Genomic DNA, 689,636 nt, shown 5'->3' on the forward strand with positions numbered 1-689,636 from the left:
ACGCCGTTGGTGATGAAGGCATGGCCCTCGATGCTGAGCGAGGCGATGCCGTCGGGCGAGCTGATGTTGAAGCTGCCGCCCTGGGTGGTGCTCTCCTTGGAGGTGTCGGAGCCGGCCGATTCACCGGGGCCGCGGTTGGCCAGCAGGTCGTCCTCGTTGACGATGACGTCGCCGCCCTGAGCCGCCGGCGTCAGGTTGGTGATGGTCGGCGGCGTGTTGCCGATCGAGATCGTCAGCGTGGTGTGCGACAGGTCGCCGTCGCCGTCCTTGAGCGTGTAGGTGAAGACGTCGTTGACGCCGCCGGGGGTGCCGGCATCGCGCACATAGGTATAGCTGCCGTCGGCGGCGAGCGTCAGCTTGCCGTAGGCGCCCTGGATCTGCACGCCGATCGTGGCGGCGCTGTCGAGGTCGGCATTGGTGTTGCCGGCAGCGACGCCGGCCACGGCCGCGCCGTCGGCGCCCTTGGTGTCGGCGCCGGCCGCATTGCCGTCGCTGCCCACGCCGGTCATGACGTTGCCGCCGATCGAGGCGAACGAGCCGGCCGGCACCGCGTCGGTGTCGGCGACCGCCGTCGGCACATCGTCGACGATATTGGCCGAGAGCGTGCCGGTGGCGTTCTGGCCGTCCTGGTCGGTGAGCGAGACGGTGAAGTTCTCGAACAGGCTGTTGGTGCCGAGGCCGGCGGCATGCGCCTCATTGTCGTTGAGCGTGTAGGTGTAGCTGACCACGCCGGTGGCGGCATCGTAGCCGGTCACGGCGAGCGTGTTGCCGAGTGCTGTGGTGAAGGAGCCAGCGGTGAAGACGCCGTTGGTGATGAAGGCATTGCCCTCGATGCTGAGCGAGGCGATGCCGTCGGGCGAGCTGATGTTGAAGCTGCCAGCGCCGGTCTCGGCCGTACTTGCTGGGTCGGAGCCGGGCCCGCCTGGCGTGCCGATATTGAGGGCTGCTTCATTAACTGTTGCGTCGCCGCCCTGAGCTTCGGGCGCCAGGCCGTCGATGGTCGGCGGCTCATTGCCGATACCGATCGTCAGCGTCGTCGACGACTGATCGTCATCGCCATCAGTCAGCGTGTAGTGGAACACGTCGTCCACGCCGCCCGGCGTGTTTGCCGCACGGGTGTAGGTGTAGCTGCCGTCCGAGTGCAAAAGCAGCGTGCCGTACTGGCCAGCGATCGAGACGCCGGCGTCCGTCACAGTCTGCGCGGAGCCGGCGCCGTCCTTGCCATAGGCCGATGTCACACTGGCGTCATCGGCGCCCTTGAAATCAGCGCCCGCGGCGTTGCCGTCGCTGCCGGCTCCGGTGATGACGTTGCCATCGATTGGCGTATGCGAACCCGCAGCCACGCTGTCGGTATCGTCATGCGCCGTCGGCACGTCGTCAATAATTTCGACGGACAGCGTTCCCGGAAGCGAAACGTCGCCATCGCTGTCGGTGACCGTCACCGTCATGTTGTCGAAGATGGAATCGGTGCCCGCACCGGAATGCTGCTCGCTGTGCACCAGCGTATAGGTGTAGCTCACCTGGCCGGTGGCGGCGTCGTAGCCGTTGATGGTCAGCGTGTTGCCGAAGGGCGTCGCAATGTTGATCGGTGTCGACGCGCTGTTGGCAAGCTCAGCGGCGGTGATCACATGGCCATTAATGTCCACCGAGCCGATGCCGTCGGGCGAGGTGATGGTGAAGGTACCGGTGTTGTGCTCGGACGGGTCGTTGTCCATTGCGGGGTCGGTGCCCGCTTCGCCGGACCCCGTCGCGCCGGCGGTCTCGAGGCCTTTTTCATCGACGCTGGTGTCGCCGCCGCTGGTCGAGGGCGTCAGGTCGAGGATCGTCGGCGTCGAATCGGGCAGCAATCCCGGGAACAGCTCGCGATGGTCAGGCTGGCCGAACGCCAGGTCCGTCGGCGGCAGCAGCGACGTCAGGCCGAAGCCGTCGCCGATCCCGCCTGCGGGATGTTCAAAATTGCCGCCCGCGCTGCCCGGCGAGCCGTTGCCGCCGGCCGAGATCGAGCCGTCGGCGCCGAAGGCGACATCGACATGGCTGGCCTCGAGCGCGGCGATCAGCGCCACGCGCGGCACCTCGACGTCGCCGAGAATGAAGGTCGGCACATTCAGCGCGGCGTCCTTGATGACGATCTGGGATCCGTCGGGCTGCGTGAGGACCAGATCGTGTCCGTCGACCTTGATGTTGTCGATTGACACGCTGGCCGGGAGCTTCACGACATTGCCGGCCTCGACATGATATTCATGCGGCGTATTGCCTGCCGCTGCATTTGCCGCCGGCGCGTTCGCAGGGGCAGCAGCCTTGGCGTCGGCCGGCTGGTTTGCGGCCGGCGCATTGGCCGCGCCTTGGGCCGGCGCGCCGCTGCCGACATCGACCGGCACGGGTTCGCTCGCAGCCTGGGCGACGGTCGCCTGCGCGACCTGCACACCCGTCGAGATATGATTTTCACCAGCGCTGGTGTGCTCGTCCCAGGAATTTGAAACGGCGTCGAATTCGATATTGGTCGTCATAGCTAAAGCCCCTCCGGCATTTCCCGGAAAGAGACATGTCAGGCCCAGGCTTTGCAACAGACGTTCAATTTATTTCATATATTCGAATATGTAGAGAATCGCATTTTTTACACTTGGTAAATTGCGATGATATATCTGGATATGCATGACCTTAACGAGGGTGGGAATGACCGCGCCGCACGCCTTCCGTCTTGGTAAATGTAAGTATAATTTTGAATAAAATTTGATGCAAAACAGAATAGCGTGATTCGCGGAAACTTACCCACCTTCCTTTCCGATAATTTGAGACAAGATTGGTAGCGTCCACAGTCAAAGGTGGGCGTTATGAAAATACAAAAAGCAGCCCCGACGGGGATCAAGGTACTCTTGCTGGCGATCGGCCTTGCCGCTCAGGCAGATCCATCGTCGGCAAGCGGGAATTCGGGCGCGGTTCCGGTCCTGCAAAAGGTGCCTGCGCCGGCGAGCCTCGGCGGCGTTTCGCTGGCCCGGCCGCTGCCCTGGCAGCCGGCGTCCGCATACCGGATCGCGGACGTTTCTGTGGGCTACACGCCGGCAGCGCGTTACGAGGCTGAAGCGCACGCCAAGGCCGATCCCGGCATCGACCCGATCCAGACCGCCGCGATCATCCCCGGCGTCTTCGGCTCGGTGGCTTTGTCGATGCGCAACTTCCCGGTCGCGGCGCGCTGGGCTCCTGTCTACAAGGCCATCGTCGATTGCACCGCCGGCAGCGTCTGCGACCGTGAGAGCCCAGCCTTCGCCGAGATCGTCAACATCGCCGGCGACAAGGGCTTTCGCGACAAGCTGTCCTTCGTCAACAGCAGCATCAACCGCCTGATCGCCTATCGCAAGGATAGCGTCGTCTATGGCAAGCTCGACTATTGGGCGAAGCCTTCGGAAATCCTCGAGCATCGCGCCGGCGATTGCGAGGATTTCGCCATATTGAAAATGGCGGCGCTGCTCAGGGCCGGCATCCCGGCGCAGAGCATGTCGCTGGTGGTGCTCCAGGATCGCCGCCGCAAGTTCTTCCATGCCGTCCTGTCGGTGAGCACGGGAAGCGGCGCCTTCATCCTGGACAGCCTCGGCAACGCCGTCCTGCGCGACAGCGATCTGCCCGACTATGTTCCGCTCTATTCCTTCAGCACCGATCGCGCCTGGATTCACGGGTCGAAGTCCGGCGCGCAGGTCGCCGACATCGCCGGCGGCTTCGCCACGGTCGCTCCGGGCGAAGGATCGCCGGAACCATCAGTGGCTTCGAGCCTGAGGCAGTAGTTCAAGCGGTTCAGCGCCTTGCCGAAAAATACACGGACGCTCTGTTGTCTTCGCGCAGCCCGGCAGTTCCGGGAAAATGCTAAGCTCTACCCGTTGTAGACGAAAGCCATCAGCAGTTCCGGCTCGGTGACGGGCGCACGCACGGCGCTGAGCTGGCCGCGATAGCGGCGCTCGCCGGCGCCGATGACGAAACCGCTGGTGACCGGCGTTTCGCCATTGGCGTCGAGCCGGGCGAAGATGTCGGGAACGTTGAGGTCGAGCGCCAGCTTCAGGTCCTGGCGCCCATCCTCTCCGGGCGCGCTCGGCAATTGGCGCCGGACCAGTTGCTGGAACGGCGTATTGAAAGCCAGGATCTTCTTCGAAGAAGACAGCGCGAAGGCGGGCGAGGGGCAGGCGACCAGGATCGCGTTGATCGTGCGGATCGAAGCGAGCTTGCGCAATTCCATGCTTTCCTCGGCCAGGCCGCGCATGCAGGCGACGCGGATCGCCGAGGTGAGATTGCCCTGGTCGGGATGGTGTTCGGCGATCTCCTCGACGAGCATGCCGATCGTGCATTTGCGGCTTTCGGCCATCTGCTTCAGCGACACCCAGAAGGCGCGCTCCAGCCGGATGCCGCGACGCACGCCGCCGCGCGCCACGACGCGGAATTCGGGGCCGAAATCCTCGGCCGCGAGCGATGGCAGCAGCCGTTCGCGCGAAGTGTCCGGATGGATGGCGCTATCGCTCACTCATTGCCTCCTGACGCGCCTTGTTGATGGGCTTCAAAAGATAGTTGAGGATCGTCTTGCGTCCGGTCTTGATGTCGACCGAGCAGATCATGCCGGGGATGATCGAATAGGTCTTGCCGTTCCTGGTAAGCGTCGATTTGTCGGTGGCGACCCGCACCTGGTAATAGGGCTCGCCCGTCTTCTGGTCGACGAGGCTGTCGGCGGTGATGTTGGAGACCTTGCCCTCGATGCCGCCGAAGATCGAGAAATCATAGGCCGTGACCTTGATCAGCGCCTCCTGGTTCGGCTGGATGAAGGCCACGTCGCGCGGCGAAACCCGGGCCTCGACCAGCAGTGTCTCGGAGGTCGGCACGATGCCGGCCACCACCGCGCCGGGCTGCACGAAGGCGCCGAGCGTGTTGACGTCGAGCGTGTTGACGATGCCGTCGACCGGTGAGCGGATGTCGGTGCGCGCCACCTTGTCGGTGGCGCCGCGAATGGTTTCGTCGACCACGGAAAGATCGGCGAGCGCCTGCGTCAGGTCGCTCAACGCCTCCTGCTGCAATTGCAGCCCCAATTCGTTCACCTGAAGCTGCGCCTCGGTGATTGCTCCCTTGCTCTTTTTGATGGTCTCGCCGGCAAGGGTCAGCTGTCCGCGAAGGTCGGTTTGTTCGCGCTCGACGCGGATCTGTTCGGTCCTGGCCATCAGGCCTTTCTTGACCATGGGTTCGACCAGCGCCGCTTCCTGGTCGGTGACGGCAAGGCTCTTGGACAGGCGGTCGGCGTTGGCGGTGGCCTCGTCGAGTTCCTTCTCGCGCTGGTCGAGGCGCGATTTGAGAACCGACAGCTTGACCTCGAAATTGTCGCGGCGCGCGACAAGCAGCCTTTGCTCGTTGTCGCAGATCTCCGGCGCGACCTTTTGGATTTCCGCCGGGCAGGGGAACGACCCTTCGACACTGCCGCTCTGCTCGAACTGCAGCCTGGCGATGCGCGCCTGCAAAGCTCGCGCCTTGGCCTTCTCTTCGCCAAGGCTCGACGTGTTGCCCGAATTGTCGAGGCGGATGATGAGGTCGTTCTTCCTGACGGTCTGGCCGATCTGGACGGCGATCTCCTGCACCACGCCCGGTTCGCTGGCCTGGATGATCTGCGTCTTCGAAGCGGGTATCACCTTGCCGTCGCCGCGCGCGATCTCGTCGACCTCGGCGAACGAGGCCCAGGCCGTGAAGCACACGAACAGCGCCCCGACGATGTAGACGGACGCCGAGGCGAAAAGTGGTGGCCGGTCTTCCCTTGCTAGCATGTCCATACGTTCCGGTCAGGCATTTGCCTTCTGCAGCGCCTGAATGACTTGTTCCTTCGGCCCGTCGGCGACGACGCGGCCCTGGTCGATGACGATGAGGCGGTCGGCAAGTTCCAGCATGCTGTAGCGATGGGTCGACACGATCAGCGTCGTGCTGCGGTCGAACGCCACCTTGAGCTGTTTGATCAACTGCCGCTCGGAAGCGAGATCCATCGAACCCGACGGCTCGTCCAGGAAGACGATCTTCGGTTTGGTCAAAAGCAGCCGCGCGATCGCCACAGCCTGCCTTTGGCCGCCCGAGAGATTGGTGCCACGCTCGCCGACATTCATGTCGTAGCCACGCGGATGCCGCGACACGAAGTCGTCGACGCCGGCGGCCTTCGCCGCATCGATGATCTCCTCGTCCGTCGCTCCCGGCGCCGCCATCAGGAGGTTCTCCTTGATGGTTCCCGAAAACAGGTCCCCGGCCTGCGCGACGATGCCGACCGCGGCACGCACCTCCGAGGGGTGGTATTGGCGGATATCGATGCCGTCGAGCAGCAGCTCCCCCGACGTCGGCAGGAACAGCCGGCCGATCAGCCGTCCCATCGTGGTCTTGCCGGAGCCGATGCGGCCGATGATGCCGACCCGCTCGCCAGGCTTGACCGCGATGTTGAGCCCGCTCAGAACCTCGTTTTCCGTGCCCGGATAGGCGAAGCCGACATTCCTGAAGACCAGCGCGCCGCTGCGGATCGGCCGGTTGACGAAGCCGACGGTGTCGGGGCGGTCCTCCGGTTGCGACATGATCGTGTTGATGATCTTGAGCGACAGCATCGCCTGCCGGAACCGGGCAAGCGTGATGGCGATCTGGCCGAGCGGCGCCACGGCGCGGCCGGCGAGCATCACGGTGCCGATGATGGCGCCGGTCGACACCTGGCCTTCCGAGAACGCATAGGCGCCGGCCACGACCAGGGCGACCGTCACGAATTGCTGGATGGCGCCGGTGATGTTGCCCGCCGCCGCCGAGAGCTCCTTGATTTTTTCCGACGTGTTGGCCGCGTTCTTCGAGTGCTCGCCCCATTTGCGCAGCAGGTAGGCTTCGGCGCGCAACGACTTGATCGTCTCCAGCGTCGAGATGGACTCGACCAGCAGGGCCTGGCGTTGCGACGCCTCGTTCATCGATGCCGCGACCCGCTTGCCGATCCGCCTCTGCGTGATCAGCCCGACAATGACGGAGATGACGAAGGCCAGCGCAGGTATGACCACCAGCCAGCCGCCGATGGCGTAGATGACAGCCAGAAAGACGAAGACGAAGATAGTGTCGATGAAGACGCTGATCGTGTTGGAGGTGAAGAACTCGCGCACGAATTCGTATTGCGTGACGCGGTTTGCATATTCACCCGTCGACCCGGGCCGCGCCGAAAGCGAGGAATTCAGCACTTTCTCGAACAGCAGGTAGGAAATCCGCAGGTCCGCCTTGCGACCGGCATAGTCGATCAGCGACGCCCTGGCCGTCTTCAGCAGCAGGTCGAACAGGATCGCCGCGCCGATGCCGAGCGCCAGCACCCACAGCGTCGAGATCGCCTTGTTGGGCAGGATGCGGTCGTAGACATTCATGGTGAAGATCGGCGAGGCGATCGCCAGCAGATTGATGAACACCGCCGACAGCACCACTTTCGAATAGGTGCGCCAGAACGCCCCCATCGTGCCGGTGAGCCAGTGGCGCCTTTCGATCCGCGCGGCGGTGCCGACCGTCATCTCCTCGGCCTGATTGGCATAGGTGATCGAGAAGGACGTGCCGCCGCTGATATAGCTTTCGGCGAGTTCCGACCTGTCGATCGTGGTGCGGCCGTTTTCCTGTGGCGCCGTCAGATATTGCCCGCCCTCGATTTCCGCCAGGAGGGCGATCGGCAATTGGCTGACGCGAAAGACGATGGCCGGAAGATCGAAGCGGCCGCGCAGGAAATCGCGATGGCTGAAATTCTGCACCTCCAGGCCGATGCGCTCGGCCAGATGACGGATCTCGTCCGGCTCGATGCGCGCCTCCGAAATCGGCACGCCGGCAAACAGCACCGTTTCGGCGCTCGGCCTGCCGAGATAGGCCGCCACAGCGCAGAAGCAGGCTTTGAAAGCCTCCTTGGGCGATAGGATATTAGGTTGCTGGTTCACGATCCGCCCCGAAGGACCGAAGATCGATACTACATCGGCTACTTTTTCCTGACCGGCGCGAGGATGTCGAACGGCAGATCGTTCTTCTGCTCCGACGGCGTGCGCGCATAGGTCTCGGTATCGGCCGTGGCCGGCACACCGAATTCCTCACGCGCGTAGGCCGCGGCCTGCTTGGCCGGCTGGATGTTGAGCGTCTTCAGCAATTCGCCGGTTGCGGCCAGCAGCCGGTATTCCGCGAACAGCGACGCGTAGGACGACGTGTCGGCCAGCGTCGCGGTGTTGAAGCGCGTGTTCTGGGCATCGAGCACGTCGAGCAGCGAGCGCTGCCCGACCTTGAACTGCTCGCGATAGGAGGCGACCAGCTTTTCATTGGTGGCTGCCTGCTGGCGCAGTGTCTTTGCCAGCTCCGCCTGGCGGAAGCGGCGGTCCCATGAGGTCCGGACGGCTTCCTCGATCTCGCGCAGCACCTGGTGCAGCGCAAGGCGCTGCTCGCTGGTGCGGCGGATCTGTTCCTGTTCGTTGGCCTTGTCGATGCCGCCGCGATAGAGGTTCCAGCGCAGCACCACCCGAGCCTGCAGATCGCTCGCGTCGCCATTGTCGCCGTCGATGTCATATCCGCCCCGGGCAACGCCCTCGGCGGTAATCGTCGGGCCGTATTTCGCCCGCGCCGCGTCGACCAGCGAAGCGGCGGCGTCGATGTCGCTGTTGGCCATATGGACGCGCGGATTGTTCTGCCTGGCGAGCCCGATCGCATCGTCCAGCGACCGCGGCAGGGCGGCTGCGACATCGGCGGGCCGCGACGCGTTGGTCAGCGGCTTGCCGACATTCTTGAAGAAGCGGATCTTGGCCGCCTCGAGTTCTTCGGTCGCTTCCTGCATCCGCGCCTTGGCGGCATAAAGGCGTTCCTCGGCCTGCTGCCGGTCGGCATCGTTGAGCGCGCCGCCTGCGATGCCTTGCCTGATATCGCTGAGGATGGACTGATGGAAGCCGAGATTCTTCTTGGCTTCGACCACGATCGAAGCCTGCAGCATGTATTCCAGATAATCCTGGACGACGGCGAGCCCGATGAACTCGGACCGTTCCAGAACCCTGAAGGACGCTCCATCGACCCGCGAGGCCTGGCGGTTCAGTTCCGCCCGCCTTGCGCCGCTGTCATAAAGCGTCTGCGAGACGGTGAGGTCTGCCTCGTTCGGATAGAGGGCTTTGTGATCCTCGTCGAGCGCGCGCCGCGTGTCGTTGTCCAGGCGGCGAACGCCGGTCGATGCTTCCAGGTCGACGCTGGGAAGGTAAAGGCCTTTGGCCTGTCGCAGCTCGAATTCGATCGCTTCGCGGTTTTCGATCGCCTGTCCAATCTCCGGATTGGACTCCACGGCGACGGCGACAGCTTCTTTGAGTGTGAGTGCGCTGGCGCTACCACAAGCCAACATTGACACCGTGACAGCAAGCGCAACGCGCCAGCCGACGGTAATTTTACCCGTCCTGGTCATTTCTACCCCGTGACTATCCCCGCGCCATTATTTTTTTATTGGCGCTTATTTGCCCAAGCCTGCCACCGGACCTTTCAGCCAGTATCTATCAGATTTTTTGGGGACGTGAGCATATAATGGATTAGACACCCGCTAAAATTGCGATTTCCGGCATTAGGGTTAAAGCCTGTAGCAAAAATAGCACAGAAACCGGGCGCGCTCGTCGGGACTCTCCCAGTTCAAATCGCGCAGCGATGGTTATGGTCTGAAAGAAACGGCGAATCGTACGGCGGCCATGCACAAGCTCCCGCGAAATCTGCTGCGGCCCTGCAAAGCATGCGCAAGAAATCGTCATTTCAGCCTGGTTTGATTGGCAAACGCGGATCGTTCCCTGTATTGCCGGCCGGAGCAAAAAGCCGTGGATTTTGTTGCATGACCAATATCGCCCTGACCGGGCTTGCCCGCGATCTCGCCCGACGCGCCGCCGAGGGCAGGCCGGTGCGCATCGGCGTCATCGGCTCCGGCGAGATGGGGACCGATCTGGTGACGCAGGGCATGCTGATGCCGGGCATCTCGATCGCGGCCATCTCCACGCGCCGTCCGCACACCGCCCGTGAGGCGATCCGCATCGCCTTTGGCGACGAGGCGATGGCGGTAGAGGCCGAAACCGCTTCCATGGTTACCCGGGCGATCGAGAGCGGCAGGATCGCCATCACCTCGAATGAGGTGCTGGTCACCAATCCGCTGATCGACGTCGTCATCGACGCTACCGGAAAACCTGGCGTCGCCGCCGATTTCGACCTGGTGGCGATGGAGCATGGCAAGCATCTGGTGATGATGAATGTCGAGGCCGACGTGACCATCGGCTGCTACCTGAAGCAGCAGGCAGACCGGCTGGGTGTCGTCTATTCGGTCGGCGCGGGCGACGAGCCGTCAAGCTGCATGGAGCTGATCGAATTCGCCTCGGCGCTTGGGCTAGGCATCGTCGCGGCCGGCAAGGGCAAGAACAATCCGCTCAACCACGACGCGGTTCCCGACGACTACCGGGAAGAGGCGGCGCGCCGCAACATGAACCCGCGCATGCTGGTCGAATTCGTCGACGGCTCGAAGACCATGGTCGAGATGTGCGCCATTGCCAACGCCACCGGCCTGGTTCCGGATGTTCAAGGCATGCACGGCCCCAGGGCCGATCGCGATCAGCTGGCCAAGGTGCTGATCCCGAAAGAGCATGGCGGCCTCCTGTCGAGGAAAGGCGTCGTCGACTACACGATCGGCAAGGGCGTGGCGCCCGGCGTCTTCGTCATCGTCGAGGCGATGCACCCGCGCGTCGTCGAACGCATGGACGATCTCCATGTCGGCACGGGCCCTTATTACGGGCTATTCCGGCCCTATCACCTGACTTCGCTCGAGGTGCCGCTCACCGCCGCCCGTATCATGCTCTACGGCAAGCCCGATATGGTGCCTCTGCCGAGGCCGGTGGCGGAAGTCTGCGCGGTCGCCAAGCGCGACCTTGCCGCCGGGGAGACCCTGGATGCGATCGGCGAGACTTGTTACCGCTCCTGGACCATGACCGTCGGCGATGCCCGCGCCGTCCGCGCCGTCCCGGTCGGCTTGCTCGAAGGCGGCAAGGTGCTGAAGCAAGTGAAGAAGGGCGAGTTGTTGACTGAGGACAATGCCCTGCCGGACCGGACAACGAGGCTCTACGCCCTGCGCCGGCTTCAGGATGACATGCTCTACGGAACGAAGATTACTTCCCCAGCTCTATCGACCTGAGCCGCGCGGCTTCCACGGCTTCGGTGACGAGCTTCGTCAGGCGGTCGCCGCCCATCAGCACCGCAAGCGCCGCGGCGGTCGTGCCGTTGGGGCTGGTCACCTGCTGGCGCAGCACGCCCGGCTCCTCGTCTGCTTCCGCGGCGAGCGAGGCGGCGCCGAAGACGGTCTGCATGGCAAGCAGCTTGGCGGTTTCGGCGGGAAGGCCGGCCTTCTCGGCCGCGACCGTCAGCGCCTCGATGAAGTGGAAGATATAGGCCGGGCCGGAGCCGGAGACGGCCGTCACGGCGTCCATGAGGCCCTCGTCGTCGATCGTCGTCACGACGCCGCTCGCCGAAAGCAGCTCAAGGACGAAGCGGCGGACGTCGTCGGAGACCAGCGGGTTGGAGAAAACGACCATCATGCCTTTGCCGATCGCCGCCGGCGTGTTCGGCATGCAGCGGATGACCGGCGCGAGCTCGCCCAGGATTTCCTCGAAAGTGCCGACCGGCGTGCCGGCCGCAATGCTGAGAAAGCTGGTCCTGCCGTCGCCGAAGCGCTTGTACTGCGCCGTCACCTCGCGGATCACCTGCGGCTTTACCGCGATGACAACGAGATCGGGCACGGCATCGGCCGGAATGCCGGCGGCGTCGGCGGCGGCACCGCAGCCCAGATGTTCGGCGCGCCGGCGCAGTTCGGCATTGGGCTCGACCACGAACACCGCTTGCGGCTCGAGCTTGGCGGATTTCAGCCAGCCCGAGAGCATGGCGTAACCCATATTGCCGCAACCGGCGAGAATGAGCCTGATCGTCATGAAAACCTCCGAGAAGGCTCTCCTTAGACGGTTGCGCCGCAGTGGAAAAGAGCAGTCGGCGGGAGATCGATCGGCCAGGATTAGTTTGAAAGGCGAACCGGGATCGGCCGCAGCGAGACTTGTCTCAAGCCGAGTACGCCGAGCACGAAGAACAGCCAGACGGGATCGCCGCGATGGAAGAAGAAGCTTTCCAGGAAACCGTTCAGCGCCGTAAACAGCACCACCATCATGAAGAAATCGCCGAGGAAGATGTTTTCCTTGCGCGCCGGGATGCGCATATAGTCGCGCAAAGGGGCGATCAGGAAGGTGTAGACGGCGACGCAGAGCGCCGGGATGCCCATCAGCACGGCGATGTCGAGATAGCCGTCGTGACCGTGAACGATGGTGCGGATATCCCAGGGCCGGTCGAAGGGCTGGTCCTGGTTGAGCAGCAGCGGCGTCCCCCAGAAGCTTTCATAGCCGTAGCCGGTCCAGGGCTTCTTCCCCAGCATCTCGCCGGCGAACTCCCAAAGCGTCGTGCGTCCGGTATAGGTGAGATCGGGGAAATAGATTGCCGCCAGATGTTTCACCGGCGCGATGAAGACGATGCCGAGCGTGCCGACGGCGGTCGCGATGATCGCCAGCGCGAACAGGATCGGCGTGCCGAGCCGCATGCCGATGAGGCTGGGCAGCACGACGATCATGATAGAAAACGGCACCAGCCCGGCAGTGGTCTTGGAGCCGGTGTGGAGCATGAACACCATTGCCGCGCAGAAGATGCCGGCGCCCCACCAGCGCTGGCCGCGCCGGAACAGGTAGAGCCCGGCGAAGCTGAAACAGGCCATCACCGGACCGGCGATGTTCTTGTGCGTGAAGACGCCGCGCCACAGGCCGGCATGCTCGGGCTCCTGCGAGTCGGCAGTGTGCAGCGCTTCATGCGGGAAGACGATCAGGCCGATATAGGAAAGGCCGATCACCACGACGGCGGTGAAGATGACCACCCTGGCGAAGGAATCGGCATCGCGCGGCAGCACCAGGACGGTCGCCATTGTGATGATGCCGATCATGGTGAAGGAGGCCGCGCGCATCGCCGCGGGGGGATCGGTGGCGAGCACCACCGACAGGAAGAAGAAGCCCAGCATCAGCGCCCAGGAAGGGCTCACCAGCGAGCGCACCACGCGCGGGTCGGCGAAGGCCAGCAGCGAGAAGATGGAGACCGCGCCGAGCGAGCCGAAGCCGAGTTGGTTGACGATGTCGCCGCCGTCGCCGGTCAGTTCCGCGCCTGCCGGCTGGAAGGGCCGGAACGAGACGATGATGACGGTGAACAGGAGCGCGGCGATAGCCGTCGCCACACCTTCCCTGGTGAAGGCGGCGCCGAGCGGCGCGCGCTCAATTCTTCTCAGGCTGCCGGTACTGCTCATTGGCATATCCGAATTCGGCGAGCACCCGGCCGAGCGCGACATAGACTGGATAGAGGCTCGTCGTCAGCGAGCCGGTGCGCGCCAGCCGGATGGCGCCGCGCAGCGGCGAGGCGGCGAGCAGCGCCAGGCTCTTCAGGAAAACCTTGAGGCCGGCAAGCGGCGTGCCGGCGCGCTTCTTCTTTTCGACCAGCGTCGAGATCACGCCATTGCGCAGGCTGCGGGCGCGGATCCAGTCGGCCTCGACGCGCCGGGCCGGCACGGTCTCGTTGACCTTTGCCTCGGCGCACCAGCCGAGCACGAAGCCTTTTTGCGCGCACCGGCTGAGAAAGTCGGAATCGCCGCCGCCCATGAAATTGAACCTGAGATCGAGGAAGGGCGGTCCCATGTCCTTAAGCACGTTGCGACCGAGCAGCAGGTTGCCGGACGAATAGAGCGCCGGCACGCGGCCCGTCTCCCGATAGGGCGGCGCGAACACCGGGTGCTCAGCCCATCTGGCATGCGAGGCATCGGCAAAGATGGGTACCTGCGGGCCGCCGACAATGTCGGCTTCAAGTGTCTCCGCGGCGCCGCACATGCGCTCGAGCCAGTCTGGCTCGGCGATCTCGTCGTCATCGATGACCAGCAGGTGGCGAAAATTGGGAAACTGCAGGATCGCCGTCTGCCAACCGGCATTGTAGGCGCTGCAATTGCCGCGCTCATGCGCAATGATGACCATGCCGGGCATCTCGCCGCTTTCGAACAGGGGCAGCACCGCCTTGGCGCCCTCGCGCGCCTCGGCCTCATTTTCCATGACGATGACGGCAAAGCGCCTGCCGGTCCGTTGCGCCTTGAGCGAAGCCAGCGTTTCCAGCACCTGCTTTGGCCGTTTGAAGGTCGGCAGCGTCACGACTGCCACGACGGTCTCGGCGGCAAGCCCCGGCGACCGTCCCGCGATCGATACAGAAGCGTCGGACGGCAAAGGGATCATCCGTTTCCAGCAGCGAGGGTTGGAGCCCTCGATAGCATCGCGGTGATAACGTTTCGTTAATCACCTTCTCGCCCGTCCTTCGGAAAAGCCGGGTCTTCGGCCTTTGACAGTGCCATTTAATCAAGGCTTCACCGCGTTTTGCTACCGGCTGCAGCCAAGGATAGGTGAGATGCATCTGCTGTTCGCCACATCGATCGTGCCTGATGGCGCTCTCGCCTCAGGCTACGAGATTGCCAACGCCGCGATCATCGACGCGCTGCGGCGCGCCGGCGTGCGCGTGACGGTGATCGGCTTCATCTGGCCGGGCAAAGCCCCGTCCGATCCGCAAAACACCATCGTGCTCGACGCCGTCGAGGTGCGCACCGAAAGCGCGTCGCCGCTGCAAAAGCTTGCCTGGGTGGGCAAGGCGGTTCTCTCCGGTCTTACCTTTTCCTCCGTCAAGCTGCGTGTCGTTGCCGATGCGCAAGTCCGCGACGCCATCGAACGCGCCGGTCCCTTCGACGGCTATGTCCTAAACTCGGTGCAGTTCGCCGGCGCCTTTGAGAAGGTTCTCGCCGACCGTCCATTCGTCTTCGTCGCGCACAATGTCGAGCACCGCTCGGCCGAGGAAAATGCGGCCGCGGCCGGCAGCGCGCTTCAGCGCTGGATGTTCCGCCGCGAGGCCAGGCTCCTCAAGGTCATGGAAGAGCGGCTCTGCGGCGCCGCGCGCTTTGTCTTCACGGTGGCCGAGGAAGACCGCGCGGCACTTGGCGTCGCTTCCGACCGGCGCTCCGCGGTGCTGCCGCTGGTCACCCGTGCGCAGGCGCCGACAAGCAGGGCGAAGCGGCATATCGATTGCGACGCCGCGCTGATCGGCACCTGGACCTGGCAGCCGAACCGCATCGGCCTCGACTGGTTCCTGACCAAGGTCGTGCCGCATCTGAAGCCGGATTTCCGCATCAGGATCGCGGGCATTGTGCCTTCCGGCATCAGCTCGCCGCATCCCGGCGTTTCCTTCGTCGGCAGGGTTCCGGATGCGCAGGCCTTCGTGCGCGGCGCCGCCGTCATTCCCTTGATCAGCACCGCCGGCAGCGGCGTGCAGTTGAAGACCATCGAGACCTTCGAGCTTGGCCTGCCGTCCGTCGCCACCAGTCGCTCGCTGCGCGGCATCGGCTATCGCCCCGACAATTGCGTAGTGACCGACGATCCGATTGCTTTCGCGGCGGCGCTGCAGGCGGCTGCGGCCCATGTCCGCGACGTGGATGGCAGCGCCTTTCATCGCCGCCAGCTCAAGGCGCTCGACGTCGCGATCGGGCTTGGCCTGGAGAAGCTCGGCGCCGTCAGGCAGGAGGCGGCCGCATGAACATGCACACCGCGCGCGTCGCTTTCGGCTTCGACACGCTCAAGACCATTTTGGGTATTCCGGTGCTGGCCATACGCTGGGACGAGGCCATCGCCTTGCTCACCAGGCTGATCGACGAGCGTCGCTTCACCAAGGTGAGCTTCCTCAATGCCCACAATGCCAACCTTGCCTGCACCGACCCGGTGTTTGCCGAGGCGCTGGAGAACTTCCTCATCCTGCCCGACGGCGTCGGCGTCGACATGGCCGCAAAGCTGCTTTACGGCGCGCCTTTCCCCAGCAATCTCAACGGCACCGATTTCATTCCGGCCTTCCTGCAGGCCTCGTCGCACCCGCTGACTGTGGCGCTGCTCGGCACGACGCGCGCCAATGCCGAAGCCGCATGCGCGAAGCTCTCGACGCTCGCCATGCAGCACAAATTCGTCGTCGTCCATGACGGCTTCTTCTCGGCCGCCGAGGAGCCGGCGATCCTCGAGCGCATCGCCAGGCTGCGGCCGGATGTGCTGCTTGTCGCCATGGGTGTGCCGCGCCAGGAATTGTGGATCGAGCGCCACATCGACAGCCGCCATTGCACGCTGCCGGTCGCAGTCGGCGCCCTGCTCGATTTCATGAGCGGCTCGGTGCCGCGCGCGCCGCTATGGCTGCGCCGGCTGCGGCTCGAATGGCTGTTCCGCCTGTGGATCGAACCCGGCCGCCTGTGGCGCCGCTATATTGTCGGCAATCCGCTCTTCCTGTGGCGCGTCGTCAAGCAGAAGCTGTTGCGCATGCCGCTGCCGCTGGAGGCGCGCCGGTGAACAGCCGCTTCGTTCCGGACGCCTCCACTGCGGTCGAAGCGCTGCCGCGCATGCCCTTGGCTGCGATCGTCACCGCAAGCTACGCTCCCGATTTCGAGCGCTGCCGGCTTTTATGCGAAACCATCGATCGCCACGTCACCGGCATGGCGCATCATTATATCCTCACCGAACATCGCGATGTCGCGCTGTTTCGCCAGCTGGAAGGCAGCCGCCGCAGCGTTGTCGACGAGCGGGACCTGTTGCCGCGCTGGCTGCGCGTGTTCGACGATCCGCTGAGCGGCTTTCGCCGCCGCGTCTGGCTGAGCCTGAAAACGCAGCCGCTGCGCGGCTGGCATGTGCAGCAGCTGCGCCGCATCGCCATTGCCGGGCAGGCAAAGGAAGACGTGCTCGTCTTCTGCGATTCCGACGTCGCCTTCCTGAAGCCGTTCGACGCGAACGCCTTCTGGCGCGACGGCAAGGTGCGGCTGTTCCGGCGTGACGGCGTGCTGGCGAGCGATGGACATGACGAGCATCGCATCTGGTCGCGCAATGCCGGCGCCGCGCTTTGCATCGATCCCTCCAATCCATCGAGCCACGACTACATCTCGACGCTGATCGCCTGGCGCCGCGAGACGGTCAACGCCATGTGCGAGCGCATCGAGAAGGTGCATGGTCGCGACTGGGTCGGCGTGGTCGGCTCGGCGCGAAAATTCTCCGAATGCATGATCTATGGCCGCTATGTCGACGACGTGCTTCAAGGCGCAGGCCATTTCCACGGCTCGGAGGAGTTCTGCCGCGTCCACTGGAACGGCGAGCCGCTGTCCGACGAGCAATTCTGCCGCTTCGTCGACGCTATGGCGCCGGAACAGGTGGCAATCGGCATGCAATCCTTCATCGGCACCGATACCGGCCGCATCCGCCGCCTGATAGGGCTTTCCGCGTAAGGCTCAGATCGCCTTGGCCGGCCGGCGCATGGCCGAATAGGTCAGCAGCATTGAGGCGAGATAAAGCAGCAGGAAGACGATGTTGAGCGACAGGACCAGATTGGCCGTGTCGGGGATGGTGGTCAGCACATAAGTGAGCAGAACCGCCTTCAAGCCGGCGAGCAGACCGAGATTGATCGCCCGCACCGCCGTCTGACCGCGCGCGAAGAGAAGCTCGGCCTGATATTCGACGAGGTTGCGCAGGCCCGGCACGCAGACCGCGAGAGCCACCAGCGGCGCTGCCTCGGCGACATTCCTGCCGAGCGCGTTTGGGAAGAAGTGGAGCACGATGCCGAGCGACACGAGCGCGAGTGTCGAGACCAGGAACACGCCGCCTTCGATGCCGCTCTTGACCGCCAGCCGCGACAACAGCTCCGGCGCCCGCATCATGCGCTGCACCAGCATCATCGAGAAGGTGCGGATCGGGATCGCGGTGAGATCGACCAGCCGCATGATGATGGCGTAGATGCCGGCCAGATGCGGCCCGCCGATCGACAGCACCAGCAGCTTGTCGAACTCCATCTGCAGATAGAACAGCACTTCAGAGCCGGCGACATAGATGGAATCGGCGAGCCGCCTGAAATAGAGCTCGGTGCGCAGCCGCAGCCGCTGGCGCGGATAAAAGAAGACGAAGGCGACGACGAGCGAGGCGGCATTGGCGCCGATATAGAACAGCGACCAGACGCCGATCGTGTGCCGCGCGCCAAGCATGAACAGGATCGCGCCGACTGCCCTGAGCGCCGTCGCCAGGATGGCGAGCACGGCCGCCCGCCCGAACTTGCCGAGCCCGTTGTTGACGATCAGCGCCACTTCGACCGGTCGCCACAAAAGCGCCTCGGCGAAGACGACAGCGGCGAAGGCCGATAGCGGCACGGTGCCGGCGAAGAAGATCAGATAGACGCCGTAGGACGCAGCGGCGAGGAACGGCAGCGACAGGACGCCGAGAAGCAGGAAACCGGCGGTGAACGTGCCGATCAGGTTGGGGCGGATGGTGGCGGTGCGGTAGAGCGCCGAGATGAAGCCGAAGGCCAGGATGCGCGACAGCATGATGCCGGCGGCCGAGGCGGTCGCGAACATGCCGAATTCGGCGATCGAAAGCGTGTTGGCCAAAGCGATGAAATAGGCGAGCGAAAACACCAGCCGACCGCCGGCGCCGCTGATCGCCGAGAAATAATCGAATACCAGTTTCCGGCGGGTGGCCACGAAGTGGCCGATCCGCGCGAAGCTCCGCCCTTGCGGCATGTCGCTGGCCTGGGTCATATCCGGGGCGATAGATAGGCTGCAAAGTTTAACGCGGCGTTCTGGCGGCCGTCCCGGCGGCCTGAAATGCGGTGAACAAGGGCGAAAACTGTGCCCGCCGAGGCGCAAAATTAACCGTTTGTTTCCTATGCCTGTTTAGCGTGGCTTAACGATTGGCCGATCCGCGCGCCCAAGCCGCCAGAGAGCAAGTTCCAGGACAATGGTCGACAGGGATAACCGTGATGAATGGAGGCGCGAGCGTTCTCTGCTCGCGCTCGGCCAAGCGATGCGTGGCGACGACAAGACGGTTTCGATCGGCGACCGGGCCAATTCCTCTTGGCGCGAGGACGCCGCCGCGCGCCATCGCGCCGCGCGTTCCGAGCGCGAAGAAAAGTTGAATCCGCGCCCCGCCGAAATCGGCGGATTTGACCACGATCAGGCGGATCCCGTCGAAACAGGCGACGACCGGGCCGCGTCACTAGGGCAGGGCTACGGGGGCACTGCGGGAGGCCACCAGCCGCAGGCCGCTCCCGAACCTCGTCATGTAGGCCGACCACCCGCTGCCGACGAATCCCAGGAATGGAAACCGCTGATCGACCCGGTGCAGGTGATTGGCGGCATCGCTCGCTCCAAAGCGCTGATCCTGTCCTCCACCATCCTGGGCGCCGCCCTTGGCATAGCCCTCGCGCTATCGACGCCGAAGAAATACGAAGCTACGACCGAGCTAACCATCGAGCCGGGCGACCTGAAACTTGCCGAACGCGATCTCACCCAATCGGTGGGTGAGCCCGACGCGGCATTGGCCGTTGTCGAAACCCGCATCAAGATGGTCACATCAGGCAAGGTTCTTGACGAGGTCGTCAAGGAGCTCAACCTCGTCAACGACCCGGAGTTCAACGGTCAGGGGTCTGGTGGCCTCGGCGTCGCGTCGTTCCTGCGCTCGATGATTTCGCGGGATGACCAGCCGGCCGGCAGCGACGAGATTCGCCGCCAGGCGCTGGCCGTCGGCAATCTGGCCGACAGCCTGTCGGTCGAGCGCACCGGCAAGACTTTTGTCATCTCCATCAGCGCCACCACGCGCAATGGCGAGAAATCGGCAGAGATAGCTAACACGACGAGAGACGTCTTCCAGCGGGAGATCGGCAACTACCAGTCAGAAATGGCCGGACGTGCGACGAGCGCGCTGACGTCGAAGCTCGATGAGCTGCGCAAGGGCGTCGAGACGGCCGAACGCAACGTTGAGGATTTCAGGGCGACGCACGACCTTGTCGACGCGCAGGGCCACCTGATCAGCGATGATCAGATGTTGAAGCTCAACGAGCAGCTTTCCGTCGCCCGCGCCCGCACGCTCGAGCTGAACGCCCGCGCCGCCTCGGCACGCTCGCTGAACGTCAACTCGGTCCTCAGCGGCACGTTGCCGGAAGAGATCAACTCCAACATGATGAGCGAGCTGCGCTCGCAATATGCGTCCCTGAAGCAGGAAGCCGACCGCGCCGCGATCAAGTTCGGACCGCGTCATCCTGAGCTGCAGGCGCTAAACGCCCAGCTTGCCGGCGCGCGCGAACGCATCACCGCCGAGCTGCAGCGCATCGCGTCCTCGCTGCAGGTCGACCTGAAGCGCTCCGTTCAGCTCGAGCAGGACTTGTCCTCGCGCCTGGCCCAGGCCAAGGTCCAGAGTGGCGATGTGAACAACAATCTTGTTTCGCTGCGCGAACTGGAACGCGAAGCCGCCGCCAAGCGCTCGGTTTATGAGCAGTATTTGCTGCGCGCCAAGGAAACCGGCGAGCAAAAGAACGTCAATTCAGCCAACATCAACGTGCTTTCGCCGGCTCAACCGCCGCTGGAGGCCAAGGGGCCGTCGCGTGTCCTGATGGCCTTGGCGGGGTTGTTCGCCGGCCTGTTTGCCGGCATCGGCCTCGGCGCGCTGCGCGGCATCCTTGCCAGCCTGCGCGAGACGGCCAATGCACGCTCGCGTCGCGCGACTGAAGACCGTCCTTCTGCGCTTGAGAGCAATTCCAATCGGGCCGCCCCACCGGCGCCGCCACCACTCGCCACGCCGCCGGCTTCGCCTGTCGCTCCGCCGCCACCTCCGGCTTTCACACCAGCACCGGCTCCGCCTTTCATGCCGCCTCCGCCTTCATCCTTCACGCCGTCTCCGGCAGCGTCCTTCACACCGTCGCCTGCTTCACCGCCGGTTCCACCACCGGTGTCGACGACTGCACCGGCTCCGGTCAAATCCGTCACGCCGCCGCCGGAACCGGCCAACGATGCCGGCCGTCCCGGGCTTTTCGGCTCGCTTGCCTCGGCGGTTCGCTATTTCGTGCGGCGCGAGCCGGCTGAAACGGTCGATATGGACTCTGTCCCGCCTGAAAGCGCCTGGCGGGCGCCCACCCTGGAAGAACGCTATCCCCGGGTTCAACCATCGGCGCGGGAGAATTTCCGGCAGCCATACGAGCAGGGCTATTCCTATTCGTACCGGCCGGACCACGGCCGGACCGATCCCTACGACGATCATTATTCGGCATCGGCGGCATCCTATCATCCGCGGTCGCCGGCCGCCGGCGAGGCCGACCAGCCCCCCGCCGACCAGTCCCCTGCCGGCCAGCAAGGCGAGATCGACGAGATCCGCGCCAGCCTGCGCGAATTCCGCGAGGCGGTGCGCGAGCTGACCGAAAGCCGCACGCGCCGCCGCTATTTCTAAACTATCCGTATTTCTGGACGGCTCGCGGTTCGATAAAAGCGGCCGGTTTCGGGTTTACGGCATCCGACGACGCTTTGACGGGATTGCCTTGTCGAATTTTCGTGAAAATGCCGCGCTGCATTCGGGCCGCAAGCGTCTCGCTTTGGCGGATCGACAATGCCGATCGAGGAAATGGGGCCGTGCGTCGATGCGGCCTCGAAGCGAAGCTGAGGGTTAGTGATGGCCGAAGTGATTGATGGGAAGAGTGTCGCCGAGGACGTGGTTTCGAAGGTCAAGGCTCTGACCGCGGAGCTGTCGGCCAAAGGGGCCACCAAGCCCGGCCTTGCGGTGGTGATCGTCGGCGAGGATCCGGCAAGCCAGGTCTATGTCGCCTCGAAATCGCGCACCGCCAAGGATTGCGGCTTCCATTCGCTTCAGCATACGCTGCCGGCCGACACCACCGAGGAACAATTGCTGAAGATCATCGGCGACCTCAACGCCGATCAGTCGATCCACGGTATCCTGGTGCAACTACCGCTTCCCGGCCATATCGACGCCGGCAAGGTGATCCAGACGATCGCGCCGGAAAAGGATGTCGACGGCTTCCACTTCATCAATGTCGGCAAGCTCGGCACCGGCGAGCTCGACACGGCCTTCGTGCCCTGCACGCCGGCAGGCTCCATGCTGTTGATCGAGCGGGTGCGCGGCAAGGACCTTTCCGGCCTCAACGCCGTCGTCGTCGGTCGCTCCAACATCGTCGGCAAGCCGATGGCCAACCTGCTGCTCGCCGCCAACTGCACGGTCACCATTGCCCACAGCCGCACCAGGGACCTGCCGGCGCTTGCCCGCACCGCCGATATCCTGGTCGCCGCGGTCGGCCGTCCGGAAATGGTCAAGGGCGATTGGGTCAAGCCTGGCGCGACCGTCATCGACGTCGGCATCAACCGCATCCCCGCCCCCGAAAAGGGCGAAGGCAAGAGCCGCCTGGTCGGCGACGTCGCCTATGCCGAAGCGGCCAAGCTCGCGGGCGCGATCACGCCGGTGCCGGGCGGCGTCGGACCGATGACCATTGCCATGCTGATGGCGAACACTGTAGCTTCCGCCTACCTCGCGGCCGGGTTGAAGCGGCCGTCCTTCTGATTTGAGAAAGCCTCGGCATTGCCGAACCTGACCGCTCCCCAGCATTTTGCAGCCAAGTGGAATCACTTGGCGCTGCACAAATGCGGCTGAAATAAAGGGACAGAGCGGGATGCCCCACTCGAACCAGTCGCATCCCGTTCTCGAGCGGCCGATCACGAGCGATCCCGTTCAGGGCGGCCGCCAGTTCGGCTTCCTCTTGGTCGACAAATTCTCGATGTTCTCGCTGGCGGCCGCCATCGACTGCTTCCGCTCGGCGAACCGACTGCTCGGCCGCGATTTCTATGGCTGGACGACGATCTCGGCCGACGGCGACGCGGTCATGGCCTCGAACGGCCTGCCGTTGAAGATCGACTATTCGGTCGCCGACATGCCGCCGGTCGACATCCTGTTCGTTTCGGTCGGCCTCTCCATCGAATTTCCCGGCAAGAGCAAGGTTCTGGCGGCGCTGCGCAGCTGGGGCCGTCGCGGCAATGCGCTCGGCGCCCTGTCGGTCGGCTCTTATCTCCTGGCCGAAGCCGGGCAGCTCGACGGCTATCGCTGCACCATCCATTGGGAGAACCGCGCCGGCTTCATGGAGCGTTTCCCCGACATCAACTGCACCGGCAACGTCTTCGAGATCGACCGCAAGCGTTACACCTGCGCCGGCGGCACCACCTCGATCGACCTGATGCTGGAGATCGTGCGCGGCGATTTCGGCTCCAACCTCGCCAACGGCGTCGCCAACCAGTTCCAGCACGAGCGCATACGCTCGGCCGGCGACCGCCAGCGCGTCGGCCCCGAGCGGGACCTCACCGGCAAGTCGGAAAAGCTGAGGCGCATCGTCGAGTTGATGGCCGATCATCTCGACGAACCGCTGTCGGCGGTGCAGCTCGCCAAATCGGCGGGGCTGTCGGTGCGCCAGGTCGAGCGCCTGTTCCTGCGCCATTTGAGCGTCACCCCCGGCCGCTACTATATGCGGCTGCGGCTCGAACGCGCGCGCGAATTGCTGCGCCAGACCAACATGCCGATCCTCGACGTGGCGATCGCCACAGGCTTCACCTCGCATTCCTATTTCGCGCAGAGCTACCGGCTGCAGTTCGGCCGCCCGCCTTCGGAAGAGCGGCGCACCACTTATTGAGTGACTCGCCGGCCTTCGGACTTGTCTCCGAATGCCGCCTCAAATAGCTTTCGCAACGCGGACGAGGGTTGCTCTCAGGAGATTTCCATGGCGGGACTGATACGGAGCGTCGCTGCGGCGCTCCTGCTTTTGTCGATGACCAGTTTCGGCTTTGCCGCCAACAAGGTCATCATCATCCTTGATGCATCAGGCTCGATGTGGGCCCAGATCGACGGTAAGCCGAAGCTGGAGATCGCGCGTGAATCGCTGCGCACGGTGCTGCAGTCGGTTCCGGCCGACGACGAGATCGGCTTCATGGCCTATGGCCATCGCACCAAGGGCAGTTGCGACGACATCGAGCTGATCGTGCCGCCGCAGGCCGGTTCAGCCAGCGCCATCTCGTCAGCAGCCGACAGCATGAAATTCCTCGGCAAGACGCCGCTCACGGCCGCCGTCAAGCAGGCGGCGGAAGCGCTCAAATACACCGAGGACAAGGCCACCGTCGTCCTAATCACCGACGGGCTCGAGACCTGCGGCGGCGATCCTTGCGCACTAGGCAAGGAGCTGAAGGAAAGCGGCGTCGACTTCACCGCCGATGTCGTCGGCTTCGGGCTGACCGCCGACGAAGGCAAGCAGATCGCCTGCCTCGCCGAAAACACCGGCGGCAAATACATCCAGGCCTCCGACGAGAAGGCGCTGCAGGAAGCACTGGTCGAGACCGTCGCGGCTCCCGCGCCGGCCCCTACGCCAGCTCCCGAACCGGCGCCGGCACCCGAGCCCTCCAAGCCTGAATTCAACTTCACGCCGAGCGTGGTCATGGCCGAAGGCGGCGATCCGATTACCGACGGCAATGCCTGGGAGATCTACAAAGCGAAGTCCGACGGCACGCGCGGCGACCAAGTCATGACCGAATATGGCGTGCTCAAGACCAATCTCGAGCCGGGCGACTACATCGTGGTCGGCCGCGATGACGAGGCAAGGAGCGAGCAGAAGATCAAGATAGAGGCTGGCAAGACCTACAGCCCGCTGTTCACGCTGGACGCCGGCACTTTGGTCATTCATCCGCATGCTAGCCAGGGCTCGGAGATCAGCGGCGAAGCGCGTGTCGACTTCGCCTACCCTGGCGGCAGCACCACGCACTATGGCGACGCCAAGGCGACCGTCCCCGCCGGCGAGCAGAAGGTGACGGTGCAGATCGGCGCCGGCACCGCGACGGAGACGGTCCGGCTTGCTGCCGGGCAGACCGTCGAGAAGGACATCGTCGTCGGCGTCGGTCATGCCGTGCTCAACGCCTACTACACCGCCGGCGGCGACAAGGCCGACAATTCCGGCATCGGCTTCGAGGTCGTCAAGGCGAAGAAGAAGATCGACGGCTCACGTGAAAGCGTGGAGCATTCCTACGGACCTGACAGCAAGTTCTGGCTGCCGCCGGACGACTATGTCGCGGTCACGACGCTCGATCTCGCCGTCGTCGAGCAGCCCTTCAGCATCAAGGCCGGCGACAATCAGGACGTGAAGGTGGCTCTCGGCGCCGGCGTGCTGGCGATGTCGGCGCCCGGCGCCTATTCGATCGAGGTGCTCTCGTCAAAGAAGGATATCGAGGGCAAGCGCAAGTCGCTGGGCCTGACCTACGGTGATAGTTGGCAACAGGCGATCCCCGCCGGCGACTATGTGGTCGTGCGCCACATGTCCGCTGAAGGCCAGGAGAAGGAACTGCCGGTGACGATCAAGGCCGGCGAGCGCACCGAGATCACCGTTCAGTAGGCGTGGTTAGCGAACGAACAAAAAAGGGCGGCTCCGAGCCGCCCTTTTTCGTAAGGCACATTGGGGAAGACGTCAGGCATTTCCAAACGCGGCCGCGCCATGATCGGCCCGCCCGACCAGTTGCCGGAAGCCCGCGAACAGCTCGCGCCCGAAGCCGAACTCGTTGCCGATGAGGTCGGCTTCCGCCGTGCGGCGCAGCGCGAATTCCGTCCCCGGCACCAGCACTTCCAGCGTGCCGGCATCGGCGTCTAGCCGGATGACATCGCCGTCATGGATCCTGGCGATCGGTCCGTCCTCGACCGCTTCCGGCGTCACATGGATCGCTGCCGGCACCTTGCCGGAGGCGCCCGACATGCGCCCGTCGGTCACCAGCGCGACACGCTGGCCGCGATCCTGCAGGATGCCGAGCACGGTGGTCAGCTTGTGCAGTTCCGGCATGCCGTTGGCCTTCGGCCCCTGGAAGCGGATCACAGCGACGAAGTCGCCGGTAAGCTGGCCGGCCTTGAAGGCGTCGTTGAGGCCCTGCTGGCTGTCGAACACCTTGGCCGGCGCCTCGATGACGCGACGTTCGGGCTTGACCGCAGAGGTCTTGATCACGGCATGGCCGAGATTGCCGGCCAGCACTTTCAAGCCACCCGTCGGCTGGAACGCTTTCTTGACCGGCGCCAGCACCTTCTCGTCGCCGCTGTTGAGCGGCGCCGCTTCGCGCACGACGCTGCCGTCATCGCCAAGCCTCGCCTCGACCGCGTAGGGCCGCAGGCCTTCGCCCCACACCGTCTGCACATCCTCGTGCAACAGGCCTTCGTCGAGCAATTCGCGGATCAGGAAGCCGAGCCCGCCTGCCGCGTGGAAGTGGTTCACGTCGGCAAGCCCGTTCGGGTAGACGCGCGCGAGCAGCGGCACGGCCTCCGACAGGTCGGAAATGTCCTGCCAGGTCAGCGCAATGCCGGCGGCGGCGGCCATCGCGATGAGGTGGATCGTATGATTGGTCGAGCCGCCGGTGGCATGCAGGCCGACCACGCCGTTGACGATCGAGCGCTCGTCGATCATGCGCCCGACCGGAGTATAGGCATTGCCGAGCGCGGTGATCGCCAGCGCGCGCTTTGCCGCTTCCCTGGTCAGCGCGTCGCGCAGCGGCGTGCCCGGATTGACGAAGGAGGCGCCGGGCGTGTGCAGGCCCATGATCTCCATCAGCATCTGGTTCGAATTGGCGGTGCCGTAGAAGGTGCAGGTGCCCGGCCCGTGATAGGATTTGGACTCCGCTTCCAGCAGTTCGGCGCGGCCGACCTTGCCTTCGGCATAAAGCTGGCGGATCCTGGCCTTCTCGTCATTCGCGAGACCGGTCGTCATCGGCCCGGCCGGGATGAAGACGGCAGGCAGATGGCCGAAGGTGAGCGCTGCAATCACCAGTCCCGGCACGATCTTGTCGCAGACGCCGAGGAAGACGGCGGCGTCGAACATGTTGTGCGACAGGCCGATCGCCGCCGCCATCGCGATCACGTCGCGTGAGAACAGCGACAGCTCCATGCCGGGCTGGCCTTGGGTGACGCCGTCGCACATCGCCGGCACGCCGCCGGCGACCTGGGCGATACCGGCTGCCTCGCGCGCGGCTTCCTTGATCAGCGCCGGGAACGTCTCGAAGGGCTGATGCGCCGACAGCATGTCATTGTAGGAGGTGATGATGCCGAGGTTCGGCACGCGGTCGCCACCGAGCGCGATCTTTTCGGACGGGCTGCACACGGCAAAGCCGTGGGCGAGATTGCCGCAACCCAGCACCGCGCGGTTGGCGGTGCGGCTGGAAGCCTCCGCGATGCGGCCGAGATAGGCTTCGCGGCCGGCCTTCGAGCGTTGGCGGATGCGTTCCGTGATGGTTTCGATGTCGCGTCTGACTGTCATGGTCCGTCCTTTCGAGCCCGGCAACGTCCTCCCTCTGCCGCCGGGCTGTCCTCATCTGAAATCAGGGTGCCCAGAACACCTCTATCGGTCTAGGCGCCGCCTCGATCACTCTGCGGATGGGCTTTTTCGCGCCGGGACCCATCGCGCCGTTGAACGCGGTGCGCTTGTCCTCGCCTTCGATGTGGAGCGCAACAAAACCGGCGGCGATGATGCGCGCCATCGACAGCGTGAGCCGCGGCTCGCCGCCGCTCTGCGCATGCACCGGCAGCACGATCCGCTGCGAGGCCGGGTCGAGCAAGTCCTCGAGATTGCCGGCATCCGGGAAGAAGGATGCCGTATGGCCGTCGGCGCCCATGCCGAGGACCACCACGTCGAGCGGCCAGGGCAGCGCCCGCAGCGCTTCGCTGTCCATCGCCGCTGCATCCTCGATGTTCGCCGCCTCGTGGTAGAGCGGCACGAAGCGCGCCGCAGCGGCCTTGTTCTGGAGCAGGTTCGCCGCCACCAGCCCGGCATTCGAACGCGGCGAGGACGGCGGCACGAAGCGCTCGTCGACCAGCGTCACGGTGACCTTGTCCCAGGCGATGGGCGCGGTCGACAGCGTGGCGAACAATTTCGCCGGCGTGGTGCCGCCGGACACCGCGAGCAGCGCTGTGCCGCGTTCCGCGATGGCGCTGTCCAGCCGGTCGGCAATCTGTCCGGCCAGCGCCGTCGCCAGGTGCTGGCGGTCGGCAAAGCCGTTCCAGCCGTAGCGGACTTGGCTCAATTGCTCTCGTGCCATGTCCGTCCGTCACGTTCGATAAGAGCGATCGAGGCCGACGGCCCCCAGGTTCCGGCGGTATAGCCCTGAGCTTCCTGCCGGGCGCTTTCCCAGGCGTTCTGGATCGGGTCGATCCATTTCCAGGCAGCCTCGACTTCGTCGCGGCGCATGAACAGCGTCTGGTTGCCGCGCACTACATCCATGATCAGCCGCTCATAAGCGTCCGGCGCACGGCCTTGGAAGGACTGCGCGAAGCTCATGTCGAGCGAGATCTGCCGCAGCCGCATGCCGCCCGGTCCCGGGTCCTTGATCATGATGAACTGCTTCACCCCCTCATCTGGCTGCAGGCGGATGACCAGCTGGTTGGGGAAGATCGGCCCGGCACTGTCGCCGAAGATGGAATAGGGGATCGGCTTGAACTCGATGACGATTTCCGAGACGCGGGTGGCGAGCCGCTTGCCGGTCCTCAGATAGAAGGGAACGCCGGCCCAGCGCCAGTTGCCGATCTCGGCCTTCACGGCGACGAAGGTCTCGGTGTTGCTGTCCTTGCCGTGCTCCTCGACATAGCCCTTGACCGGCCCGCCGGCCGAGGCGCCGGCGCGATACTGGCCGCGCACGGTGTGCTTCGGCGCCTCGTTGCCGTTGATGCGCTTCAGTGCCCTCAGCACCTTCAGTTTCTCGTCGCGCACCGCGTCGGCGTCCATCGACGACGGCGTTTCCATGGCCACCAGGCAGAGCAGCTGCAGGATGTGGTTCTGCACCATGTCGCGCAACGCGCCTGCCTTGTCGTAGTAGGTGACGCGATCCTCAAGACCAACGGTCTCGGCGACCGTGATCTGAACATGGTCGATCTGGGCGGAGTTCCACAACGGCTCGTAGAGCGCATTGGCAAAGCGCAGCGCCATCAGGTTCTGCACCGTTTCCTTGCCGAGATAGTGGTCGATGCGGAAGATCTGGCTTTCGTGGAAATCGTCACCGACAGCGTCATTGAGCGCCCGCGCCGAGGCGAGGTCGCGACCGATCGGCTTTTCCAGCACGATGCGCGAGTTCGGCGTGATCAGCTTGTGCTCCTTGAGCTGGTGCGAAATGTCGCCGAACAGCGCCGGCGCCACCGCAAGGTAGAAGGCGCGGATGCGGTCGCTGTCGCCGATTGCTTTCTTCAGCTTGTCGAAGCCGGCGCCAGTGGTTGCGTCCGCCGACACGTAGGAGAGCCTTGCCAGGAATATCTCCAACTCCTTCGGATCGATATCGGCAGGCTTCACATGATCTGATATCGCCTTCTTGGCGAAGCCCTGGAATTCGGCATCGGTCATTTTGGCGCGCGAGGTGCCGATGATGCGCGTCGGCTCGGAGAACTGGTGGCCGCACTGGCGATAGTAGAGCGATGGCAGGAGCTTGCGTTCCGACAGGTCGCCGGTGCCGCCGAAGATGATGAAGTCGAATGGGTCGACAGGGATGATCTGGCTGGTCATGGTCAGTCCGATTTGATGCCGGGCGCCGGCAGCGTGGTTGGTATATTCTAATCGATTTAATTTTTCCAGTGCCATGGTGTCACATGCGAGGACCAATGGCTTGCACTTGCATCGGTCCACATGTTTCCCGACACTCACGCCGCCGGCAGGCCTGTCGGCAAGCCATGGCTTCCGGAAGCGTTCGCGGCTGCAGCATAGAACGCGAATGTGACGAAAGCTAAGGGAGATGTAGCCTGGCGCGCGACGTGCCGGGCGGCAGATGGAAAAGTACGTCAAGCTGCGGAATCCAAAGAGCGGGAAAACCATGCGTCTGGAAAACAAAGTCGCCGTCATCACCGGCGCAGCGTCGGGCTTCGGCGAAGGCATGGCCAAGCGCTTTGCCGAAGAGGGCGCGCGCGTGGTCGTCGCCGACCTCAACGCCAGGGGCGCCGAGCGGGTGGCCGAAGAGATCGGCGAGAGCGCCATCTGGACCCAGACCGACGTTTCCCTGCGCTCCGAATTCGACGAGATGGTCTACGCCGCCAAGAGCGCCTTCGGTCGCATCGACATCATGGTCAACAATGCGGGCTTCACCCATCGCAATGGCGATATGCTCGGCGTCGATGAGGAAACCTTCGATCTGATCACCGCCGTCAACATGAAGGCGATCTACCACGCGGCGCTTGCCGTCGTGCCGATCATGGACCGCCAGGGCGGCGGCGTCATCCTGACCACGGCCTCCACGGCCGGGCTTCGGCCGCGGCCGGGCCTGACCTGGTACAACGCCTCCAAGGGCTGGGCGATCACCGCCACCAAGTCGATGGCGGTCGAGCTGGCGCCGAAGAACATCCGCGTCAACTGCCTCTGCCCGGTCGCCGGCGAGACCGGCATGCTGGAGAAGTTCATGGGCGCCGACACGCCTGAGATCCGCGAAAAGTTCCGCGCCTCGATCCCGCTCGGACGGCTCTCGACACCGCTCGACATCGCCAACGCGGCGCTGTGGCTGGCCTCGGATGAAGCCGCCTTCATCACCGGCGTGGCGCTGGAGGTCGATGGCGGGCGTTGTATCTGAGCCGCTCCAGGAAGCACATCGCGGTTTCCGCTCCTGGTTGCGGTGAACGAATGGATTGGCGCCGGCCGAACTCCGGTTTGACTTGATGTTCCGCCGAAAGGATAACGGATCGGGGTAGGGGAACTGGCGGGTGGTTAAGGTCAGGCTGCGCGAAATTGGCAACGACCTCGGCTGGCGATTGCGTCGCTATCGGGCAGAGCGTGCGCGTGCGCGAAGCAAGGCGACCTTCATCGGCATAACCGGCAGCTCCGGCAAATCGACGGCAACGAGCTTGCTTGGTCATATCCTGGCCAGTCACGGCACGGTCCATACCCAAGTTCTAGCCAACACGCTCAAGGCACTTGTCCGCACGCTCTACAAGCGGATGAAACGTGCGGGCAAGGTCGACTATGTCGTCTTCGAAGCCGGCGCGTTTGAGCCCGGCTCAATCCGGTCGATGGCGCAGATGCTGAGGCCGGATGTAGCGGTCGTAACGATGGTCAGGCTGGAGCACGTCACTCAATTCCGGACCCTGGATGCTGTCGCCCAGGAAAAGAGAGCGCTGGTTGAGGCGTTGTCGCCGGGCGGACTCGCGATCTTGAACGCCGACGACCCGCATGTGCTTGATATGGCTTCGGGCGCAAGGTGCCGCGTGGCGACTTTCGGTCAGTCGGAAGCCGCGGACTATCGTGTAACAGACATCCATGCCGCCTATCCGGACCTGCTCAGATTTTCACTTCGCTGGCACGGCGGCGACATAGGCATGCAGACACGATTTCCTGGCGAGCACTTCTGGCTGCCGGCGGCGGCCGCCGCCGTCACGGCGCTGGAACTTGGCGTCCCACCGGAGAAAATCGCCGCAAGGACAGCATCCTTCGAACCCCTTGCCAACCGCTGCGCGGTGCTGGTGACCGATCGGGGTCCACAGTTCATAGTCGATGCCGCCAAAGCGCCCTGGCATTCGCTGAATATTGCGTTCGAGATGATGGCCAAAGCCAAGGCCGTTCGCAAACGGATCGTCGTCGGACAGATTTCCGACTACACCGGTTCGTCGAGAAAGTATGGCGCTGCTTACGGTATCGCGCGCGACGTCGCCGACGAGGTCATCTATACCGGCGACAATGCCCACCGCTCACGCGCCAGCCAGGCCGATCGGGACAGTGGCCGTTTGATCGAGCTTCGCACCCCGAAGGAAGTCTCCGATCATATCAAGCAGACGGCTGTCCCCGGAGAACTGATCCTGCTGAAGAGCTCCGGCAATCTTCATCTGGAGAGGGTCGCGCTTGCCTGGACGCACGATGTCAGATGCTGGATACCAGCGTGCGGCAAGAAGGAAGGGTGTTCCACTTGCGGCCTCTACGAAGTGCCGTTCGAGGAACACAAGTCCTTCCTGGCAAATCGCCGGCTTGAACGCAGAAGACGCCGTTTCGGATGGCTGCTTGGCCTCACGCGCCGGTCTTGACGTAGCTTTTGTAGACCCAGCCGTGCTTGCCGTTATAGACGATCTCGCACCATTTCTTACAATTCATCACCTGCACCGCTGCCTTGGCCGGCACCGTGGTGATTGCGGCGGCACCTTTCTTCGGGCCGGAGCGCATGGTCACGGCCCTCAAAACGCGCCCGTTTGCGGCCGCGCTGGCTTTTTGAGCTTTCGGCTCAGGCTGCGCCGAGCTGTCCGTCGCTGCCGGCTGCGTATCTGGAACCTGCGGCTTGGCTTCGGGAATGGCGGCGGTTTGGGCGCCATCCATCGTGTCGCCCGGCTTCTTCGCTGCCGCTGCTGTCTCGCTGGCGGAACCGGTGACCTGCGACAGCGCGTGCGCGGCGTCGTTCTCGGCATCGGCCTCGGCAAAGGCGGTATCGGTCGATTGCGCGGGGGCCGCGCCGGCGGCCTGCTTGGATGGAGCTGGCTGGTTCTCGGCAGGGGCAGGTGGCGTCTTGGCGTCGGGAGCCGTCCAGCGGGGGTTGTTTGATGCCAGGGCCGGAATATTGGCTTCGCGGGCCGCCGTCGTGGGCGTTACCGCGTCTCCCTTGCGCGCGGCCTGCGGCGCCGTCGCCACGGTCACCGCCGCTGCCGCCGGAGCGACTTTCGTGGTCTTCACCGGAATCGCCGGAACGGTCTGCTCGGCACTCGCCGCGGCCACTTGCCGGTCGCTGCCCGGAAAGCATAGCCATAGCGCCACCGCGGCCACGCCGATCAGCGCGGCGGTGCCGACCGCTGCAATGACCAGATGCGCGTTCGACTGTACCTTCTGCCAGAAGGATGGCCGTACGTTATAGCCGAACTGCATAGTAAAGCGCTGCCGTTCCGGCGCGCCGAAACTGAAGGGCTCGTTCACTCAAACCACCTCCAACAAGCGGGCCGACGTTCTTTCGATCATTGCCGTAACGATCGGCTTCGATCGGCATCGGTCCCTAAATCACTGCGGACAAAGCCCGCGAAATCCCCGGATTTTCGCCCATGATCGCACCTTTTACTGCTGATTATGGCATGAGTGAGCCAAATTGCGAAATTCTGCGTGCCTGTTAAGGCTTCCACAACCTGCCGCCTGGAAGCCGCCGGCGTCGAATCGGCGGCTTCGGCTGGGCAGCCAGCTTCAAATCCTGTCACGCAACGCGAACCAGTTCAGCGCCAGGAACAAGAGCGGCGCGCGCAAACGCCGGCCGCCTGGGAAGGCGGGGATTTTCAGATCCTCGATCAGTTTCAAGCGGTCGCGATTGCCGGCAACGGTCTCGGCATAGAGCTTGCCGAAGAAGTTCGACAGCATGACGCCGTGGCCGGAATAACCGCCCATCGAAATCACTCTCGGCATCACTTCGCGTACGAACGGCTTTCGCGGCACCGTGATGCCGACATAGCCGCCCCAACCATGCGTGATCTCGACATCCTTAAGGTCGGGGTAGAGTTCGGCGATCTGCCTTCGGATGTGAATATGGATGTCCTTCGGATCGTTGACGGCATAGATCTCGCGGCCGCCGAACAACAGCCGGCCGTCCTTCGACTTGCGGAAATAGCGCACCACGAAGCGGGAATCATCGACCGACTCGCCGCCCGGCAGCACCTTGGAAGTGGCGCCGAGCGGCACGGTCGCGCCGATGAAGGAACCGATCGGCATGATGTGCGCCGCGCTCACCGGCTCCAGATTGCCGCCATAGGCATTGACCCCGACCAGGCATTTGTCGGCTGTGATCGTGCCCCTGGGCGTCGTGACCGTCACCTTGCCGCCATTGGAAACGATGCCGGTGGACGGCGTCTGCTCGAACAGATGCGCGCCGGCGGCGGCCGCCACCTTCGCCGTGCCGACCACCAGTTTCAGCGGGTGGATGTGCCCCGTGCCGGTGTCGCGCGTGCCGCCGAAATAGCGTGTCGAGCCCAGCCTTTCCGCGGTTTCCGCCGCGTCCATGAAGCTTATATGCGGGTAGCCGAAGCGGCTCGCCATGATCTCGGCGTGGCGCCTGTAGTCGTCGACATAACGCCGCTTGTGCGCCACCGAAAGCTGACCCGGCATATAGTCGATGTCGATCGCGTTGGCGGCGGCGAAGTCCAGCAGATGCGCCTTGGCTTCTTCGGCCAGGTCGAACAGCGCCTTGGCGCGGGAAAGGCCGTATTCGGCTTCCAATTCCTCCGCCCAGGCGCGCTGGCCGGTGCCGAGCTGCCCGCCATTGCGCCCCGACGCGCCATCGCCGAAGCGATAGGAATCGATCAGCACGACATCCGCGCCGGCCTTCGCCAAATGCGCGGCTGCCGACAAGCCAGTGAAGCCGCCGCCGATGATGACGACGTCGCAAATACGGTCGCCGTCGAGAGCCGGATATTCAGGCCGGGATCCGACCGTGTCCTCATACCAGGAACGACCGGGGGAGATGGGGGATTGGTAGGACATGATGCTCGGGAGTAGGGGAGTAGGGGAGTAGGGCAGTAGGGCAGTAGGGCAGTAGGGCAGTAGGGCAGTAGGGCAGCTATTCGGGTGACAATTTACGGATCAGAAGCCGCAAGAGTGTTCCCACGCTCTCACTACGTATCATCAATTGTTGGGCTGCTTCGCTCGAAGTGATTCCGACGCGCTGCGCGATCAGTAAGTGAGTTTCCAACTCTTTGAGTGACCCTTGGGCAACTCTAAGAAACTGTTGATAGGAAGCCCGGCTTTCTCGTCCATAGCCTTCTGCAATGTTAGCCGGCACGGAAGCGGCTGCCTTGCGTAGCTGAGTTGTCAATCCATAGACCTCTTCTTTCGGCCACGCCCTTGTCGTTTCATAAATCGAAACTGCGAGGTCCATAGCCTGCTGCCAGACGACCAAATCTCTGTACGACTCGATCTTCGCCATCGTCCCCTACTGCCCTACTCCCCTACTGCCTTACTCCCCTACTCCCCTAAACATTCAGCAACAAATACTCCCGCTCCCACGGGCTGATCACTTCCATGAAGGTTTCGAACTCGGCCCGCTTGATCGCTGCGTAAGTGGCGGCGAAGGATGTGCCGAGGATAATGCCGAGCTCCTTGTCGGCCTCGAATAAATCGACCGCTTCCAGCAAGCTGCGCGGCAGGTCGATCTCGTCGGCATTGGCCGTGGTCAGAACCGGCGGTTCAGCTTTGATCTTTCTGGTCATGCCGATCAGCCCGCAGGCAAGCGACGCGGCAAGCGCCAGATAAGGGTTGGCGTCGGAAGACGGGATCCGGTTTTCGACGCGCCGCGCTGCCGGATCGGAGCGCGGCACGCGGAAGGCGGTGGTCCGGTTGTCGTAGCCCCATTTGTTGTTGACCGGAGCCGAGGCCTGCTGCGTCAGCCGGCGGTAGGAATTGACGTAGGGCGCGAACATCACCAGCGCGTTCGGTACGTGCTTCTGCATGCCCCCGATGAAATGGAAGAAGGCGTCCGTCTCGGAGCCGTCCTCGGCCGAGAAGATGTTCTTGCCGGTCTTCTTGTCGATGACCGACTGGTGGATATGCATGGCCGAGCCCGGCTGGCCCTGGATCGGCTTGGCCATGAAGGTGGCGTAGATCTCATGCTTCAGCGCCGCCTCGCGGATGGTGCGCTTGAACATGAAGACCTGGTCGGCAAGCTCGATCGGGTTCCCGTGTCGCAGATTGATCTCGAGCTGGCCGGCGCCTTCCTCATGGATCAGCGTGTCGATCTCCAGGCCCTGACGTTCCGAGAAATGGTAGATGTCGTCGATCAGTTCGTCGAACTCGTTGACACCGGCGATCGAATAGCCGGCGCCGCCGCCGATCGGCCGGCCCGAGCGCCCGACCGGCGGCGTCAGCGGATAGTCCGGGTCGGGATTCTTGCGCACCAGATAGAATTCGATCTCGGGAGCCACCACCGGCTTCAGGCCGCGCTCGTCATAGGCGGCAAGCACGCGCTTCAGCACGTTGCGCGGCGTGAACTCGACCGAGCGGCCGTCCTGGTGGACGAGGTCGCAAATCACTGCTGCCGTCGGATCTTCTTCCCAGGGCACAGCCGTCAGCGTTGAGAGATCGGGCAAAAGCTTCAGGTCGCCATCGTCCTCGGGATAGTGGAAGCCGTTGCCGTCCTCGGGATAGCCGCCCGAGATCGTCGTCATGAACACGGCCGAAGGCAGCGCCAGCGAGGTGTTGGAGGTGAATTTCTTAGACGGCATCATCTTGCCGCGGGCGACGCCCGCCTGGTCGGGCGTGATGCACTCGATGTCCTCGATGCCGCGCCATTCGAGCCAGGCGCTGGCTTCCTTCCAGTTCTTCACGCCGCGTTCGTTTTTCAGGAATGCAGGCGTGCGGGCGCGTCCCCCCCGGCTTGACGGACGGACTTCCTTTTTTTCAGGCGGCATCATTCACCAGATTGTGTTGCGGATTTCGAACTATAGCCGGGCGCAACGGGGAAAGGGAAGGGGAGGCGCCGGACGGCTTGGTCAGGGAGCCGCTCTTTGCGAACCGGGCTGCAGCCTCTGCCGGTCGTTTGCGTCGAGCCATCGCAACAGCGCCGCCGCATAGACTTTGCGCCAACCTCGCTGGGGCGTCGATAGGAACCAGGCCTGGCGTATGTCCCAGCTATCGCAGGCCAGATCGCGCAGCTTGGTGTTGATGATGCCTTTTCCTGACAGCGGGTAGACCGAGAACTCGGAAAAATAGATTTCGCCGTCGATCTCGTAGAAGTCGCAGCGCATGTGATCGAACGGTGCCGTCAGCCGCTCCGCTATCTCGCGCATCCGCAGAAACGATGGCGGCAGATCGATCTTCACCCATTGGCTGCCGCTGCCCGGCGGCACGGGTGCATGATTGCCGTCGCGGTCGAAATGACTTTTCAGCTCGTTGCCCCATCTGTCCCGCCGTGCGGCGTAGACGTAAGCCGTCTTCCCGTTCGAGATATGAAATTTATACTCCAGCGGGACCGGCACATCGTCCTCGAGAAGCATCTCCTCAACGAAGATGAGCCGTCTCGCGCCCTTGTAGGCCCATTCACCGAATTTCCTGCCGTACCGATTGCGCATCCAGCGCGCCGTTCGCCGCCGCAGCTTCGCCCTGTCCACCTCGCCGTTGCGGATCATCATGTTCCAGCGGCAGCCATGATTGGCCTTCACCACGACATTTCCGGCAAGCAGCGCCGGCGGGATCTGCGTGGCGTCGCGGCCGCTCCACAACACTTTCGCGGTTTTGAGTTCCGGGCATGTTGACAGGGCGTAGTCCTTGGACGCCAGCTTGTCGCATGCCGTGGCATAGACGGGATTATGGTCGAAGATCTTCCGCCACAAGAACTTGTCGACGTAAGACCTCGGCCTGGCCGGGTCGGGAAAGACGCCGCTGTGATCATAGGTTCTTTTCCAGATCACGGGATGGCGGAGCAGGCACCATGCCAAGGTTGCAGCCAGGACCGCGCGATCGGCCATGCTCGCTGCCATCAGCATGCGCTTCCGCGCCCGGCGGCGCCAGGCCGGAAGCGGACGAACACATCACGGGTCATGTTGCGCGATACGCGGGTGCGGCCGACCACTTCCAGCCGCGGGTCGAGCGTCTCTTCCGCGCGCTCCGACCACAAGCGGGCCAACGAATACGGTTCCCATAGAACGAGCTGGAGATCGGGTGGGGCCGTGTCTGCGACGCGCGACACGACAGCTGCTTTGGGCGAGACCATGCTGGCGATATAGACAAGCTGGGCGCCGCGATAGTCATAGTCGCGCCCGTTGCGGAATTCGGCGCGCATTCGGACGTAGCCGAGTTTGGCTGCCAGAATATTCGCTGTCTCGACCGCTTCCGGCACAATATCCAGCCCGACGATCTCGGGAACCGGTGTCTGATCGCAGATACGGAACATGGTGAACGGGCGGCCGCCGCAGCCGACCATCACGGCGCGCGTGCACCGGCTGAAGTCGACATGCTCGAAGACCTCATCCAGGCGCTTGTAGGCGTCTTTCGAGGACATGACGCCGATGGTCGTTTCCTCCGCCGCTATCTGCCCGAACGAGGTTGGATGCTTCAGCTCCAGCATCTGCCTTATTTCGGCGACGTCTTGCGCATGAACCATTTCGATGAAGGCTCGCGTAAGCATGGGTCGGTAGGCAAACAGTTCCGGGTGGCTGTCTAGCAGCGCTTCGCCCGCCTCATGGCCCATGGCGACGCCAATATCGCGGATGCCGTTGATTAGTTCCGTTGGCGTGCGCTCACGAGCGCTCGCCATGAAGCCTTCCAGCTCGTCTTTCCACGAATTCAGCATGCACCCCCGCTTTGCCGATCTCCGGCTAGAGCTAGCAGTGCCCGGCGAACGCGTCTACACCGCGTTCCGAAGGAGGATGACGTGACAATATCCGCTCTTACCACGATCGGTTTCGATGCCGACGACACGTTGTGGCAGAACGAGCAGTTCTTCCGCATGACTGAGAAGCGCTTTGCCGCAATGCTGGCGGAGCACGGAGACCACGACCAAATCGCGGCAAGACTGCTCGAGGCGGAAAGGCGCAATCTCGCCCTCTACGGCTTCGGCATCAAGGGCTTTACCTTGTCGATGATCGAGACAGCGGTCGAGGTTACCGGCGGGGAGGTGCCTGGTTCGATCATCGGCGAGATACTGGCTGCCGGCCGCGAGATGCTCAGCCACCCGATCGAGCCGCTGCCGCACGCGCGCGAGACGATCGAGAAGCTGGCGGGTTCCTACCATCTGGTGCTGATCACCAAGGGCGACCTCTTCGATCAGGAGCGCAAGCTTGCGCAGTCGGGAATGGGTGACCTTTTCGACGCAGTTGAGATCGTCAGCGACAAGAGCACCGCCACCTATGCCCGCATCTTCAGCCGCTATGGCCGTGGTCCGCAGAACAGCATGATGGTTGGCAATTCCCTCAAGTCCGACGTGATTCCCGCCATCGAGGCCGGCAGTTGGGGCATCCATGTGCCGCACGAATTGACCTGGGCGATCGAACAGGCCGAGGCGCCTGTCGCGGCGCCGCGCTTCCGTCAGATTGCAGATCTTGGCGAGTTGCCGAGCCTTGTCGAGGCTATCGCAAAGGCCGAGTGAACGCTCGAGCCTTAGCCGCGCCCGACCAGGCGATCCACCACCGGTTGCAGTCTCTCGGGCGTGATCGGCTTGGCGACCACCGCATCGACCACGCTCGACAGGCCAAGGCTCTCCGGCGTGCCATTCCTGGTTGAAAGCAGTATCACCGCCGGCAGCGGCTTGCCGGAGGCGCGCCGCAGCGCGTCGATTGCCGACATCAGCCGGTCGCAATCCTTGTTGTCTGGGCCGCCGTCCAGGATGACGGCGCAGGGCAACTGGCCGGTGAGCGTCTTCTCGGCGGTTTCGGGCGTTTCCGAGATCGGTTTCAATCCCGATTTCTCGACGATTTTCGATACCACGACTCGGTTGATCGACGATTTTCCGACAACGAGCACCTTGGAAAAATTCGCCTCGATCGCGCCGGTCCAGGCTGCCGGTTTCGGATGTTTTTCGGAGTGGTCGTCACGGTTGGCGGGACACATCGGCGGGCAGGCACTCTGGTTCAATGCAGGGTTGAAACCTGAGGCACAATTGGGTGAGATCGCGGCCGCTGTCAAGCTGAAACGGTCGAGATCGGAAATATAGCAAGAAATTCTCGAATTCAGCGCAAGTCGTATGCCGGGCGACGAAGGCAAATCGAAAAAATGCGATAGTCTCCCGAGCGTATAGCGCGCGGGAGACTATCGCCGAGACTGTTGACGTTACGTCAAGTGTGACTCTGCTGGGTAACGATCACCGGGATCAAAAGGTCTCCCCAGTTGCCGTCGCCGCCATGGTGCCTGGCCGAACGCACCAGTTCCACCGAGACGCCGGCCTCGACTGCCTTCATGACCGATTGGTTGAGCCTGTGCAGATCGTTGGCGAGCATGCGGATCGTCGCCTGCTGGTCGACGCTCATCGCGCTCGATTGCTCTTCTGCCCTTTCCTTGACGCGGCTTATCGATGCCATCGCTCTTCTCCTCGCTGTAGATGCCCTGCGGGCGTTGCCTCTGGTTGTTATCCGTTACTCGGCCGCCGGCCTGAATTGGGCGTGCTCGGTCGATTCATGCATGGCGGTGGTCGAGGACTGGCCGCCGCTGATCGCCATCGACACGGCGTCGAAATAGCCGGTGCCCACCTCTCGCTGATGCTTGGTCGCGGTATAGCCGCGGGCCTCGGCCGCGAACTCGGCCTCCTGCAATTCCGAATAGGCGGCCATCTGACGGTCCCTGTAGCCGCGCGCCAGCTCGAACATGCCGAAGTTCAACTGGTGAAAGCCGGCGAGCGTGATGAACTGGAACTTGTAGCCCATCGCGCCGAGCTCCTTCTGGAACTTCGCGATCGTCGCGTCGTCGAGGTTCTTCTTCCAGTTGAAGGACGGCGAACAATTATAGGCGAGCAGCTTGCCCGGATGGTGCCTGTGCACGCCCTCGGCGAATTTCCTGGCCTGCGCCAGATCCGGCTTCGATGTCTCGCACCAGATCAGGTCGGCATGCGGCGCATAGGCCACGGCGCGCGCGATGCAAGGCTCGATGCCGTTCCTGACATTGTAGAAGCCCTCGACCGTTCGGCCGGCGTCGTAGTCGACGAAAGGTCTGTCGCGCTCGTCGATATCGGAGGTCAAAAGCTTCGCCGCCTCTGCGTCCGTGCGCGCCACGACCAGCGTCGGCGTGCCCATCACGTCGGCTGCAAGGCGCGCCGCGTTGAGGTTGCGGATATGCGCCGCGGTCGGGATCAGAACCTTGCCGCCGAGATGGCCGCACTTCTTTTCCGACGCCAGCTGGTCCTCATAGTGGACGCCCGCGGCGCCCGCCTCGATGAAGGCCTTCATGATCTCGAAGGCGTTGAGCGGGCCGCCGAAGCCGGCTTCCGCGTCGGCCACGATCGGCGCGAACCAGGTCTCGACCGACAGCCCGTTGCCTTCGGATGTCTCGATCTGGTCGGCGCGCTGCAAGGTGCGATTGATGCGCTTGACCAGTTCCGGCGCCGCATTGGCCGGGTAAAGCGACTGGTCTGGATACATCGCCGAGGCGGTGTTGGCATCGGCCGCCACCTGCCAGCCCGAGAGATAGATCGCCTTCAGGCCGGCCCGAACCTGCTGCATGGCCTGGTTGCCCGACATCGCGCCCAGCGCATTGACGAAATCCTCCTCGTGGATGAGCTTCCACAACCGGTTCGCACCCATCTCGGCCAGCGTCTGGCGAATCTGCACGGAGCCGCGCAACCGCTTCACATCCTCCGGCAAGTAGGGGCGCTCGATGCCGTCGAAACGGCCTTCCGGCGCGGAGGGGACGAGGTTGTAAAAATCGGTCATTGGTCACTCCGGATCGTTTGGGAACTGCGTCAGCGCTGCATCGCAAAGGCATGTTCTGCGACGTCCTGCGTATGACATCCTTTACATTGCAGCGCGAAAGGCACCTAGAAAAACCGCAAGATGCCTCGGAAAATAAAGGAAAAGCTGTGTTGCCATTGACAAGTCAGCTCTGTAAATTTGTCACGATTGTAAAAGAGCGAGGCGAGCGCCGGACTCGATGTCAATGTAAATTCTTGTCAAGGATGGCAGGGATGGCCGACCAGAAGATCTTCGCCGGGCCGCGGCTGCGCCGGCTGCGCAACGCCAGGAGCCTGACCCAGACGGCGATGGCCGAAGGGCTGGGCATCTCGCCATCCTATCTCAATCTGATCGAGCGCAACCAGCGGCCGCTGACGGTGCAGCTCATTCTCAAGCTCGCCTCCGTCTACAAGGTCGATCCGCACGAATTGCAGAGTGAGACAAAAGGCTCGATCGCGGCATTGCGCGAGGCCTTCAGCGATCCGCTTCTGGCCGGCGAACTGCCCGGCGATCAGGAACTGATCGATCTTGCCGAAACAGCGCCGAACGCTTCGGCGGCGATGGTGAAACTCTTTCGCGCCTATCGCGAGCAGGCCGAGCGCCTGTCCGACCTCAACCAGCTTCTGGCGAAGGAGGGCAGGGCAACCGCGCTGTCCGGCACCCGCCTGCCTGCCGACGAAGTCCATGACGTGTTTGAGCGCCGGCCGAACCACTTCGCTTCGCTGGAAGAGGAGGCGGAGGCTTTCACATCGGTCCTTGACCCCGGTGATGATCTGTTCGGCGCGCTCAAAGCCTGGCTGAGGCGCGAGCACGGCATCGTCGTCAAGGTGCTGCCGGTCGCCACCATGCCCAACTGGCGCCGCCGCTACGATCGCCATTCGCAGCGTCTCTTCCTGTCCGAGCGGCTGTCGCCTTTCGACCAATTGCGCGAAGTCGCGATGGAGGCGAGCCTCATACGCATGTCGGTAGCCATCGCGGCTGAGATCCAGGCGCTGAAGCTCGGTACCGACGAGGCCCGCCGGCTCGCTCGCTTCGAGCTCGGCCGCTATGCCGCGCATGCGCTAATGATGCCCTATCAGGCTTTCCATGCCGCCGCCGTTCGCGGCCGTTACGACATCGACGTCCTGCGTTCCCGTTTCGGCGTTTCCTTCGAGCAGGCGGCCAATCGACTGACCATGCTGCAGCGGCCGGGCGCGGCGGGCGTGCCGTTCTTCATGCTGGAAGTCGACAATGCCGGCAACCGCTTCCGCAAGGCCGGCAGCCAGGGCTATCCGCAGAGCCGCTTCGGCGGCGGCTGCCCCAAGCTTCCCGTCCATGCGGCGTTCTCGCAGCCCGGCCAGATCCTCGTCGAAGCGGTCGAGATGCCGGACGGCGCCGAATTCCTCTGCATCGCCCGCACGCTGGAAGGTCCGCAGGGCGCCTTCTCCGAACGGCCGCGCCGCACCGCGCTCCTGCTCGGCTGCGATATCGGCTTTCGCGACGATATCGTCTATGGCGCGGCGCTGCCGGCCGCAGCCGCCGGCAAGCCCGGTCAAGGCTTCGCTACGCCGGTAGGCCCCGCCTGCAGGCTTTGCGAGCGCGTCGGCTGCCTGGCGCGCGCCGAGCCGCCAGTGACGCGCCCGCTCGGCCTCGACGAGATGGTGACGGGCCTCAGCGCCTTCGATTTTCAAGGCTGACATCGGCGGATGTGTCCTAAGTCTCGCCGGGTGCTGGATCACGCCGGGCCGGCGTCTTTGCGCTACGCGATTGAGGCATAATTCTTTCTGGGGCACAGTTCTGTCGTCTAAGACACAAGTCTTGGTGTCCTTGCTGCATCGAACGCAACTCGCTGACAGTCATGTCCATGACCGATACCGCCTCACCCGGCGCCCCGTCCTCCACTGCCTTGCCGGCCGTCTCGCCGCGCGAGGAGCGGATCGGTATGCTCCTGGTCTTCCTTTCGGCGCTTATGTGGAGCTTCGGTGGCGCCATCGCCCGTTTCATCCATGTCGGCGACAGCTGGACCGTGGTGTTTTGGCGTTCGCTATGGGCCGTGGCCTTTTTGATCGCCTTCATGCTGTGGCGCGACGGCTGGCGCGGCACCCTGAAGCTCTTTCGGCACATGGGACTGCCCGGCCTTGGCGTCGCCTTCTGCTTCGCCACCGCCTCGACCAGCTTCGTGGTGGCGCTTGCCTACACCACGGTCGCCAACATCCTCCTGATGCAGGCCGGCGTGCCGCTGCTTGCGGCGCTCCTTGCCTGGCTGCTGTTTCGCGAACGGGTCGCCCCGGCCACCTGGATCGCGATCGCCGCCGTCATCGCCGGCGTCGCCATCATGGTTTCCGAATCCCTGGGCGGCGCCGTCTCGCCGATCGGCGACGGCCTGGCGCTGCTGATCGCGGTGATGTTTTCGCTCGCGACCGTGATCACCCGGCGCTTTGCCCATGTGCGCATGGTGCCGGCCACCTGTCTCGGTGCGCTGCTCGCCGGTGCGTTCGCCGCTTCCCAGGCCTCGGCATTCGCGGTGTCGGGGCGCGACATGGGCTTCCTCTTTGCCTTTGGTGTCATCAACCTTGGCGTCGGCCTCGCCTTTTTCGCCATGGGCGCGCGGCTGGTGCCGGCGGCGCTCGCGGCGCTGCTCGGCACCTTCGAGCCGATCCTTGGGCCGATCTGGGTCTGGCTTGTCCATTCCGAAGTGCCGTCGGTGCGCACCATCATCGGCGGTGCGGTCGTCGTCACGGCGCTGCTCGTCCACATCGGTCTGGAGTTCAAGCGACAGGCGCGGCCTGCACGTCCCGGCGTAACCGGCCTGCCGTCGCCCAATTGACGTTAATGCATGTCGCCCAAAAGTGCGCAGCGGTTTTGGGAGAGCGACAGGCATCAAAACAAAGACTTAAAGCGCTTCGCCTGAATCCCTTTCAGCGTGACGCGCTTTAGGCAGCCTCCCCCATTGACAACCCAGTTGCCGGGCGGGCAGGCTGCGATCACGGCAACAACAACACAGGCGTATCTTGCCAAGTGACTCCGCTGGCCTGCTCGGGACCGGACTGCATCGTCATAGCTCTGCTTACGCCACGGTGAATGCCGTTGACGCCGCCCGGGTGCCTCGCCAGGGAGGGTGGGACGCCTCGAACCTCGATGCCTTGATCGACCTTGGCGTGGGCAGTTCACGCTTGTCGCTCTCCGGAATGCTCAATAGTCTGAAACCAACGCCGCGCCGCCATATCGCGACGAGCCGGCGAGGGAACACTCACCAAAGGAGAACATCATGATCCGCAAAGCGCTTTGGCTTTCGGCGACGTCGGCATTTCTGACGCTTTTCACAATAAGCGGCCACGCCGAAGACCGTGTCGTCAACGTCTACAATTGGTCGGACTATATCGATAGCTCGATCATCGACGACTTCACCAAGAAGACCGGCATCAAGGTCGTCTATGACACCTTCGATTCCAACGAGATCCTGGAGACGAAACTGCTTGCCGGCGGCAGTGGTTATGACGTCGTCGTGCCGAGCGCCAACTTCCTGGCGCGCCAAATCCAGGCAGGCGTGTTCCAGAAGCTCGATAAGTCGAAGCTGCCCAACATCTCCAACATGTGGGATGTCATTTCCGAGCGTACCGCCAAATACGATCCGGGCAACGAATATTCGGTCAACTACATGTGGGGCACGGTCGGCCTAGGCTACAACGTCAAGAAGGTGCAGGCCGCGCTCGGCACCGACAAGATCGACAGCTGGGACGTCTTCTTCAATCCCGACAAGCTGGCCAAGCTGAAGGATTGCGGCGTCTATGTGCTGGACTCTCCCACCGACGTCCTTCCAGCGGCGCTTAAATATCTCGGCCTCGATCCCAACAGCACCTCTCCCGATGACATCTCCAAGGCCGAGGAGGCGTTGCTGAAGGTGCGGCCCTATGTCCGCAAGTTCCATTCGTCCGAATACATCAACGCCTTGGCCAATGGCGACATCTGCCTGGCGATCGGCTGGTCGGGCGACGTCTTCCAGGCGCGCAACCGCGCCGTGGAAGCCAAGCAGGGCGTCGAGATCGGCTATTCGGTGCCCAAGGAAGGCGCCGAGATGTGGTTCGACCAGATGGCGATCCCCGCGGACGCGCCGCATGTCGCCGACGCGCTCGAATTCATCAACTACATGATGACGCCCGAAGTCATCGCCAAATCGTCGAATTACGTGCTCTACGCCAACGGCAACAAAGCCTCGCAGCAATTCGTCGATAAGGCGATCCTGGAAGATCCTTCGGTCTATCCGGACGAAGAGACGATGAAAAAGCTGTATACCATTGCGCCATACGATCCCAAGACACAGCGCATCATCACGCGCACCTGGACCAAGATAGTCACCGGCCAGTGAGCATTGCGACACGGCCCCGGCAGCCAACTGCCGGGGTCGCTTTCTTTTGGGGATTTTCTAAGAAAGTAACGGAGTGGGGATCATGAAATCGCTTGGCAGCATCCGTAGGGATTTCGCACCATGGAACGACCCGAACGCCAAGCCTTATATCCAGTTTGACAAGGTGACCAAGAAGTTCGGCGATTTCACCGCCGTCAACAACCTGTCGCTGACCATCTTCGAGCGCGAGTTCTTCGCCCTGCTCGGCGCGTCCGGCTGCGGAAAGTCGACCCTGCTCAGGATGCTCGCCGGCTTCGAGGAGCCGTCGGCGGGCCGCATCCTGCTCGACGGACAGGATTTGCGCGGCATCCCGCCCTACAAGCGGCCGGTCAACATGATGTTCCAATCCTACGCGCTGTTCCCGCATATGACGGTGGAGAAGAACATCGCCTTCGGCCTCAAGCAGGAAGGCATGCCTGGACCCGACATCGAAAAGCGCGTGGCCGAGATGCTGAAGCTCGTCAAGCTCGAGCAGTTCGCCAAGCGCAAGCCGCACCAGCTCTCGGGCGGCCAGCGCCAGCGCGTGGCGCTTGCCCGCTCGGTCGCCAAGCGCCCCAAGGTTCTGCTCCTCGACGAGCCGCTCGGCGCTTTGGACAAGAAGCTGCGCGAGGAAACGCAGTTCGAGCTGATGGACCTGCAGCAGGAGCTCGGCCTCACCTTCGTCGTCGTCACCCACGACCAGGAGGAGGCCATGACCATGGCCGACCGCATCGCCATCATGGACAAGGGCGAGGTGATGCAGGTCGCGACGCCTGCCGAGATCTACGAGGCGCCGGCCTCGCGCTTCGTTGCGCATTTCGTCGGCAATGTGAACATGTTCGAAGGCAAGGTTGCCGAACATACGAAAAGCACCACGCGCATTACCGGCGCGACAGGAGCGCAGATCGTCGTCGACAATGGCAGCAACGCCGCTGCCGGCTCCGACATCGTCTTTGCGATCCGGCCGGAGAAGATCAAGGTCTCCTCGAAAAAGCCGGCCGATGCCGTCAACGCGCTCAAAGGCGAGGTCTACGACGTCGCCTATCTCGGCGACATGACCGTCTATCATATCAGGCTTGACGACGGCCAGATGGTGCGGGCAAGCGCGTTGAACGCTTCGCGTATCACCGAGGATCCGCTCACCTGGAACGATCGCGCCTGGGTCTCCTTCCGGCCCGATGCCGGCGTCGTGTTGACCAGGTAGGAGGCTGAGATGACGGATATCGCAGCGACCGCCGCCCGATCAACCGAAACCGCAACACTGCCGGCGAGGCTGACAACAGGCTTCGTCAACCGCCTGGTCATCATTGTCCCCTATCTCTGGCTGCTGTTCTTCTTCCTTGTTCCCTTCGTCATCGTGTTCAAGATCTCGCTGTCGCAAACGGCGATTTCAATGCCTCCCTATACTCCGGTGCTCGGCTTCAAGGACGGCGTTTCGGGATTTTTCGCCGCCGTCCGCGAGCTCAACTTCGATAACTACACCTGGCTCACCCAGGACGCGCTCTATTTCAAAGCCTATGTGACGAGCCTGGTCATCGCGGGGATCTCGACGATACTTACCCTGATCGTCGGCTACCCGATCGCTTATGGCATGTCGCGAGCGCCGGCCACGATCCGCCCGACCTTGCTGATGCTGGTGATCCTGCCCTTCTGGACCTCATTCCTGATCCGCGTCTATGCCTGGATCGGCATCCTGAAACCCGAGGGCCTGCTCAATCAGGTTCTGCTCGCCACCGGCCTGATCAGCCAGCCGCTGGTGATCCTCAACACCTACACCGCTATCTTCATCGGCATCGTCTATTCCTACCTGCCCTTCATGGTGCTGCCGCTCTATTCCTCGCTGGAGAAGATGGACTATTCGCTGATCGAGGCGGCGCAGGACCTCGGCTGTCCGCCGACCGGCGCCTTCTGGAAGATCACCTTCCCGCTGTCGCTGCCAGGCGTTGTCGCCGGCTGCCTGCTGGTGTTCATCCCGGCCGTCGGCGAGTTCGTCATCCCCGACCTTCTCGGCGGCTCGCAGACGCTGATGATCGGCAAGACGCTCTGGAACGAGTTCTTCTCCAACCGTGATTGGCCGGTCTCGTCGGCGGTGGCCGTCATCCTGCTCCTGGTGCTGACCATTCCGATCATGTTCTTCCAGCAGGCTCAGGCCAAGGCACAGGAGCAGGGCAGATGAACTCCACCTGGAGCCGCTTCAACATCGCCTCGATCGTGCTGGGCTTTGCCTTCCTCTATCTGCCGATCGTGCTTCTGATCGTCTTTTCCTTCAATGAATCCAAGCTCGTCACCGTCTGGGGCGGCTTTTCGACCAAATGGTACGTGTCGCTGTTCCACAATCAGGGCCTGATGGACGCCACCTGGGTGACCGCGCGCGTCGGCGTCATCTCCGCAACCGTCGCCACCGTGCTCGGCACGCTCGCCGCCATCACGCTGACGCGCTACACGCGCTTCAAGGGACGCGTGCTCTTCTCGGGCATGGTCTTCGCGCCGCTGGTCATGCCGGAAGTCATAACGGGCCTCTCGCTGCTCTTGCTCTTCGTCGCCATCGGGCTCGACCGCGGTTTCGTCACGGTGACGCTCGCCCACATCACCTTCACCATGTGCTTCGTCGCCGTCGTCGTGCAGTCGCGGCTGGTCACGTTCGACCGTTCGCTGGAGGAGGCAGCGATGGATCTCGGCGCGCCGCCGGTGAAGACCTTCTTCCAGATCACCTTGCCGGTCATCCTGCCGGCGATCATCTCGGGCTGGATGCTGGCGTTCACGCTCTCGCTGGACGATCTGGTCATCGCGAGCTTCACCTCGGGTCCCGGCGCCACCACGCTGCCGATGAAGATCTACAGCCAGGTGCGCCTCGGCGTGACGCCCGAAATCAACGCCGCCTGCACCATCCTGATCGCGGTGGTGGCGGTCGGCGTCATCATCGCCTCGATCGCCAACAAGCGGCGCGAAATCCAGCGCCAGCTCGACGAGCAGGCCGCGCAACGCGGTTGAGCGTGACGAGAAGCGGGGACGCCTTGCGTCCCTCGCATTTACTGGCCTGAAACGCCGGGAGCGATCGGCGATATGAACGGCGCGCTCCAGTTGCCGCCGACGAAGAACAGCGGCTGGCTCGGCGGCGCGGGAGCCGGGCTGGCCGCCTGACTGTTGGCCTGCTGGGGCTGCTGCGCCGGCTGTCCGTTGGGCACCACTCCGCCCGAGAGCGCCAGCCCGCGGCCGACATAGGAGGCGATGCCGGACAGCCAGATCTTGTATTTCTGCGAATTGATCTCGGCCTTGTCCAGGCGCGCCACGCCCTTCGAAATGCTTGCCTTGATCTCGGCGCCGTCGATCGGCAGCGATCCATTGGCGACGTCGTCGAGCGCGAAGAAACCGCCTTGCTGGTTGCGCTTGAGGAAGGCCGGCAGGTCGAGCCCGTTGATAGTGCCCGGACCGAACGTCGCCGAGAACGATCCGTCGGCATTCTCGAAGATGGAATTCCAGGCCTTGCCCGGTCCCTTGAGGATGACGGATACGGTCCCGGTGCTGGCCGGCACCAGCCGCGTCATTCCCGCCGCCGTGGCAAAGGCTCCCGTATCCACATCCGATGCCAGGAGCCGCATCTCGACCTGCGTGCCTTCCGGCTTGCGGTCGAAGCGCAGGCTGCTCTGGATATTGCCGTTGAAGGCAGACGCGTCGGATATGTCGAAGACGGCAAGACCGTTCTTGACCTGCGCGGTCGCCGCGACGTCGGCGAGTTGGACCGGTCCCGCCATGGCATGGGCCGCCGACAGCCTGAGGTCGAGATTGATGCGGTCGGCGAAACTGGTGTCGATATCGCCGGGGCCGGACTCGCCGGTCGGCGCGATAGGCGTGAAAGCCGACAGGAAAGATCTGAGATCAAGCGTGTCGAAGGCGAGCGTGCCGGCAATCACCGGGCTCCCCTCGGCGACGGAGAAATCCAGCGCGCCCATGCCCGGGTTGTTGTTGAACGTGACCGTGGTGTTCTCGAATTTCGCGCGCCCTGCCGAGGCGTTCACCTTGCTGCTGACCGAGACGGCGCCGATTGCGGCACCCGGCGCGATCCCTGCCTGCGACCACTCCAGCACGCGCCGCAGCGACGGGGCGGCGAACTTCGCCTGGCCGTCCAGATAGGCGTTGTCGGACATCGAGGCCGTTCCGTCGAAGGAGAATGTCGCGGGCGCGGCCTTGAAGGAGAGGGTGACGGGCGCCGCCCCTCCGCCAAACAGCACCAGCGGTTTCGCCGAGGAGAATTCGAGCTGCATGCTTTCGCCGCGCCAGATTCCGCTCGCGGTCAGCGACGCCTCGCTGTTCATCGCTTCCCAGTTCACCTGGCCACTCAGGCTGCTCAGGATTTCGATGTCCTTGCCGTCAACCGAAGTCACCACGCGGCCATCGCGGAATTCTACGGTGCCGAACGGATCGGATGGCAATTTGCCGAGATCCGGCTTCTGCGGGTTGGCGGTGACTACGCCGCGCGCGGTGTCGATCGAGCGCGTGATGCGCCCGCCGGTCGGAAGCGGCGGCAGATAGAAGCCGCCAGCGGTGCGCTGCACCCTGATCGTCGGGCGCACCAGCCTGGCGGTCGAGAAGGCGACGTTGCCCTGCAAGGCCGCCATGGCGGAGAGATCGACTTCCACGCGATCGGCCTCGACCACCGGCGGCGCTTCGGTCTCGGTCCATTGCGACAGCGTCACGTCGCTGAGGATGGCCCGGAATTTCGGCCACACCTCGATACGCGGCGAGCCGTCGATCGTGACTCTGAAGCCGCTCCAGGCACTCAATTCCCAGGCGATGCGGTCGCGCACGATGCGGGTCGAGGCAATCAGCGGCAGCGCCGCGACCGCGAGCGCGATGACGAGCACGGCAACGCCGATCGCCCACACCCCGCGCCGGATCAGAGATGATCGCATTTCGCCCCGTATGCTTTCATTGCCAACAAAATCGCCCGACGGGTGTAACCGAGCGCCGACGCTTTTCAAGTCTTTATGGCCTTGCGATGGCATTTGCACAGCGGCCGCCATGGGTCGCCCGAACAAAATCTTGCTCTGCTGCGCCGCAATATGCATAAGCGGTCTGCACGATCCCGATCCGCAATCGCACGCCGTTTCTGGGACGATGGCATATGCGACGTTGGGCTTAACTGGCTCGAACGCGACGCTTTGGGAGGAGCGATCATGGCCGCCGACACACCTTTGTGGACCCCGACGCAGGAGCGGATCGACGCAGCGCCGATGACCGCGTTCATGAAGGCCGCGGAGGCAAAGACAGCGCGTTCTTTCTCCGGCTATGCCGAACTGCATCGCTGGTCGGTCGACGACCGCGAAGCCTTCTGGGACCTGGTCTGGGATTTCTGCGCGCTTGTCGGCGACAAGGGCGAACGGCGCCTCGTCGACGGCGAGCGGATGCCCGGCGCAGCTTTCTTTCCCGACGCCAGGCTCAATTTCGCCGAGAACCTTTTGCAGAAAACCGGCGCCGGCGAGGCGATCGTCTTTCGCGGCGAGGACAAGGTCGAGCGGCGGCTCTCCTGGAACGAGCTCCACGCGCTGACCTCGCGCCTGCAGCAGCTCTTCCTGTCGCTCGGCGTCAAGGCCGGCGACCGCGTCGCCGCCATGATGCCGAATATGCCCGAAACCATCGCCGCGATGCTGGCGGCAAGCTCGATCGGCGCGGTCTGGTCGTCATGCTCTCCCGATTTCGGCGAGCAGGGCGTGCTCGACCGCTTCGGCCAGATCGAGCCGATCGTCTTCATCGCGCCGGACGGCTATTGGTACAACGGCAAGGCGATCGAGGTGGCCGACAAGATCCGCGCTGTCGCGGACAAGCTGGCAAGCCTGAGCAAGGTGCTGATCGTCGACTATCTCGGCACCTCGAGCGATGTCGCCGCCACCATCGACAAGGCAGCCGCGCTCGAAGACGCGCTCTCGCCTTTTGCCGCAAAGCCCGTCGGCTTCGAGCGGCTGCCCTTCGCGCATCCGCTCTACATCCTGTTTTCCTCGGGCACGACCGGCATTCCGAAATGCATCGTGCATTCGGCCGGCGGCACGCTGATCCAGCACGTCAAGGAGCACCGGCTGCATGCCGGCCTGCTCGACGCCGATCGCCTGTTCTATTTCACCACCTGCGGCTGGATGATGTGGAACTGGCTGGTCTCGGGCCTCGCCTCCGGCGCGACGCTGCTGCTTTATGACGGCTCGCCTTTCTACCCCGACGGCAACGCGCTATTCGATTTCGCCGATGCCGAGAAGATGACCTATTTCGGCACCTCGGCCAAATTCATCGATTCGGTTCGCAAGGCCGGTCTGAAGCCGATCGCGAGCCACGATCTGTCGCGCGTGCGCACCATCTCCTCGACCGGCTCGCCGCTGTCGCCGGAGGATTTCCGCTTCGTCTATGACGGCATCAAGAAGGACGTGCACCTGGCCTCGATCTCGGGCGGCACCGACATCGTTTCCTGCTTCGTGCTCGGCGTGCCGACCGAGCCGGTCTGGACCGGCGAGATCCAAGGCCCCGGCCTTGGCCTGGCGGTCGACGTCTGGAACGATGACGGCAAGCCTGTGAGGCAGGAGAAGGGCGAGCTGGTCTGCACCAAGGCCTTCCCGTCGATGCCGATCGGCTTCTGGAACGACCCCGAGCGCAAGAAATATCACGCCGCCTATTTCGAGCGTTTCGACAATGTCTGGTGCCATGGCGACTTCGCCGAATGGACGGAACATGGCGGCATGATCATCCACGGCCGCTCCGATGCCACGCTCAATCCGGGCGGCGTGAGGATCGGCACGGCCGAGATCTACAACCAGGTCGAGCAGATGCCGGAAATCCTCGAGGCGCTCTGCATCGGCCAGGATTTCGACAATGATGTCCGTGTCGTGCTGTTCGTGCGGCTCGCCCCCGGCGTGACCCTGGACGAGGATCTGGAAAAGCGCATTCGCGCCAGGATCCGCACCGGCGCCAGCCCGCGCCACGTGCCGGCCAGGATCGTCGCCGTCGCCGACATCCCGCGCACCAAGTCCGGCAAGATCACCGAGCTCGCCGTGCGCGACGTGGTCCACGGCCGCGCCGTGAAGAACAAGGAAGCGCTCGCCAATCCCGAGGCGCTGGAGCTGTTCCGCGACCTGCCGCAGCTGGCAAGCTGACCGATGTGGTTAACGAAATCTGTCCGGCGAATTTACCTAGATTTCACGGGTGGTACACATTCGTAAATTTTTTCGCGGCCCGGTAAGGACTTGTTAAGAGACGACGCTGATAGTCGCGTGTAACTTGAGGGAGAAATCCCGTTCCTCGTCCCCTGAGGTTCTGCTCAAGCCCCCGTTGTGACAGCATCCCATTTCTCAAGGCGTCCTCTTGGACGCCTTTTTCTTTGGCCGTCGCTGTCGCGTGCATTTTATTCGGCGAGCACGCGCGTGGAGGGGAAGCCGACCTCGACCAGGGTTCCTTCACCTGGCGTCGAGGTGATGGCGAAACGGGCGCGGTTCGCCTCCACCATGGCCTTGGTGAGGGGCAGGCCGAGGCCGGTGCCGTCGCCGCGTCCGCGCTTCAGCGCATTGATCTGCTTGAACGGTTTCAGCGCCTGCTCGATCTCGGCCTGGGTCATGCCGATGCCGGTGTCGCGCACGCGCATGACGACGTCGCCCGAGGCTTCGTAGGCGGTCGAGACGATCACCTGGCCGCCGGCCTGGGTGTAGCGAATGGCGTTGGACAGGATGTTGAGGGCGATCTGGCGTACGCTTCTCAGATCCGCCACCACTTCCGGCAGCCGCGAGGCGAAGCTGGAGCGGATGATGACCCGTTCGCGATTGGCCTGCGGCTGCATCATCGCCACCGTCTCGGACAGCGTGTCGTTGAGCGACACCGCCTCGTAATCCATTTCCTGCTGGCCTGCCTCGATCTTGGAGATGTCGAGCAGGTCGTTGACGAGGTCGAGCACATGGTTGCCCGAGCGGTTGATGTCGCGCAGGTAGTCGCGATAGCGGTCGTTGGTGATCGGACCGAATTTCTCGTCTACCATCAGTTCGGAAAAGCCGATGATGGCATTGAGCGGAGTGCGGATCTCGTGGCTGATGCGGGCCAGGAAATCGGTCTTCTGCGAGGAGGCGCGCTCGGCCACTGCGCGTGCCTGCGTCAGGTCTTCCTCGGCCCGCTTCCATTGCGTGATGTCGCGCACGACGGCGCAGAAGCCGCTGTCGTTGGGCAGCCTGCCGATGGTCATGAACAGCGGGATGAAACGCCCCTGCGCCTCGCGGCCGATGACCTCGCGGCCGTCATTGAGCACGCTCGCGACACCCGGCTCCGAAAGCCCGGCCAGATAGTCGCGCGCCGCGCGCTGGCTTTCTATGGCAAACAGCGAGGCAAAGGGCTTGCCCGCGACCTCGTCGCTGTCGAAACCGAACAGCGCTTCCGCCGGCCGGCTGATCGAGCGGATGTTGCCGTCGCGGCCGATCAGCACGACGCCGTCCGTAGCGGTATCGATGATGGTGCGCATCTCCGCAATGCGCGATTTCAGTTCCGGCACGTCCGGCTGCAGCGCCGGCTCGTCATTCGCGGCGGTGAAGTGCGCCGCATCGTCCTCGCCGGAACGCCGCACCACCAGCATCAGCGCCTTGCCGCCGCGCCACGGCACCGAGCGTAGCAGCGCGTCGATCGGGAATTCCAGGCCCTGGCGGGTCCTGAGCTTCAGCGAGTGGTCGCTTTCCTCCGCCGCGGTGTCCTCGGCGTAAGGGTCGGCGAAGAGCGCGCCCAGGCCGCCTGCATCCGCGAGGTCGTCCAGCGCATCATAGCCGGTGAGTTCGAGGAAGGCGTCATTGGCATAATGCAGCATGTCGCCCGAATGAATGAGCAGCGGCACAGGCAGCCGTGCGAGGATGGATGTGTCGGGTGCCTTGGCTTCCTCTCCGGTCGAAAACGCGGACGGCATAAAACCGGAAAGTTTAAGCGGCGGCACGTCGAGGCGTCGCCGCGTCGCGGCTGTCGCGTCCAGTTCTTCCGGCTGTTCTTCCGCGGCCTTGGCGGCATCTGTATCGGAGCCTGCCCAGTCCTCATTGTCCTGCGCATCGCGGAAGTCGTCGGCGGTCATGCTGTCGTCGGCCGTCGCATCGGAGGCGGGCTGCCCGGCCGCGACCGGCTGCGCCGCAGGCTCTTCGACGGGCCGCTGCGGCTTCGCGGCAGCAGGTTCGGCGGCCTCCCGGGCGCCCTCTGCTTGCTCGTTCTGGGAAACCGGCGCGACGCCGGCGTCTTCCGTGGGTTTCTCGCCATCGGCAAAGTTGAGCAGCGAGCCGGAAACAGCCGAGGTCTCGGCCAGGCCGGCGTCGCCTACCTCGGCGGCGCCATCGATGCCGTCGAGCCGCGCCAGATCTTCCTGGTCTTCCGCCTCGGTCTCCGCTTCCGCGGCCTTCGCGTCGTCGGCTTCCGAGGGCGAGGACAAGGTCGCGCCCTGGGCGGAATCGTCGTGCTCCGCCGCATCGGGTGGAAGCGGCTGGCTTGCGTCGACCCTTGTTTCGCTGGCCGCTTCCTTCACCGTTGCCGCGTCCTCGCTGGCAACAGCGGCATCGGGCCGATTGTCGGCTTCGGGGGCGCGTTCCTCGGCAGGGGCGGAACTGTCCTTGCGCAGCCGCTCGCCGATCTCGCGGAAGGCGCTGCGCTCGAGGATCGACAGGCCCTTGTGATTTGCCGGCGTGTCGCTTCCCGGTTGCTTGTCGTTGGCCGGTTGGCGATGCTCGGCCAGCCTTATCACCTTGTCGGCAAAGCGTCGCTCCGGCTTCGGCACGATGGTCAGCGCCGGCACTTCGCCCCGGAAGGGGTCTTCGGGCCTTGGCTTTTCCAGAGGCGTCTGCTCTGCCGGCTGATCGCCCGACGCGTCGGCCCCGCCGGAGGTGGCCCCGGCAGGAGCGGCATTCGGCACCAGAGCCATGCCAAGCGCTTCCGGATCGACCACGGCGTCGGCGCTGCGCGCGACGCCAAAGCCGCGAAAACCCTCGAAGGCGCGGCTGCGGCCGTAGACGGGCAGGGCCGCCAGATCGACGGGGATCTTCAGACTCGTTCCGGCCACCGGCCACAGTACCGAGCGGCCGGACCAGGTATCGCGCCGGTCGAGCAGGCCGGCGATCTCGCCCGAGGCGTCGAGGCCGAAAGTGGCGGCGACATCCTTGAAGCGGCGGCCGATCACATCGGCGGCGGGCTGGCCGACGATGTCGGCGAATTCGGGCGACAGCGCGCTGAACCGACCTTCGGCGTCGGTGCGCCAGACGAAGCGCAATGGGGCCGCCGACCGGTCGATGTCGCGCGGCAGGCCCGGCTGGGCTGATTTGGTAGTTTCGCGTGCAGCGTTGCCCGCATCTTGGCCTTCGGCTGCGGCGGCACCTTCCGGCTCGTCCTTCGCCGGCGCTGCCGGTTGAGCATGCCCGGCGCCATCGTCGCCGGCATTGAAATACCAATGGTCGTGCTGGCCGGCGCCGGCGGCATCGGCCTGATGGTCTGTCCGGGTAGGCCGCTGGCCGGCCAAGGTCCGGCCCTCCGCGTCGGGCTGTGCGTCGCTGTCGGGAGCCTCTGGCGCCGGCTCGTCCTCTTTGCCAGCCGCCACGGTAGGCACTGGGTTGTCCTGGGCAGGCTGAGACTCGGGCTCGATTGCCGCGCTTTCACCTTGGGGCGGGGCGCTGACCGCCTCTGGCGCCGCAATTCCCTGATCGCCGGTCCGATCGCCTTGGCCGGCGGCCGCCCGATCGTCCTGGCCGCTATCGGAGCCGTCGAGCTGCGCCTCGTCGATCACCACCAGCAGATGCCGCGTATCGGTGAGCCGCGCAAAACCGGCCGGGTAGGCGGTGTCGGTGCCCGGCACGAGACGTTTGACGATACGGTCGCCGCTGCTTGCCACATCCGCAACCAGGGCAGCCAACGTCCGCGGCTCGATACCGAGCGCCGCAAAGCCGTCCGAGGATGCCTCGACCCCGCCTTGCGCGTCGACAAAGGCAATGAAATGTCCGGCCTCGGTAAAGCCGCCGATGGCGCGGCTGGCGATCTCGACGGCGCTGCGCGAAGTGGTCTGTGCCGCTGGCACCGCCAGCATGATTGCCGCCTCGCCGTCCGGCATCGTCACTGCGCTAGCCAGAAAGCCGACGGCGCGGCTTTCCATGCCGGTGGCCAGCCTCACCGTGACGGCGCGGTCGCTGCCGATGTCGGGAAAACCGCTGGTCGCCATGATCTGCCGGCGGGCGATCAGCGGCAGCCGCGCCGAGGCGCCGATGATGGCCTCGATATCCGGATAGCCGAAGGCCGACGCCCCCGGACCGTTCGCCCAGATCACCTGTTCGAGGTCGACCGACAAAATGGCCAAAGCATCGCCCGCGGCAAAGCGCTGGCGCACCGCGTCGAGCACGGCAACGTCGAGGAAGGAGTAGTTTTCAGGCGGCATGCGCTGGCCAACCCTCCGGAGCAGGCATTTTTCAGTTAACACTTTGTTAATAAAAGCCCGCGGCCCGGAGGTCCACAAGCCTAGGCTTGCATCGGTCGAAATCTCTGGGCTCTTGGTTAACGGCTCTTGTGGCTGACGCAGGGGAAAGATTTTATGGTGCGGTGCAGCAAAGATATTGCAACGCACAAAAAAATCCTTTATATTGCCATCATACATGAACGAGACGGCTTTCTGTCAAAGCCGCTGCCGCGAAAGGTTGGAAAATGTCCAAGACCACTGCCAAATCTGCCGAGACCATCGAAAACGTCGAATTCCCGAGCTTTGATGCTTCCAAGGCCACCGACCAGATCCGCGCCTTCGCCGAGAAGGGCGTCGAGCAGTCGAAGGAAGCCTATGCCAAGCTGAAGACCGGCGCCGAGGAGACCCAGAAGGTTCTGGAGTCGACCTACGAGACCGCCAAAACCGTTTCCAGCGACGTTTCGCTGAAGGCTATCGCCGCGCTGCGCGCCAATGCCGAGGCCAGCTTCTCGCACCTCGAAGCCCTGGTCGGCGCCAAGACACTTTCGGAAGTCGTCGAGCTGCAGACCTCCTTCTTGCGCAAGCGCGTCGAAATGGCCGTCGAACAGGCCAAGGAGTTCCAGACCGTTGCCACCAAGGCGGTCGAGGATGTCTCCAAGCCGGTCAAGAGCGCCTTCGAGAAGGCGATGAAGGACGTCAAGGCCGCCTGATTTCAGCGCACAACGCTGCGATGCATCAAAACGTCGCATTTCGTCAGACAAATAGTCGTGCGATAGGTTGAGCAACCAGATACCCGGAAATGGAACCTCCTCCCTCCGTTTCCGGGGTGACCAGCCAGCACCTCCTCCCGCTGGCTCGTAACAGGAAAAGGCCGGCACCTCCTCCCGCCGGCCTTTTCTTTTGCCTTGACGAAAGGCGAATGAGGAAACCAATCGTTTACCTTATCAAGGCCCTTGAATTAGAATCCGATAGCCCGTATTTGACGCATCGCCGAACGACAGAGCGGATCACGGAGAATGAAGCTTTCACCTCGATCCAGCTCAGGCAGGCAGGCCGTTGTAGCTCAGCTGGTTAGAGCGCCGGATTGTGGATCCGGAGGTCGCTGGTTCGATCCCAGCCAACGGTACCATCACTCTCGATGATCTGAACGTGCACCTTGAACCCTTCCATTCCTTCGGCTCCGCGGACCATGGGCAAGCTCTCTTGTCTCTAGGGCGAGATATATTGTCCCATGGACAAGGTGTCTTGCCGGTCGAGGCCGACTCGGCTCGAATGGAGCATGCATCCTTTGCAGGGATGCGGACGTTCATGACGACCAACCGGCTTTGCCGCTAGGGAAAAAGCAGTATGAGTGAACATGCGATCGAGTTCTTGCGCGGATGGATTGGCGAGAAAGTCCAATGCCAGCATTTGCCGATCAAGATCGACAAGCAGGCCGAGACCCTTGCCAAGGAATGCTGCGCCAAGGCCGCCGAGGCAGGCATTCTGCTGGAGGACATCCAGGAAGAGGTCGGCGACATCCAGGAATTGATCGCGTCGCGCCTCGAGGAAGCCGTTGAAGAGGGCAGCAGCGAAGTCAACCCGGACAAGCCGGAATAAACCCCGGCCCGCCACGGGCCGGCGGCGCCGTTTCTCAGCCGAATTTTTCCTCCAGCCATTCCTTCGGCAGCGCCGGCACGAAATTGCCGTCGCGCCCCGTCATATCCGCATTGGCAACCAATGCGTTGAGGATCGCTTCCTCCACGCCTTGCACGACCGCGTCGAAGAACGGGTCGATGTCGACGTCCGGGATGAATTCCGCGCGGGCGATGCGGCCTGAAGGCGCCAGCGCGGCCTCGGCATTGGCGGTCGAGAAGGCGAGAAAAATATCGCCAGAACTGTGATAGCCATAGCCCCCGGTCACGGCAATGCCGAGCGGCACGCGCCGGGCGAGCCGCTTCATCTGATGCGGCAGCAACGGCGCGTCGGTGGCGATGACGGCGATGATCGAGCCCTTTTCGGCGCGGGGCGTGCCCTCGCGGATGGCCGGCTGGGCCAATTCAGGGCCGACACGCTGGCCACGAATGGTGAAATTGCGCCGTTGGCCGAAATTCGACTGCACGAAGATACCAAGCGTATAGCGCCGATCCCGCCATCCGACGATGCGCGAAGCGGTGCCGGATCCGGCCTTGAAGCCGAAGCTTATCATGCCGGTTCCGCCACCGACGCTGCCTTCCTCGATGGCGCCGCCGCTGGCGCTGTCGAGTGCCGCGGTCACATGGTCGACGCTCACATGATGGCCGTTGATATCGTTGAGGAAGCCGTCATAGGTCTCTGCCGCCACTGGCAGGCCCCAGCCGCTGTCGAGCGCGGCCGGCAACACCTTGTGCATCCAGCGCAGCGTAGCGTCGCGGGTCACGCCGCAGGAATGCGTGTTGGTGATGGTGACCGGGAAATTGAAGGCGCCGGTTTCCTCGATGATATGCGTTCCGGTCAGCTCGCCATTGCCGTTCTGGCTGAACACGCCGGCGAACACCGGCGTCGCGAGTTCCCGAACCGGCCTGGGCAGGATCGCGGTCACGCCGGTGCGCACCGGACCGTTTCCGACCTGCAGCGGGCCGTCGCCTGAAATCAGCGTCGTGTAGCCCACCGACACGCCCGGCACGTCGGTGATGGCGTTGAAAGGGCCCGGCGTGCCGTCGAGCGCGATGCCGAACGAGCGCAGGCGCGGCTTGCCAGATGGCGTGCGAAGATGCGGGTCGTGGTCGCGCATGGAAACCTCAGAACAACGAACCCTGATTGCCCGGCTCCTTGGCCTTGGCGGGCGATTTCGCGGCCAGCTTCGGCCGCGCCCCGCCGGAGGTTGCGATGGCATCGGCAGTGCCGTCCGCGAATTCAAGCTGCAGCACCGCGCCCGGTGCCAGTTCCGCGACCCCTTTGACGACGGCGCCTTCGGCGTCCTTGACTAGCGCGAAGCCGCGCGCCAGCACGGCCTTGTGCGACAATGTTGAAAGCAGCCGGTCCGCCTGGGTAAGAGCCGCGCGCAGCCGGTCGAGGCGCCGCGCCGTCGCCTGATCTTGCCTGCGCGACAGCGCTGCCAGCGTGTCGGCCTGTTGCTTCTGGCGCCGCACGATCGGCGCCGGCGACAGCCTTGCCGCCGTGCGTTTGAATCGCGCGCGCCTTTCGCGCACGATGGCGAAGAACGCGGCTCGCGCCCGGGCAATATCGCGACTCGTCAGCGTGCGCGCTTCATTGAGGCGCCGCGACAGGGTTGCCGGCGTCAGCCTTTGCCGCTCCAGTGTCGCCCGCTTGCGCTCGATATTCACCGTCAGCCCTCGGCCGAGGCGGCTGGTCGCATCGTCGAAACGGCGGCGCGGCAGCGCCAGCAACTGGTCGGGCGAGGGGAGCGCGCGCGCCGCGGCGCGCACCGCCTGGCGCTTGCGTTCCAGATGCCGCGAGGCGCAGGCGTTGAGCCGCGCGGCAAGGCTGGCCAAGGTAGCCTCCAGATCCGCCCTGACCGGCACGGCGATCTCGGCCGCGCCCGTCGGCGTCGGCGCGCGCATGTCGGCAACAAAGTCGATCAGTGTCGTATCGGTCTCATGGCCGACGGCCGAGATCACCGGGATGGCGGACGCCGCCACCGCCCGCGCCAGCCCTTCGTCGTTGAAGCCCCAGAGGTCCTCGAGGCTGCCGCCGCCGCGTGCCACGATCAACAGATCGGGTTGGCGGATGGGTCCGTCCCATGTCAGCGCATTGAAGCCGTTGACGGCCGCGGTCACCTCCCTGGCCGTCGTGTCGCCCTGGACCCTCACCGGCCACACCAGCACATGAAGCGGAAACCGGTCCTTGATGCGGTGGATGATGTCGCGGATCACCGAGCCGGTCGGCGAGGTGACGACGCCGATGACTTTGGGCATGAAAGGCAGCCGACGCTTGCGGCCGGCATCGAACAGGCCTTCGGCCTGCAGCCGGCGCTTGCGCTCTTCGAGCAGCGCCATCAGCGCGCCGGCGCCCGCCGGCTCCAGATTGTCGATAACGATCTGGTAGTTGGATTTGCCGGGATAGGTGGTCAGCTTGCCGCTGGCGATCACCTCCATGCCTTCCTCGGGGCGGAACTTCAGCCGCGCCATGGTGGTCTTCCAGACCACCGCATCGATCCGCGCGCGGTCGTCCTTCAACGCGAAGTAAGCGTGGCCGGACGAATGCGGGCCGCGATAGCCGGAAATCTCGCCACGCACCCGCACATTGCCGAAGGCGTCCTCGACAGTGCGCTTCAGCGCGCCGGAAATCTCGCTCACCGTATATTCGGTGGCGTTGCTGCGTGATTCGGTTGCTGTTTCACTCATTGCGCGATTGGGGAACGCTTATCGGCCCGCGTCAAGCGCGGCGAAACCGCGCTAATATCATAACGCGATCTTAAGCCCGATTTGCTTTGACAGGCCCAGAAGAGCCGGCCGGGGACCTGATGAGCGCACGCCAAAACAGCAGCCCGTTGACCCGTCAGGTCACGCTGACCGTGCTGACGCTCGCCACTTTCGCTTTAGCCATCGTCGTGGGCTTCGGTTTCTACGCGGCCAGCCAGGCCGATGATGCCTCGCTCGTACGACAAAAGATGTTCATCGCCGATGGTTTGAAGGACCAGATTGCGTCTGTTCAGCGGGAGCAGGAAAGCGTTTCGGTTTGGGATGACGCGATCATCAATGTGAGGGCAGGCAACCAGACCTGGATCGAAGAGAATCTCAGTGTCTGGATGTACACCTATTATGGTCACAACCGGGTCTATATTCTCGACGCCGCCAATCATGCGATCCACGCCATGCGCGAGGGCAAGGTGGTCGACGCTTCCGCCTATGGCGAGGACCAGCCCACGCTTCTTCCAATCATCGAAAAACTGCGTCGCATGCTGGCTGGGCCGCCGCAGACCGATGCGTACGGCCAGCCTGCGAAGATGGTGGCCGAGGATCTCGTGTCGCTCGACGGCAAACCGGCGATCGTCAGCGTCGCGCCGCTCCTGCCGAGCTCGGACAGGATCAGCCAGGCGCAAGGCACCGAATATCTGCATGTGTCGGTCGAATTCATCAATAACGCGGTGATCGGCAAGATCGCCGGAAAGTACCTGCTTGATGGCGCGCGGCTGGTGCCTTTGTCACAGCCGGCTGGCCCAGCCGCCGTGCCGCTGGTTGATTCGCGCGGCGTCATCCTCGGCTATATCGGCTGGGACCAGCTACGGCCCGGCCTTGCTCTGGTGCGCGAGATCGCTCCTGCCTTGGTGATCGCGCTGCTGTTGGCGGGCGGCGTGCTGGTATTCCTGTTGAGCAGGTTGCGTCGGGCCTCGACGGCGCTGCAGACCAGCCAGGACCAGGCGCAATATCTTGCCTTCCACGACACGCTCACCGGCCTCCCCAACCGGGCGCTGTTCGAGGACCGCTTGCGGCGCACGCTGCTGTTCGCCAGCAGGGACAAGACGCGCGTCGCGCTGCTTTACCTCGACCTCGACCGCTTCAAGCATATCAACGACACGCTCGGCCATCCGGCCGGTGACGAGCTCGTGCGCCAGACGGCGGCGCGGCTCAAGCATACGATCCGCGAAGTCGATACCGTCGCGCGGCTCGGCGGTGACGAATTCGCCGTCATCCTGCTTGACGTTCCCGACGTCGGAAGCGCCGAGGACATCGCCGAAAGGCTGCTCTTGAAGTTGCGTGAGCCGTTCCGGCTGATCGACGACCAGATCTTCGTCAGCGCGAGCGTCGGCATCGCGCTGTCGTCTGGATCGGACATCGACGCGGACGAGCTGTTGCGCAAGGCCGACATCGCGCTTTACGAGGCCAAGAAGAACGGTCGTGGCCGCTACGAGCTGTTTGCCGGCGACATGGACGATCTCTTGCTGCGCAAGCGCAAGGTCGAATCGGAACTCCGCAAGGCGCTGGAGGGCGAAGGTGGCATCAAGCTCGCCTATCAGCCGGTTTTCTCGGCCGACGGCCGCGCGATACTGGGGGCCGAAGCGCTGATCCGCTGGGGCCATGAAGTGCACGGCGCTTTGCCGGCGGCGCAATTCATCGCCATCGCCGAAGAGCGCGGCCTCATCGGCGATTTGGGCAAATGGGCGCTGGGCGAAGCCTGCCGCTTTGCCGCCGGGACGGAATTGCCCTGGATCGCGGTCAACATCTCCCCGATGCAGCTGCGTGACATCGGCTTTGCCGGACAGGTCGCCGATATCCTGAGCGAAACCGGGCTCGATCCCTGTCGCCTGCAGCTTGAGACCACCGAAAGCGTGCTGCTCGAGCACAATGATACGATCGGCAGGGTGATTGCCGCGCTGCGTCAATCCGGCATCTGCATCGTGCTCGACGATTTCGGCACCGGCTATTCCTCGCTGAGCTATCTGCGCCGCCAGGCGATCGACAAGTTGAAGATCGACCGCTCTTTCGTGCATCTGCTCGACGAGGACGAAAGCGCGCGCGCAATCGTCAAGACACTGATCGAGCTGGCGCAGGCGCTCAAGGTCGAGGTGACCGCCGAAGGCGTCGAGACCGATGCCCAAAAGGCCTTGCTGGTCGGCATGGGCTGCCGCCAGTTGCAGGGCTATCTGCTGTCGCCGCCGCTGGAGCCCGGCCAATTGCTTGCGCTGCCGGGTGTTTCACCTGCCGACCGGGAACGTTCCGCCGCTCGCGCCTGACTCTACCAGCCAGGCATGATCTGGTTCGCCTTGACCCGCTTCATCTTGGCGAAGGCGAGGGCGGCGAAGTCGAAGCTTCCCGCCTCCTCGCCGAGCGGCACGGAAATGTTGTCGAGGCTTTCGGCGATGTGACGGGCCAAAGCGTCGACGATCTCCGGTTGCGAGGTCTGGCCGCGCATGATGCCGATGCGGCAGTCCGGCAACTGGCCGAAGCCGTCGGCCTCGCCGAGCACGCGCATGCCGGGCCGCAGCGCGCATTCCGGCAGCACCGAGACCGCCAGGCCGGAAAGCACGGCCGCGGTGATCACCGTGGCCGAGAAGCTGGAGAACAGCACGCGATACTCGCGGTTCTGCCGGTCGAGCACGTCGACCGCCGCGCGCCGCCAGATGCAGTTCGGCCGGCCGAACGCCATCGGCAGGGTTTCCTGCTCATGTGTGGCATGGTTGGCGGACGTCACCCACAAAAGCGGCTCGCGCCGCACCACTTCCGACTGGCCGCGCGTATCGTTATGCGTCACCAGCGCCAGGTCGAGATTGCCGCGCTTGATGTGCTCGACCAGCCCCGGCGTCGGTTCGCAGACGACCGTCAGTTCGACGCGCGGGTTGGAGCGCGAGAAACGCGCCATGATCTCGGGCAGGAAGCGATCGGCATAATCGTCCGGCGTGCCGATACGGATCGTGCCTTCGAGCCGCTGGTCGTCGAAGGCGGCCAAAGTCTCGCGGTTGAGATGGATCAGCCGCCGCGCGTAGGCAAGCAGCCTTTCGCCCTCCTCGGTCAGCTTGTTGGTGCGGCCGTCCTTTTCGAACAACGGCTTGCCGATCCGCTCCTCCAGCCGCCGCATCTGCATCGACACTGCCGACTGTGTCCGATGCACCTCCTCGGCCGCGCGGGTGAAGCTGCCGGTGTCGGCGATCGAGATGAAGGTTTGCAACTGATCGAGGTCGAGCGGCGCTTTCATCGGTCAAACCCATCATTGATGTTGATGCTACAGATTAAAAACATTCGTTGGATTAATCAATCTCGCGATGGCAAATTGGCATTGTCCACATGACAGCATGTGAATGGAAACCGGAACGGCGCTTCTCCCAAGGCGCCGATCGCCTGGTTTCGTCCGCTCGGCTCCTGGAAGGAGAGACTGACATGACCACGATTGAATTCGCTTCCGAGACCCCGCGCATCACCACGCGTCCGGCCGTTGCGACGCGCGTGCTCAATGCTCTCGCCAACGCCTATGTCGCCTGGAAAAACCGCCGCGCCTTCTATCGCCTGGGCGAGATGTCGGACGCCGAGCTTGCCGATATCGGCCTGACGCGCTCCGACCTTCATCTCGCCGTCGCCGTGCCCTTCGGGCGCGATCCGACGGTGAAGCTGCGCGCCATTGCCAGCGAGCGCGCCGACACGATCGAGGATCTTGCTCGTCGGGTGGCCTGAACGGCCGCATTGCCCGGATTTCCGGTCGCGTTGAACCTTTTCACGGCTCGGCGCGACCAAGTTTCATGCAGGCTCCCACACTCCCTGCCGGTTCCCCGCCGGCCAGCCTGCACATTGCCCGGTTCCTCCTCCAGGACCGGGCATTTTTTGACCGCGCCTCTCTCTGGGAGGCGTCTCAGGGGATCAGGCGAAAGCCAATTTTCTCGACGGTCTTGGCACTGACCGGCCAAGTTCATGCGCAGCTTCTATCCAAGCCGCGATGGCCTCCTGAACATTCGCGATGGCCTCTTCGGGAGTTTCGCCATCGCTCATGCAGCCGGGAAGATCCGGGACATAAGCGGAGAACCCGCCACCGTCCTCAATCGAGAGTGGTGCGATGACGACAGGATATTCAAGCTTGTCCGTCATGCTTTTTTGCCTCGTCGATAAAGGACACGAGTTTTCGAATATATACGGGCTTGATCGGGCGTTTAAAGGCACCGTCAAAATGTCAGTCATTGCCGTGTGGTAGATTTTGTAATGCGAACCGCCCCGATCTCGGCGGCACGCATTGAATGCCGGCCTCGTCGCAAACTGCCTTAACATCTCGCATCGACCAGTCGCCGCGGGGATTGCGGCGCATTTGTTCGAGTCTCTTGCTCACGAAAGTCGTTCCGGGGCGTTCGATAACTCACCGCCGGTCCATGTCGCGCTTGAACTGATCGAAGATCGTCCCGACGCTCTTCTCATATTCGTCGCGCTGTTGGGCACCGGTCTCGAACATCTTGCCGAAGATATCGTCGAACGGGTTTCGCGGCCGGCCGCTCGGATTGGTTTGCGGCTGTTGCGGCGCGCTCTGCTGCGGCTGCGGCGCCGGTTGTGCCCCAGGCATGCCGAAACCGCCGCCGCCCTGGCGCAGCATCTCCTCGAAGATCTTGCCGAGCGGGTTATCACCATAGGGGCTTTGCGTCTGCTGTGGTTGAGTCTGCTGCGGCTGCCGTGTCGCGCCGCCGCCGAACATATCCTGCAGCACCTTGCCGAGCGGGTTTTCGCCGTACGGACTGGGGGCCTGCTGGGGCTGACTTTGCGACTGCTGCGCGCCGCCGCCGAACATGTCCTGCAGCATTTTGCCGAGCGGGTTCTCGCCATAGGGCGGCGGCTGCGGCGCCTGGCTTGTCTGCGGCGCCGGCGCGAGGCCGCCTTGGCGCATCATCTGCTCGATGATCTCGCCGAGCGGATTGCCGCTGCCGCCGAAGCCGGCGGCCTGCATCCGCCCCCCACTCAATTGATTGTTGGTCTGCTTGAACAGCCCGCCCATCATCATCGAGGCCATGGCCGGCAGCATCTGCTGCAGCACCTGCTGGCTCAAACCCGTCGCCTGCGCGGCTTGGGCTGCCACGGCGCGCGACAAATCCTTCGAGCCGAACAGATGGCCGAGTATGCCGTTGCCCTCATCGATGCCTTGCGGCGAAAAGGCCCTCGTGGCGTCCTCGAAATACTTGGCGTGCTGGCCGCTCGCCATCGCGGTCATGAACGCACCCATCCCGTAGGGATCGGCGGTGTTGCGCTGCAGCCCTTGCGAGAATGCCGGCAGCAGCGCCTGCACCGCGGCCTGCGCCTGCTGCATCGAAAGCCCATATTGCTGTGCCAGCGCCTGCATGCCGGCGCCGTTCTGGGCCTGGGCGAAAATGTCGAACAGGGAAGGCATTTGGGTTCTCCTCCGAGAATATCCTCATCGGAGAGCCTAGTTCGTTTCCATCACCGATTGAAGCGGCTTTTGGCGCCCAACCGCTCGGCGCATGCCGGACGGTTAATACGCATATTCCATGAACACCGGCTCGATCGAGCCGCCCCAGCGCGTGTGGTAGGCCGACAGCATCTCCTCGGCGCTGGTGGTGCCGCGCGCGACCACTTCGTCGAGCGTGTTGAGGAACGACGTCTCGTCATAGCCGTCGCGGTTCTTCTTGCCGCGATTCTTCAGGCCCATGCGCGAGATGGCGAGCACGTCGCGGGCGACGTCGCGCAAGGTGGCGTTGCGGAACGGCGCCGCGATGCCTTGCTCCGGCACGGCGTTGCGCATCGCCAGCGCTTCTTCATAGGTCCAGCTCGAAGTCAGCGCTTCGGCGGCGTCAAGCGCCTGCTCGTCGTAAAGCAGCCCGACCCAGAAAGCGGGCAGGGCGCAGATGCGCCGCCACGGTCCACCGTCGGCACCGCGCATTTCGAGGAAACGCTTCAGGCGCACGTCGGGGAACAGGGTCGAGAGATGATTTGCCCAGTCGCCCATCGTCGGCAGGCCGTCAGGGAGTTCATTGCGGGCGGCGCCCGCCATGAACTGTCGGAACGTATAGCGCGTCATGTCGTGATAGTGGCCGTCGCGGATGACGAAATACATCGGCACGTCGAGCGCCCATTCAACATAGTCGGCGAAGCCGAAATCGGGCGAGAAGCAGAATTCGAGCATGCCGGAGCGCTGGTTGTCGGTGTCGCGCCAGATGTCGCCGCGCCAGCTCTGCAGGCCGTTCGGCCTGCTCTCGGTGAAGGGCGAGTTGGCAAACAGCGCCGTCGACAGCGGCTGCAGCTTCAGCGACACCTGCATCTTGCGGCGCATGTCGGCTTCGCTCTCGAAGTCGAGATTCACCTGGATCGTGCAGGTGCGGTACATCATGTCGAGGCCCTTGGTGCCGACCTTCGGCATGTAGCGCGTCATGATCTCGTAGCGCGACTTCGGCATTTTCGGCGTATCGGCCAGCGACCATTTCGGGCTGCCGCCGAGGCCGAGGAAGCGAATGCCGAGCGGCTCGGCGATCTCGCGCACCTGCGCCAGATGCGCATTGCCCTCGCGGCAGGTCTGGTGGATCGATTCCAACGGCGCACCGGAAAGCTCGAACTGGCCGCCGGGCTCCAGCGAGATCGCGCCCTGGCCGGTCGGCTCGACCAGGCCGATGATACGGCCGGCATCCATGATCGGATCCCAGCCGAGTTTTTCGCGCATTCCCTCGAGGATGGCGCGGATGCCGCGCTCGCCGCCATAGGGCACCGGCGCGTTGCCGTCGACATAGAAGGGGAACTTCTCATGCTCGGTGCCGATGCGCCATTTGTCGCGCGGCTTGTTGCCGTCGGCCAGATAGCCGACAAGTTCGTCGACGCCTTCGATGAGCTGGGTATCGGTTGTGTCGCGCGCCATTAGAAAGCCCTCCGCAGCCATCAGCTGGCCGCCGGGCGCTAGATGGACGAAATGTCAGTAGCCGATCAAGCGAAAAATCCTGAGCCACGGCTCAACTGGATTTGATCTGCATGGCTTACCTTCCCTTTCCGCTCGGGGATAATCCGAACCCCCTCGCGCAAAACGCGCAAAACTGTTCGCGATGTCCTCGCACACCTGTTCGCGATATCCCCGGTCCAAACAAAGGGAGAAGGCAAGGTCCTACCAGTCGCCGATCGTTGCCTGGATCACAGCCAATGCGGCCACCGCCGCGGTGTCGGCGCGCAGGATGCGCGGCCCGAGCGGGATGGCGGTGACGAATGGCAGGGCCCTCAGCATCTTGCGCTCGTCTTCGGAAAATCCGCCCTCAGGTCCGACCAGAAGCGCAAGTTTCTTCTCGTTTACCGCCTGCAGGGCCGGCAGCGGATTGTTGGTCGAGGCATCCTCGTCGCAGAAGATCAGCCGCCGCTCCTTGTTCCAATTGGCAAGCAGCCGTTCCAGCTTCTCCGCTTCGCGCACCTCAGGCACTGCCAGGATGCCGCATTGCTCGGCCGCCTCGACGACATTGGCGCGCAGCCGTTCGATGCCGGGCTTCGCCACCTGCGTGTGCTGGGTGATGACAGGCTGCAGTATGCCTGCGCCCATCTCGACCGCTTTCTGCACAAGGTAATCGAGCCGGCCCTGCTTCAGCGGCGCGAAGCAATAGACGAGGTCCGGCAGCGGCGGCTGCGACCGCTGCAGTTCCAGCACCTTCAGCCGGACCGCCTTCTTGGACTTTGCAGCGACCGACGCCGACCATTCGCCGTCGCGGCCGTTGAAAAGCAGCACCTCGGCACCTTCGCCGAGCCGCAGCACATGGGCGAGATAATGGCTCTGCTGCTGTCCGGCGTCGAGTTCGAGGCCGGGTCCGAGATCGTCAGGCACGAACAGCCGCTGCATTTTGTAGTTGGCGCGCATGGCCCAAGCAGGTTCCGCAAAAGTGTCTCGCGGTTTTGCGATCAGAACCTGCGAAAAACAAGGGATTCTAAGCAGATATTCGTGGGACATCCCACGATATCTGCTTAGGAACGAGCGAGGCCGGCTGCGGCATCAAATATCGGCGGTCGGATGCCAGACAGGCGCAAAGCCTTGCCGCAATACCGCAACAGTGGTCGCCGGCGTCAGCAGGCGCAGCGACCCTCCGGTGAGGCGATCGAAGGCGATAGGACTCGAATAACCCGCGAACGACCATTTGCGTGCCTTGCCGCCGCGCAGCGCATAAGCAGCGTCGCCCTGCGCTACCACCGTTCCATCCGGCAAGCCTCCGAGCTCCGGCGCGGTCACGAGAGGCGGCCGTCCGCCGGAACCCAGCCGCTCCTTGTGCAGCCGTTTGTCGACCATCGGCGCGCGCGGTTCTTCAATCCCGAACGCCTTACCGAAACGGCTGACGAAGTCGGTCGCCCGTTCACGCCGGCAGAAGAAGCAGGGCCGGTGGCCGGCGGCCAGCGCCGTCACCTCGTCGAGGAAGAACAATTCGGTCCAGCCGGCTTTTCCTCCTGGCCGGTTGCGGCCCATCGGCTCGCGCCGCACGTGGCCGAATTCGCAGACGCAGATGATCCAGGCCGGCAACGCCCAGCGCTTCCTCAGCAGCGTCTTCGTCTCGGGATCGTGGATGATGCCGCGATTGCCGGTGAACAGGCCGCGTTCCGGCACGGCATGGATGGCGCCGAAAGGGTCGACCCGGTTCTGCAGTGGCATGGCTTTCTCTCCGGCACGCATCTTGGCTGAAACACGGGCCGCATGATATCGCTCGCCCCAGCGTTTTCATGTCAGCAGGTTTTCGATGCGGGTTTTGGTCGTCCAGAATTTCGACAATGAGGGCCTTGGCCAGATTGGCGCTGCCCTTGTGGAAGCCGGCGCCGATATCGACCTGCGCAAGCCCTATCGCGGCGATAAGCTGCCCGGCGACAGCACCGGGCACGATGCCATCGTGGTGCTTGGCGGCGCCCAGAACGCGCTCGACGACGAGATCTGCCCCTACTTCCCCGCATTGCTCGACCTGGCACGCGATTTCGCCGACAAGGATCGCTCGGTTCTCGGCATCTGCCTCGGCGCTCAGCTTCTGGCGCGGGCTTTCGGCGGCACCAACCAGATCGGCGGGGCCACCGAGTTCGGCTGGCATAAGGTGTCGCTGACGCCGGCCGCCAAATCGGATCCGGTCATGGCGGCGCTGCCCGAGAAATTCCCGATCTTCGAATGGCATGACGACACGTTCGGCCTGCCGGAACACGCCGTGCGGCTGGCCGGCAGCGCGGTCGCCGAAAACCAGGCCTTCCGCCTCGGCCGCGCCGTCTATGGCTTCCAGTTCCACTTCGAGGCGGATACGCCGATGGTGCGCGACTGGAGCACCTCCTTCGCCGCTATGATCGCCGAGCGTCATCCCGACTGGAACGATCGTCTCGACGACGAACTGGCCCGCAATGGCGCCGACGCCGATAGCGCCGGTCTGGCGATAGCCCGCGCCTGGGTTGCGACGATCTGAACTCCACCCCGATCGGGCGAAGCGTGGCATAATTGGCACGCCTCAGCGCTTCCGTCTGGGGACAACATTCTTCTTTCTTGGTTTGTGTCCGGCCGCTCTTCTAAGAGGGCGCGCTTTGTATCGTCGATGCAACCGCCATGAACCTTTTGTGTGATCCAGCCGACACACCGGCGAAACAGAATCTGCTTAGAAGCGCGAAATCGTCGAAACATTGAGACGCATTTTATCGTTTCAACGCATTGGTAACCGCCTCGTGCCCAGATGCAGAAAGCTTAACCAGAGATGACGTCCGTGAAAGCAGCTCTCCTGTCTTTTGTCATGCTGTCTGCCATCGTGCTCTGCGGCCTGGGCATTTATGCCGCCGACGCAGCGACCAACCACCGCGCCGTCGACGGCTATGGCGTCACCGCCTCGCTGAACTAGGCCACAATCAAAATCGCAAGCAGGCCTGCGCCGGGATCGCACCTAAAACGCTTTCCCCTGCATGGCGAGGATGCGTTTGTCGCCGCCATTGACGGCCAGCGCGCTCAGCGTTCCGGATTTCCAGGCGAGCGTGTCGACATTGACGCGGTTGGCCTTCACCTCGGCTTCCGGGACGGGCGTGTGCCCGTGCACGATCACCTTGGAAAAAAGCCCTGGATGGTCATGGAAGGCGTCACGGATCCAGATTAGATCCTGCTGGTTCTGACGGTCGAGCGGCACACCCGGTCTTATCCCCGCGTGGCAGAAGAAGAAGTCGCCGAAGGTCGCCGAAAACGTCAGCGATTGCAGGAAATCGATGTGGCTGTGCGGCACCGCTTTCACCAGGGCCATATGTCCCCGGGCGATCGCTTGCGCCTTGCCGTACCAGTGGCCGTCGCCAAGAAGATCGACGCCATAGGACTGCGCCGTCTGCACGCCGCCGTAATTCACGAACAGGCCGTCCGGCTCTGCCTCGGCTAGGAATTCGAGCATGCCGATGTCGTGGTTGCCGGCGAGCATGATGTTGCGCGGATCGCGCTTGCGCGTCTCGATCAGGAAATCGATGACGCTTCTGGAATCCGGTCCGCGGTCGACATAGTCGCCGAGATGGATGATGCGCCAGTCCGACCCGGGCGCATGTTCCAGTTCGCTCTCGATGCGCCGATGCATGGCGGCGAGCAGGTCGTGGCGTCCGTGCACGTCGCCGATCGCATAGAGACGCATGCCGTCCGGACCGCGCGCGTCGAGATAGTGGATGCCGGTCTCAGTCAAGGCGTACGTCTTTCCCGTGTGGTTCACCACGGGAAACTAGGGCGGATCGGTGAATAAGGCCTAGCGCCGCAGCTGGTCCTTGCCCATGTCGGTTACCAAACGCTTACCGCACAGCGCCAGCGTGATGTCCATTTCCTTGCGGATGATTTCGAGCGCCTTGGTGACGCCGTCCTTGCCCATCGCACCGAGGCCGTAGAGGAAGGGTCGGCCGATATAGGTGCCCTTGGCGCCGAGGCAGAGCGCCTTGAGCACGTCCTGGCCGGAGCGGATGCCGCCATCCATATGGACTTCGATCCTGTCGCCGACCGCATCGGCGATTTCTTCCAGCACCGAGATCGAGGACGGCGCGCCGTCGAGCTGCCGTCCGCCGTGATTGGAGACCACGATCGCATCGGCGCCAGTCTCAGCCGCCATCAGCGCGTCCTCCTTGTCGAGGATGCCTTTCAGGATGAGCTTGCCGCCCCAACGCTCCTTGATCCAGGCGACGTCCTTCCACGACAGATGCGGATCGAACTGCTCGTTCGTCCAGGACGACAGCGAAGAGACGTCGCCGACACCCTTGGCGTGGCCGACGATGTTGCGGAAGGTGCGGCGCTTGGTACCCGCGATCCCCAGGCACCAGCGCGGCTTCAGCGCAAGGTCGACGATGTTGGCGAGCGTCATCTTGGGTGGCGCCGAGAGACCGTTGCGCACATCCTTGTGGCGCTGACCCAGGACCTGCAGATCGAGCGTCAGCACCAGCGCCGAGCATTTCGCCGCCTTGGCCCTGTCGATCAGATTAAGCACGAAGTCCTTGTCGCGCAGCACATAGAGCTGGAACCAGAACGGCTTTTTGGTCACCGAGGCGACATCTTCGATCGAGCAGATGCTCATTGTGGACAGGGTGAACGGCACCCCGAACGCTTCTGCCGCCTGCGCCGCCAGCATCTCGCCGTCGGCATGCTGCATGCCGGTAAGCCCGGTCGGCGCGAGCGCCACCGGCATCGCTACCTTCTCGCCGACCATGGTCGATTCCAGCGAACGGTTGCTCATGTCGACCAGCACGCGCTGGCGGAACTTTATCTTGCCGAAATCCTCTTCGTTGGCCCGGTAGGTGCTCTCCGTCCAGGCGCCGGAATCGGCATAGTCGAAGAACATCTTTGGCACCTTGCGGCGTGCCAGGTCCTTGAGGTCGGCGATGGTGAGGATTTCGCTCATGGTTGTCCCCGCTGCTTAGGAGCGTTTTCGTGTGGGTTCGATGTCGCCGGCGTCCGAGCGCTGTCTGAGGCGCAGCCTGGATACGCGCTGCCAGTCGCCACTGCGCTCGGCTTCAGCCATCGAGCGCTCGACATAGGTGATGTGGTCCATCGCAGCCTTGCGCGCCGCGATTGGGTCTGCCGCTTTGATCGCGGCGTGGATCGCCCTGTGCTGCTCGAGCAGCGCCTCGCGCGCGCCGGGCACGCCGAACACCAGAAGCCTGTTCTGGAACACGCCTTCCGACAGCAGCCGGTAGCAGGAACGCAGCGTGTGCAAAAGGATGATGTTGTGCGCGCATTCGCAGACGGCGTGGTGGAACTCGACGTCGATTTCCGCCTCATCGTCGAAATCGCCGGTCCGGTGCGCCTCGTCCATGCGTGCCATGATGCGGTCGAGCAGGGCGAGGTCCTCCGGCGTGGCGCGGCGCGCCGCGTATTCGGCCGCCACAGCCTCGATCTCGCGCCGGTATTCCAGATAGTCGGTCACCGCCTTGCGGTGCGTGGAAATGAGATCGGTCACCGGCTTGGTGAAGAGCTGGCCGATGACGTCGGCGACATGCGTGCCGCCGCCGGCCTTGGTCGTCAGCAGCCCGCGGCCTTCCAGCGCCTTCAGCGCGTCGCGCAGGATCGGCCGCGACACGTCGAACTGGCGCGCCAGCTCGCGCTCGCCGGGCAACCGGTCGCCGGTGCGCAGCACGCCTTCGAGGATCAGGCTCTCGATCTGCTGCACCACCTCGTCGGCGGTGCGCGAATGCTCGATCCTGGAGAAGATGTCGCTCAACGGAAGGGTGCCTGGGATGCGGGACGGATGTGGTGCAGATTAAAGCCTCTGTCGCCAACTGGTCAAATTATTTATCCAATTCGTCCAGCCCGTCGCATTGCCGGCCGCGTGCCGCCGGGCCTGGATGCGGATATTTGCTGTTTACGCGTCCCGCCGATTGCCGCAAGACGGCAGGGTTTGCACGAAGGTCGAAACCAGGGGGACCAACCGTGTCCGACGAGATGTCCAGTCTCGAATTCCAACCGCGCGCCCAAGGCAGCGTGATGGGCTTTCCGGCGCATGAGGGACGGCCCGGCGCGCTGGGCGAGGTCCATGCCCGCCCGCATCCGCTGATCGAGAAACCGCGCGTGCTGGTCCAGCTCTCCTTCATGACCGAGGGCGGCACCGCGGTCGATCATGCCGTGCTGTCGGAACTGTCGCGGCGGCTGGGCATCGCCGCGCCCGAGCGCAATGCCCGCCATCATGCGATGAAATGGGGCAAGGGCACGCTGCGCTGGGAGCGCCATACGGAATTCTCGACCTATCTCTGGGAAGGGCCGCTGGCCGAAAACGGCCGGGGGCAAGAGGATTCGCCCTTCGGCAATGGCTTCTCGCCGCCCGGCACCGTGATTTCCGGCATCCGTCTGGAAATCCGCAAATGGACGCAGGCGAGCGAAAGGCTGATCGCCGGCTTCGACCCGACCAGCCTGTGCTATTCGCTGGTCGAGCGGGGCGCTGCCGCCATCGTCACCGATTTCCGCCAGGACGGCGACGGCCTGACCCGCATGCTGGTGCTCGATCGCGGCCTGACGCCGGCCAGCACCGGCGCCCTGTCGCAGCGGCTGATCGACATCGAGACCTATCGGACGCTGGCCATGCTTGGCCTGCCGATGGCATTGACGCTGTCAGGCCGCGCCCGTCGCATCGAGGACCGCCTGGCGCAGACCACACTGGAAATGAAGGCGGTCGAGACCCGCGACAGCCAGACCTTGCTCGCCGACCTCACCGAACTCGCCGCCGAGCTCGAGGCCGACGCCGCGTCCAGCCTCTATCGCTTCGGCGCCAGCCGCGCCTATGACGGCATCGTCACCGCGAGGCTGGAAGCGCTGGATGAAGAGCCGGTGCAAGGCTACGACACCTGGGCGGGCTTTCTCTTGCGGCGCATGGCGCCCGCCATGCGTACCTGCCGCTCGGTCGAGGAGCGCCAGGCCAACCTGTCGCGAAAACTCACCCGCGCCACGACGCTGCTGCGCACCTGGGTCGATGTCGATGTGGAGAAGCAGAACCGCGACCTGCTGGCCTCGATGAACAACCGCGCCCGGCTACAACTGCGCCTGCAGCAGACCGTCGAAGGCCTGTCGGTCGCCGCCGTATCCTATTATGTCGTCGGCCTCGTCGGCTATGTCGCCAAGGGCGCCTCGGTCTTCGGTCACGCTTTCGCGCCCGAAGTGATCACCGCGGCCTCCGTGCCGGTCGCCATCCTGCTCGTCTGGTGGGGCGTGCGCCGCGTGCGGAAAATGCATTCCGAGCCGGCGAAGCATCCGGGCGAGTAGCGGACAACCATCTTAATGCGCGGGTCTGTCCGCAGCGGCAGATTGCCGCTGCGGAAGCTTGGCGTCACGCTCGCCGCCGAATGCAAGCAAAGCAGCATTTGCAACAAAACCGTCGGGCTGGTAAAAGATTTTGACCAGTCAAGAGCGGATGAGGCTGCCCGATGTCCGGCTTAGCCATGCCCAAGCCAGATGCCGAAACGATGCGCCGGCGCGCCGAGATTGTCGCCGACATGCGCATCATCGTGCCGGGCGAGGGCGTCGTCGACGCGGCCAATGAAATGCGCGCCTTCGAGAGCGACGGCCTGACCGCCTACCGGCAGCTGCCGCTGGTCGTGGTGTTGCCGCAAACGGTCGCCCAGGTCTCGCGCGTGCTGAAATACTGCAACGAGCGCAACATCCGCGTCGTGCCGCGCGGCTCCGGCACCTCGCTGTCCGGCGGCGCGCTGCCGCTTGAGGATGCGGTGCTGCTGGTGATGAGCCGCTTCAACCGCATTCTTCAAATCGACTATCCTAATCGCGTTGTCGTGGCCCAACCGGGCGTCACCAATCTCGGCATCACCACCGCCGTCGAGCAGGAGGGCTTTTATTACGCCCCCGATCCATCCTCCCAGATCGCCTGCTCGATCGGCGGCAATGTCGCCGAGAATTCCGGCGGCGTGCACTGCCTGAAATACGGGCTCACCGCCAACAATGTGCTGGGCATCGAGATGGTGCTGATGAACGGCGAGGTGGTGCGCCTCGGCGGCAGCCATCTTGATCAGGAAGGCTATGATCTGCTCGGCGTCATGACCGGTTCCGAGGGCCTGCTCGGCGTCGTCACCGAGGTGACGGTGCGCATCCTGAAGAAGCCGGAGACGGCGCGCGCACTCTTGATCGGCTTCCCGACCAGCGAACAGGGCGGCCAGTGCGTCGCCGACATCATCGGTGCCGGCATCATCCCCGGCGGCATGGAGATGATGGACCGTCCGGCGATCCACGCGGCCGAGGATTTTGTCCAGGCCGGCTATCCGCTCGATGTCGAGGCGCTGCTCATCGTCGAGCTCGACGGGCCGAGTGTCGAGGTCGACCACCTGATCGGCCTCGTCGAGGCGATCGCCTACAGGAACGGCTCGACCACCTGCCGCATCTCGCAGTCCGAGCAGGAGCGGTTGAGCTTCTGGGCCGGCCGAAAGGCGGCCTTTCCGGCGGTCGGCCGTATCTCGCCGGATTATTACTGCATGGACGGCACCATCCCGCGCAAGGAACTGCCGCGCGTGCTCGCCGGCATGCGTGATCTCTCCGAGAAATACGGCCTCGGCGTCGCCAATGTCTTCCACGCCGGCGATGGCAATCTGCACCCGTTGATCCTCTACGACGCCAATGTGCCGGGCGAGCTGGACAAGGCCGAAAGCTTCGGCGCCGACATCCTGCGCCTCTGCGTCGAGGTCGGCGGCGTCCTGACCGGCGAGCATGGCGTCGGCGTCGAGAAGCGCGACCTGATGCCGGAAATGTTCAATCAGATCGACCTCGACCAGCAGATGCGGGTGAAATGCGCCTTCGACCCCAACCACCTGCTCAACCCGGGAAAAGTGTTTCCGCAGCTGCGGCGCTGCGCGGAGCTTGGGAGGATGCATGTGCATCGCGGGCAGGTCGCGTTTCCGGATATTCCGAGGTTTTGATGAAGACTCAGGATCAAAGTTCCTCGCCCCCGCAAAGCGGGGGAGAGGTGGCTCGGGCGAAGCCCGAGACGGAGAGGGGGGCGGCCTATCAGCCAAGCCGCCGCTCGCCCGAGAAAATTGCCCGCGCCCGCGCGCTTCGTAGCGGCGACAACCAGGCGGAAGCGATCCTCTGGAACGAACTGAAGGCAAGAAGGCTAGGCGGATACAAATTCGTTCGCCAGATGCCCATCGGTCCGTATTTTGCGGATTTTGCGTGCAGGAGCGAAAAGCTGATTGTGGAACTGGATGGCAGCCAACACGCGGACAGTTCGTACGACAGGCGGCGGGATGAATTCATGCGGGGCGAGGGCTTCTCGGTTTTGCGGTTTTGGAGCTTCGATGTCTTAAAGAACAAGAAGAGCGTTTGCGAGACGATCTTTGCGGCGTTGGAAGGACGGCTTGCCGAAGACGTAGTTGCTGCCGACCTCAGGTTTGTTTTCGCAGCCAGGAAGACGGGAGATAGCGCTCCATGATGGCCCCCTCTCCGTCTCGGGCTGCGCCCGAGCCACCTCTCCCCCGCGTTGCGGGGGCGAGGAACCCAAGCTTTCCAAGGTCGCAACGTCGGCGGTCGGTGTTTCCCCGCCTCCATGAAATGGGAGAGAGGTGTCCGCGTAGCGGACAGAGAGGGGGCAGCGCTGCCATATGCGATTGCCCTGGCCCCGCTGGGGCGAGGAAAGGCGCCCCCTCATGACCACCTTCACCCCCTCCACACTCGCCGAAACCCTCTCCACCATCCAATGGGCAGCCGCCGAGGAAACGCCGCTCGAAATCCTCGGCCATGGCTCGAAGCGCGGCATCGGTCGCCCATTGCAGACCGAGCATACGCTCGATTTGTCGCACCTCATCGGCGTAACCCTCTACGAACCGGCCGAACTCGTGCTCTCAGCCCGTGCCGGCACGCCACTCGCCGAGATCGAAAAATTGCTTGCCGAAAACGGCCAGCAATTCGCCTTCGAGCCGATGGACTATGGCCCTCTGCTCGGCGGTGAACCAGGCAAGGGCACGATCGGCGGCGTGTTGGCTTCGAACCTGTCCGGCCCGCGCCGCCTCAAGGCAGGTGCGGCGCGCGACCACATCCTTGGCGTCGCCGCCGTGTCCGGCCGTGGCGAAGCCTTCAAGTCCGGCGGGCGCGTGGTCAAGAACGTCACCGGCTACGACCTCTCCAAGCTGATGGCCAACAGCTGGGGCACGCTCGCCGTGCTGACCGACGTCACCTTCAAGGTCCTGCCGGCCGCGGAAACCGAGGTGACCTTGGCCATTCGTGGCCTGCTCGACGATGCCGCCGTGGCCGCCATGGCGCTGGCACTTGGCTCCAGCGCCGAAGTGTCGAGCGCCGCACATCTGCCGGAGCGGATCGCCGCGAAGGTCGCCGGCGGCAAGCACGGCAGCGACGCCGCGACGCTGTTGCGCGTCGAAGGTTTTGGCCCTTCGGTCGTCTATCGGATCGAAGCGCTGAAGCAGCTGCTCGGCAAGGCCGGGCCGCTGGAAGAGATCGCCGGCGAGGCCTCGAAAACCATCTGGCGCGACATTCGCGACTGCGTGCCTTTCGCCGATGGCGGCACGCGACCGGTTTGGCGTGTCTCGATGGCGCCGTCTGAGGCGCACCACATGGTGATGGCGCTGCGCATGCAGGCGGCGGTCGATGCCTTCTATGACTGGCAGGGCGGTCTGGTGTGGCTGTCGATGCGCGAGGACGATCCGGAGGCTGATTTGCTGCGCGGCTTGATCCGCAAACATGGCGGCGGCCACGCGACGCTGGTGCGCGCCTCGCCCTCGCATCGCGCCGCGCTGCCGGTGTTCGAACCGCAGCCGCCGCATCTGGCGGCGCTCTCGGCGCGGCTCAAGGCCGAGTTCGACCCGAAGAACATCCTAAATCCAGGAAGAACTTGAAAATTACAACTCCAGGCTTACAGTGAATGTCCTTGGGGAGGAATTCAGGATGTTAAATTTATTGTCGCAGCATGAGTTCTGGACAGCTATTACCAGTTTGGCTTGGCCAGTTATTGCCTTATTTGCTCTATATAAATTTTTGCCGACAATAGATGGATTGCTTAAAAGAGATTCTGTAAGTGTTAAAATTGCTGGGTTTGAATTGAATTCGCAGCAAGTTGTCGACGACATAAGGAAAAGTATATCAGATATACAGAAGAGAATCTTAGAGATAGAAGGTAATGGTGATTTAGACAACAGGACTATATTTGAAAGAAATGAAAACATAGAGTTTTATGCAAGCCAAGAAATATCAAAGACATTGCTGTGGGTTGATGATTTTCCTTCAAATAACGCTTTTTTGATTGATGAATTTAGGAAAGGAGGTGTGGATGTGGTTCTTTCCTTGAGCACTGATGACGCGGTTAAGAGGCTGGAGAACGAAAGTTTTTTTGCGATAATAACGGACCTTGGTAGAAAAGAGGACGGGATTGACAATCCTGGCGCTGGCCTCGACCTTATTAGGATCGTAAAAAATAGAAACATAGAGGTGCCGATTTTGGTGTTCGCGGGGCCGCGAGGCATATCAAAGAGGGCTCAACTGATTGATGCCGGTGCGGAGGTGGTGACGCAATCGGGAGTGGACGTGATCAAGTTCGTCAATAAATACGCGCGCAAATAAGAACTAAATGCAAACCTCTTTTTCTTCCATACAGCTTGCCGACCCGCATGTCGCGGAATCGGAAAGGATCCTGCGCAAATGCGTGCATTGCGGCTTCTGCACCGCCACCTGTCCGACCTATGTGACGTTGGGCAACGAGCTCGATTCGCCGCGCGGCCGCATCTACCTCATCAAGGATATGTTGGAGAACGGCCGGGCGGCCGACAAGGAGATCGTCACCCATATCGACCGCTGCCTGTCCTGCCTCGCCTGCATGACGACCTGCCCGTCAGGCGTGAACTACATGCATCTGGTCGACCATGCCCGCGCTCATATCCAGGAAACCTACAAGCGCCCGCTGCTCGACCGGCTGACGCGCGCCATACTGGCCTTCGTGCTGCCTTACCCGAACCGCTTCCGCGTCGCGCTGAAGCTCGCCGGGCTTGGCCGGCCGTTCATCGGCCTGTTGGAGAAACTACCGGCGCTGAGGCCGGTGGCGGCCATGCTGAAGCTCGCGCCATCGGCGATCCCGCCGGCATCGCCGACGGCGAAGCCGGCCACGTATGCCGGGAAAGGCACAAGGCGCGGCCGCGTCGCGATCCTCACCGGCTGCGCGCAGTCCGTGCTCGATCCGGCGATCAACGAGGCGACCATCTCTTTGCTGACCAGGGTCGGCGTCGAGGTCGTGGTGCCGGAGGGCGAGGGCTGCTGCGGCGCGCTCGTCCATCATATGGGCCGCGAGCATCAGGCCCTGACCTCGGCCAGACAGAATGTCGACGCCTGGACGCGCGCCATCGAGCAGGGCGGGCTCGACGCCATTATCATCACCGCATCCGGCTGCGGCACGACCATCAAGGATTATGGCTTCATGCTCCGCCTCGATCCCACCTATGCCGAAAAGGCGGCGCGCGTCTCGGCATTGGCCAAAGACATCACCGAATATCTCGCCGCGCTCGACCTTCCCGAGCCAGCGCGCAGGCCGGGCACGGTCGTCGCTTACCATTCGGCCTGTTCCATGCAGCACAGCCAGAAGATCACGCGTCAGCCGAAGGAGCTTCTGGCCAAGGCCGGCTTCGTCGTGCGCGAGCCGCGCGAGGGGCATCTGTGCTGCGGCTCGGCCGGCACCTACAACATCCTGCAGCCCGACATTTCGGCCAAATTGCGCGACCGCAAGGTCAAAAACATCGAAGCGACGGGCGCCTCCGTCGTTGCCACTGGCAACATCGGCTGCATCACGCAGATCGCGTCCGCGGCGAAGCTGCCGGTGGTGCATACGATCAAGCTGCTCGACTGGGCTTATGGCGGCCCGAAGCCGGAAGGCGTTGTCGAGAAGAACCTGATCGCCGGCGAATAGGGAATTCCGAGAAATACCCTTTCGGATGTCGCTCCGAGCGATAGAGCGCATCTCGATTGGTCGGGCAGGCCGTATTTATAAAGTAATAATTTACGCTGATAGTGCCTTGTTCAAGTAGCGGCTGTCCGTGACTTGATTGGTGCCATATTTATCGAGTAGTTCGCTTCTGGGGCTTGAGCAGTGATTACAATGGGCCATCGTACAGCGAGCAAGGCAGCCGCTACTGGACTCCTGCTTCTTTCTTCGCTGGTGCCAAGTGCCCACGCTGCTGAAACGGCGGAGGATGTCTACAGGCTGCCTTGCACGGAACCGGATCTCAGCGCCGAACCCGGGCATCTGACGAAGGAAGCGGAGCGAACGCGCCTAATCGACCCTGCACATCTTGTGGCGATTAACCTCGGGCCGCTGAAATTCAGAATACCGTGGGCCTATTTCTACCCCCGCCCATTCTCCACCCATCTCAATTGCAATCCGAATCGCAAATCAGTGAGCATCCAATTCTGGATACCGGACCTAAAGGCGCCGGAACGCGATCTTTGGGGGAAGCCAGAGTTTCATCCGAGCGAAACGGACAGGCCCCATCCCGGACCATACGAGTCCGTCATTGTCGTCACCGGAATACAGTATTATGGCCCTGGATATCCATTGAAAGAAAGCAGCGCCGAACAAAGAATCGAAAAGCTCCTCAGATTATACCGGAACGACGGCCTAAATCTGATCAATCAGGGTGGTTTAATGAAGATGCGGACGAAATACACGACAGAAGAAGACGGCCAGTATTATTTCAGGAGCAAAACTGATAGCCTTTTTTTGTGGTGTATGCCAAAGTATTGTCAGGCATACCTTGATCTCAGGGATCTGAATCTGACAGCGCAGTTCACGATCCGCCGAGAGGTCTTTAGAAGTTATTTGCAAGCCTCTCAAGGCATCAGAACCCTCCTCGCGCGCTGGAACGCGGAGTAGTTTGTCCGTCCACCATTGCATCGAATTTGTATCGTCGCGCTATTCCGCCGCGAGCTGATCCGCTACCCCATAGGTCGCGCGATAAAGCGCGCGCTGGCGGTTGAGCGCCACCATGGTGTTGCGCAACAGGATCGCGACCGTGAGCGGGCCGACGCCGCCCGGCACCGGCGTGATCCAGGAAGCCACTTCCTTGACGCTGTCGGTGTCGACGTCGCCGACAATACGGGTTTCGCCGTCGGGCCCGACCTCGGAATTGATGCCGATGTCGATGACGCAGGCTCCCGGCTTCACCATGTCGGCCTTGATCAGCCGCGGCTTGCCGACTGCGACGAACAGCGCATCGGCGCGCCGCGCATGCGCCGCCAGCGATCGCGTCATGTGGTGGCACACCGTCACCGTCGCGCCCTCGCTCATCAACAAGAAGGCGATCGGCTTGCCGACGATCTCCGAATGGCCGACGACGACCACTTCGAGCCCCTTGAGCTCGAGGCCGGTCTCCTTCAGCAGTTCGACCGAGGCCGCCGCCGTGCAGGGCGCCAGGTCGAGCTGGTTGTAGACGATGTTGCCGATCGAGGCCGGATGCATGCCCTCGACATCCTTCAGCGGATGCACCGCCGCCTGCAGCGTCTTGATCGGGATATGCGCCGGCACCGGCCGTTGGATGATGATGCCGGTGACGCGCGGGTCGGCATTGAGGCCGTAGATCGCCGCTTCCAGCTCGCCGGCGGTGATGTCGGCGGAAAAGCGCCGCTCCTCGAAGGAGATGCCGGCAAGGGCTGCCTTGGCGCGCTGGTTGCGCACATAGACATCGACCGCTGCGGTATCGCCGACGGTGATCGAGACCAGCTTCGGCGGAAAACCTTCGGCCGTGGCGATCGCTGCGTCCTCGCGCACCGAAGCAATGATGCGCTGGGCAACCGGGCCGCCTTTCAGGTAGCGGCTGTCGTCGGTCCGGGTCATGGCTGGCACCTCTGCCTTCTGAGGCAATTCAAGGAAAGGCGCACTGCCGTCCGGAATTGCGTGACTATAGGATTTGTGCACTGCAATAGCAGAGGAGCGCCGGGAAATCAGCCCCGGAAACGAAATGCCCTGCTTTCGGGGCGACTTGCCACCTCATGCATGGAAAAAACAAAAAACGAAAAAGGCAGCGCGGTTTCCCTGCGCTGCCTTTTCGCGACTGGCCGTATCCCCACACGGCCCGTCCCCCATAAACCCCTTCGCTGGTTAAAGCACATCCCGCAGGATGGCACTATGACTTGGCTGCAACAGCATCGGACAAAAAGTGCTGCGCCGTCTAACCAGCTGATTCGCTGTGACTATATCACCTCGACCGTGGTTCCGACATTCACGCGTTCATAGAGATCGACGACATCTTCGTTGCGCATGCGGATGCAGCCGGAAGACACCGCGCCGCCGATCGTCCAGGGCTGGTTGGTGCCGTGGATGCGGTATTCGGTGGTGCCGAGATAGAGTGCGCGCGCGCCGAGCGGGTTCTCGATGCCGCCGGCAAGATAGGTCGGCAGGTAGCGGCCCTTGGCAGCTTCGCGCTTGATCATCTCCGCGGGCGGACGCCAGTCCGGCCAGACCTTCTTGTCGGTGATCTTGTGGGTGCCGGACCATTCGAAGCCGGGCTTGCCGGTGCCGACGCCATAGCGCCGCGCCTTGCCGTTCTTCTCGACCAGATAGAGGAAATTCTGGTGCGTATCGATGACGATGGTGCCCGGCTTCGCAGGGCCGTCATAGGCGACTTCCTGCGGCAGGTAGACCGGATTGATCTGCGGCCGCATCACCATGCGCTTGGCCGGCTGCTGCACGGCCGCCGTCTTTTGCCGATCGGGCTGCGCCTGGAACAGGCGCTGCAGCGGCTGCTGTACCGCCTGCCGCGTCGGGCGCATGATGCCCGGCGCGTGGCCAAGCTGCAGCACCCAAGGCGCCGAAAGGTCGGGGCTTACCATCACCGGCGGCACATCGGCATAGCGGTCATTGGCAAGGGAAGTCGTGGCGCCGGCGGCAAGAATGGCCACCGCGCCGAGCAGGGAACAAAACGCTGTCTTCATGGGAACGCACCTTGATCGAACTCATCCGGGGCGGCGAGGGCGCCCTGGGTTTCGCGATCCTTGGCGCGGAGCGGCAAGCAAAACATGAATCGGAATGCGTAAAATGCCGCTTTGTCAGTAAACCTTTTGGTGTGGTTACCGGCCGGTTCAGGAATCTGGTAAAGCCACGGTAAAAGCGGCGCTGAAGCGCATTAACGAATGGATCTGCTGACGATGGCGATTGAAAATACCGGCATTCTCGATGGCCCGGACGGCAGGGCGCGCTGCTTCTGGCACGGCAATTTGCCGGACTATCTCCACTACCACGATCACGAATGGGGCCGGCCAGTGACGGACGATCGCCGGCTGTTCGAAAAGATCTGCCTCGAAGGCTTCCAATCGGGCTTGTCGTGGCTGACCATCCTGCGCAAGCGCGAGAATTTCCGCGAGGCCTTCGCCGGTTTCGACTTCGACAAGGTGGCGGCGTTCACCGACGCGGATGTCGAGCGCCTGCTCGGCAATGCCGGCATCATCCGCCACCGCGGCAAGATCGTTTCGACCATCAACAACGCCAAACGCGCCCGCGAGATGGTCGACGAGTTCGGCTCGCTTGCCGCCTGGTTCTGGAAGTTCGAGCCGGGTCCGGCCGAGCGGCCCGAAATCGTCGACCTGGCGCATCTGCGCGCTAACCCGACGACGGCGGTGTCGGTCAGGATATCGAAGGAATTGAAGAGGCGCGGCTGGAGCTTTGTCGGCCCGACCACGGTCTATGCCTTCATGCAGGCGATGGGCCTGGTCAACGACCATCTCGAAGGCTGCTACTGCCGGGCAGAGGTGGAGAAAGAGCGCAAGAAGCTGAAGCGGCCGAAGTAGGGGTGCTTTTGCCTTCTCCCCTTGTGGGAGAAGGTGGCCGCGAAGCGGCCGGGTGAGGGGTGTTCCAGGGAATGCCAGCGTCTCACACCGCCGGAGGAGACGGCAAGTTTGCCGGCGCCTCACTTCGCTGGAGCACCCCTCATCCGTCTCGGCGCTAACGCGCCGATCCACCTTCTCCCACAGGGGGAGAAGGAAAAGAGGCGCGCTACTTCTCGAACCTGCCCTTATGGCCGCTGCCGTTGATGTCCCACACCAGGCTGGAGCCGGACACCGTCAGCACCAGTCCGCTGAAGCCGCTGTCGTCGGGCGTATGATGCGTGGAGGCGGAACTGCGGCCTGCCGGGATGACCTCGACAGTCGAGCCCTTCCGCACCCAGCAGCCCTTGCCGTACTGGTCGTTGGCGCCATAGGCGAGCGCGAATTCAAAGCTGCCGTCTTTCTTCAACAGCAGTTCTGAACCGACCTCCATGACGCCGTTCAGGTAATAATGGCCGGCAAGACGGGCATCGCCCGGCTGGCAGGCGTTGGCGGCGCTCGTCGCGCCAACAGCTAGCGCGCCGGCAAGCGCGCACGCAAATCGCAACTGCATGATGATCCCCGATCGTTGAGTGAAAGGTCAGACGGTGCCGGCGCCGGCCAGGAACAACCCGGCAATGATCGCCGCCACCGCCGCGAAGGCCGGATAGATCACCAGCAGGCCAGTCACCAGCGCGTCGCGCACGGTGGGCTCGCGCGCCTCGGCCGCGACCTCGAACGGCCCGGCCGGCTGCTGGGCCGGCTTGAGCATAAAGCCACCGGCAGGGCGCAGTCTGGCCGATGTGCCGCTCTCGATAATGTCGTTAGCCGTCGTCATGGCCCCGGACCCCTTGTTTCGACGCGCTTTATGGTCGCCGATTGTGTCGGTAGCATGCCGCGCCGACGGCGGAATTGTTTCGTTTTTCGCGTGGTTTGTTTCAGCTCTTTCCTTCCCACAAGGGAGAAGGAAAGAGCCCACCCTTGCCGCACCTAGCAGCATCGGTTAGGACACGCGCGCCTTGGAAATAGGAAATTTCCTATCTAAGGCGTGCCACGAAACACCGAGTACTCATCCCATGGCCGACAAATCCGAAAAGACGAAAGCGCGGCTGCCGCGCGGTTTTGCCGACCGCAGCGCCGAGGATATTCGTGCCGTCGAGAAGATGATGGCGACCATCCGCTCGGTCTACGAGCTCTACGGTTTCGAGCCGGCCGACCAGCCGCTGATCGAATACACCGATGCTCTCGGCAAATTCCTGCCCGATCAGGACCGGCCGAACGAAGGCGTGTTCTCCTTCCAGGATGATGACGACCAGTGGCTGTCGCTGCGTTACGACCTGACCGCGCCGACGGCGCGTTTCGTCGCCGAGAATTACGACAGGTTGCCAAAACCCTATCGCAGCTACCGCTCCGGCTGGGTGTTCCGCAACGAGAAGCCTGGTCCCGGCCGCTTCCGCCAGTTCATGCAGTTCGACGCCGACACCATCGGTACGCCGGGTGTCGCCGCCGATGCCGAGATGGCGATGATGATGGCTGACGTGATGGAAGCGCTCGGCATCAAGCGCGGCGACTACGTCATTCGCGTCAACAACCGCAAGGTGTTGGACGGCGTGCTGGAAGCAATTGGCCTTGGCGGCGAGGAAAATGCCGGCCGCCGGCTGACGGTGCTGCGGGCGATCGATAAGCTGGACAAGTTCGCACTCGAAGACATTCAACTTTTGCTTGGAAAGGGCCGCTGGGACGGCGGCAAGGAAGGCGAGGGAGATTTCACCAAAGGCGCAGGTCTTTCCGACAGTCAGATATCGCAGTTGTTAAACATCACTGGTTGGAAGGCTCAGGGATCGGGCAGCAGCGGGGTTGCTAACGGCCTTACTGTCGACAATCTGCGTCGCGGCTTCGAGCAGACTCCTCTGGTGATGCAAGGTTGCGAAGAGCTTGATCAGATACAAATGCTCTGTGCAGCCGCTGGTTACGACGAAACTAAGATATTGATCGACCCCTCCGTCGTGCGCGGGCTCGAATACTACACCGGCCCGGTCTTCGAGGCCGAGTTGCTGGCCGAGATCCCCAATGACGAAGGCCAAATCGTGCGCTTCGGCTCGGTCGGCGGGGGCGGGCGCTATGACGGGCTGGTCTCGCGCTTCCGCGGCGAGCCGGTGCCGGCGACCGGCTTCTCCATCGGCGTTTCGCGGCTAATGACGGCGCTGAAGAACCTCGGCAAGCTCGACGCCGCCGATGTCATCGCGCCGGTCGTGGTGCTGGTCATGGACAAGGACACCGAAAGCCTCGGCCGCTACCAGAAGATGGTCGCCGAGCTCCGCGCCGCCGGCATCCGCTCCGAAATGTATCTCGGCGGCGCCGGCATGAAGGCGCAGCTGAAATATGCCGACCGCCGCGACAGCCCGGTCGCCATCATCCAGGGTGGCGACGAGCGCGCCAAAGGCGAGGTGCAGATCAAGGACCTGATCGAAGGCGCGCGCCTGTCGGCCGAGATCGCCGACAATGCCGAATGGCGCGCGGCAAGGCCGGCGCAGGTGACGGTGGCGGAGAGCGAGCTGGTTGGCGAGGTGAAGAAGATTCTGGCGGCGCAGGCTGAGGAGCGCGCACGTGGCCGATAGGGCGCCGACCTTCCCTTCTCCCCTTGTGGGAGAAGGTGGCCGAGCGAAGCTCGGTCGGATGAGGGGTGTTCCAGGGAACGCCGGCGTCTCATTCCTTCCAACACCCCTCATCCGTCTCGGCGCTGCGCGCCGATCCACCTTCTCCCACAAGGGGAGAAGGGGAAGGGGCGCCGCATGACCTCCCGTCCCGCCATCGCCGGCGACATCGTCGAACTCTTCGCCGCCCGCGACACCCACGCGGTCGAGGTCGCCGTGCTGCAACCGGCCGACCCGTTCCTCGACATGGCGGGCGAAGACCTGCGCCGCCGGATCTTTCTCACCGAGAGCGAGACCGGCAAGACGCTGTGCCTGCGGCCCGAATTCACCATTCCGGTCTGCCTCGATCACATCTCCAGCCAGGCCGGCACGCCGCGCCGCTATTCTTATCTCGGCGAAGTGTTCCGCCAGCGCCGCGACGGCGGCAACGAGTTCTTCCAGGCCGGCATCGAGGATCTCGGCGACCGCGACACGGCCGCCGCCGATGCCCGCTCGCTGGCCGACGCGCATGCGCTGCTGTCGCTAGTGCTGCCCGGCCGGAAGCTCGCCGTCACGCTCGGCGACCAGACCTTGTTTGAGGCGGTGCTGGCCGCGCTCGGCCTGCCGCGCGGCTGGCGCATGCGCCTTGCCCGCGCCTTCGGCTCGGCGCCGATGCTGGAGGCCGCCCTTGCCGATCTCGCCAATCCGCCGCGCAACAGCCAGCTCTCCGGTCCGGTCGCCCTGCTGGTGCTCGACGGCGATGTGGAAGGCCTCGCCGCGCATATTGCCGACGGCATGGAGGAAGCCGGGCTGTCGGCGTCATCCGGCCGCGCGCCGGCCGACATTGCGCGCCGGCTGATCGAGAAAGCGCAACTGCGCAGCGTGCGGCTGTCCGACGAGGCCTTCTCGGCGTTGAAGGGCTTTCTCGAGATCGACGTCGCGCTCAGCGACGCGACTGCGGCGCTGGAAAAATTCGCCGCCGATGCCGGCCTGTCGCTGGGACCGGCGCTGGAGAATTTCGCCGCCCGCGCCAAGGCGATCGAGGCGCATGGCCTGCCGATGGCGCAAATCCGCTATGACGCCGCCTTCGGCCGCCCGCTGGATTACTACACCGGCCTGGTCTTCGAGATCGCGGTCCAGGATGGCGATCGCCCGCTGGTCGGCGGCGGTCGCTACGACCGGTTGCTGACGCTGCTGGGAGCAAAAAAGCCGATTCCAGGGGTCGGCTTCTCGGTTTGGCTCGATCGCATCGAAGCCTTGCGGGAGAACGCCAAATGATCACGCTGGCGATCCCCTCGAAGGGCCGTCTCAAGGAGCAGTCGCTCGAAGTGCTGGCCAAGGCCGGCCTGGCTGTCGCCTTGCCTGAAGACGACCGCAAGTACCGCGCCCGCATCGACGGTCTCGACAATGTCGAGGTGGCCTTCCTGTCCGCGTCCGAGATCGCCGGCGAGATAGGCCAGGGCGCGGTCGATCTCGGCATCACCGGCGAGGACCTTTTGCGCGAGAACCTCGCCGACTGGGAAGCGTGCGCCGAGATCGTCGCCCGCCTCGGCTTCGGCCATGCCGATGTCATGGTCGCGGTGCCCGACATCTGGCTCGACGTCGACAGCATGGCCGACCTCGATGACGTCGCCGCCGATTTTCGCCAGCGCCATGGCCGGCGCTTGCGCATCGCCACCAAATACTGGCGGCTGACGCAGCAGTTCTTTTCGCTCAAGCACGGTATTCAGGTCTACCGCATCGTCGAAAGCCTGGGCGCCACCGAAGGCGCGCCGGCGGCGGGGCTGGCCGACGTCATCGTCGACATCACCACCACCGGCTCGACCCTGCGCGCCAACCACCTCAAAGTGCTGGGCGACGGTGTGATCCTGAAGTCGCAGGCTTGTCTCGTTGCTTCGAAGAAGCAGCGCGTTGCGGCCGACGAAGCGGTGTTGCGCGACATCGCCGCGAAGATGAGCGTCCTGCCTCACGCTTGAGGCCCCTGTAGAGACCGGGGATGTGGTGGCCAGCCTCCGAAGGCGGATGAACGGGAGGGGTCGTTGCGGCAGCGCTCGACGTGAGACGACCCCGCGCTTCGCGAAGCACCCTCAACGGGAGGGGACCTTTGACGGATTTCCACCATCTCCATCGGCTGATAGGCTGGCCTATCCCGGGAGGAGAACGGCGATGGCGATCAAACTCGACGAGCTCATGAACGCCACCAATCTGCGCAAAACGCGCAACAGCTTCATTGCTCCGGTTGGCGGCAAGGCGCATGTGTCGGGCGACCGCTCGGTGCCTCTGCTCGACAAGACCATTCCGGAATTGTTTTCCGATACGGTGAGCAGATACGCGACGCTCGACGCCGCCGTTTTCGTCGGCCAGGACAAGCGTTTCACCTGGAGCGAGCTGTCGGATGCGGTCGACGCCTTGGCCGCCGGTTTCCTGGCGCTCGGCCTCGAAAAAGGCGACCGCGTCGGCATCTGGTCGCCGAACCGCTGGGAATGGCTGGTGACGCAGTTCGCCACCGCCCGCATCGGCCTGATTCTGGTCAACATCAACCCGGCCTACCGGCTGACCGAGCTCGAATACGCACTGAACAAAGTCAGCTGCAAGGCGTTGGTCACCGCCGCGCAGTTCAAGACCTCCGACTATCTCGGCATGATCGAGACATTGGCGCCGGAGATCGCCAAGGCGGAGCCCGGCAAGCTCAAGGCTAAGAAACTGCCGGCGCTGGAAATAGTCATCCGGATGGGCGACGACAACTCGCCCGGCATGTTGAATTTCGGCGACGTGCTCGCAATGGCCGGTCGCGACGAGCATGACAGCCTCGACCGCATCTCCGAAGGGCTGAAGCCCGGCGAGGCCATCAACATCCAGTTTACCTCAGGCACGACCGGCGCGCCGAAAGGCGCGACGCTGACGCATTCCAACATCGTCAACAACGGCAATTTCGTCACCTCGGCAATAAAACTCACCACCGAAGACCGGCTCTGCATTCCGGTGCCGCTCTATCACTGCTTCGGCATGTCGATGGGCACGATGGGCTGCGTGTCGAAAGGCGCGACCATGGTCTTCCCGGGCGAAGGTTTTGAAGCCGGCGCGACGCTGAAAGCGGTCGCGCAGGAGCGTTGCACCGGGCTCTATGGCGTGCCGACAATGTTCGTCGCCATGCTCGATCACGCAGATTTTGCCAGCTTCGATCTCTCCAGCCTGCGCACCGGCATCATGGCCGGCTCACCTTGCCCGATCGAGGTGATGAAGAAGGTGGTGTCGCTGATGCATATGAGCCAGGTGACCATCGCCTATGGCATGACGGAGACCAGTCCCGTCTCCTTCCAGAGCAGCGTCGACGACCCGCTGGAAAAGCGCGTCTCAACCGTCGGCCGCATCCACCCGCATGTCGAGGTCAAGGCGATCGGCGCCGACGGTGGCACCGTCGCGGTCGGCGAGCCGGGTGAGCTCTGCACGCGCGGCTATTCGGTGATGAAGGGCTATTGGGACGACGCCGAAAAGACCCGCGAGGCGATCGACGTCGACGGCTGGATGCACACCGGCGACCTCGCCACGATCGACGCCGAGGGCTATTGCAACATCGTCGGCCGGGTGAAGGACATGGTCATCCGCGGCGGCGAGAACGTCTACCCTCGTGAGGTCGAGGAATTCCTCTACCGCCATCCGAAAATAAAGGAAGTGCAGGTCTTCGGCATCCCGGACGACAAATATGGCGAGGAGCTCTGCGCCTGGATCGTGCTGAAGCCCGATCAGATCGCCACCGCCGAGGAGATCAAGGCCTTCTGCGCCGGTCAGATCGCGCATTACAAGGTGCCGCGCTACATTCGCTTCCGCGCCGAGCTGCCGATGACGGTGACCGGCAAGCCGCAGAAGTTCCTGATGCGCGAGGCGATGGTGGAGGAGCTCGGGCTGGTGGCGCAGAGGACGGCGTGAAACGGCATCTATGGACAACGAGTTTCCAAATTTCGCGGCGCTGAGGGCCGCCAAAATCGAGAACATAGATTATCGCATCGTCGTCCGGCGCGGCGCGCGAACCGGAAGTGCCATCGTCATGGCCCCGCATGGCGGCAAAATCGAGCCTCGCACCTCCCTGATCGCCGAGACGATAGCGGGGGCCGATCTCGATATGTATTCCTTTGAAGGGCTCATGCCCGAAAGCAACCGGGAGCTGCACATAACGTCCAGGAACTTTGACGAGGCAACCGCGCTCGAACTGTTGCGGACGAAGTCCACCGTCGTCGCTATCCACGGCCGTCAGGATCGCGACGATTTTTCGACAGTCTACCTGGGCGGCAAGGACGCCGCTCTGGTTTCAGAGATAGCCGGGCGTCTGCAGGAGGCCGGTTTCCAGACAAAAAGAGACAATCATCCCTTTCCCGGTATCCAGGATTCCAACATCGTCAACCGAGGGCTGACGGGGAAGGGGGCGCAGCTGGAAGTGCCCTTCTCGCTGCGCCGCCGACTGGGCAACGAGCCGGAACTTCTGGAAAAATTCTGTGGGGCGGTTCGCAACGCCATCGAGACATTCGACGCCTTGAACGGCGCCCGGTCTCCAATCATATTTTGAATGCTGCAAGGATGCCCGCGAGAGATGCTCCCCACGCGCTTTTCCGCTAAGTTCGCGTAAACGCCTGGCATTCGGGGGCTTTGATGACTGGTTATGCGCGATCGGTGACGTCCTACACGATGCCGTTGGCGGCGCTGGCAATGGCTTTCGCGGTCAGGGCCAGCGGCCTTTCGGTCGACGAAGGGTCGCTGAATACCAGGATCCTCATTGGGGTGCTGTCGAGCGCCATCATGTTCACCACCATTTTCGTCGTGCTCGACCACGCCGAGGCAGTCGCCTTGCGCGTCGGCGAGCCCTATGGAACTTTGGTGCTGACATTTGCTGTGACGGCAATCGAAGTGTCGATCATCGTCTCCATGATGCTGCATGGAGAAAACAACCCGACGCTGGCGCGCGAGTCCGTTTTCTCGACGGTGATGATCACCTCCACCGGCGTCGTCGGCATCTGTCTCACGCTTGGCGGCTGGCGCTACCGCAAGCAGGCGATCCTGCGGCAAGGAACCAGCGCATACCTGTCGGTTCTGATTGCGCTGACCGTGATGACGCTTATTCTTCCGACCTACACCCAAGCCACGGATCCCGGCACGTTTTCGGCGGCTCAGCTTGGTTTTGTCAGCGTCCTTTCGGTGCTGCTCTATGCGAGCTTCGTGTTCGCCCAAACCGTCCGACACCGGGAGGACTTCGTCCAGGGGCAGGCGCACGACGCTCCGACGCGAACTGCAACCCACGGAAGCATCTCCGTCAGCGCGCTCCTGCTGCTGAGCGGGCTCGTCGGCATTGTCCTGCTCGCCGAGCAGGTCGCCGCGAGCGTGGAGGATGCGCTCGCCGCGTATAAGGTGACCCAGGCCGACAGCATCGTAGGGGCAATGATTGCGGCACTGGTTTTGATGCCGGAGGCGATCTCGGCGATCCGCGCCTCCTTCAAGAATGAGCTGCAGCGCAGCCTGAACGTCGCGATGGGCTCGGCCTGCGCCACGATCGGTTTGACGATACCGGCGGTCGCGGCGGCCAGCCTGCTGACGGGCAGGGGCCTGACCTTGGGGCTTCCGGCGTCCGATGCCGTGCTTCTGGTGCTGGCGCTTTTCATATGCAGCGTGAGCTTCAGCACCGAACGAACGACGTTCCTGACCGGCATGGTCCATGTCGTGGTGTTTTTCACCTACGTGTTTCTGATCTTTGTGCCGTGAACTTGTCACGGGCTGACAACGAAGTGCAGGGATGTGGACGGCTGCGAGATCAGAAAACCAACCGCGATCATCTCGGTCGAGCTGCGATTACCTCTGGCGCCAGTGATCGCCAAGCCGCGGAAGTTCGTGATGAGCCAAGCGATAGTCAAGGGGCTGGGGTGGTGCAGAAGGGGCGCGAGGGACCTTGGTTAGCCGGAAGACCAGGTATCCACAAGGTCCCTGGGTTTGGACTTGCGGTTGCCTGCAATTCCGCATGAAAATGTCGCCATGGAAATGTCTGTAGTAGCTGCCTTGCGGACAGCAATTGTAGAAGCGCTCTACCCTGTGAGCGCGAATCTGCTAGCCGATGTTGGCGAAGCTGTGGGATTGGCGCCTGGCACGCGAGACGAAGCGTTTTCCAGCAAGCAGCGTTATGTCAGTCGGCGACTCGTGAAGCTTGCCCGCGAGGAAGTTCTTCGGGTCGCACAGAGAGTTCTTGATGAATATCCAACGGAAGACCTTGAACGCGCCGTAAGGCGGGCAACCCAAAGCCAGCCGGCCGACAGCATGATATCGACGTCCCTCGCTTCATTCGACGAGTCCGAAGTGCATACAGTGTGGCAGCGGGCATTGAGCCGAAGGGAAACCGACGCCGAAGGCGCCATCACGCTAGCGCGGACGCTGCTCGAGGCGGTGTGCAAGCACATTCTCGAGGGTTCAGGAAAGGCCTACAGCGAAAAAGACGAATTGCCGAAGCTTTACCGGTCCGCTGCCGAATGCCTGAACCTCGCTCCGGATCAGCACACCGAGGACATTTTCAAACGGATTCTCGGTGGGTGTCAGACTGTGGTCGAGGGCCTGGGTGCCATCCGCAACAAGCTTAGCGATGCCCACGGAAAAGGGCCTCGACCGGCGCGCGCGACCGCTAGACATGCTGCCCTGGCCGTCAACCTTGCGGGTACGATGGCGACGTTTCTGGTGGAGACTTGGAACCAGCGGCGGGACTAGCCTGTTCGCATATTTCTGTCTGTCATCCAGGACAGGATAGCGTGAAAGCGGTTTCGCTCTCTTCAAACCTCACGTGTCGAGGATCGTTAGGATTGTGGCTGCATGTGAAATTCACAACGCAGTGTTTCGGCGTGCCTTTGGCCGGATCGCTGCCCACGTGATCGTTATTGCAAGCAAATTTACATGACGATGTGTTGCCGCATTCCCGCTGAACCAAAATCAGTATTGATACGGATTTTGCTCCGTAGTTCGCTGCATATTCAGCACTTTGCACTGAAATTAGGTTCGCGCCAGAGGGCGGGACGGGAGCTGGACGGTCCGATATTAAATAGTATAAAATAGAGAGTACGGCGATGAGCAGTAGGACAATGGCTGCCCAACGAGTTTGGCTAGCTCTCTCAATCGCGCTGGTGTCAACAACCTTCTGGAGGTCAACATTAGCCTTGATTTTGTCGTACATGGCGCCAGCTAGCGCGGTGTCCTTGTTTTTGTAAGCCAAGATAGCACGCAGAGCCTCCAATCGCCGAGCTTCATCTTTGAAGCTTCTGAGTATCTCAAGCACCTGCCGTTCGGTAAAAACTGGATATCCTTCGACGATTGGTCGAAGCGACCGTTCGGCGGCCCGGACTTCGCTCGCGCGATTTGCGACGAAGAAATATGCTATGAGGGCGAGAACCCCGAGCCCCCCGGATGTCCCAGCGATCGCGGCTACAACCTCAGGATTAATCCACATATGCCCCCTCCCACACAGACCGATGCGTGATTTCGCTTCGCCCGAGTCGAAGTTAACATGGGGGCGCCAAAATAAACAACTGGCGGGTTTACTAACGGAGTGTTTTCCCCTCAGGTGCAAATGTGCAAAGTTCTGCCACGATCTGAATTGTTTATCCTACTGCCTTAATATGTTGAAATTGTCTCATTCTGTGGACAGACTCTGGTTGTGACTACATTTTCTTTGTGACACCAAATCGTGAGCCAATCGGCGAGCTATGACGCTAGCGGTGTGTAAGCCGCCAAGGTGTGACCGCTACTTGTACCGGCCCTTAATGGACCGCGGAACGAACAGTAGTTTTCGACTATCAGCAGTGCACTTAATGGAGTTCGCTCACGCCGCCAGCACCGCCCGATCCAGCCCGCGTATGATCCGCGCCAGCTCCACGCATTCGTCCTGGCGCACCTTGTTCTTCCGCCAGGCCATGCAGATCATGCGCTGCGGCATCGGCTCCTGGAACGGCACGATTCTCAGATCCGGCATGACGCCGGCCGCACTTGCCGCCATTTCCGGCACCAGCGTGACGCCCAGCCCATGCGCCACCATCTGCAGGAGCGTCGTCAGGCTGGTCGCGCCATAGCTTGCCATCGCCACCGGCCGCACATTGCCGCAGACGGCCAGCGCCTGCTCGCGCAGGCAGTGGCCTTCCTCCAGGAGCATCAGACGCTCCAGCGCCGGGCTCTCGGGCGGCACCGGCGGTGAGGCGAAGGCCGGATCGCCGGCGGGAACGGCAAGGAAGAAGCGGTCTGGAAAAAGCGCTTCGGTGACGATCGCCGGCTGCTCGAGCGGCAACGCCGCGATGAAGGCGTCGAGCCGGCCGGACGTCGCATGCTCGACCAGGGAGGCGGTCACCGCTTCGCGCAGTTCGAGCTGCAGGGCAGGGTAGTGCTTTTTCAGCTCCGGGAGCACATGCGGCAGGAGATAGGGCGCGACCGTCGGGATCATGCCCAGCCGGAAGCGTCCTTCCATGGTCGGGCGGCCGCGCCGGGCAGTCGTCTCGACGTCACGTATATCCGCCAGAATGCGCTCGATACGCGGCTGCAGGGCAAGCGCCTCGTCGGTCATGCGCACCGTCTTGCCGCCGCGTTCGAACAACAGACAGTTCAGCCGCTCTTCCATCTCGGCGATCTGCGCGGAAAGGGCCGGCTGGCTGACGCCGGCAAGCTTCGCCGCGCGGCCGAAATGCAGCGTCTGCGCCAGCGCGTCGAAATACTGCATTTGCCGGACAGTGAGGCCAATCATAAGAAAATCCTATCAAACGAAACAGGAAAGGCAATTTGTCTTTATCGGCAGGCCGGCCTAGTCTGGAATCGTTCCAGGTTGGCGCGGCCAGCGGCTGCCCCCGAAATTTCGGGAAAAATCAACCTCGGCAAAATTCAACCACGGCAAAACCTCGGCAGAATCGGGAGACTAAGATGGACGCGAAAACCGACGACAACAGCGCTGGCAAATGCCCGGTGGCGCATGGATCCGCACGGACCAACCGCGACTGGTGGCCGAACCAGCTCGACCTTGCCGTTCTCCACCAGCAGTCGAACCTCTCGGACCCGATGGACGAAGATTTCGACTACGCCAAGGAGTTCGCAAGCCTCGACCTTGATGCGGTGATCGCAGACCTGCACAAGGTCATGACGGATTCGCAGGACTGGTGGCCAGCGGACTTCGGCCATTACGGCCCGCTCTTCATCCGCATGGCTTGGCACAGCGCCGGCACATATCGCGTCGGCGACGGCCGCGGCGGCGCCGGCGCCGGTCAGCAGCGTTTCGCGCCGCTGAACAGCTGGCCGGACAACGCCAATCTCGACAAGGCGCGCCGGCTGCTGTGGCCGGTCAAGCAGAAATACGGCCGCAAGATCTCCTGGGCCGACCTTCTGATCCTCACCGGCAACGTCGCGCTGGAATCGATGGGCTTCAAGACCTTCGGCTTTGCCGGCGGCCGCGCCGATGTGTGGGAGCCGGAGCAGGACGTGGACTGGGGCTCCGAAACCAAGTGGCTTGGCGACGAGCGCTATTCGGGCGACCGTGAGCTTCGCGGCCATCTCGGCGCCGTGCAGATGGGCCTCATCTACGTCAACCCGGAAGGCCCGAACGGCAAGCCGGATCCGGTCGCGGCCGCGCGCGACATCCGCGAGACCTTCGGCCGCATGGCGATGAACGACGAGGAAACCGTGGCGCTGATCGCCGGCGGCCACAGCTTCGGCAAGACGCACGGCGCCGGCGACGCCTCGCTGGTGGGCGCCGAGCCGGAGGGCGCCGGCATCGAAGCGCAGGGCCTCGGCTGGTCGAGCAAATATGCCTCCGGCATTGCCGGCGACGCCATCACCTCGGGCCTCGAGGTCACCTGGACGACGACTCCGACCAAGTGGAGCAACAATTTCTTCGACAATCTCTTCAACTATGAATGGGAGCTGACGAAGAGCCCGGCCGGCGCCCATCAGTGGACGCCGAAAGGCGGCGCTGGCGCCGGCACCGTTCCGGACGCGCACAATCCCTCCAAGCGTCACGCGCCGGCCATGCTCACCACCGACCTCGCGCTGCGTTTCGATCCGGCCTATGAGAAGATCTCGCGCCGCTTCCACCAGAACCCGGACCAGTTTGCCGACGCCTTCGCCCGCGCCTGGTTCAAGCTTACCCACCGCGACATGGGCCCGGTGGTGCGCTATCTCGGCCCGCTCGTGCCGAAGGAAGAGCTGATCTGGCAGGATCCGATCCCGGCCATCGACCACGAGCTGGTGAGCGAGGCCGACATCGCTGCGCTCAAGGCCAAGATCCTGGCCTCCGGCCTGTCGGTCTCCGAGCTGGTCTCGACCGCCTGGGCCTCGGCCTCGACCTTCCGCGGCTCGGACAAGCGCGGCGGCGCCAATGGCGGCCGCATCCGTCTGGCGCCCCAGAAGGACTGGGAGGTCAACGAGCCGGCTCAGCTCGCCAAGGTGCTGGCCAAGCTGGAAGCCATCCAGAAGGAGTTCAACACCGCGCAGGCCGGCGGCAAGAAGGTCTCGCTCGCCGACCTCATCGTGCTTGGCGGCGTCGCCGCGGTCGAGAAGGCGGCGAAGGACGGCGGCACGGAAGTCAAGGTACCCTTCACGCCGGGCCGCATGGACGCTTCGCAGGAGCAGACGGACGTCGCCTCCTTCGCCGCGCTGGAGCCGAAGGTAGACGGCTTCCGCAACTATGCCCGCGGCAGGTTGCCGATGTCGGTCGAAGCGATGCTGGTCGACCGCGCCCAGTTGCTGACGCTGACCGCGCCGGAAATGACGGTACTGGTCGGCGGCCTGCGCGTGCTCGGTGCCAATGCCGGCGGTTCCAAGCATGGCGTCTTCACCGACGGGCCTGGCCAGCTCACCAACGACTTCTTCGTCAACCTGCTTTCGATGGCGACCGTTTGGGATCCGGCGGCCGGGTCAGAGCCGGGCTCGGACGAGGTTTACGAAGCGCGCGACCGCAAGACCAAGGAGGTCAAGTGGACCGGCACCCGCGCCGACCTGATCTTCGGCTCGCACGCGCAGCTGCGCGCGCTCTCCGAAGTCTACGCCTCGGCCGACGCCAAGGCCAAGTTCGTCAAGGATTTCGTCAAGGCGTGGACGAAGGTGATGAACGCCGACCGCTTCGACATCGCGAGATAAGGTCGTACCTCCCAAGCAAAAAGGCGCGGGTCATGCCCGCGCCTTTTACTTTATCGAACTGCGGTCAGTCTTTTTCGAAGACGCCGGCCTTGGCGACGACGCCGGCAATCGCGCCGCCGACCAGCGGCGCGACGATGAACAGCCAGAGCTGGCTGAGCGCAGCACCCCCCGAAAACAGCGCCGGGCCGATCGAACGGGCCGGATTGACCGAGGTGCCGGTCACCGGGATCATGGCGAAGTGGATGCCCGCCAGCGTCAGTCCGATGGCCAGGCCGGCAAAGGCGGTGGTGTGCTTGGCGTTGGTGACGCCGAGGATCACGGTGACGAAGGTGAAGGTGCCGATCAGCTCCCACAGGAAGGCTGAGCTCATGCCCCATTTCGTTTCGTCCCAGCCATTCGCGCCGAAGCCGCCGGTGTGGCCGCCGACCTGGCCGGAAACGATGATCCACAGCGCCAGCGAGGCGATGATGGCGCCGATGATCTGCGCGATCCAGTAGGGGACGACGTCCTTGGCCGGCATCCGCCCCGCCAGGAACACGCCGAGCGTCACCGCCGGATTGAGATGCGCGCCCGAGATCGGGCCGATCGCATAGGCCGCGGCGATCAGGCCGATGCCGAACGCCAGGCCGATGCCTTCCTGTCCGAGCGGCAGCGCGCCGCCGAAGCCGCCCGTGACCACGGAGGCGGTGCCGATGAACACCAACAAAAACGTGCCGAGAACTTCTGCCAGATAAGTCTTCATTGCCCTCTCCTTATAGGATCCGTCGAAACCGCGTTTCCTGCGTCGCGAATCACTACCGGAAGAGTATTCCTGCCGGAAACACTTGAAAAGCTTGGAGGTTAAGCCGGTTTGCTTTCTTGCAGGCGTCAATCAAAAACATTAGAAGTCTTTCATGTTCTGATCGATTGTTCTTGTTTCCTGACTCGGGCTCCCACCAACGGAAAAATCGTTCGGCCAAATGGGCCGGTCTTGAAACGCCATTTCATCGGCAAACCGAACGGAACTGTTTCAATCCTGGTCGGAAAGGCTTTATGAGCGGGCTGGAACCGATTTGTAACAGCTACGGAAAACGGGATGCGACTGGGCGGAAGGCTGGCGGCGGCCATAGAGGTTCTTGAAGACATCGGCCGGCGCCACCGGCCGGTGGCCGACGCCCTGCGCGACTGGGGCCTGTCGCATCGCTTCGCCGGCGGCGGCGATCGCGCCGCGATCGGCAACATCGTCTATGACGCGCTGCGCCGCAAACGCTCAGCCGGCTGGCTGTTCGGCGAGGACACGCCGCGCGCCATCGGCTTCGGCGCGCTTCTGTTGGAGTGGGGGCAGACGGCGCAGTCGCTCAACGACGCGCTGGACGGCGACAAATTCGCGCCGCCGCTGCTCAGCGTGTCCGAGCTGAAGGCAGCCGCCAGCCGTAGTCTGGCCGACGCGCCCGATGCTGTGCGGGCTGATGTCCCAGACTGGTGCGCGCCGTTGCTCGATCAAGCCTATGGCGACGCCTGGGTCGAAGAAGGCGCCGCTCTGGCGCAGCGCCCGCCGCTGGATCTCAGGGTCAACACGCTCCAGGCCGATCGCGCCAAGGTGCTGGCCGAGCTCCAGGGCACTGGTGCCGCGCCAACGGCGATCGCGCCGCACGGCATCCGCATCCCGCCGATCGACGGCGACGGCCGGCATCCGAACGTCCAGGCCGAGCCTGCCTTCCAGAAAGGCTGGTTCGAAGTGCAGGACGAGGGTTCGCAGCTTGCCGCCGCGCTTGCCGGCGCCGCGCCCGGCATGCAGGTGCTCGATTATTGCGCCGGCGCCGGCGGCAAGACGCTGGCGCTGTCGGCCGAGATGGACAATCGGGGCCAGCTCTTCGCCCATGACGCGGAGAAGGTGCGGCTGGCACCGATCTTCGAGCGCATCCGCCGCTCGCACAATCGCAACGTCCAGGTCGTCAGCAAGCCGACGGAGCTTGCACCGCTCACTGGGCATATGGATGTCGTGCTGATCGACGCGCCCTGCACCGGCAGCGGCACCTGGCGGCGCCGGCCCGACGCCAAATGGCGACTGACGGAAAGGCAGCTCGATGCCCGCAAGGCAGAGCAGCTGGCGATCCTCGACACCGCGCAAGTCTTCGTCAAGCCGGGCGGCCTGCTGGTCTACATCACCTGTTCGGTGTTCGAGGCCGAGAACGGCGAGCAGGTCGCCGCGTTCCGCGCGCGCCATGAAGGCTTCGCGCCGGTCGATCACCGCCAACTATGGGACAGCCGCTTCCCGGGCCATGAAGGGGCCGCGCGTATTGCCGATGCCGGCGGTATCTCGCTGTCGCCGGCGCTCAGCGGCACCGACGGGTTCTATCTCCACGCCTTGCGCAGGACTGCCTCTTGAAGCCAGCCGGGCTTTTGTTGCGCTGCAGCATAAAAGATTGCCTGTCTTGCCTGGCTCTGCAATAAACTTCGCCAGCAATGTGAGGCAAAGCGCCATGGCGGCAGCCAAGATCGTACCCGCTCCGGATTTCGAGGAACGCGTCAGGGCGTCCTTTGCCCGCCAGGAGGCGATGGCGACGATCGGCGCCGAGCTGACGCTGGTGACGCCTGGCATCATCGAGATCGAGATGCCGTATTCCGCCTCGCTGACCCAGCAGCACGGTTTCCTGCATGCCGGCGTCATCTCCACCGCATTGGACTCCGCCTGCGGTTACGCGGCCTTTTCGCTGATGCCGGAGAATTCCGGCGTGCTGACCATCGAGTTCAAGGTGAACCTGCTCGCGCCGGGCAGGGGCGAGCGGTTCTTGTTCCGCGGCTCCGTGACCAAACCCGGCCGCACCATCATCGTCGCCGACGGCCAGGCCTACGCCTTCGCCGCCGACGGCGAGGCCAAGCTGATCGCCACCATGACCGGCACGATGATGACGGTGGTCGGCCGCGACGGGATAGAGGGGTGAGGAGCGGTCCGTGCAGCGGACGAAAAGCTCCCAAATGGGCTTTTCGAGCGACGAACGCCCGGAGCCTTAGCGAAGGCCGGCAGGCCGCGAGGGCACGTTGTCCCTTTCTCGTCGTCGTAGCAAATAGGGGTAAAGCTTCATGACTATCGAAGTGTCACGCCTGTCGCAAAAATCCGTTCTCTTCGTCATGGCGGTCGAGGCCGAATACGGTCCGCACCTGAAAAACCAGTTCACGCCGCTGATGACCGGGGTCGGTCCGGTCGAGGCCGGGGTCAGGCTGGGCGCCGAACTCGCGGCATTGAAGGCTGAAGGCGCGCTTCCGGACCTAGTCGTCTCGCTGGGCTCGGCCGGCAGCCGCAGGCTGGAGCAGACCGAGATCTACCAGGCCGTGTCGGTGAGCTATCGCGACATGGACGCTTCGCCGCTTGGCTTCGAGAAGGGCGCGACGCCTTTCCTCGAACTGCCGGTGTCGGTGCCGCTGCCCTTCGTCATTCCAGGCATCAAGACCGCCACGCTCTCGACCGGCGGCGCGATCGTCTCCGGCGTTGCCTATGACGCCATTGATGCCGACATGGTCGACATGGAGACCTTTGCCTGCCTGCGTGCCTGCCAGCTGTTCGGCGTGCCGCTGATTGGGCTCCGCGGCATTTCCGACGGCGCGGCCGATCTCAGGCACGTCAACGACTGGACGGAATATCTGCACGTCATCGACGAGAAGCTCGCCGCGGCCGTCGCCCTGCTGGAACAAGCGATCGGCGGCGGCCTGCTTGGTGGCTGACTGCCGGTTGGATCAGGCAGCAAGGCGTTGCGGATCGCCGAAATCGATGCGTGAAATGCGTCCACGGGAGGCGCCTGTCGCATCGATATAGTCGATTGCCCCCGCTGTATGATCGAGTTTCCACGCGCCGGCGGGGCCGTTTTTCCATTCGACCTTGTAGCCGTCGTCAAGCAGCGTCCAGGTCCCGTGAAAGCGCGTGCCATCCGGCAGGAGCATGTGCGCCCGATCGTGGGTTTCATAGTGGATGAAGGCGTTCTTGCCGCCCATGTCGATGACATGCGTGGTTCCGACCATGATAATGGCCAGCGTGTCCCTGTTCAGTATCGTCATTGTTCCTGTCCGCGGGTTTGCGTTTCTCGAATGGCCTCGACGCCAAGAAGATCGTCAAGTATCTTGACCATACGGAGTTCGAATTAAATGGTCAAGGAGCTTGACGAAAAAACTGACGGGCTGTCCGATCACGTCGGTTGGCGGCTGTGGCAGGCGAGCCGTGCCTGGCAGGCGGAATTTGCCGCTGCTATGCGGGCCGCCGGCCACGCTTGGTTCAGCGAAGCGCGTGCCGGGCTGCTTGGACACATTCCGCGCAACGGCACGCGCCAGTCGGCATTGATCGAGCGCGCGGCGACCTCCAAGCAAGCGGTTCAGCAATTGCTCGACGGGCTCGAGGCGGAAGGCGTGCTGGAGCGATTGCCCGATCCACGGGACGGGCGCGGCAAGCTCGTGCGCTATACGCGCAAAGGCCTGGATGCCTTGCGCGACGGCGATCGCATCAAGCTTCAGATCGAACGCAGCTATATCGATCGCATCGGCGAGCAGCGGTTCGCGGCGCTGATGGACGCCTTGCGCTCACTTGACGCCGGGCAGGGCGATGCATCGGGAGAAGCACCAGCATCGAAGTGAACGGCGCGACCGCGCCAACCCATTGCGCCGACTCGTTTCTTTCTCTAAAGGCTCGCCATGACGACGACAGCCAATCATCCCGACACCGTTCTGATTGTCGATTTCGGCAGCCAGTTCACGCAACTCATCGCCCGCCGCATCCGCGAGGCCGGCGTCTTTTCCGAGATCGTGCCGTTCCAATCGGCCGAAGCGGCCTTCAAGCGCATCGAGCCCAAAGCGGTGATCCTGTCGGGCGGCCCGGCCTCGACCACCGACATCGGCAGCCCGCGTGCGCCGCAGGTCGTCTTCGACGCCGGCGTGCCGGTGCTCGGCATCTGCTATGGCCAGATGGCGCTCTGCGTGCAGATGGGCGGCGTCGCCGAAAGCTCCAATCATCGCGAGTTCGGCCGCGCCTTCGTCGAGATCGAGAAGGAGAGCCCGCTGTTCGAAGGCCTGTGGGCGCCTGGCCAGCGCCACCAGGTGTGGATGAGTCACGGCGACCGGGTCATCGAGTTGCCGCCGGGCTTCAAGGTGCTCGGCAAGTCGGAAAGCTCGCCCTTCGCCATTTTCGGCGATGTCGAGCGCAAGATGTACGGCATCATGTTCCACCCGGAAGTGGTGCACACGCCGGACGGCGCCAGGCTACTCCGGAACTTCGTCCACAACATCGCCGGCATCGAGGGCGACTGGACGATGCGCGCCTATCGCGAGCACGCTGTGGAATTGATCCGCAAGCAGGTCGGCAAGGGCAAGGTCATCTGCGCGCTCTCCGGCGGCGTCGACTCCTCCGTCGCCGCACTTTTGATCCACGAAGCGATCGGCGACCAGCTGACCTGCATCCTCGTCGACCACGGTCTGATGCGCAAGGACGAGGCCAAGGGCGTCGTGGAGATGTTCCGCCAGCATTACAATTTGCCGCTGATCCTGGTGGACGCCTCCGACCGTTTCATCTCGGCGCTGGAAGGCGAGGCCGATCCCGAAAAGAAGCGCAAGACCATCGGCCGCTTGTTCATCGAGGTGTTCGAGGAAGAGGCGAAGAAGCTCGGCGGCGCCGATTTCCTGGCCCAGGGCACGCTTTATCCCGATGTCATCGAAAGCGTCTCCTTCTCCGGCGGTCCGTCGGTGACGATCAAATCGCACCACAATGTCGGCGGCCTGCCCGAGCGCATGAACATGAAGCTGGTCGAGCCGCTGCGCGAACTGTTCAAGGATGAGGTGAGGGCGCTCGGCAAGGAGCTCGGCCTCCCGGAAAGCTTCATCGGCCGCCATCCTTTCCCCGGCCCAGGCCTTGCCATCCGTTGCCCGGGCGGCATCACGCGCGAAAAACTGGAGATCCTGCGCGAGGCCGACGCCATCTATCTCGATGAGATCCGCAAAGCCGGCCTCTATGACGCCATCTGGCAGGCTTTCGCCGTGCTGCTGCCGGTGCAGACCGTGGGCGTCATGGGTGATGGCCGGACCTACGAATTCGTCTGCGCGCTGCGCGCCGTCACCTCGGTCGACGGCATGACGGCCGATTTCTACCACTACGACATGAACTTCCTCGCCGCCGCAGCCACCCGCATCATCAACGAGGTGCGCGGCATTAACCGGGTGGTGTATGACGTGACGTCGAAGCCGCCGGGGACGATCGAGTGGGAATGACAGGGATCGCCATGCAGTAGCATGGGATAGGACGATGTATAAGCGATCGGAGACCAGCGACAGATAGAAATCGAGCGACGCGGCTCCGCAGGCGGTAGAAGCCCAGGTCGTGTCCTCATCAGCCGACCGGCAGACTATTGGCCGCCAATGCCAAGGAACCACATTCCCATCGGCCAGTTCACTTTCTATGGTGAAAGGAGCACGGGCCATGGCATCCGTCCGATACATTGTGACAGACGTTGACAGTTCGGTCGCGTTTTATCGCGATAACCTCGAGTTCGAGGTTGACATGCACAACCCTGGCAAGTTCGCAGCGCTCATTCGCGATGATCTCACGCTTTACCTTAGCGCTCCGGGGGCAGGCAGTGGAGGAACTGCTGGCGGCAAACCAGAACCTGGCGGATGGAATCGATTCATGATCGTCACGAAGGACATAGATGTCGTCGTCGGCCGGTTGAACGATGCAGGCGTCAAATTCAAAGGAGAAATCAGCGAGGCGGGAGCTGGTCGCGCCAGACTTCTGGAAGATCCGTCGGGCAATCTGGTTGAGCTGTTTGAATTCAAGAAGAAATGAATGGGCGCGCAGATCGTCAACAACGACGTTCATGTTCATGCGCTTCACAAGTCCGACCGAATGCAGCTGAGGGAGCTGCCCGGCTGGCATTGAAGTGCGTGGCCGCACTTGATGCCACAGTCGCTGAAACCAAGCAGACAAGCAATCCGAGCGCTCGCGCTGCGCGACCGCCCCATAGCGCCACGAGATCCGCTCGCGGCCGGCGATTCCTAGCGACCGGCCCATTCCCGCCCGCCCTCAGAATCGGAAGGCGCAGTCGAGGAACATTCTTCTCCCCGCGCTATTCGGGAGAAGTTTCTCGGGACAACGACATGTCGATACTGGGCTGGATTCTCGGCCGGCGCCTGGCAAATCAGGAACAGTCGCAACGCAAGATCGGCGTGTTCGAGGGCGTGCCGGCAATGGGCCTCGATGGGCTGGGTTCGTCGGCCTATGGGCCGGAAGCGGCGCTCACGATCCTGATCCCGCTCGGCGCGGCGGGTCTCGGCTATATCGGTCCGATCATGGGCGCCATAGTCGGTTTGCTCGCGGTCCTTTATCTTTCCTACCGCCAGACCATCGCCGCTTACCCCGGCAATGGGGGCGCTTATATCGTCTCGCGCGAAAATCTTGGCCGCAATGCCAGCCTGCTCGCCGCCGCCGCGCTGATGGTCGACTACGTGCTCAATGTCGCCGTAGGCATCTCTGCCGGCGTCGGCGCGCTGGTGTCGGCGCTGCCTTCGCTGCATGCCTACACGCTTTGGATCTGCCTCGGGATCCTGCTCTTGGTAACCGTCGTCAACCTGCGCGGCACGCTCGATGCCGGCCGGTTGTTTGCCCTGCCGACCTATCTGTTCGTTGCGAGCTTCCTGGCGATCCTGGCGATCGGCGTCTCGAAGACGCTTGCCTCCGGCGGTCAGCCGGTGCCGGCAATTCCGCCGCCGCCCCTGCAGCAGCCGTCCGAAACGGTAAGCCTGCTCCTCTTGATGCACGCCTTTGCCAGCGGCTGCACGGCGATGACCGGCGTAGAGGCGGTCAGCAACGGCATGACCGCATTCAAGGATCCGCCCGTCAGGCACGGCCGGCGCACGCTGGCGGCGATCTGTCTGATCCTTGGACTGCTGCTCGGCGGCATCGCCTTCCTGTCGGCACGCTACCGCATCGGTGCGATGGATCAGGAGAAGGACGGCTATCAGAGCGTGCTGTCGCAGCTTGCGCATGCCGTCGTTGGCGACGGGGTCTTCTACTATGTCGCCATCGGTAGCCTGCTTTGCGTGCTGGCGCTTTCGGCCAATACAAGCTTCGTCGATTTCCCCCGCCTTTGCCGCATGGTGGCGGAAGACGGATATCTTCCCAAGCCCTTCGCCATGGTTGGCCGCCGGCTCGTTTTCTCCATCGGCATCCTTTACCTCGCCTCGTCGACAGGACTGCTGCTGGTCGTGTTCGGCGGCATCACCGACCATCTGATCCCGCTTTTCGCCATCGGCGCCTTTCTGACGTTCACACTGTCGCAGACCGGGATGGTGATGCACTGGGTAAAGGCGCTTCGCACAAGCAAGGACACGAGCCGGACGGGCAACCGGATGCATCTGGCGATCAACGCGTTCGGCGGCATAGTCACCGCGCTGGCGCTCATCGTGATTGTCGTCGCCAAATTCAGGGAAGGCGCCTGGATCACGGTGATCGTCATCCCGGTTGTGATCCTCCTGCTGCGGCTGGTGAGGCGCTATTACGACCAGCTCGAGGCAAGTCTGCGCGAGCCCGGGAAAGTCGATTTGAGCAGCACCGAGCCTCCTGTCGTTCTTGTCGTGACCCAGCAATGGAACAGGATGGCGGACAAGGCGCTCAGCTTTGCCTTTCACCTGTCCGAAGATGTCATCGCCGTCCATGTGGCGCGGCTGTCGGGTGAAGAGAGCGACGAAGAGCGCGCAATTCGCGGGAGGTGGTCGCAGGATGTGGAAGCGCCGGCGAGGGCGGCTGGCCTGCGCCCGCCGCGCCTGCTTCTCCTCAATGCCGACTACCGGCTGATGTACGAGCCGTTATTGAAGGAGATCAAGGCGCTGCGCCGCGAGTTCGACGGCCGCACCATTGCCGTGCTGCTCCCAGAGGTCGTGCCGCCCAATTGGTGGCAATATATGCTGCATACGCAGCGCGCTCGCCGATTGCACGCCAAACTGCTCGAGTTCGGCGGATCGGACATCGTGATCATTTCCATGCCTTGGTATATCGAGGAACCGAAGATCGAGGCGGCCCGTTGAATGTTGCCGCTCCCTTCGATCACGCCACCTCACCAAAAGTTTGGCCGAGCGATGGAAAACAGGAACGTTCCGATTTCTCAAACATTCTCCCTAGTCTGCACTGCGTAATTCCTACTTGCTGGGGCCGGAACATTGTCATTCAGAGAGCATAATCTGCCGAACCCCAGCACCGAGGAGATCTCCATCGTCAACCTCATTCCTGCCTTGCGGGCTTTTGCGCGAACCTTCTGTCGCGTGCCCGACGATGCCGACGATCTTGTGCAGGAAACGTTGACCAAGGGGCTCTCCAACCTGGACAAATTCGAGCCCGGCACGCGCCTGAAGTCCTGGCTCTTCACCATCATGCGCAACACGCACTACACGCGTGTCAAAGCGGCGGCCAGGGAGGCCCCCGGGCTGCTCGACTGCGCCTCCAGCCGGCCGATTTCGGAACCGTCCCAGGATTGGTCCGTGCAAAGCAGGGAAGTGCATCAAGCCATCCAGAAGCTGCCGTCCCATCAGCGTGAGGTCTTGATGCTGATCGGCGTACTGGGCGTAAGCTACGAAGAAACCGCGCAAATATGCGGTTGCGCTGTCGGCACCGTCAAAAGCCGCCTCAACCGCGCCCGTGCCGGCGTTCTGGAATTCCTCGGAGAAAGCTCGCCGCAAGCGCTGATCGAGCCACGACGTCAACTTTCGGACAATCATTGGGATACAGAGGGCGCAAGGCGCTAAGCCCGGCCAAATCCTACCGGCGCTGGGCTGCCGTCATGACTTTGGCCTCTCTCATCAACGAGGCCCAATTCAGACCGAGCAGAGAAACAAGTTCGAGCGCTTGCGCTTCGGTGATGCCCGTCTGCGCGACCAGACGCCGAACGAGTTCGTCCACTTCCGGAGTTCTGCCAGCCATCGGGATGATCCCCAATCGGCTACAACGATTAACTTATGTTAAGGTTCCACCGATCACGCTACAGCGGGCGATATCGATGGCCTCCCGTCTCCAAGGAATGCCGCATCCTTGCTGGTGACATCTTCAACCGCGCTCACCCGTCATGTCGCCTTTGCGCTTTTCGATCAGAGCGTTCTGCAGTTCGAGCGCAAGCCTTGTCAGCCGGTCAGGGACCTCCTCCCGCTCGATAGCGTTCAGCAGCGATGCGATCTCCTGGTCCAAGCTCTGGATTACCTGGGCGCAAAGGTCGCGCTGACTCCTGTGAGACATGGCATTCTCTTAACAAACAGAGGCCCTTCAAATCTCACAGAGGCATAGCCGACCGGCCTATGCAAGGCGCCTGCCGCAGGCTGTAGGGTTTCCGGTCTGTTGTCCCCGGATTTTGCGGCAAGAGGTGATCTGGAAACATCAGCTCAATCCTTGGGAAGGCGGTTCGCAGCGTGATCCTGATACTGATCGGATTTGATCCGGTTGCCGTCCAGACCTCGTTGCTCGGTGTGCTGCTTCTTGTCCCGGTTGGACAGCACGTCGTTCTCGCCGACCATGTCCCTTGCAAGCGTCGTCTTGGCTCCGGTTCCGGAACCCTTGCCTTGGCTGCCGCGGCCCATCTGCTTCTTACCGCCGGATGCCATCTGCTTCTCCCTGTTCTGCTGGCCTGGAACTGTTCGGTGACCGAACTGCCGCCGGTGCGTTATGTTCCGCCGTCACGACGGACAAGGAAGGCCATGCCGTCCCAACTGCCGAACGGCTTTTCGCCGTCGACCACGAGGTCCATGCCGCATGCATGAGAAAGACGGCTGATGTCGCCAGAATCGATACCCGGTGATGTCCGATAGGAATAGTTGAGGATCGCTGCCATTCCTCCCCGCCGCAGCACGCGCGCGATCTCGATGAAATGCCGCTCGGCAACCCCGGCGAGCACCAGGTAAGGAAAACTGTCCAGGGCCAGCACGCCGTCAAAGCTTGCATCGGCGAAATCACCGAGATCGAGGCCTGAGGTCAGGTGAAATTCCACATTGGCAAGGCCGGCGCATCGCCGGCGCGCGATTTCGATCATTCGCGACGAGATATCGATGCCGACGACATATCCTGCGTGGGTCCCGAGCGCATGTTCGAGACGCCCGATGCCGCAGCCGATGTCGAGTATGTGCTTATGGGCACCAACGAAGCCCTGCTGTTCCAGCCATGTGACAATCTCGGCGGTGGTGGTCGACAGCCTGTGCTCGTCGCCAAGCGAGGACAACTGGACGCTGGCCGCGGGAGATATGGCGGCGGCCCGATCGAAGCTGCCGGCCAGCCGTTTGACGGTCATGGCGGTCGGTTCGCTATCCGGCCAGTCATGCGACACGCAGGCAGCCGCTCTGCGGACCTTGTCGAAGGCGTCCGCCTTGCCACGAAGCATCGTGGCGACCTCCTCCAGCCAGCATCGCCGGGGAGCATGGCTTGGACGCATGTCCAGCGCGATATCCGCCAGTTGCGCCGCGCTGGTCGTCTTCTCGGTATAAACGGCCAATCTGGCCAGCGCGTTGTCGACGGAAAGGCCGTCCGTCATGCAATCCTCGAGCAGGCGCCTGGCAATCGCGCCGGGTTGGCTCGCGATGTTCACGGCGATGCGCTCCTGGTCCAGACCTTCTGCGCCGTCCAGCGGTCCTTCGCGCCCCAGCCATATTTGTAACCTTCCCTGCCGCGCAGGAAATCGAACTCCAGCGCGCCCTCGCTGGCGGCTCCGGTGATGGCATGCCCGATCAGAATCGCGCCGGGGCTTTCGTCGGCATAGGCCGGATCGAAACCGCCAAGATAGGCATAGGCCCGATCGCGGTGATGAAAACCGTAATAGGCGCCGACGACGGCATCGTCGATCTGGATCGTCAAGCATCGCGCCATGCCGTTATCGGCAAGCCGCGGCAGGGCCCGGCGATGAAATTCCACAGCCGTGTCAGACAGGACGCCACCGCCATGGCCGGTCCAGCGCGCGCCATGCAGTCGGATGAGCCTGTCGAGAAATGTCTGCGGATCGGATTCGCCGCGGCTGACAATGACGGTTCCTCTTCGCCGGGCAGCTCTCTCGGCGCGGCGCAACTGACGCCTCCGTCTCGCCGGAACCGAGCGGGCCAGAGTCCGATCGCCGTCGAGCAACAGCACAGGACAGGCCGCGTGCGCCATCGATCGGCGCTCTTCGGCATTCGGCAGCTTAAGGCTCAGCGATATGGCATCGGCCGAGAGATCGGGCAGGATCCACTGCGACCATTCCAGCGACAGCGCCGCTTCGGCTATGGCGGCCTCAGTCTCCGCCTCCAGTTCCGGCGCGCACAAGATGTCGAGATAGTCGCTCAGCGAAATCCCGATGGGGAGCAGGCGCTGACCGCAACCATGCCTTTCGATATAGAGCGGCGCCAGTCCGGCGAGTTCGTCTCCGCTCCACACGGCAATTGCCGTGAGATCGCCCGGCGCGAACGTACGCCACCAGGGGATGAGCCAGGCAGGAGACTGGAACGGCGTGGCCGAGATGCTCCGCGCCCAGAGTTGCCACCAGCACGGCTCGAGGTCCTCGAACGTCCCTGGATCGCGAATGATCTCGGTGCGCAGACCGCCCATCAGGCGATTCCCAGCAAGGTGCGGCGGGTGCCAAGCTTGGCCAGCGCTTCGTAAGCATCCATGTAGGATGTGACCATGCGCTCAAGCGAGAAGCGGCGGCGCGCCTCGGCCCGGCAGGTCTCATGGTCCAGCGCTCCAGAATGGACGATGGCCTTAGCCATCTCCTCGACGTCATTGACCAGAAATCCGGTTCTGCCATGCTGGACGACGTCGGGAAGGGCGCCATTCGGGAAAGCGACGACTGGCGTGCCGCAGGCAAGCGCCTCCATTGCGACAAGCGAGCTTGTTTCGGCGGCAAGGCTGGGGACGACCAGGCAGCGGGCGGCGTTGAGCAGCCGCCGTTTGGCGCGAAACCCCAGCGGCCCGAGAAAACGCCGCTGCCGATCGAGACGAGGACGGACCTCGTCAGCGAAATAGCGCAAATGTGTGTCATAGGGATAGACCTGGCCGGCGATCGCCAGGGGAGTGCCGGCGCGCTTGGCTGCCTCGATTGCGAGATGGATGCCCTTTTCGGGGCAGATGCGGCTGAGCACCAAAGCGAAATCGAGCCGCAACCGGGGCTCGTTCAGCGCATCGATATCGACGCCGTTTGGAATAGGCTTCGCAAGTCTCGACCCTGCCGGCGCAGTCCTATGCTGCGCCTCCGAGACCGCGTGCAGCCACAGGTCCTCGCGCGACGGCGCAAGCACTTCGGAGGGATACCAGCCCAGCGGCAGGTGCAACGTCACCAAGGTTGGGCCGTCGGTGGGCAGATAGGCATCGAAGTCGATGCCGTGGAGGTGAACGACGTCGATAGGCCAGCGCGCCCGGGCGGCCGCGATCGCGTCGCGATGCGCCTGCTGGGCCCGGTCCTTCGCCGCCTTGTCGAGCACGCCTGCTTCGGCCGGTGTTTCGACCAGGACGCCGGCCGTCTTTGACCCGTGGCAGGCGACGACAACCGACCGGTGGCCCTTCTCAACCAGCGCCCGGTCCAGCGCCGACAGCACCTGCTCGGCGCCGCCGACCGCATCCCGCCCGACTGGCGCGAGGGGGTAGGCGACGTTGAGGACAGTCAGTGTCATCGCCGATCGAGCCGGGATTCACCATGCCGCCGACACGCGCCGCGTTCGTGTCATGTCGTCGCTGATCGCAGGAGCGTAGCGGCGGATCATCGCCGCGCAGAATTCGGCGAATTCCTCGGGCACCTGCGGCGGACTTGTGTGGTGGGGCTGGAGACCGCGATGCTCGGGCGTGAAGCAGAAGGTCACCGTGACGTTGAAGTCGGCGAGCGCTTCCATCTGGCGATCGAACCAGTCCAGCGCGTTCGGCCGGAAGCTGTCCGCCCAGGACAGGCCAGTGCGCAGGTGCGTCACGCCCAGTCGGTGCATCCAGGCAACGGCATCATCCAGCCGATGGTCCTCGAAATGGAACCACTGTACCAGGCCCATTTGCGGGGTGTGGCGCACGAACTCCTCAAGCGCCGGCTTGGGCGTGCCGTCCTCGCGCAGCAGGCCCATGTAGAAGTGCCTGTAATAGGACGAGCCTTCCGCCTCGCGATGGCGCGTCGTCGCCTCCCACGAACGCGGCAGGTCATAGAGGCTGTACCACTGCACCCGCGGTGCGATTCCAAGCAGCAGCTCGGCCGTGCGGCGCAGGCCCCAGAGCTGGATCTCCTCAGCGCCGAAGGTCGACACGCCGACTTCGCTGACCCAGATCGGCAGATCGGTGATGGCGGCGATCTCGCCGAGCTTCTGCGGCCATTCGTTGATTTGCCAGAGGTTCCAGTCGAGCGGGAAGCCATGCACCGCGACGGCGTCGACATGGTCGAGCACGCCGAAATCCTTCATGCGTGTCATGAAGCCGGCATCGATCGGCGAAATACCGCCCAGCACCTTTGTGACGGCCGGGTTTTCCCGGTCGATCGCATCGGCGGCCAGGATTGCCATCGAGGCAAAACGGCTCCAGTCCGGATCGAGCTCGGGATCCCAATGCGATTTGTTGTTGGGCTCGTTCCAGATCATCGCGGCTTCAATCATCGGCCTCTCCTTTCGCGGGATAGACGGCGGCGCCGTCGGACGGATTGCCCGCCGCACGGCAGAAATAGACCTCGTCCTCTGGGTGCAGCACGATTTCGAAGCCGGCGCTGCGCAGCATCGCTTCGGTGCAGGCACGGTTTGGAATCCACCAGTTGGTCGGGTCGTCCGCATAGCGATGCTCGATGAAGTGCAGTTTCGGAAATTCAGGTCGATCGAAGAGGTCGCGTGTCCAGAAATGGTAGTTCTGTTCGAGCGGCAGGACGTCCCCGCTGCCCCTCTGCATCGACTGGAAGATCATCAGGTCGCCTGCGACATGCGCGCGGATCAGGTCGAGCGCCAGCAGCGGATGGCGCAGGTGGTAGAGCACACCCATGAACAGCACGATGTCGAAGCGCTCGCCAAGCGCCCCGACGTCGTAGACGGACATTTCCCGGAATTCGATATCGCAGCCGGCGATCTCGGCGGCGAAGCGCGCCTGGGCGAGGTAGGCCTGGTCGAAATCGATGCCGAGCACGCGGTCGGCGCCGCGCTTCTTCATCTCGATCGAATAGAAGCCGGCGTTGCAGCCGATATCGAGCACGGACATGCCCGAAAGGTCAGTCGGAATGGCATCCGCGAATTTGCGCCATTTGATCAGTGGATAATTGCCGAGGAAATGATCAGGCGCGGTTTCCACGCCCGCAAGCTCCATATTGTGGAACCACGGTCCCAGTGCGTCGATGCGGCGGCGTATTTCCGTGCTGGAATGCAGCATGGCTAAGCTCCTTCGCCTGGAAGGGTTGGCACCGTTGAGAGATCTTGCGATGCGAGCATCGGCGGGGTCTCATCTTCAACGGCATCGTTGCTTTCGAGCAGCCTGAGCGCCGTGCGATATCCATCGAAAGTGCCGACGTCGACATAGGCCGTTCCGGCCTTTACGCCGTAAGCCTCGCCTCCGGCTGCGAGATAGGCGTTGACCAGCGTGCCGAAATACTCGTCGAAGCCCTCGCGCTGGCGCCACAGTGCCGCGAGCTGGTGGAAGATACGGCCAGGCATCTTGAAGGCGCCCCAGACCCAGTTTGTTGCGGCATCAGCTTGCTTGACCTGGATTTGCTCGACACGTCCGCTCTGATCCAGGACGACGGCGTCGAACAGTTCCGGGCGATCGACCGGAAACATCAGAAAGGACAGCCGGTCGTCGGCCAGGCGGCAGAAGCCGTCCTCGGGGAACCAGATGGTGTCCGGCAGGCCGATCAGGACCGTTTCTTCCGGCGTGACCAGCGGCTCGGCACGGAAGATCGCATCGCACAGTCCGATCGGGGAGGGCTGCGCGACGAAGATTGCTGCGGCGGTGTCATAACCCGCGGCATAATATTCGAGAATGTCCGACTTGCCGGAACCGATGATGAAGCAGATGCGGTCGACGCCGTTTCGGACCATCCGCCGCACCAGATATTCGCTCACCGCGCAAGGGCGCTCGGTCTGCCCGTCCAGCCGGCTGCCGACCGGCAACAGCTCCTTGGAAAAACCCAGCGGCTGAATGCGGCTGCCGCGGCCCGCGGCAGGCACGATCCCCAACATCAGACGGCTTCCTCCATTGCTCCACTTGCCATGGACGCGGCGGCGTTCAAGATGCGATCGAGTTCGGCGGCGCGGTGGGCGGACGTGTGCTCGTCGAGGACGCGTTCACGGCCGCGGCGGCCAAGCGCCTCGATTTCGTTGTCCGACAGGCCAAGCGCGGCGACGACATCGCCGGTGGTGTGTGCCAACAGAATCTCGCTGCCGGGCGTGAAGAAGCTGTCGAGGCCGGCCCAATCGTCGGAGATGATTGCGGCGCCGCAGGCGGCTGCCTCGAACAGCCGGCCTGACGGGCACCAGCCCTTGCGCGCCATCGCCTCGCGGGTGACGTTCAGCGTCAGGCGCGAGGAGGAAAAGAAGGCGGGGTGATCCGCCGGCGGCAGGTGCCTGACGAAGAAGATATTGCCGCTCCATGGAAAGTCCGCTGGATATTGTGCGCCGCCGATGATGAAGCGGCGGTTCGGCAGTTGGGCCGCTGGAGCTACGAGCAGTTTTTCCACGGCCGCTTGCCGGTCCTCGGCATAGGTTCCGAGATAGGAGAGATCGCCGGCGAACTCGGACCGTGGCCGGGCCGGCCGGTGCCGGTTGGGGTCGACATGTCCGTATAGCGGCAGGACATGGCGCACGCCGAGAATACCCTTCAGCGCATCGATCGCCGGTCCTCCAGTATAGCTCAGGATCAGGTCGAAATCGCGCAGGCCATCCGGCTCGAAATAGGCCGGATAGTCACCTTGCTCGATTCTCGCCAGCGTTACCGGTGTATCGAGATCGTAGAACACCTTCAGCCCGCGGCAGCTCTCGTTGGCGAGCCGCGAGGCCCTCACGGCGTCCGGACAATAAGAGGTGACTATGACCACGTCGGCCTCCCGTATCGCGGCCTCAGCCTCATGGCGGATACTCTCCCAGTCCGGGTAGAGAATGATGTTGCAAGCATCGAGCCGGTCGAGGTCCCTGGCACCGGCGTAATAGGGCGTGTCGCGCTCGAAGAAGCTGATCGACCAGCCAAATGGGGCCAGAGCGCCTATCAGCCCGCGCCAGAGCGTGGCATGGCCGTTGCCCCATGAGGACGTGACGGTGAGACCGAATATGACCATGCGCATCGCCGGCCGCTCCGTCAGGGGAGTTCGTTGAGGCGGATGAGCTTGGAACCCCAGTCGCCATGAACGACTGTGGTGATCGAGGCCGGCGCGATATCGAAGCGGAAGCAGTCGCCGAGCTGCAGGCCGAGAATCGCGCATACGGCCGCCTTGATGACGTCGGCGTGGCTGATAAGGGCGATGCACTGACCCTGCCCATTCTCGCGCAACGCGTCCATCAGGCCGACGATCCTGTGTTGGACGTCCAGCATCGTCTCGCCGCTCGGCGTGCGGGCGCTCTGGCGCTGGTCGTTCCAAAGCCGCCAGCTTGCGTCGCCGTTCAGTTCTTCGAAGGTCTTGCCGGACCACTCGCCGAAGTCGATCTCATCCAGTTCTTTGCAGATCGCGATCTTCTCGACCTCGCAGGCGATCGCGATCGGCTTCGCGGTCTCCAGCGTGCGTTCGCGCGGACTGCTCAAGATGGCGGCGAGCGGCTCGCGCGCCATGCGGCGCGCGAGATGCAGCGCCTGCGCCTGTCCGGCCTCGCCGAGGCGAACGCCATCGAGCCGCCCGGCCAGGTAGCACCCGACATGATCATGAGCCGCGTGGCGGATGAGAAAGAAAGTCGTGGTCATTCGGCGGCATCGAGCAACGGCTCGTCCCCGCCGGCGATGAAGGCCAATGTGCGCAGGCGCGCCTCGGCGTCGGTGAACTGCTGGGGCGGCGACTTCATGAAGTAGCTGCTGGGGCCTGTGAGCGCGCCGGCAATGCCACGGTCGAGGGCCAGCTTTGCGCAGCGGACGGCGTCTATGACCACGCCCGCGGAATTGGGCGAATCCCAGACCTCCAGCTTGAGCTCGGCATTGAGCGGCACGCCGCCGAAGGTGGTGCCTTCGACCCGTATATAGGCCCATTTGCGGTCAGTCAGCCACGGGACATGGTCACTGGGGCCGACATGGATGTTGCCGGCCTCGAGCGGGACATCGATCTGGCTGGTGACGGATTGCGTCTTGGAAATCTTTTTCGATTCCAACCGCTCGCGCTCAAGCATGTTGAGGAAGTCGGTGTTGCCGCCGAAGTTGAGCTGATAGGTGCGATCGATGCGCACGCCGCGCTCCCGGAAGAGATTGGCGAGCAGCCGGTGCACGATTGTTGCGCCGACCTGGCTCTTGATGTCGTCGCCGACGAGGGGAAGACCGCGCTCCTCGAAGCGCTGGCGCCATTCCGGCCGCGAGGCGATGAAGACAGGAATGCAATTGACGAAGGCGCAGCCGGCCTCAAGCGCGCATTCGGCATAGAAGCGCGTCGCCTGTTCGGAGCCGACCGGAAGATAGGATATCAGCACCTCGACCCCGCTCCCCCGCAGCCGGCCGGTTACGTCTGCGACCGGTTCATCCGACTCTTCGATCTCGTCTCGGAGATATTTGCCGATGCCGTCGAGTGTTGGGCCGCGCTCCACACGGACGCCGGTCGGCGCGACATCAGCAAAACGGAAGGTGTTGTTGGGCGCGGTGTAGATCGCTTCCGCCACATCGCGCCCAACCTTGTTTTTCGCGACATCGAAGGCACAGACGACCTCAATGTCGTCGACATGATAGCCGCCGAGGTCGGCATGCATCAGCCCGGGGATCGGCTCGTTGCCGTTGGCGTGGCGATAGTAGGAGAGACCTTGCACAAGAGATGACGCGCAATTGCCCACGCCAACGATGCCGATGCGAACTTTCTTCGATGTCACGAAACCGCTGCCTCTTTGCTGAAGGTAAGTTCCTCGCGCCGAACCGGGAGCGACCTCGAATGTTCCTTCGCGCCGCGAAAAATTGCTGAGCCGGATCTCGGATCAAAGAGGCGCGGCTTCGCGTTGGCGGCCAGACGGGGGGATAGGAGCCGCATGATCGTCTTCGGCGACCACAAGCGAACGCGCAGCGCACAACAGCTGAGGGAAGCTGTCTTGGCCGCAGCGGCAGCAATCGGCGATCTGCCCGCCGGTATCGAACGTCACGCCGCCGTGGTCGATCTTTTCGTCAGCGCCTCCGAACTTGTGCAAGGCCTTGCCGATGCGGAATTCGACACCAGGGGTGCCGATTGCAATTCGTCGACACAGAAGCTGGGTTGGGAAATTCTCGTCGAGTTGTCGGAGGAAGTGCTGCGATCCTGGCAACAAGGATTTGTCAGGAGCGGAGCGCTCGACCCGTTGCTGCTTGCGAAGCTTGCCACCATCGATTGTAGCAGCGAAATAATCACCGGCCCGGCCGAAGGCTACGCGCTTTATGCGCTATATCCGGAAACCTATCTGCTTGCGGCGCTGCAGTCCGGCCTCGACGCAAACACCTGCGTCATCGGGATCCGCAGCATCGGTCTAGGTCTCGCGGCGATGGTCGCCGCCGCGCTGCATGCGCCGCCGCCCATCAGTGTGAGGCCGATCGGGCACCCGTTTAGCCGCCACATATGCGCCGCGCCCGAACTCCTCGGCGGCTGGCGCGACAGACCTCATGCCAAATTTGCCATCGTTGATGAAGGTCCGGGGCTCTCCGGCAGTTCCTTTCATGCTGTCGTTGCCTGGCTGCGCCGGCAGGGCATCGATCAGGAGCGCATTCATCTGTTCCCGAGCCACCGCGGCGGGCCGGGCGTGCAAGCTTCGGCAGACATGCAGGCTATTTGGAGCCACTGCTCACGCCATGTCGCGGATTTCGAAGCGGCCTTCGATGGATACGTCGCGCCGAACCTTCGCCACTGGGTGGCGAACCTGCTCGGCAAGCCCGATGTCGAACTGAGCGAGATTTCCGGCGGCGAATGGCGCAAGCATATTTCCACGCCCCCGGAGCATTGGCCTCCGGTGTTTGCCGGCTTTGAGCGGCGAAAATTCATGGCGCTGGCGGGCACGGAGCGTTGGTTGGTCAAGTTCGCCGGTCTCGGCGGGACCGGGCAGCACAAGCTGCACACGGCGAGGTCGGTGCACAGGGCCGGTTTTGGAACGCAGCCTGCCGGACTCTGCCACGGCTTCCTGATCGAGCGTTGGACAGAGGCGGACAGGCTGGATCGGACAGAGCTGGCCAGGGACCTCCTGGTCGAATGGCTTGGACGCTATCTCGGCTGGCGCGCTGCCGCGTTGCCGACCGAAGAGGCCGGCGCCCCGCTGGATGGGCTTGCGGACATGGCCGTGCGAAACTGCAGGGAAGCCTTGGGGGAAGGGCCGGCCGAAGCATTAAAGGGTTGGTTCGGCCGCCACTCCTCACATCCCTTCCTGCGGAGGATCGAGATCGACGGACGCCTGCACGCGTGGGAATTTCTGGTTAGGCCGGACGGAACCCTGCTCAAGACGGACGCCGTCGACCATTGCCGCTCGCACGACATTGTCGGCTGTCAGGACATAGCCTGGGACATTGCAGGCGCGAAAGTGGAATATCAGCTTTCCGACGCCGAGCTTTCGCGGCTCATCCAAGGCATTGAGGCACAAATGTCGCGTGCCGTCGATCATTCTTTGGTGGACTACATGGAGCCCTGTTATCTCGCCTTCCAGCTTGGGCTATGGACGATGGCCGGACAGTCGACACACGGCGATGAGCGGGTAAGGGCCACGCGCGCCGCCGACCGCTACGAAACCGGGCTTTCGCGTTTTATCGAGCGCGCGAGGACCTGATCAGTCCAGCCTGCGCAGCATGTCCGCTTCCTGTTCCAGAATTGTGGCCACTTCCTCGCGCTGCAGATGTGTCATCATGAGGCTGACGCAACATTCGAGATAGGTGATGGAGGCTCGCCGCAGGAACGCGGCGGTTTCGGCCGCCGCCATCTCGTCGATGTCCTTGATTGGTCGCTTCGGCTGCACAGTTCTTCTCCATGACGGTTGTCATGTCCAACCGCAATCCCGGTCGGTTGTTCCGCTACGGCGAAGGAAGCCACCGCCTCAGAGCTGAAGGTTCCGAACTTTTCCGGCCTCAGTCCTGTTGACCGGAGCGATGGGCTCCATCGCGAGGTCGTCGAGGCTCGAGAAAAAGGCGATGGTTTGCAGCAGGCCTTGCCTGAGAGGCACCTTGGGCGACCAGCCGAGAAGCGCCCTTGCGCGGCCTATGTCGGGCCGCCGGCGGCGCGGGTCGTCCTGCGGCAAGGGCAGGAATTTCACGGGCGATTTGGTGCCGGTCATCTCCCGAACCAGCCTTGCCAGTTCGAGGATCGAAAACTCGCCGGGATTGCCCAGATTGATCGGCTGTCGCGGATTGGGTTCGACATCCATAAGGCGCCGCAATCCTTCGATCATGTCGCTGACATAGCAGAATGACCGGGTTTGCCGGCCGTCGCCGAATATCGTCAGCGGCCGTTTCTCGATCGCTTGCATGACCAGGTTGGACACGATGCGGCCGTCGGCCGGATCCATTCTGGGACCATAGGTGTTGAAGATGCGGGCGATGCGAATATCGGCCATCTCGGCCCGCAGATAATCGAAGCAGAGCGTCTCCGCGGTGCGCTTGCCTTCATCATAACAGGCGCGCGGTCCTGTGCAGTTGACGTGGCCGACATAGTCCTCGCGCTGTGGGTGCTGTTCCGGATCGCCATAGACTTCGCTGGTCGACGCCTGCAGGAAGCGGGCGCCGTTGCTTGCGGCGAGCTCGAGCAGATTGAGCGTTCCGATCACACAGGTGCGCGTGGTGTGGACCGGATCGGCCTGGTAGCGGGGCGGCGATGCCGCGCAGGCCAGGTTGAAGATGCGGTCGACAGTCTCGCCGAGTTCCAGCGGGACGCAAACGTCCTGCTCGATCAGCCGGAACCGGGCTTGGCCGATCAGCGAGCTGACATTCTCCATTCGGCCGGTAAGAAAGTTGTCGACGCATATGACGCGATACCCTTCGTGAAGCAAGGCCTCGCATAAATGCGAACCGAGGAAACCGGCACCGCCGGCGACAAGCGCCGTCTGTGTCTGCTGAACCCTTCTTGATCGCCGCATCTGCAAAGTCTCCTGTCTGCTATTCATGCTGCACTTTCCACGTTCAGATCGATCGCCGCGCGCGCATGGACAGACTGGGTCAAAGCCTGAACGAATTCACGCGCCCGAGCGCCGCCGGTGTGGCTTGCAAGCACCGCCTCGCGTGCCGAACGGGCCATATCGAGTCTGGCCTGCTCCGATTTGGTTGTGAGGATTTCCTGCACGTCGACGGCACTGGCTGCGGTCTCGATCGTCGATTCCGGGAAGAAGCTATCGAGACCGGGCCAGCGGTCGCTGATGATCGGTGTGCCGCAGGCAGCGGCCTCGAAGAGCCGCACGCTGGGCGACCATCCTGCCGCGATCATCGACGCGCGCGTAAGGTTCAGCGTGTAACGCTGGCGGCTGTAGAAGGCGGCATGTTCGGCGGGCGGCAGGTGCTCGATCCGCTCGACATTGTCCGGCCAGGCGATATCGGACGGATATTGCGAGCCGGCGACGACGAAGCGGCGCTCCGGCAGGCGCCGCGCCGGCTCCAGCAGCAGCGTTTCGAGGGCGAGCTGCCGGTCGGCGCTGTATGTTCCAAGATAGCCGAGATCCCATTCGATCGCGTCTCTGGTGCGATGGTGTCGCTTTGGATCAACCGAGCAGTAGAGCGGCTCCGTTCGGCGGGCGCCGAACTCCGATCTGAGGCGCTGCAACGTCGGTCCGCCGGTGAAGGAGAAGTAGACGTCGAAATAGGGGATCTGCCTGCGGGCAAGGTAATCGCAATTGTCCTCGGCAACCCGCGCCAGCGTCACCGGCGTGTCGATGTCGTAGAAGCAGAACTGTCCAGTGCACAGCGAAGCGAGGTCGTCGATGATGGCCCTGCCTTCCGGCACGAAGGAGCCTATCACTACCGCGTCGGCACGCTGCAACTCCTGCCGGTGATTGCGGGGCAGCTCGGAGACTGTCTGGTAGTAGCGCAAGTCGCAGAAATCGGGATCGCGCAGGTCCCGGTGATGCGCGTACCAGGGCACGTCGCGTTCGAGGAAGGTGACGCGATGGCCGAGCTCGTTGAGCGCGCGCAGCAGTCCCCGGAAAGTCGTCGCGTGGCCGTTGCCCCAGGATGAGGATAACGAAAGTCCGAGGAAAACGATGTCGAGCGGTTTCGTCATTCCGCGGCCTCCATTGCCCGGCGCTCGAAATGCGCCTTGAAGATGTCGTCCACCAGCCGGGCTCTCAGCGTGTAGGTATGCTCGGCCAGAACGCGCCGCAGCGCTGCGGCGCCGATCGCCTTCGCCCGTTTCGGGGTCAGCGTGCGCACCATCTCGGCGACGTCGGCACCGTCCCGCGCGACCAGGATCTCTTCGCCTGGGGTCAGGAACAACTCGACGCCGAGCCACGCGTCGGTGATTAGGCATGCGCCCGCGCCCGCCGCTTCGAAGACACGTGTCGCGGGCGAAAACCCGTTGGCCGCCATGCTGTCGCGGCTGATGTTGAGCACCGCCTTCGGCGTCACGTTGAAGGCGTTGTGATCGCGCGTACCGACATGGCCGAGCCACGAAACGTTCGCCGGCAAGGGCTTGTCGCCCCAGCCGGATCCACCGAGCAGGAAGCGTTGGCTGCCAAGCACACGGGCCGGATCGAGGAAGAAGGCGTCGACGCGCGCCTCGCGGTCGGGCAGCCGATTGCCGAGAAAAGCCAGGTCGCAGGCAAAGCGCGGATTCGCGACGACCGGATGATGTGTCTCAGGATCGAGCGCGTTGTAGATCGGCACGCATTCCGCGGCGCCGAGCGCGCGATAATCCCAAACCACGGGATCGCCGCCGCCATAGGTCAGCACAACGCCGATCCTCTTCAACGCCTCATGCAGCGGGTGTTCGGCATGATTGCGCAGCTCGCTTAGGGTCGCCGGCGCATCGACGTCCCAGAACACGGTCAGCGCATCCGGGCGAGCGTTGTCGAGAACCGCATGCAGCAGCGCCTCGTCCTCGAAACCGACGCCGCTTGCCTTGACCACGACGTCTGCCTGCGCGGCGCGCGAGGCGACCTGCATCAGCGCATGCGCTGTCGGCTCATAGACGACGACGCTGCACCAGTCCGGCGCCTCGATATCGCGATGCTTCTGGCGATCGTAGACATCGGGCTCATAGAAGACGATGTCATAGCCGCGCTTCGACAACGCCTTGAGCAAGCCCCGATAATAGGTGGCCGCGCCGTTCCAGTAGGACGACAGAAGGCTCGATCCGTAAAAGGCGATCTTCATGCAACGGCCTCCCTTGCAGGTTTGATTTCAGCGACCTCGCGATTGCCGCATGCGGCGAGGATGTCGAACAACTCGTCGACGCGGTGCCGGCATGTGTGGCGCGCAAGGATGGTTTCCCGGCCGGACGCAGCCAGCGCCTCCGCACGCTGGCTGTCGTTCAGCACGTCGCGAAGGTGATCCCGCATCTCGGCGCCGTTACGGGCGAACAGGAAATCCGTGCCGGCACGGAACAGTCCTTCGACATCCGACCATGGCGCCGAGACCAGCGGAATGCCGCAGGCCATCGCCTCGAACATGCGTATGGTCGGAATGCCGGGCAGGCTCTCCCGATAAGGCCGGCGGGGGATGTGCATGGTGACGCGATGCCTGGCGAAGCTCTTCGGCACGTCGGCATTGGCAATCCAGCCATCATAGCGCAGCCCTGCCTCGGCAAGCGCGGCGCGGGCGCCGGTCGGATAGCGCACGCCGTGCACGGTTCCCGACAGCGCGAGAGCGCTCGCCGGCTCGATCAGGAACTCGGCGATCTCGGCACTGCGTTCGTCGTCGCCCCAATTGCCGATCCAGACGAGGTCGGAGACGGGCTCGACATCCGGGCACGGCTTGAACAGCCGGTCGTCCGCCGCCTCATGCCAAGTGAAGACCCGTTTGCCCCAGCCGGCCCGAAGATAGCTCTCGCGCAGCACCTCGCCGAAGACCAGCACTCCGTCATAATGCTCGAGCTGAAGTGCCGCTATCGCCTGCGTCGCCGATACGGCACGGTGATGAGTGTCGTGGAACAGGAGCGTGAAATTGCCATAGGCTCGCGCCTGTCCGATGCGCGCGACAAGATCCTTGTCCGTCCATTCGTGGACGATCACGACATCCGCGCCGGCGAGCCAGGCTTCGTGCGCGAAGCCGGGCCCATAGGTCAGCGCCATCAGCTCCGGGAAATCTTTGCGGAAACGCTCGATGGCGAAAGGGCCTTGCTCGGCAAGCAGATTCGATCGGCTCCAGCCGTCGGCGGGCTCCAGCGCGACCGCCTCATGTCCGCGCGCGACGAGCTCGCGCATGATGCCGCGCTGGAAATGCGCGTTGCCGTGATTCCAGTCGGAAACGGCGGAGTGGGTGTAAAACAGGAAGCGCATGGTCAAAGCCCTGCCATGGCCGTCGCCGCCCGGTCGTAGACCTCTCGCATCCGCGCCGTCTGGGCGCTGAGCGAGAATTTGCGCGCCCTTCGGGCGGCGCGCTGACCGAACTGGCGCCGCAAGCTTTCGTCATGCGAGAGCCTGGCGATGCAGCCGGCAAGCGCGTGGGGATCGCGCGCGTCGAAGAACGTCGCTGCTCCGTCCCAGATCTCGCGGTAGGTGGCGATGTCTGCCAACACCAGGGGGGTGCCCGCAGAGGCTGCCTCCAGGGCGGCCAGCCCGAAAGGCTCGTAGATGGACGGCGAGACAAACATGCTGGCCCGCGCCATCAATTGCCGAACCTCGCAATGGCTGATCGAGCCGAGCGAGATGCAATTGTCGAAGAACAGGCGCTGTCCGTCCGGGCCTTCCGTTTCGCCTGCGGCGAAAACGGGAGGGCCGCACAAGGCAGCCGCGGCATCGAGCGCCAACCCGTTTTTACCCTCATCCCACCAGCGGCCGGCAGCGAGAACGAAGGACTCACGGTGCGCGCCTGCCGGGCCGGGGAGCGCGCCATTGTGGACGACGCTCAAGCCGGCGATCGGACCGTAGCAGGCTCCGAGCATGGCGGCATGGCTTCGGCTCGGCGCGACAATGGCTTCGGCGCGGTCGAATCCGGCCCGGTTGCGCTCTCGTTGCCAAGCCCAATCGCCCTCGGGCGCTTGCGCCCGCACTGCATGCAGCCATGTGACCACGCAGGAATGCGATACCGCGACGATCGGACAAGTCAGCTCGAGACCGGCTGCCTGCGCCGGCGCATTGAGGTGTATGAGATTGATTGCATAGTCCGACGCAAGCTCCTGCAATTCGCTGGGCAACCGGTCGAGATCTTTCGTGTCACGCGTCATCCAGTCCGGCGGGCATTTGAGCCAAACCAGCGTGGCGAAGGACCGCGCCTCCCGGGCCTGTTCGGGGGAAGGTTCGGGTCCCAGCCCGGCAAGCACGATGCTGTCGCCGCTGGCCGCCAGCTCTCGCGCCAGATCGAGCGAATAGCGCCAGACTCCGCCGACGGCGTCGGTCGTCATCAGAATGCGCCGCGGACGATGGGTCAGTGATTGCAGCATGAGGACTCCAACTCAGCCAGCGCATGCGGACGCTGGTCCTGGATGTCGCTGAAGGATCGGAAGGAGGCGAGGTAGTGCTCATGCGCTCGCTCCCAGGCAATATCGTCGGGCTCGCCCCAGAGTTCGCGGTAGCTGGGCGAGCTCGGATATGGATAGAGCGGCACGGGCTCGTTCGCCCAAACACCGTGATCGATGAGGTGCTTGCGCCAATGGTCCACCAGCGCCGGGTCGTCCTCGACCACGCCGATCAGATTGGCCTGAACGAAAGGCACATGGCGACGGGCATCGACCAAAAGCGCGGCCAGATCCTCCGTGTCGAGCCGGCATCGCTTGGCGAGCATCGCACGGCCCTCGACGGTCAGGCTTTCAAGGCCGGCTTCGATCGAGACGCAGCCGGCCTCGCCGAGCAGCTTGAGCAGGTCTGGCTTCCACAGGTCGATGCGGGTCTGGACACCGAACTGGATATCGCGATCGACCAGCGCTTCCAGCAACGCCTTCTGCGGCAGGAAGATTTCATCGATGAAATAGATGTAGCCGACCCCTTGAGCGATCAAACCGTCGATCTCGGCTATGACGGCGTCGTGCTTCCTGCGCCGATACGCATCGCGGAAATCGATCTTGGCGCAGAAGCTGCAATTATAGGGGCAGCCGCGCGACGCTTCCACCTCGGCGCCGGCGCCCTTCTGGTGGGCATCGAACCTGTGGTGGTGGTGGCCATGCGCGGCGATCCAGTCGGACGGCCAGGCGAGCGCAGGATGATCGACGAACGGGCTGGCATGTACCCCGCCATTGCACACTGGAAAGTCGTTTTGGAGCCGGGCCGTATGCGCAACCTTGCTCCAGTCGCTTTGTCGTGCAAGCTCCGTCACGACCTCTTCGCATTCACCGCGCACGACGACATCGACGCCGAGCTTGCGCAGGGTCGGCGCCGGTGTTGCCGAGCCATGCGGTCCGACCGCCACCGTGAGTCCGCCGCGCCCGGTGAGATGATTGAGGAATTCCGCCGGCACGCGCAGCTCGGGCGGCGCGCAGCGCCAGAACAGATAGGTCGGCGCGGTTGTCACGACGGTCATGTCCGGTGCGAAAGCCGCAACGCTTTCCGCAAGCGCGGCGTTGTCCAGCCCTTGCAGCAAGCCGTCCAGCATCAGCACGTCGTGCCCTTCGGCTTCCAGCATCGCCTTCGAGTAGCCGAGCTCCAGCGGTAGATGCGGCTGGCGACAGCCGAAATAGATGCTGTGCTCGTATGTCCAATGAGGATTGACCAGCGCTACCTTCATGCGACGTACCTCGTGGCTTCGGAGTGCGGTTGGAGCCGATGCCGCAGCAGCCAGCTGGCGAGATCGCTGACGCCTTCGCGCCATGGGACACGCGCCTGCCAGCCGATCGCTGCTTGCAGCTTGCGCGTGTCGGCGACGAAGAAGGGTTGGTCGCCAACGCGCTCGCGGTCGTGGCGAAGCGCGACATCGCTGCCTGTCATGTCGGCGATCTCCGCCAGCAGCACGCGCAGGCTGACCGCATTGCTCGGGCCGCCGCCCAGGTTGAACGCCTGGCCCTTGAGGGCCTCAATCCTGGCCAACACGCCGCGATAGGCGGCTACGGCATCGGACACATGCAGGATGTCGCGCACCTGCCTGCCGTCGCCGTAAACGGTAATCGGCCGGCCGGACAAGACGCTGAGAAGAAAATGCGCGACCCAGCCCTGGTCCTCGGTGCCGAACTGGCGCGGCCCGTAGATGCAGCTCATGCGCAGCACCGCTGTCGGCAGTCCGTAGGATTTGGAATAGTCGAGCACATACTGATCGGCCGCGCCCTTCGAGCAGCCATAGGGCGTGCAGAAATCAAGGCCAACCTTCTCATCGACCCCGCCCGCGCGCACCTTCTCGTCGAGCGGCTCGTAGTGATCGTCGGCTTGCCGCACCGCGATCTGGGGCAGGCTGCCATAGACCTTGTTGGTGCTGGCGAAGACTACCGGGGCGCCGGTGCTGCGAGCGGTCTCCAGCACGTTGAACGTCCCCTTGAGGTTGATGTCGAAATCCTGCGCGGGATCGGTCAGGCTGGTCGTCACGGCGGTCTGGGCGGCGAGGTGAAAGATCGCCTTTGCCGGCGCCAGCGCCGCTGCCAGTGCGCTGGCATCGCGTATGTCGACGATTTTAGCGCTCAGCCGGTCGCCGTGCTTTTGCGCCAGCCAGTCGAGATTCTGCTCGACGCCCGGGCGGCTGAGATTGTCGACGACCAGCACGGGCTCGCCGTCGGATAGCAGGCTGTCGGCCAGGTTGGAGCCGATGAAGCCGCTGCCGCCAATGACGGCTATCGGTGCCTTGCGCGGATGCCGGTGGCCCTGGGTCATGAGACCAATCCCCGCTCTTCCAGCTCGCGCCGCATGTCCGCGCCGCGGTCGATAACGACGCTGTTGCGAACCCATGCCGCGAATTCGCCGAGCGAATCTTCCAGTCGATGCTTCGGCTCAAAGCCGAGCAATTCGCGCGCCTTGGCAATGTCGGCGAAGCAGTTGCGTATGTCGCCGGAGCGCGCCTTGCCGAGAATTTCGGCGGGGCGCTTCGGAACGCCCATGGCCTTGGCAAGCAGCCGGGCCACCTCGGTGATCGAATAGGCGCGGCCGCTGCCGATGTTAATGGCGTGGCCGGCTGCCTGGCGTTGCTCCAGCGCCAGGCGGAACGCGGTGGCCACATCGCGCACATGGACGAAATCGCGCTTCTGCTCGCCGTCCTCGAAGATCGTCGGCTGTTTGCCATTGGCGAGGCGCGAAGCGAAATTGGCGAGGACCCCGGTATAGGGATTGGAAAGCGCCTGTCCGGCGCCGAACACGTTGAACAGGCGCAGTGCAACGGCATCAAGGCCGTAGGCCTGGCCGAAGATCAGCACCGCGCGTTCCTGCGCATATTTGGTCAGCGCGTAGATCGAGGCGAGATCGGGCCGCTTCTCCTCGTCCGTCGGAAGAGGCGACAGTGGTCGGCCGGTCGCCGATACCAAATCCCAGCGGCCCTCCTTTATATCGGCAGGCTTTCGGCGCGCATTGTCGATCCGCTCGCCGTCCGGAGTCTGATAGAGGCCTTCGCCATAGATGCTCATGGAAGACGCCACGACGATCCGCTCGACCGGATGCTTGATCAATGTCTCCAGCAGCACCGCGGTGCCGAGATCGTTCGCGCCGACATAGCGGGCGATCTCGTACATGGACTGGCCGACGCCAACCTCGGCCGCCAGATGGATCACGGCATCGGCGTCGGAAACCGCTTCGGCGACAGTGTCGCGGTCGCGCACGTCGCCCTTGATCAGTTCCGCCCCCGCAGGGAGGTTGATGGCTTCGGCGCCGTGCACCTGATCGATAAGCGCATCGAGCAGGCGCACCTGATAGCCATGGTCGGTGAGTTCCTGGGCGACGTGGCGGCCGATGAAGCCGCAACCTCCCGTAACCAATACACGTTTCACGATGACTCCCTTGTGGACTTGGCTCCGGCGCCCCGAACTGCGCGGCAAAAGGTTTGTTCCCTGCTTCAACAAAGTTCCCGTCGCAGGAGGTGCCGCAGCTTCGACAGGGAGCCGTTCCACCATCTGGAACATTGCCTGTTGGCTGCCGTTAGGACCGCTCATCGGTCCCCGCTGCAGAAAGGAAAGTCCATGTCCGAGGCCAAGACGACCACCAATCACGACGAAATCCGCAAGTGGGTAGAAGAACGGAATGGCCAGCCGGCTGTCGTTCGCACGAAAGGCAAGGGCGGCATTCTGCGCATCGATTTCGGCGAGCCCGAAGACACGCTCGAGCCAATCGAATGGGACGAATTCTTCCGCATCTTCGACGAGAACGATCTCGCCTTCCTGCATCAGGATAAAGCCGGCAGCGGTGGAACGAGCCGCTTCAACAAGTTCGTCGAGCGCAGCCAGAAAGGTTGAGAGGCGGAAAACCTGGCGCCGTTGGAGGGGAGGAGGCCCTATAATGGCGCGCGGCAGGCGGGGTCAGGCTGCCGCATTTATTCCGCTGAGCTCAATCGAGCGGCTGTCCGTCGGCCTGGGCGTCGCACCAAGATCGTAGCCATCCCCGGCGCGGGGTTCCCGAATGGCGTCGGCAGTGGGAACCGCGTGGGCGCTCCGGCTGTTGGATCAGCAAGGAGCAATGACCATGGGACTCTTTTCCGATCTGAACAAGAAGCTGACCGAAAACCTGTACGCCCATGGCAGTTATCTGAGCGATCCGAGCGCCGACCTGCCGCGGCGGGTGGAGGAGACGGTCAACCTTCTGATGCCCTTCGTGCGGCCGGAGGCCCGCGAAACGGTGAAGCTGCAGATCCTCGGCATCATCCACGAGCATATCTATGACGAGGACTGACAGCGGCGACTGCTCGATCCGCCGGAGACGCTAGCCGAGGGACCCTTTCAGCCGTTATCCCGAACGCCGGGATCTGCCTTGCTTTTCGGCGTCGCGGAGCAGCCGCACGATGGCGTCCACCGGAGACGGGTCCGTGGTCGGCTGCGCTTTCCAGCGCCATAGATGACGAAACAAACTTCTCAAGCGCGGCATCGCAATTACCTCCTTGCGCTATCAAACCTGGGACGGGGAACGATGTTCCTTTCATACCTGGCGGAAGATCGCGGCGAGCAGAAACACAACCGCGGCCAGGACGACCAGCGCCACGATCACCAGCACCGGGCCGTTCCTGCGCGGCTGCAGGCCGGGCGCGTTCTCTGGCGGCCGCATCGCGTTGGCAAAGCTTGCCTGGTTGGTGAAGCTCGGTTCGCGCGGCCCTGCCGGCTTGGCGGAAGTCGGGACATCGCCGGCCTCGGCATCCGTCTCCTGCGGCGCCGCCGCAGGGTCGAACCCAGGGGTCTTGTCCTGCGTCCTGCCGGCCTGGATTTCGCCGCGGACTTCGGCGGGCGTGCGTTGGTTGGGTGACATTCGGCGCCTCCTTTGTTTCCAAACCTGCTTCCGGCCCGGCTGTTCCAACCGCGCCATTAAGACGGATATCGATCAGGCGCTGCCTTCGAGTTCATCGCGAGCGTTGCGGGATGTCGGGCGCTGCTATCCAAGTCGATTCTCGAACTCCGGCGGAACTTTCGGAAGCAGGGGAGCTTTGTATCCTCGACACGGAGACGAAGAGGCAGGAATGCAAGTTCTCGACACAGCGATACATGCCGGTCGTGGAAACGTGACGGTCGAATTTCTCGGCGAGGGCGGGGAAAAGATCGTTGTCACCATGATTGTGCCCGACCCGTTGCCCGGCGATGCCGCGCTTGTCGATCGCGCCAAAGAGTTGATGATTCAGTGCGCTGCATTCGGCGGCCGGTCTGCGCAAGGCAGCCAGGACGGGCCCGTGGATGCCGTCCGGCCCGCGGTCGAGAGGCCAATCGACGTGGGCCAGGATCTCTACACATTCGAATATCGCGACGGTGGCAGTTTGAGGCGGCTTGAAGGGGTGGAACTGCCCAACCTCGAAGCTGTTCATGATGAAGCGCTGCGCTCGGCGATCGATCTTCTCGACGATCCGGCTGCCGAAGCCCGGCGGGAGGGCTGGGCGGTTCGGGTTCGCGGCGGCGACGGCGATGTAATCTTGTCGGTCGATTTCGATGAGGCAAGGCGGGAAAAGGCCGCCGCATTGTGATGGAGGCAAGTCTGTGAAAGATCGGACGATAAAGACCTTTATGCCCCTGCACGCGATTGCCGCCGCACGCGGCGATGGGCTGAGGCCGGAATTTCTTCGCCTGTTCGAGGCCCGCGCGGCCTTGTCAGAGCTCGATGTGATCCAGCTCAGCCGGGGCGAGGACGCAGGCTTGGACCAAGCCGGCCCGAATCCTATCGGCAGCCGCGCAGCCGTTTGCGGGCGAAATGTCGTGCGCTTCCCTGGCCGGCGGAGTACAACAAGCCGTTTGCCAGGAGGAGGTAAGCGTGTCAGAGGACATCGTCATGCAAGCGCCCCTGGCACTGATCATTGAAGACGAATATCTGATCGCTTGCGACGTGGCGGATGGCTTAAAGGCGCTCGGTTACGAGGTGGCCTGCGTGGCCTCGGAGCGGGCAGCCGCGACCTGGCTGGACGACAACCAGCCCGATCTGGCCATCATCGACATCCAATTGCTCGACGGCCAAAGGGGGACCGCCGCCGCTCGCCTCAAGGAGGCGGGTGTGCCTTTCGTCGTGCATTCGGGCTACGATCCGGCCTTCCAGTCGCCTGTCTTCCATGGCGCGCCTTTTCTGCTGAAGCCTGCGCCGATCCGGCATCTGGTCGAGCTTGCGACCCGGTTGGTAGGCGATCGCACCATGTCGTAGGTGAGGCTTTCTCAGTCCGGCGCATCGCTCTTGCGGAACCGCGACACCGCTTCGATCAACAGGTTGTAATCGACTGGCTTCGACAGCTTGGGCTTGTCGCGAAACCGGTCGGGAAAGACGGTGACGCTGTCGTAGCCGGTGAGGAAAATGAAAGGGACACCGCCGAGCGTGAGATGCTCGGCCAGGGGAAAGCTTTGCTCGCCTCGAAGGTTCACATCCAGCACGGCTCCGTCCAGAGCAACGCCCTCGATTTGTGCAAGCGCCTGTCTGACCGTGGGTGCGGGGCCGATCACTGTGCATCCTGCTTGGGTCAACTGGTCGGCGAGGTCCTCCGCAAGCACAAATACGTCCTCGACCACAAGGACATTCAGGCCGGACAAGAGCATGTTGTGTCCACTCCTCATTGCTCAGCGGCAAATGTCAGCGACCTGTGCCTGACGCCAGCGGAATTTCTATGTCGCATTCCAGTCCGGAGCGTTCGAACCTCAGATCGACCTTCCCTCCCAGCTCGTACTCCAAACTTTGCTGGATGAAGCTCGTTCCAAAATTCCGCTTTGGCGGCTCTTCGACGACAGGTCCGTCGATTTCCCTCCAGCGGATTGACAGAATGCCCGGTTTGTCGGTGTTCCAGGCTACTTCGACGCGACCGTCCTCTGTCGATAGGGCTCCGTATTTCGCGGCATTGCTGGCAAGCTCGAAGAACACCATGCCGAGTGTCGCGGCCGCGCTCGCGCCCAGCTGCAAAGGGCTTCCGAGGATGATGATATTCTGGCGCTCCTTGCTGCTGTAAGGCGACAGGACTGCCCGCAGCAACTGCTCGAGATCGGCATCCGTCCAGTTGTAGGAAGACAGCACGTCGTGCGTTCGACCCATTGCCTGCAGCCGCTGCTGGAAGGACGTGAAAAAATCGCCCATCGAACTGGATGTGCGAACCATGCGGGACGTCAGCGCGGTGACCGTGGCCAGGATATTCTTCACGCGGTGCTGCAATTCGTGCAGCAGCCTTTCCTGGCTGCGCTCGGCCTCCTTGTGACTGGATATGTCGACCAGCGCCGCAATGGCGCCGCGGACCTTGCCCTTTTCGTCGAACAGCGGGTTGGCCGACATCATAACGTCGATTGCGGTACCGTCCTCATGCTGGATCCTCGCTTCATAGCCCGGAATTGCCCTGCCGGTGCGCATTGTCTTGAGCAGCGGCTGGTCATCGGTGCCTACCTTGGTTCCATTGAAAGTCAGCGGCAGGATCGCGGGCACGGATATCAGCTTGGTGCCGGTAGCGGGCCGACCCAACAGCTCCGCCGCGCGCCGGTTGGCGCGGATCTCCACGCCGGCGCCATCCTCGGCGATGAAGATGCCGATCGGCACGAGATCGAGCAGGGCTCCCAGGCTTTCGCCGCGGTTGCGCAGGTCATGCGAGAGCGCGCCGATCCTTTTCTCGGCCTGCGTGATCTGGGTGATGTCGACGAAGGTGACGACGACGCCCGCTATGATATTGTCGACTGTCCGGTAGGGCAGCACCCTCATGATATAGCTCTGGCCGTTGTCCATGCCCTCGACCTGCCGCTCGATCGTGCCAAGCCTTTGCAGCACCTGTTCCATGTCGGCCTGCAAGCCGTCGGCAGTGAAGCGCGGACGGACATGCGCCAGCGGCCGTCCGACATCGCTTTCCACCAGCCGGAACAGGTCGCGCGCGGTCGGCGTGAAGTTCTTGATGCAGAGGTCGCGGTCGAGGAAGATGGTGGCGATTTGCGTGCTTTCGAGCAGGTTCGCCATGTCGTTGTTGGCGCGGGTGAGCTCGTCGACGCGCAGACTGAGCTCGGCATTGACGGTGTGCAACTCCTCGTTGATCGACTGGAGCTCCTCTTTCGAGGTCTCCAATTCCTCGTTGGACGACTGCAGCTCCTCGTTGATCGAGGAAAGCTCCTCGTTCGAGGATTTCAGCTCCTCATTGGAGGATTCGAGCTCCTCCGTCGTGATCTGCAGACGCTCCTTGGTTTCCCTCAGCTCCCTTTCGAGCTGACTGACATTGGCGCTTTCGACATCGTCGGTTGTGTGGACGGCCTCGTCCTCGGCTTCCGGCTTGATCCCGCCGACATCCCGGAAGACCAGCATAAAGAGCGGGTCGGAAGAACCATCGCCCGGAAGCGGCTGCACAGCCAGGCTGATCGTCTGACGCCCGCCATTGGTGCCGATGCTGATCTTGTTCTGGACCGCCACCTGTCCGGTGCTTACGGCCTTGTGGAGCGCGGCCCTCAGATCCATGCGCAACCCGCGACGCGCCATGGAGAAGACGTTGTGGCTGGGGGCGCCGGCAGCGAGCTCCAGATATTTGCCCGTGCCGCCTGAGCTGTGCATCATCTCGCCGGCGGCATTCACGATCACATAGGCCGGCGAATAGCGCTCGACGAGCAAACGCTCCGCGGTTTCCTGCAGGGTTCCGGCCGTTGCCCGCCGGCGCGCACTTGGATCCGTCGATCTCGCCGCGGTAGCGAGCGGGAATTCCGGCAACCGATGTGCGGTGGCCCCGTTGCGCCTCTGGAAGATGCGGCTTGTCTTATCCACCGTCGAGAACAGCTGTGGATGGCGCGTGACGTTCTCCGAGGAACCGAGAAGGAGATAGCCATTGTTGCGCAATGCGTAGTGAAAGATCGGGACGATCTTTTCCTGCAGTTCCGGGCCCATGTAGATCAAAAGGTTGCGGCACGCGATCAGGTCGAGCTTCGAAAAGGGCGGATCGCGCAAGAGATTGTGCACCGAAAACAGGCAGATCTCCCGCAGGTCGGCGGAAATGCGGTACGTACCGTCCTCGCGCGAGAAGAACTCCTTCAGCCGCTTCGGCGTTATGTCCGGCGCGATCGTCGCCGAGTAGCGGCCGGCGCGCGCTACTTCCAGCGCGCGCTCGTCGATGTCGGTGGCGAAGATCTGTAAGTTGGGCGAGGCGGCGCCGCGCGGCGCGTTTTCTTTCAAGAGCATGGCGATCGAATAGGCCTCCTCGCCGGTGGCGCAGCCCGGCACCCATACCCTGATCGTCTCGCTGGGTTTGCGGTTCTCGAACAGCCGGGGAATGACCACACGCTCGAGAGCGTCGAAAGCCTGCGGGTCGCGGAAGAAGCTGGTGACGCCGATCAGCAGGTCCTGGAACAAAAGATCGACCTGCTGCGGGTCCTCGCGTAGCCGCTCGTAGAAGACGGTGGGATCGTCGATCTGCAGCACCAGCATGCGGCGCTGGATGCGCCGCAAAATGGTGTTGTCCTTATAGCCGCTGAAATCGTGGCCTGTGCGCGAGCGAAGCAGGGCGGCGATGCGGGAAAGCTGTTCGGTCACTTCGCGCTTGCGCCGGTCCCGCTCGGTCTCGGTGCGGCTCGCGTGGGTGAAATAGCTGACCAGCTTGCCGGCCATCTCCTCAGCCGGAAGCACCATGTCGACCAGGCCGCTCTGGACGGCGCTGCGCATCATGCCGTCATATTCGGCGCTCTCTTGCGCAAGCGTCAGCCCGCCGCGCTCCTTGATGGCCCTCAAGCCGACGGTGCCGTCACTGCCGGTTCCGGAAAGAATGATCCCGGCGGCGTTCTCGGCCTGCTCCTGCGCAAGCGAGATGAAGAAATCGTCGATCGGCGCCCGTCTGTCGCGCGCGGCCGCGATCTTGACCAAGTGAAAGCGCCGCTCTTCAATCCTCACCGAAACACCTGGCGGGATCACGTAGATGTTGTCGGGTTTGACCTCTACGCTTTCGGCAACTGTTTGCGTTGCGATCGCGGTTGAGCGCTGGACGATGCTGGCAAGCGCACTTTCATGCTCGGCGTCGAGATGCTGGATGACGACATAGGCGAAGCCGCTGTCGGCGGGCACTTCGGGAAAAAAGCTCCGCAATGCCGCGATGCCACCCGCCGATGCGCCGATGCCGACAATGGGGAAGGACGCCGGCTGCTTTTCGTCGTCGCGCGAACTAACCCTTGCCTTGTGAGTACTTGCCTTCCGCGCTGACTTCGCCATTGCCCCTTACCTGAACCCGCCTGCTTCCGAGGATGCGTTCGATCACAGCGGCATCCGCCTCATATTCCTTCGCCCGCCTGCCCATTTCGGCGGCGAGTCCGGAGCGGCGCTTCGCCCGCTCCCGCTCTGCCATACGCCTGGCAAACGCCGCCCGCTGCTGATGCGAGCGGAGCAGGCTCCACAGGATCTCTTCGGCCTCCACCGCCTGCATCTCCATCACCGCGTCGGTGGTGAAGGCATGCCCGGTATGGCACCGATAGCGCAGCATGTCACCGTCTTCGATCTCCCACAACGGCCCGTGACATTCCGGGCATGTGAACACCGACAATTCGCCAAGTCGATCCGCTTCCTGCATCGTCGAATGCTCCTGCGCGGCAATGGCCGCTTCCAATCTAACCGCCGGCGGGGGAGGAAAGGATTCTCCGGCCGGCTCGACCGCAAGTTTTGCCAGCAAAGGGCCGAGCTCGGCAGCGGGCAGGCAGTGGTCGACCTCGACATAGCGCAGCGCGCTTTCAATCATTGCCGGCACCAGCGCGTCCTTGGGGTGCTGGACGACTGCCAGCCCGCCGACTGATTTGACGGCCCTCAACCCGGCGGTGCCGTCAGAAAGCGCGCCCGACAGCAGAACCCCGATGACGCTCGCGCCGTAGCTCAGCGCCGCCGAGCGGAACAAGGGGTCGATGGCCGGCCGGGCAAGATTCTCGCGCGGGCCGCGCCGCAGCATCATATGATCATCGTGAAGGAGAAGATGGAACCCGGGCGGCGCGACATAGATGCAGCCGGTCCTGAACTCTTCGCCGTTCGTTGCCGGCTGCGTTTTGAGCGTGCCCGCGCGGTCCAGGATCTCCGGCAGGCAGCTGACCTGGCCGATATGCAACACGACAAAGATGGCCGCCGGCAGATCGGCCGGAAGGTTGGCGACGATCTGCTTCAACGGCTCGATTCCGCCGGCCGACGCGCCGATGACGATGATGTTATGATGGTTGGATAGACCTCTGGAACGGGCCATTCCGCTACGAGCCTCCAAACTGGGCTGTAAGAAGTGTTCCGTTGGGGTGACGGCATCATCGCGGTTCAGCGACAGGTCAGATGTTTAACCCTGTAATCGGCACGAAGTTCCAATCGCTGCCGGCCCGGGCTCGTCGCGAAAGATGGCGGGAACATAGGGGATGACTGGCAGTTGGGGTTTGCTTCAGACGCCATGCCAGGCGTTTGTCGAAGATCGGTGGGCAACACCTGATCGGTCTGCGCCTGTCCCTTGCAAGCGCGGGCTTCAGGCCCGGCAGGCCTGCCGCGCCGCTGTACAGATGTCGCCGCCAAAACCACAGGAGACAGCAATGAAGCATCAGACCTCATATGAACTTCAATCGGTGGCAGTCGTCGACCGGCTTGGATTGATCCCCCTTGCCACGAGAACGCAGCGGATCGAGCGGTGGGCGGAACTGCTGGACCGCAATCCGCTTCGGTGTCTCTCCGCACTGACCGGCACCGAATATGTCGATCCCGAGGTTCGCGAAAAGGTGCGGGCGGACGGATCGCCGCTCGCGGTTGCTTTCGATGATCCGTTGCTGCGCGCGGCCGGTTTGCAGTCCGACACCTACGGCGAGGCCAAGCGCTTTTTCGAATTGTCCGATTGGCAATTGCATGATGTCGTGTGCAGCTGCCATACCGGCGCGACGATGCAGGCCAGCTGGGCTGCCGCGCGGGTCCGTCGGATCGTAAAAGGCAACCGGATCATTGCCTGGCTCAGAAGCCGCCTGACGCATTGAGGATGCTGGTCGCCAGGCGAGCGCAGGTCGCCGGCGGCTCGGCTGCCTGCGATTAGTGCAGCAGACAAGCTCCGCGCTGCCGCGCTATCTTGCGCATGATGGTGTTCAGCCAGTCGGCGATCGATGACCCGGCGGGCCTTTTGTCGATATCTTCAAGCGCCTGTTCCAAAGTGTGCTCGACAAGGCGGTCGGAAGCGCCGGCATCGTCCAGCAGCAGACGCGCGGTGAGCCGGAGCTTGGGGAGCAGCGCAACGACGTCCTCCGCCGCGGGCGCCGGCTGCGCGACGGTCACCGGCTCCGCAAAGGGTTCCGGCGGGAACAGCGCATCAACCACGACGGCGCCGTTCGAGGACTTGCTCAGGCTGCTCGCGAAACGCAAACGCTCGGGGATGGCGATCTCGTCATAACCGCTGAAGAAGACGAAGGGCACGTTGCGCCGCATCAATTCGTCCGCGACCGGGAAGACGAGGCGACCATGCAGGTTGACATCCAGAATCGCTGCGTCCGCCGCTTTTGCATGTCGCCCGGCCTGCTCCACTGTCGCTGCCGGTCCGAGGATGATAGCCCCCATCCCAGCGAAGAAGGTTGCCAGATCGCTGGCCAGCAGCCACTCGTCCTCCGCGATCAAGAGGTGAAGTCCCCTGAGGTTTCGCACACGAAGCTCCTTAGTTCATATTCTGACGTTGATGAGACCTCAGTCGCGGGGCATGTCGCGTCGATACCGGCGCGTGTATCCATGAGGTCGCAGGGAAGCCAACTGGTAGAACGCGGCGATGGGTGAACCGTTCCGGCGGTTCGCTGCGCCGGCTCTGACAGCTCTGGAACCATTCCGCAGGCCGGCGGTTCGATACCAGGCGGGGCCGGGAACGATGACCCATGACGCGGGCGAAGCTTCCAGGGAAGACAGCGAGCGCCAAGATACCGACCGTATCCGCGACCTTGCGGAAAGAACGAGAATTCCAAGCGGGTTGGCGCTGGCGCTAATCCTGAAATACGGCAACGAGCCGAACGTGCTCGATCGCGAGGCTGCAAAGTTCAGGCGCGACGCGAAGAACGGCGGCAGACAGGGAGCTGCGGCGTGCTGGCCGATCCCATGGTCCTCATCCTGATGTACTTCATCCTGCCGGTCTGGCTGGTTGCGGGCTTTGCCGACTGGCTCTGCCATCGCGCCACCCACATCGAATCGACGACCGGTGCGAAGGAATCGCTCATTCACTTGCTGATGTTCGCCGAGGTTGGAATCCCGCTGCTTGCGGCAATGTTCCTGGAGGTGAACGCCCTGGTCATCGCCGTGATGATCGTCACCTTCTTCATTCACGAAGCGACGGCGATATGGGACGTGCGCTATGCGACCACGGCTCGCACGGTGAGCCCCGTCGAGCAGCACGTGCACAGCTTTCTGGAAATGATTCCGCTGATGGGGCTGGTCATCGTGGTGGCGCTGCATTGGGGCCAGTTCCTGGCGCTGTTCGGCGCCGGAACGGAAAGGGCTCGCTTCGACCTGACCTGGAAAGAACAGCAACTGCCGGTGATATACATTGCCGCCGTGATGATCGTGATCGTGCTGTTCGAGCTGCTGCCGTATGTGGAGGAGTTCTTCAGAGGCCTGCGCGCCAACTCAGGCCGGCTGGTGCCTGACAAGGCGAGGCGGCATGAGCCCGGCGACACGGCGACGCGCTGAGGCTGGCTGTCCTGTCAGCCGTTCTGGTCGATAGCGTGCGGCGAGGGCTGCTGGGCGCCGCCGCTCGGGCGCCCGCCGTTTTGGTCAGCCCAGACCCAAACGGCGACCAGAACGATCACCAGAATGCCGAGAGCAATTAGGATACGCATCCGCGGGCCGACGTGCTTCAGCCGCCTGGCCGGTTGGCAGCCGGATCAGAGCCGGCGCCAACTGCGGGATCGGGCGCCACCGGACCGCGCTCGACTTCCGAACCTTCCGACTCGATCTCCTGCACGGCTTGATCCCAGTGTTCCTGCTGGCGGCCCTCGGGGCGGCCTTCACGCTCCCAGATATCATGGGCGCGTTGCCTGATGCGTTCTTCCCTGTCCATGCCTGGCTCCTCTCGCACGGCTGAACTGCATTGTCTGCGCCTAATCGCATGCCCGGAGGTTTGTTCCACCGGACTTGAAACGGACTGCCCAGCAGTTGGGAACGCCGCTCTCGCGCCGGTGTTATCTTTCATCCAACCGGAGATAGAGTCATGAAGAACAGTCAGAACCGTCGCGAGACCGGCGCCACGAAATATCCCGCCAATACCGATCCAGATCCGAGCGATGAATTTTCCCAGGACGCCGCCGGCAATGAAAGGCCCCATGTCGATCCGGGCCTCAGCCGTAAGCAGGGCGAGGTCGAGGACAAGACCCGTCAATCTGAGGGCCGCAATCCGCCGCGACAGCCGACGCCAAGCACGGCGACGGAAAAGAGCTCAGGGGCCGGTCCCGCTGTCGCGGAGCATTCCAAGGACGCCAAGGCGCCCAGGAGCGGCCGTCAGCCCGGCGCCTATGTAAAGGAATGAACGCTGGCCGCGCTCCCTGGAACATAGCTTTGAATTCTAAGTTCGGTAGCAATCGTCTCCGCCGGTTTCGGCATTGAGGCGGCGAGTAGCCAGGCTCCGAGACCATCCGGTTGCTGTAAAACGGCGGACCGACGATGAACAGAAAAGCCCCAAGCATGCATTTCCGGAAACGAGCGGGCGCGATGACGTGTCGCCCGCCCGTTCAGCGCCGAACGACGGCTTTGCTGGTTTTGCCGGCAAGCCTCTTGGCAGGTTCTCTTTGTGCCCCGGCATCGGCGCACCAGGCGCCGGCGGGCTGGCAGTACGATCCTTCCTGCTGCGCCGGAGTGGATTGCTATCAGGCCCCGCCTTCGGACGTGAAAGAGACGAAATACGGCTACCAACTCTCGACCGGCGAGCTGATCCCCTACAGCGACCACCGCATCAAGCGATCACGCGACGAATATTTTCATGAGTGCAAGCCCGGAGGCGACACCAGTTCTCAGCACTCCTTCTGCCTTTATGTTCCGGACCGCGGGATGTGAGGCGGAGCGGTTAGATCCAAAATCGTGACCAAGAAGGCCCGTCCTCGACACAGGCGGACCTTCTCGGTGTGCGAAAGCTAAAGGCGCGAAACGCCTACTTGTTGCAATTCTGCATGTTGGATGTGGTGTTGCCGCTAGCGGTATTGTTGTCAATGTCGTTCCCAGCCGCGTCCTTACACCGGTCGCCCATGCCGCTGGACGGTTTTGTGGTCGTGCTGTTTGTGGCGTTTGGATCGACCGTGCCGCCATTGCCGTTGTTGTTCATGCCGTTGGTTCCGGTCGTGGTGGCTGTTCCAGACCCGTTGCCACTGGTTCCAGAGCCGCTGGATTGGGCCATTGCGGATGTAGCCAGGACAATTGCGACAGCCGAAGCCGAGAGAAGTCTAATCATGGGGAAGTCTCCTGTTTGATCGCCCGATTGCGATATGTCTCAAACAAGAAATCCCTGTCGATGTTCCAGACTGGCAGGTGCTATTCCATAACTTCTTGTCGATTACACATGAAACCAACAATGCTGCTATATCGAATGCGCGTCATAGAACAACTAGGCTTATCTGTTGTTCGGACTTTCTGCCTCGGGTCGATCCCGGCCGCGATGTTGGAGTCGTTTCACATCGCCTTCGACCGTGTCCCGCCATGGCTCCTTGAAAGTGCCCTTAGAGGGTGCCGATGCCGGGATCGTTCTCCCAGTGTCGCTCGGCGAGCATCGGAATTCCCGCCTATTCGCCGGCCTCCATCATCGTCTTGGCTGGCTCCTGCGCGACGTTTTCCTCGATCTGGTCGCGGCCCGGAGTCCGAGGCAGCGCCTTGCGGAAGTTCTTGGCGTAGTCGGGCGGCATTTTCGGCGGCATCATCGGCTCATAGGCGTCGACGAGCGCTTCTATGATCACCGGCCCGCTGGCGGCGAAAGCCTGGTCGAGCACGCGCTCGATCTCCTCCGCCCGCTCGATGCTGAAACCTTTTCCGCCCATCGCCTCGGCGGCCTTGGCAAAATCGATCGGCTGCAGCTCGCAGCCGAATTGGGGATTGCCCAGGAACATCATCTGCTCCCAGGCGATCTGGTTCAACATGTTGTTCTTGATGACCAGGAGTTTCAGCGGAACGCCATAGCGCACGGCCGTCGAAAACTCGCCCAGTTGCATGGCGAGCCCGCCATCGCCGACGATCGCCGCGATAGGGCGGCCGGGAAAGGCTATGCCGGCGGCGATCGCATAGCTGAGGCCGCAGGACATGGAGGCAAGCGCACCGGAAACGCTAAAGGCTTGCCCCGCGCGGAGATCGACATGACGGGCGGCAAGCTCCGTGTTCTGGCCGGAATCGGTGGCCAGAATCGCATTCTCCGCAAGACATTCGCCGAAGGCGCGCGCGACGCGTTGCGGCTTGAGAGGATGAGCCAAGTCGTCTTCGGACTGGCGCATCATCTCGCGCCATTTGCGCATCGAGCCTTGCGCCGTCGCCAGGAACCCGCCGTCAGCTTTCTGCTTCAGCCGCTTGTTGAGGGCACGCAAGGTCTCCGCCGCATCGCCGACCAGACCGGCTTCGACCGGAAAGCGCAGGCCGATGCGCTGCGCATCGCAATCGATCTGGACGCCACGCGCCTTGCCCGGCCGCGGGTAGTACTCGATGTAGGGGAAGGTCGAGCCGACAATGAGAACGGCGTCGCATGTTTCCATCGCCTCCTGCGATGGCAAGGTGCCCAGAATGCCGATGCCGCCAGTGGTGTAAGGATGGTCGTCCGGCAGCACCGCCTTGCCCAGCAGCGCCTTGACGACCGGCGCCTGCAACAGCCGCGCCGATCCTTCAAGCTCGGCTGCTGCGCCGATCGCTCCGCGCCCCGCAAGGATCGCCACGCGCGCTGCGTCGTTGAGAATGGCCGCGGCCTTGTCCAACTCCGCGTCTTGCGCGACGCAATGAGGAGCGAACATGCCCTGCGGCGTGTGCGCCGGCCGGTTGCGCTTGGATCGCTTGGCTGCGTCGGCGGGCTGTTCCTGTATATCGCTGGCGATTGAAAGATGGGCCACGCCCTTGCGGGCGAGCGCGGTGCGGCAGGCGAGGCTTGCCACGTTCTCCATATGCGCCGCGTCCGAGACCTGGACGTTGTAGACGCTGACGTCGTTGAAGACGCGGGTGAGATCGACGTCCTGTTGCGTGAATGTCTCGATCAGGTCATGGAACTGCATGCCGGTAATTGCCAGCACCGGCGCCTGGTCGAGCTTGGCGTCGTAGAGGCCGGTGAGAAGGTGAGTACCGCCAGGCCCCGACGTTGCGAGGCATACGCCGAGCTTGCCTGTCCATTTAGCGTAGGCGCAAGCCATGAACGCGGCCGATTCCTCATGCCGCACCTGGACGAAGGATATCCTGTCCCGGTTTTTGCGCAGCGCCTCCATGACGCCATTGATGCCGTCGCCGGGCAGGCCGAACACGACTTCGACGTTCCAGGCAATCAGGGTGTCGACGAGGATTTCGGCTGCGTTGGGCATGGCGAGGCTCCGCTGTTGGCTTCCGAACCGGCAAGACCACGGTTGGTTCCCTCGTCGGATCGGGCCGGGCCGGCGGTCACAAGGAACAAACCCGATTGCAAGGGGTTGGGCGGCCACTGCACTGTGCTGCTCTGAGGAGGATCTGTGGAAGAGCCTGTTTTCTGCGACACGCCGCTGCTGCGGGTCGTCTATATGAGCGGCGGATCCGAGGACGGAGCGCCTGTGCTGCTCCTTCATGGCTGGCCGGACGATGCGGCCACTTTTGCGCACGTGTCGCCATTTCTTCACGCCGCGGGCTTTCGCACCTTCGCGCCATGGCTGCGCGGGTTTGGAGGAACTGTGTTCCACTCCGGCGAAACGATGCGCTCAGGCGAGATCGCCGCCATGGCGCAGGACGCGCTCGACTTTGCCGATGCCATCGGCCTCGAACGGTTCGCGGTTGTCGGCCACGACTGGGGGGCACGCATCGCCTACCTGCTCGCCTCCGTCTTTCCGCAGAGGATAAGATGCTGCGCGGCGCTTTCGCTGGGATGGCAACCCGGCTCGCTTCCGACGCCGTCTTTGGAGCAGACGAGGGCCTTCTGGTACCAGTGGTTCATGGCGACCGAGCGCGGCGAGGAGTTCGTGCGACAGCACGGCCACTCCTTCGCGCGATTCCAGTGGGGCAGCTGGAGCCCGCCAGGCTGGTTTGACGACGCGCTGTTTGAACGTGTGGCGAGGTCCTTCAAAAATCCGGACTGGCCGGATGTGACGCTGCATTCCTATCGCGTGCGCTGGGGGGAGGCGGATCCCGATCCGCGCTACGCTGAACTCGCGCGCAAGCAGGTTGAGGCGGAGGTCATCTCGGTGCCGACACTGGTCCTTCATGGCGATGACGACCGCGTCGTTCTGCCGGGTTCGTCCGAAGGCAAGGAGGAATATTTCTCGGCAAGCTACGAACGTGAGCTGCTGCCGGGCGTCGGCCACTTTCCGACCCGCGAGGCGCCTGAGCAGACCCGAGAGGCGCTGGAGAGCTTCCTGACAAGCTTCGGCAGGCAATAGGCTGCGCCGACGATATTCGGGACAGCTGCGCCCGAGAGGAAGTTCGTCGGTCCAGCAGACTGGCGAGACAGGAACCTTTTTCCCATCAGTGGGTTAGTGGGGTAGGCATTAACCCATGTTAGGGAACGGCCGTGACACGCAAGGCTCGTCAAGTGCTCAGATCTGGAGAGGAGCCCTCCAAGATCACGACGCCGGAGCGCGAGACGAGCGTCGCGTTGGAGGCGCTGAGATGCGAGAATGCACCGTCTCGAATGTTGGCACTGGCGCGTAAGCTCGACGCCGCGATAGCGTTGCGGACGCGCAAAACCCGCCCGAATTGATTGTCGACTGGGACGTTCAGATCGCGACGACGCGGAACAATCATGGCCGGCAGTTGTTCGTCTCCAAACTTTCCATGAGGCGATCGGATGAAGGCCATAATTCAAAGCCTGATTGCCGAGTTCCTGCCGCGATGGTGGCGCCGAAAATCTCGCGCCCCGGCACCGAGGCAAGCGCCGGTTCGTGCGTTCTCGCGGCTAAAATCGGACAGTTCCCAAGCGACCGGGGCAGGGGAAGGATCGGATGAGGGTCCAAGATAGCCAAGCCAGGGCATGCCCGCTCCGGCGGCTGAAACATTCGTCCTGATTGCTCGTTCGGCAACATCATTTCAGCGGGCGCGAGGGGACACCGAAAATGCCGAAGAAAGTTTTCCCAGTACCCGACGCGCTAGAAACGTGAAACTTTCTCCGGAACATTTCTGTCGCCTGCCGGTTCGAAAGCCGATCGCCCTCCCTCTAGCGATCCAGGGTCCCATCAGGCCCATGGCCCGTTGCCGCATGCAGGCAGCGGGCCTTCTTCGTCTGGATCGCCGCGTGGCTCCCTAACCGGGCGCAAGGGGAACAAGCGGGATATCTCCGGGTTCCTCTGAGATAGCGGGAACTGTCAACCAGGAGGCCGCAATGAGCGAGGCTATGACGACCTCAAATCACGAAGTGATCCGAGCTTGGATCGAGGCGCGCGAGGGCAGGCCTGCCGTCGTCGCCGGGCCGGGGAAGGGCGCGATCCTGCGGGTCGATTTCGGCGCAGGCGACGAAGATCTGAGACCGATCGAATGGGAAGATTTCTTCAAAGTGCTGGACGACGACAATTTGGCGTTCGTCCACCAGGACATGACCGCGGAGGGTGCCATCAGCCGCTTCAACAAATTCATCGCGCGCGAGTAGGCCTCCAGGAAAGAACGGATATCGCGCTCGAACTGTCACTGAGCCCCCGGCATCTTGCTGGCATCTTGTGGATTCTTCGTGATGCCGGCGGCCGGCGAGGTATCCTGCGGCGCGTTCCCGCCCTGGTTTTGCTCGGGTGCCCGTTTGACGGGCGCTGTTTGCCAGCCTGTGCCGACATAGACGAAGGCCCAATAACAGAGCACCAGGACCACCGCAGCCAATATCAGTGGCAGAAGCACCCGTCTCATGTCGAACTCCTGGCTGGCTTTGCGTCTGTTGTGGCCGCGACGGCGAGGTTAGGTCGTCCTTCGGCGCGCCGCTTCCCGCTCGACATCCTCAGCCGAGTAATCGCCGGCAGCCGGATCGAAGGCTGCCCACCCGTCCGCTTCATATTCGCTGCGGCGGTCGGCGATGTTGACCGACGCGGAGCTGTGAAGGACTTCCCGGGCTTCCGAAGCGAGGTCGTCCTCGACGCGAGCTGTCACCAGCGTGCCGCCGCGGCGGACGCCTTCGGCATAGACATGCGCGTCTTCCTCCGGCACGCCGGCATCGGTCAGGCTGCCGATAATGCCGCCGGCCGCGCCGCCCACAATCGCTCCGGCGACGGCGCCCGCGGCTGTCGACGCCAGCCAGCCGGCCGCGACGACCGGCCCGACGCCAGGTATCGCCATGGCGCCCAGGCCTGTTGCCAAGCCTCCGGCGCCGCCCACGACCGCGCCGATACCGGCGCCGCTGGCGGCATCCTCGGCGGCCGGGGATTGCGTGTTTCGATACCAGCCGCGGGCATTGTTGGCCATGATGCTGATGTCGGATGACGGGACGCCAATGGATTCCAGCTCGCCCACCGCGTCAGCGGCGTCGTCATAGTCGTCGAACAGCGCGGTGATCGTTTGCATGTCGGTTCTCCTGTCTATTGTTGGCCGGCGAAGACGTTGCCCTGATAGTCGAGTGCAACGGAGGTGCCCTTGCCGTCCTTCGTCGCCTGGCCACGCCAGATGCCCTGCTCGTCCTTGGCGAGCGCTGACACGTCCGTATAGCCGGCATCCTGGATGCGCTTCTTCGCCTGCGCCTCGGTGAAGCTGTTTGCGCCGGGAACCGGAGCGGGTGGTTTGGGTGTCGATGCCGATTTGACCGCCGGCATGCTCGCGCTGGCGCGGGCGATCTTCTCGATCATGTCCTGATGCATTTTCAGTGTCGGCAGGGTTTCCGCCGCGAAAGATTTGAGCGCGGGATTGTCTCCGTCCTTGGCGTAGGCCTCGAACAGGCCGACCGCGTCCGCATGTGCCTTGCGCTGCATCTCCACGTAAGGCTGATCCAGCGAGGCCGTCGTGCCCTGCAACCGTTCCAGATGGCTCTTATGCTCCGCATCGGATCGCGTCGGTACCTGCAATTTCTGCTCGGCGGCGATCTTCTGCAGTTTGGCGTTCGCCGCGCCGTGGTCGGTGATCATCCGCTTGGCGAAATCCTTGATCTGCTGATCCTTCGCATTGTCTTGCGCGATCTTGCTGGAATCCACTTCGAACATCCCGCCGATGGCAGCCTTGTCGACGAAGGTCTGCGCGTCGTCGGCCGCGAAGGCCGGAAGGGCAAGCATCAACGCGACGGCCGTCGATGGAACGAGCAACATACGCAAGCTCATGGCTGAAGGCTCCTTGCTGTTTGATGGGGCCCGAACCGCTATTCCCGGCCTTTGTTCCGCGACAGACTTGTGGCGTTTCAAAAGGCCAAAATGGAATCCGCCAGCTCTGGCCGGGCGGGTTTCTGATCGGTCGACCATGGCGAAGCCCGGTCAGCGGGCAAGAGAGGAGCCGGTGAATTCGTCGATGAGGATCGGCCCTTTTTCACAACGGAGACGGACCTTTGCTTCAATCAAGCGCTCGGAGTCGAGGCGAAACCGGCCTTTGCCTCAGAGCTCTGCTCGCGGGTGGAACGAAAGCCGAATCCGGGAATTACCTACAAGCACTGAAGACTACTTGCAGGAGGAAGAAATGGGACGAGGTATTCTACTCTGGCTGCTCGGCGTTCCGATTCCGATCATCATCCTTTTGATGCTTTTCGCGCGGTAGGAGCGGACAATGACCAATGCCTTTTCCGCGGTCGACGAAGCCGCGATCGAAACATCTTCGTCTGCCGTCAATTGGGGACCTATCGTGGCAGGCGCTTTCGCCGCGGCCACTTTGACGCTTGTTCTCATGCTCGTCGGTTCCGGGCTTGGTCTGACGATGATGTCGCCCTGGGGCGGCGCTTCGCTGACGACTTTCGCCGTGTCGACCGCGGTCTGGCTGGTCATAGTGCAATGGCTGTCATCCGCGCTTGGCGGCTATGTTGCCGGACGGCTTCGCACCAAGTGGGTCAACGTTCATACCGATGAGGTATATTTCCGCGATACCGCGCACGGGTTCCTGGCCTGGGCGCTTGCCACCTTGCTGGTGGCCACCGTCCTTGGTTCGGCGATCTCGGGAATTGTCGGCACTGGCGCCCAGGCGACGACCGGCTTGTTGAGCGGCGCCGCAGCCGGTGCAGCTTCGCAGGCCTCGTCGGCCCAGTCGCCATCCGCCAATGATTTGGCTGGATATTTCGTCGACGCGTTGTTCCGGCCGGCCGATAACGCAGCCGCTGCAACACCTCCGGCCGGCACGCCTCAGAACAATGCCGATGCCGCAGGGCAGGCGACACGCATACTGGCAATCAGCGCTGCGAACGGCGAAATGAGCGCGAATGACAAGGCATATCTCGCCCGCCTGGTGGCATCGCGGACGGGCCTTCCACAGGCCGATGCGCAGAAGCGGGTGGACGAGGTCCTCGCCAGCGTCGAGGATGCCAAGAACAAAGCCAAGGCGGCCGCCGACAAGGCCCGCAAGGCAAGCGCCACCACTGCTCTGGTTGGCGCATTGTCGCTGGTGATCGGCGCCTTCATCGCGGCCGTTGCGGGAGTGCTTGGCGGCCGGCAAAGGGACGAGGACGAGGCTCGCTTTTCCAGAAGCAGCTGACGGTCATCGCGCCTAGCCTGAAAGAGGGCGGCAACCATGTCGCCGACAGCGGTGGTCGTGCTACTGGCCGCCTATGGCGCCAAGCGGGATGACAGCCGTGAAATTGAGCCCGCTCGGAGCGAGCCGCAAGTCCACTGTCGCTCCGAGTTCGTAGGGCAAGGTGCCCTCCAGGACCTCCAAGCCGAAGCCGCGCCGCTCGACGGGTTTGAAATCGTGGGATCCGCTCTCCATCCATTTGAAATGGAGCAGGTCCTCTTTCAGCTGCCATTGGATGTCGATGCGGCCTGCGCGTCTAGACAGTGCTCCGTATTTCAGGGCGTTGGTCGCTAACTCGTGAATGGCCAGCCCCATTGTCTCGGCGGCCTTGGGTGCAAGCGTCAAGGCCGGACCTTCGATCGTCAGGTTCTCGCCTTCCCGGCCGCCCGCAGCACGCAATTCTTCCGCCACGATCAATGCCAGACTGATGCCGATCGACGGGCGGCGTGTGATGGCCGCCTGGACCCGGGCGAAGGCGTTGATGCGGCCTTCCAGATGGGCCGCGGCTTCGTCCAGGGATTCGCTCTTCTCCATCGTGCGCCGCACGATCGAGCGGATGATGGCCAGCGTGTTGCGCACGTGATGCTGCAATTCGGCGAAGCGGGCCTGGTGTTGTTCCTCGCATTCCTTCTGACGCGTGATGTCGTGGCCGATGCCCCCGATCCGGGCGACCTTTCCCGCTTCATCGCGCATCGGAAAATCGGCGTTGCGCAGCCAGCGTATCTCATTGTCGGCCGGCCGGCATATACGGTATTCGAAGGTGACGCTTTCGCCGTCGCGAATGCGCTCGATCTGGGCCAGCACATGCTCGCGGTCTTCAGGCAGGACAAGGTCGATCCAGCTGGCGAAGTTGTCGCCGGCCAGGGCCTTTTCACGGCTCATGCCGTAAATGGCGTCGAAAGCCGGGCTCAGATATTCCCACTGCAGCGTCTCGGCGTTGCGGATCCAAAGCACGTCCGAGGCGGCCTCTCCGAAATCCTGCAGGTTCTCCTCGCTTGCGCGCAGCCCGGCTTCGGCACTCGCATGCTCGTGCAGGGCCGCCTGGACCTCGGCCAGGCTGCGTTCAAGCGGCTCTTTGGGCGGACCCTTTGACATCACTCTTCATTGGCATCGAGATGCCTGCCTTCGCGATCGAGATGCAGATAATTGGGATTGAACAGGGCGACGTCCTGCAATGCTTGAAGGTTGGGAATGGTCAGCGTCCTGTCCTTCAGCACGATGAGGTTCGAGGCGCGCAGCTCCTGCAGGGTGCGATTCACATGAACCGTCGACATGCCCAGCGTCTCGCCCAGTTCTGTCTGCGTCAGCGGGAACTCGCAACTGCTGTTGCTCGTGCAGCCGGCGGCCTCCAGCCGGATGAACAGCTCGCATAATAGATGCGCCATGCGCTCCAGTGCATCGCGCTGACCGAGGTTGACCGTCCACTCGCGCTGTATCGCCGCTGCGACGAGCGATTCCCACCACAGTGCCTGGGTGATGCGCGGATGCCCGATCATCATTTCGTCGAAGGCCGTGCGCGAGATTTCCGACACCACGACCGGCGTGATGGCGCCGATAGAGTGGTCCATTTCCTTCAGGACGAAGACATTCAGATCGCACAGGTCCCCAGGCAGGAAAAATGCGATGATCTGCCTCCGGCCGTCTTCGAGGGTCTTGTAGCGGCAGGCCCAGCCCTCGCTGATCAGATTGATGAATTCGGGCTTCTCGCCCTCGTGGATGATATCCTCGCGCGCGGCGAAACGTCGAACCCGTTGCGCCGCTATTCTGAGCAGCATGTCCTTGTCGGCGTGCGAAAGCCGCGTGAACTTCTCGAGCTTCCGGATCAGAGGCCGCCTCATCCTTATCCTTCTTGTCCGTGATACACAGAACGATCGGGCAACGACCTTACCTATGTTAACGTCCATTTGCCGCGGACGACTGCGCGCAGGAAGCGCATATGGACGAGAAAGTCGCCGATGCTCGCGCACCGTCCTGGAGACGCGTATTTTCCTGAGCAGGATACCACAGCCGCGATTTTCGCGCTCGGTTTCACGGCTATTGATCCCGTCGCGGCCAGGCACGAGGCCTTGGAAGCGCCTGGTCAAGATCGCGTCGAAATGGGCATGACCGATCTCGACGGCCGGACCGCCGATTGATCGTGCGTCGTGAGCCAAGCGCTGAGAAGCGGCTGCCGCGGGTGTGCGCCACCGGCTACGACGCGGCCGCGCCCCTCTCGTGTTGCCAATCGCAGCTGGACAAGCCCACTGCCGACCAATCCGGAGCGTCACCCGCTGGACATGGCGCGCCGGCCTTGCGGCCCCTTGAGAGATCCTCGCCGGATTAGACCGACATCAAGTCGAAGCTGACGGCGTGTCCATGCTTGACGGCCGACCGCGCGATCATGTTGCTCAATTGAGGAGACTCTATCGAGCAATCCGGCATGACAGTCAGGATGGCCCGCGTGGCCGCGGCCACCGACACCGGCGAGCGGTGCGAGGAACGCGTTTCCATATAGTGCTCGATGAGTTCGTTCAGCCGGACAGGATGATATTTGATCACGCCGCACCTCCCTAAGCCGCGCTTATTCTCTTGCAGCCAACGAATGCTCCCGGTCTCGCGGTCGCGCATTAACCCATGAGAGGGAGTCGGGAAAATTCTTTGAAGCTTCGACGGTGCAACGACACGTCTGGAGACGTTGGCGCTTCGATCAATCACACTGGCTTTGCGCGCGCATTCCCTTCGCCGGCGGCTTCAGCCAGACGCATCCGCGCCAGGTCATTCCGGGCTAACGGGAACCAAGCGCCTTGGCTTCGCGCTCCAGCGTCGCGCGGTCATTGCCGTGTTTGCGAATAAGCTCCCGGGCTTCGGGCATCGTCAGCTGGAATTTCCGCGCGAAATACGCGACCTCATATTCCTCATCGCCCGATACGCGGTCGCGGTCGCGGAAATCGCGCTTGTTCTTGTCGTCGGCCATCACCGTTCCTCCTGGTTGAAGAACAACGTCCGCCGGTAAACGTTCCGTCGGCCGCTGCACGGAACATGCGGCTCGGTGCGGTTCGGAAGTCCCCCCTCGCACCCGCCGGCGTACCGAGCGCCTGATCGGAGAAACGGCATGGCCATCGCGGGGAGCCGCCTTTTTGCTGGAACGATCTCGCTGGGCTGCTGGCTCAGATCGGGGCGGGCAAAATCTCGGCTCGCCCATGGCGGACCCGGGATGCGTCTGATCTCAGCTCTGGTCGCGAAGCAATATTCTGGCGTCCTCGGCAGCAGCGATGAAAGCCTGGCGTGCGACCCTTGGCGGCTCCTGATTGCGCAACACCGCAAGGCAGGCCTGGATCGCGCGGCGCCGTGTCCTCAAATGAGGCTTGGGCCAATCGTGCAAAAGCACGTCAGCCGCATCCAGCACCGACACGACGACGCGGTCACGGTCGATGCGACCTGGCTGCACCACGACCGGTTTGCGAAAACGTTTGCTGCGATAGCGCATGGCCGCTTTGCCGCTGAAACGGTGATCGGACACGGCATCATCCTTCAATCGGCGTTTGCGACAACAACCTATGTTAAGGCGGCGCGACCGATCGTGGCGCAGACTGCGGCGGCCTTAGTTCCCTCACCGAGGCAGGCCCGGTCTGCGCTCCTGTGTCACCAACGAGGATAAGCAGACCGGGCTTTCAATTGGCTCCGCAATGCCTGCGGAAGGCCTTCAGCAATCCCATTCTCCATGGAAAGCGCGCTTCTTCAGTAAACATGGACGCGACCGCTACGTTCCGTCTTGTCGAGCATGGGCGCCGCCGTGAAGCGAGATCGGCTTAACTGTCGCCTCGCAGGGACGGTGGGCGGAACATTTGGCCGCCAACTCGGTTAGCCGGACGACCGACCGCCTCCAACCGGGAAGGAAAAGCCATGCTCGGTGTCGATCTGTGGGCCTTCGTCGTGATCGGCGGGCCGATTATTCTCCTGCTCGTGCTCGTTTATGCTCTTTTGACTCGCCGGCACCGAGGACCGGCCGAACGCCGCGAGAGCGATCGTGCAACCGAGCGCCTATACCGCAAGCAAGGGGACTGAGGTGAGGCTCACCCACAGTCGCCGGCGACGGAACCAGCCGGTCAGGTTGCTGTTTACATCCCGGATGAAGATTTGAGCTCGGAGCAACGGTCGATGGCCGATGACGAGTTGCCGGGCGTGCTGGCGACGCTGCCTGTGATCGATGCCAAGGCGGAGCCGACGCTGAAGAGCGCGGAGGCGGAAGCTTTTTATACGCACGCGATCCGCGAGCTCGCCGCCACCGACATTCCTTTTCTGGTTGCCGGAACATATGCGGTGAGTGCCTATACCGGCGTCGTGCGCCAGACCAAGGACCTCGATATCTTCTGCAAGGCAGGCGATTGTCCGCGCATCCTCGCCCATTTCAAGGATATCGGCTACGCCGTCGTGATCGAGGACGATCGCTGGCTGGGGAAGGTCTTCGAAGGTCCGCATTTCTTCGACGTGATCTTTGCTTCCGCCAACGGCACCATGCAGGTCGAGGACCAGTGGCTGGAGCATGCCCGGCAGGTCGAGCTACTGGGCAGCCGGGTCAGGATCATCGGACCTACGGAACTTATCTGGTCGAAATGCTTCATCCAGGACAGGGGACGGCACGACGGCGCCGATATCGCCCATACCATCCTCAAGGCACATGAGCAGATCGATTGGCAAAGGCTGCTGTCTTATCTCGACATCCACTGGGAGGTGCTGCTGATGCAGTTGCTGAATTTCCGCTGGATCTATCCCAGCGAACGCGACCGCATTCCCGACTGGTTGCTTGACGATCTGCTCGACCGGCTCGCCAGGCAGCGGCAATTGCCTTCACCGAGGATGAAGATCTGCCGCGGCCGACTGCTGTCGCAGGTCGACTACGAGATCGATGTCAAGGAATGGGGCTTTGCCGGTGTCGGCGGCGTTGGAGAATTTCACGATGGCTGAACAAAGCAGGGCAAGCAAAACGAGCGGAAACGGCAAAATCAAAGTCGCCGCGGTAGGCGATCTGCATGTTCAGGAAGATGCCCAGACCTCCCATCGCGACCTGTTCGGCGAGGTTTCGCGCGAAGCCGACGTCCTGGTGCTTACCGGCGACCTCACCAATCTCGGTAAGCCGAAGGAGGCCGAGCTTTTGGCGGAGGATCTCCGGGCCTGCTCGATTCCCGTGGTCGCGGTGCTCGGCAACCACGACTACGAATCCGGTTGCGCCGAGCAGATAGCGGCGACACTTCGCCAGGCCGGCGTTTACCTCCTCGACGGACAGGCGACGGAACTGATGGAAGTCGGCTTTGTCGGCGTCAAAGGTTTTGTTGGCGGGTTCGGCTCGAGGATGCTCGGGTCCTTCGGTGAGCCGGCAATCAAGGCCATGGTGGCCGAGAGCGTCAGCGAGGCGATGCGGCTGGAAAACGCCATGCGGCAAGTCCGCGCCAAGCGGACGCTTGTTGTGCTTCACTACGCCCCGATCGTGGAAACGGTCGCTGGCGAGCCGCCTGAAATCTTCCCGTTCCTCGGCTCTTCCCGGCTGGCCGAAACGATCGACCGGTTCAAGGTGAGCGCCGTCGTGCACGGTCACGCGCATCGAGGCACCTTCGAAGGTCAAACTCCCGGCGGCGCGAAAGTCTACAACGTCGCCATGCACGTCGCGAAGCCGACGGGCCGGCCCTATGCGCTGCTCGAGATCTGAGCCGGCCAGCGACTTGGCTAGACCTCGTCGACCTGGCTGCCTTCCTTGGAAGGGCCCGCGGTGTGGACAGTCCCCAAGGAGCGGATGAAGCGCTCGAAGGCGCACAATGTTTCTCTGTCCGCTCAATGTGCAGAGGCGCTGGGCAGCCCAAGCCGCGCCGGCGAGGCGTTCGACCCATTCCTGGTGATAGCGATAGAGCCCACCGGGATGCTTGCGCCCGAGTTCTTCAAGGAACCAAGGCCCCTGCTGCGTTTCCTCGGTCAGCACGTTGCAGCCATCATCCGTGGGAGTGATGACCCAGCCATGGTACGCGCTCGAGTCGGTGTCATCACATCGACAGTCGTTGCCCACGCAAGTCGGCGGAAGGGCTCGCACTCCTTAACAACCAGGCTCATCGGGAATCCGACGGTCACTCGGCTGTATTTGGTCCCGCGCGCCAATTCCCTTCGCCGCTCAGGATTTTGACCTGGTCTTCAGGAGGAAAGTAGCTCGACCAGTCCTCAGCATCGACAAGCAGTTTCCATACCACTTCTGGGGGCGCTTTCACGTCGATGTCGTTGAGCGCATAGATCGCCGACGTTTTGGGGTTGTACTTTTCGGGCCAAATCACACGGTCGTACACCGATTACTGCTCCCTCTTGAACAAATCCTGGAAGATGAGCCGGCCCCAGATGCGGCCGCGTGCGTGCACCAGCGCGCCGCCCTCGTTGAGCCTTCCCAGCTTGACGGGTGCGAACCCGAGCTGTTTGGCCAACGCCGCCACGGGAGCGGTCGCGTCCTCGTCGTCGCTCGACAGGAAGACCACCCGGTGGCCGCCCTCGACGACCGGATCGGCAGCCAGGGTGGCTGCAATGAGGTGATTGAAGCCTTTCACGAACTTGGCGCCGGTGAACGACTTCGCGACGAAGGCGGACGACGGGAGGCCGTTCAGCTCTTCAGGTACAGGAAACGCGTTCATCGCATCGATGACCGTCTTGCCGTTCCAGCTCGGCAGGGCTTTCGCAACCTCGCGATGCTCCCCGAAAGGGACCGCCAAGATGATTGTGTCGGCCTCAAGTGCTTCCCGCAGCGACTTGGCGACCACCGTGGGTCCAATCGCTCGAGCCTGCGGCGCCAATGCCTCGGGTGGCCGGCGGCTCGCGACGGCCACGTCGATGTTCTTGCGTGCGAAGGCGCGGGCGAGGGCCTGGCCTACCGCGCCGAATCCTACAATTGCATAGCTCACAATGCTTCTCCGATCCGTGTTGATATTGGATTTCCCGGCCTTTCAGATCGCCGAGAAGCCGCCGTCGACAGACAGCTCCAGCCCATTCACGAAGCTCGAATCGTCTGACGCCAGAAACAGCGCGGCCGCCGCAATTTCCTCAGGACGCCCCATCTTTCCCCGCGGGATCAGGGACTCGAACATCCGCTTCGCCTCCTCTGTGAGAACTTGGTCCTGCATCGGTGTGGCGATCGGCCCCGGGTGCAGCACGTTCACCCGGATATTCCTGCCCTTCAGCTCGTTGAGCCACCCGCGGGCGAATGCATGCAACGCTGCCTTGCTCGCCGCATACACGCTGTAGCCGGGGAAACCTTTCAGCGAAGCAACTGATCCGGTCATGAAGATCGAGCCGCCATCGTTGAACAGCGGCAACGCCTTTTGCACCGTGAACAGCGTGCCGCGCGTATTCAGGCCGAAGGTCGCATCGAAATGCTGCTCGGTAATCTCGCCCAGCGGGACGGCTTCGCCCATGCCGGCGCTCGCATACAGGACGTCGATCTTGCCCTTTTCCCGTTTCACCGTGTCGAACAGGCGGTCGAGATCGTCGAGATTGGCCGCGTCGCCGCGCACGCCGGTTACGTTCCGGCCAATCGCCTTGACAGCCTCATCGAGCGCCTGTTGTTTCCGGCCCGTGATGAAGACATAGGCGCCTTCCTCAACGAACCGCTTGGCGCTCGCCAGCGCCATGCCGCTCGATCCACCCGTGACGACTGCAACCTTACCGTCGAGCTTTCCCATGATTTGTCCTTTCAGGCTCCATCTTTGGTTGTTCGGGGAAGGGCCCCGAGAACTCCGAGATGGGTCCGCCGGCATCGGGCTTTGAGTGCACAAGCGCGCACATCGGTGGTGCGAAATCGATCCGGCTGGACGACTGACGCCAGCCGCGACGATCGGTGCCCGCTGTTCGGAATGGGCCGCGCTTGTCAGCGTGGGCTATGACGATCGCCCGTGCTACTCAAATACGAGATGCTGTTCGATGTATTGGACACATGCTTTGGAAGGCGCACCTCGGCGGTGCTGGATTGCACCATGATCGACTGGGATGACGTTCGCCACTTTCTTGCCGTCGCGCGCGGAGGCTCCGTGCGGGCTGCCGCTGAGCGCCTCGGTGTGAACCACTCGACCGTGCTGCGACGCATCGCCCAGCTCGAGGAACGCCTCGGGGTGCACATGTTTGAAAAGCTGCCTTCGGGCTACCGCCTGACGGCTGCGGGCGAGGAGGTCCTTGAGTTCGCGGACCAGATGGAAGCGTCGTCGCACCTGCTGGAGACGCGCATCTTTGGGCGAGACCAGAGCGTGCGCGGGCTTCTGCGGGTGACGCTGGCGCCGCCGCTCGCGACACACCTGCTCATGCCGGACTTCGCCGAGTTCGCGCGTCTGCATCCAGATATCGAGGTGGACATCTTGTCGTCCGGCGAGCTGGCAAATCTGACCAACCGAGAGGCCGACGTCGCGATCCGCGTCGTCTACGACCGCAAAACCCTGCCGCTCAATCTTCACGGCCTGAAGGGGCCGGAGGTGTTCGGCGGCGTCTATATGTCTCGCGATCGGCTGGCCGCGTGGCGTGCGGGCGCGCCTGATCCGATCCGATGGATCGTCATAAGCATTCATGGAATTCCGGATTGGGCGAGCGACGGCGAGGTTCGCACCACCGGGGTTCCATTCAGAACCACGGACGGCGAGGCGCAGATCGTTGCCGTCCGGCAAGGGCTCGGGATGACCACGCTGCCGTGCTTCGTGGGCGATGCCGACCCTCTACTGGTGAGGGTGCCGGGAACCGACCTGCACATGTACGGAACGCTCTGGCTTCTCACGCAGGGGGAGTCCCGCAAGACGAAGCGCGTGCGGCTCTTCACCGAGTTCATGTCCCGCAGGCTTGCCGCGCACGCGCCGCTTCTCGCCGGGCTGTCCATATCGCGCGACTGACGCGCGGCAGGTCGCCGGAGACGCTTGCGCATCTGACGGTTCGGGCGACGGCAGCCTTCAAGGCGGGGAACTTTTTGAGCGGCTACGGTCTCTTACGATTTGACGCTTTTGTCGCCATAGCCGCCCCATGCAGCCGGCGCGCTTGCGGCCTGCGCCGCTTGAGCGGGATTGAGCGCAGCATTCCACTTCGCAGGCCAGCGGCCCGGTATCTGGATAGGGCTCTATGTGGCGATGAGCTTGGCCAGACGATCCGATGCCTCGGTTCCACTCACTCCAAGGTCGCGAACGCTGCTCATGTGATTGGCACCGGAGAGGGCGGTTTGAGAGACTGCCAGCCCTTGTTTTCGCAGATGCTTCGCAAATGCCTCGGCCTGGCTGTGAAACGGCGGTGTTTCCTCGGCTCCAACAGCAATCTCGACCTCTACGGCGGGATCGAAGCGATGTGTCAGCGGCGACAGGCTGGCGGCCTCCTCGTCCGTTATGGCGATCTCGGCGGCAAGGAAGGAGGTCTGCAGAGGCTTCAGCTCGTACAAGCCGCCAAGCAGCAGCGCGCCTTTGACGCTTGATGATCGGCCGTCATCGTTGAACAGCATCGTCGCCAGATGAGCGCCGGCGGAGTGCCCGCTGACCGTCAGGCGGCCGCAATCGCCGCCATGCTCGGCGATGTGCTCGAGCACCCAACGCTTGGCTCGGCGCACCTGCTCGACGATGGCGGCCATCCTCACCGAGGGCATCAGCGAATAGTCGACGATGATCGCGATCGCGCCCGCCCGCGTCACCGTGTCCGCGACATAGGAATAATCGCGCTTGGAGAACATGCGCCAGTAGCCGCCGTGGATGAACATGTGCACCGGCAGGCGATCGCGTTTTCCCAGGGGAAAGAACAGATCGACGGTTTCGGCGACGTCCGGTCCGTAGGCGACATCGGCGACGATCGGGATTTTCGCCCGGGTCTCCGCGCTGCGGCGAACGATCTCGGCGACGATATCGTCGAACTCCGTAACGTGGTCGCGGATGCGAAATGGATCCCTGGTCACGCCTGCGCTCTCACATCGTCACGGCGATATACTTGGCTTCCAGGAACTCGCTGATGCCGTGCTTTTGCCCGCCTTCCCGTCCCAGACCGCTCTGCTTGACGCCGCCGAAGGGAGCTGCAGGGTCGGACATCAGGCCCCGGTTCAGCGCTATCATACCCGACTCGATCCTTGATGCCACGCGCATGCCCTTGGCCAGATCGCGCGTATAGATGTAGGCCGCCAACCCGTATTCGGTGTCGTTGGCGCGCGCGATGACTTCGGCCTCATCGTTGAAGCGCATGATTGGAGCGACGGGACCGAATATTTCCTCGTGCGCCATCTCCGAATCCGGGGCAACATCGCAAAGAACCGTCGGCGGATAGAAATAGCCCTTGTCATCCGAGGCTGCGCCTCCGCACAGCACCTTTGCACCGCGACGAACCGCGTCTTTGACGAGCCGGTCGATTTTCTCGAGGGCTTTGCGAGTGATCATCGGGCCGCATTCGGTCTCGACGTCTATGCCGGGGCCTACCTTGAGGGCGGCCATGCGCTTGCGCAGTCCCTCCGCGAACGCATCATGGATACCCGCCTGGACATAAAGCCGGTTGGCGGCAATGCATGCTTCGCCGGCGTTGCGCATCTTGGCAATCATCGCTCCGTCGAGCGCTGCCTCCAGGTCGGCGTCGTCGAACACGACAAAGGGAGCGTTGCCGCCAAGCTCCATCGAACAGGAGATGACGTGCCTGGCGGCTTCGGCCAGAAGAACGCGCCCAACGCCGGTGGAGCCGGTGAACGAAAGTTTGCGCATTCGCGGGTCGGCCAGCATGGCAGCGGTCAGCGGTCCCGGATTGGACGTGGTGAGAACGTTCACGACACCGGGCGGGACGCCGGCGTCCTCATACAGCGCGGCAAGCGCATAGGCAGTCAGCGGCGTTTCGCTGGCGGGCTTCAGGATCACGGTACAGCCGGCTGCGAGCGCCGGCGCGATCTTGCGTGTGGCCATGGCAGCTGGAAAATTCCATGGCGTGATCAGCACACATATGCCTATCGGCTGGTAGTCGACGACGATGCGGTTTGCGCCGGAAGGCGCAAGGCCGAACTCGCCGCTGATGCGAACCGCTTCCTCGGCGTTCCACCGAAAGAACTCGGCCGCATAAGCGACTTCGCTGCGTGCATCGCGCAGCGCCTTGCCGTTCTCCAACGAAATCAGCACGGCCAACGTCTCCGCCCGCTCGGTCATCAGTTCGAAGCAACGTCTCAGGATCTCCGACCGTTTGCGTGGGGCGGTTTCGCGCCAAGCAGCCGCCGCCTTGGCCGCGGCGTCGACGGCGGCGGCGGCGTCAGCCAGCGTAGCATCGGGAACAGCCGCGATGACGGATTCCGTCGATGGATCGACCACCTCGATAACGCGCCCGTCCGACGAGGGCCGCCATTGCCCGCCGATATAGAGCCCGTGTGAGAACGTGGCATATTCGGAGATGTCCTCCTCGTCCAAAAGCCCTGGAGAAGCGTTCATGAGGTGTCTCCTGTTTCACATCAGAACGGCGGGCATGTCGCCGTCATAGGCCGCTCGCACCAGCCGTCGCATCGCGGCGGCGTCGAAAGGGCGGGGGTTGTTCTTGATCAGGCGGTCGATGCCGAGCGCCTGCTCGGCGGTCCACTCGATCTTGCCGGCAGGCAAGCCCAGCTCGGCCAGCGTCCGTGTGATGCCGATCGAGCCGAAAAGCCGTGAGACCTCTGCGATGGTCGCGGAAGCCCTGTCCTTGAGTTCAATGTCGGCATTGGGAAGACCGAGTGCTGCACCAACCTCGGCAAACTCGCTGGCGGCGGCGGGCAAGTTGTAGTTCATCACATAGGGAAGCATGGTCGCCACCCCCAACCCATGCGGCGTGTGGGTGAGCGCGCCAACCGGATATTGCACGGCATGGGCGGCGGCCGTCCCGGCCGTGCCGAAGGCGCAGCCGGCCGCCAAGGCGCCCATCATCACATCGGCGCGCGCATCCTCGTCCGCACCGTCCCGGTAGGCCCTTTCCAGGCTGCGGCCAAGAAGCTTGACGGCCAATAGCGCGAAATGGTCGGTGAGAGCGCTCTTGCCCACAAAGACGTGCTGCTGCGGCAGTGTCGGATCGGTTCCGCGTCTCGCCGCCGTAAAGGCTTCGATGGCGTGCGTCAGGGCATCGGCGCCTGCAATTGCCGTGAGCGCGGGCGGGCAAGTCGCGGTCAGCTCCGGGTCGCATAGCGCGACGGCGGCGATGAGGTGAGGACTTGAAATGCCGACCTTCAGCAGGCGCTCCGGATCGGAAATGACGGCTACGGGCGTCACCTCCGAGCCGGTGCCGGCGGTGGTCGGCACGGCAATCAGCGGCAGCGTTGGGCCCGGGACCTTGAACTCGCCATAGTAGTCCTGAAGCCTGCCGCCATGACTGATCAGCAGCGCCGCGCATTTGGCCATGTCGAGGCAGCTTCCGCCACCGATCCCAACGACCATGTCGGGTTTGAAATCCTTCGCCTCGGCAACACAGACCGCGACGCTGTCCCGAGGCACGTCCGGCAGAGTGCGGTCATGGACAAGGATTTCAACCGAGGTATTCCTCAGCGCGGCCATCATCTCGCCGAATATGGCCGTTGCCGCGAAGCGCTCGTCCGTGCAGACGAGCGCGCGCTTGCCATGCCTGGATGCGACCTGCGGCAGCACCTGGCGCTGGCCTTTGCCGAACAAGATTTCACGCGGCAATCGCGCTGCGGCGAACAAGGTCATCGAGTGAGCCCTTCCAGTATGGATCGGCGATCCATCGCTTCCATTTAGGCGTATCCGCTATAAAATCGTATAGGATATAGGATTGAATTGGCCGGAGCATCGTGTTAGTGGTCCTTCCTGTCAAGAGGCAAAAAGATGCAGAACCCCGATGTGAAGCTTGATGATGACGCGCGGCCGACAGGCAGAATCCAGCGCGCAAACAGCCTCGCGGGAGACGTCTACGAGGCGATCTTCCAGCAACTCATGTCGCTCAAGATCGCGCCGGGCTCGCGCATAACCGTGGACAATCTCGTCCGGGAGCTGGATGTCTCGCATACGCCGATCCGCGAGGCTCTCGGGCGTCTGGAAGGCGAAGGCCTGGTGATCAAGACCCATCTGATCGGCTATCGCGCCGCACCGCAGATCACACGCCGGCGTTTTGACGAGCTTTACGAGTTGCGCCTTTTGCTTGAGCCTGCCGCCGCGGCCAAGGCAGCGGCCGGCCTGGACGCTGCCCGGCTGGCGGCCCTGCAAGAGGCGGCGGGGGTCATGACCCGCGGCGAGGGCAGGGACGAGCGCCTTCGCTATTCCAACTTCGCCCGCCAGGATGCGATCTTCCATGACAAGATCATGGAGTTCGCGCAGAACGAGATCATCCGCGAGACGCTGAACCACCAGCACACGCATTTTCACATTTTCCGGCTGATGTACCACTCGCGCGTAACCGAGGAGGCTCTCGACGAGCACGAAGCCATTCTCTCGGCTTTCGCAGCCGGCGATGCGAACGCGGCGCGAAGGGCCATGCGGGTGCACATCGAGAACTCGCGCGACAGGCTCCTGCCTGCGTTCGAATAGGCGGCCGGACGTTCCAAGCGGGTGAAACATGCCCTTTGCTGACATCCACAATTCGATGCCCAAAACCCAAGGCGCGCCTTGCACTGCCACGCAACCGAGAGGAAGACCATGCCAGCCAAAAAGATACTGATGCTGACCGGAGAGTTCACCGAGGAATACGAAATCTTCGTCTATCAGCAGGCCATGGAAGCCGTAGGCCACACCATCCATGTCGTGTGCCCCGACAAGAACGCCGGAGACCGGATCAAGACCTCGCTGCACGACTTTGAGGGCGACCAGACCTATACCGAGAAGCCCGGACACTACGCGCTGATCAACAAGACGTTTTCGGAGGCGGAAAGGCAGATCGACCAGTATGATGCGGTCTACTGCGCCGGCGGCCGCGGACCGGAATACATCCGCACCGACAAGCGCGTTCAGGCCATGGTCCGCCACTTCCACGAGACCGGGAAGCCGATCTTCACGATCTGCCACGGCGTGCAGATTCTGATAGCGGTGGATGGCGTCGTGCGCGGCAAGAAGGTCGGTGCGCTGGCGGCCTGCGAGCCGGAGGTCACCCTTGCGGGCGGCACCTATATCGACCTCTCGCCCACCGACGCCTATGTAGACGGCACGATGGTTTCGGCCAAAGGGTGGACCGCACTTGCTGCCTTCATTCGTGAGTGTCTGAAGGTGCTCGGCACGGAAATCCACCATAACTAGCCACTGCCGGCCGTTGCGCTTGAGAAGGCGGGCGACCTGGCACAAATGCAACGGCGGATCCCGGTTTCGGGTCGGATCGCGACGCGTTTCCCGCGGCCTTTGCCAAGGCCGCGACGTCCTTCGATTTAAGTACGAAGCGCGCCGTGCTTCGCTTTGCTACCAGCACACGAAGCCGCCATCCACGATGAGATCGATGCCGGTGACGAAAGACGCGGCTCGACTGGCCAGAAACACCGCCGGGCCTATCATCTCCTCGGGTGCCGCGAGGCGACCCATGGGCGTATCGCGCTCGAAGTTCTTCACTTGCTCGGCCACTTCCGGCCTGCGGTTCATCGGGGTCAGCGTGTATCCGGGGCTGAGCACGTTCAGCCGCAGTCCGCGGTCCGACCACTCCATCGCCAGGCTCTTGGTCATGTGAATGACCGCTGCCTTGGACGAGTTGTAGTGCGTCTGGAGAAGACCACGGTTGACGATCGAGCCGGATATGGAGGCCACGTTGATGATCGATCCCTTGCGGCGCGGCAGCATCACGCGAGCCTCGGCCTGGCAGGACAAGAACACACCGCCGACATTGATGCCGTAAAGTTCTTCCCACGTGGCCAGCGGCAAGGTCTCGGCCGCGTGTGCGCCGCCTATACCTGCATTGTTGACGGCAACAGTAAGCGCGCCGAGCTCCCTTTCGATACGCTCGACGGCGGCGGCAAGATCGGTTTCCGACGTCACCGAGCCGGTAATCGCAAGCGCCTTGCGGCCGAGCGCGGTGATCCTTTGCGCCGTTGCCTCGAGCCCTCCCTTCGAGGCGTGACCGAAGCACGCGACGTTGGCACCGGCCTCCGCAAGGCCGACTGCTATCGCCTGACCGATGCCGCTGCCGGCGCCGGTGACCAGCGCGACGTCGCCATCCAGTTTGAACAAGTCCATTGGGGTAGCTCCTTCCTAATTCCTTGATCGCAATCGGGCGAACATACAGGAGTCTTGGTCTCGGCTGCGGTTTTTGTCGCACCCCATCCTTGCTGGTCGCTCAAATGCTGCTGCTGAACGTGGCGGCGATCGATCGACACCTCGAGCGCGAACTGCTCCCCTATCCATGATGCGCATCGCACAAATTTCTGTGTCGAGGAACTCACCGGCCGCGAGTGCGAAACGGGAACTTTTGTTCCACTGGCGATTTTGGCTATGCTGCAGATCCGAATTGCCAGAAGGTCGCTGCCATGACGAAATATTTTGCAATCGCCGCGCTCGTGCTTGCCGCAGCAGCCATGATGGCGGGCCCGGCCGCCGCTGGCGAACAGCATCGCTACCGCGTCGTCAAACAGGAGCGTTATGTTCCAGCCAGCGACGACATCATCGAGACGCTGTTCGGCGGTCCGCGCTATTACGATCAGCAGATGACCACCACGGCGGCGGGCGCCTGCGCGTATCACCGCGTCGGACCGGACGCGAATGCGGTGAACTACATCAACGATAACTATTGCGGGAAGTAGGATTCCCTGGGGGCGGCGTTCCTCGGAGCGTTTTCGACAAGCGTCGACCCTCTTTGCGTTATGGTCTCTGCGAACTTATCGGAGTTCGCCGGGGTGGCTGTGGTTGGCCGGACGTGGCCTCTTTTGAATACCGATCCTCTCGCGGGTCTGCGGGTCATCGCACACAGTCGACCCAGACATTGTATACAATAATGAAGAAAGATGTTGACAATCGACCTCGGCCGGTTTCCCTTACGCTATACGCGCAGCCTACGAGCAAAACACAAAGCGCGATAACCAAGGGGAACTGAAACTATGATCAACCGTCGCTCGACTCTGAAATCAATGGCGCTCGGCGCCGTCTCGACCCTGGCGCTTGCCGCTCTCGGCATTTCGTCCGCGCAGGCTGAAAACAAGGAACTGAAGATCGGCTTCGTCGGCGTTACCAGCGGCCCCGCTGCCGCCTGGGGCACGTCGAACGTGCGCTCGATGCAGACCCGCGCCGCCTGGATCAACGAGACAGGTGGCGTCAAGATCGGCAACGACACCTACAAGATCAATATCGTGACCTTCGACGACCAGAAGGATCCCAAGCGCGCCATCGCCGGCATGGAGAAGATGGCGCAGGAAGGCATCCACTATGTCGTCGGGCCGAATGTCGATGACGGCGCCGCCGCGGTGCGCCCCGTCGCCGAGGCCAACGGCATCATTTATTTTCCCTACGCTTTCCCCAAGGCGCTCTACCAGAAGCCGGCCTCCAATGCGGTGCTCGGGATGATCGCCAACTATCAGTCAGGCCCTGCGATCTACAAATATCTCAAGGAAAACAAAGGCGTGAAGAAGATCGCCTTTGTCGCGGCCAATGAATCCGACCCGCTCAGCCAGCGCGACAGCGGCGTCGAGGCGGCGAAGGCACTTGGACTGGAAGTCGTCGCCCAGAACGACACCTACCAGAATGACACCCGCGACTTCACGCCAGTGCTGACGCCGATCGTCGCTTTGAAGCCCGACCTGCTCGTCCTGTCCGGCGTGGCCCCGGCCAACGCGCCGCTGCTCATCCGCGCCGCCCGCGAGCTCGGCTATGAAGGCCTGATCTCGACGGAAACCGCGCAGGACGCCAAGGTCCTGGAAGAGGGCGCCGGCGAATACGCCAACGGCTTCATCTCCGTCGGCGGCGCCTCCACGCCGGAGATCGCCTCGGACGCGATGAAGGAATTCGTCGCCCGCTACACCAAGATGTTCGGCGAATACAACGACGAGTCAAACACCAAGGTCTATGCGCTCGAATACATCATCGAGACCTTGAAGGCCAATCCGGCGGCCATCAACAACGTCGAGGAATTCAAGAAGACCATGGACACTTTCTCGGCGCCCAATCCCTTCCTGAAGGGCGACGCGAAGCTCAGCTATGTCGGCATGACCTCCTTCGGCCAGAAGCGCCAGCTTTCGGTGCCGATGGTGGTCAACGAATATAAGGACGGCGCTTTCCAGACCTTGTTCGTCGGTTCCGTCGACTAGCGCCACCTTCGAGCGTCATTCCTCCAGCTTGCCGCGGGGTCCGATAGGCCGGACCCCGCGGAAGATCGAAGGTATCCATGGAACAGGTCATCGCCAACGGATTGTATCTCGGTGCCCAATACGCGCTGATCGCGCTGGGCTTGACCCTGATCTTCGCCCTGATGAACGTGCTCAATTTCGCTCACGGGCAGATGTATGTGCTGGGCGGGTTCATCACCTACACTGTCTACGGCCAGCTCGGCCTGCCTTTCGTGGTCGCGCTGCTCGCCTCTGGCGTCACGCTCGCCATCATCGGCGCGCTGATGGAGAAATTCCTCTTCCGCACCGTCATCAGGCGCAGTCACCGCGAGGAGAGCACCATGCTGCTCGCTGCCGCGACGGCCTTTTTCTTCGACGCCGTCATCCTGCTTCTGTTCGGCGAAAAGCAGCGCGGCGTTCCCAAGATAGTCAAGGGCGTCTTCAACGATGCCGGCATCATCATGCCTTACGATCGTATGGTCGTCGGCGTGCTGGCGATCGTCTTCATCGCCGCCTTCGTGCTCTATATGCAGTACAGCCGGGTTGGGCGGGCCATGCGCGCGCTTGCCCAGGATCGCGTCGCGGCCCAGCTGATGGGCGTCCGCGTCGATCGCTATTCGATGATCGGCTTTGCCATGGGCGCAATGCTCGCGGGCGTCGTCGGCGGGCTGCTGGTCACCATAACCGGCGTCAATTCGGGCATTGGCGGGCCGATCTCGATCAAGGCCTTCCTGATGGTGATGATCGGCGGCGCCGGCGTCGTCGGCGGCGCGATCGCTGGCGGCTTCATTCTCGGCATGATGGAGTCGGTCGGCCTCACCGTGCTGCGCGAATATGGCGACATCACCTATCTCGTCATCTTCGCCGCCCTGATGGTGTTCCTGTCGATCCGTCCCAACGGGCTGATGGGCAAGCCGTGGGGTTGATGGCGCCATGACCCGCAACCGCAATATCAAAATCGCATCGGTCGCGGCCTTCCTGGCGATCGTCTTCATCGCCGTGCCGGCCGCGATCTCCGCAAGCGGCCGCTTCGACCTCTATTACACGCTGACCTCGGTGGCGTTGCTCAGCATCGCCAGCGCCGGTGTCTGGCTCACCTTCTACATCGGCCGCATCAACATCGGCCAGGGCGCCTACGCGCTGATGGGCGGCTATATCTCGGCCATACTGGTGATGAACTATGGCTGGTCGTTCTGGTTGACCTTGCCGGTGGCCGGACTTTTTTGCGCCGCTGCGAGCGTGCTGATCGGCCTACCGATCCTGCGGCTGCGTGGCGTCTATTTCGCCATGGTCACGCTGGTGCTGACCGAGGTGGCGCGGCTGCTCGCGCTGGCGCTGCCGATCACCAACGGCGCCAAGGGCATCGTCAGCATCCCGCTGCCCGGCGCGCTGTCGGTCTTCGGCCTGACCATCATTCCGGATTTCGCCACGCTGCAGAATTCGCGGCTTGCCTTCTATCTTCTGGCGGTCACGCTGATGGTGATCTGCTTCGGGGTCATGTACCGGCTGGTCAATTCGCGCATCGGCAAACTTTGCCAGTCGCTGCAGCAGAATGAGGAACTTGCGTCCTCGATCGGCGTCAACATCGCCTATCTGCGCATCATTGCCTATGCCGTGTCGTCCTTCTTCGGGGGCGTTTCCGGCGCCATCTTTGCCGCCATCTCGCAATCGATCTATCCGTCGAGCTTCACGGTCACCGATTCCGTCAACTTCATGCTGAACTGTTTCCTCGGCGGCCTCGGCTATGTGTTCGGGCCGATGCTCGGCACGCTGGTGCTCTATTTCGGCTGGGACCTCTTGTTCCAGACGGGCCAATTCCAACTGCTCATCTATTCCGGCCTGATGATCGTCCTGATGCTGGTGCTGCCCAACGGCCTGCTCAGCCTCGCGGCTTCGATCCGGAAGAAGGCTTGAGCCATGGCCGAAATGCTCGAAGTCTCTGGCATCACCAAGCGCTTCGGCGGTCTGGTCGCTGTCAACAACATTTCCTTCTCGGTGCGCGAGAAGGAAATCCTGTCGGTAATCGGCCCGAACGGCGCCGGCAAGTCGACTTTGTTCAAGCTGATCTCGTCCTTGCTCAAGCCCACGACGGGCGAGGTGCGCCTGAAGGGCGAACGCATCTCCGGTCTCGCTCCGCATATCGCCGCGCGCAGGGGCGTGGTGCGCACCTTCCAGGAGACGACGATCTTTAAGAACATGAGCGTGCGCGACAACGTCATCATCGCCCATCATTTGCGCTCCAAGGCGAGCCTCTTCGGCTTCTTCCTCGGCACCGGTGCGGCGAAGGCGGACGAAGCGGCCTTCGGCGCCTCCGCCGACGAAATCCTGGCGCTGCTCGGCCTCTCCTCGCTCGCCAATGAGACCGCCCGCAACCTGCCGCACGGCCATTTGCGCGCGCTGGGTGTCGCCATCGGCCTTGCGACCAATCCTTCGATCCTGCTGCTCGACGAACCCTTCGCCGGCATGAACCATGACGAGACGATGCGCATGGTGGAGATGGTGCGACGCCTGCGCGATCTTGGCCTCACCATCTTGCTTGTCGAGCACGACATGCCGGCCGTGATGAAGATTTCCGACCGCGTCGTCGTGCTCAATTTCGGGCAAAAGATCGCCGAGGGAACGCCGTCGGAGATCCAAGCCAATGAGAAGGTGATCGAGGCCTATCTGGGCAGCGAAGACGAGGCTATCGGCCTATGAACCAGATCCTGAACTTCGCCAATGTCGAGCTTTATTACGATCACGTGTATGCGCTGAAAGGCGTCTCGCTCGAGGTCAACGAGGGCGAGACCGTCGCGCTGATCGGCGCCAACGGCGCCGGCAAGTCGTCGATCCTTCGCGCCATCACCGGCTTGCGCAAGATCAGGTCAGGCGAGATCCATTATGGCGGCAAGCGCATCGACGCCGCCGCCCCCGACGAAATCGTCAAGATGGGTATCGCCATGGTGCCGGAAGGACGCCGCGTCTTCCCCTTCATGTCGGTCAGGGACAACCTCCTGATGGGCGCTTTCACCCGCACCAGCAAATCCGAGATCGCCGCGTCGATGGAGATGGTTCTGGGGCGCTTTCCGCGGCTGAAGGAGCGCTTCTCGCAGGCCGCCGGCACGATGAGCGGCGGCGAACAGCAGATGCTTGTCATCGGCCGCGCGCTGATGGCGAAGCCGAAGCTTCTGCTGCTCGACGAGCCGTCGCTCGGCGTCGCGCCAAAACTTGTCCAGGACATCGCCCGCTCCATCGTCGCCATCAACCGCGATGAGAAGGTCAGCGTTCTGCTGGTCGAGCAGAATTCGCGCATGGCGCTGCGTATCTCGCAACGCGCTTATGCGCTCACCACCGGCAGCGTCGCGCTGAGTGGCAACTCCGCCGAATTGCTGACCGACGACCGGGTCAAGCGTCTTTATCTCGGCGGCGAGATCTGAGGCTGATTTCAATGCGCATACTCGTCATCAACCCCAACACGACCGCCTCGATGACCGTCAAGATCGGCGAGGCGGCGCAAAGCGTCGCCTCCGCGGGAACCGAAATCCTGGCGGTCAATCCGGCCGACGGTCCGCCAAGCATCGAGGGCTACTTCGACGAGGTCTTCGCCGTGCCGGGCATCATTGCCGAGATGAGCAAGGCGCCGGCGGCCGATGCCTATGTGATTGCCTGTTTCGACGACACCGGGCTCGACGCAGCGCGCTGTGCCAGCGGAGCCCCCGTTATCGGCATCGGCGAGGCGGCATTTCATATGGCGAGCCTCATCGCGGGTAAGTTCAGCGTCGTCACCACGCTTGCTCGATCGGTGCCCGCAATCGAGCACAATCTGGCGAAATACGGTCTCGCCTCGCGCTGCGCCAAGGTGCGCTCGTCGGAAGTCGCCGTGCTCGAGCTCGAGCGTCCGGGCTCGAATGCAAGGCACAAGATATCGCAGGAGATCGCCCGCGCTATAGGCGAGGATCGCGCCGAAGCCATCGTGCTTGGCTGCGCCGGCATGGCCGACCTTGCCAACAGCCTGTCGGAGGAACATGGGGTCCCCGTGCTCGATGGCGTCGTCTGCGCCGTCACGCTAGCCGAGAGCCTGTGCAAGGTGGGATTGAGGACATCGAAGATCGGCGGCTATGCCGCGCCGCGCGGCAAGCGGTTCGCCGGCATGTTCGCACCGCTGTCGCCCACGGAGGTTGTCTAGGCGGCTTCATGCTGCCGGACGACCCGCCGGCGCCCGGGCAGGTGGGATTGACCGCCGCCCGAGCGGTACTAGATTGGACGGGCTGCCGGCGATTTGGGGGGCAGATCGGGCCATTTCGGGCTCGCGCATTGAAAGTATGTTGACGGTACTCAAGGAAGAAGATCGAGACGACAGGCCGGCGGCGCGCTGGTCGCCGATCTATTATGGGCTGAGGGACGCCATCGTCAGCCATCGTCTCGCGCCGGGCACCAAATTGCCGGAGGACGAGCTGGCCTCGATCTATTCGGTGAGCCGCACGGTAGTTCGGTCCGCGCTGCAGGCCCTTGCCCATGACCGGCTGGCGCGGCTGGAGCCCAATCGCGGCGCCTTTGTCGCGCAGCCGTCGAAGATCGAGGCGCGCGAAGTGTTCGAGGCGAGGGCGCTGATCGAACCCAAGGTGGCCGCGCTCGCCGCCAGGACGGCGGTGCCGCCCGATATCGCGCAATTGCGGTCACACCTGGAGAAGGAGCACGACGCGCTGCACGCCGGCCGCGACAGTGACGCCATCATGCTGTCGGCGCGCTTCCACGTCGGCATCGCCGAGATCGCCGCGCATTCGGTGTTCACCAATTTCGTGCGCGACCTCGTCTCGCACTCCTCGCTGATCATCGCGCTCTACTGGAAGCGCCGCGACGCCACCTGCGAGAAGCACGCCCACCACGCGCTGGTCGACGCGATCGAGGCCGGCGACAGTGCCGACGCCGCGGCCTTGATGAACAGCCATCTGGTCGACCTGCTGTCCGGACTCGACCTTACCGACAAGGTGGAGAAGTCCGACAGCCTGGCGGATCTGCTTCGAGCTTAGAGCGAACGGCGGTTCAGCCGGGTCGCTGAACCGCCGGAGGACCAGGCTAGGCTGCGGCCGCCTGCTTGTAATCCATTCGCTCGAGATCGGCGATGAGGCCGGGTCCGGTAGGCTGCCAGCCGAGATGCGCGCGCGTCCATTCGCTCGACGCCGGCATGTCGAGGCCGGCGAACATGGCAAGCCATCCGAAATGGTCCGCTGCCTCTTCCTGCGAGAGCGAGACCACCGGCACGTCGAGACCGGCGCCGATCACTTCCGCGATCTCGCGCACCGGGATGCCTTCCTCGGCGACGGCGTTGTAGCGAACGCCGGCTTCCTGCTTATCCAGCGCCAGACGGTATAGCTTCGCGACGTCCAGCACATGCGCCGCCGACCACCGGTTGCGCCCCCCGCCAAGATAGGCCGACACGCCCTTGGCGCGCGTCTGCGCGATCAGCGGTGTGATCAGGCCTTGCTTCACCGTGTCATGCACCTGCGGCAGCCGCACCACCGACACCTTGACGCCCTTCTCCGCCATCGCCGCGCCGGTAAGCTCCGACAGGATGCGCGGATTGGGATGGTCGGTATTGAATACATCTTCTCTCGCCGGCTGTCCGTGTTCGGCGGATCCCATGCCCACACCCGACGTGATGATGAGCAGCCGGTCCGAGCCGGCCAGCGCGCCGCCCAGCGCTTCGATGGCGCGCTTGTCCTTCTCGCAATTGGCCACGAAATTCGAGAAATTGTGATCGAAAGCGGTGTGGATCACCGCATCCGATTTCGCCGCGCCGTCGCCCAGGCTGTCGAGGTCTTCGAGGTCGCCGCGATGCGGCTCGGCGCCGGCGGCGACAAGCGACCGCGCGCCGGCTTCGGAGCGGGTCAGGCCAAGCACCTTGTGCCCAGCTGCAAGAAGTTCGGGCACGATCCTGGAACCGATGAAGCCGGTCGCGCCGGTAAGGAATACACGCATGGGAAGGTCTCCTGTGGTTGTTCGGAGGCCTTATTTGCGCTATACATCATTCTGTTAAAGTAGTGACTTTATCATGGTATAATGGCCAACAGGATCCCGATGGCGCTCGAAACGACCAACAAGCTTGGCACTTTCTTGCGAGATCGCCGCATGCGCCTCGATCCCGCCGCCTTCGGCTTCGCCACGGGGCGCCGGCGCACACAAGGTTTGCGCCGCGAGGAGGTGGCGCAGCGCGCCAATATCAGCCCGACCTGGTATACCTGGCTGGAGCAGGGGAGGGGCGGCGCGCCGTCTGCCGACGTGCTGAACCGCATCGCGACCGGACTGATGCTGACCGAGCCCGAGCGCGAGCATTTGTTCATGCTGGGTCTCGGGCGGCCTCCGGAAGTTCGCTACAAAAGCGTGGACAGCGTGACGCCGCGACTCCAGCGTGTCCTCGACGCTTTGGACCCCAGCCCGGCGATCATCAAGACCGCGACATGGGATGTGGTGGCCTGGAACCGTGCCGCGGCGGCAATGCTGACCGACTATTCCAAGCTGCCGCGCGAGCAACGCAACATCCTGCGCCTGATGTTCGGCAATCCGCGCGTGCGCCATGCGCAGGACGACTGGCAGAGTGTCGCGCGTTTCGTGGTCGGCTCCTTCAGGGCCGACGCCGTCCGCGCCGGCGCCGGCGCGGAGGTCGCGGAACTTGTCGAGGAGCTTTCCAGGGTGAGCCCCGAGTTCGCGGCACTGTGGCGCGACAATGACGTCGTTGCGGCGCATGGCGAGGGCGTGAAGCGTCTGCGGCATCCCGAGATCGGGCTGATCGAGCTGGAGTTCTCGGTCTTCGCGGTCGACGGCCGCCCGGAACTCGGCATGATCGTCTACAATCCCGTCAAGCAGTCGGATGCGGAACGTATTCGATCACTGATCGCGGCTCGTTCCGCAGAATGATGGCCGCCATGCGCGGTTTTCCGCCAAGGTGCGGCGGCGAAGCGGAAAACAGGTCACAAAAGCGACTCGGTTAGGATAATATCCACCGCCCGAGTCCTTCGTGGAAGATGTCTATGACCTTGAATGAGCTTAGTTGGTCGCCCTCCGAAAAGAAAGTTGCCCGCGCCGCATATGACAAGGCTCTTGAGAGGGCACTGGCCAGCATCATGGCCGAATTCAAAAGACGGGCGAACGCCGCGACCACACCCTCCGAGATGTGGGAGGTCGAGGAATATCTGAAGGAGCAACGTCGCGATTTGGATCGGACGTTCGACTATCGCTATTCGCAACTGACCGTCGTTTTCGCAACTCTCATCCGGCAAGGATATCTGGACGAGGACTTACTCTCGGGTTTGTCGCAAGAAAAACGCGAGGAGATCCGCAGAATGCTTGCGTGGCACAAAGGATAAGGGTTTAGAAGCGTTACCTTCGCGCCCCCGCACGCCGGATCGCTTGCGGTGGTTGGCCGAAGCTCCTCATGAAGGCGCGGCGCATGCGGCCGGCATCGCCGAAGCCGCTCTGTTCGGACGAGCGGCTCGTCGCCTGGTTCAACCGCCTTCACCGGGTCTTCGAAGCGTCAGCTTAACCGCCGCCTGCCCGATCGCTTCGCGTAGCGTCAGCGCCGCCCGGCTGCCTGATGTGGTCGATGAAAGCGCGCAGCTTGGGCAACACCTGGTGCCTTTCCGGATAATAAAGAAAAACGCCCGGCGTGGTTACCGCGAAGCGGCCGAGCAGCGCCTGCAGTCGCCCGTCGGCGATCGGCGCTTCGGCGATCGGGCCCGGCACCTGCGCCAGCCCGACACCCTGGATCGCCGCGCCGAGCAGCGACGGATAGTCGTGCGCGATGAGCGGTCCCGACACGATTGCCTCGACGGCCTTGTTGCCGTCCACAAAGGACCAGGGCGCGACCGAACCATTCGAGCGGCGCAGGCGCAGGCAGGCATGGTCGCGCAGATCCTCGATGCGCTCGGGCGCCGCGCGCTGGCGCAAGTAGTCCGGACTGCCGACGACCGCCATCGGAAAGGAGGGCGTCAGGCGGACCGCGACCATGTCGGGCGCGATCAAGTCGCCCATCCGGATGCCGGCGTCGAATCCCTCGGCGGCGAGATCGGCCAGCTCGCCGCTGGCGACGATCTCCAGCTCGATCTCGGGATAGGTCTGGCAGAAGGAGGCGACCATCGGCTCCAGCAGCATCGGCACCACGGCCGGCGGTACCGAGAGGCGCAAGAGCCCCGCCGGCCGCTGGCCCATCCCGCGCGCGATCTCGCTCGCCGCGATCAGTTCCTCGAAAGCCGGCCGTGCGCGGGCGAAGAAGCGCTCGCCGGCTTCGGTAAGGCCGACGCTGCGAGTCGTGCGGATGAACAGCGCGGTGCCGATGCGCGCCTCAAGCGTTCGTATCGCCTGGCTGATCGCTGACGGCGTGACGGCGAGCTCGGCCGCCGCCTTGCGGAAATTGCGATGCCTTGCGACGCTCAGGAATGCTTCGACGCCATCGAGCGCGCCGTGCCTGACTGTGAAGTTCTGCTTCATGACCCATCGACATTATCGTGGATAGTGGTTCGCGGAAAGCGGCCGTATTTCTTCCATGACTTTGGAAGCCTGAAGGGAAGTGGCAATGACCGATGAACTCGATCGCGTGCGCGATCACTATCGCGCGACCGGCTTGACCGATCGATTGAAGAACGCACTGGCGGTGTTTGGGCCTGAGCAACAGCGGCTGAAGCCCGAACAACTGGCGACCCTCGACCAGTTCCATACCCGCGGGCTGGCTGCGACGGCGGAGCTCGCCAACCTTGCCGCCATCACCGCCGGCATGTTCGTGCTCGACGTGGGATCGGGCGTCGGCGGGCCGGCCAGGTTTCTTGCCGAGACCTATGGCTGCGCGGTGACCGGCGTCGATCTCAGCGAACCCTTCGTCGAAGCCGCGCGCTATCTGACCACGCGCACCGGCCAAGACGACAAAGTGTCGTTCGAAGCCGGCAGCGCGCTGGCGCTGCCTTTCGAAAACAGCCGTTTCGATGCCGCGCTCTTGCAGCATGTGGCGATGAACATCGCCGACCGGCCGTTGCTCTACCGCGAGATCAGGCGCGTTTTGAAGCCGGGCGGAAAATTCGCGACCTTCGACGTCGTGCTCAACGGCGGCTATCCGCTCTATCCGGTGCCCTGGGCGAAGACGCCGGGCGAAAGCTTCCTGCTGACAGCCGAGGCGACCTGCGAGACGATCGAAGCCGCCGGCTTCGGCACGCTCGTCCGCCGCGACGACACGGCTGCCGCCAAGGCCTGGTTCGCCGAGCTCCGTGCCTCCGGCCCGCCGCCTTCGCTCAATCTCGGGGTCGTCATGGGCCAGGGTTTCGCCGACTTCGCCACCAATCTCGGGCGCAATCTCATGGAGGGACGGCTGGGGATTCTGACGGCAGTGTTCGAGGCGGTTCCGGCCAAGGCTTGATAGGGGGCGAAGATGTCACCTGCGATGATCTTCAACATCCATCTCGTGCTCGGCTACGTGCCGTGGCTGCTTTGCTTCGCCGCCTATATCTGGCCAAGGCTGAGGTCGATGGAGCCGATAGAGGCGCAGCGCGCCATCGCAACGCTGCACAGCTTCCGCTTCTTCGGGCTCGTCTTCCTCATCCCGGGCGTCGTCGGCCCCGACCTTGCACCTGCCTTCGCAAGCTTCGCCGCCTATGGCGACTTCGCCACCGGCTTGCTCGCCATGCTGGCGCTATTCACCGTGGCGAGGCCTGTGATCTTCTGGCCGCTGGTCGTCGCCTTTAACCTCGTAGGCGTGGTGGACATTGTCGGCGACTACTATCACGGCGTCGCGCTCGACCTTCCGGGCTATGCCGGACAGTTGGGCACGACCTATGCGATCCCGATCCTCTACGTGCCGCTTTTGATGATCACGCATGTCGCGGCTTTCTATCTGCTGGCGCGTTCCAGGCGCCATCAGTTGGCGGCGACCTAGTACATAGGCGTCGCCATATGCTTCGGCGCCGGCCATTCGTTCGTGATCTCGGGCTGCACTGGCCGCTCGAGATAGGTCGACAGCACCACATAGCTGCGCGTCGAGGTCACGCCGGGCGTGTCGTAGAGACGGGCCAGCAGGCCCTCCAGCGCGCGCGTGTCCTCGGTGCGCACCTTGAGCAGCATGCAGGTGTCGCCGGCGACCGTGTGGATCTCCTCGACCTCCGGATATTTGGAGACCGCCATCAGCTCCGGCGTCTTGCCCCAGCCCCTGGTGTCGATATGCACGAAGGCAAGCAGCGGCTTCTTCACCGCCCTCGGATCGATGATCGCCGATGTGGCGCGGATGGCGCCGCTGCGCTTCAGCCGCTTGACCCGCTCATGCGCCGCCGGCGGCGACAGGCCAACGCGTTCGCCGAGCTCGGCATAGCTGATGGTCGCGTCCTCGACGAGGACGCCTAATATCTTTCGGTCGATAGGGTCGACCTCCCGGGCCGGATGCTTGTTCCGCTGAATGTCATCTGTTTCTGTGTCCATATTGAAATTCTCCATTGATGCGGAATTTAATTCGGCCATTATGATGATATGTCGAACAGCAATCAATCAGTAATTATGACTGAGGCGCCGCGCGCGCCGATCCCGGCCACGGCCTATCTGCTGACCGGCTGCATCGCCGTCATCGGCTCCAATTCGCTTGTTCTCGGACCGATCGCGCCGGCCGTCGCGGCATCGTTCGGCGCCCGCGTGCCGGCGGTGATGACGGCCGCCGCCGCCTTCGGCCTCGGCACGTCGGCCAGCGCGCTCTTCCTTGCCCGCTACATCGACCGGATCGGCGCGCGCCGCATGCTGCAGGGCGCGTTGCTGCTGCTGGCCATCGCGCTGGTCGCCAGCGCGTTGGCGCCGACAGTGGCGATGCTGGTGGCCGCCCAGCTCGTCGCCGGCATCGCCGCCGGTATCGCCATGCCGGCGATCTATGCCAGCTCGGCCGCGATCGCGCCGCCCGGCCGCGAGAGCGGCACCATCGGCGTCGTGCTGACCGGCTGGACGCTTTCCATGGTCGCTGGCGTCTCGCTGTCGGCGGTGCTGGCCGATCTCATCCATTGGCGTGCCGTCTTCGCGGCCGTTGCAATGCTCGCAGGAACGGCCGTTGCCGGTTTGGCGATGAGTTCGCTGCACGATACCAAGAAAAGCGGCCCCGCGCCGTCGCCGCTTGGCGCGCTCGCCGTTCCCGGCATCCTGCCGCTGCTCATTGCCTGTGGCGCCTTCATGACCGCCTTCTACGGCGTCTACGGCTATCTCGGCGATCATCTCCACCAAGCCCTCGGCGAGCCGGTCAGCGCCAATGGCCTGGCGGCGGTCGCCTACGGTCTCGGCTTCGGCGCGGCCGCCTTGCTCGACGGCGTTATCGATCGCCTCGGCGCCCGTCGCGTCATGCCCTTTGCCTATCTGCTGGTCGCCGCCGTCTATGTCGCGATTGCCCTGGCAAGCGGCGGCTTCGGCCTGCTGATCGCGACGATCGGGGTCTGGGGCCTTGCCAACCATTTCGGGCTGAACGTGCTGGTCATGCGCCTCACCGCCCTCGACCCGTCGCGGCGCGGCACCATCATGGGCTTGAACAGCGCGGTCACCTATCTCGCCGTCACCGTCGGCACGGCAGGCTTCGGCCCGCTCTACACGAGCCTCGGCTTCGCCAATTGCGCGCTGATCGCGGCGGCACTGATGCTGGTGGCGGCGGGCGCAGCAGCGTGGCGGTCAGTCGGTCCTCGGTAACAGGCCTCAGTCTTCGCTTGCGGCCGGAATACTGTTTCGCACTTTTCCTGGAATTGGTCTAAGGCTGGCTTGCGAACCGGAGTCGCAGCCGATGAAGACGAGTCTCGAGATCACCGCCGAACCCTCGCCGCAGGACCTCGCTTTCCTGGGCGGAAGCCTTACCGCTTTCAACGATGCCGATGTCGGAGCGTCAGGCCGAAAGTCGCTCGCGGTTTTCGTGCACGGAAATACCGGCACCCTCGTTGCCGGTATTTCCGGCTACACCGCCTGGGGCTGGCTCTACGTGCAGTGGCTGTGGGTCGACGAAAGACTGCGCGGAAAAGGCATTGCCGCCGGCATGCTCGACGCGGCCGAACAGGAGGCTACCGCGCGCGGCTGCCACAGCGCCTGGATCGACACTTTCAATCCGATCGCCGAGAAGGTTTACCGGCGCCAGGGCTACCAACCGTTCGGATCGTTGCCTGACTTCCCCATCGGCCGCAGCCGTGTCTTCCTGCAGAAGAAGCTGTCGGCCTGATCAGCCCGCCAGTTTTCCGCCGCGCATCGGCTTTGGCGCGCCGGTGGTGCTCGGAAAGCTGATCGGCAGGCCGCGCAGCACGCGCACGGCGAGGAAAGCAAAACACTCTGCTTCGACCGCGTCGCCCTTCCATCCGAGCGTCTCGGCCTGCACCACTTCGACGCCGGCGCGGCTCTCGAGCATTGCCATCATCGTCGGATTGTGACGGCCACCGCCGCTGACCGCGAGCCGCTTCGGTCGACGCGGCAACAGGTCGAGCGCCTTGCCGACGGCCGAGACGGTGAAGGCGGTCAGCAATGCTGCGCCATCCTCGGCGTTCAGCCCTTCGGCCATCGCCGCGGTGAAGTCGAAGCGGTCGAGCGATTTCGGATAGGGCTTCGTCAGGTACGGATGCTGCAAGAGCCTGGCGAGCCGTTCCTCGTCGACCTTGCCGGCGGCGGCCAGCCTGCCGTCGCGGTCCATCTCGCCCAGGCCTTTCGACGTGATGAAATCGTTGACCGGCGCATTGGCCGGACCGGTGTCGAAGGCGACGATTGCGTCTTTGCCGTCCCACCATGTGATGTTGCCGACACCGCCGAGATTGAGCACCGCGGTGTCGCCGCTGGCGTCCGCCTCTTTAAGCAACGCGGCATGATAGGCGGCGGCCAAAGGCGCGCCTTGCCCGCCGGCCGCGACATCGGCCGAGCGGAAATCATAGGCGACCTTGGTGCCGAGCAGCGAGGCCATCAGCTCGCCATCGCCCAGCTGGCGCGTGCGGCCGACGCGTCCCGGCTGCGGAGCGCGATGCAGCACCGTCTGGCCGTGGAAGCCGACGATGCCGATATCGGCCATTCTCATCCCCTGGCTCTCGACCAGATCCTTGACCGCCGCCGACTGCGCGCGCGTCAGCGCCTCCTCGGCTTCGCGGAAGATCTCCGGCTCCGGTCCCTCGAAATTCCAGGCGCGCGCCTGGCGCAGCGTTTCCTCGAGCAGGGCGCGGATCAAGTGCGGGTAGGGGGCCAGCGTGTAAGTGCCGGTGTCGGCGATGCGCTCGCCGTCCGTCTTGATCAGCGCCACGTCGATATTGCCGTCGAGCACCGTGCCGGTCATCAGGCCGACGGCCCAGATTGGTTCCATGGTCGTTCCTCGAATCGCCCTTCATTCACGTGTCGGACGGATCGGCGCGGCAGGCAAGTGTCTCGCCACAGCCGAGCAGGCCTGCGCACAAACCGACGGCTTTTCGCATCGAATGGTGAAAACGGAGCAACGCCGTTCTTGCCTCTCGGCGAAGAAGGCGCGAGGCTGCGAACAAAGACCATCGGCCGGGCGACTGCCCGGATGGATTATCGCAAGGAGGAAACGCCATGGCAGCCAACGTTGCAGTGATCGCGGGCGCCGGCTCCGGGTTAAGCGCCTCGCTGGCGCGGCTCCTCGCCAAGGAGGGTTTCCGTATCGTTCTTGCCGCCCGCAACGTCGACAAACTGGCGGCGCTGGTCAAGGAAACCGGCGCGCAGGCCGTCGAAACAGACGTATCGGACGCGGCCTCCGTGGAGCGGCTGTTCGAGGCGGTCGACAAGGCCGGTCCCCTCGAAATTGCCGTTTTCAACGCCAGCGGCCGCACGCGCGGCCCAATCGCCGAACTCGACGCGCAAGCGGTCAAGCAAGCCCTGCTCGTCGGCGCCTATGGTGGCTTCCTTGTCGGCCAGCAGGCGGCGCGCCGGCTTCTTGCACGTGGTTCCGGCTCGATCCTGTTCACCGGCGCCAGCGCAAGCCTGAAAGGGTTCTCCGGTTCCGCCGGTTTCGCCATGCCGAAATTCGGCCTGCGCGGGCTGGCGCAATCGATGGCACGCGAGCTCGGTCCGAAGAACATCCACGTCGCGCATTTCATCATCGACGGCCAGATCGAGCCGGCCGGGCAGGCGCCCGAGTCCGACCGGCCGGATCGTCGCCTCTCGCCCGATGCGATCGCCGAGACCTATCTCGCCGTCCATCGCCAGCATCGCAGCGCGTGGAGCTTCGAGGTCGAGCTGAGGCCCTGGGTCGAGACGTTCTGACGATCCCTCGCACGAACCGGGCAACAACACGCCCCGCCGCGAACTCGTTTATTTTAGAAAGTCTGCATGTATCCTGAGACCATTTCGGCCGTCTGCAATGTAAAAAAGCGCAAAACAAAAGATACCTTTACTTAACTTTGGCGTGCATACTGCGCATCGGTCAGAATTGTTGTCCGGCTCTACTGCACGATAGAGAAATGCGCATGCCGCTCACACGTCGCACGCTGTTTGCAGCCGGAGGCGGAGGGCTGCTGCTCGCGCAAGCGCAAGCCCTGGCCACGCCGGCCCAGGCGCAAGACGCTCCCAAACCCATCGTCAGCGACAACAAGCTACGCATCGCCATGCCGGCCTTCGCTTCCGATCCCTTCTTCCCGGCCGACGGCTCTGGGGACAGCGGCATCGATATGGGCTTGGCGCGTGGCATAGCCGCGGAACTCGGCGTCGAACCGGTGTTCGACCGATCAGCCGGGACCTTCGACGCCATGGTGCAGCAGCTGACGTCGGGCCAGGCGGACCTGGCGATCGGCAAGCTGAGCCGCACCCTGCGGCGCGGCCGCTCGATCCTCTATTCGCGGCCTTACGCCATGCTGCACCAGGGGCTACTGGCGAACCGCGTCAACCTGGCCCGCATCACACAGGGCAAGCCGCCTGAGCAGATCATCCGCGACTTCTCCGGCGACCTCGGCGTGATCGAAGGCTCGTCCTTCGCCACCTACGCGGCCGCCACGTTTCCGCACGCGACGATCCAGCGCTTCGCCGGCTGGAACACGGTCATCGATGCGATCCGCAACGGCACGATCGACCTCGCCTATCGCGACGATTTCGAGATCAAGAAGCTGATGGTCGACGATCCGTCGATGACGGTGGTCGCACGCTCGATCACGCTGACCGACAAGGTCGACACGATCGCCGTCGGCATCAGTCCGGACAATCCGCATCTGGCGGCCTTCGTCGATCTCTATCTCGATCTCGCGCGAGGCCAGCAGGTCCTCAACACAGACGAGATCATCGCGCGTTATCGCCAGCGGAGCAAAGTCTGACAATGGCCGTCTCGGATGTAGCCGCAGCCATGCCTTTCGATTGGCGCCTGGTGGCAAAGCGCATCCTGCGCTCGCCGGCGACTACGATCATCATGATCCTGGCTGGGATCCTGTGCGGCCTCTATTACCCGGCCTTCGCCCATGCGATCAGCCCCATCGCGCAGGTCTACCTGAATTTCCTCAAGATGGTCGTCCTGCCCTACCTGGTCTCGTCGGTGATCTTCTCCATCACCGCCATGGTCCAGGACCCGAAATCGGTCCGCTACCTCGGCAAGGTCGGCATAGCGGTACTGGTCGTGTCGTTCCTCGCCGTGCTGGTCAGCGGCACCTATTCGCTGATCCTCAAGCCCGGCCAGATCGAGAACCCGCAGTCGCGCATCGAGCTCGGCGAGTTCATCAATTCGCAAGGCAGCGTCTCCACCGATCTCGCATTCCCTTTCCAGCCGCCGCCGCCGACCGGGGATCCGAACAGCGGACATTCGATCTTCCTGGATCTGGTGCCGAACAACGTCTTCAACGCGCTGGCCTCGGGCCAGACCATCCAGGTCCTGTTGTTCTGCCTACTTTTCGGGCTCGCGATGGGCAAGATTCCCCAGCCCTCGTCGCTCAGCCTCTCACAGGCGCTCAACGCGGTGTACAAGGCCTGCACGGTGCTGACCAACTGGTTCGTCTGGGGATTGCCCTTCGCGACCTTCATCCTGATCGCCGACCAGACCGCGTCGACCGGCATCAAGCCGCTGATGCTGATGGGTGGCTACCTGCTGGTGATGGGCCTTTCCTGCGTGACATTCCTCGCCGGCGCGTTTGCCGTCATCGCCATACGCTCGCGGCGAAGCTACTGGGCCACGATCAAGACCCTTCAGCCGCTTCTGATGGTGGCCATCACAACGCGCTCCACGGTCGCCTCGCTGCCCTGGGTCATCAACCTTTTGACAGAGCGCCTGAGGTTCAATCTGGTGGTCGTCGAGCTGCTCGTGCCCCTGCAGGCTGCGCTTCTGCGGACCGGCCCGGCGCTGGTCTACACCTCGGGCGTCCTGTTCATCGCCCAGCTCTACGGCCATCCCCTGGCGATCCCGGACCTCTTGCTTGTCGGTGTCGTCTCCGCGCTTCTGGCGTTGACGACAGGCGGCATGGGCAGCCTGCTCATCCTGTCGCAGATGTCCATTGTCTGTGGCTATCTGAAGCTTCCCTTCGAGGCGGCGTTCGTCCTGTTCGTCGCGGTGGACGCGGCCGTGGACACGCTGATGACGCTGTCCAGCGTCTCCACCGTGGCCGCAAGCACGGCAATGATCGCGCCAAGCCATCGGGAAGCGGCGCAGGCTGCTGAAACCGTCGCGCAAGAGCTCGAAGCCGAGCCCGCCCGATGATCGACGACGGCATCCGTCCGCAGCTCGGCATCATCGGCGGTCTTGGGCCGCTCGCATCGGCCGACTTCTACTTTAAGCTGACCCGGATGACCGGGGCGCTGCGCGACAACGAGCATGTGCCTTCCGTCATCCTCAGCGTGCCGCAACTGCCTGACAGGACCGAAGCGATCCTGGCTGGTCATGACGGGCCGCTGGCGCCGCTGCAAGCTGCGGTCTCGACGCTCAACGCGCTCGGCGTTTCCTGTATCGCTATGCCCTGCAACACCGCCCATCATTGGTACGAAAAGCTGGCGGCGAACTCGCCAGCCGAGATCATCCACATCGGCGACGCGGTGGTGGCGGAGATCCGCCGGAGCCTGGACCGGGGCAGAGTTGCGAACCTCGCAACCCGGGGCACGCTTGCCTCCGGCTTTCATCAGGACAGGATTTCGCCGGCAGGGTTCGAGGTCTGCGTTCCGGCAGACGCGGAATTCCAGGAACGCGTCGACAGCGCGATCAATCTCGTAAAGGCAGGCGCGATTGCGGAAGCCGCGGCTGAGACTGAGCGCGCGCTCGATCTCGCGCAAATGGCCGGCGCCGATATGGCACTTCTCGGCTGCACCGAACTGTCCGTGGTGGCCGCCAGCCTCAACGATTCGGCCGGAGTATTGGTCATCGACAGCAATGCGGCCCTGGCGCGGGCCTGCCTGACCCGATTGGGCTTTGCCACGCAGGAGGCGCGCGGCTTGCCGTCCGTCTCGTCGCTGCCGGGAGGCGACCGATTGCCCTTGCGCCTTGCCCGGCGCGCTTCATAGGCGCTGCCGCCTTTACGATATCGAACATCCGCTCACCGGGCATGCTCCAAGTCATCAAATCTTTGAGAGAATATTTCCCGCACTCCGCTTCAGAGGAAATGCGCTTCTTTGCCCGATGAGGCAGCATTGATGATCCTGAAAACAAGGCTTCGCATTCCGCCAGGCCGAACTGATTTCAGGATTGCAAGGAACGCATCATGTCCGACGCTTCAAAGTCTCTCGTTACGTCAGTCACCAGGCGCGCCGGACTTGGCGTGCTTCTCGCCACGACATTGGCCGTCATCAGTCTTGGTGCGCCGTCGCCATCCTTCGGCGAGGACAAGAAGTCGATCAAGGTCGGCATCATCAGCGGTGAGGATGAGGATGTCTGGCGCGTCGTCACGGCCGAGGCGGCCAAGAAAGGGCTGACCATCGAGACCGTCGTCTTCAACGATTACACCCAGCCCAACGAGGCGCTGGAGCGCGGCGAGATCGACGCCAATGCCTTCCAGCACAAGCCCTACCTCGACAACCAGATCAAGACGCAAGGCTACCACATCGTGCCGGTCGGCTATACCGGCGTCTGGCCGATCGGCCTTTATTCGAAGAAGCATGCCAAGGTCGCCGATTTGCCCGAAGGCGCGGTGATCGGCCTGCCCAATGATCCTTCCAACGAAGGGCGCGCACTGCATGTCCTGGAGCATGAAGGCCTGATCAAGCTCAAGGACGGCACGGGCATCCTGGCGACGACCGCCGACATTGCCGACAACCCGAAGAAGCTCGAGATCAAGGAACTCGACGCCGGCATCGTCGGCCGCTCGGTGGACGATCTCGACGCCGCCGTCGTCAACACCGACTGGGCGCTGAAGAGCGGCCTCGGCCCGGAAAACCGCATCGCGCAGGAGCCGGTGGCAGACAATCCCTACCGCAACTTCATCGCTGTCAAGGCCGGAAGCGAGAACGAGCCCTGGGTGAAGACGCTGGTCGCCTCGTATCAGAACGAGACGGTCAAGGCCGAGTTCGACAAGGTCTACAAGGGCACCGGGATCAGCGCCTATTGATCGGCGCCTGGCTGCCAGAAATAGGCGGCCCGCTGCTGAGCGGGCCGCCGTCGCGTTTGCGCGGCACAGAAACGGACATGGAAATGAACCAGCATGTCACGGCCGAACGGGCCGATCCGATCCACATCCAGCCGACCAGGCGGGAAGACGTTGTCCGCCTCGTCGGCCTGAAGCACCGCTTCGGCGCGACGCCGGCGCTCGACGGCGTCTCGCTCACGGTGCGCAAGGGCGAAATCCTCGGCATCATCGGCCGCAGCGGTGCCGGCAAGTCGACATTGATCCGCTGCCTGAACGGCCTGGAGCGGCCGGATTCCGGCGAGGTCTTCATCGAGGGCCGCGAGATTAGTCGTCTGGGCGAGCGTGAACTGCAGCCGCTGCGCCGCCGCATCGGCATGGTTTTCCAGCACTTCAACCTTCTGTCGGCCAAGACCGTCGAGGAGAATGTCGCGCTGCCGCTCAAGATCGAGGGCCGCCCGCGCGCCGAGCGCATGGCGCGCGCGGCGGAGCTGCTGCAAGTGGTCGGCCTCTCGGAGAAGGCGAAGGCCTATCCGACCTCGCTGTCGGGCGGGCAGAAACAGCGCGTCGGCATCGCCAGGGCGCTCGCCGCGCGGCCGGCGCTGCTCTTGTCGGACGAGGCGACCTCGGCGCTCGATCCGGAGACGACGCGCTCGATCCTGGCGCTGCTCAAGGACATCAATTCCAGGCTCGGTCTCACAATCCTGCTCATCACCCACGAGATGGAGGTGATCCGTTCCATCGCCGACCGCGTGGCGGTGATCGATGCCGGCCGGATCGTCGAGGAAGGGGCCGTCTGGCAGGTCTTCGCCAATCCGGAATCGGAGATCACCCGCAGCCTGCTCGGCAGCATCCGGCCGCAATTGCCGCCCGAGATCGCCGGCCGGCTGGCTCCGGGCGAAGGCGCGGAAACGATTCTCCGGATCGATGTCGCCGGCGAGACCGCGCGCGGTGCTTTGCTTTCCGATCTTGCCGCAGCGGTGCCAGGCCAATTCCGCCTGGTGCAGGGCGGCGTCGATCATGTCCAAGGTCAGCCTGTCGGCACGCTGTTCCTGGCCGTTGCCGGCGCTGAAGCCGCGCATCTTGCGCGGGTGACGACATTCCTGAAGGACCGCGGCGCGCGGGTGGAGGTGCTTGGCCATGTCGCCGGTCCTGTTTGAACTCCTGCTTCGCTCGATCTGGGAAACGGTGCTGATGACCGGCGCGTCCGGTATCATATCGCTCGTCTTCGGCCTGCCGCTCGGCCTTGCCTTGGTCGCCACCGATCGCGGCGGCATCGCCGAGAACCTTTGGGTCAACCGTACTCTCGGCGCCGTCATCAACGGCTTCCGGTCGGTTCCTTTCATCATTTTGCTGGTGGCGCTGATCCCGGTGACGCGGCTGATCGTCGGCACCTCGATCGGCACCTGGGCGGCGATCGTGCCGCTGTCGATCGCCGCCACGCCCTACTACGCCCGCATCGCCGAAGTTTCGCTGCGCGAGGTCGACCACGGCCTGATCGAGGCGGTGCGCGCCATGGGCGGCAATCGCTGGACGATCATCCGCGAGGTGCTGGTGCCGGAGGCGCTGCCGGGCATCGTCGCCGGCTTTACCGTGACGCTGGTGACGCTGGTCGGCGCCTCGGCCATGGCCGGCGCCATCGGTGCCGGCGGTCTCGGCGACCTGGCCATCCGCTACGGCTACCAACGCTTCGAGACCAGCGTCATGGTCGCCGTGGTCGTCGTTCTCATCGTGCTGGTCTGCGGCATCCAGTGGATCGGCGACCGGCTCGTCGCGCGGCTGGATCATCGCTGACCAGGGGCGCCGGCGCGAACGCAATTTGCCGCAAAGACGGGAATTGAGCGCCGGCTTGCTCCGTTTGCAACGAGATTGGGCGATGCGTTTCTTCACCCGTGATGATGCTGATGTCATCGTGCCAAGGGGTCGCTAGTCTAGAGCAATTCCAGGAAAAGTGCGTAGCGGTTTTCCGTTCGGAATTGCGCCAAAACTAAAGAGAGCAATTCCGTAAAAGTGCGCAGCAGTTTTCCGTCCGGGATTGCGAAAAACAAAGAGTTACCGCCAAGAGGAGCCTGTCCATGGCCAGAATAATCCCGGTGCTCGATCTCGATCGCCTGGAGCAGGGCGCATCGGAACTGCGGACATTTCTGTTCGATCTGCGTACCGCCGCGCGCGATGTCGGCTTCTTCTATCTGAGCGGCCACGGCATCACCCAGCCGGAGATCGATGCAGTGCTGGGCGCCGCGCGCCGCTTCTTCGCCTTGCCGGAGGCCGACAAGCTCGACATCGAAATGGTCAAGTCGCCGCAGTTTCGCGGCTATACGCGCGCCGGCGGCGAGCTGACCAAAGGCAAGGCCGACTGGCGCGAGCAGCTCGACATCGGCGTCGAGCGCACGACGATTGCGCAAGGGCCGGGCGTGCCGGCCTGGACGCGGCTGCAGGGCCCGAACCAGTGGCCGGCCGCGCTCCCCGATCTCAAGCCCGCGCTGCTTGCCTGGCAGGCCAAGGCGACCGATGTGGCGATCCGGCTGCTGAAAGCCTTCGCGCTGTCGCTCGACCAGCCGGAGGACGCTTTCGATCCGATCTATCGCGATGAGCCGAACCATCGCATGAAGATCGTGCGCTATCCCGGCCGCAATGCCACCGGCGACGACCAAGGCGTCGGCGCGCATAAGGATGGCGGCTTCCTCACCCTTCTGCTGCAGGACGAGAACAAGGGCCTGCAGGTCGAATATGACGGCAGCTGGGTCGATGTCGACCCGATCCCGCGAACACTCGTCGTCAACATCGGCGAGCTGCTTGAACTCGCCTCGAATGGCTATCTCAGGGCAACCGTGCATCGCGTCGTCACGCCGCCGGCCGGCGTGGAACGGATTTCGGTGCCGTTCTTCTTCAGCGCCCGGCTTGACGCCACCATCCCGCTGCTCGATCTGCCCGAGGAACTGGCGGCCGAAGCGCGCGGCCCGGCCAGTGATCCCGACAATCCGCTCTTCCGCAACGTCGGAACCAATGTGCTGAAAAGCCGCCTGCGGTCGCATCCCGACGTGGCGCGGCGTCACTATGCCGATCTTCTGGAAAAAGCAGCGGCCATCGGCTGACGATTTCGTTGGATTTGAGCGAGATTTTTTCGCGTTTCCCGTCTTTTTTGGAATTCCGTTCGTGGAAAATATGCCGCTTCAGGCCCACATAGGAACCATCGCTCGGTGTTTTCCTCCCATTGCGCCGGGCGATGTTCCCCTCTGAAGGTTATGACCTTCATACTTTGGCCGGGCCGCTTTCGCGCCCGGCCTTTTTCTTATCTGCGTCGGGAATCCGCCGATCAGACCGGCGAAGCGCTCGGCCTGCATTTGGATGTCGATCCCTTCATCGGCTCCGGTCCCGGTCGGCCGCCGCCGGCTCGAATATTTCGCGCTCGAGCCTCAAGCGCGTTTTCCTCGCTATTCCATCCTGACATGAATGCGCGAACCGTTGTGTTACGGTGTTGATGATGTTCACGGCATCCGCTCGGGGCTGCCGTGAAGTGAAGAGGAGAGTTCGCCACGTCCAGGATCAGCCGCCGCGCCTTGCTTTTTCATTCCGGCTGCGCGGTCGTCGCCTCGACCGTCGCAGCAAACGGTCACAGCACGAAGGCGCCGAGGCGTGACCGGCAACCATCCAATGACCTGTTCGCCCTGATTGAGGCGCACAAGGCAGCGTACGCAGCGTTCGGCAAGGCCGTCCACAAAAGGGGCAGCGATAGCCGTGACCACATCGAGGCCGGCCGAGAGGAGGAGAGGGCGCTGCTGGCCATCTGCGCCTATCGGGCGGTCAAGCAAGGCGACTGCCTGGCCAAGGCCGGATACCTTTTGGAGATCGAGGCGCGCGGCGAGCTCGACCTGCCAGAACACATGCAGGCCCTTCTGCGCTCTACGGTGTGAAAGGCATGAGACTTCCAGCATAGACCGTCGAACCCGCCGCAGTGCTGAAGGTTTCGGGGCTTACGATCATCTGTTCGCGACGAAGGTGCTGACGCGGCTCGGTGTGATGCAGCGACTGAAATCGGCGAGGAACTAGTTTCCCGAGATTTTGAAAGGTTGGCGTTTGTCTTGGTGCAAGATTTCCGTTCATTTGCGTGAAATCAGCGCAAACGCCGGAGATTCGTGAAGCCGCCCCAACTTCGTCATTCTATGGCGGAGCAAGGAGCGAAGCGACGCGCGCAGACCATGGAATCCATTCCGTGACTTGGAAGCGCCGCCTCGGTGCAGAATTTTGCTCCGTTGCATTCCCTGGCGAAGGTAACGGCATGGATTCCAGGGTCTTCGCGACGGAGCTTCGCTCCTGCTCCGCCCTGGAATGACGATCGCGATGGGCGTTTCGGCCAATCTCCAAGGCATGCCGCCTGCCAACGCAAACAGAGCCGACCGGTCAAAGTCCCTGTGCAGCGCCACTAGCTCATCATCTTCGGCAATCCCACCGCCAGCGCGTCGACGGCCAGCCGCACTTTCAGCGGCAAATGCGGCGCCTGCAGCCAAAGCGCGTGGCAGTCATAGAGATAGTCGCGTCGCTCAGGCAGCAGGCGGACCAGTGTGCCGCCCTCGATGCGTTCACGCACCAGCCAGTATGGCAGCCAGGCCAGTCCCATGCCGTCGGTTGCTGCATCGGCGATGGCGTCGAGGTCGTCGAGCCGCAGCCGGCCGGCCGGGACGATCTCGTCGACCGAGTCATCGTCGCGCGTAAACAGCCATGGCTGCAGCGCCTGGCCGAGCCGCCGGTAGACGATCGATTGATGGCTGGCGATGTCTTCGGGCTGATGCGGTCGGCCGAAGCTTTCGATGTAGGACGGCGACGCGCAGACGATCATGCGCTGGCGCGCGACGCGGCGCGCAATGATGCCGGCCCTGTCATCCAGCGTTCCGGTGCGGATCGCCAGGTCGAAACCGTCTTCGACGAGATCGGCGAAGCGATCGCTGAGCGACAGGTCCAATTCCAGCGTCGGATAACGCCGGGCAAGCGCAAGCAGAATGGGCGTGACGCAGTGGCGGCCGAAATGCGCCGGCATCGTCACGCGCAGTTTTCCGCGCGGCTCGGATAATTGATCGGCCGCCAGCGCATCGGCGGCTTGCGCTTCGGCCAGCACGATGCGGCAGCGCTCGTAATAGGCGCGCCCGAAATCGGTCAGGCTCTGCCGGCGCGTGGTGCGGTTGATAAGCCGCATGCCGAGCCGCTCTTCGAGGAAGCGGACATGCTTGCCGACCATCGGCCCCGACAGGTCGAGCGCCGCCGCGGCGGCCGCGAACGAGCCGAGATCGACAGCCTTGACGAAGACCTCCATGCTTTCGAGGCGATCCATATTCAAAACCAATCGTTTCGACTGTTCTGCCTGTGTGCCGATTTATCGGTTCTCGATACCGCTGCATAGTCCATTCCATCGGTTGGGTTTGGAGTTTCAGGCATGGCAAGGGTTGTTCGCTTTCACAGTCACGGCGGTCCCGAGGTGCTTCGCATCGAGGATATGGATGTTCCGTCGCCGGGACCCGGCGAGGTGCGGATCCGCGTCAGGGCGCTGGGCTTGAACCGCGCCGAAGCCTCGATGCGCAACGGCTCTTACATCGAGACGCCGACGCTGCCGTCGGGCCTCGGCCTCGAAGCGGCGGGGATCGTCGAGGCGGCGGGAGCCGGCGTGGAGGTCTTCGCATCGGGTGATGCGGTCAGCATCATCCCGCCGCGCTCGATGGCGCGCTGGCCGGCCTATGGCCAGCTCGTGAATTTTCCCGCCGAGCTTGTGGTGAAACATCCGCCATCGCTTTCGTTCGAGGCCGCCGCCGCGACATGGATGCAATATCTCACCGCCTATGGCGCATTGATCGACATCGCACGTCTCGGCCCTGACGAGCCTGTCGTCATCACCGCCGCGTCGAGCAGCGTCGGACTGGCCGCCATCCAGATCGCCAACAGAATTGGCGCGGTGCCGATCGCCGTCACCCGAACGTCGGCCAAGAAGATGGCGCTGCTCGATGCCGGCGCCGCGCACGTGTTGGCCTCTGCCGAGGAGGACATCGAAGCGAGCCTGAGGAAGATCGCACCGCAAGGCGTTCGCGTCGTCCTCGACGCGGTCGGCGGCCCGATCTTCACGCCGCTTACGGCCGCCATGGCGCGCGGCGGCATTCTCATCGAATATGGCGGCCTCAGCCCCGAGCCGACGCCGTTCCCGCTGTTCGATGTCCTGACGAAAACGTTGACGCTGCGCGGCTACCTCGTCCACGAGATCACCGGCGATCCCGCCCGGCTTGAAGCCGCCAAGGCCTTCATCCTCGACGGCCTCGCCACAGGCGCGCTGAAGCCGGTCATCGCCAGGACGTTTCCGTTCGAGGAGATCGCCGAGGCGCACCTTTTTCTGGAAGCAGGCGAACAGTTCGGCAAGATCGTGGTGACCGTTTGAGGCTCACTTCAGCCGGAAAGGCGACTATCCGCTTGGCAAGCGGTGCTGCGTCGGGCCAAACTGGTCCTTCCGCATGGCTGCCTCAAGGAGACTTCGAAAATGCCCGCCAATGTTTTTTCCGGCTGCATGCCGGCGCTGATGACGCCTTGCACCGATGACCGCCTTCCCGACTTCGACGCGCTGGTGCGCAAGGGACGCGAGCTGATCGCCGCCGGCATGTCGGCCGTCGTCTATTGCGGCTCCATGGGCGACTGGCCGCTGCTGACCGACGCGCAGCGCATGGAAGGCGTCGAGCGCCTGGTGAAGGCCGGCGTTCCGGTGGTCGTCGGCACAGGCGCGGTCAACACCGCCAGCGCCGTGGCGCACGCCGCCCATGCGCAAAAGGTCGGCGCGCGGGGCCTGATGGTCATCCCGCGCGTTCTGTCGCGCGGGCCGTCGGTGACGGCGCAGCGCCATCATTTCAAGGCGATCCTTGCCGCCGCGCCCGACCTGCCGGCCGTCATCTACAACAGTCCCTATTACGGCTTTGCCACGCGCGCCGACCTGTTCTTCGCGCTGCGCGCCGAGCATCCCAACCTGGTCGGCTTCAAGGAGTTCGGCGGCCCGGCGGATTTGCGCTACGCGGCGGAAAACATAACCAGCCGCGACGATGACGTTGCGCTGATGATCGGCGTCGACACCGCCGTCTTCCACGGCTTCGTCAATTGCGGCGCTTCGGGCGCCATCACCGGCATCGGCAATGTCCTGCCCAAGGAAGTGCTGCATCTCGTGGGCCTCAGCCAGGCGGCGGCGAAGGGCGATGCCGAAGCGCGCCGGCTGGCGCAGGAACTGGACGCGGCACTGGCCGTGCTGTCCTCTTTCGACGAGGGACCGGACCTCGTGCTCTATTTCAAGCACATGATGGTGCTGAAGGGTAATCCCGAATACAGGTTGCACTTCAACGAGACGGACGCGCTGAGCGACAGCCAACGCGGTTATGCCGAGCAGCAGCTCAAGCTCTTCGACACCTGGTATGCCCAGTGGTCGAGGCAGCCCGTCATGGCACAATACGCTGCCTGAGCCGATCGGTCCGGCGCAAAGTCTCCGGCGATCCAGGGCCTGTTTGACAGCTGCACCCCGTTCGGCCAAAGCCTCAATAGGCCGCGGCCGAGCCGGGTATGGCCTGAAGACGCTCGATGTCCTGACGGGGCGGGGCGCCGAACAGGCGCCGATATTCGCGGCTGAACTGGGACGGGCTGTCATAGCCGACCGCGAAACCGGCCGTGCCGGCGTTGGCCCCGTCGGCCAGCATCAGCCTTCGCGCTTCCTGCAGGCGTAGCTGTTTTTGATATTCCAGCGGAGTCATGCGCGTGATCGCCTTGAAGTGAGCATGAAGCGACGACGCGCTCATGCCTGACGCCGCGGCAATCTCGTCGATCCGCAACTGCGCCTGGAAGCCGTTCCGAATCGTAGCGATCGCGCGGCTCACCTGGTTCAGGTGGCTGTCCACGGTTCCCATTTGACGAAGCGTTGCGCCATGCGGACCGGTAAGCAGACGGTAGAGGATTTCGCGCTCTATCAGCGGGGCCAGAACATCGATGGTTTCGGGGCGATCGAGCAGCTTCACCAATCGGCTCGCGGCATCGATCAGGTCCGGGTCGCTCGGATAGACCGCAAGCACAGGCAAGTCCTTTTCGCCAGAAGCCCGCCGCTCCGTCACCAGCAGATCGGCAAGTGCCGCGACGTCGAAGTCGATCTTGCAGCATAGATATGGCGCGGCCGGACTGGCCTCGAGAACATGGCCGACCAGAGGCAGGTCGACCGAAACAAGAAGATAGCTCGATGCATCATAGACCACGCTCTGGTCTGCCAGCGAGACGCGCTTCGACCCTTGGGCGATTATGCAAAGCGAGGCTTCATAGACCGCCGGCACCGGCGCGCTGGGCCGGTCGGCACGAATGAGCGTCAGCCGGGGGATCGCGGTGCTTGAAATGCCGGGACCCCTGGCATGCCGGGCAATCAGCCCGGCCAGTTCGGTGATTTTTTCCATGCCGCATAAATCTGCATGACGCGGAATGTTGCAAGGCTTGTCCGCCTCGTTTGGAGGATTGTGCAAACTCTTTGGATGATCACGCTACCGGTCTTCGCCTGTGCGGCGCCATTTTCCATCCCGTCACCGCAAGCCAAAAAGGAACGATCATGACGGGACTGAAAGACAAGGTTGTACTCATCACCGGGGCATCGAGCGGCATCGGCGAAGCGACGGTGCGAGAGCTTGCCGCGGCCGGCGCCAGACTGTTCATCGGAGCCCGACGCGCCGAGCGTCTGAAGGCGCTGGCCGAGGAAATCGGCGAACGCGTCGCCTGGCGCGAGCTCGACGTAACGGATGCCGAGAGCTTCGAGGCTTTCGCCGATGCCGCTCATGCCCAATTCGGGCGGATCGATGCGCTGGTCAACAATGCCGGCGTCATGCCGCTATCGCCGCTTGCCGCGCTGAAGCGCGATGAGTGGGCGCGCATGATAAACGTCAACATCTTTGGCGTGCTGAACGGGATCGCTTCGGTGCTGCCGCGCTTCGTCGCGCAGAAAAACGGGCACGTCGTCAACGTGGCGTCCGTCGGCGCGCATCTCGTGCTGCCCACCGCGGCGGTCTATTGTGGGACGAAATATGCGGTGTGGGCGATCACCGAAGGCCTGCGGCAGGAGCACGACGACATCCGCGCCACGATCATCTCGCCCGGGGTGACAGCGACCGAGTTGGGCGACGACATCAGCGACCCGCAGGTGGCAGCGGCTTTGAAAGAGTGGCGGCAAAAGTCACTGAAGCCGGACGCCATTGCCCGCGCGATCCGCTTCGCGCTCGAACAGCCCGACGGCGTCGACGTCAACGAAGTGATCGTGCGCCCGACCGCCGCCAACATGTGAGTGAACGGCAGGGACTGGCAATGAACAGGCCGGAGCTTGTTGCCGGCCTGTTCGCACGCGCGGGTCAGGCGGCCTTGACCTTCAGGTCTTCCTCGCCGCGCACCATCCTGGTCACGCCGGCGAAGTCGAGCTTGCCGGAACCGAGCACCGGCACTTTCGCCACGACGCGCACTTCGGCCGGAACCATCAGGTCCATGGCCCCGTTCGCCTTGGCGAAGGCCAGGAAGTCCGCGCGGGTCGCGTTGGGCGCTTCCGTGATCAGGATCAGCTTCTCGCCCTTGCGCGCGTCCGGCACCGCAGCGACGGCCGACAGCGAGCCTTTCCAGAGCTCGCCGGCCAGCGCCTCGACCGCGGCCAGCGAGACCATCTCGCCGCCGATCTTGGCGAAGCGCTTGGCGCGGCCGCGGATCGAGATGAAGCCCGCATCGTCGACGGTGACGACATCGCCGGTGTCGTGCCAGCCGTTTTCCAGCGGCTCGATCACGCCAGGATTCTCGGCGCGCAGATAGCCGGCCATGACGTTGGGGCCGCGCACGAAAAGGCGCCCGCCTTCGTCGACGCCGGGCACCGGCTCGAGACGGTACTCCATGCCGGGCATGATCTTACCGACGCTGCCCGATTTGTTGTACATCGGCGTGTTGATGGCGATCACCGGCGCGGTTTCGGTCACGCCGTAGCCCTCCAGGATGCGCAGGCCGAACTTCTCCATATAGGTCGTGCGCGTGGCGGCCTTGACCGGCTCGGCGCCCGCGAAGCAGTAGCGCACCGAGCGGAAGTCGTAAGGGTGCGCCGTGCGGGCATAGCCGGAGAGGAACGTGTCGGTGCCGAAGATGATCGTCGCGTTCGACCCGTAGATCAGTTCCGGCACGATGCGGTAGTGCAGCGGCGAGGGGTAGAAATAGACCGGCACGCCGGAGATCAGCGGCAGCACCGTGCCTGCCGTCATGCCGAAGGAGTGGAAGATCGGCAGCACGTTGAACACCTTGTCGCCCGAATGGAAGTCGATGCGCGAAGCGGCTTGGGCGGCATTGGCCAGGATGTTGCGGTGGGTGAGCACCACGCCCTTCGGCGTTCCTTCCGAGCCCGAGGTGAACAGGATCGCTGCCGGATCGTCCGCCTTGCGCGCCACTCGAGGCGTCGTCTTGCGCAACAGGCCGAGCAGCTTGTCCTTGAGGCCGATCGTGGCGCGCAGATCGTCGAGCCAGACGATGTCGACCGAACGGCCGATCTCCTCGACCACCGGCCCGAGCTTTGCCTGTTCGACGAAGGCGCGGGAGGTGAGCACGGTCCGCACCTCGGCCGCCTTGCAGGCCGACAGGATGTTCGCTGCACCGGCGGTGAAGTTGATCATCGCCGGAACCTTGCCGGCCGACATCACGCCGAGAAGTGCCGCGCAGGCGCCGTTGGCATTGGGCAGCATGATGCCCAATGTCTGCTGGCCGGCGTAGAGATGCTCGAACTTCTCGCCGAGCACGGCGGCGGCCGTCAGCAGCTTGCCGTAGCTCAGCGAACCGGCGACCGGATCCTGAACGGCGAGCTCCTTCATGCCGCGCTCGTTGGCGGTCTCGATGATCTTCTCCAGCACCGTCTTGCCGATGTCCTGGGTGCGGAAGACCAGGTCCGACATCACCTGGTAGAGCGCGGAGCCGGCCGCGGCGCGACGCTGGCGGCCCTTCAGTTCCTGCGCGACTTCGAGCTTCACCGGCTCCAGTATGGTCACCTTGACCTTCGGGAACAGGCGGCGGCGCACATGCTGCGAGGTCAGTCGCGAGAAGTAGCTCTTCTCCAGCCCCTCGATGCGCACCGGCACCACCATCGAGCTGGTCTTGTCGGCCACCATGGCCGCGCCGTCATAGACCTTCATCAGGCCGCCGGTGACAGTGATGCGGCCTTCCGGGAAGATGACCAGCGGGTCGCCGCCCTGCACGATCTTGATCAGCGTGCGGGTCGACATAGGCTTCGCCGGATTGAGCGGCAAGGCCCGAGCAAGCTTCATGAACGGCTTCATCCACCAGGCCTGTGCGATCGTATAGTCGATGGCGAAGACTGGTTCCTCGTCGGTCAGGGTCAGGGCCAGCGGACCGTCGAGGAAGCTGACATGGTTGAGGGCAAGGATTGGCGCCTTGCCGGCCGCCTTGAGGTTTTCGATGCCCTCGATCTCCAGGCGCAGGAAGGCGCGGAAGAGGATAGAGACGAAGTCGCGGAAGGGGTTGGTCGGCAGATATTTCAGCATCAGCCAGGCGGCGACGGCGTTGGCCGCGACGAGACCGAACAGGATGCCCGCGATCGAGACGCCCGCAGTCTGGATGGCCGCGACGAGAATGCCGCCGACGGTCATGAAGCCCGCATTGACGATGCTGACCGCGGCCACGACGCGGGCGCGGCGCGCTTCCGGCGACCAGGCCTGCACGGCGGCGAAGGTCGGCACCACTAGGAAGGCGGCGGCAATGGCCATGCCGGCGAGGTCGATGGCGACGCGGATGGTGTTAGGCCCGGCGAAGAAGGCGGCAAGCGTCTCGGCCTTGGGCGAAGGCTGCATGCTGCCGATGGTCCAGGCAAGATGCAGGCCGAACAGCGCCAGCAGCGCCGTGCCGACCGGCGCCGGCAGCAGCACCATTCGTCCTTGCGACATCCAGGCGGCGATGGCCGAGCCGATGGCGATCGAGACGGCGAACACGGCGAGATAGGCAGTGACCGCGATCTCGTTGCCGCCGAGCGAATCCTTGATCAGCGTCGGCAGGATCGACAGCACGATGGCGCCGACGAGCCAGAACCAGGAGGTCATCAGGCCGGCACGCCAGATGCGCGTGTCGGTGCGCAAGTCGGCGACCTGCCGCCAGGTCGAGCGGAAGATGTTCTTGTCGATGGCAAGGTTGGGCGCGGCCGAACCGGTGGACGGTATATAGTGGCTGACGAGCCAGCAGCCGACGGCCAGCGCCATCATGATCGGTCCGAACACCCAAACGCCGATGCCATCGGCGGAGACGACGCCGCCGGCGATGGTGCCGCCGAGGATCGCTGCGAACGTGGCCGACTCGATCCAGGCATTGGCCTTTGGCAGTTCCTTGCGCTCGAGATGATCCGGCAGGATGCCGTATTTGATCGGCCCGAACAGTGCCGAGATGGTGCCGAACATCAACAGCGCCGTCATCAGCACCGGGATCGACGACAGCGCGATGCCGGCGATGGCGACGGCGGCCGCGGCGATCTCGGTGAACTTCAGCCGCCGCGCGATCAGCGCCTTGTCGAAGCGGTCGGCGATCTCGCCGCCAAGCGCCGACAGCAGCAGGAAGGGCGCCATGAAGACAGCGCCCGCCAGCGTCACCAGCGACGCGGCCTGGTCCTTGGCAAGCGTGAAGAGAATGAGGAACACCAGCGTGTTCTTCAGGAAATTGTCGTTGAAGGCTGAGAGGAATTGCGTCCAGAAGAGAGGGGCGAAGCGCCGCGACATCATCAGATGGGTGTTCATGGCAATTTCCATTGGGCAAGTCCGGCTGGCAATCCGATTGGACTGAGCGGACACTTGCGCGGTTTGAGCCTTGTTTATCGGGAAGCCGTTAAACTTCGTTACTGCGATTCAATCCAAACCATTTGTTTCTTGTTCTTGGCGCCTGGAATCTGTCGTCCACGATCGGCCTCCAGGCCTTCCAGGCGCTTGACTGTTTGCGGGCTTGGCTGTCGGCGAGCATCGATATGATCCTTTCGTTTCAGCGTTAAGCCGGATCGGCGCCGGTCTGTTTCAGGCCGGATACAATGCCTTGAACGCTGTTCACGAACGCACTATAGCACATCGTGAACGCCGTTCAAGAGAGAAAATGAACGATGTTCACAAATGACCTGACCGGCACTGTCAGGAGAGCAACGGAACGTTAGACAGGTTCTCAAATTTTACGGCGGCTGGAGCTACACCGGCGCGCCGCAAACGGCTATCAATCGTTGCGACGTCATTGCTTCGGGGTGGTGAGAGGCGCGCGGCTTGCAGCTGGATTTGAAGACAATCGAGGCATTGGCCCCCGATCAGGCTTCGCTTGGCGCCGCGGCCAAGCTGACCAGGCGGTCGAACTGGCCTAGGCTTCAAGCACATGAACAGCTTCCGCTCATCTGGGGCGAATGCCAGGGCTCAGGATCCAACCCGTACCGGGTCGCATTCGACACCTCCGATCACGGCTATAAATGCACGTGTCCGTCGCGAAAATTTCCGTGCAAGCACATACTAGCGTTGGCGTGGATCGGTGCCACGGCGCCCGACAGCTTCGCGCGTGTCGACCAGACGCCCGACTGGGTGAACGACTGGCTCGGCCGGCGCCGCAAGCCAGGACAGCCGCCGGCGCAAGCGCCCGCGCGCGCGGAAGGCAAAAGCATCGACGAGGCATCGCGGCCGGAAGAGACCGCTCCTGTTGAGGACGCTGCTGCCGCCGAACGCCGCGAGGCCGCGCAGCGCAAGCGGGCCGAGGACACGCGCAGCGCGGTTTCTGCGGCGCTCGATGAGCTCGACCAATGGATCGCCGATCAGCTTCGGCTCGGTCTCGCCGGCTTTGTCGGCGCCAGCAGTGAACGCTGCCGCCGCATCGCGGCGCGTCTTGTCGATCTGAAGGCGACGACGCTCGCCGGGCGCATCGACGAGTTGCCGGCGCGGCTGATGGCGCTGCGCGGCGAGGAGCGCCCGGACGCCGCGATCCGCGAGCTCGGCAAGCTGGTGCTGCTCGGCAAGGCCTGGCGTGCCGCGCCCGACGATGCCGAATTGAAGCGCCTGGTCTCGACGTCGGAGACGCGCGACCAGATCCTCGCCAACCCCGATGCCGTCCGGGTCGAGAGCGACTGGGAGGTGCTTGGCGAAAAGATCGAGACGCGGCGCGACGGCCTTGTGAGCCACGCCACCTGGTTGCTCGATCTCAGGAGTCCAACTCCACGATTTGCACTCCTGCTCGATTTCTTCCCGGCATCAGCGGGGCGGCGCTCCGGCGCTTTTGCCGCCGGGGACCGCTTCAAGGCGAGGCTGGTGTTCTACCCATCCCGCAATCCGCTCAGGGCGCTGGTCGCGGAGCGGCTGGGCGACGCGTCGCCTGGCGCATGGCCGGCGTTCGCCGGCGGCGCCGAGACCGATCCGCTCGCCGCTTATTCCGTATTCCAGGACAAAACGCCTTGGTTGTCCGATTGCCCGCTCATCCTGCCGGCCGGCGCGATCGCGCTGGACGAAAGGGACGGCGCCTGGTGGCAGGCGGCGAACGATCCGCATGGCATTGCCTTGCCTGTCGCGGGTTCGGTCAATCAAACCTTGCTCGGTCTCGATCTCGCGGCGACGGCCGCGCTCTGGAACGGCGTGAGGCTCGAGCTTCTGGCTTCGCAAAGCAGCGTGGGGAGGCTCGACCTGTCGTGAACGAGCTCGATCAGGCAGGGCTGGCGAGGCTCCGCGACGGCTGGATTTCCGGCGGCGCTGCTTTCGAATTTGCTCCCGCCGAATGGAAGGAAGTCGCAGCGGCGGCCAGCCCGGACGAGCAGGAGCGGCGGCTGCTGGCCATTGCCGCGCAGGCGCTGGATGTCGCGCTTCGCCCGGCGGCGCCGAAAACCTTGAAACGCCGTCCGCCACTGCCATTGCTGGCCTTGCCGATGCTTCCCGAACGGCTGCGGCCGTCGCTGCGTGCCGCACTGAAATATGCAGCCGATGCGCGGCTCAAGACCCGCGTGGCCACGCTCGTCGCCAGCCGAGGCTTCGTGCTGCATCCGATGGACTGGATGCCCGCTGTGACGGATCAGGAAAGCCCTGATGTCTATGCGCCCTGGATCGACTGGCAGGCAGGCGCCGAGGGCGAAAAACGGTCCGGCCGCGAGCAACTGACGGCGGAAACCTGGGACGACTTCTATCCCGCCGCGCGCCGTATTGCCTTGATTGATTTACGGCGCACCATGCCTGCCTTGGCGCGGACTCTCATCGAGACCAAAGGGGCAAGCGAACCGGCAGAGGTCAGGCTTCCACTTGTCGAACTCCTGCGTTTCGGCCTTGGTGCCGATGACGTTCCGTTTCTGAAGAGCTTGTCTGCCGATCGCTCCGGCAAAGTGCGCGAAATGGCCGGCCGGCTCCTGGCAAGGTTGGGCGAACGTGGCAATCCAACTGATGGCGGGCCGGAGAATCCGATAGCCGAGCTCGCCGCTTTCATCGAGGAAGGCAAGTCCGGCTTCATCCGGCGCCGCACCACCTATGCGCCGATAAAAATCAAGTCGCCCGCGCAACAGGCACGTCGCACCGACTTGTTCGCGTCCTGCTATTTCGGCGATCTTGTCGCCCGCTTCGGCAAGACGGAGTCCGATTTCATCGGGTCATGGCAGTTTGGCGTCGATGATAATGCCGACCTCTTTCTCGTTCGAATGGTCTCGGCGTCCGGCGGCGATGCGGCGGTGGCTTGTTTGGCGGACCTGCTCGTCGCCGCCGGCGGCAGGTTGGCGCTTCTCGTCCTCCAGCTCATGTTGCGTTTGGACGGCGGCAGGAAACGTCTCCTGATCAGGCAGATCCTGAATGACGCGCAAAATCTGGCCGCGCTCACCCTAGTCGAAGGCGCGGAAGCAGGCTGGCTGGAATGGGGCGACCTCACAAGCGGCAAGACGCTTTCGGCGCTGCGTGCCGCCGTCTCGGGTGACAACGACATCATGAAACGAAGCGCCGAGCAGTATCTCGAAACCATGGGCTTTCTCGCCACGGCGGCGACGGCGGAAAAATTGATCGGCGAGGTCGTTGCCGCAGGCTTGCCGCCCGCATCGCCATCGCTCGGTCTGCTGCGGCTCAACGCGGCGCTTGCCCAGAACCAATCCCACAGATGATCAAACTGGAGACGATCGCATGAATGCAGCCATCCGCCTTCCGGTCGAAGAAATCTATGCGTCCGAACTGCAGGCGCTGGCGCGCGGCGACAACCGTCAGAAGCCTGCCGGCTGGAGCCTCTCGCCCAAAGCAGTGCTCACCTATCTGATGGGCGGCAAGGCCAGCGACGGCACGGTGATTTCGCCGAAATATGTCGGCCGCCGGCAATTGATGGAAACGGCGGTCGCCACTTTGGCTACCGACCGGGCGCTGCTTCTGCTCGGCGTTCCCGGGACGGCGAAATCCTGGGTGTCGGAACATCTCGCCGGCGCCATCATGGGAAACTCGACGCTGGTCGTGCAATGCACCGCCGGTACCGACGAGAACCAGATCCGCTATGGCTGGAACTATGCCCAGCTGCTGGCCAAGGGCCCGAGCCAGGAGGCGCTTGTGCCGACCCCGCTCTACCGCGCCATGCAGGACGGCAAGCTCTGTCGCCTGGAAGAGTTGACGCGCATGGGCTCCGACGTCCAGGACACGCTGATCACCGTGCTCTCGGAAAAGATGATGCCGGTGCCGGAATTGAACACTTCGATTTATGCGCAGCGCGGCTTCAACATCATCGCCACGGCCAACAACCGCGACAAGGGCGTCAACGAGCTCTCCTCGGCACTGAAGCGTCGCTTCAATGTCGTGGTGCTGCCCTTGCCTGAGGACATGAACGAGGAAGTCTCCATCGTCTCCCGGCGCGTCGGCGAGATGGCCGGCGGGCTTGACCTGCCGGTGCCGAAGAATGTCGGCGAGGAGATCGCCCGCGTGCTCACCATCTTCCGTGAGCTGCGCTCGGGCGCCACCGCCGACGGCAAGGTGACGCTGAAGACGCCGTCGGGCTCGCTGTCCACCGCCGAGGCGATCGCCACGATGGTCGGCGGCCTCAGTCAGGCGGCCTGGTTCGACGACGGCAAGCTTCATGCCGCGGGCCTTGCCTCGAGCCTCGTCGGCGCCATCGTCAAGGATCCGGTGCAAGACAAGGTGGTGCTGGAGGAATATCTGGAGACGGTGCTCAAGAAGCGGCCGGACTATGCCGGCTATTACGCGGCGCTCAACGCGGCCATCTGAGCGATGACTGAGGGCGGCATCAGCTATTTCGGCATTCGCCATCACGGGCCGGGCTCCGCCGAGAGCCTGGTCAAGGCGTTGCAGGAATTGCGGCCCGTCGCCGTGCTGATCGAGGGGCCGGTGGATGCCACGCCGCTGCTGCCGCTGCTCGCCAGCCCCGACATGAAGCCGCCGGTGGCGCTGCTCTGCTATCCCGAAGATGATCCCGCGGCAACGAGCTTCTGGCCCTTTGCCGAATTCTCGCCCGAGTACCAAGCGGCGCTGTGGGCCGTAGCCAACAAAGCGGCGCTTCGCTTCATCGACCTGCCGTCGGCGGCGCGGCTGGCCGAGAAGGCGGCTGAAAGTGCGACGGACGCCGATGGGGCCGAAGCGGAGGCGACGGAAGAGCAGGGCGAGGAGGCCGAACGCATCCGAGATCCGATCGGCACCCTGGCGCGCGCCGCCGGCTACGAGGACGGCGAGAGCTGGTGGTCGGATATCATCGAGCAGAATCCTGCACCCGGCCCGATCTTCGCCGCCATTGCCAACGCGATGACGACGCTGCGCGACGGCGAGGGCGCGATCGGCAACTTTGAGGCGATGCGCGAGGCGCATATGCGTCTCGAGATCGCCGCCGCGCGAAAGGAATTCGATGGACCGTTGGCCGTCGTCTGCGGCGCCTGGCATGTACCCGCCCTGCAAGCGGCGCACACGCAAAAGAGCGATCAGGCGCTGCTCAAGGGCATCGGCCGACGCAAGACCACGATGACCTTCGCGCCATGGACCGGACCGCGCCTGGCGCTGGGCTATGGCTATGGCGCCGGCGTCGTCGCTCCCGGCTGGTGCAAGCATCTGTGGGCGACGCGCGGGCGCGATGATGCTTCGGTCCTTTGGCTGGCGCGGATCGCCGCGGTGCTTAGGGGTAAGGGCCATATGGTTTCCACGGCCTCTCTGATCGAGGCAGAACGCTTGGCTCGCGCGCTCGCCGCCATCCGCGACAGGCCGAAGCCCGGCTTCGAGGAACTGCGCGACGCCTCGGTCTCAGCGCTCTTCAACGGCGAGGCTTTGCTGTGGAAGATGGTCGAGGCCGAGCTGCTGCTCGGCGCCGATGTCGGCGAGATTCCACCCGACACGCCGCTTGCCCCACTGATCGATGATCTGCAGCGCAACCAGAAGGCGGCCCGGCTGAAGCCCGAGGCCCTTGAGCGGGAACTTTCCGTAGACCTGCGCAGCGAGAGCGGGCTCTTCCGCTCGACATTGCTGCACCGGCTGAATGTGCTTGGCGTCAACTGGGGCAGGCTGACGGATGTCGGCCGCAGTCGCGGCACGTTCCGCGAGCGCTGGATGCTGGCCTGGCAACCGGAATATGCGGTTCGCCTGGTCGAGAACCTGGTCTATGGGCCGACCATCGAGAAGGCCGCCAATGGCCGCCTGATCCAGATGATCGGCGCGGCCGCGACACTGGATACGCTTGCCACACTCGTGCAAAACGCGATCACGGCGGGGCTGAGCGAGGCGTCCGCCGCCGGGCTCGCGGCGCTGGAGGAAAAGGCGGCGCACAGCAGCGAGTGCCTGGAGCTGCTGGCCTCGGTGCCGCCGCTGGCCGACATCATCCGCTACGGCGAGGCCCGCAAGACCGAGACCGAACGCCTCGCCGGCCTCTTGGAACGGTTGATCATCGAAGGATCGATCGCGCTGCCTTATGCGGCGCGCGACCTCGACGCGCAGGCCGCCGCGGCATTGATGGCCGCGTTGCGCAAGGCCGACGAGGCGATCAGGCTGGTCGAGCCGGACGAGCATGTCCTGGAGGCCTGGCGCAACGGTCTGGCTGCCGTGCTCGATTCATCGCGCTCGACGGCGCTCGTCGCCGGTTGCGCCGCGCATCTGCTCTACGAGCACGGCCGGCTCTCCGCCGAAGCAACCGCCAATCTGCTCGCAAAGCGTCTGTCGCCGGGAACGCCCGTTGCCGATGCCGCGGCATTCTTCGAAGGCTTTTTCAGCGGCGCCGGCCAGAGGCTGATCTACGACGAGGGGTTGCGCGGCGCCGTCGATGCCTGGTTGGCCTCGCTCGACGAGGAGGCTTTCGTGGCGCATCTGCCGCTGCTGCGCCGCGTCTTTTCCAGCCTCGACAGCATGGAGCGCCGGCGCCTGATCGAGGCCGTGCTTGGCAAGAGAGCGAGCCTGCCCACCGGGCTGACGCCGGCACCGGACGGCGGCGAGGCTTGGCGCCGGCATTTTGCCCTTCTTGGAAAGCTGCTCGCAGGGGAGCCCCGCCATGGCTGACGAAGCGACTGGGCCGGAGCTCGATCAGACGCTGGGCAATCGGGAGCGTCGCTGGCGGCTGGCGATCGGCGCCGACGAGGAGATATCGTCGGCGCTCTCGGCCGAGGATCGGCGGCTGTCTGCGGCGCTCGACGCGCTCTATGGCGACGGCAGCGGCGACACCGCCGGCGATCCGCGTAAGCGGCGCGGCGGGCTTGGCCGCTCGGCGCCGCGCGTCGCTCAATGGATGGGCGACATCCGCTCCTTCTTCCCCGAGCAGGTCGTGCAGGTCGTGCAGAAGGACGCCTTCGAGCGGCTGAACCTCAAGCAGATGCTGATGGAGCCGGAATTCCTCAAGGCGATCGAGGCCGACGTCAATCTCGTCGCCGACCTGATCTCGCTGCGCTCGGCAATGCCGGACAAGACCAAGGACATCGCGCGCTCGATCATCACCGATATTGTCGCGAAGCTGATGCAGCGTCTGGAGCAGAAGACCGCGGAGGCGATCCGTGGCGCGCTCGATAAGTCGCGGCGCACCAACCGCCCGCGCCAGCGCGACATAGACTGGCCGCGCACCATTACGGCGAACCTTCGCCACTACCAGCCGGACCACAAGACCGTCGTGCCGGAAAAGCTGGTCGGCTTCATGCGCCGCCAGCGGCGGCTGGTCGATCTCGACGAGGTGACGCTCTGCGTCGACCAGTCCGGCTCGATGGCAAGCTCGGTCATCTACGCCTCGATTTTTGCCGCCGTGATGGCATCACTGCCGGTCGTGCGCACCAAGCTCGTATGTTTCGACACCGTGATCGTCGATTTGACCGAAGAGCTCAGCGATCCGGTCGAGGTGCTGTTCGGTGTCCAGCTCGGCGGCGGCACCGATATCAACCAAGCCGTCGCCTATTGCGCCGAGCGCATCGAGCGGCCGACCAAGGCGCATTTCGTCTTGATCACCGATCTCTACGAGGGCGGCAACGGCAAGGAGCTTCTGCAAAGGCTGGCGACGCTGGTGCGGTCGGGCGTCAACGTGGTCGTGCTGCTCGCGCTTACCGACCAGGGCCGCCCCGGCTACGACCCTTCCATGGCCGGCTCGGTCGCGGCGCTGGGCATTCCGGTCTTTGCCTGCACGCCGGATCACTTCCCCGACATGATGGCGGCGGCGCTGCGCCGCGAGGACATCGGCGCCTGGGCGGCAGGGGCCGACATCAAGCTCGTTCGTGCCGACGCGGAAGAGCCAAAAACGGATGCGTGAGGCACTCGCCTGGCTTTAGACTCTATTTGTTCGTGCGCATTTTTTGCCGCGGATTGATGCCGCCGCTGGCCGTTGTGTCGTTCTCGACGTCGCCTTCGGTCGTGTTCTCGCCGAGCTCGAGATCATCGCCTTCCTTGATGCTGCCCTTTGACGTTCCGATGCCTGGATTGTTTTCCAGATCGGCGTCGCTCGGTTTGCGCGATTTGAGATGCTTGGTGCTCATGGCAGGCTCCTTCCAAGATTTGCTGGATGAGGAACTGATTGGCCGAAGCGAATGTTCCGAGCGCGTTTGGCCGCCGCTCCGTTTCGAAACTCCGACTTCGTCAAAGTCCGAACGGATAGGTTTCGGGTACACCGGTCCTGGCATGCTCCGGCCCAAGCGGCGTCACCGCTTTCGTCTTGTCGAACCAGACGAAGGCGTCGAACTGCCTCGGCAGCGAGGCATCGGCATAGTGGCTGCGCAGTTCGGTTTCGGGCCTGTAGATCACGCCGATGAAGCGCTCCAGCCGCCGCTCCAGCAGGCGATGTCTCAGTGCGGCGTCGCGGTCCATATCGAGCAGGAACCGCGACACCCCGCTGTCGTGGCAGAGCCGTTCGTAGCTGTCCACATGCGAAGGGCGCACCCGCATGACCTGCATCGGATCGTCCCAATCGGAAGCGGCGGCCACGGTTCCGGAATGGGTGCCGAAGCCGATCAGCGCCACTTGGTCGCCAAAGCGCTCGCGGCAGAGCTGGCCGATGTTCAACTCCTGCCTGATCGTTCCCATCTCGGTGAAACGGGCATCGCCGATATGCGAGTTGTGGGCCCAGACGACGGCCTTTGACTCCGAGCCGCGCGCATCCAGTAGATGCTCCAGCGTCTCGAACATGTGCGTGTCGCGGAGATTCCAGGATTCCGCCCCGCCGTAATACATGATGCGATAGTAGCGTTCAGCGGCTGCGATCAGCCTTGCGTTCTGCGTGGCATCGAGAAAGTCGGCGCCGTCTTGTCGAGCGTAGTCGAGCTGTCTTGCAAGCAGCTCCTGACATTGCTCCAGCACGGCTTGTTCGCATTTGCGATAGCCGGCGGTGAGCACGGCGCGCCCGTATGTGGAAGGCTCTTTCTGCCACGGGGTCAGGCAGCCATAGCGTTGCCGCGCAGCGGCGGCGGCTTCCGGATCGATCTGGTCGAGATAGCGCAGGACGGCCGCAATCGACGCGCTCATATTGTAGATGTCGAGACCGTAAAAGCCGGCCCGGCGGTTTACATCGTCGAGGCCTCCATTGTGATCCCGCATCCAGCCGACGAATGCGTCGACATCGGTGTTGCGCCACATCCATGTGGGAAAGCGCTGGAACGGCGGCTCTGCGGCCGCGCGCGGCGGCCGATGGCGTACATGGCGGTCAATGGCCGCAGCATCCGGCCAGTCCGCTTCAACCGCGACGATGCTGAAGCCATGCTTTTCGATGAGCCGACGCGTGATCGCGCCGCGCGCCTTGTAGAATTCGGAGGTGCCGTGACTGGCCTCGCCGAGAAGGACAACACGCCGGTCCGCGAAGCGGTCGAACAGATCGCCGAAGGCCGGGTCTTCGAAATCCGGCAGCGGCTCGGCGGCGGCCGCGATCATCTCCGGCAGGCTTCTTTCGCGCGGCTGCGGCGTGACCACAGCCGGTCGATCGGCTCCATATCGAGGCCATTCCGCCCAGCCTTGTTCGCCGATGAGCGGAACGAACTGCACGCCACCGAGGTCTTCCTCCTCGTAGGTCGTTGCGCCGGTTCGGGTGACCTTCAGCAGCCGCTGGTCGTCGACCTCCTTGCCGACGGGGATCACCAGACGGCCACCGACATCGAGCTGTTCCTGAAGCGCCAGCGGCGCGCCGGGACCGGCTGCGGCCACCAATATGGCATCGAACGGAGCGGCGTCGCTCCATCCCTTGGTGCCGTCGCCGGCGCGAACCTCGATATTGTCGTAACCGAGGCGTTCGAACCGCTGCCGGGCGATTTCGGCGAGCATCGCATGGCGCTCTATCGTGTAGACGCGGGCCGCAACACGACTCATCACCGCCGCCGCGTAGCCCGAGCCCGTCCCAACCTCGAGAACGCGGTCGCCAGGATCGATCTCAGCGGCTTCGATCATGTAGGCGACCATGAAGGGTTGCGAGATCGTCTGACCCTTGCCGATCGGCAGAGGGGTGTCCTCATAGGCGAATTCCTCGAAATCGGGGTCGACAAAGACCTCGCGTGGAACCTCCCGCATGGCCTCCAGAACCCGGCGGTCATGAATTCCACGCTGGGCGATCTGGACATCGACCATCCGGCCGCGCGTCAGAGAAAGTTCGGCCATCAATGCCTACCGATCATGGACAAGTACCATCTTGCCCAGAACCATCTGCGGGCGGGAAAGTTTCATGTCCGGGACGATTTCAAGCATCCTCCGTTACGACACTAGAACGGCTTCTCGCTGATCACCTCGAAGCGCTCGACCGCGCAATGCTCGCCGACAAGCGTCAGCACGTCGGTCGAAGGTGGAATAGCGTCGGGCTGCTTCCACAGAATGTTGAAGGAATAAACAAAGCGCTCACGGTCTGCGTCGTGCTCCATGCCGACGAAGCGGGCACTGTAGCCAAGCGGCCGCACCATTTCCTGGAGGTCGGGCGGCGCGTTTTTCGGCCAGGAGACCGAAAGGATTGCCTTGTGATCGCGCCGGATCTTGAGGTCGACCCATTTCAGCGCCTGCAGTGTCACCAGCGTCAGCACGGTTGCGATCGCGCCGAGGCCGTACTGACCGCCGCCGAAGGCAAGGCCGATCATGGTCATGATCCACATCGTGGCGGCGGTGGTGACGCCGGTGACCAGATCGCCGCGCCGCAAGATAGCGCCGCCGCCGATGAAGCCGACACCGGTGAGCACGCCGAGGGCAAGACGCATCACATCCATGCGCACGAAGGAGTCCGGTCCTTTGCCCGAGACACCGAGCAGCATGTTGGCCTGGACCATTGCGACGCAGGCCGCAAGGCCGACCAGGATGGTCGTCCGCAACCCGGCGGAATGACCGCGGGCCTCGCGGTTCAGGCCAATGAGGAAGCCTGCAAGCACCGTGACCAGCAGCCGCGCGACGAGGTCCGGCCAGGTCGGATGAAGCGGCATGTCGCAGCAAAGCGCCGTGAGCATGGTCCGTCGGGGCAGCCTAAGCGCGCCCTCCGTTGCGTCTGGAATGCTCAACTAGGCTTGGCCGCGGATGGTTCCCTGGCCGCTACTCTATCATGCGCGAAACGCCGTCACCGGACGGCAATGCTCAGCACCAGCGCCAGCACGACGATGCCGACCAGTCCGGCTATGAAGATGATGCGACGGGTGCGCGTGCGCAGGATGATTTCGCCCTGTCGCGCGTCCTGCCCCGAAAACACCGGACCTTCGCTGTCGCGGTCCTTGCTCATGGTTGTCTCCTTCCCTGTGAGCGGGCACAGGAGGCGTCAGAGCAGGAACCGTTTTGGCCGGCATGAAGTTCCGCCACGCGGATGCTGAGGCGAGGGCAGGGCCGGCTACCGCGACCGGCCGAAAACCGGCCGCGGGAAAGTTGGCTCAGCCGAATTTCGGGTCGAGGCTGCCCGATTTGTAGCGCTTGGCCATGTCGGGCAGCGGGATCGGCTTGATCTTCGAGGCGTTGCCGGCGGTGCCGAACTGCTCGAAGCGCTCCTTGCAGAGCTTCTTCATCGCGGCCATGGCCGGCGTCAGATATTTGCGCGGATCGAACTCGCTGGGGTTCTCGGTCAGCACCTTGCGGATCGCGCCGGTCAGCGCCATGCGGTTGTCGGTGTCGATGTTGATCTTGCGCACGCCATGCTTGATGCCGCGCTGGATCTCCTCCACCGGCACGCCCCAGGTCGGCTTCATCTGGCCGCCATATTTGTTGATGATCTCCTGCAGTTCCTCCGGCACCGACGACGAGCCGTGCATGACCAGATGCATGTTGGGCAGGCGGCGATGGATCTCCTCGATCACGTTCATCGCCAGCACCGCGCCGTCCGGCTTGCGCGAGAATTTATAGGCGCCGTGGCTGGTGCCCATGGCGACGGCCAGCGCGTCGACATGCGTGTCGCGCACGAACTGCTCGGCCTGCACCGGATCGGTCAGCAACTGGTCGTGGCTGATCGCGCCTTCGACGCCGTGGCCGTCTTCCTGCTCGCCGCCGCCGCTCTCCAGCGAACCCAGCACGCCGATCTCGCCTTCCACCGAGACGCCGCCCCAATGCGCCATGTCGACGACGCGCCGCGTGATGCCGGAATTATAGGCGTAGTCGGCCGGCGACTTGCCGTCCTCCTTCAGGGAGCCGTCCATCATCACCGAGGTGAAACCGTACTGGATCGCGGTGACGCAGGTCGCTTCGTTGTTGCCGTGGTCGAGATGCATGCAGACCGGGATGTCGGGATGGATCTCGACCAGCGCGTCGATCAGCTTGGCCAGCACCACGTCATTGGCATAGGCGCGCGCGCCGCGGCTGGCCTGCAGGATGACCGGCGACTTGGTCTCCTCCGCCGCCTCCATGATGGCGAGGCCCTGTTCCATATTGTTCATGTTGAAGGCAGGCACGCCATAGCCATGTTCGGCGGCATGGTCGAGCAATTGTCTCAGTGTGATGCGAGCCAACGAATAGTCTCCCGTATCTGGTTCGAGCCCGTGTTTGAAAAAGGCAGCCCGGGCGTCGGGCGGCCTCGTTGCTTCTGGCCGGATTTCGGAGCTACCGCAACCTTTCGCAGCCTTTTCGGCCGCAATTCTTGTTGCAGTGCTGAAATCAGGCGCTTTCGGACTTAGGCGGCGATCTTTGCGCGCGCGGCGAGGATCTCGACGCAGGCTTTCGCCGCTTCCTTGCCCTTCACGGCGAAATGCTCATGGAAGAAGCGGTGATGCTCGGCGCTGTCATGGTAGTTGTGAGGCGTCAGCACGGCCGACAGCACCGGCACGCCGGTCGCGAGCTGCACATTCATCATCCCGTCGATGACCGCGCGCGCCACGAAGTCGTGCCGATAGATGCCGCCATTGACGACGAAGGCGGTGCCGAGGATCGCGGCGTAGCGACCGGTCTCGGCAAGCGTCTTGGCGTGCAGCGGGATTTCGTAGGCGCCCGGCACGTCGAAGACCTCGACGGCAAAGCCGCCGAGCGCGGCAAGCTCCGCTTCGAAGGCCGTCACGCATTGGTCGACGATATCGGCATGCCAGCGCGCCCGGATGACGGCGACATGACGGACAGTATGGTCTTTGGGGAAATGCTGATTCATGGGTCCTTCCTTCCGTTTCGAACCAGAATCAGGACGCACGACGCAAAAACCCGGCCCGCGCCAGCGAGCCGTCTTGCGTACGTTCTCTTCCATCCGGACTGTAACCGTCGGCTCCGGAATCGCACCGGATCTGCTGACCTTTCCGTTTACGCGGAAAGCGCTCGCGGGCTTGAGCGATCGAAAATCGCCCTTACCGCCGGTGGGGACTTTCACCCCGCCCTGAGAACATTAACGCAGGTTTTATGGGAGAGCAGGGCAATAGTGTCAACTGGCGATGACATCGCGGTCGTCATCCTAGGGCGGAGCAAGGAGCGAAGCGACGCGCGCAGACCCTAGGATCCATGCCGTGGCGCTAAGGCGTTGCAACGGTTACAGAATTCTGCACCGTTGCGCTCGATGACGGAGGTCACGGCATGGATTCTCGGGTCAAGCCCGAGAATGACGACGTGCTGGGGAGATCAGTTAGTCACCCCCGTTCCGGAAACATCGCCTTCAGCCCCTCGCGCGAGGCCTTGGCCACGCCGCGCTCGGTGATCAGCCCTGTCACCAGCCGCGCCGGCGTCACGTCGAATGCCGGATTGGCCGCCGGTGTCGCATCCGGTGAGACCCGCACCTGCGCGACCTTTCCGTCGGCCGTCTTTCCCCACACCAGCGAAACCTCGTCGCCGGAGCGCTCCTCGATCGGGATTTCCTTCAGCCCGTCGGCCACGGTCCAGTCGATGGTGGGCGAGGGGAGCGCGACATAGAAGGGCACGTCATTGTCGGCGGCGGCCAAAGCCTTCAGATAAGTGCCGATCTTATTGCAGACGTCGCCATCGGCCGTGGTGCGATCGGTGCCGACGATCACCATGTCGATGTCGCCGCGCTGCATCAGGTGGCCGCCGGCATTGTCGACGACCAGCGTGTGCGGTACGCCGTGTCCGGCCATTTCCCAGGCGGTGAGCTGGGCGCCCTGGTTGCGCGGCCTCGTCTCGTCGACATAGACATGCACCGGAATGCCGGCCTCGGTCGCCAGGTAGATCGGCGCGGTGGCGGTGCCGTAATCGACCGTCGCCAGCCAGCCGGCATTGCAATGGGTGAGGATGTTGACGCTCTCGCCCGGCTTCTTCTTCGCCGCGATCTGCCTGATGATCGCAAGCCCGTTTTCGCCGATGGCGCGGTTCAGCCCGACATCCTCATCGGCGATCTCGGCGGCCCGTCTGTAGGCCGCTTCGGCACGCTCTGCAGGCGCGAGCGGCTTGAGGTGCCGGCGCATCTCGTCCAACGCCCAGCGCAGATTGATCGCCGTCGGCCGTGTCCTATGCAGCGTCTCCCACACCGCGTCGAGTGCTTCGTCCGATGGGTCGTCCATCATCTGGATGGCGACGCCATAGGCCGCGGTGACGCCGATCAGCGGCGCGCCGCGCACCCACATGTCGCGGATCGCGGTGGCGATGCCGGTGACGCTTCCGATCTTCTCGATGCGGAATTCATGCGGCAGCCAGCGCTGGTCGATGATCTCGACCGAGCGCTTGTCGTCGCTGAGCCAGATGGTGCGATAGTGGCGTTCGCCGACGTTCAAAGGCTCTTCTCCTGTTCGATCAGCGCGGCCAGCTTGTTGACCTCGTCGATGCTGTGGATCTGGCGCCGGTTGACGGCGATATGGCGTCCGAAGCGCAAAGCCTTGGCTTCACATCTGGCGCGCAGGTCTTGATCGGCAATGGTCTCGAAATCGGCATTGTGGGCGAGACCCAGGATGCGCCGGTGCACCTCGATGCCGGCAAAGCCGAGCAGGTCGGTCCAGATCGAATGCAGCATATGGTCGAGCGCCTGCTCGGAGCCGAGCAGATCGCCCTGATCCTCGAACAGGCTCTTCTGGTAGAGGATGCCGGTGCGCTCGGTGCGCCACAGATGCGCGAACTCGGCGCGGAAGGTGGCCCAGGTCTCTGCCGTGACGCCGAGCAGATAGGCGCGCATCGAGTCCCTGCCGCTTTTCTCCTCATGGCCGCGCTGCGAGAAGAAGGCCATCCAGAAATTGGCGAGCAGCATGCCGACATCGAAGGCGATCGGACCATAGAAGGCGAACTCCGGATCGATCATCCGGGTCTCTGTGTCCGTCACCATGATCGAGCCGGAATGCAAATCGCCATGCAGCAGCGTCTCGGCATGGGCGGCGAAGAGATGTTTCAGCCGCTGCGCCTCGACCTTGAGGTCGCGGTCGGCGCGCAATTCGGCCACCAGGCCGTCGAGCTGCGGCGAGGTGTGCCGGTTCATCTTGGCGTCGAAATAAGGATCGGAGAACACCAGGTTCTCGGTGATGTCGCAGAGTTCGACATTGTCGGCGAACAGCGCCAGGTCGGCCTTGCGCTTTTTCGTCACCATCGAGAGATCCGAGCCGCGGAACAGCGTGCGGGCCATGAACAGGCCGATGTCGCGCGCGATGTTCGGCAGTTCGCGGCCGTCGATCAGCGCGCGCCTCAAAATGACGTGCGGCGGCGCCAGATATTCCATGACGATCAGCGCCTGGGTCTCATCGAAATGGTAGATCGCCGGCACCGAGCCGGGCGCACGGGCTTCCTGCCTGGTCAGCGCATGATATTCGAAGAACGAGCGTTTGAGCGGCAGCGGCCAGCTGTCGCCGACCAGCCGCACATAGGGCAGCGCCTGTTTGACCACCGCGGCGCCCTGGTCGCCCTCGACGATGAAGACGAGGTTGAGGTTGCCATCGCCGACCTCACGCACCTTCCAGCGGCTGACATCGCTGCCGATGCGCTCGGTCAGGGCCGTGGTCCCGCCAAGGCGTTTCGGCAGCGTTTCCACCGACAATGCTTCGAACTTCCCGGTCATGCTCTCCCCTCCTGCGCGTGGTTTCCGACGATAGCGGAGCCACGGCGGCGGGGCCAAGCTAGGAAGCGCTCTGGCAAATGTCAATCGTGTTGACAATTGCCGAATGAGCCCATAGCGTCACGATCCGGGAGGAACGGATGGGCGCAGATGCCGTGTTCCATGTGGAGGGCCTGAGGAAATCCTTCGGCCAGAACGAGGTGCTTGGCGGCATCTCGCTCGACCTCTTTGCGGGCGAGGTGACGGTGCTGATGGGCGCCAACGGCGCCGGCAAGTCCACCCTGGTCAAGATCGTCAGCGGTGTCTACGAACGTGGCGCCGGCACGATGCGGCTCGCCGGCAAGGCCTTCGATCCGCAGACCCCCGCCGAAGCCATCCGCGCCGGCGTCGTCACCGTGCACCAGAACATCAATGACGGCGTGGTCACCGACCTCGATGTCGCCACCAACCTGACGCTCGACCGGCTGAACGGCAAAGGTGCGTCGTTGCTGTTCAAGCCGGCCAATGTCCGGGCCGAGGCGAGGGCGGTTGCCGACCGCATGGGCCTCGCCCTCGACCTCAAGGCGCGCGTCAGCGACTTGTCGTTGGCCGACCGGCAGATGGTGGCTATCGCGCGGGCCATGGCGCATCAGCCCAAGGTGCTGATCCTCGACGAGCCGACCTCCTCGCTGTCGAGCGCCGAGGCCGACCTGCTGTTTTCGCTGATCGACCGGCTGCGCGGGCAGGGTGTCGCTATCCTCTATATCTCGCACCGCATGTCCGACATCAGGCGTCTCGCCGACCGGATCGTGTCGATGCGCGACGGCGTCGTCTCCGGCGTCTTCGACAAGAAGCCGCTCGACTATGAGGGCGCGGTCAACGCCATGCTCGGCCGCAAGATCCATCTCGACCGGGTGGTAGCCAGAAGCTCGGCGCGCGCGGTTTTCACCGCGGAAGGCCTGCAACTCGCGCATGGAGCAAAGCCGATCTCGATGACGCTCGGCGCCGGCGAGGTGGTGGCGATCACCGGCCTGGTCGGCGTCGGCAAGACGGCTTTGGCGGAAACGCTGTTCGGCGTGCGCCGGCCGCTCGCCGGCACCATGCACATGGACGGCAAACCCTACGCGCCGGGCTCGGCGCGCGAGGCAATCGCCGCCGGCGTCTTCCTGGTCGCCAAGGACCGCGCCGCGAGCGGCATTGTCGGCGGCTTCAACATCGAACGCAACATCAGCCTGCCGTTCCTCAAGCGCATGTCGGGCCTCGGCGTCATGAAGAAGCGCGCCGAGCGCATCGCCGCCCGCCGCCAGATCGACGAGCTAGGTATCGTCTGCCGCTCGGAGAAGGACGAGCTGTCGGCGCTCTCCGGCGGCAACCAGCAGAAGGTGATGGTGGCGCGCTGGATGTCGCAGGCCTCGCGCCTCTTCATGCTCGACGAGCCTTTCCAGGGTGTCGACATTTCGGCGCGTCGCGACATCGCCGCCAAGCTGAGGGCAAGCGCCGACGGCCGCGCGACGCTGATCTTCGTTACCGAGCTCGACGAGGCGCTGGAGACCGCCGACCGCATCCTGGTGATGTCGGAACACACGATCGTCGGCGAGCACCGCAACGATGACATCGATCTCGACCGGCTGCTGGCGGAAGTGGCCGGCGGACCGCTTCACAGCGCGGCGTGAGATCGCAGGATGACGAGACCCGGAGTGCAGGCATGAGTTCCAGTTTGGCGGCCAAGGCAACGGCGCGGGAGCGTTCGATGACATTGCGCGATTACGCCATCCGCTACGGCTTCATCGTCCTGCTGGTCGGGCTGATCGCCTATTTCGCGGTCGCCGCCGACGGCTTCGCCTCGCCGCAAAGCGCCGTCTTCATCTTCCAGTCGGTGGCCATCACCGGCGTGCTGGCGCTCGGCGTCACGGCGACGCTCGTCGTCGGCGGCTTTGATCTCTCGATCGGCTCGGTCGCCACCAGCGCCATGATGGCTGCCTCCTACGCCATGGTCGTGCTGGAGCAGAACGCGATCGTCGCCGTCATCGCCTGCCTGGTCATCGGCGTCATCGTCGGACTGATCAATGGCTGGCTGATCGTCTATATGCGCGTGCCCGATCTTCTGGCCACGCTCGGCATGATGTTCCTGCTGCTCGGCCTGCAGCGCATTCCGACGGAAGGCCGCTCGATCGCCACCGGCATGACCATGCCCGACGGCTCGGTCGCCAACGGTAAGTTCTCGGAAGCCTTCCTGGCGCTCGGCCGCCACCGCATCGACTTCTTCATCCCGAACCTGATCCCGGTCTCGGTCGTCGTGCTCGTCGTGCTCGCGGCGCTGATCTGGTTCTTCCTCGAATACACGCGCTTCGGCCGCATGATGTATGCCGTCGGCAGCAATGAGAGGGCGGCCGAGCTCGCCGGCGCGCCTGTCAAGGCATACAAGATCTGGGCTTATGTGATTTCGGGAGTTTTTGCCTCGATCGGCGGGATTTTGCTCGCCGCCCGGCTTGGACGCGGCGACATCGCCTCGGGTAATAATCTCTTGCTCGACGCAGTCGCGGCGGCGCTCATCGGCTACGCGGTGCTTGGCGCCGCCAAGCCAAACGCCTTCGGCACCGCCGTCGGCGCGGTGTTCGTCGGCGTCCTGCTGCAAGGCCTGACGATGATGAACGCGCCTTACTACACGCAGGATTTTGTCAAGGGCGCGGTGCTTGTCGTCGCCCTTGTCTTCACCTTCGCCCTTTCCGGCAGGGGCAAGAGATAGTTTCGACCGGGGCATAACAAATGGAGGAAAACGAAGTGAGCATCACAAGAAGACTTTTGGGGAAGGCGGCACTCGGCCTCGCCGGCGCGGCGCTGCTGATGCAGGGGACGGCGCTTGCCGCGGACCGTCCGGCGCCGTTCGACAAGCCGGGCGTCAAGATCGCGCTGGTGCGCTATCTGTCGACCGGCGACTTCTTTCAGGCCTATCTCTCCGGCGTCGAGGCGCAAGCCAAGGCGCTCGGCGTCGACCTGCGCGTGCTGGACAGCCGCCAGGACGCAGCACTCCAGGCCGACATGGTCGACCAGGCCATCGCGCTCGGCGTGCAAGGCATCATCATCCAGCACGGCCTGACGGAATCGATGAAGGACGCCGCTCAGCGTGCGGTCGATGCCGGCATCAAGGTCGTCGCCTTCGACGTCAATGTCGAGAACCCGAAGATCCCGCAGGTCGAGCAGTCCGACCGCGACCTGGCGAAGCTCGCGCTCGAGCAGGCGGTCAAGGACAATGGCGAGAGCTGGAAGGCCGGCTATGTCTATGTCGCCGGCATCGCTCCGCTCGACCGCCGCAACGAGACCTGGGTCGACGTGAAGAAGAAGTACTCGGGCATCAACGAGGTCGCCATGTTCGGCACGCTCGACAACCCGATCGCCAACTCCGTCGCCAACCAGGCGCGCTCGGTGCTGCAGGCGCATCCCGACATCAAGGTGATGTTCGCGCCCTATGACGAGTTCGCCAAGGGCGTGAAGATCGCCGTCGACGAGGCGGGCCTGAACAAGGGCATCAAGATCTATTCGGCCGACATCTCGACCTCGGACATCGCCGCCATGCGCGAGCCGGACAGCGCCTGGGCGGCGACCGCCGCCACCAACCCGGCCGTCGTCGGCCAGGTCTCGGTGCGCGCGCTGGCGCAGCTGCTCGCAGGCGAAGATCCCGGCCACAACGTCATTGTGCCGCCGACGCTGATCACCCAGAAGGAGCTGATCGACAAGGACATCAAGAACATGGAAGACCTGTCGGCCAAGCTGCCGCAGTTCGCCCATGCCGATGTCGCGATGCCGGCCTGGATGCCGAACCCGAACGCTAAGTAAGGTTCGGACGGTCGCAAATGAAGAGAGCGGTCCAACGGGCCGCTCTCTGCCCTTCAGCCGGCCCAAGGCGGTCTATCGCTGCCAGAAGGGCAGCTTGGCGATCTCCGCCTCGACCTCTTTTCTCGTCAGCCCGATGTCGTCAATCAGATGCGGATTGTCCGTCGCCATGCGCTTGAGCTCGAAGCGGAAATAGGCCTGCTTGCGCCGCTCGGCGATAAGGCTGCGCAAGGCCGCCAGGCTGAAGCGCCCGCGCCTTGAGTGCATTGCCGGTGCCGCCGCCAGACACGTAGAGGGCGTGAAGCTATCGTTCATGGCAACCTCCATCGAATAAGGGGTTTTGAAAACCCTCGACCTGATTGAGATTGCACTGTGCCGCAGGCGGCCGGCGGCGTAATTAAGCCGTCCCAAATAGTTCTCAAAACTTCCAAATCGGTTAGAGCGTTTCACCGTTTCACGGAAACGGCGAACCGCTCTATCTCTTTGTTTTTACGCAATTCCGGAGTGAAAACCGCTTCACACTTTTCCTGGAATTGCTCTATAGATCGCCCCATGCAGGGATCGCGCTTTGCTTTCGGACCGTTCGTGCTTGATCCAGGCGCGGGAACGCTGCTCCGGGGCGATGTTCCCGTCGCCGCCAGCCATCGCGGGCTGAAGCTGCTGGAGGCGCTCGTCGCGCGTCCGGGCGAAATCCTGGCCAAGGCCGAGCTGATGGATGCGGCTTGGCCTGGCATGGCAGTCGAGGAAGGCAATCTCACCGTCCAGATCGCGCAGCTCAGGAAGCTGCTTGGTCCGGCGACCGGTGGCGGTGAATGGATCGCCACCGTGCCGCGCGTCGGCTACCGCTTCACCGGCACCGTCGAACGGCCCGATGCCCCACGCAAACCCTTGCCGCTGCCCGACAAGCCGTCGATTGCCGTGCTGCCCTTCGTCAATCTGAGCAGCGATCCCGAGCAGGACTCTTTCGCCGACGGCCTGACCGAAGACCTGATCACCGATCTCTCCCGGATACCGGGCCTCTTTGTCATCGCGCGCAACTCGGTCTTTGCCTACAAGGGCAAGGCCATGGATGTGCGCGCCATCGCCGGGGAGCTCGGCGTGCGATACCTGGTGGAAGGCAGCGCCAGACGCGCCGTGGGGCGGGTGCGCATCAATGCCCAGCTGATCGATGCGCTGAGCGGCGAGCATCTCTGGGCGGAGCGTTTCGATCGCAGCCTTGAGGACATTTTCGCCGTCCAGGACGAGGCGACGGCCAAGATCGTCGAGGCGCTGCTCGGGCGGCTGCGTGCATTGCCGGAGCGCAACCGGCCGAAGAGCCTCGAAGCCTATGATCTCGTCGTGCGGGCGCGAAAACTGTTCGACGAGTCGCCGCAAATGGCGCGCGAAGCGCATCTGATGCTGACGCGCGCGGTCTCGCTCGATCCGGACTACGCCGAAGCCTATCGCTGGCTCGCGATGAACCATTGGATGGGCTGGGTGCATTGGGGCGAGCCGTTCGAGCCTGCCCGCAGCACGGCCCTGGAACTAGCGCGCAAGGCTGTGGCGATCGATCCCAACGATGCCGGTTGCCGCTGGGTTCTGGCGAACCTTCTTGCCTATGAACGCGATTTCGAACGGTCCGAGGCGGAATTCGCCAAGGCGATCGAGCTCGATCCGAACGAAGCCGACATTTGGGCGACATTGTCCGATATCGACGTGCTGGGCGGGCGGATAAGCGACGGCCTGGAGCACATCCGCAAGGCCTTCCGGCTCAACCCCTTTCCGCCGAGCTGGTATTATCTGACGCTCGGCCAGGCGCAATATGCGGCCCGTGACTATGAGGCCGCCGTCGAGACGCTGCGTCGCGACGAGACTTACCGCACGAGTTCGCGCCGCTTTCTGGCGGCAAGCCTGGCGCAGCTCGGCCGTCTCGACGAGGCGCGCACCGAGGTCGCGCTGTTCCTCGTCGGCAATCCGCATTTCTCCACGCGGCGCTGGGTCGAGACGGAGCCCTTTCGCGACGACGCGATGCTCGAGCATTTCGTCGACGGCTTCCGCATGGCCGGCCTGCCGGAGTGATGTGGCGACATGGCCAACTGGCCGCTGCCGGGATTTCGTATTCTTAGGTCTTTTTCACCGGCCGGCGCGCGCCAGCCCATGCGCCACCAGACGGTCGATGACCTCCGGATAGCTGACGCCGCTCGCCGCCATAGCCTTGGCATACATGCTGATGTTGGTGAAGCCGGGAATCGTGTTGAGCTCGTTGATCAGGAAATTCATGTCCGGCATCAGGAAAAAGTCGACGCGGGCCATGCCGTCGCAACCGAGCGCCCTGAACGCTCTTGCAGCCGCATCGCGCATGGCATCCTCGACCTCCTGCGGCAGCTCGGCTGGCACGATCAAGGCCGCGCCATTCTCGTCGATATATTTGGCGTTGTAGTTGTAGAAACCGTGGCTCTCCGCAGGCACGATCTCGCCCGGCCGCGAGACGAAGAGTTCGCCCGCGGGACTCTCCAGGACGCTGTATTCGATCTCGCGGCCACGGACGAATTCCTCTGCCAGCAGCTTGCGATCGTGCTGGAATGCTTCCTCGAGCGCCCGATCGAATTCTTGGCTGGCATTGACCTTCGCGACGCCGACCGACGAGCCCTGCCGCGCCGGCTTGATGAACAGCGGCAGGCCGAGTTGGTCTTCCAGTTCGGCGAGCGAAGGCGCGGCACCTTCACCGATCGTCACCGAGCGCGCCACAGGCAGTCCGGCCGCTTTCAGCAGCCGCTTGGCGACGTCCTTGTCGAGGGCCGCGGCGGAACCCAATATGCCGCAACCGGCGAGCGGCACGCGTGCCACCTCGGCCAGGCCCTGCACCGCGCCGTCCTCGCCATGCAGGCCGTGCAGCACCGGAAACAGGATATCGATGGCGAGCAGTTCGTGAGGCACGCCGCCGGCGGGGATCGCCAGCATCCGTCCATGGCCGCCCGGCACCAGGCAGAGCTGCGTGCCGGCCGACGGCGCCGCCAGCGCGCCGTCCTCGAAACGGCTCAGCAGCCATTGCCCTTCGCGGGTGACGAAGATCGGCACGGCGTCGTATTTCGCGGGCTCCAAAGCAGCCATGACGTTGGTTGCCGAAAGCAGCGATACCTCATGCTCGGCGGAGCGCCCGCCGAACAGCACGCCGATACGAAGTTTTTTCGCCGCCATCTGGAGCTCCACCAATGATCAGGGTTGGAGCCCCGCATGCGAACACGAGGCGCCCTTAAACTGGCTGAGCAATACCCGAAGGATTGGTGTGGATTTTGACGGGTACGAGCAGTTCTTCAGCAGAAGCGTCAAAGGCCTTCGATTCAAACTGCGTCAAGACAAGGGGACTTGGGCGGCTCGTCGTTTCGCGAAAACAATGAACCGCTCCAGTGCCTGCCTTTACATCCTCAGCGCAGCGCCGCCGCGATGTTGCCGCCGTCCACCGTCGTCACATCCGCCGTGGTGCGCTCGGCCAGCGCCTGGTGCAGGAAGGCCTGCGCCACGTCGTCGGCCGTCACTTCCTGTCCCAGCAGATTGCCGGACATGTATTCTTTTTCGGACACGCCGCGCGCGCCGGAACGGCTGGCGATCATCGCGTCGGTCAAGAGACCCGAACGGATGCGGTCGGCGTTGACCGCGTTGGAGCGGATGCCATAGGCGCCGTAGTCAAGCGCATACTGCCGCGACAGGAACAATGTCGCGGCTTTCGGGATGCCGTAGGCGCCGAATTTCGGGCCGGGATTGATCGCCTGCTTGGAAGTGTTGAACAGCAGCACGCCGCCCGTACCCTGTTCCAGCATGATGCGCACCGCATTCTGCGCCGCCGACTGGTGGGCGAAGAAATTGAGCTCGAAGCTTTTGCGCAAAGTGGCGTCGTCGAGCTCGCCGATGCGGCCTTCCCAGGCAGCGCCGGCATTCGAGACCAGGATGTCGAGGCCGCCATAGACCGAGACTGCCTTGTCGAAGGCAGCGCGCATTTCGGCCGGCTTGGTGATGTCGGCGCCGACGCCGATCGAGTTGTTGCCGGCTGCCTTCGCCGCCTCCGCTGCCTTGGCCGGATCGAGATCGACGATCACGGCATGCGCGCCATTGGCCGCGAACAGTTTTGCCGTCGCGGCCCCGATGGCGCCGGCGCCGCCGGTGATCAGCACCACCTGGCCGGTCAGCGGCTTCGGCTTGTTCGAAGCGAGCTTGGCCTGCTCGAGAGACCAGTATTCGAGCGGGAAGAGGTCGGCCTTGGAGAGTGGATGGAAATTGCCGATCGCTTCCGCGCCGCGCACCGCCTCGATCCACATCTCGCCGACATCCGACGCGATCTTGGCATCCTTCAGCGTGCGGCCATGGCCGAACATGCCGAGGCCCGGCACCAGAGTCAGGCGCGGCATCGGGTCGAGCATGGTGCGCTTGACGTCGTCCAGCGCGTCATTGGTTTCGAAATAGGCGGTATAGTCCTTGATGAAGGCATCGACATGGCTGCGGACGGCGGCCTTGTAGTCGCCGAGCTTGTCCATGTCGGGCGCCGGTACCGCCATCGGTCCGGTCTTGATGCGGATCGACAGGTCCGGCGTCGATACCCCGCGCCCGGCCAGCTCGGCGATCTTGGCGGAATTGATGAAGTCGACGATCGCGTCCGAGGTGCGGAAGTCGCTGATCATGCGGTCGAAGCGGCCTTCGCCGCGCGCCACGGCAACGGCGCCGCGCAGCGTCGGCGCGATGTCGCTGGGCTTGGCAAGCTTTGCCGGCAATGCTGCCTTGGCCGGCTGCGGCTTGCCGTTTTTGGCGACATAGTCCTCGGCCATGGTCACATAGTGGATCATGCGGTCATAGGCCTGTTTGGCATCGTCGCCGAAGGTGAAGATGCCGTGCTTGTCGAGGATCAGGCCCTCGACTTTTCGGTCGGCGTCGAAGATTTCCGCCGCAGCCTTGGCGAGGTCGAAGCCCGGCTTGATGTAGGGCACGTAACCCATCTTGTCGCCGAACACCTTTTTCACCAATGCCTTGCTGTCTTCCTGGTCTACGACGGCAAGGATCGCCGTCGAATGCGTGTGGTCGACGAACTTGTGCGGCAGGAAGGCATGAAGCAGCGTTTCGACCGACGGGTTGGGCGAGGACGGATCGATGAGGTTGGAGCGCTGCAGCGCCACCATGTCCTCGTCGGAGAGCTTGTCCAGGGAGCGCGCCTTGAGCAGCGCGCCCATTTTCACCGCCGGCAGGCCTTGCGGCTCGATGACCGCCATGTCCCAGCCGCTGCCCTTGACGCAGAGCACGTCCCATTCGTCGCCGACGAGATCGGTGGCTTTGGTCTTGCAGGAGGTGTTGCCGCCGCCATGCAGCACCAGGCGCGGCTCGCCGCCGAGCAGGCGGGTCGTGTAGACGCGCAGCGCAAGGTCGCGGCCGACGCCCTTCCTGGCATAGTCGGCAACCATCTTTTCCGCGTCGGCGTCATTCCAAAGGTTCTGCATGTCGATACGTCCGATTCCGTCTTTTCTTGCTCATGAACAGAAGGCCGCGACGTCGTGATGACAGAAGCGGCGAGGGTGGTTTTCTACGAGGCCTTTTTCGTTGCCGCGCCGGCGTGCTGAAGCAGGCGCTCGGCCATATGCGCGCCGACCACCAGATGCGTGCACAGCCCGCCGGCGATGGCCGCAAGCAGCGGCTCGAACTTGGTGTCTTCCTGCACCACCATCAGCCGCTTCTCGATGGCGCGCAGCGAGGCGAGCTCGGCGGAGATGACGCGCCTATTGTAGCTGCAGTCGAGCACTTCGCCCATGGCGTCGATGATCTGTCCGGCGATGACGCCGGCCGCACCCTGGCGCCGCAACGTCTCCATCTCGGCCGCCGACAGCGCGCCGCATTTCACCAGATGGCTGTCGGCGTCGACCGCGCCGACGGAATAGAGCGCCAGATCGCAATCGGCGATGCCGGCCAACTGGTCGCGGATCACCGGCTCGGCACGCAAACCTTGCGCCAGGCCTTCCGTCGACAGAACCAGAGGGGCGTAGAAGTTGAGGCCCTTGGCATTCAGCCGTCGCGCGATCTCCATCGTGCACTGGTCGGGCCGGTAGGAATAGGGCGCGCCGAGATTGCCGCAGAGCTGCACCACGGTGACGTCCTGCAGGTCGGCATAGGACATGATGTCGGCGATGGTGTAGACGGTGCGGCCCCAGGCGACGCCGATGCGGTCGCCTTTTTTCACCAGCTCGAGAAAGACGCTCGCCGCCAGCACGGCGATATCGGTCGAGGGATCGGCAAGGTAAGCATTTTCCGGCGCGATCCAGACGGCGTCGAGATCGAACGCATCTTCCAGCCGTCGCGCCATGACGTCGTCGGTGAAGAGCTGGGTCGAGGTCGAGATGTTGACGATGCCGGTCTCGCGTGCCTTGCGCAGATACATGGCGACCGAGGCTCGCGAAATGTTGAGCTGGCTCGCCACTTCGTCCTGACGCAGGCCATGCGCATAGTAAAGCCAGGCGGCCTTGTGGATGAGCTGTTCTGCCGGTCTGATAGCCATGCCGCCTCCTCGGCTGACATTAGTCACGGCTCTCGACAAAAGTCAAATTGCCTGCGCGAGCTGCGATCGTCTCGCGGCGCGGTCCAATCCGGATCGCCATTCCACCAAGCCGGCGCAGCATAGCATTTTCAGCCGTGGAAGGGGGATAGCGTGACGGCCGGCCTAAGGTTAGAAAGCTCGAAAAGAACATCGGGGAGAACGGGATGGCCAATCCTTACGAACAGGATCTCGACAGGAACGCTGCCAACCACCAGCCGCTGACGCCGCTCACCTATCTTGAGCGCGCGGCCAAGACCTATCCCGACCACATCGCCATCATTCATGGCAACCAGCGCATCACCTATCGCGATTTCTGGCGCCGGTCGCTGAAGCTTGCCTCGGCGCTCGCGAAGCACGGCGTCGGCAAGGGCGATACGGTGACGGTGATGTTGTCCAACACGCCGCCGATGCTGGAAGCCCATTTCGGCGTGCCGATGGTGAAGGCGGTGCTGCATTCGCTGAACACCCGCCTCGACGCCGCCGTCATCGCGTTCCAGCTCGACCATGCCGACAGCAAGGTGCTGATCGTCGACCGCGAGTTCTCGGGCGTCGTCAAGGACGCGCTGGCCTTGGCCAAGGTGAAGCCATTGGTCATCGACTATGACGATCCGGACTATGCCGCCGACGCGCCCTATCCGAAGGGCGAACGGATCGGCTCAGCTGATTACGAGGAGTTCGTCGCCGCCGGCGACGAGACCTTTGTCTGGTCGATGCCCGACGACGAGTGGGACGCCGTCTCGCTCAACTACACCTCCGGCACCACGGGCAATCCGAAGGGCGTCGTCTATCACCATCGCGGCGCGGCGCTGATGGCCTACACCAACACCATCCATGCCGGCATGGCCAAGCACGCGGTCTATCTCTGGACGCTGCCGATGTTCCATTGCAACGGCTGGTGCTTCCCCTGGACTTTGGCCGTGCAGGCCGGCACCCATGTCTGCCTGCGCTGGGTGCGGGCAAAGCCGATATACGACGCCATCGCCGACCACGGCGTCACCCATCTGTGCGGCGCCCCGATCGTCATGTCGGTGCTGATCAACGCGAAGGATGAGGACAAGCGGCAGTTCGCACAGACCGTCACCTTCAACACCGCCGCAGCGCCCCCGCCGGAGGCCGTGCTGTCCGGCATGGCCGATGCCGGCTTTGCCGTCACCCATCTCTACGGCCTGACCGAGACCTACGGCCCGGCGGTCGTCAACGAGTGGCACTATGAGTGGGACGCGCTGGAGAAGGGACCGAGGACGCAGAAGAAGGCACGCCAGGGTGTGCGCTATGCCGCGCTCGAAGGTCTGACGGTGATGGATCCCGGGACGATGATGGAGACGCCGGCCGACGGCGAGACCATCGGCGAGGTCATGTTCCGCGGCAACATCGTCATGAAGGGCTATCTGAAGAACCGCAAGGCCACCGACGAGGCCTTCGCCGGCGGCTGGTTCCACTCCGGCGATCTCGGCGTCATGCATCCCGACGGCTACATCCAGCTCAAGGACCGCTCCAAGGACATCATCATCTCGGGCGGCGAGAATATCTCGTCCATCGAGGTCGAGGACGCTCTCTACAGGCATCCGTCGGTTGCCTCGTGCGGTGTGGTTGCCCGCGCTGACGACAAATGGGGCGAGGTGCCGGTCGCCTATGTCGAGCTGAAGCCCGGCAAGAGCGCGACCGAGGCCGAGATCATCGAGCACTGCCGAGGGCTGCTTGCCCGTTTCAAGGTGCCGAAGGCGGTGGTGTTTGCCGAAATCCCGAAGACCTCGACGGGGAAGATCCAGAAGTTCAGGCTGCGGGAGATGGCGAAGGGGGTGTAGTTCGCTCCTCCCAACATGGCTTTGACGTCGACAATTTGCGCCAGCGCCCGCGACGTCGTCATCCTAGGGTGGAGCAGTCGCGAAGCGACGTTGCGGAAACCCTAGGATCCATGCCGCTACTTTGCGGCCGCGCTCCGGCGGTTGAGAATGGCCGCAGCGGACGGAAAGTGCTGACCGGCGTAACATCTTGATCTGCTTCGTTCTTCGACCGGCGTCACGGAATGGATCCTCGGGTCTGCGCGCGTCGCTTCGCTCCTTGCTCCGCCCGTGGATGACGACGTCGCAGGCGCCAATGGCTAATCGTCAACGTACTCACCGCAGACCTAGCAACTGTCACCATCTGTCACCAAATTATACGCGTACGTCGATTTCGCGTTGACTCCAAGCCGCTTTCGTTTTACGACTGATGAAAATTGAAATTCGTCACTCATCAAAACGAAAGCGCTATGTCAGAAGCCGCCAACATCATGGCAGACCCCGCCAGACAGGAGAATGTGACTCGCATTCTCGACTGCGCCGAGCGCCTGTTCCGCCACTATGGCTACGGTAAGACCAATGTTGCCGACATCGCTCGCGAGCTCGGCATGTCGCCCGCCAACATCTACCGCTTCTTTGCCTCCAAGGTCGAAATCCACCAGGCCGTCTGCGGCCGCATGCTCGGCGCCAGCTACAACATGGCCTATGAGATCATGCACCTCCCGATCAGCGCCGAGGAGCGACTGAGCCGCTATATTCATGCCCAGTACAAGATGACGCTCGAGACCATGCTGGACGAGCAGAAGGTGCATGAGATGGTCATCGTCGCGCTGGAGCGCGACTGGTCCGTCATCGACAAGCATGTCAACAGTATCCACGACCTCTTCGCCGAGGTGATCCGCGAGGGCATCGAGGCAGGCGAGTTCAGGCAGCAGGATCCTGAAACCGCCGCGCGCTGCTTCGGCGCCGCCACCGTCATTCTGTGCCACCCGCAGATGGTGGCGCAGTGCCTTGCCAAGACCAACCGGGCAATGCCCGACGAACTTATCGACTACGCCATCAGAGCCTTGAAATAGAAGCCGCCCGCCGCGTGCGGCCGACAGATCATCTCCAGTTCGGGAGTGCTAAAGTGTCTTTGTCCAGTTCCATCCTCCGCAGGCTGCCGGCCGCCGGCCTTCCCGCCATCGGCATCGTCGTCGCCGCGCTTGCCCTTGCCGGCTGCAGCCAGGAAAAGGCCGAGGTCGTTCAGGAAGTCGTCCGGCCGGTCAAGGTGGTCGAGATCGGCGAGGCGCGGACCACCCGCCAGCTCGACTATTCCGGTTCGGTGCGCGCCCGCATCGAGATGAACCTCGGCTTCCGCATCGCCGGCAAGGTCACCGAGCGTCTGGTCGATATCGGCCAGCATGTGAATGAAGGCGACGTGCTCGCCCGCGTCGATCCGTCCGACTACGAGCTGTCGGTGAAGAGCGCGCAGGCCAGCCTCGACGCCGCCGAACGCCAGGTCGAGACCGTCGATCTCGCCAGGAAGCGCGCCGAGCAGCTCTATGCCAAGAACTTCGCGCCGAAGTCGCAGCTCGATCAGGCGCGGCTGGCCTACGACCAGGCCGTGGCGACGCGCGATGCCGCCCGCTCGACGCTGGCCCAGGCGCAGAACCAGGTCCATTACACCGATCTCAAGGCCAGCCAGGCCGGCATCGTCACCGCCATCTCTGCCGATGTCGGCCAAGTGGTCGGCGCCGGCACGCCGGTCATGACGGTCGCGGTGGACGGCGAGAAGGAAGTTTCGATCGCGGTGCCGGAGATGGATATTGCAGGCTTCAAGCCCGGCAAGGAAGTCAAGGCGAGCTTCTGGTCGGACGAAGGGCTGACGCTTGACGGCAAGGTCCGCGAGGTCGCCGGCAGCGCCGATCCGCAGTCGCGTACCTTCGCTGTCCGGGTGTCGCTGCCCAACGATCCGCGCGTGCTGCTCGGCATGACGGCCAATGTCGAGGCAACCGTCGGCAGCAAGGCGCAGCTCGTGTCGATCCCGCTGACCGCGATGACCGAGAAGGACGGCAAACAGATCGTCTGGACGGTCGACCGCACCTCCGAAACAGTCCATCCGCGCCCGATCAAGGTCGCCAACTTCACTGCCGACGGTGTCGCCGTGGCGGACGGCCTCAAACAGGGCGACGTCGTGGTGGCCGCCGGCACGCAGTTCATGACCGAGAACCTGAAGGTCAAGCTTTCAAGCGACGCCCAGCAATCCGCCTCGGCGGAGAACGACGTCGCGACCACCAGCAGCCTGCACTGATGCTTGTCGCCCAAAAGTGCGAAGCGGTTTTGGGACAACGACATGCATCGAACTAAAACCTGAAGTCAGGCGTAACGAACGCCTTTCCCGCTCTCGCTGCTTGCGCCGCGGGCCGGGGAAAGCATGGGTTCCGGGCGGCGAACGCCCCGATCGTGAGATGCCGGCATGTTGGCTCCCCCGCAGCAGTGCCGCGTCAAGCGCGATTTGCGAGCTCTCTCCGCTTGAGGGTCTCGCCGCCCGGAAGCCCACCGAACTGGAAGCGGCATGCCAAGCGGGCGTGCCTTGCCGATCAATTGGACTGGACGTGTGCCATGACCACCAGCGACAGCAGCACTGAAAAGCGGCCCTTCAATCTTTCGCGTTGGGCGATCGGACATCCGAGCATCGCGCGCTTCCTGTTCGGGCTGATCATCCTTGCCGGCGCGCTCGGCCTGATGCGCATGGGCCAGAAGGAAGACCCCGACTTCACCTTCCGCGTCATGGTGGTGCAGGCGGTCTGGCCCGGCGCCTCGATCCAGGACATGGAGGATCAGGTCGTCAACAAGATCGAGCGCAAGCTGCAGGAAACGCCGCATCTCGATTTCGTCCGTTCCTACACCCGCGCCGGCAGCGCCATCATCACCTTGCAGGTCAAAGGCGACACCAACACCGAGGAAGTGAAGGACGCCTTCTACCAGGTGCGCAAGAAGGTCGGCGACATCTCCAATGAATTGCCGCAGGGCCTGCTCGGCCCCTATTTCAACGACGAGTTCGGCGACACCTTCATCACGCTGCATTCGATCAGCGGCGACGGCTTCACCTATCCGGAGCTGAAGAAGTTCGCCATCCAGGCGCGCGACATGCTGTTGACGACACCGGGCGTCGAGAAGGCCGTCATCATCGGCGACCAGCCTGAGAAGATTTATATCGATGTCTCGTCCAAGGCGTTGGCCGAGCGCGGCCTGACCATCCTTGACCTGCAAAACGCCGTGAAAGGCCAGAACGCCGTGGATCCGGCGGGCTCGGTCGACACCGGCCTGCGCTCGGTGCGCATCTCGGTCGAGGGCGATGTCACCAAGGCCGCGGATATCCGCGAGCTCAGGCTGCGCTCGGGCAACCAGGTGACGCGCCTCGGCGACATCGCCACCGTCTCTTCCGGCCTCCAGGATCCTTACGACAACAAATACCTCTTCAACGGCCATCAGAGCGTCCAGCTCGGCGTCGTCATGGCCAAGGGTTTTAACGTCAGGGATGTCGGCAAGGATGTCGAGGCGACCTATCAGCGCTTCGAGGCAGGGCTGCCCTATGGCGTGTCGGTCGATCAGATCTCCGACCAGCCCCAGGTCGTCAAGGACGCGGTGAGCGAGTTCATGGAGGCGCTCGGCGAGGCGCTGCTGATCGTCCTTGCAGTCTCGCTGCTGTCGATCGGTTGGCGCTCGGGCCTGGTGATCGCCATCGCCATCCCGCTCGTCTTGGCCGCCACCTTCGCCATCATGTACGAGATCGGCATCGACCTGCAGCGCATCTCGCTCGGCGCGCTCATCATTGCGCTCGGCCTTTTGGTCGACGACGCCATGATCGTCGTCGAGATGATGGAGCGAAAGCTGGAGGAGGGGCTGGTCAAGATCGAGGCGGCGAGCTTCGCCTACACCTCGACCGCTTTCCCGATGCTGACCGGCACGCTGATCACCACGGCCGGCTTCATCCCGGTCGGCTTCGCCGCCTCCACCGCCGGCGAATATGTGCGCACGCTGTTCTATGTCGTCGGCATCGCGCTGGTCGTGTCGTGGTTCGTCGCGGTCTATTTCACGCCGTGGCTGGGCTACATGATCCTCAAGCAGCGCAAGCATGCGGGCACTCATCACGATGTCTTCGATACCGGCTTCTATCGCCGGCTGCGCGCAACGGTCACCTGGGCCGTGCGCCACCGCATCATCGTTTTGGTGATGACGCTGGTTACTTTTGCCACCAGCCTGTGGGCCTTCCAGTTCATCCCGCAGAACTTCTTTCCGCAATCCTCGCGCCCGGAAATCCTGGTCGACCTGTGGCTGCCGGAAGGCACCTCGATCAAGGATGTCGAAAACCAGGCCAAGTCGTTTGAAGGCAAGATGGCGGACGATCCGGACAAGCGCTTCATCGCCACCTATATCGGCGAAGGCGCGCCGCGCTTCTTCCTGCCGCTCGATCAGCAGCTCCGTAACCCGAACTTCGCCCAACTCCTGGTGATGGCCAAGGACGAGCCGGCGCGCGAGCGGCTGATCGTCAAGATGCGCAAGATCCTGGCGCAGGACTTCCCCTCGATCCGCGGCAAGGTCGACCGCCTCTTCCTCGGTCCGCCGACCGGCTGGCCGGTGCAGATGCGCGTCATGGGCCCGGACCGCAAGGAGGTGCGCCGTATCGCCGACGAGGTGAAAGCGAGGTTCCAGGCCAATCCGCTGCTCGGCGCCATCCACGACGACTGGCTGGAACCGGTGCCGGCGATGAAGCTGGTGATCGACCAGGATCGTGCCCGCGCCCTCGGGGTCACCTCGCAGCGCATCCGCCAGATGCTGCAGGCCACCATGTCCGGCGCGCCGCTAGACGACTTCCGCGACGGCGAGGAGACCGTCTCGATCGTCGCCCGCGAGCCGGAGGCGACCCGTCACCTGCTCTCTTCGGTCGACTCGGTCTATATCCCGACCGACTTCGGCGGCTCGGTGCCGCTCTCGCAAGTGGCCAAGGTCGTGCCGGTGATGGAGCAGGGCGTCGAATGGCGGCGCGACCGCCTGCCGACGATCAGCGTGCGCGCCACGCTGCCGGACGGCGTGCAGTCCAACGACGTCGTCACCAAGATGTACAACGACATGAAGGACCTGCGCGCCAGTCTTGCACCCGGCTACAACGTCGAGATCCAGGGCGGCGCCGAGGACTCGGCCGAAAGCCAGGCCTCGATCGCCGCCAAGGCGCCGATCATGCTCGCCGTCATCGTCGTGCTGCTGATGGTCCAGCTGCAGCATTTCGGCAAGTCGATGCTGGTGCTGGCCACGGGACCGCTCGGCATCATCGGCGCCGCAGCGGCGCTGCTGATCAGCGGCGCGCCGTTCGGCTTCGTCGCCATCCTCGGCGTCATCGCGCTGCTCGGCATCATCATGCGCAACTCGATCATCCTGGTCGACCAGATAGACCAGGATATCGCCGCCGGCATGGAGCGATCGGAAGCGATCGTGGGTGCAGCCGTGCGCCGCTTCCGGCCGATCATGCTGACGGCGCTGACCGCGGTCCTGGCTCTGATCCCGATCTCGCGCGGCGTTTTCTGGGGGCCGCTGGCCTACGCCATGATGGGCGGCATCCTCGTCGCCACCGTGCTCACCATCCTGGTGCTGCCGGCCGGCTACGCCCTGTTCTTCGGCCGCGCCCCGAAGAAGGCCAAGACCGACGAGCAGGCGCCCGAGCCGGAGAACGTCGAAGGCATCGAAAGACCGCAGCTGGCCTTGGCTGCGGAATAAAAGGTGGCAACCTTGGATCATCCGCCATCGGCGAAAGCCGGTGGCGGATGATCCGCGTCAAGGTCCGCGGGGCGGAAAAATGCGCTGTGCAACGCTTCCGCAAAACAGAATTCTTTCTCAGCAACGCCATAAAGGTTCGACGCTGCGCGAGAATCTCGGCCTGAAGCGTCCAGAAAATCGGCTCTTTGTAAGCGAGGCGGTCCGAAAGGCCGGCTGATGCCGGGACGGGCGATCGCAAAAAAGAACGGGCGCGCCGAGGCGCGCCCGTCTGTTTCAAGGCTGCCGCGTCAGATGACGAACACCCAGTTGGCGATCAGCATCACCACCACGCCGGCAATCAGCGTCAGGTAAGGCAGCATGCCAGCCTTCTTGACCGAGAGGTCGGCCCCCGCCATGCCGAGGTCTGCCAGCATGTGTTCAGGGAACTTGCCCTTGTCCTGGACATAGTGGCGGAAGCAGAACACCGGGATGATCAAGGCAGCGGTGATCAGGCCGGCCCACAGCGCCATCGGGTTCCACACCTTGGCGCCGGCGCCCATGAAGATGGCGTTGACATAAGCGAAGATCGCGCCGATGCCGAGCAGCCAGGTCGGCGCCTTCCAGGGGCGGTTGATGTGGCCGTTGTCGATGCGATGGATCCAGCCGGCGTTGAGGTTGAGAAAGTTGAAGATGATGTAGCCGCAATTCGACACGGCGAGGATGAAGAAGAAGCTCGTCGCGTCGGCCGAGGCGATGGCCAGCACGATCAGGTTGAAGCAGAGGTCGGTCCACATCGCCCGCGTTGGCGCGCCATGCTCGTTGACGTGGCTGAGATAGCGCGGCAGCCAGCCGTCGACCGAACCCTGGTAGAGCGTGCGCGAGGAGCCGGCCATCGCCGTCATGATGCAGAGCACCAGGGCCAGGATCATCAGCATGACCAGCAGGCTGTGGATGATCTTGCCGCCACCGACCATGCCGGCCAGCGCGTCGGCGACGCCCGAGCCGTCGACGATCGGCGTCGCCAGCATGCCGTTCAGGCCGAGCACGCCCTGGAAGGTGAAGGGCACCAGGATGAACAGCAGCATGCAGAGCAGGCCGGAATAGAAGATCGCCTTGAACGTGTCGGTGCCGGGGTTCTTGAACTCCGACGTGTAGCAGACGGCCGTCTCGAAGCCGTAGGTCGACCATGCCGCGATGAACATGCCGCCAAGCACCAGCGTCCAGCCGGCGATGTTCCACGAACCCGGGTCGGGCGCGTAGGCGGCCGCCAACGGCACCAGCGGCGAGAAGTTCGCCCAGTCGATCTGGCCGGTGAAGATCGGCACGACGCCGACGATCAGCATCGGGATGATGACCAGCAGGCCGATATATTTCTGCACATTGGCCGTGCCGAGGATGCCGCGATGCTGGATCGCGAAGATGATCAGCATCAGCACCGCGCCGATGAAGAAGGTGGCGTTGAAGGTGAAGGACACTGGGCCCAGCGTATGGCTGAACAGCGACCAGGTGCGGATCGCGGGCGTGGCGGCAGCCGCCACCGCGGCGATGGCGTCGGCAGGCGCGGTCCCGGCATGCGCGGCGATGTAGGCGGCGACTTCCGGCGATGTCTCGGTGAAGGCCGGGATCGGCGCCAGCGCGTTGAGGATGTAGGCGGCGGCGATCGAGCAGCCGAGCGACAGCACCGGCGACCAGGCGAACCAGTTGCACCACACCGATAGCGGCGCGATGAACTTGGAATAGCGCAGCCATGCCGTGGCGCCGTAGATCGAGGCACCGCCGGATTTATTCGGGAACAGGCCGGCGATCTCGGCATAGGTGAAGGATTGCAGGAAACCCATGATCATGGACACCGTCCAGATCAGGAAGGCCAGTGTTCCGGTCGTGCCGGCAATGCCGCCGATCGAGAACAGGACCAGCGCTGGAACGCCGCTTGCCACCCAGAAGGCGCCACGCCAGTCGATATGCCTGAGCAGCTTGCTTTCGACAGGCTGCTCGAGGGCCGTGCTTATCGTGCTCATATCTTGTGTCTTCCCCTTTTTGTTGTTCCCCGCCAGCGATGCTTCGGCTCTTGCGAAGCTTGCTCCCCGGCAAATCGGCGTCGGTCTGCCGTGTTTCCACTCAGTCGTATTTTTTTCTTAAGAGTGAAGATTGATCCGACGCGCTTTCGCGTCAAGCGTTTTGTGGATGTCATGCACATCGCGCTTGCGAAACATGCTCTTTCCTTCTCCCCTTTGTGGGAGTGGATCGGCGCGTAGCGCCGAGACGGATGAGGGGTGTTCCAGCGAAGTGAGCGGCTGGTGTCTTCTGGAATACCCCTCATCCGACCGAACTTCGCTCGGCCACCTACTCCCACAACGGAAGAAGGCAAGGGTTGCCGCTATCAGGAACGCGGCCTGGTCTTCTGCGGATCGTAATGGGCGAAGCCCACGACACGCGCCGGCAGCCGCTTGGCGTGGCCGTCGAGCTTGCCGATCTCGACCTCCGTGCCGATCTCGGCATGAGTGACGTCTAGCCGTGCCAGCGCGATGGTCTTGCCGAGCACCGGCGAACGCATGCCGGAGGTGACGACGCCGATCTGGGCGCGGCCGACATGGACGCAGTCGCCGTGGCCGACGGCGACATTGGCATCGATGTCGAGACCGACGAGCTTGTGCTGCGGATGCTCCTTGCGCCGGATCAGCGCGTCGCGGCCGATGAAGTCGTCGGCCTTGGCCTTGAGTGGCACGGTGAAGCCAATGCCGGCCTCGAACGGATCGGTCTGGTCGGAGAATTCGTAACCGGCGAAGATCAGTCCCGCCTCGATGCGCACCATATCGAGCGCCTGGAGGCCCATCGGCTTCAGCCCGTGCGGCTGGCCGGCCTCCCAGACGGCGTCGAACACTTTTTCGGCGTCGCGCGGATGGCACCAGATCTCGTAACCGAGCTCGCCCGTATAGCCGGTGCGTGAGACGACGACGGGCACGCCATTGCCGCCGCCGATGCGGGCGACGGCGAAGCGGAACCATTCAAGCTCTCCGATCGATGGCTGCACGGGCGAGGTCCAGACCACTTCCTTCAATATGTCGCGGCTCTTCGGACCTTGCACGGCGATGTTGTGCATCTGGTCGGTGGAGGAGCGCACCAGCACGTTGAGGCCGAGCTTTTTCGCAGTCTCGCGCAGCCACTCGCCGGAAAGATCGTCGCCGCCGACCCAGCGGAAATTATCCTTGCCGAGCCTGAGCAACGTCCCGTCGTCGATCATGCCGCCATGCTCGTAGCACATCGCCGTATAGACCACCTGGCCGACGCCGAGCTTCTTGACGTCGCGGGTCAGCGTGTATTGCAGCAGCGCTTCGGCATCCGGACCGGTGACCTCGAACTTGCGCAGCGGCGACAGGTCCATGATCACCGCGGCCTGCCGGCAGGCCCAGTATTCGGCGATGGGGCCTTCCTTGGCGAAGGAATTGGCGAGCCAATAGCCGCGATATTCGACGAAGTCGCGCGTGTGCTTGGCAAAGCTCGAATGAAAGGCTGTCTCGCGGGTCATTTTCGGTTCCGAGTCGGGCTTCATGCGTCTGGCGATCGCTCGCGAGAATTTGTGCTGGCCTGAATAGGCGCGCACATGGATGTCGGTGAGGTCCCAGCCATTGGCGGGCGTGGTGTCGTCCGGGCAGGCCGAGGAGACGCAGACGATGTCGGTCAGGGCGCGCAAGAGCACATAGTCGCCAGGTCGCGACCACGGCTCGTCCGACACCATCACGCCATGCGCGTCGATCGCCGTGTTGAAGAAGAAATTGATCGCCATCCAGCCGGCGCGGGGCGTCACGCCCTTGTCCGACAGCGCCTTGTTGAAATTCTCCGAGCAGTTGGTGTGTCCGGGATAGCCGATGTCGTCGTAATATTTGGCGGCGCAGGCAAGCGCGAAGGCGTCGTGCCGGCCGCATGTATCCTGCACGACCTCCACCAGCGGCTCCATGTCCTGGTCGTAGTATTTCGAATGCAGTCCGGGCATCGGATAGGCCGAACCCATCAGCGTGCGGGTCGTCGTCACGTCGAGCGGCAGATCGCGCCCCTTGTCCAGCTTGCGCGCGGAAAAACACTGGAAGTCGGTGCATTGCCGGCCATCGACATCGATGATCTGCAGATAGTCGCCGGCCTTGACGAAATAGGCCTCGGCGGTCGCCGACTTCACCCGAAGATCAAGCACCGGATCGGCAAGCGGATCGGGAAGCTGCGACCTGTTCTTCAGCCGGATCGTGGCGCGCCGCACCAGGACGGTGAGCGGCGTCGCGGTGTTGTGTCCGTCGACCAGCATCGGCCCGCCGGGCGCCGCGATCAGCAGCGCGCCCCCGCGCTGGATGGCAAAGCTCTGCTCCGTGCCGGCAGGCGTGGCGCCGCCGAAAACGCGCACGCCTTTCGGCTGGTCGAGTTGCACCTGCCGCCGCTCGAGGCTGAGACGCAGCGCCGAGAGACTGTCGTCGCCATCGGCGAGCAGTGCCTTGATGCCGGCGGCGTTGCTGTTCGACCGTTCGCCGAAAATGCCGGGATCCGTCGCGCCTGATTTGTCCCAGGCCAGCAGTTCGCAGGGCTGGCCGCCTTCGACATTGCTCACGCTGACGCAGTCGCCCGCCTCGACGTCGATCAGCACCGCGCCATTGCCCTGCACGGTGTAGCGCTCGACGCCCGGCGGCAGGCGGATCTCGCCGGGCCGCAGGATCAGGCTCGGACGCGGCGGTCCGGACAGGACGGCAGGGTAGGGCGATTGGCTCATCTCAAACCCTCCTCCGAGCGAGAAACAAGTTTGCCTGTGTGTAAAATTATTTTCGCCGAGAGAATAGCAGGGGGAATGCGTTTGGCAAGGCGGGACTTCCCTTCTCCCCTTGTGGGAGAAGGTGGCCGCGCAGCGGCCGGATGAGGGGTGCTCCAGGGAAAATCAGCGTCTCACTCCGCTGGAGCACCCCTCATCCGTCTCGGCGCTTGCGCGCCGATCCACCTTCTCCCACAAGGGGAGAAGGGGGAGCCTGCGCACCGCTACGCCAGTTCCTCGGAATGGCCGATCGTCACGCCATATTCCGCAGCCGAGTCCAGAATAGTGTGCCATAGGCTCTCGGCGAAAGTCGCGAACACCAGCAGGTTGAACACCGCCTGTCCATCCGCCAGATCCTTGCCGCGCCACAGCGTGACGCTGGTGTGATCTATCGACGTCGCGGCCGCTGCGCCCACGCCGAAAACATCGGGATGCAAATCGATCGACGACAGCTTGGCGAGCATCGCGCGCGCCTTGTCGCCGGACACGCTGATCAGCGCCCGCGCGTGCGACTGGTCGGAAAGCGATGCCGAGCCGGCAAAGACAGGGCCGAGCGCCTCAATCGAATGCTTGCCACCCTGGGACAGCACGAGGAACTGATCCGGTCCCGACCAGATCAGCGTCGCGTCGGCAGTATCGACCGCCTTTGGCGTTTCCGGCGCCGCCATGCCGAAGCGCGCCTGCGCGGCCTTCACCATCTCGCCGGCCTTGCCGCGCCGCGCCATCACCTGGACGAGATCGAAATTGCGGATCTCTGTCAGCGCCACGCCGGCGTCGCCTTGCGCGCCATAGGGGCCGGCAATCAGCGCGCGGTCGAGCGGGCTGCGGACGTCCCAGGAAAACTCAGCCACGCTGGCGCCCTCCATCCGGATCGTAGAAGACGGAATTGCAGAGCTCGACATCGTAGTCCTCGCCGCGCAGCGGATCATGCGCCCGCACGATCTCGCCGATGCGTTCGCGGCCGCGCTCGACGAGGCCCAGCCCGATCCATTGGTCGAGCACCGGCGAGAAACAGACCGAGGTGACATAGCCCTGGTCGTTGTCGGGGCCGGGGGTCTCGCCCTTTGGAATGATGTGCGCGCCGGAGCGCAGGCGGCGCGCCTTGTCGGTCGGCTTGATGCCGACGACCACCTGCCGGTTCGGCGCGACAAGCGCCTCGCGGCCGGCCATGACGCGGCCGATGAAATCCTTCTTGGTCGACATCATCTTGCCGAGGCCGAGATCGCCCGCCGTGGTGGTGCCGTTGAGCTCCGGCCCGGCGACATGACCCTTTTCGATGCGCATCACGCCAAGCGCCTCGGTGCCGTAAGGCGTCACGTCGAACGGTTTTCCCGCAATCATCAGATTGCGCGCCATCGCCTCGCCATAGCGCGCCGGCACCGAAATCTCGAACGCCATCTCGCCGGAGAAGGAGATGCGGAACAGCCTTGCCTTCAGGCCGCCGCGCAGCTGGACCTCGCGCGCGCCCATGAACGGGAAACCTTCGTTCGACAAGTCCTCGGCCGGATCGACGATCTCCTTGAGCAAGTCACGCGTCTTCGGTCCGGCGATCGAGAACTGCGCCCATTGGTCGGAGACCGAGGTCAGCTGCACGTCGAGCTCGGGGAACAGAACCTGCCGGCAGAATTCCAGGTGCTGCATCACCAGTCCGGCCTTGGCCGTCGTGGTGGTGAGGAAGTAATGATCCTCGGCCAGCCGCGAGGTCGTGCCGTCGTCATAGACGATGCCGTCCTCGCGCAGCATCAGCCCGTAGCGCGCCTTGCCGACGGCGAGTCTGGAGAAGGCGTTGATGTAGACGCGGTCGAGGAAGGCGCCCGCGTCGGGCCCGTGCACGTCGATCTTGCCGAGCGTCGAGACGTCGCAGAAGCCGACGCCGCTGCGCACCGCCTTGACCTCGCGGGTGACCGATTCCAGCCAGTCCTTCTCGCCGGCGCGCGGATACCATTGCGCGCGCTTCCATAGGCCGGTGTCGACAAAGACGGCGCCCTGTTCGGCCGCCCAGTGATGCGAGGGCGTCAGCCGGGTCGCATGGAAATTCTCGTCGCGGTGATGGCCGGCGAAGGCGCCGATGGCGACCGGCACGTAAGGCGGTCGATAGATCGTCGTGCCCGTCTCCGGGATCGACTTGCCGGTGACGGCGGCCATAATGGCGAGGCCGGCGACATTCGAGGTCTTGCCCTGGTCGGTCGCCATGCCGAGCGTCGTGTAGCGCTTCAGATGCTCGACCGATTGAAAACCCTCGCGCTGCGCCAGCTCGACATCGGAAGCGGTGACGTCGTGCTGCTGGTCGACGAAGGCCTTGCCCTTGCCGGCGACATGCCAGAGCGGAGTGATCGAAAAGGCCTCGTCGTCGGCGACCGGCATCGATCCGATATTGCCGCTGCGGCCGGCGTCGCGTGCTGCGGCAGCACCGGCTTCAAACCCTTCGCGCAGACAGGCGCCAAGTCCGAACGCGCCGTTGGCTGCGCCTGCCGCGAGCATGCCGGGCGGTGCGCGATCCGGCACGAAGGCTGCGATGTCGTCGCGCCATTTCGGCCTGCCGCGATGGTAGGAGGTGAGGCCGACCGCGGGGTTCCAGCCGCCAGAGACGGCGAGCCCGTCCGCCTCGACCTGGGCGCGCGCGCCGCCGGCCAGCGAGACGGAAATCTTGCGCACGCCACCCTTGCCGCCGTCGATGCCGGCGACAGCGCCGTGCAGTACCGGAAAGCCGCCTTTGCTGGCCAGCGAGCGGTGGGCCGGCGAAATGTCCGGCCGCGCGTCGATCACGGCGGCCACTTGAAGACCCGACGCGATTGCCGTTTCCGCTGTGCGCCAGCCATCCTCATTGTTGGTGAACAGCGCGATGCGTCTCGCCGGCGTGGCCGCGTAGCGGTTGATGTAGCTGCGCATGGCCGACGCCATCATCACGCCCGGCGTGTCGTTGTCGGCAAAGACGATCGGGCGTTCGATTGCGCCGGCCGCGACGACGCAGCGCTTGGCCACGATCCGCCATAGCCGCTGGCGCACCTGATGCTCGGGCGGCACCGGCAGGTGGTCGTTGACACGCTCGATCGCGCCATAGGTGCCGCCGTCATAGACACCGAACAAAGTCGCGCGCGTCATGATGCGCACATCCGGCATCGCCGTCAGCTCGGCAACCGCGCGCGCAACCCATTCGGCGGCCGGCAATCCGTCGATCATGCCGCCGTCGGCGAGCAGGCGCCCGCCGAGGACGAAATCCTCCTCGCACAGGATGACGCGCGCGCCGCAGCGCGCGGCGGCAAGAGCCGCCGCCAGACCCGCCGGGCCGGAACCCGCGATCACCACATCGCAATGCGCCCAGGCCTTGTCATAATGGTCGGGATCGGAAACCTGGGCAGCGCGGCCAAGGCCCGCGGCGCGCCGAATTGCCGGCTCGTAGATCGCTTCCCAGAACTTCGCCGGCCACATGAAGGTCTTGTAGTAGAAGCCGGCGACGAAGATCGGCGCGAACAGCTGGTTGACCGACATCACGTCGAAATTGAGCGACGGCCAGCGGTTTTGGCTGGCGGCTTCGAGCCCTTCATAGAGCTCGGCGGTCGTCGCCTTGGTGTTCGGCTCGCGCCTTGCGCCGCTGCGCAATTCGACCAGCGCGTTCGGCTCTTCCGAGCCAGCCGTCAGGATGCCGCGCGGGCGATGATATTTGAACGAGCGGCCGACGAGCTTGACGCCGTTGGCGACCAGCGCGGAAGCCAGCGTATCGCCCTTGAAGCCGAAGAGGGTCTTGCCGTCGAAGCGGAAGTTGAGCGCGGTCGAGCGGTCGATGAGACCGCCATTGTTCAGCCGGTTTGCCTGATCGCCGCGCATCACACACCAACCTTGGCGGCGCCTGCGCCCGCCGCCGGCTCGACGGCCGAAATCTCATGCGTCAGCGTGTTGCGGGTGACCTTCAGCCAGGTCCGGCAGCCGCCGCCATGGTACCAGTGCTCGCTCATCGGGCCGGCAATGTTGTCGCGCAGATAGACGTAGTCGTAGACCGCGTCCTCGCCGGCATCGGCCGCCGGCCGTTGCGGCTTGGCGTCGCCGAGATAGGTGAACTCGCCGAGTTCGCGTTCGCCGCAGAAGGGACAGACTATGCGCATGGCTGAGTCTTCAATGCATGATGCCAAAAAATGTGAAGCGGTTTTTGGATAACATCATGCTCTATCCCTAATGCAGGTTCGGTTGGGCGCCCTGGCCCTTCTCGTCGATCATGGCGCCGCGCTGGAAGCGGTCGAGGCGGAAAAGCGCGGCTTCCTTGTGCGATTGATCGCGGGCGATGAGATGGGCGAAGACGAAACCGGAGCCGGGCGTCGCCTTGAAGCCGCCATAGCACCAGCCGGCATTGATGTAGAGGCCGTCGACCGGGCTCTTGTCGATGATCGGCGAGCCGTCCATCGACATGTCCATGATGCCCCCCCACTGGCGCAAAAGCCGCACGCGGCCGATCATCGGGATCAGCGCCATACCGCCCTCGCAGACATCCTCCACGACCGGCAGATTGCCGCGCTGGGCATAGGAATTGTAGCCGTCGATATCGCCGCCGAAGACCAGCCCGCCCTTGTCCGACTGGCTGACATAGAAGTGTCCGGCGCCGAAGGTCATGACCCCGGGGATCAGCGGCTTGATCGCTTCGGAGACGAAGGCCTGCAGCACATGGCTTTCGATCGGCAGGCGAAGACCTGCCATAGCCGCGACCCGTGACGAGGAGCCGGCCACTGCCATGCCGACCTTGCCGGCGCCGATCTTGCCGCGCGATGTCTCAACACCGGTCACCTTGCCGTTGGCGTCGCGCGTGAAGCCGGTAACCTCGCAATTCTGGATGATGTCGACGCCGAGTTCGCTCGCCGCATGCGCGTAGCCCCACACCACGGCGTCATGCCGCGCCGTGCCGCCGCGCCGCTGCAGCAGTCCGCCTTGCACGGGGAAACGCGCATTGTCGAAATTCAGGAACGGCAGCATTTTGCGCAGCGCCGCCTGGTCGAGCAGTTCCGCACCGATGCCGTTGATGCGCATGGTGTTGCCGCGCCGGGCGAAAGCATCGCGCTGCGCGTCGGAGTGATAGAGGTTGAGCACGCCGCGCTGGCTGACCATCGCGTTATAGTTGAGGTCCTGCTCCATCCGCTCCCACAGCTTCATCGACAATTCGTAGAAGCCGGTGTTGCCGGGAAGGCCGTAATTGGAGCGGATGATGGTGGTGTTGCGGCCGGCATTGCCGGAGCCGATCCACCCCTTTTCCAGCACCGCGACATTGCGGATACCGAACTCGCTGGCGAGAAACCAGGCGGTGGCGAGCCCGTGGCCGCCGCCGCCGATGATGATCACGTCATAGCGGTCCTTGGGCGCAGCATCGCGCCAGGTCGGCTGCCAGTTCTTGTGGCCGGAAAGGGCGGCGCGGGCGAGCGAGAAGATCGAATATTTCATCAGTTCATTCCGAGGTCGCTCGCACCGCTAGAGCATGATGCCGAAAAGTGTGAAGCGGTTTTCGGACGACATCATGCTCCACTACAGAACGGTCAGATATCCAGCGTGTGGTCGCGCTCCCACTGCGTGAAGTGGGAAGCATAGGAATTCCATTCCTGCTGCTTCAGCTTTAGATATGCCGACGAGAATTCCTCACCCAGCGCCGCCTTGAGCGATTTGTCCCTATCGAACTCGCGCAGCGCGTCGAGCAGGTTGAGCGGCAGTTTCGGCGCATCCGTCACCGTGTGGCCGAGCTGGTACATGTCGATGTCGTAGCGCTTGCCGGGATCGGCCTTCGAGCGGATGCCGTCGAGGCCGGCGGCGATGATGACCGCTTGCAGCAGATAGGGATTGGCGGCGCCGTCCGGCAGGCGCAATTCGAAGCGGCCGGGTCCCGGTACGCGCACCATATGCGTGCGGTTGTTGCCGGTCCAGGTCACCGTGTTCGGTGCCCAGGTCGCGCCCGAAATGGTGCGCGGCGCGTTGATGCGCTTGTAGGAATTGACCGTCGGATTGGTGATCGCGGCAAGCGCCGAGGCATGCTTCATGATGCCGCCGAGGAAGTTCCTGCCCTTGGCGGACAGGCCGAGCTCTTCCGAATTGTCGGCAAAGACATTGGTCTTGCCGGTCTCGTCCCACACCGAGATATGCGCATGGCAGCCATTGCCGGTCAGGCCCTGGAAGGGCTTGGGCATGAACGTCGCGCGCAGGCCATGCTTTTCGGCGATCGACTTGACCATGAACTTGAAGAAGGAGTGCTTGTCGGCGGTCGCCAGCGCGTGATCGAAGGTCCAGTTCATCTCGAACTGACCGTTGGCGTCCTCGTGGTCGTTCTGGTACGGGCCCCAGCCCAACGCCAGCATGTGGTCGCAGATCTCGGCGATGACGTCATAGCGCCGCATCACCGCCTGCTGGTCGTAGCAGGGTTTCGAGGCTGTATCGTACTCGTCGGAGATCGCCTTGCCATCTGGCGAGATCAGGAAGAACTCGGCCTCGACGCCCGTCTTGACATGCATCCCGTCGCGGGCGGCTTCGTCGATCAGCCGCTTCAGCGTGTTGCGCGGCGCCTGGTTCACCTCCTTATCGTCCATGATGCAGTTGGCGGCTACCCAGGCGACGTCCTTCTTCCACGGCAGTTGGATGACCGAAGCCGGATCCGGCACCGCCAGCATGTCGGGATGCGCCGGCGTCAGGTCGAGCCATGTCGCGAAGCCGGCAAATCCTGCACCGTCCTTCTGCATGTCGGCGATCGCCTGCGCCGGCACCAGCTTGGCACGCTGCCCGCTGAACAGGTCGGTGTAGGAGATCATGAAATATTTGACGCCGTTCTCCTTGGCGAATGCGGCGAGATCGTTCCCCATTATGTAGTTCCTCGCTTATGTATCTTGGAAGTTTGTCCTAGAAGCCGTTCTTTCCCGGTATCCAGTTGGTGCCGGCCAAAGGCACGCCGGCCATGGCGGCGGCTTCGATCGAGAGCGCGACGAGATCCTCGGGCTCGAGATTGTGCAGGCTGTTCTTGCCGCAGGCGCGTGCGATGGTCTGGGCTTCCAGCGTCATCACCTTGAGGTAGTTCGCCAGCCGCCGTCCGGCCGCGATCGGGTCGACCCGCTTCATCAACTCGGGGTCCTGCGTGGTGATGCCGGCGGGGTCGCGGCCCTCGTGCCAGTCGTCATAGGCGCCGGCCGTTGTGCCGAGCGCACTGTACTCCGCCTCCCAGCGGGGATCGTTGTCGCCGAGCGCGACCAGTGCCGCCGTGCCGATCGAGACCGCGTCGACGCCCAGCGCCAGCGCCTTGGCGACATCGGCGCCGTTGCGGATGCCGCCCGAGACGATGAGCTGCACCTTGCGATGCATGCCGAGGTCTTGCAGCGCCTGTACCGCCGGCCGGATGCAGGCAAGCGTCGGCTGGCCGACATTCTCGATGAACACTTCCTGGGTGGCAGCGGTGCCGCCCTGCATGCCGTCGACCACGACGACATCGGCGCCGGCCTTCACCGCGAGCGCGGTGTCGTAGTAGGGCCGCGCCCCGCCGACCTTGACGTAGATCGGCTTTTCCCAGTCGGTGATCTCGCGCAGCTCGAGGATCTTGATCTCGAGATCGTCCGGTCCGGTCCAGTCGGGATGGCGCGAAGCCGAGCGCTGGTCGATGCCCTTGGGCAGCGTGCGCATCTCGGCGACGCGGTCGGAAATCTTCTGGCCAAGCAGCATGCCGCCGCCGCCCGGCTTGGCGCCCTGTCCGACGACCACTTCGATGGCGTCGGCGCGGCGCAGGTCGCGCGGGTTCATGCCGTAGCGCGAGGGCAGGTACTGATAGACCAGCGTCTTGGAATGACCGCGTTCTTCCTCGGTCATACCGCCGTCACCGGTGGTAGTCGAGGTGCCGGAAAGCGTGGCGCCGCGTCCGAGCGCCTCTTTGGCCGGGCCGGAGAGCGATCCAAAACTCATGCCGGCGATTGTGATCGGGATCTTCAGCTCGATCGGCTTCCTGGCGTGGCGCGAGCCGAGCACCACCGAGGTGTCGCAGCGCTCGCGATAGCCTTCGAGCGGATAGCGCGAGATCGAGGCGCCGAGGAACAGCAGGTCGTCGAAATGCGGCAGCTTGCGCTTGGCGCCGGCGCCGCGGATGTCATAGATGCCGGTCGCGGCCGCGCGGCGGATTTCGGAAAGCGTGTAATCGTCGAAGGTCGCGGATTTGCGCGGCGTCGTCGGCGGGTTGCGGTAGGTCATCTTGCCTCAATACGCGTCGGCGTTATCGATGTTGAAATTGTAGAGTTTGCGGGCCGAGCCGTAGCGCTTGAACTCCGAGGCCTTGACGCCGGTCACGCCGGCCTTGTCGAGCAGGGCCTGCAGCAATTCGATATGCTCGGGCCGCATCTCTTTGGCGATGCAGTCGGCGCCGAGGCTCTCCACCTTGCCGCGCACGAAGAGCCGCGCCTCGTAGATGGAATCGCCCAGCGCGTCGCCGGCGTCGCCCAGCACCACGAGGTTGCCGGACTGCGCCATGAAGGCCGACATGTGGCCGATATTGCCGTGCACGACGATGTCGATGCCTTTCATCGAAATGCCGCAGCGCGACGAGGCGTTGCCCTCGATGACCAGCAAGCCGCCGCGGCCGGTGGCGCCGGCATACTGGCTGGCGTCGCCCTTGATGACGATCGAGCCCGACATCATGTTCTCGCCGACGCCGGGGCCGGCCGAGCCGTGCACGGTGATCGCTGCGCCGTCATTCATGCCGGCGCAGTAATAGCCGACGCTGCCGCGTACATCGATACTGACGGGCTGATCGACGCCGACCGCCACCGAATGGCTGCCCTTGGGGTTGAGCACTTCCCAGGCGGTCTCGTTCGAGCCGGGCGTGAGCTGGTGCAGCGCCTGGTTCAACTCGCGCAGCGAATGCACGGACAGGTCAAAGACGCGTGATGCCTGACTGTGGGCATGGCCTGGCTCGCGCTCGGCCTTCGACATTGGGGTTGCCGGCATGAGCTCAATGCTCCCAGAAATAAACGGTTGCGGGCTCGGGCTCCCAGACCCGCGCATTGTCGATGCCGGGAAGCTTGGTCAGCGCACGATATTCGGAGCCGAAGGCGACATACTGGTCGGTCTCGGCCATCACGGCCGGCTTGCAGGCGATCGGATCGCGCACCACGCCGAAGCCGTTCTTGGTGCCGACGACGAAGGTGAAGAAGCCGTCGAGGTCGGAGAGCGTGCCTTCCAGCGCCTCGCCGAGATTCTTGCCATGCGCCATCCGGTTGGAGAGATAGGCAGCTGCCACCTCGGTGTCGTTCTCGGTCTCGAAGGTCATGCCGTCGCGGATCAGCTCGCGCCGCACATTGTTGTGGTTGGAGAGCGAGCCGTTATGCACCAGGCACTGGTCGGCGCCGGTCGAGAAAGGATGCGCACCCATCGTCGTCACCGCCGATTCCGTCGCCATGCGGGTGTGGCCGATGCCGTGCGTGCCGGTCATCGCGCGTACGCCGAAGCGGTCGACGACGGCTTCGGGCAGGCCGACTTCCTTGTAGATCTCCACCGCCTCGCCGGCGCCCATGATGCGGATGTCGGGCCGGAGCGTCTGCAGCGCCTCGCGCGCGGCGTCGACCTTGTCCGGCGTGGTCCGGATCACCGCATGCGTGGACTTGACCGCGACGCTGACCGGCGCGCTGATCGCCTTGGCGAGCTCGGCGTCGAGGCCGCGGAAATCGCGATCGGGCTTCGGCGACTGCACGGTGATCTTGGCTTCATTGCCGGTGGCTGCGCCATAGATGGCGATGCCGGCACTGTCCGGGCCGCGGTCGCTAAGCGACACCAGCATCTCCGACAGCATGGCGCCGAGCTTCGGCTCCAGCGCCTTGTCCTTCAAGAAAAGTCCGACGATTCCGCACATGCCAGCCTCCAACGTTTTTTGGCTCTCAGATGATGTACCCAATGAGTAAGCCGAATTCAATTGGTATGAAAAAAATTTTCCTGTGATTACATATTAGATGGCGCATTGCCCTCGGCACTGTCGCCGCCCGGACGCGCATTGTGAACCCAGATCGCATGGCGGATGCGCGCGATCCTATAGGCGTCGAGGATCGAGAGGGCATAGATCAGGAAACCCCCGGCATGGCGGCCGATGAAGCCGGCGTCGACCGGCGCCAGCTTGGTGGTTATCCAGCCAAGGATCACCATGAAGAACAGGAATTGCAGACCGCGCGCCGGCACGCCGAGCATGACATGGCCGCTTGCCGGCAAGACGATCGCGGCGCCGAGCACGAGATAGGGATTCGCGGGAGCAGGGGTGGCGGCTTCGTCGCTCATGCGGCCCGCCTTTCGCGCCGGTTGATGGCTTGGCGAAGCGTCGAGGCTGCCTCGAGCAGCCGTTCGATCAAGGCCGGATCGATCCCGGCATCGCCGAACGCCGCCTGCCGGAACACGCCGTAGCGAGCGCGCTCGGCCTCGGCCAGCAGCCAGACGATGCGCACGCCCTTCGGCGTTATCAGCAATTCCTTGGCGCGGCTTTCGGCAAAGATGTCTGTATGCGCGGCGATCAGATCCTGCGGGAAGGCGACGCCTCTGCGGTCCGTCCTGAGCGCCGCGTCGACGGGAAGGCCGAGCACCTTCGGCAGCGTGTGCGGCAGATGGTCGAAATTGGAGAATGTCGTCGCCGAATTCGGCCGCATCATCATGTCGAACGTGCCCGGCACCGCAACCGGCTCGGTGATCGAAACGCTGAGCCAGCGCGTCGGCAGCTTTCGCGTCGCCAGCGTGTCGACGATGGTCCGCAGCTGGACGCGCTGACCGTTCCAGGAACCGGCCCAGGTGACGACGCCGGCCGTGCCGTCGGAAATGTCGGCGGCATCCGCAACGACGCTGCGGATGCTCGCCATATCGGCGGCAAAGGCCGCCTTCGCCCTGTTGCGGCTGGCGCGCGCCAGCCAGACAATATGAGCGGCGACGCCCAGTGCGATCGCCCCGGTAAGCAATACTGACGTCAGCTCAGACATTTCGATACGCCACGGCCCGCCATCGAACGGCGGGCCCTTACTCCACTCAATAACCCTGCGGCTTCGGCCACGGCATGGAGAACTGGTCGCCGCGCCGCACGAACTTGTAGCGGTAGAAGTGGAACCATAGCGAGATCAGGAAATAGAAGACGGTCATCGCGATCAGCTGCGAGCCGAAGCCGAGGAAGATGGCGAAGAAAGTCACCATGCACAGGCAGAACAGGACGATCGCCGGCAATGGGTGGAAGGGGTGCGTGTAGCCGCGGCGGATCGAACCCAGCGGCCACTTCTTGCGGAACATCATGATGTTGATGCTCATGAAGGTGTATTGCAGCACGCCCGACAGGATCGAGAAGGTGATCGCCTGGTTGAGATCGGCGATGAAGGCGAAGGCCAGCGCGATCGGCAGCAGGAACAGGATCGAGCGATAGGGCGTGCGGTATTTCGGATGCACCGCCGAGAACCAGCTCGGCAGATAGCGGTCGCGGCCGAGCGAGAACCAGGCGCGCGCCGCGTCGTTGATGCAGCCATTGGCCGAGGCAAGCGCGGCCAGCAGCGTCGCGATGAAGAGCAGGTTTTCCAGCAGCGGGCTGCCCGTCAGTTTGCCGGCGTCCCATAGCGGATAATAGGTGATGCCGAGATATTCCCAGGGCATCAGCGAGGCGCAGACATACCAGGTCATTGCGGCCGCGATCAGAAGCGTGATCATGCCGGCCATAGTGCCGTAAGGCAGCGAGCGCGCCGGCGAGCGCACTTCCTCGGCCGCCTGGGTCGTGCCCTCGATGCCGAGATAATACCAGATGCCGAACTGGAAGGCGGCAATGACGCCGATCCAGCCATAGGGCAGCGCATTGGCGGGGGTGACCAGCTCGTTGAGCTTCAGCACCGCGCCTTGCGTCCACGGGCTGACGGAGAAGAACAGGATGACGATCGAGACATAGGCGATCGCGGTGATGACGAAGTTGACGTTGAGTGTCATCAGCACGCCGCGATAGTTGAGCCAGGCGAGCACGACGATGGTGGCGGCGATGAAGGAATTGTGCGTCAGCCCCTCGACGCCGGCCTTGGCGACGATCGTGTCGCCGAGCAGGATCGCGTCCGACACTTCCAGCATGGTGTAGGCGAACACCAGGAACAGCGCCACGTTGAAGGCCATCAGCGGCCCGACGATATGCTTGGCTTGCGCATATTGGCCGCCGGCGGCGGCGACGGTGGACGTCACCTCCGAATCGATCATGGCGACCGAGGTGTAGAGCAGTCCGACGACCCAGCAGACGATCAGCGCGGCGAGCGCGCCGCCCTTGTCGGCGGAGAAATTCCAGCCGGTGAACTCGCCGACCAGCACGATGCCGACGCCCAGCGCCCACACATGCGCCGGGCCGAGCACCCGAAGCAGCGAGACCCTGTCGCCGTGGATTGTCGTCGTTTGTGCCGTTTCAACCGCAGCCGTCATGTCAGTCCCCACTCAGATCCGGTGTTTTTCGGAAACGGCTTCAAGCTCGCCTTCACGGGAAGACGTCAAAGTCTCCTCGGAATAGGTCGTATCGACCTTGAACCAGTCGTAGAGCATCCACGCCGCAAGTACGACCGAGATGCCCCAGCAAACGTAAGACAGTCCCATCCACATGATGTCTTCCCCGGTCTCTTTGTCGTCGAAGTCTATTTGTCGTCGAACTTCTCGTTGATGACCTCGCGATATTCCTTATCGGAGGCGCGGAACAGGAAGACGAAATAGGCGATCAGCACGATCGCCATGATGATCAGCGTCGGCCAGTCGATGATGTAATGGAAGCGGTTCTGGATGATGTCGTGCGCCGTCTCCGGCGTGTAGCCCAGCTTCTCCCAGATCGACGCCATGGTCGCGTTCTGGCCGAGGGCGTCCCACGTCTTGGCATCGAGCGGGTCGATCGACTTCGCCGCCCCGGCAAAGCCGAGTTTCAGCGGCAGCCAGAGCGCCACGAAAATTGCGACCACCACGACCGCGATGTCGAGGATCTGTCCGGCCTTGCTCTGCTCCGGCGGGGTATAGCGAGCCATGGTTTCTCCCTTCACGACTGGCGGTTGCGGGCGGCGTCGGCGTTCTTGATGTCGAGCCCGTAGATGAAGTCCTTGTCTTCCTTGTAGTGGTTGAGCATGGCGAGGATCGCGGCGGTGTTGAAGATCAGCACCGCGGCGGCTGCAACCGCCACCACGAGCTTGATGCCGCTATGCGGAATGTATGGCCATGTCATCAGGAGGACGAAGAGGATCGTTGCCCATAGGCACACGATCAGGAGCACGGACCCACGCACGTCGGAACGGTACAGCGCTTCGATGCGCTGCTGCATGTCGGACATCGGTTTTCCCCTTCTGGCGACGTCCGGCCACACAACAGACCGGGCGTCCACTCTTTCAACAGAGTGAAATTTTTTTCATAGATTCCGCTCGATTCCCGAAATTGTCAAGCCGGATTTACGCATCGTAAACCGTTTGTCACCGGGCAAGAAATTTGCCTGACAATGAAATTATTTGCTTCAAGGGGATTGCAGGGCTTCGCCGTTTGCGGTCAATATTCGACCAAGCTCCGCCACCAAGCAGGAGCAGGGAACAGCAACGACTTAAATCGCACGGAGGACGATCGGATGACGGCATCCTGGAGATTCTCGACCCTGGCGGATCGCCATCGCGCGCTCGGCTCGAAACTCGAGGACTGGAGCGGCATGGGCACCGCCTGGACCTACGACAAGAATGCCGACGAGGAATATATCGCCATCCGCACCAAGGCCGGGCTGATGGACGTCTCCGGCCTGAAGAAAGTCCACATCACCGGGCCGCATGCCTCGCATTTGATCGACCTCGCCACGACGCGCGACGTCGAAAAGATCTATCCCGGCAAGTCGGCCTATGCCTGCATGCTGAACGAGGCCGGCAAATTCACCGACGACTGCATCCTCTACCGCATCAGCCCGAACTCGTGGATGGTCGTGCACGGCTCCGGCACCGGCCATGAGGAGCTGCAGCGGGCGGCGATGGGCCGCGATGTCTCGCTGCGCTTTGATGACAATCTGCACGACCTGTCGCTGCAAGGCCCGACCGCGGTCGACTATCTGGCCAAGCATGTGCCCGGCATCCGCGATCTCAATTACTTCCATCATATGCAGACGCAGCTCTTCGGCTTTCCGGTGATGATCTCGCGCACCGGCTACACCGGCGAGCGCGGCTACGAGATCTTCTGCCGCGGCCAGGATGCCGGCACGATCTGGGACAGGATCCTCGAGGAGGGCAAGAGCGCCGGCATCATTCCGTGCCGCTTCACCACGCTCGACATGCTGCGCGTCGAGAGCTACCTGCTCTTCTACCCCTACGACAATTCGCAGAAATATCCATTCGAGAACGAAGGTCCCGGCGACACGCTGTGGGAGCTTGGCCTCGATTTCACTGTCAGTCCCGGCAAGACCGGCTTCCGCGGCGCCGAAGAGCATTATCGGCTGAAGGGCAAGGAACGCTTCAAGATCTATGGCGTGCTGCTCGACGGCAAGGAGCCGGCGGACGAGGGCGCGCCCGTCTACCGCGACGGCAAAAAGGTCGGCGTGGTGACCTGCGCCATGTATTCGCCGCTGGTCGAGAAGTCGATGGGCATCGCCCGTCTCGACGTCGACTGCGCGGTCAAGGACACCAGGCTCGAGATTCGCAACCGGAGCGGCTCCATCAAAGCGACGGCGCAGCCCTTGCCGTTTGACGATCCGAAGAAGACCAAGCGCACCGCCAAGGGTTGAGGCATCATCAGCGGGGAGGGGTTTTAAGGCACTAGAGCACGATCCCGAAAAGTGGGAACCGGTTTTCGGAAAAGACTATCCTCCAACTGATCTAAGGAAGAATGGCAGCCAAGACGATCATCAGCCGGCCCGTTTACGGAACGCTCTCTCCGCAGCCCGGCAAGCATCATCTCTTCATCGCCGACGCGGAAGGCGCGCTCGCGATAACCAACATGGCCGGCAAGGCGCCGTCCGGCTTTTTCGACGGCGCGGAAATCGTCTTTATTCCGGGGCCTGAGGGCAAGCACGTGGCTTCTCTCGAAGCGCTGAAGCCCGCGCTACTCCATATTGCGCCTTCCTTTGCCAGCCTCCTGCCGCGGCTCAAGCAGACGCTGACCAACGCCCATATGGGGCTGCGCCTCTATCTTGCCGGCACCGAAGGCCTGATCGGCCAGGCCATGCAGGTGGCGCTCGAAGCCGGCATCGACCATACTTCGATCGAGACCGAGCATCGCGGCTCGCTGGCGCGCCGCGTGCAATGCGTGCACTGCAAGGGCATCACCGAGAACGTGACGACGCAGCCGGCTACCTGCTCGCATTGCGGCCTGCTGCTTCTGGTGCGCGATCACTATTCGCGGCGTCTCGCCGCGTTCCAGGGCGTGTGCATCAACGCCGAGGATCGCTCAGAGAGTCCTCCGATCGAGGAGGTCTTCCGATGAGCACCGGCACCACCAAGCTCGACGTCGTCGTCAGCGACGTCGTCCCGGTCAACGAGCTGGTCACCCGCTTTCACTTCCGCCGTCGCGACGGCGAGCTGCTGCCGACCTTTTCCGGCGGCGCCCATGTCGTGGTCGAGATGCGTGACGGCGACCGCACCAGGCTCAACCCCTATTCGCTGATGGGCTCGCCGCTCGACACACGCGAATACACGATCTCGGTGCGCCGAGACGATGCCGGCCGCGGCGGCTCGCTGTTCATGCACCGGCAGGTCAAGCCCGGGCTGGAGATGGTGATCAGCTATCCGGTCAATCTGTTCTCGCTGGATCTGCGGGCGAAGAAGCACCTGATGCTGGCCGGCGGCATCGGCATCACGCCGTTCATGGCGCAGACGTCGCAGCTGGCGGGCGCCGGCGGCAATTTCGAATTGCATTACACTTGCCGCACCGCTTCGCTGGGCACCTATGCCGATGTGCTGCAGCAGCGCTATGGCAACCGGGTCAGGCTCTATCACGACGACCGCGAGGAGCGCATCGACCTCGATCGGCTCTTGTCCTCGCAGCCGCTCGGCACGCATCTCTATGTCTGCGGCCCGGCCGGCATGATCAACTGGGTGCGCGATCGCGCAGCCAGCCTCGGATGGCCGCCGGAGACCGTGCATTTCGAACATTTCGCGGCCCCGCAGTCCGGCGCGCCTTTCGACGTGACCTTGGCCGTCAGCGGCAAGACGATTCGCGTCGGCGAGCAGCAGAGCCTGCTCGAGGCGATCGAAGCCGCCGGCGTCGACCCGCCTTATCTCTGCCGCGGCGGCGTTTGCGGCCAGTGCGAGACCAATGTGATCTCCTCCGACGGCAAGTTCATCCACAACGATCACTGGCTGAGTGAGGAAGACCACCGTTCCGGCTGCAAGATCATGCCTTGCGTCTCGCGCTTCGAGGGCAAGTCGCTGGTCCTGGAAAGATAGGAGGCGTCAATGGGCATCACCTTTCGCAAGGAAACGTTTCGGGACGACTACACGTTCAGGAACAGCCCGGAGCATATCCGGCGCTTTCCCTTCCCATTCAACGAAGACTCCTACATGTACGCGGTCAACATCGAGCCGCATGTGGTCGGCCCGAAGGGCAGCGTGCTCGAGAACCTGATCGACGTCGACGAGCACTATGTCGCCGAGATGCAGGACCGCGCGCTGGTGCTGGCCGAGGATCCACTGCGCTGCCAGTCGCTGCCGCATATGACGCTTGCCGGCTGGGACCTGCTCGAGCTTCTGATGGAGCAGCAGGCGCTCGGCTATCCCGAGCATTTCACACTGGAGCGAAACGGCGATCGCTGGCGCTGGATCAACCGGCCGCTCGGCATCGACGACACCTTCACCTTCGGCGACACCTCGACGCTGCCTTACGGGCCGATGGAATACATTACCCGCCAGAGCCAAGGCGATTTCTGTATCCTCGACCAGCGCGACGGCAATCTGTGGATGGATGCCGGCATGGTCACCACCCAGGCCGACTGGTCGCTCGACTTCGACATCGGCATGAACTTCTTCGAATGGCACGCGCCGGTGCCGCTGGCGCATGAGAAGGGCATTTTCACCCGCGCGCTGAAGTTCCTCACCAACATCCAGCAGGGCAAGCCGGCAAGGCGTCTCAACTGGACGATGACCATCAATCCGCGCCTCGACACCAGCCCCGAGAATTATCACAAATGGGGCCTGGACCGCGCCACGGTCACGCCCGAAAATGTCGGCCAGAAGGTGCATCTGCGCGTCGAGCTGCAAAGCTTCTGGCGGCTGCCGCGTTCCAACGCCATCGTCTTCCCGATCCGTTGCTATCTGATCAAGATGGACGAGCTGGTCACGCAGCCGAAATGGGCGCGGCGCCTGCACCGCGTCATCCGCGACCTGCCGGAAGAGCTCGCTACCTATAAGGGCCTGACCCGATATAGGCCGACGCTGGTGGAATGGCTGTCGAAGCTCGACGACGGCAGCCCGACGTCACCAGGATTCGGGCCGGATTGAAGACTGGTTCCTCGCCCCCGCAAGGCGGGGGAGAGGTGTCCGCGAAGCGGACGGAGAGGGGGCCTTCGTATGGCGCTCCCCTCTCCGTCTCGGCTTCGCCGAGCCACCTCTCCCCACTTTCGTGGGGCGAGGAACTAGAACGTCTCACCCGGCGCTGTTTTGCGGATAGCAGATGATCGACAGATAGCGCATCGGCAGCCGCGTCAACTCTTCCGGGCCGTGCGGCGCGTCGGCGTCGAAGAACAGGCTGTCGCCCGGTTTCATTGGATAGAGGTTGTTGCCGTGCCGGTAAACGACCTCGCCTTCGAGCATGTAGAGGAATTCCATGCCCGCATGCTGGAAGGTCGGAAACACGTCCGAATTCTCGGTCAATGTGATGAGATAGGGCTCGACGACAACGCCGCTGGTGTTGGCGCCGATATGTCCGAGCAGGTTGTACTGATGGCCGGCGCGGGTGCCGCGGCGCTCGACATCGACGCCTTCGCCGGCTTTGACGAAGACGGCGCTGTGTTCTTCCTCGAAACGCCGGAAGAAGGCGGTCACCGGAACGCCCAGCGCCCGCGACAGCGCCTGCAATGTCGTCAGCGACGGCGAGGTGATGCCGTTTTCGATCTTCGACAGCATGCCGAGCGAAATGTCGGTGGCGGTGGCGAGATCGGCGACGGTGATGCCGAGCTTCTTGCGGAACGCCCGCACCTCATGGCCGATCGCCACTTCCAGCACTTTCTCGCGCGTGTCGCGGATGGCGTGCGGATTTTGCGTCAACGGCGCGCGTATCGTGCGCCCGGCCGCCGAAACGCGCTTTAGCGGTGCCTTGCCCTTCGCTGCCGCATCGGTGGACCTGGTGCCGGAATTCTTGTTCGCCATGTCGCCCCCGACTCTCGCGGATTTATTTCACTCAAGGTGAACATATTCGGTGGCGATACAAGAGCGCAACCGCGACAGCAAGCCGCTGGCGGTTGCAGGGCGCGCCTGCTTCAACGTGACGCCGCCGCCTTTGTGCGCAAAAACCGTTTCACGCAAACGCCGCCGCCGCAGATGTTTGTTGACAGCACCAAAGACCCAATTACTGTCACTGTCAGTGAAATTTGTTTCGTGGGAGCAATTCCAGGAAAAGTGTCGAACGGTTTTCCGCCCGGAATTGCGTCAAGAAAAAAGTCGAAATCAAAAGGAGGAGGCCCGCAATGAAATCTCGTGTCGCCGTCATCGGAGCCGGACCGTCAGGCCTGGCCCAGCTAAGGGCCTTCAAGTCGGCCGCCGACAAGGGCGCCGAGATCCCGGAAATCGTCTGCTTCGAGAAGCAGAGCGACTGGGGAGGCCTATGGAACTACACCTGGCGCACCGGCCTCGACGAGCATGGCGACCCGGTGCACGGCTCGATGTACCGCTATCTCTGGTCGAACGGCCCAAAGGAATGCCTCGAATTCGCCGACTACACCTTCGAGGAACATTTTGGCCGGCCGATCGCTTCCTATCCGCCGCGGGCCGTGCTGTGGGACTACATCAAGGGCCGCGTCGAGAAATCCGGCCTGCGCGAATGGGTGCGCTTCAACAGCCCGGTGCGCATGGTGACCTATTCCGACGAGACCGAGAAGTTCACCGTCACCGCACATGATCGCACCAACGACGTGACCTACTCGGAGGAATTCGACAACGTCGTGGTCGCTTCAGGCCATTTCTCGGTGCCAAACGTGCCTTTCTTCGAAGGTTTCCCCACCTTCAACGGCCGCATCCTGCACAGCCACGATTTCCGCGACGCCATGGAATTCAAGGGCAAGGACATCTTGATCATCGGGCGTTCCTATTCGGCCGAGGATATCGGTTCGCAATGCTACAAATACGGCGCCAAATCGATCACCTCCAGCTACCGCTCCAAGCCGATGGGTTTCAAATGGCCGGAGAACTGGAAGGAGGTGCCGCTGCTGCAGAAGGTCGTCGGCAAGACGGCGCATTTCAAGGACGGCACGACCAAGGACGTCGATGCCATCATCCTGTGCACCGGCTATCTGCATTCCTTCCCCTTCCTCACCGACGACCTCAAGCTCAAGACCGCCAACCGGATGTGGCCGCTCGATCTCTATGAAGGCGTCGTCTGGGAGAGGAACCCGAAGCTTTTCTACATCGGCATGCAGGACCAGTTCTACACCTTCAACATGTTCGACGCGCAGGCCTGGTACGCGCGCGACGTGATGCTTGGCCGCATCAAGCTGCCCTCCGCCGAGGCGATGGCCGAGCACAGCGCCAAGTGGCGTGCCCGGGAAGAGACCCTCGAAGACGCCGAGCAGATGATCTGGTTCCAGGGCGACTACACCAAGGAGCTGATGGACCAGACCGACTATCCGGGCTTCGACGTCGAGGCGGTCAACCGCACCTTCATGGAGTGGGAGCACCACAAGATGGAAAACATCATGACCTTCCGCGACAACGCCTACCGCTCGCTGATGACCGGCACCATGTCGCCGCTCCATCATACGCCCTGGCTGCAGGCGCTGGACGATTCCATGGAAAGCTATCTCGAGGTGAAGGGCGTGGCGGCCGAGTAGCACGGCGCGCTGGCGCCAACGTTCTCAGACTCGACCCGCCTGATCTTCATCTTCAGCCGATCTCGAAGAAGGGCTTGCCGAGCAGGCCAGGGTCCACATCGATGCCAAGGCCGGGTCCGTCGGGAACGCCCATATGGCTGCCGGTCACCGGCGGCGCGTTCCTGGCCGTACGCACCGTCACCCATTCGTGGAAGGCGATGGCGTGCAGCCGGCGCTCCTGCGGCGTCGACAGCGACAGATGCGCCATGGCCGCTGTGTCGATCTCGGCGCCGCCGGTGTCCTCGACCGTGATCATGAAGCCGAGATCGACCGCGACGTCGCGGATCAGGCGGGTCTGCGTGACGCCGCCCAGTCGCGAGATCTTCAGCGTCAGCCCGTCTGCGGCGCCGCGGCGCTGGATCTCCAGCATCTCGCCCAGCGAGGTGACGGATTCGTCGAGCACCATCGGCTTGTCGAGCATGCGGCGCACCGACATGTTCTCCTCGATCGTCGTGCATGGCTGCTCGAACGTGTAGTCGATGCCGCGCGTGGCGTCGGCGAACTGGCGCGCCTGGTAAGGCGTCCAGCCGGCATTGGCGTCGCAGAAGATCACCGTGCCCTTCGGCACGGCGGCGGCCACTGCCGAGACCCGCTCGATGTCGTCGCGCACATTGCCGCCGACCTTGACCTGCAGGCGCCGGCAGCCTTCGGCGATGATCCTTTTGGCAAGCGCTGCCATCTGATCGAGCGTGCCGTGGGTGACGACCCGGTAGGTCTCCGCCATGTCGCTCTCGCGGCCGCCAAGCATGGTCACCAGCGGCACGCCGGCGGCGCGGGCGGCAATATCCCAGCACGCCATGTCGAGCGCCGACTTGATGTAGGGGTGGCCCTTGAATACCGTGTCCATCAGCCGGCCGATGCCGGCAAGGCCGCGTGGATCCTGGCCGATGAGATGCGGCGCGATCTCCGGCACGCCCGCGCGTGTGCCTGCGGGAAACGCGGCCGAGTAGAAATTGCCGAGCGGCGCCATCTCGCCCCAGCCGGTCTCGCCGCTGTCCGACGTGATGGCGACGATCACCGCGTCGAAGCAGTCGGCGATCCGCCCCTTGGACATGCGGTAAGGTCCGTCCACGAAGGGCTGCACGACATGATAGGCCTTGATGCTCTTGATCTTCACGTTTGTGTCCGTTGCGGGTCAGGTCATATTCCGATGAACTGGCTGTAACACAATCAGGTTGTCGACAATCCAACAAGGGACCCGTCCCTAGAAGACTGTTCCTTTCCGCGTCGGAATTGCCTGACCCCAAATAGTAAACGGCGCCCTCGACGTGGGTATCGAGGGCGCCGTCGGACCGGAAACTGATGGGGGTTATCAGCTGGCCGGTTTCGGTTGCGGCAAGGGAGAAACCGGCATTCCGGGTCCGATCTTCTGCAAATTGCCCGTGATCACCTGGTCGGTCTCCGAGATGCCGGAGGTCACGGAAATCAGGTCGCCGTCGGTCGGGCCGAGCGACACCAGCTTCTGGTCGACGGTGTTGCCCTTGCCGATGACATAGAGGTATTTGCCGAGCTGGCTGGAACCCAGCGCCACCTGCGGCACCATCAGCGTGTTGGGCTGTTCCTTCACATGCAGCCGCACCCGCACATACTGTCCAGGCAGCAGCGTGAACTTGGCGTTGCCGATGGTGGCGCGCGCCGTGATCGTGCCGGTCGAATGGTCGATCGTGTTGTCGATGAAGGTCAGCTCGCCCTTCTGGCTGGGCTGGGTCTCGCCGGGCAACAGCACGTCGACGGCGATCGGACCGGCGGCCTTCGCCTGTTCGATCTGCACCAGATCGCTCTCGCTCGGATTGAAGGTCACGTAGATCGGATCGAGCTGCACCAGCGTGTTGAGCACTGTGCCGGCGACACTGACCAGCGTGCCGACCGAAGCCTGGTTGCGGCCGATGCGTCCCGAGAACGGCGCCTTGATCTCGGCATAGCCGAGATTGAGCTCGGCCGTCCGCACCGCCGCCTGGTCGACGGCAAGGGCGGCCTGGGCCGCGCGCAGATTGCTGGTGCGCTGGTCGAAGCTGTCCTTGTCCAGATAGCCGGCCTTGGCAAGGTCGGTGCCGCGGCCGAGATTGGATTTCGCATATTCGAGCGTCGCGCTATCGCGCTGCACCTGCGCCTTCGCCTGGTCGAGCGCGGCCTGATAATCATCGGGCGCGATACGGTAGAGCAGGTCGCCCTGCTTGACGTCGCTGCCGTCGGCCGCGGTCTGCTCCTGCAGATAGCCCGGCACGCGCGCCTGCAGCGTGATACTGCGGATCGACTCCACCCGCGCGGCGTAGTCGAGATAGATCGGCAGCGTCTTCTTCACGACATTCACCACCGGCACCGGCATCACGAAGGCCGCCGGCGCTGGCGCAGCACCCGCTGCGCCACCGCTCAAATTGCCCATGTCGAGAAAGTGCACGCTGGCCACCGAGATCGCGCCGAGCGCGACGGCCGTTCCCAAAGCGATTTTCCATCTACGCATAATTGATCTCCAATCTTATTCGGCCGCCTGCGCGAGCGGCTGAAGCGCTGGCTCGGCGGTCGGTTCAATTTCGTCTTGCTGAGGCGCATCGTCGCGCGCCTTGGCAGGTTCCCTTTCGCCACGTTCGCGCAACTGCTCGATCACGGCGTAGAAGACAGGCACGAAGACCAGCGACAGGATCGTCGCCGCCACCATGCCGCCGAAGACGGTGGTGCCGATCGATTGCCGGCTGGCTGCACCGGCGCCCGTCGCGAACATCAGCGGCAGCACGCCGAGGATGAAGGCGAAGGCGGTCATCAGGATCGGCCGCAGTCTCAGCCTCGCGGCTTCCATCGCCGCTTCGACGATGGTGAGGCCCTCCTCGCGCCGGCGTCTGGCGAACTCGACGATCAGGATCGCGTTCTTCGCCGCCAGGCCGATCAGCATGACGAAGCCGATCTGCGAGTAGACGTCGATCTGCATGCCGCGCAGCATCAGCACGATGAAGGCGCCGAACAAAGCGAGCGGCACGGCCAGCAGCACCATGAAAGGCATCGCCCAGCTTTCATACTGCGCCGCCAGGATCAGGAACACGAAGACGATCGCCAGCCCGAACACGACAGAGGCGATCGATCCGGCCTTGAGCTCCTGGAAAGTGATGCCGGTCCATTCGTAGCCGAAGTCGCGCGGCAGCACATTCGCCGCCGCCCGCTCCATGGCCGCCACCGCCTGTCCGGACGAGAAGCCGGGGGCAGCGCCGCCATTGATCAGGGCCGAGGCGTTGTTGTTGTAATGCGGCACGGTCTCCGGCCCGACGATCGGCACCAGTCTGCCCAGCGTGCTCAGCGGCACCATGCCGCCCGACGCGTTGCGCACATAGAGCCGCGAGATGTCGGTCGCGTCGCCGCGCGCGTCCTTGTCTGCCTGGATGGTCACGCGGAAGGTGCGGCCAAACAGGTTGAAGTCGTTGACGTAGAGCGAGCCGAGATAGATCTGCAGCGTGTTGAAGACGTCCGGCAGGTTGAGGCCGAGCAGCTTCGCCTTGCTGCGGTCGAGGTCGTAGTTGAACTGCGGCGTCGAGGTCGAGAAGGATGAGAACAGCTGCTGCGGGTTGAGCTCCGGCTGCTTGCGCGCCTCGGCAAGCAGCGCCTGCGTGACGTCATTCAGCGCCGCACTGCCGCGCCCGGATAAATCCTCGACCTGGAACTCGAAGCCGCCGGTGGTGCCGATGCCCGGGATCGACGGCGGATCGAAGGAGAGCGCGAACGCATCCGGCATCTGCAGAAGCTTGCCGCGCACCTGCTCGACCAGTTTCGAGGCGCTCTGGTCAGGACCGCGTTCGTCCCATGGTTTCAGGATCGCGAACTCCACCGCCGAATTCGACTGCGCGGCGCTGGTCAGGAAGTTCAGGCCGCTGATCGAGCCGACGATGTCGACGCCAGGCGTCGATTGCAGGATGTCGCGCGCCTTCTGCGCCACCGCGTCGGTGCGTTCGAGCGAAGCGCCGTCGGGCAGCTGGATGACGACGAAGAAATAGCCCTGGTCTTCCACGGGAAGGAAGGTCGAAGGCAGTTTCTGCCAGACGAAATAGGTGGCGACGAGGCCGGCCGCGAACAGGCCAAGCATGATCCAGCGCAGCTTGATCAGAATGCGCACCCCATGCGCATAGGCATGCGACAGCCAGTCGAAGCCGGCGTTGAACCAGCGGAACAGCACGAACTGCGTCTCGCCGCGATGGCGCAGGAATGCAGCGCTCAGCGCCGGCGAGAGCGTCAGCGAGTTGAAGGCGGAGATGCCGACGGAGATCGCCACGGTCAGCGCGAACTGGTTGTAGAGCCGGCCCGAGACGCCCGGGATGAAGGCAACGGGAACGAACACCGCCATCAGCACCGCCGTGGTGGCGATGATCGGACCGGTCACCTCGGCCATCGCCGCGCGCGTAGCGGCCAGCGGCTTGAGTCCTGCCTCGAGCTGACGTTCGACATTCTCGACCACGACGATCGCGTCGTCGACGACGAGGCCGATCGCCAGCACCATGCCGAGCAGCGAGAGCATGTTGAGCGAAAAGCCCAGCATGTACATCACCGCCAGCGTCGCGATCAGCGAGACGGGAATGGCGATGGTCGGGATGATGGTGGTGCGCCAGCTCTGGAGGAAGATGAACACCACCGCGACCACCAGCACCAGCGCTTCGCCGAGCGTGATCAGCACGTCGTGCATCGAGGCCGACACGAAACGCGTCGTGTCGTAATGCATGGCGTAGCTGACGCCCTTCGGGAAGCGCTTCGACAGCTCCTGCATTTTGTCCTTGACCCGCCGCTGCAGGTCGAGGGCGTTGGAGCCCGGCATCTGGTAGACGGCCAAAACCACGGTCGGGTCCTTGCCGAAGAAGGCGGAGGAAGAATATTGCAGCGCGCCGAGCTCGATGCGGGCGACGTCGCGCAGCCGCACAAGCGAGCCGTTCTGCGAATTGGCGCGCACCACGATGTCGCCGAATTCCTTCGGGTCGCTAAGGCGGCCCACCGCATTGACCTGCATCTCGAAGGCGGTGCCGGCCGGCGCTGGCGACTGGCCGATCTTGCCGGCCGCCACCTGCACGTTCTGTTCGGCGATGGCGTTCTGCACGTCGACAGCGGTGATGCCAAGATTGGCAAGCTTGTCCGGATCGAGCCAGACGCGCATCGAATAGCGGCGCTCGCCGAAGATCTGCACGTCGCCGACGCCCGGCAGGCGCTTCAGCGGGTCGACCACCTGCAGATAGGCGAGGTTGCTCAGCGCCACCGGATCGACCGAGCCGTCCGGCGAGGTCAGGTCGACGATCAGCACGAAATTGGGGTTCTGCTTCTTGATCGTCACGCCGCCCTGGTTGACAATGGCCGGCAGGGAGGATGCCGCTTGGCTGACGCGGTTCTGCACGTCGACCGCCGCCGTGCTCAGCGGATAGCCGACGTCGAAGGTGATGGTGATGGTGGACGAGCCGTCATTCGAGCTCGTCGACGACATGTAGGTCATGCCTTGCACGCCGTTGATCTGCTGCTCGAGCGGGGTGGTGACCGTATCGGCCACGACCTGGGCGCTGGCGCCCGGATAGTGCGCGCTGACCACGACCTGCGGGGGCGTGATGTCGGGAAACTGCGAGACGGGCAAGAGGAAATAGGCGATCGCACCGGCGAGCACCATGATGATGGCGATCGCCGACGCGAAGATAGGGCAGTGGATGAAGAAGTTCACCATGATGCGGACGCCTCGCCGAACGGGTTTGCGAAATGGCGCAGGCGCCGGGCCCGGCCGGAGCCGGAATCCTGCAGGAAGGATGGCGGGATGTTGCCCGGCGCCTGGTCAGCCGCGCGCTGGCGCAGCATCCGTTCGAAGGCTTTGGGGTCGATCCCGTCCGCCTTCATCACCAGCCGGATCATCGGATCCCGGATGGCTTCGTCGATCGTCAGGTCTTTGCGCTTTTGCATAGGAGTGGCTCCTTGCTCGGTCCGCATCGCTTGATCACGAACCGCTTTTTCTCGTTCTTCACCGGCCAAAGCCGCATGACAGGCAGGTTTTGCGTCCTATCTCACTCTGGCAGGGCTATCGGAGGGCCTTGTCGTTTGACGGCGAGTGATATAGGTGTTACCAGTAAGTAACATGCTGGAAGTTACAGACCGGTAACACCCTAGTCAAGAGGTGGCGACGGTTTTTTTGGAAACGACGAAAGGAGAGCATGATGACTGACGGCGTTGCGGAGCGTTCCCGTCCCCGGGACCGAATCCTGGAGACGGCGCAGGACATGTTCCACAAGCACGGCATCAAGGGTGTGGGCGTCGACGCCATCACCGAGGCTGCCGGCACCAACAAGATGACGCTTTACCGTCACTTCGAGTCCAAGGACGAATTGATCGTCGAATGCCTGCGCGCAACGGCGGCAAAGGCTTCGAGGATCTGGGACGAATTCGAGGCCAAGCATCCCGGCGATAAGCTCGCCCAGCTGCATGCTTGGGTGCAAAAGGCTTCGGAACTGCTCAGCGCCGACAGCCGCGGCTGCGATATGGCCAATGCCGCCGTCGAGCTCACCGAGACCGATCACCCGGCAAGGCGCGTCATCAAGGAACTGAAGGAGGCCCAGCGCGAAAAGCTGGTCGCGCTTTGCCGCGATGCCGGCATCGGCCAGGCCGAGCTTCTCGCCGACACGCTGTCGCTGCTGCTCGAAGGCGCGCGCGTCTCGATGCAGAGCGTCGGCGCCGAAGGTCCGAGCGCGCAATTCGTGCGCATGGCCGAAAGCCTGATCGCCTCGTTCCGGGCGCGCTGATCTCTTCGCCTCGTCCTGATTCTGTTATGCTGTTCCGGAAACGGGCGCTAGACGATGGGTCAGGCAAGTTTTCCGGAGATGTATGAGCGCTGGCTCGTGGGTCCTCTCTTCCGCCCCTGGGCCGAAGTGACCTTCGAAGACCTGAAGCTGTCTCCAGGCCATCGTGTGTTGGACATCGCCTGCGGCACGGGAATAGTTGCCCGGGTTGCCAGGGAACGGCTCGGTGCCGCCGGATATGTCCTCGGCATCGACATCAACGCAGATATGCTTGCTGTCGCGCGCACCGTGGCGCCAGACATCGATTGGCGCGTAGGCAATGCCGGTGCACTGCCCCTCCATGACGGAGAGCAGTTCGATTTGATCGTCTGTCAACAAGGGCTGCAGTTCTTTCCCGATAAGTCCGCTGCGGCGGCGGAAATGCGGCGAGCACTGGCGCAGGGCGGCCGGCTGGCCGTTGCCACGTGGCGCCCCGATGAGGAAATCCCCTTCTTTCGGGATCTCCGCCGCGTCGCCGAGCGCCTCCTCGGCCCAGTGGTGGACCTGCGCCACAGCTTTGGGAATGCGGCGCCGATCGAGGTGCTGCTCCGGGACGCCGGCTTCCACGACGTCCGATCAAGGACAATATCGCGCAGGATACGCTTTGAGGACGGGGCGCCTCTCCTGCGGTTGAACACGATGGCCCTGGTCGGCATGAGCGCCGCCGGCAAGGCAATGGCCGATCAGGAACGCAAGCACGTCGTGGAGGACATCATGAGCGGGAGCGCGCCCGTGCTGCAGTCTTATGCGGATGGATCGGGAGTCGCTTTCGAACTCAGCTCCAATCTGGTGACGGCGAAAGGCTAGGCGCGTATCTGGTCAGCATTAGGTAGCTTCGCCTCCGCCTTTGGCACGCAAAGAAAAAGCCCGCTGCCGGGAGGAGGGGGCAGCGGGCTCGATTTCGAATACGGCATGGGAGGAGGTGTACCGCACTCAGCGTCGGCATCACATCTGGGAGGAGGAGACGGCCGACACCCAGATAAATACGAGGTGCCTAACGATTCGGCAATTGCCAAACCTGCATAGCTGCTGTGCAGAATTGCGGGATCAATCGTCAGACAAATAAGCGAGCGGCGCGCTCCGCGCTACTGCGCCGGGACGTTTTCCTTGAAGATCAGCCGCGGCTCGATGAATTTCTTCGTCAGGTATGGCGCCGACGAGGCAATGGAGCCGAGCAGGCGGATCACCGACTGCTCCGCGATCAGCCGCGCATTCTGGTCGATGACGACGTCGGCAAGATCGTCGACGAGATAGCGGCGCGTTTCCCTGGTCAGGTCGTGGCAGATGAAGACCGGCTTCAAACGCGGCTTGACCTCGAGCAACGCCTTGGCCACGCCGGAGCGTCCGGCGCCGACGCAATAGATGCCGAGCAGATCCGTTTCGTCGTGCAGCGCCTTGACGGTCGCGCGGTAGCTGGCGTCCGGCTCGTCGTTGCTTTCGGCCGCGCTTGAGACCGTGAGGTCGGGAAATTCTTCGGCGAGCACCGAACGAAAGCCCATCTCGCGCTCCTCGTGGCCGCGATAGGAGCGCGAGCCGACCACCATCGCCAGATGTCCCTTACGGCCGCCGAGGAAGCGGCCCATCAGCAGCGCCGCCGTGCGGCCCGCCACCCGGTTGTCGATGCCGACATAGGCCGAGCGGGGCGCGGCCGGCACATCCGAGATCAGCGTGACCAGCCTGATCCCGGCATCGACCAGCTCGCGCAGGATGTTGCGCGTGCGCGGATGGTCGACGGCGATCACGCCGACGCCGTTGGCCTTGAGCGACAGGTTCTCCACGGCACTCTGCAGTGCGCCCGGCGAAATGCCGGCAAGATTGTGAATGCGGCAGGACGCGACCAAGGGCAGGCGCTGGGCATAATCCTCGATGTGATAAGCGAGATCGGCCATGAAGGCGTTGGACCCGATCGGCAGGAAGAATTCGAGATGCGCCGGCTTCGACGGCAGCACGACCTGGTCGAGCGTCGGCAGATAACCGAGCTGCTTGGCCGCCTCCAGCACGCGCTGCCGGTTGGCAGCGCTTGCACCCGGGCGATTGTTGAGCACCCGGTCGACGGTCGCGGTCGACAGGCCGCAGTTCCGGGCGATATCGGCTACGGTGGCTTTCATAGGTCCAGTCATAGGCGCTGATGCAATCCTGTGCCAGCGGCGGGCGTGAAGCGGCTGCCGGCCGCCGATCCGCCTGCCGGTCAGCCCTCAGCCATGCTGCGGACCATCTGCGATGGCGTCGCGGATTTCCTTGTCCGACATGCCGGTGATGACGCGCTCGACCTCGGCGACCGTGGTCTTTTTCGGATCGATGTCGTCGGCCACCACCTTGCCCCGGCGCATCACCACGATGCGGTCGACCACCTGGAAGACGTGGTGGATGTTGTGCGCGATGAAGATGCAGGAATGGCCGGAATCGCGGGCGCTGCGCACAAAGCTCAAGACCCCTTGCGTCTCGGCGACGCCGAGATTGTTGGTCGGCTCGTCGAGGATGATGAGATCGCTGTCGAAATGCATGGCGCGCGCGATCGCCACCGCTTGGCGCTCGCCGCCCGACAGCGAGCCGATCGGTGTTGTCGGCGGGATGTTCTTGGTGATGCCGACCTGCTTGAGCAGGTCGCGCGCCACCGCGTTCATCGCGTCCTGGTCCATGCGGTTCAGGAAGCGCGGCGCCTTGATCGGCTCGCGCCCGAGGAACAGGTTGCGCGCGATCGACAGCTGCGTGACCAGCGCCGAATCCTGGTAGATCGTCTCGATGCCGTGGGCGATGGCATCGCTGGTGCTGCGCAGCGTGACCTTCTTACCGCGGATGAAGATGTCGCCGCTGGTCAGCGGCACGGCGCCTGACAGCACCTTGATCAGCGTCGACTTGCCGGCGCCGTTGTCGCCGAGCAGGCCGACGATCTCCTTTTCATTGACGTGGAAATTGGCGTCCACCAGCGCCTGCACGCGCCCGTAGGACTTGCGGATGTTTGTCATGCGGATCAGAGGCTCGGCCATCGTCTTAAGTCCCCGCCTGGTGCCGGCGTTCGAGCCATGAATGCAGCGCCATCATGCCGAGGATGATCGCGCCGATGAAAATGTTGTAGGCGAGCCCCGGCACGCCGATCAGCACGATGCCGTTGCGCATCACGCGCAGGATCAGGATGCCGAGCACCGTGCCGATGATGGTGCCGCGTCCGCCGGTCAGCGCCGTGCCGCCGATCACCACCATGGCGATGACCTCGAGCTCGTAGCCCGTGCCGCTGTTGGGATTGGCCGCGGAGGTGCGCAGCGAGGAGATGACGCCGGCCAAGGAAGCCATCACCGCCGACAGGATGAACAGGCCGACCTTGACGCGGCTGACGTTGACGCCGCGCGCGCGGGCCGCGTTCGGATTGCCGCCGGCGGCCTGGATCCAGTTGCCGGTGCGGCTCTGCGTCAGCACATAGCCGAGCACAATCGCGGCGCCGATGAACCAGAACAGCGAGGCGTAGATGCGGAAGGGTCCGACATAGAAGTCGCCGACCAGGATGTTCGCCAGCCAACTGCCTTCCGCGCTCCAGGTGCGCTGCGGAAAGCCGTCGGTGATGAACAGCGCCGAGCCGCGCACGACCAGCAGCATGCCGAGCGTCACCAGGAAGGACGGGATCTTGAGCTGGGTGACGAACCAGCCATTCACCAGCCCGATCAGGGCAGCAACGATCAGCGCGATCAGCAGGCCAACCTCCAGCGAGGTGACGCCGCTGTTGTAGAGCGTCCACATCAGCACCGGCGAGAAGCCGAACAGCGAGCCGACTGAGAGGTCGAATTCGCCCGACGTCATCAAGAGCGTCATTGCCAGCGCGATCAGGCCGAGCTCGACGGTGAAGGCCAGGATGTTGGAGATATTCTGCGGCGACAGGAAGTCGGGATTGATGCCCCAGAAGACGACGAGCTCGACGATAAGCAGTACCAGCGGGCCGAATTCCGCTCGAGCGATGAAACTTTGAATGAAGGAACGGTTTTCCATTGAGCCCGCGGCGTGAATGACTGGCTGAAGCCCGCTCCGATCAGGCAGGGCTCGACGGTACAGGAAAGCGGTCGCGGCCCGAAAGCCGCGACCGCAAATGTCAGGGATTATTTGCCGGACAGGATCTTGTCGTAGACGCCGGCTGTGTCCTTTTCATAGAGCGCACCGGTGATGACGTTGAAGCCCGGAGGAATGCCGCTGGCGGCCATGTTGGCCAGCGAAAGCGCCACATAGCTGGTCGCTTGCGGATCCTGCCACTGCCCGGCATTGACGTAGCCGTTCAGCACTTCCTGCGTTGTGTCGAGCGAGTTGCCCCAGCCGACGACCGGGATTTCGCCGGGCTTGACGCCGGCCTGGTCGAACACGCGCTTGATCGAGCCGGTGACGAGGTCGCCGAGGCCGATGATCGCCTTCACCTTGCCTTTGTGGGCGGTGAGATAGTCGACCATGCGGTTGATCACTTCGGCCTGGTCGAGTGTCGCTTCGGTCACCTCATAGGTGATGCCGGCAGGTCCGAACACGCTCTTGATGCCTTCCTCTTCCTGCACGCCATAGGTGGCGCCGGGAACCTCGACTGGCATCCAGACGAAATCGCCCTTCTTCACCAGGCCCTTGTCGACCAGGTATTGCGCCCAGTGCTTGCCGAAGGTGACGTTGTCGCCGCCGACATAGGCGTTGAAGTTGGCCTTCGGATCGGGCGTGTTGAAGTTGATGATCGGGATGTTGGCCGCGCGCGCCTCCTTGACGATCTCGACAAGGCTGCCCGGATCGGGGCTGGTGGTGACGATGCCATCTGCCTTGGCTGAGATGGCGGCTCGGACGGCTTCCTGCTGCGAGGCGACATCGCCATTGTGGAACGAGGTGTTCACCTTGTTGCCGGTGTCGCTCGCCCATTGCTTGGCGCCGGCCAGGAAGTAGGTCCAGACCGGATCGGCCGGGCCGCCATGCGAAATCCAGTAGAACGTCTTGGCCTCGGCCATCGCCGGAATGGCGATAGCCGCGATCAAGCCAAGCACGAGCAGTCTTAGCCGCGAAAGCATTCGATTTCCTCCCATGTTGAACTCTCCTCCTGGATCGGTGCGACGCGACCTTGGCCGCATCTCCTGCCCGCGCCGACCGGAACGTCTAGAGCATTCTCTTTTTCAGGCAGTGGCAAGCCTCCATCGCCAATGGATGTTGGCACAGGCGCGCGCGCCATCAGCAATCCCATCAGATTGCATCAGCTGCGGTGATATTCATTGGGCAAGCGGCACCATCGCCATCCGCTGCACGGATTGGCCTCGAAGCAACCGCCTTCTGGTGCGGCTTTAGATCAGACCCGCCCTGGCCAGATCGCGCATCAGGTGGCTGGCGCCGTAGGTCCAGTGCGGGCAGTCCGGCGACAGCCGTACGCGGTTGACCAGCGCGCCGAGCTTTTCCGACGAGATGGTGACGATGTCGCCGACCTTGTGGGTAAAACCCTTGCCCTTCTCGCCGCGATCCTTCGAGGGTACGAACATGGTGCCGAGATAGAGCGCGAGTCCGTCCGGATACTGGTGGTGCGGTCCCATCGCCGCCTTGACCAGCTCTTCCGGCGAACGGCTGATCTCGGCCATCGAGCTCGCGCCCTCCAGCGAGAAGCCGTCCTCACCATCGACGTTGAGCCGCACCGTGGCGCGCTTCACGTCGGCGATGGAGAAGGTTTCGTCGAAAAGGCGGATGAACGGCCCGAGCGAGGCCGAGGCGTTGTTGTCCTTGGCCTTGCCGAGGAGCAGCGCCGAGCGTCCTTCGACATCGCGCAGATTGACGTCGTTGCCGAGCGTGGCGCCGACGATGCGACCCGAGCTGTCGGCGATCATGGCGATCTCGGGCTCCGGATTGTTCCAGGTGGAGACGGGATGCAGCCCGACATCAGCGCCGAAGCCGACGGAAGCCATCGGCTGGCATTTGGTGAAGATCTCGGCGTCGGGGCCGATGCCCACTTCGAGATATTGCGACCATGCCCCGCGCGCGATCAGCTTGGCCTTGATCTCCATCGCTTCCGGCGAGCCGGGCTTGAGCTTCGACAAATCGTGGCCGATCAGTCCGGCGATGTCGGCTCGGATGGCGTCGGCCTTTTCGGCCGAACCGCGCGCTTGCTCCTCGATGACGCGCTCGAGCAGGCTGACGACGAAGGTGACACCGGAGGCCTTCACCGCCTGCAGGTCGACGGGCGACAGCAGGATCGGCTTCCCGGCGTCACGTTTGGCCTCGAAGCTGTTCGCCGCGATCTCTTCCAGCGCGCCGATCGCCTTGCCCTTGGCCGAGCGCAGATAGTCAGCCGGATCCTTCAACTCGCAAAGATCGCGCACCGTAGGCGCCGCGCTCGAGGTGATGTCGATCACCTCGCCGTCCCGCACCGTCACCACCAGCGGATGGGAAGCGGCGCTGGTCTTGGCGCGGCCGACGAAAATTCCATCGGCGGGCAGACGGGTCGGATCGGTCATGGCATCATTCCTCTCAATTTTTCGCGCGCGGCACTTTTCCCCGATTTCGCGGAAACGTCTATCCCGCCAGCCGCAACATTTATGACCATGGATGTGCTGTCACACCGTCACGGCCGAACTGGCCCATCGAAGCGCTCTTTCAAATCTATGAAATCGGCAATAGGATTTTCACGAAGCTCCAGCGCGTAGGTGATCCTCTTGGCCGAAGCCTTTTCCGATCCGATCTGGCGAAAGCCCCAGGCGGCCACGGCGTTTCAGTCTGAGCTTTCGGCCGACGGCACGCTGGACGCGGTCGTCGTCGGCGGCGGCATTGTGGGGCTGTCGACCGCGCTGCATGCGGCGCGCGCGGGCCTTTCCGTCCAGGTGCTGGATGCCGGCGCGATCGGGCAGGGCGCTTCGGGCCTCAATGGCGGCCAGGTCATCCCCGGCCTCAAATACGATCCGGAATGGCTGATCGAACACTTCGGCAAGGAACGCGGCGAAGCCCTGGTCGCGTTCGCCGCCTCGACGGCCGATGCCGTGTTCGACGTGATCCGCGACGAGAAGCTGGCGGTGCCGTTCACACGCAACGGCTGGATCCAGGCCGCGCACACCGAGACCGCGCTCAAGGCAGCGGCGAACCGGGATCGCCAATGGCGCTCGCGCGGTGCCGACGTCAAATTGCTCGACCAGGCCGAAATCGCGGCGATGACCGGCGCCAAGGGCTATCTCGGCGGCTGGCTGGACCGCCGGGCCGGCGTCATCGATCCGCTGTCCTATACGCTTGAGCTCGCTCGCGTCGCCGCGGCCGCCGGCACCAGGATCGCCGAGCAACAGCGGGTGGTGAAGCTCGCCAAGGAAGCCGGCGCATGGCGGGTCTCTACACAAGGCGGCGCCGAATTGCGGGCCAAGTCGGTCGTGCTCGCCACCAACGCCTATACGGACGGGCTGCTGCCGGGCCTCGCGCAAACAATCGTGCCGCTGCATTCCTTCCAGATCGCCACCGCGCCGCTTCCGGCCGAGCTTGCTGCAAGCATCCTGCCGGGCGGTCAGGCCGTTTCCGATTCCCGTCGCATCCTGGTCTACTACCGAAAGAGCCCCGACGGCCGGATGGTGCTGGGCGGTCGCGGCCGCATGGCGCTGCCCTCAAGCGCCGCCGACTGGGCGCATTGCGAACGCGCGCTCATCCGCCTCTATCCGGCGCTGGGCGGCATCGCCATCGAAAAGCGCTGGTTCGGCCGCGTGGCGCTGACGCCGGATCACCTGCCGCATCTGCATGAACCGGAAAAAGGCCTGCTCTCGGTCGTCGGCTGCCAAGGCAGGGGCGTCGGCCTGATGAGCGCGCTGGGCAAGCGCATGGCAAACTATCTTGCAAGCGGCGACGTGCGGCAGTTGCCGTTTCCGCTGTCGCCGATCAAGCCGATCCCGTTCCACGCTTTCCGCCAGGTCGGCGTCGCCGCGGCAATCACCTGGTACCGCATGCTCGACGCGTTCGAACGCTGACGCCGAATGCGTGCAGCGCACAAGCGAATCTGCTTGACAGTTTCATGAATATGAAAAAACATCAGGCGATTTCAAAAATCCGATGGAGCCAACAGGCACTTCGATGTCGACCATCGCCGCAACACGGCCCTTGCCGGAAAACCGCATCTCGCCGGTCTTCCGTTTCGCCATGCTGCTGCCGGGTGGGCTGGTCACCTTCTTTCTGATCCTGTTCGCGCTTGGCCTGGTGGTCTTTCTCGCCTTCAGGGGCAATGACGGCTCGCTGCTCGGGGTTGGCCTGACGGTCGAAAATTTCGTCACCGTCGCCACCGATCCGCTCTATTGGACGGTGACGCTGCGCTCGCTGGTCATCGCCGGCTTGGTGACGCTGGCGACCGTCGTCACCGCCTATCCGGTCGCCTATTATCTCGCCTTTCATGCCGGCCGCCGCCGCAACCTGCTGCTCTTCCTGGTCACGCTGCCGTTCTGGACCAGCTACCTTTTGCGCGTCTTCGCCTGGAAGATCGTGCTTGCCTATAATGGCGTTCTGAACTCGGCCTTCATCGAGACAGGCCTTTGGAAGGAGCCGACGCTCGCCTTCCTCAACACGCCGGCCGCGGTCGTGGTGACACTCGCCCACGCCTATGCGCCTTTCGCCATCCTGCCGATCTACGTGGCGCTGGACACGATCCCCAAATCGCTGCTCGAAGCAGCCTCCGATCTTGGCGCGCGGCCCTTCACCAGCTTCCGCCGCGTCGTGCTGCCCAATTCGATGCCGGGCGTTCTGGCGGCGGCGCTGGTCGTCTTCGTGCCGACGGTCGGCGACTATGTCACGCCGGCCATGGTCGGCGGTCCGGCCAGCACCATGATCGGCACGCTGATCCAGTCGCAATTCGGCAAGGCCAATGATTGGCCGTTCGGTGCCGCGCTCTCGGTCTGTGTCATGCTGGTCATCCTCTGCGTGGTGCTGGTCGCGCGCGGCGCCGATCGCCGGTTCGGCAGCCGCACATGAGCGCCCGGGCAGACATCAATAGCGACGGCCGCTGGCTCGGCGTCTACGTGCTTGGCTATCTCGTCTTCCTCTATCTGCCGGTGCTCTTGATCCCGCTGTTTTCTTTCAACAACTCGATCCAGGCGGCGTTTCCGTTGCAGGGTTTCACGCTTGAATGGTACCGGACGCTCTACGGCAATCCGGCGCTGTCCGGCGCCCTGGCCAACAGCCTGGCCATCGGGGTCATCGCCGCCTTCGGCGCGACGCTTTGCGGCATCACCGTCTCCTATATGGACCTTTACGGTCGTTCGCAGCTCGCCGCCATGATCAGCGCCATCGCCCGGCTGCCGATCCTGATCCCCGGCGTCATTGTCGGCATCTCGCTTTTGATCCTGGTCAATCTGATCGGTCTCGGCCCATCGCGCGTTTCGATCGTGCTCGGCCATATCCTGGTCGCGCTGCCGACTACCGTGGTGGTTATGCGCAGCCGCTTCGCCGCTATCCCGAAGACGATCCGCGAAGCCGCGCTCGATCTCGGCGCCTCCGATTGGACGACGTTCCGGCGCGTGATGCTGCCGCTGAGTGCGCCCGCCGTGCTGTCGGCCTTCATGTTGTCTTTCCTGATTTCCTTCGACGAGTTCATCGTCGTCTTTTTCCTCGCCGGCACCGAGCCGACGCTGCCGCTCTACATCTGGAGCCAGCTGCGCTTCCCGCGCTCGCTGCCGACCGTGATGGCGCTCGGCACGGTGATCCTCGCCGTATCTTTCATCATCGCGGGCACAGCCGAAATCCTTCGCCACCGCGGCCTCGGCGCTGCGCACCGCAATCCAGCCTGAACCACAACAAAGAAGAGGAGAACGAAAATGACAGTCCACCTGAAATCGATCGCCGGACACAAAGCCCGGGCTGGCCTTGCCGCGCTGGCGCTCGCGCTGTCGTCGACAGTCGCTCTTGCCGCCGACAAGCTGCAATATTTCACCTGGTCGGGCTACGAATTGCCCGACTTCAACAAGAGCTTCCTTGCCGCGCATCCCGGTGGCGTCGAGGCGACGATCTTCGGCGATGATGACGACGCCTTCACCAAGGTCAAGGCCGGCTTCAGGCCCGACATCGCGCATCCCTGCTACGACAAGGTGGCGCGCTGGAACAAGGAAGGCCTGCTGCAGCCGATCGACACCAAGCGCATCAAGAACTGGGATTCGATTTTCCCGGTGTTCAAGAACCTGCCCGACTTGCAGGCCGGCGACGGCAAGGTGTGGATGGTGCCGTGGGATTGGGGCAACACCTCGATTCTCTACCGCACCGACCTGGTGAAGAACCCCGAGGCGAGCTGGAATCTTCTGTGGGACAAGCAATATGCCGGCCGCATGGCGACCATCGACGCCGTGCACGACACGCCGATCGTCGCGGCCCTTCTGGCGGGCGTGAACCCCTTCGACATGACCCCGGACCAGATGGACAAGGTGGCCGAAAAGCTGCGCGAGCAGCGGCCGCTGCTGTCGAGCTACACCACCGACATGACGTCGGTTGAGCAGGCGCTGGCCAGCGGCCAGCTCGTCGCCGCCATGACCTGGAATGCGTCCGCCACCTCGCTCAAGAAGCAGGGCGTGCCGGTCGAATTCATGAAGCCGAAGGAAGGCATGCTGACCTGGGCCTGCGGTTTCGTCATGCTCAAGGACGCCAAGAACGTCGATCTCGCCTATGACTTCATCAACAGCCGCCTCGACGCCGACTCGGGGAAATTCCTGATCCAGTCCTATGGCTACGGCAGCTCGCTGTCGACCGCGTTCGCCGGCGTGTCGAAGGAGGAGTTAGAGAAACTGCAGCTGCCGGCAGATCCGGACGTGATGCTGAAGAGCACCATCTTCACCGGCCCGATGAAGCAGAATGACGACGTGGCGAAGATGTTCGAGAAGGTGAAGGCAGGGGGCTGAGTGGCGCGGATTCCCCTTCTCCCCTTGTGGGAGAAGGTGGATCGGCGCGCAGCGCCGAGACGGATGAGGGGTGTTGGACGGATCGCCGTCGTCGCCAAGCTGGAGCACCCCTCATCCGTCGCCTCCGGCGACACCTTCTCCCACAGGGGGAGAAGGGGGAGCCTGGCGGCGCTGCACCACACCGGGGAAAGACAACAAGGACCAACGCATGGACATTCTTGACGAAGCGGCGGCAAAGCCGAAAGACGATGCCGACATCCGCGTCGGCCGGCGCGTGCGAGCGCTCAGGCTCGAGCGCAAGCTGTCGCTGGCCGAGCTCGCGGCCAAGGCCGGCATCTCCATCGGCGCGCTCAGCCAGATCGAGCGCGGCATGTCCTCGCTGCGCGTCAAGGTGATCTGGCCGCTCGCCGCCGCGCTCGACATCGAGCCGTCGGCGCTGATCGCCGACGGCAGCGAAGCGGTCAATGATCTCTATTGCGTGCGCGCCGACAAGCGACGGCAGATTCCGGTGAAATCCGAAGGCATCGCCAAGGCGCTGCTGTCGCCGCCCGCCGCGACGCTGACCGGCATGCTGGTCACGGTCGAGGCCGGCGGCGGCACGGCGGAAGCTTACGCCCATGCCGGCCACGAATTCGGCTTCGTCATGGCGGGCGAGGTCGAGCTGGTGGTGGACGCCAGCACCTATGTGCTCAAGGCCGGCGACAGCTTCGCCTTCAAGAGCACCCTTCTGCATGCCTTCCGCAATCCCGGCGCGGAGCGCTGCCAGATCCTCTGGGTCAACACGACAAAGCCGTCCGAGGTGCGCGATGGCGCCTGACGCGCTCGTACGGCTGCAGAAAATCTCAAAAGTGTTTCCTGGCGGCATTGTCGGGCTTGATAATGTCGATCTCGACATCGCTCCCGGCGAGTTCCTGACCCTTCTCGGCCCTTCCGGTTGCGGTAAGACGACGAGCTTGCGCGTCATCGCCGGCTTCGAGAGCCCGACCAGCGGCGATGTGCTGCTCGACGGCCGCGACATCACCGGCCTGCGGCCCTTCGACCGGCCGGTCAACACGGTCTTCCAGGACTACGCGCTGTTCCCGCATATGGATGTCGCCGCCAATGTCGGCTTCGGCCTGTCGCTGCGCAAACTCACCGGCGCCGAGCAGGCCAAGCGGGTCCGCGAGGCGCTCGACATAGTAGGCCTTGCCGACAAGCTGCGCGCCCGCGTCTCCGAACTCTCCGGCGGCCAGCGCCAGCGCGTCGCCTTAGCCCGCGCCATCGTCTGCGAGCCGCGTGTGCTTTTGCTCGACGAGCCGCTGTCGGCGCTCGACGCGCATCTGCGCGAGCAGATGCAGGTCGAGCTGAAGCGGCTGCAGTCGCGGCTGGGCACCACTTTCGTCATGGTCACGCACGACCAGACCGAGGCGTTGTCGATCTCCGACCGCATCGTCGTCATGAATAAGGGCCGCATCGAGCAGATCGCGCCGCCGGCCACGCTCTACGATCGTCCGGCAACGCGTTTCGTCGCCTCTTTCATCGGCACGATGAACCTGTTGCAGTCGCGCTTTGTCCGCCGCGACGGCGAGCGCCTGCGCTTTGCCGCCGGCGACTTGCTGCTGGAGGCGACGTCCGACAGCGGCGAGACGCCGGCCGCCGGCGACACGCGCACCATCGGCGTGCGCCCGGAAGATCTCCTGGTTGCTGGTGAAGCCGGCGAAGGCACCGCGCCCGCGCGGGTCAGCGGCGTCGTCTTCCACGGCCGCACGCTGCGCCTGCATGTAGAGCTAGGGCAGGGGACTCCGATCGTCATCGACGCGCCGCGCCGCGCCGACGGCGCTCAGTTCGGAGTCGGCGACGTGGCGCATGTCAGTCTGCGGCGGGGCGCCAACTGCCCCATGCTTTCCAGCTGATGGAACGGACCTAGGCTCAAGACGCCTTGGCGAAGAATCCCTGATAGTCGGACTTGGCCTGCAGCAGGCGCAGGATGTTCTCGCGCGAGCCGCGCACATGCGCGCGGGCGCGCTCGCCGGCCAAGGCGACATCGCCGGCGCAGATCGCGTCGACGATGCCGGCATGTTCCTCGCGGGTGAGCTTCCATTCGTCCAGCCACAGAAGCTCGGTCCACACATATTGCTGGCATTTGTCGAGGATGCCGCAAAGCATGCCATGCAGCATCTCATTGCCGCTGATTTCGGCGATCACCCGGTGCAGGTCGATGCCGACCTGGAGCTCCTCGAATTTCTCCCGCGTGCTGCGATCCGGGATCGCCGCCAGCCGCTCGCATTCGGCGAGCATCTCGCGCAGCCGCGCCTTGTCGGCGGCGGTGGCGTTGGCCGCCGCCAGTTCGGTCGCGCGCCCGTCGAGCAATTCGCGGATGTCGAAAGCCTCGCGGAACATGGTCAGGTTGAATTCGGCCACGACATAGCCCTGGCGCGGGCGCCCGATCACCAGCCCGTCGCGCTCCAGCCGGTTGAAGGCCTCGCGCACCGGCGTGCGGCTCACCTTCAGCCGCTCGGCGATTTCGTTTTCCGTCACGCGGCCGCCCGGCGGAATCTGGCCGGTGATGATCAACGCCTTGAGCTTCTCGAACACCGAGTCGCGCAGCGTGTTCTTTCTCTCCTTCAAGCGTTCCGCCTCCAACGGTCAGTCTGGAATCACAGTTTAGTGCCTTTTAGCGCCTGCTTGAACAGACCGTTTCGGGGCGAGCCGCCGCTCCGAACCGTCCTGCTTTTCCACCACCAAAAACCCGATGTCCCATGTTGACATCGGCTTCCAGCGAATTACACTCAAAATTGTATACAAATTCGCATACCAAATCAACGATAACGGGAACACCGGTTGGAGAAGCGAAAATGACGAAGAGACTCTGTATTCACGGCTTGGTCGTCGCCGGCCTGCTGGCTACGGTCGCCGTTCCGGCCTCGGCCGCCGACACCATCACCGTCGCCTCGTGGGGCGGTACTTATCAGGAAGCGCAGACCAAGGCGTTCTTCGATCCGACGGCCAAGGAACTCGGCATCACCATCAAGCAGGACACCACCAACGGCCTCGACGACGTGCGGCTGCAGGTCACCGGCAATGCCGTCAAATGGGACATCACCGAACTCGGCGCCGACGAATGCGCGCGCGGCTCCAAGGAAGGCCTGTTCGAGAAGCTCGACTACAACGTTATCGACAAGAGCGGCATCAACCCGAAGCTTGTCCACGATGATTGGGTCGGCATTTCCTACACGTCGGTGGTTTTGATCTATCGCACCGATGTTTTCGGCGACAAAGGTCCGAAGACCTGGGCCGATTTCTGGAATGTCGAGAAATTCCCTGGGCGCCGCGCGCTCTCCGGCAGCCAGGCGACGGAGACGCTGAGCGTCGCCGCTTTAGCCAAGGGCATTCCGATCGACAAGGTCTATCCGGTCGACATCGACGGCGCGCTGCAATCCGTCGACAAGGTCAAGGGCCATATCGATGCCTGGTGGACCTCCGGCGCGCAAGCCATGCAGCTCGTGAAGGACGGCGAGGTCGACATGGCGAGCATCTGGAACGGCCGCGCCGGCACGCTGAAGAAGCAAGGCGCGCCGGTCAGCTTCTCCTTCGATCAGGGCGTGCTCACCGCCGACTGCATGGTCATCCCGAAGGGCTCGAAGAACAAGGACGTCGCCATGAAGGCGCTGGCCAAGTTCGTCAGCCCCGACCTCCAGGCCAACCTGCCGCTCTATGTCGACAATGGCCCGGCCAACGAGAAGGCCTTCGAGACCGGCAAGATTCCGCCCGAGCGCATCAAGGACATCAATTCCGCGCCGGAGAACGTCAAGAAACAGGTGCTGCAGGATCCCGCCTTCTGGCGCGATACCCTCGTCGAGGCGACCGAGAAGTTCAACAACCTGATCCAGCAGTAACGACATCGGAGCGGCGTCCACGAGGCGCCGCTCCGCATCGTTTCGCGAAAAATGATCCGGAGTTGAAGGAGATGCTCTTGTCTCTCGCGCAGTCCGCGCTTCCCATCGGCATCAGCGGCATCGACAAGCGCTTCGGTGCTGTCTCCATCCTCAGCGATCTCAGCCTCGATGTCGCCGCGGGCGAATTCCTGACGCTGCTCGGGCCGTCCGGCTCCGGGAAGACGACGCTGTTGATGATCCTGGCCGGCTTCGTGCGGGCCAGTGCCGGCTCCATCAAGGTCGGCGGCGAGGAGATCATCACCATGCCGCCGCACAAGCGCAACATCGGAATGGTGTTCCAGAACTATGCGCTGTTCCCGCATATGAACGTCTTCCACAACATCGCCTTTCCGTTGAAGCAGCGGCGCGTGCCGGCGGCTGAAACGGCAGAACGCGTCGAGCGGGCGCTGGACCTCGTGCAGCTGAAAGGTCTCGGCGAGCGCCGTGTCGACCAGCTCTCCGGCGGCCAACGCCAGCGCGTGGCGTTGGCCCGCGCCATCGTCTTCGAGCCGCGCATCGTCCTGATGGACGAGCCGCTGTCCGCGCTCGACAAGAGCCTGCGCGAGCATATGCAGATCGAGCTGCGCAACCTGCATCGCCGGCTCGGCATGACGACGGTCTACGTCACGCACGACCAGCGTGAGGCGATCACCATGTCGGACCGCGTCGCTGTCATGAATGCCGGACGCATCGAGCAGATCGATCAGCCCGAGATCCTCTACGCCAGGCCGAAAACGAAGTTCGTTGCCGGCTTCATCGGCGAATCCAGCTTCATTCCGGTTGAATGCCGCAATGGCGGCGTCTGGCATGAAGGCAACAAGCTGCGCATGAAGGATCCAATGCCGTCCTCGGGCCGGCACCTGATGGTGGTGCGGCCGGAGAAGCTGCGCCTGATCGCTGGCGAACAGACCGGCGACATCAATGCACTGCCGGCAACGGTCGGCGACGTCATCTACCAGGGCGACAGCTTCGTCTGCTATGCGACGCTCAAGGACGGCCGGCAGGTGATTTTGCGCGACTATTGCCGCTCCGACGTGCTGGCGAGACTGCCGGCGCCGGGCGAGCCGATAACGCTCGGCATCGATGCGCAGGACGTCGTGCTGGTGGCCGACCAATGAGCCTCGCATCCGCCAGCCTCGACCACGCCGGACGGCCCGATGGGGCGCTCAATACCGACGCCTTGCGCGCCGACGCGCGGCGGGAAGCGCGGGGCCTGCTCGCGCTTTTGTCGCCCGGACTGCTTCTGGTCTTCGCCGTGATCATCATACCGATCGGCTGGCTGTTCTGGCTTTCGCTGTTCGACGAGAGCGGTCAGCTCAGCGCCGCCAATTATGCGCGCTTTTTCGAGCAGGCCTCCTACATCAAGACCTTCGTCACCACCTTCAAGGTGGCCTTCGTCGTCTCCGGCGCCTGCGTGCTCTTCGGCTATCCGCTGGCCTATATGCTGTCGCAACTGCCGCGCCGCGCCGCCGGGGTCTGCCTGATCTTCGTCATCCTGCCGTTCTGGACCTCGGTGCTGGTGCGCACCTATGCCTGGCTCGTCATCCTGCAGCGCAAGGGGCTGGTCAACACATGGCTGATGGATCTCGGCGTCATTGGCCAGCCGCTGCCACTCGCCAACAATTTCGCCGGCGTCGTCATCGGCATGACCCATATCATGCTGCCCTTCCTGGTGCTGCCGCTCTACGCCTCGATGAAGACCATCGACGTCGACTGCTTGCGCGCCGGCATGAATCTCGGCGCCAGCCCGGCCGCCACCTTCTGGCAGGTCTTCTTCCCGCTGTCGCTGCCCGGCCTGGCCTCGGGCGTGGTCATCGTCTTCGTGCTGTGCCTCGGCTTCTTCGTCACCCCGGCGCTGATGGGCGGCGGCAAGGTCATCATGTGGGCGATGCGCATGGAGCAGACCACCAGCCTCTATTCCAATTGGGGCGCGGGCGCCGCCCTCGGCGTCGTGCTGCTCGCCGTCACGCTGGCGCTGCTTGGCCTCTTCCACTGGCTGCTCGGCACCCGCGCCACCGGTGTGTGGAGCGAGCGATGAGTATGGAAAATGCCCTGCCCATCTCGCATCGGCAACGCCTGTGGCTCTACGCGCTCGGCGGCCTTGTCATGCTGTTCCTGATCGCCCCGTCGGTGATCATCGTCATCATGTCCTTTTCCGGCTCGTCGCTCTTAGAGTTCCCGCCGCAGGAATGGTCGCTGCGCTGGTATGAAAGCTATTTCGGCTCGGTCGAATGGCGCGACGCCACCGTCGTATCGGTCAAGGTTGCCGTGATGACGGCGATCGTCGCAACGCTGCTCGGCACCGCCGCCGCCTACGCCATCAACGCCCGCACACTGCGGCTGACCGGCGCGATCAACGCGCTGCTCACGGCATCGCTGATCATCCCTGTCATCCTGATCGGCATTGGCACCTTTTTCCTCTATGCCCGCATCGGCCTCAACAACACACTGACCGGCTTGGTCATCGCGCACACAGTGCAGGCGCTGCCGCTGGTCGTGCTGACAGTCCTTTCGGGGCTGCGGTCCTACGACATGAACCAGGAGATGGTGGCGCGCAGCCTCGGGGCCGGCCGCTTCTCGGCCTTCTTCCAGGTGACGATGCCGCAGATACGCTTCTCGATCGTCTCCGGCGCGCTGTTTGCCTTCATCACCTCCTTCGACGAGGTGGTGGTGTCGCTGTTCATCTCCGGCGGCGAGACCACGACGCTGACGCGGCGCATGTTCAATGCGCTGCGCGATCAGATCGATCCGACGATCGCCGCCATTTCGACTTGCCTGATCGTGCTATCGATCGTCTTGTTGTCCGCTGCCCAGCTTTTCGGCCGCGGACGTTGATACAGGGATACCCAGACCCGCATGCGTGATTTCCAGTTTCCCGGCCGCTCCCCGGTCCGCGCCACCGAGGCGATGGCCGCGACCTCGCATCCGCTCGCTACGCTTGCGGCCATGGACATGCTGCGCTCCGGCGGCAACGCCATGGACGCCGCGGTTTGCGCGGCCGCGGTGCAGGCCGTGGTCGAGCCGCAATCGACCGGCATCGGCGGCGACTGTTTTGTCCTCTATTGCCCGAAGGGCGACGGGAACGTGCTTGCCTTCAACGGCTCGGGCCGTGCGCCAAAGGCCGCGACGGTCGACTGGTATCTGGACAAGGGGTTCAGCGAGCTTCCGAAGCAGGGTCCGCACGCGGTCACCATCCCAGGCGCCGTCGACGCCTGGTGTCGGCTGCTTGAGGATCATGGCCGCAAGGGTTTGGCCGACGCGCTCGCTCCGGCCATCCGTTATGCGGAAGAAGGCTATGTCGTGCACGACCGCGTCGCCTTCGACTGGGAGGATCCCGAGACCGACCTGACGGCCGACGAGGTGGCGATGCGCATCTTTTTGCCGGGCGGCAAGCCGCCGAAGGCCGGCGATGTTCATCGCCAGCCGGAGCTGGCGGAGACGCTGCGCATCATCGCCAGGAAAGGTCGCGCCGGTTTCTATGAAGGCGAGGTCGCGGACGATCTGGTCGGGCGGCTTCGCGCGCTCGGCGGCCTGCATACGCTCGACGATTTCGCCGCCACCAAGGGCGATTACCGGACCGCGATCAGCACCTCTTATCGCGGCTATGACATCCACCAGATGCCGCCCAACAATCAGGGCCTGACCGCGCTTCTGATGCTGAACGTGCTCTCGGGCTTCGAACTGGGCAAGCTCGATCCCGACGGCGCCGCGCGCCTGCACCTCGAGATCGAGGCGGGCCGGCTCGCCTATCAGGATCGCGATGCATTTTTCGCCGATCAGGATCAAGTCGATGTGCCGGTCAAGGCGCTGCTTTGCGGCGCCTATGCCGACAGCCTGCGCGCCGCGATCGATCCCGAGCGCGCCATGACCCATCTGCCGCGTCTCGATCTTCCGGGCAGCGACACGGTCCATATCAGCGTCGTCGACCGCGACCGCAACGCGGTGAGCTTCATCAACTCGACCTATTATTCGTTCGGCAGCGGCGTTGTCGGCCCGAAGACCGGAGTCGTGCTGCAGAACCGTGGCTCGAGCTTCCGCCTCGATCCGAAGCACCCGAATGTGATAGCGCCCGGCAAGCGGCCGATGCACACGATCATGCCGGGCATGATGACGAAGGATGGCCGCGCCCTCATGCCTTTCGGCGTCATGGGTGGCGGCTATCAGCCCTTCGGCCACGTACATCTTTTGACCAACATGATCGACTTCGGCATGGACCCGCAGCAGGCGATCGACGCGGCCCGCGTCTTCTATAATCACGACGTCGTCGAGGCCGAGCGAAGCGTGCGCGCCGAGACGATCGAAGGCCTGCGCCGGCTTGGACATCGTATTGTGGAGCCCGACCATCCGCTGGGCGGCGGGCAGGCGGTGCTGATCGACTGGGAAAAGGGCACGCTGACCGGCGCGTCCGATCCGCGCAAGGACGGCCTGGCGCTCGGATATTGAGCAGCGCTGGACATAAGCCGATCGTTCGAAACATAGTCTGGAACCATGACGAACAGCGAAAACGCCACCGATCTTGCCCATCGTCTTGCACCCGGCGCCGACGACGCGCCGGCCATCGCCGCGCCCGAACGGACGGCACTCTCGCATGGCGGGCTGCGCCGCCTGATCCGCGATACCGTGGCGCGCTTGAACGCGCTCGACATCGGCCGCGGCGATCGCATCGCCATCGTGCTGCCGAACGGTCCGGAAATGGCGACGGCCTTCATCGCCGTGGCCGCCGCCGCGTCGACCGCGCCGCTCAATCCGGCCTACCGGGCCGACGAGCTCGATTTTTATCTCAGCGATATCGGCGTCAAGGCGATCCTCGTCCGCAAGGAGGAGGCAGGCCCCTCGGTCGAAGTCGCCGAGCGCCTCGGTATCCCGGTGCTGCGGCTGCTGGTGCCGGAGGGCGCGCCGTCTGGAACCTTCACGATCGAGGGTGAGCCGGTTGGATCGCCGGTCTCGTCTGGCTTCGCCGCGGAAAGCGATGTCGCGCTGCTGCTCCACACTTCCGGCACGACGTCGCGTCCGAAACTGGTGCCGCTCAGCCACGCCAACCTCGCCGCGTCGGCGGCACATATCGGCGCGACGCTCGGCCTGACACCGGCCGACCGCTGCCTCAACATCATGCCGCTGTTCCACATCCATGGGCTGATCGCCGCGGTGCTGTCCTCGCTCGCCGCCGGCGGCAGCGTCTTCTGCACGCCGGGCTTCAGCGCGCTGCGTTTCTTCCAGTGGCTCTCTGAGGCCAAGCCAAGCTGGTACACCGCCGTGCCCACCATGCATCAGGCGATCCTGCCGCGCGCCGCCCGCAATCCCGAGCAGCTTGCCGAGGCGAAGCTGCGCTTCATCCGCTCGTCGTCGGCGTCATTGCCGGCGCAAGTGATGGCCGAGTTGGAGAAGACCTTCGGCTGCCCGGTGATCGAGGCTTACGGCATGACGGAGGCCGCGCATCAGATGGCGTCCAACCGTTTGCCGCCCGGCCTGCGCAAGCCCGGCAGCGTCGGCGCGTCGGCCGGACCGGAAGTCGCCGTCATGGCGCCGGACGGGCGCCTGCTCAAACCCGGAGAGGTCGGCGAGATCGTCATTCGCGGACCGAACGTCACGGCAGGCTACGAGAAGAACCCGGATGCCAATGCCAGCGCCTTCGCCCATGGCTGGTTCCACACCGGCGACCAGGGCGTGCTCGACGAGGACAGCTATCTGCGCGTCACCGGCCGGCTGAAGGAGATCATCAACCGCGGCGGCGAGAAGATATCGCCGCTCGAGGTCGACGACGTCTTGATGGATCATCCGGCGGTGGCGCAGGTCGTCACCTTCGCCATGCCGCATGACAAGCTGGGCGAAGAGGTGGCGGCGGCCGTCGTGCTGCGCGAAGGCGAGAGCGCCAGCGAGGCCGATATCCGTGGCTTTGCATCGACCCGGCTCGCCGACTTCAAGGTGCCGCGCAAGGTGGTGATCCTCGACGAGATCCCGAAGGGCGCGACGGGCAAGCTGCAGCGCATCGGGCTGGCGGCCAAGCTCGGGCTCGGCTGATGCGCGTTACGGTCTTTGGCGCCGGCGCGATCGGCGGCTACCTCGCCGCGAAGCTGGCGATCGCCGGTTCTGTCGATCTGTCCATCGTGGCGCGCGGCGCGCATCTGGAAGCGATCAAGGCCGGCGGCCTTCGCCTGATCGAGGACGGCGAGGAAACCGTGGCGCAGGTGAGGGCGGCGGCACGCGCCGAGGAACTCGGCGTGCAGGACTATGTCGTGCTGGCGCTGAAGGCGCATTCGCTGGAGCCGGCGCTGGACGAGATCGCGCCACTATTGGGCGAGGGGACAGCCGTCGTCACCATGCAGAACGGCGTGCCCTGGTGGTATTTCCACAAGGCGGGCGGCGCTCTCGAAGGCACGCGGCTGGACGCGGTCGATCCAGGCGGCGCGATCTGGCAGCGCATCAGGCCCGAGCGCGTCATCGGCTCCGTCGTCTATCCCGCTGTCGAGGTCGATGCGCCGGGCCTGATCCGCCATGTCGAAGGCACGCGCTTTTCGCTGGGCGAGCCTTCCGGTGAGAAGAGCGAGCGGGCAACCGCGCTTGCCCACGAAATGGTCAAGGCCGGGCTGCAGGCGCCGGTGCGCGAGGACATCCGCTCGGAGATCTGGGTGAAGCTTTGGGGTAACCTCTCCTTCAACCCCATCTCGGCGCTGACCGGCGCCACGCTTGCGGCAATCGTCGGCGATGAAGCCACGCGCGCCGTCGCCCGCGCCATGATGCTGGAGGCGCAGGCGATCGGGGAGAAGCTCGGCGTGCGCTTCCTTATTCCCGTCGACCGGCGCATCAAGGGCGCCGGCGATGTCGGCGAGCACAAGACCTCTATGCTGCAGGACCTCGAGCGCGGCCGCCCGATGGAGATCGACGCGCTGGTCACCGCTGTGCAGGAGCTCGGCCGCCTGACCGGCCAGCCGACGCCGATCATCGACACCGTGCTGGCGCTGGTACGGCGGCTGGCGATCGAGCGCGGGTGTTACTAGAGGAACGCCGGTCCTGAAAATCCGCCGCTTCACTCCGATAGCTCTAACTGCCACATGAACAAAAATAGAACAAAGGGTCTGGCCGAATTGACTCCTCTGGGAACATTTTCCTATTTCCTAATGCATGCCGGAGCCCAGCAGCCGAACCCGACGTGTCGTCCAGACGCTAAGCCGTGCCCATGACATTGGGCAGTTAATTCGCGTCCGCTGCATCAACTGCAACATTACGCGCTACTACCTCCCAGGAGACCTCCTCAAGCTTATGGGGGACATTCCGTTCTGGGATGTCGAGCGGCATATGCGGTGCGAGCGCTGCAAGCGGCGGGAGTTCGATGTGGACATTCTTCTGCCAAGCGCGGTGCAAGGCGTAAAGATACGCGTGAGGCGGCTTGTGGGGGTGCGTATGGTGCGGCGGGTGATGTGGAGCGATGAATAGCAGCATAGGCTGGGTTGTTGTAAAGCAGGCCACAAGGGCAAGGGTAGCAGCTCCCGGACACCTCGGCTATCGGCTAAGAACACTGCCGAAAGGAAGCATCGATGCTCCGCATTCTCGTTGACACCTGCGTGTGGCTAGACCTGGCGAAGGACTATCAAACCAGCCGGTTGTCGCTGCCCTGGAGGACCTCCTCAACCACCCTGACTTTGGACTAATCGTGCCTCAGACGGTCCTAGACGAGTTCGCTCGGAACAAGGAGAGGGTTGCCGTCGATGCGAAACGAAGTCTTCAATCCCATTTCAGCCTCGTCAGGGACGCTGTGCGACGTTTCGGAAGCGAGAAGGACATCGGTCCGACCATCAAAGCCTTGAACGAGGTGGATCACGCGGCGGTCTACAAAGGCGAGGCCGTGAACGAATCCTTTGAGCGTATCGAGCGGATGCTCCAGGCAGCAGAGCCGATCCCGGCAACGGAGTCGGTCAAGGCCCGCGCGGCTGATCGCGCCCTCCATGGGTCGGCTCCCTGCCACCGCTCTAAGAACAGCATCGGAGATGCCATCATCATCGAGACCTATGCTGAGCAGATGGCTCCGGTCGCTGCTTGGGACGACGAGTTTGCCTTCGTCACACACAACAAGGCCGATTTTAGTGAGGAAGCGGGCGACCACCGCCAACCACATGCCGATTTGCTGCCGCTGTTCGACGGCGGTCGCTCGACATTCTGGATTTCGCTGGCGGACGTGCTTAACGACCTAGACCAGGACTTGCTGGCGAACTACGACCTTCAGCTATATGGGGCCACCCAGGTTCGAGGGTTCTCTGAAATTCGCGAGGCCGAACATCTGCTCTACAGGCAGGTCTGGTACAACAGGCACCAGAACCTGCGCATCAGTGTCGAGCGCGGAAATACGAAAATCGTTTCTGGTGCAGAGTGGTCGGCTGCGGAGCCACGCCGCCGCCAGACGCTAATTACCCAAGGCACTTGGAAGCTTGCACGCGAGGCCGCTAATCGGACCGAGCAGGAGGTCGGAATTCAGAATCTCGGTCCCTGGGACGACTTTGAATGGGGCATGATCAATGGGAAGCTCTCAGCGCTACGCTGGGTTCTAGGCGACGATTGGGATATGCTCGACACGTGAGGCTTGGGATTTTCAGAGGTGCGCTCGGGGCACATCCCACCATCTAGAACAATGAGCCCTGCACCGGAGATTGCTGGGGAAACTTGATCTGGGTGGCCGGCTTCTCAACAACCACCAAGGCATCGTCCGGCGCTGTCCGCTGCATGTGCCGAGCTTCGGTCCATGGTGCAGTGAGCCAGATCTCCACCTCCTCCTGTGTGGTGAGGATCACCGGCATCGCCTTCTCGTGGATAGGGGCGATGAGGGCGTTGGGTTTGGTCGTGAGGAAGCCGTAAAGCTCGAAGTCTCCCGGTCCGTCCTTTAACCTACGGACACCCTGCCAGCGCGTCCACATGCCCGCGAAGAAGAACAGAGGCCGGTCCTCGCTTCGGGCAAACCAATAGTTCCGTTGAATCCCCGTCTCGGGGTCCTTGTCGTTGGGCTTCGGGCTCGGCTCCGCAAAGCTCGTGACGGCCACCACACAGCGGTTCTCGACGCCAACGTATTGCTGCCAATGGCTGTACTGTGGATTGCGAATGTTGGTGGTACCGTAATCCGCCTTGCCCTTCACCCGGTCGGCCGGCGTAGGCATCCCCCAGAGCAGCTTGGCAAGCTCCCGCTGGCCATCAGGGGCGTTGCGGACCACGGCCCCGGGCATGTTAGGGTAGACATCCAGCGAGGGCTCAAGGTTCCCCATGATGTCCCGCATTGCGCGGGTCCACTCCCGGATGGCGTCCTGGCTGGTGGTGATGTTGTAGAGGTTGCACATGCCCTAGGATGCCCCAGCGATCACTCGTAATCCAGAAACAAAAAATGGCCGACGGACCTGTACTGGTCGGTCGAACATGCCTGCATCTCGAGTCTGTCTAAGGTCTTCTGTTGGGGTCCCAAGTGTCCGGCCAACTAGCCGAGCACCATGGCCCAATGGCTTGCAAGGCGCTGGCGGGAACTGGATCGTTGGCCTTCGATGGCGCAAGCCTCACCATCCTGACACGATTTGTCACCTGCGGAGCCGGCTGTCGGTGGCAGGCGAACGATCGATACCTACCTGATGTCTGGTCCAAACTGGGAGGAAATCATGACCACTGCCGAAATTGCCAAAGATTTCACCGAGCTCCTCAAGCGGGGCGACAGCCACGGCGCTGCCGCGAAATACAATGCCGACGACATCGTCAGCTACGAGGCGATGGAAGGGCCGATGGCCGTTTGCAACGGCAAGGAAGCCGTCAAGGAGAAGGGTGCTTGGTGGGAAGCCAACCATGAGGTCCACGGCGGCTCGATCGAGGGTCCCTATGTCAATGGTGACCAGTTCGCCTTGCGCTTCAGCTTCGACGTGACGCCCAAATCGACGGGCGAGCGCGTCAAAATGGATGAGGTTGGCCTCTACACCGTCAAGAACGGCAAGATCACCGAAGAGCGTTTCTATTATTGAGGCTTGCCGGCATTCGGCTGCGCACGCCTTTCGCAGCATGATTTGAAAGATCGGGAATGGCGGCCGGATGACATCTAGGCCGCCATGTCTGCTTCGCAAATCGTCAGATAGTCCACAAGCTGGTCGGCAACCGTTCCCCGCAAAATCGCACCGGCGCGAAGCGCTGGCAAAGCTTGTGGGGCCGGCCTAGGCTTCTGCCGGATTCGAAAATCTCATCCGACAGAGGCTGCCTTGACCATCACCATATATGGCATCACCACTTGCGACACGATCAAGAAGGCGCGCGTCTGGCTGGAGAGCCATGACGTGCCGTATCGCTTTCATGACTACCGGGCAGAGGGGATCGAGGCCGACAGGCTCAGCGGTTGGATCGGCAAGGTCGGCTGGCAAAAGCTGCTCAACAAGGGCAGCACGACCTTTCGCGAGCTGCCGGAAGCGGACAAGACGGGGCTGGACGAGAAGAAGGCGAAGAAGCTGATGCTCGCCAAGCCGACGATGATCAAGCGGCCGGTGCTGGAGGTGGGGAATGACGTTATCGTTGGCTTCAAGCCGGATGTTTATGAGGAGGCGGTGGGCGGGAAGTAGGCACGACCACTTACGTCGAGTTCCTTCGCCCCCTCTCTGTCCTGCCGGACATCTCCCCCTCAAGGGGGGAGGTCAGCCGTCACGCCGGCCTTCGCCAATCAACCTTGCAAGAATTAGCGGAGCGCCGGAGCTGCCAATCTCCCCCCAAGAGGGGGAGATGTCCGGCAGGACAGAGGGGGGCGCTGTCCCGCCAGCATCTCAACGTTTACGCCTTTAGGTACGCCGCCAGCGCCACCGCATTGTTGTTCGCTTCGTCATGTGCGCCGTAGAGCAACGTCACCTTGCCTTCGCGAAGCAGGCTACGCAGCTGCGCTACCGCGTCGCTATTGGCTTCGAGCTCGGCCCGATACCGCTTCTGAAACTCCGGCCAGCGATCCGGCTCGTGCCCGAACCATTTGCGCAGCGCGTCGCTCGGCGCGATGTCCTTCAGCCAAAGCGTCAGTTCGGCGTCCTTCTTGCTGACGCCGCGCGGCCAGATCCGGTCGACCAGCACCCGCTGGCCGTCGGCTTTCGCCGGCGGCTCATAGACACGCTTCACCGCAATGTCGAAGGCCACTTATGCCTCCTTTGCCAAGCCCCGGCAAAGTTTGCAGCGGTTGGGCTCGGCGACTTCGCCGTAGCCGTCCGTCCGAAATTGCGCCAACAAAATACCGTTACGCCCACTCGCCCTTGCGCATCACCGGCACGCGGCCGCCATCCTTGGCCACGCCGTCAATGTCGATCTTGTCGGAGCCGATCATCCAGTCGATGTGGATGAAGCTCTTGTTGCCGCCGCGCTCCGCGATCTCGTCCTGGCTGAGCGACGCGCCGTTGACGAAGCATTTCGAATAGCACTGCCCGAGTGCGATATGGCAGGCGGCGTTCTCGTCGAACAGCGTGTTGAAGAACAACAGCCCGCTCTTCGCGATCGGCGAGGAATGCGGCACCAGCGCTACCTCGCCGAGACGCCGCGCGCCTTCATCGGTGTCCAGCACCTTCTGCAGCACGTCCTCGCCCTTCGAGGCCTTGGCCTCGACGATCCGCCCACCCTCGAAGCGCACCGAGATGTCGTCGATCAGCGTGCCCTGGTAGGAGAGCGGCTTGGTCGAGGAGACATGGCCCTCGACGCGCCTCGCATGCGGCGTGGTGAAGACCTCCTCGGTCGGAATGTTCGGGTTGCAGGTGATGCCGTTCTTCGCCGTCGAAGCGCCGCCCATCCATTCATGGCCATCCGCCAGCCCGACGGTCAGGTCGGTGCCCGGCCCGGTGAAATGCAGCGCGTGGAAACGGTGCTCGTTGAGCCACTTCGTGCGCTCGGCCAAGGCGGCGTTATGCGCCTTCCAATTGCCGATCGGGTCCTCGACGTCGACCCGCGAGGCCGAGAAGATGGCGTCGGCAAGCTTCACCACCGCGACGTCGTCCGGCTCACCCGGAAACACCTGTTTTGCCCAGGCAAGATCGGGATAGGCGACGATGTTCCAGTTGATGTCGAAGCCGGTGATCTTCTCCAGCGCCGGCTGGTAGGCCATCGAGTTGGCCTTGTTGGCGCGCGCCACCTTGGCCGGATCCTGCGACGAGAGCAGCGACGGATCCTCGCCGCGCACGGCGAGCCGCGCCGCATTGTTGGAGAACGCCTTCGCCATGCCTTCATAGAGCCAGCCGGCGGCGCGATCGAAGCCGGCGTCCGCCCCATAGCGAAAACGCGCCAGCGTGATCTCGTCGTCGTTGAAGATGGCCGTCACCAGCCCGGCGCCGGCCTTATAGGCGTGCTCGACGATGCGGCGGGTCAGCGGCAGTGCCGCGATCGAGGAGGTCAGCACCAGGTCCTGACCGGGCTGCAGCTGCAGCCCGACCTTGACGGCGACTTCCGCCAGCCGGTCGAGCTTCACCGGGTCGATGCTTGCCGAAACGCCGCGCGAATGTGTGGTCATGATCCTGCCTGCTATTTGTTGGGGTTCTCATCCTTACATAGACCGCTGCGATTGACCTTTCCACCGCGATCGACTGGGCCTGCTCTCAAGCAGGACGAACCGCGGCATTGAAAAGTGCGGAGCGATTAGGCGGCGCTGTCCAGCGCCCGGAACTGCGCCATGGTCGCCTCGATCTCCTCGCGGATCCAGGCCTTGAAGTCGCGCACCTTGCGGCTTTCGCTCTTGGTGGCCGAGGTCACCAGCCAGTAACCCAGCCCGCTCTCGGCCCTGATTCCGAAGGGCGCGACCAGCCGGCCGTCGGCCAGCGCGTCGGCGGTGAGCAGCTGCCAGGCGAGCATCACGCCATGGCCGGCGATCGCCGATTCCAGGCAAAGCATCGGATCGGTGAAACGCGCGCCTTTCTGGAAGGTGACCGGCTCGACGCCGGCCGCCTCGAACCAGCCGTCCCAACTGAACATCGCCCGCTCGTCGGTGATGGCGCAGGTCTGCGCCAGATCGCCGATCGACTTCAGCCTGGCCGCGATCGAGGGCGCGCAGACCGGAAACACTTCCTGGGCAAGCAGGAGCTCGGCGCGCCCGCCCGGCCATTTGCCATCGCCAAGCCGGATGGCGATATCGATGTCGGACCGGTCGAGATCGGCGACCTTGGCCGAGGCGTCGATGCGCAACAGCACATTCGGGTGTCGCGCGAAATGCCGCGACAGCCGGGGCAGCAGCCATTTCGAGGCGAAAGCCGGCGCCACCGAGACGACCAGCGTGCACTCGTTGGCCTCGTCGGCCAGCGCCACGGCTTGCGCAAGCTCGCGGAAGCCGGCGCTGAGCCGCGTCGTGAAGACGACGCCGAATTCCGTCGGCACGAGCCCGCCCGGCGTGCGTTCGAACAGCGCCTGTCCCAGCTGTTTTTCCGTGCGCTTGACCTGCTGGCTGACGGCGCTGACCGAGACGTTCAACTCCGCGGCCGCGCCCGCCAGCGATCCCAGGCGGGCGACGGTTTCCACGGCGCGCAGGCCGTTGAGATGGACGCGGTTCAGCATAGCCATCCAGTTTTTCTAAAGTGAACGGACCGAAGTCTCAATTGAAACCCGACAGGAAACGGCAGAATTTACCTGGAACAGCCTTGAGCCATGAGGTGGCCCCATGAAGATTTTATCTTTTCTGAAAGGGCTTTGCGGCACCGAGGCGAGGCCGCCCGAGGACGGTGAGATCGCGCGCTGGATCATCGATCCGCTGTCGCATCCGGTGCTCGACACCATGTCGGAGCGCGAGCTCGGCGACATGCCCTTCCGGCTGACGGCCCGCCGCACCGCATATGAAACGATGGGTGCAGCTGGCCGCTAAGTTGCCGCTAAGTTTTTGGCCTTTTCGGCGGTGCTCCCCTCATCCGGCCGCTTCGCGGCCACCTTCTCCCTTCGGGAGAAGAGATGGCCAGCGCCGACAGGCTCCTCTCCCCACCGGGGAGAGGTCAGCCGAGCGAAGCGGAGGCTGGGTGAGGGGACGTGCACCTGGCCCAACGCAAGCGCATTGTTTCACCTGCACATGCAATTATTGTGCGCCGCAATGAACGCCACGCCATCTCCCTTGCGGCTTGCTCTCGCCGGCATGGTCGCGCTCGCGGTCGCCATGGGCATCGGCCGCTTCGTCTACACGCCGATCCTGCCGGGCATGATGGAGGGACTTGGCCTGACGCCGGCCGATGCCGGCTGGATCGCTTCCGCCAATTATGTCGGCTACCTCATCGGCGCGCTTGCCGCGGCCGGTGGCTGGGCGCATGGCCGCGAGCGCATGCTGATGTTCGCCGGCCTCGCCGCCAGCGCCGTGCTCGCGGCCCTCATGGGGTTCAACGAGACGATGCCCGCCTTTCTCGTCATCCGCTTCCTCGCCGGCCTCGCTAGTGCCTTCGTCATGGTGTTCATGGCCTCGATCGTCTTCAGCCATCTGGCAGAGGCCGGCCGCGGCGATTTGCAGGCGCTGCATTTCGGCGGCGTCGGACTAGGCATTGCCGCATCCTCGGCGCTGCTGGCGGTCCTCGTCTCCGAACATGCGGATTGGGCCGCGGGCTGGCTCTGGTCGGGGGCGCTTTCGACCGTCGGCCTGCTCGTCGTCGCACTGCTCGCCGGCTCGACCACGCCGGCCAATGTCACCGACGGGCGCGAGCCGGCGCTGCCGAAGGACGGGTCCCTGGTGAAGTTGATCGTCGCCTATGGGCTGTTCGGCTTCGGCTACGTGGTGACCGCCACTTTCCTGGTCGCCATCGTCCGCCAGGGCGGCGGCGGGCGCGTCTTCGAGGCGACTGTCTGGATGGTTGCCGGCCTCGCTGGCTTTCCCTCGACTTGGGCGTGGCAGAAGCTCGCCGGCCGGATAGGGCTCTATGCCACTTATGCCGCGAGTTGCCTGGTCGAGGTGGTCGGCGTCACCGCCAGCGTCGTCGTCAAGGGCGCCGCCGGACCGCTGATCGCCGGCGTCCTGCTCGGCGGCACCTTCATCGCCATCACGGCGCTGGGCCTACAGATGGGCAGGCAGCTCGCGCCGCGGGCGCCGCGCCGCATCTTCGCGGTGATGACGGCGGCCTTCGGCCTTGGCCAGATCGTCGGCCCGATCGCCGCCGGCCTGCTCGCCCAGGCTTCGGGCAATTACGTGCTTGCTTCGATCATGGCAGCGTCGGCGCTGCTCGCCTCCGGCGTCATTGCTTGGTCGGCTGCGCCAAAATCGCCATGATTTGCGGTTTGTTCGATGCCGGGCGTCGGGCACGGGCATTTTCTTTCCCCCTAATGTGTGACTTTATGCCCGCCGAACTGCAACGCCGCTGATTTGCGGTCAGACCGAGGAAACCCGCCACAGTGTTCGTATCCTTCTTCCCGCAGCCGAAGCTTTTCTTCACCTCGGCCGCCGTCTGGAGCCTTGCCGCGATCCTGTTCTGGTTCTTCGGCGGCGAGCAGTTGGGCGCCGTCTTCGGCCTGCCGCCCGTGGCGGCCGGTTCGCCGCCGATCATCGGCATCGCGGTGCTGTGGTCGAAGCCGTTTCTGTGGTTCTACATGTACTTCGTGGCCTGCGTGGCGATCTTCTACGCCTTCTGGAGCTGGTACGCCCCGCACCCGTGGCAGAACTGGTCGATCCTGATGACTGCGGTCATCCTGTTCTTCATCTACTTCAACGTTCAGGTCTCGGTTGCGGTCAACAACTGGTATGGCCCGTTCTTCGATTATGTTCAGGGCTTGATGTCGGGAACGACGGCCTCGACCGACATCGAATTCTACAAGGGGTTGGCCGATTTCTCCTGGCTCGCGCTGGTCGGCATGAACGTGCAGGTGGTCAACGCCTTCATCGTCAGCCATTGGATCTTCCGCTGGCGCACCGCGATGAACGATTACTTCATGGCCAACTGGGGCCGGCTGCGCCACATCGAGGGCGCCTCGCAGCGTATCCAGGAAGACACGATGCGCTTCTCGCAGATCATGGAAGATCTCGGCTCGACTTTCGTTCAGTCGATCATGACATTGATCGCCTTTCTGCCGGTCTTGATTCAACTGCAGGCCCACATCACCGAATTGCCGATCATCGGCACGGTCCCGCAGCCGCTGGTCGTTGCCGCATTGGGCTGGTGTCTGTTCGGAACGATTTCCGTCATGGTGGCGGGTCTCAAGCTGCCGGGCCTGCAGTTCCGCAACCAGCGTGTCGAGGCAGCCTATCGCAAGGAACTTGTCTACGGCGAGGATCATCCCGATCGGGCGCAGCCGGCGACGACGACACAATTATTCGCCAATGTCCGCCGCAATTATTTCAAGCTCTATTTCCACTACATCTATTTCAACGTCGTTCGTTACACCTACCTGCAGGCCGACAACATTTTTTCGTTGCTCATCCTTGGGCCCTCGCTGGTTGCGCATAAGATCACGTTCGGCGCCCTGAATCAGATATCGAACGCATTCGGCAAGGTGACGAATTCGCTTCAATTCCTACTGAATTCGTGGTCGACGATTGTTGAACTGCAGTCGGTGCACAAACGTTTGCGAGCCTTCGAAGCGACGCTGCAGGGCGAGCAACTGCCGATTATCGATCAGCACTATCTAGAGCGCGAGCAAGCTGGCATGCGTCCCGAAGATCAGCCGGCAGGCTAAAGCGCGGCCGGTCCAGTTAGCCGCCCACGGTCGCCTGTGCCTGCCCGGGCCGCTGGCGCGCGAGATAGTCGCGGAAACTGATGCACTCTACATCCGCTTTCACACAGACCTCGCCGGCGAAGCGCTCCAGCGCGTTCCAGTACGCGCCGTTATTCATCAGGGTGAAGTGGAAGCCGAGCTCCAGCGGCAGGCGCTTGCCGTTGTACTGAGCCTCGAAAGCGGCGCGGAACGCGTGGTAGGCGCGCTCGGTGAATGCGTCCGCCTCGGCCGGCTTTTCGGTGCCGCCCGAGTGGCGGACATAAAGATTGTAATCCATGGCGACGACCGGCTTCGCCTTCGGTCCCTCCGGGACAAGCGGCAGGGCGAAGCGGGTTGTGCCATTCAGGGTTGGCGGCACGACCGGGCCGCTCGAGACGCCGCTCGCGTCGTATTCAAAGCCGGCCTCGGGCAGCGCTTCGTAAAGCGCCTTGCCGGTGGACAGATAGGGCGCGCGAAAACCGGTTACGGTATGGCGGGCGAAATCGCGCCAGCCGGCTGGCTCCTGCATGCCGTTGATCGCATAGGCGTTCTCGAAAATGCGCCGCGCGGAGGTGAATTCGGCCAGCCAGTCGGCCTTGCTCCAGGCCTTGCCGTCGAAATGGCCGCAGGCATGGCTGCCGATGTCGTGGCCCTCGGCCGCGGCCAGCCGGACCTGCTCAAGCCGGTCGGCCACATCCTGCTTTGAGGCGCCGAAGCCGACATTGGATTTGCCGGCGGCCTTGCCGGGGCCGGCATAGTGCAGCCGCGTCTCGGGAGAGAGCAGGAAGACGCAGGACAGGAAATAGGTGAAATGCGCGCCCGTGCGCTTTGCCAGCGCCCGGCTGCGCTGCCATTGCGAGATATCGCGGGCGGCGTCGAAAGAGATCAGCACGACCTGCTTGGCCGGCGAAACGGTTGGCGATTTCGGCGGATCGGCGAAGGCGGCATTGGCTGAGGCGAGCGAGGCAAGACTGATCGCAAGGACGCGGTACGAACGAAGCATTGACAACCTTCTGGCGGGGACGTCTCCGGCCGATCGGAAGCCGGCTATCGCGCAAATGTGGCGCGGTTGCGTTCAGGTATGGACTGTGGGCGCCCGGCATTCTCAGCCGATTTTCCGGTCCGCCCCCTTCCATGCCGACGAAATTTCGCTAAAACGCGGGCTCAAGAAGCGCCCCGTCCTGGGGCCGCAATGGTTTTGATTGATGTCGGACGACAGTTTTATCCGCGAAGTCAACGAAGAGATTCGTCGCGAGCAGGCGCAGAAGCTATGGGACCGTTTCGGCCCGGCCATTCTCGGTCTTGCCATCCTGATCGTGCTCGGCACCGCCGCTGTCGTCGGCTACCGCTATTGGGACGAAACCCGCGCCAACCGCTCGGGCGACGCCTTCTCGGCGGCCCTCAAGCTCGCCAATGATGGCAAGAACGACGAGGCGATCGCCGCGCTCGACCAGCTGGAGAAGGACGGCTACGGCGCCTATCCGCTGCTCGCCCGCATGCGCGCCGCGACGGTCAAGGCCAACAAGGGCGACGTCGACGGCGCGGTCAAGGATTTCGACGAGGTCGCCGCCGACAGCGCCATTCCCGCCGGCATTCGCGATATCGCGCGGCTGAGGGCGGCGCTCCTGCTCGTCGACCACGGCTCCTACGCCGATGTCTCCAGCCGCATCGAGGCGCTTACCGCCGACACCAATCCGCTGCGCCATTCGGCGCGCGAGGCGCTCGGCCTTGCCGCCTGGAAGGACGGCAAGTCGGCGGACGCGCTCAAACTGTTCGACCAGATCTCTTCGGATGAAGCCGCCCCGCGCAATGTGCGCCAGCGCGCGCAGCTGATGTCCGAGTTGATCCGCGGGTCGGGCAACGTGTCGTGATCCTGGATGGGCTTCAAAGTCGCCATCATCGGCCGGCCTAACGTCGGCAAATCGACTCTTTTCAATCGGCTGGTCGGAAAGAAGCTGGCGCTTGTCGACGACACGCCTGGTGTAACGCGCGACCGCCGCGTCCATGCGGCAAAACTCTACGATCTTCATTTCGATGTCATCGACACCGCCGGCTTCGAGGACGCGGCGGCTTCGACGCTGCCCGGCCGCATGCGCCAGCAGACCGAGATCGCCATTCGAGAGGCCGACCTCATCTTCTTCACCGTCGATGCCAAGTCGGGCCTGATGCCCGACGACCGCACCTTCGCTGAGGTGGTGCGCAAATCGGGCAAGCCGGTGGTGCTCGTCGCCAACAAGGCAGAGGCGCGTGGCGCTCAAGGCGGCATGCTGGAAGCCTGGGAACTCGGCCTCGGCGAGCCGATCCCGATCTCGGCCGAGCACGGCCAGGGCATGCCGGATCTGCGCGATGCGGTGATTGAAGCGCTCGGCCAGGAACGCGCTTTCGGCGAGGATGAGGAAGACGAAGCCGGCGAGATCGCCGCCAGCGAGGTTCTGATCGGCCAGGACATCGCCGACCCGGATGCTGAAGCGCCCTATGACGACACCAAGCCGCTGCGCATCGCCGTCGTCGGCCGCCCGAACGCCGGCAAGTCGACGCTGATCAATGCGCTGATCGGCGAGGAGCGGCTGCTCACCGGTCCGGAAGCCGGCATTACCCGCGATTCGATCTCGGTCGACTGGGACTGGCGTGGCCGCAGGATAAAGCTGTTCGACACGGCCGGCATGCGCCGCAAATCCAGGATCCATGAAAAGCTGGAAGTGCTCTCGGTGCAGGATGGCCTGCGCGCCATCCGCTTCGCCGAGATCGTCGTCATCATGCTCGACGCCACCATCCCGTTCGAGAAGCAGGATCTACAAATCGCCGACCTCATCATCCGCGAGGGCAGGGCGCCGGTGATCGCCTTCAACAAATGGGACCTGATCGACAATCCGCAGGAGCTGCTGGCCGAGCTGCGCGAAAAGACCGAGCGGCTCCTGCCGCAGGTGCGCGGCATCCAGGCGGTGACGGTCTCGGCCGAGACCGGGCGCGGCCTCGACCGGCTGATGGAAAGCGTCATCAAGACGCACAAGGTCTGGAACAGCCGTGTCTCCACCGGCAAGCTCAACCGCTGGCTGGAAGGCATCCTCGCGCATCACCCGCCGCCCGCCGTCGCCGGCCGCCGGCTGAAGATCAAATACGTCACGCAGGCAAAAACCCGCCCGCCGGGCTTCGTCGTCTCCTGCTCGCGCCCGGACGCCATGCCGCAATCCTACGTCCGCTATTTGACCAACAGCCTGCGCGAGGCCTTCGACATGCCAGGCGTGCCGATCCGCATGGCGCTGCGCACCTCGGACAATCCGTTTGCGGGCAGGGCGAAGAAGCGGTGACTTCTGGGAAAGCGCCGACGCTGATCCCTCGTCATCCACGGGCGAAGCAAGGAGCGAAGCGACGCGCATAGACCCGAGGATCCATTCCGTGACTTAGAAGCGCCGCGACGGTTCAGAATTCTGCTCCGCTGCATTCCTCGCGCGAAGTAACGGAATGGATTCTAGGGTCTGCGCTGCGTCGCTCCGCTCCTTGCTTCGCCCTAGAATGACGATGTCGAAAGGCGTCGGCTAAGACGCTAAGCGACCTCCCGCAGTCCATCGCCGGTTCGCGCTCCCTCAGGCAGCGTCTCCAGCGCCGCCTGCAAAAGAATCTCCGCCAGCCGCGTCGCCACGGGGTCGAGCTCGGCGTCCTTCCGGTGCAGGTGCAGCGCCATTGTCGGCAGGGCAGGCAGCCCGAGCACGCCCGGCGCGATTGCCCTGACATTGGCCGGCAGGCCGATATCGGTGCGGATCGTCAGGCCGAGGCCTGCCGCCACCGCCGCCCAGATGCCGCCGAGGGAAGGACTCGAGAAGGACATGCGCCAGGGCATGCCCGCGCGATCGAGTGTCTCGGTCGCCACGGTTCTGAGCAGGCACGGCGCCTCGAACACCACCAGCGGCAGCGGCTCGCCATTGCGCGGACCAGCCTCGATCGGCTTGGCCGGGCCGATCCAGCGCGCCGGCACGTCGGCGACATGGCGGCTATAGGGCAGGGCCATGCCGTCATGCCAGGCAAGCGCGATGTCGAGATTACCTGACAGGACACGCTCGGCAAGGTCGTGGCTGCGGCCGATCCGTGCTTCGATGCGGACCTTGGGATGAGTGCGGGCGAAGCGGCCGAGCACGTCGGGCAGCACGGCCTCGCCGAAATCCTCCTGCAGGCCGAGCCGTACCCAGCCTTCCAGCTCGACGTCGCGGATAGCGGAGGCCGCCTCGTCGTTGAGCTCGATCAGCCGCCGCGCATAGCCGAGCATCGTCTCGCCGGCTTCGGTGAGCGCCAGGCCGCGCCCTGCCTTGCGGAAGACCGGCGTGTCCGCCTGCTCCTCCAGTTTCTTCAGTTGCGCGCTGACCGCGGATGTCGAGCGGCCAAGCCGTTCGGCCGCCTTGGCGAAGCTGCCCAGCTCCATGCCGGTGACGAAGGTTCTGAGGACATCGAGGTCGAACGTGACGCGGCGCATCGGGATAGTCCTGGTTTTCAGGATTGTTGGTGAAAAACTTCCTGATTTTATGGATGAAGCTATGGCGCTACATCCGGTCCGTCAAGCCGTCAGCCGGCCATCACAGGAATGGAGCCATGTCCGCCATCGTCACACGAAATGTCTGCCAGCCGCCCGCGGGAGACATTGCCAGCGCCTCAGCCCGCCGCGCCTTCGGCCCCAACCATCGCTGGAAGGTGCTGGGCATCGGCGTCGCCGCCAATGCCGGCTTCTCCGCCACCTTCTCCGGCATTCCGGCAACCGCGGTGGTGATGCGCCAGGGCTACCACCTCGACAATGCCTCGCTGGGCTTGGCATTGGGTCTACTCGGTCTGGGCGTGGCGCTGAGCGAGCTGCCCTGGGGCGTGCTCACCGACCGCTGGGGCGACCGCCGCGTGCTCCTGACCGGGCTCGGGGCGACGGCCGCATGGCTTTTCATCATGGCGCTGCTTGTCGTGCCGACGAAAATGGCCGTTCCCGGCGTCGCGCTGCTGTCGGCAAGCCTGCTCGTCGTCGGCCTGCTCGGCGGCAGCGTCAACGGTTCCAGCGGCCGCGCCATCATGGGCTGGTTCGGCGAGGGCGAGCGCGGCTTCGCCATGAGCATCAGGCAGACGGCGGTGCCGCTTGGCGGCGGGCTGGGCGCGCTTGTCCTGCCGTCGCTTGCGTTGAGTTTGGACTTCACGGCGGTCTTCGGCCTGCTTGCGGTCGTCTCCGCGCTCTCGGCCTGGTTTACCTGGCGCTGGCTGCACGAGCCGCCAGTGGAAAGCGGCCCTCACCCCGCCACGGCGACACTTGGACCGGCGCCGTTGCGCAACATCGAGGTATGGCGCATCTCGACCGCCATCGGCCTGCTCTGCTTCCCGCAGGTCGCGGTGCTGACCTTCGCCTCGGTCTTCCTGCATGACTTCGCCGGCATGGGCACCTTTGTGACCAGCGCCAGCCTCGCTGCGGTGCAGACCGGCGCAATGGCGATGCGTGTCTGGAGCGGGCGCTTCACCGACCGCCACCGCAACCGTCGCCCGTTCCTGAAACTCTGCAGCGCGCTGAGCGCATTTGCCTTCCTGGCGCTGTGGCTGCTGGTGATCGGCGCTGCCGACGCGCCGTCGTTGCTGCCGTTGCTTCCGCTGATGGTCGTCGTTGCCGGCATATCCGTTTCTGCCTGGCACGGCGTCGCCTATACCGAGCTTGCCACGCTTGCCGGCGCCGGCCATGTCGGCACGGCACTCAGCCTTGCCAACAGTTTTGTGTTCATCGGCTTCTGTCTGGTGCCCATCGCCATTCCATGGCTGCTGGTGGTCTTCGCATGGCCCGGCGTGTGGCTCGCGGCCGCGATCTGCGCGGCGCTCGCGTGGCCGATCTTCCTGCGCCAGGCCTGATTCAGCCGAAGCCGATGCACCCGCCCAGAGCCTGATTCTTCATCGGCCCCGCCGTGAAAATTGCACGCTGGCTTTCCTCAAACATGAAAAGAACATGATCGATGCCGTTAACCCCGCATCAAGGTTAATGCTTCATTTTGACTCTCCGGGGTCAGTAGCGTTCTGGAGAGTTCCGTGCATCGACGCGTTTCATTGCGGCTTGCCGCCGCCGCCGTTGCGAAAAAACGTTCCTTTCTTCCTCCTTTGGTGCTTGGGCTCGGTATTTGGATCGGCTTTCCGTCGGCCGTCGCCTACCAGGATATGGCAAGCCTGATCTCCGGCCTGGAATCGTCCGACACCCGCTGGAACGCCTATATCGAGAAATCCGCCGCCGGCTCGGTGCATGCCGCCGAAATGCCGTTTGTCGATTCCGTCACCACCGGCTCGCTGTCCGGTTCCGGCGTGAATTTGCCGGGGGTTGGCACCGTCGCCTTCCGCGGCAAGGGCAGCGCCGTGGGCGCGACGCCCGATGAGGATCGTGTCGTGCGCGCCGACAAGAAGGGCCGCATCGTCAAGGTGTCGCCAGTCGCGCCGCCCAAGAATTTCAGCGCCGGCTCGATTTTCGAGCGCACCTCCTCGCTGCTGCGTCCCGCGATGGACAGCGGCCTGAAGCTCACCTTCGCCAAGCCGGGCATCAAGGGCAAGGAAGTCCAGATCGCCCAGGCCTTCCATCTTCGCGAGGACAAGAGGCCTGATCCGGCGCTGCCGGCGGCACTTGTCGCTCTCGTCAACAACGACAAGCCGGACATCCTTGCCACGGCCTATGCCCAGTCCGCGCCCGACTACGCCAAGGCTTCGCCCTTCGAGGCGCTGCTGCAGGACGATCCCAACGATGGCCGCTTCATTCCGCCGATGGGCAAGGGCGACCATGCCTGGCTGCAGACCCCCCTGCCGGCAAGTGTCTTTTCCAAGCCCGAGCAGGCCTGCCTTGCCAAGGGCATCTATTTCGAGGCGCGCAGCGAGCCGGTCCGCGGCCAGGCGGCGGTGGCGCAGGTGATCCTCAACCGCGTCCGCAATCCGACCTATCCGAAGACGATCTGCGGCGTCGTCTACCAGAACGACAACTGGTTCAACCGCTGCCAGTTCTCCTTTGCCTGCGACGGCAGGAAGAAGACAATCACCGACCTGGCCTCCTACAAGACCGCCCAGGAGGTTGCCATGGCGGTGACCGCCGGCAAGATATTCATTCCCGAGGTCGGTTCTTCGACGCATTACTACGCCAATTACGTCCATCCGGGCTGGGCGCGGGCCATGCACAAGATGACCAGGATCGGCCTGCATATCTTCTACCGCACCTATGGCGGCGGCTGGAGCTGAGCCGCTAAAGCATGTCTCCCGAAAGTGGTAAGCGGTTTCGGGAAGACACGCGCGAAATCAAAAACTGAAGCGCGTGGAGCGAATCTGAAGGATCGCGACGCGCTTAGGCGGCTCAAGCTGAGCCGCCCAAACACCGCCCCGGCTATCCCTTCCTCCGACGCCCGGCAATGCCTCGGCGGACGCGCCTTGTCGCGCGGATTCGCGCCGTTACCTCACGCAGGCGTGAAGGGCACGATGTCGCACCTCGATAAACCATTGATTTAACTGCTAAAAATACATCGCTCGGAAGTTCGGCCCGTGGCTTGACGGGGGCGGACCCTCTAACTATGTTGCCGGCGACTTTAGAAGCGGACGGACGGCAATCGTCTGCCCGGGCAGGGGGGTTGCGATGGCCGACAAAACCGGGCCAGACGGAACCGGAGAAACCGGCCGCGGCAGGCAGCCAGAAGCCACCATCCGCGACGACGAACTTGAGCGCCGCCGGCGCGACCTCGAAGCATCGCTTGCGACGAGACGCACGGACCGGTCCGAGGGGAAAGACGAAGCGAAAGCTGCGACCGGTTACGGTCAGGCGCTGAAGCTGTCCAGCGAGTTCATCGCCGGAGTGGTGGTCGGTGTCGGCTTGGGCTGGATCATCGACCGTCTGGCGGGAATAGCGCCCTGGGGTCTGATCGTCGGCCTGTTGCTGGGCTTTGGCGCAGGCATACTCAATGTCCTGCGCTCGGCGGGACTGGCATCGGAATTCGGCCAGGGCGGCAAGCCGCGCGAGCCGAGAGAATGAAGTGAGGCGCCGCAGGGCGCTAAAGTGAATTAAAAAGCCGTTTGTGGCTTTGACGGGGATTTAAAGTGGCTGCTGACAAGGTCGATCCGATCCACCAGTTCCAGATCCATCCGATCATCCCGCTGCATATCGGCGGCTACGACGTATCTTTCACCAACTCCTCTTTGTTCATGGTCGTGACGATCGTCCTGGCGTCCGCCTTTCTCTATATGAGCACCGCCAGCCGGGCCTTGATTCCCGGTCGCCTGCAGTCGGTGTCCGAAATGGCCTACGAATTCGTCGGCAACATGCTGCGCGATGCCGCGGGCAAGCAGGGCATGCAGTTCTTCCCGCTGGTGTTCTCGCTGTTCATGTTCGTGCTGGTCGCCAACCTGATCGGCCTGTTCCCTTATTTCTTCACCGTCACCAGCCACATCATCGTCACCTTCACGCTGGCGATCCTGGTCATCGGCACGGTCCTCGTCTACGGCTTCGCCAAGCACGGCTTCGGCTTCCTCAAGCTGTTCGTGCCGCATGGCGTGCCGGGCTATCTTCTGCCGCTGGTGGTGGCGATCGAAATCATCTCCTTCGTCTCGAGGCCTGTCAGCCTCTCGGTTCGTCTTTTCGCCAACATGCTGGCCGGCCACATCACGCTGAAAGTGTTCTCGGGCTTCGTCGTCAGCCTGAGCGCGTTTGGCGCCGTCGGTATCGCCGGCTCGGTGCTGCCGCTTGCCATGGCGGTCGCGCTCTCGGCGCTCGAGCTGCTGGTCGCCTTCCTGCAGGCCTATGTGTTCGCGGTGCTGACCTGCATGTATCTGAACGACGCCCTGCACCCGAGCCACTGATTTTCACCGGCGCCCCGGCGCCAGCTTACCCAACGTACCAACTTCAACGAACAGAGAAACCACAGGAGTTTTGAAATGGACGCAACTGCAGCAGCTGCTATCGGCGCTGGTATCGCCTGCATCGGCATGGGCGGCGCGGGCATCGGCCTCGGCAACATCTTCGGCAGCTACCTCTCGGGTGCGCTCCGCAACCCGTCGGCTGCCGACGGCCAGTTCGGCCGCCTGATCTTCGGCTTCGCCGTGACCGAAGCTCTGGGCATCTTCTCGCTCCTGATCGCTCTGCTCCTGGTCTTCAAATAAGAGCCGGCGCTGACGAAAGGGGCCGCATGGTGCGGCCCGTTCTAGGGACAGGGGAATGAGATGTTCGTGACATCTGCCTATGCGCAAGAAGCAGCGCCGGCCGCGGCCGAGGGGGATACGCATGCCGGCACTGCCGTGCCTGCCGCGGAGCATGAAGCGTTCCCGCCGTTCGATGCCAAAACCTTCCCGTCGCAGATCCTGTGGCTGGTCATCACCTTCGGGCTCTTTTACCTGTTCCTGAAGCGGGTTGTGATGCCGCGTCTTGGCGGCATCATCGATGTCCGCAACGACCGCATCACCCAGGACCTCGACCATGCCGCAAGGCTGAAGGGCGAGGCGGACGCCGCGGTTGCTGCCTATGAGCAGGAATTGGCGGAAGCCAAGGTCAACGCCAACAAGATCGGCCAGCAGGCGAACGACGCCGCCAAGGCGCAAGCCGAGGGCACGCGCAAGAAGCTCGAGGCCGAGCTTGAGAAGAAACTTGGCGAGGCCGAGGCGAGCATCGCCTCGATCAAGGCCAAGGCGATGAAGGAAGTCGGCACTATCGCCGAGGACACGACCTCGGCCATCGTCGAGGCGCTTGTCGGCGGCAAGGCCGACAAGGCCGAAATCGCGGCCGCGGTCAAATCCGCGAGCCGGTGAGGAGCGGGATCATGGACGCCACATCACTCGCCACGCTCTGGGCCACCATCGCCCTGATCATCTTCCTCGGCGCCGTCGTCTATCTGAGGGTGCCGGGCATGCTTGCCAAGTCGCTCGACGCCCGCGCGGCCAAGATCAGCAGCGAGCTCGAAGAGGCACGGCGCCTGCGCGAGGAGGCCCAGCAGCTGCTGCGCCAGTATCAGCAGAAGCGCAAGGAAGCCGAGAAGGAGGCCGCCGACATCGTCGCTGCCGCCAAACGCGAGGCTGACTTGCTTGCCTCCGAGGCGGCCAAGAAGACCGAGGACTATGTCGCCCGGCGCACCGCGCTTGCCGAGCAGAAGATCAGCCAGGCCGAGCGCGAGGCGGTCAGCGAAGTGCGCGCCACCGCCGTCGACATCGCCGTCGAAGCCGCCCGCACGCTGCTCGCCGCCAAGGTCGACGTCAAGACCGGCGCGGATCTGTTCAAGTCGGCGCTCAATGATGTGAAGGCCAAGCTGAACTGAGCTGACTTCGAAACTTCGAACTCAAAAGCTGCCTGGGCAACCCGGCGGCTTTTTTGTTGTTTGAAAAGGGAGCGCGGCGCCTGAACTGCTGATCTCCCCCCTTGTGGGGGAGATGCCCGGCAGGGCAGAGAGGGGCGCGAAGGATCGCGGCGTCTCATTCTGTGCGCTGGGTCGAGTGCAACTTTGCGAGAAGTTCGTGCTACTGGCTGACAGGCTGGCGGGACAGCGCCCCCCTCTGTCCTGCCGGACATCTCCCCCACGAGGGGAGATCAGCTAACTACTCCAGCCCGGCGAGGCTCTCTTCCTCTTCCGCCATCTCAACCCCACCCAACCGGAACGGCGCGAACGAGGCCCGGTGGAGCCGTGCCACCGGCCCATGCGCCTCGATCGCGGTGCGGTGGCGGACCGTCGCGTAACCCATATGCACTTCGAAGCCGTAGTGCTCGTGATGTCCGCCGCAGCCGCACATCATGCGGTCGCGCATCACCTTGGCGACGATCGAGGCGGCGGCGATCGATTGCGAGCGCTGGTCGCCCTTGATGAGTGCGCGGCCTTCGCAGGCGAGACCTGGCGGTATGTCGCGGCCGTCGGCCATGGCGAGCTTCGGCCGCAAGGACAGGCCGGCGGCGGCTCGGCGCATCGCTTCGAGGCTGGCCTTCAGGATGTTGCTTTTGTCGATGCCTTCGGCGCTGATCGAAGCCATCGAGATGCTGAGCGCCGAGCCGAGAATTTTGAGAAACAGCGCCTCGCGCTGCAAATGGGTGAGTCGCTTGGAATCGTCGAGGCCTTCGGGAATATTGGCGGGGTTGAGCACCACCGCGGCGGCCACCACCGGACCGGCGAGCGGACCGCGGCCGGCCTCGTCCATGCCGGCGACCGGCCACAGCCCGTCGGCTATCGCTTTCGTCTCGATCGAGAAGTCGGGCTTCTCGACCATTTCAAAGAGAAGCGGAGAATCGGAACGCGCGCGAGCCATGGTGCGGCGAGGTTCGCATCGGCTCCGATTCTCCGCAAGTCCTTCCGGGTCGGATGGGGCGTCGGACCGGGAAGGCACCGTCTCACAGCCGGGGGACAGGGGCCGGACGGAATTTCGAAACGAATGGCAATTCCAGACCGAAAATCGCTTTGCCTGGAAGTGCTTAGCGCCGGCCGCCATGGCCGGTGCTGGCGTCAAAGCAGCATCAGCTGCTCGCCGGCACTGGCGCCTGCGACGAATTGGTCGGTGCGAAGCTGCCGTCGCTCGACATTGAGGCCGAGCCGCTTGGCGGCGATCTCGAAGCGCCGGCCGATCTGCCAGGCATAGGGACCGGCGCCCTTCATGCGCTTGCCCCATTCGGAATCGTAATCCTTGCCGTCGCGCATCGAGCGGATAAGCGACATCACATGCCGGTAACGGTCGGGATAATGGCGCAACAGCCAGTCCTTGAAGATCGGCGCCACTTCGAGCGGCAGGCGCAGGATGACGTAGCCGGCCTCCCGCGCGCCGGCGGCTCTAGCCGAATCGAGGATGCGCTCCATCTCCGGATCGGTAAGCCCCGGAATAATCGGCGCCACCATCACCGACGCCGGGATGCCGGCGTCCGAAAGCTGCCTGATCGCCTCCAGCCGCTTCGTCGGCGTCGAGGCGCGTGGCTCCATCGTTCTCGCCAGCATGCGGTCGAGCGTCGTCACCGACAGCGCCACCTTGGCAAGGCCGCGCTCGGCCATGCGCGACAGGATGTCGATGTCGCGTGTCACCAGCGCCGACTTGGTGACGATGCCGACCGGATGGCCGCGCGCTTCCAGCACTTCCAGGATCTCGCGCATGATGCGGTATTGCTTCTCGATCGGCTGGTAGGGATCGGTGTTGGTGCCGATGGCGATCGTGCGCGGCTGGTAGCCCGGTTTCGACAATTCCCTGTCCAGCATGCGCGCGGCATCCGGCTTGGCGAACAGCTTCGATTCGAAATCGAGCCCCGGCGACAGGCCCATGAAGGCATGCGTCGGCCTGGCGAAGCAGTAGACGCAGCCATGCTCGCAGCCGCGATAGGGGTTGATCGAACGGTCGAAGGAGATGTCAGGCGACTCGTTGCGCGTGATGATGGTGCGCGGCTTTTCGACCTGCACTTCCGTCTTGAACGGCGGCAGTTCCTCCAGCGAGTTCCAGCCGTCGTCGAACACATGCCGGCTGATCGGCTCGAACCGGCCGGACGGATTGATCCCGGCCGAGCGGCCGCGATTGCGATCGGGCCGCACGCGCAAGCCGCTCTGCTCGATCATCGCGTTCGCCATCTCGGCTCGGCCTGCTCCGAAAGCGGCAATGTCGGCGCGCACGATCTGTTCCATTTTCGCCCTCTCCCAGGGACTGTCGGCAGGCTGTCGAATCGCTCTGTTCATGAAACTATTCCTATTTCGCCGAAGAGAACAAAGCAAGAACTTTTTCGCTTGAAGCGCGCAACTGGCGCATCGCCGCACTTTCCGCTATTCGGCTAAAATGCTCAGCGTCCTTATCGAAACCCGCAACGACGAAGAGGGGCTTGCCCGTACGCTCGCCTCGCTGGTCGGCGGCGCGGTCGAAGGCGTCGTGCGCGACGTGATCGTCTGCGATCAAGGCTCGACCGATCAGACGCACCGGGTGGCCGAGCATGCCGGCTGCCACTATGCGACCGGCGGGATCGGCGCCGGTATCGGCCAGGCCAAGGGCGACTGGCTGCTCCTGCTCGAGCCGGGGGCGCGGCTCGCCGAGGGCTGGATCGACGAAGTCGTGGCGCACACCGCGAAACAGACCATGCCGGCGCGCTTTTCACGCGCCCGCGCCAACCGTGCGCCTTTCCTGGCCAGGGTGTTCTCGAGCAATCGTGCGCTGGCCGAGGGGCTTGTCATCAGCAAGCGTCAGGCCTCGGCTCTGGCAAAGAGCGCGCGCAGCGCCGAAGCCCTGGCGCGCGGCCTGGCGACCAGAAGGCTGAACGCCGAAATCTGGATCGCGCCGCCGAAATGATGCCCCGCCGTGCCGGCCGGGCGCCTTAACTGAGCTTTACGAGGTGGGCTTGCCGCCGCGCCTGAGATGCTCGTCCAGCCGCGGCATGATCTCGACGAAGTTGCAGGGCATGTGCCGGTAGTCGAGCTGCGCCTTGATGATGCCGTCCCAGGCGTCCTTGCAGGCGCCGGGCGAGCCCGGCAGCACGAAGACGAAGGTGGCGTTGACGACGCCGCCTGTTGCCCGGCTCTGGATCGTCGAGGTTCCGATCTTGTCGTAGGAGATGCGGTGGAAGACTTCCGAAAAGCCGTCCATGCGCTTTTCGAAGATCGGCTCCAGCGCCTCCGGCGTCACGTCGCGGCCGGTGAAGCCGGTGCCGCCGGTGGTGATCACGACATCGATGTTTTCGTCCTTCGACCAGCCAAGCACCTTGTCGCGGATCTTGTCGCGGTCGTCGGTCACGATATCGCGCGCGGCAAGGCTGTGGCCGGCTTCCGCGATGCGGTCGGCCAGCGTCTGTCCGGATTTGTCGTCGGCGAGGCCGCGCGTGTCGGAGACGGTAAGCACGGCGATGCGCACCGGAATGAAGGGCCGGCTTTCGTCAAGCTTCGCCATTGCTCACCTCCATGCTGCGCGTCGCGGCAACGAACCAGTCGGGGTGGCGGGCGCGGATCTCGATCGCCGCGCGTTTTGCAACATTGCCGGTCTCGAACAGGCCGAAACAGGTGGCGCCCGAGCCGGACATGCGCGCGAAGGCGGCGTCGGCTTTTTTCAGTGCCTTGAGCGCCTCGCCGATCGCAGGTTCGATCGAACGCGCGGCAGGCTCAAGATCGTTGCGCGTCGTCTCCAACCAGTTGCGGATCGTGTGGAAGTCGAAGCGCTTCGGCAGCGGCGGCAGCGCCTCGCTGTCGCGGCTGGAGAGCGCTTTGAACACGTCCGGCGTCGAGACCGCGATGCCCGGATTGACCAGCACCAGGCCAAGCGCAGGAAAGGCGGATAGCGGCGAGACTTCATCGCCGATACCGCGTGCGATCAGCGGCTTTGATTTGAGGCACATCGGCAGGTCGGCACCGAGCGAAAGCCCGATCCGGGCCAGCGAATTGTCGTCGATATCGAGCTTCCAGAGCCGCGCCAGAGCGTTAAGCGCGGCCGCCGCGTCGCTCGAGCCGCCGCCGACTCCGGAGGCGATGGGCAGGTTCTTCTCCAGCCGGATGGCGACCGGCGATCCCTGTTGCATGCCGGCTTCCCGGCGCAAGGCATCGCGCGCCTTCACCACCAGATTGTCGCCGTCGAGCGGCAGCCCGGCGGCATAACGGCCGGATACCGAGAATTCATCCTGCTCGGCCCGCTCGATCTCGAGCCGGTCGCCGAAGCGGGTGAAGACGGCAAGGCTGTCGATGAGATGGTAGCCGTCGGCGCGCTGTCCGATGACATGCAGCGCCAGGTTGATCTTGGCAGGCGCAAGCCACGTCCGGACCTCTGTGCCGGGCTCCAGGATGTCGGCTGCTGGCGAGATGGGATCAGTCCTTGGCGAGACGATATTCGCCGGTCTTGGGGTCCTTGACCAGCGTGCCCGTCGTGCCGTTCGCCGCCTGTCTTTCGGTACGCCGGATCTTGGCCGTCACGCGTTCGGCCTCGCGCACGAAAGCGCGGTAGCCAAAGTAAGCGGCGGCGCCGACAACGGCGAAGAAAATGATCTGCGGCATCTCTAAAACTCCTCCCGCGTCCTCGCGGCAAGGCCGGCCGAATGGGTCGGTCAAGCGGCCATGCTAGCCGCATTCATGGCTTTTTCAAAGCCCGAAGCGCGCCCATAGCGCGCGCTCTTCCGCCGCATCGAGCACGCCTCTGGCGGCGGCCGCCGCGATGTCCGGCGCCGAAACGCGCGAGCCGAACAGGCCGAAACGGCCGAACAGACCGCGCGGCGCGGTGATCAGCTTGAGCTGCGTCTTTTCGCCGAAACGGGTCTTGAGCACGCTGCGCATATCGCCCAGCGCATCGACAAGGCCGAGCTCGAGGCCGCGCTTGGCGGTCCAGAACAGGCCGGTGAACAGGTCCGGGTCGTCCTTGAGCTTGCTGCCGCGCCGTTCCTTGACGAGGTCGATGAAGGTCTCGTGCACTTCGAGCTGCAGCGCCTTCAGCCGTTCGACGTCCTCCTCCTTCTCGGGCTTGAACGGATCGAGCACGGCCTTGTTCTGGCCGGCGGTGTGGACGCGCCGCTCGACGCCGATCTTCTTCATCAGCTCCGGGAAGCCGAAAGAGGCCGAGACCACGCCGATCGAGCCGACGATCGAGGACGGGTCGGCGAAGATCTCGTCGCCGGCAACCGCGATCATGTAGCCGCCCGAGGCCGCCACGTCCTCGACGAAGACCAGCACCTTCTTGTTCTTTTCCGCCGCTAGGTCGCGGATGCGCTTGAAGATCAGCCGCGACTGCACCGCTGAGCCGCCCGGCGAATTGATCGAGATGGCGACCGCCGGCGCGTCGAAGCTGAACGCCTTTTCGATCAGGCCGGCCGTCGAGGCGAGCGACAGGCTCGGCCGGAACTGGCCTCCGCCCGCCATGATGGGACCTTGCAGCCGGATGACCGGAATGGTGACGACTGTCGAGCGCCAGGATTTCGGCAGCAGGCGGTTGAAAAGGCGTTTCACGAACGATTGTCTCCGGACAAAAGGCAAAGGAGCAAGATGAGATCAGGTCGGTTGGTCTGTTTCACGGGCGCAGCGTCATCCTGCTTGGGCATGTAAGGAACTCGCCGGCCAACGGCAATGCCGCATCGCCAGCCAGCGCATGTCGCGCAAAAGTGTGCAGCGGTTTTGCGAAAAAGACATGCATAAAACAAAAACTTGAAGCGCGTCGCTAAAATCCATTTCAACGCGACGCGCTTCAAGGATCAATCGCCGAACAGCGATGCTAGGCCGTTGTTGATCATTTCCGTCCGCTCCGCCGGCCCGTTGCCGGACGGCCCGTGCAAGATGAGCGGCGGGCGGATCGACAGTTTTCCGCGCGCGCCGAGCACCGCCCTGACGACGATGCGGATCGCCGCCGCATCCGGCCGCGGATGCACGCACAGCAACTCGGCATCGCCGAAGCGTCCTTCGATCGCGTTCAGGATGGCAACCAACTGCTCGGGCCGCGCGATGACGGCCAGCCCGCCGCGCGGCCTGGCGACGGCGGCGGCGCTCCTGATCCAGCGCTCGAACAGGCCGTCCTCCGCCACATGCGCCTCTCTGCGCAACGCGTCGGGCGTCGAGCGATCCTCGGCCGCGTTGAACGGCGGGTTCATGATGACGAAGTCGAAGGAGTTGTCGGCAAGCCCGGCCTCGGTCCGCGCTCGACCGGTCAGCGTCACGTCGGCGGTCAGCACCGAGGCGCGGTCGCCGAGATGGCCATTCCCGGGATGCGAAAGCGTGGCAGTGGCGAACCCGGCCATTTCGGCGGAGCGCTCGACGAGCACGGCCTGTGCCGCTGGGCAGCGCGACAGCACGGCAAGGGCGGCGGCGCCGGCGCCCGCGCCGAAGTCGGCGAGCCGGCCGGAAAAGCCGGACGGCACGGCGGCCGCCAGCATCATGGCGTCCATGCCGGCGCGATGACCGCCGCGGCTCGGCTGCACCAGCCAGAAGCGCCCGCGATGGAAGGCATCGATCGTGTGAGCCGGCGTATCCGGGACGGGGGCGGTGCTGGCTCCCATTATTTTTTGCGGATCTCGTTCTCGATGCCGGCATCCTTGAGGATGCGCCGTGCGGCATCGACCTTTTCGGCATCGACCATCACGCGCCGCGGCAGGATGCCGAGCGAACCGTCGAGCACGCTCATATTCTGGTCGGCGACGAAACAGGCGATGCCGGCGTCGCGCATCAGCGATTCGACAAAGGAGATGACGACGGCGTCGTTAGTGCGGACAAGCTCGATCATGAAACGAAAATCGCAGGTTGTGGCGTTCGTGTAAACGTGCGCGTGGACACTCCGTCGGCGGAGCCGCGCTAATTCGCCTCTTGCCGTGCCCGGTTGCACCGCCCTAGAGTCGGCGAGGGACCAAGGGTGCGTCAGATTGACGGGAGTTGTCGTGGTGGGTGTCGTTCTCAACATCGAAGGCAAGCGGGAACCCGCTTCCATCAAGGATTTGATCGATCTGACAGCCGCCGATATGGGGCGGGTCAACGAGCTGATCCTGTCCAAGGCCGGCTCCGACGTCGAAATGATCCCGGAGATCGCCAATCATCTGATCTCCTCCGGCGGCAAGCGGCTCAGGCCCATGCTCACGCTCGCCGCCGCGCAGATGTTCGGCTATTCCGGCGAAGGCCATGTCAAGCTCGCGACCGCCGTCGAATTCATGCACACGGCGACGCTTCTGCATGACGACGTGGTCGACGAGAGCGCGCTGCGCCGCGGCAAGAAGACGGCGCGCATGATCTGGGGCAACCAGGCGAGCGTGCTCGTCGGCGATTTCCTGCTCGGCCAGGCTTTCCGCATGATGGTCGAGGTCGGCTCGCTGGAAGCGCTGGACATCCTGTCGGCCGCAGCCTCCATCATTGCCGAGGGCGAGGTCATGCAGCTGGCCGCCGCCAAGAACCTCGAGACCACCGAGGACGAGCATTTCGCCGTCATCAAGGCCAAGACGGCGGCGCTGTTCTCGGCCGCCGCCGAAGTCGGGCCGGTCATCGCCCAGGCCTCGCGCACCGATCGCGCCGCGCTTCGTTCCTACGGCATGAATCTCGGCCTTGCCTTCCAGCTCATCGACGACGCGCTGGACTATGGCGGCTCGAGCAAGGATCTCGGCAAGAATGTCGGCGACGATTTCCGCGAGGGCAAGGTGACGCTGCCGGTGATCCTCGCCTACCGGCGCGGCACCAAGGCCGAGCGCACCTTCTGGAAGCGCGCCATCGAGGACAACGTCGCTGACGATGCCGGGCTTGAAAAGGCTATCGGACTGATGGCCCGCCACGGCGCCATCGCCGATACGATCGGCCGCGCCCGCCATTTCGGCGAGATCGCCCGCGACGCGCTGGCGCCGCTGGAGGCGACGCCGCAGAAGTCGGCTTTGATCGACGTGATCGATTTCTGCATCAGCCGCGTCAACTGAGCCCGCGGATCCGGCACATTTGGGTCCGCCGGGAAGGGCGCCTGTGAATCCCGCGCCGGCCGTCTCGACAAACGGCGGTCCGGCAAATTATCTATAAAATATGGCCAGCAAAGAAGACACGATCGCCGTCCGCATCAGCAAGGAACTGGCGGACCGCATCATTTCGGGCGCCATCGAGCCCGGCTCGCGGCTGCGCCAGGACCATGTCGCCCAGGAATTCAACACCAGCCATGTGCCCGTGCGCGAGGCCTTCCGGCGCCTGGAGGCTCAAGGATTGGCGATCGGCGAACCGCGCCGCGGCGTGCGCGTCGCCTCTTTCGATCTCGGCGAGGTCAGGGAGGTGGCCGAGATGCGGGCGGCGCTCGAAGTGCTGGCGCTGCGCCATGCCGTGCCGCATCTGACGGCGTCGATCCTCGATCAAGCCGAGGAGGCGACCAAGGCCGGCGACAAATCCCGCGACGTGCGCTCCTGGGAAGAGGCCAATCGCACCTTCCACCGGCTGATCCTGGCGCCCTGCAGCATGCCGCGCCTGCTCTCCACCATCGACGACCTGCATGCCGCGAGCGCGCGCTTCCTTTTCGCGGCCTGGCGCTCGGAATGGGAAACCCGCACCGACCAGGATCATCGGGCGATCCTGAGCGCCCTGAGACAAGGCAACACCGAATCGGCCGCCGCGACACTCGGGCGGCACGTGCAATGGATCGGCCAGAAGCCGGTCAAGACCGCTTCCGGCAAGACCCGCGACGCCTTCGCCATCGTGGGGTAGGTTTGGCGGTTGGCCGAAGCCTCTCAGCTTCGTCATCCACGGGCGGAGCGGGAGCGAAGCGGACGCGGAGACCCGAGGATCCATGCCGTTACCTTGATCGTAGAGTGCGGCGGAGCAGAATTCTGCACCCTTGCAACGCTCCTGCGTAACGGCATGGATTCTAGGGTCTGCGCGCGTCGCTTCGCTCCTTGCTCCGCCCTAGAATGACGAAATTCAAATCAGCGCTTGCCATCTGTTTCAAAATATGGATTCGATAATAGATGAAGTCGAAAAATTATCTATAATTCACACGAGCCAAGGAAGACACCGTGACCAACGCAGCCGTTTCGACGTACAAGCCCTCCTTCAGCCCGTTGCGGCTGCACAGCCGTTCGCTCGCCTGGCAGATCGGCGCCGTGATCCTCGGTTCGCTGTTCCTGGCGCTGTCGTCCTATATCGAGGTGCCGATGGTGCCGGTTCCGGTCACCATGCAGACCTTCGCCGTCACACTGGTCGGCGCGCTTTATGGCCGGCGCTTCGGTGCGCTGACCATCGCCGCCTGGCTCGTCGAGGGCGCGGCAGGGTTTCCGGTGCTGGCGGGCGGAGCGGCCGGAATACAACATTTCGTTGGCCCGACCGGTGGCTATCTCTTCGCTTTCCCGGTCGTCGGCGCTGTCGTCGGCTGGCTGGCCGAACGCGGCTGGAGCGGCAATCGCGTCATGCTTGCCTTCGTCGCCATGCTCATCGGCAACCTGCTTTGCCTGGTTCTCGGCACCGCCTGGCTTGCCGTCATGATCGGCGCTGAAACGGCCATCACCTTAGGCTTCGTGCCTTTCATCGTCGGCGGCCTGCTCAAGTCGGCGCTGGGCGCGGCGACGCTGAAGCTCTTTTCCACCTATCGTGCGGAGCAAGGCGACCGCTCGTCCGGGACGCGATGACCGTCAAGCTGCGCGCCCATCATCTGCTCTGCCTGCTGACCTATGTCGGCAAGGGCTACTCGCCGGCCTTCACCGCCAATTACGACAAGGTGGTGAAGCGGTTGGGCGAGGGCGAGGCGGTGGTGATCGTTGCCGGTCCGGACGACGTCTGCGCCCCGCTGCTCGGCGAGCCGGAGCCGCATTGCCTGCGCGAGAGCGCCGCCGAGCGGGACCGGATGGCCGCGCGCGATGTCGGCGCTCTCCTCGGGCGGCCGATCCAGGCCGGAGACCGGTTGGTGCTGGACGCCCCCAAACTGGCGGGGATGCGCAAGGCTTTTTCCGCCGGCCTGACGCGCCAGGCGTGCTCCGGCTGCGAATGGTCCGGCCTGTGCGATACGGTTGCCGCCAGCGGATTCAGCGATACCTATCTGTAGGCAATCCGATGCCGCATATGGGCGTCCCGGGCCTGCGCGCGGGATTTTCGCTGGCGCGGCATCGTTTTTTAAGCCGGATGATTGCATTGTGATTCGCCCGGCAATTGAAGCCTGACCCCAAAAAGGCCATGCTTTGACCGGAAAAGAGCGAGTCTGTGGGCGGTCCGCCAAGGGCGGGATCGCATCTGGCTGAAAGGGATACGATGCGGCAAGGACGTGCGCGCTGGCTGACGAGGCTGGCATTTTTGACCGGTGTGGCGCTTTGGGTGCTGCCGGTCCAGGCCAAGGAAGAGGCCCGACCGCTCCAGATCACGTCTTTCTCGGGCGCCTATCTCGCGGCTCATATCGCCGAAAGCGACAACGATCTCGACGATGCGATCGCCTATTACAAGCAGGCGCTGGCCTTTGCGCCGAACGACAAGGAATTGCAGCAGAGCCTGATGCTGGCTCTGGTCGCGCAAGGCCGCTTCGAGGAATCGCTCGTCTATGCCGACAAGCTGAAGGAAGTGCCGGACGTCGAGCGCTTCTCGCGCCTGGCTCTGGCCATCGATTCCTTCCACAAGAAGGACTACGCCAAGGCGCAGTACTGGCTGAAGCTCTCGCTGGAATCCGATCTCGACCGACTGCTCTCGGGCGTCATGGACGGCTGGGCCAAGGAAGGTGCCGGCAACGCGTCCGAGGCCATGGACTCCATCGACAAGCTCAAGGGCCCGGACTGGTTCGGCCTGTTCAAATCGTTCCACCGGGCGCTGATCGCCGACGCTGCCGGCCTGAACGACAAGGCCGAGGAACTCTACGCCGCCACCATGGCCGATACCGCGGCCGGCGGCTCCGCGCCCGAAACCTGGATGCGCAACGCCCAGGCCTATGCCTCGTTCCTGGTCCGCAAGGGCGACAAGTCGAAGGCGCTGGCGGTGTTGAACCAGGCCGAGGCCTTCGCGCCGGGCAAGCTCGAAATCACCACGCTGCGCGACCGCATCAGCAAGGGCGACAAGATCGAGCCGCTCGTCACCGGTCCGGCCGACGGCGCATCCGAAATCCTGCTTGACCTTGCCACCGCGCTTAACCGCGGCGGCGGCGAGCCTTTTGTGCGGCTCTATCTGCAATATGCCCTGGCGCTGAAGCCGGACAGCGACGCAGCCCTTGTGCAGCTTGCCGCCGTGGCCGAGCAGCTTAAGGACGGCGAAGGCGCCGTCTCGCTCTACCGCCGCATTCCGGCGTCCTCGCCGCTGAAGGAGCTCTCCGACCTGCAGATCGGCCTCAATCTTGCCGATCTCGACAAACATGACGAGGCGATTTCGCATCTCAAGGCCTATCTCGACCGGCATCCGGACGACATGCGCGCCTATCTGGCGCTTGGCGGCGTCTATGGCTCGAAGGAAGATTTCCGCTCGGCCGCCAGTCTCTACGACAAGGCTGTCGAGCAGCTGAAGACGCCAACCGCCGCCAACTGGAACATCTTCTACCAGCGCGGCATCGCCTATGAGCGGCTGAAGGAATGGCCGAAGGCGGAACCCAATTTCCGCAAGGCGCTGGAGCTGCAGCCCGACCAGCCGCAGGTCATGAACTATCTCGGCTATTCCTGGGTCGACATGAACATGAACCTCAAGGAAGGCCTGGCGATGATCCAGAAGGCCGTGGATCTGCGGCCGAACGACGGCTACATCGTCGATTCGCTGGGCTGGGCCTATTTCCGCATGGGCCGCTTCGACGACGCCGTGCGCGAAATGGAGCGCGCCGTCTCGCTGAAGCCCGAGGATCCGGTCCTCAACGATCATCTCGGCGATGCCTACTGGCGCGTCGGCCGCAAGCTCGAGGCCACCTATCAGTGGACGCAGGCACGCGACCTGAAGCCCGATCCGGATGTGCTCGCCACTTTGCAGCAGAAGCTGCTCAAGGGCCTGCCGCCGATCGAATCCAACACCGCGCAGGAAACCCCCAAGGTGAAGCCGGAGCCGACGCCCGCGCCGAAAGGCTGAGCGCTTTTCGTCAACATTGAAGAATGCGGGGCTCATCGAGCCCCGTTTTCGTTTCGGCCCGGCGTCTGCCGAGCTCGGGCCTTGGCAGGTGGAGATTGGCCGAAACGGCCACTCTGTCGTCATCCACGGGCGGAGCAAGGAGCGCAGCGACGCGCGCAGACCCGAGGATCCATTCCGTGACTTCTGAGCGCTCCCGCGGTGCAGAATTCTGCTCCGCTGCACTCCGCGGCTCAGGTCACGGAATGGATTCCAGGGTCTCCGCGACGCCGCTTCGCAGCTGCTCCGCCCTGGAATGACGAGGTTGGAAGGCTTCAACCAATCTCAGCGGTTGTCATGGAAATGACCGGTGACCATCTTGCGCCGACAAACAGCGGCCTTTCCCTGTGTCGAGGAAACTAGAACACTTTTCTATAAACGACGAACCCCGACTTCTCGCCGATCCTGTCGTAGAGCTGCATTGCGGTGTGGTTCGTCTCATGCGTCAGCCAGTAGACGCGGTTCGCGCCCGCTTGCCTGGCGCGTTCATACACACCTTCGATCAGCGCCCGGCCGACGCCCTGGCCGCGCGCGGCCTGTGTGGTGAAGAGGTCCTGCAGATAGCAGCTCGGCGCGATCGATGTGGTCGAGCGATGATAGAGATAGTGGACGAGGCCGAGAAGCTTGCCCTCCTGCTCGGCCACCAGTGCATGCACCGGCTCATAGGCATCGAAGAAACGCGACCATGTCATCTGCGTGATCTCGCCGGCAAGCGCCGTCGGCCCGGAGCGCCCGTAAAATGCGTTGTAGCCGTCCCAGAGCGGCAGCCACTGCTCGTAATCCTGCCTTGTGACGGGCCGCACGGTGAGTTGACCGGACATGGCTGAACCTTCTTTGTTGGAGCTGGGGGCTGAGCAAAGGATCACCGCTGCTGGCCGGCAATGGGCCAGCCGGCCGCAAAGCGTTCAACGTCGCCGGGCGGCTCGCCGCCTTGACGCTCGGCGGCCCGGCAACTAGGGAAGCGTCATCCCGCGCTTTCCGAGGCCGCCGTGACCATCGAAATTCCCGCCCATATGCATCCCAGCCGCTCCTTCCAGGGGCTGATCCTGACCTTGCACAATTACTGGGCGGACTATGGTTGCCTCATCCTGCAGCCCTACGACATGGAGGTCGGCGCCGGCACCTTCCATCCGGCCACCACCTTGCGCGCGCTGGGCCCGCTGCGCTGGAACGCGGCCTATGTGCAGCCCTCGCGCCGCCCGAAGGATGGCCGCTACGGCGAGAACCCGAACCGCCTGCAGCACTATTACCAATACCAGGTGATCCTGAAGCCCAATCCGCCGAACCTGCAGGAGCTCTATCTAGGCTCGCTGGAAGCAATCGGCGTCGATCCGCTGCTGCACGACATTCGCTTCGTCGAGGACGACTGGGAAAGCCCGACGCTGGGCGCCTGGGGGCTCGGCTGGGAGTGCTGGTGCGACGGCATGGAAGTCTCGCAGTTCACCTATTTCCAGCAGGTCTGCGGCATCGAATGCGCGCCGGTGGCGGGCGAGCTGACCTACGGCCTGGAGCGGCTCGCCATGTATGTGCAGGGCGTCGACAATGTCTACGATCTGAACTTCAACGGCCGCGAGGGCGCCGAGAAAGTCACTTACGGCGACGTCTTCCTGCAGGCCGAGCAGGAATATTCGCGCCACAATTTCGAATTCGCCAACACCGCGATGCTGCTGAGGCACTTCGAGGACGCCGAGGCCGAGTGCAAGGCGCTGCTCGATGCCGGCACGCCCAAGCCAAGCGACAATCTGGCGATGCACCGCATGGTCTTCCCGGCCTACGACCAGTGCATCAAGGCAAGCCATGTCTTCAATCTGCTCGACGCGCGCGGCGTCATCTCGGTCACCGAGCGGCAAAGCTACATCCTGCGCGTACGCAATCTGGCCAAGGCTTGCGGCGAAGCGTTCCTCAAGACGCGGGCGGGCGGGCTGGCGACGGCTTAAGCCGATACGGCTTTCGCGGCCGCGATGGCAGCGCCGGCCGGCAATACGATCTGCGCCGATGCGCCGTCGATCGTGCGCATGGCTTGCCTGATCCCCGGCATCGTGATCGTGCCATGCGCCTGGGCGGCGAAGCAGGCGCTGAGCGCCAGGATCTGCAGGGTTCTCGATGCCGTCTTCATCGCCGTTCAGCCAATAGGTCTCTGCCTGAGCGTTTGTCGCTTCAGCGCAGCGTTCGGTTCATGGGAAGTTCTGCTCCAAGGACGAGCAGCCCCGCGCCAACCCGACAGCGGGTCGAAAAATTCCGCGAAATCGGTCGAAGAGGCGATCTGCTGGCGGGGTGACAGCGGGCGGCCGAGTTGCTATTTCCCGCCCATTCGTTTCGGCGCTTCGCGCCGACCCTCCCCATCAAGGGGAGGGGAGGGAGCCAATCAATGCCCGACTTGCTGCTCGAACTTCGCTCCGAGGAAATTCCCGCCCGCATGCAGCGCAAGGCGGCCGGCGACCTCAGGAAGATGCTGGCCGACGGTCTGGTCGAGGCGGGTCTCACCTATGAGGCGGCGCGCGAATATTGGACGCCGCGGCGCCTGGCGCTCGACATCCGTGGCCTGACCGCGCGCTCGAAGGACATCCGCGAGGAGATCAAGGGTCCTTCGACCACGGCGCCCGAGCAGGCGGTGCAGGGCTTCCTTCGCAAGGCCGGCCTTTCGTCGATCGCCGAGGCGCATGTCCATTCCGACCCCAAGAAGGGCGACTTCTACGTCGCCCACATCGCGAAGCCGGGCCGGGCGGCTGAAGAGATCATCGCCGAGCTGGTGCCGGGCATCATCAAAAGCTTTCCCTGGCCGAAATCGATGCGCTGGGGGCCGGCCTCGGCCAAGTCCGGTTCCCTACGCTGGGTGCGGCCGTTGCAGTCGATCGTCTGCACCTTCGGGCCGGAGACCGAGGAGCCGGTGATCGTCGATTTCGAGATCGACGGCATCCGCGCCGGCAATATCACCTATGGCCATCGCTTCCACGCGCCGGGCGCGATCACCGTGCGCCGCTTCGACGACTATGTGGCGAAGCTCGAGGCGGCCAAGGTCGTGCTCGATGCTGACCGGCGCAAGGAGATCATTCTGGCCGACGCCCGCAACATCGCCTTCGCCAACGGCCTCGACCTGGTCGAGGACGAGGGCCTGCTGGAGGAAGTCTCCGGCCTGGTCGAATGGCCGGTCGTGCTGATGGGCGAGTTCGAGCAGGATTTCCTCACCATTCCGGGCGAGGTCATCCGCCTTACGATCCGCGCCAACCAGAAGTGTTTCGTGACGTCGCGCCCGATCTCCCCCTCGCAGGGGGAGATGTCGGCGAAGCCGACAGAGGGGACTCGGCGCGAGGCCCCCCTCTCTGCCCTGCCGGGCATCTCCCCCTCTAGGGGGGAGATTGGCCAATCGCTTTCGAACCGCTTCGTGCTGGTCGCCAACATCGAGGCGAGCGACGGCGGCAAGGAGATCGCCTACGGCAACGGCAAAGTGGTGCGCGCCCGCCTGTCCGATGCGCTCTATTTCTGGCGGACCGATCAAGGCGATTTGCCCGACCTCGATCAACTCGCTGAGTCGGCGGCGAAGTTCGACCTGGATTTGAAGAAGCCGCTCGACCAGCGCATGGCGCGGCTCGACCATCTCAACGTGACTTTTCATGCCAAATTGGGCACGCAAGGGCAGCGCGTGGAGCGCATCAAGCGGCTGGCACAGGAGCTTGCCCCGATCGTCGGCGCCGATGCCGCGCTGGTCGACCGCGCGTCGGTGCTCGCCAAAGCCGATCTGCAGACTGAAGTGGTCGGTGAGTTCCCGGAATTGCAGGGCGCCATGGGCCGCAAATATGCGCTGCTGCAGGGCGAGCATCCGTCGGTCGCCGCAGCCGCCGAGGAACATTACAAGCCGCAAGGCCCATCTGACCATGTGCCGACCGATCCGGTTTCGGTTGCCGTGGCATTGGCCGACAAGCTCGACACGCTTATCGGATTCTGGGCGATCGATGAAAAGCCCACGGGCAGCAAGGATCCGTTCGCGCTGAGAAGAGCGGCTCTTGGCGTGGTCAGGATACTCGTCGAGAACCGGATTCGTCTGGCGCTCACGTCTGTTTTCGCCAAGGCCTTTGCAAACTTCAAAGGCGGCGCGGACCAGTCGTCCGACCTCCTCGCCTTCTTCCACGACCGCCTGAAAGTCTATCTGCGTGAAAGCGGTGCACGGCATGACTTGATCGATGCCGTGCTGTCAGCGGGCTCGCGCCCAATCTCCCCCCTTGTGGGGGAGATGTCGGCGCAGCCGACAGAGGGGGGCGCTGTCCCGCCGGCCTCTCACTCTGTCGCGCCCCCCTCTGCCCTGCCGGGCATCTCCCCCACAAGGGAGGAGATCGGCCAATCGCTGAACGACGACCTTCTGCAGATCGTGCGCCGCGTCGAGGCGCTCGGTTCCTTGCTCGACACCGAGGAGGGCAAGAACCTGCTTGCCGGAACCAAGCGCGCCGCCAACATCCTGGTTGCCGAGGAGAAGAAGAAAACGCTCATCGCCGAGACCGTTGAGCCGGCGCTGTTCCGTGAGGAGGCGGAAAAGAAGCTCTATGCCGCGGTGAATCAGGGCGAGAAGGAAGCCGGCCAAGCAATTCAAAACGAAGATTTTTCTGCCGCCATGCTGGCGCTTAGCGTGTTGCGCGAACCGGTTGATTCATTCTTTGAACGTGTTCTCGTGAATGATGAGGACCAGGCCGTGCGCGCCAACCGTCTGGCGCTGCTCGCCCGCATCCGCGCCGCCACCGATCAGGTCGCGGATTTTTCAAAAATCGTCGGCTGACGGCTCGGAAAACCGCACATTCCGGCCTGCCCGCATCCGCTAGGATGCCGGCAGGCTTGAACAATTCGGCGCCCGAAATTTAATGCGCCGGAGCCGGCTTACAGTCATATGACGATGACCTCCGCATGGGACAAAGGTGCATGTCGTCCAGAAGCGCTGAGCGGTCCTGGGGCAACGACATGCATCAACCAAAGACTTAAGGCGCGTTGCCCGGGATCGTTTCGTGGGGCGCGCCGTAAGACATTCCCAAAACACGGAGGCATGCCATGAATTCCGTTGACGATATCGACCTGAATGAAGAGACCCCGGCCGCCGCCGCGGCGATCGAATCCGCTTCCGAAAACCTTCTCGACCACGCTGCCGCCGCGGCGGTCGAATCCGCCGATCCGTCCGGAGACGACGACGAGGAAACCACTGCCTCGGCCGACGACGAGCCGGACGATGAAGATGAAGGCGACGAAGACGGCGACGACGAAGACACCGACGAAGAAGCCAAAGCCTCGGGCGACGATGAGTCCGACGACGAGGATGAAGATGGCGACGATGATGAGGACGAAGCCGATGAGGAAGAGTCCGACGACGACGACAAGGAAGAAGCGGCCTGAGCCGTCTCCTCTGTCTGAAGTATGAGGGGCGGGCGCGTCGCGCGTCGCCCTTTTTCGTCGGTGCGGCTCTTGTCGGTCTTCCAGGAAGATTGACCCGTCAATCCTCCACTATGCTGACCCGCACACCGTCCGAATAGACATCGACCTCGATCAACGGCTCGCCATTGACGATGGCGCGCCGGGTCGAGCTGCTCATGGCGCCGCCGCGTTCCAGCATGCGCTGCAGGTCGGCGCGCGAGCCGTCGCTGCGGAACCAGGCATCACCCTGGTCGTCGCTGTCGCGCCGGTGGAATTTGTGCCAGTTGGCGCGGTCCTGTCGCACCATCTGCGCCGCGCTGCCGAGCGGATAGCCGTCGCTGGCGCGGTGATCGCGGTCGGAAATCCGCGCCGTGTAGGAGCCGAGCATGTCGTCGGCCCGGGCCGTACCCGCGCCCAGTATTGTCGCCGCCAACAGTGCGGCAACGGTCATTGCTTTCGAAACAGTCATGAAACCCCCTTTTGAAATGCCGGCGCAATTGTGCCCGATCCGATCACGGGAATCGGACAGGTTAAGCGCCTAGCATGCCAGGGCCGGATCCAGTGTGATCTACATCGCCTTGCCGACGCGCGGCACCGACGGGGCGCCTTGCGGCTGCGCGCCGCCGCCCGACGCATTGGCCGTCGCGGCCGGCTGTCCGCCGGTTCCGCTGTTGCCGTTCGAAGCGGACGCGGTGCCGTTCGCGGGCGTTGCCGGCGTGGTACCGTTTGCCGGCGCGGCGGCGGTTGTATTTGCCGGTGCCGCGGGCTTGGCCGCCGCGGGCGTTTCGAAAGCGCCGCCGACAATGCCGCCGCGAATGATCATCGGGGCCTGCTGGCGCCCGGATTTCGCGGGGATTGCCGCGACCTTTTCGTCGGTGACCGCGGGCACAGGCTCGCCAAGCGCTATCATCGACGGCGTCGAGGCCGCAGACAGCTTGGTCGGGTCGATCGCATTCAGCCTGATAACCGAAGGTGTCGAGATCGAGGGTGCCACCACGACGATTGACGAGGCATGTGCCGCGCCGTTCATCGCCAGAAGGCTGATACCGAAAGCTCCGAGCAAACGCATTACAAACTCCCAAGCCGCAACCGCATTGAACCCGCACCCTAGGGCCGTCCGATTGAAGCCGGCTTGCATGGAAACTTAACATTTTAGGGATTGATAAATCGCCAATGCCCGCACTTGCCCGATGCAAGCGGCCGTATTACGGGACCGGCATGTTCAGGACTGGTGGCGGATTTGGCTGAGATACTGGCGATCGGCGAGGCTATGCAGCAGGCATTGGCGCTGCTCGAAGGCGGCGACGTCGTCGCCATCCCGACCGAGACAGTTTATGGCCTGGCGGGCGACGCCACCAATGGCGTTGCCGTGGCGCGCATTTTCGAGGCCAAGGGCCGGCCGCGCTTCAATCCGCTGATCGCCCATGTCGCCGATCGCGCGATGGCGGACCGTATCGCCGGCTTCGATCCGCTCTCGGCAAAACTGGCCGAAGCCTTCTGGCCCGGCCCGCTGACGCTGGTGCTGCCACAGCGTGCCGGCAACGGCATGCATCCGCTGGTCACCGCGGGGCTGGACACGATCGCATTGCGCATGCCGCGCGGCTTCGGTGGCGAGCTGATCGCGCGGCTCGGCAGGCCGCTCGCCGCCCCTAGCGCCAATTCCTCCGGAAAGATCAGCGGCACGACAGCGCAGGCGGTCGCCGCCGATCTCGGCGACAGGATCAGGCTGGTCGTTGATGGCGGCGCGACGCCGGTCGGCCTGGAATCGACTATTCTCAAGGTCGAGAACGGCAAGTTGCGGCTGCTGCGGCCTGGCGGCATCGGCGCGGAGGAGATCGAGACGGTGGCTGGCGCGAAATTGTCGCGCGGCGCAACCGGCATCGAGGCGCCGGGCATGCTCGCCTCGCATTACGCGCCGGGCGCTGCGATGCGGCTCAACGTCGGGAAAATTGCCGAAGGCGAGGCGTTGCTTGCATTCGGCGGCAACCGCGCCGAGGGCTGGGAACGGGCCGTTGCGCTGCGCAACCTATCCGAAAGGGGCGACCTGCGCGAAGCGGCAAGCAACCTCTTCGCCTATATGCAGGCGCTCGACCGTGTCGGCGCCGCGGCCATCGCCGTCGAGCCGATCCCGTTCGAGGGCCTGGGCGAGGCGATCAATGACCGGCTCGCCCGCGCCGCCGCGCCACGTGACAAGAGCGCCTGAGTCTATCTCTTTGTTTTGACGCAATTCCGGACGGAAACCGCTTCGCACTTTTCCTGGAATTGCTCTAGGTTCTTGCCCATGAACGATCAGCCTTTGGACCTCGATCCCGCCGTCATCGATCGCTTCGCAGCGATCGTCGGCGACAAATATGCGTTACGCGATCAGGCCGACATCGCGCCCTACATCACCGAGCGGCGCGGCCTTTGGCATGGCCGCACATCGCTGGTGCTCAGGCCCGGCAGCGTCGAGGAAGTGAGCCGCATCATGCGCCTTGCGACCGAGACCGGAACGCCGATTGTGCCGCAAAGCGGCAACACCGGATTGGTCGGCGCCCAGGTGCCGGACAAGTCCGGCCGCGACATCGTGCTCTCGCTATCGCGGCTGAACCGCATCCGCGAGATCGACGTTCTGTCGAACACGGTGACGGTCGAGGCCGGCGTCATCCTGCAGACGCTGCAGGAGGCGGCCGACGCCGCCGATCGGCTGTTTCCGCTCTCGCTCGCTGCCCAGGGCTCCTGCCAGATCGGCGGCAATCTCTCCTCCAACGCCGGCGGCACCGGTGTGCTTGCCTATGGCAATGCGCGCGAGCTCTGCCTCGGCGTTGAAGTGGTGATGCCGACCGGCGAGGTCTTCGACGATTTGCGCAAGCTGAAGAAGGACAACACCGGCTACGATCTGAAGAACCTCTTCGTCGGTGCCGAAGGCACGCTCGGCATCATCACCGCCGCGGTGCTGAAACTGTTTCCGAAGCCGAAGGGCAGGGAGGTCGCCTTTGCCGGCCTGCCATCGTCGCCAAAAGACGCGCTGTCGCTGTTCACCCTGGCGATGGACAGGGCCGGCGCATCGCTCACCGCTTTCGAGCTGATCGGCAAAAGGCCATACGATTTCACGCTCAAGCACGGGCAAGGCATCACGCGGCCGCTGGCCGACGACTGGCCGTGGTATGTGCTGATGCAGATCTCGTCCGGCCGCTCCGAGGAAGACGGCAGGGCGCTGATCGAAGAAATCCTGGCCGAGGCTCTCGAGCAGGGCATCGTCGGCGACGCGGTGGTGTCGGCAAGCCTTGCCCAGGGCGACGCCTTCTGGAATTTCCGCGAGACGCTTCCCGAATGCCAGAAGCCCGAAGGCGCTTCGATCAAGCACGACATTTCGGTGCCGACCGCCTCGATCCCCGAGTTCATCGAAAAGGCGGCCGGCGTGGTGGAGGGGGTCTGCCCCGGCGCGCGCGTCGTCTGCTTCGGCCACATGGGCGACGGCAATCTGCACTACAACATCTCGCGTCCCGTGGATTGGCAGGACGAGGCGTTCCTCGAACTTTACCACCCTATGAACCACGCCGTGCACGATGTCGTGCGCTCCTTCCATGGCTCGATCTCGGCCGAGCACGGCATCGGCCAATTGAAGCGCGACGAGCTGATCGCCACGGCCCCGCCGATGGCGATCGACCTGATGCGCCGGGTGAAGACGGCCTTCGATCCGGCCGGCATCATGAATCCCGGTAAGGTTATCTGATCCTTCCTGGGCCCGGTGGCCGGTCGCATTCCGATAACCATCGGCTCAGATCAGCAAAATTTAACCGACTTTCTTAAGCGCGCCGGTAAGAAGCGAGCGCTAATATTTCTTCCCATAACGAGGCCGGAAAAACCGGCCCTGAGAGAACCGGAAAACGGCCCTCAGGACTAACAGGGAAGACATCGATGAACACTGGACTGAAGCCAGTCTGGGCCGGGCGCAACATGCGTCTCGACCCGTTTCGCCTGCCGCAGATGGTGAGCTACGCCACCCGCGACGACTACGGCGATGTGACCTTCACCATCGACCAGCGCGGCGCCGTCATCCGACGTGTGCTGGAGATGAGCGGCGTGCCGGCGATCATCGCGCTGCCCCCCAATGCGTTCCGCGGCGTCGCCGCGCGCGCCATGGAGGATCCGGACGGCAACGTCACGGTGACGCTCGAGCTTCTGCACAACGATCCGATGCTGTCGGTGCCGCTTCTGGTCGCCGACGACCTTGACGACGTCGCCGCCGACTGGCGCGCCTGGGCCGACGCCTATCGCCTGCCGATGCTGCTGATCGAGGCCGACGGCATTGCCCGGACCCTCGAAGAATCGCTCGGCGCCGCCATCAAGGCGCTGCCGCCGCAGGAGCGCCGCAAAGGCCGCGTCTCCACCACGCGCCGCCCGCGCTTCCTCGCCCGCCGCAAGGCCGGCAATCTGGGCCTGAGGCTGGTCATCGACGGCCAGGAGATTATCGCAAGGGAGTAGCGCGATTCCACCTTCTCCCCTTGTGGGAGAAGGTGTCGCCGAAGGCGACGGATGAGGGGTGCTCCAGGGAATGCCTACGCCTCACTCCGCTGGAACACCCCTCATCCGTCTCGGCGCTGCGCGCCGATCCACCTTCTCCCACAAGGGGAGAAGGGAAAGCGGCGCCACTACACCAGCGGCTTCAGCCAAATCCACACCGACCCGCCGATCAGGCCGAGGAAGATCAGCCAGCCGACCTGGTTGTTCGACTTGAACAGTTTCAGGCACTGGTCCGGATTGTTGATGTCGAGTCGGATGATCTGGCGCGCCATATGCGCGCCGGCGGCGATCAGCCCGGCCAGCGCCACGATCGGCACCTGGGCGGATGCAAAGGCGATGGCGAAGCAGACCAGCGCGCCGCCATAGAGTCCGGTGAGCCAGGTCTTTGTGTTGTCGCCGAACAGCCGCGCCGTCGAGCGCACACCGACGATGGCGTCGTCTTCCTTGTCCTGATGCGCGTAGATCGTATCGTAGCCGATCACCCACAGGATCGAGCCGATATAGAGCATGATCGCCGGATCATCGAGATCGCCGAATTCGACCGCCCAGCCCATCAGCGCGCCCCAGGAGAAGGCCAGCCCAAGCACCAATTGCGGCCAGTTGGTGATGCGCTTCATGAAAGGATAGACCGCGACGATCGCCAGCGAGGCGATGCCGAGCGGAATGGCGAAGCCGTTGAACTGCAACAGTACGGCCAAGCCCACCAGCGCCTGTATGATGACGAAAGCCCAGGCCTGGCGGCGTGTCACCTTGCCGGCGGGCAGCGGCCGCGAGCGCGTGCGCTCGACCTGGTTGTCGATGTCCTGGTCGGCGAGATCGTTGTAGGTGCAGCCGGCGCCGCGCATGGCGACAGCGCCGATGAAGAACAGCAATAGATACCAAGGCGTCGGCAGCAGCGTCAGCAGCGGGTCGGTCGGGCGCGGATAGGCGCCCGCGGCAAGCGCTGCCGACCACCAGCAGGGCCATAAAAGCAGCTGCCAGCCGATCGGCCTGTCCCAGCGCGCAAGCTGCGCATAGGGCCAGAGCCAGCGCGGCAGCACGCGGTAGACCCAATGGCCGCTCGGCGCGTCGGCGACACGGCCCTGGATCGCTTTCGACTGGACGGTTTCCATCACGCTGGAGTGGCAGCAGCAAGCAGCGCCGTCAAGCGGCCGCGTTGTCGCTCAAGCGCTGAAAACCTAGGCGGTGAAAACATCGTGACCGGCAAACCAGGCCTTGGCGACGTCGATGAACGCCGCAGCCGCCTTCGACAGGCGCTGGCGCGTGTCGTGGGTCAGGATGATGCGCTGCATGGGCAGCGGATCGGAGAGCGGCTTGCAGACCAGCGGCAGGCCGTCATAGCTGCGGTCGCCATAGGGCCTCGTATAGCTGACCGCGACGCCGAAGCCGTTGGCCACCATGGAACGCTGCAGCTCGAACGAGCTGGTCGTCGCCCGGGCGACCGGTGAGAGGCCGCGGCTCAGGAAAAGGTCCAGCATGTGCTGCCAGCTGTGCGGCTGGTCGGTGGTGATCAGCGGATGCTCCGCAAGCTCGGCCAGGCTGACGGCGTGCTTGTCCGCCAGCACATGTCCGGCCGGCAAAAGCGCGTGCGGCCGCAATTCATGCAGCAGAATGCGCTTGAAATGGCCTGGAAGGCCGAGATCGTAGGTGAGGCCGAGATCGACGGCGCTGTCGGCCAGGCGCCGTCCCAGCGTGTCGAAGGTTTCATCGCCGATGACGACGGTGACGGCCGGGCAGCGCTCGGCGAAGGCCCGCATCAGCGCCGGCGCGAAATAGGGCGCCAGATCCTCGAAGCAGCCGAGCGCCAGCTCGCCGCCGACATCGGCGTCACGCGAACCGAGCGCCGCCAGCTCGTCCGCCTCGCCCAGCACCTGCCTCGCCTTGGCCACGGCCCTGCGGCCGAAGGATGTCAGCGAAACGCCGCTGCCGCGCTGGCGCACGAACAGTTTTTGGCCCAGTGCGTCCTCGACATTGTCGATCGCAACCGAGATGGACGGCTGCGACACGTTCAACGCCTGGGCTGCCGCGGTCACGCTGCCATAGCGGGCGACGGCAACGACATAGCGCAATTGCGCGAGGGTCAGTCTCATAGGCTATAACTATAAATCAGATGGCAAGTTATTATTTTACCCGATGTCGGGCGCTTGCGATAGTCGCTTGTCAACTCAAGGAGAGCACGCCATGGCCAGCCCGAAGATCGATGCCTCGACGATTGCCGATTATCAGCGCGACGGCGCGGTCTGCATTCGCGGCGCCTTCAAGGACTGGGTCGATGTCATCGCCGGCGGCATCGAGCGTAATATGCGCAACCGCAGCGCCGCCGCTTCCGACATCGCCGGCGGCAAGGGCAGCTTCTTCGACGACTATTGCAACTGGGAGCGCATCCCGGAATTCGTCAGGATCGTCAAGGAAACACCGGCCGCCGAGCTCGCGGCCGCGGTCATGCAGTCGCGCAGCGCCCAGTTCTTCCACGACCACGTCCTGGTCAAGGAGCCCGGCACGCAGAAGCCGACGCCGTGGCACCAGGACATTCCCTACTACTTCGTCGACGGCAGCCAGACGGTCAGCTTCTGGATCCCGATCGATCCGGTGAAGGAAGCGACGCTAAGGCTGATCGCCGGCTCGCACAAATGGGAAAAGATGGTGCTGCCGGTGCGATGGCTGAACGACGACAACTTCTACGCCGGCGAGGGCGACTACCTGCCTGTGCCCGACCCCGACAACGACCCGTCGATGAAGGTGCTCGAATGGGAGATGGAACCGGGCGACGCCATCCTGTTCGACTTCCGCACCGCGCACGGTGCGCGCGGCAACCTGACGGCGGCGCGGCGCCGGGCGCTGTCGCTGCGCTGGGTCGGCGACGACGCACATTATGTCGAACGTCCCGGCCGCACCTCGCCGCCCTATCCGGGTCACGACATGAAGCCCGGCCAGAAACTGCGCGAGGACTGGTTCCCCGTCATTTTCCAGAGCTGAGGCATTTTTTCAGACCAAGTTGGGGACACAGCAATTTCTGATGGGTCGGCTATATTTGCGCCGGCAATCGCATGTTGGAGATTGGCCGAACCGGCCCGCCCTCGTCATCCACGGGCGGAGCAAGGAGCGTAGCGACGCGTGCAGACCCGAGGATCCATACCGTGATGCTGAGGCGTTGCTGGGGTGCAGAATTCTGCTCCGTCGCGGCCCTCGATCAATGTCACGGCATGGATCCTAGGGTCTCCGCGACGGAGCTGCGCTCCTGCTTCGCCCTAGGATGACGACGTTGATGAAACTTCAGCCAATCACCAACGCTTGCGCCGATTTCACGGAAATGAACGGCCAACATCTTGCTCGCCGATAAACGGCAACCTCCCAAATCCCTGTACCGGGGACTGGCCGGCGGCGGCACCTGTCTCATCGGCCTTGATGAGGCCCACGTTCCCGTGCGCAATTGCCGCCAAAATGCCGAGACGCCTTGACCCGCCGCCCGTGGACCAATAGCGGGTTCAGGGAGACGATCAGCAAGAGGTGGCCATGAACGTTCTTCTTCTCGGTTCGGGCGGCCGCGAACATGCGCTGGCCTGGAAGATGTCCGCCTCGCCGCTGCTGACGAAGCTCTACGCCTCGCCCGGCAATCCGGGCATCGGCCGCATCGCCGAACAGGTCAAGCTCGACGTCGCCGACCATTCCACCGTGGCCGCCTTTTGCCAGGAGAAGAAGATAGATCTGGTCGTGGTCGGCCCGGAAGGTCCGCTGGTCGCCGGCATCGCGGACGATCTGCGCGCCTGGGGCATCCGCGTCTTCGGTCCCTCCAAAGCGGCGGCGCGGCTCGAGGGCTCGAAGGGCTTCACCAAGGATCTTTGCGCCAGGTTCAACATCCCGACCGCCGCCTATGGCTGCTTCAGCGATCTCGCCTCCGCAAAGGCCTATGTCGAGAAGACCGGCGCGCCGATCGTCATCAAGGCCGACGGGCTCGCCGCCGGCAAGGGCGTCACCATCGCCATGACGCAGGACGAGGCGAACGCCGCGCTCGAAGCCTGCTTCGACGGCGCTTTCGGCGCGGCCGGCGCCGAGGTCGTGGTCGAGGAATATCTGACCGGCGAGGAGGCAAGCTTCTTCTGCCTGTGCGACGGCGCCACGGCGCTCCCCTTCGGCACCGCGCAGGACCACAAGCGCGTCGGCGACGGCGATACCGGACCGAACACCGGCGGCATGGGCGCCTATTCGCCGGCGCCGGTGATGACGCCGGATATGACCGAGCGCACCATGCGCGAGATCATCGAGCCGACCATGCGCGGCATGGCCAATCTCGGCGCGCCCTTCGCCGGCATCCTCTTCGCCGGCCTGATGATCACCGACCAGGGCCCCAAGCTGATCGAGTACAACACCCGCTTCGGCGATCCCGAATGCCAAGTGCTGATGATGCGGCTGAAGGACGATTTGCTCGTCCTGCTCAACGCCGCCGTCGACGGCCAGCTCGCGCATATGTCGGTCCGCTGGAGCGACGAGACGGCGTTGACCGTGGTGATGGCGGCCACGGGCTATCCCGGCACGCCGGAAAAAGGTTCGGTCATCCGCGGCCTCGACGAGGCGGAAGCCGAGGGCGTCCAGGTCTTCCATGCCGGCACCGCCATCAATGGCGGTGCGCTGGTCGCCAATGGCGGCCGCGTGCTCAACGTCACCGCGCTCGGCAAGACCGTCGGCGAGGCGCAGGCCAAGGCCTACGCGGCGATCGAGCATATAAACTGGCCGCAGGGCTTTTACCGCCACGACATCGGCTGGCGCGCCGTCGAGCGCGAGAAAGCCGGGGCCTAATTCCGGAATTCAGGCGGCCGCGCTCTTGCGCCGGCCTCGCGCCCAAGCCGGCAGCCAGTCGCCATGAGCAGCAAGCAGGTCGTCGACCAACGACCAGATCTGGTCGAGGTCGAGTTCGGCCGCGGTGTGCGGGTCCATCATCGCCGCGTGGTAGATATGCTCGCGGTTCTCGCTCATCAGTGCCCGCACCGTCAGCTCCTGCACATTGATGTTGGTGCGGATCAGCGCCGTGAGCTGCGGCGGCAGATCGCCGATGTAGGTCGGCTGGATGCCGGAGGCGTCGACCAGGCACGGCACTTCCGCCGCGCAGTCGAAAGGCAGCGAGGTGATGCAGCCATTGTTGCGCACATTGCCGTAAATCACCGACGGCTCGCCGGTCCACACCGAATTCATGATCGAGGAAGCGTATTCCCTGGACTGCTCGACCTCGATCCGGTCGGCCGAGCGGTAGGCCTCCGCCTGGCCCGTCCAGCGCTCGATCTGCTCGATGCAGCGTTTCGGATATTCGTCGAGTGGAATGCCGTATTTCTCGATCAGGTCTGGTCGGCCGTCCTTGATGAAATAGGGCGTGTATTCGGCGAAATGCTCCGAGCTTTCGGTGACGAAATAGCCGAGCCTGGTCAGCATCTCGTAGCGCACCTTGTTCGGGCAGCGCGGGTTCCAGCCGGGTTTTGGCGCACGGCCCTCGCGATAGGCGCGCACGAGGTCGGGATAGAGATCGCGGTAGGTGCCGTCCGGCTGGCGATGCTCGAACTTGAGATAAAAGGCCATGTGGTTGATGCCGGCCGAGCGGTAGCGGATCTCCTCATAGGGAAGGTCGAGATCGTGCGCCAATTCCATCGCCGTGCCCTGCACCGAGTGGCAGAGCCCGACCTGCTTGATCGTGGGATATTTCTCGGCGATCGCCCAGGTGTTGATCGCCATCGGGTTGACATATTGCAGCATGATCGCTTCCGGGCAGACCGCAAGCATGTCCTCGCAGATCTTCCATAGATGCGGCACGGTCCTGAGGCCCCGCATGATGCCGCCGACGCCGAGCGTGTCGGCGATGGTCTGGCGCAGGCCGTATTTCTTCGGCACCTCGAAGTCGGTGACGGTGCAAGGCTCGTAGCCGCCGATCTGGAAGGCGACGACGACGAAGTCGGCGCCGGAAAGCGCCTTGCGCTGGTCGGAATAGGTCTCGGCCTTCGCCTTGACGCCGAGCGTCGCAATCAGTTTGTTGACGACGACGGCGCTTTCTTCCAACCGCTGCGGGTTGATGTCCATCAGCGCGATGGTGGCGCCCGACAGCGCCGGCCGCTGCAGCACGTCGCCGACGATGTTCTTCATGAACACCGTCGAGCCTGCGCCGATGAATGTGATCCTGGGATTTCTTGCCACTGTAAAAACCTCCGGCACTTCTAAGCCACGTCGAAAGCGGCCCTGACGAGCCGTTCGGTGTAGGCGGTCTTGGGATTGGAAAGGACCTCGTCGACGGGTCCCTGCTCGACGATCTTGCCGTGCTGCATGACGATGACGCGGTGGCAGAGCGCCCGCACCACCTTGAGGTCGTGCGAGATGAACAGATAGCTCAGGCCGCGCTCGTCCTGCAGCTTGCGCAACAGGTCGATGATCTGCGCCTGCACCGAAAGGTCGAGCGCCGAGGTCGGCTCGTCGAGCAGGATGAATTCGGGCTCCAGCGCGATGGCGCGCGCGATCGCGATGCGCTGTCGCTGGCCGCCGGAGAACTCGTGCGGGAAGCGCGACAGAATGTTGCCGGGCATGCCGGCGCTGACCAGCGCCTCGCGCACCCGCTCGTTCCGCTCGCGCCGCGTCGCTCCCAGCCTGTTGACGACCAGGCCTTCCTCGATGATCTGGCCGATCGTCATGCGCGGGTTGAGCGAGGAGAACGGATCCTGGAAAACGACCTGCATGCGCGAGCGCAGCGGCCGCATCTCGGTGCGCGATAGCTTCTCGATTGGCTGGCCGTCGAAGCGGATCTCGCCGCGCTCGGCGTCGGCCAGCCTGATCAGTGCCTGGCCGAAGCTGGTCTTGCCGGACCCGGATTCGCCGACCAGCCCCAGCGTCTCGTGACGGCAAAGCTTCAGGTCGAGGTCGTCGACCGCGACCAGCTCGCGCCAGTCCGGCTTGAGGAAGGAGCCGTGGCGCAGCATGAAGCAGACGCGCACGCCTTTCGCCTCGAGGATGGTGCCGCTGCCCTCCGGCAGTGGCTGCGGGCGGCCGCGCGGCTCCGAGGCGAGCAGCCGCTGCGTGTAAGGGTGCCGCGGGTCGGCGAACAGCCGCTCGGTGACGTTGTGCTCGCGCATTTCGCCATGCTGCATGACATAGACGTAGTCGGAGAACTTGCGCACCACGGTGAGATCGTGGGTGATCAGGATCACCGCCATCCGCAGTTCCTTCTGCAGGTTGCGGATCAGGTTCAGGATTTGCGCCTGCACCGTGACGTCGAGCGCCGTGGTCGGCTCGTCGGCGATCAGCACGTCGGGCTCGTTGGCCAAGGCCATGGCGATCATCACCCGCTGCCGCTGACCGCCCGACAGCTGATGCGGATATTGCTTCAGCCGCGCCTCCGGCTCGGGGATCTGGACATGCCGTAGCAGCTCGAGCGCGCGCGCCCAGGCTTGCCTGCGGCCCACCTTGCGGTGCACCCTGATCGCTTCGACGATCTGGCTGCCCACCGTGTAGATCGGGTTGAGCGAGCTCATCGGCTCCTGGAAGATCATCGAGATGCGGTTGCCGCGCAGCTTGCGCCGGGCGCTCTCGGGGAATTTCAGGATGTTCTGCCCGAGATATTCGACGCTCGATCGCGGCGAGACGGTTGCCCGCCTGGACAGCAGCCCCATGACGGTGCGCGCCGTCACCGACTTGCCGGAGCCCGATTCGCCCACGATCGCGATCGTCTCGCCGCGATAGATCTGGAAGGAGACGTCCTTGACCGCCTCGACGGTGCCGTGCTCGACCTTGAACGCGACCTCGATGTTGCGGGCGTCGATGACGGGTTGGTCGTGGCGTCCGCCATGGTCGAACCGGACGGCCGGCGCGAGGGAGTCTGCGAGCGCGATCGTCGTCATTCGGCCACCTCAATAAGGATCGACGGCATCGCGCAGGCCGTCGCCCAGCGCGTTGAAGGCAAAGACGGTGATCAGCACGAAGCCGACCGGCGACAGGATCCACGGATAGGTGCCGATGACCGAATAGGTCGCGGTGTCCTGCAGCATCAGGCCCCAGGAGATCAGCGGCGGCTTCACCGCGAAGCCGAGGAAACCGAGGAAGGATTCGAGCAGCACCACGGTCGGGATCGCCAGCGTCACGGCGACGATCACATGGCTCATCACATTGGGGAAGATGTGCTGCATGATGATGCGCCGATCGGTGGCCCCGACCGCCATGGCGGCGCGCACATAGTCGATCCGCGCCAGCGCCAGCGTCTTGCCGCGCACCTCGCGCGACATCTGCGCCCAGCCCAGCGCCGACATGACGATGATGACGAAGGCGAGGAAGACATTGGTCGGCGCGGTGACCGGGATCAGCGTCGTCAGCGCCAGATAAAGCGGCAATTGCGGGAAGGCGAGCACAAGCTCGACGAAGCGCTGCATCCAGACATCGAACTTGCCGCCGAAATAGCCGGAGATCATGCCGACGCTGGTGCCGATGACCGTGATGATGAAGACCACCGTCAGCGCGATCATCAGCGACACGCGCGAGCCGTGGATGGCGCGCGACAGCACATCGCGGCCGAACTTGTCGGTGCCGAGGAAATGCACCGGCTGGCCGTCCATCGAGGCGAAGAAATGCCGGTTCGCCGGAATGAGGCCGAGAAGCTTGTAGGGCGCGCCTTCGACGAAGAAGCCGAGCAGCCTTGGGTGGTCGTAGTCGGGGCCGACGATCGGCTGGAAGGTGACCGGATCGAGATCGGCCGAATCGGCCAGCGCGTAGACCCGCGGCCGCGCGACGAAATTGCCGTCCTTGTCGTGGAAGGCGGGCAGTTGCGGCGGCGCGAAGGCGACGTCGGTCGCCTTGGGGTCCATCGGCGCCAGGAATTCGGCGAACACCGCCATGACAAGCAAGAGCGCGACCAGGCAAAGCCCGGCCATGCCGGTCCACGAACGCTTCAGCCGGCGCCAGACAAGCGCGATGTAGCTCTCATTGCCATGCGCGGCTTCGGCCACCGGGACGCTTTCGGCCGGCAAGGGCGTAAGGGATGGGGGCAGGGGTGAGGGATCGCGGGCCAGCATTTAGCGCTCCCCGAACTGGCGGATGCGCGGGTCGAGCAGGACCAGCAGCATGTCGGCGATGATGTTGCCGACGATCAGCGTCGCCGACAGCACCATCATGAAGGTCGCCGTGACATAGACGTCGCCGACCGCCATCGAGCCGACGATCGCCGGGCCGACAGTGGGCAGCGCGAAGATGATTGCCGTCTCGATCTCGCCGGTGAGCATATAGGGCAGCACCACGCCCTGATACATCACCAGCGGATGCAGCGCGTTGGGCACGGCGTGCCGCATCACCACGGCGCCGCCGGTAAGGCCTTTGGCCTTGGCCGTCTCGACATATTGCGCGTTGAGCGTGTCGAGCAGATTGCCGCGCATGACGCGCATATTGTAGGCGAGGCCGCCGAAGGTCGCGATCGCCACAACCGGCCAGACGTGTTTGACCAGGTCGACGAACTTCGCCCACGACCAGGGCGCGCCGCCATATTGCGGCGAGAAGAACGAGCCGATCTCGGAGACGTTGAACTGGAAGACCAAGAGGTAGACGATGATCAGCGCCATCAGGAAGCGCGGCACCGTCATGCCGAGGAACGAGATCGCCGAAAGTGTCGAATCGATCCAGCTGTACTGACGCGTTGCCGCCCATATGCCGAAGGTGATGCCGAGCACCGAGGCGAGCAGATGGCAGACCAGCGCCAGAAGCAAGGTGCGCGGCAGGCGCTCGCCCACCACATCGGCCACGGGCTTGTTGTAGTAGAGGCTGTAGCCGAAATCGCCGCGGGTGACGATGCCGCCGATCCAGTTGAGATACTGGATGGGCAGCGGCTTATCGAGGCCATGCTCGACGCGGTAGGCCTGGGCTTGTGCTTCAGCCTCGGCGTAGGAAGCGCCACCCTGGTTGATCAGCTGCGAGCGGATGTAATCCGCATAGTCGCCGGGCGGCGCCTGGATGATGGCGAAGGTGACGAGGCTCAAGATGGCGAGGACGGGAAGCGCCGACGCTATGCGCATAAGCAGGAATCGCAGCATGGGCGGTCAGCTTCCTTTCTGGCCGGTCGCTCCCTGAGGTGCGTTCGGAGGTTTCGTTGTCCGGCCGCGCCGCGGCGCGGCCGGACGTCTTTTCGTCAGGGGAGGTAAACCTTACATCGGACCCTTGTCACCCGGTTTGCCGGGAAGCTCCTCCGGATACAGTTCGTGCTTCGCCTGCTTGTCGGCGGCGACGAAGACACGTTCGCGGACGATCGAATCCTCGGCCCAGTTGAACATGTAGATCGGCGTGCCTTGCGGAATGTTCGAGAAGCGCTTGTTGATGATGAGCGCGCCCGGATACTCGGTCAGCCCGACATTGTAGACATGCTCGGTCGATATCTTCTGGAACTTTCGCATCAGGTCGGCACGCTGGTCGTTGTCCTGCGTCGTTACGAACTTGTTGACGATGTCCACGAGGTCCTTCTCGAAGGGCATCAGGTCGACTTCGCCGCTTTCCGGCGCGCGGTGATTCCAGCTGGTCTTCGGGCCGACAGGAGCAAGTTGCTCGGTGTTCTGCACCACCGAGGTCAGCTCGGTCTCGTTGCGCCGGATCAGCCAATCGAAACGGCCGGAATATTGGATAGCGTCGCGCTGCGTTCCGTTGACCCCGTTGAGCACGACCCTCAGCCCGAGCTTTTCCATCTGCGCGACCACGCCTTCGGCGAGGCTCTTGTCGGTGGTGTAGTCGTTGTTGACCAGCATCACGATCTCGACATTCTTGCCGCCGGCGGTGCCGGCCGGGAAGTTCACGATGCCGTCGCCATCAGTGTCCTTCAGCCCGGCCTTGGCAAGCTCGGCCTTGGCGCCTTTGAGATCGAACGGATAGTAGACGGTCGACTTGCGGTCATAGAAGCTGGTGCCCGACGAGAAGCCGCCCGGATAGATGGCGGTAAACGGACCCTTGACCAGCGAGTCGCCCAGCGCCTTGCGGTCGAGCGCCATGGTCACCGCCTTGCGGAAGTCCTCGTTGCGGTTCAATTCGCGCAGCGCCTGGCCGCGTTCGTCCGGGTTGCCCCAGCCATTGGCGGAGAAATTCATGCGCAGATTGTAGCCGATGAGGCGCGGGCCGAAGGCAAGCCGGGCCGGCGCGTTCGGGTCGGCCGCGCGCTTCAGCGAGGCGACGAAATTCTCGGGCTGCTCAAGGTTCGAGAAGTCGCCGGAGCCCGCCACCGCCTGGACGTCGCGGTCGGCCCAGGTCGACAGCTTGTATTGCAGCTCGTTGAGATAGGGCAGCTGGTTGCCCTTTTCGTCGACCTTCCAATAGTAGGGGTTGCGCCGCAAGACGATGATATCGTCCGGCCGGTATTCGACCGGCACCCAGGCGCCCATCACCGGCATGTTCATATAATCCGGCGGGAAGGCGTTCTTGAACTGGTCGTAGGTATTCTTCGAATATTTCGGATGCTGCGGCTTCAGGATATGCGAAGGGCCGGGACAGAAGGTGCCGTAGGCCATCGCATAGAGATATTGCCGCGGGAACGCCTCCTTGAAGGTCCACTCGACGGTGTAGTCGTCGACCTTCTTCAGCGTCGTGCCGACGCCGAAAGTTTCGGGCGTGGCGCCGTTCAGCGGCGAGACATTGGGATCGACGACCTCGTCATCCCAGTAGAACATGACGTCGTCGGCGTTGAAGGGCGCGCCGTCCGACCATTTGGCGCCTTCGATCAGATGCATGGTGAGCTTGTGGCCGTCACTCGACCAGTCCCAGCTCTTGGCGAGGTTCGGAAGCGGCTCGGTGTCCTTGGCCTCGACCTGGAACAGCGGCGCCGTGCGCGTCAGGCATTCGGACAAGCCGATATCGATGCCGCCCCAGCCTTGCGTCTGGCCGGCGCCGTAGTTCCAGCCTTCCGGCCTGCCGCCTATGACGTGGCGCATCGTGTCGCCATAGACGCCGATGCCGTCGGGCATGTTGCCGGTCTTGAAGACCAGCGGCTCCTTGGGCAGTCTGTCCTTGACCGGCGGCAACTTGCCGGTCTTGACGTATTTCTCCGTTACCCAGTCCGGCTCGTGATATTCGGGCAGCGCCTTGAACTCCAGGATGGAGTCGCGCGCCACATAGTGGATCTTGCCTTCGGCCGGGAATGTCGCCGGCTGCGGCGGCACGGTCGGTTCGGACGCGAAAGCGTTGAGTGCATGGACTGAAACGCTCAGCATCAGCCCGGCGGCGATGCCAATTCTATGCAGGTTCCTCATAGTCTCCTCCCAGATGTTTGGATGTCTGCTGTTGCCCGCCTCTTGTTCGGGACGGCTCATTCCGACGGGACCTGCCTCCTGCAGGTCCGGCTGCTTGTCCCAGCCTCAGCCGGCCTGTTTCAGCGCCGCCTTCTCGGCGCGCAGTTCCTCGATCGAGCGCACGCTGCGCCGCGCCGCGCCCGCCCATTCACGCGTCTTGACCTTGGATTTCGAAAGCCGCTCCTTGGCCGCCGGAACGGCATGCGCATATTGCGGCAGCCATTGAGCCTGCGCGACGACCATCTCGTCCACCATCTGCCAGACCTCTTCCGGCGTCGACACGGCTCCGACCAGCGGATCGTGGAGCACGGCGAGCTTCAACAGGTCGATGTCGCCGGCGATCGCGGCATGCACCGACATGCGCTGGACGTTGATCGAAGCCATGCAGGTGGCCGCGCAGGCTTCCGGCAAGGTGATGCCGGCGGCCATGTTGATGCCGAACCGGTCGACGAAGCCGGGCGATTCGATGATGGCATCCTGCGGCAGATTGGTGATCACGCCGTTGTTCTTGACGTTGAAGTGGCCGCGATAGACGCGGTTCGTCTCCAACGCTTCGAGAATGTGGCTGGCGTGTTCGTTCGAGCGTTTTGCCGGGTCGATCGGTTTCGAGGCCGCTTCGAGAAATTGCGGATATTCCGTCTCGAACCAGTTGCGGGTTTCGGTCGAGTAGCGCAGGTAGCCGCCCGTCTCGCCATGGATCCAGTCCGACATGTCGATCCAGCGCGCGATCTCGTCGGGACGCTTGCGATACCAGGGCAGATATTCCGACAGGTGGCCGTTGCTTTCGGTCGAATAGACCCCAAAACGCTTCAGCACGTCGATGCGCAGCTTTTCCTGCTTCGAATAGACCGGATGCGCCTCGAAGGCGGAGATCAATTCGTCCTTGCCGATCGACCGGCCGTTCAGCTTGAGCTCGATGAACCAGGTCTGGTGGTTGATGCCGGAGCAGACATGGTCGAGCTCCTTGGGCGACTTTGCGCCGAGCACCTGGGCAATCTGCTCGGCGCCATGCTGAACGCCGTGGCAGAGGCCGACCGTGTCGACCTTGCCGTATTCGATCGCGGCCCAGGTGTTCATCGCCATCGGGTTGGCGTAGTTGAGGAACTTGGCGCCGGTCGCGGCGACCTCGCGGATGTCCCGGCAGAAGTCGAGGATCACCGGAATGTTGCGCTGGCCGTAGAGAATGCCGCCGGCGCAGATCGTGTCGCCGACGCATTGGTCGATGCCGTATTTCAGCGGGATGCGGATGTCGTCCGCATAGGCTTCGAGCCCGCCGACGCGCACGCAGCTGATGATATAGCGCGCGCCCTCCAGCGCCTCGCGGCGGTTGGTGGTCGCCGTCACCTTGGTCGGCAACTTGTTCGCTTCCACGATCCTGTCGAGGATCGCCTTGATCATCGCCAGATTGTGCTCGCTGACATCGGTCAGCGCGAATTCGATATCCTCGAACTCCGGCACGCATAGGATGTCGGTGAACAGCTTCTTGGTGAAGCCGACGCTGCCGGCGCCGATAATAGCGATTTTGAAACTCATCACCTTCACCTCGATCCAATCGAATGCTAGGCAAGGAGCAAAGGAGAGAACATGGCCGCGTGCAACAGCGCGCATGCCATCCAAAGCCGGAAATCCGGCTCTTTCTCCTCCCGCCCGCTCCTCGACCGCGGGTCTTTCGCGTTCTTGAGGGCCGGATTATGCGCTTATTCGCCGACGGGGCCAGAGAAGGATTATGCTTTCGAGGGTAATTTTGTGCTGCGGGACCTGATCGCCAACGGAAAGCTGATGCGGACGATCTCGCTGCCGCGCGGCCGCCAGCGCCTGCACGCCATGCCGACCAGCACCGGCTACGAACTGCGCGAGGACGAGACCTACGACTGGGACGGGCGAAAGCGCGGCCAGACCCCGTTCACCGTGCTCCAGCATACGATCAGCGGCACCGGCCAATTGCGCTACGAGAGCCGCAATTACCGCCTGCAGGCGAACGACACGCTGCTGGTTCTGGTGCCGCACAATCATCGCTACTGGTTGGCCAAGGGCGACCGCTGGGAATATTTCTGGATCTCGATGAACGGCGAGGAGGCGCTGCGCATCCACAAGTCCATTCTCAGCGTCTCGGGCCCGGTGTTGCGGCTACAGCCGGCCACCATCGATCACCTTGCCGATTGCAGCCTGCGGCTGATCAAGGGCGCCGCTTCGCCAGGCGCGGCCTCGGCGATCGCCTATGAGGCGGCAATGGCGCTTTATGACGACGTCTTCGGCTCGCACGCCTTCGCCGAGAAGCAAAGCGCCATGCAGCCTGTCATCGACCACATCAACGCCAATCTCGACAAGCCGCTGCCGGTGGCGGAGCTGGTTGAAATCAGCGGCCTCAGCCGCGCCCATTTCTCACGCTGCTTCGCCGAGAGCGAAGGATTGCCGCCGGCCGAATTCGTCCTGCAGCAGCGCCTGCAACGCGCGGCGAAACTCCTGACCAAGGCGGATTTCCTGCCGGTCAAGGAAGTCGCGGTGCTGTGCGGCTTCGAGGACGCGAACTACTTCTCCAAGGTCTTTCGCCGGTGTTACGGCATCAATCCGACGCAGTTTCGCACCACAGGCATGTATGCCAGCCTGGGCAGCCATCGCTGATGTCTCTCGGCTCCGGGAAGAGGTCGGCTCTTGGAAGAAGTCAGCGCCTGGCGCTGTCGAGCGCCGTCGAGGCGGTGCTGACCGGATCGGCGGCAGCGGCGAAGGCCGCGTCGATCTGCTCGGGCGTGCGCTGTCCGGAGCGTTTCCAGGCGACATATTGCGCGATGCCGAAGCCGGCGCGCCGCGGCACCGTCTTTACCACCGGCATGCGGAATCCGTCGCGGAATGTCGCCCAGCGCGCACCGAGCACCGCCACCATCTCCTCGAAGGTCGGCGGCGCCGCCACGTCGGCATAGGTGATCGTCACCTTGCCGGCCAGCGCCATCTCACGCGAAATCGGCACCGGGATCGAGGCGAGGTAGTCGGCCGGCACGTCGAGCAGGCCGCCAAAAGCCCATTGCCGGCGCAATTCGTCGGCGCTCATGGGCGCGACGCTGACGTCGATGTCGTTGGGCGTGCCGGGCACGCGGTAGGGGCAACGGAAGCGGCCGCAATTGGTGTGCGCGGCGAATTGCCAGAGCGCATAGCCCTGCCAGTTGCCCATCGGGAAATGCACGTCGATGTCCGGCTTGTAGCGCGCATACCAGAGCGGCAGCCGCGACAGGAGCCGATATTGGTAGCGGTTGTCGGCGATATACTGGGCGGTCTTGCCGTTGACATAGAGCACCGGGAAGCGGCCGAGGCGGCGATGCACCTGGCGCACGAATTCTTCCGCGTCCTCAAGCGACATCCATTGCGTTGCATCGATGCCTTCGATGTCGAGGGCCATCAGCTCGTCGGGCGCCGGCTCGGCGAAATCGATGAAATTATTGGCCTGCTCGACCGGGTTGCCGGGCCGCGCCAGGTGATAGGCGCCCCATTTCAGGCCGAGCGCCTTCGCCACCACCTTGCGCGTCTGGAACAATTCGCGCGTCACCGCATAGCGCTTCCACTGCGCCTTGCAGAGTTTGATGTCGGCTTCGGCGCCGAAGCAGAAATAGGGCGGCGGCAGCCCGTCGGACGCCTTGTTGATGAAGCCGGCGACACGCTTGTCGGTGACGAGCTGCTGCCAGTCGATCGAATTGTATTCATAGGCGTCGATGACCAGCGGCCGGTCGGCATTCTTCCACGGCTCGGAGAAATCCGAGGCCTTTGCCGCCGTGCCCAGCGCAATCGCTGCCGCGAGAAGCGCCAGGCGGCGAAGAGGGCGCGCCGGCTTTTTCAATCAGGGTGTCCCCACTGACCAGAGAACGATCCTGAACCGCTATGGTTAACGAAGTGCTTTCAAGACATCGGCTGCTTCGACCTGCTCCGAAACGTCAAAAAAGTATCGGTCGGGTGGACAAGCCGTGGTGGCAGGCGTTTCAATTGCCGCCTAAGCTTCAATCACGGCGGCCAGTGGGAATACACAGGCCTGCCTGACGAAGCGCAGCAACCGGTCCCAAGACCGGACCCGCGCGGGGAGGAAATGAAGATGAATCCGGACCTGGAAGTCGTCCAGATCAGACAGGGAGAGTCGTTCAAGGCCTGGGCCCACGGCTATCCTTTCCGCACCGTGCGCTGGCACTTCCATCCCGAATACGAGCTGCATCTGGTCGTCGCCACCACCGGCCGCTATTTCGTCGGCGACTTCATCGGCGAGTTCGAGCCGGGCAATCTGGTGCTCACCGGGCCCAATTTGCCGCACAACTGGGTCAGCGACGTGCCGCCGGGCGAAACCGTGCCGCTGCGCGGCCGTGTGGTCCAGTTCTCGGAAGAATTCATCGCCGGCGCCTCCGCCGCCTTGCCCGAACTTGGCGCCTGCGCCGGCATCCTCGAAACCAGCCGCCGCGGGGCGCTGTTCTCGCCGGCGACGGCTGAGCTCGTGGCGGCCCTGCTGGCGGAACTGACCGAGGCGCAGGGCGTGCGCCGCCTGTCGCTGTTCATGGCCGTGCTCGATATATTGAACCGCGCCGGCGACGTCCGCACTTTGGCTAGCGCCGGCTATCTGCCCGATCCCTCCGGCTTCATGTCGGCCGGCATCAATCAGGCGCTCGCCTATATCAACTGCCACCTGACCGAGCCTTTCAGCGAAGGGACGCTTGCCGAGATCGCCGGGCGCAGCCCGAGCGCCTTCTCGCGCAGCTTCCGCCGCCACACCGGAATGGCACTGGTGCAGTATGTCAACCGCCTGCGCATCAACCTTGCCTGTCAGCTGCTGATGAGCGAGGACCAGATGTCGATCACCGAAATCTGCTACGCCGCCGGCTACAACAACATCTCGAATTTCAACCGTCAGTTCCTGGCGCAGAAAGGCATGTCGCCTTCGCGCTTCAGGGCCTTATTGGCTGAGAATATCAACGCGGAGATAGCCGCCTAACAGGGAGGAAGCGGGAGGAGCCTAGAGCAATTGCGAAGCGGTTGAACGCGGCGAACTTGCCGTAGCCTCCGTCCGTAATTGGTCAAACAACAAGAGATTCAGGGAAGGAAGGACGCGGGGTGCGGAGCACCCTGTGCTGGAGATCGTTTGTTCCGAATCCAGCACGTTCAGGAGGATGCTTGTAGAGTTACCGGGATCGGATCGATCCTCGGCCGCTGACAATACTCCTCCCAACAGTTCGACATGCAGTCAAGGCCTGGCGCGTCGTCCACCGCGCAGGTCCTCGTGAAACCATTTCTCGAAACGGAGACATTCGAATGACCAGACATGCTTGGAAATCGCCGTTTGCCTTTAAATCGACGATCGCGGCCGTTTTCGCGGTCTCGCTGCTCGGCAGCACCGCGGCCTTCGCCGACACGGTAACCGATGCTACGGTTGCCTTCCTGATGCCCGACCAGGCGTCGACCCGCTACGAGCAGCACGACTATCCCGGCTTCGTCGCCGAGATGAAGAAGCTCTGCCCTGGCTGCAAGGTGATTTATCAAAACGCCGACGCCGATGCGGCGCGCCAGCAGCAGCAGTTCAATTCGGTGATCTCGCAGGGCGCCAAGGCGATCGTCCTCGACCCGGTCGATTCGACCGCCGCCGCCTCGCTGGTGAAGCTCGCCCAGAGCCAGGGCGTCAAGGTGATCGCCTATGACCGGCCCATCCCGACGGCGCCCGCCGATTTCTACGTCTCCTTCAACAATGAAGGCATCGGCAAGGCTATCGCCGACTCGCTGGTCGAGCACCTCAAGGCTCTGAAGGTCGACCCGGCCGGCGGCGGCCTGCTGCAGATCAACGGCTCGCCGACCGACGCTGCCGCCGGCCTGATCAAGAAGGGCATCCACGAAGGCCTCGACAACAGCGGCTATCCGATCCTGGCCGAGTTCGACACGCCGGAATGGGCGCCGCCGAAAGCACAGCAATGGGCGAGCGGCCAGATCACCCGCTTCGGCACCAAAATCCTCGGCGTCGTCGCGGCCAATGACGGCACTGGCGGCGGCGCGATCGCCGCTTTCAAGGCAGCAGGCGTCGATCCGGTTCCGCCGGTGACCGGCAATGACGCGACCATCGCGGCGCTGCAGCTGATCATCGCCGGCGACCAGTACAACACCATCTCCAAGCCGAGCGAGATCGTTGCGGCGGCCGCGGCCAACGTCGCCGTCAAGCTGTTGTCGGGCGAGAAGCCGAAGGCAGAGATGACGCTCTACGACACGCCCTCGCAGCTGTTCACGCCGGCGGTGGTGACGCAGGAGAACCTCAAGGCCGAGATCATTGACAAGAAGATCAACACGGCGGCCGAACTCTGCGTCGATCGCTATGCCGAGGGCTGCAAGAAGCTCGGCATCACGAAGTGATCCATATGGGCATCCGGCCGCTCCTTGGCGGCCGGATGTCCAACGAACGACTGTCAAGAAAGGCGGCGCATGAGTGAGAGTCTTGAAGAGTCGGCTTCCGTCGGCGAGCTGGTGCTCAGCCTGCGCGGCATATCGAAGAATTTCGGCGCCGTTTCGGCGCTGACCGATATCGATTTCGATGTCCATGCCGGCGAGGTCGTCGCGCTGGTCGGCGACAACGGCGCCGGCAAGTCGACGCTGGTCAAGATCCTCGCAGGCGTGCATCAGCCGAGCGCGGGAACGATCAATTTCCGCGGCAAGCCCGTCACGCTGCCCGACCCGCGCGCGGCGCTGACGCTCGGCATCGCCACAGTGTTCCAGGACCTGGCGCTCTGCGAAAACCTCGATGTGGTCGCCAATATTTTCCTCGGCAACGAGCTCAGTCCGCTGCGGCTGGATGAGGTGGCGATGGAGATGCGCGCCTGGACGCTGCTCAACGAATTGTCGGCGCGCATCCCGAGCGTGCGCGAGGCGGTCGCCTCGCTGTCCGGCGGCCAGCGCCAGACGGTCGCCATCGCGCGCTCGCTGCTGCTCGAGCCGAAACTCATCCTGCTCGACGAGCCGACCGCGGCGCTTGGCGTCGCCCAGACGGCTGAAGTGCTCAACCTCATCGACCGCGTCCGCGCGCGCGGCCTCGGCGTCGTGATGATCAGCCACAACATGGAGGATGTCCGCGCCGTCGCCGACCGCATCGTGGTGCTGCGGCTGGGGCGCAACAACGGGGTCTTCGAGCCCGACGCCTCGAACCAGGATCTGGTGAGCGCCATCACCGGCGCGTCCAACAACGCGGTGTCGCGCCGCGTCGAGCGCCTGCGCATGGAGCGCGATCACAGCGGCAGCGCACCGGCGGGGGAGCAGGGTCCATGACGGCAGAGAAAAGCACCTCCGGCCCGATGGCGCTCGACCGCGCCGACGCGCGGGTGAAGCATGAAGCCGGCTTCGGCGGCGCGCTCCGCGCCTTCCTCGACCGCGTGCGTAGCGGCGATCTCGGTTCGCTGCCGGTCATCGTCGGCCTTGTGGTCATCTGGACTGTCTTCACCAGCCTCAACCCCGTCTTCGTCTCCAGCAGCAATCTGGTCAATCTTCTCTTCGACTGCTCGACGGTCGGCGTCATCGCGCTCGGCATCGTCTGCGTGCTGATGGTCGGCGAGATCGACCTTTCCGTCGGCTCGATCAGCGGCTTCGCCTCCGCGATAGTCGGCACGCTCTGGGTCAACCAGGGATGGCCGGTCGCGCTCGCCATCCTGGCGGCGCTCGCCTTCGGCGCCCTGATCGGCTCGCTCTATGCCCTTTTGTTCAACCGTCTGGGCATGCCGAGCTTCGTTTCGACGCTGGCCGGCTTGCTCGCGGTGCTGGGCATGCAGCTCTACATTCTCGGCTCCACCGGCTCGATCAACCTGCCATACGGCTCCGCTTTGGTGGATTTCGGCCAGCTGATGGTGATGCCGAAATGGGTATCGTACACGCTGGCAGCGATCCCGGGCCTGGCGCTGCTGATCTCCGGGCTTCGCACCTTCGCCCGCCGCCGGGCGGCCAACCTGTCGGCACCGTCCGCGACCGGGCTCATCGTGCGCGTCGCCGTCATAACCGTCGGCCTCGAGCTGATCGTCGCCTACCTCAACCAGTCGCGCGGCATTCCGTGGATGTTCGGCCTGTTCGTCGGCCTCGTCGTGGCGATGAACTATGCGCTGACCCGGACCAAATGGGGACGCTCGATGACCGCCGTCGGCGGCAACCGCGAGGCGGCGCGCCGTGCCGGCATAAAGGTGCGCGCCATCTATCTCAGCGCCTTCGCGCTGTGCTCGCTCTTTGCCGCGCTGGGCGGCGTGCTTGCGGCCGCCAGGCTTGCTTCCGCCAGCCAGCAGGCCGGCACCGGCGACGTCAACCTGAACGCGATCGCGGCCGCGGTCATCGGCGGCACCAGCCTGTTCGGCGGCCGCGGCAGCGCCTATTCCGCGCTGCTCGGCATCATCGTCATCCAGTCGATCGCCAGCGGCCTGACGCTGCTCGATCTGTCCTCGTCGCTTCGTTACATGATCACCGGTGCCGTTCTGGCCATCGCCGTGATCGTCGACTCCCTCGCGCGCCGCTCCCGTGCATCGCACGGCCGCGCCTGAACAGTTCAAACGAGAAGGGTACACATGGCTCACAATCTTTCGGGAAAAGTCGCCGCGGTCACCGGCGCGGCGTCGGGCATCGGCCTCGAATGCGCCAGGGCGATGCTCGCCGCCGGCGCCCGCGTCGTGCTGGTCGACCGCGCGGAGGACAGGCTGAAGGAGGTGGTCGCCGAGCTCGGCGACGGCGCGATCCCGCTGGTGGTCGACCTCACCAGCCCGGCAAGCCTGGCGACCATGATGCCCGGCATCCTCGAAAAGGCCGGCCAGCTCGACATCTTCCACGCCAATGCCGGCTCCTATGTGGGCGGCGAGATCCTTAACGGCGATCCGGATGCCTGGGACCGCATGCTGAACCTCAACATCAACTCGGTGTTCCGCTCGGTGCACGCGGTGCTGCCGCATATGGTCGAACGCAAGACCGGCGACATCATCGTCACCAGCTCGATCGCGGGCCTCGTCCCTGTCGTCTGGGAACCGGTCTACACGGCCTCCAAGCACGCCATCCAGGCCTTCGTCCATACGCTGCGCCGGCAGGTCGCCAAGCACGGCCTGCGCGTCGGCGCGGTGGCGCCGGGGCCGGTGGTGACCGCGCTGATCAGCGATTGGCCGAAGCAGAAGCTCGAAGACGAGCTGGCGGCCGGTGGCCTGATGCAGCCCACCGAGGTCGCCGACGCCGTCCTGTTCATGCTGACGCGACCGAGAAACATCACCATTCGGGATCTGGTGATCCTGCCGCAGAGCAATGATTTGTGAGGGGAGTAGGGGAGTAGGGGAGTAGGGGAGTAGGTCAAGAGTTTCAGGCCACGTAGACGCCGCGAATTCCCATCGCTAACTTACTCACTACTCACTACTCACTACTCACTACTCACTACTCACTACTGCCTTACTCCCTTTCCCTCACACATGCACGTCGCCGAAGGACAGCTCGCCGTCATCGGCGCGGACCAGGAACGCCGCGGCGAGCAGCGCGAGGTAGCAGCCGGCCACGCCGCACACGACGACGACGCCGGGGATTGGGCCGAGCGTCGCCACCCGGAACGTGTCGACGAGCGAGGCGCCGAAGCCGATGGGAGAGCCTTCGCGCGACAGGCTCGGCGTGGTGATCTTCAGGATCCAGGCAAGCAGCAGGATCGTGTACATGAAGATGTAGTTGCGGCGCAGCCGGCGGATCAGCGCCGCGCGCTGCGTGATCAGGAAACGCGGCGAGCGCAGGCCTTCGCCGAGGATCGCGAGCCAGTTGGAAGCATAGTCCGGCTGCGGCGAAAAGATCTGCGCGAAGTAGTAGCGCTCGAATTGCCGCACACGGGCGCGGTAGACGTCGAAGAAGCGGTAGCGCCTCGCCTCGATCCACAACAGCAGCGTGATCAGGAGCATGGCGAACAAAAGCACGCCATGATGCGCGCTGGGCGTCGACAGCGATACCGACAGCATCGCCGCCACCACCGTGATCGCCCAATTGCTGGTGCGGTCGAGCCGGTCGCGCCAGCCCGCCATGCGCGCGATCTCGGCGCGATGGAAATGCGACAGCGTCGTGGTGAATTCAGGGGAGCTGAGCTTCAGCGCCAGCGTGTCGGAAGCGCGCGGCGGCGCGGCCTTCTCGGTGGATCTTGCCGGCGCAGCTGCCTCTGTCGGCCTTGCCACGGCTGCATCTGTGGATTTTGCGGCATTCGTCTGGGACATTCTGCCGGGCGCCTCCCGCCGCCATGGCCGGTCCTCGCCTTGACATCGACCGGCCACACCCCTGTCGCTTCAACGTGCGGCCGGCCGGAATGTTCCCGCCTTTTCAGGCGGATAAGTCAGGTTGCAAGCGGGGGACACCACCATTCGCGCGCCGTGGAAAGGGCAGCACATCGGCCATCGGCCTGGCATGCTGCGCTGCCGCCACTGCCTCGATCACAAGGTCGAGCGCCGCCAGCGCCGCGCGGCTCGTTTCATCGTCGCCGCGCAGGTAGTGGCAGGCCCGGTCAAGGTGCAGGTGGGCGGCGGCAAAGTCGCTTTTCATTAGCTTCTCCTTATTGCCCGCCACGGCGCGAACATCGCCGAGTCGCTTTACCGGGAAGCAAAAATCCGCGGCGGCATTTGATTAGAATGGTAGAAAACGGCGCCGGAACTGCTGATCTCCCCTTGTGGGGGAGATGCCCGGCAGGGCAGAGGTCGCCGTAAAGCACCAACTTCTGCCTGTCTCCCTTGCTGCATGTCGCACGCCGGACCTGCAGATGTTAACGCTTCTGGCTGTGAAGCCGCGTTCCTTCGCGCCTCCCTCTGTCCTGCCGGACATCTTTCCCACGAGGGGGAGATTGGCAGCTCCGACGCCGTGCAACCGAACCACCGGCCAAACCGTTATGACGCGAAATCGAGGGGAGACAGCTTGTCCAAAATACTCAATCGGCGCCGGTCGGTCGTGTTAGCCGCCGCTGCGCTTCTGCTGATGCCCGTCGTCGCCTTCGCCGCCGAGAAGACCGGCATGTCCTCGGAAGGCATTTTCGTCGCCGAACTCATCCTGCTCCTTGTCGTCGGTCGCGGCATCGGCGAGGTCCTGGAAATACTGGGCCAGCCGGCGGTGATGGGACAGCTGATCGGCGGCATCCTGCTTGGGCCTTCGCTGCTTGGCTGGGTCTGGCCGGCGGCCGAGCGGCTGGTCTTTGCCGGTGACGCCTCGCAAAAGTCGATGATCAACGCCATCGCCCAGCTGGGCGTGTTGATGCTGCTCCTGCTCACCGGCATGGAAACGGATCTGCGGCTCGTGCGCCGCGTCGGCCGCGCCTGTTTTTCCATTTCGGCCGCCGGCGTGGCGGTGCCCTTCGCGCTCGGCTTCGTCGCCGCCCAGTTCATGCCGGCCACGCTGCTTGCCGCAGGCAGCGAACGCATCGTTGCCGGGCTGTTCCTCGGCACCGCGCTCTCCATCTCCTCGGTCAAGATCGTCGCCATGGTGGTGCGCGATATGAACTTCATGCGCCGCGACCTCGGCCAGATCATCGTCTCGTCGGCCATCATCGAGGACACGATCGGCTGGGTGATCATCGCCATCACCATCGGCATCGCCACCCAGGGGCGGATCCAGATCGGCAACCTGGCCTTCACGGTTGCCGGCGTCGCCCTCTTCATGGCGTTTTCCTTCACGCTCGGGCGCCGCATCGTCTTCGACGCCATCCGCTGGACCAACGACACTTTCCGCTCCGAATACGCGGTCGTCACCGTCATCCTCGCCATCATGGGCGCCATGGCCTTGATCACCGATCTGATCGGCGTGCACACCGTGCTCGGCGCCTTCGTCGCAGGCATCTTGGTCGGCGAGTCGCCAATCCTGTCGCGCCACATCGAAGGGCAGCTGCGTGGCATCATCACCGCCCTTTTCATGCCGGTGTTTTTCGGCGTCGCCGGACTATCCGCAGACCTCACTGTGCTTCTCGATCCTCAGCTTGCGCTGCTGACGGTGGCGCTGGTCATCATCGCCAGCATCGGCAAGTTCGGCGGCGCCTTCATCGGCGCCGAGGTCGCCGGCATGAGCCGCGCCGAGGGCGTCGCGGTGGGCTGCGGCATGAACGCGCGCGGTTCCACGGAGGTCATTGTCGCCTCGATCGGCCTGTCGATGGGCGTGCTGTCGCACAACCTCTTCACCATGATCGTCACCATGGCGGTCATCACCACCTTGGCCATGCCGCCGACATTGCGCTGGGCGCTGCGCCGCCTGCCGATGGGCGAGGGCGAGCAGAAAAGACTGGAGCGCGAGGAGATCGACCAGCGCGGATTCGTCGCCAATCTGGAGCGGCTGCTGGTTGTGGTCGACGAGGGCGTCGTCGGACGCTTCGCCGCCTATCTCGCCGGCGTCATCGGCGCCGGCAAGCCGACGACGGTGCTGCATTCGAGCGGCGAGACCGATGCCGAGCCGACCGAAGGGTTGCATCTGGAGGAAATCGAGAAAGGCGCCGAAGACAGCCGTGAGGCGGCGAAGCAAGGTGACGAGACGCCGGTGCGCGAAGCCCCGGTCACCCGCCGCCAGCATGAGGAGCTCTCGGCCGAGGCTGTCACCAAGGAGGCGCGCAAGGGCTACGGCATGCTGCTCGTCGGCCTCGGCCGCGCCGTCACTTCCAAGGGGGCCTTCTCGCATCGGCTGAACGAGGTCGCCGGCGCCTTCGACGGGCCGCTCTGCCTGGTGTTGAAGCCGGCCACCGCCGGCCGCCAGATGCCTCGGCTCGGCCCGCTATCGGGCAAGATACTGGTGCCGGTCAACGGCACGGCGGTTGCCCGCCGCGGCGCCGAACTGGCTTTGGCCCTCGCCGCCGTCACCGGCGCGCCCGTCAAGACGCTCTATGTCGCACGGGCTGGCCGCGACGAGCTGCGCGACACCGTCTCGCACCGCCGCAGGGAAGCCGTGCTGAAGGACATCGTCGCGCTTGCCGACCGCTACGGCGTCGAGATCGAGACGGCGATCCGCAGCAGAGCCGCGGCCGCCGACGCCATCGCCCGCCAGGCCGGCCGCAACGTGGCGTTGATTGTCATGGGCGTGGCGCGGCGCCAGGGCGAGGAGCTGATCTTCGGCGAGACGACGACGGCCGTCCTGCGGCGCAGCCCATGCCCAGTGGTGCTGATCTCCGACGAGCGGGTGAAGCGCGACGAGAGCGACCGCGAGGCGGTACGCACGGGGACGGGGACCGGGTGAGAGGACTGGCTAATCTCCCCCACAAGGGGGGAGACCATCAGCAGTTCTCAAGCCATCTGCAGTTTCTGCCGGCTCGGCTGCGGCGGGAAGGCGATCGCGATCCCGGCCGCGCCCAACCCGATCAGCGCCGAGCCGATGAACAGCCAGTGATAACTGGCAGTGGCGTCGTAGATCATGCCGCCAGCAAGCGGCCCGAGCGACATGCCGAGGCTGGAGAGCATCGTGGCCGCGCCGAGAATGGTGCCGATGATGCGCAGGCCGAAATATTCGCGCGCCAGCACCGCGTAAAGCGGCATCACGCCGCCATAGGTGGCGCCGAAGATGACGGCCAGAAGGTAGAACTGCTCGAGCTGGCCGACGGTGAGATAAGCGGCGATCACCAGGCCTTGGATAGCAAGCCCGGCGACCAGCACAGGCTTGACGCCCAGCCGGTCGCCGAGCACTCCGTAGAGCACGCGCCCGCCAAGGCCGGCCAGCCCCTCGACGCTGTAGATCGTCACGGCCGCCATCGGCGCCACACCGCAGGACATGGCATAGCTCACCATGTGGAAGATCGGGCCCGAATGCGCCGCGCAGCAGGCGAAGAAGGTGAGGCCCAGCACGATGAATTGCGGCGAGCGCAGCGCCTGGCCGACGCTCATGCCGGGATCGTCGGTGACGGGCGCCGGCGTGCCGTCGCTGGCTGCGACCGCCGCCGGTGGCTGGCGCACCAGCAAGACGGCGGGCAACAAAAGCACCCAGGCCATGACGCCGATGTCGAACATGGCGGTGCGCCAGTCATAGGCCGTGATCAGCCAGCGGGCGAAGGGCGAGATCGTCATCGGCGCCACGCCCATGCCGGCCGAGACCAGTGAGACGGCAAGGCTTCGGTTGGTGTCGAACCAGGCGGTGGTGAGCGCGATCATCGGCGCGAAGAAGGCGCTGGCCGCCAGCCCGACGATGACACCGTAGCTGAGCTGGAAGACCAGCAGCGAGGTCGCCCGGCTCGCCACCACCAGCGACAGTCCAAGCAGCACCGCGCCCGCAAGCACCACGGGCCTGGCGCCGACCCGGTCATAGATCGCGCCCCAGGCGAAGCCGCCGAGGCCCATCACCAGGAAATTCAAGGTCATGGCGCTGGAAATGCCGGTGCGCGACCAGTTCGTGTCGAGCGACATCGGCTCCAGAAAGATCGCCAGCGAAAACATGGCGCCGAGCGCCACGCAGGTCATCAGCGCGCCGGCCGCGACGATGACCCAACGATAGGAATGGTTCATGGTTTTCTCCATGCCGTAAGGCATCCTGTTTGATGCGGCACGGTTTTTCCAGTCCACCGGGCCGCGTGCGTCCGAAGGACGCCGGAGCGGGAGCCGATCCTACAATCTGGTTGCATTTTTTATCCGGATTTTGGCGACTAATCTCCCCTGATCAAGGCAATCGTCGAGACGGTCGAGCGGTAGTAGATGTACGCGAGGGGGCCATAAATCGGTCAACGACCGTAAAACGGTCTTGTAAAACGCAATCGATTGTATAAATTAAGAGTGCGCCAGGAGGTCCGCGGCGCCACCAAAGGAAGTTGGGAAAAGGAGAAGACAATGCAACTCTCGCACAGGACGGTTTCGGGCGACCCATCGGTCGCAGCAAACCGCCTCGGGGCAGCTGACAATGATCATCGCGTTAAGTTTGAACACCTCGAGGCACTGGAGAACTCACTCGGTCAGATCAAGCGAATGCTCGACAACTCTGAGGAGGACGTCATGGTCCAGCTCGGTTTTTCGAACGCGGCGTTCGAAGAGCCGCTGAACCGCTTCGACATGAAGGTCCTTGCCTGCGAAATTCACGTTCAAAGGAAAGAAAATCGCTTCATGACGCCTAAGGATGTCATGATGCTCACTTATCAGTTCACTAGGGAACCTATGAACGGGACGATGATCTACAAGACGATCGAGCGCCTGCTGGATCGTGGCATGATCGAATACAAAGGTGTCGTAGGGGCAGGCAAGAACATTTCACGGATGTACGGCATAACTGAATACGGCCGCCGGGCGTTCAAAATGGCAATTTTGAACGCTCGCATTCTGAGCAAAGGGGACCTGGCGGCGGCCTAAGGTCCCCTTTTTTTACCTCCAGATGAAAGGAGACATCGAAGTGCCCAGGCACCAAAAATCAAACAAGGGGGAAGATCCTCCGCCCATCGAAATCCCGGCCGCCCTTCGCTGCAAGATGTATGAAGCCATCAAAGATCCGATGAAACGTGCGGAGCTTCTCCAAGCGTGGTACGGCACGATGCAGCTGATTTACATGTACGAAGGTCGGCGCGCGGTCGACGACTGGGTGGAGAAGGAGTTGGAATCCTTAGAGGATATCATCTTCGAAGCCGCAAAGGCCAAAGGGCAGGAAAAAATCGCTTTCTATTCGAAAGTGACCGCACCTGCCCTGCCGTTTGTTCTCTCCATCGTGATGGCTGTCATCCATCACTTCTAAGAACTATCAAGCTAAAACTTTTCAGGCGGCTTCGGCCGCCTGCTTTTTTTAGGACGAACCCGTTAAGTTCCGGTTAACGGATTTCGTTTGCCACGAGAAGATACCATTTGCAACGTACATACGCATCAAAACTTTCCGTTACAAATTAAAGTTCCGTAATTTGGTTAAGGCGACGGATCGGCTGAGGGGCTGTCTCGCCAGCCTTTCAGCGTGTCAGCAGACCACAGTGCTCCGCATTGACCGTACACCCGTCCCATCTAGATTTACCCTCTCAACCAGGAGCATCCCATGGAACTCTATCGCGGCCGGCTCATCGATCACCTTCACCTGGTGGTGCGCGACATCGAGGCCAGCCGGCGTTTCTACAGCAGCCTATTCGAAGTGCTGGGCATCCCCATCGGCGGTGGCGCTGAGGACCATTTCTGGGCCGACGAGCTGTTCGTCTCGACCCCCGACAGCCGTTCCGCCCAAGGCGTGCTCACCGGCCGTCACCATCTCGCCTTCCAGGCGAAGGACCGCGCCATGGTCGACGCCTTCTACCAGGCCGGGCTCGCCGCCGGCGGCAAAGACAATGGCGCGCCGGGCGAGCGCCCCTACCACCCCGGCTACTATGCCTGCTTCCTGCTCGATCCCGACGGCAACAACATCGAGGCGGTGTTTCATGGGCCGGCCAAGCGGAACGCGGATGCGGTGGAAATCAGTTTCTAAGGATGGACGGTTGCTTCAACTGGCAGCGTCCCAGCCGGCGCGCTGCAGCCCCATGCTCATCCGCTCGCGGTCCTCGGCGCGTTCGATGCGCAACTCGGCGAGAATGTTCGCCACGGTGAGGCCTGACTCAAGTGCTCGGCCTTGCCTAGCGCAGGCTCTGGCTTTCTCCATATCGCCATGGAGCGCGTGACACGCGGCCAGCCATGCCCATTGCCAGGCATTCTTGCGCGGCAGGCTTAATAGGGACGCAATCGCGTCCTGGTAGCGCCCAACCACGAACAGGGCTGCAGCCCGGTCGGCATAATACCAGACTGGATGCATCGGATTGAGCTGGACGGCCTGGTCGAGCAAGGCAAGGCCGGCTTCGCCGCCACCGCGCAGCGCTCGGAAATAGCCGATCTGGGCCAGCGTGTCGGCGTCGTAGGGGTTCAAATCGAGCGCGCGGGCGAAATGCTTTTCGGCGGCGTCGAATTCATCGAGCCCCCGATAAAGGAGGGTCTGCGCCAGGATCCGATGGCACCTTGCCTCGTCGGGACTGAGCGCGATGGCGTGCAGCGCGCGGTCTCGCGCCTCGTCGAGCACGGTACGCGGCGCGTCGGCATAACCGCCGATGATCACCTCGGCCAGCGCCAGATAAGCGTGCGCCAGGCCAGAACCAGGATCGAGCTCGATGGCTTTCAGGAAATGCGCACGCGCCTCTTGGTTGACCCGTTCGCCATAGCTGCGCAGAAGTTCCTTCCCGCGCAGGAAATGCAGATAGGCAGCGACATTGGCGGCGGGCGCGGGCAGTCCGCGCCGCATCACCGCGCTTTCGATATTGGTAACCAGGGCCGTTACGACCCGTTGCGCGACCATCGTCTGGAAGGCAAAGATCTCGCCTCTGGCAAAAGTGAAGTTCTGGGCCCAGACGCGCCGGCCGGACGCCGTCTCGGTGAGCACGACGCGCGCGTTGTAATCGCCATCGGCGGCCTCGACACTGCCCTCGGCGACATAGTCGGCCCCCAGGCGCTCGGCAGTCGCCCTGATGTCCTCACTTGAATGCTGGGCCAGCGCGAAGGCCGAATGACGCGCCAGCACGGCGACAGTCTTGAAATAGGAAAGCGCGTTGGTGATTTCCTCTACCGCGCCGTCGAACAACGCCTTGGTTTCGCTGTTGGCCGGGTCGACTTGGAACGGGAGGATGGCTACCATCGGCTCCGCCCTGGCAGCTGCCGCTTCGGCAGCGGGAGGCGACGCTGCCTGGCTGTCGGGAGGCTGGAACAGGTAGCCTCGCCGCGGTACCGTGCGGATCAGCGCCTGCGCCTCGTCGCCAATGGATTTGCGCGCGTCGCGGATCGATTGGGTGAGCGAGTCCTCGGTGACGATGACGCCCGCCCAGACTGCCTGCAACAGCTCGTCCTTGCTCAGCACCCGGCCGGGGTTACGCGTCAGGAAGGCGAGCAACTCGAAAGTCTTTGGCCGGACCGGCACGATCTCGCCGTCGCGCCGGAGCGTGCCCCGGTCAAGATCCAGAACCGCGCCGCCGATCCGTAGCGCCAACCCGCCGCCTCATCGCCGCGCCTCATTGCGCGCCGTTCATGGGAACGGCAAATGCGGCTGAGGTCAAGCCGGAAACAGGTGCAAGCGCGAGACAATGCCGCGAAGGCGCAGCCGCGGCCGGGGGTGTCCGGAGGTCGGATCAGCCGATGTCTCGCTGGATGCCGCCTTTTCAAGATAGTTTAGCATCTCGTTGCTCTCGCCGAAGCACGGGCCGGCGAAACCGGTCGAGAGGAAACGAAGCAATTCCTCTCGCGCCAGCTGGGCGGGAGAGAACGGCGCGTCAGCGTTGATGTTCATGACCGACCTCCAGGTGCTCGTCGCAGTGATCGAAGCGCAAGGATTGCCGCGGCGAGCTTATTTGTCCTGAACGGCTGCTGATATTTTGCTGAATTCGATCGCCGCGCCCGCTTTACGATGGCGGGCAAAGTCGGTTGTGACGCGTCGAAACACCCCGTCACTTTCGGCGTGCCGATGGTCCGGCGTCGGGCGATGCCATCGATGGCCTATCTGGCGGGCGCTTAACGCGGAACTCTCGTCGTGTCCGCACCATCCGCGACGCGGCGAAGCAGGGGCGAAAGCACTTCTATTCCTTCACCGCGCCCGTCATCGACGAAACATAGTGCTCGACGAAAAAGGAATAGAGCACCACCACCGGCAGCGAGCCGATCAGCGCGCCGGCCATGAGCGCGCCCCATTCATAGACGTCGGAGCGAACGAGTTCGGTGAGCACGCCGACCGGCACCGTCTTCTTCTCCGAAGACTGGATGAAGGTCAGCGCATAGATGAACTCATTCCAGGACAAGGTGAAGGCGAAGATGCCGGCCGAGATCAGACCGGGCACCGACAGCGGCAGCACGATCTTGGTGAGGATCTGCCAGCGGCTCGCGCCATCGATGAGCGCGCATTCCTCCAGCTCGAAGGGGATCGAGCGGAAATAGCCCATCAGAAGCCAGGTGCAGAACGGGATCAGGAAGGTCGGATAGGTGAGGATCAGCGCAAACGGCGTGTCGTAAAGACCGAGGTTGAACACCATCACCGACAGCGGAATGAACAAGATAGAGGGCGGCACGAGATAGGCGAGGAAGACGGCGAGGCCAACCTGCCGTGCCCCCGAAAACCTCAGCCGCTCGATCGCATAGGCAGCTAGCACGGCTGCCGCCAGCGACAGGAAAGTTGCGGCGGTCGAGATGATGATCGTGTTGAGCAACCAACCTGGATAGGAGGTCTCGAAAAGCAGGTAGCGGATGTGCTCCAGCGTCGGATGCACGACCCAGAACGGATTGTAGTTCACATAGTCGGTCATCTCGACGTTGGGCTTAACCGCCGTGATCGTCATCCAGTAGAACGGGAACAAGAGGACGATCAGAAACACCAGCAGCGGCAGATAGACCGTCACCACCCGACGCGGCAGGCTTTGCAGGTAGCCCATGCCGCCTTCGTCGGTGTCCAGGCGCTCGACATCCTTGACCGCGGCCATGTCAGTCTCCGCCGCCTTGCTGCCATCTGCGCCGTTGCAGTCCGAAATAGCTGAACAGGATCGCGGCCAACAGGAAGGGAATCATGGCAACCGCGATTGCCGCGCCTTCGCCCAGTTGGCCGCCCGCAATACCGCGTTGGAAGGACAATGTCGCCATCAGATGCGTGGCGTTCACCGGCCCGCCGCGGGTCAGCACGTAGATCAGCTGGAAATCGGTGAAGGTGAACAGAACCGAAAACGTCATCGTGATGGCTATGATCGGCGTCAGCAACGGCAGGGTCACGTAGCGGAACAGCTGCCACCGGCTGGCGCCGTCGAGCGTAGCGGCCTCGTAGAGCGATTGCGGAATGGTCTGCAGTCCGGCAAGCAGCGTGATGGCGACAAAGGGAATGCCGCGCCACACATTGGCCGCGATGACCGAGGCGCGCGCATTGGTCGGGTCACCGAGAAAATTGATGCGGTGGTCGATCAGGCCCATCTGCTGCAACGCCCAGGACAGGATCGAAAACTGCGAGTCGTAGATCCACCAGAAGGCGATGGCCGACAGCACCGTCGGTACGACCCAGGGCAGCAGCACGACGGCGCGGAAGAATGACTTGAAGGGCAGCTTCTCGTTGAGGATGAGAGCCAGCCAGAGGCCGAGCACGAATTTTAGGATCGAAGCGCTGACCGTGTAGAGCAGCGTGTTGAATACCGAGAGCCAGAAGACGCTGTCGCTCCACAGATATTCGTAGTTCTCGACGCCGATGAAGATGCCCGGCCGGCCGATGCGCGTGTCCGTGAAGCCGAGCCAGACACCGAGCCCGAGCGGATAGGTGAGAAAGACCAGGAGCAGCGCCGCCGCCGGCAGCATGAAGCCGAAGCCGAGAGCGTTCCTGCTCTCGGCGAGCCTCGAACGGATCGACGGGCGCGTCTGAACGGCAACGGACGGCACGGCCATGGCGCGGGCTCCTTGTTATGCGGGTGGAACTGTGGCTGACCGCGCTTGGCTCGAGTAAGCCGCAAAGCGCGGTCATCCTGCTTCAAACTGCGCCAGGATCAGACGCGGTAGTAGCGATTGGCGCGTTTTTCGGCCTCCTCCATCGCTTCCTGCGGCGTCGCCTGGCCCGTCACCGCCTTGGCGAACATGTCCACCAGCACGTAGTCAGCCATTGTCGCGGCGGATGCATAACCGAGCGGCCCGGCATAGCCGTTGGGGCGCAGCGTCGCCGAGGCTTTCGCGTAGGCTGCATTGTTAGGATCGGCCTTCCAAACCGGGTTGTTGTCGAAGGCTTTCAGCGTTTGGCAGCAATAGCCTGCCGACGAGGTGATCCAGTCGGACATTTGCGGGTCCTCAAACATGAACTGGAGATAGGCTTTGGCGGCATTGGGGTAGGGCGTGTAGTTGAAGATGACGGCCGTGGTCACCTGGAAAAGCTCGACCGATTTGCCGACCGGACCGATCGGCATGTTGGTCGTGCGGATGTCCTTGGCGATCTCGGCCAGCTTCGGGTCCTTGTCCTTGTTGATCTTTGCTGTGTTGTAGGCCGAGATGCCGTTGGCGATCACGCTCACTTCCCCAGCCAGGAATGCGCGGTTGTTGTTGACGTCGAGCCAGCTTTCGGTGCCGGGGATGAAGGTCTTGTAGAGCTCCTGCGCATACTGGATCGCCTTGAGCGTCTCCGGACTGTTGATCGTCACCTTGCCGGCTTCGTCGACCATCTGGCCGCCGTGGCTCCACAACAGCCAATGCGCGTAATTGTTGCCGTCGCCGACGCCGTGGCCATGGGTGAAGCCGGCGGGATGGCCTTTCGCCTTCAACGCCTTGCAAAGTTCCAGGAAACTGGCTGTGTCCTTTGGGAATTCGGAGAAGCCTGCCTCCTTGACCCAGCTTTCGCGGTAGACGATGGCGTTGCCGATGGTGGCCAGCGGCAAGCCGATGAACTTGCCCTCGCGCGTCGCATATTGTTTCGGGCCGTCGTACCAGCCGCCATACTTCTTGCCGAGATGATCACCGAGTTCCGTCACATCGAGCAGCTTGTCGGGATACTGGTGCGGGTCGTCGAACCAGACGAACATCAGGTCGGGGCCGGAGCCGACATTGGCGGCGACCGCCGCCTTGGGACGGATGTCTTCCCAGCTTTCCTTGTCGACGCGCACCTCCACGCCCGTCGCCTCGGTGAACCGTTTGGTATTCTTCAGCCACTGGTCCTCGTCGCCCTGCACGAAGGGCGACCAGCGCAGCAGCCTGAGCTTGGCGCCTTCCTCGGGCTTGTAGGTCACGCCTTCCTGGGCGAATGCGCTCGAGCCGACGAAGCGGCTGCCCAGGGCTCCGGCCGCCGCCGCGGCTGCGGTCGTGCGGATTACATCGCGTCTGGTGAACTTCATACTCGTTTCCTCCTGTTGCTCTGCCGTTGCCTGGTTTTATCGCGCCGTCTCGATTCGCTTGCCGGTCTCGCCGTGGAACAGGTGGATCGGACCGGGGTCGACCGACAGCCGAATGGTTTCTCCCGGCGCGAAGGAATGGCGCTCGCGGAAATTGGCGACGATGTCCTCCCCGCCGACCGTGCGGCCGATGATCTGCACTTCCGACCCGGTCGGCTCGATCACCGCCACCTTGACTGGAATGCCGTCGTCGGCCAGCCGCAGATGCTCGGGTCGTACTCCGAGCACCATGGCTTCGCCGTTGCCGATGGAGGGAGGCTTCCGCAAAGGCACGGAAATGCCTCCTGCACCCCTGAACGACGGTGGGCCATCATTGGCGAATGCGCCCTTGAGCAGGTTCATGGCGGGCGAGCCGATAAAGCTTGCCACGAACAGGTTGTTTGGCCGGTCGTAGAGCTCGAGCGGCGGTCCGATCTGCTCGACGAGGCCGTCATGCATGACCACGATCTTGTCCGCCATGGTCATGGCCTCGATCTGGTCGTGGGTGACATAGACCGTCGTGGTCTTCAGCCGCTGGTGCAGTTCCTTGATTTCGGCCCGCATCTGCACCCTCAGCTTGGCGTCGAGATTGCTGAGCGGCTCGTCGAACAGGAATACCTGCGGATTGCGCACGATTGCCCGGCCCATGGCGACGCGCTGGCGCTGGCCGCCCGAAAGCTGGCGGGGATAGCGGGACAGAAGCGGCACCAGCCCGAGGATTTCGGCCGCCCGTTTCACCCCGGCATCGCTTTCAGCCTTCGGGACGCCTTTTAGCATGAGCGAGAACGCCATGTTCTCGGCAACCGTCATATGCGGATAGAGCGCGTAGTTCTGGAAGACCATGGCGACGTCGCGCTCCTTCGGCGCAACGTCGTTGACGATACGGCTGCCGATCGAGATATGGCCGCGTGAGATTTTTTCCAGGCCAGCAACCATCCTGAGAAGGGTCGATTTTCCGCAGCCTGAGGGCCCCACCAGCGTGACGAACTCGCCGTCGTCTATGTCGACGCTGACGCCATGCAGGATCTGGGTGGCCCCGAACGATTTGTAGACATCGCCAATCGCGACAGACGCCATCGAACTCCTCCCGATGGTCCCTGCGAATCTCGCGGGGAGCCGTTCCAATCAAGGTGTGGCTGAAACGGGTGCCGGCAAGCACCCACCACTGGCGTCGGCGACGTTTGCCCTCCTCCCCCGGTCACGCGACTGTGAAACGGTAGCGCTACCACATCCACCTGTAAAGCGGCGGCGCGCCTTTGCTTACTACCATCGTTGAAGACAGTTTGAGCGAAGGCTGCGCTGAAGCGAAGTGGATCCAGCCAGTCGCCGGAGGGCGGCCGATTGATCTTCAAACGCCACCGATGGATATTAGGCATCGTTAATGTAATAGATTTCAGCGTGTCCAAGAAAAGCCGAATCCTGCTGATTTACATCGCCAACGGGATTGGTCGTTATCCATCCAGGACGCGCGCATTACTTCCGCCATGGCGCAGGGAGCGGGGCTGTCGCTGCCGCTCTTGCCTTCGTTCTCAGCCTCCGCCCAGAAACGCCGCGATCAGCTTCAGCATGTTGCCGTCCTGCCCGAACTCGATCTTGTCGAAATCGCGGCTGCCCTGGCGCTGCGCCTTCGAGAGTTGGTCGAGATAGGCTGTCAGCTCCGCCCGGACCTTATTGCAGCCGGGATCGTTCTGGGCTGTGAGGCCGGTGCTGAAGGCGACGATCTTGTCCACCATGTCGATGATGCCGGCGCCATGCACCTTCTCATGCGCGATCAGCCCGGCGGCGAAGGCGTCCCAGCGCGTTTGCAAGGCTGAGCCAAGTTTCCGCGCCGGCTTGGGCAGCGTATAGGTGATGATCAGCTTCGGCCGCGCTGTCCTCAGCACGCAGGCGCCACCTTGCGGCTGGTAGTCGCGCTGCCAGGTCAGCTTGAAGAAAGTGTGCGCGATGACACGCCGTTCGTTGCCGGCCGAATCCTTGCCGATCACCGGGCCTTTCTTGCCGATCGAGAGATAGAGCTGCTCCGCGCTTTCGCCCGAGACGGCATAAGTCTCGATTTTCTCGATAGGTTTCCAATCGGCGAGCGCCGGCGTGGACGAAAGCAGGGCGGCGAGGAGGAGGGCGGGCTTCATGGGCGAGCCATAGCATTGGGCCTCGTTTGGTAGAAGCCGGCCCGCGGATTTTCGGAACCGGCTTCACCGGTCGATCGTTTTCCTGGGCAATCGACCCATGGGGAAGGACCAGATGACCCGCAACGACATCATTTCCGTGCTTGGACCGGTCGACGAGGCCGTCATCGCCGACATCGCGCTCACCGGCGCCAGCCTCGAGGAATTGCGCGAGGCCTTCGCCTGGATTGGCGCCGACGAGGCGCTAGTCAATGAAGGCCGCGCCATGCCCGGCGCCCGTGTGGCGAAACTGATCGAGATCCTCGAACCGCCCGAGGATGAGCCCGAGACGCCGGGCGCGATGGAGTAGGGCGGCTGCCCATAGGTGCTTCTCCCTACTTGCCGCTCGAACCCCTCCTGTCATAGCTTTTGCCGCGTTGGCGGGAGGAAAGCCATTTGGACACCAATGTCGTCATCATCGGCGCGGGTCCTGCCGGGCTCGCCGTTGCTGCCTGCCTCAAACAGGCGGGGCAGGACTTCATCATCCTTGAAAGGGCCAATGAGGTGGCGCCCGCCTGGCGGCGGCATTACCGGCGGCTGCACCTGCACACGGTGAAATCCTTCTCGTCGCTGCCCTTCGTGCCGTTCCCGAAAAGCCACCCGCGCTACGTGCCGCGCGAGAAGGTGGTCGCTTATCTCGATGCCTATGCAGGGCGTTTCGGGCTCAGGCCGCGCTTCGGCGTCACCGTCAAATCGGTCAGCCGTGAAGGCGAGCGTCTGCTGGTCCAGACCGATGCCGGGCTGTTCAATGCCCGCAAAGTGGTGGTGGCCACCGGCAACAATGCCGAGCCGATCACACCAAACTTCCCGGGCATCGAAGCCTTCAAGGGCAAGGTGCTGCACAGCGCCGCCTATACCGAGGCCGCGCCTTATGTCGGTAAGGACGTGCTGGTCGTCGGCATGGGCAATACGGGCGCGGAGATCGCGCTCGACCTGGCTGAAAGCGATGCCAGGCCCACAATCTCGGTGCGGAAGGGCGTCCACATCGTGCCACGCCAGCTGTTCGGCGTGCCGATCCAGATGGTGGGGATCGCCAGTCGGCCGATGCCGCAGGCGCTGAACGACTGGATGTTTCCAAAGATCCTCGATCTGGCGCTGGGGCGGCTGGAGCGATACGGGATCGTGCGGCCGAAGCAGGGTATCCTGCAAGGGATCGATGCCGGCCGCATCCCGGTGATCGATGTCGGCACGGTGGCGGCGATCAAGCAGGGTCGGATCAGCATTGCGCCGGACATTGCAGGCTTCACCCGGGACGGCGTGAAATTCGCCGACGGGGTGGAGAAGAAATTCGACGCGGCTATTTTCGCCACCGGCTATCGCCCGGCCTATGACGGCTTCCTGCCGGCGGAGCTCAGGCCGGACAAGAGCGGCGTGAACGCCCGCGCGACGGAGCTCGGCGTCTATCTCGTCGGCTTCTACAATCCGGTCACCGGCCTGTTACGCGAAATCGGCATCGAGGCGCAGGCGGTGGCAAAGGATATTGCGAGGCGGTGAGAGGCGACGGCCAGCTTCCTGCAACGTTGACGATTGGCGAAACCCCGCGTGACATCTAATCTCCCCCCTTGAGGGGGAGATGCCCGGCAGGGCAGAGAGGGGGGCCTCGCTCAGACCTTTCTGTGCTGATCTGCGCCCGCCTGAATCGGGTGGCACCTTTCACCGCCGCATGGCAAGCCAATCCACCAGCGAGGAATGCACTCCATGCTCACGCTCTACGATTATCTCCCGTCGCAAAATGCCTGGAAGGTTCGCGTCCTGCTCGGGCTGCTCGGCATCGCCTACGACACCCGCATCATCTCGATCTTCGAGGGCGAGTGCCGCACCGAGACGTTCCTGAAGCTCAACCCGGCAGGCGCAGTTCCGGTGCTCGGGCTGGACAATGGCGAGGCGATCGCCGAGTCGAACGCGATCCTCGCCTATCTCGCCGAGGGCACACCCTACCTTCCGTCGGACCGCTTTGCCCGCGCCAAGGTGATGCAATGGCTGTTCTTCGAGCAGTACCATATCGAGCCGGTCATCGGCTCGTTGCGCTACTGGACGCTGACCGGTCGGCTGGAGCGTAACCAGGCGATGGTTGCCGGCAAGCGCGAGGCGGGCGTGCGCGCGCTTGGCGCGCTGGAGCGCAGCCTGGCCGACACGCAATTCCTGGTCGGCAACGCGCTCACCATCGCCGACATCGCCGTCTACGCCTACAGCCACCGAGCCGAGGACTGCGGTTTCTCGCTCGCCGACTATCCCGCTGTCGATGCTTGGATGGGACGCGTCAGCGAGACGATCGGCCCGGATTATCCTGTGCATCCTTACAGCATCGATCCGCATTCGCACGCCTGAGCCGCCGGAACACAGCGGCGGACAGGGCGTTTTCCAAAGGCAGCGTGTCGTGCGTCGCCCAATCGGCGCCCGCCTGTTTCGCGTTGCGTTCCAACCAGAGCCATGGAGGTCCGCAATGGTTCGCACCATCCTCGCCGCAATCCTCGCCACCGGCATCATGAGCCTACCGGTCATGGCAGCCGAGCAATACTGGGTCGCCAGAGACGCCGTGTCGAAGCAGTGCGAGATCGTGCCGAAGAAGCCCGACGGCACGCTTGTCGTCGATCTCGGCAAGAAGAAATACGCCAGCGAGGGTGAGGCGAGGAAGGCGATGGAGGCGATGTCGGACTGCAAGAAAAAATAGGGCCGTTGCCCAATCCTCCCGAGGGAGATTAGCCAGCTTCTACCGGTCCACCAGAGACATCGTCCGCTCGTTGTAGCGCGGCCCTGACACCTTGTCGGGCGTCAGTGCCATGTCGAGCCCCAGCATCTCGGTGGCGTCGAGCGCGATATCGGCCGCCGCGACGTTCTCCTCCAGATAGATCCGGCGCTTGGTGCCGGGGATTGGCACGATGTCGATGCCGAAATCCGGGCCCTTGGCGAGCAGCCAGGCGATCGCGATCTGGCCGGGCTTGACGCCCTTCGCCGCGGCGATGTCGCGCACCGTGGCGGCCGCCGCGACATTCAGGTCGAAATTCTCGCCCTGGTAGCGCGGATCGCCGCGGCGGAAATCGCCTTCGGGATACTCCTCCGCGCGCCTGACGTCGCCGGCGAGGAAGCCGCGGCCGAGCGGAGCGAACGGCACCAGGCCGATGCCGAGCTCCTTCAGAGCCGGGATGATCTCGGGCTCGAGGTTGCGCTCCCAAAGCGAATATTCGCTCTGCAGCGCCGAGACCGGATGCGCGGCATGCGCGCGGCGGATGTTGGCAATGCCCGCCTCCGACAGGCCGAAGAAGCGCACCTTGCCCTCAGCCACCAGTTCGCCGACCGCGCCCGCGACATCCTCCATCGGCACGGCGGGGTCGACGCGGTGCTGGTAGAGGAGGTCGATGCGGTCGGTGGCAAGTCGCGAGAGCGAAGCGTCGACCACCTCGCGTATATGCTCGGGCCGGCTGTCGAGCCCGGCCTGCTTGCCGTCGGCGATGCGGAAGCCGAACTTCGTCGCGATCGTCACCTGATCGCGCCGGCCTTGCAGCGCGCGTCCAAGCAGCTCCTCATTGGCGAAGGGGCCGTAGACCTCGGCCGTGTCGAGAAAGGTGCAGCCGAGCTCGATCGCCCGGTGGATCGTCGCGATCGACTCCGCCTCGTCGGCCGGGCCATAGGCCTGGCTCATCCCCATGCAGCCGAGGCCGATGGCAGAGACTTCGAGTCCCTGGCTGCCGAGTTTCTGTTTGCCGAGGCTCATGCGTCTTGCTCCGCCGAATTTTCGATCCGGCTAAATTATAGGGCCGGACATGAATGCGTCCAGCGCTGGCCCTATTGGCGGCGCAATCGTCGCCATCCTTGCCGGTGGCGATTCCACTGTGGTGACGGCCAATGCGGCACGACAGGCTTGTCCTAATATTGCTCTGGCGCGAGTTGGTCGCCGGCCTACGCGCAACGCGGCGCCGCGATCTCGCCTGGATTGCGCTCGGCGGCGGTGGACTTCTGGCCTATGCGATCGCGGATATCGTCGTCGCCCTGCATGCCGCGGGTCCGAAGCTGCGGTACGACCAGCTTCTGTGGATGCTTGGACTGCCAGTCGCTTTCGCCGCGCTGGGATGGCTGGCGGGCAATGCAATGTCGCGCCTTTGCCTTTCTCGCGCCTTTGCCCCCTTCCTCAAGGCACTGCCGCTCGCTTCGGCGGAGCGCCGTCGCATGGCGGCGGTGGGAGCTTTCGCGCTCGGCCTTCCACTCACGCTGATGATCGCCACGGCGGTCGGCTTCGCCTGCGCCGTCATCGGAAAGCCGTTGGCGCCGGCCTGGGGCTTGGGCGCGGCCACCCTGTTTGCCTTGAGCTTCGGCACGGCAGGCCTTTGGCGTCTGCGGCGGCCACGCCTTCTCGTCGATGTGGCGGCGAGCGAGGCGGCGCCTGTCGGAAGGCCCTGGCTGCGTCGCCTCGACCGGGCGCGTCCAAGCTGGCTTTCCAGCTGGGCCTGGAAACTGCCGGCCGGCAATATACGGCCGTCTTGGAAGCTGGCGGCCGCCAGCCTGCTGCTCGGGCTCGCCACCATCCTTGGCGCCTGGGCCAGCCTGGCCGGCCATACGGCTGGGCCTGCGGCCGTCGCGGGCCTGGCGGGCGGCATTCTTGTTTTCATGCTCAGCCTGCGCTGCCAGCCGCTCGGCTCGCCGGTGCTGCGCACAGCGCCCATCGGTTTTACACGGGTATGGCTGCGGCTTGTGCGACTGCCGCTGCAATTGTCGCTCGCCTTCTTCCTGCTGCCGGCCGGCGCGGCGCTCGCGGCCGAACCGTCGGCCTGGTCGGTGCCGGTCGCGAGCGGCCTTTGGCTACTGATGCTGAACGGCGCCTATGCGGTGTTCGGCGCCTTTTTCCTCAACACGCCCTTCGTCGCAATGCTGAGCTTCGCCGGCGCGCTCGCCTATGCCGGCTACGAGACGCTCGAATATGGCCGTACCGTTCTGATCGGCCTGGCGGCGCTGGTGTTTTTCTTGTGGCACCGAACCCGACAGAGATATCGCAATGGCTGAAGTCCTCACCGTTAAAGAGCTCAGCGCCGGCTATCGCGGGCGCATTGTCGTTCGCGGCATCGGTCTTTCGCTCCATCGGGGCGATATAGTCGGCCTGCTCGGTGCCAATGGCTCGGGCAAGTCGACGCTCATCAGGGCGATCACCGGCCAGATCCCGTTGATCGGAGGCAGCGTGGTGATCGACGGCATCGACCTCGCCGCCGCGCCGGAACGCGCCAAAGCCGGCTTCGGCCTTGCCATCGAGCCGCACGAACTGCCGGCGCCGCTTTCGGGACGTCAATATATCGAGCTCGTCGCCTCGATCCGTGGCTGCGCGCCAAACGACCTGCCAAGCGGCGACCTGCCGGGCGGCGCTCTCCTGGAGCGACTAGACCTTGGACGCTGGATCGACCGCCCGATCGCCGAATATTCGCTCGGCACGCGAGCCAAGATCGCCATCGGCGCAGCGCTTCTCGGCGGGCCACCACTTCTGATCTTCGACGAGACGCTGAACGGCCTCGATCCGGTCGCCGCCTGGGAGGTGAAACGCGTGATCACCGCCCTCTGCGCGAGCGGGCGGCATGCCGCCATCATCTCGACCCATGTGGTGGAGGCCGTGCCGGCACTCTGCAATCGCGCGGTGCTGATGGCCGACGGCAGCCTGAGCCGAAGCTGGGATGCGGCTCAGCTGGCCGAAGCGGCCAGGGCGCCTGGGGTGTTTGAGGAAAGCGTCATGCAAGCGTTGCGCATGCGGGCCGCCGCCTGATCTAGACTAGAGCAATTCCAGGAAAAGTGTGAGCGGTTTTCCGCCTGGAATTGCGGCAAAACAAAGCTCTACGCCATCGGCAGCATGCGGCGCATGATCAGCGAGGCGTGACCGCCGACGCCGTGGGCCGCTTCCCGGCGTTCGACCACTTCGAAGCCGTGCTTGCGGTAGAAGGCGATCGCGCGGTCGTTGCCTTCTATCACCTCCAGCGCGATGCTGGGGATGCCGGCATGCGCGGCAAGCACCGCATGCAGAAGGTCGACCGCAAGACCGCTGCCGAAGGCCTGCGGCTCGATGTGGAGCCGCTGCAGCATCACGTCGCCTTTTCCGTCCATTGCCGCCATGGCATAGCCGGCAATCGAGCCATCGGCGCGCTCGGCGACGAAGGACATCTTGTCCTCGTCATCGAGCTCAGCCGCGAGCCTTTCCGGCGCGTGCCTTTCATCGGAGAGCCTGGCCACGGTCTCGTCGCCCATGATCGGCGCATAGGTCCGCCGCCACGATTGGCCGAGCAGCCGCGACACATCGGCCAGGTCGTTTCTCGTCATCGCCCGGATGCGGGTCATGGTCGCCATCCTTGTTGGAGTCTGAAGATAGGGCGAAGCGATGGGTACAGCCAATCTCCCCCCTTGCGGGGGAGATGCCCGGCAGGGCAGAGGGGGGCTGTCCCGCCAGCCTATCCGCGCTTGGGATCTCCGCTTTACGCCGCGCTCGGCACCGGCAATTCTTCGCGACGGCTTATCTTGCGGCCCAGAATCACAAGCTGGCGCGCGGTGTTGTTGCGCAGGCGCGCCCAGCCGCCATTCGAGCCCTGTTTCCATGGCGATACGCCTGGCGTAGACGCTGGAACGCATGCTGGCTTTGCCGGTCGCGACCTTCACCGGGTCCTCGTAGGATAATCCGCTTTGTGAGAGTCGCCATTCGATAGCCCGCCGCCGAACCGATAAAGGTGGCGGCGGGCCATTGGAGCGACGGGCGTGCTGTCCCGCCGAGCAGGAGACACTGCTCGCCACGATCTAAACCGGCTTGCCAGGGACCGCGACTTACGGATTGGTAAGATCGCTCACGATCATGTTCCCAGGCCGGCCGGTGCCTTGCTGGTTTGGTCGAAAGCAGTTCCCTCTGGGCCAGGTCCGGTGTCACCCGATTTTCCCGCCTCGCGGAATCGACGGGCAAAGATCATCAAGCGCCGCGCAGTGTTGTTGCGCAGGCGGCGCAGCCGCCATTCAAGCCCCGTCTCGGTGGTTATCCGCTTTGCATAGATGCTGGCGCGCATGGCCCTGGCGTCGGCGGCGATCTTGGCAGGATCGTCGTAGAAGGCGCAGATCTTGTCGGCCGCCATGCCGGGCGTCTCGAGCCAGGCGGGGATATGCCTCGAGCTGAGACAATAGACATCGGTCAGTACCCGGTGGATGCCGTCGCCTTGCGCCGGGCAGGTCGTGGCGAACGCATCCCCGATGAAGACGACACCGTCGCGCCGATGGCCCTGCGTCGTTGTCAGGCCGACCTGCCTCACCTCGACCTCGCTGGCGACGGCGAAGTTGCCGCATCGAGCCGCGATCTCCGGCATCAACTCCAGGAGCATTTTTTGGGGGTCCTCGCGGAACGACCGCACCCACGGATCGGCGACGGTCCGGTAGACGAACATGTTCGCGCGCACCCGCTCGCCGATCCGAAAGATGGTAAGAAAGGCAATGCGATCGGCGATCCGCCTTCCGTAGAAGGTGAGGGACGGCAATCCGAATTCCTGCGGCGTGACCGCGAGATCGAACCCCAACGTCAGCGAATGCGCCTTCGATTCCTCGACGCGCTCGACGCCGATCGCGCGCCGCACCGCCTCGCTATAGCCGGTGGCCACGACCAGCAGTCGGGCATCGATCACGGAGCCGTCGGTGAGCACCAGCCGCTGCCGGTCCGGTCCCGTCGAGACGTCCGCGACCTTGCCGATTGTCAGCGGCACTTGCGGGGGCAGCGCCGCGCGCAGGCCGTTGACCAGCGGCGTGTAGGAAAAGGCGTACTCCCAGCTTTGCTTGCGCTCGAACAGCTGACCGAAGCGGAAGACATGGATGTCTGTCATCGGAGTGACGAGAGACCTGAAAACCGGACCGAGGCCAAGCTTCTCGAATAGTCCCATCTGCTCCGCCCGGGTTTTCTCGGCCCGGAATTCGTCATGGTGGATACGATGCGGATCGATCAGCGCGATCTTGCGGCCCGCCTTGGCGAGCGACAGCGCCAGCACGGTTCCGGCGAGCCCCGCGCCGACGATCGCCACTTCGACCTCGGCCTGGCCGGCCGGCACGGCGGGTGCTTCGCGGTCCTCTATGATGCTCATTTGTGGTCTCCACGGCCCGCAGGCATGACGTCGCGCCGTTGGATCTGCTTCCAGCGCGGCGCCATTGCCGAACCATCTATGAATTCCAGCCCGCCCGCCTCGTTGAGCGTGTGCAGCTTGCGGCCGGTCCAGCCGGCACCGGGGTTGAGGATCGTTTCGACGACCTGACCAAAGCCGCTCTCGTCAAGCTGAGTGACGCGCGCTATGCCGAGCGCGGCGCCATAGCTCCTGCGGCAGTCCTGCACCGGGCGAAGGAGTTGGCCGCCGCGGCTGACCATGCGGCCCGCCGGCCGCGCCGAGGCGATGTCGATCATAACGGGGTTCTTCGGGTGCGGCGTCCACGGCCCGCGGAAATCCGGCGCCGACCACAGATGCAGCTGGTCCGAGAAGGCGCCGCCGCCGTCGCGTACGGTAGCGAACATCCACCAGCGCCCGCCATGCTCGACAAGCGTGGCGTCGCTGGCGATGATGTCCGACAGGAGCGTCGCTTCCTTGACCCAGCCGCCCGGGAAGGCGGTGGCGCGGTAGAGGTCGACGGTCCGGTTGGCGGAGCTTTCCGGCACCATCCACATCTGGCCGTCGCGCTCGAACACGAAGGGGTAGGAGAGGTGGTAGGGCAGCTCCAGAACCGGCTTCGGAGTGCCGACTGGGCCGGACGGGCCAAACGCCACTGCCGACAGGATCGCCTTGCCGGTGCGGTGGATGTAGTCCTCGACGAACAGCGTCACCTGGCCGCGGTAAAGCACCGGGAACGGGTCGGCGTAGAAGCGGCTGCCGTCGTCCGGCAAATCGCGCCAGCCGGATTGCGGATGGGCGCGCAGTTCGTAGAGATCCTTGCCGCCGGTCTCGCGCCAGCCGACCCGCCAATGTGGGGCGTTGTAGCACAAATGATAGATCTGCTGGACGATGCGGCGTGCCGTCGCCTTGGCCGCACGCACACCGAGCTTCGTGGCCGACGGCATGGCTGACGGCGCCGTCTCGGATGGTTCGGGGAGCACCGGAGGCGATGAGCGGGCGGCGCCGTTAACCGCCGCGACGATCAGGCTGGCGCTGCGCGCCAGCATGTCCTGGAAGGAAGCCAGCGCGATCCCGTGATATTCGGTGCCGAGCCGTCCCTCGGCGACTGTCGCGCCGTTCTGTTCCAGGCGGGCCAGCGGCGTGCGGCCGGCAAGGATCAGCGCCAGGAGGGCCTCCTCGCCGCAGACGCCATCATAGGCGAGCCGCCAGACCCGTCTGCCCTGCGGCTCGACGTCGCCGATGAGATCGATTGTGAGGTCGGCCGGCGCGGACGCTCTCGCATGGCCGGCCAGTGCCGAAAGCGGCACACGCCTGGCCGTCCCATTGGCGGGCAGGCGATGGATCAGCGTCTCAAGCTGGAACAGCGCTTCGGCTTCGCGCGGCACGCCGCCCGCCGCCGGACGGCCGTCGACCGCAAGCTCCACGCCGGGCAGCAGCGACAACCGCTCGGCCAGCGCCACATGAAAAGCGCGCACGCAATCGCCGTCGAGGCGCAGGGTCAGGCGCATCGCCAGCCCCGGGCACATCCGGTGCCGCCGACCCGGCTGGCCAGATCAAATTCCCGCCGCATGCGCACGATGTCTCCAATTTAGGCTGCACTTAGATTCTACTGCGTTGGTGCAAACTTCGTGCCAGAGCGGCCTCAATTTATGAACATAATTAACAGTGTTTTAATCGTTGCCGGGAATAGCTAGACCAACGCCGCATTTCTCGTTTGCCGGCCGATGGAGCGTTCTCGGAGCGACCTTTGCAATCACCCCTGCTCATGGTGCCTCAGCAGAACGCTCCGGAGGCGATCGCGCCGGCGCCGGCCTATCACGCGCCTGCGCCCGCGCCCGCCACGGTCGAGCTTGGCGATCTCGGCCGCATCCTGCTGCGCCGCCGCAAGCTGATCTTCGCCACCGTCGCGTTGCTCACTATCGCGACGCTGATCTACGCCTTCCTGACACCGGCGCTTTATTCCTCGACGGCGCAGATCATCATCGATCCGCAAGACCTCCAGGTCGTCACCAACGATGTCAATCCCAGTCGCATCTCGCCCGATGGCGGCATCACTCAGGTCGAAAGCCAGGTGAGTGTGGCGCAATCGAACGGCGTCCTGCTGCGCGCCATCAAGGCGACCAACCTGACCGAGAACCCGGACTTCAACGGGCAGGGCGGGCTCGGCGGCTGGCTGGGCATGTTCTTCGGCTCGGGCGACGGCGACAGGACAGCTGAAACGCTCGACGCGCTGCGCCGCCGCCTGGCGGTGAAGCGCGACGACAAGGTGCTGGTGCTCAACATCATCATCACGGCCAAGAGCGCCGACCTGGCGGCCGAACTCGCCAACGCCATCGCGCAGGCCTATCTCGACGACCAGGCCGAAGCGCGCTCGAAGGCCGCGGCCGACGCCTCCGACGCGATCAGCGCCCGGCTGGAAGACCAGCGCAAGCGCGTCGAGCAGGCTGCCAACGCCGTCGAGACCTACAAGGCCGAGCACAACATGGTAATGGCGGGCGGCAATCTGGTGAGCGACCAGGAACTGACCGATCTCAACACGCAACTGACCGCCGCCCAGACCCGCACGGCGCAGCTCAAGGCGCAGGTCGACCAGCTGCGCCGCCAAGGCAGCGCGCCGGATGCAACGTCGGAGGCGATGCGCTCGCCGGTCATCGCCAGTCTCAGGGCGCAGGAGGCGACGCTCGTCGATCAGATCTCGCAGTTCGGCACCGCGCTCGGGCCGCGCCACCCTTCGATGATCTCGGCGCAGCAGCAATTGAGCGACTTGCGCAAGCTGATTTCGCGCGAGCTTGGCCGCCTCGTCGCCGCCGCCGAGACGGATTATCAGCGCGCCCTGGCCAACCAGAAGGAACTGGAGGCCAAGGTGGCGTCGCTGAAGGGCAAGTCGCTCGACACCGACCAGGCATCGGTCAGGCTGCGCGAGCTGCAGCGCGATCTCGATGCCGTGCGCACCGTCTACGCCAATTACCTGCAACGCGCCCAGGAAACGCGCGAGCAGACCAACGTCAACAGCACCAATGCCCGCATCATCTCTGAGGCGATGCCGGCGCTGAAAAAGAGCTGGCCGCCGAAGGGGCTGCTTATCTTCGGCGCCATCTTCGGCGGGCTGGCGCTGGGCATCGGCATGGCGCTGATCGCCGAATATCTGTCGCCGACCGTGCTGTCCGCCAATCAGATGCAGTCGGCTATCGAGGCGCCGGTCCTGGGCGTTCTGCCGGGCAGGGGGCGCCGCCGCTCCGGCGCTGCCGCCCAGAAGACCGACGCCGTGGCCGGGCTCGCGCTGCAGCGCATCGCCGCCGCCACCAGGCGCCCGCCGGACTGGCCGCTGGTACCCTCCATCCTGGTGGCGTCGCCGCCCGAGGATAAGGCTGAGCGGTCGAGGGTGGCATGGCAGCTCGCCAACGCGGCGGCGGCCAGGGGGCGCCGCGTGCTGTTCATCGACATCAATGCCGGCAAGGGCCAGAAGGACCCGCAGCCCGGCGTGCTCGACGTGCTGCGCGGCGAATATCCACTCGACGCGGTCAGCCGTTATGCGCCCGGCAGTTCCGTGGCGCTGGTCAGCCGGGGGCGGCCGACCGCGGTGTTCCAGGAAGCGCAGGCGCTCTATTTCGCCCATCGCATGTTGGCCGAGGCCAATCACAGCTTCGAGCTCGTCGTCGTCGACGGCGGCGCGCTGGCGGACGACCTCAACGTCCTGCCGCTGGTCGCCATGGCCGACGAGATCCTACTCGTCGCCAGGCTGAATGCGACGCCGATGCGCGACGTCGCCGCGACCTCGGAAGCGGTATCCGTCATGGGGCGGCTGCCGACCGGCGCCATGCTGGTCGACGAGGCGGCCTGACATGGCCTCGATCCTGGCTGGTACCGCCCGGCCTGTTCCGGCTTCGGGCTATGGCATGGCGGGCCCGCGCACTGTCCCAGTCGACGCGCTGACCCGTCTTGGCCTGACTGTCGCGGTGCTGCTTCTGTTTTCCGTCTCCGGCGGCATGCTGTGGCTCGCCGGCTATAATTACGACGGCCTGCAAGGCAGCCCGCTGAGCAAGATCCACCCGTCCACCTATCTCTTCGTGCTCGTCTTCGTCTGGCGCTCCTGCATCTTCGGCAATCCGGTCGGCTATGTGATCCATGTCACGAACAGGCGGCCGGCCACGATGCTGATGGCGGTGATCTCGACCGTGCTTCTCTTCGTCGTCATCCTCAGGCAGCGTCCCGGCATGGCAGGCATGATCGACACTTTCGTCGCCCCGGCGCTGATCGTGCTGCTGCTGAGCGAGGATGACGAGAAAACCTTTGCCTGGCTGCAGGCGGTCATCCATGTCGTCATGACGGCGAACGCGCTGCTGGCGCTGTTCGAGTTCGGCACCAAACATCTGGTGTTCCCCTACAGGTTCGACGGCGCGGTGTTCGTCAACGATCTGCGCTCCACCGCGCTGCAGGGGCACCCGCTCTCCAATGCCACGGTCACCTCGATCTATGTGCTGTCGCTGCTATCCGGCTCGCGTTCCCTGTCGACGCCGCTCAGGCTGGCGCTTGTCGGCCTGCAGTTCTGCGCACTGGTCGCCTTTGGCGGCCGCTCGGGCATGGTGCTGACGATCCTGCTCAGCGGCGTTTATTTGCTGATCCAGGGCCTGGCGCAGCTCAGCACCGGACGCGTCAACCTCTTGGGCGCCGCGCTGGCGATCATGCTCGCCGCGCTGCTGCCGCTGGCCATCGCGCTTGCCGGCTATTACGGCTTCTTCGACGCGCTGCTCGAACGTTTCGTCTCCGACAGCGGCAGCGCCAACGCCCGCGTCGAGATGTTCGATCTCTTCAGGCATCTGGAATTGCGCGACCTGATCGTCGGGCCCGATGTCGACCTGCTCGACAGCATGCGCCGCATCACCGGCCTTGAGCAAGGCATCGAGAACCCGATCCTGCGCCTGACGCTCTACCAGGGAGCGTTCTTCACGCTTTTGATCTTCTTCGGCTTCGCGCTGTTCATGCACGAGGTCGCGCGCCGCTGCCATTCGGGCATCTGGCTGCCTATGCTGGGTTGGCTCATCCTGCTCAACACCTCCGAAAGCATCGCCTCCAAGACGACGCTGATGACCAAATTCGTGGTCATCGCGCTGGCGCTTTATCGGCCGGCGAGGCCTGTTGCGCGTCAAAGGACGCAGGCGAAGGAACGCGGCGAGTCTCGCTACGCATTCGCCGCCAGATGGAAACCAAACCCTTAGCGCGGTTTGGTGATTCAGCAAGTCAAGCGCGCGGCATCCTCAGCCCGAGCGCCTCGACCATCGCGGGATCGAGCGCGCGCGTGGTGTCGTCCATCATGCCCATGCCGTCGAACAGGTCCCAGAATGCCCAGGGAAAGCCGAATGCCTCGGCGCTCTGCCGGACATCGCCGATGTAGCGGGCGCGGTCCGGGTTGGGCGCGGCTGTGTATCGTGCATCGGTTCGCAACGCGCCGAACTCGCCCATGATGATGCGCTCGCGCGCGATGCGATGGGTCTGCGCCCAGTCACTCACCTGCTTGAGGTAGCGGTCGATGAAGCGGCGGTCGGGCTGCGCATCGAAATAGACCTTTAGCACCTTCTCTGTCTCGGCATAGGCGGCCTTCTTGGCTTCGTTGGACCTCTCGGAATCCTGCGCCATCCTTGTCCTGACAGAGGCCAGCGTTCTTTCCAGCGTCCCGGCGGAGGCTGGCCACGGCACATTGTTCAGCGCCCGGTAGACCGGCTCGCGCATCCACGGCGCGCCTTGATGGCTGAACAGGTAGGGCTCGTAGAAATGGAAGGTGAACAGGATCGGCTCGAAGGCCGCCAGCGGTGCCGGATCGAGCGCGGCGAGGCCCCGCACCATCGAGCCGCAGCCGCCGGTGGCGAGCAGCGGCAGGTTGCGCGCCGAGACTCGAGCCGCGCTCAGCAGAGCCGCCTGCACCTTGGGCCACAGCCCGGAGGAGCAGTCCTGCGGCGGCTCGTTGACCGGCTCCAGCGCTATCCTGCCGGGCGCCATGTCCGCCAGCATGCCGGCCACTTCGCCGACAAAGACCTGGTAGCGCGCGAATTCCGGCGCGCCGGTGCTGGAATACATGCGGTCGGGATTCCAGTAATGCGTGGCGCCGTTGGCTTGTATATTGACGATGACGCCGAGATCGGCGCTGAGCGCTGCCTCGACCGCCGCGCTCAGCATCGCCATGAGGTCGGCGCGCTGGCCCGCGTCGGCGGCCAGGAACGGCCCCGGATCGACAGGCAGGCGGATGAAGTCGAGCCCGCTGGCGCGCAGGCGGGCAAGGTCGGCCGGCGTCGGCACCGGCCGTTGCGACTGGAAAGGCGGCCAGTCATAGTCGGTGCGGGGTGCAGGAAATTCGCGCGTCAGCGCAAACCAGGGCCAGGTATTGACGCCGCGCCTGAAAGGCCATGCCCCGGCGGCACGCGCTGGAAATGACAGTGGCGGAAGCGCGCTCGCCAGCGGCGCTATTGCCGCGACCAGCGCCGCGCCGAGGAGCCGGCGGCGCGACCAGCCGGTCATGCGTGCTTGGCGCGGTCGGCTTTCGCCGGCGCGGCGGTGGTGACGCCGAGTTGCCGCAGCGCTTCCTTCTCGTAGGCAATGAGCACGTCTTCCCAGCGGAAAGCCTCGCGGGCCCGCGTTCGCGCCGCCTTGCTGCAGCGCGCCACCAGCGCGTCGTCGGCCAGCGCCTCGTCGATCCGCTGGCTCAGGCTGTCGGTATCACTGAAGTAAATCGCCGCCTCGCCGGCGACCCAGCGATTGTAGCGGTTGTCATGCGCGATCACCATGTTGCCGGCGGCAAGCGCCTCGACCAGCGAGGGATTGGTGCCGCCCACCGTGTGGCCGTGCATATAGGCGCGCGCGTGATAGCGCAGCGCCTGCACCGTCGCCTGATCGTAGATCGCGCCCGGCATGATCACCGTGCTGCCTGCCGCCGCGCGCACGGCGCGGTGGTAGGGAATGTCGTCGTTGAGCGTGCCGAGCACCACCAGCTTCATGTCGCCGCGATCGCGGCTGCGGAAGGCTTCGATGATCGGCAGGATGTTGTTGTCGGGTTCGATCCGCGCGATCGAGATCAGGTATTTACCGGGTTCGAGCCCGAGCGCGCGAACGGGTTCTTCCGGCGCTGAGGTCACCGGGTCCGCGCCATAGGCGATCGTGGCGATGGCGCCGCGTGGCCGCCTTGTTGCCAGATGGTCGGCGATCGCCGGGTGGTCGGCGATGAGCCGATGCGAGAGCCAGGCGCCGATCCATTCGTTGAGCCAGAACCAACTGCGCGCCGCCGGCCCCCATTTCGGCCGCCGCCACTCGATGCCGTCCATATTGGTGAAGATCTTGCGCCGCATGAGCCTGAGCCAGGTCAGGAACACCGCGCCATTGTAGCCGAGCACCAGGCACACGCCCGGCCGCCTGGCGGCGTCGAGCACGCATTGCCAATCGAATTCCAGTGTCGCGCGGGGACCCTTGGAGGCGACCTCGATGGTGATGAGCTCGATGCCGCGCCAGGTCTCGCTCGTCACCCTTTGCCCGACGCGCTCGACCTCCTTCTGGCAGTAGACGCCGACCTTCCAGCCGCGTCCGGCCAGGAAAAGCGCCAGGCGCTCAGCGAAAGTCTCGAAGCCGCCGTGAGAAGCCGGAATGCCGCGCGTCCCCAGGATCAGGATCGAAGGCTTTTCGATCAGGGTGGAAGGTCGTTCCGGTTTCAAAATAAAGGAATCCCCAGGGTCCGGTCATAGTTGTTGTTACGGCAATGACACGCCCAGCAACTTCCGTGCCAGGGTACCCCCAGGGCGAATATTCACATGAAGGTGTAAAATTTCTCTTCAAGCTACATGGCTTGCTTCATCATCGGTCAACTTTCGCGACGTATCTGTATCGATATGGGGCACGGCTGGGGTTCGTGGGTCGCGGCCGGACATTCGAGACCTGGCATGATCCTTGCTCCCGGCCTGCAGTGGCCATCGCCGGGTAGAGCGGCGTGCGGATTTGGCATGAAGTTCCTTCCGCGCTTTGAAAGGTCCGGTGCTGAGCGGACTCGGGGTGCAAGGTGGAAAGATAGCAATGCGCATAGCCTGCGTTCATCAGGGCTACGAGCTCTATGGTTCGGACCGCAGCTTCGCGGAGAGCGTGGCTGCGCTGCGCGCCGCGTTTCCGGCCGCCGAGATCGAGGTCGTGCTGCCGCGCGAGGGACCGATTGTCGATATCCTCAAGCCGCATGCCAGCCGCATCGTGTTCGAGCCGCTCTGGGTGCTCAGGCGCCAGGCGATGCTCAAGCTCGCCACCGTCGAGATGGCGCGGTTGCCGACGGCGCTCTGGCGCGCCTGGCGGCGCATGCGGGGCAGCGACCTGACCTACATCAACACCTCGATCATCGCCGACTATGCGCTGGCCGCGCGTCTCCTGCCGCGCAAGGCGCTGCTGCACATCCATGAGATTCCCGAGGGCATCCTGCGCAAGGTGCTTGTCGCGCTGATGCGCTGGAGCAAGGCGGATCTCATCTTCAACTCGCGCGCAACGCGCGCCACCTTCGGCGATCCGCCGGCCCTCGATGCCAAGGGGCGGCGCACGCATGTCGTCTATAACGGCGTTGCCGGTCCCGTCGCGGCACTGCCGATGACTTATGACGGCAACCGGCCGCTCAAGGTCCTGCTGCTTGGCCGCGTCAACCGCATAAAGGGGCAGGAGGTGCTGCTCGACGCCGTCGCCTCGCTCCCCGCCGAGTTGCGCGACCGTGTCGAGGTCCGCCTCGTCGGTGGCGCCTTCGAAAGCGTCGAGCGCGAGCAGGCGTTGGCCGAGTTGGTTGGGCGCATGGGCCTGACAGGGCATGTCGAGGTGCTGCCTTTCGTCTCCGACCCAACTAACCATTATCGCTGGGCCGACATCGTCGCGGTGCCGTCGCGCCGCCCGGAATCGCTCGGCCGCGTGGCCATCGAAGCGATGGGCTGGGGACGGCCGCCGCTGGTCTCGGCGATCGGCGGACTGGTGGAAGTGGTGGCCGACGGCGAGACCGGCTGGCATGTGTCGCCGGGCGACGCGGCCGCCCTCGCCGGCAAGCTCGGCGAGATCATCCTGCGGCCGGATCTGTGGCGCGGCTTCGCCGCTGCCGGTCGCGCGCGCTACGAGGCGCTCTTCAGCGAGCCGATCGCCGCCGCCGCGATCGTGGCGATCGTGGCCGACAAGCTGAAGGCGACGCTGCCGCGGCAGGGGCGGGCGCGTGTCGCCCGCGAGGCGGAGACGAGCCCGTGAAGTTCACCTTCCCGGCCCATCTGGTGCGGCGCCTCATGTTGATGATTGGCGGCGAGGCGATGCAGAGCGGTTTCCATTTCGCCCTGAACATCGCGCTGCTGCATCTTTTGTCCGCCGAAGGTTATGGGCTCTTCGCGCTGGCCATGGTGATGGGCGGCGTCGGCTTGTCCTATATCCGCTCGCTCACCGCCGTTCCCGCCACCATATGGATGAGCAAAAGCGCCAACAGCGCCGGCGTCGACGCCTACGACGTGACCTTCGGATCGGCGGCGCTTGTGGTGGCGCTGCTGATGGGATTGGGCACCGGGCTGCTGATGCGCCTCCTGGGCGACCCGAGCGGCATCGGCGCCGCCTGCTTCGTCGGGGCCTGGTCGCTGCGCAGCCATATGCGCACCGCCTTCTTCGCGCGCCGCATGCAGCTCGTCGTCTCCATCAGCGACGCGGCGTTCACGATCGCGGGCATTGGGCTCGCAGGAGCGGCGATCTGGTTCTTTGCGGACGCGCTTCAGGTCACCTTCTACGCGCTTGCCGTGGCCAATGTGGTCGGCATCGCCGTGCTGGTGAGACTGGCGCGCCGCAGGCTGCGTATCTCCTTTCGCGCGCCGACCTTGCGGCGCTATGCAAAGCTCTGGCCGCAGCTTCGCTGGTCGGGGTTCAGCGCCACAACCACCAACATCCAGGGGCAATGCCTGGCCCTGCTGGTCGCCGGCATCGCCGGACCCGCGGCCTATGCGCCGCTGGCGGCGGTGCTGGTGCTGTTTGCGCCGCTGCGCATCTCCAGCCTTGCCTTCTCCAACATGACCCAGCCGGAACTCGCAAAGCTGGTGCGCAACAAGGAGTTCGACCGCGTGTGGACGCAGGCCAAGATCTGGGCGCTCGTCATGGGGCTCGGCAGCCTGGCCTATGGTTGCGGCATCCTGCTCATCCTGCCGATGATTAAATCCCAGGCGCTGCAGCATGCCTCGGTCGGGTTGATCGGACTTTTCGCCATCGCCAACTTCGTGCCGATCATGGCCTATATCATGCCGCGCGTGGTCCTCGAGATCCTTGGCGATTTCCGCATCGTCGCCTTCATCACCATGGCCGGCGCGATTATCGGGCTGGCGGCGATCGGGATTCTGTTGACCGTCGCCCCGTCGACATGGTCGCTGGCCGGAGCCGCGGTCTCCGAGATCTTCGTGCTAGTGGCCTCATGGTATTTCGCTGCTCACCGTATGTGGAATTCCAAGCACCCGAACGAGCAGTGCCCCAGCGTGTTCGGCGCCTGGCGCCGCGCGGCCACGCTGGCAGTGCAGAGACGATAGGAGAATGATGTGGCAAGCCAGGCAATGCCGATGGCCGCGATGACGACCGGCTTGGCCGGCGATGAGGCTGCAGTGCACGCCGCCGGCGGCGCTTATGTGGCGCAGCTGCACACCAGCCTCGAAGCGGTCAAACCGCTCTGGCGGCGTCTCGAGACAGAGGGCGTGTGCACCGGCCACCAGCATTTCGCCTGGGCCGAAGGGATCGTCGAAGGGCTTGTGCCGCCAAAAGCCGATCTTGCCATCGTCGAGGTGAGCGACGCCGCCACGGGCGAGCCGAGGATGCTGGTGCCGTTGATGCGGCGCCGCGCATTCCAGCATTGGGTGATCGAGTGGCTGAGCTGCGGGGTGTGCGATTATTCCGCGCCGTTGCTCGCCGACGCGACGCCCTGGACCAGGCAATCAGCCGAGGCCGCATGGGCGGCGGTGCTTTCCGTGCTGCCGCCGGCCGACCGCATCCACATCGTCGGTATCCCGAAACAGATCGGCGGCATAGCCAATCCCCTGGCGCTGCTTTCTCCGGCGCGCGATTCCATACATTCCCACTACGGCATCGCCATGGATGGCGATGCCGAAACCGTCGTCAAGCGCATCTGTCGCCCGTCCTTCGTCAAGGCGCTCAACAAGGACCTGCGCCGGCTCGATCGCAATGGCGGCCTGGCCCTGGTCGAGGCCGACACGTCAGCCCTGGTGGATTCCACCTTCGACAAGCTGGTCGAGATGCGGCTCAGCCGTTTTCGCGAGCTCGGCCGCTTCGATCTGCTGGCGCAGCCGCCGGTCGTCGATTTCTACCGCAAGGCCGCGCATCGCGGCCTGACTGACGGTTCGGTGCGGATCTTCGGCCTGCGCGCCGGCGACGTCATGGTCGCGGTCCAATATCTGGCGGTCCATCTGGGCACCCTGCACGCACTGCTGGTCGCGATCGACCAGGGCGCGGTTCCCAATGTCTCGCCGGGACTTTGCATCATGGGCGAGCTGATCAGATGGGGGCGCGGGCAGGGGTTCGACTATTTCGACCTGTCGGTCGGCAATCAGAGCTACAAGGAACACATGGGCGCAGTGAAGTCGGTTCTGTCCGAACTTTGCTACGGCATCACGCCGAAGGGCATGGCGGCGAGCGAGGCCATCAAATACCGTGGCTGGGGCGTGGCTTTCGTGCGCGCCAACCCGCGCCTGTTCAAGGTCGCGCAGGAGGCGATGCAGCGCTGGCGGCGGCTGCGTGCGGGGCGGTGAATGGGCCGCCTTCACCCGGCAAATTGACTCACATCCCGCTCTCCGCCATCCTTATGGGCAGCCGCTATCGGAGCGGCAGCGTGCTCGAGTGAGGCCATGGCCAGTCCCGTTGCCAGAGAAAAGTCCCGCCGCGCCGCGGTGAAGACCGCGCTTGAGCGCCACAAGGTCTATGTCACCGCGCAGCGCTTCTCCGGCGGCTCCTACAGCGCCCGCGTGCTGGTCGACGGCGAGGCCTACTGGGTCGACGAGTTCCGGCTTTCGCAACTGAGGCAAGGGCTGACGCCGGCGGAGCTGGAGCTGACGCCGGCCGCCGACGATTGATCCCGCTCCCTTGCTCCGCATCGATGTAGAAAAATCCGAGATGCTGGCGGGACAGCACCCCCCTCTGTCCTGCCGGACATCTCCCCCTCTAGGGGGGAGATTGGCTGTCACGCCGGCTTTCGCCAATCGCCGACGTTGTAAGGGAAGCGCGAACGCGCGGTCTGCTAATCTCCCTGGAGGGGGAGATGTCCGGCAGGACAGAGGGGGGCGCGAAGGAACGAGGCGGTTGCCACTGTCCGCTCTGCGCCTCGGCGTCTGACTCATGCCCGCCAATCTCAAACCCTACCGCGCGAAGCGCGAATTCTCCCGCACCCCCGAACCGGCAGGCACCCTGTCCGCCGGTGCCGGCAACCGCTTTGTCGTTCACAAGCACCACGCCACCGCCGACCATTACGATCTGCGCCTGGAAGTCGGCGGCGTGCTCAAAAGCTGGGCGGTGCCGCGCGGGCCCTCGCTCAATCCGGCCGACAAGCGCCTCGCCGTCGAGACAGAGGACCATCCGATCGAATATATCGATTTCGAGGGCGTCATCCCCGAGGGCGAATATGGCGGCGGGCCGATGATCGTTTGGGACACCGGTACCTGGGCGCCGATGGAGGATGTCGAGAAAAGCCTCAGGACCGGCGCGTTCAAGTTCCGGCTGGCCGGGCAAAAACTCAATGGCGGCTGGATGCTGACCCGGCTGAAGCCGAAGCCGGGCGAGGATGAGAACAAGAAGAACTGGCTGCTCTTCAAAGAGCGCGACCTCGCCTCCGATACAAAGCTCGACATTCTCGAGGCGCGCCCGGAAAGCGTAAAGACCGGCCGCCGCATCGAGGAACTGGCGGCGCCGCCGAGGAAGCGCGAGCGCCTGCCGCCGAAAGCCGGCTCGCTCAAACCGGGCGTGCTGCCCGGCGCAATTAGGGCTGAGCCACCCGCCCGCATCGAGCCGCAACTCGCCAGCCAGGTGCCGAAGCCGCCGGGCGGCACGAGCGTTGCCGAGGACACGGGCGAGCTCTGGTTGCATGAGATAAAGTTCGACGGCTACCGCACCATGGCGCATGTCGTGGGCGGCGAGGTGCGGTTGATCACCCGCGGCGGCATCGACTGGACGAAACGCTATGGCGATCTGCCGCAGGCCTTTTCGCGGCTGCCGATCGCCCAAGCGATCATCGACGGCGAGATCATGGTGCTCGACGACAAGGGCATCTCGCGCTTCGCGCTGCTGCAGGACGCGCTGGCCGAGGGCGCCGGCTCCAAATTGCATTTCTACGCCTTCGACCTGCTCCATCTCGACGGCTGGGATCTGCGCAAGGTGCCGCTGCAGAAGCGCAAAGCCCTGCTCGCCGAGCTGCTCGCCGGTCAGCCCGCCAATTCCGCCATCCAGTACAGCGACCATGTCGAGGGCGACGGCCAGGGCCTGTACGATCAGGCTTCGGACCTTGGGCTGGAAGGTGTCGTCTCCAAGCGCGCCGATGCAATCTACCAGAGCGGCCGCACCAAGAACTGGACCAAGGCCAAGGCGCAGAAGACGGACGATTTCGTCATCGCCGGCTATACCGTTTCCGACCAGGCGGAAGGGCTGGCGGCGCTCGGCATGGCTGAGTTCGAAAATGGTGAACTGCACTATCGCGGCAAGGTCGGCACCGGTTTCGACGCAGACATGGCGACGGACCTGCTCGCCCGTCTGGAGCGGCTGACCGCCGGCGCGACCCCGCCCGAAGGCGTGCCGCGCGAGATCATGCGCGAGATGCATTGGGTGAAGCCGCTGCTGTCGGCACGCGTCCGCTATTCGAACCGCACCGCCGATAATGCGATCCGGCACGGCGTCTTCCGCGGGTTGCGCGATATCGGCGGGCTGACCACGCCGGTGCCGGTCAAGCGAAAACGGCTGATCGCCGAATCCGACCTCGCCACCATCTGGGTCACCAATCCGGAGCGGCGGCTATTCGGTAGGACCGGGCCAACAAAACTCGACATCGCGGTGTATTACGCGCTGGTCGGCGATTTCATGCTGCCGCATATCATCGGCCGACCGGTGTCACTGGTGCGCTGCCCGACCGGCAAGCCGCAGGACTGCTTCTTCCAGCGCCACGCCTTCACCGGCATGCCGCCTTCAGTTGCCGTGTTCGAGTCGATCAATTCGGAAGGCGAGACAAAAACCTATCTCTCGGTCGAGGACGCCAAGGGCTATCTGGCGCTGGCGCAATTCGGCGTGGTGGAATTCCACACCTGGGGCACGCACCGGTCAAAACTCGACAAGCCCGACCAGATCGTCTTCGACCTCGACCCGGGCGAGGGGATTTCCTGGCGCGAGGTGGTTGAAGCCGCGGTCCACATCAAGGCCGGGCTGGAGAGCCTGGGACTGGTCCCATTCGCCAAAACCTCCGGCGGCAAGGGCATCCACATCACCGTGCCGGTGACGCGCAAGCAGAACTGGAAGAAGCTGCACCAGGCTTCGAGCGCGATTTCCACTTTGCTGGCGGCAAGCGCGCCCGACACCTTCACCACCACGATGGGCAAGGAAAACCGCAAGAAGCGCATCTTCATCGACTTCCACCGCAACGCCCGCGGTCACACCTCCGCCGCGCCCTATTCGCTGCGGGCCCGCACCAATCTGCCGGCCTCGACGCCGGTGAGCTGGATCGACCTGGAGACGATCGACGCGCCGGAGGACCTGAACTACGCCTCGCTGCCGGGGCTGTTGGAGACATCCGGCGATCCCTGGGCGGAGATCGACGAGACGGCGAGAGATTTGCCGGTGGTTGAGCGCTAGTTCCTCGCCCCCGGGAGAGGTGGCCGCGTAGCGGCCGGAGAGGGGGCAGCGCCAACGTATGTGATCGAGGCGCCAAAAGATATTCAGCTCCGCGCCATTCCCCCTCTCCGTCTCGGCTTCGCCGAGCCACCTCTCCCCCGCCTCCGCGGGGGCGAGGAACGGCGTCAGGGCATCGACGCTTTCTACAATTTGAATTATTCTCCGCGCCAACCGTCCCCAGAACGTTTCGCTAGGAATTCGGCAGTACAATCAGGGGTCGGTGTAGGATTTCCACGGCGCTGATCGTCCTACGGACGAAGCGCTCCAAAGAGCATGGTCCTAAAAAGGCCGGAACCGGTTTTGGACAAGACCATGCTCCAACATAGTGTCAGTGCATGGCCGCGTAGGAGTTCATCATGGCGCCCAGGGCAAGTTGGAAAGGTTACCTCAAGCTCAGCCTCGTCAGCTGTCCGGTCCGGCTTTACCCGGCCACCAGCGCGAGCGAGCGCATTTCGTTCAATCAGCTGCACAAGAAGACGCACAACCGCATCAATATGAAACCGGTCGATCCCGAGCTTGGCCTTGTCGAGCGCTCGGACCTGGTGCGCGGCTACGAATATGAGGACAAGCAGTACATCATCATCGATGATGCCGACCTCGATGCGGTCCGGATCGAATCCAACCACACGATGAACATCGAGGCCTTCGTCGACGAGGACGAGGTCGACGTCATCTACCAGGACGCGCCCTATTATCTCGCGCCCGACGGCGCCATGGCGGAGGAAACCTTCGCGGTGCTGCGCGAGGCGATGCGCAAGTCCGGCAAGCTGGCGATCGCCCGCCTGGTGCTCTCCAGCCGCGAGCGCGTGGTGACGATCGGCCCGCGCGAGAACGGCATGTTCGTCTGCACCTTGAGAAACCCCAACGAAGTGCGCGGCACGGCTGAATATTTCGGCAACATCCCGGCCGGCAAGCCGGATCCGGAAATGCTCGAGCTGGCCCAGGCGTTGATAAAGCAGAAGGAAACCCACTTCGATCCGAAGAACTACGAGGATCGCTACGAGGTGGCGCTGATGGCGATGATCCGCGAGAAGCTGAAGGGCCACAAGCCGATCATCGCGGCTGCGCCCGAGCGCGGCAATGTCATCAACCTGATGGATGCGCTGAAGGCGAGCCTGTCGCAGCAGGCGAAACCCCCGGCCAAGTCGAAGAGCAAGGCCGAGGAAGCGCCGGCGAAGCCGTCCAAGAAGGCGGCCGCGGGCGGTGCGCCTGAGAACCCGCTGAAGGCGAACCTGTTGAAGGCTGTCGGCAAGAGCAAGAAGTGACGGGAAATGCCGGGCCAGTGATCGTTCCAGGCGCCGTCTTCGGCGTCATCGGCGCGCTGGCAGCCTTTCCATTGCGGCTCGCCGCGCGCGAGGTCGGGCGCCGCCATGCGGAGCTGAGGCGCGGCGTCACGCGCCGCACCACGCACGTCGTGTTCGGCCGCGCGCTTCTCGCCAAGGCGGCGAAATCCGGCGATGCCGAGATCGAGCGCCGTGTGAAGGCGGAGCGCGAAGCAGGCCGCCAACTCATCAGCGAGAACGGCTTCCTGCGCCTGCTTGGACTGATGAAGGCGCCCGATGCCTCGTCGCTCTCCAGGCAATCGCTCGTCGACCAGTCGCGGCTTGGCGGCGACGATCTCGACATGCTGTCACTGTTCGACGCCTTCGAGCATGATGGCGAACCTTACTCTTTCCGAGACCTGATCCTGGCCCGCAAATATGCCGGGCTGATCGCCAGCGGTGCCAGCTGGGGCGCGATCGCGCGCTCCGTGCATCGCTCCGGCCCGGTCGCCTCGCTCACGGCAAAATCGCTCAATCTCGGCTCGCAGCATGGCCGCCCGGATGCGATCTATCTCGACGAAGGCAGGAGCGAGCTCGACGGCCAGCTTTTGTTCGACCTCGGTTCACCCGAGGATGACACGCTGGAGGAATTGTTCGCCGAGGCCGAGATGGCAGAAGAGGAGGGGCGCCACGACGATGCGGCCGCGCTCTACCAGCGTTGCCTGGCGATCGATCCCAAGGATGCGATTGCCGCCTTCAACCGCGCCAATTGCCTGCGCGGCGCCGGCCGGGTTACCGAAGCCGCGCATGATTATGCCCGCGCGATAAAGCTCGACCCCGGTTTCGTCGAGGCCTGGTTCAACCTCGCCGGCCTGATGAGCGACGAGGGCAAGGTGGCATCGGCAAGGCGCCATCTGCAAAAGGCGATCGCGCTCGACAGGGCCTATGCCGACCCGGTGTTCAACCTGGCTCGGCTGGAATTCGATGCGGGTAATCTGATGGAGGCCCGCCGGTTGTGGGTCCGCTATCTGGAATTGGATGCCGAGTCCGAATGGGCGCGGACTGCGCAGAAGGGAATCCAGTTCGTGGACCTGCACATGGCGCGCACGGCGGGGTGAGCGCCTTTTCCTTCTCCCCTTGTGGGAGAAGGTGGATCGGCGCGCCAGCGCCGAGACGGATGAGGGGTGCTGGAAGGAATGAGACGTTGGTGACCTTGTCGCAAGTAGGAGTATTGAAGGGCGTATCCGCCAACCTGGAGCACCCCTCATCCGTCCGAGCTTCGCTCGGCCACCTTCTCCCACAAGGGGAGAAGGAGAGATTGGCGCTCCCATGACCCACTTCCTCTTCGACGGCTTCGACACCGCCCCCGTCACCATCCTGCTCGCCCACGGCGCCGGCGCGCCGATGGATTCCGCGTCGATGGCCGCCACCGCCAAGGCGCTCGCCGCCGCCGGCTTTCAGGTCGCACGCTTCGAGTTCCACTATATGGCCGCGCGCCGCTACGGCCATCGCAAGCCGCCGCCGCGCGCCGAAACAGTGAACCCGGAATATGTGAAGGCGATCGCCGATCTGCGCGCCAAGGGCATGACCGGAAAGCTGATCATAGGTGGCAAGTCGATGGGCGGCCGCGTCGCCTCCATGGTCGCCGACGAGATGTTCGCCAAGGGCGAGATCGCCGGGCTCGTCTGCATCGGCTATCCGTTCCATCCGCCGGGCAAGCCGGAGCAATTGCGGACGAAGCATCTGATCAACTTGAAGACGCCGACGCTGATCTTCCAGGGCACGCGCGACGAGTTCGGCACCAAAGAAGAAGTTGCGACCTACGGCCTTTCCTCGGCTATAGAGGTGGTTTGGCTGGAGGACGGCGACCACGATCTGAAACCGCGCAAGGCGATCTCGGGCTTTTCGACGGGCGATCATCTGAAGACGGTGGCGGAGACGATCAAAATCCGGATGACGGACTGACTACGCCGCCAAGTCTGCCGAGATTCAGGTCAGGCCGAGTTGAAAATGGTGGTTTCCGAGAACCGGAGCGGAGCGTACTTAAAGTACGTGCGCACCGGAAGCGCAGGAAGCCGCCATTTGCAGGCCGGCATCACCTGAATATCGACAGACTTGATGAAACTCGCCACCTTCAACATCAACAACGTCAACACCCGGCTGGACAACCTGCTGGCTTGGCTCGCCAAGGCAAAGCCCGACGTCGTCTGCCTGCAGGAGTTGAAGGCGCGCGACACGCAGTTTCCGCTGACCCGGCTCGCCAATGCCGGCTATGGCGCTGTGTGGAAGGGCGAGCCGACCTGGAATGGCGTCGCGATCCTCGCGCGCGGCGCCGAGCCGGTGCTGACACGCGATGCGCTGCCCGGCGACGATGCCGACCGCCAGGCGCGCTACATCGAGGCGGCGGTCGACGGCGTTGTCATCGCCTGCCTCTACGCGCCGAACGGCAATCCTCGACCGGGGCCGAAATTCGACTACAAGCTCGCCTGGCACGACCGCTTTGCCGCGCATGTGGGTGAGCTCCTCGACACCGGCCTGCCGGTGGCGCTCGCCGGCGACTTCAACATCGTGCCCGAGCCGCGCGACATCTATGAGACCCGCTCCTATGACGACAACGCGCTGGTGCAACCCGAAAGCCGCGCCGCCTTCGCCGCGCTGATCGCGCAGGGCTGGACAGACGCGTTGCGAAAGGTTTTTCCCAAGGAGGAGAGGCTCTATACTTTCTGGGACTATCGCCGGAACCGCTGGCCGCGCGACGCCGGCCTGAGGCTCGACCACATTCTGTTGTCGAAGAAGCTCGCTCGAAAACTGAAAGGGGCGGGCATCGACCGCGAAGTGCGGGGAGGGGACAATCCAAGCGACCACGCGCCGGTCTGGGTGGAGTTGGCAACCTGACCTTCTCCCACAAGGTGAGAAGGGAAAGCTGGCGCTGTCCCGCCAGCATCTCAATCCTGACTCATCCATCGCAATGACTTGCGGCATCGATGCCCAACGCTAATCTGCTGCAAACTTGGATGGGGGACAATTTCATGCACGCGGTCTTGAACGGCGATCTCCAGCCATCGCCTCTACGCCATGACTGACACCGCCCTCGTCGCGCTTATCTCAGTCCTCGTCCTTGCCGGCGCCATCGCTCTCATTGCGATCGCACTGCGCTGGCGCCGCAAGCGCCGCAGGGCGCGCGGCAATCCCGATCCGGCGGGCGACTACGCGCCGCGCGCTCACTGGGCGCCGACATCCGGCAAGCTCAACTTCTCGTCCTTCGTCTACATGGATGTCGACGGCGACGGGGCCTATGGTCAAGCCGACCGGCCGATGGCGGGCATCGTGGTGCGGCTCTATGACGAGCGCGGCATTTTCCTGGCTTCGGCGCGCAGCAACGCCGCCGGTTTCGCCAATTTCCCGATGTCGTCGAAGCGCCGCAGCGCGGCGATCCAGCGGCCCGGCAGCTACCGCTTTTCCGTCTCGGTGCCACCCGGCTGGCGCGCCAGCAGCGCCAACCAGGACCAGGCGGTGCGTATCGCGAACGCCCCAGGATCCATGGTCGGCCTCATCGGCGAGGCGTTGCCGAAGCCGGTCGGGCTCGCGCCGGGGCGGACGTTGAACGGCAGGACGCCGGTCGCGACGGGCGTCACGCTGTCGGTCATGGGCAAAGGTCAGTTGCTTGAGAACCGGGCGCTGCCGGCCGACGCGGCCTTCCGCTTCCCGCTCGGCGTCGAGGCCGATGAAATCGTCATTGCCGGTTCGGGGCTCGACCGAAGGCTCAAGCTGTCGGCTTACCCGGTCGATCTCGGCCTGTTGGCGCGCGGCGCGCTCGCGCCCGACGCTGCACTCAACGCCATCGGCTTCGACGACATAACCCCGCGCGGCCTGTGCAAGGTGCCGTCCGGCCATGCCGGGCTCGACTGGCGCAATCTCAACGCCATGGCGCGCGACCACACCGCCAACAGCGAGGGCTATGTCAACGGCAATGTCTCGGGCGCCTACATCGCCTATACCAGCAGCGGCCATCCGGCCGAGTTCGGTCGCGCCACACCCTTCGGCTTCCACTCGGTGATGCTGACCGCGGCCTGGCTGGCCTCGGAAGGCGAGACCGCGCTTGTCGAAAGCTGGTTAGGGGAGGAGCTGATCGCCAGCGATGAGATCGCGCTGTCGGCGCTAGCACCGGTTCAATACGCGCCCATGCTGCAGGCGGTGACGCGTGTCCGCATCTCCACCAGACACCACTGGCAGGCCGTGCTCGACGATCTGATCGTGGCGCTTTGACATATGCCGGCCAAAGCACGGCAATTCTTGCGAGTTCTCAAGCAAGACTAACCCGCGCCGCCTGAAGGCCTGTGCAAGGCGCCTTTGGCTCAGAATACGACGGAAGCTGCGCCGTTAGCGGTGATTGCCGAAAGCCTATCCTTCTTGACCAGCGTCGGCCTCACATAGGTCTTCCTCATCCACGCTCTCCCGAAAATTCCGCCGCATGATCTCATACGCGCGTCTGCCGTCAAGCAAACGCCCGGGCAAGGCTTCCCCGTTGCGTATTCCTGCTACTGACTGAAATTATATCGTCAGGTAGCGCCATTGGTGATGGCGAGCGACGGACTTGCCACCACCGTCGAAAGCTTGCCCTTGCGGACGAGAATCGGCTTCTCGTAAATCTTTTTCATCCCAAATTTCCCCCGTTAATCAGTGCCGGCAAAAGCACCGATGATTTCATCAAACCGGCGAAGGCAGCGAACCCGCCACAACCGCTGAAAGCTTACCCTTGCGGATCAAAACCGGCTTCTCGTAAGTCTTCTTCATAAGATTGCTCTCCTAGAAATCCCCGGCGGATAATCTCACATAGGCAATTTCTGTCAATCACCGGCTCCAGCGGGCTGTTCTGCTCCCGGGATAGCGTTCTACTGATAGAGCCGCCGCCCAATAGTGGGCGACCGCGCCGGCCGGAACCGGATGCGAAGGATATCGCCCGGCGAAGCTGTGTGACGTCTTGCACTTAGCCTTGGCCGCAAGCTCGGCTAGGATGCCGGGGCCGGCCTGCTGCCGGTTGCAAGGCGGCGGAGTGGCGATGGGGGGAGACCGATGAAGAGATCGACCGAAAGGCTGCTGGCGCTGGCGATGCTGATCGTCGGCATTGCCTGTTTCGCCAAGCTCTATGCGGCGCTGGGCGGCAGGCCGCCGGCGACGGCGCGCCTGGAAGTCTTCGGCGCGGCCGGCGTGCTGTCGGTCCTTGCCGGGCTGCTTTTCCTCGCCGGGCTGCTGCCGGCCGCCGAGCATCCGCCCGCTCCTTTGTTCGGCCGCGACGCCGGGATCGCGCCGGCCGGCCATCCGCGGCTGCGCCGCGCAGCGCTCGCTTTGCCGCTGTTGGCCCTGATCGTCATCGTCGCCGACCAGTTCGGTTGGCGGGCGCCGGGCGCCGAACCGGCGAAGGAAGTCGCCACCGCGCCGGCAGATCCGGCGCCTCGATCGCCCAAACCGAGGCCCGAGCCGGAGGCGAGCGCAAAGCCAAACACGCCTGAGGCGAGCGTCGAGCAAGCCGCGCCCGCACCCGCACAGCAAGAGGCTGCAAAGCCCCCGTTGCCCGAGCCGGTTGCGGCTCCCGTTCAGCCGGCGCCGACAGCCGCTCCACCGGCCGAGTCCGCGCCGCCGCGGCCTGCCCAGCCGGCAGAGCCGGTCCAGCCAACCCAGCAGACGGCGCTCGCTCCCGCAACGCCGCCGCAGACGGTGGCGCCGCCTCCACCGGCGCCTCCGGCCCAGCCGACCGCGCTGGAAGGCCACCGCGACGCCGTCGTCTGGCTGGCGGTGTCGGCCGACGGCCACCAGATCATGAGCGCCAGCACCGACCGCATGATCAAGCTCTGGGATATCGAGGGCAAGCGGCTGATCCGCGACCTTGGTGAGCACAAGGACATGGCGCGCAGCGCGCTTTTCATGCCCGATGGCAAGACCGTGCTCACCGCCGGCGACGACGGCGAAATCGTGCTGCGCCAGCTGTCCGACGGCACGGTGCTGCACGTCTTCTCCTCAGGGGCGAACGGCGGCGTCAGGCAACTGAAGATAAGCCTGGACGGCAAGCTCGCCGTTAGCGGTCACGACACCGGTTCCGTCGTCGTTTGGGACCTGGGGAAGGAAGCGGTCTTGCATGTGCTGCCGGGCCACGACTGGTCGGTGAGTTCCGTCGCCATCTCGCCCGACGGCACCAGGGCGCTCACCGGCAGCATCGACGGTGAGCTGAAACTCTGGGATATCGTTTCGGGCAAGCAACTGCGCAGCTGGCTCGGCCACGAGCGAGGCGCCTATGGCGCGGTCTTCCTGGCCGATGGCCACCACGCGGTGACCGGCAGCGGCGATTACACGATAAAGCTTTGGGACCTCGACACCTTCAAGGAGGTCCGCCGCTTCGAGGGGCATTCCGGCACGGTCTATGCGCTGGCCTTGTCGGCCGACGGCAAGCGCCTCGGCTCCGTCTCGCTCGACGGAACCGCGCGGATCTGGAACGTGGACACGGGCGCCGAGATCGCCGAATTCGACCCCGGCACTGGTCCCATGTACGCGGTCGCCTTCGCCGCCGACGGCACGCTATTGACCGGCGGCATCGACGGCGCCATCCGCGACTGGCCGGCGGCGGGCGGGGATGGCACGGTGCTGTTTGCCGGGGCGCCGGAGTGAGTGTGACGTTGGAGGTGGGCGAAAAGCGGCCTCGACAGCCGATCTCGCCCAAGTGGGGAAAAATGCCCGGCAGAGCAGATGGGGCGCCACGAACGGCGCCTGTTAGAAGGAGACCTGTACAAGGACTGTCCGAGCAGCCATCGTCGCCGCATGAGCAACACTGCCGAATCCACTTATTTTGTCCTGCAGCAGATCGATCCTGCGACCGGTTCGGCTATCGCTGAGGCTCGAATCCGGGTCTTGGACCTGAAAAAGCTTGGCGCGGTTCTGGGTTGCGGCAACACACAACTCTCAGGCTCATGGGAATTGGACCCGGGAGATATTCAAAGGCTGGGCGCGATATGCATCCCACCTCGCGAGCTTGATCCGATGCTCAATCGCATCGAGCCCTGGCATCCAATCCGCGAGACACCGTATCTCGTTCACACGAATTTCGAGCTGCCGCTGATGCTTGAAGGTCGCAAGCCTCTGGCGGTGTTCCAAGACGCCTATCCGGTGGAGTGGTTGACGGAAATGCTGGCCCGCTTCGACCCGTTCGTCCGTTCGGGTCGGTTGGTGCGCCGCATAATCGACACGCCCTTCACCGAGGCCGAGCGCGCCCGCTTCCCAAAGTTCGAAAGATGGCGGCGCGCCTTCTTCGTACTCCCCGGCGAAGAATGGCGAATAGACGCATATCTGCTGGCATCGAAAGTCTCCGCCAAGACCGGCTGGAACGAAGCCCTCGAACGGATGGAGGGCTCGCTTCTCGGCTATGAGGATTGGCAGAATGATTGGTGGGTTGAGCGTAGAGCACGAGGGCGAGAGGCGGGCATTCGTCCGGAAAAATGAATAGCGCCCTTGGATTACCTGACAGGCCGGCTGGACAGCCCCCCTGGCCTGCCGGGCATCTCCCCGCAAGGAGGAAGATTGGCAGTTCCTGCGACGGCACCCTCTCTGCAGCGTCGCCGATTGACGAAGCCGTCGCGACATCCAATCTCCCCCTTGCGGGGTAGATGCCCGGCAGGGCAGAGGGGGGGTGTGACGGAACGCAGCTTCTGTAAGGGAATTCGATCCCCATCATGCTCCACCTCGTCGAAGCCTCGATCGCCGATCTGCGCCGCGCGCTGGAAGATGGCACAGTCACCAGCGTCGAGCTTGTCGCTGCGTATCTGCGGCGCATCGCCCATTACGACCGCCACGGCATCGCGCTCAACGCCGTGCCCATCCTCAACCCGAAGATGTTCGAGGAGGCCGAAGCGTCCGACCGGCGCCGGCGCGAGGGCAAGACGCTCGGATCGCTCGACGGCATCCCCTACACCGCCAAGGATAGCTACAAGGCGACGGGCCTGACGGTTGCCGCCGGCTCGCCGGCCTTCGAGCATCTCGTCGCTACGGAAGACGCCTTCACCATCGCCCGGCTACGCGCGGGCGGCGCGGTGCTGGTTGGCCTCACCAACATGCCGCCGATGGCCAATGGCGGCATGCAGCGCGGCGTCTATGGTCGCGCCGAAAGTCCGTATAACAAGGATTTCCTCACCGCCGCCTTCGCCTCCGGCTCGTCCAACGGCTCGGGCACCGCGACCGCAGCCAGTTTCGCCGCCTTCGGGCTCGGCGAAGAAACGTGGTCGTCCGGGCGCGCGCCTGCCTCCAACAACGCGCTGGTCGCCTACACGCCTTCGCGCGGCGTGATCTCGGTGCGCGGCAACTGGCCTTTGGTGCCGACCATGGATGTGGTGGTGCCGCATACGCGCACCATTCCCGACATGCTGGAGCTGCTCGACGTCATCGTCGCCGACGATGCCGAGACGCGCGGCGATTTCTGGCGCGTGCAGCCCTGGGTGCAAAACCCGAAAGCCTCGGCGCTGCGGCCAGCGAGCTACACCACGCTTGCCGTGCAGGGTGCGCTCAAGGGCAAGCGGCTCGGCGTGCCGAAAATGTATATCGGCAAGGATGACGGCGCGGAGCGCCCGATCGAGACGCGCGCCTCGGTACTTGAGCTCTGGCGGCAGGCGGCGCGCGACCTTGAATCACTCGGCGCCGAGGTGGGCGAGGTCGATTTCCCTGTCGTCTCCAACTACGAACGCGACCGGCCGGGCGCGCTGTCGATGGTCGACCGCGGCCTTGTGCCGCCGGAATTCGCCGAACGCGAGATCTGGGACCTGTCCATCTGGTCCTGGGACGATTTCCTGCGCGCCAATGCCGATCCGGCCATCCCCGATCTCGCTTCGGTCGACGGCGCAAAGATCTTCCCGCAGCCGCCGGGCACGTTGCGCGATCGCTATGGCGATGCCGATTTCGATCTGGCGCAGTATGTCGAGCGGGCGAAGCGGGGCGTGGCGCCGCTCGTGGACATTCCCACCATCGAGGCGGGCCTGAAGGGCCTGGAAACAACGCGCCGCGCCGACTTCGAAGACTGGCTCGATGCCAACCGGCTCGACGCCGTGGTGCTGCCGGCGGTCGCCGATGTCGGCCCGGCCGATGCCGACGTCGACGAGGCTTCCGCACGGCTTGCCTGGCGAAACGGCACCTGGGTCGCCAACGGCAATCTGGTCTGGCGGCATCTCGGCATCCCGACCGTGACAGTGCCGATGGGCACTATGGCCGATATCGGCATGCCGGTCGGCCTCACCTTCGCCGGCAAGGCTTATGACGACGTGGCGTTGTTGAGGATCGCCGGCGACTACGAGCGCGCCACGAAGCGCCGCACCGCACCGCCGCGCACCCCGCCGCTGGCCGATGATGTGTTCGAGGCCAGGGGCGCGGCAAGTCGTGTTGGCGATGCCCCGCTCACGCTGGCGCTCACGGCTGAGACGACCCGCGCCGGCGACACCGATGAGATCGCGATCGCGCTGGAGACCGGCGACGCGGCGGTGGTGAAAGTCCACGTCAACGGCGAGCCGGTTTCCATGCAAGGCAGCGCTAACCGATTCACCGGTCGCGTGATCGTACCGGCCACGACCCATCAAGGCTTCCACAGCGTCTGGCGCGGCGCCTATGGTTCCATCGTCACGGCCATTGTGAGGTCGCCGGATGGGCGCGTCAGCGGGGCGTATAGGCTGACGGGTGGGATTGGATAGCTTCCTCCCCCACAAGCGGAGAGGAGAAGATCGAGCTACTCGGTCCAATCCACCGCCAGCGCCACCACCCCGAACAGCGCTCCAACCGCGCACACCGCGTTCCAGCCGCCCCAGGTCCAGGCGATGCCGGCAAGCAGCGAGCCGATCGCGCCGCCGATGAAGAAAATGCCGACGAACAGCCCGTTGATGCGGCCCCGCGCCTTGGGCTGCAGGAGATTAACCGCACGGCGGCCCAGCGTCTGGTCGCCGGTGACGCCGAAATCGAGCAGCACGGCGCTGACACCCATCAGGATGAGCGGCAGCCATGCCCCGGCTTTGGCCGCCCCGGCCCATGCGGCGAGGCCGAGCGCCGCAATCAGCACGAGATGGCAGAGGATCGTGGCGGTGCGCGTAAAGCCGCGGTCGCCGGCGCGGCCGAAGATCGGCGTCACAGCCGCGCCGCCGGCGCCGACAAATGCGAACAGCGCAATGCCTTTCTGGCCAAGGTCGAAAGGCGAGGCGGACAGGCGTAGCGCCACCGCCGTCCAGAACACGCTGAAAGCCGCCATCACCAGGCTCGCGGTGAAGGCACGACGCCGCAGCACCGGTTCCTGACCCAGAAGTCCGACCAGAGAGGCGATGAGCCCCGCATAGCTCGCATGCGCCAGAGGCTTGCGCCTTGGCAAGGCGAGGCCGAGCAGGATGGCGAGCAGCCCAAGTGCCGCGGCGCTGATGCCGTAGAAGGCGCGCCAACCGAAGGCGTCGGCGACGAGGCTGGCGATCGGACGCGAGAGCAGGATGCCGATCATCAGCCCGCTCATCACGTCACCGATAACGCGCCCGTCCTGTCCCGGCGGCGCCATCGAGGCCGCGACCGGCACCAGCACCTGGATGCAGGAACAGGCCGCCCCAAGCACGAACAGCACGGCAAGCAGCGAGGCGGCCGACGGCGCGAATGAAGCGACCGCCGCCGCCAGCGCGGCCGCGCACAGCATGCGCAGCACCAGCACACGGTTCTCGACCAGGTCAGACAGCGGCACCAGAAAGAACAGTCCGGCCGCATAGCCGAGCAGGGTGGCCATCGACACTAGGCCGCTTTCCGATGCCGCCGCGCCCAGCGACGGTCCGATCAGCCCGACCAGCGTCTGCGGCGCGAACAGATTGGTGACGATGATGCCGACCGAAGCAGCGAACAGCAGCGTCTGGGATCGCGTGATCGTGCCGCCGCCGGCATGCGGCGACGGATCGGCGAACTCGGCCGTCGCGATCCGGGCGTTGTCTGTTCCGTTCATGGGTAGCCTCGCTGTTTGCATATCTCGCGAGGACTTTATTCGCGCTGATCATAATGCTACAATTGAAATTATTTGATAATGATTATGCGAGATACGCATGAACATCCATGACCTTGAAGCCTTCGTCGCCGTCGTCGAAACCGGCTCCATCGTCGGCGCCTCTGCCAGGCTCAATCTCACCCAGCCCGGCGTGACGCGCCGGGTGCAGAATCTCGAGGAGCGGCTGGCGACGCCTTTGCTCGACCGCCAGTCGAAGCCGCTCAAACCCACCGCATCGGGTCGCGAGGCCTATGAGCATGGCCGTCGGCTGCTGCGCTCGCTGGAGGATCTGAAGGCGGGCGTCTCGCCGGCCGGCGAGGTGAGGGGCGAGTTCCGCCTCGGCATCATGCCTTATCTGTCGACCAGCGCGCTGTCCGAGCCGCTCGACAGTCTTCGCGCGGCCTTCCCGCAATTGACGCTGAATATCACCTCCAGCCTGTCGCCGCGCCTGGTGGAGCAGGTGCTGCACAGCGAGATCGACGCGGTCGCCGTCTGTCTGGCCGAGGGCGTCGCGCCGCCGCCGGAGCTCGTCGGCGACGATCTCGGCGTGCAGGCGGTGCTGCTGGTGGCTTCGCCAGGCCTCGGCGTGCCGAAGCCGGCCGAGCTCAACGATCTCGCGCGCTATCCCTGGGTGCTCAACGAAACCGGCTGCGGTTTCCGCGCGTTCATCCGCCATCGCTTCGAGGCGGCGCGGCTGCCGTTCCATGTCGGCGTGGAGGCGCAGGGCGCGGATCTGAGAATGTCGCTGGTGGCGCGCGGCCACGGCATCGGCGTCGTCACGCCGGGCGCGCTGTCGGGCAGCCAATGGCGCGACGCGGTCGAGGTGGTCGACTGCCCAGGCTTCAAGCCGCAGGTGCGCTGTTGGCTGCTCCACCGCCCGCCGGCCGGCAGGCTGGCGCGTCCGATCGCGGTGTTCCGCGACGCGCTGGCGGAGGCGCTGAAGGGGCCGATGCCGCTGATGTCGTAGAAGCCAGGTGCCTTATCTTCCCCCTGACAGTGGAAAAAGCGATTTCAACATCTTGGCAAAGCGAAGTGTTAGAGACTGCCAGAGGGAGTGGGTTGCACCGTCCGTCGAGTTCGCTATCTCCGGGTCTTGTGATCGGGGCAGAGAGGCGAGCCACGAATCCCAAAACTTCTGCTGCATCGAGACGAACACGGGCATCACGTCATAGCCATCGTCAAATATATTGACTAAGTCGCTCTTCTTGGGACGCTCGCCCGTTTTCACTTTGCAGACCACCAATCCTCGACTCATCTCTGTCACGGTGCCTTCAGGGAAAACATTGGCGCTCGCGCCATAACAAAAGGGTAGTAGTCCTTCCACTTCGAGCTGATTGCGGATTTGGCATAGGGCTTCGAAATAGTCGTCTTCTTCAGCAGCGATGACTTTATTGCGATAGCTGCAGGTGAGCCTGCATCGGGTCCCCGCATCGTGCGGCGTGAACACCGCCTGCTCGTCACCTCCCGTGCCTCCTCCGATCAGGAATACGGTGTATTGTTCATCCATTGTCATCCCCCGATCTCTCGATCATCTTAGTTGTGATTAATCCTGAATGCAACTCAAAATTGTAGATGGTTTGCGCGAGTTGCTGCTTGTTGGCTCCTGCCTCGTCCTTGACCCGCCCCCCACCCACGCTATCTTCGCGCCATGCCAGACACAGCCCCCTCCGCCGCCGCGCCGCTGATCGTCATCGACCTGCAGACCGGCATGTTCGACGGTCGGTTCGATCCGCCGATCCATGACGCCGACACGATCGCCGAGCGTGCCCGTCGGCTGATCGACTGGGCACGGCGTTCCGGCCGCAAAGTGGCGTTCATCCGCCATGACGGACCGGAAGGCGATCCGCTGGCGCCGGGCGCTTCCGGTTGGCCGGTATGGCCGCTGCTCGGTCAGGCCGCCGACGAACCGACCTTCGGCAAGACCGTCGGCAACGCATTCTCGAATCCCGAACTCGTTGAATGGGTGGCGGGACACGGCGCGAAGGACGTCGTGCTCCTCGGCGCCCAGACTGATTTCTGCGTCGCCGCCACCGTGAAGGGTGCCTTTGCCGAGGGATTTGGCGTCACCGTGGTTTCGGACGCGCATTCGACGCTGGATTCTTTGGAGGAAAACGCGCCCGACATCATTGCCCGCCACAACAAGGCTTTCGCGGGGCAGGGCGTGCGGATGGCGACGACGGCGGAGTTGATCGAAGGCTGAGCGCGCCTTCCCCTTCTCCCCTTGTGGGAGAAGGTGGCCGCGAAGCGGCTGGATGAGGGGTGTTCCAGGGAATGCCAGCGTCTCACTCCGCTGGAACACCCTCATCCGTCTTGTCGCTACGCGCCGATCCACCTTCTCCCACAGGGGGATAAGGGAGACCCCCAACCTCAGGAGCCCATCTTGCCAAGTCTTTCTCTTCCCGCCGAAGGAGGCTGCCGCTGCGGCCGCGTGCGCCTGAAAATCTCGGCAAAGCCGCTGCTCACCATGGCCTGCCATTGCACGGGTTGCCAGTCGATGTCGTCCAGCGCCTATTCGCTGAGCGCGGCGATCCCCTCGGAAGGTTTCGAGGTGACGAAGGGCGAACCGGTGGTCGGCGGCCTGCATGGCGCCTCGAAACATTATTTCTGCGGCTACTGCATGACCTGGATGTTCACGCGGCCGGAAGGGATCGACTGGTTCGTCAATCTGCGCCCGACCATGCTCGACGACCATACTTGGTTTGCGCCCTTCATCGAGACCTGGACGTCTGAGAAATTGCCCTGGGTGGCGACGGCGGCCGTGCACAGCTACGCGACGTTGCCTGCCTTCGAGGAATATGAGCCGCTGGTCGCCGAATACGCCGGCACCCAAGGCTGAGTAAAAGCGGCCGGTCGAAAAGGCGACCCAAGGCGCGGTCGCCGTTGGCGTTTCCGGTCATGGTCGACACGGCCGTTGGGGGCGCATTGTTGGGGATGTGCTTGGGCGTCCGCGTCGACCACGGCGGCCTCATACCGCAGGCTTCACCATGGCACATTTGCCGCCCGCTGAAACTTCCGCGAAAACGGTATATGGCAGCCGTTGAACTTGCCTTCTTCCATAAGGAGAGAAGGCAAGGCGAAACACTTTCTATCCCTTGCCGCATTGACCTCGTCCGTTCGACCGGCGACGACTGACGCCTTCCTTGTCAACGGATTGCATCGTGGATCAGACTCATTTTCTCAACGCCAGGCTTGCCGATGGCTCGCTCCGTGACCTCACCGTTGCCGGTGGCCGCTTCAGCGCCATCGCGCTTGCAGCCAATGCGACGATGCCGCCGTCCGGCGCTATCGACCTCGCCGGCCAGCTCGTCCTGCCGGCTTTCGTCGAGGGCCACATCCATCTCGACACCTCCTTCTACGACGATGTCTGGCGCCCGCACATTCCCTGCACCAACGGCTTCGACGTGCGCGAGCGGGTTGCCTTCCAGATGCGCAACCTCGAGCAGGCAGCACCCATGGCGGAGCGGGCGAGAAACCAGCTCGAGCTCTGCGTCGGCAATGGCAGCCTCGCCATGCGCAGCCATGTCATGGTCGACGCCGCGGTCGGGTTGAAGCATGTGGAGGCGATCCTTGCGGTGCGGGAGAAATACCGCCACCTCGTCGACATCCAGCTCGTCGCCTTCCCGCAGAGCGGCATTCTGTCCTCGCCAGGCACCGCGGAGTTGCTCGACGAGGCGCTCAAGCTCGGCTGTGACCTGATCGGCGGACTCGACCCGGCAAGCTTCGATCGCGACGTGAAGGGCCATCTCGATGTGGTGTTCGGTCTTGCCGAAAAACGCGGCGCCGGTATCGACATCCACCTGCATGACCGCGGCACACTCGGCCTGTTCGAGATCGAGGAGATCGCCGCCCGGACCGCGACAATGGGCATGCAGGGAAAGGTTGTCGTCAGCCACGCCTACGGGCTGGGCGACATCTCCGCCGATGCATTGGCCAAGGCTGGCGAGCGGATCGCCGGCGCCGGCGTCGCCATCATGACCAACGCGCCCGGCGATCATCCATTCCCGCCGGTGGCGGCGCTGCGCAAGGCGGGCGTCACCGTCTTCGCCGGTTCCGACAACATCCGCGATTCATGGTGGCCCTATGGCGATGGCGACATGCTGAACCGCGCCAACATGATCGGCTACCGCTCCGGCTTCTACGAAGATTGCGAGCTGGAGGCCGCCTACGACGTGGTCAGCCACGCCGGCGCCAAGGCGCTGGGACTCGAAGGCTACGGCATCGCTGTCGGCGCCAAGGCGGATTTCGTTGCGCTGAAGGCCGAGCATGTCCCGGAAGCGGTGGTGGCGGTGCCAAAGGATCGCACCGTCTATCGCGCGGGCAGGGAAGTGGCGCGAGGCGGGAAAGTGGGGCCGAAAACCAGGTGAATTAGAAGCCGTTAATTTGTTGCCGAGCTACAACTCGCGCTATCGCCTCCCTCTCGGAGACGTGAATCAACCCATCAAGGCGACCAGCCCAAGCGTCTGACATGCAGGTCATGCAAGCTCCTGGTTTTCATGCAGACCGCGTGGCTGATCCTGCAAACTAATTTGCATGCATATGTTTCAAGCCGTTCCGGCTTCGTGAAGCATTTCACCGTTCGCGCGCAATCCACCGGTTACAGACGCATCGCAAAAGCGACGCCGGGAAGAGGCGGCACCAGTTTTCCGCCGCTGATTTAGGAGGTTTTTCATGTTCAAAAGTCTCAACCGAATCCGCGCCGCCTTCGCGCAGGCCAGCAAGCGCCGCCGCACGGCGCGCGAGCTTAACGAGCTGCCGACGGAGATTCAGAAGGACATCGGCTGGCCTGACAGGACCGAGCCTGACGAAATCCGTTTGCCGTTCTAATCACGCGGCCGCCGGAGCCGGAGCGCCGCGGCCTGGCAGGCCGATCCGGGTGGCCGCTACGCCAGCCACCACCACAGGGCGCCGATGGCCAGCGCGATCAGGACCGCCACGCCGGCAAGCATCAGATAAGATCCCACGATCATCTCGTTGATGATCTTCTTGATGCTGGCGCGGTCATTGAGATTAGGGAAGGGTTCGTTGGGCATCGCGACGCCAAGGAAATCGCAGAGCGGCGCCCAGCCGTCGCTGACCTTGAAGACAAGCAGCTTCTCAGGCGGCACCGCCGCCTTCACCTCGTCGACATAGGCGTTATAACGCGCCACCGCTTTGTCGCGGTCGTTCATCACGCCCTTCAGCGTCCGGCCCCAGACCAGCTTGCGCGACATGTCGCCGAACTTGCGGCCGAACGGCGTCAGCCATTCCAGCACCCTGAACTGCCAGACATTCTCGGTGAAGTAGATCGTGTCGATGGTGCTGTCGTACCAGGCCTCGGCTCCGCGCGGATGCAGGGTCAGAAGCACCTTGGCTTCCGGATAGGCGGCCATCAGCTCGCGCCACACGCAGCAGCCCGGATTGTCGACGGTCGCCCGATAATTGGCGAAGACCCGGTTCCAGTCATGCTGCGCGCCGGGCGGGCTGTTCGCCACCTTGCGCCAGAAGTCGAGATGGCCCTTGTTGGCCTTGTTGATGATGACTTCCTGCATGTGGTAGCTCGGAAAGCCGAGCCTGTTCAGCGCGGCGAAAGTCGACCACGTGCCGGTGCGGCCAAAGCCGGCCCCGATGACCTCGAGCGTCATACGCGTTCCCCATTTGTTCCGGATTGATTTTCTATCAACTTCCAGTTTCTGGTCATAATCGTGCGCTGGCCTTGCCGAGCGTGCAATGGCTTTTCATTAGCATTTGCGAAAATCTGTGGGCCAAATGTTGCCTGGACGATGAGCCATGACCGTTTTGTGTATTCACGCGAAAGGCCAGGCCTGATAATAGGTCAACTAAGCTGACCTAAATAGAAGCACGCTGCGGGAGGTGCGTCTTGACCCTGTTGAACCTTCTGGCCTCGCGTTCCTCGCGCATGAAGGCTTCGGAAATCCGCGAGCTGTTGAAGCTGCTCGACCAGCCCGACATCATCTCCTTCGCCGGCGGCATTCCCGACCCGTCGCTGTTTCCGGCCGAAGCCATCGGCGATGCCTACCAGGCCGTGCTGGGCGGCAAGGAGGCGGCCGCCGCGCTGCAGTACCAGGTCAGCGAGGGTTTCCTGCCGCTGCGCAAATGGCTGGCCGCCTATATGGGCAAGCTTGGCGTTCAATGCGACGAGGGCAACATCTTCATCACCTCCGGCTCGCAGCAGGCGCTCGACTATCTCGGCAAGCTCTTTTTGTCCCCCGGCGACACTGCGCTGGTGACATGGCCGACCTATCTCGGCGCGCTGCAGGCCTTCAACGCCTATGAGCCGCGCTACGACCGGCTGAACACCGCCGGCGGCAACATGACGCCCGAGGCTTATCGCGCGGCAGCGGCGGCGAATGGCGGCAAGGTGAAGTTCGCCTATCTGGTGCCGGATTTCGCCAATCCGACCGGCAATACGCTGGATACCAAGCAGCGCGAGACGGTGCTCGACCTCGCCGGCGAGCTCGACATCGCCGTCATCGAGGATGCCGCCTATCGCGCGCTGCGTTACGACGGGGAGGGCGAGCCGCCGATCCTGGCGCTCGACTGCGCCCGCACCGGCGGCATCGATCATGCGCGCACGCTCTATTGCGGCTCCTTCTCGAAGATACTGTCGCCCGGTATGCGCGTCGGCTGGGTCTGCGCGCCGCGCCATGTGGTGGAAAAGCTGGTCCTGATGAAGCAGGCCTCCGACCTGCACAGCCCGTCGATCAACCAGATGGTCATGCACCGCGTCGCCGAAACCATCTTCGACGCCCAGGTGGACAAGCTGATCGGTGCCTACCGCAAGCGCCGCGATGCGCTGCTTTCCGCGCTCGAAGCCAATATGCCCGACGGCATTTCCTGGAGCCGCCCGGACGGCGGCATGTTCGTCTGGCTGACGCTGCCGGAAGGCACGGACGCCACCGAGCTCCTCGCGCGTTCGGTCAAGGAGGCGCGCGTCGCCTTCGTGCCGGGCAACGCCTTCTACGCCGACGGCACCGGCCGCAACACGCTGCGCATGTCGTTCACGCTTGCCGACGATCGCGCGGTGAACGAAGGCGTGCCGAGACTGGCAAAGCTGCTGCGGGGTTAATCTCCCCCTCAAGAGGGGAGATCAGCAGCCGCTATCACCGTCCACTCGCGCAGGCGTGATTGGTAGTGCGCAGGCGTGATTGTCCGCACGGCCGATTCCTCGGCTAGTGTCGCGGCCGATCCAACACCCCCTGGATCGACCCGATCGTGGGGTCCCACCTCCATGGTCCGAACGAAAGAGCCCCGACGGCCTTCACCGGCGGGGCTTTTTTGTTGCTCAGGCAGCCGGCTGCGCTAGCTTGCCCTTTTTCGGGCCGCTTTTCGGCTACGCTGCGTCATTCAGGGAGGATCAGATGACCTTGCGCCTCGGCTTCACCATGCTTGCCCTTGTCGCCTTCGCCACCCAGGCGTCCGCCTTCGAGATCTCCAGCCCCTCCGTGTCGAACGGCAAATGGGATGCGAAATATCTCGGCGACAAGCCCGGCTGCGGCGGACAGAACGTCTCGATAGCGCTTGCCTGGAAGGATCCGCCGGCCGGAACGAAAAGCTACGCGCTCACCATGTTCGACACCGATGCCAATGGCGGCAAGGGCTTCTGGCACTGGTTGGCCTGGAACATTCCGGCGAGCGCCAAGGGTCTGCGCGAAGGCGCCGGCGCGCAGGGCGGCAAGCGCATGCCCAAGGGCTCCGTGCAGGGCAAAGGCGGCGTCGGTCGCGCCGGCTATTTCGGTCCGTGCCCGCCGCCCGGCAGCGGCGACCATCACTATGTCTTCACGCTCTATGCGCTGAGTGAAAAGACATTGCGCATACCGGCCAACCCCTTGCCGGAGATGATCTCGGTCGCCGCCAAGAGCTCTGCGCTCGGCCAGGCGACCGTGACATACACATATGGGAGGTAACGGGCGGCCAATCTCCCGCACGAGGGCGAGATTACATTACTCCGCCGCTTGCAGCTTATCCTGCGTCTTCGTCTCGAAGTCGCCGGCGTCGTGGCGCTCGCGCAGCTGGAAGGCCGGATCGCCGGACATGCGGTTGACCATGCGGCCGCGCTTCACCGCAGGCCGCGCGTCGATCGCGTCGGCCCAGCGCTGCACATTCTTGTATTCGTGCACCGAGAGGAACTCGGCGGAGTTGGTGTAGCTGCGGCCCTTGGCGAGCCCACCATACCAGGGCCAGACCGCAATGTCGGCGATCGTGTAGTCGGGGCCCGCGAGATATTCGCTCTCCGCCAGCCGGCGGTCGAGCACATCCATCTGCCGCTTGGTCTCCATGGCGAAGCGGTCGATGGCGTATTCGATCTTTTCGGGCGCATAGGCATAGAAATGGCCGAAGCCGCCGCCGAGATAAGGCGCCGAGCCCATCTGCCAGAACAGCCATGAGAAGGTTTCCGCGCGCGCCGCGCGTTCGGTCGGCAGGAATGCGCCGAACTTTTCGGCGAGATAGGTCAGGATCGAGCCGGATTCGAACACGCGCACCGGCTTCGGCTCGCTGTGGTCCATCAGCGCCGGGATCTTCGAATTCGGATTGACCTCGACGAAGCCCGAGCCGAACTGGTCGCCGTCGCCGATCTTGATCAGCCAGGCATCGTATTCCGCACCCTTGTGCCCGAGCGCCAGAAGCTCCTCCAGCATGATCGTCACTTTCTGGCCATTGGGCGTGGCCAGCGAGTAGAGCTGCAGCGGATGCTTGCCGACCGGCAGTTTCTTGTCATGCGTGGGGCCCGCGATCGGCCGGTTTATCGAGGCGAACTCACCGCCATTCGGCTTGTTCCAGGTCCAGACTTTCGGCGGGACATATTGGTTCATGTTGAAGGCCTTGTGTTTCGTGAAGGGCGGGCATCTGCCACGGATGCCGATAGACTTAGGTGCGGTTCCGCGCGCGTCAAAGAAAAAAGTTCAATCTTCGTTGAACTAGCGCTTATGCCAGCTTGGGCGAGGGGAAATCCGCCCTTGCACGGCGCTCCTTCGGCCATACTTATAGGCAGAGACCCGCAACGCAGGATGGATCGATGACCATCGAGAAAATTTCGCGCTCCGTTGTTGCCGTGCGCGCCACGGTTCCGGACGACGCCTTCACCGCCAATGCGCTGGGCACGCGCCGCGAGGGCAGCGGCGTGGTGATCCGCGACAATGGATTGGTGCTCACCATCGGCTATCTGATTACCGAGGCCGAGGAAGTGTGGCTGACCGACCAGGATGGCCGTGTGGTGGCCGCGCATGCGCTGGCTTACGACCAGGAGACCGGCTTCGGCCTCGTGCAGGCGCTATCGCCGCTCGGCCTGCCGGCGGTCCAGCTCGGCAATGCCAGGAAAGCCAAGATCGGCGATGCCGTGACGCTCGCCGACGGAATCGGCCAGCAGGTCGATGCCCACATCGTGACCAAGCAGGAATTCGCCGGCTATTGGGAGTATCTGATCGACGAGGCGATCTTCACGGCGCCCGCGCATCCGTCCTGGGGCGGCGCCGCGCTGTTCGACCGCGCCGGCAAGTTGCTGGGCGTCGGCTCGCTGCGCCTGCAGATGAGCCGCGCCGGCGAGGTAGCCGACATCAACATGGTCGTGCCTATCGATCTTCTGACGCCGATCCTCGACGATCTGATCAAGCGCGGCCAGGCGGCAAAGGCGCCGCGTCCGTGGCTCGGCGCCTTCTCGGCCGAGTCGAACGGCATGGTGGTGGTGATGAGCGTCGCCGAAGGCGGCCCGGCCGCACAGGCGGGCTTGCGCCAGGGCGACATCATCTCCGATGTGCGCGACGGCGAAGTCGACGGTCTGGCCGATTTCTACAGAAAACTCTGGCAGAACCCGGCCGGTGCGGAAATTCCGCTACGCGTCGTGCGCGACGGCCGCGAGACATGGCTGCGCGTCAAATCCGCGGACCGCAATTCCTTCCTGAAGAAGCCGCAGCTGCAGTAGGCTCGGATCGCCGGTGCATCCCAGGTTGCTGAAGACCTTTCTCGCGGTCGCGCGTACCCGCAACGTCACACGCGCGGCGCAGGAGATCCATCTCGCCCAGTCGAGCGTCAGCGACCAGATCCAGGCGCTGGAGACCGAGCTTGGCGCCAGTCTCTTCACCCGCTCGCGGCAGGGGCTCACCCTGACGCCGGCCGGCGAGGCGCTGAAACCTTATGCCGAGGAACTGCTGGCGCTCGCCGGCGACGCGCGGGCCGCCATCGATGCCACGAGGGCCGGGACGGCCGGCACAGTGTCGATCGGCGCGCTGGAGACCATCGCCTCGGCAAGGCTTGCCGGCTGGCTTGCCGGCTTCCGCGCCGGTCATCCGGACATCGACATCAAGCTGAAGATAGCCGGAAGCGGCGAGTTGCTGCGCAGGCTGGGCGACGGCGAGATCGACGTCGCTTTCTGCTTCGAGCGGGCTATTGAGATCGAAGCCCGTGAGACGGACCGTCGCCTTGCCAGGCGCGTCATGGCGGTCGAGCCGCTGGCCCTGATAGCGCCGCCCGGCGACAACCGGGCGGATGTCGATCTGGCGACGCTGGCCGAGAAGCATTTCGTCGCCACCGAGACAGGCTGCGTCTACCGCGCCATGGTCGACAAGGCATTCGCCGAAGCAGGCCTCGGCAATCCCAACCTCGCCGCCGAAGCTGGCAGCATCGACGCCATTGCCGGGCTGGTGGCGGCCGGCGCCGGCTTCGGTCTCGTTCCGCGGATCGCGGTCGCCGCCGCGATCGATCGCGGCGAGGTGTCCGAGCTTGCCTGGCCTGGGCCGGTCCGCTCGGCGGACGTGGTGATGATCTGGCGCCGCCGGCGCGTCCAGCCGCCGGCGCTTAAGGCACTGCTCACCGCCGTAGAGGAGGGGTTCGCCTTGGTCACGCCAGGCGGTGCCCGCCCTCGACATGCAGCGTCTCTCCCGTCGTAAAGCCATTGCCGATCAGGAAGCGGATTGCGTCGGCGATGTCCTCCGGCTTTCCGACCCGACCTACCGGCAGTCGTTTCGCCATCGCCGCAAGCGTGTCGTCCTTTTTGTCGCCGGCGACGAACTCCCAGATCGGCGTGTCGACCCAGCCGGGCGAAACGGCGTTGACCCGGATCGGCGCCAGTTCGACGGCCAAGGCCCGCACCAGCCCTTCCAAGGCGGCGTTGACGGCGGCGACGACCGCGCCGCGCGCTGTCGGCCGGTGGGCGGCAATGCCCGAGACGAAGGTGAGCGAGCCGGCTGACGGCAGCTTCGGCGCGCCGTGCTTGGCGAGCAAAAGCGGCCCGTAGAACTTGCTTTCCACCACCTTCTGCGCGGCTGAAAGCTCGATCTCGGGCAACAGCCGGTAGGCGCCCTCGATGTCGGCCGCCGTGCTGACGATGTGGTCGAGCCTGCCGATGCGCTGAAACAATGCGGCGACCTCATCCTCGCGGCTGATATCGACCACGGCTGTTTCGAGCGTGCCCGGCTGGCCGAGTTCTTCCCGCGCCGCGTCCAGCTTCGCTTCGCCTCGCCCGGCGATGATGACGTGCGCGCCTTCATCGAGGCATCGCCTGGCGAGCGCCAGCCCCATGCCCGAGCTGCCGCCGACGACCAGGATTTTTTGCTTCTCCATGTCCATGCCTTTCCTTTGCATGGAGGAGGTTTGGCAGACCCAGGCGCGAAGCGGAAGCGGAAGAAACCGATGGTGGTATCGGAGCCTCCGATGGCGGTTCAGCCGATCTCCCCCCTTGTGGGGGAGATGCCCGGCAGGGCAGAGGGGGGCGCGAAGGAATGCGACCTTTCAGTTTCATCTCGATCGGATAGAACGAACGTCATTGTCGCTCGGCGGGACAGCGCCCCCCTCTGGCCTGCCGGCCATCTCCCCCACGAGAGGGGAGATTAGCAGCTTCGGCGCCGCGCAAGGAGGAACAACGATGGCCCCCATCAAGGTGGATCCGAACAAGGTGCGCGAATTCGCGGATGCCGAAAGCTTCCATGCCTGGCTTGCCGACAACCACGCCAGCGAAAGCGAGGTCTGGATCAAGATCCACAAGGTCGGTTCTGGTCTCGCCTCGATCACGCCAAAGGAGGCGATCGACGTCGTGCTTTGCTTCGGCTGGATCGACGCCGTGCGCAAGTCGCTCGACGAGAGGAGTTTCCTGCAGCGCTACACGCCGCGCGGCAGGAAGAGCATCTGGAGCAAGATCAACATCGACAATGTCGCGCGCCTGATCGAGGCGGGCCGCATGACCCAGCATGGCCTCAAGCAGGTCGAGGCCGCCAAGGCCGACGGTCGCTGGGACCGCGCCTATGGCGGATCGAAGGAGATGACCATCCCGCCCGACCTGCAGGCCGCGATCGATGCCGAACCGAAGGCGAAAGCGGTGCTGGAGAAGCTTTCGGCACAGAACCGCTTCGCGCTCGCCTTCCGCGTCCACAATATGAAGACCGAGGCCGGCCGCAAGAAGAAGATTGCTGATCTGGTGGCGATGTTGAAGCGCGGCGAGACGATCCACCCGCAGAAGAAATAAGGCATGATCCCGAAATGGTTGCAGGGTTGCCCACTAAGTCCGCAAACAAAAACGCCGCCCGGGAGGGAGGGCGGCGTTTTCGGGAAGCGATGATCCTGAACCCTTAGCAAGCGGTCTCGGATCATCCGGTCATGAAGGCCGCAACGCGTCAGGCCTTATGCGGCCTTCTTCGCAACATGCTTCTTCATCACATGGTGCTTGCGCACGTGGTGCTTCTTCACGTGATGATGCTTGCGAGCATGATGACGGTGGTGCTTCCTGAGCTTCTTGTGCGGGCCATTGGCGGTAGGCTTCGCCGTCTCGGTGGCCGAGGCCGGAGCAGTGGTCGTGGCGGTCGTCGTGGTCGCAGCGGGTGCGGTTGCTGCGGCGTTGGCTTCGGTGGTGCCGAGCGCCGGCACCGCGAAAGCGAGGGCGATGGCCAGGCCGAGTGCGGAAAGAAGGGTCTTTTTCATAATCGGCGTTCCTTCGGTTGGACTTTTGTCGCGCGCCGTAAGTTCGGCTGCTGCGGTACCGCTTATGACACCCGCTTTTTTCGCGAGTTTTTCCGGACTGTTGAATCTTGTTTCTAGATTGTGTCTGGGGAGGCCTTCGCTCTTGGAATGCGCAAGTGCCCACATGCCGACGGCAAGGGGCGGCGCTTCCGCGGTTACATCTCTGCCGAGCGCGAATCCGGTTGGGTCCCGGCTCATGAGCTGTATTGCATAATGATTGCAAATTCTTCCCGCTAATCAATCGCCGTGATCGATGCGATCTTGCTGACGGCACGAATAACCGAGGATCAGCAGCGATGACCAGTAAGGCAAATCATTCGGGCAAGGTGGCGCTCGTCACCGGCGGCAATCGCGGCATCGGTCTGGAGACGGCGCGCCAGCTTGCGGAACTCGGCTTCACCGTGCTCATCGGTGTGCGCGACCTCGCCAAGGGCGAGACGGCGGCAAGGACACTTGGCGGCGCCGTCGAAGCCATCGAGCTGGATGTCGCCGCGTCCGAGGCCGCAGACCGCGCCGCGGTCGAGGTCGAGAGCCGGTTCGGCCGGCTGGACGTTTTGGTCAACAACGCCGCCATCCATTACGACCCTTCGGCGCAGGCGCTCAGGCCCGACTGGACGGTGATCCGCGAGGCATTCGAGACCAATGTCTTCGGCGCCTGGCGCGTCGCTGCCGCCTTGGCGCCGTTGCTTGGCGCTTCCGGCCACGGCCGGCTGGTCAACGTTTCGTCCGAGGGCGGTTCGCTCGCTTCGATGGGCGCCGGCGCGCCGGCCTATTCGACCAGCAAGGCGACGCTCAACGCGCTGACCCGCATCCTGGCGGCTGAGCTGCGCGGTGCAGGCGTCCTGGTCAATGCGATCTGCCCTGGCTGGGTCGCGACCGACATGGGCGGCCCAGGCGGCCGTCCGGTCGCGCAAGGGGCGGCCGGCATCGTCTGGGCCGCTACTCTGCCGGACGACGGTCCGACCGGCGGCTTTTTTCGCGACGGCAAGCGGCTGGCGTGGTGAGCAGAAAATAGAAGCTTAAGACAAGCCATTGAAAAGTATAAATTTTCCACTCGGGCGTCGAAAAGTGAGCGTGAGAGTGGAAAAGCCAGACAATGCAAGCACTTAGCCTGCATGTCGCCTGTCTGTTTGGTAAGCGCTGGTCTGCCGATAGCCATGCTACGAAAATAGCATTCTCGGCCCGCGACATGTGGTGCTAGGCTCGCGCCCGTGCACCCAAGGCACGCTGCGGCCCAGCTCGCAAACAGGAGGGCCCGCCAGAGGAGGAGCGGCAGAGCGGGATCGAGGCTCCAATCCAAAATCCGAAGGAACTGTTGAACCATCGCGAGGCAGCCGCGTTTCCCGTGGTTGCCACATGGGAGGAACCACCAGTGAAAGCATCCTATCTCGTCTCGGCCGCGCTCCTTGCGGCATCCGCAATGCCGGCCGCGGCTGGCGAAATCTCCGATGGCAAGGTCAAGATCGGCATCCTCAACGACCAGTCGGGCGTCTATGCCGATTTCGGCGGCAAGTGGTCGGTCGAGGCCGCCAAGATGGCGGTCGATGATTTCGGCGGCAAGGTGCAGGGCGCGCCGATCGAGATCGTCAGCGCCGATCATCAGAACAAGCCCGACATTGCCTCCAACATCGCGCGCCAGTGGTACGACACCGAGCAGGTCGACGCGATCATGGAGCTCACCACCTCGTCCGTGGCGCTGGCCGTGCAGGGGCTTTCTAAGGAAAAGAAGAAGATCGACATCGTCACCGGGGCGGCTTCCACCGACCTCACCGGCAAGCAGTGCTCGCCCTATGGTTTCCATTGGGCCTACGACACGCACTCCCAAGCGGTCGGCACCGGCGGCCAGCTGGTGAAGCAGGGCGGCGACAGCTGGTATTTCATCACCGTCGACTATGCCTTCGGCTATTCGCTGAAGGACCAGACCGCCAAGCTCGTCGAGGCGAGCGGCGGCAAAGTGCTGGGCGAGGTGCGCTATCCGCTCGGCTCCACCGACTATTCCTCCTTCCTGCTGCAGGCGCAGTCCTCCGGCGCCAAGATCGTCGGGCTCGCCAATGCCGGCCTCGACACCTCGAACTCGATCAAGCAGGCAGCCGAATTCGGCATCGTCGCTGGCGGCCAGCGGCTGGCCGCGCTCCTTTTCACACTCGCCGAAGTGCACGGGCTGGGCCTGCAGGCGGCGCAAGGCGTAGTGCTGACCGAAGGGTTCTACTGGGATCGCGACGACAAGAGCCGTGAATTCGCCCAGCGCTTCTTCAAGCGCACCAACCGCATGCCGAACATGATCCAGGCCGGCACCTATTCGGCGGTGACGCAGTATCTGAAGGCCATCGACAAGGCAGGCACCGACGGGACAGAGGCGGTTGCCAAGGAGCTGCATGAAATGCCGGTCAACGACGTCTTCACCGCCAACGGCAAGGTGCAGGCCGACGGCTCGATGGTGCACGACATGTATCTCTACCAGGTCAAGAAGCCGGAAGAGTCGAAGAAGGACTGGGACTATTACACCTATCTGGCGACCATTCCGGGCGACAAGGCCTTCATGAAGGCCGAGGACAGCGGCTGTCCGCTCGTCGCCAAGTGACGCTCGACACCGCCACCGCTGTCCGCCCGGACAGCACGGACCAGATGCCGCGGGTGGTGCTTTCCGCCCGCGGCCTGCGGCGCGACTTCGCCGGCTTCGTCGCGGTGAAGGATGTCGACCTCGACGTCCATCACGCCAAGATCCATGCGCTGATCGGCCCGAACGGCGCCGGCAAGACCACCATCTTCAACCTCTTGACCAAATTCCTGCAGCCGACCAGCGGCAGGATCGAATTGCTCGGCACCGACATCACCCGCACGCCGCCGGCGAAAGTGGCGCGCATGGGGCTCGTCCGCTCCTTCCAGATATCGGCGATCTTTCCGCACCTCTCCGTGCTCGACAATGTTCGCGTGGCGCTGCAGCGTCCAAGCGGGCTGGGCTACCAGTTCTGGCGCCCGGTCTCGGCGTTGGATCGGCTTACGCCGAGGGCGCGCGAGCTGCTCGCCATCGTCGGCCTCGATGACGCCGCGCATCGTCTCGCCGGCGATCTCTCCTATGGCCGCAAGCGCGTGCTGGAGATCGCGACCACCTTGGCGCTCGACCCGAAGGTGCTTCTGCTCGATGAGCCGATGGCCGGCATGGGGCATGAGGATGTCGGCACCATCTCCGGCATCATCCGCGCGCTGGCAAAAGACCGCGCCGTGCTGATGGTCGAGCATAATCTGACCGTCGTTGCCGATCTCTGCGACTGGATTACCGTCATGCAGCGCGGCCAGATCCTGGCGGCCGGCGACTACGCCGCCGTCAGCAAGGACGAGCGTGTGCGCGTCGCCTACATGGGGACCGAGCATGAGTGACCCGCTGCTTGCCGTGCGCGATCTCCACGCCTGGTACGGCGAGGGCCATGCGCTGCATGGCGTCAACCTCGACGTCATGCGCGGCGAGACCGTGACGCTGCTTGGCCGCAACGGCGTCGGCAAGACGACGACGCTGCGCGCCATCATGGGCCTGATCCGCAAGCGCACCGGCTCCGTCACCTTCAACGGCAAGGACCTGATCCGCCTGTCGTTGCACCGCGTCGCGCATCAAGGCATCGGCTTCGTGCCGGAGGAGCGCGGCATCTTCGCCACGCTGACGGTGGACGAGAACCTGATCCTGCCGCCGGTCGTGGCCGAGGGCGGCATGAGCGTCGAGGAGATATTCGAGCTTTTCCCGAACCTCAAGGAACGCCGCAACAGCCAGGGCACGAAGCTGTCTGGCGGCGAGCAGCAGATGCTTGCCATCGCCCGCATTCTGCGGACCGGCGTCGAGCTGCTTTTGCTCGACGAGCCGACGGAGGGCCTGGCGCCCGTCATCGTCCAGCGAATCGGCGAGTTGCTGGCGACGTTGAAGAAGCGCGGCATGACCATCCTGCTGGTCGAGCAGAACTTCCGCTTCGCCGCCCGCATCGCCGACCGCTTCTACCTGATGGACCACGGCAAGGTGGTGGAGGGTTTTGCCGTCGGCCAGCTGACGGCGCATACCGACAAGCTGCACGAGGTGCTGGGGGTATGATGGTGCCATGACCATGATCTTCGGCATCCCAATCCAGGCGCTCCTCGGCCAACTCCTCGTTGGCCTGATCAACGGCTCTTTCTACGCCATGCTCAGCCTCGGGCTCGCCGTCATCTTCGGCCTGCTGCGCATCATCAATTTCGCCCATGGCGCGCTCTATATGCTGGGCGCCTTCATCGGCTATCTGCTGCTGGTGCATTTGGGCATCGGCTACTGGCCGGCGCTGGTCCTGGTGCCGCTTGCCGTCGGCCTGTTCGGCATGGCGGTCGAGCGCATGGCCCTGTCGCGGCTCTACCGCCTCGACCCGCTCTATGGCCTGCTCTTCACCTTCGGCCTCGCCTTGGTCATCGAAGGCGTGTTCCGCTATTATTACGGCGTCTCCGGCAATCCATACGCCGTGCCCGCGCTGCTCGCCGGCGGCACCAATCTCGGCTTCATGTTCCTGCCCAATTATCGCGGCTGGGTGGTGGCGGCTTCGCTCATCGTCTGCATCGGCACCTGGCTGCTGATCGAGAAGACCAGGCTAGGCTCCTACCTGCGCGCCGCGACCGAGAACCCGGAACTGGTTCAGGCCTTCGGCGTCAACGTGCCGCTTCTGCTCACGCTCACCTACGGGCTGGGCGCGGCCCTTGCGGGCTTAGCCGGCATCCTTGCCGCTCCCGTCTATCAGGTCAGCCCGCTGATGGGCTCGGATCTCATCATCGTCGTCTTCGCCGTCGTCGTGGTCGGCGGCATGGGCTCGATCCTCGGCGCCATCGTCACCGGCTACTTGCTCGGCCTCGCCGAGGGCCTGACCAAGGTCTTCTATCCCGAGGCCTCGAACCTCGTCGTCTTCGTCATCATGGCGATCGTGCTTTTGCTCAGGCCCGCCGGCCTGTTCGGAAGGGACGCCTGAGATGAGCCAAGCGACCCTTCACGCAGAACGCGCCGCCGCCTCCTTGAGGCTCGAACGGGCGCTGGTGGTGCTGGGCATCGTGGCGCTGATCGCCGCGCCCTTCGTCATCTACCCGATCTTCGTCATGAAGATGCTGTGCTTCGCGCTGTTCGCCTGCGCCTTCAACCTGCTCTTGGGCTACACCGGCCTGCTTTCCTTCGGCCATGCCGCCTTCTTCGGCGGCGCGGCCTATTTTTGCGCCTATGCTGTGAAGGCTTGGGGCTGGCCGCCAGAGGCCGGCATCCTGCTCGGCACCGCAGGTGCCGCGGGCATGGGCCTCGTCATGGGCTTCCTCGCCATCCGCCGGCAGGGCATCTATTTCTCTATGATCACACTGGCGCTGGCGCAGATGTTCTATTTCTTCTGCGTCCAGGCGCCCTTCACCGAGGGCGAGGACGGCATCCAGGGCGTGCCTCGCGGCCACCTGTTCGGCGTCGTAGACCTCAACGTCACGATGAACATGTATTTCTTCGTGCTCGCCGTCTTCCTGATCGGCGTCTTCGCCGTCTGGCGCATCGTCAACTCGCCTTTCGGCATGATCCTGCGCTCCATCCGCGAGAACGAGAACCGCGCCATTTCGCTCGGCTATTCCGTCGGCCGCTACAAGCTCGCCGCCTTCGTCATGTCGGCCGCGCTTGCCGGCTTTGCCGGCGCGACCAAGGCGATCGTCTTCCAGTTCGCCACGCTCACCGACGTCACCTGGCAGATGTCTGGCGAAGTGATCCTGATGACGCTGCTCGGCGGCATCGGCACCATGGCCGGCCCGGCGGTCGGAGCCGGCCTCGTCGTCGGACTGGAAAATACGCTCGCGACATCCGGCTTTCCGGTGACCATCGCCACGGGGCTGATTTTCATGGTCTGCGTGCTGGTATTCCGGCGTGGGATTGTCGGAGAGATCTATGCAAGATGGCTGGGGCGCAGGGCGGGCGGCAAGAACTCCTAAGCTGCGGCCGCCCCGAACCGCTCAATCTCTTTGAGTTCATCCCGTATGGAGGTGCCCTCGACGGCGAGGTCATAGCTGGCCTGCATGTTCATCCAGAACTGCGGAGTCGTTCCAAAGAACTTTGCGAGGCGCAAAGCGGTGTCTGGCGTAACGGGCGTGGTCTCGTTGGCAAGGCGTTCGATACGCGTACGTGGGACGTGAAGCTTCTTCGCCAAAGTGTAGGGCTTCAGGCCGAGTGGTTCGAGGAACTCGGCCCTCAATATCTCGCCGGGATGGATAGGCTTGTCGAGGTTGATCATTTGGTTCCGCTCCTGTCGGGATAGAGCTGGTTGGTTCAGCTAATGATAGTCGGTGATCTCTACATCGTCCGCTCCGCCATCCGTCCACCGAAAGCAAACGCGAAATTGGTCGTTGATACGGATCGAGTACTGACCGGCGCGATCGCCCTTCAGCGCTTCAAGCCGGTTTCCCGGTGGGACCTTGAGGTCGGCCAGTTCGGGAGCGTTGTCCAACATGAACAGTTTCCGTTGAGCGACACGAACGAGATCTGCCGGGAATCCTTTCGGAGCTTTGCCTGTCGAAACCGCCTCAGTGATCCTGTCTCTGAACGAGCGTATCATCCACTTCCCCCGAAACGTATCTTCTCATGATGCGTCTCCAAGATCAAGCGTAAAGTATCATGTCGTGATACGAAACGCCCCGAAGGGATTATATTGAGGCAAGGTGCGCCCGCCGGCACTTCCAGCCCACCTTCACCCGGTCCATCGCCATAAACGTGCGACAGCCAAGGTGGTGCCCGGCTACGCCGCGCGCTTCGGTTCGACCGCGAACGGGCTGAGCCCGAGCCAGCTTTGCATCTTCCTGCCAATGGCCTTGTCGCCGGTCAGGACGACCTTCACGCCGGCCTTCTCGACAGTCAGCACGCCCATCCAGATTGCGGTCATCGTGTGGAGATCGGTCGAGACGTAGAGGTCGACCTCGAAGCCCGGATCGTACCAGCACAAATCGACCTCACCATGCTTCTCGACGATCAGCCACCACGAGCGTTTCGAGGCTGGGAGGTCCTGATACAGAAATTGTATCACGGTTCTTCCATCGGGCAGCGGCGAGGGGTTCAGATTACGCCGCATATCCCACATCAGCAGCGATGGATCGAGGTTCTTCAACGACAGCCGGGACTCGACCCATTTCTGTCCCCAAAAACCCATCGCCTCGACAACAGGGCGCAAGTCGCGTCCCGCCTCGGTCAGCCGGTAGTCGAAGATACCCTTCTCGCCCGGGACTTCCCGGCGCTCCACGATCCCTGCCAACTCCAGCTCCTTCAGCCGTTGCGACAGAAGGGTCGGCGACATTTTCGGCACACCGCGGCGCAGGTCGTTGAAGCGGGTCGAGCCCGCCACCAGCTCGCGCATCAACACCATCGTCCAGCGGGTGCACAGCACCTCGGCGGCCATCGATAGCGGGCAGAACTGCTTGTAACCGTGCTGGGCCATTATCCGCGCCTCCTCAAAAATTGGCCGGACATTAGACGTTCATGAATGAAGCGGCGAGTACAGAAACTGTACCGGGCCGGTACAGATCCAGGACTGGTTGGCGCGAGCCCTGCCGTGCGAGCCGTTTGGCCGACGCACGGGATCTCCCTGTGCGCAGCAACCAGGAGAATGACCATGACTGCTTACCTTATCGCGGACATCAAGGTGAAAGATCCGAAATGGATACCGGACTACGCCGCTACCGTGCACGACCTCGTTCACAAGCACGGCGGCAGGTATCTGGCGCGCAGCGGCAATGTGAAGACGCTCGAGGGCAAGCCGCTCGACACGACGCTGATCGCGCTGATGGCCTTCCCATCGGAAGCGGCGGCGCACGCCTTCACCAATGATCCGGCCTACGCCCCCTTCGTGTCGGCCCGCCAGGGCGGCAGCGAAAGCCGCTTTCAGCTGATCGACAACACCGACCTAGCCGGAACGATTTCATACCTGCCGAAGGGATGATCGGCGGCCGCCGCATCGAACCCGGGATCATCAAGCACAAACAGCCACGGCGCTTGCACCTTCGCCGACATGAACCCGAAAGTGTCGTGCGAACACGCGGCGTCGCCGATCCAGTAGAGGTTGGAGATTGGCGAAAGCCAGGACGGCAGCCGATCTCCCCACTTGTTGGGGAGGTCGGCAGCTTCGACGCCTCACCCCACCGGCACCTCCAGTCCCACCTTCACCCGGTCCATGGCGACAAACGTGCGAAACCTTTTGACGTTGTTGTTCTCAAAGAACAGCCGCCTGGTCAGCGCCTCGTAATCGGCCATCGTCGCCACCGTGACGACGAGGATAAAATCGGCCTCGCCGGTGACGTAGTAGCATTGCTGCACCTCCGGCACCTGCGCGAAGCCTCGCTTGGCGGCGTCGATCAGCTCGGCGCGCTCGCTCTCCACCTCGACCTCGACGAAGATCGTGATTGGATGGCCGACCTTGGCCGGATCGACCAGCGCCACATTGGCGCGGATGACGCCTGTCTCCTCCATGCGCTTGATGCGCCGCTGCACGGCGGGCGCCGACAGGTTGACCCTCTCGCCGATCGTGCGCTGCGGCGTGGCGTTGTCCTTCTGCAGGATGGCGAGGATGGCGCGGTCGAAGGCGTCGAGTTCGGGCGAAATGGACATGGCAGCGTTTCCCAACGAAACAAACTTGCAATTCAAGCGCCAAAACAGAGCGCCTTTCTCGCTTGACCTGCAATAAATTTCAGTCGTCAAGATGGAGAAAGCCGACCATGTTCCTGCTCAATCGCCACCCGGACCGTCGCCAGCCGCTGACCGAGGAGGACGCCGCGACGCTTGGGCTCGCCGGGGCCGACGAGGCCGAGCGCTTCCTTGCCGCGCGCGACAACCATGCCGAGACGCCGCTGCACGCCCTGCCGGCGCTGGCGGGCGAACTCGGCATCGGGGCGCTGCATGTCAAGGACGAGGGCAAGCGCCTCGGCCTCGGCAGCTTCAAGGCATTGGGCGGCGCCTATGCCGTCATGCATCTGGTGCTGGAGCAGGCAGGCAGGCAGCTCGGCCGCGCCGTCGCGGTCGAGGACCTGCACAAGCCTGAGGTGAAGGCGATGGCCGGGCAGATGACTTTCGCCTGCGCCACCGACGGCAATCATGGACGCTCGGTGGCGCAGGGTGCCGGCCTTGTCGGCGCGCGCTCCGTCATCTTCGTCCACTCCGGCGTCAGCAACGAACGCGTGGCGGCCATTGCCCGCTTCGGCGCCGAAATGGTGCGCGTCGCCGGCGATTACGACCAGTCGGTCAGGGAGGCCGCCCGCGTCGCCGCCGAGCGCGGCTGGACCGTCGTCTCCGATACGTCTTGGCCGGGCTATGAGCGCATACCCGGGCTTGTGATGCAGGGCTACACGGTGATCGTGCGTGAAGCACTGAAGCGTTTGCCTGAGCCGCCCACCCACGTTTTCCTTCAGGCCGGCGTCGGCGGCTTCGCCGCAGCTGTGGGTGGCCATCTCGCCATCATGCTTGGCGAGGATCGCCCGAAGGCAATCGTGGTCGAGCCCACGCGGGCGGCCTGCGTCTATGAGACGGCCAAAGCCGGACGCCCGGTCACGATCGCGCACAGCGAGCCCACTGTGATGGCGATGCTCGAATGCTACGAGCCGTCTCTGGTCGCCTGGCGCGTGCTGTCGCGGATCGGCGATGCCTTCATGACCGTGGACGAGGAAGATGCCGTCGCCGTGATGAACCGCCTGGCGCGGCCTTCGGGCAATGACCCGGCGATCGTCTCCGGCGAGAGCGGCGGGGCAGGGCTCGCCGGGCTGATCCGCGCGGCCGCTGACAAGACGATGCGCGCGGCGCTCGGCCTCGACGGGAACTCCCGCGCGCTGATTATCAATTCCGAGGGCGCGACGGATCCCGGCCGCTATGCCGAGCTCGTCGGCATGGTGCCGGAAGAAGTCGCGCAAGTGAGGCAGCCGGCATGAGCAATCTGATGATCAACGCCGACCGGCTTCTAGGCCGCATCCAGGAACTCGGCAGTATCGGCCGCGATGCGCAGGGGCGGCTGGTCCGCGTCGCCGCCTCCGAGATGGACCGGCTCGGCCGCGACCGCTTCGTCGGCTGGCTGGAAGAGGCAGGGCTCGAGGTCGCCGTCGACCGCATCGGCAACATTTTTGGCATCTGGCGGGACGACGCCAATGCGGGCCAGCCGCCGGTCATGCTCGGCTCGCATATCGACACGGTGATCGACGCCGGCATCTATGACGGCTGCTATGGCGTGCTTGCCGGCCTCGAAGCGATCGAGAGCCTGAGGGAGGCCGGCTTCGCGCCGGCGCGCCCGATCGTGGTTGCCGCCTTCACCAATGAGGAGGGCGTGCGCTTCTCGCCCGACATGATGGGCTCGCTGGTCTTTGCTGGCGGTCGGAACCTCGAGGAAGCGCTGGCCTCGGTCGGCACCGACGGCACGGTGCTGGGCAAGGAGCTGGAGCGCATCGGCTATGCCGGTCGGCATCAGCCCGGCTTCCTCAAGCCGCATGCCTATGTCGAGCTGCATGTCGAGCAGGGGCCGGTGCTCGAGCGCGAGGGCATCGCCATCGGCGCGGTCGAAAACCTGCAGGGCATTTCCTGGCAGCGCGTTACCATCGACGGCGAGGCCAACCATGCCGGCACCACGCCGATGTCGATGCGAAAGGACGCAGGCGTCGCCGCCGCCCGCGTGATCGGCTTCTTGGCGGACCGGGCCAGCGCCTCGTCGACGCGCACCGTCGCCACCGTCGGCACCATCGCGTTCGAGCCGAACGCCATCAACGTCATCCCGTCGCGGGCGATCTTCACCATCGACCTGCGCGATCCCGACGAAACGCATCTTCGCGAAGAGGAGGCGACGCTTGCCGCCTTCCTCGACAAGCTGGCCGCAAGCGCCGGCGTCACCGTCCATGCCGAAAGCCTGGCGCGTTTCGAGCCGGTGACCTTCGATGCCCGCATCGTCTCGCTGATCGAGGACGGCGCCAGGGCCGCCGGCCTTTCGTGCCGGCGCATGACCTCGGGCGCCGGCCACGACGCGCAGATGATCGCCCGTATCGCGCCGTCCGCGATGATCTTCGTGCCGAGCCGGGGCGGCATCAGCCATAACCCCACCGAGTTCACCGCTCCCGACGAACTGGTCGCCGGCGCCAACATCCTGCTTGGCGTCGCCGCCCGGCTGGCGGCCGACTGATCGCGGGAGGAATCAGATAGGCGTACCGCTGGGGGTGAAATACCACCAAAAATAGTCATGCTGGCTGTATCTGGTCGTCCTGAAGCGAATATCCGGCGACATCCAATCGAAACAAACTTCAATCACTTAGCCAATTAAAGCATCCAAAATCGCGCCCGAATCGCGCCCGCCGACAGAGTTCAGTGCCTCGCAGGAAGACTAGCATGTTGCTTCTCAACCAACGTCCCGAACACAACCAGCCGTTGATTGCCGCCGATGCCGAGTCGCTCGGCATCGCGGGGGGCGAGCGGGCCGAGCGTTACCTCAAGGCGCGCGACGATCATGCCGAAACGCCGCTGCACGCCTTGCCGGCGCTGGCCGATCACCTCGGCCTCGCGGCGCTTTATGTCAAGGACGAAGGCCAGCGTCTCGGCCTTGGCAGCTTCAAGGCGCTGGGCGGCGCCTATGCCGTCATGCGACTGGTGCTGGAGGAGGCGGGCAAACGCTTCGGGCGCGATGTCGATATCGGCGAGATCAACGATCCCAAGCTGCGCGCCATCGCTGCTCAGATGACATTCTGCTGCGCAACGGATGGCAACCATGGCCGTTCGGTGGCGCAGGGGGCCGGCCTCGTCGGCGCGCGTTCGGTGATTTACGTCCATGCTGGCGTAAGCCGCGAGCGTGTCGCGGCCATCGCTCGCTTCGGCGCCGAGATTGTCGAGGTCGAGGGCGGCTATGACCATGCGGTGCGCGAAGTCGCCCGCGTCGGTGCCGAGCGCGGCTGGAAGATCGTCTCCAACACGTCCTGGCTCGGCTATGAGCGCGTCCCCGGACTGGTCATGCAGGGCTACACGGTGATCGTGCGCGAGACGCTGCGGCGCTTGGCCGAGCCACCGACGCATGTCTTCCTGCAGGCCGGCGTCGGTGGCTTCGCGGCGGCGATCGCCGGCCATGTGGCGGTCATGCTTGGCTCCAGGCGGCCGAAAGCCGTGGTGGTCGAGCCGCGGCGCTCGGCTTGCGTCTACGCCTCGGCTGAGGCCGGACGTCCGGTGACGATCGCCCAGCAGCAGCCGACCGTGATGACGATGCTCGAATGTGCCGAGCCGTCCTTGGTCGCCTGGCGCGTGCTGGCGCGCGTCGGCGACGCCTTCATGACGGTCGAAGAAGAGGACGCAGTCGCCGTAATGAAGCGGCTGGCGCAGCCCTTGGGCAACGATCCGGCCATCGTCTCCGGCGAGAGCGGCGGCGTCGGGCTCGCCGGACTGGTCCGCGCTGTGGGCGACGGGCAGATGCGCGCGGCGTTAGGTCTCGATGCCGGCTCCCGCGTGCTCGTCGTCAACTCGGAGGGCGCCACCGACCATGGCCGGTTTGCCGAGCTGGTCGGGATGGCGCCGGCAGAGGTGTTCCTGCAGACTGCCTGAGAGCAATTCCAGGAAAAGTTGCGACGGTGGTGCGAAGAAGGTTCGCAGTGGCTAGGCGATCGGCGACGGCGGTCGAGCGCTAAATTCCCTCCAAGAGGGGAGATGCCCGGCAGGCCAGAGGGGGCGCTGTCCCACCGGCGTTTCAGTTTTTTTGCAGTCACAGCCAAGCCGGTAGCGACCAGCTCTACCCCAACAAAATCAACGCCGCGATCCTTCACGCCCCCCTCTGGCCTGCCGGCCATCTCCCCCTCTTGGGGGGAGACTAACTGAACCACTCCCGGTAACCCTTTTTTCTCTGCTTTCATGCAATATTGCCGGGACGGGATGGCAAGAACAAAGAATGGCGGACGACGATAAACGCAACGGTAAGTTCTGGGCGCTGGCGCTTGATCGCGCTCATCTCGGCCTATGGGACTGGAATTTGTCGACCGGCGATTGCTACTATTCGCCGACCTGGTCGAAGATGTTGGGCTATGAGGCGAACGAGCTCGCCAACACGTCCGATCTCTGGCTGAAGCTGACCCATCCCGACGATCGCCGGCGCGCGCAGGAAAGCGGCGACCGGCATATTGCGGGCCTCGTCGATTCCATCGAGACGGAGCTGCGCCTGCGCCACAAGGACGGCCACTGGGTCTGGGTGCTCGACCGCGGCGGCATTGTCGAGCGCGACGCCGACGGCAAGCCGCTTCGGATGATGGGCGTGCAGACCGACATCACCCGGCAGAAAGAGGCCGAGGCGGCGCTCGAGCAGGTCAACATCCGCTTCCGCCTCGCGATTGCCGCCAGCGGCACGGGCATCTGGCACCACGATATCGGTACGAAGAAGAGCTATTGGGACGCGCGCACGCGCGAGATCTTCGGCCTGATTGCCGATACCGATGAGGTGACGGCCGACCTCTGGCACACCTACCTTCATCCCGACGACAAGGAAGCTACCGAGCGAGCGCATCTGATCGCCCCCGGCTCGAACAGCGTCGTCGCCTCGCAATACCGGATCGTCCTGCCTGACGGCCAGGTCCGCCATCTCGAGTCGCTGGTGCGTTTCATTGCCGGCGTCGGCTCGGCCGGCCAGATTTTGGGCACGGTACGCGACATCACCGAGGAGAAGACGCGCGCCGAGGAGCTTGCCTTCGCCGCGCGTCACGACGCGCTGACTGGGTTGTTCAACCGTTCGGCCTTCGACCGGCTGCTTGCCGAGAACATTGCCATGGCCGGGCGGCTGCCGCTTGCCGTGTTCTATGTCGATCTCGACTACTTCAAGGCGCTCAACGACTATGCCGGCCATGCCGCCGGAGACCTCGCGCTGAAGAGCGTCGCGGCGGGCATCCTCGCCAGCCTGCCCGCGTCGGCGCAGGCGGCGCGCCTCGGCGGCGACGAATTCGCGCTTTTGGTGCCGAACTGCAATGACGCCTGTGCCGAGCACCTTGCCCGCGCGGTGCTTGCCGCGGTGCGCGACGCCGATATCGGCACTGCCGTCACCTCGCGCAGGCTTGCCGCCAGCATCGGCATCGCCTTCGTGCGCGACCCCAACATGAGCGTGGCCGACGCGCTCGCCTGCGCCGACGATGCCTGCTACGCCGCCAAGGCCGGCGGCCGGGACCGCTTCGCGGTGTTCTCGCCGGAAACGACGTCGGGCGCCGGCCTCAATGCCGCACGGTTGGCCGCGGACCTTGTCGATGCGATGGAGGACGGCCGGTTGAAGCTGTTCGGTCAGCAAATCCATCGGCTCGGCCAGCCATGGGAAGATAGCCGCCACGTCGAGGTGCTGGCCAGGCTCGAGGCCCGCAACGGCAAGATGATCCCGCCCGGCGATTTCATGCCGGTCGCCGAACGCTTCGGCCTTGCCGCCCGGCTCGACCGCTGGATCATCCGCACCGCGCTGACGCGCCACGGCGAGGCGATGCGCGCGGGCGCCATCTCGCTCGACTTCAATTTGTCGGCGCAGACGCTTTCCGATCCGCAGCTCTGGGATTTCGTCGACGAGGCCATCGCCGACGGCGGCGCGTCGGCCCCGGCCATCGGCTTCGAGATCACCGAAACCGCCGCCGTCACCAATTTCGATGCCGCGGCCGAGTTCGTGCGCAAGGCCAGGCAACGCCGCTGCCGCGTCAGCCTCGATGATTTCGGCGCCGGGATGAGTTCGTTCGAATATCTCAGGCGCTTCCCCGTCGATGCTATCAAGATCGACGGCTCCTTCGTCGAGCACATCGCCGAAAGCCGGTTCGACCGCGAGATCGTTTCGGCGATCACCGGTATCGCCCGCTCGATGGGTGCTGCCGTGGTTGCAGAGAAGGTCGAGGAAAAGAACGCGCTGGAGATCCTCATGGACATGGGCGTTGCCTATGGCCAGGGCTATCTCCTGCATCGGCCCGAGCCGCTGGAGGCGATCGTGGCGAGAGCCGCAATCGGCACTGCGTCACCGTCGCGGCCGCATGCTAGGTCGGCACAAAAATAAGACGTTCCTAAAATTGCAATCACTCATTTAAGGGCGTCGTAATCCGGCGCGACGATGATCCGATCTCACAAAACGGACCGGAGCGCGTGGATGAAAACCCTTCCCTTGTTTGCGGCAACTGCAATCGGCCTGCTCGGCATCTTCGCCACGCAGTCGTCCTATGCAGGCTCCGACAATGGCGGCGGGTTGACGGCGGCGTCCGCAGCCGACCCTGACGACGATCAGGTCAATACATCCAGCGTCAGCGACGACAATGAAGCCGCCGACAATGATGAGGCCGGGCACAAGGGCGACGGCGCCGCTACCGGCTCGCATGAAGGCGACCAGGACGGCGATCATCAGGGCGACGATCATGACGACGACGATCATGATGGCGATCACGAAGGCGGGGACGGTGCCAGCCATGACGGCGGCGCAGACAGCGGCGGCCACGACGGTGGCGGCGACGACTGACTCTTGGGGTGATAACGCGCCCATCGTTAAAAGGTGAGCCATCCTTCTATCGAACTCTTAGGACAACTGGGCTAATTGCCTGTGAAACGCTTTGCTCGGGACATGACGTCTTGGCTCGACTGTCCGGCGTCCGAACCATGACGGAGGGCCGCCTGCGAGACCCGTAATGTCCTCGACCGTCAACATCGCCATTGTGACCCTGCAGCCGCAGCGCCTGTTGCCGACGGCCAGGCCGGCTGCCAGTAGCCACAGCGCCGTCGGCGCCGCGGCTTCGCCGCTCATGCAGGCGGAGCCCACGGCCCCAGCATCCAAGTTCAGCCTCGACAACCTCAATATCACGGCGACGAAGGTCCGACTGATGGAACGTGCGGGCAATGAGTTCCGCATTGATCAGGCCGAATACGACTCAGTGTCGTCCTACGGTACAGCGATCAAGAACGCCGTCGAAGCGTTGAAACGGCAATCTCCGTCGGCGATCGCCGAGATCGAGAGACAGCTTGGCCTGGACCAGCTTGGCGTTTCTCTCGATAGTCTCGTCGACGCGATAGCCGATCCGCGAGGCAGCGATAGCAAAAGGCTGGATGCCGCGTTGAAGCAGCATGCGGACGGACCGGGCGCAGGCGACGCCGCATCGATCCAGTCGGACGAGCTCGGGCTTTACGGCGGCTGAGGCAGCTAGCCTATCAGCCATCTCAGCATGCCCGCCGAAGCCACCCCGATCACCACCGTCGGCAGCATCGACAGCCGTGTCGCCGCCAGCACCGTGGTTGCAAGCGCCGCCAGATCGGCCGGATTCTTCGAGACGAAATCCGGAGCGATAACCGAGATCAGCACGCAGCCGGGCGCGGCTTCCATTACCGCCGTGGCGCGCGGGCCGAGCGCGCGGTTCCTCAGCACCACATAGCCGCCGACGCGGGTGAGATACGTCACGCCGGCCATCGCCAGGATGGCGAGCACGGTCATCGGATCGATCATCTCTCACCTGCCAGGAACCACGCGGCCACCAGGCCGGACAGCGCACCGGCCGCCACATACCAGGCGCCGGGCACGACGAGATAGGTGAGCGTCGCCACCGCCAGGCTGACCAGCCAGGGCCGCGCCGCGGCAAAGCCCGTCCACATGCCCCGAAGCAACACCAGGAAGACAGCAGGGAAAGCCAAGGCAAAACCGTAGGTCTCGACGTCGCCAAGCACCGGCCCGAGTGCCGCGCCGCAGGTCGTAAACGCCACCCAGGCGAGATAGAAGGGCAGCGCGGCGCCCAGATAAAAGGCCAGGCTGAAGGCCGGCCGCATGCCGACGTCGGCGCGCCGCCGCGCATCCGCGAGGCCTACGGCCCAGCTCTCGTCGCACATCAGAAACAGCGCCGGAAAAACCTGCCGCTTCGGCAGATGGTTGATGAACGGCGCGAGTGCGGCGCCCATCAGGAAATGCCGGCTGTTGACCAGAAAGGTGATGGCGGCGATCAACAGGATATGCGGCGGCGAAGTCCAGAGCTGGATCGCGGCGAATTCTGAGCCGCCGGCGAAGTTGAGGCCGGTCATCAGCGGCACCTCGGCCACGCTCAGGCCCTTCTGCGCGGCCTGCGCGCCGAGCACCAGCGCGTAGGGGATGATGCCGAGCAGCACCGGCGTCGAAGCGGCGAGCCCGCGTCGGAACTCGCCGCCGCGTCCATCGGCGCTTTGACCCTCGGCGAGGGCGATCTCGGAAACGCTCATGGCTTTGCTTTCGGCTGGCCTCGCGGCCGCCGTTCTCCCGCTCGGTTGTGGGTTGCTATCGGTGCGGCACTATAGCCGAATTGCCTCGCAATCGGGTTGCGAAGATGCCCCGTTTCTGCCAAAATTTGGCATTGAATAGCGCGTTCAAGCAAGAGATTGGAATTTGGCACTATGATGCTGGATGAGATCGACAGACGCATTCTGCGCGCCCTGCAGCGCGACGGGCGCATGGCCAACAACGATCTGGCCAAGGAAGTCGGCCTCTCGCCGTCGCCTTGCCTGCGGCGCGTCAAGTTGCTGGAGGAGGCCGGCGTCATCGACCGCTACGTCGCGGTGCTCAACCCCGCCAAGATCGGCCGCGGACAGACCTTCTTCACCCGCATCTGGCTGAAGCAGCAGGATGAGGATACGATCGAGCATTTCGCCGCCGAGGTGGCGAAATTCCCTGAAGTGATGGAGTGCTATCTGATGCTGGGGGACTGCGACGCTATGGTGCGGATCGTGGCGGCCGGCATCGACGACTACCGTCGCTTCCAGTCGGAGCATCTGAGCCGCATCAAGGGCGTGCAGAACGTCAAGACGGATGTGCCCAGCCAGACGATCAAGCAGACCTCGGAGATGCCGCTGTGAGGCTCTTGCCTTCTCCACAAGAAGGGGAGAAGGCAAAGTCCTCAATGATGGGCGTGGTGCTCCGCATTGCGCTTGCGCGTGGCCGCTGCCTTCTTCGCGGAAGCGGAGCGCGCGGCCGCCGATCGCTCGCCCGAAGCCTTGCCGCCAGCTTTCCCGCCCTTATGCGCCGCCGGATGGCCAGTGTGCTTGCCGCGGCCGGAGCCGCCTGCCTTCTTGCCGCCGGCGTCGTCCTTGTTGACCGTCGCCCAGGCGCGGCGCTCGGCTTCTTTCTCGGACACGCCGCGCTTCTCGTAGCCTTCGGCGATATGGTCGGCCTTGCGTTCCTGCTTGTCGGTGTATTTCGATTTATCTCCGCGTGGCATTGTCCTGCTCCTTGTTGCGCTGAGTGATTGAGAGTCTCAGGAACCCTTTTTCTTGGCGACGTCGCCGAGGTCGGCCCGTTCCGGATCCTTGTTGTTCTCGTCGGCCGCGTCGCGATCCTCGTCGGGATCATCCTTGGCCGGCAGATAGCCGCGCGGCTTGTTGGCCTTCGGGCCTTCCCAGCGCGGCCATTGATCGGAGGTTCCGGGACGTCCGGTATTGGGTGAATTGCTCATCTTAACCTCGCTTTCGAGAAGGCCGTTTGCCCTTCGTCTTTTAACCGTCAGCCTTCCGCTTTCATGGTCCGTGCGATCTTCAAGAGTTTGTCGCGGTCGTGCCCGTGCTCGCGGATCAGTTCGCGCGCCTGCTTCGGCGACAGATCGGTGTTCTCCGCCAGGAAGCGCACGTCGGGATCGTCGCCGCCCTTGGTCGGCAAATTGCCGGTCGCCGTCGCATCGGCGGCGCCCGGCCGGTTCGGTATATTGTCGTTCGCCTGGGTCATCGCAGGCCTCCTTCGATTTCCGCCGTATCAGTCCGCCGTCTGGGTGTGCCTGCGGCGCGCTTCCTTCTTGCGGCGCAGCACCTCGTCGGTGCCGACGATGTCCTTCGAGCCGCCGGTGATCGCGGTCGAGACCACGGCCGGCGGATCGCTTGCCGGAAAGGAGTCCTCAAGGCCGGACTGCAACTGTTCCTCCAGCGTATCCGGGTCTTCCGAACGGCCTTCGGCGCGACGTCCGTCGATCTCTTCCAGATCTTGCTTGGCGTCGGGATGCTCGCGCACATTGCGCAGCGTCGACACGACGAGTTCGACGGCGAATTCCTTCATCTCCTCGCCGTGCGGGGCGGCGACGTCGGTCTCCTCGACCAGGCGAACAAGCGATTGTTCGAGCTTGTCCAACTCGCGCATGCCCTGGCAGTGTCCAAGTTTCTGCGCCAGAGCTTGGATCAGCAACGGACCGAAGGTCGAGTAGGCTTGTATGCGGGTCTCATCGACCTGTTCGGGATGAAGCGTTTGCAGCGACATTGATGCCTCCGTTCAAACATCCTGCGGCGGCAGCCTGGGCAACCGACTGAAGAGGAACTGGAGGGCGGGGCAGAAGTTCCATCGCGGGGTCGATCCCGCGGGCAGATGAAATGGCGTCCGTGAAGGACACGGACGCCATCTGAATTCAGCGCTGACCGCCTTTACGGCCGGCCTCGGAGGCGCGCTGGCGGTCTTCGGCGAAGTTGCCGCTGCCACCTCGGTGCTGGCCGGCGCTCCGCTGACCCATGTTGCGGTCCTCGGCCTGCTGCTGCCCGCTGCCGCGATGCTGGTCTTCGCGGTTCTTGTGGCTCTGCTGGCCGGCCTTGACGTGCTGTTCGTGGGTTCCGCCTTGATTGGGCATATCGAATTCTCCGTTGATTCGGATTTTTCTTGAGGGTGAATTCAAGGACGCGTCCAACATCCCTGAGTAAGGGCAACAGGCGTCGGCAACCGATGTTCCGGTCGAAACATTTTGTGACTCGTCAGACTGAAGTCCGATCCGGCCAGCGCATTGGGCTGGCTTGTGCAACCAAACCTCCTTTTGCGAATTGGTGAGCGGCCGACGAGAAAGCCCCCTCCATCGCCGGCTAACATGGTGCCCGCCGGTCAGCCCCGCGCAATTCCGGCGGGCACCGTTATCCATAAACAGAAGGCCGCGCAGCCGACCTCGGAGCGAGACGACGTTTTGACCTATATCTCTGCAAAGCCCGCTCGGCAGGATGCCGAAAGCCTGCCTGCCAATGACAACCAGCGTACCACCCTTGCCGATCTTTCGTTCCTCGACATCATCAATGACGAGGACGAGGTCGCCGATATTGCCAGGCGCGCAGAGCGTCTCGGCCATGCCGCGCTCATCACAATGGCGATCGGCCTGGCGGCCCTGCCGTTGCTCTGGCTGATGCTGAGGTGAGCCAGGCCGACCGGCCGCTTCGCCGGCCGGCGCCATCTGCCGGAAAGGATCGTCTCTATCTTCCGGAAAAGAAGGCGTCGAGCGTGGCCGCCGTTTCGATCGGCGATTCCTCCGGAAAGAAATGGCCGCCGGGCATCGCCCCGCCGCTGGCATCGTCGGCCCAGTTCCGCCATATGCCCAGCGGTCCGTCTTCGTCCCGATACCATTCGGCCAGCGCGCCATGCTGGCTCCACAGCGCCAGCACGGGGCAGGATATACGCCGGCCGGCCTCGCGGTCCGCATGGTCGTGCAGCCGGTCGAGCGAAGCCGCCGCGCGATACTCTTCGCAGATGGCGTGGATATGCGCCGGATCGCGCAGCGCATCGACATAAGCCTGCCGTACGCCGGGCGGGAACGCGTCGGCGGCGGATCCCCAGCCGGAAAGCGCATTGTCGACGATTGCTTCGGCCGTCGCCGCCAATATCGTCTCCGGCAGCGGCTCGGGCTGCGCCAGCAGCGACCACGGCCAAAAACTTAGCGCCAGCCTGCCATCGGCCCGGTCCCAGACCTCGGCGGTAGGGACGATGTCGAGCACGGCGAGCTTCTCGACGCGGTCCGGATGATCGAGCGCCAGCCGGTAGGCGACGCGCCCGCCGCGATCATGGCCGGCGACCAGGAAACGTTGGAAGCCGAGGTCCCCCATGAGCGCCGCCATGTCGGCGGCCATGGCGCGCTTGCCGTAGGGCGCATGGTCGGTGGCCGATGGCGGGCAGGAGCTTTGCCCATAACCGCGCAGATCGGCACAGACGACGCTGAAATCCCGCGCCAGGCTGGGCGCCACGTCGCGCCACATCGCATGCGTTTCGGGAAAGCCGTGCAGCAGGAGCAGGCCGGGCCCGCTGCCGCCATGGCGGACGAAGATACGCGCCTCGCCGGTGTCTACTTCCAATGTGTCAAAATCGGCGAACATGCTTGGCTCCGGCGGGATGCGATGCTGATGGCAAAGGCCTCACTTCCAGGCCGAGTCCAGCGTCAGCGACGCCTCGAATATCTGCTCCTTCTCGGTGCGCAGCTTCACGGTGATCTTCAACTGTTCGGTCCCGGGCGCCTCGTCGCGGGCAATGTCGTGCAGGATGCGCAACGCCTCAAGACGGGCACGCTCGCGGTCGGCAAAAAGCTGCCCGTGGTCGTCAATCTGGCCATGCTCGGCGTTATGGAGGTCGAAATAATAGCGTTCCATCGGTGAAGCACTCCGGGCGTTTGGCAAGTTCAATCCCTGGCCCCGATCATGGTTCCAAGCGGTTGATCCTCAGGGAAATCCGCGGCGCGCCGGCCCTTGCTGCGCGGCCGCCTGCAACCGGCCCAGCCCTGCGGCGTTAGCTGTTGCCCATGGAGAACCGCGGATGCTGGAATCGCTTTACCTCAACCTCGGCCAGCATGACGTCCTGTCAGAGGAAGAGAAGGCGCTCCTAGCCGGCGCCATGTCGCTCGAAAGATACGTCGCCGCCGGCGAGGATATCGTCACGGAAGGCACGCGGCCGATCTACAGCACGCTCATCATCGACGGGTTTGCCGCCCGCTACAAGGTGTTGGAGCATGGCGGCCGCCAGTTCACCTCGCTGCAGGTCGCGGGCGATTTCGTCGACCTTCATGCTTTTTTGCTGAAAACGATGGACCATGGCATCGTCGCGCTATCTCCCTGCCATGTCGCCGCAGCGGAGCATAGCAAGCTCAAGACGATTACCGAGCGGGCGCCGCACCTTACCCGGCTGTTGTGGCTGGACACGCTGGTCGATGGCGCCATCCATCGCGAATGGATCGTGGCCATGGGGCGCCGCTCCAAGACCTCTCATCTCGCGCATTTGATATGCGAGCTGTTCGTCAGGCTGCAGGTGGTGAAAAAGACGCGCGAGATGACCTTCCATCTGCCGCTGTCGCAAGCCGAGCTCGCCGACGTGCTCGGCCTCTCCGTCGTCCATATGAACCGGGTCATCGGCACGCTGCGCCGCATGAACGTGGTCAGCTGGACGAACCATATGATCACGATCCTTGACTGGGAGCGGCTGATTGCGATCGCCGAATTCGACCCAACCTATCTCAGCATGACCCGCGAGCCGAGATAGGCATCTAGCTGCGCGGGGTCTTGGATCGCGACCACAGCTCGTCCAGCATGGTAAGCGCGGCACTCGGCTGGGCAGGCCTCAGCAGGCCCTGCTGCGCGGCGACCTTCTTGAAGGCGGCAAAGGCGATTGCCGGACGGCAGGTGCCGGCGATCGCGTCGTCCACCAGCCGGGCCGCCTCGAGATAGGCCGGCGCCTCCTTGTTCTTCCATGCGCCTCCAAGCGCCTTCTTGGCCTCGGCGACGGTGGTAACCACCATCGTGCCACCGCTGACGAAGCGTATCGTGAGGGGCAGGAAACGGCTCATCGGTCCTTCACCATCCGAGCCATTCGCGCGTGCGCCAGGCAAGACCGACAAAGGGCGCGGCCGCGATCATGGCGGCGGCGAGGACAAAAAGCGGGCTGTTCGTACGCATGGATTTCATGTTTCACCGTAAAAATTGCGGATGGCAGTAAACGATGACTTCGGCAGTCGGTTGCATCCGGCCGGATGGTCCGAGGCTGCAAATCCGAGGCTACATATTGCTCGCGGGCCGGGCCGGCGGCGCCGGGCGGTGCGGCGGACGTGGGCGCGGCCTGAGCGGCACTTCGGCCAGCGAAGCACGGATCACCCTGACGGGGACTGGTGGCGCTGCGGCGCGCCGGCGCAGCATTGCGGCCGAGAGACTGCCGATGAGAGTTCGAACGTCCATGTGGACTCCTCCTGAAGAGTCCCCCAGCGACCAAGCGTTAGCACCGCGGCCGGGCGGCCGCATTTAACTTTGATGTACGCGCAGGCATCTCGGCGAGGTGCGGCGATCCAAGGGCCAACCTTTTCCGTTGGCATGCGTTGTCCTCCGAAAGGAGATGACCATGCCGACCAGCAGCCGAACGAAAACCGACACAGCCAGAAAATCAGCGACCGCCAAGAAGACAGACACGGCGAAGGCCGCGAACAGGCAGCGCGGCGTGCAGCGCAAGGTCGATGCCACGGACCGCAGCAAGCCGAAGCCGGAAGCGCCGGGCGCCATGCAGGCCGGCGCGCGCAAATACCCCACGCCGCCTTTCCCCAGGCAGCATCATCCCAAGCCCGGTGAGGAATGGGCGATCGAGCCCGCGCCGCTTTATGATGCGCCCTTCTGGCAAGGGTCGGGCAAGCTCAAGGACAAGGTCGCGCTGATCACCGGCGGCGATTCCGGCATCGGCCGCGCTGTGGCCGTGCTGTTCGCACGCGAGGGTGCCGATGTCGCCATCGCCTATCTCAGCGAGGACCGCGATGCCGAGGCGACTAAGCATGCGATCGAGGCGGAGGGCAGGCGCTGCATCACCTTGCGCGGCGACGTGGCCGAACGCGCCTTCTGCCGCAAGGCGGTGGCGGAAACGCTCAAGGCCTTTGGCAAGCTCGACGTGCTGGTCAACAATGCCGCCTTTCAAATCCACTCCACCGATTTCGCCGATCTGACCGAGGAGCATTTCGACACCACGCTGAAGACCAATCTCTACGGCTATTTCCACATGGCGCAGGAAGCTGTGCCGCACATGAAGCCGGGCTCGGCGATCATCAACACGGGTTCGGTCACCGGCATCGAGGGTTCGAAGGAACTGGTCGACTACTCGATGACCAAGGGCGGCATTCACGCCTTCACCCGCGCTCTCTCCGGCAACCTCATCTCGAAGGGCATCCGCGTCAATGCGGTGGCGCCGGGTCCGGTCTGGACGCCGCTCAACCCATCCGAAAAACAAGCGGAAGACGTTTCGCAGTTCGGCGCCAAGACGCCGATGAAGCGGCCCGCCCAGCCGGAGGAGATCGCGCCGGCCTACGTGTTCCTGGCCTCGCCGCAATGCTCGAGCTACATAACTGGCGAAATCCTGCCGATCATCGGGGGTTACTGACACCCATGAGGAGGATCTCATGAAGAAAGCGCTTCTCATTGCAGTGGTCACCCTGATCCCGGCCCTGCCGGCGGTGGCCCAGAATGCCGCCCAGCCGAACGACCAGCAGGCGCAGAACTGCCAGGCCAAGCCCGACGCCAACGACCAGCAGCAGAAACAGAAGCAGCAGGCCGACACCGATGAGCTGTCGAAAAAACTCGGCAATTGCGGCGGCGTGCTGAAGCCGCCGCCGACCGGCGACAAAAACGCGACGCCGCCGCCCCCGACAGGCAGCGACATGCCGGTGATCAAGCCGGGCGAAATTCCGCCGCAGACCGGCCAATGAGGCCGTCTTCAACAACGAGGATTCAATGCTTGCGCTTCTCGCCCTCGGTCGCCTTGGCGGCCGGCAAGTTGTGGGCCTCGCGTATCATCTGCAATGCCTCCTCACGCGTGAGGCCGCATTTGCGGGCAAAGTAAGCCGCTTCGAGGATCTCGGCCTCGGAAGCCGCCGAAACAGTGGAAGCCGGCCGTCTGTGCTTCTTCTTGGCCATCGGTTCACCGCGCCATGAATCGCTTAGTCAGCTAAATATAGGCCCGTTGTTTCTCATTGCAAATTCACCGCTGCTTTTGGCGATCCTGCTGGGCTGCCTGTGCCATTGGGAACCATTGCACCGGCACAGGATTGTGACTTGCGGGCCGCGTCAGCCGGACCTGGTGGCAAAGAGAACAGGGCTGGTTTCTCCGGCTTCCCGCCCTGGCCAACGAAAAGGCAGTCGAGCTCTTGTCCCACCCGGCCCGCTCCGAGCTTGGGGCAGTACATGGCAGTGGACACGGAATTAAACGGTGGCGGGGTCGAACCGCGCAAGGGCATGCCCAGCCCGCGTCTGGGCGAGGGCGAGTTCAAGCAACGCTACAGGAAGCTGTTCTACGATCCGGCCTTCGAGCCGGAGGCCGAAGCCATAGGCAGGCTGGCCGAAATCGCTTGGCAGGCCTATAGCGAGGAACGCAAAAGTCCGGTGACCCGCAAAGCGGGAGAGGGTTTTCACGACCCAAGCTACGATCTCTCCGTCGAATGGATCGCCGCTCACGATGCGGTCAAAGCCGCGCAACGGCGCCACGAGGATAGAACTGCACCGTCGCGCATCCTGATCATCAACGGCTCCTCACGCAGCGAGCATACTTGCCCGGGCGAAATGTCGAAAAGCTTTCGTCTCGTCGAACTGGCGCGCCGCGCCATTGCCGACAGGCCGGGCTTTTCCGTTGAAGTGCTCGATCTGTCGCGGCTCGCTTCCGAATATGGCCGCAGGATCTACCCTTGCAAGGCCTGCTTCTCGACAGCGGCGGCGCTCTGCCAGTGGCCGTGCTCGTGCTATCCGAACCATTCGCTCGGCCAGGTGCACGACTGGATGAACGACATTTATCCCCTTTGGGTCGAGGCACATGGCGTGATGATCGTCACGCCCGTCAACTGGTACCAGACCTCCTCGCCGGTGAAGTTGATGATGGACCGGCTGGTCTGCGCTGACGGTGGCAATCCCGATCCATCTTTGACGCAGGGCAAGGATGCAGCGCTTGCCAAGCAAGCCGAACTCGCTGGCTGGAGCTATACCCGCCATCTCGAAGGCCGGTTGTTTTCGGTTGTCGTTCATGGCGATACGGAAGGCGCTGCGAACGTACGGCATGCGCTTGCCGACTGGCTGCGTTCGATGAAGCTCGATCCCGTCGGCGAGATTGCCGAACTCGACCGCTATATTGGCTACTGGAAGCCCTATGCAACCAGCCATGACGAGCTCGACGCTGACAAGGACGTTCAGGTTGAAGTAACCAACGCCGCGCTAGCCCTGGCCGAAGCGGTGGCGAGGCGCCGGGCAGGGGAATTCCCCACCATCGGAGCCGACCTCAAGGATCCACGCCCAAAATAGAGGAAGAAGATGCCGCGCTGGGCCAACGAAGGCTGGACAATCCTCAAGGAAAGCGTCTCCGGCTATATTGCCGACAATGCGCTGAGCCACGGCGCGGCGATGGCCTTCTACGCCACCACCTCGCTGGCGCCGATCCTGCTGATCGTGGTCGCGATCGCCGGGTTCGTCATCGGCAACGATGCCGCGCAACTGGCGCTCTCGGCACAGATATCGGGCGTCATGGGACCGCAGAGCGCTGATCTTCTCAAGGCAACGGTCGAGACCGCCTCGCAGCGCGGGTCCGGTACTTTGGCCGCCTTGATCGGGCTGGTCACGCTTTTAATCACCGCGTCCGGCGTCTTCGGCGAGATGCAGCAGACATTGAACGAGATCTGGAAGGTCAAGCCCACCAGCGTGTCGTTTTCGCGCCTGGTGCGGGCGAGGGCGGTGAGCCTCGGACTTGTGGCGGCGCTCGGCTTCCTGCTGCTAGTGTCGCTTGCAGCCAGCACTGCAATCGCCGCGCTTGGCGAAGTCATTAACCGCAGCCTGCCGTTTGGAACGCTGATCGTCAGCGGCATCAACACGATCGTCTCTTTTGTGCTGATCGCGCTGCTCTTCGCCGCGATCTACAAGGTCCTGCCGGACCGCACGCTCAAATGGCGCGATGTCGGCATCGGCGCTGCGGTCACGGCGTTGCTCTTCACCATCGGCAAATCGCTGATCGGCTGGTACATCGGCACCAGCGCCATAGCGACGTCTTACGGAGCGGCGGGCGCGCTGATGGTGGTGCTGGTCTGGGTTTATTATTCGGCACAGATTTTTCTTTTCGGCGCCGAGATTACCCGCGCCTATTCGGTACGGCGCGGCAGCCGGCGCGACCTCGCGCCGGTCGTTGCGAATGCAACCGACCGGGCTGCGCCGCACCATGCCGAAGAAGTAGCCAAACCGGGGACGACGATGCCGGCCGACGCTGGTGCAAGTGTCGGCGCGGCGGCGCCTCGGGCATCCGGCGGCGGGATCGTCCTATGGATTGTCCTCGGCAGCCTGATCACTCTGCTTGTCACGCGGGTCTTGCGCCGCTCAGGCTGATACGACCTCGTCGCCAGGCTCGTGCCTTACCGCCGTTCTTCCTGCCGTTTCTCGATTTCGTAGGACAGCCAGCGGCAGAACATGCCGATAACCGAGGTAGCGGCTCCGCCGAGCAGACAAGCAATCAACAACGGACTTTTCGAGGCACCGTCCCAGCTGACGATCGCCAGCAGCGCCACGCTCACTGTGGAAATCAGATACCCTGTACCCTTGAGAAGATGAAGCGACGATCTGGTCATGTTGGCCCGCCTTCCAATGAACAGACAATCAGGATCGAAGTTCCATTTAGCCGATGTTCCTCCAGACGGTGGAGGCACTTGCTGGAAACCGGGAAGGCAGGCTGGCCGGCCGCGACATACAACTCACTTGGACTGAAGTCGCACGCAGCGCCGCTTTGGTCCAAGCAGTGAAACCTTGGCCCGCCGTTGGTGGTTGTGGGACGGTTTGACGGATATTTGAGTCACTTCATCGTCAACTGTTTGAACGCCCATCATTCCCGCGACTGGTGGGCGTTCATTCGAGGCCAACGATCCAGTGCCAAGGGGCGGACCGGATGACATGCGGCACGCTGTGAGGCGCCCCGACAGCGGTCGCGGGGCGCGCCCCGATCCTCATCGGTAATCTGACGGCCGAGTTTTTTCTATCGCGGGGGGGATTGGTCCGTCCTCGACAAGGATATCCTTCTTGCGCGCGAATGCGGCGAAAACGCCTCGCGCGGTTTCCGCGTCGACTTCGCCGACCAAAGCCGCCTTGCAGGCACGGATAGCCGCTTTCTGCTCCGGGCTATTGCCGCACCAGTCGGTCGCGAACTGATAGGCATCGACGACGGTGTTCAGTTGCCGGGGAAAGCCCAGTCCGACCCAAACGCGAAGGGGTTTCTCGAAAGGTTTGGAAAGCATCGCGAACTCCCATAACCGCGAAACTTTCAAACAGTCAGTCCGCCGCCGCGGCCGCCTTTGCCGGTCATCCATGGCAAGGGCATACTCACGTCCTCGAGAATTTTGACCGACCTTGCGAAACCGCTAAAAGCATCTCTGGCGGCAGTCAGCGGATAGCCGCTGTCGAATGCCCGCTGGCAGGCACGAAGTGCCGTTTCAAAGATGGTTCCGCGCCTGTTCTTGGGCCACGCGTAGAGAAATTCCAGGGCATCTTCCAGGCACGCGATTTCCTGGATGAGGCTGTCTCCGCTCTTCACGAAAACAGGGCTGTCGAACATGCGATCGTTCATAACGTCCTCCAATCGAACGAACAATTGAGTTCAGGCAACGGCTTGGTGCCGACAGCGGCCCAAGCTCAGCGGCGATATGGGTTTGTAGATCTTGACCGTCAAGAGGCCCGGGGTCGCTGCAAGAACCGGCGCGCCAATTCTGCCATCCAGGACGAATTATCGGTCCAACAAACAGCTAAGATCGTTGGTGGCGAGGGCAGCGGCCGCCGTCGTTCGATTAGACCTGCAATGTGGCAGAGAGCCCTGGCAAGCTGCCGGGGCTCGGCGGCCGTCAGCGGATCGTCCGCTATGCGGCTTCAGCCGCGACGTTGACCGCGGATTCGGCAAGCTGGGTAAGCGCGGCGTCCGTTTCCTTTTCTTCGTTCAGCGTCTTGTCGAGCAAGGTGACGGCCTCCGTCAGGCCGAGTTCCTGCGCCCAGGTCCTGAGCGTGCCGTAGCGAGAGATCTCGTAATGCTCGACGGCTTGGGCGGCAGCCAGCAGGCCGGCGTCGAGCGAGGGCGAGCCCTTGTACTCGTCCATGATCTCGGCACCTTCCTCGGTGATGCCTATGATGGCGGCACAAGTCTTCCCCGCCGGTTTCTTATCGATCACCTCGAACACTTCCTCGAGACGGGCGACATGTTCCTCCGTCTGGTCGCGATGCTTCTCGAAGGCCATTTTCAGCGCGTCGTCCTGCGCCGCCTTCGCCATCTTGGGCAGCGTCGTCAGGATTTTCTTCTCGGCGAAATAGATATCTTTCAGCGTGTCATGGAAAAGTTCGTTGAGGCCCTTGTTCGAGGCCGCTTTCGTCGTCGCCATTCTGAATCTCCTGGTGGGTTGGATTACCACCAACACGGCCCGACCAAAGTTGTTCCAGAAAGAAATACATGCGGCGACACAGCTAAAAGCATCAATTGTTATTGACGACGACGAAGCACCGCCGCGGCCAGGCAATTGGCCGGACCGACGCATGAACCGCCCGACTGTCGCATCTGAAGATCGCTTTCCCCTGCTCGGATTCACGCAAACCACTGCGCGATGAGGCCCACCGACGAGGCTGCCATGGTCATTGTCGTTAGCCATCCCAGCGCGCGCAGCCAACCCTGAATTGGGAATTCACCCATGATGTCCTTGCGGCCGGCCATCCGCATCATGACGATCAGCACGGGAACGGCGCATATGCCGTTGATGACGGCGCTCCAGTAAAGCGCCTTGATCGGGTCGATCGGGGTAAACATGATCCCGGTGCCAAGAGCGGTCGCGGCGGCGAGTGTGACGTAAAATGCCAACGCTTCCTTCGGCTTGCGCTGCAGCCCCACCGTCCAGTGCAGGGCTTCGCCGACGGCGAAAGCCGCTGACCCCGCCAGCACCGGCACAGCCAAAAGCCCGGTGCCGATAATTCCCATCGAGAAAATGATGAAGGCGAACTTTCCGGCGGCCGGCTCCAGAGCCTTGGCCGCGTCCGTGGACGAAGCAATATCGGTCACCCCCGCCTTGTGAAGCGTGGCGGCCGTGGTGAAGATGATCGCGACGCCTATCAAATTCGAAAACGCCATTCCGACCAGCGTATCGGCGCGTATCCGCCGGAATGCCCTGGAAGCTTGCCACGGCGCCCATCGCAGCGGCTTGGCGCTTGGCTTGAGTTCCTCCTCCTCGACTTCCTGCGAGGCCTGCCAGAAGAACAGATAAGGCGAGATCGTCGTGCCGAGGATCGCGAGCAGCGTGGTGAAGAAAGCGCCACTCCATTCAATGTGCGGAACAAGCAGGCCTTTGGCCGCATCGGCCCAGGCTACATTTGCGGCGAACATGGCAATGACGTAGGCGAAGAGGCTCAAAGTTGTCCATTTGAGCACTTTCGCGTAGCGGCTGTAGTCGATGAAGATGATCGCGCAGGTACAGACGATCGCGAATGCGATGACATAGAGCGGGCTCGGCCCGCCGATGAGCAGCTCCAACGCGTCCGCCATGGCGCTGAGGTCGGCACCAATATTGATGACGTTGGCAACGGAAAGCAGCACCACCACGACGTAGAGCAGCGGGGAGGGATAGTGTCTGCTGAGGTTGCCGGAAATCCCCCTGCCGGTGGTGCGGCCGATGCGGGCGGCGATCTCCTGGATCGCCGCCATCAGCGGGAAGGTGAACAGCATGGTCCAGCCGATATCGAAACCGAGCTGCGCGCCGGCTTGGCTGTAAGTTCCGATACCGGAGGGATCGTCGTCGGATGCGCCGGTGATAAAACCGGGGCCGATCATACGCAGGAACCGTTGCAAAGGTCCCTTCGCCGACGTGTTGCTTCGTTCTCTCTCGATGTGCGAACCGACTTCGGCCATCGTTGGTTCTTCCATGCCCGGCCGAGCGCTAGCGCAATGGCAGCCGAGGCCAAGGGTAATCGGAGCGACTTGCACGACAGGCTCGGACAGGTGTTTTGCGTAGATAAGCAAGAGCTAACGAAGATGGTGAGTAACTGGCGGCGATGACGTCGGTTCCGCCGTCATCGTCACTTTCGCATCAGAGGGCGGATCCGGTCGGGTGCCAAAAAGGGTCCTACATAAATATATCGGGGGTTGTCTTGCCGGGAGTCAGTTTAAACGCTATATGTGTGACATCGATCTTGTTGAACGAACGTTGTTTCAGGGCCTTTGCGCCCGACGATCTTCCCTCTCAATTTCGAAAACCGTGACGTTTGGCATTCGGCCAAGCGGCGGTAATTTGCGTCGATTTGAAAGGAAATCGTATGACTACTGGAACCGTGAAGTTTTTCAACGCCACCAAGGGCTTTGGCTTCATCGAACAGGGCGGCGGCCAGCCGGACGTGTTCGTTCACATCTCCGCCGTGGAGCGCGCAGGGATGCGTTCTCTCGTCGAAGGCCAGAAGGTAAGCTTTGACGTCGTCAAGGACGCTCGCAGCGGCAAGAGCGCCGCGGAGAACCTCCAGGCAGCCTAAGCCATGCGTCGGCGCCTTTGACCACGGATGTACCGGCACAGGCGCTGGGGCTTTGAGGGAAGGTCGGGTTCGCCCGGCCTTTTTCATTTGCATAGCGAGGTAGCACATGGCTGATACGAATGTGTTCAAGCCGAAAGGCGACGCCAAGAACGAGGCCACTACAAAAACCGCGCGCGCCATCATCGACAGCGAGGCGGCGGCCAGGGTTGCCAAAACGGCGCGTCTTCGCAAGGCCAGGCTTGCGCAGGAGCCGGTGGAGGAGCCGGTAAAGAAGGTGAAGAAGAAGGCCGCCGCCAAATAGGGCGCGGCGTGAGCGGCGCCGTGGCGCCGGGCTGGGTTCGCCTTTCCTGAGATGGTCGTCCCGGCTGCGGGAAAATCTCGATAAGCCTTTGATCAGTGCCGTCCCTTGAGGAACCTCGCCTCTCTCACCAGTGAAGTCCAGTCAGGGCCGATAAGCTTGATCAGTTCGCGAGCTTCGTCCTCCGAGATGTCGGTATCCTTTGCCAGGCGGCGGGCAAGCAATTCCACATCGCCGTGTGCTGGTTGAGCCGCTTTGCCATCGCCGGGTTCGGCGCCGTCGCCTCGGTTGATCATGAGCCAACTCCTTCCGGTAGGAACTTTCGAGGCGGCGGCATGTTTCATGCGTTTCTGCAATTTTGATATCCGGGGCGTCCCGCTGGCGGCGGACCATGAGATCCGCGGCTGATCCCCGATGCGGCGCCTTTCTGGAACCGGCGCAAGGCGGCGCGCCAGGCGCCTCGCGAAGGCAAGCCGATCCGGACAATCCAGCGCGCCTTCGGCGCGGGCGGAACTCGGCCATGGTAGCCCATCAGAGCCATTCATGCCGCCCGACCTGCAGGTCGAAACGGACACGCCGCCGTCGCGCGGGTGACCGGCTTCTCAAAGGCGCTGCCGCGAGGCAACGCCCTTCGTTTTGGGGAGCCGACTGTTACCAGCCCTGCATCCTGTACCAGTCGTCGATGTCGCGGCGCACGCGATCCTTCTCCAGGCCGTAGCGTTCCTGGATTACGCCTTCGAGCTGGTCGCGCTTTCCGGCGATACGATCGAGATCGTCGTCGGTCAGCTTGCCCCACTGTTCCTTCACCTTGCCCTTCACCTGCTTCCAATTGCCTTCGACGCGGTTCCAGTCCATGGCCGGACCTCCTGTTGGACACGGAGGGCTAACGGCAACACGACCGCGAAGTTCCTGTCGAAAGCTCTTTCTGCGTCGAGGCAGGCGCTGAGCACAACGACACGGACGAATGTGCCTTCATCTGGCCGTCATAATGAACCGCCAAATTAGCAAACGCTGAACGTGACCCCCGGTCAGCATGTTCCCAAGACCTCTCTTGCCCGGCTCCTGGTCCGGGCTTCTTTTTAATGCATGTCGCCCAGAATGCGCAGCGGTTCTGGGACGACGGGCATCAAAACAAAGACTTAAAGCGTGTCGTCTGAATTCATTTCAGCGACGCGCCCAGGTGCTGGCATCCGCCTGGAACGGGTGGCGCGGATTGGGGATGGCGCATCCTCAAAAATCCGGCAGCGTTGGAACATTAGGCCGGTGCCGAGGTTCTTGCGGCATGGATGGCGCGCAGTTTCCCCGAAGGCCCGTCATCCGGACCGGGTTCCGACCCGAGCAAGCCCGCCTCGGCCGTCCCTCGCCGGGACGGGCTTTATCGTGACGAGATCGGAAGGACCATGCTTCACCAAGCCGCCAAAATCGCCGAGCAGGCCCATCGGGGTCAGAAAGACAAGACCGGCAGACCCTACATCGAACATCTGAGACGGGTTGCCGATGCGGTCGAAACGCTGGACGAAAAGACGGTTGCCTATCTGCATGACGTGGTCGAGAAAGGCGAGGGTTGGAGTCTCGAGCGGCTGCACGGCGCCGGCTTCGGCCTGCCGGTGGTGGCGGCGGTCGATGCGCTGACCAGGCGCATGGACGAGAGCGAGGAGGGTTTCATTTTCCGCGCCGCCTCGAACGAGCTTGCCCTGCCGGTTAAGATAGCCGACCTGCGCGACAATCTGTGGCAAGCTCATCAGGCGGGCGTTGCGCCGGACCGGTATGAGACGGGGCTCGACATTCTGGGCGAGTTGGCCGCCAGGGACTGAGCGGCGTTGGGGGCACTAGGCTGCTGCGGGCGTCGCCCCGCTATTCGTCTAGCTGCAGCAAATCGAGCCGCGCGTCCGGCAGCGCGTGCTCCCACAGGGCCCTTTCGAGGTCGTTGCGGTTGTCGCCGCCCGTGGCTTCCGGCAGGTCGAGCGCCGTTAAGGCCTGGTCGTCGAACTCGATCGGCGCCCCGTAAAGTTGGGCGATTTGCATCACCAGGCTTTCGATGTCCTCGCGGGCGATGTTCTCGGCGAGGTTCTTGAGCCTGATTTCTTCCGCAACCCGGATGATGTTGACGATCCCGTCGATCCGCAGGGCCTGCTGGACCTTGCAGTGAGAGTCGTCGCGCAGCCGGTTGGAAAATCCTCGCATCATTGGAAAACCCTCCTTTCGCGGGGGTCTATCCCTCTGTTGCAACCATGCGCTGGAGCAGTGCGGTTGGCAATACACAAATTTTAAAAACAATAAATAAATCAGCCAGTTAGCAAAGTATATCAAACGCGGTTTCACCGCATCCTTAGCATCGTTGGCTTCATTACCGATCGGCAAATCATCCCCTCTTGACGCCTTATGGCCATTTCCTATTTCTACTCACAGTTAGGCACATACTAACTCACAGTGTTCGGCTCGGATGGAGGCGGAAGTGGTTGAGCTTGAACGGCCGCAAAGGTTGCAGATCATGCTGACCGACGAGGAATTGGCGGCGCTGGAAAACTGGCGTTTCGAAAAACGCATGCCAAGCCGCTCGGCCGCTGTGCGCGAGCTTTTGCGCCGTGGGCTGGCGTCCGATGGGTTTCTGACCGCTGACCTGGGCGCGAAGTCGCAGGATTTCGGCGTGATATCGCTGGATCGGAAGGTCGCAGATGGCTCCAGCGACTCGAAACCCTGAGCAGATGCACGCTCGCTCGCGGCAGATTGCCTTGACCTCGGCCGGCCCTAATTACCGTCTATGACCAATCCCGGGGGGACGTTCCGACACGATCCGAACGCCGATGCGCGCTTGGCCGCGATCGTCGATTCTTCCTACGACGCCATCGTCGGCAAGACTCTGGACAGCGTGATCACCGACTGGAACCACGCGGCCGAACGCATGTTCGGCCATACCGCCGAAGAGGCCATCGGCCGGTCGATCCTGATGCTGATCCCGGAGCATATGCAAGACGAGGAAACCGAGATCATCGGCCGCATTCGCAAGGGGGAGCGCATTCCGAGCTTTGAGACGGTGCGCAGGCGCAAGGACGGCTCCCTGATCACTGTTTCACTGACGATTTCGCCGATCAGGAACAATGCGGGCGAGATCATCGGCGCCTCGACGATCGCCCGCGATATCAGCGCTGCCAAGGAAAGCGAGCGCCGCATCCGGCTCTTGATGCGCGAGGTCAATCACCGCGTGAAGAACCAGTTCGCCGTGATCCTGTCGATGATCAGGGAAACCAGCAAGCGCTCCACCGATCCGGGCGAGTTCGAGGAACTGATCCGTTCGCGCATCATGGCGCTGTCGCGCTCGCACGATCTCCTGGTCACCTCCGAATGGGCCGGCGCCAGCCTGTTCGACCTGATCCAGGAACATCTGAAGCCTTTCGGCCATGAGGAGCGCATCTCGCTTTCCGGGCCGCTCCTGACCCTGCAGTCCAACGCCGTGCAGAATCTCGGCATGGCCTTCCACGAGTTGGGCACCAACTCATCCAAATATGGCGCGCTGGCGGGCGAAGGCGGCCGCATCGAAATCACCTGGCAGGTCGAGCCCGGTCCGCAAGCGCAGCGGCGCTTTCATCTTCTGTGGCACGAGACATCCGGCGCGACGGCCGTTGGAGCTGAGCAGAAGACGAGTGAGCGCAAGGGTTTTGGCACCGTGGTGCTGCAGCGGGTGGCGCCGCAGTCGCTGAGCGGTTCCTCAAGCCTCGAACGCTCGCCCGGCAGCGTGAAATGGACGCTCGACGCGCCGCTCGAGGCGATCGTCGTTCCGCAGCTGGGGGCAGAGGGCGACGCCGACTTCAGCGTTTGAGCGGCAGGCGGCGGGATTTCTCCCGTCCCACGCCGGCGACGCGCGTTTCGGGCCTGCCCGCCCGCCACTTGCAGCCTGATAGAAACGTAATTACATCAATCGCTAAGCGTGCAATGTCCACGCGGATACAGTTGCTTTGGTCAAGCTTCGTCTATGGAGGTTGTCATGCCAAGCAAACTGATGGAAGCAAGAAAGAGTCAGGACTGGATCACCCTGATCCTGGCGATTTGCCTGTTCATCTCACCATGGGTCATCGGATTCACCGCAGCGACGGTGCCCGCGTGGAACGCCTGGATTGTCGGCGTTCTTCTCGGCGCGCTGGCGCTCGCGACGCTTTCGGTGTTCGCCGAATGGGAAGAATGGGTAAACGTCGTCCTCGGGCTCTGGCTGATCGTGTCGCCCTGGTTGCTACATTTCGCGGCTGACACGTATGTCATGGCCACGCATGTCGTTCTCGGCGTGCTGGTGGTCGCGGCATCGGCCTGGGCTGTCTGGGACTTCCGTCATCCCCACGCTCATGCGTGAGCGGTGATTGAGCGGGAGCCCGCCGCGCAAGCGGCGAGCTCCTGCTACTGCGGCGTCTGGGCATCGGGCTGAACGGCCATGCAGCGTCTTCACGCGATTGCTGCAACGGGAAACGTTTTGGTGCATTCTTGGGAATGGTCTCGATGCTTAACCCCGACACCCCGGCCAAGTGCTGCTCCTACTGCGGCGGCCGCGACCATGATTTCGAGGAATGCCCGAAACGCAAGGCCGACGCTGAGAAGGAAAAGGTGGAGCGGGAGCCGGCCGTGATCAGGCTCCCATATTCTCGTCACGCGTCCTCCAGCCAGTAGATCGCCTTGCGTCGCCATAAAAGACACCATGCGGCGCGGGCCTGCGCGGCCCGCGTCCACGGCTCGATTGCCGACAGGGTACCGTCGAGCCGACGTCTCAATTTGCCGCTCGCCTTATCCCCTCAGCGCACGCGCCGCCGCCTCGGCGAACGAGATGTCGCCCTTGATCTCGCGCATCGCCATCGAAGTCACCGTGCGGCGCACGCCGGGCAGGCGGCTGAGTTCCTCGCGCAGCATCCGGTCGAGCGCCATCATGTCGACGGTGACGATCTGGAGCAGATAGTCGGCTTCGCCCGTGGTGGCGTAGCAGCGGCGGATCAGCGGGTGCTTCTTCACTGCCGCCTCGAAGGCATCCGACACCTCGAAGTCGATCGACACCTGAATGAAGGCCTCGATGCCGAAGCCGATCCTGGCCGGGTCGATGCGGGTCGAATATCCCCGGATAACGCCGGCCTCTTCCAGCGCCTTCACCCGTTTCCAGCAAGGCGTCTTGCTCAAGCCGACCTCCTCGGCGAGTTCGCCGAACGAGATGCGTGCGTCGCGCTCAAGCGCGGCGACTATTCTGCGGTCGAGAGCATCCAGCGTCATTCGTTCTCCAATATGACAGGAGATATCGACGATCGTCCTTCATTCCACGTCATTTGGATAACAGAAAGGAACAATGTTCAAGCCGAGAGCGCTATCCTTGTCGCCCGGTCGAAAAACCTGCCGCAAGAAGGAGAAGCCATGGACAAGAACGATTACCACGCCCGCATCGAGGCCCCCGAGATGCGCGACTACGGCGTCTATCTGAAATGCGATCAGCTGCTCGCCTGCCAAAAACCGCTCTCCGACATGGTCAACGCCGACGAGCTGCAGTTCCAGATCGTGCACCAGGTCGAGGAACTGTGGATGAAGCTCATCGCCTACACGCTGGTTGACGTCCTCGACTATCTGGAGAAACAGGACACGCATCGCATCGTCACGCTGATGGGCCGCGTGCACCGGCTGATGCGCATGATGACGGCGCAGCTCGACCTGCTGGAGACCATGTCGCCCAAGGAGTATCAGCAGATCCGCCTGCAGCTCGGCAATGGCAGCGGCCAGGAATCGCCGGGCTTCAGGCTCTTGCTGCGCCTGCCGCCGGACCTTTGGCGGGCCTTCAAGCATGCCTATCTCGACGGCCGCGGACTGACCGTGGAGGATATCTATGACGAACACTACGACCACGGCGATTCCTATGTCGTGGCCGAGGCGCTGATCGAGTTCGACGAGCTGTTCCAGAAATTCCGCGCCAATCACCTCTATCTGATCCACCGCTCGATCGGGCTCGGCGCGAAGTCGCTGAAAGGCAGGCCGGTGGAGATCCTCGAAGGCGGCGCCCGCCACCGCTTCTTCCCCGAGCTCTGGGACATTCGCTGCGTCATGACGGACCGCTGGGGCGCCGAATACGGCACCGTTCGGGATTCGATCAGCCATCCGCCGCAACTTTCTCCTTCTCCCCTTGTGGGAGAAGGTGGCCGCGAAGCGGCCGGATGAGGGGTGTTCCAGGGAAAGCCAGCGTTTCACTCCGCTGGAACACCCCTCATCCGTCTCGGCGCTGAAGCGCCGATCCACCTTCTCCCACAAGGGGAGAAGGAGAAAGTTGTGGCGCCTCTCGCCAAACAATTTTTCCGGCGCCTGTCGGAACCATCTCTCTCCGCCCGTCCTTGGGGCATCAACCGCTTCAATCCGGAGGACATCGTGGAAATGCAGTCGACCTGGCAGACCGCCGCCATTCTCATCGCCCGCCTGATCTTCGCCGCCATGTTCGCGATGGCCGTCGCCTTCAAGCTGATGGATATCGGCGCCACCGCCGGCTACATCGCGGCCGCCGGCTTCCCGTTCCCGCTGTTCCTGGCCTGGTGCGCGGCGATCCTCGAAGCGTTGCTGGTGATCGCCTTCCTCACCGGCGCTTATCTGACGCCGTTGGCGTTGATCGGCGCGGTCTATGTCATCTTCCTCGGCTTCGCCTTTCACGGCCCGTCGCATTGGGCCGGAAACCAGGCCGAGTTTGGCGCCTTCATGTCGCATTTCCCGTTCGCCGCCGGGCTGCTCTACGCCGCCGCGCACGGCCCGGGCAGCGTGCTGGCCGTCAAGCAGGGTTGGCCAGGCAGGGCGTGAACTTTCCTTCTCCCCGTTCTACGGGGAGAAGGTGGCCGAAGGTCGGATGAGGAGCGGCGCCAACATTTCAAGACAAGGCGCCTTCCCACACGCTCACATCTGATCGTTATACGGCTCTTTCATCTGGCCAACCATGCGCGCCAGCTTCGAGAAGGACGGCATGTCGGCTTCCGGCTGGCACTGGTTGGCGAGTTCGAGCAGCCGGATCGGGAAGTTGACGGCGTCGCGGCTCGAGGCCGACATGCCTTCCGAGCGCTCCTCGCTGGTTTCGCTGGCCTCCGCCTTGCGCAACGCGATGTCGATCTCCTCGACCGTCAGCACGCCCTTGCGCACCAGCACCTGGTTGACCGAAGCGACGGCCATCAGTAGGCCCTCGAGCTGCAGATTGGCGACATTCATGGCTTTTGCTCCCATTGACCGGGGTGAAACGCGCGAGCCGCGGTTACGATCCGGAGATGCGCGAGCCTCGCTTAGGCCTCCATCCACCGCTCTCCATATTCGCTCCAAAGCCGCCTGATCTCGCGGTTGCCGAGCGGCGGCGTCTGGCGGTCACCGTAGAAGACAGCGACGGCGCTGAGGTCATATTGGCCCTCGGCCTGGGCGATGAAGCGGATCGCTTCGCCGAGCGGTCTCGAATGGAAGATCGGATCGGCCTGGCCCCGGCCCAGGCTGCGAACGCCCGAAATGCTTGCTGGCACATGCCGCATCCGAAAGACGGATGCCATGGCAGGTTTGTCCATGCCTGCTCTCCGCGATTCCCCTCAGGGAATGATCCCATAAGCATCGGCTAATGACCAGCCCGGGACGGCCGCCGGAACAGAGCAGGCCCAGCAGAACCTCGGAAACTAAAAAACCGGCGGGGAAAGAAAAAGGCCGGGCGCGACGGTCCAGCCTTTCCGCGCGGTCGCCGCAAGGCAACCCTCGCTCACTATTGTTTTCCGACTCGGCTCTATAGCCGGGCCGGAAATGCCTACCTGTGCCAACGATGCAGCCAGTCCGGCTCGGGGGCGGAGCTTCGGCTGATCGCCATGCCGGCCAGCAAGCCGACCAGCCCGCCGATCAACATCGCGGTCGAGAAGGTGCCGGGGTTCTGCTGCACGGTCTCCGAAACGCTCTGCGCCTGGCTGCGCAACTGGCTCGCCGCGCGCGACGCGCGGTCAGAGGCGCCGCTGTAAAGGTTCGAAGCCCGGTCGGCCGCGCCCCGATACCAACCATGCGCGGTCTCTGCGGCTTCCCCGGCCTGTTCGGAAAGCGTGCGGTTCAGCCGGTTCACCTCACGCTTCAATTCGGCGATCTGCTTCTTCATCGCGTCTTCCGATGCCCGCGAGGCTCGTGCGCTGCTGCGGGACGCGGGACGGGTGCGCGTGGCGCGCGCGGCGGCGGTTTTCGCGTTGCCGTTGGCTGAATTGGTGGTGCTGGTGTCATTGTCTGCCATCGGTCTCTCCTTTTTGCCTCCTGGGAACGAACGGCCGAGCCGTGCCATTGTTCCCCCGCGGTTTCCGCAGGCGCGCCGCCAGACCAAAAGACGATGGCCGCGAAGCGAACTCCACGGCCCTTGGTCCAAGCCCGATGCCCTTGCTTGCCGCAGTTACTTGCCGCAGTTGTTGTCGTTCACGTTCGGCTGCACCGTGGTGGCGGTGCTGTTGTTGGCATCGCCCATTGCGCCCTGCGGATGATTCGCGCAGTTCTTGTCGGCGTTCGAATTCATGTCGCCGCCTGTGATGCTGCCGGTCGTGCCGGTATCGGGCGGAGCGGCCTGGTCAGGCGACGGCGCGGCCGGCGTCTTCGGCTCGACGGTAACGGTCTGGCCGCTGCCCGTGCCGTCATTTCCGGCGGTACCCGCGTTCTGGGCCATCGCCGCCGTCGCGAGGCCGATGGTCAAGGCCGAAGCTGCAAGAATCCTTGTAAGCATGATCTCTTCTCCTCTGTTGCGAGACGGTCATCTGTCGCGTTGCGACTAGGGGTGGAATCCGTCGGACCAAGGTTGGTTCCGACAAAAATTGTTGTGATCTGGCCCGGCGTTTCAATCTATAGGTGTGGCGCGCACGGGGGCTTTGCCGCCGGTATTTTGAGAAATTTAGGAAAATGTACCTAGAGGCTGTTGCCTGGTGAAGGCAGCTATGCTACTATTTTGTCCATGGTGCTGATTTGCGCCAACGACCCGCCGCCGGCGGGTTTTTGTTTTTCGCGCCATCCATTCTTTCGAAGCGCTGGCGGCGCCTTCCCTGTCCTGCGGCGCTTTCAACATTCTGCTGGAGGCCCAGATGCCACGCTATGCCACCATCGTCACCGCCGATGACGGCGCCGAGATCGTCAGCGCTATCGGCGAATTCGAAGGCACAAGCCTTCCGCACCGCTCGGGCCGTTTCGAGCAGGTCGCGCCGGGCGTGCGCATCGGTATGGTTCGCGGTGGCCTTGATGAAGCCGTCGCCGGTTTCGGTTTCCCGCGCCAGGGCCTCGGCCCGGCTGCGGTCCGCACAGCCACGGCGGGGCTGAAGGCAATGGCCGCGCCGTCCGCCGATGCCCGGCCGGCCAGGCCGGCCAGCGCAAGGCTGCGCAGGAAGCCGGCCCGCAAGGTCCGCAAGGCGAAGGCGGCGAAAGCAGCGCCATCGGATTCTGTCACCCATGGCTGACGAAAACAGACGCCGCGAGCCCGTCGGCGCGAAGCCGGCGAGGCGAAAGCCGAAAGCTACCAAAGCCGCTGCCGCTCCGTCCCCCCGCCCCAAGCGCTCGCGAAGGACGCTCGTCGACGATTTCGCCGCCGCGCTTCGCGCCGATTTCCGCGTCCATGGCGCGGGCGTAATCGCCGCGGTGCGCGCCGAAAAACCCGAGCAGTATCTGAAGGTCGTGCTGACGCTGCTGCCCAAGGATTTCTCGGCCAAGGATTTCTCGGAACGTGTCGATGCCAAGCAAACCAGCCTCGGGCAATTGAGCGATGAGGAGATCCGCAGCCGTATCCGCGGCCTCGAAGCGAGCCTCCGGCCGCTCCTGGACAGCGATGCAAACCTATCTGGCTCTTCTGGAGGAGATGGACCGCAGGCGTCGCCGTAACCTTCTTGCAGCCTACGCGCCATACAAGCGGCAGGCCGAATTTCATTCGGCAGGCGCGACGCACCGCGAGCGTCTGTTCATGGCCGGAAACCAGCTCGGCAAAACCAGGGCAGGGGGCGCGGAATGGGCCATGCACCTCACCGGTCGCTATCCGGGCTGGTGGAAGGGCAAGGTGTTCGGCCAACCCGTCAGGCTCTGGGCCGCCGGCGTCACCGGCGAGGGCACGCGCGACAATCCGCAGCGCGTGCTGGTCGGTCCGCCGCAGCAGCAAAGCGAGTGGGGCACCGGCATGATCCCGGCCGATGCCATCGCCGACACGGTAATGGGCCGCGGCGCGCCGGGAGCGCTGGACAGCGTCGTCGTGCGCTGGGGCGGTGGCGGCGATGTGCAGGCCGGCGAGAGCGTGCTTTCCTTCAAGAGCTACGAAAAAGGCCGCGAGAAATGGCAGGGCGAGACGCTGCACGGCGTCTGGTTTGACGAGGAACCGCCGCTGGATATCTATTCCGAGGGCCTCACCCGAACGAATGCCACGGACGGCATCACGATCGTCACGTTCACGCCGCTGCTCGGCATGAGCGACGTGGTGTTGCGGTTTTTGAGCGCGGAGGCGGTTCAGGACTTGGGTTCCTCGCCCCCGCAAGGCGGGGGAGAGGTGGCCGCGCAGCGGCCGGAGAGGGGGGCTTCGTAGGGCGATAAGCTCTACGAATAGCTTTCCGCTCTTGCATCGAAGGCCGGCGCTGCCACCACTCCGTCGCCGCTTCGCCGCGCCATCTCTCCCTCACTTGCGTGGGGGCGACGAACTGGAGCTTGCCGTAGGCTCTGTCAAAACGATTTCCACCCCTTATGGTGCGCGAACGCGCGGTCGCGCGACTTGCATGCCGTAAGGGATTTCAGGAATGTATGTAGGCCGTTCTTACAGGTTGCTGGACTTCGCGCTCTGGTCGCGGCGCAGCGTCATCTACATGGTCGTGGTGAGCGGGTTGGCGATCGCCGCCTACCGCCTTCCGGCGACCGCGGGCTTCTCGGTGCCGTGGTCGGTCGTGCTGGTGCTCGGCACCACGGTGTCGCTCGTCGCCGGATTCAAGAATTCGCAGGTCTTCACCCGCGCCAACGAGGCTCTGCAGGCCTTCTCGCAGATCACCGCCAGCAGCCGGATGCTGTCCGGCTTCTGCCGGGATTTCATGGATGCTGCCACCGCCCGGCGGCTGATCTACCGCCATCTCGCCTGGCTGACGGCGCTGCGTTTTTCGCTGCGGCGGCCGATGCCTTGGGAATCGCTGGCGAAAGCGGCCAACATCGAGTTCCGGCGCCGCCGCTATCACATTGAGGAGGACAAGACCTCGCTTGCCGAGGAACTGCGCAGGCTGCTGGGCGAGGAAGCCGAAAGCGTGCTGAAATCGCCACAGCCGGCGATAGAGCTTCTCGACAGGCAATTGGCCGAGGTCAACGGCTTGTTGAAGAGTTCAGCCGTTCCGACGCAGGTCTATTCCGAGCTGATCAAGCTGATACGCGACTTGCAGGACCAGCAGGCGCGTTGCGATCGCATCAAGAACAATCCCTATCCCCGGCAATACGCGATCGTGAGCTCGATGTTCATGATCATCTTCTGCACCTTGCTGCCCTTCGGCGTTGTTCCGGTCTTTGCCGACATGGCCAAGCTGGGCGGCGTGCTCGGCTGGATCTCGATCTGGCTGACCATCCCGTTCAGCGCGCTGCTGGGCTGGGTCTACATGTCGCTGGATCTGGTCGGCGAAAGCAGCGCCAATCCGTTCGAAGGCAACGCCAACGACGTGCCGATCTCGCAAATCTGCCGCGACATCGAGATCGAGCTGCGCCGTGGCCTTGGCGAGGCCGCGCTTCCCGCGCCGCTGGCGCCGGTGAACGACATCGCGACGTGAAGTTCTTTCCTTCTCCCCATGCGGGAGAAGGTGGCCGCGAAGCGGCCGGATGAGGGGTGCTCCAGGGAACGCCAGCGCGTCTCTCCGCTGGAACACCCCTCATCCGTCTCGGCGCTGCGCGCCGATCCACCTTCTCCCACAAGGGGAGAAGGGAAAGGTTTGCCATGTCCCGCCACGTTACGTTCATGACTATCGACGATGCCGGGCATTACACGCCCGAGCAGCGCGCAGAGATCGTCGCTGCCTTTCCCGAGCACGAGCGCGAGGCGCGCGCGAAAGGCATTCCGGTGCTGGGCTCCGGCCGCATCTTCCCGGTGGCGGAGGAGACGATCGCTTGCGAGCCCTTCAAATTGCCGCGCTGGTGGCCGCGCATCGGCGCCCTCGATTTCGGCTGGGACCATCCTTCGGCCGCGGTCGAGCTGGCCTGGGATACCGAAGCCGATGTCGTCTATGTGACGAAAGCTCACCGGGCTTCGCAGCAGACGCCGGCGATGCAGGCGCTGGCGCTGAAGGGCTGGGGCGACTGGCTGCCCTTCGCTTGGCCGCGCGATGGCCGCCGTGAAACGCTGGAAGGCGCCGGTGTGGCGCTGGCAATGCAATATGCCGCCCACGGGCTGAACATGCTGACCAGCCACGCCCGCTTCGCCGACGGCTCGGTTTCGGTCGAGGCCGGGCTGATGGAAATGCTCGACCGCATGCAGTCCGGCCGCTTCAAGGTGTTTTCCACCCTTCACGCATGGTTTGAGGAATTCAGGCTTTTTCATCGAAAGAACGGCCAAGTGGTGAAGCTGCGTGACGATCTCATGGCCGCGACACGCTATCGAAAGCTTACGCTCGCCTATGTCAGCGGCGCCGGCACTTTGCCGACCAGCACCGACGGCATCTGGCTGATCTTCACCCGCGCTGGCGACAAGGGCGCGGATGGCACCGGCGTGGGTGACTTCACAGGCCCGGCCTCCTCGGTGACCGATAACATCGTCACCTTCGCCGGCACCACGGGGAAGGCCGGTAAGGACAGTGGCGTGGCAGTGGGAAGCCTTGTGGCAGGGCCGGCCTCGGCAGCGGCCGACAACATCGCCACATTCAACGGCACGACGGGCAAGCTGGTGAAGGACAGCGGCGTGGCGGTGGCAAGCCTGGCGCCGAAAGTCAATGCCTCTTTCACCGGCACCTTCAGTCCGCCGGCGAACGCCATAGCACTGAACACCCTGGCTGACAGCGCTGCGGTGTCGGTCCTCGGCCGATCGGCCAATTCGAGCGGCACGCGCGCGGATATCGCGGCCGGGTCGGATGACACTCTGCTGCGGCGCGTGTCCTCGGCGCTGGGTTTCGGCCAGTTGACGGCAGGCATGGTGCCGGCCGGGCTGGTGACCTATGCCATGCTCGCTTCGGCGGCGATCGCGTCGAACAGCGAATTCCAGCTCGGCACGGCAAGCAAGCTTCTCACGGCGGCCGCATTAAAGTCGACCGTAGCCTACCAGACACTTACGTCCGGCGCGTCGGTCTCGTGGGATATGTCGCTTGGCAACAACGCTTCGTTGGCTGCGTCGACGAACGTCACGATCGGCAATCCGACAAATGCGGTGCCCCAGTTCGGCTTCGTGCTCAAGATCACCGCCGTGACGTCCGCACGCACCGTGAGCCTAAGCGCAAATCTTGTGCCAGCGGCCGGCGTCGAGAGCTTTCCGATCACCATCCAGACGACGGAAACCGTCTTCCTGGCCGGCTTTGTCGACACGGCGAGCCGCCTTGTCATCACCAGCGTTTTGAGAACCTAACAGGAGAACCCGATGTCCCTTCTCGTTCGTAAGATCAATGACCTTTGGCAGGAGTGGCACGCCTCCTCGATCGTGACCCAGATGGTCGGTACCTATACCGCCATCTACGGGGATGGCCGGCAAGTGGAGACGCCATGCGATCCTTATCCTGTTGAAATCCAGATGAACGGCGACAGCCTGCGCTGCTTCTACGACCAGGGCCTTTGGACGATCGACGAAGTCGAGGCGCTGGGCGGCAGGATTGCTGTGCCGTTCATAGTGCCGGAAGGAAAACAGGTTGTCGGCGCACCGTCCTATGTGGAAACCGATGGCGTGATCCAGCAGGTCTACGAAATCGAGGACACCCCGCCGCCACCGGAGCCGCCGACGGCAGAGGAGAAGGTGGGCACCATGCTGGCGAATTTCGATGTGTCGATCAGCGAGCTGAAGTCCGTGCTGGGGCTGGGCCTGTAGGATGCTGCCCGGCATCATCCCGGCCACAGCCCGGCCGCGCTATCGGGCGAATGCCGTCAATTTCGACGGCACGACCACCGTCCTTTCGCGCGGCGGAGGGCTTACCGGCGCAGTGGACGGCAATTCGTTGTTGGCCTCGCTTTGGTTCAAAAAATCATCTGACGCGGTATCAGGAACCGCACTTGGCGGTATTGGGGTAGCGGGGGCGACGGGTTCTCGTGTGTTCTTGGCGCTGGGAGGCTCCGGGGCTGTTCAAGCTTCTGTCAGCAACTCATCGGGGACCGTTATCGGCGACATGCGTTCTTCCGCGTCGTACTTTGTGGCGTCGGGTTGGTGTCATTTCTTGGTGTCATTCCAGCTCGCCAGCACAGCGACTCGCTGGCTGTACATGAATGACGTTTCCGATTTGGCGACGGTGCCAACGTACGCGACTGGATCGACCGTCGATTGGACGCTGGTCGACTGGTTCATAAGCGGCGGCGGAACGGGAAATTTGAAATATCCGGGCGATATGGCTGACTTGCTGGTGTGGCCGACTTACCTCGACCTTTCGGTAGTAGCTAATAGGCGACTGTTCATCGATTCCATCAAGAAGCCAGTTGACCCAGCCGTGGCGGTCGCGGCTCTGGGGACACCTTTGATCCGTCTCAGCGGCCCCACTTCGGGATGGCCGACCAACAAAGGCGGGGGTGGCGGGTTCACGTTATCGGGTACGCTGGCCGACGCGACGACAAGGCCTGGGGACTAGTTGACCAGTCCGAAATAAAAGCCGGCTAGCGCCACCCCCAAAACAACATTCAATACAAGCGATCCGACCAGCGCCCACAGGAGCAAGTTTGGCTCCTCGCTTAATAAGGTCTCGCCATCCAGTATTTCGCCTGCTCGCAGGTTCTCTTCCATTTCGCGCGCCAGTCTCTGTTTGGCGCACAGTTTAGCAGCTTCCCCATCAAAGCCAACATTGACTGCCCCTCCCGGCGGAAAGGAACCCCCATGGACCGCAACTTTGCGCGTGCCCTTTCGCTCGTCCTCACCTCCGAAGGCGGCTGGTCCGACAACCCCGCCGACCCCGGCGGTGCGACCATGAAGGGCGTTACGCTCGCCAATTTCCGCCGCTACGTCAAAGCAGACGCCACGAAGGCCGATCTGCGCGCCATCTCGGATGACCAAGTCGCCACCGTCTACCGCCGTTTCTATTGGGATGCTGTGGTGGGCGCTCAGCTCCCCGGCGGCATCGACTACGCGCTCTTCGACTTCGCCGTGAACAGCGGGCCGGGCAGGGCGGCGAAGTATCTTCAAGGTGTGCTCGGTGTTGTTCAGGATGGCCGCATTGGCCCGGCCACGCTGGCGGCGGTGAGGGCAAAACCCGCCGGCGTCGTCATCGATGCGCTGTGCGACGCGCGGCTCGCCTTCCTGGAAAAACTATCGACCTGGCCGAGCTTCGGCCGGGGCTGGAGCGTCCGAGTCGCCTCCGTGCGCCGGCAGGCGCTGCTGATGTCGGCCGCGCCGTCGGCGACTGAGGGATACGCTTCGCCGAGGCCGGCATCCACCGATGACGTCCCGCTAGCCGCAGCGTCTGCCGGCGTCGGATTGCCTGCCGCCGGCGAGGCGCCCACTCTGCCACACAAATCCGCATCGGGTGCCAAGGTAGCCGGCATTCTCACCCTGATCGCGCTGGCGCTCGGCTCGCTCATCGCCTGGACCGCGCATCTTCCTTGCAATCTTTTCGGAGTGCTCTGCCGATGACTGCCGTTATCATCCGCGTCGCCCTGCGCTATTGCGCGGGCGTGCTTGTCGCGCGCGGCCTTCTGGGCGCCGACGACGCCTCGGCATTCTCTGCCGATCCCGACATTCAAATGGCGCTGGAGACCGGCCTCGGTCTTGCCATCGCCGCCGCGGCCGAGTGGTGGCATCTGCTCGCGCGCCGGTTCGGCTGGGAGCATTGACCATGGAAAATCTGAAAGCTCTGCTCACCGCCTGTATCGAAGCCGCCAGCCCGTATGTCGTTATCGGCGCCGCCTGCTTTGTCGCCGGTCTTCTCATCGGAGCGCTGCTATGAGCGCGCTGCTGGCATGGCTTCTCACCAATCCGACAATCCTGGCGATCGGAGCCGGCCTTGTCGGCGCGCTCGGCTGGGGCTTCCGCCAGCGCCTCGCAGGCGCAAGGGCTGAGCGCAGCAAGCAGGCCGACGCCGAGGCCGCGGCCCGGGATGTCGCCGACCAGGTCGACAACGATGTCGGCGCTTTGCCGGCTGACGCGGTCAGAAAGGAGCTGAAGTCATGGGCAAGGGATTGATCGTCGCCGCCATCGTCGCCGCGCTCGCCGGCTGCACGACGGCCAGGGGCAGCTTCTGCGCCGTCGCGCCGCCGATGCGCCTCTCTGCCAGCGCGGTCGATGCCTTGTCCGACCAGGAGGCGAGGGCGCTGCTTGCGCACAACCGCAAGGGCGAAAAACTCTGCGGCTGGAGGCCGTGATGCATGACATCTTCGATCTTCTCGGCATCAAGGGCCAGGTCGTGGCAGCGGGGCTCGCCGGCGGCGTGCTGCGGGCGCTGTCGCGCCATCGCTACAAGCTGCGCGAGATGATTGCCTCGCCCATCTGCGGCGCCTTGGCCGCCGCCTATCTGACATTGCCTGTCGTCGCTTGGGTCCGGGCAAGCGGCCTGCCAATTCCCGCCGCCGACGACACCACCACGCTCGCCGCAGCCTTCCTCATCGGAGTCTCGGCCATGTGGATCTCGGACATCGTTTTCGAGGTGGTCGTGCGAAGATTCAAACAAACGCCGGATTCCTGATCGCGGCGGACCGACACCGTGCAGGCATCGAGACATCGACCGGGAGATCGTCCACACGATACCAAGATGACGGTATCAGCGGTTTGCCCGCTCGAGCCGCTGGAAGAATCCAGGCGCAACGCCTATCTATGGAGCAATCCAAAGGAGGTACGACATGGCTTCTTCCACCGAGCGTGCGGTCCTTGCCGGCGGCTGCTTCTGGGGCATGCAGGATCTGATCCGGCGCTTGCCCGGCGTGATCTCGACGCGAGTGGGCTACAGCGGCGGCGATGTCCCCAACGCCACCTACCGCAACCACGGCACCCACGCCGAGGCGATCGAGATCATCTTCGATCCGGCCAAGACCAGCTTCCGCACGCTGCTCGAATTCTTCTTCCAGATCCACGATCCGACGACGAAGAACCGCCAGGGCAATGATATCGGCGCGAGCTATCGCTCGGCGATTTTCTATACCAGCGATGAACAGAAACGGATCGCCGAGGACACGATAGCCGATGTCGACGCGTCCGGCCTGTGGCCTGGCAAGGTCGTCACCGAGCTCGCTCCGGTCGGGCCCTTCTGGGAAGCCGAGCCCGAGCATCAGGACTATCTCGAGCGCTATCCCAACGGCTACACCTGCCATTTCGCACGGCCGGGCTGGAAGCTTCCGGTTCGTCAACAGGCGGCCGCGTCATAATCAGCGACCGCGGTGTGTTGACATAGTCTTCACACGCTTTGATCTGCCCGCCGTGCCGGAAGGCATGGCGGGCTTTTTTGCGTTCCGGCTGGTTGTCCCGGCCCGGCGGGCCTTAGCCCTTGGCTCGGCGGCCTTCGTGTTCGTGGTTGCCGATCCAGTGGGCGCGGATGCGGTCGCTGGCTTCGAGATAAGCCATGTCGATCAGGTAGGTCAGAAGCTTCTCGCCATCGGCCTCCGCCTTCTGGCGAAGTTCTCGCAGGATTCCCTGCGCAAATTGCAGGTTTTCCATTTTGCTAGGCTGGTCCATGGGTGCCCCCAAATGTCGGTGCGGTAAGTTTGGCTCACTATGCTTGTACGAAGATTATCGCCTCGCTCGCGGTGAAGCTGTACTCGGTTGCACTGAGGACGCCCGATCAACGAAGCTGTTGGACATCGCGCGGAAATGTCGATATTTTACGCGCCCAATCGGATGGCGACCATGCACGAAGACGAGGGCAGCACTCCTGACAAGTTGCAAGCCATGCTTGACGTGATCGCCAGGAGCGAGCCCCCAAGCGAGAGCGGGCAGGCCGATTTCGGCCGATTGAAAGCCGACGCCGCCAAGGCTGCCGGCGTGTTGATCGAATTTTACGGCGATGCAGCCCTGGAGCGGGCCAAGCTCATAGAGCGCCGGTCGCCCCAGTCGCATTTTGCGCGCATGGTCGTGGCTGAAGTCGGCCGGCACGGCAAGCGAAATTGACCCGCGAGCAATCGGCGAAAGCTGCTTCAAGACGATCTTCGCCTCCCCAGCCTTGCGCTAAGCCGCTGCTCGACCTCTTCCTCGATGTTATCCAGGAGATAGGACATCAGGTCGTGTCCGATCGACCGCGCTAGGTCCTTGGCTTGCCCGACATGGTTGCGGATCTCGCGCAGCGCCTGCTCTTCGCACGCGGCGTCGTCCGTCAAATCGACGAACCAGCCGGGATAGAGCGCTGCCTCGCCTGTCCCGTCAACATAGCATTGGCCGACGGCCAGGATCTTGCGCAACCCCATCTTCTCGGAATGGACCCTATAGACCTCCCTGAATGCGGACCTGCGCTCCACGGCCTTGCGGATCGCCAGCCGAACCCGTGAACGATCGTCCTGATCGATGCTTTGCATGCATCGTTCAAGCGAAGCGCCATGAGAGAACTCATCGAGTGTCAGACCGAAATAATCTGAAAGATTGGCGTCGCCATAAACGCGGTCGCGCTTGATGTCCCAGGTCCAGAACCCGTCGATCGGTGGATACCGCATGTGCATGTTGCGGCCGTGTTCAGGCGCCGACGTCATGAAAACCGCCCCGTCCGGTTTCAAGCTTTGGCAGCACTATGTCGCAAAAACGGTAAGAAACAAACATGGCCTTTTGTACAAGGCCGGAAGTCATAAGACTTGCTGCCACTGGCAATTCGGGGATGTCATGCTGATATAACCGGAAAGACGGCGAAGAAAAATTTCTCGAGCCGAAAGAATTTTCACTTTGATGTTGCAACTGCCGCTTGGCGTTTTACGCGAAAACGCGGCGGACAAGCAGGCGAAACAACCCCGGAGGCTGTATTTCCGCAAGAGGCATGGTTGAAAATTCTTATATTTTGTAAAAAGAATAAAACTCTTTGCGTGCTGCTGCAGGGAGCCACAAGCCGGCTTGCCGCCTCATATTTGCAGCATCTCCAAATGCTAGCGTCAGCCGATTGACCGGCAAACCGACCGGTGGTTGAAAAACGCGAAACTTCGAGAAAAGCCCGCGCATATCAGTCCGCGGCTGGGCGTCCTCCCGGACGTCCGAAGCCGTCACCAGACTGAAGGTCTCTGTCGTTCAGACTAAAGTCTGCCAAGAGATCAACCTAAGCCAGTCTTTGCCGCGGCTCCAGGTCGGCTTCAGCGCTTGCGGCCGAATCATCGGCGATCCGGTCATGCTCGAACTGGCGCGCCGTGGGCAGGGCCTGCAACCAGGGCTCGCGGCGTCCGATCCAGAGTTCATAGCTCGGCACCAGCCCTTCGGTTGGCGCAACGTCCAGGCTACCGATCGTCACTTCGGCCTCGTCGTGGCCAACGAACGGAACGCGGCTTCCGCAGGTGGGGCAAAAGCTCCGAGCGCCATAGCTGCTGGTGATGCCGGTGGTTTCGAACGCTTTTAGCGGCCATACGGCGTAGGCATGGAAGGCCGATCCGCTTGTCTTGCGGCAGTCCTTGCAGTGACAGAGGCCGACCCGGAGCGGCTCCCCAGTGACGCGGAACTGCACCCCGCCACACAGGCAACTCCCGCTGCGCGCGATTTCAGGCATTGCTGTTCCTCCTGCGGCTATGCACAGAGCCAATTTCGCTCGCCCCGGCAGGTCCCGCTGCCCGCTGCTAAAACCCGCAACAAGTTGCGATGGTTCCACGCCTGCGTGCAAGAAGCACGGTCAGTCGGGGAGGTTGATCGGCTCCTCGCACCGATAGACGCGGCACTCGCCGTCTTTGGTCGGAACCGTCGTCGACACAGGCACTTCCGGCCAGTCGCACTCATTGCCGAATTGCCGAACGAATCGGTCATAAGTATCCGCGCCTGTGCTCAAGACCACGGCACGATCACTTTTGATCAGCGTCTGCGTCTGCTCGCAAGTCATCGCGCGTGTGTCCGGCCGGGCGTAGGCGGCGCTCACGGTGCACAACATTGGGCCGGCGCACAACATTTTGCCTACGGCAAGTGCAATCAACAGGGTTCTCATGGGGACGCCAGGTTTTTGAAGTTTCCGGGTGTCGAATATGGATCGCGGCTAGAACACCGCAAGATATTTGAGCAGCGAAACGATTCCGATGATGATGACGATGATCTGCGCGATCTGGCGCGCGCGGGCATCGAGCGGCAGGCGTTGCACGAGGTAAAGCACCAGGATCACCACCAGGAAAGTGATCAATATGCCGATAAGGATCGATACGCCCATTTGCCTGCCTTCTTATCAAGATTGCCCGGATGGGCAGGCTCCAACGTTGCCGGCTGCGAAATGGTTCCAAGCGGATTGAGCCACCGATCGTGTCGTCCGAAAGCAGAAGCCGGCTTCGACGTCGGCGGAACATGCGCGCGGCTTGCGAGTTCACTTCCTCGATAGCAATGCGCGGGATCGCACTGTCAGAGAGGAAGAAACCATGGGCCTCGGCACGATTCTCATCATCATTCTCATTCTTGCCCTGCTTGGCGGCTTCAGCGGCTTAGGCGGAGGGCCTTTCTACGGCACCGGCTATTATGGCGGCGGCGGCCTCGGACTCGTCCTGGTCATCGTGATCATCCTGGTGTTGCTCGGCCGCATCTGACGGCCCACGATGCGACCAGGCCTCAGAGTGTCGCCAGCGCGTCCCTCAGCTTCGCCGCCGGGCGGTTGCCTCGCGGCTGGCGTCGCGGTTCCCGATCTGCGTTTCGGCTAGTTTTGGCGGGCTAGGCGGCGATCAGCGCGACGACGGCAAGGAGCGGAAGCATTTGCCGTCGCAGGGCGCATCGCAGTCAGATGATCATTGCTGCCACCGAACAGGATTCGGCGGCGTTGCGGTCGACCGGCGGCCGATCCGCGAATCCCGCTAGCCCTCGCGCCCACTGCATTCGAGGCACACTATACTGTGTCCCGGACAATTCAGCCGGTGCGTGCCCTCTGGGCAGCAATGGCCGTTCGAGCTCAGCCAGCGCGCGCAAACGAAAACCTTCTTGGCCCCGTGACAGCGGGAGCATTCCTGCGGACGCATCAGTTCCTCCCGTGACGGGACGCCATGTTCCGCCTCAACGACCGTGTTCATCCGTTTAGTCCCCAACGCCTGGATTATCGGTCACATATGTTAATTCACTATTCTTTACATTAGGGTTTATGAATGTGAAAGGCGAGAAAGCGACATAAGGCTTTCACGCGCTTGTGCGCTTTCCCTTTGCGCTGGCGTTGTTAAATGTGGTGCCGCCCGATGCGTCGACGGATCAGGGCACGCAAAGGGAACCTTCTTGCAATGACATGGACCGGCGCGGGCGCGCTTTTCATCCTCGTGCTCACCTATGCCGGCGTCGCCGTCGGCCGTATTCCGGGCCTGCGGCTCGACCGCGCCGGCATCGCGTTGCTGGGCGGCGCCGCCATGATCGCCATCGGCGCGATCGGCATCGAGGATGCCTACAGAGCCATCAATTTCGACACCATAACCTTGCTGCTCGGCATGATGATCGTCGTGGCGCATCTGAAGGTCTCGGGCGCGTTTCGGGCGCTCGGCGGCTTTGCCATCGAGCATGCCCACGCGCCCTTCATGCTTTTGGTAATGGTGACGCTGCTGACCGGCGCGCTCTCGGCCTTCCTGGTCAATGACGCGATCTGCCTGGTGATGGCGCCGATCGTCGTGCACGTCACACGAGTCATCAACCGCAACCCGGTGCCTTATCTCATCGCTACCTGCACGGCCTCGAACTGCGGCAGCGTCGCCACCATCACAGGCAACCCGCAGAACATGGTGATCGGTGCGCTGTCCGGCATTTCCTATCCGGCTTTCACGCTGGCGCTCGCGCCGGTGGCGCTGTTCGGCCTGCTCTGCGTCATCGTCATCGTGCGCATCGTCTACCGGGCCGAATTCTCCCGCCCTGCCGAACTCAGCCCGGAAGTCTATCGCGGCCGCATGCTGCCCGGGCAGGTGCTGAAGGCCACCATCGTCTGCGTGTTGCTGGCGCTCGCCTTTTTCGCCGGCGTTCCCGTCGCGAAGGCGGCGCTCATTGCCGGCGCCTTCCTGCTGGTCACGCGGGCAATCAAGCCGCGGCGCATTTACCGCGAGATCGACGGACCGCTGCTCTTCATGTTCGCCGGCTTGTTCGTGGTGGTGGCGGGTGCCGAGCGCACCTTGCTCACGCCCGACATGATCGCCTGGGCCAAGAACATCGGACTCGACGATGTCTGGCGGCTCTCCGGCTTCACCGCGGTGCTTTCCAACATCATGAGCAATGTGCCGGCGGTGCTGGCGCTCCGGCCCTTCGTTCCTGGGCTGGAAAACCCGGCGCGCGCCTGGCTGGTCGTGGCGATGAGCTCGACGCTTGCCGGCAATTTCACGCTGCTCGGCTCGGTTGCCAATCTAATCGTCGCCGAGCAGGCAAAAGCTGCCGGCAAGGAGCTTTCCTTCTCGGCTTTCTTTAAGGTCGGCCTGCCGCTGACGCTGGTGACGCTTCTTGCCGGAACCGCCTGGCTGGCCTGGGCCTGAAGACGCTGTCCCTTCGGACCGCCTGATCGAGGGCGCCGCGGCGACATGACCGGCGGCAGCGTCTCGACCTGGCAGTCGGCTTGCCGGGGTGAGGGCCTTGCTTAGGCCACCGCCTTCAACGGCACCCTGTCTGCCTGCTGCAGGCGTGCGGCGGCCGCGAGCAGGTCGGTCTGGGTGATCAGGCCGAGGATGCGCCGCTCGGCATCGACGATCACCACCGCATGGCTTCGCCCGTCGGTCAGCACCGGTAGCAGGCTCATCGCCGGGGTGTCGGGAAGGGCGGTGCCGGCCTTAGACATCACCCCTTTGACCGTGTCGGTCGCCCTTGTCAGCTCGCGCAGGCCGACCGCGCCGGAGAGCCGACCGTCCGCGTCGATCACCGGCAAGGTGCGGATATTGTGGTCGATCAGCTGTTTGCGCGCGTCGTCGGCCGAGGCCTTTTCCGCCACGGAGATCACATCGCGCGACATGATGTCTTTGCAAAGCAGCGTACGCTGCGAGCGCACCATGGCCTGCAACTCGACCTGGCGCAGCAGGCGCTCCAGGTCGTCACGGTCGATGTCGAAGGTCTCGTCGAGCGCCGAGAGGGCGGCGTCGACATCCTCGGGCCGGAAGCCGACGCGCTCGGCCGGCGGCCGGTCGGCGGTGCCGTGGCCGCGGGCGGTGGGCACGTGCACATGGGGATAGTTGCGCCGCGACAGCTTGTGGAAAAGGAAGCCGAGCGCAACCAGGATGGTCGAGTTGAGTGCTACCGGCACGAAGGGAAACAGGAAGCCCGCGGCGGCTACGGCCGGCCCGCCGAGCACGCCGGTAAGCGCCGCTGCGCCGCCCGGCGGATGCAATGAGCGCGTGAACGACATGGCGGCGATCGCCAGTGCCACCGCTAGGCCGGAGGCGATCACCGTGTCATGCACAAAATGCGCCACCGTCACGCCAACCAGCGCCGAAATCGTGTTGCCGCCGATGATCGACCAGGGCTGCGCCAGCGGGCTCGAGGGAACGGCAAAGAGCAGCACCGCCGAAGCGCCCATTGGCGCCACCAGCATCGCCACAAGCGGGCCGCTACCCATGGCGAGCCCGCTGATCATGCCGGTGAGCGCGATACCGATGGTAGCGCCGATGCAGGCAAGCAGCCGCTCGCCAAGCGTCGCGCCAGCAAGGATCGGAACGAAAAGGCGAAACGCCATGGCAGGCCCTGGATCGAAGAGGTGGAATTGCGTTGCCCGCAATGCCGCTGAAGCCGCGGATTTGAAAGCCAAACCAATCCGTAGATTCGCCGCTGAAGGGAATATTATTGCACAGCGATCCGCGCAGGACGCGCCGCCAGCGGCCTCGGCTTTCTCAATCGCGCCAAGCCTTTACGACGGTTTGCAGAGTCGGTTCGGCAATTCGCCCGAATGTCTGGCCTAGGCGAAAGTGTGCGAGTGCGGCGCGCGGCGCTGAGGCTGGGGCATGGGAGGATTGCTGCAAGGTCAAGCGAGGCGCTGCGCGCGCCTCGCTCTCGGATAGCTAGGGCGCCACCTCGACATGGCCTTTCATGTTGGGATGGAAGCGGCAGAAATAGTCCGCTGTTCCCGCCGCCTTCAGCGTAACCTTGCCCTTCGACTTTGCCGGGATCATCACGTCCCAGCCGCCTTTCACCGTCGCGGTGTGGGCGATCACGTCCTTGTTCGTCCACTCGATCGTATCGCCGACCTTGGCCTGAATGTTTGCGGGCGAGAAGACCAGCTTGTCGATCGTTATCTCGATCGTCCCCGCGAACGCCGGCGATGCGATGAGCGCCAGCGCCAGAGTGAGCAAAGCAATTCCTGGAAAAGTGTGAAACGGTTGGGCGCAGCGACTTCGCCGTAGCCTTCCGTCAGGAATTGCCTCAAAACAAAGCAATAGCAGCCTCATTTCAACATGCCGGCGACGTGTTCGGCATGTTGCTGATGCCCCCGGAAAATCTTGAGGCCGGTCTCCAGCAGGTCCTTCAGTTCGGCATTGCTTGCCGAGGGGATAAGCAAGGTTTCGAGCGCGCCGTTGACCTGTTTGTGATAGGCCACTTCGTTCTCGATATAGGCCTTGTCGAAGGCGGCACCCTTGAGCTTCGCCAGCTTGGCGTCTTCTTCCTTCGCAGCCTTGGTCAGGGCCTTGCTGGTGTCGTTGTCCTCGGGCGTGACCTTCAGCTTCTTCACGAGGTCGAGCGCCTGCTTGTTCACCGCCTCGTGGTCGCGCTCCATGTCTTTGGCGAAGTCGACGACCTCCTTGTTCTTGGACTTCTTGATCGCCAGTTTGGCCGCTTCGATGTCGAGCGTGCCGGCCGTATAGGCAATGTGGGCGATCTGCGGATCGGTGGGCTTTTCGGCGGCTAGCGCCAGTGGCGCCGTGCTCACGAAGAAAAGAGCGGCGAGGGCGGCGGTTGATCGCATGAACATGGCATCTCCTTCGCCCGACGGCGCTGGCCTCGGGCTTCATTTGAGGTTGACGGTAGATTGGATGCCGGACGCGTCAAAACGTTCCCGGGAAAGTTAGACCTCGAAATCCAGCCTTTTCATCACCGCCTGCGTCAGCCGCTCGCAACGCCGGCCTGCAAAGGGGAAGGCGTCGAGCAGCACCGGACCGATCTCGTCGTCCAGTGCCTTTCGCACCAGCGTTCGCGCCCGGTGCAGCCTGGTCTTCACCGTCTCGGGCCTCACGCCGAGAAAATCGGCGGTTTCCTCGATGCTCAGGCCCTCGATGACGCGGGCGACGAACACGGTGCGATAGACATCGGGAAGGCTGTCGGTCGCCCGTTCGACAAGCCTCAGAATCTGCCGCTGCGCCATCGTCCGCTCCGGATCGTCGCCTGGGTTCAAGTCGGTTGGATTCAAGGGAAACCGGATGATCTGCGCCTCCGGGTTCTCATGCATGGCCGCGACGCGCTTGCGCTTGCGCAGCCGGCCGAGCGCTTCGTTGATGACGATGCGCGACAGCCAGGTGGAGAGCGAAGCCTCGCCGCGAAAGCTGCTCAGACTGGCGAAGGCGCGCAAATAGGCCTCCTGCACGATGTCCTCGGCCTCCGCGTCGTTGCGCACCACGCCGCGCGCGATGCGGTAGAGTCGCTGGTTGTACGTTTTGATGATGGCACGGAACGCATTCGGATCGCGCGCAAGCGCCCGGCGAACCAATGGCATGTCGCCGGCTTCGGCCGTACCGACCTCGGCGGTTTCGATGGCGGGCTTTATCATCGCGCCCGATCTCCCGACAGATGTTGCATCCACGGTTGGATGCGCCTGCCGACAAAAGGTTCCCGAGCTGGCTGCACGGCCCCATGCTACCGCTTCGACCGAGGCTTGTCTGCCGCCGGTGCGGATTCCGTGCCGATCAGCCTGTCATCCGGCTGCGGCGGCCGCCGCGAGCCCGCGCAGAATGTCGGCCTTGAGATCTTCGACATCCTCGAGCCCGACCTGCAGGCGGATCAGCGAGCCGGCATACGAGCCTTTGGCAAGCATGCGGTCGCCGAGGAAGACCGGAACGGCGAGGCTTTCATAGCCGCCCCAAGAATAACCGAGGCCGAAGATCTTGAGCGCATCGAGAAAGGCGTGCTGGGCCTTCTGGCCGCCGCCGTTGAGCACGATCGAGAAGACGCCGCTCGAGCCGCAGAAATCGCGCTTCCAGAGCGCATGGTCGGGATGGCTTTCCAGCGCCGGATGCAGCACCTGCGCGATCCCAGGCTGCTCCTCCAGCCAGCGCGCGATGTCGAGCGCGCTCTTGCGGTGATGCTCGAGCCGCACGCCCATCGTGCGCAGGCCGCGCAGCACTTGGTAGATATCGTCGGGACCGGAACAGCAGCCCAACGCGCAAAACCCATCATAAAGCTTTGTCCAGCAGGCGTTGTTGGCCGAAACCAGGCCGAGCAGCACGTCGGAATGACCGGCCGGATATTTCGTCGCCGCGTGGATCGAGATGTCGACGCCATGGTCGAGCGGCTTGAAATAGAGCGGTGTCGCCCAGGTGTTGTCCATCATCACGATGGCGTTCGCCGCATGTGCAGCCTTGGAGATCGCCGGGATGTCCTGCACCTCATAGGTGTTCGATGCCGGCGATTCGGTGAACACTACCCTTGTGTTTGGCTTGATCAGCGAAGCGATGCCGGCGCCGATGCGCGGCTCGTAATATTCGATCTCGACGCCGAGCCGCTTCAGCATCGTGTCGGCGAAGTGGCGCGTCGGGTGGTAGACGCTGTCGACGATCAACAAGTGATCGCCCGCGGCAAGGAAGGTGAGCAGCGGCACCGTCACCGCCGCCAGTCCGGAAGGCACCGCGATCGTGCCGGCAGAGCCTTCCAGCGCATCGACGGCGAGCGTCAGCGCGTCCATCGTCGGGGTGCCGCGGGTGCCGTAAGTGTATTTCTGGCTGCGCCCAGCCATCGAAGCGGCGTCGGGATAAAGCACTGTCGAGGCATGCACGACCGGCGGGTTGACGAAGCCGAAATAGTCGCGCGGGTTGTTGCCGGAATGGGCAAGCAGCGTGTTGATGCCCATCTCGATGCCGTCTCTAGCCATGGTTCGTCGCCTATCGAATGATGTCAGGGGACCAGCCATAAAGCGGCTGCAAAGCCGGCGCAACCGCGCCGCGCCATCCAAAAGTCGGTCTTCCGCTGGGCCAATCCAAAGGCGCTCAAGCCCAGTAAAGAACGCTATTGCCGCAGCGGATTCTGCCGCAGGAGCACGGATTCGCGACGCCGCGACTTGACTGATTTGTTCGCATCGCCTGCCGGTTTCATGTGCTCTTGTCCGCAATTCTGGCATTTGCGGCAATTGCTTTCAAACCTCTGAGGAATCGGTCATTTCCCTTGACCTCACAGGAATAATCGCCTTCGATGCGTTTCGTGAATGGGAGGCAGCGCATCGCAACCGATGCGGGTCCCGGGAGTGGGCCTTGGAGTGGGAGCTGCATTCACAAACGAAAAAAGATCAAGCGTCGCCTGGCGATAGGGGCGCCTGTAACAGAAAAGGGTCTGTGGGTCATGAAACACATTGCAATCGGCATTCTTGGCGTCGCCGCGCTCGGGTTCATGGCGTCTGCCGCCTCGGCCGGCACGCTCGATACCGTGAAGCAGAAGGGCTTTATCCAGTGCGGCGTCTCGACCGGCCTCGCCGGCTTCTCGGCGCCGGACGACAAGGGCGACTGGAAGGGCATCGACGCGGACTTCTGTCGCGCCGTTGCGGCCGCTGTCTTCGGTGACGGCTCCAAAGTGAAGTTCACGCCGTTAAGCGCCAAGGAGCGTTTCACCGCCTTGCAATCGGGCGAGATCGACATCCTGTCGCGCAACACCACCTGGACCAGCAACCGCGACAGCGCGCTCGGCCTCGATTTTGTCGGCATCACCTACTATGACGGCCAGGGCTTCATGATCAACGCCAAGAAGCTGCCCGGCGTGAACTCCGCGCTGCAGCTTTCGGGCGCCGCCGTGTGCGTGCAGAGCGGCACCACCACCGAGCTCAATCTCGCCGACTACTTCAAGAAGAACAAGATGGAGTACAACCCCGTCGTGTTCGAGAAGCTCGAAGAGGTCAACGCCGCCTATGACGCCGGTCGCTGCGATGCTTACACCACCGACCAGTCCGGCCTTTATGGTATCCGTCTGACGCTCTCCTCGCCGGCCGACCATGTCGTGCTGCCCGAGATCATCTCCAAGGAGCCGCTCGGCCCGGCCGTGCGCCAGGGCGATGACCAGTGGGCGCATATCGCGCGCTGGACGTATTTCGCGCTGCTCAACGCCGAAGAAGCCGGCATCACGCAGGCCAATGTCGATGAGATGAAGACGTCAACCGACCCGAACATCCAGCGCCTTCTCGGCACTGAACCGGACGGCAAGTATGGCGCCGATCTCGGCCTCTCCAACGACTTTGTCGTCAACATCGTCAAGGCTGTCGGCAACTACGGCGAAATGTTTGAGCGCAATGTCGGCTCGGGCAGCCCGCTCAAGATCGCGCGCGGCATCAACGCGCTGTGGACCAAAGGCGGCCTGCAATACGGTCCGCCGATCCGCTGATTGAAACGTGATCCGGGAGGCAGGTCGTCTGTCTCCCGGTTTCTCTTTCCAGAGGACGGTCCATGGCTTCGCAGGAAATCCTTCGCGAGGAGCCGAGTCGCGGCTCCTTCATCAATGACCCGAGAATTCGCAGCCTGTTCTTTCAGACGCTGGTCGTGATCCTGCTGTTCAGTTCGATCTGGTGGATCGTCCACAACGTCATCGAAAACCTCCAGCGTCTGCACATCGCGTCGGGCTTCGGTTTTCTCAGGAGCAGGGCCGGCTTCGACATTTCCGACACGCCGATCGCCTATACGTCCGATTCGACCTATTTCCGCGCGCTGGTCGTCGGTTTGCTCAACACGATCATTGTCGCCGCCGCCGGCATCGTGCTTGCGACCATCGTGGGCTTCGCCATCGGCATCGGCCGCCTGTCGCAGAACTGGCTGATCCGCAAGATCTGCACGGTCTATGTCGAGATCTTCCGCAACATCCCACCGCTGCTGGTCATCTTCTTCTGGTATTCCGGCGTGCTGGCCGTGCTGCCGCCGCCGCGCGAGAGCATCCACCTGCCTTTCGGCTCGTTCCTCAACCAGCGCGGCTTCTATTTTCCGCGCGCCGTTTGGGGCGATGGCTCCTGGCTGATCGGCGTCGCACTGCTGCTCGCCATTGCAATGGTCTGGTTCGTCGCCCACAGGGCGCGACAGCGGCAGAAGGCGACGGGCCAGCAATTTCCGGTCTTCTGGACATCGGTCGCACTTATCGTCGGCCTGCCGGTGCTGGCCTTCCTGCTCGGCGGCATGCCGCTCACCTTCGATTTTCCGAAGCAATCGACCTTCAACCTGACCGGTGGCTTCTGGGTCAAGCCGGAATTCCTGTCGCTCTTGCTGGCGCTCTCCTTCTACACGGCGGCCTTCATCGCCGAGATCGTGCGCGCCGGCATCAGGGGCGTCAACAAAGGGCAGAGCGAAGCGGCGGCGGCGCTCGGCCTCCGCTCCGGTCCGATCCTGCGGCTGGTGGTCATCCCGCAGGCGATGCGCATAGTCATCCCGCCGCTCACCAGCCAGTATCTCAACCTGACCAAGAACTCCTCGCTGGCGATCGCTATAGGCTATCCGGACCTTACCGCCACCGCCGGCACGGTGCTCAATCAGACCGGGCAGGCGGTGGAGGGCGTTTTCATCATGATGATCGCCTATCTGGTGCTGAGCCTGGTGACGTCCTTTGTCATGAATATCGTCAATGCCAGAATGGCGCTGGTGGAGAGGTAGGGCCATGCAGGAACATGACATGTCCTGGGTGCGCACCGAGATGGCGCTTGCCCAGCCGGCCCCGCCTACCGAACGTGGCGCCTATGCCTGGGTGCGCAAGAACCTGATCGGTTCGGTCGGCGACACCGTCCTCACAATCCTCGGCATCGCCATCGTGCTTTGGATCCTGCCGCAGGTCATCAGCTGGGCCTTCCTCAATGCCCAGTGGACCGGGCCGGATCGCACCGTCTGCACCACCGTCACGCAAGGCGGCATCCAGCCCGACGGCTGGACCGGTGCCTGCTGGGCTTTCGTCAACGCCAAGTTCGGCCAGTTCATGTTCGGCACCTATCCGATCGAGGAGCGCTGGCGGCCGATCCTGGTCGCCATCCTGTTCGTGGCGCTGTTGGTGCCGATGCTGATCCCGCGCGTGCCGCGCAAAGGATTGAATGCGGTGCTGTTGTTCGTAGCGCTGCCGATCGTCGCCTTCTTCCTGCTGCTTGGCGGCGTGTTCGGCCTGCCGGTTGTCGAGACCTCGCGCTGGGGCGGGCTCCTTGTGACGCTCAGCCTCTCCTTCGTCGGCATTGCGGTGTCGCTGCCTTTGGGTATCGTGCTGGCGCTCGGGCGCCGTTCGAAGATGTCGATCGTCAAATGGCTTTGTATCGTCTTCATCGAGACGGTGCGCGGCATTCCGCTGATCACCGTGCTGTTCTTCGCCAGCGTCATGCTGCCGCTGTTCCTGCCCGCGGGCGTTACCTTCGACAAGTATCTGCGTGCGTTGATCGGTGTGTCGCTGTTTGCCGCCGCCTATATGGCCGAAGTGATTCGCGGCGGCTTGCAGGCGATCCCGAAGGGCCAGTATGAGGGCGCCGATTCGCTCGGCCTCGGCTATTGGCAGAAGATGAGCCTGATCGTGCTGCCGCAGGCGCTGAAGCTGGTCATTCCTGGCATCGTCAACACCTTCATCGGCATGTTCAAGGACACCAGCCTGGTCCTGATCATCTCGATGTTCGACCTGCTCGGCGTGGTGAAGCAGAATTTCGCCGATGCAAACTGGGCGACCCCGCAGACCGCGAGGTCCGGCCTGATCTTTGCCGCCTTCGTTTTCTGGCTGTTCTGCTTCGGCATGTCGCGCTATTCAATGTACACCGAACGCCGGCTCGACACCGGTTATAAACGATAAAAAGGGAACAGGTTATGGCCACCGAAAACGCCGTCAGCGCGGAAGAAATCAAGGTCAACGCCGCCAAGATGCACATCTCCACCACCGATGTCGCCATCGACATCGTCGGCATGCACAAATGGTATGGCGAGTTCCATGTGCTGAAGGACATCAACCTCAAGGTGATGCGTGGCGAGCGCATCGTCATCTGCGGTCCGTCCGGCTCCGGCAAGTCGACCATGATCCGCTGCATCAACCGGCTGGAAGAGCACCAGAAGGGCAAGATCATCGTCGACGGCAAGGAACTCACCAACGATCTGAAGAAGATCGACGAGGTGCGCCGCGAGGTCGGCATGGTGTTCCAGCATTTCAACCTGTTCCCACATCTGACCATCCTGGAGAACTGCACGCTGGCGCCGATCTGGGTGCGCAAGATGCCGAAGAAGCAGGCCGAGGAAATCGCCATGCATTTCCTTACGCGCGTCAAGATACCGGAACAGGCCAACAAATATCCGGGCCAGCTCTCCGGCGGGCAACAGCAGCGCGTGGCGATCGCACGCTCGCTGTGCATGAACCCGCGCATCATGCTCTTCGACGAGCCGACCTCGGCGCTCGACCCGGAAATGATCAAGGAAGTGCTGGAGACGATGGTGGGGCTGGCGGAAGAGGGCATGACCATGCTTTGCGTCACCCACGAGATGGGCTTTGCCCGCAAGGTGGCCAACCGCGTGATCTTCATGGATCAGGGCCAGATCGTCGAGCAGAACACGCCGGCCGAATTCTTCGACCATCCGCGCCATGAACGCACAAAGCTTTTCCTGTCGCAGATCCTGCACTGAGCGGGCGCGACGCTAAATTTTCGGAAGCCCGGCTGGAAACAGCCGGGCTTTTTTGCATTCGGGCGATCGGACAAGGATCGGCTCATTTTTGGTTGACGCTGCGAAATCGTCTAGCCTAATCGTCCAGGTTATCCTGGGGTCGACGCAGACGAGACGGAACGACCGCACCCGATGAGACGAGTCCTGCGATATATGGTGATGCTGTTGGGAGCGGCGGTGCTTGCCGTCGCGCTCGGCACGCTGGTGCCGCGTCCGTTCTGGCCGGCGGCACGGGCCGAAGGCGAGGGGACGCGGCACATATTGGTGTTGAAGAACCCGATCCACACCGACATCGCCGTGCCCCTCGATGACGGCGTGCGCCGGCGCTTTGCCTTTCTCGCCGATACCGGCCTGCCGATCGAGGCTCAGGAGGCGCGCTACATCGTCTTCGGCTGGGGCGGCCGCGCCTTCTATCTGGAGACGCCGACCTGGTCGCAATTGAAGACCATGCCGGTGCTGAAGGCGCTTACGCTCGACGCCTCGGTGATGCATGTCGATGCTGCGGGGGCTATTCTTGAGCCGCATCCGGATGTCGCCGGTTTTGACATCGATGAGGAACATTTCTCGCCGCTGCTCGACTATATCGCGGCAAGCTTCCGGCAGCGAGAGGCGGGCGGGCCGATGGCGATTGAAAATGCGGGCTATTCAACTTTCGACCGTTTCTACGAGGCCAACGGCCATTTCAACGCGCTGGTCGGTTGCAATACGTGGACCGCGGCGGCGCTGCGCACCGCCGGTCTGCGCACCGGCTGGTGGAACCCGCTGCCGGTATCGCTGGGGTGGTCATTGAGGTTGTATGATTGAGGGTTGATGGGAATTTGCAAACGCCGCGTTCCGTAACACCCCCCTCTGGCCTGCCGGCCATCTCCCCCGCAAGGGGGGAGATCAGCTGTCGTGGCTACTTTCGCCAATCATCAACGTCGCAAGGCGGGAGCCAGCGCCCAAGCTGCCAATCTTCCCCTCGCGGGGGAGATGCCCGGCAGGGCAGAGGGGGTGCTGTCCCGCCGGCCTATCCATCTGGTGGCAGACGCTACCGCCGCACAACCCCCCGCTCCTCCCACCCATAGAGCCAGTCCAGGTCCGCCGCGAGCTTTTCCGCCGGTCGCGCCGCCAGCACCAGATTGCGTGTGATCGCCACCGGTCCCCAGGCGTGCCAGGCCAGCCGATTGAGCGCTCCGCGTTTCAGCACCTTCTCGATGCGCGGGCGTCTGAGATTTTCCCAGATGGCGAGGCCTCGAGCTGGATCGCCGGGGAAGTCGGCAACGAGATTGGCGAGCATAGCGGCATCCTCGATCCCCATGGCCGCGCCTTGCGCCGCGAAGGGCGTCATGGCGTGCGCGGCGTCACCGATCAGCGCTATGCCCTCCGGCATCGTCCAGCGGCGCTGCTCGACCGTGTGGATGGGGAACGCCGTCCAGGGGCCGGCGAGCGCCACCAGCCTCGACAGCCCCGTCGCCGTGCCTCGGATGGCGCCTGAGAGGATCGCGGGGTCGGCATGGCCGGACCAGCCTTCGGCAATGTGCTGGCCCTTGGTGAAGGCGGCAAGGTTGAAGGCGCTGCCCTTGCTCACCGGATAGGCAACCATGTGGAAGCCGGGATGCAGGAAGGTGGTGACGCTGTCAGTCGCGCCGATTTGCGCGAAAGCCTGGCCGGCGGCGCTTTCCGCCGCGATCGTCGCGCGCCAAGCGAGCTCGCCCGAAAAGCGGCTTGCCGAAAAGCCGGCCGTCCGGACAAGCCCGGCGCGGACCGAGGACCAAACGCCGTCGGCTGCGACCAGCAGGTCGCCCGCGATATTCGTCGCTTTGCCGTCGACCTCGACCGTCGCGGTCACGCTTTGCGGGTCGACGGCGATGCCGGCAACACGAGCGCCGGTGACAAGCGCGATACCGGGCCGTTCCGCCACCGCCGCCATCAGCGCCGCCTGCAGGTCGGCGCGGTGCGCCACGAGATAGGGCGCCCCCCAGCGCTTTTCTGCGGTTTCCCCAAGCGGCACGCGCGCCAGCTCTCGCAGGCTCCTTGCGTCCTTCAGCACCACCGCTCGCGGCCGGATCGCGTTGGGCAGCAGTCGATCGAGCACGCTGAGCCGCCGCAGGATCCGGGTCGCGTTGGGGGAAAGCTGGAGGCCGGCACCGGCCGCTTCCAGCTGTTTTGCCTGCTCGAACAGTTTTACCGGATAACCGCGCTCGACGAAGGCAAGCGCCGCCGTCAGCCCGGCGATGCCAGCCCCGGCGATGACGATTTGCCGGGACCGTGCTTCAGTCATGATCTAGCAGTCGTTCATGATTTGCCGCGTCAGGCGGCCTGGTCGACATAAAGGCAGCCGGCCGGCTGCGTTTCCGTCGCCTTCAGCGACGGTGAATAGCGGTAGAGCGTCGAGCAGTAAGGGCAGACCTTTTCATTGTCGTCGCCCATGTCGAGGAACACATGCGGATGGTCGAAGGGCGGGTTGGCGCCGGTGCACATGAATTCCTTGACGCCGATCTCGATGACCGGATGGCCCGCGTCGTTCTGGAAATGGGGAATGCTGCCGCCTGCCATCGTCGTCTCCAATTGGGTTCGGCCAGTGGGTGTGACCAGTTTGCATCTGGAGCATAACAGGCCAGTTTGCAAGATCGATGAAATCAAACTGTCGCAAAAGGCTGGCAGAGGATAAGTTGAGCCGGTTAAGCGCATGGGGCCGGTGCCGGAGCGATTCCGTGACGATCATGCGTCATAAAGACATGCTAGAGCGTCGTTTAACGGCAGTATGCGGCGCCTCCTGGGAACGGTTGCGGGCAAGAGCAGGAAACCATGAACGAACTGAAGCCTGTGCAGAGCGAGTTCATCACCGTCGAGGCCGCAAGCCCCGACGGCGGCAATCCCGATCGTTTCGTCAACCGCGAATTCTCCTGGCTGCAATTCAACCGCCGCGTGCTGGAGGAATCGCTGAACGAGCATCATCCGCTGCTTGAACGCGTCCGCTTCCTGTCGATTTCTGCCGCCAATCTCGACGAGTTCTTCATGGTGCGCGTCGCCGGCCTTGCCGGCCAGGTCCGCGAGGGCATCGCGCTGAAGAGCCCGGACGGCCGCACGCCCGAACAGCAGCTCGAGCAGTTGCTGCGGGAGGTCGAGCGCCTTCAGGAAGACCAGCAGAAGAGCCTCTCGGCGCTGATGACGCTGCTCAACAAGGAAGGCATCGAGAGCATCACCCGCGACGCGCTGACCAAGGATGAGAAGGCCTGGCTGGAGGAGCATTTCCAGGAACAGGTTTTCCCGGTAATGACGCCGCTGTCGATCGACCCGGCGCATCCGTTTCCGTTCATCCCCAATCTCGGCTTTTCCATCGCCCTGCAATTGCGCCATCGCAAGAATGGCGAGGAGATGAGCGCGCTGCTGCGCCTGCCGGTGGCGCTCAGGCGTTTCATCCGCCTGCCCGACCGCAAGCACCATGTGCGCTTCATCCCGCTGGAGGAAGTGGTCGGCATCTATATCGGCAAGCTTTTCCCCGGCTACGAGGTCAAGGGCTCCGGCACGTTCCGCATCATCCGCGACAGCGACATCGAGGTCGAGGAAGAGTCGGAAGACCTGGTGCGCCTGTTCGAAACGGCGCTGAAGCGGCGCCGCCGCGGCTCGGTGATCCGCATCGAATTCGACACGCTGATGCCGGCCGCGTTGCGGGACTTCGTCGCCGGCGAGCTCGGTGTGTCGTCGAGCCGCATCAGCGTGCTCACCGGTCCGCTGGCGCTCAACCAGATATCCGAGATTGTCGCCATCCCGCGCGACGACCTCAAATTCACGCCCTACAATCCGCGCTTCCCCGAGCGCATCCGCGAGCATGGCGGCGACTGCTTCGCCGCCATCCGCGAGAAGGACATCGTCGTCCACCACCCCTACGAGTCCTTCGACGTGGTGGTGCAGTTCCTGCGCCAGGCCGCCGCCGACCCGGAAGTGGTGGCGATCAAGCAGACGCTCTACCGCACCTCTAACGACAGCCCGATCGTGCGCGCGCTGATCGACGCCGCCGAGGCCGGCAAGTCGGTCACGGCACTTGTCGAGCTCAAGGCGCGCTTCGACGAGGAAGCCAACATCCGCTGGGCGCGCGACCTCGAGCGCGCCGGCGTGCAGGTCGTGTTCGGCTTCCTGGAGCTGAAGACCCACGCCAAGATGTCTTTGATCGTGCGCCGCGAGGATGGCCGGCTGCGCAACTACGTGCATCTCGGCACCGGCAACTACCACCCGGTTACCGCCCGTATCTACACCGACCTGTCCTTCTTCACCACCGACCCGACGATCGCGCGCGATGTCGCGCAGCTCTTCAATTTCATCACCGGCTATGCCGAGCCCGCCGAGGAGATGCGCCTTGCCGTATCGCCCTTCACGCTGCGCAAGCGCATCCTGAAACACATCTTGGACGAGATCGTTCATGCCCGCGACGGCCGGCCGGCGCGCATCTGGATGAAGATGAACGCGCTGGTCGATCCGACCGTCATCGACGCGCTTTACGACGCCAGCCGCGCCGGCGTCGAGGTCGACCTCGTCGTGCGCGGCATCTGCTGCCTGAGGCCGCAGGTGCCGGGTCTTTCCGAGAACATAAGGGTGAAATCGATCGTCGGCCGCTTCCTCGAGCACAGCCGCATCTTCTGCTTCGGCAACGGCCACGGCCTGCCGTCGGACGAGGCGGTCGTCTACATCTCGTCGGCCGACATGATGCCGCGCAATCTCGACCGCCGCGTCGAGACCCTGGTACCGATCACCAATCCAACTGTGCATGAACAGGTGCTTGGCCAGATCATGCTGGGCAACATCATGGACAACCAGCAAAGTTTCGACGTATTGGCTGACGGCACCTCCCGGCGCGTTGTGCTGGAGGAGGGCGAGGAGCCGTTCAACGCGCAGGAATATTTCATGACCAATCCGAGCCTCTCCGGGCGGGGCGACGCGCTGAAATCGCATGCGCCCAAGCGCATTGCCCAGTTCAAGCGCCGCAAGAAGAACAGCGCCGCGTGACCGCAGTTTCCCAGGGCCGGCTTCAGGACCGGCGGCCGCTGTCGATCATCGACATCGGATCGAACTCGATTCGCCTTGTCGTCTATGAGGGGCTGGCGCGCTCGCCCACGCTTCTGTTCAACGAGAAGATGCTGGCCGGCCTCGGCCGCGGCATCGTTTCGACGGGCAAGCTCGATCCCGAGGCGGTGACGCGCTCGATGGAGGAATTCCGCCGGTTCCGCGCGCTCTCGGACCAGGCGGGCGCCGAGCACATCTATGTGCTGGCGACAGCCGCCGCGCGCGAGGCGGGGAACGGCCCCGATTTCATCCACCGTGCCGAGGAGGTGCTGAAGACCGAGATCCGCGTGCTCACCGGCCGTCAGGAGGCCTATTATTCGGCGCTCGGCGTCATTTCCGGTTTCCATCCGGCCAATGGCATCGCCGGCGACCTTGGCGGCGGCAGCCTCGAGCTGATCGACATCAATGGCGAAGCGATAGGCGACGGCATCACGTTGCCGCTCGGCGGCCTGCGCCTGCAGGACATGGCCAGGAACTCGCTCGTGCAGGCCCAGAAGATCGCGCGCCAGGAACTGGCGCGGGCGAAGCTTCTGAAGGGCGGGCAGGGCAGGGTTTTCTACGCAGTCGGCGGCACCTGGCGAAATCTTGCCCGGCTGCATATGGAGATGAACAACTACCCGCTCGGCGTCATGCATCACTACGAGATATCGGCCGACAGCGCGCAGACTTTCCTCAAGCAGGTCGCCCGCAGCGAGGTCGAGAAGGTGAGGGGCATCGAGGGCGTTTCCAAGAACCGCCGCTCGCTCTTGCCCTACGGTGCCGTCGTGCTGCAGGAGATCATGTCGGCCATGCAGCCGTCGAAGATCGTCGTCTCGGCGCAGGGCGTGCGCGAGGGTTTCCTCTACTCGCTGCTCGACGCCGCCGAGCAGAAGGCCGACCCGCTGATCTCGGCCGCCGAGGAACTGGCGCTATTGCGCTCGCGCTCGGTGCATCACGCGCACGACCTGGTCGAATGGACCGGCAAGGCGTTCAAGGCCTTCGGCATTGATGAGACGGAAGACGAGGCACGCTACCGCCATGCCGCCTGCCTGCTTGCCGATATCGGCTGGCGCGCGCATCCGGAATATCGCGGCCGGCAGTCGCTCAACATTATCGCGCATGCCTCCTTCACCGGCGTCGACCATCCGGGCCGCGCCTATCTGGCTCTGGCCAACGCCTATCGCCATGACGGCGTCTTCAACGACGGCATCGCACCCGAGATCAACGCGCTGGCGCCGCCGCGCCTTCTGGAACGCGCCCGCACGCTGGCGGCCATGATGCGCGTCGTCTATCTGCTGACGGCGGCTATGCCGGGCGTGATGCCGAGGCTGAAATGGGAGAACCGCGGCAACGGAGCGCTCGCGTTGGTGCTGCCGGCCTCGCTTTCCGACCTCTATGGTGAGCGCCCGGCCGGCCGGCTGGCGCAACTGGCGCGTATCACCAATCGCCGCCTAGTGCTCGCGGTCGAGGGCGGGCCGAGCGTCTCGGTGAAGTAACGGATCAGCTGCCGATTCCGAAGCCACGCCCGTCCGCCGACCATGCGCCGGCGCCGGCCATGGCCAGCGCCAGAAAGCCGCCGGCAATGGCGATGTCCTTCATCAGCATCTGCTGGTGCATGAAGGACAGCGTGGCGTCGTCCGCGCCCTGGCCGTAATGGCCGATGAAACCGGCGACTACGCTAAAGGCGGCAAGCAGCAGCGCCACGATCCGCGTCTGGAAACCGACGAGGACCACCAACCCGGCGATCAACTCGAACAGGCCTGTGCCCCATGCCGCCAAGGTCGGCAGCGGCAGGCCGAGGCCGGCGAAGTAACTGGTCGTGCCGCCGATATTGGTGAGCGCCTGGAAGCCCGACGGTACGAACAGCGCGGCAAGAAGGAGCCGCGAGACCAGAAGCAACGCATTGCGGGGCATTGGTCATCTCCCTTGCCGGCATCAGGCGGGCTGCCAGCGCAGTCTACGCCTACAACCGGAAAACGAAAAAGCAGTGCGGAAAATTCCGCACCGCTTTCGTTTCAGTTTGGGAGGATCAGTCTGGGAGGAAAAAGATCAGCCGCGCTTGGCGTCGATCGAATAGGCGCCGGCGCCCGAGGAGGCGAGCAGGACGAAGCCGCCGGTGATGGCGAGGTTCTTGAGGAACTGGATCATTTGCATCTGGTCGGCCCAGCCGGTGTGCGCGACCAGCCCGGTGGCGATCGTGAAGATGGCGAGCACCCAGGCGGCGATCCGGGTCTGGAAGCCGACGAGAATGGCAAGGCCGCCGAGCAGCTCGATCAGGCCGACCAGGACGGCGGTCACGGTTGGCATCGGCAGGCCGAGAGCGCCGAAATAGCCGGCAGTGCCGGAAATCGCGGTGAGCTTGCCGAAGCCGGAAAGCAGGAAGATGACGGCGAGCAGAATGCGACCCAGGAGGATCGTGGTGGAGCTGTTGGACGCGGTGCCGGCGACGGAAGAGTTGATGGACATGGCGGTTCTCCGAACGGGGTTGAATAGTCCGTCAGGTAGACGACAGTAACTGTTCACCAAAGCCACCTATGTGACGACACATTGTTCACAGAATATATATTCCGATATCGGCAGCAGTGCGCTAAAACCTGTCGGCAGGTTGCGCCGGGGGAGTAAATTGTTCTGCCCCCAAATGGCTCTGCTACCGAGTCGGTGGTTTGGGCAGCGGCAGTCGCCGGCTTTCGGAGATTCGCCGACACGTCAAATGCTTCGTCATTCTCGGGCGTAGCATGAGCGAAGCTCCGTCGCGGAGACCCTGGATGACGACGTGACTTTCCCCGATGGCGAAAACTACCCCGGATGCGTCATGTCCTCCGGCCGCACCAGCCGATCGTAATCGGCTTCGCTGACCAGCCCGGTGGCCAAGGCCTCCTCGCGCAAGGTCGTGCCGTTCTTGTGCGCGGTCTTGGCGATCTTGGCGGCGTTGTCGTAGCCGATAGTGGGGGCCAGCGCCGTCACCAGCATCAGCGAGCGTTCGAGCGCCGCCTTGATGTTGTCCTCGCGCGCCTCGATGCCGACCACGCAATTGTCTGTGAAGGAAACGGAAGCATCGGCCAGCAGCTGCACCGACTGCAGGAAATTATACGCCATCAGCGGGTTGTAGACGTTGAGCTCGAAATGGCCCTGGCTGCCGGCGAAGGCAAGTGCTGCATTGTTGCCGAACACCTGGACGCAGACCTGCGTCAGCGCCTCGCACTGGGTCGGGTTGACCTTGCCCGGCATGATCGAGGAGCCCGGTTCGTTTTCCGGCAGCGAGAGCTCGCCGAGACCCGACCGCGGGCCGGAGCCGAGCAGGCGGATGTCGTTGGCGATCTTGAACAGCGCCGCGGCCGCCGCGTTGATGGCACCATGCGAGAACACCATGGAATCATGCGCCGCCAGCGCCTCGAACTTGTTCGGGGCAGTGACGAAGGCGATGCCGGTGATGGCGGCGATACGGTCCGCCACCTTTTCCGCGAAGCCGACCGGCGCGTTGAGGCCCGTGCCGACGGCGGTGCCGCCCTGCGCCAGCTCCTGCAAACCGGGCAGCGTCAGCTCGATGCGCTTGATCGAGGAGGCGACCTGCGCGGCATAGCCGGAAAATTCCTGGCCGAGGGTCAGCGGCGTGGCGTCCTGGGTATGGGTGCGGCCGATTTTGATGATATGGTTGAAGGCGCGGGCCTTGGCGTCGAGCGCCTTGTGCAGGTGGTGCAGGGCAGGGATCAGGTGATGCGCGACCCGCTCGGCGCAGGCGATATGCATGGCCGTCGGATAGGTGTCGTTGGACGACTGGCTCATATTGACGTGGTCGTTCGGATGCACCGGCTTCTTCGAGCCCATCACCCCGCCGAGCATCTCGATCGCCCTGTTGGAGATCACCTCGTTGGCATTCATGTTGGACTGCGTGCCCGAGCCCGTCTGCCAAACCACCAGCGGGAAATGATCGTTAAGCTTGCCGTCGATCACTTCCTGCGCCGCCTCGACGATCGCTTTGCCGATGACCGGATCGAGCCGTTTCATCTCCATGTTCACTTCGGCCGCGGCGCGCTTGACGATGCCGAGCGCGCGCACGATCGAAGCCGGTTGCTTCTCCCAGCCGATCTTGAAATTGCCCAGCGAACGCTGCGCCTGCGCGCCCCAATAGCGGTCGGCCGCCACCTCTATGGGGCCGAACGTATCGGTTTCGGTTCTGGTCTTTTCAGCGCTCACGGCAAGTCTCCGTCTGTCGATTTGGGCAAGGGCGTATCGCGTTGCACAAACCGCTTCAAGCGGAGATTGCGGTCGGGGAAGATGCAAATCGGTTGAAGAGAGGGCCTCTTCTTCTCGCTCTGGGCGAGACGGCGGTGACGGCCAATCTCCCCCTTCTTATGGGGAGATGCCCGGCGGGAGATCAGCGCTTCAGCGGCGGCCCGACAATATCGATGCCGTTCTCGGCGCACAGGCTCGTCAACACCTCAATCATCTCCGGCGTCGGCGCTGCCGCCGGCGGCAGTTCGGCTCGCTCCGCAGGGCGACTAGCCTTGCGCACCATCGTCTCGAAATCCGAACCGCGCGTGACGGTGAGCGTATGGGCGCCTTCGAGAGACTCGACCTTGTAAGTGTGCGGCAGGCCTTTCGGAGCGAGCACCGTTTCGCCGGCGCCGGCAAGCCGCTCGCGGCCGTCGACGACAAAACGTATCCGGCCTTCGAGAATATGAAACACCTCGTCCTCATTGCGGTGCACGTGCAGCGGCGCGGAATCGCCGTAGGGCTGGCGGTGCTCGATGATGCAGATGCCGTCCTCGCCGTCGGCCGACGAAAGCTGGATGGCAACGAGCGTGTTGTTGAACCAGAGGAGTTCCTTGCCTGCGATCGTCGTGTTGATCATTGTCATCATTGCTCTCCCTTGTTGAGTGCCGACAAAGCGGCTTCGACGGCGACCTAAGCAAGGACGAGCCGGTGATGGAAATCGAATGATCGTATGGGGCGGATTGATGCGATGAATTTGAACGCGCTCGACCTCAATCTGGTGAGGGTGCTCGACGCGCTGCTGCGCGAGAAGAGCGTGACGCGCGCCGGCGAGCAGATCGGCCTCAGCCAGCCGGCTGTTAGCGCCGCGCTCAACCGCCTGCGCCATGCGCTCAACGACCAGCTCTTCGTGCGCCGCGGCAACGACATGGTGCCGACGCCTCGCGCCGAAAGCCTCGCGGAGCCGGTGCGTGCAGCGCTGCGCGAGATCGAGCGCGCCTTTCAGCCGGCGACCGATTTCGATCCGGCAAGGCTGGAACGGACCTTCACCTTCATGGGCGCGGATTTCTTCTCCATGCTTCTTATGCCGCCCTTCGCCGCGCGCATTGCGGCGGTGGCGCCCGGCGTATCGTTCCGTTTCCTCGACAGCGCCATCGGCGACGTCTCGAAGCTGTTGCAGGACGATCGGATCGACCTTGCGCTGGAGCGCCCGCTGGAGGTCGCGGAGTGGGTCTCAAGCGTGGCGCTGTTCGGCTCGCCCTTCGCCATTGTCGCGGCGAAGGACAATGCGGCGCTCGGCCAGGCCGGCATCGCCGAGGGCGAAGAGGTGCCACTCGACCTGTTCTGCGCGCTGCCGCATGCGCTGCGCTCCATCGATGGATCGATGTCGGGCTTCACCGACGATGCGCTGGGCAGGATGGGCCGGGTGCGTCGCGTCATGCTTGCTTTGCCGCACTTCCAGGCCGTCGCGCTAGCCGTGGCGAACGGGCCTTATCTGGCTGCGGTTCCAACGCAGTTCGCTGTAGCGGCGGCAAAATCCCTGCCGATCGGCATCTATCGGGCGCCGATCCTGATACCATCGCCGGCGGTCAGAATGTACTGGCACGCCCGCCGCGATGATGAGCCACCGCATCGCTGGATCCGCGAACAGATACTCGATGAGGTGGGAACGCTCGGCTTCAAGGACTGGGACGGCACCGCAAGTGCTCTCCCGGGGGTATAGCTGCCGTTGGAGCGGGAGTGCAGCGCTGAGCAACGCGGACGGTCAAGCGCGGGAGCGATCGCCGGTATGAACCTTATCCGGCTGAGGCTAACCCGACCGGCGCGGGCTGGCGCAGGCCCAGCCGGCCCGCGACGAAATCCTTGACCTGGCGCACGGCCTGCTCGCGCGTGACGCTGCCCGGCTGCAGGCCAAGCCTGAGCCACAGTCCGTCGATCAAAGCGGTGACGCCGAGCACGGTCTCCTCGGCCAGTTCGGGCGAAGCGAGGCCGCGCAGGCCGGACAAGAGGTTCGAGCGCATGCGGGCGTGGATGACCTTCTGGATGCGCGCCAGCTTCTCGTCGCGCGGCACCTCGGCGCAGAGCGACAGCCATGCGTGGCAAAGCGGCGGCAGGAACAAATGCTCCTCGAAATTGCCCTCGATCACGGCGTCCAGCCGTTCCGTCGGCGTTCGCGCCCGCTGAAGCCGGGCGACGACGGCGTGACAGAGCACGGCGTTCGCCTCGCGCATGGCGTGCTCGAAAAGCTCCTGCTTGTTGCGGAAATAATGCAGCACGATGCCCTTCGAGGCGCCGGCCTGGGCCGCGACCTTTTCCAGCGTCGCGCCGGCGATGCCTTCGCGCTCCAGCACTGCGAAGGCCGCCTGCCGCAGTTCCTTGCGGCGTATGTCGCTGAGACGCGTGAGTTTCACCGGACCGATCCATGCATGGCGAATCCACGTTGACATTTTCGTCCGCTCAGATCAATGATTGACCAATGGGACAATAAAATGACCACAAGGTCAAAAAAGGATTGAAAGAGGAGAACCGGAATGTTGCGCATGCTTGCGAGAGGCGTCTGTGTCGCGGCGCTAATGGCGGCTTCCCAGGCGGCCGGCGCCGCCGAAGCCGAAGGCTGCAAAGCGGTTCGCATGGCCGAACCCGGCTGGAACGATCTCGCCTTCACCACGGGTGTGGCCAAGGTGCTGCTCCAGGCGCTCGGCTACGAGCCGCAAAGCGAGGTGCTTGGCATCAACGTCATTTATGAAGGGATGAAGAACAAAGACCTCGACCTGTTCCTCGGCTACTGGGATCCTGCGATGGTCACCTACTACGAGCCCTACAAGAAGGACGGTTCGATCGAGAATGTGCGCGTCAATCTGGTCGGCGCCAAATACACCTTCGCCGTGCCGACTTATGTCTGGGACGCCGGCGTCAAGGACCTGTCGGACCTGCATAAATTCGCCGACAAGTTCGGCAAGAAGATGTACGGCATCGAGCCCGGATCCAATCAGCTCATGATGGATGCCATTGCCGATCCGCAATATGGTCTGGATGGCTGGCAAGTGGTGGAGTCGAGCGAAGCCGGCATGCTCTCGGAGGTCGGCTACGAGATCAAGGAGAAGCAGTTCATCGTCTTCCAAGGTTGGGCGCCGCACCCGATGAACACGATGTACGACTTCAAGTACCTGACCGGCGGCGACAAGTTCTTCGGCCCGAATTTCGGCGCCGCCACCGTGACCACCCAGGTGCGCAAGGGTTTCCTGCAGGAATGCCCCAACGTCGCGCAGTTCCTGAAGAACCTTGCCTTCGACATCGACATGGAAAATGTCGGTATGGGCTATCTCATCAATGACGGCATGAAGCCGGAGGATGGGGCGCTGAAGTCGATCACCCTGCACAAGGATCGGCTCGATGCGTGGCTCGCCGGCGTCACCACCTTTGACGGCAAGCCCGGCCTTGCCGCGGTCAAGGAAAAGCTCGGACTGTGAGGCCGGCAGCCTTGGAACTGACGGATCAGGAGGTCGAGCAGGCGTCTTGGGCCGGGCGCAAGCGGATCGTCGATATCGGCGGTCTCGACCTTGCCTATGTCGAGATCGCCGGTGCGGAGCCGCCGCTGCTGCTGATTCACGGCTTCACCGACACCAGCCGAAGCTTCTCGCTGCTGGCGCCGCATCTTCCCGGCCGCCGGCTTATCATACCGGACCTGCGTGGCCACGGCGGCTCGCAGGCGGGCGAGGGCTGCGGCGTCGCCGATTTTGCTGACGACATTGCCGGGCTGATCCAGCGCCTGCGGCTCGACCGGCCGGTCGTCGTCGGCCATTCACTGGGTGGCATGGTGTCGATCGCGCTGGCCACACGGCATCCGGAACTGGTCGGCGGGCTGGTGATCCTGGCAAGCGCGCTGATGCCCGGTTTCGAACAGGATCACCAACTGATCGATGAAGTCGCGGCGTTGCGCGATCCGATCTCGCCGGTCGATCCCTTCTATGATTGGTGGCATGCCTGCCGGCCGGGCGTGCCGCAGGCTTTTCTCGCCGGCCTGGCGAAAGACGCGTCCGCAATTCCCGCAGCGCGCTGGCGCGCCATTCTCGAAGAAGTCCGTGGCACCGATCTGACCGCCGCGGCGCGCGCCGTGCAGGCCCCGACGCTGATCATCGCAGGCGGGCGCGATCCGCTTTTTGGCGAAGCGCATCAGCGGGCGATGGCAGGGGCGCTGGCCGGATCGCGCCTGGTGTGGGCACAGGATTGCGGCCACAACCCGCATTGGGAAGATCCGGCCTTTGTCGCCGAGGCAATAGCCGGCATGTTGTCGGCAGCGTGACTATCGCAACAGCGACCGGGCCGTGGGCGTCAGGCGCAACGTCTCGGTCGGCTTCGTCGAAACAGCTTGCAGGGTTTCGCGAACCACCTGCCATTCCGGCGAAGCGGCGAGAGCGGCCTGATGGCCCGCGTGGGCATCGCCATCGTCGAAACCGGTAATGACGATGAAGACATTTTCGCCGACCCGCACGGGCAGCCGAGGAAATGTGTTTTCGGAACGCTCGCTGACGAAGGCGCCGAGAAGCTGGGCGCCGTTTGCCGCAAGCAGCGGAACCGCCTCAGCCTGGAAGCGTTCGGCAAAGCCGGCCTCAGTGCCTGGTCGCAAATGATGAATCGAAATCTCAACAAAGCCGGGCAACCCGCTCCCATTGCTCATGGTTTCGGCCTCGGTGGCTGTCGGCCGCTGCAACCCTGACAGGTCGAACCCCGCGCCCCGCCAAGCCGGTTTGAGCAGCAACACGTCGTCGGAATCGATCATCGTCGCATTGGCGGCATCGCGATGCGCTGCCCACACCGGGCCGCCATAGAAGGCGCTCAGCGCGTCCTTTCTCGTTTCCATGTCCTCAAAACCGCGCAGCCAGACGAACATGTCGGGGCGGTCGAGATCGCGGAACTGTCCGATGACGGTCATGCCCGTCGCTTCCTGCGTTTCGACGAGCTCCCGCTCGAACAGCGCGATCAGCGTTTCGCGCTGTCCGGACTTCAGCGTGTATTGCCGAAGCTCGACGACGGGCGAAGCAAGGCGGGAAGATCGGTTCATGGCCAGAATCTCAAACAGGGTGATCGTCCTGTTTATAAACAGACCGGTTGTCCTGTTTTGTCAATCTGCTATCTTCTTCCCTTCTCCCCTTGTGGGAGAAGGTGGATCGGCGCGCAGCGCCGAGACGGATGAGGGGTGGGTGACGGATCGCCGTCATTGCCAGCTGGAGCACCCCTCATCCGTCGCCTTCGGCGACACCTTCTCCCACAAGGGGAGAAGGCGGAGATGGCGATAGGCAAAAAGCGCACCAACGATCCGGAAGGCATGCGCCGGCGCGTCCTCGACGTGGCGGAAGGCGCCTTCCAGGCGCGCGGCTATCACGCCTCGAGCCTTGGCGATCTGATGGCGGCGGCCGGCGTCACCGGCGGCGCGCTGCACCACCATTTCCCGACCAAGAAGGCGCTGGCGCTCGCAGTGATCGAGGAACGAGTGGCGGCGGCGGTCCAGGAGACCTGGATCGACCCGATGCTGGCGGCGTCATCGGCCCGCGAAGGCGTGCGGGCCGTGTTCGAGGCGGTGGCTGCGGAGCTAGAGCGACAGGGCTATGTCCGCGGCTGCCCGCTCAACAATCTGGCGCATGAACTGTCGCTGGCCGACGACGAGTTTCGCCTGGCGCTTGCCAAGATTTTCGCCGGCTGGCGGAGGGCGATCGCCGACAAGATCCGAGCCGACCAGCAGGACGGCGGGGAGGGTGGGACCGATCCCGACCGCTTCGCCGCGCTTGCAGTGGCTGCTTATTCCGGCGCCATGTCGATGGCCAAGACATCGCAGGATGCGGGGGTGTTGCGCGAGTGTTTGAGGGGGCTGGAAAGCGTGCATCCGTCTTCGGGCGGATTGGCAACGAGACGACGCCGCAGGGTGCTGTTGCGATAAATGCTGTCAGGACAGAGGGAGGCGGTCCGAGGTTGTTTAATCGGGTGACGATGAATCGCTCTTCGCCAGCAACCGTTTCGCGCCGCGTCTTCATCGCCGGAGGTCTCGCTGCTGCCGGCGCGCTGCCTCGCGTCGCCTTCGGCCAGACCGGCAGGCGCATCCAGCCGATCGACGCCACTTTCCTCTTCATCGCCGATATTCATGCCTGCCGCATGGCGAACGGGCTCAGTCCCAACTGCCTGCAGGAAGGCAAGACCGATGCAGCACTTCTGCGCAACGTCGCGGCCTTGAACGCGATTGCCGACAAGAAGTGGCCGGCCGAGATCGACGGCGTTGCCACTGGCCTGCATTCGGCCGGCACCCGCATCGGCACGCCGCTCGGCCTCGTCACCGGCGGCGATATCACCGACGATGGCGGCGGCCAGGTCACCGAGCCTAGCGAAGGCACGCAGCTTCTGCAGTTCTCCAAGCGCTATCAGGAAGGTGTCGGGCCGGACCGGATCCACATCCCGGTCTATGTCGGGCTCGGCAATCATGATCTCGACCAGAACGGCTCGCCGCCGCACGTCGATTGGTATCGCCGCGAATTGCGCGATTATGTCGAGGTCAACCATCGTCCCGGCGTGTTCTTCAAGCCGCCGGTGCCCGCTACCGAATACGACGTCGATACCGACTGCTATTCCTGGGACTGGGGCGGCCTGCATCTCGTCCAGATGCACCGCTTCGCCGGCGATACCGGCCATGGCGCGCCAAGCAGCCTGCCTTGGCTGAAGCAGGACCTCGCGACTTATGCCGGGGACGGCCGGCCGGTCATCCTGTTCCAGCATTATGGCTGGGACTCTTTCTCTACGGAGCGCTGGGATCCCGTGAAACGCACCTATGATGACGATGGCTCGGGCCGCCCGCATTGGTGGGGCGAGACCGACCGCCAGGCGCTGGTGACCGCGATCAAGGGCTACAATGTGATTGCCGTCTTCCACGGCCACCAGCACGAAGTGCCGATGATCTACCAGCGTGACGGGCTCGACATCATCAAGCCGAAGGCCGCCTTTTTAGGGGGCTTCGCCTTGGCGCGGGTGACGGCCGGCAACATGGATGTGGCATTGGGCGAGGCGGTCGGCGATCACGGCGAGATCGTCTTCACCAATGCCTTGGCCAAGCAATTCCAGACATGAAAGGCCGCCTCCTGGCTGACTCTTGCGACCAAAACCAGAAGACCTTACGGACCTTATCCACGTCGCCACAGGTCTTCTACACCTTGCCGGCGAGCTTGTCGGCGGCGCTTCAGATCTGGGTTAGCCGGTTGCCGGTGGCCTTGCCGGCCGCCGGCTTGACCGAACCCTTCATTTGCTTGGCAATGCCGGCGACCTGATCCCTGTTCACCATGCGCGCATGTCCTGGGTCTGGATGGGAGCCGGATGCGAGAACCGCATCCGGCAGCCAAACGGACGCAGAGATTTTGGTCCCGCAAGCCGGCGTTGCGACAATGACTTTCGGCTCGAAGGTGAAGCGGCTAGGTTGGCCGCAGCCTGCATGAGGAGAGGTCGGTCTTGACTGAATTCACCCTTTATATCGGCAACAAGTGCTTTTCCTCATGGTCGCTGCGGCCATGGGTGGCGATGAAGCAACTGGATATCCCTTTTGAGGAAGGCTTCGTGCGGCTGCGCACGCCCGAGACCGCGGCCAACCTCGCCAAGGTGTCGCCGACCGGCCTCGTGCCGGTCTTGAATCACAATGGAAGGATTGTCTGGGAAACGCTTGCCATCCTTGAATATCTGGCCGATCTCTATCCGGAAAAAAGGCTCTGGCCGACCGATCTCGGCGCCCGTCAACTGGCGCGCTCGGTGGCAACGGAAATGCATTCGGGCTTCCGCGAGGTCCGCTACAGCTGGCCGATGAACCTGCGCCGGCCGAAATCCCATAAGCCGCTCGATGCCGAGGGCGAGGCGCAGCGGGCGAGGATCGAAGCGATCTGGCGCCAGTGCCGCGAGCAATATGGCGAGGGCGGGCCGTTCCTGTTCGGCCATTTCACCGCGGCCGATGCCATGTATGCGCCGGTGGTGACGCGCTTCGACACCTATGGCGGCGAACTGGCGCCCGTCACCCGCGCCTATGTCGACGCGGTCTTGGCGACGCCCGCGATGCGGCACTGGTATGCGGAAGCCGCCAGGGAGCCCTGGCCGGAGCCCGGGCCGCACGAACAGGATTGAGCCCGGGTCGGCTCGGCAAATTGCGTCGACTGCTCCGATGGGAGTCTTCAAGCCCCGGCGGCGCGGCCTATGTGAAGGGGCGGGCCGGGCTCCTGGAGATTTCTTATGACAACCGCAAATTCACCACTCACGGGCAAAGTCGCGCTCGTCACCGGCGCTTCGTCCGGCATCGGCGAGGCCACCGCCGTGGTCCTTGCCGCGGCCGGCGCGAAAGTCGCGGTCGCCGCCCGTCGTGCCGATCGCCTCGAAGCATTGGTTGCGCGCATCGAACACGGCAATGGCGTCGCGCTCGCCATTGAAGCCGACATCGCCAAGCCCGGCGACATCACCGCGATGGTCGACAAGGTTGTATCCGAATGGGGACGGCTCGACATCCTCGTCAACAATGCCGGCGTAATGCTGCTTGCTCCTGCGGCCGAAGCCGATCTAGACGACTGGCGCCAGATGATCGAGCTCAACCTTATCGGTCTGATGGCGACCACCAAGGCGGCGCTGCCGCACCTGAAGGCTTCAAAGGGTCATATCGTCAACGTCTCCTCGGTCGCCGGCCGGGTCGCAAATCCCGGCGCCAGCGGCTATGCGGCGACAAAGTTCGGGGTGGTGGCTTTTTCGGAATCGCTGCGCCGCGAGGTCTATGCCGATAAGGTGCGCGTCACCGTCGTCGAGCCGGGCCTTGTGCGTACCGAGCTCGGCGATCATATCACCAACGTGCAATCCAAGGCCGGACTCGAACACCGTCTCGCCACGATGGAAGCGCTGACCGCGGAAGACATTGCGAACGCGATTTTCTATGCCGTCAGCCAGCCGCCGAGGGTCAATGTCAACGAGATACTTATCCGTCCGACCGATCAGGAGCGGTGAACAATAGAAAACGCCTCTCGCGCTTGTTATGGCGCGGGAGGCGCTTTTGCCGTCAACCGTTCTCGATTGCTCGTGAATTGCTGACGGCTTGAGTGAAAACGGCCCGCCACGACATTGGTTCCGCAGCCGACGAATTTTTTGCCCTTTTTTGCGGATAGCCCCAACGTCCGCCGCGATGTGATAAGGATGCTGCAAGGCCAGGGATGCGGACGTCCGCAATTTAATCCGACGCCAATGTTGCTTTGTGCGTGGTCATGGCCGAAAGACGCTCTGCCATTTCGGCATCAACCTGCGGGCAGGAGAAGATTTTGACCGCTAGCTCGAATGAATCATGTGGGCAGGCTTTGCCGAAACCGGCAGGCGCACGCTGATGGCCGCCAAACGCGTGCCATCTACGCCGATCGCCGCCGATGCGACCATCGCCGATATGGTCGACACCCTCGACAAGCCGATCGAATATGTTCGCCGAGTGCTGGAAAGGCTCGAACGCTGCAAGCGCGCGCATGGCGATGCTCAGGTGCGCGTTGGCGTGCGCGGCCGCGCCGAAGCCCCGAACTATCTGATCGAGTATGTACGGGAAGACGCCAAGACCCATCAACGCACCAGCTATCAGGATGCCGCCTACAGCGGCAGCACGCATCGTGAGCTGGCGCCGCACCACATCGAGGACGCCAGGAACTGGTCGCCCGAGGAAATGAACATCACGGCGGTCTCGGCGCTGATCGGCCGCTTGCGCAATCCGAATGCGCCATCATCGCGCTTTTCTGACGAGGACTGACATGGCCATAAAATTCTCCGCCAAGGACCAGCCGGCAGCTCCGCCCGCCGCGGCCAAGCCAGCCAAGCCGGCGGCAAAGCCGGATGCGCCCGCAGAGGTTGCGACCGATCTGTTCAAGTCGCCGGCCGAAGCGCCGCCGCGCAAGACCAGGAAGAAGTAGCGCCCTTGCCGCAGGACGGCGGTCGCACAGCCGGGCCGCTCGGCCTGCTCGGTCAGCCCTCTGTGTCTGTCGACGAGGATGGCGGCGCGGTCGCCGTCTTCGACTGTCAGAGCTGCGGCGCCTGCTGCTCCTACTCGGCGGACTGGCCGCGCTTTTCGACCGAGGAGGATGAGCAGCTCGACCGCATCCCGGCCGAGCTGGTAGCGGCCGACCAGTCCGGCATGCGCTGCGAGGGCGGCCGATGCTCGGCGCTCACCGGCGAGGTGGGCAAGCACACGGCCTGCGGCATCTACGAGCTGCGCCCCGACGTCTGCCGGGCCTGCATGCCCGGCGGCGGCGACTGCCTGATGGCGAGGGCGGCGCATGGGCTGGCGGTCAGCTAGTTTCCTTGCCCCCGCATCGCGGGGCGAGGAAAAGCGCCCCGCTTGCCCTGTTGCACGCCTCCCGGTACCTTCCCGCCGGGCAGGGCAGCGGAGGAAATCCATGAGCATTGAATTCCTGTTGACGTCGTTGATCATCGTGGCTTCGCCCGGCACCGGCGTCATTTACACGCTTGGCGCCGGCCTCTCGCGCGGCGCGCGCGCCTCCATTATCGCGGCCTTCGCCTGCACGCTTGGCATCATCCCACATATGGCGGCCGCCATCACCGGCCTGGCCGCAGTGCTGCACACAAGCGCCGTCGCCTTCGAGACGCTGAAATATCTCGGTGTCGCCTATCTGCTCTACATGGCCTGGAACACATTGAAGGAAAAAGGCGGCCTCAGCATCGACGAGGACGCCGCGCCGCGCTCGACCGCCAGAACGATCACCTCGGGCATCCTGATCAACATCCTGAACCCGAAACTGTCGATCTTCTTCTTTGCCTTCCTGCCACAATTCGTCAGCACCACCGAGCCGCACGCGCTGCCCAAGATGCTGGAGCTCTCCGGCGTCTTCATGCTGATGACGTTCGTCGTCTTCGCCATCTACGGCGTCTTCGCGGCATCGGTGCGCAGCCATATCGTGTCGCGGCCGAAGGTGCTGACATGGATGCGCCGCAGCTTTGCCGCCGCGTTCGTCATGCTCGGCGCGAAGCTGGCGCTTGCCGATCGGTAGCCTTTGGCGCCTGCCCTCTACATAGCCCATGCCGCCTCGGGGGAGCTTTGGGCTAATGAGGCTCGAGAGATCCAGAAATCCGAGTAAGGCCGGAAATCCGAATAAGAAAGGCGATCGCAGTGACGCTTGAGTGCATCAATCCCCAGGATCTGCCCAAGCCTGACACATACAGCCAAGTCGTCGTGGCGAAAGGCAGCAGGCTGATATTTATCGCCGGCCAGGAACCTGAAGACTTAAACGGCAAGCTTGTCGGCGAAGGTGATTTCATGGCTCAAACGCGCCAGGTGTTCGCCAATCTCGGTCGGGCTATTGCCGCCGCAGGCGCCCGTCCGAACGACGTGGCGAAGATCATGATCTACGTCGTCGGTTACCGGCTCGATGACCATTACCCGATCATCGATGCCGCCCGCGTGGCTCTGTTCGGGGACCACAAGCCGGCCAACGTCGTGTTGGGAGTGGCCAGCCTGTCGCCTGGATATCTGATCGAGGTCGATGCGGTTGCGGTGGTCGACGCCTAGCCTTTCACATAGCCCATCGCCTCGACGATTTGCCCATCGGCGACACGCATCAGGTTGACGCCGCGCAGCGACCTGCCGTCGGCCATCCAGAAGCGCCAGCGGATCGTGGCGCGGTCGCCGGCGACGAACGTCTCTTCGATGTCGAAGCGGGTATCGGGTCCGGTAGCGATCGCCGACCACAATTCGACGCAAGCCGCCTTGCCGGTGCGGCGGGCGCCGTCGGGCGCCGGCGTGGTGTTCTCGATCACGCAGTCCTGCGCCACCAGTTCGTTCAGTGCCGAAGGGTCGTGGCGCTGGAAGACGTCGTTGTAGCGCCGCATGATTTCCGCCGTCTCGGCGGAGCGTTTGGCCGCGGCGATGTCGATGATGTGTTCATGGGTCATTTGATCTTCTCCTGTCGTTTCATTGAGCTACGAGGCTCGCCTTGAGCGTGATGGTGGCGACGCCCGCCAGCGCGCGCGAGACGAGACAGGCCGCCTTGGCCTTTTGCGCCAGCCGCTCGAAATCCTCGGCCGATATGCCGGCGATGCGCGCCTGAGTTTCGAGCTCGATGCGGGTGATCGTCGGCCCGGCCGTGGTCGCGCCGAGATGCACCTTGGCGATGGTGTGGATGCTCTCGGCCGTGTGGCCTTCGGCGCCGAGAATGGCGGTGAGCGCCATCGAAAAGCAGCCGGCATGGGCGGCCGCAATCAGCTCTTCCGGATTGGTGCCTGGGCCGTTCTCGAAGCGCGACGGGAAGGAATAGGCGCCTTCGAAAACGCCGCTGCCCAGCCGCAGCCGGCCGGATCCTTCCTTGAGCGTTCCTTGCCATTGGGCGGAGGCTTCGCGGATTGTCATGGCTGATCTCCTATCTGGTTTTGCGGAAAAGCGGCGATCACGCGCCGTCGATGACGACCTTGCCGAAGACGTCGCCCAGCTGGAAATGGCGGTAAGCCTCGCGCGCCTCGGCGAAGGGGAAGACCTTGTCGATGATTGGTCTCAGCCGGTGCGTGGCGACCGCGGCAAGCATCGTCTCGAGCCCGTTGCGGCTGCCGACAAAGAGACGAGCGATGGTGACCAGGCTGCGCTGATAGACGGCGCCCGGAATTTCGACCGACTTGCCGTCGCGGTCCTGCACGGTGAGCAGCACGATGCGCCCGTGAAGCGTGCTGGCGATCAGCGAATGCGCAAAAGTCGCCGGGCCGCCGGTTTCGACGACCAGGTCGATGCCGCCGGTCGCCTCGCGCAGCTTCATGCCCCATTCCGGTGTCTCGGCTGCCGCGACGACGAGGTCGGCGCCGAGCGCCCGCAGCCTGTCGGTCTTCTCCGCCCGCGAGGTGACAGCGGCCACACGGCAGCCCATGAGCTTGGCGAACTGCAAGGCAAACAATGCAACACCACCTGAGCCAATGGTGAGAACCCATTGCCCGGGCTTCGGAATCTCGGCGTGCGTCAGCGCGCTCCAGGCGGTCAGCCCGGCGCAGGTGAAGGTCGCAGCCTCCTGCCAGGAAAGATGGTCCGGCAGTCGCACCGCCCATTGCTCGTCAAGCAGCGCATATTCTGAGAGCATGCCGTCCAGTGTGCAGCCGAGCTGGTCGATCACGCCCGGACGGATGCGGCCGTCGATCCAGCGCGCGAAATAGCTGCCGGTGATGCGGTCGCCGACGGCAAAGCGAGTGACGCCGTCGCCGGCGGCCACGACTTCGCCGGCACCGTCGCTCAGCGGCACGATGCCCGCGCGGGGTGCCAGAGGATAAGTGCCGTTGAGGATCATAGTGTCGCGGCGGTTGAGCGAGGCGGCGCGCACTCGTACCAGGATCTGGTTTGCACCCGGCTTGGGCAGCGCTTCCTTGCGCATGACCAGCCCCTCGATGTCGCCGAATTCATCGAGCCGATAAGTCCGCATCTTTGCCTCCGATATATGTAGACCGATTTACATATTATGTAGACCGATTGTCATAATCGGGGCAAGCCCTATAATGCGCGCTCCTGACAAAGGTTGACACTTTGAGAGGTCGACGTGGCGACTGACACACGCACCCGCATGATCGAGGCGACGGCGCTGCTCATCCGCAAGCGCGGCTATCACGGCACGTCGCTGAACGACATTCTAAGCGCCAGCGCAGCACCGCGCGGCTCGCTCTATTTCCATTTCCCGGGCGGCAAGGACCAACTGGTCGTCGAGGTGACGCGCGCCAGTGTCGCCGACGTGACGGAGCGGTTGGGCGCCGCGCTGTTGGAGGAAAGCGATCCCGCCGTTGCCGTCCACCACATCTACCAGTCGGTCGGACGCATGCTGGAGGAGAACGAATTCTCGCTCGGCTGTCCGGTCGCGCCGGTGGTGCTCGACGCGCCGAACGATGTGCCGGACCTGGTTGAAATCTGCCGCTCGGCCTTCGAGCAGTGGATCGGGCTGCTGCGCCAGGCTTTCATGCGGGCAGGGGTGCCGGAGCGGCGCGCGCAGGCGCTGGCGCTGCTGGTCGAATCTTCGCTCGAAGGCCTGATGGTGATCGCCCGTGCCACCCGCGACCGCACCCCGGTCCAGGCGGTGGCCGACGAGGTTGCGGCGCTGGTCGAGCAGGCGGTGCTTGCCGGAAAGGCAGCACGGCAGGCGGAGAGTGCCGCCTGAGGACTCGGATTTGATTTCCAAATGCAAACAAAAAGGGCGCCTTTCGGCGCCCTTTCCGTATCAGTGATGGGTCAGACTTCTTAGAAGTCCATGCCGCCCATGCCGCCCATGCCGCCGCCGCCCATGCCGCCAGGCATGCCGCCGCCGGCAGCTTCCTTCTTCGGAGCTTCGGCGATCATGGCTTCGGTGGTGACGAGCAGGCCGGCGACCGAGGCCGCGTCCTGGAGAGCCGTGCGCACGACCTTGACCGGGTCGACGATGCCCATGGCGATCATGTCGCCATACTCGCCGGTCTGGGCGTTGTAGCCGAAGGTCGCGCCCTTGTTGTCGAGGATCTTGCCAGCGACGATCGAGGCTTCGGCACCGGCGTTGGCCGCGATCTGGCGGGCCGGAGCCTGCAGCGCGCGACGCACGATGTTGATGCCGGCGGCCTGGTCGGAGTTGGCGCCGGTGGCCTTGAGGTTGCCCGAAGCGCGCAGGAGGGCGACGCCACCGCCGGCGACGATGCCTTCTTCCACGGCCGCGCGGGTCGCGTTCAGGGCGTCATCGACGCGGTCCTTCTTTTCCTTGACTTCCACTTCGGTCGCACCGCCGACGCGGATCACGGCAACGCCGCCGGCGAGCTTCGCCAGACGTTCCTGCAGCTTCTCCTTGTCGTAGTCCGAGGTGGTCTCCTCGATCTGCTGCTTGATCTGGGCGACGCGGCCCTGGATCTCGGCCTTCTTGCCGGCGCCGTCGACGATGGTGGTGTTCTCCTTGGAGATCGACACCTTCTTGGCGCGGCCGAGCATGTTGAGGCCGACATTCTCGAGCTTGATGCCGAGGTCTTCCGAGATGACCTGGCCACCGGTGAGGATGGCGATGTCTTCCAGCATGGCCTTGCGGCGGTCGCCGAAGCCCGGCGCCTTGACGGCGGCGATCTTCAGGCCGCCGCGCAGCTTGTTGACGACCAGCGTGGCCAGGGCCTCGCCTTCGACGTCTTCCGAGATGATGAGCAGCGGCTTCGAGGTCTGGACGACGGCTTCCAGGACCGGCAGCATGGCCTGCAGGTTGGAGAGCTTCTTCTCGTGCAGCAGGATGTAGGCGTCCTCGAGATCGGCGACCATCTTGTCAGCGTTGGTGACGAAGTAGGGCGACAGGTAGCCGCGGTCGAACTGCATGCCTTCCACGACTTCCAGCTCGGTTTCGGCGGTCTTGGCTTCCTCGACGGTGATGACGCCTTCGTTGCCGACCTTCTGCATCGCTTCCGCGATCATCTTGCCGACCGACTCGTCGCCATTGGCCGAGATCGTGCCGACCTGGGCGACTTCCTCGGAAGTCTTGATCTTCTTGGCGGCCTTGCCGAGCGCCGTGACGACTTCGGTGACGGCGAGGTCGATGCCGCGCTTCAGGTCCATCGGGTTCATGCCGGCGGCGACCGCCTTGTGGCCTTCCTGGACGATCGACTGCGCCAGGACCGTTGCGGTCGTGGTGCCGTCGCCGGCGATGTCGTTGGTCTTCGAAGCGACTTCGCGGACCATCTGGGCGCCCATGTTCTCGAACTTGTCCTCAAGCTCGATTTCCTTGGCGACGGTGACGCCGTCCTTGGTGATGCGCGGGGCGCCGAACGACTTGTCGATGACGACGTTGCGGCCCTTGGGGCCGAGGGTGACCTTCACCGCGTCGGCGAGGATGTTGACACCGCGCAGCATGCGCTCACGGGCATCGCGGGAGAATTTTACGTCTTTGGCAGCCATGTTTTAGCTCCTGGCAGGGGCTCGGGAAGAGCCCGAAGATGAAGATTCAGGTGAGGCCGATGATCAGCCGATGATGCCCATGATGTCGGATTCCTTCATGATCAGAAGGTCTTCGCCATTGAGCTTGACTTCAGTGCCCGACCACTTGCCGAACAGGATGCGGTCGCCGGCCTTGACGTCCAGCGGCACGAGCTTGCCGCTTTCGTCGCGGGCACCGGAGCCGACGGCGATGATCTCGCCTTCCTGCGGCTTCTCCTTCGCCGTATCCGGGATGATGATCCCGCCGGCGGTCTTGGATTCGGATTCGACCCGGCGAACGACCACGCGGTCATGAAGCGGGCGGAACTTGGACTTTGCCATGTTTTCTTCCTCGAATGAGAACGGTGAGAACTGTTCCTCCATCCGGCGAGGCCGCCGGATATAAGTTAGCACTCACCAAAGGCGAGTGCTAACGTGGCGCTGAGATAGGCCGCTGGGTTGCCGGAGTCAAGGCGCGCGCAACGGGGCAGCGGCGCGAAATTTTTCTCGTGCGAGACGCAAGGCCGAAATGCACCGGCCATCGCGAGGCGCCGACGAGCAACCCGCCCGTCAGTCCAGGCGCCTCGGCGAACGCAGCACCAGCAACGGGCAGCGTTCTGCGAGCCCGTATGTGCCGGTCGAGGCCAGCCGGACGTCATCGAAGAAGGTCTGGGCTTCCTTGATCAGCGCTGCCGCCGGGGCGAAGCTGTAGACGACGGACGAGTTCCGGTAGACGTCGATGGTCCCGATGGTCGGCAGCTCCCACCCGGTTCGAGCCGACAGCTCCTCGCGGTCGGGAAACATCCTGTCGAATTGTTCGAGGATGCCCCTCACCGGTATCGTGTAATCAGGCGCTCCGCCGATGGCGGTCATTGCCACGCGCCATTTGAGTTCATGGAAGGTCGAGACGCCGCCGCTCAACGCCAGGGCGCGGACATCCTTCGGGTCGTCTGGAGTTCCGGGGGAAGCATAAAGCCTGATGGCGGCACGGCCGACGGATTTGAGTGAACGCGCAATCGACGCGAACAGCGTGCGTCTGAGGTCAGCGGCGCCGATGACGGAGAGACATCCATCGCCGATCAGCGCTTCGATGCTCGCGCCGGGAAACGGCAAGTCGAACCAGTCGCCCTGCACCGCCTTGCGCATATCGGTGTCGCCCGGCCAGATGCCGGCAATCATGTCGGGAGACTCGTCGACCGCCGTCATCGTGGCGCCGAGCCCGGCGAGCTCGGGCGTCACGCCGAGCATGACGACGTGCGATTGCGAAAGCTCGAGCTCACGTTCGTAGGCCTCGACCACCTGAGCCGGCGGCCGCAGCGGCGAGCCGAACAACTGCCAGTGCTTGCGAATTGCATTCCAGTGCTCGGTCATGCAAACCCTGTATCGGTTAGGGCATTGTGTTCGTCGCATAATCGAAGGCGCATGATAAGCCAAGTGGGGCGCATGGCACGCATCGCCGTCATCACGCATGAACAAGACCGCTTCCAGACCCGGCGCGGGCTGCTGCTGCGCCGTGACAGCCCGTATATGCTCTTCGACCTGCTGGAGGAGCTGAAGCGCCGCGGCCATTCGGTGCGGGTCCTGCGCGGCACCTCGGCGAAGCCGGCCGCCGACATCGCGGTGCTGCATCTCGACGCGACCGTGACGCCGCCCGATTATGTCGACTATGCGCGCCGCTTTCCCTTCTGCCTCAATCTTGGGGCCGCCGACATCTCGAAACGCCGCGTCAGCGGCGCCGTGATTGGCCAAGGCGACGACTGGCAGGGACAGGTCATCGTCAAGAGCAGCCTCAACCATCGGGGAACGCCGGAACAGCAGCTGAACCGGCGCGCGCGGCGAGCCGGCAGGCCGGAGCCGTTTCCCGGCGTCCAAGCCTTCGAAAAATACGAGATCCATGCCTCGCTCGCCGATGTTCCGGCCGCGGTCTTCGAACGCCGGGATCTGGTCGTCGAGAAATTCATTCCCGAGCCGGAGCCGGACGGTTTTGGCGCCCGCTTCTGGCTGTTCTGCGGCGAGCGCGAGCGCTGCACCCGTCATGTCTCGCCGCAGAGCCTGGTCAAGGGCGACGACACCATCCGCCGCGAGGCGGTGCCCGTGCCGGACGAGCTGCGCGCGCTGCGGCGCCAGCTCGGCTTCGATTACGGCAAGTTCGACTTCGTCATGCATGAGGGCAGGGCGGTGCTGCTCGATGCCAACAAGACCCCTGGGCGTGCCAGGAACCTGTCGAGCTTCATCGCCGCCGGCAATGCCAATCTTGCCGACGGCTTCGAAGGACTGATCCGCCAGGTCAAGTGACCGATCGTCTAGATATTCATGCCCCCAGACACCTCGATGCGCTGGGCGTTGACCCAGCGATTGTCGTCGGAGAGCAGCGAGGCGATCATCGGCCCGATATCGTCGGGGACGCCGACGCGGCCGAGCGCGGTGACGCCGGCCACCATGCGGTTGATCTCGGCATTGTCGCGCACATGGCCGCCATTGAAGTCCGTGGCGATCGCGCCGGGCGCCACGGTGTTGGCGGTGATGCCGCGCTGGCCGAGCTCCTTGGCGAGGTAGCGCGTGAACACCTCGATGCCGCCCTTCATCATCGCATAGGCCGACGATCCGGGAGCAGCAAAGCGGGCGAGCCCGCTCGAGATGTTGATGATGCGTCCGCCATCATTGATCAGCGGCAGCAGCGCCTGGGTGAGGAAGAACACGCCCTTCAGATGGGTGTTCATCAGCGTGTCGAATTCCTCTTCCGTCGTTTCGGCGATCATCTTGCGCAGGCCGGTGCCGGCATTGTTGACGAGATAGTCGAAGCGGTCGCGCTGCCAGGTGTCCTTGAGGGTCTTCTTCAACGCCGCAACGAAAGCCGGGAAGCTGGCGACGGCGCCGGCGTCGAGCTCAAGCGCCGCTGCTCGACCGCCGGCAGCCTCGATCTCGGCGATTGCGCTCTTCGCCTCGTCGGCGCGCGAGCGATAGGTGACGATGACGTCGACGCCCCTCCGGGCAAGGTGGATCGCGGTGTTGCGGCCGAGGCCGCGGCTGCCGCCGGTGATGAGAGCAATGGGACGAGTGGTCATGGCGAATCTCCTTCTTTTGGATGGAGATGCATATACTCGCCTGCCTGATCGATATAATCGGCCATGGATTGCCAACACTATTCAGTCTGTGCGAACAATCGGCGATGGACCGGTTCGACAGCATGCGGCTCTTCACTCGCGTTGTGGAACGGCGCAGCTTCACCGCGGCCGCCGCCGATCTCGGCCTGCCGCGCTCCAGCGCCACCGCCGCGATCAAGCAGCTCGAGGAGCGGCTCGGCGTACAATTGCTGAGGCGCACAACGCGCCACGTCACCACGACGCTGGACGGCGAGGCCTATTACCAGCGCTGCATCGGCATCCTCGCCGACATCGAGGATGCCGAGGGCAGCTTCGGCGGGCATGAGGTGCGCGGACGTCTGAGCATCGACATCAACGGCAACATGGCCCGCACCTTCGTCATTCCGGAACTGCCGGCGCTGCTCGCCCGCTATCCCGGGCTCAGCGTGCATATCGGCGAGGGCGACCGCTTCGTCGACCTGGTGCGCGAAGGCGTCGATTGCGTGGTCCGCGCCGGCACGCTCCCCGACAGCGACATGATCGCGCGTCGCATCGGCACGGCGCGCGAGGCGACGGTTGCCAGCGCCGCCTATGTCGAGCGCCACGGCCTGCCGCGTACCCTGGACGAACTTGCCGGGCATATGATGATCGGCTTCGTCTCGTCCCGCACCGGCCAGGTGATGCCGCTGGAGTTCACCGTCGATGGCAAGGTCCGCGAGATCGTCCTGCCGTCGCGCGTCACGGTCTCCAATTCCGACACCGCCGCTACGCTGGTGCGCCAGGGTTTCGGCCTCTACCAGGCGCCGCGCCGCCGCTTCGCCGCCGACATTGATGCCGGCCGGCTGATCGAGGTGCTGCCCGGCAATCCTCCGACGCCGACGCCGATCTCGGTGCTCTATCCGCCGAGCCGCCAGCTTTCGCCAAGGGTGAGAGTGTTTGTGGATTGGCTGGTGGAGATTCTGGGGCCGAAGCTGGAAGCGGGCTGAGGCAGCCAGGCGCGGCCCCGAGTATGGCGTCGGCTACAAAAACAGCTTCAACTGCGTATGGATGATCGACCGATAATCCTCGATCGTCCTCCGTCCCTCCGCTTCGTCCTGTGTCAGCGCCAGCCGCACGACGCTGCCGGCGAGCTGGAAGATCAGGAACACGACACGTCCGAACGCCTCGCGCTGCTCCGCTTGGAGCATCGGCCCGACCTTATCGCAGAACATCTTCGCCTGTTGCCTCGTCTCGGCGATGTCGAGATGCTGCAGCGCCTTGTCGGCCTGGATGGCGTTCTGCAGGTCCTGGATGGCTGGGTCCGCGGCGACACGGGCATGATAATCGTCGAGCAGCTGGTCGGCCGCGGCGGTCACGTCGTCCAGCCGGGCTATCCTGGCGATGATCGTGCCGAAGCGTGCGCGGCTTTCCTCGGAGAACCGCTCATAGAGCATCGCCAGGATCGCCGACTTGCTGGGGAAGTAATGATAGACGGTAGCGATCGGCCCGCCGGCCAGCGCGCCGACTTCCTTCATCGTCACCGCGTCGATGCCCTTCTCGCCGATCAGTCGCATGGTCGTGGCGAGGATCGCGTCGATGCGCTCACGGCTGCGCTCCTGCTTCGGCCTGCGCCGCGGTTCCGTCGCTGTTCGCCTTGTCTGCGTCATGCGCCAAATCTCGTGAAAGCCGCGAATTCGCGGTTGACAAGAAACATGATCAAGTATCAGTTCCGTGAAATGCTGACAACCTGTCAGTTTTTCGAGCGAGCTGCAAGGGAGAGCGCCTCGTGACTGCATCGCAAGCCGCGCAAGCGGAAAATGGCGATTGGCTTGTCGGCAATCCGACGGGCCTGCAGCTGGCCTCGGCCCTGTGGATCGGCTCGGTCGGCCTCCTCATCCTCGGACTGCAGCCGGTGCTGCTCGGTGCGCTCTACAGCGAAGGCCATGTCACCGGCGACGAGCTGGCGCTGGTCGCCACCGCCGAGATGATCGCGATCGCTATCGGCTCGGGCGTGGTGGCGATGCTCTTGCCGGCGCGCAACATGCGCTGGAAAAGCACGGTGCTGCTTGTCCTGCTCGCGCTCGCCAATGTCTGGGCCGCTTATGCCGGCAGCCCCAATGCGCTGATTGGCGCGCGCACGCTGGCTGGCCTGGCGGAGGGCGGGCTTGTCGCTGTCGCAACCGAGCTGATCGCCCGCTCGCGCCGGGCCGAGCGCATCGGCGGCTATTTCGTCACGCTGCAGACCTTGGCGCAGTGCGCGCTGGCGCTGATCCTCGCGCTCTTTGCCGTGCCGAGAGCGGGCTCGGCCGGCGGCTTCATCGCGCTCGGCATCGTCTGTCTGCTTTCGCTCGTCGTGGCATGGACCGTGCCCGACGACTATGCCGACCTGCCCAAGCAAGAACAGTTCGCCAACGTGGCGACCGTACCGGCGATCGCCGCGCTGCTGTCGATCTTCTGCTATTTCATGTTCTTCGGCGCCGTCTGGGCTTTTCTCGAGCCCATCGGCGCACAGTTCGGCATCGATGGCCGCACCGTCGGCTTGATGGTTTCGGCGAGCCTTGCCGCGCAGGTGCTCGGCGCGATGACCGCGACAAGCTTCGAGGCGCGCATCGACTATCGTTTTGCCATCACTGTCATCACGATCGTCGCGGCGATCAGCTCGCTGCTGCTTGCGTCCGGCCCGGGTCTTTCGGTGTTCTGGGCCGTGGCGCTGGTGATAGGGTTCATCCTACTCTTCATCGTGCCTTACCAGATCCGGCTGGCGATCACCGCCGACGAGACGCGCACCGCGGTGCTGCTGGTGCCGGCCGCCCAGCTCTTCGGCCTCGCCATCGGCCCGGTCGCCGCTTCGCTGCTGATCGACGGCGCGGACTTCCGGCCCGTGTCCGAATTCGCCGCCGCCGCCGCTTTGGCGAGCGTGCTTTTGCTCGGCATTTTCGTGCTGGTCGCGCGGCGGCGCGGCCGGGTCTGAGCAAAGGGGTCAAGATGGCAACCGCGTGGAGCAACTGGTCCGGCTTCGTCACGGCTTCCCCGAAATTGATCGCGGCGCCGGCCGATGCCGGCGAGTTGGCCGAACTGGTGCGCTCGGCGCCCGGTCCGCTGCGCGTCGCTGGCGCTGGCCATTCCTTCACGCCGTTGGTGCAGTCCGACGGCACCATCGTCTCGCTGGAGAAGATGGAGGGGCTGGTCTCGCACGATGCCGCGAACAACCGGGCGCGGGTGAGGGCAGGCACGCGGCTCGGCGCCTTGATGCACATCCTGCAGGACATCGGCCAAGGCCTGCCCAACATGGGCGACATCGACCGCCAGGCGATCGGCGGCGCGCTGGGCACGGCAACGCATGGCTCCGGCCCGACGCTCGGCGCCTATCACACGCAATTGGAGGCGCTGCAACTCGTCGATGGGCAAGGCGAGCTGCGCGAGTTCAGCCGGGCAGACGACCTGGACATGATCCACGCCACGGGCGTCGCGCTGGGCGCCTTCGGCGTGCTGACCGAAGTGGCGATGAACAACATCGCCACCTACCGGCTGCGCCGCCGCAAATGGGTGCTGCCGATCGGCGACATGCTCAAAAACTTCGAGATGATGATGGCCGCGCATCGCTCGGCCGAGTTCTACTACATTCCATTTGCCGGGTATGCCCAGTTCATCGCCAGCGATCTCAGCGACGCGGCGCCGACTATGCGGCCGACCGAGGACGACGAGGAAGGGCTGGCGACTTTACGCAAGCTTCGGACCGCGTTGCACTGGCTGCCGTGGTTGCGCCGCGCGTTGATCAGAGGGGCGGTGAGGAAGGTGCCGGCGGAAGACTATGTGCAGGACTGGCTCAACGTCTACGCCAGCGAGCGTCGCACCAAATTCAACGAGATGGAGTATCACCTGCCTTACGAGGAAGGTCCCAAGGCGTTGGCCGAGATCATTGCGCTTGCGGAAAAGCATTTCCCGGAAGTCTATTTCCCGATCGAGGTGCGCTCGGTGGCGGCCGACGAATTCTGGCTTTCGCCATTCTACAAGAGGCTGACCTGCTCGATCGCAATCCACCACGATGCGGCGGACGACCCGTTGCCTTTCATGCGCGCCGCCGAGCCGATCTTCCGCAAGTGTGGCGGCAGGCCGCATTGGGGCAAGATGCACAGCCTGAAGGCGGCGGACTTCAAGAAGCTTTATCCGCGCTGGGACGATGCGATGGCGGTGCGGCGCGACATCGATCCGCAAAACCGTTTCGTCTCGCCCTACATGGCCGGCCTGTTCGGCATCCAACAATGAGCGCCTATTTCGCCGCTCTGGCCGATGCATTGATGGCCGCCGAGATTTTCCGGCCCTGCCTTGTCCTCGATCGCGACCGGCTGGACGGCAACGTCGCGCTGGTGAAGCAAAGGCTGGCGCCGGGCCTTGACGTGCGGCTGGTCGACAAGTCGCTGCCTTGCGTGCCGTTGCTTTCGCATATCGCCAAGGCGCTTGGCACCAACCGCTTTATGACCTTCCATCCGCCGGTGACGCAGGCCGTGGTTGACGCGTTTCCCGAGGGCGATCTTCTCTACGGCAAGCCGATGCCGGTGGGTGCCGCCAAGGCCGCGCTGACCAGGGGTGGCGCCGGCTGTTGGTCGCGCGTCTGCTGGCTGATCGACACGCCGGAACGGCTGGCGGAATATGGCGCGCTCGCTGCCGCGCTCAACACAGAATTGCGCTTCGCTTTCGAGGTGGATGTCGGCCTGCATCGCGGCGGTTTTCGTGATCCCGCCGAGATTAACGCGCTCACGATTCCAAAAGGTCTGCTCTGCGACGGCATCATGGCCTATGAGGCGCATGCGCCGGAGATACCGGGCCTGTTCGGGGGCGCGGCCAAGGCGCTGAAGCAGGCCTCTGCAAAAGCCGCCGATTTTGCCGCCGTCCTCGATCCGGACCAGCGCCGCATCCTCAACATCGGCGGCTCCAAGACCGCGCTGCTGCATGGCGGCGGCGTCGCCAACGAAGTGTCGATCGGCTCGGCCTTCGTGCTGCCAAAGGATTTCGACACGCCTGGCTTGGAGGGCTTCCAGCCGGCGGCCTTTATCGCCACGCCGATCCTCAAGGCGCTCGATCCGATGCTGCCCGGCCCGCCGGCGGTTTCCAGGGCGCTGCAGGGGCTTGGCCTCTTCCCGCGCAAGGGCTGCTATCTCTATGGCGGCAAATGGATGGCCGAGACGGTGTTTCCCGAAGGCATGAAACCGAACGGATTGATGGGCCTGTCGTCCAACCAGCAATTCATGGGCCTGCCGGCGGGCGCAGATGTGAAGCCCGGCGACTATGCCTTCCTGCGGCCGACGCAGAGCGAGGCGGTGCTGCAGCATTTTGGGGCGATCGCTGTGTTCTCGGCCGGGAGTATTGTGGAGTTTTGGCCAGTGCTGCCAATGGGGTAGGGCCGCTGCGGTCGCGATTGGCATTGGCCTCCGCAACTGCGCGTCGCTTCGCTCCTTGCTCCGCCTTGGAATGACGAAATTGTGTAGTGTCCCCTCGCCATATTAATTGACTCAGTCAACTAAACGGTTGATCCTGTCCAGGACAGGAGGATTTCCCATGACCATTCACAATCACCCAGGCAAGGATCGTATCGATGCGGTGCGCGCCTTCAACCGCTTCTATACCCGCCAACTCGGCCTGCTCGACGAGAGCCTGCTGAAAAGTCCTTTCTCGCTGACCGAGGCGCGGGTGCTTTACGAGCTCGCCCATCGCGATGGGCTGGTCGCAAGCGACCTGGTGCGCGACCTCGGCCTCGACCCCGGATATGTCAGCCGGCTGTTGAAGAAATTCGAGGAGCGCGGCCTGGTCGGACGCGAAGCTAGTGAAACTGACGCGCGCCGCGCCTCGATCGCGCTGACGCCGGCCGGCAGGGAAGCCTTTGCGCCTCTCAACCAGGATTCGCATGACCAGGTGCGCGCGCTGCTCGATCGCCTGGGGCCGGCCGAACAGGAGCGGCTGGTCAAGGCCATGCGCACCGTCCAAGACTTGCTCGGCGACAGACCTGAAGCCAAGGTTCCCTATATTCTGCGGCCGCTGCAGGTCGGCGACATCGGCTGGATCACGCACCGTCAAGGCCTCATCTACGCGCAGGACTATGGCTGGGACGAAACTTACGAGGCGTTGGTCGCAGAGATCCTCGGTGAGTTCGTCAAGAACTTCGTCCCGCAATGGGAGCGCAGCTGGATCGCCGAGCGCGAAGGCGAGGTGGTCGGCTCGGTCTTCGTCATGCGCAAGTCACCCAAGGTCGCGAAGCTCAGGCTGCTCTACGTTGAACCGTCGGCGCGCGGCCTCGGCATCGGTCGGCGGCTGGTCGACGAATGCATCGCCTTCGCGCGCGCCAAGGGCTACAGGACACTGACGCTCTGGACCAACGACATACTGGGCTCGGCCCGCCGCATCTATCAGGCTGCCGGCTTCAAGCTGGTCGAGGAAGAACGCCATCATTCCTTTGGCAAGGATCTTGTCGGGCAAACGTGGAATCTCGAGCTTTAGCGCTTTTCCTTCTCCCCTTGTGGAAGAAGGTGTCGCCGAAGGCGCGGGGTGCTCCAGGGAATGCCAACGTCTCACTCCGCTGGAACACCCCTCATCCGTCTCGGCGCTGCGCGCCGATCCACCTTCTCCCACAGGGGGAGAAGGGAAGACTATCACCCCTTGACCGGCACCCAGATCTCCAGCCCGCCATTGCCGGTGCGCGCGTCGAATTCGGGCCCGTAGCGCTCGAACTCGGGCGCATCGGCGATCTCGTGGCCGGAGGCCGGCAGCCAGCTGTTCCAGATGGTGTTGACGGTGCGGCGGATGGTCGAGATGTGCTCGCGATGCGAGAACACCGCATATTTCTGCGCCGGCACCCGCACGCGTTGGAAATCTTTCGGCAGGTCGGAGAAGTCCGTCACCTCGACGCCGACGACATAGTCGAAATTGCCGGCATCGTCGCCATTCGTGCACACGCCATAGAAGACGCCGTGCACTTCGCCCGGAATGTTGCCGATATAAGGGGTGAAGCGCTGCCACTGCATCGGGATGCCGGCGCTGGTCTCGCAGCTGTAGCGCTCGCCAAGCCCGGCGACGAGGAAGGGGCGGCTGGTCTCGAAGCGCGGCGGCTCGAGTGTGGTGAGAAGCGAACTGTCCATCAGAATGGGCTCCACGAGGTCGAGGTTTTCGGTCGAGCCTTGCGCGCGCACCAGCTCCGGCGTGGTGCCGAATTGCTCGCGAAAAGCCCGCGTGAACGCCTCATGCGAGCCGTAGCCGGTATCGAGCGCGACCGAGAGAATGTCGCGCGCGCCGCCGGCCAGCTTGCGCGCCGCTTCGCTGAGCCGCCGCGCTCGCATATAACCCATCACCGATCGTCCCGTGGCCGCGCCGAAGGCGCGCGTCACATGGAAGCGCGACACGCCGCTGCTTGCCGCTATCTCGTCGAGGCTGATGGCGTCGGGCAAGTGGCTTTCGACAAACCATAGCGCCTTCTCGGTCGGGTTCATGGCTCCTCGCATTTGGCGGGACGATACTAGCCCTACGCCACCGGCCAGTTTGATCGAAATTGCGCTCTGGGCAATAATGGTGATGTGCGACCCGGGTCGAGCGGGAAGGGCTGACATTGTGCACGATAGGCGGGAAGGGGTGTTCCCGATGACGACGGCGACGGCCGATCAGGTGTTCCGGTTTGGCGGGTTCACGCTCGACCTTGCCATGGGTACGCTGCGCGGCGTCGACGAGCCGCTGTTCCTGCGCCCGAAAGCCTATGCGCTGCTGTCGCATCTTGCCCGCAACATGGGCCGCGTCGTGCCGAAATCGGAACTGATGGATGTCGTCTGGCCGGGCGTCTACGTCACCGAGGATTCGCTGACGCAATCGGTACGCGAAATTCGCAAGGTGCTGGGCGAGGATATGGTGCGCACCATCTCCAAGCGCGGCTACATGCTTGCCGCCGAGGCCGAAGCCGCGCCCGAGATCAGTTCGCAGCCGATCGTGGCCGTCGTGCGCTTTCGTAACGATAGCGGCGATCCGGCCGACGAGGCGATGGTCGACGGCTTTGCCGAGGACCTGATCAACGGCGTAGCGCGGTTTGGCACGGTCACGGTCCTGGCGCGCAATTCGAGCTTCTCTTTCACCTCCTTCGGCCGCGCCGAGTGGCCGCAGATCCGCGCCCGCATCGGCGCCGACTATCTGGTCGAGGGGTCGCTGCGTCGGCAGGGCGAGCATGTCGTGGTGGCCGTCAGCCTTGTCGACATCGCCAGCGCCAGACAGCTCTGGGGCGACCGCTACCAGTCCCAAGGCGCCGGGCTGTTTGCCATCGAACGCGAGATCGTCGAGCAGATCGTCAGCCGCCTGGTGACGCGGGTCACCAATGCCGGGCTGGAGCGGGCTTCACGCAAGCCGGTGACCAGCCTCGCCGCCTACGAGCTTCTGCTGCGCGGTTTTGCGCTGCTGCGCGATCCGGCCCAGACCGACCAGCGCGGCGCCGAGGCCTTGTTCGAGGCGGCGATCGCCAAGGATCCGAATTATGGCCTTGCCTACTCCTATCTCGCTTTAGCGCGCTCGCTGGACGGGGAGTTCGGGCGCGCCAACGATGCCGTGCTGGAGAACGCGCGCGACCTTGCCGACATAGGCCTGGCCTTGTCGCCCGATCAGCCGACCGGGCATCGCGTGCAGTCGCTGATCCGCCTCTACATGCGCGATCACGAGGCGGCCGAGCATCACATGCGCATCGCGCTTGAGCTCAACCCCTTTGACTCCGACAGCATCGAGCAGATGGGAATGCTGCTCACCATGCGCGGCCGGCCGCTGGAAGCGCTGACCTGGCTGGCCCGCGGCATTCGCATCGATCCCTTGCATCCGCACTGGTACCAGTTCGACCGCGCGCTGGCGCTTTATATGATGGGGGAGTACCGGCAAGCGGCAGAGGCGCTGGAATTGGCAACGCGCCCGGCGCCCTGGATCCGCACGCGGCTGGCGGCCTGCTATGCCCAGATGGGAGATATGGAGAAGGCGCGTCGGCAGATCGCCCTCGTCGACGAGGGCGCTCCGTTCTCGCCGCTCGACTATGCATTGCGCGGCGTTCCGTTCGAAAGCCAGGCGGATGCTGAGCATCTCGCCGAAGGCGTTAGGCTTGCCCTCGGCTAAATGCATGTCGCTCAGACGTGCAGCGGTTCCGAGACAACGTGCACCAGAACAAAGACCTAAAGCGCGTCGCGTGACTCCGTTTCAGCGCAACGCGCCTTAAGTCGTGCTCGGGACCAATCAATCGGTCACGACCACGATGTAGCGGCCCTGATAGGCGCGGTAGTAGGTGCCGCCGCAGCGCCAGACGTCAAAACCGTTGACCTTGGTGCGGACGCAGCCGGCGGGGAGCGTCGCGACCCAGGCTGTCGTATGCCGCAGCACGCGCCAGGTGGTGGTGCGGCGGGCAACGCCCGCTGCGCTGCGCGGCGTCCAGGGCGCGCCAATTCGTGCCTCGGCAGTACTGACCAGCGACAGGGCCGGAACGGCGCTGCCGACGATCTCGACGGCGGTGATCGCGAGGGCGAGCAACGCTGCCGCCGAACGGCATTTCCTGAGGGATTTCATAGGCATGTTGGTTTCTCCAGATGTTGGTGAGGTCTAGTGGGAGGATGCAGCGGCAAGCCGGGTCGAACCCGTCAGCACCGCCAGGTGAGCAACCACGAACAGCCAGTGCGCCGCGGTTGTGACGCCGCCGACGACGAGCACGTCGGCGGCGATGAAGAACTGCCAGAACAGGAGGTTTGCCGTTCCGAGCAGCACATGCACGGCAGCCATCACGGCATGCCAGATGCGGGAGTAGGCGATACGCCAGAGCGTCACGCCGATGATCAAGGCGAGCCCATGCGCTTCGATAAAGCCGATGCCGGTGCCGGGCGCGTTGTTGAGCAGCACGGCCTCGGCGCCGCGGCCGAAGAAGGAGCCGGCGATGTCGGTGGCGAGCCCGCCGACCGATGCGAGGATTAGGAAGCCGGCGTTGAAGCGAACCAGAAGATTGCCAAAGAAGGGTGTCATGATCGTTCCTTTCCGTGTTGGATGAAGGGTCGCCACGGCGGCATGCGCCGTGGCTGTTGGAGGAAGCGCCGGTCAGGCCGCCAGCGGTTGGGGCTCGGCGGCGGCCGTGGTCCGCTCGGCCGCGGGAGCGCTCTCGACCGGCGCCTTGATGCCGAACCAGGTGACGTAGAGCGTCGGCAGAAAGACCAGCGTCAGCACGGTCGCGACCAAAAGGCCGCCCATCACGGCATAGGCCATCGGCCCCCAGAACACGGTTGGCGCGATCGGGATCATGCCGAGAATGGCGGCCGCCGCCGTGAGCAAGATCGGCCGCAAGCGATGCGTGGTGGCGCTGATCACCGCCGCCCAGGGTTCCTCGCCGGCGGCGATATGCTGGTCGATCTGCGCGATCAGAATGACCGAGTTGCGGATCACCATGCCGATCAGCGACATTACGCCGAGGATCGCGACGAAGCCCATCGGTGCTCCCGACAGAAGCAGTGCGCCGGCCACGCCGATGATCGCCAGCGGAGCGGTGAGCAGCACCAGCACCAGGCGCTGGAAGCTCATCAACTGGATCATCAGCACGGTGGCCATGATGAACAGCATCAGCGGGAAGACCACGAAGATGCTGGCCTGCGCCTTGGCGCTGTCCTCGATCACGCCGCCCTGCTCGACGCTGTAGCGCGCCGGCAACTGCGCCTCGAAGGTGGCAATGGGGCTCGCTAGCCGCTTCGACACGGTGGTGGCGTTCTCGCCAGGTGCGACGTCGGCCTGGACGGTCACGGTCGGCAGGCGGCCGCGGCGCCAGATCAGCGGCGGCTCGGTCTGGTAGCTGAGCTTCGCGACCTGTTCGAGCGGCACCCGCCGTCCGCCCGAAGCGCCGATCGTCAGACCGCGCAGCGTGTCGATGCTGGCGCGTTCGCTGTCCACGGCACGTGCGACAATGTCGACGAGATAGGTGTCGTCGCGCATCTGCGTGATCTTGGAGCCGGACAGCACTGCGTTGATCGTCTCCGACAGCTGCTGCGAGGAGATGCCCAGCGCGCGCGCCCGGTCCTGGTCGACATCGACCTTGATCACCTTGGCCGGCTCGTTCCAGTCGTAGTTGATGTTGCGCACGGCGGCATCGCTGCCCAGCACCTGCGCGAACTGCTGCGCGAGGCTGCGCGTCTTGTCCGGGTCCGGACCGCTGACGCGGAACTTCAGCGGCCAGCCGACCGGCGGGCCGAGTTCCAGCGGCGTGACGCGGGCCATAACGTCGTCGAAGCCGGTCGACAGCTTTTTCTCCAGCCGGTCGATGACCGCCTGGCGTACGGCGTGGCCCTTGGTGACGACCACGGCCTGGGCGAAGAAGTCGTTGGCGAGCTGCGCGTCAAGCGGCAGGTAGAAGCGCACCGCGCCCTGGCCGACATAGAAGCTCCAGTGGTCGATATCTGGATCGGCGGCGAGCAGCTTCTCGACGCGCTCGACCACGGCATCCGTCGACTTGATCGAAGCAGTGCGCGGCAAGGTGAGGTCGAGCATGACCTCGGGCCGGTCGGACTTCGGGAAGAACTCCTGGCCGACGAAGCCCATCGCCACGACGGAGAGCGCGAACAGTCCGGCCGTCGCCGACAGCACCAGCCACTTCGCCCGCATCGCCATTTCGAGCAGCGCCTGGAAACCGCGGGCGATGCGCGAGGGATGATGGCTGCCACCATGACCCTTTATGCGATCGGGCAGCAGGAAGACTCCGGTCAGCGGCGTGAACAGCACCGCAACCACCCAAGATACAACGAGCGCGATCGCCACGACAGCGAACAGCGAGAAGCAGTATTCGCCGGCGCCGCTCTTGGCGAAGCCGACCGGCACGAAGCCGGCGATCGTCACCAGCGTGCCGGTGAGCATCGGGAAGGCGGTCGAGGTGTAGGCATAGGTGGCGGCCGAGATCTTGTCGTAGCCTTCCTCCATACGCGCGATCATCATCTCGACCGCGATCATCGCATCGTCGACCAGCAGGCCGAGCGCGATGATCAGCGCGCCGAGCGAGATGCGCTGCAGCGAGATGCCGAAATACTCCATGGTGACGAAGGTGATCGCCAGAACCAGCGGGATGGCGACCGCCACGACGACGCCGGGACGCCAGCCGAGCGCCAGCAGCGAGACGGCGAGCACGATGGCGATCGCCTCGCCGAGGCTCTTGGTGAACTCGCCGACGGATTCTTCCACCACATGCGACTGGTCGGCGACCAGGCCGAGTTCGGCGCCGAGCGGCAGCTCGCCCTCCATTTCATGCATCTTCTCCTTGACCGTCTCGCCCAGCGCCAGCGCGTCGCCGCCCGAAGTCATCGAGATGGCGATGCCGACCGCCGGCTTGCCGTTGAAGCGGAACATCGGCTGCGGCGGGTCGGAATAGGCGTGCTTGACCTCGGCGACGTCGCCCAGCCGGAAGTAATGGCCGTTGGCATAGAAGTTGATCGCCTTGAGGCTTTCCTCGGAGGTGAAGCTGCCAGAGACGCGGATGGCGATGCGCTCGGGGCCGGCATCGACCGTGCCGCTCGGGGTCAGCGCGTTCTGCGCCTGCAGCGCCTGCGACAGCGTGCCGACATCGAGGCCGAGCGCCGCCACCTTCTGCGTCGAGAATTCGAGATAGATCTTCTCGTCCTGCTGGCCGATGAGGTCGACCTTGGCGACATCTTTCACCGTCAGCAGCCCGGCCCGCAGGCTGGTGGCGAGATCCTTCAACTCGCGATGGCTGAGGCTGTCGGAGGTGAGCGCATAGATCAGCGAATACGTGTCGCCGAACTCGTCGTTAAAGAACGGGCCCTGCACGCCTGACGGCAGCGTCGGCTTGATGTCGTCGAGCTTCTTGCGCACCTGGTACCAGAGCGGCTGCACCTGGTCGGCGGCCACCGTGTCCTTGAGATTAACGAAGACGACGGATTCGCCGGGTTTCGTGTAGCTCTTGACGTAGTCGAGGTCCGGCAGTTCCTCGAGCTTCTTCTCGATGCGGTCGGTGATCTGCTCCACTGTGTCGCTGGTGCTGGCGCCCGGCCACATCGTCTTCACCACCATGGTTTTGATGGTGAAGGGCGGGTCCTCCTCGCGGCCGAGGCCGCCATAGGCGTAGAGGCCGGCAAGTGCGGCCGCGATCATCAGATAGACGATGAAGCTGCGGTGGCGCAGCGCCCATTCGGAAAGATTGAAGCTGGTCATGATGCGGTTCCTTTTCAGGGGGCGCGCAAGCGCGCTCCGCCGGCGCTTGCCGGCTGGCCAAAACAAATGACGGTTTGGGTTCAGTCAGCGCCCGCCGCTCGGCGGGCACCGTCGCAATTCAGGCCAGGCTGTGCATGGTGCCCGGCACACGGTAGGGCGCGCGTTCGGCGGTCCTCGGTCGGATGGCGAGGCCGGCGAGATAGCGCTGGAAAACGGCGGCTTCCTGAACCGGCGAGGCGAGCGCGACATGGCCGTCCGGCCTCACCAGATAGGCTGCGTCGCGCTGTAGCCCGGCTTTCCCGGCTGCGTCGGTCCAAGCGAAGGCATGCACTGCAATTCCTGTCGGTGCGAGCATCGCCCGGAAATCGCAATTGACCTCGCCATAAACATGGATCTGCCAGTCGAGCGACCGCAGCGGCTCGAAATTGTCGCCGCCCGCGCCCATGATGTTGCAAGCGACATAGGGCAGGCGATCGCCGCCGCTGACCTTGCCCGCCACCCCCGAGCTGATCGGCCCGGCGCGATACTGGATCGCCGCCTGCGAGATCACGCCGAAGAAGGCGCGCGAGCCGATCGAGGTGTGCAGGGCGATGTTCAGGATCTTCGGCATCAGGTAGCGCCGGAACAGGCCGACGAGCCGCGAGCGGCTGGTAATGAAACGGAAAGCGGTGTCGGTGCTCTCGATCAGCTTGTGCGCGAAGGCAATGCGTTCCGGTTCGTAACTGTTGAGCAGGCGCGCATCGGCCCGGCCCTGTACGACCGCCGCGAGCTTCCAGGCGAGATTCACCGCATCGCCCATGCCGGTGTTCATGCCCTGGCCGCCGGCCGGGCTGTGGATGTGGCCGGCATCGCCGGCGAGGAAGACGCGGCCGACGCGGAAGCGCTCGGCGACCCGGTGATGGACGCGGTAGGTCGAGAACCAGTTGACCTCGTCGACCTTGACGCCGGTGTCGCGCTCGACATCGGCGCGGATCGCCTCGAAGCTGATCGTCTCGTCGGCTTCATGCGCCTTCGGCACGATGCCAATCAGCCGGACCGAACCGGACTGCCGCACCGGCATGACGATTGCGAAGCCGTAGGTGCTGATCGTCGTGTCCATGCCGTTGCGGGTGATATCGCCACTACCTTTCACGTCTGCGACGTAGAAGGACTGCTCGTAGGTGCCACCGGGGAAGCCGATGTTCAGCCCGTGGCGCACCGCGCTGCGGGCGCCGTCGCAGCCTGCGAGATAGGCGGTGCTGACGGTCTCGATCCGGCCATTCCTGCTCAGCGTGGCGATGACCGCCTCGCCCTTGTCCTGGAAAGCGACGAGCTCCGTATTGCGCTCGATCTCGACGCCGGCGCGCTCCAGATGCGTGATCAGCACGCGCTCGTGGATGTCCTGCGGCAGCGCGAAGGCGAAGGAGTAAGGGCTGATGCCGCGGCCGAAATCCGACAGCGGCAGCCTGGCGGCGACGCCGGCCGGCGTGTGCACGGTAAGCCGCTCGAGCTTCACGCCTGCCGCCAGCACGTCGTCGACGATGCCGATCTGGCGGTGGAACTCCAGCGTGCGCGCCTGGACGGCCAGCGCCCGCGAGGTTTCGCCGGGAGCGGCGGCCTTGTCGAAGATGCGCACCGGCACGCCGAGCCTGGTCAGCCACAGCGCGAGCGTCAACCCTGTCGGGCCGGCACCGGCGATGAGGACCTTTGCCTTGGACATGGTCATTTTCCTTCTCCCTCGATGATACGAACTTTTTCGTGCTCCCGCAGCCGGTTCACGCCGGCGGTGACGACCATATCGCCCTTGGCGAGCCCGTTGCTGACCACCACGCGGCCGGTCTCGTAGCGGGCGACCGTAACGGGCTTGAGTTCGACAGCGGACGAAGAGGTGACAACCCAGACTGCCGGCTTGCCGTCCTTGTCGAAGAGCGCGCTGCCCGGCAGCACCATGACCGGCGCGCCACCACCCATCTCGGCGCGGCCGGCGACGCTTGCGCCGAAACGCATCTCGCCGGGTGCATTGTCGATCGAGACCTTCACCTGGAAGGTGCGGGTCGTGGCATCGGCCATCGGCGCGATCTCGCGGATGGTGCCGACGGCCGTGATCGCCGGATTGCTGAGTAGAGAAACGGTCACCTGCGGCGGCCGCTTGGTGTCGGGAGCGTTGGCGAAGGCGGCTTCCGCGATCGAGAACACGGCGTCGCGGCTGTCCGGATCGGCGACGCGCACCACCATCTGTCCGACATTGACTGACTGGCCGGCTTCGGCGCCGGCGGCGGTGACGATGCCGTCGAATTCCGCATGCAGCTCGGTATAGCCGAGCTGGTCCTTGGCCATATCGGAGGCAATGGTCGCCGATTTGAGCTTGGCTTGCGCCGAGCGCAGGTTCTTCAGCGTCGCGTCATAATTGGCCCGCGTCGTAAAACCCTTGGCGAGCAGCGCGCCGATGCGCGCCTCGGCGGCATTTGCCTCGACAAGTACGGCCTGCGCCGCCGCGACATCGGCCTCGGCGCTGGCGAGCCGGTTGCGATAGTCCTGATCGTCGATGCGGGCGAGCACGTCGCCCTTCTTCACCGTCGCGCCGATCTCGGCGATGCGTTCGATGAGCTTGCCGGATAAACGAAAGCCGAGATCGCTTTCGAGCCTCGGACGGATCTCGCCGACGGCGGTGCGGGTGTCCGCGCCGAGCATCGGGGCGACCGCTATCGCCTTGACGAGCTTCGTCTCAGGCGTCGCGGGTTTGGCGTTCGAGGCCTCGCTTCTTGCGCCGTGCCAGGCCATTGCGGCGCCGCCGGCAAGAACGGCGATCGATCCGGCGACAAGGCGGCGCCTCAGCGGCCTATTGTGGAAGAGTGCGGCAATCATGTTGTCTCCATGCCCAGGGTTGCGACCGCGCTGGGAGGATGCGGCCCGGGAAATATGTTGGCTGGAGAGGGGATCGGGCGTTCGCGGGCCTGTCTTTCACCAGCCCTATCTTCTTGCGGTTTCCGGCCTGGGAAATCCCGAACGGTTTCTGAAAATTTTCCGATGTTTGTCCGAGAGACAGGCTTGACGTCGGCGCTCCAAATGTATGGCGCCCTTCGATCGACATCATCACGAACTCGCTCGGCGCCTTCTTCGTCGTCACCATGCTGATGCGCAACCGGCCATGATCTCCTGGCCTTGGGATGGGCTTACCGGTACCGACCCCTGCACGTTCATCGATCGCTAACCGTAAGGGAGCTTGCCTTGCTGCAACGTCGATTTGCCGGCTTCTCGAACAACCCAGCCTCTTGAATAGTAAGCACGCTTATTATATATACCGCTCATGGTTTCCGACGGTATCGACAGATTGGGATTTTTGATCCACGACGTGCAGCGCTTGATGCGCAAGCGTTTCGAGGCGCGCGCCAGCGGGTTGGGTCTTTCCTCGGCGCAATGGCGGCTGCTCGTGCGCGTTGCCAAGGAGGCGGGCGTCGCGCAGGCGCGGCTTGCCGAGCTCCTCGAAATCGAGCCGATCAGCGTTTCTCGCCTGGTCGACCGCATGGAGGAGGGCGGCTGGATCGAGCGCCGCCAGGACGCGACCGACCGGCGCGTGCGCATGATCTTCCCGACCGAGAAGGCGAACGCGGCCTACGCCGACGTCAAGAGCCTTGCCGGCGAGGTCTATGAGGAATCGCTGACCGGCGTGTCGGCGGAAGAGCGCCGCGTCCTGATCCGAGTGCTGGACGCCATCGTGCAGAATTTGACGGACGCCGAGACGTCCCTGGAAAAGATGAAGAATACGGAAGGGGCAGCAGCATGAACGCGGCAGCCAAGATAGAAGACGACAACGTCACCAAGCTTGCGCCGGCCCAGCCGGTCGCGGAAGCGCCGGCGCAGCCGGCGGCCGCTCCGGTTGCGGCGGCTGCCGAGCCGCGGCTCGCTCCGGCGCCGAAGAAGAAGCGCCGCCCCGGGCGCTTCCTGTTGATGGTCGCCCTGCCGCTGGCCCTGCTTGCCGGCGGCGCGTATGTCTGGATCACGGGCGGCCGCTATCAGGAAACCGAGAACGCCAACCTGCAGCAGGCCAGGATTTCGGTCGCCTCCGACACGGCCGGCCGTATCGTCCAGGTCGGCATAGCCGACAACCAGCTGGTCAAGCAGGGCGACCTTCTCTTCGTCATCGACCCCGAGCCTTACAAGATTGCGCTCGCCCAGGCCGATGCGGCGGTCGCCGCCGCGCGCCTCAATGTCGAGCAGCTGCGCGCCGCTTACAGCCAGGCGATGGCGCAGGAAAAGTCCGCCTCCAGCGAGGTCGACTATGCGCAGTCGCAATATGGCCGCGCCGCCGATCTCGCGCAGAAAGGCATCAACGCCAAGTCGTCGCTCGACGAGGCCCGCAACGATCTCGACAAGGCCAAGCAGCAGCTCGCCGTCGCACAGCAGGGCATCGTCAGCGCCAAGGCAGCGCTCGGTGGCAATCCGGATATCGAGACCGACAAGCATCCGACCGTGATGGCGGCGCTCGCCGCGCGCGACAAGGCCGCCTACGATCTGGCGCAGACGACGGTCAAGGCGCCGGCCGACGGCATCGTCTACCAGGCCGCGTCGTTCAAGGTCGGCCAGTATGTCGGCGTCGGCACGCCGCTGTTCGCTCTGGTCGAGACGGGCGACACCTGGATCGATGCCAATTTCAAGGAGACCCAGCTCACCAACATGAAGCCGGGCCAGAAGGCCGAGATCGTCGTCGACACCTATCCGGGCCGCACCTTCGAGGCGACCGTGAAAGCCATCGGCGCCGGGACGGGCGCGGAGTTTTCGCTGCTGCCCGCGCAAAACGCCACCGGCAACTGGGTCAAGGTCACGCAGCGCATTCCCGTGCGCCTGGAATTGACCGACCCCGACGCCAAGATGGCGTTGCGCACCGGCATGAGCGCCACCGTCACCGTCGATACCGGCGTGGCGCGCGGCCTGCCGTCGATCTTCGGTCACGCCACGGCAGGGGAGCAGGCGCGGTAAGACAGCGAGCCCGTCGCGATCCGGCGGGCATTGAGGGGATTGGTCTGGTGGAGACGTGGCAAGGGATCAGCAAGGTAAGCCGCATGGCGGCTCGTTCGAAAGCTGAGGCCCGGCCACGGACCCGTTGGTCCTCAGGTTTCCGGGCGGCAGGCATCCGCTCCAACAGAGACTTTCAGTCGATGTAACCCCCACATCGATAGTCGCGTCCCACCGCGATGAAGGTCTCTCAACGAAGGCTTTGCCGCCCGGAAACCTAGAGCCGGATGATTTCGGGCCTGTTCGACCTGAAATCTGAACCCGCCTCTAAATCAAAGCGCATGATACTTTTCGGCATCATGCTAACGTACATGTTTTTGTTACCTGCTGGAAGTTCAGCATCATGAGCACGCCCGAACCTTTCAAGGAAGTGCCGCACCGCGGACTGATCACAGTCGCGCTGATGCTGGCGACGATCATGCAGGCGCTCGACACCACGATCGCAAACGTCGCGCTGCCGACCATGACCGGCGACCTCGGCGCCTCGCCCGACAACATCAACTGGGTGCTGACCTCCTATATCGTGGCGGCGGCGATCATGACGCCAGTTACCGGCTGGCTCGCCGACAGGCTCGGCCGCAAGGAGCTGTTCCTCACCGCCGTCGTCGGCTTCACCATCTTCTCCATGCTCTGCGGTCTTGCCTGGAGCCTCGAGACCATAGTGCTCTTCCGCCTGCTGCAGGGCGTGTTCGGCGCGGCCATCGTGCCGCTGTCGCAGACCTTCCTGCTCGACATCAACCCGAAGGAGCGCCATGGCCAGGCAATGGCGATCTGGGGCGCCGGCATCATGCTCGGGCCGATCCTGGGGCCGACGCTCGGCGGCTGGCTGACGGAAAACTTCAACTGGCGCTGGGTGTTCTTCATCAATCTGCCGGTCGGCATCCTCGCCTTCCTCGGCATGGCCGCCTACCTGCCGGTCATCGCCAAGCGCGTGCGCGGCTTCGACTTCTTCGGCTTCGCCATGCTGTCGCTCGGTGTCGGCGCGCTGCAGCTTCTGCTCGACCGCGGCGGCGAGGTCGACTGGTTCAACTCGGCCGAAATCTGGATCGAGCTCGCGCTGTCGCTCACCGGCTTCTGGGTGTTCATCATCCACACGGTGACGGCCGAGCATCCCTTCATCGATCCGAAGATATTCCTCGACCGCAATTTCGTGACCGGGCTGGGCTTCATCTTCGTCATGGGCGTACTGATACTGGCCTCGATGTCGCTGTTGCCGCCGATGCTGGCCAACATCTTCGGCTATCCGACCGTGACCATCGGCGTCGTGCTGGGTCCGCGCGGCATCGGCACGATGATTTCGATGCTGGTCGTCGGCCGCATCATGCACAGGATCGATGCCAGGATCCTTGTCGCCATCGGCTTCCTGCTCACCGCGCAGTCGCTCTATACGATGGCGAGCTTCACGCCGCAGATGGACAATTGGCTGATCATCTCCTCGGGCGTCATCCAGGGCCTCGGCATGGGCATGGTGTTCGTGCCGCTGTCGACGGTCGCCTTCGCCACGCTCGACGCGCGCTACCGCACCGACGCCACCTCGCTGTTCAGCCTGGTGCGCAATCTGGGCTCGTCCATCGGCGTATCGGTGGTCGCGGCGCTGATGGTGCGCAACACCCAGATCAACCACACCGAGCTGTCGGCCTTCATCAATCCGTACAACCCGAATCTGTGGGCCGCTTCTCCGGCGGCCGCCGCCGGCGATCCCGTAGCACTTTCGCAGGTCGACCGCGCGGTGAATGCCCAGGCGATGATGATTTCCTATATCAACGACTTCAAGATCCTGATGGTGATGACGCTGGCCGCCATTCCTTTCGTCATTCTGCTGCGCAAGCCAAAAGCGGCACCGGCGGGCGGGGCGCCGGCCGCGCATATGGATTGATAAAGTCGCTGCTCTCAGCCGGCCGCCTTTTCAGCGGCCCAGCACCAGCGCCCAATAGCGCAACGCCGGATCGCGGCCGTCCCGCACGTAAGCCAGCCCGAAGCGGCTGAAGTCCTGATCGAGCATGTTGCGGCGGTGGCCGGCCGAATGCATCCAGATGTCGAACAGCTTCTCAAGGTCGAAACGGCCCTCGGCGATGTTTTCGGCGGCGGCGCCCCGCACGCCATTGTCCTTCATGCGCGAGGCGAAATCCTTGCCCCAGCCGGTGGTGTGGCTCATGCGCTCGCGCGAGGCCATATAGCCGGCCTGCTGCAATGCGGCCTGTTCGAGCTGCGCGTCCGGCGTCAGCGTCGGCAGACCGGCGGAGCTGCGGATACTGGCCAACGTCGCTGTCGCGGACGAAGAGACGCCGGCGCCTTCGCCCGTCGGCACGGAGATGGTGCTGCAGGCGGCTATGCCGGCAAGCGCCACTAGGCCGGCGGCCGCGAGCAACGTGCGGCGGTTGAAATCGGGGGAGGTGGTGATCAAGGTGGTCATGCGGCCTCTGATACCGGCGATCGTGGCTTTTGCCGGGCAGGGCGATGAAAATCGCATGAAGCGCGACATTCCCCGGAAGATCGGTTATCATCCCGGCGTTCTTGAAAGTGGCAGCCACGGGCGGCCACCCAGGCGGTGACCGCCCCCGGTATAAAACGGAGGACGGTTATGGCTGGTTTTCATGTCATGGCGGACGCGCGCGGGATGCATGTGCAGCCCACGGTGCGCCACATCACCACGTCGGATCTCTGGGATGCGTTGAGGCTCGGCGCCGAGGATTTCTGGGCCAAGCCGTCGCATTATGTGTTCCTGTGCCTGATCTATCCGATCGTCGGCCTGATCCTGACCCGGTGGAGCTCCGGCTCCAACGCCATCCAGCTCGTCTACCCGCTGATGTCGGGCTTCGCGCTGATCGGGCCCTTCGCGGCCATTGGCCTGTATGAGATCAGCCGCCGGCGCGAGCTCGGCATGAGCAGCCGCTGGCACCATGCGCTCGACGTGCGCCATTCGCCGGCGCTGCCGTCGATCGCGGTAATCGGCGTCCTGCTTTTCGCGCTGTTCCTGTTGTGGCTGTTCGCCGCGCAGTCGCTCTACACCAGCCTGTTCGGCGCCGAGCCGCCCGCTTCGGTCGGCGCCTTTTTGCGCGATGTGCTGACGACCGGCAGGGGCTGGACGTTGATCCTCGTCGGCAACGCCGTCGGCTTCGTTTTCGCCGCCGTCGTTTTGGCCACCACCGTCATTGCCTTTCCGCTGCTGCTTGACCGCGACGTCGGCGCCGTCTCGGCAATTGAAACCTCGGCCCGCGCCGTCATGGCCAATCCGCTGACGATGGCGCTTTGGGGTTTGACGGTCGCCGTGTTGCTGGTGATCGGCTCGATCCCGCTATTTGCCGGGCTTGCCGTCGTCATGCCGATCCTCGGCCACGCGACCTGGCATCTCTACCGCAAGGTGGTCGAGCCGGAGCAGATCCGGCCTGTACGCCGGCCGATGTAGATCTGATGGCTCGCCCTTAGGGTGCGTTGAGATTCAGGTCAGGCGGACCCGAGAATGATGGCTGTCGAGAACCGGCCTACGCCGGCCGTAGCCTTCATAGAGCAAAGACACTTATGAGGGCTTCGGCCGGCGAAAGCCGGAGCGGAGCGTACTGCTGTACGTGAGCACCGGAAGCGCAGACAGCCGTCATTCGCAGGCCGGTCTCACCTGAATATCAATGTGCCCTAGCGCTGCGCCTCGGTCGCCATCTTCAAGGCCAGGGCGGTCAGCACCGTGCCCATCATCCAGCGCTGCACGACCAGCCAGAACGGCCGTCCGGCGAGGAAATTCGCGATCGAGCCGGCCGTCACCGCAATGATGGCGTTGACGGTGAGGCTGATCGAGATCTGCGTCACGCCGAGCACCAGAAGCTGCGACAGAACATGACCCTTGGCCGGATTGATGAACTGCGGCAGCAGCGACAGGTAGAGCACGGCCACTTTCGGATTGAGCAGGTTGGTCATCAGCCCCATGACGAAGAGCTTGCGCGGCCTGTCCCTCGGCAACTCGCGGACCTGGAAGGGCGAGCGCCCGCAGGGCTTCAGCGCCTGCCAGGCGAGCCACAACAGATAGAGCGCGCCGGCGAAGCGAAGCGCGTCGTAAGCGTATGGCACGGCGAAGATGAGCGCCGTGATGCCGAACGCTGCCGAGACCACATAAAACAGGAAGCCCAGCGCCACGCCGCCGAGTGAGATCAGCCCGGCTTTCGGCCCTTGCGACAGCGAGCGCGAGATCAGGTAGATCATGTTTGGCCCAGGCGTGAGCACCATGCCGAGGCAGATCAGCGCGAAAGTGAGATGATTGGCGGCGTCGGGCATCGGAGTCTCCGGTGGCGGCGTAACAATCATCACGCGCCTCGCCGTTAGCAAGAGCATGATTGCGGGAGCTTTTGCGCCAGCGCGGACAATTGGCGAAATCGGCGAAGCTGCCAATCTCCCCCCTTGCGGGGGAGATGCCTGACAAGGCAGAGGGGGGTGCTGTCCCGCCGGCGTCAACAATTTCATATCGTCTAAGCAGTGGCCGATTTGACAAGGGATGGCGTTCCTTCACACCCCCCTCTGGCCTGCCGGCCATCTCCCCCGCAAAGGGGGAGATTGGCAGCTCAGCGCCGCCCCCCTTACCCAACCACGCGCAAATTGGACAGCTCGTTGGCAATCTCCTTGAAGTTGTCGGAGAGCGTTGCGCCGGTGGCGTTCCAGAACAGCTTGGCCGGTTTGCTGGGATCGGTCGGATCCTTGCGGAAGCGGGAATCGGAAGAGCAGGCCTTCAGCGCGGCCATCGCCTTCTGGTCGCTTGAACTGATAGACGACATGTCGAGCGCCACCGTCATCACCATGATGTTGGCCGCCTTGGCATTGTCGCACAGCTTCGCCATCTGCTCGTTCATCGCCGCGGTGTAGTTGCTCGACGAATAGTTGAACTGGCCGATGGCGCTCGACGTGCCGCCGAACAGGCGGGTGACCGATGTGCCGTTATAGCCGACGCCGGTGTAGCCGTAGGCGGCATAGGTCGACTTGTTGCCGGCCGGATCGGAACTGACCGTCGAATAGGTGTTCTCGCCGTCGGTGAGCACGATGACGACCTTGTCGTTGCCGCGCTCGGATTCCGGACGGCCTTCGGTGAAGGGTTCGGCGCTCGAAACCGTGCGCCAGCCCCAGGCCATGCCTTCGGGCACATTGGTGTTGCCGTTGGGCTGCATCAGGTCGATCGCCGCCTTGATGGCGGCAAGCCCATCTGTTTGGGTGACATCGGTGAGCGGCGTGATCGGTGTGGTGGTGCAGCTGTAATTCGGCCCGGCGCCCGAGCTCAATACCGGAGCATTGATCGGCCGTGGCATGAAGTATTTGGCCATATTGGACTGCCTGGTCTTGCCGGTGGTGCTCGACGGATCGTCGTTCCACCAGCTGTTGGCGGCGCCATAGGTCACCGGCCTCGGTTCGTCAGGATCCTGTGTGACATACCAATGGTTGCCGGGCTCGTCGGGCGCGAACATCGGCACGAACATGGTCGCCGGATCGCCGACGCCGATGCCCGTGTTGTTGGGCCCGCCGGAGGCCGGCGTGTCGTTGACATTGTAGGGATAGGGCCGCACTTCCACGCAACCCTGCCAACTGGCGAACGGGCCATAGGTGTCGTTGTAATCATATTCGTTGTGGCTGCGCTCGCAGGTATGGTTGTCGCGATATTCGTCGCAGACGACGCGCTTGCTGCCGGCGATGCGTTCGTGGCTGGTGACGACCTTCATATCCCGATAGAGCTCGAAACGGGTCAGTATCTGCCCTTCCTCCGAGCCCCAACCGGTACCTTTTTTATACCAAATGCCGTTGATTTTCTGAGCGTATTTGGCGGGAGCGTTCAGCGTCGACCAATCGAAATTCTCGTTGGCGATTGGCGACAGCCCGTAGGTGTCCATCCAGGAGGCGTTGTCGTTGTTCGGCCCGACATTGACCGACGCCGCGAACGGCACGAGGCTGAACTGGACCGGCTTGTCGATCTGCTTGATCTGCGCCGCCTGCTGCCCCAGCGTGTCGACGAGCTGCTTGGCCGCCTGCTTGAGCAGGTCGATGCGCTTCTGTCCCGTGCCTGTGCCGGGCGTTGTCATGGAGCCTGAATTGTCGAGCACCATCGCCACTTCCAGCGTGTTCTTCAGCCGCACCTGGGAGTCCATGGCAAGGTTGATCGACTTGTTCGCATCGACCGTGGATGCGCCGACGAGCAGCGAGGAGGACGGGTAGAAGTAAGGGTGATAGTTCAGCGTCGCGCTCATTGTGAGCAGACCGCCGCCGGCCTGGCTGGTGGGCAGCGTGATTTTGAGCGAGATGTCGGCGGGGTCGATGTTGTTCAAATTGGCGTTGAAGAAGTCGACCGCATAGGCTCTGATCTGGTCATCCGTGGCGCCTTCGGCAAGCCGCCGCGCCGCGGCGAAATTGGCGGCGTCGAGCGCGTTGAGCACCATCTGCTTCTGGCGGTTGAGCTCGCTGAAATCGACGGCCATCGCCACTGCTCCCATCAGCGGCACCATGGCGATTGCGGTCATGAGCGCATAGTTGCCGCGGCGGTCACGGCAGAATTGATGCCAGAATTTGCGCATTTTTCTCGAGCGGCCCCCCGCCGGCGGATTCTCTGTCGGGCGACATTTCCACAAAACGCTGAAGGACCGGTTTGGCAAACCGCTCGATTGCTTAACGGCGGCTTCACCAACCGCTAACCAAATCATTTCTGGTGGTGCGCTGCACGATGGAAGCGCCCGCTTTACGAGGGGCGTCGTCGATCGCTTGTCCGAGCAGATCAGCTGACGATGCGCAGGTTCGACAATTCGTTGCCGATCGCCTTGAAGTCGTCCGACAGCGTGGCGCCGGTCGAGTTCCAGAACAGTTTCTTCGGCGTCTTGCCGGTCGGGTCCGCTGGATCCTTAGCGTAGCGCGAATCCGACGAGCAGGTCTTCAGCGCTGCCATCTGCGCCGCTTCGGCCGTGTTGGTGGAGTCGAGATCGAGCGCGATGGTCATAACGATGATGTTGGCCGCCTTGGCGTTGTCGCACAGCGTTGCCAGATGCTCGCTCATGGCCTTGGTGTAGTTGGCGTTCGAATAATCGCTTTTGCTGACATTGATGCTGGTGCCGAGGAATGGCCGGCCATAGGTGTAGGTGCTTCCGAACGGCTTGGTCTGGCTGCCATAGGCAAGATATCCAAGCGCGGAATAGATGGCCTTGTTGCCGGAAAGATCGTTGCCGCCGCTCCTGTAGTAGGTGCCGGAGTACGACTGGGCACTCACCGAATCCGGCGTGTAATAGGTATTGGCCCCGTCGGTCAGCACAATCAGAACCTTGTCGTTGCCTTTTTGTGTTTCCGGGCGTCCCTCGGTGAAGGGCGCGGTGCTGGAAAGCGTCCGCCAGCCCCAGGCCATGCCTTCCGGCACGTTGGTGGCGCCGACATCGACCATGGCGTCGATCGCGTTCTTGACCGTGGTGGCGCCGGCAGAGGTGGAGACATCGGTCAGCGGCGTGATCGCGGTCGTGCTGCAACTGGTGTTCGGGCCGGCATTGTTGCCGTAGGCGGGGGTGACCTTGTTGCCGTAGTTGAAATATTTCGGCATGTATTTCTGGCGCGTCGGTGTCGGGCTGTCGCTACTGGACGTCACGTCGAGATGCCAATTGTTGTTTGCGGGCCGGGAGTAGCCGTCGGTATAGTCGGTCTCGTCAGGCGCGAACATCGGCACGAACAACGTCGCCGGTGTGGAGGTCGAGGCGGCCGTATCCTGGATATTGTACGGATAGGGGCGCGACTCGACGCAGCCGCTCCAGCTCGCGATCGGCGCGTAGGTTATATTGGACGTGCAAACATTGTTCGAATCTTTGGTGCAAGCCGAAATTCGCTGCATCCATTTGTAGAGCGAGAAGCGCGTCAGCGGCTTGTCTTTTTGGGTGGGATCCCAATCGGTGCCGCGCGCATACCAGATGCTGCCGACCTTCTCGACATATCTCTGGGGCCAGGGCGAATTCCCCTGGGTCATCGTCGTCCAGTCGAAATTCTCGTGCTGGATGGGCGAGATGCCATCCTGATCCATCCACGCCGCCGTCGAGTTGGCCGGGCCTATATTCACCGAGGCGGCGAACGGAACCAGGCTGAACTGAACCGGCTTGGAAATCTGCTTCATCAGCTGCGCTTGCCCCGACAACTGGTCGACAAGCTGCTTGGCGGCACTCTTCAGAAGGTCGAAACGTACTTGATTCGAGCCGTGGCCGAGTTCGGCCATCGAGCCAGAATTGTCGAGCACCAGCGACACTTCCAGCGTGTTCTTAAGGCGGATTTCAGATCTGGCCGAGAAGTTGACGTTCGTCTGGCCCGGCGTTCCGCCAAGCAATGCGACCGCGGCCGGCAGGAAGTAAGGTTGGTACTTCAGGGCGGCTTCGAGCACCAGCGTGCCGCCGCCCGCATTGTTGTTGGGCAAGGTGACCGTCAGCGTGGTGTTCGCCGGAAGGACGTGCCTCAGATTGGCCTCGAAAAATGTCTTGGCATAGGCCTTGGCTTCGGCGTCGGTGGCGCCGGCGACGATATGCTGTGCCGTCGCGATGCCGGCGGCGTCTAGCGCGTTCAGCGTCTCCTGCCGCTCCCTTATGAGCTCGGTATAGTCGACCGCAAGCGCCACCCCGCCCATCAGCGGTATCATGGTGACGGCCGTCATCAAGGCATAGTTGCCTCGTCTGTCGCGTAGGAATTTGCGGATCAATGCCCTTAGCCCCCGCCAGGATCCTATAGTTTCTCGTTTAGCATGATCCATGAATCGTTAAATTTTAGCTCCCTCGAAGCGTCAAGATCGTACGGTCGTTTGACCGGGCATTAACCCTGTGCACCGACGCGCCGTCGAAGGCCGATGCCGGAAAGCTGGTGACAGGATGAAGCGCTTCGGTTATGCGGGACCGGCCGTGGCGTCCTCTGAACTGAAGAATGGCTGTCGCGGTCTTGTCAGGATCGAAATCAGGGACACGGCATGGCGGATTCGCCTGACATCATCGCTTCGCTCGACGATCTTGCCGGGCGCTACGCCGCCATACTGTGCGACGTATGGGGCGTCGTGCACAATGGCGAATGGCACTTTCCGGCCGCTGCCGCGGCGCTTGCAAGGGCGCGCGCGGCCAATGTGCCTGTCGTGCTCATAACCAATTCGCCGCGCCGCAGCGCCGACGTCGTCGCCCAGATGAAGGTCATCGGGGTACCCGCCGACGCCTTTGACCACGTCGTCACATCAGGCGATGTGACCCGCGACCTGATCGCGGAAGGACCGAGGAAGATCTTTCACATCGGTCCCGAGCGCGACTTCAGCCTTTACGATGGGCTCGACGTCGATCTGGTCGAGGAATTCGAGGCCTCGGGCATCGTCTGCACGGGCCTCTATGACGACGAGGTCGAGAAGCCCGCCGACTATGCGGAGCTGCTGCGGCGGCTGCGTGCCCGCAATCTGCCGTTCATTTGCGCCAATCCGGATATCTTGGTGGAGCGCGGCGAGCGCACCATCTGGTGCGCCGGCGCGCTCGCGCGAGATTACGCGCAGCTGGGTGGCCGTACGTTGATTGCCGGCAAGCCCTTCGCGCCGATCTATGATGTCGCCATGAAGGAGGTCGCCGGCCTTCTTGGCCGCGCCGTCGAGCGAAGCGAGGTCCTCGCCATCGGCGACGGCATGATGACCGACGTCAAGGGCGCGGCCGACAACGGCTTTGACGTGCTCTATGTCTCGGGCGGTATTCACGCTCGCGATTATGGCGATCCGCTCCGCCCCGATCCTGAAAGGCTGGCCGGCTTCCTTGAAAAGCACGGCTACCGGCCGGTCGCCGTCATTGCGCGTCTGCAATAGGTTGGAGGTCTGGCCATGACGGGCGCCTCGACATGAACCAAGCCTTCCAACGTCTTTCGGCTGTCGCGCCGCTGCCCGCGCATCTGCGCGGCGGCGTCGTGGCGATCGGTAATTTCGACGGTGTCCATCGCGGCCATCAGTCCGTCCTGGAGCGCGCGCTGAGCGAAGCAACCCGCAATGGCGTGCCCGCTTTGGTGCTCACCTTCGAGCCGCATCCGCGCAAGGTGTTCCGGCCACAGGTGCCACTCTTCGTGCTGACGCCGCCGCCGATGAAGGCGCGGCTGCTCGCCGGACTTGGCTTTGCCGCTTTGGTCGAGCAGCCGTTCACGCGCGATTTTGCCTCGCTCTCGCCCGAGGCTTTCGTGACCGATGTGCTGGAGAAGAACCTCGGCATCCGCCACGCCGTCACCGGTTTCGACTTTCATTTCGGCAAGGACCGCCAGGGCGGGCCGGCCTTTCTGATGGCGGCCGGCGAACGGCACGGCTTCGGCGTGACGCTGGTCGACGCCTTCCGCGATGAAGGCGCGGAGGTGGTTTCATCGAGCCGCATCCGGGACCTGCTCGCCGAAGGCAAGGTGGAGGAGGCCGCCGGCCTGCTCGGCTACCGTTTCACCGTCGAGACTGAGGTGATTGGCGGTCAGCGGCTTGGTCGCACTCTCGGCTTCCCGACCGCCAATATGCGGCTTTCGCCGGAAGCGGCCTTGAAGGAAGGGATTTATGCCGTCCGCTTCCGTCGCGCCGACGGCGCGCTTCATGACGGAGTTGCCAGCTTCGGCCGGCGTCCCACCGTGGACGACAATGGCGCGCCGCTGCTCGAAACCTACGTCTTCGATTTTTCCGGCGATCTCTATGGCGAGACCTGCCAGGTGTCGTTCTTCGGCTTCCTGCGCCCGGAGCTCAAATTCGATGGTCTCGACGCGCTGGTGGCGCAGATGAAACAAGACAAGGCCGAGGCGAGAGCGCTGCTCAAGGGCGTGCGCCCGCTTTCGCAACTGGACGCCGAAATCGCGTTCTAGGCTGCGTTGATATTCAGGTGATGCCGGCCTGCGAACGACGGTTTCCTGCGCTTCCGGTGCTCACGTACGAGAAGTACGCTCCGCTCCGGTTCTCGGAAACCGCCGTTCTCGGCTCGGCCTGACCTGAATCTCAACACACCCTGGATCGCCGCTTGCGGCCTACCGCTTCAGCGCCAGCCCGATGGCGATGAAGCTCCATCCCTGGAACACCAGGTCGATCGCCAGGAAGATGCCAAGCACCCAAAGACTGTTCACCGGCCAACCCATGGCGATCATCAGGCCGAGCAGAATGGTGATGATGCCGGCCGCCAGCAGCCATCCCCAGCCTTGCTGCGGCCGATGATGGAAGGCCACCCAGGACCGCAAAAGCCCCGAAGCGACGAGCGCGATGGCCAATAGCAGCGTCAGCACCGCCGAGGCGAGCAACGGGTTGTCGAAGGCGAAGAAGCCGGCGACGGCGTAGAGCAGGCCGCTCAGCAGCCAGTAGAAGAAACGTCCCCAGGTCTTGACCCCGAAGGCGTGGATGATCTCGATGATACCCGCCATCAGCATCAGCCAGCCGACGACATAGACGGAAGCGACGGTGGCGATGAACAGATTGCCGAAAGCGATGCCGCCGAAGATCAGCAGCAACACGCCGAGCGCCACAAACCATCCCCATTTGTCCCGCGTCTGGCCGATCGCGTCTTTCAGAGCATCGCCTTGCAAGGTCATGATCTTTCCCTCCGATGTCGCCGCGCCGCTTGCGGGTGAAAGGAAGGTAGTCCCGATGAACTTGAGCGTCCAGCGAGCAGCGCGGCGCGTGCGAAGCGCCGCCTTCGTCAGGCCGCCATTTGCCGACGAACCGACTTGGCCGGCGTCGGCCGGATGACCGCGATCGGCGGGCGTGCAGAGATCGTCAATCTGGCGGCGGCTGGACTTCGTCCGGGAAGGGCGCCAGCGTCGCCTCCAGCGTCTCCCGGCCGGCCTGCTCCCAGCTTCGCGCCACGAAATCTGTGGCCTTCGCTTCGTACGGAGCACGGGCCGCGGGCGAAGTGATCCACTGCCGCATCGCGTTTTCCCATCCTTCGACGTCGAGCGGATCAAGGCAGAGTCCCGACGAACCGACCACTTCGGCGATGGCTCCGCCCGTCGAGGCGATCAGCGCCTTGCCGTAGGCCAGCGCCTCGACAGGCGGCAGCCCATATCCCTCATAGAGCGACGGGTACACGCAGAACGCGCTGTTGCGGTAAAGAAGGGACAGCGTATCGTCATCGACGTTGTCGAGATGAACGAGGCTCTTGCCGTAGGCAGGATGGCCGTGAAGCTTGGCCAGGATGCCGTCGACCATCCAGCCGCTGCGGCCGACGAAAACCAGCTTCATGCCGCTATGCGCGACCGTTCCGTCAAGGACAAGGCGCGTCCAGACATCCATCAGCAGCGAATGGTTCTTGCGCGGTTCGATGGTGGAAACGAAGAGGACGTAGCGATCCGTCTCGAGCCCATCCGGCAGGCGGCCGTCCGCCTTCGATTTGCGGGCACTGTCGCAGCCGAGAGGGACATGCTCCAGCTGCGGCAGGTGGATGCCGCGCTTGGCGGCATATTCCACGACATCGGTGGTGACGCGCCTCGAAGTCAGGATGAAACGGTCTGCCAGCCTCATCGCCAGATCCACATAATCCGTGAATCTCTTGACGTCGTGCGGCTTGTACCATTCGGGAAACTGGATCGGAATGATGTCGTTCAACAGCACGATCAGCTTTGCGCCGGCCAAGCGCGCCTCACGCGAAATGACCTCGATATCGGTGTGCGCCCAGTCGTTGTTCATCAAGAGCAGATGGTCGCCGGGCGAAAGGTCGTATTTGTTGCCGGCCACGGTCCTGAGCGGGACGATCCGGGCGCGTGAACCGCCCACGCCAGCGACTTGCCGCCGCTCGGTTTCCTTCATCAGCCGGTTTTCGATCCGCTCGAGGAAACGAAGCAAAGGGCTGCCGGGATTGCGTCGGCCGAACGCGCCGATTTCCATTATCAGGATCCGGCGCGGTCTGATGATCGCCATCAGCGACCGCCGGGCCCAGTTCGGCCAGCGATCGTAAAACCGCGTCTTGAAGCGGGCAGGGTCCGGGTAAAAGCTCATGTCGCACGAAATGTCGCCGGCGATGATCTCCGCCGCCATGGTCGGCGAAACCTGTCTAAGCACCCGCTCGATCGGGTCGAACACCGTGAATGCCACCTCGGAGGCCTTGAATGCGGCCGCCGCGGCTGCGTAGTGGCGTTGCACGCGGACCAGGCCGACCGGGGGGCCGAGCCAGCGCACCATGCTCGAGAGATCGACGACAAGCCGCATCAGCTGGGCCGAATTCTTGCAGGGCGCGCGATCATCCTGCGCCAGGCCAGTCGAGGTCCCAGCGCAAGCGTCCTGAAGGAAGGGGCGCCGACAGCCGCCAGGAACAGCAGCTTGCAAGTGACGGCCATGGGTATGCCCGCGGTTCGTAACAGCAACTCGATGTCGCGTCTTTCCAGGCTGGAGATGCCGACCCCGGTGGCGGCGCGCGATACCAGAAAGCTCGCGATGGCCTCGGCGGGTTGGCCGTTGGTGTCGAACGGCTCGGCGCGATTGCGACGCAGCAGCGCCGACTGCCTGGCCAAGGCCGCTGCCGCCTTCTGCTGATCCTGCTTCATGCGCGATACCTGTCCCGGATGCGATCTCAGCTTCACGAGCCGCGCATCCATGTTGGCCAGTTTTCCGGTCTCGGAAAGCCGCAGCCAAAGATCGTAGTCCTCGGCATAGGTGAACGCCCGACGGTAACCTCCCGCGCGCCGGACGGTCTCGGTCCGGAACATCACCGTCGGATGAAGCATCGGATTGTACCTGGCAAGCGCGTCCCGCAACTGGTCGTTGCCGGCCGGAACGTCTATCGGCCCCAACGGGTTTCCGTCCCGGTCGATCTGCAATCCCGCCGTGCCGAGCAACTGCAAATCGGCGTCGGCCTGGAAACACGCCACCTGCAGGCGCAACCTGTCGGATAGCGAGATATCGTCGCAATCCATGCGCGCGGCAAGAGGGGCCCGCGCGAGCGAAATCCCCATGTTCAGCGCATCGACGATCCCCTTGCCGTGGTTGGCGACAACTTTGACGCGGCCATCACGGTTGCCGATCGATGCCGCGATCGCGGCGCTGTCGTCGCAAGATCCGTCGTCTACAACGATGATTTCGATATCCGCCAGATCCTGGTCCAGGATGCTTTGCAGGGCCTCGCCGACATATTGCGCGCCGTCTCGCACCGGAATGATGACGCTTACTGTCGGCAATGGAACTTTCCTTGCGATGATCGGCCGCGACCGAATGGCCGTTGAATTCTCGGATGTCGGCAGCCTAGCTTCAAAATTCCAATTCCAAAGTTTCCTCGGTCTGTCGACCGTCAATTTCCTTGTCGCGCCGATCCGAGCGGGACCTCAAATGCGGGCGCGAGCAGCCGCAGCACCGCCTCACGCTTTTTCGCCTTCAACGAGAGGTCGCCATCGAGGCCGACTTCATGAAGCCAGCTTCCCCGCCATTCGCAATAGGCCCGTCTGAGCTCAACCCCAGGCAAGGCCGCGAATGCGGTTATCGGCCGTTGCGGAACTGTGCTCGGATCCACATACCGATAGAGCGCCTCCCAGTTGGCTCCGCCGGTGTCGAGGCCGGCGAACCAGTCGAGCCCAAAATCGAGAGGCTTGCGGCCGACGGCGTCGAATCGGAAGAAGCAATAGCCAGCCCACAAATACCATCGCGAGCCTGCCCTGCGGAGGTCGCCGTGAAACGGCGCAACTTCAAGAGGCTCGAAAGGGTCGCATGGCTGCGTCGGGAAAAGATCCTGGTCCAGGAATCCGAACGCGGTCGGCGCGGCAGGCTTCAGAATATTGTGCCACATCCAGTTGAGCGCCGCGCCATGGGACCGGCTCGGGCTTCTTGCGGTCCACGGATTGGTCGGCAGCCTGACATGCGCGGCGCCATGGGTTGCGCATACCTGCCTGTTGTCGCGTGCGGAAGCTTCGCTGATGCTGTTGTCGGCAACGATGTGGAGATCATGGCGAACGAATCGTCTCGTCAGCCGCAACTGCAATTCCAGGCACTGAGCATCGCCGAAAGCGACGGTAATCAGGACACACCGATCGCGGGCGGCGGCACGGATCCCTTGGATGTCGCCATTCTTGAGCGGCTGACGCAGAAACCTCCGGTCGATTTTCCGGTAACGGGCACTCTTGACGGCATGCAGCAGCGGCTGCAGCCTCAGCCATTGCCGCAAGTCATATTCGCGCAGGGCCTTTGGCACGGCCGCCGCGGCTTTCAGTCGGACCCGGCTTGGCAGCCACGATCGCCCCGTGGAATTTTCATGCGCGCTCCAATTGAGTTTTTTGAAAAAGCTCGAATGCAACAGCATCCAGGTCTCTTGATAACGGGCTATATACAGCATATGCGTCTTTTCAACACGACCAACATTTGAGCGCCCGGCGTGTTTGTTTGAATGGGGAAGTCTGGGGCGCACCCGGGGTCTCTCTCCGATCTGACCTGGGGGTGGGGTGGCGCTCCGGAAAACGCGATGAGAATCTGCTGCGCAATCTCTACCCTCTTCATGAATGGGGGTCTGCAGAGGGATTGTCTCAATATCAGCGACCGATTGGTCGGGCGCGGCCACAGCGTGACGATCCTGACGACGCGCCAGGTCGGTCATGTCGAGAGTTCGGCTACGATAAAAATCCAGCCGGCAAGGGTTCTCTCCAATCCGGGCACCGAATATGCGCTGGGAAGGTCGGTGCTGACGGCCAGGCGCGACTTCGACTGCGTGGTCGGTTTCAACAAGATGGCGGGTCTGGACATCTACTATGCCGGCGATCCGCCCTATTTTGTGTCGAAGCTCGGATGGTGGCGGCCGTTTTCGCCCCGCTTCATGCGCCAGCAGAATCTCGAATCGATGATCTTTGCCCCTGGCAACACCGTGCAGATCATTGCGCTCAGCGAAAACCAGGCAGCGCTTTACCGAGACTTCTGGCGAACCGAGGAATCGCGCATTCACGTCGTCGGCCCGACGCTCGATCCGAAACGCCGCAGACCGGAACTGCTCACTGTCGACCGCAATGAGATCCGCGATCGTTTTGGGCTTCCCCGCAAATCCGTCATTGCCTTGACCATCGCCAACAGATTGAAGGTGAAGGGTCTCGATCGGGCGGTAAAGGGCCTGCAGCCGTTCCCGGATATCCATTGGCTGATCGCCGGTCTTCGAAAAGGAAGCGAGGAGGAAACGCGACTTCGCGCCCTGATTGCCAAATCCGGCATGTCGGAACGGGTTACCCTGCTGGGCATCCAGGAAGACATTCCGGCGATTGTGGTTGCAAGCGATTTCATGCTGCATCCGGCTCGTCTTGAAAATACAGGCACGGTGATCCTCGAAGCACTCGCAAACGGCTTGCCCGTCATCGCATCGGACGCCTGCGGATATGCAAAATATGTCGAAGCCAGCGGAGCGGGGCTGGTTGTGGCCAACCGCGACGATCCTGAAATCTGGCGGCAGGCAATCCTGAAGGCCGGCAACCCGGCGGTCCCCGCGCAATGGCACAAGGCGGCTCTTGCCTACGGGGCATCGAACCCGCTTACCGGCGGACTGGAAGCGGCCTGCGATCTGATAGAGACGTCTCGCCGCACCCGGCGTGTCGCCTAATTCGTCCGTCGATTCCGCTGGTTCCGACGTCATGACTTTAAGTCAAATTTTACCGAACGCACGGCATGGCTTGAGCGCTGGCAGGTGGTGCTGCCGGCGCGTTTCGCGTAAGGGGTGACGATGCGTATTCTCGGGACGATTCCGCTGGCCGTCGCCATGGGCCTGTCCACCGCGCCGTCCGCCCAGGCTGGCGAGGGCAGCTGGATATCCGGCGACTGGTATCTGACACTCGGCGCCACAGCGCTGGTCGCGCCGAATTTCGAGGGCGGCAAGAAATACATGCTCAGCGCCCAGCCGATCATTTCGCTCGGCAAGGTCGGTCCGGAGGCGCGTTTCACCTCGCGCAACGACAACATCTCGCTGGCGCTGATCGATGACGGTTCCGTTCGCGCCGGCTTGACCGGCAAATTCATATTCTCGCGCGAGAGCAAGGATGAGCTCAAGGGGCTCGATCCGGTGCGCTTCGGCGGCGAGGTGGGCGGCTTCTTCGAATTTTATCCGCTGGACTGGCTGCGCGCGCGGGCCGAGTTGCGGCATGGCATCCGCTCCCACAACGGCTTCGTCGCCGATATCGCGGCCGACGCCTTCTACGACATCACGCCGACCGTTCGCATTTCCGGCGGTCCGCGCGTTTCCTTCGCCTCGTCGGACTATTTCGACGCCTATTACGGCGTCAATGCCAAGGAAGCGGCGGCTTCGGGCTTGAGCGAGTACCATCCGGGCGGCGGTGTGAAGTCGACAGGCCTCGGCGGCGCGATCACCTGGAAGGTGACCGAGCCGATGACGGCGAGCGTCTTCACCGAATATTCGCGCCTGATGGGGCCGGCTGCCGATTCCAGCCTGGTCAAGGAACGGGGCGACCGCAACCAGTGGACCTTCGGTGTCTCGACCACTTACCGCTTCAATTTCACGATGTAGGTCACGAAAGCGGCCTCATGCCTTGAAATCCGCGCTTTATTCCTGCCGCGCCATCCGCTAAAAGCCACGCCATGACGAGCTTTTCGCGCCTTTTCGCGATCGCGATACGAATTACGGGCCCGGTGTTCCGGGCGGCCTGAGCGCCGCTGGAGCCGCCGGGAGTTTTCGCGCGCGCCCCTCGCGTTTTTTTCATGAACACCAATGCATATCGCCCGAAGTGGGCTTCGTTTTTGGGAAAACGATATGCGTCAAGGCAAGACCTGAACGCCCGGCTTTTGTCGTCGGGTACCCCTGAGATGGCAGATCAATGACCGACACTGTTGAGACGATCGACTATTCCAAAACGCTTTATTTGCCGCAGACGGATTTCCCCATGCGCGCCGGCCTGCCTGAGAAGGAGCCTGGCCTGGTCAAGCGCTGGCAGGATATGGACCTTTACAGAAAGCTGCGCGAGGAGGCCGCCGGCCGCGAGAAATTCGTGCTGCATGACGGCCCGCCCTACGCCAACGGCAACATCCATATCGGCCATGCGCTGAACAAGATCCTCAAGGACGTCATCAACCGCTCCTTCCAGATGCGCGGCTATGACGCCAACTACGTGCCGGGTTGGGACTGCCACGGTCTGCCGATCGAATGGAAGATCGAGGAGCAGTATCGCGCCAAGGGCAAGAACAAGGACGAGGTGCCGGTCAACGAGTTCCGCAAGGAATGCCGCGACTTCGCGGCTCATTGGATCAAGGTGCAGGGCGACGAGTTCCAGCGCCTCGGCGTCATCGGCGATTTCGACAATCCCTATACGACCATGGCTTACCATGCCGAGTCGCGCATCGCCGGGGAATTGTTGAAATTCGCCATGTCCGGTCAGCTCTACCGCGGCTCGAAGCCGGTGATGTGGAGTGTGGTCGAGCGTACCGCGCTCGCCGAGGCCGAGGTCGAGTATCAGGACTATGAGAGCGACACGATCTGGGTGAAGTTTCCGGTCGCGAGTCTTGCCCAGCCGGTCGCGGGCGCCGCGCCGGCGCTGGACGAGGCCGCGCTCGATCTGGTCGAGGCGCATGTCGTCATCTGGACGACCACGCCCTGGACCATCCCCGGCAACCGCGCCGTGAGCTATTCGCCGCGCATCGCCTATGGCCTCTATGAGGTGACGGCGGCCGAAAACGCCTTCGGTCCGCAGCCCGGCGAGAAGCTGATCTTTGCCGACGCGCTGGCCGAGGACTGTGCGGCCAAGGCCAAGGTCACGTTCAACAGGCTTCATAGCGTCTCGGCCGAACAGCTTGGGAAGCTTACGCTTTCGCATCCTTTCAAAGGGCTCGGCGGCGGCTATGAATTCCCGGTGCCGATGGTTGCCGGCGAGCATGTCACCGACGATGCTGGCACCGGCTTCGTGCACACCGCGCCCGGCCATGGCCGCGAGGATTTCGACGCCTGGATGGAAGCCGCGAGCGAGCTGAGGGCGCGCGGCGTCGATACCGCGATCCCCTTCACGGTCGACGATGCCGGCTTCTTCACCAAGGACGCGCCGGGCTTCGGCCCCGGGCGCGAGGGCGGTGCGGCGCGCGTCATTGATGACAACGGCAAGAAGGGCAACGCCAATCAGGCGGTCATCGACGAGCTGATCAAGCGCAACGCGCTCTTCGCGCGCGGCCGGCTGAAGCACAGCTATCCGCACTCCTGGCGCTCCAAGAAGCCGGTCATCTTCCGCAACACGCCGCAATGGTTCGTCTATATGGACAAGGACCTTGGCGACGGCACGACGCTGCGCGGTCGCGCGCTGAAGGCGATCGACGGCACCCGCTTCGTGCCGGCGGCGGGCCAGAACCGCATCCGCGCCATGATCGAGGAGCGCCCGGATTGGGTGCTGTCGCGCCAGCGCGCCTGGGGCGTGCCGATTGCCGTCTTCGCCGACGAGGACGGCAATGTGCTGAAGGACGAGGCCGTCAACCGGCGCATCATGGACGCTTTCGAGAAGGAAGGCGCCGACGCCTGGTTCGCTGAGGGCGCCAAGGCGCGCTTCCTCGGCAATCACGATGCCTCGAAATGGCACCAGGTGATGGACATCCTCGACGTCTGGTTCGATTCCGGCTCGACGCATGTCTTCACGCTGGAAGACCGCCCGGATCTCAAATGGCCGGCCGACGTCTATCTCGAGGGCTCGGATCAGCATCGCGGCTGGTTCCATTCCTCGCTGCTCGAAAGCTGCGGCACCAGGGGCAGGGCGCCTTACGACACGGTCATCACCCATGGCTTCACCATGGACGAGGAAGGCCGCAAGATGTCGAAGTCGCTCGGCAACACTGTCGTGCCGCAGGACGTCATCAAACAGTCCGGCGCCGATATCCTGAGGCTTTGGGTGGTGACGACCGATTATTGGGAAGACCAGCGCCTCGGCAAGAACGTGCTGCAGACCAATATCGACGCCTACCGCAAGCTCAGGAACACCATCCGCTGGATGCTGGGCACGCTCGCTCATGACGACGGCCAGGATGTGCCGGTCGAGGCGATGCCGGAACTGGAACGGCTGATGCTGCATCGGCTGTCCGAGCTGGACGAGGTGGTGCGCCAGGGCTACGACGCGTTCGAGTTCAAGCGCATCACCCGCACGCTGCTGGACTTCATGGTGGTGGAGCTTTCGGCCTTCTATTTCGACATCCGCAAGGACACGCTCTACTGCGACGCGCCGTCGAGCCTGCGCCGCAGGGCGGCCGTGCAGGTGGTGCGCCACCTCTTCGAATGCCTCGTGAAGTGGCTGGCGCCGATGCTGCCCTTCACCACCGAGGAAGCCTGGCTCGACCGCCATCCGCAAGCCGTATCGGTGCATCTCGATCAGTTCCCGTCGATCCCGCAGAACTGGCGCAACGAGGCGCTGGCCGAGAAATGGCGCAAGGTAAGGCAAGTGCGCCGTGTCGTCACCGGCGCGCTTGAGATCGCGCGCGCCGAGAAGCTGATCGGTTCGTCGCTCGAAGCGGTGCCGGTGGTGACGCTCGACGACGCGGTGCTGGAAGCAGCGATCGCCGATGTCGACATGGCCGAGATGGCGATCACCAGCGACCTCGTCGTCAAGCATGGCAAAGCCCCGGAAGGCGCCTTCACGCTCGACGACGTCAAGGGCGTGGCGGTGGTGGTGGAGAAAGCCGAGGATCGCGGTCTGATCAAATGCGCGCGCTCCTGGCGCTACACCGCCGATGTCGGCCAGGACCCGGAATTCCCGGACGTTTCGGCCCGCGATGCGGCCGTGCTGCACGAGCTGAAGGCGCTTGGCCGTCTATAAGCCGGTGCAAAAGCAGCGCGCCGGGTGGCCGGAAACCCGCCCGTGCGTTGCCCTTGACGAGCGGTTGAGGTAAACACGCGACACTCCGGCAGACAAATTGTCGCCGGATTTCCATCGCAAATGCGGGGAAGCAGGGGACCGTGCCCTTGGCCGGTGGCGACCGAAAGGCTGTTAGAGTGGGACTTTTTGGCATGACCGACAGAACGTTTGCGCGCGCCGCGCTGATGGCGCCGCTTGTGGTATCGGCCATCGCAATGTCCGGCTGCGTGAGCTCGCCCACCTACGGGACCGGCAAGACCGCTGCCGCGCAGCTCTTCGATGATGTTTCCGGCGCTGCCGCGATCACGCCGAAGCGTCGCGATCCGATCGACTACAAGCCGCGTCCTGAACTGGTGAAGCCAGCTCCTGGGCAGAAGGAAAGCTTGCCCGCGCCGCAGCAGAGCATCCAGACGGCGAGCGCCGACTGGCCCGAATCGCCGGAGGCGCGCCGCGCCCGCATCCGCGCCGACGCCACCGCGCACCAGAACGATCCGAACTACCAGCCTGAAGCGGCCGAGGATGTCCAGACCGATCCCGAAGCGGTGAAGAAGGCGATGGCGGATTCGGGTTCCAGCCACCCGCCGCGCTGGTCGCCGGATGATTCCAGCGCCACGCGCCGCGCCGAGGTTCAGCGCCGGCTGGCCGAACAGAAGCAGGGCGATCCGACCACTCGCAAATATCTGAGCGAGCCGCCGCTTGCCTATCGCCAGGCGGCCGCCACCGCGCCGCAGAACGAGCTCGGCGAGGACGAATACAAGAAGGAGCGCCGTCTCAAGGCGCAGGCCGAAGGCAAGAAGGGCGGCTGGTTCGACTGGCTGGGGCTGTGAACAGTCAGTAGTCAGTAGTCAGTAGTCAGTAGTGACCTACTCACTACTCACTAACCACTACTCACTACACCTCACCCGCCATCCCGTTTCTCGCGAAAAAAATCCTTGAGGATGAGGGCGGCGTCGCTTTCGCCGATCCCCGCATAGACATCCGGCGCGTGATGGCAGGTGGGCGAGGCGAAGAAGCGCGCGCCGTTGACCACGGCGCCGCCTTTCTCGTCGGCGGCGCCGAAATAGAGCCGCCGCAGCCGGGCGAAGGAGATCGCGCCGGCGCACATCGCGCAGGGCTCCAGCGTCACATAGAGATCGTGGCCGGTGAGACGCTCGCTTGCGAGCTTCCGGCAGGCCTCGCGGATCGCCAGCATCTCGGCATGCGCGGTCGGGTCCGAGAATTCGCGCGTGCGGTTGCCGGCTTTCGCGACCACCGTGCCGCCATTCGCGATCACGGCGCCGACCGGCACTTCGCCGCGGCCGCCGGCCGCTTCGGCCTCTTCAAGCGCCAGGGCCATGAAATCCGGTCGTTTCAAGCGGTCTCCATTCCGATTACTCCTCGCCACCCGACAGCGATCCTGTTATCTAGCGCGAGACCTTGAAAACCGGAATCGGTTTTTGCCGCGCTGGCATATGCGCAATAATCAAGATGACACCGCCTGCGCTGGGCGTCCGAAAGGGCGTGCTGCGCTGTAGCAGGTGAAGACGAGCGAAGTAATGAACGACGACAAAAAATCTCCACGCGGGCCGCGCAAAGGCGGCTCGAAACCGGCGGGCCGGCGAGACGGCAAGCCGGCCTACGGCGCCAAGAAGCCGTTCGCCAAGCGCGAGCGGCCCGCGGCTGCCGAAGGCGAGCGCCGCCATGGCGAGCGTAGCTATAAGCCACGCGAAACGGGCGAGGGCGCTGGGCGTGCCGAAAAGCCGTTCCGCAAAGGTTCGCGCCCTGACGGCAAGCCCTTCGAGAAGCGCGATGGCCGCAAGCCTTACACACCGCGCGGCGACAGGCCGATGGCGGCCGAAGGTGAGCGCCCGGCCCGCGACTTCAAGCGCAGCTACAAGCCGCGTGAAACGGGGGAAGGCGGGGAGCGTGGTGACAGGCCGTTCCGCAACGGTCCGCCGCGCGACGGCAAGCCCTTCGACAAGCGTGATAGCCGCAAGCCCTATACGCCGCGGGGCGACCGGCCGGTAGCGGCCGAAGGCGAGCGGAGCGAACGACGTTTCGACCGCCCCAAGCGCGCGTTCGATGACCGCCCCAAACGCGATTTCGCCGACCGGCCGAAGCGAGACTTCAGCGATCGTCCGCAGCGCGATAGCGTCGCAAGAAAACCGGAAGGCGGCTTTAAGCCACGGCCGCGGCCCTCGGAAGCGGCATCGGAAAGCGGCGAGCGCATCGCCAAGCGGCTGGCGCGCGCCGGCATCGCGTCGCGCCGCGACGCCGAAGAACTGATCGCGGCCGGCCGCGTCAAGGTCAACGGCAAGGTGCTGGACTCGCCGGCCTTCAATGTCGGCGCCGACGACATCATCCATCTCGACGGCACCGAGATTCCGCCGATCGAGCGCACGCGTCTCTTCCTGTTCCACAAGCCGGCGGGAGTCGTCACGACCAACCGCGATCCGGAAGGCCGCAGGACCGTCTTCGACGTGCTGCCGCCCGACCTGCCGCGGCTGATGACGATCGGCCGGCTCGACATCAACACCGAGGGCCTGCTGCTTTTGACCAATGACGGCGGGCTGTCGCGCGTGCTCGAATTGCCGGCGACCGGCTGGCTGCGGCGCTATCGTGCGCGCGTCCACGGCAAGGTCGAGGAGAGCGCGCTCGCCGGCCTGCGCGAAGGCATCGCCGTCGACGGCGTCTTCTACGGCTCGATCGAAGCCTCGCTGGATCGCGAGCAGGGCTCCAATGCGTGGCTGACGCTCGGCCTGCGCGAAGGCAAGAACCGCGAGGTGAAGAACATACTCGGCGCGCTTGGCCTCGACGTGACGCGGCTGATCCGCATCTCCTACGGGCCGTTCCAGCTCGAGGACCTGCCGGAGGGCCATGTGCTCGAGATCAAGGGCCGCGTGTTGCGCGAACAGCTTGGCGAGCGGCTGATCGAGGAGTCCGGCGCCAATTTCGATGCCGAGATCCAAAAGCCGTTCTCCAACAAGCCGGTGCGCGGCGGCGGGCCTCGCCGTGAAGAGACCGACCGGCCGAAATTCACGCGCGACGGCGACCATCGACCGATCGGCGAGGGCGGGCTGATCAAGGCGCGCAAGCGCCGCGAAGGCAGCCGCGACGAGGCGCTGAGCAAGCTCTCGACAAAGCCGGACAGGGCATTTGGGCCGGACAGGGCGTTCGGCGAGCGCGGCCCGAAATCCGACCGCGGCGGTTTCGGCGACAAGCCGCGGTTTGGGGGCAAGAAATCCGAGCGCGAGCAGCGGCCGATCGAGCCGCCGGGCCAGCGCAAGGCCAATGTCTGGATGGCGCCGGGCGCCCGGCCGATCGGCAAGGGCAGGGCGGAGGCCGATGCCGCCAAGGCCGCCGAGGCGAAGGCGCGCAAGGCATCCTACAAGCCGGGCGGCAAGGGCAAGCCGGGCGCGAAGCCGTTCGGCAAGCCTCGCGGCGAGCGTCCTGAAGGCGATGGCGGCGACAGGCCGCGCGGTCCGAAGAGGGGCGGCGATGCGGATCGTCGGCGGTGAATTCCGCGGGCGTCCGCTGGCGACGCCGAAAAGCAATGCCATCCGCCCGACCACCGACCGCACCCGCGAGGCGGTGTTCAACGTCCTGGCGCATCGCTACGCGGAAAAGCTCGAGGGCGGCCGCGTGCTCGACCTTTTCGCCGGCACCGGCGCGCTCGGACTTGAGGCGCTGTCGCGCGGCGCCTCCTACTGCGTCTTCATCGAAGAATCGACCGAAGGGCGAGGCCTGATCCGCGAGAACGTCGAGGCCTATGGGCTCACCGGCCGCACCAAAATCTTTCGTCGCGACGCCGCTCATTTGGGCGAAGCCGGCACGATCTCGCCCTTCGGCCTGATCTTCGCCGACCCGCCCTATGGCAAAGGGCTCGGCGAGCGCGCGCTGCGCTCGGCCAAGGCCGGCGGCTGGCTTCTGCCTGGCGCGCTCTGTGTCGTCGAGGAGGCTGCCTCGGCGGCGTTCGAACCGGGCGCCGGTTTTTCCGTGATGGACGAGCGCAATTACGGCGAAACGGTCATCCGCTTCATCGAGGCCAACTAGCCTCGCCTCGAAAATGCCGAACAAATCACTTTGCCTCACCAGCGAACCTTGCCTATCGTCGCGCAACCGCGACCGGAGAACTTGATGAGACAAACAGGGATTGGGCTGCGCGCAGCGCTTCTGGCGGGCGCGCTGGCGCTTGCCGCGGCCGCTCCGGTCCGCGCGGCCGATGACGGCGAGGTCAAGGATTTCCTGCTCGACAACGGCATGGAAGTGGTCATCATCCCGGACCATCGCGCCCCGATCGTCACCCACATGGTCTGGTACAAGATCGGCAGCGCCGACGAGCCGCCCGGCAAATCCGGCATCGCGCATTTCTTCGAGCACCTGATGTTCAAGGCCACGACCAACCACGCCGCCGGCGAGTTCGACCGAGCCGTGTCCGAGATCGGCGGCTCCAACAACGCCTTCACCTCTTACGACTACACCGCCTTTCACGAGACGGTGCCGCCTTCGGCGCTCGAGCAGATGATGGGCTTCGAGGCCGATCGCATGCGCAACCTCATCCTGACCGATGATGTCATCAAGACCGAACGCGACGTGATCCTGGAGGAGCGCCGCTCGCGCATCGACGGCAACCCGCAGGCGGTGCTCGACGAGGAGGTCGACGCGACGCTCTGGCAGAACCAGCCATACCGCATTCCGGTGATCGGCTGGATGCAGGAGATGGAGCAGTTGAACCGTCCGGACGCGAAAGCCTTCTACGACGCCTATTATCGGCCGAACAACGCCGTGCTGGTGGTGGTGGGCGACGTCGATCCCAACGCGGTGAAGGCGATGGCCGAAAGGACCTATGGTAAGGTCGCCCGCGGCCCGGACCTGCGGCCGCGCATCCGCCCCGTCGAGCCCGAGCAGAACACGAAGCGCACGGTGACGCTCACCGACGCTCGCGTCTCGGTGCCGAGCTTTTCGACGCAATGGGTGGTGCCATCCTATCATACGGCCAAGCCCGGCGAAGCCGAGGCGCTCGACCTGCTTGCCGAGATCCTCGGCGGCGACAACCGCAGCAGGTTGTACCAGCAGCTCGTCGTCAAGCAGGGTATCGCTTCCGAAGCCGGCGCCTACTTCCAGGGCACCATGCTCGACGCCACCAACTTCACCGTCTATGGCGCCTCGCGCGGCGACGCCAAGCTTGTCGATATCGAGGCGGCGGTCGATGCCGAGATCGCCCGCATCGTCAAGGATGGCGTGAGCGACGATGAGCTGGAGCGGGCCAAGACCCGCTATGTGCGCTCCATGATCTTTGCGCGCGACAAGCAGGACGACATGGCCAACATGTACGGCTCGACGCTTGCGACGGGCGGCAACGTCAAGGACGTCCAGGAATGGCCCGACCGCATCCGCAAGGTAACCGCCGATGAAGTCAAGGCCGTCGCCGCCCGCTATCTGGTGCTCGATCGCTCAACCAGTGGCTATCTCTTGCCGCAGCAGCAGGCGGGGAATTGATGATGAGCATGGTTCTTGGCCGCACGAGCACCTTTCCTTCTCCCACAAGGGGAGAAGGTGGGCGCGTCTATCGCGCCGTTGCCATACTTTGCTTCGCCCTGTTCTTCCTGCTTTTGCCGGCGCTTGCCGCGCGCGCCGAGATGAACATCCAGGAGGTGAAGTCCAAGAAGGGCGTCACCGCCTGGCTGGTGGAAGACCATTCGATCCCGCTGGTTGCGATCCGTTTCGTCTTCGACGGCGGCACGGCGCAGGATCCGGCCGGCAAGGAAGGCCTGGTCAACCTGATGACCGGGCTGTTCGACGAGGGCGCCGGCGACCTCGACAGCGAGGGCTTCCAGGTGAAGCTCGACGATGCCGGCGCCGAGATGAGTTTTCAGGCCGCCCGCGATGGCACCTATGGCTCGATGCGCATGTTGTCCGAGCAGAAGGATGAGGCTTTCGGCCTGCTGAAGCTGGCAGTGAACAGCCCGCGCTTCGACCAGGCGCCGATCGACCGCATCCGCGCCCAGATACTGTCCGGCATCCTCGCCAACGAACGGGATCCCAACACGATCGGCCAGCAGCGCTGGCTGCGCGCGATCTATGGCCAGCATCCCTATGCGCGGCCGGACGAGGGCAACAAAGACAGCCTCGCCACCATCACTGCGGACGACCTCAGGGCCTTCCACAAAGCAAATTTCGCCCGCGGCGGCCTGCATGTGGCGGTGGTGGGCGATATCGACGCCGCCACGTTGAGCAGCAGGCTCGACGAGGTGTTCGGCGACCTGCCGGACAAGCAGGCGCTGGCGCCGATTGTCGACGTCACGCCCAAGCTCGGCCAGCAGCTCGAAGTGAATTACGACTTGCCGCAGACCTCCCTGCAGCTTGCCTGGCCGGGCGTGAAGCGAGGCGATCCCGATTTCTACGCCGCCGCGCTGATGAACGAGATACTCGGCGGCTCGACATTCACGTCGCGTCTCTACGAAGAGGTGCGCGAGAAGCGCGGCCTTGCCTATAGCGTCAGCTCCGATCTCGTCGATCACGAGCATTCCAACGCGCTGCTGGTGACGACGGCGACGCGTTCCGACCGCGCGGCCCAAACGCTTGCGATCGTGCGCCAGGTGGTGAAGGACATGGCTGAGAACGGCCCCTCGGAAGAGGAGCTCGCGGCGACCAAGAAATACATGGTCGGCGCCTACGCCATCAGCAATCTGGATTCGTCCAGCTCCATTGCCGCGACGCTGGTGGAGCTGCAGATCGATCATCTCGGCATCGACTATATCAAGCGGCGCGCGGCTCTCATCAACGCGGTGACGCTGGCCGACGTCAAGGCGGCGGCAAAGAAGCTCCTGTCGTCCGACCCAGCGGTGATGGTCATCGGGCCGCCGCTGGTTCAGGTGGCGGGAGGCCGCAAGGGATGAGCCCGACCTTCGGGGTGGCCTTCGGCGGCGGCGGCGCGCGCGGTCTTGCGCATATCCATATCATCGAGGCTCTCGACGAGCTTGGCATCAAGCCGGCGGCGATCGCCGGCTCGTCGATCGGCGCCATCATGGGTGCCGGCATGGCGTCGGGCATGAAGGGTGCCGAGATTCACGATTACGCCCGGTCGATCCTCGGCAGCCGGGCCGAAGTGGCGGCGCGCATGTGGCGCTCGCGGCCGGGCACGATCGCCGAGGCCATGCAGGGCGGCATCCGCGTCGGCCAGTTCAATATCGAGCGTATCCTGAAGGCGTTCCTGCCCCAGGATATCCCCGCCACCTTCGAAGAGCTGAAGATTCCGCTCAAGGTGACGGCGACCGACTATTTCGGCCACAAGCTCGCCGTGTTTGCCGAAGGTGAATTGCATTCGGCGCTCGCCGCCTCGGCCGCCATTCCGGCGGTGTTCCGCCCTGTGGTGCGCAATGATTGCCTGCTGATCGACGGCGGCATCTACAATCCCGTTCCTTTCGATCTCCTCGAAAAGGATGCCGATATCGTCATCGCAATCGACGTGGTCGGTGCGCCGAGCGACGCCGAGCGCAAGCATCCGACTACGGTCGACCTGATGTATGGCGCCTCGCAGTTGATGATGCAGTCGATCATCGCCAACAAGCTGCAGCAGTCCAGCCCCGACATACTGATACGTCCAAAAGTCTCGAAGTACCGCGTGCTCGATTTTCTCAAGATCGAGGCGCTGATGGCCGAGACGGCGGAGATCAAGGACGAACTGAAGCGCGCCGTGGAGAAGGCCGTGGAAGCGTATGGCGGCAGGCAGGGCAACAAAAAGGTGGTCTGAGAGCTTCCTCCAGCCGCATCGCTTCAGGTGCCATGGCTGCGCAAGAGGTCTGACACCGAAGTCTGAACGGTCGGCGCAAAGGTCCCTTATAAAATAAGACTTAAGAATAGAGCGAAGTATTCTTTATGCTGAATAACCGAATTCGCGCATTGGTTTGAGGTTTGTCATTAACTCTTCATCGAATTGCCCGTTGACGCACGCTGCGGTAGAGTTAATAATATCCTAATATAGTAGCGTGAATCGTCTCGAGACCGGCAACAACGAGATACTGCGCTACTGGGGTAGGGGAAACGCAGCGCGGCGATCGCCGTCGCTTTTAGCCGTCGCTATCGAGCCGCCAGCAGTCGTGAGCAGCCACCTTGCATGTGGCACTTGCTGCCGGCCGATGATCGCTGCCTGCTGGATGCCAGTCGATCCTCCTCCCGCACGGAATTGGGCGCCGATCTCGGTGCTATTGGCATGGGGTAAATCAGCCGCCTTGGGCGGCCAACAAGTGGCGCGCCTAGGCGCTAAGGGAGTTGAACATGGCCACAGTGGTTGATCTGACCAACGGGACAACGTCGCAGACTTTGACCGACGGCACCGTATTTTCGGCTGAACAGCAAAGCGGTGCTGGCACGGGCAACTACAATAGCTTCCTCGTGCTTGGCGCGAACGGCACCGAGAGCGGCTTCAACACCGATGGTTCTCCGCTGCCGTTGGATGACAAGCAGCAGGAGCACACCAATGCGCTTCTCCTGAGCGATATGCAGGTAGTGTCCGTGAACGGCCACGATTACTACGTCTTCAAGCTCGACGCCAATGAGCCGAACAGCGACAAGGGATCGTTGCTGTCGCTCAACTCACTACAAATATATTCGGCGACGGATCCAAATATCACCACCCTTGCGACGCTTCAGACGCAGCAACTACTCTATAATATTGATGGAAATGCCACCGACGGTGACGTGACGGTTCAGTTGGATGCTGGAAAGGATGCGCCCGCAGGCAGCGGGGTGGGCGATCTGTTTGTCTACATTCCGACCAGTTTCTTCGCCGGGGCAACCGGTAACTACGTCTATCTCTATTCGGCTTTCGGGAGCCCAAGTGACTCGGATGGCGGGTTTGAGGAATGGGGCGTCATCGCAAAAGCCAGCGTGGATCACGCTCCCGCGGTCGCGGTCGAGAAGACGGTCGATCCGACCTCAATAGATGAAGGCGAGTCGACGACGGTCACCTACACCTACAAGGTGACCAATACGAGCGCTGATGGCGCCGGCGATCCTCTGACGCTGACCTCGCTGGTAGACGACAATGCGACGCCGGCAGACACCAGCGACGATATCAACCTGTTGAGCGGTTTCGTCGCCAACAGCTCGCATGGCACCCACTACGTGTCGGGCGATACAGACAACGATTACCTTGTCGACAGCAACGAGACCTGGATATTCAGCGCTGACGTCAACATTGACGCTCATGCCACCGGCAGCACCATCACCAACACGGTGGTGGTGCATGCTCACGACGACGACAGCACCAATGACGTGTCCGCCAACGACACTGCGACCGTGACGGTCAACGACGTCGCGCCATCGATCGCCATTGAGAAGACCGCCGACCCGACTTCGATCAACGAGGGCTCGGCCGCTGACGTCACCTACACCTACGAGGTGACCAACACGAGCGCGGCCGGCGCCTTCGATCCGCTGATGCTGACTTCGTTGATCGACGACAATGCGACACCCGGCGACACCAGCGATGACATCGACCTGCTGACCGGCTTTGTCGCTGGCTCCGACCATGGCACGCACTATGTGACCGGCGACACCGATGGCGACTATCTCGTCGACAGCGACGAGAAGTGGGTGTTCAGCGCCACCGTCGGCGTCGGTGCTCAAAATGCCGGCACCATTACCAACACTGTGGTGGTGCACGCCCATGACGACGACAGCACCAGCGACGTGTATGCCACTGACGACGCGACCGTGACGGTGAAGGATGTCGCGCCGTCGATTGCCATTGAGAAGACCGCCAACCCGACTTCGATCAACGAGGGCTCGGCCGCTGATGTCATCTACACCTATGAGGTGACCAACACGAGCGCGGCCGGCGCCTTCGATCCGCTGACACTGACTTCGCTGATCGACGACGATGCGACACCCGGCGACACCAGCGATGACATCGACCTGCTGACCGGCTTTGTCGCCGGCTCCGACCATGGCACGCACTATGTGTCGGGCGACACCGATGGCGACTACCTTGTCGACAGCGACGAGAAGTGGGTGTTCAGCGCCACCGTCGGCGTCGATGCTCACAATGCGGGCAGCATTACCAACACGGTGGTCGTGCACGCCCATGACGACGACAGCACCAGCGACGTGTATGCTACCGACGACGCGACCGTGACGGTGAAGGATGTCGCGCCGTCAGTGGCCATCGAGAAGACGGTCGATGCCGATCATGACGGTATTTTCCACTCGTCCGAAACGGTCCAGTCGGGTGCACAAAACGTCACCTATCACTATGAGATAACCAACACGAGCGCAGCCGGTGCGTTCGATCCGCTGACGCTGACCTCACTCGTCGACGACAACGGCACACCGGGAAATACCGGTGACGACATCAACCTGCTCAGCGGCTTCGTGGCCAACAGTTCGCATGGCACTCACTATGTGTCCGGCGATCTCGACAACGACTATCAGGTCGACAGCAACGAGACTTGGGTCTTCACGGCCAACAGCTCGTTCAACTTGCTTCCCAATGCCGACTCGCGAACCAACACGGTCGTGGTGCATGCCCATGACGACGATACCACCAATGACGTTTCCGCCAATGATATCGCGACGGTCCAATCATTCGCAGGTCCCGGCGTGCGCACGCCGGGCTTCTGGACCAATCTCGGCAAATCATTCTGGGATGGCGTCGCAGGCGCCGACAAATCCGGCCCGAACTTCGCCTCCGGTGAATTGCGCTATGTTGTCGATGCCGATCACAACGGAACGCTGGATCCGGGCAAGCCAGGCCTCTTGATCGGCGACTACAACAAGAACGGCTTGACCGACGCCGGTGAGGATACGTTCTTCATTTCCTACGCCGATGCGCTCAAGGTGATCGATGCGTCCGTCAAGGATCAGCAGGATACACGCTTCGTCCTTGCCCGCGACGCGGTCGCGACCTGGCTCAACTACCTCGCCGGGAATCCGATCGGCGATGCCTCCGATCCCAACAGCCCGCACAAATATCTCGACCAGGCGATCGACTGGCTGCAGGTGACGAATGGCGGGAATTCTTCTTCTCACTTCGAGGACTGGGGCGGTGGGAGTGCCGTGAAGGCAAGCAGCACAGCCTGGAACGTGGGACTGGATGCCGAATCCGCCACTGCCGGGTCCGAGCTTGCCGGAAACCTCATCCACCAGGAGCTCGATTTCTACAACAATACCGGCATGACCTTCGAAGGGGCGATACTGCATGTCTACGCCAATGACGGCGGCTGAGGCAGCGGTCGGCCTGTCGAGCCGTGACGTGCGACAGGCAGGTTGGATGACCGGAGTGTTTTGTTCAGTGTCGCTTCGACAATGGTAGCCAAGGCAGCATCTGGTTCAGCGCAGGCAAAGGTAAGGCTCGTCGGCCTGGTCCTGGTTGCTTGCGCTGTGCTGCTCCTTCTCGGCGGCAACGGCTGGCTTTCGCCAGGACGGCCCGGGTCGATGGGGGAGACGCTTTTTGGTGTGGCGATGGTGGGCTTCGGCGGCTTGGCTTTGTTTCGCGCGCGCCGGCCCACGCCGGACAGCGGCATCGGCGATATCGCCAGGCAAACCAATGCGCCTATAGGCGGCAAGCGGCCGGCAAAACCGACAGGCCGGCGAGCGCAATCCGCGCGCTCCGAACTCGCCGAGGCGCTTCGCTCCTGCCGGTCGGCTTTCCTCGCGGTCGGGTTGTTCAGCGGCGTGCTCAACGTGTTGATGCTTGCGGGCTCGCTCTACATGCTCGAGGTCTATGATCGCGTGTTGCCGAGCCGCAGCCTGCCGACACTCATCGGCATCACCGTGTTGTTGGTCATCCTCTATTGCGGCCAGGGCATTCTCGATTTCGTGCGCGGTCGCGTGCTTGTGCGCATTGGCGGAGCCTTGGATGAGGCGCTGGGCCGCCGTGTCTATGCGTCGATGCTGCAGTTGCCGCTGAAAAACGGGCGCGGGGGCGATAGCCTGCAGCCGATGCGCGACCTCGACAGCGTGCGTGCTTTCCTGTCCGGCATGGGGCCGACGGCGCTCTTCGATTTGCCTTGGCTGCCGCTCTACCTTGTCATCATCTTCATGTTCCATTGGTTGCTAGGCGTGACAGCGCTGCTTGGGGCGATCGTGCTGGTGGCTCTGACCGTGCTTGCCGAGCGATTGACGCGAAAGCCTGTGTCGTCCGGGACTTTGACCGGTATTCGGCGCAACGGTCTGATCTCGGCTGGGAGCCGCAACGCAGAAGTCGTTGCCGCCATGGGCATGGCCGGCGGTCTGACCGCGCGGTGGGAAGACGCCAACCTCGATTACATCGCCGAGCAGCGCAAGGTGAGCGACGTGGCCGGCGGCTTCGGCGCGATATCGAAGGTCCTGCGCATGCTGCTGCAGTCGTCGATGCTCGGTCTCGGCGCCTGGCTGGTCATCGAGGGGCAGGCAACGGCGGGTATTATCATCACCGCCTCGATCCTCAGCGGCCGCGCGCTGGCTCCGGTCGATCTTGCGATCGCCAACTGGAAGGGCTTCGTGACCGCGCGCCAGGGCTGGCAGCGGCTGAACAGGGTGCTGGCGGCGCTGCCGGCTGAAACCGAGCCGATGTTGCTGCCGCCGCCGAGCGCGAATGTCGGCATGCAAAACGTCTCGGTCGGCGCCCCGGGCACCCAGAGACTGCTGGTCCACGATGCAAGCTTCGCTCTGGAGGCGGGCCATGGCGTCGGCATCATCGGACCGAGCGGGTCGGGAAAATCCACGCTGGTGCGCGCGCTTGTCGGCGCCTGGCAACCGGTCGCCGGCCGCATCAAGCTGGACGGCGCCGACCTCGATCAATGGTCGCAGGCGGAGCGCGGCCGCCATATCGGATACCTGCCGCAAGATGTCGAGCTCTTCGCCGGCACCGTGGCCGAGAACATCGCGCGCTTCGAGCCGGACGCGGACGCCGGCGCCATCATCGCCGCGGCGAAGGCAGCGGGCGCGCACGAGCTCATCGTCGGTTTTCGCGAAGGCTACGAAACCGAGATTGGCGAGCATGGCGAGGCGGTCTCGGCCGGTCAGCGCCAGCGCATCGCGCTGGCGCGCGCGCTCTATCGCGATCCTTTCCTCGTGGTCCTGGACGAGCCGAATTCCAACCTCGACATGGATGGCGAGCAGGCCCTGATCAAGGCCATGTTGGGCGTCCGCGAACGGGGCGGGGTTGTCGTGCTCGTCGCGCACCGGCCGAACGTGCTGGCGGCCGTCGATTTCGTGCTGGCCATGAACCAGGGGCGCGTCCATGCCTTCGGCCCGAAGGACGAGGTGTTCGCCAAGATGTTCCCGACGCTGCGGCCGGTGCCGACCGGCGCCCCGCAACTGAGAGTGGCTTCCGACGGTCCCCATCTGGCCGTTGCCGACGGAACCGAGGCAGGGCGCTGACATGGCTATATCAGGCGCCTCGCATTTATCCATCCGCTTCTACACGCGGCTTGGCATCGGCGTGGTGCTCCTGCTTGCGGGCGGCGTCGGTGGCTGGGCATCGGTCACCGAGATCGCCGGCGCGGTCATCGCCCCCGGCGCTCTCGTCGTCGATTCCCACGTCAAGGACGTGCAGCATTCCACCGGCGGCATCGTTGCGGAGATCGACGCCCGGGACGGCGACCGCGTGAAAGCGGGAGATCTTCTGGTCCGTCTCGACCGCACCGTGCCGGCAGCCAACCTTGGCGTGGTGAGCAAGGCGCTCGACCAGCTCGCCGCGCGCAAAGCGCGCCTCGATTCGGAGCGCCGCGGCAGCGACGCCATCATCTTTCCGAACGAGCTTTTGGACCGCATTGCCGATCCCGACGTCGCCGAGGCGGTGGCAGGCGAAAAGCAGCATTTCGAGACACGGCGCACGTCCCGCGCCGGCCAGAAGAGCCAGCTTGAGGAGCGCATCGCGCAACTCGAGAAGGAGATCGCCGGCGACACGGCGCAGGCTGAGGCCAAGAGCAAGGAGATAGAGCTGGTGCAGAAGGAGCTTGCCTCGGTGCGTACGCTCTGGGCCAAGAAGCTCATCTCCATCGACCGGCTGACCCAGACCGAGCGAGAGGCCACGCGCCTCGACGGCGAGCGCGGCCAGCTGATTGCGGCCCAGGCTCAGGCGCAGGGGCGGATCGCCGAGATCAAGCTGCAGATCATCCAGATCGATCTCGACCTCAGCACCGAAGTGAACAAGGACCTGCGCGACGTCGACGGCCAGATGGGCGAGCTTCTGGAGCGCAAGGTCGCCGCCGAGGACCAGTTGAAGCGGGTCGACATCCGCGCGCCGCAGGACGGCGTCGTGCAGCAGTCGATCGCCTATACGATCGGCGGCGTGGTGAAGCCGGGCGAGACGATCATGCAGGTCGTGCCCGACAATGACAGCCTTGCGGTGGAAGCCAAGATCGCGCCGAGCGACATCGACCAGCTATGGGTCGGCCAGCCCGCTTCGCTGCGCTTCTCGGCCTTCAACCAGCGCACCACGCCGCAGATCAACGGCGTCGTCGAGCGGACCTCGCCCGACATCACCACCGACCAGCGCACGGGCGTCAGCTATTACACCGTCCGCATCACCACGACGGCCGCCGAGGTCGCGCGGCTCGGCGAGGTCAAGCTGGTTCCCGGCATGCCGGTGGAATCCTTCATCAGGACCGAGGATCGCTCGGTGATGTCTTATCTGGTCAAGCCGCTGCAGGATCAGATCAGCCGGGCATTTAGACAGTAGGCCACCAGTACGTTTCACCGTTTCACGGAAACGGCGAAACGCTTATCGCTTTGTTTTGACGCAATTCCGGACGGAAACCGCGCCTCTAGAGCATGATCCCGAAAAGTGGGAACCGGTTTTCGGAGAAGATCATGCTCCAACAAAGAGTTAGATCAGGATGGCGATTCAACAAAACGTCATCCTGATCTAGTCTAAGCTTTCGCGACCGCCCTGTATTCCATCGCCACCACGCCATTGCTGAACGGCACGGCCGAAACAAGCTCGAGCGCTGTCGGTTTGTCCGAAGGAAAAAGCCGTTCGCCCTGGCCTGCGGCTGCCGGATAAACGAGCAGTCTGAGGGTATCGACAAGGCCAACGCCGAGCAGTTGCCGGGCGAGATTCACGCTGCCATGCACATAGATGTTGCCGCCGCTTCGTTGCTTCAGCCGGGTGACCGCATCGGTAAGTGGGCCTTCGAGCAATTCGGCCGGATGCCAGTCGACCGCTTTCAAGGTCGCCGAGGCGACATATTTCGGCAGCGCGTTGAAGCGGTCGGCGAAGTCGCCTTTTTCGGCAGGCCAGTGGCCGGCAAAGATTTCGTAGGTCACGCGTCCGAGAAGCATGGCGCCGCTGTCGGCAAGCTCATCCTCCTTGAATGCCTGCATCTCATCGTTCCAGGCGACGTTCGGCAGCCTGTCGTGCTCGGCGACGCCGTCGATGCTGATGAATTCGGTGACGATGAGCTTTCTCATGGCTTCCTCTATTGGTCAGGTCTCGCACCATAGGACGGTCACGCCGGCGTGTTCCCGACAAAATAAAAAAGCCCGCTGGAATGACCGGCGGGCTTTCGCTTTGGCTGGAGGCCTTGGCTTAGTTGAACTTGTACTTGGCGTCGATCCGCACAGTGTGGAAGGACGGGGTCGCCATCGCGAGACCGCTCGGGATCGGCAATGCATCCGAGAAGTCTTCCTTCTCGAATTGCGAGTAACGGTATTCGATGCCGACGGTCATCTTGTCCGACAGGGCAGTTTCCAGGCCCGCGCCGACCGAGAAGCCACTGGAGCCCCAATCGGCGTCGAGCGGTGCCGGAGCATCGAGCTTGAAGTGCTGCCAGCTGTAGCCAGCGAGCGCGTAGGCCAGCGTCGCCTCGTTGACCTTCATGCCGATACGGCCGAGCACGTCGAAACCATAATCGGTATTGAGGTTGATCGAATCGACACCCAGGAACCCGCCCAGCTCAAGCTTCGACTTGATGCCGGATAGACGCGCGTCGACGAGGCCGCCGACCACCCAACTGCCCATGTCCTGGTCGTAGCCGATGCTGGCTTCGCCGAACACGCCTTCGCCGCCGAGGCCATTGAACTTGGCGCCGGCGAGGGGCGGAATCTCGATCTGGTGCACGACCGCGCCGGCGCCGAGCCCACCGCCGACATAGAAGCCGGTCCAGTTGTAGGAAGGCGTCTCGAAGCTGGCGCCGCCGCCGTCATTGGCGTTAAAGCGATAGCTGGCGGCGACCTCAAACGTATGGCGCGAGGTGTCCAGGTTGAGCGTGCCGTCCGGCACCGGCAGGCCTGCATCCGAGAGCAGGCTGTCGTTGGTGCTGAAGCGGGTGTAGCGATACTCGCCCTTCAGCGTCCAGTTGCTGTTGATCGCAGTTTCGACACCGGCACCGACAAAGTAGCCGCCCTGATCCCAATCGAATCCAATACCGGCATTGCTGTCGAGCTTGTACTTCTGCCAGGCGTAACCGCCCAGAACGTAGCCCAGCGTGCTCGGCGTCAGCAGATAACCGGCGCGCATGCCGACGTCGAAACCGTAGGTCTCCTTGATGTCGGCATTGAAGCCGCCGGCATCGAGCGAAGTCTTGATCGTGCCGACATGCGTGTCGATCAGGCCGCCGAGCAGAAAGCGCTGCGAGACCATGTAATCATAGCCGGCAGTCACCTGGCCGTAGACGCCTTCGCCGCCGATGCCGTTCAGTGAAACAGGCACAAAATCGCTGCTGAGCTTGTGCACATTGGCGCCGGCGCCGAGGCCGAAGCCGACATAGACGCCGCTCCAGTTGAAGCCCGGAGCCGCCTGCTCCTGAACCACGTCGGCGGCCTGCGCGGCCGACATCAAAGCGACGGCCGAAACGGCGCCCAGCAAAACGGATTTCGCAGAAATACGAAGAAGCATAGCCCATAACCCCAAGTTAAAACCCGTCGAGGTTCTAGCAGGGGTTGTGGGAATTTGTGGTGGCAAAAATACCACATCCACGGGCAAACTGCCGTAACGACAGGTGCAAGCAGGCGATGTTCCCAAAATGGCCAGCCCGAGGCGGTAATCAGTCCAGCGCGGGCGATGCGCAGGGCTCTTTAGACCTCGGATAGGTTTTGCCGGTATCTATCGGCAAAAAGGAGCTGGAAAGTCATGACCGAGATCTGGCGCTCACTCCTGGGCAATCTTGCCCTCGTCTCGATCCTAGTCGTCGCCTGGGACCTAGTGGCGGATTTCACCGGGCGCCTGCCGCGGTTGATGCAGTCGCTGATTCTGGGCGCGGTCATGTGCGCGGGTTCGATCATTTCCATGGCGACGGCCCTGAACGTCTCCGGTTTTGCGGTCGACCTGCGTGCCGCCTTTATCGGCGCGGCCGCCTTCTTCGGCGGATGGCCGGCGATGTTCGTCGCAACCGCAGGCTCCATTGCCTATCGCGCCTATCTTGGCGGGCAGGGCGCGAGTGTCGGCATCATGAGCATCCTGATCACGGCCATCGTCGGGCTGGCGTGGCACCACGTCGTCGCGGTCCGCTCGCGCACCATGCTCGATATACTCGGTCTGGGCGTGACGGTCGCGCTCGCCGGGCTGATCACGCTTGTGGCCATTCCCCAGCAGGTCCTCGCCACCTTCGTTCAGCAGAGCACGCTGCCGTCCTTGGTATTCCGATTCCTCGGCACCTTCATCATCGGCGTGCTGCTCGACCGGCAGCAACGGCGTCGCGATCTCGCCATGTCCAACATGATCTACCGCGCCATGGTCCGCGAGCTGCCGGATTGCCTCAACGTGAAGGATGCCGACGGCCGCTTTGTGGTTGCAAACCCGGCCACCGCCGAAATGATGCGCGCCGCCTCGGCCGAGAACCTTATCGGCAAGACGGATTTCGATTTCTATCCGAAGGACGTGGCCGAGCGTTTCAGGCAGGATGAAATGGGCGCGCTGGAGACCGGGCTGACATCGCGCATCGACCAGCCCGCGCTTTTCCCAGATGGCAGCCAGGGCTGGCTTTACACCTTGAAGGCTCCCCTTCGCGACGAGACCGGCAAGATCGTCGGCGTCATTACCTATAATCGCGACATCACCGAGCAGAAGAAAAACGCCCAGCTCAAGAACGACTTCATCTCGACGGTCAGCCACGAGCTGCGCACACCGCTGACGTCGATCCGCGGTTCGCTCGGCCTGATCGCGGCGGGCGTCGCGGGCGAATTGCCTCCCAAGGCGGCTAATCTCGTCAACATTGCCCACAACAACAGCGAGAGGCTGGTTCTTCTCATCAACGACATCCTCGACATAGAGAAGATCGAATCGGGCATGATCAGCTTCAAGATCAAGCAGATGCCCCTGCGCCCGATCCTGGAGCAGGCCATCGCCGCCAGTTCCAATTACATGGCCGAGAGCAGGATCCGCATCGTCCTGGTCGATGATGCGCCGCGCGCCGAGGCCAATATCGACCCCGACCGCCTGCACCAGGTGATGGCGAACCTCCTGTCGAACGCGATCAAGTTCTCCGACCACGGCGGCACCGTGATGGTGAAGTTGCAGCGCCGTGACAGCGACGTGCTGCGCATCTCCGTGATCGACGAGGGCGCCGGCATTCCCGAAGCGTTCCGCAGCCGCATATTCGGCAAGTTCGAGCAGGCCGACGCGTCAAGCACACGCAGGAAGGGAGGCACGGGCCTCGGCTTGAACATCGTCAAGACCATTGTCGAAAAGCTGGGCGGGGCCGTTTCCTTCGAAACAGAGGAAGGCAAGGGAACGTCGTTTCACGTCGACCTGGCCGAAGCGCACAGGCAGGAGGAAAAACCGGTCTTTGTCGAGCGCCGGTCGCGCAAGCGCGATAGCCGCCTGCGTGTCCTGATTTGCGAGGACGAGCCCGACGTCGCCGCGGTGATCGCCGCACTTCTCGACGCCGAAGGCTTTTCCAGCGACGTCGCCCCTGACATCGGCACCGCCAAGGCTCTGCTGGCCTCCCGCGATTACGTGGCGCTGACGCTCGACATCAAGCTGGCGGGGGAATCCGGCATCAAGCTCTTTCACGATATCAGGGCCTCGCCGGTGAATTCCGACATTTCGGTGATCGTCATCTCCGCGGTCGCCGACGAGGCCAGGCGCTCCCTGAACGGCACCGCGGTCGGCATCGTCGACTGGCTGGAGAAACCGGTGGATTCGAAACGTCTTCACGCCGCTCTCGCCAAGATCGTCGGTCGCAAGGTCGAGCCGAAGCCGCGGATTCTGCATGTCGAGGACGACGAGGGCGTGCTCGCCGTGATGTCGGAGGGCCTAGGGTCGGGCGTCTCGATCACCTCGGCGAAAACGCTCAAGGACGCCCAGGCCGCGGTCGCGAACCATCGTTTCGATCTTGTCATCCTGGACATCGCGCTCCCAGACGGATCGGGATTGGACCTGCTTGCCGATCTGCCGCTCGAAACAGCAGTCATCGTGTTTTCCGCGGCGGAGCTGGACGACAAGCTGGGCGATCGGATCCAGGCAATCATGACCAAGACCAAGTCGTCGGAGATCGATGTCGCAAGGCTGGTCAGAAACATGTTGACTTCGGCCCGCGACGGCGCGGGAGCCTCCGCGCAAGCCAAGGAGTGACGGTTATGCCGGCAAGAATCCTTTATGTGGACGACGAGGACGACATCCGCGAAATCGCCCAGATGTCGCTCGAGCTCGAGCCGGAATTCGAGGTGCGGTCCTGCGCTTCGGGCGTCCAGGCGCTGGCTGATGCGGCGGAATGGCGGCCCGACCTCATCCTGCTCGACGTGATGATGCCGGACATGGACGGGCCGGAGACGCTGAGGCGTCTGGCTGCATCGCAGCCGACGGCGTCGATACCCGTGGTGTTCATCACGGCGCGCACCCAGACGCACGAGGTCGACCGCTATCTGAACATGGGCGCGGTCGGCGTCATCGCGAAGCCCTTCGACCCGCTGGCGCTTGCCGGTGAAGTCAGGAAGCTGCTTTCGTCGGCCGGCGGCCTGGCCTGACGCGCCGACACAGGTCGGTGGCAGAAGGTTGTCGGCAAGCTCTGTTTGCCGTTTACGCCTCCTATACCATACGCCGATATTCATCTACTGATTGCATCGAAATGCGATCGTCGCGAATCGGCTTATCTATGATTTGCGCGGAATGGTCCTGCTTGGGATTGCCCTTGTGGACCTTGGCATGAACCGCATTGGCGGATGTGGGTTCATGGGCGATCACTCCGGGGGGCGACGGAACCGGAGCGGGACTGGTGAATGGAGAGAAGGCAAAAGTTCTGATCTGCGACGATGATCCCTTGTTGCTCGAGCTGATGGAATTCAGGTTGAAGGCGAAGGGATACGAGGTCATCAAGGCCGCTGACGGCGCCGAAGCGCTGGCCAAGGCGCAGCAGGACGAACCCGACATCATCGTGCTCGACGCGATGATGCCGAAGGTCGACGGCCTAGAAGTGCTGGCGCGCATCAAGGGCGACCCGGCTCTGTCTGGAACGCCAGTTGTCATGCTGACTGCCCGCAAAGGCGAAAAGGACATCGTCTCGGCCTTGGAAAAGGGCGCCGACGACTATCTGGTGAAGCCGTTCATCCCCGAGGAACTTCTGGCCAGGCTGGCGCGGCTGATCGCTCGCAAGAGCGGGAAGCGCTGATGCGGCGCGGCCGGCGCTTGAGCCTCGCCGCCTGCCTGATCCTGGCTGTCGCCGCTGCTCCGCACGCAGCGCTGGCGCAGACGGCCGACGAGCTCTACGCGTCTGCCGTGAAGGCGAGGCAGGCCCAGCATTTCGACGAGGCTGCCGACCTGCTCAAGCGCGCGCTGGCGCTCAAGCCCGACAATGCCGACGCGCTGGTCCAGCTTGGCTTCGCCGAGCTTGGCCGCAACGATTTTCAGGCGGCGCGCGACGCCTTCTCCAAAGCCCTTTCCATTGCCCCGACTTACCGCGATGCCTCTTTCGGCATGGCCGAGGTCGAGTTCAGGTCCGGCAATCTGGACGCGGCACTACCGCTTGCCGAGCAGGTCGCGCAGGCCGACCCCAGCAATGCCGACGCAGCAAAGCTGGTCGAAAACATCCGCAAGGCGAAACAGGGGGTGATCAGCAAGCCGAAGCCGGTTCGCGCAGCCCCGGCGGCGGTGAAGAAACCACCGCATCACCGGCCCGATCCCGTCCCCGGCTTGATGGAAGAGGGCAGGCGCCTACGCCAGGCAGGCAACCTGCCCGAGGCGGAGAAGGCCTATCGCCGCGCCCTGAAGCTGGCGCCGAAGAACACCGACATCCTGGTCGCGCTTGGCTTTGTCGTCGGCTCCAGCCAGCGCTTCGACGAAGCCGGTCAGTTTTTCGACCAGGCGCTGGCCATCAAGCCCGGTCTTCTCGATGCGCGTCTCGGCAAGGTGCGCCTGGCGATCTGGCAGGGCGACACGCCGCGCGCCCGTGCGCTGGTCGACGAGGCGCTGGCCAGCGCGCCGGACAATGCCGAGGCGCTCGACCTCGATGGCAGGATCGCCCTGCTCGAAGGCGACTATCGGCGGGCCGAACAGTCGTTCCAGCGCGTACTGGCGCTTGAACCGCGCAATGCCGAGGCGCTGGTGGGGATCGGCGATGTGCGCCGCGCCGAGGGCGACGACGAGGCCGCGCGCCAGGCGTACACCCAGGCGCTCGCCATCGAGCCGGGCTCCGCCGACATCGAGCAGAGGCTCTCCGTGCCGCCGCCCTGCGAATGGCGGCTCGATATCGGCAGCGAGGTGAGCGATCTCACCAATGGTCTCGGCGACTGGACCGACAGCTCGGCCGGTCTTGCCTATCGGCTTTCGCCGCGCACGACCATTTCCGGCCACACCCGACTGGCGACCCGTTTCGGCCGCAGCGATGTCCAGCTCGAGGGCCGCATCGACCAGGCCTTCACGCCGGCCTTCTCCGCTTATGTGCTCGCCGCGGCGACCCCGGATGCCGATTTTCTGGCGCGCTATTCCGTCGGCGCCGGCGCGTCCTGGAAGGTGGTGGCGCCGGCAAAGGCGTTCGGTCCACTCTCGCTCAACATCGACGCCCGCTACGACGATTTCGCCGATACCGGCGTCACCAGCATCCAGCCCTGGATCCAAGGCTATGTCTTCGACGGCCGCCTGGGGCTCTCGGCCCGCTGGGTGCATGCCGAGGACGATACCGGCACGCGCGCCGACGGCTATGTGCTTCGCGCCGACCTTGCGGTGACGGAGCGTTTCAACGTCTTCGCCGGCTATGCCGACGCCCCAGAGATCGACGACGGCGCATTGATCCCGACGCGCACCGTGTTCGGCGGTCTTTCCTTCGACGTCAGCGATCCGCTGACGCTGCGCGCCAGTATCGCGCATGAAGAACGCCCGACATTCGACCGCAACATATTCGGCCTCGGCGTGACGGCGCGGTTCTGACCATGTGGTACATCTGGGACCTGTCGATACTGCTCAGCGCGCTGTCCCTGGTGATCATGCTGCTGCTGATCGCGCGCCGCGTGCTGCAGGAGCGCCGGGGCAGGGCGGCGGCCGAGCAGCGGCGCCAGATTCTGACCGCGCTGATCGCGTTCACTGAAAACCGCGATCGCGAGGCGTTGAAGGCGACGGTGCTTGGCGTGCCGGCCGGCGTGGCGATCGACGCCGGCTTCGAGTTCATTTCGCTGCTGCGCGGCGAGGAGAGGGACGATGTGCTTGTCGCCTTCAACGAATGCGGCCTGCCGGCCCGTGTCGCAAGGCAGCTGCGGAAAGGCAACGTCGCCGAACGCATCCACGCCGCCGAGATGCTGGCGGCGCTGGGTTCGGACGATGCGTCGGCAAACCTGCTTTCAGCACTCGCCCAGGATCGCGCGCGCGAAGTCAGGATCGCGGCCGCCATCGCGCTTTGCGATCTCGGCAGCCTGCCTCTGCTCGGCACCGCGCTGGACTTCATCGGCGTGGCGGGGCAGCGCTCGCGGCGGCTGATCGAGCTGTTCCGGCGCTTTCCGCGCTCGCGCTTCAACGAGCTTGCGGTACACGCGTCGCGCGTCGACGCCTCGCCCTTCATCCGGGCGGCCGCGATCGACGCGCTGGCGCGGGCCGGCGGTTTCGGCTTCGCCGACTTCTTCGCCGGGCTGACCGGCGATGCCGCGCCCGAGGTTGCCGCCGCCGCGCTGCGGGCGCTGGGCCTGACGGGGCACGCCGAGGCCTCGGCCATCCTCAAGCGCGGCATGGCCAACGACGACTGGGACGTGCGCGCCGCCGCCGCCGAATCCGCGGGCCGTCTCGGCCTGCCCGAGCTTGCCGCGCCGCTGTCCACGCTGTTGGACGACGAGGTCTGGACCGTGCGCTATGCCGCCGCCAACGCGCTGCGCTCCTTCGGGCAGCCGGGAGAGCGGCTGCTGCGCGAGATCGCTTCCGCCGAGGTGTCGCGCAGCCAGCGCACCGCCTCGCTCATTCTTGCCGAGGGGCCGGCCCTATGATCGCCGACTGGAGCCACGAGGTCGTTCTTGCCGCCACCATCCTGTCCTGGTTCATCATCGGGGCGGGGCTGGCGCAGACGACGATCTATCTTTTGCAGCTCGTCGTCGCCGGCTACGCCCTGTCCCAGCGCCCGCCGGTGGCGCGCTCGGCGCTGCTGTGGCAGCGCTATGGCGACGTCGCGCCGCCGATCGCGCTCTTGGTGCCCGCCTATAACGAGGCGTTGAACGTGGTCGAGAGCGTCCATTCGATGCTGGCGCTCGAATATCCGAATTTCGAGGTGGTCGTCATCAATGACGGCTCGAAGGACGACACGCTGCAGCGACTGATCGAGGCTTTCAAGCTGGTGAAGTTCCACCGCCCTTATGAGGAGGCGCTGGCGCACCAGCCGATCCGCGGCCTCTATTCCTCGCCGATGACCGAGCGGCTGTTCGTGGTCGACAAGGAAAATGGCGGCAAGGCCGATGCCCAGAACGCCGGCATCAATGTCTGCCGCGCGCCGCTCTTCTGCGTCATCGATGGCGATTCCATCCTCGAGCCCGACGCACTGATGCGCGCCGCCCAGCCCTTCATCGACGACCCCGAGCGCACCATCGCCGTGGGCGGCACGATCCGCATCGCCAACGGCTCGAGGATCGAGGCGGGCAGGGTGCGCGAGATCCACCTTCCGCGCCGCCTACTGCCTTTGTTCCAGGTGGTCGAATATCTGCGCGCCTTCCTCATGGCGCGGCTGGCCTGGAGCAGCATCAACACGCTAATGCTGGTGTCCGGCGCCTTCGGCATGTTCCGCCGCGCCGAAGTGGTGGCGGTGGGCGGCTTCACCAAGGGCTCGATGGGCGAGGACCTCGACCTCGTCATCAAGCTGCACCGCTATATGCGCGACAGGAAGCGCAAATACCGCATCCAGTTCATTCCCGAGCCGGTGTGCTGGACCGAGGCGCCGGAAACGCTGAGCGTGCTCGCCCGCCAGCGCTCGCGCTGGCAGCGCGGCGCGCTCGAATGCTTCTTCCGCTACCGCTCGATGCTGTTCAACCCGCGCTATGGCCGAGTCGGCTTCCTCGGCTTCGGCCACATATTGATCGTCGACGTGCTGGGACCGGTTGCCGAGGTGCTGGGCTATGTCCTGATCCCGGCCTTCTGGCTGCTCGGCATCCTGTCGGCCGAATATCTTCTGGCCTTCACCGCGCTCATTTTCACCTATGGCGTCTGCGTCAGCGTCTGCTCGCTGATCCTCGAAGAGGCCGAGCTGCAGCGCTTCCCCCGCGCCAGGGACCTCGCCGTGCTGACGGCCGCCGCCGTGATCGAGAATTTCGGCTACCGCCAGCTCAACAATTTCTGGCGCGTGAAAGGCTGTTGGCAATTTTTGCGCGGCAATCAGGGCTGGGGCGAGATGACTAGGACCGGCCTCGGCGGCGCCAAGAAATAGGCGTGGCGGGCGGCGACAGCGCTGCAAGGAGGTGAGCCCCGGTCGGGAGCTCAGGCCAGCGTTCGCTCGATCTCAGCGATAAGTGCATCGAGCGCCGCGCGCATGCTTGCGCCATCCGCCTGCTCGATAAGCAGCGTCTCCAGCGTGGAAGCCCGCGCGCTGATCTCCGCAAAGCCGAACGTGCCCGCGGCGCCGGCGAGGGAGTGAGCGAGACGGATCAGCGGGTCGTTGCCGGACAGGCGAGCGGCCTGATGCGCGATGGCCTTCAGCTCGGCGAGTTGATCGGCGCAGCGGGTGAGGAAACGTTGGCGGAGGGGAGCGAAGGGGTCGGTTGGGATGGGCAGTGCTCCGGCGTGGTGGAGGCGGTATTGAAGCAGAAGGAGGGGTGGAGTGGAATGGTGTTGGGTCTACGGTTTTCTTACATGTTTAATTCTCAACGCTATCAGCCGGCTTCATCATTGCGTCCACCGCGATCCGAGAAGATCCTGAATCAGGATAATGTCGGCCGGTGCGAGGTCCATTGATTGTCGCGAAACCTGTCGGGAGCCAACCGGCATGCGCCGGATGTTTGCGAGCGCGACGATACAATAGTCCTTGCAACAATCGAATGAACTCAGTTGCCATACATCAATGGATGCCGCCAAATCAGATGATTCGCCTTTGCCTCCAGCATGGTGGGCGTCGAGCGCCGTCGATCTGCCTAACGTATTAGTGCGCTTATGCAGAGAGAGTGTTGGCTCCGATCTCTTTTGGGAACTCTTCGACTATTACAATCACCTTGTTAGCGAAGGGGTAGCTTCAAGCCTCGACATTATCGATCGCGTCGAGGTGGTCATCGCCTTTTTCAATGGCGAGAACCAGCCGATGTATGAAGTCATGTTTCTGGAGCTATTGTCGCGTGTGGCCATGTCCGCCGGTAAACTCTCAAAAGGGCTGGCAGCGTTCGAACGCATGGCTGAGATTCATACTGAGGAATATCAACGCAGAGACGTCATTGAACTGGCGGGCGATATGTGGAGCTATGCCGAACGAGGCATTTTTGGATCCGACCTCCAGCCCTTACTGTTCGCCAGCATTGCCCGGGTCTTCAAGCGGCTGGGCGATGACGAAGGGTTGGTGAGGGCTTACCTCCAAGCGTCGGCCCTGTATGCGCAACACGGAGCGCATGAGGCCGCCATGGGCGCCGTCCAGCACGCTAGGTCGATCGCGAAAGAAGCAAATCTCACACTGCTTGTTGCTCAGACGTATGAACAGGAAGCAGTACTGGCCTTTGAACGAGGTGATGCCGCCGGGTCGGTGGCTGCTGGAAAAGCCGCGCTCACGCTAAACGAGGCGAACGGGAACTCCCTTCCGGAACGACTGCGCCTCAACCTTGCCACGGCCCAGATGGAGCTCGGGCAGCTGGAAGAAGCGGCCGATATTTTGAAGTCAATGATCAACTCGTCGACCAGCGGCGACATAACAGGACACCTCTTTGCCAATCTGGCTTCCTGCTGCCGGCGGCAGGGCTGCTTACCGGAGGCCCGCGCTCACATCGCTCGGGCGCGAAGCGAATTCAACGCAGATACCTCCTATGAGAGCCTGCTGGAGTTGGAGATAATTGACGCGTCGATTGCGCTTGAGTCGGGAGATCGCCCGGCCGCTGCCGGGCGGCTGAGAGCCGCAGCCGTTATGCTCGACAACGGACTACGTGGTGTCCTGCGTCTCCATCATCGACGGGGCCTTCGCGACCAATACATTCGCCAGATTGAGAGCCGTCTCGCCCAACTTCCGGCGGACGGACTTACCGCCGACGTTCTTCCAATTATAGCAGTTCTCTACGGCAGCGTCGTTGCTGATTGGCTCGCGCTGCTGGATTGGGCCGATAGCCTCGTCGCGCGGCCGGATGGGATGGAAACCGAGTTCGCCGATCTGCGCGACCGCATCTTATCCGTCCAGGCGTTTGGCGCCCCGTTCGCACTCAGGGTTGACGAGTATAGAGATAGTCCCTGGGATCCCATGCTAACCGGCAAACCGTGGGACGACCTCGGCGAGACCATTTCCCGGATAGTCGGTCAAGGCTTCCCATCGCCGTTTGAGGCGGTTTCGATGGCTGCGGCAACTTCGCTCCTGGAAACTCGATTGGCTGAGGGGTGGTGCATCATCCTGCCGACCTTCGGAAGTGATCCGGTTCCGATCTGGGTTTTCCAGGGCAACTGCTACGCTCGATACACCCTCCCGCTTCGGTCGATAGGGCAATGGCACCTTGCACGCAGGTCTTTTGCCCAAGGTTCTGTCTCAAAGGTGGACTTCGCCAAGCAGCTCGATTGCTTCGCCGCACAGAGCCGGGACGCACTAAAAACAGTGTTTGATATGCTGCCCGCCGCTTGTCCAGGTATTCTCAGCCTCCAGGATCACGATAACATACTTCCTATTACTGCGGCCGTTCTGGGCCATGACGGTTTGCGAGCCCGCATGGCCGAAGGTAAACTTGAGGCTCGGATTGTGCCAGCGCTGTACCCGGCCTGCCCGCAATCCGCCTTGATCCAACCTAAGCTTGTCGCGCTGATCAATAGTGGGGACAATCTCGAGCTCGCGCGGATAGAAGCCGAAGTTGCAGCGGTCACGGTCGAGGCACGCGTCGTCAGTACAGCAGAGGTCGACGATGAGGCGGGCCTCGTGGCGCAGATGACGGATGCAGATTTGCTCGTGGTCTCAACACATGGAGTTTCGATTTCCAGTTTCTCAGATCCGTTCCTAGGCTCGCTCGGGGGTGCTGGAGCGCACGCCATCAACGTGAAGGCGATCCAGTCAGACTTCGTTGACTTCCCATACAGGCTTGTCATGCTCAACGCGTGCCATGCTGGGTCCACCTACACCGGCGATGAAAGGCGATTACGAACCCACGATTCAGCTAGCTATCCAGCGCTGCTGCTGTTGAACCGATGCTCGGTGGTGAGCGCGGCATCTTGGCGCATCGGCGATACCATCAGCTACCTCCATCTCGTGCTGGTTGCACAAGGCCTGAAGGAGGAACTTTTGCCGTCCGTGGCCCTGTCTCGCGCAAGCGCTCGCCTGCGCGATCTTCCGACTTCGGATGCCAAGTCCCTAGTGCAGCTTGCTCCTTCATCTCCTGGCAGGGAAGCCGCCTTGCTTCTCCTGGAGGGAGCGCCTGCTGGAGGCGCCTTCAGCGCTCTCTACACTATTGGTGGGATCGAAACCTACGGGCTACTTTGAATGCATCATGACGCTTCCTCCGTCATAACCTGAGATTCGCAAACGGCAGCTACTGAAGCTCCACCGCCACAAAGCGGTCTGACCGCAAGCGGCCCTCGCTGTGGTCATTAAGAATCCGTGGTGTTGAAATTTGGCGCGAGGGCGGCGATTAGTGTTCCCCCTTGCCAACCCCGCCACCTTCCCCTACTCTCCATCGCTGAGAAAACCTTTTCCCAACTCGCCCTTTGCCCGCTGACCTCACCCGTCATCACCGCGCAGGGCGGTAAGAGAAAACCTTTTCCCAACTAAGGGAATTCGCCGCGCCCATGCCTTCCGACGCCGAGCCAGCGCCAGTTTCCGCCAAGCCGCCGGTCACGCTGCGCGAGGTCGCCGCCGCGGCCGGCGTCAGCGTCGCCACGGCGTCCAAGGCGCTGAACGGGCAGGGGCGCATGACGGCGGAAACGCGCGAGCGCATCCGCGAGACGGCGCGGCTGCTCGGCTTCCGGCCGAACAGCTTGGCGCAGAGCCTGTTGCGAAAACGCTCCTTCACCGTCGGCCTGCTCACCAACGATACCTATGGCCGCTTCTCGCTGCCGCTGATGGCCGGCGTTTCGGATGCGCTGGTCGACAAGGGCGTGTCGGTGTTCCTGTGCAATGTCGAGGACGATCAGCGGCTCGGCCAGCTGCATGTCGAGGCCATGCTCGACAAGCGCGTCGACGGCATCGTCGCCACCGGAAAACGCATCGACCGCCATCTGCCGGTCGATCTCTCCAACCTGCGCATCCCGGTCGTCTACGCCTTCACCCAGCCGGATCCCGGCGCGGTCGGCCTCGTTTCCGACGATGCCGGCGGCGCGCGGCTGGCGGTCGAGCAGTTCTTGCGGTTCGGGCGCCGCCGCATCGCCCATGTCAGCGGCCCGGCGAGCTTCGCCGTGGTGCACACGCGGGCCGAGGCCTATCGCGACGTCCTGAGGGAGAACGGCTTGCCCACAGCCGAGCCGCTGCTGGGCGCCTGGTCGGAGGCCTGGGGCCACGATGCGGTGGCAAGACTGTTCGGCAAGGCGGGCAGGGAAGGATGGCCTGACGCCGTCTTCTGCGGCAACGACCAGATTGCCCGCGGCGTCGTCGACGCGCTGCGCGAGCGCGGTATCCGCGTGCCCGAAGATGTCGGCATCATCGGCTTCGACAATTGGGAGATCGTGGCCGAGGCGACGCGCCCGCCACTGACCTCGATCGACATGAACCTGGCGAGCCTCGGCCGCGAGGCCGGACTTGCCCTGCTTTCGCTCGTCGACGGCCAGCCGGCCGCGCCGGGCATCAGGAAACTGCCGTGCCGGCTGGTGGTGCGTCAGTCATGCGGCAGTCCGTCGCAATGAAGCAACAAGGCTACGCGCCCGGTTAGACCGGGCGGCGTGGCCAAAACAGGGAGGAGAACCATGAGGAGGAGTAAAATGAAGACCATGTTTGCCAAGCTGGCTTTAGCCGCGGCCGTCATCGGCGGCGGCCTGCAGGCGGCGTCCGCCGAGACCGCCAACATCTGGGTGCGCGCCGACGGCTCGAACTTCATGCCGCGCATCGTCGACGCCTTCAACAAGGCCAACAAGGACCAGATCAAGCTCGATATCATTCCCAACGCCGAGATCATCCCGAAATATGGCGCCGCCGCCGCCGGCGGCACCGCGCCCGACGCGCTCTCGCTCGACCTGATCTACACGCCGTCCTTCGCCGCCGCCGGCCAACTGGAGGACATTACCGACTGGGCGAAATCCTTGCCCTATTTCGCCAGCCTGTCGCCGGCGCATGTGAAGACCGGCACCTACAAGGACCGCATCTACGGCCTGCCGTTCTCGGCCGACGCCTCGGTGCTGATCTGGAACAAGAAGCTGTTCAAGCAGGCTGGGCTCGATCCTGAGAAGGGCCCGACCAACTGGGCCGAGATCGAGGCCGACGCCGAAAAGGTCAACGCGCTCGGCGGCGACATCAGGGGCTTTTATTTCTCCGGCAATTGCGGCGGCTGCAACATCTTCACTTTCACGCCGCTGATCTGGGCCTCGGGCGGCGACATCCTGTCCGAGGACGGCTCGAAGGCGATGCTCGATAGCCCGCAGCTGCGCGGCGCGATCGACCTCTATCGCTCGATGATCAAGAAGGGCCTGGTGCCCGAGGGCGCGCAGACCGACACCGGCGCCAACTTCTTCGCCGCCTTTGCCGGCGGCAAGATCGGTCTCTCGCCGTCCGGCGCTTTCGCTATCGGCGCACTCAACACGCAATATCCCGATATCGACTACGGCATCACCTTCCTGCCGGGCAAGGATGGCGGCTGGTCGTCCTTCGCGGGCGGCGACAATTTCGTCGTCACCAAGGGCACCAAGAAGATCGCCGTGGTGAAGGAGTTTTTGGACTTCGCCTATTCGCTCGAGGGCCAGACCATCCTCGCCAAATATGGCAGCCTGCCGGTGCGGGGCGACATCGCCAAGGACGCGCTGAAGGATCTCGACCCGCGCTATCAGGTGGCGGCCGAGGCGATGGCCAAGGGCAAGACGCCTTATTCGGTGGTGTTCAACGACCTGATCAACTCGGCCAACGGTCCCTGGACGCAGATGATCAACGAGGTGTTCTTCGGCGACGATGTCGACGGCGCCATCAAGAACGCGCAGGAGACGATGCAGTCGATTATCGATCAGGCGCCGAACAAATAGACACCAGGGCCAGCCGGCGGCGAGGATAGCGCAACGCTTTGCCGCCAAGGCTCTGACCGGCCGCCCGCCCCGTCTCCCTGGCCGGGCGGCCGGGGACTGCATCGCTGAATGGCAGGGTTTTATCGCGTTGAGAAAGCACGCTCACCAATTTGCGGCGCCACGACGTTCGCTCCCCCCTCTCCCCTTGTGGGAGAAGGTGTCGCCGAAGGCGACGGATGAGGGGTGTTCCAGCGGAGTGAGGCGTTGGCGTTCCCTGGAACACCCCTCATCCGTCTCGGCGCTACGCGCCGATCCACCTTCCCCCACAAGGGGGGAAGGTGAGGCGCAGCCATGACCGCCATCACCGCAACCTCCGCTCCCGCCCGCTCACGCATCGGCGTCAGCCGTCGGCAATGGGTGGGCCTGCTCTATGTCCTGCCGGCCGTCGCCCTGGTCACCGTCTTCTTCGTCATCCCGCTCGGCATGACTGCCTGGATGTCGCTGCACAATTGGCCGCTGATGGGTGAGCATGCCTTCATCGGCCTCGACAATTATTTCGCGATCCTGCGCGACACGCGCTTCTGGAATGCGCTGAAATTCACCTTCTACTACACGGTGATCGTCACCATCGCGATCTTCGCCGTCGCCTTCCCGCTGGCGATCTTCATCGAAAAACCGCGTCCGCTGACCAATCTCTACCGCACCGCCTTCTTCATGCCGGCGGTGGTCGGCTTCGCCTCGGCGAGCCTGCTCTGGTCCTGGTTGCTCAACGTCGATTCCGGCCTGTTCAGCCCGGCCGCCTTCGATCTCGGCCTGACCGCGAAGAAGGTCAATCTTCTCGCCACGTTCCAGCCGGCCTTCTGGTCGATCATCGCCATGGTGGTGTGGAAGGTCGCCGGCTTCACCATGATCATCCTGATGACCGGCCTGCAATCGATCCCGCAGGACCTACAGGAGGCGGCGGTCATCGACGGGGCAGGGCCGTTCGCAAGGTTCCGGGCCATCACCTTGCCGCTGATGCGCCGCACGCTGGCGCTGGCGCTGATCCTGTCGGTGGCGGGCTCGATTCTCGCCTTCGACCAGTTCTACATCATCCTGCGGGGCGGTCCGCGCAACCAGACGCTGACGGCGGTCTACTGGATCTTCAACCAGTCCTTCGTCTCGTTCAAGCTCGGCTACGGCGCGGCACTCTCGATGGTGCTGCTGGTTATCCTGGTGGCGCTCAGCCTTATCCAGCTCTGGCTGCTGCGCAAGCCCGAGGGGCTCGACTGATGGCCGAGGCGATGTCGCAAAACCGGAAAGTCGGCTTCAGCCTCGCCAGGCACTCCACCGGCATCATCGCCTCGGTATTGTTCCTGGCGCCGATCGTCTGGACGGTGCTGTCGACCTTCAAGCCGGCGCAGGAAGCGCGCCAGCCGCCGCTGCCGCCCTGGCCGACCACCGGTTTCTCGATCGAGAACTACGAGACGCTGAACTCCTTCGGCGACGGGCTCTGGGTCTCGGCGCAGAACAGCATCTATGTCTCGGTAATGACGGTGCTGCTCTCGGTGCTGGTCAGCGTGCTCGCCGGCTACGGCTTCTCGCGCTTCCGCTTTCCGTTCCGGGATTTCTTCTTCATCCTGATCCTGTCGACCATCATGATCCCGTTCCAGTCGATCCTGACGCCGATCTTCCTGGTGCTGACGAAACTCGGTCTCCACAACACGCTGACCGGCCTGGTCTGCGTCTATGTCACGCTGCAGCTGCCGTTCTCGATCTTCATGATGCGCAACGCTTTCGACGCCGTGCCGCGCGAGATCGAGGAGGCCGCGCGCATGGACGGCGCCAACAACGTCACCATGCTGATCAAAGTCATGCTGCCGCTGGTCTGGCCGGGCGTCGTCACCATCGCGCTGTTCGCCTTCCTCGGCGCCTGGAACGAGTTCCTGGCGGCCCTGGTGCTGATGACCGACCAGTCCAAATTCACTCTGCCGGTGATGATGACCGCGCTTCAGTCCGGCCGCTTCGGCGCCATCGACTGGGGCGCCGTGCAGGCCGGCGTCACGGTGATGATGGTGCCTTGCCTGATCCTGTTCCTGGCGCTGCAGCGCTTCTACATCCGCGGCCTCATGGCCGGGGCCGTCAAGTAATTCGAATGGAGTGAAATCATGACCGCATCCCAGCCCGCCGCGCAGCCCTCCGCCAAGCCGCAGCTCGCCTTCCGGCCGTTGCCAGTGCCGCAGGTCGATGTCCGCGGCTTCTGGGGCGACCGTGTCGAAGCGGTCGCGACGCGCACCGCCGAGATCCTCTACGACCGCTGCGTCGAGGCGCGCATGCTGGAGCAGATCGATCCGGACCGCTCGTCGCCCGGCGTCGTCATCCCCTTCCATTCGCCGTCGCCGGACGAGGCAGCCAATCCTACCTTCACCGGCTCGACTGTGACGACACAGATGTTCTGGGACTCCGACTGGGGCAAGACCATCGAGACCGCGGCCTATTCGCTCTACCGTCGCCGCAATCCCGAGCTCGAGAAGAAGATCGACGCCGTCATCGACATGTTCGGCAAGCTGCAGCAGGAGGACGGCTATCTCTCCAGCTGGTACCAGCGCATCCAGCCCGGGCTGCGCTGGACCAACCTGCGCGACTGCCACGAGCTTTACTGCGCCGGGCATCTGATCGAGGGCGCCGTCGCTTACTTTCAGGCGACCGGCAAACGCAAGCTGCTCGACATCATGAGCCGCTATGCCGACCACATCGCCTCGACGTTCGGTCCCGAGCCCGGCAAGAAGAAGGGCTATTGCGGCCATGAGGAAATCGAGCTGGCGCTGGTCAAGCTCGCTCGGGTGACTGCCGAGAAGAAGTACATGGACCTGGCGAAATATTTCATCGACCAGCGCGGTCAGCAGCCGCATTATTTCGATGAGGAGGCGCTGGCGCGCGGCGCCGATCCCAAGGCCTATCACTTCAAGACCTATGAATACAACCAGTCGCACAAGCCGGTGCGCGAGCAGGACAAGGTCGTCGGCCATGCGGTGAGGGCGATGTATCTCTATTCCGGCATGGCCGACATCGCCACCGAATATGGCGACGACACGCTCAGGGTCGCGCTTGACCGCCTGTGGGACGATCTCATGACCAAGAGCCTCTATGTCACCGGCGGTCTCGGTCCATCGGCGCACAACGAAGGTTTTACGAGCGACTACGACCTGCCCAACGACACCGCCTATGCCGAGACCTGCGCTTCGGTGGGCCTGGTGTTCTGGGCAAGCCGCATGCTCGGCATGGGTCCGAACGCCCGCTACGCCGACATGATGGAACGGGCGCTTTACAACGGCTCGATCTCCGGCCTGTCGCTCGACGGCTCGCTGTTCTTCTACGAGAACCCGCTGGAGAGCCGCGGCGGCCATCACCGCTGGAAATGGCACCGCTGCCCGTGCTGCCCGCCCAATATCGGCCGCATGGTGGCGTCCATCGGCAGCTATTTCTACGGCCTCGCCGACGATGCGCTGGCGGTGCACCTCTATGGCGATTCGACTGCGCGCTTCGAGATCGCCGGCCGGCAGGTGACGCTCGTCCAGACCAGCAGCTATCCCTGGGACGGCGCGATTGCGATCGAGATCGGGCCGGAGGCGCCCGTAGAGTTCACGCTTCACCTGCGCATACCCGCCTGGTGCCGCAAGGCGGCGTTGCGCGTCAACGGCAAGCTCGTCGATCTCGAAGCGGCGACGGTCGACGGCTATGCCGCGATCCGCCGCGAATGGCGCCAGGGCGACAAGGTCGAGCTCGACCTCGAAATGTCGATGGCCCGCCTCTTCGCCAACCCGCAGGTGCGCCAGGACATCGGCCGCGTGGCGCTGGCGCGCGGCCCGCTGATCTACTGCGTTGAGGAAACCGACAATGGCGGTGGGCTGCATCGCATAGCGCTATCGCGCACGGCCAGGATCGAGGCGCACAAGGAGCCGAACCTGCTCGGCGGCGTCGTCACGCTTTCGGCCATCGGCAGCCGGGCCGAAACGGAAAACTGGGGCCGCGATCTCTACCGCTCCGAACCGCCGGCGACCGAGGAGACGAAACTCAAGGCCATTCCCTATTTCGCTTGGGATAATCGGGATCCCGGCGAGATGCTGGTCTGGCTGAGGGAAGGCTGAAAGCGGCTTCTCTCAAAGATGCACGAAGGCCGTCAGCGGCAGGTGGTCGGAGGCGACGCGCGACAGCGGCGTGTCATGCGCCTCGACGCCTGAAACAAGGTCGTGCCGATTGCCCATGATGCGGTCGAGCGCCAGCACCGGCAAGCCGGATGGGAAAGTCGGCACCGCCGGCGTCGGGCCGAAGGTCGTGTGCAGCGTGTTCAGTGCCGAGCGGTTGCCGAGCCGCCACTCGTTGAGGTCGCCGAGCAAGAGCGTCGGCCTCTCGTCGGCGCTGCTCATGATGTCGAGCACGACGCGCGCCTGTTCCGAACGCGAGCGGCGCAGCAGGCCAAGATGGGCAGCAATGACGCGCAGCGACCGTTTCTCGTCGAGATCGATCTCGGCGACCAGCGCGCCGCGCGGCTCCAGTCCCGGCAGCTTGAGCTGGTGGACGTCGCGCACGGTGCCGCGCTTGAACAACAGCACATTGCCGCGCCAGCCATGCCCCTTGCCGTTGCCGCTGACCGGCACTGGCACCAGCCCCGTTTCCAGCTCCAGGCGGGCCAGGTCGAGCAGCCCGGCCCTGTCGCCGAAGCGGTTGTCGGCCTCCTGCAGCGCGATCACGTCGGGGCTCATTTCGCGGATGACGCGCGCCGTCCGTTCGGGGTCGAATCTGCGGTCGGTGCCGATGCATTTGTGGACGTTGTAGGAGGCAACGACGATTTCCGTGTCGTTGACGCGCTTGCGCGGCGTCGCCTTCGCCTTGCGTGCGCTTCTGCTGCGGATCGAGAGCAGCACGGTCTCGGGCAGGCTGCGTCCTTTGATGTCGTCTATATCCATGATCCCGATGCTCGATTTCCTGCTCTAAAGATAGGGCGATCCCAGCCACAGCAAACGGTCGAAGACGCGGATTGCGAACGGCCTTGCCTTCAGCGTCTGCAGCGTCACCGGCTGCGCGGTCGAGATGGCGGCCGCGATACGGGCGTCGATCTCGGCGGCGAAATTTTTATCCAGCACTTCCAAGTCGATCTCGAAATTCAGCCTCAGCGAGCGGGCGTCCAGATTGGAAGAGCCGACATAGGCCCACACGCCGTCGATCGCCATCAGCTTCGAATGGTCGAACGCGCCTTCGTGGCGCCAGACGCGGCAATAGTGCTTCAAAACCTGGTCGAACTGCGCCGTCATCGCATGGTCGACGAGGAAGAGGTTGTTCACCGCCGGCACGACGATGTCGATTTCGACGCCGCGCCGGCCGGCCGTGGTCAGCGCGCTGATGAACTCCCGGTCCGGCAGGAAATAGGGCGACATGATGCGGATCGATTTGCGGGCGACCGAAAACGCTCCCATCAGCAACTTGAGATTGGTTTCGTTAGACGCGTCCGGCCCGGTCGCGACCGCGCGCACCAGCATCGGCTGCCCTGGCGGCGGCACGACACGCTCGACCTGCCAGGGCCCGTCCTTCAGGGCCTCGTTGCCGGCGAAGCGCCAGTCCTCGGCGGCCACCGAGAACAGATCGGCCACCACCGGCCCGGTGACCTCGAAATGCGTGTCACGCGAACTGTCGGAACCGGCGAGCTCGGCCGAGAATCCCTTGCGGATGTTCATGCCTCCCGTGAACGCCACCGTGCCGTCGATAATCAGTATCTTCCTGTGGGTCCTGAGATTGGCATAGGGAAGTCTCAGGCCCATGACGATGTTGCCGTTGAAGAGATCGACCGTGACGTCGGATTCCCTGAGCTGCTTCAGGATGCTGGGCACCGAATAGCGTACGCCGACGGCGTCGATCAGCACGCGCACGGTGACGCCGCGCTTGACGGCGTTGCCGAGCGACTGGACGAAAAGCGCCCCGACCGCGTCATTGTCGAAAATATAGGTTTCCAGAAGCACGCTTCGTTGCGCCGCATCGATCGCCCGGCACATCGCCGTATAGGCTTCGTCGCCTGTCTTGAGCACGGCGATGGTGTTTCCCGAGGTGAGCGGGCGCCGCGCCACTCTGTCGCCAAGCGTCTTCAGCCCGGTGAAACGCTGGCCGAATTCGGCGTTGATCAAGGCTTCCAGCGCGACGTCCCGGTCATGCCTGGCGGCAGCGGCCTCGGGCGAGACCGGCCGCATGGCGCTGATCGTCGCGCGGCGGATCCGGTTGATGCCGGCAATGGCGTAGATGATCGCGCCGAGGAAAGGCGACAGAAGCATCACGCCCACCCAGCCGGTGGCCGCGCGCACGTCTTCCTTCGTCATGATGGCGTGGACGATGCCCACCGCCGCCATCGCCAGCGACAGGATCAGGATAAGCGTCGACCAGTGACTCGCAATCGCCTCGAACATCGGCCCGACTATTGTGCGAGCCGGCGCGGAAGGCAATGCGGACGGTGAGGCTGGTCCGAAACTCGCCCCCTCGATGGCCCCCCCGCCGAACACTCGGCAAGGTCAGGCTTGCCGAATGCCCCTGACCGCGTTTGCCTTTGTCGCTATGCGGTCAGCTGTCGGTCGAGATAGTTACGGCTTTCCAGGCATCGATCTCTTGCTGCAGCCGCTGGATTCGCTCGGACACGAGCTTGAGGGCGTCGCTGCCAAGCAGAAGCTGCGGCGGCGGGGCTTCGGTTTCGACCAGGGCCAATACGGCCGTCGCAAGCTTGTCCGGATCGCCAATTTGCTTGCCGCTTTTCGCCTGTCGGGCCTCCCGGATCGGATCGAACAGCGCATCGTAATCGCTGATGGACCTCCCGGTCCGGACCATGGAACGTCCGGCCCAGTCCGTCCGGAAGGAGCCTGGGCAGACGGCGGCAACGCGAACGCCCAATGGGGCCATTTCGGAACGCATCACTTCCGATATGCCCTGGAGTGCGAACTTGCTGCCACAATAGTAAGCGATGCCCGGCATTGTGATCATGCCGCCCATCGACGTGACATTGACGATGAAGCCGCGGCGTCGCTCGCGGAACCTGGGAAGAAACGCCTTGGCGACCGCCACGGCGCCGAAGACGTTCACATCGAACTGACGCCGCATCTCTTCGAGCGGTGACTCTTCGAGCACGCCCTCGTGGCCATAGCCGGCATTGTTGATCAGGACGTCGACGGGCCCGTGCTCTTCCTCCGCCTGCGCGACGACGTCCGGCACGCGGTCGAACTCCGTGACATCGCAGATGACGGTGCGGATCGCTGGGAGGGATCCGGCAAGTGCCGCGCGTGACGTCTCGGTCCGGACGGTGCCAATGACCGTATGGCCCATCTGGATGGCGGCGGAAGCGATGGCGAGGCCGAAGCCCGAATTGGCGCCAGTGATGAAGAAGGTCTTTTTTGCCATGATCTGCGGTCCTTCATTGATGGAGTGCAGCTTGGCAAATAGTATGGTGCGGTAACGTCCACGATTGCGGTTCCTATGAATGGCTTGCCAAATCCTATCAGGGCGGACATCGGGCGAAGACGAAAGCTGGTCGAGTTGGCCGGAGCTATCGCCGACCGTGTTGGCTATAATGCGACCGCGCTCGAGCGTGTGCGCGTGCTCCGGACCGAGGCGGTGCTTCACGACGTCCCGGTACTTTATGAACCGGGTGCGGTGTTTGTCCTGCAGGGAAGCAAGCGAGGCATCCTCGAACGAGAGGTCTACCTGTACGATGAAGACCATTATCTGGCGGTGTCGGTCCCTGTTCCGTTTCGGATGGAATCGACGGCCAGCCCCGATCGTCCTCTGCTTGCGGTCTATGTCGAGTTCGACATGCGGATGGCGGCCGACATTGCCGCGCAGCTGGAGATTCATTCGGATGTGGGAAGCGACCGGCCGCGAAGTCTCGTATCGAGCAGGATCGGCTCCGACATCGAGGATGTCCTGCTGCGCCTGCTGACGGCGCTTCGCAATCCTGCCGAGACCGCCGTTCTTGGATCAAGCCTTCTGCGCGAGCTGCATTACCGCGTCCTGATTGGCCCGCAAGGCGGGGCGATGATCGCTGCCTTGCAGCAAAGAGGCAGGTCGGGAAGGATCGTGCGCAGCCTCGCATGGCTGCGGGAAAACTACAGCGCTGAAATCTCGGTCGCCGATCTCGCGGGACAAGCAGGCATGAGCGTGCCTTCTTACCACGTTCATTTCAAGGAAATGACCGGAAGCAGCCCGATGCAGTACGTGAAAGCCATGCGGCTGCACGAGGCAAGACTGATGATCGCACGCAAGACAACGATCGCTCAGGTCGCGGCTTTGGTCGGATATGCGAGCGCGGCTCAGTTCAGCCGCGACTTCAAGCGGCATTTTGGACGCACGGCTTCCGAAGAGATGAGCTGGGTCCGTCGCCATCTGGGCGAACTCGCCTCGGAAGAGTAGTCCCTATCGCCGCTCAGCGGTCACGGGTCGGCACAGTGACGCGGCGCGCTCGAGCCGGTCGGCAAGGCCGCCGGCCTAAAGCTTGCTGAAGAAGCCTGACAGAATGTTCGGACCTGCTTCGCCTGGCCGTAGCCTGATCCCGTCCTCGAAGCAGTTCAGCGTCACGCATTCGAAACCGTTGGCCGCGAGGAGCGCCACCAGCGAGTCGCGGTCGAAATGGTGCAGGTGCTCGTTGGGCAGACGCATGCGCCATTTGGCGAACCACGCGTCGCCCTCGGCGCCGAGCTCGCGCCAGCGGCAATAGGGGACGGCGACAGCCAGGTGGCGGGCCTGAAGCCGGGAAAGGAAGCTGAGATCGGGGATGTGCTCCAGCACGTCGAACATGGCGACGAGGTCCCAGGCGCCGGCGAGCGCCTCATCCCAATCGACGAAGCGGACACCCTTGGGCAGTGGGAATTCAGCGATATCGCAGCCGGCGCAATCGGCGACGCCGGTTATCTTCGCGGCTTCGATGAACGTGCCCGTGCCATATCCGATTTCCAGCACGGAACGAGGAATCTCGCCGGTGATGCCAAGCACCCAGCCAAGCCGCTGATAACCGAGCTTGATGGTCCGGTCGCTCAGGTCTTCATAATAGGAGATGTATTTCTTGTCGTATTTGATCGGTGTGAAGTCGATCTGGTGGATCACGCCGAACCTGTCCACCTCATAATTGTCCAACATTGTCCGCGCGGCCTCCGGGTGCCGAATTCCTTATAAGGTCAATTGCACGCAGCCACGGTTCTAAGCGCTTCGGCTCGGGAAGGTGCGGGCAACTTTCCGATCCGTCGAACAGAAGCGTAGAACCTCGGGTAGTCGCCGGAGCACAAGTCGAACAAGCGAAGAAACGCCGGGACCTGTTCGCCGTAGACAGCGGTCGCGGCGAGCTTTGCGTTGTTGATAGGGCTATCGAACCAGGCATCATATCCCCGGTATCCAGCCCATCGCCTGTCGCGCATTTGCCGGTAGCGCATCCGCAGCCTGTCGATGGCGGCTGCTTTGGCGGCCGCCATCTGCTGCGGGCTGCGGGGACTTCCATAGACCTGCCTCAGCTCATCCCGGGTTTTCGATATCAGTCCGAGAAAATCGGCCTTGCGCTTGCGATCGATTTCGTAGCTGCGCAATCCGGCGCGATTGCCGGTGGCGCGGAGCCATTTCCTCGTACCGGTGGTTTCGACGGAAACCGCGAAAGCCTCGTTGAATGCGGAGTCGCCGTTCACATAGACTTTCTGATGCGCCAGCTCATGGAAAATAAGGCTTGCGAGGTAGGTGTCGTCCTGACGCAGCATGGTGCTGAGCAGCGGATCGCTGAACCAGCCCAGCGTGGAATATGCGGTGACGCCCGACACATAGACGTCCAGCCCCTGCCGCTGCAGTTCAGCAGCACTTTCGAGCGCGTCTTTGCGCGAAAAATATCCCTTGTATGGAACGCAGCCGAAGACTGGAAAGCACCAAGTTATCGGCGCAAGCGAGAATTGCGGCGCAGCAAACACGGCCAAGGTCACATTGTTCCGACCGACGTCGACATAACTGCGGTAGCTGTTGTTATCGGGCAGCGCCAGCTCTTCCGTGGCAAAGCGGCGTATGGCGCTGGCGGAGGTCAATTTGGCGCGCAACGCCTGTGGCGTCGACGGATCGCGGATAAGTCTTCCAACGTTCTTGCGCGCGGCCATGATCTCGACATGGCCCTCCAACGACTGCGCGTAGTAGGAAATGCTGGTGCATCCAGTCACGCCGGACGCCAGGATCGCCGCGGCAAGCAATCGAAAAACGCGCTTCACAGCCTGCCCACCCCCCGCCCGTCTCCCATGGAGCAAATGTCTGCTCCCGTGTCTCAGGCGCGCCTATTTTCGTCAAGACCTGGAGGGCAGGTCGGACTTTAGATTGCTCAGCGGCCATCACCTCCGCCGCGCCGCCAGCCGCAGCCACGGCGCCAGATGGAACGCTGCCATCAACAGATACATCGGCACCATGCCGCTGAGCGCCGAGGCGCCCGACATGCACATCATGTCCTGGCCCCCATAGGCCGCCGTGAGCAGCGCCATCATGGCGAAGGTAGGAGTCGCGGCGAGGCAAAGCCAGTCGGCGAGGCCGAAGCCGCTCAGGCCGTTTGGGCGAGGGGCAGGATTGTCGATGCTCATGATATCCACCTTCTGATGCGGACAGGGTTCGAGCCCGTTGGAACAAGCACGAGGCGATCGGCTCCGGCGGCGCGCGGTTTGCGCCGCCGGAACCGCTTCACGCTCAGGCGTTCTTGTTGCGGAACGCCGCTTCGCCGGCATCCGAGACCTCGACCCATCTCTGGTCGGGGGCGGCGCCTTCCTCGTAATTGTCGTGCCAGTTCCACCATTTGTAGGTCTGGGTCTGCGGATAGCCCTCGGGCGAATCCTCCCATACCTCCTGGCGGCCGAGCGGGGTGACGTCGAGATAGCTCCAGACGGTGCCAAAGGCTTCGTCGCCGCGGTTGTTGACGAAATAAGTGCGGAAGATGCGCTTGCCGTCATGGATGAAGACGTTGTGGCCATGCCATTCGTCGACGCCGAAATCCTTATCCCAGCTATCGGTGATGGTGTACCAGGGCATCTTCCAGTCCATGCGCTGCTTCAGCCGCTGGATGTCGGCCTGCGGCGCGCGCGAGGCATAGGCAAGCGTGGTGTCGCGGGCGTTGAGATGGGCAAGGTTGCCGACCATGTCGGCGCCGAGCGAGCAGCCGCGGCACGCATGTTCGGGCCAGCCATAGACGCCGGGCTCGAAGAAGGCGCGGTAGACGACGAGCTGGCGGCGGCCTTCGAAGAGGTCGAGCAGGCTCATCTTGCCGTTCGGACCTTCGAACACATAGTCCTTCTTGACTTCCATCCACGGCATGCGGCGGCGTTCGGCGGCCAAAGCGTCGCGGGCGCGGGTGAGCGCCTTTTCCTTCACGAGCATCTCTTCATAGGCGCCTTCCCACGCTTCCTGCGAAACGACCGGCGGTGTCTTCATATGTTGGGTCATTGCTCTTGTCCCGTTCTTGGGTTTGGTTGGGGTGACGAGGACAGACATAGGACAGCGCACTGCGATGGTGAGAGTTACAAGTGTGACGCGATTTGCTGCGGCGGGCGCTGAGACGGTGGCATGGATTCGCTGATCAATGCCGCCGGCCGCGCGCTTGCCGCGGGCGATCCGCTCGGCGCCTTGAAGCGCGTTGCGCTGCGCGACGACGCGCCGGCGCTGGCCCTGCGCGGCATCGCGATGGCGCAGCTCGGCGATTTCGCCAAGGCCAAGGCACTGCTGAAGGACGCCGCCCGCGCCTTCAGTCCGAGGGAGGCGGTGGCGCGCGCCCGCTGCGTCGTCGCCGAGGCCGAGATCGCGCTGGTCTCGCGCGACCTCGGCTGGCCGGAGAAGGCGCTGCGGTCCGCCCGCGCGACGCTCGCCGCGCATGGCGACCGGCTGAACGCCGCCTATGCCGGCAGCCTCGAGGCGCGCCGCCTCATCCTGGTCGGCCGCCTCGACGAGGCCGAGCGCCTGCTTGCGGACTTCGATCCGATGCCGCTGCCGCCGGTGGCGCGCGTCGCGCATGAACTGGCCGCGGCCGGCATCGCCGTCCGGCGCCTGAGGACAAAGGCGGCGCGCTCGGCATTCGGCCGGGCATCGCTTGCCGCCTATCAAGCCAACATCCCGGCATTGAAGGCCGAAGTCGAAGCGGCGTCCCTGGTGCTGAACACGCCGGTGGGCCGGCTGATCGCGCGCGGCACGGAGAAAGAGTTGCTGCTCGACGAGGTCGAGGCGCTGCTGGGGTCCGGCGCGCTGGTCATCGATGCATGCCGCAACGTCGTGCGCGAAGGCGGCGCCGTAGTCTCGCTGGCGACCCGGCCGGTGCTGTTTGCGCTGGCGCGCACGCTCGCCGAAACCTGGCCGGCGGATGCCTCGCGTGAGACATTGCTGAGGCGTGCCTTCCGGGCGAGGCATGTCGATGAATCGCATCGCGCACGGCTGAGGGTCGAGATGGGACGGCTGCGCGCCGAGCTCGCCGGGATGGCCGAGATCAATGCGACCGCCGGCGGCTTTGCGTTGACGCCGCTGAACGCCGCCGAGATCGTCGTGCTGGCGCCGCCTGTCGAGGATGAGCATGGCGCGGTGCTTGCCTTTCTGACCGATGGCGAGGCCTGGTCGAGCTCGGCGCTGGCGATCGCGCTTGGCGCCAGCGCGCGCACCGTGCAGCGGGCGCTGGAGCAGTTGTCGACCGAGCACAAGGTGCAGGCGGTGGGCCGCGGCCGGGCGCGCCGCTGGATGATGCCGCCGGTCACCGGATTCCCGACTGTCTTGTTACTCCCCGGTCCGCTGCCGAGCGACTAGTTTGCCGGTACTCGGCATCGAGGGAGAGACGTCATGAAACTGATCAGATTAAGAGCGCCCGGCGGCCTGGAACAACTCTCGTTGGTCGAAGAGGATCGGCCCGAGCCCGGACCGGGCGAGTTGCTGGTCCGAATCCGGGCATGCTCGCTGAACTTCCACGACAGCATGGTTGCAACGGGCAAGAAGCCCTGCGCCGACGGCCGCATTCCGCTGTCCGATGGTGCTGGCGAGGTGATTGCCGTCGGAGAGGGCGTCGACGCATTCGAGACCGGCGATGCCGTTGTCAGCTGCTATTGGCCCAATTGGCTGGGTGGCGAGGCTACGCCCGCCACCAAGCAGGGCGAACTGGGCGATGATGTCGATGGCTATGCAAGGGAATATGCCTCGATGCCGTGGCATGCTTTCACGAAAGCGCCGGCGGGTTACACCCATGTGGAGGCGGCTACACTCAGTTGCGCCGGTGTAACCGCCTGGAGGGCACTGGTGGTGTGCGGTCAGGTGAGGGCTGGCGATACGGTGCTGGTCCTCGGCGCGGGCAGCGTGTCGTTGTTCGCGCTGCAGTTCGCCAAGATGGCGGGCGCCCGTGTCATCGCGACATCTTCCTCCGATGACAAGCTCGAAAAGCTCAGGCGGCTCGGCGCCGATCATCTTATCAATTACAAGGCCGTGCCCGACTGGGGCCGGAAGGCCAGGGACCTGACTGATGGACGCGGTGTCGATCACGTGGTCGAGGTCGGCGGCCCCGGCACGCTGGCGCAGTCGATAACGGCCTGCAGGATGGGCGGCCACCTCGCGCTGATCGGCGTGTTGACCGGCTTTGCCGCAGAAGTGTCGATCCCGGCGCTGTTTTCCAATCAGATCCGCATCAATGGAATTTCCATCGGCAGCAGAGCTGACCAGGAAGATATGATCCGGGCGATAACGGCCAACGGCCTGAGGCCTGTTATCGGCCGGAGCTTTCCGCTGCGCGATATTGCCTCGGCTTTCCGGGCGTATGAGAGCCAGAAGCATTTCGGCAAGGTCTGCATCGAGCTTTGAGGCGGTTCATAAATTCCCGACTGTGTTGTTGCTCCCGGGTTTGCAGCAGAGCGGCTAAAGTCGAAGCTGACACAAGAGACCGATGAGGATTGGAAAATGAAAAGAGCCGCTGCCGAGATCCTGCGCGAATATGGACCCTTTCCGGACACCGAGCGCGTCAATGGCGTTACCTATGATGGCAAGAATGTCTGGTTTGCCACCGGGGACAAATTGAAGGCCCTCGACCCGGAGAGTGGCGCCATCGTGCAATCGATCGACGTCGCCTCGCATGCCGGAACCGCTTTCGACGGCGAGCACCTCTACCAGATCGCCGAGGATCGCATTCACAAGGTCGACCCAAAGACCGGCGAGGTCGTCGCCACCATTCCCGCGCCGGGCAATGGCGGCGATTCAGGTATGGCCTGGGCCGAAGGTTCGCTCTGGGTCGGCGAATACAGGGCCCATAAGATCCACCAGATCAATCCTGAAACGGGCGAGGTGATCCGTAGCATCGAGTCGAAACGCGTCGTCACCGGCGTCACCTGGATCGACGGCGAACTCTGGCATGCCACTTGGGAAGGTGAGGAGGGCGATCTGCTGCGCATCGATCCCGAGACGGGTGACGTGCTGCAGGAGGTAGCGATGCCCTCCGGTGTGTCGGGACTGGAATCCGATGGCGACGGCTGCTTCTTCTGCGGCGGCGGCAGCAGCGGCAAGATCAGGGCCGTGCGCCGGCCGGGATACGACGCTAGCAAATAACGGATGGCCGGAACGGGCGGCCCGGTCAGGCCGCCTCGCGCGCCGGCCGGGTCATGGGCTTGCTGGAGGCCTTGGCGGCTGTCGGCCTGTCGAAATGCGCCCAGGCCGGCCGCTCGAACAGGAAGGCGCCGAAGCCGACGCGCTGGACGACGAAGTAGAGCACCACCGGGCTTATGACCGAGACCAGCAGCACCGCCAGGCTGAGCATGCCGGTATCGGTCAGGAGACCGCTCGCCAGCATGACGCCCCGGAAGATCGACATCGGGATGGTGAAGGCGACATAGACGACCAGCGAATGCTCGCCGAGCCAGCGCAGCCATTCCATGGAAGCGAATTTCGACAGGAAACCGCCGGCAACGCAGAGCGCCACGGCGCCGGCGACGGCAAGCGACAGATGCAGCGGCGGCCATGCCGCCAATCCCATCTGCATGCCGACCGGCTGCATCGCATAGCCCGGCGAATAGACGAGCAGGCCGTTGACGATCGCCCAGGCGAGCAGGCCGAGAACGGCGATCGCCGGCCGTACCTGCGTCCACTCCACCAGCCGGAATATCAACGGCGCGAGCACGAAGCCGAGATAGAAGAACACGAAATAGGCCGCGAACTGCTCGAGCGCGTAGCTGTCCGGCTTCGGCGCCCACATCTGCAGCGCGGCGGCAGCCAAGATGACGATCCAGTGCGGCACGCGAAGTTCGCGCAGCATGCGGATGACGATCCCGAACACCGCCAGCATGTAGATGAACCACAACACGCCGTATGGCTGGACGGCGGCCATCGTGAGATCATGCAGCATGCCGGCGGGGTCGCGGCTGAAGATGCCGATCTTCAGTCCGATCGAGATGATCGCCCAAAGCACGTAGAAATAGAGGTAGTGGACGACGCGGCGGTCGATATAGCGCCGCCATGGCCGGTCGATCACCTGCGACAGGAACAGGCCCGAGATCAGGAAGAATTCCGGCATGCGGAACGGCGTCGCGAAGCCGATGACATAATGCAGGAAGCCGACGCCGCCGGTGTATTCGCCGGTGTTGTAGGCGGCATACATCATCACCACCAGAATGATGGAAAGACCTTTTGCCGTATCCACCCACGGCATGCGGTTCGGGTTGCTCATGAACGGTCTCGAGGAAATGTACCTCTTCAGATTGTAGCGGACAGGCACATCCCGCGCAGCATCAAGCTTCCATTAACGTAAACACGGCCTTCGTTTCGAGGCGGTCTCAACGATCGCCCGATGTCGGAACCACGGTGGCGGAACGCGGCTCGCGCATCGTTACCGCGACGATCGCGCCCGACAGGAAGGTCAATGCGGCAATGGCCGCGATCGCCGCAACGAAGCCGAAGAAGTCGGCGATCAGGCCGGCGGACAGCGCCCCGATCGCATAGCCGAGGTCGCGCCAGAAGCGATAGACGCTGAGCGAGCGCGCCCGCCAGGAAGGGTGCGATGCGTCCGAAACCGCCGCGATCAGGCACGGATAGACCATTGCCGTGCCGAGGCCGAGCAAAAGGCTGGCCAGCAGCCACCAGCCGAATTCGCGCGTCATGGCGGTGGTGAGAAGCCCCGCAGCCTGCACCCACATGCCGGCGACGATCAGGCCCTTGCGGCCCCAGCGGTCGCTCAACGGCCCGGTCGCGACCTGGAGGATGCCCCACACCGCCGGATAGACCGCCTTGAGGATGCCGATGCGCTCGATGCCTAGCCCATTGGCAACGAAGAAGAGCGGAAACAGCCCCCAGCTCATGCCGTCGTTCAGATTGTTCACCAGGCCGGCCTGCGATGCGGCGAACAGATTGCGATCCCCGAACGAGGTCAGCATGAAAATCTCGCGGAAGCCGAGCGGGGAAGCTTGTCTTGGATGGTTGGCCAGCTCCAGCCGCAGATGCTCGCGCGTGTCGCGCACGAGCAGGATCGACAGCGCCGCGCCCAGGATCGCATAGCCGGCACCGAGATAGATCGGCACGGGGCGAAAGCCGTAACGGCTCGCCAGATAGCCGGTCAGGAAAGCCGTGACGCCGACGGCGAGATAGCCGGCGAACTCGTTGAGGCCGACGGCGAGCCCGCGCGACTTCGGTCCGACCAGATCGACCTTCATGATCACGGTCATCGACCAGGCGAAGCCCTGGTTGATGCCGAGCAGCGCGTTGGCGGCGACGATCCATCCCCAGCTCGGCGCCCAGATGATGATGAAGGGCACCGGCAGGCCGAACAGCCAGCCGAGGATCAGGACGCGCTTGCGGCCCCATCTGTCGGCAAGCTGGCCGGAGACGAGGTTGGCGCAGGCCTTGACCACGCCGAAGCTGACGATGAAGGAGACGACCAGCGTGGTTGACGCCACGCCGAACTCCTCCGCGCCGATCAGCGGCACCACGGTCCGCTCGATGCCGACCATGCCGCCGACAAAGGCGTTGATCAGCACCAGGAGCGAAAACTGCTTCCAGTTGGCCTTGAGGCCGAGCGCGACGGCAGACGCCGCTATGTTCAAGATTTCGCTCCGGCGTTGACGGCCCGGGTCCGGGCGGCCTGCGGCGGTGGGGGAGGGATGTCGGCGGTCATGGCTGCGACGAACTCAACCTCATCCTCGATCCGGAACGCCTTGTTGAAGCGTCGCTCGAAGCCGATGGTCGATGTCGGCTTACCGCTCAGCGAGCGGCCGCAGACCGAGCCCGAATAGGCGCCGGGCAGCACCTCGATATGGTCCGGCAGCTCCTTCAGCCGCCGCACGCTGGCATAAAGCGCGCGCGCCCCGTCCTCGGCGCTTGAAGCAAGCTCGGTGCGACCGAGATCGCCGACCATCAGCGTGTGTCCGGTGAGCACGAACCACGGTTCGGCCGACCGCGTCCGGTCGGTGACCAAAAGGCTCAGATGCTCCGGCGTATGGCCCGGTGTATGCAAGACCGTCGCCGTGACATTGCCGAGCTCGAGCACCTCGCCATCCTTGACACGCCGGAACGGGAAGCCTGCTTCGGCCCCTTCGAACAGCACGTATTCCGCGCCCGTCGCCTCGGCCAGCGCGCGTCCGGCCGAGATGTGGTCGGCATGGATATGCGTGTCGACGACATAGAGGATGCGCATGCCGGTCGCGCGCGCCGCATCGACATAGGGCGCGATGTCGCCGACCGGGTCGACCACGGCCGCGGAAGCCTTGCCGCCGCAGCCGAACAGATAGGAGGCGGCAACCGGATCGTTGTGCAGGAACTGCCTGAGAATCATCGCTTTTTCCTCCGAACGAGCGGCTGCGCCCCGGGGAGCCGCTCCGCTTGACAGCAATGGTCGAAACCGTCATTCAATTATTCCATTGAATGACGGCAGAAAGGTCGATGTCAATCCGCAATCCGAAACAGGCGTTGTACGAGCAGTTCGCGATCGTCGCCAAGGCGCTCGGGCATCCGCTGCGCCTGGAAATGATCGAGCATCTGGCGCAAGGCGCGCGCAGCGTCGAGGCGCTCGCGGCGAAGCTCGGCCTGCCCGTCGCCAACATCTCTCAGCATCTGCAGGCGCTGCGCCGCGCCGGCATCGTCTCGGCCGAGCGCGATGGAAAATTCGTGCGCTATTCGCTCGCCGATGACAGCGTGCTTTCCGCCTTCGCCGCGGTGCGCGGCGTTGCCGAGCGGCAGCTCGCCGAGGTCGACCGCATCGTGCGCGGCTATTTCGACGCGCGCGACGACATGCGGCCGGTCACGCGCGACGAGCTTGAGAGGCTGATGCGCGACGGACTAGTGACGCTGATCGACGTCCGCCCGGCAGACGAGTTCGCGCTCGGCCATGTGCCGGGCGCCATCAATGTCCCGCTGGGGAAAGTCAGGGCCTGGTCAGCCGACGCCGCTGTCGGCCGCGAAATCGTCGCCTATTGCCGCGGCCCGTGGTGCGTGATGTCCTTCGAGGCGGTCGCTGCGCTGCGCGCGCTCGGCCATTCGGCGCGCCGGCTGGAGGACGGCATGCCGGAATGGAAAGCCGCCGGCCTGCCGGTGGAAGTGGTTACCTGATCGTGGCCAGTTGGACAGCGCCGAACGCTCGCGCGTCGACGTGCCACTGAGCGCCAGTTGCAGACGCTTGATGACAACATCGCGAATGCCTTAAGCGGAGCCGTGAGCGGATTGGCAGGTCTCCACCCTTTTCCGCAACGCCAGATTCCTGGCCAACCATCTCGACCGCTTAGGAGGTGACCTTCGGGTACCAGTCGGTCCCGCGACCTTCCGGCGTCAAGTCCAGGACGTTCCACAGCATCATCAGGTCCGGCTCGGTTGTCGGGTCTTTGCCCGGATCGGCTGACTCGAAACCCAGCTCCGCCCCCCGAAGTGCCGAATGGTTCCGTCGTGCGATACCCAGACTGTCGTATAAACGGCACTTTATTGCGCTTCGTAGAGTTCCAACGGCAATCCATCCGGGTCGCTGAAGAAGGTGAAGCGCCGATCCGTATATGGGTCGATCCGGATTGGCTCTACGGCAACGCCGGCGGCCTTCAGGCGCGCAACTACGAGGTCGAGGTTCCCCACAGCAAATGCCAAGTGCCGCAGCCCTGTCGCCTCTGGATAAGACGGCCGCGGCGCTGGGGCCGGGAAGGAGAATAATTCCAGCTGGGCGGATCCGATCCGCAGGTCGGCCTTCCAGGACTGCCGCTCCTCCCGATAGACCTCGCGGATCAGGTCCAGGCCGAGAAGCTCGACATAGAACCGTCGTGACCGATCGTAGTCGGTGCAGATAAGCGCGACGTGGTGAATGGCGTCCAGCATCTTTCGAAGTCTAGCCAAGCTGGGCTTTGGGGCCAAGGTCACCACTTTGTTGCTGTCGTCGCTGACACGATCGCCTTATCGCTTCGGGTCAGAGCCTAACATCCAGACGGCGGGCAACCGTGCTGACCGTGGCTCGCTTGGTTGCGGGCGGGCCTGCTGTCCTGCGGGGCATCAGGACCGTCCGCGTGTTTACCAAAATCGAGATAGGCTGGGATCGTAGATACGTTCACACGGGAAAACCGGCCTTTCTGAAGCCCGACGTGAAAAGCTCAAGGGCGACTTGATCGGTGAACGGGAGACCTGAAATCAGCCGGACGGTCAGCTCGTGTTTCCTGGTCAGTGCTTCCTCGACTTCAGCGCGCGCCTTCTCCATCTCGCCCAAATGTGCGTATGACGCTGCGAGGAAGGCATGGATGAAGAATTGGTCACCGGCCTTCCGATACGAAGCGACAGCTTCCGAGTACCTTCCAAGCAGGAACAGAGAGCTGCCCTTCACCTCCCAGAACCACACCGGAGGTAACGGCTCGCGCAGGAGCGCGGTTTCGAGCACGTCGAGTGCCGTCTCGGCCCGTCCGCCGTAGTTGAGCCAGCTTGCGTAATCCCCCGCTATATTCACGTCTAGCGGGTTCAACGAGCGCGCTCGCTCAAAATGCACTCCGGCGTCGCTATGCTGGCGCATGTGTGTAAGCACCAGCCCCATGCTCTGGTGACAGACGCCATCGCTTCTGTCGAGAGAGAGCGCCGTCCGTGCCGAGTCCCAGGCTTTCTGTAGCGTCCGCGGATCATTGTCGTACCAAAATCGGCCGACGAGGGCCTGCGCGAGGAAGGCGTGGGCTTGAGCGAATGTTGGATCGAGATCGACAGACCGGACGAAGAGGGGCTCGGACTTTTCCAGTTCATATCGGTGAAAGTGCGCGCGCCCCTGCAGGTAGTAGTCGTATGCATCCCAATCGGCGGGTGGCTTGCGTCTGGTACGGGTCGCCGATTCCGCCTCCGCTTGCCCTTCGACCATCGAGGCGATAAGCGCCGCAACCTCGTCTTGTAGCGCGAAGATGTCGTTAAGGGCCCGATCGTAGCGTTGCGCCCACAGATGGGTGCCGGTGGCGGCGTCGATCAGTTGTGTGGTGATCCGAATGCGATCACCGAGTTTTCTTATGCTGCCTTCGACGAGATAGCGAACTCCGAGTTTGCGATGCACTTCGGCAATGTCCATTGCCGAATGGCGAAATTGAAAAGACGAATTGCGCGCGATGACGAGGAGGGAGCGAAACCTGGCCAGCTCCGTGATTATGTCCTCGGTTATGCCGTCGCTGAGATACTGCTGGTCCTGATCGCCGCCCAGATTGGCAAAAGGCAGCACCGCGATCGAAGGCTTGCCGGACGGCGGTATCGGTTTGTAGGGCGCGCTCGCCACCGGCTTGACAGTCCCGGTGAAGCGGTAGCCGACGCGAGGCACCGTGGCGATCCACTCACCGCCATTATCAGCCGGACCGAGAGCCTTTCTTAGTGTCGCGATTTGAACGGTAAGGTTGCCTTCCTCGACGGCGGTTCCCGGCCAGGCAGCATCCAGCAGTTCGGCCTTGGTCAGGATCTCGCCAGGCCGTGCCGCAAGCGCAGCAAGCAGCGTCAGTCCACGATGCCCAACAGCGACCGGGATCTCCTCTCTAAGGAGCGTCCCCATGTCGGGGTCGAGTACGAACGGACCAAAAGCGATGCGAGTCCCGTGCATGCAGGCATAGTAGACGTTTCGGAAATTTCGGAACAGTTCCGGCGCCGCGCAAATCTAACGGCGAACTTTCCGGGAAAGTGCGTCATCAATTTGCTATGGCGCAACTCTGCTCATGGCGCCGGGCGCTGCCGATGCCCGCCTTTGGATTCGGTTCAAGGGCGGGATAGTCGCGCAGCCAGCCAGCCAGCCTTCTCGATCGGCGTCGGGAAGCTCTCTGTTATCGGCATTACGCAGCTGCCCCGCCGGAGCGCCGCGCTCCAAAAGGCCTGACCTCAGTAACCGAAAATTGGCGCTCGTACTCCACTGCAAGTTTTACAGGCGCAACTTTCTACGCGAAGAGGAAGTCTGATTCGGTAATGTGAGCTGCCGCCGTCTCGCCCACCGCCACGTTGAGGTCGATTGTACCGGCGTCGTCGCTGAAACCGACAATGAGCCCGCTGCTGCCGGTGTCGACTTTCACCACTGCTCCTTCGGCGGATATGTTGTGTGCGTGAAGATAGTCGAGAGCTGCCTGAGAGGAGGCGAAAGTTCCGCTAGTACCGGGAGCGTCGTTAAGGATCAAAGCGACGTGCCGCGATTCATGCAGATCGATTTTATCCTCGCCATGCTTGAATCCCTGGATGGTGTCCTGCACGGTCGCCGATGATTCGCCCGAGAAGAAGACGAAGGTGTCCCGGGCGCCGTCCCCGGTGGTGATGCCATTGTTCGCCGACATCCAGTCCGCGCCTGCGCCGCCGAGGATGATGTCGGCGCCCCTGCCGCCATAGATGGTGTCGTTCTGGTCTCCACCCAATATCAAGTCATTCCCGGCATCGCCGTACAGGGTGTTGGTACCGCGACTATCTTCTACCACGTCATCGCCTGCACCGCCGTGGATAGTGTCGTTACCGCTGGTGGGGGAGGTGGCGGTGTCGTCGCCGTAGAGGGTATCGTTGCCGGCACCGCCCTCGATATAGTCGTCCCCGGCGTTGCCGAAGATCGTGTCGTTACCGGCACCGCCGTAGAGTGTGTCGTTCGTGTCGCCGGGAGTATGATCCTGACCGTCGCTCGGGCGAATCCCGCTGCCGCCGTAGATAGTGTCGTTCCCGGTGCCGCCGTGAATCACGTCGCTGTCGATCCCGCCTCGGAGTGTGTCGTTGTCAGCGCCGCCATTGATCGTGTCGTTGCCGGCACCGCCGTCGAGAAGATCATCCCCGGCCCCGCCGGTGATAAAGTCGTTGCCGTCATCGCCGTTGAGGGCGTCGGCACTGGCGCCGCCGTGGAGGAAATCGTTGCCGGGGCCACCGGAAAATAGGTTGGTGAGATCGTCACCGATCATTCGGTCGGAGAAAGCCGAACCGAACCAGGTGCCGGTGTATGTGAAGTCGGTGGTGTATGCGGTCCCGCCGGCGAAATAAGCGGCCTCGTTGGTGACTGTCGCGCTCGGCGGGATGTTCTCTTCGAGTTGGACTGTGTGGGTGTGCAGATTCAGATCGACACTCGCCGTCGACTGCGAGAAATCCGGGCCGACTGATACTAAGACTGGCTTTTTAGTCATGGTATTCATCTCCCTGTTGTGCACAAGATTGTGCGCGTTGTGGCGCTACACTGCGGATATGAAATATGTGCCTTTGGTCTGGGTCTCCTTTGTTGTGAAAAGGATGCGTACGGAGCTGTTGAAGATTTCATTTCTCGCGCAATGAGCGACGGATATCTTGCGTGAGCGGTTCGGCAAGATATGCCAGCACGGTGCGGGTGCCGGTCTTGATCATGGCCTCGCTCGACATACCCGACAGCAGACTTTGTCCACGCCGCCGAGCCCGTCGGAGATTTGGAAGCCGTCTGTATTATCGCCGCCCGAGGCCGAGGTGTATGGAGGCGGCCAGGTCGGCTCTGATACCGCTTCGGGCACCCCCTAAACCGCGCACTCCCTACCTCTGTCCGCATACGTGTATCTCACTATCAGGTGTTGGGGGGCGACTTGTGCGCCGCCCCTCACTGGAGGTTACACCAGAGCGCCGAAGAGGAAGTCCGCCTGTGTGATATGCGCCGCCGCCGATGCGCTTACCGACACGTTGAGGTCGAGAGTGCCGGCGTCGTCGCTAAAACTGACGAGGTCGACGGCAGAACCGTCGATGACCTTTACTACTGTACTCTCGACAGAGAGATTGTGCGCGTGGAGATAATCGATAGCCGACTGTGCCGAGTTAAAGTTGGGGCCTTGCAGGAACGCGGTGTCGTGAGTGTCCCTCAGGTCGAACTTATCGTCACCGTGTTTGAAGTCGGTGATGACGTCATGTTGGCCGGCGACGAAGGTGTGGCTGTGGAAGACGAAGGTGTCGTTACCCCCGCCGCCCGTCAGGGTGTCGCTGCCGGAATTGATCGAGAAATTTGCCCTACCCCCTTCGATGGTGTCGTTGCCGGCCCCACCGTTGATGGTGTCGTCACCGATAAACCCGACGATGGTGTCGTTGCCCCCGTCACCGTACAGGAAGTTAGCTCTGCCGGACGGGAGAAACATGACGTCACCTTCGATATAATCATCACCGGCCCCGCCATGGATGGTGTCGGTGCTGTTGTGATTCATAGCGCCGTTGTCGCCGTAGAGGGTGTCGTTGCCGGCCCCGCCGTTGATAGTGTCCTGGCCCTCGCTGCCGGTGATGGTGTCGTTGCCAGCGTCGCCATTGAATATGCCGCCGTCACGGCCGGCCCTGATAAAATCGTTGCCGCCACCGCCATTGACTATGTCGACACCGGGGGAGTAGTGGGCTTGGCTGTCGTCACTGGTATAGATGGCGTCATCACCGGCCCCGCCGTTGATGATATCGTTACCGTCACCGGCTCTGATAAAGTCGTTACCGTCACCACCTTTGATGGTGTCGTCGCCGGCGTTGCCGTAGAGGGAATCGTCGCCGGCGTCACCGGCAATAGAATCGCTACCGTCACCGCCTTCAATCCAATCGTCACCGCCGCCGCCGTACATGAAATCGTTGCCGCCGCCGCCGAGAAGATGGTTGAGGAGATCGTCGCCGATCATTCGGTCTGAGAATTCCGAGCCGGTGTAAACACGGAGATAATCCCCGGTGGGGTTGGTGAAGTCGGTGGTGTAGGCGATGCCGCCGGCGAAATAAGCGGCCTCGTTGGTGACTGTCGCGCTCGGCGGGATGTTCTCTTCGAGTTGGACTGTTTTGGCGTGCAGATTCAAGTCGACACTGGCGCTCGACGACGAGAAATCCGGGCCAATTGATACTAAGTCTGGCTTCTTAGTCATGGTATTCACCTCCCTATCGCGAACACAATTGTGTGCGATAAACTCTATAGTGTGGTATAGTGAGAATGATACGCACGTTATTCACAGATGATTACGCAATTTTACGTCATTTCTCGCGCAAAGAGCGACGGATGTTTTGCGTGAGCGGTTCGGCGAGATAAGCCAGGACCGTGCGGGTACCGGTCTTGATCATGGCCTCGCTCGTCATGCCCGGCAGAAGCCGGCGACCGTCAAGCTTGGCCAGTTCGCTCTTGTTGATGATCACCGTCGCGGAGAAGTAAGCAGCGTTCGTGCGCTCATCCACCAATCGATCGGCCGACACCGTTTCCACAACTCCGCTGAGCTGCGGCAGGTTGTATTTGGCGAAGGCCGGGAAGCTGACATAGGCCGTCTGGCCAGGGGCGACCGTCTCGACGTCCTCGGGCTTGACCATGGTCTCGACAACCAGCTTCTCGCCGAGCGGCACGACCGTCATCAGCGTGTCGCCGGGTTTCACCACTCCGCCCGCCGTGTGAACTTTCACGTCCATTACGATTCCATCGACGGGCGCGGTGATGTCGGTGCGCTTGAGGACATCCTCGGCCGCGCGCGCTTGCTGCCGGAAGTCGAACAGCTCCGCTTCGACCTTGCTCAATTCGTCAACTGACTCGTTCAACTGTTGAGTTGTAAGGTTGAGGATTTGCATGTCGATCTCGGCGATAGAGCTGCGGGCGCGGGCGATCGATGCGACATTCGTGGCGCGTTCTCCCTCGGTCTGGCGTTGTTGCTGGGTGAGCGTCAGGTTGCGTTCGCGGGTGGTGAGCCCCTTGCTGAGCAAAGTCTCGAGGTCTTTGTTCTCATTCGCGAATGCCGCGATCCGCTTGTCCTCGGTCGCGATAAGCTGTTGCAGTCCGGTAATTTGCTCGGCGGTCTGCTGGCGGCGTTCGTCGAGGATTGCCTTCTCGTCCTTCAGGTTGCGGTGCTTCGCGTTGAAGACGTCACGTTGGGTGGCCACCGCGTCCTTGACGGCAGGGTCCGGGTTGTCGAGCAATGCCTGGTCGAACTCGATCGTGTCCTTGCCGTCGCGTTCGGCCCGGAGACGGGCGACGAGTGCCTCGCGTGTGGCGATCTTGTTTTGGATCGAGTCCAGTTGAGCCTTGGCTTGGGTGTTGTCGAGACGGATGAGCACTTTGCCCTTCTTGACGACATCGCCGTTGACGGCGTCCAGTTCGGCGATAATGCCGCCCTCGAGGTGCTGGATGAGTTTGCGGTCGCCGTCGACCTTGACCACTCCGGTCGTCACCGCCGCGCTGTCGAGCGGTGCCAGGGCCGCCCAGCCGCCGGCCACGCCGAAGAACAGGAACATGATTGAGAAACCGGCGTTCGTGACGGCTCTGAGACGGAGCGGTTGCAACGTCGGCGGGGGTGGCAGTGGCTGGGGGAGAGCGACTATGTTCATATCGTCGTCTGCTGTGTTTGCGCGGGTCATGACGTGACCGCCGTGACGTGATTGGTGTTGGGCAGCTGGGCCACTCTCCTGGCGCGGGCGGCGAGTTCATTGAAGACCGCGTCACGCGCCCCGAATAATTCTTGTCTGCCCTGATTGAGCACCAGCACCTTGTCGACTTTCTCCATGATGCTTGGGCGGTGTGCGATTAGGATCATCGTAGTGCCCGTCGCCTTGACCGCGCCGATCACGGCCATCAGGGCGTCTTCGCCCTCGCGATCGAGGTTGGAATTCGGCTCGTCCAGGATGATGAGTGTCGGATCGCCGTAGAGTGCCCGCGCCAGCCCGATTCGTTGGCGCTGTCCGCCTGACAGCGATGCGCCTGAATCCCCTACTTGAGTTTCGTAGCCTTTCGGCAAGCCCTTGATCAACTCGTGAACGCCCGCCAGTTGCGCGGCCTTGATCACGCTGTTGAAGACCGCGGGACTGAGCTTCGCGAAGCGGGCGATGTTCTCGGTGATCGTGCCGGCGAACAACTCGATGTCCTGCGGCAAATACCCGACGTGCCGACCACGGTCCTCGGCGGGCCACTCGGCGACGTCCATGCCGTCGAGCAAAGCGCGACCGGCCGATGGGCGCCAAGCGCCGGCGAGAACGCGGGCCAGGCTTGTCTTGCCGGATGCGCTCGGGCCGATGAGCGCCATCACTTCACCGGGCTTGAGTTGGAAACTCACGCCTTTCAAGACAGGCTCGCCGCCACCCTGCCGGGCGAGGACAATACTCTCTGCCTCGACCTTTCCTTGTGGGCGTGGCAAAGACCACACTGCTTTGGCCTCAGGGCGTTGGCCGACAAACGCGGTAAGACGCTTGTAAGCGGCGCGTGCCCCGAGCGTCGCCTTCCAGGTGCTGATCGCTTGCTCCACGGGGGCCAGCGCGCGACCCATCAAGATTGAGGATGAGATCATGATGCCGGGAGAGGCCTCGTTTTGCAGCACCAGGTAAGAGCCGAGGCCGAGCACCGCCATTTGCAAGGCCATCCGCCAGAAACGTGCGACAGACGCGATGGCGCTGGCGCGGTTACCGGCGGCGACTTGTCCGGCGCTCGCTTCATCCTGCTGCTCTTGCCAACTGTCGAGCAACGGCCGCAGCATGCCCATGGCCTGGACGACCTCGGCGTTGCGGACTGCCGACTCGGCTTGGGTGAAAGCCCGTGCCTGCGCGTTGCCGGCCTCTGTCAGCGGTTTGCGGGTGGTGAGTTCGTTGAGCAATGCCAGCGCAAACAACACGCACCCGCCGGCCAGCGCCAACCAGCCGAGCCACGGATGCATGAAGAAGATGGCGATGAAGAAGATTGGCGCCCACGGTGCGTCGAGGATTGGGTAGATGCTCGGGCTGGTGAAGAAATTCCGCACTTGGTCGAGATCGCGCAGAGACCGCGTGCTGCCTTGACCCGGCGCGGCGGCCGAATGCTCTACTGACGCGGTCAACAGGACTGGGGCCAGCCTCGAGTTCATCCAGGCGCCTACGGTTGACAGCAGGCGGGCGCGTACCATTTCGAGCCCTGCCATTGTCAGGATCGCCGCGCAGGCGATCAACGACAACGCTGCTAAAGTTTCCACGCTGTGGCTGGACAGAACCCGGTGGTAGACTTGAAGCATGTAGAACGAGCCGGTGAGCATCAGTATATTGATGCCGCCGCTGAACCAGATAAGCGGCGTTATGGCGCGTTTGGCCTCTTTCATCACTGCCTGCAAAGCAGGAGCCTGTTTGTTGCTTATTTGCATGACGGCGACCGCGCCCGTTCCGCGCGCCGCACGCTATCTTGCTTTTTGGCCTCTGAAATCCATCAAAGGAATGATGCGGCGATACAAGCGTGCCTCGCCTTTCGCTAAACGTTCGTGTAACTGCCTTTGATAAAACGCCGCGTGCGCTGGGTATTTGGGCAATCAGCAGATGCACATGCGGCGGCGCGGGCCTTTGGTGCCAACACTATTTCAGCTTTCGGGTGTCGGCATTCGTGGTTCGCGCGGCTGAAGTGAGGCGTAAAGCGATCGTCAGCAGGCGAAACTGGCGGATACGGTTCAAAAAAGCCAACTATGTGTAATTGCAGGCCCGCCTGTGCTCAGGCGAGCCACTTCAATCGGCTAAAATCTCAGTCCTTGGCGCGCTCGACGTAAGAACCGTCGGCGGTCATCACCACCACGCGCGTGCCGGCCGAGATATGTGGCGGCACGGCTGTGCGCACGCCGTTGGAGAGTATCGCCGGCTTATAGGACGAAGACGCCGTCTGGCCCTTGGTCACCGGCTCGGTGTCGACCACCTCGAAGGTGGCGCGCTGCGGCAGCACCAGCGAGATCGGCACGCCGTTGAACTGCGCGAGCTGCACGGCCATGCCTTCCTGCAGATAGGGCGCCATGTCGCCGACCACGGCTTCCGAGGCCACGACCTGGTCGTAGCTTTCCGGGTTCATGAAGTGAAAACCTTCGCCATCGGAATAGAGGAAGGTGTGCTCGCGCTCCTCGACGTAGGCGCGCTCGACCATTTCGGTCGTACGGTAGCGCTCCGAGATCTTCACGCCGTCGCCGATGCGGCGCATGTCGAGCTGGGTCACCGGCGTGCCCTTGCCAGGGTGGATGTTTTCGGCAAAGAGGATGACATACAGCTTGCCGTCCTTATCGACGACGTTGCCTTTGCGTAAGGAACTGGCGATGACCTTGACCACGATATTCGATCCCGTTCGAGTTTTTCGGCCTGCAAGCGTCGATTTCCGCGAAGCGGCGACGGCGGCCATCGCGTGCGCCCTAGCGCATCTTGCGCCGAACCGCCAGCCTGTCGGGCGATTTTCCTGCCCATGACCGCCGCTTCGCCCTGGTGGACGCCGCATATTCATGCCGACCGCCGGCCCCGGCTGATGGCGCGCAATGCCATCGCCGCCGCCCTGCGCGGCTGGTTCGCGCAGCGCGATTTCATCGAGGTGACGACGTCGGCCCTGCAGGTTTCGCCGGGCAACGAGGCGCATCTCGCCGCCTTCGCCACCGAGGCGATCGGGCCCGACGCATCGCGCCGGCAGCTCTATCTCCACACCTCGCCGGAATTCGCCTGCAAGAAGCTGCTCGCCGCCGGCGAGGAACGCATCTTCAGCCTCGGCCCGGTCTGGCGCAACCGCGAGCGCGGGCCGCTGCATCACCCCGAGTTCACCATGCTCGAATGGTACCGCGTCGGCGATGCAGTTGAGCGTCTGATGGCCGACTGCGCCGAATTCCTGGCGCTCGCCGCGGAAAAAGCCGGCGCCAAGAGTTTCCGTTTTCGCGGCCGCGAGGCCGATCCGTTCGCTGAGCCGGAGCGGCTGAGCGTGGCGGAGGCTTTCCTGCGCCATGCCGGGATCGACCTGCTCGCGACCGTATCGGCCGACGGCAGCACCGACCGCGACGCCCTTCACGAGGCACTGGTCCGCGCCGGCCTGCGCACTGCGCCCGACGACAACTGGGCCGACCTGTTCAGCCGGGTGATGGTCGAAAAAGTCGAGCCGGTGCTGGGGCAGGGGCGGGCCACCATCTTATACGGCTATCCGATTTCGGAAGCGGCGCTCGCCCGGCCGAGCGCTGAAGATCCGCGCGTCGCCGAGCGCTTCGAGCTCTATTGCTGCGGCGTCGAGCTTGCCAACGCCTTCGGCGAGCTGACCGATGCGGCCGAACAGCGCCGCCGCTTCGCCGCCGAGATGGATGAGAAAGAGCGCGTCTATGGCGAGCGCTATCCGTTGGACGAGGATTTTCTTGCCGCTTTGGCCATCATGCCGCAAGCCAGCGGCTCGGCCCTCGGCTTCGACCGGCTGGTGATGCTGGCAACAGGGGCCGCAAAGGTCGACGACGTGATCTGGGCGCCGGTGGCGTGATTTTAGCCGCCGTCGGCCCTCGAGTCAGGTCGGGATTTTCTCTGACCCTGCAAGGCCAGGAATTGCTTATAGCCTTTGCGCCCCATGCGAGCGCGTAACGCCTCGCGCGTCTCGGCCTCTCCGCATGCCGCCAGGATCTCGTCGAAGTGATCAGCCAAAATATCCTGAATTGCAGGGTCGTTGAAATATGCCTTCAACGAAATCCCGTCCGGCACGCTGGGAGCATCCATCAGGGTCCAGAAAGCATGTCCGTGTGTCGACACAAAATCCCGGGCATGTGAGGCCAGTTCGCGCACCATAGCACTTCGCCGCACGCGCGAACGCTGATGGGCGGCTTTGCTGAATGTCCTCAAGTTCGGCAAGGAGGGCTGCGCGCCATGCACGTTGCCTCCGTGAATTCGGTAGGCCGAAAGCGGAAGGTCTATGCAGGCCGAACCAGCCAAGGCATGCACGAACGGCATGAAATAATTGTCGGTCGCGGCATTGCCGACCACAGCCAGGGATGGCTTGCATCGGACGAGATAATGCCGCTTGTACACGTTCGCCGTACCAGGCGACCAGTGCCAGCCGGCTTCGTGAGGCTCTATCACCGTGGACTGTTGCCCGAGCAGCTCGCGCTCCCGTCGTCCCAGAATCATGTGATCTGAGTGTGAACGGTCGGGATCAAGGGGGCTGCCCACTCTGCGGTGCAGCAACCATGCGAAACCAGAAGACAGCGGCCGCCCGGCATGATCGGTTTCAAGAACGCCGCCCGACGTGGCGCCGATCGTCGGGCAATCGCAATGAAGCTGGGCGTGAAAGGCCGCGAAGTTCGCGAACAGGAAATCGTCGGCGTCAACGATACAGACCAATTCGCCCGCCAGGCGATCCAGAACGTGAAGGAACGCGCCCATCTGGTGCAGGTTGTCATCCAGATATTCGAACGCCAGCCTGGGGTCGGTATTCTCGAACCGAGCGATGATATCGCGGCTGTCGTCGGTCGAGGCGTTGTCGAGGACAATGCATTCGAGCTCGGCGTAATCCTGCGACAGAACGCTCGATATCGCCTGGCCGACATACTGGCCGTAATTGTGGTTGATGATGACGAAGCTGATCTTCGGCGCGGTCATTATCGCTTCCGTCCGATCCTCAGAGAGATGCGGACATCGCGCAACAGCGACTTCGAGAGGACGCGCATTGGAATTCGGCCTCCGAAACCGGCTCTGAGGATGGATCTTGCCTGGGCTCCGGAAAACCGGGCCAGCACCTCTCTGCCGAACCTCCTGGCACCGAAAACAGACCTCAATTGCGGCGCGTTGCGCTTGAATATCTCGACCGCGATCTCGTCGCTGAAATAGTCGCGCAACCTGTCGGGGTTTTCTCGCGTGACCCGGTCCACGACCGGCCAGAACTCGCCTCCTAAAAGCCAGTCAAACCTTTCGCTTCCTTCGATCAGATACTTGACGCTTTCATATGTGAATTTCCGCAATTTGGCCGCGTATTCCCTGGTCCCGGTGCGAATGCCCTCCACGCTTTCGCCGGTGGCGAAATAATTGCTTGAATGCAGGCGATAGCCGGACAAGGGCATGTCGATCAACGCGCTGCCGGCAACCGCATGGCATATTGTATTGAAATAGCCGTCGGCCGACGTCATCCAGGGTTTGCTGCCATCGTCCAACCGCAGCAGATGCAGGACCGAGGTGCGGAACATGTTGGCGCTGCCCGGCGCCCAGAACCAGCCGACGTGCGCACGCGGTATGGTCGCCGTGCTGGCGTCGAGAAGCCGGTATTGCGACGGGGAGACGGTCGGCAGCCGCAGCACGGTCCGCTCACCTCGCAGGCCCCGCTGCGCGCCCGGTCTGTTCAGCCGGAGTTGCTGGTACGAGGCCGTCAGGGCTGTGCCTGTCGAGTCCATCTCTGCGACGTTGGCCGAAGTGAAGCCGACGCTGCGTGGCAATGCCATATGCACCTGGATGTGCGTTGAAGCGTAGTTGTCGAACAGCACGTCGTCCGCGTCCACGAAGGTGACGAATCCGCCGTTCACCTTGTCCAGAGCCCACAGCGCGGCGCCGAGCTGGCCGTGGTTCTGCGCCAGCGTCTCGACCCGGAAACGTGGATCGCCTTCGACATGCCGGGCAATCACCTGCGCGCTGTCATCGGTCGAGCCGTTGTTGATGACGATGCACTCGAAATGCGGATAGTCCTGTCTGCGTATGGAATCGATCGTCGCGCCGACATAGCTGCCGTAATTCCAGTTGATGACGACGAAGCTGACCAGCGGCGGCGACAGCGCGCCGCCGGCGAGCTCGTCAATGTCGCGGCCGGCGATCGTGAATGACTTGGCCGCGACGATCTCGCTCTTGCGAATGACGATCTGCTGGCCCCGGTGCAACAGCTCGTATTCCCCGGCGACCTGGCTCAGGAAGGCTTCTATCCCTGCCTGCGGACGCCTGGCCGTCGGCAGATCCGGCCTCCACCGGTAATCGTCCAGGATCATGACACCGTCATTGTCGAGCAAGTCCCAGGCCAGTCGGGCATCGCTGTAAACGGAGGTGGCGGAATGGTCGCCATCGACATAGACCACGTCATACAGCCGTCCTTCGCCGGCAAGGCCTGGCAGGATCGTCAACGAATGGCCTTTGCGTTTCTCGACCCGGCCGGCGAAGGGCTTGAGGTTGCGGTCGAAGCGTCGTTCGACCTCGGCCATATCAGATTCATGCTTCGAGCCAGGCTCGAGATGCTCTTCGCTGCCCTGGAAGCTATCCACGCAGGTAATGCGGGATTTTGGCAGGAATTGCAGGAAAAACAGCGCGGAACGCCCCTCGAACGAGCCGATTTCGAGCACAGCCGTCGCCGTGCCGGCCTTGTCGCCGAGAAGCTCCTCCCAAAGCTTCAGGTGATGGGAGGTCCAGTCATGGGTAAACTCTCCGTCGACAAAATAATCCATCCTTCCCCCATTAGCCCGGCGCTGAAGCGCGCGCGGCAAAGCCCATTTCGTCAGAACGAGACACTGTTCCAGCGATCGGAACCCCTTCCGGGTCGCTTTGGACGGTTTGGCCGCGGTATCCTGATTGTCCTGAGCCCATTGCACAAGCGGCAATGGAACAATAGATGGTGCGTGAGCATCCAGCAGATGGTGCGTGAGCATCCGCAGACGGTGTGTGAGCATCAATGGATGGGCGCGGGCGTGATCCCGACCTGACAGACCGCGTGAACAGACAGGAACAACCGCATGACCGATAAGCTCGACGCAGCGAAATTGACCGATCGCGTCGCGGCGCTCGTCGAGGCCGCCAGGCGCGCCGGCGCCGATGCGGCCGACGCGGTGGCGGTGCGCGGCCGTTCGGCCGGCGTGTCGGTTCGGCTGGGCAAGGTCGAAGGCACCGAATCATCGGAGAGCGAGGACGTGTCGCTGCGCGTCTTCGTCGGCCAGCGTGTGGCGAGCGTCTCGGCCACCGCCGCCGCATCCGACCCGAAGGCGCTCGCCGAGCGTGCCGTGGCGATGGCCAGGGTTTCGCCCGAAGACCCGTTCCAGGGCCTCGCCGACCCCGCGCTGCTTGCCCGCAATTTGCGCGATCTCGACCTCTTTGACCCGACAGAGGTATCGGCAGACGAGCTGAAGGAAGCTGCACTTGCCGCCGAAGCGGCCGCGTTGGCCGTCAAGGGCGTCACCAATTCCTCGGGCAGCAGCGCCGGTGCCGGCCTGGGTGGTATGGTTCTCGCCACCTCGCATGGCTTTGTCGGTCAGTATGTCGCCTCGCGCTTCTCGCGCTCGACCAGCGTCATTGCGGGTGAGGGAACCGCGATGGAACGCGACTACGAATTCTCGTCGCGCCAGCATTTCGCCGACCTCGACACGCCGGAAGAGATCGGCCGCAAGGCGGGCGAACGTACCGTTCGCCGCCTCGGCGCCCGCAAGGCGAAGACCGGCCCGGTCGACGTAGTGTTCGATCCGCGCGTCGCGCGCGGCATTGCCGGCCATCTCGCCGGCGCCATCAACGGCGCCGCGGTCGCCCGCAAGACCAGCTTCCTGCGCGACATGATGGGTAAGCAGGTGGCGTCGGCCGCGATCACCGTCACCGACGAGCCTTTGCGGCGGCGCGGCCAGGCCTCGCGCCCCTTCGATGGCGAGGGCATCGAGGGCGAGAAGCTGCTGATGGTCGAGAAGGGCATCTTGAATCACTGGTTCCTGTCCACCTCGGCCGCGCGCGAGCTCGGCCTTGTCACCAACGGGCGCGGCTCGCGCAGCGGCTCGTCGGTTTCGCCGTCCTCGACCAACCTTGCCATCGAGCCCGGCGAGCGCTCGCCGGAAGATCTGATCGCGTCGTTGAAGAGCGGCTTCTATGTCACCGAGGTATTCGGCCAGGGCGTCGACATGGTGACCGGCGAATACAGCCGCGGCGCTTCCGGCTACTGGATCGAGAACGGCGCATTGGCCTATCCGGTCGCCGAGGTGACGATCGCCTCGAACCTGAAGGCCATGTTCCTCAACATGGTTCCGGCGAACGATCTCGACCGCAATTTCGGCACCGCGGCGCCGACGCTCCTGATCGAAGGGATGACCCTTGCCGGCGCTTGACCAATTGACCGCGAGCGAGGCCCGCGACGACCTCGCTTTGCTGCGCGATGCCGCCCGCGAGGCCGGCGCCATCGCCATGGGCTATTTCGGCAAGAACCCGCAGGTCTGGATGAAGGGCGGCACCTCGCCGGTGAGCGAGGCCGATCACGCCGCCGATACCTACCTGCGCGAGACCTTGCTACGGCTGCGTCCGGATTATGGCTGGCTGTCAGAGGAGACCGCCGATGACCATGCCAGGCTGTCGGCCCGCCGCACCTTCGTGGTCGACCCGATCGACGGCACGCGCGGCTTTCTCGACGGCCTGCATTCCTGGTGCGTTAGCGTCGCCGTGGTCGAGAACGGGCGCTCGCTCGCCGGCGTGCTCGAATGCCCGGCCAAACGCGAGACCTATTGGGCGCTGCCGGGCGAGGGCGCCTATCTCAACGACAAGCGTATCTATGTGCGCCCGCTGGGCGAAAGCGTTGATATCGGCGGACCCAAGCCGCTGGTCGACTTGATGCCGCCGGCATGGCAGGACAGGCTGCGGCGGACGGCCTACATCCCTTCGCTTGCCTATCGGCTGGCGATGATCGCCGCCGGAAAGCTCGATGCGACCTTCGTCAAGCCGAGCGCGCATGACTGGGACATCGCCGCCGCAGACCTCATCCTTGCCGAGGCGGGCGGAGCATTGCTCGACCGCACCGGCAAGCCGCCGCGCTATGCCGGCGAGGTGATCAACCATGGTGCGCTCGCCGCAGGCAGCGGCGAGCTGCTCGGCGTGCTCGCCAGGGTGATCGCGGGGATTGACCAAGGGTGAGTCGGCCCGCAGTTCCAAAATCGGCTGCTTTGGGCTAAACGTTTCACAAAATTCATGAATCTGCGAAGGATCGGCATGGCCGTGGAAGACGGAAAGAAGCAGCTTTTGCACCTGGTGTTCGGTGGCGAGCTGAAAAAGCTGGGTGGAACCGAGTTTCGCGACCTGGACGCGCTCGACATTGTCGGCATCTATCCCGACTATCAATCGGCGCACGCCGCCTGGAAGGCGAAGGCGCAGGCAAGTGTCGACAATGCTCATATGCGCTATTTCGTTGTTCATCTGCACCGCTTGCTCGATCCAGAATCGAAGGTCGGCGGTTGACGTCGATGGAGCATGAAGCGGTGAAAGGGGCGACCCGGCCGCGCGCCGCCAGACGCGGCGGAACGCGCACGCTGTGGCGGCGCATCCGCGAGCCTTTGGCGCAGTCGAGTTTCGTCAAGAACTTCATCGCCAGCCTGTTCGCCTGGTTCTTGCGGTTGATTCGCGTCACCAGCCCGCTCGTCGAAGGCTCGACCCGGGTAGCCGGCGGCGCTTATGCGCATCTTGAGCCGGGCATCATCGCGCTCTGGCACGGCCAGCACCTTTTGACCCCTGCCTATTACCCCGAGGGCCGGCCGCTGGTCGCCATGGTTTCGCGCAGCGCCGACGCCGAGCTCCAGGCGCTGATGATCGAGAAATTCGGCATCGAGGCAGTGCGCGGCTCCGGCGGCCGCGACAATTCGAGGCATTTGGACAAGGGCGGCGCCAAGGCCTTGATCGCGCTGAGGAAGGCGCTTGCCACCGGCAAGAATGTCGCCATGATCGCCGATATTCCGAATGGCACGCCGCGCGACGCTGGGCTTGGCATCGTTCTCCTGGCAAGGCTTTCCGGCCGGCCGATCCTGCCATCGGCCATCGCCACCAGCCGCCGCAAGGTGCTGGAGAAGAGCTGGGACAAGACCACCATCAACCTGCCGTTCGGCCGCTCCGCGGTCATCGTGGGCCAGCCTGTTTTCGTGCCCGCCGATGCCGATGACGCCGAGATGGAGCGCAAGCGCCAGGAGGTCACGGCCTCCCTCAACGCCGCGACGGCTGAGGCTTATCGCCTCGTGGACGGCGGCAAATGAGCGAGCGCTGGGCGCGTGCGGCCCTGACTGCCTATCGCTATGCGGGGGCGGCCGCCTATCCGCTGATTGGCCCCTATGTCGCCTGGCGCGCCTCGCGCGGCAAGGAGGATCGTGTCCGCCGCCGAGAACGCTATGGCATCGCCGGCCGTCCCCGTCCGGAAGGACCGGTGATCTGGATCCATGCCGCAAGCGTGGGCGAGACGATCGCGGTGGTGCCGCTGGTCGAGAGCATCCTCGACTATGGCGTCAACATCGTTTTGACCACGGGCACCGTGACCTCGGCCAAGGTCGCCGAAGAGCGCCTCGGCAGCCGCATCATCCACCAATATGTGCCGCTCGATCTGAAGCCCGCGGTAAGCCGTTTTCTTGATCACTGGCGGCCGGAACTGGCGATTATCGCCGAATCGGAAATCTGGCCGATGACCATCCTGGAACTTGGCGCCCGCAACGTGCCGCAGGTTCTGGTCAACGGCCGGCTGTCGGACCGCTCCTTCATGTCCTGGAAGAAGCGCGCCGGCGTTGCCGAGGCGCTGTTCGAGAATCTTGCCCACGTCATCGCCCAGTCGGATGTCGACGGCGAGCGGTTCCGCGCGCTGGGCGCCCGGCCGGTCACCGTTTCCGGCAACCTCAAGGTGGATACCAATCCGCCGCCGGTCGACGAGCGGGCCTTAGCCACCCTGCAGCGCCAGATCGGCGGCCGTCCGACCTGGGCTGCGATCTCGACTCATGATGGCGAGGAGGTCGTGGCCGCGGAGGTCCACGCAAGCCTGCACAGGCGCCATCACGGGCTCTTGACCATCGTCGTGCCGCGTCACCCCGATCGCGCCGATGCGCTGGCCGCGCAGATTTCCGGCATGGGCCTGTCCGTGGCAAGGCGCGGCAAGGGCGACCGCATCTCCCATGATACCGACATCCTGCTCGGCGATACGATCGGCGAGATGGGCCTTTATCTGAGGCTGACCGAGATCGCTTTTGTCGGCCGCTCGCTGACTTCGCAAGGCGGCCAGAACCCGCTCGAGCCGGCGATGCTCGAAACCGCCGTGCTGGCCGGGCGTAACGTGCAGAATTTCCGCGAGGCCTATCAGCGCCTGCTCGACAGCGGCGGCGCCAAGCTGGTGCGCGACCGTGACATGCTGGCCGGCGCCGTCAATTTCCTTTTGACCAACGAAGTGGCGCGCCACGAGATGATGGCGGCGGGTGCCGCCACCGTCGACGAAATGCGCGGCGCGCTTGCCCGCACGCTGAAATCGCTGGAGCCCTATATCCAGCCTCTGGTCGTCAAGGCGCGCCTGAAAGGCGCAAACGGGCGCTAGATCATGACCCCAGAAATCGGATCCGATTTTTGGAAAAGTCCATGCGCGAAGCCGAGACGCATGGGGCAGGCGCGATGACCAGCGAAGCGCCACCCTTCTGGTGGGAAAAGCCGGACTGGCGCGTGCTTGCGCTGTCGCCCGCATCGGCGATCTACGGGCTGGTCGCCGGCCGCCGCATGCGCCACGCGCCGCGCGAGAAGGTCGCAGCGCCGGTCCTGTGCGTCGGCAATCTTACCGTCGGCGGCAGCGGTAAGACACCGGTCGCCATCGCTTTGGCCAAGCAGGCCAAGCGCATGCAGCTCACGCCAGGCTTCCTGTCACGCGGCCATGGCGGCTCGTTCGCCAGGCCTCATGTCGTCGATGCGCATCACGACGCCGCCAAGCATGTCGGTGACGAGCCGCTGCTCCTGGCCGAACATGCGCCCGTCGCGGTGACGGCGAACCGCGCCGCCGGTGCGAAGCTGCTCATCGAAGAACGTGGCTGCGATTTCCTGATCATGGATGACGGGTTCCAGTCGGCGCGCGTCCATATCGACTATGCGCTGGTCGTGGTCGACGCCCGCTTCGGCATCGGCAACGGCCGCGTCATCCCGGGCGGGCCGCTCCGCGCCAAGGTCGTCGACCAGCTGGTCTTCACCAGCGGCTTGCTGAAGATGGGCGAGGGGACCGCCGCCGACGGCGTCGTGCGCCAGGCGGCGCGCGCCGGCCGGCCGATCTTCCTGGCGCATGTCGAGCCGGCCGATCCGTCGCGCTTCGCCGGCGGCCGCTTCCTGGCCTTTGCCGGCATTGGCCATCCGGAGAAATTCTTCGACACGGTGCGCGGCGCGGGCGGCGAAGTGGCTCAGTCGCGCGCTTTTCCGGATCATCATTTCTACGCCCAGGACGAGCTTGCCGACCTCCTGGCGCTCGCCCGGCATGAGGGGCTGCGCCTCGTCACCACGGCAAAGGACGCCGCGCGGCTGCGCCATGGCGAGACGCCTGCCGGTTTCCTCGCCCAGCTGGACGTGCTCGACATCGAGGCCGTGTTCGAGCTCGATCATGTGCCCGAACGCATCGTCGACGAGACGCTCGACGCCTGGCGCCTGCGCAAGATGCGGGGCTAATGCATGTCGCGCAAAAGTGTGCAGCGGTTTTGCGATAACGACATGCATGAAGACAAAGACTTAAAGGGGCGCGCCACCGTCAATTGCCGTTGATGAGGCGGCGGAAGTAGCGAACCGTTTCGGCGAGCCCATCCTCGAGAGCGACGCGAGGAGACCAATCCAGCGTCGACCGCGCCAGACCTATATCGGGTTGGCGCTGGCGGGGATCGTCCTGCGGCAGGGGCTTGAACTCGATTTTGGACTTGCCGCCGACAAGGCTCAATACAAGCTCGGCCAGTTCCAGGATCGTGACTTCCGTCGGGTTGCCGACGTTGAGGGGGCCCACGAAATCGTCGGGCGTAGCCATCATCCGAACCATCGCATCGACCAGATCGTCGACATAGCAGAAGCTGCGGGTGTGGCTACCGTCGCCGTAGATGGTTATGGGATCGTTCTGCAAGGCCTGGACGATGAAGTTGCTGACCACCCGTCCGTCCGACGGGTGCATGCGAGGCCCGTATGTATTGAATATGCGCACCACCTTGATGGGTAATTTCGACTGACGCCGGTAGTCGAAGAACAGCGCCTCGGCGCATCTCTTGCCTTCGTCGTAGCAACTGCGCGGCCCGATCGGATTGACGTGGCCCCAATAGGCCTCGGTCTGGGGATGGACTTGCGGATCCCCGTAGACCTCGGATGTCGATGCCTGAAGGATCCTGGCCCCGGAAGCGCGTGCAAGATCGAGCATGTTGATCGCCCCATAGACGCAGGTCCTGGTCGTCTCGATCGGAATGCGCTGATAGTGAACAGGCGAGGCCGGGCAGGCGAGGTTGAAGATTTCATCCGTTTCGACTTTGAGAGGCACGGTAACGTCGTGCCTCAGAAACTCGAAATGTGGATTGCCCAGAAGATGACCGATATTTTCCGCCGAGCCGGTGGAAAAATTATCGGCACATAGTACCTGCCGGTCTTGTGCCAGCAGCAGGTCGCATAGATGCGAGCCGATAAAGCCGGCCCCACCCGTGACAAGAACCTTCACAATTATCCCCCGTACCCATAGCCCTTTGCTGTCTATAGCCCCAGAAAGGCGAAAGTGTCAGCACTGAAACGACGGAGTGGGGCCATCGATGGGAAGGGAAGAAGTGGCTACGGCTATCCTGCGCGCCGCATCGCCTGCAGGATCGCCTCGTCGCGCTCGACATTGAGCTTGCTTTCGAAGTCGAAATGCTAATCCCTGTCGCGCAGCGCGGAAGTCGAGGCGTCGCCGCGCCGGATTTTCTGGTCGAGGTCGGCGAGTGATCGCGACCAATAGTGATTGATCCTCAGGATATCGAACTGGGGAGGCATGCCGGGCGCGATGGTCCGTCGACGGGTGTCCATCCCTTCACCGGACAGGAATTTCGACTGATGGACGCCCACCCTGTAGACCATGCGCGGGTTGAGGATTGTCTTGACCGTCGTGATGTCCGGCCCGGCTCGCATCGTATAGGCCTCGACCACCGGCCGTTCTGGTCGCTCCGCTTGGCCGGAGGAGCCATAGAAAGCTTGCCAGACGCAAACGCCTGGCAGGTCGCGATAGTCCCTCAGAACCGAGGGTACGTCACGTCCGTCGGGCGCGAAAAGAAACTCATCGATGTCGAAGAATCCGATCCACAACGCTTCGCGCCAGCGCCTGCGGATGCAGTCCCTATAAGCCGACAGCTGCCCCACCGGCCGCGGCCAGTCGACCAGCGTAACCAGGCCCTCCTGAATGAACGGATTCAACACGGCTTTGAAGTCGTCGGTCGAGAAGTTGTTGTAGAGATAGAAATGCTCGAATCCCACATTCTGATGGAACCTGATCCATTCGGCCAGGAACGGCGCTTCCTCGCGGAAGATGGCGCAGGCCGTCAGCTTGAATCGGGGCGCCCTCGACACCGCCCGATCGCGCCATCTCGCGCGCATGACAAGCGGCATGCGAAGAAGTGTCTTGAGAGATTTCCTGAAGTTTTTCAATGTAGTACCCTGAGCGGTCGAGCTTGGCTGCCAAAGCGCCATGGGCTCGCAAGCCTATCCGCGCTTGCGCAATTCCGGGTGCATCTCGATCTCGCGGGCAAGCGATACCGCGGCGTTCACATAGGGCTCCTGCCGGGCGACGCTCCAATATTTGAGCTCGTCGAGCGGAATGTTCTCGCCCGTCACCGCACAGCGCACGAAGGAGCCGGGACTGGTGACTTGGAAGTCGCCGTCGAGATAACGGATCCGGGCTTCCCTGCCGCCCGGGCCTTCGAAACGGTTCATCATGAAAGGACGCTGCAGTTCATCGGGTTTCAATCGCCATAAATCGCAAGCAACGTCAAGCTTGACGCAATGCTCATCCGGTATGGCTGCAGCGACAAATGGTTCCCGGAGCTCCGACATGGACATCACTCCGCCCCGCTTGAACACGCTGATCAATGAGGCGCTCACCCCGCATGCGGTGCCTTCGCCGAAGGCCGATCCGGCGACGGCGGCTTTGATCAAGACGCTGGTCCAGCCGCCGGCGCCATCAATGGTGCAGGCGGCGCAGTTCGCCGCGCAGGCGCTGCAGAGCGCACAGCCGCGCCCTGCGGCTCAGGCATCGCCACGCCTGTCGTCCTCCGAGGCCGAGGACGCTTACCGGGCCGTCATGGAGCCCGATGCTGCCTTGGATGACGCGCCGGCAAGACCTTCGACGGGCAGGGCGGCGACGGACACCGATCAGGCACCGCGCGGCTTCGCCTCACCGCAGGCAGCGGTCGCCGACAATGCGCCCAGAGCCCCGGTTGCGCCTGCATTGTCCACATTTTCGCCGGCCATCGCTTCCGCCGCGATGCTGGTCGCGGCCAACGCCAACGCACCGCAGCCTCGCGGCGCCGCGGTTCGTCCGGCTGGTCACGCGCCGCGATCCGATTCTGTTGCGGTATCGCTCTGGACGATTTCGGTCGTCACGGCAATCGTCTCGGCCGTGACCGCCACCATCATGGTTCTGTTGCTTCGATAGGCCCGCTCTAGACGTCGTCCTGAAGGAAAGCCTCGAGCTTTCCCGGAGCAAGCCCTGCCTGTTCGGCGATGCGCCTGGCAAGGTCCGCCGCTGCCGCGCGCGGCCGGCCGACCGGGCGGTCCATCCAGTAAGACACCGGATTGAGCGCGACGCGCTCGTCGACGGCAACGATGCGGCCGGATTGGAGTTGGTCCGCCGTCAGCGGTGGCCGCGCCAGCGCTATGCCCAACCCATGCGCGGCCGCATCGAGCACCAGATTATAGTCCTCGAAACGCCGGTCCTGCGGACGCGGGCGATAGTCCATGTCCTGCGCCGCGAGCCAGGCGCGCCAGGCGGATGCGTCGGAATCGTTGATCAGCGGGAATTTCAGCAACCGTGCAGGATCGCCTCGTCCGATCTCCTTCGCCAGCTCCGGCGAGGCGATCGGGAAAATATGCTCCTCGAACAGCTGCACCGAGACGCGACCCGGAATGCGGCCGCGCCCGCAGCGCACCGAAAGATCGATGCCTTCGTCGGCGAGATCGGCCTGGCGGTTGTCGACGTCAAGCACGATGCGCAGCTTGGTCGGATGGTTCTCCAGCGCGGCCATGCGCGGCATCAGCCACAGCCCGCTCACCGACGGGATCGAGGCCAGCCGCACCACGGCCGTGCCGCGCGGCTCGACCCAGCGGTCGGAGTTGAACGAGATCAGCGCGAAGGCTTCGGCTGTCCTCAAATGCAGCCGGTTGCCCTCGATCGTCAGCGTCACGCCACGCGCGTTGCGCTCGAACACTTTCAAGCCAAGCCAGTCCTCCAGCTTGGCGATCTGACGGCTCACCGCGCCATGAGTGAGGTTGAGCTTTTCAGCCGCCGCGGAAAAACTTCCCATGCGCGCCGCCGCATCGAAGGCGCGCAGGGTTTCAAGCGGCAGTATCTGGTCAGAGCTGTGATCCATGCTCACAGCTGACTCTCGAATTGGTCGTTTGTCAATTGGCCGGCAATGGCGTTCTCTGCATCCATGACGCAGAAAGACGAGGCTACGGCAATGAGCGCTTACACCGGCACGTTGAATGAGACACGGCGCATGGACACCACCGCCGCAATCGCGGTGACGCTGACGGTCATCGGCTGGGCCTCGGCTTTCCCGGCGATCCGCGCCGGCCTTGCCGCCTTCCAGCCGTTGGAGCTCGGCGCGCTGCGCTTTGCCATCGCCGCGGTTCCGGCCGCCATCTTCCTCGCGGTGAAGCGCCCGGCACTGCCCCGGGTGGACGAGCTGTGGCGCTTCGGCTTCGGCGGCGCCATCTTCGTCGCGCTCTACACCGCCATGCTCAATTTCGGCGAGCTGACCGTCTCGGCGGGTGCGGCTGGCTTCATCATCAATGTCAGCCCGATCTTCACCGCTATCATGGCGATGGCGCTGCTCGGCGAGCGCTTCTCGGGGCTTGCCTGGCTGGGCACCGTCATTTCCTTCGCCGGCATCGGCATCATCGCGCTGGCCGACGGGCACGGCCTTCATTTCAACGCCGGCGCGCTGCTGGTGCTGGGCTCCGCGCTTTGTTCCGCCGTCAACACCATCGTCCAGAAGCCGCTCTTTGCCCGTCATCATCCTCTGACGATATCCGCTTCCAACATGGTGCTCGGCGCGCTCTGCCTGTCGCCCTTCCTGCCCGAGGCTTTTTCGCAGGCGGCGGTCGCCGACACCGCCGGTCTCGGCGCCGTCATCTATCTCGGCATCGTTCCCTCGTTGATCGCTTATGCCGCCTGGGCGACCGCGCTGTCCCGCCTGCCTGCCGCGCGCGCCTCGAACTTCCTCTATCTCGTCTCGCCGACCTCCGCTCTGATCGGCTTCTTCTGGCTGGGCGAAGTGCCGTCGCTGCTCGGCATCCTGGGCGGCGCGCTGGCGCTGGGTGGCGTGATCGTGGTCAATTTGAAGCGTTAGTTCAAAAGTTTACGGCCGTTTCCGGACTCGAACTGAAAAGTTGAATGCGGCTACCTTCGGCCCCTGTGACGCAGGCGCAAGGCACGCTATCCTGATCCGCCTTGATGGAGGGGATCGGGATGGGAAGAGGCTTCATTGCCACGGTTTTCTGCCTGCTGATGCTGAGCGGGAAAGCCTTCGCGGGCTGGTACCAGGTGGAAAACTACGAAGGCTCCATCGGACCGAATCCGGTTCACGTCTCCCTGCAGCGCTATGCCAGCTTCGGCAGCGGCATCAGTGTAAAGGGAAGCTATTTCTACGACGCCAAGCAAAGCCCAATCGCGATCTACGGCAAGGCGGAGGGCTCAAAGCTCACGCTGTGCGAGATCGCGGACGACCAGGAATTTCAACGCGTCCTCGTCATGGGGTCGAAAACACCCGTCGACACCACCGGATGTCCTTTCTCTATCGAGATCAGTGAAAGCGGCGCGGCGGGAAGCTGGAGCAAAGGCGTGGACAAATTTCCCGTTACGCTCAGGAAGGTCGCGAGTCTTGACAATACAGGCGACCTGAAGATCGACGGGACCGTCGAAATTCCCTTTTGGGCTGAGACGACCCGCGACAGATTTGCGGGGATTTACACGAAGTCCGACGCCGGCATCTGCATGACGAAAATGCTGGTGATCAACAAGAAGAAAAAGACGGCCGTTCAGGAGATCGGCTTCGACGATGAGGACTGCAACGCCGGTATGTCGACGACGCCCATTTATATGAACGTGCAAAAATGGGTGGAGGCAGGCAAGGACATCATTTCGGTGGAATTTGGAGGCGGCAAATTCGCAGGCGCGAACGACTATGTTCTCAACCCGAAGACAGGAAAATACCACCTCAAGAAATGATACTCAGCGTATGGCGCCGACCCTTGCTGTTGCAACGAGCCAGGGGACGCTCACCGCCGCCCGAACAGCCTTTCGATATCGGCGAGCTTGAGCTCGATATAGGTCGGGCGGCCGTGGTTGCAGGTGCCGGATCCGGGCGTCGCCTCCATCTGGCGCAGCAGCGCGTTCATCTCCTCGGCCTTGAGCAGGCGCCCTGACCGCACCGAGCCGTGGCAGGCCATGGTCGCGGCTATTCTGTCCAGCCGCTCCTTCAGCGTCTCGACCGTGTCGTTGTCGGCGATCTCGTCGGCAAGGTCGCGCACCAGCTGCTGCACATTGGTTTCGCCCAGCATCGACGGCGTCTCGCGCACCGCCACCGCACCGGGACCGAAGCGCTCGAGGCCTAGGCCAAATTTGGCGAGCGTCTCGGAATGCATCGCCAGCCGCTCGGCATCCTCTTCCGGCAGGTCGACGATCTCGGGCAGGAGCAGCATTTGCGACGGCACGGCGCGAGAATGCAGCGCATTCTTGAGCGCCTCGTAGACCAGCCGCTCATGCGCGGCATGCTGGTCGACGATGACGAGCGAATCCCTGGTTTGGGCGACGATGTAGTTCTCATGCACCTGCGCGCGCGCCACGCCCAGCACCATGCCGAGCAGCGCTTCGGTCGGCTCGGCCATGCCGGCGCGGACATCGGCACTGGCGAGCGGCCCGGTGTCGAAGGCCGCCTGCTCGTTCTCGGCGAAGCCGTTTCGTGGCGCCCGTGCTTCGCCCATGTCGAGCGGCCGCTGCGCCGAGCGCAACGGGTCGAAGCCTCCGGAGGCGGAAGCGTGATAAGTGGCCTCGTAGCTGCGATGGCCGTTGGCCGGGCCGGCATGCGAGTAGGGCGCCGCGCCTGGCCGGAATGCCGCCATCATGCCGGCGGCGCCCGTTGTCGCCGCGCGGATGCCGGCGCCGGCCAGCGCCTCGCGGATGGCGCCGACGATCAGCCCGCGCACCAGGCCGGGATCCCGGAAGCGCACATCGGCCTTGGCGGGATGGACATTGACGTCGACGATCGAGGGATCGAGCGACAGGAAGAGCACCGTCACCGCATGCCGGTCTCGCGGCAGCACGTCGGCGAAGGCGCCGCGGATCGCGCCGGCGATCAGCTTGTCGCGAACCGGCCGTCCATTGACATAGGCATATTGCTGCAGCGCATTGGCACGCGTGTAGGACGGGATCGAGACGTGGCCGGCAAGGTGAACTCCCTCCCGCGCGGCATCGATGGCAATGGCATTGTCCGGGAAATCCTTGCCCATCACTTGCGCGACGCGGGCAAGCCGGCCCTCCGGCGTGTCGCTGGTTGCGGGCAGTTCCAGCGTCGAGCGGTCGGCGCCGGCCAGCGTGAAGCGGACAGCGGGAAAGGCGATGGCGATGCGCTTCACCACGTCGCTGGTGGCCGAGCTTTCGGCGCGCTCGCCCTTCATGAATTTCAGCCTGGCCGGTGTGGCGAAGAAAAGGTCGCGCACCTCGACCGTGGTGCCCCGGTTTGCCGCCGCCGGCTTCACCGCCGAGACGCGCCCGCCGTCGATGCCGATCTCGGCCGCGCTGTCGCCGCCAGCCGTGCGCGAGCGGATCGACAGCCGCGCCACCGAGCCGATCGAAGGCAGCGCCTCGCCGCGGAAGCCGAGCGAACGGATGTCGTGGATGCTGTCGGACAGCTTGGAGGTGCAGTGGCGCGCGACCGCAAGCGCCAATTCCTGTTCGGGAATGCCCGAGCCGTCATCGGTGACGCGGATGAGATTGAGCCCGCCGCCGGCGGTGACGATCTCCACGCGCGAGGCTCCTGCGTCGAGCGCATTCTCGACCAACTCCTTCACCACGCTCGCCGGACGCTCGATGACCTCGCCGGCGGCGATCTGGTTGATCATCGTTTCGGAAAGCTGGCGGATGGGCATGAGGCGATTATAGGCGGATTCGGACGGCGTGGGGGAGGGGTCAGTTCACGCCTGCGCCACCAGCCAGTCCCTGACCCTGCGCGCATTCTCGCTGAGGTCGCGGTTCTTCGGCCAGATGACGTGGAAGCCGATGCCGGTCCGCATCACATGATCGGTCACCGGCACCAGCAGCCCTGATGCGACCAGCCGCTCGACCAGATGCCGCCAGCCGAGCGAGATGCCTTGTCCCTCCATCACCGCCTGGATCACCAGCGCATAATCGTTGATGCGCAACCCGCGCTCCGCATTGCGCAGGCTGGTTCCGGCCGACGCGAACCATTCGTCCCAGTTCGGCGCCTCGCGATAGGGTTCCTCGAGATGGATCAGCCGGTGCGTTGCCAGTTCCTCGACCGTCTTCGGCTTGCCGAATTTGGCGAGGTAGCTCGGGCCGGCGACCGGGAAGATCTCCTCGTCGGAGAGCGACAGCGAGTGGTAGTCCGGCCAGTCGCGCGGCACCCCGCCGCGCACGCCGAGCGGAATCCCTTCGGCGATGATGTCGAGGTCGCGGTCGGCGGTCTGGATGCGCAAGTCGATACCCGGCAGTTCGTCGCGGAACTGCTGCAGGCGCGGCATCATCCAGAACGAGCCGAAAGCCGTCGAGGCGGCCAAAGTCACATGCCCGCCGGTTGCCTGCAGGCGCAGGTCCTCTGCCGACTTGCGGATATGCGACAGGCCGAGCGAGACGTCGGCATGGAAGCGCTCGCCGGCTTCCGTCAGAAGCACCTGGCGATGGCGCCGCTGGAAGAGCTTGGCGCCGAGCTGCTCCTCCAGCCCGCGCACGGCATAGGAAACGGCGGCCTGCGTCATGCCGAGCTCGCGTCCGGCGGCGGTGAAGCTCGACAGCCGCCCGGCGGCTTCGAAGACGATGAGGCTGCCGGCCGAGGGCAGGAGGTGGCGCAGGCTTCGCATAAGGTGAACTTATACAGAAGATCAGGATTTTCCAGCGTCACAGCCATATTTTGCCTCGCTAACGTGAGTGGCGGGAAGAAGGAGCCTCCATGAACGCACCGGCCGTTGAATTGATCGAACAGACCCACCGCCGCGGCGGCGGCCGTCTTGGCCGCAAGGCGCTGAGAAGCGCGCCGATCGCGTCCTTCCCGACCCTTGTGCGCAAGATCCCCGCCTATGAGATCGTGCCCGACGAGGCGGTGGAGCTGATCCACGAGGAATCGCTCAAGATCCTTGAGGAGGTGGGCTGCGAATTCCGCGACGACGGGGCGATAGAGCTCTGGAAAGCGGCCGGCGCCGATGTCAGGCAAACGCGCGTCCGCATCGACCGCGCGCTCCTGATGGAACTCGTCTCGAAAGTTCCGCCTGAGTTCACGCTCAACGCGCGCAATCCGGAGCGCACGGTGCGTGTCGGCGGCAAGAACTCGATCTTCGTGCCGATGTATGGCGCTCCCTATATCCGCGACCTCGACAACAAGCGCCGTTACGGCACGCTCGCCGACCTCAACAATTTCCACAAGATGGCCTATATGGCGCCGGCGCTGCATTCCTCGAGCTCGGTCATCTGCGAGCCGATGGAAATCGCCGTGCCGAAGCGGCATCTCCACATCATCCATTCGGCGCTGAAACATTCCGACAAGCCGTTCATGGGCATCGTCACGTCCAAGGAGCGCGCCGAGGACACGATGGCGATGGCTGGCATCGTCTTCGGCGAGGACTTCGTGCGCGACAACCCGGTGCTGGTGGCGATCACCAACTGCAATTCGCCGCTGGTCTGGGACGCCACCATGATCGACGCCATGCGGGTCTATGCGAGCCATAACCAGCCGCTGATCCTGGCGCCTTTCGCGCTATGCGGCGCCTCGACCTCGGCCTCCGCCGTCGGCGCGGTGGCGCAGGTCAATGCCGAGGCACTCGCCGGCGTGGCTTTGACCCAGCTCATCCGGCCCGGCTCGCCGCAGCTTTACGGCCAGTTCATGGTTACTGTCGACATGAAGACCGGCGCGCCGATGGGCGGCACGCCGGAAGCGGCGCAGATGATGTATCTGATGGGCGCCTTGGCCAGGAAATACAAGCTGCCCTGGCGCACCTCCGGCTTCCATGTCGGCTCCAAGCTCAATGACGCCCAGGCCGGCTATGAGGCCAACATGCTGATGCATGCCGCGATCCTTTCCGGCGCCAATTACATCTGGCATTCCGCCGGTTGGCTGGAGGCGGGACTCACCTGCGGCTATTCGAAATTCGCCACCGACTGCGAGCAGCTCGTCGGCTGGTACAAATATGCCGGCGGCGTTCCCTTCGACGATTTCAAGGAAGCGATGGCGGCAATCCGCGAGGTCGGTCCGCAAGGGCATTTCCTCGGCACGCAGCACACGCTCGAGCATTTCGAGAGCGCCTTCTTCATGCCCAACATCATGGACTTCAATTCCTTCGAGCAGTGGAGCGCCGAAGGCGCCAAGGATCATGACACGCGCGGCCGAGAAAAGGCGCGCGCCATGCTCGCCGACTACCAGGAGCCGAAGCTCGACGAAGGCATCGCCGAAGGTCTCAGGGATTTGATCGCCCGGCGTGAGGAAAAGCTGCCGGACAGCGTTAGTTAATAGACGAAAGTTCAAGCAAAAGGGCAAAAGACCCGCTCAAACCAATGGGAGAAAGAGAATGACACTGTTCAGAAGCAATGGCGACCGGGTTCCGGCCGCTATCGAAGCGATGGCCGAGGAGGCGCGGGCAGGGCGTGTCGACCGGCGCGAATTCCTGGCTCTGGCAAGCGCCTTCGGTGCATCGACGGCTTTCGCCTATGGCATGCTCGGCCTTGCCGCGCCGACCAAGGCCCTTGCCGATGAGCCCAAGAAGGGCGGTACGCTGCATGTCGCGATGTCGGTCAAGGCGCAGAAGGATCCGCGCACCTATGACTGGACGGAGATGGCAAACGTCACCCGCACGTGGCTGGAACCGCTGGTGCGCTACACGCACCAGTTCACTTTCGAGCCGGTGCTGCTCGAAAGCTGGGACGTCAATGACGACGCCACCGAATACACGCTGCACCTGCGCAAGGGCGTGACCTGGAACAATGGCGATGCCTTCAACGCCGATGATGTGGTTTTCAATCTGAACCGCTGGTGCGAGAAGGGGGCGTCCGGCAATTCCATGGCGGCTCGTGTCGGCGCGCTGATCGATGCCAAGACTGGCAAGGCCAAGGACGGCGCGATCACCAAGGTCGATGACCACACGGTCAAGCTGAAGCTCAACGAAGCCGACATCGCCATCATCCCCGGCCTCACCGACTATCCGGCCCTGGTCGTGCACCGCGACTTCGACAAGGACGGCGCCGACCCGATCAAGAAGCCGATCGGCACCGGAGCTTTCGAGCTGGTGTCCTATTCGGTTGGTCAGAAGGCGGTCGTAAAGCGCCGCGAGAACGGCAAGTGGTGGGGCGGCGAAGCGCCGCTCGACGGGGTCGAGTTCATCGACTACGGCACCGACTTCAACGCTACGCTGAATGCTTTCGATTCCGGCGAGATCGACCTCGACTTCGAAACGCCGGCCGACTACATCGACCCGCTAGACAAGATGGATCTGGTGAAGTCGGAGGTCGCGACGGCGACCACGCTCGTTGCCCGCACCAACATCACGCATAAGCCCTATGACGACAAGCGGGTGCGCAACGCGCTGCAGATGGCGGTCGACAACAACCAGGTGATGCAGCTCGGCTATAATGGCCGCGGCACGGTCGGCGAGAACCACCATGTCAGCCCGATCCATCCTGAATACTACCCGCTACCCAAGAAGGAGCGCGACGCCGCCGGCGCCAAGAAGCTGATGGCGGAGGCAGGTCAGGCCGATTTCGAGCATGAGCTGATCACGGTCGAGGACGAATGGCAGAAGAACACCGGCGATGCGATTGCCGGCCAGCTGCGCGACGCCGGCATCAAGGTGAAGCGCACGGTGCTGCCCGGCTCGACCTTCTGGAACGACTGGACGAAATATCCTTATTCCATGACCATCTGGTACATGCGCCCGCTCGGCGTGCAGGTGCTGGCGCTCGGCTACCGCACCGGCGAGGCCTGGAACGAGACGGCCTATTCCAACCCGGAGTTCGACGCCAAGCTCAAGGATGCGCTGTCGCAGATCGACGTCGCCAAGCGCAAGGAGGTGATGAAGGATGTCGAGGCGATCCTGCAGGATTCCGGCGTCATCATCCAGCCCTTCTGGCAGAAGCTCTACTGCCACATGAACAAGAAGGTGAAGAACTATTCGATGCACCAGACCTACGAAATGGACTTCCAGAACGTCTGGCTGGATGCCTGAGCGCGACTGGACTTCATGAGCCGCAAAAAAGCCGGTATGCAGGATGCGTGGCAGCGAGCTTGCCGCCACGCACCGAACCTCGGAGATCCTGCATGAAGCCGACAATGCTTGCCGCTGCCATGTCGATAGCCTTGCCCGGCGCCGCGCTTGCCGGGCCGGCTTCCAACACCGTGAAGTTCTTCTACGTGCCGGAGGTGAAGTTCGAGGCGGACGCCAAATACCGCGACCGCTTCACCGAGCCGGTGACCAAGCTGTTCGAAGCCAACGACAAGGCGCAGAAGGAGAAGCCCGACGAGGTATCCTGCATCGACTTCGACCCCGGCCTCGACGCCCAGGATTTCGACCAGAAGACCCTGTCGAAGACGCTGAAGCTCACCGAAGCCGTCAACGGCGACACCGCCGAGGTGACGGCAAGCTTCAATCTTTTCCCGGAAGGCGATGACTCCAAACGCGAAATGGTGTGGTCGCTGAAGAAAGTGGACGGCAAGTGGAAGATCGCCGATATCACCTCCAAGACCAGCGACTGGAAGCTCAGCGCGCTGGAATGCGGCGCCTCGACGGAGTGACGCCGTGCTTCGCTGGTCCGTCCTCGTGTTGTCGAGCTTGTCGATGCTGGCCGCGGGGCTGAGCGGCGGAGCCTCGGCGCAGGCGCTCTTCGGCTCGCCGCCCCCGAACGCGTCTTCAGGCGACAAAGCGCCCGAGACCGACAAGTCGCCGCCTGCCGCGGCGCCGGAAACCAAACCAGCCGAACCGGCGCCCGTCGCACCTGTCCTGCCCGGATCGCCGACCGCGGTGGTGAAGCCGTTCTACGAACATGTCGGGTTGGAACTCGACCCTTCTCAGCGCAAGAATTTCATCGATCCGGCGAAAACCGTGCTCGACAAGAGCGACGCGCTGCGCGCTTCGGGGCAGGGCGAATGCCTCGACCCCAACATGGCGCTCGACAATTCCGACTACGACAAGCTCGCCATCGACCGGAGTCTGCGCACCGTCGAAGCGGTCAGTGGCGACGAGGCCAAGGTGGTCGTCGCCTTCGTCGTCGAGGGCCACCAGCACCGGCTGGAATGGAAGCTGAAGAAGGTCGGCGGCGCCTGGAAGGTCTCCGACCTTCTGTCGGTCACCGGCGAGTGGGCGCTCAGCCAGTATCAGTGCGAATGATAATGGTGATTGAAGATCAGGGCTGGCGTTCCTTCGCGCGCTGTCCCGCCAGCCTTTCGCAACAAATCTCAACCGCGCCCGCGATAGGGCGCAACGCCGGTATCCGGCAGCCAGGCGTCTTTGGGTGGCGCGCCGGTCTGCCAGAAGACGTCGATCGGAATGCCGCCGCGCGGGAACCAATAGCCGCCCACGCGCAACCAGAGCGGCTTGGTGGCCTCCACGATGCGGCGGCCGATCATCACGGTGCACTCCTCATGGAAGGCGCCGTGGTTGCGGAACGAGGTCATGAACAATTTCAGCGACTTCGATTCCACCAGCGTCTTGTCGGGCGCGTAGTCGATGACGATGTGGGCGAAATCCGGCTGGCCGGTGACTGGGCACAGCGAGGTGAATTCGGGGCAGGTGAAGCGCACGATCGCCGGCGGGCCGTCGCCGCGATTGAAAGGCACGGTCTCCAGGACCGCCTGTTCGGGGTTCTGTGGCGTCTCGACGTGCTTGCCGAGCTGGGTGAGGTTTTTGGCGTCGGTCATGGGCGGGCTCCTTGCTCCCGGCCGTTAGAAGCGCAGTTCAATGCGGCGGGCGCGAAACGAAGGTTGAAAGAAGCGTTGCAGTCCTCTCGGGCGCAGCGCGTTTGAGCGCTCATTAGCACAATTTGAAACGGCAGGAAGACAATGACCAGCAACGACCCGCTTCTCCAACCCTATCAGCTCAAGCACCTGACGCTGAAGAACCGGGTGATGTCGACGAGCCATGAGCCGGCCTATTCCGAGGACGGCATGCCGAAGGAGCGCTACCGGCTCTATCATGCCGAGAAAGCCAAGGGTGGCATGGCGCTGACCATGACGGCGGGCTCGGCGATCGTCTCGCGCGACAGTCCGGCTGCCTTCGGCAATCTGCATGTCTATGACGACAGGATCGTGCCGTGGTTGGCCGAACTCGCCGATGCCTGCCATGAGCATGACTGCAAGGTGATGATCCAGATCACTCATCTCGGCCGCCGCACGGGCTGGAACAAGGCCGACTGGCTGCCGGTGCTGTCGGCCTCGCCGGTGCGCGAGCCGGCGCACCGCGCGTTCCCGAAGACCATCGAGGAGTGGGATATCGAGCGCATTGTCGCCGACTATGCTTCCGCCGCGCAGCGCTGCCAGGCAGCCGGGCTCGACGGCATCGAGTTCGAATCCTATGGCCATCTGATGGACGGCTTCTGGTCGCCGCTCACCAACCATCGCGACGACGAGTTCGGCGGCTCGCTCGACAACCGGCTGCGCTTCACCGACATGGTGCTCGACGCCGTGCGCGCCGCGGTCGGTAAAGAATTCATCGTCGGCATCCGCATGGTCGCCGACGAGGATGTCGAAAAGGGCATCTCGAAGGAAGTTGGCGTCGAGATCGCCAGGCGCTTGGCCTCATCCGGCAAGGTCGATTTTCTCAACATCATCCGCGGCACGATCGAGACCGATGCGTCGCTGACCAAGGTCATCCCGGTGGCCGGCATGCGATCCTCGCCGCATCTCGATTTCGCCGGTGAGGTGAGGGCGGCGACGAAATTCCCGACCTTCCATGCGGCGCGCATTTCCGATGTCGCAACGGCCCGCCACGCCATCGCCACCGGCAAGCTCGACATGGTCGGCATGACCCGCGCGCATATCGCCGATCCGCATATCGTCCGCAAAGTGATGGAAGGCCGCGAGCACGAGATCCGCCCCTGCGTCGGCGCCACCTATTGTCTCGACCGCATCTATGAGGGCGGCGAGGCGCTGTGCGTCCACAACGCCGCGACCGGCCGCGAGGCGACCATTCCGCACGTCATCGCCAAGAGCGAGGGACCGAAGAAGAAAGTCGTGGTGGTGGGCGCTGGTGCCGGCGGTCTGGAGGCCGCCCGCGTCGCCGCCGAACGCGGTCATCAGGTGACTGTGCTCGAAGCCTCAAGCCAGGCCGGAGGACAGGTGCGCTTGGCAACCCAGAACCCGCGCCGCAAGGAGCTGATCGGCATCATCGACTGGCGCCTTGCGGAACTGGGACGTCTTGGCGTCGAGATCCGCTACGACACCTGGGCCGAGAAGGATGACGTGCTGGCGTTGGCGCCGGATGTGGTGATCGTGGCGACCGGCGGCATGCCGCAGAACCCGCCGCTGACGGTCGGCGACAATCTTGTCACCTCGAGCTGGGACATCATGGCCGGGAGCGTCAAGCCGGCCGAGAACGTGCTGCTTTACGACGACAATGGCGGCCATCAGGGCATGGGCGCCGCCGAGCTGATCGCCAACAGTGGCTCGAAGCTGGAACTGGTTTCGCCCGAGCGCTTCTTCGCGCCGGAAATGGGCGGTCTGAACCACGTGCCCTATATGCGCGCCTTCCACGAAAAAGGCGTCACCGTCACCATCAACACCCGCCTGCGTTCGGTGCGGCGCGAGGGCAACCAGCTCGTCGCCGAGCTGGCCTCGGACTTCGCCGACGGCTGGCGCGGCGAGCGGCGCATCGACCAGGTGGTGGTCGAGCACGGCACCGTGCCGCTCGACGATCTTTATCTGTCGCTCAAACCCCTGTCGAAGAACGGCGGCGCGGTCGACTATGAGCGGCTGGTGAGCGGCGGCGACATCTTCCCCGCTCGCAATGCCGAAGGCGGCTTCGTGCTGTTTCGCATCGGCGACGCTGTCGCCTCGCGCAACATCCACGCCGCCATCTATGACGGCATCCGGTTCGGGATCAGGATCTGAGGGTTGTGACGCGCAACGGACCTTTGCAAGGAGAGCCACCTGCCGCTTTGGTCCGTTGCGCGCCGCGCCCGGTCGGTTTTGCCGGCCGTGCGTTTCAAAACAGCTTGGCAGACGCCATGCAAAACACGGTGATGACCAGCAGCCCGCCGGCAATGCGTTCGCCTCTGGTCATTTTCGCCCGCAGCTGGATTTGCGTCGCCTGATCGGCACCGGCCAGCTGTTTGCTGGCGGAGGCGACAAGCGCACCCTGCACGCCGGCGGCGACCAGCGCCGTCAAAATGCCCAGCGCCAGCACCTTCTCCATCGAGCCGAAAGCCCCTTCGTGGAAGAAATACCAGAGCAGTATGCCGGTCAGGAACGCCAGGCCGGAGGCGCCGAGCTGCGGTCGGATAAAGCGCTCCGCCTTGATCTCAGGATCGCGGGCAACCGCAATGGTTGTGCCGGCCCAAAACACGCCGGCCATGACATGCAGGCCGATGGTGACGATATAGATATATTGCATGACCGCATTCCTCTCTGCCGCCCGCCGCGCGTCGCAGCATGTCGACGCCATCAATAAGACAAAGTTAGATATCTAACGGTTAGATGTCAATCATGAAGCCAGGTTTCATGTTCCAATCGCTTTGCTCTACTGTCAGGTCATGACACCGTTTGACCGTCCGCCCGTCGGCATGACTCTCGCCCGCACCTCGAAAGTGGTGGCGCAGGCTTTCGATGCCGCGATGGTTGAGGCCGGCGGCACGCTGCCGGTCTGGGTGACCTTGCTGTCGGTCAAGTCGAAGGAACTGGCGAACCAGCGCGAGCTTGCTGGGATGATCGGTATCCAGGGTGCGACGCTTACCCACCACCTCAACGGCATGGAGGCGCAAGGATTGCTGACGCGCCGCCGCGATCCGGAAAACCGCAGGGTCCATCAGGTGGCGTTGACGGAAGCCGGCGAAGCGCTGTTCGAAAAGTTGCGCCTCGCGGCGGTAGCCTTCGACAAGCGTCTGCGGGCTGGTATCCCCGATGACAAGCTCGCCGAGTTCACGCAGGTGCTTGCGATGCTAAGACGGAACGCTGAGCCGCCTCAGTCGTAGTCCGATGTCGCGCCGAAGATGTAGCGTCGCCGTACCCTTCATAGGGCGGAGACACTTATGAGGGCTTCGGCCGGGGAGAACCGGAGCGGAGCGTACTTAACGTACGTGAGCACCGGAAGCGCAGGAAGCCGGCATTTGCAGCCGGCCTCACCTGAATATCGGCGCATCTCAAGCCAAGCTGCCGTGCAGCACCTTCAGCTTCGTCTTCTTCGGGCTACGCGCCAAAAGCCATTCGCGCGCCTTGTCCTGCGGCATCGGGAAGGCGATCGAATAGCCTTGCACCTGGTCGCACCCGATCGCCATCAGCGAGTCGAGCTCAGCCTCGGTTTCGGCGCCTTCGGCGACGATCGAGATGCCCAGCCCGCGGGCAAGCTCGGTGATGGCGCGCACGATCTTGGAGTTGTCGCCGTTCTCGTTGATGTTCTGGACGAAGCGGCGGTCGATCTTGAGCCGGTCGATCTCGTTGGGGTTGACGTGGCTGAGCGAGGCATAGCCGGTGCCGAAGTCGTCGAGCTCGAGATGCACGCCGGCGGCGCGGATGTGGCGCAGCTTCGCGGCGATCCCGGTCTTCTCGTCATCGAGGATGACGGATTCCACGATCTCCAGCGCGAGCTTCTGCGGCGGCAGTCCTGCGCGCTCCAGCGTGCCGAACAAGAAGCTATCGAAATCGGGCTCGCGCAGCTCCGTGCCCGAGACGTTGACGGCGATCCGCCCGAAATCGATGCCGGCGCGGTCCCATTCGGCGGCTTCCTCGATCGCTTTGGCGATGACGATGCGGCCGATATCCGGCATGAAGCCGCATTTCTCGGCGACGGGAATGAATTCGCCGGGCGAGATCATGCCGCGCGTCGCGTGCTTCCAGCGCACCAGCGCCTCGATGCCGCTGATCTTGCCGCTGGTCAGCGACACTTGCGGCTGGAAATAGACCTCAAAACTCTTGTTGGCGATCGCCGTGCGGATGTCCTGTTCGAGCCGCTTGCGGTAGTCGAGCTCGCGGCGCAGTTCCTCGGAGAAGAAGGAGAAGTTGCCGCCGCCGAGCTTCTTGGCGGAATAGAGCGCGAGATCGGCATGGACGAGCAGGTCCTGCGCGTTGTCGGCGTCCACCGGATAGACCGCGATGCCGGCGCTGGCGCCGGGCATGATGGTCGTGCCCTGGAAGGTGATCGGCTCGTTGATCTCGCCGAGAATGCGCGTGGCCAGCGCATGAATGTCCTCGGTGCTGCCGGCACCGTTGAGGATCATGACGAACTCGTCGCCGCCGAGCCGCGCGCAGAGATCCGAGGCCCGGCAGGAATCGCGCATGCGCTGGGCGGTCACCACCAGCACATAGTCGCCGGCGGCATGGCCAAGCGTATCGTTGATCTGCTTGAAACGGTCGAGATCGAGCTGGATGACCGCCAGGCGCTCGCGGCGGCGGTGAGCGCCTTTGATCAGCGTTTCGAAATGGTCGGTAAGGAAGGTGCGGTTGTGCAGCCCGGTCAGGCCGTCATGCACGGCGATGAAGGCCATCGAGTTGCGCGCGTCGACCAGCTCGCGTGTCTTGCGCAGGATGGCGTTGGACATCGGCCGGAAAATGAACAACGCGACCAGCACGATGACGCCAAGGGTGGCAAAGAAAAGGGTGCGGTGCAGGTTGAGCAATTGACCGGAGCGTTCGTCTGCAAAGGCGCTGATGCGCTGGCCGAGCGCGGCATAGCCGGACAAGGTCGCATTGGCGAGGGAGGCGTCGAGGCCGGCGCGCTCGGTGCCGCCCTTGTAGCCATCGCTTTGCATGCCGAGTTGGGATCCGAAGGACGAGGCCAGTCGCTCTCCGTTGGCCACCAGACCGACGGAGAAATAGTCGAGATGGAACGGCTTGCTGAACAGCACGTATTCGATCGATTTGGGATCGTTGCGCGCCGGCGACAGCGGGTCGGCGCCGGTCTCGGTGAGCAGCCGGTCGTAATTGGTTTCGAACTCGCCGGTCGCCTGCTTGAGCGCGGTCACCAGCGCCGGCTGCTTGTCGCGCGAGGCAGCACCCGTGGCGCTGGCCAGGAAGACGATGCGCTGCGACAGCGCCTTCTGCGTCTGGACGATGTCGAGCAGCGCATCATTGTGCTGTTGCTGCGCCATCAACTGCTGCAGAAGGATGAAGGAGGCGATCACCATGGCGGCGATGATCGTCAGCGCCAGCCAGTAGCCGGTCTTGATGAGCAGGATCAGCTTGCGCGAAACGCTCTGCACTGGCTGCTGCGACATAACTGGGTGACCCCTCCGGTCGACGGATACCTGCCAAGGATTCGTGGCGGGAAAACGATTAACTTGAAAGGGTTAACGGGTCGGCAAGGTGATCGCGGCAGCGCGGAAAAGCTCGCAAGATGGTTATCACGTCCTTTCTCGCACATCTCTTTTTTGATCCTATTGCCGCCACGCCATCACAGAGATTGCGACCGGGCTTTCGCAGCGCCACCGAAGCGGTCGCTTTTGCGATGGATTTTTCGTGCCCGTGGCGCGACAGTCCGGCCTGAACCGAACAGGGCCGACCATGAGCAAAGCATTCCTTTCCCATATCGACAGCGAGCTTCAAGGGCTAAAATCGGCCGGACTTTACAAGTCCGAGCGGGTGATCTCCTCGATGCAATCCGCCGAGATCGAGGTCGGCGGCCAAAAGGTGCTGAATTTCTGCGCCAACAACTATCTCGGGCTCGCCGACAGCCCGGATCTGCGCGATGCGGCAAAGCACGCGCTCGACCGCTACGGCTACGGCATGGCCTCCGTGCGCTTCATTTGCGGCACGCAGGAGGAACACAAGCAGCTCGAGGCGACCATCTCCTCATTTCTGGGCATGGACGATACCATCCTCTATTCTTCCTGCTTCGACGCCAATGGCGGCCTGTTCGAAACGCTGCTCGGCGAGGAGGACGCCATCATCTCCGATGCGCTGAACCACGCCTCGATCATCGATGGCGTGCGGCTCTCGAAGGCCAAACGTTTCCGCTACGCCAACAACGACATGGCCGATCTCGAGGCCCGGCTGAAGGAGGCCAAGGACTGCCGGTTCCGGCTGATCGCCACCGACGGCGTGTTCTCGATGGACGGCATCATTGCCAATCTCAAGGACGTATGCGATCTCGCCGAGAAATACGACGCCATGGTCATGGTCGACGACAGCCATGCGGTCGGCTTCGTCGGTAAGAACGGCCGTGGCTCGGCCGAGCATTGCGGCGTCGAGGGCAGGGTGGACATCATCACGGGCACGCTTGGCAAGGCGCTGGGCGGCGCCTCGGGCGGTTACACGTCGGGCAAAAGCCAAGTGGTCGACTGGCTGCGCCAGCGTTCACGGCCCTATCTCTTCTCCAACACGCTGATGCCGGCGATCGCCGGCGCCTCGATCAAGGTCTTCGACCTGATCCGCCATGGCGACGCGTTGCGCGAGCGCCTATATGCCAATGCGGACCGGTTCCGTTCCAGGATGGGCAAACTGGGCTTCACGCTGGCTGGCGCCGATCATCCGATCATCCCGGTGATGCTGGGCGATGCGGCACTGGCGCAGGAGATGGCGCAGCGCATGCTGAAGCGCGGCATCTATGTCATCGGTTTCTCCTTTCCGGTGGTGCCGAAGGGCCAGGCGCGCATCCGCACGCAGATGTCTGCCGCCCATTCCAGCGCCGACATCGACCGTGCGGTCGCGGCCTTCGGCGACGTGGGAAAAGAACTGGGTGTAATCGCGTGACCCACGCCGAGGAAAACAGAAGTCGGCCATGACGATCGATGTCACGAGCAGGATCGAGATCGTCAGGCCCCGCGCGGTCGTCGCCGCCTTTTCCGCCGATCCGGACAACGTGCCCCGCTGGTATGTCAATATCAAATCGGTCGAATGGAAGACGCCCCGACCGGCCCAGGTAGGATCGAGAATTGCATTCGTAGCGCAGTTCCTCGGACGGCGCCTTGTTTACACCTACGAAATTGTCGATCTCGTGCAGGGCGAGCGGCTGGTGATGCGAACCGCCGAAGGACCGTTTCCCATGGAAACGAGTTATGCATGGCGCGATACCCGAGAAGGCGCTACCCATATGGCGCTCCGGAACCGCGGTACCCCGACAGGCTTTTCCCGTCTTGTGGCGCCGTTTATCGCCCTGGCCGTTCGGCGTTCGACCGATCGAGACTTGCTCCGGCTGAAGAACATTCTGGAGGCGGCGCACTGATGAAACCGATCCCATCGAGACAGGCAAGATTTTTGAGGAGCGTCTGATGTCGAACATGATGAAGGCGCTGGTGAAGGCCAAGGCCGAGCCGGGCATCTGGATGGAAGAGGTGCCGGTGCCGGAGATCGGCCCCAACGACGTGCTGATCAAGGTCAAGAAGACCGCGATCTGCGGCACCGACGTCCATATCTACAATTGGGACCAGTGGGCGCAGAAGACGGTGCCCGTGCCGATGGTGACGGGCCACGAATTCGTCGGCACGGTCGCTGATTTCGGCTCCGCGGTCACCGAATACAAGGTCGGCCAGCGCGTGTCGGGCGAAGGCCACATTGTCTGCGGCCATTGCCGCAACTGCCGCGCCGGGCGAGGGCATCTCTGCCGCAACACGCTCGGCGTCGGCGTCAACCGTCCCGGCGCCTTCGGCGAGTATCTGGCGATCCCACAGCACAATGTCGTGCCGATCCCCGACGATGTGCCGGACGAGATCGCCGCTATCTTCGATCCGCTGGGCAATGCCGTGCACACAGCCTTGTCCTTTGATCTGGTCGGCGAGGACGTGCTGGTCACCGGCGCCGGGCCGATCGGCATCATGGGTGCGCTGGTGGCGCAATGCGTCGGCGCGCGAAAGGTGGTCATCACCGATATCAACCCGGTGCGACTGGATCTGGCGCGAAAACTCGGCGTCCAGCATGTCGTCGACGCCTCGAAGGAAAAGCTGCGCGATGTGATGCCGTCGATCGGCATGAGCGAAGGTTTCGACGTCGGGCTGGAGATGTCAGGCGCGGCTCCCGCTTTCCGCGACATGATCGACACCATGAACAATGGCGGCAAGATCGCCATCCTCGGCATCGCGCCGACCGGCTTCGAGATCGACTGGAACAAGGTCATCTTCAAGATGCTGCATCTCAAAGGCATCTACGGCCGCGAGATGTTCGAGACCTGGTACAAGATGATCGCCCTGGTGCAAGGCCCGCTGGATGTCTCGGGGCTGATCACCCATCGCATCGGGATCGACGATTTCCAGGTGGGGTTCGATGCGATGAGGAGTGGGAGTTCTGGGAAGGTTGTGATGGATTGGTGAGAGCCTCTGGAGAGATGTCGAGTTCCTTCGCCCCCCTCTCTGTCCTGCCGGACATCTACCCCTCAAGGAGGGAGATCAGCCGTCACGCCGGCCTTCGCCAATCGCGGACGTTGCAAGACGAGCGCCGTCGCCAAAGCTGCCAATCTCCCCCCAAGAGGGGGAGATGTCCGGCAGGACAGAGGGGGGCGCTGTCCCGCCGGCCTCTCATCTACTTTCTCTCCAAAGCCTCTTCCAGCGCCGCCACCCCCCTGGCAATCGCCGCGCGCTCCTCCACACTCAGCTTCCCCAGCAACTCCCTTTCAAACGCCTTCGCCAGCGGCACCATCTCGCGATAGGCGGCTAAACCCGTCTTGGTCAGCGCCAGGCGCTCTACGCGGCGATCATTCTCATCCGGCGTCCGCGTCAACCACCGCCGCCGTTCCAACTCCGCCACCGCGCGCGACACCTTCGTCTTGTGCATGGCCGACTGTTCACCGAGTTCGGTCGCCGTCATCGTGCCCCGCTCGCCAAGCCCCGACAGCGTGCGCCATTCCGGTCGCGTCAGACCGTGGCGCTCTTTGTAGATGCGCGAAAATTCGCGGCTGACGGTATCCGCCAACCGATAGAGTCTGTAGGGCAGGAAGCTTTCCAACTCGAGGATTTCCATGGTCGCACCGCGAAAGCGTCAGCCGTTGATAGTTACATTTTCAATGGTTACAAATGAAACCAGTTTGGTCAACATCGCCTGCAGGCCAAATTCTTGAAGCTGGCAAGTCGGATCAGGGAGGATCGGATGGGCTTTTCCTACATGCCGGGTTTCGGCAATGATTTCGAAACCGAGACGCTGCCCGGATCGCTGCCGCAGGGCCGCAACTCGCCGCAGCGGCCGGCCTACGGCCTCTATGCCGAGCAGCTTTCGGGCTCGCCCTTCACCGCGCCGCGCGGCACCAACGAGCGCTCCTGGCTTTATCGAATTCGCCCGAGCGTAAAGCACACCGGCCGATTCAAGGGCGCCAGCTACCCCTTGTGGAAGACAGGCCCCAATATCGGCGACCACGAGCTGGCGCTCGGCCAATACCGCTGGAACCCGACGCCGATGCCGACCGAGCCGACCGACTTCATTTCCGGCATGCGTACCTTCACCACGGCCGGCGATGCGGTTGGCCAGTCGGGCATGGCAGCGCATGTCTATGTCGCCAACCGGTCGATGGTGGACGACCATTTCTTCAACGCCGACGGCGAATTGCTGGTCGTGCCGCAGGTGGGCGCGCTGCGCTTCGTCACCGAGATGGGGGTGATTGAGCTTCGCCCCGGCGAGATCGCGGTGCTGCCGCGCGGCCTCGTCTTCAAGGTCGAGCTCGCCGACAAGGAGGCGCGCGGCTATGTTTGCGAGAATTACGGCGCCAAGTTCACCATGCCCGACCGCGGCCCGATCGGCGCCAATTGCCTGGCCAATCCGCGCGATTTCAAAACGCCCTGCGCCTGGTTCGAGGAGAAGGAGACGCCCTGCCGGCTGATCGTCAAATGGTGCGGCGCCTTCCACATTACCGAACTCGGCCATTCGCCGCTCGACGTCGTCGCCTGGCATGGCAACTACGCGCCCTACAAATATGATCTGGCGACGTTTTCGCCCGTCGGCGCCATCCTGTTCGACCACCCCGATCCATCGATCTTCACCGTGCTGACGGCGCCGAGCGGCGAGGAGGGCACGGCCAATGTCGACTTCGTCATCTTCCCGCCGCGCTGGCTGGTGGCCGAAAATACGTTCCGGCCGCCCTGGTACCATCGTAACATCATGAGCGAGTTCATGGGCCTGATCCATGGCCAGTACGACGCCAAGGAGGAAGGTTTCGTGCCCGGCGGCATCAGCCTGCACAACCAGATGCTGGCGCATGGCCCGGATGCTTCCGGCTTCGAGAAGGCGACGCGCGCCGACCTGAAGCCGGTCAAGCTCGACAACACCATGGCCTTCATGTTCGAGACGCGCTTTCCGCAGATGCTGACGCGCTACGCCGCCGAGCTCGGCACCTTGCAGGAGAACTACATCGACTGCTGGGCCGACCTGAAGAAGCGTTTCAACGGCACCCCGGAAGGCGACTGGTCTTGAATACCGAAAACGTGGACCGGCTCGTCCTGCTCGGCTCCAAGGGTGGCCCGGCAGTCCGGCCAGGCGGACCCTGGCCGAGTTCGTCGCTGCTTGAAATCGGCGGGCGCACCATCGTCGTCGATTGCGGACTTGGCGTCACGCGTGCGCTGACTGATGCCGGCGTCAGCCTCAAAGCGCTCGATCTGATCTTCGTCACGCACGTTCATTCGGACCACGTTCTGGAACTTGGGCCGCTGATCCACACGGCCTGGACGGCGGGTCTGGCGACGCCGGTGACCGTTTTTGGCCCACCCGGCACGGGGCATTACTGGCAATGCTTCTGCCAGGCGATGGAGTTCGACATCGAGATCCGCATCATCGACGAAGGCAGGCCGGACATCCGCGACCTGATCACGGTCGAGGAGTTCGGCGAAGGCTCGATTTTGGACGAGCGAGGTCTGACGGTGACTTCGTTGCGCGTCGACCATCCGCCGGTCACCGACTGTTTTGCGCTGCGTTTCGAGCAGGACGGCAAGAGCGTGGTGTTTTCCGCCGACACGGCCTTCTTTCCGCCACTGGCTGAGTTTGCCAAAGCTGCCGACATCCTCGTCCATGAGGCCATGCTGGAGGAAGGCGTGGAGCGACTGGTCGCCCGGACCGGCAACGGCGCGCGGCTGCGCGAGCATCTCCTAGCGAGCCACAGTTTTGCCGACGAAGCAGGCCGCATCGCCAGCGATGCCGGGGTGAAGCGGCTGGTGCTCAACCATCTCATTCCAGCCGACGATCCGGCGATCGGCGAGGACGACTGGATCGACGCCGTCAGGAAAACTTGGTCCGGCGACTTGACGATTGCCCGCGACGGCCTTGTTGTGGGGCTAGGCGGTCAAAAGGCCGCTTCAGGAGAGGAAACCGCATGAAGCTTGCCACATTGAAGAACGGGACGCGCGACGGAAAACTGGTCGTGGTCTCGCGCGATCTGACGCGGTTCACCGACGCTTCCTTCCTGGTGCCGACGCTGCAGGCTGCGCTCGACGATTGGCGCCGCATTGCGCCGCATCTGGCGGCCATGGCCGAATCGCTTGAGACCAACGCGGTTCCCTCGGCGCGTTTCCATGAGCACGACGCGCATTCCCCGCTGCCGCGCGCCTATCAATGGGCGGACGGCTCCGCCTATGTGAACCATGTCGAGCTGGTGCGGAAGGCACGCGGCGCGGATATGCCGGCAAGCTTCTGGACCGACCCGCTGATCTACCAGGGCGGCTCGGACTCCTTCATTGCGCCGCGCGACCCGATCCGCATGGCCGACGAGGCCTTCGGCATCGACATGGAGGCCGAGGTCGCGGTCGTCGTCGACGATGTGCCGATGGGCGCCAGTCTGGAACAAGCGAAGGAGGCAATCCGCCTCATTATGCTGGTCAACGACGTCACGCTGCGCGCCATCACCGGGCCGGAACTGGCCAAAGGCTTCGGCTTCTTCCAGTCGAAACCATCGTCGGCCTTCTCTCCGGTTGCCGTCACCCCCGACGAGTTGGGCGATGCCTGGGACGGCGGCAAGGTCAATCTCTCGCTGCTGGTCGACGTCAACGGCAAGCCGTTCGGCCGCGCCAATGCGGGCGTCGACATGACCTTCGATTTCCCGACGCTGATCGCGCATGCCGCGAAAACCCGACCGCTCGCCGCCGGCAGTATCATCGGCTCGGGGACCGTCTCCAACAAGCTCGACGGCGGCCCTGGCAAGCCGGTTTCGGCGGGCGGCGCCGGCTATTCCTGCGTTGCGGAACTGCGCATAATCGAGACTATCGAGAGCGGCGAGCCGAAGACGCCCTTCCTGCGTTTCGGCGACACGGTGCGCATCGAGATGAAGGACAGAACCGGCCATTCGATCTTCGGCGCCATCGAGCAGAAGGTCGAGAAATACGAGGGGTGAGGGGAGCATTGAGCCGGTGACCATGCTGGAGCACCTGCGCCGCATGGCGCGCAATAATCTCTGGTCGAACGACCGGCTCTATCGTGCAGTGCTGGCGCTTCAGACCGGCGAGCTCGAGGCCGGGCGCACCGGCTTCTTTCCGTCGATCAGGGAGACGCTCAACCACATCCTCGCGGTCGACCTTCTCTATCTCGACTTCCTGACGGATGGAGGCCGGGGTGCCGCAGTCTACGACGACTACGTGCCGTTCGACGATGCAGTAGGTCTGGCCGAGGCACAGGCCGATTTCGACCGCAGGCTCGTTGCTTTCTGCGATGCACTTTCAGAGACCGATCTCGATCGCAGCGTCATAACCGACCGGCGCGAGGATGGCATGATCCCCGAAAAGATCGGCGACATCCTCGCGCATGTCTTCCTGCACGACATCCACCACCGCGGGCAGGTGCATGCCATGCTTTCCGGCACTTCCGTTCCGCCACCGCAATTGGACGAGTTCCTGCTCGAGTACGACCTGAAGCTGAGGAAAGAAGAGGTCGAACGGTTGGGACTGGATGATCAGACCAAGGCAACGTCGTAGGCTGCGAAGTGCCGATCCGCAGTGACCATCGTCAGATCTTCAATTTGAGCCTGCGCGATGAGTAGACGGTCGAATGGATCACGATGATGAAGCGGCAGATGCTCAAGCCTCGCTGCGTGCAATTCATTGACGCCGAGGATCGGAATGCCGTTCGACTTCAAGATCTCCACGATATTGCCTGTGAGCGTGACTTTGCCGAGCGATTTCTTGATGGCGATCTCCGCCACCGAGATGGCGCTGACGACCACATCCTCACTCGCAAGAAAGATGTCCCGATGATGGTCCGAAAGGCGTGAATCCGCGTTGAGTACCCAGAGTAGAATATGGGTATCGACCAGATATTTGCGGCTCATTTGATGTACTCGTCCCATTCGGGGCCGAGTTCATCAAAATCATCCGATATCCAAATTTGGCCTTTCAGGGCTCCAAACAGACCCTTGCTCCCCGCAGGCCGAGCAGGGGCGCTCAAGGTTGCCACAATCTCCCCGTGCCGGGTCAGATTGATCTTTTCGCCGGCCTGGGCCCGCTTCACCAACTCGGCGAGTTGGGCCTTTGCTTTTGCCATCGGAACGTTCATTGCCAACCTCTTATGACCAGAATTTAGGTCATAATTGGTCCGGCCGCAAGTAAGCTCAGGCGTTACGCCGCCTTGCCGTCCAGCTTGATCACGCCGCGCTTGATCTGGTCCTGCTCGATCGATTCGAAGAGCGCGCGGAAATTGCCTTCGCCAAAACCTTCATCGCCCTTGCGCTGGATGAACTCGAAGAAGAGCGGGCCGATCACGGTTTTGGAAAAGATCTGCAGCAGGATCTTGGTCGTGCCGCCGTCGACGACGCCTTCGCCGTCGATCAGGATGCCGTGCTTCTTCATGCGCTCGATCGGCTCGTCGTGGCCGTGCACGCGCTCATGCGACATCTCGTAGTAGGTGTCGGGCGGGCCGGGCATGAATTTCAGCCCGTTGGCGGCGAGCTTGTCGGTGCCCTCGTAGATCGCATCGGTGCCGACCGCGATGTGCTGGATGCCCTCGCCATTGTACTTCTTCAGATACTCGGCGATCTGGCTGGTCTCGTCCTTGGACTCGTTCAGCGGAATGCGGATCTTGCCGCAGGGCGAGGTGATGGCGCGGCTGACAAGGCCGGTGATCTTGCCGTCGATGTCGAAGAAATGGATCTGCTTGAAGCCGAACAGGTCGCGGTAGAAGTCCCACCATTTGTCCATGTTACCGCGATAGACATTGTGGGTGAGGTGGTCGAGATAATAGAAGCCGACGCCTTCGGGCTTCGGGTCGCGCTCGCCCAGCCACTCGAACTCGGCGTCATAAGCCGAGCCTTTTTCGCCATAGGTTTCGATGAAATAAAGCAGCGAGCCGCCAATGCCGACGATGGCCGGCACGTCGAGCGCTTTGTCGCTTCCCTCATAGGGCGTGGCACCCTTTGAGACGGCGTGGTCGAAGGCATGTTTGGCATCGACCACGCGCCACGCCATGGAGGCGGCACAGGGGCCGTGCTTCTCCACGAACTTCATCGCATGCGAGCCGGGCTCGGCATTGACGACATAGTTGATGTCGCCCTGGCGCCAGACGGTGATGTTCCTAGTGCGGTGCCTTGCGACCGCGACATAGCCCATGCGGGTGAACAATTCGGCGAGCTTCTCGGGCTCCGAATGCGCGAACTCGACGAACTCGAAACCGTCGGTGCCGGCTGGGTTTTGCTTGTTGATCTTGGCAGGCGGGGCGTCGTGCGGGAAAGGGCCCATGGAGTCCTCCGAAAGCTGTCGGGGCCGTGCTTGGCCAATTTCAACGATGATAGCGCGCAGTGTCCGCACGGTGCTTGCATTCAACCGCTTGAAATGCTCATCATGTGCGCAATTTGTGCATGAATAGGGAGAAATTCATGGACGATGCGCGACTTGATCAATTTGATCGCAAGATAATGGCACTTTTGCAGGATGATGCGCGATTCACCAACAACGATCTGGCGGAGCGCGTGAACCTGTCGCCCTCGCAATGCTCGCGCCGCCGTCTGCGGCTCGAGGAAGACGGCTATATCAAGGGCTACCGTGCCGTGCTCGACCGCGACCGTCTTGGCTTTTCGCTGGTCAACGTCATCTCGGTGACTTTAGCCACCCACAACCGAGACAACGCCCGCCGCTTCGGCGAGCTGGTCGCCCGCCTGCCCGAAGTGCAGGAGGCGCACGCGCTGACTGGCGAGATGGACTACATCCTGAAGGTGGTGACGCCCGACCTCAAATCATTGTCCGAATTCGTCAACGGCGTGCTCCTGCCGCACGAATCCGTGCAGCACGTGAAGACGGCGATCGTACTTGAGACGCTGAAGGAAACCGGCGCGCTGCCGATCTAATTACGCTGACTGAAGGGACGGAGGGCGCGGAGAATCGCCGGCCTGTCAGACTGACTGGCTTTCTAATCCGTCACCCTCGCTGCTGCTGGATCAGCCCATAAAGGTTGGTGCAACGCGCCCCGGAGCGGCAGTAGGCAAACACCGGCCCTTCGAGTTCATCCAGCGCGGCGGCTTGGTCCTCGACATTGTCCATGGTGATCTGGCCGCTGATGACCGGGATATAGCGGAAGGCAAGGCCGGCCGCCTCGGCCGCTGCCTTGACGCTATCGGCCGAGGGCTGGCCCGGCTGCTCGTCGTCCGGCCGGTTGCAGATCACGCTTTTGAAGCCTGCGTCCTTGATGGCGGCGATGTCCTCAGGTTGGATCTGGCCGGAGACCGAATAGTCGTCGCTGATCTGGCGGTATTCCATGGTGTCGTCCTCGCGATCTCATTGGCGGCAGTCTTGCCACTCCGGGAGAGGGGCGGCAATCCGCATTGAAGGAATTCCCTGCCAAATAGCGACGGCCGATCGAAAAATCCAACAGGGCCGATCCTGATCCGGTTGGATGTTGGCCGCTCAGCTTCCCAGGATCGCGCCTTTGATCTGCGTGATGTTGTTGTGCATCATGTCGATATAGGTCGCGGCGGGACCATCGGGCTGAGACAGCGCGTCCGAATAGAGCGTGCCGCCGACCTTGATGCCGGTCTCGCCGGCGATCTGCTCGATGAGCCGCGGATTGGTGATGTTTTCCACGAAGATCGCCGCCGCCTTGTCCTGCTTCACTTGGCTAACCAGCTTGGCGACATCGGCCGCCGAGGGTTCGGATTCGGTCGAGATGCCTTCCGGCGCGAGGAAGGTCAGCCCGTATTCATGTTCGAAATAGCCGAAGGCATCATGCGAGGTGATGACCACGCGCTTGGCTTCCGGGATCGACTGGATCGCCGCCTTCACTTCGCCCTCCAGCCCATCGAGCTTGGCAATATAGGCGGCGGCATTGGCCGTGTAGCTGTCGCAGCCTGCGCTATCGGCCGTGCAGAACGCGTCGGCGATGTTCTTCACATAGATCTTGGCGTTGGCGATCGACTGGAAGGCATGCGGATCGGTGACGGTCTTGCCGCCGCCGGTGCCAGCACCTTCGGCGGCGTCCGCATCGGCGAATTCCGGCTTGAAGTCGATCGGCGTCACGCCCTTGGTCAGCGTCACGATCGCGGCCTTGGTGGCGCTGGCGTCGACCAGGCGCTGCAGGAAACCCTCGAAATGCAGGCCGTTGACCAGCACGACATCGGCTTTGGCCATCGCCACCGCGTCCGCCGGGCTCGGCTCATAGACATGCGCGTCGCCGTCCGGCCCGACAATGGTGGTGATGTTAACCCGGTCGCCGCCGACATTTTTCGCGAAGTCGGCAATCACAGTGAAGCTCGCCACGACCTTGAGCGGCACCGCGAAGGCTGACGAGGTTGCGAAGGCGCTTAATGTTATAACGCTCAACGCCAGGGCGGCTCGGAAGGATTTCAGCATTGGCAACGTCTCCTTTTAAGGGGTGGGAATGAGGGTCAGGCGGTGCGGTGCCGGTGATGCACGATGCGGGCGCGCAGCACGCCGCGCGTGCCGAACAGGATCGAGCAGAAATAGACGACGCCGGACGAAAGGATGATCGCCGGACCGGAAGGCAACGAGGCGTGATAGGACAAGAGCAGCCCGGCGATGCAGGAGGCGAAGCCGATCAGCACGGCGAGCGCGCACATCGGCTCCACGCGCGCCGTCCAGAAGCGGGCCGCGGCGGCAGGCAGCATCATCAGTCCGACCGACAGCAGCGTGCCCAACGCCTGGAAGCCGCCGACGAGGTTGAGCACGACAAGGCCCAAGAAAATGAAATGCACCGGGCTGCCCATGCGGCTCACCGAGCGCAGGAACAGCGGGTCGAGGCACTCGGCGACAAGCGCGCGCCAGAAGATGGCGAGACAGGCGAGCGTCACCGCCACGATTCCGCCGATCAGGATGAGCGCCTCATCGTTGAGCGCCAGCACCGTGCCGAACAGCACATGCATCAGGTCGACGCTGGAGCCGCGGATCGACACCATCAGCACGCCGACGGCCAGCGAGATGAGATAGAAGGCCGCCATCGAGGCGTCCTCGCGCTGGATGGTGAAGCGAGAGACGGCACCCGCGCCGAGCGCCACGATGATGCCGGCGATCAGCCCGCCGATGGTCATCGGCAGGATTTCGAGGCCATAAAGCAGGAAGCCGGCGGCAGCGCCGGGCAGGATGGCATGCGCCATCGCGTCGCCCGACAGGCTCATGCGCCTGAGCATCAGGAAGACGCCGACCGGGCAGGCTCCGAGCGACAGCATCAGCGAGCCGAACAGCGCCCGCTGCATGAAGGCGAAGTCGGCGAAGGGCGCGATGAACAGGCCGTAGAGGAAATCCATCATGCCGCCCTCGGTCCGGAGCCGTGATGATGGTCGTGTCGGTGGTCATGCCCATGATCATGATCGTGCGCGCGATCATGGCTGTGTTCATGCTCACTCGGCTCGCACCATGGCGCGTTTTCTTCCCACGCCTCGTGGAAGCGCCTTGCCTTGAGCAGATTTTCCGGCCGCAGCGTGTCCTTGGTGTCGCCCCAGGCGACAGGCTGGCGGGCAAGCAGCAGCGTCTGCGGGAAATTCTGCCGCACCAGGTCGAGGTCGTGAATCACGACCATGATCGTGCGCTCCTCGCCATGCCAGCGCTTTATCAACTGGATGAGATCGCCCACGGTCTTGGAGTCGACCGCGTTGAACGGCTCGTCGAGCAGGATGAGGTCGGCGTCCTGCAACAGCACGCGGGCAAACAGCGTGCGCTGCAGCTGTCCGCCGGACAGCGTGTCGATCGGCCGCTTCTCGAAGCCGCCGAGCCCGACCGCCATCAGCGCCTTGCTGACGGATTCTCGGTCCTCTTTGGTGTAGCGCCCGAGCATGCCGCGCTTTGGCCATAGGCCGAGCGAGACCAGATCGACGACGCGCGCCGGAAACGAGCGGTCGAGCTCCGACTGCTGCGGAAGATAGGCGGTGCGGACACCCGGCATGCGGACCACCGCGCCTTCCATCGGCTTCAGCACGCCGACGATGCCCTTCATCAGCGTCGATTTGCCCGAGCCGTTGGCGCCGACCACCGCGGTCAGCGAACCTTTGCGGACGGTGCCGTTCAAATGATGGATGGCCGCGTGGCTGTTGTAGCCCAGCGTCAGGTCGCGGAAAGTCAGGCAGGCATTGGTCATCGGGCGGCGGTCCGCGAAATCGAGTGAGCTGTCGATATGTGATGTTATTACATTAGTCAACACGCCAGGCTGGCGCAATTGTGTCACGACCGGTCAACTCGCCGTGTAGGTGGGCGGCAGAGATCGGACACTTGGCTCAATTGGTTTCGCGTCCGCCGGCCTTGCCCCGCGTCCGCCCGGACTCTAAAGAGCAGCGACCCCCATAACGAAGGAACCTCCAATGAGCATTCGTCGCATCGATGTCGGCCCGCGCATGAGCCAGATCGTCATCCATGGCAACACCGTCTATCTGGCCGGCCAGGTCGGCGAGCCCGGCGGCAACGTCGCCTCGCAGACCCGCGACATCCTCAAGACCATCGACGAATTGCTCGCCAAGGCCGGCACCGACAAGACCAAGATCGTCCAGGCGATCATCTGGCTTGCCGACATGGGCACCTTCGCGGAAATGAATTCGGAATGGGACAAGTGGGTGCCGCAGGGCCATACCCCGGCACGCGCCACCGGCGAAGCAAAGCTCGCCGCCCCGGAATATCTGGTCGAGATTATTGTGACTGCGGCGATCTGAGGCGCCGACTTTCCCTTCTCCCCCTCGTGGGAGAAGGTGGCCGCGAAGCGGCCGGATGAGGGGTGCTCCAGGGAATGCCAGCGTCTCACTCCGCTGGAACACCCCTCATCCGTCTCGGTGCTGAAGCGCCGATCCACCTTCTCCCGCAAGGGGAGAAGGAGAAGAGCTCACCCCTGCGACGGGGTAAACCGCGCCACCAGCGTGTGGCTCTCCGCCGGATAGATGAACCGTACATGGGTCACCGGATGCTCGGCGCTCCAGGTGCGGCGTTCGACCACCAGGCAGGGCGCGCCCATGTCGATGTCTAGCGCATCGGCGATCGTCTCGTCGGCGGCCATGGCGCGGATGCGGTGCTCGGCCTCGCTCCACGGAACGCGGCCGATCAGCCAGGGGCCCGGCGCGACATCGAGAAATTCCTCCTCGGCTGCCTCGGCCACCGCAGAAAGATTGATCAGCCGCTGCTCTAGCGCGAACGGCCGTTCGCCGGCAAAATGCAGGCCCTCCAGCGCGAGCACCGGACCTGATTGGGAGAGCCCGAGCAGCGCACGGTCTTCGGTGCCACTGCGCCGCTGGACGCGTTCCAGCCGCTCATAGCGATAGGGCAGGCCGAGCGCCTCGACCTCGATTCTGATGTCATGCAGCTCAAGCACCGCCGCTTGCGACTGCGGCTGGCGCACGAAACTACCGGAGCGGCGGCGGCGCTCGATCAGCCCGGCCTTGGCCAACTGCGACAGCGCCTTGTTCACCGTCATGCGCGAGCAATTGTAGTGATCCGTCAGCTCGTGCTCGAAGGGGATGCGATGGCCCGGCGCCCAGGCGCCCGACAGGATCTTTTCGCGGATATCCGACAGGATGCGTTGATGCAGCGAGAGGATCTCGCCGCCTTCGATGTCATCTATCTCGACAAGGCTCATCGGATGTTCCTGTTCAGCCCTGCGACAATGCGGTCATGACTTCGCGGAACCGCTTGGCAACCGCCTCGCGCTTGGCATGTCTGCCGCCGCTGACCTGCTTCTTGCCATGCACCCACACGCAATCGACCTTGCTGCCATTGGCGAAAATCCAGGTGTCGAGGATCGCGTCGCCAGCCTTGCCGGCAAGCGAAGGATGGCCAGCGTCGAGCGAGACCAAATCGGCGGGGCTGCCGGCGGCAATTTGCGCCGGACCGGTGCCGAGCGCCTGGCTGCCGCCGTCGAGCGAGGCGTCGAACAGGGCGCGCCCCGTCGAGCCGCCGGTGCGGGCCAGCACATTGCGGGCGCGATGGGCGAGGCGCTGCGAATATTCGAGCTGCCGAAGCTCGTCCGGCAGGCCGATCAGCACATTGGAGTCGGAGCCGACGCCAAAGCGGCCGCCATGCTCGATGAACAGTGGCGCCGCGAACGTACCGTCACCGAGATTGGCTTCGGTGATCGGACAGAGTCCGGCGACGGCGCCGGTCCGGGCCATGGCAATCGTCTCGGCCTCGGTCATATGGGTGGCGTGGATCAGGCACCAGCGCTTGTCGACTTTGGCGTTGGCCAGCAGGAATTCGACCGGACGCTTGCCCGACCAGGCGACGCAGTCCTCGACTTCCTTCATCTGCTCGGCGACATGGATGTGGATCGGGCCGTCCGGCGCCATCGCGGCGACCGCATCGAGTTCGTCCGGCGTTGCGGCGCGCAGGCTGTGCGGCGCAACGCCGACGACGGCCTGCTCCAGCGAATGAACCGCCTCGCGGCTTTTCTCAAGCAGACGTCCGAAGCGCTCGACATCATTGATGAATCGCCGCTGGCCCTCATTGGGAGCCGCGCCGCCGAAGGACGAATGGGCGTAAAAAACCGGCAGCAGCGTCAGGCCGATGCCGGTGTCTGAGGCGGCAGCTGAGATTCGCTCGGCCATCTCAGCGATATTGGCATAAGGCTGCCCGTCGCGGTCGTGATGCAGATAATGGAACTCGCCGACGCGCGAAAAGCCGGCCTCCAGCATTTCGACATAGAGCTGCGCCGCCACAGCCTCGACCTGGTCCGGCGTCATCGACAGCGCGAAGCGGTACATCACTTCGCGCCAGCTCCAGAAACTGTCGGCCGAAGGGCCGCGTAATTCGGCCAAACCCGCCATGCCGCGCTGGAAGGCGTGGCTGTGCAAATTGGGCATACCGGGCACAACGATGGCATGGCGTTCGTCACCGGCCCGAGCGGCAGCGCTGGCCTCGACCTTCGAGATGCGGCCATCTTCGAAGACGATCCTGACATTGCTTTGCCAGCTCTCGGGCAGAAGCCCCTGTTCCGCAAAGATCGCCGTCACCTGCGTCTCCAAATCTCGATGCGTGAGCGACGATATTGGACGATATTGCTTGCGTCGCGTTTCAATATGTATATACATAATCGTCATCCTTTCAAATGGAAAAGATGATGGGTGGAGCAAACAACAGGAGCGGCCATCGGGTCTGGCGCAATGCGCGCCTGGCGACCATGGCCGAGGGTGCGGCCGGTCTCGGCATCGACGAGAAAGGCGCGGTCGCCGCGCGCGACGGGCTTATTCTCTATGCCGGCCCCGAGGCCGACATGCCGGCTTCGGTCGGGCAGGGCGCCGAGAGGATGGATTGCTCAGGACGCTGGATCACGCCCGGCCTGATCGACTGCCATACCCATCTTGTCTATGCCAGCAACCGCGCCAACGAATTCGAGATGCGTCTGGCCGGCGCCACCTATGAAGAAGTGGCGCGCGCCGGCGGCGGCATCGTCTCCTCGGTCAAGTCGCTGCGCGCCGCGAGCGAAGACGAGCTTGTCGCTGAGACGCTGCCGCGGCTCGACGCGCTGATCGCCGAAGGCGTCACCACCGTCGAGGTCAAGTCCGGCTACGGCCTCGATGCCGAGAATGAGAAAAAGTCGCTGCGCGCCGCCCGCCGTCTGGCCAATGAGCGTCCGGTGACGATCCGCACGACATGTCTCGCCGCGCACGCGTTACCGCCGGAAGCCAAGGGCGACAAGGATGCCTTCATCGATCTCGTCGCCGGCACGATCCTTCCCGAGGTTGCCGCCGAAAAACTCGCCGACGCGGTCGACGGCTTTTGCGAGGGTATCGCCTTCTCGCCGGAGCAAATGGCACGCGTGTTCGACAGGGCCAAGGCGCTCGGCCTGCCGGTAAAACTCCACGCCGACCAGCTGTCCAATCTGCATGGCGCGGCGCTTGCCGCCCGCTATGGCGCCTTGTCGGCCGACCATCTCGAATATACGGACGAGGAGGGAGCCACCGCGATGGCCAAGGCCGGCACCGTGGCGACCATCCTGCCCGGCGCCTACTACTTCATCCGCGAGACCAAGAAGCCGCCGGTCGATCTCTTCCGCCGCCACGGCGTGAAGATGGCTGTCGCCACCGACTCCAATCCCGGTACCTCGCCGCTCACCTCGCTGCTGCTCACCATGAACATGGCCGCGACGCTGTTCGGCATGACCGTCGACGAATGCCTCGCCGGCGTCACCCGCGAAGCCGCGCGGGCGTTGGGCTTGCTTGAACAGACCGGCACGCTGGAAGCCGGCAAATCGGCCGATCTCGCCATCTGGGACATCGAGCGCCCGGCCGAACTCGTCTACCGCATGGGCTTCAACCCGCTCCATGCCCGTATCTGGAGAGGACAATGACGGAACTTACCCTGAAGCCCGGCAGCGCCACGCTTGCCGACTGGCGCGCCATCTATCGCGGCGCCGTGCCGAAGCTTGACGCCGCCTGCCGGCCGAAGATCCGGGACAGCGCCGAGGCCGTCGCCCGCATCGTCGCCAAGGGCGAGCCGGTCTATGGCATCAACACCGGCTTCGGCAAGCTGGCCAGCGTCCGCATCCCGGCTGACGACCTCGAAACGCTCCAGCGCAACATCGTGCTCTCGCATGCCGCCGGCGTCGGCGAGCCGATGCCTGTCGCCGTGGTGCGGCTGATGATGGCGCTGAAGCTCGCCAGCCTGGCCCAGGGCGCATCCGGCGTGCGGCCTCAGACCATAGAATTGCTGGAAGCAATGCTCGCCAACGACGTCATTCCGGTGGTGCCCGCGCAAGGCTCGGTCGGCGCTTCCGGCGACCTCGCGCCGCTTTCGCATATGACCGCCGTCATGATCGGCGTCGGCGAATGCTTTACCCCGCATGGCCGGTTCCCGGCCAAGGTGGCCTTCGTCTCGCATGGACTGGAGGCGGTGACATTAGGCGCCAAGGAGGGTCTCGCACTGCTCAACGGCACGCAGTTCTCCACCGCCTTCGCGCTCGCCGGCCTGTTCGAGGCCGAGGTTCTCTACCAGTCGGCGCTGGTCGCCGGCGCGCTGTCGACCGATGCGGCCAAAGGTTCGGACGCACCCTTCGACCCGCGCATCCATCTGTTGCGCAAGCATCGCGGCCAGATCGAGACGGCGGACGCGCTGCGCAACCTCATGGCCGGCAGCGCCATTCGTGAATCGCACCGTGTCGGCGACGAGCGCGTGCAGGATCCGTACTGCCTGCGCTGCCAGCCGCAGGTGATGGGCGCTGCGCTCGACGTACTGCGCAAGGCCGCCGACACGCTCGAGACGGAAGCCAACGGCGTCACCGACAACCCGCTGATCTTCGCCGAGGACGACACCGCGCTCTCGGGCGGCAATTTCCACGCCGAGCCGGTGGCCTTCGCCGCCGACATGATTGCGCTTGCCGTCTGCGAGATCGGCTCGCTGTCGGAGCGTCGCATTGCCATGCTGGTCGACCCGGCATTGTCCGGCATGCCGGCCTTCCTCACGCCGAAGCCCGGTCTGAACTCCGGTTTCATGATCCCGCAGGTGACGGCGGCGGCCCTCGTTTCCGAAAACAAGCAGAAGGCCTACCCGGCGAGCGTCGATTCCATTCCGACGTCGGCCAACCAGGAAGATCATGTCTCGATGGCCGCCCACGGCGCGCGCCGGCTGCTCGGCATGATCGAGAATGCGACCGCCGTCATCGGCATCGAATTGTTGGCCGCCGCGCAAGGCTGCGATTTTCACGCGCCGCTTGCATCCAGCGAGGCGCTGGAGGCGGTGCGCAAATTGGTCCGGGCCGAAGTCCCGCATCTCGACAATGACCGCCATTTCCATCCCGACATGGAGAAGGCGATCGCCATGGTCCGCAGCGGCGCCGCAGTGAATGCGGCGGGTGCCGTGAAGCTGCCGGGGATCGCGTCGTGAGGCTTCACGCTATGAGAGGTCGAGTTCCTTCGCGCCCCCCTCTGTCCTGCCGGCCATCTCCCCCTCTAGGGGGGAGATCAGCAGCGGCTTTGGCGCCGCTCTTCCTTCAACGCAGGCGATTGGCGAAAGCCGTCGTGACATCTGATTTCCCCCCAAGAGGGGGAGATGCCCGGCAGGGCAGAGGGGGGCGCCGTAGGGCGCCAACGTGTGGAGGTCTCTCATGACCTCGCCCAATTGGCTCACCGTCACCCAGGGCACCGCGCCGCTGCTGGTTTCGATCCCGCACACCGGCATCGACCTCGCCGGCCTCGACTCGCGCCTCGTCTCGACTTGGCTCGGGCGGCGCGACTGCGACTGGTGGATCGACAAGCTCTATGATTTCGCCGCCGACCTCGGCGCAACCGTCGTGCACACCGCCATCTCGCGTACCGTTATCGACGTCAACCGCGATCCGTCGGGCGTTTCGCTCTATCCCGGGCAGGCGACGACCACCCTTTGCCCGACAGACACGTTTGACGGCGATCCGCTCTACCGCATGGGTGAGGAGCCGAGCCCATCCGAGATCGACCAGCGCCGCGAGACCTATTTCGAGCCTTACCATGCCGCCCTGCAGGCCGAGATCGACCGGCTGCGCGGCATACATGACAAGATCGTGCTCTATGACTGCCATTCGATCCGCTCGGTGCTGCCGCGCCTGTTCGACGGCACGCTGCCGATCTTCAACCTTGGCACCAATGACGGCAAGAGCACCGATCCCGTGCTGCAGGAAAAAGTGGCCGCCATCCTGGCCGCGACCGGCGAGACCTGGGTGGTCAACGGCCGCTTCAAGGGCGGCTGGATCACCAGAAGCTTCGGCCAGCCCGGGAACGGCGTGCATGCGCTGCAGATGGAGCTCTCCAACCGTGGCTACATGCGCGAGCCTGCGGAAAAAGGTTCGCCGGAAAATTGGCCGGTGCCTTACGACCCAAGCTATGCCGCGCCGATCCGCGCCACGCTGAAAACAATCCTCGAAACCGCCATTGACTGGGCCGGGCGCTGACCCGCGCCGCCCGCCTTGCTTGAAAGGGACAATGATGACCGATCCTCGTCACAACATACGTGAAGTGCGCGCCCCCCGCGGCGACAAGCTCAATGCTCGCTACTGGACGACGGAAGCGCCGCTGCGCATGCTGATGAACAACCTCGATCCCGAGGTCGCCGAGAACCCGAACGAGCTCGTCGTCTATGGCGGCATCGGTCGGGCGGCGCGCACCTGGAACGATTTCGACCGTATCGTCGCGTCGCTGAAGACGCTGGGCGAGGACGAGACGTTGCTGGTGCAGTCGGGCAAGCCGGTCGGCGTCTTCAAGACCCACGCCAATGCGCCGCGCGTGCTCATCGCCAACTCCAACATCGTGCCGCACTGGGCGACCTGGGAGAAGTTCAATGAGCTCGATAGGAAGGGCCTGATGATGTACGGCCAGATGACGGCCGGCTCCTGGATCTATATCGGCACGCAAGGCATCGTTCAGGGCACCTACGAGACTTTCGTGGAAGCCGGCCGCCAGCACTATAATGGCGACCTCAAGGGCAAATGGATCCTGACCGGCGGCCTCGGTGGCATGGGTGGCGCCCAGCCTCTGGCCGCCGTCATGGCCGGCGCTTCCTGCCTCGCGATTGAGTGCAACCCGGACTCGATCGATTTCCGCCTGCGCACCCGCTATGTCGACGAGAAGGCCGAGACGCTCGACGAAGCGATGGACATGATCAATCGCTGGACCAAGGCCGGCGAAGCAAAATCGGTCGGGCTTCTCGGCAACGCCGCCGAGATCGTGCCGGAGATGTTCAAACGCGGCATCCGCCCCGACATTCTCACCGACCAGACCTCGGCGCATGACCCGATCAACGGCTATCTGCCGAAGGGCTGGACGATGGCCGAGTGGCGCGAGAAGCGCATCTCGGATCCGAGGGCCGTCGAAAAGGCCGCCCGAGCATCGATGCGCGAGCATGTCGAGGCGATGGTGGCGTTCTGGAACGCCGGCGTGCCGACGCTCGACTACGGCAACAACATCCGCCAGGTCGCCAAGGACGAGGGTTTCGAGAACGCCTTCGCTTTCCCGGGCTTCGTGCCGGCCTATATCCGGCCGCTGTTCTGCCGCGGTATCGGTCCGTTCCGCTGGGCGGCGCTCTCGGGCGATCCGGAGGATATCTACAAAACCGACGCCAAGGTGCGCGAGCTGACCCCCGGTAATACGCATCTCCACAACTGGTTGGACATGGCGCGCGAGCGCATCTCGTTCCAGGGATTGCCGGCGCGCATCTGCTGGGTCGGTCTCGGTGATCGCCATCGCCTCGGCCTCGCTTTTAATGAGATGGTGGCCAAGGGCGAGCTCAAGGCGCCTGTCGTCATCGGCCGCGACCATCTCGATTCCGGCTCGGTCGCCTCGCCGAATCGCGAGACCGAAGCGATGAAGGACGGCTCCGACGCCGTTTCCGACTGGCCGCTGCTCAACGCGCTGCTCAACACCGCGTCGGGCGCGACCTGGGTGTCGCTGCACCATGGCGGCGGCGTCGGCATGGGCTTCTCGCAGCATGCCGGCATGGTCATCGTCGCCGACGGCACGGCTGACGCGGCAAAGCGCCTGGAGCGCGTGTTGTGGAACGATCCGGCGACCGGCGTCATGCGCCATGCCGATGCCGGCTACGACATCGCCATCCAGTGCGCCAAGGAGCACCAACTGAACCTGCCGGGCATCCTGGGCTAGAGCATGATGCCGAAAAGTGTGAAGCGGTTTTCGGATAACATCATGCTCCTCACCAAAAAGACAGAGCCGGATGATTTCAGGTCGAATCGACTTGAAGTCGTCCGGGTCTGAGCCAAATGCGCATCCTTCGTGCCGCCGATTACCGCGTCATGCCGTGGAAGAATGGCGGCGGCACGACGACCGAAATCGCCGTTTCGCCCGGCGGCGCCGGGCTCGAGGATTTCGACTGGCGCGTCTCGATGGCCCGGGTCGATACGAGCGGCCCGTTCTCAAGCTTCGCAGGCATAGATCGAACACTGTCGGTGCTGGAAGGCGAAGGGATCGTTCTCGACATTGCCGGCCAGGCGCCGGCGCGGTTGACCATGGCCTCGGCGCCGCTCGCCTTTCCGGGCGACGTGCCGACCGGCGCGGCGCTGATCGGCGGCCCGATCACCGATCTCAACATCATGACCCGCCGTGGCCGCATGACCCATGAGGTCGAGCGCCGGTCTTTCACCGCCGAGATTCGGATCGCGCCGCGCGCCGACACCACGCTCGTTCTTGCCGTCGGTGCCGGCGCCACGCCCCTCACGGACGATGGGCCGAGCCTCGGACCGCTCGACACGCTGATCCTCGACCGCGACAGCCCGGAATTGCGGCTTCAGCCTAAGGGGCGGGGCCTGCTTTTCGTGATCGGGCTCCACCGCCTCGCCGCCAACCATTAACGGCTGTTGCCAAACATGATCGCGGCTTGGGCGAATTATCGCCCGGCCCCTTGCATGTACCACGAAAAAGCCCGAATCCTTGCCCTGATCCAACCGGGGGCGGAGAGCGAGGGGCGTTCGCCCACGAGCTGTCGAAAGGGCACGCCCCGGTTGTGGTGCGCAAAACAAACTTTCGGCCGATCAGTGATGCAACCAATTGCAATTGAACCGGTTTTAGGGCCATTGCCGTGGCGGTGACGCCGCATTGCGCCCCCGCTTACGGAATTTTCAATGAACATTCAGACCAATCCCAACAAGATCGAACAGACAAGCGCCGGCTTCCCGGCGGCGACGGACGCGCCGATACGCTCCAATTTCCTGCCTGAGGACCGGCTGCGTGGCTTGGGCGTCGCGCTCGCCAAGGGCGAGGTCAAGGAATTGTTCGGCCTCGCCCCGTTCGAGTTCCAGGCACGCATCCGCGATAGCGCCAAGAAAATTCTCGAAGTCTACCGCTCGACCAATGCGGCGCAGGCCAAGGGCGAGACCATCACGCCGGCCGCACAATGGCTGCTGGACAACAATTACCTCGTCGAGGAGACCATCTTCCAGGTCAAGCGCGACCTGCCGCGCCGCTTCTACCGGCAGTTGCCGACGCTCACGCTCGGCGACGGCACGGTGCTGCCACGCGCCTTCGTCGTGGCCTGGAGCTATGTCGAGCATTCCGACAGCTCCGTCTCGGCCAACATGTTCAAGGCGATCGTCGAGGGTTTCCAGTCGGTCGAGCCGATGAAGATCGGCGAGCTCTGGGCGCTGCCGTCGCTGTTGCGCTTCGTGCTCATCGAGAACCTGCGCCGCATCGCCGTGCGCGTCGAGCGCACCAGGCAGATGCGCCAGACCGCCAACGAGGTCGCCGACCGGGTTCTGGCGACCGACGACAATGCCGACCGCACCAGGATCCTATCGAACTACAGCGCGCATGCGCAGGACACCACCTTCGCCACCCAACTGCTCTACCGCCTGCGCGACGGATCGCAGAACGCCGGCCGCGCGCTGGAATGGCTGGAAGGCGAGCTCGAAAAGACCGGTTCCGATGCCGAGGAGATCATCATCTCCGAGCATCAGACGCTGTCCTCGGGCAATGTCACCACCGGCAACATCATTCGCGGTCTGCGCCTCATCAATGACGTCGACTGGACGGTCTGGTTCGAGGGCGTCAGCCGCATCGACACGCTGCTGCGCGACAAGACCGATTTCGCCAACCTCGATTTCTTCTCGCGCGACCAGTACCGCACCGCGATCGAACAGCTGGCGCGCCGCTCGCATCTCTCCGAGTACCGCGTCGCCGAAAAGGCGATCGAGCTTGCCGGCCACACGCCCGGCCTCACCGATGCGTCCGGCGTGCCGGAAACAGCGGACCCCGCCGTGCACACCGATGTCGGCTTCTTCCTGGTCGGCCCGCGCCGGCAGGAGCTGGAAAGGGCGATCGGCTACCGGCCGCCTTTCTATGTGACCTTCAAACGAGGCTTTGCCAGCGCCGGCTGGCTGGGCATCGTCGTGCCGGTTTTCCTGTTGACGGCGCTGCTGCTGGTGCTGTCGGGCAAAGCGCTCGTCAATCTCGGCCTGTCGGTGGAATCGATCACGCTGATGCTGGCGCTGTTCGCCGTTCCAGCCAGCGAAGGCGCGCTGGCCTTCTTCAACACCGTGGTAGCGCTGTTCCTGAAGCCGACCAGGCTTGTCGGCTACGATTACAACAAGCACGGCATCCCGGCCGAATCGCGCACCTTGGTCGTGGTGCCTTCGCTGATCGGCTCGCGCGACGACGTCGAGGAAAACATCCGCAACATCGAGGTGCACCACCTCGCCAACACGGCGGACGAGATCCGTTTCGCGCTGTTGTCCGACTGGCCGGATTCCAAGACCGAGATCGACGTCGCAGACATCGAGATCCTGCAATACGCCCGCGACGAGATCGCCAGGCTCAACGCCCGCTATCCGTCCGAAGGTTCGCCGCGCTTCTACCTCTTGCATCGCCGCCGGCTCTACAACCAGGCGCAGGGCTGCTGGATGGGTTGGGAGCGCAAGCGCGGCAAGCTGCATGAGTTGAACCTTCTTTTGCGCGGCGACAGTGATACGACCTTCCTGCCGCTCGACGTGCCGCTGCCGGAAAACGTCGTCTATGTGATGACGCTCGACGCCGACACGCGCACCACGCGCGACGCGGTTTCGGACCTGGTCGGCAAGCTCGCCCATCCGCTGAACCGCCCGCATTTCGATCCGGTCAAGCGCATCGTCACCGCCGGCTACACCATCCTGCAGCCGCGCATCACCGCTTCGCTCACCAGCGGCGACGACGCCTCCTTCTTCCAGCGCGTCTTCTCGGCCAATCGCGGTCTCGACCCCTATGTCTTCGCGGTCTCCGACCTCTACCAGGACGTCTTCGGCGACGGCTCCTTCACCGGCAAGGGCCTCTACCATATCGACGCCTTCGAAGCGGCTCTGAAGAACCGCATCGACGAAAACACCATCCTCAGCCACGATCTGCTCGAAGGCGCACTGGCGCGCGCCGCGCTGGTCACCGACGTCGAGCTGGTCGAGGACTATCCGACCCGCTACTCGGTCGACGCCTCGCGCCACCACCGCTGGGCGCGCGGCGACTGGCAGCTGCTCGGCTACATCTTCGACCCGCGCTCCGGCGTGCCTGCGCTGTCGCGCTGGAAGATGGTCGACAATCTGCGCCGCTCGGTCACCCCGATCTTCTGGGTCATGGCCTGCATTGCCGGCTGGACGCTGCTGCCCTTCACCCAGGCGGCGCAGTGGCAGGCTCTTATGATCCTCAGCCTGTTCATGGCGCCGACCTTCGACATCGTGAACGGCATCCTGCCGAAGAGCGGCGACCAGACGCCGCGCGGCCATTTCTCCGCCTTGGCCCGCGATACCGTGTTCGGCACCGCGCTTGTCGCGTTGAAAGTGCTTTTGATGGCGCATCTCGCCTGGATGATGGGCGATGCCATCATCCGCACCATCTATCGGCTCTTCGTCAGCCGGCAAAATCTTTTGGAATGGCGTACCGCCTCGCAAGCCGCCAAGGGCGGCAACGATCTCGGCGCCTATTACGGCATGATGTACGGCGCGGTGATCATCGGCGTCGTTGGCCTGGCGATTCCGGTGCTGGCCGATTCCACCGGCGCCTTCGTCGCCTTCTTCTTCGCCATCTTCTGGATCGCTTCGCCCGCCGTCGCCTGCTGGATCAGCCGCTCGGCCGAGACTGAGGACAGGCTGCGTATCTCGACCGCCGACATCCACGCGCTGCGCACCTTCGCGCGCCGCACCTGGCACTATTTCGAGACCTTCGTGACGGCCGAGCAGCATCACCTGCCGCCGGACAATTTTCAGGAAAGCCCGGCGCCGGTTGTGGCGCCGCGCACCTCGCCGACCAATATCGGCGTCTATCTGCTGTCGGTGGTGTCGGCGCGCGATTTCGGCTGGATCAGCCTGTCGGACGCCATCACCCGCATCGACGCCACGATGACGACCATCGAGAACATGCCGCGCGATCGCGGCCATCTCTATAACTGGTATGACACCACGACGCTGAAGCCGCTCTATCCGCTCTACATCTCAGCGGTCGACAGCGGCAATCTCGCTGGACATCTCGTCGCGGTGGCGGCGTCCTGCGCCGAATGGGCCGAAGCGCCTTCCGTGCATCTGCAAGGCGATTTCGAAGGCATCATCGACACCGTCACTATCCTTGACGAGAGCCTGGACGAGCTGCCGGACGACCGCCGGCAGCTTCGGCCGCTGCGCCAGCGCCTTGCCGACCGTCTCGATGGCATGCGCCGCGCGGTGGCGACCATCAAGGCGCAGCCCGAGATGGCGTCGATCCGCACCATCAACCTTGCGGTACTGGCGGGCGAAATCCGCAAGCTCGCCACCGCCATCCACACCGAGGCGGCATCGCCGAAGAGCGATGTCATCGCCGATTGGGCGGCCAGGCTGGAAGCGACCTGCGAGGCGCATGTGCACGACTCGCACAATGACGATAGCGCGGTCGCCGCTCTGCGCGCCAAGCTGCTCGCCTTGCGCGAGCGCTGTCGCCGCTACGCCTTCGAGATGGATTTCTCCTTCCTGATGCGGCAGGAGCGCAAGCTGCTCTCGATCGGTTACCGCGTCGAGGAGCGCCAACTCGACGAGAGCTGCTACGACCTGCTTGCTTCCGAGGCGCGGCTCACCAGCCTGTTCGCCATCGCCAAGGGCGACCTGCCGACCGAACACTGGTTCCGTCTGGGACGGCCGATCGTCGAGATCGGCTTCCAAGGGGCGCTGATGTCCTGGTCGGGCTCGATGTTCGAGTATCTGATGCCGCCGCTGGTGATGAAGGAGCCGCAGGGCTCGATCCTCAACCAGACCAGCAAGCTCATCATCAAGCGCCAGATCCAGTATGCGCGTTCCAAGAACGTGCCTTGGGGCATTTCGGAAGCGGCCTACAACGCCCGCGATCGCGAGCTCACCTATCAGTACACCAATTTCGGCGTGCCCGGGCTCGGCCTGAAGCGCGGCCTTGGCCAGAACACCGTGATCGCGCCCTATGCGACGATCCTGGCCGCACAGTTCAATCCGCGCGAGGCGGTGCAGAACCTGCAGCGGCTGCGTTCGATCGGCGCGCTCGGCCGCCACGGCTTCTACGACGCGGTCGATTTCACGCCGCAACGCGTGCCCGAAGGCACCGACCACGCTGTGGTGCAGAACTATATGGCGCACCATTCCGGCATGACGATCGCGGCAGTAGCCGACGCTATTTTCGAGGGCCGGCTGCGCGAGCGTTTCCACAGCGACCCGGTGATCGAATCGGCCGAGCTTCTGCTGCAGGAGAAGGCGCCGCGCGACATTCCGACGGCGACCGTCAGGACGGAAGCCGACGAGCGCTCCAAGGACGAGACCGAGGCCGAGAGCCCGGACAGCCGTGTCGTGCTCGATCCGATCAAGGCGCTGCGGGCGACCAACGTCATGTCCAACGGCCGCTATTCGGTCATGGTCACCGCCACCGGCTCCGGCTACAGCCGCTTCGGCGAGCTTGCCGTCACCCGCTGGCAGCCGGATCCGAGCGAGGATCGCCTCGGCTCCTATATCTTCCTGCGCGACGCGGCGACCGGCGACTGGTGGTCCGCCACCGCGGAGCCGAAGCGCGCCGAGGGCGAGCGCGTCCAGACGCTGTTTGGCGACGACAAGGCGAGCTTCACCAAGACGGTGGGTTCGCTGCGTTCGGAAGTCGAATGCATCGTCATTTCAGAAGGCAATGGCGAAGGCCGCCGCATCACGCTCTACAATGACGGCGCCACCGACCGGCACATCGAAGTGACTTCCTTCGCCGAGCTGGTGCTCGGCAACGAGACTTCGGACAACGCGCATCCGGCGTTCTCCAAGATGTTCGTCGAGACCGAGATCGCGCCGAACAACAGCGCGATCTTCGCCACAAGGCGCAAGCGCGACAACAACGATCCCGACCTCACCATGGTGCATTTCGTCACCGACCCGTCCGGCCCGTCGCGCGATGCCGAGGCCGAGACCGACCGGCGCGCCTTCATCGGCCGTGGCCGCACCATCGCCGATGCCGTCGCCTTCGACCCCGGCGTCAGGCTTTCGGGCAGCCAGGGCTTCACGCTCGACCCAGTAGCGGCGCTGCGCCGCCAGGTGCGCGTTCCGGCCAACAAGAAGATATCGCTGACCTTCTGGACCGCCGTCGGCGCCAATCGCGGCGAGCTCGACGAGGCGATCGCCCGTCTCGACCACCAGGAGAGCTTCGCCCGCCAGGCCATGCTTGCCTGGACGCGCAGCCAGGTGCAGACGCGCCATCTGGGGCTCAGCCTCACCGACGCCGCCAATGTGCAGAAGCTGGCGCGCTATTTGATCTATCCCGATCCGTTCCTGCGCCTGCCGGCGGAATCCATAGCGTCGGGCCTCGGCCGCCAGTCGAGCCTGTGGCCGACCAGCATCTCCGGCGATTTCCCGATCTTCCTCGTGCGCATCGGCGACGTCGCCGATCTCGAGATCGTCGCCCAGGCGCTCCGCTTCCAGGAATATATGCGGGCGCGGGGCATGATGATCGACTTCGTCGTCGTCAACGAGCAGGCCTCGTCCTATGTGCAGGACCTGCAGCGCGCGGTGGAGACGCTGTGCGAGAACAGCCGCCTGCGCGGCCGCGAGCTCGGGCCCCGCCAGCACATCTTCGCGGTGCGCCGCGACCTGATGGACGAGCCGACCTACAAGACCTTGCTGTCGGTGGCGCGCGTCGTGCTGCACACCCGCAACGGCACGATCTTCGATCAGCTCGAACGTGCCGAGACGGCGGCGCTCCAGGCTCGCGACGCCTTGATGCAGGCCGAGGGCGGCACGCCGCGCGAGCCCGTTCCGCCGCTCCCCTTGCCGGTGCCGGCAAGCCGGGACGGAGCCGATATCGCCGCCGACGGCAGCGGTCTCAGCCTCTGGAACGGCTTTGGCGGCTTCGACGGCGACGGCCGCCACTATGTGACGCGGCTGACCGGCCGGCGTTCGACGCCGCAGCCCTGGATCAACGTCATCTCCAACGCCTCGTTCGGCTTCCACGTCTCGGCCGAAGGCGCCGGCTTCACCTGGAGCCGCAACAGCCGCGACTACCAGCTGACGCCGTGGTCGAACGACCCGGTGTCGAACCGGCCGGGCGAAGGCTTCTATATTTTCGACCAATTGAGCGGCAAGGCCTTCTCGCCGATGGCTGCGACGGTTCGCGATCCGTCGATGATCTATGAGACCTGGCACGGCCAGGGCTTCTCGACCTTCCGCTCCAAGCGCGGTTCGCTGTCGATGGACCTGACGCAGGTGGTCGATCCCACCGATCCCGTGAAGATCACCCGGCTGCGCATCCAGAATGCCGGCCCGGCGCCGGCGCGGCTGCGCATTTACGCCTATGCCGAATGGGTGCTGGGCGGCCATCGCTCGCGCACGGCGGCGACCATCGTGCCGTCGCGCGACGCCGCCACCGGCGCTATGCTGGCGCAGAATCCCTATGGCCTCGACTTCGGCGAGCGTGTCGCCTTCCTGGCAGCCAGCCATCCTGTCCATTCGGTAACCGCCGACCGCAGCGAGTTCATCGGCAGGCACGGCACGACCGAATATCCGCAGGCCGTGCTTGGCGGGCTTGCGCTTTCCGGCCGCATCGAGGCGGGCGACGATCCCTGCGCTGTCGTCGCCAGCGACATCGACATTCCCGCCGGCGGCGACGTGACACTGTCCTGGCTGCTTGGCGACGCTGCCACGCCCGCCGAGGCGAGCGCACTGGTGCAGACCCATCGCGGCAAGGATTTCGATCAGCGCCTGGCCGATAACGAGCGCGTCTGGCGCGGCTTCCTCGACACCATCCAGGTCGAGACGCCCGACGAAGCGATGAACGCCATGGTCAACCATTGGCTGCCTTACCAGAGCCTGGCCTGCCGCATCCGCGCGCGCTCGGCCTTCTACCAGGCGAGCGGCGCGTTCGGCTTCCGCGACCAGTTGCAGGACACGCTCTCGCTTCTGGCGCATGACTCGAAGCTGGCGCGCGACCAGATCCTTAATGCGGCGCGCCGGCAATTCCCGGAAGGCGACGTGCAGCATTGGTGGCTGCCGCGCACCGATGCCGGGGTGCGCACGATGATCTCGGACGACGTAGTCTGGCTGGCGCATGCGACGGCCCGCTACATCGAGGTGACGGGCGACGCCGGTATCCTCAAGGAGCAGTTGCCCTTCATCGACGGGCAGCAGCTCGGCGAGGGCGAGCATGACGCGTTCTTCACGCCTGAGATCACCAAGAACACCGCGCCGCTCTATGAACATTGCGCGCGGGCGCTCGATCTCGCGATCAAGCGCAGCAGCCCCGCCGGCCTGCCGCTCATCCTTGGCGGCGACTGGAACGACGGCATGAACCGTGTCGGCGAGGGCGGCAAGGGCGAGAGCGTGTGGCTGGGCTGGTTCCTGCTAAAGACGCTCACCGACTTCGCGCCTGTCGCCAAAGGGCAGGGCGACACCAAGCGGGCGCAGGCCTGGATCAAGCATGCGGACGCGCTGAAACGGGCGCTGGAAAGCACCGCCTGGGACGGCCAGTGGTACCGGCGCGGCAGCTTCGACGACGGCACGCCGCTCGGCTCGCATAATTCGGACGAGTGCAGGATCGATTCCATCGCCCAGTCCTGGAGCGTGCTGTCGGGCGAGGGCGATCCTGCCCGTTCGACGACGGCTATGGAACAGGCGACCAAGATGCTGGTCGATGACGAGCTCAAGATCGTCAAGCTGTTCACGCCGCCCTTCTCGAAAAGCGAGAAGGATCCCGGCTATATCAAGAGCTATCCGCCGGGGGTGCGCGAGAATGGCGGCCAATATACCCATGCCGCGACCTGGTTCGTCATCGCGCTGGCTGAAATGGGCCGCACTGACGAGGCTTATCGCTGCTTCTCGATGCTGAACCCGGTCAACCACGCTTCGGACGAGGCGGCGGCCGAGCACTATCGCGTGGAACCCTATGTCGTGGCCGCCGACATCTATGCCGGCGAAGGCAAGGGCGGCCGCGGCGGCTGGACCTGGTACACGGGCTCGGCCGGCTGGCTTTACCGCGCCGCGGTGGAGGGCATTCTCGGTATCGAGCGGCGCGGCAAGGAGATCACGTTTAGGCCGAAGCTGCCCGGGCACTGGGACGGATACGCCGCGACGCTCAAGATGTTCGACGGCGAGATCAAGCTTCGTGTTATCCGCGACAAAAAGACCAAGTCGATCTCGCTAGAAGTCGATGGTTCGAAGAAAAAATCGGCCTCTTTCGAGCCGAAAGCCGGCGACAAGACCGAGGTCGTCGTCAGGATACCTGCGTAAAATCAAAGGTTTGGTTCCTCGGCCGCGCATCTTTCGGGGTGCGCGGCCGACGCCCTTTTTACTTGGCGCGGCCTCTCGCGCCCGATCGCGCGCCTTCCTTTAGGGCAGCCTAAGCAAGCAGCTTGTGATTAAAAATGTGGCAGCGCGAGGCAGGTGCCATTATTTTGCCGCAAGCCTGACATTTCACCTTTTATCTCAAACCGTTAGGTGATCACGTCAGATTTCGTACCGTCGTCATCTTTTGTTCGCTAAATGGGAACGGAAGCGATAGACGACGCATTGTTTCGCGACACGTTAACCGATACGTGTCAGAAAATGGTGCGGTGCACAATTCGGGCATTGAGCACAGACAAGAGTTTGGCGGAGTAGCTGAAGTGTCACTTCTGCAGATCTACTTTAGAGCGCTGGGTTATCTGGCGTCCGACAAGAAGCGCGTTGCGCTGATTTGCGGCGCCAACGTCGCGCTCGCGGCGATCGCGATCCTTGAGCCTATCCTGCTGGGCCGGGTGATCGGTGCCATCTCCGAAAAAGGCGCGGTGTTTTCGACGCTCGCCGTCTGGGCCGCTCTTGGTGCCTTCAACGTCGTCGCCTTCGTGCTGGTGGCGCGCGGCGCCGACCGCTTCGCCCATGCCCGCCGCTCCGAAGTGCTGTGCCAGTCCTTCGAGCGCGTCATCACCATGCCGCTTGCCTGGCACCATCAGCGCGGCACATCCAATTCGCTGCACACGCTGCTGCGCGCGGTCGAGACCCTGTTCAGCCTGTGGCTCGAATTCATGCGCGTGCATCTCTCGACGGCCATCGCGCTGGTGCTGCTGGTTCCGACCGCGCTGTCCATGGACATCCGCATGTCCGTCGTGCTGCTTGGCCTGGGCGTGCTCTATGTCGGTATCGGCCGCCTCGTCATGCGCCGCACCAAGTCGGGGCAGACTGCCGTCGAACGCCACTACCACACCGTGTTTGCCCACGTGACCGACAGCGTCAGCAACGTTGCCGTGCTGCAGAGCTACAATCGCATCGGCCACGAGACTGCGACGCTGAAGCGCTATGTGAAGGATCTGCTCGACGCCCAGAACCCGGTGCTCGACTGGTGGGCGATCGCCAATGCGCTGAACCGTCTGTCGTCGACCATCTCGATGATGATCGTGCTCTCGATCGGCGCTTATCTCGTCACCCGTGGCCAGCTCCGCGTCGGCGATGTCGTTGCCTTCACCGGCTTTGCCGGAATGCTGATCGCCCGTCTCGACCAGATGTCGGCCTTCACCACTCAGATTTCCGAGGCTCGTGCCAAGCTCGAGGAGTTCTATCGCCTCGAGGATTCGGCTGCCGAGACCGCCGAGCCCGACGGATTGCGCGAGTTGACCAACGTCACCGGCCACGTCCGCTTCGAGGATGTCAGCTTCGAGTTCGCCAATTCGGGCCACGGCATCGAGGACGTCTCCTTCGAGGTCCAGGCCGGCCAGACGGTCGCCATCGTCGGCCCGACCGGCGCCGGCAAGACGACGCTCATCAATCTCTTGCAGCGCGTCTTCACGCCCGCCAGCGGCCGCATCCTGATCGACGGCATCGACACCCGCACGGTGACCCGCAAGTCGCTACGCCATTCGATCGCCACCGTCTTCCAGGACGCCGGCCTGCTCAACCGCTCGATCGAGGACAACATCCGTGTCGGCCGCGCCGATGCCAGCAATGACGAGGTTCACGCCGCCGCCAATGCCGCCGCCGCCCAGGACTTCATCCTGGCCAAGAGCGGCGGCTACGATACCGTCGTCGGCGAGCGCGGCGGCCAGCTCTCGGGCGGCGAGCGCCAGCGTATCGCCATCGCCCGCGCGGTGCTCAAGGATGCGCCGATCCTGGTGCTCGACGAGGCGACCAGCGCGCTCGACGTCGAAACCGAGGATCGCGTCAAGGAGGCCATCGACGAGCTGCGCCGCAACCGCACGACCTTCATCATCGCCCACCGCCTGACCACGGTCCGCGACGCCGACCTCGTCGTCTTCATGGACAAGGGCAGGGTGGTCGAGATGGGCGGCTTCACCGAGCTGTCGCTGCGCAACGGCCGCTTCGCCGCCCTGCTGCGCGCCGGCGGCCTGCTCAACGACGAGGAAGTCCGCCGCCTCAGTCGTCCGGTGACGGAAGCGGCGTAAGGCAGAACGCTTCTCCCTTCTCCCCTTGCGGAGAAGGTGGATCGGCGCGATAGCGCCGAGACGGATGAGGGGTGTTCCAGCGGAGTGAGACGCTGGTTTTCCTGGAACACCCCTCATCCGTCGCCTTCGGCGACACCTTCTCCCACAAGGGGAGAAGGGAAAGCGCGACACTCCCCCGATTGCCCCAGGCCAATCTCCGGTCTATTTAGGTTGGCATGAGCGACACCACCTCACGCTTGAGCGCCTGGGCCGATCTCGCCAATCCGACGCGCTTCGTCAGCTTGGCGGGCAAGGTGATTCCATGGCTGGCGGCGGTCACGGCGATTCTGCTCGCCGTCGGCCTCTATATGAGCTTCACCGCGCCGGAGGATTTCCAGCAGGGCATCACCGTGCGCATCATGTATATTCACGTGCCTTTCGCCTGGCTCGCCATGATGTGCTACACGATCATGGCGATCTCGGCGCTGGGCACGCTGGTCTGGCGCCATCCGCTGGCCGATGTGGCCCTGAAAGCGGCGGCCCCGATCGGCGCCACCTTCACCGCGCTGGCGCTCATCACCGGCTCCATCTGGGGTAAGCCGATGTGGGGCACCTGGTGGGTCTGGGACGCGCGGCTGACCTCGGTCTTCGTTCTCTTCCTGATGTATCTCGGCATAATCGCGCTGACCCGCGCGCTGGACGATGCCGGCCGCGCCGCCTGGGCCGCCGCCATCATCACGCTGGTCGGCTTCATCAACATCCCAATCATCAAATTCTCGGTCGACTGGTGGAACACGCTGCACCAGCCGGCCTCCGTGTTCCGGCTCGGCGGCCCGACCATCGATCCCTCTATGCTGTGGCCGTTGGCCGTGATGGCGCTCGGCTTCACCGTGCTGTTCTTCGCGCTGCACCTGATGGCGATGCGCACGGAGATATTCCGCCGCCGCGTGACCGCGATGCGCAGGGTTGCCGCGCGGCAGGCGGAGCGGGCTCCCCCTTCTCCCCCTGTGGGGTGAGAAGCGGTCCGCATTTGCGGACGAAAAGCCAATTGCTTGGCTTTTCGAGCTTTGAACGCCCTGAGCCTGCGAAGGGCCGGGCGGTGTCGCCGAAGGCGACGGATGAGGGGTGTTCCAGGGAACGCCAACGCCTCACTCCGCTGGAGCACCCCTCATCCGTCCGAGCTTCGCTCGCCCACCTTCTCCCACAAGGGGAGAAGGGGAAGCCCGCCGCTCACCCCATCCTGCCTCTTGCCGCCACCGGCAGTGTTTCCAGCACCTTGTCGCCGTCGATCAGATGCACCTGGTCGAACAAATTCGTCACCACGCAGCAATGATCGGGAACGACGTGCACGCGTTCGCCGATGCGCAGCTTGGCGCCGTCCGAAAGCGTGACGGTGCCGTGCTCTTCGCTCAAGACCGTGACGCGGGCGCCCGGCACACCGAGCAGCTCGCCGAACTCCGGCAGGCCGAGCGTATCGGACGACAGCGCCTTGCTGCCGCTGTCGAGGATGGCGCGCGTCGCCGTGGGATGGCTGACCACGGTTGCCAGCACGGTCAACGCGCAGTCGTCCAGCGTGCCGACGCCTTTGGCGACCTGGTAGCGGTCGAGATAGATGTAGGTGCCGGGCCGGTATTCGGTGACGACGCTGTCCTCGCCGGAGCGCCACATGTCCGGCGTGCCGCCGCTGGAGATGCGTTCGCATTCGAGCCCCGCGGCGGCAAGCGCGCCGCGCGCTGCCTTCAGCCATGCCTCCGCTTCGGCGGCGCGCCCCGCCGCCGGATAGGTCATCAGCCCGCCGAAGGCGAGACCCTTGGCTTGGTCGATGATCTTCGCCAGCGCCAGCGCTTCGTCGGCGCTCTGCACGCCGCAGCGGCCCATGCCCGTGTCGCACTCGACCAGAACGGACAACGGATGGCCGGCATCGGTGAAAGTGGCGGCAAGCCCTTCCAGCGTCTCGTGGCTGTCCGCCGTCACCGAAAGCGCGACGCGGCCATGCAACGCCTTCAGCCGCCCCAGCTTGGCGCGGCCAAGGATGTTGTAGGGCAGGAAAATATCCTCAAGCCCGGCATCGGCCATCACCTCGGCCTCGCCGATCTTCTGGCAGGTGATGCCGACGGCGCCCGCCGCCACCTGCTTCTTCGCCCAGTAAGGCAGCTTGTGCGTCTTGATATGCGGGCGGAGCTTCAATCCGTGAGCGTCCGCATGGGCCTGGGCTTTTTTGATGTTCGCCTCGGCGCGGGCTGCATCGATGAGGATCGCCGGCGTGTCGAGGTCGTCTATGCTTGGCATGAGATCACCGTCCAAAGCATGTCTGCCGATTTCGGCGCAGGGACATGCGTTTCAAAAAACGACTGGGTTTATGGCCCCGATCCGGCCGGATGTCACGGGCCAGAACTGTCGGTTTGCGTCGACAGCGGACCGGCATTGGGCTATTTCGGGTGGGCAGATTTCAGCAGGCGGCGGCCGGAAGGAAGAGAACCCATGAAGCGCTCCAAGATCAACGACATCATCCGCGAAGCCGACGCCTTCATCCGCTCCTTCGGCTATATCATGCCGCCCTTCGCCTATTGGTCGCCGGAAGAGATGAAGGCGCATAAGGGCGACTCCGCGGCCATCTTCACCTCCCGTCTCGGCTGGGACATCACCGACTACGGCCAGGAGAAGTTCGACGAACTCGGCCTGTTCCTGTTCACAGTGCGCAACGGTCGTTACGAGGACATGAAGCTCGGCATGGGCATGCTTTATGCCGAGAAGATCATGATCTCGCGCAAGGACCAGCTCTCGCCCATGCACCGCCACAACATCAAGGCCGAGGACATCATCAACCGCGGCGGCGGCAAGCTGGTGCTGGAATTGTTCATGCACGACCGCGATGGCGGCATCGACCCGAAGGCCGAAGTCTCGGTGCCGGTCGACGGCACCATCACCAGATTGCCGGCGGGTGGGCTGCTGAAGCTCGATCCGGGCCAGAGCGTGACGCTGCTGCCCGGCGTCTGGCACGCCTTCTGGGCCGAGGGCAAGGACGTGCTGATCGGCGAGGTCTCGACCGTCAATGACGACCTCACCGACAACGTCTTCCGCGACCCGATCGGCCGCTTCTCCAACATCGACGAGGATGTGGCGCCGCTGCACCTGCTGGTGTCGGATTACGAGAAGTGGGTGGGCTAGGCTAGGGCCTAATCGTCCCAATTCAGCTGCTGAAAAAACGTCCAAATGCTGATGGCGCTGTCATCCCGATCGCTTGTGCTGTGCAGTGTCAGGACGATATCCACGGTGGGCGGTGCTTTGAGTATGACTGTGATCACGCGCGTCCCATCTTCAGGCACGACACCTATGTCTGAGGTCATTTGCCAATTTCCCCTGGCCTGCTTGAGCCAGGGATAGGAATCTTCGAATTGCTCTTTCATCGACGCATCGTTTGGAAACGGTTCGTCGGTGAGTTTCGCAAATTCCTCCCACGATCCAGAGACTGCTGCCTGAATTGCGCTTTCTATCCTGGCGCTCTCGGCTTGGCTGATGGTGGTGGACACACTGAGAGCTCCAACCTACCGCGCGTACTTATCCGCCTTCCTATTCCCAAGCAGCAGCTTGCGCTCCAGATGCGCGCGCAGCTCGCCGTAATAGGCGGTGAGGAAAGCCTTTGAATCGATTGGCTCGACCTTGGCGCCGATCTTGCGGCCGATGGTCTCCGCCACCGCCTTCAGCGCCGAGTGATCGTCGCGGCGCAATACTTCCTCAAGCTTCTGCAGTTCGGCGATGCCATAGGTGTCGAGCTGCGCGGGGCTGAACTGGAAGCCGGCCGCGACCGGGTCGTTGCGCAGCGACAGGTCCTCGAGCAACGCCACTTTCGGCGCCTCGACCACCCAGGTGCCGGCAAGCAGGTCGCCGATCCTCAACCGGTCGCGGTTGAACAGCGGGAATAGCGAGAACAGCAGCGCCCACACCAGGCCGAAGATGGTCGTCAGCGTGTCGGCGACGTCGGCGCTGGCGCGCGCGGCGAGGATCGACAGCGGCAGGAACACTTCGATCTCGCGCATCAGGTTGCGCGCGATGACCTGGTCGAGCGTGAGGCCGGCGCCGCTGCGCGACGCGACCCTGACGCCAACCATGCGCTTGCCCGGCGTGGCTGCCCGCCGGCCAGCCTCGAAGGCGATGAAATAGACGTTGCGCAGGAAGAAGATGAAGATGATCCAGACGATGAACAGCGGTTCGGCATCGTGTATGCCAAGCCCGCCAAGGCCGAACAGCGCGACGAGGCTTACTACGACCGCCGCCACGATGATGATCACCACATCGAGCAGGAAGCCCGAAGCCCGGGTGCCGGCGTCGGCCAGCTTGACCCTGAGGTCGACGCCTTCCGGCGTGACCAGCGGGCGGATCAGCACTGCCGGGTTCTTAACCTTCGCTGTCCTAGCGGTCGCCATGCCGCACCATCCGGAAGAGATAGAAATAGCAGATCCACAAGGCCAGCATGCCGCCGCCGATCGAATAGCGGGCGAGGTCGCTGGTGATCGTCTGCCGGCCGATGCCTTCCAACAGTCCTGCGAAAAGCAGCATCACCGTGACGCCAATCATGGCGGTTGCCGCGACGCGTCCGGCCCGCGCTGCGGCAGCCATGCGGGTCAGCTCGCCGGGAAAAGCGATGCTGGTGCCGATGCGCATGCCGGCAGCTCCCGCGATGGCGATGGCGAACAGCTCCGTCGTGCCATGGATCGAAAGCCAGCCGCCAAGCTCGAAGCCTAGGCCCTTGGCGGCATAGATCTGGAAAATGGCGCCGAGCATGCAGCCATTCATCAGGATGATCAGCACGCTCGGCACGGCGAAGGCGAAGCCCAGCGCGAAGGCCAGGATCGAGACCTGCGTGTTGTGCGTGAAGAGATAGGCGGCGAACCCCGACAGGAAATGATCGCCGCCGCCGTAAAGCACGCTGCGCAGCGTCTCAGCCGACGAATCCGGGTTGCGCCCGCCAGCCAGGCTCGGCGCGATGATGGCGTCGTACCAGCGCTTGTCGGCGGCGACCAGCCAATAGCCGGCGATCGCGCCGATCGCCGTCAACCCGACCGATGTCCACACCTCGCGCCAAAGGTCGCGGATCGCAGCCGGCCAATCGTGCAGGAAGAAGTCGCCGATGCGCGTCTTCAAAGACCGCCGAGCGCCATAGAGATAGAAATAGCCGCGCAGGCACAGCGCCTCGAGATAGGCGATCAGCGCGCTGTCGAGCGAGGTCGCGCGCGCCACCGAGAGCGAGGACAGCGCCGAGCGGTAGAGGAGCGGCAGCGACAGCAGCTCGTCTTCCGACAGCGCGCGCGGCGCACGCTTCTCGACGCGCGCAAGCAGCGCCTCGAAGGCTTTCCAGTCGGCCTCGCGCTCCTGGCGGAAGCTTGCCAGCGACTGGCGCACGGAATCGGTGCCGGCGGACAGCGTCATAAGAGGTTCTCCTCCTTGAGCTGGATATAGCGCTCGACCAGCGCCGGACCGAGCCGCTGGTGGTCGGCCTCGATGACATGCGCGCCAAGCAGCCTGAGCCTGCCGATCACCACCTGCCGCTGCCGCAAGAGGTCGCCGGCGGTGACGGAGCGGGCGACATCCTCGGGCGCCGCCGGCGCCATGTCGGCCAGCATTTCGAGCTCCACATCCTTCATCAGCATGAATAGCACCAGATGCCGCTCGGTCAGCCGGCCCACGGTGCGCAACATCAATTCGGCGCTGATCGGATCGACGAAATCGGTGAAGACGATGACCAGCGAGCGCCGGTCGAGCTTGGCCGAAAGCGTGGTCAGCGCCAAGGTGAAGTTGGTCTCCTCCGTCGAATAGTCGATCTCGGCGGCGCGCTTCTGGATCATCGTGAAGCTCGGCGAGCCGCGCACCGCGCCGCTCGACACGCGCGGCCTGGCGTCGAAGGAGAATAGGCTGACGAGGTCGCCGCCCTTGAGCGCGATGAACGCCGACAGAAGCGCCGCCGTCACCGCGCGGTCGACCTTCGGCACCCCGTCGACCGGCTCGCACATCAGCCGGCCGCTGTCGATGGCCAGAACGATGTTGTTGTTCTCCTCGATCCGGAACTCGCGCGCCAGAAGCTTGCCGTGCCGGGCGCTGCGCTTCCAGTCGATCATGCGCCGCCCCATGCCGGGCTGGTAATCCTTCAGCGCTTCGAACTCGCGGCCCTGGCCGGCACGCTTCTGCGTATGGCCGTCGGCAAGGGCGGAACGCTGCAAGAGCGTGATCGCCTCGTCGCGCGCGCTGTTGACATTGGGCAGCACCGCGACCTTGCGGTCGACCGGCAACACAACCTGGTTCCAGATCAGTCCGAACGGACCCTGCCAGCGCAGCCAGAGACGGTCGAAGCCGGCGATGCCGCGGCGGATGGCCTCGAATTCGAGATCGAGCGTGCCGCCATTGGCCGGCAGCGCGCCGCCGGTGCCGGCTAATGGCTGGACCCGCTGGTCGTGCCCGACACGCGCCTGCAGGCGGCGCAGCCTTGCGCCGGCACCGGCCGCGATGTGCAAGGTGAAGCGCCCGCCGATACCCACCTGCGGCGGCGCCGTCAGTGCGGCATCGAGTGAGGCGCGGCCTCGCCCCGCGGCGGCGTCCACCGCCAGGAAGGCGAGAAGCAGGCAGATCCACAACAGGCCGAGATACCAGACATGCGGCAAAGCGAGCGCGATGAGGAAGGCGGGGATCGCCCCCGCCGCCGCTGTCCAGACCGCTCGGCCGCTCGGATAGATCAACGCGGCGCTTCCGTATTGTCGACGAGGTCGGAGACGATCTGCTCGACCAGCCGCCCGTCGATCTGCGCGGCCGGCGAGAGAACGACACGGTGACGCAGCGCCGGTACTGCCAGCGCCTTGACGTCGTCGGGGATGACATAGTTGCGGCCGTCGAGCGTCGCCCGGGCGCGCGCGGCTCTCGCCAGCATGGCGCCCGCGCGTGGACTCGCTCCCACCTCCAGGTCAGGGCTTTCGCGCGTGCCGCGCACAAGTGCCGCGATATAGCCGACGACGTCGTCGACCAGCGTGACGTCGCCGACCGTGGCCAGCGCCGCTTCCAGCGTCTCGCGGTCGGTCCGCGCCTTGATGCCGTATTGCTCGATATCATGCGAGGCCGAGCCGCCGCCGTGACGGACGATGATGGCGCGCTCTTCGGTGAGATCCGGATAGCTCACCCGATGCTTGAACAGGAAGCGGTCGAGCTGCGCTTCGGGCAGCGGATAGACGCCCTGATGCTCGATGGGGTTCTGCGTCGCCACCACCATGAAATTCCGGCCGAGCGAATGGGTGGTGCCATCGAAGGTGACGGCATGCTCCTGCATTGCCTCGAGCAGCGCGGCTTGCGTCTTCGGCGGCGTGCGGTTGATTTCGTCGGCGAGCAAAAGGTCGCAGAAGATCGGGCCGCGCGTCAGCGTGAACTGCCCGGTCTGGAAGTTATAGATGTTGGCGCCGACGATATCGCCGGGCATCAAGTCGGGCGTGAACTGGATGCGGCCATAGGCGACGCCAAGCGCCTGCGCGAAGCAGCGCGCCGTCATCGTCTTGGCGGTGCCGGGCGGGCCTTCGAGCAGGATATGCCCGCCGGCAAACAGCGCCGTCAGCATCAGGTCGACCGTGTCGCGCTGGCCGGTGATCGCTTTTGCCACTTCTTCCCTGATCGCGTTCGCCAGGGTCTTCACTTCATCGACGTTCAATGAGCCTCCTTGCCGTCCAGTCATGCAGCTTTTCGGCTGCTTCGTGCATTGCGGCCAGATTGTTGGAATCGTGTACTGCCCTGAAGCGGGCGGTGAAGCCGTGCTGTTCTTCCTTGTCGCGGGAATCGAGCCAGCGGTCGAGCGCCTCGCCCTGCAGCCCGTGCGGCGCGCCGAGCAGGACGGCCGCGCGCTGGCGCATCAGCGTTGCGTAACGGTCGCCAAGCTCCTGCAGCCGTCCGGCGCGCTTCAAAAGCATCGCCGTGGTGTCGACCAGCGCCCGCTTGCCGAAGGCGATGGCGCGCCCCTCCGCGCGCGGCGGACCGAAGCGGCCGAGCCCGTGCAGGAAGGCGAGCGCGGCCGCCACCAGCACCGACAGCGTCAAAGCCAGGAAAGGCGGTTCGATCAGCAGCTTGGCAAGATCGTAGTTGCCGCCGATGCCGTGCAGCGTCAGGTCGAACATGACGGCTCCCTTGGCGGGCTCCAGCATGGCGATGATGTCGAGCGCGGCGGCCGCCTTCTGCTCGTCCTTCAGCGCGGCATTGTTGAGGAAATCGGGATCGGTGAGGATGTAGAAGGGTTCGTTGTCGAGCTCGGTCAGGATAGCCCTGCCGTCGCCCGCCGCGATCAGCGGATGGTCGTCCGCCACCCATTGCAGCTCCTCCGGCGCGGCCACCATGCGGCCGGCGATGTTGATCTGCGAGAGCGTGTTCTTGGCCTCGCCGAGCTTGGCTTTGGCGATGCGGCCGAGCCAGTCGTTGACGACGTTGTTGGGCAGCCGCTCGACCTTTTCCTCCCAGCCGTCGTGGCTGAACAAGGGAAAGGTCTGCCATTTGGGCAGGATAAAGAGCGTGTCCTTGCCCGCGCGAAGCTTGATGAGGCGATCGAGCGCGGCCGGGTCGCTGCCCGGCGCGATGGTGACGACGAGCAGGAAGGTCGACGCCACGGGGGACGCGAGGTCCTTCTCGCCGCGCTCCATCGGCGGCGCCTGTCCGTTGGTGAGCTTCAGCCATTCGACAAGCCCGGCATAGCCGGTGCCGCCCTTCGAGAACGGCGTGGCACCGCCCTGGGGCTGGCGGAAATCCGGCGCATAGGTGGACAGCAGGAAAAATCCGGCCGCCGCCAGCAGGCTGGCGAAAATGCCCCAGAACAGCGTCTTGCGGCTGAACGGTTCTTGCGCTGCGCCTGTCATCTGCGCGGTCATGCCCAGGCGTCCCGGAACGCGAACCGCTCATAGGCGCCCCGCGCCTGCCGCCAGCCCTCGGCGCCGACCGGACGCCGAGCAAACAAGGCGGTCTCGACGATGCGGGCGATCTCGCTGAAGGCGGCGCGGGGCCGGGCGGGGATGGAACCGGCGGCGGCGATGTCGCGTGCGGTGAGCGATGGGCGCAGGAAATCGGGCAGCCGGGTGGCGATGTCGGAGACGCTGCGGCGCAACAGAAGATGCACCGCCTCGTCATACTCGCCGCGCGCGGCGAGCGCATCGGCCTCGGAGAGCAGGACCTGGGCAGCCCCCACGTCAGGACGCCACTCTTCCTTCGCTTCGGTCTCTCCGCGTTTCCGCCGCCATGGCAGGCGCCAGGCAATGCCTTTCGCCTCGAGGAAAAGCAGAAAAGCAATGATCGCGACGCCGATGATGACCGCGCCCCAGAAGAGATAGATCATATAGGGACCGAGCTTCGCCAAGCCGTCCAGAAGCGGCTTCAGCCACTCCGGCGGCTCGGGCCGCGCATAGGTCGGCAAGGCGAACTGGATCGAATCGTCCCCCAGCAGTTGCTTGTGCAGCTGCGCCAGCCGTCCGGCCTCTTCCGTCCCTGCGGCTGTCACCCGCTCGTTCCCCCTGCAACCTGCGGTTCGGGGCCGACACTGGCAATACGCCATGACAATTGCAAGCGCACTGGACGTAGCCTTTCAATCTTGGCAAATTTACTTTGAAGTCGCCGATGAACGCAGCGGTGACTCGGGGGAAAATTATCATGACGACTGCAACATTGGGACGACCCGGCCGATTCGAGATCGGCAGGGTATTCAGCAACACCTTCGGAGTGATTGGCCGAAACCTCGGACTTTGCGTTGGGTTGGCGGCTTTGTTTTCCGGTCTGCCGGCATTGCTCATCAGGCTGTGGACCCAGCCGCAGATCGACGCCATGATGCAGCGCGACCCCGGCACCATGGCCGACCCAGGCGCCATGTTTCGCAATTCCTACATCACCATCATCGCCGGATTGATTTCGTTCGTGTTCGCGTTGCTGCTGCAGTCGGCGCTGGTGCGGGCGACCATTGAGGACCTCAATGGCAAGCGTCCGTCCTTTGCCGACTGCATCCAGATTGCGATCCGCTTTCTGCTGCCGACGCTTGGCATCGGCCTCCTCGTGGGTCTCGGTGCGGGTATCGGCCTGATGCTGTTGATCGTGCCGGGCATAATCCTCTGGCTCGGCTGGTCGATGTCGGTGCCGGTCCTGATCCAGGAGCGGCGTGGCGTGTTCGGCTCGATGTCGCGCAGCCGGGTTCTCACCAAGGGCAGTCGCTGGGGGCTTTTCGGCCTGTTCCTCATTCTCATCATCATCGCGATGATCATCCAATGGGGGATGCTGCTCGTTCTGGTGCTGTTCGGCGGCATCATCGCCGAGATCGGCGCCGCGCTGGTGCAGACCGTGGTCTCGATGGTGCTCTCGATCGCAACCGCGGTGAGCTATGTCGAGCTGCGCCAAGCGAAAGAAGGCGCAAGCATCGACGAACTGGCGGAGATCTTCTCCTAGGCAGCAGAGATCAACCCGATGGCTTTGGAAAGCCCAGGTGCAGCCGGTAGATTCCGGCTGGGCAGGGTAGTCGGCAATGCGCTCTCGTTCATCGGACGGAATCCAGTTCTCTCGCTGGCGGTCGCCGTGTGCTTTTTCGCCCTGCCATCGCGACGACCACATACATAGCCTTGCGACGGGCGAAGAAGGGCGGTGGCGTCGACGACTGGTGGCCGTCTTTTCCTAGCAATCGGCGCCGCCGACGCAATCTGAGCTGAAGGCAATCGCTGGCAAATGACAAACGGCCGACGCGACGGGAAAGTCGCGCCGGCCGCTCGCTCCTGGGAGGATCAGGACTCCAGCCACACCGTCTCGAAATGCTGCTCAAGCGCCTGGTGCTGTTCGCAGCCCTGCACGCCCTTGCGATAGGTGCGGTAGACCGAGCGCCAGTAGGGCTGGACGATGATGCCGGAGTCGCGCAGGTTGGTCTCGATCTTGGCCATGATCTCCTTGCGCTGGGCGGCATCCGGCGTTGCAAGCGCCTTGTCGAGAAGCTCGTCGAACTCCTTGTTCGAATAGGCGCTTTCGTTCCAGGCGCCGCCCGATTTGTAGGCCAAAGCCAGCACCTGCACGCCAAGCGGGCGGCCGAGCCATTCGGTGCAGGAATAGGGGAACTTGGCCCAGTCGTTCCAGAAGGTCGCGGCCGGCAGCACGGTGCGCTTGATCTTCAGGCCGGCCTCGCGGATTTGCGCGGCGATCGCGTCGGCGGTGCTCTTTTGCCATTCGACGTCGACCGAGATCAGCTCATATTCGTGGTCGGCCTTGCCGGATTCCGAAATAAGCTTCTTGGCCTGTTCGACATCGCGTTTGGCCGGGCCGATATCGGCGAATTCCGGATGCATCGGGCCGACATGGTGGTTGTCGGCGGGCTTGCCGCGGCCGTCGAGCCCGAGCTTCAGGACGGCCGCATTGTCGACGGCAAGCTGGGCGGCGCGGCGCACCCTGAGGTCGTCATAGGGCGCGTTGGAGACATTGAAGCGCGCGACGATGGTCGAGCCGGTGGCGATCTCGGAATTCTGCAGGCCCATCTGATCGGTCTGCGACACGGCATCCGCCGTGGTCTCGTGGTCGGTGTCGATCTCTCCGGACTCGAAGGCGGACAGCGTGGCGTTGGGATCGGAGCCGTAGTCGACCCATTTTATGCCGTCGAGATAGAACTCGCCCTTCCACCACGGCTTGTCCTTGCGCTTCACCTCCGCACCCGTTTCGGCGTCCCAACTCACCAGCTCGCAAGGGCCGGTGGTGATGGCCAAAGCCTTCTTCGGATCGGCATCGCCTTCATAGGAGCGGTGCATGATCAATGCCGGATAGTCGGCCATGCCGGCGATCAGCGAGATGTCGGGCTTCGGCAGGTTGATCTTGACGGTGTAGTCGTCGACCTTCTGGATGCCGCCGTCGACCGGCTTCTTGGTGTCGGCGTTGACCAGCGCGCCCATGCGCGCGGCGACCGAATTGCCGGCGACCGAGGCATCGCACCAGCGGTTGAGGTTGTGGATCACGTCCTCGGCGTTGAAAGTGTCGCCGTTCGACCATGTGATGCCCTTGCGCACGTGCAGCGTGATCGTCTTGGCGTCATCGCTGGTCTCCCAGCTTTCGAGCAGCCAGGGCTCGAAGGAAAAGTCGGTTTTCCAGCGCACCAGATATTCGTTGCACTGGCGCGCGACATTCGACATCTCCACCCCGTCGAAGGTGCGCGGATCCTTAAAGCCCTTGACGTTCATCGCCACGCGCAGCACACCGCCCTTTTTCGGCTCGGCGGCGCGGGCAGGCGAGGCAGCGATCCCGCCCAGGGCGAAGGCACCTGCAGCGCTGACGCCGAAGCCGGCCATCAAGGCCAGATATTCGCGCCGGCTGATCGCGCCCTTCCTGAAATCGTCGGCGATCGGCTTGGCACGCGGGTGCAGTTTTCTGTCGGTCAGCATGAATTTCATCGTCGTTCCCTCTGTTGTTGGGCGCTCCGGGCCGCCATGCGGGGCGGATGCGTCCGCTGGAGCGCCGTTGCCTGCGAGGGAATGATAGGTCCGCTTTCCGCCACGAAATGGTTTGGTTTCCGCAGTTCTTGTGCGCTGTTCCGCAGGTAACCAAGCTTAGGTTCCTCTCCCCCGCCGAAGGCGGGGGAGAGGTGGCCGCGAAGCGGACGGAGAGGGGGCCTTCGTAGGGCGCTCCCCTCTCCGTCTCGGCTTCGCCGAGCCACCTCTCCCCACTTCGTGGGGCGAGGAACCTTGATCTTCCGGGGCCGCGGTCCTTCACCGGCCCTCTGCCCTGCAGGATCTCTCTCAAGACTCCAGGGGAAGATCAGCGCTCCGTCGCTGCGCCGAGCGCGTGAACATCAGCAACAATCCTCGCGAACGCCTCCGCCGCGCGCGGCACCGTCATCCTTGCCCGCAAAAAGCTGTGCACCAGCCTCGGCTCCTCGCGCCACCATGCGTGGCCGCCGGCGGCAAGGATGCGGTCGCAATAGACTTCGCCGTCGGACGATAGCGGGTCGCATTCGGCGGTGACGATGATCGTCGGCGGCAGGCCGGAGAAATCGTGGTCTCGAAGCGGCGAGAACGTTGGATCGTCCTGTGACTGCCCGGGCGCGGACCGGATGCGACGGTAGAACTCGATGTCGCTGACGCTGAGCAGCGGCGCTTCGGCATGCTCGACATAAGAGCGACCGATTTCGTCGCCGCCCAGCTCCGGATAGATCAACATCTGGCCAACAGCGTGCCTTTCACGGCGCCGCGTCGCTTGCGCCACCGCGGCAGCGAGATTTCCGCCGGCACTTTCGCCGCAAAGCACGATCGGCAGCGTGCTGGTCGCCGCGACCCATTCGAACACGGCCAGCGCATCGTCGAAGGAGGCGGGGTGCAGGTGTTCCGGCGCCAGCCGGTAGTCGGCCGAGACCACCTCGAAACCGGTGCCGGCGCAGATCTCGGCGCAAATGTCGTCGTGGCTGTCGAGGTCGCCAAGAACAAAACCGCCGCCATGGTAATAGACGACAATCGCCGGCGCCGTCTTGTCCGCCATGCGGTAGTATCGGATTGGGATCGCATGCGCGGCCGTCGTTACGAGACCGTCGCTGGTCGTCACCCCTTCCGGATGACCTTGGTGAAACGCGACGCACATCCGATCATAGACCGCGCGCTGCTCGGTAATGGGCGCGGCGACGATCTCCGGCGGGTACCAACTGTTGACCTCGTCGATATAATCCCACAACTCCGGATCGAGCCGGTCGGCATATTGGCCGCGGCTCGACGGATCGGTTTGGGCCCTGGTCACTGCCCTCAAAGCTCGGCGTAGAGCTGCGCCGCGTTCTCGAAGGTGAAGCGCAGCGGCACCGAGCCCTCGACCTGCCACACCTTTACGGTGTCTCCCGCCAACAGCCGGCAGGCATCGAGCGTGTTGGTGACGGCACCGCCATAGAGGCGGTTGGCGAGGTTGAGGATGCCGGTCTGGTGCATGGCGGCACTGGCGCTGCCGCAGGCATCCTTGACCAAAAGCACGCGAAAGCCGCGCGCTACCGCGTCCTTCACCGTCGCGTCGATGCAGGCCTCGGTCCAAACGCCCGCAATCACCAGCCATTCGATGCCCGAGGTCTTGAGCTTGTCGCCAAAATCGTTCCTGGCGAAGGCGCTAGCTTCCTGCTTGACCAGCGTGGCTTCGCCATTTTGCGGCGCCACTTCATGGCAGATTGCGGTCAGCGGATCGTCCTTGTCGGAGAAGGCCGATTTGCCGCTTTCATCGACTGGGTGGAACGGCCGCGCCGCGGCGAGATCGACGATATACGCCCAATGATAGAGCGGCACGAAATTGCGCCGCGCCGCCTCCTGCAGGCGCTGCACATTGGCGAGGATGTCGGCAAAACCCTCGACCAGATAGCGCTTGTCCTTGCGATGCTCCTCCTGGAGATCGATGAACACCGCGGCCACTGTACCGCGTCGGATGGAAATGGGTGTTTTCATGCGAAATGTGCTGTCGATGCGTCGGCGCTAATTGTCAAGAAACTCGTCTTCATACGGAAACCGCGAAAGCAATTCCGTGCCGGTCTCGGTAATGAGAATCTCATCCTCGAGCTTGACGCCCTCGCGACCGCCTTTCTCGCCGATATAGCTTTCCACGCTCACCACCATGCCGGGCACGATGATGCCATCGCGGCCATAGGCCTCGTAGTCCATCGCGTGCGCGATGAAAGGCGTCTCACCATGCATGCCGACGCCATGCATGACCGAGGTGTAGCGCTGGTCGACGAAGCGGTCCGGGATCTTCCAGGCTTTTTCGGCGATCTCGCGGAACGCCATGCCGGGCTTCACGATCGAGATGTTGTGCTGTACCTGGTCGTGCGCCATGCGGTAAAGCGATTTCTGATAGGGCGTCGGCTTGCCCGGGCCGCAGCGGAAGGTGCGCGAGAAGTCGGAATAATAGCCGTAGCAGCCGATCGTGTCGGTATCGAGCGCCAGCAACTCGCCCGGCCTGATCTTGCGCCCGCTCGCCTCGTTGAACCACGGGTTGGTGCGCTGTCCCGAGGTGAGCAGCCGGGTCTCGATGAATTCGCCGCCTTGCCGGATCACCTCGCCATACATGATGGCGAAGAGCTCGTTCTCGGAAACGCCCGGCTTGATCGCCTCGCGCACGGCCGCCACCGCGGCCTCGGCGCCCGCCATCGAGGCCAGCAGGCATTTGACTTCCTCCGGCGTCTTGACCGCGCGCACCGCCAGTATCTCGCCCTGGCAGTCCTTCACCTCGCAACCGCGCTTTTCCAGCGCGAGCGCCTGTAGGTGGCTGCAGCGGTCTAGGCCGAGCTTCATCGAGCCGCCGCCATGCTTTTTCAGAAGCTCGGCGATTTCGTCGGCGAACGGCCCGGCGGTCTCGTCGTCGCGGCCCGACACCGACGACCAGACGAGCTTGGACGGCCGCGCCTCGTCGATCGTGTCGAGCACCATCGAGACATGGTAGCTCTGCGGATATTCGAACAGCACGATCGGCCCTTCGGTCGGGATGAAGAAATAGCGCGTCGAGTTGCGCAGGAAATAGCCGAACATGTTGCGCGAGCCGGTGGCGTAGCGCTGGTTGTATGGATCGAACAGAACGACGCCGCCATAGCCCGCCTCGCGCATCCAGGCGCGCAGCTTGGCCAGCCGCCCCTTGCGCAGCGCGTCAGCGTCGATGAAGGACGGCTCGGTGTCCGAAAGCCACATGCCGCCGGCCGGATCGGCCGCGACGGGGTGGCGCATGCGATCCTTGAAGTCCACATCCTCGGTGCTGTCGGGGTCGAATACGACGATGCTCATCAGAAGGTCTCCTGTTGCGGAGACCATAGCCGGGTACGGTTTTAGGCTTGTGCGGAATTCCGCGATTGTCGTGCCGGATGCCGCATCGTGACTTCGTCATTCTAGGGCGAGCAAGGAGCGAAGCGACGCGCGCAGACCCTAGAATCCATGCCGTTACGTCGGCCAGACAATGCAGCGGTGCAGAAAATCCTTGCTGCGGCCGGGTGCCAATTCTGCATCGCCGAGACGCTTTCAGGTCACGGCATGGATCCTAGGGTCTTCGCTCCGCTGCGCGTCGCTTCGCCCTAGGATGACGAAGGAGCGTGGAGCCGCACCACTCCAAACTAATGCCGCCGCATCGCCTTAGGCGCGTGCCCGTGCTCCTCGCGAAACGCCCTTGCAAAGCTCGACATCGACGCAAAGCCGCACGCCAGAGCCACATCGCGCACCATCAGCGTCGAATGCGCCAGCAGGTCGGCGGCGCGCTTCAGCCGCAGCCGCCGGTAATATCCGTTGGGCGAGATATCCAGCTCGGCGCGGAAACTGCGCTCGAGCTTGTCGGCCGACACGCCGAGCCGTTCCGCCAGCTCCGCCATGCCGAGCCTTTCCTCGACCGCATCCTCCATGATGGCGATGGCCGACAGAACCAGCTCGTTCTGGACGCCGGTGCGCAGCCTGAGCGGCATCAGCTTGCGGTCGACGCTCGACCGCAATGGCGAGTGCACGAACCATTCGGCGACGCCCGCCGCGATTTCGGCGCCATAGTCGCGCGTGATGATTTCCAGCATCATGTCGAGGCTGCCGACGCCGCCGGCCGAGGTGAAGCGCTTGCGGTCGATGACGAAGAGATCGCGCCGAAGCTCGATTTCCGGAAAAGCCTCGCTGAAGGCTGCCTGGCTGGTCCAGTGCAAGGTGCAGGCATGGCCGTCGAGCAGGCCGGCGCGGGCGAGGAAGAATGCGGCGTCGGCGACAGCGCCGATATGTGCGCCGCCGCGCAGGCTTTTGCGGATCCAGCTCATCGCCTCATCGGCCACGACATGATCGGCATCGCCACCGGAACACACGACGATGCGGTCGACCTTCGGCGCGTCGGCGGCCGAGAAACCGGGTTGGATGACGACGCCGTTCGATGCCTCAACCGTACCCGCATCGGCCCCGACGATCACCCATCGATAGCAGTCGCGCTTGGCAAGAATGTTAACGGCGCGCAGCGGCTCGATGACGGACGAAAATGCCATCATCGGAAAACCGGGAAAAACCAGCACCGCGAAGGTGAGGGGCGCTTCGCTTGGTTTCGATGGGGGGCTGGTGCGGACGATCATAGTGTCAGCATAGAGGTTAATCCTGCCGCCCATCGGTCCAAATTCAGAAAAAATCCGTGGCAGTCACATATCCCCAGTCTGGAAGAACTGCCGGACCCTAGTCATAAATTGATGAAAGTCCTTATTTTCAACAGCTAGACGGCTACACATTGCCCACTCAAGATCCGGCCGTTCTCTTGCCGGAACAAGAATCTCGCTCTCTGTAGGGTTTTCCTCGTCCAGTCGAATGATCCCTATACCGTGCATGGCATAGAGGATTCGAAGCTCTTTGAGGGTCTCTGAGCCTTCAATGCTGGCGGCTACGAGGTAGCCAAAATTTGCCCAGGACGAATTCGAGACGGCTTGGAAGTATGTCTCACGAGCGTTGGATCGGTTTACGAGTAACTTCACCTCGAAAGACCACAGCCTTATCTGTCGGTCCCTGCTCTCTCGGACCGCCGTGACGACTTCACGATGGAGGCCATCAGTTAGATTTTCCATTCCGACGACATCGGGAAACAGCCACTTATTCCCTCCAGCACCGTAGGCGTTCGACGACTTCTTTTCGTCAATACGATAACCCTTCACGTTATGCTCGAACTCAAGAAACTCCACGAGCATTGGATACAGGTCTTGTTCGCTCCTCCTCGTAATATTCTTTTCGGCGACACGAGCAGAATCATCCAAACGGGCTTCATCCGGCGTGGCGAATTTCACGAATTGATCGCGCCCACTCTCCACGTCCTCCACTTCCTGTTCCTCGCTCTTTTCGGACCAGTAGAACAATCGCGGCCGCACCCCTTCCGTGGTCCGCAACTGCGGTATTTGCTTCTGCCACGATGGCCTATTCGCTCCTATTTCAGCCACAATTTGGTAAAGCAATTGGTCGCGCGTTTCGATGGAAACACTTCGCTCGATTTTAGCGGCTGCATCTTCGGGATATTTCTCGGTGATCCAAAGGGCTATATCGCGAGCTTTGAATCGCTTCTCCGGATTCGCAGATAAGAGTTCAACTACTCTCTTCTTTAGTGCAAATGACATTGTCGCCTCGAACCTGATGCCACAGTCATAGGGATAAGCACAAAGGTAGCCAGCGGCAACGCGGCGGCGGTCCGGATCGTTCTGGCCCTGAAGGTCTTGTATGGCTGGAATTCACGATAGGCTGTTTCCTGGCGGCGGCTTTGGTGGCAGAGAGGACGGGACTGTAGCGGGCGCGTTAGCGCCCTTGCAACGGAGCAACAACACGATGTTCGCTGCAACGGTAATCGACACAAGCAACAAGCCGGCCTTCTACAAGGAGTTGGCCACGCAATTGAAAGCGCTGCTCGAAGGCGAGGGCGATTCCGTCGCCAACGCCGCCAACACCGCGGCGCTGATCTATCAGATGGTGCCCGACCTCAACTGGGCCGGCTTCTATTTCCTCGCCTCCGATGACGAGCTGGTGCTCGGACCCTTCCAGGGCAAGCCCGCCTGCGTTCGCATCGCCGTCGGCAAGGGCGTCTGCGGCAAGGCCATCGAGCTCGACATGTCGATGCTGGTCAAGGACGTCAACGAATTTCCCGGCCACATCGCCTGCGATGCCGATTCGCGCTCGGAGCTGGTCGTGCTTTTGCGCGATGCCGAAGGCGCGTTCGGCGTGCTCGACCTCGACAGCCCGCTGCCCGGGCGCTTCGACAAGGAAGACCAGGCAGGCATAGAGAAGCTCGCCGCGATCTATGTCGCGGCCTGTGAGTTCGAGGACGATGATGAAGGCTGATAGGTGAGGCGACCCCGGCCTGCCTTACACGAACTTCACCAGCACCAGGCTGAAGCAGCCGATGAAGATGAAGGCTGAGAAGGCCAGCATCAGCGGCCGCAGTCCGCGCGAGCGAAGCCCCGAAATATCGGCCTGCAAGCCCATGGCCGCGAGGCCCATGGTGAGCATGATCTGTGCTGCGAGGGCGATCGCCGAATGGATCTGCGCCGGGATCGCGATCAGGCTGTTCAGCGCCACCACCGCGACGAAAGCCGCGACGAACCAAGGCAGCGGCGGCCTGGCGCCGGAAGCATCACTGCTGCCGCGGCGTGTCATGACACCGAGCGCGATCACCATCGGCGCCAGCATGGCGACGCGCGTCAGCTTGGCGACGGTCGCCGTCTCGCCGGCCTGCGAACCGTTCTGGAAGCCGGCGCCGATCACCTGCGCCACCTCATGGATCGAGGCTCCCGCCCATAGGCCGAAGGCGTGCTGGTCGAGCCCGAAGACCGGCGCCAGCAGGGGAAAGCCGAGCATGGCGATGGTGCCGAACAGCGTGATCGCGGCAACCGCGTAGGTCACGTCTTCGTCGCGCGCGTCGGTGACAATGTTGGTGGCGACTATTGCCGAAGCTCCGCAGATCGAGGTGCCGGCGGCGATCAGCTGGGCCAGCTTGGCATCGACGCCGATCAGCTTGCCGAGCGCGACGGTGAAAAGGAAGGTGGCGCCAAGCGTGGCCGCGACGATGCCGACGCCGCCAAGGCCGATGCCCGACACCTGGCCGAACGTGAGCTGGAAGCCGAGCAGCACGATGGCGAAGCGCAGCAGGCGCTTTTGCGAAAAGGCGATGCCGGCCTTGGCGTGGGCGGGCAGGCCGAGCACGTTGGAATAGATCGTGCCGGACACCACGGCCAGGATCATCGGGCTGAACAAGGCAAAGCCTGAGACATTGTGGGTTGAGAACGCCACAGCGGTGATCATCGCCACCAGCACGATGCCGGGGATAATGCCGTTCCACGCTGAATCGAGCCGCTTGCGGCCCGCGGCCAGATCGGCAGAAATCGGGCTTGTCGGAATATCGTTCGCGATGTGAGTGGCGGAAGACAATGCAATTCTCCAGGCGAGTGTGCCGGAGGAATGTCATTCCCGAACAAATCTTTCCAGCGAATTGTTATGGTTGGAATGATCGATTTTCACGAACGATTGAGTTTTGAGCTGACGATGGAACACCTCCCGAATTCGACAGGCTGGGCCAATCTCAAAATCTTGACGGGCTGAACTTCCTGTTCCAGCGTGGCGCCATGTTCGTTTTTGCACCCGCCATCACCAAGCGACGTCGCCTCTATACGATGGAGAGCGGTAAGCCGATTGCGCGACGACAAACACCGGCCGAATAAATTCCGGTTTGTTCGTTTCCCGCCCCGCCGCGACATCCGCCGGCGGGGCTTTCATGTCTGGAGCCTTGCTGTGACCAATTCTTCCATCCGGTTTCGGCCGGCCGAACGTGCTGACGCTGCCACGATCAGGGACATCGTGCGCGCCGCCTATTCCAGATGGGTGCCGTTGATCGGCCGCGAGCCGATGCCGATGCTCGCCGACTATGACAGAGCAGTTGCCGAGCATCCGTTTGAACTTGCCGTCGAGAGCGATCGCATTGTCGGCATGATCGAGACCATGCTGGAGGAGGATCACCTCTGGATCGAGAATGTCTGCGTGGCGCCGGACGCGCAGGGCAGGGGCATTGGCCGGCTGCTGCTCGAACGGGCCGAGCACAAGGCGCGCGCGGCGAGCCGCTTCGAATTGCGCCTGCTGACCAATGGCGCCTTCGCAGCCAATGTGTCGCTTTACAAGAAGCACGGCTATACGATCGACCGCGAAGAACCGTTCATGAACGGCACGACGGTCTATATGAGCAAGAAGCTGGCATGATGCAGAACGCCATCGATGGTCTCTGTAGGATTGCTCCCAAGTTGACGGAGAATCTCGGTTTGGAGCAGATTGCTGCCGCTCAGACGTGCATCGAATCCGTGATCGCCGACAAACAGAGGAGGTTCGGATGGCAATCAGGGTCCGGTTGAAGCCACTCTCGGGGCGGTATGCGGTTTCGCGTCTCGCAGCAAAAGAGAGCATTCCCGGCTGGGCCGACGGACCGGGCTTCGTCAGCATCACCAGGACCGAGGACGAGCTTTCGGTTGTCTGCCTGCAGGAGCGGGTGCCGGACGGGGTGCAGCACGACAGGGACTGGGTCGCCCTGAAACTCCAGGGTCCCTTTGCCTTCGACGAAACAGGCATCGTGCTGTCGGTAATAAAGCCATTGTCGGAAAACGAACTCGGCATTTTTCTGGTATCCACCTTTGATGGCGACCATCTGCTCGTCAAAGAGAAGGATGAAGCCGCGGCAAGGGGGCTTCTGGTCGCGGCGGGGCACACTCTTCTGTAGCCGCCTGGCTCAATCGCCCGCCCTTGCGTTTGACATCGCTCTTGCCGCATCGTCATCTCTGACGCGATACGACGATCCGGCGATCGCTCCCCCAATCACATCAGATATCCCGCCCAAGGAGAAACCATGTCCCACAATCTGCAGTTCTATATCGATGGCGTGTGGGTCGATCCTGTTGTGCCCAATACACTCGACGTCATCGATCCCTCCAACGAGGACGCTTTCGCGCAGATTTCGCTGGGCTCCAAGGCCGATGTCGACAAGGCGGTGGCGGCGGCCAAGCGCGCCTTCGCCACGTTCGGCTTTGCTTCGGTCGAGGAGCGGCTCGATATCCTCAACCGCGTCATCGAAATCTATAAGAAGCGCAGCAAGGACCTTGCGCTCGCCGTCTCGCGCGAGATGGGCGCGCCGCGCCAGATGGCGCTGGACAGCCAGGTCGGCGTCGGCCTTGCGCATCTGGAGAAGATGGCCGAGGTGCTGAAGACCTTTCCCTTCCGCCACATCAAGGGCACCTCGCTCATCGTCAAGGAGCCGATCGGCGTCGTCGGCCTGATCACGCCGTGGAACTGGCCGCTGAACCAGATCACCTGCAAGGTCGGTCCCGCGCTTGCCGCCGGCTGCACCATGGTGCTCAAGCCGTCCGAGATCGCGCCGCTCGACGCCATCATCTTCGCCGAGATCATCGACGAGGCCGGCGTGCCGAAGGGCGTCTTCAACCTCGTCAACGGTGACGGCCCGACCGTCGGCCAGGCGCTGGCCAGCCACCCGGATGTCGACATGATGTCCTTCACCGGCTCGACCCGCGCCGGCATCCTGGTCGCCAAGGCGGCGGCCGACACGGTCAAGCGCGTGCATCAGGAGCTCGGCGGCAAGTCGGCCAACATCCTGTTCCCCGATGTCGATCTGGAGCGGGCCGTCACCAAGGGCGTCGCCGGCTGCTTCGGCAACAGCGGCCAGTCCTGCAACGCGCCGACCCGCATGTTCGTGCCGCGCGACCGACATGACGAGGCCGCCGGCTATGCGAAGAAGGCGGCAGAGAAATTCACCGTCGGCCCGGCCGATGCGCCCACGTCGAAGCTCGGTCCGGTGGTCAGCCAACTGCAGTTCGACAAGATCCAGGACCTGATCCAGAGCGGCATCGACGAAGGCGCCACCCTGGTTGCCGGTGGCCCCGGCCGCCCGGCCGAGCTCAACCGCGGCTACTATGTCCGCCCGACGGTCTTCGCCAACGTCACGCATGACATGCGCATCGCCAGGGAGGAAATCTTCGGGCCGGTGCTGTCGATCATGCCCTACGACACAGTCGAGCAGGCGATCGAGCAGGCCAATGACACCGTCTTCGGCCTTGCCTCCTATATCCAGGCCAAGGACATCGAGAAGGCGCGCCAGGCGGCCGCCCGCATGCGCTCCGGCACCGTCTACATCAACTACCCGGCCTGGGACGCGGGCCTGCCCTTCGGCGGCTACAAGCAGTCCGGCAACGGTCGCGAATATGCCGAATACGGGCTGGAGGATTTTCTCGAGATCAAGGGTATCGCGGGGTATGCGGCGGCAGAGTAGGGCACTGTAGCCAGTGATCGTCAGCGCTGAAGTAAAAAAGGCGCGGTTCAACCGCGTTTCTTATTTTTTGAAAACAAGTCGACCAGGGACGGCCACTATACTCAAAGACTGATCCAACGGAGACATCGCCTGGTCGGGATGAGATGACGCGTATCTATTAGGCTTGGCTGATGCGATTGGGGCTGGCTGACTGGTTGTGTTTCTCGAATAATCGGAGCTTTGCCGGATATCCAAGCCGTATCGGTGTTTGGCAAACCCCGCATTTGAATGTAGCCACGGACTTGAACCAGGAGCCTTTCCGGATAATCGGATGCCGGCATCTTGGACATTCGAATCTGAGATCTGTCTCATTCAGGTTTTGAGGAATCGACATTTTGCCACACGCTCCTATGCACCCACCGATAGCACGTTAAAGTAGCAATGTTTCAGTCCTGCGACCGCCAGACTGCCGTGTTGTAACGAGAGTGATTCCTGGCAACGGAACTGCGATCAGGGCCATGCATCGCGCTCGACCGACCGAGCATTTGGCTACAAGACAACCTTTCTGCGAAACACACCAGAAAGGATATTCGGTAAGAATTAGTTCAACCGGGCCGAGTATGGTGAGAGTGGCGGCTCCAGCTTGGGGGGGGTGGATTGGGCCAGAGCCGCCTGCACGGTCATTGTGTGGCAGTAGACCGCGCTGTGTCAGAATAGAACAGCGCGGTCTATAATTAGTTAACGCTAATTAAATGCGGCGGCTACCCTAACGGCCGCCGACTCGCCGTGATTCATTGTGGCCTGCCGGCGTACAAGCTGGGCGTGGTTGCCAGCATGGCTCACCACCCGTCGCAATTTGAAAATGCCGTTCTTTCCGAACTTTTCAAGTAATGACCTGGCAACCCGAGGGCATAGGTCTTCCGGTAGGATGATGGAGCGCGAAAAAGCCCCGCCGGCGAGATGCCTGCGGGGCTTTTTCAGCGGATAGTCGATTAACGGCGATCGCTTCCGCGGCCATCATGGTGGTCGCCGTTGTTCGCGCCCAGGCACATGGCGTAGTAATCGTCATGGTTGCTGCACGAATTGAGGGCCGCCTGCTGAGCATAAGCCGAACCAGCGAAGCCGAAGACAGCAACAATGGCGAAAATTGCATTGCGAACAATCTTGGACATTTCGATTTTTCCTTTGTTTAAATTCCGGTCGAGCCGGTCGATGGCGGCTTTCCTGCAGTTTGGTTTCGGTTTGATGGCGCTTGAACGCAAATTTGTTTCGAAACAGCAACGGCAGTAGCCGAGCCGGCCAGACGCCTCGCATGCCATGGCGGCTCGTTTGCATACAAATGTTTCAAAGCCTGTCCTTCTCGTTACGAGCCTTGCGCTTGCGTGCAATGCGGCGGAAACAACCGTCGGTCATCTAAGGCGCCATCATGAAGGCGGCGGGATTGCCCCGTTACAGCCATGGCGAATTGAGGATAAACTTTATGTCGTTCCTGAAGACATTGAATCGCATGGGCGCGGCGTTGAAATATGCGCAGGATGCCCGCAACCCAACGCGGATACGGAACGGCATGCCGTCCGACAATCAGCTGGATATTTGCTGGCCGGTGATGCCGACAACCAAGCATCTGTCCTCGAACATCTGGGGCGGGATCTGAGATAGCGATCGCTTGGAAGCCCGATCGTCGACCCGCGCATGGCAATCGTCACCGCGCGAGCCGCAGGCAACGCGCCGTAGCCGCGCTTCTCGGCACCTCCCGAGCTCGTCGCGAGCGTGTTGACGCGCGATTTATCCGCGCCCCGCCTCGATGATGCCGACCATCGCCCGGGTAAATTCGACCATGCTGTTTGCGGTGATGGCGGCGTTGTCGGGGGATTGACCGATGTGCTCGGCCGCTCCGCAACAGGACCGGCGGATGCTATCGTAGTATGGATCTCTCTCATCGTCCGGTAGTGCAGCCAAATTCAGGGCGCGACGGTGGATCATGCGCAGTAGCTGCGCCAATGCTGTTTCGACACTCATGCGTTTTGCTCCGCATCGGTCGAGCGTCTCGGCACACCGAGTGCCGGATCGTCGATCGGGAGATTTCCCGAGTCGAACAGGCTGCACAGTAGCCATTAATATATCGTTGATTGCTAATGTAGGAAGCGCATCGAGCATCACAACGTTCAGATGCGAAGGGTGCCGATCCGAGGTGCGGATGACATATGGGCACAAACTGGCGATGTTCGAGCGACACCGGCACTTGGCGGTGAAAGGCTCAAAGTAAGCGGTTGAAGGCCGCCTATGCGCCGGGACGCGGATAGGTGTCGGCACGCATTCCCAATCAGCATCGTCAAGGCCGTATGATCGTGGTTCGTTACGGCGAGCGCGCGCGGAAGGAGGATCGATCCTGGAAATCTGCGATCGGCCACAGACAGTGCGTCAGGAACCTGCCCGCCGTGCAAAATGCTCATAAGTCGCCTGCCAGGGATCGCTCTCGGCAGCTCTTTCCTCGCCGATCCAATGGAAGCTGTCGGCCGTGATCTCGGTGAAGCGCCAACGGGCTTGCAGGCCGCGCGAGTCATGGCCGATCTGGACGATGTTGTTGCCCTCGGCCCGCCCGACCTGGCGTGAGTAATCCTGGTTGAGCGGATCGCTCCAGATGATGTGCCAGCCGTCGATGCCGGGATCGAAGACGCGCAAGGTGGTGCCGTACATGATCGACGGGGCAGGGCGCCTCGGCCTGATCCAGAGGTCCTGGATGGCGCGGCCTTCGAGAATCCAGCCGAAATGGCATTCCCCATCCCATTTCTGGATCGTGCCGTCGTCGAGATGGTGGACCGTGTCCATGTCCCAGCTGCCGATCAGCCAAGCGTACAGGTCCATGTCTTTCGCCCAGTCGGTGGAAGGGCCATCGGAGGTGAGGGCGGTGAGAAAAGGGGACATTGTGGTCGTCATCGCTTTCTCCAAGGCGAGCAGGGAGCTGGAACATCGCCGCGATAACTTGCGGCGTTGTGGTTCTGGTTCTTGGGAAAAATTGCTGTGTTGCCGCTATCGACCCCCCAACCAGCATCCTTGATGCAGCGGATTCATCCACTAGTTAATTCCGCGGGCACCGTATTCGCTAGTTTTTGCCTTGAGGCAGCGGCGGTTTAGACGTTCTGACCGCATGCCGCGCAAGGACAGCTGGGCACATTTGGAGACTACCGTGCGTCAATCCCTTGGATTCAGCTTGGCTTATTTGGCATTCGCTTGCTCGATCGCGGTAGCTTGCGCTGGAACTGCAGCCGCCGGCCCGCACGGCGGAGGGCATGGTGGTGGCGGCCATCAGGGTGACAACGGGGGTCATGGCAGCCATGACAACGGCGGTAACGGCAAAGGCAAGGACAAAGGACCTGCCGGCGATCCCGGCGATCCCCTCGGCGACAGCGGCAGTCCGTCGTCGAACGATGACGGGATCAGCACCACTCCAACGGCCTCAATACCGTCAACTCCAGCTGCCATTGTCGACCTGTCCACAGGCGGCGGGCATTCGCTCGACCTCCCGCCCGCCCTGCAGCCTCTCGAAGACAACACTGTTCCATCAGCGGTCCACCCGATCGAAGCGCTGCCCGGTGTCCCGGATAAGGTCGTTCGCGCCTGTCAGGACGCAATCGAGCAGGCCGCCGCCAAGTTTGGTGCGGCCAGCGTGCGCGTCAGCAGCGCAGGTTCCATACGTCGGTTGAGCAAACGCAAGATCTCGGCTCCCATTCAGGTCAGCATCGACTATATGCATCAGGGACGGGTGGAGACGCGTGAGGCGCCGGTCGAGTGCGAATTGAACGCGAAAGGCAGCGTGATCGGTCTGACATAGCGCAGAGCGCGGAACTCTTTGCGATCCCCTTTTCCGGGCCTCCGTGTGTTGCGAATGGTACAGGCTAATGACTGGAGCGTTCACCGCCGTCGCAATCGTTTTGAATTCAATCCGACGTCGGGTGTATTGGCCGGAGGGCAAAGGGAAGCGCGATAGTACGCACGCGGATCACCTGCGAGGAGTTGCGAAGCTTGCTGCGCGTAGTCGTCTTCTGGCTGACAGCCTTCATCTGACCGTTGCCGGCCGATGCGCGGCCAGAGCGAGGCTGCAGCGGCGGCTCAATTTGCGCGCTGCGGCGCTCAGCTCTGAGTTTGTCATTGTCCGCGCGTTTGGCAGCCAGGTCGCGGGCCAGAGAAACAGTGGCTTCGCGCTGGTTGTCCAGAGCTTCGTTCAGCCTGGTGACCTCTCCTGAAAGTGCTGGGGACGTGCCGCGCTCCAGGCGGGCTTTATTAAGGTCCTCACGGATCGATGCTGCGGAAGCGCGTTCTCGTGTCAGAGCCTGCGCCGTCTCGGCTGCGGTCTGCTCGGCACGCTCTTTTGCCGACACAGCCCTGACTCGTTCCTGTTCAGCCGCGTCGCGCTCGAGGCGGGCTTTATCGAGGTCCTCGTTGGTTGATGCTGCGGAAGCGCGCGCCAGGGCGAGAGCCTGCGCCGTCTC

Annotated in this window: 658 protein-coding genes, 1 tRNA gene, 3 pseudogenes and 1 riboswitch; of the genes and pseudogenes, 347 read left to right on the forward strand and 315 right to left on the reverse strand. The window is 63.8% G+C overall.

Going from position 1 to position 689,636, the window contains the following annotated elements; genetic code table 11:
• Positions 1-2,507: beta strand repeat-containing protein (locus LB523_RS03770; protein WP_224601000.1), on the reverse strand; the 2,507-nt coding region annotated here is incomplete at its 3' end.
• A 324-nt stretch (positions 2,508-2,831) separates the two neighbouring features.
• On the opposite strand from LB523_RS03770, the gene LB523_RS03775 reads away from it, so the two are divergent.
• A complete protein-coding gene (locus tag LB523_RS03775; protein WP_224601001.1) occupies positions 2,832-3,776 on the forward strand; it encodes a transglutaminase-like cysteine peptidase in 945 nt (314 codons plus the stop codon).
• 86 nt (positions 3,777-3,862) lie between these two features.
• Here LB523_RS03775 and LB523_RS03780 read toward each other — a convergent pair whose 3' ends face one another.
• From LB523_RS03780 to LB523_RS03795, 4 genes are read right to left on the reverse strand one after another with little or no spacing between them, the layout of a single operon-like run.
• Positions 3,863-4,504, reverse strand: coding sequence for a ribbon-helix-helix domain-containing protein (locus LB523_RS03780; RefSeq protein ID WP_224601002.1), 642 nt, complete (start codon positions 4,502-4,504; stop codon positions 3,863-3,865).
• A complete protein-coding gene (locus LB523_RS03785; protein WP_095766155.1) occupies positions 4,494-5,783 on the reverse strand; it encodes an HlyD family type I secretion periplasmic adaptor subunit in 1,290 nt (429 codons plus the stop codon). Before LB523_RS03785 ends, LB523_RS03780 begins: the two co-directional genes overlap by 11 nt.
• A 15-nt stretch (positions 5,784-5,798) precedes the next feature.
• The gene (locus tag LB523_RS03790; RefSeq protein WP_224601003.1) at positions 5,799-7,931 is read right to left on the reverse strand and encodes a type I secretion system permease/ATPase; all 2,133 of its coding nucleotides are present in this window, start codon (positions 7,929-7,931) and stop codon (positions 5,799-5,801) included.
• Positions 7,932-7,969: 38 nt separating this feature from the next.
• Positions 7,970-9,358 (reverse strand): TolC family protein, encoded by a 1,389-nt coding sequence (locus LB523_RS03795; RefSeq protein ID WP_224544394.1) that lies wholly within the window; start codon positions 9,356-9,358, stop codon positions 7,970-7,972.
• 471 nt (positions 9,359-9,829) lie between these two features.
• Between LB523_RS03795 and LB523_RS03800 the strand changes: the two genes are divergently transcribed.
• Complete coding sequence (locus LB523_RS03800) at positions 9,830-11,170, forward strand: NAD(P)H-dependent oxidoreductase (protein WP_224601004.1); 1,341 nt, start codon at positions 9,830-9,832, stop codon at positions 11,168-11,170.
• Here LB523_RS03800 and proC read toward each other — a convergent pair.
• The 3 genes from proC to LB523_RS03815 all read right to left on the reverse strand — a co-directional run bounded on the left by proC (position 11,145) and on the right by LB523_RS03815 (position 14,327).
• Complete coding sequence (gene proC, locus LB523_RS03805) at positions 11,145-11,960, reverse strand: pyrroline-5-carboxylate reductase (RefSeq protein WP_224601005.1); 816 nt, start codon at positions 11,958-11,960, stop codon at positions 11,145-11,147. The two genes, LB523_RS03800 and proC, sit on opposite strands and share 26 nt — an antisense overlap.
• 80 nt (positions 11,961-12,040) lie before the next feature.
• Entirely contained in the window at positions 12,041-13,360 is a 1,320-nt protein-coding gene (locus LB523_RS03810; protein WP_224601006.1) for an O-antigen ligase family protein, read from the reverse strand.
• The gene (locus LB523_RS03815; protein ID WP_224601007.1) at positions 13,329-14,327 is read right to left on the reverse strand and encodes a glycosyltransferase family 2 protein; all 999 of its coding nucleotides are present in this window, start codon (positions 14,325-14,327) and stop codon (positions 13,329-13,331) included. The genes LB523_RS03810 and LB523_RS03815 overlap by 32 nt, the downstream gene beginning before the upstream one ends.
• Before the next feature lie 169 nt (positions 14,328-14,496).
• Here LB523_RS03815 and LB523_RS03820 point away from each other — a divergent pair, with 169 nt between their 5' ends.
• The 3 genes from LB523_RS03820 to LB523_RS03830 are packed head-to-tail and all read left to right on the forward strand — an operon-like array spanning position 14,497 to position 17,383.
• Positions 14,497-15,669, forward strand: a complete 1,173-nt coding sequence (locus LB523_RS03820) for a glycosyltransferase (RefSeq protein WP_224601008.1) — start codon at positions 14,497-14,499, stop codon at positions 15,667-15,669.
• A complete protein-coding gene (locus tag LB523_RS03825) occupies positions 15,666-16,460 on the forward strand; it encodes a WecB/TagA/CpsF family glycosyltransferase (RefSeq protein ID WP_224601009.1) in 795 nt (264 codons plus the stop codon). The genes LB523_RS03820 and LB523_RS03825 overlap by 4 nt, the downstream gene beginning before the upstream one ends.
• Positions 16,457-17,383, forward strand: coding sequence for a DUF6492 family protein (locus LB523_RS03830; RefSeq protein ID WP_224601010.1), 927 nt, complete (start codon positions 16,457-16,459; stop codon positions 17,381-17,383). Before LB523_RS03825 ends, LB523_RS03830 begins: the two co-directional genes overlap by 4 nt.
• A gap of 3 nt (positions 17,384-17,386) precedes the next feature.
• Here the strand turns inward: LB523_RS03830 and LB523_RS03835 are convergent, their stop codons facing one another.
• A complete protein-coding gene (locus tag LB523_RS03835) occupies positions 17,387-18,682 on the reverse strand; it encodes a lipopolysaccharide biosynthesis protein (RefSeq protein WP_224601011.1) in 1,296 nt (431 codons plus the stop codon).
• A gap of 199 nt (positions 18,683-18,881) precedes the next feature.
• Here LB523_RS03835 and LB523_RS03840 point away from each other — a divergent pair, with 199 nt between their 5' ends.
• From LB523_RS03840 to LB523_RS03855, 4 genes are all read left to right on the forward strand, one after another.
• Positions 18,882-21,362, forward strand: a complete 2,481-nt coding sequence (locus tag LB523_RS03840; RefSeq protein WP_224601012.1) for a GumC family protein — start codon at positions 18,882-18,884, stop codon at positions 21,360-21,362.
• 219 nt (positions 21,363-21,581) lie between these two features.
• A complete protein-coding gene (gene folD / locus LB523_RS03845; RefSeq protein WP_224601013.1) occupies positions 21,582-22,481 on the forward strand; it encodes a bifunctional methylenetetrahydrofolate dehydrogenase/methenyltetrahydrofolate cyclohydrolase FolD in 900 nt (299 codons plus the stop codon).
• 109 nt (positions 22,482-22,590) lie between these two features.
• Positions 22,591-23,598: a GlxA family transcriptional regulator gene (locus LB523_RS03850; RefSeq protein WP_095765643.1), complete on the forward strand. Its 1,008-nt coding sequence runs from the start codon at positions 22,591-22,593 to the stop codon at positions 23,596-23,598.
• Between the two features lie 87 nt (positions 23,599-23,685).
• Positions 23,686-25,341 (forward strand): vWA domain-containing protein, encoded by a 1,656-nt coding sequence (locus LB523_RS03855; RefSeq protein WP_224601014.1) that lies wholly within the window; start codon positions 23,686-23,688, stop codon positions 25,339-25,341.
• Positions 25,342-25,413: 72 nt separating this feature from the next.
• Here LB523_RS03855 and edd read toward each other — a convergent pair whose 3' ends face one another.
• The 3 genes from edd to zwf all read right to left on the reverse strand — a co-directional run bounded on the left by edd (position 25,414) and on the right by zwf (position 29,466).
• On the reverse strand, positions 25,414-27,237 hold the full coding sequence (edd, locus tag LB523_RS03860) for a phosphogluconate dehydratase (RefSeq protein WP_224601015.1): 1,824 nt from the start codon (positions 27,235-27,237) through the stop codon (positions 25,414-25,416).
• A gap of 61 nt (positions 27,238-27,298) precedes the next feature.
• Positions 27,299-28,015: a 6-phosphogluconolactonase gene (gene pgl, locus LB523_RS03865; RefSeq protein WP_224601016.1), complete on the reverse strand. Its 717-nt coding sequence runs from the start codon at positions 28,013-28,015 to the stop codon at positions 27,299-27,301.
• A complete protein-coding gene (gene zwf, locus LB523_RS03870; RefSeq protein WP_224601017.1) occupies positions 27,997-29,466 on the reverse strand; it encodes a glucose-6-phosphate dehydrogenase in 1,470 nt (489 codons plus the stop codon). Before zwf ends, pgl begins: the two co-directional genes overlap by 19 nt.
• 304 nt (positions 29,467-29,770) lie before the next feature.
• Here zwf and LB523_RS03875 point away from each other — a divergent pair, with 304 nt between their 5' ends.
• Together LB523_RS03875 and LB523_RS03880 are read left to right on the forward strand one after the other, a co-directional pair.
• The gene (locus tag LB523_RS03875; protein WP_224601018.1) at positions 29,771-30,517 is read left to right on the forward strand and encodes an SDR family oxidoreductase; all 747 of its coding nucleotides are present in this window, start codon (positions 29,771-29,773) and stop codon (positions 30,515-30,517) included.
• A 130-nt stretch (positions 30,518-30,647) separates the two neighbouring features.
• Positions 30,648-31,958 carry a Mur ligase family protein gene (locus LB523_RS03880; protein WP_224601019.1) on the forward strand — a complete coding sequence of 437 codons (1,311 nt, stop codon included), beginning with the start codon at positions 30,648-30,650 and terminating at the stop codon, positions 31,956-31,958.
• Here LB523_RS03880 and LB523_RS03885 read toward each other — a convergent pair.
• The 6 genes from LB523_RS03885 to LB523_RS03910 form a co-directional block, all read right to left on the reverse strand.
• Entirely contained in the window at positions 31,942-32,832 is an 891-nt protein-coding gene (locus LB523_RS03885; protein WP_224601020.1) for an SH3 domain-containing protein, read from the reverse strand. The genes LB523_RS03880 and LB523_RS03885 overlap by 17 nt on opposite strands.
• 258 nt (positions 32,833-33,090) lie before the next feature.
• A complete protein-coding gene (locus tag LB523_RS03890; RefSeq protein WP_224544204.1) occupies positions 33,091-34,377 on the reverse strand; it encodes an NAD(P)/FAD-dependent oxidoreductase in 1,287 nt (428 codons plus the stop codon).
• A 76-nt stretch (positions 34,378-34,453) separates the two neighbouring features.
• Positions 34,454-34,819, reverse strand: a complete 366-nt coding sequence (locus LB523_RS03895; RefSeq protein WP_224601021.1) for a four helix bundle protein — start codon at positions 34,817-34,819, stop codon at positions 34,454-34,456.
• 46 nt (positions 34,820-34,865) lie between these two features.
• Entirely contained in the window at positions 34,866-36,302 is a 1,437-nt protein-coding gene (locus LB523_RS03900; protein WP_411965913.1) for a glutamine synthetase family protein, read from the reverse strand.
• Between the two features lie 78 nt (positions 36,303-36,380).
• Positions 36,381-37,367, reverse strand: coding sequence for an ATP-grasp fold amidoligase family protein (locus LB523_RS03905; protein WP_224601022.1), 987 nt, complete (start codon positions 37,365-37,367; stop codon positions 36,381-36,383).
• Complete coding sequence (locus LB523_RS03910) at positions 37,367-38,179, reverse strand: class I SAM-dependent methyltransferase (protein ID WP_224601023.1); 813 nt, start codon at positions 38,177-38,179, stop codon at positions 37,367-37,369. Before LB523_RS03910 ends, LB523_RS03905 begins: the two co-directional genes overlap by 1 nt.
• Before the next feature lie 87 nt (positions 38,180-38,266).
• Here LB523_RS03910 and LB523_RS03915 point away from each other — a divergent pair, with 87 nt between their 5' ends.
• A complete protein-coding gene (locus LB523_RS03915; protein ID WP_176477188.1) occupies positions 38,267-38,974 on the forward strand; it encodes an HAD family hydrolase in 708 nt (235 codons plus the stop codon).
• Positions 38,975-38,985: 11 nt separating this feature from the next.
• Here the strand turns inward: LB523_RS03915 and LB523_RS03920 are convergent, their stop codons facing one another.
• The 3 genes from LB523_RS03920 to aceA all read right to left on the reverse strand — a co-directional run bounded on the left by LB523_RS03920 (position 38,986) and on the right by aceA (position 41,246).
• Positions 38,986-39,435 (reverse strand): response regulator, encoded by a 450-nt coding sequence (locus LB523_RS03920; protein WP_140839547.1) that lies wholly within the window; start codon positions 39,433-39,435, stop codon positions 38,986-38,988.
• A gap of 224 nt (positions 39,436-39,659) precedes the next feature.
• A complete protein-coding gene (locus LB523_RS03925) occupies positions 39,660-39,902 on the reverse strand; it encodes a hypothetical protein (protein WP_027168360.1) in 243 nt (80 codons plus the stop codon).
• A 54-nt stretch (positions 39,903-39,956) separates the two neighbouring features.
• The gene (gene aceA / locus LB523_RS03930) at positions 39,957-41,246 is read right to left on the reverse strand and encodes an isocitrate lyase (RefSeq protein WP_224601024.1); all 1,290 of its coding nucleotides are present in this window, start codon (positions 41,244-41,246) and stop codon (positions 39,957-39,959) included.
• Between the two features lie 251 nt (positions 41,247-41,497).
• Here aceA and LB523_RS03935 point away from each other — a divergent pair, with 251 nt between their 5' ends.
• The 6 genes from LB523_RS03935 to LB523_RS03960 all read left to right on the forward strand — a co-directional run bounded on the left by LB523_RS03935 (position 41,498) and on the right by LB523_RS03960 (position 48,618).
• On the forward strand, positions 41,498-42,940 hold the full coding sequence (locus LB523_RS03935; protein WP_224601025.1) for a short-chain fatty acyl-CoA regulator family protein: 1,443 nt from the start codon (positions 41,498-41,500) through the stop codon (positions 42,938-42,940).
• Positions 42,941-43,107: 167 nt separating this feature from the next.
• Positions 43,108-44,070, forward strand: a complete 963-nt coding sequence (locus tag LB523_RS03940) for a DMT family transporter (RefSeq protein WP_224544210.1) — start codon at positions 43,108-43,110, stop codon at positions 44,068-44,070.
• A gap of 441 nt (positions 44,071-44,511) precedes the next feature.
• The gene (locus LB523_RS03945) at positions 44,512-45,609 is read left to right on the forward strand and encodes a polyamine ABC transporter substrate-binding protein (RefSeq protein ID WP_224601026.1); all 1,098 of its coding nucleotides are present in this window, start codon (positions 44,512-44,514) and stop codon (positions 45,607-45,609) included.
• An 82-nt stretch (positions 45,610-45,691) separates the two neighbouring features.
• On the forward strand, positions 45,692-46,831 hold the full coding sequence (locus tag LB523_RS03950; RefSeq protein WP_224601027.1) for an ABC transporter ATP-binding protein: 1,140 nt from the start codon (positions 45,692-45,694) through the stop codon (positions 46,829-46,831).
• Between the two features lie 9 nt (positions 46,832-46,840).
• Positions 46,841-47,803, forward strand: coding sequence for an ABC transporter permease subunit (locus LB523_RS03955; protein ID WP_224601028.1), 963 nt, complete (start codon positions 46,841-46,843; stop codon positions 47,801-47,803).
• A complete protein-coding gene (locus LB523_RS03960) occupies positions 47,800-48,618 on the forward strand; it encodes an ABC transporter permease (protein ID WP_224601029.1) in 819 nt (272 codons plus the stop codon). The genes LB523_RS03955 and LB523_RS03960 overlap by 4 nt, the downstream gene beginning before the upstream one ends.
• A 38-nt stretch (positions 48,619-48,656) precedes the next feature.
• Here LB523_RS03960 and LB523_RS03965 read toward each other — a convergent pair whose 3' ends face one another.
• Positions 48,657-50,537 (reverse strand): AsmA-like C-terminal region-containing protein, encoded by a 1,881-nt coding sequence (locus LB523_RS03965; RefSeq protein WP_224601030.1) that lies wholly within the window; start codon positions 50,535-50,537, stop codon positions 48,657-48,659.
• Positions 50,538-50,801: 264 nt separating this feature from the next.
• Here LB523_RS03965 and LB523_RS03970 point away from each other — a divergent pair, with 264 nt between their 5' ends.
• A complete protein-coding gene (locus LB523_RS03970; protein ID WP_224601031.1) occupies positions 50,802-52,760 on the forward strand; it encodes an acetoacetate--CoA ligase in 1,959 nt (652 codons plus the stop codon).
• A 248-nt stretch (positions 52,761-53,008) separates the two neighbouring features.
• Here LB523_RS03970 and LB523_RS03975 read toward each other — a convergent pair whose 3' ends face one another.
• Entirely contained in the window at positions 53,009-57,028 is a 4,020-nt protein-coding gene (locus LB523_RS03975; RefSeq protein ID WP_224601032.1) for a PAS domain S-box protein, read from the reverse strand.
• A gap of 263 nt (positions 57,029-57,291) precedes the next feature.
• Between LB523_RS03975 and LB523_RS03980 the strand changes: the two genes are divergently transcribed.
• The 3 genes from LB523_RS03980 (at position 57,292) to LB523_RS03990 (ending at position 58,645) form a co-directional block, all read left to right on the forward strand.
• Positions 57,292-57,756: a phasin gene (locus LB523_RS03980; protein ID WP_224601033.1), complete on the forward strand. Its 465-nt coding sequence runs from the start codon at positions 57,292-57,294 to the stop codon at positions 57,754-57,756.
• A gap of 342 nt (positions 57,757-58,098) precedes the next feature.
• Positions 58,099-58,175 (forward strand) — tRNA-His (locus tag LB523_RS03985).
• A 218-nt stretch (positions 58,176-58,393) separates the two neighbouring features.
• Positions 58,394-58,645: a DUF768 domain-containing protein gene (locus tag LB523_RS03990; protein WP_095769952.1), complete on the forward strand. Its 252-nt coding sequence runs from the start codon at positions 58,394-58,396 to the stop codon at positions 58,643-58,645.
• Between the two features lie 34 nt (positions 58,646-58,679).
• Here LB523_RS03990 and LB523_RS03995 read toward each other — a convergent pair whose 3' ends face one another.
• Both LB523_RS03995 and xseA read right to left on the reverse strand, forming a co-directional pair.
• A complete protein-coding gene (locus tag LB523_RS03995) occupies positions 58,680-59,798 on the reverse strand; it encodes a P1 family peptidase (RefSeq protein ID WP_224601034.1) in 1,119 nt (372 codons plus the stop codon).
• A gap of 7 nt (positions 59,799-59,805) precedes the next feature.
• Positions 59,806-61,371 (reverse strand): exodeoxyribonuclease VII large subunit, encoded by a 1,566-nt coding sequence (gene xseA / locus LB523_RS04000; protein WP_224601035.1) that lies wholly within the window; start codon positions 61,369-61,371, stop codon positions 59,806-59,808.
• 119 nt (positions 61,372-61,490) lie between these two features.
• On the opposite strand from xseA, the gene LB523_RS04005 reads away from it, so the two are divergent.
• Positions 61,491-63,701 (forward strand): EAL domain-containing protein, encoded by a 2,211-nt coding sequence (locus LB523_RS04005; RefSeq protein ID WP_224601036.1) that lies wholly within the window; start codon positions 61,491-61,493, stop codon positions 63,699-63,701.
• Positions 63,702-63,703: 2 nt separating this feature from the next.
• Here LB523_RS04005 and LB523_RS04010 read toward each other — a convergent pair whose 3' ends face one another.
• A complete protein-coding gene (locus LB523_RS04010; protein WP_140839452.1) occupies positions 63,704-64,660 on the reverse strand; it encodes a LysR substrate-binding domain-containing protein in 957 nt (318 codons plus the stop codon).
• Positions 64,661-64,842: 182 nt separating this feature from the next.
• Between LB523_RS04010 and LB523_RS04015 the strand changes: the two genes are divergently transcribed.
• On the forward strand, positions 64,843-65,133 hold the full coding sequence (locus LB523_RS04015; RefSeq protein ID WP_140839450.1) for a DUF1127 domain-containing protein: 291 nt from the start codon (positions 64,843-64,845) through the stop codon (positions 65,131-65,133).
• A 183-nt stretch (positions 65,134-65,316) separates the two neighbouring features.
• Here the strand turns inward: LB523_RS04015 and LB523_RS04020 are convergent, their stop codons facing one another.
• The 5 genes from LB523_RS04020 to LB523_RS04040 form a co-directional block, all read right to left on the reverse strand.
• Positions 65,317-65,541 (reverse strand): type II toxin-antitoxin system HicB family antitoxin, encoded by a 225-nt coding sequence (locus LB523_RS04020; RefSeq protein ID WP_095769958.1) that lies wholly within the window; start codon positions 65,539-65,541, stop codon positions 65,317-65,319.
• A 262-nt stretch (positions 65,542-65,803) separates the two neighbouring features.
• A complete protein-coding gene (locus LB523_RS04025; RefSeq protein WP_224601037.1) occupies positions 65,804-66,820 on the reverse strand; it encodes a DUF937 domain-containing protein in 1,017 nt (338 codons plus the stop codon).
• A 102-nt stretch (positions 66,821-66,922) separates the two neighbouring features.
• Positions 66,923-68,296 (reverse strand): glutamate--cysteine ligase, encoded by a 1,374-nt coding sequence (locus LB523_RS04030; RefSeq protein ID WP_224601038.1) that lies wholly within the window; start codon positions 68,294-68,296, stop codon positions 66,923-66,925.
• 240 nt (positions 68,297-68,536) lie between these two features.
• Positions 68,537-69,271, reverse strand: coding sequence for a 16S rRNA (uracil(1498)-N(3))-methyltransferase (locus LB523_RS04035; protein WP_224601039.1), 735 nt, complete (start codon positions 69,269-69,271; stop codon positions 68,537-68,539).
• Between the two features lie 132 nt (positions 69,272-69,403).
• Positions 69,404-70,051 (reverse strand): hypothetical protein, encoded by a 648-nt coding sequence (locus LB523_RS04040; RefSeq protein WP_224601040.1) that lies wholly within the window; start codon positions 70,049-70,051, stop codon positions 69,404-69,406.
• 85 nt (positions 70,052-70,136) lie between these two features.
• Between LB523_RS04040 and LB523_RS04045 the strand changes: the two genes are divergently transcribed.
• Both LB523_RS04045 and LB523_RS29240 read left to right on the forward strand, forming a co-directional pair.
• On the forward strand, positions 70,137-70,835 hold the full coding sequence (locus tag LB523_RS04045) for a type 1 glutamine amidotransferase (RefSeq protein ID WP_224601041.1): 699 nt from the start codon (positions 70,137-70,139) through the stop codon (positions 70,833-70,835).
• A 291-nt stretch (positions 70,836-71,126) separates the two neighbouring features.
• Complete coding sequence (locus LB523_RS29240; RefSeq protein WP_263481599.1) at positions 71,127-71,258, forward strand: hypothetical protein; 132 nt, start codon at positions 71,127-71,129, stop codon at positions 71,256-71,258.
• Between the two features lie 42 nt (positions 71,259-71,300).
• Here the strand turns inward: LB523_RS29240 and LB523_RS04050 are convergent, their stop codons facing one another.
• Genes LB523_RS04050 through LB523_RS04060 form a run of 3 tightly spaced genes read right to left on the reverse strand, consistent with a single transcriptional unit; the run spans position 71,301 to position 74,084 of the window.
• Complete coding sequence (locus LB523_RS04050; RefSeq protein WP_224601042.1) at positions 71,301-72,068, reverse strand: metallophosphoesterase; 768 nt, start codon at positions 72,066-72,068, stop codon at positions 71,301-71,303.
• Between the two features lie 60 nt (positions 72,069-72,128).
• Positions 72,129-73,265, reverse strand: coding sequence for an alpha-hydroxy acid oxidase (locus LB523_RS04055; protein ID WP_224601043.1), 1,137 nt, complete (start codon positions 73,263-73,265; stop codon positions 72,129-72,131).
• A 15-nt stretch (positions 73,266-73,280) separates the two neighbouring features.
• Complete coding sequence (locus tag LB523_RS04060) at positions 73,281-74,084, reverse strand: FCD domain-containing protein (RefSeq protein WP_095769968.1); 804 nt, start codon at positions 74,082-74,084, stop codon at positions 73,281-73,283.
• Between the two features lie 209 nt (positions 74,085-74,293).
• On the opposite strand from LB523_RS04060, the gene LB523_RS04065 reads away from it, so the two are divergent.
• The 7 genes from LB523_RS04065 to LB523_RS04095 all read left to right on the forward strand — a co-directional run bounded on the left by LB523_RS04065 (position 74,294) and on the right by LB523_RS04095 (position 82,220).
• Positions 74,294-75,616 carry a DUF3422 family protein gene (locus LB523_RS04065; RefSeq protein WP_095769969.1) on the forward strand — a complete coding sequence of 441 codons (1,323 nt, stop codon included), beginning with the start codon at positions 74,294-74,296 and terminating at the stop codon, positions 75,614-75,616.
• A 161-nt stretch (positions 75,617-75,777) separates the two neighbouring features.
• Complete coding sequence (locus tag LB523_RS04070) at positions 75,778-77,274, forward strand: FAD-linked oxidase C-terminal domain-containing protein (protein WP_224601044.1); 1,497 nt, start codon at positions 75,778-75,780, stop codon at positions 77,272-77,274.
• On the forward strand, positions 77,274-77,786 hold the full coding sequence (locus LB523_RS04075; RefSeq protein WP_224601045.1) for an endonuclease domain-containing protein: 513 nt from the start codon (positions 77,274-77,276) through the stop codon (positions 77,784-77,786). The genes LB523_RS04070 and LB523_RS04075 overlap by 1 nt, the downstream gene beginning before the upstream one ends.
• 214 nt (positions 77,787-78,000) lie before the next feature.
• Complete coding sequence (locus tag LB523_RS04080) at positions 78,001-79,203, forward strand: FAD-binding protein (RefSeq protein WP_224601046.1); 1,203 nt, start codon at positions 78,001-78,003, stop codon at positions 79,201-79,203.
• Positions 79,204-79,252: 49 nt separating this feature from the next.
• Positions 79,253-79,924 carry a response regulator gene (locus tag LB523_RS04085; RefSeq protein WP_224601047.1) on the forward strand — a complete coding sequence of 224 codons (672 nt, stop codon included), beginning with the start codon at positions 79,253-79,255 and terminating at the stop codon, positions 79,922-79,924.
• A gap of 7 nt (positions 79,925-79,931) precedes the next feature.
• On the forward strand, positions 79,932-81,257 hold the full coding sequence (gene glcF / locus LB523_RS04090; RefSeq protein ID WP_224601048.1) for a glycolate oxidase subunit GlcF: 1,326 nt from the start codon (positions 79,932-79,934) through the stop codon (positions 81,255-81,257).
• Between the two features lie 189 nt (positions 81,258-81,446).
• Complete coding sequence (locus tag LB523_RS04095) at positions 81,447-82,220, forward strand: hypothetical protein (RefSeq protein ID WP_224601049.1); 774 nt, start codon at positions 81,447-81,449, stop codon at positions 82,218-82,220.
• Between the two features lie 39 nt (positions 82,221-82,259).
• On the opposite strand, the gene LB523_RS04100 is transcribed toward LB523_RS04095, so the two are convergent.
• The gene (locus LB523_RS04100; RefSeq protein ID WP_224601050.1) at positions 82,260-83,180 is read right to left on the reverse strand and encodes a bifunctional 5,10-methylenetetrahydrofolate dehydrogenase/5,10-methenyltetrahydrofolate cyclohydrolase; all 921 of its coding nucleotides are present in this window, start codon (positions 83,178-83,180) and stop codon (positions 82,260-82,262) included.
• 356 nt (positions 83,181-83,536) lie between these two features.
• Complete coding sequence (locus LB523_RS04105; RefSeq protein WP_224601051.1) at positions 83,537-84,277, reverse strand: L,D-transpeptidase; 741 nt, start codon at positions 84,275-84,277, stop codon at positions 83,537-83,539.
• 213 nt (positions 84,278-84,490) lie between these two features.
• Here LB523_RS04105 and LB523_RS04110 point away from each other — a divergent pair, with 213 nt between their 5' ends.
• The gene (locus LB523_RS04110; protein ID WP_224601052.1) at positions 84,491-85,129 is read left to right on the forward strand and encodes a DNA-3-methyladenine glycosylase I; all 639 of its coding nucleotides are present in this window, start codon (positions 84,491-84,493) and stop codon (positions 85,127-85,129) included.
• A gap of 205 nt (positions 85,130-85,334) precedes the next feature.
• Here the strand turns inward: LB523_RS04110 and LB523_RS04115 are convergent, their stop codons facing one another.
• Positions 85,335-85,718, reverse strand: a complete 384-nt coding sequence (locus LB523_RS04115) for a hypothetical protein (protein ID WP_224601053.1) — start codon at positions 85,716-85,718, stop codon at positions 85,335-85,337.
• A 27-nt stretch (positions 85,719-85,745) separates the two neighbouring features.
• Complete coding sequence (locus tag LB523_RS04120) at positions 85,746-85,982, reverse strand: hypothetical protein (protein ID WP_224601054.1); 237 nt, start codon at positions 85,980-85,982, stop codon at positions 85,746-85,748.
• Positions 85,983-86,220: 238 nt separating this feature from the next.
• Here LB523_RS04120 and hisS point away from each other — a divergent pair, with 238 nt between their 5' ends.
• The 7 genes from hisS to LB523_RS04155 all read left to right on the forward strand — a co-directional run bounded on the left by hisS (position 86,221) and on the right by LB523_RS04155 (position 94,512).
• Positions 86,221-87,762, forward strand: a complete 1,542-nt coding sequence (gene hisS / locus LB523_RS04125; protein WP_224601055.1) for a histidine--tRNA ligase — start codon at positions 86,221-86,223, stop codon at positions 87,760-87,762.
• A 174-nt stretch (positions 87,763-87,936) separates the two neighbouring features.
• Positions 87,937-89,055, forward strand: a complete 1,119-nt coding sequence (locus tag LB523_RS04130) for an ATP phosphoribosyltransferase regulatory subunit (protein WP_224601056.1) — start codon at positions 87,937-87,939, stop codon at positions 89,053-89,055.
• The gene (hisG, locus tag LB523_RS04135) at positions 89,052-89,753 is read left to right on the forward strand and encodes an ATP phosphoribosyltransferase (protein ID WP_224601057.1); all 702 of its coding nucleotides are present in this window, start codon (positions 89,052-89,054) and stop codon (positions 89,751-89,753) included. Before LB523_RS04130 ends, hisG begins: the two co-directional genes overlap by 4 nt.
• 190 nt (positions 89,754-89,943) lie before the next feature.
• Entirely contained in the window at positions 89,944-91,704 is a 1,761-nt protein-coding gene (locus LB523_RS04140; protein WP_224601058.1) for an AMP-binding protein, read from the forward strand.
• A gap of 10 nt (positions 91,705-91,714) precedes the next feature.
• Positions 91,715-92,338, forward strand: coding sequence for a poly-gamma-glutamate hydrolase family protein (locus tag LB523_RS04145; protein ID WP_224601059.1), 624 nt, complete (start codon positions 91,715-91,717; stop codon positions 92,336-92,338).
• 83 nt (positions 92,339-92,421) lie between these two features.
• On the forward strand, positions 92,422-93,525 hold the full coding sequence (locus tag LB523_RS04150; RefSeq protein WP_224601060.1) for a calcium:proton antiporter: 1,104 nt from the start codon (positions 92,422-92,424) through the stop codon (positions 93,523-93,525).
• A gap of 237 nt (positions 93,526-93,762) precedes the next feature.
• Positions 93,763-94,512 (forward strand): abortive infection family protein, encoded by a 750-nt coding sequence (locus LB523_RS04155; protein WP_224601061.1) that lies wholly within the window; start codon positions 93,763-93,765, stop codon positions 94,510-94,512.
• A gap of 22 nt (positions 94,513-94,534) precedes the next feature.
• Here LB523_RS04155 and LB523_RS04160 read toward each other — a convergent pair whose 3' ends face one another.
• Together LB523_RS04160 and LB523_RS04165 are read right to left on the reverse strand one after the other, a co-directional pair.
• Complete coding sequence (locus tag LB523_RS04160; protein ID WP_224601062.1) at positions 94,535-95,245, reverse strand: SUEL-type lectin domain-containing protein; 711 nt, start codon at positions 95,243-95,245, stop codon at positions 94,535-94,537.
• Positions 95,246-95,617: 372 nt separating this feature from the next.
• Positions 95,618-96,526: a hydrogen peroxide-inducible genes activator gene (locus LB523_RS04165; RefSeq protein ID WP_224601063.1), complete on the reverse strand. Its 909-nt coding sequence runs from the start codon at positions 96,524-96,526 to the stop codon at positions 95,618-95,620.
• 173 nt (positions 96,527-96,699) lie between these two features.
• On the opposite strand from LB523_RS04165, the gene katG reads away from it, so the two are divergent.
• Positions 96,700-98,907: a catalase/peroxidase HPI gene (gene katG, locus LB523_RS04170; protein WP_224601064.1), complete on the forward strand. Its 2,208-nt coding sequence runs from the start codon at positions 96,700-96,702 to the stop codon at positions 98,905-98,907.
• A 64-nt stretch (positions 98,908-98,971) separates the two neighbouring features.
• On the opposite strand, the gene LB523_RS04175 is transcribed toward katG, so the two are convergent.
• On the reverse strand, positions 98,972-99,649 hold the full coding sequence (locus LB523_RS04175; RefSeq protein WP_095769152.1) for an MIP family channel protein: 678 nt from the start codon (positions 99,647-99,649) through the stop codon (positions 98,972-98,974).
• A gap of 333 nt (positions 99,650-99,982) precedes the next feature.
• Between LB523_RS04175 and LB523_RS04180 the strand changes: the two genes are divergently transcribed.
• The 3 genes from LB523_RS04180 to LB523_RS04190 all read left to right on the forward strand — a co-directional run bounded on the left by LB523_RS04180 (position 99,983) and on the right by LB523_RS04190 (position 102,609).
• Positions 99,983-101,275 (forward strand): RsmB/NOP family class I SAM-dependent RNA methyltransferase, encoded by a 1,293-nt coding sequence (locus LB523_RS04180; protein ID WP_224601065.1) that lies wholly within the window; start codon positions 99,983-99,985, stop codon positions 101,273-101,275.
• A 94-nt stretch (positions 101,276-101,369) separates the two neighbouring features.
• Positions 101,370-101,831 carry a PaaI family thioesterase gene (locus LB523_RS04185; protein ID WP_140635058.1) on the forward strand — a complete coding sequence of 154 codons (462 nt, stop codon included), beginning with the start codon at positions 101,370-101,372 and terminating at the stop codon, positions 101,829-101,831.
• Between the two features lie 139 nt (positions 101,832-101,970).
• Positions 101,971-102,609: a 5'-methylthioadenosine/S-adenosylhomocysteine nucleosidase gene (locus tag LB523_RS04190; RefSeq protein ID WP_224601066.1), complete on the forward strand. Its 639-nt coding sequence runs from the start codon at positions 101,971-101,973 to the stop codon at positions 102,607-102,609.
• 12 nt (positions 102,610-102,621) lie between these two features.
• Here the strand turns inward: LB523_RS04190 and LB523_RS04195 are convergent, their stop codons facing one another.
• Positions 102,622-102,939, reverse strand: coding sequence for a hypothetical protein (locus tag LB523_RS04195; protein WP_140839398.1), 318 nt, complete (start codon positions 102,937-102,939; stop codon positions 102,622-102,624).
• A gap of 87 nt (positions 102,940-103,026) precedes the next feature.
• Here LB523_RS04195 and LB523_RS04200 point away from each other — a divergent pair, with 87 nt between their 5' ends.
• The 5 genes from LB523_RS04200 (at position 103,027) to LB523_RS04220 (ending at position 108,657) form a co-directional block, all read left to right on the forward strand.
• Positions 103,027-103,509, forward strand: coding sequence for a MarR family winged helix-turn-helix transcriptional regulator (locus LB523_RS04200; protein ID WP_224601067.1), 483 nt, complete (start codon positions 103,027-103,029; stop codon positions 103,507-103,509).
• 57 nt (positions 103,510-103,566) lie between these two features.
• A complete protein-coding gene (guaA, locus tag LB523_RS04205) occupies positions 103,567-105,132 on the forward strand; it encodes a glutamine-hydrolyzing GMP synthase (RefSeq protein ID WP_224601068.1) in 1,566 nt (521 codons plus the stop codon).
• A gap of 208 nt (positions 105,133-105,340) precedes the next feature.
• The gene (locus LB523_RS04210; RefSeq protein WP_140847749.1) at positions 105,341-105,706 is read left to right on the forward strand and encodes a VOC family protein; all 366 of its coding nucleotides are present in this window, start codon (positions 105,341-105,343) and stop codon (positions 105,704-105,706) included.
• 311 nt (positions 105,707-106,017) lie between these two features.
• Positions 106,018-107,943, forward strand: a complete 1,926-nt coding sequence (locus LB523_RS04215; protein WP_224601069.1) for an APC family permease — start codon at positions 106,018-106,020, stop codon at positions 107,941-107,943.
• A 153-nt stretch (positions 107,944-108,096) separates the two neighbouring features.
• Complete coding sequence (locus LB523_RS04220) at positions 108,097-108,657, forward strand: sigma-70 family RNA polymerase sigma factor (protein WP_140844594.1); 561 nt, start codon at positions 108,097-108,099, stop codon at positions 108,655-108,657.
• A gap of 13 nt (positions 108,658-108,670) precedes the next feature.
• Here the strand turns inward: LB523_RS04220 and LB523_RS04225 are convergent, their stop codons facing one another.
• The 12 genes from LB523_RS04225 to LB523_RS04280 form a co-directional block, all read right to left on the reverse strand.
• Positions 108,671-108,832: a hypothetical protein gene (locus tag LB523_RS04225; protein WP_176477115.1), complete on the reverse strand. Its 162-nt coding sequence runs from the start codon at positions 108,830-108,832 to the stop codon at positions 108,671-108,673.
• A 123-nt stretch (positions 108,833-108,955) separates the two neighbouring features.
• The gene (locus LB523_RS04230; RefSeq protein ID WP_224544246.1) at positions 108,956-109,093 is read right to left on the reverse strand and encodes a hypothetical protein; all 138 of its coding nucleotides are present in this window, start codon (positions 109,091-109,093) and stop codon (positions 108,956-108,958) included.
• A 191-nt stretch (positions 109,094-109,284) separates the two neighbouring features.
• The gene (locus tag LB523_RS04235; protein WP_224601070.1) at positions 109,285-109,503 is read right to left on the reverse strand and encodes a hypothetical protein; all 219 of its coding nucleotides are present in this window, start codon (positions 109,501-109,503) and stop codon (positions 109,285-109,287) included.
• A gap of 59 nt (positions 109,504-109,562) precedes the next feature.
• Positions 109,563-110,477 carry a class I SAM-dependent methyltransferase gene (locus LB523_RS04240; protein WP_224601071.1) on the reverse strand — a complete coding sequence of 305 codons (915 nt, stop codon included), beginning with the start codon at positions 110,475-110,477 and terminating at the stop codon, positions 109,563-109,565.
• A complete protein-coding gene (locus LB523_RS04245) occupies positions 110,474-111,466 on the reverse strand; it encodes a GNAT family N-acetyltransferase (RefSeq protein ID WP_224601072.1) in 993 nt (330 codons plus the stop codon). Before LB523_RS04245 ends, LB523_RS04240 begins: the two co-directional genes overlap by 4 nt.
• A complete protein-coding gene (locus tag LB523_RS04250) occupies positions 111,466-112,527 on the reverse strand; it encodes a glycosyltransferase (RefSeq protein ID WP_224601073.1) in 1,062 nt (353 codons plus the stop codon). The genes LB523_RS04245 and LB523_RS04250 overlap by 1 nt, the downstream gene beginning before the upstream one ends.
• A gap of 18 nt (positions 112,528-112,545) precedes the next feature.
• Positions 112,546-113,481, reverse strand: coding sequence for a beta-xylosidase (locus LB523_RS04255; protein ID WP_140542290.1), 936 nt, complete (start codon positions 113,479-113,481; stop codon positions 112,546-112,548).
• Positions 113,474-114,235, reverse strand: a complete 762-nt coding sequence (locus tag LB523_RS04260; protein ID WP_224601074.1) for a TIGR04290 family methyltransferase — start codon at positions 114,233-114,235, stop codon at positions 113,474-113,476. Before LB523_RS04260 ends, LB523_RS04255 begins: the two co-directional genes overlap by 8 nt.
• A gap of 2 nt (positions 114,236-114,237) precedes the next feature.
• A complete protein-coding gene (locus LB523_RS04265) occupies positions 114,238-115,041 on the reverse strand; it encodes a nucleotidyltransferase family protein (protein WP_224601075.1) in 804 nt (267 codons plus the stop codon).
• On the reverse strand, positions 115,041-116,138 hold the full coding sequence (locus LB523_RS04270) for a glycosyltransferase (protein WP_224601076.1): 1,098 nt from the start codon (positions 116,136-116,138) through the stop codon (positions 115,041-115,043). The genes LB523_RS04265 and LB523_RS04270 overlap by 1 nt, the downstream gene beginning before the upstream one ends.
• Positions 116,139-116,152: 14 nt before the next feature.
• A complete protein-coding gene (locus LB523_RS04275; RefSeq protein ID WP_140844516.1) occupies positions 116,153-116,749 on the reverse strand; it encodes a histidine phosphatase family protein in 597 nt (198 codons plus the stop codon).
• On the reverse strand, positions 116,746-117,849 hold the full coding sequence (locus LB523_RS04280) for an inositol-3-phosphate synthase (protein WP_140844510.1): 1,104 nt from the start codon (positions 117,847-117,849) through the stop codon (positions 116,746-116,748). The genes LB523_RS04275 and LB523_RS04280 overlap by 4 nt, the downstream gene beginning before the upstream one ends.
• A 153-nt stretch (positions 117,850-118,002) precedes the next feature.
• On the opposite strand from LB523_RS04280, the gene LB523_RS04285 reads away from it, so the two are divergent.
• Complete coding sequence (locus LB523_RS04285) at positions 118,003-119,751, forward strand: hypothetical protein (RefSeq protein ID WP_224601077.1); 1,749 nt, start codon at positions 118,003-118,005, stop codon at positions 119,749-119,751.
• Here LB523_RS04285 and LB523_RS04290 read toward each other — a convergent pair whose 3' ends face one another.
• From LB523_RS04290 to LB523_RS04330, 9 genes are all read right to left on the reverse strand, one after another.
• Positions 119,752-119,937: a hypothetical protein gene (locus tag LB523_RS04290; protein ID WP_224601078.1), complete on the reverse strand. Its 186-nt coding sequence runs from the start codon at positions 119,935-119,937 to the stop codon at positions 119,752-119,754. It lies immediately after the preceding gene.
• Between the two features lie 78 nt (positions 119,938-120,015).
• Positions 120,016-121,077, reverse strand: coding sequence for a UDP-glucuronic acid decarboxylase family protein (locus LB523_RS04295; RefSeq protein ID WP_411966434.1), 1,062 nt, complete (start codon positions 121,075-121,077; stop codon positions 120,016-120,018).
• Complete coding sequence (locus LB523_RS04300) at positions 121,074-122,183, reverse strand: glycosyltransferase (RefSeq protein WP_224601079.1); 1,110 nt, start codon at positions 122,181-122,183, stop codon at positions 121,074-121,076. The genes LB523_RS04295 and LB523_RS04300 overlap by 4 nt, the downstream gene beginning before the upstream one ends.
• A complete protein-coding gene (locus LB523_RS04305) occupies positions 122,180-123,274 on the reverse strand; it encodes a glycosyltransferase (protein ID WP_224601080.1) in 1,095 nt (364 codons plus the stop codon). Before LB523_RS04305 ends, LB523_RS04300 begins: the two co-directional genes overlap by 4 nt.
• Positions 123,271-124,398, reverse strand: coding sequence for a glycosyltransferase (locus tag LB523_RS04310; RefSeq protein ID WP_224601081.1), 1,128 nt, complete (start codon positions 124,396-124,398; stop codon positions 123,271-123,273). The genes LB523_RS04305 and LB523_RS04310 overlap by 4 nt, the downstream gene beginning before the upstream one ends.
• A 2-nt stretch (positions 124,399-124,400) precedes the next feature.
• On the reverse strand, positions 124,401-125,501 hold the full coding sequence (locus tag LB523_RS04315) for a glycosyltransferase family 4 protein (protein ID WP_224601082.1): 1,101 nt from the start codon (positions 125,499-125,501) through the stop codon (positions 124,401-124,403).
• Positions 125,486-126,778 (reverse strand): TIGR04295 family B12-binding domain-containing radical SAM protein, encoded by a 1,293-nt coding sequence (locus LB523_RS04320; RefSeq protein ID WP_224601083.1) that lies wholly within the window; start codon positions 126,776-126,778, stop codon positions 125,486-125,488. The genes LB523_RS04315 and LB523_RS04320 overlap by 16 nt, the downstream gene beginning before the upstream one ends.
• Positions 126,775-127,848, reverse strand: a complete 1,074-nt coding sequence (locus LB523_RS04325) for an NAD-dependent epimerase/dehydratase family protein (protein ID WP_224601084.1) — start codon at positions 127,846-127,848, stop codon at positions 126,775-126,777. Before LB523_RS04325 ends, LB523_RS04320 begins: the two co-directional genes overlap by 4 nt.
• Positions 127,845-128,951 carry an NAD-dependent epimerase/dehydratase family protein gene (locus tag LB523_RS04330; RefSeq protein ID WP_224601085.1) on the reverse strand — a complete coding sequence of 369 codons (1,107 nt, stop codon included), beginning with the start codon at positions 128,949-128,951 and terminating at the stop codon, positions 127,845-127,847. The genes LB523_RS04325 and LB523_RS04330 overlap by 4 nt, the downstream gene beginning before the upstream one ends.
• A gap of 189 nt (positions 128,952-129,140) precedes the next feature.
• Between LB523_RS04330 and LB523_RS04335 the strand changes: the two genes are divergently transcribed.
• Together LB523_RS04335 and LB523_RS04340 are read left to right on the forward strand one after the other, a co-directional pair.
• A complete protein-coding gene (locus LB523_RS04335) occupies positions 129,141-129,413 on the forward strand; it encodes a hypothetical protein (RefSeq protein ID WP_140833344.1) in 273 nt (90 codons plus the stop codon).
• Between the two features lie 226 nt (positions 129,414-129,639).
• The gene (locus LB523_RS04340) at positions 129,640-129,846 is read left to right on the forward strand and encodes a hypothetical protein (RefSeq protein ID WP_095768905.1); all 207 of its coding nucleotides are present in this window, start codon (positions 129,640-129,642) and stop codon (positions 129,844-129,846) included.
• A gap of 243 nt (positions 129,847-130,089) precedes the next feature.
• Here the strand turns inward: LB523_RS04340 and LB523_RS04345 are convergent, their stop codons facing one another.
• Complete coding sequence (locus tag LB523_RS04345; RefSeq protein WP_224601086.1) at positions 130,090-130,413, reverse strand: hypothetical protein; 324 nt, start codon at positions 130,411-130,413, stop codon at positions 130,090-130,092.
• Between the two features lie 208 nt (positions 130,414-130,621).
• On the opposite strand from LB523_RS04345, the gene LB523_RS04350 reads away from it, so the two are divergent.
• On the forward strand, positions 130,622-131,116 hold the full coding sequence (locus tag LB523_RS04350; RefSeq protein WP_224601087.1) for a DUF6894 family protein: 495 nt from the start codon (positions 130,622-130,624) through the stop codon (positions 131,114-131,116).
• A 284-nt stretch (positions 131,117-131,400) separates the two neighbouring features.
• Positions 131,401-131,781, forward strand: a complete 381-nt coding sequence (locus LB523_RS04355) for a response regulator (RefSeq protein ID WP_224601088.1) — start codon at positions 131,401-131,403, stop codon at positions 131,779-131,781.
• 11 nt (positions 131,782-131,792) lie between these two features.
• Here the strand turns inward: LB523_RS04355 and LB523_RS04360 are convergent, their stop codons facing one another.
• From LB523_RS04360 to LB523_RS04370, 3 genes are read right to left on the reverse strand one after another with little or no spacing between them, the layout of a single operon-like run.
• Entirely contained in the window at positions 131,793-132,167 is a 375-nt protein-coding gene (locus LB523_RS04360; protein WP_224601089.1) for a response regulator, read from the reverse strand.
• Between the two features lie 34 nt (positions 132,168-132,201).
• Entirely contained in the window at positions 132,202-135,774 is a 3,573-nt protein-coding gene (locus tag LB523_RS04365; protein WP_224601090.1) for a CheR family methyltransferase, read from the reverse strand.
• Positions 135,728-136,783 (reverse strand): chemotaxis protein CheB, encoded by a 1,056-nt coding sequence (locus LB523_RS04370; protein WP_224601091.1) that lies wholly within the window; start codon positions 136,781-136,783, stop codon positions 135,728-135,730. The genes LB523_RS04365 and LB523_RS04370 overlap by 47 nt, the downstream gene beginning before the upstream one ends.
• 328 nt (positions 136,784-137,111) lie before the next feature.
• Between LB523_RS04370 and LB523_RS04375 the strand changes: the two genes are divergently transcribed.
• Positions 137,112-137,543: a hypothetical protein gene (locus LB523_RS04375; protein ID WP_224601092.1), complete on the forward strand. Its 432-nt coding sequence runs from the start codon at positions 137,112-137,114 to the stop codon at positions 137,541-137,543.
• Positions 137,544-137,595: 52 nt separating this feature from the next.
• Here LB523_RS04375 and LB523_RS04380 read toward each other — a convergent pair whose 3' ends face one another.
• The gene (locus tag LB523_RS04380) at positions 137,596-138,171 is read right to left on the reverse strand and encodes a response regulator (RefSeq protein ID WP_224601093.1); all 576 of its coding nucleotides are present in this window, start codon (positions 138,169-138,171) and stop codon (positions 137,596-137,598) included.
• Between the two features lie 241 nt (positions 138,172-138,412).
• Here LB523_RS04380 and LB523_RS04385 point away from each other — a divergent pair, with 241 nt between their 5' ends.
• On the forward strand, positions 138,413-138,652 hold the full coding sequence (locus tag LB523_RS04385; protein ID WP_224601094.1) for a hypothetical protein: 240 nt from the start codon (positions 138,413-138,415) through the stop codon (positions 138,650-138,652).
• Positions 138,622-139,224: a diguanylate cyclase gene (locus LB523_RS04390; protein WP_140844407.1), complete on the forward strand. Its 603-nt coding sequence runs from the start codon at positions 138,622-138,624 to the stop codon at positions 139,222-139,224. Before LB523_RS04385 ends, LB523_RS04390 begins: the two co-directional genes overlap by 31 nt.
• A 166-nt stretch (positions 139,225-139,390) precedes the next feature.
• Here the strand turns inward: LB523_RS04390 and LB523_RS04395 are convergent, their stop codons facing one another.
• Complete coding sequence (locus tag LB523_RS04395; RefSeq protein ID WP_224601095.1) at positions 139,391-139,594, reverse strand: DUF2934 domain-containing protein; 204 nt, start codon at positions 139,592-139,594, stop codon at positions 139,391-139,393.
• A gap of 150 nt (positions 139,595-139,744) precedes the next feature.
• Here LB523_RS04395 and LB523_RS04400 point away from each other — a divergent pair, with 150 nt between their 5' ends.
• The gene (locus tag LB523_RS04400; RefSeq protein ID WP_224601096.1) at positions 139,745-140,059 is read left to right on the forward strand and encodes a hypothetical protein; all 315 of its coding nucleotides are present in this window, start codon (positions 139,745-139,747) and stop codon (positions 140,057-140,059) included.
• 134 nt (positions 140,060-140,193) lie between these two features.
• Positions 140,194-140,583: a hypothetical protein gene (locus LB523_RS04405; RefSeq protein WP_224601097.1), complete on the forward strand. Its 390-nt coding sequence runs from the start codon at positions 140,194-140,196 to the stop codon at positions 140,581-140,583.
• Positions 140,584-140,677: 94 nt separating this feature from the next.
• Here the strand turns inward: LB523_RS04405 and LB523_RS04410 are convergent, their stop codons facing one another.
• The gene (locus LB523_RS04410) at positions 140,678-140,974 is read right to left on the reverse strand and encodes a hypothetical protein (RefSeq protein ID WP_224601098.1); all 297 of its coding nucleotides are present in this window, start codon (positions 140,972-140,974) and stop codon (positions 140,678-140,680) included.
• Positions 140,975-141,302: 328 nt separating this feature from the next.
• On the reverse strand, positions 141,303-143,063 hold the full coding sequence (locus tag LB523_RS04415) for a thiamine pyrophosphate-dependent enzyme (RefSeq protein ID WP_224601099.1): 1,761 nt from the start codon (positions 143,061-143,063) through the stop codon (positions 141,303-141,305).
• A gap of 144 nt (positions 143,064-143,207) precedes the next feature.
• Between LB523_RS04415 and LB523_RS04420 the strand changes: the two genes are divergently transcribed.
• Both LB523_RS04420 and LB523_RS04425 read left to right on the forward strand, forming a co-directional pair.
• A complete protein-coding gene (locus tag LB523_RS04420) occupies positions 143,208-144,104 on the forward strand; it encodes an alpha/beta fold hydrolase (protein WP_224601100.1) in 897 nt (298 codons plus the stop codon).
• Between the two features lie 938 nt (positions 144,105-145,042).
• The gene (locus tag LB523_RS04425) at positions 145,043-145,306 is read left to right on the forward strand and encodes a hypothetical protein (RefSeq protein ID WP_224544272.1); all 264 of its coding nucleotides are present in this window, start codon (positions 145,043-145,045) and stop codon (positions 145,304-145,306) included.
• Between the two features lie 35 nt (positions 145,307-145,341).
• Here LB523_RS04425 and LB523_RS04430 read toward each other — a convergent pair whose 3' ends face one another.
• Genes LB523_RS04430 through LB523_RS04440 form a run of 3 tightly spaced genes read right to left on the reverse strand, consistent with a single transcriptional unit; the run spans position 145,342 to position 146,945 of the window.
• Positions 145,342-145,554, reverse strand: coding sequence for a hypothetical protein (locus LB523_RS04430; RefSeq protein ID WP_095768904.1), 213 nt, complete (start codon positions 145,552-145,554; stop codon positions 145,342-145,344).
• 48 nt (positions 145,555-145,602) lie between these two features.
• Positions 145,603-146,202 carry a hypothetical protein gene (locus LB523_RS04435; protein WP_224601101.1) on the reverse strand — a complete coding sequence of 200 codons (600 nt, stop codon included), beginning with the start codon at positions 146,200-146,202 and terminating at the stop codon, positions 145,603-145,605.
• 14 nt (positions 146,203-146,216) lie between these two features.
• Complete coding sequence (locus LB523_RS04440) at positions 146,217-146,945, reverse strand: DUF4142 domain-containing protein (protein WP_224601102.1); 729 nt, start codon at positions 146,943-146,945, stop codon at positions 146,217-146,219.
• 436 nt (positions 146,946-147,381) lie between these two features.
• Here LB523_RS04440 and LB523_RS04445 point away from each other — a divergent pair, with 436 nt between their 5' ends.
• The gene (locus LB523_RS04445; protein WP_224601103.1) at positions 147,382-148,296 is read left to right on the forward strand and encodes a hypothetical protein; all 915 of its coding nucleotides are present in this window, start codon (positions 147,382-147,384) and stop codon (positions 148,294-148,296) included.
• 60 nt (positions 148,297-148,356) lie between these two features.
• Here LB523_RS04445 and LB523_RS04450 read toward each other — a convergent pair whose 3' ends face one another.
• From LB523_RS04450 to LB523_RS04470, 5 genes are all read right to left on the reverse strand, one after another.
• Positions 148,357-149,427 carry a sensor histidine kinase gene (locus LB523_RS04450; protein WP_224601104.1) on the reverse strand — a complete coding sequence of 357 codons (1,071 nt, stop codon included), beginning with the start codon at positions 149,425-149,427 and terminating at the stop codon, positions 148,357-148,359.
• Positions 149,427-150,170, reverse strand: coding sequence for a Crp/Fnr family transcriptional regulator (locus tag LB523_RS04455; protein WP_140844586.1), 744 nt, complete (start codon positions 150,168-150,170; stop codon positions 149,427-149,429). The genes LB523_RS04450 and LB523_RS04455 overlap by 1 nt, the downstream gene beginning before the upstream one ends.
• A 481-nt stretch (positions 150,171-150,651) precedes the next feature.
• The gene (locus tag LB523_RS04460) at positions 150,652-150,870 is read right to left on the reverse strand and encodes a hypothetical protein (protein ID WP_140844354.1); all 219 of its coding nucleotides are present in this window, start codon (positions 150,868-150,870) and stop codon (positions 150,652-150,654) included.
• A 226-nt stretch (positions 150,871-151,096) separates the two neighbouring features.
• Positions 151,097-151,285, reverse strand: coding sequence for a DUF3606 domain-containing protein (locus tag LB523_RS04465; protein WP_095768840.1), 189 nt, complete (start codon positions 151,283-151,285; stop codon positions 151,097-151,099).
• A 252-nt stretch (positions 151,286-151,537) separates the two neighbouring features.
• Complete coding sequence (locus tag LB523_RS04470; protein WP_224527751.1) at positions 151,538-151,846, reverse strand: DUF982 domain-containing protein; 309 nt, start codon at positions 151,844-151,846, stop codon at positions 151,538-151,540.
• A 368-nt stretch (positions 151,847-152,214) separates the two neighbouring features.
• Between LB523_RS04470 and LB523_RS04475 the strand changes: the two genes are divergently transcribed.
• The 3 genes from LB523_RS04475 to LB523_RS04485 all read left to right on the forward strand — a co-directional run bounded on the left by LB523_RS04475 (position 152,215) and on the right by LB523_RS04485 (position 154,015).
• Positions 152,215-152,376 (forward strand): hypothetical protein, encoded by a 162-nt coding sequence (locus tag LB523_RS04475; RefSeq protein ID WP_224601105.1) that lies wholly within the window; start codon positions 152,215-152,217, stop codon positions 152,374-152,376.
• 93 nt (positions 152,377-152,469) lie between these two features.
• Entirely contained in the window at positions 152,470-153,276 is an 807-nt protein-coding gene (locus tag LB523_RS04480; protein WP_095768838.1) for a hypothetical protein, read from the forward strand.
• Positions 153,269-154,015, forward strand: coding sequence for a metallophosphoesterase (locus LB523_RS04485; protein WP_095768837.1), 747 nt, complete (start codon positions 153,269-153,271; stop codon positions 154,013-154,015). Before LB523_RS04480 ends, LB523_RS04485 begins: the two co-directional genes overlap by 8 nt.
• 409 nt (positions 154,016-154,424) lie before the next feature.
• Here the strand turns inward: LB523_RS04485 and LB523_RS04490 are convergent, their stop codons facing one another.
• The 3 genes from LB523_RS04490 to LB523_RS04500 are packed head-to-tail and all read right to left on the reverse strand — an operon-like array spanning position 154,425 to position 156,017.
• Complete coding sequence (locus tag LB523_RS04490) at positions 154,425-154,637, reverse strand: SRPBCC family protein (RefSeq protein WP_224601106.1); 213 nt, start codon at positions 154,635-154,637, stop codon at positions 154,425-154,427.
• Positions 154,638-154,640: 3 nt separating this feature from the next.
• The gene (locus LB523_RS04495) at positions 154,641-155,240 is read right to left on the reverse strand and encodes an NADPH-dependent F420 reductase (RefSeq protein ID WP_224601107.1); all 600 of its coding nucleotides are present in this window, start codon (positions 155,238-155,240) and stop codon (positions 154,641-154,643) included.
• A gap of 42 nt (positions 155,241-155,282) precedes the next feature.
• Positions 155,283-156,017 carry an SDR family NAD(P)-dependent oxidoreductase gene (locus tag LB523_RS04500; protein ID WP_095768835.1) on the reverse strand — a complete coding sequence of 245 codons (735 nt, stop codon included), beginning with the start codon at positions 156,015-156,017 and terminating at the stop codon, positions 155,283-155,285.
• Positions 156,018-156,308: 291 nt separating this feature from the next.
• Here LB523_RS04500 and LB523_RS04505 point away from each other — a divergent pair, with 291 nt between their 5' ends.
• Positions 156,309-157,205 carry a LysR family transcriptional regulator gene (locus LB523_RS04505; protein ID WP_224601108.1) on the forward strand — a complete coding sequence of 299 codons (897 nt, stop codon included), beginning with the start codon at positions 156,309-156,311 and terminating at the stop codon, positions 157,203-157,205.
• A 221-nt stretch (positions 157,206-157,426) separates the two neighbouring features.
• Here LB523_RS04505 and LB523_RS04510 read toward each other — a convergent pair whose 3' ends face one another.
• From LB523_RS04510 to LB523_RS04520, 3 genes are read right to left on the reverse strand one after another with little or no spacing between them, the layout of a single operon-like run.
• On the reverse strand, positions 157,427-158,242 hold the full coding sequence (locus LB523_RS04510; protein ID WP_224601109.1) for an alpha/beta hydrolase: 816 nt from the start codon (positions 158,240-158,242) through the stop codon (positions 157,427-157,429).
• A gap of 10 nt (positions 158,243-158,252) precedes the next feature.
• The gene (locus tag LB523_RS04515; RefSeq protein WP_411966435.1) at positions 158,253-159,716 is read right to left on the reverse strand and encodes an NAD-dependent succinate-semialdehyde dehydrogenase; all 1,464 of its coding nucleotides are present in this window, start codon (positions 159,714-159,716) and stop codon (positions 158,253-158,255) included.
• A gap of 36 nt (positions 159,717-159,752) precedes the next feature.
• Positions 159,753-160,979, reverse strand: a complete 1,227-nt coding sequence (locus tag LB523_RS04520) for an iron-containing alcohol dehydrogenase (protein WP_224601111.1) — start codon at positions 160,977-160,979, stop codon at positions 159,753-159,755.
• Between the two features lie 135 nt (positions 160,980-161,114).
• On the opposite strand from LB523_RS04520, the gene LB523_RS04525 reads away from it, so the two are divergent.
• Together LB523_RS04525 and LB523_RS04530 are read left to right on the forward strand one after the other, a co-directional pair.
• Positions 161,115-161,813 carry a GntR family transcriptional regulator gene (locus LB523_RS04525; RefSeq protein WP_224601112.1) on the forward strand — a complete coding sequence of 233 codons (699 nt, stop codon included), beginning with the start codon at positions 161,115-161,117 and terminating at the stop codon, positions 161,811-161,813.
• A 108-nt stretch (positions 161,814-161,921) separates the two neighbouring features.
• Complete coding sequence (locus LB523_RS04530; RefSeq protein WP_095768830.1) at positions 161,922-162,515, forward strand: DJ-1/PfpI family protein; 594 nt, start codon at positions 161,922-161,924, stop codon at positions 162,513-162,515.
• A gap of 156 nt (positions 162,516-162,671) precedes the next feature.
• Here LB523_RS04530 and LB523_RS04535 read toward each other — a convergent pair whose 3' ends face one another.
• Complete coding sequence (locus LB523_RS04535) at positions 162,672-163,436, reverse strand: SDR family oxidoreductase (RefSeq protein ID WP_224601113.1); 765 nt, start codon at positions 163,434-163,436, stop codon at positions 162,672-162,674.
• A 290-nt stretch (positions 163,437-163,726) separates the two neighbouring features.
• Here LB523_RS04535 and LB523_RS04540 point away from each other — a divergent pair, with 290 nt between their 5' ends.
• The 8 genes from LB523_RS04540 to LB523_RS04575 all read left to right on the forward strand — a co-directional run bounded on the left by LB523_RS04540 (position 163,727) and on the right by LB523_RS04575 (position 170,523).
• Positions 163,727-163,999 (forward strand): hypothetical protein, encoded by a 273-nt coding sequence (locus LB523_RS04540; RefSeq protein ID WP_095768828.1) that lies wholly within the window; start codon positions 163,727-163,729, stop codon positions 163,997-163,999.
• Positions 164,000-164,293: 294 nt separating this feature from the next.
• The gene (locus LB523_RS04545) at positions 164,294-165,496 is read left to right on the forward strand and encodes an ABC transporter substrate-binding protein (protein WP_095768827.1); all 1,203 of its coding nucleotides are present in this window, start codon (positions 164,294-164,296) and stop codon (positions 165,494-165,496) included.
• Between the two features lie 77 nt (positions 165,497-165,573).
• The gene (locus tag LB523_RS04550) at positions 165,574-166,440 is read left to right on the forward strand and encodes a branched-chain amino acid ABC transporter permease (protein WP_095768826.1); all 867 of its coding nucleotides are present in this window, start codon (positions 165,574-165,576) and stop codon (positions 166,438-166,440) included.
• Positions 166,441-166,447: 7 nt separating this feature from the next.
• Complete coding sequence (locus tag LB523_RS04555) at positions 166,448-167,428, forward strand: branched-chain amino acid ABC transporter permease (RefSeq protein WP_224601114.1); 981 nt, start codon at positions 166,448-166,450, stop codon at positions 167,426-167,428.
• Between the two features lie 3 nt (positions 167,429-167,431).
• A complete protein-coding gene (locus tag LB523_RS04560) occupies positions 167,432-168,211 on the forward strand; it encodes an ABC transporter ATP-binding protein (RefSeq protein ID WP_224601115.1) in 780 nt (259 codons plus the stop codon).
• Positions 168,208-168,930 carry an ABC transporter ATP-binding protein gene (locus LB523_RS04565; RefSeq protein WP_095768823.1) on the forward strand — a complete coding sequence of 241 codons (723 nt, stop codon included), beginning with the start codon at positions 168,208-168,210 and terminating at the stop codon, positions 168,928-168,930. The genes LB523_RS04560 and LB523_RS04565 overlap by 4 nt, the downstream gene beginning before the upstream one ends.
• 11 nt (positions 168,931-168,941) lie before the next feature.
• Positions 168,942-169,679 (forward strand): aspartate/glutamate racemase family protein, encoded by a 738-nt coding sequence (locus LB523_RS04570; RefSeq protein WP_224601116.1) that lies wholly within the window; start codon positions 168,942-168,944, stop codon positions 169,677-169,679.
• 136 nt (positions 169,680-169,815) lie between these two features.
• Positions 169,816-170,523, forward strand: a complete 708-nt coding sequence (locus tag LB523_RS04575) for a GntR family transcriptional regulator (RefSeq protein WP_224544289.1) — start codon at positions 169,816-169,818, stop codon at positions 170,521-170,523.
• A 46-nt stretch (positions 170,524-170,569) separates the two neighbouring features.
• Here the strand turns inward: LB523_RS04575 and LB523_RS04580 are convergent, their stop codons facing one another.
• Positions 170,570-171,472, reverse strand: a complete 903-nt coding sequence (locus tag LB523_RS04580) for an SDR family oxidoreductase (RefSeq protein ID WP_224601117.1) — start codon at positions 171,470-171,472, stop codon at positions 170,570-170,572.
• An 81-nt stretch (positions 171,473-171,553) separates the two neighbouring features.
• On the opposite strand from LB523_RS04580, the gene LB523_RS04585 reads away from it, so the two are divergent.
• Positions 171,554-172,408: a helix-turn-helix transcriptional regulator gene (locus tag LB523_RS04585; RefSeq protein WP_224601118.1), complete on the forward strand. Its 855-nt coding sequence runs from the start codon at positions 171,554-171,556 to the stop codon at positions 172,406-172,408.
• A 113-nt stretch (positions 172,409-172,521) separates the two neighbouring features.
• A complete protein-coding gene (locus LB523_RS04590) occupies positions 172,522-172,857 on the forward strand; it encodes a hypothetical protein (RefSeq protein ID WP_224601119.1) in 336 nt (111 codons plus the stop codon).
• 172 nt (positions 172,858-173,029) lie between these two features.
• Here the strand turns inward: LB523_RS04590 and LB523_RS04600 are convergent, their stop codons facing one another.
• A complete protein-coding gene (locus LB523_RS04600; RefSeq protein WP_224601120.1) occupies positions 173,030-173,977 on the reverse strand; it encodes a LysR family transcriptional regulator in 948 nt (315 codons plus the stop codon).
• Positions 173,978-174,062: 85 nt separating this feature from the next.
• On the opposite strand from LB523_RS04600, the gene LB523_RS04605 reads away from it, so the two are divergent.
• Both LB523_RS04605 and LB523_RS04610 read left to right on the forward strand, forming a co-directional pair.
• Positions 174,063-174,893 (forward strand): class I SAM-dependent methyltransferase, encoded by an 831-nt coding sequence (locus tag LB523_RS04605; RefSeq protein ID WP_224601121.1) that lies wholly within the window; start codon positions 174,063-174,065, stop codon positions 174,891-174,893.
• Between the two features lie 12 nt (positions 174,894-174,905).
• Positions 174,906-175,409, forward strand: a complete 504-nt coding sequence (locus tag LB523_RS04610) for a hypothetical protein (protein WP_224601122.1) — start codon at positions 174,906-174,908, stop codon at positions 175,407-175,409.
• Here the strand turns inward: LB523_RS04610 and LB523_RS04615 are convergent.
• Positions 175,406-175,945, reverse strand: a complete 540-nt coding sequence (locus tag LB523_RS04615; protein ID WP_224527806.1) for an Lrp/AsnC family transcriptional regulator — start codon at positions 175,943-175,945, stop codon at positions 175,406-175,408. The genes LB523_RS04610 and LB523_RS04615 overlap by 4 nt on opposite strands.
• 48 nt (positions 175,946-175,993) lie before the next feature.
• Between LB523_RS04615 and LB523_RS04620 the strand changes: the two genes are divergently transcribed.
• Together LB523_RS04620 and LB523_RS04625 are read left to right on the forward strand one after the other, a co-directional pair.
• Positions 175,994-177,178 carry an MFS transporter gene (locus tag LB523_RS04620; protein WP_224601123.1) on the forward strand — a complete coding sequence of 395 codons (1,185 nt, stop codon included), beginning with the start codon at positions 175,994-175,996 and terminating at the stop codon, positions 177,176-177,178.
• 91 nt (positions 177,179-177,269) lie between these two features.
• On the forward strand, positions 177,270-177,695 hold the full coding sequence (locus tag LB523_RS04625; RefSeq protein WP_224601124.1) for a GNAT family N-acetyltransferase: 426 nt from the start codon (positions 177,270-177,272) through the stop codon (positions 177,693-177,695).
• Here the strand turns inward: LB523_RS04625 and LB523_RS04630 are convergent, their stop codons facing one another.
• Positions 177,696-178,811 (reverse strand): anhydro-N-acetylmuramic acid kinase, encoded by a 1,116-nt coding sequence (locus LB523_RS04630; protein WP_224601125.1) that lies wholly within the window; start codon positions 178,809-178,811, stop codon positions 177,696-177,698.
• A gap of 227 nt (positions 178,812-179,038) precedes the next feature.
• On the opposite strand from LB523_RS04630, the gene LB523_RS04635 reads away from it, so the two are divergent.
• The 9 genes from LB523_RS04635 to LB523_RS04675 all read left to right on the forward strand — a co-directional run bounded on the left by LB523_RS04635 (position 179,039) and on the right by LB523_RS04675 (position 187,898).
• A complete protein-coding gene (locus tag LB523_RS04635) occupies positions 179,039-179,728 on the forward strand; it encodes an SDR family NAD(P)-dependent oxidoreductase (protein ID WP_224601126.1) in 690 nt (229 codons plus the stop codon).
• 203 nt (positions 179,729-179,931) lie between these two features.
• Positions 179,932-180,768 carry a substrate-binding periplasmic protein gene (locus LB523_RS04640; protein WP_224601127.1) on the forward strand — a complete coding sequence of 279 codons (837 nt, stop codon included), beginning with the start codon at positions 179,932-179,934 and terminating at the stop codon, positions 180,766-180,768.
• A gap of 2 nt (positions 180,769-180,770) precedes the next feature.
• On the forward strand, positions 180,771-182,135 hold the full coding sequence (locus LB523_RS04645; protein WP_224601128.1) for a dicarboxylate/amino acid:cation symporter: 1,365 nt from the start codon (positions 180,771-180,773) through the stop codon (positions 182,133-182,135).
• Entirely contained in the window at positions 182,132-182,929 is a 798-nt protein-coding gene (locus LB523_RS04650; protein ID WP_224601129.1) for an aspartate/glutamate racemase family protein, read from the forward strand. Before LB523_RS04645 ends, LB523_RS04650 begins: the two co-directional genes overlap by 4 nt.
• Before the next feature lie 197 nt (positions 182,930-183,126).
• Positions 183,127-183,969: a MetQ/NlpA family lipoprotein gene (locus LB523_RS04655; protein ID WP_224601130.1), complete on the forward strand. Its 843-nt coding sequence runs from the start codon at positions 183,127-183,129 to the stop codon at positions 183,967-183,969.
• A gap of 83 nt (positions 183,970-184,052) precedes the next feature.
• On the forward strand, positions 184,053-185,144 hold the full coding sequence (locus LB523_RS04660; protein ID WP_224601131.1) for a methionine ABC transporter ATP-binding protein: 1,092 nt from the start codon (positions 184,053-184,055) through the stop codon (positions 185,142-185,144).
• Positions 185,125-185,778 (forward strand): methionine ABC transporter permease, encoded by a 654-nt coding sequence (locus LB523_RS04665; protein ID WP_224601132.1) that lies wholly within the window; start codon positions 185,125-185,127, stop codon positions 185,776-185,778. The genes LB523_RS04660 and LB523_RS04665 overlap by 20 nt, the downstream gene beginning before the upstream one ends.
• 281 nt (positions 185,779-186,059) lie before the next feature.
• Complete coding sequence (locus LB523_RS04670; protein WP_224601133.1) at positions 186,060-187,079, forward strand: isopenicillin N synthase family dioxygenase; 1,020 nt, start codon at positions 186,060-186,062, stop codon at positions 187,077-187,079.
• Positions 187,080-187,544: 465 nt separating this feature from the next.
• Positions 187,545-187,898 carry a hypothetical protein gene (locus LB523_RS04675; RefSeq protein ID WP_224601135.1) on the forward strand — a complete coding sequence of 118 codons (354 nt, stop codon included), beginning with the start codon at positions 187,545-187,547 and terminating at the stop codon, positions 187,896-187,898.
• A 509-nt stretch (positions 187,899-188,407) separates the two neighbouring features.
• On the opposite strand, the gene LB523_RS04680 is transcribed toward LB523_RS04675, so the two are convergent.
• On the reverse strand, positions 188,408-189,310 hold the full coding sequence (locus tag LB523_RS04680) for a LysR family transcriptional regulator (protein WP_224601137.1): 903 nt from the start codon (positions 189,308-189,310) through the stop codon (positions 188,408-188,410).
• Positions 189,311-189,412: 102 nt separating this feature from the next.
• Between LB523_RS04680 and LB523_RS04685 the strand changes: the two genes are divergently transcribed.
• Together LB523_RS04685 and LB523_RS04690 are read left to right on the forward strand one after the other, a co-directional pair.
• On the forward strand, positions 189,413-190,399 hold the full coding sequence (locus LB523_RS04685; RefSeq protein ID WP_224601139.1) for a zinc-dependent alcohol dehydrogenase family protein: 987 nt from the start codon (positions 189,413-189,415) through the stop codon (positions 190,397-190,399).
• A 99-nt stretch (positions 190,400-190,498) separates the two neighbouring features.
• Positions 190,499-191,458, forward strand: a complete 960-nt coding sequence (locus LB523_RS04690; protein WP_224601141.1) for a dihydrodipicolinate synthase family protein — start codon at positions 190,499-190,501, stop codon at positions 191,456-191,458.
• A gap of 73 nt (positions 191,459-191,531) precedes the next feature.
• Here LB523_RS04690 and LB523_RS04695 read toward each other — a convergent pair whose 3' ends face one another.
• Entirely contained in the window at positions 191,532-192,428 is an 897-nt protein-coding gene (locus tag LB523_RS04695) for an AraC family transcriptional regulator (RefSeq protein WP_224601143.1), read from the reverse strand.
• A 149-nt stretch (positions 192,429-192,577) separates the two neighbouring features.
• On the opposite strand from LB523_RS04695, the gene LB523_RS04700 reads away from it, so the two are divergent.
• A complete protein-coding gene (locus LB523_RS04700) occupies positions 192,578-193,303 on the forward strand; it encodes an SDR family oxidoreductase (protein ID WP_224601145.1) in 726 nt (241 codons plus the stop codon).
• A 64-nt stretch (positions 193,304-193,367) separates the two neighbouring features.
• Here LB523_RS04700 and LB523_RS04705 read toward each other — a convergent pair whose 3' ends face one another.
• Positions 193,368-196,772, reverse strand: coding sequence for an acyl-[ACP]--phospholipid O-acyltransferase (locus tag LB523_RS04705; protein WP_224601147.1), 3,405 nt, complete (start codon positions 196,770-196,772; stop codon positions 193,368-193,370).
• Between the two features lie 537 nt (positions 196,773-197,309).
• Between LB523_RS04705 and LB523_RS04710 the strand changes: the two genes are divergently transcribed.
• The 5 genes from LB523_RS04710 to LB523_RS04730 are packed head-to-tail and all read left to right on the forward strand — an operon-like array spanning position 197,310 to position 204,705.
• A complete protein-coding gene (locus LB523_RS04710; protein WP_224601781.1) occupies positions 197,310-198,680 on the forward strand; it encodes an SWIM zinc finger family protein in 1,371 nt (456 codons plus the stop codon).
• Positions 198,677-200,116 (forward strand): DUF5691 domain-containing protein, encoded by a 1,440-nt coding sequence (locus tag LB523_RS04715; RefSeq protein ID WP_224601149.1) that lies wholly within the window; start codon positions 198,677-198,679, stop codon positions 200,114-200,116. Before LB523_RS04710 ends, LB523_RS04715 begins: the two co-directional genes overlap by 4 nt.
• A 19-nt stretch (positions 200,117-200,135) precedes the next feature.
• Positions 200,136-201,215: an ATP-binding protein gene (locus tag LB523_RS04720; RefSeq protein WP_224601151.1), complete on the forward strand. Its 1,080-nt coding sequence runs from the start codon at positions 200,136-200,138 to the stop codon at positions 201,213-201,215.
• A 3-nt stretch (positions 201,216-201,218) separates the two neighbouring features.
• Positions 201,219-203,477, forward strand: a complete 2,259-nt coding sequence (locus tag LB523_RS04725; RefSeq protein ID WP_224601153.1) for a DUF5682 family protein — start codon at positions 201,219-201,221, stop codon at positions 203,475-203,477.
• A complete protein-coding gene (locus tag LB523_RS04730) occupies positions 203,470-204,705 on the forward strand; it encodes a VWA domain-containing protein (RefSeq protein ID WP_224601155.1) in 1,236 nt (411 codons plus the stop codon). The genes LB523_RS04725 and LB523_RS04730 overlap by 8 nt, the downstream gene beginning before the upstream one ends.
• A 22-nt stretch (positions 204,706-204,727) precedes the next feature.
• Here LB523_RS04730 and LB523_RS04735 read toward each other — a convergent pair whose 3' ends face one another.
• The 8 genes from LB523_RS04735 to mtnK all read right to left on the reverse strand — a co-directional run bounded on the left by LB523_RS04735 (position 204,728) and on the right by mtnK (position 212,787).
• Positions 204,728-204,928 carry a hypothetical protein gene (locus LB523_RS04735; RefSeq protein WP_095768799.1) on the reverse strand — a complete coding sequence of 67 codons (201 nt, stop codon included), beginning with the start codon at positions 204,926-204,928 and terminating at the stop codon, positions 204,728-204,730.
• 100 nt (positions 204,929-205,028) lie between these two features.
• A complete protein-coding gene (locus LB523_RS04740; protein WP_224601157.1) occupies positions 205,029-207,029 on the reverse strand; it encodes a protein-L-isoaspartate(D-aspartate) O-methyltransferase in 2,001 nt (666 codons plus the stop codon).
• A 101-nt stretch (positions 207,030-207,130) separates the two neighbouring features.
• Complete coding sequence (locus LB523_RS04745) at positions 207,131-207,832, reverse strand: MgtC/SapB family protein (RefSeq protein WP_224601159.1); 702 nt, start codon at positions 207,830-207,832, stop codon at positions 207,131-207,133.
• 131 nt (positions 207,833-207,963) lie between these two features.
• On the reverse strand, positions 207,964-208,122 hold the full coding sequence (locus tag LB523_RS04750) for a peptide ABC transporter permease (RefSeq protein ID WP_140634712.1): 159 nt from the start codon (positions 208,120-208,122) through the stop codon (positions 207,964-207,966).
• A 145-nt stretch (positions 208,123-208,267) separates the two neighbouring features.
• Complete coding sequence (fba, locus tag LB523_RS04755) at positions 208,268-209,332, reverse strand: class II fructose-bisphosphate aldolase (protein WP_224601161.1); 1,065 nt, start codon at positions 209,330-209,332, stop codon at positions 208,268-208,270.
• 161 nt (positions 209,333-209,493) lie between these two features.
• Positions 209,494-209,961 carry a 6,7-dimethyl-8-ribityllumazine synthase gene (locus tag LB523_RS04760; RefSeq protein ID WP_224601163.1) on the reverse strand — a complete coding sequence of 156 codons (468 nt, stop codon included), beginning with the start codon at positions 209,959-209,961 and terminating at the stop codon, positions 209,494-209,496.
• Between the two features lie 77 nt (positions 209,962-210,038).
• Positions 210,039-210,192, reverse strand: a riboswitch (FMN riboswitch).
• 235 nt (positions 210,193-210,427) lie between these two features.
• Complete coding sequence (gene mtnA, locus LB523_RS04765; protein ID WP_224601165.1) at positions 210,428-211,522, reverse strand: S-methyl-5-thioribose-1-phosphate isomerase; 1,095 nt, start codon at positions 211,520-211,522, stop codon at positions 210,428-210,430.
• Positions 211,519-212,787: an S-methyl-5-thioribose kinase gene (mtnK, locus tag LB523_RS04770; RefSeq protein WP_224601167.1), complete on the reverse strand. Its 1,269-nt coding sequence runs from the start codon at positions 212,785-212,787 to the stop codon at positions 211,519-211,521. The genes mtnA and mtnK overlap by 4 nt, the downstream gene beginning before the upstream one ends.
• A gap of 137 nt (positions 212,788-212,924) precedes the next feature.
• Here mtnK and LB523_RS04775 point away from each other — a divergent pair, with 137 nt between their 5' ends.
• From LB523_RS04775 to LB523_RS04785, 3 genes are all read left to right on the forward strand, one after another.
• Entirely contained in the window at positions 212,925-214,436 is a 1,512-nt protein-coding gene (locus LB523_RS04775) for a sugar ABC transporter ATP-binding protein (RefSeq protein ID WP_224601170.1), read from the forward strand.
• A gap of 77 nt (positions 214,437-214,513) precedes the next feature.
• Complete coding sequence (locus LB523_RS04780) at positions 214,514-215,509, forward strand: ABC transporter permease (protein ID WP_224517907.1); 996 nt, start codon at positions 214,514-214,516, stop codon at positions 215,507-215,509.
• Positions 215,510-215,544: 35 nt separating this feature from the next.
• Positions 215,545-216,597 (forward strand): substrate-binding domain-containing protein, encoded by a 1,053-nt coding sequence (locus LB523_RS04785; RefSeq protein WP_140844255.1) that lies wholly within the window; start codon positions 215,545-215,547, stop codon positions 216,595-216,597.
• Between the two features lie 72 nt (positions 216,598-216,669).
• Here LB523_RS04785 and LB523_RS04790 read toward each other — a convergent pair whose 3' ends face one another.
• Positions 216,670-216,909 carry a DUF1127 domain-containing protein gene (locus LB523_RS04790; RefSeq protein ID WP_411908991.1) on the reverse strand — a complete coding sequence of 80 codons (240 nt, stop codon included), beginning with the start codon at positions 216,907-216,909 and terminating at the stop codon, positions 216,670-216,672.
• Between the two features lie 237 nt (positions 216,910-217,146).
• Between LB523_RS04790 and LB523_RS04795 the strand changes: the two genes are divergently transcribed.
• Complete coding sequence (locus LB523_RS04795) at positions 217,147-218,652, forward strand: winged helix-turn-helix domain-containing tetratricopeptide repeat protein (protein ID WP_224601172.1); 1,506 nt, start codon at positions 217,147-217,149, stop codon at positions 218,650-218,652.
• Positions 218,653-218,706: 54 nt separating this feature from the next.
• On the opposite strand, the gene LB523_RS04800 is transcribed toward LB523_RS04795, so the two are convergent.
• The 3 genes from LB523_RS04800 to LB523_RS04810 all read right to left on the reverse strand — a co-directional run bounded on the left by LB523_RS04800 (position 218,707) and on the right by LB523_RS04810 (position 223,102).
• Positions 218,707-219,771: a D-alanine--D-alanine ligase family protein gene (locus tag LB523_RS04800; RefSeq protein ID WP_224601175.1), complete on the reverse strand. Its 1,065-nt coding sequence runs from the start codon at positions 219,769-219,771 to the stop codon at positions 218,707-218,709.
• A gap of 227 nt (positions 219,772-219,998) precedes the next feature.
• Entirely contained in the window at positions 219,999-222,053 is a 2,055-nt protein-coding gene (locus LB523_RS04805) for a bifunctional aldolase/short-chain dehydrogenase (RefSeq protein ID WP_224601176.1), read from the reverse strand.
• 83 nt (positions 222,054-222,136) lie between these two features.
• Positions 222,137-223,102: a sugar-binding transcriptional regulator gene (locus LB523_RS04810; protein ID WP_224601179.1), complete on the reverse strand. Its 966-nt coding sequence runs from the start codon at positions 223,100-223,102 to the stop codon at positions 222,137-222,139.
• Between the two features lie 203 nt (positions 223,103-223,305).
• Here LB523_RS04810 and LB523_RS04815 point away from each other — a divergent pair, with 203 nt between their 5' ends.
• The 4 genes from LB523_RS04815 to LB523_RS04830 all read left to right on the forward strand — a co-directional run bounded on the left by LB523_RS04815 (position 223,306) and on the right by LB523_RS04830 (position 230,679).
• On the forward strand, positions 223,306-224,946 hold the full coding sequence (locus tag LB523_RS04815) for an acyl-CoA synthetase (RefSeq protein ID WP_224601181.1): 1,641 nt from the start codon (positions 223,306-223,308) through the stop codon (positions 224,944-224,946).
• Positions 224,947-225,392: 446 nt separating this feature from the next.
• Positions 225,393-225,998, forward strand: coding sequence for a TetR family transcriptional regulator (locus LB523_RS04820; protein WP_224601183.1), 606 nt, complete (start codon positions 225,393-225,395; stop codon positions 225,996-225,998).
• An 83-nt stretch (positions 225,999-226,081) separates the two neighbouring features.
• Positions 226,082-227,215 (forward strand): efflux RND transporter periplasmic adaptor subunit, encoded by a 1,134-nt coding sequence (locus LB523_RS04825; protein WP_263493009.1) that lies wholly within the window; start codon positions 226,082-226,084, stop codon positions 227,213-227,215.
• Between the two features lie 311 nt (positions 227,216-227,526).
• The gene (locus tag LB523_RS04830; RefSeq protein ID WP_224601186.1) at positions 227,527-230,679 is read left to right on the forward strand and encodes an efflux RND transporter permease subunit; all 3,153 of its coding nucleotides are present in this window, start codon (positions 227,527-227,529) and stop codon (positions 230,677-230,679) included.
• A 287-nt stretch (positions 230,680-230,966) separates the two neighbouring features.
• On the opposite strand, the gene LB523_RS04835 is transcribed toward LB523_RS04830, so the two are convergent.
• The 16 genes from LB523_RS04835 to LB523_RS04910 form a co-directional block, all read right to left on the reverse strand.
• Complete coding sequence (locus tag LB523_RS04835) at positions 230,967-232,676, reverse strand: APC family permease (RefSeq protein WP_224601188.1); 1,710 nt, start codon at positions 232,674-232,676, stop codon at positions 230,967-230,969.
• 362 nt (positions 232,677-233,038) lie between these two features.
• Positions 233,039-235,408, reverse strand: a complete 2,370-nt coding sequence (locus tag LB523_RS04840; RefSeq protein WP_224601190.1) for a DUF1989 domain-containing protein — start codon at positions 235,406-235,408, stop codon at positions 233,039-233,041.
• A 260-nt stretch (positions 235,409-235,668) separates the two neighbouring features.
• A complete protein-coding gene (locus LB523_RS04845; protein ID WP_224601192.1) occupies positions 235,669-236,295 on the reverse strand; it encodes a sarcosine oxidase subunit gamma in 627 nt (208 codons plus the stop codon).
• On the reverse strand, positions 236,288-239,269 hold the full coding sequence (locus LB523_RS04850) for a sarcosine oxidase subunit alpha (RefSeq protein WP_224601194.1): 2,982 nt from the start codon (positions 239,267-239,269) through the stop codon (positions 236,288-236,290). The genes LB523_RS04845 and LB523_RS04850 overlap by 8 nt, the downstream gene beginning before the upstream one ends.
• Entirely contained in the window at positions 239,269-239,544 is a 276-nt protein-coding gene (locus tag LB523_RS04855) for a sarcosine oxidase subunit delta (protein ID WP_224526640.1), read from the reverse strand. Before LB523_RS04855 ends, LB523_RS04850 begins: the two co-directional genes overlap by 1 nt.
• A gap of 67 nt (positions 239,545-239,611) precedes the next feature.
• Complete coding sequence (locus LB523_RS04860; protein WP_224601197.1) at positions 239,612-240,865, reverse strand: sarcosine oxidase subunit beta family protein; 1,254 nt, start codon at positions 240,863-240,865, stop codon at positions 239,612-239,614.
• 92 nt (positions 240,866-240,957) lie between these two features.
• The gene (gene glnT, locus LB523_RS04865) at positions 240,958-242,265 is read right to left on the reverse strand and encodes a type III glutamate--ammonia ligase (RefSeq protein WP_140844229.1); all 1,308 of its coding nucleotides are present in this window, start codon (positions 242,263-242,265) and stop codon (positions 240,958-240,960) included.
• A 37-nt stretch (positions 242,266-242,302) separates the two neighbouring features.
• Entirely contained in the window at positions 242,303-243,631 is a 1,329-nt protein-coding gene (locus LB523_RS04870) for an FMN-binding glutamate synthase family protein (RefSeq protein WP_140544190.1), read from the reverse strand.
• A gap of 6 nt (positions 243,632-243,637) precedes the next feature.
• Positions 243,638-244,384: a GXGXG domain-containing protein gene (locus tag LB523_RS04875; protein WP_140844227.1), complete on the reverse strand. Its 747-nt coding sequence runs from the start codon at positions 244,382-244,384 to the stop codon at positions 243,638-243,640.
• Between the two features lie 4 nt (positions 244,385-244,388).
• Complete coding sequence (locus LB523_RS04880) at positions 244,389-245,285, reverse strand: class II glutamine amidotransferase (protein WP_140544186.1); 897 nt, start codon at positions 245,283-245,285, stop codon at positions 244,389-244,391.
• Between the two features lie 86 nt (positions 245,286-245,371).
• Positions 245,372-245,701: a hypothetical protein gene (locus LB523_RS04885; RefSeq protein WP_224601199.1), complete on the reverse strand. Its 330-nt coding sequence runs from the start codon at positions 245,699-245,701 to the stop codon at positions 245,372-245,374.
• The gene (locus tag LB523_RS04890) at positions 245,698-246,387 is read right to left on the reverse strand and encodes a hypothetical protein (RefSeq protein WP_224601201.1); all 690 of its coding nucleotides are present in this window, start codon (positions 246,385-246,387) and stop codon (positions 245,698-245,700) included. Before LB523_RS04890 ends, LB523_RS04885 begins: the two co-directional genes overlap by 4 nt.
• Positions 246,388-246,433: 46 nt before the next feature.
• Positions 246,434-247,840, reverse strand: coding sequence for an APC family permease (locus tag LB523_RS04895; protein ID WP_140693763.1), 1,407 nt, complete (start codon positions 247,838-247,840; stop codon positions 246,434-246,436).
• Positions 247,841-247,852: 12 nt separating this feature from the next.
• Positions 247,853-248,008, reverse strand: coding sequence for a hypothetical protein (locus tag LB523_RS04900; RefSeq protein WP_224601817.1), 156 nt, complete (start codon positions 248,006-248,008; stop codon positions 247,853-247,855).
• Between the two features lie 38 nt (positions 248,009-248,046).
• Positions 248,047-248,424: a hypothetical protein gene (locus LB523_RS04905; protein WP_095768769.1), complete on the reverse strand. Its 378-nt coding sequence runs from the start codon at positions 248,422-248,424 to the stop codon at positions 248,047-248,049.
• Positions 248,425-248,435: 11 nt separating this feature from the next.
• Complete coding sequence (locus tag LB523_RS04910; RefSeq protein WP_095768768.1) at positions 248,436-248,723, reverse strand: hypothetical protein; 288 nt, start codon at positions 248,721-248,723, stop codon at positions 248,436-248,438.
• A gap of 285 nt (positions 248,724-249,008) precedes the next feature.
• Here LB523_RS04910 and LB523_RS04915 point away from each other — a divergent pair, with 285 nt between their 5' ends.
• From LB523_RS04915 to LB523_RS04930, 4 genes are all read left to right on the forward strand, one after another.
• A complete protein-coding gene (locus LB523_RS04915) occupies positions 249,009-250,142 on the forward strand; it encodes an aminomethyltransferase family protein (protein ID WP_224601204.1) in 1,134 nt (377 codons plus the stop codon).
• Between the two features lie 101 nt (positions 250,143-250,243).
• The gene (locus LB523_RS04920; protein ID WP_224601206.1) at positions 250,244-250,840 is read left to right on the forward strand and encodes a dimethylamine monooxygenase subunit DmmA family protein; all 597 of its coding nucleotides are present in this window, start codon (positions 250,244-250,246) and stop codon (positions 250,838-250,840) included.
• Positions 250,837-251,802 carry a PDR/VanB family oxidoreductase gene (locus LB523_RS04925; RefSeq protein ID WP_224601208.1) on the forward strand — a complete coding sequence of 322 codons (966 nt, stop codon included), beginning with the start codon at positions 250,837-250,839 and terminating at the stop codon, positions 251,800-251,802. Before LB523_RS04920 ends, LB523_RS04925 begins: the two co-directional genes overlap by 4 nt.
• A gap of 9 nt (positions 251,803-251,811) precedes the next feature.
• On the forward strand, positions 251,812-252,852 hold the full coding sequence (locus tag LB523_RS04930; protein ID WP_224601210.1) for a heme-dependent oxidative N-demethylase family protein: 1,041 nt from the start codon (positions 251,812-251,814) through the stop codon (positions 252,850-252,852).
• Positions 252,853-252,996: 144 nt separating this feature from the next.
• Here LB523_RS04930 and LB523_RS04935 read toward each other — a convergent pair whose 3' ends face one another.
• Positions 252,997-253,719: a helix-turn-helix domain-containing protein gene (locus tag LB523_RS04935; RefSeq protein ID WP_095768763.1), complete on the reverse strand. Its 723-nt coding sequence runs from the start codon at positions 253,717-253,719 to the stop codon at positions 252,997-252,999.
• Between the two features lie 317 nt (positions 253,720-254,036).
• Between LB523_RS04935 and LB523_RS04940 the strand changes: the two genes are divergently transcribed.
• Positions 254,037-255,395, forward strand: a complete 1,359-nt coding sequence (locus LB523_RS04940; RefSeq protein WP_224601212.1) for an NAD(P)-binding domain-containing protein — start codon at positions 254,037-254,039, stop codon at positions 255,393-255,395.
• Positions 255,396-255,447: 52 nt separating this feature from the next.
• Here the strand turns inward: LB523_RS04940 and LB523_RS04945 are convergent, their stop codons facing one another.
• The 4 genes from LB523_RS04945 to LB523_RS04960 all read right to left on the reverse strand — a co-directional run bounded on the left by LB523_RS04945 (position 255,448) and on the right by LB523_RS04960 (position 261,338).
• Complete coding sequence (locus LB523_RS04945; RefSeq protein ID WP_224601215.1) at positions 255,448-256,551, reverse strand: mandelate racemase/muconate lactonizing enzyme family protein; 1,104 nt, start codon at positions 256,549-256,551, stop codon at positions 255,448-255,450.
• A gap of 195 nt (positions 256,552-256,746) precedes the next feature.
• On the reverse strand, positions 256,747-257,895 hold the full coding sequence (locus tag LB523_RS04950; RefSeq protein ID WP_140844218.1) for an efflux RND transporter periplasmic adaptor subunit: 1,149 nt from the start codon (positions 257,893-257,895) through the stop codon (positions 256,747-256,749).
• Positions 257,896-257,910: 15 nt separating this feature from the next.
• Entirely contained in the window at positions 257,911-261,108 is a 3,198-nt protein-coding gene (locus LB523_RS04955; protein ID WP_224601217.1) for an efflux RND transporter permease subunit, read from the reverse strand.
• A complete protein-coding gene (locus LB523_RS04960; protein WP_095768759.1) occupies positions 261,102-261,338 on the reverse strand; it encodes a hypothetical protein in 237 nt (78 codons plus the stop codon). The genes LB523_RS04955 and LB523_RS04960 overlap by 7 nt, the downstream gene beginning before the upstream one ends.
• A 251-nt stretch (positions 261,339-261,589) precedes the next feature.
• Between LB523_RS04960 and LB523_RS04965 the strand changes: the two genes are divergently transcribed.
• Together LB523_RS04965 and LB523_RS04970 are read left to right on the forward strand one after the other, a co-directional pair.
• A complete protein-coding gene (locus tag LB523_RS04965; RefSeq protein ID WP_140544202.1) occupies positions 261,590-262,171 on the forward strand; it encodes a TetR/AcrR family transcriptional regulator in 582 nt (193 codons plus the stop codon).
• A 54-nt stretch (positions 262,172-262,225) separates the two neighbouring features.
• On the forward strand, positions 262,226-263,014 hold the full coding sequence (locus tag LB523_RS04970) for a class I SAM-dependent methyltransferase (RefSeq protein WP_224601220.1): 789 nt from the start codon (positions 262,226-262,228) through the stop codon (positions 263,012-263,014).
• Positions 263,015-263,292: 278 nt separating this feature from the next.
• On the opposite strand, the gene LB523_RS04975 is transcribed toward LB523_RS04970, so the two are convergent.
• The 5 genes from LB523_RS04975 to LB523_RS04995 all read right to left on the reverse strand — a co-directional run bounded on the left by LB523_RS04975 (position 263,293) and on the right by LB523_RS04995 (position 268,650).
• A complete protein-coding gene (locus LB523_RS04975) occupies positions 263,293-264,315 on the reverse strand; it encodes a LacI family DNA-binding transcriptional regulator (protein ID WP_224601222.1) in 1,023 nt (340 codons plus the stop codon).
• A gap of 87 nt (positions 264,316-264,402) precedes the next feature.
• Complete coding sequence (locus LB523_RS04980; RefSeq protein ID WP_224601224.1) at positions 264,403-265,194, reverse strand: ATP-binding cassette domain-containing protein; 792 nt, start codon at positions 265,192-265,194, stop codon at positions 264,403-264,405.
• A gap of 4 nt (positions 265,195-265,198) precedes the next feature.
• Positions 265,199-266,185 carry an ABC transporter permease gene (locus tag LB523_RS04985; RefSeq protein WP_224601226.1) on the reverse strand — a complete coding sequence of 329 codons (987 nt, stop codon included), beginning with the start codon at positions 266,183-266,185 and terminating at the stop codon, positions 265,199-265,201.
• A 107-nt stretch (positions 266,186-266,292) separates the two neighbouring features.
• Positions 266,293-267,225, reverse strand: coding sequence for a substrate-binding domain-containing protein (locus tag LB523_RS04990; RefSeq protein ID WP_140844574.1), 933 nt, complete (start codon positions 267,223-267,225; stop codon positions 266,293-266,295).
• A gap of 267 nt (positions 267,226-267,492) precedes the next feature.
• Positions 267,493-268,650 (reverse strand): fumarylacetoacetate hydrolase family protein, encoded by a 1,158-nt coding sequence (locus LB523_RS04995; protein WP_224601228.1) that lies wholly within the window; start codon positions 268,648-268,650, stop codon positions 267,493-267,495.
• 198 nt (positions 268,651-268,848) lie between these two features.
• Here LB523_RS04995 and LB523_RS05000 point away from each other — a divergent pair, with 198 nt between their 5' ends.
• The 6 genes from LB523_RS05000 to LB523_RS05025 all read left to right on the forward strand — a co-directional run bounded on the left by LB523_RS05000 (position 268,849) and on the right by LB523_RS05025 (position 274,928).
• Complete coding sequence (locus LB523_RS05000; RefSeq protein WP_224601230.1) at positions 268,849-270,132, forward strand: NAD(P)/FAD-dependent oxidoreductase; 1,284 nt, start codon at positions 268,849-268,851, stop codon at positions 270,130-270,132.
• A 103-nt stretch (positions 270,133-270,235) separates the two neighbouring features.
• On the forward strand, positions 270,236-271,123 hold the full coding sequence (locus tag LB523_RS05005; protein ID WP_140845780.1) for an ABC transporter permease: 888 nt from the start codon (positions 270,236-270,238) through the stop codon (positions 271,121-271,123).
• Positions 271,120-271,938 carry an ABC transporter permease gene (locus tag LB523_RS05010; protein ID WP_224601233.1) on the forward strand — a complete coding sequence of 273 codons (819 nt, stop codon included), beginning with the start codon at positions 271,120-271,122 and terminating at the stop codon, positions 271,936-271,938. The genes LB523_RS05005 and LB523_RS05010 overlap by 4 nt, the downstream gene beginning before the upstream one ends.
• Positions 271,939-271,965: 27 nt before the next feature.
• Positions 271,966-273,036, forward strand: coding sequence for an ABC transporter substrate-binding protein (locus LB523_RS05015; RefSeq protein WP_224601235.1), 1,071 nt, complete (start codon positions 271,966-271,968; stop codon positions 273,034-273,036).
• A 208-nt stretch (positions 273,037-273,244) separates the two neighbouring features.
• Positions 273,245-273,853 (forward strand): cupin domain-containing protein, encoded by a 609-nt coding sequence (locus LB523_RS05020; protein WP_224601237.1) that lies wholly within the window; start codon positions 273,245-273,247, stop codon positions 273,851-273,853.
• Positions 273,843-274,928: an ABC transporter ATP-binding protein gene (locus LB523_RS05025; RefSeq protein WP_224601239.1), complete on the forward strand. Its 1,086-nt coding sequence runs from the start codon at positions 273,843-273,845 to the stop codon at positions 274,926-274,928. The genes LB523_RS05020 and LB523_RS05025 overlap by 11 nt, the downstream gene beginning before the upstream one ends.
• Positions 274,929-274,944: 16 nt before the next feature.
• On the opposite strand, the gene LB523_RS05030 is transcribed toward LB523_RS05025, so the two are convergent.
• Entirely contained in the window at positions 274,945-275,643 is a 699-nt protein-coding gene (locus LB523_RS05030) for a GntR family transcriptional regulator (protein WP_224546828.1), read from the reverse strand.
• Positions 275,644-275,870: 227 nt separating this feature from the next.
• On the opposite strand from LB523_RS05030, the gene LB523_RS05035 reads away from it, so the two are divergent.
• The 8 genes from LB523_RS05035 to LB523_RS05070 all read left to right on the forward strand — a co-directional run bounded on the left by LB523_RS05035 (position 275,871) and on the right by LB523_RS05070 (position 285,519).
• Positions 275,871-276,911 carry an ABC transporter substrate-binding protein gene (locus LB523_RS05035; protein WP_224601241.1) on the forward strand — a complete coding sequence of 347 codons (1,041 nt, stop codon included), beginning with the start codon at positions 275,871-275,873 and terminating at the stop codon, positions 276,909-276,911.
• A gap of 77 nt (positions 276,912-276,988) precedes the next feature.
• Positions 276,989-278,068: an ABC transporter ATP-binding protein gene (locus LB523_RS05040; RefSeq protein ID WP_224601785.1), complete on the forward strand. Its 1,080-nt coding sequence runs from the start codon at positions 276,989-276,991 to the stop codon at positions 278,066-278,068.
• Positions 278,065-278,988, forward strand: a complete 924-nt coding sequence (locus tag LB523_RS05045; protein ID WP_224601243.1) for an ABC transporter permease — start codon at positions 278,065-278,067, stop codon at positions 278,986-278,988. The genes LB523_RS05040 and LB523_RS05045 overlap by 4 nt, the downstream gene beginning before the upstream one ends.
• Entirely contained in the window at positions 278,985-279,785 is an 801-nt protein-coding gene (locus LB523_RS05050; RefSeq protein WP_224601245.1) for an ABC transporter permease, read from the forward strand. Before LB523_RS05045 ends, LB523_RS05050 begins: the two co-directional genes overlap by 4 nt.
• A gap of 21 nt (positions 279,786-279,806) precedes the next feature.
• Positions 279,807-281,393 (forward strand): gamma-glutamyltransferase, encoded by a 1,587-nt coding sequence (ggt, locus tag LB523_RS05055; protein WP_224601246.1) that lies wholly within the window; start codon positions 279,807-279,809, stop codon positions 281,391-281,393.
• A gap of 45 nt (positions 281,394-281,438) precedes the next feature.
• On the forward strand, positions 281,439-282,968 hold the full coding sequence (locus tag LB523_RS05060; protein WP_224601248.1) for an acyl--CoA ligase: 1,530 nt from the start codon (positions 281,439-281,441) through the stop codon (positions 282,966-282,968).
• Positions 282,968-283,945, forward strand: a complete 978-nt coding sequence (locus LB523_RS05065) for a 2-dehydropantoate 2-reductase (RefSeq protein ID WP_224601250.1) — start codon at positions 282,968-282,970, stop codon at positions 283,943-283,945. Before LB523_RS05060 ends, LB523_RS05065 begins: the two co-directional genes overlap by 1 nt.
• A gap of 653 nt (positions 283,946-284,598) precedes the next feature.
• Positions 284,599-285,519, forward strand: a complete 921-nt coding sequence (locus LB523_RS05070) for a PIN domain-containing protein (protein ID WP_318011938.1) — start codon at positions 284,599-284,601, stop codon at positions 285,517-285,519.
• 43 nt (positions 285,520-285,562) lie between these two features.
• On the opposite strand, the gene LB523_RS05075 is transcribed toward LB523_RS05070, so the two are convergent.
• Complete coding sequence (locus tag LB523_RS05075) at positions 285,563-286,267, reverse strand: SOS response-associated peptidase (protein ID WP_224601254.1); 705 nt, start codon at positions 286,265-286,267, stop codon at positions 285,563-285,565.
• 309 nt (positions 286,268-286,576) lie between these two features.
• On the opposite strand from LB523_RS05075, the gene LB523_RS05080 reads away from it, so the two are divergent.
• Positions 286,577-286,930, forward strand: coding sequence for a nuclear transport factor 2 family protein (locus LB523_RS05080; RefSeq protein WP_224601256.1), 354 nt, complete (start codon positions 286,577-286,579; stop codon positions 286,928-286,930).
• Positions 286,931-287,161: 231 nt separating this feature from the next.
• Positions 287,162-287,515: an ArsC family reductase gene (locus LB523_RS05085; protein WP_224601258.1), complete on the forward strand. Its 354-nt coding sequence runs from the start codon at positions 287,162-287,164 to the stop codon at positions 287,513-287,515.
• Between the two features lie 205 nt (positions 287,516-287,720).
• On the opposite strand, the gene LB523_RS05090 is transcribed toward LB523_RS05085, so the two are convergent.
• The 3 genes from LB523_RS05090 to LB523_RS05100 all read right to left on the reverse strand — a co-directional run bounded on the left by LB523_RS05090 (position 287,721) and on the right by LB523_RS05100 (position 290,465).
• The gene (locus LB523_RS05090; protein WP_224601260.1) at positions 287,721-288,071 is read right to left on the reverse strand and encodes a DUF488 domain-containing protein; all 351 of its coding nucleotides are present in this window, start codon (positions 288,069-288,071) and stop codon (positions 287,721-287,723) included.
• Positions 288,072-288,168: 97 nt separating this feature from the next.
• The gene (locus LB523_RS05095) at positions 288,169-289,425 is read right to left on the reverse strand and encodes an aminopeptidase (protein ID WP_224601263.1); all 1,257 of its coding nucleotides are present in this window, start codon (positions 289,423-289,425) and stop codon (positions 288,169-288,171) included.
• Between the two features lie 125 nt (positions 289,426-289,550).
• Positions 289,551-290,465 carry a LysR substrate-binding domain-containing protein gene (locus LB523_RS05100; protein WP_224601265.1) on the reverse strand — a complete coding sequence of 305 codons (915 nt, stop codon included), beginning with the start codon at positions 290,463-290,465 and terminating at the stop codon, positions 289,551-289,553.
• Between the two features lie 97 nt (positions 290,466-290,562).
• Here LB523_RS05100 and LB523_RS05105 point away from each other — a divergent pair, with 97 nt between their 5' ends.
• The 3 genes from LB523_RS05105 (at position 290,563) to sbmA (ending at position 293,540) form a co-directional block, all read left to right on the forward strand.
• A complete protein-coding gene (locus LB523_RS05105; RefSeq protein WP_224601268.1) occupies positions 290,563-290,763 on the forward strand; it encodes a hypothetical protein in 201 nt (66 codons plus the stop codon).
• A 219-nt stretch (positions 290,764-290,982) separates the two neighbouring features.
• On the forward strand, positions 290,983-292,140 hold the full coding sequence (locus LB523_RS05110; RefSeq protein WP_224601270.1) for a YbfB/YjiJ family MFS transporter: 1,158 nt from the start codon (positions 290,983-290,985) through the stop codon (positions 292,138-292,140).
• Positions 292,141-292,262: 122 nt separating this feature from the next.
• Positions 292,263-293,540: a peptide antibiotic transporter SbmA gene (gene sbmA / locus LB523_RS05115; protein ID WP_095768730.1), complete on the forward strand. Its 1,278-nt coding sequence runs from the start codon at positions 292,263-292,265 to the stop codon at positions 293,538-293,540.
• A 16-nt stretch (positions 293,541-293,556) separates the two neighbouring features.
• Here sbmA and LB523_RS05120 read toward each other — a convergent pair whose 3' ends face one another.
• Positions 293,557-294,561 (reverse strand): polysaccharide deacetylase family protein, encoded by a 1,005-nt coding sequence (locus tag LB523_RS05120; protein WP_224601272.1) that lies wholly within the window; start codon positions 294,559-294,561, stop codon positions 293,557-293,559.
• Positions 294,562-294,763: 202 nt separating this feature from the next.
• Between LB523_RS05120 and LB523_RS05125 the strand changes: the two genes are divergently transcribed.
• A complete protein-coding gene (locus tag LB523_RS05125) occupies positions 294,764-295,429 on the forward strand; it encodes a tetratricopeptide repeat protein (RefSeq protein ID WP_140845806.1) in 666 nt (221 codons plus the stop codon).
• 6 nt (positions 295,430-295,435) lie between these two features.
• Positions 295,436-296,866: a ribosome biogenesis GTPase Der gene (gene der, locus LB523_RS05130; RefSeq protein ID WP_224601275.1), complete on the forward strand. Its 1,431-nt coding sequence runs from the start codon at positions 295,436-295,438 to the stop codon at positions 296,864-296,866.
• Positions 296,867-297,102: 236 nt separating this feature from the next.
• On the opposite strand, the gene LB523_RS05135 is transcribed toward der, so the two are convergent.
• Positions 297,103-298,023 (reverse strand): LysR substrate-binding domain-containing protein, encoded by a 921-nt coding sequence (locus LB523_RS05135; protein WP_224601277.1) that lies wholly within the window; start codon positions 298,021-298,023, stop codon positions 297,103-297,105.
• Between the two features lie 116 nt (positions 298,024-298,139).
• Between LB523_RS05135 and LB523_RS05140 the strand changes: the two genes are divergently transcribed.
• The 7 genes from LB523_RS05140 to LB523_RS05170 all read left to right on the forward strand — a co-directional run bounded on the left by LB523_RS05140 (position 298,140) and on the right by LB523_RS05170 (position 303,823).
• On the forward strand, positions 298,140-299,417 hold the full coding sequence (locus LB523_RS05140) for an MFS transporter (RefSeq protein ID WP_224601279.1): 1,278 nt from the start codon (positions 298,140-298,142) through the stop codon (positions 299,415-299,417).
• Positions 299,418-299,591: 174 nt separating this feature from the next.
• Positions 299,592-300,773, forward strand: coding sequence for a cell wall hydrolase (locus LB523_RS05145; RefSeq protein ID WP_224601281.1), 1,182 nt, complete (start codon positions 299,592-299,594; stop codon positions 300,771-300,773).
• 388 nt (positions 300,774-301,161) lie between these two features.
• Positions 301,162-301,554 (forward strand): AtpZ/AtpI family protein, encoded by a 393-nt coding sequence (locus tag LB523_RS05150; protein WP_095768724.1) that lies wholly within the window; start codon positions 301,162-301,164, stop codon positions 301,552-301,554.
• A gap of 65 nt (positions 301,555-301,619) precedes the next feature.
• Positions 301,620-302,378: a F0F1 ATP synthase subunit A gene (locus LB523_RS05155; RefSeq protein ID WP_095768723.1), complete on the forward strand. Its 759-nt coding sequence runs from the start codon at positions 301,620-301,622 to the stop codon at positions 302,376-302,378.
• A 75-nt stretch (positions 302,379-302,453) separates the two neighbouring features.
• The gene (locus LB523_RS05160) at positions 302,454-302,678 is read left to right on the forward strand and encodes a F0F1 ATP synthase subunit C (RefSeq protein WP_027164582.1); all 225 of its coding nucleotides are present in this window, start codon (positions 302,454-302,456) and stop codon (positions 302,676-302,678) included.
• A 60-nt stretch (positions 302,679-302,738) separates the two neighbouring features.
• Positions 302,739-303,320, forward strand: coding sequence for a F0F1 ATP synthase subunit B (locus LB523_RS05165; RefSeq protein WP_095768722.1), 582 nt, complete (start codon positions 302,739-302,741; stop codon positions 303,318-303,320).
• An 11-nt stretch (positions 303,321-303,331) separates the two neighbouring features.
• Positions 303,332-303,823, forward strand: coding sequence for a F0F1 ATP synthase subunit B (locus LB523_RS05170; RefSeq protein WP_140845810.1), 492 nt, complete (start codon positions 303,332-303,334; stop codon positions 303,821-303,823).
• A gap of 277 nt (positions 303,824-304,100) precedes the next feature.
• Here LB523_RS05170 and LB523_RS05175 read toward each other — a convergent pair whose 3' ends face one another.
• Positions 304,101-304,799, reverse strand: a complete 699-nt coding sequence (locus LB523_RS05175; protein ID WP_224601283.1) for a ribonuclease HII — start codon at positions 304,797-304,799, stop codon at positions 304,101-304,103.
• 194 nt (positions 304,800-304,993) lie between these two features.
• Positions 304,994-306,148: a PA0069 family radical SAM protein gene (locus LB523_RS05180; RefSeq protein ID WP_140845812.1), complete on the reverse strand. Its 1,155-nt coding sequence runs from the start codon at positions 306,146-306,148 to the stop codon at positions 304,994-304,996.
• 148 nt (positions 306,149-306,296) lie between these two features.
• Between LB523_RS05180 and LB523_RS05185 the strand changes: the two genes are divergently transcribed.
• Positions 306,297-306,800, forward strand: a complete 504-nt coding sequence (locus tag LB523_RS05185) for a glycosyltransferase (RefSeq protein WP_095768718.1) — start codon at positions 306,297-306,299, stop codon at positions 306,798-306,800.
• A 36-nt stretch (positions 306,801-306,836) separates the two neighbouring features.
• On the opposite strand, the gene moaB is transcribed toward LB523_RS05185, so the two are convergent.
• From moaB to LB523_RS05215, 6 genes are all read right to left on the reverse strand, one after another.
• Positions 306,837-307,394: a molybdenum cofactor biosynthesis protein B gene (gene moaB / locus LB523_RS05190; RefSeq protein WP_224546921.1), complete on the reverse strand. Its 558-nt coding sequence runs from the start codon at positions 307,392-307,394 to the stop codon at positions 306,837-306,839.
• The gene (locus LB523_RS05195; RefSeq protein ID WP_224601787.1) at positions 307,381-308,274 is read right to left on the reverse strand and encodes a 4-(cytidine 5'-diphospho)-2-C-methyl-D-erythritol kinase; all 894 of its coding nucleotides are present in this window, start codon (positions 308,272-308,274) and stop codon (positions 307,381-307,383) included. Before LB523_RS05195 ends, moaB begins: the two co-directional genes overlap by 14 nt.
• 25 nt (positions 308,275-308,299) lie before the next feature.
• On the reverse strand, positions 308,300-308,485 hold the full coding sequence (locus LB523_RS05200; RefSeq protein WP_095768715.1) for an NfeD family protein: 186 nt from the start codon (positions 308,483-308,485) through the stop codon (positions 308,300-308,302).
• Positions 308,486-308,569: 84 nt separating this feature from the next.
• A complete protein-coding gene (locus LB523_RS05205; protein ID WP_224601285.1) occupies positions 308,570-309,427 on the reverse strand; it encodes a S49 family peptidase in 858 nt (285 codons plus the stop codon).
• A 242-nt stretch (positions 309,428-309,669) separates the two neighbouring features.
• Positions 309,670-310,467 (reverse strand): tRNA1(Val) (adenine(37)-N6)-methyltransferase, encoded by a 798-nt coding sequence (locus tag LB523_RS05210; protein WP_224601287.1) that lies wholly within the window; start codon positions 310,465-310,467, stop codon positions 309,670-309,672.
• Positions 310,467-310,691: a DUF2007 domain-containing protein gene (locus tag LB523_RS05215; protein WP_027164594.1), complete on the reverse strand. Its 225-nt coding sequence runs from the start codon at positions 310,689-310,691 to the stop codon at positions 310,467-310,469. Before LB523_RS05215 ends, LB523_RS05210 begins: the two co-directional genes overlap by 1 nt.
• Before the next feature lie 154 nt (positions 310,692-310,845).
• Between LB523_RS05215 and LB523_RS05220 the strand changes: the two genes are divergently transcribed.
• The 5 genes from LB523_RS05220 (at position 310,846) to LB523_RS05240 (ending at position 315,934) form a co-directional block, all read left to right on the forward strand.
• A complete protein-coding gene (locus tag LB523_RS05220) occupies positions 310,846-311,859 on the forward strand; it encodes a polyprenyl synthetase family protein (protein WP_112095919.1) in 1,014 nt (337 codons plus the stop codon).
• A 100-nt stretch (positions 311,860-311,959) separates the two neighbouring features.
• Positions 311,960-312,625 (forward strand): GntR family transcriptional regulator, encoded by a 666-nt coding sequence (locus LB523_RS05225; protein ID WP_140845817.1) that lies wholly within the window; start codon positions 311,960-311,962, stop codon positions 312,623-312,625.
• 308 nt (positions 312,626-312,933) lie between these two features.
• Positions 312,934-313,542: a biotin transporter BioY gene (locus tag LB523_RS05230; protein WP_224601289.1), complete on the forward strand. Its 609-nt coding sequence runs from the start codon at positions 312,934-312,936 to the stop codon at positions 313,540-313,542.
• On the forward strand, positions 313,539-313,955 hold the full coding sequence (locus LB523_RS05235; protein WP_140845819.1) for a DUF1284 domain-containing protein: 417 nt from the start codon (positions 313,539-313,541) through the stop codon (positions 313,953-313,955). The genes LB523_RS05230 and LB523_RS05235 overlap by 4 nt, the downstream gene beginning before the upstream one ends.
• 203 nt (positions 313,956-314,158) lie before the next feature.
• Entirely contained in the window at positions 314,159-315,934 is a 1,776-nt protein-coding gene (locus tag LB523_RS05240; protein WP_140845820.1) for a tetratricopeptide repeat protein, read from the forward strand.
• A 395-nt stretch (positions 315,935-316,329) separates the two neighbouring features.
• On the opposite strand, the gene LB523_RS05245 is transcribed toward LB523_RS05240, so the two are convergent.
• Positions 316,330-316,791, reverse strand: coding sequence for a GNAT family N-acetyltransferase (locus LB523_RS05245; RefSeq protein ID WP_140845821.1), 462 nt, complete (start codon positions 316,789-316,791; stop codon positions 316,330-316,332).
• A 192-nt stretch (positions 316,792-316,983) separates the two neighbouring features.
• On the opposite strand from LB523_RS05245, the gene LB523_RS05250 reads away from it, so the two are divergent.
• Positions 316,984-317,907, forward strand: coding sequence for a glycine--tRNA ligase subunit alpha (locus LB523_RS05250; RefSeq protein ID WP_224589468.1), 924 nt, complete (start codon positions 316,984-316,986; stop codon positions 317,905-317,907).
• Here LB523_RS05250 and LB523_RS05255 read toward each other — a convergent pair.
• Positions 317,904-318,086 carry a hypothetical protein gene (locus LB523_RS05255; RefSeq protein ID WP_224601291.1) on the reverse strand — a complete coding sequence of 61 codons (183 nt, stop codon included), beginning with the start codon at positions 318,084-318,086 and terminating at the stop codon, positions 317,904-317,906. The two genes, LB523_RS05250 and LB523_RS05255, sit on opposite strands and share 4 nt — an antisense overlap.
• Before the next feature lie 252 nt (positions 318,087-318,338).
• On the opposite strand from LB523_RS05255, the gene glyS reads away from it, so the two are divergent.
• Positions 318,339-320,735, forward strand: a complete 2,397-nt coding sequence (glyS, locus tag LB523_RS05260) for a glycine--tRNA ligase subunit beta (protein ID WP_224601293.1) — start codon at positions 318,339-318,341, stop codon at positions 320,733-320,735.
• 266 nt (positions 320,736-321,001) lie between these two features.
• Positions 321,002-321,340, forward strand: coding sequence for an ATPase (locus tag LB523_RS05265; RefSeq protein WP_224601295.1), 339 nt, complete (start codon positions 321,002-321,004; stop codon positions 321,338-321,340).
• Positions 321,341-321,437: 97 nt separating this feature from the next.
• On the opposite strand, the gene LB523_RS05270 is transcribed toward LB523_RS05265, so the two are convergent.
• Positions 321,438-321,827, reverse strand: a complete 390-nt coding sequence (locus tag LB523_RS05270; RefSeq protein WP_224601297.1) for a hypothetical protein — start codon at positions 321,825-321,827, stop codon at positions 321,438-321,440.
• A gap of 99 nt (positions 321,828-321,926) precedes the next feature.
• Entirely contained in the window at positions 321,927-322,427 is a 501-nt protein-coding gene (locus LB523_RS05275; protein WP_224601299.1) for a hypothetical protein, read from the reverse strand.
• A 171-nt stretch (positions 322,428-322,598) separates the two neighbouring features.
• Here LB523_RS05275 and LB523_RS05280 point away from each other — a divergent pair, with 171 nt between their 5' ends.
• The 3 genes from LB523_RS05280 to LB523_RS05290 all read left to right on the forward strand — a co-directional run bounded on the left by LB523_RS05280 (position 322,599) and on the right by LB523_RS05290 (position 325,825).
• Entirely contained in the window at positions 322,599-323,561 is a 963-nt protein-coding gene (locus tag LB523_RS05280) for an L-threonylcarbamoyladenylate synthase (protein ID WP_224601301.1), read from the forward strand.
• A gap of 78 nt (positions 323,562-323,639) precedes the next feature.
• The gene (locus LB523_RS05285) at positions 323,640-325,073 is read left to right on the forward strand and encodes an FAD-binding oxidoreductase (RefSeq protein WP_224601303.1); all 1,434 of its coding nucleotides are present in this window, start codon (positions 323,640-323,642) and stop codon (positions 325,071-325,073) included.
• Between the two features lie 185 nt (positions 325,074-325,258).
• Entirely contained in the window at positions 325,259-325,825 is a 567-nt protein-coding gene (locus LB523_RS05290) for a DUF6101 family protein (protein WP_071074058.1), read from the forward strand.
• 167 nt (positions 325,826-325,992) lie between these two features.
• On the opposite strand, the gene ubiA is transcribed toward LB523_RS05290, so the two are convergent.
• The gene (ubiA, locus tag LB523_RS05295; protein WP_224547059.1) at positions 325,993-326,976 is read right to left on the reverse strand and encodes a 4-hydroxybenzoate octaprenyltransferase; all 984 of its coding nucleotides are present in this window, start codon (positions 326,974-326,976) and stop codon (positions 325,993-325,995) included.
• Between the two features lie 66 nt (positions 326,977-327,042).
• Positions 327,043-327,954, reverse strand: a complete 912-nt coding sequence (locus LB523_RS05300) for a LysR family transcriptional regulator (RefSeq protein WP_224601305.1) — start codon at positions 327,952-327,954, stop codon at positions 327,043-327,045.
• Between the two features lie 91 nt (positions 327,955-328,045).
• Between LB523_RS05300 and LB523_RS05305 the strand changes: the two genes are divergently transcribed.
• Positions 328,046-328,840, forward strand: a complete 795-nt coding sequence (locus tag LB523_RS05305) for a phytanoyl-CoA dioxygenase family protein (protein WP_224601307.1) — start codon at positions 328,046-328,048, stop codon at positions 328,838-328,840.
• 537 nt (positions 328,841-329,377) lie between these two features.
• Positions 329,378-330,658 (forward strand): phosphoribosylamine--glycine ligase, encoded by a 1,281-nt coding sequence (gene purD / locus LB523_RS05310; protein WP_224601309.1) that lies wholly within the window; start codon positions 329,378-329,380, stop codon positions 330,656-330,658.
• A 9-nt stretch (positions 330,659-330,667) separates the two neighbouring features.
• Here the strand turns inward: purD and LB523_RS05315 are convergent, their stop codons facing one another.
• The 6 genes from LB523_RS05315 to LB523_RS05340 all read right to left on the reverse strand — a co-directional run bounded on the left by LB523_RS05315 (position 330,668) and on the right by LB523_RS05340 (position 339,666).
• Entirely contained in the window at positions 330,668-332,038 is a 1,371-nt protein-coding gene (locus LB523_RS05315; RefSeq protein ID WP_140845830.1) for an alpha-glucosidase/alpha-galactosidase, read from the reverse strand.
• Between the two features lie 20 nt (positions 332,039-332,058).
• A complete protein-coding gene (locus tag LB523_RS05320; protein ID WP_224601311.1) occupies positions 332,059-333,729 on the reverse strand; it encodes an ABC transporter ATP-binding protein in 1,671 nt (556 codons plus the stop codon).
• Between the two features lie 9 nt (positions 333,730-333,738).
• Positions 333,739-334,893: an ABC transporter permease gene (locus LB523_RS05325; protein WP_095770162.1), complete on the reverse strand. Its 1,155-nt coding sequence runs from the start codon at positions 334,891-334,893 to the stop codon at positions 333,739-333,741.
• Complete coding sequence (locus LB523_RS05330; RefSeq protein WP_224601313.1) at positions 334,894-335,901, reverse strand: ABC transporter permease; 1,008 nt, start codon at positions 335,899-335,901, stop codon at positions 334,894-334,896.
• Positions 335,902-336,012: 111 nt separating this feature from the next.
• Entirely contained in the window at positions 336,013-338,094 is a 2,082-nt protein-coding gene (locus LB523_RS05335; protein ID WP_224601315.1) for an ABC transporter substrate-binding protein, read from the reverse strand.
• A 105-nt stretch (positions 338,095-338,199) separates the two neighbouring features.
• Positions 338,200-339,666 carry an alpha-glucosidase/alpha-galactosidase gene (locus tag LB523_RS05340; protein WP_224601317.1) on the reverse strand — a complete coding sequence of 489 codons (1,467 nt, stop codon included), beginning with the start codon at positions 339,664-339,666 and terminating at the stop codon, positions 338,200-338,202.
• A 246-nt stretch (positions 339,667-339,912) separates the two neighbouring features.
• On the opposite strand from LB523_RS05340, the gene LB523_RS05345 reads away from it, so the two are divergent.
• Positions 339,913-340,755 (forward strand): AraC family transcriptional regulator, encoded by an 843-nt coding sequence (locus tag LB523_RS05345; protein WP_263493013.1) that lies wholly within the window; start codon positions 339,913-339,915, stop codon positions 340,753-340,755.
• Between the two features lie 40 nt (positions 340,756-340,795).
• Here LB523_RS05345 and LB523_RS05350 read toward each other — a convergent pair whose 3' ends face one another.
• The gene (locus LB523_RS05350; RefSeq protein ID WP_224547025.1) at positions 340,796-341,959 is read right to left on the reverse strand and encodes a glycoside hydrolase family 25 protein; all 1,164 of its coding nucleotides are present in this window, start codon (positions 341,957-341,959) and stop codon (positions 340,796-340,798) included.
• 249 nt (positions 341,960-342,208) lie between these two features.
• Here LB523_RS05350 and LB523_RS05355 point away from each other — a divergent pair, with 249 nt between their 5' ends.
• The 5 genes from LB523_RS05355 (at position 342,209) to LB523_RS05375 (ending at position 347,402) form a co-directional block, all read left to right on the forward strand.
• The gene (locus tag LB523_RS05355) at positions 342,209-343,093 is read left to right on the forward strand and encodes an AraC family transcriptional regulator (RefSeq protein WP_224601322.1); all 885 of its coding nucleotides are present in this window, start codon (positions 342,209-342,211) and stop codon (positions 343,091-343,093) included.
• Positions 343,094-343,410: 317 nt separating this feature from the next.
• Positions 343,411-344,493: a sugar ABC transporter substrate-binding protein gene (locus LB523_RS05360; protein ID WP_224547027.1), complete on the forward strand. Its 1,083-nt coding sequence runs from the start codon at positions 343,411-343,413 to the stop codon at positions 344,491-344,493.
• A gap of 69 nt (positions 344,494-344,562) precedes the next feature.
• Complete coding sequence (locus LB523_RS05365) at positions 344,563-345,399, forward strand: ATP-binding cassette domain-containing protein (protein WP_224547029.1); 837 nt, start codon at positions 344,563-344,565, stop codon at positions 345,397-345,399.
• Entirely contained in the window at positions 345,396-346,649 is a 1,254-nt protein-coding gene (locus tag LB523_RS05370; protein ID WP_224547031.1) for a sugar ABC transporter permease, read from the forward strand. Before LB523_RS05365 ends, LB523_RS05370 begins: the two co-directional genes overlap by 4 nt.
• Before the next feature lie 24 nt (positions 346,650-346,673).
• The gene (locus tag LB523_RS05375) at positions 346,674-347,402 is read left to right on the forward strand and encodes an SDR family oxidoreductase (protein ID WP_224547033.1); all 729 of its coding nucleotides are present in this window, start codon (positions 346,674-346,676) and stop codon (positions 347,400-347,402) included.
• A 144-nt stretch (positions 347,403-347,546) separates the two neighbouring features.
• Here LB523_RS05375 and LB523_RS05380 read toward each other — a convergent pair whose 3' ends face one another.
• Positions 347,547-348,329, reverse strand: a complete 783-nt coding sequence (locus LB523_RS05380) for a DUF2270 domain-containing protein (protein ID WP_224601325.1) — start codon at positions 348,327-348,329, stop codon at positions 347,547-347,549.
• 103 nt (positions 348,330-348,432) lie between these two features.
• Complete coding sequence (locus LB523_RS05385) at positions 348,433-348,651, reverse strand: hypothetical protein (protein WP_224548928.1); 219 nt, start codon at positions 348,649-348,651, stop codon at positions 348,433-348,435.
• A 426-nt stretch (positions 348,652-349,077) separates the two neighbouring features.
• On the opposite strand from LB523_RS05385, the gene LB523_RS05390 reads away from it, so the two are divergent.
• On the forward strand, positions 349,078-351,309 hold the full coding sequence (locus tag LB523_RS05390; protein ID WP_224601789.1) for a cation:proton antiporter: 2,232 nt from the start codon (positions 349,078-349,080) through the stop codon (positions 351,307-351,309).
• A gap of 47 nt (positions 351,310-351,356) precedes the next feature.
• On the opposite strand, the gene LB523_RS05395 is transcribed toward LB523_RS05390, so the two are convergent.
• Positions 351,357-352,565 (reverse strand): MFS transporter, encoded by a 1,209-nt coding sequence (locus LB523_RS05395; RefSeq protein ID WP_224601326.1) that lies wholly within the window; start codon positions 352,563-352,565, stop codon positions 351,357-351,359.
• Positions 352,566-352,883: 318 nt separating this feature from the next.
• On the opposite strand from LB523_RS05395, the gene LB523_RS05400 reads away from it, so the two are divergent.
• From LB523_RS05400 to LB523_RS05410, 3 genes are all read left to right on the forward strand, one after another.
• Positions 352,884-353,396, forward strand: coding sequence for a hypothetical protein (locus LB523_RS05400; RefSeq protein ID WP_224601328.1), 513 nt, complete (start codon positions 352,884-352,886; stop codon positions 353,394-353,396).
• Positions 353,397-353,436: 40 nt separating this feature from the next.
• A complete protein-coding gene (locus tag LB523_RS05405) occupies positions 353,437-353,772 on the forward strand; it encodes a hypothetical protein (RefSeq protein ID WP_224601330.1) in 336 nt (111 codons plus the stop codon).
• A 288-nt stretch (positions 353,773-354,060) separates the two neighbouring features.
• Positions 354,061-354,480, forward strand: a complete 420-nt coding sequence (locus LB523_RS05410; protein WP_224601332.1) for a VOC family protein — start codon at positions 354,061-354,063, stop codon at positions 354,478-354,480.
• A 15-nt stretch (positions 354,481-354,495) separates the two neighbouring features.
• On the opposite strand, the gene LB523_RS05415 is transcribed toward LB523_RS05410, so the two are convergent.
• The 7 genes from LB523_RS05415 to LB523_RS05445 form a co-directional block, all read right to left on the reverse strand.
• Positions 354,496-356,019 (reverse strand): winged helix-turn-helix domain-containing protein, encoded by a 1,524-nt coding sequence (locus LB523_RS05415; protein WP_224601334.1) that lies wholly within the window; start codon positions 356,017-356,019, stop codon positions 354,496-354,498.
• 63 nt (positions 356,020-356,082) lie between these two features.
• The gene (locus LB523_RS05420; RefSeq protein WP_140840569.1) at positions 356,083-356,316 is read right to left on the reverse strand and encodes a hypothetical protein; all 234 of its coding nucleotides are present in this window, start codon (positions 356,314-356,316) and stop codon (positions 356,083-356,085) included.
• Between the two features lie 286 nt (positions 356,317-356,602).
• Positions 356,603-357,496 (reverse strand): carbohydrate ABC transporter permease, encoded by an 894-nt coding sequence (locus LB523_RS05425; RefSeq protein WP_224601336.1) that lies wholly within the window; start codon positions 357,494-357,496, stop codon positions 356,603-356,605.
• Position 357,497: 1 nt separating this feature from the next.
• Positions 357,498-358,349 (reverse strand): carbohydrate ABC transporter permease, encoded by an 852-nt coding sequence (locus LB523_RS05430; protein WP_411909051.1) that lies wholly within the window; start codon positions 358,347-358,349, stop codon positions 357,498-357,500.
• A gap of 185 nt (positions 358,350-358,534) precedes the next feature.
• Positions 358,535-359,863: an ABC transporter substrate-binding protein gene (locus LB523_RS05435; protein ID WP_224601338.1), complete on the reverse strand. Its 1,329-nt coding sequence runs from the start codon at positions 359,861-359,863 to the stop codon at positions 358,535-358,537.
• A 36-nt stretch (positions 359,864-359,899) separates the two neighbouring features.
• The gene (locus LB523_RS05440) at positions 359,900-360,976 is read right to left on the reverse strand and encodes an ABC transporter ATP-binding protein (protein ID WP_095768333.1); all 1,077 of its coding nucleotides are present in this window, start codon (positions 360,974-360,976) and stop codon (positions 359,900-359,902) included.
• Between the two features lie 452 nt (positions 360,977-361,428).
• Positions 361,429-362,028: a DUF922 domain-containing Zn-dependent protease gene (locus LB523_RS05445; protein ID WP_224601340.1), complete on the reverse strand. Its 600-nt coding sequence runs from the start codon at positions 362,026-362,028 to the stop codon at positions 361,429-361,431.
• A gap of 112 nt (positions 362,029-362,140) precedes the next feature.
• Between LB523_RS05445 and LB523_RS05450 the strand changes: the two genes are divergently transcribed.
• The 4 genes from LB523_RS05450 (at position 362,141) to LB523_RS05465 (ending at position 364,735) form a co-directional block, all read left to right on the forward strand.
• Positions 362,141-362,374 carry a hypothetical protein gene (locus LB523_RS05450; RefSeq protein WP_224601342.1) on the forward strand — a complete coding sequence of 78 codons (234 nt, stop codon included), beginning with the start codon at positions 362,141-362,143 and terminating at the stop codon, positions 362,372-362,374.
• Positions 362,375-362,460: 86 nt separating this feature from the next.
• A complete protein-coding gene (locus LB523_RS05455) occupies positions 362,461-363,558 on the forward strand; it encodes a flavin-containing monooxygenase (protein WP_224601344.1) in 1,098 nt (365 codons plus the stop codon).
• Between the two features lie 204 nt (positions 363,559-363,762).
• Entirely contained in the window at positions 363,763-364,392 is a 630-nt protein-coding gene (locus LB523_RS05460; RefSeq protein WP_140840581.1) for a glutathione S-transferase family protein, read from the forward strand.
• A 115-nt stretch (positions 364,393-364,507) separates the two neighbouring features.
• A complete protein-coding gene (locus LB523_RS05465) occupies positions 364,508-364,735 on the forward strand; it encodes a hypothetical protein (RefSeq protein ID WP_140631530.1) in 228 nt (75 codons plus the stop codon).
• A gap of 39 nt (positions 364,736-364,774) precedes the next feature.
• Here LB523_RS05465 and LB523_RS05470 read toward each other — a convergent pair whose 3' ends face one another.
• A complete protein-coding gene (locus LB523_RS05470; RefSeq protein ID WP_224601346.1) occupies positions 364,775-365,776 on the reverse strand; it encodes an aldo/keto reductase in 1,002 nt (333 codons plus the stop codon).
• A gap of 131 nt (positions 365,777-365,907) precedes the next feature.
• On the opposite strand from LB523_RS05470, the gene LB523_RS05475 reads away from it, so the two are divergent.
• On the forward strand, positions 365,908-367,059 hold the full coding sequence (locus LB523_RS05475) for a hypothetical protein (RefSeq protein ID WP_224601348.1): 1,152 nt from the start codon (positions 365,908-365,910) through the stop codon (positions 367,057-367,059).
• On the forward strand, positions 367,052-367,804 hold the full coding sequence (locus LB523_RS05480; RefSeq protein WP_224601351.1) for an ATP-binding cassette domain-containing protein: 753 nt from the start codon (positions 367,052-367,054) through the stop codon (positions 367,802-367,804). Before LB523_RS05475 ends, LB523_RS05480 begins: the two co-directional genes overlap by 8 nt.
• A gap of 68 nt (positions 367,805-367,872) precedes the next feature.
• Here the strand turns inward: LB523_RS05480 and LB523_RS05485 are convergent, their stop codons facing one another.
• The 3 genes from LB523_RS05485 to LB523_RS05495 all read right to left on the reverse strand — a co-directional run bounded on the left by LB523_RS05485 (position 367,873) and on the right by LB523_RS05495 (position 371,662).
• The gene (locus LB523_RS05485; protein WP_095768490.1) at positions 367,873-368,370 is read right to left on the reverse strand and encodes a GNAT family N-acetyltransferase; all 498 of its coding nucleotides are present in this window, start codon (positions 368,368-368,370) and stop codon (positions 367,873-367,875) included.
• 503 nt (positions 368,371-368,873) lie between these two features.
• The gene (locus tag LB523_RS05490) at positions 368,874-370,136 is read right to left on the reverse strand and encodes an FAD-dependent oxidoreductase (RefSeq protein WP_224601353.1); all 1,263 of its coding nucleotides are present in this window, start codon (positions 370,134-370,136) and stop codon (positions 368,874-368,876) included.
• Positions 370,133-371,662 carry a formyl transferase gene (locus LB523_RS05495; protein WP_224601356.1) on the reverse strand — a complete coding sequence of 510 codons (1,530 nt, stop codon included), beginning with the start codon at positions 371,660-371,662 and terminating at the stop codon, positions 370,133-370,135. The genes LB523_RS05490 and LB523_RS05495 overlap by 4 nt, the downstream gene beginning before the upstream one ends.
• 239 nt (positions 371,663-371,901) lie before the next feature.
• Here LB523_RS05495 and LB523_RS05500 point away from each other — a divergent pair, with 239 nt between their 5' ends.
• On the forward strand, positions 371,902-373,995 hold the full coding sequence (locus tag LB523_RS05500; RefSeq protein ID WP_224529435.1) for a GumC family protein: 2,094 nt from the start codon (positions 371,902-371,904) through the stop codon (positions 373,993-373,995).
• 1 nt (position 373,996) lies between these two features.
• A complete protein-coding gene (locus tag LB523_RS05505) occupies positions 373,997-375,370 on the forward strand; it encodes a VpsF family polysaccharide biosynthesis protein (RefSeq protein ID WP_411966436.1) in 1,374 nt (457 codons plus the stop codon).
• 22 nt (positions 375,371-375,392) lie between these two features.
• Here LB523_RS05505 and LB523_RS05510 read toward each other — a convergent pair whose 3' ends face one another.
• The gene (locus LB523_RS05510) at positions 375,393-376,664 is read right to left on the reverse strand and encodes a glycoside hydrolase family 5 protein (RefSeq protein WP_224601358.1); all 1,272 of its coding nucleotides are present in this window, start codon (positions 376,662-376,664) and stop codon (positions 375,393-375,395) included.
• On the reverse strand, positions 376,661-377,848 hold the full coding sequence (locus LB523_RS05515) for a DUF1972 domain-containing protein (protein WP_224601360.1): 1,188 nt from the start codon (positions 377,846-377,848) through the stop codon (positions 376,661-376,663). The genes LB523_RS05510 and LB523_RS05515 overlap by 4 nt, the downstream gene beginning before the upstream one ends.
• Positions 377,849-378,203: 355 nt before the next feature.
• Between LB523_RS05515 and LB523_RS05520 the strand changes: the two genes are divergently transcribed.
• From LB523_RS05520 to LB523_RS05565, 10 genes are all read left to right on the forward strand, one after another.
• Positions 378,204-379,388 (forward strand): glycosyltransferase family 4 protein, encoded by a 1,185-nt coding sequence (locus LB523_RS05520; RefSeq protein WP_224601362.1) that lies wholly within the window; start codon positions 378,204-378,206, stop codon positions 379,386-379,388.
• Positions 379,385-380,692: a hypothetical protein gene (locus LB523_RS05525; protein ID WP_224601364.1), complete on the forward strand. Its 1,308-nt coding sequence runs from the start codon at positions 379,385-379,387 to the stop codon at positions 380,690-380,692. The genes LB523_RS05520 and LB523_RS05525 overlap by 4 nt, the downstream gene beginning before the upstream one ends.
• Before the next feature lie 9 nt (positions 380,693-380,701).
• The gene (locus tag LB523_RS05530) at positions 380,702-381,922 is read left to right on the forward strand and encodes a GNAT family N-acetyltransferase (RefSeq protein ID WP_224601366.1); all 1,221 of its coding nucleotides are present in this window, start codon (positions 380,702-380,704) and stop codon (positions 381,920-381,922) included.
• 96 nt (positions 381,923-382,018) lie between these two features.
• On the forward strand, positions 382,019-382,243 hold the full coding sequence (locus LB523_RS05535) for a hypothetical protein (protein WP_027165877.1): 225 nt from the start codon (positions 382,019-382,021) through the stop codon (positions 382,241-382,243).
• A gap of 262 nt (positions 382,244-382,505) precedes the next feature.
• A complete protein-coding gene (ligD, locus tag LB523_RS05540) occupies positions 382,506-384,998 on the forward strand; it encodes a DNA ligase D (protein WP_224601368.1) in 2,493 nt (830 codons plus the stop codon).
• A 395-nt stretch (positions 384,999-385,393) separates the two neighbouring features.
• The gene (locus LB523_RS05545) at positions 385,394-386,302 is read left to right on the forward strand and encodes a Ku protein (protein WP_095768347.1); all 909 of its coding nucleotides are present in this window, start codon (positions 385,394-385,396) and stop codon (positions 386,300-386,302) included.
• 17 nt (positions 386,303-386,319) lie between these two features.
• A complete protein-coding gene (locus LB523_RS05550; protein WP_411966440.1) occupies positions 386,320-387,417 on the forward strand; it encodes a tetratricopeptide repeat protein in 1,098 nt (365 codons plus the stop codon).
• A 211-nt stretch (positions 387,418-387,628) separates the two neighbouring features.
• Positions 387,629-388,264 carry an alpha/beta fold hydrolase gene (locus tag LB523_RS05555; protein ID WP_224601371.1) on the forward strand — a complete coding sequence of 212 codons (636 nt, stop codon included), beginning with the start codon at positions 387,629-387,631 and terminating at the stop codon, positions 388,262-388,264.
• Between the two features lie 153 nt (positions 388,265-388,417).
• Complete coding sequence (locus LB523_RS05560) at positions 388,418-389,194, forward strand: exodeoxyribonuclease III (RefSeq protein WP_224601374.1); 777 nt, start codon at positions 388,418-388,420, stop codon at positions 389,192-389,194.
• 180 nt (positions 389,195-389,374) lie between these two features.
• Positions 389,375-390,565: a hypothetical protein gene (locus LB523_RS05565; RefSeq protein WP_224601376.1), complete on the forward strand. Its 1,191-nt coding sequence runs from the start codon at positions 389,375-389,377 to the stop codon at positions 390,563-390,565.
• 89 nt (positions 390,566-390,654) lie between these two features.
• On the opposite strand, the gene LB523_RS05570 is transcribed toward LB523_RS05565, so the two are convergent.
• The gene (locus LB523_RS05570) at positions 390,655-390,744 is read right to left on the reverse strand and encodes a hypothetical protein (RefSeq protein ID WP_095768352.1); all 90 of its coding nucleotides are present in this window, start codon (positions 390,742-390,744) and stop codon (positions 390,655-390,657) included.
• A gap of 114 nt (positions 390,745-390,858) precedes the next feature.
• Entirely contained in the window at positions 390,859-390,957 is a 99-nt protein-coding gene (locus LB523_RS05575) for a putative RiPP precursor (RefSeq protein WP_140840615.1), read from the reverse strand.
• Between the two features lie 415 nt (positions 390,958-391,372).
• On the opposite strand from LB523_RS05575, the gene LB523_RS05580 reads away from it, so the two are divergent.
• From LB523_RS05580 to LB523_RS05590, 3 genes are all read left to right on the forward strand, one after another.
• Positions 391,373-392,959, forward strand: a complete 1,587-nt coding sequence (locus LB523_RS05580; protein ID WP_224601378.1) for a WD40 repeat domain-containing protein — start codon at positions 391,373-391,375, stop codon at positions 392,957-392,959.
• 150 nt (positions 392,960-393,109) lie between these two features.
• Positions 393,110-393,787 carry a hypothetical protein gene (locus LB523_RS05585; protein ID WP_224601380.1) on the forward strand — a complete coding sequence of 226 codons (678 nt, stop codon included), beginning with the start codon at positions 393,110-393,112 and terminating at the stop codon, positions 393,785-393,787.
• Between the two features lie 230 nt (positions 393,788-394,017).
• The gene (locus LB523_RS05590) at positions 394,018-396,015 is read left to right on the forward strand and encodes an amidase (protein WP_224601383.1); all 1,998 of its coding nucleotides are present in this window, start codon (positions 394,018-394,020) and stop codon (positions 396,013-396,015) included.
• 35 nt (positions 396,016-396,050) lie between these two features.
• Here LB523_RS05590 and LB523_RS05595 read toward each other — a convergent pair whose 3' ends face one another.
• On the reverse strand, positions 396,051-397,286 hold the full coding sequence (locus tag LB523_RS05595; protein ID WP_224601385.1) for an MFS transporter: 1,236 nt from the start codon (positions 397,284-397,286) through the stop codon (positions 396,051-396,053).
• Positions 397,287-397,383: 97 nt separating this feature from the next.
• On the opposite strand from LB523_RS05595, the gene LB523_RS05600 reads away from it, so the two are divergent.
• On the forward strand, positions 397,384-398,292 hold the full coding sequence (locus LB523_RS05600; RefSeq protein ID WP_224601387.1) for a LysR family transcriptional regulator: 909 nt from the start codon (positions 397,384-397,386) through the stop codon (positions 398,290-398,292).
• A gap of 12 nt (positions 398,293-398,304) precedes the next feature.
• On the opposite strand, the gene LB523_RS05605 is transcribed toward LB523_RS05600, so the two are convergent.
• Positions 398,305-398,832, reverse strand: coding sequence for a hypothetical protein (locus tag LB523_RS05605; RefSeq protein ID WP_224544605.1), 528 nt, complete (start codon positions 398,830-398,832; stop codon positions 398,305-398,307).
• A gap of 141 nt (positions 398,833-398,973) precedes the next feature.
• On the opposite strand from LB523_RS05605, the gene LB523_RS05610 reads away from it, so the two are divergent.
• From LB523_RS05610 to LB523_RS05625, 4 genes are all read left to right on the forward strand, one after another.
• Positions 398,974-399,525, forward strand: coding sequence for a cysteine hydrolase family protein (locus tag LB523_RS05610; protein ID WP_095768357.1), 552 nt, complete (start codon positions 398,974-398,976; stop codon positions 399,523-399,525).
• Positions 399,526-399,705: 180 nt separating this feature from the next.
• Positions 399,706-400,161 (forward strand): GFA family protein, encoded by a 456-nt coding sequence (locus LB523_RS05615; protein ID WP_140840625.1) that lies wholly within the window; start codon positions 399,706-399,708, stop codon positions 400,159-400,161.
• A gap of 322 nt (positions 400,162-400,483) precedes the next feature.
• The gene (locus LB523_RS05620; RefSeq protein ID WP_224601389.1) at positions 400,484-401,689 is read left to right on the forward strand and encodes an amidohydrolase family protein; all 1,206 of its coding nucleotides are present in this window, start codon (positions 400,484-400,486) and stop codon (positions 401,687-401,689) included.
• Positions 401,690-401,993: 304 nt separating this feature from the next.
• Positions 401,994-402,149, forward strand: coding sequence for a DUF1127 domain-containing protein (locus tag LB523_RS05625; protein ID WP_095768360.1), 156 nt, complete (start codon positions 401,994-401,996; stop codon positions 402,147-402,149).
• Positions 402,150-402,205: 56 nt separating this feature from the next.
• Here LB523_RS05625 and LB523_RS05630 read toward each other — a convergent pair whose 3' ends face one another.
• Positions 402,206-402,946 carry a sulfotransferase family protein gene (locus tag LB523_RS05630; RefSeq protein WP_224601391.1) on the reverse strand — a complete coding sequence of 247 codons (741 nt, stop codon included), beginning with the start codon at positions 402,944-402,946 and terminating at the stop codon, positions 402,206-402,208.
• 275 nt (positions 402,947-403,221) lie between these two features.
• Here LB523_RS05630 and LB523_RS05635 point away from each other — a divergent pair, with 275 nt between their 5' ends.
• Both LB523_RS05635 and LB523_RS05640 read left to right on the forward strand, forming a co-directional pair.
• A complete protein-coding gene (locus LB523_RS05635; RefSeq protein ID WP_224601793.1) occupies positions 403,222-404,391 on the forward strand; it encodes a PLP-dependent aminotransferase family protein in 1,170 nt (389 codons plus the stop codon).
• 292 nt (positions 404,392-404,683) lie between these two features.
• Positions 404,684-405,229 carry a YbhB/YbcL family Raf kinase inhibitor-like protein gene (locus tag LB523_RS05640; RefSeq protein ID WP_224601393.1) on the forward strand — a complete coding sequence of 182 codons (546 nt, stop codon included), beginning with the start codon at positions 404,684-404,686 and terminating at the stop codon, positions 405,227-405,229.
• Between the two features lie 36 nt (positions 405,230-405,265).
• Here LB523_RS05640 and yghU read toward each other — a convergent pair whose 3' ends face one another.
• Complete coding sequence (gene yghU, locus LB523_RS05645; RefSeq protein ID WP_224601395.1) at positions 405,266-406,135, reverse strand: glutathione-dependent disulfide-bond oxidoreductase; 870 nt, start codon at positions 406,133-406,135, stop codon at positions 405,266-405,268.
• Positions 406,136-406,338: 203 nt separating this feature from the next.
• Between yghU and LB523_RS05650 the strand changes: the two genes are divergently transcribed.
• Both LB523_RS05650 and LB523_RS05655 read left to right on the forward strand, forming a co-directional pair.
• The gene (locus LB523_RS05650; protein ID WP_095768364.1) at positions 406,339-407,241 is read left to right on the forward strand and encodes a S1C family serine protease; all 903 of its coding nucleotides are present in this window, start codon (positions 406,339-406,341) and stop codon (positions 407,239-407,241) included.
• A gap of 13 nt (positions 407,242-407,254) precedes the next feature.
• Complete coding sequence (locus tag LB523_RS05655) at positions 407,255-408,205, forward strand: LysR family transcriptional regulator (protein ID WP_224601397.1); 951 nt, start codon at positions 407,255-407,257, stop codon at positions 408,203-408,205.
• On the opposite strand, the gene LB523_RS05660 is transcribed toward LB523_RS05655, so the two are convergent.
• A complete protein-coding gene (locus tag LB523_RS05660; RefSeq protein ID WP_224601399.1) occupies positions 408,156-408,884 on the reverse strand; it encodes an SDR family oxidoreductase in 729 nt (242 codons plus the stop codon). The genes LB523_RS05655 and LB523_RS05660 overlap by 50 nt on opposite strands.
• Positions 408,885-409,179: 295 nt before the next feature.
• Here LB523_RS05660 and LB523_RS05665 point away from each other — a divergent pair, with 295 nt between their 5' ends.
• Positions 409,180-409,776 carry a YdeI/OmpD-associated family protein gene (locus tag LB523_RS05665; protein WP_224601401.1) on the forward strand — a complete coding sequence of 199 codons (597 nt, stop codon included), beginning with the start codon at positions 409,180-409,182 and terminating at the stop codon, positions 409,774-409,776.
• A 155-nt stretch (positions 409,777-409,931) separates the two neighbouring features.
• Here the strand turns inward: LB523_RS05665 and LB523_RS05670 are convergent, their stop codons facing one another.
• Positions 409,932-410,228, reverse strand: coding sequence for a hypothetical protein (locus tag LB523_RS05670; protein WP_224601403.1), 297 nt, complete (start codon positions 410,226-410,228; stop codon positions 409,932-409,934).
• A 335-nt stretch (positions 410,229-410,563) separates the two neighbouring features.
• Between LB523_RS05670 and LB523_RS05675 the strand changes: the two genes are divergently transcribed.
• The 6 genes from LB523_RS05675 (at position 410,564) to LB523_RS05700 (ending at position 416,219) form a co-directional block, all read left to right on the forward strand.
• Positions 410,564-411,271 carry an SDR family NAD(P)-dependent oxidoreductase gene (locus tag LB523_RS05675; protein WP_224544616.1) on the forward strand — a complete coding sequence of 236 codons (708 nt, stop codon included), beginning with the start codon at positions 410,564-410,566 and terminating at the stop codon, positions 411,269-411,271.
• A 368-nt stretch (positions 411,272-411,639) separates the two neighbouring features.
• A complete protein-coding gene (locus LB523_RS05680) occupies positions 411,640-412,848 on the forward strand; it encodes an ABC transporter substrate-binding protein (RefSeq protein WP_140840649.1) in 1,209 nt (402 codons plus the stop codon).
• Positions 412,849-412,892: 44 nt separating this feature from the next.
• Positions 412,893-413,645: an ABC transporter ATP-binding protein gene (locus LB523_RS05685; protein WP_224601795.1), complete on the forward strand. Its 753-nt coding sequence runs from the start codon at positions 412,893-412,895 to the stop codon at positions 413,643-413,645.
• The gene (locus LB523_RS05690; RefSeq protein WP_224601406.1) at positions 413,638-414,342 is read left to right on the forward strand and encodes an ABC transporter ATP-binding protein; all 705 of its coding nucleotides are present in this window, start codon (positions 413,638-413,640) and stop codon (positions 414,340-414,342) included. The genes LB523_RS05685 and LB523_RS05690 overlap by 8 nt, the downstream gene beginning before the upstream one ends.
• 7 nt (positions 414,343-414,349) lie before the next feature.
• Complete coding sequence (locus tag LB523_RS05695; RefSeq protein WP_224601407.1) at positions 414,350-415,237, forward strand: branched-chain amino acid ABC transporter permease; 888 nt, start codon at positions 414,350-414,352, stop codon at positions 415,235-415,237.
• A 1-nt stretch (position 415,238) separates the two neighbouring features.
• A complete protein-coding gene (locus LB523_RS05700) occupies positions 415,239-416,219 on the forward strand; it encodes a branched-chain amino acid ABC transporter permease (protein ID WP_224601409.1) in 981 nt (326 codons plus the stop codon).
• Here LB523_RS05700 and LB523_RS05705 read toward each other — a convergent pair.
• The 3 genes from LB523_RS05705 to LB523_RS05715 form a co-directional block, all read right to left on the reverse strand.
• Complete coding sequence (locus LB523_RS05705) at positions 416,216-416,518, reverse strand: HigA family addiction module antitoxin (protein ID WP_140840657.1); 303 nt, start codon at positions 416,516-416,518, stop codon at positions 416,216-416,218. The genes LB523_RS05700 and LB523_RS05705 overlap by 4 nt on opposite strands.
• 39 nt (positions 416,519-416,557) lie before the next feature.
• On the reverse strand, positions 416,558-416,839 hold the full coding sequence (locus tag LB523_RS05710) for a type II toxin-antitoxin system RelE/ParE family toxin (protein ID WP_224530836.1): 282 nt from the start codon (positions 416,837-416,839) through the stop codon (positions 416,558-416,560).
• Positions 416,840-417,019: 180 nt separating this feature from the next.
• A complete protein-coding gene (locus tag LB523_RS05715) occupies positions 417,020-417,712 on the reverse strand; it encodes a winged helix-turn-helix transcriptional regulator (protein ID WP_224601411.1) in 693 nt (230 codons plus the stop codon).
• 174 nt (positions 417,713-417,886) lie between these two features.
• On the opposite strand from LB523_RS05715, the gene LB523_RS05720 reads away from it, so the two are divergent.
• Positions 417,887-418,213, forward strand: coding sequence for a DUF1330 domain-containing protein (locus LB523_RS05720; RefSeq protein WP_224601414.1), 327 nt, complete (start codon positions 417,887-417,889; stop codon positions 418,211-418,213).
• Between the two features lie 191 nt (positions 418,214-418,404).
• Here LB523_RS05720 and LB523_RS05725 read toward each other — a convergent pair whose 3' ends face one another.
• Positions 418,405-418,878 (reverse strand): Lrp/AsnC family transcriptional regulator, encoded by a 474-nt coding sequence (locus tag LB523_RS05725; protein ID WP_181174745.1) that lies wholly within the window; start codon positions 418,876-418,878, stop codon positions 418,405-418,407.
• A gap of 107 nt (positions 418,879-418,985) precedes the next feature.
• Between LB523_RS05725 and LB523_RS05730 the strand changes: the two genes are divergently transcribed.
• The 6 genes from LB523_RS05730 (at position 418,986) to LB523_RS05755 (ending at position 426,398) form a co-directional block, all read left to right on the forward strand.
• A complete protein-coding gene (locus tag LB523_RS05730) occupies positions 418,986-420,188 on the forward strand; it encodes a diaminopropionate ammonia-lyase (protein ID WP_224601416.1) in 1,203 nt (400 codons plus the stop codon).
• Positions 420,185-421,420: a Zn-dependent hydrolase gene (locus tag LB523_RS05735; RefSeq protein WP_224601417.1), complete on the forward strand. Its 1,236-nt coding sequence runs from the start codon at positions 420,185-420,187 to the stop codon at positions 421,418-421,420. The genes LB523_RS05730 and LB523_RS05735 overlap by 4 nt, the downstream gene beginning before the upstream one ends.
• A gap of 203 nt (positions 421,421-421,623) precedes the next feature.
• Positions 421,624-422,820, forward strand: a complete 1,197-nt coding sequence (locus LB523_RS05740; RefSeq protein WP_224601419.1) for a diaminopropionate ammonia-lyase — start codon at positions 421,624-421,626, stop codon at positions 422,818-422,820.
• A gap of 340 nt (positions 422,821-423,160) precedes the next feature.
• Positions 423,161-425,275 (forward strand): EAL domain-containing protein, encoded by a 2,115-nt coding sequence (locus tag LB523_RS05745; protein WP_224601421.1) that lies wholly within the window; start codon positions 423,161-423,163, stop codon positions 425,273-425,275.
• 90 nt (positions 425,276-425,365) lie between these two features.
• Positions 425,366-425,728, forward strand: a complete 363-nt coding sequence (locus LB523_RS05750) for a hypothetical protein (RefSeq protein ID WP_224601423.1) — start codon at positions 425,366-425,368, stop codon at positions 425,726-425,728.
• A 166-nt stretch (positions 425,729-425,894) separates the two neighbouring features.
• The gene (locus tag LB523_RS05755; RefSeq protein WP_224601426.1) at positions 425,895-426,398 is read left to right on the forward strand and encodes a hypothetical protein; all 504 of its coding nucleotides are present in this window, start codon (positions 425,895-425,897) and stop codon (positions 426,396-426,398) included.
• A 5-nt stretch (positions 426,399-426,403) separates the two neighbouring features.
• On the opposite strand, the gene LB523_RS05760 is transcribed toward LB523_RS05755, so the two are convergent.
• Together LB523_RS05760 and LB523_RS05765 are read right to left on the reverse strand one after the other, a co-directional pair.
• Complete coding sequence (locus LB523_RS05760; protein WP_224601428.1) at positions 426,404-426,703, reverse strand: AzlD family protein; 300 nt, start codon at positions 426,701-426,703, stop codon at positions 426,404-426,406.
• Positions 426,700-427,443, reverse strand: a complete 744-nt coding sequence (locus tag LB523_RS05765) for an AzlC family ABC transporter permease (protein WP_224601430.1) — start codon at positions 427,441-427,443, stop codon at positions 426,700-426,702. Before LB523_RS05765 ends, LB523_RS05760 begins: the two co-directional genes overlap by 4 nt.
• Positions 427,444-427,614: 171 nt before the next feature.
• Here LB523_RS05765 and LB523_RS05770 point away from each other — a divergent pair, with 171 nt between their 5' ends.
• Positions 427,615-428,073, forward strand: coding sequence for an Lrp/AsnC family transcriptional regulator (locus tag LB523_RS05770; RefSeq protein WP_224601432.1), 459 nt, complete (start codon positions 427,615-427,617; stop codon positions 428,071-428,073).
• A gap of 41 nt (positions 428,074-428,114) precedes the next feature.
• Here the strand turns inward: LB523_RS05770 and LB523_RS05775 are convergent, their stop codons facing one another.
• The 5 genes from LB523_RS05775 to LB523_RS29435 all read right to left on the reverse strand — a co-directional run bounded on the left by LB523_RS05775 (position 428,115) and on the right by LB523_RS29435 (position 429,818).
• A complete protein-coding gene (locus LB523_RS05775) occupies positions 428,115-428,435 on the reverse strand; it encodes a plasmid stabilization protein (protein WP_095768382.1) in 321 nt (106 codons plus the stop codon).
• 36 nt (positions 428,436-428,471) lie between these two features.
• Positions 428,472-428,669 (reverse strand): hypothetical protein, encoded by a 198-nt coding sequence (locus LB523_RS05780; RefSeq protein WP_140543043.1) that lies wholly within the window; start codon positions 428,667-428,669, stop codon positions 428,472-428,474.
• A 47-nt stretch (positions 428,670-428,716) separates the two neighbouring features.
• Positions 428,717-428,935: a hypothetical protein gene (locus LB523_RS05785; RefSeq protein ID WP_140840683.1), complete on the reverse strand. Its 219-nt coding sequence runs from the start codon at positions 428,933-428,935 to the stop codon at positions 428,717-428,719.
• Between the two features lie 27 nt (positions 428,936-428,962).
• Complete coding sequence (locus LB523_RS05790; RefSeq protein ID WP_224601819.1) at positions 428,963-429,457, reverse strand: hypothetical protein; 495 nt, start codon at positions 429,455-429,457, stop codon at positions 428,963-428,965.
• A gap of 145 nt (positions 429,458-429,602) precedes the next feature.
• Complete coding sequence (locus LB523_RS29435) at positions 429,603-429,818, reverse strand: KGG domain-containing protein (RefSeq protein ID WP_095768385.1); 216 nt, start codon at positions 429,816-429,818, stop codon at positions 429,603-429,605.
• Positions 429,819-430,142: 324 nt separating this feature from the next.
• Here LB523_RS29435 and LB523_RS05800 point away from each other — a divergent pair, with 324 nt between their 5' ends.
• Positions 430,143-430,367 carry a hypothetical protein gene (locus LB523_RS05800; protein WP_140840687.1) on the forward strand — a complete coding sequence of 75 codons (225 nt, stop codon included), beginning with the start codon at positions 430,143-430,145 and terminating at the stop codon, positions 430,365-430,367.
• Between the two features lie 55 nt (positions 430,368-430,422).
• Here LB523_RS05800 and LB523_RS05805 read toward each other — a convergent pair whose 3' ends face one another.
• On the reverse strand, positions 430,423-431,316 hold the full coding sequence (locus tag LB523_RS05805; protein WP_224601434.1) for an alpha/beta fold hydrolase: 894 nt from the start codon (positions 431,314-431,316) through the stop codon (positions 430,423-430,425).
• A 39-nt stretch (positions 431,317-431,355) separates the two neighbouring features.
• On the reverse strand, positions 431,356-431,586 hold the full coding sequence (locus LB523_RS05810) for a DUF6894 family protein (protein WP_095768388.1): 231 nt from the start codon (positions 431,584-431,586) through the stop codon (positions 431,356-431,358).
• A 163-nt stretch (positions 431,587-431,749) separates the two neighbouring features.
• Here LB523_RS05810 and LB523_RS05815 point away from each other — a divergent pair, with 163 nt between their 5' ends.
• Positions 431,750-432,469 carry a Crp/Fnr family transcriptional regulator gene (locus LB523_RS05815; RefSeq protein ID WP_224601436.1) on the forward strand — a complete coding sequence of 240 codons (720 nt, stop codon included), beginning with the start codon at positions 431,750-431,752 and terminating at the stop codon, positions 432,467-432,469.
• Between the two features lie 4 nt (positions 432,470-432,473).
• Here LB523_RS05815 and LB523_RS05820 read toward each other — a convergent pair whose 3' ends face one another.
• Positions 432,474-432,773: a DUF982 domain-containing protein gene (locus LB523_RS05820; protein ID WP_095768390.1), complete on the reverse strand. Its 300-nt coding sequence runs from the start codon at positions 432,771-432,773 to the stop codon at positions 432,474-432,476.
• A 545-nt stretch (positions 432,774-433,318) separates the two neighbouring features.
• Here LB523_RS05820 and LB523_RS05825 point away from each other — a divergent pair.
• Together LB523_RS05825 and LB523_RS05830 are read left to right on the forward strand one after the other, a co-directional pair.
• Complete coding sequence (locus LB523_RS05825; protein ID WP_224601438.1) at positions 433,319-434,338, forward strand: SDR family oxidoreductase; 1,020 nt, start codon at positions 433,319-433,321, stop codon at positions 434,336-434,338.
• A 19-nt stretch (positions 434,339-434,357) separates the two neighbouring features.
• Entirely contained in the window at positions 434,358-434,663 is a 306-nt protein-coding gene (locus tag LB523_RS05830; RefSeq protein ID WP_095768391.1) for a hypothetical protein, read from the forward strand.
• A 22-nt stretch (positions 434,664-434,685) separates the two neighbouring features.
• Here LB523_RS05830 and LB523_RS05835 read toward each other — a convergent pair whose 3' ends face one another.
• On the reverse strand, positions 434,686-434,871 hold the full coding sequence (locus LB523_RS05835; protein WP_095768392.1) for a hypothetical protein: 186 nt from the start codon (positions 434,869-434,871) through the stop codon (positions 434,686-434,688).
• Between the two features lie 267 nt (positions 434,872-435,138).
• On the opposite strand from LB523_RS05835, the gene LB523_RS05840 reads away from it, so the two are divergent.
• Positions 435,139-436,242, forward strand: a complete 1,104-nt coding sequence (locus LB523_RS05840) for a flavodoxin family protein (protein ID WP_224601440.1) — start codon at positions 435,139-435,141, stop codon at positions 436,240-436,242.
• A 9-nt stretch (positions 436,243-436,251) separates the two neighbouring features.
• Complete coding sequence (locus tag LB523_RS05845) at positions 436,252-437,310, forward strand: YihY/virulence factor BrkB family protein (RefSeq protein WP_224601442.1); 1,059 nt, start codon at positions 436,252-436,254, stop codon at positions 437,308-437,310.
• Positions 437,311-437,336: 26 nt separating this feature from the next.
• On the opposite strand, the gene LB523_RS05850 is transcribed toward LB523_RS05845, so the two are convergent.
• From LB523_RS05850 to LB523_RS05870, 5 genes are all read right to left on the reverse strand, one after another.
• Positions 437,337-437,549, reverse strand: coding sequence for a hypothetical protein (locus LB523_RS05850; protein ID WP_141245383.1), 213 nt, complete (start codon positions 437,547-437,549; stop codon positions 437,337-437,339).
• Between the two features lie 372 nt (positions 437,550-437,921).
• Positions 437,922-438,209, reverse strand: coding sequence for a DUF982 domain-containing protein (locus LB523_RS05855; protein WP_224601444.1), 288 nt, complete (start codon positions 438,207-438,209; stop codon positions 437,922-437,924).
• A 26-nt stretch (positions 438,210-438,235) separates the two neighbouring features.
• The gene (locus LB523_RS05860; protein WP_140840699.1) at positions 438,236-438,538 is read right to left on the reverse strand and encodes a DUF982 domain-containing protein; all 303 of its coding nucleotides are present in this window, start codon (positions 438,536-438,538) and stop codon (positions 438,236-438,238) included.
• A 286-nt stretch (positions 438,539-438,824) separates the two neighbouring features.
• Positions 438,825-439,337 carry a ferritin-like domain-containing protein gene (locus LB523_RS05865; RefSeq protein ID WP_224530884.1) on the reverse strand — a complete coding sequence of 171 codons (513 nt, stop codon included), beginning with the start codon at positions 439,335-439,337 and terminating at the stop codon, positions 438,825-438,827.
• 200 nt (positions 439,338-439,537) lie between these two features.
• Positions 439,538-440,848 (reverse strand): Nramp family divalent metal transporter, encoded by a 1,311-nt coding sequence (locus tag LB523_RS05870; RefSeq protein ID WP_224601797.1) that lies wholly within the window; start codon positions 440,846-440,848, stop codon positions 439,538-439,540.
• Positions 440,849-441,252: 404 nt separating this feature from the next.
• Between LB523_RS05870 and LB523_RS05875 the strand changes: the two genes are divergently transcribed.
• Positions 441,253-441,462 (forward strand): cold-shock protein, encoded by a 210-nt coding sequence (locus LB523_RS05875; RefSeq protein ID WP_095768399.1) that lies wholly within the window; start codon positions 441,253-441,255, stop codon positions 441,460-441,462.
• 106 nt (positions 441,463-441,568) lie between these two features.
• A complete protein-coding gene (locus LB523_RS05880; RefSeq protein ID WP_140543027.1) occupies positions 441,569-441,763 on the forward strand; it encodes a hypothetical protein in 195 nt (64 codons plus the stop codon).
• A 92-nt stretch (positions 441,764-441,855) separates the two neighbouring features.
• On the opposite strand, the gene LB523_RS05885 is transcribed toward LB523_RS05880, so the two are convergent.
• Both LB523_RS05885 and LB523_RS05890 read right to left on the reverse strand, forming a co-directional pair.
• Positions 441,856-442,056, reverse strand: coding sequence for a hypothetical protein (locus tag LB523_RS05885; protein WP_140840705.1), 201 nt, complete (start codon positions 442,054-442,056; stop codon positions 441,856-441,858).
• A 355-nt stretch (positions 442,057-442,411) separates the two neighbouring features.
• A complete protein-coding gene (locus LB523_RS05890) occupies positions 442,412-442,615 on the reverse strand; it encodes a CsbD family protein (protein WP_095768401.1) in 204 nt (67 codons plus the stop codon).
• A gap of 545 nt (positions 442,616-443,160) precedes the next feature.
• Between LB523_RS05890 and LB523_RS05895 the strand changes: the two genes are divergently transcribed.
• A complete protein-coding gene (locus LB523_RS05895; protein WP_140840707.1) occupies positions 443,161-443,574 on the forward strand; it encodes an HD domain-containing protein in 414 nt (137 codons plus the stop codon).
• A 40-nt stretch (positions 443,575-443,614) separates the two neighbouring features.
• On the opposite strand, the gene LB523_RS05900 is transcribed toward LB523_RS05895, so the two are convergent.
• Complete coding sequence (locus tag LB523_RS05900; RefSeq protein ID WP_224601445.1) at positions 443,615-444,121, reverse strand: hypothetical protein; 507 nt, start codon at positions 444,119-444,121, stop codon at positions 443,615-443,617.
• Positions 444,122-444,215: 94 nt separating this feature from the next.
• On the opposite strand from LB523_RS05900, the gene LB523_RS05905 reads away from it, so the two are divergent.
• The 3 genes from LB523_RS05905 (at position 444,216) to LB523_RS05915 (ending at position 446,102) form a co-directional block, all read left to right on the forward strand.
• A complete protein-coding gene (locus LB523_RS05905) occupies positions 444,216-444,461 on the forward strand; it encodes a hypothetical protein (protein WP_095768404.1) in 246 nt (81 codons plus the stop codon).
• Between the two features lie 60 nt (positions 444,462-444,521).
• Positions 444,522-445,577 carry a PAS domain S-box protein gene (locus tag LB523_RS05910; RefSeq protein WP_224601448.1) on the forward strand — a complete coding sequence of 352 codons (1,056 nt, stop codon included), beginning with the start codon at positions 444,522-444,524 and terminating at the stop codon, positions 445,575-445,577.
• Between the two features lie 165 nt (positions 445,578-445,742).
• Positions 445,743-446,102, forward strand: a complete 360-nt coding sequence (locus LB523_RS05915) for an SPW repeat protein (RefSeq protein WP_095768502.1) — start codon at positions 445,743-445,745, stop codon at positions 446,100-446,102.
• Between the two features lie 425 nt (positions 446,103-446,527).
• On the opposite strand, the gene LB523_RS05920 is transcribed toward LB523_RS05915, so the two are convergent.
• Complete coding sequence (locus tag LB523_RS05920) at positions 446,528-447,001, reverse strand: Lrp/AsnC family transcriptional regulator (RefSeq protein ID WP_095768406.1); 474 nt, start codon at positions 446,999-447,001, stop codon at positions 446,528-446,530.
• A gap of 138 nt (positions 447,002-447,139) precedes the next feature.
• Here LB523_RS05920 and LB523_RS05925 point away from each other — a divergent pair, with 138 nt between their 5' ends.
• Together LB523_RS05925 and LB523_RS05930 are read left to right on the forward strand one after the other, a co-directional pair.
• Positions 447,140-447,931, forward strand: a complete 792-nt coding sequence (locus LB523_RS05925) for a tryptophan 2,3-dioxygenase family protein (protein WP_224601450.1) — start codon at positions 447,140-447,142, stop codon at positions 447,929-447,931.
• Between the two features lie 210 nt (positions 447,932-448,141).
• The gene (locus LB523_RS05930; RefSeq protein ID WP_224601799.1) at positions 448,142-448,555 is read left to right on the forward strand and encodes a DoxX family protein; all 414 of its coding nucleotides are present in this window, start codon (positions 448,142-448,144) and stop codon (positions 448,553-448,555) included.
• Positions 448,556-448,648: 93 nt separating this feature from the next.
• Here the strand turns inward: LB523_RS05930 and LB523_RS05935 are convergent, their stop codons facing one another.
• From LB523_RS05935 to LB523_RS05950, 4 genes are all read right to left on the reverse strand, one after another.
• Entirely contained in the window at positions 448,649-448,954 is a 306-nt protein-coding gene (locus LB523_RS05935; RefSeq protein ID WP_095768409.1) for a hypothetical protein, read from the reverse strand.
• A gap of 71 nt (positions 448,955-449,025) precedes the next feature.
• Complete coding sequence (locus LB523_RS05940; protein WP_095768410.1) at positions 449,026-449,295, reverse strand: hypothetical protein; 270 nt, start codon at positions 449,293-449,295, stop codon at positions 449,026-449,028.
• 230 nt (positions 449,296-449,525) lie between these two features.
• Positions 449,526-449,990 (reverse strand): hypothetical protein, encoded by a 465-nt coding sequence (locus LB523_RS05945; RefSeq protein ID WP_095768411.1) that lies wholly within the window; start codon positions 449,988-449,990, stop codon positions 449,526-449,528.
• A gap of 153 nt (positions 449,991-450,143) precedes the next feature.
• Positions 450,144-450,437: a hypothetical protein gene (locus LB523_RS05950; RefSeq protein ID WP_318011945.1), complete on the reverse strand. Its 294-nt coding sequence runs from the start codon at positions 450,435-450,437 to the stop codon at positions 450,144-450,146.
• Between the two features lie 382 nt (positions 450,438-450,819).
• Between LB523_RS05950 and LB523_RS05955 the strand changes: the two genes are divergently transcribed.
• From LB523_RS05955 to LB523_RS05985, 7 genes are all read left to right on the forward strand, one after another.
• On the forward strand, positions 450,820-451,188 hold the full coding sequence (locus tag LB523_RS05955; RefSeq protein WP_224601452.1) for a hypothetical protein: 369 nt from the start codon (positions 450,820-450,822) through the stop codon (positions 451,186-451,188).
• Positions 451,181-451,606 carry a hypothetical protein gene (locus LB523_RS05960; RefSeq protein WP_224601454.1) on the forward strand — a complete coding sequence of 142 codons (426 nt, stop codon included), beginning with the start codon at positions 451,181-451,183 and terminating at the stop codon, positions 451,604-451,606. The genes LB523_RS05955 and LB523_RS05960 overlap by 8 nt, the downstream gene beginning before the upstream one ends.
• Complete coding sequence (locus LB523_RS05965; RefSeq protein WP_224601456.1) at positions 451,554-452,294, forward strand: terminase large subunit domain-containing protein; 741 nt, start codon at positions 451,554-451,556, stop codon at positions 452,292-452,294. The genes LB523_RS05960 and LB523_RS05965 overlap by 53 nt, the downstream gene beginning before the upstream one ends.
• 208 nt (positions 452,295-452,502) lie before the next feature.
• A complete protein-coding gene (locus tag LB523_RS05970) occupies positions 452,503-453,504 on the forward strand; it encodes a bestrophin family protein (protein ID WP_224601458.1) in 1,002 nt (333 codons plus the stop codon).
• A gap of 164 nt (positions 453,505-453,668) precedes the next feature.
• Positions 453,669-455,282: a terminase family protein gene (locus tag LB523_RS29365; protein WP_318011946.1), complete on the forward strand. Its 1,614-nt coding sequence runs from the start codon at positions 453,669-453,671 to the stop codon at positions 455,280-455,282.
• Positions 455,283-455,294: 12 nt separating this feature from the next.
• Complete coding sequence (locus tag LB523_RS05980; protein WP_224601460.1) at positions 455,295-455,735, forward strand: hypothetical protein; 441 nt, start codon at positions 455,295-455,297, stop codon at positions 455,733-455,735.
• A 1-nt stretch (position 455,736) separates the two neighbouring features.
• Positions 455,737-456,483 (forward strand): hypothetical protein, encoded by a 747-nt coding sequence (locus LB523_RS05985; protein WP_224530953.1) that lies wholly within the window; start codon positions 455,737-455,739, stop codon positions 456,481-456,483.
• On the opposite strand, the gene LB523_RS05990 is transcribed toward LB523_RS05985, so the two are convergent.
• Entirely contained in the window at positions 456,480-456,635 is a 156-nt protein-coding gene (locus LB523_RS05990; RefSeq protein WP_224601462.1) for a hypothetical protein, read from the reverse strand. The two genes, LB523_RS05985 and LB523_RS05990, sit on opposite strands and share 4 nt — an antisense overlap.
• A 90-nt stretch (positions 456,636-456,725) precedes the next feature.
• Between LB523_RS05990 and LB523_RS05995 the strand changes: the two genes are divergently transcribed.
• The 6 genes from LB523_RS05995 to msrA all read left to right on the forward strand — a co-directional run bounded on the left by LB523_RS05995 (position 456,726) and on the right by msrA (position 459,202).
• Complete coding sequence (locus LB523_RS05995) at positions 456,726-457,478, forward strand: glycoside hydrolase family 108 protein (protein ID WP_224601464.1); 753 nt, start codon at positions 456,726-456,728, stop codon at positions 457,476-457,478.
• Entirely contained in the window at positions 457,475-457,678 is a 204-nt protein-coding gene (locus tag LB523_RS06000; protein WP_140840730.1) for a hypothetical protein, read from the forward strand. Before LB523_RS05995 ends, LB523_RS06000 begins: the two co-directional genes overlap by 4 nt.
• 109 nt (positions 457,679-457,787) lie before the next feature.
• Positions 457,788-458,027: an ABC transporter permease gene (locus tag LB523_RS06005; RefSeq protein WP_224601466.1), complete on the forward strand. Its 240-nt coding sequence runs from the start codon at positions 457,788-457,790 to the stop codon at positions 458,025-458,027.
• Positions 458,012-458,206, forward strand: a complete 195-nt coding sequence (locus LB523_RS06010; RefSeq protein ID WP_224601467.1) for a hypothetical protein — start codon at positions 458,012-458,014, stop codon at positions 458,204-458,206. The genes LB523_RS06005 and LB523_RS06010 overlap by 16 nt, the downstream gene beginning before the upstream one ends.
• A complete protein-coding gene (locus tag LB523_RS06015; RefSeq protein WP_140545448.1) occupies positions 458,206-458,526 on the forward strand; it encodes a hypothetical protein in 321 nt (106 codons plus the stop codon). The genes LB523_RS06010 and LB523_RS06015 overlap by 1 nt, the downstream gene beginning before the upstream one ends.
• 154 nt (positions 458,527-458,680) lie before the next feature.
• A complete protein-coding gene (gene msrA, locus LB523_RS06020; RefSeq protein WP_095768415.1) occupies positions 458,681-459,202 on the forward strand; it encodes a peptide-methionine (S)-S-oxide reductase MsrA in 522 nt (173 codons plus the stop codon).
• A 112-nt stretch (positions 459,203-459,314) separates the two neighbouring features.
• Here the strand turns inward: msrA and LB523_RS06025 are convergent, their stop codons facing one another.
• A complete protein-coding gene (locus LB523_RS06025) occupies positions 459,315-459,509 on the reverse strand; it encodes a hypothetical protein (protein WP_140840737.1) in 195 nt (64 codons plus the stop codon).
• 171 nt (positions 459,510-459,680) lie between these two features.
• Between LB523_RS06025 and LB523_RS06030 the strand changes: the two genes are divergently transcribed.
• The gene (locus tag LB523_RS06030; protein WP_224601470.1) at positions 459,681-459,941 is read left to right on the forward strand and encodes a hypothetical protein; all 261 of its coding nucleotides are present in this window, start codon (positions 459,681-459,683) and stop codon (positions 459,939-459,941) included.
• A gap of 26 nt (positions 459,942-459,967) precedes the next feature.
• On the opposite strand, the gene LB523_RS06035 is transcribed toward LB523_RS06030, so the two are convergent.
• Positions 459,968-460,513 carry a hypothetical protein gene (locus tag LB523_RS06035; protein ID WP_095768417.1) on the reverse strand — a complete coding sequence of 182 codons (546 nt, stop codon included), beginning with the start codon at positions 460,511-460,513 and terminating at the stop codon, positions 459,968-459,970.
• Positions 460,514-460,612: 99 nt separating this feature from the next.
• Between LB523_RS06035 and LB523_RS06040 the strand changes: the two genes are divergently transcribed.
• The gene (locus LB523_RS06040) at positions 460,613-460,915 is read left to right on the forward strand and encodes a hypothetical protein (RefSeq protein WP_224601472.1); all 303 of its coding nucleotides are present in this window, start codon (positions 460,613-460,615) and stop codon (positions 460,913-460,915) included.
• Positions 460,916-461,064: 149 nt separating this feature from the next.
• Here the strand turns inward: LB523_RS06040 and LB523_RS06045 are convergent, their stop codons facing one another.
• The 3 genes from LB523_RS06045 to LB523_RS06055 form a co-directional block, all read right to left on the reverse strand.
• Positions 461,065-461,505, reverse strand: a complete 441-nt coding sequence (locus LB523_RS06045) for a GFA family protein (protein ID WP_224601474.1) — start codon at positions 461,503-461,505, stop codon at positions 461,065-461,067.
• A gap of 120 nt (positions 461,506-461,625) precedes the next feature.
• Positions 461,626-461,931, reverse strand: coding sequence for a hypothetical protein (locus tag LB523_RS06050; RefSeq protein WP_224601476.1), 306 nt, complete (start codon positions 461,929-461,931; stop codon positions 461,626-461,628).
• Between the two features lie 48 nt (positions 461,932-461,979).
• Positions 461,980-462,147, reverse strand: a complete 168-nt coding sequence (locus tag LB523_RS06055) for a Thivi_2564 family membrane protein (RefSeq protein WP_095768420.1) — start codon at positions 462,145-462,147, stop codon at positions 461,980-461,982.
• A 202-nt stretch (positions 462,148-462,349) separates the two neighbouring features.
• On the opposite strand from LB523_RS06055, the gene LB523_RS06060 reads away from it, so the two are divergent.
• Together LB523_RS06060 and LB523_RS06065 are read left to right on the forward strand one after the other, a co-directional pair.
• The gene (locus LB523_RS06060) at positions 462,350-462,514 is read left to right on the forward strand and encodes a DUF3309 family protein (protein WP_095768421.1); all 165 of its coding nucleotides are present in this window, start codon (positions 462,350-462,352) and stop codon (positions 462,512-462,514) included.
• 675 nt (positions 462,515-463,189) lie between these two features.
• Positions 463,190-464,413 (forward strand): anion transporter, encoded by a 1,224-nt coding sequence (locus LB523_RS06065; protein WP_140840747.1) that lies wholly within the window; start codon positions 463,190-463,192, stop codon positions 464,411-464,413.
• A 101-nt stretch (positions 464,414-464,514) separates the two neighbouring features.
• Here LB523_RS06065 and LB523_RS06070 read toward each other — a convergent pair whose 3' ends face one another.
• From LB523_RS06070 to LB523_RS06090, 5 genes are all read right to left on the reverse strand, one after another.
• Positions 464,515-465,600, reverse strand: a complete 1,086-nt coding sequence (locus LB523_RS06070) for an HPP family protein (RefSeq protein ID WP_224601478.1) — start codon at positions 465,598-465,600, stop codon at positions 464,515-464,517.
• 322 nt (positions 465,601-465,922) lie between these two features.
• Positions 465,923-466,219: a cupredoxin family copper-binding protein gene (locus tag LB523_RS06075; RefSeq protein ID WP_224601801.1), complete on the reverse strand. Its 297-nt coding sequence runs from the start codon at positions 466,217-466,219 to the stop codon at positions 465,923-465,925.
• An 86-nt stretch (positions 466,220-466,305) separates the two neighbouring features.
• Positions 466,306-466,830, reverse strand: a complete 525-nt coding sequence (locus LB523_RS06080; RefSeq protein ID WP_140840753.1) for a DUF4142 domain-containing protein — start codon at positions 466,828-466,830, stop codon at positions 466,306-466,308.
• 93 nt (positions 466,831-466,923) lie between these two features.
• Positions 466,924-467,622, reverse strand: a complete 699-nt coding sequence (locus tag LB523_RS06085; RefSeq protein WP_224601480.1) for an RNA polymerase sigma factor — start codon at positions 467,620-467,622, stop codon at positions 466,924-466,926.
• 144 nt (positions 467,623-467,766) lie between these two features.
• Complete coding sequence (locus tag LB523_RS06090; RefSeq protein WP_224601482.1) at positions 467,767-468,939, reverse strand: cystathionine beta-lyase; 1,173 nt, start codon at positions 468,937-468,939, stop codon at positions 467,767-467,769.
• Positions 468,940-469,403: 464 nt separating this feature from the next.
• On the opposite strand from LB523_RS06090, the gene LB523_RS06095 reads away from it, so the two are divergent.
• The 5 genes from LB523_RS06095 to LB523_RS06115 all read left to right on the forward strand — a co-directional run bounded on the left by LB523_RS06095 (position 469,404) and on the right by LB523_RS06115 (position 474,505).
• A complete protein-coding gene (locus LB523_RS06095; protein ID WP_140545460.1) occupies positions 469,404-470,432 on the forward strand; it encodes an amino acid ABC transporter substrate-binding protein in 1,029 nt (342 codons plus the stop codon).
• Positions 470,433-470,494: 62 nt separating this feature from the next.
• On the forward strand, positions 470,495-471,682 hold the full coding sequence (locus tag LB523_RS06100) for an amino acid ABC transporter permease (protein WP_224544663.1): 1,188 nt from the start codon (positions 470,495-470,497) through the stop codon (positions 471,680-471,682).
• Between the two features lie 4 nt (positions 471,683-471,686).
• On the forward strand, positions 471,687-472,844 hold the full coding sequence (locus LB523_RS06105) for an amino acid ABC transporter permease (protein WP_224601483.1): 1,158 nt from the start codon (positions 471,687-471,689) through the stop codon (positions 472,842-472,844).
• Positions 472,845-472,912: 68 nt separating this feature from the next.
• Positions 472,913-473,662 carry an amino acid ABC transporter ATP-binding protein gene (locus tag LB523_RS06110; protein WP_036259985.1) on the forward strand — a complete coding sequence of 250 codons (750 nt, stop codon included), beginning with the start codon at positions 472,913-472,915 and terminating at the stop codon, positions 473,660-473,662.
• 171 nt (positions 473,663-473,833) lie between these two features.
• Positions 473,834-474,505, forward strand: coding sequence for a TIGR02117 family protein (locus LB523_RS06115; RefSeq protein WP_224601485.1), 672 nt, complete (start codon positions 473,834-473,836; stop codon positions 474,503-474,505).
• 226 nt (positions 474,506-474,731) lie between these two features.
• Here the strand turns inward: LB523_RS06115 and LB523_RS06120 are convergent, their stop codons facing one another.
• Both LB523_RS06120 and LB523_RS06125 read right to left on the reverse strand, forming a co-directional pair.
• On the reverse strand, positions 474,732-475,964 hold the full coding sequence (locus LB523_RS06120) for an FAD-dependent monooxygenase (RefSeq protein ID WP_224601488.1): 1,233 nt from the start codon (positions 475,962-475,964) through the stop codon (positions 474,732-474,734).
• A 29-nt stretch (positions 475,965-475,993) separates the two neighbouring features.
• Positions 475,994-476,239, reverse strand: a complete 246-nt coding sequence (locus LB523_RS06125; protein ID WP_027169907.1) for a zinc-finger domain-containing protein — start codon at positions 476,237-476,239, stop codon at positions 475,994-475,996.
• Positions 476,240-476,491: 252 nt separating this feature from the next.
• Here LB523_RS06125 and LB523_RS06130 point away from each other — a divergent pair, with 252 nt between their 5' ends.
• Together LB523_RS06130 and ppx are read left to right on the forward strand one after the other, a co-directional pair.
• Positions 476,492-478,687, forward strand: a complete 2,196-nt coding sequence (locus LB523_RS06130) for an RNA degradosome polyphosphate kinase (protein ID WP_224601490.1) — start codon at positions 476,492-476,494, stop codon at positions 478,685-478,687.
• A complete protein-coding gene (gene ppx, locus LB523_RS06135) occupies positions 478,684-480,219 on the forward strand; it encodes an exopolyphosphatase (protein WP_224601492.1) in 1,536 nt (511 codons plus the stop codon). The genes LB523_RS06130 and ppx overlap by 4 nt, the downstream gene beginning before the upstream one ends.
• 4 nt (positions 480,220-480,223) lie before the next feature.
• Here the strand turns inward: ppx and LB523_RS06140 are convergent, their stop codons facing one another.
• The 4 genes from LB523_RS06140 to LB523_RS06155 all read right to left on the reverse strand — a co-directional run bounded on the left by LB523_RS06140 (position 480,224) and on the right by LB523_RS06155 (position 483,581).
• Entirely contained in the window at positions 480,224-480,637 is a 414-nt protein-coding gene (locus tag LB523_RS06140; RefSeq protein ID WP_224601494.1) for a DoxX family protein, read from the reverse strand.
• Between the two features lie 135 nt (positions 480,638-480,772).
• Positions 480,773-481,189 (reverse strand): DoxX family protein, encoded by a 417-nt coding sequence (locus LB523_RS06145; protein WP_224601495.1) that lies wholly within the window; start codon positions 481,187-481,189, stop codon positions 480,773-480,775.
• A 330-nt stretch (positions 481,190-481,519) separates the two neighbouring features.
• The gene (gene fumC, locus LB523_RS06150) at positions 481,520-482,917 is read right to left on the reverse strand and encodes a class II fumarate hydratase (RefSeq protein ID WP_224601497.1); all 1,398 of its coding nucleotides are present in this window, start codon (positions 482,915-482,917) and stop codon (positions 481,520-481,522) included.
• Positions 482,918-483,098: 181 nt separating this feature from the next.
• On the reverse strand, positions 483,099-483,581 hold the full coding sequence (locus LB523_RS06155) for a cupin domain-containing protein (RefSeq protein ID WP_224601499.1): 483 nt from the start codon (positions 483,579-483,581) through the stop codon (positions 483,099-483,101).
• Between the two features lie 105 nt (positions 483,582-483,686).
• Here LB523_RS06155 and LB523_RS06160 point away from each other — a divergent pair, with 105 nt between their 5' ends.
• Positions 483,687-484,658, forward strand: coding sequence for a LysR family transcriptional regulator (locus tag LB523_RS06160; RefSeq protein ID WP_224601501.1), 972 nt, complete (start codon positions 483,687-483,689; stop codon positions 484,656-484,658).
• A 73-nt stretch (positions 484,659-484,731) separates the two neighbouring features.
• On the opposite strand, the gene betI is transcribed toward LB523_RS06160, so the two are convergent.
• On the reverse strand, positions 484,732-485,382 hold the full coding sequence (gene betI, locus LB523_RS06165; RefSeq protein WP_224601503.1) for a choline-responsive transcriptional repressor BetI: 651 nt from the start codon (positions 485,380-485,382) through the stop codon (positions 484,732-484,734).
• Between the two features lie 84 nt (positions 485,383-485,466).
• On the opposite strand from betI, the gene choX reads away from it, so the two are divergent.
• Together choX and LB523_RS06175 are read left to right on the forward strand one after the other, a co-directional pair.
• On the forward strand, positions 485,467-486,405 hold the full coding sequence (gene choX, locus LB523_RS06170; protein WP_224544672.1) for a choline ABC transporter substrate-binding protein: 939 nt from the start codon (positions 485,467-485,469) through the stop codon (positions 486,403-486,405).
• Positions 486,406-486,416: 11 nt separating this feature from the next.
• Positions 486,417-487,238, forward strand: a complete 822-nt coding sequence (locus LB523_RS06175; protein ID WP_224601505.1) for an alpha/beta fold hydrolase — start codon at positions 486,417-486,419, stop codon at positions 487,236-487,238.
• Here LB523_RS06175 and LB523_RS06180 read toward each other — a convergent pair whose 3' ends face one another.
• Positions 487,239-487,997 (reverse strand): NIPSNAP family protein, encoded by a 759-nt coding sequence (locus tag LB523_RS06180; protein ID WP_224601507.1) that lies wholly within the window; start codon positions 487,995-487,997, stop codon positions 487,239-487,241. It lies immediately after the preceding gene.
• A gap of 225 nt (positions 487,998-488,222) precedes the next feature.
• On the opposite strand from LB523_RS06180, the gene LB523_RS06185 reads away from it, so the two are divergent.
• Together LB523_RS06185 and LB523_RS06190 are read left to right on the forward strand one after the other, a co-directional pair.
• Positions 488,223-488,870 (forward strand): TetR/AcrR family transcriptional regulator, encoded by a 648-nt coding sequence (locus tag LB523_RS06185; RefSeq protein ID WP_224601509.1) that lies wholly within the window; start codon positions 488,223-488,225, stop codon positions 488,868-488,870.
• A gap of 50 nt (positions 488,871-488,920) precedes the next feature.
• On the forward strand, positions 488,921-490,045 hold the full coding sequence (locus LB523_RS06190) for a metallophosphoesterase (protein ID WP_224601510.1): 1,125 nt from the start codon (positions 488,921-488,923) through the stop codon (positions 490,043-490,045).
• Between the two features lie 76 nt (positions 490,046-490,121).
• Here the strand turns inward: LB523_RS06190 and LB523_RS06195 are convergent.
• Positions 490,122-490,256 (reverse strand): annotated as a pseudogene (locus tag LB523_RS06195) (CsbD family protein).
• Positions 490,257-490,420: 164 nt separating this feature from the next.
• Here LB523_RS06195 and LB523_RS06200 point away from each other — a divergent pair.
• The 7 genes from LB523_RS06200 to LB523_RS06230 all read left to right on the forward strand — a co-directional run bounded on the left by LB523_RS06200 (position 490,421) and on the right by LB523_RS06230 (position 494,492).
• The gene (locus tag LB523_RS06200) at positions 490,421-491,080 is read left to right on the forward strand and encodes a glutathione S-transferase family protein (RefSeq protein ID WP_224601512.1); all 660 of its coding nucleotides are present in this window, start codon (positions 490,421-490,423) and stop codon (positions 491,078-491,080) included.
• Positions 491,081-491,185: 105 nt separating this feature from the next.
• Positions 491,186-491,941, forward strand: coding sequence for an SDR family NAD(P)-dependent oxidoreductase (locus tag LB523_RS06205; RefSeq protein WP_224601515.1), 756 nt, complete (start codon positions 491,186-491,188; stop codon positions 491,939-491,941).
• Between the two features lie 370 nt (positions 491,942-492,311).
• Complete coding sequence (locus LB523_RS06210; RefSeq protein WP_224637330.1) at positions 492,312-492,719, forward strand: hypothetical protein; 408 nt, start codon at positions 492,312-492,314, stop codon at positions 492,717-492,719.
• Between the two features lies 1 nt (position 492,720).
• Complete coding sequence (locus tag LB523_RS06215) at positions 492,721-492,879, forward strand: hypothetical protein (protein WP_181174749.1); 159 nt, start codon at positions 492,721-492,723, stop codon at positions 492,877-492,879.
• A gap of 44 nt (positions 492,880-492,923) precedes the next feature.
• Positions 492,924-493,262 (forward strand): YkgJ family cysteine cluster protein, encoded by a 339-nt coding sequence (locus tag LB523_RS06220; protein ID WP_140841072.1) that lies wholly within the window; start codon positions 492,924-492,926, stop codon positions 493,260-493,262.
• Between the two features lie 100 nt (positions 493,263-493,362).
• Positions 493,363-493,974 carry a LysE family translocator gene (locus LB523_RS06225; protein ID WP_140840792.1) on the forward strand — a complete coding sequence of 204 codons (612 nt, stop codon included), beginning with the start codon at positions 493,363-493,365 and terminating at the stop codon, positions 493,972-493,974.
• 119 nt (positions 493,975-494,093) lie between these two features.
• The gene (locus LB523_RS06230; RefSeq protein ID WP_224601518.1) at positions 494,094-494,492 is read left to right on the forward strand and encodes a RidA family protein; all 399 of its coding nucleotides are present in this window, start codon (positions 494,094-494,096) and stop codon (positions 494,490-494,492) included.
• Here LB523_RS06230 and LB523_RS06235 read toward each other — a convergent pair.
• From LB523_RS06235 to LB523_RS06245, 3 genes are read right to left on the reverse strand one after another with little or no spacing between them, the layout of a single operon-like run.
• The gene (locus LB523_RS06235; RefSeq protein WP_224601521.1) at positions 494,489-494,875 is read right to left on the reverse strand and encodes a nuclear transport factor 2 family protein; all 387 of its coding nucleotides are present in this window, start codon (positions 494,873-494,875) and stop codon (positions 494,489-494,491) included. The two genes, LB523_RS06230 and LB523_RS06235, sit on opposite strands and share 4 nt — an antisense overlap.
• Before the next feature lie 19 nt (positions 494,876-494,894).
• A complete protein-coding gene (locus LB523_RS06240; RefSeq protein ID WP_224601523.1) occupies positions 494,895-495,329 on the reverse strand; it encodes an OsmC family protein in 435 nt (144 codons plus the stop codon).
• Positions 495,330-495,366: 37 nt separating this feature from the next.
• The gene (locus LB523_RS06245) at positions 495,367-496,377 is read right to left on the reverse strand and encodes a zinc-dependent alcohol dehydrogenase family protein (RefSeq protein WP_224601525.1); all 1,011 of its coding nucleotides are present in this window, start codon (positions 496,375-496,377) and stop codon (positions 495,367-495,369) included.
• A 114-nt stretch (positions 496,378-496,491) separates the two neighbouring features.
• Here LB523_RS06245 and LB523_RS06250 point away from each other — a divergent pair, with 114 nt between their 5' ends.
• A complete protein-coding gene (locus tag LB523_RS06250) occupies positions 496,492-497,100 on the forward strand; it encodes a TetR/AcrR family transcriptional regulator (RefSeq protein ID WP_224601527.1) in 609 nt (202 codons plus the stop codon).
• 80 nt (positions 497,101-497,180) lie between these two features.
• On the opposite strand, the gene groL is transcribed toward LB523_RS06250, so the two are convergent.
• The 3 genes from groL to LB523_RS06265 all read right to left on the reverse strand — a co-directional run bounded on the left by groL (position 497,181) and on the right by LB523_RS06265 (position 500,225).
• The gene (gene groL / locus LB523_RS06255) at positions 497,181-498,836 is read right to left on the reverse strand and encodes a chaperonin GroEL (protein WP_224601529.1); all 1,656 of its coding nucleotides are present in this window, start codon (positions 498,834-498,836) and stop codon (positions 497,181-497,183) included.
• 63 nt (positions 498,837-498,899) lie between these two features.
• Positions 498,900-499,196, reverse strand: a complete 297-nt coding sequence (gene groES, locus LB523_RS06260) for a co-chaperone GroES (RefSeq protein ID WP_010915433.1) — start codon at positions 499,194-499,196, stop codon at positions 498,900-498,902.
• Positions 499,197-499,424: 228 nt separating this feature from the next.
• Positions 499,425-500,225, reverse strand: a complete 801-nt coding sequence (locus tag LB523_RS06265) for a class I SAM-dependent methyltransferase (protein ID WP_224601531.1) — start codon at positions 500,223-500,225, stop codon at positions 499,425-499,427.
• 72 nt (positions 500,226-500,297) lie between these two features.
• On the opposite strand from LB523_RS06265, the gene LB523_RS06270 reads away from it, so the two are divergent.
• Positions 500,298-501,149: a hypothetical protein gene (locus LB523_RS06270; RefSeq protein ID WP_140840806.1), complete on the forward strand. Its 852-nt coding sequence runs from the start codon at positions 500,298-500,300 to the stop codon at positions 501,147-501,149.
• Between the two features lie 8 nt (positions 501,150-501,157).
• On the opposite strand, the gene LB523_RS06275 is transcribed toward LB523_RS06270, so the two are convergent.
• On the reverse strand, positions 501,158-501,919 hold the full coding sequence (locus LB523_RS06275) for an SDR family NAD(P)-dependent oxidoreductase (protein WP_140840809.1): 762 nt from the start codon (positions 501,917-501,919) through the stop codon (positions 501,158-501,160).
• A 104-nt stretch (positions 501,920-502,023) separates the two neighbouring features.
• Here LB523_RS06275 and LB523_RS06280 point away from each other — a divergent pair, with 104 nt between their 5' ends.
• A complete protein-coding gene (locus tag LB523_RS06280; protein WP_224601533.1) occupies positions 502,024-502,923 on the forward strand; it encodes a LysR family transcriptional regulator in 900 nt (299 codons plus the stop codon).
• 33 nt (positions 502,924-502,956) lie between these two features.
• On the opposite strand, the gene LB523_RS06285 is transcribed toward LB523_RS06280, so the two are convergent.
• Entirely contained in the window at positions 502,957-503,583 is a 627-nt protein-coding gene (locus tag LB523_RS06285) for a TetR/AcrR family transcriptional regulator (protein WP_224601535.1), read from the reverse strand.
• Between the two features lie 119 nt (positions 503,584-503,702).
• On the opposite strand from LB523_RS06285, the gene LB523_RS06290 reads away from it, so the two are divergent.
• The 4 genes from LB523_RS06290 (at position 503,703) to LB523_RS06305 (ending at position 508,408) form a co-directional block, all read left to right on the forward strand.
• Positions 503,703-504,887, forward strand: coding sequence for an MFS transporter (locus LB523_RS06290; RefSeq protein ID WP_224601537.1), 1,185 nt, complete (start codon positions 503,703-503,705; stop codon positions 504,885-504,887).
• Positions 504,888-504,901: 14 nt separating this feature from the next.
• Positions 504,902-506,182, forward strand: coding sequence for a D-arabinono-1,4-lactone oxidase (locus tag LB523_RS06295; protein WP_224601539.1), 1,281 nt, complete (start codon positions 504,902-504,904; stop codon positions 506,180-506,182).
• Complete coding sequence (locus tag LB523_RS06300; RefSeq protein ID WP_224601541.1) at positions 506,179-507,315, forward strand: alanine racemase; 1,137 nt, start codon at positions 506,179-506,181, stop codon at positions 507,313-507,315. Before LB523_RS06295 ends, LB523_RS06300 begins: the two co-directional genes overlap by 4 nt.
• Before the next feature lie 157 nt (positions 507,316-507,472).
• Positions 507,473-508,408 carry a helix-turn-helix domain-containing GNAT family N-acetyltransferase gene (locus tag LB523_RS06305; RefSeq protein WP_224601544.1) on the forward strand — a complete coding sequence of 312 codons (936 nt, stop codon included), beginning with the start codon at positions 507,473-507,475 and terminating at the stop codon, positions 508,406-508,408.
• Positions 508,409-508,560: 152 nt separating this feature from the next.
• Here LB523_RS06305 and LB523_RS06310 read toward each other — a convergent pair whose 3' ends face one another.
• Positions 508,561-509,394: an AraC family transcriptional regulator gene (locus tag LB523_RS06310; protein ID WP_224601545.1), complete on the reverse strand. Its 834-nt coding sequence runs from the start codon at positions 509,392-509,394 to the stop codon at positions 508,561-508,563.
• A gap of 148 nt (positions 509,395-509,542) precedes the next feature.
• Here LB523_RS06310 and LB523_RS06315 point away from each other — a divergent pair, with 148 nt between their 5' ends.
• Complete coding sequence (locus LB523_RS06315) at positions 509,543-511,036, forward strand: winged helix-turn-helix domain-containing tetratricopeptide repeat protein (protein ID WP_224601547.1); 1,494 nt, start codon at positions 509,543-509,545, stop codon at positions 511,034-511,036.
• Between the two features lie 117 nt (positions 511,037-511,153).
• Here the strand turns inward: LB523_RS06315 and LB523_RS06320 are convergent, their stop codons facing one another.
• From LB523_RS06320 to LB523_RS06340, 5 genes are all read right to left on the reverse strand, one after another.
• Positions 511,154-511,486, reverse strand: a complete 333-nt coding sequence (locus tag LB523_RS06320; protein ID WP_224601548.1) for a hypothetical protein — start codon at positions 511,484-511,486, stop codon at positions 511,154-511,156.
• A 27-nt stretch (positions 511,487-511,513) separates the two neighbouring features.
• Positions 511,514-511,927, reverse strand: coding sequence for a hypothetical protein (locus LB523_RS06325; RefSeq protein WP_224601550.1), 414 nt, complete (start codon positions 511,925-511,927; stop codon positions 511,514-511,516).
• Between the two features lie 72 nt (positions 511,928-511,999).
• Positions 512,000-515,104, reverse strand: coding sequence for an efflux RND transporter permease subunit (locus LB523_RS06330; protein WP_263493000.1), 3,105 nt, complete (start codon positions 515,102-515,104; stop codon positions 512,000-512,002).
• 118 nt (positions 515,105-515,222) lie between these two features.
• Positions 515,223-516,809 carry an FAD-dependent monooxygenase gene (locus LB523_RS06335; protein WP_224601552.1) on the reverse strand — a complete coding sequence of 529 codons (1,587 nt, stop codon included), beginning with the start codon at positions 516,807-516,809 and terminating at the stop codon, positions 515,223-515,225.
• On the reverse strand, positions 516,806-517,948 hold the full coding sequence (locus tag LB523_RS06340; RefSeq protein WP_224601554.1) for an efflux RND transporter periplasmic adaptor subunit: 1,143 nt from the start codon (positions 517,946-517,948) through the stop codon (positions 516,806-516,808). The genes LB523_RS06335 and LB523_RS06340 overlap by 4 nt, the downstream gene beginning before the upstream one ends.
• A gap of 442 nt (positions 517,949-518,390) precedes the next feature.
• Here LB523_RS06340 and LB523_RS06345 point away from each other — a divergent pair, with 442 nt between their 5' ends.
• The 3 genes from LB523_RS06345 (at position 518,391) to LB523_RS06355 (ending at position 521,972) form a co-directional block, all read left to right on the forward strand.
• Positions 518,391-518,867 carry a MarR family winged helix-turn-helix transcriptional regulator gene (locus LB523_RS06345; RefSeq protein WP_095767923.1) on the forward strand — a complete coding sequence of 159 codons (477 nt, stop codon included), beginning with the start codon at positions 518,391-518,393 and terminating at the stop codon, positions 518,865-518,867.
• On the forward strand, positions 518,864-520,060 hold the full coding sequence (locus tag LB523_RS06350) for an HlyD family secretion protein (RefSeq protein WP_095767876.1): 1,197 nt from the start codon (positions 518,864-518,866) through the stop codon (positions 520,058-520,060). The genes LB523_RS06345 and LB523_RS06350 overlap by 4 nt, the downstream gene beginning before the upstream one ends.
• A gap of 379 nt (positions 520,061-520,439) precedes the next feature.
• Positions 520,440-521,972, forward strand: coding sequence for a DHA2 family efflux MFS transporter permease subunit (locus LB523_RS06355; protein ID WP_224601556.1), 1,533 nt, complete (start codon positions 520,440-520,442; stop codon positions 521,970-521,972).
• A gap of 30 nt (positions 521,973-522,002) precedes the next feature.
• Here LB523_RS06355 and LB523_RS06360 read toward each other — a convergent pair whose 3' ends face one another.
• A complete protein-coding gene (locus tag LB523_RS06360; RefSeq protein WP_224601558.1) occupies positions 522,003-522,509 on the reverse strand; it encodes a CAP domain-containing protein in 507 nt (168 codons plus the stop codon).
• 168 nt (positions 522,510-522,677) lie between these two features.
• Between LB523_RS06360 and LB523_RS06365 the strand changes: the two genes are divergently transcribed.
• Entirely contained in the window at positions 522,678-523,502 is an 825-nt protein-coding gene (locus LB523_RS06365) for a DUF2189 domain-containing protein (RefSeq protein ID WP_224529322.1), read from the forward strand.
• 224 nt (positions 523,503-523,726) lie between these two features.
• On the opposite strand, the gene LB523_RS06370 is transcribed toward LB523_RS06365, so the two are convergent.
• The 3 genes from LB523_RS06370 to LB523_RS06380 all read right to left on the reverse strand — a co-directional run bounded on the left by LB523_RS06370 (position 523,727) and on the right by LB523_RS06380 (position 528,725).
• A complete protein-coding gene (locus tag LB523_RS06370; protein ID WP_224601560.1) occupies positions 523,727-524,359 on the reverse strand; it encodes a LysE family translocator in 633 nt (210 codons plus the stop codon).
• A gap of 299 nt (positions 524,360-524,658) precedes the next feature.
• Positions 524,659-526,632 (reverse strand): TadE/TadG family type IV pilus assembly protein, encoded by a 1,974-nt coding sequence (locus LB523_RS06375; RefSeq protein ID WP_224601561.1) that lies wholly within the window; start codon positions 526,630-526,632, stop codon positions 524,659-524,661.
• Positions 526,633-526,829: 197 nt separating this feature from the next.
• Positions 526,830-528,725 carry a pilus assembly protein TadG-related protein gene (locus LB523_RS06380; RefSeq protein ID WP_411966437.1) on the reverse strand — a complete coding sequence of 632 codons (1,896 nt, stop codon included), beginning with the start codon at positions 528,723-528,725 and terminating at the stop codon, positions 526,830-526,832.
• A 306-nt stretch (positions 528,726-529,031) separates the two neighbouring features.
• Here LB523_RS06380 and LB523_RS06385 point away from each other — a divergent pair, with 306 nt between their 5' ends.
• Together LB523_RS06385 and LB523_RS06390 are read left to right on the forward strand one after the other, a co-directional pair.
• Positions 529,032-529,892, forward strand: a complete 861-nt coding sequence (locus tag LB523_RS06385; protein ID WP_224601565.1) for a TIGR01459 family HAD-type hydrolase — start codon at positions 529,032-529,034, stop codon at positions 529,890-529,892.
• 32 nt (positions 529,893-529,924) lie between these two features.
• Entirely contained in the window at positions 529,925-530,908 is a 984-nt protein-coding gene (locus LB523_RS06390; protein ID WP_224601567.1) for a bifunctional riboflavin kinase/FAD synthetase, read from the forward strand.
• A gap of 159 nt (positions 530,909-531,067) precedes the next feature.
• On the opposite strand, the gene LB523_RS06395 is transcribed toward LB523_RS06390, so the two are convergent.
• The 4 genes from LB523_RS06395 to LB523_RS06410 all read right to left on the reverse strand — a co-directional run bounded on the left by LB523_RS06395 (position 531,068) and on the right by LB523_RS06410 (position 535,311).
• Complete coding sequence (locus LB523_RS06395) at positions 531,068-531,622, reverse strand: HdeD family acid-resistance protein (protein WP_224601569.1); 555 nt, start codon at positions 531,620-531,622, stop codon at positions 531,068-531,070.
• Between the two features lie 184 nt (positions 531,623-531,806).
• Positions 531,807-533,234, reverse strand: coding sequence for a glycosyltransferase family 4 protein (locus LB523_RS06400; protein ID WP_224601571.1), 1,428 nt, complete (start codon positions 533,232-533,234; stop codon positions 531,807-531,809).
• A complete protein-coding gene (locus LB523_RS06405) occupies positions 533,234-534,199 on the reverse strand; it encodes a glycosyltransferase (protein WP_224601573.1) in 966 nt (321 codons plus the stop codon). Before LB523_RS06405 ends, LB523_RS06400 begins: the two co-directional genes overlap by 1 nt.
• A 110-nt stretch (positions 534,200-534,309) precedes the next feature.
• A complete protein-coding gene (locus tag LB523_RS06410; protein WP_224601575.1) occupies positions 534,310-535,311 on the reverse strand; it encodes a hypothetical protein in 1,002 nt (333 codons plus the stop codon).
• 192 nt (positions 535,312-535,503) lie between these two features.
• Here LB523_RS06410 and LB523_RS06415 point away from each other — a divergent pair, with 192 nt between their 5' ends.
• The 4 genes from LB523_RS06415 to LB523_RS06430 all read left to right on the forward strand — a co-directional run bounded on the left by LB523_RS06415 (position 535,504) and on the right by LB523_RS06430 (position 541,641).
• Positions 535,504-536,586: a glycosyltransferase family 4 protein gene (locus LB523_RS06415; protein WP_411909048.1), complete on the forward strand. Its 1,083-nt coding sequence runs from the start codon at positions 535,504-535,506 to the stop codon at positions 536,584-536,586.
• A gap of 120 nt (positions 536,587-536,706) precedes the next feature.
• Positions 536,707-537,504, forward strand: coding sequence for a MipA/OmpV family protein (locus tag LB523_RS06420; protein ID WP_224601577.1), 798 nt, complete (start codon positions 536,707-536,709; stop codon positions 537,502-537,504).
• Positions 537,505-537,811: 307 nt separating this feature from the next.
• Positions 537,812-540,775, forward strand: a complete 2,964-nt coding sequence (gene ileS / locus LB523_RS06425; RefSeq protein ID WP_224601579.1) for an isoleucine--tRNA ligase — start codon at positions 537,812-537,814, stop codon at positions 540,773-540,775.
• A 224-nt stretch (positions 540,776-540,999) separates the two neighbouring features.
• The gene (locus LB523_RS06430) at positions 541,000-541,641 is read left to right on the forward strand and encodes a hypothetical protein (protein ID WP_411909049.1); all 642 of its coding nucleotides are present in this window, start codon (positions 541,000-541,002) and stop codon (positions 541,639-541,641) included.
• A 71-nt stretch (positions 541,642-541,712) separates the two neighbouring features.
• Here LB523_RS06430 and LB523_RS06435 read toward each other — a convergent pair whose 3' ends face one another.
• Positions 541,713-542,168 (reverse strand): nucleoside deaminase, encoded by a 456-nt coding sequence (locus tag LB523_RS06435; RefSeq protein ID WP_224601582.1) that lies wholly within the window; start codon positions 542,166-542,168, stop codon positions 541,713-541,715.
• Positions 542,169-542,349: 181 nt separating this feature from the next.
• On the opposite strand from LB523_RS06435, the gene LB523_RS06440 reads away from it, so the two are divergent.
• The 8 genes from LB523_RS06440 to LB523_RS06475 all read left to right on the forward strand — a co-directional run bounded on the left by LB523_RS06440 (position 542,350) and on the right by LB523_RS06475 (position 555,461).
• Positions 542,350-544,311, forward strand: coding sequence for a pseudouridine synthase (locus LB523_RS06440; RefSeq protein ID WP_224601584.1), 1,962 nt, complete (start codon positions 542,350-542,352; stop codon positions 544,309-544,311).
• The gene (gene rsmD, locus LB523_RS06445; protein WP_224601586.1) at positions 544,292-544,846 is read left to right on the forward strand and encodes a 16S rRNA (guanine(966)-N(2))-methyltransferase RsmD; all 555 of its coding nucleotides are present in this window, start codon (positions 544,292-544,294) and stop codon (positions 544,844-544,846) included. The genes LB523_RS06440 and rsmD overlap by 20 nt, the downstream gene beginning before the upstream one ends.
• 84 nt (positions 544,847-544,930) lie before the next feature.
• Positions 544,931-546,292: a M16 family metallopeptidase gene (locus tag LB523_RS06450; RefSeq protein ID WP_224601588.1), complete on the forward strand. Its 1,362-nt coding sequence runs from the start codon at positions 544,931-544,933 to the stop codon at positions 546,290-546,292.
• Positions 546,292-547,692 carry a M16 family metallopeptidase gene (locus LB523_RS06455; RefSeq protein ID WP_411966438.1) on the forward strand — a complete coding sequence of 467 codons (1,401 nt, stop codon included), beginning with the start codon at positions 546,292-546,294 and terminating at the stop codon, positions 547,690-547,692. The genes LB523_RS06450 and LB523_RS06455 overlap by 1 nt, the downstream gene beginning before the upstream one ends.
• On the forward strand, positions 547,689-548,546 hold the full coding sequence (locus LB523_RS06460; protein ID WP_224601592.1) for a patatin-like phospholipase family protein: 858 nt from the start codon (positions 547,689-547,691) through the stop codon (positions 548,544-548,546). The genes LB523_RS06455 and LB523_RS06460 overlap by 4 nt, the downstream gene beginning before the upstream one ends.
• Before the next feature lie 524 nt (positions 548,547-549,070).
• The gene (locus LB523_RS06465) at positions 549,071-552,019 is read left to right on the forward strand and encodes a hypothetical protein (RefSeq protein WP_224601594.1); all 2,949 of its coding nucleotides are present in this window, start codon (positions 549,071-549,073) and stop codon (positions 552,017-552,019) included.
• 210 nt (positions 552,020-552,229) lie between these two features.
• The gene (locus LB523_RS06470; RefSeq protein WP_224601596.1) at positions 552,230-554,158 is read left to right on the forward strand and encodes a type I secretion system permease/ATPase; all 1,929 of its coding nucleotides are present in this window, start codon (positions 552,230-552,232) and stop codon (positions 554,156-554,158) included.
• Between the two features lies 1 nt (position 554,159).
• A complete protein-coding gene (locus LB523_RS06475; protein WP_224601599.1) occupies positions 554,160-555,461 on the forward strand; it encodes an HlyD family type I secretion periplasmic adaptor subunit in 1,302 nt (433 codons plus the stop codon).
• A 191-nt stretch (positions 555,462-555,652) separates the two neighbouring features.
• Here the strand turns inward: LB523_RS06475 and LB523_RS06480 are convergent, their stop codons facing one another.
• Both LB523_RS06480 and LB523_RS06485 read right to left on the reverse strand, forming a co-directional pair.
• Positions 555,653-556,192, reverse strand: coding sequence for a dihydrofolate reductase family protein (locus LB523_RS06480; protein WP_224601601.1), 540 nt, complete (start codon positions 556,190-556,192; stop codon positions 555,653-555,655).
• Positions 556,193-556,310: 118 nt separating this feature from the next.
• Positions 556,311-557,618, reverse strand: coding sequence for an outer membrane protein (locus LB523_RS06485; RefSeq protein ID WP_224601603.1), 1,308 nt, complete (start codon positions 557,616-557,618; stop codon positions 556,311-556,313).
• A gap of 234 nt (positions 557,619-557,852) precedes the next feature.
• Between LB523_RS06485 and LB523_RS06490 the strand changes: the two genes are divergently transcribed.
• The 6 genes from LB523_RS06490 to LB523_RS06515 all read left to right on the forward strand — a co-directional run bounded on the left by LB523_RS06490 (position 557,853) and on the right by LB523_RS06515 (position 565,545).
• Entirely contained in the window at positions 557,853-560,294 is a 2,442-nt protein-coding gene (locus LB523_RS06490) for an ATP-binding protein (protein ID WP_224601604.1), read from the forward strand.
• A 5-nt stretch (positions 560,295-560,299) separates the two neighbouring features.
• Positions 560,300-560,686 carry a response regulator gene (locus tag LB523_RS06495; RefSeq protein WP_224544726.1) on the forward strand — a complete coding sequence of 129 codons (387 nt, stop codon included), beginning with the start codon at positions 560,300-560,302 and terminating at the stop codon, positions 560,684-560,686.
• A gap of 248 nt (positions 560,687-560,934) precedes the next feature.
• Positions 560,935-561,327, forward strand: a complete 393-nt coding sequence (locus tag LB523_RS06500; protein WP_224544727.1) for a response regulator transcription factor — start codon at positions 560,935-560,937, stop codon at positions 561,325-561,327.
• Positions 561,327-563,081: a YaiO family outer membrane beta-barrel protein gene (locus tag LB523_RS06505; protein ID WP_224601606.1), complete on the forward strand. Its 1,755-nt coding sequence runs from the start codon at positions 561,327-561,329 to the stop codon at positions 563,079-563,081. Before LB523_RS06500 ends, LB523_RS06505 begins: the two co-directional genes overlap by 1 nt.
• 2 nt (positions 563,082-563,083) lie before the next feature.
• The gene (locus LB523_RS06510; protein ID WP_224601608.1) at positions 563,084-564,121 is read left to right on the forward strand and encodes a HEAT repeat domain-containing protein; all 1,038 of its coding nucleotides are present in this window, start codon (positions 563,084-563,086) and stop codon (positions 564,119-564,121) included.
• Complete coding sequence (locus LB523_RS06515; RefSeq protein WP_224544730.1) at positions 564,118-565,545, forward strand: glycosyltransferase family 2 protein; 1,428 nt, start codon at positions 564,118-564,120, stop codon at positions 565,543-565,545. The genes LB523_RS06510 and LB523_RS06515 overlap by 4 nt, the downstream gene beginning before the upstream one ends.
• Positions 565,546-565,595: 50 nt before the next feature.
• Here the strand turns inward: LB523_RS06515 and LB523_RS06520 are convergent, their stop codons facing one another.
• The gene (locus tag LB523_RS06520; RefSeq protein WP_224601805.1) at positions 565,596-565,814 is read right to left on the reverse strand and encodes an Hpt domain-containing protein; all 219 of its coding nucleotides are present in this window, start codon (positions 565,812-565,814) and stop codon (positions 565,596-565,598) included.
• Here LB523_RS06520 and LB523_RS06525 point away from each other — a divergent pair.
• The 7 genes from LB523_RS06525 to LB523_RS06555 all read left to right on the forward strand — a co-directional run bounded on the left by LB523_RS06525 (position 565,749) and on the right by LB523_RS06555 (position 575,545).
• Positions 565,749-566,069 carry a hypothetical protein gene (locus LB523_RS06525; protein WP_224601610.1) on the forward strand — a complete coding sequence of 107 codons (321 nt, stop codon included), beginning with the start codon at positions 565,749-565,751 and terminating at the stop codon, positions 566,067-566,069. The genes LB523_RS06520 and LB523_RS06525 overlap by 66 nt on opposite strands.
• A 106-nt stretch (positions 566,070-566,175) precedes the next feature.
• On the forward strand, positions 566,176-568,761 hold the full coding sequence (locus LB523_RS06530; RefSeq protein WP_224601612.1) for a tetratricopeptide repeat protein: 2,586 nt from the start codon (positions 566,176-566,178) through the stop codon (positions 568,759-568,761).
• A 305-nt stretch (positions 568,762-569,066) separates the two neighbouring features.
• The gene (locus tag LB523_RS06535) at positions 569,067-570,116 is read left to right on the forward strand and encodes a LacI family DNA-binding transcriptional regulator (protein WP_224601614.1); all 1,050 of its coding nucleotides are present in this window, start codon (positions 569,067-569,069) and stop codon (positions 570,114-570,116) included.
• Between the two features lie 75 nt (positions 570,117-570,191).
• Entirely contained in the window at positions 570,192-571,439 is a 1,248-nt protein-coding gene (locus LB523_RS06540) for an ABC transporter substrate-binding protein (protein WP_224601616.1), read from the forward strand.
• 330 nt (positions 571,440-571,769) lie between these two features.
• Positions 571,770-572,690, forward strand: a complete 921-nt coding sequence (locus LB523_RS06545; protein WP_140840882.1) for a carbohydrate ABC transporter permease — start codon at positions 571,770-571,772, stop codon at positions 572,688-572,690.
• Positions 572,690-573,547 (forward strand): carbohydrate ABC transporter permease, encoded by an 858-nt coding sequence (locus tag LB523_RS06550; protein WP_224601618.1) that lies wholly within the window; start codon positions 572,690-572,692, stop codon positions 573,545-573,547. The genes LB523_RS06545 and LB523_RS06550 overlap by 1 nt, the downstream gene beginning before the upstream one ends.
• Positions 573,548-573,565: 18 nt before the next feature.
• Entirely contained in the window at positions 573,566-575,545 is a 1,980-nt protein-coding gene (locus LB523_RS06555; RefSeq protein ID WP_224601620.1) for a glycoside hydrolase family 127 protein, read from the forward strand.
• A 12-nt stretch (positions 575,546-575,557) separates the two neighbouring features.
• Here LB523_RS06555 and LB523_RS06560 read toward each other — a convergent pair whose 3' ends face one another.
• The 3 genes from LB523_RS06560 to LB523_RS06570 form a co-directional block, all read right to left on the reverse strand.
• Positions 575,558-576,364, reverse strand: a complete 807-nt coding sequence (locus tag LB523_RS06560; protein WP_224601622.1) for an endonuclease/exonuclease/phosphatase family protein — start codon at positions 576,362-576,364, stop codon at positions 575,558-575,560.
• A gap of 24 nt (positions 576,365-576,388) precedes the next feature.
• Positions 576,389-577,849, reverse strand: a complete 1,461-nt coding sequence (locus LB523_RS06565) for a phospholipase D-like domain-containing protein (protein ID WP_140840888.1) — start codon at positions 577,847-577,849, stop codon at positions 576,389-576,391.
• Between the two features lie 151 nt (positions 577,850-578,000).
• Positions 578,001-578,828 carry an oxidoreductase gene (locus tag LB523_RS06570; RefSeq protein WP_224601624.1) on the reverse strand — a complete coding sequence of 276 codons (828 nt, stop codon included), beginning with the start codon at positions 578,826-578,828 and terminating at the stop codon, positions 578,001-578,003.
• Positions 578,829-578,903: 75 nt separating this feature from the next.
• On the opposite strand from LB523_RS06570, the gene LB523_RS06575 reads away from it, so the two are divergent.
• Positions 578,904-579,836: an AraC family transcriptional regulator gene (locus LB523_RS06575; RefSeq protein WP_224601626.1), complete on the forward strand. Its 933-nt coding sequence runs from the start codon at positions 578,904-578,906 to the stop codon at positions 579,834-579,836.
• 75 nt (positions 579,837-579,911) lie between these two features.
• Here the strand turns inward: LB523_RS06575 and LB523_RS06580 are convergent, their stop codons facing one another.
• From LB523_RS06580 to LB523_RS06595, 4 genes are all read right to left on the reverse strand, one after another.
• Positions 579,912-580,559 (reverse strand): class I SAM-dependent methyltransferase, encoded by a 648-nt coding sequence (locus LB523_RS06580; protein WP_224601628.1) that lies wholly within the window; start codon positions 580,557-580,559, stop codon positions 579,912-579,914.
• A gap of 38 nt (positions 580,560-580,597) precedes the next feature.
• Positions 580,598-581,656 (reverse strand): aminopeptidase, encoded by a 1,059-nt coding sequence (locus LB523_RS06585; protein WP_095767841.1) that lies wholly within the window; start codon positions 581,654-581,656, stop codon positions 580,598-580,600.
• A 117-nt stretch (positions 581,657-581,773) separates the two neighbouring features.
• Positions 581,774-582,016, reverse strand: a complete 243-nt coding sequence (locus LB523_RS06590) for a hypothetical protein (protein WP_224601630.1) — start codon at positions 582,014-582,016, stop codon at positions 581,774-581,776.
• A 103-nt stretch (positions 582,017-582,119) separates the two neighbouring features.
• Positions 582,120-582,869 carry a DUF899 domain-containing protein gene (locus LB523_RS06595; RefSeq protein ID WP_224601632.1) on the reverse strand — a complete coding sequence of 250 codons (750 nt, stop codon included), beginning with the start codon at positions 582,867-582,869 and terminating at the stop codon, positions 582,120-582,122.
• 120 nt (positions 582,870-582,989) lie between these two features.
• Here LB523_RS06595 and LB523_RS06600 point away from each other — a divergent pair, with 120 nt between their 5' ends.
• The 3 genes from LB523_RS06600 to LB523_RS06610 all read left to right on the forward strand — a co-directional run bounded on the left by LB523_RS06600 (position 582,990) and on the right by LB523_RS06610 (position 585,986).
• Positions 582,990-584,210, forward strand: coding sequence for a helix-turn-helix domain-containing protein (locus LB523_RS06600; RefSeq protein ID WP_224601634.1), 1,221 nt, complete (start codon positions 582,990-582,992; stop codon positions 584,208-584,210).
• A gap of 33 nt (positions 584,211-584,243) precedes the next feature.
• Positions 584,244-585,248, forward strand: a complete 1,005-nt coding sequence (locus LB523_RS06605) for a zinc-dependent alcohol dehydrogenase family protein (protein ID WP_224601636.1) — start codon at positions 584,244-584,246, stop codon at positions 585,246-585,248.
• A 96-nt stretch (positions 585,249-585,344) separates the two neighbouring features.
• Entirely contained in the window at positions 585,345-585,986 is a 642-nt protein-coding gene (locus LB523_RS06610; RefSeq protein WP_095767837.1) for a DUF5074 domain-containing protein, read from the forward strand.
• Between the two features lie 25 nt (positions 585,987-586,011).
• On the opposite strand, the gene LB523_RS06615 is transcribed toward LB523_RS06610, so the two are convergent.
• The 3 genes from LB523_RS06615 to LB523_RS06625 form a co-directional block, all read right to left on the reverse strand.
• The gene (locus tag LB523_RS06615) at positions 586,012-587,100 is read right to left on the reverse strand and encodes an acyltransferase family protein (protein ID WP_224601638.1); all 1,089 of its coding nucleotides are present in this window, start codon (positions 587,098-587,100) and stop codon (positions 586,012-586,014) included.
• 106 nt (positions 587,101-587,206) lie between these two features.
• The gene (locus LB523_RS06620) at positions 587,207-588,469 is read right to left on the reverse strand and encodes an MFS transporter (RefSeq protein WP_224601640.1); all 1,263 of its coding nucleotides are present in this window, start codon (positions 588,467-588,469) and stop codon (positions 587,207-587,209) included.
• A complete protein-coding gene (locus LB523_RS06625) occupies positions 588,466-589,197 on the reverse strand; it encodes an MBL fold metallo-hydrolase (RefSeq protein ID WP_224601642.1) in 732 nt (243 codons plus the stop codon). Before LB523_RS06625 ends, LB523_RS06620 begins: the two co-directional genes overlap by 4 nt.
• A gap of 107 nt (positions 589,198-589,304) precedes the next feature.
• Here LB523_RS06625 and LB523_RS06630 point away from each other — a divergent pair, with 107 nt between their 5' ends.
• A complete protein-coding gene (locus LB523_RS06630) occupies positions 589,305-589,970 on the forward strand; it encodes an ArsR/SmtB family transcription factor (RefSeq protein WP_224601644.1) in 666 nt (221 codons plus the stop codon).
• Positions 589,971-590,139: 169 nt separating this feature from the next.
• Here the strand turns inward: LB523_RS06630 and LB523_RS06635 are convergent.
• The 8 genes and pseudogenes from LB523_RS06635 to efp all read right to left on the reverse strand — a co-directional run.
• A pseudogene (locus LB523_RS06635) lies at positions 590,140-590,315 on the reverse strand (DUF899 domain-containing protein); the annotation flags it as partial.
• 18 nt (positions 590,316-590,333) lie between these two features.
• Complete coding sequence (locus tag LB523_RS06640) at positions 590,334-590,717, reverse strand: VOC family protein (protein WP_224601646.1); 384 nt, start codon at positions 590,715-590,717, stop codon at positions 590,334-590,336.
• 226 nt (positions 590,718-590,943) lie between these two features.
• Positions 590,944-592,398, reverse strand: a complete 1,455-nt coding sequence (locus LB523_RS06645) for a winged helix-turn-helix domain-containing protein (protein ID WP_224601649.1) — start codon at positions 592,396-592,398, stop codon at positions 590,944-590,946.
• A 376-nt stretch (positions 592,399-592,774) separates the two neighbouring features.
• Complete coding sequence (locus LB523_RS06650; RefSeq protein ID WP_224601651.1) at positions 592,775-593,983, reverse strand: calcium-binding protein; 1,209 nt, start codon at positions 593,981-593,983, stop codon at positions 592,775-592,777.
• Between the two features lie 447 nt (positions 593,984-594,430).
• The gene (locus LB523_RS06655; RefSeq protein WP_224601654.1) at positions 594,431-595,696 is read right to left on the reverse strand and encodes a calcium-binding protein; all 1,266 of its coding nucleotides are present in this window, start codon (positions 595,694-595,696) and stop codon (positions 594,431-594,433) included.
• A 106-nt stretch (positions 595,697-595,802) separates the two neighbouring features.
• On the reverse strand, positions 595,803-597,134 hold the full coding sequence (locus tag LB523_RS06660; RefSeq protein ID WP_224601806.1) for an HlyD family type I secretion periplasmic adaptor subunit: 1,332 nt from the start codon (positions 597,132-597,134) through the stop codon (positions 595,803-595,805).
• Positions 597,135-597,160: 26 nt separating this feature from the next.
• Positions 597,161-598,864 (reverse strand): type I secretion system permease/ATPase, encoded by a 1,704-nt coding sequence (locus LB523_RS06665; RefSeq protein ID WP_224601655.1) that lies wholly within the window; start codon positions 598,862-598,864, stop codon positions 597,161-597,163.
• Positions 598,865-599,274: 410 nt separating this feature from the next.
• Positions 599,275-599,844, reverse strand: coding sequence for an elongation factor P (gene efp / locus LB523_RS06670; RefSeq protein ID WP_140840929.1), 570 nt, complete (start codon positions 599,842-599,844; stop codon positions 599,275-599,277).
• Positions 599,845-599,973: 129 nt separating this feature from the next.
• On the opposite strand from efp, the gene epmA reads away from it, so the two are divergent.
• Positions 599,974-601,014, forward strand: a complete 1,041-nt coding sequence (gene epmA, locus LB523_RS06675; protein WP_224601657.1) for an EF-P lysine aminoacylase EpmA — start codon at positions 599,974-599,976, stop codon at positions 601,012-601,014.
• Positions 601,015-601,016: 2 nt separating this feature from the next.
• Here epmA and LB523_RS06680 read toward each other — a convergent pair whose 3' ends face one another.
• Complete coding sequence (locus LB523_RS06680) at positions 601,017-602,123, reverse strand: glycosyltransferase family 2 protein (RefSeq protein ID WP_224601659.1); 1,107 nt, start codon at positions 602,121-602,123, stop codon at positions 601,017-601,019.
• Positions 602,123-604,162 carry a glycosyltransferase gene (locus tag LB523_RS06685; RefSeq protein ID WP_224601808.1) on the reverse strand — a complete coding sequence of 680 codons (2,040 nt, stop codon included), beginning with the start codon at positions 604,160-604,162 and terminating at the stop codon, positions 602,123-602,125. Before LB523_RS06685 ends, LB523_RS06680 begins: the two co-directional genes overlap by 1 nt.
• A 63-nt stretch (positions 604,163-604,225) precedes the next feature.
• Here LB523_RS06685 and LB523_RS06690 point away from each other — a divergent pair, with 63 nt between their 5' ends.
• The 6 genes from LB523_RS06690 (at position 604,226) to lpxK (ending at position 609,890) form a co-directional block, all read left to right on the forward strand.
• Positions 604,226-605,572 carry a TldD/PmbA family protein gene (locus tag LB523_RS06690; protein WP_095767823.1) on the forward strand — a complete coding sequence of 449 codons (1,347 nt, stop codon included), beginning with the start codon at positions 604,226-604,228 and terminating at the stop codon, positions 605,570-605,572.
• Positions 605,559-606,368 (forward strand): 3'(2'),5'-bisphosphate nucleotidase CysQ, encoded by an 810-nt coding sequence (locus LB523_RS06695; protein ID WP_224601662.1) that lies wholly within the window; start codon positions 605,559-605,561, stop codon positions 606,366-606,368. Before LB523_RS06690 ends, LB523_RS06695 begins: the two co-directional genes overlap by 14 nt.
• A gap of 75 nt (positions 606,369-606,443) precedes the next feature.
• On the forward strand, positions 606,444-606,689 hold the full coding sequence (locus tag LB523_RS06700) for a DUF4170 domain-containing protein (RefSeq protein ID WP_041002569.1): 246 nt from the start codon (positions 606,444-606,446) through the stop codon (positions 606,687-606,689).
• Positions 606,690-606,694: 5 nt separating this feature from the next.
• Positions 606,695-607,474, forward strand: coding sequence for a lysophospholipid acyltransferase family protein (locus LB523_RS06705; RefSeq protein ID WP_095767821.1), 780 nt, complete (start codon positions 606,695-606,697; stop codon positions 607,472-607,474).
• Positions 607,471-608,787, forward strand: coding sequence for a lipid IV(A) 3-deoxy-D-manno-octulosonic acid transferase (gene waaA / locus LB523_RS06710; RefSeq protein WP_095767820.1), 1,317 nt, complete (start codon positions 607,471-607,473; stop codon positions 608,785-608,787). The genes LB523_RS06705 and waaA overlap by 4 nt, the downstream gene beginning before the upstream one ends.
• 74 nt (positions 608,788-608,861) lie before the next feature.
• Entirely contained in the window at positions 608,862-609,890 is a 1,029-nt protein-coding gene (lpxK, locus tag LB523_RS06715) for a tetraacyldisaccharide 4'-kinase (protein ID WP_224601811.1), read from the forward strand.
• 79 nt (positions 609,891-609,969) lie between these two features.
• Here the strand turns inward: lpxK and LB523_RS06720 are convergent, their stop codons facing one another.
• From LB523_RS06720 to LB523_RS06730, 3 genes are all read right to left on the reverse strand, one after another.
• Complete coding sequence (locus tag LB523_RS06720; RefSeq protein WP_411966439.1) at positions 609,970-610,908, reverse strand: UDP-glucuronic acid decarboxylase family protein; 939 nt, start codon at positions 610,906-610,908, stop codon at positions 609,970-609,972.
• Positions 610,909-611,096: 188 nt separating this feature from the next.
• The gene (locus LB523_RS06725) at positions 611,097-611,825 is read right to left on the reverse strand and encodes a glycosyltransferase family 92 protein (protein ID WP_224601664.1); all 729 of its coding nucleotides are present in this window, start codon (positions 611,823-611,825) and stop codon (positions 611,097-611,099) included.
• 93 nt (positions 611,826-611,918) lie between these two features.
• Positions 611,919-612,152, reverse strand: coding sequence for a DUF2093 domain-containing protein (locus LB523_RS06730; protein ID WP_040986608.1), 234 nt, complete (start codon positions 612,150-612,152; stop codon positions 611,919-611,921).
• A gap of 115 nt (positions 612,153-612,267) precedes the next feature.
• Here LB523_RS06730 and LB523_RS06735 point away from each other — a divergent pair, with 115 nt between their 5' ends.
• The gene (locus tag LB523_RS06735) at positions 612,268-612,870 is read left to right on the forward strand and encodes a hypothetical protein (RefSeq protein ID WP_224601666.1); all 603 of its coding nucleotides are present in this window, start codon (positions 612,268-612,270) and stop codon (positions 612,868-612,870) included.
• A 7-nt stretch (positions 612,871-612,877) separates the two neighbouring features.
• Here LB523_RS06735 and LB523_RS06740 read toward each other — a convergent pair whose 3' ends face one another.
• Positions 612,878-613,804, reverse strand: a complete 927-nt coding sequence (locus LB523_RS06740) for a LysR substrate-binding domain-containing protein (RefSeq protein ID WP_224601668.1) — start codon at positions 613,802-613,804, stop codon at positions 612,878-612,880.
• 90 nt (positions 613,805-613,894) lie between these two features.
• Between LB523_RS06740 and LB523_RS06745 the strand changes: the two genes are divergently transcribed.
• A complete protein-coding gene (locus LB523_RS06745) occupies positions 613,895-614,788 on the forward strand; it encodes a DMT family transporter (protein ID WP_224601671.1) in 894 nt (297 codons plus the stop codon).
• Positions 614,789-614,907: 119 nt separating this feature from the next.
• A complete protein-coding gene (locus tag LB523_RS06750; RefSeq protein ID WP_224601673.1) occupies positions 614,908-615,666 on the forward strand; it encodes a hypothetical protein in 759 nt (252 codons plus the stop codon).
• A gap of 50 nt (positions 615,667-615,716) precedes the next feature.
• Here the strand turns inward: LB523_RS06750 and mutL are convergent, their stop codons facing one another.
• A complete protein-coding gene (gene mutL, locus LB523_RS06755; protein WP_224601675.1) occupies positions 615,717-617,585 on the reverse strand; it encodes a DNA mismatch repair endonuclease MutL in 1,869 nt (622 codons plus the stop codon).
• Positions 617,586-617,630: 45 nt separating this feature from the next.
• Positions 617,631-618,533 (reverse strand): LysR substrate-binding domain-containing protein, encoded by a 903-nt coding sequence (locus tag LB523_RS06760; RefSeq protein WP_140634096.1) that lies wholly within the window; start codon positions 618,531-618,533, stop codon positions 617,631-617,633.
• An 89-nt stretch (positions 618,534-618,622) separates the two neighbouring features.
• Between LB523_RS06760 and LB523_RS06765 the strand changes: the two genes are divergently transcribed.
• The 4 genes from LB523_RS06765 (at position 618,623) to LB523_RS06780 (ending at position 623,039) form a co-directional block, all read left to right on the forward strand.
• Positions 618,623-620,173, forward strand: coding sequence for a trimethylamine methyltransferase family protein (locus tag LB523_RS06765; protein ID WP_224601677.1), 1,551 nt, complete (start codon positions 618,623-618,625; stop codon positions 620,171-620,173).
• 58 nt (positions 620,174-620,231) lie between these two features.
• Positions 620,232-621,881, forward strand: coding sequence for an ABC transporter substrate-binding protein (locus tag LB523_RS06770; RefSeq protein ID WP_224601679.1), 1,650 nt, complete (start codon positions 620,232-620,234; stop codon positions 621,879-621,881).
• Positions 621,882-621,973: 92 nt separating this feature from the next.
• A complete protein-coding gene (locus tag LB523_RS06775) occupies positions 621,974-622,447 on the forward strand; it encodes a DUF3828 domain-containing protein (protein WP_224529108.1) in 474 nt (157 codons plus the stop codon).
• A gap of 4 nt (positions 622,448-622,451) precedes the next feature.
• Positions 622,452-623,039, forward strand: a complete 588-nt coding sequence (locus tag LB523_RS06780; RefSeq protein ID WP_224601681.1) for a hypothetical protein — start codon at positions 622,452-622,454, stop codon at positions 623,037-623,039.
• A gap of 68 nt (positions 623,040-623,107) precedes the next feature.
• Here the strand turns inward: LB523_RS06780 and queF are convergent, their stop codons facing one another.
• Positions 623,108-623,569, reverse strand: coding sequence for a preQ(1) synthase (gene queF / locus LB523_RS06785; protein ID WP_224601683.1), 462 nt, complete (start codon positions 623,567-623,569; stop codon positions 623,108-623,110).
• A gap of 141 nt (positions 623,570-623,710) precedes the next feature.
• On the opposite strand from queF, the gene LB523_RS06790 reads away from it, so the two are divergent.
• Complete coding sequence (locus tag LB523_RS06790) at positions 623,711-625,756, forward strand: FAD-dependent oxidoreductase (protein WP_224601685.1); 2,046 nt, start codon at positions 623,711-623,713, stop codon at positions 625,754-625,756.
• Between the two features lie 94 nt (positions 625,757-625,850).
• Here the strand turns inward: LB523_RS06790 and LB523_RS06795 are convergent, their stop codons facing one another.
• On the reverse strand, positions 625,851-626,258 hold the full coding sequence (locus LB523_RS06795; RefSeq protein WP_224601686.1) for a hypothetical protein: 408 nt from the start codon (positions 626,256-626,258) through the stop codon (positions 625,851-625,853).
• Between the two features lie 139 nt (positions 626,259-626,397).
• Here LB523_RS06795 and LB523_RS06800 point away from each other — a divergent pair, with 139 nt between their 5' ends.
• Positions 626,398-626,835, forward strand: a complete 438-nt coding sequence (locus LB523_RS06800) for a MarR family winged helix-turn-helix transcriptional regulator (RefSeq protein ID WP_224601689.1) — start codon at positions 626,398-626,400, stop codon at positions 626,833-626,835.
• A gap of 168 nt (positions 626,836-627,003) precedes the next feature.
• Here the strand turns inward: LB523_RS06800 and LB523_RS06805 are convergent, their stop codons facing one another.
• Complete coding sequence (locus LB523_RS06805; RefSeq protein ID WP_224601691.1) at positions 627,004-629,073, reverse strand: putative bifunctional diguanylate cyclase/phosphodiesterase; 2,070 nt, start codon at positions 629,071-629,073, stop codon at positions 627,004-627,006.
• 286 nt (positions 629,074-629,359) lie between these two features.
• On the opposite strand from LB523_RS06805, the gene LB523_RS06810 reads away from it, so the two are divergent.
• The 3 genes from LB523_RS06810 to tdh are packed head-to-tail and all read left to right on the forward strand — an operon-like array spanning position 629,360 to position 632,100.
• The gene (locus tag LB523_RS06810) at positions 629,360-630,547 is read left to right on the forward strand and encodes a glycine C-acetyltransferase (protein ID WP_224601693.1); all 1,188 of its coding nucleotides are present in this window, start codon (positions 629,360-629,362) and stop codon (positions 630,545-630,547) included.
• Positions 630,548-630,575: 28 nt separating this feature from the next.
• Positions 630,576-631,019, forward strand: coding sequence for an SRPBCC family protein (locus tag LB523_RS06815; protein WP_224601695.1), 444 nt, complete (start codon positions 630,576-630,578; stop codon positions 631,017-631,019).
• Between the two features lie 46 nt (positions 631,020-631,065).
• Entirely contained in the window at positions 631,066-632,100 is a 1,035-nt protein-coding gene (tdh, locus tag LB523_RS06820; protein ID WP_140840991.1) for an L-threonine 3-dehydrogenase, read from the forward strand.
• 208 nt (positions 632,101-632,308) lie between these two features.
• Here the strand turns inward: tdh and LB523_RS06825 are convergent, their stop codons facing one another.
• A complete protein-coding gene (locus LB523_RS06825; protein ID WP_224601697.1) occupies positions 632,309-632,746 on the reverse strand; it encodes a MarR family winged helix-turn-helix transcriptional regulator in 438 nt (145 codons plus the stop codon).
• Positions 632,747-632,872: 126 nt separating this feature from the next.
• Here LB523_RS06825 and hmgA point away from each other — a divergent pair, with 126 nt between their 5' ends.
• The 4 genes from hmgA to LB523_RS06845 are packed head-to-tail and all read left to right on the forward strand — an operon-like array spanning position 632,873 to position 636,669.
• Complete coding sequence (hmgA, locus tag LB523_RS06830; protein ID WP_224601699.1) at positions 632,873-634,186, forward strand: homogentisate 1,2-dioxygenase; 1,314 nt, start codon at positions 632,873-632,875, stop codon at positions 634,184-634,186.
• Positions 634,183-635,082 carry an MBL fold metallo-hydrolase gene (locus LB523_RS06835; RefSeq protein WP_224601701.1) on the forward strand — a complete coding sequence of 300 codons (900 nt, stop codon included), beginning with the start codon at positions 634,183-634,185 and terminating at the stop codon, positions 635,080-635,082. Before hmgA ends, LB523_RS06835 begins: the two co-directional genes overlap by 4 nt.
• Complete coding sequence (locus tag LB523_RS06840) at positions 635,079-636,092, forward strand: fumarylacetoacetate hydrolase family protein (RefSeq protein ID WP_224601704.1); 1,014 nt, start codon at positions 635,079-635,081, stop codon at positions 636,090-636,092. Before LB523_RS06835 ends, LB523_RS06840 begins: the two co-directional genes overlap by 4 nt.
• A 16-nt stretch (positions 636,093-636,108) precedes the next feature.
• On the forward strand, positions 636,109-636,669 hold the full coding sequence (locus LB523_RS06845; protein WP_224601706.1) for a DinB family protein: 561 nt from the start codon (positions 636,109-636,111) through the stop codon (positions 636,667-636,669).
• Here LB523_RS06845 and LB523_RS06850 read toward each other — a convergent pair.
• The 3 genes from LB523_RS06850 to hppD form a co-directional block, all read right to left on the reverse strand.
• Entirely contained in the window at positions 636,648-637,022 is a 375-nt protein-coding gene (locus LB523_RS06850; protein WP_095767795.1) for a type II toxin-antitoxin system VapC family toxin, read from the reverse strand. The two genes, LB523_RS06845 and LB523_RS06850, sit on opposite strands and share 22 nt — an antisense overlap.
• Positions 637,019-637,246, reverse strand: a complete 228-nt coding sequence (locus LB523_RS06855; RefSeq protein ID WP_095767794.1) for a type II toxin-antitoxin system Phd/YefM family antitoxin — start codon at positions 637,244-637,246, stop codon at positions 637,019-637,021. The genes LB523_RS06850 and LB523_RS06855 overlap by 4 nt, the downstream gene beginning before the upstream one ends.
• A gap of 62 nt (positions 637,247-637,308) precedes the next feature.
• Complete coding sequence (gene hppD / locus LB523_RS06860) at positions 637,309-638,424, reverse strand: 4-hydroxyphenylpyruvate dioxygenase (RefSeq protein ID WP_224601707.1); 1,116 nt, start codon at positions 638,422-638,424, stop codon at positions 637,309-637,311.
• Positions 638,425-638,561: 137 nt separating this feature from the next.
• Between hppD and LB523_RS06865 the strand changes: the two genes are divergently transcribed.
• Positions 638,562-639,029: an Lrp/AsnC family transcriptional regulator gene (locus tag LB523_RS06865; RefSeq protein WP_040986687.1), complete on the forward strand. Its 468-nt coding sequence runs from the start codon at positions 638,562-638,564 to the stop codon at positions 639,027-639,029.
• 70 nt (positions 639,030-639,099) lie between these two features.
• Here the strand turns inward: LB523_RS06865 and LB523_RS06870 are convergent, their stop codons facing one another.
• From LB523_RS06870 to aztA, 4 genes are all read right to left on the reverse strand, one after another.
• Positions 639,100-639,438: a TIGR01244 family sulfur transferase gene (locus tag LB523_RS06870; protein ID WP_224601710.1), complete on the reverse strand. Its 339-nt coding sequence runs from the start codon at positions 639,436-639,438 to the stop codon at positions 639,100-639,102.
• A gap of 147 nt (positions 639,439-639,585) precedes the next feature.
• Entirely contained in the window at positions 639,586-640,527 is a 942-nt protein-coding gene (gene aztC / locus LB523_RS06875) for a zinc ABC transporter substrate-binding protein AztC (protein WP_224601712.1), read from the reverse strand.
• Positions 640,528-640,562: 35 nt separating this feature from the next.
• Positions 640,563-641,438: a zinc ABC transporter permease AztB gene (gene aztB / locus LB523_RS06880; RefSeq protein WP_140841086.1), complete on the reverse strand. Its 876-nt coding sequence runs from the start codon at positions 641,436-641,438 to the stop codon at positions 640,563-640,565.
• Positions 641,438-642,265: a zinc ABC transporter ATP-binding protein AztA gene (aztA, locus tag LB523_RS06885; RefSeq protein WP_224601713.1), complete on the reverse strand. Its 828-nt coding sequence runs from the start codon at positions 642,263-642,265 to the stop codon at positions 641,438-641,440. Before aztA ends, aztB begins: the two co-directional genes overlap by 1 nt.
• A gap of 220 nt (positions 642,266-642,485) precedes the next feature.
• Between aztA and LB523_RS06890 the strand changes: the two genes are divergently transcribed.
• On the forward strand, positions 642,486-642,830 hold the full coding sequence (locus LB523_RS06890) for a RidA family protein (protein ID WP_140697768.1): 345 nt from the start codon (positions 642,486-642,488) through the stop codon (positions 642,828-642,830).
• A 167-nt stretch (positions 642,831-642,997) separates the two neighbouring features.
• On the opposite strand, the gene hutC is transcribed toward LB523_RS06890, so the two are convergent.
• Both hutC and LB523_RS06900 read right to left on the reverse strand, forming a co-directional pair.
• Complete coding sequence (gene hutC, locus LB523_RS06895; protein WP_224601716.1) at positions 642,998-643,744, reverse strand: histidine utilization repressor; 747 nt, start codon at positions 643,742-643,744, stop codon at positions 642,998-643,000.
• A gap of 13 nt (positions 643,745-643,757) precedes the next feature.
• Entirely contained in the window at positions 643,758-645,113 is a 1,356-nt protein-coding gene (locus LB523_RS06900; RefSeq protein ID WP_224601717.1) for a formimidoylglutamate deiminase, read from the reverse strand.
• A gap of 107 nt (positions 645,114-645,220) precedes the next feature.
• Here LB523_RS06900 and hutI point away from each other — a divergent pair, with 107 nt between their 5' ends.
• The 8 genes from hutI to LB523_RS06940 all read left to right on the forward strand — a co-directional run bounded on the left by hutI (position 645,221) and on the right by LB523_RS06940 (position 663,419).
• On the forward strand, positions 645,221-646,450 hold the full coding sequence (gene hutI / locus LB523_RS06905) for an imidazolonepropionase (RefSeq protein ID WP_224601719.1): 1,230 nt from the start codon (positions 645,221-645,223) through the stop codon (positions 646,448-646,450).
• On the forward strand, positions 646,447-647,982 hold the full coding sequence (hutH, locus tag LB523_RS06910) for a histidine ammonia-lyase (protein ID WP_224601721.1): 1,536 nt from the start codon (positions 646,447-646,449) through the stop codon (positions 647,980-647,982). Before hutI ends, hutH begins: the two co-directional genes overlap by 4 nt.
• 220 nt (positions 647,983-648,202) lie before the next feature.
• A complete protein-coding gene (hutG, locus tag LB523_RS06915; RefSeq protein WP_224544779.1) occupies positions 648,203-649,021 on the forward strand; it encodes an N-formylglutamate deformylase in 819 nt (272 codons plus the stop codon).
• A gap of 31 nt (positions 649,022-649,052) precedes the next feature.
• Entirely contained in the window at positions 649,053-650,726 is a 1,674-nt protein-coding gene (gene hutU, locus LB523_RS06920) for a urocanate hydratase (RefSeq protein ID WP_224601723.1), read from the forward strand.
• A 116-nt stretch (positions 650,727-650,842) separates the two neighbouring features.
• Positions 650,843-651,430 carry a HutD family protein gene (locus LB523_RS06925; protein WP_224601725.1) on the forward strand — a complete coding sequence of 196 codons (588 nt, stop codon included), beginning with the start codon at positions 650,843-650,845 and terminating at the stop codon, positions 651,428-651,430.
• Positions 651,431-651,700: 270 nt separating this feature from the next.
• A complete protein-coding gene (locus tag LB523_RS06930; protein WP_224601727.1) occupies positions 651,701-660,280 on the forward strand; it encodes a GH36-type glycosyl hydrolase domain-containing protein in 8,580 nt (2,859 codons plus the stop codon).
• Positions 660,281-660,654: 374 nt separating this feature from the next.
• Complete coding sequence (locus tag LB523_RS06935; RefSeq protein ID WP_095767781.1) at positions 660,655-662,424, forward strand: glucan ABC transporter ATP-binding protein/ permease; 1,770 nt, start codon at positions 660,655-660,657, stop codon at positions 662,422-662,424.
• 215 nt (positions 662,425-662,639) lie between these two features.
• Positions 662,640-663,419 (forward strand): heme ABC transporter permease, encoded by a 780-nt coding sequence (locus LB523_RS06940; protein ID WP_224601728.1) that lies wholly within the window; start codon positions 662,640-662,642, stop codon positions 663,417-663,419.
• Positions 663,420-663,633: 214 nt separating this feature from the next.
• On the opposite strand, the gene LB523_RS06945 is transcribed toward LB523_RS06940, so the two are convergent.
• Positions 663,634-664,692: a D-TA family PLP-dependent enzyme gene (locus LB523_RS06945; protein WP_224601731.1), complete on the reverse strand. Its 1,059-nt coding sequence runs from the start codon at positions 664,690-664,692 to the stop codon at positions 663,634-663,636.
• Positions 664,693-664,884: 192 nt separating this feature from the next.
• Between LB523_RS06945 and LB523_RS06950 the strand changes: the two genes are divergently transcribed.
• Complete coding sequence (locus tag LB523_RS06950; RefSeq protein ID WP_224601733.1) at positions 664,885-665,571, forward strand: D-lyxose/D-mannose family sugar isomerase; 687 nt, start codon at positions 664,885-664,887, stop codon at positions 665,569-665,571.
• 8 nt (positions 665,572-665,579) lie between these two features.
• Here the strand turns inward: LB523_RS06950 and LB523_RS06955 are convergent, their stop codons facing one another.
• From LB523_RS06955 to LB523_RS06985, 7 genes are read right to left on the reverse strand one after another with little or no spacing between them, the layout of a single operon-like run.
• Positions 665,580-665,933, reverse strand: coding sequence for a hypothetical protein (locus tag LB523_RS06955; protein WP_224601735.1), 354 nt, complete (start codon positions 665,931-665,933; stop codon positions 665,580-665,582).
• Between the two features lie 15 nt (positions 665,934-665,948).
• Entirely contained in the window at positions 665,949-666,827 is an 879-nt protein-coding gene (locus LB523_RS06960; protein WP_224601738.1) for an RDD family protein, read from the reverse strand.
• Positions 666,814-667,830 carry a stage II sporulation protein M gene (locus tag LB523_RS06965; protein ID WP_224601740.1) on the reverse strand — a complete coding sequence of 339 codons (1,017 nt, stop codon included), beginning with the start codon at positions 667,828-667,830 and terminating at the stop codon, positions 666,814-666,816. Before LB523_RS06965 ends, LB523_RS06960 begins: the two co-directional genes overlap by 14 nt.
• Positions 667,827-669,131 carry a DUF58 domain-containing protein gene (locus tag LB523_RS06970; protein WP_224601742.1) on the reverse strand — a complete coding sequence of 435 codons (1,305 nt, stop codon included), beginning with the start codon at positions 669,129-669,131 and terminating at the stop codon, positions 667,827-667,829. Before LB523_RS06970 ends, LB523_RS06965 begins: the two co-directional genes overlap by 4 nt.
• A complete protein-coding gene (locus tag LB523_RS06975; RefSeq protein ID WP_224601744.1) occupies positions 669,128-670,084 on the reverse strand; it encodes an AAA family ATPase in 957 nt (318 codons plus the stop codon). Before LB523_RS06975 ends, LB523_RS06970 begins: the two co-directional genes overlap by 4 nt.
• Positions 670,071-671,285, reverse strand: coding sequence for a DUF4350 domain-containing protein (locus LB523_RS06980; protein WP_224601747.1), 1,215 nt, complete (start codon positions 671,283-671,285; stop codon positions 670,071-670,073). Before LB523_RS06980 ends, LB523_RS06975 begins: the two co-directional genes overlap by 14 nt.
• Complete coding sequence (locus LB523_RS06985; RefSeq protein ID WP_224601749.1) at positions 671,282-671,908, reverse strand: DUF4129 domain-containing protein; 627 nt, start codon at positions 671,906-671,908, stop codon at positions 671,282-671,284. The genes LB523_RS06980 and LB523_RS06985 overlap by 4 nt, the downstream gene beginning before the upstream one ends.
• Before the next feature lie 149 nt (positions 671,909-672,057).
• Between LB523_RS06985 and LB523_RS06990 the strand changes: the two genes are divergently transcribed.
• Entirely contained in the window at positions 672,058-672,840 is a 783-nt protein-coding gene (locus tag LB523_RS06990; RefSeq protein WP_224601751.1) for a hypothetical protein, read from the forward strand.
• A 329-nt stretch (positions 672,841-673,169) separates the two neighbouring features.
• On the opposite strand, the gene LB523_RS06995 is transcribed toward LB523_RS06990, so the two are convergent.
• The 6 genes from LB523_RS06995 to LB523_RS07020 all read right to left on the reverse strand — a co-directional run bounded on the left by LB523_RS06995 (position 673,170) and on the right by LB523_RS07020 (position 680,473).
• Positions 673,170-674,810, reverse strand: a complete 1,641-nt coding sequence (locus tag LB523_RS06995) for an ABC transporter substrate-binding protein (protein ID WP_224601753.1) — start codon at positions 674,808-674,810, stop codon at positions 673,170-673,172.
• 364 nt (positions 674,811-675,174) lie between these two features.
• Complete coding sequence (locus tag LB523_RS07000; RefSeq protein WP_224601755.1) at positions 675,175-676,143, reverse strand: alpha/beta hydrolase; 969 nt, start codon at positions 676,141-676,143, stop codon at positions 675,175-675,177.
• Positions 676,144-676,148: 5 nt separating this feature from the next.
• Positions 676,149-676,826 (reverse strand): isochorismatase family protein, encoded by a 678-nt coding sequence (locus LB523_RS07005; RefSeq protein ID WP_224546725.1) that lies wholly within the window; start codon positions 676,824-676,826, stop codon positions 676,149-676,151.
• A 27-nt stretch (positions 676,827-676,853) separates the two neighbouring features.
• Entirely contained in the window at positions 676,854-678,152 is a 1,299-nt protein-coding gene (locus LB523_RS07010) for a M24 family metallopeptidase (protein ID WP_224601758.1), read from the reverse strand.
• 323 nt (positions 678,153-678,475) lie between these two features.
• Complete coding sequence (locus LB523_RS07015) at positions 678,476-679,453, reverse strand: GlxA family transcriptional regulator (RefSeq protein ID WP_224601815.1); 978 nt, start codon at positions 679,451-679,453, stop codon at positions 678,476-678,478.
• A 63-nt stretch (positions 679,454-679,516) separates the two neighbouring features.
• A complete protein-coding gene (locus LB523_RS07020) occupies positions 679,517-680,473 on the reverse strand; it encodes a COG2958 family protein (RefSeq protein WP_224601760.1) in 957 nt (318 codons plus the stop codon).
• Between the two features lie 205 nt (positions 680,474-680,678).
• Here LB523_RS07020 and LB523_RS07025 point away from each other — a divergent pair, with 205 nt between their 5' ends.
• The gene (locus LB523_RS07025) at positions 680,679-681,188 is read left to right on the forward strand and encodes a GAF domain-containing protein (protein WP_224601762.1); all 510 of its coding nucleotides are present in this window, start codon (positions 680,679-680,681) and stop codon (positions 681,186-681,188) included.
• Between the two features lie 24 nt (positions 681,189-681,212).
• Here LB523_RS07025 and LB523_RS07030 read toward each other — a convergent pair whose 3' ends face one another.
• A complete protein-coding gene (locus tag LB523_RS07030; protein WP_224601765.1) occupies positions 681,213-682,274 on the reverse strand; it encodes a YeiH family protein in 1,062 nt (353 codons plus the stop codon).
• A gap of 360 nt (positions 682,275-682,634) precedes the next feature.
• On the opposite strand from LB523_RS07030, the gene LB523_RS07035 reads away from it, so the two are divergent.
• The 3 genes from LB523_RS07035 (at position 682,635) to LB523_RS07045 (ending at position 685,167) form a co-directional block, all read left to right on the forward strand.
• Complete coding sequence (locus tag LB523_RS07035; protein WP_224601767.1) at positions 682,635-683,096, forward strand: GNAT family N-acetyltransferase; 462 nt, start codon at positions 682,635-682,637, stop codon at positions 683,094-683,096.
• 127 nt (positions 683,097-683,223) lie between these two features.
• On the forward strand, positions 683,224-683,607 hold the full coding sequence (locus LB523_RS07040; RefSeq protein ID WP_224532758.1) for an ACT domain-containing protein: 384 nt from the start codon (positions 683,224-683,226) through the stop codon (positions 683,605-683,607).
• 126 nt (positions 683,608-683,733) lie between these two features.
• Entirely contained in the window at positions 683,734-685,167 is a 1,434-nt protein-coding gene (locus tag LB523_RS07045) for an aldehyde dehydrogenase family protein (protein WP_224601768.1), read from the forward strand.
• Positions 685,168-686,138: 971 nt separating this feature from the next.
• On the opposite strand, the gene LB523_RS07050 is transcribed toward LB523_RS07045, so the two are convergent.
• Positions 686,139-686,318, reverse strand: coding sequence for a hypothetical protein (locus tag LB523_RS07050; RefSeq protein ID WP_224601770.1), 180 nt, complete (start codon positions 686,316-686,318; stop codon positions 686,139-686,141).
• Positions 686,319-686,626: 308 nt separating this feature from the next.
• Here LB523_RS07050 and LB523_RS07055 point away from each other — a divergent pair, with 308 nt between their 5' ends.
• A complete protein-coding gene (locus LB523_RS07055) occupies positions 686,627-686,800 on the forward strand; it encodes a hypothetical protein (protein WP_224601772.1) in 174 nt (57 codons plus the stop codon).
• Positions 686,801-686,931: 131 nt separating this feature from the next.
• On the opposite strand, the gene LB523_RS07060 is transcribed toward LB523_RS07055, so the two are convergent.
• Entirely contained in the window at positions 686,932-687,165 is a 234-nt protein-coding gene (locus tag LB523_RS07060; protein ID WP_140633997.1) for a hypothetical protein, read from the reverse strand.
• 402 nt (positions 687,166-687,567) lie between these two features.
• Entirely contained in the window at positions 687,568-688,083 is a 516-nt protein-coding gene (locus tag LB523_RS07065) for a hypothetical protein (RefSeq protein WP_224601774.1), read from the reverse strand.
• A 250-nt stretch (positions 688,084-688,333) separates the two neighbouring features.
• Between LB523_RS07065 and LB523_RS07070 the strand changes: the two genes are divergently transcribed.
• Positions 688,334-688,978, forward strand: a complete 645-nt coding sequence (locus LB523_RS07070; protein ID WP_224601777.1) for a hypothetical protein — start codon at positions 688,334-688,336, stop codon at positions 688,976-688,978.
• Positions 688,979-689,084: 106 nt separating this feature from the next.
• Here LB523_RS07070 and LB523_RS07075 read toward each other — a convergent pair.
• A pseudogene (locus LB523_RS07075) lies at positions 689,085-689,636 on the reverse strand (hypothetical protein); the annotation flags it as partial.

Origin of the sequence: Mesorhizobium sp. ESP-6-4 (assembly GCF_020164735.1) — a bacterium.
In the GTDB taxonomy this organism is placed as follows: Bacteria; Pseudomonadota; Alphaproteobacteria; order Rhizobiales; family Rhizobiaceae; genus Mesorhizobium.

Coding starts and splice junctions, on each gene's coding strand:
- LB523_RS03775 (WP_224601001.1), top strand. CDS start 2,832: ATGAAAATACAAAAAGCAGCCCCGACGGGGATCAAGGTACTCTTGCTG.
- LB523_RS03785 (WP_095766155.1), bottom strand. CDS start 5,783: ATGCTAGCAAGGGAAGACCGGCCACCACTTTTCGCCTCGGCGTCCGTC.
- LB523_RS03795 (WP_224544394.1), bottom strand. CDS start 9,358: ATGTTGGCTTGTGGTAGCGCCAGCGCACTCACACTCAAAGAAGCTGTC.
- LB523_RS03800 (WP_224601004.1), top strand. CDS start 9,830: ATGACCAATATCGCCCTGACCGGGCTTGCCCGCGATCTCGCCCGACGC.
- proC (WP_224601005.1), bottom strand. CDS start 11,960: ATGACGATCAGGCTCATTCTCGCCGGTTGCGGCAATATGGGTTACGCC.
- LB523_RS03810 (WP_224601006.1), bottom strand. CDS start 13,360: ATGAGCAGTACCGGCAGCCTGAGAAGAATTGAGCGCGCGCCGCTCGGC.
- LB523_RS03815 (WP_224601007.1), bottom strand. CDS start 14,327: ATGATCCCTTTGCCGTCCGACGCTTCTGTATCGATCGCGGGACGGTCG.
- LB523_RS03820 (WP_224601008.1), top strand. CDS start 14,497: ATGCATCTGCTGTTCGCCACATCGATCGTGCCTGATGGCGCTCTCGCC.
- LB523_RS03825 (WP_224601009.1), top strand. CDS start 15,666: ATGAACATGCACACCGCGCGCGTCGCTTTCGGCTTCGACACGCTCAAG.
- LB523_RS03835 (WP_224601011.1), bottom strand. CDS start 18,682: ATGACCCAGGCCAGCGACATGCCGCAAGGGCGGAGCTTCGCGCGGATC.
- LB523_RS03840 (WP_224601012.1), top strand. CDS start 18,882: ATGGTCGACAGGGATAACCGTGATGAATGGAGGCGCGAGCGTTCTCTG.
- folD (WP_224601013.1), top strand. CDS start 21,582: ATGGCCGAAGTGATTGATGGGAAGAGTGTCGCCGAGGACGTGGTTTCG.
- LB523_RS03850 (WP_095765643.1), top strand. CDS start 22,591: ATGCCCCACTCGAACCAGTCGCATCCCGTTCTCGAGCGGCCGATCACG.
- LB523_RS03855 (WP_224601014.1), top strand. CDS start 23,686: ATGGCGGGACTGATACGGAGCGTCGCTGCGGCGCTCCTGCTTTTGTCG.
- edd (WP_224601015.1), bottom strand. CDS start 27,237: ATGACAGTCAGACGCGACATCGAAACCATCACGGAACGCATCCGCCAA.
- pgl (WP_224601016.1), bottom strand. CDS start 28,015: ATGGCACGAGAGCAATTGAGCCAAGTCCGCTACGGCTGGAACGGCTTT.
- zwf (WP_224601017.1), bottom strand. CDS start 29,466: ATGACCAGCCAGATCATCCCTGTCGACCCATTCGACTTCATCATCTTC.
- LB523_RS03875 (WP_224601018.1), top strand. CDS start 29,771: ATGCGTCTGGAAAACAAAGTCGCCGTCATCACCGGCGCAGCGTCGGGC.
- LB523_RS03890 (WP_224544204.1), bottom strand. CDS start 34,377: ATGTCCTACCAATCCCCCATCTCCCCCGGTCGTTCCTGGTATGAGGAC.
- LB523_RS03895 (WP_224601021.1), bottom strand. CDS start 34,819: ATGGCGAAGATCGAGTCGTACAGAGATTTGGTCGTCTGGCAGCAGGCT.
- LB523_RS03900 (WP_411965913.1), bottom strand. CDS start 36,302: ATGATGCCGCCTGAAAAAAAGGAAGTCCGTCCGTCAAGCCGGGGGGGA.
- LB523_RS03905 (WP_224601022.1), bottom strand. CDS start 37,367: ATGGCAGCGAGCATGGCCGATCGCGCGGTCCTGGCTGCAACCTTGGCA.
- LB523_RS03910 (WP_224601023.1), bottom strand. CDS start 38,179: ATGCTGAATTCGTGGAAAGACGAGCTGGAAGGCTTCATGGCGAGCGCT.
- LB523_RS03920 (WP_140839547.1), bottom strand. CDS start 39,435: ATGTGTCCCGCCAACCGTGACGACCACTCCGAAAAACATCCGAAACCG.
- LB523_RS03925 (WP_027168360.1), bottom strand. CDS start 39,902: ATGGCATCGATAAGCCGCGTCAAGGAAAGGGCAGAAGAGCAATCGAGC.
- aceA (WP_224601024.1), bottom strand. CDS start 41,246: ATGACCGATTTTTACAACCTCGTCCCCTCCGCGCCGGAAGGCCGTTTC.
- LB523_RS03935 (WP_224601025.1), top strand. CDS start 41,498: ATGGCCGACCAGAAGATCTTCGCCGGGCCGCGGCTGCGCCGGCTGCGC.
- LB523_RS03940 (WP_224544210.1), top strand. CDS start 43,108: ATGACCGATACCGCCTCACCCGGCGCCCCGTCCTCCACTGCCTTGCCG.
- LB523_RS03945 (WP_224601026.1), top strand. CDS start 44,512: ATGATCCGCAAAGCGCTTTGGCTTTCGGCGACGTCGGCATTTCTGACG.
- LB523_RS03950 (WP_224601027.1), top strand. CDS start 45,692: ATGAAATCGCTTGGCAGCATCCGTAGGGATTTCGCACCATGGAACGAC.
- LB523_RS03955 (WP_224601028.1), top strand. CDS start 46,841: ATGACGGATATCGCAGCGACCGCCGCCCGATCAACCGAAACCGCAACA.
- LB523_RS03960 (WP_224601029.1), top strand. CDS start 47,800: ATGAACTCCACCTGGAGCCGCTTCAACATCGCCTCGATCGTGCTGGGC.
- LB523_RS03965 (WP_224601030.1), bottom strand. CDS start 50,537: ATGCGATCATCTCTGATCCGGCGCGGGGTGTGGGCGATCGGCGTTGCC.
- LB523_RS03970 (WP_224601031.1), top strand. CDS start 50,802: ATGGCCGCCGACACACCTTTGTGGACCCCGACGCAGGAGCGGATCGAC.
- LB523_RS03975 (WP_224601032.1), bottom strand. CDS start 57,028: ATGCCGCCTGAAAACTACTCCTTCCTCGACGTTGCCGTGCTCGACGCG.
- LB523_RS03980 (WP_224601033.1), top strand. CDS start 57,292: ATGTCCAAGACCACTGCCAAATCTGCCGAGACCATCGAAAACGTCGAA.
- LB523_RS03990 (WP_095769952.1), top strand. CDS start 58,394: ATGAGTGAACATGCGATCGAGTTCTTGCGCGGATGGATTGGCGAGAAA.
- LB523_RS03995 (WP_224601034.1), bottom strand. CDS start 59,798: ATGCGCGACCACGACCCGCATCTTCGCACGCCATCTGGCAAGCCGCGC.
- xseA (WP_224601035.1), bottom strand. CDS start 61,371: ATGAGTGAAACAGCAACCGAATCACGCAGCAACGCCACCGAATATACG.
- LB523_RS04005 (WP_224601036.1), top strand. CDS start 61,491: ATGAGCGCACGCCAAAACAGCAGCCCGTTGACCCGTCAGGTCACGCTG.
- LB523_RS04010 (WP_140839452.1), bottom strand. CDS start 64,660: ATGAAAGCGCCGCTCGACCTCGATCAGTTGCAAACCTTCATCTCGATC.
- LB523_RS04015 (WP_140839450.1), top strand. CDS start 64,843: ATGACCACGATTGAATTCGCTTCCGAGACCCCGCGCATCACCACGCGT.
- LB523_RS04020 (WP_095769958.1), bottom strand. CDS start 65,541: ATGACGGACAAGCTTGAATATCCTGTCGTCATCGCACCACTCTCGATT.
- LB523_RS04025 (WP_224601037.1), bottom strand. CDS start 66,820: ATGCCTTCCCTGTTCGACATTTTCGCCCAGGCCCAGAACGGCGCCGGC.
- LB523_RS04030 (WP_224601038.1), bottom strand. CDS start 68,296: ATGGCGCGCGACACAACCGATACCCAGCTCATCGAAGGCGTCGACGAA.
- LB523_RS04035 (WP_224601039.1), bottom strand. CDS start 69,271: ATGCGCGCCAACTACAAAATGCAGCGGCTGTTCGTGCCTGACGATCTC.
- LB523_RS04040 (WP_224601040.1), bottom strand. CDS start 70,051: ATGCCACTGCAGAACCGGGTCGACCCTTTCGGCGCCATCCATGCCGTG.
- LB523_RS04045 (WP_224601041.1), top strand. CDS start 70,137: ATGCGGGTTTTGGTCGTCCAGAATTTCGACAATGAGGGCCTTGGCCAG.
- LB523_RS04055 (WP_224601043.1), bottom strand. CDS start 73,265: ATGAGCGAAATCCTCACCATCGCCGACCTCAAGGACCTGGCACGCCGC.
- LB523_RS04070 (WP_224601044.1), top strand. CDS start 75,778: ATGTCCGGCTTAGCCATGCCCAAGCCAGATGCCGAAACGATGCGCCGG.
- LB523_RS04075 (WP_224601045.1), top strand. CDS start 77,274: ATGAAGACTCAGGATCAAAGTTCCTCGCCCCCGCAAAGCGGGGGAGAG.
- LB523_RS04080 (WP_224601046.1), top strand. CDS start 78,001: ATGACCACCTTCACCCCCTCCACACTCGCCGAAACCCTCTCCACCATC.
- LB523_RS04085 (WP_224601047.1), top strand. CDS start 79,253: ATGTTAAATTTATTGTCGCAGCATGAGTTCTGGACAGCTATTACCAGT.
- glcF (WP_224601048.1), top strand. CDS start 79,932: ATGCAAACCTCTTTTTCTTCCATACAGCTTGCCGACCCGCATGTCGCG.
- LB523_RS04095 (WP_224601049.1), top strand. CDS start 81,447: ATGGGCCATCGTACAGCGAGCAAGGCAGCCGCTACTGGACTCCTGCTT.
- LB523_RS04100 (WP_224601050.1), bottom strand. CDS start 83,180: ATGACCCGGACCGACGACAGCCGCTACCTGAAAGGCGGCCCGGTTGCC.
- LB523_RS04105 (WP_224601051.1), bottom strand. CDS start 84,277: ATGAAGACAGCGTTTTGTTCCCTGCTCGGCGCGGTGGCCATTCTTGCC.
- LB523_RS04110 (WP_224601052.1), top strand. CDS start 84,491: ATGGCGATTGAAAATACCGGCATTCTCGATGGCCCGGACGGCAGGGCG.
- LB523_RS04115 (WP_224601053.1), bottom strand. CDS start 85,718: ATGCAGTTGCGATTTGCGTGCGCGCTTGCCGGCGCGCTAGCTGTTGGC.
- LB523_RS04120 (WP_224601054.1), bottom strand. CDS start 85,982: ATGACGACGGCTAACGACATTATCGAGAGCGGCACATCGGCCAGACTG.
- hisS (WP_224601055.1), top strand. CDS start 86,221: ATGGCCGACAAATCCGAAAAGACGAAAGCGCGGCTGCCGCGCGGTTTT.
- LB523_RS04130 (WP_224601056.1), top strand. CDS start 87,937: ATGACCTCCCGTCCCGCCATCGCCGGCGACATCGTCGAACTCTTCGCC.
- hisG (WP_224601057.1), top strand. CDS start 89,052: ATGATCACGCTGGCGATCCCCTCGAAGGGCCGTCTCAAGGAGCAGTCG.
- LB523_RS04140 (WP_224601058.1), top strand. CDS start 89,944: ATGGCGATCAAACTCGACGAGCTCATGAACGCCACCAATCTGCGCAAA.
- LB523_RS04145 (WP_224601059.1), top strand. CDS start 91,715: ATGGACAACGAGTTTCCAAATTTCGCGGCGCTGAGGGCCGCCAAAATC.
- LB523_RS04150 (WP_224601060.1), top strand. CDS start 92,422: ATGACTGGTTATGCGCGATCGGTGACGTCCTACACGATGCCGTTGGCG.
- LB523_RS04160 (WP_224601062.1), bottom strand. CDS start 95,245: ATGTGGATTAATCCTGAGGTTGTAGCCGCGATCGCTGGGACATCCGGG.
- LB523_RS04165 (WP_224601063.1), bottom strand. CDS start 96,526: ATGATTGGCCTCACTGTCCGGCAAATGCAGTATTTCGACGCGCTGGCG.
- katG (WP_224601064.1), top strand. CDS start 96,700: ATGGACGCGAAAACCGACGACAACAGCGCTGGCAAATGCCCGGTGGCG.
- LB523_RS04175 (WP_095769152.1), bottom strand. CDS start 99,649: ATGAAGACTTATCTGGCAGAAGTTCTCGGCACGTTTTTGTTGGTGTTC.
- LB523_RS04180 (WP_224601065.1), top strand. CDS start 99,983: ATGCGACTGGGCGGAAGGCTGGCGGCGGCCATAGAGGTTCTTGAAGAC.
- LB523_RS04185 (WP_140635058.1), top strand. CDS start 101,370: ATGGCGGCAGCCAAGATCGTACCCGCTCCGGATTTCGAGGAACGCGTC.
- LB523_RS04190 (WP_224601066.1), top strand. CDS start 101,971: ATGACTATCGAAGTGTCACGCCTGTCGCAAAAATCCGTTCTCTTCGTC.
- LB523_RS04195 (WP_140839398.1), bottom strand. CDS start 102,939: ATGACGATACTGAACAGGGACACGCTGGCCATTATCATGGTCGGAACC.
- LB523_RS04200 (WP_224601067.1), top strand. CDS start 103,027: ATGGTCAAGGAGCTTGACGAAAAAACTGACGGGCTGTCCGATCACGTC.
- guaA (WP_224601068.1), top strand. CDS start 103,567: ATGACGACGACAGCCAATCATCCCGACACCGTTCTGATTGTCGATTTC.
- LB523_RS04210 (WP_140847749.1), top strand. CDS start 105,341: ATGGCATCCGTCCGATACATTGTGACAGACGTTGACAGTTCGGTCGCG.
- LB523_RS04215 (WP_224601069.1), top strand. CDS start 106,018: ATGTCGATACTGGGCTGGATTCTCGGCCGGCGCCTGGCAAATCAGGAA.
- LB523_RS04225 (WP_176477115.1), bottom strand. CDS start 108,832: ATGGCTGGCAGAACTCCGGAAGTGGACGAACTCGTTCGGCGTCTGGTC.
- LB523_RS04235 (WP_224601070.1), bottom strand. CDS start 109,503: ATGGCATCCGGCGGTAAGAAGCAGATGGGCCGCGGCAGCCAAGGCAAG.
- LB523_RS04245 (WP_224601072.1), bottom strand. CDS start 111,466: ATGGGCGGTCTGCGCACCGAGATCATTCGCGATCCAGGGACGTTCGAG.
- LB523_RS04250 (WP_224601073.1), bottom strand. CDS start 112,527: ATGACACTGACTGTCCTCAACGTCGCCTACCCCCTCGCGCCAGTCGGG.
- LB523_RS04255 (WP_140542290.1), bottom strand. CDS start 113,481: ATGATTGAAGCCGCGATGATCTGGAACGAGCCCAACAACAAATCGCAT.
- LB523_RS04260 (WP_224601074.1), bottom strand. CDS start 114,235: ATGCTGCATTCCAGCACGGAAATACGCCGCCGCATCGACGCACTGGGA.
- LB523_RS04265 (WP_224601075.1), bottom strand. CDS start 115,041: ATGTTGGGGATCGTGCCTGCCGCGGGCCGCGGCAGCCGCATTCAGCCG.
- LB523_RS04270 (WP_224601076.1), bottom strand. CDS start 116,138: ATGCGCATGGTCATATTCGGTCTCACCGTCACGTCCTCATGGGGCAAC.
- LB523_RS04275 (WP_140844516.1), bottom strand. CDS start 116,749: ATGACCACGACTTTCTTTCTCATCCGCCACGCGGCTCATGATCATGTC.
- LB523_RS04285 (WP_224601077.1), top strand. CDS start 118,003: ATGATCGTCTTCGGCGACCACAAGCGAACGCGCAGCGCACAACAGCTG.
- LB523_RS04295 (WP_411966434.1), bottom strand. CDS start 121,077: ATGAATAGCAGACAGGAGACTTTGCAGATGCGGCGATCAAGAAGGGTT.
- LB523_RS04300 (WP_224601079.1), bottom strand. CDS start 122,183: ATGACGAAACCGCTCGACATCGTTTTCCTCGGACTTTCGTTATCCTCA.
- LB523_RS04305 (WP_224601080.1), bottom strand. CDS start 123,274: ATGAAGATCGCCTTTTACGGATCGAGCCTTCTGTCGTCCTACTGGAAC.
- LB523_RS04310 (WP_224601081.1), bottom strand. CDS start 124,398: ATGCGCTTCCTGTTTTACACCCACTCCGCCGTTTCCGACTGGAATCAC.
- LB523_RS04315 (WP_224601082.1), bottom strand. CDS start 125,501: ATGCTGCAATCACTGACCCATCGTCCGCGGCGCATTCTGATGACGACC.
- LB523_RS04320 (WP_224601083.1), bottom strand. CDS start 126,778: ATGAAGGTAGCGCTGGTCAATCCTCATTGGACATACGAGCACAGCATC.
- LB523_RS04325 (WP_224601084.1), bottom strand. CDS start 127,848: ATGACCCAGGGCCACCGGCATCCGCGCAAGGCACCGATAGCCGTCATT.
- LB523_RS04335 (WP_140833344.1), top strand. CDS start 129,141: ATGTCCGAGGCCAAGACGACCACCAATCACGACGAAATCCGCAAGTGG.
- LB523_RS04340 (WP_095768905.1), top strand. CDS start 129,640: ATGGGACTCTTTTCCGATCTGAACAAGAAGCTGACCGAAAACCTGTAC.
- LB523_RS04345 (WP_224601086.1), bottom strand. CDS start 130,413: ATGTCACCCAACCAACGCACGCCCGCCGAAGTCCGCGGCGAAATCCAG.
- LB523_RS04350 (WP_224601087.1), top strand. CDS start 130,622: ATGCAAGTTCTCGACACAGCGATACATGCCGGTCGTGGAAACGTGACG.
- LB523_RS04360 (WP_224601089.1), bottom strand. CDS start 132,167: ATGCTCTTGTCCGGCCTGAATGTCCTTGTGGTCGAGGACGTATTTGTG.
- LB523_RS04365 (WP_224601090.1), bottom strand. CDS start 135,774: ATGGCGAAGTCAGCGCGGAAGGCAAGTACTCACAAGGCAAGGGTTAGT.
- LB523_RS04370 (WP_224601091.1), bottom strand. CDS start 136,783: ATGGCCCGTTCCAGAGGTCTATCCAACCATCATAACATCATCGTCATC.
- LB523_RS04375 (WP_224601092.1), top strand. CDS start 137,112: ATGAAGCATCAGACCTCATATGAACTTCAATCGGTGGCAGTCGTCGAC.
- LB523_RS04385 (WP_224601094.1), top strand. CDS start 138,413: ATGACCCATGACGCGGGCGAAGCTTCCAGGGAAGACAGCGAGCGCCAA.
- LB523_RS04395 (WP_224601095.1), bottom strand. CDS start 139,594: ATGGACAGGGAAGAACGCATCAGGCAACGCGCCCATGATATCTGGGAG.
- LB523_RS04400 (WP_224601096.1), top strand. CDS start 139,745: ATGAAGAACAGTCAGAACCGTCGCGAGACCGGCGCCACGAAATATCCC.
- LB523_RS04405 (WP_224601097.1), top strand. CDS start 140,194: ATGAACAGAAAAGCCCCAAGCATGCATTTCCGGAAACGAGCGGGCGCG.
- LB523_RS04410 (WP_224601098.1), bottom strand. CDS start 140,974: ATGATTAGACTTCTCTCGGCTTCGGCTGTCGCAATTGTCCTGGCTACA.
- LB523_RS04415 (WP_224601099.1), bottom strand. CDS start 143,063: ATGCCCAACGCAGCCGAAATCCTCGTCGACACCCTGATTGCCTGGAAC.
- LB523_RS04425 (WP_224544272.1), top strand. CDS start 145,043: ATGAGCGAGGCTATGACGACCTCAAATCACGAAGTGATCCGAGCTTGG.
- LB523_RS04430 (WP_095768904.1), bottom strand. CDS start 145,554: ATGAGACGGGTGCTTCTGCCACTGATATTGGCTGCGGTGGTCCTGGTG.
- LB523_RS04435 (WP_224601101.1), bottom strand. CDS start 146,202: ATGCAAACGATCACCGCGCTGTTCGACGACTATGACGACGCCGCTGAC.
- LB523_RS04440 (WP_224601102.1), bottom strand. CDS start 146,945: ATGAGCTTGCGTATGTTGCTCGTTCCATCGACGGCCGTCGCGTTGATG.
- LB523_RS04445 (WP_224601103.1), top strand. CDS start 147,382: ATGACCAATGCCTTTTCCGCGGTCGACGAAGCCGCGATCGAAACATCT.
- LB523_RS04450 (WP_224601104.1), bottom strand. CDS start 149,427: ATGTCAAAGGGTCCGCCCAAAGAGCCGCTTGAACGCAGCCTGGCCGAG.
- LB523_RS04455 (WP_140844586.1), bottom strand. CDS start 150,170: ATGAGGCGGCCTCTGATCCGGAAGCTCGAGAAGTTCACGCGGCTTTCG.
- LB523_RS04465 (WP_095768840.1), bottom strand. CDS start 151,285: ATGGCCGACGACAAGAACAAGCGCGATTTCCGCGACCGCGACCGCGTA.
- LB523_RS04475 (WP_224601105.1), top strand. CDS start 152,215: ATGCTCGGTGTCGATCTGTGGGCCTTCGTCGTGATCGGCGGGCCGATT.
- LB523_RS04480 (WP_095768838.1), top strand. CDS start 152,470: ATGGCCGATGACGAGTTGCCGGGCGTGCTGGCGACGCTGCCTGTGATC.
- LB523_RS04485 (WP_095768837.1), top strand. CDS start 153,269: ATGGCTGAACAAAGCAGGGCAAGCAAAACGAGCGGAAACGGCAAAATC.
- LB523_RS04500 (WP_095768835.1), bottom strand. CDS start 156,017: ATGGGAAAGCTCGACGGTAAGGTTGCAGTCGTCACGGGTGGATCGAGC.
- LB523_RS04505 (WP_224601108.1), top strand. CDS start 156,309: ATGATCGACTGGGATGACGTTCGCCACTTTCTTGCCGTCGCGCGCGGA.
- LB523_RS04520 (WP_224601111.1), bottom strand. CDS start 160,979: ATGACCTTGTTCGCCGCAGCGCGATTGCCGCGTGAAATCTTGTTCGGC.
- LB523_RS04525 (WP_224601112.1), top strand. CDS start 161,115: ATGCAGAACCCCGATGTGAAGCTTGATGATGACGCGCGGCCGACAGGC.
- LB523_RS04530 (WP_095768830.1), top strand. CDS start 161,922: ATGCCAGCCAAAAAGATACTGATGCTGACCGGAGAGTTCACCGAGGAA.
- LB523_RS04535 (WP_224601113.1), bottom strand. CDS start 163,436: ATGGACTTGTTCAAACTGGATGGCGACGTCGCGCTGGTCACCGGCGCC.
- LB523_RS04540 (WP_095768828.1), top strand. CDS start 163,727: ATGACGAAATATTTTGCAATCGCCGCGCTCGTGCTTGCCGCAGCAGCC.
- LB523_RS04545 (WP_095768827.1), top strand. CDS start 164,294: ATGATCAACCGTCGCTCGACTCTGAAATCAATGGCGCTCGGCGCCGTC.
- LB523_RS04550 (WP_095768826.1), top strand. CDS start 165,574: ATGGAACAGGTCATCGCCAACGGATTGTATCTCGGTGCCCAATACGCG.
- LB523_RS04555 (WP_224601114.1), top strand. CDS start 166,448: ATGACCCGCAACCGCAATATCAAAATCGCATCGGTCGCGGCCTTCCTG.
- LB523_RS04560 (WP_224601115.1), top strand. CDS start 167,432: ATGGCCGAAATGCTCGAAGTCTCTGGCATCACCAAGCGCTTCGGCGGT.
- LB523_RS04565 (WP_095768823.1), top strand. CDS start 168,208: ATGAACCAGATCCTGAACTTCGCCAATGTCGAGCTTTATTACGATCAC.
- LB523_RS04570 (WP_224601116.1), top strand. CDS start 168,942: ATGCGCATACTCGTCATCAACCCCAACACGACCGCCTCGATGACCGTC.
- LB523_RS04575 (WP_224544289.1), top strand. CDS start 169,816: ATGTTGACGGTACTCAAGGAAGAAGATCGAGACGACAGGCCGGCGGCG.
- LB523_RS04580 (WP_224601117.1), bottom strand. CDS start 171,472: ATGCGTGTATTCCTTACCGGCGCGACCGGCTTCATCGGTTCCAGGATC.
- LB523_RS04585 (WP_224601118.1), top strand. CDS start 171,554: ATGGCCAACAGGATCCCGATGGCGCTCGAAACGACCAACAAGCTTGGC.
- LB523_RS04590 (WP_224601119.1), top strand. CDS start 172,522: ATGACCTTGAATGAGCTTAGTTGGTCGCCCTCCGAAAAGAAAGTTGCC.
- LB523_RS04600 (WP_224601120.1), bottom strand. CDS start 173,977: ATGAAGCAGAACTTCACAGTCAGGCACGGCGCGCTCGATGGCGTCGAA.
- LB523_RS04605 (WP_224601121.1), top strand. CDS start 174,063: ATGACCGATGAACTCGATCGCGTGCGCGATCACTATCGCGCGACCGGC.
- LB523_RS04610 (WP_224601122.1), top strand. CDS start 174,906: ATGTCACCTGCGATGATCTTCAACATCCATCTCGTGCTCGGCTACGTG.
- LB523_RS04615 (WP_224527806.1), bottom strand. CDS start 175,945: ATGGACACAGAAACAGATGACATTCAGCGGAACAAGCATCCGGCCCGG.
- LB523_RS04620 (WP_224601123.1), top strand. CDS start 175,994: ATGTCGAACAGCAATCAATCAGTAATTATGACTGAGGCGCCGCGCGCG.
- LB523_RS04625 (WP_224601124.1), top strand. CDS start 177,270: ATGAAGACGAGTCTCGAGATCACCGCCGAACCCTCGCCGCAGGACCTC.
- LB523_RS04630 (WP_224601125.1), bottom strand. CDS start 178,811: ATGGAACCAATCTGGGCCGTCGGCCTGATGACCGGCACGGTGCTCGAC.
- LB523_RS04635 (WP_224601126.1), top strand. CDS start 179,039: ATGGCAGCCAACGTTGCAGTGATCGCGGGCGCCGGCTCCGGGTTAAGC.
- LB523_RS04640 (WP_224601127.1), top strand. CDS start 179,932: ATGCCGCTCACACGTCGCACGCTGTTTGCAGCCGGAGGCGGAGGGCTG.
- LB523_RS04645 (WP_224601128.1), top strand. CDS start 180,771: ATGGCCGTCTCGGATGTAGCCGCAGCCATGCCTTTCGATTGGCGCCTG.
- LB523_RS04650 (WP_224601129.1), top strand. CDS start 182,132: ATGATCGACGACGGCATCCGTCCGCAGCTCGGCATCATCGGCGGTCTT.
- LB523_RS04655 (WP_224601130.1), top strand. CDS start 183,127: ATGTCCGACGCTTCAAAGTCTCTCGTTACGTCAGTCACCAGGCGCGCC.
- LB523_RS04660 (WP_224601131.1), top strand. CDS start 184,053: ATGAACCAGCATGTCACGGCCGAACGGGCCGATCCGATCCACATCCAG.
- LB523_RS04665 (WP_224601132.1), top strand. CDS start 185,125: ATGTCGCCGGTCCTGTTTGAACTCCTGCTTCGCTCGATCTGGGAAACG.
- LB523_RS04670 (WP_224601133.1), top strand. CDS start 186,060: ATGGCCAGAATAATCCCGGTGCTCGATCTCGATCGCCTGGAGCAGGGC.
- LB523_RS04680 (WP_224601137.1), bottom strand. CDS start 189,310: ATGGATCGCCTCGAAAGCATGGAGGTCTTCGTCAAGGCTGTCGATCTC.
- LB523_RS04685 (WP_224601139.1), top strand. CDS start 189,413: ATGGCAAGGGTTGTTCGCTTTCACAGTCACGGCGGTCCCGAGGTGCTT.
- LB523_RS04690 (WP_224601141.1), top strand. CDS start 190,499: ATGCCCGCCAATGTTTTTTCCGGCTGCATGCCGGCGCTGATGACGCCT.
- LB523_RS04695 (WP_224601143.1), bottom strand. CDS start 192,428: ATGGAAAAAATCACCGAACTGGCCGGGCTGATTGCCCGGCATGCCAGG.
- LB523_RS04700 (WP_224601145.1), top strand. CDS start 192,578: ATGACGGGACTGAAAGACAAGGTTGTACTCATCACCGGGGCATCGAGC.
- LB523_RS04705 (WP_224601147.1), bottom strand. CDS start 196,772: ATGAACACCCATCTGATGATGTCGCGGCGCTTCGCCCCTCTCTTCTGG.
- LB523_RS04720 (WP_224601151.1), top strand. CDS start 200,136: ATGAATGCAGCCATCCGCCTTCCGGTCGAAGAAATCTATGCGTCCGAA.
- LB523_RS04725 (WP_224601153.1), top strand. CDS start 201,219: ATGACTGAGGGCGGCATCAGCTATTTCGGCATTCGCCATCACGGGCCG.
- LB523_RS04730 (WP_224601155.1), top strand. CDS start 203,470: ATGGCTGACGAAGCGACTGGGCCGGAGCTCGATCAGACGCTGGGCAAT.
- LB523_RS04735 (WP_095768799.1), bottom strand. CDS start 204,928: ATGAGCACCAAGCATCTCAAATCGCGCAAACCGAGCGACGCCGATCTG.
- LB523_RS04740 (WP_224601157.1), bottom strand. CDS start 207,029: ATGGCCGAACTTTCTCTGACGCGCGGCCGGATGGTCGATGTCCAGATC.
- LB523_RS04745 (WP_224601159.1), bottom strand. CDS start 207,832: ATGCCGCTTCATCCGACCTGGCCGGACCTCGTCGCGCGGCTGCTGGTC.
- LB523_RS04750 (WP_140634712.1), bottom strand. CDS start 208,122: ATGAGCAAGGACCGCGACAGCGAAGGTCCGGTGTTTTCGGGGCAGGAC.
- LB523_RS04760 (WP_224601163.1), bottom strand. CDS start 209,961: ATGAATCAGCATTTCCCCAAAGACCATACTGTCCGTCATGTCGCCGTC.
- mtnK (WP_224601167.1), bottom strand. CDS start 212,787: ATGACCGGGAAGTTCGAAGCATTGTCGGTGGAAACGCTGCCGAAACGC.
- LB523_RS04775 (WP_224601170.1), top strand. CDS start 212,925: ATGGGCGCAGATGCCGTGTTCCATGTGGAGGGCCTGAGGAAATCCTTC.
- LB523_RS04780 (WP_224517907.1), top strand. CDS start 214,514: ATGACATTGCGCGATTACGCCATCCGCTACGGCTTCATCGTCCTGCTG.
- LB523_RS04790 (WP_411908991.1), bottom strand. CDS start 216,909: ATGAACGATAGCTTCACGCCCTCTACGTGTCTGGCGGCGGCACCGGCA.
- LB523_RS04795 (WP_224601172.1), top strand. CDS start 217,147: ATGCAGGGATCGCGCTTTGCTTTCGGACCGTTCGTGCTTGATCCAGGC.
- LB523_RS04800 (WP_224601175.1), bottom strand. CDS start 219,771: ATGGCGGCGAAAAAACTTCGTATCGGCGTGCTGTTCGGCGGGCGCTCC.
- LB523_RS04805 (WP_224601176.1), bottom strand. CDS start 222,053: ATGCAGAACCTTTGGAATGACGCCGACGCGGAAAAGATGGTTGCCGAC.
- LB523_RS04810 (WP_224601179.1), bottom strand. CDS start 223,102: ATGGCTATCAGACCGGCAGAACAGCTCATCCACAAGGCCGCCTGGCTT.
- LB523_RS04815 (WP_224601181.1), top strand. CDS start 223,306: ATGGCCAATCCTTACGAACAGGATCTCGACAGGAACGCTGCCAACCAC.
- LB523_RS04820 (WP_224601183.1), top strand. CDS start 225,393: ATGTCAGAAGCCGCCAACATCATGGCAGACCCCGCCAGACAGGAGAAT.
- LB523_RS04830 (WP_224601186.1), top strand. CDS start 227,527: ATGACCACCAGCGACAGCAGCACTGAAAAGCGGCCCTTCAATCTTTCG.
- LB523_RS04835 (WP_224601188.1), bottom strand. CDS start 232,676: ATGAGCACGATAAGCACGGCCCTCGAGCAGCCTGTCGAAAGCAAGCTG.
- LB523_RS04840 (WP_224601190.1), bottom strand. CDS start 235,408: ATGAGCCAATCGCCCTACCCTGCCGTCCTGTCCGGACCGCCGCGTCCG.
- LB523_RS04850 (WP_224601194.1), bottom strand. CDS start 239,269: ATGCGCGGCGATCAGGCAAACCGGCTGAACAATGGCGGTCTCATCGAC.
- LB523_RS04855 (WP_224526640.1), bottom strand. CDS start 239,544: ATGCGCATAGTCTGTCCCTTCTGCGGCGAACGCGAACTCGGCGAGTTC.
- LB523_RS04860 (WP_224601197.1), bottom strand. CDS start 240,865: ATGAAATATTCGATCTTCTCGCTCGCCCGCGCCGCCCTTTCCGGCCAC.
- glnT (WP_140844229.1), bottom strand. CDS start 242,265: ATGGGGAACGATCTCGCCGCATTCGCCAAGGAGAACGGCGTCAAATAT.
- LB523_RS04870 (WP_140544190.1), bottom strand. CDS start 243,631: ATGACCTACCGCAACCCGCCGACGACGCCGCGCAAATCCGCGACCTTC.
- LB523_RS04875 (WP_140844227.1), bottom strand. CDS start 244,384: ATGCCGGCAACCCCAATGTCGAAGGCCGAGCGCGAGCCAGGCCATGCC.
- LB523_RS04880 (WP_140544186.1), bottom strand. CDS start 245,285: ATGTGCGGAATCGTCGGACTTTTCTTGAAGGACAAGGCGCTGGAGCCG.
- LB523_RS04885 (WP_224601199.1), bottom strand. CDS start 245,701: ATGAGCGACGAAGCCGCCACCCCTGCTCCCGCGAATCCCTATCTCGTG.
- LB523_RS04890 (WP_224601201.1), bottom strand. CDS start 246,387: ATGTCTGAGCTGACGTCAGTATTGCTTACCGGGGCGATCGCACTGGGC.
- LB523_RS04895 (WP_140693763.1), bottom strand. CDS start 247,840: ATGACGGCTGCGGTTGAAACGGCACAAACGACGACAATCCACGGCGAC.
- LB523_RS04900 (WP_224601817.1), bottom strand. CDS start 248,008: ATGGGACTGTCTTACGTTTGCTGGGGCATCTCGGTCGTACTTGCGGCG.
- LB523_RS04905 (WP_095768769.1), bottom strand. CDS start 248,424: ATGGCTCGCTATACCCCGCCGGAGCAGAGCAAGGCCGGACAGATCCTC.
- LB523_RS04910 (WP_095768768.1), bottom strand. CDS start 248,723: ATGTCCGACATGCAGCAGCGCATCGAAGCGCTGTACCGTTCCGACGTG.
- LB523_RS04915 (WP_224601204.1), top strand. CDS start 249,009: ATGACGGCATCCTGGAGATTCTCGACCCTGGCGGATCGCCATCGCGCG.
- LB523_RS04920 (WP_224601206.1), top strand. CDS start 250,244: ATGGCAGCCAAGACGATCATCAGCCGGCCCGTTTACGGAACGCTCTCT.
- LB523_RS04925 (WP_224601208.1), top strand. CDS start 250,837: ATGAGCACCGGCACCACCAAGCTCGACGTCGTCGTCAGCGACGTCGTC.
- LB523_RS04930 (WP_224601210.1), top strand. CDS start 251,812: ATGGGCATCACCTTTCGCAAGGAAACGTTTCGGGACGACTACACGTTC.
- LB523_RS04935 (WP_095768763.1), bottom strand. CDS start 253,719: ATGGCGAACAAGAATTCCGGCACCAGGTCCACCGATGCGGCAGCGAAG.
- LB523_RS04940 (WP_224601212.1), top strand. CDS start 254,037: ATGAAATCTCGTGTCGCCGTCATCGGAGCCGGACCGTCAGGCCTGGCC.
- LB523_RS04950 (WP_140844218.1), bottom strand. CDS start 257,895: ATGCGTAGATGGAAAATCGCTTTGGGAACGGCCGTCGCGCTCGGCGCG.
- LB523_RS04955 (WP_224601217.1), bottom strand. CDS start 261,108: ATGGTGAACTTCTTCATCCACTGCCCTATCTTCGCGTCGGCGATCGCC.
- LB523_RS04960 (WP_095768759.1), bottom strand. CDS start 261,338: ATGCAAAAGCGCAAAGACCTGACGATCGACGAAGCCATCCGGGATCCG.
- LB523_RS04965 (WP_140544202.1), top strand. CDS start 261,590: ATGACTGACGGCGTTGCGGAGCGTTCCCGTCCCCGGGACCGAATCCTG.
- LB523_RS04970 (WP_224601220.1), top strand. CDS start 262,226: ATGGGTCAGGCAAGTTTTCCGGAGATGTATGAGCGCTGGCTCGTGGGT.
- LB523_RS04975 (WP_224601222.1), bottom strand. CDS start 264,315: ATGAAAGCCACCGTAGCCGATATCGCCCGGAACTGCGGCCTGTCGACC.
- LB523_RS04980 (WP_224601224.1), bottom strand. CDS start 265,194: ATGGCCGAGCCTCTGATCCGCATGACAAACATCCGCAAGTCCTACGGG.
- LB523_RS04985 (WP_224601226.1), bottom strand. CDS start 266,185: ATGGAAAACCGTTCCTTCATTCAAAGTTTCATCGCTCGAGCGGAATTC.
- LB523_RS04990 (WP_140844574.1), bottom strand. CDS start 267,225: ATGCTTTCGCGGCTAAGACTGCTCGTGCTTGGCTTGATCGCGGCTATC.
- LB523_RS04995 (WP_224601228.1), bottom strand. CDS start 268,650: ATGACCGATCCGACCCGTCTGCCCGCCGATGGAATTTTCGTCGGCCGC.
- LB523_RS05005 (WP_140845780.1), top strand. CDS start 270,236: ATGTCGACCATCGCCGCAACACGGCCCTTGCCGGAAAACCGCATCTCG.
- LB523_RS05010 (WP_224601233.1), top strand. CDS start 271,120: ATGAGCGCCCGGGCAGACATCAATAGCGACGGCCGCTGGCTCGGCGTC.
- LB523_RS05015 (WP_224601235.1), top strand. CDS start 271,966: ATGACAGTCCACCTGAAATCGATCGCCGGACACAAAGCCCGGGCTGGC.
- LB523_RS05020 (WP_224601237.1), top strand. CDS start 273,245: ATGGACATTCTTGACGAAGCGGCGGCAAAGCCGAAAGACGATGCCGAC.
- LB523_RS05025 (WP_224601239.1), top strand. CDS start 273,843: ATGGCGCCTGACGCGCTCGTACGGCTGCAGAAAATCTCAAAAGTGTTT.
- LB523_RS05035 (WP_224601241.1), top strand. CDS start 275,871: ATGACGAAGAGACTCTGTATTCACGGCTTGGTCGTCGCCGGCCTGCTG.
- LB523_RS05045 (WP_224601243.1), top strand. CDS start 278,065: ATGAGCCTCGCATCCGCCAGCCTCGACCACGCCGGACGGCCCGATGGG.
- LB523_RS05050 (WP_224601245.1), top strand. CDS start 278,985: ATGAGTATGGAAAATGCCCTGCCCATCTCGCATCGGCAACGCCTGTGG.
- ggt (WP_224601246.1), top strand. CDS start 279,807: ATGCGTGATTTCCAGTTTCCCGGCCGCTCCCCGGTCCGCGCCACCGAG.
- LB523_RS05060 (WP_224601248.1), top strand. CDS start 281,439: ATGACGAACAGCGAAAACGCCACCGATCTTGCCCATCGTCTTGCACCC.
- LB523_RS05065 (WP_224601250.1), top strand. CDS start 282,968: ATGCGCGTTACGGTCTTTGGCGCCGGCGCGATCGGCGGCTACCTCGCC.
- LB523_RS05075 (WP_224601254.1), bottom strand. CDS start 286,267: ATGTGCAACCTCTACAACATCACCACCAGCCAGGACGCCATCCGGGAG.
- LB523_RS05080 (WP_224601256.1), top strand. CDS start 286,577: ATGACCACTGCCGAAATTGCCAAAGATTTCACCGAGCTCCTCAAGCGG.
- LB523_RS05095 (WP_224601263.1), bottom strand. CDS start 289,425: ATGACCACACATTCGCGCGGCGTTTCGGCAAGCATCGACCCGGTGAAG.
- LB523_RS05100 (WP_224601265.1), bottom strand. CDS start 290,465: ATGGCTATGCTGAACCGCGTCCATCTCAACGGCCTGCGCGCCGTGGAA.
- LB523_RS05105 (WP_224601268.1), top strand. CDS start 290,563: ATGAAGATTTTATCTTTTCTGAAAGGGCTTTGCGGCACCGAGGCGAGG.
- LB523_RS05110 (WP_224601270.1), top strand. CDS start 290,983: ATGAACGCCACGCCATCTCCCTTGCGGCTTGCTCTCGCCGGCATGGTC.
- LB523_RS05120 (WP_224601272.1), bottom strand. CDS start 294,561: ATGCTTCGTTCGTACCGCGTCCTTGCGATCAGTCTTGCCTCGCTCGCC.
- LB523_RS05125 (WP_140845806.1), top strand. CDS start 294,764: ATGTCGGACGACAGTTTTATCCGCGAAGTCAACGAAGAGATTCGTCGC.
- der (WP_224601275.1), top strand. CDS start 295,436: ATGGGCTTCAAAGTCGCCATCATCGGCCGGCCTAACGTCGGCAAATCG.
- LB523_RS05135 (WP_224601277.1), bottom strand. CDS start 298,023: ATGCGCCGCGTCACGTTCGACCTCGATGTCCTCAGAACCTTCGTCACC.
- LB523_RS05140 (WP_224601279.1), top strand. CDS start 298,140: ATGTCCGCCATCGTCACACGAAATGTCTGCCAGCCGCCCGCGGGAGAC.
- LB523_RS05150 (WP_095768724.1), top strand. CDS start 301,162: ATGGCCGACAAAACCGGGCCAGACGGAACCGGAGAAACCGGCCGCGGC.
- LB523_RS05160 (WP_027164582.1), top strand. CDS start 302,454: ATGGACGCAACTGCAGCAGCTGCTATCGGCGCTGGTATCGCCTGCATC.
- LB523_RS05165 (WP_095768722.1), top strand. CDS start 302,739: ATGTTCGTGACATCTGCCTATGCGCAAGAAGCAGCGCCGGCCGCGGCC.
- LB523_RS05170 (WP_140845810.1), top strand. CDS start 303,332: ATGGACGCCACATCACTCGCCACGCTCTGGGCCACCATCGCCCTGATC.
- LB523_RS05175 (WP_224601283.1), bottom strand. CDS start 304,799: ATGGCTCGCGCGCGTTCCGATTCTCCGCTTCTCTTTGAAATGGTCGAG.
- LB523_RS05180 (WP_140845812.1), bottom strand. CDS start 306,148: ATGGAACAGATCGTGCGCGCCGACATTGCCGCTTTCGGAGCAGGCCGA.
- LB523_RS05185 (WP_095768718.1), top strand. CDS start 306,297: ATGCTCAGCGTCCTTATCGAAACCCGCAACGACGAAGAGGGGCTTGCC.
- moaB (WP_224546921.1), bottom strand. CDS start 307,394: ATGGCGAAGCTTGACGAAAGCCGGCCCTTCATTCCGGTGCGCATCGCC.
- LB523_RS05200 (WP_095768715.1), bottom strand. CDS start 308,485: ATGCCGCAGATCATTTTCTTCGCCGTTGTCGGCGCCGCCGCTTACTTT.
- LB523_RS05210 (WP_224601287.1), bottom strand. CDS start 310,467: ATGGGAGCCAGCACCGCCCCCGTCCCGGATACGCCGGCTCACACGATC.
- LB523_RS05215 (WP_027164594.1), bottom strand. CDS start 310,691: ATGATCGAGCTTGTCCGCACTAACGACGCCGTCGTCATCTCCTTTGTC.
- LB523_RS05225 (WP_140845817.1), top strand. CDS start 311,960: ATGGCCAGCAAAGAAGACACGATCGCCGTCCGCATCAGCAAGGAACTG.
- LB523_RS05235 (WP_140845819.1), top strand. CDS start 313,539: ATGACCGTCAAGCTGCGCGCCCATCATCTGCTCTGCCTGCTGACCTAT.
- LB523_RS05240 (WP_140845820.1), top strand. CDS start 314,159: ATGCGGCAAGGACGTGCGCGCTGGCTGACGAGGCTGGCATTTTTGACC.
- LB523_RS05245 (WP_140845821.1), bottom strand. CDS start 316,791: ATGTCCGGTCAACTCACCGTGCGGCCCGTCACAAGGCAGGATTACGAG.
- LB523_RS05250 (WP_224589468.1), top strand. CDS start 316,984: ATGCATCCCAGCCGCTCCTTCCAGGGGCTGATCCTGACCTTGCACAAT.
- LB523_RS05255 (WP_224601291.1), bottom strand. CDS start 318,086: ATGAAGACGGCATCGAGAACCCTGCAGATCCTGGCGCTCAGCGCCTGC.
- glyS (WP_224601293.1), top strand. CDS start 318,339: ATGCCCGACTTGCTGCTCGAACTTCGCTCCGAGGAAATTCCCGCCCGC.
- LB523_RS05265 (WP_224601295.1), top strand. CDS start 321,002: ATGAATTCCGTTGACGATATCGACCTGAATGAAGAGACCCCGGCCGCC.
- LB523_RS05270 (WP_224601297.1), bottom strand. CDS start 321,827: ATGACTGTTTCGAAAGCAATGACCGTTGCCGCACTGTTGGCGGCGACA.
- LB523_RS05275 (WP_224601299.1), bottom strand. CDS start 322,427: ATGCGTTTGCTCGGAGCTTTCGGTATCAGCCTTCTGGCGATGAACGGC.
- LB523_RS05285 (WP_224601303.1), top strand. CDS start 323,640: ATGAACGATCAGCCTTTGGACCTCGATCCCGCCGTCATCGATCGCTTC.
- LB523_RS05290 (WP_071074058.1), top strand. CDS start 325,259: ATGAACACTGGACTGAAGCCAGTCTGGGCCGGGCGCAACATGCGTCTC.
- ubiA (WP_224547059.1), bottom strand. CDS start 326,976: ATGGAAACCGTCCAGTCGAAAGCGATCCAGGGCCGTGTCGCCGACGCG.
- LB523_RS05300 (WP_224601305.1), bottom strand. CDS start 327,954: ATGAGACTGACCCTCGCGCAATTGCGCTATGTCGTTGCCGTCGCCCGC.
- LB523_RS05305 (WP_224601307.1), top strand. CDS start 328,046: ATGGCCAGCCCGAAGATCGATGCCTCGACGATTGCCGATTATCAGCGC.
- purD (WP_224601309.1), top strand. CDS start 329,378: ATGAACGTTCTTCTTCTCGGTTCGGGCGGCCGCGAACATGCGCTGGCC.
- LB523_RS05320 (WP_224601311.1), bottom strand. CDS start 333,729: ATGACGACGATCGCGCTCGCAGACTCCCTCGCGCCGGCCGTCCGGTTC.
- LB523_RS05325 (WP_095770162.1), bottom strand. CDS start 334,893: ATGCTGGCCCGCGATCCCTCACCCCTGCCCCCATCCCTTACGCCCTTG.
- LB523_RS05330 (WP_224601313.1), bottom strand. CDS start 335,901: ATGCTGCGATTCCTGCTTATGCGCATAGCGTCGGCGCTTCCCGTCCTC.
- LB523_RS05335 (WP_224601315.1), bottom strand. CDS start 338,094: ATGAGGAACCTGCATAGAATTGGCATCGCCGCCGGGCTGATGCTGAGC.
- LB523_RS05340 (WP_224601317.1), bottom strand. CDS start 339,666: ATGAGTTTCAAAATCGCTATTATCGGCGCCGGCAGCGTCGGCTTCACC.
- LB523_RS05345 (WP_263493013.1), top strand. CDS start 339,913: ATGCGGACGATCTCGCTGCCGCGCGGCCGCCAGCGCCTGCACGCCATG.
- LB523_RS05355 (WP_224601322.1), top strand. CDS start 342,209: ATGAATCCGGACCTGGAAGTCGTCCAGATCAGACAGGGAGAGTCGTTC.
- LB523_RS05360 (WP_224547027.1), top strand. CDS start 343,411: ATGACCAGACATGCTTGGAAATCGCCGTTTGCCTTTAAATCGACGATC.
- LB523_RS05365 (WP_224547029.1), top strand. CDS start 344,563: ATGAGTGAGAGTCTTGAAGAGTCGGCTTCCGTCGGCGAGCTGGTGCTC.
- LB523_RS05370 (WP_224547031.1), top strand. CDS start 345,396: ATGACGGCAGAGAAAAGCACCTCCGGCCCGATGGCGCTCGACCGCGCC.
- LB523_RS05375 (WP_224547033.1), top strand. CDS start 346,674: ATGGCTCACAATCTTTCGGGAAAAGTCGCCGCGGTCACCGGCGCGGCG.
- LB523_RS05380 (WP_224601325.1), bottom strand. CDS start 348,329: ATGTCCCAGACGAATGCCGCAAAATCCACAGATGCAGCCGTGGCAAGG.
- LB523_RS05385 (WP_224548928.1), bottom strand. CDS start 348,651: ATGAAAAGCGACTTTGCCGCCGCCCACCTGCACCTTGACCGGGCCTGC.
- LB523_RS05390 (WP_224601789.1), top strand. CDS start 349,078: ATGCCCGTCGTCGCCTTCGCCGCCGAGAAGACCGGCATGTCCTCGGAA.
- LB523_RS05395 (WP_224601326.1), bottom strand. CDS start 352,565: ATGAACCATTCCTATCGTTGGGTCATCGTCGCGGCCGGCGCGCTGATG.
- LB523_RS05400 (WP_224601328.1), top strand. CDS start 352,884: ATGCAACTCTCGCACAGGACGGTTTCGGGCGACCCATCGGTCGCAGCA.
- LB523_RS05410 (WP_224601332.1), top strand. CDS start 354,061: ATGGAACTCTATCGCGGCCGGCTCATCGATCACCTTCACCTGGTGGTG.
- LB523_RS05420 (WP_140840569.1), bottom strand. CDS start 356,316: ATGAACATCAACGCTGACGCGCCGTTCTCTCCCGCCCAGCTGGCGCGA.
- LB523_RS05425 (WP_224601336.1), bottom strand. CDS start 357,496: ATGGCCGCGGTCAAGGATGTCGAGCGCCTGGACACCGACGAAGGCGGC.
- LB523_RS05430 (WP_411909051.1), bottom strand. CDS start 358,349: ATGCTGCCGGCGGCGGCGCTGCTCCTGGTCTTTCTCACCTATCCGCTC.
- LB523_RS05435 (WP_224601338.1), bottom strand. CDS start 359,863: ATGAAGTTCACCAGACGCGATGTAATCCGCACGACCGCAGCCGCGGCG.
- LB523_RS05440 (WP_095768333.1), bottom strand. CDS start 360,976: ATGGCGTCTGTCGCGATTGGCGATGTCTACAAATCGTTCGGGGCCACC.
- LB523_RS05445 (WP_224601340.1), bottom strand. CDS start 362,028: ATGAAGCCCGCCCTCCTCCTCGCCGCCCTGCTTTCGTCCACGCCGGCG.
- LB523_RS05450 (WP_224601342.1), top strand. CDS start 362,141: ATGACCCGCAACGACATCATTTCCGTGCTTGGACCGGTCGACGAGGCC.
- LB523_RS05460 (WP_140840581.1), top strand. CDS start 363,763: ATGCTCACGCTCTACGATTATCTCCCGTCGCAAAATGCCTGGAAGGTT.
- LB523_RS05465 (WP_140631530.1), top strand. CDS start 364,508: ATGGTTCGCACCATCCTCGCCGCAATCCTCGCCACCGGCATCATGAGC.
- LB523_RS05470 (WP_224601346.1), bottom strand. CDS start 365,776: ATGAGCCTCGGCAAACAGAAACTCGGCAGCCAGGGACTCGAAGTCTCT.
- LB523_RS05475 (WP_224601348.1), top strand. CDS start 365,908: ATGCGGCACGACAGGCTTGTCCTAATATTGCTCTGGCGCGAGTTGGTC.
- LB523_RS05480 (WP_224601351.1), top strand. CDS start 367,052: ATGGCTGAAGTCCTCACCGTTAAAGAGCTCAGCGCCGGCTATCGCGGG.
- LB523_RS05485 (WP_095768490.1), bottom strand. CDS start 368,370: ATGACCCGCATCCGGGCGATGACGAGAAACGACCTGGCCGATGTGTCG.
- LB523_RS05490 (WP_224601353.1), bottom strand. CDS start 370,136: ATGAGCATCATAGAGGACCGCGAAGCACCCGCCGTGCCGGCCGGCCAG.
- LB523_RS05495 (WP_224601356.1), bottom strand. CDS start 371,662: ATGCGCCTGACCCTGCGCCTCGACGGCGATTGCGTGCGCGCTTTTCAT.
- LB523_RS05505 (WP_411966436.1), top strand. CDS start 373,997: ATGGCCTCGATCCTGGCTGGTACCGCCCGGCCTGTTCCGGCTTCGGGC.
- LB523_RS05510 (WP_224601358.1), bottom strand. CDS start 376,664: ATGACCGGCTGGTCGCGCCGCCGGCTCCTCGGCGCGGCGCTGGTCGCG.
- LB523_RS05520 (WP_224601362.1), top strand. CDS start 378,204: ATGCGCATAGCCTGCGTTCATCAGGGCTACGAGCTCTATGGTTCGGAC.
- LB523_RS05535 (WP_027165877.1), top strand. CDS start 382,019: ATGGCCAGTCCCGTTGCCAGAGAAAAGTCCCGCCGCGCCGCGGTGAAG.
- ligD (WP_224601368.1), top strand. CDS start 382,506: ATGCCCGCCAATCTCAAACCCTACCGCGCGAAGCGCGAATTCTCCCGC.
- LB523_RS05545 (WP_095768347.1), top strand. CDS start 385,394: ATGGCGCCCAGGGCAAGTTGGAAAGGTTACCTCAAGCTCAGCCTCGTC.
- LB523_RS05555 (WP_224601371.1), top strand. CDS start 387,629: ATGACCCACTTCCTCTTCGACGGCTTCGACACCGCCCCCGTCACCATC.
- LB523_RS05560 (WP_224601374.1), top strand. CDS start 388,418: ATGAAACTCGCCACCTTCAACATCAACAACGTCAACACCCGGCTGGAC.
- LB523_RS05565 (WP_224601376.1), top strand. CDS start 389,375: ATGACTGACACCGCCCTCGTCGCGCTTATCTCAGTCCTCGTCCTTGCC.
- LB523_RS05570 (WP_095768352.1), bottom strand. CDS start 390,744: ATGAGGAAGACCTATGTGAGGCCGACGCTGGTCAAGAAGGATAGGCTT.
- LB523_RS05575 (WP_140840615.1), bottom strand. CDS start 390,957: ATGAAAAAGATTTACGAGAAGCCGATTCTCGTCCGCAAGGGCAAGCTT.
- LB523_RS05580 (WP_224601378.1), top strand. CDS start 391,373: ATGAAGAGATCGACCGAAAGGCTGCTGGCGCTGGCGATGCTGATCGTC.
- LB523_RS05585 (WP_224601380.1), top strand. CDS start 393,110: ATGAGCAACACTGCCGAATCCACTTATTTTGTCCTGCAGCAGATCGAT.
- LB523_RS05590 (WP_224601383.1), top strand. CDS start 394,018: ATGCTCCACCTCGTCGAAGCCTCGATCGCCGATCTGCGCCGCGCGCTG.
- LB523_RS05595 (WP_224601385.1), bottom strand. CDS start 397,286: ATGAACGGAACAGACAACGCCCGGATCGCGACGGCCGAGTTCGCCGAT.
- LB523_RS05600 (WP_224601387.1), top strand. CDS start 397,384: ATGAACATCCATGACCTTGAAGCCTTCGTCGCCGTCGTCGAAACCGGC.
- LB523_RS05605 (WP_224544605.1), bottom strand. CDS start 398,832: ATGGATGAACAATACACCGTATTCCTGATCGGAGGAGGCACGGGAGGT.
- LB523_RS05610 (WP_095768357.1), top strand. CDS start 398,974: ATGCCAGACACAGCCCCCTCCGCCGCCGCGCCGCTGATCGTCATCGAC.
- LB523_RS05625 (WP_095768360.1), top strand. CDS start 401,994: ATGTTCAAAAGTCTCAACCGAATCCGCGCCGCCTTCGCGCAGGCCAGC.
- LB523_RS05630 (WP_224601391.1), bottom strand. CDS start 402,946: ATGACGCTCGAGGTCATCGGGGCCGGCTTTGGCCGCACCGGCACGTGG.
- LB523_RS05635 (WP_224601793.1), top strand. CDS start 403,222: ATGAAGGCTTCGGAAATCCGCGAGCTGTTGAAGCTGCTCGACCAGCCC.
- LB523_RS05640 (WP_224601393.1), top strand. CDS start 404,684: ATGACCTTGCGCCTCGGCTTCACCATGCTTGCCCTTGTCGCCTTCGCC.
- yghU (WP_224601395.1), bottom strand. CDS start 406,135: ATGAACCAATATGTCCCGCCGAAAGTCTGGACCTGGAACAAGCCGAAT.
- LB523_RS05650 (WP_095768364.1), top strand. CDS start 406,339: ATGACCATCGAGAAAATTTCGCGCTCCGTTGTTGCCGTGCGCGCCACG.
- LB523_RS05660 (WP_224601399.1), bottom strand. CDS start 408,884: ATGGACATGGAGAAGCAAAAAATCCTGGTCGTCGGCGGCAGCTCGGGC.
- LB523_RS05665 (WP_224601401.1), top strand. CDS start 409,180: ATGGCCCCCATCAAGGTGGATCCGAACAAGGTGCGCGAATTCGCGGAT.
- LB523_RS05670 (WP_224601403.1), bottom strand. CDS start 410,228: ATGAAAAAGACCCTTCTTTCCGCACTCGGCCTGGCCATCGCCCTCGCT.
- LB523_RS05675 (WP_224544616.1), top strand. CDS start 410,564: ATGACCAGTAAGGCAAATCATTCGGGCAAGGTGGCGCTCGTCACCGGC.
- LB523_RS05685 (WP_224601795.1), top strand. CDS start 412,893: ATGCCGCGGGTGGTGCTTTCCGCCCGCGGCCTGCGGCGCGACTTCGCC.
- LB523_RS05690 (WP_224601406.1), top strand. CDS start 413,638: ATGAGTGACCCGCTGCTTGCCGTGCGCGATCTCCACGCCTGGTACGGC.
- LB523_RS05695 (WP_224601407.1), top strand. CDS start 414,350: ATGACCATGATCTTCGGCATCCCAATCCAGGCGCTCCTCGGCCAACTC.
- LB523_RS05700 (WP_224601409.1), top strand. CDS start 415,239: ATGAGCCAAGCGACCCTTCACGCAGAACGCGCCGCCGCCTCCTTGAGG.
- LB523_RS05705 (WP_140840657.1), bottom strand. CDS start 416,518: ATGATCAACCTCGACAAGCCTATCCATCCCGGCGAGATATTGAGGGCC.
- LB523_RS05710 (WP_224530836.1), bottom strand. CDS start 416,839: ATGATACGCTCGTTCAGAGACAGGATCACTGAGGCGGTTTCGACAGGC.
- LB523_RS05715 (WP_224601411.1), bottom strand. CDS start 417,712: ATGGCCCAGCACGGTTACAAGCAGTTCTGCCCGCTATCGATGGCCGCC.
- LB523_RS05720 (WP_224601414.1), top strand. CDS start 417,887: ATGACTGCTTACCTTATCGCGGACATCAAGGTGAAAGATCCGAAATGG.
- LB523_RS05725 (WP_181174745.1), bottom strand. CDS start 418,878: ATGTCCATTTCGCCCGAACTCGACGCCTTCGACCGCGCCATCCTCGCC.
- LB523_RS05730 (WP_224601416.1), top strand. CDS start 418,986: ATGTTCCTGCTCAATCGCCACCCGGACCGTCGCCAGCCGCTGACCGAG.
- LB523_RS05735 (WP_224601417.1), top strand. CDS start 420,185: ATGAGCAATCTGATGATCAACGCCGACCGGCTTCTAGGCCGCATCCAG.
- LB523_RS05740 (WP_224601419.1), top strand. CDS start 421,624: ATGTTGCTTCTCAACCAACGTCCCGAACACAACCAGCCGTTGATTGCC.
- LB523_RS05745 (WP_224601421.1), top strand. CDS start 423,161: ATGGCGGACGACGATAAACGCAACGGTAAGTTCTGGGCGCTGGCGCTT.
- LB523_RS05750 (WP_224601423.1), top strand. CDS start 425,366: ATGAAAACCCTTCCCTTGTTTGCGGCAACTGCAATCGGCCTGCTCGGC.
- LB523_RS05755 (WP_224601426.1), top strand. CDS start 425,895: ATGTCCTCGACCGTCAACATCGCCATTGTGACCCTGCAGCCGCAGCGC.
- LB523_RS05760 (WP_224601428.1), bottom strand. CDS start 426,703: ATGATCGATCCGATGACCGTGCTCGCCATCCTGGCGATGGCCGGCGTG.
- LB523_RS05765 (WP_224601430.1), bottom strand. CDS start 427,443: ATGAGCGTTTCCGAGATCGCCCTCGCCGAGGGTCAAAGCGCCGATGGA.
- LB523_RS05770 (WP_224601432.1), top strand. CDS start 427,615: ATGATGCTGGATGAGATCGACAGACGCATTCTGCGCGCCCTGCAGCGC.
- LB523_RS05775 (WP_095768382.1), bottom strand. CDS start 428,435: ATGCCACGCGGAGATAAATCGAAATACACCGACAAGCAGGAACGCAAG.
- LB523_RS05780 (WP_140543043.1), bottom strand. CDS start 428,669: ATGAGCAATTCACCCAATACCGGACGTCCCGGAACCTCCGATCAATGG.
- LB523_RS05785 (WP_140840683.1), bottom strand. CDS start 428,935: ATGACCCAGGCGAACGACAATATACCGAACCGGCCGGGCGCCGCCGAT.
- LB523_RS05790 (WP_224601819.1), bottom strand. CDS start 429,457: ATGTCGCTGCAAACGCTTCATCCCGAACAGGTCGATGAGACCCGCATA.
- LB523_RS29435 (WP_095768385.1), bottom strand. CDS start 429,818: ATGCCCAATCAAGGCGGAACCCACGAACAGCACGTCAAGGCCGGCCAG.
- LB523_RS05805 (WP_224601434.1), bottom strand. CDS start 431,316: ATGTTCGCCGATTTTGACACATTGGAAGTAGACACCGGCGAGGCGCGT.
- LB523_RS05810 (WP_095768388.1), bottom strand. CDS start 431,586: ATGGAACGCTATTATTTCGACCTCCATAACGCCGAGCATGGCCAGATT.
- LB523_RS05815 (WP_224601436.1), top strand. CDS start 431,750: ATGCTGGAATCGCTTTACCTCAACCTCGGCCAGCATGACGTCCTGTCA.
- LB523_RS05820 (WP_095768390.1), bottom strand. CDS start 432,773: ATGAGCCGTTTCCTGCCCCTCACGATACGCTTCGTCAGCGGTGGCACG.
- LB523_RS05825 (WP_224601438.1), top strand. CDS start 433,319: ATGCCGACCAGCAGCCGAACGAAAACCGACACAGCCAGAAAATCAGCG.
- LB523_RS05830 (WP_095768391.1), top strand. CDS start 434,358: ATGAAGAAAGCGCTTCTCATTGCAGTGGTCACCCTGATCCCGGCCCTG.
- LB523_RS05835 (WP_095768392.1), bottom strand. CDS start 434,871: ATGGCCAAGAAGAAGCACAGACGGCCGGCTTCCACTGTTTCGGCGGCT.
- LB523_RS05840 (WP_224601440.1), top strand. CDS start 435,139: ATGGCAGTGGACACGGAATTAAACGGTGGCGGGGTCGAACCGCGCAAG.
- LB523_RS05845 (WP_224601442.1), top strand. CDS start 436,252: ATGCCGCGCTGGGCCAACGAAGGCTGGACAATCCTCAAGGAAAGCGTC.
- LB523_RS05850 (WP_141245383.1), bottom strand. CDS start 437,549: ATGACCAGATCGTCGCTTCATCTTCTCAAGGGTACAGGGTATCTGATT.
- LB523_RS05855 (WP_224601444.1), bottom strand. CDS start 438,209: ATGCTTTCCAAACCTTTCGAGAAACCCCTTCGCGTTTGGGTCGGACTG.
- LB523_RS05860 (WP_140840699.1), bottom strand. CDS start 438,538: ATGAACGATCGCATGTTCGACAGCCCTGTTTTCGTGAAGAGCGGAGAC.
- LB523_RS05865 (WP_224530884.1), bottom strand. CDS start 439,337: ATGGCGACGACGAAAGCGGCCTCGAACAAGGGCCTCAACGAACTTTTC.
- LB523_RS05870 (WP_224601797.1), bottom strand. CDS start 440,848: ATGGCCGAAGTCGGTTCGCACATCGAGAGAGAACGAAGCAACACGTCG.
- LB523_RS05875 (WP_095768399.1), top strand. CDS start 441,253: ATGACTACTGGAACCGTGAAGTTTTTCAACGCCACCAAGGGCTTTGGC.
- LB523_RS05880 (WP_140543027.1), top strand. CDS start 441,569: ATGGCTGATACGAATGTGTTCAAGCCGAAAGGCGACGCCAAGAACGAG.
- LB523_RS05885 (WP_140840705.1), bottom strand. CDS start 442,056: ATGATCAACCGAGGCGACGGCGCCGAACCCGGCGATGGCAAAGCGGCT.
- LB523_RS05890 (WP_095768401.1), bottom strand. CDS start 442,615: ATGGACTGGAACCGCGTCGAAGGCAATTGGAAGCAGGTGAAGGGCAAG.
- LB523_RS05895 (WP_140840707.1), top strand. CDS start 443,161: ATGCTTCACCAAGCCGCCAAAATCGCCGAGCAGGCCCATCGGGGTCAG.
- LB523_RS05910 (WP_224601448.1), top strand. CDS start 444,522: ATGACCAATCCCGGGGGGACGTTCCGACACGATCCGAACGCCGATGCG.
- LB523_RS05915 (WP_095768502.1), top strand. CDS start 445,743: ATGCCAAGCAAACTGATGGAAGCAAGAAAGAGTCAGGACTGGATCACC.
- LB523_RS05920 (WP_095768406.1), bottom strand. CDS start 447,001: ATGACGCTGGATGCTCTCGACCGCAGAATAGTCGCCGCGCTTGAGCGC.
- LB523_RS05925 (WP_224601450.1), top strand. CDS start 447,140: ATGGACAAGAACGATTACCACGCCCGCATCGAGGCCCCCGAGATGCGC.
- LB523_RS05930 (WP_224601799.1), top strand. CDS start 448,142: ATGCAGTCGACCTGGCAGACCGCCGCCATTCTCATCGCCCGCCTGATC.
- LB523_RS05935 (WP_095768409.1), bottom strand. CDS start 448,954: ATGAATGTCGCCAATCTGCAGCTCGAGGGCCTACTGATGGCCGTCGCT.
- LB523_RS05940 (WP_095768410.1), bottom strand. CDS start 449,295: ATGGACAAACCTGCCATGGCATCCGTCTTTCGGATGCGGCATGTGCCA.
- LB523_RS05945 (WP_095768411.1), bottom strand. CDS start 449,990: ATGGCAGACAATGACACCAGCACCACCAATTCAGCCAACGGCAACGCG.
- LB523_RS05955 (WP_224601452.1), top strand. CDS start 450,820: ATGCCACGCTATGCCACCATCGTCACCGCCGATGACGGCGCCGAGATC.
- LB523_RS05960 (WP_224601454.1), top strand. CDS start 451,181: ATGGCTGACGAAAACAGACGCCGCGAGCCCGTCGGCGCGAAGCCGGCG.
- LB523_RS05965 (WP_224601456.1), top strand. CDS start 451,554: ATGCAAACCTATCTGGCTCTTCTGGAGGAGATGGACCGCAGGCGTCGC.
- LB523_RS05970 (WP_224601458.1), top strand. CDS start 452,503: ATGTATGTAGGCCGTTCTTACAGGTTGCTGGACTTCGCGCTCTGGTCG.
- LB523_RS29365 (WP_318011946.1), top strand. CDS start 453,669: ATGTCCCGCCACGTTACGTTCATGACTATCGACGATGCCGGGCATTAC.
- LB523_RS05980 (WP_224601460.1), top strand. CDS start 455,295: ATGTCCCTTCTCGTTCGTAAGATCAATGACCTTTGGCAGGAGTGGCAC.
- LB523_RS05985 (WP_224530953.1), top strand. CDS start 455,737: ATGCTGCCCGGCATCATCCCGGCCACAGCCCGGCCGCGCTATCGGGCG.
- LB523_RS05990 (WP_224601462.1), bottom strand. CDS start 456,635: ATGGAAGAGAACCTGCGAGCAGGCGAAATACTGGATGGCGAGACCTTA.
- LB523_RS05995 (WP_224601464.1), top strand. CDS start 456,726: ATGGACCGCAACTTTGCGCGTGCCCTTTCGCTCGTCCTCACCTCCGAA.
- LB523_RS06000 (WP_140840730.1), top strand. CDS start 457,475: ATGACTGCCGTTATCATCCGCGTCGCCCTGCGCTATTGCGCGGGCGTG.
- LB523_RS06005 (WP_224601466.1), top strand. CDS start 457,788: ATGAGCGCGCTGCTGGCATGGCTTCTCACCAATCCGACAATCCTGGCG.
- LB523_RS06010 (WP_224601467.1), top strand. CDS start 458,012: ATGGGCAAGGGATTGATCGTCGCCGCCATCGTCGCCGCGCTCGCCGGC.
- LB523_RS06015 (WP_140545448.1), top strand. CDS start 458,206: ATGCATGACATCTTCGATCTTCTCGGCATCAAGGGCCAGGTCGTGGCA.
- msrA (WP_095768415.1), top strand. CDS start 458,681: ATGGCTTCTTCCACCGAGCGTGCGGTCCTTGCCGGCGGCTGCTTCTGG.
- LB523_RS06025 (WP_140840737.1), bottom strand. CDS start 459,509: ATGGACCAGCCTAGCAAAATGGAAAACCTGCAATTTGCGCAGGGAATC.
- LB523_RS06030 (WP_224601470.1), top strand. CDS start 459,681: ATGCACGAAGACGAGGGCAGCACTCCTGACAAGTTGCAAGCCATGCTT.
- LB523_RS06035 (WP_095768417.1), bottom strand. CDS start 460,513: ATGACGTCGGCGCCTGAACACGGCCGCAACATGCACATGCGGTATCCA.
- LB523_RS06045 (WP_224601474.1), bottom strand. CDS start 461,505: ATGCCTGAAATCGCGCGCAGCGGGAGTTGCCTGTGTGGCGGGGTGCAG.
- LB523_RS06050 (WP_224601476.1), bottom strand. CDS start 461,931: ATGAGAACCCTGTTGATTGCACTTGCCGTAGGCAAAATGTTGTGCGCC.
- LB523_RS06055 (WP_095768420.1), bottom strand. CDS start 462,147: ATGGGCGTATCGATCCTTATCGGCATATTGATCACTTTCCTGGTGGTG.
- LB523_RS06060 (WP_095768421.1), top strand. CDS start 462,350: ATGGGCCTCGGCACGATTCTCATCATCATTCTCATTCTTGCCCTGCTT.
- LB523_RS06065 (WP_140840747.1), top strand. CDS start 463,190: ATGACATGGACCGGCGCGGGCGCGCTTTTCATCCTCGTGCTCACCTAT.
- LB523_RS06070 (WP_224601478.1), bottom strand. CDS start 465,600: ATGGCGTTTCGCCTTTTCGTTCCGATCCTTGCTGGCGCGACGCTTGGC.
- LB523_RS06080 (WP_140840753.1), bottom strand. CDS start 466,830: ATGTTCATGCGATCAACCGCCGCCCTCGCCGCTCTTTTCTTCGTGAGC.
- LB523_RS06085 (WP_224601480.1), bottom strand. CDS start 467,622: ATGATAAAGCCCGCCATCGAAACCGCCGAGGTCGGTACGGCCGAAGCC.
- LB523_RS06090 (WP_224601482.1), bottom strand. CDS start 468,939: ATGGCTAGAGACGGCATCGAGATGGGCATCAACACGCTGCTTGCCCAT.
- LB523_RS06095 (WP_140545460.1), top strand. CDS start 469,404: ATGAAACACATTGCAATCGGCATTCTTGGCGTCGCCGCGCTCGGGTTC.
- LB523_RS06100 (WP_224544663.1), top strand. CDS start 470,495: ATGGCTTCGCAGGAAATCCTTCGCGAGGAGCCGAGTCGCGGCTCCTTC.
- LB523_RS06105 (WP_224601483.1), top strand. CDS start 471,687: ATGCAGGAACATGACATGTCCTGGGTGCGCACCGAGATGGCGCTTGCC.
- LB523_RS06110 (WP_036259985.1), top strand. CDS start 472,913: ATGCACATCTCCACCACCGATGTCGCCATCGACATCGTCGGCATGCAC.
- LB523_RS06115 (WP_224601485.1), top strand. CDS start 473,834: ATGAGACGAGTCCTGCGATATATGGTGATGCTGTTGGGAGCGGCGGTG.
- LB523_RS06120 (WP_224601488.1), bottom strand. CDS start 475,964: ATGACTGAAGCACGGTCCCGGCAAATCGTCATCGCCGGGGCTGGCATC.
- LB523_RS06125 (WP_027169907.1), bottom strand. CDS start 476,239: ATGGCAGGCGGCAGCATTCCCCATTTCCAGAACGACGCGGGCCATCCG.
- LB523_RS06130 (WP_224601490.1), top strand. CDS start 476,492: ATGAACGAACTGAAGCCTGTGCAGAGCGAGTTCATCACCGTCGAGGCC.
- LB523_RS06140 (WP_224601494.1), bottom strand. CDS start 480,637: ATGCCCCGCAATGCGTTGCTTCTGGTCTCGCGGCTCCTTCTTGCCGCG.
- LB523_RS06145 (WP_224601495.1), bottom strand. CDS start 481,189: ATGTCCATCAACTCTTCCGTCGCCGGCACCGCGTCCAACAGCTCCACC.
- LB523_RS06155 (WP_224601499.1), bottom strand. CDS start 483,581: ATGACAATGATCAACACGACGATCGCAGGCAAGGAACTCCTCTGGTTC.
- LB523_RS06160 (WP_224601501.1), top strand. CDS start 483,687: ATGAATTTGAACGCGCTCGACCTCAATCTGGTGAGGGTGCTCGACGCG.
- betI (WP_224601503.1), bottom strand. CDS start 485,382: ATGTCAACGTGGATTCGCCATGCATGGATCGGTCCGGTGAAACTCACG.
- choX (WP_224544672.1), top strand. CDS start 485,467: ATGTTGCGCATGCTTGCGAGAGGCGTCTGTGTCGCGGCGCTAATGGCG.
- LB523_RS06180 (WP_224601507.1), bottom strand. CDS start 487,997: ATGAACCGATCTTCCCGCCTTGCTTCGCCCGTCGTCGAGCTTCGGCAA.
- LB523_RS06185 (WP_224601509.1), top strand. CDS start 488,223: ATGGCGATAGGCAAAAAGCGCACCAACGATCCGGAAGGCATGCGCCGG.
- LB523_RS06190 (WP_224601510.1), top strand. CDS start 488,921: ATGAATCGCTCTTCGCCAGCAACCGTTTCGCGCCGCGTCTTCATCGCC.
- LB523_RS06205 (WP_224601515.1), top strand. CDS start 491,186: ATGACAACCGCAAATTCACCACTCACGGGCAAAGTCGCGCTCGTCACC.
- LB523_RS06210 (WP_224637330.1), top strand. CDS start 492,312: ATGGCCGCCAAACGCGTGCCATCTACGCCGATCGCCGCCGATGCGACC.
- LB523_RS06215 (WP_181174749.1), top strand. CDS start 492,721: ATGGCCATAAAATTCTCCGCCAAGGACCAGCCGGCAGCTCCGCCCGCC.
- LB523_RS06225 (WP_140840792.1), top strand. CDS start 493,363: ATGAGCATTGAATTCCTGTTGACGTCGTTGATCATCGTGGCTTCGCCC.
- LB523_RS06235 (WP_224601521.1), bottom strand. CDS start 494,875: ATGACCCATGAACACATCATCGACATCGCCGCGGCCAAACGCTCCGCC.
- LB523_RS06240 (WP_224601523.1), bottom strand. CDS start 495,329: ATGACAATCCGCGAAGCCTCCGCCCAATGGCAAGGAACGCTCAAGGAA.
- LB523_RS06245 (WP_224601525.1), bottom strand. CDS start 496,377: ATGCGGACTTATCGGCTCGATGAATTCGGCGACATCGAGGGGCTGGTC.
- groL (WP_224601529.1), bottom strand. CDS start 498,836: ATGGCTGCCAAAGACGTAAAATTCTCCCGCGATGCCCGTGAGCGCATG.
- groES (WP_010915433.1), bottom strand. CDS start 499,196: ATGGCAAAGTCCAAGTTCCGCCCGCTTCATGACCGCGTGGTCGTTCGC.
- LB523_RS06265 (WP_224601531.1), bottom strand. CDS start 500,225: ATGACCGAGCACTGGAATGCAATTCGCAAGCACTGGCAGTTGTTCGGC.
- LB523_RS06270 (WP_140840806.1), top strand. CDS start 500,298: ATGGCACGCATCGCCGTCATCACGCATGAACAAGACCGCTTCCAGACC.
- LB523_RS06275 (WP_140840809.1), bottom strand. CDS start 501,919: ATGACCACTCGTCCCATTGCTCTCATCACCGGCGGCAGCCGCGGCCTC.
- LB523_RS06280 (WP_224601533.1), top strand. CDS start 502,024: ATGGACCGGTTCGACAGCATGCGGCTCTTCACTCGCGTTGTGGAACGG.
- LB523_RS06285 (WP_224601535.1), bottom strand. CDS start 503,583: ATGACGCAGACAAGGCGAACAGCGACGGAACCGCGGCGCAGGCCGAAG.
- LB523_RS06295 (WP_224601539.1), top strand. CDS start 504,902: ATGGCAACCGCGTGGAGCAACTGGTCCGGCTTCGTCACGGCTTCCCCG.
- LB523_RS06300 (WP_224601541.1), top strand. CDS start 506,179: ATGAGCGCCTATTTCGCCGCTCTGGCCGATGCATTGATGGCCGCCGAG.
- LB523_RS06305 (WP_224601544.1), top strand. CDS start 507,473: ATGACCATTCACAATCACCCAGGCAAGGATCGTATCGATGCGGTGCGC.
- LB523_RS06310 (WP_224601545.1), bottom strand. CDS start 509,394: ATGAACCCGACCGAGAAGGCGCTATGGTTTGTCGAAAGCCACTTGCCC.
- LB523_RS06315 (WP_224601547.1), top strand. CDS start 509,543: ATGACGACGGCGACGGCCGATCAGGTGTTCCGGTTTGGCGGGTTCACG.
- LB523_RS06320 (WP_224601548.1), bottom strand. CDS start 511,486: ATGCCTATGAAATCCCTCAGGAAATGCCGTTCGGCGGCAGCGTTGCTC.
- LB523_RS06325 (WP_224601550.1), bottom strand. CDS start 511,927: ATGACACCCTTCTTTGGCAATCTTCTGGTTCGCTTCAACGCCGGCTTC.
- LB523_RS06330 (WP_263493000.1), bottom strand. CDS start 515,104: ATGACCAGCTTCAATCTTTCCGAATGGGCGCTGCGCCACCGCAGCTTC.
- LB523_RS06335 (WP_224601552.1), bottom strand. CDS start 516,809: ATGACCATGTCCAAGGCAAAGGTCCTCATCGCCGGTGCCGGCCCGACA.
- LB523_RS06340 (WP_224601554.1), bottom strand. CDS start 517,948: ATGATTGCCGCACTCTTCCACAATAGGCCGCTGAGGCGCCGCCTTGTC.
- LB523_RS06345 (WP_095767923.1), top strand. CDS start 518,391: ATGGTTTCCGACGGTATCGACAGATTGGGATTTTTGATCCACGACGTG.
- LB523_RS06350 (WP_095767876.1), top strand. CDS start 518,864: ATGAACGCGGCAGCCAAGATAGAAGACGACAACGTCACCAAGCTTGCG.
- LB523_RS06355 (WP_224601556.1), top strand. CDS start 520,440: ATGAGCACGCCCGAACCTTTCAAGGAAGTGCCGCACCGCGGACTGATC.
- LB523_RS06360 (WP_224601558.1), bottom strand. CDS start 522,509: ATGACCACCTTGATCACCACCTCCCCCGATTTCAACCGCCGCACGTTG.
- LB523_RS06365 (WP_224529322.1), top strand. CDS start 522,678: ATGGCTGGTTTTCATGTCATGGCGGACGCGCGCGGGATGCATGTGCAG.
- LB523_RS06370 (WP_224601560.1), bottom strand. CDS start 524,359: ATGCCCGACGCCGCCAATCATCTCACTTTCGCGCTGATCTGCCTCGGC.
- LB523_RS06375 (WP_224601561.1), bottom strand. CDS start 526,632: ATGCGCAAATTCTGGCATCAATTCTGCCGTGACCGCCGCGGCAACTAT.
- LB523_RS06380 (WP_411966437.1), bottom strand. CDS start 528,725: ATGACGGCCGTCACCATGATACCGCTGATGGGCGGGGTGGCGCTTGCG.
- LB523_RS06385 (WP_224601565.1), top strand. CDS start 529,032: ATGGCGGATTCGCCTGACATCATCGCTTCGCTCGACGATCTTGCCGGG.
- LB523_RS06390 (WP_224601567.1), top strand. CDS start 529,925: ATGAACCAAGCCTTCCAACGTCTTTCGGCTGTCGCGCCGCTGCCCGCG.
- LB523_RS06395 (WP_224601569.1), bottom strand. CDS start 531,622: ATGACCTTGCAAGGCGATGCTCTGAAAGACGCGATCGGCCAGACGCGG.
- LB523_RS06400 (WP_224601571.1), bottom strand. CDS start 533,234: ATGCGGCTTGTCGTCGATCTCTCGAGCATGGTGCGCTGGCTCGGCCCC.
- LB523_RS06410 (WP_224601575.1), bottom strand. CDS start 535,311: ATGCTGTTGCATTCGAGCTTTTTCAAAAAACTCAATTGGAGCGCGCAT.
- LB523_RS06415 (WP_411909048.1), top strand. CDS start 535,504: ATGAATGGGGGTCTGCAGAGGGATTGTCTCAATATCAGCGACCGATTG.
- LB523_RS06420 (WP_224601577.1), top strand. CDS start 536,707: ATGCGTATTCTCGGGACGATTCCGCTGGCCGTCGCCATGGGCCTGTCC.
- ileS (WP_224601579.1), top strand. CDS start 537,812: ATGACCGACACTGTTGAGACGATCGACTATTCCAAAACGCTTTATTTG.
- LB523_RS06430 (WP_411909049.1), top strand. CDS start 541,000: ATGGCGCCGCTTGTGGTATCGGCCATCGCAATGTCCGGCTGCGTGAGC.
- LB523_RS06440 (WP_224601584.1), top strand. CDS start 542,350: ATGAACGACGACAAAAAATCTCCACGCGGGCCGCGCAAAGGCGGCTCG.
- rsmD (WP_224601586.1), top strand. CDS start 544,292: ATGCGGATCGTCGGCGGTGAATTCCGCGGGCGTCCGCTGGCGACGCCG.
- LB523_RS06450 (WP_224601588.1), top strand. CDS start 544,931: ATGAGACAAACAGGGATTGGGCTGCGCGCAGCGCTTCTGGCGGGCGCG.
- LB523_RS06455 (WP_411966438.1), top strand. CDS start 546,292: ATGATGAGCATGGTTCTTGGCCGCACGAGCACCTTTCCTTCTCCCACA.
- LB523_RS06460 (WP_224601592.1), top strand. CDS start 547,689: ATGAGCCCGACCTTCGGGGTGGCCTTCGGCGGCGGCGGCGCGCGCGGT.
- LB523_RS06465 (WP_224601594.1), top strand. CDS start 549,071: ATGGCCACAGTGGTTGATCTGACCAACGGGACAACGTCGCAGACTTTG.
- LB523_RS06470 (WP_224601596.1), top strand. CDS start 552,230: ATGGGGGAGACGCTTTTTGGTGTGGCGATGGTGGGCTTCGGCGGCTTG.
- LB523_RS06475 (WP_224601599.1), top strand. CDS start 554,160: ATGGCTATATCAGGCGCCTCGCATTTATCCATCCGCTTCTACACGCGG.
- LB523_RS06480 (WP_224601601.1), bottom strand. CDS start 556,192: ATGAGAAAGCTCATCGTCACCGAATTCATCAGCATCGACGGCGTCGCC.
- LB523_RS06485 (WP_224601603.1), bottom strand. CDS start 557,618: ATGCTTCTTCGTATTTCTGCGAAATCCGTTTTGCTGGGCGCCGTTTCG.
- LB523_RS06490 (WP_224601604.1), top strand. CDS start 557,853: ATGACCGAGATCTGGCGCTCACTCCTGGGCAATCTTGCCCTCGTCTCG.
- LB523_RS06495 (WP_224544726.1), top strand. CDS start 560,300: ATGCCGGCAAGAATCCTTTATGTGGACGACGAGGACGACATCCGCGAA.
- LB523_RS06505 (WP_224601606.1), top strand. CDS start 561,327: ATGCGGCGCGGCCGGCGCTTGAGCCTCGCCGCCTGCCTGATCCTGGCT.
- LB523_RS06510 (WP_224601608.1), top strand. CDS start 563,084: ATGTGGTACATCTGGGACCTGTCGATACTGCTCAGCGCGCTGTCCCTG.
- LB523_RS06515 (WP_224544730.1), top strand. CDS start 564,118: ATGATCGCCGACTGGAGCCACGAGGTCGTTCTTGCCGCCACCATCCTG.
- LB523_RS06530 (WP_224601612.1), top strand. CDS start 566,176: ATGGATGCCGCCAAATCAGATGATTCGCCTTTGCCTCCAGCATGGTGG.
- LB523_RS06535 (WP_224601614.1), top strand. CDS start 569,067: ATGCCTTCCGACGCCGAGCCAGCGCCAGTTTCCGCCAAGCCGCCGGTC.
- LB523_RS06540 (WP_224601616.1), top strand. CDS start 570,192: ATGAAGACCATGTTTGCCAAGCTGGCTTTAGCCGCGGCCGTCATCGGC.
- LB523_RS06545 (WP_140840882.1), top strand. CDS start 571,770: ATGACCGCCATCACCGCAACCTCCGCTCCCGCCCGCTCACGCATCGGC.
- LB523_RS06550 (WP_224601618.1), top strand. CDS start 572,690: ATGGCCGAGGCGATGTCGCAAAACCGGAAAGTCGGCTTCAGCCTCGCC.
- LB523_RS06555 (WP_224601620.1), top strand. CDS start 573,566: ATGACCGCATCCCAGCCCGCCGCGCAGCCCTCCGCCAAGCCGCAGCTC.
- LB523_RS06560 (WP_224601622.1), bottom strand. CDS start 576,364: ATGGATATAGACGACATCAAAGGACGCAGCCTGCCCGAGACCGTGCTG.
- LB523_RS06565 (WP_140840888.1), bottom strand. CDS start 577,849: ATGTTCGAGGCGATTGCGAGTCACTGGTCGACGCTTATCCTGATCCTG.
- LB523_RS06570 (WP_224601624.1), bottom strand. CDS start 578,828: ATGGCAAAAAAGACCTTCTTCATCACTGGCGCCAATTCGGGCTTCGGC.
- LB523_RS06575 (WP_224601626.1), top strand. CDS start 578,904: ATGAATGGCTTGCCAAATCCTATCAGGGCGGACATCGGGCGAAGACGA.
- LB523_RS06580 (WP_224601628.1), bottom strand. CDS start 580,559: ATGTTGGACAATTATGAGGTGGACAGGTTCGGCGTGATCCACCAGATC.
- LB523_RS06590 (WP_224601630.1), bottom strand. CDS start 582,016: ATGAGCATCGACAATCCTGCCCCTCGCCCAAACGGCCTGAGCGGCTTC.
- LB523_RS06595 (WP_224601632.1), bottom strand. CDS start 582,869: ATGACCCAACATATGAAGACACCGCCGGTCGTTTCGCAGGAAGCGTGG.
- LB523_RS06600 (WP_224601634.1), top strand. CDS start 582,990: ATGGATTCGCTGATCAATGCCGCCGGCCGCGCGCTTGCCGCGGGCGAT.
- LB523_RS06605 (WP_224601636.1), top strand. CDS start 584,244: ATGAAACTGATCAGATTAAGAGCGCCCGGCGGCCTGGAACAACTCTCG.
- LB523_RS06610 (WP_095767837.1), top strand. CDS start 585,345: ATGAAAAGAGCCGCTGCCGAGATCCTGCGCGAATATGGACCCTTTCCG.
- LB523_RS06615 (WP_224601638.1), bottom strand. CDS start 587,100: ATGAGCAACCCGAACCGCATGCCGTGGGTGGATACGGCAAAAGGTCTT.
- LB523_RS06625 (WP_224601642.1), bottom strand. CDS start 589,197: ATGATTCTCAGGCAGTTCCTGCACAACGATCCGGTTGCCGCCTCCTAT.
- LB523_RS06630 (WP_224601644.1), top strand. CDS start 589,305: ATGTCAATCCGCAATCCGAAACAGGCGTTGTACGAGCAGTTCGCGATC.
- LB523_RS06640 (WP_224601646.1), bottom strand. CDS start 590,717: ATGCTGGACGCCATTCACCACGTCGCGCTTATCTGCACCGACTACGAT.
- LB523_RS06645 (WP_224601649.1), bottom strand. CDS start 592,398: ATGGGGACGCTCCTTAGAGAGGAGATCCCGGTCGCTGTTGGGCATCGT.
- LB523_RS06650 (WP_224601651.1), bottom strand. CDS start 593,983: ATGACTAAAAAGCCAGTCTTAGTATCAGTCGGCCCGGATTTCTCGCAG.
- LB523_RS06655 (WP_224601654.1), bottom strand. CDS start 595,696: ATGACTAAGAAGCCAGACTTAGTATCAATTGGCCCGGATTTCTCGTCG.
- LB523_RS06660 (WP_224601806.1), bottom strand. CDS start 597,134: ATGAACATAGTCGCTCTCCCCCAGCCACTGCCACCCCCGCCGACGTTG.
- LB523_RS06665 (WP_224601655.1), bottom strand. CDS start 598,864: ATGAAAGAGGCCAAACGCGCCATAACGCCGCTTATCTGGTTCAGCGGC.
- epmA (WP_224601657.1), top strand. CDS start 599,974: ATGACCGCCGCTTCGCCCTGGTGGACGCCGCATATTCATGCCGACCGC.
- LB523_RS06680 (WP_224601659.1), bottom strand. CDS start 602,123: ATGACCGCGCCGAAGATCAGCTTCGTCATCATCAACCACAATTACGGC.
- LB523_RS06685 (WP_224601808.1), bottom strand. CDS start 604,162: ATGCTCACACACCGTCTGCGGATGCTCACGCACCATCTGCTGGATGCT.
- LB523_RS06690 (WP_095767823.1), top strand. CDS start 604,226: ATGACCGATAAGCTCGACGCAGCGAAATTGACCGATCGCGTCGCGGCG.
- LB523_RS06700 (WP_041002569.1), top strand. CDS start 606,444: ATGGCCGTGGAAGACGGAAAGAAGCAGCTTTTGCACCTGGTGTTCGGT.
- LB523_RS06705 (WP_095767821.1), top strand. CDS start 606,695: ATGGAGCATGAAGCGGTGAAAGGGGCGACCCGGCCGCGCGCCGCCAGA.
- waaA (WP_095767820.1), top strand. CDS start 607,471: ATGAGCGAGCGCTGGGCGCGTGCGGCCCTGACTGCCTATCGCTATGCG.
- lpxK (WP_224601811.1), top strand. CDS start 608,862: ATGACCAGCGAAGCGCCACCCTTCTGGTGGGAAAAGCCGGACTGGCGC.
- LB523_RS06725 (WP_224601664.1), bottom strand. CDS start 611,825: ATGCCGCTTGTCATGCGCGCGAGATGGCGCGATCGGGCGGTGTCGAGG.
- LB523_RS06730 (WP_040986608.1), bottom strand. CDS start 612,152: ATGATGAACCGTTTCGAAGGCCCGGGCGGCAGGGAAGCCCGGATCCGT.
- LB523_RS06735 (WP_224601666.1), top strand. CDS start 612,268: ATGGACATCACTCCGCCCCGCTTGAACACGCTGATCAATGAGGCGCTC.
- LB523_RS06740 (WP_224601668.1), bottom strand. CDS start 613,804: ATGGATCACAGCTCTGACCAGATACTGCCGCTTGAAACCCTGCGCGCC.
- LB523_RS06745 (WP_224601671.1), top strand. CDS start 613,895: ATGAGCGCTTACACCGGCACGTTGAATGAGACACGGCGCATGGACACC.
- LB523_RS06750 (WP_224601673.1), top strand. CDS start 614,908: ATGGGAAGAGGCTTCATTGCCACGGTTTTCTGCCTGCTGATGCTGAGC.
- mutL (WP_224601675.1), bottom strand. CDS start 617,585: ATGCCCATCCGCCAGCTTTCCGAAACGATGATCAACCAGATCGCCGCC.
- LB523_RS06760 (WP_140634096.1), bottom strand. CDS start 618,533: ATGCGAAGCCTGCGCCACCTCCTGCCCTCGGCCGGCAGCCTCATCGTC.
- LB523_RS06765 (WP_224601677.1), top strand. CDS start 618,623: ATGAACGCACCGGCCGTTGAATTGATCGAACAGACCCACCGCCGCGGC.
- LB523_RS06770 (WP_224601679.1), top strand. CDS start 620,232: ATGACACTGTTCAGAAGCAATGGCGACCGGGTTCCGGCCGCTATCGAA.
- LB523_RS06775 (WP_224529108.1), top strand. CDS start 621,974: ATGAAGCCGACAATGCTTGCCGCTGCCATGTCGATAGCCTTGCCCGGC.
- queF (WP_224601683.1), bottom strand. CDS start 623,569: ATGACCGACGCCAAAAACCTCACCCAGCTCGGCAAGCACGTCGAGACG.
- LB523_RS06790 (WP_224601685.1), top strand. CDS start 623,711: ATGACCAGCAACGACCCGCTTCTCCAACCCTATCAGCTCAAGCACCTG.
- LB523_RS06795 (WP_224601686.1), bottom strand. CDS start 626,258: ATGCAATATATCTATATCGTCACCATCGGCCTGCATGTCATGGCCGGC.
- LB523_RS06800 (WP_224601689.1), top strand. CDS start 626,398: ATGACACCGTTTGACCGTCCGCCCGTCGGCATGACTCTCGCCCGCACC.
- LB523_RS06805 (WP_224601691.1), bottom strand. CDS start 629,073: ATGTCGCAGCAGCCAGTGCAGAGCGTTTCGCGCAAGCTGATCCTGCTC.
- LB523_RS06810 (WP_224601693.1), top strand. CDS start 629,360: ATGAGCAAAGCATTCCTTTCCCATATCGACAGCGAGCTTCAAGGGCTA.
- LB523_RS06815 (WP_224601695.1), top strand. CDS start 630,576: ATGACGATCGATGTCACGAGCAGGATCGAGATCGTCAGGCCCCGCGCG.
- tdh (WP_140840991.1), top strand. CDS start 631,066: ATGTCGAACATGATGAAGGCGCTGGTGAAGGCCAAGGCCGAGCCGGGC.
- LB523_RS06825 (WP_224601697.1), bottom strand. CDS start 632,746: ATGGAAATCCTCGAGTTGGAAAGCTTCCTGCCCTACAGACTCTATCGG.
- hmgA (WP_224601699.1), top strand. CDS start 632,873: ATGGGCTTTTCCTACATGCCGGGTTTCGGCAATGATTTCGAAACCGAG.
- LB523_RS06840 (WP_224601704.1), top strand. CDS start 635,079: ATGAAGCTTGCCACATTGAAGAACGGGACGCGCGACGGAAAACTGGTC.
- LB523_RS06850 (WP_095767795.1), bottom strand. CDS start 637,022: ATGAGCCGCAAATATCTGGTCGATACCCATATTCTACTCTGGGTACTC.
- LB523_RS06855 (WP_095767794.1), bottom strand. CDS start 637,246: ATGAACGTTCCGATGGCAAAAGCAAAGGCCCAACTCGCCGAGTTGGTG.
- hppD (WP_224601707.1), bottom strand. CDS start 638,424: ATGGGCCCTTTCCCGCACGACGCCCCGCCTGCCAAGATCAACAAGCAA.
- LB523_RS06865 (WP_040986687.1), top strand. CDS start 638,562: ATGGACGATGCGCGACTTGATCAATTTGATCGCAAGATAATGGCACTT.
- LB523_RS06870 (WP_224601710.1), bottom strand. CDS start 639,438: ATGGAATACCGCCAGATCAGCGACGACTATTCGGTCTCCGGCCAGATC.
- aztC (WP_224601712.1), bottom strand. CDS start 640,527: ATGCTGAAATCCTTCCGAGCCGCCCTGGCGTTGAGCGTTATAACATTA.
- aztB (WP_140841086.1), bottom strand. CDS start 641,438: ATGGATTTCCTCTACGGCCTGTTCATCGCGCCCTTCGCCGACTTCGCC.
- aztA (WP_224601713.1), bottom strand. CDS start 642,265: ATGACCAATGCCTGCCTGACTTTCCGCGACCTGACGCTGGGCTACAAC.
- LB523_RS06890 (WP_140697768.1), top strand. CDS start 642,486: ATGAGCATTCGTCGCATCGATGTCGGCCCGCGCATGAGCCAGATCGTC.
- hutC (WP_224601716.1), bottom strand. CDS start 643,744: ATGAGCCTTGTCGAGATAGATGACATCGAAGGCGGCGAGATCCTCTCG.
- hutI (WP_224601719.1), top strand. CDS start 645,221: ATGGGTGGAGCAAACAACAGGAGCGGCCATCGGGTCTGGCGCAATGCG.
- hutH (WP_224601721.1), top strand. CDS start 646,447: ATGACGGAACTTACCCTGAAGCCCGGCAGCGCCACGCTTGCCGACTGG.
- hutG (WP_224544779.1), top strand. CDS start 648,203: ATGACCTCGCCCAATTGGCTCACCGTCACCCAGGGCACCGCGCCGCTG.
- hutU (WP_224601723.1), top strand. CDS start 649,053: ATGATGACCGATCCTCGTCACAACATACGTGAAGTGCGCGCCCCCCGC.
- LB523_RS06925 (WP_224601725.1), top strand. CDS start 650,843: ATGCGCATCCTTCGTGCCGCCGATTACCGCGTCATGCCGTGGAAGAAT.
- LB523_RS06930 (WP_224601727.1), top strand. CDS start 651,701: ATGAACATTCAGACCAATCCCAACAAGATCGAACAGACAAGCGCCGGC.
- LB523_RS06940 (WP_224601728.1), top strand. CDS start 662,640: ATGAGCGACACCACCTCACGCTTGAGCGCCTGGGCCGATCTCGCCAAT.
- LB523_RS06945 (WP_224601731.1), bottom strand. CDS start 664,692: ATGCCAAGCATAGACGACCTCGACACGCCGGCGATCCTCATCGATGCA.
- LB523_RS06950 (WP_224601733.1), top strand. CDS start 664,885: ATGAAGCGCTCCAAGATCAACGACATCATCCGCGAAGCCGACGCCTTC.
- LB523_RS06960 (WP_224601738.1), bottom strand. CDS start 666,827: ATGGCGACCGCTAGGACAGCGAAGGTTAAGAACCCGGCAGTGCTGATC.
- LB523_RS06965 (WP_224601740.1), bottom strand. CDS start 667,830: ATGACGCTGTCCGCCGGCACCGATTCCGTGCGCCAGTCGCTGGCAAGC.
- LB523_RS06980 (WP_224601747.1), bottom strand. CDS start 671,285: ATGACCGCGCAGATGACAGGCGCAGCGCAAGAACCGTTCAGCCGCAAG.
- LB523_RS06990 (WP_224601751.1), top strand. CDS start 672,058: ATGACGACTGCAACATTGGGACGACCCGGCCGATTCGAGATCGGCAGG.
- LB523_RS06995 (WP_224601753.1), bottom strand. CDS start 674,810: ATGAAATTCATGCTGACCGACAGAAAACTGCACCCGCGTGCCAAGCCG.
- LB523_RS07005 (WP_224546725.1), bottom strand. CDS start 676,826: ATGAAAACACCCATTTCCATCCGACGCGGTACAGTGGCCGCGGTGTTC.
- LB523_RS07010 (WP_224601758.1), bottom strand. CDS start 678,152: ATGAGCATCGTCGTATTCGACCCCGACAGCACCGAGGATGTGGACTTC.
- LB523_RS07015 (WP_224601815.1), bottom strand. CDS start 679,453: ATGATCGTCCGCACCAGCCCCCCATCGAAACCAAGCGAAGCGCCCCTC.
- LB523_RS07020 (WP_224601760.1), bottom strand. CDS start 680,473: ATGTCATTTGCACTAAAGAAGAGAGTAGTTGAACTCTTATCTGCGAAT.
- LB523_RS07025 (WP_224601762.1), top strand. CDS start 680,679: ATGTTCGCTGCAACGGTAATCGACACAAGCAACAAGCCGGCCTTCTAC.
- LB523_RS07040 (WP_224532758.1), top strand. CDS start 683,224: ATGGCAATCAGGGTCCGGTTGAAGCCACTCTCGGGGCGGTATGCGGTT.
- LB523_RS07045 (WP_224601768.1), top strand. CDS start 683,734: ATGTCCCACAATCTGCAGTTCTATATCGATGGCGTGTGGGTCGATCCT.
- LB523_RS07050 (WP_224601770.1), bottom strand. CDS start 686,318: ATGTCCAAGATTGTTCGCAATGCAATTTTCGCCATTGTTGCTGTCTTC.
- LB523_RS07055 (WP_224601772.1), top strand. CDS start 686,627: ATGTCGTTCCTGAAGACATTGAATCGCATGGGCGCGGCGTTGAAATAT.
- LB523_RS07060 (WP_140633997.1), bottom strand. CDS start 687,165: ATGAGTGTCGAAACAGCATTGGCGCAGCTACTGCGCATGATCCACCGT.
- LB523_RS07065 (WP_224601774.1), bottom strand. CDS start 688,083: ATGACGACCACAATGTCCCCTTTTCTCACCGCCCTCACCTCCGATGGC.